At 55.2% G+C, this 922,746-nt stretch carries 836 protein-coding genes, 6 tRNA genes, 6 pseudogenes and 5 riboswitches (2 of these 853 cut by a window edge); of the genes and pseudogenes, 420 read left to right on the top strand and 428 right to left on the bottom strand.

The features are described from left to right. Positions 1-74: the 3' end of an HlyD family secretion protein gene (locus FJ695_RS23125; protein ID WP_141187636.1), read on the top strand. Its footprint begins 1,081 nt before the window's first position; only the last 74 of its 1,155 coding nucleotides appear in the window; its start codon lies off the left edge, out of view; the stop codon is at positions 72-74. 28 nt (positions 75-102) lie between these two features. After that, entirely contained in the window at positions 103-966 is an 864-nt protein-coding gene (locus FJ695_RS23130) for an outer membrane protein (RefSeq protein ID WP_141187637.1), read from the top strand. A 108-nt stretch (positions 967-1,074) separates the two neighbouring features. Here the strand turns inward: FJ695_RS23130 and FJ695_RS23135 are convergent, their stop codons facing one another. From FJ695_RS23135 to FJ695_RS23155, 5 genes are all read right to left on the bottom strand, one after another. Continuing rightward, positions 1,075-1,401, bottom strand: a complete 327-nt coding sequence (locus tag FJ695_RS23135; protein WP_141187638.1) for a nuclear transport factor 2 family protein — start codon at positions 1,399-1,401, stop codon at positions 1,075-1,077. A gap of 134 nt (positions 1,402-1,535) precedes the next feature. Then, positions 1,536-2,039 carry a YqhA family protein gene (locus FJ695_RS23140; protein ID WP_168206467.1) on the bottom strand — a complete coding sequence of 168 codons (504 nt, stop codon included), beginning with the start codon at positions 2,037-2,039 and terminating at the stop codon, positions 1,536-1,538. Between the two features lie 237 nt (positions 2,040-2,276). Beyond that, on the bottom strand, positions 2,277-2,978 hold the full coding sequence (locus FJ695_RS23145; protein WP_141187640.1) for a GAP family protein: 702 nt from the start codon (positions 2,976-2,978) through the stop codon (positions 2,277-2,279). A gap of 340 nt (positions 2,979-3,318) precedes the next feature. Next, positions 3,319-3,687 carry a hypothetical protein gene (locus FJ695_RS23150; protein WP_247653718.1) on the bottom strand — a complete coding sequence of 123 codons (369 nt, stop codon included), beginning with the start codon at positions 3,685-3,687 and terminating at the stop codon, positions 3,319-3,321. Between the two features lie 309 nt (positions 3,688-3,996). Further along, entirely contained in the window at positions 3,997-4,869 is an 873-nt protein-coding gene (locus FJ695_RS23155; RefSeq protein ID WP_168206468.1) for a helix-turn-helix domain-containing protein, read from the bottom strand. Positions 4,870-5,025: 156 nt separating this feature from the next. Here FJ695_RS23155 and FJ695_RS23160 point away from each other — a divergent pair, with 156 nt between their 5' ends. The 9 genes from FJ695_RS23160 to FJ695_RS23200 all read left to right on the top strand — a co-directional run bounded on the left by FJ695_RS23160 (position 5,026) and on the right by FJ695_RS23200 (position 14,517). After that, positions 5,026-6,246, top strand: a complete 1,221-nt coding sequence (locus FJ695_RS23160; protein WP_141187642.1) for an amino acid ABC transporter substrate-binding protein — start codon at positions 5,026-5,028, stop codon at positions 6,244-6,246. Between the two features lie 82 nt (positions 6,247-6,328). Continuing rightward, entirely contained in the window at positions 6,329-7,201 is an 873-nt protein-coding gene (locus tag FJ695_RS23165; RefSeq protein ID WP_141187643.1) for a branched-chain amino acid ABC transporter permease, read from the top strand. 3 nt (positions 7,202-7,204) lie between these two features. After that, a complete protein-coding gene (locus FJ695_RS23170; protein ID WP_141187644.1) occupies positions 7,205-8,134 on the top strand; it encodes a branched-chain amino acid ABC transporter permease in 930 nt (309 codons plus the stop codon). Further along, positions 8,131-8,862 (top strand): ABC transporter ATP-binding protein, encoded by a 732-nt coding sequence (locus FJ695_RS23175; RefSeq protein ID WP_141187645.1) that lies wholly within the window; start codon positions 8,131-8,133, stop codon positions 8,860-8,862. The genes FJ695_RS23170 and FJ695_RS23175 overlap by 4 nt, the downstream gene beginning before the upstream one ends. Beyond that, a complete protein-coding gene (locus FJ695_RS23180; RefSeq protein WP_141188897.1) occupies positions 8,855-9,601 on the top strand; it encodes an ABC transporter ATP-binding protein in 747 nt (248 codons plus the stop codon). The genes FJ695_RS23175 and FJ695_RS23180 overlap by 8 nt, the downstream gene beginning before the upstream one ends. Beyond that, positions 9,598-11,049, top strand: a complete 1,452-nt coding sequence (locus tag FJ695_RS23185) for an aldehyde dehydrogenase (protein ID WP_141187646.1) — start codon at positions 9,598-9,600, stop codon at positions 11,047-11,049. Before FJ695_RS23180 ends, FJ695_RS23185 begins: the two co-directional genes overlap by 4 nt. A gap of 828 nt (positions 11,050-11,877) precedes the next feature. Continuing rightward, positions 11,878-12,306: a DUF3489 domain-containing protein gene (locus tag FJ695_RS23190; RefSeq protein ID WP_141187647.1), complete on the top strand. Its 429-nt coding sequence runs from the start codon at positions 11,878-11,880 to the stop codon at positions 12,304-12,306. A gap of 2 nt (positions 12,307-12,308) precedes the next feature. After that, a complete protein-coding gene (locus tag FJ695_RS23195) occupies positions 12,309-12,803 on the top strand; it encodes a DUF2924 domain-containing protein (protein WP_141187648.1) in 495 nt (164 codons plus the stop codon). A gap of 13 nt (positions 12,804-12,816) precedes the next feature. Beyond that, positions 12,817-14,517: a recombinase family protein gene (locus FJ695_RS23200; RefSeq protein ID WP_141187649.1), complete on the top strand. Its 1,701-nt coding sequence runs from the start codon at positions 12,817-12,819 to the stop codon at positions 14,515-14,517. A 172-nt stretch (positions 14,518-14,689) separates the two neighbouring features. Here FJ695_RS23200 and FJ695_RS23205 read toward each other — a convergent pair. Further along, positions 14,690-14,764 (bottom strand) — tRNA-Gln (locus FJ695_RS23205). Between the two features lie 339 nt (positions 14,765-15,103). Here FJ695_RS23205 and FJ695_RS23210 point away from each other — a divergent pair. Then, positions 15,104-15,180: transfer RNA gene (locus FJ695_RS23210), tRNA-Pro, on the top strand. Positions 15,181-15,208: 28 nt separating this feature from the next. Here the strand turns inward: FJ695_RS23210 and FJ695_RS23215 are convergent. Then, positions 15,209-15,388 carry a hypothetical protein gene (locus FJ695_RS23215; protein WP_141187650.1) on the bottom strand — a complete coding sequence of 60 codons (180 nt, stop codon included), beginning with the start codon at positions 15,386-15,388 and terminating at the stop codon, positions 15,209-15,211. Positions 15,389-15,391: 3 nt separating this feature from the next. Next, the gene (locus FJ695_RS23220; protein ID WP_209010790.1) at positions 15,392-16,162 is read right to left on the bottom strand and encodes an IclR family transcriptional regulator; all 771 of its coding nucleotides are present in this window, start codon (positions 16,160-16,162) and stop codon (positions 15,392-15,394) included. A gap of 506 nt (positions 16,163-16,668) precedes the next feature. Here FJ695_RS23220 and FJ695_RS23225 point away from each other — a divergent pair. The 8 genes from FJ695_RS23225 to FJ695_RS23260 all read left to right on the top strand — a co-directional run bounded on the left by FJ695_RS23225 (position 16,669) and on the right by FJ695_RS23260 (position 23,994). Further along, positions 16,669-17,649 carry a sialic acid TRAP transporter substrate-binding protein SiaP gene (locus FJ695_RS23225; protein WP_141187652.1) on the top strand — a complete coding sequence of 327 codons (981 nt, stop codon included), beginning with the start codon at positions 16,669-16,671 and terminating at the stop codon, positions 17,647-17,649. Positions 17,650-17,712: 63 nt separating this feature from the next. Next, entirely contained in the window at positions 17,713-18,240 is a 528-nt protein-coding gene (locus tag FJ695_RS23230) for a TRAP transporter small permease (RefSeq protein WP_168206469.1), read from the top strand. Between the two features lie 4 nt (positions 18,241-18,244). Then, positions 18,245-19,525: a TRAP transporter large permease gene (locus FJ695_RS23235; protein WP_141187654.1), complete on the top strand. Its 1,281-nt coding sequence runs from the start codon at positions 18,245-18,247 to the stop codon at positions 19,523-19,525. 110 nt (positions 19,526-19,635) lie between these two features. Continuing rightward, positions 19,636-20,751 carry a mandelate racemase/muconate lactonizing enzyme family protein gene (locus tag FJ695_RS23240; protein WP_141187655.1) on the top strand — a complete coding sequence of 372 codons (1,116 nt, stop codon included), beginning with the start codon at positions 19,636-19,638 and terminating at the stop codon, positions 20,749-20,751. A gap of 129 nt (positions 20,752-20,880) precedes the next feature. Next, positions 20,881-21,192, top strand: coding sequence for a UxaA family hydrolase (locus tag FJ695_RS23245; RefSeq protein WP_168206470.1), 312 nt, complete (start codon positions 20,881-20,883; stop codon positions 21,190-21,192). Then, positions 21,185-22,387, top strand: a complete 1,203-nt coding sequence (locus tag FJ695_RS23250; RefSeq protein ID WP_141187657.1) for a UxaA family hydrolase — start codon at positions 21,185-21,187, stop codon at positions 22,385-22,387. Before FJ695_RS23245 ends, FJ695_RS23250 begins: the two co-directional genes overlap by 8 nt. 14 nt (positions 22,388-22,401) lie before the next feature. Beyond that, entirely contained in the window at positions 22,402-23,130 is a 729-nt protein-coding gene (locus FJ695_RS23255) for an SDR family oxidoreductase (protein ID WP_141187658.1), read from the top strand. Positions 23,131-23,154: 24 nt separating this feature from the next. Continuing rightward, entirely contained in the window at positions 23,155-23,994 is an 840-nt protein-coding gene (locus tag FJ695_RS23260; RefSeq protein ID WP_141187659.1) for a fumarylacetoacetate hydrolase family protein, read from the top strand. 504 nt (positions 23,995-24,498) lie between these two features. Further along, positions 24,499-24,710: riboswitch (cobalamin riboswitch) on the bottom strand. A gap of 86 nt (positions 24,711-24,796) precedes the next feature. On the opposite strand, the gene FJ695_RS23265 is transcribed toward FJ695_RS23260, so the two are convergent. The 5 genes from FJ695_RS23265 to FJ695_RS23280 all read right to left on the bottom strand — a co-directional run bounded on the left by FJ695_RS23265 (position 24,797) and on the right by FJ695_RS23280 (position 28,916). Then, positions 24,797-25,693 carry a metal ABC transporter substrate-binding protein gene (locus tag FJ695_RS23265; protein ID WP_141187660.1) on the bottom strand — a complete coding sequence of 299 codons (897 nt, stop codon included), beginning with the start codon at positions 25,691-25,693 and terminating at the stop codon, positions 24,797-24,799. Continuing rightward, entirely contained in the window at positions 25,690-26,592 is a 903-nt protein-coding gene (locus tag FJ695_RS23270; protein ID WP_209010791.1) for a metal ABC transporter permease, read from the bottom strand. The genes FJ695_RS23265 and FJ695_RS23270 overlap by 4 nt, the downstream gene beginning before the upstream one ends. Further along, entirely contained in the window at positions 26,585-27,343 is a 759-nt protein-coding gene (locus FJ695_RS23275; protein WP_141187661.1) for a metal ABC transporter ATP-binding protein, read from the bottom strand. The genes FJ695_RS23270 and FJ695_RS23275 overlap by 8 nt, the downstream gene beginning before the upstream one ends. Beyond that, on the bottom strand, positions 27,343-27,480 hold the full coding sequence (locus FJ695_RS28090; RefSeq protein WP_168206471.1) for a hypothetical protein: 138 nt from the start codon (positions 27,478-27,480) through the stop codon (positions 27,343-27,345). The genes FJ695_RS23275 and FJ695_RS28090 overlap by 1 nt, the downstream gene beginning before the upstream one ends. Before the next feature lie 202 nt (positions 27,481-27,682). Beyond that, positions 27,683-27,914, bottom strand: a riboswitch (cobalamin riboswitch). A 318-nt stretch (positions 27,915-28,232) separates the two neighbouring features. Beyond that, positions 28,233-28,916, bottom strand: a complete 684-nt coding sequence (locus tag FJ695_RS23280) for a TetR/AcrR family transcriptional regulator (protein WP_141187662.1) — start codon at positions 28,914-28,916, stop codon at positions 28,233-28,235. Positions 28,917-28,990: 74 nt separating this feature from the next. Here FJ695_RS23280 and FJ695_RS23285 point away from each other — a divergent pair, with 74 nt between their 5' ends. The 5 genes from FJ695_RS23285 (at position 28,991) to FJ695_RS23305 (ending at position 34,263) form a co-directional block, all read left to right on the top strand. Next, positions 28,991-30,337, top strand: coding sequence for an NAD(P)/FAD-dependent oxidoreductase (locus FJ695_RS23285; protein ID WP_141187663.1), 1,347 nt, complete (start codon positions 28,991-28,993; stop codon positions 30,335-30,337). Continuing rightward, entirely contained in the window at positions 30,334-31,236 is a 903-nt protein-coding gene (locus FJ695_RS23290) for a bile acid:sodium symporter family protein (protein WP_141187664.1), read from the top strand. Before FJ695_RS23285 ends, FJ695_RS23290 begins: the two co-directional genes overlap by 4 nt. Beyond that, complete coding sequence (locus tag FJ695_RS23295; RefSeq protein ID WP_141187665.1) at positions 31,233-32,159, top strand: SDR family oxidoreductase; 927 nt, start codon at positions 31,233-31,235, stop codon at positions 32,157-32,159. Before FJ695_RS23290 ends, FJ695_RS23295 begins: the two co-directional genes overlap by 4 nt. Beyond that, positions 32,156-32,968: an SDR family oxidoreductase gene (locus FJ695_RS23300; protein WP_141187666.1), complete on the top strand. Its 813-nt coding sequence runs from the start codon at positions 32,156-32,158 to the stop codon at positions 32,966-32,968. Before FJ695_RS23295 ends, FJ695_RS23300 begins: the two co-directional genes overlap by 4 nt. Positions 32,969-33,066: 98 nt before the next feature. Then, entirely contained in the window at positions 33,067-34,263 is a 1,197-nt protein-coding gene (locus FJ695_RS23305; protein ID WP_141187667.1) for an OmpP1/FadL family transporter, read from the top strand. 93 nt (positions 34,264-34,356) lie between these two features. Here FJ695_RS23305 and FJ695_RS23310 read toward each other — a convergent pair whose 3' ends face one another. Then, positions 34,357-34,680 (bottom strand): helix-turn-helix transcriptional regulator, encoded by a 324-nt coding sequence (locus tag FJ695_RS23310; protein WP_141187668.1) that lies wholly within the window; start codon positions 34,678-34,680, stop codon positions 34,357-34,359. 122 nt (positions 34,681-34,802) lie between these two features. Between FJ695_RS23310 and FJ695_RS23315 the strand changes: the two genes are divergently transcribed. Beyond that, entirely contained in the window at positions 34,803-36,242 is a 1,440-nt protein-coding gene (locus FJ695_RS23315; RefSeq protein ID WP_141187669.1) for a short-chain fatty acyl-CoA regulator family protein, read from the top strand. A 123-nt stretch (positions 36,243-36,365) separates the two neighbouring features. Here FJ695_RS23315 and FJ695_RS23320 read toward each other — a convergent pair whose 3' ends face one another. From FJ695_RS23320 to hmgA, 7 genes are all read right to left on the bottom strand, one after another. Continuing rightward, positions 36,366-36,572, bottom strand: a complete 207-nt coding sequence (locus FJ695_RS23320; RefSeq protein WP_141187670.1) for a DUF2783 domain-containing protein — start codon at positions 36,570-36,572, stop codon at positions 36,366-36,368. Beyond that, a complete protein-coding gene (locus FJ695_RS23325) occupies positions 36,572-38,188 on the bottom strand; it encodes an FAD-dependent oxidoreductase (RefSeq protein WP_141187671.1) in 1,617 nt (538 codons plus the stop codon). The genes FJ695_RS23320 and FJ695_RS23325 overlap by 1 nt, the downstream gene beginning before the upstream one ends. Positions 38,189-38,363: 175 nt before the next feature. Then, on the bottom strand, positions 38,364-39,323 hold the full coding sequence (locus tag FJ695_RS23330) for an MBL fold metallo-hydrolase (protein WP_141187672.1): 960 nt from the start codon (positions 39,321-39,323) through the stop codon (positions 38,364-38,366). A 19-nt stretch (positions 39,324-39,342) separates the two neighbouring features. After that, complete coding sequence (locus FJ695_RS23335) at positions 39,343-40,215, bottom strand: class D beta-lactamase (RefSeq protein WP_141187673.1); 873 nt, start codon at positions 40,213-40,215, stop codon at positions 39,343-39,345. 158 nt (positions 40,216-40,373) lie between these two features. Beyond that, positions 40,374-41,381: a fumarylacetoacetate hydrolase family protein gene (locus tag FJ695_RS23340; protein ID WP_141187674.1), complete on the bottom strand. Its 1,008-nt coding sequence runs from the start codon at positions 41,379-41,381 to the stop codon at positions 40,374-40,376. A gap of 18 nt (positions 41,382-41,399) precedes the next feature. Then, a complete protein-coding gene (locus tag FJ695_RS23345; RefSeq protein ID WP_141187675.1) occupies positions 41,400-42,269 on the bottom strand; it encodes an MBL fold metallo-hydrolase in 870 nt (289 codons plus the stop codon). A 249-nt stretch (positions 42,270-42,518) separates the two neighbouring features. Beyond that, positions 42,519-43,889: a homogentisate 1,2-dioxygenase gene (gene hmgA / locus FJ695_RS23350; RefSeq protein ID WP_141187676.1), complete on the bottom strand. Its 1,371-nt coding sequence runs from the start codon at positions 43,887-43,889 to the stop codon at positions 42,519-42,521. A gap of 174 nt (positions 43,890-44,063) precedes the next feature. Between hmgA and FJ695_RS23355 the strand changes: the two genes are divergently transcribed. The 4 genes from FJ695_RS23355 (at position 44,064) to FJ695_RS23370 (ending at position 48,342) form a co-directional block, all read left to right on the top strand. Next, positions 44,064-44,405 carry a hypothetical protein gene (locus FJ695_RS23355; protein ID WP_141187677.1) on the top strand — a complete coding sequence of 114 codons (342 nt, stop codon included), beginning with the start codon at positions 44,064-44,066 and terminating at the stop codon, positions 44,403-44,405. A 110-nt stretch (positions 44,406-44,515) separates the two neighbouring features. After that, positions 44,516-46,057, top strand: coding sequence for an acetolactate synthase large subunit (locus tag FJ695_RS23360; RefSeq protein WP_141187678.1), 1,542 nt, complete (start codon positions 44,516-44,518; stop codon positions 46,055-46,057). A 295-nt stretch (positions 46,058-46,352) separates the two neighbouring features. After that, positions 46,353-47,759, top strand: a complete 1,407-nt coding sequence (locus FJ695_RS23365) for a hypothetical protein (protein WP_141187679.1) — start codon at positions 46,353-46,355, stop codon at positions 47,757-47,759. Positions 47,760-47,916: 157 nt separating this feature from the next. Continuing rightward, entirely contained in the window at positions 47,917-48,342 is a 426-nt protein-coding gene (locus tag FJ695_RS23370; protein WP_141187680.1) for a GFA family protein, read from the top strand. Between the two features lie 130 nt (positions 48,343-48,472). On the opposite strand, the gene FJ695_RS23375 is transcribed toward FJ695_RS23370, so the two are convergent. Continuing rightward, a complete protein-coding gene (locus FJ695_RS23375; RefSeq protein WP_141187681.1) occupies positions 48,473-49,375 on the bottom strand; it encodes an N-acyl homoserine lactonase family protein in 903 nt (300 codons plus the stop codon). 235 nt (positions 49,376-49,610) lie between these two features. Continuing rightward, positions 49,611-50,207, bottom strand: a complete 597-nt coding sequence (locus FJ695_RS23380) for a LysE family translocator (RefSeq protein WP_141187682.1) — start codon at positions 50,205-50,207, stop codon at positions 49,611-49,613. Between the two features lie 90 nt (positions 50,208-50,297). Between FJ695_RS23380 and FJ695_RS23385 the strand changes: the two genes are divergently transcribed. Continuing rightward, positions 50,298-51,221: a LysR family transcriptional regulator gene (locus tag FJ695_RS23385; protein ID WP_141187683.1), complete on the top strand. Its 924-nt coding sequence runs from the start codon at positions 50,298-50,300 to the stop codon at positions 51,219-51,221. A gap of 87 nt (positions 51,222-51,308) precedes the next feature. Here FJ695_RS23385 and FJ695_RS23390 read toward each other — a convergent pair whose 3' ends face one another. Then, complete coding sequence (locus FJ695_RS23390; RefSeq protein ID WP_141187684.1) at positions 51,309-51,779, bottom strand: DM13 domain-containing protein; 471 nt, start codon at positions 51,777-51,779, stop codon at positions 51,309-51,311. 267 nt (positions 51,780-52,046) lie between these two features. On the opposite strand from FJ695_RS23390, the gene FJ695_RS23395 reads away from it, so the two are divergent. Continuing rightward, complete coding sequence (locus FJ695_RS23395) at positions 52,047-52,454, top strand: GFA family protein (protein ID WP_141187685.1); 408 nt, start codon at positions 52,047-52,049, stop codon at positions 52,452-52,454. A gap of 34 nt (positions 52,455-52,488) precedes the next feature. Here the strand turns inward: FJ695_RS23395 and FJ695_RS23400 are convergent, their stop codons facing one another. Next, positions 52,489-53,961, bottom strand: coding sequence for an ATP-binding protein (locus FJ695_RS23400; RefSeq protein ID WP_141187686.1), 1,473 nt, complete (start codon positions 53,959-53,961; stop codon positions 52,489-52,491). Positions 53,962-54,255: 294 nt separating this feature from the next. Here FJ695_RS23400 and FJ695_RS23405 point away from each other — a divergent pair, with 294 nt between their 5' ends. Together FJ695_RS23405 and FJ695_RS23410 are read left to right on the top strand one after the other, a co-directional pair. Next, on the top strand, positions 54,256-55,068 hold the full coding sequence (locus FJ695_RS23405) for an ABC transporter substrate-binding protein (RefSeq protein ID WP_141187687.1): 813 nt from the start codon (positions 54,256-54,258) through the stop codon (positions 55,066-55,068). Between the two features lie 114 nt (positions 55,069-55,182). After that, positions 55,183-55,842: a cupin domain-containing protein gene (locus FJ695_RS23410; RefSeq protein ID WP_141187688.1), complete on the top strand. Its 660-nt coding sequence runs from the start codon at positions 55,183-55,185 to the stop codon at positions 55,840-55,842. Here the strand turns inward: FJ695_RS23410 and FJ695_RS23415 are convergent. Further along, the gene (locus FJ695_RS23415; protein WP_141187689.1) at positions 55,839-56,441 is read right to left on the bottom strand and encodes a nitroreductase family protein; all 603 of its coding nucleotides are present in this window, start codon (positions 56,439-56,441) and stop codon (positions 55,839-55,841) included. The two genes, FJ695_RS23410 and FJ695_RS23415, sit on opposite strands and share 4 nt — an antisense overlap. A gap of 217 nt (positions 56,442-56,658) precedes the next feature. Between FJ695_RS23415 and FJ695_RS23420 the strand changes: the two genes are divergently transcribed. Together FJ695_RS23420 and FJ695_RS23425 are read left to right on the top strand one after the other, a co-directional pair. Further along, positions 56,659-58,023, top strand: a complete 1,365-nt coding sequence (locus FJ695_RS23420) for an MFS transporter (protein ID WP_141187690.1) — start codon at positions 56,659-56,661, stop codon at positions 58,021-58,023. Between the two features lie 96 nt (positions 58,024-58,119). Beyond that, positions 58,120-58,788, top strand: coding sequence for a hemolysin III family protein (locus FJ695_RS23425; protein WP_141187691.1), 669 nt, complete (start codon positions 58,120-58,122; stop codon positions 58,786-58,788). A gap of 25 nt (positions 58,789-58,813) precedes the next feature. Here the strand turns inward: FJ695_RS23425 and FJ695_RS23430 are convergent, their stop codons facing one another. Continuing rightward, positions 58,814-59,554, bottom strand: a complete 741-nt coding sequence (locus tag FJ695_RS23430; protein WP_141187692.1) for a L,D-transpeptidase — start codon at positions 59,552-59,554, stop codon at positions 58,814-58,816. Between the two features lie 171 nt (positions 59,555-59,725). Between FJ695_RS23430 and FJ695_RS23435 the strand changes: the two genes are divergently transcribed. Together FJ695_RS23435 and FJ695_RS23440 are read left to right on the top strand one after the other, a co-directional pair. Beyond that, entirely contained in the window at positions 59,726-60,778 is a 1,053-nt protein-coding gene (locus FJ695_RS23435) for a dipeptidase (RefSeq protein WP_141187693.1), read from the top strand. Between the two features lie 359 nt (positions 60,779-61,137). Then, on the top strand, positions 61,138-61,938 hold the full coding sequence (locus FJ695_RS23440; protein ID WP_209010792.1) for a GntR family transcriptional regulator: 801 nt from the start codon (positions 61,138-61,140) through the stop codon (positions 61,936-61,938). Positions 61,939-61,955: 17 nt separating this feature from the next. Here FJ695_RS23440 and FJ695_RS23445 read toward each other — a convergent pair whose 3' ends face one another. From FJ695_RS23445 to FJ695_RS23465, 5 genes are all read right to left on the bottom strand, one after another. Beyond that, on the bottom strand, positions 61,956-63,581 hold the full coding sequence (locus FJ695_RS23445) for an ABC transporter ATP-binding protein (protein ID WP_141187694.1): 1,626 nt from the start codon (positions 63,579-63,581) through the stop codon (positions 61,956-61,958). A 12-nt stretch (positions 63,582-63,593) separates the two neighbouring features. Continuing rightward, on the bottom strand, positions 63,594-64,721 hold the full coding sequence (locus tag FJ695_RS23450) for an ABC transporter permease subunit (RefSeq protein WP_141187695.1): 1,128 nt from the start codon (positions 64,719-64,721) through the stop codon (positions 63,594-63,596). Between the two features lie 14 nt (positions 64,722-64,735). Then, positions 64,736-65,659, bottom strand: a complete 924-nt coding sequence (oppB, locus tag FJ695_RS23455) for an oligopeptide ABC transporter permease OppB (protein WP_141187696.1) — start codon at positions 65,657-65,659, stop codon at positions 64,736-64,738. A gap of 92 nt (positions 65,660-65,751) precedes the next feature. Continuing rightward, positions 65,752-67,338 (bottom strand): peptide ABC transporter substrate-binding protein, encoded by a 1,587-nt coding sequence (locus tag FJ695_RS23460; protein ID WP_141187697.1) that lies wholly within the window; start codon positions 67,336-67,338, stop codon positions 65,752-65,754. A 216-nt stretch (positions 67,339-67,554) separates the two neighbouring features. Continuing rightward, positions 67,555-68,034 (bottom strand): BA14K family protein, encoded by a 480-nt coding sequence (locus FJ695_RS23465; RefSeq protein ID WP_209010793.1) that lies wholly within the window; start codon positions 68,032-68,034, stop codon positions 67,555-67,557. 245 nt (positions 68,035-68,279) lie between these two features. Between FJ695_RS23465 and FJ695_RS23470 the strand changes: the two genes are divergently transcribed. Further along, a complete protein-coding gene (locus FJ695_RS23470) occupies positions 68,280-70,091 on the top strand; it encodes an ATP-binding cassette domain-containing protein (protein WP_141187698.1) in 1,812 nt (603 codons plus the stop codon). A 403-nt stretch (positions 70,092-70,494) separates the two neighbouring features. Here FJ695_RS23470 and FJ695_RS23475 read toward each other — a convergent pair whose 3' ends face one another. From FJ695_RS23475 to FJ695_RS23510, 8 genes are all read right to left on the bottom strand, one after another. Further along, the gene (locus FJ695_RS23475; protein WP_141187699.1) at positions 70,495-70,725 is read right to left on the bottom strand and encodes a hypothetical protein; all 231 of its coding nucleotides are present in this window, start codon (positions 70,723-70,725) and stop codon (positions 70,495-70,497) included. Positions 70,726-70,811: 86 nt separating this feature from the next. Beyond that, positions 70,812-72,920, bottom strand: a complete 2,109-nt coding sequence (locus FJ695_RS23480; protein WP_141187700.1) for a hypothetical protein — start codon at positions 72,918-72,920, stop codon at positions 70,812-70,814. A gap of 290 nt (positions 72,921-73,210) precedes the next feature. Further along, positions 73,211-73,939, bottom strand: a complete 729-nt coding sequence (locus FJ695_RS23485; RefSeq protein ID WP_141187701.1) for a hypothetical protein — start codon at positions 73,937-73,939, stop codon at positions 73,211-73,213. Between the two features lie 80 nt (positions 73,940-74,019). Then, the gene (locus FJ695_RS23490; protein ID WP_141187702.1) at positions 74,020-74,607 is read right to left on the bottom strand and encodes a GNAT family N-acetyltransferase; all 588 of its coding nucleotides are present in this window, start codon (positions 74,605-74,607) and stop codon (positions 74,020-74,022) included. Then, positions 74,604-75,161 (bottom strand): helix-turn-helix domain-containing protein, encoded by a 558-nt coding sequence (locus FJ695_RS23495; protein WP_141187703.1) that lies wholly within the window; start codon positions 75,159-75,161, stop codon positions 74,604-74,606. The genes FJ695_RS23490 and FJ695_RS23495 overlap by 4 nt, the downstream gene beginning before the upstream one ends. A gap of 183 nt (positions 75,162-75,344) precedes the next feature. Next, a complete protein-coding gene (locus FJ695_RS23500; protein WP_141187704.1) occupies positions 75,345-75,917 on the bottom strand; it encodes a rhodanese-like domain-containing protein in 573 nt (190 codons plus the stop codon). 155 nt (positions 75,918-76,072) lie between these two features. After that, positions 76,073-77,335 carry a beta-ketoacyl-ACP synthase II gene (fabF, locus tag FJ695_RS23505; protein ID WP_141187705.1) on the bottom strand — a complete coding sequence of 421 codons (1,263 nt, stop codon included), beginning with the start codon at positions 77,333-77,335 and terminating at the stop codon, positions 76,073-76,075. A 93-nt stretch (positions 77,336-77,428) separates the two neighbouring features. Beyond that, the gene (locus FJ695_RS23510; protein WP_141187706.1) at positions 77,429-77,848 is read right to left on the bottom strand and encodes a MarR family winged helix-turn-helix transcriptional regulator; all 420 of its coding nucleotides are present in this window, start codon (positions 77,846-77,848) and stop codon (positions 77,429-77,431) included. 129 nt (positions 77,849-77,977) lie between these two features. Here FJ695_RS23510 and FJ695_RS23515 point away from each other — a divergent pair, with 129 nt between their 5' ends. Beyond that, positions 77,978-78,541: an HdeD family acid-resistance protein gene (locus FJ695_RS23515; protein WP_141187707.1), complete on the top strand. Its 564-nt coding sequence runs from the start codon at positions 77,978-77,980 to the stop codon at positions 78,539-78,541. Between the two features lie 262 nt (positions 78,542-78,803). Continuing rightward, positions 78,804-79,913, top strand: a complete 1,110-nt coding sequence (locus FJ695_RS23520; RefSeq protein WP_141187708.1) for a TauD/TfdA family dioxygenase — start codon at positions 78,804-78,806, stop codon at positions 79,911-79,913. A 200-nt stretch (positions 79,914-80,113) separates the two neighbouring features. Here the strand turns inward: FJ695_RS23520 and FJ695_RS23525 are convergent, their stop codons facing one another. From FJ695_RS23525 to FJ695_RS23540, 4 genes are read right to left on the bottom strand one after another with little or no spacing between them, the layout of a single operon-like run. Beyond that, on the bottom strand, positions 80,114-80,812 hold the full coding sequence (locus FJ695_RS23525) for a pseudouridine synthase (RefSeq protein ID WP_141187709.1): 699 nt from the start codon (positions 80,810-80,812) through the stop codon (positions 80,114-80,116). Further along, positions 80,812-81,855 (bottom strand): class I SAM-dependent methyltransferase, encoded by a 1,044-nt coding sequence (locus FJ695_RS23530; RefSeq protein WP_141187710.1) that lies wholly within the window; start codon positions 81,853-81,855, stop codon positions 80,812-80,814. The genes FJ695_RS23525 and FJ695_RS23530 overlap by 1 nt, the downstream gene beginning before the upstream one ends. A gap of 57 nt (positions 81,856-81,912) precedes the next feature. Further along, positions 81,913-82,491, bottom strand: a complete 579-nt coding sequence (locus FJ695_RS23535) for a GDYXXLXY domain-containing protein (protein ID WP_141187711.1) — start codon at positions 82,489-82,491, stop codon at positions 81,913-81,915. After that, the gene (locus FJ695_RS23540; protein ID WP_141187712.1) at positions 82,488-83,837 is read right to left on the bottom strand and encodes a DUF2157 domain-containing protein; all 1,350 of its coding nucleotides are present in this window, start codon (positions 83,835-83,837) and stop codon (positions 82,488-82,490) included. Before FJ695_RS23540 ends, FJ695_RS23535 begins: the two co-directional genes overlap by 4 nt. Before the next feature lie 367 nt (positions 83,838-84,204). Here FJ695_RS23540 and FJ695_RS23545 point away from each other — a divergent pair, with 367 nt between their 5' ends. The 3 genes from FJ695_RS23545 (at position 84,205) to FJ695_RS23555 (ending at position 86,840) form a co-directional block, all read left to right on the top strand. Continuing rightward, positions 84,205-85,215 (top strand): ABC transporter substrate-binding protein, encoded by a 1,011-nt coding sequence (locus FJ695_RS23545; protein ID WP_141187713.1) that lies wholly within the window; start codon positions 84,205-84,207, stop codon positions 85,213-85,215. 72 nt (positions 85,216-85,287) lie between these two features. Continuing rightward, positions 85,288-86,079 carry an ABC transporter ATP-binding protein gene (locus FJ695_RS23550; RefSeq protein WP_141187714.1) on the top strand — a complete coding sequence of 264 codons (792 nt, stop codon included), beginning with the start codon at positions 85,288-85,290 and terminating at the stop codon, positions 86,077-86,079. After that, positions 86,076-86,840, top strand: a complete 765-nt coding sequence (locus FJ695_RS23555; protein WP_141187715.1) for an ABC transporter permease — start codon at positions 86,076-86,078, stop codon at positions 86,838-86,840. The genes FJ695_RS23550 and FJ695_RS23555 overlap by 4 nt, the downstream gene beginning before the upstream one ends. Positions 86,841-86,937: 97 nt before the next feature. On the opposite strand, the gene FJ695_RS23560 is transcribed toward FJ695_RS23555, so the two are convergent. The 3 genes from FJ695_RS23560 to katG all read right to left on the bottom strand — a co-directional run bounded on the left by FJ695_RS23560 (position 86,938) and on the right by katG (position 92,796). Then, on the bottom strand, positions 86,938-89,550 hold the full coding sequence (locus tag FJ695_RS23560; RefSeq protein WP_141187716.1) for a DUF3141 domain-containing protein: 2,613 nt from the start codon (positions 89,548-89,550) through the stop codon (positions 86,938-86,940). 12 nt (positions 89,551-89,562) lie between these two features. Then, positions 89,563-90,324, bottom strand: a complete 762-nt coding sequence (gene fabI, locus FJ695_RS23565) for an enoyl-ACP reductase FabI (RefSeq protein WP_141187717.1) — start codon at positions 90,322-90,324, stop codon at positions 89,563-89,565. A gap of 297 nt (positions 90,325-90,621) precedes the next feature. Next, positions 90,622-92,796: a catalase/peroxidase HPI gene (gene katG, locus FJ695_RS23570; protein ID WP_141187718.1), complete on the bottom strand. Its 2,175-nt coding sequence runs from the start codon at positions 92,794-92,796 to the stop codon at positions 90,622-90,624. A 194-nt stretch (positions 92,797-92,990) separates the two neighbouring features. On the opposite strand from katG, the gene FJ695_RS23575 reads away from it, so the two are divergent. Together FJ695_RS23575 and FJ695_RS23580 are read left to right on the top strand one after the other, a co-directional pair. Then, entirely contained in the window at positions 92,991-93,887 is an 897-nt protein-coding gene (locus FJ695_RS23575) for a hydrogen peroxide-inducible genes activator (protein WP_141187719.1), read from the top strand. A 105-nt stretch (positions 93,888-93,992) separates the two neighbouring features. After that, positions 93,993-94,358 (top strand): hypothetical protein, encoded by a 366-nt coding sequence (locus tag FJ695_RS23580; RefSeq protein ID WP_141187720.1) that lies wholly within the window; start codon positions 93,993-93,995, stop codon positions 94,356-94,358. 20 nt (positions 94,359-94,378) lie between these two features. Here the strand turns inward: FJ695_RS23580 and FJ695_RS23585 are convergent, their stop codons facing one another. Both FJ695_RS23585 and FJ695_RS28095 read right to left on the bottom strand, forming a co-directional pair. Further along, a complete protein-coding gene (locus FJ695_RS23585) occupies positions 94,379-95,050 on the bottom strand; it encodes a class I SAM-dependent methyltransferase (protein ID WP_141187721.1) in 672 nt (223 codons plus the stop codon). A gap of 119 nt (positions 95,051-95,169) precedes the next feature. Next, on the bottom strand, positions 95,170-95,316 hold the full coding sequence (locus FJ695_RS28095) for a hypothetical protein (RefSeq protein WP_168206472.1): 147 nt from the start codon (positions 95,314-95,316) through the stop codon (positions 95,170-95,172). An 86-nt stretch (positions 95,317-95,402) separates the two neighbouring features. Between FJ695_RS28095 and FJ695_RS23590 the strand changes: the two genes are divergently transcribed. Together FJ695_RS23590 and FJ695_RS23595 are read left to right on the top strand one after the other, a co-directional pair. Then, entirely contained in the window at positions 95,403-96,293 is an 891-nt protein-coding gene (locus FJ695_RS23590; RefSeq protein WP_141187722.1) for a LysR family transcriptional regulator, read from the top strand. Positions 96,294-96,434: 141 nt separating this feature from the next. Beyond that, positions 96,435-99,188, top strand: coding sequence for an EAL domain-containing protein (locus FJ695_RS23595; protein WP_141187723.1), 2,754 nt, complete (start codon positions 96,435-96,437; stop codon positions 99,186-99,188). A gap of 13 nt (positions 99,189-99,201) precedes the next feature. On the opposite strand, the gene FJ695_RS23600 is transcribed toward FJ695_RS23595, so the two are convergent. Next, positions 99,202-100,107, bottom strand: a complete 906-nt coding sequence (locus tag FJ695_RS23600; RefSeq protein WP_141187724.1) for an alpha/beta hydrolase — start codon at positions 100,105-100,107, stop codon at positions 99,202-99,204. A gap of 385 nt (positions 100,108-100,492) precedes the next feature. Between FJ695_RS23600 and FJ695_RS23605 the strand changes: the two genes are divergently transcribed. From FJ695_RS23605 to FJ695_RS23620, 4 genes are all read left to right on the top strand, one after another. Continuing rightward, positions 100,493-101,197 carry a ParA family protein gene (locus FJ695_RS23605; RefSeq protein ID WP_141187725.1) on the top strand — a complete coding sequence of 235 codons (705 nt, stop codon included), beginning with the start codon at positions 100,493-100,495 and terminating at the stop codon, positions 101,195-101,197. Between the two features lie 146 nt (positions 101,198-101,343). Then, the gene (locus FJ695_RS23610; protein ID WP_141187726.1) at positions 101,344-102,297 is read left to right on the top strand and encodes an HlyD family secretion protein; all 954 of its coding nucleotides are present in this window, start codon (positions 101,344-101,346) and stop codon (positions 102,295-102,297) included. Between the two features lie 2 nt (positions 102,298-102,299). Continuing rightward, positions 102,300-103,226, top strand: a complete 927-nt coding sequence (locus FJ695_RS23615; protein ID WP_141188901.1) for an ABC transporter ATP-binding protein — start codon at positions 102,300-102,302, stop codon at positions 103,224-103,226. After that, the gene (locus tag FJ695_RS23620) at positions 103,223-104,368 is read left to right on the top strand and encodes an ABC transporter permease (protein ID WP_141187727.1); all 1,146 of its coding nucleotides are present in this window, start codon (positions 103,223-103,225) and stop codon (positions 104,366-104,368) included. Before FJ695_RS23615 ends, FJ695_RS23620 begins: the two co-directional genes overlap by 4 nt. A gap of 98 nt (positions 104,369-104,466) precedes the next feature. Here FJ695_RS23620 and FJ695_RS23625 read toward each other — a convergent pair whose 3' ends face one another. Next, positions 104,467-105,054, bottom strand: coding sequence for a TetR/AcrR family transcriptional regulator (locus FJ695_RS23625; RefSeq protein WP_141187728.1), 588 nt, complete (start codon positions 105,052-105,054; stop codon positions 104,467-104,469). Between the two features lie 95 nt (positions 105,055-105,149). Between FJ695_RS23625 and FJ695_RS23630 the strand changes: the two genes are divergently transcribed. From FJ695_RS23630 to FJ695_RS23640, 3 genes are all read left to right on the top strand, one after another. Continuing rightward, complete coding sequence (locus FJ695_RS23630) at positions 105,150-106,298, top strand: aromatic ring-hydroxylating dioxygenase subunit alpha (RefSeq protein ID WP_141187729.1); 1,149 nt, start codon at positions 105,150-105,152, stop codon at positions 106,296-106,298. 349 nt (positions 106,299-106,647) lie between these two features. Continuing rightward, positions 106,648-107,727 (top strand): OmpA family protein, encoded by a 1,080-nt coding sequence (locus FJ695_RS23635; protein ID WP_141187730.1) that lies wholly within the window; start codon positions 106,648-106,650, stop codon positions 107,725-107,727. Beyond that, positions 107,714-109,255, top strand: coding sequence for a caspase family protein (locus tag FJ695_RS23640; protein ID WP_209010795.1), 1,542 nt, complete (start codon positions 107,714-107,716; stop codon positions 109,253-109,255). The genes FJ695_RS23635 and FJ695_RS23640 overlap by 14 nt, the downstream gene beginning before the upstream one ends. 60 nt (positions 109,256-109,315) lie before the next feature. On the opposite strand, the gene FJ695_RS23645 is transcribed toward FJ695_RS23640, so the two are convergent. Then, the gene (locus FJ695_RS23645; protein WP_141187731.1) at positions 109,316-109,777 is read right to left on the bottom strand and encodes an Lrp/AsnC family transcriptional regulator; all 462 of its coding nucleotides are present in this window, start codon (positions 109,775-109,777) and stop codon (positions 109,316-109,318) included. A 432-nt stretch (positions 109,778-110,209) separates the two neighbouring features. Continuing rightward, complete coding sequence (locus FJ695_RS23650; protein WP_141187732.1) at positions 110,210-110,785, bottom strand: TetR/AcrR family transcriptional regulator; 576 nt, start codon at positions 110,783-110,785, stop codon at positions 110,210-110,212. Positions 110,786-110,909: 124 nt separating this feature from the next. Here FJ695_RS23650 and FJ695_RS23655 point away from each other — a divergent pair, with 124 nt between their 5' ends. Continuing rightward, on the top strand, positions 110,910-111,641 hold the full coding sequence (locus FJ695_RS23655; protein WP_141187733.1) for an antibiotic biosynthesis monooxygenase: 732 nt from the start codon (positions 110,910-110,912) through the stop codon (positions 111,639-111,641). A 70-nt stretch (positions 111,642-111,711) separates the two neighbouring features. Here the strand turns inward: FJ695_RS23655 and FJ695_RS23660 are convergent, their stop codons facing one another. Next, positions 111,712-112,266, bottom strand: coding sequence for a DUF2585 domain-containing protein (locus FJ695_RS23660; protein ID WP_141187734.1), 555 nt, complete (start codon positions 112,264-112,266; stop codon positions 111,712-111,714). A gap of 522 nt (positions 112,267-112,788) precedes the next feature. Here FJ695_RS23660 and FJ695_RS23665 point away from each other — a divergent pair. Beyond that, positions 112,789-114,045 (top strand): MFS transporter, encoded by a 1,257-nt coding sequence (locus FJ695_RS23665; protein WP_141187735.1) that lies wholly within the window; start codon positions 112,789-112,791, stop codon positions 114,043-114,045. A 15-nt stretch (positions 114,046-114,060) separates the two neighbouring features. Here FJ695_RS23665 and FJ695_RS23670 read toward each other — a convergent pair whose 3' ends face one another. Both FJ695_RS23670 and FJ695_RS23675 read right to left on the bottom strand, forming a co-directional pair. After that, positions 114,061-115,647 carry a bifunctional diguanylate cyclase/phosphodiesterase gene (locus FJ695_RS23670; RefSeq protein WP_168206473.1) on the bottom strand — a complete coding sequence of 529 codons (1,587 nt, stop codon included), beginning with the start codon at positions 115,645-115,647 and terminating at the stop codon, positions 114,061-114,063. Positions 115,648-115,859: 212 nt separating this feature from the next. Next, positions 115,860-116,435, bottom strand: a complete 576-nt coding sequence (locus tag FJ695_RS23675) for a heme NO-binding domain-containing protein (protein ID WP_168206474.1) — start codon at positions 116,433-116,435, stop codon at positions 115,860-115,862. 396 nt (positions 116,436-116,831) lie between these two features. Between FJ695_RS23675 and FJ695_RS23680 the strand changes: the two genes are divergently transcribed. From FJ695_RS23680 to FJ695_RS23690, 3 genes are all read left to right on the top strand, one after another. Then, positions 116,832-118,430, top strand: a complete 1,599-nt coding sequence (locus FJ695_RS23680) for a peptide chain release factor 3 (protein WP_141187738.1) — start codon at positions 116,832-116,834, stop codon at positions 118,428-118,430. A gap of 23 nt (positions 118,431-118,453) precedes the next feature. Beyond that, entirely contained in the window at positions 118,454-118,915 is a 462-nt protein-coding gene (locus FJ695_RS23685; RefSeq protein ID WP_141187739.1) for a GNAT family N-acetyltransferase, read from the top strand. Positions 118,916-119,181: 266 nt separating this feature from the next. Next, complete coding sequence (locus FJ695_RS23690; protein ID WP_141187740.1) at positions 119,182-120,675, top strand: diguanylate cyclase; 1,494 nt, start codon at positions 119,182-119,184, stop codon at positions 120,673-120,675. Positions 120,676-120,753: 78 nt separating this feature from the next. On the opposite strand, the gene FJ695_RS23695 is transcribed toward FJ695_RS23690, so the two are convergent. Then, the gene (locus tag FJ695_RS23695; RefSeq protein WP_141187741.1) at positions 120,754-121,320 is read right to left on the bottom strand and encodes a hypothetical protein; all 567 of its coding nucleotides are present in this window, start codon (positions 121,318-121,320) and stop codon (positions 120,754-120,756) included. Between the two features lie 342 nt (positions 121,321-121,662). On the opposite strand from FJ695_RS23695, the gene FJ695_RS23700 reads away from it, so the two are divergent. Further along, positions 121,663-123,153: a diguanylate cyclase domain-containing protein gene (locus tag FJ695_RS23700; RefSeq protein ID WP_168206475.1), complete on the top strand. Its 1,491-nt coding sequence runs from the start codon at positions 121,663-121,665 to the stop codon at positions 123,151-123,153. Positions 123,154-123,165: 12 nt separating this feature from the next. Here FJ695_RS23700 and FJ695_RS23705 read toward each other — a convergent pair whose 3' ends face one another. Further along, positions 123,166-124,080 (bottom strand): DMT family transporter, encoded by a 915-nt coding sequence (locus tag FJ695_RS23705; protein ID WP_141187743.1) that lies wholly within the window; start codon positions 124,078-124,080, stop codon positions 123,166-123,168. Between the two features lie 67 nt (positions 124,081-124,147). On the opposite strand from FJ695_RS23705, the gene FJ695_RS23710 reads away from it, so the two are divergent. Continuing rightward, on the top strand, positions 124,148-124,543 hold the full coding sequence (locus FJ695_RS23710) for a winged helix-turn-helix transcriptional regulator (RefSeq protein WP_371708800.1): 396 nt from the start codon (positions 124,148-124,150) through the stop codon (positions 124,541-124,543). Positions 124,544-124,611: 68 nt separating this feature from the next. Further along, the gene (locus FJ695_RS23715; RefSeq protein ID WP_141187744.1) at positions 124,612-124,851 is read left to right on the top strand and encodes a CDGSH iron-sulfur domain-containing protein; all 240 of its coding nucleotides are present in this window, start codon (positions 124,612-124,614) and stop codon (positions 124,849-124,851) included. Between the two features lie 42 nt (positions 124,852-124,893). Here the strand turns inward: FJ695_RS23715 and FJ695_RS23720 are convergent, their stop codons facing one another. From FJ695_RS23720 to minC, 8 genes are all read right to left on the bottom strand, one after another. Continuing rightward, positions 124,894-125,523 (bottom strand): alpha/beta hydrolase, encoded by a 630-nt coding sequence (locus FJ695_RS23720; RefSeq protein ID WP_141187745.1) that lies wholly within the window; start codon positions 125,521-125,523, stop codon positions 124,894-124,896. After that, complete coding sequence (locus FJ695_RS23725) at positions 125,520-126,347, bottom strand: carbohydrate ABC transporter permease (protein ID WP_141187746.1); 828 nt, start codon at positions 126,345-126,347, stop codon at positions 125,520-125,522. Before FJ695_RS23725 ends, FJ695_RS23720 begins: the two co-directional genes overlap by 4 nt. Next, the gene (locus FJ695_RS23730) at positions 126,340-127,200 is read right to left on the bottom strand and encodes a carbohydrate ABC transporter permease (protein WP_141187747.1); all 861 of its coding nucleotides are present in this window, start codon (positions 127,198-127,200) and stop codon (positions 126,340-126,342) included. The genes FJ695_RS23725 and FJ695_RS23730 overlap by 8 nt, the downstream gene beginning before the upstream one ends. 42 nt (positions 127,201-127,242) lie before the next feature. Then, complete coding sequence (locus FJ695_RS23735; protein WP_141187748.1) at positions 127,243-128,280, bottom strand: M56 family metallopeptidase; 1,038 nt, start codon at positions 128,278-128,280, stop codon at positions 127,243-127,245. Beyond that, complete coding sequence (locus FJ695_RS23740; protein WP_141187749.1) at positions 128,277-128,663, bottom strand: BlaI/MecI/CopY family transcriptional regulator; 387 nt, start codon at positions 128,661-128,663, stop codon at positions 128,277-128,279. The genes FJ695_RS23735 and FJ695_RS23740 overlap by 4 nt, the downstream gene beginning before the upstream one ends. Before the next feature lie 188 nt (positions 128,664-128,851). Continuing rightward, a complete protein-coding gene (minE, locus tag FJ695_RS23745; RefSeq protein WP_141187750.1) occupies positions 128,852-129,115 on the bottom strand; it encodes a cell division topological specificity factor MinE in 264 nt (87 codons plus the stop codon). Beyond that, positions 129,112-129,933, bottom strand: a complete 822-nt coding sequence (minD, locus tag FJ695_RS23750) for a septum site-determining protein MinD (RefSeq protein ID WP_141187751.1) — start codon at positions 129,931-129,933, stop codon at positions 129,112-129,114. Before minD ends, minE begins: the two co-directional genes overlap by 4 nt. 54 nt (positions 129,934-129,987) lie before the next feature. Then, positions 129,988-130,806: a septum site-determining protein MinC gene (gene minC / locus FJ695_RS23755; protein ID WP_141187752.1), complete on the bottom strand. Its 819-nt coding sequence runs from the start codon at positions 130,804-130,806 to the stop codon at positions 129,988-129,990. A gap of 345 nt (positions 130,807-131,151) precedes the next feature. Between minC and FJ695_RS23760 the strand changes: the two genes are divergently transcribed. Together FJ695_RS23760 and FJ695_RS23765 are read left to right on the top strand one after the other, a co-directional pair. Continuing rightward, positions 131,152-131,484 carry a hypothetical protein gene (locus FJ695_RS23760; RefSeq protein ID WP_141187753.1) on the top strand — a complete coding sequence of 111 codons (333 nt, stop codon included), beginning with the start codon at positions 131,152-131,154 and terminating at the stop codon, positions 131,482-131,484. Between the two features lie 213 nt (positions 131,485-131,697). Then, entirely contained in the window at positions 131,698-132,660 is a 963-nt protein-coding gene (locus FJ695_RS23765) for a DMT family transporter (protein WP_141187754.1), read from the top strand. A 21-nt stretch (positions 132,661-132,681) separates the two neighbouring features. Here FJ695_RS23765 and FJ695_RS23770 read toward each other — a convergent pair whose 3' ends face one another. The 4 genes from FJ695_RS23770 to FJ695_RS23785 all read right to left on the bottom strand — a co-directional run bounded on the left by FJ695_RS23770 (position 132,682) and on the right by FJ695_RS23785 (position 135,838). Continuing rightward, positions 132,682-133,347 carry a hypothetical protein gene (locus FJ695_RS23770; RefSeq protein ID WP_141187755.1) on the bottom strand — a complete coding sequence of 222 codons (666 nt, stop codon included), beginning with the start codon at positions 133,345-133,347 and terminating at the stop codon, positions 132,682-132,684. Positions 133,348-133,351: 4 nt separating this feature from the next. After that, a complete protein-coding gene (locus tag FJ695_RS23775; protein WP_141187756.1) occupies positions 133,352-134,629 on the bottom strand; it encodes an amidase family protein in 1,278 nt (425 codons plus the stop codon). Positions 134,630-134,993: 364 nt separating this feature from the next. Further along, entirely contained in the window at positions 134,994-135,401 is a 408-nt protein-coding gene (locus tag FJ695_RS23780) for a DUF4332 domain-containing protein (RefSeq protein WP_141187757.1), read from the bottom strand. A 44-nt stretch (positions 135,402-135,445) separates the two neighbouring features. Further along, positions 135,446-135,838: a DUF2780 domain-containing protein gene (locus tag FJ695_RS23785; protein WP_141187758.1), complete on the bottom strand. Its 393-nt coding sequence runs from the start codon at positions 135,836-135,838 to the stop codon at positions 135,446-135,448. A gap of 210 nt (positions 135,839-136,048) precedes the next feature. Between FJ695_RS23785 and FJ695_RS23790 the strand changes: the two genes are divergently transcribed. The 4 genes from FJ695_RS23790 to FJ695_RS23805 all read left to right on the top strand — a co-directional run bounded on the left by FJ695_RS23790 (position 136,049) and on the right by FJ695_RS23805 (position 140,796). Further along, on the top strand, positions 136,049-137,608 hold the full coding sequence (locus FJ695_RS23790; protein WP_141187759.1) for a helicase HerA-like domain-containing protein: 1,560 nt from the start codon (positions 136,049-136,051) through the stop codon (positions 137,606-137,608). Between the two features lie 17 nt (positions 137,609-137,625). Further along, complete coding sequence (locus FJ695_RS23795; protein WP_141187760.1) at positions 137,626-138,576, top strand: cation transporter; 951 nt, start codon at positions 137,626-137,628, stop codon at positions 138,574-138,576. Positions 138,577-138,681: 105 nt separating this feature from the next. Then, the gene (locus FJ695_RS23800; protein WP_141187761.1) at positions 138,682-140,070 is read left to right on the top strand and encodes a dipeptidase; all 1,389 of its coding nucleotides are present in this window, start codon (positions 138,682-138,684) and stop codon (positions 140,068-140,070) included. A gap of 144 nt (positions 140,071-140,214) precedes the next feature. Next, the gene (locus FJ695_RS23805) at positions 140,215-140,796 is read left to right on the top strand and encodes a TIGR00730 family Rossman fold protein (protein WP_141187762.1); all 582 of its coding nucleotides are present in this window, start codon (positions 140,215-140,217) and stop codon (positions 140,794-140,796) included. 42 nt (positions 140,797-140,838) lie between these two features. Here FJ695_RS23805 and FJ695_RS23810 read toward each other — a convergent pair whose 3' ends face one another. After that, positions 140,839-141,564, bottom strand: a complete 726-nt coding sequence (locus FJ695_RS23810; RefSeq protein WP_141187763.1) for a hypothetical protein — start codon at positions 141,562-141,564, stop codon at positions 140,839-140,841. Positions 141,565-141,761: 197 nt separating this feature from the next. Here FJ695_RS23810 and FJ695_RS23815 point away from each other — a divergent pair, with 197 nt between their 5' ends. Further along, on the top strand, positions 141,762-142,349 hold the full coding sequence (locus tag FJ695_RS23815; protein WP_141187764.1) for a DUF1131 family protein: 588 nt from the start codon (positions 141,762-141,764) through the stop codon (positions 142,347-142,349). A 62-nt stretch (positions 142,350-142,411) separates the two neighbouring features. Here the strand turns inward: FJ695_RS23815 and FJ695_RS23820 are convergent, their stop codons facing one another. Then, positions 142,412-142,777, bottom strand: a complete 366-nt coding sequence (locus FJ695_RS23820) for a nuclear transport factor 2 family protein (RefSeq protein WP_141187765.1) — start codon at positions 142,775-142,777, stop codon at positions 142,412-142,414. 130 nt (positions 142,778-142,907) lie between these two features. Between FJ695_RS23820 and FJ695_RS23825 the strand changes: the two genes are divergently transcribed. From FJ695_RS23825 to FJ695_RS23835, 3 genes are all read left to right on the top strand, one after another. Then, a complete protein-coding gene (locus tag FJ695_RS23825) occupies positions 142,908-143,846 on the top strand; it encodes a GlxA family transcriptional regulator (RefSeq protein ID WP_141187766.1) in 939 nt (312 codons plus the stop codon). A 63-nt stretch (positions 143,847-143,909) separates the two neighbouring features. Next, positions 143,910-144,908 (top strand): methylmalonyl Co-A mutase-associated GTPase MeaB, encoded by a 999-nt coding sequence (gene meaB, locus FJ695_RS23830; RefSeq protein WP_141187767.1) that lies wholly within the window; start codon positions 143,910-143,912, stop codon positions 144,906-144,908. An 8-nt stretch (positions 144,909-144,916) separates the two neighbouring features. Then, positions 144,917-145,525 carry a peptidase C15 gene (locus FJ695_RS23835; protein WP_141187768.1) on the top strand — a complete coding sequence of 203 codons (609 nt, stop codon included), beginning with the start codon at positions 144,917-144,919 and terminating at the stop codon, positions 145,523-145,525. Here FJ695_RS23835 and FJ695_RS23840 read toward each other — a convergent pair. After that, positions 145,488-146,120 carry a TetR/AcrR family transcriptional regulator gene (locus tag FJ695_RS23840; protein ID WP_141187769.1) on the bottom strand — a complete coding sequence of 211 codons (633 nt, stop codon included), beginning with the start codon at positions 146,118-146,120 and terminating at the stop codon, positions 145,488-145,490. The genes FJ695_RS23835 and FJ695_RS23840 overlap by 38 nt on opposite strands. A gap of 311 nt (positions 146,121-146,431) precedes the next feature. On the opposite strand from FJ695_RS23840, the gene FJ695_RS23845 reads away from it, so the two are divergent. Further along, entirely contained in the window at positions 146,432-146,905 is a 474-nt protein-coding gene (locus FJ695_RS23845) for a YHS domain-containing (seleno)protein (RefSeq protein ID WP_141187770.1), read from the top strand. A 70-nt stretch (positions 146,906-146,975) separates the two neighbouring features. Here FJ695_RS23845 and FJ695_RS23850 read toward each other — a convergent pair whose 3' ends face one another. From FJ695_RS23850 to FJ695_RS23860, 3 genes are all read right to left on the bottom strand, one after another. Continuing rightward, positions 146,976-147,266, bottom strand: coding sequence for a hypothetical protein (locus FJ695_RS23850; protein ID WP_141187771.1), 291 nt, complete (start codon positions 147,264-147,266; stop codon positions 146,976-146,978). Between the two features lie 336 nt (positions 147,267-147,602). Next, positions 147,603-147,878 (bottom strand): hypothetical protein, encoded by a 276-nt coding sequence (locus tag FJ695_RS23855; RefSeq protein ID WP_141187772.1) that lies wholly within the window; start codon positions 147,876-147,878, stop codon positions 147,603-147,605. A 17-nt stretch (positions 147,879-147,895) separates the two neighbouring features. Then, the gene (locus tag FJ695_RS23860; RefSeq protein ID WP_141187773.1) at positions 147,896-148,912 is read right to left on the bottom strand and encodes a hypothetical protein; all 1,017 of its coding nucleotides are present in this window, start codon (positions 148,910-148,912) and stop codon (positions 147,896-147,898) included. A 237-nt stretch (positions 148,913-149,149) separates the two neighbouring features. On the opposite strand from FJ695_RS23860, the gene FJ695_RS23865 reads away from it, so the two are divergent. Beyond that, entirely contained in the window at positions 149,150-150,538 is a 1,389-nt protein-coding gene (locus tag FJ695_RS23865) for a TIGR03808 family TAT-translocated repetitive protein (RefSeq protein WP_247653721.1), read from the top strand. Positions 150,539-150,582: 44 nt separating this feature from the next. Here FJ695_RS23865 and FJ695_RS23870 read toward each other — a convergent pair whose 3' ends face one another. Next, on the bottom strand, positions 150,583-152,145 hold the full coding sequence (locus FJ695_RS23870) for a diguanylate cyclase (protein ID WP_141187774.1): 1,563 nt from the start codon (positions 152,143-152,145) through the stop codon (positions 150,583-150,585). Between the two features lie 233 nt (positions 152,146-152,378). Beyond that, positions 152,379-153,176, bottom strand: a complete 798-nt coding sequence (locus FJ695_RS23875; protein WP_141187775.1) for a dimethylarginine dimethylaminohydrolase family protein — start codon at positions 153,174-153,176, stop codon at positions 152,379-152,381. Between the two features lie 13 nt (positions 153,177-153,189). Here FJ695_RS23875 and FJ695_RS23880 point away from each other — a divergent pair, with 13 nt between their 5' ends. Beyond that, positions 153,190-153,654, top strand: a complete 465-nt coding sequence (locus FJ695_RS23880; RefSeq protein WP_141187776.1) for a GNAT family N-acetyltransferase — start codon at positions 153,190-153,192, stop codon at positions 153,652-153,654. A gap of 12 nt (positions 153,655-153,666) precedes the next feature. On the opposite strand, the gene FJ695_RS23885 is transcribed toward FJ695_RS23880, so the two are convergent. The 3 genes from FJ695_RS23885 to FJ695_RS23895 all read right to left on the bottom strand — a co-directional run bounded on the left by FJ695_RS23885 (position 153,667) and on the right by FJ695_RS23895 (position 156,674). Further along, positions 153,667-154,701 carry an asparaginase gene (locus tag FJ695_RS23885; RefSeq protein ID WP_141187777.1) on the bottom strand — a complete coding sequence of 345 codons (1,035 nt, stop codon included), beginning with the start codon at positions 154,699-154,701 and terminating at the stop codon, positions 153,667-153,669. A gap of 38 nt (positions 154,702-154,739) precedes the next feature. Further along, positions 154,740-155,918: an aminotransferase gene (locus tag FJ695_RS23890; RefSeq protein ID WP_141187778.1), complete on the bottom strand. Its 1,179-nt coding sequence runs from the start codon at positions 155,916-155,918 to the stop codon at positions 154,740-154,742. 129 nt (positions 155,919-156,047) lie between these two features. After that, complete coding sequence (locus FJ695_RS23895; protein WP_141187779.1) at positions 156,048-156,674, bottom strand: transporter substrate-binding domain-containing protein; 627 nt, start codon at positions 156,672-156,674, stop codon at positions 156,048-156,050. Positions 156,675-157,117: 443 nt separating this feature from the next. On the opposite strand from FJ695_RS23895, the gene FJ695_RS23900 reads away from it, so the two are divergent. Next, on the top strand, positions 157,118-158,899 hold the full coding sequence (locus FJ695_RS23900) for an SPFH domain-containing protein (protein ID WP_141187780.1): 1,782 nt from the start codon (positions 157,118-157,120) through the stop codon (positions 158,897-158,899). A 439-nt stretch (positions 158,900-159,338) separates the two neighbouring features. Next, a complete protein-coding gene (locus tag FJ695_RS23905) occupies positions 159,339-160,358 on the top strand; it encodes a caspase family protein (RefSeq protein WP_141187781.1) in 1,020 nt (339 codons plus the stop codon). An 85-nt stretch (positions 160,359-160,443) separates the two neighbouring features. Here the strand turns inward: FJ695_RS23905 and FJ695_RS23910 are convergent, their stop codons facing one another. Together FJ695_RS23910 and FJ695_RS23915 are read right to left on the bottom strand one after the other, a co-directional pair. After that, on the bottom strand, positions 160,444-161,184 hold the full coding sequence (locus tag FJ695_RS23910; RefSeq protein ID WP_141187782.1) for an ABC transporter substrate-binding protein: 741 nt from the start codon (positions 161,182-161,184) through the stop codon (positions 160,444-160,446). A gap of 31 nt (positions 161,185-161,215) precedes the next feature. After that, positions 161,216-161,956 (bottom strand): ABC transporter substrate-binding protein, encoded by a 741-nt coding sequence (locus FJ695_RS23915; RefSeq protein WP_141187783.1) that lies wholly within the window; start codon positions 161,954-161,956, stop codon positions 161,216-161,218. A gap of 289 nt (positions 161,957-162,245) precedes the next feature. Between FJ695_RS23915 and FJ695_RS23920 the strand changes: the two genes are divergently transcribed. From FJ695_RS23920 to FJ695_RS23935, 4 genes are all read left to right on the top strand, one after another. Next, positions 162,246-163,844, top strand: a complete 1,599-nt coding sequence (locus FJ695_RS23920) for a SulP family inorganic anion transporter (protein WP_141187784.1) — start codon at positions 162,246-162,248, stop codon at positions 163,842-163,844. Between the two features lie 199 nt (positions 163,845-164,043). Continuing rightward, positions 164,044-165,816 carry an adenylate/guanylate cyclase domain-containing protein gene (locus FJ695_RS23925; RefSeq protein WP_209010796.1) on the top strand — a complete coding sequence of 591 codons (1,773 nt, stop codon included), beginning with the start codon at positions 164,044-164,046 and terminating at the stop codon, positions 165,814-165,816. A gap of 175 nt (positions 165,817-165,991) precedes the next feature. Continuing rightward, a complete protein-coding gene (locus FJ695_RS23930) occupies positions 165,992-168,055 on the top strand; it encodes an EAL domain-containing protein (protein ID WP_141187786.1) in 2,064 nt (687 codons plus the stop codon). A 94-nt stretch (positions 168,056-168,149) separates the two neighbouring features. Further along, positions 168,150-168,959 (top strand): Stf0 family sulfotransferase, encoded by an 810-nt coding sequence (locus FJ695_RS23935; protein ID WP_141187787.1) that lies wholly within the window; start codon positions 168,150-168,152, stop codon positions 168,957-168,959. On the opposite strand, the gene FJ695_RS23940 is transcribed toward FJ695_RS23935, so the two are convergent. After that, positions 168,956-170,341 carry a homospermidine synthase gene (locus FJ695_RS23940; RefSeq protein ID WP_141187788.1) on the bottom strand — a complete coding sequence of 462 codons (1,386 nt, stop codon included), beginning with the start codon at positions 170,339-170,341 and terminating at the stop codon, positions 168,956-168,958. The genes FJ695_RS23935 and FJ695_RS23940 overlap by 4 nt on opposite strands. Between FJ695_RS23940 and FJ695_RS23945 the strand changes: the two genes are divergently transcribed. Continuing rightward, entirely contained in the window at positions 170,316-171,197 is an 882-nt protein-coding gene (locus tag FJ695_RS23945) for a hypothetical protein (RefSeq protein WP_141187789.1), read from the top strand. The genes FJ695_RS23940 and FJ695_RS23945 overlap by 26 nt on opposite strands. A gap of 159 nt (positions 171,198-171,356) precedes the next feature. On the opposite strand, the gene FJ695_RS23950 is transcribed toward FJ695_RS23945, so the two are convergent. Then, positions 171,357-172,487, bottom strand: a complete 1,131-nt coding sequence (locus tag FJ695_RS23950) for a type III PLP-dependent enzyme (RefSeq protein ID WP_141187790.1) — start codon at positions 172,485-172,487, stop codon at positions 171,357-171,359. Positions 172,488-173,172: 685 nt separating this feature from the next. Here FJ695_RS23950 and FJ695_RS23955 point away from each other — a divergent pair. Then, complete coding sequence (locus tag FJ695_RS23955; RefSeq protein WP_141187791.1) at positions 173,173-173,775, top strand: YceI family protein; 603 nt, start codon at positions 173,173-173,175, stop codon at positions 173,773-173,775. Between the two features lie 146 nt (positions 173,776-173,921). Here FJ695_RS23955 and FJ695_RS23960 read toward each other — a convergent pair whose 3' ends face one another. Further along, positions 173,922-174,896 carry an EF-hand domain-containing protein gene (locus FJ695_RS23960; RefSeq protein ID WP_141187792.1) on the bottom strand — a complete coding sequence of 325 codons (975 nt, stop codon included), beginning with the start codon at positions 174,894-174,896 and terminating at the stop codon, positions 173,922-173,924. Positions 174,897-175,120: 224 nt separating this feature from the next. Here FJ695_RS23960 and FJ695_RS23965 point away from each other — a divergent pair, with 224 nt between their 5' ends. From FJ695_RS23965 to FJ695_RS23985, 5 genes are all read left to right on the top strand, one after another. Then, the gene (locus FJ695_RS23965) at positions 175,121-175,849 is read left to right on the top strand and encodes a response regulator (RefSeq protein ID WP_141187793.1); all 729 of its coding nucleotides are present in this window, start codon (positions 175,121-175,123) and stop codon (positions 175,847-175,849) included. Next, entirely contained in the window at positions 175,846-177,285 is a 1,440-nt protein-coding gene (locus tag FJ695_RS23970) for an ATP-binding protein (RefSeq protein WP_141187794.1), read from the top strand. The genes FJ695_RS23965 and FJ695_RS23970 overlap by 4 nt, the downstream gene beginning before the upstream one ends. 152 nt (positions 177,286-177,437) lie before the next feature. Then, positions 177,438-178,460, top strand: coding sequence for an ABC transporter substrate-binding protein (locus tag FJ695_RS23975; protein ID WP_141187795.1), 1,023 nt, complete (start codon positions 177,438-177,440; stop codon positions 178,458-178,460). Between the two features lie 49 nt (positions 178,461-178,509). Then, positions 178,510-179,277: an ABC transporter ATP-binding protein gene (locus FJ695_RS23980; RefSeq protein ID WP_141187796.1), complete on the top strand. Its 768-nt coding sequence runs from the start codon at positions 178,510-178,512 to the stop codon at positions 179,275-179,277. Further along, positions 179,270-180,091 carry an ABC transporter permease gene (locus FJ695_RS23985; RefSeq protein WP_141187797.1) on the top strand — a complete coding sequence of 274 codons (822 nt, stop codon included), beginning with the start codon at positions 179,270-179,272 and terminating at the stop codon, positions 180,089-180,091. Before FJ695_RS23980 ends, FJ695_RS23985 begins: the two co-directional genes overlap by 8 nt. A 7-nt stretch (positions 180,092-180,098) precedes the next feature. On the opposite strand, the gene FJ695_RS23990 is transcribed toward FJ695_RS23985, so the two are convergent. Genes FJ695_RS23990 through FJ695_RS24005 form a run of 4 tightly spaced genes read right to left on the bottom strand, consistent with a single transcriptional unit; the run spans position 180,099 to position 182,132 of the window. Continuing rightward, the gene (locus tag FJ695_RS23990; protein WP_141187798.1) at positions 180,099-180,521 is read right to left on the bottom strand and encodes a cupin domain-containing protein; all 423 of its coding nucleotides are present in this window, start codon (positions 180,519-180,521) and stop codon (positions 180,099-180,101) included. Beyond that, complete coding sequence (locus FJ695_RS23995; protein WP_209010797.1) at positions 180,518-181,441, bottom strand: DMT family transporter; 924 nt, start codon at positions 181,439-181,441, stop codon at positions 180,518-180,520. The genes FJ695_RS23990 and FJ695_RS23995 overlap by 4 nt, the downstream gene beginning before the upstream one ends. Further along, on the bottom strand, positions 181,438-181,791 hold the full coding sequence (locus FJ695_RS24000) for an antibiotic biosynthesis monooxygenase (RefSeq protein WP_141187799.1): 354 nt from the start codon (positions 181,789-181,791) through the stop codon (positions 181,438-181,440). The genes FJ695_RS23995 and FJ695_RS24000 overlap by 4 nt, the downstream gene beginning before the upstream one ends. Beyond that, positions 181,788-182,132: an NIPSNAP family protein gene (locus tag FJ695_RS24005; RefSeq protein ID WP_141187800.1), complete on the bottom strand. Its 345-nt coding sequence runs from the start codon at positions 182,130-182,132 to the stop codon at positions 181,788-181,790. Before FJ695_RS24005 ends, FJ695_RS24000 begins: the two co-directional genes overlap by 4 nt. Positions 182,133-182,280: 148 nt before the next feature. Here FJ695_RS24005 and FJ695_RS24010 point away from each other — a divergent pair, with 148 nt between their 5' ends. After that, a complete protein-coding gene (locus FJ695_RS24010) occupies positions 182,281-182,973 on the top strand; it encodes a helix-turn-helix transcriptional regulator (protein WP_141187801.1) in 693 nt (230 codons plus the stop codon). 68 nt (positions 182,974-183,041) lie between these two features. On the opposite strand, the gene FJ695_RS24015 is transcribed toward FJ695_RS24010, so the two are convergent. Further along, on the bottom strand, positions 183,042-183,620 hold the full coding sequence (locus tag FJ695_RS24015; RefSeq protein WP_209010798.1) for a carboxymuconolactone decarboxylase family protein: 579 nt from the start codon (positions 183,618-183,620) through the stop codon (positions 183,042-183,044). Between the two features lie 182 nt (positions 183,621-183,802). Between FJ695_RS24015 and FJ695_RS24020 the strand changes: the two genes are divergently transcribed. Further along, the gene (locus FJ695_RS24020) at positions 183,803-184,123 is read left to right on the top strand and encodes a helix-turn-helix domain-containing protein (RefSeq protein ID WP_256370169.1); all 321 of its coding nucleotides are present in this window, start codon (positions 183,803-183,805) and stop codon (positions 184,121-184,123) included. A gap of 131 nt (positions 184,124-184,254) precedes the next feature. Here FJ695_RS24020 and FJ695_RS28430 read toward each other — a convergent pair whose 3' ends face one another. The 5 genes from FJ695_RS28430 to FJ695_RS24040 form a co-directional block, all read right to left on the bottom strand. Further along, positions 184,255-184,386, bottom strand: coding sequence for a hypothetical protein (locus FJ695_RS28430; RefSeq protein WP_256370134.1), 132 nt, complete (start codon positions 184,384-184,386; stop codon positions 184,255-184,257). Positions 184,387-184,629: 243 nt separating this feature from the next. Beyond that, entirely contained in the window at positions 184,630-188,358 is a 3,729-nt protein-coding gene (gene metH, locus FJ695_RS24025; RefSeq protein WP_141187803.1) for a methionine synthase, read from the bottom strand. Between the two features lie 151 nt (positions 188,359-188,509). Beyond that, the gene (metF, locus tag FJ695_RS24030; RefSeq protein WP_141187804.1) at positions 188,510-189,421 is read right to left on the bottom strand and encodes a methylenetetrahydrofolate reductase [NAD(P)H]; all 912 of its coding nucleotides are present in this window, start codon (positions 189,419-189,421) and stop codon (positions 188,510-188,512) included. A 1-nt stretch (position 189,422) separates the two neighbouring features. Beyond that, positions 189,423-190,433 (bottom strand): metalloregulator ArsR/SmtB family transcription factor, encoded by a 1,011-nt coding sequence (locus FJ695_RS24035; protein ID WP_141187805.1) that lies wholly within the window; start codon positions 190,431-190,433, stop codon positions 189,423-189,425. A 276-nt stretch (positions 190,434-190,709) separates the two neighbouring features. After that, entirely contained in the window at positions 190,710-191,588 is an 879-nt protein-coding gene (locus FJ695_RS24040) for a LysR family transcriptional regulator (RefSeq protein WP_141187806.1), read from the bottom strand. Between the two features lie 255 nt (positions 191,589-191,843). Here FJ695_RS24040 and FJ695_RS24045 point away from each other — a divergent pair, with 255 nt between their 5' ends. Beyond that, entirely contained in the window at positions 191,844-192,128 is a 285-nt protein-coding gene (locus FJ695_RS24045) for a hypothetical protein (RefSeq protein ID WP_141187807.1), read from the top strand. A gap of 281 nt (positions 192,129-192,409) precedes the next feature. Then, complete coding sequence (locus FJ695_RS24050) at positions 192,410-194,521, top strand: PQQ-dependent dehydrogenase, methanol/ethanol family (protein ID WP_141187808.1); 2,112 nt, start codon at positions 192,410-192,412, stop codon at positions 194,519-194,521. Positions 194,522-194,640: 119 nt separating this feature from the next. Here the strand turns inward: FJ695_RS24050 and FJ695_RS24055 are convergent, their stop codons facing one another. The 3 genes from FJ695_RS24055 to FJ695_RS24070 form a co-directional block, all read right to left on the bottom strand. Next, complete coding sequence (locus FJ695_RS24055) at positions 194,641-197,034, bottom strand: mechanosensitive ion channel family protein (protein WP_209010799.1); 2,394 nt, start codon at positions 197,032-197,034, stop codon at positions 194,641-194,643. 157 nt (positions 197,035-197,191) lie between these two features. After that, positions 197,192-198,277, bottom strand: a complete 1,086-nt coding sequence (locus FJ695_RS24060) for a DUF2336 domain-containing protein (RefSeq protein WP_141187809.1) — start codon at positions 198,275-198,277, stop codon at positions 197,192-197,194. 813 nt (positions 198,278-199,090) lie between these two features. Next, entirely contained in the window at positions 199,091-202,612 is a 3,522-nt protein-coding gene (locus FJ695_RS24070; RefSeq protein ID WP_141187811.1) for an indolepyruvate ferredoxin oxidoreductase family protein, read from the bottom strand. A 145-nt stretch (positions 202,613-202,757) separates the two neighbouring features. Here FJ695_RS24070 and FJ695_RS24075 point away from each other — a divergent pair, with 145 nt between their 5' ends. Together FJ695_RS24075 and FJ695_RS24080 are read left to right on the top strand one after the other, a co-directional pair. Continuing rightward, positions 202,758-203,237, top strand: coding sequence for an Lrp/AsnC family transcriptional regulator (locus FJ695_RS24075; RefSeq protein ID WP_141187812.1), 480 nt, complete (start codon positions 202,758-202,760; stop codon positions 203,235-203,237). A gap of 86 nt (positions 203,238-203,323) precedes the next feature. Further along, positions 203,324-204,088, top strand: a complete 765-nt coding sequence (locus FJ695_RS24080) for an ABC transporter substrate-binding protein (RefSeq protein ID WP_141187813.1) — start codon at positions 203,324-203,326, stop codon at positions 204,086-204,088. A gap of 279 nt (positions 204,089-204,367) precedes the next feature. Here the strand turns inward: FJ695_RS24080 and FJ695_RS24085 are convergent, their stop codons facing one another. The 3 genes from FJ695_RS24085 to FJ695_RS24095 all read right to left on the bottom strand — a co-directional run bounded on the left by FJ695_RS24085 (position 204,368) and on the right by FJ695_RS24095 (position 206,852). Continuing rightward, positions 204,368-204,883 (bottom strand): helix-turn-helix transcriptional regulator, encoded by a 516-nt coding sequence (locus FJ695_RS24085; RefSeq protein ID WP_141187814.1) that lies wholly within the window; start codon positions 204,881-204,883, stop codon positions 204,368-204,370. Positions 204,884-205,089: 206 nt separating this feature from the next. Then, the gene (locus FJ695_RS24090) at positions 205,090-205,398 is read right to left on the bottom strand and encodes a PepSY domain-containing protein (RefSeq protein ID WP_141187815.1); all 309 of its coding nucleotides are present in this window, start codon (positions 205,396-205,398) and stop codon (positions 205,090-205,092) included. Between the two features lie 188 nt (positions 205,399-205,586). Next, on the bottom strand, positions 205,587-206,852 hold the full coding sequence (locus FJ695_RS24095) for an FAD-binding oxidoreductase (protein WP_141187816.1): 1,266 nt from the start codon (positions 206,850-206,852) through the stop codon (positions 205,587-205,589). A 111-nt stretch (positions 206,853-206,963) separates the two neighbouring features. Here FJ695_RS24095 and FJ695_RS24100 point away from each other — a divergent pair, with 111 nt between their 5' ends. The 3 genes from FJ695_RS24100 (at position 206,964) to rpe (ending at position 209,511) form a co-directional block, all read left to right on the top strand. Continuing rightward, positions 206,964-207,938, top strand: a complete 975-nt coding sequence (locus FJ695_RS24100; RefSeq protein WP_209010800.1) for a Na+-dependent transporter — start codon at positions 206,964-206,966, stop codon at positions 207,936-207,938. A 51-nt stretch (positions 207,939-207,989) separates the two neighbouring features. Then, positions 207,990-208,727, top strand: a complete 738-nt coding sequence (locus tag FJ695_RS24105) for a DUF2259 domain-containing protein (RefSeq protein ID WP_141187817.1) — start codon at positions 207,990-207,992, stop codon at positions 208,725-208,727. A 112-nt stretch (positions 208,728-208,839) separates the two neighbouring features. After that, on the top strand, positions 208,840-209,511 hold the full coding sequence (gene rpe / locus FJ695_RS24110) for a ribulose-phosphate 3-epimerase (protein WP_141187818.1): 672 nt from the start codon (positions 208,840-208,842) through the stop codon (positions 209,509-209,511). A gap of 63 nt (positions 209,512-209,574) precedes the next feature. On the opposite strand, the gene FJ695_RS24115 is transcribed toward rpe, so the two are convergent. After that, complete coding sequence (locus FJ695_RS24115) at positions 209,575-211,203, bottom strand: hypothetical protein (RefSeq protein WP_141187819.1); 1,629 nt, start codon at positions 211,201-211,203, stop codon at positions 209,575-209,577. Positions 211,204-211,312: 109 nt separating this feature from the next. Then, positions 211,313-211,792, bottom strand: coding sequence for an NUDIX hydrolase (locus FJ695_RS24120; protein WP_141187820.1), 480 nt, complete (start codon positions 211,790-211,792; stop codon positions 211,313-211,315). Positions 211,793-211,945: 153 nt separating this feature from the next. Between FJ695_RS24120 and purB the strand changes: the two genes are divergently transcribed. Continuing rightward, on the top strand, positions 211,946-213,274 hold the full coding sequence (gene purB, locus FJ695_RS24125; protein WP_141187821.1) for an adenylosuccinate lyase: 1,329 nt from the start codon (positions 211,946-211,948) through the stop codon (positions 213,272-213,274). Positions 213,275-213,461: 187 nt separating this feature from the next. Next, positions 213,462-214,211 carry a metallophosphoesterase gene (locus FJ695_RS24130; RefSeq protein ID WP_141187822.1) on the top strand — a complete coding sequence of 250 codons (750 nt, stop codon included), beginning with the start codon at positions 213,462-213,464 and terminating at the stop codon, positions 214,209-214,211. A gap of 4 nt (positions 214,212-214,215) precedes the next feature. Here FJ695_RS24130 and galE read toward each other — a convergent pair whose 3' ends face one another. Next, positions 214,216-215,247: a UDP-glucose 4-epimerase GalE gene (gene galE / locus FJ695_RS24135; protein WP_141187823.1), complete on the bottom strand. Its 1,032-nt coding sequence runs from the start codon at positions 215,245-215,247 to the stop codon at positions 214,216-214,218. Between the two features lie 125 nt (positions 215,248-215,372). Then, positions 215,373-216,221 (bottom strand): 3'(2'),5'-bisphosphate nucleotidase CysQ, encoded by an 849-nt coding sequence (gene cysQ / locus FJ695_RS24140; protein ID WP_141187824.1) that lies wholly within the window; start codon positions 216,219-216,221, stop codon positions 215,373-215,375. Between the two features lie 324 nt (positions 216,222-216,545). Here cysQ and FJ695_RS24145 point away from each other — a divergent pair, with 324 nt between their 5' ends. From FJ695_RS24145 to hypF, 22 genes are all read left to right on the top strand, one after another. After that, complete coding sequence (locus FJ695_RS24145; protein WP_141187825.1) at positions 216,546-217,625, top strand: hydrogenase small subunit; 1,080 nt, start codon at positions 216,546-216,548, stop codon at positions 217,623-217,625. Further along, positions 217,625-219,424: a nickel-dependent hydrogenase large subunit gene (locus FJ695_RS24150; RefSeq protein ID WP_141187826.1), complete on the top strand. Its 1,800-nt coding sequence runs from the start codon at positions 217,625-217,627 to the stop codon at positions 219,422-219,424. The genes FJ695_RS24145 and FJ695_RS24150 overlap by 1 nt, the downstream gene beginning before the upstream one ends. 15 nt (positions 219,425-219,439) lie before the next feature. Continuing rightward, entirely contained in the window at positions 219,440-220,009 is a 570-nt protein-coding gene (locus FJ695_RS24155) for a HupE/UreJ family protein (protein WP_141187827.1), read from the top strand. Positions 220,010-220,018: 9 nt separating this feature from the next. Further along, positions 220,019-220,774 (top strand): Ni/Fe-hydrogenase, b-type cytochrome subunit, encoded by a 756-nt coding sequence (gene cybH / locus FJ695_RS24160; protein ID WP_141187828.1) that lies wholly within the window; start codon positions 220,019-220,021, stop codon positions 220,772-220,774. A 356-nt stretch (positions 220,775-221,130) separates the two neighbouring features. Continuing rightward, positions 221,131-221,823: a HyaD/HybD family hydrogenase maturation endopeptidase gene (locus tag FJ695_RS24165; protein WP_141187829.1), complete on the top strand. Its 693-nt coding sequence runs from the start codon at positions 221,131-221,133 to the stop codon at positions 221,821-221,823. Next, positions 221,823-222,173 carry a HypC/HybG/HupF family hydrogenase formation chaperone gene (locus FJ695_RS24170; RefSeq protein WP_141187830.1) on the top strand — a complete coding sequence of 117 codons (351 nt, stop codon included), beginning with the start codon at positions 221,823-221,825 and terminating at the stop codon, positions 222,171-222,173. The genes FJ695_RS24165 and FJ695_RS24170 overlap by 1 nt, the downstream gene beginning before the upstream one ends. Continuing rightward, on the top strand, positions 222,142-222,576 hold the full coding sequence (locus FJ695_RS24175) for a hydrogenase-1 expression HyaE (protein WP_141187831.1): 435 nt from the start codon (positions 222,142-222,144) through the stop codon (positions 222,574-222,576). The genes FJ695_RS24170 and FJ695_RS24175 overlap by 32 nt, the downstream gene beginning before the upstream one ends. 23 nt (positions 222,577-222,599) lie before the next feature. Further along, positions 222,600-223,469 (top strand): hydrogenase expression/formation protein, encoded by an 870-nt coding sequence (locus tag FJ695_RS24180; protein ID WP_141187832.1) that lies wholly within the window; start codon positions 222,600-222,602, stop codon positions 223,467-223,469. Next, entirely contained in the window at positions 223,466-223,690 is a 225-nt protein-coding gene (locus FJ695_RS24185) for a rubredoxin (protein WP_141187833.1), read from the top strand. The genes FJ695_RS24180 and FJ695_RS24185 overlap by 4 nt, the downstream gene beginning before the upstream one ends. Further along, complete coding sequence (gene hybE / locus FJ695_RS24190) at positions 223,691-224,335, top strand: [NiFe]-hydrogenase assembly chaperone HybE (protein WP_141187834.1); 645 nt, start codon at positions 223,691-223,693, stop codon at positions 224,333-224,335. Further along, the gene (locus tag FJ695_RS24195) at positions 224,325-225,431 is read left to right on the top strand and encodes a nickel-dependent hydrogenase large subunit (RefSeq protein WP_141187835.1); all 1,107 of its coding nucleotides are present in this window, start codon (positions 224,325-224,327) and stop codon (positions 225,429-225,431) included. The genes hybE and FJ695_RS24195 overlap by 11 nt, the downstream gene beginning before the upstream one ends. Further along, positions 225,431-225,772: a hydrogenase maturation nickel metallochaperone HypA gene (gene hypA, locus FJ695_RS24200; RefSeq protein ID WP_141187836.1), complete on the top strand. Its 342-nt coding sequence runs from the start codon at positions 225,431-225,433 to the stop codon at positions 225,770-225,772. Before FJ695_RS24195 ends, hypA begins: the two co-directional genes overlap by 1 nt. Beyond that, entirely contained in the window at positions 225,772-226,638 is an 867-nt protein-coding gene (gene hypB, locus FJ695_RS24205) for a hydrogenase nickel incorporation protein HypB (protein WP_141187837.1), read from the top strand. Before hypA ends, hypB begins: the two co-directional genes overlap by 1 nt. 9 nt (positions 226,639-226,647) lie before the next feature. Beyond that, the gene (locus FJ695_RS24210; protein ID WP_141187838.1) at positions 226,648-226,902 is read left to right on the top strand and encodes a HypC/HybG/HupF family hydrogenase formation chaperone; all 255 of its coding nucleotides are present in this window, start codon (positions 226,648-226,650) and stop codon (positions 226,900-226,902) included. Next, a complete protein-coding gene (hypD, locus tag FJ695_RS24215) occupies positions 226,899-228,053 on the top strand; it encodes a hydrogenase formation protein HypD (protein ID WP_141187839.1) in 1,155 nt (384 codons plus the stop codon). Before FJ695_RS24210 ends, hypD begins: the two co-directional genes overlap by 4 nt. Continuing rightward, positions 228,050-229,087, top strand: coding sequence for a hydrogenase expression/formation protein HypE (hypE, locus tag FJ695_RS24220; RefSeq protein WP_141187840.1), 1,038 nt, complete (start codon positions 228,050-228,052; stop codon positions 229,085-229,087). Before hypD ends, hypE begins: the two co-directional genes overlap by 4 nt. Before the next feature lie 3 nt (positions 229,088-229,090). Next, positions 229,091-230,785: an enoyl-CoA hydratase-related protein gene (locus FJ695_RS24225; RefSeq protein WP_141187841.1), complete on the top strand. Its 1,695-nt coding sequence runs from the start codon at positions 229,091-229,093 to the stop codon at positions 230,783-230,785. Then, a complete protein-coding gene (locus tag FJ695_RS24230) occupies positions 230,782-232,278 on the top strand; it encodes a sigma-54 dependent transcriptional regulator (RefSeq protein WP_141187842.1) in 1,497 nt (498 codons plus the stop codon). The genes FJ695_RS24225 and FJ695_RS24230 overlap by 4 nt, the downstream gene beginning before the upstream one ends. Positions 232,279-232,281: 3 nt before the next feature. Beyond that, positions 232,282-233,649 carry a sensor histidine kinase gene (locus FJ695_RS24235; RefSeq protein WP_141187843.1) on the top strand — a complete coding sequence of 456 codons (1,368 nt, stop codon included), beginning with the start codon at positions 232,282-232,284 and terminating at the stop codon, positions 233,647-233,649. Continuing rightward, positions 233,630-234,658, top strand: a complete 1,029-nt coding sequence (locus FJ695_RS24240; protein WP_141187844.1) for a HupU protein — start codon at positions 233,630-233,632, stop codon at positions 234,656-234,658. The genes FJ695_RS24235 and FJ695_RS24240 overlap by 20 nt, the downstream gene beginning before the upstream one ends. After that, positions 234,655-236,103, top strand: coding sequence for a nickel-dependent hydrogenase large subunit (locus tag FJ695_RS24245; protein ID WP_141187845.1), 1,449 nt, complete (start codon positions 234,655-234,657; stop codon positions 236,101-236,103). Before FJ695_RS24240 ends, FJ695_RS24245 begins: the two co-directional genes overlap by 4 nt. A gap of 1 nt (position 236,104) precedes the next feature. After that, positions 236,105-238,450, top strand: a complete 2,346-nt coding sequence (gene hypF / locus FJ695_RS24250) for a carbamoyltransferase HypF (protein ID WP_141187846.1) — start codon at positions 236,105-236,107, stop codon at positions 238,448-238,450. Between the two features lie 77 nt (positions 238,451-238,527). On the opposite strand, the gene FJ695_RS24255 is transcribed toward hypF, so the two are convergent. The 3 genes from FJ695_RS24255 to yegS form a co-directional block, all read right to left on the bottom strand. Then, positions 238,528-239,304, bottom strand: a complete 777-nt coding sequence (locus tag FJ695_RS24255) for an SDR family oxidoreductase (protein ID WP_168206476.1) — start codon at positions 239,302-239,304, stop codon at positions 238,528-238,530. Further along, on the bottom strand, positions 239,301-240,287 hold the full coding sequence (gene denD, locus FJ695_RS24260) for a D-erythronate dehydrogenase (RefSeq protein WP_141187847.1): 987 nt from the start codon (positions 240,285-240,287) through the stop codon (positions 239,301-239,303). The genes FJ695_RS24255 and denD overlap by 4 nt, the downstream gene beginning before the upstream one ends. A 243-nt stretch (positions 240,288-240,530) precedes the next feature. Beyond that, positions 240,531-241,424, bottom strand: a complete 894-nt coding sequence (gene yegS, locus FJ695_RS24265) for a lipid kinase YegS (RefSeq protein ID WP_141187848.1) — start codon at positions 241,422-241,424, stop codon at positions 240,531-240,533. Between the two features lie 322 nt (positions 241,425-241,746). Between yegS and FJ695_RS24270 the strand changes: the two genes are divergently transcribed. The 11 genes from FJ695_RS24270 to FJ695_RS24320 all read left to right on the top strand — a co-directional run bounded on the left by FJ695_RS24270 (position 241,747) and on the right by FJ695_RS24320 (position 254,318). Further along, complete coding sequence (locus FJ695_RS24270; RefSeq protein WP_141187849.1) at positions 241,747-241,938, top strand: hypothetical protein; 192 nt, start codon at positions 241,747-241,749, stop codon at positions 241,936-241,938. Positions 241,939-242,055: 117 nt separating this feature from the next. Continuing rightward, entirely contained in the window at positions 242,056-243,624 is a 1,569-nt protein-coding gene (locus FJ695_RS24275; RefSeq protein ID WP_247653724.1) for an arylsulfatase, read from the top strand. Between the two features lie 58 nt (positions 243,625-243,682). Continuing rightward, positions 243,683-243,919 (top strand): hypothetical protein, encoded by a 237-nt coding sequence (locus tag FJ695_RS24280; protein WP_141187850.1) that lies wholly within the window; start codon positions 243,683-243,685, stop codon positions 243,917-243,919. 2 nt (positions 243,920-243,921) lie between these two features. Beyond that, positions 243,922-245,613: an alkaline phosphatase family protein gene (locus FJ695_RS24285; RefSeq protein ID WP_141187851.1), complete on the top strand. Its 1,692-nt coding sequence runs from the start codon at positions 243,922-243,924 to the stop codon at positions 245,611-245,613. A 27-nt stretch (positions 245,614-245,640) separates the two neighbouring features. After that, positions 245,641-246,651, top strand: a complete 1,011-nt coding sequence (locus FJ695_RS24290) for a MoxR family ATPase (protein WP_141187852.1) — start codon at positions 245,641-245,643, stop codon at positions 246,649-246,651. A 23-nt stretch (positions 246,652-246,674) separates the two neighbouring features. Further along, entirely contained in the window at positions 246,675-247,679 is a 1,005-nt protein-coding gene (locus FJ695_RS24295) for a DUF58 domain-containing protein (protein WP_141187853.1), read from the top strand. Beyond that, on the top strand, positions 247,676-248,146 hold the full coding sequence (locus tag FJ695_RS24300) for a DUF4381 domain-containing protein (RefSeq protein WP_141187854.1): 471 nt from the start codon (positions 247,676-247,678) through the stop codon (positions 248,144-248,146). The genes FJ695_RS24295 and FJ695_RS24300 overlap by 4 nt, the downstream gene beginning before the upstream one ends. Then, entirely contained in the window at positions 248,143-249,126 is a 984-nt protein-coding gene (locus FJ695_RS24305) for a VWA domain-containing protein (RefSeq protein ID WP_141187855.1), read from the top strand. The genes FJ695_RS24300 and FJ695_RS24305 overlap by 4 nt, the downstream gene beginning before the upstream one ends. Further along, complete coding sequence (locus FJ695_RS24310) at positions 249,123-250,664, top strand: VWA domain-containing protein (protein ID WP_141187856.1); 1,542 nt, start codon at positions 249,123-249,125, stop codon at positions 250,662-250,664. Before FJ695_RS24305 ends, FJ695_RS24310 begins: the two co-directional genes overlap by 4 nt. Then, positions 250,661-251,965, top strand: coding sequence for a BatD family protein (locus tag FJ695_RS24315; protein WP_141187857.1), 1,305 nt, complete (start codon positions 250,661-250,663; stop codon positions 251,963-251,965). The genes FJ695_RS24310 and FJ695_RS24315 overlap by 4 nt, the downstream gene beginning before the upstream one ends. An 832-nt stretch (positions 251,966-252,797) precedes the next feature. Further along, complete coding sequence (locus FJ695_RS24320) at positions 252,798-254,318, top strand: M10 family metallopeptidase C-terminal domain-containing protein (RefSeq protein WP_141187858.1); 1,521 nt, start codon at positions 252,798-252,800, stop codon at positions 254,316-254,318. A gap of 107 nt (positions 254,319-254,425) precedes the next feature. Here FJ695_RS24320 and FJ695_RS24325 read toward each other — a convergent pair whose 3' ends face one another. Further along, on the bottom strand, positions 254,426-255,202 hold the full coding sequence (locus FJ695_RS24325) for a hypothetical protein (RefSeq protein ID WP_141187859.1): 777 nt from the start codon (positions 255,200-255,202) through the stop codon (positions 254,426-254,428). 325 nt (positions 255,203-255,527) lie between these two features. Between FJ695_RS24325 and FJ695_RS28520 the strand changes: the two are divergent. Further along, positions 255,528-255,914, top strand: a pseudogene (locus tag FJ695_RS28520) (tyrosine-type recombinase/integrase); the annotation flags it as partial. A 177-nt stretch (positions 255,915-256,091) separates the two neighbouring features. Here FJ695_RS28520 and FJ695_RS24335 read toward each other — a convergent pair. The 12 genes from FJ695_RS24335 to FJ695_RS24390 all read right to left on the bottom strand — a co-directional run bounded on the left by FJ695_RS24335 (position 256,092) and on the right by FJ695_RS24390 (position 267,779). Beyond that, positions 256,092-256,167, bottom strand: a tRNA-Phe gene (locus FJ695_RS24335). 300 nt (positions 256,168-256,467) lie between these two features. Further along, positions 256,468-259,569: a FecR domain-containing protein gene (locus FJ695_RS24340; protein ID WP_168206477.1), complete on the bottom strand. Its 3,102-nt coding sequence runs from the start codon at positions 259,567-259,569 to the stop codon at positions 256,468-256,470. Positions 259,570-259,585: 16 nt separating this feature from the next. After that, complete coding sequence (locus FJ695_RS24345) at positions 259,586-260,896, bottom strand: tetratricopeptide repeat protein (RefSeq protein WP_141187861.1); 1,311 nt, start codon at positions 260,894-260,896, stop codon at positions 259,586-259,588. A 285-nt stretch (positions 260,897-261,181) separates the two neighbouring features. Beyond that, positions 261,182-262,789 carry a bifunctional UDP-sugar hydrolase/5'-nucleotidase gene (locus tag FJ695_RS24350; protein ID WP_141187862.1) on the bottom strand — a complete coding sequence of 536 codons (1,608 nt, stop codon included), beginning with the start codon at positions 262,787-262,789 and terminating at the stop codon, positions 261,182-261,184. A 307-nt stretch (positions 262,790-263,096) separates the two neighbouring features. Continuing rightward, positions 263,097-263,300, bottom strand: a complete 204-nt coding sequence (gene yacG, locus FJ695_RS24355; RefSeq protein ID WP_371708801.1) for a DNA gyrase inhibitor YacG — start codon at positions 263,298-263,300, stop codon at positions 263,097-263,099. Positions 263,301-263,357: 57 nt separating this feature from the next. Next, positions 263,358-263,978, bottom strand: coding sequence for a Maf-like protein (locus FJ695_RS24360; protein WP_141187863.1), 621 nt, complete (start codon positions 263,976-263,978; stop codon positions 263,358-263,360). Positions 263,979-264,019: 41 nt separating this feature from the next. After that, positions 264,020-264,238 (bottom strand): translation initiation factor IF-1, encoded by a 219-nt coding sequence (infA, locus tag FJ695_RS24365; protein ID WP_006939340.1) that lies wholly within the window; start codon positions 264,236-264,238, stop codon positions 264,020-264,022. Positions 264,239-264,349: 111 nt separating this feature from the next. Further along, positions 264,350-264,955: a GNAT family N-acetyltransferase gene (locus tag FJ695_RS24370; RefSeq protein WP_247653725.1), complete on the bottom strand. Its 606-nt coding sequence runs from the start codon at positions 264,953-264,955 to the stop codon at positions 264,350-264,352. Between the two features lie 50 nt (positions 264,956-265,005). Next, the gene (locus tag FJ695_RS24375; RefSeq protein WP_141187865.1) at positions 265,006-265,458 is read right to left on the bottom strand and encodes a low molecular weight phosphatase family protein; all 453 of its coding nucleotides are present in this window, start codon (positions 265,456-265,458) and stop codon (positions 265,006-265,008) included. A gap of 5 nt (positions 265,459-265,463) precedes the next feature. After that, positions 265,464-265,967 (bottom strand): UPF0262 family protein, encoded by a 504-nt coding sequence (locus tag FJ695_RS24380; protein WP_141187866.1) that lies wholly within the window; start codon positions 265,965-265,967, stop codon positions 265,464-265,466. A gap of 30 nt (positions 265,968-265,997) precedes the next feature. Further along, a complete protein-coding gene (gene hisD / locus FJ695_RS24385) occupies positions 265,998-267,305 on the bottom strand; it encodes a histidinol dehydrogenase (protein WP_209011210.1) in 1,308 nt (435 codons plus the stop codon). Between the two features lie 36 nt (positions 267,306-267,341). Continuing rightward, on the bottom strand, positions 267,342-267,779 hold the full coding sequence (locus FJ695_RS24390; RefSeq protein ID WP_141188912.1) for a DUF2948 family protein: 438 nt from the start codon (positions 267,777-267,779) through the stop codon (positions 267,342-267,344). A gap of 240 nt (positions 267,780-268,019) precedes the next feature. On the opposite strand from FJ695_RS24390, the gene FJ695_RS24395 reads away from it, so the two are divergent. Continuing rightward, entirely contained in the window at positions 268,020-268,502 is a 483-nt protein-coding gene (locus FJ695_RS24395) for a DUF3124 domain-containing protein (RefSeq protein WP_141187868.1), read from the top strand. A gap of 561 nt (positions 268,503-269,063) precedes the next feature. Here FJ695_RS24395 and FJ695_RS24400 read toward each other — a convergent pair. The 3 genes from FJ695_RS24400 to FJ695_RS24410 form a co-directional block, all read right to left on the bottom strand. Next, positions 269,064-269,321 carry a hypothetical protein gene (locus FJ695_RS24400; RefSeq protein WP_141187869.1) on the bottom strand — a complete coding sequence of 86 codons (258 nt, stop codon included), beginning with the start codon at positions 269,319-269,321 and terminating at the stop codon, positions 269,064-269,066. A 34-nt stretch (positions 269,322-269,355) separates the two neighbouring features. Continuing rightward, positions 269,356-270,645: a UDP-N-acetylglucosamine 1-carboxyvinyltransferase gene (gene murA / locus FJ695_RS24405; RefSeq protein ID WP_141187870.1), complete on the bottom strand. Its 1,290-nt coding sequence runs from the start codon at positions 270,643-270,645 to the stop codon at positions 269,356-269,358. A 152-nt stretch (positions 270,646-270,797) separates the two neighbouring features. Next, positions 270,798-270,977, bottom strand: coding sequence for a hypothetical protein (locus FJ695_RS24410; RefSeq protein ID WP_141187871.1), 180 nt, complete (start codon positions 270,975-270,977; stop codon positions 270,798-270,800). A 419-nt stretch (positions 270,978-271,396) separates the two neighbouring features. Here FJ695_RS24410 and FJ695_RS24415 point away from each other — a divergent pair. Then, positions 271,397-271,471: transfer RNA gene (locus FJ695_RS24415), tRNA-Thr, on the top strand. 355 nt (positions 271,472-271,826) lie between these two features. Here FJ695_RS24415 and FJ695_RS24420 read toward each other — a convergent pair. Then, positions 271,827-272,510 carry a DUF4347 domain-containing protein gene (locus FJ695_RS24420; protein WP_141187872.1) on the bottom strand — a complete coding sequence of 228 codons (684 nt, stop codon included), beginning with the start codon at positions 272,508-272,510 and terminating at the stop codon, positions 271,827-271,829. A 412-nt stretch (positions 272,511-272,922) separates the two neighbouring features. Here FJ695_RS24420 and FJ695_RS24425 point away from each other — a divergent pair, with 412 nt between their 5' ends. Both FJ695_RS24425 and FJ695_RS24430 read left to right on the top strand, forming a co-directional pair. Then, positions 272,923-274,032: a hypothetical protein gene (locus tag FJ695_RS24425; RefSeq protein WP_141187873.1), complete on the top strand. Its 1,110-nt coding sequence runs from the start codon at positions 272,923-272,925 to the stop codon at positions 274,030-274,032. 230 nt (positions 274,033-274,262) lie between these two features. After that, positions 274,263-275,252 carry a hypothetical protein gene (locus FJ695_RS24430; RefSeq protein ID WP_141187874.1) on the top strand — a complete coding sequence of 330 codons (990 nt, stop codon included), beginning with the start codon at positions 274,263-274,265 and terminating at the stop codon, positions 275,250-275,252. A 116-nt stretch (positions 275,253-275,368) separates the two neighbouring features. On the opposite strand, the gene FJ695_RS24435 is transcribed toward FJ695_RS24430, so the two are convergent. After that, positions 275,369-275,917 carry a helix-turn-helix domain-containing protein gene (locus FJ695_RS24435; RefSeq protein WP_141187875.1) on the bottom strand — a complete coding sequence of 183 codons (549 nt, stop codon included), beginning with the start codon at positions 275,915-275,917 and terminating at the stop codon, positions 275,369-275,371. A 164-nt stretch (positions 275,918-276,081) separates the two neighbouring features. Between FJ695_RS24435 and FJ695_RS24440 the strand changes: the two genes are divergently transcribed. Genes FJ695_RS24440 through FJ695_RS24450 form a run of 3 tightly spaced genes read left to right on the top strand, consistent with a single transcriptional unit; the run spans position 276,082 to position 277,879 of the window. After that, a complete protein-coding gene (locus FJ695_RS24440) occupies positions 276,082-276,831 on the top strand; it encodes an AzlC family ABC transporter permease (protein WP_141187876.1) in 750 nt (249 codons plus the stop codon). Then, positions 276,824-277,120, top strand: a complete 297-nt coding sequence (locus FJ695_RS24445) for an AzlD family protein (RefSeq protein ID WP_141187877.1) — start codon at positions 276,824-276,826, stop codon at positions 277,118-277,120. The genes FJ695_RS24440 and FJ695_RS24445 overlap by 8 nt, the downstream gene beginning before the upstream one ends. A gap of 12 nt (positions 277,121-277,132) precedes the next feature. Beyond that, complete coding sequence (locus FJ695_RS24450) at positions 277,133-277,879, top strand: alpha/beta fold hydrolase (RefSeq protein ID WP_141187878.1); 747 nt, start codon at positions 277,133-277,135, stop codon at positions 277,877-277,879. 67 nt (positions 277,880-277,946) lie between these two features. On the opposite strand, the gene FJ695_RS24455 is transcribed toward FJ695_RS24450, so the two are convergent. Beyond that, on the bottom strand, positions 277,947-279,104 hold the full coding sequence (locus FJ695_RS24455; RefSeq protein WP_141187879.1) for an acyl-CoA dehydrogenase family protein: 1,158 nt from the start codon (positions 279,102-279,104) through the stop codon (positions 277,947-277,949). 68 nt (positions 279,105-279,172) lie between these two features. Further along, complete coding sequence (locus FJ695_RS24460; RefSeq protein WP_141187880.1) at positions 279,173-280,201, bottom strand: AraC family transcriptional regulator; 1,029 nt, start codon at positions 280,199-280,201, stop codon at positions 279,173-279,175. A 270-nt stretch (positions 280,202-280,471) separates the two neighbouring features. On the opposite strand from FJ695_RS24460, the gene FJ695_RS24465 reads away from it, so the two are divergent. Genes FJ695_RS24465 through FJ695_RS24475 form a run of 3 tightly spaced genes read left to right on the top strand, consistent with a single transcriptional unit; the run spans position 280,472 to position 283,953 of the window. After that, positions 280,472-281,398, top strand: a complete 927-nt coding sequence (locus FJ695_RS24465; RefSeq protein ID WP_247653726.1) for a TAXI family TRAP transporter solute-binding subunit — start codon at positions 280,472-280,474, stop codon at positions 281,396-281,398. A 42-nt stretch (positions 281,399-281,440) separates the two neighbouring features. Next, the gene (locus FJ695_RS24470) at positions 281,441-283,360 is read left to right on the top strand and encodes a TRAP transporter fused permease subunit (protein ID WP_247653727.1); all 1,920 of its coding nucleotides are present in this window, start codon (positions 281,441-281,443) and stop codon (positions 283,358-283,360) included. Positions 283,361-283,377: 17 nt separating this feature from the next. Next, the gene (locus FJ695_RS24475; RefSeq protein ID WP_141187881.1) at positions 283,378-283,953 is read left to right on the top strand and encodes a cupin domain-containing protein; all 576 of its coding nucleotides are present in this window, start codon (positions 283,378-283,380) and stop codon (positions 283,951-283,953) included. 9 nt (positions 283,954-283,962) lie between these two features. Here the strand turns inward: FJ695_RS24475 and FJ695_RS24480 are convergent, their stop codons facing one another. Next, entirely contained in the window at positions 283,963-284,871 is a 909-nt protein-coding gene (locus tag FJ695_RS24480) for a DNA-binding response regulator (RefSeq protein ID WP_141187882.1), read from the bottom strand. Continuing rightward, positions 284,864-288,256, bottom strand: a complete 3,393-nt coding sequence (locus FJ695_RS24485; RefSeq protein WP_141187883.1) for an ATP-binding protein — start codon at positions 288,254-288,256, stop codon at positions 284,864-284,866. Before FJ695_RS24485 ends, FJ695_RS24480 begins: the two co-directional genes overlap by 8 nt. Before the next feature lie 508 nt (positions 288,257-288,764). On the opposite strand from FJ695_RS24485, the gene FJ695_RS24490 reads away from it, so the two are divergent. Further along, positions 288,765-290,261: a 3-keto-5-aminohexanoate cleavage protein gene (locus FJ695_RS24490; RefSeq protein WP_141187884.1), complete on the top strand. Its 1,497-nt coding sequence runs from the start codon at positions 288,765-288,767 to the stop codon at positions 290,259-290,261. A gap of 114 nt (positions 290,262-290,375) precedes the next feature. Here the strand turns inward: FJ695_RS24490 and FJ695_RS24495 are convergent, their stop codons facing one another. Continuing rightward, positions 290,376-291,968, bottom strand: coding sequence for a BCCT family transporter (locus FJ695_RS24495; RefSeq protein ID WP_209010801.1), 1,593 nt, complete (start codon positions 291,966-291,968; stop codon positions 290,376-290,378). A gap of 374 nt (positions 291,969-292,342) precedes the next feature. Here FJ695_RS24495 and urtA point away from each other — a divergent pair, with 374 nt between their 5' ends. The 7 genes from urtA (at position 292,343) to FJ695_RS24530 (ending at position 300,882) form a co-directional block, all read left to right on the top strand. Next, positions 292,343-293,632 (top strand): urea ABC transporter substrate-binding protein, encoded by a 1,290-nt coding sequence (gene urtA / locus FJ695_RS24500; protein ID WP_141187886.1) that lies wholly within the window; start codon positions 292,343-292,345, stop codon positions 293,630-293,632. Between the two features lie 308 nt (positions 293,633-293,940). After that, on the top strand, positions 293,941-295,560 hold the full coding sequence (urtB, locus tag FJ695_RS24505; protein WP_141187887.1) for an urea ABC transporter permease subunit UrtB: 1,620 nt from the start codon (positions 293,941-293,943) through the stop codon (positions 295,558-295,560). Then, positions 295,557-296,789 (top strand): urea ABC transporter permease subunit UrtC, encoded by a 1,233-nt coding sequence (urtC, locus tag FJ695_RS24510; RefSeq protein WP_141187888.1) that lies wholly within the window; start codon positions 295,557-295,559, stop codon positions 296,787-296,789. The genes urtB and urtC overlap by 4 nt, the downstream gene beginning before the upstream one ends. Positions 296,790-296,792: 3 nt before the next feature. Beyond that, complete coding sequence (gene urtD, locus FJ695_RS24515) at positions 296,793-297,539, top strand: urea ABC transporter ATP-binding protein UrtD (protein ID WP_141187889.1); 747 nt, start codon at positions 296,793-296,795, stop codon at positions 297,537-297,539. Between the two features lie 3 nt (positions 297,540-297,542). Further along, complete coding sequence (gene urtE, locus FJ695_RS24520) at positions 297,543-298,238, top strand: urea ABC transporter ATP-binding subunit UrtE (protein ID WP_141187890.1); 696 nt, start codon at positions 297,543-297,545, stop codon at positions 298,236-298,238. Positions 298,239-298,480: 242 nt separating this feature from the next. Continuing rightward, entirely contained in the window at positions 298,481-299,788 is a 1,308-nt protein-coding gene (locus tag FJ695_RS24525) for a UDP-glucose/GDP-mannose dehydrogenase family protein (protein ID WP_141187891.1), read from the top strand. A gap of 503 nt (positions 299,789-300,291) precedes the next feature. Next, positions 300,292-300,882, top strand: a complete 591-nt coding sequence (locus FJ695_RS24530) for a sugar transferase (RefSeq protein WP_247653728.1) — start codon at positions 300,292-300,294, stop codon at positions 300,880-300,882. Between the two features lie 35 nt (positions 300,883-300,917). On the opposite strand, the gene aroQ is transcribed toward FJ695_RS24530, so the two are convergent. Together aroQ and FJ695_RS24540 are read right to left on the bottom strand one after the other, a co-directional pair. Continuing rightward, a complete protein-coding gene (gene aroQ / locus FJ695_RS24535) occupies positions 300,918-301,367 on the bottom strand; it encodes a type II 3-dehydroquinate dehydratase (RefSeq protein ID WP_141187893.1) in 450 nt (149 codons plus the stop codon). A 441-nt stretch (positions 301,368-301,808) separates the two neighbouring features. Continuing rightward, positions 301,809-302,342 carry a response regulator gene (locus FJ695_RS24540; RefSeq protein ID WP_141187894.1) on the bottom strand — a complete coding sequence of 178 codons (534 nt, stop codon included), beginning with the start codon at positions 302,340-302,342 and terminating at the stop codon, positions 301,809-301,811. 257 nt (positions 302,343-302,599) lie between these two features. On the opposite strand from FJ695_RS24540, the gene FJ695_RS24545 reads away from it, so the two are divergent. Further along, positions 302,600-302,779 carry a hypothetical protein gene (locus tag FJ695_RS24545; protein WP_141187895.1) on the top strand — a complete coding sequence of 60 codons (180 nt, stop codon included), beginning with the start codon at positions 302,600-302,602 and terminating at the stop codon, positions 302,777-302,779. A gap of 203 nt (positions 302,780-302,982) precedes the next feature. Here the strand turns inward: FJ695_RS24545 and ccoS are convergent, their stop codons facing one another. From ccoS to FJ695_RS24600, 11 genes are all read right to left on the bottom strand, one after another. Then, positions 302,983-303,135, bottom strand: a complete 153-nt coding sequence (gene ccoS, locus FJ695_RS24550; protein ID WP_141187896.1) for a cbb3-type cytochrome oxidase assembly protein CcoS — start codon at positions 303,133-303,135, stop codon at positions 302,983-302,985. Positions 303,136-303,173: 38 nt separating this feature from the next. Next, positions 303,174-305,387, bottom strand: a complete 2,214-nt coding sequence (locus FJ695_RS24555) for a heavy metal translocating P-type ATPase (protein ID WP_141187897.1) — start codon at positions 305,385-305,387, stop codon at positions 303,174-303,176. Between the two features lie 10 nt (positions 305,388-305,397). Beyond that, a complete protein-coding gene (locus FJ695_RS24560) occupies positions 305,398-305,910 on the bottom strand; it encodes a FixH family protein (RefSeq protein ID WP_141187898.1) in 513 nt (170 codons plus the stop codon). 136 nt (positions 305,911-306,046) lie between these two features. Beyond that, on the bottom strand, positions 306,047-307,510 hold the full coding sequence (gene ccoG, locus FJ695_RS24565) for a cytochrome c oxidase accessory protein CcoG (RefSeq protein WP_209010802.1): 1,464 nt from the start codon (positions 307,508-307,510) through the stop codon (positions 306,047-306,049). A gap of 164 nt (positions 307,511-307,674) precedes the next feature. Continuing rightward, positions 307,675-308,553, bottom strand: coding sequence for a cytochrome-c oxidase, cbb3-type subunit III (gene ccoP, locus FJ695_RS24570; protein ID WP_141187899.1), 879 nt, complete (start codon positions 308,551-308,553; stop codon positions 307,675-307,677). 3 nt (positions 308,554-308,556) lie between these two features. Next, positions 308,557-308,712: a cbb3-type cytochrome c oxidase subunit 3 gene (locus tag FJ695_RS24575; RefSeq protein WP_141187900.1), complete on the bottom strand. Its 156-nt coding sequence runs from the start codon at positions 308,710-308,712 to the stop codon at positions 308,557-308,559. A 5-nt stretch (positions 308,713-308,717) separates the two neighbouring features. Further along, complete coding sequence (gene ccoO / locus FJ695_RS24580) at positions 308,718-309,452, bottom strand: cytochrome-c oxidase, cbb3-type subunit II (protein ID WP_141187901.1); 735 nt, start codon at positions 309,450-309,452, stop codon at positions 308,718-308,720. A 14-nt stretch (positions 309,453-309,466) separates the two neighbouring features. Next, entirely contained in the window at positions 309,467-311,122 is a 1,656-nt protein-coding gene (ccoN, locus tag FJ695_RS24585; protein ID WP_141187902.1) for a cytochrome-c oxidase, cbb3-type subunit I, read from the bottom strand. Positions 311,123-311,312: 190 nt separating this feature from the next. Beyond that, positions 311,313-312,116, bottom strand: coding sequence for an outer membrane protein (locus tag FJ695_RS24590; RefSeq protein WP_141187903.1), 804 nt, complete (start codon positions 312,114-312,116; stop codon positions 311,313-311,315). Between the two features lie 133 nt (positions 312,117-312,249). Next, entirely contained in the window at positions 312,250-313,308 is a 1,059-nt protein-coding gene (locus FJ695_RS24595) for an AbrB family transcriptional regulator (RefSeq protein ID WP_141187904.1), read from the bottom strand. A 189-nt stretch (positions 313,309-313,497) separates the two neighbouring features. Continuing rightward, positions 313,498-315,363 (bottom strand): Ig-like domain-containing protein, encoded by a 1,866-nt coding sequence (locus FJ695_RS24600; RefSeq protein ID WP_141187905.1) that lies wholly within the window; start codon positions 315,361-315,363, stop codon positions 313,498-313,500. A gap of 336 nt (positions 315,364-315,699) precedes the next feature. Here FJ695_RS24600 and hemN point away from each other — a divergent pair, with 336 nt between their 5' ends. Beyond that, positions 315,700-317,076, top strand: coding sequence for an oxygen-independent coproporphyrinogen III oxidase (hemN, locus tag FJ695_RS24605; protein ID WP_141187906.1), 1,377 nt, complete (start codon positions 315,700-315,702; stop codon positions 317,074-317,076). A gap of 80 nt (positions 317,077-317,156) precedes the next feature. Here the strand turns inward: hemN and FJ695_RS24610 are convergent, their stop codons facing one another. From FJ695_RS24610 to FJ695_RS24630, 5 genes are all read right to left on the bottom strand, one after another. Then, the gene (locus FJ695_RS24610; protein ID WP_209010803.1) at positions 317,157-317,870 is read right to left on the bottom strand and encodes a Crp/Fnr family transcriptional regulator; all 714 of its coding nucleotides are present in this window, start codon (positions 317,868-317,870) and stop codon (positions 317,157-317,159) included. 230 nt (positions 317,871-318,100) lie between these two features. Beyond that, complete coding sequence (locus tag FJ695_RS24615; protein WP_141187907.1) at positions 318,101-318,442, bottom strand: response regulator; 342 nt, start codon at positions 318,440-318,442, stop codon at positions 318,101-318,103. Between the two features lie 140 nt (positions 318,443-318,582). Next, a complete protein-coding gene (locus tag FJ695_RS24620; RefSeq protein ID WP_141187908.1) occupies positions 318,583-319,194 on the bottom strand; it encodes a response regulator transcription factor in 612 nt (203 codons plus the stop codon). A 43-nt stretch (positions 319,195-319,237) separates the two neighbouring features. Then, positions 319,238-320,392 carry a nitrogen regulation protein NR(II) gene (locus FJ695_RS24625; protein ID WP_141187909.1) on the bottom strand — a complete coding sequence of 385 codons (1,155 nt, stop codon included), beginning with the start codon at positions 320,390-320,392 and terminating at the stop codon, positions 319,238-319,240. 74 nt (positions 320,393-320,466) lie between these two features. Next, complete coding sequence (locus tag FJ695_RS24630) at positions 320,467-321,639, bottom strand: pyridoxal phosphate-dependent aminotransferase (protein ID WP_141187910.1); 1,173 nt, start codon at positions 321,637-321,639, stop codon at positions 320,467-320,469. 284 nt (positions 321,640-321,923) lie between these two features. On the opposite strand from FJ695_RS24630, the gene FJ695_RS24635 reads away from it, so the two are divergent. Further along, positions 321,924-325,451 (top strand): PAS domain-containing hybrid sensor histidine kinase/response regulator, encoded by a 3,528-nt coding sequence (locus FJ695_RS24635; RefSeq protein WP_141187911.1) that lies wholly within the window; start codon positions 321,924-321,926, stop codon positions 325,449-325,451. Between the two features lie 65 nt (positions 325,452-325,516). Here the strand turns inward: FJ695_RS24635 and FJ695_RS24640 are convergent, their stop codons facing one another. Next, positions 325,517-328,012, bottom strand: a complete 2,496-nt coding sequence (locus FJ695_RS24640; RefSeq protein ID WP_141187912.1) for a bifunctional diguanylate cyclase/phosphodiesterase — start codon at positions 328,010-328,012, stop codon at positions 325,517-325,519. Positions 328,013-328,375: 363 nt separating this feature from the next. After that, complete coding sequence (locus tag FJ695_RS24645; protein ID WP_141187913.1) at positions 328,376-329,056, bottom strand: response regulator transcription factor; 681 nt, start codon at positions 329,054-329,056, stop codon at positions 328,376-328,378. Between the two features lie 468 nt (positions 329,057-329,524). Here FJ695_RS24645 and FJ695_RS24650 point away from each other — a divergent pair, with 468 nt between their 5' ends. After that, positions 329,525-330,394 carry a thioesterase family protein gene (locus FJ695_RS24650; protein WP_141187914.1) on the top strand — a complete coding sequence of 290 codons (870 nt, stop codon included), beginning with the start codon at positions 329,525-329,527 and terminating at the stop codon, positions 330,392-330,394. A gap of 64 nt (positions 330,395-330,458) precedes the next feature. On the opposite strand, the gene FJ695_RS24655 is transcribed toward FJ695_RS24650, so the two are convergent. The 3 genes from FJ695_RS24655 to FJ695_RS24665 form a co-directional block, all read right to left on the bottom strand. Next, positions 330,459-330,998 (bottom strand): hypothetical protein, encoded by a 540-nt coding sequence (locus tag FJ695_RS24655; RefSeq protein ID WP_141187915.1) that lies wholly within the window; start codon positions 330,996-330,998, stop codon positions 330,459-330,461. A 120-nt stretch (positions 330,999-331,118) separates the two neighbouring features. Continuing rightward, positions 331,119-332,783 carry a cisplatin damage response ATP-dependent DNA ligase gene (locus FJ695_RS24660; RefSeq protein ID WP_141187916.1) on the bottom strand — a complete coding sequence of 555 codons (1,665 nt, stop codon included), beginning with the start codon at positions 332,781-332,783 and terminating at the stop codon, positions 331,119-331,121. A gap of 83 nt (positions 332,784-332,866) precedes the next feature. Continuing rightward, a complete protein-coding gene (locus tag FJ695_RS24665; RefSeq protein WP_141187917.1) occupies positions 332,867-335,188 on the bottom strand; it encodes a methyl-accepting chemotaxis protein in 2,322 nt (773 codons plus the stop codon). A 306-nt stretch (positions 335,189-335,494) separates the two neighbouring features. Here FJ695_RS24665 and FJ695_RS24670 point away from each other — a divergent pair, with 306 nt between their 5' ends. Beyond that, entirely contained in the window at positions 335,495-337,621 is a 2,127-nt protein-coding gene (locus tag FJ695_RS24670; protein WP_141187918.1) for a DEAD/DEAH box helicase, read from the top strand. Between the two features lie 54 nt (positions 337,622-337,675). On the opposite strand, the gene FJ695_RS24675 is transcribed toward FJ695_RS24670, so the two are convergent. Beyond that, positions 337,676-338,524, bottom strand: coding sequence for a MipA/OmpV family protein (locus FJ695_RS24675; RefSeq protein WP_247653888.1), 849 nt, complete (start codon positions 338,522-338,524; stop codon positions 337,676-337,678). Positions 338,525-338,805: 281 nt separating this feature from the next. Here FJ695_RS24675 and FJ695_RS24680 point away from each other — a divergent pair, with 281 nt between their 5' ends. Next, a complete protein-coding gene (locus FJ695_RS24680; protein ID WP_141187920.1) occupies positions 338,806-339,441 on the top strand; it encodes a TetR/AcrR family transcriptional regulator in 636 nt (211 codons plus the stop codon). A 4-nt stretch (positions 339,442-339,445) separates the two neighbouring features. On the opposite strand, the gene FJ695_RS24685 is transcribed toward FJ695_RS24680, so the two are convergent. Continuing rightward, entirely contained in the window at positions 339,446-339,889 is a 444-nt protein-coding gene (locus FJ695_RS24685) for a DUF4440 domain-containing protein (protein ID WP_141187921.1), read from the bottom strand. Between the two features lie 39 nt (positions 339,890-339,928). After that, positions 339,929-340,966, bottom strand: a complete 1,038-nt coding sequence (locus FJ695_RS24690; RefSeq protein WP_141187922.1) for a ligase-associated DNA damage response exonuclease — start codon at positions 340,964-340,966, stop codon at positions 339,929-339,931. 63 nt (positions 340,967-341,029) lie between these two features. Between FJ695_RS24690 and FJ695_RS24695 the strand changes: the two genes are divergently transcribed. Both FJ695_RS24695 and pdeM read left to right on the top strand, forming a co-directional pair. Beyond that, entirely contained in the window at positions 341,030-343,543 is a 2,514-nt protein-coding gene (locus tag FJ695_RS24695; protein WP_141187923.1) for a ligase-associated DNA damage response DEXH box helicase, read from the top strand. Continuing rightward, positions 343,540-344,277, top strand: coding sequence for a ligase-associated DNA damage response endonuclease PdeM (gene pdeM / locus FJ695_RS24700; RefSeq protein WP_141187924.1), 738 nt, complete (start codon positions 343,540-343,542; stop codon positions 344,275-344,277). Before FJ695_RS24695 ends, pdeM begins: the two co-directional genes overlap by 4 nt. Here the strand turns inward: pdeM and FJ695_RS24705 are convergent. The 4 genes from FJ695_RS24705 to FJ695_RS24720 all read right to left on the bottom strand — a co-directional run bounded on the left by FJ695_RS24705 (position 344,274) and on the right by FJ695_RS24720 (position 351,651). After that, positions 344,274-345,374: an AI-2E family transporter gene (locus tag FJ695_RS24705; RefSeq protein WP_141187925.1), complete on the bottom strand. Its 1,101-nt coding sequence runs from the start codon at positions 345,372-345,374 to the stop codon at positions 344,274-344,276. The two genes, pdeM and FJ695_RS24705, sit on opposite strands and share 4 nt — an antisense overlap. Positions 345,375-345,624: 250 nt before the next feature. After that, a complete protein-coding gene (locus FJ695_RS24710) occupies positions 345,625-346,404 on the bottom strand; it encodes a TIGR02186 family protein (protein WP_141187926.1) in 780 nt (259 codons plus the stop codon). Continuing rightward, the gene (locus tag FJ695_RS24715) at positions 346,401-347,330 is read right to left on the bottom strand and encodes a sulfite exporter TauE/SafE family protein (protein ID WP_141187927.1); all 930 of its coding nucleotides are present in this window, start codon (positions 347,328-347,330) and stop codon (positions 346,401-346,403) included. The genes FJ695_RS24710 and FJ695_RS24715 overlap by 4 nt, the downstream gene beginning before the upstream one ends. A 256-nt stretch (positions 347,331-347,586) precedes the next feature. Continuing rightward, the gene (locus tag FJ695_RS24720; RefSeq protein WP_141187928.1) at positions 347,587-351,651 is read right to left on the bottom strand and encodes a peptidoglycan-binding protein; all 4,065 of its coding nucleotides are present in this window, start codon (positions 351,649-351,651) and stop codon (positions 347,587-347,589) included. A gap of 424 nt (positions 351,652-352,075) precedes the next feature. Here FJ695_RS24720 and FJ695_RS24725 point away from each other — a divergent pair, with 424 nt between their 5' ends. The 8 genes from FJ695_RS24725 to FJ695_RS24760 all read left to right on the top strand — a co-directional run bounded on the left by FJ695_RS24725 (position 352,076) and on the right by FJ695_RS24760 (position 362,187). Continuing rightward, a complete protein-coding gene (locus tag FJ695_RS24725) occupies positions 352,076-352,540 on the top strand; it encodes a MerR family DNA-binding transcriptional regulator (protein WP_141187929.1) in 465 nt (154 codons plus the stop codon). A 340-nt stretch (positions 352,541-352,880) separates the two neighbouring features. Further along, complete coding sequence (locus tag FJ695_RS24730; protein ID WP_141187930.1) at positions 352,881-354,677, top strand: acyl-CoA dehydrogenase C-terminal domain-containing protein; 1,797 nt, start codon at positions 352,881-352,883, stop codon at positions 354,675-354,677. A gap of 105 nt (positions 354,678-354,782) precedes the next feature. Continuing rightward, positions 354,783-355,421 (top strand): glutathione S-transferase family protein, encoded by a 639-nt coding sequence (locus FJ695_RS24735; RefSeq protein WP_141187931.1) that lies wholly within the window; start codon positions 354,783-354,785, stop codon positions 355,419-355,421. A gap of 27 nt (positions 355,422-355,448) precedes the next feature. After that, the gene (locus tag FJ695_RS24740) at positions 355,449-356,657 is read left to right on the top strand and encodes an acetyl-CoA C-acetyltransferase (protein WP_141187932.1); all 1,209 of its coding nucleotides are present in this window, start codon (positions 355,449-355,451) and stop codon (positions 356,655-356,657) included. 22 nt (positions 356,658-356,679) lie between these two features. Further along, positions 356,680-358,890: a 3-hydroxyacyl-CoA dehydrogenase NAD-binding domain-containing protein gene (locus FJ695_RS24745; RefSeq protein ID WP_141187933.1), complete on the top strand. Its 2,211-nt coding sequence runs from the start codon at positions 356,680-356,682 to the stop codon at positions 358,888-358,890. A 163-nt stretch (positions 358,891-359,053) separates the two neighbouring features. Next, positions 359,054-360,169, top strand: coding sequence for an AraC family transcriptional regulator (locus FJ695_RS24750; protein ID WP_168206479.1), 1,116 nt, complete (start codon positions 359,054-359,056; stop codon positions 360,167-360,169). 604 nt (positions 360,170-360,773) lie between these two features. Then, a complete protein-coding gene (locus FJ695_RS24755; protein WP_141187934.1) occupies positions 360,774-361,049 on the top strand; it encodes a DUF6460 domain-containing protein in 276 nt (91 codons plus the stop codon). Positions 361,050-361,143: 94 nt separating this feature from the next. Beyond that, the gene (locus tag FJ695_RS24760; protein ID WP_141187935.1) at positions 361,144-362,187 is read left to right on the top strand and encodes a hypothetical protein; all 1,044 of its coding nucleotides are present in this window, start codon (positions 361,144-361,146) and stop codon (positions 362,185-362,187) included. On the opposite strand, the gene FJ695_RS24765 is transcribed toward FJ695_RS24760, so the two are convergent. Next, entirely contained in the window at positions 362,184-363,131 is a 948-nt protein-coding gene (locus FJ695_RS24765; RefSeq protein ID WP_141187936.1) for a histone deacetylase, read from the bottom strand. The two genes, FJ695_RS24760 and FJ695_RS24765, sit on opposite strands and share 4 nt — an antisense overlap. A 118-nt stretch (positions 363,132-363,249) precedes the next feature. On the opposite strand from FJ695_RS24765, the gene FJ695_RS24770 reads away from it, so the two are divergent. Beyond that, a complete protein-coding gene (locus FJ695_RS24770; protein WP_141187937.1) occupies positions 363,250-364,599 on the top strand; it encodes an MATE family efflux transporter in 1,350 nt (449 codons plus the stop codon). A 2-nt stretch (positions 364,600-364,601) separates the two neighbouring features. Here FJ695_RS24770 and FJ695_RS24775 read toward each other — a convergent pair whose 3' ends face one another. Together FJ695_RS24775 and FJ695_RS24780 are read right to left on the bottom strand one after the other, a co-directional pair. Next, positions 364,602-365,696 (bottom strand): quinone-dependent dihydroorotate dehydrogenase, encoded by a 1,095-nt coding sequence (locus FJ695_RS24775; RefSeq protein WP_141187938.1) that lies wholly within the window; start codon positions 365,694-365,696, stop codon positions 364,602-364,604. After that, entirely contained in the window at positions 365,693-366,088 is a 396-nt protein-coding gene (locus tag FJ695_RS24780; RefSeq protein ID WP_247653730.1) for a DUF952 domain-containing protein, read from the bottom strand. Before FJ695_RS24780 ends, FJ695_RS24775 begins: the two co-directional genes overlap by 4 nt. A 167-nt stretch (positions 366,089-366,255) precedes the next feature. Between FJ695_RS24780 and FJ695_RS24785 the strand changes: the two genes are divergently transcribed. Both FJ695_RS24785 and FJ695_RS24790 read left to right on the top strand, forming a co-directional pair. After that, positions 366,256-366,894: a helix-turn-helix transcriptional regulator gene (locus FJ695_RS24785; protein ID WP_141187940.1), complete on the top strand. Its 639-nt coding sequence runs from the start codon at positions 366,256-366,258 to the stop codon at positions 366,892-366,894. An 18-nt stretch (positions 366,895-366,912) separates the two neighbouring features. Beyond that, positions 366,913-367,821: a thermonuclease family protein gene (locus FJ695_RS24790; protein ID WP_141187941.1), complete on the top strand. Its 909-nt coding sequence runs from the start codon at positions 366,913-366,915 to the stop codon at positions 367,819-367,821. 86 nt (positions 367,822-367,907) lie between these two features. On the opposite strand, the gene FJ695_RS24795 is transcribed toward FJ695_RS24790, so the two are convergent. Then, positions 367,908-369,566 carry a lysine--tRNA ligase gene (locus FJ695_RS24795; protein ID WP_141187942.1) on the bottom strand — a complete coding sequence of 553 codons (1,659 nt, stop codon included), beginning with the start codon at positions 369,564-369,566 and terminating at the stop codon, positions 367,908-367,910. 258 nt (positions 369,567-369,824) lie between these two features. Here FJ695_RS24795 and FJ695_RS24800 point away from each other — a divergent pair, with 258 nt between their 5' ends. The 3 genes from FJ695_RS24800 to FJ695_RS24810 all read left to right on the top strand — a co-directional run bounded on the left by FJ695_RS24800 (position 369,825) and on the right by FJ695_RS24810 (position 371,850). Next, complete coding sequence (locus tag FJ695_RS24800) at positions 369,825-370,196, top strand: tellurite resistance TerB family protein (protein ID WP_141188918.1); 372 nt, start codon at positions 369,825-369,827, stop codon at positions 370,194-370,196. A 14-nt stretch (positions 370,197-370,210) separates the two neighbouring features. Next, a complete protein-coding gene (locus FJ695_RS24805) occupies positions 370,211-371,290 on the top strand; it encodes a S9 family peptidase (RefSeq protein WP_141187943.1) in 1,080 nt (359 codons plus the stop codon). A 152-nt stretch (positions 371,291-371,442) separates the two neighbouring features. Then, entirely contained in the window at positions 371,443-371,850 is a 408-nt protein-coding gene (locus FJ695_RS24810) for a hypothetical protein (RefSeq protein ID WP_141187944.1), read from the top strand. A 20-nt stretch (positions 371,851-371,870) separates the two neighbouring features. Here FJ695_RS24810 and apaG read toward each other — a convergent pair whose 3' ends face one another. Beyond that, positions 371,871-372,272 carry a Co2+/Mg2+ efflux protein ApaG gene (gene apaG, locus FJ695_RS24815; protein ID WP_168206480.1) on the bottom strand — a complete coding sequence of 134 codons (402 nt, stop codon included), beginning with the start codon at positions 372,270-372,272 and terminating at the stop codon, positions 371,871-371,873. 146 nt (positions 372,273-372,418) lie between these two features. On the opposite strand from apaG, the gene FJ695_RS24820 reads away from it, so the two are divergent. Then, on the top strand, positions 372,419-373,027 hold the full coding sequence (locus FJ695_RS24820; protein WP_141187946.1) for a CDP-alcohol phosphatidyltransferase family protein: 609 nt from the start codon (positions 372,419-372,421) through the stop codon (positions 373,025-373,027). Between the two features lie 2 nt (positions 373,028-373,029). Here the strand turns inward: FJ695_RS24820 and FJ695_RS24825 are convergent, their stop codons facing one another. After that, positions 373,030-373,923, bottom strand: a complete 894-nt coding sequence (locus FJ695_RS24825) for a LysR family transcriptional regulator (RefSeq protein ID WP_141187947.1) — start codon at positions 373,921-373,923, stop codon at positions 373,030-373,032. Between the two features lie 88 nt (positions 373,924-374,011). Between FJ695_RS24825 and FJ695_RS24830 the strand changes: the two genes are divergently transcribed. Continuing rightward, positions 374,012-374,623, top strand: coding sequence for a LysE family translocator (locus FJ695_RS24830; RefSeq protein ID WP_141187948.1), 612 nt, complete (start codon positions 374,012-374,014; stop codon positions 374,621-374,623). 37 nt (positions 374,624-374,660) lie between these two features. Here the strand turns inward: FJ695_RS24830 and FJ695_RS24835 are convergent, their stop codons facing one another. Beyond that, positions 374,661-375,287 carry a DUF3885 domain-containing protein gene (locus tag FJ695_RS24835; RefSeq protein WP_141187949.1) on the bottom strand — a complete coding sequence of 209 codons (627 nt, stop codon included), beginning with the start codon at positions 375,285-375,287 and terminating at the stop codon, positions 374,661-374,663. Between the two features lie 23 nt (positions 375,288-375,310). Continuing rightward, positions 375,311-376,510, bottom strand: coding sequence for an O-succinylhomoserine sulfhydrylase (locus FJ695_RS24840; protein WP_141187950.1), 1,200 nt, complete (start codon positions 376,508-376,510; stop codon positions 375,311-375,313). Between the two features lie 43 nt (positions 376,511-376,553). Then, positions 376,554-376,633, bottom strand: a riboswitch (SAM riboswitch). A gap of 127 nt (positions 376,634-376,760) precedes the next feature. Here FJ695_RS24840 and FJ695_RS24845 point away from each other — a divergent pair. From FJ695_RS24845 to FJ695_RS24870, 6 genes are all read left to right on the top strand, one after another. Continuing rightward, positions 376,761-377,897 (top strand): 2'-deoxycytidine 5'-triphosphate deaminase, encoded by a 1,137-nt coding sequence (locus FJ695_RS24845; protein WP_141187951.1) that lies wholly within the window; start codon positions 376,761-376,763, stop codon positions 377,895-377,897. A gap of 170 nt (positions 377,898-378,067) precedes the next feature. Further along, on the top strand, positions 378,068-378,616 hold the full coding sequence (locus FJ695_RS24850) for a YigZ family protein (protein WP_141187952.1): 549 nt from the start codon (positions 378,068-378,070) through the stop codon (positions 378,614-378,616). Positions 378,617-378,764: 148 nt separating this feature from the next. Further along, on the top strand, positions 378,765-380,042 hold the full coding sequence (locus tag FJ695_RS24855; RefSeq protein ID WP_141187953.1) for a caspase family protein: 1,278 nt from the start codon (positions 378,765-378,767) through the stop codon (positions 380,040-380,042). 638 nt (positions 380,043-380,680) lie between these two features. Then, positions 380,681-381,151: a hypothetical protein gene (locus FJ695_RS24860; RefSeq protein WP_141187954.1), complete on the top strand. Its 471-nt coding sequence runs from the start codon at positions 380,681-380,683 to the stop codon at positions 381,149-381,151. Positions 381,152-381,175: 24 nt separating this feature from the next. Further along, positions 381,176-382,615, top strand: a complete 1,440-nt coding sequence (locus FJ695_RS24865) for a hypothetical protein (RefSeq protein ID WP_141187955.1) — start codon at positions 381,176-381,178, stop codon at positions 382,613-382,615. 114 nt (positions 382,616-382,729) lie between these two features. Further along, positions 382,730-383,902 (top strand): glycoside hydrolase family 3 N-terminal domain-containing protein, encoded by a 1,173-nt coding sequence (locus FJ695_RS24870; protein ID WP_141187956.1) that lies wholly within the window; start codon positions 382,730-382,732, stop codon positions 383,900-383,902. A gap of 92 nt (positions 383,903-383,994) precedes the next feature. On the opposite strand, the gene FJ695_RS24875 is transcribed toward FJ695_RS24870, so the two are convergent. Then, a complete protein-coding gene (locus tag FJ695_RS24875; protein ID WP_141187957.1) occupies positions 383,995-384,789 on the bottom strand; it encodes an ion transporter in 795 nt (264 codons plus the stop codon). 345 nt (positions 384,790-385,134) lie between these two features. Here FJ695_RS24875 and FJ695_RS24880 point away from each other — a divergent pair, with 345 nt between their 5' ends. From FJ695_RS24880 to FJ695_RS24920, 9 genes are all read left to right on the top strand, one after another. Next, a complete protein-coding gene (locus tag FJ695_RS24880; RefSeq protein WP_168206481.1) occupies positions 385,135-385,848 on the top strand; it encodes an ABC transporter substrate-binding protein in 714 nt (237 codons plus the stop codon). A 95-nt stretch (positions 385,849-385,943) separates the two neighbouring features. Beyond that, a tRNA-Gly gene (locus FJ695_RS24885) sits at positions 385,944-386,017 on the top strand. Positions 386,018-386,633: 616 nt separating this feature from the next. Next, entirely contained in the window at positions 386,634-387,404 is a 771-nt protein-coding gene (locus FJ695_RS24890) for an SDR family NAD(P)-dependent oxidoreductase (protein ID WP_141187959.1), read from the top strand. A 38-nt stretch (positions 387,405-387,442) separates the two neighbouring features. Next, positions 387,443-388,627 (top strand): acyl-CoA dehydrogenase family protein, encoded by a 1,185-nt coding sequence (locus FJ695_RS24895; RefSeq protein ID WP_141187960.1) that lies wholly within the window; start codon positions 387,443-387,445, stop codon positions 388,625-388,627. 9 nt (positions 388,628-388,636) lie between these two features. Continuing rightward, positions 388,637-389,809 carry a thiolase domain-containing protein gene (locus tag FJ695_RS24900; RefSeq protein ID WP_141187961.1) on the top strand — a complete coding sequence of 391 codons (1,173 nt, stop codon included), beginning with the start codon at positions 388,637-388,639 and terminating at the stop codon, positions 389,807-389,809. Then, on the top strand, positions 389,806-390,198 hold the full coding sequence (locus tag FJ695_RS24905; protein WP_141187962.1) for a Zn-ribbon domain-containing OB-fold protein: 393 nt from the start codon (positions 389,806-389,808) through the stop codon (positions 390,196-390,198). Before FJ695_RS24900 ends, FJ695_RS24905 begins: the two co-directional genes overlap by 4 nt. A gap of 3 nt (positions 390,199-390,201) precedes the next feature. Next, the gene (locus tag FJ695_RS24910; protein WP_141187963.1) at positions 390,202-391,407 is read left to right on the top strand and encodes a CaiB/BaiF CoA-transferase family protein; all 1,206 of its coding nucleotides are present in this window, start codon (positions 390,202-390,204) and stop codon (positions 391,405-391,407) included. Between the two features lie 11 nt (positions 391,408-391,418). Continuing rightward, a complete protein-coding gene (locus tag FJ695_RS24915; protein ID WP_141187964.1) occupies positions 391,419-392,318 on the top strand; it encodes a CoA ester lyase in 900 nt (299 codons plus the stop codon). Then, positions 392,318-393,514, top strand: a complete 1,197-nt coding sequence (locus tag FJ695_RS24920) for a CaiB/BaiF CoA-transferase family protein (RefSeq protein WP_209010804.1) — start codon at positions 392,318-392,320, stop codon at positions 393,512-393,514. The genes FJ695_RS24915 and FJ695_RS24920 overlap by 1 nt, the downstream gene beginning before the upstream one ends. 117 nt (positions 393,515-393,631) lie before the next feature. Here FJ695_RS24920 and FJ695_RS24925 read toward each other — a convergent pair whose 3' ends face one another. From FJ695_RS24925 to FJ695_RS24940, 4 genes are read right to left on the bottom strand one after another with little or no spacing between them, the layout of a single operon-like run. Further along, the gene (locus FJ695_RS24925) at positions 393,632-394,036 is read right to left on the bottom strand and encodes a lipocalin-like domain-containing protein (protein ID WP_141187965.1); all 405 of its coding nucleotides are present in this window, start codon (positions 394,034-394,036) and stop codon (positions 393,632-393,634) included. Positions 394,037-394,049: 13 nt separating this feature from the next. Then, entirely contained in the window at positions 394,050-395,453 is a 1,404-nt protein-coding gene (locus tag FJ695_RS24930) for a hypothetical protein (RefSeq protein ID WP_141187966.1), read from the bottom strand. After that, the gene (locus FJ695_RS24935; RefSeq protein WP_168206482.1) at positions 395,450-396,718 is read right to left on the bottom strand and encodes an acetyl-CoA hydrolase/transferase family protein; all 1,269 of its coding nucleotides are present in this window, start codon (positions 396,716-396,718) and stop codon (positions 395,450-395,452) included. Before FJ695_RS24935 ends, FJ695_RS24930 begins: the two co-directional genes overlap by 4 nt. After that, complete coding sequence (locus FJ695_RS24940; protein ID WP_141187968.1) at positions 396,699-397,871, bottom strand: CaiB/BaiF CoA-transferase family protein; 1,173 nt, start codon at positions 397,869-397,871, stop codon at positions 396,699-396,701. Before FJ695_RS24940 ends, FJ695_RS24935 begins: the two co-directional genes overlap by 20 nt. Positions 397,872-398,123: 252 nt before the next feature. Between FJ695_RS24940 and FJ695_RS24945 the strand changes: the two genes are divergently transcribed. From FJ695_RS24945 to FJ695_RS25010, 15 genes and pseudogenes are all read left to right on the top strand, one after another. Continuing rightward, positions 398,124-398,585: a MaoC family dehydratase gene (locus tag FJ695_RS24945; protein ID WP_141187969.1), complete on the top strand. Its 462-nt coding sequence runs from the start codon at positions 398,124-398,126 to the stop codon at positions 398,583-398,585. 10 nt (positions 398,586-398,595) lie between these two features. After that, a complete protein-coding gene (locus FJ695_RS24950) occupies positions 398,596-399,789 on the top strand; it encodes an acyl-CoA dehydrogenase family protein (RefSeq protein ID WP_141187970.1) in 1,194 nt (397 codons plus the stop codon). A 5-nt stretch (positions 399,790-399,794) separates the two neighbouring features. Continuing rightward, entirely contained in the window at positions 399,795-400,916 is a 1,122-nt protein-coding gene (locus FJ695_RS24955) for an acyl-CoA dehydrogenase family protein (RefSeq protein ID WP_141187971.1), read from the top strand. 10 nt (positions 400,917-400,926) lie between these two features. Further along, entirely contained in the window at positions 400,927-402,078 is a 1,152-nt protein-coding gene (locus tag FJ695_RS24960) for an acyl-CoA dehydrogenase family protein (RefSeq protein ID WP_141187972.1), read from the top strand. Positions 402,079-402,089: 11 nt separating this feature from the next. Beyond that, a complete protein-coding gene (locus tag FJ695_RS24965) occupies positions 402,090-402,944 on the top strand; it encodes a MaoC/PaaZ C-terminal domain-containing protein (protein WP_141187973.1) in 855 nt (284 codons plus the stop codon). After that, the gene (locus FJ695_RS24970; protein ID WP_141188920.1) at positions 402,944-403,870 is read left to right on the top strand and encodes an SDR family NAD(P)-dependent oxidoreductase; all 927 of its coding nucleotides are present in this window, start codon (positions 402,944-402,946) and stop codon (positions 403,868-403,870) included. The genes FJ695_RS24965 and FJ695_RS24970 overlap by 1 nt, the downstream gene beginning before the upstream one ends. Before the next feature lie 10 nt (positions 403,871-403,880). Next, positions 403,881-404,681: an enoyl-CoA hydratase/isomerase family protein gene (locus FJ695_RS24975; RefSeq protein WP_141187974.1), complete on the top strand. Its 801-nt coding sequence runs from the start codon at positions 403,881-403,883 to the stop codon at positions 404,679-404,681. Next, positions 404,682-405,473 (top strand): SDR family oxidoreductase, encoded by a 792-nt coding sequence (locus tag FJ695_RS24980; RefSeq protein WP_141187975.1) that lies wholly within the window; start codon positions 404,682-404,684, stop codon positions 405,471-405,473. A 106-nt stretch (positions 405,474-405,579) separates the two neighbouring features. Then, positions 405,580-406,368 carry an IclR family transcriptional regulator gene (locus tag FJ695_RS24985; protein ID WP_168206483.1) on the top strand — a complete coding sequence of 263 codons (789 nt, stop codon included), beginning with the start codon at positions 405,580-405,582 and terminating at the stop codon, positions 406,366-406,368. Between the two features lie 151 nt (positions 406,369-406,519). Further along, complete coding sequence (locus FJ695_RS24990; protein ID WP_141187977.1) at positions 406,520-407,578, top strand: C4-dicarboxylate TRAP transporter substrate-binding protein; 1,059 nt, start codon at positions 406,520-406,522, stop codon at positions 407,576-407,578. 50 nt (positions 407,579-407,628) lie between these two features. Further along, entirely contained in the window at positions 407,629-408,114 is a 486-nt protein-coding gene (locus FJ695_RS24995) for a TRAP transporter small permease (RefSeq protein ID WP_168206484.1), read from the top strand. Positions 408,115-408,131: 17 nt separating this feature from the next. After that, positions 408,132-409,475 carry a TRAP transporter large permease gene (locus FJ695_RS25000; protein WP_141187979.1) on the top strand — a complete coding sequence of 448 codons (1,344 nt, stop codon included), beginning with the start codon at positions 408,132-408,134 and terminating at the stop codon, positions 409,473-409,475. A 90-nt stretch (positions 409,476-409,565) separates the two neighbouring features. Further along, positions 409,566-409,739, top strand: a complete 174-nt coding sequence (locus FJ695_RS28100) for a hypothetical protein (RefSeq protein WP_168206485.1) — start codon at positions 409,566-409,568, stop codon at positions 409,737-409,739. Continuing rightward, positions 409,706-410,173, top strand: a pseudogene (locus FJ695_RS25005) (class I adenylate-forming enzyme family protein); the annotation flags it as partial. The gene FJ695_RS28100 and the pseudogene FJ695_RS25005, both read left to right, overlap by 34 nt. A 15-nt stretch (positions 410,174-410,188) precedes the next feature. After that, positions 410,189-411,007: an enoyl-CoA hydratase/isomerase family protein gene (locus tag FJ695_RS25010; RefSeq protein ID WP_141187981.1), complete on the top strand. Its 819-nt coding sequence runs from the start codon at positions 410,189-410,191 to the stop codon at positions 411,005-411,007. Positions 411,008-411,043: 36 nt separating this feature from the next. On the opposite strand, the gene FJ695_RS25015 is transcribed toward FJ695_RS25010, so the two are convergent. Genes FJ695_RS25015 through FJ695_RS25030 form a run of 4 tightly spaced genes read right to left on the bottom strand, consistent with a single transcriptional unit; the run spans position 411,044 to position 414,431 of the window. Beyond that, positions 411,044-411,511, bottom strand: a complete 468-nt coding sequence (locus FJ695_RS25015) for a MaoC/PaaZ C-terminal domain-containing protein (RefSeq protein ID WP_141187982.1) — start codon at positions 411,509-411,511, stop codon at positions 411,044-411,046. Next, positions 411,508-412,320 carry a citrate/2-methylcitrate synthase gene (locus FJ695_RS25020; protein WP_141187983.1) on the bottom strand — a complete coding sequence of 271 codons (813 nt, stop codon included), beginning with the start codon at positions 412,318-412,320 and terminating at the stop codon, positions 411,508-411,510. Before FJ695_RS25020 ends, FJ695_RS25015 begins: the two co-directional genes overlap by 4 nt. 11 nt (positions 412,321-412,331) lie before the next feature. Then, positions 412,332-413,465 (bottom strand): CaiB/BaiF CoA-transferase family protein, encoded by a 1,134-nt coding sequence (locus FJ695_RS25025; RefSeq protein ID WP_141187984.1) that lies wholly within the window; start codon positions 413,463-413,465, stop codon positions 412,332-412,334. Between the two features lie 45 nt (positions 413,466-413,510). Continuing rightward, positions 413,511-414,431: an SDR family NAD(P)-dependent oxidoreductase gene (locus tag FJ695_RS25030; RefSeq protein WP_141187985.1), complete on the bottom strand. Its 921-nt coding sequence runs from the start codon at positions 414,429-414,431 to the stop codon at positions 413,511-413,513. Positions 414,432-414,739: 308 nt separating this feature from the next. Between FJ695_RS25030 and FJ695_RS25035 the strand changes: the two genes are divergently transcribed. Together FJ695_RS25035 and FJ695_RS25040 are read left to right on the top strand one after the other, a co-directional pair. Beyond that, complete coding sequence (locus tag FJ695_RS25035; RefSeq protein ID WP_141187986.1) at positions 414,740-415,891, top strand: acyl-CoA dehydrogenase family protein; 1,152 nt, start codon at positions 414,740-414,742, stop codon at positions 415,889-415,891. Positions 415,892-416,148: 257 nt separating this feature from the next. After that, positions 416,149-417,246: pseudogene (locus FJ695_RS25040) on the top strand (IS3 family transposase). 510 nt (positions 417,247-417,756) lie between these two features. On the opposite strand, the gene FJ695_RS25045 reads toward FJ695_RS25040, so the two are convergent. The 10 genes from FJ695_RS25045 to FJ695_RS25090 all read right to left on the bottom strand — a co-directional run bounded on the left by FJ695_RS25045 (position 417,757) and on the right by FJ695_RS25090 (position 427,033). Beyond that, entirely contained in the window at positions 417,757-418,107 is a 351-nt protein-coding gene (locus FJ695_RS25045) for a RidA family protein (RefSeq protein ID WP_141187987.1), read from the bottom strand. Between the two features lie 26 nt (positions 418,108-418,133). Then, entirely contained in the window at positions 418,134-419,234 is a 1,101-nt protein-coding gene (locus FJ695_RS25050; RefSeq protein ID WP_141187988.1) for an FAD-binding oxidoreductase, read from the bottom strand. Then, positions 419,231-420,253, bottom strand: coding sequence for a histone deacetylase family protein (locus FJ695_RS25055; RefSeq protein WP_141187989.1), 1,023 nt, complete (start codon positions 420,251-420,253; stop codon positions 419,231-419,233). The genes FJ695_RS25050 and FJ695_RS25055 overlap by 4 nt, the downstream gene beginning before the upstream one ends. Continuing rightward, a complete protein-coding gene (locus FJ695_RS25060; RefSeq protein WP_141187990.1) occupies positions 420,250-420,735 on the bottom strand; it encodes a GNAT family N-acetyltransferase in 486 nt (161 codons plus the stop codon). The genes FJ695_RS25055 and FJ695_RS25060 overlap by 4 nt, the downstream gene beginning before the upstream one ends. Positions 420,736-420,737: 2 nt before the next feature. After that, complete coding sequence (locus FJ695_RS25065; protein WP_141187991.1) at positions 420,738-421,667, bottom strand: 3-keto-5-aminohexanoate cleavage protein; 930 nt, start codon at positions 421,665-421,667, stop codon at positions 420,738-420,740. 8 nt (positions 421,668-421,675) lie between these two features. Continuing rightward, positions 421,676-423,031, bottom strand: coding sequence for an aspartate aminotransferase family protein (locus tag FJ695_RS25070; RefSeq protein WP_141187992.1), 1,356 nt, complete (start codon positions 423,029-423,031; stop codon positions 421,676-421,678). Beyond that, positions 423,028-424,113, bottom strand: coding sequence for an ABC transporter ATP-binding protein (locus tag FJ695_RS25075; RefSeq protein ID WP_141187993.1), 1,086 nt, complete (start codon positions 424,111-424,113; stop codon positions 423,028-423,030). The genes FJ695_RS25070 and FJ695_RS25075 overlap by 4 nt, the downstream gene beginning before the upstream one ends. Before the next feature lie 75 nt (positions 424,114-424,188). Next, complete coding sequence (locus tag FJ695_RS25080; RefSeq protein ID WP_141187994.1) at positions 424,189-425,328, bottom strand: extracellular solute-binding protein; 1,140 nt, start codon at positions 425,326-425,328, stop codon at positions 424,189-424,191. A 53-nt stretch (positions 425,329-425,381) separates the two neighbouring features. Continuing rightward, complete coding sequence (locus FJ695_RS25085) at positions 425,382-426,119, bottom strand: ABC transporter permease (RefSeq protein WP_247653732.1); 738 nt, start codon at positions 426,117-426,119, stop codon at positions 425,382-425,384. A 47-nt stretch (positions 426,120-426,166) separates the two neighbouring features. Further along, positions 426,167-427,033, bottom strand: a complete 867-nt coding sequence (locus FJ695_RS25090) for an ABC transporter permease (protein ID WP_141187996.1) — start codon at positions 427,031-427,033, stop codon at positions 426,167-426,169. Positions 427,034-427,159: 126 nt separating this feature from the next. Between FJ695_RS25090 and FJ695_RS25095 the strand changes: the two genes are divergently transcribed. Then, positions 427,160-428,125 (top strand): LysR family transcriptional regulator, encoded by a 966-nt coding sequence (locus FJ695_RS25095; protein ID WP_141187997.1) that lies wholly within the window; start codon positions 427,160-427,162, stop codon positions 428,123-428,125. A 32-nt stretch (positions 428,126-428,157) separates the two neighbouring features. Here FJ695_RS25095 and FJ695_RS25100 read toward each other — a convergent pair whose 3' ends face one another. The 3 genes and pseudogenes from FJ695_RS25100 to FJ695_RS25110 form a co-directional block, all read right to left on the bottom strand. Continuing rightward, positions 428,158-429,120 (bottom strand): osmoprotectant NAGGN system M42 family peptidase, encoded by a 963-nt coding sequence (locus FJ695_RS25100; protein WP_247653734.1) that lies wholly within the window; start codon positions 429,118-429,120, stop codon positions 428,158-428,160. Then, complete coding sequence (locus FJ695_RS25105) at positions 429,083-430,003, bottom strand: GNAT family N-acetyltransferase (RefSeq protein ID WP_141187998.1); 921 nt, start codon at positions 430,001-430,003, stop codon at positions 429,083-429,085. Before FJ695_RS25105 ends, FJ695_RS25100 begins: the two co-directional genes overlap by 38 nt. Before the next feature lie 38 nt (positions 430,004-430,041). Beyond that, a pseudogene (locus FJ695_RS25110) lies at positions 430,042-431,542 on the bottom strand (N-acetylglutaminylglutamine amidotransferase); the annotation flags it as partial. On the opposite strand from FJ695_RS25110, the gene FJ695_RS25115 reads away from it, so the two are divergent. After that, a complete protein-coding gene (locus FJ695_RS25115; protein WP_209010807.1) occupies positions 431,514-431,801 on the top strand; it encodes a MarR family winged helix-turn-helix transcriptional regulator in 288 nt (95 codons plus the stop codon). The pseudogene FJ695_RS25110 and the gene FJ695_RS25115 sit on opposite strands and share 29 nt — an antisense overlap. A gap of 47 nt (positions 431,802-431,848) precedes the next feature. Here FJ695_RS25115 and FJ695_RS25120 read toward each other — a convergent pair whose 3' ends face one another. After that, entirely contained in the window at positions 431,849-433,090 is a 1,242-nt protein-coding gene (locus FJ695_RS25120) for a Zn-dependent hydrolase (RefSeq protein ID WP_141187999.1), read from the bottom strand. A gap of 142 nt (positions 433,091-433,232) precedes the next feature. On the opposite strand from FJ695_RS25120, the gene FJ695_RS25125 reads away from it, so the two are divergent. The 7 genes from FJ695_RS25125 (at position 433,233) to FJ695_RS25155 (ending at position 441,879) form a co-directional block, all read left to right on the top strand. After that, entirely contained in the window at positions 433,233-434,792 is a 1,560-nt protein-coding gene (locus FJ695_RS25125; protein WP_141188000.1) for an ABC transporter substrate-binding protein, read from the top strand. 84 nt (positions 434,793-434,876) lie between these two features. After that, the gene (locus FJ695_RS25130) at positions 434,877-435,821 is read left to right on the top strand and encodes an ABC transporter permease (RefSeq protein WP_141188001.1); all 945 of its coding nucleotides are present in this window, start codon (positions 434,877-434,879) and stop codon (positions 435,819-435,821) included. After that, positions 435,821-437,758 (top strand): dipeptide/oligopeptide/nickel ABC transporter permease/ATP-binding protein, encoded by a 1,938-nt coding sequence (locus tag FJ695_RS25135; RefSeq protein WP_141188002.1) that lies wholly within the window; start codon positions 435,821-435,823, stop codon positions 437,756-437,758. The genes FJ695_RS25130 and FJ695_RS25135 overlap by 1 nt, the downstream gene beginning before the upstream one ends. Continuing rightward, positions 437,755-438,765 (top strand): ABC transporter ATP-binding protein, encoded by a 1,011-nt coding sequence (locus FJ695_RS25140; RefSeq protein ID WP_141188003.1) that lies wholly within the window; start codon positions 437,755-437,757, stop codon positions 438,763-438,765. The genes FJ695_RS25135 and FJ695_RS25140 overlap by 4 nt, the downstream gene beginning before the upstream one ends. Positions 438,766-438,797: 32 nt before the next feature. Beyond that, complete coding sequence (locus FJ695_RS25145; protein ID WP_141188004.1) at positions 438,798-439,589, top strand: FadR/GntR family transcriptional regulator; 792 nt, start codon at positions 438,798-438,800, stop codon at positions 439,587-439,589. Further along, positions 439,586-440,536, top strand: a complete 951-nt coding sequence (locus FJ695_RS25150) for an acetamidase/formamidase family protein (RefSeq protein ID WP_141188005.1) — start codon at positions 439,586-439,588, stop codon at positions 440,534-440,536. The genes FJ695_RS25145 and FJ695_RS25150 overlap by 4 nt, the downstream gene beginning before the upstream one ends. Positions 440,537-440,697: 161 nt before the next feature. Further along, positions 440,698-441,879: an amidohydrolase gene (locus FJ695_RS25155; protein ID WP_141188006.1), complete on the top strand. Its 1,182-nt coding sequence runs from the start codon at positions 440,698-440,700 to the stop codon at positions 441,877-441,879. Positions 441,880-442,207: 328 nt separating this feature from the next. On the opposite strand, the gene FJ695_RS25160 is transcribed toward FJ695_RS25155, so the two are convergent. Further along, a complete protein-coding gene (locus FJ695_RS25160; protein WP_141188007.1) occupies positions 442,208-444,898 on the bottom strand; it encodes an EAL domain-containing protein in 2,691 nt (896 codons plus the stop codon). Between the two features lie 478 nt (positions 444,899-445,376). Between FJ695_RS25160 and FJ695_RS25165 the strand changes: the two genes are divergently transcribed. Next, a complete protein-coding gene (locus tag FJ695_RS25165; protein ID WP_141188008.1) occupies positions 445,377-447,812 on the top strand; it encodes a methyl-accepting chemotaxis protein in 2,436 nt (811 codons plus the stop codon). A gap of 522 nt (positions 447,813-448,334) precedes the next feature. Here the strand turns inward: FJ695_RS25165 and FJ695_RS25170 are convergent. The 12 genes from FJ695_RS25170 to FJ695_RS25225 form a co-directional block, all read right to left on the bottom strand. Next, positions 448,335-448,970, bottom strand: coding sequence for an ATP-binding protein (locus tag FJ695_RS25170; RefSeq protein ID WP_141188009.1), 636 nt, complete (start codon positions 448,968-448,970; stop codon positions 448,335-448,337). Next, a complete protein-coding gene (locus FJ695_RS25175; protein WP_141188010.1) occupies positions 448,949-450,160 on the bottom strand; it encodes a PP2C family protein-serine/threonine phosphatase in 1,212 nt (403 codons plus the stop codon). The genes FJ695_RS25170 and FJ695_RS25175 overlap by 22 nt, the downstream gene beginning before the upstream one ends. Continuing rightward, on the bottom strand, positions 450,161-450,547 hold the full coding sequence (locus tag FJ695_RS25180; RefSeq protein WP_141188011.1) for an STAS domain-containing protein: 387 nt from the start codon (positions 450,545-450,547) through the stop codon (positions 450,161-450,163). 23 nt (positions 450,548-450,570) lie between these two features. Further along, on the bottom strand, positions 450,571-451,734 hold the full coding sequence (locus FJ695_RS25185) for a methyl-accepting chemotaxis protein (protein ID WP_141188012.1): 1,164 nt from the start codon (positions 451,732-451,734) through the stop codon (positions 450,571-450,573). Positions 451,735-451,820: 86 nt separating this feature from the next. Further along, positions 451,821-452,891, bottom strand: coding sequence for a chemotaxis response regulator protein-glutamate methylesterase (locus tag FJ695_RS25190; RefSeq protein WP_141188013.1), 1,071 nt, complete (start codon positions 452,889-452,891; stop codon positions 451,821-451,823). A 14-nt stretch (positions 452,892-452,905) separates the two neighbouring features. Then, positions 452,906-453,547, bottom strand: a complete 642-nt coding sequence (locus FJ695_RS25195; RefSeq protein WP_209010808.1) for a chemoreceptor glutamine deamidase CheD — start codon at positions 453,545-453,547, stop codon at positions 452,906-452,908. After that, positions 453,547-454,401, bottom strand: coding sequence for a protein-glutamate O-methyltransferase CheR (locus FJ695_RS25200; protein WP_141188014.1), 855 nt, complete (start codon positions 454,399-454,401; stop codon positions 453,547-453,549). Before FJ695_RS25200 ends, FJ695_RS25195 begins: the two co-directional genes overlap by 1 nt. Before the next feature lie 75 nt (positions 454,402-454,476). Further along, on the bottom strand, positions 454,477-457,659 hold the full coding sequence (locus FJ695_RS25205) for a methyl-accepting chemotaxis protein (RefSeq protein ID WP_141188015.1): 3,183 nt from the start codon (positions 457,657-457,659) through the stop codon (positions 454,477-454,479). A 30-nt stretch (positions 457,660-457,689) separates the two neighbouring features. Continuing rightward, complete coding sequence (locus tag FJ695_RS25210; RefSeq protein ID WP_247653736.1) at positions 457,690-458,211, bottom strand: chemotaxis protein CheW; 522 nt, start codon at positions 458,209-458,211, stop codon at positions 457,690-457,692. A 20-nt stretch (positions 458,212-458,231) separates the two neighbouring features. Continuing rightward, positions 458,232-460,454 carry a chemotaxis protein CheA gene (locus FJ695_RS25215; RefSeq protein WP_141188016.1) on the bottom strand — a complete coding sequence of 741 codons (2,223 nt, stop codon included), beginning with the start codon at positions 460,452-460,454 and terminating at the stop codon, positions 458,232-458,234. 20 nt (positions 460,455-460,474) lie between these two features. Next, the gene (locus FJ695_RS25220; RefSeq protein ID WP_141188017.1) at positions 460,475-460,843 is read right to left on the bottom strand and encodes a response regulator; all 369 of its coding nucleotides are present in this window, start codon (positions 460,841-460,843) and stop codon (positions 460,475-460,477) included. Then, the gene (locus FJ695_RS25225; protein WP_141188018.1) at positions 460,843-461,136 is read right to left on the bottom strand and encodes an STAS domain-containing protein; all 294 of its coding nucleotides are present in this window, start codon (positions 461,134-461,136) and stop codon (positions 460,843-460,845) included. The genes FJ695_RS25220 and FJ695_RS25225 overlap by 1 nt, the downstream gene beginning before the upstream one ends. A 259-nt stretch (positions 461,137-461,395) precedes the next feature. Here FJ695_RS25225 and FJ695_RS25230 point away from each other — a divergent pair, with 259 nt between their 5' ends. Beyond that, positions 461,396-463,834, top strand: coding sequence for a hybrid sensor histidine kinase/response regulator (locus FJ695_RS25230; RefSeq protein ID WP_141188019.1), 2,439 nt, complete (start codon positions 461,396-461,398; stop codon positions 463,832-463,834). A gap of 204 nt (positions 463,835-464,038) precedes the next feature. Here FJ695_RS25230 and FJ695_RS25235 read toward each other — a convergent pair whose 3' ends face one another. Genes FJ695_RS25235 through FJ695_RS25265 form a run of 7 tightly spaced genes read right to left on the bottom strand, consistent with a single transcriptional unit; the run spans position 464,039 to position 470,165 of the window. Further along, on the bottom strand, positions 464,039-465,292 hold the full coding sequence (locus FJ695_RS25235; protein WP_141188020.1) for an ABC transporter substrate-binding protein: 1,254 nt from the start codon (positions 465,290-465,292) through the stop codon (positions 464,039-464,041). Next, positions 465,289-466,269, bottom strand: a complete 981-nt coding sequence (locus tag FJ695_RS25240) for a branched-chain amino acid ABC transporter permease (RefSeq protein WP_141188021.1) — start codon at positions 466,267-466,269, stop codon at positions 465,289-465,291. The genes FJ695_RS25235 and FJ695_RS25240 overlap by 4 nt, the downstream gene beginning before the upstream one ends. Further along, positions 466,266-467,180, bottom strand: a complete 915-nt coding sequence (locus FJ695_RS25245; RefSeq protein ID WP_141188022.1) for a branched-chain amino acid ABC transporter permease — start codon at positions 467,178-467,180, stop codon at positions 466,266-466,268. Before FJ695_RS25245 ends, FJ695_RS25240 begins: the two co-directional genes overlap by 4 nt. Then, complete coding sequence (locus FJ695_RS25250) at positions 467,177-467,905, bottom strand: ABC transporter ATP-binding protein (protein WP_209010809.1); 729 nt, start codon at positions 467,903-467,905, stop codon at positions 467,177-467,179. Before FJ695_RS25250 ends, FJ695_RS25245 begins: the two co-directional genes overlap by 4 nt. After that, positions 467,898-468,671 (bottom strand): ABC transporter ATP-binding protein, encoded by a 774-nt coding sequence (locus FJ695_RS25255; RefSeq protein WP_141188023.1) that lies wholly within the window; start codon positions 468,669-468,671, stop codon positions 467,898-467,900. The genes FJ695_RS25250 and FJ695_RS25255 overlap by 8 nt, the downstream gene beginning before the upstream one ends. Then, entirely contained in the window at positions 468,664-469,746 is a 1,083-nt protein-coding gene (locus tag FJ695_RS25260; RefSeq protein ID WP_141188024.1) for an aldo/keto reductase, read from the bottom strand. Before FJ695_RS25260 ends, FJ695_RS25255 begins: the two co-directional genes overlap by 8 nt. Then, positions 469,743-470,165, bottom strand: a complete 423-nt coding sequence (locus tag FJ695_RS25265; RefSeq protein WP_371708802.1) for a TIGR04076 family protein — start codon at positions 470,163-470,165, stop codon at positions 469,743-469,745. The genes FJ695_RS25260 and FJ695_RS25265 overlap by 4 nt, the downstream gene beginning before the upstream one ends. 100 nt (positions 470,166-470,265) lie before the next feature. Here FJ695_RS25265 and FJ695_RS25270 point away from each other — a divergent pair, with 100 nt between their 5' ends. Then, entirely contained in the window at positions 470,266-470,916 is a 651-nt protein-coding gene (locus FJ695_RS25270; RefSeq protein ID WP_141188025.1) for a GntR family transcriptional regulator, read from the top strand. 11 nt (positions 470,917-470,927) lie between these two features. After that, on the top strand, positions 470,928-472,409 hold the full coding sequence (locus tag FJ695_RS25275; RefSeq protein ID WP_141188026.1) for an aldo/keto reductase: 1,482 nt from the start codon (positions 470,928-470,930) through the stop codon (positions 472,407-472,409). 100 nt (positions 472,410-472,509) lie between these two features. On the opposite strand, the gene FJ695_RS25280 is transcribed toward FJ695_RS25275, so the two are convergent. The 6 genes from FJ695_RS25280 to FJ695_RS25305 form a co-directional block, all read right to left on the bottom strand. Continuing rightward, on the bottom strand, positions 472,510-473,817 hold the full coding sequence (locus FJ695_RS25280; RefSeq protein ID WP_141188027.1) for a TRAP transporter large permease: 1,308 nt from the start codon (positions 473,815-473,817) through the stop codon (positions 472,510-472,512). Then, complete coding sequence (locus FJ695_RS25285) at positions 473,817-474,323, bottom strand: TRAP transporter small permease (protein WP_141188028.1); 507 nt, start codon at positions 474,321-474,323, stop codon at positions 473,817-473,819. Before FJ695_RS25285 ends, FJ695_RS25280 begins: the two co-directional genes overlap by 1 nt. Before the next feature lie 56 nt (positions 474,324-474,379). Next, entirely contained in the window at positions 474,380-475,393 is a 1,014-nt protein-coding gene (gene dctP / locus FJ695_RS25290; protein ID WP_141188029.1) for a TRAP transporter substrate-binding protein DctP, read from the bottom strand. An 82-nt stretch (positions 475,394-475,475) separates the two neighbouring features. Then, positions 475,476-476,096 carry a 3-isopropylmalate dehydratase small subunit gene (leuD, locus tag FJ695_RS25295; protein WP_141188030.1) on the bottom strand — a complete coding sequence of 207 codons (621 nt, stop codon included), beginning with the start codon at positions 476,094-476,096 and terminating at the stop codon, positions 475,476-475,478. Then, positions 476,093-477,499, bottom strand: coding sequence for a 3-isopropylmalate dehydratase large subunit (gene leuC / locus FJ695_RS25300; protein WP_141188031.1), 1,407 nt, complete (start codon positions 477,497-477,499; stop codon positions 476,093-476,095). Before leuC ends, leuD begins: the two co-directional genes overlap by 4 nt. Further along, positions 477,496-478,299: a GntR family transcriptional regulator gene (locus tag FJ695_RS25305; protein WP_141188032.1), complete on the bottom strand. Its 804-nt coding sequence runs from the start codon at positions 478,297-478,299 to the stop codon at positions 477,496-477,498. The genes leuC and FJ695_RS25305 overlap by 4 nt, the downstream gene beginning before the upstream one ends. A 142-nt stretch (positions 478,300-478,441) precedes the next feature. Here FJ695_RS25305 and FJ695_RS25310 point away from each other — a divergent pair, with 142 nt between their 5' ends. Genes FJ695_RS25310 through FJ695_RS25335 form a run of 6 tightly spaced genes read left to right on the top strand, consistent with a single transcriptional unit; the run spans position 478,442 to position 485,599 of the window. Next, positions 478,442-479,008, top strand: a complete 567-nt coding sequence (locus tag FJ695_RS25310) for a tautomerase family protein (protein WP_141188033.1) — start codon at positions 478,442-478,444, stop codon at positions 479,006-479,008. Continuing rightward, positions 479,005-480,699, top strand: a complete 1,695-nt coding sequence (locus FJ695_RS25315; protein ID WP_141188034.1) for a hydantoinase B/oxoprolinase family protein — start codon at positions 479,005-479,007, stop codon at positions 480,697-480,699. The genes FJ695_RS25310 and FJ695_RS25315 overlap by 4 nt, the downstream gene beginning before the upstream one ends. Continuing rightward, positions 480,696-482,759, top strand: a complete 2,064-nt coding sequence (locus FJ695_RS25320) for a hydantoinase/oxoprolinase family protein (RefSeq protein ID WP_247653737.1) — start codon at positions 480,696-480,698, stop codon at positions 482,757-482,759. The genes FJ695_RS25315 and FJ695_RS25320 overlap by 4 nt, the downstream gene beginning before the upstream one ends. Continuing rightward, complete coding sequence (locus tag FJ695_RS25325; protein WP_141188036.1) at positions 482,756-483,376, top strand: cysteine hydrolase family protein; 621 nt, start codon at positions 482,756-482,758, stop codon at positions 483,374-483,376. The genes FJ695_RS25320 and FJ695_RS25325 overlap by 4 nt, the downstream gene beginning before the upstream one ends. Then, positions 483,373-484,239, top strand: a complete 867-nt coding sequence (locus FJ695_RS25330; RefSeq protein ID WP_141188037.1) for an oxaloacetate decarboxylase — start codon at positions 483,373-483,375, stop codon at positions 484,237-484,239. The genes FJ695_RS25325 and FJ695_RS25330 overlap by 4 nt, the downstream gene beginning before the upstream one ends. Continuing rightward, positions 484,220-485,599 (top strand): FAD-dependent oxidoreductase, encoded by a 1,380-nt coding sequence (locus tag FJ695_RS25335; protein WP_141188038.1) that lies wholly within the window; start codon positions 484,220-484,222, stop codon positions 485,597-485,599. Before FJ695_RS25330 ends, FJ695_RS25335 begins: the two co-directional genes overlap by 20 nt. Positions 485,600-485,627: 28 nt before the next feature. Here FJ695_RS25335 and FJ695_RS25340 read toward each other — a convergent pair whose 3' ends face one another. Genes FJ695_RS25340 through FJ695_RS25365 form a run of 6 tightly spaced genes read right to left on the bottom strand, consistent with a single transcriptional unit; the run spans position 485,628 to position 493,832 of the window. After that, entirely contained in the window at positions 485,628-486,899 is a 1,272-nt protein-coding gene (locus tag FJ695_RS25340; RefSeq protein ID WP_141188039.1) for an aspartate aminotransferase family protein, read from the bottom strand. A 22-nt stretch (positions 486,900-486,921) separates the two neighbouring features. Then, positions 486,922-488,046, bottom strand: coding sequence for a mandelate racemase/muconate lactonizing enzyme family protein (locus FJ695_RS25345; protein WP_141188040.1), 1,125 nt, complete (start codon positions 488,044-488,046; stop codon positions 486,922-486,924). Beyond that, positions 488,043-489,158, bottom strand: a complete 1,116-nt coding sequence (locus FJ695_RS25350; protein WP_141188041.1) for a mandelate racemase/muconate lactonizing enzyme family protein — start codon at positions 489,156-489,158, stop codon at positions 488,043-488,045. The genes FJ695_RS25345 and FJ695_RS25350 overlap by 4 nt, the downstream gene beginning before the upstream one ends. Next, the gene (locus FJ695_RS25355) at positions 489,155-490,267 is read right to left on the bottom strand and encodes a mandelate racemase/muconate lactonizing enzyme family protein (protein ID WP_141188042.1); all 1,113 of its coding nucleotides are present in this window, start codon (positions 490,265-490,267) and stop codon (positions 489,155-489,157) included. Before FJ695_RS25355 ends, FJ695_RS25350 begins: the two co-directional genes overlap by 4 nt. After that, positions 490,264-491,358, bottom strand: a complete 1,095-nt coding sequence (locus FJ695_RS25360; protein WP_168206486.1) for an alcohol dehydrogenase family protein — start codon at positions 491,356-491,358, stop codon at positions 490,264-490,266. The genes FJ695_RS25355 and FJ695_RS25360 overlap by 4 nt, the downstream gene beginning before the upstream one ends. Then, positions 491,355-493,832, bottom strand: coding sequence for an FAD-dependent oxidoreductase (locus tag FJ695_RS25365; protein WP_141188043.1), 2,478 nt, complete (start codon positions 493,830-493,832; stop codon positions 491,355-491,357). The genes FJ695_RS25360 and FJ695_RS25365 overlap by 4 nt, the downstream gene beginning before the upstream one ends. 76 nt (positions 493,833-493,908) lie before the next feature. On the opposite strand from FJ695_RS25365, the gene FJ695_RS25370 reads away from it, so the two are divergent. The 5 genes from FJ695_RS25370 (at position 493,909) to FJ695_RS25390 (ending at position 500,585) form a co-directional block, all read left to right on the top strand. Next, positions 493,909-494,817, top strand: a complete 909-nt coding sequence (locus tag FJ695_RS25370) for a MurR/RpiR family transcriptional regulator (RefSeq protein ID WP_141188044.1) — start codon at positions 493,909-493,911, stop codon at positions 494,815-494,817. After that, the gene (locus tag FJ695_RS25375; protein WP_168206487.1) at positions 494,814-495,896 is read left to right on the top strand and encodes an aromatic ring-hydroxylating dioxygenase subunit alpha; all 1,083 of its coding nucleotides are present in this window, start codon (positions 494,814-494,816) and stop codon (positions 495,894-495,896) included. Before FJ695_RS25370 ends, FJ695_RS25375 begins: the two co-directional genes overlap by 4 nt. Next, a complete protein-coding gene (locus FJ695_RS25380) occupies positions 495,893-497,347 on the top strand; it encodes an aldehyde dehydrogenase family protein (RefSeq protein ID WP_247653738.1) in 1,455 nt (484 codons plus the stop codon). Before FJ695_RS25375 ends, FJ695_RS25380 begins: the two co-directional genes overlap by 4 nt. Continuing rightward, positions 497,347-497,727, top strand: coding sequence for a carboxymuconolactone decarboxylase family protein (locus tag FJ695_RS25385; RefSeq protein WP_141188046.1), 381 nt, complete (start codon positions 497,347-497,349; stop codon positions 497,725-497,727). Before FJ695_RS25380 ends, FJ695_RS25385 begins: the two co-directional genes overlap by 1 nt. Before the next feature lie 764 nt (positions 497,728-498,491). Then, positions 498,492-500,585 carry a peroxidase family protein gene (locus FJ695_RS25390; protein WP_141188047.1) on the top strand — a complete coding sequence of 698 codons (2,094 nt, stop codon included), beginning with the start codon at positions 498,492-498,494 and terminating at the stop codon, positions 500,583-500,585. 113 nt (positions 500,586-500,698) lie between these two features. Here FJ695_RS25390 and FJ695_RS25395 read toward each other — a convergent pair whose 3' ends face one another. Together FJ695_RS25395 and FJ695_RS25400 are read right to left on the bottom strand one after the other, a co-directional pair. Then, on the bottom strand, positions 500,699-502,399 hold the full coding sequence (locus tag FJ695_RS25395; protein ID WP_141188048.1) for an AMP-binding protein: 1,701 nt from the start codon (positions 502,397-502,399) through the stop codon (positions 500,699-500,701). Between the two features lie 290 nt (positions 502,400-502,689). Further along, a complete protein-coding gene (locus tag FJ695_RS25400; RefSeq protein WP_141188049.1) occupies positions 502,690-503,949 on the bottom strand; it encodes a urate hydroxylase PuuD in 1,260 nt (419 codons plus the stop codon). 103 nt (positions 503,950-504,052) lie between these two features. On the opposite strand from FJ695_RS25400, the gene FJ695_RS25405 reads away from it, so the two are divergent. The 3 genes from FJ695_RS25405 to FJ695_RS25415 all read left to right on the top strand — a co-directional run bounded on the left by FJ695_RS25405 (position 504,053) and on the right by FJ695_RS25415 (position 506,969). After that, positions 504,053-504,970, top strand: a complete 918-nt coding sequence (locus FJ695_RS25405; RefSeq protein ID WP_141188050.1) for a LysR family transcriptional regulator — start codon at positions 504,053-504,055, stop codon at positions 504,968-504,970. A gap of 98 nt (positions 504,971-505,068) precedes the next feature. Continuing rightward, the gene (puuE, locus tag FJ695_RS25410) at positions 505,069-506,484 is read left to right on the top strand and encodes an allantoinase PuuE (protein WP_141188051.1); all 1,416 of its coding nucleotides are present in this window, start codon (positions 505,069-505,071) and stop codon (positions 506,482-506,484) included. Continuing rightward, complete coding sequence (locus FJ695_RS25415) at positions 506,481-506,969, top strand: ureidoglycolate lyase (RefSeq protein ID WP_141188052.1); 489 nt, start codon at positions 506,481-506,483, stop codon at positions 506,967-506,969. Before puuE ends, FJ695_RS25415 begins: the two co-directional genes overlap by 4 nt. A gap of 39 nt (positions 506,970-507,008) precedes the next feature. On the opposite strand, the gene FJ695_RS25420 is transcribed toward FJ695_RS25415, so the two are convergent. The 4 genes from FJ695_RS25420 to FJ695_RS25435 all read right to left on the bottom strand — a co-directional run bounded on the left by FJ695_RS25420 (position 507,009) and on the right by FJ695_RS25435 (position 513,230). Then, entirely contained in the window at positions 507,009-507,992 is a 984-nt protein-coding gene (locus tag FJ695_RS25420) for a type I glyceraldehyde-3-phosphate dehydrogenase (protein WP_141188053.1), read from the bottom strand. A 278-nt stretch (positions 507,993-508,270) separates the two neighbouring features. Further along, positions 508,271-510,040, bottom strand: a complete 1,770-nt coding sequence (locus FJ695_RS25425) for a radical SAM protein (RefSeq protein WP_209010811.1) — start codon at positions 510,038-510,040, stop codon at positions 508,271-508,273. 385 nt (positions 510,041-510,425) lie between these two features. Next, positions 510,426-511,241 (bottom strand): bifunctional allantoicase/(S)-ureidoglycine aminohydrolase, encoded by an 816-nt coding sequence (locus FJ695_RS25430; RefSeq protein WP_209010812.1) that lies wholly within the window; start codon positions 511,239-511,241, stop codon positions 510,426-510,428. A 135-nt stretch (positions 511,242-511,376) separates the two neighbouring features. Further along, complete coding sequence (locus tag FJ695_RS25435) at positions 511,377-513,230, bottom strand: glycosyltransferase family 2 protein (protein ID WP_141188056.1); 1,854 nt, start codon at positions 513,228-513,230, stop codon at positions 511,377-511,379. A 143-nt stretch (positions 513,231-513,373) separates the two neighbouring features. Between FJ695_RS25435 and FJ695_RS25440 the strand changes: the two genes are divergently transcribed. Then, on the top strand, positions 513,374-514,171 hold the full coding sequence (locus tag FJ695_RS25440) for a transporter substrate-binding domain-containing protein (protein WP_141188057.1): 798 nt from the start codon (positions 513,374-513,376) through the stop codon (positions 514,169-514,171). Here the strand turns inward: FJ695_RS25440 and FJ695_RS25445 are convergent. After that, positions 514,158-514,928, bottom strand: coding sequence for a sterol desaturase family protein (locus tag FJ695_RS25445; RefSeq protein ID WP_141188927.1), 771 nt, complete (start codon positions 514,926-514,928; stop codon positions 514,158-514,160). The genes FJ695_RS25440 and FJ695_RS25445 overlap by 14 nt on opposite strands. Positions 514,929-515,105: 177 nt before the next feature. Between FJ695_RS25445 and FJ695_RS25450 the strand changes: the two genes are divergently transcribed. Continuing rightward, positions 515,106-515,747 (top strand): alpha/beta family hydrolase, encoded by a 642-nt coding sequence (locus FJ695_RS25450; protein ID WP_141188058.1) that lies wholly within the window; start codon positions 515,106-515,108, stop codon positions 515,745-515,747. Positions 515,748-515,749: 2 nt separating this feature from the next. Here the strand turns inward: FJ695_RS25450 and FJ695_RS25455 are convergent, their stop codons facing one another. From FJ695_RS25455 to FJ695_RS25475, 5 genes are all read right to left on the bottom strand, one after another. Continuing rightward, the gene (locus FJ695_RS25455; protein ID WP_168206488.1) at positions 515,750-519,151 is read right to left on the bottom strand and encodes an efflux RND transporter permease subunit; all 3,402 of its coding nucleotides are present in this window, start codon (positions 519,149-519,151) and stop codon (positions 515,750-515,752) included. Between the two features lie 11 nt (positions 519,152-519,162). Then, complete coding sequence (locus tag FJ695_RS25460; RefSeq protein WP_141188059.1) at positions 519,163-520,575, bottom strand: efflux RND transporter periplasmic adaptor subunit; 1,413 nt, start codon at positions 520,573-520,575, stop codon at positions 519,163-519,165. Between the two features lie 194 nt (positions 520,576-520,769). Then, on the bottom strand, positions 520,770-521,744 hold the full coding sequence (locus FJ695_RS25465; RefSeq protein WP_141188060.1) for an Hsp33 family molecular chaperone: 975 nt from the start codon (positions 521,742-521,744) through the stop codon (positions 520,770-520,772). A gap of 12 nt (positions 521,745-521,756) precedes the next feature. Then, positions 521,757-522,686, bottom strand: a complete 930-nt coding sequence (gene argF / locus FJ695_RS25470) for an ornithine carbamoyltransferase (protein ID WP_141188061.1) — start codon at positions 522,684-522,686, stop codon at positions 521,757-521,759. Further along, positions 522,683-523,882 carry an aspartate aminotransferase family protein gene (locus FJ695_RS25475; protein ID WP_141188062.1) on the bottom strand — a complete coding sequence of 400 codons (1,200 nt, stop codon included), beginning with the start codon at positions 523,880-523,882 and terminating at the stop codon, positions 522,683-522,685. The genes argF and FJ695_RS25475 overlap by 4 nt, the downstream gene beginning before the upstream one ends. Positions 523,883-524,306: 424 nt before the next feature. Here FJ695_RS25475 and FJ695_RS25480 point away from each other — a divergent pair, with 424 nt between their 5' ends. Beyond that, positions 524,307-524,843 carry a GcrA family cell cycle regulator gene (locus FJ695_RS25480; RefSeq protein WP_141188063.1) on the top strand — a complete coding sequence of 179 codons (537 nt, stop codon included), beginning with the start codon at positions 524,307-524,309 and terminating at the stop codon, positions 524,841-524,843. A gap of 410 nt (positions 524,844-525,253) precedes the next feature. Beyond that, entirely contained in the window at positions 525,254-526,903 is a 1,650-nt protein-coding gene (locus FJ695_RS25485; RefSeq protein WP_141188064.1) for a VWA domain-containing protein, read from the top strand. Positions 526,904-526,964: 61 nt separating this feature from the next. On the opposite strand, the gene phoB is transcribed toward FJ695_RS25485, so the two are convergent. The 6 genes from phoB to FJ695_RS25515 form a co-directional block, all read right to left on the bottom strand. Further along, positions 526,965-527,660: a phosphate regulon transcriptional regulator PhoB gene (phoB, locus tag FJ695_RS25490; RefSeq protein WP_141188065.1), complete on the bottom strand. Its 696-nt coding sequence runs from the start codon at positions 527,658-527,660 to the stop codon at positions 526,965-526,967. Between the two features lie 89 nt (positions 527,661-527,749). Beyond that, positions 527,750-528,445: a phosphate signaling complex protein PhoU gene (gene phoU / locus FJ695_RS25495; RefSeq protein ID WP_141188066.1), complete on the bottom strand. Its 696-nt coding sequence runs from the start codon at positions 528,443-528,445 to the stop codon at positions 527,750-527,752. 31 nt (positions 528,446-528,476) lie between these two features. Next, positions 528,477-529,274, bottom strand: coding sequence for a phosphate ABC transporter ATP-binding protein PstB (gene pstB / locus FJ695_RS25500; RefSeq protein ID WP_141188067.1), 798 nt, complete (start codon positions 529,272-529,274; stop codon positions 528,477-528,479). A gap of 13 nt (positions 529,275-529,287) precedes the next feature. After that, positions 529,288-530,637, bottom strand: a complete 1,350-nt coding sequence (pstA, locus tag FJ695_RS25505; RefSeq protein WP_141188068.1) for a phosphate ABC transporter permease PstA — start codon at positions 530,635-530,637, stop codon at positions 529,288-529,290. Further along, positions 530,637-532,109 carry a phosphate ABC transporter permease subunit PstC gene (gene pstC, locus FJ695_RS25510; RefSeq protein ID WP_141188069.1) on the bottom strand — a complete coding sequence of 491 codons (1,473 nt, stop codon included), beginning with the start codon at positions 532,107-532,109 and terminating at the stop codon, positions 530,637-530,639. The genes pstA and pstC overlap by 1 nt, the downstream gene beginning before the upstream one ends. Positions 532,110-532,193: 84 nt before the next feature. After that, complete coding sequence (locus FJ695_RS25515) at positions 532,194-533,249, bottom strand: substrate-binding domain-containing protein (protein ID WP_141188070.1); 1,056 nt, start codon at positions 533,247-533,249, stop codon at positions 532,194-532,196. A gap of 631 nt (positions 533,250-533,880) precedes the next feature. Between FJ695_RS25515 and FJ695_RS25520 the strand changes: the two genes are divergently transcribed. Beyond that, positions 533,881-534,567, top strand: a complete 687-nt coding sequence (locus FJ695_RS25520; RefSeq protein ID WP_141188071.1) for a hypothetical protein — start codon at positions 533,881-533,883, stop codon at positions 534,565-534,567. Positions 534,568-534,609: 42 nt separating this feature from the next. Continuing rightward, positions 534,610-535,248 carry a hypothetical protein gene (locus FJ695_RS25525; protein ID WP_141188072.1) on the top strand — a complete coding sequence of 213 codons (639 nt, stop codon included), beginning with the start codon at positions 534,610-534,612 and terminating at the stop codon, positions 535,246-535,248. A 36-nt stretch (positions 535,249-535,284) separates the two neighbouring features. On the opposite strand, the gene FJ695_RS25530 is transcribed toward FJ695_RS25525, so the two are convergent. Both FJ695_RS25530 and FJ695_RS25535 read right to left on the bottom strand, forming a co-directional pair. Then, positions 535,285-536,601, bottom strand: a complete 1,317-nt coding sequence (locus FJ695_RS25530) for an ATP-binding protein (RefSeq protein WP_141188073.1) — start codon at positions 536,599-536,601, stop codon at positions 535,285-535,287. Between the two features lie 185 nt (positions 536,602-536,786). Beyond that, positions 536,787-537,272, bottom strand: coding sequence for an SRPBCC family protein (locus FJ695_RS25535; protein WP_141188074.1), 486 nt, complete (start codon positions 537,270-537,272; stop codon positions 536,787-536,789). Positions 537,273-537,448: 176 nt separating this feature from the next. Between FJ695_RS25535 and FJ695_RS25540 the strand changes: the two genes are divergently transcribed. After that, complete coding sequence (locus FJ695_RS25540) at positions 537,449-538,351, top strand: MBL fold metallo-hydrolase (RefSeq protein WP_141188075.1); 903 nt, start codon at positions 537,449-537,451, stop codon at positions 538,349-538,351. Between the two features lie 10 nt (positions 538,352-538,361). Here FJ695_RS25540 and FJ695_RS25545 read toward each other — a convergent pair whose 3' ends face one another. Then, positions 538,362-539,348, bottom strand: coding sequence for a DUF1499 domain-containing protein (locus FJ695_RS25545; RefSeq protein WP_141188076.1), 987 nt, complete (start codon positions 539,346-539,348; stop codon positions 538,362-538,364). Positions 539,349-540,126: 778 nt separating this feature from the next. Between FJ695_RS25545 and FJ695_RS25550 the strand changes: the two genes are divergently transcribed. Beyond that, the gene (locus FJ695_RS25550) at positions 540,127-541,101 is read left to right on the top strand and encodes a CorA family divalent cation transporter (protein WP_141188077.1); all 975 of its coding nucleotides are present in this window, start codon (positions 540,127-540,129) and stop codon (positions 541,099-541,101) included. A 118-nt stretch (positions 541,102-541,219) separates the two neighbouring features. Here the strand turns inward: FJ695_RS25550 and pdxH are convergent, their stop codons facing one another. Beyond that, positions 541,220-541,855, bottom strand: coding sequence for a pyridoxamine 5'-phosphate oxidase (gene pdxH, locus FJ695_RS25555; protein WP_141188078.1), 636 nt, complete (start codon positions 541,853-541,855; stop codon positions 541,220-541,222). Between the two features lie 82 nt (positions 541,856-541,937). Here pdxH and FJ695_RS25560 point away from each other — a divergent pair, with 82 nt between their 5' ends. Together FJ695_RS25560 and FJ695_RS25565 are read left to right on the top strand one after the other, a co-directional pair. After that, complete coding sequence (locus tag FJ695_RS25560; protein ID WP_209010813.1) at positions 541,938-542,420, top strand: RT0821/Lpp0805 family surface protein; 483 nt, start codon at positions 541,938-541,940, stop codon at positions 542,418-542,420. Positions 542,421-542,606: 186 nt separating this feature from the next. Further along, the gene (locus FJ695_RS25565) at positions 542,607-543,608 is read left to right on the top strand and encodes a DnaJ C-terminal domain-containing protein (protein WP_141188079.1); all 1,002 of its coding nucleotides are present in this window, start codon (positions 542,607-542,609) and stop codon (positions 543,606-543,608) included. Between the two features lie 15 nt (positions 543,609-543,623). On the opposite strand, the gene FJ695_RS25570 is transcribed toward FJ695_RS25565, so the two are convergent. From FJ695_RS25570 to FJ695_RS25580, 3 genes are all read right to left on the bottom strand, one after another. Next, entirely contained in the window at positions 543,624-544,517 is an 894-nt protein-coding gene (locus FJ695_RS25570) for a DMT family transporter (protein WP_141188080.1), read from the bottom strand. 188 nt (positions 544,518-544,705) lie between these two features. After that, positions 544,706-545,209, bottom strand: coding sequence for an SRPBCC domain-containing protein (locus FJ695_RS25575; RefSeq protein ID WP_141188081.1), 504 nt, complete (start codon positions 545,207-545,209; stop codon positions 544,706-544,708). Next, positions 545,202-545,576, bottom strand: a complete 375-nt coding sequence (locus FJ695_RS25580) for a helix-turn-helix transcriptional regulator (RefSeq protein WP_141188082.1) — start codon at positions 545,574-545,576, stop codon at positions 545,202-545,204. The genes FJ695_RS25575 and FJ695_RS25580 overlap by 8 nt, the downstream gene beginning before the upstream one ends. 237 nt (positions 545,577-545,813) lie before the next feature. Here FJ695_RS25580 and FJ695_RS25585 point away from each other — a divergent pair, with 237 nt between their 5' ends. Both FJ695_RS25585 and FJ695_RS25590 read left to right on the top strand, forming a co-directional pair. Further along, positions 545,814-546,344, top strand: a complete 531-nt coding sequence (locus FJ695_RS25585; protein WP_141188083.1) for a MarR family winged helix-turn-helix transcriptional regulator — start codon at positions 545,814-545,816, stop codon at positions 546,342-546,344. After that, the gene (locus tag FJ695_RS25590; protein WP_141188084.1) at positions 546,341-547,024 is read left to right on the top strand and encodes a GNAT family N-acetyltransferase; all 684 of its coding nucleotides are present in this window, start codon (positions 546,341-546,343) and stop codon (positions 547,022-547,024) included. Before FJ695_RS25585 ends, FJ695_RS25590 begins: the two co-directional genes overlap by 4 nt. Positions 547,025-547,027: 3 nt before the next feature. On the opposite strand, the gene FJ695_RS25595 is transcribed toward FJ695_RS25590, so the two are convergent. From FJ695_RS25595 to FJ695_RS25605, 3 genes are read right to left on the bottom strand one after another with little or no spacing between them, the layout of a single operon-like run. Next, positions 547,028-547,534, bottom strand: a complete 507-nt coding sequence (locus FJ695_RS25595; protein WP_141188085.1) for a ClbS/DfsB family four-helix bundle protein — start codon at positions 547,532-547,534, stop codon at positions 547,028-547,030. A 38-nt stretch (positions 547,535-547,572) separates the two neighbouring features. Then, positions 547,573-548,883, bottom strand: a complete 1,311-nt coding sequence (locus FJ695_RS25600; protein WP_141188930.1) for an FAD-binding oxidoreductase — start codon at positions 548,881-548,883, stop codon at positions 547,573-547,575. 13 nt (positions 548,884-548,896) lie between these two features. After that, the gene (locus FJ695_RS25605) at positions 548,897-550,222 is read right to left on the bottom strand and encodes an FAD-binding oxidoreductase (RefSeq protein WP_141188086.1); all 1,326 of its coding nucleotides are present in this window, start codon (positions 550,220-550,222) and stop codon (positions 548,897-548,899) included. 204 nt (positions 550,223-550,426) lie between these two features. Between FJ695_RS25605 and FJ695_RS25610 the strand changes: the two genes are divergently transcribed. Next, positions 550,427-550,645 (top strand): hypothetical protein, encoded by a 219-nt coding sequence (locus tag FJ695_RS25610; RefSeq protein ID WP_141188087.1) that lies wholly within the window; start codon positions 550,427-550,429, stop codon positions 550,643-550,645. Positions 550,646-550,650: 5 nt separating this feature from the next. Here FJ695_RS25610 and FJ695_RS25615 read toward each other — a convergent pair whose 3' ends face one another. Then, entirely contained in the window at positions 550,651-551,535 is an 885-nt protein-coding gene (locus tag FJ695_RS25615) for a LysR family transcriptional regulator (protein WP_141188088.1), read from the bottom strand. A gap of 170 nt (positions 551,536-551,705) precedes the next feature. On the opposite strand from FJ695_RS25615, the gene FJ695_RS25620 reads away from it, so the two are divergent. Genes FJ695_RS25620 through FJ695_RS25630 form a run of 3 tightly spaced genes read left to right on the top strand, consistent with a single transcriptional unit; the run spans position 551,706 to position 556,029 of the window. After that, on the top strand, positions 551,706-553,322 hold the full coding sequence (locus FJ695_RS25620; protein WP_141188089.1) for a GMC family oxidoreductase: 1,617 nt from the start codon (positions 551,706-551,708) through the stop codon (positions 553,320-553,322). Further along, positions 553,319-554,806 carry an aldehyde dehydrogenase family protein gene (locus FJ695_RS25625; RefSeq protein ID WP_141188090.1) on the top strand — a complete coding sequence of 496 codons (1,488 nt, stop codon included), beginning with the start codon at positions 553,319-553,321 and terminating at the stop codon, positions 554,804-554,806. The genes FJ695_RS25620 and FJ695_RS25625 overlap by 4 nt, the downstream gene beginning before the upstream one ends. A gap of 11 nt (positions 554,807-554,817) precedes the next feature. Continuing rightward, positions 554,818-556,029, top strand: coding sequence for a mandelate racemase/muconate lactonizing enzyme family protein (locus FJ695_RS25630; RefSeq protein ID WP_141188091.1), 1,212 nt, complete (start codon positions 554,818-554,820; stop codon positions 556,027-556,029). Positions 556,030-556,063: 34 nt separating this feature from the next. Here the strand turns inward: FJ695_RS25630 and FJ695_RS25635 are convergent, their stop codons facing one another. The 5 genes from FJ695_RS25635 to FJ695_RS25655 form a co-directional block, all read right to left on the bottom strand. Beyond that, the gene (locus tag FJ695_RS25635) at positions 556,064-558,892 is read right to left on the bottom strand and encodes an EAL domain-containing protein (RefSeq protein WP_141188092.1); all 2,829 of its coding nucleotides are present in this window, start codon (positions 558,890-558,892) and stop codon (positions 556,064-556,066) included. 807 nt (positions 558,893-559,699) lie between these two features. After that, positions 559,700-560,188, bottom strand: a complete 489-nt coding sequence (locus FJ695_RS25640; protein ID WP_141188093.1) for a cytochrome c — start codon at positions 560,186-560,188, stop codon at positions 559,700-559,702. A 242-nt stretch (positions 560,189-560,430) separates the two neighbouring features. Then, complete coding sequence (locus tag FJ695_RS25645) at positions 560,431-560,901, bottom strand: DUF411 domain-containing protein (RefSeq protein WP_141188094.1); 471 nt, start codon at positions 560,899-560,901, stop codon at positions 560,431-560,433. Positions 560,902-561,271: 370 nt separating this feature from the next. Beyond that, on the bottom strand, positions 561,272-561,658 hold the full coding sequence (locus FJ695_RS25650) for a hypothetical protein (RefSeq protein WP_141188095.1): 387 nt from the start codon (positions 561,656-561,658) through the stop codon (positions 561,272-561,274). Between the two features lie 148 nt (positions 561,659-561,806). Then, positions 561,807-563,969 (bottom strand): malate synthase G, encoded by a 2,163-nt coding sequence (locus FJ695_RS25655; RefSeq protein ID WP_141188931.1) that lies wholly within the window; start codon positions 563,967-563,969, stop codon positions 561,807-561,809. Between the two features lie 246 nt (positions 563,970-564,215). Between FJ695_RS25655 and FJ695_RS25660 the strand changes: the two genes are divergently transcribed. Together FJ695_RS25660 and FJ695_RS25665 are read left to right on the top strand one after the other, a co-directional pair. Further along, positions 564,216-565,130, top strand: coding sequence for a DMT family transporter (locus tag FJ695_RS25660; RefSeq protein WP_209010815.1), 915 nt, complete (start codon positions 564,216-564,218; stop codon positions 565,128-565,130). Positions 565,131-565,231: 101 nt separating this feature from the next. Continuing rightward, positions 565,232-567,913, top strand: coding sequence for a cation:proton antiporter (locus FJ695_RS25665; RefSeq protein WP_141188096.1), 2,682 nt, complete (start codon positions 565,232-565,234; stop codon positions 567,911-567,913). Between the two features lie 465 nt (positions 567,914-568,378). Here the strand turns inward: FJ695_RS25665 and FJ695_RS25670 are convergent, their stop codons facing one another. Beyond that, positions 568,379-569,374, bottom strand: coding sequence for an L-threonylcarbamoyladenylate synthase (locus FJ695_RS25670; RefSeq protein WP_141188097.1), 996 nt, complete (start codon positions 569,372-569,374; stop codon positions 568,379-568,381). 216 nt (positions 569,375-569,590) lie between these two features. On the opposite strand from FJ695_RS25670, the gene FJ695_RS25675 reads away from it, so the two are divergent. The 5 genes from FJ695_RS25675 to FJ695_RS25695 all read left to right on the top strand — a co-directional run bounded on the left by FJ695_RS25675 (position 569,591) and on the right by FJ695_RS25695 (position 575,666). Next, a complete protein-coding gene (locus FJ695_RS25675) occupies positions 569,591-571,372 on the top strand; it encodes an acyl-CoA dehydrogenase (protein WP_141188098.1) in 1,782 nt (593 codons plus the stop codon). Between the two features lie 23 nt (positions 571,373-571,395). Continuing rightward, positions 571,396-572,142, top strand: a complete 747-nt coding sequence (locus FJ695_RS25680) for a crotonase/enoyl-CoA hydratase family protein (RefSeq protein WP_141188099.1) — start codon at positions 571,396-571,398, stop codon at positions 572,140-572,142. Positions 572,143-572,174: 32 nt separating this feature from the next. Beyond that, on the top strand, positions 572,175-573,038 hold the full coding sequence (locus FJ695_RS25685) for an NAD(P)-dependent oxidoreductase (protein WP_141188100.1): 864 nt from the start codon (positions 572,175-572,177) through the stop codon (positions 573,036-573,038). A 181-nt stretch (positions 573,039-573,219) separates the two neighbouring features. Beyond that, entirely contained in the window at positions 573,220-574,752 is a 1,533-nt protein-coding gene (locus tag FJ695_RS25690; protein WP_141188101.1) for an ankyrin repeat domain-containing protein, read from the top strand. 119 nt (positions 574,753-574,871) lie between these two features. Next, positions 574,872-575,666, top strand: a complete 795-nt coding sequence (locus tag FJ695_RS25695) for a mechanosensitive ion channel family protein (protein ID WP_141188102.1) — start codon at positions 574,872-574,874, stop codon at positions 575,664-575,666. 93 nt (positions 575,667-575,759) lie between these two features. Here the strand turns inward: FJ695_RS25695 and FJ695_RS25700 are convergent, their stop codons facing one another. Next, positions 575,760-576,530: an ABC transporter substrate-binding protein gene (locus FJ695_RS25700; RefSeq protein WP_141188103.1), complete on the bottom strand. Its 771-nt coding sequence runs from the start codon at positions 576,528-576,530 to the stop codon at positions 575,760-575,762. Between the two features lie 250 nt (positions 576,531-576,780). Here FJ695_RS25700 and FJ695_RS25705 point away from each other — a divergent pair, with 250 nt between their 5' ends. The 11 genes from FJ695_RS25705 (at position 576,781) to FJ695_RS25750 (ending at position 586,847) form a co-directional block, all read left to right on the top strand. After that, complete coding sequence (locus FJ695_RS25705) at positions 576,781-577,710, top strand: histone deacetylase family protein (RefSeq protein WP_141188104.1); 930 nt, start codon at positions 576,781-576,783, stop codon at positions 577,708-577,710. Between the two features lie 121 nt (positions 577,711-577,831). Next, positions 577,832-578,086, top strand: a complete 255-nt coding sequence (locus FJ695_RS25710) for an exodeoxyribonuclease VII small subunit (protein ID WP_141188105.1) — start codon at positions 577,832-577,834, stop codon at positions 578,084-578,086. A 331-nt stretch (positions 578,087-578,417) separates the two neighbouring features. Continuing rightward, entirely contained in the window at positions 578,418-579,605 is a 1,188-nt protein-coding gene (locus tag FJ695_RS25715) for a hypothetical protein (protein WP_141188106.1), read from the top strand. Between the two features lie 332 nt (positions 579,606-579,937). Next, on the top strand, positions 579,938-581,899 hold the full coding sequence (gene dxs, locus FJ695_RS25720) for a 1-deoxy-D-xylulose-5-phosphate synthase (protein ID WP_141188107.1): 1,962 nt from the start codon (positions 579,938-579,940) through the stop codon (positions 581,897-581,899). A gap of 194 nt (positions 581,900-582,093) precedes the next feature. Continuing rightward, on the top strand, positions 582,094-583,539 hold the full coding sequence (locus FJ695_RS25725; protein ID WP_141188108.1) for an MFS transporter: 1,446 nt from the start codon (positions 582,094-582,096) through the stop codon (positions 583,537-583,539). A gap of 108 nt (positions 583,540-583,647) precedes the next feature. Next, the gene (locus FJ695_RS25730) at positions 583,648-584,034 is read left to right on the top strand and encodes a hypothetical protein (RefSeq protein WP_141188109.1); all 387 of its coding nucleotides are present in this window, start codon (positions 583,648-583,650) and stop codon (positions 584,032-584,034) included. 39 nt (positions 584,035-584,073) lie between these two features. Beyond that, positions 584,074-584,592: a copper chaperone PCu(A)C gene (locus FJ695_RS25735; protein WP_141188110.1), complete on the top strand. Its 519-nt coding sequence runs from the start codon at positions 584,074-584,076 to the stop codon at positions 584,590-584,592. A 21-nt stretch (positions 584,593-584,613) separates the two neighbouring features. Then, complete coding sequence (locus FJ695_RS25740) at positions 584,614-585,240, top strand: SCO family protein (RefSeq protein WP_141188111.1); 627 nt, start codon at positions 584,614-584,616, stop codon at positions 585,238-585,240. 25 nt (positions 585,241-585,265) lie between these two features. Then, positions 585,266-585,400, top strand: a complete 135-nt coding sequence (locus FJ695_RS28435; RefSeq protein WP_256370138.1) for a hypothetical protein — start codon at positions 585,266-585,268, stop codon at positions 585,398-585,400. A gap of 3 nt (positions 585,401-585,403) precedes the next feature. Then, the gene (locus FJ695_RS25745) at positions 585,404-586,144 is read left to right on the top strand and encodes a TlyA family RNA methyltransferase (RefSeq protein ID WP_141188112.1); all 741 of its coding nucleotides are present in this window, start codon (positions 585,404-585,406) and stop codon (positions 586,142-586,144) included. Between the two features lie 76 nt (positions 586,145-586,220). Further along, positions 586,221-586,847, top strand: a complete 627-nt coding sequence (locus FJ695_RS25750) for a LysE family translocator (protein WP_209010816.1) — start codon at positions 586,221-586,223, stop codon at positions 586,845-586,847. An 89-nt stretch (positions 586,848-586,936) separates the two neighbouring features. Here FJ695_RS25750 and FJ695_RS25755 read toward each other — a convergent pair whose 3' ends face one another. Further along, entirely contained in the window at positions 586,937-587,839 is a 903-nt protein-coding gene (locus FJ695_RS25755) for an SDR family oxidoreductase (RefSeq protein ID WP_141188114.1), read from the bottom strand. Between the two features lie 57 nt (positions 587,840-587,896). On the opposite strand from FJ695_RS25755, the gene FJ695_RS25760 reads away from it, so the two are divergent. From FJ695_RS25760 to FJ695_RS25795, 8 genes are all read left to right on the top strand, one after another. Further along, positions 587,897-588,346 carry a helix-turn-helix domain-containing protein gene (locus tag FJ695_RS25760; RefSeq protein WP_305778394.1) on the top strand — a complete coding sequence of 150 codons (450 nt, stop codon included), beginning with the start codon at positions 587,897-587,899 and terminating at the stop codon, positions 588,344-588,346. A 54-nt stretch (positions 588,347-588,400) separates the two neighbouring features. Next, positions 588,401-589,633 carry a class I SAM-dependent RNA methyltransferase gene (locus FJ695_RS25765; protein WP_141188115.1) on the top strand — a complete coding sequence of 411 codons (1,233 nt, stop codon included), beginning with the start codon at positions 588,401-588,403 and terminating at the stop codon, positions 589,631-589,633. 3 nt (positions 589,634-589,636) lie between these two features. Then, positions 589,637-590,755 (top strand): class I SAM-dependent methyltransferase, encoded by a 1,119-nt coding sequence (locus FJ695_RS25770; RefSeq protein WP_141188116.1) that lies wholly within the window; start codon positions 589,637-589,639, stop codon positions 590,753-590,755. Between the two features lie 74 nt (positions 590,756-590,829). Then, positions 590,830-592,149: a 3,4-dihydroxy-2-butanone-4-phosphate synthase gene (ribB, locus tag FJ695_RS25775; RefSeq protein WP_141188117.1), complete on the top strand. Its 1,320-nt coding sequence runs from the start codon at positions 590,830-590,832 to the stop codon at positions 592,147-592,149. A 24-nt stretch (positions 592,150-592,173) separates the two neighbouring features. Further along, complete coding sequence (locus FJ695_RS25780) at positions 592,174-592,737, top strand: hypothetical protein (protein WP_141188118.1); 564 nt, start codon at positions 592,174-592,176, stop codon at positions 592,735-592,737. Between the two features lie 141 nt (positions 592,738-592,878). Further along, positions 592,879-594,027: a patatin-like phospholipase family protein gene (locus FJ695_RS25785; protein ID WP_141188119.1), complete on the top strand. Its 1,149-nt coding sequence runs from the start codon at positions 592,879-592,881 to the stop codon at positions 594,025-594,027. Between the two features lie 35 nt (positions 594,028-594,062). Then, positions 594,063-594,950: an alpha/beta fold hydrolase gene (locus FJ695_RS25790; RefSeq protein WP_141188120.1), complete on the top strand. Its 888-nt coding sequence runs from the start codon at positions 594,063-594,065 to the stop codon at positions 594,948-594,950. Positions 594,951-594,969: 19 nt separating this feature from the next. After that, on the top strand, positions 594,970-596,493 hold the full coding sequence (locus tag FJ695_RS25795) for a DHA2 family efflux MFS transporter permease subunit (RefSeq protein WP_141188121.1): 1,524 nt from the start codon (positions 594,970-594,972) through the stop codon (positions 596,491-596,493). Positions 596,494-596,525: 32 nt separating this feature from the next. Here FJ695_RS25795 and FJ695_RS25800 read toward each other — a convergent pair whose 3' ends face one another. Further along, on the bottom strand, positions 596,526-597,389 hold the full coding sequence (locus tag FJ695_RS25800) for a LysR family transcriptional regulator (protein ID WP_168206489.1): 864 nt from the start codon (positions 597,387-597,389) through the stop codon (positions 596,526-596,528). Between the two features lie 93 nt (positions 597,390-597,482). Between FJ695_RS25800 and FJ695_RS25805 the strand changes: the two genes are divergently transcribed. After that, positions 597,483-598,235, top strand: a complete 753-nt coding sequence (locus tag FJ695_RS25805; protein ID WP_168206490.1) for a sulfite exporter TauE/SafE family protein — start codon at positions 597,483-597,485, stop codon at positions 598,233-598,235. 109 nt (positions 598,236-598,344) lie between these two features. Here FJ695_RS25805 and yghX read toward each other — a convergent pair whose 3' ends face one another. Together yghX and aroC are read right to left on the bottom strand one after the other, a co-directional pair. After that, complete coding sequence (gene yghX / locus FJ695_RS25810) at positions 598,345-599,250, bottom strand: YghX family hydrolase (protein WP_141188124.1); 906 nt, start codon at positions 599,248-599,250, stop codon at positions 598,345-598,347. A gap of 118 nt (positions 599,251-599,368) precedes the next feature. Next, complete coding sequence (gene aroC / locus FJ695_RS25815; RefSeq protein WP_141188125.1) at positions 599,369-600,454, bottom strand: chorismate synthase; 1,086 nt, start codon at positions 600,452-600,454, stop codon at positions 599,369-599,371. 437 nt (positions 600,455-600,891) lie between these two features. Here aroC and FJ695_RS25820 point away from each other — a divergent pair, with 437 nt between their 5' ends. Further along, positions 600,892-602,994 (top strand): bifunctional diguanylate cyclase/phosphodiesterase, encoded by a 2,103-nt coding sequence (locus FJ695_RS25820; protein WP_209010817.1) that lies wholly within the window; start codon positions 600,892-600,894, stop codon positions 602,992-602,994. Here FJ695_RS25820 and FJ695_RS25825 read toward each other — a convergent pair. From FJ695_RS25825 to fabI (FJ695_RS25835), 3 genes are all read right to left on the bottom strand, one after another. Then, positions 602,976-604,166 (bottom strand): DUF3095 family protein, encoded by a 1,191-nt coding sequence (locus tag FJ695_RS25825; RefSeq protein ID WP_209010818.1) that lies wholly within the window; start codon positions 604,164-604,166, stop codon positions 602,976-602,978. The genes FJ695_RS25820 and FJ695_RS25825 overlap by 19 nt on opposite strands. Positions 604,167-604,290: 124 nt before the next feature. Then, positions 604,291-604,938: a histidine phosphatase family protein gene (locus FJ695_RS25830; RefSeq protein WP_141188128.1), complete on the bottom strand. Its 648-nt coding sequence runs from the start codon at positions 604,936-604,938 to the stop codon at positions 604,291-604,293. Between the two features lie 92 nt (positions 604,939-605,030). Next, on the bottom strand, positions 605,031-605,849 hold the full coding sequence (gene fabI / locus FJ695_RS25835) for an enoyl-ACP reductase FabI (RefSeq protein WP_141188129.1): 819 nt from the start codon (positions 605,847-605,849) through the stop codon (positions 605,031-605,033). Positions 605,850-606,020: 171 nt separating this feature from the next. On the opposite strand from fabI (FJ695_RS25835), the gene FJ695_RS25840 reads away from it, so the two are divergent. The 3 genes from FJ695_RS25840 (at position 606,021) to FJ695_RS25850 (ending at position 610,739) form a co-directional block, all read left to right on the top strand. Beyond that, positions 606,021-607,433, top strand: coding sequence for an FAD-binding oxidoreductase (locus FJ695_RS25840; protein WP_141188130.1), 1,413 nt, complete (start codon positions 606,021-606,023; stop codon positions 607,431-607,433). A 1,052-nt stretch (positions 607,434-608,485) separates the two neighbouring features. Beyond that, positions 608,486-609,946 carry a chromosomal replication initiator protein DnaA gene (gene dnaA, locus FJ695_RS25845; protein WP_168206491.1) on the top strand — a complete coding sequence of 487 codons (1,461 nt, stop codon included), beginning with the start codon at positions 608,486-608,488 and terminating at the stop codon, positions 609,944-609,946. A 358-nt stretch (positions 609,947-610,304) separates the two neighbouring features. Continuing rightward, a complete protein-coding gene (locus FJ695_RS25850) occupies positions 610,305-610,739 on the top strand; it encodes a glyoxalase superfamily protein (RefSeq protein WP_141188132.1) in 435 nt (144 codons plus the stop codon). Positions 610,740-610,749: 10 nt separating this feature from the next. Here the strand turns inward: FJ695_RS25850 and FJ695_RS25855 are convergent, their stop codons facing one another. Together FJ695_RS25855 and FJ695_RS25860 are read right to left on the bottom strand one after the other, a co-directional pair. Continuing rightward, complete coding sequence (locus FJ695_RS25855; protein ID WP_141188133.1) at positions 610,750-611,619, bottom strand: class I SAM-dependent methyltransferase; 870 nt, start codon at positions 611,617-611,619, stop codon at positions 610,750-610,752. Positions 611,620-611,698: 79 nt separating this feature from the next. Further along, positions 611,699-612,454 carry an SOS response-associated peptidase gene (locus FJ695_RS25860; protein ID WP_141188134.1) on the bottom strand — a complete coding sequence of 252 codons (756 nt, stop codon included), beginning with the start codon at positions 612,452-612,454 and terminating at the stop codon, positions 611,699-611,701. 117 nt (positions 612,455-612,571) lie between these two features. Between FJ695_RS25860 and FJ695_RS25865 the strand changes: the two genes are divergently transcribed. From FJ695_RS25865 to FJ695_RS25885, 5 genes are all read left to right on the top strand, one after another. Then, a complete protein-coding gene (locus tag FJ695_RS25865) occupies positions 612,572-613,084 on the top strand; it encodes a hypothetical protein (RefSeq protein ID WP_141188135.1) in 513 nt (170 codons plus the stop codon). A 42-nt stretch (positions 613,085-613,126) separates the two neighbouring features. Beyond that, a complete protein-coding gene (locus FJ695_RS25870) occupies positions 613,127-613,546 on the top strand; it encodes an NUDIX hydrolase (RefSeq protein WP_141188136.1) in 420 nt (139 codons plus the stop codon). 96 nt (positions 613,547-613,642) lie between these two features. After that, positions 613,643-614,686, top strand: coding sequence for a DUF3179 domain-containing protein (locus tag FJ695_RS25875; protein ID WP_141188137.1), 1,044 nt, complete (start codon positions 613,643-613,645; stop codon positions 614,684-614,686). Between the two features lie 38 nt (positions 614,687-614,724). Then, positions 614,725-615,138: a TIGR02301 family protein gene (locus FJ695_RS25880; RefSeq protein WP_141188138.1), complete on the top strand. Its 414-nt coding sequence runs from the start codon at positions 614,725-614,727 to the stop codon at positions 615,136-615,138. A 191-nt stretch (positions 615,139-615,329) separates the two neighbouring features. Then, positions 615,330-615,602 carry a hypothetical protein gene (locus FJ695_RS25885; RefSeq protein WP_141188139.1) on the top strand — a complete coding sequence of 91 codons (273 nt, stop codon included), beginning with the start codon at positions 615,330-615,332 and terminating at the stop codon, positions 615,600-615,602. Between the two features lie 87 nt (positions 615,603-615,689). Here FJ695_RS25885 and FJ695_RS25890 read toward each other — a convergent pair whose 3' ends face one another. Then, positions 615,690-616,328, bottom strand: a complete 639-nt coding sequence (locus FJ695_RS25890) for a LysE family translocator (RefSeq protein ID WP_141188140.1) — start codon at positions 616,326-616,328, stop codon at positions 615,690-615,692. Between the two features lie 201 nt (positions 616,329-616,529). Here FJ695_RS25890 and FJ695_RS25895 point away from each other — a divergent pair, with 201 nt between their 5' ends. Next, positions 616,530-617,189, top strand: a complete 660-nt coding sequence (locus FJ695_RS25895) for a hypothetical protein (protein WP_209010819.1) — start codon at positions 616,530-616,532, stop codon at positions 617,187-617,189. A gap of 8 nt (positions 617,190-617,197) precedes the next feature. Here the strand turns inward: FJ695_RS25895 and FJ695_RS25900 are convergent, their stop codons facing one another. The 3 genes from FJ695_RS25900 to FJ695_RS25910 all read right to left on the bottom strand — a co-directional run bounded on the left by FJ695_RS25900 (position 617,198) and on the right by FJ695_RS25910 (position 620,764). Next, complete coding sequence (locus tag FJ695_RS25900; RefSeq protein WP_141188141.1) at positions 617,198-617,854, bottom strand: class I SAM-dependent methyltransferase; 657 nt, start codon at positions 617,852-617,854, stop codon at positions 617,198-617,200. A gap of 17 nt (positions 617,855-617,871) precedes the next feature. Continuing rightward, the gene (locus FJ695_RS25905) at positions 617,872-619,134 is read right to left on the bottom strand and encodes a DUF3419 family protein (protein ID WP_141188142.1); all 1,263 of its coding nucleotides are present in this window, start codon (positions 619,132-619,134) and stop codon (positions 617,872-617,874) included. A gap of 388 nt (positions 619,135-619,522) precedes the next feature. Further along, on the bottom strand, positions 619,523-620,764 hold the full coding sequence (locus FJ695_RS25910) for a L,D-transpeptidase family protein (RefSeq protein WP_141188143.1): 1,242 nt from the start codon (positions 620,762-620,764) through the stop codon (positions 619,523-619,525). 535 nt (positions 620,765-621,299) lie between these two features. On the opposite strand from FJ695_RS25910, the gene FJ695_RS25915 reads away from it, so the two are divergent. Continuing rightward, positions 621,300-621,602, top strand: coding sequence for a DUF2061 domain-containing protein (locus tag FJ695_RS25915; protein ID WP_141188144.1), 303 nt, complete (start codon positions 621,300-621,302; stop codon positions 621,600-621,602). On the opposite strand, the gene FJ695_RS25920 is transcribed toward FJ695_RS25915, so the two are convergent. Continuing rightward, a complete protein-coding gene (locus FJ695_RS25920) occupies positions 621,529-622,860 on the bottom strand; it encodes a dihydroorotase (RefSeq protein ID WP_141188145.1) in 1,332 nt (443 codons plus the stop codon). The two genes, FJ695_RS25915 and FJ695_RS25920, sit on opposite strands and share 74 nt — an antisense overlap. A gap of 173 nt (positions 622,861-623,033) precedes the next feature. On the opposite strand from FJ695_RS25920, the gene FJ695_RS25925 reads away from it, so the two are divergent. The 6 genes from FJ695_RS25925 (at position 623,034) to FJ695_RS25950 (ending at position 628,341) form a co-directional block, all read left to right on the top strand. Further along, positions 623,034-623,924, top strand: coding sequence for a folate-binding protein YgfZ (locus FJ695_RS25925; RefSeq protein WP_247653739.1), 891 nt, complete (start codon positions 623,034-623,036; stop codon positions 623,922-623,924). Between the two features lie 26 nt (positions 623,925-623,950). After that, a complete protein-coding gene (locus tag FJ695_RS25930) occupies positions 623,951-624,613 on the top strand; it encodes a YfbR-like 5'-deoxynucleotidase (RefSeq protein ID WP_141188147.1) in 663 nt (220 codons plus the stop codon). 57 nt (positions 624,614-624,670) lie between these two features. Continuing rightward, positions 624,671-625,174 (top strand): tyrosine phosphatase family protein, encoded by a 504-nt coding sequence (locus FJ695_RS25935; protein ID WP_141188148.1) that lies wholly within the window; start codon positions 624,671-624,673, stop codon positions 625,172-625,174. Between the two features lie 17 nt (positions 625,175-625,191). Then, positions 625,192-626,175: an NAD regulator gene (locus tag FJ695_RS25940; protein WP_141188149.1), complete on the top strand. Its 984-nt coding sequence runs from the start codon at positions 625,192-625,194 to the stop codon at positions 626,173-626,175. A gap of 297 nt (positions 626,176-626,472) precedes the next feature. Further along, positions 626,473-627,579: a cell wall hydrolase gene (locus FJ695_RS25945; RefSeq protein WP_247653740.1), complete on the top strand. Its 1,107-nt coding sequence runs from the start codon at positions 626,473-626,475 to the stop codon at positions 627,577-627,579. Between the two features lie 246 nt (positions 627,580-627,825). After that, complete coding sequence (locus FJ695_RS25950) at positions 627,826-628,341, top strand: N-acetyltransferase (protein ID WP_209010820.1); 516 nt, start codon at positions 627,826-627,828, stop codon at positions 628,339-628,341. Between the two features lie 3 nt (positions 628,342-628,344). Here the strand turns inward: FJ695_RS25950 and FJ695_RS25955 are convergent, their stop codons facing one another. Continuing rightward, the gene (locus FJ695_RS25955) at positions 628,345-629,400 is read right to left on the bottom strand and encodes a GlxA family transcriptional regulator (protein ID WP_141188151.1); all 1,056 of its coding nucleotides are present in this window, start codon (positions 629,398-629,400) and stop codon (positions 628,345-628,347) included. Positions 629,401-629,442: 42 nt separating this feature from the next. Further along, the gene (locus tag FJ695_RS25960; protein WP_141188152.1) at positions 629,443-629,949 is read right to left on the bottom strand and encodes a YqhA family protein; all 507 of its coding nucleotides are present in this window, start codon (positions 629,947-629,949) and stop codon (positions 629,443-629,445) included. Between the two features lie 210 nt (positions 629,950-630,159). On the opposite strand from FJ695_RS25960, the gene FJ695_RS25965 reads away from it, so the two are divergent. Beyond that, entirely contained in the window at positions 630,160-630,753 is a 594-nt protein-coding gene (locus FJ695_RS25965) for a HupE/UreJ family protein (RefSeq protein ID WP_141188153.1), read from the top strand. On the opposite strand, the gene nadC is transcribed toward FJ695_RS25965, so the two are convergent. The 3 genes from nadC to nadA form a co-directional block, all read right to left on the bottom strand. Beyond that, the gene (gene nadC / locus FJ695_RS25970) at positions 630,746-631,606 is read right to left on the bottom strand and encodes a carboxylating nicotinate-nucleotide diphosphorylase (protein WP_141188154.1); all 861 of its coding nucleotides are present in this window, start codon (positions 631,604-631,606) and stop codon (positions 630,746-630,748) included. The two genes, FJ695_RS25965 and nadC, sit on opposite strands and share 8 nt — an antisense overlap. A gap of 14 nt (positions 631,607-631,620) precedes the next feature. Next, entirely contained in the window at positions 631,621-633,225 is a 1,605-nt protein-coding gene (locus tag FJ695_RS25975; protein ID WP_141188155.1) for an L-aspartate oxidase, read from the bottom strand. A gap of 99 nt (positions 633,226-633,324) precedes the next feature. Further along, a complete protein-coding gene (nadA, locus tag FJ695_RS25980; RefSeq protein WP_141188156.1) occupies positions 633,325-634,407 on the bottom strand; it encodes a quinolinate synthase NadA in 1,083 nt (360 codons plus the stop codon). A gap of 416 nt (positions 634,408-634,823) precedes the next feature. Here nadA and FJ695_RS25985 point away from each other — a divergent pair, with 416 nt between their 5' ends. The 3 genes from FJ695_RS25985 to chrA all read left to right on the top strand — a co-directional run bounded on the left by FJ695_RS25985 (position 634,824) and on the right by chrA (position 638,284). Then, positions 634,824-636,062, top strand: coding sequence for an MFS transporter (locus tag FJ695_RS25985; RefSeq protein ID WP_141188157.1), 1,239 nt, complete (start codon positions 634,824-634,826; stop codon positions 636,060-636,062). Positions 636,063-636,200: 138 nt separating this feature from the next. Next, positions 636,201-637,019, top strand: a complete 819-nt coding sequence (locus tag FJ695_RS25990; RefSeq protein WP_141188158.1) for a sulfurtransferase/chromate resistance protein — start codon at positions 636,201-636,203, stop codon at positions 637,017-637,019. Further along, the gene (gene chrA, locus FJ695_RS25995; protein WP_141188159.1) at positions 637,016-638,284 is read left to right on the top strand and encodes a chromate efflux transporter; all 1,269 of its coding nucleotides are present in this window, start codon (positions 637,016-637,018) and stop codon (positions 638,282-638,284) included. The genes FJ695_RS25990 and chrA overlap by 4 nt, the downstream gene beginning before the upstream one ends. A 186-nt stretch (positions 638,285-638,470) precedes the next feature. Here chrA and FJ695_RS26000 read toward each other — a convergent pair whose 3' ends face one another. From FJ695_RS26000 to FJ695_RS26035, 8 genes are all read right to left on the bottom strand, one after another. Next, the gene (locus FJ695_RS26000) at positions 638,471-638,911 is read right to left on the bottom strand and encodes a 6,7-dimethyl-8-ribityllumazine synthase (protein WP_141188160.1); all 441 of its coding nucleotides are present in this window, start codon (positions 638,909-638,911) and stop codon (positions 638,471-638,473) included. Positions 638,912-638,971: 60 nt separating this feature from the next. Next, a complete protein-coding gene (gene glyS, locus FJ695_RS26005) occupies positions 638,972-641,059 on the bottom strand; it encodes a glycine--tRNA ligase subunit beta (RefSeq protein ID WP_141188161.1) in 2,088 nt (695 codons plus the stop codon). A gap of 155 nt (positions 641,060-641,214) precedes the next feature. Beyond that, a complete protein-coding gene (gene gltS / locus FJ695_RS26010; RefSeq protein ID WP_141188162.1) occupies positions 641,215-642,435 on the bottom strand; it encodes a sodium/glutamate symporter in 1,221 nt (406 codons plus the stop codon). A gap of 85 nt (positions 642,436-642,520) precedes the next feature. Beyond that, positions 642,521-644,470: a DUF2207 domain-containing protein gene (locus FJ695_RS26015; RefSeq protein ID WP_141188163.1), complete on the bottom strand. Its 1,950-nt coding sequence runs from the start codon at positions 644,468-644,470 to the stop codon at positions 642,521-642,523. Positions 644,471-644,491: 21 nt separating this feature from the next. Further along, positions 644,492-645,049, bottom strand: a complete 558-nt coding sequence (locus FJ695_RS26020; RefSeq protein WP_141188164.1) for a LemA family protein — start codon at positions 645,047-645,049, stop codon at positions 644,492-644,494. A 170-nt stretch (positions 645,050-645,219) separates the two neighbouring features. Beyond that, positions 645,220-646,185 (bottom strand): glycine--tRNA ligase subunit alpha, encoded by a 966-nt coding sequence (locus FJ695_RS26025; protein WP_141188165.1) that lies wholly within the window; start codon positions 646,183-646,185, stop codon positions 645,220-645,222. A gap of 210 nt (positions 646,186-646,395) precedes the next feature. After that, complete coding sequence (locus tag FJ695_RS26030) at positions 646,396-648,243, bottom strand: bifunctional diguanylate cyclase/phosphodiesterase (protein WP_141188166.1); 1,848 nt, start codon at positions 648,241-648,243, stop codon at positions 646,396-646,398. Between the two features lie 18 nt (positions 648,244-648,261). Further along, positions 648,262-649,125 (bottom strand): PstS family phosphate ABC transporter substrate-binding protein, encoded by an 864-nt coding sequence (locus FJ695_RS26035; RefSeq protein WP_141188167.1) that lies wholly within the window; start codon positions 649,123-649,125, stop codon positions 648,262-648,264. A 542-nt stretch (positions 649,126-649,667) separates the two neighbouring features. On the opposite strand from FJ695_RS26035, the gene FJ695_RS26040 reads away from it, so the two are divergent. Further along, the gene (locus FJ695_RS26040) at positions 649,668-650,120 is read left to right on the top strand and encodes a GNAT family N-acetyltransferase (protein WP_209010821.1); all 453 of its coding nucleotides are present in this window, start codon (positions 649,668-649,670) and stop codon (positions 650,118-650,120) included. A 274-nt stretch (positions 650,121-650,394) separates the two neighbouring features. Further along, on the top strand, positions 650,395-650,784 hold the full coding sequence (locus FJ695_RS26045) for a VOC family protein (protein WP_141188168.1): 390 nt from the start codon (positions 650,395-650,397) through the stop codon (positions 650,782-650,784). A gap of 391 nt (positions 650,785-651,175) precedes the next feature. On the opposite strand, the gene FJ695_RS26050 is transcribed toward FJ695_RS26045, so the two are convergent. From FJ695_RS26050 to FJ695_RS26065, 4 genes are all read right to left on the bottom strand, one after another. Next, positions 651,176-651,910, bottom strand: a complete 735-nt coding sequence (locus tag FJ695_RS26050) for an ABC transporter substrate-binding protein (RefSeq protein WP_168206492.1) — start codon at positions 651,908-651,910, stop codon at positions 651,176-651,178. 518 nt (positions 651,911-652,428) lie between these two features. Beyond that, on the bottom strand, positions 652,429-652,662 hold the full coding sequence (locus FJ695_RS26055; protein ID WP_141188170.1) for a hypothetical protein: 234 nt from the start codon (positions 652,660-652,662) through the stop codon (positions 652,429-652,431). Positions 652,663-652,866: 204 nt separating this feature from the next. Next, positions 652,867-654,288 (bottom strand): phosphatidylserine decarboxylase family protein, encoded by a 1,422-nt coding sequence (locus FJ695_RS26060; protein ID WP_141188171.1) that lies wholly within the window; start codon positions 654,286-654,288, stop codon positions 652,867-652,869. Positions 654,289-654,521: 233 nt separating this feature from the next. Beyond that, positions 654,522-655,469 (bottom strand): helix-turn-helix domain-containing protein, encoded by a 948-nt coding sequence (locus FJ695_RS26065; RefSeq protein ID WP_141188172.1) that lies wholly within the window; start codon positions 655,467-655,469, stop codon positions 654,522-654,524. 137 nt (positions 655,470-655,606) lie between these two features. On the opposite strand from FJ695_RS26065, the gene FJ695_RS26070 reads away from it, so the two are divergent. Next, positions 655,607-656,881 carry an arginase family protein gene (locus FJ695_RS26070; protein WP_168206493.1) on the top strand — a complete coding sequence of 425 codons (1,275 nt, stop codon included), beginning with the start codon at positions 655,607-655,609 and terminating at the stop codon, positions 656,879-656,881. Between the two features lie 321 nt (positions 656,882-657,202). Further along, a complete protein-coding gene (locus FJ695_RS26075; RefSeq protein ID WP_141188174.1) occupies positions 657,203-658,606 on the top strand; it encodes an MATE family efflux transporter in 1,404 nt (467 codons plus the stop codon). A 35-nt stretch (positions 658,607-658,641) separates the two neighbouring features. Here the strand turns inward: FJ695_RS26075 and FJ695_RS26080 are convergent, their stop codons facing one another. The 4 genes from FJ695_RS26080 to FJ695_RS26095 form a co-directional block, all read right to left on the bottom strand. Continuing rightward, positions 658,642-658,827, bottom strand: a complete 186-nt coding sequence (locus FJ695_RS26080) for a hypothetical protein (RefSeq protein WP_141188175.1) — start codon at positions 658,825-658,827, stop codon at positions 658,642-658,644. Between the two features lie 48 nt (positions 658,828-658,875). Beyond that, the gene (locus FJ695_RS26085) at positions 658,876-659,733 is read right to left on the bottom strand and encodes a S49 family peptidase (RefSeq protein WP_141188176.1); all 858 of its coding nucleotides are present in this window, start codon (positions 659,731-659,733) and stop codon (positions 658,876-658,878) included. An 87-nt stretch (positions 659,734-659,820) separates the two neighbouring features. Beyond that, the gene (locus FJ695_RS26090; RefSeq protein WP_141188177.1) at positions 659,821-660,465 is read right to left on the bottom strand and encodes a PilZ domain-containing protein; all 645 of its coding nucleotides are present in this window, start codon (positions 660,463-660,465) and stop codon (positions 659,821-659,823) included. Positions 660,466-660,780: 315 nt separating this feature from the next. Beyond that, entirely contained in the window at positions 660,781-661,707 is a 927-nt protein-coding gene (locus tag FJ695_RS26095; protein WP_141188178.1) for a uracil-DNA glycosylase, read from the bottom strand. 411 nt (positions 661,708-662,118) lie between these two features. On the opposite strand from FJ695_RS26095, the gene FJ695_RS26100 reads away from it, so the two are divergent. Continuing rightward, positions 662,119-663,795: an electron transfer flavoprotein-ubiquinone oxidoreductase gene (locus tag FJ695_RS26100; RefSeq protein ID WP_141188179.1), complete on the top strand. Its 1,677-nt coding sequence runs from the start codon at positions 662,119-662,121 to the stop codon at positions 663,793-663,795. Positions 663,796-663,972: 177 nt separating this feature from the next. Continuing rightward, complete coding sequence (locus FJ695_RS26105) at positions 663,973-664,284, top strand: hypothetical protein (RefSeq protein WP_141188180.1); 312 nt, start codon at positions 663,973-663,975, stop codon at positions 664,282-664,284. Positions 664,285-665,194: 910 nt separating this feature from the next. Here the strand turns inward: FJ695_RS26105 and FJ695_RS26110 are convergent. Then, positions 665,195-666,487, bottom strand: coding sequence for a DEAD/DEAH box helicase (locus FJ695_RS26110; protein WP_141188181.1), 1,293 nt, complete (start codon positions 666,485-666,487; stop codon positions 665,195-665,197). A 440-nt stretch (positions 666,488-666,927) separates the two neighbouring features. On the opposite strand from FJ695_RS26110, the gene FJ695_RS26115 reads away from it, so the two are divergent. Next, positions 666,928-668,502, top strand: coding sequence for a bifunctional diguanylate cyclase/phosphodiesterase (locus FJ695_RS26115; RefSeq protein ID WP_168206494.1), 1,575 nt, complete (start codon positions 666,928-666,930; stop codon positions 668,500-668,502). A 12-nt stretch (positions 668,503-668,514) separates the two neighbouring features. Here the strand turns inward: FJ695_RS26115 and FJ695_RS26120 are convergent, their stop codons facing one another. The 5 genes from FJ695_RS26120 to FJ695_RS26140 all read right to left on the bottom strand — a co-directional run bounded on the left by FJ695_RS26120 (position 668,515) and on the right by FJ695_RS26140 (position 674,955). Continuing rightward, entirely contained in the window at positions 668,515-669,618 is a 1,104-nt protein-coding gene (locus FJ695_RS26120; protein WP_141188937.1) for a PQQ-dependent sugar dehydrogenase, read from the bottom strand. A gap of 362 nt (positions 669,619-669,980) precedes the next feature. After that, a complete protein-coding gene (locus FJ695_RS26125; RefSeq protein WP_141188183.1) occupies positions 669,981-670,304 on the bottom strand; it encodes a chorismate mutase in 324 nt (107 codons plus the stop codon). A 336-nt stretch (positions 670,305-670,640) separates the two neighbouring features. Continuing rightward, a complete protein-coding gene (locus tag FJ695_RS26130) occupies positions 670,641-672,935 on the bottom strand; it encodes an NADP-dependent malic enzyme (RefSeq protein WP_141188184.1) in 2,295 nt (764 codons plus the stop codon). Between the two features lie 110 nt (positions 672,936-673,045). Next, complete coding sequence (locus FJ695_RS26135; protein ID WP_141188185.1) at positions 673,046-673,690, bottom strand: ceramidase domain-containing protein; 645 nt, start codon at positions 673,688-673,690, stop codon at positions 673,046-673,048. 38 nt (positions 673,691-673,728) lie between these two features. After that, on the bottom strand, positions 673,729-674,955 hold the full coding sequence (locus FJ695_RS26140; RefSeq protein WP_141188186.1) for a PLP-dependent aminotransferase family protein: 1,227 nt from the start codon (positions 674,953-674,955) through the stop codon (positions 673,729-673,731). Between the two features lie 353 nt (positions 674,956-675,308). Between FJ695_RS26140 and FJ695_RS26145 the strand changes: the two genes are divergently transcribed. The 3 genes from FJ695_RS26145 to FJ695_RS26155 all read left to right on the top strand — a co-directional run bounded on the left by FJ695_RS26145 (position 675,309) and on the right by FJ695_RS26155 (position 676,848). Then, positions 675,309-675,587 carry a GIY-YIG nuclease family protein gene (locus FJ695_RS26145; RefSeq protein WP_141188187.1) on the top strand — a complete coding sequence of 93 codons (279 nt, stop codon included), beginning with the start codon at positions 675,309-675,311 and terminating at the stop codon, positions 675,585-675,587. A gap of 197 nt (positions 675,588-675,784) precedes the next feature. Next, positions 675,785-676,342, top strand: coding sequence for a molybdenum cofactor biosynthesis protein B (moaB, locus tag FJ695_RS26150; RefSeq protein ID WP_141188188.1), 558 nt, complete (start codon positions 675,785-675,787; stop codon positions 676,340-676,342). Positions 676,343-676,347: 5 nt separating this feature from the next. After that, the gene (locus tag FJ695_RS26155) at positions 676,348-676,848 is read left to right on the top strand and encodes a GNAT family N-acetyltransferase (protein ID WP_168206495.1); all 501 of its coding nucleotides are present in this window, start codon (positions 676,348-676,350) and stop codon (positions 676,846-676,848) included. A gap of 181 nt (positions 676,849-677,029) precedes the next feature. Here the strand turns inward: FJ695_RS26155 and FJ695_RS26160 are convergent, their stop codons facing one another. The 3 genes from FJ695_RS26160 to FJ695_RS26170 all read right to left on the bottom strand — a co-directional run bounded on the left by FJ695_RS26160 (position 677,030) and on the right by FJ695_RS26170 (position 679,065). Next, positions 677,030-677,881, bottom strand: coding sequence for a nuclear transport factor 2 family protein (locus FJ695_RS26160; RefSeq protein WP_141188190.1), 852 nt, complete (start codon positions 677,879-677,881; stop codon positions 677,030-677,032). A gap of 116 nt (positions 677,882-677,997) precedes the next feature. Continuing rightward, positions 677,998-678,573, bottom strand: a complete 576-nt coding sequence (locus FJ695_RS26165; RefSeq protein ID WP_141188191.1) for a TetR/AcrR family transcriptional regulator — start codon at positions 678,571-678,573, stop codon at positions 677,998-678,000. A gap of 66 nt (positions 678,574-678,639) precedes the next feature. Continuing rightward, positions 678,640-679,065 carry an Lrp/AsnC family transcriptional regulator gene (locus FJ695_RS26170; protein ID WP_141188192.1) on the bottom strand — a complete coding sequence of 142 codons (426 nt, stop codon included), beginning with the start codon at positions 679,063-679,065 and terminating at the stop codon, positions 678,640-678,642. Between the two features lie 412 nt (positions 679,066-679,477). Between FJ695_RS26170 and FJ695_RS26175 the strand changes: the two genes are divergently transcribed. Then, positions 679,478-680,536 carry a saccharopine dehydrogenase family protein gene (locus FJ695_RS26175; RefSeq protein ID WP_141188193.1) on the top strand — a complete coding sequence of 353 codons (1,059 nt, stop codon included), beginning with the start codon at positions 679,478-679,480 and terminating at the stop codon, positions 680,534-680,536. Positions 680,537-680,605: 69 nt separating this feature from the next. On the opposite strand, the gene FJ695_RS26180 is transcribed toward FJ695_RS26175, so the two are convergent. From FJ695_RS26180 to FJ695_RS26190, 3 genes are all read right to left on the bottom strand, one after another. Then, positions 680,606-681,244 (bottom strand): VOC family protein, encoded by a 639-nt coding sequence (locus FJ695_RS26180; protein ID WP_141188194.1) that lies wholly within the window; start codon positions 681,242-681,244, stop codon positions 680,606-680,608. Positions 681,245-681,406: 162 nt separating this feature from the next. Continuing rightward, positions 681,407-682,153: an SDR family oxidoreductase gene (locus tag FJ695_RS26185; RefSeq protein WP_168206496.1), complete on the bottom strand. Its 747-nt coding sequence runs from the start codon at positions 682,151-682,153 to the stop codon at positions 681,407-681,409. A gap of 67 nt (positions 682,154-682,220) precedes the next feature. Further along, positions 682,221-682,913: a glycosyltransferase gene (locus FJ695_RS26190; RefSeq protein ID WP_141188196.1), complete on the bottom strand. Its 693-nt coding sequence runs from the start codon at positions 682,911-682,913 to the stop codon at positions 682,221-682,223. 106 nt (positions 682,914-683,019) lie between these two features. Between FJ695_RS26190 and FJ695_RS26195 the strand changes: the two genes are divergently transcribed. Beyond that, positions 683,020-684,156 carry a PA0069 family radical SAM protein gene (locus tag FJ695_RS26195; protein WP_141188197.1) on the top strand — a complete coding sequence of 379 codons (1,137 nt, stop codon included), beginning with the start codon at positions 683,020-683,022 and terminating at the stop codon, positions 684,154-684,156. Between the two features lie 23 nt (positions 684,157-684,179). Here the strand turns inward: FJ695_RS26195 and FJ695_RS26200 are convergent, their stop codons facing one another. Continuing rightward, positions 684,180-684,959: an ABC transporter substrate-binding protein gene (locus tag FJ695_RS26200; protein WP_141188198.1), complete on the bottom strand. Its 780-nt coding sequence runs from the start codon at positions 684,957-684,959 to the stop codon at positions 684,180-684,182. A 189-nt stretch (positions 684,960-685,148) separates the two neighbouring features. On the opposite strand from FJ695_RS26200, the gene FJ695_RS26205 reads away from it, so the two are divergent. Together FJ695_RS26205 and FJ695_RS28105 are read left to right on the top strand one after the other, a co-directional pair. After that, a complete protein-coding gene (locus FJ695_RS26205; protein WP_141188199.1) occupies positions 685,149-685,799 on the top strand; it encodes a ribonuclease HII in 651 nt (216 codons plus the stop codon). Positions 685,800-685,806: 7 nt separating this feature from the next. Further along, positions 685,807-686,781: a GNAT family N-acetyltransferase gene (locus FJ695_RS28105; RefSeq protein WP_168206497.1), complete on the top strand. Its 975-nt coding sequence runs from the start codon at positions 685,807-685,809 to the stop codon at positions 686,779-686,781. 240 nt (positions 686,782-687,021) lie between these two features. Here the strand turns inward: FJ695_RS28105 and FJ695_RS26215 are convergent, their stop codons facing one another. From FJ695_RS26215 to FJ695_RS26250, 8 genes are all read right to left on the bottom strand, one after another. After that, the gene (locus FJ695_RS26215; protein WP_209010822.1) at positions 687,022-687,501 is read right to left on the bottom strand and encodes a F0F1 ATP synthase subunit B; all 480 of its coding nucleotides are present in this window, start codon (positions 687,499-687,501) and stop codon (positions 687,022-687,024) included. A 10-nt stretch (positions 687,502-687,511) separates the two neighbouring features. After that, on the bottom strand, positions 687,512-688,057 hold the full coding sequence (locus FJ695_RS26220; RefSeq protein ID WP_141188201.1) for a F0F1 ATP synthase subunit B: 546 nt from the start codon (positions 688,055-688,057) through the stop codon (positions 687,512-687,514). Positions 688,058-688,135: 78 nt separating this feature from the next. Beyond that, the gene (locus tag FJ695_RS26225; protein WP_008191441.1) at positions 688,136-688,363 is read right to left on the bottom strand and encodes a F0F1 ATP synthase subunit C; all 228 of its coding nucleotides are present in this window, start codon (positions 688,361-688,363) and stop codon (positions 688,136-688,138) included. Positions 688,364-688,445: 82 nt separating this feature from the next. After that, the gene (locus tag FJ695_RS26230; RefSeq protein WP_141188202.1) at positions 688,446-689,195 is read right to left on the bottom strand and encodes a F0F1 ATP synthase subunit A; all 750 of its coding nucleotides are present in this window, start codon (positions 689,193-689,195) and stop codon (positions 688,446-688,448) included. 64 nt (positions 689,196-689,259) lie between these two features. Beyond that, complete coding sequence (locus FJ695_RS26235) at positions 689,260-689,649, bottom strand: AtpZ/AtpI family protein (RefSeq protein WP_141188203.1); 390 nt, start codon at positions 689,647-689,649, stop codon at positions 689,260-689,262. Between the two features lie 207 nt (positions 689,650-689,856). Then, positions 689,857-693,315, bottom strand: a complete 3,459-nt coding sequence (gene smc, locus FJ695_RS26240) for a chromosome segregation protein SMC (RefSeq protein ID WP_141188204.1) — start codon at positions 693,313-693,315, stop codon at positions 689,857-689,859. A gap of 87 nt (positions 693,316-693,402) precedes the next feature. Continuing rightward, complete coding sequence (locus tag FJ695_RS26245; RefSeq protein WP_141188205.1) at positions 693,403-694,038, bottom strand: DsbA family protein; 636 nt, start codon at positions 694,036-694,038, stop codon at positions 693,403-693,405. 1,098 nt (positions 694,039-695,136) lie between these two features. Next, complete coding sequence (locus tag FJ695_RS26250) at positions 695,137-695,616, bottom strand: DUF721 domain-containing protein (protein ID WP_209010823.1); 480 nt, start codon at positions 695,614-695,616, stop codon at positions 695,137-695,139. 234 nt (positions 695,617-695,850) lie between these two features. Between FJ695_RS26250 and mutY the strand changes: the two genes are divergently transcribed. The 6 genes from mutY to bcmE all read left to right on the top strand — a co-directional run bounded on the left by mutY (position 695,851) and on the right by bcmE (position 702,671). Then, entirely contained in the window at positions 695,851-696,915 is a 1,065-nt protein-coding gene (gene mutY, locus FJ695_RS26255) for an A/G-specific adenine glycosylase (protein ID WP_141188207.1), read from the top strand. A 383-nt stretch (positions 696,916-697,298) separates the two neighbouring features. Continuing rightward, entirely contained in the window at positions 697,299-697,781 is a 483-nt protein-coding gene (locus tag FJ695_RS26260; protein ID WP_141188208.1) for a fasciclin domain-containing protein, read from the top strand. 237 nt (positions 697,782-698,018) lie between these two features. Then, positions 698,019-698,504, top strand: coding sequence for a bacterioferritin (gene bfr, locus FJ695_RS26265; RefSeq protein WP_141188209.1), 486 nt, complete (start codon positions 698,019-698,021; stop codon positions 698,502-698,504). Positions 698,505-698,792: 288 nt separating this feature from the next. Next, complete coding sequence (locus FJ695_RS26270; RefSeq protein WP_141188210.1) at positions 698,793-699,887, top strand: PKD domain-containing protein; 1,095 nt, start codon at positions 698,793-698,795, stop codon at positions 699,885-699,887. Next, positions 699,878-700,891, top strand: a complete 1,014-nt coding sequence (locus FJ695_RS26275; RefSeq protein WP_141188211.1) for a TRAP transporter substrate-binding protein — start codon at positions 699,878-699,880, stop codon at positions 700,889-700,891. The genes FJ695_RS26270 and FJ695_RS26275 overlap by 10 nt, the downstream gene beginning before the upstream one ends. A gap of 265 nt (positions 700,892-701,156) precedes the next feature. Further along, positions 701,157-702,671, top strand: a complete 1,515-nt coding sequence (bcmE, locus tag FJ695_RS26280; RefSeq protein ID WP_141188212.1) for a thiamine pyridinylase — start codon at positions 701,157-701,159, stop codon at positions 702,669-702,671. 65 nt (positions 702,672-702,736) lie between these two features. Here bcmE and FJ695_RS26285 read toward each other — a convergent pair whose 3' ends face one another. After that, positions 702,737-704,248, bottom strand: a complete 1,512-nt coding sequence (locus FJ695_RS26285; protein ID WP_168206498.1) for an AMP nucleosidase — start codon at positions 704,246-704,248, stop codon at positions 702,737-702,739. Between the two features lie 199 nt (positions 704,249-704,447). Between FJ695_RS26285 and FJ695_RS26290 the strand changes: the two genes are divergently transcribed. From FJ695_RS26290 to FJ695_RS26310, 5 genes are all read left to right on the top strand, one after another. Beyond that, positions 704,448-705,245 (top strand): transporter substrate-binding domain-containing protein, encoded by a 798-nt coding sequence (locus FJ695_RS26290; RefSeq protein ID WP_141188214.1) that lies wholly within the window; start codon positions 704,448-704,450, stop codon positions 705,243-705,245. Between the two features lie 377 nt (positions 705,246-705,622). Further along, positions 705,623-706,429 (top strand): amino acid ABC transporter permease, encoded by an 807-nt coding sequence (locus FJ695_RS26295; protein ID WP_141188215.1) that lies wholly within the window; start codon positions 705,623-705,625, stop codon positions 706,427-706,429. 18 nt (positions 706,430-706,447) lie between these two features. Beyond that, positions 706,448-706,852 carry a hypothetical protein gene (locus tag FJ695_RS26300; RefSeq protein ID WP_141188216.1) on the top strand — a complete coding sequence of 135 codons (405 nt, stop codon included), beginning with the start codon at positions 706,448-706,450 and terminating at the stop codon, positions 706,850-706,852. 75 nt (positions 706,853-706,927) lie between these two features. Further along, on the top strand, positions 706,928-707,614 hold the full coding sequence (locus FJ695_RS26305; RefSeq protein ID WP_141188217.1) for a DNA-3-methyladenine glycosylase I: 687 nt from the start codon (positions 706,928-706,930) through the stop codon (positions 707,612-707,614). Between the two features lie 131 nt (positions 707,615-707,745). After that, entirely contained in the window at positions 707,746-708,885 is a 1,140-nt protein-coding gene (locus FJ695_RS26310; RefSeq protein WP_209010824.1) for a site-specific DNA-methyltransferase, read from the top strand. An 835-nt stretch (positions 708,886-709,720) separates the two neighbouring features. Here FJ695_RS26310 and FJ695_RS26320 read toward each other — a convergent pair. The 5 genes from FJ695_RS26320 to FJ695_RS26340 form a co-directional block, all read right to left on the bottom strand. Further along, positions 709,721-710,437 carry a deiodinase-like protein gene (locus FJ695_RS26320; protein WP_141188218.1) on the bottom strand — a complete coding sequence of 239 codons (717 nt, stop codon included), beginning with the start codon at positions 710,435-710,437 and terminating at the stop codon, positions 709,721-709,723. A 17-nt stretch (positions 710,438-710,454) separates the two neighbouring features. Then, a complete protein-coding gene (locus FJ695_RS26325; protein ID WP_141188219.1) occupies positions 710,455-710,898 on the bottom strand; it encodes a MarR family winged helix-turn-helix transcriptional regulator in 444 nt (147 codons plus the stop codon). 362 nt (positions 710,899-711,260) lie between these two features. Then, positions 711,261-711,914 carry an SdpI family protein gene (locus FJ695_RS26330; protein WP_141188220.1) on the bottom strand — a complete coding sequence of 218 codons (654 nt, stop codon included), beginning with the start codon at positions 711,912-711,914 and terminating at the stop codon, positions 711,261-711,263. Beyond that, on the bottom strand, positions 711,892-712,173 hold the full coding sequence (locus FJ695_RS26335; protein WP_141188221.1) for an autorepressor SdpR family transcription factor: 282 nt from the start codon (positions 712,171-712,173) through the stop codon (positions 711,892-711,894). Before FJ695_RS26335 ends, FJ695_RS26330 begins: the two co-directional genes overlap by 23 nt. A 782-nt stretch (positions 712,174-712,955) precedes the next feature. Beyond that, positions 712,956-713,348, bottom strand: a complete 393-nt coding sequence (locus FJ695_RS26340; RefSeq protein ID WP_247653743.1) for a helix-turn-helix domain-containing protein — start codon at positions 713,346-713,348, stop codon at positions 712,956-712,958. A 153-nt stretch (positions 713,349-713,501) separates the two neighbouring features. On the opposite strand from FJ695_RS26340, the gene FJ695_RS26345 reads away from it, so the two are divergent. The 3 genes from FJ695_RS26345 to FJ695_RS26355 are packed head-to-tail and all read left to right on the top strand — an operon-like array spanning position 713,502 to position 714,712. Next, positions 713,502-714,116, top strand: coding sequence for a glutathione S-transferase C-terminal domain-containing protein (locus FJ695_RS26345; protein WP_141188223.1), 615 nt, complete (start codon positions 713,502-713,504; stop codon positions 714,114-714,116). Then, positions 714,113-714,499: a nuclear transport factor 2 family protein gene (locus FJ695_RS26350; protein WP_141188224.1), complete on the top strand. Its 387-nt coding sequence runs from the start codon at positions 714,113-714,115 to the stop codon at positions 714,497-714,499. Before FJ695_RS26345 ends, FJ695_RS26350 begins: the two co-directional genes overlap by 4 nt. 3 nt (positions 714,500-714,502) lie before the next feature. Continuing rightward, entirely contained in the window at positions 714,503-714,712 is a 210-nt protein-coding gene (locus tag FJ695_RS26355) for a 4-oxalocrotonate tautomerase family protein (protein WP_141188225.1), read from the top strand. Between the two features lie 463 nt (positions 714,713-715,175). Here FJ695_RS26355 and folE read toward each other — a convergent pair whose 3' ends face one another. From folE to FJ695_RS26370, 3 genes are all read right to left on the bottom strand, one after another. Continuing rightward, positions 715,176-715,829: a GTP cyclohydrolase I FolE gene (gene folE, locus FJ695_RS26360; protein WP_141188226.1), complete on the bottom strand. Its 654-nt coding sequence runs from the start codon at positions 715,827-715,829 to the stop codon at positions 715,176-715,178. Positions 715,830-716,071: 242 nt separating this feature from the next. Beyond that, positions 716,072-717,349 carry a tyrosine--tRNA ligase gene (tyrS, locus tag FJ695_RS26365; RefSeq protein WP_141188227.1) on the bottom strand — a complete coding sequence of 426 codons (1,278 nt, stop codon included), beginning with the start codon at positions 717,347-717,349 and terminating at the stop codon, positions 716,072-716,074. Between the two features lie 277 nt (positions 717,350-717,626). After that, positions 717,627-718,076: a MarR family winged helix-turn-helix transcriptional regulator gene (locus FJ695_RS26370; RefSeq protein ID WP_209010825.1), complete on the bottom strand. Its 450-nt coding sequence runs from the start codon at positions 718,074-718,076 to the stop codon at positions 717,627-717,629. A gap of 95 nt (positions 718,077-718,171) precedes the next feature. On the opposite strand from FJ695_RS26370, the gene FJ695_RS26375 reads away from it, so the two are divergent. Then, entirely contained in the window at positions 718,172-718,870 is a 699-nt protein-coding gene (locus FJ695_RS26375) for a glutathione S-transferase family protein (protein WP_141188228.1), read from the top strand. Positions 718,871-718,875: 5 nt separating this feature from the next. Here the strand turns inward: FJ695_RS26375 and FJ695_RS26380 are convergent, their stop codons facing one another. The 4 genes and pseudogenes from FJ695_RS26380 to FJ695_RS26395 form a co-directional block, all read right to left on the bottom strand. Continuing rightward, positions 718,876-719,532 carry a cysteine hydrolase family protein gene (locus FJ695_RS26380; protein WP_141188229.1) on the bottom strand — a complete coding sequence of 219 codons (657 nt, stop codon included), beginning with the start codon at positions 719,530-719,532 and terminating at the stop codon, positions 718,876-718,878. Positions 719,533-719,556: 24 nt separating this feature from the next. Beyond that, complete coding sequence (locus FJ695_RS26385) at positions 719,557-720,039, bottom strand: MarR family winged helix-turn-helix transcriptional regulator (protein WP_141188230.1); 483 nt, start codon at positions 720,037-720,039, stop codon at positions 719,557-719,559. A gap of 100 nt (positions 720,040-720,139) precedes the next feature. Next, positions 720,140-721,087: a glycoside hydrolase family 18 protein gene (locus tag FJ695_RS26390; protein WP_141188231.1), complete on the bottom strand. Its 948-nt coding sequence runs from the start codon at positions 721,085-721,087 to the stop codon at positions 720,140-720,142. 333 nt (positions 721,088-721,420) lie between these two features. After that, positions 721,421-721,658: pseudogene (locus tag FJ695_RS26395) on the bottom strand (aminomethyl-transferring glycine dehydrogenase subunit GcvPB); the annotation flags it as partial. Positions 721,659-721,777: 119 nt separating this feature from the next. Between FJ695_RS26395 and FJ695_RS26400 the strand changes: the two are divergent. Then, positions 721,778-722,521: a hypothetical protein gene (locus FJ695_RS26400; RefSeq protein WP_141188232.1), complete on the top strand. Its 744-nt coding sequence runs from the start codon at positions 721,778-721,780 to the stop codon at positions 722,519-722,521. 6 nt (positions 722,522-722,527) lie between these two features. On the opposite strand, the gene FJ695_RS26405 is transcribed toward FJ695_RS26400, so the two are convergent. The 6 genes and pseudogenes from FJ695_RS26405 to FJ695_RS26430 form a co-directional block, all read right to left on the bottom strand. Then, a complete protein-coding gene (locus tag FJ695_RS26405) occupies positions 722,528-722,785 on the bottom strand; it encodes a hypothetical protein (RefSeq protein WP_141188233.1) in 258 nt (85 codons plus the stop codon). A 109-nt stretch (positions 722,786-722,894) separates the two neighbouring features. Beyond that, positions 722,895-723,248, bottom strand: a pseudogene (locus FJ695_RS26410) (aminomethyl-transferring glycine dehydrogenase subunit GcvPB); the annotation flags it as partial. 42 nt (positions 723,249-723,290) lie between these two features. Next, positions 723,291-723,776, bottom strand: coding sequence for an OsmC family protein (locus FJ695_RS26415; protein WP_141188234.1), 486 nt, complete (start codon positions 723,774-723,776; stop codon positions 723,291-723,293). A 3-nt stretch (positions 723,777-723,779) separates the two neighbouring features. Further along, on the bottom strand, positions 723,780-724,151 hold the full coding sequence (gcvH, locus tag FJ695_RS26420) for a glycine cleavage system protein GcvH (RefSeq protein ID WP_141188235.1): 372 nt from the start codon (positions 724,149-724,151) through the stop codon (positions 723,780-723,782). Between the two features lie 26 nt (positions 724,152-724,177). After that, positions 724,178-725,332 carry a glycine cleavage system aminomethyltransferase GcvT gene (gene gcvT / locus FJ695_RS26425; RefSeq protein ID WP_141188236.1) on the bottom strand — a complete coding sequence of 385 codons (1,155 nt, stop codon included), beginning with the start codon at positions 725,330-725,332 and terminating at the stop codon, positions 724,178-724,180. A 183-nt stretch (positions 725,333-725,515) separates the two neighbouring features. After that, a riboswitch (glycine riboswitch) is annotated at positions 725,516-725,608 on the bottom strand. A 145-nt stretch (positions 725,609-725,753) separates the two neighbouring features. Beyond that, complete coding sequence (locus FJ695_RS26430) at positions 725,754-726,341, bottom strand: hypothetical protein (protein WP_209010826.1); 588 nt, start codon at positions 726,339-726,341, stop codon at positions 725,754-725,756. A 174-nt stretch (positions 726,342-726,515) separates the two neighbouring features. On the opposite strand from FJ695_RS26430, the gene ispH reads away from it, so the two are divergent. Genes ispH through FJ695_RS26450 form a run of 4 tightly spaced genes read left to right on the top strand, consistent with a single transcriptional unit; the run spans position 726,516 to position 729,880 of the window. Next, positions 726,516-727,502 (top strand): 4-hydroxy-3-methylbut-2-enyl diphosphate reductase, encoded by a 987-nt coding sequence (gene ispH, locus FJ695_RS26435; RefSeq protein WP_141188237.1) that lies wholly within the window; start codon positions 726,516-726,518, stop codon positions 727,500-727,502. A gap of 4 nt (positions 727,503-727,506) precedes the next feature. Continuing rightward, a complete protein-coding gene (gene thrB / locus FJ695_RS26440) occupies positions 727,507-728,472 on the top strand; it encodes a homoserine kinase (RefSeq protein ID WP_141188238.1) in 966 nt (321 codons plus the stop codon). Continuing rightward, positions 728,469-728,918 carry a ribonuclease HI gene (rnhA, locus tag FJ695_RS26445; protein ID WP_141188239.1) on the top strand — a complete coding sequence of 150 codons (450 nt, stop codon included), beginning with the start codon at positions 728,469-728,471 and terminating at the stop codon, positions 728,916-728,918. Before thrB ends, rnhA begins: the two co-directional genes overlap by 4 nt. 35 nt (positions 728,919-728,953) lie before the next feature. After that, entirely contained in the window at positions 728,954-729,880 is a 927-nt protein-coding gene (locus FJ695_RS26450) for a diacylglycerol kinase family protein (protein ID WP_209010827.1), read from the top strand. 5 nt (positions 729,881-729,885) lie between these two features. Here the strand turns inward: FJ695_RS26450 and FJ695_RS26455 are convergent, their stop codons facing one another. The 5 genes from FJ695_RS26455 to FJ695_RS26475 form a co-directional block, all read right to left on the bottom strand. Then, positions 729,886-732,798, bottom strand: coding sequence for an EAL domain-containing protein (locus FJ695_RS26455; protein WP_141188240.1), 2,913 nt, complete (start codon positions 732,796-732,798; stop codon positions 729,886-729,888). A gap of 31 nt (positions 732,799-732,829) precedes the next feature. After that, complete coding sequence (locus FJ695_RS26460) at positions 732,830-733,468, bottom strand: GNAT family N-acetyltransferase (protein WP_247653745.1); 639 nt, start codon at positions 733,466-733,468, stop codon at positions 732,830-732,832. 19 nt (positions 733,469-733,487) lie between these two features. Beyond that, complete coding sequence (locus tag FJ695_RS26465; RefSeq protein WP_141188242.1) at positions 733,488-734,777, bottom strand: pitrilysin family protein; 1,290 nt, start codon at positions 734,775-734,777, stop codon at positions 733,488-733,490. 4 nt (positions 734,778-734,781) lie between these two features. Then, on the bottom strand, positions 734,782-736,188 hold the full coding sequence (gene thrC / locus FJ695_RS26470) for a threonine synthase (RefSeq protein WP_141188243.1): 1,407 nt from the start codon (positions 736,186-736,188) through the stop codon (positions 734,782-734,784). A 250-nt stretch (positions 736,189-736,438) separates the two neighbouring features. Beyond that, complete coding sequence (locus FJ695_RS26475; protein WP_141188244.1) at positions 736,439-737,035, bottom strand: YqgE/AlgH family protein; 597 nt, start codon at positions 737,033-737,035, stop codon at positions 736,439-736,441. Positions 737,036-737,223: 188 nt separating this feature from the next. On the opposite strand from FJ695_RS26475, the gene FJ695_RS26480 reads away from it, so the two are divergent. Together FJ695_RS26480 and FJ695_RS26485 are read left to right on the top strand one after the other, a co-directional pair. Beyond that, entirely contained in the window at positions 737,224-738,045 is an 822-nt protein-coding gene (locus FJ695_RS26480) for a protein-disulfide reductase DsbD domain-containing protein (protein WP_209010828.1), read from the top strand. Between the two features lie 121 nt (positions 738,046-738,166). Continuing rightward, positions 738,167-738,649, top strand: a complete 483-nt coding sequence (locus tag FJ695_RS26485) for a peroxiredoxin (RefSeq protein WP_141188245.1) — start codon at positions 738,167-738,169, stop codon at positions 738,647-738,649. On the opposite strand, the gene FJ695_RS26490 is transcribed toward FJ695_RS26485, so the two are convergent. The 8 genes from FJ695_RS26490 to coxB all read right to left on the bottom strand — a co-directional run bounded on the left by FJ695_RS26490 (position 738,646) and on the right by coxB (position 745,271). Then, positions 738,646-739,413: an SURF1 family protein gene (locus FJ695_RS26490; protein ID WP_141188246.1), complete on the bottom strand. Its 768-nt coding sequence runs from the start codon at positions 739,411-739,413 to the stop codon at positions 738,646-738,648. The two genes, FJ695_RS26485 and FJ695_RS26490, sit on opposite strands and share 4 nt — an antisense overlap. A gap of 14 nt (positions 739,414-739,427) precedes the next feature. Beyond that, entirely contained in the window at positions 739,428-739,829 is a 402-nt protein-coding gene (locus tag FJ695_RS26495; protein WP_141188247.1) for a DUF983 domain-containing protein, read from the bottom strand. Positions 739,830-739,921: 92 nt separating this feature from the next. Beyond that, complete coding sequence (locus FJ695_RS26500) at positions 739,922-740,776, bottom strand: cytochrome c oxidase subunit 3 (RefSeq protein ID WP_141188248.1); 855 nt, start codon at positions 740,774-740,776, stop codon at positions 739,922-739,924. Positions 740,777-740,824: 48 nt separating this feature from the next. Then, positions 740,825-741,412, bottom strand: coding sequence for a cytochrome c oxidase assembly protein (locus tag FJ695_RS26505; RefSeq protein WP_141188943.1), 588 nt, complete (start codon positions 741,410-741,412; stop codon positions 740,825-740,827). Between the two features lie 28 nt (positions 741,413-741,440). Then, positions 741,441-741,608: a DUF1129 domain-containing protein gene (locus tag FJ695_RS26510; RefSeq protein ID WP_141188249.1), complete on the bottom strand. Its 168-nt coding sequence runs from the start codon at positions 741,606-741,608 to the stop codon at positions 741,441-741,443. Further along, a complete protein-coding gene (locus FJ695_RS26515; protein WP_141188250.1) occupies positions 741,608-742,543 on the bottom strand; it encodes a heme o synthase in 936 nt (311 codons plus the stop codon). The genes FJ695_RS26510 and FJ695_RS26515 overlap by 1 nt, the downstream gene beginning before the upstream one ends. Positions 742,544-742,693: 150 nt before the next feature. After that, positions 742,694-744,289: a cytochrome c oxidase subunit I gene (gene ctaD / locus FJ695_RS26520; RefSeq protein WP_141188251.1), complete on the bottom strand. Its 1,596-nt coding sequence runs from the start codon at positions 744,287-744,289 to the stop codon at positions 742,694-742,696. 79 nt (positions 744,290-744,368) lie between these two features. Further along, entirely contained in the window at positions 744,369-745,271 is a 903-nt protein-coding gene (coxB, locus tag FJ695_RS26525; protein WP_141188944.1) for a cytochrome c oxidase subunit II, read from the bottom strand. A gap of 600 nt (positions 745,272-745,871) precedes the next feature. Between coxB and FJ695_RS26530 the strand changes: the two genes are divergently transcribed. Next, complete coding sequence (locus FJ695_RS26530) at positions 745,872-746,360, top strand: invasion associated locus B family protein (protein ID WP_247653892.1); 489 nt, start codon at positions 745,872-745,874, stop codon at positions 746,358-746,360. Between the two features lie 43 nt (positions 746,361-746,403). On the opposite strand, the gene FJ695_RS26535 is transcribed toward FJ695_RS26530, so the two are convergent. Next, positions 746,404-748,194, bottom strand: coding sequence for a monovalent cation:proton antiporter-2 (CPA2) family protein (locus FJ695_RS26535; RefSeq protein ID WP_141188252.1), 1,791 nt, complete (start codon positions 748,192-748,194; stop codon positions 746,404-746,406). A gap of 525 nt (positions 748,195-748,719) precedes the next feature. Between FJ695_RS26535 and FJ695_RS26540 the strand changes: the two genes are divergently transcribed. Continuing rightward, complete coding sequence (locus FJ695_RS26540; protein ID WP_141188253.1) at positions 748,720-749,508, top strand: hypothetical protein; 789 nt, start codon at positions 748,720-748,722, stop codon at positions 749,506-749,508. A 153-nt stretch (positions 749,509-749,661) separates the two neighbouring features. Further along, positions 749,662-750,678 carry a hypothetical protein gene (locus FJ695_RS26545; RefSeq protein WP_141188254.1) on the top strand — a complete coding sequence of 339 codons (1,017 nt, stop codon included), beginning with the start codon at positions 749,662-749,664 and terminating at the stop codon, positions 750,676-750,678. A gap of 92 nt (positions 750,679-750,770) precedes the next feature. Here the strand turns inward: FJ695_RS26545 and FJ695_RS26550 are convergent, their stop codons facing one another. Continuing rightward, positions 750,771-751,400 carry a glutathione S-transferase family protein gene (locus FJ695_RS26550; protein WP_141188255.1) on the bottom strand — a complete coding sequence of 210 codons (630 nt, stop codon included), beginning with the start codon at positions 751,398-751,400 and terminating at the stop codon, positions 750,771-750,773. Between the two features lie 91 nt (positions 751,401-751,491). Here FJ695_RS26550 and FJ695_RS26555 point away from each other — a divergent pair, with 91 nt between their 5' ends. Beyond that, a complete protein-coding gene (locus FJ695_RS26555) occupies positions 751,492-752,064 on the top strand; it encodes a hypothetical protein (protein ID WP_141188256.1) in 573 nt (190 codons plus the stop codon). Between the two features lie 161 nt (positions 752,065-752,225). Here the strand turns inward: FJ695_RS26555 and tldD are convergent, their stop codons facing one another. Further along, the gene (gene tldD, locus FJ695_RS26560; protein WP_141188257.1) at positions 752,226-753,650 is read right to left on the bottom strand and encodes a metalloprotease TldD; all 1,425 of its coding nucleotides are present in this window, start codon (positions 753,648-753,650) and stop codon (positions 752,226-752,228) included. A gap of 299 nt (positions 753,651-753,949) precedes the next feature. Between tldD and FJ695_RS26565 the strand changes: the two genes are divergently transcribed. From FJ695_RS26565 to FJ695_RS26575, 3 genes are all read left to right on the top strand, one after another. Next, positions 753,950-754,177, top strand: a complete 228-nt coding sequence (locus tag FJ695_RS26565; protein ID WP_141188258.1) for a hypothetical protein — start codon at positions 753,950-753,952, stop codon at positions 754,175-754,177. Further along, the gene (locus FJ695_RS26570) at positions 754,174-754,401 is read left to right on the top strand and encodes a hypothetical protein (protein WP_141188259.1); all 228 of its coding nucleotides are present in this window, start codon (positions 754,174-754,176) and stop codon (positions 754,399-754,401) included. The genes FJ695_RS26565 and FJ695_RS26570 overlap by 4 nt, the downstream gene beginning before the upstream one ends. Positions 754,402-754,509: 108 nt before the next feature. Beyond that, on the top strand, positions 754,510-754,728 hold the full coding sequence (locus tag FJ695_RS26575) for a DUF2093 domain-containing protein (protein ID WP_141188260.1): 219 nt from the start codon (positions 754,510-754,512) through the stop codon (positions 754,726-754,728). Positions 754,729-754,743: 15 nt separating this feature from the next. Here the strand turns inward: FJ695_RS26575 and lpxK are convergent, their stop codons facing one another. The 6 genes from lpxK to FJ695_RS26605 are packed head-to-tail and all read right to left on the bottom strand — an operon-like array spanning position 754,744 to position 760,197. After that, positions 754,744-755,766, bottom strand: coding sequence for a tetraacyldisaccharide 4'-kinase (gene lpxK, locus FJ695_RS26580; RefSeq protein WP_141188261.1), 1,023 nt, complete (start codon positions 755,764-755,766; stop codon positions 754,744-754,746). Further along, positions 755,750-757,069: a 3-deoxy-D-manno-octulosonic acid transferase gene (locus tag FJ695_RS26585; RefSeq protein ID WP_141188262.1), complete on the bottom strand. Its 1,320-nt coding sequence runs from the start codon at positions 757,067-757,069 to the stop codon at positions 755,750-755,752. Before FJ695_RS26585 ends, lpxK begins: the two co-directional genes overlap by 17 nt. Further along, positions 757,062-757,760, bottom strand: coding sequence for a lysophospholipid acyltransferase family protein (locus FJ695_RS26590; protein ID WP_141188263.1), 699 nt, complete (start codon positions 757,758-757,760; stop codon positions 757,062-757,064). Before FJ695_RS26590 ends, FJ695_RS26585 begins: the two co-directional genes overlap by 8 nt. 32 nt (positions 757,761-757,792) lie before the next feature. After that, a complete protein-coding gene (locus FJ695_RS26595; protein WP_141188264.1) occupies positions 757,793-758,032 on the bottom strand; it encodes a DUF4170 domain-containing protein in 240 nt (79 codons plus the stop codon). Between the two features lie 34 nt (positions 758,033-758,066). Further along, positions 758,067-758,867: a 3'(2'),5'-bisphosphate nucleotidase CysQ gene (locus tag FJ695_RS26600; RefSeq protein WP_141188265.1), complete on the bottom strand. Its 801-nt coding sequence runs from the start codon at positions 758,865-758,867 to the stop codon at positions 758,067-758,069. After that, positions 758,854-760,197, bottom strand: coding sequence for a TldD/PmbA family protein (locus FJ695_RS26605; protein ID WP_141188266.1), 1,344 nt, complete (start codon positions 760,195-760,197; stop codon positions 758,854-758,856). The genes FJ695_RS26600 and FJ695_RS26605 overlap by 14 nt, the downstream gene beginning before the upstream one ends. Positions 760,198-760,487: 290 nt before the next feature. On the opposite strand from FJ695_RS26605, the gene FJ695_RS26610 reads away from it, so the two are divergent. Next, positions 760,488-761,078 (top strand): DUF6101 family protein, encoded by a 591-nt coding sequence (locus FJ695_RS26610; RefSeq protein WP_141188267.1) that lies wholly within the window; start codon positions 760,488-760,490, stop codon positions 761,076-761,078. Positions 761,079-761,155: 77 nt separating this feature from the next. On the opposite strand, the gene ubiA is transcribed toward FJ695_RS26610, so the two are convergent. Then, positions 761,156-762,106 (bottom strand): 4-hydroxybenzoate octaprenyltransferase, encoded by a 951-nt coding sequence (gene ubiA / locus FJ695_RS26615; protein ID WP_141188268.1) that lies wholly within the window; start codon positions 762,104-762,106, stop codon positions 761,156-761,158. A 180-nt stretch (positions 762,107-762,286) separates the two neighbouring features. Beyond that, a complete protein-coding gene (locus tag FJ695_RS26620) occupies positions 762,287-762,760 on the bottom strand; it encodes a GNAT family N-acetyltransferase (RefSeq protein WP_168206499.1) in 474 nt (157 codons plus the stop codon). 435 nt (positions 762,761-763,195) lie between these two features. Here FJ695_RS26620 and purD point away from each other — a divergent pair, with 435 nt between their 5' ends. The 6 genes from purD (at position 763,196) to FJ695_RS26650 (ending at position 771,466) form a co-directional block, all read left to right on the top strand. Then, on the top strand, positions 763,196-764,473 hold the full coding sequence (purD, locus tag FJ695_RS26625; protein ID WP_141188270.1) for a phosphoribosylamine--glycine ligase: 1,278 nt from the start codon (positions 763,196-763,198) through the stop codon (positions 764,471-764,473). An 84-nt stretch (positions 764,474-764,557) separates the two neighbouring features. Next, positions 764,558-765,463 carry an alpha/beta fold hydrolase gene (locus FJ695_RS26630; protein ID WP_141188271.1) on the top strand — a complete coding sequence of 302 codons (906 nt, stop codon included), beginning with the start codon at positions 764,558-764,560 and terminating at the stop codon, positions 765,461-765,463. 275 nt (positions 765,464-765,738) lie between these two features. Then, the gene (locus FJ695_RS26635; protein WP_209010829.1) at positions 765,739-768,945 is read left to right on the top strand and encodes an EAL domain-containing protein; all 3,207 of its coding nucleotides are present in this window, start codon (positions 765,739-765,741) and stop codon (positions 768,943-768,945) included. Between the two features lie 131 nt (positions 768,946-769,076). Continuing rightward, the gene (locus FJ695_RS26640) at positions 769,077-769,928 is read left to right on the top strand and encodes a patatin-like phospholipase family protein (protein WP_141188272.1); all 852 of its coding nucleotides are present in this window, start codon (positions 769,077-769,079) and stop codon (positions 769,926-769,928) included. A 114-nt stretch (positions 769,929-770,042) separates the two neighbouring features. Further along, on the top strand, positions 770,043-770,384 hold the full coding sequence (locus FJ695_RS26645) for a hypothetical protein (protein ID WP_141188273.1): 342 nt from the start codon (positions 770,043-770,045) through the stop codon (positions 770,382-770,384). 221 nt (positions 770,385-770,605) lie between these two features. Further along, positions 770,606-771,466 (top strand): MBL fold metallo-hydrolase, encoded by an 861-nt coding sequence (locus FJ695_RS26650; RefSeq protein ID WP_141188274.1) that lies wholly within the window; start codon positions 770,606-770,608, stop codon positions 771,464-771,466. An 8-nt stretch (positions 771,467-771,474) separates the two neighbouring features. Here the strand turns inward: FJ695_RS26650 and rsmD are convergent, their stop codons facing one another. Further along, positions 771,475-772,038, bottom strand: a complete 564-nt coding sequence (gene rsmD, locus FJ695_RS26655; protein WP_141188275.1) for a 16S rRNA (guanine(966)-N(2))-methyltransferase RsmD — start codon at positions 772,036-772,038, stop codon at positions 771,475-771,477. Then, complete coding sequence (locus FJ695_RS26660) at positions 772,035-773,372, bottom strand: pseudouridine synthase (RefSeq protein ID WP_141188276.1); 1,338 nt, start codon at positions 773,370-773,372, stop codon at positions 772,035-772,037. Before FJ695_RS26660 ends, rsmD begins: the two co-directional genes overlap by 4 nt. Before the next feature lie 162 nt (positions 773,373-773,534). Here FJ695_RS26660 and FJ695_RS26665 point away from each other — a divergent pair, with 162 nt between their 5' ends. Both FJ695_RS26665 and FJ695_RS26670 read left to right on the top strand, forming a co-directional pair. After that, the gene (locus FJ695_RS26665; RefSeq protein ID WP_141188277.1) at positions 773,535-774,002 is read left to right on the top strand and encodes a nucleoside deaminase; all 468 of its coding nucleotides are present in this window, start codon (positions 773,535-773,537) and stop codon (positions 774,000-774,002) included. Positions 774,003-774,147: 145 nt separating this feature from the next. Further along, positions 774,148-775,320 carry a porin gene (locus tag FJ695_RS26670; protein WP_141188278.1) on the top strand — a complete coding sequence of 391 codons (1,173 nt, stop codon included), beginning with the start codon at positions 774,148-774,150 and terminating at the stop codon, positions 775,318-775,320. 269 nt (positions 775,321-775,589) lie between these two features. Here the strand turns inward: FJ695_RS26670 and FJ695_RS26675 are convergent, their stop codons facing one another. Together FJ695_RS26675 and mutL are read right to left on the bottom strand one after the other, a co-directional pair. Next, a complete protein-coding gene (locus FJ695_RS26675; RefSeq protein WP_141188279.1) occupies positions 775,590-776,474 on the bottom strand; it encodes an alpha/beta hydrolase in 885 nt (294 codons plus the stop codon). A 57-nt stretch (positions 776,475-776,531) separates the two neighbouring features. After that, a complete protein-coding gene (gene mutL, locus FJ695_RS26680) occupies positions 776,532-778,427 on the bottom strand; it encodes a DNA mismatch repair endonuclease MutL (protein ID WP_141188280.1) in 1,896 nt (631 codons plus the stop codon). A 112-nt stretch (positions 778,428-778,539) separates the two neighbouring features. On the opposite strand from mutL, the gene FJ695_RS26685 reads away from it, so the two are divergent. Further along, positions 778,540-779,415, top strand: coding sequence for a TIGR01459 family HAD-type hydrolase (locus tag FJ695_RS26685; RefSeq protein WP_141188281.1), 876 nt, complete (start codon positions 778,540-778,542; stop codon positions 779,413-779,415). A gap of 372 nt (positions 779,416-779,787) precedes the next feature. Here the strand turns inward: FJ695_RS26685 and FJ695_RS26690 are convergent, their stop codons facing one another. The 3 genes from FJ695_RS26690 to FJ695_RS26700 all read right to left on the bottom strand — a co-directional run bounded on the left by FJ695_RS26690 (position 779,788) and on the right by FJ695_RS26700 (position 781,831). Further along, entirely contained in the window at positions 779,788-780,117 is a 330-nt protein-coding gene (locus FJ695_RS26690; RefSeq protein ID WP_141188282.1) for a hypothetical protein, read from the bottom strand. 456 nt (positions 780,118-780,573) lie between these two features. Further along, a complete protein-coding gene (locus FJ695_RS26695; protein WP_209010830.1) occupies positions 780,574-781,275 on the bottom strand; it encodes a chemotaxis protein in 702 nt (233 codons plus the stop codon). A gap of 172 nt (positions 781,276-781,447) precedes the next feature. Then, positions 781,448-781,831, bottom strand: coding sequence for a response regulator (locus tag FJ695_RS26700; protein WP_006935666.1), 384 nt, complete (start codon positions 781,829-781,831; stop codon positions 781,448-781,450). 251 nt (positions 781,832-782,082) lie between these two features. Between FJ695_RS26700 and FJ695_RS26705 the strand changes: the two genes are divergently transcribed. The 3 genes from FJ695_RS26705 to FJ695_RS26715 all read left to right on the top strand — a co-directional run bounded on the left by FJ695_RS26705 (position 782,083) and on the right by FJ695_RS26715 (position 784,588). Continuing rightward, on the top strand, positions 782,083-782,529 hold the full coding sequence (locus FJ695_RS26705; RefSeq protein WP_141188283.1) for a MaoC family dehydratase: 447 nt from the start codon (positions 782,083-782,085) through the stop codon (positions 782,527-782,529). 143 nt (positions 782,530-782,672) lie between these two features. Then, the gene (locus FJ695_RS26710) at positions 782,673-783,671 is read left to right on the top strand and encodes a bifunctional riboflavin kinase/FAD synthetase (RefSeq protein ID WP_141188284.1); all 999 of its coding nucleotides are present in this window, start codon (positions 782,673-782,675) and stop codon (positions 783,669-783,671) included. After that, entirely contained in the window at positions 783,668-784,588 is a 921-nt protein-coding gene (locus FJ695_RS26715) for a DMT family transporter (protein ID WP_141188285.1), read from the top strand. Before FJ695_RS26710 ends, FJ695_RS26715 begins: the two co-directional genes overlap by 4 nt. Here the strand turns inward: FJ695_RS26715 and FJ695_RS26720 are convergent. Further along, positions 784,551-785,792: a glycosyltransferase family 87 protein gene (locus FJ695_RS26720; protein ID WP_141188286.1), complete on the bottom strand. Its 1,242-nt coding sequence runs from the start codon at positions 785,790-785,792 to the stop codon at positions 784,551-784,553. The genes FJ695_RS26715 and FJ695_RS26720 overlap by 38 nt on opposite strands. Before the next feature lie 407 nt (positions 785,793-786,199). On the opposite strand from FJ695_RS26720, the gene ileS reads away from it, so the two are divergent. The 5 genes from ileS (at position 786,200) to FJ695_RS26745 (ending at position 793,433) form a co-directional block, all read left to right on the top strand. Continuing rightward, positions 786,200-789,160: an isoleucine--tRNA ligase gene (ileS, locus tag FJ695_RS26725; RefSeq protein WP_141188287.1), complete on the top strand. Its 2,961-nt coding sequence runs from the start codon at positions 786,200-786,202 to the stop codon at positions 789,158-789,160. A 15-nt stretch (positions 789,161-789,175) separates the two neighbouring features. Then, a complete protein-coding gene (gene lspA / locus FJ695_RS26730; protein WP_141188288.1) occupies positions 789,176-789,712 on the top strand; it encodes a signal peptidase II in 537 nt (178 codons plus the stop codon). Positions 789,713-789,786: 74 nt separating this feature from the next. Next, positions 789,787-790,500, top strand: a complete 714-nt coding sequence (locus FJ695_RS26735; RefSeq protein WP_141188289.1) for a hypothetical protein — start codon at positions 789,787-789,789, stop codon at positions 790,498-790,500. Positions 790,501-790,701: 201 nt separating this feature from the next. Next, on the top strand, positions 790,702-792,096 hold the full coding sequence (locus FJ695_RS26740) for a pitrilysin family protein (RefSeq protein ID WP_247653747.1): 1,395 nt from the start codon (positions 790,702-790,704) through the stop codon (positions 792,094-792,096). 2 nt (positions 792,097-792,098) lie between these two features. After that, positions 792,099-793,433 carry a pitrilysin family protein gene (locus tag FJ695_RS26745; protein WP_141188290.1) on the top strand — a complete coding sequence of 445 codons (1,335 nt, stop codon included), beginning with the start codon at positions 792,099-792,101 and terminating at the stop codon, positions 793,431-793,433. 34 nt (positions 793,434-793,467) lie between these two features. Here FJ695_RS26745 and FJ695_RS26750 read toward each other — a convergent pair whose 3' ends face one another. Further along, the gene (locus FJ695_RS26750) at positions 793,468-794,976 is read right to left on the bottom strand and encodes an EAL domain-containing protein (RefSeq protein ID WP_141188291.1); all 1,509 of its coding nucleotides are present in this window, start codon (positions 794,974-794,976) and stop codon (positions 793,468-793,470) included. A gap of 254 nt (positions 794,977-795,230) precedes the next feature. On the opposite strand from FJ695_RS26750, the gene FJ695_RS26755 reads away from it, so the two are divergent. From FJ695_RS26755 to groL, 5 genes are all read left to right on the top strand, one after another. After that, positions 795,231-796,169, top strand: coding sequence for a hypothetical protein (locus FJ695_RS26755; protein ID WP_141188292.1), 939 nt, complete (start codon positions 795,231-795,233; stop codon positions 796,167-796,169). 146 nt (positions 796,170-796,315) lie between these two features. Beyond that, positions 796,316-797,806 carry a sigma-54 dependent transcriptional regulator gene (locus FJ695_RS26760; RefSeq protein ID WP_141188293.1) on the top strand — a complete coding sequence of 497 codons (1,491 nt, stop codon included), beginning with the start codon at positions 796,316-796,318 and terminating at the stop codon, positions 797,804-797,806. A gap of 146 nt (positions 797,807-797,952) precedes the next feature. Next, complete coding sequence (locus FJ695_RS26765; protein WP_141188294.1) at positions 797,953-798,528, top strand: hypothetical protein; 576 nt, start codon at positions 797,953-797,955, stop codon at positions 798,526-798,528. A gap of 302 nt (positions 798,529-798,830) precedes the next feature. Continuing rightward, on the top strand, positions 798,831-799,118 hold the full coding sequence (groES, locus tag FJ695_RS26770; RefSeq protein WP_141188295.1) for a co-chaperone GroES: 288 nt from the start codon (positions 798,831-798,833) through the stop codon (positions 799,116-799,118). A gap of 53 nt (positions 799,119-799,171) precedes the next feature. Then, complete coding sequence (groL, locus tag FJ695_RS26775; RefSeq protein ID WP_141188296.1) at positions 799,172-800,818, top strand: chaperonin GroEL; 1,647 nt, start codon at positions 799,172-799,174, stop codon at positions 800,816-800,818. 206 nt (positions 800,819-801,024) lie between these two features. Here the strand turns inward: groL and FJ695_RS26780 are convergent, their stop codons facing one another. The 3 genes from FJ695_RS26780 to FJ695_RS26790 all read right to left on the bottom strand — a co-directional run bounded on the left by FJ695_RS26780 (position 801,025) and on the right by FJ695_RS26790 (position 804,146). After that, positions 801,025-801,726 (bottom strand): glutathione S-transferase N-terminal domain-containing protein, encoded by a 702-nt coding sequence (locus FJ695_RS26780; protein ID WP_141188297.1) that lies wholly within the window; start codon positions 801,724-801,726, stop codon positions 801,025-801,027. 173 nt (positions 801,727-801,899) lie between these two features. Continuing rightward, positions 801,900-803,600, bottom strand: a complete 1,701-nt coding sequence (locus FJ695_RS26785) for a methyl-accepting chemotaxis protein (RefSeq protein ID WP_141188298.1) — start codon at positions 803,598-803,600, stop codon at positions 801,900-801,902. Positions 803,601-803,687: 87 nt separating this feature from the next. Then, the gene (locus FJ695_RS26790; RefSeq protein ID WP_141188299.1) at positions 803,688-804,146 is read right to left on the bottom strand and encodes a cache domain-containing protein; all 459 of its coding nucleotides are present in this window, start codon (positions 804,144-804,146) and stop codon (positions 803,688-803,690) included. Between the two features lie 663 nt (positions 804,147-804,809). On the opposite strand from FJ695_RS26790, the gene FJ695_RS26795 reads away from it, so the two are divergent. From FJ695_RS26795 to FJ695_RS26825, 7 genes are all read left to right on the top strand, one after another. Next, a complete protein-coding gene (locus FJ695_RS26795) occupies positions 804,810-805,022 on the top strand; it encodes a SlyX family protein (protein ID WP_141188300.1) in 213 nt (70 codons plus the stop codon). A gap of 152 nt (positions 805,023-805,174) precedes the next feature. Next, a complete protein-coding gene (locus FJ695_RS26800) occupies positions 805,175-806,179 on the top strand; it encodes an NADP-dependent oxidoreductase (RefSeq protein WP_209010831.1) in 1,005 nt (334 codons plus the stop codon). 159 nt (positions 806,180-806,338) lie between these two features. Beyond that, positions 806,339-807,673, top strand: a complete 1,335-nt coding sequence (locus FJ695_RS26805) for an FAD-binding oxidoreductase (protein WP_168206501.1) — start codon at positions 806,339-806,341, stop codon at positions 807,671-807,673. Positions 807,674-807,843: 170 nt separating this feature from the next. Then, positions 807,844-808,857, top strand: coding sequence for an efflux RND transporter periplasmic adaptor subunit (locus tag FJ695_RS26810; protein ID WP_141188302.1), 1,014 nt, complete (start codon positions 807,844-807,846; stop codon positions 808,855-808,857). Continuing rightward, positions 808,854-810,092: an ABC transporter permease gene (locus tag FJ695_RS26815; protein ID WP_141188303.1), complete on the top strand. Its 1,239-nt coding sequence runs from the start codon at positions 808,854-808,856 to the stop codon at positions 810,090-810,092. The genes FJ695_RS26810 and FJ695_RS26815 overlap by 4 nt, the downstream gene beginning before the upstream one ends. Position 810,093: 1 nt before the next feature. Continuing rightward, positions 810,094-810,810 (top strand): ABC transporter ATP-binding protein, encoded by a 717-nt coding sequence (locus FJ695_RS26820; protein ID WP_141188304.1) that lies wholly within the window; start codon positions 810,094-810,096, stop codon positions 810,808-810,810. A gap of 85 nt (positions 810,811-810,895) precedes the next feature. Beyond that, positions 810,896-811,021, top strand: a riboswitch (SAM-I-IV-variant riboswitch). A 40-nt stretch (positions 811,022-811,061) separates the two neighbouring features. Beyond that, a complete protein-coding gene (locus tag FJ695_RS26825; protein WP_141188305.1) occupies positions 811,062-811,361 on the top strand; it encodes a hypothetical protein in 300 nt (99 codons plus the stop codon). On the opposite strand, the gene FJ695_RS26830 is transcribed toward FJ695_RS26825, so the two are convergent. From FJ695_RS26830 to FJ695_RS26840, 3 genes are all read right to left on the bottom strand, one after another. Further along, positions 811,362-811,706 carry an acyl-CoA thioesterase gene (locus FJ695_RS26830; protein WP_141188950.1) on the bottom strand — a complete coding sequence of 115 codons (345 nt, stop codon included), beginning with the start codon at positions 811,704-811,706 and terminating at the stop codon, positions 811,362-811,364. A gap of 231 nt (positions 811,707-811,937) precedes the next feature. After that, positions 811,938-812,156, bottom strand: a complete 219-nt coding sequence (locus tag FJ695_RS26835) for a hypothetical protein (protein WP_141188306.1) — start codon at positions 812,154-812,156, stop codon at positions 811,938-811,940. A gap of 12 nt (positions 812,157-812,168) precedes the next feature. Beyond that, positions 812,169-812,636, bottom strand: a complete 468-nt coding sequence (locus FJ695_RS26840) for a group III truncated hemoglobin (RefSeq protein ID WP_141188307.1) — start codon at positions 812,634-812,636, stop codon at positions 812,169-812,171. A gap of 101 nt (positions 812,637-812,737) precedes the next feature. Between FJ695_RS26840 and FJ695_RS26845 the strand changes: the two genes are divergently transcribed. Next, complete coding sequence (locus FJ695_RS26845) at positions 812,738-813,148, top strand: Rrf2 family transcriptional regulator (RefSeq protein ID WP_141188308.1); 411 nt, start codon at positions 812,738-812,740, stop codon at positions 813,146-813,148. Here FJ695_RS26845 and FJ695_RS26850 read toward each other — a convergent pair. The 4 genes from FJ695_RS26850 to FJ695_RS26865 form a co-directional block, all read right to left on the bottom strand. Further along, a complete protein-coding gene (locus FJ695_RS26850) occupies positions 813,145-813,834 on the bottom strand; it encodes a Crp/Fnr family transcriptional regulator (protein WP_141188309.1) in 690 nt (229 codons plus the stop codon). The genes FJ695_RS26845 and FJ695_RS26850 overlap by 4 nt on opposite strands. A gap of 200 nt (positions 813,835-814,034) precedes the next feature. Continuing rightward, on the bottom strand, positions 814,035-814,832 hold the full coding sequence (locus FJ695_RS26855) for a ChbG/HpnK family deacetylase (RefSeq protein WP_141188310.1): 798 nt from the start codon (positions 814,830-814,832) through the stop codon (positions 814,035-814,037). A gap of 103 nt (positions 814,833-814,935) precedes the next feature. Beyond that, on the bottom strand, positions 814,936-816,435 hold the full coding sequence (locus FJ695_RS26860; RefSeq protein ID WP_209010832.1) for a glycosyltransferase family 39 protein: 1,500 nt from the start codon (positions 816,433-816,435) through the stop codon (positions 814,936-814,938). 8 nt (positions 816,436-816,443) lie between these two features. Continuing rightward, positions 816,444-817,574 (bottom strand): glycosyltransferase family 2 protein, encoded by a 1,131-nt coding sequence (locus tag FJ695_RS26865; protein WP_168206563.1) that lies wholly within the window; start codon positions 817,572-817,574, stop codon positions 816,444-816,446. 403 nt (positions 817,575-817,977) lie between these two features. Between FJ695_RS26865 and hisS the strand changes: the two genes are divergently transcribed. The 4 genes from hisS to FJ695_RS26885 all read left to right on the top strand — a co-directional run bounded on the left by hisS (position 817,978) and on the right by FJ695_RS26885 (position 822,209). Then, entirely contained in the window at positions 817,978-819,522 is a 1,545-nt protein-coding gene (gene hisS / locus FJ695_RS26870) for a histidine--tRNA ligase (RefSeq protein WP_141188312.1), read from the top strand. Between the two features lies 1 nt (position 819,523). Beyond that, a complete protein-coding gene (locus FJ695_RS26875) occupies positions 819,524-820,678 on the top strand; it encodes an ATP phosphoribosyltransferase regulatory subunit (protein WP_141188313.1) in 1,155 nt (384 codons plus the stop codon). Positions 820,679-820,681: 3 nt separating this feature from the next. Continuing rightward, positions 820,682-821,650 carry an ATP phosphoribosyltransferase gene (gene hisG / locus FJ695_RS26880; RefSeq protein ID WP_141188314.1) on the top strand — a complete coding sequence of 323 codons (969 nt, stop codon included), beginning with the start codon at positions 820,682-820,684 and terminating at the stop codon, positions 821,648-821,650. Positions 821,651-821,777: 127 nt separating this feature from the next. Further along, a complete protein-coding gene (locus FJ695_RS26885) occupies positions 821,778-822,209 on the top strand; it encodes a VOC family protein (RefSeq protein ID WP_141188315.1) in 432 nt (143 codons plus the stop codon). Positions 822,210-822,215: 6 nt separating this feature from the next. On the opposite strand, the gene FJ695_RS26890 is transcribed toward FJ695_RS26885, so the two are convergent. Both FJ695_RS26890 and FJ695_RS26895 read right to left on the bottom strand, forming a co-directional pair. Next, positions 822,216-822,890 carry a DNA-3-methyladenine glycosylase I gene (locus tag FJ695_RS26890; RefSeq protein WP_141188316.1) on the bottom strand — a complete coding sequence of 225 codons (675 nt, stop codon included), beginning with the start codon at positions 822,888-822,890 and terminating at the stop codon, positions 822,216-822,218. Between the two features lie 150 nt (positions 822,891-823,040). Further along, entirely contained in the window at positions 823,041-823,796 is a 756-nt protein-coding gene (locus FJ695_RS26895; RefSeq protein ID WP_141188317.1) for a protein phosphatase CheZ, read from the bottom strand. A 279-nt stretch (positions 823,797-824,075) separates the two neighbouring features. Between FJ695_RS26895 and FJ695_RS26900 the strand changes: the two genes are divergently transcribed. The 3 genes from FJ695_RS26900 to clcA all read left to right on the top strand — a co-directional run bounded on the left by FJ695_RS26900 (position 824,076) and on the right by clcA (position 827,279). Further along, on the top strand, positions 824,076-824,789 hold the full coding sequence (locus FJ695_RS26900) for a DUF2927 domain-containing protein (RefSeq protein ID WP_141188318.1): 714 nt from the start codon (positions 824,076-824,078) through the stop codon (positions 824,787-824,789). A gap of 248 nt (positions 824,790-825,037) precedes the next feature. Then, positions 825,038-825,784 (top strand): L,D-transpeptidase, encoded by a 747-nt coding sequence (locus tag FJ695_RS26905; RefSeq protein ID WP_141188319.1) that lies wholly within the window; start codon positions 825,038-825,040, stop codon positions 825,782-825,784. A gap of 112 nt (positions 825,785-825,896) precedes the next feature. Further along, entirely contained in the window at positions 825,897-827,279 is a 1,383-nt protein-coding gene (clcA, locus tag FJ695_RS26910) for a H(+)/Cl(-) exchange transporter ClcA (RefSeq protein ID WP_247653749.1), read from the top strand. Between the two features lie 2 nt (positions 827,280-827,281). Here clcA and glcF read toward each other — a convergent pair whose 3' ends face one another. The 3 genes from glcF to FJ695_RS26925 all read right to left on the bottom strand — a co-directional run bounded on the left by glcF (position 827,282) and on the right by FJ695_RS26925 (position 831,472). Then, complete coding sequence (gene glcF / locus FJ695_RS26915) at positions 827,282-828,619, bottom strand: glycolate oxidase subunit GlcF (RefSeq protein ID WP_141188321.1); 1,338 nt, start codon at positions 828,617-828,619, stop codon at positions 827,282-827,284. Between the two features lie 172 nt (positions 828,620-828,791). Next, the gene (gene glcE, locus FJ695_RS26920) at positions 828,792-829,982 is read right to left on the bottom strand and encodes a glycolate oxidase subunit GlcE (RefSeq protein WP_141188322.1); all 1,191 of its coding nucleotides are present in this window, start codon (positions 829,980-829,982) and stop codon (positions 828,792-828,794) included. Between the two features lie 8 nt (positions 829,983-829,990). Further along, the gene (locus tag FJ695_RS26925) at positions 829,991-831,472 is read right to left on the bottom strand and encodes an FAD-linked oxidase C-terminal domain-containing protein (RefSeq protein ID WP_371708997.1); all 1,482 of its coding nucleotides are present in this window, start codon (positions 831,470-831,472) and stop codon (positions 829,991-829,993) included. Positions 831,473-831,644: 172 nt separating this feature from the next. On the opposite strand from FJ695_RS26925, the gene FJ695_RS26930 reads away from it, so the two are divergent. From FJ695_RS26930 to FJ695_RS26940, 3 genes are all read left to right on the top strand, one after another. After that, positions 831,645-832,589: a LysR family transcriptional regulator gene (locus tag FJ695_RS26930; RefSeq protein WP_141188324.1), complete on the top strand. Its 945-nt coding sequence runs from the start codon at positions 831,645-831,647 to the stop codon at positions 832,587-832,589. Between the two features lie 127 nt (positions 832,590-832,716). Then, positions 832,717-833,112 (top strand): cytochrome c family protein, encoded by a 396-nt coding sequence (locus tag FJ695_RS26935; RefSeq protein ID WP_141188325.1) that lies wholly within the window; start codon positions 832,717-832,719, stop codon positions 833,110-833,112. Positions 833,113-833,325: 213 nt separating this feature from the next. Continuing rightward, on the top strand, positions 833,326-833,721 hold the full coding sequence (locus tag FJ695_RS26940) for a cytochrome c family protein (RefSeq protein ID WP_141188326.1): 396 nt from the start codon (positions 833,326-833,328) through the stop codon (positions 833,719-833,721). Between the two features lie 55 nt (positions 833,722-833,776). On the opposite strand, the gene FJ695_RS26945 is transcribed toward FJ695_RS26940, so the two are convergent. After that, positions 833,777-835,063, bottom strand: a complete 1,287-nt coding sequence (locus FJ695_RS26945) for a DUF3422 family protein (RefSeq protein WP_247653751.1) — start codon at positions 835,061-835,063, stop codon at positions 833,777-833,779. A 238-nt stretch (positions 835,064-835,301) separates the two neighbouring features. On the opposite strand from FJ695_RS26945, the gene FJ695_RS26950 reads away from it, so the two are divergent. From FJ695_RS26950 to FJ695_RS26960, 3 genes are all read left to right on the top strand, one after another. Continuing rightward, positions 835,302-836,078 carry a FadR/GntR family transcriptional regulator gene (locus tag FJ695_RS26950; RefSeq protein WP_141188328.1) on the top strand — a complete coding sequence of 259 codons (777 nt, stop codon included), beginning with the start codon at positions 835,302-835,304 and terminating at the stop codon, positions 836,076-836,078. Positions 836,079-836,095: 17 nt separating this feature from the next. Continuing rightward, entirely contained in the window at positions 836,096-837,232 is a 1,137-nt protein-coding gene (locus FJ695_RS26955) for an alpha-hydroxy acid oxidase (RefSeq protein ID WP_141188329.1), read from the top strand. Positions 837,233-837,417: 185 nt separating this feature from the next. Next, entirely contained in the window at positions 837,418-838,329 is a 912-nt protein-coding gene (locus FJ695_RS26960; protein WP_141188330.1) for a DMT family transporter, read from the top strand. 42 nt (positions 838,330-838,371) lie between these two features. Here the strand turns inward: FJ695_RS26960 and FJ695_RS26965 are convergent, their stop codons facing one another. Next, positions 838,372-839,262, bottom strand: a complete 891-nt coding sequence (locus FJ695_RS26965) for a LysR substrate-binding domain-containing protein (protein ID WP_141188331.1) — start codon at positions 839,260-839,262, stop codon at positions 838,372-838,374. Positions 839,263-839,360: 98 nt separating this feature from the next. After that, positions 839,361-840,236: a LysR substrate-binding domain-containing protein gene (locus FJ695_RS26970; RefSeq protein WP_141188332.1), complete on the bottom strand. Its 876-nt coding sequence runs from the start codon at positions 840,234-840,236 to the stop codon at positions 839,361-839,363. Between the two features lie 245 nt (positions 840,237-840,481). Here FJ695_RS26970 and FJ695_RS26975 point away from each other — a divergent pair, with 245 nt between their 5' ends. Continuing rightward, positions 840,482-840,808, top strand: a complete 327-nt coding sequence (locus FJ695_RS26975; protein WP_141188333.1) for a DUF1127 domain-containing protein — start codon at positions 840,482-840,484, stop codon at positions 840,806-840,808. Between the two features lie 84 nt (positions 840,809-840,892). Here the strand turns inward: FJ695_RS26975 and FJ695_RS26980 are convergent, their stop codons facing one another. The 4 genes from FJ695_RS26980 to FJ695_RS26995 all read right to left on the bottom strand — a co-directional run bounded on the left by FJ695_RS26980 (position 840,893) and on the right by FJ695_RS26995 (position 845,839). Then, complete coding sequence (locus FJ695_RS26980) at positions 840,893-841,660, bottom strand: DUF937 domain-containing protein (protein ID WP_141188334.1); 768 nt, start codon at positions 841,658-841,660, stop codon at positions 840,893-840,895. Between the two features lie 129 nt (positions 841,661-841,789). Next, positions 841,790-843,163 (bottom strand): glutamate--cysteine ligase, encoded by a 1,374-nt coding sequence (locus tag FJ695_RS26985; protein ID WP_141188335.1) that lies wholly within the window; start codon positions 843,161-843,163, stop codon positions 841,790-841,792. 157 nt (positions 843,164-843,320) lie between these two features. Next, entirely contained in the window at positions 843,321-845,078 is a 1,758-nt protein-coding gene (locus FJ695_RS26990) for an adenylate/guanylate cyclase domain-containing protein (RefSeq protein WP_209010833.1), read from the bottom strand. A 2-nt stretch (positions 845,079-845,080) separates the two neighbouring features. After that, positions 845,081-845,839: a 16S rRNA (uracil(1498)-N(3))-methyltransferase gene (locus FJ695_RS26995; RefSeq protein ID WP_141188953.1), complete on the bottom strand. Its 759-nt coding sequence runs from the start codon at positions 845,837-845,839 to the stop codon at positions 845,081-845,083. 232 nt (positions 845,840-846,071) lie between these two features. On the opposite strand from FJ695_RS26995, the gene ilvA reads away from it, so the two are divergent. From ilvA to FJ695_RS27015, 4 genes are all read left to right on the top strand, one after another. After that, on the top strand, positions 846,072-847,328 hold the full coding sequence (gene ilvA, locus FJ695_RS27000) for a threonine ammonia-lyase IlvA (RefSeq protein WP_256370171.1): 1,257 nt from the start codon (positions 846,072-846,074) through the stop codon (positions 847,326-847,328). Between the two features lie 66 nt (positions 847,329-847,394). Continuing rightward, positions 847,395-848,969: an exodeoxyribonuclease VII large subunit gene (gene xseA, locus FJ695_RS27005; protein WP_141188337.1), complete on the top strand. Its 1,575-nt coding sequence runs from the start codon at positions 847,395-847,397 to the stop codon at positions 848,967-848,969. 248 nt (positions 848,970-849,217) lie between these two features. Next, positions 849,218-849,748, top strand: coding sequence for a DUF805 domain-containing protein (locus FJ695_RS27010; protein WP_141188338.1), 531 nt, complete (start codon positions 849,218-849,220; stop codon positions 849,746-849,748). Positions 849,749-849,912: 164 nt separating this feature from the next. Then, positions 849,913-850,425 (top strand): DUF805 domain-containing protein, encoded by a 513-nt coding sequence (locus FJ695_RS27015; protein WP_141188339.1) that lies wholly within the window; start codon positions 849,913-849,915, stop codon positions 850,423-850,425. A 55-nt stretch (positions 850,426-850,480) separates the two neighbouring features. On the opposite strand, the gene FJ695_RS27020 is transcribed toward FJ695_RS27015, so the two are convergent. The 5 genes from FJ695_RS27020 to FJ695_RS27040 form a co-directional block, all read right to left on the bottom strand. Beyond that, entirely contained in the window at positions 850,481-851,851 is a 1,371-nt protein-coding gene (locus tag FJ695_RS27020; protein WP_141188340.1) for a TRAP transporter large permease, read from the bottom strand. Further along, positions 851,848-852,492 (bottom strand): TRAP transporter small permease subunit, encoded by a 645-nt coding sequence (locus FJ695_RS27025; RefSeq protein ID WP_141188341.1) that lies wholly within the window; start codon positions 852,490-852,492, stop codon positions 851,848-851,850. The genes FJ695_RS27020 and FJ695_RS27025 overlap by 4 nt, the downstream gene beginning before the upstream one ends. Positions 852,493-852,566: 74 nt before the next feature. Next, positions 852,567-853,583: a C4-dicarboxylate TRAP transporter substrate-binding protein gene (locus FJ695_RS27030; RefSeq protein ID WP_141188342.1), complete on the bottom strand. Its 1,017-nt coding sequence runs from the start codon at positions 853,581-853,583 to the stop codon at positions 852,567-852,569. Between the two features lie 229 nt (positions 853,584-853,812). Then, positions 853,813-855,231 (bottom strand): sigma-54 dependent transcriptional regulator, encoded by a 1,419-nt coding sequence (locus FJ695_RS27035; RefSeq protein WP_141188343.1) that lies wholly within the window; start codon positions 855,229-855,231, stop codon positions 853,813-853,815. Next, entirely contained in the window at positions 855,228-857,015 is a 1,788-nt protein-coding gene (locus tag FJ695_RS27040) for an ATP-binding protein (RefSeq protein WP_168206502.1), read from the bottom strand. Before FJ695_RS27040 ends, FJ695_RS27035 begins: the two co-directional genes overlap by 4 nt. A 145-nt stretch (positions 857,016-857,160) precedes the next feature. Here FJ695_RS27040 and FJ695_RS27045 point away from each other — a divergent pair, with 145 nt between their 5' ends. Continuing rightward, positions 857,161-857,997, top strand: a complete 837-nt coding sequence (locus FJ695_RS27045; RefSeq protein ID WP_209010834.1) for a universal stress protein — start codon at positions 857,161-857,163, stop codon at positions 857,995-857,997. A gap of 115 nt (positions 857,998-858,112) precedes the next feature. Continuing rightward, positions 858,113-860,845, top strand: a complete 2,733-nt coding sequence (locus FJ695_RS27050) for a bifunctional acetate--CoA ligase family protein/GNAT family N-acetyltransferase (RefSeq protein ID WP_141188344.1) — start codon at positions 858,113-858,115, stop codon at positions 860,843-860,845. A gap of 9 nt (positions 860,846-860,854) precedes the next feature. Here FJ695_RS27050 and FJ695_RS27055 read toward each other — a convergent pair whose 3' ends face one another. Then, complete coding sequence (locus tag FJ695_RS27055) at positions 860,855-862,525, bottom strand: thiamine pyrophosphate-binding protein (protein ID WP_141188345.1); 1,671 nt, start codon at positions 862,523-862,525, stop codon at positions 860,855-860,857. 340 nt (positions 862,526-862,865) lie between these two features. Between FJ695_RS27055 and FJ695_RS27060 the strand changes: the two genes are divergently transcribed. Beyond that, positions 862,866-863,297, top strand: coding sequence for a globin family protein (locus tag FJ695_RS27060; protein WP_141188346.1), 432 nt, complete (start codon positions 862,866-862,868; stop codon positions 863,295-863,297). A gap of 20 nt (positions 863,298-863,317) precedes the next feature. Here FJ695_RS27060 and FJ695_RS27065 read toward each other — a convergent pair whose 3' ends face one another. Further along, the gene (locus FJ695_RS27065; RefSeq protein ID WP_141188347.1) at positions 863,318-863,698 is read right to left on the bottom strand and encodes a hypothetical protein; all 381 of its coding nucleotides are present in this window, start codon (positions 863,696-863,698) and stop codon (positions 863,318-863,320) included. 126 nt (positions 863,699-863,824) lie between these two features. Here FJ695_RS27065 and FJ695_RS27070 point away from each other — a divergent pair, with 126 nt between their 5' ends. Further along, positions 863,825-865,366, top strand: coding sequence for a bifunctional aminoglycoside phosphotransferase/ATP-binding protein (locus tag FJ695_RS27070; protein WP_141188348.1), 1,542 nt, complete (start codon positions 863,825-863,827; stop codon positions 865,364-865,366). A 16-nt stretch (positions 865,367-865,382) separates the two neighbouring features. Here the strand turns inward: FJ695_RS27070 and FJ695_RS27075 are convergent, their stop codons facing one another. From FJ695_RS27075 to FJ695_RS27085, 3 genes are all read right to left on the bottom strand, one after another. Further along, entirely contained in the window at positions 865,383-865,703 is a 321-nt protein-coding gene (locus tag FJ695_RS27075) for an AzlD family protein (RefSeq protein ID WP_168206503.1), read from the bottom strand. After that, entirely contained in the window at positions 865,696-866,397 is a 702-nt protein-coding gene (locus FJ695_RS27080; RefSeq protein ID WP_141188349.1) for an AzlC family ABC transporter permease, read from the bottom strand. Before FJ695_RS27080 ends, FJ695_RS27075 begins: the two co-directional genes overlap by 8 nt. Positions 866,398-866,524: 127 nt before the next feature. Next, on the bottom strand, positions 866,525-867,352 hold the full coding sequence (locus FJ695_RS27085; RefSeq protein WP_141188350.1) for a sulfite exporter TauE/SafE family protein: 828 nt from the start codon (positions 867,350-867,352) through the stop codon (positions 866,525-866,527). Between the two features lie 280 nt (positions 867,353-867,632). On the opposite strand from FJ695_RS27085, the gene FJ695_RS27090 reads away from it, so the two are divergent. The 3 genes from FJ695_RS27090 to FJ695_RS27100 all read left to right on the top strand — a co-directional run bounded on the left by FJ695_RS27090 (position 867,633) and on the right by FJ695_RS27100 (position 869,401). Next, the gene (locus FJ695_RS27090; protein ID WP_141188351.1) at positions 867,633-868,190 is read left to right on the top strand and encodes a DUF3291 domain-containing protein; all 558 of its coding nucleotides are present in this window, start codon (positions 867,633-867,635) and stop codon (positions 868,188-868,190) included. Positions 868,191-868,329: 139 nt separating this feature from the next. Continuing rightward, on the top strand, positions 868,330-869,034 hold the full coding sequence (locus FJ695_RS27095; protein WP_141188352.1) for a pirin family protein: 705 nt from the start codon (positions 868,330-868,332) through the stop codon (positions 869,032-869,034). A 61-nt stretch (positions 869,035-869,095) separates the two neighbouring features. Continuing rightward, complete coding sequence (locus FJ695_RS27100; RefSeq protein WP_141188353.1) at positions 869,096-869,401, top strand: GNAT family N-acetyltransferase; 306 nt, start codon at positions 869,096-869,098, stop codon at positions 869,399-869,401. On the opposite strand, the gene FJ695_RS27105 is transcribed toward FJ695_RS27100, so the two are convergent. The 4 genes from FJ695_RS27105 to FJ695_RS27120 all read right to left on the bottom strand — a co-directional run bounded on the left by FJ695_RS27105 (position 869,398) and on the right by FJ695_RS27120 (position 871,584). Next, entirely contained in the window at positions 869,398-869,919 is a 522-nt protein-coding gene (locus tag FJ695_RS27105) for a hypothetical protein (RefSeq protein WP_209010835.1), read from the bottom strand. The two genes, FJ695_RS27100 and FJ695_RS27105, sit on opposite strands and share 4 nt — an antisense overlap. Positions 869,920-870,064: 145 nt before the next feature. Continuing rightward, positions 870,065-870,141: transfer RNA gene (locus FJ695_RS27110), tRNA-His, on the bottom strand. 183 nt (positions 870,142-870,324) lie between these two features. Then, positions 870,325-870,837: a phasin gene (locus tag FJ695_RS27115; RefSeq protein ID WP_141188354.1), complete on the bottom strand. Its 513-nt coding sequence runs from the start codon at positions 870,835-870,837 to the stop codon at positions 870,325-870,327. 357 nt (positions 870,838-871,194) lie between these two features. Next, positions 871,195-871,584 carry a phasin gene (locus FJ695_RS27120; RefSeq protein ID WP_141188355.1) on the bottom strand — a complete coding sequence of 130 codons (390 nt, stop codon included), beginning with the start codon at positions 871,582-871,584 and terminating at the stop codon, positions 871,195-871,197. 260 nt (positions 871,585-871,844) lie between these two features. On the opposite strand from FJ695_RS27120, the gene FJ695_RS27125 reads away from it, so the two are divergent. The 7 genes from FJ695_RS27125 (at position 871,845) to ftsH (ending at position 886,247) form a co-directional block, all read left to right on the top strand. Continuing rightward, entirely contained in the window at positions 871,845-876,227 is a 4,383-nt protein-coding gene (locus FJ695_RS27125; protein WP_141188356.1) for an ATP-binding protein, read from the top strand. Beyond that, a complete protein-coding gene (locus tag FJ695_RS27130) occupies positions 876,227-876,943 on the top strand; it encodes a DUF4336 domain-containing protein (RefSeq protein ID WP_168206504.1) in 717 nt (238 codons plus the stop codon). Before FJ695_RS27125 ends, FJ695_RS27130 begins: the two co-directional genes overlap by 1 nt. Before the next feature lie 255 nt (positions 876,944-877,198). Continuing rightward, positions 877,199-878,242, top strand: a complete 1,044-nt coding sequence (locus tag FJ695_RS27135; protein WP_141188357.1) for a Fe(3+) ABC transporter substrate-binding protein — start codon at positions 877,199-877,201, stop codon at positions 878,240-878,242. A gap of 151 nt (positions 878,243-878,393) precedes the next feature. Beyond that, positions 878,394-880,637, top strand: coding sequence for a DUF255 domain-containing protein (locus FJ695_RS27140; RefSeq protein WP_141188358.1), 2,244 nt, complete (start codon positions 878,394-878,396; stop codon positions 880,635-880,637). Between the two features lie 201 nt (positions 880,638-880,838). Beyond that, complete coding sequence (locus FJ695_RS27145) at positions 880,839-882,461, top strand: thiamine pyrophosphate-binding protein (RefSeq protein WP_247653753.1); 1,623 nt, start codon at positions 880,839-880,841, stop codon at positions 882,459-882,461. 187 nt (positions 882,462-882,648) lie between these two features. Next, a complete protein-coding gene (locus tag FJ695_RS27150; RefSeq protein ID WP_141188359.1) occupies positions 882,649-884,337 on the top strand; it encodes an iron ABC transporter permease in 1,689 nt (562 codons plus the stop codon). Between the two features lie 83 nt (positions 884,338-884,420). Continuing rightward, positions 884,421-886,247 (top strand): ATP-dependent zinc metalloprotease FtsH, encoded by a 1,827-nt coding sequence (gene ftsH, locus FJ695_RS27155; protein WP_141188360.1) that lies wholly within the window; start codon positions 884,421-884,423, stop codon positions 886,245-886,247. Between the two features lie 158 nt (positions 886,248-886,405). Here ftsH and FJ695_RS27160 read toward each other — a convergent pair whose 3' ends face one another. The 3 genes from FJ695_RS27160 to FJ695_RS27170 all read right to left on the bottom strand — a co-directional run bounded on the left by FJ695_RS27160 (position 886,406) and on the right by FJ695_RS27170 (position 888,564). Beyond that, positions 886,406-887,077 (bottom strand): N-acetyltransferase, encoded by a 672-nt coding sequence (locus FJ695_RS27160; protein ID WP_209010836.1) that lies wholly within the window; start codon positions 887,075-887,077, stop codon positions 886,406-886,408. 143 nt (positions 887,078-887,220) lie between these two features. After that, on the bottom strand, positions 887,221-887,847 hold the full coding sequence (locus FJ695_RS27165; protein WP_141188361.1) for a CoA transferase subunit B: 627 nt from the start codon (positions 887,845-887,847) through the stop codon (positions 887,221-887,223). A 21-nt stretch (positions 887,848-887,868) separates the two neighbouring features. Continuing rightward, positions 887,869-888,564 (bottom strand): CoA transferase subunit A, encoded by a 696-nt coding sequence (locus FJ695_RS27170; protein ID WP_141188362.1) that lies wholly within the window; start codon positions 888,562-888,564, stop codon positions 887,869-887,871. Between the two features lie 250 nt (positions 888,565-888,814). Here FJ695_RS27170 and FJ695_RS27175 point away from each other — a divergent pair, with 250 nt between their 5' ends. Next, positions 888,815-889,057, top strand: coding sequence for a DUF6460 domain-containing protein (locus FJ695_RS27175; protein WP_141188363.1), 243 nt, complete (start codon positions 888,815-888,817; stop codon positions 889,055-889,057). Here FJ695_RS27175 and FJ695_RS27180 read toward each other — a convergent pair. The 5 genes from FJ695_RS27180 to FJ695_RS27200 all read right to left on the bottom strand — a co-directional run bounded on the left by FJ695_RS27180 (position 889,054) and on the right by FJ695_RS27200 (position 894,696). Further along, complete coding sequence (locus FJ695_RS27180; RefSeq protein WP_141188364.1) at positions 889,054-889,878, bottom strand: ABC transporter permease; 825 nt, start codon at positions 889,876-889,878, stop codon at positions 889,054-889,056. The genes FJ695_RS27175 and FJ695_RS27180 overlap by 4 nt on opposite strands. Then, positions 889,875-890,801 (bottom strand): ABC transporter permease subunit, encoded by a 927-nt coding sequence (locus FJ695_RS27185; RefSeq protein WP_141188365.1) that lies wholly within the window; start codon positions 890,799-890,801, stop codon positions 889,875-889,877. Before FJ695_RS27185 ends, FJ695_RS27180 begins: the two co-directional genes overlap by 4 nt. A gap of 9 nt (positions 890,802-890,810) precedes the next feature. After that, on the bottom strand, positions 890,811-891,968 hold the full coding sequence (locus FJ695_RS27190; RefSeq protein WP_141188366.1) for an ABC transporter ATP-binding protein: 1,158 nt from the start codon (positions 891,966-891,968) through the stop codon (positions 890,811-890,813). A gap of 78 nt (positions 891,969-892,046) precedes the next feature. Next, positions 892,047-893,141, bottom strand: a complete 1,095-nt coding sequence (locus tag FJ695_RS27195; RefSeq protein ID WP_141188367.1) for a polyamine ABC transporter substrate-binding protein — start codon at positions 893,139-893,141, stop codon at positions 892,047-892,049. A 166-nt stretch (positions 893,142-893,307) separates the two neighbouring features. Further along, complete coding sequence (locus FJ695_RS27200) at positions 893,308-894,696, bottom strand: glutamine synthetase family protein (RefSeq protein WP_141188368.1); 1,389 nt, start codon at positions 894,694-894,696, stop codon at positions 893,308-893,310. A 148-nt stretch (positions 894,697-894,844) separates the two neighbouring features. On the opposite strand from FJ695_RS27200, the gene FJ695_RS27205 reads away from it, so the two are divergent. The 3 genes from FJ695_RS27205 to FJ695_RS27215 all read left to right on the top strand — a co-directional run bounded on the left by FJ695_RS27205 (position 894,845) and on the right by FJ695_RS27215 (position 898,516). After that, a complete protein-coding gene (locus FJ695_RS27205; RefSeq protein WP_209010837.1) occupies positions 894,845-895,540 on the top strand; it encodes a GntR family transcriptional regulator in 696 nt (231 codons plus the stop codon). A 119-nt stretch (positions 895,541-895,659) separates the two neighbouring features. After that, positions 895,660-897,090, top strand: a complete 1,431-nt coding sequence (locus tag FJ695_RS27210) for a glutamine synthetase family protein (RefSeq protein WP_209011231.1) — start codon at positions 895,660-895,662, stop codon at positions 897,088-897,090. A 31-nt stretch (positions 897,091-897,121) separates the two neighbouring features. After that, positions 897,122-898,516 (top strand): aspartate aminotransferase family protein, encoded by a 1,395-nt coding sequence (locus FJ695_RS27215; RefSeq protein ID WP_141188370.1) that lies wholly within the window; start codon positions 897,122-897,124, stop codon positions 898,514-898,516. Positions 898,517-898,582: 66 nt separating this feature from the next. Here the strand turns inward: FJ695_RS27215 and FJ695_RS27220 are convergent, their stop codons facing one another. After that, the gene (locus FJ695_RS27220; RefSeq protein WP_141188371.1) at positions 898,583-898,846 is read right to left on the bottom strand and encodes a hypothetical protein; all 264 of its coding nucleotides are present in this window, start codon (positions 898,844-898,846) and stop codon (positions 898,583-898,585) included. Between the two features lie 58 nt (positions 898,847-898,904). Continuing rightward, positions 898,905-899,777: a LysR family transcriptional regulator gene (locus tag FJ695_RS27225; RefSeq protein ID WP_141188372.1), complete on the bottom strand. Its 873-nt coding sequence runs from the start codon at positions 899,775-899,777 to the stop codon at positions 898,905-898,907. Between the two features lie 185 nt (positions 899,778-899,962). Between FJ695_RS27225 and bla the strand changes: the two genes are divergently transcribed. The 5 genes from bla to FJ695_RS27250 all read left to right on the top strand — a co-directional run bounded on the left by bla (position 899,963) and on the right by FJ695_RS27250 (position 903,648). Then, positions 899,963-900,856: a class A beta-lactamase gene (gene bla / locus FJ695_RS27230; RefSeq protein ID WP_141188373.1), complete on the top strand. Its 894-nt coding sequence runs from the start codon at positions 899,963-899,965 to the stop codon at positions 900,854-900,856. Positions 900,857-901,019: 163 nt separating this feature from the next. After that, positions 901,020-901,448 (top strand): YciI family protein, encoded by a 429-nt coding sequence (locus FJ695_RS27235; protein WP_141188374.1) that lies wholly within the window; start codon positions 901,020-901,022, stop codon positions 901,446-901,448. A gap of 23 nt (positions 901,449-901,471) precedes the next feature. Beyond that, the gene (locus FJ695_RS27240) at positions 901,472-902,710 is read left to right on the top strand and encodes an RNA polymerase sigma factor (protein WP_141188375.1); all 1,239 of its coding nucleotides are present in this window, start codon (positions 901,472-901,474) and stop codon (positions 902,708-902,710) included. An 86-nt stretch (positions 902,711-902,796) separates the two neighbouring features. Continuing rightward, the gene (locus tag FJ695_RS27245; protein WP_141188376.1) at positions 902,797-903,177 is read left to right on the top strand and encodes a VOC family protein; all 381 of its coding nucleotides are present in this window, start codon (positions 902,797-902,799) and stop codon (positions 903,175-903,177) included. A gap of 66 nt (positions 903,178-903,243) precedes the next feature. Next, positions 903,244-903,648 carry an MAPEG family protein gene (locus FJ695_RS27250; RefSeq protein ID WP_141188377.1) on the top strand — a complete coding sequence of 135 codons (405 nt, stop codon included), beginning with the start codon at positions 903,244-903,246 and terminating at the stop codon, positions 903,646-903,648. Between the two features lie 46 nt (positions 903,649-903,694). On the opposite strand, the gene FJ695_RS27255 is transcribed toward FJ695_RS27250, so the two are convergent. From FJ695_RS27255 to FJ695_RS27270, 4 genes are all read right to left on the bottom strand, one after another. Then, complete coding sequence (locus FJ695_RS27255; protein ID WP_141188378.1) at positions 903,695-905,011, bottom strand: TRAP transporter large permease subunit; 1,317 nt, start codon at positions 905,009-905,011, stop codon at positions 903,695-903,697. Continuing rightward, the gene (locus FJ695_RS27260; RefSeq protein WP_141188379.1) at positions 905,011-905,562 is read right to left on the bottom strand and encodes a TRAP transporter small permease subunit; all 552 of its coding nucleotides are present in this window, start codon (positions 905,560-905,562) and stop codon (positions 905,011-905,013) included. The genes FJ695_RS27255 and FJ695_RS27260 overlap by 1 nt, the downstream gene beginning before the upstream one ends. Before the next feature lie 71 nt (positions 905,563-905,633). Then, a complete protein-coding gene (locus tag FJ695_RS27265) occupies positions 905,634-906,656 on the bottom strand; it encodes a TRAP transporter substrate-binding protein (protein ID WP_209010838.1) in 1,023 nt (340 codons plus the stop codon). A 10-nt stretch (positions 906,657-906,666) separates the two neighbouring features. Next, a complete protein-coding gene (locus FJ695_RS27270; RefSeq protein ID WP_209010839.1) occupies positions 906,667-907,227 on the bottom strand; it encodes a gluconokinase in 561 nt (186 codons plus the stop codon). A gap of 100 nt (positions 907,228-907,327) precedes the next feature. Between FJ695_RS27270 and FJ695_RS27275 the strand changes: the two genes are divergently transcribed. Next, positions 907,328-908,365 (top strand): LacI family DNA-binding transcriptional regulator, encoded by a 1,038-nt coding sequence (locus tag FJ695_RS27275; RefSeq protein ID WP_256370139.1) that lies wholly within the window; start codon positions 907,328-907,330, stop codon positions 908,363-908,365. 52 nt (positions 908,366-908,417) lie between these two features. Here the strand turns inward: FJ695_RS27275 and FJ695_RS27280 are convergent, their stop codons facing one another. Genes FJ695_RS27280 through cysG form a run of 5 tightly spaced genes read right to left on the bottom strand, consistent with a single transcriptional unit; the run spans position 908,418 to position 913,225 of the window. Further along, entirely contained in the window at positions 908,418-908,954 is a 537-nt protein-coding gene (locus tag FJ695_RS27280; RefSeq protein WP_141188380.1) for a DUF934 domain-containing protein, read from the bottom strand. A gap of 35 nt (positions 908,955-908,989) precedes the next feature. Further along, positions 908,990-909,751, bottom strand: a complete 762-nt coding sequence (locus tag FJ695_RS27285) for a phosphoadenylyl-sulfate reductase (RefSeq protein WP_141188381.1) — start codon at positions 909,749-909,751, stop codon at positions 908,990-908,992. Continuing rightward, on the bottom strand, positions 909,738-911,396 hold the full coding sequence (locus FJ695_RS27290) for a nitrite/sulfite reductase (protein WP_141188382.1): 1,659 nt from the start codon (positions 911,394-911,396) through the stop codon (positions 909,738-909,740). The genes FJ695_RS27285 and FJ695_RS27290 overlap by 14 nt, the downstream gene beginning before the upstream one ends. 55 nt (positions 911,397-911,451) lie before the next feature. Beyond that, positions 911,452-911,751, bottom strand: coding sequence for a DUF2849 domain-containing protein (locus FJ695_RS27295; RefSeq protein WP_141188383.1), 300 nt, complete (start codon positions 911,749-911,751; stop codon positions 911,452-911,454). Positions 911,752-911,761: 10 nt separating this feature from the next. Continuing rightward, positions 911,762-913,225 (bottom strand): siroheme synthase CysG, encoded by a 1,464-nt coding sequence (cysG, locus tag FJ695_RS27300; RefSeq protein WP_141188384.1) that lies wholly within the window; start codon positions 913,223-913,225, stop codon positions 911,762-911,764. 391 nt (positions 913,226-913,616) lie between these two features. On the opposite strand from cysG, the gene FJ695_RS27305 reads away from it, so the two are divergent. Beyond that, on the top strand, positions 913,617-914,117 hold the full coding sequence (locus tag FJ695_RS27305) for an invasion associated locus B family protein (RefSeq protein ID WP_141188385.1): 501 nt from the start codon (positions 913,617-913,619) through the stop codon (positions 914,115-914,117). Between the two features lie 57 nt (positions 914,118-914,174). Here FJ695_RS27305 and FJ695_RS27310 read toward each other — a convergent pair whose 3' ends face one another. Together FJ695_RS27310 and FJ695_RS27315 are read right to left on the bottom strand one after the other, a co-directional pair. Further along, a complete protein-coding gene (locus FJ695_RS27310) occupies positions 914,175-914,549 on the bottom strand; it encodes a hypothetical protein (protein WP_141188386.1) in 375 nt (124 codons plus the stop codon). 24 nt (positions 914,550-914,573) lie between these two features. Continuing rightward, on the bottom strand, positions 914,574-916,028 hold the full coding sequence (locus FJ695_RS27315; RefSeq protein WP_141188387.1) for a gamma-glutamyltransferase: 1,455 nt from the start codon (positions 916,026-916,028) through the stop codon (positions 914,574-914,576). 176 nt (positions 916,029-916,204) lie between these two features. On the opposite strand from FJ695_RS27315, the gene FJ695_RS27320 reads away from it, so the two are divergent. Beyond that, the gene (locus FJ695_RS27320) at positions 916,205-916,798 is read left to right on the top strand and encodes a TetR/AcrR family transcriptional regulator (protein ID WP_141188388.1); all 594 of its coding nucleotides are present in this window, start codon (positions 916,205-916,207) and stop codon (positions 916,796-916,798) included. A gap of 137 nt (positions 916,799-916,935) precedes the next feature. Next, positions 916,936-917,907 carry a haloalkane dehalogenase gene (locus FJ695_RS27325; RefSeq protein ID WP_209010840.1) on the top strand — a complete coding sequence of 324 codons (972 nt, stop codon included), beginning with the start codon at positions 916,936-916,938 and terminating at the stop codon, positions 917,905-917,907. Between the two features lie 74 nt (positions 917,908-917,981). On the opposite strand, the gene FJ695_RS27330 is transcribed toward FJ695_RS27325, so the two are convergent. Then, on the bottom strand, positions 917,982-919,148 hold the full coding sequence (locus tag FJ695_RS27330) for an acetyl-CoA acetyltransferase (protein WP_141188389.1): 1,167 nt from the start codon (positions 919,146-919,148) through the stop codon (positions 917,982-917,984). Positions 919,149-919,679: 531 nt separating this feature from the next. Here FJ695_RS27330 and FJ695_RS27335 point away from each other — a divergent pair. Together FJ695_RS27335 and FJ695_RS27340 are read left to right on the top strand one after the other, a co-directional pair. Further along, positions 919,680-921,350: an alpha-glucosidase gene (locus FJ695_RS27335; RefSeq protein WP_141188390.1), complete on the top strand. Its 1,671-nt coding sequence runs from the start codon at positions 919,680-919,682 to the stop codon at positions 921,348-921,350. Between the two features lie 84 nt (positions 921,351-921,434). Next, the gene (locus FJ695_RS27340) at positions 921,435-922,223 is read left to right on the top strand and encodes a glycosyltransferase family 2 protein (RefSeq protein WP_141188391.1); all 789 of its coding nucleotides are present in this window, start codon (positions 921,435-921,437) and stop codon (positions 922,221-922,223) included. A 2-nt stretch (positions 922,224-922,225) separates the two neighbouring features. Here FJ695_RS27340 and FJ695_RS27345 read toward each other — a convergent pair whose 3' ends face one another. Next, positions 922,226-922,746, bottom strand: partial view of an HD domain-containing phosphohydrolase gene (locus tag FJ695_RS27345; protein WP_209010841.1) — the end only. It continues 676 nt past the right edge of the window; only the last 521 of its 1,197 coding nucleotides appear in the window; the start codon falls outside the window, past its right edge; it ends in the stop codon at positions 922,226-922,228.

The raw sequence follows: 922,746 nt of genomic DNA on the forward strand, positions 1-922,746 counted from the left end.
TTCAGGCAACGCACTTGATACGGAAAGTAATGATCCGGATGGACGCTTGGCTCAACTATGTTAGACCTAATTGAAAAAGCGCGCAGGCGGGAGAAATTCGAGATGACACGTATAATGCTCAAAACAGCTGCAGTGGGCCTGCTCGCGACAATGCTCGGAAGCACCGCGCTGGCCGCAGATCTTCCGGTTGAACAAACACCCGTTTATGAACCAATCCAAAACGCCTCTCCTTGGACGTTCGAGTTGGGCGGTTATGGCTTTATTCCTCTATCCGTCGAAGGGACATCGACAGTTGATGGCGGTGCGGTTGATCTTGATCTGGGGCCAGATGAGATTTTCGATCTTCTCCAGTTCGCTATTTCAGGCCGTGGGGAAGCGTGGCGTCAACGAGATGTGAATGACGGCAGTGCCTTTGGTTTTGTGCTTGATGCGCAATATGTAAACCTCGGCTTGTCCAACCAAAACATCGGCCCTGCAAGTGGCGGAACGGTAAAGGCAGATATTCGACAAGGCATCATCGACACGATGATCGGGTACCGGTTTGCGTCGCTATCGACGGGGGGCAATCCCAATCAACGTGTTGAATTCGACGTCACAGCTGGAGCAAGATACAATTATCTGAGGCAAAAAATTCAGGTTAGTCCCGGTCTGCCTCCTCCGTTCACAGCCAACCTTGGAGAAGACAAACACTGGGTTTCGCCTGTGGTTGGGGCTCGAGCTAATTTCGTCTTCAATGACCGGTGGAACTTCGTATTGCGCGGTGACATGTCCGGATTCGGAGTTTCCGGCGAAAACCTCTCCTGGTCGCTCAATGGCATTGCCGGTTACCGGTTTACTGACAAGGCCACAATGCGGTTCGGCTACCGGCTTTATGATATCGACTATTCGAGCGGCTCCGGCAGCAATGAGTTTGGCTATGATGTCACGCAGCATGGGCCATACGTCGGTTTGAGTTATCGCTGGTGAACAGGACTTAAGCGACCAGGATTCAGTGCCGATGCTGTTTTTCTGTGTCGGTCTACAGGCCAGTTTTGAGCCAAATACCGGATCGGTGTTGGAGGCTGCCGACCGACTTCAAGTCGGCATAGGGGTAGCGCCAGTCTCCATGCGTGCAAGTTTGCCGTTTTTCAAAAGCATAACCACGATGACGGATTCAGCAGAACCATTGGGAAAATGGATGAACTGGTGGGACACCAGAATGTCATCGTTTTCATAGACGATTCGGTAGTCGCGCCGTTCCGGTCGAGGTCCATCTTTGGTCCAGATTCCAATAATGTCTTCTTTTGATAGGGCGTTGCCGGATAAGTGACGAACAAATTCGAAGTCGTCATCGATTATGTCGTTGAAGGCATTCGCGTCTCTGTTGTCGAATGCCGCTTGCCATTTTTCAGAAAACTTCATTTTGGTTTTTCAATTTGCAGCTGTCCTTGCAATCGAGGAATTGCCTGTTCCCAATTCAGTGAAACTGGATATCAGAATTCTGTATCGGCGATCTCACACGGAAGTAGAAGTCCGCGAGACCACTTAGTTCCCCACTACTTGTTTTGTGTTGCAGCCTTGGACAACCACATGCTGGCAGCAAGGAACAATATGGAACCAGGAATTGCCCAGAGTTTGAAGTCCAGATCTTCGATCTCCAACCAGGCAACGCGTACAAAATACACAGCCAAGACAACGATCACGACTTGCATAAGTGATGTTTTGAGCGCCCCAATGCTCGTGGGAATCAATACTTCCGGCACATGATCTTTCTCGGTTTGAGGCGAAAGAACAACCAAGAACAGGATCCCGTTTCCGAAGGTGAAAAGGGCGAACGCAATCAAGAATGCATCGAGCGATTCCAACGCGCGAACGATGAACAAGTCAGACGGCCCCGCCGCTTCGATAACATTGGCAGGCATCGCACGTGTGAAATAGTCCCATATACCACGGAACATTTTCTCAGCGCCAATGAAGGTGAGCGCAATTGCTCCAACGAACGAAGTCAGAACCATCACTAGGGACACATACCGTGTGCCGCGCGAGACAACTTCAAGCAAGAGGGCCTCCAACCTTCGCATTCACCACGAAATCCAATCGATATGGGAACAGCTCCTGATCACTTTGTCCATTGCGGTTCGGCAAAAGCACAGGCTTGAAACGCCCCGTGCCAGCCTTCAGGACTTTTTCACAGGACGTTATCGACCCAGGACATCTGTTGGCCAGCGTTTCAAATGGAAAGCAATTAGATCGAAGTGTCGCAGATCCCGTCAATCTTACCGCTACAACGAAGCGCCTTAGACGGGGATCAAGGGCATGCCAAAGAACCAGCCGACACCGTCAATTACCAAAATCACGCCAAAGGCAAGCATAAGACCGACAATAACCCGCTGACCCCATCGATCGAAAAAGCCGCGGATTAGATCCAAAAGAGGCCGACTGCGCTCACCAAACAACAGGCTCACGGCTACAATAACGACAAGCGGCGAAATGAATACGATGTTGTAGGCAAACAAGACCATGACAGTTTGCGCAGTCGCCAAATCACTTCTGAGAACAAGGTCGATTGCGGCAAGGTAAGGTACAGCACCCGGTAATCCGACTATCGTCATGCCAGCCCCTGTAAAAAGCGCCTGGCTTGCCGTCATCGAGGCAGGGGCCGTCTTTTCATCTTGCTTTTCAGGCGTTTTGGTCATTCGAAGACCGAACATGACCAATAAGACACCGACCAGGATTTGAAACATGAGCTCCGCGGTGTTCGGCGCTTGCCAGACCTTAATGGCGTAGTCGTTGATCGCCTCAAACACACTTTGCAAGCCGAACATGACCAAAAGTCCGCAGGCCAGATAAGTAAGAAAAACACCCGCTAATAGGGCCGCGCTTCGAAAAAGAGGGCTTGGGCCTCCAAGCAGGACAATCAAGACCACAATGCAAAGGGGAACAATCGAGGTACTGTCTAACAAAGCAATAGGTGTCAGCACCAGAAGCAGTTCAGCCATTGCAGTCTCCTGAATTCAGCGCACCTAAAAGGTCACTATGACCCTGCGACCAGGATCTGTTTCAATGCCTATCTTTACACCTATCGCGTTCCATAGATAACAATCCTTTGAAGGGATTAGAAATGTCTGCTTTGCAGGCCATACAGCCAAGAGCTGCCTTGCCGTTTTCGGCCCCAAAGCTGCAGTGAGGCGATCCCTGGATGAGTGGCCGCTATGCGTCCTCATTTCGGTCGTTCAGGTCTTCAGCGTCAATATCCAAACCCGGACATTCGCTACAGCCAGAGCTCACGAAAAATAGCCCCCACACGGGAGACTAATAATGTCGGCGATATATATAAAACTATCGGCCATAGGCGAAACGAGGTGTCCAGCTTTTCCCCAGCTCTGCGTCCTCGTCCTCTTCATCAAAGGGATCCTCAGGAAGCAACTCGCTGGACAGCACGGTTAATGTGTAACCGTATTTACCAAGGCCGATAATCTCTACATCGAGTTTGATCTTGCGCGGTCCATCAAACCAGATGGCGAGATCGGTCTCGTCAACGCTGCGCCTAGCACCGAGAACATTCGCCGGATCGGCGTTAAAGCGGCGCGTCGCCCCTTCTGGTAGTGGCGAGCCCTTTTTCAGGAACGCCAACTTGCCCAGGCTCTTGAATGCATCAGAGGTGAAGGCATAGGCGACTTCATCGCCGATGCTGACAATGATGGCCATCGCATACCCTGTTCGCAGACCAAGCCATTTCAATTCCCGACAGCTTTGTTGAGTGTGGCTCGATACTGCTGATGCGGGAGCTTCTCGCCAAGAGCGATCTTCTCGGCTGCATCTCCGGCCAGCAAGCCTGACGGGAAGTGGAAAATGGTACGCTGGTCGAGTTGGAGGCCGGGATTGCTTGGCCCGGACGCAATATCGGCGTGACTTAACGCAGCGGGTGGGTGCCGACACAGGCGCAGGGACTGTTGCTCGATTATCTGCGTAAAATTGCTCTCATTTTTACAGCATAATAGCTCCTGCTTATTCGGTTCACGGCCAGGAAGCAAAGCTGTTCGATTCTTGGTTCTTTTGGCGCCGGGCCCGGTTGCGGTACTTGCCCGGATTGATGTCAGCATATCGAGTAAAAAAGCGGTTGAAATACGCAGGGTCGGAAAAACCGAGGCGAAACGCTATCTGAGCGACCTGAAGCGCGGATACCTCCAGTAATTCCCTTGCTTCACGCATGAGTTCCCGGTGCATATAGGCACGTGGCGACAGACCTGTAGCCTTTCGAACCTCTGCGGCCAATTTGTCCCGCGTTACGCCGATTTTGTCTGCATAACTCCCGATCGTCATGTGCTCAGTCCGGTGCCGGCGTTCGAGCGCGATGAACCTATCGACAACGGACCGGGGGATTGGCCGGGCGGTACTATCCCTGTGCAAATGTCGCCAAACATGGACAAAAAGCAGTGAGCAAATGTTGGACAGCATTTGCTCAGAACCGGGTTTCGTTTCGTAGACTTCCTCTTTCATTGTGAGGAGATAGGACACTGCCAGTTTCATCATGTTTGGATCGGAGCTGGTCTGCGAAAATGGATATCGCAGGTAGATCGGCAGATCCTCACCAGGTGCGCCGTCTGGCATGGTTCGTATCAAGACGTCAGGTGGAATGGCAGCAACAATTGCGCGGGTGGAGGCGTCGAAGACGGCGTTCACATTGGCTTCCTCAGGGATCCACGCAATTTGTCCGCCTTCCAATTCGAGGTTCAGTCTTGTGCTTCTGAGACTACAGTTTCCGCGGGCAAGTGCGATTAACCAATGACGACCCTGATGCTGGTTGAACGTTGTGGCTGCAAGCCGACTTTCAATGTCATGGATCTGAATAGAGAGTAGGGACGATGCACTGCCGAGCGTTTTTCTCATACCAGAAACCTCCTCTATTTCTCTTACAAGTGCAATTAACATCCGTACAAGTGTATTTTTTTCGGGTTTTGTTCGCTCATGATTGAGATGCAGCCGAACGATGAGCTCGAAAAAGGAGCTGGATGAAAGGCTGTTTCAGTTCTGGGAGGACATGAAATGCTGAAATTCACCCGAAGACATATGCTTACGGGCCTTTTGGCTGCGACCACCGCTTTCGGTTTCGCAGCGGTGCCGGGGTTCGCAGATGACCGAAATTCCGTCAAGATCGGATATGCCGTTTCCAAATCCGGTGCCAATGCGACCGGAGCTGGGATCACAACCATTCCCAACTATAAGCTCTGGATAAAAGGCGTGAATGCCTCAGGCGGTTTAGAGCTTCCGGACGGAACACGCCTGCTGATTGAAGTTGTTGAATATGATGACCGAAGTCAGACCGAGGAAGTTGTCCGCGCGATCCAGCGTTTGGCAACCAAGGACAAGGTTGATCTCATTCTTCCGCCCTGGGGTACCGGTTTCAACCTGGCAATCGCGCCATTGATGGACAAATTCGATTATCCGCATCTGGCTGTTACAGCTGTGACAGACAAGGCACCCGAATTTGCCAAGCGTTGGGATAAAAGTTTCTGGTTTCTGGGAGGTGGATCCGACTACGCGGAAGCGCTTGCCGATGTTTTGGGGGCTTCCCGGGACGCCGGGAAAATCAACAATAAAGTTGCCATGATTTCGGTAGCTGACGGGTTCGGTATCGATCTCGTGAATGCCGCACGTCCGGCTCTTGAAGAAAAGGGCTTTGAGCTGGCCTATGACGTGTCATATCCGCTCGGGACTTCGGATTTTGCGGCCATTGTAAACGATGCCCAAAGCAGCGGCGCTGACAGCTTTGTCGCCTTTTCCTATCCTCCGGGCACCTTTGGCGTGACCAAACAGGCTCAGGTTGCCGGTTATAACCCGAAAGTTTTTTATACCGGTGTTGGTGGAGCTTTTCCTGTCTTCAAGAAGATTTCAGGCGGACAGCAGGAAGGTGTAATGGGGATTGGTGGCGTCCAGTCAGGCAGCGAAGCCATCCAGGAGTATTTTGCCAATCACACGGATGTAATCGGCAATCCGCCGGACAGTTGGGCCAGCGCGGTCACCTATACCAGTTTGCAAATACTGCAGGAAGCTATCCGCAGGGTTGGGCTTGATCGCGAGGCAATCGCCGAAGAGATCGCATCTGGTGAGTTCGAAACGATCATGGGCAAAGTTTCTCTTGAGAACAACCAGCTGCGCTCACTGTGGTGGGCAGGGCAATGGCAAGGCGCCACTTTTGCCGCAATAGCACCGGCTGATAGCAACGGAGCAGTGGCTCCTGTCATTCCAAAACCGGCCTGGAGATAACTAAGACTACCGGCTTCCTATGTGGAAGCCGGTATTTGCTCACTGATCGCCCTAGCCGCGGTCTGACACTTGGGTGTTCCCAATGCTTGTATCTAACTTGTTGTTCGGCCTTGTTCTGGGCGGAACATATGCCTTGGTGGCTCTCGGGCTCTCAATGCAATACGGAATTTCAAGAATCATGAACCTTGCCCATGGCGAATTCATGATAGCTGCAGCCTTCTGCGCCTATATCCTGTTTGACTATGCAAACCTGTCGCCTCTCGTGACCTTGTTTATTGCACCTGTTATCGGCTTTGGCGTTTCCTGGCTGATCTACACGGTGATGATGCATCCGCTGGTCAAACGGGCAGCCAGTCGAGGCCAGCTCGAAGCCGATAGCATCCTGGCGACCTTCGGTTTGCTGTTCGTCTTGCAGGGCGTCATGCTTGTTGTATTCGGCAGCGACTTCACCAGCTATTCCTATCTCAATACACCCGTCAATATCTTTGGTGTAATCATCGCTGCAAGCCGGGTGATTGCGCTCGTATTGTCGCTCACACTGGGCGGCGGGCTCTATTTCCTCATCACACATACCCGCTGGGGTGCAACGCTGAGGGCAGTTGCCTTTTCGCCGGAATCTGCTCCGCTTGTTGGCATCGAGGTCGATAAGGTGGCTCGCACGGCATTCGCCATTGGCGGTGCCTTGGCAGCCTCGGGCGGTGTTCTTGTCTCGATGTTCGTGACTTTCTCGGCTGCCGGCGGTGTCGTCTTCACCATGAAGGCCCTGATCATCGTGATCATGGGCGGGGTCGGTAATTTGATGGGCGCGCTTGTTGCCGGATTGACTCTAGGGGTGATCGAGACGTTTGTCACCTCCTACGTTGATCCGGGGCTGTCTCTGGCATCGACCTATCTTCTCTTCATCATCGTGTTGCTGTGGCGGCCCCAGGGGTTGTTCGGCTCGGCCCGGAGCTGAGAAATGACACACGCATATCTTTCTGTCGCCGGAATTTCGGCCGGCCTTGCCGTCTTGATTATGGCTCCAAGTTTTCTTGGCGAATACGAGCTGGGCTTCATGGTCAGCTTGATGAGCTACGTGACCCTTGCGACCGCCTGGGCAATGTTCTCCGGACCGACGCGTTACATCTCACTGGCGACCGTCGCGTTCTTCGGAATCGGTGCTTACACGGTTGCCGTCTTGAATGAGGCACTGCCTTACCCAATCGTTCTTGTTGTCGCCGTATGTCTAGGCGCACTGCTTGCGACCTTCGTCGGTTTCGCAACGCTGCGCTTGGCCGGGATCTATTTTGTGATCTTTTCCTTTGGCCTTGCTGAACTGGTTCGCCAGCTCATCACATGGTTCGAAGTGAATATCACCGGTACACTTGGGCGCTACATCTTCCTGCCCTTCGAGACACAGCATATTTACTGGCAACTCCTGGCTTTGGCAGTGGTGACAATCGGGCTTGGTTTTTGGATCCGCCGCACGCGTCTGGGGCTGGCGTTGAAGGTTATTGGCGATGACGAAGTGGTCGCTGCACATAGCGGTATCGCATTGGCAAGAACCAAGGTGATGCTGTTTGTCCTCAGTGCTTCCCTGATGACCCTTGCAGGAGCAATCCAATCGCCGCGCTGGGTCTATATCGAACCGACCATCGTGTTTAATCCGACAATATCCTTTCTAACCGTGATCATGGCTCTCCTTGGAGGGGCTACACGGCTCTGGGGTCCCACATTGGGGGTCATTCCGTTGCTGATCATCTTCGAATGGCTATCGGCTAGTTTCCCGGATCATTTCTCCATCGTTCTTGGTGTCCTGTTCATTGTGATTGTCTTTGCGCTGCCCAAGGGAGTGCTCAGCGCCCTCGAAGAAAGGATTGCCAAGTTGAGAAAGGAGCGTGTGACATGACACCGCTTTTGAAGCTGAGGGATGTAACCAAACGGTTTGACGGGCTGGTTGCGGTCAATCAAATGGGATTTGACATCGAAAAAGGTGAGGTGGTTGGGCTCCTGGGGCCAAACGGTTCCGGCAAGACCACGCTTATCAACCTGATCTCAGGTGCACTTGCGCCTACTCTGGGATCGATCCGTATCAACGGTAGAGATATTGCGGGGAAAAGGCCGGATGTAATCGCAAGAGCTGGAATTGCCCGCACGTTTCAGCTTGTCCGCATCCTGCCAAGCATGAGCGTACTTGAAAATGCGAGGGTACCGGCGGCTTTCGGGGTCAAGTCCCACTGGGGCAGCGACATCGACAGGATCGCGATGGACTGCCTGAATTTGGTCGGTTTGGTGGATATGGCCGATGCCATGCCAGGTGAACTCACTTACATCGATCAGAAACGGTTGGAATTGGCCCGGGCACTTGCCGCCGAACCAGAGGTGTTACTGCTCGATGAGTGGTTGGCGGGGCTCAATCCGACGGAACTTCAGACCGGCATCGCCCTCATAAAAACGCTGCAATCGACGGGCCTGACCATCCTACTTGTTGAACACATCATGGAAGCTGTCCGGGCGCTGTGTCCACGTTGCGTGGTGATGAACGCGGGCGCGCTGATCGCCGATGGTTCAACCGAAGAAGTCCTGGCCAACCCAAGTGTGATCTCAGCATATCTGGGGGAGGGGCATGATGCTTGACATCAAGAGCTTGAGCGTTCGTTACGGTGCGCATTCCGCCTTGAATAAGGCATCCGTTACGGTAGGCATGGGTGAGACCGTCGCAATTCTCGGTGCCAACGGTGCCGGTAAATCGTCTCTTTTAAAAGCCATCGCTGGGTTGCTGGCTCCGGTGCCTGGCAGTTCCATCAAGTTGAACGATGAGGAATTGGTTGGGCTTCCAGCTCATGAAATTGTTGAACGTGGGATCGTAACCGTGCCGGAGGGGCGTGGGGTATTTGGCGCGATGAGCGTTGAAGAGAACCTGTTGCTTGGTGGGCATCCTTTGCGTGCAAGGAACGGTGAACAGGCCAGAAAATCTGAGGTCTATGACTTGTTCCCGCGTTTGGCCGAACGCCGGCACCAGCTTGTACAAACCATGTCAGGCGGGGAACAGCAGATGGTCGCCATTGGCAGGGCGCTCATGTCTCGGCCTGACGTCGTTCTTCTTGATGAACCAAGCCTCGGACTTGCCCCGATCGTCATCGGTCATGTGTTTGAAACACTTCAAGGAGTTAAGGCCTCAGGCCTGACGATTGTTATCGTCGAGCAGAATGTAAAAGCCAGTTTGAGGCTCGCAGACCGCGGTTACCTGATTGAAGCGGGAAGAATTGTTGGAAGCGGAACCGCGAAGGAACTCAGATCCGACGATGCAGTTCAACGCGCGTTCCTGGGCGGAACAGCTGCGACATTGTCATCAAGTACAGAGGATAAACAATGAATACTACACAATTATTGATCAATGGACGAAAGACCGATGCCAGTGACGGGCAGGTGTTTGAGTGCAAGAACCCTGTGACCGGAGATGTGGCAACAATCGCTCCGGCTGCAACCCAGGAAGATGCCGTTCGTGCAGTGGACGCCGCCGCCCAGGCTTTTCCGGGGTGGGCCAAAACCACGCCGCGAGAAAGACGGAATTATCTGTTGGCCGCAGCAAATGCTCTGCAAGCACGAAGCGAAGATCTTGTTGCTGCCATGAAAGATGAAATCGGAGCGACGGAAGCCTGGGCCCGGTTCAATATCGGTCTTGCGGCGGAAATGTTCGTAGAGGCAGCCTCAGTAACAACCCAGATCAAGGGTGAAATCATTCCAACAAACCGTCCCGGTTCGACTTCGATGGCAATTCGCCAGCCCGCCGGTGTCGTCTTGGCTATGGCACCCTGGAACGCACCGGTTATTCTCGGTGTACGTGCGCTCGCCCTGCCGCTGGCCTGTGGTAACACGGTTGTTCTAAAATCGTCCGAGCTGTGTCCGCAAACACATGGGCTGATTGTGGAAGCATTGATTGATGCACATTTTCCAGGCGGTGTCGTCAATGCGATTTCAAACAGGCCTGGAGATGCCCCGAATGTTGTCGAAACACTGATTGCTCAACCAGCTGTCCGGCGTATCAATTTCACAGGATCTACCCGGGTAGGACGTATCATAGCCGAGACCGCAGGACGTTATCTCAAACCTGCTCTTTTGGAATTGGGCGGCAAAGCGCCGTTGATCGTTCTGGAAGATGCCGATCTGGATGCTGCTGCAGCTGCCGCCGGGTTTGGGGCTTTCATGAACCAGGGTCAAATCTGCATGTCTACGGAACGAATTATCGTTCTTGATTGCGTCGCAGAAGCATTTGTTGAGAAATTTGCAGCAAAAGTGGCGTCTTTGACTGCCGGAGACCCCAGAGACGCGCAGTATCCACTGGGATCCATGATCAGTGAAGAGGCGGCAACAAGGGTCGGTTCTCTGGTTGAGGATGCCGTTAAAAAGGGTGCAAAGATCATTGCTGGCGGCGGCGGGCGTGGATCACTCATGAATGCCGTTGCGCTCGACCATGTTGGCCCGTCTATGCGACTTTACAGCGAAGAAAGCTTTGGTCCTGTAGCATCCATCATTCGAGTTGCGAGCGTGGATGAAGCGGTTTCAATAGCGAATGAAAGCGAATTTGGCCTGTCATCTGCCGTCTTTGGCCGTGATCATAATCGTGCCATGGCAGTCGCGCAGAGAATTGAAAGCGGGATTTGCCACATCAATGGACCGACTGTTCATGACGAAGCACAGGTTCCTTTCGGTGGCGTAAAGTCTTCCGGATACGGCCGGTTTGGAAGTGCAGCTGGTATCGACGAATTCACCGAAGTCCGTTGGATAACTGTACAAGACGGCCCGCTACACTATCCAATTTAGGAACTTATCAGGGGCGATAGGGTGTGCCCCAAGTTGGCACATCTTAGATATCTAGTTGTAAGTAGGTCTATGATCGTGTTGAACCGCTCCGCCGCGGCCATGGATCAACCGGCGAAATGTTAATCCGATCTGTTCGACCAATCGGACTTGGTGATGTGCCTATCATTTAATACTCCGGACGTGGGCCAGAATATTTCTGGCTCAAATGATGAGTGTAGGTTGTGTAACGAATAGATTTATCATAACGATTCGATATGAATTAGAGTGAATGCCCGGCTTGTGCTTGCCGAAACAACCCGTGTTCAAAGTCAATCTGAAGAGCAGTTACTTGATCCGATGGGATGATACTAAGCCCAAAACAATTTCCGCCCGAACCAGACATTTGTTTGTTTCGCAGCGAATGACCGCTCCCCGCCCATCCTGTGAAATCACTGCATCTGCGATAAACGTCGGCTTGCGAGATGCGGTCGCAGACCTGCAAATGCCCAAACCGGGGACGCGAAGCGGCCGCAGTGTTGCAAATGATAACCGATCGACTTCAGCTGGTCGTTCTCTGCGTCAGCCTGCTGCATATCTCTGCACCAGATATGACTTGCTGCGCTCGGCCCAAGGAAGCTAATGGTGGTTTCAGCGCCCATGCAACGGATTCCTCTGCTTTTTCTGCGGTGCGAACTGAAGTTGCTTTGTGACTTCATTTCCGGGAGTGTTTCCGGCTCCCGGGGCGCCACTTTTAAATGAAGACCTGCCCGCCTCATTTTGCGGGCTTCGCTCAGTGGAACCACCCGACCGGAGGGTTCCAGGTTTTTTTACACCTGAGCGGAGACCGGAATGAATATTCTTCCTGACTGGATATCGTCACCCAGGCGCCAAAAGGCGGCACCTGTCCCATCAAAGCCAGGGACGGCCTTGCCCTCTCAACCCGGGTCGACCATTGTCGTCGATTCCGCGCATGGTCAAACGAACAGTCCGGTACCGAAGGGCACTGCAGGTCAGCTGCCGCGCCCTGCCAATGCGCCCTTCATACCTTCGGCCAGGCAGCTTGAGATCTTGAACCTCCTTGCCATGCCAAACGGCATCCGGAGTTCAATCCTTGCGGAAAAACTCGGCTGGAAGACCCCAAGCGTCCGGGCAGCCATCAGCCGGCTTCGTGCCGCCGGGTTTATAATCGAGACCCTGAGCTCTGCAACCACCACGGAGACCGTCTATCGGTGGCGCAGATCGCCTGTAACGCCCCCCGCAGTGGCAGCGGACGCATAAGCATGGAGGCCTGTTCAAGACAGCCACTGTCCGCTCACTCTGCGGATGTGGACAATGCCGTCGTTCCGCAGACTGACACCAAACAGAGTGAACGAGAAGCAGCGGTTCGAGACTGGACCGACCGGTTCGGCAGGCGTCCGCCCAAAAACCTCTCAACTGTGTTCATGCGCCGTGCCCTGTCGTTTGAACACCAATGCGCCCAGAGCCCAGCCCTCAAACGGCTTTCAACGCGCCTTCAAAAGGATTTTAAGATCGATTTGAAGGCGGGCACGTCCCGCTCAAACCTGGCCGTGGGGTGTCATCTTGTCCGCCAGTGGAACGGCCGGGCCTACCAGGTCGACGTGACGGCGGACGGCTTTGTCCTGGATGGCAAGTCCTACCGCTCGCTCTCTGCCATTGCCAAAAAGATCACAGGAACAAACTGGTCCGGACCACGGTTTTTTGGCCTGAACGGACGCAGGGCTTTTGTGTCTGACGGTGCAGGGGGCCAGAGATGACAGAGGACCGGTCATGAACAAGATCCGCTGTGCCATCTACACACGAAAATCGTCTGACGAAGGCCTGGATCAGGACTTCAACTCATTGGATGCACAGCGGGAGGCTTGCAGCGCCTATATCGCCAGCCAAAAGCATGAAGGCTGGGTGCTCCTCGATGGACGCTATGATGATGGCGGATTGTCCGGCGGCACGATGAACCGCCCGGCCTTGCAGAGGCTTCTTCAAGATGTTGACGACGGCCTGGTGGACCAGATCGTCGTCTACAAGATCGACCGGTTGACGCGGTCACTCACTGACTTCGCCAAACTGGTTGACCGGCTGGACCGGCGCGATGCTTCCTTTGTCTCGGTGACGCAGAGCTTCAACACCGCCACCAGCATGGGCCGGCTGACCTTGAACGTGCTGCTTTCCTTTGCGCAATTCGAGCGGGAGGTCACCGCAGAACGGATCAGGGACAAGATTGCGGCCTCCAAGAAAAAAGGCATGTGGATGGGAGGTCTGGTGCCACTCGGCTACCGGGCGCGCGGCAGAACGCTGGAGATTGAAGCCGAAGAGGCGAAGACCATAACAAAGCTGTTTGCGCTGTATCTGGAGCTCGGCACCGTTGCTGCGGTTAAGGACCGGGCTGACCAGCTCAAGCTGACCACCCGCAAACGCACCACAAAGTCCGGTAAAGCGTTCGGCGGCAAACCGTTTGATGTCTCCCACCTTCATGCCATTCTCACCAACCCGATTTACTGTGGCAAAATCCGGCACAAGAAACACATCCATGACGGGCTGCATCCGGCCATTGTCGATCCGGCCACTTGGGAGACCGTCCAGCAGCTGATGGCAAGCAAGGCGCCCTACGAACGGAGCAAGGGAACGAGAGCGACAGCCCCCTCCCCGCTGCTGGGCAAGCTATTTGATGAGGCAGGCCGGAAGATGGTGCCGAGCCATGCCAACAAACAGGGAAAGCGGTACCGGTATTATGTGTCTGCAGACCTGATCAAGCCGGCATCCATGGGCAGTGATCCACGCTCAGGCACCGCAAAAAAGAGTGACGGATGGCGATTGCCGGCGGCTGATCTGGAAACCAGGCTGTCAGCAGCCATCCGCCAACACCTGACGGCCACAGGAGCGGTTGGGCTCCTTGGCAACGAGGATGTCGATATCGCCCGTATCCATCAAGTCGATGAGAAGCTCGTGGAGTTGCGGAAAACGCCCGATGTCGCGGTGTTCAAACTCCTCAAGCGCTGCACTTTACGGCCTGGTCAAATAGCACTGGAGGTGGATGGTGATGCGCTGTCCGCGCGCTTCGAGATCCCCAAGGCCGAGTTCGACCCTGAAGCCCTTGAGACCACACTTGCCTTCACCCGGCGCAAGCGCGGTGTGGAGGCCAAGCTGATCATCGGATCCAGCAAGGACAGGTCCAACCCATCAACTGGTTCGACGACAGCAACAGACAAAACGCTCATCAAGAACATCAGGTCAGCCAATCGGTGGTACCGGGCTGTTCAAGACGGGAAAAGCTTTACCGAGATTGCCAACACCGAAGGCACATCCCCCAATACCGTTCAGCGGGTGATACCGCTGGCGTTCCTGGCGCCGGACATCGTCAGAGATATTTTCCAAGGCAAGCAGCCCGTGTCACTTACGTCAGACTGGCTGTTGCGCCAAACGCTGCCAGGCGGCTTCGACGACCAGCGTGACCTTATCCATACGCTCCGCTAATCCTGCCGCTCTCAAACCCCATGCGGTAAAACAGCAAACTGAGACTTTTGCGGTTCAGCGCCGGAAAAACGGGCCCACCTGCCCTCACCAGCAAAACAGAGACAGCACAAGTCGCTGATAAACCGAACGGTTATCACAGGGACAAATGGAACTATCTGAAAATACAGGAGATTGGCTGGGGTGGCTGGATTCGAACCAGCGCATGCCGGTACCAAAAACCGGTGCCTTACCGCTTGGCTACACCCCAACGCCGTGGAAAGGGTGTATACCTATCCCGGTCCTGGAACGCAAGCCTCTGACCCCGGTTTCTTTTGCCCCTGTTTGAGGGTTTTCCCCAGCTCCCTGTCGCGCAACGAGAAATGCGCGGATTTCTTTGGTTTTTACACGCCGTCATTTATCGCCGGCACCGGTAGAACAACGAAAAAATGACCTTAGAAACCTGAAACTATTCACAGTTTTAAAAAAGTCCGGCCACCTTCTGCAAAATCCTTGCGCAGCTTTGGAAGCTTTGCTAAATGACCGTCCACGCAGCGTGGCCTTGCCCCGTTGTTCCCGATGGATTTAAATGAAAATCCAAATCTTTTGTCGGAGTGTAGCGCAGCCTGGTAGCGCACCTCGTTCGGGACGAGGGGGTCGGAGGTTCGAATCCTCTCACTCCGACCATTTTCTTCTCTTTGTAAACTGCTGTCTCTTAAAGGTTCCCTGTGCGTGGCGTTACAGCTTGTGGCGTCAGGTAGAACTGCAGATCGACCATTTGCCACTTGCACTCCGGCAAACAACCAAGAATGCCCTGCGTTGATCCGAATTCAATGCCCGCATGGAAATGCGCCTTTAGACCGGAACAGGCCGAGATGTTTTTTCTTTGTTTCAAGATTCAGGCTCCGGCGATTTGACGGCCGATTTCGGCCGCCGCCTTGCGCATGATCTCCGTTACGTCCTTAAGGTCCGGCGCCGGATAGTTGTCGATCCGTTCAATATAGGGGCAGGTCAGGGCCGCGATTGCACTTCCTGAGGGATCGAGGATGGGAAACGAGATATTTGTTGTGCCGCGCACCGTTCCGGAGGCTTCAACAGCACATCCTTTGGCCCGGAGTTTGGCCAGATCGGCAATGAACGCGGCTTCCTCCAAGGCCACCTCGCCTTTCACCAGCTGATGCCCTCTGATCATCTGCAATTGCTGATCAGACGATTGAAAGGCAGCCAAAACGCGGCCGGATCCGGTGTTGTACAAACCGATGATCGAACCGGTACGCAGGGACTGACGCCAATTGCCGGGGGCAGAATAGGACGAGACAATTACGATATCGCCGTCTTGCCATTGCGCAAGCTGCGCGGATTGCTCTGCTTCGAGGCAAAGAGCGCGCATGAGCGGCTCGGCAATGTCGAGAACACGCCGGCGCGGTGGATGCTGGTTGGCGAGGACCAGAAGCTTCAACGACAACATGTACCGGTCCCCTTCCGGGGTCCGGGTCACGTAGCCACGCCGGACCAAAGTGTCGAGCATCCGATAATTTTCATTCGTTGTTCGATCCAACGCCTTTGCGATTTCCGCCTGGTTTAACCCCCCGGCGGAATTCGCCAAAAGCTCCAATATATCCAGACCCTTATCCAACGCCGGCGCGCGGTACTTGTCGGATTTCTCCACGCCTGATTCCCCAATTGTCCTTCGATTGCCGACACATTGACCGAAATTTCAGATTGACACAACCTCATCATTCACTAATAAATGACTCCATCAAATATGAATTAACGTCAAATTCAGAGGCAAGATCAGCCGTGGGATACCGGGAAAATCGCTGACCTTGGAGGCAACAACAGCGATGGCATCGGACTTCAGAGATTTTGAGGAGGTCCGTTCAGGCGGTGTTGCTTGGCAGGCCACAAAAACGCGCTGCTTTGCACGTTCAGCACCTGGTGGGAGGAAACAACAGGTGCGGGACTGAAGATGCCTTTCGCCTGAAGGAAGCAGCCGGCCGACCAATGGGAGCGCCAGGACATCATCAACGGGATCTTCGACAAAAAGTCATGAGAAAGTGGGAGATGACTTCAGATTGTTTGGTCTTGCCGCAGAACGCGGCAGCTAACCGGGGCTCTTCAGAAACCCGCGAACGGCCAGCAATCCCCAATCAGTTGTTAAGAGGAGGAATACGAATGAAACTGGGTGGCTTATTTAATTTCGCAGCGGGCGCAACATTGACGCTTGCCGCTTCGACTGTAGCCGTGTCTGCACAAGAAGTGCTTCGTTTCGGGCACGTTTATGAAGCGTCCACGCCCTACCATGCGGCGATGGTCAATGCCGCGGATCTTTTGAAGGCGAAGACCGAGGGACGCTACACAATGGAGGTGTTTCCGGCATCCCAACTTGGTAAGGAAACCGCGCTCAACGAAGCTTTGTCGCTTGGAACCGTTGACGCGATTTACACAGGTGTTGCGTTCCTCGGTCAGTCCTACGGCCCAATCTCCATCTCTGATTATCCCTTCACAATGCGATCCTATGACCATTGGAAAGCCTATGTAAATTCAGACCTTTTTGCTGAGATGGCGGGAGCCTACAAAGACATCTCCGGCAACACGATTGCAGCGATGACCTATTACGGGGCCCGGCATGTGACATCCAACAAGCCAATCCTTCAACCGTCCGACATGGACGGCTTGAAAATCCGGACGCCAAACGCCGCCGCTTATCAGATGTTTCCGAAAGCGACCGGGGCAAATCCAACACCAATGGCTTTTGCCGAGGTCTATTTGGCGCTCCAACAAGGGGTCGTGGATGCTCAGGAAAATCCGCTTCCCACAATTCAATTCAAGAAATTCTATGAAGTTCAGTCGAACATCAATTTGACCGGCCATATCACCAATTCACTGGCGGTCGTTGTCTCTCCGGTCACCCTGGCCAAGATGGGCGCTGATGGTCCACTTTTCCTGGAAGCCCTGGTTGAAGCTGCGTCGGCAACATCGGATGAAATCGTTCAATCTGAAGCAGCACTTGTCGATTGGTTCCGCGAACAGGGTGTAACCGTCAACGAAGTTGATCGTAAGCCGTTCATGGACGCCGTGGCTCCGCTACTGTCCGGCAACGATGTTCCGTGGGATGCCGAAGTCTTCGCCCGCCTCCAATCCATCGAAGAATAAGAGCACACCCAGGCCCGGCCAACTGCCGGGCCTGGAAATATTATGATGGGCTTGGGGGGAACCATGACCGACACACACGCGCCACCTGATATCGATTTCGAAACGCTGGCCTCTGAGGACGATGATCACTTCAAATCCTATCGGATCTTTGCCGCCGACTATGTCCTGATAGCTGTCTTCGCAATGCTGTTCGGAGTGGTGTTTCTGCAATTTTTTACGCGCTACATACTGAACGACTCTGTGTCGTGGACAGAAGAAGCCGCCCGATACCTGCTGATACTGCTGAGCTTTGCAGGTGCGATCCGGTGCCAGGTCATGGGATCCAATATCGCACTTGAATTCGTGGACAAATACTACGGCCGCGCGATCACCTTCGTTCATCTTTTCGCGCTTGCGGCAACCATTGTTTTGTTTGCAGTCTTGGCCTGGTCCGCTTTGGATTTGATCCAAAGGACAGCGTTCCAAAACATGGTGTCCCTACCGTTTCCCAAATACTACCTCTACGCCACCGTCATGGGGCTTGTCCTCGTGAACCTTTGTGTCATGGCGGCCCAATTGGCTCGCCGTACTTTGGCGATAAAAGCGAGCTGACAACATGGCCTTGACCCTTTTGTTCGGGACCCTTTTTGCGCTGATGATCCTGCGCGTCCCAATTGCCTTTTCACTTGCCTTATCGTCCTTTGTTTACATCCTGTATGAAGGATTACCGCCCGTCCTGTTGATGCACACGATGGTCAATGGGATGGACAGTTTTCCGTTGTTGTCCATTCCGTTCTTCATCCTGGCCGGCGCGTTGATGAACAGCGCAGGAATTACCGCGCGGATATTTGGTTTTGCGCGCGCGGTCGTCGGTTGGCTGCATGGCGGACTGGGGCATGTGAATGTCGGCGCGAGCATCATCTTTGCGGGCATGTCAGGGGCCGCAGTCGCGGACGCCGGAGGCCTGGGAGCCATCGAGATTAAGGCGATGCGCGAAGCTGGCTATGACGACGACTTCAGCGTCGGCATAACTGCCGCGTCTTCAACAATTGGACCCATTATTCCCCCGTCCCTGCCGTTGGTTATTTTCGGTGTCATGGCATCGGTATCAATCGGAAAACTGTTTGTTGCCGGTATCGTACCAGGCCTTTTGATGGCCTTTTCGCTGTCTGCAATGATTTGGTGGATGGCCCGCACGCGCAATTATCCGCGCGATGTCGCCTTTAGCCCGAAGACGATCGCAACACGGTTCCGCGCAGCGTTTTTGCCGCTGATGACACCAGTAATAATCGTCGGTGGAATCGTATCCGGTGCGTTTACGCCAACAGAAGCCGCCATATGCGCCGCGGCCTACGCATTGCTGTTGGGCATCGTCGTCTACCGAAGCCTGGACGCTCGAAAGCTGGCAGTGATCTCACTTGAAACCATTGAGACCACGGCCGCGATTATGATGATTGTCGGTGCCGCGACCGTTTTTGCCTGGATCTTAACGGCAAACCAAGTTGCCGCTCATTTCGCTGAACTTGTCCTCTCCTTTACCGATAACAAAGCCGTCGTACTGCTGCTCATTATGGGTCTGGTTTTGCTGGTCGGATTGTTCATGGAGACGATCGCTGCGATCTCTATTCTCGTGCCCGTTTTGATGCCGATTGCCGCTCAATTCGGGATTGATCCGGTCCACCTCGGGATCATTGTTATCCTCAATCTGATGCTGGGGCTGCTGACACCGCCAGTTGGAATGGTTCTGTTCGTTCTGGCACGTGTTTCAAAGATCCCCTTCGAAGACTGCGTCCGGGCAACTCTGCCATTCCTTGTGCCGTTGTTGGCCGTGCTCCTGCTGCTGACATTCGTGCCCGGATTGGTGTTGTGGTTACCCAATCTTCTCTACGGCAGCTAGGTCTCCATTGAACAACGTCTTACCGGCCTCTCAGGATGCGCCGAAACAAAACTACCGCCTTAAGCAGGCGCAGTCTTGAAACGAAAGACCCGATTTAAAGGACCAACGTAATGGCTCGCATCGCTTGCGTTGAAATACTGATGGTGGACTTGAAGCCGAAGGTTCTGCGGACGGACGCGACTCAAAGCTTCGTCAGTCAGGAAACCCCTCTCGTTCGGATTACGGACACCGATGGAGCCGTCGGCGTCGGCTACACCTACACGATTGGAACCGGTGGTCCGTCTGTCGTGGCACTTTTACAAAACACACTCGCTCCCCGCCTCATAGGACAGGAAGCAGACGCCATCCAGGCAATCTGGCGGGACATGCTGTTGAGTACACATGCGACGGCGGTCGGAGCCATAACGTCGCTTGCTATGGCAGCCGTTGACACAGCCCTCTGGGACCTTCGCTGCAAGCGCGCGAACCTGCCGCTTTGGATCTTGGCCGGTGGCGCCCGTGAGAGTGTCCCGCTCTACACCACGGAAGGTGGTTGGTTGCATATCGAGCCAAACGCCCTGATCGAAGATGCGCTCGAAGTTCAAGCAAAAGGGTTTCTCGGCTCCAAGATCAAGATCGGCAAACCACACCTGAGTGAAGACCGCGCAAGATTGCAAGCTCTTCGCACGGCGGTGGGTCCAGACTATGAGATCATGGTGGATGCCAATCAGTCCTTCAATCTGTCCGAAGCAATCCGCCGCGCCAGAATGCTCGAGGACTTCAACATTGGCTGGTTTGAAGAACCCCTGCCCGCAGATGACGTTGGTGCACACGCGCAACTGGCAGCGCAGACGACTGTGCCGATCGCAGTCGGCGAGAGCATGTATTCGCTCAGCCAGTTCAAGGATTATCTGAGCGCAGGGGCCGCCTCTGTTGTGCAAGCCGATGTAGCGCGTGTCGGCGGCATAACGCCTTGGCTGAAAATCGCACACTTGGCAGAGGCCTACAATATCGCCATTTGCCCGCACTTCCTGATGGAGCTGCATGTGAGCCTTGTCTGCGCCGTGCAAAACGCCCGTTGGCTGGAATACATCCCGCAGCTTGATTTGATCGCTCCGCAAAGCATGCGCATTGACGCCGGCCGCGCCTATCCCTCCCAGGAACCGGGCCTGGGGATCAACTGGGACTGGGATGCCATCGCGCATGAAACCGTGATGTCTCCGGTCGAAATCATGGAGGCCGCCTGATGGAGCACTCGATCAGGACGGCGCATCCGCACCCCATGCGGTCAAATGCGAGCTGGGATCCCAACGGATCGCGGCAGAAACCGGCTGAGTGGCGGTCGGACGCGCCATGACTTTGAGCGGATAGGAAAAATGAAACAAACCGAAAAACTGATCTGCTTGCATGATGCCGACAATGTGTTGGTGGCACTTGGAGCAGTTGAACCTGGAGTGGTCGATCTGGCCAATGGCGAACAAATCACCCTGACCACCGCGGTTACGCTCGGCCACAAGGTTGCGCTGATGCCGATCCCCTCAGGGGCTTTGGTCGTGAAATACGGAATGCCAATCGGCATTGCCACAAAGGACATCGCGGTTGGTGAGCATGTGCATGTGCACAACATCGCATCCCGATACACCGCAACCCACTACCGCGATGACGACGCAGGACTGAACAATGACTAACACTTGGCAGGGGTATCTCAGGGCAGACGGCCGCAAAGGTATCCGCAATGTAGTTGCCGTTGCTTATCTGGTGGAGTGCGCCCATTTTGTGGCGGATGAAATCTGCCGCGCATTTCCACGGGACGATGTCCATCTGATCGGCTTTCCAGGCTGTTTTCCCAACGACTACGCCCAGAAGATGATGGAAAAGCTATGCACCCACCCCAACGTCGGGGCTGTGGTGTTGGTCTCGCTGGGGTGCGAGAGTTTCAACCGGACAAGACTGGCAGAAATCATAGAAGCGAGCGATCGGCCGGTCGAAACCTTCGTCATTCAAAAATCGGGCGGCTCTGCTTCGACCATTCAAGCCGGACGCGACGCCGTCGCCCGCGCCAAACAGGTGATTGCCGGCGTGCCACGCGTTGCGATGAGTGTGTCCGATCTGGTTGTTGGAACCGTTTGCGGCGGGTCCGATGGCACCAGTGGCATTTCAGGCAATCCGGCGGCGGGACGTGTTTTCGACCGCCTTGTTTCGGAAGGCGCGGCCTGTATTTTCGAGGAAACGGGTGAGCTGATCGGCTGCGAACACATTATGGCCGACCGGGCGGTCACTCTAGAACTGGGGGAAGAGCTCAAAGCAGCCGTGGATAAGGCGGCGCGCTATTACGAAGTTCTTGGCTTTGGCAGTTTTGCCGCCGGTAATGCAACAGGCGGTCTTTCCACGATCGAAGAAAAGTCACTCGGAGCCTACGTAAAATCCGGCAATGCACCAATCAGCGGCATCATCAAGCCTGGTGACGAACCACCTTCAGGCGGACTGTTCCTGATGGATGTGGTGCCGGACGGCGATGTGCGTTTCGGTTTTCCCAACATATCCGACAACGCCGAGATCGTGGAAATGATGGCCAGCGGCGCCCATCTCACGTTGTTCATCACCGGCCGGGGATCCGTCGTCGGATCCGCTCTGGCTCCCGTGATCAAGATCTGCGCCAATCCGGACACCTACCGGGCGCTGGCAGGCGATATGGATGTCAATGCGGGCGCAATCATCGAGGGTGAACGAACACTCAACGAGGTGGCAAGCGAGATCTTCGACAAGATCCTTGCGACTGCGCAGGGTGAGCAAACCGCCTCTGAATCCCTCGGACATCAGGAATTCATTTTGACCTACAAGAGCTTTGAGCCAATTGGCCCGGCTTGCCTGCCGACGAAATAGAGTAAGGACCAAATATGACACGACTTGAGGGAAAGACCGTCCTGGCCACTGCCGCGGCACAAGGAATTGGCCGCGCTACCGTTGAACGCATGGCAGCTGAAGGCGCCCGTGTGATTGCGACCGACATCAATACCGAACCACTTCAGGGTGTCGATTGCCTGGACATCAGGCAATTGGACGTCACCGATCTTGAGGCGGTGACTACATTGGTCGGCGAGCTCGGCGAGATTGATGTGCTTTTTAACTGTGCCGGTGTCGTCCACGCAGGATCCATTTTGGAAGCAACACATGCGGATCTTGAATTTGCTTTCAATTTGAATGTGAAAGCCATGTTCGACACGATCCGGGCCGTTCTGCCGGGCATGATCGAGCGTGGAAACGGGTCGATCATCAACATCGCGTCCGTCGCCTCCTCAGTCATCGGTGTCCCGAACCGCTTCGTTTATGGCACAACCAAAGCCGCTGTCATCGGCTTGACCAAGGCTGTTGCCGCCGATCATGTCACGCAAGGCATTCGTTGCAATGCAATTTGCCCTGGGACCGTGGACAGCCCGTCCCTGCACGACCGTTTGCGCGCCACCGGAGACTATGAGCAGGCGTGGAAAGACTTCAATGCCCGGCAGAAAATGGGCCGTATCGGCAAGCCCGAAGAGATTGCGGCAGTGGCCTGTTATCTGGCCTCGGACGATGCCGCTTTTACGACCGGACAAGCCCTCAACATTGACGGTGGCTGGACTATCTAACTTTCTAAACAAACGGATGAATTAATGAAACTGCTACGTTACGGCCCGGCCGGCGCCGAAAAACCAGGACTGCTGGATAACGATGGCCGCATTCGCGATTTGAGCGGCTTTATAGAAGATCTCTCGGGCAATGCCCTGGCCGACATGTCCTGGCTTGAGGGTTTGGATGTTGATGCGCTGCCTCAGGTCGACGGAAACCCAAGGCTCGGTCCATGTGTTGCCGGGACCGGCAAGTTCATGTGTATCGGTCTCAATTACGCTGATCATGCTGCAGAAAGCGGAATGGATGTACCGTCTGAGCCCGTTCTCTTTATGAAAGCAACGTCTGCGATCTGTGGCCCCAATGATCCCATCATCATCCCCCGCGGATCCGTCAAAACCGACTGGGAGGTTGAGCTCGGCGTTGTGATCGGAAAAGCTGCGAAATATGTCGATGAAACCGATGCCCTGTCTCATGTTGCAGGCTACTGCGTCGTCAACGACGTTTCCGAGCGGGAATTTCAGATCGAACGCCAAGGGCAATGGGCCAAGGGAAAGGGCTGCGACAACTTCGGTCAAACCGGCCCGTGGCTGGTTACCCCGGATGAAATCGCAGACCCGCAGAACCTTTCCATGTGGCTCGACGTCAATGGCGAGCGCATGCAGGACGGGTCTACACAGACCATGGTCTATGGCGTTGCGCATCTCATCAGCTATCTGAGCCGCTTTTTTACGCTGCATCCGGGAGACATTATCTCCACAGGCACGCCTCCAGGCGTTGGTCTGGGGTTCAATCCGCCGCGGTACTTGAAAGCCGGCGACACGGTCGAGTTGGGCATCGAAGGTTTGGGCATCCAGCGCCAAACCTGTGTCGATGACGACTGATCATCTAGGACCTACGCCTTAGAGCCTAGTCTGACCGAATTGATGGGCTGGCTGAGACCGGCCCATCTTAGTTAACTGGCAAGCTGTGAAACGGATAACTTCCGGTGCTTTTCGTCCTTCAGAGTTGAAGGCAATAAAAGCCTGCTGTTATGCGTTGCTGACTTTCAATTCAGCGGAGCCGGTCGCTGAGTTTTGGTCCCCTAAAAAGCCCGACAAGTGGCTCCTCGGCGGAGTTATCTTGTCCATTATAATCGAGGTAAAAGGCGTTTTGGTCAGCATGAGGGTGAGCTTCCCCGCCGTTGGGCTGCATGGCTCTGCGGGCTCGCTCGCTCAAGCTTTTGATGTCATTGTTGAAAAACTCAATTGGATGTTGGGGTTTTATCCGGTCCATTGCGCCCTCCGCGTCGTTGCGAGGCACGCAAGCGAAGAGAGATGGATTTGGGCGATTTGCCCCCAGTCTGGAACTCCATGACGTCCGTCTCCTCCGGGGGCACCCCGCCCGGGTTTGAGTTTAAGAACGATGGCAGGTCTCCTGACTTACGGGTCGCTGCTTCCCTGAGCCTTCCCGGGATGTCCCAGTGGCCAGTTCAAGGTTGCTCGCCGCTCACAGTTGCGGGGGCAGTCACGGAATAAGCTTTTTTCATAGCCGCACCGTGTTCCCTTTTCATCTTGAACCAAAAACCTTTGACCCAAGAACCATCGCCGAAAGTGTCACTTTTCATCTGGACTATGTCAATCCATCCAAAGTGTTGAAAGCGACCCGGAGGCGGCAAAATGCGCCGCCTCCGTTCCTTTGCAAGTGTTAGCTAGCTGTGTCTTTGCCGAGAGCTTCGAGCAGCGTGCCGAGATTGTGCTGGAACATCGCCAGATAGCTGGTTGCCGGGCCGCCGCGCTCAGATAGAGCGTCGGAGAACAGACGGCCGCCGATCTCAATGCCCGTCTCGTCGGAAATCTGCTTCACAAGCGCCGGGCTGGTGATGTTTTCGACAAAGAGGGCCGCTGCGCCTTGTTCCTTCAGCTGGCCGATCAGGACAGCCAGGTCACGTGCTGACGGCTCAGCTTCCGTATCGATGCCAACAGGGGCAAGGAAGGTCAGACCATAGGCATCCGCCAGATACCCAAAGGCATCGTGGGCGGTGACGACGGTGCGGCGGTTTTCCGGCAGCGTTGACAGTTTCTCGCGGGTTTCCTTGTCGAGGGCCTCCAGCTTGGCGATGTAAGCGTCCGCGTTGGCTTTGAAATCAGCCGCATGATCCGGCATTGCCTTGCTCATCACACTGGCAATGTTCTGCACATAGACCATGCCGTTTGTCAGCGAGTTCCAGGCATGCGGGTCGGTTTCGCCGTCAACCTTCACCGGTGTTACACCTTCCGTCGCAATATGGACGGTCGCCTTTGTGCCGGATTCTTTGATCAATGTATCGGACCATGTTTCGAAACCGAGACCATTGACGAAGATGACGTCAGATTGAGCCACAGCCTTCGCATCAGCAACAGACGGTTGATAGACGTGCGCGTCGGCATCAGGGCCTACAATGGTGGTGACGCTGGCGTGATCGCCAACCACTTGTTCCACCATGTCACCCAGGATCGAGAAGCTGGCGACGATCTTGACGTCATCATGCGCGGCGGCCGGCAATGCTGCAAACATCAGGGATGTTGCAGCGAAGCCCGCAGCCAGTGTTTTCAAAAGGCTCATTGGGTACTCTCTTCAGTATAGGATTGTTCAATAGACAGGTTCTTTGCAGCAGACGGTTTGCGGAACCGGCCGCTGAAGCCGAGGGGCCCAAAGAGGGCCGAGATCACGAAGAAACCGCCAGCAACCAAAACAATGGCCGGGCCAGAAGGTGTTTCGGGAAAGAGGTAGGACAAGGTCAGTCCGATCCAGCAGCTTGCCAACGCAAACAGAAAACCAAGAACCAGCTGGCCTGTGATGGTGCTGGCCCAATAGCGGGCCGCCGTTGCCGGTAAGATCATCAGCCCAACGGCCATCAAAGTGCCGAGCGTTTTGAAGGCTGCGAGCAGGTTCAAGACCAGCAACAACATGAACCCCTGATCGACAATCCAGGGCCGCTTTGTCTGAGCTTCGAAGAAAATCGGATCGCAGGTGCTGACAATCAGCGGCCGCAAGAGCACCGCAAAAGCCACCAGAGTCACGGTGGCAACACCGCCGACCAGCATCATCGAGGCATCGTCAATGCCCAGGATCGAGCCAAAGAGGAAGCTTTTTAACGGCACGGCAGATCCGGCGGCCGACAGGATGAAGATCCCCGCCGCAAGTGCAATCAGGTACAGAGACGCCAGGCTGGCATCACTGCGCAGGATCGTTTTTCGCGCCAACAATGCGGTCAAAATGGCGACTCCGACACCAGCTATCAGCCCGCCGACCAGAAGCGACATCACAGACAAACCGGCAGCAACAAAGCCAATCACGATACCGGGCGTGATCGCATGGGCCATGGCTTCCCCCGCCAGCGAAAGCCGGCGCAGGACGAGAAAGGCGCCGATTGGGGCGACGGACGCTGACAGCACCGTGGTCGCCACGAAAGCGCGCCGCATGAAGGCAAAGCTCCACATTTCGGCAAACAGCTCAAACATGGGCGCGCTCCTGTTGCTGTGCCGGTCCCCGAAACATCCAGGAAGCCTGGCTTTGCGACAGATAGCCTTGCTCCACAAGCCGGTCGGAGGTCAAAACATCCTCCACCGGGCCATGGGTTGCCATTCCGCCCCCTAAAAGCAGCGCGTGGCTGCAATGGTCCAGAACAGACGAGAGGTCATGAACAACGAGGACCACCGCACGGCCCTCTTCGCGCCAGCGCTTGATGATGGAAAGAAGATGCGCCTCGGTGCTTTGATCCACCGCAGCAAACGGCTCGTCCAAAAGGATCAATGGCGCATCTTGCAAAATCACACGGGCAAACAGAGCGCGTTGCAATTGGCCGCCCGACAACGTGTGGAGCGAACGGTCGGCGAGATCCAGGATCCCGGCTTCATCGAGCGCTGCCGCCACCCGGTCTTTCCCCTTTCGGCCAAGTCCGGACCAAAGGCCAAAGCCCTTCCAGGCCCCCATGGCCGCCAGATCCCGAACACGGATGGGAAACCGGCGATCAAACTCGGTAAGTTGTGCCAGATAACCAACTTCATGCGGGCGACCCGCTGGCCATGTAACACGCCCGGCTAGCGGCTCCATGAGCCCAAGCAGCATCTTGACGAAAGTGCTTTTGCCGGAGCCATTCGCGCCAAGCACTGCAAGAGTGGTCCCAGCCTCAATGTCCAACGACAGATGCTTGAACAGGGTAAGATCCGGGTAGCCCAAGGCAAGATTGCGGATTTCGAGAACGGTCGTCATCAAAGCACCGCCACGATTGCAATCCAGAGGAGACCAGCAAGGCCAAGTGCTCCCGCGACCAGAGCCGTCAGGCCCATCTCAGTCAGGCACGGCAGCCGGCTTTCCGGCAAATGGGTAGAAGAGGCACGCCGGTTCATCGCAGCGGCACAAGCTGCGGCGTGATTACCCGGTTTAGATCTGGCTTACAGGAAGACCTGCGGCTGCGCGCCGTCAGTCTCTGTTGAATCGCAATTGGCCGCATCGCCACCTCCAAAGAGACGGGGATACGGTGAGACCATATATCTGGACGGCGATGGCCGCTTGGTACATTGGCTTCTCCCTCCGGGACACCCCGCCCGGCAAAGTTTCGGTTGCGATGGCAGGTCTCCTGACTCGCGGGTCTAAGCTATCCCCATCCTTCCCGGGCCTTTCATTCTTGGATGAAGGCTCAGTGGATCTTTAGGGGTCGCTCGCCGCTCACAGTTGCGGGGGCAGTCACGGATTCAGCGCCCTTTCGGCTCTTCCTCACCGTGTTCCCTTTTCATCTTGCAGCGATCTTCATTCTGCAAGAACCATCTCCGCGGACCATATTTCTACAGTCGGAAATGATCAACACCGTTTTTTGCCAAATTCGCAAACGATGCCTCAAGGCTGAGGAAAACAGTCATTTGTTTACGTGGCTTCGCAAAATGCCTCACCGCATTCAGGAATTATCTTTTTGGCGATTTGAGGAAGCAAAAGACCGAATCTCGGCGAAAAGCTCTGTTCTTTTGGTATCTTAAGAATCTTATGCACGCCGCCGTCATCGCAGTAGTCTCTAGAATCGTTCCTGAACCGGTTTTCCAGATTGACGTTTCCACCGCGTACTTATGCAAACCAATCGTTTTGGAACCAATGCCTGCAATCGCACTTAAACTGCTGCCGCCTTTTTGCCGCACAGGCGCAAAAAGCCCGCTTCGCTGTAATCGAGCAGCGCCTCGGCAAGATCGGCCTCTTCTTGCTGGCGGGCAACTGCCCCAATCCGCCAGCTGCTGGACGTGAGCGCCAGCATGCCGGATACGGTAAAAACAAAGGCCGCGCTCAAGTTGGTGCGCGAAACATCCGGCAAAAGGGCCGCAATCTCGTCCAGAAAAACAGCTGCCGTCGGATCAAAACACTCTTCAGCAATCGCCCGCCAGCGCTCATCCGCCGACACCAGCGCAATCAAGCGCCCATAAGACGGCCATTCAGCCTTGTCCGACAAGGTGAGGTCCAGGAACGGTAAAACAAAACAGGACAGGATTTCCCGCAATGTGAGGTTCTCGCGACCCTGTTTTTGAACGTCTGCCTTTTTGTCCGCCAGAACCTTTTGTCGCAACTCGGCCAGCGGTTTGGCCCTTCTGGCCACGACCAAATGAAACAGCTCTTCCTTTGGCCCGCCATGATGGTGCACCAGCGCCACCTGAACGCCCGCCGCCTTTGCAATATCCCGGATTGACGTTCCGTCAAATCCTCTTCTGGAGAACAATTCCTCTGCAACATCCAGAATCTTAGCCTTTGTTTCCAAAGACTTTTTGCTGGGCGCACGACGCCGGACGGCAGTTTTCACTGTCATTTTTTACAGGAACCCTTGCTTATTTTGAACATTCGTTCAATATAACAATACCACTGACGTGGTTGGGAGGAAACATGCCACAAGTAGCAGGTGCGGCGCCATGCGTCCGCGCGCAGGAATCTTTTGCTTTGATTGGCGCTGGCCCCATGGGGCTGGCCATGGCCAAGGTCTTGACCGAACAAGGTATCCCCTTTCAGGGCTTCGAGCTGCATTCAGATGTGGGCGGCGTGTGGGACATCGACGGCCCGCGCTCAACCATGTATGAAACCGCCCACCTGATTTCGTCCAAAACGATGACGGAATTTGCCGATTTCCCAATGCCGCCGGAGACGCCCGACTATCCGTCACACAAGGACATGCGCTCCTATTTCCAGGCCTTTGCCCGCCACTTTGATCTTTATAGAAGCTACAAGTTCAATACCGAGGTTCTGAAAGCCGAGCCACTTGGGCAGTCAGGCGCCGGCTGGCGGGTTGTCTGGCGCGAGCCCGATGGCAGCGACCAAGAAGCGACCTTCAAAGGCATCCTGATAGCCAACGGCACCTTATCGACACCCAACATTCCGGCGTTCAACGGAAACTTTGCCGGCGAACTCATTCACGCCGCCAGCTACAAAACTGCCAGCCAGTTCGATGGCAAAAGGGTTCTGATCGTCGGCGCCGGCAATTCCGGCTGCGACATTGCAGTCGATGCCATCCATCATGCCAAAAGCACCGACCTCTCCATGCGCCGGGGCTATTATTTCGTGCCGAAATACGTCTTCGGCAAACCGGCCGACACTCAAAGCCGGACGGCCGCCCTGCCTATGTGGTTGCGGCGCAAGATCGACGGTGTGGTTTTGAACTGGTTCGCCGGCAATCCGCAGCGCTACGGCTTTCCAAAGCCGGACTACAGGCTTTATGAAAGCCATCCGGTGGTCAATTCGCTGATCCTGTTTCACGCAGGCCATGGCGACCTCAAAATCCGGCCGGACATCGACCGCTTTGACGGCCATACCGTTCACTTCACCGACGGCACCCGGGCCGACTATGACATGATCGTCACCGCCACCGGCTATGTGCTCGATTATCCGTTTATTTCCAAGGACCTGCTCAATTGGACCGGGGCTGCTCCCAGCCTTTACCTCAATTGCATGCACCCCAAGCGTGATGACCTTTTTGTGCTTGGCATGGTCGAGGCAACCGGCCTTGGCTGGCAGGGCCGCCATGAGCAGGCCGAACTGGTCGCCCGCTACATCAAGGGACTGTCGAGCGGCAATCGGGAAGCGGACAGCATTAAAAGCTTCAAAGCCAATGGTTTTCAGCGCGAAACCGGCGGGGTCAACTATCTGAAGCTGGCCCGCATGGCCTATTACGTCGACAAAAAAACCTACAGGAGATCGGTGACACAAAGGATCGCCGCTCTTAAAGAGGCGGCTCGATGACAGATATCGATGCGGCTGTCCTCAATTTTTCGCCGGACAGCATGCTTCTCTTGAACGGCGTACTGGCCATTGTCATGTTCGCCGTCGCCCTCGATATTACGCCCAATGATTTTAGGGCCTTGCTGCGTACGCCCAAACCGTTTTTGACCGGCATTCTGTCTCAGTTCCTGGTGCTACCGACCCTCACCTTCGGCTTGGTGCTGGCCGTTCAACCTCAAGGGTCTGTTGCGCTCGGCCTCATTTTGGTGGCGGCCTGTCCAGGCGGCAACATTTCCAACTACATCACGCACAAGGCCGGCGGCAACGCGGCCTTGGCGGTGTCCCTGACCGCATTCACCACCATTGGAACGGTCCTTTTTACCCCGTTCAACATTGCCTTCTGGGGCAGCCTTTACGGGCCGAGCCGTGCCTTCATGACCTCCATTCATATCGACCCGTTTCAAGTAGCAATGACGGTCTGCCTCATGCTGATCCTGCCGCTAACGCTCGGAATGCTGGTCAACCGCAACCTTCCGGAACTGGCCTGGCATTTACGGCGCCCCCTGCAAAAGCTCTCTATGCTCATCTTCATTAGCTTCATCGTCGTCGCCCTTTATGGAAACTGGGAGTTTCTGGGAGCCTTCGGGCCGGATATCGTCCCGCTGGTCATAGCCCACAACGGCATTGCGCTCTTCGGAGGGTATATGGTTGCCACCGTTGCCGGGCTGTCCCCCTATGACCGGCGGGCGATATCCATCGAAACCGGCATTCAGAATTCCGGACTTGGCCTCATCCTGATCTTTGGCTTCTTCCATGGCCTGGGCGGGATGGCCGTCGTGGCGGCCTTCTGGGGGATTTGGCACGCGGTATCGGGCCTTGCGCTTGCCAAGTGGTTTTCCCGCACGGAGGCCGCCCGATGAGCCGCATTTTGATAACCGGCGCCGGCGGCATGATCGGACAGCGGCTGGTCAAGTTGCTGGCAGATGACCATGAAGTGATTGCGACCGATGTCGCTCCACAGACAGATCTTCCGGATAGCGTTGAAAGCTTGCCGATGGACGTATGCGGGCCTGATGTCGCTGATATCATTGGTTCGAAAATGCCGGACGCCGTTGTTCATCTCGCGTCCATTTTGGAACCCGGAGACCGCCAATTTGCCTATCAGGTTGATGTCGAGGGCACCCGGAACGTCATTACTGCCTGTGTGGCCGCCAGCGTCCGGCGCCTCGTCGTCACCTCGTCTGGGGCCGCCTATGGCTATCATGCCGACAACCCCGCCTGGCTGAAAGAAACCGATCCACTGCGCGGCAACCCGGAGTTTGCCTATTCAGATCATAAACGCCAGGTCGAACAGCTCCTGACGACGGCCCGGCGCGATGCACCGCATCTGGAGCAGGTTGTCTTGCGGGTCTGCACGGTTCTGGGTGAAGGCGTTGAAAACCAGATCACTTCGCTGTTTCACAAGCCACGCTTGTTGGGCGTGACGGGCAGCGAAAGCCCCTTTGTTTTCATCTGGACGGAAGATTTGGCCCGCATTGTCGAGCGCGCCGCAACCTCCGGCCCGCCCGGCATTTATAACGTCGCCGGAGATGGCGCACTGACAATGTCCGACCTCGCCAAGCGGCTCAACAAACAGCTGATCCGGCTGCCGGTTGGCCTGCTTAAGGCAGCGCTTGCAATTGCACATCCCCTAGGCTTGTCTCGGTTCGGCGCCGAACAGGTGCGTTTTTTGCAGTTCCGCCCGGTGCTCGACAATACCGCGCTGAAAACGGAGTTCGGCTATACCCCCAAACGAACGAGCGCGGAAGTCTTCGATTTGTGGCGCCGGGAGGCCGGGCTATGAAACCGACGGCCATCATCTCAGGTGGAACGGGCGGCCTCGGCCAGGCCTTTGGAGCTATCCTGCGCGCCAACGGCTGGTTCACGGTGATCTTATGCCTGCCCGGCCCGCAGCTTGACGCATTAAGATCGACTCCGGATACGCTGGCGATCCCTTGCGACATCACCGATTCAGCCGCCCTACTCGAAGCTGCGCAGGTTATTCGCGAGCATAGGCCGTCAATCGACCTGGTGGTCTACAACGCCGGGATCACCCACATCGGCCCCTTCACCCATCAGACCCTCCCCGACCACCGCAAGGTGTTTGAGGTTAATTACTTTGGCGCCGTCGCCATGGCGAAGGAGTTTGGGCCGGACGTACGCCGCTCAAAAGGCACGCACCTGGCAATCTCTTCGGTCGCAGGCTTCTGCCCTCTGGCTCTCAGAACAGCTTATGCCGGCAGCAAACATGCGCTGGAGGGTTTTTTCAAATCGTTGCGCTCAGAAGAACGGCAGCATGGCGTCTCCTGCCTGATCGCCGCTCCGAGCTTTATCGCAACCAACACAGACGCCGGCACACCGAAAAACTCCGGCATCGCTCGCCCCGGATCGGCGTCCGATCAGGTGGATGCCATGACACCGGCGCAGGCCGCCGAAACGCTCTACCGCGGTCTCAAACGGCGCCGGGACTTCATACCGATCGGCCGGGTGGCCCGGCTCTCCAACTGGATCAACCGGCTATCACCCGGCCTCTATCAACGTCTTATGGAGCGGGCAATTCTGGCGCAAGCATCACAAAAACCGGGAGGGCAAACCACACCGCATGGCTTGTGACCATCAACAGGGGAGAACCACCGCGCATTAGCGGTCAATAGGCCGCGCCTTGGAACAACAGCCACACCGGGCGCAGCACCACTCGTGGAGGGGAAATTATGGGCAAATTTAATCATTTGGCCGCCAATCTCATGATTGGCGGAACGGTCCTGCTGTGCCTATCGCCAGCATATGCTGGCGGTTGGGACACACTTGGGGTGGGCTCAAACGAGCTGTTGTTTGACGACAGCCGGTTTGCATTTGAGGTCACCACCAAAGGGGTTGACCGGAACGTTGACTACGAAGTCACCAACGCCCAAGTCGGCGGTGCTCCGGTCATTGGCGGACCGGCAACAAGCCGCGCGACTCCAAACATCTGGAATTATCAGTTTGCTGCTAAGTTCCGGCTCACCGATCAGCTGGACTGTATGGCGCGCGCCAATGATCCCTATCAGATCGAAGAAGAGCTCGACAATGCCTGGCAAGGCCGGTTTTCGCTGACCAAGACGTCTGCTTCAGGAAAAGGCTTTAACGGAACATGCGCTTACAAATTCCAGGTGCGTGATGGCCATTACATGCGCGCCATTGCCGGGGCCAACCTGCTGTATTTGAAGTACCGGACCGACAATTTCACGTTAGGCGGTATCATTCCGCCCGCAACTTACGTCTCACTTCCGACCCGCCTGGATGTTCGCTCTAATGACCCGAGTTTCGGCTGGCGGATCGGCGCGTCTTACGAAATCCCAGAATATGCGATCCGGGCGAGCCTAATTTACGATTCCGCGATTGACGTTGATCTTGACGGCGGCACCGAGGTGACGGGTGTCACCAGTTTCGACAGCTTTGCCTCCGTGACGATGCCACAATCCCTGGAGCTCAATCTACAAACCGGCATCGCCCCGGATTGGCTGGCAACTTTTGGCGTCAAATGGGTCGATTGGTCGAAACTTCAGTCACTGAAGGTCACCAATCCGGTAGGAAATACAGTCGTCAACCGGTTCCTTGGCTATGACGACGGCTGGACCATCCGCGCCGGGATTGCTCACAAGGTCAATGACTGGCTGAAAGTCGGCTCGACCGTCCGCTGGGACCGGGGCGTCGGTCAGTCCTATTCGGACACCTATTCATTTGGTGTTGGAACAGCGCTCAAACTGGATGAGCATGCAGAACTCACCATCGGCACCGCGGCCACTTACAAAACTTCCGGCTCCGGTGACCTGACAAATCTGGCATCCACGTCCGGCGCGACCACCCAATATAAATACGGCAATTCGTGGAACTATACGCTTCAGACCAAACTGAAGTTCTCGTTCTAAGAAACAACAAAAGCCGCATTCCACAGGATGCGGCTTTTTCTTCAGGTCAAGGGCCAAGCTACATCTTGCCGGTTGCCTAGCAGCCTATCTTGTTCAGGCACATAGACCCATTTCGACAGCTTCGTCAGGACGGTGGAGCGCGGCATTGGCAGCAACCATTGCGACCGCATGCACCCGGTTTTTCGCGCCAAGACGCTTGATGGCAAAACGGATGTGCGCCTTGACCGTCGCTGTGGTGACCCCAAGCTCGTAGGCGATCTGCTTGTTCACCTTGCCCTCACACAGCTTCAACATGATCTCCAGCTGGCGCGGTGTGACGCCTTCCAGAATATTTTCGCTTGGGACAAAAGCTCTCGTCACAGGCTTTGCCCGGAGGAGCAGGTCCTGGGTCGAATGGAGCGCAAAGTGAGCAGTCATGTCGGGGTCCTCTTCCTCTGGTGAATGACGTGAGCGCAGTTTTGTTCAGGACAAGCGAATTGTAAAATGTTAACTTGAGTATTGCTATTAGCTAATTTTTTGCAATTTGACCGGACGAAAGTATGCAGAAGAACCTCTATTCCGGCCACACGCTGCGCCAGATCCGCGCGGACACCGGTCTCTCGCAAGTAGAATTTGCAAAAAAGCTCGGGCTTTCAACGCCCTATATCAACCAGATCGAAAACAACAACCGGCCCATCACGGCCTCGGTTCTGCTCGCCATTCACCGGATTTTCGGCACGGATCTGGCAGCCTTCGAAGACAATGATCTCGATCGCATGACCCAGGATCTGGAGGAGATTTTCACAGATACCCGGTTTCACGGCACAAGAATTAGCAAGCAGGATCTGCACGAGCTTGTCACCCGCGCACCGGAAGCGGCCAAAGCCATCATGGACATGTACGGCACCATGCGCGCTTATCATGAAAAGGACGCCGGCGAAGACGATCTTCTGCAAATGAACGCCTCTGACGATGGCACCGGCAGCATCGCCAAGTCGGCCTATGAGGAAGTTCGAGACTATTTTCATTATCAGGACAATTACGTCGATGCGATCGACCGGGCCGCTGAACAACTGGCCCACAAGATCAACCTGACAGCGGATACACCGAAACTGACTGCTCTCACAGATTGGCTCTTTGAGACGTATGACATCACTGTTGAGCAGCATGGTGCGGAAGACGCGGCGCTGATCCGGCACAGTGAATTTGACCGCCGTATCTCTATTCACCGCGCCGTGCCGGACAGTTCAAAATCATTCCTGCTGGGCACGGTTATTGCCGAACTCCATGCCAAGGATATGCTGACATCAGAAGTTAAAGCCGCCCGCTTCCGGACCCAGTCGGCCGACAGCATTGCCCGGCTCGCTTTGCGCAATTACTTCGCCGGATCGCTGCTGTTGCCTTATGACGCTTTTCTGGACGCAGCGTCTGCCTGCCGCCATGACACCCAGCGCCTGTCGCACCAGATGGACGCCAGCATCGAGCAGATCTGCCACCGGTTGTCGACCTTGCAACGCAGTGGCTCCAAAGGAATTCCGTTTTATTTCGTCAAGATCGACAGGGCCGGAAATGTCGTCAAACGGCACAGCGCGACGCGGTTTCAATTCGCGCGTTTTGGCGGTTCTTGTCCGCGCTGGAACGTGCATCAGGCGTTTGAACAAACGACCGACAAGTTTATTTCGCAGATCGCCCAAATGCCGGACGGTGTCAAATACCTATGCGTGGCAACGAGTGTCACCAAACACACCGCCGATTACAAAACCCAGGCCCGCCGTTATGCCCTTGGATTTGGCTGCGAAGCGCAATATGCCGATGCGATTGTATATGCAGATGGCCTGGCGATGGACGAACGGTCTGTTCCCGAACCCTTGGGGGTCAACTGCCGGATTTGCCCGCGCGACAATTGCGATCAACGCGCCTTCCCGGCAATCAACACTACTCCCTTCATCGACAGCCGCGAGCGCGGCGTTGTGCCCTATCAGGCGAAGGCTGCGCGGTAGGCTTTCTCTCCCAGCGGAAAAGGCCGCCTGTCCTGTGCGGTCCCGGATTTGATCCGGGACCGCTTGAATTCGAGATCGGCCCAGGGCCCGGACCGGATTGCCCAATGCTGATTACACATCCTTTTAGGACGTGGAAGCGCCTTGAAGACCCGCCGCCTCCAGCAACGCTTTCAGATCCTCCGGATCGCCAATGCGATTGGCCATCAGGAGAATAAGACGGGCGTTGAACGCATCGCTTTCCGCTTTGCTGAGGCCTTCGTGAGCCGCCAGAAGATCGGCGTAGAAATCATCTGGGTGGCGGAGCTGCGCCTTGGTTACTGTCTGCGCCATTAGGCCGCCTCCCCTTTGCCGATGGCCCGGTTGAGGGCGATTTCTATTTGGGTCCAATCAAGTTCCGTCCAGCGGGCTGCGACATGCTGATCGGGCCGCATCAGGTAAACGGCAACTTTGGCTTCTCCAAGGTACCGGTCACGTAAATCCGCACCGATTGCTCCCGCCGGAACGCAAATACTATCAACCGGAATACCGGCAATTTCGGAGTGGTCAGGAACATCCACGCCCAGCGCCAGAAGCTTGAAGCCGCCGTTGAGCTTTTTCAAAAGCCAATCTTCGCCAAGCGGCGCATCAGCAGCCGGACTGCCCGGGCGTGTTCGCGCCGGCAAGCCGTCGACATCGTCGCTGTTCAACGGTGACGTTTCATAGACGCACGGCACGGACAGGCGCCCAGAGTTCACCAGTGGGCGGGCAAACTCATAGCCTTCCGAAAGATCCAGAACCGCGTCACGGAAAATCCGGCTCATCTCGGATTTCGGCGTAATGAAATCGGTCGAGCGGGAGCTTTGCAGAATGTTTTCATCCGCCGCCCACTCGCGCTCCAGGCCATAACTGTCCAGCAAGCTGTCGGGCGCCTTGCCATCCAGAACCAGTTTCAGTTTCCAGCCGAGATTGTCCGTGTCCTGGAAGCCGGAGTTGGCCCCACGCGCGCCGAACGGAGACACTTGGTGGGCCGCATCACCTGCAAAGATCACCCGGCCATGGCGGAATTTCTCCATGCGGCGGCACTGGAAGGTGTAGATCGACACCCATTCCAGATCGAAGTCTACGTCATCGCCCAGCATCTGTTTGAGACGCGGGATAACGTTTTCCGGTTTCTTTTCTTCTTCCTTGTCGATGTCCCAGCCGAGCTGCAGATCAATCCGCCAAACCCCGTCCGGCTGCTTGTGAAGAAGGGCGGACTGGTCCTTGTTGAAGGGTGGGTCGAACCAGAACCAGCGTTCGGTCGGAAAATCAGCTTTCATGATCACATCTGCAATCAGGAAATTGTCTTCAAACACCCGGCCAACGAAATCCAGATCCAGCATCCGTCGGGACGGCGACCCAGCGCCGTCACAGGCGATCAGCCATTCGGCTTCCAAACGATAGGCACCATCCTGGGTGTCGATAATCAGGGCCGTGTGACCAGCTTTCTGCTCCAGCGAGGCAACTTTATTGCCGCCGCGGATTTCAACCGGTTTTCCTTCAAGCTGCAGCGCCCGCAGCCGCTCGACCAGATAAAGCTCGCAATAATATTGCTGCAGGTTGATGAATGCCGGACGCTGGTGGCCGTCTTCCGGCAGAAGATCAAAATTGTAGACCTGCCGGTCGCCAAAAAAGACCCGGCCATGGCTCCAGACAACGCCCTTGTTGACCATCTCTTCGCCGCAGCCATACCGGTCGAGGATTTCCAGGGACCGTTTGGAAAAACAGATTGCTCGGGACCCGACGCTAACCTTGTCGTTGTCATCCAGAACAACAACAGGCACATCCTGCTGTGCGAGATCGATGGCCATGGCAAGGCCGATCGGGCCCGCGCCAATCACCACCACCGGATGACGGACAGGGCTTGACGCATCCTGATCCGGCGACCGCTTGTAAGGGTACAGCGGCGCTTCAAACAATTTGGTCACAGGTTCTCCTCCCTGCCGGGAATTTCTAATTTCTTGGCCTTATGGAGCCATGTCTGGCTACGGACCGGTTATAGAAACTCAGTTCTCGAAAAGGCCTCCCCGGCCTTGAGCCGGGGTCTTGATGCGTCTGGTCCCGCCTCAAGGCCGGGACAGCAGAAATGACAGGCTGGGTCAATTATCCCTGCAAGTCCGCCCACATCTTGGCATCGCGTTCTGCGGTCCAGATGCGCGGTGTATCGATGCCGAGCGCCTCGTCGTATGCACGGGCCACGTTGAACGGCAGGCAGTGCTCGTAGATCGCATAGTCCTTGAACTTCGGATCACACTCGGCGCGGCAGGCATCCCAGGCGTCTTTCAGCGATCCGCCGCCCTGGGCCACCCGGGCCACTGGTTTATACGTCGAGGTGACAAAGTCTGCCGTGCTGGTCAGCGCCTTGCCGACCATCTCCTTTCCGACCAGCGCATCGCCGCGCCCCGGTGCAATGGCTTCCACGTCATAGGCACGGATCGCTTCGAGCGTTGTTGGCCAGTCGTTGAAGTGGCCGTCGCCGCAATAACACGCCGAATGGTATTCAACGATGTCACCGGTGAACATGACATTCTCGTCCGGCACATGGATGACGATGTCCCCCGCTGTGTGGGCGCGGCCAAGGAACCTGAGATCCACGCGGCGCTTGCCGAGATAAACGGTCATGCGGTCGTTGAAAGTGGTTGTCGGCCAGGTCAGCGGCGGGATTTTGCTGACGTCATCATAGCCCATGAACAGACGCGGGAAACGCATGAACTCGGACTCGCGGTCTTCCGCGCCGCGTTCCACAACCATGGAACGGGCCTTCTGGCTCATGATGATGTTCGGTGCCTGATAGGCGGCTGCGCCCAGCACGCGGACCGCATGATAATGCGTCAGCACCAAATGGCTGATCGGCTTATCGGTCACCGAGCGGACCTTTTCGATCACCTTATTGGCAAGTGCCGGGGTCGCTTGCGCCTCGACGATCATCACACTGTCGTCGCCGATGATCACACCGGTGTTCGGATCACCTTCCGCAGTAAAAGCCCAAAGATCTTTGCCAACTTCAGTGAAGGAGATCTTTTTTTCTTCCATGTCGCCAACAGAAGCGAATTGCTTGCTCATGAGCGTGTGTTCCTTAAGATTATTTTGAAGGGGTCCAGCCGTCCGGGAGTGCACCGATGTCTTGAAGTGCTTGTTCCGAAAACTCTTGGCGGAAGGATTTGATCGCTCCGTAATTTGGAGCGGTTGTGTAAAACGCAAAGACCGTGTCCTTGGCGCCCGGGCCATCGACCCAGCCGACGAACCAGCCTTCCAACGTGCCTTTTGACGGGCCAGAGGCGATGCGCCCTGCCCCGGTCTTGGCATGCAGTGTGTAGCCGGTTTGCGTGCCTAAGTTGGACGCATTTTCAAGTGCAGCGAGAGAACCGGCATTGATCTCGATTTCGCCCTTACGGAGAGCGAAGAGAAAACCGACCTGTTCACGCAGGCTGATAGTCAGGCTGTCACCGCCCAGCCAAAAGTCATTGCTGGCGGCCGGAACGGTTTGATTGCCATAGGAAAACCGCGCCAGATAATCCTTGTACCGGTCCGTGCCGACATCTGCTGCAACATCCTTGAAATACCAGACAACGGAAAACTTGAACGCGCTGTCGAGCGTGTGATCCCGTTTCCAGATCTTCGGCCAGAAGCTCAAGGGCGGGTGTTTTTTCTTATCCCATTGACGCGTCGCCGCTGCATTTGCGGCAACACCGCTTTCAAGGGCGATCAGGTAATTGGGGATCTTGAACGTCGACCAAGGTGCATGTCGGGTATCGATGTCTTCTTCGCCGTAGCGATAGGTTTTGCCCGTCTCAAGATCGAGCGCATAGAAGCCAACGGAGCGGCCTTCGCTCAACGTCTTCAGTTTGTCTGAGGCGATCAGCTGGGTGCCATCGGCTTTGACCACCTGGTCAAGGCCAAGCATCAGAAGTGCGGCGGTCAAAATTATCGAGAGACTTTTCAGTGTTCCCTCCATGGCCTCACCTTTCCTTCGTCATTGCCGGACTTGATCCGGCAATCCAATCCGTAACCGAGCCACAAGAACAGTTCCTGGATTTGGCAGGTGAAACGGCCTGGATACCCGGGTCAAGCCCGGGCATGACGGCGATGTTGGGAACAAAGAACCTCACCCGTTCACACCTTCACGACCGTCTGTTCGATCGCGCCGAAGATGGAGTGGTTGTCAGAATCCATCATCTCGATGCGCACCACGTCTCCGAACTTCAAGAACGGCGTTTTGGCTTCGCCCTGTTCAATCGTCTCGATCATGCGCAACTCGGCAATGCAGGAATAACCAGCCCCGCCATCGGCGAGCGACTTGCCCGGCCCGCCATCCAGCTTGTTGGAGACCGTTCCAGACCCGATCACCGTCCCGGCCGAAAGCGCCCGCGTGCGCGCGGCATGGGCGATCAGCCGGCCGAAATCGAAGGTCATATCTATGCCGCCTTCGGCCCGGCCGAAGGGCTGATCATTGAGGTCGACATGGAGCGGCAGATGCAGTTTGCCGTCTTTCCAGGCATCGCCCAGCGCATCCGGCGTAACAGCAACCGGCGAAAAGGCCGAGGAAGGTTTGGACTGGAAGAAGCCAAAGCCCTTGGCGAGCTCGCCTGGGATAAGTCCACGCAGAGACACGTCGTTGACCAGGACAATCAGCCGGACATAGGCCAATGCGTCTTCCGCACTAACGCCCATGGGCACATCGCCGGTGATGACGGCAATCTCGCCTTCCATGTCGATGCCAAAGGCCTCGTCCGGCATCTTGATCGGATCGCGCGGAGCGATGAAGGTATCCGATCCGCCCTGATACATCAACGGATCGGTCCAAAAGGTGTCCGGCATGGTCGCACCGCGGGCTTTGCGTACCAGTTCAACATGGTTCACGTAGGCCGAACCGTCCGCCCACTGATAGGCGCGCGGCAAAGGCGACAAGGCATCGTGCTCATGAAAACGGATTGTCGGCACGGCATCATGAGAGAGGCTTTCCGCCAGGAGTTCCAGTTTCGGCGCGACACGCTCCCAATCATCAAGCGCCGCTTGGAGGGTTGGCGCGATATGGCTGGCATCAGTGCAATAGGTCAGTCGCTCGTTGACCACCACCAATTTGCCGTCTCGGCTGCCGTTCTTCAGACTTGCCAGTTTCATGAAAGTTTCTCCCCAAGCCTATTTTGTTATGACCAGCCCATCATGGCCGACAATCGTCTGCCCGGAAAAGCCATTTGCGGCGTCCAGCCACTCTTGTTTTTCGAAACCAGGAAGATCCGCCGGGATAAGGTGATTGAGCAGCAACGTTTTGGCCCCGGCCGCTGCCGCGATCTTCGCGGCATCCGGCGCCATGGTGTGGCTGTCGACCAAATGCTGGCGCAGGCGCTCGCCGTTGCCAGTGATTTCGACGATCTTATCGACGCCGCGTTCCAGCATGGCTTCATGCACCAGCACATCGCAATCCTTGGCGAACTCAGCCAGCGGCGGGAAATAGGCCGTATCTGCAGAAAAGACCACCGACCAATCGTCCGTGTCGAAACGCAAGGCAAAACAATCAACCACCGGCGGATGATCGACCCTCAGCGCGGCCGCCTTCAAGTCACCGTCTTGAAGCGGAACAGGGCCTTCCTGCAAGAGATGGATCTGCACCAAGTCGCGCAAGTCCGGACGGCCTTCATCCTCGATCCTCAGATCAATGTCATAGCGCATGGAGGACAGAAACCCGTCCCAATAGTCAATCAGATCCGTCGGGCCAACCACGCGGACCGTGTGCGCCAGGCCGCTTGTCCAGGCGGTGTGCAACAGGGGGCCAAGCTCCAGGACGTGGTCCGAATGCATGTGCGTAATGAAGATGAGATCGAGCTCTTTCAAGGAAACGCCAGCATCAACCAGTCCGCGGGTCACCCCAAGACCGCAGTCGATCACGCAGCGGCGCCCGCCGATCTCAATCAGCGAACTTGTCGGCGATGGTCCACCTGGACGGATCGCCGGACCGCCTTTGGAACCGAGAATGACAAGACGGTCTTCCAAACGCTGTTCTGATGTCATTTTCTCACTCTGTTCAACAAAGTCTGCCAATCAGCCAATTCCTGCAGATTAGCCCCTCATTCTGGCCGTAGGCCCGGCCTCTCCCGAAAGGAGAGGCACTTTAGGAGCCAATAGACACCGAATTCACCCGAAGTGCTTGAAATATGTCAAACTTGCCTTTGGTTTCTGACTGGCAGGCTGTTTCAAAGCACAATTCGCTCTCTCAAAGGGACAAGATTCGGGCGAGAGATCATAAACTCTAACAGCCGCCTACTTGTCCCAAGTGCCTTCCGGTGTGCCGTCGAATTTCTTTTCAATCGCATCCCAGCAGTCGATGTAGTCGTCCTGCAGCGGGGCTTCCTTGGCCGCATATTCGGTCAGGTGCTGCGGGAAGCGGGTCTCGAACATGAATGACATGGTGTTGTCGAGTTTTTCGGCCTGAAGATCGGCATTGGATGCGCCTTCAAAGGCATTGTTGTCCGGCCCATGCGGCAGCATCATGTTGTGCAGGCTCATGCCGCCCGGCACGAAGCCCTGCGGTTTGGCGTCATATTGGCCGTAAATGTTGCCCATCAGCTCCGACATGATGTTCTTGTGATACCACGGCGGACGGAAGGTGTTTTCCGCCACCATCCAGCGTTCACGGAACAGAACAAAGTCGATGTTGGCCGTACCCGGCACACCCGATGGCGCGGTCAAAACGGTGAAGATCGACGGATCCGGATGATCGAACAAGATCGCCCCAATCGGGCAATACGTTCTGAGGTCATATTTCACCGGCGCGTAATTGCCGTGCCAGGCCACAACGTCGAGCGGCGAATGGCCGATTTTTGTCTCGTGGAACTGACCGCACCATTTCACAGTAACGGTGCTCGGTGTTTCCTTGTCTTCATACCAGGCGACGGGCGTTTTGAAGTCGCGCCGGTTGGCCATGCAGTTCGCACCGATCGGGCCCCGGCCCGGCAGCTCAAATTTCTGGCCATAATTTTCGCAGACAAACCCACGCGCCGGTCCTTCAACCACCTCAACCCGGTAGACGAGACCGCGTGGCAAAATGGCGATTTCCTTCGGCTCCAGTTCAATGATGCCGAGCTCGGTATAGAAACGCAGGATGCCTTCCTGAGGCACCACCAGAAGCTCGCTGTCAGCGGAGAAAAAATACGCGTCTTCCATCGACTTCGTCGCGAGGTAGATATGGGTTGCCATACCGACCTGGGTGTTGACGTCGCCAGCCGTCGTCATGGTGCGCATGCCAGTTAGCCAGGTCAGGCCCTCTTCACCATGCGGCACCGGATCCCAGCGGTACTGACCGAGAGAGACAACGTCGTCACAAACGTTTGGCGCGCTCTTCCAATAGGGAAGGTCGATCTTCTGGAAGCGGCTGGTGTGTTTGACCGATGGGCGGATGCGGTAGCACCATGTCCGTTCGTTCTGATGGCTAGGTGCTGTGAACGCGGTTCCGGAGAGTTGTTCACCATAAAGGCCATAGGCGCATTTTTGCGGGCTGTTCATGCCCTGCGGCAAAGATCCCGGCAGGGTTTCGGTTTCAAAGTCGTTGCCGAAACCCGGCATATACTGGAGTTCGTTTTGCATGGTGTTACCGCCTTGACCTGCAATCGTCTGGTGATCGACCTTGTTCATGTTCGCACCCTCCTGGAACACGTTCCGTCAATTTAGTTGCATATGTAACTATTGAATTCAGCCGGGTCAAGAGCGATCCGGATTCGTTTCAGCACATCCCAATTGCGCGCCGTCCCTTGCAACTTTGAGACATTTGAATTAAATAAGAACAAAATAGGAACATTGGGGATTCTCATGCGGTTTCAGGACACTTTTGGTGAGCCAATGCCAACCAAATCGGCGATGGCTGCACCCAATACCCATTTGCAAGATAAATCCGCTGTTGAGTCAGGTGCAGAACGACCACAGCCGACAAAGGCCAATGCCGCAGACTTGGAGACCATGATGCTGTTTTTGCGGCGCTCACGCGACCGGGCGTTGACGATCCGGGAAAACTCACCGGCCGGCAGCTATCTGGAAAGTGTCCTGAACCGCACCATTACGGGCATCGACCAAGAACTTTCCCAGCTGACATATCTCTTGGCCAAACGCGACCTGCCAAACCGAAGGCCCACCAAAATGCGGCCGGCACTTTAGACGCGGTTCAAACATCTGCTTAACGATTTGGTGCAGCTTACGTTGCGCGATATGGACAAGCCCATTCAACTGAGAAATAGTGCCGCTGGTATTTCTCAGGAGATTTTCAGATGAATGGTGCAGAGGCGCTGGTTGAAACATTGCTGGCTTCCGGCGTTTCGGTTTGTTTTGCCAATCCAGGCACATCTGAAATGCACTTTGTGGCCGCTTTGGACACACACCCGGAAATGCATTGCATTTTGTGCTTGTTCGAAGGCGGTGTGACCGGTGCGGCCGACGGCTATGCTCGTATGAGCGGCAACGTCGCCGGCACTTTGCTGCATTTGGGACCGGGGTTTGGCAACGGTTGGGCCAATCTCCACAACGCTCGGAAGGGCCGCTCCGGTGTCGTCAATATCGTCGGAGATCACGCTGGCTATCATCTCAAACATGATGCCCCGCTGCGCTCAGACCTTGATGGTGTCGCCGGATCGGTTTCGCACTGGATGCAGCGGCCGACCGACAGTTCGATGGTCGCCAGCGCCGGGGCCGAAGCCATCCGACAGGCCCGGAGCGGCCAGATTGCAACGGTTATCCTTCAAGCAGACTGTGCCTGGGGCGACAGCGGCACAGGACCGGACCAGGCACGCAAGCCGGCGCCGAAACACCGGCCCGATTCGGACCGGGTTGCCGCGGCCGCGAAAGCCCTCAGCCAGCCGGGGGCTGCGCTCATGGTCAATGGACCGGCGGTCTTTGGAAAAGGTGCAGAACTTGCCGGGCAAATTGCGGCCCGCACGGGCTGCCGTCTGCTCGCCCCGTATTTTGCTCCGCGCATCGCCCTTGGAGACGGTGCGGTGGCCTTCGACATCCTGCCCTATGGCACCGATGTCAGTGTCGACTTCCTATCTGGCCTGTCCCGCATTGTCCTTGTGGGTGACGACACGCCGGTGAATTTCTTTGCTTATCCCGGCAAGCCATCCACACCGGAACCGGCGGGCTGTGCCCTGGACCGGCTGTGTTATGGGGACTGGGATGTCCTTTGGACGCTTGAAACCCTGGCGGAAGCGGCCGGTGTCGATGGCAGCGAGCAAGTCGCCCGGATCAAACGGAAGGTTCCTGAGACCGGTACTGGCCGCCTGACGGCCGACGGGATTGGCCGCAACTTGGCGAGCGCCCTTCCAGATGGCGCAATTGTCGTCAATGAAGCCATCACCGCTGGAGCGGGCATCTGGCCTCACATGAATTTTGCCGCCAGCCACGACCGGCTCAACAACACAGGTGGCTCTATTGGCCAGTGCCTACCCAATGCCCTTGGCGCGGCGGTCGCTTGCCCGGACCGGCCGGTCTTTGCCGTTTCCGGTGACGGGTCAGCGATGTATCAGCTGCAGAGCCTCTGGACAGCCGCCCGCGAAAAGCTGGATATCACGGTCGTGATCATCGCCAACCGAGGCTATCAGATCCTCCATGGCGAGCTGGAAGCGCAAGGTGCGCCAAAACCCGGCCGTAACGCCAGCGCCATGTTCGACATCGAAGATCCGCTGCTCGACTGGGTTTCCCTCGCCGCCGGACATGGTGTTCTTGCCGTACGTGCCGACAGCGAAGAAGGTTTTGCTGAAGCTCTTGAAAAGGCAGCGAATACTGAGGGTCCGTTCCTGATCGAAGCGGTGATTTAAGGAGTGTGAAGCACTCGCGACGCACTCTGGGCATGGGCAGCAAACAATTCCAACCTGGATCAAGCAGGGTTTGAATAACGTTACTCGCGCCGACTCTTCTTAAGAAGAACCTAGTCTGCAGTATCGGCTGCCTCTTCATGTTCAAAACGCGACGCAAAACAGTAAATTTTGATTCAAGTTTTGCTGAATTGGCTTCCCGCACTGATATATATCAATTCTCGAACATATGAATTTTCGTAATCTCCTAAACAGTCCTCCACATGCCGCATGGTGACAGACTTACGGAGAAGCGAAAATGGTTTCTGCAACAGTTGATGAAATCCTCTTAGGCTCCGATATTGCTCCGGACAGCGCAGCAACAGGCGCAGCGTTTTATAGCAGCATCGTCAACACGCCCGGCGCAATCGTTCCCGGATCGGATGCCACCGGCGGTTACATCCAAATCGGCGCGACTGGAGAAGATGTAAGCCCAGACGCCTACCGGTCCGGTCTACAGCCCGGCCGGGAATACATCATCTCGCTAACGATTAACGGCGTTCCCAACGACTTTGACAACCGGGCGGGTTTTACTCTAGCTGATCCCACTACGGGGCAATCCCTTGCCTACTACAACGGCAACAACTTGTACCGAGGTGAGAGCGGCGGCTCCACAATCTGGACGGAACAGTATTACCGCTGGGAAACAAACTCTTCTGTTTATTCGACAGAACCAATTATCGTCGTTTATCCCAGAGGGGAAACCGCCAGCTACACCCTGTCGATTACCGATACGACCCTTCCTGTCGTGACGGCTGTCACCGGATCGAGCAAAGGCTCTCTGGACGAGACGACCCTTTTGCGGGACGCTCCTGACGGCACCTCCACGGACCCAGCGATAGCCACCATTGTTGTCACTGACACGATCTATGGCAGCACTCAGGGAGCATATGATACAGACGCTTACCTGCTCAATGTCGAAGCGGGAAAAGAATACGTCATTGAGCTTTTGCAGAGCGATGTGGGCAACACCTTTGCCTCCGGCACCAACACATCGCTTTTTCTCAAGGACATGGACGGCAATACGGTCGGCACAACTGCCCAAACAGGGACATCAAGCACACTTGAGAAGGTCACTTTTACGGCCGAAAACACCGAAACACTGATGATCCAGAACTGGTTCAGAACGTTCAACACATCCGACGATGCGGCCACTGAAGTAAATTACTACCGGCTGAACGTCGAAGAAGTCTCCGGGACGACAGACCCTGGGACAGATCCTTCGGTTGCAACGCAGGTATTCCGGTTTTTCAATACTGTCACCGGCACCCACTTCTTCACGTCGAGTGAAACCGAGCGCGACAGTATCCTTTCAACATTACCGCATATGACGTTTGAAGGCGCAGCGTTCGGCTCCAACGCAACCGCCAGTGACGGTGTTGCCGTTTACCGGCTGCTCAACACAGCAACCGGCAGTCACTTCTACACCGCGAATTTCCAGGAATGGTTCGACTTGGTGCACAGCAATCCGGCATTCAATGACGAGGGCATTTCCTACTATGCCTATACCAGTGCCAGTGACAGCAACACACCACTCTACCGGTTCTATAACACCCAAACCGGCACGCATGTGTTCACCGCAAGTGACGCGGAGCGGGACAACATCATCTCAACCCTTCCGCAATTCAACTACGAGGGCGTCGCCTATTACGTCGATCTTGTTTAGACGCATGGCCTTTTTGAGGGCGTTTCAATACCCTCTGATCGGGCGGACTTGACGGTTTCGGGAGTTGACCAGCGGTTTTGAGGTCTTTGGGCGGTCGTTTCTCAGGCGCCTGAGAAATGACCGCTTATCCATACATTGGCGAGAGTGTGAGCCTTCAATGCCATATACGACTTCCTGCCATTGCGGCGCCGTCTCAGTGGAAATGCAGCGGCGGATCAAAAAACTCACCAGATGCAACTGCTCGATTTGCCGCCGCTATGGAGCGCTATGGGCCTACCAGCAAAGGAAAGCCATCACGGTGACGGCGGATAAGGGTGCTTTAACGTCCTACTCTTGGGGAAAGAAAAGCATTGAGTACTATCGCTGCACCAATTGTGGCTGCATTACTCATTACGAACGGACAGACCGGCGTCCCGACGGGTCTGACATGAGCGCGGTCAATATGTGCAATATCATAGGTCCTGAAAGTATCGCAGCCGTCCCAATCCGCCTGTTGGACGGAGCAGGCTCCTGGAAGGTGCTCCGCGAGGCCGCCGAGCCAGATCTATTTGCATCACCTGCAGAAGAAGAGCCTGACGACTAAATAGGACAGACCAGCGGCAGCGGCAAGAACACCAAGTTTTCTGGATTTTTTTTACTTTCAAGAACCTACCAATTGCTCTGCTTCTAATTCGCTCAATTCCAATCAGGAAAAATCGGCTCAGGCTAACGGTTTAGTTCTTGAGACCCGTTGCCTTTGCAACAGCCGCTTCGGCGTTGCTGTCGTGCGATGCAACAACGGCAAGTCCAGGCAGTTTTTCCTTTAATCTCCGGACTTTGGCAAAAGAGGCCAGAAGCGTCTCCTTGTCCCCGGTCCCAGGGACAACATCCTGCTCTAGGAGACGGGTTTCATAGGTAAGATCCCCCACCATCAGAATTGGGTCCCATCCGGCTTGCCGGATCAGCAAGGACATTGAGCCAGGGGTGTGTCCAGGCGTCGGCAGCAACACCATTGAGCCGTCTCCAAAAACATCATGGGCCCCGTCAAAGTCTCCCAGGAGCGGGTCATCGGCCGGTTTGAACGCAATCTGACGCCATTTTGCGGACGGGATTTCTATGTGCTCGCGCAGAATCCATTCCCGTTCCGGGTGAGGTTCGGATAAAATGGCCCACTCCCGCTCATTCACCATCAGATCCGCTTGTGGAATTTGCGCGATCCCGCCGACATGATCAAAATGCAAATGCGAGATGATTGCCAACCGGATATCGCCAGCATCAACGCCTGCCCGCTTGAGCACATGGTCGACACGGTCGTCTTCGCTAATGTTCAGCCGGAAAATCCATGGCAGCAAAAACCGCCCGACGGCCTGTTTGATATAGCTTTTGTCCGACAGGATGGCCGGATCAATTCCGGTGTCGAATAAGATCAAACCCTGGCGGTGTTTAATCAGAAAAAAATAGAGTGGCAACGGCACCCACTCGTTTGAAAAGAAAACCCACCAAAGCCGCGGCATCCGGCTGCCGAACCGATGTTCCTTGTGTTGCTCGCCGTGACCGCCATTCAATACCCGAACTGAAGCAATAGGTTGACCGGGTTGGCCGGTCGGGGCCGGCGAATGGGAGTTTGTATCGGTCATCGGCGATCCCCCTCAATGCTGCCGCATGGATTCTGGGTATCTTCGGTTCTCTGCCAGGTTTTCTGCGGCCGAATTCAACACAGAAATCATGATCTCAAGACGAATGAAACGCCTTGACCTGCCTCAACGCCTCTTCTGAAGACCGTTACCAAACGCATATCTGAGACCGCTGAAAGCCCGCGATTGCTTCGCCTTGAAAAACGGGCAGAAATTCAACATTAGGGGCGTTCAACACCTAGCGGACGAACTGCTGCCACAAAAGAAAAACCGCTAGGAAAATGAGAGTGCCTCCAAGAAACCTATTGAGCAGTCTCCGCCGGTTTGGCGTGCCCATATACCGCTCTACTTGGCTGCCAAACACCGCCCAGCTTCCAATTCCAAAGAAGCAAATAACGCAATAAAGGCATACGAAGAAATAGAGCGTTGTACGGTTTTGATCGAGTTCGAACAGGCCAACAGCGGCAATGCAGGCACCCCATGCCTTTGGGTTGAGCCATTGCAGAGCGGCTCCTTGCCAAAAGCTCGGCTTTGTATGGTCGCCCTCGTTCAAATCACCGCTGGATGTCAGCAATTTGAAACCGAAATAAACGATCAGACCAGCTCCGAGAAACGTCAGCGTATCAATCACAAATCCGTAGCGCTGAGCGATCGCAGAAAGCCCTAGCCCAATCGAAAACAACAACAGCGTAAATCCGGCCGTCGCGCCTGAAACAAACCCAAGAGCATTGCGAACTCCCAGATTCAGGCCCGTTGACAGCGTGATCAAATTCACAGGCCCAGGTGAAATTGACATCGTCAGCGCAAAAAGCGCCATTGCAGCGGTTTGATCCATTTGGCTTTCCCCTTTTCAGCCGAAGGTAGGCAGCCAAAATTCAACAAACAAGTTGAAGTATTTGATCTAATAATTAAGCTGAGATGCATAATGATTGAACATCTAAAATCCATCGCAGTCTTTACCGAGGTCGTGCGCTCAGGCCAGTTTCGTACTGCGGCAGATCGCTTGAAAATGACCCCGTCCGCAATCAGTTATCACATCCGGACATTGGAAGAAGCTGTTGGGTCGCCCCTGCTTTACCGGTCCACCCGGCGGTTCACCCTAACGGCCAGTGGCGAAAAACTATTCAAATCTGCGGAGTTGATGTTGAATGCGGCCCAGGCAGGGTTTTCCAGTGCACAGTCAAATGAAACCGAGTTATCCGGCCGGTTGCGGATCACACTGACATCAGCGCTTTCCCATTCATTTGTATTCGAATGCATTTCCCAGTTTGCCGTGGATCACCGCAAAATCGATCTGCAGCTCCATTTCGACAACCGGGAAACAGATCTTGTCGCCGAGCGGATCGACGTCGCGATCCGGATTGGGAAGCTTCGGGACTCCAGTTTGCTCTGCAAGCTGTTATGGGACATGCCCCGAGTGCTGGTCGCAAGCCCGGATTTTGTTCGCACGCACGGACCTTTTGAGAAACCGAAGGATCTGCAGGGCGTTCCGTGGATCAAGTCCGACGGCATGGAAACCAAACGCGAGATGAAAAGCGCAGATGGCGCGGTTACCCAAATAGAGCAAGCGGGAAACATAACGGTCAACAGCATCGAAGCCATGGTGGACCTAACAAGCAACGGCGCCGGCCTGTCTTCGCCACCGGTGCACTTTGTCGAGAACAAAATCGCAACCGGCGAACTGGTCACCTGTCTGCCCGATTATTGCCTCACCAGCCTACCGGTCTATGCAATCTGGCATCGAACCACCGTGCCAAATCCAATGGCTAGAGCGTTTATTGACAGCCTTTCAGAATCAGCAGCTCGCAGGAACAGGCCATCCAACACCGAGCAACACGTTCACCAATAAGGTGCCGCACTGGCGATTGCGGCTTTGCCCGGTCGTCTAAACCTCTTGGCCCTGCCGCGTGTCACGCAGATGAACGCGGACAGCCCCTCACCGGTATTTCGCCGCCGTGATGAACTCGCCAAAGGCTTCACACCAGACAAGAACGGTCGTGTACTCTTCGAGTTTGATGTTGTCCGGGATATCCAGGATGAAACCATTGAAAGTCTTCACATCGCCGATCCGAACGGAGCTTTTCTTAACGTTCAGGAACTGCGCTTCATCCTCAACAAACTCTTTGACGAGATAGAGCTTATAGTCCGGGCCGGGTGCAAGGCTTCCTTCATGGACAATCTGCCCCGATGAGAGGCTGATTTTGCCCTCGCCCCAATGCAGAAAATCGCTGCCCTTCAAATCCCGTGTTAGCTCTGCCGAATAGACCGCCGATTTGCTAGCTTCGACCAAAGCCGCCTGCCCTGGTCCCTCCGGTTCTGTCAGAATGGGCAGGAGATAGATTCCAAGGGCGAAACCAATGGCCAGCATCGCCCCGTGAGAAATGATGAGAGCAAGACGGCGAAGCATTTTTGTCCTTTCGAAACCATGTGTGACGCTTAAACGTAAGATCTCAAACAAGTGACGCAATCAAGCCTCGATAACAGTTTTGTGCCATATGCATCCGCGCGATCTCATCAGGATAGTCACAACCTAAACAACCGATTTCAGCCAATCCCATCAACTATTTCTTAAACTCGGTCCTCCTGACCATGGTGGTTCCGTCAATTGACGCCCGGCCGCAATCTCATACGGTGTATTCTCATCAACAACCACTTGAGATTGCGATTCGAAATCATGACCAAACTCCATTCGGGATCCTGCCTATGCGGGTCAGTCGAGTTCACTGTCGAGGGCGATTTTGACGGCCTGTTCCTGTGTCACTGCACGAGTTGTCAAAAGGATACCGGGTCCGCTTATGCGGCAATCCTGGCCTCATCGAGTGCCAAGTTGAACTGGCAGACCGGAGCAAAGGATGTAGCAACTTATACGCTTCCGGACAAAAGCCATGCCAGGAGCTTCTGTGCCCAGTGCGGCTCGGCCCTGCCGATTTTGAAACACGAGGGAGCCCTTTTGACGGTGCCCGCCGGAAGCCTCAAAGAGAACCCTGAAGCCCCTCCTGTCGGGCATATCTTTATGGCTGAAAAGGCAGGTTGGGACGAGAAACTGGAAGATGTTCCGAAATACGACGCGTTTCCGGGTTGAATTCTTCTGGAACTATTGCGGATTCAGGCCGCCTCTAAGCGGCGGCCTCGTCGCCGGGCTCTGTCCGCCAGCCGAGGTCCGTCAGTGTAACAATCCGGTTGCCGCGCAGATCCGTGGCGCACACCAGAAAACCACGTTCTTCCATATGGCTGAGCAGCCAGCGGGCACGGCCGGGTGAGCGGGTGCCATAGGCTGTCGCAATTTCAATATTTCCCGGACATGGCGCTTTCCCGAGCGCGGCTTTAGCAAGCAGCAGATAAACTCCGCGCATGTCTTCCGGCAGTTCGGAAGCGATCAATTCAGCCTGGGCCCAAGCGCCGTCATCCACCTCGCCTTTTTCAACTCCGGCACGGGCGACCGACAGCTTTTCACGGAAGGTCTGCAGATCCGGCGTGCCACCTGCCAATTTGGCTATCCGGCAGCGAACCTGGAAATCCTGATAAAGCGTGGCGATCGGCTGAAACGCCGCCTCGTCTTCATCGAGGATTTGACCAATGATCTCGTCGATTTTTTCTTCCCGTGCGCCATGTTCAAACAGGTTATCGGCCTGCGGCGTATCGGCTTCAGCCGCTTCTCCGGCGCTGGTTAACTGATCCAGCACCTCACCGGTCGAGACAACAGGTTCTGCAATACGCGGGCGCACCGGAATTTCATCGGGTGAACGGGTGAAAATCAGATCCTTGGCTTCTTCTTTCGGCTGTTCCGGCAAGGGCATCAGCTTTGGCCCGCCGCCACGGCCAGCTGTTTCCACTGGACCGATCTTAACCGGGATTGGGCGCCGCGAGACAGCCGGTCCAAGTGCGATGAAATGGCCGCGGTCCAGGTTGCGAAAACTTTCCGCCTGACGCCGCTCCATGCCGAGCAGGTCGGCGGCGCGCGCCATGTCGATGTCGAGGAAGGTCCGCCCCATCAGGAAGTTGGAGGCCTCCGCAGCAACGTTCTTGGCAAGTTTTGCCAGGCGCTGGGTGGCAATGATGCCTGCAAGGCCGCGTTTACGGCCGCGGCACATCAGATCGGTCATGGCCCCGAGGGACCGGCGGCGCGCTTCCTCCGTGACTTCCCCAGCTGCAGCAGGTGCAAACAGCTGAGCCTCGTCGACCACCACAAGCATTGGGTACCAGAGATCCCGGTCGGCATCGAACAAGCCATCTAGGAACGTCGCTGCTGCTTTCATTTGCCGGTCGGCGTCGAGGCCTTCCAGATTAAGCACGACTGACACCCGGTGTTGACGCACACGCCCGGCGATCATCTTTAAGTCTTTTTCGGTCCCGACAGCATCAACGACCACGTGGCCATATTTGTCAGCAAGCGTGACGAAATCACCTTCCGGATCGATAATGGCCTGCTGCACCCAATTGGCAGATTGCTCCAACAGCCTGCGCAACAGATGCGACTTTCCAGACCCGGAATTGCCCTGCACCAGCAAACGGGTCGCAAGGAGTTCTTCCAGGTCGAGGCCGGCCCGCTTGCCGCCCGCCATGTCACCAATATCGATCTGAACCGTCATGCACCCCTTTGGCGCTTTAGAAGCGCCCTCGTATCTCATGTTCCGAGAATTCGCCGCAGAATGCCAGTCAGCACGATTCCTTTGCCCTTGCAAAGCAGAGGACCGGAATTCGCAGACTTTTCCCAGATATCCAATGTCGAACTGTGCCGCCTCATCCCACGTTGCACGGGATTTTGCAAGATCTGGCACGCAGAAGCATTAACCTGATTTATACGGAAGATTTTACCGCAGCTTCATAGATTACACATACCGTTGCGTTCGATGACCTAGAAGGCGCCAAGAACCGGTAAACCCATGTCCGTAATCAAGGCTTTTCTTTTTGCTGTTTTGTTGTTGATTGCTTCTCCGGGCAAAGGTGCTGATGCGGACGCATTCTGTGAGACACCGCTAAACATCCGGGTTTCTTCCGACTATTTGCCGTTTAGCTTTAAAGATACATCGGGCGAGTTCCGCGGTATTGATGTTGTCCTTATCCAGGAGCTGTTTTCGGAGATTGACTGCGAGATCAACCTGGTGGCCATGCCGTTCAAAAGAGCAATCATTGAACTGGCCGCGGGACACATCGACATGATGCCCTTTGCTTCCATCACCAAGAAACGCAAATCGTTCGCTCATTTTTCATCGCCCTACCGGTATGAAACCGCAGGTTTGATTGTCCGAACCGAAGACCTTCAAAGGCTCAAGATCAATTCGCTTCAAGACGTGATCGATAACAATCTCGTGCTCGGTCACGAACAATCCGCCTACAGGGGCGGTGACTTTGAAGCCTTTCTCGCAGACCCCGTTTCCAGGCCGCACATCTACAATGTCGTCACGACAACAGAAGGGATCCGGATGCTGGAGACTTACCGGATCGATGCGTTGGTGGAATCTCCTGCAGCCATTCTGGCAGCGGCCGAGGAAATGGGGCTTGGCAGCAGGTTCGCCGAACATCCCTTTACGTTGATCAGTGATCCGGTCCATTTCATGTTTTCGAGTAAATCGGTGTCCCAAGAGCTTGTAGACGCACTTGACCTGGCGCTTGCCCGCAAGATTTCCTCCACTGCCTACCAAACCTCCTATGGCAGTATGGCCCTTCCCCGCGCAGACGGTCCTGCGATGGATTAGGCCGGTTTAAGACTGTCGGTCGCACTGCGACTTGTCTCAGGTTTCCTCTTCACATCTCAGGTTGACGCCCCACCTTGAAAGAGAGGAGAATTTCATGGGGAGGAAATTGTTCATATGAAGATCCATGCTGACTTGTCCAAACGCGCGCATGTCGATAGCGCCACTCTTGATTGGGTTACCTCTCCCATGGCCGGTGTGGAGCGGCGCATGCTGGAGCGGGACGGCGAAGAGGTTGCCCGGGCAACCAGCCTGGTCCGTTATGCGCCGGGCTCATCGTTTTCCGCACATTCACATGATCTTGGCGAAGAATTTCTGGTGCTCGACGGCGTGTTTTCCGATGAAAGCGGTGATTTTCCCAAAGGCATGTATGTCCGCAATCCACCGGGCTCCAGCCACATCCCCTCCAGCGATCCCGGAGCGGTTATCCTAGTGAAACTGCGTCAGATGCAGACCGACGACGAAACATTTGTGCGGGTCAACACCCTGGATCCGGCCGGATGGCAGGAAGGGCGCGACGGCGAACACATCCTGCCGCTCTACGTGCGTCCTGACGAAGAAGTCGTCATGCTGCAATGGCAGGCTGGCGCCGCCTTCAATCAGCAGGATTTTCCCGGCGGGGCCGAGTATTTTGTAATTGATGGCGCATTTGAGGATGAAAACGGTCGGTACGACCAGGGGACCTGGCTGCGGCTTCCTGCCGGCAGCAGCCAGGTCATAAAAACGGAGCATGGCGCCCGGATTTGGCGGAAAACCGGGCATCTTCAAGAAGCTTAAGCCGCTTCGGAAAGACGTGCAGGAAAACGCCCGGAAAAGGCAATGTCGCTGAGCGGTTTGCGTCCGCTCGGTGTTTCCTGGGACCGTAGATCGTCTGCCAGTTGCGCTTTATCCCCCTGCCGGCCAATGGCAAAGGCGATTTCAGCTTTGAGCCGCTCGGGAACGCCAAGCGCTTGATGAATTTCATCGCGCCGCAGACCGGCCATGGCATGACTGTGATAGCCAAGCGAGGTCGCTTGCAAAGCCGCCTGCGCCCATGCCCCGCCCGCATCAAAAGCATGGAACGCGCTTGGCACCGGACCGTCTTCGCGGACACCATCCACTAACGTGTCTGAAAACAGGAACACAAGCGCAGAAGCCGATCCTGCCCAACCCTGATTGAAATCGTCCAGCAAGCCGAACAGCGTATCGAAGGCTGGTTCACCGCGGCGGGCATAGACGAACCGCCAGGGTTGGACATTGAAGGCCGACGGTGCCCAGCGGGCCGCCTCTAGAACGGTTTTCAAGTCAGCATCGGGCATTTCCGAGCCGTCGAATGCGCGCGGTGACCAGCGCTTTAAAAACAAATCATCCACCGGGTGGTCAGCGGTACGGGGCATTTTCAACTCCCATCAAATCAGGATTGGTTCGATGTTCCTCACATAATCAGCATTTATCTTTATTTCAAGATACTTTTTTATAAGATATATCTTTTCGAGCTAAAATCCCTTTCCTGATGCCGGCCGGACAGAGCCGAATGCCAAAGAATGAGCTCTGTACGCCGCCGCCTGAGCGCACTAGGGTGAACAGGCCCATTGCCTGATCAGAACCTTGCATATGCCTTATCTTTCAGAGCAAAAACGTCGGAGCGCCCTGGTTTTTGCTATGGGTGGATTGGGCGGGCTCGTCATGCTGGATGAAACCGTCCTTGGTGTTTCTCTGCCCGCAATCCAATCTGAACTTGAGCTTTCAGCGACAACCGCGCATTGGATTTTGAACGCCTATATGCTGGCTTTCACCTGTTTTGCTGCCGTCGGCGGAAAGGCAATTGACCTTTTCGGCTTGCGGCCGGCTCTAATTGTGAGCTGTACGGTTTTTGCCGCGACCAGCCTGATTGCGGGTTTCGCTGACAGCGCTGCACTTCTGATTGCGATGCGTGTCATCCAAGGGCTGTGTGCTGCCATCATGTTCCCGATAACATTCGCTGCAGCAACCTTGACGTTTGACACTGACGAACGCGGGCGGGCACTCGGGACTCTAGCGGGAACGGCAACAATGTTCCTGGCAGCCGGACCGATGCTCGGCGGTGCCTTGACCGAGTTTTTGTCCTGGCGCTGGGTGTTCTGGCTCAATATTCCAATTGTTGCCGTCGCAGGAACGCTGGCGTGTTTCCTTTGGCGCGCACCGGCCCGCATAACCGTCAAACCCGAGATTGACCGCATCGGCCTAATCTTCCTTCTGGTCGGTTTGACAGCGTTGATATTCGGTCTGATGGAAGGACCTGACTTCGGTTGGGGGCACAAACTGATTTTCCTGAGCCTAGCGGCCGGGATCATCGTCCTTACCGTGTTCTATCTCTGGGAAATCCGGCAATCAGTGCCACTCATTGATGTCCGCCTTTTCCAAGCTCCGGCCTTCGTTGCGGGTGTTCTGGTTTTCATGCTCACACAGATGAGCAAGATCGTTGTTGCGGTTTTGGTTCCGCAATATCTCCAAGGCGAGCTTGGCTACTCGGCATTTTGGGCGGGACTTGGAACCGTCATAGCCGTGTTGCCGATCCCGTTTCTTTCCGCCCCGGCAGGAAAAACAGCAGATACCTCGGGTTCGCGGCGGCCGGTGTTGATCGGATTGTCCGTGCTGGTCGCCTCGAATTTATGTATTGGCGCTGCGATGCTCTTGGATACCTACCTTTACCTTGCGCCGGTGCTGCTGCTTTGGGGAATCGCCCTGCCCTTTGCAATGATCCCGGCAGGCCGGATTACCGCCAATTCGGTGCCTCAGGAAAAACAAGGAGAGGTAAGCGGGCTGATTATTACGTTCCGCCTGATTGGAGGCACCCTTGGCGTAACTCTCGGAAGTGTGCTTCTGGCTGTTGGAGCCGGGTTTTCAGCCATTTTCTGGATCATGGCCACATTGTTTGCACTCACCGCAGTCATTTGCCACATCACGCTCCCCCTAAAGCGGGCAGCAACTCCACGATGAAAGCGATGCTAAAGGAATATTGACATTTGGCCGCGACCATCAGTGGAAAGCGTTCGTGGAGGCAAATCTTTCTGCTTAGCTGCATCGGAGCACAACATGACGCAGAACCGGCCGCAACCCAGGCAACAAACCCTTTCCGAACTCATCGCTGACGGCACCATTCATGTGTTGGGGATCGGCCTTGGCGTGACAGCGACCGTCGTTCTGGCAATCACGCTCTGGAACAGCGGCGATTTCGCTCGCCAAATCAGTGTGCTGGTTTATGCCGCTTGTCTGATGGCGATGCTGATTTGTTCGGCGCTCTACAACATGTTTGCGACCGATCACAAAACTGGTGTGCTCAGGCGGCTCGACCACGCCGCGATTTTTTTGATGATTGCCGGAACCTACACACCGCTTGCCGCCATTATCATCGGCGGCTGGACCGGCGGAATTCTGCTGGCGGTCGTCTGGACCGGGGCGTTAGCAGGCGCGATCGTAAAACTCTTGAACTTGCAAGGTCTGGACCGGCTGACAGTGCCGATCTGCCTTGCTCTTGGCTGGGTCGTTGTCTTTGTCGCCAAGCCCTTGATGGAGAATGCGTCCACCTTTGGTTTCTGGATGATTGTCGCAGGCGGTCTGCTCTACACTTGCGGCACAGTATTCTACGCCTGGAAGAACCTGAAATTCCAGAATGCCATCTGGCATGCCTTCGTACTAGCCGCTGCTGTTTGCCACTTCGCAGCCGTAATGCACGACGTGGCCCTCGCCGCTCCGATGCCTTAAGGAGCACCGGAGCAGAGCACATTTCTTACGTGGAGATATCCTCGTTCTTCGTCAGAACGATCACTTTTGTTCTAAGCGGCACGCGGTTGAACAGGTCAATCACATCCTGCTGCCACATGCGGATACAGCCCGATGACACGCTCCGGCCGATGGAAGACGGTTTGTTGGTGCCGTGAATGCGGTAAAGCGTATCGATGCTGCCTTGCCACAGATCCATGGCACGCGCACCGAGCGGGTTTCTAAGCCCCGCAGGAAAGCCCTTTTCCCAATACCGTTCGAGCGATGGCTTGCGGGCGATCATTTCCCGTGGAGGGCGCCAGATCGGATGCGGCCGCTTGACCCGGATCAACGCTTCGCCGGTCCAGGCAAACCCGGCCCGCCCGACACCAATGCCATAGCGCAAAGCTTTGTCTCCTGGCAGGACCCAATAGAGAAAATTATTGTGCGGGTCGACGACCACAGTGCCGGGGCGCTCGCGCGTTTCATAATCCACAACCTGGCGCCAGTACTTTTGGTCGAACGCCTTGTAGTTGATCGCGGGCCAAGTGAAATCGCCATCGGGCAACGCTGCATAGGCCGATGCATAATCAAATTCTTCATCCGGCAGCGCCGGCTGGTCTGGCAGACCGACCACTTGTTCATAGGTCTGGCATCCCGCCAAAGCGCCTGCGGCAATCAACAGCCCCCCCTTGATCAGGCTTCTGCGGCTTATTCCTTCCGCCAGCGCGGATGTCCGATCAGCAGTCTCAAATGTGTGACGCGTCATAAGGCCTCCCATATTAGGTTTCTTCTTAGGGCCTGCTTCCTGTGCGTTGCAAGTCACTTTCAACAGAGATGCCTTACATTTCAGAATTTTGCCGCTAGAGTGCATCCCTTATTAAACAGATCTTCTGTTCCCACCTGTTGCCAACCTTCTAGAAAATCGGCCTCAACAAACATGACAACGCATATCCTTGCTTTTGACGGACACAATGACACGCTTTTGAAGCTGGAAATCGATGCGATCCAGGGCAAAAATAGGGATTTCTTCGAACGTTCCGACCGGGGTCATATAGATCTGCCGCGCGCCAAAGACGGCGGCTTTGCCGGTGGTTTGTTTGCCATGTTCGTCCCGTCCAATCCGGACCAGGATTTTTCCAAACCCTTTTCACCGGATGACAAGAAAAACTTTCTGCCGCTTGATCAGAAAACCGCTCTGAGTTTCACCAACCGGCTGTTGGAACGCGCTGAGCGTCTGGAAGCAGATTCAGAGGGCAATGTCATCATTTGCCGGTCGCCGGAAGCCATCGGCGAAGCGATGGAAAAAGACCAGCTTGCGGTCAGCCTCCACATTGAAGGCGCGGAAGCAATCGACACAAATTTCTATGAGTTGGAGACGTTCTATAAACGCGGCCTCCGCTCCCTTGGTCTCGTCTGGAGCCGGGAAAATGACTTTGGCTATGGTGTTCCCATGGGATATCCGGCCTCTCCGGATATCGGCCCGGGCCTCTCGGAAGCCGGGCGTGATCTGGTACGCGCATGCAATCAGCTCGGCGTCCTTGTTGATGTCTCCCATCTCAATGAAAAGGGCTTCTGGGATGTTGCCCGGATCACCGACAAGCCGATCGTTGCCAGCCATTCCAATGTCCACGCAATCTGCGCCAGCAGCCGTAATCTGACCGACAAACAGCTCGATGCCATCAAAGAAAGCGGCGGGCTCGTCGGCATCAACTTCTTCGTTGGCTTTTTGCGGCCAGATGGCACCTTCAACCAGGATACGTCACTGGACGTGGTTGCGGACCATGCGGCTTATTTGGTGGATCGGATCGGTGAAGATTGTGTCGCTTTGGGCTCTGATTTTGATGGCTGCGCACCACCAAAAGATCTGAGTGATGTTACTGGCCTGCCAAGGCTCGCGGAAGCTCTTGATGCCCGCGGTTTCACCGAAGAAACGCTGGCCAAGATATTCAATAAGAATTGGATAAAAGCTTTGCAGGCTACGGCGAAATAGTCTGTCTGGACAGTCATTTCTACTTTAAACCAAGCCTATTCGCCGGTCTCGCGAACTTGTGACTAAACATCGCAATTTAGAGATTGCAATACGACCCGCAGAGCGTGAGAATGCATGCATTGTAGTTTTTGCAGATGCTTCTTGAGATATACACTGGGTGGCAGGGCAGCTGTTTCGACAATAACTGGCTTAAAATTGGGAAAAAGTCAGCCAGCTGCAACCACATAAACAAAACAAACAAGAGCATTTGTGTGTGAACATGCACGCCCCATCGGCCGCGCTCTCACCAACAGAGCATGGTTCATCCAGGGAAGACTGTCTGTGGTCGAACAATATGGTTCGATCGCAAGTTCAGCGGTGTGGTGCGTTCGATTGATGCCGGTGTGGGGGCTAACTTGGTACTCGATTACAATGCGGTGGATCCGCAACTGCGTTACTTTCCGCAGGAACGTAGGGGACGAAAATCCTCAGCGGTTTATGAAGACATGAAGCGGCAGATCCTTGTAGGGGATCTGACCACTGACAGCACAATTACCGAACAATCCCTGGCAGACCAATATGGGTGCTCGCAAAGCACAATCCGCGAAGCTTTATTGACCCTGCAAGAAGACGGGCTGGTTATCCGCCGCGGCTATCAGGGCACATTCGTGACCCAAACAACAAATGAAGAAGCGGTAATCCTATTGCGGCTTCGGCTCAACATCGAAATCGGTGCGATCGGGCAAATCGTCGACAATATGACAGCTGCCCGTATGGCCGAGTTGCGAACACTGGCGGCCAAATACGAGACCGCCCGGGAACAACGGTTGATCATTGACCTCTCCGAGGCCGACACCGCGTTCCACATGACCCTGCTGCGCATTTCCGGCATGCCAATCCTGGAACCCGTCCTCTTGCGGACGATTTTGCACCTTCATCGCTTTGTCATCACACGGCACAAGCACAAGATGGTTTGGGTGGATGAAATTGCTCCATCTCATCAGGCTTTGCTGGATGCGATTGAAAGTGGGGACAAGCAGAAGTCCCGGGACATCATGACAGACCACCTGACCACCAATACGTTTGAATTGGCGGAAGATTACCGGAAAGAAGTTGTTTCAAAGGTCCGGCAACGCGTCACGGACCGCAACCAGAATTCCTATGCCCGGCATCCTAGTTAAACTGCATGTCTCAATGTTCAAGCGGTTTCCATCATCTGCTGCTGGGTGAGCATCGCTGCGCCTATGAGTTCTTTGGTGTAGGCCTTTTGCGGTGCTTGGAAAATATCGTCGACACTGCCTGCCTCCACCACTTGCCCACGTTGCATGACCATCACGGTATCGGACAGCGCCCGCACAACAGCCAGATCATGGCTGATGAACAAATAGGTCAGATCGTGGGATTTCTGTAACCCGCGCAGGAGTTCAACCACCTGTTTCTGGATGGTCCGGTCAAGCGCGGAGGTTGGTTCGTCCAAAACAACCAGCTGCGGTTTCAAGACCATCGTGCGGGCAATTGCGATCCGCTGACGCTGTCCGCCAGAGAACTCATGCGGGTAACGGTTGCGCATTACGGGATCCAGCGACACCTCTTCCAGCGCCTGACAGGCCCGCAGATCCCGGTCTTTGGCACTCAAAGATGGTTCATGGACCAGAAGGCCCTCGGAGATCACTTGGCCAACCGTCATGCGCGGGCTCAAAGAACCGAACGGATCCTGGAAGATCAGCTGCATGTCCTTACGCAAAGCCCGCATGGCCGAACGGTCTCTGCCGGAGATTACTTCGCCCTGAAAGACGACACGTCCCCCTGCTGGAAGCAAGTTCAAAATGGCACGACCAAGGGTGGATTTGCCCGATCCGCTCTCCCCCACAATTCCGAGCGTCTGCCCGCGGCGCAGAGAAAAGCTGATGTCATCAACAGCGCGCAAGATGTGTGCCGGACCGAACAGGCCGGCCTCAAGGACAAACTCTACATCCACCTTCTGCGCTTCAAGAAGAACCGGTGCACTATCAGGCACCGGCGGTTTGTGACCGGTCGGCTCGGCATCCAAAAGCATTTTTGTGTAGGGATGTTCCGGTTGAGTGAAGATCTTTGCTGTCTCACCACTCTCCACAACCTCGCCGGTTTTCATCACATAGACCCGATCAGCAATGCGCCGGACAATGCCTAAGTCATGCGTGATGAAGATCACCGCCATTCCAAGCCGTTTTTGGAGATCAGCCAGAAGGTCCAGGATCTGCGCCTGGGTGGTCACATCCAAGGCGGTGGTTGGTTCATCGGCGATCAAGACATCCGGGTCGTTGGCAAGTGCCATGGCAATCATCACCCGCTGGCGCTGACCTCCAGACATCTCATAAGGGTAAGCTTTTATCTTGCGTTCTGGCTCCGGGATGTTGACGAGTTTTAACAGCTCCAACGCCTTGGCTTTGGCCTGTTTCCAGCTGAGCTTCCCATGAACCACCATCGGTTCCGCGAGCTGACGGCCGATGGTGTAAAGCGGATCAAGCGAAGTCATCGGTTCCTGGAAGATCATCGTGATCTTCTTGCCGCGCACCTTATTCAATTGAGATGCTGGTAGTCCAAGGATGTTCGAGTTCTGATACCGGACTTCCCCCTCAGTCCGGCCGTTAGATGCCAGCAGCCCCATGGCCGCCATCAGCGTCTGGCTTTTGCCGGAGCCACTTTCCCCGACGATGGCAACCGTCTCTCCAGCGCTGACATCGATGTCGACCCCGCGAACCGCATTTACGGTTCCTGTCGCGGTCTCAAAATCTACCTTCAGATCCTTGATGGCGAGGACCGGATTTTTTGTGTCTTGTGTCATGGTCATCCTCCCCTAACGATCTTTCGGATCCAAAGCATCACGCAAACCGTCGCCGATAAAATTCAGCGCAAACAGCGTCGATGTCAGGAAAATAGAGGGGAAGATCAGCATCCAAGCTGCACCTTGAAGGTTGCGGGCCCCTTCTGAGATCAGAACGCCCCAGCTGGTCATCGGCTCTTGAATGCCGAGCCCCAGGAACGACAGAAAGCTTTCCAGAAGGATCACTTTCGGTACAAGCAAAGTCATATAGACCACCACTGGGCCCAGTGTGTTGGGAATGATATGCCGGCGGACAATACCGCCATCGCCAACGCCCATGGCTTCGGCGGCCTGAACATATTCCTGGCGCTTGATGGTGAGCGTCTGTCCACGGACAATACGGGCCATATCCAGCCATTCCACAGCCCCGACGGCGATGAACATCAAAATAAAATTCCGGCCGAAAAACACCACCAGCATGATGACGAAGAAGATAAAGGGCAGCGAATAAAGGATATCCACCACACGCATCATCATCTGATCGGTCCGTCCGCCGAGATAACCAGAGGTCGCGCCATAAAGGACACCGATTGAGATCGCAACCACCGTTGCCAACAGTCCGATTGTCAGAGAGACACGACCTGCAATGAAGGTTCGGGTCATCATATCCCGGCCATTGGCGTCAGTGCCGAAATAGAAGTGCAGATAGTTGACATCCGCGCGCACCATTGCAGACGTCTTGTCGTCTGACATGTCCAAGATTTCAGCGTTCTTGAAGAGATCGCTGCGGTCAAAATACCGGGTCGACTTGGGATTGATGGCCCGCCGGGACGTCACTGACGCGATCACGGCATCCCCATCACGCCGGAAACTTTCCACCGTCACACGCGCGCGTTTTGCGGCCGCCAAAAATGCCGGCTCCACCTGTTCTGCGCGCGGATAAGCGGTGAGGCTCGCAGGAACCTTCACGTAGTCTCTGTAAACGGTATCAAAGTCATGCGGTGACAGCATCGGCCCGAAGACGGAAATGATGGCGATTGTCGCCAGCACAATCATCGAAGCAACTGCTGCGCGGTTGGCGAGCAAACGATCACGAGCATCGTCCCAGAGCGAGCGTCCTCTTTCCGGCACATTTGTCATTGGAGTGGCTGCGAGAGTCATGGATCTGTTCCTCCTCAATCGTAGCGAACACGCGGATCAAGCAGCGCATAAAGCAGATCCACGACGAGGTTGAACAAAATAACGAAACAGGCAACGACCACGACGGTGCCCATGACCAGGGTGTAATCGCGGTTTAGCGCCCCTTGCACGAAGTACCGGCCAATGCCCGGGATACCAAAGATCGTCTCGATCACCACAGACCCGGTCAAAAGCGCCGCGGCTGCCGGGCCCAAATAAGACACCACCGGCAGGATCGCTCCGCGCAGCGCATGAACGACGATGATCATGAAGTTGGTCAAACCGTAGGCTCGGGCGGTGCGCACATGGTTGGACCTGAGGGCTTCGATCATAGAACCGCGAGTCAACCGGGCAACCACAGCGATTTGCGGCAAGGCCAAGGTGACCACAGGCAAGATAACATTCACAAAGGCGCCGCCGTTCCACCCCCCCACCGGCAGCCAGCCCAGCCAGACACCCAATATCAATGTCAGGATTGGAGCGACCACGAAGTTCGGTATTGTCACACCGAGGGTCGCCGCCGCCATGATGGAGTAATCCGCCGGTTTGTTTTGGCGCAGGGCCGCCATCACACCCAAAGTTCCGCCAACAACCAGCGCAAGGCATAGTGCGCTGAGACCAAGTTGGATGGAAATCGGCAGGCTCTGGGCAAACAACTCGTTGATGGTGAAATCCCGGAAATAGAAACTCGGGCCAAAGTCCAGCTGAGCAATGCTCTTCAAATAGAGCAGGTACTGGGCCCAGAGCGGTTCATCGAGATGATAAATCTTGTTGAGGTTCTCCATCACCTTGGCTTCCAGCGGCCGCTCCAGATCGAACGGTCCGCCCGGAGCGATCCGGATCAGAAAAAAGGAGATGGTCACAATCAAAAACAAAGTCGGAATTGCGCCGAGCAGCCGACTGAGCACATAGCGGTGCATGAAATCGTCCCTGTCGTTTTCCAACGGTCTTTCGATGCCGTTGGCTTATGCAAAACCGGCAGAAAATTTCTGCCGGTTTCGATCTTACAAGATTACTGGGAAATACTCATCCAGCGGGACGGATGGACATTGAGGAGGTTGTCCTCAAATCCAGAAACCTTGTCGGAGACCAGGTTCATGGAGCCGTAGTACATTAGCGGGACGAACGGCAGATCGCGCATGAACATTTCTTCCGCTTGCCGCAAGATACCAGCTCGCACTTCCAGATCGACGGTCGCAGCCGCCTTGTCCATCAGCGCATCATATTCAGGGTTTTCATAACGCGCGTAGTTGAAACCGGTATTGTCGCTTTCAACCATGAACAGGAAGTTCTGCGGATCGGAGTAGTCACCGATCCAGCCTGCACGCGCGATATCGAAGTCCTGACGGTCCCGCAGCATTGCATAGTGGGTCTTGGTATCCGTGTTGACCATGGAGATCTCAACACCAAGCGGCTTCCACATGTCGGCAATTGCAACGGCCGTGTTCTTATGGTTTTCCGATGTGTTGTAGTTGATGGTCAGCTGCAGCGGCTTGTCCGGACCAAAACCGGCGTTTTCGAGGAGCTCGAGCGCTTTATCCTCGCGGTCGATCTGATCCATGTCCTTGTAATCAGCATAGGCGGATTCGCCATAGTTGCCGATCCCTGGCGGTACAAAGGAATACCCGGCGACCATAACACCACCCCAAATTTCTTCGGCAAGAAATTCACGGTCGATCGACATTGACAGCGCCCGGCGGACATCCGGATTGTTCAGCGCCTCATCCTCATGGTTCAGCGCGTAATAATACGTGCCGAGGTACGGGGCGACGCGGAACTTGTCACCCAATTCTTCACGCATGAAGGCAACCTGCTCGGTCGGCGCATCGTCATTGGTATGCAACTCACCGGCCTGGAACCGGCGCAAAGCCGCACCGCGGTCCTCGGTCGGATAGTAGAAGACCGTGTCGATATTCACATTTCCTGCATCGTGGAAATGCGCGTTTTTAGTTGCCTTCACATGAGCGTTCGGAATGAACTCAACCAGGGTGTAGGCACCGTTGGAAACAAAGTTTTCTGGTTTAACAAAATCTGTCCCATGGGCATCGACCGTTGCAGGATGCACCGGCAGGCCGGTCTGGTGAGCCAGCAAATCGACGAAATAAGGGGTCGGCTCTTCTAGGGTGATCTCTAGCGTGGTGTCGTTGACCGCTTTGACGCCGAGCTCTTCCGGTTTTTTGTCACCTTTGTTGACAGCTTCAGCATTTTTAATCGGATACAGAATATTGGCGTACTTTGCGCCTGTATCCGGTGTCATGATCCGCTGCAGCGAATAAACGAAATCGCCGGCAGTCACCGGATCGCCATTTGACCATTTGGCATTGTCACGAAGGTTGAAGGTATAGACCGTGCCGTCGTTAGACAGAGACCAATCAGTGGCAACCCCTGGAATGATCTTGCCAGCAGAGCTGTATGCCACGAGGCCTTCATAAAGATCGCGCAGGATATGCGCTTCATAGACGGTGGAGGTTTTGTGCTGGTCGAGCGTTTCAGGATCGGCGGTGTTGCCACGGTGGTAGACCACTTCGGCCATAGCGGTCAGTGATGTTGCCGCCATCAGCGCAGCAGCAAGCGCAGTCGTGCGCAAGGACTTAATCATATCGTTCTCCCCTTTGGATTTTTTCGATTTAAGAAACGATAACGATATTCATTCCACGCCCATAACGTGCATTCAAGATCCACCCACTACACATTTCGTGCCATTGGCAAATTAGGCAAGATTTTTGCGCCGAACCCGCACAATAAGGAACAAATTCTCACCACCTACCCGGCAAACTAAATAAAACACACCCAGTCGGAGCGGAATTATTCCAGTTCAACGGCAAAAGCGGTATTTGCCGCTATAGGCCAAATAGGTGCCTGTATGCGGGTCAAACGATTTGTATTTTCGCGAGCAATAGGCGGTATAAGCAGGTGTAAACGGCCTCAACCCGGTTTTGGTGTGCGGCACCCGTTGCGGAGCTCCTCTATAGGCCGGCGCATAGCGTGGGGCGAGCCGCAGAGGCGGGTTGACGTAGACCCGTGACCGGTACGGATAAGCCCGGCCGTCATAGGGATGGTAGTAGTAGGGATAACCATAAGGCCGATACGGCGGGCCGTAAAACCCGCGTCCGCCATAGAAGAAGCTACCGCGGTAACCATGCCCGCCGAAGGAAAACCCGATACCGCCGGTCCCGACATAGAACGAATCCGCCTGCGCTGAACTTGGAAGGGATAATGTTCCAGCACCAGCCACAATCCCTAGAAAACTTAAGGCCGCAGCTGTGTATCTGCCGGCACTGGCTAGTCTGGCCAAGTGTCTGCACACCAGCGCATTAAGGTTTTGAGAAAAATTCCGATAGGCTCGACCAGTCACTTTGACGCCTCCATGGTTTGCCAATTGGTCTGCCCCTGCCTTCAGTTTTTACTATACAAGGTTTTGTCTGAAAAATCGCGGCTCCTACGATCAAAACTGCACTGCCAGCTTTACCTGCGCTTGCCACACTCCGCCGTGCCCCGTAAAACCCGGCGCCAAACCCATCATTACCAGACCGGACGCATATGGCCCCTCCCCCGCTTCTGACCCTTCGCGATGTTCAACTAACCTTCGGCGGCACGCCGCTTTTGACCGGCGCGGAACTTTCTGTTTCCGAGGGCGAACGCCTGTGCCTCGTCGGCCGCAACGGGTCCGGCAAGTCGACGCTTTTGAAGATCGCCGCCGGCATGGTGGAGATGGACAACGGGGAACGTTTCTTTCAGCCGGGCCGGACCATCCGCTACCTGCCGCAAGAGCCGGATCTGTCCGCCTATGGGTCGACGCTGGACTACGTCAACGAGGGCCTGACCGACGGTGATGATCCCTACCGCGGCGCTTATCTTCTGGAAGTCCTTGGCTTGACCGGCAAGGAAGATCCCAAAGCGCTGTCCGGCGGCGAAGCCCGGCGCGCGGCCCTTGCCCGCACGCTTGCCCCCGAACCCGACATTCTCTTGCTCGACGAGCCGACCAACCACCTGGATCTTCCGGCAATCGAGTGGCTGGAAGAGGAGCTGAAGAGCCTCAAATCCGCCATCGTTTTGATTTCCCACGACCGTCGCTTTCTGGAAAACTTGTCCCGAGCCACCGTCTGGATCGACCGGGGCATCTCGCGCCGCCTCGACAAGGGGTTTGCGCATTTTGAAGCCTGGCGCGACGAAGTCTTTGAGCAGGAAGAAATCGACCAGCAGAAGCTGGCGATGAAGATCAAGCGCGAAGAGCACTGGATGACCTATGGGGTCACCGCGCGGCGCAAGCGCAACATGCGCCGGGTGCGCGAGCTGGCGGACTTGAGGAAACAAAAGCGGGAGCACCGCGGACCGCAAGGCACCGCCAAGCTGACCGCCGCGGAGGGCGAAGCCTCCGGCAAACTGGTGATCGAAGCCAAAGGCGTCACCAAGACCTATGGCGACCGGGCCATCGTCAAGGAGTTCTCGACCCGCATCCAGCGCGGTGACCGCATCGGCCTTGTCGGCCCCAATGGTGCGGGCAAGACCACGCTTTTGAAGATGCTCACTGGCGACCTGTCGCCCGACACCGGCTCCATTCGCCTTGGCACCAATCTGGAGATGGTGACGCTCGACCAGAAGCGGGAAAACCTCAATCCAGAGGACAGCCTGTCTTCGGTCCTGACCGGCGGGCGCGGCGACATGGTGGTCATCGGCGAGGAAACCAAACATGTCATGTCCTACATGAAAGACTTTTTGTTTTCCCCCGAACAGGCCCGCACGCCGGTCGGTGTACTGTCCGGCGGCGAACGCGCCCGCGCCCTGCTCGCCCGCGCGCTGGCCTCAAAATCCAACCTGATGGTGCTCGACGAGCCGACCAACGACCTCGATCTGGAAACTCTGGACCTCCTGCAAGAGTTGCTTGCGGACTACAAGGGCACGGCGCTGATCGTCTCCCACGACCGTGACTTTCTCGACCGGGTGGCAACGTCGGTGATCGTCTCGGAAGGCAGCGGCCTGTGGCGTGAATATGCTGGTGGCTACACCGATATGCTCGCCCAGCGCGGCGAAGGCGTGACCGCCCGCAAGGTCGAAAAAGCCGCGCCCGCGAAGAAAGAAAAGACCACCAATTCAAATACTTCTGCCGATAAGCCGAAGAAAAAATCCAAACTCAGCTTCACCCAGCAGCACCTTCTTAAATCACTGCCTGAAGATATCGAGAAGCTTGAAGCACAGCTTGAGAAACTTCAGGCCGATATGAACGACCCGGAGCTTTATGCGAAGAACCCTGACAAATTTGCCAAGTTATCAGCGCAAATCACTGACCTTTCTGAGAAAAAGGATTCTATGGAAGAGCAGTGGCTGGAGCTGGAGATGCTGAACGAGGGGTGAGAACAATCTCGAATTGCCGGCGAAAAGCAATCGATTTTGCTTTTTGATTTTAGTACGTCCGATGCCCTAGCGCAGGGTCGTCCCAACTCACAAAATCATCCCCGCCCCCGAGCGGAGATCTATTGGTTCCCGTATTGTCTATGATGGGCAGAGCGGACGCTGGCCAACAGAGTGGTCAACAACACGCCTCTGGCCGCCGCTGCAAAGTGGATTGGATCCCCGATCAAGTCGGGGACGACCGCTGCAACTGGGGCAAGGCTAACCCGCGAAAGACGTCATCCCGCACTTGATGCGGGATCCATGCCGCTTCCCCGCCATTCTATCGATCGTGCACTTGAGCTCAGTCATGGAGTGAACCCGTTGCTCTAAGAGGGACAATGGAAAAAAGGGATGCAGCACCAGGTTATTTCAGCGCCTTTGCCACCTCAGGATACTTCTGGGAAATAAACTCAATAGCTGGTTTCAACCAGGCCCATTCGGCCGGTAGCACACCGAAAGATGTAGTCAGATAACTCCCGACGCCGATGAGCAAAGCCGTGGCAGCAGCTACGGCTCCTTTCTTCGACACCTGCTCAAACACATCATCTCCAAATCTCTCAATGGCAGAGAGGATCTTGATGGTGACCTTGCTCAACAAATTTGCCAAAGTTCGTAAAGCCCAGAACAGTCCTGTTCGTGTTGCTTTTCCAGGAGTTGCAAAAAGCGTCTGCACTCCCTTGATTAAATGAGGTGTTTCCTCTGCAAATGCTTCAGGATTTTTTCTGTCTGTTCTGCCGCTATTTTCAGCGCTTCATAAATAACTTCCGCCTTGTCCTCCGGTACGCCGTTTTCCAAATCCATGATCATCAAACGGCGCCATTCCTCAAACTGGCGAATGAAAAGGAGATGAAGACTGACAAGAGAATTCAGCCGGGCTTTCGGTTCTGGCAAGAGATATGCGCTATCCGGATCTTCGCTGTCATATTCCTTATGCAACTCTGCGAGATCATTCCCCGCCATCCCCAAAAACACGACTTTCGTGTCCTCAATCTGTGCGCCCAAAGCCTCTGAGTAATCTGAAATAAGCTCAACCAAATGCGGATGGTTGTTACCAACCGTTTCTTTCAAAGCAAGCGCCCGCCTTAGCAAGCCAGAATGGAAATCCTTCAGACTTGAACCGGTTGCCTCGCCATCAGACGGCCCCTTGACGATCGGGCTGATTTTATCGTCAGCTTCTGCAAATTGTGCGGGCGCGTCTTTCTGATCTGGTATCTCCAGAGCGTCTATGCCGACGGCGCCAATGGGATTTTCGCCAGCATAAGGATCGAACCCTTCTAGCAGCTGGCAAATGGCCGGGTTCACAACAGCAGGCCCCTGTTCCCACAGCTGCTCAGGTAACGAAATCCGGGCAAATTCCAAGCTGGAATTTGGCTCCGTTCCTAAGAGCCGTTCGTCATACCAGTCCGTCCAGACCTGCCAGTCTTCATTCCTGGCATCGAGCAATTTCATTGTATCTTTCCAAGATAGGTCGGAAACTCGCGGTATTTGTGATTGATGCCAAAGAGGCCGGCAAGCCAAGTTATTAACTGTCCGCCCTTCAGCGCCGCTAGCTAAGTCCCGCTCAATCTCGTCAGCGGAGTGATCCGAAGTTGTTGCGGCAAGTTGCAACGCTTCCGCAGCCCTTTGAATCATCGTTTCTCTAGACCGGGGAAAGCTACATGAGGCAGCAGTGCAAAGGGCCGCGATGGCATTTCTCGTCGTACCTTCCGCTCTATTCTCAATTAGCCGTTTCGTGGCCTTTTCTAAGTTCTCGACGATTTTGGGAACCGGCAGATCCGCACTGCGCTCAGGTGCGACGGCTAGTGCGAAAGTGAGCGACACGCCGCGCAATACATGCAGCAAATCGCAGCCTAAGCTATCGTCCTCAGAATCGCTTAAAATTGATTGGATATAGGGCAGCATCCGCAATGCAGTTCGGGCGGCAAGCGCGTAGATCACCTTCTCTGAAAATCTAATAATCCGCTTGTCGACATTCATCATAAGAGCAGGTGGTTGGGGCGTGAACTCGTCCGGCCATTTCTCCCGATCTTGCTCCAAAGACCCCGACGAATGATCCTCTATCAGCTCATAAATTACCGGATTGATCGCCTTTGGTCCCAATGCCCACAGCTTCTCCGGCAACAGCACACGGCTAATTTCCAACTCTTCGTTTTCCTGGCGGCCAAAAAGCCGGTCTTCGTACCACTCCGTCCAGACACACCAGTTTGGGCTAAGTGCCAGCAGCGTATCGTTTAGGCGCTTCCGGTGGTCTTCAAAGAACTCTGGAATATCAGCCTCCGGCCAAAGAGTTCGGCGCATCAAATAGGTCGCTCTGTTTCCATCTGAGATAAATCGCCAGTCATGGTGCAAAGCGGCTTGGGCTGCAGCGGCAGCAGCTGAGGCGTTGAAAGCGGAGACGGCGGCTGTCACTCTTGCCGCTGTGAAAGCAGCAGTGGCAGCGGCATCGTCGGTGGCAGTCTTGCTGGTTGTGACTGCGGCGTAGTACGCGGCAAGAGCGGCGGCGTCAGCAATTACGTCCGGGGCACAGGCAGCGATGGCGGCGTCGGTAGGGTTTGGACTTTTGGCTGGATACATGGCCACAGCCCGTGATGCAGCAAGTGCCCGTAACACCGGCAAGAGAATGGTTATTGCCCGTTCTTTTGGCTGTTTCTTTAACGCGCTGGACAAAAGCGGCAGGACGCGCATCGCGGCGCGTACGGCGATTGCTATGGAAACACCACGCGGCTGGGTTTTCAGCCACGTCTCCAATACCTCGTGGTCGAAATCCCCACCTGCCAATCCGCCCGCCACTTCACCATCTCACTTTCAGCGAAACTTACAAAATCCACCTTTAATTGTATTTTCGCAAAACAACAATCAACTGCATTGCTCGCTCGGCCGCCAAACGGAAACATGTTCGACCATGTGACCCTGGAGGAACTTGTGCTTCCGGGGTCTTATGCGCCACACAGGTACTGCCATTCCCAAGATTTCAGATGCCGCGTCGCCCGCATGCCTAACAAGTTTAAGTCAGAACATATTGGTTTTTCGGCCAACTACGGAACGGCAAATTCAACCGGAGGCAGATCCTAGCGGACAATCTAATCCGCACGGCCCTGAGACAGGCGGAACAGCGGATGGCCGGATTGTTTGCGGGCTTTGACGACCGCGGGAAGAAGCTTTTGATTGATGGAGCGGCCGCAGGCATTGCGCGGCAGAACGGCACGGACAGGATAGTTTTCGTATAAGTGCCGTTCAAACGCATCTTCAAGACCAGCGAGAACAATGGCTTCATCCGTGGGTGGCTCTGCATAGATAAATGCGTCGATCCGTCCAAGGCGCACTTTGTTCAACGAGCATTCAATGCAGCTGCTGCCGTCCACAGGAAACGGAAAGAAGTCTATGTGCGCGCTGTCCGTTTCGATTGTTCTCGTCCCATCCGTCAATTGCGCAAGTGTCAAAGCCGACCCGGCCGCCACGTAGAACTGAAAGGGCACGTTGAACAGGACGGCATCGGAATACATCAGCTTTGCATTGACGAATGGCGTATTGCTGTCGTGGAGCAGTGGGATATGCATATCTGCCCGCCCGCTCTCCACATTGATCATGGAACGTGCAAACGGGACGACATCGTTAACAACGTCAACGTCAGCGAACTCGGCAACGTTTTCTATGAACCGGACCAGACCGCCTTTACCGCCAATATCGGCAAGGCCTGGAAGATCCGCAATGCTCACCCGCCACGTATTTTCCAATGGACATACGCCAGCGATCGTTTCGGTGTTGGTTAGCGCCAAAATAGCGACCGCCGCTGCGGCTGCACGTATCACATGCCCCTCCTCGGACCCTTGATGATCTTACACCAAATGCAAGGCCCTACTAGAAGACACACATCTTGTTTATCAAAAGACTATTTTGGAATAATTTCCCGGAGATCTTTGTAAAACACAGTTGTGTCGTCGAACCCTTCGTGACTGCCATAGGCATAGTCCGGAATGACGCCGACTTTTATGTAGCCGCATGTGGGATAAAGCTTTTCGGCCCGATCCCCCGTGACAGTATCAAGAACCAGCAACCAGCGGCCGAGTGATAAAGCCAACCCATCGATGGCCGTCATTAACTTGCGGGCAAGGCCTTTGCGCCGGTGATCCGGGTGTACCATGAGTTTGGCAACGTCCGCCCGATGCCGGCCGTTGTCCTGGGGGGCAAGGCACAGCATGACCACGCCAGCAATTTCGGCGCCATCCTTGGCAACCAACATAAACGCGGTCCCACCGGCAACATCTGCAGCACGTTCCCGCCAGAAAGCTTCGGCCTTTTCCAGCGTCAGTGGCAGGACAAAGCCAATCCCGGCACCGTCCTCAACGCAATCTTTCAAAAGCTTAGCCAAGTCCGGGACAGCGGCGTCGGCCTCTTCAGCCGAGAGCAAATGAACCGGCCGCTCGGGAACAAAGGATGATGCAGCTGGCGTCCTAGAAGAAACGTCAAAAACAGTCATGGGGTGATCACCGTCAAAAGATAACGCGCGGAATCCGGTCCAGGCGCATGGTAAGAATTTGGAGAATTCAGACGAAACCGCAGACAATCTCCGGCTTGAAGATCATGACGCTTTTCGCCGAGGGTTACGCAGAGGTTTCCCTCCAACAGCACCAGGTGATGTTCCAAATCAGGCAACGGTGGCACGGAATAGGAGATGATGGCGCCGGCCGGCAGAGTTCCCTCGATAACACTGCCGCGAAATCCAGAGACGGCAGGTGACACGCTGCGCCTTAAAAATCCTGTTTCCGGATCCTGCCAGACTATCTGATCATGAAGCCCTACTTTGGCATCGTGGGACGCAGGCCCAAACCCGAATAACTCCGCCATGGATAGACCAAAAGCTTTGGCCAAGTGCCCCAGCGCCACAGCGGTCGGGCTGGTATCGCCGCGCTCGATCCGGGACAGGGTCGCCCGGCTAATGTCTGATTTTTCCGCCAGGTCTTCGAGCGACCAATCGCGCGCTTTGCGCAAGTTGCTCAGCCTTCTGGCAAGATTTTCCTGTGTGTCGGCCACAAGCACTCCTCATATTTGAGATTTTTCTCATATATGAGAATCGACGTTTTGCATAGTTGAAAATGAATTGCTGTGGCGCCCAATGAATATCTGTTGGAGGTACCGCCCCGGCCTTGTGCAGAGGCCAAGTCTTTTCCGGTCCCGGCTCAAGGCCGGGACGGGAACAGTTTCTCTTTGCGGATGTTAAAACATATCCTCGGCTGTGGTCAGACCCATAACCATCCAGTCCTGCATGCCGCCCCGGTAGTAGAAGATTTTATCGACCGGATAGCCTTCCCGCGCCATTGCCTTGATCGCGACCGGGCTTTGCGGACAGGCTGGACCGTTGCAAAAGGCAATTACATTCTCAGCCTTTGAACAGTCCCAGCTGCCCTGCCCGCCGCTGCAGCCAAATTCGTCGAGCCGCATGGCCACTTCGGTATAAGGAATATGCATGCTGCCCGGAATGGTCGCCTGCGTGCGCCATTCCAACGTGCGCATATCGACGACCTTGGCACTGCCGGTCTTCAAGGCGTCAATGACTTCCAGTTCACCGACGGGTGTGACACCGGGAACCGGCACCATTGGCTGCAACACGCCGCCAATCAGCGCTGCGTCGGTTTTGGTTCGCGTGATGTCGACCGCGCCATCCTCTGTCTGGATGGTCACCACCGTATTGTCGCCGGAGATTTTAAGTTCCCCTTCCGCGTTCACTGCGGCGCCGGTGAACGGCAGCAATAAAACCGCGGCAGTTAGTCCAAGAAGTTGACTGCGCATTGATATCCTCCCAACTCCATCTCGTGGAGATAAATATACATATTCATATTTTTGAATATTTTTTCTTGGGAGGCAAGCAGTGAAGTTACAAATATCAGAAGAGCATCCCGGCGCCCGCGATGATCCGCCGGGATGCCCTGTTGTTATGTTTGGCCTCAGACCCGCGAGAAAACCGCACTGGCGTTGACACCGCCGAACCCGAAACCATTGGTCAAAACATGATCAACCTGGCGGTCGATCGCTTTGTCCGGCACCAACTCGAACTTGGTCATAGCCTCATCCGGATTGACCAGATTGCGCGACGGCGGCAACTGGCCGGTGGTCAGCGCCTTGACACAGGCAATGGCTTCGACGGCGCCAGCTGCCCCCAGCAAATGACCGAACATGGATTTTGAGGAAGACACGGCGAGGTCCTTGCCACGTCCCTCAAACAATGTGTTCAGTGAAGCGACCTCCGCAGCATCCCCGACAGGGGTCGAGGTGGAATGCGCATTGACATAACCAATGTCGGCCGGTGTCAGATTTGCAGTCGCAAGCGCCTGTTTCATTGCCCGCAATCCGCCTTCACCATCAGCAGGAGACGCGGTGACGTGATGCGCATCGGCCGATGTGCCATACCCCTTAAGCTCCACGAGGATAGTGGCACCGCGCGCAATGGCGTGCTCATAGTCCTCCAGAATGAGAATACCCGCGCCTTCGCCCATGATGAACCCGTCACGGTCCTGGTCGAACGGCCGGGATGCATTGGCTGGATCCTCGTTGCGTTTGGACGACATCGCCTTGGCTGCGCAGAAACCGGCATAAGACACACGATCAATACAGGCTTCCGTGCCGCCGGCGACCATGACGTCGGCTTCACCGCTTCGGATGATGCGGGCCGCATCCCCGAGCGCTTGCAAGCTGGCAGCACAGGCAGTCACTGGCGCGCCGATAGGTCCTTTGAGCCCATGACGGATCGACACTTGGCCGGCGGCCAGATTGGCGAGGAACGACGGCACCAAAAACGGTGACGCCCGGCGCGGACCTTTCTCATCGACAAGGCGGGTTCCAGCGGTCATCGCCGGAAAGCCGCCAACACCGGTTCCGATGATCGTTCCGGTCCGGTTCTTTTCTTCATCGGTTTCAGGCGACCAACCGGCCTGAGTCAAAGCTTCACCGGCTGCAGCCAAGGCAAAGTGAATAAACCGGTCGGTCCGCCGTTGTTCGCGGGCATCGAGCGCGGCATTGACATCAAAACCAAGCGCGTCCTCTTCAATTGTCGGCACTTCGCCGGCAATCTGGCAGGCAAGATCACTGGCATCGAATTTCGTAATGCGCCGGATGCCGTTGGCCCCTTCGACAACCCGGCTCCAAAATGCATCTACGCCGGTTCCAATCGGAGACACCACGCCAATCCCCGTCACGACCACTCGTCTCATAATCTCACCTCGCACCTTTCAGTTGTTGTGTAACTACACATTTCAGTTCGAATGTTTGCCCCGACACGCCCCGCAACCTTGATGTTTCCAGCCTTAGACCTGCGATAAGCGCTTCAGCAGGCGGACAGCTGTCAAAAAATCTTCCTCACCTAACAGCTCTCGCACATGCCCCTGGGCCTCCCGCCACAACGGCAGCGCGCTTTCGACCATGGCATTGCCTTGCCCGGTGATGGTAAACGCCTTGCCTCTTGCATCTTCCGCAGAACGGCTGAGGAGAAGGCCCTTTTTTTCCAAAAGCGCAACATTGCGAACCAGAGTGGTTCGCTCCATAGACAACCGTTCGGCCAGTTCTGCCGTGGTCAATCCATCGTGCTCGCGTACTGTGACCAGCACCGAAAACTGGCCGGACGTGAATCCGGTCTGACGCGCCATCTGATCATAATACCGGCTGACAGAGCGCGCGGCTTTGCGGGCATTGGTTAAAACACAAAGGGAAAAATCATCTTCAGCCATGACCCTGTAATGTGCATTTACACACTTATTGTCAAGAAGCCCGCTCAAGAACCAATGTCATCAATGCGTTGCGTATTTCCTCCAAACCGGTATCGTCAAGAATGACAGTCATGCTTTTAGGAGGGCACGATGGCCGACGCTGTTCAGACTATGGAAGATATGAAAACCAAAATCCAGGAGAACTGGGGCTGGTTTCTGGCCCTCGGCATCGCATTGGTGCTTGGTGGAATCATTCTGATTGCCGCACCGCTGGCGACCTCGATTGCGGTGACGATCCTGATTGCCGCCGTCCTGTTCGTTGGCGGTTTGGTGCAGATCTATCACGCCTTCAAAACTCAAGGCACAGCGGCGTTTTTGTGGGATCTAATCACCGGCGTCATCGCTGTCATTGGCGGGATCGTGATTTATGTAAATCCGCTAGCCGGCACTTTCGCCCTGACCCTGGTGATTGCGGCGATCTTTGCGGCTCAAGGTGTCAGCCAGATCCTGCTGGCCTTCAAGCTGCGCCCGCATGAAGGCTGGGTCTGGGTGCTGATAGCCGGAGTTGTCTCGCTCGCTGCCGGTATCATGATCTGGATGGATCTTCCAGGCTCAGCTGCCTGGGCACTTGGTTTGATCGCCGGCATTTCGGTCCTGGTCAACGGCTGGAGTTACATCGCAATCGCCCTGGCCGCCCGCGCTATTAAGTCCTGAAGCGGTATTTTAGATAGCAATTATCTGACTACACCCGGCAAGATCCCTTTTGCCGGGACATGGTTTCATGTAGTTTGCCGGTTCGTGAAACTCACAGGCGATGCCTGTCAACCGGCTTCAAAGCATGATTGCTGTTCTTGGGCGCATGCCCGGACAACCTCATAACAAAGCCCACTGGTGGTGGCCGCCTCCCGCCAGCCGATGACGTTTGCGCGTCAATGCGCAAGGCAAACTTCAAGAAATACGTCAACGGACGACACTTATGACATCTGTAAATTTGCGCGGCGAAACCCGCGTGCTTCATGTTGCCTGGGCGGACGGCACCAGCGCGGACTTTCCTTACCTTTGGCTGCGGGACAATTGCCCGAGCGGCTTTCATCCCCAAACCCACGAGCGCCAGTTTGATCTGACCAGCATACCGACCAATCTTGGCATCGAGAAAGCTGAAGTAGACGGTGAAGCTATTCTGATCAAATGGGATCAGGAAGACCATCAAAGCCGGTTCGATCCAGATTGGTTGAAGGCGCACCTACCGGGAAGCGGCTTGAGCGACCCAGCCAATGTCCCGCCGACTTTGTGGCGCGGCGATTGTGCGCCCTCGACCCTGCCGCGGATCAGCGCTTCAAAACTCATGAACGATGACGGCGCTCTTTTAGATTTTCTGATTGCCACCAAAAAAACCGGTCTCGCAATTGTTGATGGCATGGCGGATGACCGGGATGCCGGTATGACAGCCGCCAAGCGGATCGGTTTCCTGCGCGAGACGAATTTCGGCGTGACTTTCGAAGTCCGGTCGATGCCGAACCCGAACAACCTTGCCTATACCTCTCATGCGCTGCCGCTGCACACTGATCTGGCAAACCAGGAATTGCCCCCGGGGTTTCAGTTCCTGCATTGCCTGGCAAATGATGCAGAAGGCGGCGGTTCAACTTTTTGCGACGGTTTTGCCATTGCCGAGGATCTGCGCCAGAACGATCCTGAGGCCTTCGACCTTCTGTCCCAGACACCGGTGCCGTTCCGTTTTCACGACGACAACTACGACATCCGCCGCCATCAAACGGTGATTGATCTGGATGCCTTCGGCAATCTGCAGGAACTGCATTTCAATGCGCACCTGGCCGGTGTCTTTGACCTACCAGCGGAGAAAATGGAGGCCTATTACCGGGCTTACCGGAAGATCATGGCGATGACCCGGTCGGACGACTATGTCATCACAACCCGCCTGGAAGGCGGCGAAATGGTGATCTTCGACAATCGCCGTGTTCTGCACGGCCGCGCGGCCTTTGACCCCAACACCGGCTACCGCCACCTTCGCGGCTGCTACGTCGACCGGGGTGAATTCGACAGCAAGATCCGGGTCTTGAGCAGGTAGCACTCAGACTTTGCAACAACCACAACCGTCATTGCCGGACTTGATCCGGCAATCCACGTCGTGACGTTTCGTCGGCGCACATCTGTGCAAACGGAGACGAAGCGGAATGGATCCCATGGTCAAGCCATGGGATGACGGAGGTGGAGAGCCTTAAAACACTCTGCCGTCCTGGCCTTCTAGCCGGGACGGCGCCTTTGGGTTCAGGAAAAAATCAGCGCCTTGTCGTTTTCGGTGAGGATCTTCCAGCCCCCCTCTTCCAGTCCCGCCACGCCCAGCGCGCCGATCCGGCTGCGGGAGAGGTCCGTGACGTGGTTGCCGGTAGCGGCGAACATGCGGCGGACCTGATGATAGCGGCCTTCGTGAAGGGTCAGCCGGGCATGGGTCTCCTCCAAGACCTCAAGTTCCGCCGGCTTCAAAGGTTTCACTTCACTTTCCAGCATCATCTCGCCGGAGGCAAAGAGCGCTGCCTCATCGCCCTTCAGCGGCCGGTCGAGCGTCACCTCATAGACCTTCGGCACGTTGGATTTCGGTGAAATCACCCGGTGCAGGAACGTACCATCATCCGTAAAAAGCAGCGCCCCAGAAGTTTCCTTGTCGAGCCGACCGATGGTTGACAGCACCGGTTTGCGCAATCGGTAACGGTCCGGCAGAAGGTCATAGACCAGCCGTCCGTGATCCTTGATTGAACATGTGTAGCCGAGCGGCTTGTTCATCAGGATGACAACACCTTGGGCCGGGTCGATCGGCTCATCATCAAAGAGAATGTCTTCATGCGGCGTCTTGCTGTCGGCTTTGAGCGTATTTCCGTCCTTATCAGTTGCCCAGCCATTACGGATCGCCTGCTGCATTTCCTTGCGGCTGCCATAGCCCAAATTGGCGAGAAGCTTGACCAATCTCATCAGCGCGCTCCCTTGCCCTTGGTGGCCTTGATCACTTTGTAGCCGCCCTCATCGGCCAGCATTTCCACCCGGTCAAACACGTCCCCGAGCGTCCGCTCATAGGGGAGATGCCGGTTGGCGACCAGATAGAAGACCCCACCGGAGCGCAGCCCCTGCGCCGCCGCCCGGATAAATCCTTGCCCAACATCGGCCCGGTCGGCTTTTCCAGACTGGTGGAACGGCGGATTGGACACCAGAAAATCATACGGCCCCTCTATGCCCTTGGTGACATCCGACCAGATGCCGGTTAGGGCCTTCTTGCCTTTAAAGCCGGACAGGTTTTCTTCAGCCAGATCAAGCGCCCGTTTTTCGGCTTCATAAAGATCCATGGCGGCAACCTTCGGTGCCTTTTCCAGAACCATGCGGCTGAGAAATCCGAAACCAGACCCCAAATCTGCCCCGCGGCCGCTAAGCGTGTCCGGCAGGTGGTTTGCCAGCAGCTTGGACGCCGGATCAATCCGGTCCCAGGCGAAAACGCCTGGACGGCTGACATAGGCGCCATCCAGAACCGGGCGGGGCGAGTCGAGCTCCTGCCAATCTTTCAACAGCGCCGCGTCTAGAGTGTCCGGTTCGACCTGTCCCCAGACCACCCGGCATTTGTTCTTGGAAAGCTTATCCGCGCTGCCCAAAAGAGCCGCAAAATCCTGCTCTAGCGTTTTGGCACCTTCCGTATTTGGCGCACAGGCAATGACAAAACCGCCGGCTTTCACCTTTGACGCGGCACGAGCCAGCAGAGCCCTGGCTTCCTGACGCTGACGGCCAGGCAAAACCAGAACCGCATCGAAGTCTTTTTCTTCCGTTTCCGCCTCGACCTTGTATCCGGCCTTTTGCAGAGCATCCCGGTCCGGCGCAAAACTTTGCTCGCACAAAAGGCTGTGACCGTTGAGCTCATTCAGCGGGCGGCCAGCCCTTGCCCTGAGCATCAACAAGCGGGCTGCCTCCGGCAGTTCCACATCGCCGGAGGATATCGGCAGGATGAGTGTTTCTAGGGCGGGATCGGACATGGACGGCCTTTGGGCAAAAAGGAGATTGCGCGCTCTTACCCCCAGATGGCGCAGCCGTCAAAAGGCGGCGTCGGATTTGAACGGTTTTCCGTCAACCAGGAGGCGCAACGGCAAGGAGCGGCCGTCGTCGGTTACAGCAACGACCAGCTGCACCCGTTCCCGGTCCAGCCGCTCGATCACGAGCCCCTCACCCTCCGGCAAGAAGAACGCATCAATGCCATAGTCCACCCGGATCTCTTCGCCGGTTGCGGATTGGACCTTGCCCGCAATGCGCACCAGATCGGATGTGTCTTCATCTTTGCTAACTGAGGTAGCCGCCATCAAACCGTTTTCACCCGGTTCCAAAGTCACATAAACGGTGTCCCCTTCTTCCAAGCCGTCTGCACCTGGCAGATCCGCAGCCAAGCGGCTAATTGCAAGGTTGATGATCACATAGTCGCCGCGCAACAGATCTCTCGGGTCAACTGGAATGAGTTCCAGCTTGACTTCCTGCCCACTCATCTGGACCTGGAGCCGGTCGATCAGGGGCACTGAAATCAACGCCAGCTGGATGAGAGCCAGCAGTCCCCATTTGACATAGGGCGGCAGGAACGAAAGTGGTGGTGCCGGTTTTTCAAGTGTTTCTGTCGTGCTCATCCTTGCGCCTCTCCTGCCGGAGCGGGCATGGGCTTCCGGCGCAAAAGCCTGCCAAGCCAGAGTGCCATCCCCAAGAGAACAACACCTGCTACCAGGAAGAACACCGATTGCCCAAGAAGCGAGCCGATGGTGACTTCCAGCAGCCACAAGGCGACAGCCGTCAGAGCCAGATATGCGCAGAGCATCCAGAAACGGTTGTTATACCAAGTGCCAAGCGCGCAGAACCCGATCAAGGCAGCAAGACAGAGCGCCGAAACAACCAGGATGTTGGGCAGAATAATCGGAACCAAACAGGCGATCAGTCCCAGTCCAACCGCCGCAAACAACGCCAGGGATTTCTCCGTCTTGAAGGACAACAGCAAACCGGCAACGCAAAGGAGAATTGCGGCGGCCAGCGGCAAGATCGCCGGAAGCGCCAAGGCACCCGATAGATGCATTGTATCGTCAAACTCCGGCGCAGCGATCATGGCGAGAAAAACGAGTGCGCACAGCATCATGAAACCGACGTCCTGCAGCGCACGCAACATCAACCAATGGGCATGGGTTTTGACTGGTTTGTAGCTCGACCATTTGACAAAAAGATCGCCAATCGGTCCGGCCTGGATCATCGTGGCGAACAGGCCGCCAAAGCCGGCCAACACCATCGCTCCAACGGTGTCATCTCCACCCGGCAACCGCTCGGCAATCTCGCCGAACCAGCGGCCATAAGTCACCAAAAGCAAGGCTATGGCGGCAAACCGGCTGATCCGGGCCGGATAAATAAAGGGATGCAGGAAGACAGTTGCCAGGAGCGCAATGCTGATCAAAGTGTCGGTCGTTGAAGATGCTTCGAACCACATGCGGGAGGTTTGCCAGGAAACGGCAGCCAGCGCAGCTACGACCAGTGATGTGATTGATCCGGTCAGCCAGGCCCCAGCCAATGCGCCCAAGCAAACCAGCAGCGCCCCACCGGCCCAGTCGGACGGCAAATGAAAGATTTGGCCGACCAGCGCCATGCCGCCAACAAAAACCAGAGTCGCAAAGCCAGTCGCCAAATCGGAAAGACCGGAGCGCCCGCGCTTGGCCGCCTCTGCTGCCAAAAGATTGGCACCGATCACCAACACAGCAATGCCGACGAGTTTGATCGTTTTGGGAATGAGCCCCCAATTGGCAGCGATAAAAGCAAACAGGGCCAGCGCCACACACACCATGCCGATCCCGGCAAGGGCCATTGGCAATTTCGAGCGGCCGTCTTCCTGCTCCTGATCGCGCAAGATGGCAGCGGCTCCGTCCGGGGTCAGCCAGCCCTTGCCGACCCAATTTTCGAGGTCGTCCCGCAAGCGTTTTTTATAAGCCCAATCGAACATTTCCGCTCCGCTGCACCAGGACCGATCGGCGTCGTTTATGCCAGGTAAACACGCGCCGGCACCTTCTGCTCCGACCTGCCAACCAGCAACTACGCCGTGCAAAACTGACCATTTGGTCCAATTCTAGCGCGGATATTGTGAGCACAAGACGCGCCAGCTTTCCACTCATGATGTGGCAATTCCGCTTCGAGCCCGCCACTGCACGCAATAAAACCCATAAAATTCAACACATTCTACCCGATTAGCATATATGCCGCATTATTAGGCAAATTCTGATCATGAAATAGCCGCGCAAATAATCTGCTTGCTTTTTAATCAGGCGCATTTCACTCTTTGAAGGAACTTCCAAGAAAAGCAGGGGAATAACATGCGTCTTCTATCGGGAGTGGCCCTCGCGCTGGCCCTCACATCCTCGACCGCCTTGGCTGCGACCGACATCAAATTTTCATTGGACTGGAAATTCGAAGGCCCGGCAGCTCCCTTCTTCATCGCTCTCGATAAAGGTTATTTCGCCGACGAAGATCTCAATGTCACCATCGACACGGGCGCTGGCTCCCGGGAATCCATCCCGCGGGTTGCCACCGGCACCTATGACATGGGTTTTGGCGACATCAATGCCTTGATTAAGGTTCTCGACGATCAGCCGGATCTGAAGGTCAAGGCCGTCATGATGGCCTATGAAACGCCTCCGTTCGCCGTGATCGGCCGCAAAAGTCAAGGCGTGACCGAAGATCCGAAGTCACTCGAAGGCAAGACCCTCGGCGCCCCGCCGCCCGATGCCGCTTTTGGCCAGTGGCCAGCTTTTGTGGACGTGACCGGCCTCGACACCTCCGGTATTAATATCGAAAGTGTTGGTTTCCCCGTGCGCGAACCGATGCTCGCCCAAGGCCAGGTGGATGCCATCTTCGGTTTCTCTTTCTCCTCCGTTCTCAACTTGAAGTCCCAGGGCGTGCCGGAAGACGACATCTCGCTCATTCTCATGGGTGAAAACGGCCTCGATCTTTACGGCAATGTTGTCATGACCAACACGGACTTTGCCGAGAAAAACCCGGAGGCGGTCAAGGGCTTCTTGAAAGCGCTCACCAAGGGCTACCTGGATGCCATCGCAGATCCGGCCGCGGCCATTCCGTATGTCATGAAGCGCAATGAAATTCTCGACGAAGCTGTCGAGGTCGACCGGCTGACGATGGCCGTCGAGGGCTCCATTGCAACAGACGCCGTAAAAGCAAACGGTTTCGGCGGTGTCGACATGGATAAACTCACGAAATCCATGAAATATCTGCAGGGTTCGATGGGCTTGAGCGCCACGCCGCCAGCTGCAGAGCGCGTCTTTGACGCAAGTTACCTGCCGCCGAAAGAAGAACGTATGTTGAAATAAGCTGATCTTGGATCAGTTCACCGGCCGCAGCCGCCCGGCTGCGGCCCCTTCCCTTTTCAAACGGACCACCTTGTGACCGGATTTGTAGAACTCAGAGACGTCCGCCTGACGTATGGCGGCGCCGCGGATGGGACGCTTGCTCTCGACGGCCTGACGATGGGCGTGAAAAAGGGCGAATTTGCTGCTGTCGTTGGCCCGTCAGGCTGCGGCAAGTCCACCTTGATGAAATTGGCAACCGGCCTGATCACGCCGCAAGAAGGCACGATTGAAGTGGCCGGGCATGAAGTTGACGGCCCGGTGTCGGTTGCCGGAATGGCCTTCCAGAACCCTTCCATGCTGCCGTGGCGTTCGACATTGGCCAACGTGATGCTGCCTCTGGAGATCGTTCAACCGCACCGCTCCCGTTTCCGCGCAGAAAAACAAGCTTACACCGCCAAAGCGGAAGCCCTGTTGGATCTGGTCGGCCTGAAAGGGTTTGGCGAGAAATACCCCTGGCAACTCTCGGGTGGCATGCAGCAACGCGCCAACTTGTGCCGCGCGCTCATTCATGACCCGGCACTCCTGATGCTGGATGAACCGTTTGGCGCGCTGGATGCCTTCACCCGCGAAGAACTCTGGCAGGTGATGCGCGATCTTCACGCGGACAAAGGTTTTACGACTATTCTTGTGACCCACGATCTGCGCGAAGCGGTTTATCTAGCCGACAAGGTGTTTGTCATGAGCGCACGCCCTGGCACCATCATTCGCGAGCGCGAAGTTTCTTTCGAACGCCCGCGGCCAATTGAACTGACTTATGAAAGCGCCTTCAACGACATTGTTCACGAATTGCGCGATCTGATTGCCGACGCGAGGGCTGCAGCATGACGTCTTCACGTTGGATCACCGCCGCCCCATGGCTTTGGGCCATCGGCCTCTTCGTCTTGTGGGAGCTTTCCGTCAAAGCTCTGCAAATCCCAGTGATTATTCTGCCGGCACCAAGCGACATCTGGGTTGCGATCCTGAAATACTGGTCACCGATCTGGAAGAACTCTGTCCAGACCCTCTACACAACAGTGGTCGGCTTTGTCATGGCCGTGGTTGGCGGTATGGCGCTGGGGCTTGCCATCGGCTGGAGCCGGGCGATTTATGCCGGCCTTTACCCGATCATGATCGGCTTCAATTCCATTCCGAAAGTCGCCGTGGTCCCGATCCTGGTGATCTGGTTCGGCATCGGAACCATTCCTGCGGTCCTGACCGCGTTCCTGATCGCCTTTTTTCCGATTGTGGTGAATGTCGCGACCGGTCTCGCCACGATCGAACCGGAGATGGAAGACGTCCTACGGGCACTTGGCGCCAAAAAACACGACATCATGCTCAAAGTCGGCATTCCGCGCGCGATGCCCTATCTCTTCGGCTCGATGAAGGTCGCCATTACCCTCGCCTTTGTTGGATCAGTAATTTCAGAATCCATCGCCGCCAATTCCGGCCTTGGCTACATGATGCAGGCCGCGCAATCCCAATTTAACGTGCCGCTCATCTGGGCGGGCCTTGTCGCCCTCGCCGTTCTGGGTATTATCATGTACGCACTTATGGCGTGGTTGGAAATGCGCATGACTGGCTGGGCCCACCGCGGCAACCGAACCTAGGCCAAAGTAGTAAAATTCGAGATCAGAGCCAACTCACTATAATTCCAGGGGGGCTCTGAAGGGGCGTCCGAGAGGCCCGGACGCCCCTTTTTATTTTCTATTCAGCCGGTTCCTGATTCTTTCCAGTTTTTGCGGCCGGTTTTCGAGCCGGGGCCTTTCGGCCCGATGATTTACGGGTTGCCGGTTTAGCAGCACTTTTGCGCGCAGCAGGTTTTGCAACAGCTGCCTTCTGCGGTGCCGATGTAGCGGAAACCTGTTCCTCATTAGGTTTTGGAGCATCAAACGCAGGAAGGTCGGAAGCCACATCCTTGCCTTTGACAAGCGGATCTTCCGTGACGTTGTCAGATACAGGCGGCAGACCTAAAACTTCCTGGAACCTTTGCATCATCTCCAAGGTGTGTGGTGTCATTTCTTCAATCGCACCAGGCACATAGCGCACCACTTTGGAAGCAAGTTCGCGATCTTGCCTAGTTTTCAAGAGTTTCGGCAACGTCGAGACAGCCTTATCTCTGGCAAACTCTACGATCAAAGACTGTTCCTGAAGAATGAAGCTGCGCGCATCCGGTGTCAGCGATTTAAAGGGCTCATCCTGGGTGAGCACCCGGGCAGAGCGTTCCAGCCGATCGCGGCGGACATTGCCCCGGCTGTCGGCCAGAAGTATCAGCATCCGGATCACCGCTTCGCAGAAACCACCCTCTTCAATGTGCATCAGGGCCGCCTGAACCGGCGGCAGGCTGCGCAGGTCTTCCTTGCGCTTCAAGGTCCGGCCCGGCTGATGCGTCCGGCCGAACCAGCGCATGTAGGGCGAACCCCAAATGGAGTAAAAGAAGTTTTCATACCAGGTGTCGCGCAGATCCCGGAACAGATCGAGCGACTGTTCGAACATGGCAGCACCAACACGCTCCAGCTCGGAAAACGGGTTGTCCTGTTCGGCCGGAGTGCGGTCTTCTTTGATCTTTTCGGCCATCTCCGGCAATCCGCTCAACATCGGATTGAGGCTCGACATCATCGTGCGCTGAGCTCGGAGCGGATGGGTTTTGCGGCGGAAGTCCGCGCTCTGTTCAGTTACGCCTGCCTGGACAAAGGGGCGCATACAGACATCATAAAATTCGGCCTGCTGCTCGGAGGTGCGGGCAACGGCAGCAAAGGGGATTTCATCATCCCGGCCATCGTCCAGCGCCTTCAGATCCTCCAGCGTGCGCTCGTGGAAACTGACCGTGAATTCCCGGTCCAAGAGCCCGCCCTCATAGTCATCAATGGACATTTCATAGAGACCGGGCGCCAGGGCTTCGATGGTCTTCAAGGTCGATGTGACTTCAGTATGTTCCTTTTTGGCGATCTTGGACGACACAAAGATGCCCAGGTGGCCGACCTGATCATGAACCATATAGATGATGCGCTGCCCGCGAATGGCGATCTCGCGCTCATCCGTGTAGGTGTCGATGATCCAGTTGAGCGCCTGTTGCGGCGGCGTGATGTTGTCGCCAAAGCTGGCAAAGGCGATGATCGGCGCGCGGATCTCCTTGATGTCGATGTTGCGGCCCGGCTCCAGCTGCGCCTCGTTTTTGGCGAGCTTGTTGCCAACAAACAACTGTTCGACGATCCATTTCATTTCCGCTTCGTTCAAGAGGAAATAGCCGCCCCACCAGCGCTCGAACTCCAGGAACCGCTGCGGTTCAGTGTCGACCTTTGCGTAAAGGTCGTAGTACTTGCCAAAATAATTCCGGGCCGGATTGAGCATCTCGAAATTTTGGACGATGTCGGCACCATCGAAGACACCGTGGCCGAGATCGGAGTAGAACATGGCATTCCAGGTTCCGCCCAAGACACCACCGTTGTAGCGCATTGGATTTTCACCAACCCGCCCGGCCCAGGTCGACACCGGGGCACCGTTCAAAATGACAGGCCCGGTCAGATCCGGGCTGGTCGCGGCAAGCAAAAGGGTGGCCCAGCCGCCCTGGCAGTTGCCTGTAACAACCGGTTTGGGTGCTTCGGGGTGTTCTTCCATCACCTTGCGGACAAAGGTGGCCTCCGCATGGGTGACATCGGCCAGTGTCTGGCCTTTTTCCGGCATTCGGCGGAAAGCGACAAAGTAGACCGGGTGGCCATCATGCAAGGCAACACCAACTTGGCTGTCTGGCTTAAATCCGCCGATACCAGCCCCATGGCCAGCGCGCGGATCAATGATGATATAGGGCCGCTTCCAGGGTTTCATCTCCCGGTGCCCGGCATCTTTCGGCGGTTTGATCCGAAGCAGCATGTAATTGCAGGGCCGTGGCAGATCGGCCCCGTCCATGACAACGTCATAATCATAGATAAGCACCGGCGGGCAACCGGCTTCTTCGTGCTCCAGGAAGATATCGCCGCGCTGGCGCAGGACATCCATGGTCAGGACTGAGCGCTGCACGGCATCTTTCCAATAGGACTGCCAAGCATCAAACAAGCTGCCATCCTGTTGCGCTTTGGTAAGGTCCCCCACAGCCTTGCCCATATCGGCAAGCCCCAACTGCCAGCGGCCTTTATGGTCCGCTGAGATCTTTTCGAAGTGTTTTGTCAGCCCCCGGCCCATCAGGTCAGCCAGGTTGGAGAGTTCCGTCCCTTGCGCCTGGAGCGCTGTGAACCGTTCAGACGGTGTCCAGGCGGTGGCATCGTTCAGGGAATTCAAGAACTCATTCTGACCTTTTTCAAGCGCGTCAAAAATGTCCTTCATCAGGACCTCCTGTCAAAGAATGCTGTAGCCGCCGTCGATGGGATGAACACCGCCGGTGACATTGAAAGCTTCGCGGCTCGCCAGAAAAGCGGCATAGGCACCGGTGTCTTCGATGGTTGCAAGCTGGTGCGTGGGGGCCCGCTCGGCGGCATCGTTCAAAAGCTCATCGAACTCTGCGATGCCGGAGGCAGCCCGTGTTTTCAGCGGCCCGGGCGACAGCGCATGGACGGAAATACCGCGCGGTCCGAGTTCCGAAGCCGCATAGCGGACCGCCGCTTCAAGCGCCGCCTTGACCGGACCCATGACCCCGTAATTGTCGACCACTTTCTGTGCGCCCATGAAGGACACTGTCATGCAGGTTCCACCGTGCGGCATGAGGGGTTCGGCCCGCCGGATCAGGCGCAGGAACGAATGAACGGATATATCCATTGCCAGTCCAAAGCCTTCAGCTGAACAATCGATCACCCGGCCGTGCAGATCTTCCTTTTTGGAAAAGGCGATGGAATGCAGCAACGTATCGAGCCGCCCCCACTTGTCTTGAATGGCGCCGAACAGAGCATCGAGCTGGTCTTCATCGCGAACATCCAGCGGCAGAATAATTTCCGCACCGAGCTCTTCTGCCAGCGGGCGGACATAGGGCTCCGCTTTTTCGTTCAAGTATGTGACGGCAAGGTCGGCACCTTGTGCCCGGAAGGCCTTGGCACATCCATAAGCGATGGATTGATCATTGGCGACGCCGACAACCAGCGCCTTTTGACCGGATAAATCGAACACGGGTGCACTGCTCCCATCAAGTGATTGCCAACCGGACCACCAACTGGCCGGGACCGAATGACCACGGGTCTTTTACGTGGCCGCTCCTCACCTTATCGCACTGCAGCATAAACTTTGTGACGAGGCAATGAATTTCAAGGCCTGTCCGGGTTTTTGCGGACGGACATGCCGTACAAAATCTCCGCTTGGAAATATCAAATCAAAAGCTACTCAGGACTAGGCACTTCTATTCAAAAACGAAAAGGGCTCCGGAATAAATCCGGAGCCCAAGTTTGGAGGGAATTTCATTTTTTGATTTTAAGCCGAAAGATCGTAGCGGTCGGCGTTCATGACCTTGACCCATGCAGCCACAAAGTCCTCGACGAACTTCACTTCGTTATCGTCCTGGGCATAGACCTCGGCGATGGCGCGCAACATGGAGTTGGAGCCAAACACCAGATCGACCCGGGATGCCGTCCACTTGGTGGTGTCGGTTTTGCGGTCGCGGATCTGGTACGAACCGTCGCCTGCTGGTGTCCAGCGGTAGGCCATATCCGTCAGGTTGACGAAGAAATCCGGCGTCAAGGTGCCTTCCTGATCGGTAAAGACACCGTGTTTGGTGCCGCCATGATTGGTGCCGAGCACCCGGAGACCCCCGAGAAGGACGGTCATTTCCGGCGCGGTCAGCCCCATCAGCTGGGCCCGGTCCAAAAGCAGCTCTTCTTCGCTGACGACATAGTCCTTCTTCACCCAATTGCGGAAGCCATCATGAATCGGTTCCAGGGACGCAAAGCTGTCGGCATCGGTCGTCGCATCGGTGGCGTCTCCTCGGCCCGCAGCAAACGGCACCGAGATGTCGTAGCCTGCCTCAGCAGCTGCTTTTTCGACACCGACATTGCCTGCCAGCACGATGGTGTCAGCAATCGAAGCCCCAAACTTGGCTGCCAGCGGCTCCAGTACACCGAGAACCTTGGCAAGGCGGGCGGGTTCATTGCCTTCCCAGTCCTTTTGAGGCGCCAAGCGGATGCGGGCCCCATTGGCACCGCCACGCAGGTCAGACCCACGGAAAGTCCGGGCGCTGTCCCAAGCGGTAGAGACCAGTTCGGAAACCGAGAGATCGGTGGCTGCAATTGCGGATTTCAAACCACCGATGTCGTAGTTCACCGGGCCGGCCGGCACATTGTCCTGCCAGATCAGATCTTCTTGCGGTGCATCCGGGCCGATGTAACGGGCACGCGGTCCAAGATCGCGGTGGGTCAGCTTGAACCAAGCCCGGGCAAAGGTGTCTTTGAAGTATTCCGGATCCGCCATGAACTTTTCACAGATGGCGCGGTAGGCCGGATCCATCTTCATGGCCATGTCGGCATCGGTCATCACTGGCATGCGGCGCACCGACGGATCAGTGGAGTCGACCGGCATGTGTTCTTCCTTGATGCCAACCGGCTGCCACTGGTTGGCGCCGGCCGGGCTCTTGGTCAGCTCCCACTCGTAGCCAAACAGAAGCTCAAAGAACCCCATGTCGAACACCGTTGGATTGGTGGTCCAGGCTCCTTCCACACCAGAGGTCACGGCATTGGTCGCCTTGCCCCCCAGGTTCGGGTTGCTCCAGCCAAGCCCCTGCTCTTCAATGCCGGCGGCTTCCGGCTCGGCACCCAGCGCATCGGCATCGCCATTGCCGTGGGCCTTGCCGACCGTGTGGCCGCCAGCGGTCAGCGCTGCGGTTTCTTCGTCGTTCATCGCCATGCGGGCAAAGGTTTCACGGACCTGAGCCGCTGTTTTCAGCGGGTCCGGCTGACCGTTGACACCTTCCGGGTTCACATAGATGAGGCCCATCTGCACTGCCGCCAGTGGGTTCTCCATCGTGTCCGGCTTGCCGACATCGTCATACCGTTCATCGGACGGCGCCAGCCATTCTTTTTCAGCGCCCCAATAAACGTCTTCTTCCGGATGCCAGATGTCTTCCCGGCCATAAGCGAAGCCAAAGGTTTTGAGCCCCATGGATTCATAAGCTACCGTTCCGGCCAGAAGGATCAGATCCGCCCAGGAAATCTTGTTGCCGTATTTCTTTTTGATTGGCCACAAGAGGCGGCGCGGCTTATCGAGGTTGCCGTTGTCCGGCCAGGAGTTCAGCGGCGCAAACCGGATATTGCCCGTGCCACCACCGCCGCGGCCATCGGCCAGCCGGTACGAGCCGGCGGAATGCCAGGCCATGCGGATCATCAGGCCGCCATAGTGGCCGTAATCGGCCGGCCACCAGTCCTGACTGTCGGTCATCAGGGCTTTCAGATCCGCCTTCAGTGCGGCGACATCCAGCTTCTTCACCTCATCGCGATAATTGAAGTCTTCACCCATCGGGTTCGACTTGGTGTCGTGCTGATGAAGGATGTTCAGGTTCAAAGTCTTCGGCCACCAGTCTGTGACCGACTTGCCTGTTTCTGTCAGGCTGCCATGCATTACCGGGCACCCGCCGGTTTTTGCCACTTTCGTGTCCATTGACCTCTCCCTTTCCAATTTTTTCTGCCGCGTCGGCTCAAAAATAATCTCTCAGGTTCCAAGCATCATACCGGTGCTCGCGCCCAGCTTATCCGCCGGAACGTGCAACCGATTTTGAAGAACCAGCTTGAAGCTAACAAAGCCAAATCATCAGAGGAAGTTGAATTTTCTGATCGTTTTGATAAGAATAACTTATGATCAATATCACCCTGAAACAGCTCCGCTATTTCGAGGCTTTGGCCCGCCATGGCCACTTCGGCCGGGCGGCCGACGACTGCGCGATTTCTCAGCCTGCGCTATCCATGCAGATCAAAGAGTTGGAAGAAGTCCTTGGAGCCCCGCTGTTTGAACGCACCGCCCGGCAAGTGTCTCTCACCGGCTTCGGAGAAGAGGCTGTCGAACGCGCCCGAAAAATCCTGAGATCGGCCGATGAACTGGGGGATTTGGCCAGAGCCTCGAAGGGAAAACTCGAGGGACGCCTCAGGATAGGGGTGATCCCGACAATCGCGCCTTATTTGTTGCCACAAGTCGTTGGCCGCCTGACGCAGCTATATCCCGGGCTCGACATCCATATCCGCGAGACCGTGACGCCAAAACTCATTCAAGAACTCACCGATGGGCGCCTTGACACTGCAATTTTGGCTTTGCCTGTCTCAGAACCAGGACTGACCGAAACACCCTTGTTTGAGGAAAACTTTGTCCTTGTCCGCCCGGGAACAGAGGCCAACTCGCCCGTTCCCTGCGCCGACAGTTTGCGCGAGATGCGGCTTCTGCTTTTAGAAGAAGGCCATTGTTTCCGCGATCAAGCGCTCTCCTTCTGCAACATCCAGACAGGCCGGCCCCGGGAGGTTCTCGACGCCAGTTCCCTGTCGACCTTGGTACAGATGGTCAATGCCGGCATGGGCGTCACTTTCATTCCGGAGATGGCAGTGCCGGTCGAGACCCGCTCTGCCGACGTCGCCGTCGCCCGCTTTGAACCACCTGAGCCTGCGCGCACCATCGGCATGATCTGGCGCAAAACCAGTCCTCTGTCGGCTCAGCTTTCAGAGATTGCCGAAGTGGTGCGGGAAGCATCTGAGCTTCAGTCTTAGGCTCTAACTTTGACAAAAGCCTTGTGCTACACCACCCGGCACCCAACCTATTAGCAAGGTTTTCGCAGCCGATCAGACTGCGGCGAGGCCAAAAGGGTGGACCACATGACACTTCTTCGCATGGCATTCCTGCTGCCCGCTTTGACCGACTTTGGGCTCGCTTTTTTGAACCTCTACCGGATGATCGGCGTTACCGACGCAAGTGTCGTGCCTCGAGCGCAGTTTGCCGCTGTGGCTTTCTGCTGGGGCCTGTTTCTCCTCATGGGATTGAGAAGGCCTATTGAGCGCGCTTGGATCCTATTGCCAACCGCTTTGGTCATCGCCCTAATCTCCGGCGGATACATCTATGGCTATTCCACTGAAGTGATTGGACCAATTCGGCTCGCCTTCGTGCTAATCTATTCGGGAACGCTGGTGGCGCTCTGCCTGTTTGGCATCCGGAAGGCACGACAGCTGCAGGCTGCCAAATAACAACCAGAACCTAGGAAAACTCAGACCTTCCGGGCGACCACAAAATGGCTGCGAGGCGCTGGATAGAGCCCGGTTTCGATGATCTCAAAACCAGCGTTGGTGATCAGGCTGTTGACCTTCTCCGCCGACATCATGTCGACGTAAGGCGCTTTTCCAAAGAGTTGCATGGCCTTGATCATCGGCCAGTACATCCAGGCCTTGGACCTCAGGCAAACCGTTTTGCTGATGAACAACCCGCCGGGTTTTGTCAGATCGTAGATGCGGTTTAACAGGGCCTCCGGTCCCTCGACCAGGTGCAGGAAATTGAATGCAAGGATAGCGTCAAACCCATCAGACCCAGCGGCCTCCTTCAAACGGAGATCAAACCCGTCTGCTGCCAAGAATGACAGGCCTTCAGGTGCCTTGCCGTCCGTTTTTAAAGCCGACAGTTTTTCGTCAGCAATCTCGATCATGCCCTTCGAAAAATCAGTCGAGAGGTAACGTTTGACGTTACCGGCCAAAAGCAATGCTGTTGATCCGGTCCCTGCCCCAAGTTCCAAAACTGTGTCTTGCGGACCGAGATGCTCGGTGACGCGCTCAAGGGTCTTTTGATACGCCGCTTCATCGGCGATTTTGCTTTTTGCATATTTGCGGGCGATCTTGTCCCAAAAGGCGGTAGATGGGCTCATCCCGCCCGTCAATGCAGTCGTCATCAGGTGTCTTTCCGTATTTCTCGTATGGATCTACGCGGCCAGAGCTTCACTTCGACATAGGCATCGTCACTGACGAAAGACAGCGGCACCTGGGGGTCTTTGATCTCGGTTGGTAGAGTTTACTTGCGCCTGGAGGGTCCGCGCCTCAGACCCGCAATCTTTAAAAACCCATAACCGATGTCCCGGCCGCCAAAAGGCGATGCCAGCATACCAAGCACAGTCAGAACCACATCGGCCACCAGGCCAGTGAATGAAAAAGAACTCATCTCCGCGCTCCTTTCACTGGTTAATCTACGCTCAAAAAATATGAATATAAATTGCGGAAATTCGCCTAGACGATATACATATTTGTATGAACTGGCAGAGCATTACCTTCGACTGGAACCAGGCCCGAGCCTTCCTCGTCACCGCAGAAGAAGGCTCGCTTTCCGCGGCTGCCCGCGCATTGGGTCTCACCCAGCCGACCTTGAGCCGGCAGGTTGCCGCGCTTGAAGAAAGCCTTGGCGTGACCTTGTTTGAGCGGGTCGCCAAATCTCTCATCCTGACCGAAGCTGGGGTGGAACTTGCCGAGCATGTTCGAGCCATGGGAGAGGCCGCCAGCCGGGTTTCCTTGTCGGCATCCGGCCAGTCTCAACAAATTGAGGGGCTGGTCACGATTTCCACCACGGACGTTCTTGCTGTGTACATTCTGCCTGAAATCCTCAAAGGGTTGCGCACCAAAGCACCGGCAGTCGAAGTCAAAATTCTATGTACAAACTCCTTGAGCGATCTGCGCCGCCGCGAAGCCGATATTGCAATCCGGCACGTGGAACCTGACCATCCAGACCTCTATGCCCGGAAAATCATGGACATGTCAGCCAGAGTTTACGCCGCCACGTCATATCTCGAACGCAACGGAGGCAGACCGGCCAAATCAGACGCCGACAAATTGGATTACATCGGTTTTGACAACAATCAGGAACTGGTTGAGTACTTGCGTGCGTTCGGTTTGAAAATCAAAGAAAGCAATGTCAAACTTGGATCTCCAAGCGGTTTGATAAGCTGGGAATACGCCCGCCAGGGGCTCGGTCTTTGTATCATGGCCGATGCTATTGCGGCTAAGTGCCCAGAAGTAAAACCTGCATTTGACAATATGGAGCCGGTCTACTTTCCCATCTGGCTGGTCACCCACCGCGAACTGCACACCAGCCGCAGGATCCGGCTAGTCTTTGATCATTTGGCGGAACACCTCCGCCACAGTTAAAGTCCAGTTAAGGATCCCGACACTTCTTACAAGGTCATAATCATCAAGGCTTTGGCTCTGATTTATAAATGTTTTCGCAAGTTATCTGTTTTATTTTCACGGACTTGGGGCACCCCTACTACGTCTGAAGAGCGAAGCGGAATGCAAAGCGGTGATCTAGATCCGAAGAAGATTGCTATCAGGTTGTTTTTTTTGTTCGCGATCCTGCTGCCGTCATTGCAGGCCCGGGCGGACGTCAGCAGCCACCTTTCTCCCGATCTGGAAACCTATTACAACGCTCTTCCAAATGTGATCCTCATCATAGATCCGGCGACCGGGAAGATCGCTTTTGCCAATGAGTTTGCGGACACTTTCTATGGCTACGGTTCCGGTGCCCTGGCCACCATGCGGATCCAGGACATCAATCAACTAACAGCTGAACAAGTCGCAGAAGAACGCCGTCTTGCAAAAGAAGAGCGTCGCAACTACTTCATATTCCGCCATAAACTGGCAGATGGAAATGTCAGAACCGTCGAAGTTCGGGCCAATCCGCTCAAATTCGGTGACCAAGTTCTGCTGCATTCCATTATCCGGGACATCACTGGTGAGCGTCAGCAAAATGACAAGCTGTGGCACTATCAATCCCGGCTTGAAGAAGCCGTCGAACTCAAGCGCCAGGAACTTGCCGCCTCATTCGAAACTCAAACGCGCTGGCTTTTCGGTTTTTTGATCGTTGTGGCTGGAGCATTCGGGCTTGTTGTTGTCTATGCCATCCTATTGACCGACTCCCGGCGGAGCCTTCGCCATGCCAACGATGAGCTGCGCCTGGCAGATTTGGTGTTCAGACATGCCAATGAAGGCATTCTAGTGACCGATGCTGATGGTGTTGTTATCAAAGCCAACTCAGCGGTGAGCAAGATCTCTGGCGTTGATGCCGAGACGATTTTGGGAAAAAAACACTTCGATTTCGCTTCCCTGCGCAAAGCACCGGAAACCTTCCGGGAGATGCAGCAACAGCTGGCGGAAACTGGCGAATGGTCCGGAGAACTTTGGAACAGCCGCCCAGATGGTCAGAGGTATGCGCAAAACGCCTCAATCGCTGCAATCAAGGATTCGAGCGGCAGCATTCAAAACTACATTGTGGTGTTTTCCGATATCACCGAACTGAAGGCGCACCAAAATGAGTTGGAAAAGATTGCTCATTACGACCCGCTGACAGAACTGCCCAACCGGGTATTACTACGGGAGCGGTTGAGCGATGCCATCGAACGGGTCAAACGCGACAATTGCTGGGGCGCAGTCTTCTTTTTTGATCTGGACGGCTTTAAAGAAATCAACGATCGCTACGGACACGAACTCGGCGATCAGCTGCTGACCACCGTATCTAAAAGGTTTCTATCGCAGTTTCGATCCACGGACACAGTCGCACGTTTGGGCGGAGATGAGTTCATTGCCGTTGTTTCCGACTATGAAACTCCCGAAGACTACAAGTCTCTAGCCGAACGGGTTCTCACAGAAACCAGTAAACCCATCGATCTTGGCGATAAGTCAGTCGCGATCTCGACCAGTGTCGGCATCGCAGCGTTCTCTGCCACGTCTGACACCAATCCGGACCAACTCCTTCGCCAGAGCGACTCGGCCATGTATCAGTCGAAGCTGGAAGGAAAGAACCGCTATACGCTGTTCAATCCCAAAACCGAGATTGAGATCACCACCTTCAACAACAAGATCAACGAACTGTCTGAAGCGATCGACAATGATCAGCTAGTGTTCCATTTCCAGCCCAAAGTGGATGTGATCAGCAGTCAGGTTCACAGTGCTGAGGCGTTGGTTCGCTGGAACCATCCTGAGGAAGGATTAAAATACCCGGGCAGTTTCCTTGATGCGACCGAGAACATCGGTGTGTCTTTGAAGTTGGACACTTGGGCCTTGGAAGAAACATTCAAGACAGCCGCGTCCTGGCGCAGCTTAGGTCTGGAAGTTCCGATTAGCGTCAATGTTGACCCAAGGAATCTGACGAGCAATTGGCTCTATGACACCTTAAAACGCCTGTTGGCAGAACACGAAACCATTGCTCCCTCTTTGCTCGACATTGAGGTTTTGGAAAATGCAACAGCTGTGGGCAATGCGTCGGTCGCAGTTGCCATCAAACGGTGCCAGGAACTTGGCGTCAGCTTTTCGATCGACGATTTCGGCACCGGGTATTCAACGCTGACCCATTTGCGCCACCTGCCAGCCGATCACGTCAAGATCGACCAAACGTTTGTGCGCGCCGCGATCGACTCCTTGGACGACCTTGCCATTGTTGACGCGGTGTTAGGGCTTGCAGGCGCCTTAAACAGGGAAGTGATCGCGGAAGGCGTGGAGACAAAAGACCACCAAAACCTTCTTATCAGCCTTGGCACATCAATCTTGCAAGGGTATTCCATTGCCCGGCCGTTACCGCTCCAAAAGTTCCTGGATTGGACAGCACATTTCACCCCGGACCCTAACTGGGGCAAGCTGCAGCATCTGTCCAAGCGTCATGCCAAACTGCTTTATTTGCAGGTAGAGCTCAGAAATTGGACCAAGATCCTGACCGGCGAAAAGCAAATACAAAATGATTTGCCTTACATGCTCGGCGCGGATCAATTGTCGTCAAATTACTGGCCATGGCTGAACCGGGAGGGCGCAAAATTGTTCGGTGACAGCGAGCATTTCACGATTTTGTCGACCCAGTGCGAGCACTTGATGAATCAATGCCGCTGGCATGCTGACGCATCAGCCGATGAACACAAGCCGTGCTCCCCGGAAGCGTCCAAAGAAATGGCGGAGCTGGCCAGTGCGTGTCTCAGAACGATTGACAATTTGCTGCTGGACAACAAACTCGACCGGTCGGGCACGATCCCGTTCGTTCTCGGCGAGCGCCGCGCTTAAGATATTTCTACCCTTAGAGCATCCAGTTCAGCACCAGACGCCAGTCGGTCATGCGGATCGGTGTTCCGTGGGTTCCGGTATCAAATAGGGTGAACTTGATCGGATAATTCGGGGCGCGCTGTTTGATTTTCTTGAAGAACTGCGCCTGAGTTTCCCAGTTGTAGACCCGGTCTAGCGTCCCCTGCCCCATATAGATCGGAACGCTTCGAGACAATGCGCCAGAAGAAAAGATGTTTGGATCTTTCGGCGAGCCAAGCAACACAATGCCGTTGATCAGGCGGGAGTAGCCGCCATTCTTGACCAGATTCCAGCAGATAATGCCACCCATCGAGCCGCAAGCCACAACAACTTTTGCCTGGGGTGACAACTGTTTTTGGTATTTTATCAGCGCGGCCACATCGGCCGTGCCGCGTTTGCCGAAATTCTTGATGTCTACAGTGAGGTAAGCTCCGCCGTTGCGAACCATCAAGTTCTGGATCCGGTTGAAATTTCCGCCGAAGGACACGTCATTCATGCCCTGAAAGCGGTTACCACCTTGTCCATGAATGTAGATCACAATCGCTTTGGCACCGCCTTTCCACTTGCCAGTGCCCATGTAGGAAATCGTCCGGCCATTGGCGTTGAGTTCGCCGCCGCCCCGGCTGCGCTTCGGTTTATAAGAAACATAATTGCCGTAGACTTGGCGTTCGGGAATTTGGTCCCGGCCATGCAGGTCCCGTTGCTTGGAATACTCAACGACAATGAAGTCGCCGTTATATAGCGTCTCAGTCACCTTCTTGTAGCGGAACAACCTGTCCTTATACGGCTTTAGCGCCTCTGCCTGCGCACTGCCTAAAACTGCAAGAACGGAAATTGGAACAAGAACTGCTCGCAGTCTGGCCAGCCGGACTGAAGTGACCTTCAAAAGTCTGTGCACCATGCCCTATCCTTCGTGCAAGCGGTCTATACAAGTGAATTTCCAACAACCTACGCAGGCCGTTAAACGCTTTCAATCTTCTCACGGTGAAAAAAGCCAACTGTTGGTAATTCCAGTCCGCCAGGTCACGGTTGGCAAACCAAGCACCGGTGACCGCAAGCGAAAAGCTGCCCTAACCAGAATTACGCGAATGCCGTTCTCAGCACCCTCCGAAATTGTACTTAGGAATTCCTGAAAATTATCCACAAGGCACAGTGGATACTGAATAACTGACTCGCAATTTGCGAATTTAAGAAAATGGTAACCATAAAATCTGAAGACTGGCAGTGCGTTAGGCAGGAATAAGACCGTCATGGAAAGACGTGGCGGCACGTTCAGGAGAACCATCATGCCAGTCATTTCCTTCGCGAATGCAAAGGGCGGCGCCGGGAAAACCACCGCGGCTTTGCTATTGGCAACAGAAGTTGCCGCACGGGGAAAACGCGTCACCATTTTCGACGCTGACCCGCAAAAATGGATTTCGAAATGGCATGAACTGCCGCGGACCTGCAAAAACATTTCCGTCATCAGCGAAATCTCGCCCGCCTCCATCACCGAACAGATCACCCACGCCTCGGAAACATCCGACTATGTGATTGTCGACCTGGAAGGCACGGAAAACCTGATCGTCGCCAATGCCCTTTCGGTTTCGGATCTGGTGGTGATCCCTATCCAAGGTTCGTCGATGGATGCGAGGGGCGGTGCCAAGATCCTTACCTTGATCAAGAAACTGGAAAAAATCGTCCGCCATGACATCAAACACTGTGTTGTCCTGACCCGGTCCAATGCGGCGGTCACGACCCGCGCGATGAAGGCGGTTCAAGACTTCCTGTGTGCCCAGAACATTGATGTACTGATGACCCCAATTGTTGAACGGGCGGCTTTCCGCGACCTGTTTGAATTCGGCGGCGGTCTTGCCAATCTCAATCCCAAGCAGGTGTCGGGCGTCGAAAAGGCCCGTGAAAATGCATCGCTTTACGCAGCAGAAGTTCTGGAACGGGCGATCACTGTTCCGAAAAAACGCTGGTACGACGTCTTTAAACGCGCCAGTTGACTGTTTGACAGCAAACTTGAAGCCGGGCTCTGCGCCCGGCTTTTTTTATGGCCAGACATAGAGGTTTTGGAAAAGGCGCTATAAGCTCGTCTGAAATGACAACTCCAATGACAAGCATCTGCTTGTTCGCACAGGAGGTTTTGACGATGCCAACGTTGAACCGGCTGTTCACGGCCGGTGCGCTCGCTTTAGTGGTTTCCGCCTGCAACGAAGATCCAAAAAATGTCGCGCTCGGAACTCTGGAGCGGGACCGCGTCGCCTTGACGGCAACGGCAGCGGAAGTGCTGATAGAGCTGCCAGTTGCGCAAGGAGCCCCCGTCACAAAGGGCACAATCCTTGCCCGCCTCGATACCACCCAGCAGCAGGCTGTCGTCAATCAAGCCTTGGCCGAAGTTCAAAAATCCAAAGCTTACCTTGAGAAACTGAAAAATGGCGCCCGGGAAGAAGAAATCGCCAAGGCACGAGCCGATGTCGCCGGGGCCAAAGCGGAACTGGTGGAAGCCACCAACAATTTCGATCGCTATAAAGACCTGACAGCGCGCGGCACCACAAGCCAAGCGCAACTTGACAGTGCCCGGGCATCCAAAGATGCCGCTGAAGCCAGTTTGAACAGTGCGGAACAACAACACAAGGAACTGGTGACCGGAACACGGCCAGAAGATCTGGCCATGGCGCGCGCAGAACTCGCTGCAGCAGAGGCCAGCCTTGCCACGCAAAAGAAGATCCTCAACGACCTGACGATTGTTGCATCGCGTGATGGTGTGCTCGATAGCCTCCCTTGGAACCTCGGTGAGCGGGTGACCATCGGCAGCCCGGTTGCGGTTATGCTCGCCGGTGACGCCCCTTACGCCCGGGTCTACGTTCCTGAGCCTCATCGGGTAAAAATCAACGAAGGCGACACACTTGCGGTCCGTGTGGATGGTTTGGAGGCGTCAATCAATGGTCATGTTCGCTGGATCAGCTCCGAACCATCCTTCACTCCCTATTATGCGCTCAACCAATCCGACCGCGCCCGGCTGATGTATGTCGCTGAAATCCAACTGCCTGACAGTGCGTCCAACTTGCCGAATGGGGTTCCGGCCCAAGCGGTCTTGCCGTGACCATGTCCGACATCGTCATACAAGCTGAAGGTTTGGTGAAAAGCTTCAAGGGGTTCAGGGCAGTCGACGGATTGGATCTGACCATTGAGCGCGGAATGATTTACGGCTTTCTCGGCCCAAACGGATGCGGCAAGACGACAGCGATCCGCATGTTGACCGGATTGCTGACCCCAACCGAGGGCTCCGTCAAAGTTCTCGGACTGTCCGTGCCCAAAGATGCCGAAGCGTTGAAATACAAAATCGGCTACATGACCCAGGCCTTTTCGCTTTATGGCGATTTGACGGTCCTGGAAAATCTCAACTTTATGGGCACCGTTTATGGATTGCCGCGCAGCACGCGCAAAAAACGGATTGCCGAGGTCATGCAACGGTATGATCTTACCGAGCTCAGCGGCCGTTTTGCAGGCAAGATGAGCGGCGGCCAGCGCCAGCGCCTGGCCCTTGCGGCGGCAGTTCTGCATGAACCCCAGTTGCTGTTTCTGGACGAACCCACCTCTGCCGTGGACCCGGAGTCGCGGCGCCACTTTTGGGAACAGCTATTTGACCTTGTGAATGAAGGCACCTCCATCGTCGTGACCACGCACTTCATGGATGAGGCGGAACGCTGCCACAAGATCGCGATCTTGGAAGCCGGTCAGAAACGGCTGGATGGCACTCCGGCCGATCTCATGGCGGCAATGGGTGCCAATGTGGTTGAGATCGAAGCTCCGGACTTACGCTCTATTCGACGGCACCTGCTTGGCAGCGACGGGATCGTAACTGCCGCACAGCTCGGTGCACGTCTGCGCGTGCTGGTCGAAAAGCGTATTACAGATCCAGAAGCATTTCTCAGGTCCAATCCAGAGACCGCAAGCGCGACAGTGGTCGAGCGGGTCCGGCCCAATCTAGAAGACGTCTTTGCCACAGCAACTGGAGAAGGCCGCCAATGAGGTCAATTTCCAGAATCCTTGCCGTATTTTTCAAAGAACTCGCCCAGTTACGTCGGGATCGGATGACCTTTGGCATGGTCGTCATGATCCCGCTTATCCAGCTGGTTCTGTTCGGTTATGCGATCAACACAAATGTGCGCGACATCCCGATTGCGGTCGTTGATCAAAGCCAGACTGGGATCAGCCGGATCCTGGTACAGATGGTCGAGGCGACCCGGGTCGTGAAGGTCACAGAACGGCATGCAACGACGGAAGCTGCTCAGGAAGCAATCCGCTCGGCTCGTGTTCGGGCGGCCTTTATCCTGCCCGCCGATCTGACACAACGTCTGGCCCGGTCTCCGGCCCTTGGCCTCGGCACACCCCCATCGACAGACTGGGAGACCAGCCGTCCCGTTGCGCAATGGATTGTCGACGGCTCCGATACGATGATTGCGAGCGCGATTAAAAGCCTGCGCTCCATGCCGCTGTCAGAGATCTACCGGCAAGCGCCCAATCGTTCCACCCCGACCTTTGAAGTCACCCTGTTCTTTAATCCGGAACAACGCACTGCGGTCAATATTGTCCCAGGCCTGGTCGGCACAATTCTCACGATGACGATGATCATGTTCACATCGGCTGCGATTGTGCGGGAACGTGAACGCGGTAATATGGAAATGCTGATCAACACCCCGATCCGCCCGATCGAGCTGATGATTGGCAAGATCATTCCCTACATCTTTATCGGGCTGTTGCAGGCGGTCATCATTCTCAGTCTGGGGCACGTATTGTTCAATGTGCCGTTTGATGGGAACATGATCGATCTGTTTCTTGGAACCCTGCTGTTCATCGGCGCGAGCCTGTCACTCGGCCTCGTGTTTTCCACGATCGCCCAGACACAGCTCCAGGCCATGCAGATGACAATTTTCGTACTCCTGCCCTCGATCCTTTTGTCCGGCTTCATGTTTCCCTACGAAGGCATGCCGGTCATCGCGCAATACATCGCCGAGATTTTTCCAGCGACACACTTCATGCGCATGATCCGCGGATTTGTACTCAGAGACGCCACATTGATTGATGTTCATCGCGACGTGATCTGGATGAGCGGGTTTTTCGTCTTAGGGATGGTTGCAGCAGCGCTGAGATTCAAAAAACGGCTGGATTAGCGGGAAAAACTTGCCTTTCAGCGCACAGTAAGTGGTTTTCGCAAACACCTAGCATGAGAAGAGACTATCTGAGCTTCGAAGAGGGCCTTATGTGACTTTCAACCGCCTTCAACAAACGCCCGCACGGCTGTGCTGACATTCTCAGAAGACTTCAGTTCCACAGCCCGCCGCGCAGCAGGACCATACATGCCGTCCAGCGCAATTGCCGACACCGACAGATACTGAATTGCACCAATCAGCTGAAACAATCCTGCGCGAATGGTTTCTGCAGGGGCCCCGCGCCATTTTGGGGTCTGAGCCGCCAGCTCAGTGAGCTTGTCGAGATAAGGTTTCATGGGCCAAAACCGGGCAGTTTCGCTGGTGTCCAGCAGGGCACGCACGACCAGTTTCGCTTCGATCCTCCCGCCATAAGATGTTTTGGCAAGGGTTTCGAAATACTCGATCAATTGTGCGCCAGGCTCTATCGCATCTGAGCTCTCCACTTCGGCACACAGCTTATCGGACAACCGTTTCAGTACAGCCCCATACAGCCGTTCCTTGCTGCCAAAAAAATGCAATAGCGCCTGCTTACTAACCCCCGCTTCCTTGGCGATGGCGGCCAGGCTGACACCATGAAAGCCAGCCTCTGCGAATTGGCGCTCCGCGATTTCCAGATACCGGCCTGCGGCCGGCGCTTCCATGTTCATGACTGTACTCCTGTCGCCCAGTCATACCGTTTTGTTGACAACTTACCAAGTGGTAAGTACCTTACCATTCGGTAAGTCGCTTAAGGAGGCAGGCAATGGACCGGACCACGGAAATTGGATTGATTAAGGAAATCCTCGGCCTGGCGGAACAAAAGTCGGCCTATCTTGATGAAGCAATCGCCCACTCGCCGATTTCACGGTATGCTAGCCCCGAACGCTTCGAGCGCGAACGAGCGGCGCTTTTCCGCCGTCATCCGATGATCGTGGCCCATTCGTCGGAAATCGAAGGACCAGGCGCTTTTCTTGCCAAAGATTTTTTTGGTCTTCCCGTCCTGCTGGCGCGAGACGAAGACGGATCGGTGCGCGCTTTTCTGAACGTCTGCCGCCACCGAGGCGCCAAATTGGTGCGTGAAACACACGGCTGCAAACGCCTGTTCACCTGTCCCTATCATGCCTGGACCTGGACCAACGGTGGCGCCCTGCACCGGGTTCCGCATGAGGCTCAGGGTTTCCCGGAGCTCTCACGGGCAGATCGCGGCTTGCGCCGTTTGCCGTCAGCTGAAGCGCATGGCTTCATCTGGATAATTGCAAACCCGGATGCTGGAGACATGCCGGACATAGGCACTTGGCTCGGACAACTCGCAGATGACTTCAACTGGCTCAAAATGAGTGAGCACCGGATTGCGGAAGTTGAGACGCTCGATATTCAAGCCAATTGGAAAGTTTTGGTAGAAGGCGGGCTGGAGGCTTATCACTTCCGGGTCGCCCACAAAAACACTATCGGCCCCTATTTTCAGGACAACCTGTCGACCTACCGGATGTTCGGGCCGCATATCCGGTCTGTCCTGCCGCGCACGTCCATGCCGGACGTTCAAACGGCACCAGAGGACACCTGGGAAATCCGGCGCGATGCCAATCTGCTTTATACTTTGGTGACCAACTCGCAGCTTTTGGTCCAGCAAGACCACATCATGTGGTTCCACTTTGAGCCAATGGCAGCGGATCATACGAGGGTTCGAATTGCGACGCTGGCTCCCAGATCTTTCCCGGACACCGAAGAAATGCGGGAAAGATGGGCCAAGAACCAGCTCATCACCAAAACTACTCTTCTGGAAGATTTTGAACTTGGTGAAGAGATCCAGGCCGGCTTTGCTTCAAAAGGCAATCCAAGCCACCTGTTCGGCCGCTATGAAGGCGCGCTCAACCGCTTCAATCTGGTGGTTGAGGAAATTCTGGCCAATTGAGATACGCGCTGCAGGTCGTTCCACGCCATCTTTTGTCCTTTGTCTGACAGAATGCGTCCCCAATTCGTCCACGCGGCCTGGTTTTTGCCGCTAGTTCCGACGCCGAATTCATTGATTAAACTCGGTTAATCACGCCGAAACGGTCGAATTTTCTTGCCAACTCCCCAGGGTTCGGACAACAATTCGTTTCAACACAGTTTTTTTCTACGGCAGGCAGACCCGGCTACAATTTGCATTTCTTGCAAGATCAAGCGGTTGATAAACGGCTTCAGTCTTGCAACACTCTATTTCCGTTACGGAATTTATATGTAACCCATTGATACTGGTGACCGAAAAGGAATTGCTGACAATGGTGAAATGGCCAGTATTCCCCGTTCTCATGCTTGGCATGCTTGTGCCTTTGCTTGTCGCTTCGCCTGCACCAGCGCAAGAGAGTATTTTTGCGCCCGGATGGGTACTGCAACCCGATGCCTCGTCACTCCGGTTTCAATCGGTCAAAAACCTGACGAAGGTCGAGTCCAGCGGGTTTGCTGGATTTTCCGGCGATATTGATGAAGACGGCCTGGCGACTGTCCGGATCTTTCTCGATACGGTTGATACCAAAATCGATCTGCGCAATGTTCGTATGCGCTTCCTGTTTTTCGAAACCTTTCAGTTTCCAGAGGCCGTGGTCACAACCCAAATTGACCCGGCGGCCTTGAGCGACCTGCCACAACGGAAACGCAAGATCATTCCGCTTACCTTTGACATGGATCTCCACGGAGTTTCCAAAACTTTGGAAGCAGAGGTTGCCGTCACCTTGATGAGCGACGATTTGGTCGCTGTTTCAACAACTGCACCGCTGTCCGTTGCCGCTTCTGACTTCAACTTGGATGGCGGTATCAAGAAGCTGGAAGACGCGGCTGGTGTGGTCATTGTGCCGTCGGCAACTGTTTCCTTTGATTTTGTTTTTTCCCGGCGAACAGATACCAGCAGCACACAAACGGCTGCAGCAACTGCAGACCCTGCCCCGGCTGCTCAACCGGTTGCTACCAAGGCATTGGAGCCGGAAGGAAACTTCGACCTTGCAGCCTGTAAGGGGCGGTTTGAAATCCTGTCACGGACGGACAACATCTATTTCCGCAGTGGCAGCTCCCGGCTGGACAATCGCAGCGCTCCACTTCTCGACAGCTTGGTGGACATCATAGCTCGCTGCCCCGGCCTCATCATCGAAGTTGGCGGGCACACCGACAGCGTCGGCAGTGCTTCGGGCAATCAGCGGCTGTCCGAGCGGCGCGCTGCTGCCGTCTCCCAGTATCTGATCGCCCAAAACATTGAACGCAATCGGATTAAAACTGTCGGCTATGGCGAAACACGCCCTGTGGCGTCAAACACAACGGCCGAAGGCAAGCGCCGCAATCGAAGGATTGAGTTTGTTGTTATTGACTGATCCGCTCACCCGCCCCCTGCGTTGGCTTCTTCTGGCCAGCCTGATGCTGATCATGGCGGTCCAGCCCGTTAAGGCGTCTGACGACGATGATGATGAAGATGACGACCGCCTAGCCCTTGTCATCGGCAATGGCGCTTATCAAAACATCACGGCTTTGGATAATCCGGTCAATGATGCTGTGTTGATGGCCAAGCACCTTACTGAAGTCGGTTTCGAGGTGACCCTGGTGACCGACGCCACCCAGGTCGAGCTAGGACGGGCGATATCTGCTTTTGGCCGCAAACTGCGCGATGAAGGCGATGATACGACCGGGCTGTTCTTCTACGCCGGCCACGGGGTGCAATCATTTGGCAGCAATTACCTTTTGCCAATTGATGTAGAAGTGCTGGATGCCGCAGACCTCAGCCTAGTCGGAGTTCCTGCCGACGCCGTGCTGCGGCAAATGTATTCAGCGCGCAACCGCACCAACATTTTCATTCTCGATGCCTGCCGCAACAATCCTTTTGCGGAAATCCCGGACCTCAATGATAACGGCCTTGCAGAAATGAAAGCCCCGAGGGGCACGTTTTTGGCCTATTCGACAGCACCGGGTGAAATTGCGGTCGATGGTACCGGTTCCAACAGCCCGTTCTCAGAAGCCCTGGCAAGCAGGCTGTCAGAGCCAGGCGTACCGATCGAAGCCCTATTTAAGGAAGTCCGCAGAACAGTTCTGCAACAAACCAATGGGCTGCAGATCCCCTGGGACACATCTTCTCTGACCGCCGATTTCCAGTTCTCCCCCGCCGTCGCACCGACACCGGAAGAATTGCAGCTGCGCCAACTCTGGGATTCCGTCAAACTCAGCCAGGACCCGATCCAGGTGCTTTTGTTTTTAAGGGCAAATCCAAACACGATCTTCAACGATGAGGCCCGGGCCCTACTTGCAAAACTACTGCCGCAGTCTCTCAATCAAGAAACCGCGCCAGCTGAGGCCGCCGCGACTCCGAAGCCAGAGCCTGTTGATCCCGAAGTCGCGGAGCGGGACATGATAGAGGAAGCCCGGAAAACAGGGACGGCCGAAGCCTATAAGGCGTATCTTGAGGCTTATCCGACCGGTGCGTTTACAGAACTTGCCCGGCTTGAGCTGACAACGATCGAAACAAATGCACAGAGCCGGGACCCGATCGCAGAACCGGTCGCGCCTGCCATAGAACCTGCCCCGAAGCCTGCCCAAGCACCGCCAGCGGAGAAAGCCTCCACCGAAGTGGCATTCAATGCGCCACTTGGAATCGGGGGACCGGAAATAGCCGCACGGAGCATTGCCGAATTGATCACCGGTTCACCAATGTTCCCACCTGTTGAGGGGCTGCCGGAAAGCTTCTGGAAGGATAAGACCTGTGCGGCCTGCCACAACTGGGCACAATCGAACTTGTGTGATCAGGCCCAAACTTATCTTAAGGAGAGTACCAGGGCCTTGGACAAGCAACACCCCTATGGTGGTGCATTCAAAAAAGCCTTGCAAACCTGGGCCCGTGGCGGCTGCAAGTAGGTTCTTAGAAAGTGCCAACACATGAGCGCGGTGCCAGTTTCCCCAGCTGGCGCCTCGACCTCAGACCGGCAACTTCATATCGGATTTCAGCGTGTTGACGATCAGGTGCATCGATACCTGCCCGACGCAGGAGCGCTCGAACAGGAACTCCGTGTAGAACCGGTTATAGGCTTCCAGGTCCTCACACATCACCAGGAGATGATAGTCTGGTGTTCCCGCAATGGCGAAACATTGCAGGACCTCGGGCCGGTTCCGCACCTCGTCCATGAAGGTCCGCACGTAGTCTTTGCTGGTGCGCGCAAGGCTGACATGGACAATTGCCTGGAAATTCAGCCCAGCTGCAGTTGGATCCGGGATGGCGGCATATTTGGAAATGATGCCAGCCTCCTCCATCGCCCGGACGCGCCGCCAGCACACCGAGGCAGACATGCCAGTCCGCTCCGCCAGCTCCTGATTTGTGATACGGCCGTCTTCCTGGAGGATTCTTAGGAGCGCACGATCCTGCTCAGTAAGCTTCGGCATTCCGGTTACCTCTTTCGCAAAACCGTTTACTTTCGGGTGATCTTGCCAATTTTCAGGTCATTTATAAACAAAGAAACAAGATTGCCCATTTGTTGCGGGATATTTTCTCCAGGTCTTCAACAACACTGGAGAAGCCTTTTGCCGGAACTATTGGAAAAGACACTCGGGTCTGCCGGCGCATTGGCCGCCTTTTGCCTGGTGTTTTTATGGGTGGTCGATTTGGCGCTGATTTATAAAATCGCAGCGACCAGTTTCGCTGGGCTGGCCCTTTCAGGGCTTGGTATACATTTTTTTCTGAAAGGCCGCCGCCTTACCAAAATCCGGCACCAACAATTGCAACGCCACCGGTTAGGCCAAACCACAAAGAGGTAAAACGCGGCAACCTAATCTTGGCGTGCCAAACTCACTGGCTTCGGATCCAACACCGCGCCTTTATCGCGCATCAAACAACCGGAGCAGCTGGTCAACGATATCATCCTTATCCGCCTCCTTAGGCGAAATGATGCCGTAGATCGATATCCCGCTATCGGTGGCGACCAGCATTTTGGCCAGTGCGGCAAGCGGTAGACCGGGCGCGACTTCGCCGTTGTCTTGAGCCGCTGTCAAATTGTCGAGAAAAAGCCCTTCGATCTCAGCCATCATCTTCTTGGCTTCGTCAAAAGCGTCAGGGCTCACGATGTTCTTTTCCGTCAACGTGTTGATCATGAAACAGCCGTGATAGTCACTGCAGAACTCGATCGAATGGAAATAGCCCCGGATGTTATCCAATCCCAAAGGGGCCTTTGCCAATGCACCCTGATAAGCTTCCCGTGTGCCTTTGAGATAGAGCTCAAGCGCCTCCTTGAAGAGCCCTTCTTTACCATCAAACTCAGAATAAAGGCCGAACCGGTTCACACCGGTCACTTCGACCAGTTCCCCTAAGTGTGTGCCTTCAAAACCCTTTGCCCAAAAAAGGCGCATCGCCTTTTCCAGGACCTCTTCACGATCATAACTTTTGCGCCGTCCCATGCGCCGATCATAGCGCAGACACCCACCGGCGCAACAATTTAATCACCTACCGTTCAGATATTTCTTGACGGCAACTTCGATCTCAAATTATTTATCACCTATCGTTCAGAAAAAGGAGTTGACGATGATTAAAAAAGCTCTCGCCGCCTGCGCAGTCGCCCTTTCCATGATGAGTGGGTCCGCTCTTGCTGAAGACACGACGGTGTTTGAAATCGCCTGGTTCAAGCTCAATCCAGGAACTGAAAGCGCAACGATGTTGAAAGCGGCCCAGCATGTGCAGGATCATTTCCTGCCGAAATTCGACGGCCGGATATACCGCGAACTGATGCAGCAAGATGGTGGCGACTACTGGATCGATTCCATTCATTGGCGGGCTCTCGGCGATTTTGAAAAGGCAGCTGCCGAGATCCTCACCGACTCAAATGGAGCTCCGATCATGGAGCTGATCGACTTGTCCTCAATGGCCTGGTTCCATGCTGACCGGGTTCGCAAATGGGACGGGGACGTGCCGCAAGGTGATGGGTTTACGGAGATTCAGTTTTTCCGCCTGGTTGCACCGGGGTCAGAAATCGAGTTCCTGGTGCCAACAACTGACGAGGAATTCCTGGAAGCGGCTGAGGCCATTCAGGAGAAGCTGTCAGCCCAATCCGGGTTCGGCGACCGGGAACTCTTCAGAACCGCCGATGGCTGGTGGATTGATCTCATTCACTGGAATTCTAAGGCCGATGCAGACAACGCCAAGGCCATCATCATGGCGGATATGGCCGAACCGGAATCGGTGGCCATGTCCTTTCTCAGCAAAATCGATCCGAAAAGCCTGAAAACTTTCAACATGAACCAGAAGAAGGTCTGGTAACCGGTCAGGGCAGCGACCAAATGGAAGCTGCCCCGCCCGCTTGATCCAGAAATAAGCAACCTTGCCGTCTTTAACCCGCCTGCCAGACTTTGATGGCGTCAACCGGATAAAGCAGCATCAAGACGTTGAGGGTGAGATTGTCCCGGATCACCCAGAGCGCCAAAAGCTCAAAGAATATGCCGACAGCGATCGTCACCCAGACCGGCATGCGCCAGGCGAAGAAGAACCCAGCGAGCATCCAAATGATGTCGAACACGGAATTGAGTACGCTGTCGCCGGTGTAGCCGACCGCAATCGTCGCTTCGCGGTAACGGTCGATGATCCATGGGCTGTTTTCCGCCACTTCCCAGGCCGCCTCAATGAAGATCGCACCCAAAGCGCGCTCCCCAACAGATCTCTGTTTGAACAACGCCCAGAGCAGCCAGTAAAACAGAAACCCATGGATGATGTGGCTGAAGGTGTACCAGTCCGCAATGTGCTGCGAGGATCCGGCCACATCACTCGCCGGTGTCCAGAAAAGCACATACCCGCACTCACAGATCGGGATCCGGCCCATAAAGAGCAAGATCACGGCTGTGGCTATGATCATGAGAAGGCCGGTGATCAGGCAAGCGCGATTGGTCAAAGGCTTTTTCTTTCTATTTGGACTGGATGATGACCGGGGCAGCCCAGCAGAGAGACGAGTCGCCAATAATTATTCAACTTGTGGATAGCAATTCCAACACCCTCCGTCATCCCATGACTTGATCATGGGATCCATACCGGTTTCCTCCATTTCAGCCATACACTGCCCTTCGTCATGCTCGGCGTAGCGGAGCGCTGACCGAGGTTCAATCTTTCGCAAAACGCGTCGTCAGAAATCTCAGAGCCTGCGGCAAGCGGGATTGAGAGTAGATCCCGGATCAAGTCCGGGATGACCGTGTGGTTTCCTGTTATAAACAAACAAAATTGACACCCCAGTTCGCATCGCCGAACCGACCACTCATATGATTTCCTGATGCACATGGCACCAATAGATCGGTATTTCCGCACTTGAATATCCATACCCATGGTCAGCAATTCCGGGCTCTGGTAAGACTCAGGCACCGCACAACACGCCTTGAACACCTTGGCAATTTGGGCCGGATGACAGGATCAGACTGAAAGCATGCCAAAACAACTGTCTGCGCTTTTCTTGGCCTCCTTTCTGGTCAATCTGGCGAATGCAGCTATCTCCACCATGCTCGGTATCTTGATCGCGAATGAGGGCGGGTCGCAAGGCGATGTGTCCTTCATCGCCGCGGCCTATTCAATCGGATTTGGGGTCGGCTGTTTTGCAGCCCCTAACCTTGCCCGCCGCAGCGGGGTGATCCGAACCTATGCCGCAGCGGCCGCAATCGCGACCATCACGATTATTGGTCTGGAGGCCTTGGACAACACCTTTTCCTGGGCGGCCCTGCGCTTTGTTATGGGTGCCTCGATCGCAACCGTTTTGGCCGTCTCCGACACCTGGATCAACCATGACGCCCCGAAAGACAGGCGCGGGCAGGTGATCGCGCTTTATTCCATCATTCTGGGCCTGGCATCCATCGGCAGCCAAGTGGTCTTTTTATGGATGGGCTCTGATGCGGAAAGCCTGATCCTCTATTTCGCGGCTCTCATGAACATCTCGGTCGCCGTGATAGCCGTCACCAAATCAGAACAACCAGTCCTGCCGCCCTCAACCGGCACCAAGGCGGCTCTGAACATCCCATCCCCGACTGCTGGTGTCGGTGCTTTTGTCTCCGGTTTCTCTGTCACCTCCACCATCTCTGTGCTGCCGTTTTACCTGACCAGCCATGGATTATCTGTCTCACTTGTGGCGATTGTGATCATGCTGCTTTACGGCGGGCGCCTATTTGCGCAGTGGCCGGTCGGCATATTGTCAGATCGAGTTGACCGCCGCTTGGTGATCATCAGTCTCGCTATTCCTGCGATCCTCGTCATGATTGCTACGGCCGTTATAGGAGACGGCGAAGGACGGGCTTTTACCGGCGCTCAAGGTTCGGTTGTGCAGATTTTCGCTTTTCTGTCGCCGGTCCTCTTGGGGGCGGCTATTTTCCCGCTCTACTCCGTCTCCTCGGCCCTGGCGTTTGACCGGGCTGCAGACGGCACGACAACAGAAGTCTCCTCAACTTTGCTGCTGCTTTATTCAATCGGATCGGTTGTAGGGCCAACCACCGTGATGATCACCAGCTCTGTGATCGGCGATTATGCCCTTCAGGGGTGTGTCGCCGCCGTGAACCTGGTGCTTATCGCCGTTGCCCTCTTGAGGTTGTCGCGGATCCAGGCACCGGAGGAACACAGCCCATCTATACCAATCCCGGAAAACAGCCTGAAAATGGTTCAGCAAGCCGGCAAGATCTCGGAAGAAGAAACGAGTTGAGCCGAGACACAACGCCTATGAACCAGCTGAGCTCAGAACCCTGGCGTTCCGGCTTACCATCCACTGTTCCAGATCCTCAGCTTTTCTTGGAGGCGACAAATGGAAGCCCTGGAACAGCCGGCAACCGCAATTTTTTAAAAAAACCAATTCATCTTCGGTTTCGATGCCTTCAGCAACAACAACAAATTCCATCGTTCCCGCCATCTCGATCATGGCGCGCGCGATTTTCTGCATTTTTGGACTGTCGGTCACTCCGGTGATGAAGGAGCGGTCGATTTTCAAAACGCTCACCGGCGGCTCTATCAAAGAAGCGATCGAAGAATGCCCTGTCCCGAAATCATCGAGGGCAAGCGTGATGCCGTAATTCTGCAAGACGTTGCATTGAGCAATCAGGTCTTTGTCCCTGTTGTCGAAAAGGATCGCTTCGACAAGCTCCAGCTGAATGCGTTCCGGAGACAAACCGGCTTGTGACAATTCATCCAGGAACACCGAAACGAACTCGCTGGACCGCAGCGCGGACGCTGTCATGTTCAAGGACAATTTGCCGACATCAAATCCCTTCTCCAGCCAGCTTGCATACTGCGCAAACGCCTTTTTGCGCACCTGCTTGTCTATGGCCGGCATGATGGCCGCCTGGTTGGCGGTTTCCAGAAAATGCGCAGGCAGCAAAGCAAGTGTTTCGGACGTATCCCACCGGGCAAGAACCTCCAACGCTGCGACTTTTCCGGTCTCAATATCGATCAAAGGCTGAAAAAACGGCACGAACTGGTTGCTGTGAATTCCGCTTTCGATTTCCGACACCAACCGCACGGATTCGTCATGACGCGCTACCATTTCCGGTGACAGGAATTGAACCGCCGATTTTGTGTTTTTTGCGTTGTAAAGCGCAATGTCGGAGTTGGAAATCAACCGCTCGACGTCCAGTTTTTCGCATCGATTGAACTGGACCACACCGATGCTTGCCCCGACCCGGCACGCATGGCCAAGATAATAAACTGGCCTTGAAATTTCTTCCAAAAGTTCATGGGCCGTTTCATTCAACGCGCTTTGATCGGTGACGTCTGAAAGCACCAAGGCGAATTCATCACCGCCTATACGGACCGGCAAGTCGTGCGCGCCGGCATAGCGGTTTAGAACCGAAGCCGTATGTACGAGAACCTGATCTCCGGCAGCATGGCCGAAGTTGTCATTTACAGCTTTAAAGTCGTCCAAATCGATATGCAAAAGCGCAAATTGGCTGGGCGTCCCGGGCGCATGAAGAATTTCGCTCAAATGGTTATGAAGAGCTGCGCGATTGCCTATCCCGGTCAAAGGGTCTTCTAAAGCCCGGCGCTCGGCTTCTTCCTTTGCTGCTTTTAACGCTGACGCCAGCTTCTCACTGTCCTCCAGCAATGTCTTTTGCGCCTCAAGGGAATAGATGAGATCAATCGTAAAATCGTTGGGCTTGAAGTCCGATTCAGTCAGCTGAAATCTCTGAACCATCTGCCGGATGTGCATGCCAAAGGACAGATCGAAGAAGATGCCTGCGCAGGTGGCGACGGCTACGCCGCGAAACTGAAGGCCTTCGCCATATTCCGGAAGGGCGGCGATCAAAAGACGCACACCCGTGCGTTTTCTTAATGATTGCATACACCCAACGTTGCGCGGACGCTCGATCTTAAAAACATCAAAAAAGTTACAACCTACCACGCCCGGTCCGAGCACTTTTTGAAGCGTTGGCCCCAATTCAGTTATCCGGCCACACTCGCTCACCATCACCTGCAGGGGAAAAAGCGTATCTGTTGAAGATCGCGAGAGTTTGACAAAGGAATTGCTCAATTCGCGTGTCCGGAAGTCTTATGGCCACTTTGAACATCTACGAGTTTCACTTCGAAAATATCGTGATCTTCCCCGTTGGATTTGAAAGCCGTCTGTTTAACTTCAACATGTTCGCCCGCTTCATTCGCCAATCCGTAGAGCAGTCCGATCACCATTGGCGCCAAACCTTGGCGTTCGGAGTAATAGTGAAGCTGGCATAGACCGTCTTCGCCTTCCTCCAATTCAAATGACGGCGGCTTTAAATGCGGCATGGAAATCAAAATGCGGTCATGCATATTGTCGAGCCCCTTGAGCTGTTCCACCAAAGAGGACCCGGACAAGCGCATTAAATTTCCGAAGTTCGATCGGCCGGCAAATTCAACCCAATACTCACCGAATAGCCGCAACACATCATCACTACTCAACCCGGTATGTTCGCTGATCGCGCCAACAAGCTTGTAGGTGACGGAGTCGTCGTAGCTGGCCATCCGATCAAACTCGAGGTTTTGGACATCTGCATCCGAACAGATTTTCGCCCAGACCTCCTCTCCGTAAGTTTTCAGTATATATTCACGCACCCCCTGGTTCACCATGCCATACATCTTCACACCGCCAATCTATCCAGGATTGCATCGAACCAATATTCACTTAGTAACAATAACCAAAATTACTTTAACTTATCACCCGCTCAACCATCAACAACTTTCACTTGGTTAAGCGCATCTAAACTCTCCAAATAATGCGGGAAATCACGTATTTTCAAATAACACCCCCTCCTAGCCGGCGCCTTTCCAGCTCAATCCCGAACAGGAAATTGCTACCGCATAAACGAAATCCTTCTGGAGTTTTCCAAGAATTCCCTCTAGAACCTTGCGCCAACGAAACATCAATCCGTCTGGCTGATTTGAACGGCTTGCGCTCCCGGGTTCCGGTGTGATGCGCGGCCCCAAAATATGCTTTGGCTGGCGGCTTGCTCAGGAGATTTTTCAATGGCGAACAATGGCGCGGCACCGCACCAGACCCGGCGCACCTTTGCGATCATTTCCCACCCGGACGCCGGTAAGACAACGCTGACGGAAAAGCTGCTTCTGTCGGGTGGCGCGATCCGGGCGGCCGGTCAGGTCCGCGCCCGCGGTGAACGCCGCCGGGCCCGCTCCGACTGGATGAAGATCGAGCAGGAACGCGGTATTTCTGTTTCGTCCTCCGTCATGACGTTCGAGCGCAAGGGCATCATCTACAATCTCTTGGACACGCCGGGCCACGAAGACTTTTCCGAAGACACTTACCGCACGCTGACCGCTGTGGATGCGGCTGTTATGGTGATCGACGCCGCAAAGGGGATCGAGACCCAAACCCGCAAGCTGTTCGAGGTTTGCCGCCTGCGCGATATTCCGATCATCACCTTCGTCAACAAGATCGACCGTGAAGGCCGCCATGCGCTGGAAATTCTGGACGAGGTTCAGGAAGCACTCGCGCTGGATGTCTCTCCGCAGACCTGGCCGGTCGGAATGGGCTCTGACTTCTTCGGTGTATATGACTGGCAGAAAAAACAGTTCCACACATCGGAAGGTGAGCGCGGCGGGCCTTACATGGAAACCAAAACCGTCTCCGGCCTCGACGATGACATCCTCACCGGAACGGTCTTTGACCGGATCATGGACGAGCTCACCGAAAACGTCGAACTCGGCGCGGAAGGTTATGCGGAATTCGACAGGGAAAGCTTTCTGGAAGGCCATTTGACGCCGGTCTTCTTCGGCTCGGCCCTCCGGGACTATGGCATTGAAGAAATCCTAGACTTTATCGCCGACTTTGCCCCGCCGCCGCACTCCCAACCGGCCACCGGCGGACGGACCATCATGCCGGATGAAGACAAGGTCACCGGCTTTGTGTTCAAGGTTCAGGCGAACATGGACCCGAAACACCGGGACCGCATCGCCTTTGTGCGCTTGTGCTCAGGCACCTTCAAACGGGGCATGAAGCTGAAGCATGTGCGCGCGGGCAAGCAGATTGCGGTCTCTGCGCCGATCTTCTTCTTTGCCGAGGAACGCGAGATCGCCGACCTTGCTTATCCGGGCGATGTCATCGGCGTACCGAACCATGGCCAGCTGCGCGTAGGTGACACCTTAACCGAAGGCGAAAACATCCACGTCACCGGCTTGCCAGCCTTTGCCCCTGAAATTCTGCGCCGCGTCCGCCTTGGTGACACCATGCGCGTCAAACAGATGCGCCAGGGCTTGCAGGATCTCGCCGAAGAAGGTCTGGTCCAGATTTTCAAGCCGGATCTTGGCTCCAACTGGATCGTCGGTGTGGTTGGCGCGCTGCAGCTTGATGTGGTGGTTGACCGCATTCGCGCGGAGTATGGCACAGAGATCGGCTTTGAAACCGTACCTTACACGACCGCTCGCTGGATCGAAACTGATCAGCCGACCTTACAGAAAATGCTGGAAGGCCACCGCATGTCGATCGCCAACGACCGCGATGACAAGCCGGTGTTCCTGTTCAAGAACGCCTGGGAAGTCGGCCATGTCACCGAGAAATTCCCGGATGTGACCTTCCGCGAAACCCGCGAGATTGTTTATGAGAGCTAACCGTCTCTAACCGACTGACTGATATGACCGCCACCCTCCGCCCTGTTGCTCCGTCCGATTGTGATCTGGTCTGCCGGCACCGGCATGACATGTTTTTGGCGGCTGGTGACGCGGACGCTGGGGCAGCTGCTATGACACCGGCTTATGCCGCATGGCAGGAACAAGCGCTGCGGTCCGGAGCCTATTTCGGGTTCATTGCGGAAGTCGATGGAACGGCAATTGGCGGGGTTGGTTTGATGGTGGTCGACTGGCCGCCACACCAACTCCATCCGGAAATCACCCAACGCGGGTATGTCCTCAATGTATTCGTGGAACCGGAGCACCGAGGCAAGGGTATTGCAAAACAGATGATGGCAGCGGCGGACGCTGAGTTCAATCGCCGTGGCGTCACACATGCTGTGTTAACGGCAACCGATCAGGCGCGGCCGATCTATGAAAAAGACGGTTGGGTTCTTACAGCGCAGATGGGAAAAGATATGCGTTGAGAGCGCCAGAGCCGCCTTAATCCGTCGCACTGCGTATTGTTATGGCTAGGAACTCCGGATTAAGTATCGTCACTTCCACCAATAACCTGACAATAAAAACAATACTTTCTATAAGTGCTTTCAATTAACATATACATTCATCACTTTTTTCATATCCTTAACTAAATTGCTCACCCTATTTATTATATCTAGATTACAAATAATCTTTTCAATTTTTTTTAATTGCTTCCACTCAATCTGATCTGGTTGGACCGGGAGCAATTTACATGACCGCAGAAAACACACTCGCAGATAACGCCCTGAAACTCCGCGAAGCGTTCCCGGAACCTACCGCAGAAGCGCAACAGCATCTGTTTGCAAATCTGATAGCCGAGCACTGTTCGGATTCGATTGTTTTTACCGATCCGCAAGGAAAGGTGCTTTGGGTAAACGAACCTTTCCGGTCCATGACCGGTTACTCATTGTCAGAGATACTCGGAAAAAAACCAGGTTCGCTCCTGCAGGGACCGGACACTGATCCGAATACTGTTTCTGAAATTTCACAGGCGCTGCGATCCCAAGTCGCGATCGATTGCGAGATCTTGAATTACACAAAGAATGGTGAATCCTATTGGATCGACCTCACTATTACCCCCGTTCGTAATCATGACGGTGTTCTTACTCATTTCATGTCAATCGAACGGGACATCACTGAGAAGAAGAAACTCGCTGAAGAAACAAAAAAATCCCTGCAATCGGAACAGGAACAGCGCCGGGAGCGAAAAATCCTGTCGCAGATGTCAGAATGGCTGTTTGCTGCCCGGTCGCAGCAGGAACTGGAGAAGATCGTTGCCAAATCGATGGACAAAATGTTCCCAGGAACCAACGGGGCTTTTTACATCTATTCCAATTCTAGGGATGTACTGGAACAGGTTGGGCAGTGGGGTAATCTGAGTTCGCCTACCCATATCCACGCCGACGATTGCTGGTCGCTACGCCGGGGTCGATCCTATGCCTATGGAACGAGCGATATCTCTTTTGCGTGTGAGCATGTTCACGAAAGCAAACATGCTTATTTTTGCCTGCCAATCGTCGCTCATGGCGACACCATAGGTATGATGCACATCGCCTTTCCCGAGTACAATATCGGCGCTACCGACAACCGGACCCTACGAGACGCACTTGCCAACAAGTGGGACCTCTCGCTGATCTGCGCCGAACAGATTAGTCTTGCAACGGCTAATGTGAAACTACAGGACGAGTTGCATCAGCGGTCGGTTAAGGATCCGCTCACAGGCCTGTGGAACCGGCGCTGGTTCAACGAGACGGCAAGCAGGGAAATCAAACGTTTCGAAGAAAACGGAACGCCGCTGACGTTGATGATCATCGACATCGACCATTTTAAGAAGTTCAACGACACATTCGGTCACGATGCCGGCGACATTGTTCTGAAGTCTTTTGGCGTCGCGCTTCAAGAGGTATTTGAGAACAACAGGTTCGCCTGCCGTCTTGGCGGAGAGGAATTCTGCATTCTGTGTGTCGGCGATGGGATGGATCAGGCAAATGAACAATTGGCCGTACTCCGTGAAACAATCGCGGGAAAACACATCAGGTATGATGGCCACCAGCTTCCGACGATCACATTCTCGACGGGCATTGCCGAATATCGTCCGGAAGACGGCGACCTCAAATCCTTCGTCTGCCGATCAGACGAAGCCCTTTACGCGGCAAAGAAAGCCGGTCGGAATTGTGACATGATCGCGTCCGAACATGCACTCTAAGATCTGCGTCTCCCGGAGATCATCCCGCTATAAGCAAATCTGCTAGCAGATATCCGGTGGATCTGAATTCCAAACGTCTCAAAACCCGTCCGTCTGGGTGTCCATCAAGATGTAGAGGCCTGCCGCGATCATCACCAGCGGGGCAAGGCGTTCGAAGAATTTTTCGGTTTTGGCGGAGGGTTTCAGCAATCGGTTGAGGCCTATGCCAAGGCCGAGCAGGACGGCAACAGCCATTAGCGCTCCAGATAGAACAAAGCGATCCAGCTCCGGCCTTGTGTCTGCAAAGAAGGCCGCCATTAGCACGAAAGTATCTGTACTTAGCGCTAAAAAGAGCGCCACTGCCCCGATGACCGATCCGGTTGGCAATGACTTTTCTACTGCTTGCTCCGTCCGCCGCCGGTTTCTTAAAACCTCACGGAAACCAAGTGCAACAGGCACGATGCCCAAAAGCCCGAGATCGGCTGGCGCCAGTATGGCCGCCCCGCCGCCAACAACTATGGCGCCGCCAATTACCACGACTTGTGCCAGCAGAAATCCGGCGACGGCCGCAAACCTGCGACCCGTAGACGCCAATGCCAAAAAGGCAAACAGTCCGTCGATGTTGGTTAGAATGTAAGCGGATGCGACAGAAAGCGCGAAGAACATCCAAGCGGTCCGGTATCATGTGTTTTTTGGTTGTTAGATCCCAGTCATAAACAGGCAACACCCGTCTGTCTGCGGCAAATAACACTGAAGGAAGTTTTTAGACGCAGCCCACCGCCCTCTAAGTGCAAATAATTCAAAATCAATCATAACGCGCACCTCTCAACAACAGCGCAAGAAAAATGCGAACTCATGACACAACTTACATGGGAAATTTTATCAAATTCACAAATTGTTTTCCGAAACAACCCATTTTTTGGGGCTGATCATTGAAACCGCCTCGCATTTATTTGGGTTCAATAATACAATTTTCGAACACCAAACCGAATGCGAGAAATCCAGACAGTGTCCACCGCAGAAACTGTGACTGGCCATTCCGGACAGACGACAGATACCGATGTCTATAGCGAAATAGACAAGGGGGCGGGAAAGGCGCGTTTAAGGCGCATTCATCGGCTGTCGCGCCCCTTCTGGGCTTCTTTCGTGATTGGCGCTGCCAGTCTACTCATCTTTGCTGCATTTCTCGTCAATACACTCGACCGCCAATCGATCACATCCAGTGAACGTGTATTTGGTTCCGTACTAGACGAAAAACTCGACCGTCTTTCGGAAATCACATTGGAATACGGATTTTGGGATGAAGCCGTATCGCATCTTGTTGACCGTTTGGACATGGAGTGGGTCGATAGCAATCTGGTTGAATACATTTATGCTGAACTTGGCATAATCGGAGTCCATGTTCTGGACGGCCAAAACAGTGATCATCTGCATGTTTACGAAGACTTAGTGGCCGATGGCAGCTCCATGGCGGCTTATGGCAGAGACACATACAAAATCATCAACCACGCCCGCCGGTCTCCTGACAACGAAACCCCAATCCCGGTAACCGGTTTTCTAGGCACTGCCGAAACTCTCTTCATGGCCAGCGCCGTGCGTATGACGACTTACGACCGCAGCGACACCAACACCAGCACCGACCACGTCATGATGTTTGTCAGGCAGCTGGACGATGATGCGCTCGTTGAGCTCAGTCGGAAATTCCAGATGCCCGGTTTGAAAGTCTCGACAGAAGACCCCGGTTATTTTCAGGCAAGCTGGCCTATCGCAAATGCAGATGGAATCGTTTTTGCCCGCTTCATTTGGAACCCAGAGCTTCCCGGCCGCCGATTGCTGCTTCCTTTGACCCTTGGACTGCTGATTGTCTACTTGGGAATGATGTTCGCCGCCCGGGCGTTTCTGAAACAGGCAACGCAGCTGGTTGTTGCTCTCGAAAACTCCAGAAGGCGGACCGAAGAAGCGAAAGAATTGCTTGCCAGCCAAGCCAAAACGGATTCTCTGACCGGGCTTTGCAACCGACGGCACTTTGAAACCGTTCTCGATGAATTGTCCGCCGTCGCAAATGGGCGCCGGGAATTTGCTCTTATGTGCATTGATCTTGATTGGTTTAAGGCAATCAACGATTCGATGGGCCACGAAATCGGAGACGAAGTTCTCAAATACGTTGCTGATGTATTGCGGTCGCTTATTTATCCGCAGGACAGAGTTTTCCGGCTCGGCGGCGACGAGTTTGTGATTATTTTCGGATCTGCAGACAAGGACCGGATTGCCGCCGTTGGGCAGGATGCCATTACAATCTTGTCGCGGCCGGCGGTTATCAAGGGCAAGACCTGCACATTCGGAGCAAGCGCAGGCGTTGCCTATTCTGTTGAGCCGGTCAAATTGCTCCGCCGTGCGGATGCCGCCCTTTATAAGTCTAAAAAGAACGGCCGCGGTCAGGTGTCGGTCTATGTCCCGGATGAAGAGGACACACCAACAGCAGATACGACTGTTTCCTAAGGCCTTTGCACTTCATTCCGCTAGCTGGCTGGCATCAATGCCATGGCCCGCAATTCGCCGTTCTTTTCGCGTCACCAGATATACACCAGCCAGGATCATCAGCAGGGCCAGCCAGGTGGTCCATACAGGGTGTTCGCCAAGGAAGAAGATACCGAGCAGCGTGCCGACAACGGGTACGACATAATTAACCTGAGACAGCTTGGCAGCGCCGATACGCGGGATCAGATAGAAGTAGATCAAGGCCGCCAGGGCCGTCGGACCGAGCCCCAGGTAAACGACAGCCAAAGACGAAACACCCAACAAGTCAGGAACCGCCTGCGGCTCAAAGAAGATCAGCAGATAGCCCCCCATCCCTAATGCTCCGGTAAGCACGGAGGCCGCCGCCATTTGGATCGGATCTGAATGCGGAAACCGCCGCGAAAACAGCGCTGTGAAGGAATAACAGAGCGCAGCACAAACAAGAGCGACTTGCGGTAGCAAACTGCCGAGATTGCCTGGTGCGATATCGGGAACAACAAGCAACAAAACTCCGCCAAACCCGGCTACCGCCCCCAAAACCTTAGACAGGCCCAAGCTTTCTTCGTGATGCACCAAGGGCGCTGCGGCGAGTGTCACGATCGGGGCGATCCCCATGATAAGGGCTGCGAGCCCAGTGTCGACCTCTTGTTCGGCATAACTGATCAGCAGAAAGGGAAGAACATTTCCCGAAAGGCCAACAACTGCCGCAATCCCCCAGCCTCGCACTCCCAGCGACAAACCACTCCCCCGGATCAAAAGAACAACGGCAAGGATGAGCGCACCAATGGCCATGCGGCCGAAAACTAGGGTCTGCGGACTATAGCTTTCAACCGCCACACCTATGGCCAGGAATGAACTGCCCCAAAGCCCGGCCAACAGCCCCCACAACAGAAAGTCCCTTGCGTGCATCTACCAATCCTTTAAACTGCTATTAAAGAAATAGCATGCTATTACTAACATAGCAACAGGAGTTCCCGTGCCAGATAGTCCCTCCACCAATATCCCTGTTCCTGGAAAAGCGGTTCGCGGATCGCGCAGCGGCAGTCCGATCATGGCCATGTTCGATCTCTTGGGGCGCCGCTGGGCTATGGGGGTTTTGTGGACCTTGAGTGAGCGGGGACCCAGCACATTCCGCGCCTTACAAGAGGCGTGCGAAACAATCTCGCCTGCTGTCTTGAACGCACGCATAAAAGAACTCAGAAGCGCCGGATTTGTTGAGCAAGGCAAAGGCGGTTACCAGGTAACGCCCTTGGGCCAGGACGTCTATGACGCGCTGTTACCGCTTTCGAAAGTCTCCAAGGTCTGGGCAGATGAACTTGCCAAAGGATCTGGTGGCACGGCTTCCAATGATGACGGTCCGATAAACGAATAGCTCAAAAGCCTTGGCGCTGCCCGCCGCCACGCTATGTCCTTCCTGAGAGGTTAAGTGAGGGAGACGTCATGGCAGAGCCTGAGATTGCACAAAAAGCACCGTATCCGGTCGAGGTGGAAGCAGAAAAAAACTATTTCTGGTGCGCCTGCGGGCGAAGCAAAAACCAACCCTTTTGCGACGGCAGCCACAAAGGCACCGGGTTGGCTCCGGTTAAATACACGGCAGATAAGACTGGTAAAGTTTTCTTTTGCGGTTGCAAATCCAGCGCCAAATCTCCGTTGTGCGATGGCAGTCATAACAGGCTTTAGCGGCAGTTGGGCATCCGGTTGATGCTGCCAATCACCTAAAGCTCAATCCAAGATGAAACGCACAATCATCTGGTCCAGAAGCTTGGCATGCGGACCGGAGAGCATGTCTTGCGCATGAAGGCTTCCGGGCAATTCCAGAAGCGTCTTTGGCTCCGCAGCCTTTTCAAACGCTTGAACGGCCCGGCTCCGGTAAAAGTCCTGGCGGGTGTAGATGAACAGTTTTTCCGTTTCCGGATCATCCAATGCCCGTCCAGGCGATGGCGCCAGCAAAATGATCTTTTGAATACGGCCAGCTGGCAAGTTGGCGACGGCTTGCTGGACGCCGCCGCCACCCAAACTGGCTCCAATGAGGGTTATGTCTTCAAACCCTTCGCCTGTCAGAAAATCAACGGCAGCCTCTATGTCCTCGCCAGAGATGCCCGATGTCGCAATTGAGGCGATATTCTGGGATTGCAGCTTTTCAGCGAATGGTGCCCAGCTCTCGGCTGTTGCCCCGGACTGATGCGCTAGAACAACTGCCTTTGTGCCTTCCGCTTCAAACCAAAGCGCATTCCGCTCAATCACTTCCCGGATGGTCAAGACAACGGTTTTCGGCTCTTTGGCGCTTGTTTGCGCTTGAATGGCAGAACTCCAAACGCTCATGCAAACCACCAGAAGTCCCAGAAGTCTCATCCGACCCTCCCCATAGAAAAACCCCGTGCCAAATGTTTGCGCAACAGCCAGACAAGCACCAGCCCGGGCAATAGCAACAAGGTGCTGGCGGCTGAGGAAACCCCGATATGAACGAACCCCAACGGCTCTGCGACCAAGCGCATGACAACGCCGATCGGTTTTGCATTCACCGTCGTCAAGACGTTGGCGATCGCCAATTCCACCCAGGAAAACATGAAACAGAAGAACCCGGCCACGCCCAAACCGGTGCGAATTTGCGGCAGCAGGATTTCAAAGAAAAACCTGACCGGACCGTACCCATCCACCGCAGCAATTTCTTCCATCTCGGACGGAATGGCTGAGATAAATCCTTCCAGTATCCAGATGGCAATCGGCAAGGTGAACAGGCAATGGGCGATCGCAACAGCCAGATGGGTATCGATCATTCCCAAGGTCGAAAACACTTGCACCATCGGGATCAGGATCACAGCTGGCGCGATCATTCGGAAAATAAAGACAAAAAAGAAGGCGTGATCACTGCCGGCAAAGCGGAACCGGGAAAACGCATACGCCGCCGGCAGGGCCAGGGAAAGTGTCATCGCCGCATTCATGACGACGTAGATGATCGCATTCACATACCCATCGACCCAGGCTTTCTTCGAGAAGATGTAGCCGTAGTTTTCCAACGACACGGGTCCGGGCAGCAGGTTGGCGTTTTCTTCACTGACACCATTTGGCTGAAGGCTCAGGACAAACAGCCAATAGACCGGCAGAAGGACAAACACGGTGTATCCGAAAACAACTTTGGACTGCCGTTTGGTGGAATTTGAAAATCGGTTAGCCATTGAGCGGTCTTAAACTCCGGTACAAGATCCAGGCAATCGTCACCATCATCGCGAGATAAACTATGGACAAGGCGCCAGCCTCGCCAAGGTTAAACTCCTGCATGGCTGTCTTGATCAATTCCTGGGACAGAAATGTTGAGGAGACATGCGGGCCGCCGCGGCTGATCATCAGGGGTTCGGTGTAGATCATCAGACTGTCAGCCAACCGCAACAGCAGTGCGATCAAAAGAACTTTTTTGAGTTTCGGCAGCTCAATGTAGCGGAACACAGCCCAGTTGCTGGCGCCATCGACGGCGGCCGCCTGAAAATAGGGCTGCGGGATCGACAGATACCCAGCGTAACACAGGATCACCACCAGCGGCGCCCAATGCCAGGTATCCATGGCAAGGATTGTAAACCACACCCAAAGGACTGAGTTCAGATCCGGCGCAAACCCAACACTGGACCCAAGAGCGCCAATGAGACCGGCCTCCGGGCTCATGGCATGACGCCAGACAAATCCGACAACAATCCATGGGGTTAACAAGGGCAGTGCGATCAGGGCAATGAACAACTCTCCGCGTTTTTGGACATGGAAGAGTTTCCGGGCGACATATATGCCCAGAGTGAACTGAAGGGTCAGAGCAAGCGCTGAAAACAAAACTGTGCGGCCCAGCGCGCCCCAGAACTCCGATGACCGCAGCATTTGCCGATACCAATCGAGCCCCACCCAAAAGAACTGATCGCCGGCGAAGCTGTCCTGAACCGAGTAGTTTACGGCCGCCATGATCGGAGCAAAGCCAACCAGCACAAAAAACAGCGCGGCCGGCAGAACAAGAAGCCAAGCTGAATTGTTGTATTTCCGAGTGACCATGCGACCTCCCTGGCGGCACGATCAATTACTACATATGTAGTTTTAATATGCAAGCATCAATCCGAACGCCGGCAATTGCTTGGCCTCAGCCATCCGGTGAAGGTTCTGGTACATAGAGATTTCCAGCCCCTCGATGGACCATGGACGATAGGAAAAATGGACGGACGCTGCCGCCAGATTGATAACCACAATCAACGCCAATACGGCGCTGAAGAGGCCCCGGCGATTTGATGCTACGGGCTCTTCGAAAAGCAGGCCAAGACGTAATTTGAGGTCTGTTCTCGCTGACAAAGACTGACCCAAAAACGCAACAGCGGCTTGTGGCAGTTGCCGGCGCGTTGAAATCAATGCAGCGACAGCAACCAAGCTCTCTGCGTATGTGACCGGTGAAATCAGACCACGGTTCAGCGTGTGGCGGTCGCAGGCATATTCGCTGAGTTGCCTGTGCCAGCGGCACCAAACCCAAAAGGCAGGGTTCCAACCGCAGACCAAGGAAAAGCCGGCTCGGATCCAATTCCAATGAAGGTCGCCGTTTCGAATGTGCGTCCCTTCATGCAGCAAGACCGCCCGCCGGTCCGCAGCGGACATTCCTTTTGGAACAAATATCTCCACGCCGAAGAGACGCAAAAAAGCGCAAGGCGTTTGATCCACCGCCCTACACCGCACGGTCACCCGACCCCGCCTGGTCATCAAAGGCGCCTTATGGATCATTAGCCGCAGACGCCAAACCTCGACTATCAGCCAAGCGAAGAACAACATGGCCGCGCCCGCAACCACGAAGGTTGTGACCCCAGCGCCTTCGTCTCGTTCAAAAACCCTGGCTCCCAAAACGCCGAACCCACCAGACGGATTGATGGGTATGGTCAGGGAGGAGAATTCGAAACCGGCGGTCAGTTTCGCCATCTGCAACGACAGCGGGATAATCGCCGATAGAGCCAACGCAGCACGCAACAGCATCACTTCAGAACGAGCATCGAGACGGACGTTCAGACAAGTCAACAAACACCGGCCACATCCCAGAATTGCCAGCGTCAACAGCAACGCACCGTTTATGACGATGACAATTGCCACGACGGTCATGATCGTTTCTTCTCGTCAATCAGCCGCCGCAACTCATCTAACTCTTCTGTTGTAAAGGAGTTTTGCTCGATAAACTGAGATGCCAGGGACGAAGGACGGCCGTCAAAAAACTGGCGCACCAGCGCGCTGAGACGCGACTGGCGGAAATCGCTGCGGTCCTCGGTCGGTTCAAAGACAAGGCTTCGCCCTGTCTTTGTGGCGGTGACCGCCCCCTTTTCAAGCATCCGGTTGAGATGGGTCGCGACCGTCGTATAGGCAAAGGCCTTGTCATCCGGCCGGCTACGGGCGAGTTCTCCCTGGACTTCAGAAACCGTTGCGCGGCCCAGCCGCCAAAGTACAGCCATCACATCCAGTTCGGATTTCGACAGGTTTTCCGACTTCATGGTTCACCCCGGCACCACAATTATGAGGCGGATTATTCACTCATACTATATTTGTAGTACATCAAGTCGGAACAATTTCGCAACGGGTATTGAGCTGATTGCGTTCAGCTCAGATTTATCCGGCTTGGCAGATTTTTATAGGCACAAAAAAGCCGGCCCATCGGCCGGCTCATTCAGTCTCGAGATGATCAGGATGCTTTCGCGGTTGGCGGCAACTCGATGTCGATGCCAAGTGTTGTGACATCGCCGTTGCGATCCATTTCCAGGCGCACCGAATCCGGATCAATGTCGATCCGCTTGGCAACAACGGCCAGAATGTCTTCACGAAGACCGGAAATCAGCGCCGCGTCGGCACTGCTGCCGGCCCGTTCATGCGCAAGAAGGATCTGCAGCCGGTTTTTGGCAACTGAAGCACTCTGATCTCTTTTGCCAAAGAGGCTCAGGATGTTCATGCCGCCCTCCCCTTGAAGATCTTGCCCAAAAAGCCCTTCTTTTCTTCAGGAATAGTGACCGGGATGTTTTCGCCCAGCAGGCGCCGGGTGGCTTCCATATAGGCGCGGGCCGCCGGTGAACTCTCATCGGCCAAGGTCACCGGCAATCCGACGTTGGAGGCTTTCAGGACATCCTTGCTTTCCGGAACAACACCGATCAGCGGCACGGAGAGGATGTCGACCACATCGTCAGTTGCCAGCATGTCGCCGGTCTTGGCGCGGGCCGTGTCATAGCGGGTGATCAGAAGGTGCTTTGGCATCCGCCCGCCTTCTTCGGCAACTTCAGTCTTGGCATCAAGCAGGCCAATGATGCGGTCGCAGTCGCGCACAGAAGACACTTCCGGATTGGAGACGATGATCGCCTCGTCCGCATGCCGCATGGCCAAGGTCGCGCCGCGCTCAATGCCCGCCGGGCTGTCGCAGATAATCCAGTCGAAATAATGCCGCAGCTCGCTGATGACGCTGGCAACACCTTCTTCGGTGAGCGCATCCTTGTCACGGGTCTGGGAGGCAGGTAGCAGGAACAGGTTGTTCAGCTTCTTGTCGCGCACAAGCGCCTGTTTGATGGTGGCTTCCCCGCGCACCACATTCACCAAATCAAACACAACGCGGCGTTCCGCGCCCATGATCAGGTCGAGGTTGCGCAGGCCGACATCAAAGTCGATGGCGCAGACCTGATAGCCTTCCTTGGCAAGCGCCGAGGCAAGAGCCGCGGAGGTGGTTGTCTTGCCGACCCCGCCCTTGCCTGACGTGACCACAACGACGGTTGCGTTGCTCATGGTGTTCGTCCCGTTTGTTGCCGGGTGGTGCTCCCCTGAGACACCTGCCCGAAGTTAACTCAGTTGTTCAAAAACAAGGCTTTCGTTTTCAAACCGGATTTGCGCAGGCGTGTTGCGCAGCTCCGTGTCGAAATCGTCGGCAACCTTGTAAAGTCCATTGATGGAGACCAGCTCCGCGTCCAGCTTGGAGCAGAAGATGCGCGCATTGTCCTTACCCGCGACGCCCGCCAGCGCCCGGCCACGCAGGGCGCCGTAGATATGGATCGAGCCGCCCGCGATGATCTCCGCGCCCGAACTCACCGACCCGATAATGGTGACGTCCCCGTCCGGATGGAGAACACTCTGGCCGGAGCGCACATGTTCTGTGATCACAATGGACGATCCATCGGCAGATGGAACCGCGGGTGAGGATTTTGGTTTTGCCTTTGAACCTGCAGATTTGGCTGGGCTATCGGAGTTTTTGTCTTCGCTGCTGGCAGAACGTTTTTTCGCGGTCTTAGCGGGCTTGTCATCCGGAACCGGCTTTGCGGCCGCCTGCTCTTTTGATTTCTTGGCAGCTTCTTCGGTTTCCGGAATATCCACTTCCGCCGTCAAACGGCCACCGCCGAAGCTCGGCGGCATACCCGGCTTCAGCCGCGTTCCGGAAATCCCGTCGATGCCAAAGACCCGGACAGAACGCTCGTTCAAGCCCTCAAGCAGCCTCTCCAGATCCTCAATCGGGATCTTCGTGCCGCGAACGTCCAAGACAATCGGGCGGTCGATGAAAAACCCTGGTGTGCGCGCAATAATCCGGTCGATCTCCTTGAACCAGTCCTCGTAAGGCGGCTCGGGAGACAACACGATCGCGATAAAGGATTTTCCCTTGAATTTCATCAAAGAGGCCCGGCGGCTTTCTCAAATCGGAGTGGTAAGTTTCGTAAACTTATCATTAACCGGACCGGACAATGGGGCAGCGATCCGTTTTCCACGGATATCCAAATTCTTCCGAAATTTCAGATAATTGCCCCCGCAAAAGCCCCTTCTTTCGGCGGCAGACCTGACAATCTTGATAAAACTGCTGATAAATATTGCAGGAATCACCGGGTTTCACCCTCCAAAACAGCTCCATGACCGGGTAGCGGATTAACTGAGATCGCGCATTCCGCTTCACTTTTGCCGTATTGCAGTGCAAAATAAACTCTCAGACGACCATCACCATCAGCAAGTCGCGACCTTAACATGAGTAATTTCAGTGATGTAATGGACTATCTCGGCTTGTCGGAAGACGAGGCCGCGGCCGTTCTATACACGTCCAGAGATGAAATTGTTCGCTGGCGCAACACGAATGAAGCTCCACCACTTCACATCTGGCAGGGCCTTGTGCGCATGCTGGACGACGTGCGCCGCTCGGCAGAAGAAGCCGCCAAATCGGCAGACCTCGATCACCTGGACGCCTCGGATCTCAACCGGGTTAATCTCGATGTTCCGACCCGGTCGTCTTCCGACCTCGCCGGCCCCAAACGGGCCGCCACCGCTCTTGCCGTTGCGACCCTCGCCCGGGTGTTCGTCTGATTCACCTCGGCTTCACACGGCCACCTAAATCGTTTTACACAAGTGACCCGTGACACCAGAAACCGGTCTTTGGCAACGGCCGGTTTTCTGCTAACACGTTTTGAGTTTCCACGGTCTGGCTGGTTTTGCGGCCACCCCAATACCGCCGGTGTCCGCGGCCACATCCGCGAAACAGACCGGCGGCCCCTTGAACAGAAAAAGAAGGCACTGCCCATGTCAGCCACACTTAGAGGCTTTCTGTTTGCCCTTGCGGCGTTTGCCTTCTTTTCAACCCACGATGCCATCGTCAAAACGCTGGGCAGCAGTTATTCGGTCTTCCAGATCATCTTCTTTTCGATGCTCTTTGCCTTTGTGCCGATGTCGATATCAATGCTCGCCGACCGGGCTGTCGACAATTTCCGGCCGCATCATCCCTGGCTGGTTCTGTTGCGCTCGGGCCTGTCGATCATCTCCATGTCGAGCGCATTTTACGCCTTTACCGCTCTTCCGCTCGCTGAAGTGTATTCCCTGCTCTTCGCAACGCCCTTGTTGATCACTGCCCTTTCCGTGCCAATCCTGGGTGAGACGGTGCGCGGTCAGCGGTGGGCGGCGGTCATCATCGGTCTGCTTGGAGTTATGATCGTTCTGAGACCCGGCGTTACGGAATTGTCGCTCGGCCATCTTGCGGCGTTGCTGGCTGCCTGTGCCAGTGCGCTGGCATCAATCTTGATCCGGAAAATCGGCAGTGAAGAACGCTCCGCCGTCCTGATCCTTTATCCGATGCTCCTGTCGCTGATTGCCATGTCGCTGGTGATGCCAGAGGTCTATCAGCCGGTTGGCTTGTCAGACCTTGCCCTGATGGCGGCGATCGGGTTCCTGTCTGTGATTGCCCAGCATTGTGTCATCGGTGCTTATCGGGCGGCCCCGGCTGCTGTCGTTGCCCCCTTGCAATACAGCCAGATCCTCTGGGCAACGTTTTTTGGCGCGCTGTTTTTTGCCGAAACACCGGACCTTTATGTGGCCATTGGCTCCGCCATCATCATCGGGTCCGGCCTGTTTGTTGTCTGGCGCGAAAGCAGAGAGAATGTTTCGGCCCGCCGCCCGGTTACCAAAACCGCCAACATGCGCTTCGACACCGGCCCCTCTCCTGCCCCAAAATTGCACCGGCAGGAAGAGATTTCTGAGAATGGATCTTAGACACGCGGTTTGGGCTGCAGTTTACTCCGGCAGAATGCGTGTCTTAGCAAAACGGAAATCGATCTTCAGCTTGGCAGCTTCGATCGCATCGTGAAGCCGGCCACTCATGAAGATTTTGCCGCTAAATTTTGGATCAACCCAGAGATCAGGTCCGCCGAGAGCCGAGGCTGATACCGCGATATCTTCGTCTTTCGGTTCAATTGCGCGCCAACGCCGAAATCCGGTCTTTGGGTTTATCGGCCCCGCCGATAGGTTACGACTATCTTCAGGTAAAAAGCAGTCTTTCTGAGACCCGAAATTCAGAAAGTAAAACGGGCCGGGCAAGCGGGTCGTCTTGTCCATTTCGTAGATCGGAAACTCGACAAGCTCACCGTCTCCAAGATCAATGTCCTTGAGCAGTTCTGCCAGTTTTCCTTTGACTGCCAGAAATCCATCCACCCAAAACAAGTCTTTGACCCGAGACCATTTCTTCGCGTCAAACACATATGCGGCTTCTACGAATTCTTCACGGCTTAATTTCTCGCCTTGCGAAGCCCGATTCACATTTTTCCTATGTTCTTCGGTCGGCGCTCCCATTTCAAACTGAGGCGGCGCCCAATCCTGCCCAATGTGTTTTTCACGAATACCGAGCTTGTTTCCCAGTAAATAGTTGCTTCGAACGCTACTGACCCAGATTTCCTGTGCCACGGACCTAACCTCCCAGAACGGTCTCCACCGCCTTGGCGCAGGCGAGCAGGTTTTCATCCTCACCGCCCGGCGCGATCAGCATGGCGCTCAAGATATGGCCAGCGTTTTGATACGGCAAAGCAATGCCGCAGGCATCACAGACGTTGGCGAGCGACGGATTGCGCAGGGCCAGAAGATTGAGCCGGTTGAAGGCACCATCATCCGCCAGATCTTCGATTTTCGGCGGCAGAATGGGCGTTGTCGGCAAGAGCAGAATGTCACTGCCGACTTCGTCAGCGAAGGCCTTGATCAAGGTTTGACGCCGGTTCAGCGTCTGCCGGTAGTCGACGGCCGAGATTTCTTCCGCCCGCCCCATGCGCGCATGCACACGCGGGTCGAATTGCTCCGGCGTTTTTTGGAAATGATCTTCGTAATGCGCCCGCGATTCCACAGACGTCATGTGCCACGGCGGAACCTTTGAATAGACATCAATGACGGCCAAATCCTTTTCAACGACCTCGAAGCCCGCCTCCGTCAGTTTTTCGACGACGGCGTCAAACCCGGCCACGACCGGTGCTTCAATCTCATCAAACCCAAAGTTTTTAGGAACAACCAGCCGCGCTTTCTTCGGCTCCACCGCTTGGACGGTGCGGCCGGCCATCACCTGCCAGGCAAGTTCACATTCGGAGACGCTTTTCGCCATTGGGCCAAAACTGTCCAGACTGTCGGAAAGCGGTTTGCCGCCCTCCATCGAAACAGAGTTTTGGGTCGGTTTAAATCCGGTGATGCCATTGAACGCCGCCGGGATGCGCAGGGACCCACCGGTGTCGCTGCCAATTGCGATGTCACAGAGGCCCAGCGCCACGGCAACCGCCCCGCCGCTGGTCGAGCCGCCGGGTGCACAGCCCGGATAACGGGAGTTGTGCGGCGTGCCGTAATGCGGATTGAGACCGAGCCCGGAATAGGCGAACTCGGACATGTTCGTAAGGCCAGTAAAGACGGCTCCGGCGGCCTCGAGCCGGGCAATGGCAACCGCATCTTTTTCTGCCGGCGGATCATTTTTCAGAACGGTCGTGGCCGAAGTTGTCACCTCGCCGGCGACATCAAACAGCGCCTTGACGCTGATGAGCGCGCCAGCAAGCGGGTTTTCCGTGCCTTTTGCGTTGGCGGCTTGCTGACGGGCCCGATCCTCAAGAAGCTTGATGTAGACGTTTTCGGCTGACCGCTCGCCTTTGGCCTTTTCCAGGGCTGCCTCCAGCCGCTCACCCACCGTCGTCACGTCCCAGGGAAACGCCGCTGCCATTCTGCTCAATCCTTGCAAAAAATTCGTATGGTCCGACCCTGATAGCACGAAAGGCCGCACTAAAAAGATCTTTCAATAGCGGAGGTTCCTTAAATTGACAGCAATAATCAGCCGGATGATCACTGAGTGTTTGGCACTGCATTCGCCAAGCAGAAAGCCGTCACCCCAGACATGTTCCGGGGCCCACTCGTTTGCAGAGCGTCACCAGATAAAACTCTTGGCCTGCGGCAAGCGGACCAGCGAGTAGGTCCCGGATCAAGTCCGGGATGACAAGGCATGGCTTTGACAAGAATAGGTCAAAAAAACAAAACGGACGCGCTTCTGGCACGCCCGTTTGCAAGATTTGAAAGAAATATCCGAAGGATCAGTAGGTCATCATCGGGGCCAGTTCTTTGGCCTGGTCGACCCATTTGGTAACCTGGCTTTCGCTCGGCACCTGGCGCACGAGGCTTTTTTCCTCGTTCACTTCCTTCATTTTGGCGGCAAGGTTGGCCGCATTGCGGTGCTTGAGTTCCTTGACGGTGTCGACACCGGCGGCTTCCAGCAATTCGGAGTATTCTTCACCAACACCGCTGATGCGCATCAGATCGGCCATGTTGGCCCATTTCAGGATGCGCTTGCCCTCGATGCCGGTTTCCTCTTCCAGAGCCTTGCGGCCCTTGGGATCCTTAGCCCGCTCAAGATAAGCTTCTGTTGTCTTGATACCGGCTTCTCCGAGTTTGGCCGCATAAGTTGGACCGATACCCTCGATCTCATCGATGGAATAAGACATCCGCAATAAACTCCCGTTGTTCCGAAGCTTGAACCTTGGGGCAGTTAGACGATTTGGCTCAAGCCCGGAATTTTCGCAATAACCTCATCAACCACGTCATCCCCTGCTTTTTCTTTAGCATAAGAGACGAGTTCTTTGACAAGCCCTTGAATCTCGCCCATGCCGAGCCCGGCCTTGTTGAGTTCATTAAGGGCCGCCATTGCACCCATTGTGCCGCCCATCATGCTGCCAAGGCCGCCCAGTAGGCCGCCGCCGGACGCTGCCCCGGCGCGGGCCGCCAGAAGATCACCGGCCCCAGGCAAAGCATCCAGGACCAACTGCATCTTTTCGGCTGGTGCTTCCTTGTTGAGAAAGCCAAGGATGATCCCGAGACCGTCCTTGGCCACAGTCTCGTCCACACCTGCCCGCGCCACGATGCGGCTGATCAGTTCTTCCATTTGTCCTGTCCTGATGATTGCGCCGGCATCACGTCCGGCTGAATGAGAGTTGCCTCCCTATACAGGCATCAGGGCGGAGCCGTCGATGGCAATTGGTCTTAGGCGCGCATTTTTTGGCGGGCTCTGTCGCCGCCCGGCTAACAGAATGCTTCAATCCAGCGATGAACCGCTCTAGGTTACTGCCGTAAGGGACGGATTCGGGGGACGAATGTGAGTAAAGACAGTCAGATTTTCGTCGGTTTCAGCGGCAAGGACGAAACACTTTCCTTAAAACTGGCCAATCGGCACGGCTTGATCGCCGGGGCCACCGGCACCGGCAAAACCGTTTCCCTTCAAATCCTGGCCGAAGGGTTTTCCAAAGCCGGTGTTCCGGTTTTTTGCTCCGATATCAAGGGCGATCTCTCCGGCCTGGCGTCGGCCGGCAAGTCCAAGGATTTTCTGGAAAAACGCGCCAAAGACGTCGGTATCGGCAAAACCTACGCCTATGAAGCGGTCCCCACCGCTTTTTGGGACCTGCTTGGCGAACAGGGCCATCCGATCCGCACCACCGTCTCGGAAATCGGTCCTTTGTTGCTCGCGCGCCTATTGGAACTCAATGATACGCAAGAAGGCGTTCTGAACGTCTTGTTCGAACTTGCCGATGATGAAGGCCTGCTGCTGCTCGATCTGAAAGACCTCCGCGCCATGCTCACGCATGTGGCTGAACGGTCTTCTGAACTTTCCACCATCTACGGCAATGTTTCCAAAGCTTCGATCGGTGCCATTCAGCGCCGCCTACTGGTACTGGAACGCCAGGGCGGCGACAACTTCTTCGGTGAACCGGCGCTCGACATCCGCGATTTCATCCGCACCGCACCGGACGGACGCGGCCTGGTCAACATTCTGGCCGCAGACAAACTGATGACCGCGCCGCGCCTTTATGCGGTTTTCCTGCTGTGGCTCTTGTCAGAACTCTTTGAAGAGCTTCCCGAAGTGGGCGACCCGGACAAACCCAAGCTGGTGTTTTTCTTTGATGAGGCCCACTTGCTGTTTAACGGCGCGCCGAAAGCACTTCTGGAAAAAGTGGAGCAGGTCGTCCGCCTGATCCGCTCCAAAGGTGTTGGCGTCTATTTTGTCACGCAAAACCCGCTCGACATCCCCGAAACCGTGCTGGCCCAGCTCGGCAATCGCATCCAGCATGCCCTCAGAGCTTTCACTCCTAGAGATCAGAAGGCAGTCCGCGCGGCAGCTGAAACCTTCCGGCCCAATCCGGATCTCAACACCGAACGGGTCATCACCGAGCTTGGTGTTGGCGAAGCGCTGGTTTCGACACTGGAAGGCAAAGGCATCCCGTCCATTGTCCAGCGCACCTTGATCCGCCCGCCAACGTCCAAACTTGGCCCCGTGACCAAGGCCGACCGGCGGAGCCTGATCCAGTCCAGTCCGGTTTTTGGGCTCTATGAGCGTCAAAAAGACCGTGTCTCCGCCTATGAAGTCCTGTTGAGCCGGGCTGATGAAACCCAGCGGCTGGAGAAAAAACAGACGCAAAAGGATGACAAATACGCGGACAAACATGGCGAACCGCGGCGCACGCGAACCGGTTTTCAATTGCCGGATTTTGGCCGCGATGACCGGCCGCGCCGGGATAGCCGCGCGCGGCGGACCAAACGGCGCAGCCAGCGCGACACGGCCTTCGAGGCCGGTTTAAAATCGGCCGCCCGCAGCTTCGGCTCGTCCCTTGGACGGGCCCTCGTGCGCGGGCTTATGGGATCCTTGAAACGCGGAAACTAAGGCGCATCTAACCTGCCATGGCCTCACCAGAACTCCTCGTCGAGCAGCGCGCTCTCACCATCGGCAAATGGGCCAATTTGTTCATGGCCTTCGCCGGAATATTTGCGTCCTGGCTCTCCCGCTCTGACGCCATGATGGTGGACGGCCTCTATTCAGCTGTGAATTTTGCCTCCGCAATTGTGGCGGCCAGGATTGGAAGCCGAGTTGGGCTTCCTGCTACGCGGCGCAGGCCCTGGGGAAACGATTTCGATGAAGTTCTTTATGTCACCTTCCGCAGCCTGGTGCTGATTGGGGTCTTGGTCTTTGCCGGATTCGTTTCCGGATCGAAAATCTGGACGTTCTTTACGGGCGGCGATATCCCGCAATTGGTGTTTGGCCCGATCGTCATCTACTCGGTGGTGATCGTTTCGATTTGCATTGGTCTGGCGTTCAACTACCACCGAGCGTACCGGAAAACCGGCAAACGCAGCGCCGTCCTGAAAACCGAAACCCGGGCTGCACTGATCGATGGCGCCTTGAGCGTTGGAACCGGGGCAGCTCTTTTGTCTCTGCCGTTTTTGCAAGACACACCGCTCGACCCTTATGTGCCCATCGGGGATGCGGTGATCGTGGTCATTCTGGTCCTGGTGATCGTTTGGCAACCGCTGTCGGCTTTCCGGGGAACACTTGCAGATCTTGCCGGCGTCAGCGCGCCAGGCACCACATACGCCAAAGTGTCACGAACCGCCCGGGACCTTGCCAAGGAACATGGTTACAAACTCCATCGCGCAGCCGTTATTCAGGCCGGGCGCATGCATTTTGCCGCCATCTATCTGGATCCACTCAAGCCCATCGAAGCTGAAGAAATCGACCAGTTCAAAGAGAAGGTTGCCGCCCGCCTGGTAGACCTGGTTGGCCCAACACGTGTGGAGGTTATCGTGACGGCGCAAAACGGCCTTTCTTTTGCCGCAGGGGAAACCACAAATTGAGTAAAACACATTGCGCTCCAGCACGTCTTGTGGCCTGTTAGCGCCTTCTTGAGGCCGAAATTCTGTTCGGCCTTTGCATCTAATTTCTCAGATTAAGGAAACGTCATGAGTTCCATCGACAAGGTATTGGCTCGTATTGATGCCGATCTGGATAACAGCCTTGATCGCCTGTTCGAACTTCTCAAAATCAAGTCGATTTCGACCGATCCGGAATTCAAGGCACCGTGCCGCGAGGCCGCCGAGTGGCTAGCGAAGGAATTGACGGACATCGGCATCGAAGCCTCCGTCCGCGAAACGGATGGCCACCCGATGGTGGTCGGCCACCGCAAGTCCGGTAAACCTGGCCCGCACGTTCTTTTTTATGGCCACTATGACGTACAGCCTGTCGATCCTCTGAATTTATGGAACCGGGATCCGTTCGACCCGGCTATTGAGACGAAAGAGGACGGCACCAAGATCATCGTTGCCCGCGGCGCGGCAGACGACAAAGGCCAACTGATGACCTTCGTCGAAGCGGCGCGCGCGTTCATTACAGAAACCGGCGACCTGCCTGTCGACGTTTCGATCCTATTCGAAGGCGAAGAGGAATCCGGTTCGCCGTCGCTGCACCCCTTCCTGGAAGCTCACAAGGACGAGCTGTCCTGCGACATGGCGCTGGTTTGCGATACCGGCCAATGGGATGCGGAAACGCCAGCTATCTCCGTAATGCTGCGCGGCATGGTCGGCGATGAAATCATCGTCAAGGCGGCCAGCCGCGACCTGCATTCCGGCTCATATGGCGGGTCAGCTCAGAACCCGAACCATATCGTTGCCAACATTATTGCAGGACTGCACGATGAAAATGGCAGGATCACCCTCCCTGGCTTTTATGACGGCGTGATCGACATGCCGGAAGAGGTCACCGCCATGTGGGACAAGCTCGGCTTCGACGTTGAGGAGTTTCTTGGCGAAGTCGGTTTGAAATATCCGCGTGGCGAGAATGACCGCACGCCGCTGGAACACCTTTGGACCCGCCCGACCTGTGAAGTCAACGGCATGTGGGGCGGCTATCAAGGCGCAGGCTCGAAAACGGTCATCCCGTCAGAGGCGCATGCCAAATTCACCTTCCGTCTTGTTGGCGATCAGGATCCGGACAAGGTCCAGCAGGCCTTCCGTGCCTACGTGCGCTCCAAAATTCCTGCCGATTGCTCGGTCGAGTTTATTGCCAAGGACGGTAGCCCGGCCCTTAGGCTCGACTTCACAATGCCGGTTCTTGAAAAGGGCCAAAAAGCCCTCAAGGACGAATGGGGCAAAGAGGCTGCGCTCACCGGCATGGGCGGCTCCATTCCGATCGTCGGCGACTTCAAGCGCATGCTCGGGATGGATTCCCTTTTGATCGGTTTCGGCCTGGAAGACGATCAGATCCACTCGCCGAACGAGAAGTACAATTTGACCAGCTTCCATAAAGGTATCCGGTCCTGGGCACGGGTTCTGGATGAGCTGGCCAAGGATTGATTGTCAACGACCATCTGACAAACACTGATCAGCCAATAGGGTCTTGGCCGGTTTCGTTCCGGCCAACCACCCGCTTTTCAATCTTCTTGGTCCATGGCCATGTTTTGACCTGTTCAGCTAAACTTGTTTGATTTGGAGCCTGATATGAAATCAATTTGCGTATTCTGCGGGTCCAGTTATGGCGCGCAAGAGGACTACAGCGATGCGGCCAAATCGACCGGGACTGCAATCGCGGAACAAGGCATGCGGCTGGTTTACGGCGGCGCCCGGGTCGGCCTGATGGGTACTGTTGCTGACGCAGCTCTTGCAGCTGGCGGCGAAGTGATCGGCGTATTGCCAAACTCTTTGAAAGAAAAGGAAATCGAACACCAAGGGCTGACCGAATTGCATCTCGTGGGGTCTATGCACGAACGCAAGGCCATGATGGCCGATCTGTCAGACGGCTTTATTGCCCTGCCAGGCGGTGTCGGTACATTGGAAGAAATATTTGAAGTCTGGACCTGGGGTCAGCTCGGCTATCACGAAAAGCCCTGCGGCTTTCTCAATATTGCTGGCTATTACGACCACCTGATCGCGTTTTTGGACCACCAGGTACAGGAAGGCTTCACCAAAAATGTCATGCGTGACATGGCTCAGATTGCCGAAACTCCTGAAGACCTTCTGAGCCTCTTCAAAGCATATGCTCCGCCGTCCACCCCGAAGTGGATCAAAAAAGACGAGACTTAAGTCAGATCTCGGGATCCGGCTTTGATAGCGCGTCGACCTGACTTATCCGTTTAACACTGTATGGATTGCCTCGGAAAGGTCGGCCAGGGTCTTGTCGATCAAACGCGCATCCGCTTCAGTGGGATCGCTGTCCTTTCCGATGATCTTATCGAGTGCATCATAAAAAGCGCCATCAGCCTTGGAGATCAGGGCATCCTCAGCTGCCGTTAATTCGCGGCCAGCAAGCCCCTCTTCCAGGTCTTCAAACAAGGCGTCCAATTCATCCATGGATTCATCGAAGAATTCGCCCTGCTGCTCGCTCAAGTCCGCTCCAAAGACATCGTCAAAAGCATCGAAAAACGCATCTTCGGCCTCTCCAAGACGATCAAGGAATTCTTCTGCGGCTTCACCGTTGAGCGGCCTGCCGGCAAAATCATTAAAAAGAGCCTCAATCTCTTTAGCGAACAACTCGCCGGCAGCTAGGATGGATACTTGTTCCTCGAAATCGAGATCATCTCCCAGCGCAAAATCAACGGCTTCACTGATGTCCTCGACAACGCCTGTCAACTCCCGGCTCAAGCCGGACGCAAGCGTGTCAGACCCGGTGAGGGATCCTGTCGAGGCAGCTGCCAAAAACGCTCTTGCTTCTTCCGATATGGAAATGGAGACAGCATCACCAAAGTTGGAGGCGCTTTTCGTATCAGGAACATTTTGGGCCGGCCTATCTGCGGCTAGTGCCTGGGAAATTGCACTGACGTGAGATGAAGATCCAATACTGTCAATCGCCATGGTTACTCGGCCTTGCCCTAAAAGATTGAGGAGGACTGTCGCCGATCGTGGTTAACAGGGTGTTAAGAATGATTAATGCCGAAGATGTTGAGAGCCTGTTAAAACTGCTAATCAGGTGCTTTTCGTTCAGGCGTGTGAATGCTAAGACCCTTCTGTCGAAATTAACAATCCTTACCGGTTGGCGGAGTTTCTGTTTCATGCGTTTGCCGCTTCTCGCGTGTCTAGCCCTTGCAGCTGCCTTAAGCACAGCCTGTTCCCCAACTGCAGACATAGATGCGCCAGTTAGCGCAGTTCGCACGTCGAACGTCACGCTCCTGCAGATCACTGAAGACCACGTCGGCGGCATCACCAAGGAAACGGCCTACGCCCCGAAGGCGATCGAAGCCTCGCTGCCTGGCTTCACCACCGAAGGCATTCAAACTGCCGTTGAAAACAAGACCGAATGGGCGCTAGCTGCCTTCAACACCGATGGGTTTCAAGTCTTGCAGGTGTTCAAAGGTCAGAATGGCAAAGTCCGCACAGTTCATGGTGTCACCCACCACCTTCAAGGCCCGAACGGCGAGCGCATCGGTATGACCTTTGCCGAAATTGGAAGTGCCCGGGCCGATTGCCGGGTGGGTAAAAATCTCTGGCGCGGTATGGCGATTTGCCGTTCTACCGGACACCCAAACGTGGAACTGGTCTATGCCATTCCCGGCTACACCGGCCCTTATCATGAGCTTCCGCCCGCGCAGGACCTCTTCGATGCGCAGCTGCAGCGCATTTTGTGGACACCGAAGACCTGATCAAGAGTGCCATCATCTGGTTTCAGATGGACTGGCACGAACCGCACCAGTCCGCTCCAAAATTAGGTGGCTACTTCGAACTCATCTTCTGTCAACAGCGCGGCCCCATCCGGCTGCAAAACCCAGAGTTCGTTGGTGATGACACCATGCGCCTTATTCATGCGCCAGCGCGACTTAAGGTGCACGGATTGATCATCGACCACGGTCAACTCCGGATCAAGATATTCAACATCCGAAAATCCGTCAGAGATGATTTTCTCCCAGAATTTCTGAATTTCCTTGCGGCCCCGGAATTCACCAAACGGCGTTACCTTCATGACTGCCTCGGGGCTGTAGAAATCAGCGCAGCCTTTGGCATCCCCGCGGTTGAAGGTTTCCTGCCAAGCCCTGCTGGCCGTCTGAGCGGCGGTGAGTGCGGCGTTCGACATCTAAGTTTCCTTCCATCTTGGACCGACGGCCAAATCGCGACCGCCGGACTGTTCCGATGGCGAAACCCTATTCGTCATACAGGCTGAAGGGAGGTGGCGCTATTGTCATATAATATGCATATACTGACAAATGAGCCAACCGCACCATATTCAACTAATTTCATTGGGTGAAGCACGTGCTTCAGTCCTTCACGGCCTGCTTGAGCTGTTTGAAACGGCCAGCTCTAAAGCCGAGGTGATCGGTCAAACTGGTCTGAGTGTTGATTACGATAGCGGGATGCGAACCGCCAAGGTCCTCTCCTGCAATCCTAAACCTGATGCTATTGTGGTTTTGCCCTCCAACGCGACCGGACAAGAGGATGAACAAGCGATCCTGGACGCTTTGGTTCACGCCCATAAAAGCGGAACGCTGATCGGGTCCATCTGTTTGGGGGCTTTTGATCTGGCGCGTAGCGGTTTGTTGGATGGCCGGCGGGCAACCACCCATTGGAACGAAGCCGACCGCTTCGCCAGCCAGTTTCCAAAGGTCTGCCTCGACAGCAATCAAATCCTAATTGATGATGGTGACTTGGTAACAGCTGGCGGCATGATGGCTTGGACGGATCTGGGCCTCAATCTCGTGAACCGGTTCTTAGGGCCTTCGATTATGCTGGAAACGGCCCGGATGCTGCTGACAGACCCGGGCGGCCGCGAACAGCGATTTTATGCGGTCTTTCATGCCAATCTAAAACACAAAGACCCGGCGATCCTTTCCGTTCAGCACGACATTCACGCTGCTCCGGAAAAACGATGGACTGTGCCGGAGATGGCCAGCCGCGCCCGTTTGGGAGACCGGACCTTCTTACGCCGTTTCAAATCCGCCACCGGCGAGACGCCGGTCCGCTATGTCCTGTTGATCCGGATTGCCCGAGCACGGGAGCGGCTTGAAACCAGCGTAACTCCGGTTTCTGAAATTGCTTGGGATCTTGGATATGCTGACGTGAATGCGTTCCGAAAGGTGTTTTGGGACTTGGTCGGATTAACCCCATCAGATTACCGCAGGCGGTTCTCACCGCGCTCATCCGGTTGATAAGCCCCTCGTCCTAACGTTGTTGGTGACCTTTTCTGATTCTTGGCTTAAAGCGGGAAGATCATGACCCAACGGACCGCTCCCCTCGACCCAAAACATCTCGCTGAACAGCTTAAGGCCGGCAATCGGGCGGCCCTTGCACGCGCCATTACGCTCGTTGAATCGAAAAAACCGGATCACCGCAAAATCGCACGCGAGCTGGTCCAAGAAGTTTTACCCCTGACTGGTAAGGCCTTGCGTATCGGGATCACTGGTGTGCCCGGCGCCGGCAAGTCGACCACCATAGATACTTTCGGGTCCAACTTGACCGCAGCAGGTCATAAGGTTGCAGTGCTTGCGGTTGACCCCTCCTCGACCCGCACTGGCGGTTCAATCCTAGGCGACAAGACGCGAATGGCGCGGTTGGCCGTTGATCGCAACGCCTTTATTCGTCCGTCTCCGTCAGCAGGCACCCTTGGTGGGGTTGCTGCCAAGACCCGCGAAACCATGCTGCTGTGTGAGGCCGCTGGGTTCGATGTCATCCTTGTCGAAACCGTTGGTATTGGCCAGTCGGAAACGACCGTTGCCGACATGGTCGACTTCTTTCTGGTCTTGATGCTGCCGGGAGCTGGCGATGAGCTGCAGGGCATCAAAAAAGGTGTCCTGGAAATCGCAGATATGATCGCCGTCAACAAAGCCGACGGGGAAGGCGCAATCCGCGCCCGGGCCGCAGCCAGCGAATACCGGGCCGCGCTTCATATCCTTGCTCCCAAAACCCCCACATGGACACCGCCGGTTATCACCATCTCCGGACTAGCCAATGAAGGCCTGGACCACATGTGGGACCAGGTCACGGTCTACCGCGAGCGCATGACAGCCAGTGGTGAGTGGCAAAAGAGACGCGCAGATCAGCAGGTCTCCTGGATGTGGGACACCTTGCAACAACGCTTGATGGACTCACTCAAAACCAACGAAAAAACAGCAGAACGTTTAAAAACACTGGAAATTGATGTTCGCAATGGTACAACCGCTGTTTCCGTAGCCGTTGACGAACTATCCGGTCTGATGGGCCTTACTGACTAAAGACTTTTATGAACAATAGCCAAAAAACCATTCTTGTGACTGGCTTCATGCCGTTCCCCGGAGCCCCCGTCAATCCGACACAAATGTTGATCAAACGCCTGCCGAAACGGCTTGGCCAGCATCAGCACGGTGTTGGATATCGTTTTGATGTTCTACCAACCACTTGGGAAGCACGGAAAACTGTCACCGATGCTTTGCGCAGGGAGGTGCAACCCGATGCCATCGTGCATTTTGGTGTGGATGGCACCCGACAGGACATCAACATCGAAAGCCGCGCTGTAAACCAGGCCATTCGTGTCCGGCTCGACAGCACCGGAAAGTCCCCAGACAACCCAGAACTCGATCCGGCTGGAGAACGCGCGCGATCTGCAACTTTGCCTGCCGCTCCGCTAGCTGTGGCAGCCCGGTTGTCTGGCGCCCGGGCAAAGGTGTCTGTGAACGCCGGAACATACCTATGTAATGCGACCCTTTGGGATTCGATAGGATCGGGTATTCCAAGCATATTCGTACACGTTCCGCCCTTGCCGCGTACGAAATGGGATCCACGGCCTTCCTTTGCCGTTTTGGAAAATTCAGCCGTCAGCCTTTTGCAGGATCTTGCCCGGCGTTTGCGGTAACGGCGGTGTCGATCAATTGTTCTGCCTGAGAAACGCAATCCCGAGCCATGCGTGCTGCAAGGCCGGCGCGGCCGAGAACCCGCATGCCAAAATAGAGCGCCAACAGGCCCCGGGCTGTTTCTTCAGTCCAATTGTCTGGAGCCTGGCTGAGGCCTGAACCATAACTGTCCTGCAAGGCGTTACGGAATGCGGTTTCCAATCGCAAGGTCATGGCTTGCAGCCGCTGTTCGATCTCACCGCCCTGCGCAGCCTTGTCGGCCATGGCGTTGCATAAGAAACAGCCGAGGCGGTCGCCATCGTTTTCCGCAACTTGGGCGATCTTATTGAAGAGATTCAGGATCCGCTCGCGGCCACTGCCGTTTTCCGGGTTCCCCAAAAACGCCACAGTCGCACCGACTTCCTGTTTGTCGTAACGCTCAAGCGTGGACAGATAAACGGCATGTTTATCCTTGAAGGCCTTATAGAACGACCCCCGGGTGATTTTCATGGTTTTCAAAAGGCGCGCGAGCGAAGCCTCTTCATACCCAAGATCCCAGAACAGACCCATTGCCCGCTCCAGCGCCCTATCCGTTTCAAATTCCCTTGGTCGTGCCATGGTCTTGGTCAATCACTCCATATGCCTTTGCCAAGATTGGTTTTCTTAAGACAGTTTGCAAGTCTTCAGACCGTTTCGTGTGCGCAGTCCAGCGCTGACACTCCCATCCAGTAGGGTCCAAAAAGGCACGCTCTCAAGGTCTCACAAAACGCTCACCCCTTCGTGTTTTGCAGATGAACAGCCCACTCCCCATTTCCTCATCACCAGGCAGGGTTGGTGAATTTGCGTCTAATTAGGAACTGATCGGTTCCTTACTTGCAGATCTTAACTTCGGCCTTGGCCAACACGAATATCCTTGGAGTTCAAAAACTATGTTTGCAAATCTGATCCGCGGTTCCGTTGCCGCTTTGGTTGTCGTCTCCGGCCTCGTTTCCAGCGCATTTGCTGCCGGCGTTGATGTCAATGCGACCGTGACTGGCCTTGCTCTTCGCGGCGTCGATCCGGTGTCTTACTTCACCAAAGGCGCTCCGGAAGATGGCGATTTCACCATCACTGCGGTCCATAATGGTGCGACCTACCGCTTTGCGTCTGAAGAAAACAAAGACCTGTTCGAGCAGAATCCTGAAAAATATCTCCCGGCGTACGGCGGTTTCTGCGCCTTCGGCACAGCCATGGGTGTGAAGGTTGATGGCGACCCGGATCTTTGGAAGATCGTTGACGGCAAACTCTACCTGAACCTGTCTGAGAGCATCCAGGAACGTTGGAACAAAGACATTGCCGGCAACATTGCAACTGCCGACGACAAGTGGACCGAAATCGAAAACGTCGATCCGTCTGAACTGTAAGATTTACACGACAAAACATTGTCGAAGGGCGGAGATGGGGTCATCTCCGCCTTTTGGCCTTTGGCTCAAGCTATCGGCTCTGAACGGCTTCCACAGAGTTCAACTCGCCTTGATGCTCATGCATAAAATGCCGAAGTGCCATGAACAATTCCTTGGCATGATCCTTATCATCCCGCTCCAAAGCCGACCGAATATCGTCCTCGATCATCTGCACGATACTTTTCGCCCCTTCGGGCTGCTCAAGAAGATAAGCTCCGAGTGCAGTCGCTGCGATTTCTGAGATGTGCTCATGTTCCGCCAAGGCCAGGATTTCCGCTTCGTCCAGGCCAGACATATCGATGCAGTCTTGAATGCTGATCATACCGGATCCTCCACCCGCAAGGGTTTGAGGCTATCAATCCGCACCCAATGCGTCAAAACCGCATATGACAGCTTATAGCTTGTGGATTTGCATGACGAAGCTCGGCAAAAAGGCTCAATTATTTTCTTAAAAATACTAAGTTTCGACAACACGTATATTGAATGTATTTTTTTAGGCCTCAGATACTGATACATTCGAAGCGATGTTTTTGCGCAAGATCGTAGCCGCCATACTTTTTGAGATTAATTACTTGACAGAAACCCCGATTTTCTATGAGTTATCTTGCCGTTACTGCCTATCAAAAAAATTGAACTATTATTGACGCTAACAGGTTTCTCATCCAGGTTGACATGGTTCATCAGACCGCTCAGCACTTCGTGCGGCGGCAAATGCATTGGCATCTGCCGGGACCTGAGAGCGAAGAAAACGCTTCAATTCAGTAATTGTACGGCCTTCTAAAACGGCAAATATTTCTTGTTTTTCAACAAATTCACGCAACTCATCGAGTCGGTTTGTGGCGGCAAATTCCGAGACGACATCAACAATCAGCGTTCCTTTTACGCGTCGTTTGCCTTCACCATTTTCGGTCCCATCATTTGAAAGACTTGCCATAGTACACCGCCTTTATCCTAGAATTGAAATCCATCAGCTAAACGGGAGGGAATACAAGGAACTACGAGATTACTATTGGTATCATTTCTCACTCTTTGACACTCCAACTCTAACCTTGCAAGTTCCCGTGCCCTTGCGTTCTGTGCTGACGCCGATAGCGGATTTCCTCGTAAATCAACTTCTTTCGACAAAACGAAAGTAAGCGCTAACTTGTGTTTGTCGATCCGCAATGAACTTTGTTTTAGTTTAGCTTCTGTGAGCCGAATGTGCTCGGTCAATGGGCTAAGTGTTAACGACCCACCCAATTCCCCAGAGAACGCAGTTGTAAACTCCATTGTGTCATTCCAAACAGAGTCACCCTCTTTTGCCTTTAAGTTGCCAAACTCGTATAAATTAACAAATTGCCCAAAGGAGTTACTTAGATTTAGTGATCCGGATATCGGATAAGCAAAATTGACTCCGCTCGAATTATTAGAGCATATTTCTTTTTTTCTATTGTCTTTATTTAAAAATCTAACCAGGTTTTCATTATTGTCTATGACGACAAAATTCCGAACATTATTTCGTTTTTTGTCCGCCTTACCACCTACAGATGCTGAAAATGCACCGTTTGTGAAAAGTTTCCCAAATGACAACCCTCCATCCAGAATATTCTGCTCGGTCATATCAAAAGTAAATTCATACCCAATATAACCGTGATCATAACGATTTAATATATCTTGCAGATCCTTAGAAAACCCGGAGCGCATTCTTTGGTCAAACCCAGCAAATAACTCAGGATTTTCTTTTAATTCCCGAGCTAATTTTGACTGCCCGAACTTATCCATCGCACCAATGACGTAAGATCTTAGGGTGTCTCTCATTTCGCAGCGGATATGTTGAACAATTTGGTAAGTGGACACACCAGTTACATTCTCCGGCGTAGGTTGAATAGAACATGCAGTAATAATCGACAGATTTACTGCGCCGACAATGCACAAAACAATGTTAAACTTAAATTTTTTGTATGGCCTAGCCCCTATCTGCCAATTCATCTTCCAGCCACCCCGATTGAAAACAAATGAAGAGCAATCTCTGGTAGGTAAGCATGCGTTAACAAAAGCAGTCAAGACATTTACCGATACGCTTTGAAGAACCAACATTATTAGACCGGGCCAAGACAACCGATCATCCCGTCATATCGACAAAAGTTAAATCACTTTGCCCGTCCGGCACGGCACTTGCTCCGTTGCTTTCCAAGACAGTCCGTATTTCCGTTTTGGAGCAATTTCGTGCCAAAAACCGCCAGAAACACACGTTTTCCCGCAGCGATCTCACGGCGGGCGTTCCTAGCCGGGACAGGTCTGTGCCTTTCTGGGACAGCGGCGATGGCGTCCATGAAGGTGGCGGACCTGCGCGGCTCTATAGATTCCGCTGATCTGGGGCTTTTGCCGAATGCAGCCGATGACCAAACCGCGCAGTTTCAAAACGCAGTCAACCGCGCAGTTGAACGCGGCCGTGCCTTGTTCTTACCTGCAGGCACCTATCCGGTCGCCAATCTCCGCCTGCCGTCAGGCACCTTGATCGTTGGTGTTCCCGGACGGACCCGCCTTGTCTATCAGGGCGGCGGCGGCCAGCTCATTCGCGCAGAAGGAGTCAGCAACATTGGCCTGACAGGATTGACTTTTGATGGTGCCAACCGCTCCATTGGCGATTTCACCGACGGTCTGTTGCATTTTGTCGGTGTGCGGAACCTTTCCATCGATCAATGTGAAGTGGCCGGCTCGACCAAATCGGGCCTGCTACTCGATCGCTGTTCCGGCCGGATTGAAAACTCCAGAATATCCGGAGCAACGGAGGCAGGCATTCGCTCCAACGAGGCAACAGGCCTCGCTATTACCGGCAACACGGTTTCAGATTGCGCCAATGGCGGCATCTGGGTTCACCGGTGGCGCGACGGCGAAGATGGTACAATTGTTTCCGGCAACCGGGTCGAGCGGATCGGTGCACGTTTCGGCGGCACTGGCCAGTTCGGTAACGGCATTAATGTGTTCCGCGCAGGCGGTGTCGTGGTGTCTAACAATCGGGTCGCCGATTGTGCCTTTTCTGCGATCCGTTCCAACGCTGGTTCAAACATTCAGATCATTGGCAACTCCTGTCACCGGTCCGGAGAAACTGCGATCTACAGCGAATTCGGTTTCCAAGGCGCAGTGATCGCCAACAATATTGCAGATGGCGGAACCATCGGTATTTCGATCGCCAATTTCTCCGACGGCGGCCGGCTGGCAATTTGCTCCGGCAACCTCATCCGCAACATCAAGGACACCGGCCCCTACCCTCCGGAAGTTGCCGGTTTCGGAATTGGTATCGCTGCCGAAGCAGACACAACCCTCACCGGAAACATCATTGAAGGCGCGCCAAAATTCGGACTGATGCTGGGATGGGGACCCTATATGCGCAATGTCATCGCGTCCCAGAACGTGCTGCGGAACTGCAAAACCGGGATTGCGGTCAGCGTGGCTGATGGTGCCGGTCCGGCAGTGATCACCAACAACATCGTCCAAGGCGCAACACGTGGCTCAATCAACGGGTTCCGCTGGCTGGAACGGGCGACCGGTGAACTGAACGGCTCATCGGAATTTGCCAATCTTACGGTCCACAGCAACCAGATTTCCAGCTGACTGAGAGCTCTTGACGCATCGCAGATGTTTCTGGTGTTTTATCCCTATTGTGAAACACCAGTTTCGATCTGCTTCTGCTTCTTCTGTTCTTCCAAAGTGTTCGGCGCCTGTCCCATCGACGGATCGTAAACGACGCTGCAGTTCCGCCCATTTGTCTTAGCCTGATAGAGCGCAAGGTCGGCCCGGCGCAGTGCAGTCGACAAAGTACGGTCAGTCATCAGGATCGAACTAATCCCAAAGCTGGCGGAATAGTGCAGGTTGTGACGAGATACAGACCGTTCCAGAAAAGCAAGCCGAAGTTTTTCCGCGACTTCGAAAGCGTCAGCCTCGATGGTTTCCGGCAACAATAGCCCAAATTCCTCACCGCCAATCCGGCCAAACAAATCGTAATTTCGAAGGTGTTTCATGGTCACTCGGGCACAATCTCTCAAGACCTGGTCGCCAACCGAGTGGCCATAAGTGTCGTTGACTAATTTGAAGAGATCGAGATCGAACATGATTACGCAGGCATCTTCGCCATTGCGCGTCGCACGATTAAGCTCTTCGTTGCCACGTTGCAGGAAAATACGCCTGTTAGGTGCTCCGGTCAGGGTATCTGTGGATGCCAGCCGTTCTGCTTCCCGTTTGGCACACTCCAGTTCAGCAGTCCGTTCCCGAACTTTGACGTCCAATGTGTCCCGTGCCTCCTCCAGGCGCTGAACATGAAGTCTAACTTGTTCCCGGCTGGCATGCAGCATAAGCAGCAACACACCGATCACACCTATCATGAGCTGCGCGTTGATCAACGCCGTGTTGAGTTCGACTTCTCGAAGCGGCCCGTATCCCAGGGCTGTAGGAACAATAATCCCAGCAGCCAGATAAAAAACTACGATAGAATTGTAGAGGCCACTTAGTCTGAGTGCTGCCCATAATAACAAAGCAATGGTTGCGACCAACTCAAAACTCAAGACCAAGCCAGCTATCCCTCCCCAGAACGCTGCGAACCCAGCTGTGCTAACAAGCGCGAAATTGGCAATCGCCTCGAAAGTGGGAAAACCACCTCCTTTGAATTTTTCCTTGCGCAGGATTGCAATTGCCAGAGGAGCGATTGTCAGCACGCCCAGCGCATCGCCGGTAAACCAGGTCGCAAAAACATACCCATAGCTGGCCACTGGTATGATGCCGGCGAACACCAATCCGGAGGCCCCGAAGAATGCACTCACAGCAGATCCACCAGCAACACCGATAGCCAGAAACGCCGATGCTGCCGAAACGCTCTGAAACAATTTGAAGGGTCGAAAATGCTTGTGCAGGAGAGCCGCTGCGCCGACGGAGGCTAGAGCATCGCCGATGCCATTTGGAATGCCGGCCAACAGGGATTGCATCATGCTAAGTGCGGAGCTGGGGTCGAAATACGCCCAGACATTACCCAAGTAAGCACCTAGAAAAACGCCCGGCCAAATACCCGGTCCTCGAACAAGGGCCCAGGCAAGCATCAGGCCGGAGGGGATCCATACCGGTGTAACATTCCCCGGCGGGATGGCGAGGGTTTGGCCAAGTCTGGCTGTCAGGATATAAGTCACCGCCACCAGGGTGACTTCAACAACTCTTGTCCTGTCGATCGGCAATCATGTATCTCCTTGAGGATCTCACCCCAGGGGTCGAACACCAATTTGTTCCCTTCTCTAAATCAGTATTTGCAATTCATGCCCGCTGCGCATCCGTGGCACTACTTAGAAATACACCTATAGGTTTATTTTCACAAAAAACAAAGTAGCTTACAGTTGCACCTACAAAAGGGTACACATCACTTAAACAATCCGCCTCGTCAATCCTGACAAGGCGGCTGTGATAAAGTTAGCTATTTCGCGAATCTTAAGGACAGGCAGGACAGCCCGCCGTCAACCTTGCGTGCCTCATGGGTTGGCAAGACGACGGTTTTGAAACCGGCTGCTTCGATCGCCGCAAGAGTTTTTGGATAGCCTTCCGGAACAAGAACGACATCGTTCACCCTTATGACATTGGCTGCGTAATCTTCGCCGTCCGGAACGACGACAGTTTTCCGGTCACCGAAGAACCCGCTCTTGGCCATCACCTCGGTTGCCAGAATGACTCCTTCACCCAAGGTGGAACAGGCCGTCTTGAAGTGAAGCACGCCCTCAGGGGTCTCGCAGACTTCGGCGTTGTAGCCCCACTCGCCCAGAAGTTTTGCAAACGCTTCAGCGCCTTCGCGGTTTGTCCGGGCAGACAGACCGATCAGGATGACATCATCCAGCATCAGGATATCGCCGCCGTCGACATAGCCAGTCCCCGGCAGTTCCACGACTTTTTCGAACCGCGCATCGAGCGCTGCTCGGATTTCCTTGCCCTCACCTTCCCGGCTGGCAGTGCCCGGGCGCAATTGGATCGCACCTTCCGGCAAACAAAACGCCGGATCTTCGACAAAACAGCTGTCCGGATAAGTTTCCAGCTGCGGCAGAACGTCAACGGTCAGGCCGGCCTCTTGTAACGCCTTCACGTAAAGCTCATGTTCAGCTCGGAATGCTGCACCACTGGGATCGCCGGTATCGACCGCACGGATACCGTCGGCCACGCTGTCGGCGGGCATGCGGGTGATGGCATGAGTGAAACGATAAGACAGTCCAGCGCGTGCCGGCATTTTTGGAACTCCAATGAAAACCACAAGCGATAAACCAGCCATTCGCCGCGCCAATTTGCAAGATGCAAATGCTATCAAACAGTGCATTGACCGCGCCTATTCACCGGTAAAAGAGCGCTTGAACGATCTTCCAGATGTTTCCGCAGGGGTAGAAAAGGAGATTTCTGAGAAGGTCGTGTTTGTTGCTGAGAACAACACCTCCCTCGCCGGCTGTGTGATACTCGCGCTTCAGGGCAACCATGCACATCTGGTCAATATCGCGGTTGACCCTGAGTATCATGGGCGCGGGATCGCGCGCCTGCTGATCCACACCGCCGAAGAACTTGCCCGCCGAGATGGAGCAAGCGAATTTCGGCTCGCAACCCATGTCGGCATGCCGGAAAATGTTGCCCTTTATACGCATCTGGGCTGGTCGGAAACCGAGCGCAAAGGCAACAAGGTTCTGATGACCAAGAGGCTTAAAGGCACGATCTCATAACTGAGGACAAGCCTAGCTTGTGAGAAGGGTTGTTTTCAGAGAATTCAAAAACTCAGCGCGCGGGCGGATATGGCCTGCCTCTGTGCCCCTGCGGGTGAGGACCGGTGGATTGACCAAAGTATCCAGCAGCTTTGCTTCCTCCTCATCAAAGTCCAGCATCGCTTCCAGCACAGTCGCCATCATGACTTCTGCGGCCCGCGTCGCACCGTCATCGCATTTCAGGGCAACGCCAAACCCGAGCTCAGGCACAGAGGCACAGAAGACACCTTCGGCGCCCGTTTTGACGAAAACCCGGCCGCGGAAGCCCTCCATGACTTTGGTACAAAACCGGTCGGCTCCGGCAACCATGTAAGGCTCGTTAACACAGGCATCGAAAATCCGCTGAGCCGCGTCCTGGCGCAAGGGTTCCAACCCCTCTCCGGTTCCAAAGGCAGCGAATGCGCGGGCAAAGCCGACAAGGGGAGATGCATAAGTTGGAATCGAACAGCCATCTGTTCCGCAAACATCTTCCGACACGATGTCACCGGTCAATTGTTCGATGACCCTCCTGACTTCAAGCTGTACCGGGTGGCTCGGCTCTATGTAACCCTTTGTTTCGACACCCATCACTCTGGCAAGCCCTAGAAAACCAGCGTGTTTGCCTGAACAATTGTTGTGAAGCCCACAGGGCGTTTCGTTGTCCAGAATAAGCTTGGCGGCATCTTCCATCCGCTTCGGCCATTGCGGACCGCATTCCAGGTCATTCTCTGTGAGCCCCGCCTTCATCAGCATCACCCGCGCCGAATTGGCATGCACCTCTTCCCCGTTGTGCGATGAACAGGCAAGCGACAACTCGGCATCGGTCAAATCGAGCGCGTCCGCAGCTCCCGACTCCACCATTGGAATTGCCTGCAATCCCTTGATCGCGGAACGCGGAAATACCCGGGCGTCTACATCGCCGATGCTGCAGACCAATTTGCCGGAAGCATCGACAATTGCGACGGTACCGCGGTGCAGGCTTTCGGTCAGCTGGCCACGGGTCACATCCACCAAAGCAGGATTGGGCATGAAGCTCTCATCTCGTTCATTTGGAACTGAATTGAAACTTAAGCGGATTCGGCCCGGGCCGCAGTTAAAAAGCGGTCCAGACGCTCGAGCGCTTCATCAATCACCGTATCCTGTTTGCAGAAGCAGAAGCGGATGAAACCAGTCGGCGCATCAGACCCATAGAATGCAGAGACGGGAACCGCGGCCACACCGGCGTGCTTGACCAAGGTTTCGCAGGCCTCAACATCACTCACACCAAGCCCAAGCCCGGAAAATCCACAGGTGAGGAAATAGGTCGCCGCGCAAGGAAGAACGTCAAAGCCAAGCGCCTCAAGACCTTTGGCCATCCGGTCCCGTTTGCGGCTCAAATCCCCCGCAAGCCCGTCATAGTAGCTGTCATCCTTGGCAATGCCGTAGGCGACCGCCTTTTGCAGGTTGGGCGGCGTTGTGAACGTGGTCCACTGATGCGCCTTTGCAATCGGGTCCAAAAGCGCGGCCGGGCCGGTGATATATCCAACTTTCCAGCCTGTCAGCGAAAACGTCTTGCCGGCAGACCCGATACGGACCGTCCGTTCGCGCATGCCGTCGAAGGTCATTAGTGGTCGGTGTTTGCGGCCGTCAAAAACCAGATGCTCATAGACCTCGTCACAAATGGCATAGGCGTCATACTGCCGGCAAAGATCCGCGATGCGCCCAAGTTCAGCGTCGGAAAACACCTTTGCCGTCGGATTCATCGGATTGTTGATGAGAACGGCTTTGGTCTTATTCGAAAATGCAGCTGCCAGCGCGTCATCGTCGAGGTGCCAATGCGGCGGGGTTACCCGAACCCGCACGGGAACACCGCCAGCGCGTTCCACCAGAGGCAAATAGCAATCATAAAGGGGCTCGATCAGGACAACTTCGTCGCCCGGAGAGACAAGAGACATGATACAGTCCGACAACGCTTCCGTTGCACCCGAGGTCACCAGAACTTCGGACTGAGGATCGATTTTAAGACCATAAAACCGTTCATTGGCCTCGGCCACCGCTTGACGCAACTCGGGAAGACCGAGCATCGGCGGATACTGGTTGGGTCCGTCAATTAGCGCTTGTGCCGCAATTTCCCGGATGTCCTCCGGGCCATCGACATCCGGAAACCCCTGCCCCAGATTGATGGCGTTATTCGCCATTGCCAAGCGCGACATGGTTTCAAAAACAGTCGTCTGGATGCCGGTGAAAACCGGATTTGTCGGCTTCATGCTATCTCCCATTTTTGTTGGTTTTACTTCGGGATCCAATCACCGTCGAGGTGTTTTTGCGCCGTCGTTGTTGCGGTACGCGATCGTAAGTCAAATCACTTGGTCTATGGCGACTATTGTTCGAAAGGGTTACCTTTCCAAATAGACTTCAGCGTTTGCACCACCATAAATAATTTCGGCCAAGGCTCGTTCCAATCGCGGCACCAAAGCGGTGTGCCGCCGATTCAGGTAGTGGTAGAAATCGATCGAGCGCAAATGGTTATCGCCCTTATAGATAGGTCCGTGAACAGCGGCCTTTAGCAGGCGGTCGCCGGGATTTTCGGCGGCTATTGCAATATCCAAACGTTGCCTTTGCAACATATTAAACAAGACTTCGGGCGTCTCAACGGTCGTCACATTCGGCAGATCCGCAGTCATTTCTTCTGCAAACTTGGCGCCAGCGACATAACCAACCCGGACGTCCTTCATCTCACCCAGTGTCAGGTTGGTCATCTCCTCATCATTGGTGTACGCGTAGATCGGAAGGGAAATGACAGGAACATTCACGCGGATGATTTCAGTAAAATGGTCCCCGATCTGCTTAATGCGCAACAATTCACCATCTGCAGCGCCGTTTTCAACCTCCTGGATCGACCGGTGAGGTGTCAGGTAAACGACTGAAAAACTAATACCGAGCACGCTGTAGGCTCTCTGCAACAATTCAAGAGCCTGTGTGTTGTGGCGCATCCCGTCGACTGCTGTAAATCGCAGTTGCATTTTCGCAGCCGCCGTTCCTCCGAAACAAACCAGATACATAAGAGCTAGGGCAGCAAACTTCAGAACCATCACATCAAACTCTTTTGGGTCATTTCGAATAACAAACCCATGGCTCGATCCGGCTCGCCTCACGCAAAGAGGCCACCAGTTACAATCCAAGGTTAATTAACCTTACGTAAGTACTCGCATTTTTTCCAGAATCCATTTTGCCGCGCTTAAAACATTTCTCACTTTGGCAGTTAGCGGCTAAGAAAAATGGTGATTATCCAGAGCGCACGGAGATAAATTGCACAGCAATGCACTGCGCTCGTTTCAAAACGGCGCAAAGCTCTGGTTTTTCTCAGACTTTAGTTTAACATCCCTGCTTAGAGTGCCTTTGGGCGCGGTTCATTTTTGAATTTTGGTACTGCATTGGTTAAGCGCTTCGGGGGAGTTAAGGGATCATGCTTGGCGTCGTCATAGGCCTTTTGATTATCCTGATTGGTGCCAGCGCCTTGTTGCGCCGTGGCAGCTCCGCATCAGGTGGCTCACGCCTATCCCGGATTTTAGGCAGTAAAGTCATGGGCATTGTGCTGATCTTGATCGGCACCTTCATGCTGGCGTCGTCTTCCTTTGTTTTTGTTGACGCTGACCGTGTTGGCCACCTGAAGCGGATTTACGCGTTCAAGGAACTACCTGAAGGGAGGATTCTTGCACTGGAAGGCGAAAAGGGGCCGCAAGCTCAGATCCTCGGGCCTGGATTTCATTTTATTCCCTTGGTGCGGGTACTCTACGACTTCGAAGAATGGGACGTGGTCACCATTCCGGAAGGCTATTATGGCCAACTGACCGCCCTTGACGGCAACGCCATGCCCTCAGGCATGTTCATGGCACCGGCCATTTCCGATGCCGAAGTTGGCGACATGCTCAAGGCCGAAAGTTTTCTGACCAAAGGCGGTCTGCGCGGTCCTCAGGAAACAGTCCTGAAACCGGGACAATACCGCCTGAACCGGTATTTATTCGATCTTCGGCTTGATGAGAACACAAACGCCACAATCATTCCGGCCGGCCATGTCGGTGTGGTCAAATCTAATGTCAGCCAGCCAGGCATCAATTGTGTTGAGGAAGAAGTCTCTGCATCAACGGCCTCGCGCGAAGCCCTGACCGTTCCTTTGGTGCCGCGCGGCTGTGTTGGCATCTGGAAAGAGCCTTTGTTCCCGGGCGCCTACTATCTCAACCGCCAAGCCTATGAAGTGACACTGGTTGATACCCGGGTGCAGACCTGGGAATACAAAGGCGGCTACACCAAACGGATCATTGATCTGTCCGTTGATCAGCAAGGCAACATCCAGCAGAACGAACGCTCTGTCCAAGAGCAAATCCCGAGCGATGCGGCCGACCGGGCTGTTTATGTCAAAGTTGAAGGCTGGGACATTCCCCTCGAACTCCGTGCGCTGGTCCAGGTGGATCCGTCCAATGCTCCGGTCGTGGTCGGCTCGGTCGGCGGTCTCGGTGAAATTGAAAACCGTATCCTGACCCCGGCAATCCGCTCCATCGTGCGCAATGTCGCTGGCGCGTCAATTCGTGTACCGGACAAAAACGCAGATGGCACCCTGGTGGAACCACCAAGCTACACCGTCCGCCCGACACGCGTCCTGGACCTGATCGAAAACCGGGATGCTTTGGAGCAAACCATCGAGCAGCAGATCAAGATTGAAGGCAACAAGGCCGGTGTAAACATCCGGGAAATCCGTCTTGGCGAACCGGCCATCCCGCCGGAACTTCTGGTGTCCCGGTTGCGGGTCCAACTCGCGGATCAATTGTCGACCGCCTATGAGCGCGAAACGGACGCCCAGCAAAAACGTATTGAGACGGAACAGGCCCGCTCCACGGCCGATGAACAGCCGCGCCTTGTTGAAGCCCAAATCGCGGTCCAAGTGGCCAATCAGCGCGAACAGGAACGGGCCGCTCTTGGCCGTGCCGAACGGCAATACCTGGAAGAACTGGCCCGCGGCCAGCGCGCCCAGGTCGACGTGCTTGGCCAGGACCGGGTTGCGCTGCTACAGGCGCTGGAAAAGCTGCTAACCTCTCTTGAACGCAAACCGGAGCTGGTCGGGCTGGTCGGCAAACTGGTTCCCAACACCGTTGTCAGCAGCGATGGCGCGGGGTTGGCCGGCGCCGCCGCCCTGCTCGGCTCAAGTTTGGCGAACACAACGGCGAAACCGGCCGGACAAACCAGCCGGTAAATTGTTGTTCCAGGTTTTTTAAACAGAATGCGCCAATTCCGCTGATCTGTGCACACTGTGCCAGGTCGGCCGGATAGGTCTCAAACTCGCTCTCTGCCACAACCCGCCTACCTGCCGCCATTCCAAAACTCTACAAAAATGACCTAAACTCAACCAAATACACACGCAAAAATTGCTTATACGCAAACGATCCCATAACAAACTCCATCAAACTCAGATCGTTTTCATGTTATGATTCAACAATGAAACAAAAAACTAAGCTTACTTGGCATTTTTTCAAATAAAAATTATAATATTAATATAATAATTGCAGCCATCTACACAACTTTTAGTAGATAGCTCATCAAAAATAATAATAAAAATGATTGCCTCCCTATCAGGGGCAACAACTCAGTCCTGCATTTTCTGTAGGCAATTTTTTTTACTTTAGGAGGATATTATGGCGAAGAAAACAATCAAACAGAAATCTATTAAAGTCCCGGTCAAGGGGCAAAAGATTGCCATTCCGAAAGGATTAATTCTGGAGGACGGCGATACAGTAATTATCACGATCGAAGATGACGGCGATGATCCGCGTGATACCGGCGAAGGCATGCCATATGGCGAGGAAATAGACACGCTTTTGGAAAAGCGGCTCGTTTCTGTTGGCATCAATGATTACCGGGACAACCAGATTAGTGATTTGACCGGGTGTGTACCGGATGCAACGAACTTTTCACGCAAACTAAACAGTGATTTCGGGTTCAGCTTCGATCGTGATCACTTTCGGTTCTTAACCGATGACGCGGCAACAAAGGCGAACATTATCAGTCAGTTGTCCTGGCTTGTCGCCGAAACCGGCCCTCATGACGTTGGTGTCTTTTATTATTCGGGACACGGCTCTCAAGTTCCAGATCAAAATCCGCCGAACGACGATGAATCCGACCGGCTTGATGAAGTGATTGTCCCGCACGACACAAACACCAGAGCCAGCAATCCAATTTCAACCGTTATTCGCGATGACGAAATCGCCGCTATCCTGGCAAATATCAATCCCGAAGCCCATTTTGTTGTGGTCTTTGACAGCTGCAATTCCGGCACGGGAACCCGCCAAGTTCCGCTGCAACCTGACGATGGTCGAGCCCGGGTGGCGGAAGTAAGCAAACATGCCACAAACTTGAAGGGGCTGTTTGCCAATGCGGCCAATTCAGGGCTTCGCGGCGCACATGCTTTTTCCGGTCCCAATCACTTACTTTTGGCAGCCGCCCATTCTTCGCAGCTTTCCTGGGAGTTTGGCGGGCAAGGTGCGTTCACAAGTTCCCTGATCCAGAACTTGCGTCCGGGCAGAACGTATAAAGAAGTCATGGATGCTGTCGCACCTGCTGTCGACCGGCGTGTCATGCGGGCAAAAAGCGTTCATCAGACACCTCAACTTGAAGGCTCCCCGCAAAACAATCCGCTCTTTGCCATCGTAATCTAAGTCACTCATTGAAGCCTGCTGCAGAGGCTATTCGGTCTTCTGCAGCAGTTCTTCTGCCAAGCAATTAGGGTCTCTCCCGTAGCGCCTAATTCGCGGCCACATCCCGATGATCTGCAACAATGCGGTCCAGAACCCCACTTGCAATCGTTTGGATGTCACCATTGCGCCGCATATCAGCTAAGACAGCTGCGATCTTGGGCACAAGATCGCTATTCTTTTCATGGAGATAATGAAACATTGGCTCCACCTTAAACGGCGAGCCAAGTGGCACGATATTGGCCAGGCCGAGTTTGGACATCGCCAACACGCCATCAATGTCATCGCTGACCACCGCGTCTAGCTTTCCGGATGCCAGCAATTGAAACAATTCCGTTTCGCTTTGCCCTACCCAGAGGTTTTCAAACCCTTCAGTAAATTGAATGGCTTGGACGACACCGTCCTGGTAACCGACATGCAGCCTGGACAAATCGCTTTCAGCGATCCGGTCCCTGTCGTCTTCGCGGACAAACACGATGCCTTTCAGTTCCATATTTGGAACAGGAACCTGTTTCAAAGCCGGATAAAGATTTTTGACAGCGCCGATGCGTACAAGCTCACCATCAACATGCCCAGCTGCGGACAGAGCCAATGCCCGGTTGCCAGACGTGAAATAGATCTCGACCGGGATTCCAATCTTCTCATATGCCGTGGTCATGATCTTGCTGGCAATTTCGGTCAGGGCAGACCCTTCAATTGTCGAGAGTACAAGACGCTCTTCTGCCGCAAGCGCAGTGGTCACCATTGAGAGCCAAGCGATCAGACACGCTGTATAGATACGAGATAGCATTCGCCTACGGCTTTCACTTGGGCCTCTGCCGTTACTTCGCAGCCACGTTCCGGTATTCGGCAATCATACCCGCCATCTCAGCTTCTGTGATAGCGTCAATTTCACCACTGTTGCGCATCTGCATGAGGACTTTTGCGACCTTCGGTACCAAGTGGCTGTTTTTCTCATGGATGTAGTGAAACATAGGTTCAACTTGGAATGGCGCCCCGAGCGGCACAATGTCTGCGAGCCCCAATTTGGCAATGGTTAGCGGGCCATCAAACCGGTCACTGACGACGGCATCAAGTTTGCCTGACGACAGCAACTCGAACAGTTCATCTACGGACTGGGCCTGCCAAACATTCTCAAAACCAATTGTGAAATTTGCGGCCTGCACGACGCCTTCCAAATAGCCGACGCGCAACTTCGCGAGATTGCTGTAGGTTAGCGTGCCTTTGTCTCCTCGGCGAACATAGACAAACCCTTTTGCTTCCAGGTTCGGTACCGGCACTTGTTTTAAAGCCGGAAAACGCTCCTTGACCACACCAATGCGCACGAGCTCGCCGTCCACATGCCCGCCTGAAGAAATGACAAGCGCCCTTTTCCCTGATGTGAAATAGATGTCTATTGGAATTCCTAGCTGCTTGTAAGCCTTGCCCATAACGGCGCCAGCGATTTCAGCTAAGGGCGACCCTTCGATCGTTGAAAAAACAAGCTTTTTCTCTTCAGCCACAACTAAAGAGGCCAGATTAAGCCAGATCATCAGAAAAGCTGTACAGAAACGGATCAACATTTTCCTTTCCAGCGTAATGGCAAGTAAATGTCTTATTAATAATATTCAAAATAATGCAGATGTAAACGCCAGCAGATACCATACTTTTCTAAATATCGCCTCTTCTTCCCACCGTATTCCTTACAAGTAATCATCACCGATCTGGCGATATCCAACACTCTGCATGGCAGACCAGCGGTCAGAGCCTTGCTGCGTCGCAATAAATCCAGTAAAAGACCGCCAGCTTGATTTAGGTCAATTTGCCGGTGCACGAATCGCGTGCCGAGACCTTCTGAACCACACTCTAAATATGTTGGAGCTTGCCTTGACCGCACGCGCCGGGGCCGTTGCGCCTGTTCAATCGACGAAACTGGATGCAGCGCGCATCAAAACCGAACTTTTGGCCGGGCTGACGGTTGCTCTTGCGCTTGTACCGGAAGCCGTTGCTTTTGCTTTTGTGGCCGGGGTCAACCCTCTTGTTGGGCTTTATGCGGCCTTTTTTGTCGGCTTGATCACGGCCTGTATCGGCGGCCGTCCGGGGATGATTTCGGGGGCAACCGGTGCGCTTGCCGTTGTGATGGTGTCCCTGGTCGCGCAGCATGGTGTGGAATATCTCTTCGCTACCGTGGTTCTGATGGGTCTCATCCAGATCGCCGTTGGCCTTTTGAAATGGGGCAAATTCATCCGCATGGTGCCCCATCCGGTGATGCTCGGTTTCGTCAACGGCCTTGCGATTGTTATCTTCCTGGCTCAGCTCGGCCAGTTCAAGGTTCCCGATGGTGCTGGCGGACTAGAATGGATGACCGGCTTGCCGCTGTATCTTATGCTCGGCCTAATCACCCTGACGATGGCAGTCATCTGGATTCTGCCGCGCTTCACCACAGCGTTTCCTGCGCCCTTGGCGGGCATTCTCGTTGTTACCGGTTTGGTCCTTGGGTTCGACCTCGACACCCGCTCGGTCGGCGACCTTGCATCCATCGCCGGGGGATTGCCGCAGTTCCACATTCCGATGGTCGAACTCAATCTGGACACCCTTCAGATCATCCTGCCTTATGCCATCATTCTTGCCGCAATCGGCCTGATTGAATCTCTCCTGACCCTGAACCTTGTGGCCGACATGACGAACACCAAGGGCGGCGCGTCCAAGGAGTGTTTTGCTCAGGGAACGGCCAATGTGGTGACCGGTTTCTTTGGCGGTATGGGCGGCTGCGCCATGATCGGCCAATCGATGATCAACGTGAAATCCGGCGCACGCACGCGGATTTCCGGCATTGCAGCTGCACTGTTCTTATTGTCCTTCATCGTTGTTGCTTCGCCTTTGATCGAACAGATTCCGGTCGCAGCCCTCGTCGGCGTAATGTTCATGGTCGTGATAGGCACCTTTGCCTGGGCCAGCTTGAAGATCATGCACAAGATCCCGCTGACCGATGCGCTCGTCATGATCGTGGTCACCGGCGTGACCGTTTATGCGGACCTCGCGGTTGCCGTTGTTGTTGGTGTGATTATTTCCGCCCTCGCCTATGCCTGGAATGCGGCCAGCCGGATCAACGCAAAAATTGGCAAGAGCAAAGAAGGCTGGAAGGTCTACCGTTTGGAAGGCCCCTTGTTCTTCGGCTCTACCACAGGCTTCGTCGACTTGTTCGACCTGCAGAACGATCCGGACGATGTTGTAGTCGACTTCCTCGACAGCCGCGTGGTGGATCATTCTGGCTTGGAAGCCATCGACGCACTTGCTTCCAAATATGAAGCTGCCGGCAAACGCCTGCACCTGCGCCACCTATCTCCGGACTGTCAGAAACTTCTTCATAAAGCCGGCAATCTTGTCGAAGTGTCCGTCCTCGAGGATCCGGACTACGAGGTTGCTGTCGATTATGGCCATACGTTCGACGCACCCGAGAAAGCGGGTTGAGGCTCTTCAGGGCAACCAGTTCGATAGTGAATCGGCTCAAGCAAAAAGCCCGCAAGGTCATTGACCTTGCGGGCTTTCTTGATTCTAACTCAACGAAAGCGCAGCTGCACTCACACTACTTGAACCAGAAAGTCGTCTCACCCCTGTGTCCAAGCCAACAAAATTCCGGATCACCCCAGCACTGACAACGGTCTTGGGAGTGTTCGTACTTCTTACCGCTGGCGCAGTCTTTCTCGTCCAGGCCGTTGTATCCCGGGATGTGGTTCGAGAGCTGGGTGGGCAACTGATTGACGCGGGTATGGATGGTCTTGAGGCCGCCATTGCAGAACAGCTTTACTCCATTCGCAAAACTGCCTCTTACACTGCCCGCGCGCTGGATACAGAAGCGGTTAGCCTGGACGATCCAGTGAGCCTGGAAAGCTACTTGTTCGGGGCTCTGGCGCCGCTTGATCAAGTCTCGTTCGCGTTGATAGTCGACGCCACCGGCAACGGCATTCGTGTTGATCGCGGCGGCGGCGCCGGCTCTCTGCTTTCAGAAGAAGTCTCACTAGACTTGGATGAACCGCTGGTCTCACCAGTTTTTGATCGGGCTAAAAACACCTTTTCGCCCTTCTGGAGCGATCCGATGTTTATCCCGCGGCGCGACAATACCTATCTGCTTTACGTTAAGCCGCTGCATGAGGCGGGCACCTATCTGGGCACCATCATACTTGGAATGTCGCTGCATCGTATGTCGGAGATCACACGCCACCTGTCTGATGACGACATTACAGTCTTCTTGATGCAGGTCGGCACCACAGAAATCATTGCGCACCCCGAACTAAGCCACCATTTCGCCGATCTGCACCCAGAAAACATCCTGGTCGATGTCGATGACGTTCCTGATCTCTTTCTCGCAGGCTTTACGAAACTCAAAAAAGTGGGAAATCGTGCCTTTGATCTCAATCCCAGGGACGCACTCTATTCAGGATATGATGAAACGGGCGAAAAACGGTTTCTGGTTCTCGAAGACAGAAACCGGAGCTTTCGAGGTCTTCCTGTCCGCGTCGGTGTTCACTTCCGCGCAGAATATCTTGAGCACTCGGTCAATGAGTTGACAGGAGCTGCTGCGACAGGTCTTGGGTTACTCGGGTTATCGTTGTTGGGTGCTGGCCTGTTGGCACGGCGGATTTCCGTTCCTGTCAAACGGGCCTCCATCGCTGCAAATGAGGTAGCCGGGCTAAATCTCGGTGATGTTCGAGACTTGCCTCCAAGTTCAATCCGCGAGCTTGACGATCTTGCCCGCGGTTTCAACGCGATGGTCTCGGGCCTTAAAGCCTTCAACCGGTATGTTCCAACAAGTCTCGTGAAACGCCTCATTCAGGAAGGACGAACCGAAACTCCGCCACAGGAACGCGAAGTTGCTGTGCTTTTTACAGACATTGTCGGTTTCACGTCCTTGTCCGAGGGTTTGACGGCCACCGAAACGGCTAACTTTATCAACCATCACTTGTCGCTGCTTGGGGCCGAAATCACCAAAGAAAACGGCACCATCGACAAATACATCGGCGATGCGGTCATGGCGTTCTGGGGGGCTCCGGAAACCCTCGACAATCCGGCAGCGTCCGCTGCCAGGGCAGCCCTTGGTATCGCGAAGGTTTTGAAAGATGACAACAGCCAACGAATTTCCCGCGGTGAAACTCCCGTTCGCATCCGGATCGGCATCCACCTAGGTCCGCTCGTTGTCGGCGATATCGGTGCACCTGAACGAGTCAATTACACCGTGATCGGCGACACGGTAAATATTGCAGCGCGCCTCGAAAGCCTTGGCCGGGACATCGACCCTGATGCGGATATCATTATTACCGTTTCTAAGGAGGTTGCCGATCGGCTGCCGCAGACCATGCTGGTCGATCAGATCGGCAACCAGAAGGTCAAAGGCCGGGACAACCCGGTCGAAGTCGTGCGTTTGTGGAGCGAAAACCAGGTGTGATGAAGACCGTTCGGTTGTGCATCCAGACGCTTCACACTCACAAACGCAACTTAAAGGACCCGTACTCCGAAAAGCATACCTAGACTTTACATCAATGCCTGTTACTTTTCTCCGTATTGACCTTAGGCAATGGCCATCGCCATAGTTTAAGTCTCTTTCCGGCTGGGAGGGAATCGTGTCAGCGACATCGCAGCAGGTGTTATTCGGAATATACGGTCTTGCATTTTTCACCTTCGGCCTGGTTATGGCTGTTAGGACTGTGGGTCACAAAGGCTCAATGCTGGTCAACCGGATGCGACTGCTTGCATTGTTTGGTTTGTTACACGGGGTATTTGAGTGGCTGGTGATGTACGGCGTTGCCGCGACGTATCCCAAGTCGACCATCACTCTGGCCGTGTTTTCGTTTCTTCCATTGATATTGTTCGCCTTTTGGGAATCTAAAGGCCTCGCAGTCATAGGGAGTATTCTCTGCGCCGTTTTGGCCGCATTTTGGCTGTTTGCGGCAAGCCTGTTTGATAGCCCCGCAATTCTCGAATTCATCGGAAGGTATTGTTTCGGTGTTCCAGCAGCCTTGGCCGCCGGCACCACCTTTCTTGCCGATAAATCTTTCCGCCACCGAAATGGTCCCCCGTCTGGGGCGCTGATACTCGCTGGCAGCTGTTTTCTTGTCTACGGCGCCTCTCAACTCGTCTCTTCTCCCGTCGGTGTCGTCGGATTGCCGCTCATTGAAACGAATACCTTTATGGCCCTCACTGGGATCCCTATTTTCGCGATCCGGACCATCATCGCCGTTCTTCTGTCGTTGGCCGGGGTGATGTTGATGAGCGAATTCGAAACCATCAACCAGCGAAACCTTGAAAGCGAACTGGAAAACGCAAAGACAGTCGCAGAAAACCGGAATGAGGCACTGCTAGAAGCGTTGGCCCGTAATGAACACCTGGCAACTCATGATCACCTCACAGGACTTGCCAACCGGCGCGGTGCCGAGAGATTTCTGGAAACAGCCTACGAAGATGGAATTTTCGAAAATGGCATCGCGGTGCTCCACATAGATCTCGATGACTTCAAGCAAATCAACGATACGTTGGGCCACGCCTCTGGTGACCGTTTTTTGCGCCACATTGCCGATACTTTAAAGGCCAATACCCGGCCCGATGATTTCGTCGGACGGATTGGTGGCGATGAATTCCTTGTCATAGGCCGGCTCGACCGGAAAGACACCGACATTCGGGAACTCGGACAAGAACTCATCAAGGTGCTGCGGGAACCATTGATGATTGAGGGCCGCCCCTGCCGATGCAATGTAAGTATTGGCATCGCGTTTGAGCGCAACGCCGACTTTGACGTCGACCATATGCTGCTGCACGCCGACACAGCCCTCTATCGCTCCAAACGGAACGGCAAAAACCGTATTGAGTTTTTCTCCAAGGAAATCCAGAACCAAATTGTCAAAAAGAAACAACTCGCTGATGAGATTTTCGCTGGGTTGGAAGACTCTACATTCTTTCCTGTCTACCAGCTGCAGTTCTGCGCAAAGACCCTCAATGTCGCCGGTGTGGAAGCCTTGGCCCGCTGGCAACATCCGATCTATGGCATTGTTTCACCAGCTCATTTTTTGAAGCTTGCAGAAGAAATCCATGTCATTGCGCAAATTGATCACCAAATCCTGCTCAAGGCCCACCATGACTTTGCGGCCTGGATCGATGACGGCGTGTCGATCCCCAGGCTGGCTGTCAATATTTCGGCCAACAGATTACGCAACAACTCTTTAATCGACGCCATTTCGGATCTTTGCGGTCACTCGGAGCGCTTGTCGTTCGAACTGCTGGAATCGATCTTTTTGGACGACCCGGACGAGCGGATTTCGAACAACATCCGCAGACTGCGGGAGATGGGAATTGAAATCGAGGTAGATGACTTTGGCACCGGCCACGCCTCTATCATCGCATTGATGAAACTATCGCCGACCCGGCTCAAAATCGACCAGGCACTGGTCGGGCCGATCACCCAATCAAAGTCTCAGAGAAGCCTTGTGAAATCAATTATCGACATTGGCTCTGCGCAGGGAATTTCGGTCACGGCCGAAGGTGTGGAAACCATGGAACACGCAAAAATCCTGACCGATCTCGGCTGTGATGTCTTGCAAGGTTTTGCCCTTGCCCGGCCAATGCCTGCCGATGATCTCTTAGCATTTCTATCCGCCGGCTCCTGGCGTGACAGAGCACAGCAGTCCGCTTAGGCTCGACACCACTCTTGACGCCAAAAGCACTCAATTTTAAATATAGCCCCCACCGCCTCACCACTTCTATTTGAATATTTTGCACAACACCCAAATGCCCACTTACCAGTCTTATGTTCTATGCACGTCGCCGAGGAGCGGCAGCACGCTCTGTTGCCGGCTGCTGAAAGCCTCCGGCATCGCCGGAGATCCGCAATCCTATTTTCACGAACCATCTGTCAGTTCATGGCAGGCAGATCTCGGAGTGGTGCCGGATCCTTCCCATTCAGACCGGGAAGCCCTGAAGGCTGTTTTTACAACCGCCCGCCAAAAGGGCACGGCGAATACCGGACTTTTTGGCCTTCGCCTTCAACGGCACAGTTTTGAGTATTTTTTCAAGAAACTCGGTGACTTTCATCCTCAATTACCAAGTGATCGCACGCGGTTTGAAGCGGAATTCGGAACCACGCTGTTCATCCATCTAACGCGGCAGAACAAGATCCAGCAGGCAGTATCCTATGTAAAAGCTCAACAAACGGGGTTGTGGCATCAAGCTCCTGACGGAACTGAGTTGGAACGGCTCTCTGCCCCACAAGATCCGGTCTATGACCCCGGGGCTCTTCGCAATACCTACGACCAATTCCTGAAATATGATCAGGACTGGAGCGATTGGTTCGCCAAAGAGAAGATCACCCCGTACCGTGTGACTTACGATCAACTGTCTGCAGATCCTCAAGACTCGTTGCGGGATATTTTAGGGGCACTTGGCAAAGACCCGGCCGCCGCAGAAGGTGTTGATCCGGGGATAGCAAAACTGGCTGACGCGACAAACCTTGATTGGGCGAACCGGTTGCGTAAGCAACTGGACCAGAACCATCTTCGGCGAACCAGGACAGGCGCCTTTGAACAACAGGAACTGGGTTAGCGGACCAAAACATTCTTGAACTGCCAGGGGTCATTCTCGTCCAGATCTTCGGGGAAGAAGCCCGGACGGCCCTCCAGTGGTGTCCAATCGGTGTAATAGCCCTTCACCGGACCAAGATAAGGCTTCTGGATTTCCAGGCAGCGCTTGTAGTCCATCTCATCGGTTTCCACGATCCCGGCCTCCGGATTTTCCAGCGCCCAGACCATACCAGCAATCACTGCCGAACTGACTTGAAGACCTGTCGCATTCTGGTTGGGTGCCAATTTGCGGGTTTCCCCGATCGAGAGCTGCGAACCATACCAATAGGCGTTCTTCTTGTGACCGTAGAGCAGCACTCCAAGCTCATCGGTGCCGTCCAGGATCTCTTTTTCTTCCAAGACATGCAGCGTATCTTGAACCTTTCCGGCCGCACCGAACAGCTCGTGCAAGGACAGAACCGCATCATTGGCCGGATGATAAGCGTAGTGGCAGGTTGGCCGGAATTTCAGCTTTTTACCGTCATCCAGTGTGAAATAGTCCGCGATCGAGATCGCTTCATTGTGAGTTACCAGATAGCCGAATTGTGGACCTGATGTCGGGCACCATGTGCGCACGCGGGTGTTGGCCCCGGCTTGCTCCAGATAGATTGACGCACGGCAGCCTTTGTCATGTTCTTTCGCGTTTTTGGGTTTCCAGGTTTCATGTGTCCCCCAGCCAAGTTCTGCTGGCTGAAATCCTTCAGACAGAAACCCTTCAACAGACCAGGTGTTCCAGAATGTGCCCTGCGGTTTTGGCTTCTTCGCCCGCTGAGTGTCCCGCTCGGCAATGTGGATGCCTTTGACACCGGTCTTGCGCATTAGCTTGGCCCAGCCTTTGCGGTTCTTCGGCTCCTTGACCTTCACACCTGTTTCGGTAGCAACGTCAATCAGGGCCTGCTTGACGAACCAGGACACCATGCCGGGATTGGCTCCGCAGCAGGAAACGGCCGTTGTTCCGCCCGGGTTCTTTTTCTTTTCCCGGCGCACGGTTTCGCGAAGCGCGTAATTGGTCCGCTCAGCAGCTTTCGCGGTTTCATCGAAATAGAAGCCGAGCCAGGGTTCAACAACCGTGTCGATGTAAAGAACACCAAGCTTGCGGCAGAGTTTCATGAGATCAAGCGAAGACGTGTCAACCGACAGGTTGACCACAAACCCCTGCCCCTCCCCTTCGGTCAGCAGAGGTGTCAGGATTTCTTTGTAATTGTCGGCAGTCAACGCAATCTTTTGGAACTTGTAGCCTTTGTCCGTCACCATTTTCGCATCGGTGTCCACCGGGTCGATCACGGTGACGCGGCTCTTGTCGAAAGCAAAATGCCGCTCGATAAGCGGCAATGTACCCTTGCCGATGGATCCAAGGCCGATCATCACCAGCGGCCCGGTGATCGTTCCGTGGACCGGCCATTTCTTCGCAGCAGTCGTGCGCCGTGGCGCTGCCTTGCGGGCCGGCGCCTTACGCGCTGGGGTTTTGGCAGCTGTAGCTGGTCTTGCCTCAGCGGGTTTCGCTGCAGGTTTGCGCGCCGCGGGTTTCCTGGCAGCCGGCGTTTTAGCTGCAGCCGCTTTGCTGGCAGATGCTTTTGTGGCTGCTGGTTTTTGTGCCACCGGCTTGGTTGCCGGTGCTTTCGAGGCCGCTGCTTTCGTACTTCGCGCTGAGGCCGAAGCAACTCGCGGCGTGCGCGGTTTTCTGGCGGCTGGTTTAGCGGCGGCTATTTTTGCAGCAGCCGCCATTGCCGCGGGCGCCTTTGAAGCGCTCGCGGTAGCAGACGGACTTGCCGCTGGTTTTGGAGCGGCAGCTCTGCGCCGCGTCGCTGGCTTGGCAGTCGGTGCTTTTTCCGCTGGTTTCGCTTCTACCGGATTTGCAGCTGTCCGGGATGACGGCCTCCGTCCCGGTGCCTTGGCTGTTGGCGCTTTCGCTGCAGCCGGCTTAGCGGCCGCGGCCTTTGCAGGTGAACGCGCTGGCGTTTTGGCGGTTGCAGCCCCGGACCGGGTCGTTCTGGGAGACTTGGCTGTTGCACGCGTTGTGGTTGGTTTAGCAGTTTCCGGTTTTACGGCAGCTGGCTTGGTTGCTGGAGTTTTGGACGCTGCGGCCGATTTTGATGCTGCGGGCTTGCGCCGTGTTGCCGGTTTGCGGGCCGGTTTTGCAGCCTCTTGTTTCGGCGTATCGCCATTGTTCTCGTCGGTCATTTCCAAAACTCCGAATTTATATGATCCGCCCGGCACTTGAACGCGGTCCGGTTGTCAATTCTCCCAAAGTCAAAAGCGCACTCAATGCGCATTTCTAGACATGCCGCGTTTTTTGCCAGAGCGCAAGCATATCCAAAAAAAGAGCGGCGGGACAAACCGCCGCTCTCTCAGAACAGGAAATGTAAACTATTTGGCTTTGTCAGATGACGTAGGATGCCAGCGGTGCAAAGCCGTTGAAGCCGACCGACGAATATGTGGTTGTGTAGGCACCACAGGCCTCGATCAGAACCTTGTCACCTATCGATAAGCTGACCGGCAACTCATACGGTGTCTTTTCATAAAGCACATCGACACTGTCGCACGTTGGTCCGGCCAGAACGCACGGAGCTGTTCTGTCGCCGTCCTTTGGTGTTTTGATCGGGTACCGGATCGCCTCATCCATGGTCTCGGCCAGTCCGTGGAACTTGCCAATGTCGAGATAGACCCAACGCACGTTGTCGTCTTCATGCTTCTTGGAGATGAGGACGACTTCTGCTTCGATCAGCCCCGCATTTCCGACCATGCCGCGGCCCGGCTCGATAATCGTAGATGGCAGCTGGTTGCCGAAATGCTTGGAGAGCGCCTGGAAAATTGCCTCACCATACCGCGGCACGCCCGGAACATCTTTCAGGTAACGGGTCGGGAAACCGCCGCCCATATTGACCATTTTTAGCGCGATGCCGCGGAGCGCCATTTCCTTGAAGACATCTGCCGCCATGGCGAGAGCGAAATCCCAGGCTTCGAGATTGGCTTGCTGGGAGCCGACGTGGAAGGAGACGCCATAGGCTTCAAGCCCGAGCCGGTGGGCGTGTTCAAGGACGTCGGGTGCCATGGCCGGGTCGCAGCCGAATTTTCTGGACAATGGCCATTCGGCGCCGATGCCGTCACACAGGACGCGGCAGAAGACTTTGGATCCAGGGGCAACGCGGGCGATTTTTTCAACTTCTTCGACGGCGTCGACCGCAAAGAGCCGGACGCCAAGCGCAAAGGCACGTGCAATGTCCTTCTCCTTCTTGATCGTATTGCCATAGGAAATGCGCGACGCATCGGCGCCGGTTGCCAAAACCATTTCCACTTCAGTTGGTGAAGCGCAGTCAAAGGACGAGCCAAGGCTCTCAAGCAGATCCAGAATCTCCGGAGCCGGATTGGCTTTCACCGCATAATAGACAGACGTGTCCGGCAAGGCCTTGGCGAAGGTTTCAAAATTCTCCCGCACGATGTCCAAATCGACAACAACACACGGGCCGTCATCGTCACGTCGTCGCAAAAACTCGCGGATCCGCTCGCTCATGGGGATGTCCCCTTTCCAATTTTGAGCTGCAGCTGCGCATCATTTCAGCTTAAAGCGCGCTGCAGTTTCACGTCGCAGGGGCTGCAAAGACAAATACCGGCCGCTCCGGGATGGAACCGGAGAGCGGATTGCGCTTCACAGCGACGGTTGGGCAATGCGCTGCTGACAATCAGGCGCAAAGCTTTCCCGCGTCGGGAATGCCGTTGATTGGATCGGAAAACCGAACCGCACGTCGGGCAAGGATGTAACAAGTGCCTCTTCTGTTACCCCGGAGGTTGGACACCCCGGCAGAGACCAAAAGGGCCCTCTTTACGTCGTTGCTTTCAAACCGTCCGGATCGGCTGCCCCGCCCCTTGGCGGTGTTTATTGGCAGCTACCCCTTAAGAGGCCTCCTTCGAGAAGGGACCCCATGAACGGCCTCGGGCACGTGCGAATTTGGGCAGGCGCTATATGATCGAATTTGCTCTTCTGCGCAAGAGGTTTTTGACCACGCTGCACGAAGTTTTCCAGATGGGTAAACAGCAGCCTTTCCGATGGACATATCAGGTATCTGCCCCGGCAAAGGCGTCGGCCAATCCTGAACCAAATCCGCTGTACTGTTGCCAGCCTTTCGGAGCGCCTTATGTCTTGAATTTGAACACTTCAGCCGACCGCCGGCTCTCCAATTTCACGACGAGGAAACCACATGAAGAACGCTCCGTCTTGCCTTTTGGCATTCTCAGCTTCAGCCGCTTTCTTCTTGGCTTCCTTTGCAGCCCATGCTGAACCACACCGGTATGAGCTCGACCCCGCCCACACCACAATCGCCTTTAAGGTCGATCATTTGGGTTATGCTGACACGCTCGGGTTCTTTTTAACCTTCAATGGTGGCTTTACCTACGACATGGAGACACAGGAGCTGTCAGACCTGAACGTCACGGTGAGCACTGCAAGTGTCGAAAGCTTTGACAAGGCGCGCGACAATCATCTGCGCAGCAAGGATTTTCTGAATTCAGAGGCCCATCCGGACATGGTGTTCACCGCTGACGGAGGTGCTGCACTCACGGAAATCTCCGGTACTGTCGCAGGCACTTTAACGTTGCTTGGACAAAACCGGCCACTGACCCTGGAGGTGACCCTTAACAAGGCCGCCAAATACCCCTTCGGCCATGGCCGTTTCACCCTTGGCATCAGCGCCTCGGGCACCGTCAAACGCAGCGACTACGGTATGATGTACGCGGTTGAAAACGGCTTTGTCGGCGATGACGTGGACCTCATCATCGAAACGGAAGCCATGCGGGTGGAGTAGCCGAAAACGGTTCGAAAACTTCTGGTAAAATAAGAAAAACCAGGGAGCCATAGTCGGCTCCCTGGGTCATTCCGGGCCCCGGAGATTGGTGGGTGAGGCCCGATTAACGTCCGGAGGCGGGCTTCCGGACGCTATTCTCATTAAGCTCAACCGCGATTGTGGCCCTTGCCGTGTTTGCCCTTATGGCCACGCTTGAAGTCGGACTTGGTGATCACACCATCCTTGTTGCGGTCGGCCCGGTCCAGCATTTTGGTCAGGGCTTGTTCGTGCTCTTCAGCGGTAATCGACAGGCTGCCATCGGTATCGGCGCGCTGGAACATGTTGACGATACGCGCGTCATTCACGGCCAGCCACAAAGGCCCGAAGTCATCCAGGGTGAAAGACCCGCTGCCGTTGGTGTCGGCCAGAGCAAACAGGTCTGCCCGTTTGGCATCGAAGTCTTCGCGGGTCACCGAGCCGCTGCCGTCCGTGTCAAAGAGGGTCATGAACATGCGCGCAGGCCCGCCACGGCCGTGATGTTTGCCGTGTCTGCCGCGTTTTTCGTTGCGCGCTTCTTTTTGCTCTCCTTGTTTGCCAGCTTTCTGGCCGCGCATTTGATCCTTTTGACCGCGGACGATTTCCACAACACCGTTGTCATCCCGGTCAAGCCGGTTGAACATCCGGTTCGCAACCCGGTCAACCTCTGCCTGGGTCACCGTGCCATCTCCATCGCGGTCGAGGCGCTGAAATGCCCGGACCATGCCGTCGTTGGAGCGCTCTAAGAATGCAGCCTTGAATTCGTCCAGGCTGACACTTCCATCACCATTAGTATCGGCAGATGCAAAATCCGCAGTCCGGACTTCGGAAATCTCAGCTTGTGTGATGACGCCATCTTTGTCGGTGTCGTAACGCTCAAACATGCGCTTGGCCGCACGTTTACCGCCGCGCATACCATAGCCGCCGTCAAAGCCGCCGCGTTTGCCCATATGCGCAAAATTCTGTTCAGCCATTGCCTGGCCGGTTTGCCCCCCGCCCGCGTTTGCCGCGCCGGACTGGGCGTAAGCAGGCAGGCCAGCGGTCAAAGCAGTGCCGGCAACACTTGCAGCCAAAGCAGCGATTGCAATCGTCTTGAACGGTTTCATTCCAACAACTCCTTGGTTCGTTGATGAGCTGAAGGTAGGTGGCAATTGTCGCAAGAATACCGGCAGATTTAGCCTCAAGTGTCGCAATCTGTCCCGGTTTCAGCGGCTGATACAGTCTGTTACAAACTCTGCTCGCGCTGCGGCGGTCTACCCCCTATTTTGACCGTAGAAACAAAGTGATCCGTACCGCCAGAATACCTTCAGGCGATCAATTGGAGACTGACGTGAGCGATCCGAGCCCACATATTCTTGTTGTCGACGACCACCGCGATATTCGCGAGACGTTGGCGCGGTATCTTGTCAAGAACGGCCTGCGCGCGACCACGGCTGAAAACGCAGCAGCGGCCCGCAAGGCGCTGAAAGCCGCCTCGGTGGATCTGGTCGTTCTCGACATCATGATGCCGGGCGAGGACGGTTTGTCGTTGTGCCGGCATCTGGTGGAGACCGGTTCCCTTCCGGTTATCCTGCTGACCGCCATGGCCGACGACACCGACCGGGTGATCGGATTGGAGATCGGCGCGGATGATTATGTCACCAAGCCTTTTAATCCGCGCGAACTGCTCGCCCGGATCCGCGCGGTCCTTCGCCGAACGTCGCTGGCGCCCAAGGACCGGGATCCGATCGAGCAGGACCGGTTGCACTTCGAAGGCTGGTCGTTAAACGTCACACGCCGCGAATTAACCGACCCGGACGGCATAGCAGTGGCGCTCTCCAGCGGCGAGTTCCAGCTCCTGTGCGCATTTTTGAAGCGGCCCAAAATGGTCCTCAACCGCGACCAGCTCCTGGACCTGACCTCAGGACGGACACCGCAGGTTTTTGACCGCTCCATCGACAACCAGGTTTCCCGCTTACGCCGTAAGATCGAAGCAGATCCGAAAGACCCTAAACTGATCAAGACAGTTTGGGGTGGCGGTTACATGTTCACAGCCGATGTGAAAGATCAGGTGGAATGACAGATCAGCCTGACAAACCACCGCTCTACAGTTATTTGTGGCCGCAGAAACTCGCCTCGCAGCTGATCCTGCTTCTGCTGATCGCGATTGTTGTGGTTCAGGCGGTCTCCATCTTCATGTTTCATGATGAACGGCGGATTGCCCTGGTGGCGCTCGCTCGGGACAGCATTCTGTCCCGCGCTATCTCCACGGCCGGCCTATTGGAAGAAACACCGGCGTCCCTTCACGCACGGATCCTGGAAGCCAACAGCACGCGTTATGTTGCCTTTTGGACAGGAGATGTGCCGCTCGCTCCAGAACCGGGCAAGAGCCGGTTCGAGCAGCGGGTTCAGCATTATGCCGCCAAGCGGCTCGGCGCAAAACAGACCATCCATATCAATCTTCATTCAGATGAAAAACGCGGCCCTTCCTGGCGGGATCGAAGCAAAGCGGAGCGGGAAAGCTGGCGCATGATACCGAAATCCGAACGCCCACGGCACTGGAAACGGGTCATGAACAAACCGGAAGATCTGTCCGTTTCCATTCAACTGGCAGATGGCAGCTGGCTCAATATGGCAACAAGCTACCGCCCGCCACCCGGCGCCTTTGTGCCTTTGGTCGTTCAGATTTCCCTCATGGCTCTTGCCATCATCGGCATTGTTGCCTTTGCGGTGCGGCGGGTGACACGGCCTCTGCTCAACCTGTCAGAGGCCGCAAACCGGCTCGGGCGCGGCGAGGATGTCGATGAATTGCCGGCAACTGGGCCTAAGGAAGTTCGCGCTGTGACACAGGCCTTTAATGACATGCAGGAGCGGCTGACACGGTTTGTGCGCGACCGCACTCGCATGCTGGCAGCCATCAGTCACGACCTGAGAACACCGATCACCTCTCTGCGGCTGCGCGCAGAGTTCATCGAAGATGATGAAAACCGGGAAAAGATGATCGAAACCCTCGATGACATAGCGGCCATGGCCGAGGCCGCGCTTCGTTTCGCTAAGGATGATGCCCGCCAGGAAGCTGCCGAACAGGCCGACCTCGGCGCCATGCTGCAAAGCATCGCGGACGATCAGCAGGATATGGGACATGCCTGTCAGGCAGACATTGACGAACGTATTATCCTAACCTGCCGTCCGCTGTCGCTTAAACGTGCGTTCAGAAACCTGATCGAAAACGGCATTCGCTATGGGGAAACTGTTGCTGTAACTGCTGAGCGGCAAGATGGTGATGTTCTCATCCGCATCCGCGATCAAGGCCCGGGCATTCCCGAGGACAAACTTCAGGACGTGTTCGAGCCGTTTGTGCGCCTGGAAGAAAGCCGCAGCGAAGAAACCGGCGGTATTGGCCTAGGCCTAGCCATCGCCCGCTCAATCATTCATGCACACGGTGGAACGATTAATCTCAAGAATGCGGACGGCGGGGGACTGCTGGTGGAGATCACGCTGCCGCTCGGCAATTGAACCGTGAATTCACTGGATGGCCGAACGCGTGCCTGCGTGATAAGAAACACAGTCAACAGTTGAAATAATTACGAGTTTCCAGCCGAGCTTCCTTACGAATGCAAAGCAAGTGGACGTTCGGCTGGCGTTTTATAGCCACCTGGGAGGACCCAATGATCACCATGAACCGCCGCAAGGCCTTATCCCTTATTGGCGCTGCTGCCGCCACCTCCACCCTGAGCGCCCCAGCCATTGCGAGCAACCGCAAGATCAAAGTTGGTGCGCTACGGTTCACCTCTCATTCCGGCAGTTTTGTTGCCTTTGAGCGCGGGTATTTCGCGGACGCCGGTCTGGACGTGGAGTTCAAGTTCTTCCAGGCGGCCCAACCGATGGCCGTTGCGATCGCTTCCGGAGATATCGACTATGCCGTGACTGCGGTTTCCGGTGGCCTGATTTCACTTGCCGGCAAGGGTGCGATCAAGGTGATTGGTGGTGCGCTGTCCGAGAAGAAAGGCATCGATGGCCAGAAGATCCTGGCATCCGATGCAGCTTTCGCTGCTGGTCTGAAAACACCGGCGGACCTCGGCGGTAAGACATTCGGCATTTCCACTGCGGGTTCTTCGTTCCACTACATGGGCTCCAAGATTGCCTCTGCAGAGGGAGTCGACGTTAAATTCAAGCCGCTGCAGAAGGTTGGTGCGATCATTGGTGCACTGAAGTCAGGCCAAATCGATGCCTGGTCGATCGTTCCGCATATTGCCAAACCGCTGGCCGGCTCCGGCAAGGTCCATATCATTGGCAATGTCGTTGACTACCTGCCAAACTATCAAGTCACCACAGTGTTCACGTCGTCTAAAAACGCGGACAACGAACAAGCCATGACCAAGGATTTCCTGGGAGCTTATTCCAAGGGCGTTGCCGACTATGACGCCGCGATGGTCCAGAAATCCGGCGGTGATGATGGTGTGAACCAGATGGTCGACCTGATTCACAAATATGTCTATGTCGATCGCCCGCGCGAAAAGGCAGCGCCGTCGATCATCAACGGCTCAATGTACCTGAACGAAGGCGCAGCACTGAACATCACGTCGATCGAAAACCAGCTTGCCTGGTTCCAGTCTGAAGACCTGGTGTCCAAGGACATCTCCATCGACACGCTGGTCGATCCGTCCTACGTCGAGATCATCAAGTCTTGATTTGAAATATTGAGGCGGGCGGCTCCGCCCGCCTTTTCCGGAGAAATTCATGGACTTGCGTCTTCAGGGCGTGGGACATTCCTACGATGATGTCACTGTCTTAAAAGACATCACGCTGGATGTGCCGCGCGGCCATATCGTCTGCATTGTCGGCCCGTCCGGCTGCGGCAAATCCACTTTGCTCCGCTTTATTGGTGGATTGGAGCAGCCAACGGAAGGCAAGGTTCTTCAGATTGGGACACCTCCGGCCGACAGCCTCAATCCACTGACCTATGTCTTTCAGGATTTTGCACTGCTGCCCTGGCGCTCCGTAGCGGGCAATATCTCGCTGGTTCTGGAAGATCATGGGATCCGCGGTCAGGCGGCAAAAGAAATCATCGATGATGTTCTTGCCCGGACCAACCTAACCGGCTTTGAAAAAGCACTTCCAAAACAGCTCTCCGGCGGCATGAAACAGCGCGTTGCGATTGCTAGGGCCCTCGCCGTCCGCCCGGCAGTTATGCTGATGGATGAACCGCTGTCCGCACTCGACAGCCAGACCCGCGAACTGTTGATGGACGATTTGGTCGGGCTTTGGACACGCTCTCCGTTCACAGCAGTTTATGTAACTCACAATTTGGCTGAAGCGGTCCGCCTCGGCCATTCCATCGTTGTTTTGTCACGCCGCCCGGGCAAAATCCGGGAGATCGTCACCTTGGACAAACCTTTGCAGGACCGCCAAATGGGCGACGTTGATCTGGAAGAGAAACAGAGACATCTGTGGTCGCTCCTGCGTGAAGAAGCCCGCACGGCGGATACGGAGTTGCTCGATGGCTGATGCAACGCAATCTGAAAACCTAACGGCCGGGCAACGAACCGTCCGCTTCCGGGGTGGCGGCTTTGCGCCCAAACCACGCCGCTGGGCCGGTCTCGTGGTGTTCGCGCTGCTGATCCTGGTTATGGAATGGGGGACACAGGCCGGCTGGATATCCGCGCTAACTCTACCCAAACCATCCGATGTTTTTGCGACCTTGATCGAACTCTACCAATCCGGCCAGTTCACCGCCCATATGGTACCGTCTCTTACCCGCCTTGCCGTCGGTGCCTTTCTCGGTGCGGTCGCGGGCATCGGGACGGGCATCCTGATCGGGCTCTTTAGTTACTTCCGGTCGGGCCTGGTCCCCTTGGTTGCGGCGCTGTTTCCAGTGCCCAAAATCGCCCTCTTGCCGCTGTTTGTCATCTGGTTCGGCATCGATGAGGGATCCAAATACGCGCTGATTGCTTTTGGAACCTTCACCCCGACTGTGGTTGCGACCTATGGCGCTGTCGACAACGTTGACCGAACGCTCATCCGCATGGGCCAAAGTTTCGGCCTCACCTGGTTGTCTATCGTCCGGAAAATCATCCTGCCTGGGGCGATGCCTGGCATCCTATCGGGCCTGCGCATTTCGCTTGCCATTGCAATCATTCTGCTGACAGCGGCAGAAATGCTCGGTGCAGAATACGGTATCGGCGCCTATGTGCTCCAGGCTGGATCGCTCTATGATCTCGACCGTCTGTTTGCAGGCGTGGTGATCCTGTCGCTGCTGGGAGTAATCATCAACGCACTGATCGGCACGATCGAGCGGCGTCTCTTAAGCTGGCGCGTCTAACCGCCGGCTACCGCCTCACTTCCAATTCACCGGCATAGGTCTTGTCATCAACCGGCTCCATCCACTCGGTAACGGAGCCGTTTTCAGCTTCATGGATTGCCAGATGTACCATGGAGACATGCCGGGCAGCGCCATGCCAGTGTTTGACAGCCGGCGGGATCCAGATGACATCGCCGGGCATGATGGACAGTTTTTCCTGCCCCCAAAGCTGGACAAATCCGGCGCCGCTCAGGATCTGCAAGGTTTGACCGAGGGGATGCGTGTGCCAATGGGTGCGCGCACCGGGTTCAAAAGTCACCTGGACCACCTGCACCCTGCCGGGTTTGGGCGATTCAATCACAGGGTCTTGCCAGACGGCGCCAGTAAAATAATCCGGATTGGCCCGCTTGGTCGGCCGGGACCCAGCCTCATAGACCGTCAACACACTCATGAAGCACTCTCCTGCGCGGCTTCTTTCGCCGCAGGCTTGGGGTTGCGCTTCCAGTTGATCAGAAGAACACCGAATATGGCAAGGCAAATCCCGGCAAAGGTTTCCAGGTCGAGCGTTTCATTCAAAAAAACGACCCCCAGTACAACACCGACCCCGGAGCGCAAATAGGCCTGGCTCGCCGTGCCCATCGACCCGATCGTGTTGATCAGCCGGAAGTAGATCAAAAAAGCAAAGGCGGTACAAAAGACGCTCAGAACCCCGGCAGCAGTCAGGCTTTCATTGGAGATTTGCAAGGCCCATGGCTGATCCAGAACAAGACTGAAAGGCAGAAGTGTTACCGTCGCGCAGATCAAGGTGCCGGCGGCCGTGACCATTGGCGGCAAATGCGCAAAGCGGCGCCCGCGGATCGCGGCAATGCCATAAAGGGCTGCACCTGCAAGGACCGCCACCTGCGGAATGAATGCACCACCAAGGCTTTCCAGCGCGCCTGTGCCGACGATCAGTACAATCCCAGCAACACCTGCCAACGCTCCCAGAAGCTGCAGAAGGGCTGGCCGCTCGCTGCCTGACATCAAAACCAGTGATAAGAAAAAGACGAATAGCGGTGACGTTGAATTGAGGACACTGGCAACGGCGCTGTCGACCGACTGTTGTCCCCATGCGAGCAACATCCAAGGGCCTGTGCTGTTGACGATCGATTGGACAAAAAACAGCCGCCAGGTTTTCCTATCCGTCGGCAGTTTAAGGCCGCGCAGCGCCAGAATGCCAAGCAAAACCAGAGACGCCAAGCCGACCCGCAGTGTGATCAGAGTAAACGGCGGAATGGTGTCCAGCGCTACGTTGATCCACATGTAGGAGGAGCCCCAAAGGAGCGCGAGCAATCCCAGAAGGCCAAATTCAAATGCTCTGCCGGACATCATTCCCCCTGATCATGAAGGGCGCGGCTGTCGGCCGGTGCCTGCTCCCGATCCTCCATGCCATAGTCCCGCAGAACGGTGCAGACCCGCAGGCGGTAGTCCTTAAAATAGCTGTTGCGGCCCGCGGCTTGAGCCTTGCGGTGCTGCGTGAGCTGACGCCATTCGTTGAGAGCTGTTTCATCACGGAAAAACGACAAGGACAGAAGCTTTTCCGGGTTGGTCAGGCTCTGAAAGCGCTCGACTGACAAAAATCCATCGATCTCCTCGACCAATGGCCGCATCTCAGCGGCCACATCGAGATAATTCTGTTTCTTGTCCTCATGCGGGCTGACTTCAAATATCACGGCAATCACTGGTTCTCTCCCTCAAACCCTACCAACTTGCTGTGCGGCGCGGAGGCCAGTTTCAAAAACGTCCGGTCTTCTCTCAAGATAAATTTTTCCCGCATCGCAAATTCATAGTTTTCCTTGCCCAGCGGATCGGCAGAAAGCCGGGCACGGTAAGCCTCATAGGCAGCGAGGTTCTCAATGGAATAAACACCATAGGCCAATGTGGTGGAGCCTTCGTGCGGCGCGTAATAGCCGATCAAATCTGCGCCACACCGGGGAATCGCTTGGCCCCAATTGCGGGCATAGGTTTCAAATTGCGTCTTTTTTGTCGGGTCGATTTGGTAGCGGATGAAACAGGTGATCATTCGGAGCCTTCTTTCTAGGGAATTACGAAGGCCCTTTCTCTGCCACGGTTTGTCGTGCCAATGCTTCGACGCAGGCCGAAGTGTTTTTGATGGCGTTCGAAGTGGGTTCGTGGCACCATCGCAAGAATACTTCGATGGAGGACGAGGCATGAAAGATGGACCGGACATTGCCCGTATTGGTGCGCTGATTGGAGATCCCGCCCGCGCCAACATCCTCTCGGCTCTTATGAGCGGTAAGGCACTGACAGCAACGGAACTGGCAGTTGAAGCTGGGATTACCGGACAGACCGCCAGTTCTCATTTAAAGAAACTCATGGAAGGCGGCTTGCTGACCCAGGCCAAACAAGGCCGCCATAAGTATTTCACGCTCTCCGGCCCTGAAGTGGGAACGACACTCGAGGCACTGATGGGATTGGCCGCCAAGAAAGGCCATCTGCGCACGCGGACAGGGCCGCGAGATCCGGCGATGCGCAACGCCCGGGTATGTTACGACCATCTGGCCGGAGATATGGCCGTCAGGATCTTCGATAGCCTTCAACAGCGCGGCTTTCTTCAAACAACAACGGCACCGGGCGGCATCGGCCTGACAGCAGAGGGCGAGAGTTTCGTTACAAGCGTGGGCATCGATCTTAGCGAGTTAAAGGCAAACCGCCGCCCCATCTGCCGGACATGTCTTGATTGGAGTGAGCGGCGCAATCATCTCGCAGGTTCCTTAGGGGCAGCGTTCCTGACGCGGTTCAAGAGTGCCGGCTGGGTTCGGCAGGAAACCAACAGCCGAACAGTTCACATTTCGCCGCCCGGTGAACGGGAGCTCAAAAAGCTTTTTCCGATCAACACCTAAGAATAGCCCTCGCGATCCTGCGGTCTGTCTGCAAGACGCAGACGGTGATGCGAGGGCATTCCAGTTTCCTAACCCCTCAGATGCGGCTTCTGCCATTTCTTGTGGCTAGCTGCTTCGTCCAACGGCGTTTGCGCAATTGCGTTTGTGTAGTTGCTCATCAACTTGATCGATAGGCCCAGGATTACCTCAAGCGCGCTGCGTTGATCGTACCCATCGGCAAAGAACGCTACCAAAGACGCAGGCGCAATGTTCCCATTGGTTCTGACCAGATCGCGTGTAAACAGACGTAAGGCTTCCTGTTTCCTATCCGAAAGACTGGCACCGTTTCTCAGCGCTTCCACATCCGTTTTCGACAGGCCCGCCTTCTCCGAAAGGATCGTATGCCAGGGCATGCAGTAGCCGCAGTTGTTCTCGAAATTGGCGGTTTGATAAACGATCTGCTGTTCAGCTGCGCTCAAACTGGTCTCACCGAATAGATCCCATCCGGTCATATACGTTCCTAATAAGGCCGGTGCCTGCGCCATCACGGCTTCGACATTCGGGATCAAGCCAAAAGTCGCCTTTGCGCTTGCCAGATGTTCTTTGGAAGCGTCCGGCGCCGTTTCAATTGTGTAGAGATTGAAAGGCGCAATTGTCTCTGTTGTCACTAGAAATCTCCTTCTATGGGTTCTGTCGTTTGCTCGACACCCTTGTAGCTAGTGACAAAAGAACTATTTCTACAGTACGCACCTTTTGGTAACTATGGATATTTTTTGAAATGTACCGTCTTCCAAAGGACCCGGACCGGGTCAAGGCCAATGTTTTTCACAATGATTGCCCAGCGAGATTTTTGCTTTCAAAGATTGCGGGAAAGTGGAGCATGTTGGTGATCGATGCTCTTGATGGCACGCCGAAACGTAACGGCCAGCTGATGAGGCAGATTGAGGGCATCTCGCAAAAAATGCTTACACAAACGCTCAAAGAACTTGAAGAGATGCAAATCGTGGTGCGGCATGACATGCAGTCTGTGCCGCCTCATGTCGAGTATTGCCTGACGCCACTTGGCAATGGTCTGCGCAAACGCATTTGCGCTCTGGATCGCTGGGTAGAAAACAACATGTTGGACCTAATCGCTGAACACCGATCAATCCCCTTGGTTGTCACGGATTGAACGAAGAACCACATGCCATAGCAAACCTGGCTAAAGCCGGGTGTTTTATAAAGCCTCATCCATAAATAGCTGCGTTCATTGCATTATGTGTTCTGGCGCAGACGAGGTCTATGGGGCCACAAGTGTAAACTCTACCGCGCTTTGCGACCCTGACGGGCTTCACGGAAACTGCGGTATAGGCGGGCTGGCAGCCAGGGCAACCGGTCCCGGTTGTAGTCTTGGCGGTGGTTGATCAAAATAGTTTTCGCAACTTGCACAATCATTTTATCTCCTTGCCCGGACAAAAGACCCGGTTCCTTATTGCTTGATTTAAAAATAGCGCACCAAGTGCACTTTTTCAAGAGCGCACCTGGTGCACATTGTGCAAAATTTCTTTTTATTTCCTTACGTCACACCCATCCGAACCGGGTGCATATTTTGTTAGCCGGATTAGTACGGACGACAAAAAAACTCCCGCGGCAGTGCCGCGGGAGCAAATGAACTCTGTAACACCTTGTAGTAGAAGGTTATTCGGCCGCTTCCATCCGCGCCGGATCGTAGTTGAGGATCGGAGCAAGCCAGCGCTCGGCATAAGAAAGATCCCAGCCCTTGCGCGCTGCATAATCTTCGATCTGATCCCGTTCGATCTTGCCGACACCGAAATAATGGCTGCCAGGATGGGCAAAATACAGTCCGGAGACCGAAGAACCAGGTAGCATGGCCCGGCTTTCGGTCAATTGAATGCCGGTCAATTTCTCTGCATCGAGCAGGCGGAACAGCGTGTCCTTTTCCGTATGGTCCGGCTGAGCCGGGTAGCCCGGTGCTGGCCGGATGCCCTGGTATTTCTCGGCAATCAGATCCTCGTTGGAGAGCGTTTCGTCCGCCGCATAGCCCCAAATGTCTTTGCGCACGATCTCGTGCAGTTTTTCGGCAAAGGCTTCCGCAAGCCGGTCAGCAAGGGATTGGGCCAGGATCTTGTTGTAGTCATCGGCTGCATTTGCATAGCGCGCAACCAGCTCATCCTCGCCGTGACCCGAAGTGACGGCAAAACCGCCAAGCCAATCGCCGACACCGTCGGACTTCTGGGCAATGAAGTCACTCAAAGCAACGTTCGCCCGCCCGCCTGCTGTCCGCGCCATCTGCTGGCGCAAAGTGTAAAACGTTGCGGCGACGTCACCACGGTTTTCACCGGTATAGACCTCAATATCATCGCCAACGGCATTAGCCGGCCAGAGACCAACAACACCGCGCGCGGTCAACTGCTTCTTCTCGACAATTTCGTCGAGCATCCGCCGCGCGTCGTCATAAAGCGCCTTGGCCGCAACGCCATAGCGATCATCGGTGAGGACTTGCGGATAGCGGCCCTTGATCTCCCATGTTGAGAAAAACGGCGTCCAGTCGATCACCGGGACCAGCTCTTCCAGCGGGAAATTATCAAAAACCGTGGTGCCAAGTGTTTTTGGTTTTACCGGGGTATCTGCCACAAAGTCGGCCTTGAAGGCATTGTCCCGCGCATCCTTTAAAAGCACACGTCGTCCCGCTCCGCGACCAGCAGCATGCTTTTCGGCAATATCGGCATATTCCGTGCGCACCTCACCGTAATAAGGCGCCCGCCCGTCCTCACTCATCAGTTTCGAAGCGACACCAACCGCCCGGCCCGCATCGGTCACATAGATTGCCTGCCCCTTGTCGTAGTTCGGGTGGATCTTGACGGCGGTATGGATCTTCGACGTGGTCGCCCCGCCGATCAGGAGCGGGATATCGAGACCTTCCCGCTCCATTTCAGCTGCTACGTGGCACATCTCATCAAGGGACGGTGTGATCAGCCCGGAAAGGCCGATGATGTCGACTTTTTCTTCCAAAGCCGTTTCCAAGATCTTGGCAGCCGGCACCATTACCCCGAGATCAATGACCTCGAAGTTGTTGCACTGAAGCACGACGCCAACAATGTTCTTGCCAATATCATGGACATCGCCCTTCACGGTCGCCATCAGGATTTTGCCTGCGGAAGAATGGCCCTCAAGCCCTTGTTCTTCCTTTTCCTTCTCCATGAAGGGCATCAAATAGGCGACGGCCTTTTTCATAACACGGGCGGATTTCACCACCTGCGGCAGGAACATCTGGCCGGAACCGAACAAATCACCGACGACGTTCATGCCGTCCATCAAGGGGCCTTCGATGACGTGGAGCGGACGGTCAAAGGACTGGCGCGCCTCTTCCGTATCATCTTCCACATAGTCGGCGATACCATGGACCAGTGCGTGCTCCAGACGCTTGGCAACGTCCCAGGTCCGCCAGGTGAGGTCGGCTTCCTTTTTCTTGCCGCCCTCGCCCTTCCAGCGTTCGGCTGCTTCCAGCATGCGGTCGGTTGCGTCAGACCGGCGGTTTAGAACGACGTCTTCACAAAGCTCACGCAGCTCTGTGTCCAGGTCGTTGTAGACCGCCAACTGTCCAGCGTTGACGATCCCCATATCCATGCCTTTTTGAATGCAGTGGTAGAGGAACACAGAATGCATCGCTTCGCGCACGGCCTCATTGCCGCGGAAAGAGAAGGACAGGTTCGAGACACCTCCGGAGACGTGGGCATGGGGCAAGTTTTCCCGGATCCAGCCCGTCGCCTCGATGAAGTCGACGCCATAATTGTCGTGCTCTTCGATGCCAGTGGCCACTGCAAAGATATTCGGATCGAAGATGATGTCTTCCGGCGCAAAACCGGCTTTTTTGGTCAGAACTTCATAGGAGCGCGCGCAGATTTCAGTCTTACGGGCAAAGGTGTCCGCCTGGCCCTGCTCATCAAATGCCATGACAACAACAGCTGCGCCATAGCGGCGGATCAGCTTGGCCTGTTCCAGAAACGCTTCTTCGCCTTCCTTCATTGAGATGGAGTTGACGACGCCTTTGCCTTGAATGCACTTCAGGCCAGCTTCGATGACGCTCCACTTGGAGCTGTCGATCATGATAGGCACCTTGGCGATATCCGGCTCGGCGGCCACCAGATTGAGGAAGGTGACCATGGCCTCTTCGGAATCCAGCAGTCCCTCATCCATATTGATATCGATGATCTGGGCGCCGTTTTCGACCTGCTGGCGGGCAACTTCGAGGGCTGTCGGGTAATCGCCTTCCTTGATCAGCTTGCGAAAGCGTGCAGACCCAGTGACGTTGGTGCGTTCACCGACGTTGACGAAATTGACTTCCGGGGTCAGCGTGAACGGTTCCAGACCCGACAGACGCATGAACCGGTCGACTTCCGGGATTTCACGCGGTTTTTTGCCTTCAACAGCCTCGGCAATCGCCTTGATGTGCGCGGGCGTTGTGCCGCAACAGCCACCAACAACATTCACGAGACCAGCTTCAGCAAATTCCCCAACGAGACCGGCCATATGTTCCGGGCTCTCGTCGTATTCGCCAAACTCGTTCGGCAAACCGGCATTCGGATAAGCACAGACAAGCGTATCGGCGACCCGGCCAATCTCATCGACATGCGCCCGCATTTCCTTGGCGCCCAGCGCACAATTGAGACCGATGGTCAGCGGATTGGTGTGACGCACGGAGTTCCAGAAGGCTTCCGGGGTCTGGCCGGAGAGGGTTCGGCCGGACAGATCGGTAATCGTCCCTGAAATCATCACCGGCAATTCCTTGCCGGTTTCCTCAAAGACCTCTTCAATGGCAAAGAGCGCAGCTTTGGCGTTGAGCGTATCGAAGATCGTTTCGACAAGGAGGATATCCGCGCCGCCTTTGATCAGCCCGCGTACGGCCTCCGCATAGGCAATGCGCAGATCGTCAAAAGACACAGCCCGGAACCCCGGGTTGTTAACGTCCGGCGAGATCGACGCCGTCCGGTTGGTCGGCCCAAGGGCACCTGCCACAAACCGCGGCCGGGAAGGATCCTTGGCTGTCACTTGATCACAGGCTTCGCGCGCAAGGCGCGCACTTTCATAGTTTAGCTCATAGGCCAGCTCTTCCATGCCGTAATCGGCCTGGGCGATGGTGGTGGAGGAAAAGGTGTTGGTTTCAACAATGTCCGCGCCAGCTTCCAGGTAATCGACATGGATCTGCCGGATGGAGTCTGGAAGGGTCAGGCTGAGAAGATCGTTGTTGCCCTTCACATCGGAGGGCCAATCCATGAACCGGTCCCCGCGATAGGCTGCCTCATCCAGTTTCAACAGCTGAATCTCGGTTCCCATGGCCCCGTCCAGCACCAGAATGCGGGACTTGGCTAAATCTTGAAGGCGCTTGAAAGCGTCTGACTTGATCACGGGATTTCCTAACTCTTTTGGCCTTGGTCCCGGCTCGAGGCCGGGACAGCAGTTGGTTTGCTTGCCTCCCCGGACTTGCTCCGGGGCCACACATCATTTCATCGTTGAAAGTTCCCGGCAGCAAACCGGGGCAGCGTTTAAGGAGTGGACCTCAAGCTGCGACTTGTTGGTGTTCGGGTTTGCCCATGCCGAGCATGTGGCAGATGGCGAAGGTCAGATCCGCCCGGTTCATGGTGTAGAAGTGAAAGTCCGTGATGCCGCGATCGACCAGATCCATGACCTGTTCACAAGCTATCGCCACACCGACCAGCTTGCGGGTATCGGGATCATTGTGAAGACCGGAAAAGCGGCGGGCGACCCATTCCGGGATCGAGGTGCCGCATTTTGCGGAAAACACCATGGTCTGTTCGAAATTGTGGATCGGCAAGATGCCCGGGATCACTGGAATATTGATGCCGGCAGCTGCAATCCGGTCCAGATAATCGTCAAACAGATCGTTGTCGAAGAAGTACTGAGTGATGATCCGGTCCGCACCGGCGTCCACTTTGCGCTTCAGATTGTCGATCTCTTTCTGCCAGCTGCCGCTTTCGGGGTGCTTTTCCGGGTATCCAGAGACGGAAATGTCGAAGTTGGCAATTTTCTTGATGCCCGCGACCAAGTCTGTCGCATAGGCATAGCCTTCCGGATGCGGTTCATAAAGCGCACCGATCCCAGCAAGTGGGTCACCGCGCAAGGCCACCAGGTGGCGGACGCCGAGATCCCAATAGTCTTTGACGATCGCATCAACTTCTGATTTCGGCGACCCGACGCATGTCAGATGAGCAGCCGGAGCCAGATCGGTTTCCTTCAGGATGCGCTCAACGGTTTTATGGGTGCGCTCGCGGGTCGAACCGCCAGCCCCATAGGTTACCGACACAAAAGACGGGTTGAGCGGAGCCAGACGTTGGACCGTGTTCCAAAGTGTTTCCCCCATCTTCTCGGTTTTCGGCGGGAAGAACTCAAAAGACGCGGTAATCGGCGTCTTAGAAACACCTCGGGACAGTCTGGAGGACAATGGGGACATGTCAGGCAACCTCTCGGGAAGGGTCGTGGGCAGGCACGTCGGTGATGATCCGCCGGTCACGCGCAAGCCAAAGGGTAACGGTCAGTTTGCTGTCATCGGCCTCGCCTGGGACGAGGTCGGTTGTTTTTTCAAGATCGAGGTTCAGGGCGTCGAGCCAGCGTTCCATCTGATCGCTGGTAAATCCGAGACGCCTATGGGCGTGTTGATCCCGCAAGAATTCCAATTCATGCGGCGCAAAATCAACGATCAGGAGACGTCCGCCTGGACGCAGTGCACGCGCTGCTTCTGCCAGCGCTCGGGCTGGATCGTCGAGGTAGTGCAGCACCTGGTGAATGGCAACAACGTCGAAGGACTTTGGCGGCACATTCAGCGCATAAACGTCACCATGACGCACCTGGGCATGATTGAGGCCGGCCTTCGACAGGTTGGCCCGGGCCACCGCCAGCATGTCATGAGACGCATCAACGCCAAGCGCAGTGACGTATTGATCGGCAAAGACCTCTAAAAGACGGCCAGTTCCGGTTCCAAGATCCAGGAACGACTGGAACGGTGTATCGCCAAGCGAAGTCCGCATGGCTGCTTCCACATCGGCTTCATGGACATGAAGGGAGCGCTCGCGGTCCCAATTCAGCGCACGAGCTGCAAAGAAAGCCGCTGCTTCTTCGGCCTTGGCTTTACGGATCGCCTGGAAGCGCTCCTGATCGGCGGCCAGAACCGGATCTTCCTTGGAAATTCGAGCAACAATGTCCCGGGCCAGAGCGCCTTCCGGACCATCGGACAAGCGGTAATAAACCCAAGAGCCTTCCGGGAAACGCTGAATGAGATCCGCTTCGGCAAGAAGCTTCAAGTGACGGGAGATGCGCGGCTGGCTCTGACCAAGAATTGCAGTCGCATCCTTCACGGTCAGTTCGCTCTGCGCCAGCAGCGCGATCAGGCGGATGCGCGTTGCCTCGCCCACCGCCCTCAGGGCGGCCAGGGTATCGTCTACGGAAAGAGTGTCTCGGTCAGTCATCTGCAAGCCATCAATATCGATATAAAGATATCTTTATATCAATCACAACAGTGTTGCAAGTCCAATAAAAGGAAACCGTCACGCATTGGCGTCAATGCGACAAAACTTGGCAAATCAATCGTTAACGAGGCCACCGAACACGGGACTAGCAACGGTCATCGCTTTCGCCAGCTCCCGTCAAAGCCGCCCTGAAGCACCGTTCCGAAGGTTCAGTCACTGATGTTTGAACATGGTCAGCTAGAGCAGTCATGACCGCTGCTATCACGCGCAAAACCGTTATGGACCGTCCGCGGCCTCTTCCCGCAACCAATCGAGAAATGCTTTGGTTAACCGCTTGGGCCGCTTTTTCTGAGACACGATGGCCCCAAAACCACCTTCGATCCTTTCAAAACCGAAGGGCGCAACAAGCCGGCCATCGGCCAGCTCGTCAGCAATGATGCGCTTTTCGACAAGAGCAGCGCCAAAGCCGGCCAAAGCGGCTTCGATCACCAGAAACGTGTGCGGATAAGCTGCAGCAGATTCCGCCTCCACCGAAACACCGGTTAGATCCTGATAGCTCCGCCACACATCTCCTGGAAGTTCTTGAACACAGCGTTTTTTGACGCGCAGCTGTTTGCCGTCGATCTCAACACCAAGGCCGGGCGCGTGAACAATGCCAAAGGCGACATCTCCTAAAACTTCAATGTCCGTCCGGCCACCAAATTGCCAGCGCAATCTGTCCCAGGTCAGGATCGCATCCATTTGATCCTCCTCAAGCCAGTGTTTTCCGGTCATGCGAAAATTGACCTGTGCATCCGGGCATTTTTGATAGAAACGCGGCAGACGCGGCATCAACCACCGCATGGCAAACGTCGCGCTGATGCCGATGTCGAGCGAGGGATTGTCCGCGTATCGCGTCAGCTTTTGCCAGGCCGCCTCCATGTCGTGCAATGACCGGCCAATGGATCGAGCAAACTCTTCGCCCTCCGGGGTCAAGGTCACACCCTGCCCGTCCTTTCGAAACAAAGGAACTCCGGCGTGCTCGCCTAAGTGCGCGAGTTGTTTGCTGATAGCGCCGTGCGTGCGTCCAAGCTCTTCTGCCGCTGCGCTCATCGAACCGAGGCGGGCTGTTGCCTCAAATGAAGGTAAGGCATTGAGCGGCGGCAGTTGCTTCATCTGTGGTCCTCGGCATCAAAATCACATGTTCCTTTTTCTCACATATAGATGACAACTTCTCCTTCGACAAAGTGGAAATTCAACGCCATTGTGAAAACCGGAAACGGAGTTCTTACGCAGGTTTCTCGAGCGCTCTCAGCCACAGTTCAAGGAAATCGCACCGCGGCCTTCTACACTTCGCTCGCCGATCTATCACATTTCAATTTTCAATGAGATTATCCAATGCCTCACATAAACAGAGTTTGGGCACGGCTTATGGCCCGACTTTCTGCCTGGCAACTGAAGGCACAGAACACAAGAGAAGAGCGCAGGCTACTTTATGAGGAAGCCGACAGCGTTTTGGAAGATCTCGGCATCACACGCGATCAGCTGCGCGGCCCCTCTCTTCGACGAGCACACCAGCCGCCGAAAGAAAAATCGACATGCAATGCGGACATCCTGATTTTTCCAGGTTTCTCTGGAACTGATCCAAACATTCTACAACAATTGGAAGACCAAGTTGCCGCTGCACAGACGGAAGAAAAACGGCCAAAAATTTAGAACCATAAGCATCGTTTTTGCTGCCCTCACTTCCGCATCCAATCAGCAAAACTGAAAGCATCCCGCAAAAATTGCTCCTCCTACTTTAGCACGAATTGCTTGTGCGCAGTTGCGTGCATCTTAATTCGCATTAGTATTATTCACTAGCAATAGACTTAATGGCTTCCTCTCCAAAAGAGGCACCATAGACCCGTTAGGCAGTTGAAAGAGGTCGCGTTCAAATCGGGCGCGTCGGTAGGAGTTACTGAAAAACAAGTGAATTTCTTAGGGAGGAGACACTGATGAAACGCTTTATTGGGGCAGCAACCGGCTTATTGGCCGGGCTTTGCGTGGCCCAAGCGGATAATGTCAACGAAGACAGTATTCGGGAGGCTGTTGGTCGTATCGATACCGCTGCAATCATCAAGAACGATATGACCGACCGTAACTGGTTAAACTACGGCCTCAATTATGCCGAAACCAGGTACTCACAGCTCGACGGCATCACAGCAGAAAATGTGAGCGAGCTCGGACTAGAGTGGTCCTACAACCTTGAATCACGCCGGGGCGTTCAAGCCACCCCAATAGTTATCGACGGTGTTATGTATGTCACGGCGTCTTGGTCGGTTGTTCATGCGATCGACGCGATGACTGGAAAAAAGCTCTGGGTCTACGACCCTGAAGTCCCTGGGGAATACGCGGCCAAAGGCTGTTGCGACGTCGTCAATCGGGGTGTCGCTGTCTATCAGGGAAAGGTTTTTGTCGCCTCTTATGACGGCTATCTCCACGCTCTGGATGCGGCGACTGGAGAAGTTCTCTGGAAAATCGACACCATCGAGAACCGGGAGATGTCCTACACTGTCACCGGGGCTCCGCGGGTAATCAACGGAAAGGTAATCATCGGAAACGGCGGCGCGGAGTTTGGTGTACGCGGCTACATCACTGCCTATGACGCCAAGACCGGCGATATAGCGTGGCGCTGGTACACGGTACCAGGTGATCCGGAAAAGCCCTATGAAAACCCGGCCATGGAAATGGCAGCAAAAACCTGGGACCCATCGGCCAAATACTGGGAAGCTGGCGGCGGCGGAACTGCCTGGGACGCTATGGCGTATGACCCAGACCTTAATCTGCTTTACATCGGCACCGGCAACGGATCTCCTTGGAATCAGCATTTGCGGTCACCGGCAGGCGGCGACAATCTGTTTCTGGCTTCGATTGTTGCGCTCAATCCGGACACTGGAGATTATGTCTGGCACTATCAGAATACACCTGGTGATACCTGGGACTATACGTCGACCCAGCACATCATTTTGGCGGACCTGGAGATCGACGGCAATATCCGCAAGGTGCTGATGCAAGCGCCGAAAAACGGCTTTTTCTATGTAATCGACAGGACCAACGGAGAATTCATCTCTGCCAAGCCGTTTGTAGAGACTACCTGGGCAAAAGCATACGGCGAAGACGGGCGGCCCATTGAAAACCCGGATGCGCGGTCCAAGGACAAACCATTCGAGACTGTGCCGTCGGCCTACGGCGCTCACAACTGGCACCCGATGAGTTTCAATCCGGATACCGGTCTGGTTTACATACCGGCGCAAGGTGTACCGCTGGTACAGGCGACCGATCCGAATTGGCAGTTAAACTCCCATAAGCCAATGTCGACCATGTCAGGTGTGGGCTGGAATCTCGGTTACCTTTTCAATGTTGTTGCACCCAAGGCAACCCCGTTCGGGCATCTGCTCGCCTGGGATCCGGTCAATCAACGCGAGGCCTGGCGAGCGGAATATGTTTCTCCTTGGAACGGCGGCACGTTGACAACTGCTGGCAATCTCGTCTTTCAGGGGACTGCCGACGGCCGTTTCATCGCCTACAACGCAACAACCGGGGAAACACTCTGGCAAGTTCCCATGACATCTGGCGTGATCGCTGCGCCCATGACTTGGGAACGAGACGGCACGCAATATGTAACCATTGCCGCCGGTTGGGGCGGCGTTTACGGCCTGATGCAGCGGGCAACGGAAAAGGTCGGACCGGGCCGCGTCTTCACATTCCGTATTGGCGGTGAAGAAACTATCCCGGCTGCCGAAATCTCGGACCGTACCGAGCTGGTCTCTGGAGTTCCATACCAACCGGAGCAGGTTACCGCAGGTCTTGCAACATATGTCTCAAATTGCTTGTTCTGCCATGGCGTGCCTGGCGTCAACAATGGTGGGGCTGTTCCAAATCTCGGCTATTCGACGCCAGAGGTTTTGACCAATGCAGAGGCCTGGGTCTTACAAGGGGCCGGACTACACAACGGAATGCCGCGCTTTGATGCTCACCTGAACGACACGGATGTGCAGAACGTCTTGGCCTTCATTCAAGGCACTGCTGATTCTTTGCGAGCGGCAACTGCCACAAAAACAGAATAGGGAAAAAGCAGCTTTAAACCGCAAAATACTACAAGCAATTGAGACTGAAAAAAGGGCTCTGCAGCTTTCGCTGCAGAGCCCTGTTCTTTGTGCTTCGGGAATCGCTGGTGAAGAGGACGTTAGATCTGTTCTCCGCCATTTTGATCCGACTGCGCGTCTTCGGCTTCGATCATGCCTGAGGCTGCCGCACCAGCAGCGGCAGCCTTTGCCAATGCATCGCTGTTCAGCTTGTCATCGTTCTCACCATCCTGATCGGATGCCACATGTACGGTGACCTGGCGGTGCGCGAACTTAATTCCGTTCTCGCGGAAGAGGTCCTGCAGCCCGGCATAGACCACTTTACGCAAAATGAACTGCTTGCCGGGTTTGGTCATGAACTTGACCCGGGCGACCATGGCAGAATCTTCCATCGACAGAATGCCCTGCGACTTCAACGGCTGCAGGAACATCGGACCGTATTCTTCGTCCTCCATAAGCCGTTGACCGTACTTCTTGATGATCTTGCGCATTTTTTCGACATCCGTGTCGTACGTTACCCGGAAGGCGAGCTTCATCATTGCCCAGTCGCGGGAAAAGTTTTCCACGACCTGGATTTCACCGAAGGGAATGGTGGTCAGCGCCCCACGGTGATGGCGCAACTGCATAGAGCGGATCGAAATCTTTTCGACCGTGCCTTTGGCGGATCCAATATCGATGTATTCGCCTTTGCGGAACGCATCGTCGATCAGATAGAACGCCCCGGAGAAAATATCCCGGATCAGTGTCTGGGCACCAAAACCGATGGCCAGGCCAACCACACCAGCACCGGCGAAGAGTGGGGCAATATTCACACCAAGTTCGGCCAAGACCACCATGGCCGCAATGACGACGATGGTGATCAGCAGGAAATTCCGGAAGATCGGTAGAAGTGTTGAGATCCGGCTTTCTCCGGTCCCGCCAATTTCCACCTCTTCGTCATTTTCTGCTGGAGATTCCTTAGCAATCTGCCGGTCGATCAGGATTTTGACTGCCTCGTAGGCCATGTAGCCGAGGAACACCACCAGAAGAACCTCAACAAAGGACCCGATCATGGACCCACTACCTGCCATGCTCAGGCCCCACAAAGACGTCAAAAGATCGAGCGCGCCGAAAATAACCAGGATCGCCGCACCACGATCAAGCAAGGCCCGGAACGGGGAACGTTCCGCTTCCCTGTCGGCGGCCTCGGCATGGGCTTGCGCACGAGCACTGTCCGCATCCTGTTCGACACCCTCGCTTTCTTCCGCCCGCTGAATGTCTTCCGCAATCTCAGCCTCAATCTTCGCCGTATCGAGGCGCGGCAACAGGATCCGGTCGATTAGCAGAATAAGCAGCCCATAGGCCACAGCAGCAACAAGAAGGACTTGAATTGGCGCAGCAACCAGGCCGGTGGCGGCCGGCAAATCCAACAAGATCCGCAACGCCGAAATCGCCCAGGCAATCACAAAATAGATCACCGCAACCAAGTGCCAGACGGAGGCCAGCACCCGCCGCCACATGGTTGGCTGTTCTTCGTTCTGGCCCCGGATCAAGCGGGCGACAACCTTACGGTAAGCAACCGCGATCGCGCTCAAAAGGAGCATAGATACTGCGGATGCTCCGATCAGAGCCATTTTGTGAATGTCCTGCGGGAGCCCGAGCCGTTCCATCCAGAGACAGAATGCAAATGCAATGATCGACACGCCACTGCCGATCAAGAGAAACCGGTAAAGGCCCTTCGCCTCTGTATTGGAGAGCGCCACCAACCTGTGGCTCTCAGCGTCAGGCGCCAACACATTCATCCATATGATCCGAAGAATCATGAAGGCCGAACTCATGCTGAAAACAACCAGCGCCGTCTCATTGGCAGCTTCCAGCCCGGTTCCGATCAGCAGGTAAACGAGGGTGGCCACGATGAAATAAAGGCCAACCCCAACGATCATCAAAATAGCCCGCAAATAGAGGTAAATGATCTTGTCCGAGCGGGTATAGACATCAGGTTTGTACATGCTGGCGAATTGCCGACGTCCCCAACGGGCGAGCAGGGTCGATGCGGCAAGGCCAAAAAGAACAGCGATCACCACATCGATCAGCGCGGCAGCAATCCAGCTCAGCCCCCGATCGCCCCCTTGATCCTCTAGGGTTTCGACCATAGCGTCTTGAATGGTCGGAATTTTTTGAACAATTGACTTCAAGATGTCCCTGGCTCGGATCGCTTCGTCGGCGAACTCATCCATGGTTTCCATCATCTCGCCGCCAGCTTCAGCTTCTTCGCTGGCGAGGGTCTCTGACTGCGCTTCTACAGAGTTTGACCCCGCCGCATCTCCGTCACCGGCACCGGATGTGACTTTGGATAGAAGGCTCGCCGCGCCTTGCGCGTGGGCCTGTTGCATATCCGCAGCCCCGACCACCAAAAGCCCGAGGACCAAGAATGACAACATAGGCAGCCGGCACAAACGCTCGATCACCACCGCACCTTGTTGAGCTCTCAGGAGATGTCTGAGTGGATTGCGCATTCTCATACCGTGCTGCCTTGTTTCAGAATCGGGTTCATTCTGTAAAGCACGGTTCCTCTAGGGAAAAAAGGCACTTACCTGCCGAACAAAGAACTAAACAAAAAAAGCCCGGCACAAAGGCCGGGCTAGCAGGTCACGCACAATGTGCCAGCAGGGATCAGTTTAAGACATTGTAGCTCCAATGAGCGACTTTACGCTTGGCCTCTCCAGCGGTCATGCCTTCGAAAAGCCGCATCGCGTCGCTGCGAGCTTCCGGTGTCAGGCGGTGGCGCCATGGGCCGATTGCCAGCAAGGATCTGACTGTGATCGCCGAGAAACCGGACGCTTTGGCCAGGATTACAAAGGGCTCCGGATCAGGGCGCACCATCCAATGGCTTGCAACTTCAACGCCGCAGCGGACCAGCCAAGCAAACGTCGCAACAGCTTCGGCGAAGCGGTCTTCAGAGGCAAAGCGGCGGAGAGAGGCCTCATTCACCATGCCTTTTTTGGCAAGAAGCAATACGCGGCTGCGGGCAGTTTCGAAATCATAGCGTCCAAGCCAGTACTGGTTGGACATGCGGCGAGCTGCGATATCGGCCGCTTCATTCAATTTCTCAGCTTCGCTGTTGCGGCCAGAGGCCTGCAGTTTTTTCCGGACTTCTTCGCTCGCAATAGAGATCAGGCTAGAAATCTGCGCCTCGGCGAGGTCTCCACGATCACTTAAGCTCAACTGAAGCGTTGCGTCGGAAGCAGAATCGGAAATCAACAATTCAACCGAAGAGGTCGATAGGCTTGCGCCCTCATTACCGGCGATTTTCCGTTTTACCTTCAGATCACCCTGACGCACCAGGATGTCGGTCACGTCTTCTGACAACACTTCCCGTTGCGCGATTGCAAACCGGTGATCATTGCCTTGCTTTTCTGCAATGGCCATCAAATCGGCATCCCGCAAAACGGTTGAGCACACCAGGATCGGCTCAGAAACCTCAATCACGTCATTGGCCAGCCGCCGGATTGTTTCCTCTGGGCCGCGCCGTAACGTGCTCATTTGTTCGGCTACGAACCGGCGAACTTCAGCTTCGACCATATCTACCAATCGCAGCAACACTGAATCGTAGATATCGACTTGCTCGTCTGAGCATCTGTCTGAAGTCAACGCAAAGAGCGTCGCCACATGACGGGCTAATTCTGCCCGCCGGGCGCTACCCGCTTCCCCGGTCAGCTCCGAGAAGTTCACCAGTTCTGTTTTCAACGCTTCACTCATTGTCGTTACCAGTTCAAGATTGGTTGCCGTTCGGCGGCTCTGGTACCGAAGATGAGGGGGAGATTTAAAGAAGACAGAAACAGGTATTTGGAGAATGTAATCGTGTTTTTATAAATTTTGCCTAGAATTCTATGTATATTTGCCACATCCTCTATAGGATTTTGTTTTCATTCAATTTCTTTGGCTTTTTTTCCGTCTCTTCAGCAATAATACCAGCTTGAGAATATGCGAATATTTTTTTGGAGATCTGCCATTTCGACCGCAAATATAGGCTCGAAATTGGCTGCAGGTTAGTAGAACCGTTTACAAAACCGGCCTTTCCAACCTCAAAGCTCACGTTTTCCCTACGTCCAAGTGAGGCAAGACAGGCTGTTTAATGAATGAACCTTGGGGCATCCGCCTTTCGCCAGCCTGAAACCACACCTTCCTATTAAATAATTTTTTCTTTCTTTATTGACATCATAGCCACTGCCTCCAATTTAATAAGATATTTCTTTTTAAATTGGAGGCAGTGATGATCTTGAAGTTCCCCATTTCTCAAACACGCCGGAAAACTCAATGGCCGGGGCAGAATATCCTTCGCCAAATAGGTGGATACTGGCGCGCACGCAGGTCCAGACGCTCCCTCGACAAAATGCCGGATCAGATTCTCAAAGACGTTTTGTCAGATTATGGGTTGCAGATCCGCGAAGAAAGCAGACGGCGGAGGCACTCAAACTTTCCCTTTGATCGATAAATAAGCCCCGCTACATAAAGAAATACCGGCGCAGTTACGCGCCGGTTCTTTTTTGATCGGTCAGCGAATGAAGTCTGTTATTCGGCGGCTTGCAGGTACTCGGCGCTCCGCGCATCACCGTCGTTGCCGCCGTCCTCGCGTTTGTTGAGCTGTTCCAGCAGAACGCGGCGCTTGTCGGAGGCTTTTTCCAGATTGGCTTCTTTAACAGGACCGTAGCCCCGGATCAGGTCCGGCACCCGGGCCAGTTCGACAAGCAGGCCATAGTTGCCCTTGGACAAGCGGTTCAAGATATCCGCGATATCCCTTTCATATTGCGCGATCAAAGCCCGCTCCGCTGTCCGCTCGGCGGTCCGGCCAAACGGGTCGTACCACTTCCCGCGAGCCCCCTTAAACCCGGCCAGCACTTTGAAGGCGGAGAAAATCCACGGACCAAACGCCATTTTCTCTGGACGACCGGTCTTTGGATCCATGCGATGAGCCAGCATGGGAGGTGCCAGGTGTACCTTTAACTTTTTCGGGTTTTCGAACCGCTGTGCAATTTTCTCTTTAAAAGCAGGATCGGAATAAAGCCGGGCAACCTCATACTCATCCTTATAAGCCATTACCTTGTATAGCTGGTCAGCAACTGTCCATGTCAGGCGCATCGGGCCCGGGCCATGGGCCTCGTCTGCAGCTTTGATTTTCGCCACCAGATCCCGATATCGGGAGGCATAGGCGTCATCTTGGTATTTGACCAGCTCCTCCGCGTTAAACGCGATCTTCTCATCCAAGGTGAATTCCCGGGGTTTTTCTGAAGCTGGCAGCGCCTTGAGCAGCAGCTCTGCATTTTCCGCCAACACCCGCCCGGCCCGGAATGCTTTGATATTGCCGGCGACGGCCGCGCCATTGAGTTCCAGAGAGGTTTCAATCGCATCCCCGGAAACAGGCAAAGCGCCAGCCTGATATGCCATACCGACAAGCAGCATGTTGGCGAAGATCGCATCACCCAACAGTTTCTCTGCAATCCCTGCCGCGTCCATCGCGAGATAGGTGGCTGAGGCTTCCTTGAGAGCGGTGTCCATCTTGATTTCATCAAACGACAAGGTTTGTTTCAGGACGAATTCAGCCGTTGGGGCGACTTTTGTATTCGCAACTGTGACCATGTTGCCGCGATGAGCAAGCGCAAGCTGCTCTGCGTTGGTTGCAACCACCATGTCGCTGGCTATCAACAGATCAAGGCTGGCCGCTGGAACCCGAGGCCCCTCAATTGCCTTGCCGCTATCGGCAAACCGGACATGCGACGTAACGGGGCCGCCCTTTTGCGCCAGGCCGGTCATATCCAAAGTCGAGGCCTGTTTGCCGTCGATGTGTGCAGCCATTGCAAGAACCGCACTGATGGTGGTGACACCCATGCCTCCGATGCCAGCAACCAGGGCATTTTGCGTGCGTTCCAGAGACGGCAGAACCGGATCTTGAAGGTTTGCGACCAAGGCATTGATGTCGACGTCGGCTTTTTTCGGCTTTTTCAGAGCTGCGCCATCAATTTCGACAAAGGATGGGCAAAAACCTTTGATACAGGAAAAGTCCTTGTTGCAGCTCGACTGATTGATCACCCGTTTTTCGCCAAACGGTGTCGCCAGAGGCTCAACGGACAGGCAGTTGGATTGAACAGAACAATCGCCACAGCCTTCACAGACGCGATCATTGATAAACAGGCGCTGATCTGGGTCCGGATAAAGGCCCCGTTTGCGGCGGCGGCGTTTTTCTGCGGCACAAGTTTGATCGTAGACGATCACCGAAACGCCGTTGAACTTCTGCAGTTCCTCCTGAACATCCATCAACTCATCGCGGTGATGGATCTTGGTTCCCGTAGCGATCGGCACCCAGGAGCCAAAGGCTTCCGGGTTTTCCGAAACAATAGCGATGCGTTCAACCCCTTCAGCTTCCAGCTGGCGGGTGATTTGTGGAACGCTCAGCTGGCCGTCATGCTTTTGGCCGCCGGTCATGGCGACCGCATCGTTAAACAAGATCTTGTAGGTAATCGACACATTCGCGGCAATCGACTGCCGGATCGCCAGAATGCCGGAGTGGAAATACGTTCCGTCGCCGACATTTGCAAAGACGTGGCTGTCGCCAGAAAACGGCTGTTGACCGATCCAAAGCACACCTTCGCCGCCCATCTGGATTTGACCTTCGGTGGTCCGGCCGGCCATTTCCGTCATGGCGTGGCAGCCGATCCCTGGCATGGAGCGGGACCCTTCCGGCGTTTTCGTAGATGTGGAATGCGGACACCCGGAGCAGAAATATGGAATGCGTGACGCCCGTTCAGCATGACCTTGGGCCCACATAGCCTGTTTGGTCATGCGTGCGGCCACAGACCGCATTTCTTCGGTGATGGCCTCCGCCGGCAACCACTTCATCAAACCTTCGATCAGTTCTGCCACGGAGATTTCTAGAACATCCGTCAGGAACGGTGCACCATCCGGCCGGCGTTTGCCCCAGATCTCCGGCCGGCTCATGTCCGGCCAATGGTAGGAGATTTCCTTGATCTGCGGCTCCATGAAGGCCCGCTTGTGCTCAACGATCAGCAGTTTTTCAGCGCCACGGGCAAATTCCCTCAAGCCAAGCGGTTCCATTGGCCAGGTGAGTGCAACCTTGTAAATGCCTAGGCCCAGCGCTTTTGCTTTTTCTTCTGTAAGGCCCATCAAGTCGAGAGCCTGTAAAAGATCCCGGTAGGCTTTGCCTGTCGAGACAATGCCGAGTTTCGCGTTCCGGCGCGTGCCAAAGGTAACCCGGTCGAGCCCGTTGGTCCTGACATATGCTTGCGCTGCTGGGATCCGCAGTTCACGCACAAGACGCTCAGTTTCGAGCCGATTGCCAAGAAGAAGGTCGCGGTTTTGATGATAATCCTTGCGCGGATCACCATCCAGTGGCCGCACCAGCCGGAGCCGGTCCGGAGAAACATTGATGGTCGCAGACGCATCCATTGTATCGGCAACACAAATCAAAGCGCTCCACAGGCTGGTGAAGCGGGACATCTCTAAACCGTGCAGACCATAATCGAGCACATCCTGGATATCGGCCGGATTGAGAACCGGAATTTCCGCATGCTCGAAGAAGAATTCGCTTTGCGCCGGCAATATCGAGGACTTTGCAAGATGATCATCACCGGCAAGAGCTAGGACGCCACCGTTGCGGTCGGTTCCAGATGCATTTGCCTGGCGTAACGCATCACCTGCCCGGTCGACACCTGGGGCCTTGCCGTACCAAACTCCAAACACACCGTCATAATCTGTCGGACGGCCAACGCCGCCCTCACCGCGCAACTTCTGACTGCCCCAAACGGCCGTCGCGCCGAGTTCCTCGTTAACACCCGGCTTGAAGACGACATCACTCAATTTGAGATGACGGCTCGCCCGGCCCATTTCGGTGTCGTACCCAGCCAGCGGCGATCCACGGTAACCCGAAACAAATCCGCCGGTTTTCAACCCGGCTTGCCGGTCCAAACGTGCCCGGTCCAACAGCAGCCGGACAAGCGCCTGAATGCCGGTTAAGTAGACGCGGCCTTCCGTTGCGGTGTACTTATCTTCAAGGCTGACATTGGACACGTGCACATTCATTCGACATTCTCCTCCTACGCCGAAAGCGGCCCATTGCGCCCGGGCCTACCACTTAAGAGTAATATCGTTCTTTCCAAAGGCAATTTCTGTGCTATCGTCACACTAATTCGTCACTAGGCAGCATAAAATATCCCGTTTATACCCAATGACCGAAAAATATCTTCTCGACCCATCCGACATTCGCGTATTACGAGTTCTGCAACGGGACGCTTCGTTATCCATCGCGGAAGTCGCCAAAGAAGCCGGCATGAGTCAGACCCCTTGCTGGCGGCGCATCAAACGTCTGAAAGAACAAGGCATCATCAAACAAATCACCGCTATCATCGACCGCGAAGCGGTCGGCTTGGGATTTGTTGCTTATTCCTTTGTCAAACTCGCCGTTCCCAGCCGCGAGAACATGGAAACATTTGACAAGCTCGTTCACCATTGGCCGGAAGTCGTCATTTGTGAACGTATCACTGGGGCTGTCGATTACCTAATCAAGGTCGTAACGGACGATATAAAAACCTACGACAACTTCCTGCGCCTGAAACTGCTTGATAATACACTGGTTTCCGACGTCCAGTCACGCATTGTCGTCAACACAGTAAAAGACACCGCCGCTTTGCCCCTCAGAGAGAGCTGATATCAAGGTTTATGGTATCTTTCCGTTTCTGTGAGAGGATCCGCACGGCTTAGGGTAGCTATAGTTTGCGGTCATGGAGACAATTAATGCAGCGCAAAAGCTGGCTGGCAGGCTTGTATTTCCTTGCAGCGGCGGTTTGGGCAACCGCGGCTCAATGCCAGCCGTTGATACTGGCTGCCAATCCCCAAGCACCTTTTAAGTTCGAGCAAGACGGCCAGCTTCAAGGCATTGATATTGAGATAATGCGCACAGTGCTTGACCGCCTCGAAATTGATTACCAAGTCCGGTTGATAAAATCGGACAAGCGGCTGCAGATCGAGGCAAAGGCCGGCCGCATAGACATGCTGCTGCTGTATTCGAAAAACGAGGCCCGGCAGGTTTATCTCGAATACCCCGAAGAATCCTATGTCGATCTCAACTGGAATTTCTTCATCCGCTCGGCGGATCAGGGCAAATTCACCTACACCACCCTGGATGATCTAAAGCACCTCAGAATTGGGGCAACACAGGGCATTTCCTATACAGAGGAATTTTGGAATGCCGGCCTTCAACTTGACCTTGAAGCCGAAAACTCGTTGCAGATGAACAAGCTTCTTGCTGGCCGGATAGACGCCGTCCCGCTGAACACAATTGCAACGCTCTACCGGGCGCAAATTGGCGGCTATCGCGATCAGATTTCCTTCTTGCCAAAACCGATGAAGTCCAAAGCCTATTTCAATGTGTTCTCAAAAACCTCGGCCCACCCGGAGATGGCGCGGCTCAAAGCCAATTACGACCGCATTATCCGGCAACTTATAGAAGACGGGACGATTGACAAGGTGAAACAGCGCTATATCGGATCATCAAGTTAGGGTCAGGATCCATTAATTTGATTGGAATGGCACGGCAAACGGCGATGAGCTGCAAGGAAAAACGTAAAAAGCGGGCTTCTGCCCGGTTGAACGGTTAGACGCCGCAGATCGAAGCCGTTTTCATGTCTTTTCAAGATAGGATGAATTTGCCCGGCAACGTCGTTGCAACCCTTTGGAAACCGGACGGTTTCCTGCAGATTTGCGTCTCGTATCCGAACAAATTCCTTCCTACCATTTCAAACAAATTAATGGGTCCTGACCCTAACCTGCTGCGCCTCTTCAATGAACCGGTGAGGGCTGAACGATCCCGCCCAAGAGCTCATCGATAAACAAGGATAGAAGCTGCGGGCGTCCTGACACACCGGCCTTCCGATAGATCGCATTGCATTGCGCCTTGACGGTTCCCTCAGCGGTTTCGCGATAAGACGCAATTTCGGCAATAGAAAACCCTTTAAGCGCCAACAGGGCCACATCCGCCTCCGACGGCGTGAGTTTCCAGATTTCAAAGTGTTCTTCCAGAAGCTTGGCAAATGCGCCGGATGCCACTTTGACCTGCTGCTCCATCCGTTTCTGACGAGTGATGTTTTTCCGGATTTCAAAACCAGATGCGATCAATCCGACCACCAAAGCGGTGAGGATCAAATACTCCAGAATATTGCTTTCCAGAATGCCAATTGCCTGTTCTCCCAAAAGAGCGCCGGCGACTTCCTCTGTCACGATGAACGAAACACAGATGGCTTGGAGGCTGAAGAGCGCCCAAGGGGCAATGACTTTCCAGTTTGTGATGGGCTGCATAGCTATCCGTTGTTCTGTAATGTTTGTTGATGCGGTGTCGGTTGCACCACCGTAGCGCATGCCAAGACCTATCTAACATAGGCGGAAATCATCGAGAACCGTATCAGATTGGGCGGCCCGTTCTTTACAGCCATTTTATGTTCCCCGGCTGGCGGGAGCCGGGGAGCTCCGCAGGCGGTGCCAGCCGGGGTTAGCCAGACTAGATGTTAATCGTCGTCGTCTTCGTCACTGTCGGCCCCATCTTCCAGTTCCATTTCCAGAACCAGACCCGACGTGGTGTCGATCACGATTTCCATCTCCTGGCCATCCAAAACAACTTCTGCTTCCAGTTCGCCGCCTTCAGTTTCAATTTCGGTGATTGTGTAGCCCTGAGAGGTCAAGGCAGCGCGGACTTCCTCTTCTGTTGTACCCAGGTCGTCACCCAGGGTGACTGCAGCAAGCGCCGCGCCCGCCCCAGCCAAACCGATGGCACTTGCAAATACCGTTACTGCTGTGTGCTTGATAAAAGTCGTCATTGGAGTTGTCCTGTGATTGTTGGAGGTCAGTTGGCCAGCTGTTTTGCGGCTGGCTTGACTTCATTTGGTGGCAGGACCCCACCTCAAACCATCACCCTAAGGCTTATCGACCCGTCCATAAACCAAGGTTTAGACAAGCTTTTGGCCACCTAAAGCAAGGTTTATAGAAGTTTTGCTTGTCCGCGGGTTCACTCTTGAAAACGCACGGGGGACACGCCGGACACATCGGCACAGGGTGTTTTTCCAGTCAGGAGTTCCGCAATCACCCGCCCGGAAACGGGTCCCAAGGTGAACCCGTCGTGACCGTGAGCAAAATTCAACCACAAACCTTTTATCGTCGGCGACGGACCGATTATCGGTAAGGAATCTGGCACACACGGCCGGCTGCCGAGCCAAGGTTCGTCTTGCAAAGCCCGTCCAAGAGGAATGATTTCTTCCGCCCTGCGTTTGACGAGCTTGACGATCTGCGGATTGGGCGGGGCATCCCGGCCAGCCAGTTCGACCCCTGTCGTCAATCTGATGCCGAAGTCGGTGGGTGTCAGCGCGAACCCATTATCAATATCAACAATCGGACGGGATATTGATGCACCCGATAGCGGCCGATAATGCATGTGATAGCCGCGCTTGACCGCAAGAGGATAGCGCTCGCCGAACTTCTTCAAGACATCCATCGACCAGGCGCCCAGACACACAACCGCGTGCCGCGCAAAAATCGGTCCGCGCTCACCTTCAAGAGACCAGCCGCCCCGCTTGCGGATCGTCTTTTTCGCATCCGCCCGAAAATACTGCCCGCCATCGCGGATGTATCCCCGCCAGAAGGCGTCGACGACGGCTGCCGGATTGGAGACCGACCGGCTTTCAGTCCAATGAACAGCCCGTATGCCCGACACAATAAGGCCGGGTTCCAGCGCCTTGACGGCTTCACCATCCATTTCCCGGTAGTCGACGCCATATATACGCGCGTAATAGCGCTCCAGGTCACCGGCATCAAAACTTGTCTGGCCACGAAAGAGATGAATCCAACCACCCTTCCTGTAAAACCTCCCGGCATTGGAGGCTTCCGCCAGTTCCAAGTGGGATTGCACGGCCAGGGTCCGCAGCGGCATGATCGCTTTGCAATAGGCCTCGGCGGCTTCTCCATAACTTGACTGGATGTATTTGCGGATCCAGGGCAGCATGCGGATCAGAGTGAGCGGCCGATAGGAAAAGGGCCCGCCCAAATTGAAGGACGACCTGAGGAACCCCATCGGATCCTTCGGCAACCCAAAGGGCAGAAACCCGTTGTGTTGAATGACACCTGCATTACCGGCGGATGCTTCTTGCCCTGGATGTTTTCGATCGATCAACGCGACATCCAAACCAAGGCGACGCAAATGCGCGGCAGTTGAGACACCCACGATCCCAGCCCCCAACACCATCACATCAAATGTCTGCGTCGATTTCTGTGCAGTCATAGTCCACTGAGCGGCGCCAAACCGCGATCAAGATTGGCAAGTGCGGGCAGTTCGCATAAAAATGATCCGCAAGTGTCTGCCCAGACGCGAATTTTCAGGAGTTAAGTTTAAATGATTCGGATGCTCGCGGTAGCTGTGGCATGGGTCGGCCGCCATGGAACGGCCGCCTTGGCTGTGAGTATCTTCATTGGGATGGCCCTGCCCGCACTGTCGGAGCACTTGCGCCCCTATCTTGGCGTCTCAGTCTTCAGTTTGCTCGTCCTTGCTTTCTTGCGGGTCGATACGGCGGCGATCAAGTTGAGGCTCAAGCGTCCCACACTGCTAATTGCTGCTCTTTTGTGGATGATGCTCGGGGTTCCGCTGATCGCCTTCGCCGGAATTTCGATGATTGGTCCAGACGTCCTCGGCCCGGAAATGGTGCTGGCGCTATACATTGCGACCGCCGCGCCGCCTGTTTTGGCAGCGCCGGCATTCCTGTATCTTCTGGGACTGGACGGAACCTTGAGTTTGGCGCTCTCGGTGGCCGCAATGATCGTCACACCGCTCAGTGCTCCTTTTATTGGCGAGCTGATGCTTGGTGAAGCCTTGCCGCTCAGCATCAGCGGCCTTGCGGTAAAACTCTCGCTGCTCTTGGCAGGCGCGCTTTTCGTGGCGCTGATCATTCGCCGGATTGCAGGCCAGGACCGGATCGCGCACGGCGCCAATTTGATCAGCGGGTTCAACGTTCTTTTGTTGCTGGTCTTCGCCATCGCTGCCATGGATGGTGTTGCGGCAAGCTTCGCCGACAATCCAGTCTTTACCTTAGGTCTAACGGCCCTCACCTTCTGTCTGGCATTTGTTCAGATCGGGGTTACGCTGGCCTTGTTTTCGCCCGCCAACCGCGAAGATGCTTATGCCATTGCCCACACCTGCGGCACCCGAAACATGGGATTGATGGTGGCTGCCTTCGGCGGCACATTGCCAGAACTGACCTGGCTCTGGTTCGCTGTCGGCCAGTTCCCAATATATATGCTGCCGATGATCCTAAAACCCTATGTCCGCTGGTTCTGCCGCCTAAATCTGAAAACTGCGTCACAGCAGACCTGACAGCTCGTGTGTGCAAGGATAGTCTTCTTCTGGTTCATAGGGAGGATGATCATGCGCTGGTTTCAAATTGCCGCAGCTCTTTGGGGTATTTTGGCCCTATCGACCCTACCGGCTTCGGCAGGTGACGAGGCGCGACTGGAAATTCTCGGTTTTTCCGGTGATGGCCGTTATTTTGCCTTTGAACAATTCGGCATTCAGGATGGGTCCGGATTTCCATATTCCGAGATCTTCGTCATCGACGTTCATGCAGACAAATGGGTGAGCCCCTCGCCGTTCCGCCGCCGCGACGACGTTGACGACGCCAACGGCTTCGATCCCGCAACCCTTTTGAGAACCATGCGATCCGCCAATCGGGCAGCTGCGGAGCCGCTGCTGACCTCCAAAGGAATTGCGGGCCACGGTCAGACCGTCGGCAGCAATCCGGTTACGGAACTATCGGCCAACCCTTTCAACATGAAAGTTAATCTCCGCCACATTGTTCCACCAGCAGACGACCCGATGGAAGTGCAGCTGATGGAATATCCGCTGCCTGATGAAACCTGCGCCGGTTTTGGCGCTGCCACCAAAGGATTTCAGCTCAACACAATTTATGGCGGTGAAGCCCGCGTCCGGCATTTGGACAAAACGCTCCCCAAGAGCAGAGGGTGCGCGACGGGCTACCGGATCGGTCGTGTGATCAGCTTTTTCCCGGACCGGCAGCCGCCTGTGATTGCAGTTCTTGTTCACCTGGCCACACATGGCTTTGAAGGACCGGACGGTCGCTTTCTGGCAATTACCGGCAGGCTTTGAACATATAAACCGATTAGGGTCCTGTTTCCTGACTTGCCGGTTTGGCAGACACGTGCTAGCGCGGCGCCAACACCAGATGACCGGCGCTCATCCCGCCTTCAGGAGACCCGACATGCCGCGCGAGATAAAAATTGCCCCGTCCGTTCTTGCTTCCGATTTTTCCAAACTCGGCCAAGAAGTCCGCGACGTCGTGGACGCCGGCGCCGACTGGATCCACCTGGATGTGATGGACGGCCATTTTGTTCCCAACATCACCTTCGGCCCTGATGTAATCGCGAAAATGCGACCGCATACGGACAAGATCTTCGACACCCATTTGATGATCGAACCGTGTGATCCTTATCTGGAGGCTTTCGCCAAAGCCGGGTCGGACATCATCACCGTGCATGCCGAAGCAACCACGCATCTGGACCGCTCGCTTCAGGCGATCCGCGCCCTCGGTAAAAAGGCCGGCGTATCACTCAACCCGGCCACGCCGGAAAGTGTTCTTGAATATGTCATGGACCGGCTCGATCTGATCCTGGTCATGACCGTGAACCCGGGTTTTGGCGGCCAGAAGTTCATTGAAGCAATGGTTGAGAAAACCGCGCGCATCAAACAGATGATTGGTGACCGTCCGATCGATCTGGAAATTGACGGCGGCGTAACACCGGAAACTGCGCCGCTGGTTGCAAAAGCGGGCGCGAATGTTCTTGTCGCCGGATCTGCAGTCTTCAAAGGCGGCACGCAGGACGCCTACAAGGCGAATATTGATGCCATCCGGTCGGCAGCCGAAACGGCCTAATCCAACGGCCTCTGTTCGACGCTATCGCGCGGCATAAAGCGGACACACGAAAAGGCCTTAAGATCAGGGCTTTTTCCGGCCGGTCAGAGCAGCTGTCAGACGGGCATCTTCCAGATAAGGATCGTGTCCAAACCGGATCGCCCCTCGGTGCTGTATCCAGACGGATTGATGGGTGGCCACCGCCATCAGTCCGGAACGCGCTGGAAAAGTGATCGTATCCCCACGGGCCAACCGGTTTTCAAGCCCCCCAGCTGGCAGAACGCGCGGCTCGATAACCTTTTCCAGAAGGTCGAGGCCATCAACAATGCCAAAGGCATTCTTCGGCAAGTAGGGATTGCAGTAGATATCATCCTCCGGTGCGCTATCCAGGTGAAACAGGGCCAGTTTTTGATCCTGCCGCAGCCGGAAAGCATAGTTACCAAGCGGATTTTCTTCTGACGAGGGCAGGTACAGCCTGAATTCTCCGCTGAACTTCTTGATCGATCGTTCCGTTGCTTGACGCCAGGGAAGAGACGCCAAAGGGACATCGGCCCCGCTGCGCCTCAAATAATATCCGGCGCTTTCCACCTGTTTCGGATCGTTCTTCAAACGTGCCAACAGCTCTTTGCCGAGAAACTCCCACGGCACCTGCCACGTGGGATGGAAGGTAACAGCCTCCACCGCGGTCGCCGTATTGGCATAGTTCCGATCCGGGCAATTGGCATAGGCCGCCCCTTCCATCACCACGCGGCCATTTTCTGAGAAAAGGAATTGGTTCTCGCCCTTGTTAATGAAGAGCTGTACCCGGGAGAATTCCGGCGGGACCCAGCGGATGCGTTCCATCGCATTGCTGACCTGTTCGATCCGCCGATCAATCGGAAGGTTGAGCGCCCAAACCAGTTTACCGGTCACTTCGCTTGAGACTGGCAGAACATACCGGTGTTTTGCTTGGGCAACGGCGAAGGCCAACCGCTTGTCGAACAGCTCCGATCCGGTGTCTTCCTGCAAAAGGTTGTCTTCAAAAAGCCTTCGGCGGAGCAGTTGGACACCTTCTCCTTCAGCGCCCGGGATCAATTCCACATCCGTTTCAAGCGTGGTGAAACCGCTCTCGGCTTTGATATCGTAAAGATGCGCGAGATGCGTTTGCAGCAAACGGTAGGTATCGTCAGGCGGTTGCCAACTGGACAAAAACTCCGCCAGGTTTTCTGCAGCTTTCAGCCGCTCAAGCGCGTCTGTCCCGTTGATCGTGTGAAACGGCATATAGGCATCGGGATAAAGCACCCGGGGCGTCACCCGACCGGCTCTCAAATCATTGGCAAAGTCCAGAAAATGTCCTGTGAAGAGGAGTTCAACCCAGGCTGTTTCTGAAGGGCTAAGCCCTGCTCCCAATGACTTGAGCTTGGTTTCAAGAAGCTCATACGGGTAGTCCTCGGAACGCAGGCCATGAAGATGCGCGCTCTTCATCACGTCTATAAGCAAAGCGGCGCGGCCGGTGTCCAGCCACAAGACGTCCCCGTCTTCGGAATTGTAAAAGGCGCTGATTTCCCGCCTGCGCTTTTCTACAATGAGTGGAAGCCGGTCCGGCTGGCTCAGGGTATGCTGGACGTTCTGAAGGACATTATTGGCCACAGAGGGACTAGCGGTGGTCAAGGCAAAAGCCAAAACGCCGATGAAGACGGAAGCCATTCGAAGAACAATTCGCTTAGGTGCCAATGTGCCATTTCTCCTTAGAAAAAATGCTCACCCTACACCTAGCACTCTCAGCGGTTGTTTCCAGTCTCAAAGGCAGTTCTGCGACTTCAAAGTCTGAACTGAAAACACCTCAACTCAAACGAATGCTCGTCGTTTTTTGCGTGGGTTCTACAAGGCGCTCCCGCAAACCTTCCGGATAGAGCTCAATCCCTTTCGCTTCCAACTCGGCAAGAGACATCCAGCGCGCCAGACATTCCGTGTCATCATGCTCCAAAAACGGGATCGCATCCTGGCGGTAGAGATGGTTGTCCGAAAAATGCGCATGGCACAGGAAAACAATCTCATGACCGGTCTGGCCATAATGTTCATAGATGTTTTCAAGCACAAAGTGCTCTCGGCCGAGCGTGATGCGGGTACCAAGCTCCTCCAAAAACTCCCGCTGGAGCGCGTCCTGCCAAGGTTCGCCGAACTCTACGGTGCCGCCCAGAGGGCGCATCCCTTTCACATTCCCGAGGTCATCATAAATCTCGGTCAAAAGCAGCGCATCGTCCTGCCAGATCAGGGCAAGGGCTTTGACGGTGATGAAATTGGCAGGGCGCCAGATGGTCATGTAAGGCTCCGGCTGATCAAAACGGTGGGGTGTGCGATAATCAGTCATATTGTCCGCTTTGCCGCAAGCAAAAACGGCCACTTTGCATTGAAGGGTCCGGCGCGCTCTGCTATCCCGCAGCCAACGCTTCCCAAATTGAGGACTGAACCTGCGATGATCCCGCGCTATTCCCGCCAAGACATGGTCGATATCTGGTCACCTGAATCCAAATTCCGCATCTGGTTTGAGATCGAGGCCCACGCCTGTGACGCTTTGGCAGAGCTCGGTGTCATTCCGCAAGACGCTGCAAAGACCATTTGGGAAAAGGGCGGATCAGCCACCTTCGACATCGACCGGATCGACGAGATCGAACGGGAAACCAAACACGATGTCATTGCGTTCCTGACGCATCTGGCGGAAATCGTCGGCCCGGACGCGCGCTTCGTGCACCAGGGAATGACCTCGTCCGACGTTCTGGACACCTGTTTCAACGTCCAGCTGGTGAAAGCAACCGACCTTCTTCTGGAAGACATGGACAAGCTGCTGGAGGCCATCAAACGCCGGGCTTATGAGCACAAGGACACGGTGACCATCGGCCGGTCTCACGGCATTCATGCTGAACCGGTGACCTTCGGCCTGAAAATGGCCCAGGCCTACGCCGAATTCGACCGCTGTAAGGCCCGCCTTCAGAACGCCCGCGAGGAAATCGCCACCGGTGCGATCTCCGGCGCCGTCGGCACTTTCGCCAACATCGACCCGCGCGTTGAAGAACATGTTGCAAAAGCGCTTGGTCTGCAGGCCGAGCCGGTTTCCACACAGGTGATCCCGCGCGACCGCCACGCCATGTACTTCGCCACCCTCGGCGTCATCGCCTCCTCCATCGAGCGCCTGGCGACCGAAATCCGCCACCTGCAGCGCACGGAAGTTCTGGAAGCAGAAGAATTCTTCTCCAAGGGCCAAAAGGGCTCGTCTGCGATGCCGCACAAGCGCAACCCGGTTTTGACCGAAAACCTGACAGGTCTTGCCCGCCTTGTGCGCATGTCCACTGTTCCAGCCATGGAAAACGTCGCCCTCTGGCATGAGCGTGATATCTCGCACTCCTCAGTTGAGCGCATGATCGGTCCGGACACCACAGTGACCCTCGACTTTGCTTTGGCCCGCCTTACCGGCGTCATCGACAAGCTGGTTGTTTATCCGGAGCGCATGATGGGCAACATGGATCGCCTCGGCGGTCTGGTGCATTCTCAGCGCATCCTGCTGGCACTGACCCAAGCAGGCTCTTCCCGCGAAGATGCCTACCGTCTGGTTCAGCGCAACGCCATGAAAGTCTGGGACAGCTATCAAGTCGCCGGCTCGGCATCGGTCGACTTCCTGACCGAGCTACTGAACGACGAAGACGTTCGCAATTATCTCTCCGAAGAAGAAATCCGCGACCGCTTCGATCTCGGCTATCACACCAAAAACGTTGATGTGATCTTTGAGCGGGTGTTTGGCGAAAGCTGATTTTTCGCGACCCTAAGTTCCCTCTCCCCTTGGGAGAGGGGCTAAATCTGTTCTTGTTTCAACTGGCGCCTGCCCCCTCACCCGGCGCTTTGCGCCGACCTCTCCCCCTGGGAGAGGTAAGCTGGCAGCCGCAAATGTGGCCAATCCAGCACGCCCGAACCAGCTCACCGAAAGTAGTCAGAAGAAGATGAAAATTGCAGTCCTTTCTGACATTCACGGCAATGTCTTGGCGCTTGAGGCCGTGCTTGCTGATCTGAAACAGGAAATGCCGGATGTATTAGTCAATCTCGGCGATTGTGTCTCCGGGCCGCTGTGGCCGGAGGAAACGGCTGCGATCCTGCGCGAGACCAACTGGCCGACCGTGCGTGGCAACCATGACCGGTTTCTGATTGAAGATCCCATTGAAAAACTGGGACCGACCGATGCTTTTACGGCTGAGCGCTTATCATCAAGTAGCCTCGACTGGCTCAAGACCACACAAGCGACCATCCGCTTGACCGAAGAGGTTTTCCTCTGTCACGGCACTCCGGACAATGACGACCGCTATCTGACGGAAAAGATAGAAGGACCAAAAGGTCATCTGCCGGACGAAGACACCCTGCTCGCTGAGATCAAAGGCGAAACCGCCCCGATCATCTGTTGCGGCCACACGCATATTCCGCGTGTCATCCGGTTGCACAAGACCGGACAGACCATCCTCAATCCCGGAAGCGTTGGCCTGCCGTCTTATGAGGACGAACATCCGAACAAACACAAGATGGAAGCCGGCAGCCCGCACGCGCGCTATGCGCTGATGAGCAAGGGGTCAAACGGCTGGAGTTTTCAGGAGAAAATGCTGCCCTACGACTGGGAAGCGGCGGCTAAGCAAGCGGAAAAGAACAAACGGACTGGCTGGGGCCGGTCGCTGCGGCATGGCTTTTTCGGAACTCTGTCGTAGCGCCTCAGCCGTCAGAAGCCTCATAGCCCTTCGGATTTTTGCAGGCCCAGTTCCAAGTGTCGGAACACATGTCTTCTAGGCCGCGCTCAGCCGACCAATTCAGTTTAGCTTCGGCCGCCTTTGTATCTGCATAGACTTCGGCAACATCGCCTGCCCGCCGCGGAGCGATTTCATAGGGAATTTTTTGGTTGGACGCCCGTTCAAAGGCTTTCACCATCTCCAGTACGCTGTAGCCGGTGCCAGTCCCAAGGTTGACTGTGAAGCTGTTGGTTTCGTCTGTTAGAGCGGCCAGAGCTTCATGCGCCCGCAAATGACCTTCGACCAGATCGACCACATGAATGTAATCGCGTACGCCCGTGCCATCGCGCGTGTCATAATCGTTGCCAAAGACCGACAACTGGTCCCGCCGGCCACTGGCCACCTGAGAGACAAACGGCATCAGGTTGTTCGGAATGCCGCGTGGATCTTCTCCAATCAATCCGCTCTTGTGGGCACCAACTGGATTGAAATAGCGCAGAATGCCGAACCGCCAGCGCGGATCGCTTGCTGCCAAATCCCGGAGGATGTCTTCGATCATCAGTTTGGTCCGGCCATAAGGATTGGTCGCGCTCAGCGGATGATCTTCGGTGAGCGGCAAAAACTGCGGTTCGCCATAGACCGTGGCAGAAGACGAAAAAATCAACTGGCGGACATCGCAAGCGTTCATTGCGGCCAGCAGCTCAAGCGTGCCGGTGACGTTGTTGGCGTAATATTCTAGAGGGATTTCGGTGGATTCACCGACAGCCTTTAACCCCGCAAAATGAATAACTCCACTGCACTGATGGGTCTTCAAAATGCGTTCCAGCGCGGTCCTGTCCCGGATATCGGCCTCTTCAAACGCGATCTTGCGGCCAGTGATCGAAGCAACCCTATTAAGGCTTTCCGGGCTGGAATTGGAGAAATTGTCGACGACGACGACATCATGACCAGCTTCCAGGAACGTGACGCAGCAATGAGACCCAATGTAACCAGCCCCACCCGTGATCAGGATCGTCATTTCAGAACTTACCTTTCCGGGTTAATGCCCGCGCCTCTTTAGAGCGGACAAGCCGCCCTCCTTCCATTTGACCTTGGCATCTTTGCCTATAAGCGGTTCAAGTTTCGTTACTCCGCTCAAATGCCTCAAGGCAGCAGCGCAATATCACTAACGGCGATGAAATGCGGATTGCGCAGATCGTCCTTGGTTGCCCCTTGAGGCACCCGATAGACAAAATCCTGCCCGGTTTCGGCATAGACAACCCGGCCGCCCGCCGCACGCACAAGCGCATCGCCCGCCGCGATATCCCACTGCATGGTCGGCGCCATGCGCGGATAAAGATCCGCGCGCCCAGCCGCGACCCAGCACAATTTCAAAGACGAGCCGACAGAAAGTTTTTCCGCGACATTCAATTTGGAAATCAGTGCCTCGGTTTCCTCCGACAGATGCGAGCGGCTGGCCAGTACGCTTAATCCGGCATCCGGGGCGCAGCGAACCGAGATCTTTTGCGCCTCAAGAATTTCTGTCCCTTCAACCCGGGCCTGGTAAGCGCCCGTATCTTTATCTCCGCCGGGAAGTGTACCACCCCAAAAAATCTCATTCAGAGCAGGCGCATAGACCACACCAAAAACCGGAGCACCATGTTCTATCAGAGCAATGTTTACGGTGAACTCACCGTTCTTTTTCAAGAATTCCTTGGTGCCGTCGAGCGGATCGACCAGGAAATACCGATCCCCGCCCTCCGGCAGACGGCCGGCTTCAACGGATTCTTCCGCGACCACCGGTACGCCGGGGAACTGAACTTCGAGGCCCTTTAAAATAACATCTTCGGCGGCCTGATCCGCCACCGTGACCGGCGACCCATCCCCCTTGACCATAGCGCTGAAATCTTCTGCATAGATTTTTAGGATTTCTTCGCCAGCCGCAATTGCCAGGTTCAAGAGGCCTTTCACCCGGTCCCCGCGCGGTCCGGTCAACTCAACAGCATCGCTCATTCATCACGCCAGTTATTAGAAATGAAAATGGTGCCGTCTTCTTGAAGCACCTTGGCCGCCGGATCAAGGGCACAGGACAGGAAACGACCCGTGCTGGATCACAGATATTGAACCTGAAAGCGCATTTATTCTGGCTGGATAGTTTTCTTCCACCTTGGAAGGCTGGAACGGTTGACCGGTTACACCTCATCGGCGTCACGCACCAAAAATTTCTTATAAACTGAACCTTTTCAGATACTTAAAAGTTTGGCCCGCTTTGTGCTTTGCCATGTCCCAAGTGCCGGCTTGGGCCCGCACAGGAAACAATGGGGGAGGAAAGAAGGTATGACCGAAACCTTCTATGATGTGATGCGGCGTCAAGGCATCACCCGGCGCAGCTTTTTAAAATTCTGTTCACTGACGGCTGCAGCCTTGGGGCTGGGCCCGAGTTTTGCTCCGAAGATCGCCGAGGCGATGGAGACCAAGCCGCGCATACCGGTGCTCTGGCTTCACGGTCTGGAATGCACCTGCTGTTCGGAAAGCTTCATCCGCTCGGCCCATCCGCTGGCCAAAGACGTCATCTTGTCGATGATCTCGCTCGACTACGACGACACGATCATGGCCGCCGCCGGCCATCAGGCCGAAGCGATCATCGAAGAGACTATCCAAAAATACGACGGCAACTACATCCTGGCCTGTGAGGGCAATCCGCCGCTCAACCAGGAAGGCATGTCCTGCATCATCGCTGGCCGACCGTATCTGGAGCAGCTGCAACATGCTGCGGCTCACTGCAAAGCCATCATTTCCTGGGGCTCTTGCGCCTCCTGGGGCTGTGTCCAGGCAGCGCGACCAAACCCGACACAAGCCGTGCCGATCCACAAAGCACCTGGTATTCCCATCGACAAGCCGATCATCAAGGTTCCCGGTTGCCCGCCGATTGCGGAAGTCATGACGGCGGTGATCACCTATCTGCTTACCTTCGAGCGGTTCCCGGAACTCGACCGCCAGGGCCGGCCCAAAATGTTCTATTCCCAGCGCATTCACGACAAGTGCTACCGGCGCCCGCATTTTGATGCCGGCCAGTTCGTCGAGAGCTTCGACGATGAAGGCGCCAAGAAGGGCTACTGCCTCTACAAGGTCGGCTGCAAAGGCCCAACCACCTACAACGCCTGTTCCACGGTGCGCTGGAACGGCGGCCTCTCCTTCCCGATCCAATCCGGCCATCCGTGTTTCGGCTGTTCGGAAGACGGCTTCTGGGACAAGGGCAGCTTCTATGACCGGCTGACCGACATCCATGGCTTCGGCATTGAAGCTAATGCCGACAAAATCGGCGGGACCGCCGCTGCTGTCGTCGGAGCCGCTGCCGCCGCTCATGCGGCCGCGAGCGCTGTCAAACGCGCCCGCCAAAAGGGAGGAGACGAATAATGGCCACCATAACAACCCCCAACGGCTTTGATCTGGACACCTCCGGCAAGCGCGTTGTTGTCGATCCGGTCACCCGCATTGAAGGCCACATGCGCTGCGAGGTGAATGTTGATGAAGACAACATGATCCGCAATGCAGTCTCCACCGGCACCATGTGGCGCGGCCTGGAAGTGATCCTGAAAGGCCGCGACCCGCGTGACGCTTGGGCCTTCACCCAGCGGATCTGCGGTGTGTGCACCGGCACCCATGCGCTGACCTCCGTACGCGCTGTGGAAGATGCGCTCAACATCGACATTCCGGAAAACGCCAACTCGATCCGCAACATCATGCAGCTGTCGCTACAGGTGCATGATCACCTGGTGCATTTCTATCACTTGCATGCGCTCGATTGGGTCAACCCGGTGAATGCACTGAAGGCGGACCCGAAAGCGACCTCAGCGCTGCAACAGCAGGTATCGCCGCGCCACGCGAAGTCCTCGCCGGGCTATTTCCGCGATATCCAGAACCGGCTGAAGAAGTTCGTTGAATCCGGCCAGCTTGGCCCGTTCAAGAACGGCTACTGGACCAATCCGGCCTACAAGCTGCCGCCGGAAGCCGATCTGATGGCTGTCACTCACTATCTGGAAGCGCTTGATTTCCAGAAGGAGATCATGACCACCCGCACGATTTTTGGTGGCAAGGACACCCATCCGAACTGGCTAGTGGGCGGCGTTCCCTGTGCGATCAACATGGACGGTGACCAGTCGGCCGGTGCGCCGATCAACATGGACCGGCTGAACTATGTTTCCGGCGTCATCGACCGCACCATCGAGTTCGTCGAAAACGTCTATATTCCGGACCTGATCGCGATTGCCGGCTTCTACAAGGACTGGCTCTATGGCGGCGGCCTGTCGTCCCAAAGCCTCTTGTCCTACGGCGACATCCCGGATCGTGCCAATGACTATTCGGCGGCGAACTTGATGATGCCGCGCGGCGCGATCATCAACGGCAAGCTGTCGGAAGTGCACGAAGTCGATCTGCGGGATCCTGAGCAGGTTCAGGAGTTTGTGCCCCACTCTTGGTACAAATATGCCGATGAAGCCAAGGGCCTGCATCCCTGGGACGGAGTGACGGAACCCAACTACGCGCTCGGCCCGAATCTGGTCGGCACGTCCACCAACATCGTCAACATCGACGAGAACGCCAAGTACTCCTGGATTAAAGCGCCGCGCTGGCGCGGCCATGCCATGGAGGTCGGCCCGCTCGCCCGTTATGTCATCGGCTATATGCAAGGCCATGAAGAGATTAAGGACCAGGTCGACAAGACCCTGTCGGCGCTGAATGTGCCGATTGACGCTCTGTTCTCGACACTCGGACGGACGGCGGCCCGCGGACTTGAAGCCCAATGGGCGGCGCACAAACAGCGCTACTTCATGGACAAGATGATCGCCAACATCAAAGCCGGCGATTCATCGACTGCCAATCAGGAGAAATTCGACCCTTCAACCTGGCCCACAGAGGTTAAGGGCGTCGGTTTTACAGAAGCCCCGCGCGGTGCACTGGCGCATTGGATCAAGATCAAGGACACCAAGATCGACAACTACCAATGTGTCGTGCCAACCACCTGGAACGGCAGTCCGCGGGACAATGACGGCAACATCGGTGCCTTCGAAGCCTCGCTCCTCAACACCAAGGTGGAACGCGCCGAAGAGCCGGTGGAAATCCTCAGAACCCTGCACAGCTTCGATCCGTGCCTTGCCTGTTCCACCCATGTCATGGGTCCGGACGGCGAAGAGCTGGCCGAAATTAAAGTGCGCTAAAGCGGGAGGACGATCATGAAAATTCTTACCAAAACAGCCATCTTGGTGGGCGCCGTCACTCTCGCAGCCGGGCCAGCAATGGCGCACACGGGCAGCCAGCTGACTGTTGCCGGCGGACTGTTGCATCCCGTCCTGGGCCTGGATCACCTGCTGGCCCTGATCGGGGTTGGCATTCTGGCTGCCCAGCAGCGTCCATTGCAAACAAGCTGGACCCTACCGGCCGCATTCTTGGCCGCGGTCGCAGCAGGATCTCTCGCTGGATTCGCAGGTTTGACGACATCGATTGCGGAACCGGGCACATTGGTCTCGCTTGTGGTGTTCGGATTGCTGATTGCAGCAGGACGCGGGATTGGCTTGCCACTCACCCTTGGTGTGACTGCGCTCTTCGGGTTGGCCCATGGCACCGCTCACGGCATGGAAGCCGCCGGAGCGTCAGCAGTCTATTTGACGGCCTTCCTGGCCAGCTGCGCCGCACTTCACGGCCTTGGATATGCCCTGGGGCGGAAGCTGGAAGCCGTCAGCCATGGCCGTCTGGCTGCGGGTCTTGCTGTTGGAGCAGGCGGCCTTGCTTTGGCGCTCACCTAGGAGGCGGATATGAATGTAAATGTCAGCAATCCTTCCGCCGATGCAACGGCTAACTCAACGGGCCCATCGACCGCGCCCCACAAGGAAGAAGCCATCTACATCTACCAGGCGCCGGTCCGGATCTGGCACTGGGTCAACTTCTTCGCCATTCTGGCGCTTGGGATTACCGGATATCTGATTGGCTCGCCACCACCGTCTGTCGGCGGAGAAGCCTATTTCAGTTACCTGTTCGGCTGGATCCGGTATCTGCATTTTGCAGCCGGATACATCTTTACGGTCGCTTTCCTTTTCCGGGTTTACTGGGCGTTTGTCGGCAACAAACATGCCCGGCAGATCTTTCTGCCGCCAGTGTGGCGCGGCAGTTTCTGGACCGAGCTGCTCCACGAAGTGAAGTGGTACGCCATGCTCACCAAGGAACCGATGAAATATGCCGGGCACAATCCGCTGGCGACCCTGACGATGCATGTAATGTTCGTTTGGTGCACCGTGTTTATGATACTGACCGGTTTTGCGCTTTACGGCGAGGGCACCGGTATGGGCAGCTGGCAGTTCGAGTACTTCTCAAGCTGGATCATCCCGATCTTTGGACAAAGCCAGGATGTGCATACCTGGCACCATGTCGGCCTTTGGGTGATCGTGTGTTTTGCAATCACCCACATCTATGCGGCTATTAGAGAAGACATCATGTCCCGCCAATCGATCATGTCATCGATGTTCTCCGGTTGGCGAACCTTTCGCGATGACAAGCCGATCGCGGACGAATGACATGTTTGCCGCGGGTACAAAGCTCGCGGCCCCTCTCACTATCTTCGGCGGGCGCTAGCGCCCGCTTCTTTTTGCCTGCTTTCCAAGACAACATCCGGGCTGACAGTTCGCATGGAAAACTGCCATTTCCTATTCGCGCCCGTCCCTGACGCGTAATCTTTCTTTCCAATAATCAAACATTATGGAAACTTATAATCCACCTTTCTTTGGGCATCAAACTTAAAACACTGATAAATCCGCCACTTCAGCTCATGCGGCGAGTTGGCACAGCGATTGCTCAATAGAAACGAAAGGGACGCATACAGTTGCATACAACGCCAGCAGCCGATCCGGCGGCTTGGCGCGGGAGGAATACCATGGGAGAGGGAACTCCCGCCGTGCTGGTTCTCGGGATCGGGAACCTGCTCTGGGCGGACGAAGGGTTTGGCGTGCGCGCCGTTGAAACCCTGCATCAGCATTACTGTTTCAGTGACAACGTCAAGGTCATGGACGGTGGCACGCAAGGCGTCTATCTGGTTCAGCATATACGCGACGCCGACATCCTGATCGTTTTTGATGCAGTCGATTACGGCCTCCCCCCAGGTACCTTGAAACTCGTTCACGGTGACGAGGTGCCGAAGTTTCTCGGCGCCAAGAAGATTTCCCTGCATCAGACCGGCTTTCAGGAAGTTCTCGCCATGGCAGAAATGCTCGGCGACTACCCCAAACATCTCCTCTTGATCGGTGTGCAGCCTGTGGAACTGGAAGACTACGGCGGCAGCCTGCGCCCGGCTGTCAAAGCACAAATCGCCCCAGCCATTGATGCCGCCCTGACCTTTCTGGAAAAACACGACGTCTTTGCAGAAATGCGCTGCGACCAGCTCGGCGAAGACGACACCATCGCCAGCCTGGAAATGACCCTTGGCCGCTATGAAGGCGGCCGGCCGGACGCCGTCAATGCCTTCCGGCATGGCGACAGCCGGGTTCTTGCCGGTGATGGCTGGTCGGGGCCGGACGACTTTGACGCCGAGGTCGCCGAAATGGTGGCGCGCACTGGGGAGCCGCGCTGATGTGCCTTGGCATCCCCATGCAGGTGATTTCGTCGGATTTCGGCTTTGCCCGCTGCCGGGCAGACGACGGCGAACATGACATCGATGTCCGTCTGGTTGGCCCTGTCGAACCCGGCACCTGGGTGCTGACGTTTCTGGGCGCGGCCCGCGACATTCTCGATGCGGAGACCGCCAAACGCACCGCCGACGCCGTTGAAGCTTTGAGGCTGGTGGCGGACGGCCACACCAATGTCGATCACCTGTTTGAAGATCTGATCGCCCAGCGCGCTTCAGCCTCAGAAGAGGCAAGGGATACAGAAAAAAGGGAAGGAACCGGCAATGTTTTCGCCGCTGCTGACGTCAATCATTGACCGGGAAGGTCTTAAGGTCGTCGACGAAGCCGGCCTGGATGGCCGAGCTGGAAAGACCATCTTGTCGATGGTGTTTTTCCCAGGCGATGCCAACCGGCTGAGCGAGAGCAACGATGTCGCGGTGATCCTGCCGGAACTGGTCAAAGCCTTTGATGGCAATGTGACTGCCTTTGTCGTTGCCCGGGATGCAGAGCGCGATCTGCAGCGCCGCTACCGGTTCAACAGTTTTCCAAGTCTCGTTTTCCTGCGCAAGGGCGACTACCTCGGCACCATTCAGGGCGTGCGCGATTGGGCCGACTATCTGTTGGAGATTTCCGAAATCCTGACGAAAGACCCGACAGACCCGCCGCCCTTCAAATTCCCGGAAGGTTGCGGTGTGGCGCCTCCGGCCCAAGCCCACTGACCTGGCTGTTAGGAGATAAGCACATGAGCAATCCCATCGACCCTTTCAGCCCGTCCCTCCCCGGGCCGCTTGTCGGCCCGGGGAGCCAACCCCAGGATGCCGATGGCGGCACCTTGGAATACATGCAAATGCCGGAAGGCATGATGACCTTCGCTGCGCCCGACCTACCGGAACCGGAAGAAACCACAGGTCTGGAAAACGGATTGGCGGTACTGGACCAGCTGCTTGAAAGCCTTGAAACCTTCACCACAACCGATGCACCGGCACGCCATGACCTCACGCATCTCGACCCAAAGAACCTGGATCTGGTCAATCAGGTTCTTGGCGAGGGAGAAGTCTCGGTGATTGGCGGCAGCCAAATTCAGGCCCAGGAAGCGGTTTTAGCCGGTGTTTGGCGAGTGCGGCGGTCAGCTGACGGTGATCAGGCCGAAGCCGACTATATTGAGGCAGGTGTTTTTCCCTCAGAAATCCTGGAAACGGTTTTCAAGGACGCCCAAGACCACGTGGTGATGCCAGAAAAAGCCGGGCCAAACATCTTCAACGCACCGCCCTTGATCCCTGAAATCAACGAGCATCTCGGTATCCCGCGCAAGACCGGCGTGCCGCATGTGATTAACCTGTCTCTCCTTCCACATACGGAAGAAGATCTCACATTCCTCAACGAGCGGCTGGGCCGGGGCAGCGTGACGATCCTGTCGCGCGGATATGGCAACTGCCGGATCACCTCCACGCAAACGGCCGACACCTGGTGGGTGCAATATTACAATTCCCAGGACAGCCTGATCCTCAACACGATCGAAATCAGCCCGGTGCCCGACGTTGCTTGTGCGGCTTCAGAAGACATAGCCGATTCAGCAGAGCGTCTCGGCGAGATCCTGGAGGTCTACCGGTGAGTGACGGCTTTTTTGGCGGATCTTATGGCGGCGATAACCGCAAGATTGGGACGGCGACACGGTTGGAGTGCAAGATCTGCTGGCACGTCTACGACCCGGCAAAGGGGGACGATTATTGGCAAATCCCGCCCGGAACTCCGTTTGCCAACCTGCCTGATCATTGGAGCTGCCCGGAGTGCGACGCGCATAAGGACGGCTTCATGGTGCTGGAGGACATCTAAATGCGGGATGCGGATGAGCTGACAGCCATTGTTGAGACCACCTTTTCCACCATCCAGCGGACGCGGATGGAAGGCGTACCGGTCTTGAACACGGCTTTGGCTGTCCGCCTTCTTGGGGTGCGCGCCTGGCAGGGTTTTCAGCTCGGAACGCTTTTGACGCCGTGGTTCATGAACCTCATTTTGGTGCCAGAAACGCCGGACGACGCTCTTCTGGCTTCTGGAACCAAACGCACGTTTCGCTTCCCCGCAGGGTCATTTGAATTCATACGCGGCCATGAACCTGCCATCGGCCCCTTTTGGATGTGCTCGCTTTTTTCTCCGGTGTTCGAATTTACCGATCAGGAAACAGCCGAAGCCTGTGCTCTGTCCGCGCTTGGCGAACTCTTTGAAGCCGCCGAAGCCCCAAGTGACTCTGAGGCGGGAATGGCCGCAGTCTGGCGCGGAGAATTGTCCGAGGTTGCTGAGTTGGCTGGAACTGCCGAACCTGCGGACGCTGCTAAACCCGAAGATGCGCCAGCTGATCACTCAAAAGAAGGCCTCTCATCTGAGACCGGTTCAAACGAAGCTGAAACTACCCCTGCCGGATTGAGCCGCCGTGGCTTGCTTACTGGCAATCGATCTGCCGAGGTTCGTCATGAGCCTTGAAGGACATTTGGACATTGTACTGCCACGTGACACCGATGCTCCTATTCGTATTGAGCTGCAGGAACCGGCTAATATCACAAAGCTTTTGATCGGCCGCTCGCCAGAAGCAGCCAGTCTACTCATCCCTACGCTGTTTAGCCTGTGCGGAACAGCCCATGCCGCAGCCGCTATACAAGCGGCAGAAACGGCTAAAGGAATCGAACCCGACCTAGCGACACATCAGATACGAAACTGCTTGGTCTTGATGGAACGGGCACGCGAGCATCTTTTGCGGATTAGCCTCGTCTGGCAAAAAATTGTTGGAGCAGAACCGGATACGGAAACGGCACAGGCCGCGCTGAAATTGCTGCCGGCGTTCCGTCAGGCGATAGACCAAAACGGGTGTGCGTTTTCTGAGCCGGTGAGCAACTGGCGAGCCTCCGATGACGGCAGCGCGCTGATTACCTGCCTCATCAGCCTGATCGAAAACCGTATCCTTGGTGAGACGATCCCCGCCTGGCTTAACAGGCACGACGGCAGCGCGCTGGCTTGCTGGACAGAGCAAATTCCGACAGGCGCTGCACGGTTTTTGGGATCTGTGCTCAAATGCAGCTGCGAAGAGCCGGCGCCGGACCGCCCGCTCTTCCTTTCCGAAAGCGGCCTCACGGAGCCTCTGGAGACGGTGAAAGAAGTTCCAGAGACCTCTTCTTATGAGCGTCGCCGGTCTCATCCCATTCTCACACAACGAGGAATGCCAACCCTCGCCGACCGGTATCTCGCCCGGTTGATCGATTTGGCGGAAACGGCACAGGAGCTCTACCAAGTGTTTCTGGATGTCGATTCGGCGGCCTCAAGGACGAATAATACAGTAAAGCCTGGTGTCGGATTTGCAGAAACAGCGCGGGGCCGTTTGACTCATGTCGTGGACCTTCAAGACGGCAAGGTGGCAAACTACAAAATCATATCGCCGACCCGGTGGAATTTTGCCTCGCGTGGTGTTGCAACACGCTATCTCGATGCAATCCCTAAGGGGCCAGATAGCGCACGTGTCAAACATGCGGATCTGGTTGTCGGTGCCATTGATCCCTGTGTTGCCTATGAGGTGAGGATCCACTGATGCATGAGATGTCGCTGTGTGAAAGCATCCTCGGGATATTAAAGGACCAGGCGGTGAGCCAACAGTTCTCGAAGGTGGACCGCGTCTGCCTGGAGGTCGGGCCGCTGTCCGGCGTGGAAACCGAAGCCCTGCGTTTCGGGTTTGATGTGGTCACGCGCGGCAGCCTGGCGGACGGGGCCAGACTCGACATTATCGAACCGCAGGTGGCCGCCTGGTGCCTGCCCTGCGAGAAAACAGTTTCCATCAATGAACGCTTTGATCCCTGTCCCGAGTGCGGCTCGCATCAATTGCAAGTCACCAGCGGTGAAGAATTGCGAATCAAAGAACTGGAGGTGTCCTGATGTGTACGGTGTGCGGATGCGGGGATGGCGAAACCCGGATTGAAGGCGGAAATGCCAAGGATCATGCTCACAACCACGGCCATCCCCATGACGGGCTTCATCATGGTCATGCGCATGGCCACCATCATCACCACTATGGCGAAGGCGAATCCGGGGCGTCGGTTCCGGGAATGAGCCAGTCGCGGATGATCCAGCTGGAGCAGGACATCCTGTCCAAAAACAACAGCTATGCCGATGCCAACCGGCGGTATTTGTCCGAGCGCGGAATTTTTGCCCTCAACCTTGTGTCTAGCCCGGGCTCCGGCAAGACGACCCTTCTGGTTGAGACCTTGAAGACATTGGCCGGAACCCGGCAGTGTTATGTCATTGAGGGCGACCAGCAAACGGCCAATGACGCCGACCGGATCCGCGAGACAGGTGTCCCGGCCCTTCAGATCAACACCGGCAAGGGCTGTCATCTGGACGGGCATATGGTCGGCCATGCGCTTGAGCACTTGACGCCCGATGACGGCAGCTGCGTTTTCATCGAAAATGTCGGCAATCTGGTTTGCCCGGCAGCCTTTGATCTTGGCGAAGCGCACAAGGTGGCGATCCTGTCGGTGACAGAAGGCGAGGACAAACCGCTGAAATATCCGGACATGTTTGCAGCCGCGGACCTGATGCTTTTGAACAAGGTCGATCTGCTGCCCTATCTCGACTTCGATGTTGAGGCGGCAACGGAAAACGCCCGCAAAATCAACCCGCGCATCAAGGTGCTGACAGTGTCCGCCAAGACCGGCGAAGGCCTCGACGGCTGGATCAGTTGGATAAACGCGGCTCGCGCCATGCAGCTCGCCGGTAATCCGGCCCTCAATGCAGCGGAATAGGAGAGACAAATGTGCCTGGCGATCCCAGCAAAGGTGACTGAACTCTCCGGTGACGACATGGCCGTCGTTGCCCTGGAAGGCGTCAAAAAGAAAATCTCGACCGCGCTCGTCGAAGATTTGGAAGTCGGCGACTACGTGCTGGTTCATGTCGGCTATGCGCTTCACAAGGTCAGCCCAGAGGAAGCGGCCCGCACGTTGAAGATGATGGCCGAAGCCGGTGTGCTGCAGGAAGAGCTGGAAGAGATCACGGGAGGTGCCCAGTGAAATATGTAGCTGAATACCGCGACAAGGACCTTGCAAAATCGGTTGCCTCTGCGATCCAGCGTGAAGCCAAGCCAGGCCGCACCTACAACATTATGGAGTTTTGTGGCGGGCACACGCATGCGATCTTCCGCTATGGCGTGCAAAACCTGATGCCGGAGAATGTCCATTTCGTGCATGGCCCCGGCTGTCCGGTCTGTGTTTTGCCGGTCCGGCGCCTGGACGATGCGGTGGAGATCGCCGAACGGCACAATGTGATCCTGTGCACCTATGGCGACATGATGCGCGTTCCCGGCACCAAACAGCGCAGCCTGATCCGGGCGAAGGCAGACGGCGCCGATATCCGCATGGTCTATTCCACACTGGATGCGCTGAAGATCGCGCGCGACAATCCGGAGCGCGAGGTTGTCTTTTTCGCCATCGGCTTTGAAACGACAACCCCGCCGACTGCGGTTGCGATCAAACAGGCGGAAGAAGAAGGCCTGAAGAATTTCTCCGTCTTCTGCAATCATGTTCTGACGCCCTCCGCCATCGGCCACATCCTGCAATCTCCGGAAGTCCGCGAACTCGGCACCGTGCAGATTGACGGATTTTTAGGCCCCTCCCATGTCAGCTCGGTGATCGGCTTCGAACCTTATGAATACTTCGCCGAGGAATTTCAGAAACCGGTCGTGATCGCCGGGTTTGAACCGCTCGACGTCATGCAATCGACCTTGATGCTGATCCGCCAGATCAACGAGGGCCGCCATGAGGTCGAGAACGAGTACACACGGGTCGTGACCAGGGAGGGCAACCTCAAGGCTCAGGCCTTGGTGTCCGATATTTTTGAACTGCGCACCAGCTTTGAATGGCGCGGCCTCGGCCCCGTGCCCTACAGCGCCCTGCAGATCCGCGAAAACTATGCAGATTTCGACGCAGAACGCCGGTTTGAGGTCTCGCCGAAACAGTCCCGCGAAGTGAAATCCTGCGAGTGCCCAGCCATCTTGCGCGGGGTCAAAAAACCGACCGATTGCAAGCTTTTCGGCACGGTCTGCACCCCAGACAATCCGATGGGTTCCTGCATGGTGTCTTCGGAGGGCGCCTGTGCCGCCTATTGGACCTATGGCCGCTACCGCGACAAAACCGCCCGTCAGCAGAAGGAAGCGGCGGCATGAACGCCATCGACACCACTGTTTCGCGGCGGAAAGGCACGATCGACATGGCCCATGGCGGTGGTGGCCGGGCTATGGCCGAGCTGATCACCGGTCTGTTTCAAAAACACCTCGGCAATCCGATCCTGGCACAGGGAAACGACGCGGCCTTGTTGGACACACCGACCGGGCGGCTGGTGATGTCGACCGACGGCCACGTGATCTCGCCGATCTTCTTTCCCGGCGGCGACATCGGCTCGCTCAGCGTTCATGGCACCTTGAACGATGTCGCTATGGCAGGCGCAAAACCACTCTACCTCACCGCCGGCTTCATTCTGGAAGAAGGCTACCCGTTGGCCGATCTGGAACGGATTGTCGTCTCCATGGCCCACGCTGCGCGGGAAGCAAGCGTTCCGATCGTGACCGGTGACACCAAGGTGGTCGAAAAGGGCAAGGGCGATGGTGTCTTTATCACCACGACCGGCTTGGGCGTGGTGCCGGAGGGCGTTCATGTCTCCATTGAGCGGGCCCAGCCCGGCCAGGCCATTCTTCTGTCCGGAAGCATTGGCGACCATGGCGTTGCGATCCTATCAAAACGCGAGAATCTGGAATTCGAGACCGAAATCCGTTCAGACAGCGCCGCTCTGCACACACTGGTGGCTGATATGGTGGCCACGGCACCCGGCATTGCGGTCTTGAGAGATCCGACCCGAGGCGGTTTGGCTGCAACCTTGAACGAAATCGCACGGGCCGCAAAAGTCGGCATGCATCTGGATGAGGCGGCCATCCCGGTCAAACCGGATGTGGCCGCGGCCTGCGAACTCCTCGGCCTTGATCCGCTTTATGTCGCCAATGAAGGCAAACTCATCTGCCTGTGCGAGCCGGAGGATGCCGAACCACTGCTGGCGGCCATGAAAGCCCATCCGTTCGGCAAGGACGCCGCGCGGATCGGCACCGTCACAGACGATGCGGCACATCTGGTTGAGATGGAAACCGGTATCGGCGGTCTGCGGGTTGTCGACTGGCTCTCCGGCGAACAGCTTCCGAGGATCTGCTGAGCCATGCGCATTCTGCTTCTCTGTCATGGCTTCAACTCCCTCACCCAACGCCTTCATTGCGACCTGCGCGCGGCCGGGCATGAGGTGTCGGTAGAGTTTGACGTCAATGATGCCGTGACAGCGGAAGCCGTCAGCTTGTTTCAGCCCGATCTCATTCTGGCGCCTTTCCTGAAACGGGCAATCCCAGCGGAAGTTTTCGAAAAGACCCTGTGCCTGATCGTTCATCCAGGCCCCATTGGCGACCGTGGCCCCAGCGCGCTCGATTGGGCGGTCCTTGAGGACGAGAACGAATGGGGCGTGACCGTTTTACAGGCGGTCAAAGACCTGGATGCCGGGCCTATCTGGGCACATCGGAGTTTCCCGCTTCGAAAAGCCTCCAAGTCGAGCCTCTACAGGCACGAGGTTACCGATGCGGCCGCTTCAGCCGTGTTTGAAGCCTTGGAGAAGCTGGAAGCTGGCGCCCAGCCGGAACCTCTGGATTCGGCGTGTTCCCGCTGGCGGCCGTCGGTCAAGCAGAGTGAACGGGTCATCAACTGGGAAATAGATACGACGGCAACCATCTTGCAAAAGATCCGCTCAGCCGACGGCATGCCCGGCCTTTTGGACAATCTATTCGATGAACCCGTGCGCCTGTTCGATGCACGGCCGTTTGACGGGCCCATTCCCTGCTCCCTCACACCCGGCACACCCTTCGCCCGCTCCGGTCCGGCGCTCGCGCTGAAGACAACTGACGGTGCGCTCTGGATCGGGCACGGCAAGAAGACCTCGGAAACATCGATCAAACTACCGATGACACAAGTCTTCGAAGACGAATGTGTAGACCTTCCGGACTTGCCGGATGGTTACAAGGACATCCTCTTTGAGATCGAGGACGGTGTCAGCTATCTGCATTTTGATTTTTACAACGGCGCCATGGGCACAGATGCCTGCCGCCGTTTGAAAGACGCTTTTGAAGAAGCAGCTGCAAGCCCGGCCAAGGTTCTGATACTCATGGGTGGGTCCGATCACTGGTCAAACGGCCTCAATCTCAATCTGATCGAAGCGGCCAGAAGTCCGGCGGAAGAAAGCTGGCAGAATATTCAGGCAATTGATGACTTGGCTGAAGCCGTGATCCGGACAACAGACAAGTGGATCATTTCCGGCCTGCGCGGCAATGCGGGTGCAGGCGGGGTGTTTCTTGCACGCGCCGCCGATGAAATCTGGATCCGGCCTCAGACGATCCTCAATCCGCATTACAAGGATATGGGCAATCTTTATGGGTCGGAGTACTGGACCTATCTCCTGCCCAAATATGCCGGACCGGACAACGCTGCCCGCATCAGCGAAGCCCGCCTGCCCATGGGTGCAGAAGAAGCGCTCGCCCTTGGCCTGGCCGATAAGGTCTTAGGAGCTGGACAGAAAAGCTTTGAGGCCGAAGTCCGTGAAAGGGCCAGCGCACTTGCACAGACAGATCTCACAGACCGCCTTCAGCAAAAAGCAGATACGCGGGAACGGGACGAGGCTGTCAAACCGCTGGAAACCTACCGAGCCGCCGAACTTGCCAAAATGCGTAAGAACTTCTTTGGGTTCGATCCAAGCTATCACGTCGCCCGGTATAATTTTGTCCGCAAGGTGGTGAAGTCGCGCACACCCCGCTCCCTCGCTCATCACCGCTCCTCCCCGTCCGGCCAGCCGGTAACATCGAGGGCCCTGCCATGACCGACCTCCCGACAATTCTGGTGATTGATGACGAAATCCGCGCGCTTGAATCCATTTCGCGCATCCTGGATGAAGATTTCGATGTGAAGACCGCCTCAACGGTTGGCGAGGCAACAAAAATCCTGAAAGAGGAATGGGTACAGATCGTTCTGTGTGATCAGCGCATGCCTGAACAGACCGGTGTGGAGTTCTTGAAAACCGTCCGCCATCGCTGGCCCGATGCCATCCGGATGATCATTTCCGGCTATACCGATGCCCATGACATCATCGACGGTGTCAACGAAGCCGGGATCTACCAATACATCACCAAACCCTGGCATCCAGAAAACCTTATCCTAACGCTGAAAAACGCCTGCAAGCTTTACACCCTCCAGCGGGAAAACGAGCTGCTGGCCGTAGAACTGAAGATGTCGCCCTCGGGGGTCTCGAAGAGGGTCACCAAGGACAAGGAACGCCTCCGCCAGGATTATGATTTCGATGACGGCATCATCCGCAGCGCCGGTAGCCCGATGGATGAGGTCTGCAAGACCTTACGCCAGGTCGCGCCCTACGATGTGCCCGTGCTTCTGTCCGGGTCATCGGGCACGGGTAAGGAATTGGCCGCCCGCGCGTTGCACTACGGTTCGCTGCGCTGGAACAAACCCTTTGTTGTCGAGAACTGCGGCGCCTTGCCGGATGAACTTCTGGAAAGCGAATTGTTTGGCCACAAACGCGGCGCCTTTACCGGCGCGGTTGAAGACCATATAGGCTTGTTTGAACGTGCGGATGGCGGCACAGTCTTCCTAGATGAGATCGGCGAGGTCTCTCCAGCCTTCCAGGTCAAATTGCTCAGAACGCTGCAGGAGGGCGAGATCCGACCGGTTGGCAGTGCCAAAACCCGCAAGATCGATGTCCGCGTGATTGCTGCGACCAACAAGAATCTGGAAGACGAAGTCCGGGCCGGACGCTTTCGGGCTGACCTTTATTACCGGCTTGCCGGGATCGTTGTCCGTTTGCCTGACTTGAAGAACCGCCCAGGCGACATACCCGTGCTTGCACACGCCCTCCTTGATCGGGCAATGTCCCAGCTTGGAAAGATCGTTTCGGGACTGTCGCAAGAGGCGATTGATTGCATGCAAGCCTACGGCTGGCCGGGCAACGTCCGAGAAATGCAGAACGAAATCCAGCAGATGCTGGTGATGGGGGATGAGGATAGCGAATTGGGCGCCGACTTGTTGTCACGGCATATCTTGCAAGCCGATCCCGTTGGCCGCGATGAACCGGATATGCTGCCCGGCCTAATTTCCTTGGAAGGTTCCTTGAAAGACCGCATCGGGGAACTGGAAGCCCGAGTGATCAAGGAAACCTTGATCCGCCACCGCTGGAACAAATCCAAGGCGGCCCGCGAACTTGGACTGTCGCGGGTCGGGCTGCGTGGTAAGCTGGAGCGCTACGGGCTGGAAAACGTCAAGCCCCTGCCGGCAAAGCGCAAGAGTACGGCCACCACAGGATAAACCATGGCCGTTGACCGTTCAAAATCCGCAATCCTTCCCACAGCGGCCCCGCCGGGAAATCTGGCTTCCGACGGCGCCAGCGAGGATGTCTGGATCGATGTAATCCAGAAGATGGATGAGGTCTATTCCGATCTGGTCGATTCCCAAACGGAGCTGGAAGAAAAAAACGCCAAGTTGGAGGAAGCCGACACCTTCATCCAATCCGTTCTGGGCGCGATGACCGATGTCCTGATCGTTTGTGATGCCAGAGGACGCATTCAACAGGTCAACCGCCAACTTCTAACGATCACGCACCGCGAAGAAATCACACTCCTAGGTACCCGATTTTCCGATCTCTTCACCAAGGACAGTCAGCCGACCGTCGCGGGTTTTCTGGACAGTCTGATCAGCGGTCAGGAAGTGGCACCCTGTGATGCCGCAATCTCGGTTCCAGATGGGCCTCCGGCCGTGGTCGCCCTCAGCTGCACCCCGCGGCGCGACCCGCGCGGGCGTCTCGCCGGCATGGTCATGGTTGGCCGTCCGATCGGCGAATTGCAACGGGCCTACCGGGCTTTGGATGCCGCACAGGAACAGTTGAGCGAAACCCAGCAACGCCTGTTGGTCTCAGAAAAAATGGCTGCGCTCGGCCGGCTGGTTGCCGGTGTTGCCCATGAATTGAACAATCCGATCAGCTTTGTCTTCGGCAACATGTACGCTCTCAAGCGCTATGGCGCGGCGATCCGGAAGTATCTGACCGCCTGTGATGATGGACTGCCGCGCGCGGACTTGGATGATTTGCGGAAGGAATTGAAGATCGACAAAGTTCTGCGGGACATAGAGCCGCTGGTCGACGGCACCCAGGAAGGCGCCGAGCGTGTCCGCGATATCGTGGAAGATCTGCGCCGGTTTTCCAGCAACCAGGAAGAAGCACCGGAAACCTTCAACATCATCCGCCTGGTGCACACCGCCGTCGATTGGGTGATCAAGGCCCAACGGATCAAACCCGCCATCGAATTCATCGGACCGGACCGCCTGGATGTCACCGGCCATAAGGGGCACATCCATCAGATCGTGGTCAATCTGGTGCAAAATGCTGCCGACGTTCTTTCAGGGTGTTCTGACGGCAAAATCCGGGTGATCTGCGAAAACGATGACGGCATGATCGCGATCAAGGTTGCGGACAACGGATCCGGCATCGAACCGGCGGCGATGGACAAGTTGTTCGAACCCTTTTTCACGACCAAGCCGATCGGCAGCGGCACGGGGCTCGGTCTTTATGTCAGCTACAACATGGCCTTGAAACAAGGCGGTGATCTGCAGGCTGCCAATTGCCCAGATGGCGGGGCGGAGTTTACCTTAAGGATCCCGGTACATGTCTCTTCGCCCCAATGACTCAAAGGCGCCGTTGAGCCTCTTCTGGCTTCAATCGGGCGGCTGCGGCGGCTGCTCACAATCGGCCTTGGGCGCTGAAAACCCGGATTTGATGACCTCCATGGAGGCCGCCAATATCGACGTCCTTTGGCATCCCTCGTTCAGCCAGGCCAGCGGCCGCGAAGTTGTCTCGTTGATGGAAGACCTCGCTGGCGGCGGCAAACCGCTCGATATCTTGTGCCTAGAAGGGTCGGTGATGTCCGGACCGAATGGCACTGGCAGATTTCATATGATGCCCGGCACCGGCAAACCGATGATGGAGTGGATCCGGCAACTGGCTGAAAAGGCCCGCTATGTCGTCGCGGTCGGCTCTTGTGCCGCCTATGGCGGCATTACGGCCGCTGGCGAAAACCCGGGCGATGCGGTCGGGCTTTCTTATGAGGGGCGCAAACCGGGCGGACTGCTGGGCGGTGATTTCCGTTCTGCGGCCGGGCTGCCGGTGATTAACATTTCCGGCTGCCCGATCCATCCGGGCTGGCTGTGCGAAACATTGCACCAGATCGCGGCTAATACTTATTCTGCGACCGATCTGGATGAATGGACTCGGCCACTCTCCTACACCATGCATCTGGTGCATCACGGCTGTGCGCGGAACGAGTTCTATGAGTATAAAGCAAGCGCCGAACGTCTGTGCGACCAAGGCTGCATGATGGAGAACCTCGGCTGCAAGGGTACCCAGGCCCGCGCGGACTGTAACATCCGTGCCTGGAACGGCTCCGGGTCCTGCCTTGACGGCAATTATCCTTGCATCAATTGCACAGCACCGGAGTTTGAGGAACCGGGACACGACTTCCTGGAAACACCTAAAGTTGCTGGCATTCCCATTGGTCTTCCCACTGACATGCCCAAAGCCTGGTTTGTTGCGCTGGCTTCTCTCTCCAAAGCCGCGACACCAGTGCGGCTAAAACACAATGCGACGGCGGACCACCTGTCCGTGCCGCCTTCCGACAAACGGAAACCACGCTCATGAGCCGCCTGGTTGTCGGTCCCTTCAACCGGGTCGAAGGAGACTTGGAAGTCCGCATCGAATGTGGTGATGGCACGGTTACCAGCGCTGAGGTTGTTTCGCCGCTTTACCGGGGTTTTGAGCGCATTCTTTTAAACAAACCGCCGCTCGATGCCTTGGTCTATGCGCCCCGGATCTGCGGGATCTGTTCTGTTTCCCAATCCGTCGCCGCTGCCCATGCGCTCGCAGATGCGATGGATATTACACCGCCGCGCAACGGAAGCCTGGCGGTTAATCTGGTGCATGCGGTGGAAAATATCGCCGATCACCTGACCCATTTCTATCTGTTCTTCATGCCGGATTTTGCCCGGCCGGTGTATCAATCCGAACCCTGGTTTGAAGATATTTCCAGCCGCTTCACCGCGATGAAGGGAACGGCGGTGGAAACGGTGCTGCCGGCCCGGGCCCAGTTTCTGCACATCATGGGGATCCTGGCCGGCAAATGGCCGCACACACTGTCCATCCAGCCCGGCGGATCAACCCGTACTGTGGCGGCCGCAGAAACGGCCCGCCTAAAAGCTGTTCTGGTCGCGTTCCGGCGTTTTTTGGAACGAACCTTGTTCGGCGCTCCGCTTAAACAGATTGTTTCCTTGGAGAGTGGAGAGGCGCTTAAGGCTTGGTTCGCGAACAAAGCCCCGAACACTTCCGACTTCGGCCGTTTCCTTCACGTATCGGAATCTCTCGACCTGTCTGCCTTGGGACGGTCCTCCGGCAACTATCTGAGTTACGGCGCTTATCAAATGGCAGGCACCCCGCTCTTTGCTCAAGGTGTCTGGCGGAATGGTGATCCGACAGATTTTTCGCCCCATTCGGTGGCCGAAGACCTGACCTCCAGCTGGTACAAACCCGATGGCCCTGAAGCTCCGGCAGCGGGTACCACAGACCCGGATGCGGACAAGGAAAGTGCCTATTCCTGGTGCAAGGCGCCCCGCTTGGACGGTGAGATCATGGAGACCGGAGCGCTTGCCCGCCAGCTGATCGACGGCCATCCTTTGATCCGCGATCTCGTTGCCCGTCATGGTGGTTCCGTGCACACACGGGTCGTCGCCCGCCTTCTTGAAATCGCGCGCACTGTCCTGGCTATGGAAGACTGGATTTCCCAGCTGGAGCCCGGCGGGGCGTTTATCGATCACACGGCCATGCCTGATCAAGCAGAGGGCATCGGCCTCACAGAAGCCGCCCGTGGCTCTCTCGGGCATTGGCTCAGCATTAAAAACGGCAAGATCGCCAACTATCAGATTATTGCGCCAACAACCTGGAACTTTTCCCCGCGGGATCGGATCGGCACCCCGGGCCCTTTGGAACAGGCGCTGGTCGGTGCTCCGGTTAGGGAAGGTGAAACCGATCCGGTTGCCGTTCAGCACATTGTCCGCTCGTTTGATCCTTGCATGGTCTGCACAGTGCATTGAGATGACTGGCCGAACCGCCCCTTCTCCCACGACAGCGCTCCAGGTCCGGATCAAGGGACTGGTGCAAGGCGTCGGGTTCCGCCCCTTCGTCTGGCGTTTGGCCAACGAAGAAAACCTCACCGGCCATGTGCTCAATGATGCTGAAGGTGTTTTGGCGGAGGTCTGGGGCGCGCCGTTTCATGTCGACCGGTTTCTCGACCGGCTGAAAAGCGACTGTCCACCGCTTGCCCGGATCGAAAGCGTAGAAACACAAGCCCTTTCAGAAAACACAAGCACGCCACCAGAAGACTTCCAAATTATCGCCAGCGCCGGCGGCTCTGTCGCCACCGGCATTGTCCCGGACGCGGCCACCTGCCCCAATTGCGTTGCAGAAATCTTTGACCCCGCCGACCGCCGTAGCGGCTACGCCTTTACCAATTGCACCCACTGTGGTCCCCGGCTCTCCGTCGTCAGCGGCATTCCCTATGACCGCGCCAGCACATCAATGGCGCCCTTCGTCATGTGCACCGAGTGCCAAAGCGAATACGACACCCCGGCGGACCGGCGCTTTCACGCCCAGCCGAACGCCTGTCCTGCTTGCGGACCCAAGCTTTGGTGTGAGGTGGGCGGCGCGAACATCAAGACGGACGATCCGATTGCTTGGACGGCCGATAGAATTGCAGCTGGTGATATCATTGCCATCAAGGGCATCGGCGGCTTTCATTTGACGACGGACGCAACCAGCACGCAAGCGGTCGACCGCTTGCGAGACCGAAAACACCGGCCGCACAAACCGCTTGCCGTGATGGTCCGGGACGTGGAGCAAGCCCGCACCTATTGCCATGTAAGCGATCAAGAGGCCGAACTCCTGGAAGACAAAGCCGCGCCGATCGTGCTCCTGCGCGTGCGGGCGGAACTTGAGGGACGTCCAGGCCTTTCTGATAGTTTGGCGCCGGGCCTCGATCAGTGCGGCATCATGCTGCCCTATACCCCGTTGCATCACCTCTTGATGGCCGCCGTGTCGGGACCAATCGTCATGACCTCGGGCAATCTTTCTGAAGATCCTCAGGTCATCGGAAATCAGGAAGCGGCTGCCAAACTGGCGCAAATCGCCGACGGTTTCCTGATGCATGACCGGGAGATCGTCAACCGGCTGGATGACAGCGTCATGCGGATGGACCGGTCCGGCCCGGTGATCCTGCGCCGCGCCCGCGGCCTTGCCCCTGCCCCGCTTGCTCTAGCAGATGGTTTCAAAGACTTGCCATCTGTTCTCTCCCTGGGCGGTGAACTCAAATCGACCTTTTGTCTGCTGCGGGACGGAGAAGCTGTTGTCTCGCAGCACATGGGCGACCTGGAAAGCCGCCGGGTGCTGGAAGACTTTGAGAAAAACCTCGGTCTTTACCGGCAGATCTATTATTTTGAACCGGAGCAGATCGCCGTCGACGCGCACCCGGATTATCTGTCGTCGCAAATCGGCCGGAGGTTGGCTGCCGACAAAAACATCCCACTGATCGAAATCCAACACCACTATGCCCACCTGGCTGCATGTTTGGCTGAACACGGTATTTCTCCAGGCGCAGATCCGTCCCTCGCCATTGTCCTCGACGGCTCCGGCCTTGGCAGCGACGGCACGATCTGGGGCGGTGAAATTCTCATCGGCGGCTATGAGGGATTTGAACGTGCCGGCCACTTTCTTCCTGTTCCGCTTCCTGGCGGCGCTGCTGCTGTTCGCGAACCCTGGCGCAACCTGGCCGCCCATCTTCACATGGCCTTTGGCGAGAACTGGCAGGATCAACCAGGAATTACTAGCCTCCGACAGCGGTTCAAAGACAAGAACCTGGCTGTGATCTCCCAGATGATCAGCAAGGGTCTCAATGCCCCGCTGTCATCGTCCGCCGGACGGCTGTTTGACGCAGTCGCTGCCGCTGTTGGCGTCTGCCCGGACCGGCAAAGCTACGAAGGTCAGACCGGAGCGCTTCTCGAATCCCTCGCCCGGCCATATCTCGCCGATAGGATTTATTATCCAGTAGATGTTTCAACCGGTAACCCCGTTGTCCTCTCCTGGACACCGTTTTGGGAGACGCTTTGCGAAGACCTCCAAAACGGCGTTGCCCCAGGACAAGTCTCAGCCCGTTTTCATCTCGGGTTGATACAGGCCTTGAGCAGCACCGCCGCGAAACTCGCGGGCGAGCGCAACATCTCCCGCATCGTTCTCTCAGGCGGTGTCCTGCAAAACGCTATCCTGGCCGATGGGCTTCTGGTTTCTCTCACGGGCCGTGGTTTTGAAGTTCTCTTCCCCAGGCAATTTCCAGCAAACGACGGCGGACTATCGCTCGGCCAAGCAGCTATTGCCGCGGTCGCGCGCTAAAACATTGTATTACAGATGGATAAGTCAACGACCAAATTCTTGGGATGCACCACCAGAATAATGTGGTGAGGACCAAATCACCCCCGGCCAACGAACGGCATATTTGTCGCCATTACAGTCATGGTCAGTACATTGGCATCCAGCGGCAGGCCAGCCATATAGACGACAGCGTCCGCGACATGCTGCGGGTCGATTGTCGGCTCCTTAGCGGTCTCGCCATTGGCTTGAGGAACCCCGTCGTTCATCTTGGCTGTCATGTCACTGGCTGCATTGCCGATGTCGATCTGACCACAGGCAATATCGAACGGGCGTCCATCCAGCGCTGCCGATTTTGTGAGGCCAGTGATCGCGTGTTTCGTCGCGGTATAGGGCGCTGAAAACGGCCGAGGCGTTGTTGCCGAAACGGATCCATTGTTGATAATCCGTCCGCCGCGCGGGTCTTGCGCCTTCATCAATCGAAATGCGTGCTGGGTGCACAGGAACGCACCGGTGAGGTTGGCGCCAACAACGGCACTCCAATCCTCAAAAGAGATGTCTTCAAGCGGCACTGGAGCGTTGGAGATACCCGCATTGTTGACCAAGAGATCCAACCGGCCGCAGGTCTTGCTGATATGTTCAAACAGCGTGGTCACGGACGCAGGGTCGCTGACATCGGCCACAATCGGCAAAACTTCCGCTCCCGTCTCTTCAGAAAGCTGCGCCGCGGTTGCTTCAAGCACGTCTTTGCGCCGGCCCGTGATCGCCACTTGCCAACCATCCGCACTCAGACCGCGGGCAATGGCTTTGCCAACGCCCGTTCCGCCGCCGGTGACAAGGGCTATTTTTTCTGTGCTGAAGGATCCTGTCATCGTCATTCCTGCGCGCTTTCCAAGTCATCTTCTAGATGGATACGAATAATGTCATCGAAGCTTGTTTCAGCTTCAAATCCCAAACTTCTAGCCCGTTCGGCGGTGAAGTCCATTGGCCAGCCTGCGACGATGTTTTGAATGCCGGGATCTGGTTCACGGCGGATAAGACCCACCGCTTTTTCGCCTGCAGCTCGGCGCAAGGCCTCAATCTGATCGCCAACACTTGCAGAAAGCCCCGGCATCGTGAGGTTGCGCCGCGGTCCAATCAGAGCGGTGTCTAGCCGCGCGGCATGAACAAAAAATCCGGCAGCCGCACGAGGGCTTGCAAACCAATGCCGTACGCTTTCGTCCACGGGCAGGACGGCCTCACGGCCTGCCAATGGTTCACGCAGGATGTTTGAAAAGAAACCGGAGGCCGCCTTGTTGGCTTTGCCCGGCCGGATGCAGACCGTCGGCAGCCGCAAACCGATCCCATCGAAAATGCCTTTGCGCGTGTAATCCGCCAAAAGCAGTTCTGTAATTGCTTTTTGCGTGCCGTAGCTGGTCAGCGGTGTTGTGAAAAACGTGTCATTAATTTTCTCAGGAAACGGAGCGCCGAAAACGGCCAGCGAAGATGCAAACAAGAGTCGTGGATAGTAGGGCGCCTCAAGTGCAGCCGTGCGGATGATCTCAAACAGCTGCCTGCTTCCATCCAGATTGACGGCATACCCTTTTTCGAATTCAGCTTCCGCCTCGCCAGAAACAATTGCGGCCAGATGAAAGATCAAGTCCGGTCGGTCTGCAATCAAAGCCTCGGCAGCTTTTGGCTTTGCAAGATCCACAACCATTGTCTTGGCGATGTCACTCAGACTTGTAGGCACTGTTGGAGCGATGGCATCAGCCAGCGTCAAACGGCTGATCTCCATTCCTAAGACAGCCGGGTCGTCCGCCAGTCGAGCCAAAATCTTCTGCCCCACCATGCCGGCCGCGCCGATTACCAGCACATGCATGCCTGACCTCCTCCAGCATCATTTGCTTAGTTCAGAGTATTAGTCGCAGCTTCGAACCCAAAATTGCAAGTTAGGGTCATGCAGTCGGTGGCTTGCCAGCATCAAAAACAGCTTGTTTCGGAGAGGGACAGGTGAGCAAGTCATCATGTTTTAGGCGCGCTCTCACCTGCGGAAACTGGCTAAGGCACCCAACTACGGCTCTGTGAAAACCGCGGCGTCCGTCGGAAAGGTCCGAATAAAGGCTCAAAAGACATTCTGCAGAACCATTCTCAGAATTTTCGGTTTGATACCAAACTCAAATCGTGTCTCTAGCATGGGCTCGCCATCCAAATTTAGTGGCAACGGCTGCTTTGTCTCAATGACAAACTCCGCCAGTTGCCGGTAGTGGAGCGATCGATTGTCTTCGTTGAACGGATCGTTCAACTCCTCAACGAGTTGATCAAACCCTTCATTCTCCGGCTTGGTGACAACGGCAAGATCCAGCAAGCCATCCGTGAGGCTTGCTTTTGGCGCAACTTCGAAACCACCACCAGCATACTTGCTGTTGCCAATGGTAATGACGAGCACCTCTCCATCCTCGGTTTGCCCGTCCGGAAGCGAGATCCGGGCACTATAAGGCTGAAGTTGGGTGGCTTTGATCAGCCCCATTATCGAATAGGCCGCGCCACCCAAAAGGCGTTTGAGTTCAACAGGTGTTGTCGACGTGATTTCCGCGCCAATGCCACCGCTGGCGACATTCACGAAATGACGGTCATTGACCACTCCGACATCAATTAGGTGTTCGCCGCCGGAAACCGCCAAACGCAGGGCGCTGGTTAAATCATTGCTCGGTATACCCACGCCTCTTGCAAAATCATTTGCCGTCCCAAGAGGCAGCAGCGCTAACGCGACTTCGCGCTCTGCGCCACGGTCCAAAATCAGGTTTGTTATTCCGTTTAACGAGCCATCGCCGCCGGCCGTCAGTATCCGGCTGGCACCTTTTTCCATGGCATCATCGAACAGCTTGCCGATGTCATTGATGTCCCAGGGAATGGAGATGTCCAAATCATAACCTTCGGCCCGAACTTGTTTGATGGCCACCGTTAGGTCTTCGCGCATGCAGTGTTTTTTATTCAGCAACAGGACTGACTTGGACAAAATAAGGCTCCCCAATGGTCACGTGCGCAAATTTCAGCTTATCCTCACCAGACGAATTGGAAAACCGAATACGAAAGATGAAACATGTTGCTGACAATTAGCGCTCTAGTTGTGGCAGATAAACAGGGTATGTTGATTGAGAGCGATCCGGTTGATTGCCAGCGTAGCCGCTTGTGGCGCTGCCCAAAGCAATAACAGCTATCCTTGGAATGGTGCCGCGAGCCCTGCGACTGATGCCATTCCAACTGCAATTCAAGAACTGCGCACCGAGCTTGACGCGCTGAAAGAGAAAGACAAGCACTCGAACCAAAGCAGGTACCTCATGAATCTCAGAGACACGATGATCACATTGATTATGCTACTCGCCTTGGCCGGAATGTCAGTGCTCCTGTTCAATATCCCGGTTGGTATTGAGACCAAAAAGTTCGGTGCCATTGTTTTCGGAGCCATTTTGGTCTTTGGCATCATCAACATTGGTTTGGTCTTCTTGGACCGGCTTCAAAATCGGCAATAATAGAGTTTGACCTTATCCATTGACCTAAAGCTGATTTGATCATCTGATCTTCTCATAATCTTCAAAAATATCGCGTTTTTCATTTTCGGACGGACATTACGCAGCCTGGAGGAACCAATGATGACATTTGGAATGCGTTTTCTGGCCAGAGGGTTGACTGCGGGTCTTGTTGGCGCGATTGCGCTCGCAGGCGCCCTGCCAGCCTTGGCACAAACAGACAAACCAAACATTTTGGTGATCTGGGGGGACGATGTCGGGCAATCCAACATCTCCGCCTATACCTTCGGCCTGATGGGATACCGGACCGACAATATCGACCGGATCGCCAAGGAAGGGATGATGTTCACCGACTATTACGGTGAGCAATCGTGCACCGCCGGCCGGTCGTCCTACATCATGGGTCAAAGCGTGTTCCGAACCGGCCTTTCCAAGGTTGGGCTCCCGGGTGCGGACCTCGGCATGCAGGTTGAGGATCCAACGATTGCCGGGCTGTTAAAACCCCACGGGTACATGACCGGCCAGTTCGGCAAGAACCACCTTGGAGACAAGGATGAGATGTTGCCAACGAACCACGGCTTTGATGAATTCTTTGGCAACCTTTATCACCTCAACGCGGAAGAAGAGCCGGAAAACCCGGATTATCCGAAAGACCCGGCGTTCCGGGAGCGCTTCGGCCCGCGTGGTGTGATCAAGTCTTCGGCTGACGGCACGATCGAAGACACCGGCCCGCTGACCAAAAAGCGGATGGAAACCGTTGACGATGAAACCATCACAGCCGCCATCGACTTCATCCGCCGGGCGCATGATCAGGGCAAACCGTTTTACGTCTGGTGGAACGGCACGCGGATGCACTTCCGCACGCACATCAAGGACGAAATCCGGGGCATTTCGGGCCAAGATGAATATGGCGATGCCATGCTGGAGCATGACGGCCATGTCGGCCAATTGCTTGACCTTCTGGATGAGCTCGGCATTACGGACAACACCATCGTCCATTATTCGACCGACAACGGCCCGCATATGAACACCTGGCCGGATGCAGCCTCCTCACCGTTCTTCGGCGAGAAGAACACCAACTGGGAAGGCGGCTGGCGGGTGCCGTCCATGGTTCGCTGGCCTGGAAGGATTGAAGCCGGCTCGATTTCCAACGAAATCATGCATCATATGGATTGGTTGCCGACGTTCCTGGCAGCTGCAGGTGATGCGGATATCAAGGAAAAACTAAAAGCGGGCGGCGTTCAGGCCATTGGCCGCGAATATAATGTTCACCTCGATGGTTATAACTTCCTGCCGCATCTGACCGGCGAGACTGACGAAGGGCCTCGAAAAGAAATCTTCTATTTCGCAGATACGGGTGAACTGACCGCGCTTCGCTACGAAGACTGGAAAGCGATCTTCCTGGAGCAAAAGGAATACGCAACACTTAGGGCCTGGATCGAGCCATGGACCCCCTTGCGCGTTCCGCTCATCACGAATTTGCGCCGGGATCCTTATGAACGGGCTCATGTCACATCCAACACCTATTATGATTGGATGATCGACAGAATTTTCTTCCTGGTTCCCGCTCAAGCCTATGTCGCGAGTTTTCTCTCAACCTTCAAAGAGTTCCCGCCCCGGCAAAAGCCGGCAAGTTTCTCCATCGATCAGGTGATGGACATGATGGTGAACTCAACTGGTTCAAAATAACATCTGAGAAAAAGGGGCAACGTCCGTTGCCCCTTTGCTCGAAAGGGAGGCGCATCTCGTGGCCGATATCAACGCATTGATCAATGAACTGAAACAGACCCGCGATGAGGTCAAACTCAAGATCCATTTGGGCTCCAAGGAGCTTCAGGACGAGTGGAATGAACTTGAAGGTAAGTGGGACGCCTTCGAAGCCAAGGCAAAGCTTGGCGAGTCTGCCGAAAACATCGGCGAAGCAACCTCCCTACTCGGCGACGAGCTGGCGAAAGCCTTCAAGAAGATCAAGTCAGCGCTCTGATCATGACGAACAGACGGGCGGCATTGGGTGCGGTGGCGGCATGTGCGCTTGCGCCTTTACAGGCTGTGGCTGAAGAGCTGCCCAAGCTGGTGTTGCAGATCACCGTCGACCAGCTCCGGGGCGATTTGATCGACCGCAACATTGCCAACTTTGGCGAGAAGGGCTTCAAACGCCTGCTTCAAAACGGCATCTATTATACAAACGCCCATCATCGGCATGCCAACACCGAGACGATTGTGGGCCACACTACGCTTGCAACCGGTACTGATCCCGCAGTCCATGGTATGGTTGCCAATCTCTGGTATGACCGGTCCACCGGCAAACCCTTCTACAATGTCCAAGATCCCGACTATCCGCTACTAGCGAAGTCCGGCGTAGATCAATCGACTGAAATCGATCCGACCCAACGGGCTGCAACGTCCGATGGGCGTTCGCCCGCCTCGATCCTGTCCTCAACCCTGTCCGATGAAATCGCGATCGCCAATGCGGGTGTGTCAAAGGTATTTGGTGTTTCGGTCAAGGACCGCGGTGCCATTTCCATGGCTGGACACGCAGGCACCGCCTACTGGTTTTCAAAAAGCGAAGGCCGTTTCGTGACGTCCAGCTATTACATGGATGCCTACCCGAATTGGGTCGACCATTGGAACGATGCTGGCCATGTTTTGGCCTATGCCTTTACCGATTGGAATCTGTCCGACGCAAAAGATACTTATCGGTTTTTCGAATTTGACGACGCGAACTGGGAAACCAATTTTCCGGGGTTCGGCCGCACATTTCCCCATCCATTCGGAGCTTGGGACAGCAAATATTACACAACATTCCTGACACTCAGCCCGGCGGGCGATGAACTGACGGCATCCTTCGCAAAATCGCTGATCGATAGTGAAGGGATCGGTGCGGATGATGTCACCGATTACCTGTCAGTCAGTTTTTCATCAACGGACTATGTCGGCCATATCTTTGGCCCATCCAGCCTGGAGGCAGAGGACAATCTCCGTCGGCTGGACCAGACAATTGGTCAGCTGCTGGATCACGTGGATGAAAAGATAGGCCTAAAGAATACGCTGGTTGTCCTGTCCGCTGATCATGGCGCTGCCGAGGTCCCAGGCTATCTGGAGTATCTCGGCATTCCGGCTGGCTACTTCAATTTCGATAACATTGACAAGGAACCTGCAGCCCAAGCTCTGATTGCCGAGTTTGGCGTGGCTCAGGAGCTTATTGCCTCCTTTTCACAGCCCTACGTCTATCTCAACGATCAGCTGATTATGGACAAGGGGCTGAAGAAGGCAGACGTTGCCAGAGCCCTTGCCAGGGAGCTGCAAAAGATGCCCGCGATTGCTTACGCCATCTCCAGCGAAGATCTGGCGAGCTCAGCAATTGCCAAGACGGCTGTCAGCGATGCGGTCCTGGCAAATTTTCATGCCTCGCGGTCCGGAGATATCTATGTTGTGTTCGAGCCCCACTGGTTTGTGGGCGATTTCGACGGCCTTCATGTCGCGTCCCATCATGGTTCACCCTGGACCTATGACACACACGTTCCGATCATCTTTTCCCGGCCCGGCGTGGCGGCGAGCCGCGTTTCTGCCCGGGTTGAGACCGTCGATCTGGCGCCAACCGTTGCAGCCTACCTGAGGATCAAGGCGCCCAGCGGTGCCCGCGGTACCGTCCTCGACGAGGTTTTGCAGTCACAATAGTTTTTCAGATCAATCGCGGACCGTTCGATGACAACTCCACTTCAACAAATTCAATCGCTTAGAGAACGGATGCAGCAATCCATCATCGGTCAGCATGAGGTGATCGAGCGGCTGATCATCGGGCTCTTGGCCAACGGAAATCTGCTTGTTGAAGGCCTGCCGGGGCTGGCAAAAACCCGCGCGATCAAGGCAATGGCAAAGAACCTGGAAGCTGATTTCAGCCGCATCCAGTTTACCCCGGATCTCCTGCCGTCTGATGTCACCGGCACCGAGGTCTATCATCAGGCCGGCGGTGAAGGCACGTTCCGCTTCGAACAGGGACCGATCTTCGCCAACATCGTCCTGGCTGATGAGATTAACCGGGCACCTGCCAAGGTCCAGGCTGCGCTTCTGGAAGCCATGGAAGAACGCCAGGTGACGGTTTCCGGCACGACCCACAAGATGGAACCGCTGTTCATGGTCATGGCGACACAAAACCCGGTGGAACAGGAAGGCACCTACCCTCTCCCCGAAGCCCAGATGGACCGGTTCTTGATGCATGTTCTGATCACCTATCCGCCGGTTGAAGACGAAGTCAAGGTGATCGAACTGGTCCGGGCTGAGGAACAAAAAGCCCTCGCCAGCACATCGGAGAAATCCACTGGCGGAAAGACGGACCAACCGGAGGAGCGGAGCGCAATCCCTCAATCGGCAATCTTCGATGCCCGCGCTGAAATCGCAGCGATCCATGTGTCCGAGGCAATCGCCAAATACATGGCCGATCTTGTCTATGCCACGCGGACACCGGCTGCGTACTCCGACGACCTGGGACGATGGATTGAGATTGGTGCCAGTCCGCGTGCATCCATTGCACTGGACAAATGCGGGCGCACCCATGCCTGGCTGAACGGGCGTGATTACGTCGACCCGCTCGACATTCAGGCGATCGCGCCGGAAGTCTTTCGCCACCGTCTTACGTTGACGTTTGAAGCCGAAGGCGACAGCGTCACCCCGGACAAAGTGATTGAGGAGATCATCAAGACCGTCGCTCTGACATAGGGGACAGAGAGAGGAAACGGACGATGCACGACCGCGCGGCCAGATCACGGTCAGGTTTAAATTCCAAACCGCCTGCCAAGGCAGACGGTGCGGACCCGCGCATTCATGTCACCCTCCCTCAACTCCGCGCCCTTGAAAGCCAGGCACGCGGTTTGCGTTTTTTGCCGCGACAGCCCGCTGCTAGCGTCTTCAACGGCCGGCATGCGTCACGCCTGCGTGGACGCGGGCTCAACTTTGAAGAACTCAGGAATTACCTGCCAGGTGATGACCCACGCACCATTGACTGGAAAGTCACAGCGCGCACCGGCAAGCCGCATGTGCGGGTTTACAGCGAAGAGCGGGACCACCCTGCCCTGATCCTTGTCGATCAGCGCATGTCCATGTTCTTTGGAACGAAGCACGCCATGAAGTCGGTCACTGCTGCGGAAGCTGCGGCGCTAGCAGCCTTTCGTATTCTCGACCAAGGCGACAGGATTGGTGGAATAATTTTCGGCGATGAATTCGCTGCAGAAATCAAACCCAAAGCCAACCGCTCCGCGCGCGATCAGTTCTTGACGGCAATAGTACGGGCAAACCAGATGTTGCAGGCGGACGCCCCTGCCATCGACACGCAGATGTCCTTGAACGTACCGCTTCGGACAGCTGCCCGGATCGCCCGGAGAAATCACCTCGTTATCTTGATTTCGGATTTTGACGGCATCAACGAAGAAACCAGTCACCTGGTTGGGCGAATTGCCAGCACCAATGACCTCATATTGTGTCCGGTAACCGATCCGATAGCCGAAGAAATCCCGGCTGGTCTCAAATTGGTCGTTTCCGACGGCGAGCTCCAAATCGAACTCGATACGGCCAGCGGCGAGATCCACAAACGCCTTGCCGAGTTCTCCTCCGGGCGCCTCTCTGAAATCCTAGGCTGGCAAAGAAAATATGGTCTCCCGATTCTGCCGTTGAGCGCGGGTGAAGAAACCGTTCCGCAGGTCCGCCGCCTGACCGGGCTTACGCCGGCACAAAAGCTGGTCAAGCCATGACGGACGAATGCAAAGGCCTCAATCTTGCCGAGCTGATCGATCTGCTGGAGCCAGTGCCTGACCCCGCACCCATTTCCATGATGCCGCAAACGGCCGGATGGCTTTGGCTGGGTGCAATCTTGCTTGTTTTCATTGGTGTCGGCTACTGGAAATTCCTGCTCTGGCGCCGGAAGACGGCCTACCGTCGTGAGGCGCTTGCCGAACTTGCAACCTGCCCAAACGATCCGCAGCGGCTTGCCGAACTTCTGCGCCGGACAGCCCTCTCAGCTTATGTTCGTCAGGACGTGGCCGCACTGCATGGCCCGGATTGGCTCACCTTTCTGGATCATGCGTATGGCGGAACTGGCTTTTCGGACGGACCGGGAAAGGCCGTCGCCGAAGCGCCTTACAAGAAAACCGGTGATGGCGCCGATCTGAAGCCGTTGATCCGGACCTGGATCAAAACGCACAAGAGCGCCGCAGCATGATCGAATTTGCCCACCCCTATGCCTTTTTTCTGCTGCCACTGCCGCTTGCCGTCTATGTCCTTGTGCCGCCCCACCAGGAACGCGTTTCGGCGTTGCGGTTTCCATTCTTCCGCCGGCTTGCGGAGGTTGCCGGTCAGGCACCAAAAGCCGGTTCGGTCATCTTCTGGCGGACCACACTGCAAAACCTTGCCGCCATCGCGATTTGGGGGCTTTTGGTCACGGCGCTTGCCGCGCCAGAACGTGTCGGCGAGCCGATCATTCAGGAAAAGGCGGCCCGCGATGTCATGCTTGCCATCGATATCTCCGGCTCAATGGATCAGGTCGACTTCATCTCGCAAGACGGCGAACGCACGCAGCGCCTGGATGCGGTCAAACGGGTCGTTGGTGACTTCATTTCAGACCGTGATGGCGACCGGATCGCCCTGATCGTCTTTGGCGCCAAGGCCTTCGTCCAGGCGCCCTTTACCGAAGACCTTGCTTCGGTCCGTGCGCTGCTTGAACAAACCGAAGTCGGCATGGCTGGGCCGCACACGGTTCTGGGCGATGCGATCGGCCTGTCGATCAAGACCTTTCTGGCGAGCGAGATTGAAGACCGGCTGCTGATCCTGCTGAGCGACGGCGCCGATACCGGCAGCCGTATGACCCCGGTCAACGCGGCGGCGATTGCAGCCAGGGAAGGCATAGAAATAATTTCCATCGGCGTCGGCGATCCGGAAGGCTCCGGCGACCAGCGGTTGGATGAACGCACTTTGAAAAGCATCTCTGGCGCGGCAGGCGGAACCTACTACTTTGCGGGAGATGAGAACGGCCTTGCTGAGATTTATGCCCGGATCGACGCGCAAAAACCGCGGGAAGTGGAAACCCGCTCGTTCCGCCCGAGAGAACCGCTTGGCCATTTGCTTCTGATATTGGCAGCGTTGATCGGCATCGGTGCGCTTGCCATCCTTCACGCCCAAAAGGCGCGGCGGAGGACCGCATGACCAACGACCATCTGACCGACATCCTAGCCGTTTTTCATTTCATCCGCCCTTTATGGCTTTTGTTGCTTGTCCCTATCGCCGCTCTTTGGTGGCTGGTGCGCCGGGCAGCGGCAAAAGGCATTGACTTACCAGATGCCATCGCTCCGCATCTGGCCGCAGCGCTTACCGTCGGCAGACCGGAAAACCGCCACCTGCGCCCGATCGATGGTGTCGCCATCCTGTTGGCTCTTTTGGTCTTGGCCGCAGCCGGGCCGACCTGGTCGCGAATTGCAAACCCACTTGTCGCGGACACCGCGCCTCTCGTCGTCGTCCTGAAGGTTTCCAAGTCGATGACGGCAACCGACATTCCGCCCAGCCGGCTGGAGCGAGCCAAACACAAGGTGCTGGATCTCCTGGAAGAGCGCGCAGGCGCCAAAACCGCGCTCGTTGCCTATTCCGGAACCGCCCATCAGGTTGTCCCGCCAACCGAAGACCCAGAAGTCACCAAACCGTTCCTGGAAGGTCTCGATCCGCGTGTCATGCCGGACGAAGGTGAAGCAGCGCGCGAAGCCCTTGCCATGGCAACCGCAATCCTTGCCGCCCAGGAGGCGCCCGGGGCGATCCTCTTTTTGCTCGACCGGATCACCGACGCAGATCTGCCCGCCTTCAGATCGCACGCGGCTGAAGGCGGTGCACCGGTCCTGTTTTGGCTTACCAGCCGCGACGATAATGAAGCTAACAAACTGAACCAGATACCTGGAACAACCGTTGTCGAGCTGACGACAGACCGCAGCGATGTCGCAACCATCCAACGCCAAATCAAATCTGCCTATGAGGCCGCACTTGCCCAGGATGAAAGACAGCACTGGCGCGATGAAGGCTGGATATTCACCCTGCCCGCTGCGGTCCTGCTGCTCTTCTGGTTCCGCCGGGGTTGGACCATGCAATGGGCGGTGGTCTTGGTTGCGACCGGTTTTGCATTTTCCGGCGTAGAGGCGCGCGCCGAGGGATGGAAAGACTGGTTCTTCACCCCTGATCAGCAAGGCCGGATGGCCTTCGACAACAAGGATTATCAAAGGGCAGCGGATCTCTTCGAAGATCCCATGTGGAAGGCGACCGCGCTCTACCGGGCCGGAAAATATGAAGATGCAGCAGAGCTCTATGCCTGGCAGGAAAGTGCAGATGCCGCGATGGGCGAAGGTTTGTCGCTGATCAAATCGCGCTCTTACCGGCCAGCCATTGCGGCTTTCGAAAAAGCCGTGGAACGGGATCCGGAGAACAAGTCGGCTCAGCACAATCTTGAGCTTGCCCGTTACATTCTCGACTACATTGAAACCACCCGTGAACAGTCCGATACCGGCGAAGAAAGCGGCATCGGCGCGGACGATGTAGTCTATGACAATGAAGCGGGACGCGGCACGGACAGCCAGCAGCCACCACAAAGCACGTCGGAAACCGTTCCTGAAACCGCCGAACAATGGATGCGCACGGTGGACACCAGCACGGGCGACTTTCTGCGGTCGCGGTTTGCGCTTGAAGCCGCACAGGGGCAGCAATGATCCGCGCCATCTTCGCCCTTTGCCTTTTGCTGTTTTCCGCCGCCGTTCAGGCTCAGGAAACGCCGCAACCGATCGTCCGGACGACGCTTGAACAGGACACTGCAATCCCTGGCCAGCCGCTGATCTTTCGCGTGACCATTCTGGTGCCGACCTGGATGCCGACCCCGCCGGTGTTTCCAAGCTTCGAAGCACAAAACGTTGTTGTCCGGCTGCCATCGCGCGCTTCAAGTCCAACCAGCGAGCGGGTCAATGGCGACACCTGGTCCGGGGTTTCACGCGCCTACCGGCTCTATCCCATGGTGCCGGGCACGTTCCATGTCCCCGGCGGCCCGGTTACAATCACATATGCGGATCCGGATACACGACAGCCAATCAAAGCGGAGGTTGACGTTGCACCTTTTGCGATCACTGGCGAAGCGCCAGATAGCGCCAAGGAGCTGACGCCCTTCCTGGCCGCAAACGCTCTGACACTGACCCGTCAGGTTGGAGGTACGCCAGAGGATCTCGCTGCAGGAGACGCACTCAAAGTCACGACAACAATCAAGGTCACTGGTGTTGCCCCGATGTTTGTCCCTCCCATGGGAGCCGGAGACCCGGTTGAAGGCCTAAGCTATTATCCTACCTCCCCCGGTCTGAAGGAAACGGACAACCGTGGAGAGCTATCCGGCTCCCGCACAGAAACCGTCACAATCATCGCTGAAAACACCGGAACCTATCAGATCCCTGAACAGAAACTCTTCTGGTACAACCTCACCAGCGACAAGGTCGAGACCGCCAGCGTTCCGGCGATCGATCTGACGGTGACCGGGCCGCCGGTGGCGGCAGAACCCCAATCAGAGGCATTGAACTGGCGGTCAATTGCGTATTGGGGCGCTGCCACGCTGCTACTGATGGGCCTCTTGGCGTGGCTTTTGCGCAAATTCGGCCCAAAAGCTGTGACTATGTTCCATGAAGCAAAGGTAAAGTATGAGGCGACCGAATATTTTGCTTACCGGCACTTCAAAAAGGCTATCAACACCCAGGATTATTCCGCGACCATGGCAAAGGCACTCGACTGGAAAAACCGGCTGGATGCCGTCGGGGCTCGACCTGATTGGACGCCACTTGAACATGCCTTTACCACTTTGGGCATGGCCCTTTATGGCAGCAAAAGCCCGGCATCCAACACAGAAATCCGGAATGCCTGGACCCAGATCCAGACCTCTGCCGCCGATGTCCGTCATCAAGCGAAAACGCATATCCGGCGAAGGTCCAAAACACCCCTGCCACCTCTTAATCCGGTTGATGCAACAAAGTCTTAGCGCCCCCCCAAAAAACCTTCACTATCGGGGAGTGCTCAAACGACAAAGCCTATCGTAACCAACTGAAACCATTGGATGCCAAAATCAAATCATGCGCCTAGGCGAGATCACAAAACGCGATCTGGCTGATCTTGTGACCTGCACGAAGCACCTTGAAGAGACAGACGCCAGTACCGTAAGGCACTTTTAGGAAGAACCGGTACATGTGCCCCGCTGAACTGTTCGATACCTATGAACAACTTTGGCACCGCAAACGAACTGTGCATTGCGCGTGCTGGAGCAGCCAATAATAGCCTTTGGATGAGCGACAAACGAAAAAGCCCGCGACAAAGCAAGAACTGCAATCAAACAACATCATCAATTTCATTAAGGAGAGTGGTGGCCAAAGCCGCCAAACTTTCCGCAGCCTCTTGGTTACCACCACAGCTCAGGCACAGCTGTTTATAGGCCCTCTAATCGGTTTCCGGCTGCGCTCCGGCTCACGGTTTCTTCACCGAATTTTCCAGTGATTCCGGGCCGATATCCGCCCATGAGCTTCGCCTGAGAGGTGTTCTGCCTCTGGATCGGCTGCACATAGTAAATGCCGCCTTTACTATTAATTTCCATTTACAATAACGAATACCTAACACGAGTAGTAGTTTTTTAAGTTTATTTTACGTTAATTCACAATTCAAATTATATTAACGACAACTTCCAATACGTATTCTATCTGCTTTTTGTTCACTTTTATTTTCACAACAACTGACATGATGAGCCCATCAAAAATTAATCAGGAATTTACTTAAAGAATTCCGATACAGGGACGGAGAATACTTTCTCCGAACGATGGCTCATGTGTGGATTTTGTCACCATCCAATGTGTGATGGCGTCGATCATTTCCGGGCATCTTCTGGAAATGACAGCGAGACTTCTGCGTCCAATTCCGGAACGCCAATCGACCAGATTATCACTCAGTTGAACCGGGGAGACTATTCCTGGACAACATCCGGCCCGATTACGTATTCCTTTGCGACATCCCTGCCGGCTTACGCGTTTGGCGAAGATCAGTACACCGGCTTCCGGGCATTTTCCGAGCAACAGGAAGGCATGGCCCGTTTGGCTTTGTCGACCTGGAGCGATGTCGCTGACATCACCTTTGAAGAGACCGTTGGCGGCGTTGGGGATATCAGTTTCGCCAACTCGTCCAGTCTCGCTTATTATTCCGCCGCGCACGCTTATCTGCCCGGCACAAGCGCGTGGTCTGGAGACGTTTGGGTCAACAGCACCGTTGGCTTCAACATCAATCCAGAAGTCGGGAACTACGGCTTCAAGGTTCTGGTCCACGAACTCGGTCACTCGATCGGGCAGCTGCATCCAGGTGACTACAACGCCGGAAGCGGCCGGTTGTCCTACGCACGGAACGCCGAATACGCGGAAGACAGCCAGCAATATTCCATCATGTCTTATTGGGATGAAGACAACACGGGTGCAGAGTACGGCACCTCTTATGCTCAAACCCCAATGCTTCATGATATTGCGGCGATCCAAGCCAAGTATGGCGCCAACATGGAAACGCGCACCGGGGATACCGTCTACGGCTTTAACTCAAACACGGATTCTCCGTTGTTCGATTTTGCGCAAAACAGAGAACCAGTCCTCTCGATCTGGGACGCTGCCGGGATCGACACGCTCGATTTCAGCGGCTTTTCGGAAGATACGGTTCTGGATCTCAATCCCGGCGGATTTTCCAGCACGGCTGGCCTTGTTAACAACATCTCGATCGCTTTTGGCGCTGATATCGAAAACGCGGTGACAGGCAGAGGCAACGACGTCATCCTTGGGAACGCGCTAAACAACGTCGTTGATGCCGGTGCAGGACGGGACACCTTTGTTATCCAAGCCGATCAGGACGCTGCCACGGTTTATGTCTTTGATACGCGCCCGATTGTCATTCACAGCGCTCAAGGCACTGATCAACTCACAAGTATCGAGACCATCTCGTTTGCCGATACCGATGTGGACGTTGCCAGCCAGACCAGCATCTCGCTTCTGGAGTATGCGGCCAGTCATGCGGACGTCGCTGAAGCGTTTGGTACCGATGAGGACTTGCTCTACACCCATTTGGTGGAACACGGGCTTAATGAAGGCCGGACAATCGACTTTTCCGCTCTGGATTATATCGCCTCTCACCGCGATCTCATTGAGGTCTATGGCGCAGATATAGAAGCCGGGGTGCTGCACTATCTCGAGTTTGGCTTGGCAGAGGGCCGCGGGATCACCTTTGATGCGGCCGCGTTCCTGGATGCAAACCCGGATCTTGTCGACGTTCAAGGCATGAGCCTCTCCGCCGCACAGCTCTATATTGAGATGTAATTGCACGACTGGCGGATAAAACAACTGGCGGATAAGCCAATCGGCGGAAGCGCACCTTGCTTCCGCCAAACGTCCAGGTCCTGACAAACCCTCGTCGCCAGATCCGCTTAAATCAGCGGCAGTGGCATGAACTCTATGGCGCTGGGGTCGGTCACACCAATGAGCGTGAGGCTGGACCCGTCGTCAAAACTGATCAAGGTATCATCACCGGCCGTCTCAACCACGGCGGCCGCCTGAAGATCGGCATAGCTGCCAATATCCAGGGATTGCATCCTCAAGATGTCTTCAGTGACATTGAAGTCCTGAATGACGTCCTGGCCAAATCCAGGGGCAAACCCGAAAATGTCCTGCCCGTCGCCGCCGATCAAAACATCGCTGCCCCCCGCACCGACAAGAACATCATTGGCCGCCCCGCCAAGCAATTGATCGGCCTGATCCGTCCCCATCAATAGCAGCGGTTCATCAAGGTTGTCAGTTGCCCCGCTTGAGGGCGCTTCTGCGTCAAGCGGCGCGCTCTCCATCGGCAAGCGGCCTTCCTCCTGGCCGAAGACGATAAAATGGTAATAGGGGGTCAAGTCAGACGCAGCCACGTCCGGATTTTGGCTGAGATAATAATCCGCATCAAACAGTGGCGACGGCACCCGCCCTTCAAAGAGCCCATGCTCCAGAAAATGCGTAAACGCATCCATGCCGGAGGCAACGACGTCGGGGTTCTGCGTCAGGTAATAATCGGTATCAAAATAGGGGCTCGGATCCCGGCCGCTCTCAATGCCGAAAGTTACAAAATGAAACCACGGCTCCAACCCGGACTGCTCGACGTCCGAATTGTTTGCAAGATAGTGGTTGGCATCAAAAATACTTTGAACAAACTCAAACGCGTCCATTCCAAACTCCGCCGTTTTGGATCAAGCGCTGGCTGCCGGAAATTGGCCTCGTCCTGCAACCGCAAATTTAATGCAACTTTAACAGTTAATTTAAGAATGTCTTAACTTACCTTAAAACTTGGTTAATCAGCACTCGAAACCGCCGGAAGAACAAAGCTTCAAGCTGAGGGTAAGGCCGGAAGACCAGCTGTTCTCTTGGCCAAGACTGGGATCAAGAGGATGACAGCTGCCTTGGCTCAGCGAGTAGCCGGAGGACCTACGCTTTCTTGGCGCGCAGCAAACAGTCCTCGTACATGCCCCGCCGCAGCTCCTTGGGGCGCTTGCGGTGATGATGTTTACCGGCCTTGGCCCAGGGGATGCGCTGAGTTTGCCCAAAGAAGCTTTGCAAAATGGTGCGGTCAGAACTCGGCGCGCGAAGACCGGCACTTACGTTTATTGGCCTGTGATCAGGCAGCTTCAAGAAATCCTAGACAATGCGCCACCACACGAAGCGTCGACCCTGGTGGCCAGCAAAATCGGGCGCTCTTGGACTGTCGATGGCTTTCGCGCATCCTGGAACAAATTCCGGATTGACCTTGAACGCCGCGAACTCATCGCGCCGGGTTTAACTCTTTATGGCCTCCGCCACACCGTCGCGACGATCTTAAGAGAAACGGGAATGGATGACAGAAGCATTGCAGACGCCCTAGCACAGACCACTGAAACCATGGCGCGGCATTATTCCTGGCGCGCCGATATCACCCAGAAAATGGGTCACATTGCGTCCGTATTTGAAGGAGAAATCGAACGGAGACAGCAAAAAGTGTCAAACCGTTCCGAAAAAAGTGTCAAACCCGAAAGGAGCAAAAAACATGCAACGGAGAAACACCAGCAATTTCAAGAAGAAGAGTGGTGCCCAGAGGCGGAATCGAACCACCGACACGCGGATTTTCAATCCGCTGCTCTACCAACTGAGCTATCTGGGCGCGCTTTGATTTGGGAGGAGGCAGGCCCCGTCCGCCGAAAGCCCGGCCCTTATAGAAGCTCGTTTGCCCCTTGTCCAGCACCCCGGCAAAGTTTTTTCACAACTTGTAAAAATGCCAATGGATAAATCCGCGCCTCACCGGTCTCATTGCAATTAAGATCAGTATTTTAAGAACTTAGGCTGGCTACAAAAATCTATCCCTTCAGCGCCTGTTTGCTGCGTGTCCCCATGATTGACGGGCACACCAGTCCGCGAGAACCGCACAGATCAGGGCTTAAATTTTGAGCGCAGCAATCGCTTCTTACTGCAACTCTCCAGCGACAATCCCGGTCGCCGACCAAACCCCATCGGCCGCATTGAAATTGCCGATGACCCCCTGATGGTTTGAATTGGGGCCACCAACAATCGATGTGTTCACAGTTCCGGTGAGTGTCCCACCTGCCAGCGTCCCCGAAAACTGATTCCCTGAAACCACAGCTTGTTCGGTGAGATCGGCTCCAAATACCCGGCCGTCAAAATTCGCAATGTTCGCCGAACCAGTCCGGCGCGCAAAATCGACGGTCATGTTGAAATCCCCGGCCGCCAGATATTGCGCACCATTGTTGATCACATTGCCCGCAGCGTGACCGGCATAACTTGCGCTTCCGGTCGTTGGCAAATTGGCGGAATTGGTGACATCGCCTGCAACCCAGGTCCCCAGATGCACAGCATCTTGCCGTTGACCGGAGCCCGACAGGGCGCCGCTGGTGTCGTCATAGGACATTTTTGTGCCCCAATAGCCCCATTCCAGAAACGCGCAGGTGCATTCTGTAACTCCGGCCATTATGGCGTCATCACCGGCACCAACCAGAGTATTGGGCACAAAATAAGTGGTTGGCGTTTCATTCGGATTTGCTTGCACTGTTTGGGCACCAGCGCTTGTCAGACCGGAAACGGCCGGGCTTGCGGCATCTCGAACGACATAAAAGCCGCCTCCGCCCGCCGGATCTGAAACATCTGGCGGATCTTGAATGGGAATTGGGTCAGGCGATTGAACCGTATCAACAGTCAGATAGGTCTCTGCCACATTGGTGGCATCGCGTGCAGCATAGGTGTCATCGTCGATAAAGGCTGCGCGGTGTGTCCCCGATTTATCTTCGTTGAAGCCGAAGCGAACCGTGTAACTTCCAATTTCCGGATCGATCTGCCGCGTATCGCGGATCGTCAGCGCTCCGCCCAGCGAATGCTCCGAACTGTCAAAGGAAACCGAAAGGTCGGACGCGCTGCTGCTTGAAAACGCGATGGAGCCGGCGCCTTGACTGAGCAAGTTGACGGTGCTTTCAACGACGCCTGCAGCGTAGCCGCTCAAAGTCCGGTCCGTGCGCGACATGTTTGTTTGATCTGTCCCATTAAAACGGCCGACATGCAGACTTGCAGACACCGTATCACTGTTTTCAAAGACACTTGGGCGGCTAATGTAATTGTCGTTGTAAGGGTCGTCCAATGCCTCCCCGGACATGACATTGCCAAATACAAAGCTCTGAGCGTTGCTGCCGAAAAAATGCCCGCCGTCAGGGCCGGCAATGGTGCCAACCGGCCCGCTGTAAAGCGCTGCGCCCTGGTTTCCATTAATCCGGTGGCCGCCACGGCGGCCGGTGTCCATGACAACAACACCATCGCTTGCTTGATAAACTTCTCCGGCAGCGACAGAGATCAAGGATTTCTGATCGGTCCCTGCGCCGTCAATATGAAATGAACTCACCAGAAAATGCGCCCCGTTCAAAGTCGAGGGACTGTCTTCGATCATTTTCAGGTCGGTGGAACTGACCGCCGACATAAAGCTGTTGCCAAGCTCCGTGGCAGCCAGTGGATTGACGAACAGCGCATTGCTCATGAGCGGTGTAAAGGTTGTGCCACCGCCAGCCGTCCCCAGTGAGAACATCAAGCTCGGGTCTGATGCCAAGTTATAGATGCGAACAGCGGGTTCGCTCGCTCCCTGACCAAAATTGGAAAAATCTGTCCCAACTCCGTGGAGACCAAAAACCATATCCTCAATATTGAACGGTGTCGCACTGCCGGGGGTTACATTGGGTAGGTGCGCAAAAGCCGCAAAGTTTTCATGGAAAAACTGCGCGCCCCACGCATAGGAGCTGACATTTCCTTCGGTATCGGGATCGACCGCCGGAGCCACCGGGATAAAGCCATTTTCACCCAATTGGGCAACATGGTCCTGATCCGTGTAGGTCTGCGCGTAAAAGTACTGCCCATCACCATCAAAGGCGAATTGATAGATCTTGTTGCCTTCAACCTCGGCTTTATAAAGCCCGGTGGCATTGCCGGAGATGACTGTTGCAAACGAAAAAGCGACGGTCTCGTCGACGCCAGAACTTCCCCCAATCAGTCCTTGCTCCCCTGGCGCGCTCACCGTCCGGCTGGCGTCCCATGTGGGCGAAAAACTTGATCCTGCAGTCAGTATCCGGGCATTCGCCGTCGTGGTGACAGTTTCATTATCGGTATTGTCTTGCGGCGGCGTTTCAGTACTGTCGGACGTTTCCTTGTCGATCCGGTCCACGGTGCGTTGCTGCTGAGTCTTTTGAACCTGCACCAATTTGGTTTCCGCATGCTGCAGCTCGGTCGACTGGATCCCCTGCGGTTTGGGGATTGGCGCGGTGCGGACATGGCCAAGGTTTGAATTGACATTTGGAACACCGGACTTCGCTATTTGCCCTCCGGTCGGCGGATTTGGATTTCCGCCCGTTTGTCCCCCGCGCGCAGCAAGTCCCTTTTGAACAGCAGACAGATCGGACGGTGTTGTCCGGCGCACACCGCTGCTCAAACCAGTAGAATCAACTTGTAAGGAATAACCGGCCTGATAGATCCGCTGGCGCGCCCCATTTCGGCTTTCAAACGTCAGATCATCGCCAAACAACAGGGAGAAGACTGGATTGCCGCCCTTCAGATTCAGATTGGCAACGCCGCCACGAATACCGATGGTGCCGACGGGTGTCTTGACCGCGACGCCCCCCTTTTTCTTGCTGACTTTCCCGCCAACAAAGCGCACCACACCTTTGCCAAAGGACGCAACGAGTTTGCCGGTCCCCGCATCCGGATCATAAACGAACTCGTCGATCACCAAATCCGAATTGGCGCCGACTGTGAATGTCGACCCATCGTTCAGCAGAACTTGAACAAGGCCGGAACTGGAGGTTTCGATACGCTCATTGTAGACGACGTTGTCGCCGATCAGCTTGACTTCGCGGACCGCTCCAGGCGGCGTCCCAAAGGCATCTGTGTTGACGGCGGCGGCGGTCCCGACTTTTGTTGCTGCCTGACTATTCGAAGGGAAGCATGTTACAGCTGCGGCGGAGCATAAGAGAGCCGCTACTGTTGTCCGAAATCTGAGAGTAGGCAAAACGCTATCCATATTGTCTCCCCCCTTATCAAAACGCTTTTCGCAGCGAGAACATCGCAGATGCATTCGAATAGCTGCTCAAATCATAGTTCGAATATTGGCGCCGGAATTCGCCGACCAAACCGGCAGACACATTGTATTTCAGCGGAACATTCAGCGCAGCACGTATCCAGCCTTCATGGTCTTTCTGCTTTTCCGAAACATTCACCAGCGGGTCCGGCGCTGCATAGGCCCGGTAAATGTAGCCAGCTTCCAAATCGAAAGACCAGAGGTGCGGCAGTTGTTTGATCGGCGAGGCGAATTGATAAGTCGCACCGATCCCCGCGCCCGCCTCCCAGCTTTGCTGAAACTTCGCGCTTGTTTCTTCAAAATCCGCCAATGCCAGGACCCGCGTCCGCAAAGCCTTGGTCAGTTGTCTGGAGATTTTTGACGCGAATTGGAGGTAGTAACCATTCCGGTCGGAAACCGTCGGATATTCGGATGTGTCATTGAACCAACGCTGCCGCCATTCCACCTTCGCGGTCACTTCCGTTTGGACGTCCGGACGGGCCACAAGCCGGGAGCCGAAACCAAGTGCCCCATTGTAATTGGCATGATTGAGCCGGACTCCGGAGGCAACGGCATACAAACCGAGTTGCGCATTGTCCCAATTAAACCGCGCCATATTGAAAGACGGCCCGATGGTTACTTCCGCCAATCCGGTATCGAGCCGGACCTGATCGGAAAAACGCGCAGCATAAAAGACAAGGTCTGTTTCTATCAGATCTCCTTGGGTGCCAAGATCATAAGATCCATAGGCCCGCCCCGCAGCAAACGCATTGAAATCCGCCTTGCCGGTTGCCGTATCATCGAGAATAAAATCGCGTCCATTAATCGTCACCCGGCGTCCGCCCGGCGCTGCATTGGCGTTGGTTTGATACCGTGCCCCAATGATGAGGTCCGCACGGAATTGGGTCGGCTGCTGTTTCGCCGCGATCGCAGCCAGATAGGTCTCCACCTTCTGCTGAACTTCCGGCGGCACATTCGGGCTTTCCTGGGCAGCCTGGAAGTAATAGCGCGCTGTCTCCAGAGACCCCAACCGGTAATACAGAACACCAAGTTCCAGTTTCACACGCGGTAGGTTTGGCGCGAAAATCAACATGCGTTCAAACGTTGAGATCGCAGCTTCATAGTCACCTACCAAAACGGAGACCGTTGCGTATTCGAAGGCCAGGTCCAGGTCAGCCGGACGTTCCAAAACCTGCACCAGAAGCGCGGTTTGACGGGCCAGCAGGGCTTCAAACGTTTGAGGTGTCTCGCCAGCGTCCTGCGACTGAACAAGGGCAGGAAATAGTATCACCCCCGTAAACACCAGGAGCGCAGCCACATTTTGAAGCCTAAAACACATTACTGATAACCACAGCCCCAGCTTCTACCGCCAAATTTCTAAACATTAAAAATACGTTAACACACCTACCGCAGGCCACTTCCCTTGTCCATGCCTGGTGGAGGTTCCACACGTCTCATAGCGTTCGGTCACACAGTGATTACACGCCAGATCAGACTGCAGGATAGCCAAACAAAAACGCTGATTTTGAGGGGATCTCAAAATCAGCGTTTTTTCGTACCGCTTCTGAAAACGAGGTTATTTCACCGTGATCCGGTCGTCGGTGTATGGAGTATAACCGCCTTTTTCCGCCAGGAATTCGGCGACCACGTCGGCAAGATCCGGTCCGAAATCATATGCCTTCATGCCGTTGGACGCGAAAATCTTGTAACCATCACCGCCGCCGCGCATGTAGTTGTTGGAAACAACGCCGTAGACTGCCTCTGGGTCCAATGCCGTAAAATCATCCCCGTCGGCGACCATTACATCGGAAATCCGCTCTCCGGCCGGCTTGGATGCATCAAAGGTGTATTTCAATCCGGCAACCTGCGGAAAACGCCCTTTGCCGTCTTCCACTTGGCTCACACCATTTTCGAGCGCAGCAACGACATCTGCTCCTTTGAGCTGGAAGGTGGACAGAGTGTTCTGGAACGGCAGGACGGTCAGAACTTCGCCCATCGTGATTTCACCTTCATCAATGGATGCACGCAGGCCGCCGCCATTTTGAATGGCGATCTGGATGCCCTGATCCTTGACCCGATCCAGCATGGCATCGGCAACCAAAACGCCCATTTCACAGACCTGCGCCCGGCAGACCGACCGGTCCGCACCAATCGGCGCGGCCGCGGACCCGATGACTTTCGCCTTCAGTCCCTCGATCGGCGCCGCCAATTCAGCCACACGGTCAGCAAACCCTGCATCCGGGGTTACACTGGCGTCCAGCAGGATCGGTTCTCCTTCCGCGGAAACAACATTCCCGGCATCGTCCCAGGTGACATTGATTTCACCCAGGAATTTGCCATAGGCGTAGGCCTGGACGATCGGGACTTCTTTTCCTTCCGGGTTTTTCACAACGACCGGATAAGGGCCTTTGGCTCGCTCCTGGGTGTTGGACAGCAGGGTGTGCGAGTGACCGCCGACAATGAGGTCAATTCCGGACACAGCTGCTGCGATCTCCATGTCCCGCGGCAACCCCATGTGGGTGACGGCGATGATCTTGTTGACCCCGGCAGACTCCAGCCCCTCGACAGCCCCCTTGAGGTAATCTTCCGCCTGAATGAAGCGGACATTCTTTCCCGGAGAAGATGTTTCGGTTGTGTCCTCGGCCAGTGCTGAAACAATGCCGATTTTTTCACCGCCCACTTCCAGGATCAGAACGCCCGGTACATTCCCCTTCAGAGACGGTTCATTGCTGACATCAATGTTGCCGGAGAGAACCGGGAAATTCGCCTTATCAATAAATTTGGCAAGAACTTCAGGACCATCATCGAATTCGTGGTTTCCGACGGCCATGACATCGATGCCCATGTCGTTGAGGAACCCAACGGCCGCTTCACCTTTGTAAGTCGTATAGAACAGTGACCCCTGGAACTGGTCTCCAGCGTCCACAGTCAGGACATTCTTTCCCTCACCAGCCAAGGCATCACGGCGTTCGTCGAGCTTCGTCTTGATCCGTGCAATTCCGCCGAAACACTTCCCTTCTGCTTCAGATTCAGCATTGCAGGTGGAATCGTATTTGTTAATCGACTCGATCCGGGAATGCAGATCGTTCAAATGCAGAATTGTCAGGGAATAGTCGGCAAATGCGGTTGCTGGAAAAGCTGCTGACAGCGACAGCACCGCGGCACTCAGGAAACGTTTGTTCATCTGACCCTCACCCATTTTGAATGGTGTTTTTGTTGCCTGAACCTGCTGGATCAGACTGCGCGGCCGGCTCTGCCCTTTTTTGCTGCCTCCCGCGGCACGGAATGCAAAGCCAACCCGGCCGGCAGTTGTTGGCCGTCCCGGGTTCCACTCTTCAAATAGTGATCGAGATTTTTAACAGCTGCAAGATGCTGAGAGCTCAAAAGTGAAAAAAATTTTGCCAGGTAAAGAATTTTGCAGAATTTTGGACAGTCACGGACGTGATGGCGCACCTACTCTGTCTAAATCGGGTGATATTCTGCGCAGGCCGTTATGCTTCATCCGGGAAATCATTTTCATCGAGATCATCTGTCTCAACGACCGGAATGGAATATCCTTCGGAGAACCAGCGGTTCAGATCGACCTTTGCGCAACGGTCGGAACAGAAGGGATAGTCAGCCGGTGTGGAAAGCTTGGAGCAGATCGGACATGGCCGCATCCGCCGTTCCGGTTTTTGACTGGTCGGATCGGACACTACAGCCTCCTTTGATGTTCAATCGAAATGCGTGCCGGAACCAATCCCGAAGAACGCTCAGGCGCTCGCCCAGCTCTTGTGAACCGGGTAACCAGCTGATTGTAGCAGGTTTACAGTTTCAGCAAGCGGCAAGCCAACCACTGCCGGATAAGAGCCGACCAGTTTCACCACAAAGCTGCCGGCTAGCCCTTGGATGGCATAGCCCCCGGCTTTTCCGCGCCATTCACCAGATGCAATATAATCATCCATGTCCTGGCGGGACAGGCGCTTGAAACGGACGCGGGTTTCCACCAGCTTAGTACGCAGCTTGCCATTAGGCTCGGCAACCGCAACACCGGTGAATACCCTGTGGCCACGTCCCGACAGCATGGACAGGCACATCAAAGCCTGGTCAGTCACTTCAGCCTTTGGCAGTATGCGCCGTCCAACGCCAACCACCGTGTCGGCCGCCAGCACCACCCCATCGCGCATCTCTTCTGATGCATCGACCGTCTTGCGCACGGCTTCAGCTTTGGCGCGTGCCAAGCGAAGTGCCAACGCCCTGGGCGTTTCATGCTTTTTGGGTGTTTCGTCGACATCTGCAGGCAGGAGATGATCCGGCTCCAGCCCAACTTGCTGCAACAGCGCGAGCCGGCGCGGCGACGCGGATGCCAAAATCAACTGCGGGGCATTCGTCATGGATGCGCGTGCTTTCCTGCCGGCGTAATGCGACCAGCCGCTTATTTAAAGCGGTACGTGATCCGACCTTTGGTCAAATCGTATGGGGTCATTTCAACAAGAACCTTGTCACCCGCCAAAACGCGAATCCGGTTCTTGCGCATACGTCCAGCCGTATGGGCAATGATCTCATGATCGTTTTCAAGTTTTACGCGGAACGTCGCATTCGGCAACAGTTCTGTTACGACGCCCGGGAACTCCAGAGCTTCTTCTTTAGCCATTTGATATCCTGATTGTGGCGAGTCTAGCCCGCAGGTGCCGCGGAACCTAACGGATTAGGCCCGGAATGTGAACCTTTCTTTCTTGCCAAGTCAAAGAAACTATCGTTCCGGCTATTCGCCTCCGGCCAGGGCCGGTTTTGCTTCGATTTGCAGCGCCCTATCGGGAAATGACCGCCACTCACGAGCTAGAATCGCATAGTAGAATTCTTCGTCCCAGCCGCCTTTGAAGAGAGCGTGTTCGCGAAAGTGCGCCTCCCTGCGCATCCCCAACCGCTCCATCAGTTTCCAGGACCCGGTGTTACGGGCATCACAACGCCCGAAAATGCGGTGAAGTTTGCGCTGTTCAAATCCGAATTGCAGATAAGCGCTGGCAGCTTCAAATGCATACCCACAGCCCTGGAATTCCGGGTTCAGTGAAAACCCAATTTCGGCCTGCCCGGCTTCGGCGTCCGTCACGCGCAGAGAAACATCGCCAATCAGCCTGCCGTCTTCTGCCAGACATATCGCGGACGCGCAGGTTCCCTCCCCCTCTAAAGATGTCATCGGAATCCAGTCATCCAGCTTTTTATGGATGTCCTCCAGGCTTCTCGGCTCCCAAAAATGATACCGGGCAATGTCCTCGCGAGACTGGTATTCAAAAAGCGCTTCGGCGTCACTCCGCTCAAAGGGGCGTAGAATAAGGCGCTCGGTTTGCAATGGAGATAAAGAACGGGACACTGTAACTCCTAACAATATTGTAATTCCTAACAATACTGGGAGCCCGCTTATCATCCGCTTGGCGGCGGTGTCCAGTTGAGCCGTTTCTTGATCCGCATCATCAACATGTCCCGGACTGCACGGTATTCGTTGAGGATCTGCTCGCGAGACCCGGTCGCAAGCGTCGGGTCCATCGTCGGCCAGTATTCAACATCGACCGCATCCGTACGGGTCAGATCGAGCGCCCAGTGATGGGCTTCCGGCGCAAGCGTGACGATCAGATCAAAGCCGCTCTCTTCCAAATCCAGATAGCTTTTCGGCCGATGCGCACTCATATCAACCCCGATTTCGGCCATGACCGCATCAACGAACGGATCGAGCTTGCCAGCGCGAACGCCTGCCGATTTGACATATATCTGGCCGGGAAAGAGTTTTTGCGTCAGGGCCTCAGCCATCGGCGAGCGGACGGAATTCATCCCGCACGCAAACAAAACCGCAGTCGGACGCAGGTCCGGCCCGGCCACCTACTCTAGCCTTTCCAGTGCAAGGCGTAGACGAGAGTGAACAACCGCCTGGCGGTCTGCATGTCCACCTCGATTTTTCCTTCAAGGCGCTCCATGAGGATCGTCGAGCCCTCATTGTGCACGCCGCGGCGCCCCATATCGATCGCCTCGATCTGGCTCGGTGTCGCGTGGCGGATGGCCTCGTAATAGCTTTCACAAATCAGATCGTAGTCTTTCACGATCTTACGCAATGGCGTGAGCGACAGGACATGGGTGACGACGTCCTGCTCATCTTCTGTCTGGATCTGAAATACGAGTTTCTTCTCAATGACGGAGAGGTTGAGGACGAATTTGGCGACCGGATGCCCAACCGGTTGAAAGGCATTTTCTTCAATCAAATCGTAGATCGCTACAGCGCGGTCATGCTCCACTTCCGGTGTGGAGCGGGCGATTGAGGCTTCATCCAACACCACATCCACCAGGCGGCCGCCTGACGTTTGTTGAGGGCATTCCGATTGTGCATCGTTCATGCTGTCAAAGCCTCGCCGTTGATTCTCTGCCTACATGTTCAGTCTGATGGAAACAGACCGGGCATGCGCCGACAAGCCCTCTGCTTCACCAAGTGCAATCGCGGCCGGTCCGAGGACGCGCAAATTCTCCGCATTACACTTCAAGATCGACGTCCGTTTGACAAATTCCAAAACGGACAAACCGGAGGAAAACCGTGCGGAACGCGCCGTCGGCAACACATGGTTCGAGCCGCCAACATAATCGCCAATTGCTTCCGGCGTGTGATGGCCCATGAATACAGCGCCGGCATTGCGGACCTTTTCCAGAAGTGCATCTGGATCAGCCACAGCAAGTTCCAAGTGCTCAGGGGCCAACCGGTTGGCCAGCGGCATCGCATTGTCCAGGCTGTCGACCAGAATAATCGCCCCAAAATCCTGCCAACTTGCGCGTGCCACCTCTTCTCGCGGCAAGGTTTTCAATTGGCTTTCGACGGCATCTGCTACCCGATCCGCAAGTTCAGAACTGTCAGTAATCAAAATCGACTGGGCAACCGGATCATGCTCGGCCTGAGCCAGAAGGTCAGCAGCAATCCAATCCGCGTTGCTGTCCTTATCAGCCACCACCAGAACTTCGGACGGTCCGGCGATCATGTCGATGCCGACAGTCCCGAACACCCGGCGCTTGGCGGCGGCGACAAAGGCATTGCCCGGCCCAACGATTTTGGCAACCGGCTGAATGGTTTCTGTGCCAAATGCCAGAGCTGCGACAGCTTGCGCCCCGCCAATGCGGTAGATCTCGCTGACGCCTGAGATCTTGGCAGCCGCCAATACCAGCGGATTCAAAACATCGTCCGGGCTCGGCACCACCATGACGATCCGCTCGACGCCCGCCACCTTGGCCGGAACCACGTTCATCAGAACAGAACTCGGATAGCTTGCCAGTCCGCCCGGAACATAAACGCCGACGGCTTCGACAGCTGTCCACCGCGAGCCAAGTTCAACCCCGATCGGATCGGTGTACCGGTCATCAACAGGCAGCTGACGTTTGTGGTGCGCGTATATGCGATCATGGGCCAGCTGCAGCGCATCCAAGGTATCCTGCGGAACCTCAGCCATAGCCGCATCAATCTGAGCTGCGGACACTTTCAAGTCCGCCATCTCTTTGGCGTTCAGCCGGTCGAATTTGGCGGTATACTCCAGCACCGCCGTATCACCGCGCTTTCGAACATCTTCCAGGATGTCCCGGACGATCTGATCGACATCTTCCGATGCCTCCCGCTTACCGGCAAGAAGAGCGGCAAACTGGGTTTCAAAATCGGCGCTGGTATTCGACAGGCGTAGAACCACGCAATTCTCCATCATGATTGGCGCAGTGCGCCGGCAAACGTAGTTTTGTCAGGTAAGATCGTGCTGCGGCAGGTTGGGCGTCGACCAGGCGGCGCCAAGATCGGACAGTTGCGCCTCAATGCATTCCACATCGAGTTGAATGCTGGCCCCGCCGGCAAAAGCCAACTGGATCTGACCAGCAGGCGTTTCGCCTTCTTCGAAAGTCACCGCCAACAACTCCAGAACAACACCCTTCGCGTCCTGCTGTATGTTCTGCGCTTTCATACCGCTGACGCGAGACACGGCCAAAGCAGACCGGCGCCGCTCGTGTTCTTTTGAGCGTTTGTCCGCTTCTTTGTCCCAGACAAAGCGGTTCATGATGAAAACGGCTTTGTTTTCTTTCGGCAAATAGCGGATGTCCGCAACCGTTATGACCGCATCTTGAAGATGAGCAGAAAGAACCTGAAGGTCTTCCTCATCCAGGGCGGCGAGTTTTAGCTGATCCATAGTGCTCAATTGGTCGTCCAAGTGTTGTTTTGTCACAGCCCGCATGTAGGACTGGCGAGGTCCAACTCCAAGGCTGATGACCTAACCGGGATTGCAGCCTTTGGCAACAAAGGAACGTGTTCCCATACGCTCCAATGCAGCTCAGATCCAAGGCTCCGCCCGTTTCTCCCTATGGAAGCCCTTCTCAACCACTGGCAAACCTGCAAGATTGCAAATCGCTTGAGATGATTGGATCCATAGATGCGCTTTATCGCAAAAATTCTCGTTCTTGCAGTCTTGACTGCCGTAACCCCGTCCCACCCTGTCTTGACCGCAGAGCTGGAGCGGGCTTGGGGCGAACTCATCTACGTCCCGGCGTATTCGCGGATTTTCTCTTTCCCTAACCGCTCGGAATTGCTGGCCGCCACACTAACAGTCCACAACGTTGATCCGGAAAACAGCCTGACGCTGAGCCGGATTGATTACCACGACGAAACAGGAACCTTGCTACGGTCTTTCCTCGAAACCCCACGAGCTCTCAAGCCTCTGGAGTCCGCCAGTTTTCTGGTTCCCAGCAATGACACCACCGGCGGAGTTGGCGCGAACTTTTTGGTTGAGTGGACTGCAAAAACGGCGGTGCTCAGTCCTCTGACCGAAGCCATTATGGTGACCGGACCCGGCACACCTGGCCCCTCGTTTACGTCCCGAGGGCGGGTGATCAGCCGGAAGACCGAAGGTCAGTAATAGACGTAGTCCCCGCTCATTCCGAGGAAGGACACCCACCCACATAATATTTTGCATTTGTCATTACGTCATCTAAAGACCAGCAATCAAAATAGAAACAAGAACCAAGGCACCAAAATTTAAATAGGTTAATCTAGATGTAAATCTATGTATTTCTACCATCTTAATTGGAACTTCCGGATTCCAAGGATTGAAATCAGAGTACCCATTCCAGTTTACTCTATGATGCCTTTGATCTGGATCCACTTTACTAAAAAGATGAGTGCGAATAAATCTAAGCGCAATTCCTGAGGCTATTAGCGCTAGCAGTATAGTCACAAGTATTGATTGATTTGAAAACATCTTAAAACCCGCCCGACTTTGCTAAGATCTACTTCTGCATTTCCATCCACTATTCGCGGTCCGCACGGTGCCATTGTGTCCACGTCTTCACCAAGAACACAGCGCAGCTTGTCTTGCAACTTGGGTGTGAGTTCCTCTGGGCCTGTTATCAGCAGTACCCACGGGATTTCACCGCTGGTCCAGTCTTGCGGGGCAAGACGCAACGGGGCGCCGTTTTTTCTAGGCGTCAAATTTCTGATCGACCCCTTCGGAGACCTTGGCCCAAAGCGCCAGGCAGAGCGGGACGCTGAGGCCGTTTTCCTGGCCGTCTTTGTCCTTCACCTTACCGCGCAGAGTCAGAACCTGATTGGCTGCTAGCGGGGGCAGCACCAGCCACTGCAGATCGCTGAGCGACAGGTGTTTGAATTTGGGATCGCGCGCTAGCTTACCGGTGGTCTCCCCGAGACCGACATTCAGGTTTTTCACCGCGTTAAACACAGTGTCAGTCCGGGTTTTGCCGGACGACTAGCGATTAACCCGAAATCCGCTCAATCTTGGCGCCGCAGCGGGTCAGCTTGTCTTCCAGCCGCTCAAAACCGCGGTCCAAGTGATAGACCCGGCTGACGGTGGTTTCGCCTTCCGCCGCCAGTCCGGCGATCACCAGCGATACGGACGCGCGCAGGTCGGTCGCCATCACAGGTGCACCGCGCAGCGTGGAGACGCCCTCAACGGTAGCTGTCCGGCCATCAATGGAAATCTGCGCGCCAAGGCGGGCCAATTCCTGGACATGCATGAACCGGTTTTCAAAAATGGTTTCCGTGATCTGGCTGGTGCCGCCCGCTTTGGTCATCAAAGCCATGAACTGCGCCTGCAGATCGGTCGGGAATCCCGGAAACGGCTCAGTGGTTACATCAACCGGCTGAATGCCGTTGCCATTGCGGTACACCCTGATGCCGTCTTCGGTGTCCGTGATCTCCGTGCCCGTCTGGCGCAAGGTCTCCAGTGCGGCATCCAGAAGCTCGGTGCGTGCGCCCTGAAGCAGAACTTCACCGCCGGTCATGGCAACCGCCATGGCATAGGTTCCGGTCTCGATCCGGTCCGCGACCACTGCGTGATGGGCGCCATGAAGACGCGGCACACCCTGAATGCGAATGGTCGATGTGCCCTCACCTTCAATCTTCGCGCCCATGGCCTTCAGGCACTTGGCAAGATCAACGACTTCCGGTTCGCGGGCCGCGTTGACGATTTCGGTTTCGCCTTTGGCAAGGGTTGCCGCCATCATGATGGTGTGGGTCGCGCCAACCGACACCCGCGGAAACTCGACGCGGCCGCCTTTCAGGCCGCCTGGGGCTTTTACGACGACGTAGCCGCCATCGATCTCGATATCAGCGCCCAGCGCTTCCAGCCCCTGGATGAAGAAATCCACTGGCCGGGTGCCAATGGCACAGCCGCCTGGCAGCGAGACACGGGCTTCGTGCATCCGCGCAACCAGGGGGCCAACCACCCAGAAACTGGCCCGCATTTTGGAGACAAGCTCATAAGGCGCCGTGGTGTCGACAATCTCCCGGGCAGTCAGGTTCAGCGTCTGTCCGGCCAAATCATCCTGGCCGGACCGCTTGCCGTTGACCGAATAATCGACCCCGTGATTGGACAGGATCTGCATCAGCTGGGCGACATCGCGCAAGCGCGGCACATTCGACAAGGTCAGGGTTTCATCGGTCAGCAGCGCAGCAATCATCAGCGGCAAAGTGGCATTCTTGGCGCCGGAAATCGGGATTACCCCATTCAGCTCAGCACCGCCGGTGACTTTTATACTGTCCATACTTATCCCCGAACCCAAGCCGCAAAAATCGCGGCATTCCCTTAGAAATTCACATCAGCCGATGCGTCTACACCCAACTTATGGCCCTTGCAAGGCACAGATATCGCCGATTTCGGGCAAACTTGACGCAGCACCAAAGCAGAGCTGCCGGATCAATCCGCCTTGCTCTTGCGTGCTGCGGACTTGCGCCGCCGCAAATTCGCCCGCAAGGCTTCTGCAAGCCGGTCTTCCCGGCTTTGCCCGTCATTTTTTTGGCTGCTGCGCGGGCCCGACGCGGCCGTTTTAGCGTCACCCACCGCAAGATCTTGGCTTTTTTTATCTTTTTCGCTCATGACCGTATCTGAACCGTTCAATGTGAGCTGCAACCTATCAACTGAACCCGGGTCCGGCAAAGAGAAACCCACCAGAGTTTGAGCTTTTGAGGTCAGGCCGCAAACATTGCCCGCCATTCCTGCTTGGTTCGGGCCACGAGACAAATAGAGCTGGCCTGATGGCTGCATTTAGGAACTATCCACAACCTTCAGAGTGCGGCAAACGGCGGGATTTCTTGCACCTTCAAGACAAATTCGTGCCCTACTTCAAATACCGGAATTGCGGGAAACAAAAAAAACCAAAACGGCGCTTGCGTCCTGAGACCTGTTATGGCAAAAGCCCCCTCATTCCGGACGGCATCGCCGCTCGGGACAAGCATTGACGTCCCAAAACAAACTGTTTTGCAGACGCGGGTCCGCCGAAAAGGTACCCACCAGATGCTGCCGTAGCTCAGGGGTAGAGCACTCCCTTGGTAAGGGAGAGGTCGGGAGTTCAAATCTCCCCGGCAGCACCATTTCCAGACAGTTGAAATAATTGTCTAAATACCTGATCCAAGCCCAATAGATTTCCCTATGGACACGCTGCTGTCACGCGATATTCACCGTGGGTTTGGTCAACGGACATCAAAGTTCTTCACGTCCATGACCTAAGATGTGAGGCCATAAACTGGTTCTTTGAGATGGGACTAACCGTTCCGGAAGTCGCCTCGATTTCAAAAATATAGTATCTCAACATGCTTATGCGGTATGCCCATGCTGACACAACAAGACCGGCAAAGACGTTTGAAGCTGGAAAGTAGTGGGCTTTCGATATCTTCCTTCAAGAAGAGATCGGAAAGTATAATTGAAAATATATGACTGATAAGGACGTCAGTCCAACTCCCTCAGCATTTCAAATACGCTCCTAACCTGTAAAACTACCTGCTTCCGAGCGAAATTGAATTTCCTTTTGTAATAATCCGTTGGTCTCAATCGTGGTACCGGTTCGTTCATTGGAAAGGCGATACCAGTGTATCTCGCATTGGACGACGGGCTGTCGCAGTCATATTTGTATCGACGCGTTGACCAAGCAGCATCAGCCATCACGTAAGTGTTACTGTTCACACGAAAGGCATTTTGCAACCCCGTACCAGCAAATACACGTGTACCGGTTAGTTTAGAGATTTCCATCAACAATTCTTTTGCTTGTCCGACCTTACATCCAGCGAGATGAATATACCCGTCCTTGTCAAATCGGCCATTCAGACGAAGAAACTCTTGGCGCCAAGCGGATTTCTTACCTGCCCTGTCGAGCAGGTCCATATGACTAACGTCATCTGAGCCAAACTCCTGAGCAACAGAGTCTCCATGATCAAATATGCGAAGAACACCGATTTTTTGGTTTGGTTTTAGGTTTTTCAGAATGTGGTCGATCACTTGTTTCACGCTGGTCATCTCGACTTCGCCGAGCATAGTTGCGGCGACTAATTCACCATAATATTTGTCGGCATCACGATGACTATCCAGCCGTGTATCAACAAAATCGAAATCTACAACGTTTGAATTGTCAGACATTATTTTATGATCCCACCATTACTCAGCAAGAAGAGAATTAAAGTATTCGAATGGTGTCAGCAGTGATCGGGGTCACTTATGGACGGATCGAATACCGGGATACCTTTAGGATCAATGAATTTTGTTTCGCTTAAAGGAACACAGTGAATATCGCTTCAGGAGGTCTACGAGCTCTGGGCACCTCAGCTGAAGACTCCGGCCTCGTTTGCGACAATTATCGAACGAAACTGGCACTGTTTGTTCAGGCATTGCCTTTCGAGTCGCAATTGAAACACTGGCCAACTGCAAGTTCTGGTAAGCACTAAGATCAATCCTTCATTTTTTTATTTCGTGAACTCAATAACCTTGAGAAAAATCAAGGACCTAAATTCACATCCCTGAAAATAAGACACGTATAACAGTGGGGGAAAATATGGTCGAAATTTTTAAGAACGACACGCCTGGAACGGCTACCGATCTTGGAACACTGGCTTTTGCAAGCAATCTGCCGACAGACGTCATTGCAAAAACAAATGTCTGGGAGACCGACGGTGTCTTTGGGGTTACATCCCCGCCGATCAGCGACGACATCTACGATTATTACTCGTTTAATCCTTATCAGCTTGCCTCTGTCCGGGTGACCTTTCATGGCAGAACGGTCGGGGATTATGCAAACTTTGTGTCCGTCTTTCCTGTTCAGGGTGTTTCAAGGATTGAAGGCGATATTAACGGCGTATGGACCGGCGGTGAACATACAGGTTCGTCCTTCGGACAAACCACTGTCCAAGTCAGCGAACTGTTTGCCGAGGGAATTCGGTCCGAATACTCGCAGATTGACACATCCGCAGCGACAACCGCACTTAACGAGTTTCCCGATTCAGAGGCAATCTGGCATTTGACCGGTGAAACTGTGATCCTTCAGGTGACCGGCTACGAGTACGATGGCTCAACAGATCAAATCATCACCAATGGAGGTGTTCCTGGCGAAGTTGATTTCCGCCTGGAAATTTATCCTCATGTCGGGGCCATTCCGGAGGTGCCGGACGAACCGGACACTCCAGACGTGACCCTTCCCGTGGATACACCGGATGCCGACAGCAGCCCCTATCAGGTCTATCGGTTCTACAACACTTTGACGGGGTCGCACTTCTTTACGACCAGTATCGAAGAACGCAACTCACTCATTACCAACTCGCCGACCATGTCCTATGAGGGCAATACGTTTGATTCCAATGCGACGGCGTCAAACGGCGGCACTGCTGTCTACCGGTTCTACAACACCAGCACTGGGACGCATTTTTACACCGCGAGCGCAGATGAAGCGGCCAATATCCGAAGCAATCTTCCTCAGTTCAATGACGAAGGCATTGTTTACTACGCTCATACGTCTGCGGATAGCGGCGGCACAGCGCTCTACCGGTTCTATAACACTCAGAACGGCAGCCATTTCTACACAACGTCCGAGACAGAACGGGACAATACAATCAACACCCTAGGCCATTACAACTACGAGGGCGTGGCCTACTACGTTGATCTGGCATAGCAACACCAACTTCCTGACCGCTCTCACTTAGCCTGACGCAGTTGCAGACCGCCTTGCCTTTCCCGCATCTGCTCCACCGCTTTAGACAAACACTTCTGGCAAAAAAGCCTTTCGGTAGGCTTTGCTCTCCTCCGGCTGTATGATCTGAATGTGGTGCTAGAGTATCCGTTTTGATCAAGCCGGGTACTCTAGGATCACCACTCAGACCAGCAGAGCGGAGCCGGAAGGATATGGAAGAACGTCAGACTGCTACACAGGCGTTGTCAGATCCGGTGCCCGGCACCTCAGACCTATCAGGCCTGTGGGCCTTTGGCCTCATCAGCGCGCGTACGGGTGAACCGCTGATTTTCGAAGGCGGCGAACACCAACTTGATACCAGCCTGATCTCTTATGGGTTTAACCAGGTCACCGACAGCAACGGCACCGTGCAAGCCGCTGCAGCAGCGCCATTTTCCGGCGGCGAACAACTCACCCTGCTGACGACACCGCTGACCGACACCAATACAATTGAATACGCCCGGACCTTGGCGATCATGGCGCCGATCCGGGATGCCATCTTGTATCAGTACGAGCAAACCAGCCGTGTGGAGTGGGAGGTTCTGACCTCGGTTCTGACACTCAACGGTCTCAAGACTGCAGCTGCCACGTCGTCAAGCGCAACATTGCTTTCGGCCCGTGAAGTCTATGACTATGTCGCGACCGGTCCAACCGACGGCAACCCGGTTCTGCAATTTCTTGAAGAAGCTGAGCTGGAGCTAAAATGCCTCGGGTTCACCAATTTCAATTTCACCAATCCCGAAGGTACCAACCATTGTGATGAAACCGGCCTGACGCAGGGTGCCGGCATCCGCACGTCCGCCGTTCTGGACAGCGGCGTTGATGAAGTCTTTTACCTTCGCGAAAATGCGGACCTTGCAGCGGCCGGACTGGACGGCTCCAATCACTATGCGGCGCATGGGTGGCGCGAAGGGCGCGATCCAAATGGCTGGTTTGATACAGACTGGTATTTGCAACAAAATGCAGATGTAGCGGCCGCAAATCTCAACCCGCTTGAGCACTATCTGGCGCACGGCTGGAGTGAAGGCAGAAACCCGTCAGAGCATTTCGATGGCGCCGCTTACCTTCAAAAAAACACTGACGTTGCCCTGGCCGGCCTTGATCCTTTAAGCCACTGGCTCAGTTTCGGTATTGCAGAAGGACGTGACTGGATCTTGGGGTAACTTGCATCTGATTTCTGGATGCAGCGCCAGCTCGTCCCGAACCAGTGATGTTTCATCTCGTCGGCTCCCTGTCCTCGCCTAGCCTCGTGAGGAAAAGGAGGTTCGAAAGCTGAATTCTACATAACACTTTCCATCACCAGCAGAACCGTTGCCTTGTCCGTCAAAGCTTCGTAGCTGTGCGCGACATCGCCTGGAAAACGGTAATAGTCGCCAGCGTCTAGCGTCTCCAGTTCGTTGAGAGGTCCGACCCGCACTTGCCCCTGAGCCACAAAGACATGTTCGACGGTTCCCGCAGGGTGGGCCTCCGCTTTCCGGATGGAGCCTCCGGACAGATTTGTCCGGTAAAGATCCCTCCGGCGTCCGGGCGGACAATTTGACAAGAGCGTTGCGCAAAAACTCGCACTTTCTGAAGAGACAGGCTCGCCTTCTCCGGACCGAATGAGCGTCTTATCCGGCGATGCCGTCTCAAACAGGAAACTGAAAGGAACGTTCAGGGCATTGGCAATCGCCCACAACGTTTCAACGCTCGGATTGCCTTGCCCGGCCTCCAATTGAGAGAGGGTCGATTTGGCCAGTCCTGCCTCTTTGGCAAGAGCGGAGAGGCTCATATGCGCCTTGGCCCGTTCCCGCTGGATGGATCTGGCAATCAGATCGATTGGCGTCATTTTACCCTGCTCACTTCGACAAGCGTTCATTTTATCATTCAGTCGTTCGATTTGACAAACACTCTTAAATCGTTCATTTCTACGAACAACGTTCTATAAAACGAACAATTCAGAGCGTTTTGTCAACAACACCGCAACGCACCACTTCACTTTGAGCTGATACCATGAACGCAGTTAGCGAAGAAAGCACCGGCCTCGTTACCGGCAGTTCGGGAGACACCTTCCGCTCTGACATGACCGACGGCGTGAAGGATTCCATGCCGATCTTATTTGCGCTGGTCCCCTTTTCTGCCGTCTTCGGGGCCATCGCCCTGGAAAACGGTTTAACCGTCCCAGAACTCCTGCTCGCCTCTATGTCCATCTATGCGGTCGCCAGCCAGTATGTGATGGTGGATCTGCTTGTTCAGGGCGTTCCGGCTTGGTCCATTGTCTTGGCCGTATTCGCAATCAATTTTCGGCACGTGCTCTATTCGGCAGCCATCGGTCGCCATATGAACGGCTTCTCAGGCTTTCAGAAGGCGCTTGCGTTTTTCGTCCTGGTCGATCCACAATATGCAGCGTCTGAACGGCGTGCTGGCAACCAGGGACTGCGGCCAGCTTACTACTTTGCCTTCGCCGGTTCGGTCTATATCACTTGGATCGCGTCGAACTGCCTTGGAGCAGCATTTGGATCCTTGATCACCAACCCGGAGGCTCTGGGGCTGGACCACATCCTGCCGCTTTATTTTGCTGGCCTGGTGGCGGGCTTTCACAAGCGGCCCGGGTTCAGTGTCATTTTGCTGACCAGCGCTTTGACCTCAATCCTTGCCTTTTACACTGTCGGCAGCCCGTGGCACATCACGCTTGGCGGTATTGCTGGCCTGGCCGTTGCAGCAGCAACCAGCCGCCCGGAAGGAGAAGCTTCCCATGGATAACACGGTCCTGATTATCTGCCTGTGTGCTGCGGCAACCTATCTCACGCGGACCGGCGGGCACTTGCTGCTTTCCAATTTCGGGAATTTGCACCACCGCGCCGAAGCCGCTCTCAACGCCGTACCCGTGGCAGTTCTGACGGCGCTTATTGCCCCGGCAGCAACGACCAAAGGCCCGGCTGAGGCAATTGCGATCGCGGTCACTGGATTGTTGTCGCTCCGCTTTTCCCTTATCGTCAGTGTTTCTGCGGGGCTCGCAAGCGTTGTTCTCCTGCGGATGTCAGGGATTTAATCAAGAAGCAATATGCAGGCAAAAATTTACGGCAAAGGGTCTCCGGTCATTGTATTGCATGAATGGCTCGGAGATCACCGGAATTGGGAACCCATGCTGGAGTTCTGCAATTCAAAAGGGTTTGAATTTCACTGTTTGGACCTCCCCGGATACGGCAACTCAGGGCCTCATTCACCCGAACCGTCAGCTGCCGCAATTGCGGAGGAAATCCTGAAATATGCATACAGCCGGGACCTAGCGGCGTTCTCTCTTGTCGTTCACTCCATGAGCGGCTTGATCGGTCACCAGCTTGGCGTGACATCGCCGGAGCGTCTGAAAAACCTGATCTTCTTTTGCCCGGTACCGCCGGGCGGTTTCCAAGCGTCCGCAGCCGACCAGGAAAAAATGCAAGGCGTCTCCAATGACCGCTCCGCAATTCGTCAGGCGATCCTGGCTCGTGGCGGGCATCTGGAAAGTGACGAATGGCTGGACCGCAAGGAAGAGATCGCCTGGACGGCATCAAGCCCTGAGACCAAGCGCGCTTACTTGAAAATGTTCCTTGCACCCTTATCGATGCCGCCACAAAAAACGGCTTTGGAAAAGGCGTACATTTTCTGCGGCGAGGCAGATCTTCCGTTTTACCGGAAACCCTCGCTCGAGCCAAAATTCGCCCCCTATTATGCGAACCTTGAAATCGTTTCTCTTGAGAACTGCGGCCACTATCCCATGTTGCAGAAGCCAAAAAACGTGGCCGCCGCCCTTCTAAAGTGCTTGAGCTAAGCTGCATTCGCAGCAGGCTTTGCTTCACTTGCTGCCAGCTCTTCGTGCGTCGAGAGAAACACCTAGCTTAGATATCGATTGAACGGGCAATCAGCTCCTTCATGATCTCGTTGGTCCCGCCGTAAATCATCTGCACCCGGGAATCGGCATAGATCCGGGCAATTGGATATTCCATCATATAGCCATAGCCGCCATGCAGTTGCAGGCATTCGTTGGCAATTTCGTTTTGGACTTGCGTACTCCAGTATTTGGCCATGGACGCGGTTGCCGCATCCAAAGTGCCTTCGTCCATACGCGCGATACAGTCATTGACGAAGCTGCGCAGCACCTCAGCTTTGGTCTTGCATTCAGCCAGTTTGAAACGCGTGTTCTGGAAATCCATGATCCGCTGACCAAAGGCCTTACGATCTTGCACGTATTTGACGGTTTCATCGATGGCAAAGTCGATCACGCCCAGCGCGAGGCAAGCAATAATCAAGCGCTCCCATGGCAGCTGTTTCATCAGCTGATAGAAGCCCTGCCCCTCTTCACCGCCTAAGAGATTTTCCGGCGGGACGCGAACATCTTCAAAGAAGAGTTCCGAGGTGTCATTGGCTTTGCAGCCGAGTTTTTTGAGATTGCGGCCACGGGTGAACCCCTCCGCCCCGTCCGTCTCAAGAACCATCAGCGACACCCCTTTGGCACCTTTAGTCTTGTCGGTCTTGGCTACAACGATAATCAGATCAGCTGTCTGGCCATTGGTGATGAAAATTTTGGAACCATTGAGAACGTAATCATTGCCGACCCGTTCAGCCACGGTTTTGACGTTCTGAAGGTCGGATCCGGTACCCGGCTCCGTCATGGCAATCGCACCGACAAACTCGCCGGACGCCAGCTTGGGCAGCCAGCGTTCTTTCTGGCTCGGGGTACCGTATCCGGCAATATAGTGATTGACGATCGATTGGATCGAAAAGCCCCAACTGCTTTCGCCCTTCCGGCCCTGCAAATAAGCGGTCACCGCATCGAAGCTGACCGGACCGCCGGCACCACCAAATTCTTCAGGAAGGGCCGCCCCCAGAATTCCCGCTTCGCCCGTCTTGGTCCAAAACGAGCGGTCGACGACGCCCTGATCGTTCCAGCTTTCGATATTGGGCACCATTTCATCGTCCAGCATGCGGGACGCTGCATCATAAAACAGGCGATGTTCTTCCTGAGGCCAGGATGCGGTGGCGGAAAAAACGGACAAGACAACCTCCCAAGTCGAAACTGACGTTTGCGGCAACCTAGGGCCAGCTGTTATGTTTTGTCAATTTTCTAATTGAAGGTTCGATGAGCCGAAGCGATGACCTGCGGCAGACCTGCCTGACGATAGGTTCGGGGTGTGACACCGATCCAATCCTTAAATGCACGGACAAAAGCGCTTGTTTCGCTAAACCCCAACTGAGCCGAAATTGACTCAACACTTTGATCCGTTTCGGCCAACAAACGGCAAGCGTGATCCCGTTTGACCTGAAGGCGAATAGCGGGAAGTGCGCAGCCTTCCTTTTTCAGGCGCCGGCGCAACGTATAGACGGGCATTTCCAGATGTTCTGCCAAATCCTCCATGGAGGGCAGCTTTCGGCTTTCTTTGATCGCATTCTCTAGCAAGCTGGAGATTTCCAAAGACGTCCCTAAATAATGCTCGACAGGAAAAAACGCATCCATTGGTGTTCGGCGTGCCCAAGCCTTGGCCGCAATTTCGGCTCTGCAAAGCGGCCGGGACAACTCATCCAATGGGATAGAAAATCCGCTTGTAGAGGCTGCGAATGCTGGCTCCGCATTCGGAAACAGTAGCGAATAACTCCCTGCCCAATCAGGCCTGGTATAATCGAACCAGATAGAATTTACCGGCAACGAAGACGCTGACATCCACTCCAGGAGCCGGTGCATCAAGATCAGAACCGCTTCAACTCCAAATTCCGATCTGGGAAATTTCGGATTAATGCGTTTAAGCTGAAATCTGCACTCGGCTCCGTTTGTAAAGAACGAGACAGTGAATGTGTTGTCCAGCATGTTCATGAAGTCGGACAAACGCTGAAACCCGTCACCTAAAGTTCGTCCATGGGAGACATGCGCAGCTAGAAGTGCAAGTGTTCCAACTCTTTGCGCCCGTTCCATCTGGCCGGCATATTCATCATTCATCAGCAGAGATACTGCGCGGCTCAGGCGGACAAAATCCTGCACTGTTGCTTCCGGCGATATCCTATCAAACTTTGCAGCGCGCAAAGCATCAGCCAAATCAAATCCGGCTTCCTGATAACCGCTCATAAGATTGGACACCATACCGGCGTAAAGTGACGTCATATACGATTGTTAGTTTATGTCTGTTTTTTCGAAGTGAGCTTGTCATGATTTCGTTCACCTGTCGACCCGCCCGCTTCCTCTACTGTTAGATGGAAGACGGATGAACAACGCCCGCCTCCTTTTTGCAACGAGCTGTAATCACACCCCGTCCAAACCAACACGCCCTGCTTAGATTTATACAAAACCCCCTCATTCTTAAAAATATCGATATATTTGTTGATTCAAATTAAATATCGCATATTCTGAAGAAAATTCGCGGGAGGACACACCATGTACAAGACTTTAAAAACAACAACCCTTGCGATGGGCATGCTGGTTATAGCGGCAGCTGCACAGGCGGAAGAGTTGCGGATCGGTACTGCGAGCTTGGGCGGCGCTTTTTATCCGATGGGGCAAAGCATCTCGAACATGGTCAACAAATATGCTGGCGGCGATCTGTCCATGGTTCCTGTGGTCACCGGCGGTTCGGTTCAAAACCCGCGGTTGATCGACAGCGGTGAAGTCGAAATCGCTATTACCAACAACAACCTGGCTGTTTTGGCGACCAAAGGCAAAGGTCCTTACAAAAGCGGCGTTATCGATATGAGCGCTGTCGCAGCGCTGCATCCAAGCGTTCTGCATATGATCGTTTTGGACGGGTCCGACATCAAAACAATCGAAGATTTAAAGGGAAAACGCGTCGCAGTTGGTCCAGCGGGTGGCGGGACCCTTGGTTTCATGAACTTTGTTCTGCCGCTGCACGGCATGTCGATGGACGACATCGTGCCCAGCTTCCTGTCCTATTCGGATGGCTTCAGCCAGCTAAGCGATGGAAATGTTGATGCAGCTTTTGCCCTATCAGGCTATCCAGCCGGTGCGGTCATGCAGGCAGCAGCAGGCAACAAACTGCGCTTCATCAACTTCTCCGACGGCATGCTGGACAAGGCGCTTGAGAAAAACGCAGCCTTCAAGGCTGTCGAAATCCCCGCGGACGTTTATAGCACTGCCCAAGCGGGCAACATGATCGGCGTCAACAACATGCTGATCGCACCCAATAGCCTGTCCGCCGACACTGTTGAGAAGATCGTCGCCGCCGTCTTCGATAATCTTGGCGAGCTTCAAGAAGAGAACGCTAACGCAAAGCAGATCGATCCAGCCAACTCGTTGAATCTGGCCATCCCGCTGCATGAAGGCGCAGCACGCTACTTCAAAAAATAACTCCCAGGTACCACTTGAGCACGTCTCCAATTGGCGGGAGGCGTGCTCCTTTTTTTCAAAGGCAATCACGTGCCGAGTATTTTCTCCAGACTCTCCGCTGTGAATGGGACCAATCTTATCGCAGCTGCGGCTTTCGGCCTTGGAGCCTTCCATCTGGCCACCGTTTCGGGTTTGATTTCTATTTCGACCATGCCCTTGCGGCTCATTCACGTGGCCCTCGCGTTTTCACTTCTGTTTGCGCTGAAACCGGTCAGCGAGCGTTTGAGCGGCACACGCGTAAACCAGGTCTTGTCGGCCGGGTTGATCGCGGCAGTCTTAGCTGCAAGCCTGTGGCTGATTTCCCGCTGGAAAGCGATTGCCTTCAGCGGTGGCCTGACAACAGACGGCGATTTTTATGCTGGAGCTGTCATTCTTCTTCTGGTTTTTGAAGCCGCCCGGCGCGGCATTGGCCTCATCCTGGCACTGATCACTCTGACCTTCTTCTGTTATCCCTTCCTCAGCCCTTACCTCCCAGGTCTCCTTCACGGACGTGGATACAGCTTTGAACGGATGGTCCTGTTCCTGACAACGGACACCCAAGGCGTCTACGGCATTCCGATCGGAGTTGCCGCCACCTACATCATCGTCTTCACGATCTTCGGCGCGATGTTGTCACGTTTTGGCGCCAGCGACTTTTTCTTCGAGATTTCAATTCGTTTGACGCAAGGCTTGCGGGCAGCCAGTGCCAAGTCGGCCGTCCTTTTCTCAACCCTCATCGGCATGGTTTCCGGTTCTGCAGCAGGGAACGTTGCGGTCACCGGCACGGTCACAATTCCGATCATGAAACGCGAAGGTTACGCACCGCATCAGGCAGGCGCCATCGAAGCCGTCGCCTCTACTGGAGGGCAGTTGATGCCGCCGGTCATGGGGGCCGCAGCGTTCATCATGGCCGAGATTGTCGGTGTTCCCTATACCAGCGTGATGGCAGTCGCCATTCTACCGGCGTTGTTATTCTTCGGCTCCGCGTTTTTTGTCGTCCATATGCAGGCAGTCAAATCCGGCATTGAACCGGCCGACACCGACCAAAGCGACGGCCGGCCAATATCAGCTGTGCTTTTGCAAGGCGCCCCCTTCATTGGTGCTTTTGGCATCCTTTTAGCGCTGATGCTTGTCGGGTTTTCTCCCTTCAAGGCGTCCCTTTGGGCGATGGCTGTGTTGATCGCACTGGATATTGTTCGATCCCGAAAGGTTGATCTGGAGCTGATCAAAAAAATTGCTCAAAGCGTTTCGGACGGTGCGCGCAATGTCATCACGATTTCAGCGGCCTGTGCCGCTGCGGGAATCATCTCCGGGACGCTTGGCATCACAGGCCTAGGATCGAAGATCGCGCTGTTGATTGACATCGCGGCCAACGGTCAATTGTTCCTGGCGTTGATCTTCACAATGGTTGCCTCAATCATCTTAGGTATGGGACTGCCGACAACGGCTGCCTATCTCATCCTGGCAACGGTTGTTGCGCCCGCGCTGGTGAAGTTCGGCGTGCCGATGCTAACAGCGCATTTCTTCGTTTTCTACTACGGCTGCATCTCGACGATCACACCTCCCGTCGCCCTTGCCTCCTATGTGGCAGGCGGCATCGCAGGTGCGGATGTCAATAAGGTCGGCTGGACAGCTGCCTCTTACGCAACAACAAGTTTCGTCCTGCCGTTTGCCTTTGTCTTTGGTCCCGGGCTTTTGATGCAAGGTGGATTTACAGACAACATAAGCGCTGTCGTCACTGGCTTTGCCGGTGTCGCCTGTGTAGCCGCAGGTGTCGTTGGTTGTTTGCTTTCGCCACTCAGCCCACTCAACCGGACAATCGCAATCGCCGCCGGACTTTGCTTGCTGATGCAAACGATACCGACCGCCGCAGTCGGCGTCGTTCTGCTTGGTTGGCTGTTGTTTCAGCAGCGGTCAGAAAAACAAATTTCACTTAAATCCTGACGATACACGGAATAAACATGGCGAGAGAATTCAGACGCGTTGTCACCGGGCATGATGAGAACGGAGTGGCGGTTGTTGAAAGCGATAATATCGCGACCCACCGGCTGCAGCGGCCCAACCGGCCCGGCGTGACACTCACCAATTTTTGGCTGTCCGCTAGCACACCTGCGGAATACGACGGCCCCACGGAAACCTGTGACGGACCATTTATCCTGCATCCGCCGAAAGGTGGCAGCGTATTCCGGGTGGTCGAATTCATGCCGGAGGATCCGGAGGTTCTTGCCAAACTGGATGGAAAGGCCGCTTTTGCCGAAATGGGCGCCGGCGCCAACATCGTCGAGGGTGCGCGCCACCCATTTATGCACCGGACCGACAGCGTCGATTACGCGGTCATCATGACTGGCGAAATCTACATGTTGCTCGACGAGGACGAAGTACTATTGAAGGCGGGCGACGTTGTGGTCCAGCGCGGCACCAATCACGCTTGGTCAAACCGGGGAACGGAGCCCTGCTCCATTGCGTTCATTCTCGTGGATGGTGTCACCCAGCGAGATGCACCAGCAGACCAGCAAAAAGGCATTCCAGCCCGCTGAAAGGTTGTCTCAAAATGCAAACATCACTTCGGCGGCTCTGACGGCTGCCGAAGCCCGGTTTTCAACACCGAGTTTCACGAAAATCTGCTCCAGATGCTTGTTCACCGTGCGTGGGCTAAGGCTCAGAATTTCACCAATATCCTTGTTCGACTTGCCCTTCGCAATCCAGATCAGCACTTCGGATTCCCGCTGTGTCAGCGTGAATTCCTGCTGAAGTGCGTTTACCTGCCCATCTTCATCATCCGCTGTTACCCGGAAGAGGTTCTCATCCGAGCCAACCCGGCCGAGCGGGTGGAGCTGGACAGCCAGATCCTCAGACAATCCGAGCATGAAGTTGGTGCGCCGGGATGCCTCCTGGCCGCTGTCCATCCAATCGCCCAATGCCCGGCCCAGCTGAAACAGGCTCGCATCGGCATCTCCGGTGCGCGCTAAGAGTGTCTGAATTTGTGGAGTTGTCCAAAGAATTGCGCCCTCTGAAGAGACCGCAACCAGATGGCGCCCGGAAGCGTCCATGGCAACATGCGCGCTTTGCACTGAGCGCGCGTTTTTCAAATGAACCTTGATACGTGCCTTCAATTCGTCAACGTCGATCGGCTTGGTGAGAAAGTCGACACCGCCGCATTCCAGCGCTTTGACAATATGTTCGGTTTCAGACAGGCCGGTCATAAAGATCACCGGTACGTGCTTGAGGCCTGGATGGTCCTTCAATTTGCGGCAGGTTTCAAATCCGTCCAGTCCGGGCATGACCGCATCCATCAAGATTGTGTCCGGTGTCACCCTTTCGCAAACAGACAAGGCCGCCTCCCCGCTGGTGGCCACCAACACGGCAATTCCGGTTTTCTTCAGGGCTTCGGTCACAAATCCGAGGGAGTCTGGACTGTCATCCACCACAAGCACCGTGTCACGGCGGTTATCCATCCTGCTCCTCCAATGCGCCCAAGACGTCCTTATATCCGTCGAAATCAAATCGGCTGAGATGCTCTTGCAGCGTATCGACCAATGCTGAGTTTTCGGGATCACCGGCAAGTTCAGTCAGTTTGGCCTCAATGCCCTCGACGTACCCGATTTCCGCCAGGCTCAACAGATCAGCGATATGGCGCCCCCCCGGGGACTGAATTGTCTCGTTTGACGGCTTAGCCACTGCCGGCTCACTTTGAACCTTTTCCGACCACTCCACCCCAGTGTGCTGCTGGATGAGATCTAGAAGTTGGTGAATGTCGAAAGGCTTGGCCAAGGTGGCTGTGTGATGATCAGGACCCTCCGGCCGGAGCGCCTGATCGCCGATATTTGCCGACAACATGATCACCGGCGCCGTTTCTTTTTGGGTCCGGAGCTTTGCCACCAGCTCCCAACCGTTCAGCCCGGGCATCAGGATATCAACCAGGTAAAGATCTGGATGGAGAGGCAGGATCGCTTCCAGACACTGCTGCCCGCTTGCAGCTTCCAGGACGGCAAATCCGAGCGGGTCGAGTATGTCGCGCACCAGAGCACGATGATCGGGGTTGTCATCAACCACAGCAATGAGCCGCCGCTGCCCCGCATAACCGCTGATCCGTTTTTCCCGCCGTACCGCGCCCACGGGTTTGTCGACAGCGGCCAGCATCAGGCGCACCTCAAAACGCGCACCTGCGCCTTCGCTGCTCGACAATGCAAGGGCTCCGCCCAGCGTTTCAGTCAGGAGTTTCGTGATAGTTAACCCGAGCCCAAGACCAGGGGTCCGGTCTGTCTTGGCGTCTTCGCTGCGCCCGAAAGGCTCGAAGATTTTTGTCTGCTCGCCCAAGGCAATGCCCGGCCCGGTGTCTTCAACCACAAAGCTGGCCACCTGGGACCGGTAGGACACCTTTAGGGACACACTCCCCTTTTCGGTAAACTTGATCGCATTCGACAAAAGATTGACCAGGATCTGGCGGAGCCGTTTCTCGTCCGTGCGCACAATCGCCGGCAAGCTGTCTGACCGTTCAAAATGAAACTCCAGCCCTTTGGCCCGCGCTTGCATCCGGAACATATCGACGATCTGGTCAAGGAAGTCATGACAGTTGATTTCATTAGAATAGACCTGCAGCCGGCCGGCTTCGATCCGGGAAATGTCCAGAAGGCCGTCAATCAGGCCCGACAAGTGTTCGGCGCTGCGCCGAATGGTCGTGACGGCAGGCTTGCGCGCTGGGGGCAAGCTGTCATCACGCTCCAGCACTTGGGCATACCCTAAAACCGCATTGAGCGGTGTGCGCAATTCATGGCTGAGACCAACCACATAGCGGCTTTTGGCCAGGTTCGCCGCTTCGGCCTCTTCCTTGGCTGTCTGGAGCGCCGCGTCGGTCACCCTATGGGCGTTAATTTCCTTTTGCAGAAGAGCGTTTTGGCGGGCGGATTCTTCCTCCGCTACATGGCGGGTATCATGAGCAAGTACAAGGAACCAAGAGGCTATGCCGGCTGCAATAGCAAAAACGAAGAAGATCAGAGCGACGATTTCGGCAAGGATCCCGGCTGGATCTCCAAGACGGCTGGCAGCTTGGGAATAGATGATCCAAAGCACAGCCCCAATTGCCGCAATCGCGAACATAGCCGTCAGCGCATAACGGCCGAGCCGGGTTCGGAAGACCTCCAACACGGGCACCGGGAACACGGCCGCCGCCACCGTACCAAGCTGGTGGTTCAGGCGGGCTTTGGGCTTGCAGGAATCATGACAACGGGCATCGAGCGAACAGCACAAAGAACAGATCGGCGCCTGATAGGCCGGACAATAGGCCATGTCTTCCGGCTCAAAGGGATTTTCGCAGATCGAACAGGCGATCTGGTCGATGCTTTGCCAGCTCTGACGCGGCTTGCGGGCCAGATAGAACTTGCCCTTTGTAGCCCAAGCAATCACTGGTGCAGCGACAAAGGCAACAATCATTGCCAGGAAGGTCGACAAAGCTGCGGCCGTTTCTCCAAAATGACCATAATGCGCAACAAGCGCGATCCCTGCCGCCAGCAGCATCGCACCAGTGCCGACCGGGTTGATGTCATAAAGATGTGCGCGCTTGAACTCGATCCCGGGTGGCGACAAGCCAAGCGGTTTGTTGATAAAAAGATCCGCTGAAATGGCTGACAACCACGCCATTGCGATGATGGAAAAGACTCCTAGTGTCTCTTCCAAGAGCCGGTAGATCCCAAGCTCCATCAACAAGAGCGCAATGCCGACATTGAACACCAGCCACACCACGCGTCCGGGATGAGAGTGGGTCAGACGGGAGAAAAAATTCGACCACGCCAGCGACCCGGCATAGGCGTTCATGACGTTGATTTTCAGCTGCGCGACCACCACAAAAGCGGCCATTAGCAACAAAACAACAGTCTCGTTGGGGATCATGTACCCGAAGGCAACAGTGTACATCCGGGAAGGATCATCAGCATGCTCAACTGGAACGCCATGAGAGAGCACCAGAACGGCCAAGAAAGATCCAGCCAGCATTTTGGGCGCCCCAAGCACCACCCAACCCGGCCCTGCCAGAAACACGGCAAGTTTGTGCCGACGGCGCGCATATTCCTTGGATGGAAGGAACCGAAGGAAATCGACCTGTTCACCGATTTGCGCCATCAACGCGAGAATGACGGCTGATGCCGCTCCGAAACTGACAAGGCTGACACTATCCCAGCCACTGTCCGGAGCTTTCAAGGTACCTGTTGCCGGATCAATACCTGAAAAACTCAGCCAGGTTCCGATGGCCTGCCAGTCGGTCAACACGATGAATACAAACGGCAGGATGTTCAAGATGATCCAGAACGGCTGGGTGGCCAATTGAAATCGGCTGATCCAGGTGATGCCGTGGGTCACAAGCGGAATGACGGCCACGGCGCTGACGATGTACCCCAGCCAAAGTGGCACGCCGAAAGCGAACTCCAGCGCCCCGGACATGATCGAAGCTTCGATTGCAAACAGGATGAAGGTGAAACTGGCGTAGATCAGCGACGTAACCGTTGACCCGATGTAACCGAACCCCGCGCCGCGGGTGAGCAGATCGATGTCCACGCCATAACGCACCGCATAACGGCTGATCGGCAGTCCAACCACCAGCAGTACAAAACTGCCAACAAAGATGGCGAGAAACGCGTTTGCCGTTCCGTGCGACAACGTAATCGCGCCGCCAATCGCCTCTAGAGCCAGAAATGAAATGGCTCCGATTGCCGTTTGGGAGATGGCTCTGGACGAAAACTTACGGGCACTTTTTGCGGTAAACCTAAGTGCATAGTCCTCAAGGGTCTGATTGTTGACCCACTTATTGTATTGACGGCGGATCGGCACGATGCGTTGCCGCGCCGTCACTGAGCTGCCTCTTTTTTGTTCAGCTGCCGCTTCGCCAGGCAGTCATCAGACGCCATCACACCAACAATAACCTTTTTGTGTTTCGTCGGCTGAAGCAAAGCAATTTCCGCGCCACAGCCGAAATACCAGTGGTGTAGCGGGCCATATTTAAAACTTTAAAGTTCAACCCGAGGAAGAGATAACTATCTCAAGTTGCATTGACAATATTCACAATTAATAACAAAAATTATCTTCTATATTATCCAAATACGCTACCTGTTCATGTTTTAAAAACTGAATCATGAAACATAATATATGAAATAAAGAATCAAATGAAAAGTATATCTACACTTCGTGATAATTATACTTATAGAATTTCACACGATGAAGTTTTATACTAATTGTATCACAAAAATTATTTTACATATCAAACGTTACCCAATGAAGAAACAAAAATACGAAATCTATCAACCTATAGGTGAGGCAAACGCCAAGACACTAAAACAGCAAAGAGAGAGCCGAGGTACACATGCAGAAGTCTATGTTCATCACCGCAGCCCCCGTAGGCGCCGTTCCGAAACGCCTGAACGCCGAAGATCCCAAGTTCCTTTCCAAAGATACCCTTGCGCAATTGACCGTCGATGCAGCGCAGGCGGAAACCTCTTTGCAGGATCTCTTGACACACAATGGCTGGGAGACGGTCGGCTCTGGTGGTTTTCATATCAGCTTCACCGCCATGCATCCGGCAAATAGCCTTCCTGAGACCGTATTTGCAAACCTGCCCCGCGCTTCGGCCTTTAAACTCGCCTCTTTGCTGTTCACGCAAGGGTGGCGCTCCGACCGCCAGGGAAAACTCTTCTGGCCATGGGGCCGCCCAGGCGGCAGTTCCTACATCCCGCCGTCAATGGCCAATGACATTCGCGCAATACCAAATGCCGAATCCGAAATACTAGAGGCCGGTTGGACCGTTTGCGATGTAGGCGTTTGGCAGCCAGGCCGAGGCTGTTCCCCGTACCTGCCGGTCTCACCGGAAGACATTGTCCGGGAATCCTTGGCGTGCTTTCAGGCCGGTGCGGCCATCGTCCATCTGCACACCCGTGATATGCAAGACGAAATCATTCTAAGGTCACCGGACGGTTCTGTGGCTGCGCGGCTGTCTCAGCAAGCCAATTGCATAGATGTTCCGCAGTACGATCAAATCATTCCTGCGGTCTCGAGACATTTCCCGGAAGGAGTTTTGAACATCTCCACAAGTGTGCGTGGCAGCCGGTCTGATTTTGACAGTCCTAAAAGACGTTCGGCGCTTAAGCGCTACGATGTCGCCCAGCGTGTTCCTGATATCGCAACCTTCAGTCCCGGCAGTGTGCGTTTCAAAGCCGGAGGCGGCTACGAAAACAATCCCGGTTTCCTTGCCGATCAAGCAGCACATTTGCGGGAGTTTGGCATCCGACCAGAAGTCGAGGTGTTCAACCAGACAATCCTGGAGCGGGCGACGGGGTCTTGTGCCGGACTTTTGAAAACCTGCGGTGAACCAATTCTTTTCATGCTGGTCGCCGGTGTCGACCAAGTCGGCGAACATGCAGACGGCGGTCTTTACGACGATTCCCTGATCCCAAGTCCGATCAAGGACGAAGCCATCCGGCTTCTGAAAACCTGCGGAGTTTCTGAAGCCGAGCAAGCCGCCCAGTTGCTCATCGATGGGCTGAAGCCGGCCGTCCACAAAATCCGCAGCCGCTTCTCGGACGCCATGATTTCAATCTTGCTGCCTGGCCCGTTGCAGGCTCTCATCGTGGATGTTGCCCTGGCGCTGAACCTCGACGGCATCCGGGTCGGATTGGAAGATTCTCTAACGATACCCGACCCGCTGGTGCCCGGCGGCAGCCGAAAGGCCCTGGGAACTTATGAGCAGGTCGACCTGGTCTATCACCGCCTGTCCTACCGCAATGTGCGGATCATTACTTCTTCGGAGTTGAAAGACATGCTGGGCCTGACGAACGCTCCGGCCCCCTTGCAAGAAATCGCCTAGCCGATTGTTGCCACTGCTTTGAAATGGAACCGGCAGGAGAGCCATGCTCTCCCGCCGGTCATCTGTTAGTCAAACCTCAGCAAAGTTCGATTACTCCGCTTGAGACCCATGCTCTTATGTTTGTGCCAAAGCGCCAACCTTTGCCCGCTCCTGATGCAGCCCTTTCCAAAGGGCAAAACACATGAGCAGCAGCACGACTGCAAAGGGTATCCCTGTCGTGATTGCTGCCGCCTGAAGCGCGGCCAGGCCGCCTGCAAGAAGCAGAACAATCGCCACCAGACCTTCAAAGACTGCCCAGAATATCCGCTGGACCACGGGCGCATCCAGTTTACCACCAGCTGTGATTGTATCGATCACCAACGAGCCGGAATCAGATGAAGTCACGAAGAACACGATCACCAGCACAATCCCGATAAAGGATGAGACGGCTGCCAGCGGCAGAACTTCGAGCATGGCAAACAATTTCAAAGGCAGATCGACTTCAGTCACGGCAGTGTAGCCATCGTTGACGATCTGGCTCAAAGCTGTTCCGCCAAAAGCGGTCATCCACAACACGCATGCGAGCGACGGGACTAGGAGCACACAGGTGACAAACTCACGGACCGTCCGTCCTTTCGACACGCGGGCGATGAACATGCCGACAAATGGCGACCAGGAGATCCACCAGGCCCAGTAAAAGGCCGTCCAGCCGTTGTAGAAGTTGGTGTCGTCCCGGCCGACAAAGTTGCTGAGCGCCGGAAGATATTCGACATAGGCGACCAGGTTGGTAAAGAACCCGGTGAGGATGGCAACCGTCGGACCAACAATGATGACAAACAGAAGCAACAGCGCAGCCAGAACCATGTTGATCTCACTGAGGCGTTTCACCCCGGCATCCAGCCCAGCCATGACCGAAACCAGCGCAATTGCCGTAATCGCAGCGATCAGGACAACTTTGCTCGTTGCAGATACCGGCACACCAAACAGATGATTCAGACCGGCAATCGCTTGCTCTGCTCCAAAACCAAGGGAGGTAGCCAAGCCGAAGAGCGTTGCAAATACAGCCAATGTGTCGATGAGGTGACCGAGCGGTCCCCAAACAGCTTTTCCGAAAATCGGATAGAAAGCCGAACGGACCGTCAACGGCAGGCCGCGGTTATAGCAGAAGAACGCAAGCGCCAGACCAACGACCGCATAGATCGCCCAGGGGTGCAGGCCCCAGTGGAATATGGTCGCGGCCATACCAAGCCGCATCGCCTCGGCTTGATCACCAGCAGCGCCTGCTAACGGTGCCCAGCTTTCCGCAGTTCCCGCGTTGTCGGCTACGCTGGATGAATAGTGGGAAATAGGCTCCGACACGCCGAAGAACATCAAACCGATGCCCATACCAGCGGCAAACAGCATGGCGAACCAGCCGGAGTAGCTGTAGTCCGGCTTTGCATCTGCTCCGCCCAGGCGGATCTTGCCATAAGGAGATACGATCAAAAACAGACAGAACAGAACAAATACGTTGCCTGCTATGATCAGCAGCCAGTTGAAATACTCGGTCACGGTCGGGCGCAACCAGCCGAAGAACTCTGTTGCCCCCTCCTGGGCAAGAGACGTGGCTAGCACAAACAAAACGATGACGGCTGCCGAGATGATGAAAACCGGATTGTGAACATCCAGTCCCAGAAATTTCACATTATGCTGACCGGCTCTGTAGCCGGTGTCATTGTCTACAGACATAACTCCCCCTTGGGTGTGTCGGTTCTCCAAGATATTTGGGCCAGTGCACATCCGCTGACTGAAGCGTCCTCCCGCTTCAACGTTCAGCTTCTTAGCTGTTTTCAAGCACGCTGGGCTTACCGCGTACCACTCAGCCTTTTTCTGCAATTAGGAAATCACACCGCTGCAACGGCCCCACAAACCAATGCGACAATGGGCGGTTGAAATACGACCGTATTGCCGATTGCCTCGTCCCAAGCGAAGCGGGCTTACGTCAATTGACGTATGTCGCAGCGCAGCAATCCGGCGCACGATCCTTTCCCGACAGCGGCACTCCTTCCAGCCGCCACTCACCGGCATGGGGCCCGGTGACGTCATAGACGAGGGGAAATTCGATGACATCTACATTCAAGAAGCTCGCGCTTACAGGCTTGATGGCCTCCACCATGATCGGTGGCGCTGCAGCTGAAGAGACCATCAAGGTCGGTATTCTGCACTCGCTCTCCGGCACGATGGCGATTTCTGAAACCACGCTGAAAGACGCCATGCTGATGCTCATCGAAGAGCAGAACAAAAAGGGCGGCCTTCTCGGCAAGAAACTGGAAGCTGTTGTTGTTGACCCGGCATCCGACTGGCCGCTGTTTGCCGAAAAAGCCCGCGAGCTGATCGAAGTGAACGGTGTTGACGCTGTCTTCGGTTGCTGGACGTCTGTCTCCCGCAAATCCGTTCTGCCGGTCTTTGAAGAGCTGAACTCCCTGCTCTTCTATCCGGTTCAGTACGAAGGCGAAGAGTCTCAGCGCAACGTCTTCTACACAGGCGCGGCTCCAAACACCCAGGCTATCCCGGCTGTTGACTACCTGATGAGCGAAGAAGGCGGCTCTGTTGAGCGCTGGGTTCTAGCCGGTACCGACTATGTTTATCCGCGCACAACCAACAAGATCCTGGAAGCTTACCTGAAGTCCAAGGGTGTTGCTGAAGAAGACATCATGATCAACTACACGCCGTTCGGTCATTCCGATTGGCAGACGATCGTTTCCGATATCAAGACCTTCGGCTCGGCGGGCAAGAAGACCGCTGTGGTTTCCACCATCAACGGCGACGCCAACGTTCCGTTCTATAAAGAACTCGGCAACGCTGGCATCAAGGCTGAAGACATCCCGGTTGTTGCCTTCTCCGTTGGTGAAGAAGAACTCGCAGGCCTCGACACCGAGCCGCTTGTTGGCCACTTGGCTGCCTGGAACTACTTCCAGTCCGCTGACACCGACGCAAACGCCGAGTTCATCGAAACATGGCAGGCATTTGTTGGCGACGAAGACCGCGTTACCAACGACCCGATGGAAGCCCACTACATCGGCTTCAACATGTGGGTCGAGGCCGTCAAGAAGGCCGGTACAACAGACTCTGATGCTGTGATCGACGCGATCGTTGGTGTGTCTGTGCCGAACCTGACCGGCGGTTACTCTGCAATGATGCCGAACCACCACATCACCAAGCCGGTGCTGATTGGCGAGATCCAGGACGACGGACAGTTTGAGACCGTCTGGGAAACCTCCGGTCTGGTCGCTGGTGACGCGTGGTCCGACTATCTGGAAGGCTCCAAGGATCTGATCGCCGATTGGCGAGCTCCGATGTCCTGCGGCAATTTCAACACCGCAACCGGCAAATGCGGCGGCTCCGGCTCTTAAGGGAGGAAACGGAGTTGGGGCGGGCTTTGATGGGGGCCCGCCCCGATTTTCTTCTAACTCACACCCTCATGCCATGGCTTGACCATGCCTGCCCTCGGCCTGATCGGGGATCATCCATTCCGTTTCCTGGCACCGTGCGCGGCTGAATTTGCGGAACCGAAACGGAATGGATCACCGGATCAGATCCGGTGATGACGACTGAGTGTGAGGTAAGGCTCAGACCCGTTTAGCGAGCATCTGAAAGCCAAAACGCTTACACGGCCTCTCAAGCGGAGAGGCAGATATAAAAAACTCATGCCGGTGGGCCGATGTCCTTATTGAAATCCTTTCTCGTTCTTCTGTGCCTGCTGACTGGGTTTTCTGCCTCAGCTTCCGCACAAAGTGCTCCGGAAACGCTTCGCTCCTTGATCAACGAACTGGCCAAGGGAAAATACAAGGAAACCGAACAGCAGATTGGCGCACTCGCCGCGACCGGTGATCCTGCTGTTGCTCCTGCCCTTGAGGCGCTCGGCGCTGGCAGCCTTTATTACCGGAAATCGGACAATCTGGTCTTCATCGCGGAAAAGGACGGCAAGTCCTTCAACCTTACAGACCCTTTGACGCTGGAAACAGCCGGAATCGCTGGCAAGCGCGAGGTCAAGAAGATTAAGGTGAATAACAAGCTGCGCCGGGTCATCCGTGCTGCGCTTGGCTCCTTGACACTGCAAGCGGTTGATCCAGCGGTTCGCATGACCGCCGCCCAATCAATTTTCAAAGCTCAAGATCCTGAAAAAATCGAAGCGCTGGATGCTGCTCTTGATACGGAAACCGACGAAACGGTCCGCACTGTCATGGAGCAGGCCCGGGCGGCTGCCATTCTGAATTCAGATCTTGATGATGCTGACAAACTGGCGGCCGTTGAAACGCTGACAGAAATGGGCAACCGCGACGCCCTGTCCTTGCTGATCAATGTTGAAGCCCGCTCTGATGGGGCGCTGAAAACCGCCGCCGCATCGGGTGTCGCGAAAATCCAGAAATCCATTGCAACGTGGGATGCCGCGCAGAACGTCTGGTATGGCCTGTCGCTCGGCTCTGTTCTTCTTTTGGCCGCTATTGGCTTGGCCATCACCTTCGGTGTGATGGGCGTCATCAACATGGCGCATGGCGAAATGGTGATGATCGGGGCCTATGTCACCTTTGTCGTGCAGGAGCTGATCCGGACTTCCGCGCCGGGCCTTTTTGAGTATTCTCTGTTCATCGCCCTGCCGCTCGCTTTCCTGGCCTCCGGCTGCATCGGGATTGCCATTGAGCGCGGTGTGATCCGCTGGCTCTATGGCCGCCCGTTGGAAACACTGCTCGCCACCTGGGGCATTTCGCTGATCCTGCAACAAGCTGTCCGCTCCATCTTCGGGCCAACCAACCGTGAGGTCGGCAATCCGGACTGGATGTCCGGTGCGTTCGAACTCGGCCAGATGACCATCACCTATAACCGGATGTGGATCATCCTGTTTGCCTTTCTGGTCTTTGCCGGTCTGCTGCTTGTCTTGAAGAAAACGCCGTTTGGCCTCTACACACGGGCTGTCACCCAGAACCGGCGGATGGCCGCTTCCATGGGCATCCGCACGCCCTGGATCGACGCTTTGACCTTCGGCCTGGGCTCCGGCATTGCAGGGATCGCGGGTGTTGCCCTTTCCCAAATCGACAACGTCTCGCCCAACCTAGGCCAAGGCTACATCATCGACAGCTTTATGGTCGTGGTCTTTGGCGGCGTCGGCAATCTCTGGGGCACACTCGTCGGCGCCATGACACTCGGTGTGGTCAACAAGTTCCTTGAGCCTTATGCCGGGGCGGTTCTCGCCAAAATCCTGGTGCTCGTCTTCATCATCCTATTCATTCAAAAGCGTCCACGGGGTCTGTTTGCCCTCAAGGGCCGGGCAGTCGAAGCATGATGACCTCCTTTCTATTCCGCGCCATGGACGCCCGGGCCGGGATTTTCCTGACGATCCTTGCTGCCGTCATTCTCTTGGTCCCGGCCGGAAACCTACTGGTTCCGGAAAGCTCTCCGTTCCATGTGCCAACCTATGCGGTCGCGCTGATGGGCAAATACCTGACCTATGCCCTCCTGGCGTTGTCCGTGGATCTGGTCTGGGGCTTTTGCGGAATTCTGTCACTCGGACACGCGGCCTTCTTCGCGCTCGGTGGATATGCCATGGGCATGTATCTGATGCGCCAGATCGGTACGCGCGGCGTATATGGCGATCCGGTCCTGCCGGACTTCATGGTGTTCCTGAACTGGGATGCCCTGCCCTGGTTCTGGTACGGCTTCGACATGTTCTGGTTTGCCGCACTGATGGTGGTTCTGGTTCCCGGCGCCTTGGCCTTCATCTTCGGCTGGTTCGCCTTCCGCTCCCGCGTTACAGGCGTATATCTCTCGATCATCACCCAGGCGCTGACCTATGCCCTTCTCCTTGCATTCTTCCGCAATGACATGGGCTTTGGCGGCAACAATGGCCTGACGGACTTCAAGGACATTCTGGGGTTTGACGTTCAGGCGGACACGACGCGGGCCGCACTTTTCGCTACCTCCGGGATCACACTGGGACTGTGTTACCTCATCTGCCGCGCAATCACCCGCTCCAAACTCGGCAAAGTTCTGGTTGCCGTGCGCGATGCGGAAAGCCGGACGCGCTTCCTTGGCTACCGGGTCGAACACTACAAGCTATTTGTCTGGACCATTTCAGCTATGATGGCAGGGATTGCCGGGGCGCTCTATGTGCCGCAGGTCGGTATCATCAATCCGGGCGAATTTGCTCCTGCCAACTCCATTGAAGTTGTGATTTGGGTTGCTGTTGGCGGACGCGGCACGCTTGTCGGCGCAGTCCTTGGCGCGGTCCTGGTCAACTTCGCCAAGACCTGGTTCACAGCCGTCCTGCCCGATGTCTGGCTGTTTGCCCTCGGCGGCCTCTTTGTTGTTGTAACCCTCTTCCTGCCGAAAGGCATCGTCGGAACCATCGGTCAAGGTTGGACAGCCCTAAAGCAACGCAGGATTTCCGCGGAGGCGGAAAGCGGCTCTGGTACACCTCCGGTCGCACCACCACAAAGTCCGGCAGCACCTGCCAACGTCGCAGCGGCGCCGAAAGGTACACCTCTTTCAGCCGAACCCCAACCTGCGGAGTAACTCATGGCCAGAGCAACAAGCCAACTCTATCTCGATGGCGTTTCGGTTTCCTTTGATGGTTTCAAAGCGATCAACGATCTGTCGCTGACCATCGATCCGGGTGAAATGCGCGCCATCATCGGTCCGAATGGCGCCGGTAAGACAACCATGATGGACATCATCACCGGCAAGACCCGGCCCGATGAAGGGGACGTCTTTTTTGACGGAACCATCGATCTGACATCTGAGGACGAAGCTTCCATTGCCGAACTTGGCATTGGCCGCAAGTTTCAAAAACCGACCGTATTTGAAAGCCACACGGTCTGGGACAATCTCGAACTCTCCCTGAAAGCCCCACGTGGCCCATTCGCGACCCTGTTTCATGTCATCACTGGCGGGGAGAAAAAGCGGATCGAAGAACTCCTGGACCTGATCCGGCTTGGCGATAAACGTGACGAACTAGCCGCCAATCTGTCTCACGGCCAGAAACAATGGCTGGAGATCGGCATGCTGCTCGCTCAAGACCCGAAGCTGCTTCTCGTCGATGAACCAGCCGCCGGGATGACCGATGCAGAAACAGCCGAAACGGCTGAACTCCTGAAAGACATTGCCAAGGACCACTCTGTCGTGGTGGTGGAACATGATATGGACTTCGTCCGTTCACTCGACGTCAAAGTGACGGTTCTGCACGAAGGTTCAGTCCTTGCCGAGGGGTCTCTGGACCATGTTTCCGCCGACGAGCGGGTTGTTGAAGTTTATCTCGGACGGTGAAGCATGCTGAAAGTCGACAATATTGATTTGTACTATGGGGCTGCCCAAGCGCTGAAAGGCGTTTCGCTCACCGCAGAAACGGGCAAGGTTACCTGCCTTATGGGCCGGAATGGGGTTGGCAAGACCTCGACTTTGCGCGCAGTTGCAGGTCAGCAGGGCATCAGCGCTGGCAACATTATATGGAACGGCGAGGACATCTCATCGCTTGCCCCATATGCCCGGGCGAAAAAAGGCATCGCAGTCGTGCCCCAAGGCCGTGAGGTGTTTCCGCTACTGAGCGTGAAGGAAAACCTGGAAACAGGCTACGCACCAATCCCGCGCAAGGAGCGTTATGTTCCAGAGACGATCTTCGAATTGTTCCCGGTCTTGAAAGACATGCTCCACCGGCGCGGCGGCGACCTCTCTGGCGGTCAGCAGCAACAACTGGCCATCGCGCGGGCATTGGTGACCCGGCCCAAGCTTCTGGTTCTGGACGAACCAACCGAAGGCATCCAGCCGTCGATCATCAAGGACATCGGCCGCGCGATTTCTTGGCTCCGAGATCAGGGTACGATGGCAATTGTCTTGGTCGAACAGTATTTTGAATTCGCCCGTGATCTGGCGGACGACTATGCCGTCATGGATCGCGGCGAGATCGTCCTATCGGGTGCAGGAAAGAATCTGTCTGAAACAGAGGTTCGCCGCTATCTAACAGTGTGATCGCGCTGACGACTGCAACAATCCAAAACAAGAAAGAAAGCCGTCATAATATTGTGCCGGAAAGTGCGGCATAAGGGCCGCAACCAAGCGCAATTGACCGAGATGCTGCCTTCACCGGATTGACACCCGCCAGAAAGCCATTACCAACGCGCTAAGATTTCTTCTTCGGCTAAGCGGATTTCCGCATCTAGCCACTTCTGAGACGGGGCAGCTGTCCTGGTCTTGAATAACTGGGATAAACGATGCGCGTTGCAATGATTGGAACCGGCTATGTCGGTCTGGTGTCAGGAACCTGTTTTGCCGATTTCGGTCACATAGTGACTTGCATCGATAAGGATGCATCCAAGATTGATGCCCTCAACAAGGGCGAGATCCCGATCTACGAACCCGGCCTTCAAGAGCTTGTTGCCAAAAACGTTGCCGAAGAGCGCCTGTTTTTCACAACCGACGCGGCTGAAGCTGTCAAAGGCGCAGATGCCGTTTTTATTGCCGTTGGGACACCAACCCGGCGCGGCGATGGCCATGCAGACCTCTCTTACGTTTATGCAGCTGCCGAAGAGATTGCCGGCCTGATCGACGGGTTTACGGTAGTGATTACCAAATCCACGGTTCCGGTCGGAACCGGCGACGAAGTCGAGGCGATCATCCGCAAAACGCGTCCGGATGCGGACGTTGCCGTCGTCTCCAATCCTGAATTCTTGCGCGAAGGCGCGGCCATTGAAGACTTCAAGCGCCCAGACCGTGTGGTCGTCGGCACCGAAAGCGCCAAGGCCGTCGATGTCATGCGCGAACTGTACCGGCCGCTGTACCTCAATGAAACACCGATCCTGGTGACCAAGCGGCGCACCTCCGAGCTGATCAAATACGCAGCCAATGCGTTCCTGGCAGTGAAGATCACGTTCATCAACGAGATCGCTGACCTTTGCGAAAAGGTGGGTGGCAATGTCCAGGAAGTGTCCCGTGGCATCGGCCTGGACAACCGGATCGGCGCTAAATTCCTGCACGCAGGCCCGGGTTATGGCGGCTCCTGCTTCCCCAAGGACACCCTTGCTTTGTCCAAAATTGCCGCAGAGGCCGACTCCGGACTGAAAATCGTCGACTCTGTGATTGAGGTGAACGCCGAACGGAAAAAGAAGATGGCCGACAAGGTTATTGATTTCATGGGCGGGGATGTTGCCGGCAAAACCATCGCTCTTCTCGGACTGGCCTTCAAACCAAACACGGATGACATGCGCGAAGCACCCAGCATCGATATCGTTGAGAAGCTGCAGGCCGCCGGTGCCAAAATCCGTGCGTATGACCCGGCCAGCATGGAAGAAGCAGCTCAAATCATGCAGGGTGTGATGTTCTGCGATGGGCCGTATCATGCCATCGAAGGCGCCGATGTCATTGTCATCGTAACCGAGTGGGATCAGTTCCGGGCTCTCGACCTCGACCGGGTCAAGTCACTCGCTAAAACGCCAAAGGTTGCCGACCTCAGAAACATCTACAAGCCCGACTATATGGCCGAGCGCGGGTTCGATTATGTGAGTGTTGGCCGCGCCTATTGATCTGAAGTTGCAACATCAAGAATAGCACTATGACACCGCCGTGGCGGCAGGCTTGTGACGCTTAACCACGATGACTAAAAGTTCGGGGAAAAAAGTATCAATCCATGGCTTTCCCCTGGCCGGCTTACAGTAATAACGTCATACAACCAGCAACTTAGTGAAATTCACCACATCGTTAACGCTTTACTAATATTTAATTGGATCACCCTGACCATCTGATCTATGGTCCGATTTGTTGATGGGCAACATCACAAAGCGAGTGTTGGAGTACAATGGCAGACGAGACGCTCTCGGACGATCGACAGGAACTGCAGGAACATTCTCCGGTTAGCCTGACTGTCTCGTCCTCAGCGAAACTCAGACAGAATACTGCGAGTAGAGTACGGAAAGCGCGAAGCGGAGCAGCGAAAAGGATCCGTACGGCCCGTAGGCTGCGGAAAGCGGCTTCTTTTCGCTCTGTGGATTCGCGGCCCCAGTATCAAGAGCGTCCGCTTCAGGTCGCAGTGAAACGGGTCTTTGATGGTTTGGCCTCCTTGGCCGGTCTCATCCTGTTGGCTCCGTTGCTGATTGGTGTGGCTGCGGCAGTTAAACTGACCAGCAAAGGACCGGTGTTTTTCAGGCAAACCCGCTTGGGCTTGAATGGCCAGCCGTTTTCGATCCTGAAGTTCCGGACGATGTATGTGGACCGGTGTGATGCATCCGGCCTCAAACATACGGTTGCTGGCGATCCCCGGATTACCGCAGTCGGACGTTTTTTGCGCCGGAGCAGCTTTGATGAACTTCCCCAGTTGATCAATGTCTTACGCGGACAAATGTCCCTCGTCGGACCCCGGCCCTATGTGCCGGGCATGCAGGCGGGTGGTATTGCCTATGAGTGCTTGGATTACCGCTATTATGATCGGCTTCGGGTTCTCCCTGGGATCACTGGGTTGGCTCAGGTCAATGGCTACCGCGGAGATGCCTCAGATGAGGAAGCTGCTCGCATACGCCTAGAATACGATCTGGCCTACATCGAAAACACCGGCTTGTGGCTTGATATCAAAATCATCGCCCGGACGATCATCCGCGAGTTTTTCAAAGGCAGCGGCGCCTGACCAGAATGCCTGCTATTAAGCAGAGGCGGGCCATACTAGGATTGTCCCAAACCTAGCTTGGATGCAACATGGCGGAGTGCCAACTCATACCCTTGTATGCCGCATCCCGCGATCACTGCATCGGCTCTTAAAGAGACAAACGAGCGGTGCCGGAATTCCTCCCGTTTGTGAATGTTGGAGATGTGTACCTCCACGACAGGGCACTCACACATATTCAGCGCATCCAAAATCGCAACCGATGTATGGGAATAAGCGGCCGGATTGATGACGATAGCTGCGGCCGTTTCCCGCGCTTCCTGAATCCAGTCGATCAGCAGATGTTCTGCATTGCTCTGGCGGAATTCGACAGTAAGGGCGCATTCCTTGGCAGTTCGCATACACAAGTCACGGACATCATCCAGCGTCTGCGAGCCATAAATCTCCGGCTGCCTTTTGCCCAACAGATTGAGGTTTGGTCCGTTGAGGACATAAGCGACAGGCATCATGGCCGTTTCCCTTTTGCGGAGGCAATTTCATCAACTTTGAGTGCATCCGTTTTAGCAAGTTCGCAAGTATCTTGTGAACAACAATCGAATACGTTTTCTGATTGCATAATGATTAGCAACACCCTATTGCTCTTGGAAAGTTTAGGGATTATTAACTACGCTATTGAAGCTGGGTTACGAATCGAGATTGACTTGGAACGTCATGATAAAACTTCGTGAAAGACTAGATACTCTCGAAGCACTCAACGAGGCAATTGAGGGCTACCAGCATCTTTCGATAGACGTCCTCTCGCAGTTCTTATTGGACAATTATACGGTGGATCTGGATTTGCTTGCGCAGTTCACAGACGCTGTGGGAGGAGTTTCTCAAGGGGAAGCCCTGAGTGGGAATGGGACATCGGATTCGGCACAATCTGCTGCCTGACCTAGCGGATCCTCATCTTAACCGACAGCCGTAACATTCTGATCTTCACCATCATTGCCTTGCTCGCCGGGCTGACCGGGTGCGCCTTGCCAAATCTTCTGGCGATTTCGAATTTCCCGCGGTGCTGGACCAAAGTAGGTCGCGGTCTTGATGAAATCCCGGGGCTGCAGAATAACGCTGGATACCCGCTGATACAGTGCTTTGGCTGAAATGGGTTTTGACAACAGTTCATGCACACCGAGGCGGCGGGCTTCAACGATCCGGCTACGTTCTGTGTGCGCCGTCACCATTATAATCGGGATATAGGCAAAAGGATTGTTTGGACTGCGGATCATACGCACCATATCCGCACCATCCAGGATCGGCATCACCCAATCTAGGATCAGAATATCCGGATTGGCGCGGTCCATAGCTTCCAGACCGGATGCACCGTCTTCGGCTTCGACAATACGGCGTGCTCCGAACCCCTGAAGCATAGTCCGCAGGATGGTCCGCATGTAAGCGCTGTCTTCAACCAGCAAAAACGTCAATGAGGCCAGATCCAGGCTCACCAAATCCTCCTTTGTTAATGTATTTTTCTGACATGAAAATCTGAACAATGCGTTAGTTACGATCGACCGCGCCGTTTTGCGCCTCTAAGGATCAATGAATCATTTTCTTTGGGAACTGGTTAATTCCGGAGCTCTTCTTTTACGTCTTGGTAAAGTTGCGCGGAGTTAAGTTTTTTACGGCAGTTGCTTTAACGAGACCTTCAAACTGCATCTTCATGCTTTTCAGCATCAATTTGTAGCAATGAGGGGTCGCACGTTTGACCACCAGATACATGTCCGAAGATGACAACAGCGACCAGAATGATGATCAGTTACCGGAAGAACCACGCATTTTTCTGAACAACAACGGCCGGTACCGTGGCAATCTTCTATTGTTATCTGGTTTGGGCTTGCTGCTGATTGCCACCGGAATGGTTCTGTCCAGCATCTTGTCTTGATGTCTTTCAGGCCGAATTCTAACCACGGCGGATTCTGGGAAATCATTAAAAGCGCACATCTCAGAGAACTTCATGCTGCTGGCGATGCATCCTACCAAGGCGGTTATCGCAGTGTCTGAATTGTCCTTCTCATATGACAAAATCGCCTTTTGAGATTTTGAGCCATTTTAGGTCCTAAATATGATTGCCGGGGTTAAGACCCATTACTTCTCGGGCAAGTCATCATCATCCAGAATGCGCCATTTCGCCCCTTCCAAATCATCATACTGGCCACTTTTCAAAGACCAAAGAAATGCCACCAATCCAAGGCCCCCAAGAAACAGCGCGATCGGTATTAGGTAAATAAGGACGTCCATTTTCTACCCCTGCACCTCCTTTTCCTGATCGTGAATGCCTAGTTGGCCACGGTAGTCTTTTTTCCATCACCAATCCGCAGGCGAAGGGCATTTGCGGTTACCGCGAGGGAGGAAGCCGACATGGCAACCGCTGCCATCAGCGGTGTTACAAAACCGGCAACGGCAATTGGCACGGCGATGATGTTATAAATTGTCGAAATCCAGAGGTTTTGTTCGATGGCCCTCCGGGCTTTGATCGACAGGCGCAACGCATCAGCAACCGGCTGGAGTTTGTGTCCCAAAAAGACGGCATCTGCTGCCGCTTGGCTGAGATGCACCGCAGAGACCGGTGACAGCGAAACATGGGCACCAGCCAGCGCCGGCGCGTCATTAAGACCATCACCAACCATCAAGACCTTGTGACCTGCTGCTTGCAGGGCTTCCAACCGTGCGATTTTGGCAGAGGGTGTCATTACAGCCTGCCAGTTTTGGATCTCGAGAACTTCAGCGCAGGAGCGAACGGAAGGTTCGGTGTCCCCGGACAGGATTTCCAGAGCGTAGCCCTGTTTCGTCAACTCGTTGATGACAGCCTTTGCATCCGGGCGTAAGCTTTGGCGGAACGCCAGCAAGCGCACTGGTTCATCTCCATACCGCACAGCAAGCAGTGACGCTCCAGGGACGTCGGCAAAGCGGGCTTCAACACTAGCAGCATCCGCCCCGCAGAACAGTGGACTGCCAAGACGCAGTGTTGTGCCGTTCACATGTGTTTCAAGGCCAGCTCCGGAAGTTTCTGTAACATCGGGCAGCGGGGTCAATGCACCCGTTGCTTTTACCAGAGCCATCGACAAGGGATGACGGCTTGCAAGAGCAAGCCGGCCAGCCAAGATCAAGACTTCGTCTTCCGGATCAATCGCGCCAACAAGATCCGGTTCGGCAAGTGTCAAGGTTCCAGTTTTGTCAAACAGGATGGTGTCAATCGCGGCCAGGCGTTCGATCGCATCACCGGAATTTAAAAGAATGCCAGATTTGAACAACTGACCGGACACGACCACCTGGACGGCCGGAACGGCCAGCCCAAGCGCGCATGGGCAGGTGATGATGAGCACGGAAATGGCGATCACCAGAGCCGGCTGCCACGCCAGCCCGGCAACCAGCCATCCCAAAAAAGTCAAAGCAGCAGCACCATGAACCAGCGGTGCATATAGCTGGGCAGCTCGATCTGCGATCTGTACGTATTTGGATTTTGCTTGAGAAGCTGCTTCCAGAAGACGATTTACTTCATCCAGCAATGTCGCGCCGGACGCCACCTCAACGCGGACCTGCAAGGCACCAGCTCCGTTGAGCGTACCTGCATAAACCCGTTGTCCGGGATTGACCGGCACCAAAACGCTTTCCCCGGTCACCAAGCTCTGGTCGATTTCCGAGATACCGGTCTCAACAACACCATCAACCGAAACACGCTCTCCGCCGGCCACAAGTACAAGGTCGCCCGCAACGATCTTGGATACCGGGACTTCCCGAACCGTTCCATCCAGATTGATCCGCGCCGCGACTTCCGCTTTCAGTGCAGCAATATTCTCGGCAAAGGACCGGGTCCGCCCCCGCATATTGTGATCGAGATAACGTCCGATCAGCAGGAAAAACAACAGCATTACGGCCGATTCAAAATAAGCATGGTGATGGTGCTGGATTGTTTGGACCAATGACAACGCAACCGCCAGGCCGACTCCGATCACGATTGGCACGTCCATGTTCAACCGGCCGGAACTTAGAGCCCGAAATGCGCTTTTGATAAAAGGCCGCCCGGAGTACGCCACTGTCGGCAAGGCGATCAATGCAGAAATCCAGTGAAAGAAATCCCGCGTTTCAGGCGTTATGTCACTCGCGTTGCCGGACCAAACAGAGACCGACAGCAGCATGATGTTCATCCCGGCAAAACCGGCGACGGCCAAACAGCGAAGCAGTTGCTTTCCAGTCTTGTCCTGACGCTCCTTCTGGCTAGCCGGATCAAACGGGTGTGCGGCGTAACCTAGTCTTTCCAGTTCAGCCACGATTTCGTCAGCGCCTGTCTGATCCTCAACCCAATCGACGGCCAGCCGTTGGGACGTCAAGTTCACGCGCGCCTTGCGGATGCCAGGTAGCCGCTTCAATCCACGTTCGATCTCGCCCATACAAGCTGCACAGGTAATGCCATCTACGGCAAGATCCATATGTACCGCGCCATCCTCGGCGGGTGTCACAAAGGATTGCCAGTCGCGCTGATGAACTGTCACGGCGCCAGCCTCAGTCTTTCACGAACACACGGTTCTCGGACTTGAATTTGCGCGTTCCGTCCTGATCAATTTCGAGAATTAGGTTCCAACTGCCAACGGGGAGTTTTTCCATTTTGGCAATATAGCGACCAACTCCGTCAGCAGTCAGCGACAGCTCAATATCTGCATTGCCTTGAGCCGGGTGTTTCAGAGTTGCCCGCAAGTCAATGCCATAAAGCGGATTATTGTTCGCATCTGCCGCAGTCACAACAAGCTGGCCACCAGTTCCATCTCTTTTGACGACTTCACTGGAAATCTGCCAGTTCAGCTCTTCTTGAGCTCTGGCAGCGGCGATCTCCTGATTGTAGGACTGCCCGGCTTTGTAGGAACTCTCGACGACAACTCCGGGGAAAGAACCAAAAGCCAAGTAAAGAAAAACCGCATTGGCGGCAAAGATCACGCCAAAAAAGCCAAACAGCCAAGCCAAAACGGTTTTGCCTGTAAAGGGTTTCGGTTCTTTTGCGTTCATTTCGGCCATGGCCATACGTGTCTCCTTAGAGCGTTACCCGGTCAAACCGTCCTGTTGACCGCCGAGATCTTTGTCTCTGGTTGGGTGTCCCGCTCTTGCTTAGTATTTCACCACAAGAGCGGGACTTTTTCATCATTGATCGAGCTCGGGCCTAGTCCCGCTCCGGCGCCTTAAAGGTATCTTGGGTCGTAACCACCTCGCCCATAACACTTTCGGTGATCCGGAAAGTCACCGGAGTGGAATGCGGCAACTCGGATCCCGGTGGAGACGTCACAAGCACACGCACTTCACGGGTGGTATCCGGCCCTACGTTAATGATCGGGCGTCCGGCGAACGTTTCTTCAACGCCAACGGCCTCGACTCTTGTCTCAGCCGGCATGCCTTCAACATGCAGCATGAAATGCCGGTCATGCCGACGTTTGTTGGACAAACGAACCGTATAGCCATTGCGGACAGATCCATCGGATTGTTCGACAAAAACCGGATTGCGGTCATGCAGGACGCTGATATCTGCAAATTCCCGGTTCAGCAGTGTTGCCAGCATGATGGCGCCAACCACGGCAATAATACCTGCGTATGCGATCGTACGGCCGCGAACAATTTCGTAAACCGGTTCCTTGCCCTCAATGCGCCGTTCGATGTTTTCATCGGTGTCGTAACCGATCAGGCCAGAGGGTTTTCCGACCTTTGCCATGATGTTGTCGCAGGCGTCGATACACAGGCCGCACTGGATGCAGTCAATCTGCGCGCCTTTGCGGATATCGACACCTGTCGGGCACACCTGGAAACATTGGAAGCAATCAATGCAGTCGCCGGCGGGCATGCCCTGCTTTTCCAGTTTCTTGTTCTGCTTTAGTGATCCCCGCGGCTCACCGCGGTCCCAGCGGTAAGTGACGTTCAGCGCTTTTTCATCGGTCAAGGCCGCCTGGATCCGGGGCCACGGGCACATGTAGATACAAACTTGCTCGCGCATGAACCCGGCCAACAGATAGGTCGTGCTGGTCAAGATCGCGATCCAGATATAGGCGATCATCGGCGCCTGGAAAGTCAGCAATTGCCAAACCAGGGTTGGTGCATCGTTGAAATAAAGCACCCATGCCCCGCCGGTCCACCAGGCAATCATCAGCCAGAAGAAGTGCTTTGTGGCGCGTTTGCCCAGCTTGCCGAAGGTCCAGCTTTCTTTGTCCAGTGCGATCCGCTCGCGGCGGTCGCCTTCAATCTTGCGCTCAACCCACAAAAACAGGTCGGTCCAGACTGTTTGCGGGCATAGATATCCGCACCAAAGACGGCCCGCGACAGCGTTCATCAAAAACAGAGCAACAGCCGCGATGATCAAGAGGCCGGTCAGGTAGTAGACTTCCTGCGGCCATATCTCGATGAAAAAGAAGTAACCTCTGCGCCCTTCCATATCGATGAGCACGGCTTGGTTTGGCGCATTGGGACCGCGGTCATAGCGGATAAAGGGCAGAAAATAGTAGATCCCAAGGGTAATGAAGAGCAGCGTCCACTTGATCCGGCGGAACAAGCCATGCGTCGCCATTGGGTAGATCTTTTTGGCAGATGCGAACCACTCGTCGTCGTGGCCGCCCCCCTGCGTATGGGTGTCGGTAGACATACCGTCCGTCCTCTTTGACCGACCCTGCCCCAATAGGATCGTAAAACCAAATGCCATGGTGGTTTGCACCATGGGCTTAAACTAATCCGGCACAAAGATCTCCTCTTTGCGCCGGATCAAATTGTCACTGTCTAAGGCACATTTGTCGCACCAATCTGAACAGTTTACTGGCCGCCACCAAAGGCATGGACATAAACGGCCAGGGATTTCACGGTCGCCTCGTCGAGACGATCAACCCACGGCGGCATGACGCCATTGCGGGCGGTGTGCACCTGGGCCGTGATGTCCTCTAGAGTTTTGCCATAGAGGTAGCTGGCGGACATCAGGCTCGGCGCGCCGACCTCCTGGATACCTTCAAGGTTATCTCCATGACAGGCCGCGCAGTTGTCCACGTAAAGCGTTTCACCTGCGGCCAGGTCGACACCGTCCTTGGTTTCAAGACCAGCACGGGAGGCCACAAAGTTGGACACTTGAGCAACTTCTTCCTTGTCCAGAAGTTCGTCCTTGCCAAAGGACGGCATGTCGCCGATCCGGGTGTCTTCATGGTCAGATCGGATACCGTAGAGGAGCGTGGTGTGGATGTCGTCCAGCGTACCACCCCAGATCCAGGTATCGTCCTGAAGGTTCGGATAGCCTTCCGCACCTGTACCACCATTGCCGTGGCATGGTGCACAGTTGTCGCCGAAAGCCGCTTTACCATTGGCCATTGCGAACTGCAGCAGCTGCTGATCCTTGGAGATGTCTTCCAAAGAGGTCGCAACGATCTTGTCCGCAAACTCCGACCGGCCCGCGATCCCTTCTTCAAGCGCGGCCAATGCCTCGGCCCGCTGATTGGACCCCAGAACACCGGTGGTGTAGCTGGAGACCAGCGGCCAGGACGGATACAGCACCCAATAGATCACAGCCCAGGCGATGGTGACATAAAAGAGGTACAGCCACCATCTCGGCAATGGGTTGTTGAGTTCCTTCAGGCCATCCCACTCGTGGCCGGTGGTTTCGACCCCGGAAATTTGGTCGACTTCCTTGTCGTGTATATCAGCCATGAATTAGTCCTCGCGGAACGGGATCTGAGCGGCATCGTCGAACTTTTTGCTGTTCTTTGGCCACAGTGCGTAGGCCAAGACGAACCCGAACAGGATCATGAAGTAGAGAAGGCCCCAAGTTTGCGCGAAGCTCGCGAACGCAGAATATGTCTCATTCATAGCGCTTACCTCAGGTTTGCTTTGTCGTCATAGATCGAGAAGTCGACCATAGTTCCGAGCACCTGGAGATAGGCGACCATAGCGTCCATCTCAGTGACTTTGCTCGGATTGCCGTCGAAATCACGGATCAATGCGCCGGGATAACGTTCCTCGAACTCATATGCCGCGTCGGATTCCGGAGACGCTTGGCCGATCAAGTCGGTCGCGGCGTTGTCCACTTGCTCATCGGTATAAGGCACACCGACGATGGCATTTGCGGACAGATGGTTCTTGATATCCCGGGTGCTGAGCTCGTTTTCCGCCAGGAACGGATAACCAGGCATGATGGAGGCCGGCACCAGCGAACGCGGGTTGACCAGGTGTTCCACATGCCAGTCGTCCGAATACTTGCCGCCAACACGGGCCAGGTCAGGACCGGTTCGTTTGGAGCCCCACTGGTGCGGGTGGTCGTACATCGATTCCGCAGCCAGCGAGAAATGGCCATACCGTTCCAGTTCATCGCGCATCGGGCGGATCATCTGTGAGTGACACAGATAACAGCCTTCGCGGATGTAGATGTCCCGGCCAGCCAGTTCCAGCGGCGTATAAGGACGCATGCCTTCTGTCTTCTCAATCGTGCTCTTCAGATAGAAGAGCGGTGCGATTTCAACCAAACCGCCGATTGAGATTGCAACGAGAATTCCGATCACAAGGACAATGGAGTTCTTCTCGAAGATTTCGTGTTTTTTCCATGCAGACATTCTTGTCCCTCCCCTTATTCAGCCGCAGCCAGGGAGCCAGCCGGCGTGGCTTCCGCTTCTTCAGCTTCGCCATGACGGACAGTCATCCAGAGATTGTAGGCCATGATCAGGGCGCCGAGCACGAAGAGTGCGCCGCCGAGAGCACGGATGATGTAGAAGGGATGCATCGCTTCAACGGTTTCCACGAAGGAGTATTCCAAGAAGCCAAGCTGGTCATATGCACGCCACATCAGGCCTTGCATGATCCCGGAAACCCACATCGCGGTGATGTAAAGCACGATACCGAGTGTAGACAGCCAGAAGTGCCAGTTCACCAGCTTCAGCGAATAAAGGCTCTTCTTGTTCCACAGCCACGGAACCAGGCAGTACAAGGCGCCGAAGGAGATGTAGCCAACCCAGCCGAGCGCACCGGAATGCACGTGGCCAATGGTCCAATCGGTGTAGTGCGACAGGGAGTTGACCGAGCGCAAGCTCATCAGCGGGCCTTCGAAGGTGGACATGCCGTAGAAGGCGACGGACACAACCATCATGCGTAGAACCGGATCGGTTCTCAGCTTGTCCCAAGCCCCGGATAGGGTCATCAGACCGTTGATCATGCCACCCCAGGACGGCATCCACAGTATGATCGAGAAGGTCGCGCCGAGCGTCGATGCCCACTGTGGCAGAGCCGTGTAGTGCAGATGGTGCGGACCTGCCCAGATGTACAGGAAGATGATCGCCCAGAAGTGAACGATGGACAGACGGTAGGAATATACCGGCCGATCAGCCTGCTTCGGAATGAAGTAATACATGATAGCCAGGAAACCAGCGGTCAGGAAGAAGCCCACCGCGTTGTGGCCATACCACCACTGCACCATTGCATCCTGAACACCAGACCAGACGATGTAGGACTTCGTCGAATAGATGGAGATCGGGACTGCTAGGTTGTTGGTGATGTGCAGCATGGCGATCGTGACGATGAACGCCAGATAAAACCAGTTTGCCACATAGATATGCGGCTCTTTCCGCTTCCAGAGCGTGCCCATGAACAGAAGCAGGTAAAACACCCAAACGATCGTGAGCCACAGATCGGCATACCATTCTGGCTCGGCGTATTCCTTACTTTGCGTCGCACCTAGCAGATAGCCGGTTCCGGCAATCACGATGAAGGCGTTGTAGCCCAAGATCACGAACCAGGGCAGGATCTTGCCCGGCATACGCGCGCGGCAGGTGCGCTGAACCACATACATGGACGTTGCCAGAAGCACGTTGCCGCCAAAAGCAAAAATCACAGCGGATGTGTGTAAGGGGCGCAGGCGGCCAAAATTGGTCCATGGAAGATCGAAGTTCAGCGCTGGCCAAGCCAGCTGAAGCGCAATGATCAGACCGACGGTGAAACCGGCGATCCCCCAGAACATTGCAGCCACGGTGCCGAACTTGACCGGTCCCATGTTGTAGTTGGGTTTGCCATCGATTTCCTGCGGAATCGCCTGTCCGCCGTCATCGAAGTAGTTCTTGAAGATGAAGAACACACCAGCGGCGGCGAACAATGCGCCAACGCTAGCATGAAATGCCATGACCTGATCAAAGGTCTTGCCCGCCACGATCAGGCAGGCGAATGCAAGCAGCACGAGGAAGAAAGCGAAACCGCCCTCCTCGAGCGAGACCAATTTGGTCTTAGTTTGTGCCATTTTTAGCGCCCCAGTTTTAGAAATCGTTACAAGGTGCCAACGATGGCACGACATTGCGCACGATGTGAAAATGCCCGCGTTGATCCATATCAAGAATCACATGCTTCCTTTGGCGAAGCTGCAGACCGTTTTTCTCTTTTGGTCATTCGCTTGCCGCCGGGATCCGGCTTTCAGCTCCCGGGGTTCCGCCTCAAAACCGAGCCACAACCCCAATCAAAGGTCCGTGTGTGATGGTATCGTAGGCAAAACTTGTGGCGCCGGATTTCCCGTTGTCATAATCGACGCTCAGCGCCTTGTATTGTAGGTGGGCAGACCAGGTGGGGTTGAATTGATATCCGACCCCACCTTGCAAACTCCAACTGAAGTCTGACGCAAGCCCGAAGCCACCGATATCTCCACGCAGATTTCCGGACCACCGGTCATTAAAACGATGCATCGCCCGCGCTCCGATGATCGGGTCCAGCCAATCATCACCCCAATCCTGGACAAAATTTCCAGCGATTGTTCCTGTGGCATTGATATCCAGAGAGACATCCCAGTATCGCCCACCAGCAATCGCTTCCACCCAAGTCGCTTCGTTTTGGAACAACCGATAGGTCAGCATGCCCTCGACGATCAGTTGCCGAGCTCCGAAACGAGCTCGTCCACCGGAAGTGAGAGGTGTGTTTTTCGCAGCGCCAAGTTTCATATAGGCGATGTCGACCATCGCACCGACTTTTTGCTGATAGAGCGCTTCAAGCCGGATCATGCCGCCGAAATGGAGGTTTTCTAAGATGGTCCCGGTGTCGACATCCAGATCTGTAGCTGGCAGACGGCCAATTTGGGATTCGCCGGTGATGTTGGCACCGACAAAATAGGGAGCAACTACAAACTCCCATGCTGATGAAATTCGTTGTGAAGGAGCCAGAACCGTAGATTGGGCAAACCCAGGCCACGCCCCCCCGACCCAGGCGGCTGCTCCAAACAAAACCGACGCAAAGCAACTTGTCTTCACTCGAAGCATACCCCTCAATCAGCCTCAAGAATGACGTTTGGTTATTAGCGCCGAAAATCGCCTTATGATCAAGTGGGTTCGCGGTAAAGTTTAACCGGTATTAAATCCCCCTCGCGGGCTCTCTTAGCCAGACCTAGTTTTGAGACGGAGACGTCCGCCAGAAAAACAAGCTGGTCACCCAGGGCAGCAACAGTACCATTCCTGTGAATCTGACGATTTGATGAGCTGCAACAAACGCTGGATCCAGGTCCAGCATAAAGGCCAATAGCGTCATAACCTCCAATCCACCAGGCGCAAAGGCAAGAAGGGCCTGACCGAAGGGGATCTCCATCATGTGCGACACTGCAGTCGCAAACAGAACCGATGTGGCAAAGGCTGCAGTGAATGCGGCTATAGACGCCATCAAAACACGCAAGAATTCCCGGAAAGTCATTTCATTGAACCGGCATCCGATCAGAGCGCCCATCATCATAAAACAGACCAGCATGAGCGGTCCGGGCAGAGCTAAGGTCACCAAACCAGACGCATTCAACCCGGCGCTCATCAAAAACGCCCCTGTCATCCAACCGCCTGGCACACGAGCAGCGACAGCCAGGACACTTGCCAGGACGCACAACGGTGCCCCGATCAGATAATCCTGTAGGCCAGGTTCCAAAACTGTTTCCGCCAACGAGGTTTGTGTTCCATTCGTCGACATGAGCGCATATGGCAGCAGAGCAACCAGCACAAAAAGCCGAACCGATTGTGTCGACGCAATTCGTGGCAAATCGGCGCCACGTTCGGTCGCCAATGCAATCACATAAGACAGTGTTCCTGGTATCGCGCCAAAGAAGGCGGTTTCCTTGGGCCAATGAGCAATGTAGCGAAGAACTGTGTATCCGGCCGCGGTGATGCATATGACGGCAACGAGCAAAAACGCCATCGACAACGGCCACTCACCAATCCGGTCGACCACCTCAGGGCGTACACCGGCCCCCATGGAAATCCCCAGAAGCACAAACAACCCGTCCCGGACTTTGGCCGGCATCACCGTGGGTACGCCCGCAAGTGTCATGACAGCAACGAGAACCATCCCACCGGATAGCCAGGCCGCAGGAAGACCGGCAAGATGAAACAACCATCCGCCGATTGCCGCGATGGCCACCGTCACCAAAAACCGCCTTACTGTTACAATCCCGGAGGTTGAATTCATTCGCTGTCACCCTTTTGGTCCGGTGACCGACTATAAACCTCCAGACCGTGCCGTTCATGATTGATTGTATCGATCAAGATATCCTCTTGTCGAAAATCGGCTCTGAGCCCCCCCAACCAGAACAAACAAAGCCCGGCCGTTTCGGCCGGGCTGTTCTTCTTTCAATGTCGCCGTAAGATGGTCTGGACCCTAGATGATGGGATCTTCTTGGCCCACAATCGTGACGGTCATGATCGCTGTTGAAGACTGCCAATTGCTGTCGGTAACGGTGAACTCGAACGTTTCCGTTGCAGTCTCTCCATCATTCAAATAGCCAAAAGCATCAAAATCATTGGCATATCTGAATGTGCCGTCAAAGTTATCGTAGACATCGGTCAACCCGGAAGGTGGATGCGTACCACCCGGCATGAACGTCACCGTGTGATAGTCATTGGCATCCGGGTCAAGGAAATCCGGTGTGAAATTGAACGCCAGATCATCTTCTGAAACCGTAATGCCGAAGTTATTGGCGACAGGCGCATCGTCCTCACCTTCATAGGTGACATAAATCTGCTGGTTTGAACCCTCCACACCGTTTTCGATCGGCACGTATTCGTAGATCTCAGTAACCGTTTCTCCCAGCAGGAGGTAGTCGTAATTCATCTGGCTATCGAAGCCGTAGAGCGTCTCTGCACCGCTCGGTGTCTCGGACGGGAAGACTTGGGCGCCGCGCATACCGCCTTCGACCTTATAGAATTCGATCGTGTCGATGCCGCCAGTACCGGCACTCGGTAGCAGCGCACTGGCAGACGTATCGTTTTCGGAGGCCAAGAGATAGATATCGCCTGCAACTGGCGCACTGCCCTCTCCCTGAATGACGATCGTACCAGTCGCCATGCTGCTTTCACCAAAACTATCGGTTACCGAATAGAAAAACGTCTCGATGGCAGTTTGTCCGGCTCCCAGATAATCGTAAAAATCGCCGAAATCATAGGTGACAGTGCCATCCGGATGAGATGTCAAAGTGCCCGGACCAATTGGCCCGTCCGGACCTGCCCAGGGGTCCACCCAATAGGTTAAAAAGTCCCCGGCATCCGGATCAATGCCATTCAGGGCAAAGGTGATCTGACCATCCCCCTCATTGACATTCACCGTCATATCCTGCGCGACCGGCGCATCATTGACACCGTCCCAAGTCACCATTGCAAGCGCTTCGGAGGTCCCGCCAGCTGAATCTGTAACGACGTAGCGATAAGCCTCCGTCACACTCTGCCCCGCCGCCAAGAAGCTGTAGTCCTGCTGCGGGGTGAAGGTATAGAGGGACGGCCCATTTCCTAGCGTTCCGGTCACATATTGATCGGCGGACTGGCCAGTCGCCAGATCGAAGAATGCGACAGTGTGTGTATCAAATTGATCAGCATCGGTGATCAGGAGCGGAACGGACGCTGTCGCGTCAGAGGCAAGGGCTGATCCAAATGCGCTTACGGCAACCGGCGCATCATTTTCACCTGAGTAAACGATGGTCAGTGTATTCGTTGAGCTGGCACCTGAGTTGTCAGTGACGGTGAAATTGAAATTGTCGTACGCGAATTGACCCTCAGTCAGATAATCATAGGAATCATTTGCCTGGAACGTGTACGTACCATCGCCGTTGTCCAATACCAGTGTCGCGGACAGGCTAAAGCCGAGATCGAATGTAATGGTGTGTGTGTCCTCGGGGTCTGAATCCGTGAAAAGAGGTGTAAAAACGACATCTCCTCCATTTTCATTGGCGACAGCCCATGTCGCCTGTGCAACCGGCGCACTGTTGCCCCCCGAAGACATCGCTGCCATGGGCGCCATCATTGCAAACGCGGCTTCTTCTTCAGCCAGCTCCCCTTCAATGGCTGGTGCGCTAGCCACAGGCGAAGCTCCCGCTGCCCGCTCCTCGAGCAGCGCTGCGGCATTGCCGGTCATCGCATCCAGACCAGCAGACAAACTCGCCAAATCCAAGCGGATGTCGATATCGATCAATGCCTCCAAACCCGTCTCGGTCTGTTCGGTTTGGATGCGAAAATCTTCCGAATTTAGTGTCATGTTCAGCCCTTCCAATTGAGAATCAAATCAAAAGACGAGCTGAGCGATATCATTCAATTTTTAATTGCAAATATTGTCGATAAATACATATAGATGTAAAACTTTAAAATTGCCTCCTGCTATTTATTCCAGGCATATATTTGCCGATTATCCGACCTTTTTTCTAAAGAAACCGGGACCTTAATGCCATCGCGCCCTATTTAGACAATGAACACAAAACGAACTCTGAAGATCGTTGCAACCCATTCGTCAGCCAGATTCACTTGAGGAAAACTGCAGCGCGGCCGCTTGAGGGATATCAAGGCGCAGCCTGAGAGATCATTCGATAGTGGCGCCATGACGACAGATACGCTCTCCTACGCCATGCGCAACGTACCGCGCTACACCAGCTATCCAACCGCACCGCATTTTCACGGTGGGGTTTCGGCCGATGTCTATGCCGATTGGCTGCAATCCATCGGACCTCAAGATACGCTTTCCCTTTATTTGCACGTGCCCTACTGCCGGGAGATTTGTCATTATTGCGGCTGCCATACCAAGGCGACCCGCCAGGACGCCCCATTGAAGGCCTATGCAGATACGCTGTGCCGTGAGATTGAGTTGACTGCAACGCATCTAGAGCAGAGCGGCCCAGTCAAACACATCCACTGGGGCGGCGGCACTCCAAGCCTTTTGCCTAGGGAAAGTCTGGTCGAATTGACTGGTTTGATGCGGAAGCTGTTTACGTTCGACCCAGAACTTGAACATGCCATTGAACTGGATCCGCGCCTGGTTACCCAACCACTTGCTGAAACTTTGGTTCAGGTGGGCGTCAATCGGGCCAGCCTTGGCGTTCAGGACTTTGATCTAGACGTACAAAAGGCGATTGGCCGGGTTCAACCCTACGAAGTGGTCGCAAAAACAACCGGCTACTTACGAGATGCTGGTCTGGATGCGCTCAATTTCGACCTGATGTACGGCCTGCCGGGCCAGAGCGAAGAGACCATACTTGATACGGTCGAAAAGACCTTGTCTCTCAAGCCGGGCCGGATTGCGTTGTTCGGCTATGCCCATGTCCCTTGGATGCGCAAACATCAGCGGTTGATCGATGAAGCGACACTGCCGTCTGCCGCTGAGCGGATCGCACTTGCCGACTTGGCACGCGCAAAACTATTGGATGCTGGCTATGTTGCAGTTGGGCTGGATCACTTCGCCCGGCCGGATGACAGCATGGCCATCGCCCTTAACGACGGTTCTCTGAAACGCAACTTCCAGGGATACACAACTGATCAGGGCGAACAACTTATCGGCTTCGGTGTCTCCTCTATTGGCAAGCTAAGCAGCGGCTTTGTACAAAACCTGCCGGATGTCGGCAGCTGGCACCGGGCAATCGAAGCCGGCAATCTGCCGGTTTCCAAAGGTTTGGCGCTCTCCACCGATGACCGTCTGCGCGGCAAAATCATCGAAGAACTGATGACAAGCTATGCCTGTGATCTCGACGAGGTCTGCGCCACCTTCGACACTGGGCTTCAGGATTTGGAATCGTCGCTCACATCCTTGAATGAACTGGCAGCAGACGGGTTGGTGCAAATCGACCGGGAATTCGGCAATGGCACAAAAGTGCGGGTGACTGACCGGGGACGGCCCTATGTCCGGCTCGCAGCCGCCGCATTCGACGCCTATTTGGCGGATAGCCAGGCAAGCGGTACAGCGCGCCATTCAGCGGCAATTTAAATGGTGAGCTGGTAGCAAACACAAAAAGGCCGGTGAAAATCACCGGCCTTTTTGTTTCAATCAAATACTGAAATAGGAACTTAGTGCATTCCAGTCATTTGGCACAGACCGCACACTTTGTTCAGGTGGATCTTGTCAGAGCGGTCGACACGAATAATGCCGCGGCGCTTCATGTCCGACACCACCCGGCTGACGGTTTCAATGGTCAATCCGAGATAATCGGCAATTTCCTGACGTGTCATATGCAGTTGAAGATCGAATCCATCTGCCGAACCATCATTCGGCCCAACACATCCAAGTCCGCCGCGATCAGGAACAAGGTGTATCAGGAAACTGGCGACCCGCTCCACTGCAGATTTCCGCCCAAGCAAAACGGCGTGTTCGTGCAGGAGCCGCATTTGATTGGTGAGGCTTTTGGTCAGGAGGCGCTGCAATTCAGAAGAATTCTCAACCTGTTTCAGCGAAATCTCGTTAACTTGCGCGTCGGTGAGCGTTTCGGCCGTGCAATCGTTTTCCTCTGTCCCGGAGAAACCAAATAGGTCACCTGGACGCAACACTTCGACAACCTGGCGGCGGCCGTCCGGCAAAAGCTTGTAGAGCATCACCGTTCCACTCACCAGCTCATAGAGGCGCTTGGCTGGATCGCCTTCATAGTAGATTACAGCATGTGTCTCGAAATGAGCCCGCTTTGCGCCGAAATCCTCAAATGATGCCTGCTCGGTTGCACACATCGCAGCAGCCGTCCGGCTCGCACCTGCGCCGTGTCCGTAGCTTCCTGCATCAGTATATGCCATCTGTCCCTCCTTCGCGCAGATCCGCGCGCCGTATTCTGGCTATGACAATGGCCGGTGTTGTAATGACCTGCTCGGATAGCGCCAAGCGGACCATAGCCCCAACCATTCTGCAAAACGTCCCGTCCGACGTTCCGCAATTTGCAGGTTGAACTCTATCTATCAGATCTTGAAGGAGAAATTAGGGTGTCTGCGTAAGAGGAACTACATATGAGTAATTCCGACGCAGGCCATTATGACACAGCGTCGGCCAGCGTCTCTATTGACAGCGGCTTGCGGAGCACAGTCATGCCAGGAAGGTTTTGCATATGCCGGTTTAATCGGGCCTGCGGCTTACCAGATATGGCTATTATGCGGGGAGGCTCGGTGCGGGAATTAAGCTGTCGAGCAACCTCAACGCCGCTCATACCAGGCAAACCAAGGTCGAGAATGACCAAGTCATCCGCCGACACTTCTGCCTCGGTTAAGAACGTTTCGCCATCACTGTAGACTGCTGGATGATAATTGAGTTCACCGAGCACTATCGCTAGCGCATCCGCGACTGCTTCATCATCTTCAACAATGTGTACAACCACCAAGCAAATTCCTTCGGGACTAGCCCTATTACCATCCCCTATCTATAAATACGCGAATTCCTCTTCAGCTGATGTACGCAGTAATACGTTGTCGCACGAATACGTACACTTAAGCGGCCAAGTTTCTTTGAAAACTGCTGCTAACCGGCTGTACCATGACCCAAAACTATGCGCACGAGGTCAGCAGCATTGCGGGCACCAAGTTTTTCCATGATTCGTGCCCGGTGAACCTCAACCGTCCGTGGGCTAATGTTCAAAGAACGCCCGGCTTCCTTGTTGGACGCGCCGCCGGTGATTTCCTTCAAAACTTCCTGTTCCCGCCGGGTCAAAAGGTCAGCCCCTTGGAACGATAATGTTTCTTCACCCGACTGCCGCTGCTTCATGGTTGCAATGCTGTCGCGGACTCTTTCCAGAACCGAATCGGCGGAGAACGGCTTCTCAATAAAGTCGAAGGCCCCATTGCGGATCGCTTCGACAGCCATTGGAATGTCGCCTTGCCCGGAGATAATGAAGATGGGAGCTGGATAGTTTTCTGCGTTCAGAGCCTTCAGAATTTCAATTCCGGACCGGCCGGGCATATGAACGTCAAGCATGACACACGCCGGCACCGTTTTGCTGGCCGACTGAATAAATGCATCTCCATCCGTGAAAGTCTCGACTATGTAGCCTTCCATGTTGAAGAGAACTGACAAGGCATCACGCACCGCAGCATCGTCATCAACAATGTAAATGGCATCTGCGTTCGCTTTCATCGAAAAAATTCCTTTTGTTGCCTTTCGCACCGGCTGGCGGCACTTATTCCTGCAAGGTTTCTTCAGACATGACTGGCAGCGTTAAGAGAAAGGATGCCCCCTCGCCAGGGTCTGTCTGCTCAAGCCTCAAGTCTCCACCGTGATTTTGTGCAATGGACCGGGAAATCGCCAATCCCAGGCCAACACCTTTGTGTTTGCCACCGCTAAATGCCCGGAAGAGCACTTCTGCGACCTCTGCAGAGACCCCTGGACCATTATCTTTTACGCGGAATTCCAATCCTTCACCGCCCAATCGGACAGACAAAGTCACTTTCTTATGTTCTTGATCCGCGATCGCTTCCCGCGCATTGCGTATGAGGTTGATTAGGATTTGGCGAATTTGAACCGGATCCGCCATGAGCGGCGGCAAGTTGTCTTCAACCTCTGATGCCAGGACCGAAGAATCTTCTCCGCTGCCCAGTTCCGCCATTTCCAAGCAAGCCGCCACCAGCTCAGCCACATCAATGGCTGTGCGCTCCGGGGCTTTTCGCTCGACCAACTGACGCATCCGCTGGATGATTTCACTCGCCCGCTCCGCTTCCCGGACAGCTTTTGAAATCACATCAAGGATCTGCGGCGAGATACTGTCGTCAGACGCTGCCTTCCGGGAGACAGACTGCAGATAGAGCATAACCGCCGTGAGCGGCTGATTGAGTTCATGAGCGATTGCCGCGCCCATTTCATCCAGAGCGCTGAGCCGGGTCATATGCACCAACTGGGCCTGCGCTTTTTGCAAACGATCCTCAATTTGTTTTCGCGGACGCAAATCTCTGAGAATGCCGATGAACTGCCGGCCTTCAGGTGTCGACGCCTCGCCGACGGACAACTCTACGGGGAATACTGTGCCGTCCTTGTGTTGACCCTGCACTTCCCGGCCGATGCCGATGATCTTCTTCTGACCCGTATCAAGATAGTTTTGGACATAGCGGTCATGCGCGTTAGCGTAGTCGAACGGCATAATCCGGGTCACATTTTCGCCGAGCAACTCTGAAGCGCAAAACCCGAACAGCTTTTCGCACGCTTTGTTAAACGCCAAAATCTGGCATTTGGCGTTGATGACAATGATGCCATCGACAGCGGTATTAAACACGCTGTCCAAGCGTGCTTCTGATATTGCCGCGGCAACATCACCTCTGTCGATCACACTGTCTTCAGCCATCCCAAAACCCCGATGGAATTCATCTCCCATCAAGCTTTACGGATTTTCACTTAGTCCAGCAACCCGTCTTTAATCTAAATCTCTGGCAACCAAACGCTAATTCTCTGAATAGCTTCCTCAAGGTCACCCCGGCTGCGGGCGAAACACAAGCGGATATGGTTTTCGCCCCCAGCGCCAAAAGCTGTACCCGGCGCCAGCCCAACACCGGTCTGGCGTACACAATCCATCGCGAATTGACGCGTATCTGTAATCCCATCAATGGAGAAAAACAGGTAAAACGCGCCTTGTGGCGCAGACAACTTGATGCGATCCAACGCGCCAAGTCCGCCGACAACGCAATCCCGCCCCTCACGCGCGAGTTGTACCTGTTTATCCAAAAACGGCTGTCCATCGCGCAAAGCGGTTAAGGCAGCTCTTTGGGAAAACGCGGGCACTCCGGAAGTTGAATACTGAATAAGATTCTCAATTACCTGCCCGAGCTCCGGTGGCGCAGATATCCAGCCAACCCGCCATCCAGTCATCGCCCAGTTCTTGGACATAGAATTCACGTAGATGATCTGATCATCGTCTTCGGCGATGTCAAAAAAGGACGGCGCTCGAGGGCCTGCGCCATAATAAAAAAGCGCATAGATTTCATCAGCAATGATCCACAAACCATGTTTGCGGGCCAGATTGAGGACTTCCTTCAGCGACTCTTCATCGGCAACCCAACCAGAGGGATTGCAGGGGGTATTCAAGAAAATCGCGACTGTCTTAGGTGTGATGGCCGCTTCCAGGTCAGTAATATCCAGACGCCAGCCACTGTTTTCCAGCCGCATCGGCACTGATACCGGCACGGCGCCCCGTAATCCTACGGCTGCTTCAATATTGGGCCAGGCCGGAGTTGGAACGAGCACTTCATCTCCGGCCGAGGCCAGCGCCTGGACAGCAAGCTGGATGGATTGCATACCAGATCCGGTCACAAAGAAGCGTTCGGCTGAAAACTTGCGGCTATAGAGTGCCTGATGATAGTCGGCCAAAGCTTCGCGGAGCTCCGGGATACCGCGCTGAAATGTATAAAAAGTCTCACCAGCGTCCAGCGATTGTTTGGCTGCGGCGCAAATAAAGTCCGGTGTCGGCAAATCCCCCTCACCTGCCCAGAGCGGAATCAGGTCTTCCCGCCCCCATCCGGCATTGAACACTTCAACAATACCGCTTTCCGGCGCATGCCGGCTCTCAGGGCTCAACTTGTCGAATAGAGCAGTCAAATTGTGGTCCTCTGCAGGCTTGGGATTCATTCCTAACTTAGCCGCAATGCGCGCAAAGAACTCATGAAATGCTTTGAACTAAACTTCACAAAGGCTGATTGTTCCTCGAAAACTAGAACTAAACTTCAACCGCAACGGCTCCTTCGCCGCATGGCGAATAGACATCGCCATCAAGCTGTGGTCCGATCCCGCTGACAGTGGCAAAAAAGCCTTGAATTGACCGTTGGCGGCAATTCCTAGGTTACAATCGCTCAAACGCCACCCGGGAGGAAAACCGCCAGACTATGTTGCACGGATGGCTCGTTATACTGGCTGCAGGAGTTTACATCCTGTTGCTGTTTGCCATAGCAAGTTATGGCGACCGCATGGCAAGAAAGGTTCCGCGCCTGCGCGCTGGTGGGCGGCCTATGATTTATGCGCTTTCTCTGTCCGTCTATTGCACATCCTGGACGTTTTTCGGATCGGTCGGAAATGCCAGCCGAAACGGCATTGAATTTCTAACGATTTATATTGGTCCCATCCTGGTTTTTGCGCTCGGTTACCCCTTGCTGCGCCGAATCATTCATATTTCCAAGGCTGAAAGCATCACATCAATCGCTGACTTCATCGGTGCGCGTTATGGCAAAAGCCAATCCGTAGCTGCGCTTGCCACCCTGATAGCGGTTATCGGCATTATTCCTTACATCGCCTTGCAGCTTAAGGCAGTGTCACTCTCGATCACCACAATGGTCGGGCCCTTGATTTCACCGTCCGATTTTCTAATCCCGGTATTTGATGACATCACCTTGTTGATCGCGCTTGGAATGGCGATCTTCGGCTGGGCTTTTGGCACTCGTCATATTGACGCAACCGAACACCAGGAAGGGTTGATGCTGGCGATTGCCGCGGAAGCGATTGTCAAGCTGATCGCCTTCCTCGCTGTTGGTATTTGGGTGACCTACGGTCTGTTTGGCGGTCCATTCGATCTCGTTCGCGCCATTACTGAAGCACCAGAAGTTGCTGCGATATTCGACCAACCCATCCAAATGAGCAATTGGGTGGTGATGTCGACACTCTCCGCATTTGCGGTTCTGCTGCTGCCCCGGCAGTTTCATGTGACCGTCACGGAGAACAACTCAGACGGTGAACTGCGCCGCGCGATTTGGCTGTTTCCTGTCTATCTGGTTCTGATCAACCTGTTTGTCATACCCATCGCGGCTGCCGGATTGCTGCGCTTTGGCCAAGACGTCAATCCTGACACCTTCGTTTTGGCTTTGCCAATGGATGCGGGCCAGCAATGGCTTGCTCTTTTCGCCTTTATCGGTGGCCTGTCCGCGGCAACAGCTATGGTGATCGTGGCAGCCGTCGCACTCGCAATCATGATCTCCAATGACATTGTCGTGCCCTTGATGTTGCGCGGCCATGGCGAAGAGGAATTGGTGAACGTGCGCGGCCGTGATTTGAGCAAGCGGCTTATGACCATCCGCCGGCTGGCGATTTTCGCGATTCTGCTCCTTGCGTATGCATATTACCGGGCTGCCGGTGACACCGCGGCTCTTGTCTCTATTGGCCTCTTATCCTTTGCTGCTATCGCACAATTTGCACCCGCCTTTGTTGGTGCGCTCTATTGGCGCCGGGCAACGGCCACCGGTGCGCTCGCAGGACTAAGCGGCGGCTTTTTCCTGTGGGGCTACACGCTTTTGCTACCAACATTCGCGCAGTCCGGCCTCATCTCCGACACTATCCTTTTTTCGGGTCCCTTTGGCATCAGCGGATTGAGACCGGAATCCCTGTTCGGAATTAACGCGGATCCGTTTATTCACGGCACCCTCTGGAGCCTTGGCATCAATCTTCTTTTGTTCGTCACAGGTTCATTGCTGCGCAAACCGCTGCCCTCAGAAACATTGCAGGCAAACGTCTTTGTTCCGGCCGAATTGGCTCCCTCTCCAAACCTCAGGTACTGGCGCACAACTGTCACAGCCGGCGATCTTCAGGCCACAGTTGCCCGCTATCTTGGCGAGGAACGCACTGCCCGATCCTTCCGGCGATTTGCAAGAGAGCGCGGTATATCCGTTGAACCCAACACGCTTGCAGATGCCAATCTGTTGCGGTTTTCCGAGCAACTCCTAGCCAGCGCCATCGGCGCAGCCTCCGCTCGGCTGGTTTTGACTTTGATGCTCAAGCGGCACGATCCGTCGACAAAAGGCGCGGTTAAACTGCTTGATGATGCCTCCATGGCGATCCAGCACAACCGGGATCTGCTGCAAACTGCGCTTAATCAGGTCCGTCAGGGCATTGGCGTTTTTGATCGCGATCTGCGGCTGATCTGCTGGAACCGGCAATTCCGCGATCTGTTAGGGCTGCCGGCGGAATATGGCCAGGTTGGCACCGCCCTCGATGAGATCTTACGCTACAACGCCGAGCGTGGAGAACATGGCTCTGGACCGGTTGAAGTGATCGTTGAGGACCGCATTCAGAAACTTGTCATTGTCCAGGAAACCTATCAAGAAAGGCTGCACGCGAGTGGGACAGTTCTGGAAGTCCGGATCAGCCCGATGCCTGATGGCGGGATCGTAACGACCTACACTGACATTACCGAACGGGTGATGGCGGAAGAAGCGCTTGCCAAAGCCAATGAAACCTTGGAACGCCGTGTCCGGGAACGTACGGAAGAACTCACTCATGTGAACGACCGCCTTGTTGAAGCGACACACGCGGCTGAAGAAGCCAATATTGGCAAGACGCGGTTCCTTGCAGCTGCGGGCCATGACATCCTGCAACCACTCAATGCCGCCCGGCTTTACTCCTCGGTCCTTGTCGACAAGCTTTCAGACGGCGACAACGGCACCTTGGTTAAGAACGTGGAATCGGCACTTGAGTCGGTCGAGGATATTCTCGGCGCGGTGATGGATATCTCCCGCCTCGATACAGGTGCCTTAAAACCGGAACCAACCGTCTTCCGCCTTGACGACCTCCTGAAAGGTTTGGAGCTGGAGTTCAAACCGATCGCCGCGGAAAAGGGACTGGACCTTAAGATCGTGCACACCAGCGCCTCGATCCGGACTGACAGGCGCTTGTTGCGTCGCCTACTGCAAAACCTAGTTTCAAATGCTATCAAATATACGGCAGAGGGCCGGGTTCTTGTCGGCTGCCGGCTTAAGGAAAACCAGGTTTTGGTGGAGGTGCATGATACCGGCCTCGGCATTCCAGAAACCAAACAAAAAGCGATTTTTCAGGAATTCCATCGTCTTGACGACGGCATGCGTGTCGCAAAAGGACTGGGTTTGGGCTTGTCCATTGTTGAACGCATCAGCCATGTTCTCAAACATAACGTGGATCTGAAGTCGGAACTGGGAAAAGGCTCCTGCTTCACAGTCGAGTTGCCGCGCACGGCGCCGGTGCCCGAGCATCAACCTGCCCCGCAACCAAGTGCGAGTGTCAGTCAGCTGGACGGTCTTTGCGTAGTTGCTATCGACAACGAACCAGACATCCTTTCAGGCATGCGCCACCTACTCACCAACTGGAATTGTAAAGTGGTGACGGCATGTGATGATGCACAGGCTGCAACGCTGCTCAATCATGCCGGTTTTACGCCGGATGTGATCCTGGCAGATTATCACCTCGACAATGGCACCGGTATTGAGGCAATCGTCAAACTTCGCTGGAAGTTTGGCAGCCACATTCCAGCAATCCTGATTACAGCAGACAGAAGCCGAGCGGTGCGGACAGAGGCTTCAGACAAGGGGATTGCTTTCTTCAACAAGCCGCTGAAGCCGGCGGCCCTGCGCGCCCATTTGGGCCGCTGTCAGGCTGATCAAACAGCCGCTGAGTAGGTTTCTGTTGAGATAGTACGGTCAAAAACACCCGGTCTGGACGCCTGTTCACGCGTTGCTGGGGGCTAGTCCTGGCCAGCTGTCACCCTTTTGCGATTGCCTGGCGCTGTACTAGGTGCCCTGTCTTCCCAGGCTTCTTTTCTGACGGCGGTGATTTTCATCGGGTCGGCATTCGGTCTGCCGAAGTAATAACCCTGTAGATTGTCGCATCCGAGGGTACGCAATGCGTCTACCTGGAATTGGCGTTCCACGCCCTCAGCCGTTACTTCCAGGCCAATATTGTGGGCCAAAGCAATTATCGCGGAGATAATCGCCAACCCTTCACTCTGCTCTCCAATTTCATCAACGAAGGACTTGTCGATCTTTATTTTGTCAAAGTTATATTGGCGCAAATAGAGGAGTGATGAATACCCTGTGCCGAAATCATCCAATGCAATCCGGATACCCATATCCTTCAACTGCTGCAATTTGTCGGATGCCGAACCAACATCTTTCAGAAAAACGGATTCCGTGATCTCAAGCACCAGTCGCTCTCCGGGAAATCCAGTTTCCATCAATACGTCAGAAATCGTCTCCACCAGATTTGGGTCCATGAACTGGACCGCAGACAGGTTGACCGCAACAGTTTCGAGATCCGGGCAGCGCGCCGCTATTCGACACGCTTTGTCCAGAACCCAAGCACCTAAGGGCAGAATTAAGCCTGCATGTTCCGCAATCGGTATGAAAACATCTGGTCCGACATCGCCTCGTTGTGGGTGCTGCCAGCGAACGAGAACTTCACTTGAGATGACTTTGCCCGATCGGGCGTCCACAATCGGCTGGAATTCAACATCGAGCTTGCCGTTTTCAAACGCTTCTCGCAGATCTGTTTCCAGCTCCCGGCGCTCGCGCACTTCCAGTTGCATTTCCTCGGCAAACGCCAAAGCCCGTCCTCGGCCGGTTTCCTTTGCTTTATAAAGCGCAATATCCGCTTCACGCATCAAATCGTCGACGGTACCGTTTGCATTGCAGAGACGGGTAAAGCCAACCGTCGCGCCTACAGCGAATTCCCGGTGGCAAATGGAAAAAGGTTTGCGGGCAACCTGGACAAGTTCATCGGCAAAAGCCTGTGCTTCCTCATCGCTGGCGAAACTACCGAGCGCTGCAAATTCATCGCCACCAAAACGGGCAAGAACCGTCCGTCCTTCGCTAATGGATGTGAACCGTTTGGCCACCTGTTTCAGCAGCTCATCGCCGGCGGGATGTCCGCTTGTATCGTTGACAACTTTGAAGTTATCGAGATCGATAAGAAACAATGTTAGCGATTTATCACCGCTCTTCATTTGTTCGGCGAGCATCTCTTCAGACCGGTTCAAGAACCAGCTGCGATTGGCAATTCCAGTCAGGGAATCTTGTTCGGCCAACTGGGTAATCAAGGCATTTGCCCGGCGAACGTCAGTGATATCGGAGCCGACCCCCCGAAACCCGCAGAAGGTTCCTTGATCGTCATAAAGTGGCGCCCCTGCCAAAGACCACCAACGCTCTTCACCCTTTACGTCAACACCGATTTCCAGCGCCCGGAATGCGGACTTGCTCTCGATTGCAGCCGACAAAGTTTCCGCAGCACAGTGCGCTTCCGGCAAATTTAAGGAACTTGCCAGATCGGTGATTTGCATGGCTCGAAGTTCTTTGAAACTGCGGCCGGCGACTGTTGAGAACCGGATGGAGATGTTGCTAATCCGTCCCAACGCATTGGTTTCCCAAAGCCAATCGCTGTCTTTTTCTTCAATCTCGTTCATCATCAGCGAGATCAGATCGCCGCGCTGACGGAGCTCGCTTTCGGCGAGAAAATTTGATGTGAAAAGCCAGCTCGTCGATGCGACGCTGCCGATGATAATCAATGCAAAACTGGTTAGAAGGGTTATCAGAACCCAAGGCTGCGGTATGTCGGCTGTGACGAGACACGCTACACCGACACTGTAAAGAACCAGAAGCCAACGGAAGGCTGCTTGCGGCACAGTCGCTAACGCAAAACCACCACCACAAATCATTCCAATCGTCACAATGGACGACACCCAGAATTCGAAAACATCTCCAAAGGATAAAGCGGCGACCGGGACGACGGCCCACACTGCACTGAGGATCGTTGCATGCCGGACGGCTCGGGCAATGACTTTCGCTGAAGCTTGTTCAATTGGCCGCCGATTAAACTTGCGCCATTGGAGCGCCATCTGAAACAAAATACCAGCGACGGCCAAGAACCAGGCGAGAACAAGTCCGATTGGAACCGCAGCAAATCCGACGGCAACCAACGCCATTGCGTTGATCAGATTGCCCGCAATCATCAGTGGCGTTAAACGCAAGACGTTGGAGACTTGAGCGGCACGAACCCGCCGCATCACGGCTTCGTCTACGACCGGATATCCGAACGCCATGAGAAACGGCCGAATTGGTGTTTTTCGATAAGGGAGTACCTTGCGCCGCGTACTCCGGCGGCTCAAACGCCAGATTTGTCTTGCCGGGTTCAAAATCGCCAGCAAAATCACCTGGAGAATGGTTTTCCAGTGTGCGGCCAACCGCATGTTTACTCCGCTACTACACCCCAAAATGCCTGCGCTTCCTCAGGCGCATACACAGCCTAAATGGCCGCCTCTGAAATTACGGTAAAGGAAAGCAACCTCAGGAGAATATTTTTGAGTATTCAACAAATAGTTCCGAAAGAGACCTTTGCGGAAACACGGTTGCAGCAACTTAGAAAATAGAAAAACCCACACCCTACCCAAAAGTTGAAAGTATGAGCATTGTATATAAGATGGCCATCCCTGCGGCTCTTGCCGCAGGCCAACGACTGCAGTCACAAGTGGCGAAACGCCTACAGTATGTGCTTATACGGCGAACGAGCCGTCAAATTGCAGGCTTGAATCCGCCAACAATTGATTTCTCGCTTAAAGATCGGCAGCTTCTGAGGTTTCTCCGCCGATTTGCCACTGACCGGCTTCTATTTTGGAGGCAGCAATCACGGCTTGGGTGCGGCTTTCGACACCTAGTTTTTGCAAGATAGCCGACACATGCGCCTTAACTGTCGCTTCAGACACCGACAGCTCATATGCGATTTGCTTGTTCAGCAACCCTTCTGACAACATCATCAGAACACGGACTTGCTGCGGAGTCAGTGTTGCAAGCCTTTGCACCAAGTCGCCTGCGCCATCATCAGCTGTGAGATCGACATCCGGAGGTGTCCAAACGCTTCCTGACATGACTTCTGCAATCGCCTGACGAATGACTTCAATACCATGCGATTTCGGAATAAACCCGGACGCACCGAACTCCATCGACCGCCGGATCGCCTGTGGATCTTCATTGGCGGACACCACCACAACCGGCACACCGGAGTATTGGGCCCGGAGATACATCAGGCCTGAAAATCCGCGCATTCCCGGCATGGTCAGATCCAAAAGGATCAGGTCGACGTCGCCATCTTTTTCCAACAGTGCGGTGACATCTTCAAGCGCGCCTGCCTCAACAATCGAAGCCTGCGGATATTGAGATTCGAGCGTTTGGCGCAGAGCTCCGCGGAACAATGGATGATCATCTGCAATAACAAAGCGATATGTTGGCGCCGACACGTTCTATTCCTCCCAGTGCCGCCTATTCGAAGGCAGTATTGAACAAACCGGAGCTTGCGCATCCTCCTGGCGCAAACAGGTAACGTTCCAATACCGTCTAGTAGGCCGCGTGGTTTGTATTTATTGAAAGTATGTGCCTCATTCAGACCTTGAAAGTCAAACCCTCTATAGGCCTAGAATCTAAGCCACACCGCATGACGCACAATTTACCACACCCAAGGGTTGCTATGCGTTATATAAAATTCAACGCAACTATACTTCCCCTTATACGGGAAACTCCCTGCGGAACGCAACTGGAGCCTACGGTTGGCACAGATTAACCAAGAAGCAAACTGACATAAGCGCTGCGGAATACAACTCATTTTTCCACAGGAGACGAGCCTCTCGAATAAACACTTCAAAAACCATTGAAACTACAATAGCTTCTCAGCACAGAAATTCCTTTTTTAAGATCAAAGCTTCGATACCATGGCGCTGCACCCAACCCTTTATTCCTTCACCAACCGGTGGGAATGCGATGAAAACGATCATCTAAACGTTCAGTTCTACTTCAGCCGGTTCGATGAAGCTGATCAGCAATTCCGGTTGATCACCGGCCTGAGCGATGCTCTGGTAGGTGCCCGCAGGGTTCGGCATGTGCGCTATCATAAGGAGCTGCGCACAGGTGATTTGATCACCGTTCATTCAGGCATCGCGTTCGATGGGCCGCATATGCTGACGGTCGTTCACGAATTGCGAAATGCCGGAACCGGTGACTTGAGCGCAACGGCTATTGACGGCTATGAGCCCAGCGCCAGCACAGTCAAATCTCTGCGTCAGAGGTTCAAGGATCACCAATGTCCCATGAGCGAACTGGCCTCACCTCGCGGTCTGCCTGCAAGTCCGGCGAACAACAAACCGGCTTTGGATAAGCTTTTGCAGAACGGTGGCGGTTTGTGCTTCCGCGGAACAGTGCTTCCACGGCACGTCAATGCGGACGGGAAGGCAGATGATCAATTCGCGCTCGCCTGCTGTACAGATGCAGTCCCTCATGTATGGGAACGCAGCCCACTGACCCACACCTATCTGAGCGAACATAATCTCGGCCGTGTCGCAATGGAGATGAAGCTGATTTGGCACACGCCACTTAAATCGGGCGACGCTATCGTTGTCGCCTCCGGCTTTACCGGCGCTCAGGCAAAGACGTTCGGTATGCGGCACCACATATATGAAAGCCGCACAAGCCGGTTAGCTGCAACATTGGATGTCGTTGCCCTGGCAATGGATCTTGATGCCCGGAAAGCGATTGAACTGCCTGAGGCAGCGCGCAAGGCGATTGCAAAAATACAGCTAGACTGAAATAGGCGATTACATTTGGCTTAAAATGCTGATTTGAGCCAAACGCTCAGAAAGCGGTAACTGATTAGTTGCCGCTGCTGTCCAAATCCTTTTGTAGCTCACGCACCATGCCAAAGAAACGCCGCATGGCTGTTTCAGTAAAACTCAACACCTTATCAAGTTCTTCTTCGTCTTCAGCAGTCAGTTTTGAGGATCCATCCTCTGGAATCTTTTTGTCCACGGGGCGATCGACCGCAGATCCAGGGGGCAATGGAATGCCGCTGTCTTCTTTGCCAGCTTCCAGCGTCTCCAAACGTGCTGTCAAATTTTCCACTTCAGCAGCCAACGCATTGATTTCCGCAAGATAAGCCTCTTCCGCAAGCGGGACCGGATTACACCGCCAGTTGGCATTTTTTTGCCGGCAAATCGAGACAGTTCCATTTTGCCGGTCCACTCGGAGAATATCGCCGTCGGCAGCGACCAATGAAAAACGGTCGCTATCCCCTTCGGTTACCGCCTCAACAGCTTCAGGCGTAACTTCTGTTTCCGCCCGAACAGGTCCTGCTGCGAGAACTCCGGCACCAGCTAAAACCAAAATGGCTGCCGAGAAGTATGCGCGAGCCATAATACGTGTCTCCTAAAAACTGTTTGAAGATACACGCCGCTTGGCGCGATCAAACTACCGTTGCCACATTTCCATGGCCAAAGCACGGCCAGTTTAGACGTTTGTCACCGGGAACATACATCAACCTGCCACATCAGACCGGTGATCGAGCAACTTTTCAAGGGTTTCCAGACGATCAGCTTCGCCAGCAGGCTTATCCCAGCGGATCCGTGAAATTCGCGGAAAACGCATCGCCACGCCGGACTTGTGACGGCTGGATTTGTTCAAACCTTCAAATGCAACTTCCAAAACCAGCCCGAAATCGTGACCAAATCGCACTTCGCGAACTGGGCCGAAACGGTTCGTCGTATTGGCACGCACAAACCGGTCAATTTGCTGCAGCTCTTCATCTGTAAATCCAAAATAGGCTTTGCCCACGGGCACCAGCCCTTCACCTTCCAGACCATCCCGCCAGACGCCAAACGTGTAGTCGGAATAAAACGATGATCGCTTGCCATGCCCTCGCTGCGCATACATCAACACCGCATCGATAAGATGCGGATCTTGTTTCCACTTGAACCAGAGGCCTTTTGGGCGCCCACCGGCATAGGGCGCATCAAGCTTCTTGAGCATTACCCCTTCAACTGCTGCGGCATCATCGGGGCCCAGAAATGCGTCGGGATTGCTGCGCGCCTCTGTAATTTCATCCCATGTATTAACATTTACGAGTGGCGAAATATCGATCTTGGGATGCGATATGTCTTCAACAAAACCTTCCAACCTTGTCCGCCGGTCCGCAAATGAGAACCCGCGCAGGTCTTCACCATTCAGCGTCAGCAGATCGTATGCACGGATTGCCGCGGGAAATTCACGCTGAAGTTTCGGGCCCGCCGTCTTTCTGTTGAGACGTTTTTGAAGGTCGCCAAAAGGCCGAACTTTACCGTCTGCAATGACCAGCAACTCGCCGTCAATGCAGCCGTCAAAAGTCATCGCCTCCAAGACATCTGGGAAAGCTCTCGAAATGTCGTCTCCGGTCCGGCTGAACAACCGGCGAACCTCTGTCCCATCCTCCGCAAGCCCTGCCGCCGCCTGAATGCGGATGCCGTCCCATTTCCATTCAACGGCAAAATCGGTTGCTTCAAGCTGATCTGGGTCTCGATCTGCATCAAGAGGGTGGGCCAGCATGACGGGTCGGAAGGGTGCTGGGTCCAGATTGTCCGGGCGCTCTCCTTTGCCCTCGGCCCAGGCAAATAGGGTTTCATAGGGCGGCTTCAGACCGAACCAAACCTCTTCGATATCTGAAACTTTCAATCTTCCAAGGCCCGCAAGCGCCGTTTTAGCCAACCGCGCTGAGACACCGACCCGCAGCCCACCGGTCACCAACTTGAGGAGCGCCCAGCGCCCGGTTTCATCCAAGTGGTCCAACCAATTGGTCAGCAATCGCGGTACGTCGGTCTTGCCCGCATTTTCCAACGCATCAACCACGTCAGCCAGTTTTACTTCGTCTGTCTGTTTTTCCGTGTCCACACCAGTTGGAGACGGCCACATCAATGCGATGGTTTCTGACAAGTCTCCGACAAAATCATAAGAGAGCGCAAAGAGCTGGGGATCGGAGCGCTCCCCTATGAGCGATTTTAAAACTGCGGGTTTTGCGTGTTTAAACTTTAGATCGCGTGTCAACGCTGCAAGCGCAAATCCCCTGTCGGGATCGGGAACACTTTTGAAATAGCTGACCAATAGCGCTTCTTTTGCAAGGCGCCTTGGTTCCAGTGACAGCCGGTCCAGGAGTTGAGAAAAAGCACGCATGGATTCACATAGCCGGATCGGGGCCTCGGTCAAAACCCCTACCGGCTATATGTTTTTGACAGTCTCCAGATCAAGTGCCGGGATCAGGCCGCATCACTTAAGGCAACTTCGTTTGAAATGCGCTGCAGGCCAGCGGCATCCTCGCGGATCCATTTCACGACCATCGGCACCTGCGCGCCTGAGAAGTCCACATATGTTAGGCGCATGCCTTCTTTGATTCCCGGAAAAACGATAACGCCAACTCCGCCATCCGAGCTGTTCACCAACCGCGTAGAATGTTCCAACCCATCTTCGGAGATTAACGTGATTTTCTGTCCTTGTTCCTGCTTTCGGCTCGCCCGGCGGCGTTCTTCGACATCGTGAGCCATTTGTTCAAGGAACCCCTCGATACCGGTCGACATCTGGTCCGCGACATTTTTCACAGCCACTGCAATTTCATCCACCGTTTGCGCTTCACCTGCAGTCGCCTGAATCGCTTGATCCACGGTTTCTGCGCTTGTCACCGCATTTGCAGTCTCACTGGCAGCCATTGTAATGCTTTGCGTAATCTCGTGCGTGGCAATGCTTTGCTCATCAACAGCGCTTGTGATGGCGCCTGTGACTTCACTAATGAGCTCAATGGATCCAGAGATCTTGCGAATGGAGTCAACAGCCTCGCTTGTCAAACCTTGGACCGAAGAAATCTGATTGGATATCTCTTCTGTCGCTTTTGCCGTCTGTGTCGACAGCTCTTTCACTTCTGCTGCGACAACTGCAAACCCTTTACCAGCATCGCCGGCGCGGGCGGCTTCGATTGTGGCGTTGAGCGCCAACAGGTTGGTTTGTTCTGCAATCGCCCGGATCATCTCAACGACCGTACCGATTTTTTCGACCGCGTCCGCCAGACTGGAAACATTACCATCCGTTTGCTTGGCTATTCCAGTAGCGTCGCTGATAACATCGGTTGCCCGTCCGGCTTGATTGAGAATTTCCTGAATGGCAGCCGACATTTCCTCGGCGGCGGCTGCAACCGTCTGCACATTGTTAGATGACGATTCAGAAGCCCCTTTTGCTTCACCAGCTGCGGAAGACGCATCCTGGGAGATATGACGGACGCGCGAAGCAATATCCGTCATCTGACTGGTCTTATCGTCGACGTCTCCGGTAACGCTCGCCATCAGGTTTCGGAATTTCTCTATCAACTCCTCGACGTGGTTTTGACGCATCCGTTCGCGATCACGTTCCTTGGCCGCCTCCATTTCAAGGGCTGCACGCACTCGGGCGTTTTCCTGAAAGACTTCGCCGGCTCGAGCGAGATCGCCGATAACATCGGCCCGGTTCAAGAACGGCATCTTAAAGTCCAAAGCACCTTCGGCGATATCTACCAACTTGCCGGCCAGTTTCGCCAAAGTGTTGTTTACTTTGCGGATCTGCCAGACACAAAGGCCAAGAGTGAGCAGGACAACAAAAACCGTTTCCCAGACCACCATCATGAAGTGCTGGTTGGCGCTGTCAGCAAGTTCCTGGGCCCGTTTTTCGCCTGCGTAAAGCATCTCAAGAGACGCATTGCGCATCAAATTAAGCCGTTCGGTTGCCTTACCAAACCAGACCGAGCCATCAATACCCTGTCCATCTTTTGTTTCCGGTAAGGTTCGAAGAACCTTGCGCCATTCTACGACTTGAGAAACCGCTGGTCCTGAAACCATCTGGTCGAACAACTCAATATGGTGTGGGAAGGCGATCTCTCTGAAGTCTTTGAGAAAGGCGTTTTCAACTGACAAGCGATCGAAGTATGCCAAAAACCGTTCTTTTGGCACGTCTCCGGTTTTTCCGACAATCGTGAACAGTTGACCACCAATCGCACGTTCAAGGCCGCCCGCCTCAATAGCTTCCGTTAACAGGAGAAACGGTGACATATCTTGCGCGTATTCACTGTCTGCGCTTGCTTGAACGCCCGCCCAAATCAGAGCAACCAATTGGCGGATGTTGCCTGAATAAAATGCAAGGTTCTTGGAGCCATTGATACTCTTGTTATCAATCCCGCTGCGGTGTTGACCGATGGCATTAAGGTGATTTGCCATCTCCCGGGCCTTTTCCAAAACCACCTTGTTGTGAACAGAGAAACCAGCAACAGCGGTCTGAAAGTCCTCAACAGCCTTGTCCGTCGCTTTCCGCTGTTCTGCCAAGAGTTTTTTGGGGTTGTCCGCATATCCGGTCGCGATCATCACCGCCGTCCGGCCACGCTCTTTCTGCAACTCGTGAATGACTGCTTCCGACCGTTCCGCCATCACTGCTTTTGGAAGGATATCAGATGCGATACGGCTTTCATTTTGCGCTTCATAAAGTGCGATGAAACTTTGAAATAAAAAAGCCAGCAGCGGAACAATCGCAAGCAACGCGATCTGAGCACGAATTGATTTGAACATAACAATCCCCAAACAGAAAACCCGCCCCAAATAACGCTAGGTAAAGTTAAGAAAATATATAAACCTGAGGATGAAAAATTGTCGCACCGTATACCATTGATATTATCTACGAGGCACAGCCGAAACACCCCTAAACAACACTGTTAGTTTTTACATCTCTGCAAAAAATTCGTGCAATTCCTGCAGGTAGACGCGGCAGATGAAAGCCTGTATAAGCCGCGCTCCATAAGGGCCGGCATGGTGATGGCCCGATCCGGTAGACTGCTGACTGGTATGCAGATGATCCGGAGCAGTTGAAAGATTCCTATGACTGATTTGATGTCGCTCGCCCCGGCGCTGAAAGCCGCGCTGGCGAAACGTGGCTATGAAAGCCTCACCCCGGTTCAGGAAAGTGTCCTGAGCGAAGCCCCCGCTGAAGCAGATCTTCTTGTCTCCGCGCAAACCGGTTCAGGCAAAACCGTTGCATTTGGCCTGGCATTGGCTTCGACCATCCTCGGCGAAGAGGAAACGCTCGGCAAACCCGGCGCTCCAGTGGCACTCGCGATTGCTCCGACACGTGAACTTGCACTGCAGGTGAAGGAAGAACTCACCTGGCTTTACGGCGAAGCTGGCGCAGTCACAGCGTCTTGCGTCGGCGGCATGGATCCGCGTACCGAACGCCGAGCCTTGGACCGGGGAGTCCATATCGTTGTCGGCACTCCGGGTCGTCTGCGCGACCATATTGAACGCGGAGCCCTCGATCTTTCAGAATTGCGCGCTGTCGTGCTCGACGAAGCCGATGAAATGCTCGACATGGGCTTCCGTGAAGATTTGGAGTTCATTCTGGACGCAGCGCCACAAGAGCGCCGGACCTTGATGTTCTCCGCGACAGTTCCCAGGCCGATTGCCGAGCTTGCCAAGCGTTTTCAGAAAGATGCCGTACGCCTGTCCACGATCAATGCCCGTGAGCAGCATGTTGATATCGACTATGTGGCACACCCCGTGGCACCGAATGAGCGCGAAAACGCCATCATCAACGTTCTACGCCTGCACGAAGCAGAAAAGGCGATCGTATTCTGCCAGACTCGTGAAGGTGTCAGCCGCCTAACCGCCCGGCTTGCAAATCGAGGCTTCTCAATTGTCTCGCTTTCTGGTGAACTCAGCCAGGAGCAGCGGACAGCCGCTCTCACCGCTATGAAGAACGGCACGGCCAGGGTTTGTGTGGCAACCGACGTCGCCGCCCGCGGCATCGACCTGCCAAATTTGGACTTGGTGATTCACGCTGATCTGCCGACCGGAAAAGCGGCCCTCCTTCACCGATCAGGTCGAACTGGCCGCGCGGGCCGCAAAGGCACCTGCGTGCTGATGGTTCCGTTCCCACGCCGCCGTCAGGCTGAACGCACCCTTCATTTTGCAAACATCACGGCCACCTGGAAAGGCGCACCGACGTCGGATGAAATTCGCGCGAAGGACAAGGAAAGGCTGCTGGCCGATCCGGTCTTGTCCGCCGAACTGGAAGAAGAAGAACGGGCAATTGCCGTAGAACTTCTGGCACTTCACAGTGCGGAGCAGCTGGCAGCAGCGTTCGTCAAATTGCGTCAATCCCGCTTGCCTGCACCGGAAGATGTTGGTGAGCTGAATGAATCATCACTCAAAGGACGCGACGCCGGCGCACGTGGCGGCCGCAGCGCCGAAATCACCGGCAAATTTGATGACGGTGTTTGGTTCTCATTGTCTCTCGGACATCGGCAGCGCGCAGAACCACGTTGGATCCTCCCACTGATTTGCCGTGCTGGTCACGTCACTAAACGTGAAGTCGGTGCCATCAAGATCTTCCAGAACCAGCTCTATTTTGAAATAGACGGAAAACACGGCGAACGCTTCAACGAAGTTGTCAAACGCGAAGGTACCGGCGAGGAAAACGTCAACATCACGCTTCTCGATGCGCGTGGCGGCAAAATCCCGCAACCGCCGAAGGAAGACAACTTCCGGGGCGGTGGCAATCGGGATCGAGGCAACCGCTTCCGGGGAGATCGCGGAGACAGAAATGACCGCGGTGATCGCGGCGACCGCGGCGGCTACCAGAACCGCCGGCCGCGCAAAGGCGATGCCCCGGACTATGAAGAGATGGGCCGGGAAGACACACTGAAACCGGACAGGCCGAAACGCGGCCCGAAGCGCGACTTCGATGGTCCGCGTGGCAAAAAGCGCCGCCGGGACGACGGTGATGCCGCTCCACATCATCCGGCCTATGAACCGCTGGATATGAAGGCACTCTCCGGCGACCGGGACGGTGATGCCCCGCGCAAAGCCCGTAAGCCACGCGATACCGACGGTGAAGCCCCACGCAAAGGCAAACCGAAAGCCGGCGGCAAACCGGCCGGGGCCAAAAAGAAGGCGCCGAAGAAAAATAAACCGTCCCGTGCCCAGCGCAAGGCGGACCGCGCGAAGTAAGTCAAAGGCCCACCTAAGCGTGGGCCTTTTCCTTTTTTCGGTCGTCTTCCTCGTCTAGAAGGCAAATGACAACCCCACACCAGCTTTGAACTGATCTGCGGACCCCTCATCCTTGACGATTGGACTGTCCGCCGCATCACCCAACAAACGCGTATAAGATGCCCGGCCAACAAGCCCCCAGCGATCGGTCATCTTATATGTCATGGTTGCCTGGATACCGACGTCTTTCACACCTCCATTGGCTGTGTAGGCTGCCAGGCCTGAGTTTATCGCACCAGCCCCGGTCACGCCGAAATATGTATTCATGTAGCCATCACTGGCGAAGCCAACTTCTGTTTCCAGTCCAACGCCAAGTCTCTCAGTCGCGGAAAACTGATATCCCGCCCGGATTTTGCCGCTTGTCCCTTCATGCACACCGGAAAGATCGGTCATCAGCTCTGCAGAAACCTCGAAAACATCCGATTGCGCGAGAAGGGAGTTGAACTGGTAGGCAACAAAACCACCCGCCTCAAAGGCCCCATCGATGGCGTCAAGTCTGTCGATTACAGTGTTCGATACATTGTCCCGCCCCATTCGGTACTTCACAGCCGGGCCAAATTGGAAGGCCGCATCTGGGCGCAAGTTCAGACTCGCTTCCGGTCCTTTGATTTCCAGACCCAACCCCATTGCCCTCAAGTTGGTGTAGAACTGAGGTATCGGAATGTACTCTTTGGCGCCCTCGTATTCAGGCTCAGCTGCTGCGCCAAACACCGCAACTCCATGGACTCCTTGCGCGGCACGGCTGCCCAGGTCGGCCCAGCCGACCGAATTGCTGCCGCTTAAATCCGCTGCAAGTGCTGGTACATGCGAGCAGCTTCCGACAGCAAATAAGGCCAACGCCCCAAAGGAACATCCTTTGTTCATGAACACAGTCACAACCTCCGTCTAAATCCGGCCGTCTCTTATTCGACCGGCACACGGAAAGTGAACCGCTGCTAAGCAATGCAAAACTCGCGTTTCTGGAACTAGACGCTGCCGCTAAAAAGTGACGCAAACACTGGATAAGTATAGGAAATATAGAAGTTATTTTTTTGCCTCCTGGACAAATCTATCCTTTCGAAATGAACACACTCGCGTTCTGGTCACATTTTTGACCCATCTGCCTCTCTATGTGAGCGCGCAGTGCGGTGGAGGACGTTTTTTATATGGAGTTGAACAATGTACGCCGGCGGCGGCCGAAACAGCAGCGCTCGCGGCAGATGGTCGGCTTCATTCTAGAAGCCGCAACTCAAGTCTTTGATCAAAATGGTTATGAGGCGTCGACCACCAATCTGATTGCCGAGCGGGCGGGCATCAGCATTGGATCCTTGTACCAGTACTTCCCAAACAAGGCTGCTCTGATCCTGGAACTGAAAATCGCGCACCGTGCGCAGATTCTTCACGCTGTGGAGGGAGCCATGGCGTCCTCAGAACATCTGCCACTTCCTGATGCTATCCGGCGCATCGTCGACGCAAATTTCCAGGTGCACTTGGATGCGCCACGGTTGAATGCTGCGTTTGAAGAAGTGCTCCCGGCAAACACAGTGCAGTCCGACCAGGAGATGTTCCATCAGAAGATGGATTCCGCCGCCCGCACTTTCTTAAGCAGTAGACACCGGGAAATCGCAACACAAGATCTTGAGGCAGCAGGGTTTGTTATCCGAAATCTCATCCGCTCCGTGCTTCACGGTGCAATATCGGGCGGACAGATTGTCGATGACCCAGACGCTATCAAAGCCCACTTGGTTCACAGCATCATGGGTTGTTTGAGGCCTCCCGCTACAGCGGTTCCGCCACATTGAGCCGCTACTCGTTGACGATCCCGGCAATCATCCAGTCTTCGCCGTCCTGGATCAGCTGGTAGTGACAAGTGAACTCGAAGACCGCTTCACCATCGGTGCTCTCCTGGCTCCAATCGAGGGTAACCAAAGCGGTCGTGCCACTGACATGGCTGGAGACCACTTGGAACTCCGAATGGCTAACACCTTCTTTTTCTAAGGCTTTCAAGAGCGCTTCAATGTTCTCGATCAGCTCTTCATCGTCGTTGAAGACATGACCTTTCTCATGCTGCCAGATGATTGCAGGCAGCGCGAAGCAGTCGCAGATGCGCTCCATGTCATAATCGTTGAAACCGGCCTGATAGTCATCGAACAGCTGGGCAATGGTTTCTTCCGCTTCACCATTGCCATTCAAGTCCGCACCATTGCCACTGTCATTTCCGGTTTGCTGGAAGTCGCCATTGTCTGCCATGTCTGCCCCCTGCGATCCGGCGTTTCAATTTTGTCCGGTTTAAGAAGCTGCCTGCCCTTTCACATCCAGCAAACTGGCGTCAGCCCCCTCTCCGTCATCATAGCCTATCATATTGAGCGGACGGGCCTTTCGTCCATTTAAATCGCACCAATGCACAAGAGCTTCTTCGGCGCCATGAGTGACCCAAATTCGTTCTGCGCCGGTTTCCAGAATTGTCCGGCAAAGGTCGTCCCAATCAGCATGATCTGAGAGGATCAGCGGCAATTCAGCGCCGCGCTGACGCGCCCTTGCGCGCACCCGCATCCAGCCGGACGCCATGGCGGCAACCGGATCGCCAAAACGCCGCGACCATCGGTCGCTGAGCTGGCCGGGCGGGCACACAACAATTTCCCCTTGAAGTTCCTTGCCGCGGTCACCGACCAATTCCAACGGCCCAAGATCCACACCCTGAGATTGATAGTAAACGCAAAGTTTCTCCAAAGCGCCGTGCAGGTAGATGGTCTTTTCGTAACCAGCGGCCCGGATTTCGGCGATCACCCGCTGCGCCTTGCCCAAAGCATAAGCGCCGACCAGATGGGTCTGTTCAGGAAAAAGATCCAATGAAGAGATCAGCTTGGCGATTTCCTGCTGTGCGGGTGGGTGCCGGAACACCGGCAAACCAAATGTCGCTTCAGTGACGAAGGTGTCGCAAGGCACCAGTTCAAACGGAGCACAGGTGGGATCGGCCTGCCGCTTGTAGTCGCCGGATATGACCGTACGTTCGCCACCGGCCGACAGGAGAACCTGCGCGGATCCAAGGACGTGACCTGCCGGATGGAGCGACACCTCCACGCTGCCCACTGTCAGCGTCTCGCCGTAGCCGACGGCCTGCGCCTGACCGCAAAAATCAGTGCCATAGCGGACCGCCATGATATCGAGGGTCTGCCGGGTTGCCAGCACGGCACCATGCCCGGCCCGGGCATGATCTGCGTGACCATGAGTGATGATGGCCTTCTCGACAGGCCGTACCGGATCGATGTGCGCTTTGGCCAAAGGACAATAAAGCCCTTCAGGGGGCAGGGTCAGAAGCTCAGTCATTGAGCTGACTATAGGCCGCGGAATTTGAATGGCCAGCTCTCGTAAAAGCACGCGGACACACTTATGAATAGGATTATGGATGCCGCGCTTCTTCCCAACCGATTTCAAAGCTGGTTTGCCTCAAGAGGCTGGAACCCGCGCGCGCACCAATTGCAGCTGGTGGATCACCTTAGTGCGGGACAATCGACACTTCTGATCGCCCCGACCGGCGCCGGGAAAACCCTCGCCGGTTTTTTGCCCAGCCTGGTGGAACTGGAAACACAAGGAAAACGTAAACCGGGTCAGGCGGGTGGAATTCACACACTCTACATTTCTCCGCTCAAGGCGCTGGCTGTCGATATTGCGCGCAACCTCGAAGCCCCTGTCTCCGAGATGGGCCTGGACATTCGGCTGGAAACCCGGACCGGCGACACGCCCTCCCACAAGCGCCAGCGCCAAAAGCTCAACCCGCCGGATATACTTTTGACCACGCCGGAGCAAATTGCGCTGCTCCTGTCCGATCCAGCCTCGGCGAAGCTGTTTTCTTCGCTGAAAACGGTGATCCTCGATGAACTCCACGCCCTGGTCACTTCCAAGCGCGGCGATCTACTGGCGCTCGGTCTTGCGCGCTTGCGCCAGCTGGCGCCGGAGATGCGGACAATTGGCCTTTCGGCGACCGTTGCAGAGCCGGATGATTTGCGCGCCTATCTGGTTGGCCAGCCACTGGAAGACAAACGCACGCTTTCCTCGCTGGTAGAAGTCAGCGGTGGAGCGGAACCGGATATTTCCATTTTGGATTCGGAGGAACGGCTCCCCTGGTCCGGGCATTCCTCCCGGTATGCGATTGGCGATATCTATCAGCTGATCAAACAGCACAATGTCTCTCTGCTTTTTGTGAACACCCGCAGCCAGGCCGAGATGGTGTTTCAGGAACTTTGGCGGATCAACGACGACACGCTGCCAATTGCCCTCCACCACGGTTCGCTGGACGTCGGCCAGCGGCGCAAGGTGGAAGCGGCCATGGCGTCCGGACAATTGCGCGCGGTCGTCGCCACAAGCTCTCTCGACATGGGCATCGACTGGGGCGATATCGATCTAGTGGTCAACATCGGCGCGCCCAAAGGCGCCAGTCGTCTGGCCCAGCGGATCGGCCGCGCCAATCACAGGATGGACGAGCCGTCCAAAGCAATCCTGATTCCGGCCAACCGCTTTGAAGTTCTGGAATGTCAGGCGGCTTTGGCCGCATCGAAAAAGGGCGAGCAGGACACCCCGCCTTTGCGCAAAGGCGCGCTGGATGTGCTCGCCCAGCATATCTTGGGCCTTGCGTGTGCCGACCCGCTGGATCCTTCACAAGCCTTTGATGAAATCCGGTCTTCAGAAACCTACCGCTGGCTTGACTGGGAGACCTTCGAAAAGGTGCTCGATTTTGTTGCAACCGGCGGCTACGCGCTCAAGACGTATGAGCAGTATGCCAAACTTCGAAAAGGCAAGGACGGGCTCTGGCGGATCGCCCATCCGAAGATCGCACAACAATACCGCCTAAATGTCGGCACCATTGTCGAAGCGCCGATGCTGAAGGTGCGGTTGGTCAAATCAAAGGCCGCCGGGCGGCGGGCACCCATAGGCCGAGGCGGCCGGTTGCTTGGCGAAATCGAAGAGTATTTCATCGAGCAACTGGCGCCAGGCGATACGTTCATTTTTGGCGGCGAAGTGCTGCGTTTTGAGGGCTTGCGGGAAAACGAAGCCTATGTCTCCCGCGCCCAGACCGACAATCCGATGATCCCGTCCTATATGGGTGGCAAGTTTCCACTCTCCACCTATTTGGCCGAAAGCGTCCGGACCATGCTGGCGACACCCGACAGCTGGAAAGACCTGCCGGGTCAGGTCCGTGAGTGGTTGGAGATCCAGCAAGACAAATCTTTGCTGCCAAGCCGCGACGGCCTTTTGGTGGAAACCTTCCCGCGATCCAACAAACATTACCTGATCTGCTATCCCTTTGAAGGTCGGCTCGCGCACCAGACCCTCGGCATGCTGCTCACCAAACGGCTGGAACGCATGGGCGCCCGTCCGATGGGTTTTGTCGCCAATGATTATGCTCTGGCGATCTGGGGTCTTGGCGATCTGTCGCTGCTGTTTTCGTCCGGAAAAATCCCGCTTAATGAACTGTTTGACCAGGACATTCTGGGGGACGATCTGGATGCTTGGCTGGCAGAATCCAGTCTGATGAAACGAACTTTCCGGAACTGCGCAGTCATTGCCGGCCTGATCGAACGCCGACATCCGGGACAAGAGAAATCTGGCCGGCAGGTCACGGTGTCTACGGATCTGATCTACGATGTTTTACGAAGCCACGAGCCCGATCACATCCTTTTGCAGGCAACCTGGAACGACGCCGCGGAAGGACTTTTGGATATCTCGCGATTGGGCGATCTTCTTTCCAGGATCCGCGGTCGAATCACGCATACTAGCCTGGAGCACGTGTCTCCTCTTGCCGTGCCGGTCCTTCTTGAAATTGGCAAGGAACCTGTTTACGGCGAGGCGATAGAGTCCCTATTGGAGGAGGCCGCGTCGGAACTGCTTCTGGAGGCCATGGAATGACTGCCCTTTCGTCACACTTGCGCAAATATACGGCCGCGCCGGTGTGCCATGACATCCAGATCAACGGTCAGCTGGTCGGCCTGCACGATAGCGGCGTCCTGTGGTGGCCGGATGAATCGACACTTATTGTCGCCGACCTTCACATGGAAAAGGGCTCCAGCTTTGCAAAGCGCGGCATCATGCTGCCGCCGTATGACACCGGGGCTACGCTGGAAAAACTGGCAGCCGTCATGGACGCCTTTGATCCGGCCCGGGTCATTTGCCTGGGCGACAGCTTTCACGATGCCGACGGCTCCGATCGCCTACCCGCCCCCTACCGGGCCATGCTGACCACTTTGCAGCTGAACCGGGAGTGGATCTGGGTCACCGGCAATCATGACCCGATTGCACCGGTCCGCCTGTGCGGCGAAACGGTCGATGAAATCACGATCGGTCCACTGTCCTTCCGCCACGAACCAATCGAGACAATCGGCTCGGATGAAACCCGCGGCGAAATCTGTGGCCACCTGCATCCGGCCGCCCGCGTGCGCCGCTTCGGCCGATCCATCCGCCGTGCCTGTTTTGTCACCGACGGCAGCCGCCTCGTCCTGCCCGCTTTCGGTGCGCTCACCGGCGGGCTGAATGTGACCCACGACGCTTTTGGGCAGATCTTCGAACGCCGGAAGTATTCAGTCTTCATGCTCGGTAATGATCGGCTGTTCCCGTTTACCGCCAGCCGGCTGGTTGGGGATTAAGTTTCCTCCCCGGCCTTCACCCAAGCAATCACCAGCTCATAGAAAACCGCCAGGATGACCGGCCCGAGGAACATGCCGATCAGGCCGTAGGCAAGTGTGCCACCCAGAACGCCGATTAGGATCACAAGCATCGGCACATCCAGACCGCGCGACATCAACAATGGTCTCAGCACATTGTCGACCAGCATCACCGGAACAATCAGCACGGTGAACAGCAGCGCAGGCAGAAGCTCCCAGGAACTCCAGGCCCAGATGATTGTGGGCAAGATGATCAGTGCCGGTCCGATTTGGACGATACACATGATCAAAGCGGCGAAGGTCAGCAGCCCAGCCATCGGAACGGCAAACAGGATCAGCAGCACACCTGTCAAAAGCCCCTGAATTACGGCAACGCCAATTACACCGCGGGAAACGTTGCGGATTGTAGCGCCTGCCAGATCAACAAATTCAGCGCCGCGCGGAGCGATAATCCGATCTGCAAAGCGTTTTGCGCCAGAGGCGAGGGCCGGCCCCGGGACAAACAAACAGCCAGCCAAAATGATCGACACAATGAAGAACAAAACACTGCCGCTCAAAGAAGCCAGAACCGACAAGATCTTGCCACCAGCGGGCGCCACCAGTGGACCAATCTTGGTCAAGAATTGCTCCAGACTGCGGCCGGCCAGCTGCCAAAACTCGGCGATCTTTTCACCGACAACGGGCAAGTCTGCCAGTTTTGGAGGAATGGGGGGAATAGCGACGCCGCCGGATGTAATGCCGTGATAAAGCCCTTGAAGCGTTTCAACGAGACTGACGACGAGAACAGCGACCGGGCCGATGACAATCGCCAGGCCGGTCAAGGTAATCACTGTGGCCGAGATAGCCTTCCGGCCACCAAGTTTTTCCGCAAGCCAGGCATAGACCGGATAAAGCGCGACAGTCAGAATCACCGCCCAGAGAAGAAAGGCAAAAAACGGCGCGACAAGTTGCAGGGAGAAATAGGCAAATACACCCAGAACCCCGAGCCGGATCGCGATATCGATCACCCGCGCATCTACGGAAGACTCCGTTTTGCTGCCCAAGTTAGATGTTGGTTCTGGAGTAGATTGATCGGTCATGTTGCCCCTGTCGCGATCGAGTTGGAGAACGACACCACTCTCGTTGTGGCAGCCTACATGACATTCGGCGGTTTTGAAGCCAGTTCTTACTTCAACCCATTGCGATATCATTGCATCTATTTGGGACACGACACTTCTGCGCCTAAGGCGCACACGACGATCCAGGGACGGTCTTCGAAATCACCAATAGATACCTTGAGGCCCTCAGGCGCCCGAGCCCCTAAGCCAAAACCACCGCTTAAGGCCGTGATCAGTCTTTCCGGAAAATCACGCCCGCCAGCCAGCCGGTGAAGATGGCAAGGGCAACGGCCAGCAGGCCATAAACCAGCGAGTACTCGCGGGCGAGTTCAAAGGTCACTTGCTCAAAGCCGATTTTGCCAACGCGCAGCACTTCTTCGGTTTGTGACACCAGCACGCCATCTTGAAACAGAAAACTTTGGACGCTGTAGTTGCCGACCGGAATGTTGGCAGGCAGGGGGATGTTTGTCCGGAACATCGTATCTGTCAGGAACTCAATTGATGTTTCTTGCTCGGAAAAAAGCCCCATCTCCTGGCGCAAGCGCACAAAGGCCTTCCGGAAGTCATCCCTGTCGGCCAGCGGCACATTGGACTCCCCCGAAACGGCGAGATTTATGTGATTGAGACCGATGCCAAGATCATCGAGAACGTTTCTTTCAGCCATCGCCCCAATGTCCACAGTGCTGGCAACGGCATAAAAAGATGGAACGTTTTGGAAAGTTTCTGATTCCCGGTTTACCCAGACCCCTAAGAAACGCCCTTTCCGGCGGGTGGTGATATCTTGCGGCGGCCCTTCGACGACAATTGCCAATTCATATCCTTCAGGGTCGTTGTCCAACCGTTGGATATGTTGAGCCTGCCCGAAAATCACGATCTCCGTACCGGTAAAATTCGACTGGATTGACACCACGTCCGAAGACAGCGATGTCACCAGATCCCGGCCGCTTCTCGCCGCCGCCGGATGGCTTATCCAGAACAACAAAAGCGCAAACAGGAGGCAAATGCGGATCACAGCCCTGCCCCCTTGCGGATCACGATGGAATAAAGGTCTTCAGGAACAAGCAGCAGATCGACTGCAAACCGCATTCCCACGCCAAGCACGAGCAGCGCAAGAAGCAAACGCAGCTGATCGCCGCGCAAGTTCTGCCCCATCCGGGCGCCAAACTGCGCCCCGATCACACCGCCGATCATCAAGGTCATCGCCAAAACGATATCGACGGTCTTGGTACCCATGGCATGGAATATGGTCGCCGCCGCCATTGTGAACAGGATCTGGAACAGCGAGGTACCAATGACAATGCCGGTCGGGACGCGCAGCAAATAGATCAGCGCCGGAACCATCATGAACCCGCCGCCAATACCTAGAACCGTCCCTAGAAAGCCGATGGCCGCGCCAAGCCCAACCACCGGAATGACGCTGACATAGAGTTTCGATCTGCGGAACCTGACTTTTAGCGGCAAGCCATGGATCCAATTGTGCTGGCCAGGCTTACGGGCGCTGGGAGGCGCGCCGGATTTGCGCCGCCGGATTGCCCGGACCGATTCAAACAGCATCAAGCCGCCAATGGTCCCGAGAAAGGTGACATACGATAGCGAAATGACAACATCGAGCTGGCCGACCGCTTGCAGGATGTCAAAAAGAATTACGCCAACTAAGGACCCGAAAACACCTCCGGCGAGCAGGATACCGGCGAGTTTGAAGTCTATGGCCTTGCGCCGCCAATAACTGACAACCCCTGATGCCGAAGACGCAACAACCTGTGTAGTCACTGTTGCAACAGAGACCGCAGGCGGAATTCCGGAAAAGATCAAGAGCGGCGTTAATAGAAAGCCACCGCCGATGCCAAACAGACCGGACAGAAATCCCACGGCGCCACCCATAGCAAATATCACGAAGATATTGACCGGAATTTCGGCTATTGGAAGGTATAATTGCACAGGGCTACGCCGGAGAGTTGCAGAAGACTGCATAAATTTACATGTATAATGGTTAAAAACCCGTGGCGGCCAATCTGTCAACCAAGCAATGTTGATCGGGTGTATCTGGACTCATAAATGTCCCTAGGTAGATGATGCCAGATTGACCGTTTCAGACAGCAAAAGAGCAGAAAATGCCGAACATTTTCTGCTCTTTCAAATTGTATCATCGGCTCTTTGGAAATCTTTCCGTAGCCGAGACGTCCGCTCGGCCTCGTCAGATCGCCTGGCTCTTCAACTCTTCGATGAGGCGGCCATCAACTTCACCGGTTTCCGGAAGTCCTAAGCTACGCTGGAAAGCCCGGATTGCGCTGCGGGTTCTCGGCCCCATCTGGCCGTCCGGTGTACCCGTATCGAAGCCGAGATAGTTCAACTTATCCTGTGCCTCGCGGACCATGGCTGAATTGTCGACTGCCTTGATGGACGCTTTGCTGGCCGGCAGCGACTTGCCATCTGTCCAATCAGGTTGCAGTGTCACTTTGTTCGCTGCTGCGACCGGTGTCTTCAGCTTGAAGTTTTCAACGGCCAGACGAGCATTGGCCAAGGTTTCCTGATCCATCATGTTGGCGACATCGTCGCGCCGCTTGGCTGCTTCCGGATCCCCCTGGTCAGCTGCAATCGCGAACCATTTGTAGCTGGCGATGAGGTTTTTATCGACGCCGATACCACCGGCATACAGAATGCCCAGATTAAACAGACTATCCTTCACACCGTAGTTGGCCGCTGCTTCAAACCACCTGGCGGCAGCTGCATAATCAGGCTGGTCGCCACCGCCTTCCGCAAACAGGACGGCAAGATTGTGCATGGCTTTTGCGTTACCAGCTTCTGCCGACTTCATATACCAAGCCTTGGCTTTGGGCAGGTCTTTGGTAACACCCCGGCCCTTTTCATATAGGCTTGCGAGCCGGTATTGTGCCGGTGCAAGTCCCTTGTCGGCAGCTTTTTGATACCAAACCGCAGCTTTTGCCAGATCCGCCTGAACTCCATCGCCTTCGGTATATTTAACCCCAATCAGGAATTCAGCAGCCGAATTCCCACTGGCAGCCGCACTGCGCAACGCCATTGAACCGACTTCCTCAGGCGGCAAGCTCGCCAATAATCCAGAGGCAGCTGGTGTTTCAGTTGACGCGGCCGGTTGAGACGGGGCAAAGCCCCGTGATGCTCCGGCAGGCGCTGCACTAAAGCTGTTTTCAACTCCGCTTGGCGGCGCAAAGGCAGGACCGGTTTCAGGCTGTAGCGGCGCAGACGCTGCTGCCGGAACCGGCGCAGCTGCCGGGTCTGCAGCAGCCACCGCTGGCGGGTCGATGTTCGCCGGCGTCGCCACAGGCGCATCTGCTGCGGGTTCAGCCGCAACAGAAGCCACTTGTGCGGGCGGGCTTTCCACCACTATGGGCGCGCTGGAAACTTCTGGATTATCGGCCGGAGCGGTCGCGACCGGTGCTGCGTTCATGTCCACGCCAGGCACAGCTGTACCTTCTGTTGCATTTTCCTGCGGGACCGCTGCGATCTGCGGCGTGGTATCAGACGGCAAGAGGGCACCGCGTGTGACATAAAAGCCAGCCATCAGGAGGACAACCGCAGCGGCTGTGTAAAGGATCGCGCGGCGGCGGCCACCTGAAGCTTGAGCCGGCTCCGGTGCGACCCGGTCGCCGGCCAGAACTGACGAGCGGTCATCGTCCGTTTCGGGGGCAGCTTGATCTGCTCCACTGGTTTCAAATTCGCGGTCCTGCTGCGCTTCGTCATCAGCTGACGGCGACCGCTTCAAAACATTGCGCAACCAGCCAACCCGTGCTTTGCCGCGCTCCTCGTCGGCTTCGTCCGTGGTTTCCGGCTTGTTCTTTTCCAATTGAGCAGCTTCTGCAGAGGCAGCCTGCGCAGCCCGGCGGGCAGCCGCGATAAAGTCTGCTTTGCGGTCACGAGCCGACATTTCAGGAGCTGCGGGCTGCTGCGGGTTGGTGTCGTCTTCCGAACCTCTGGCATCGGCCATGTCCGGTTGCGCCTTAGCAAAAAGTGGCGGACGCTCGGCAACTTTGATCGGCGAGAACATGTTGTTGCCGCTTTCTGCGACTTCTTCAGACTTGTCTGTTGCGGGCCGCTCAACCCGTTCCAGCGTGTCCAAACGTTCGGTGATCGACCCCAGAACGGATTTCACACCATCAAACGTATTGCGGGTCCGCTCATCGCTTCCCTCAGCGGCGTCGAGCAGTCGTTTCAGATCCGATTGCAGCGACGAAATGGCCGTATCGTATTGCGGGTTTTTGCTAGCGGGAGTGTTTGCGACAGCTTCTTCGGCGGCCTTTCGGGCAATTCCGGCAACATCAGAGCGCGTTTGCGCCAAGCCACTTTCAATGCGCTCCAAAACGGACGCGAACTGATCAGAGCTTTGCGCATTGCTGGACGTATTTTCGATCTGCTCGGCAAGCGCGGCAACCTTGGATCCAAGAATCTCCAGGCCTCTATCGTCAGCAGCACCTCCACCTTTGGAGACCAAGTTTGCCAGATCAGAAATCCTCTGCTCGAGCGCATCGGTCGAGGCTGGTTCGGCGACCCGCTCCCGCATTGCGGTAATTTCTGTACGCAGCTTGTCGAGATCAGAGGTGGTTACTGAATCGGACGGCTGATCCAGCCGGTTGGTCAGATCGTTCAGGCGATCCTGAATTTGCGCCATGAACTTGGCATCTGGGCCGTTTCCGGAACGCATGGCAGCCGCATCCAGCACTGGCACCGGACGAGCGGCTCGTTTTTCGATGACATCAATCTTGCCGGAAATGGCCTCCAGCCGTTTTTCCAGAGCCTCAAATGCCCCGCTGTCGTTGGACGGCAACGGCGGCGACTGTTCCATCCGCTCTAAACGATCGACGATTTCATCGAGACGTTGATCGACCTGGATCAAGTGCTGCTGGTCTGAGGGCGCAGCGCGGTCATCGGCCATCATGCCGACGATGTCTTCCAAACGTCCTTGAAGACGATTGATAGTCTCCGGTTCCGGCATCCGTTCTTCCATAGCGGAAAGACGGCTGTCGAGACCACGCTGCTCCTTGGCCAGAGTTTCAAGATCATCCAGACGGCTGGAGACGAACTTCATCCGGTCATCGATGCTTTCGACCAGACCTTTGATGTCGATTTTCTGGACGAAACCACGCACTTCCCGAAGCTCTGTGCGCAGAGGTTCGATTTCCTCATGGTCTTTGCGCTGGAGCAGCTCTTCCATACGCTCCGCGATCGAAACCACCCGATCTTCCAGAACCATCATGTGTTCGGAGCGCGGCAAAGCTGCAAAGGCGTCTTCGATCTCGTTGAGGCGCATTGTCACGCCGCGCAAAACCCGCGGATCGACCGAGGCGCGCGACAATTCATCAAGCCGCTGCAGGATGTGAGCATACCCGTGTTCCAGGGTCTGCAAAGCGCCTTCGACATTCGTCTGGCCAACCAAGGACTTCAGATCCGCAACTTCCTTGCGAATGTCCTTGGCGAGCTGATCGTTCCGCTTATCGTTACGCAAACGCTCGACCATGTCGGTCAAGCGGCGCAGTTCCGCATTCTGGCGGCTGACGGTTTCATTCGTTCCGTTGGCGAGGCCACCCAAAGCATCGCGCAAGGAACCAAGTTCCTCACGGACATGGGCCAAAGCCTTCTCCTGGGGTTTTCTTAGCGCATCGATGCGGCGCCCCAGATCTTTGTAGACGTGCATGGACGCGTCGCGGGCAGACGGCCCGGCCCGGCGCGGTTCACGACGGTAGGCATAGTCTTCTTCGTCTTGGTAACGGTGATCCTCATAACCATGATCATCGTAATAACCGTCGTCATCACCCATATGATCATGATGATCGTCCAAGGAGTCGATTGCATACCGGCCCGCTCTATGACCGCGAGGCGCGCGGTCGTACTCGTCCTCATAGTCTTCATGCTCGGACAGACCTTGAACCTGCCGGTCAAGGCGGTCGAGCGCGCCCATCACATCCTCAAGACCTGCCTCGCGAACTGGCTCTCGCTCGCGGCGTGGCGCACGGCGAGGCCGGCGCTTTTTCGCCGGACGGGCAGCAGGCCGATCTGACCTTTCTGACAACAGACGGTCGAGTTCATCGGCGACAGCATCCAAATCTTCTTCTGAACCGATGTCGGCATCATGACCCCGGTCATACCCGCCGAGCGCTGTGGCGGTGCGTGTCAACCGTTCAATACGCGCGCGCGGAGCTTCGCGATGAGGCAAATCGTTCCGATCTAGACTGTCATACACTACTCGGCCGCGGCGTCCCGCCTCGTGTTTATTTCTAGCCGGCATATCCTGACCCTGGGCTTATGGTCTTCTGACCGCTGATGGGAGCTGGCAAATTTCGGTCTCCGACGAGGGCCGGAAAGCGGGCCAGCATTTCCAAAGACTTTGTCGACTTAGGGTAAACAGGGCGTTAATTGGCGTTGCCAAATGCGATTCTGGGCCTCTAGCGGGCGTCCGCCAGGTCAAAACTGCTTAGGTTTCGCCCGAATCGTCTGTTGCAAATCTCCGTTTGAGACTGAATAGCGCAACGGCACAGACTAGACCTTGACGCAAACGTAAGCTAAACAGTGGGCAAGAAATAGGAAACAACCCATGCCGGAATACCGGCACTGCAGTCCTCAGGAAGAGTTAAACCTGAGCCTGCCCAGGGTCTTCTCAAGGTTTAACGATACTCCGCTTTCAGCGGTACACAAGACGAGAACAAGGCAAGATGAGCGAAGCGCTTTCAATTCTGAACAACAACGATGAACTTGTCGACGTGGTTTCAGCAGCTGATGACGGCAGCAAAAAGACCCAATTTTCCATCGGTGATCTCGCCAAGGAGTTTGGCTGCACCTTACGGACACTGCGGTTTTATGAAGACAAAGGCCTGATCAATCCGAAGCGTGACGGCGTGAACCGGGTCTATAACCGGCGTGACCGTGCCCGCTTGAAATTGGTACTCATGGGCAAACAGGTCGGTTTTTCCCTGTCTGAAATCCGTGACATGCTTGATTTGTATGACCTTCGCGACGGTCAGGTGACTCAGTTACGTGTTGCTTTGTCGCGCTTCAATGAGCAAATCGCTGTTCTTCAAAACCAGCGCCAGGATATCGAAACGGCCATTGAAGAACTGTCCCGGACCGTCGAAATCGTCTCCGGCATGCTGAAGCAGAAGGAAGCCGAAGAGGCCTGATCCTCCGGCAACTCAACATTTTTCATCAGATCAGCCCGGCGCCTCTCATACGGTTGCCGGGCTTTTTTTGCACGCATCACGATTGTTTCCAATTTTTTTTAGCGCAAAAAGCGTAAATCTCATCTAACTTAAAAATGCAAAAAACGTAGCGTCATGCATCAGTTCTGAGGATTGACCTCCTCAAAATTCCGTCATTTGGCCGCTTTCCGGTCCATTTTTGAACTATACTTCCCTTACGACACCACTTGCCGGACTTTGATTTGGTGCGTATATAGATCTCCAAGGTGACGTTTACGGAAACGTCATGCGCAATTCTGACGGCAAATCTGGGAGGATTTCCATGCCGAGTTATTCCGCACCGGTAGATGATACCCTTTTTCTGTTGAAAGACGTGTTTGGATACGAACGCTATTCAAACTTGCCCGGATTTTCCGATGCACCGCTGGATCTTGTGGAAGCGATTCTGCGGGAAGGTGCCAAGTTCACCGAGGAAGTCCTTCAGCCGCTGAACCTGTCGGGCGACCAGGAAGGCTGCACCCGTCACGACGATGGCACGGTTTCTGTTCCGAAGGGATTTCAAGAAGCCTATGACGCCTTTTGTGAAGGCGGCTGGGGCACCTTGTCTGCCGACCCCGAATATGGTGGCCAGGGCCTGCCGCATACTCTGGCAACGATCTTCAACGAGTACGCCTCTTCCGCCAACATGGCCTTTTCTATGTACCCCGGCCTGACGGCAGGTGCGATTGCAGCGCTGACGGTCCATGGCTCGGATGAGATCAAGCAGAAGTATTTGCCAAACATGATTGCTGGCAAATGGACCGGCACCATGAACCTGACCGAACCGCATTGCGGCACCGACTTGGGACTGCTGAGAACAAGAGCTGTTCCGCAGGCAGATGGTTCATACAAAATCTCTGGCACCAAGATTTTCATTTCGGCAGGCGAGCACGGCATGTCGGACAACATCATCCACTTGGTCCTTGCCCGGATCGAAGGGGCTCCGGAAGGCGTAAAAGGCATCTCGCTGTTTGTCGTCCCGCGCAATGAAATTGCTGAAGACGGCACTTCAGGTGAGCGCAATGGCGTGTCCTGCGGTTCGATCGAACACAAGATGGGCATCCACGGCAACTCGACCTGCGTCATGAACTACGACAACGCGACCGGCTGGCTGGTTGGCGAGGAACACAAGGGCCTCAAGGCGATGTTCGTAATGATGAACGAAGCGCGCCTCGGTGTTGCCGTTCAAGGTCTTTCCCAGTCCGAAGTTGCTTACCAGAATGCGGTAACCTATGCCAAAGACCGCATCCAGGGCCGTTCGCTCACAGGAGCAAAGAGCCCGGACAAAGCGGCTGATCCGATCATCGTTCATCCGGATGTCCGGCGCACACTGATGTCTATCCGCGCCTTCAACGAAGCTGCGCGGGCGTTGATCCTCTGGACAGCACTCCATGGCGATGTGTCTCACCGGTCTGAAGAAGAAAAAGACCGCCAGTACTCCGACGATATGATGGGCCTGCTGACGCCGGTATTGAAAGGTGTCTTGACCGATCTTGGATTTGCCAACGCTGTCAACGCACAGCAGATGTATGGCGGCCATGGCTATATCGCAGAATGGGGCATGGAACAGTTTGTCCGCGATGCCCGGATCGCCATGATCTATGAAGGCGCCAATGGCGTTCAGGCACTCGATCTGGTTGGCCGTAAACTTCCGGCAAACGGCGGCCGCGCTGTGATGAGCTTCTTCAACGAAGTCAATACGTTCCTGAAAGAAAACAAGGACAACGAAGAGCTTGCAGCCTTCACCGGCCCAGTCAAAAAAGCGGTCGACGACCTGCAGGCAGCGACCATGTGGTTCATGAACAACGCCATGAAAAATCCGGACAATGCTGGAGCCGGTTCCACCGACTATATGCACCTGTTTGGCCTGACGGCCATGGGCTACATGTGGGCAAAAATCGCCAAAACCGCCCAGGAGAGCATCAAGTCCGGCGCGAATGGCAAGGAACAATGGCTTACCGACAAATTGTCGTTCGGCACGTTCTACATGGAGCGCATGATCCCAGAAACGGCAACGCTGCTGGCGAAAATTTCGGCCGGTTCCGACACCATGATGTCGGTGAACACCGACGCATTCTAAGCCTTGAGGTCCTGCACTCGCAGGACCTTCACTCCACCCGCGCAAATCAGGTCGGGGCGGTGTAGTCTCGCCCCAGCTTTTCTTGCCAGGGAGATTCTTAACGTTATGGCTGAATTCGTTCTTCACTGCATGGCCCAGTCCGGCCACTCCTACAAAGTCGCGCTGATGCTCGAACTGTGCGGTGCCGATTGGGATACCAGATGGGTCGACTTCTTCAATGGAGAGACACGGAGTGAAGAGTTCCGGTCCACGTTGAACGAAATGGGCGAAGTGCCCGTTCTGGAGGAAGGGGATAAGCTCCTAACCCAATCCGCGGTCATCATGGATTATCTCTTCGAACGGTTCGGCAAATTCGGCTGGGACAACGAAGAAGAACGCCGGGAAATCCTGCGCTGGACGATTTTCGACAACCAAAAAGTCTCCGGCATGATCGGGCCGCTCCGGTTCCTGCGCACACTCATCAAGGTTGACGAAAACGACGTCACCAAATTCCTGGAAGGGCGGGCCAAGAGCGCGCTTGCCATTCTGGACAAGCATCTGGCGGACAATGATTTCGCCATCGGCACCAAGCTGACAATGGCCGACTTTTCCCTCTGCAGTTACCTGTACTACGAGGGCGAACTCGGTTTCAGCCTGGAGCAATATCAGAACGTCAATAACTGGCTGGCGCGGATCAAGTCCGTGTCCGGCTGGAAACATCCTTATGACCTCATGCCCGGCCATCCGATGCCGGATGCCGCATGAGGCCTGCCTGATCTCGAGGAGGATCTGATGCCTGAAGCTTATATTTATGATCACGTGCGGACACCGCGCGGCCGGGGCAAGAAGGACGGCTCTCTACACGAAGTGCCAGCTGTCCGCCTTGCCGCTACAGCTTTGGAAGCCATCCGGGACCGCAACGGTCTTGACACCAAAAAGATAGACGATGTGGTTCTTGGCTGTGTTGACCCGGTCGGTGAAGCTGGTGGCGACATTGCCCGCGCAGCCGTGTTCGCAGCCGATTATGACACGTCGGTTCCAGGCATGCAGATCAACCGCTTCTGCGCCTCTGGTCTTGATGCGGTCAATATGGCGTCGGCCCAGGTCATGTCCGGTCAACACAAGCTGGTTGTTGCCGGCGGTGTTGAAAGCATGAGCCGTGTTGGCCTCGGCGCGTCAGGCGGTGCCTGGCCGATCGAGCCACAAGTTGCCATCCCCTCCTACTTCATGCCGCAGGGCGTGTCCGCGGACCTGATAGCGACCAAATACGGCTTTACCCGTGACGACTGCGATGCCTATGCGGTGGAAAGCCAAAAGCGCGCGGGCAAGTCCTGGGACGAAGGTAAGTTCGATAAGTCCGTGGTACCGGTGAAAGACATCAACGGCATCACAATCCTAGCCAAGGATGAGCATCTGCGTCCGGAAACCGACATGCAGTCGCTGGCGTCTCTCAACCCGTCTTTCGAAATGATGGGTAATATGGGCGGTTTTGATGCAGTCGGTATTCAGGCTCATCCGGAAGTGGAAAACGTCAAACACGTTCACCACGCAGGCAACTCTTCGGGCATCGTCGATGGCTCAGCCGCCATTCTGATCGGCTCCAGCACAGCCGGCCGCTCCATCGGCAAGAAGCCGCGCGCGCGCATCAAAGCCTTTGCCAACATCGGCTCTGAGCCTGCCCTGATGCTGACCGGTCCGGTGGATGTCACAGAGAAGCTCTTGAAAAACGCCAAGATGGATCAGAAGGACATCGATCTGTTTGAGATCAACGAAGCCTTCGCCTCGGTCGTCCTGCGTTACCAGCAGGCCTTCGACCTCGACCCGGAAACCGTCAACGTCAACGGCGGCGCGATTGCCCTTGGCCACCCGCTGGGTGCAACCGGCGCGATGATCCTCGGCACGGTTCTTGATGAATTGGAACGCCGCGACCTCAACACGGCGCTCGTGACCTTGTGCATCGGCGCCGGCATGGGCACGGCAACCATCATCGAACGCGTTTAAGGCTTTAGTGGAGGACCTAAAAATGACTTATAAGAACTTCACGATCGAAACCGATGAAGATGGCATTGCCCTGATCACCTGGGACATGCCGGCTAAGTCGATGAACGTCATCGACCTCAGCGTCATGGATGAACTGGACGCCGTTGTTGATCAGGTTGTTGGCGATGACGCCATCAAGGGCGCTGTTATCACGTCCGGCAAAAACGCCTTTTCCGGCGGAGCGGACCTAACCATGTTGGAAGGCCTGCTGAAGGACTTCCACGTGCAGCGCGCCAAAGATCCAGAAGCTGCTGCCAAAGCACTGTTTGAAGGCTCCCGAAAGCTGACGCTGGTCTACCGCAAGCTGGAAACATGCGGCAAACCGTTTGTCGCGGCCGTCAACAGCACCTCCATGGGCGGCGGCACCGAATTGGCTCTGGCCTGTCATGCACGCGTTGCCGATGAAGACCTGAAAATGGGCCTTCCGGAAGTGAAAGTCGGTCTTTTCCCGGGAGCTGGCGGCACTCAGCGGGTCATGCGCATGGCAGACGGCCAACAGGGCATGCAGTTCCTGCTTCAGGGCAAGACCTTGCGCGCGCCGCAAGCCAAACAGCTCAAGCTGATTGATGAGGTCACCCCGCCCAAGAAGCTGGTCGCAGCTGCCAAGAAAATGCTGAAGGCCGGTGTTGATCCGGTCAAACCTTGGGACAAGAAGGGGTTCAAGGCGCCGAACGGCAAGGTCTACTCCCCTGCGGGCTTCCAGTTCTGGCCGGCAGCCAATGCGATCTACCGCCGCGAAACGTTCGACAACTACCCGGGCGCCCGCTATCTGCTGCATGCGGTTGTGGAAGGCCTGCAGCTGCCGATGGATCTCGCCCTTCAGGTGGAAAGCCGCTATTTCGCGAAGGTCCTGCAGACCCCCGAAGCGGCCAACATGATCCGCTCGCTGTTCGTTTCGATGCAGGAGCTGAACAAGGGCGCCCGCCGTCCGGTCGACCAGCGCCCGAACAACATCAAGAAAGTTGGTATTCTCGGCGCGGGCTTTATGGGCGCAGGCATTGCCTATGTCACCGCCCAGGCTGGCATCAACGTGGTCCTGATCGACCAGACACAAGAAGCTGCGGACAAGGGCAAGGCTCATTCTGATGGCATTTTGTCCAAGGCGGTCAAGCGTGGCCGGTCGACGGAAGAGCAGAAAGCCAAGGTCCTTTCCAAAATCGAAGCAACCACGGACTATGACGCTCTTGCCGATTGCGACCTGGTGATTGAAGCAGTCTTCGAAGACCGCGACATCAAAAAAGTGGTGACGGAAAAAGCCGAGGCAGTCATGAAGTCCCGGGCGATCTACGCCTCCAACACCTCAACGTTGCCGATCACGTCTCTTGCCCAGGCGTCCAAACGCCCGAAAAACTTCATCGGCATCCACTTCTTCTCGCCGGTCGATAAGATGATGCTGGTTGAAGTGATCATGGGTAAAAAGACATCTGATCGCGCACTCGCCATGGCACTCGATTACATTAAGGCCATCAAGAAGACCCCGATCGTCGTCAACGACAGCCGCGGCTTCTACACGTCACGTGTGGTCATGACCTACATCCGCGAAGGCCTGATGATGCTGGCAGACGGCATTCCGGCACCGATGATCGAAAATGCAGGCAAGATGGCCGGCATGCCGGTTGGACCGCTGTCGCTCGGTGACGAGGTTGCCCTCGATCTGGCCTGGAAAATCGTCTCAGCCACCCGGAAGGACCTTGGCGTCAAATACGTTGAAGGTCCGCTCGACAACATCCTGGAAGAGATGGTGGTCAAGCGGGAACGCTTTGGCCGCAAGAACGGCAAGGGCTTTTACGATTACAACGGCAAGGACAAGAGCCTGTGGCCGGGCATTCCGGACGTTGTAGGTCAGCCGAAGTCCGCAGACAGTTTCAACATCGAAGAACTCAAGCAGCGCTTGCTCGTCATGCAGGCCTTGGAATCTGCGCGGATCTTTGAGGAGAACTGTCTCACAGACGTTCGAGAAGCGGATGTCGGCTCCATTCTCGGCTTTGGCTTTGCACCATACACTGGTGGCACGCTCAGCTACATCGATATGATGGGAACGGCAGCCTTTGTGGATCTTTGCAAGAAGTTCACCCGCAAGTGGGGCCCGCGTTTCAAGCCGAACAAGCTGCTGCGTGAAATGGCCAAAAACGATGAGACTTTCTACGGCAAATTCCCGCCAAAAGTCGAAGTTGCGGTCAAAGACGCCGCCTAGGTAACAGCTCAGCCATACTGTTTGAACGCCGCCTTTTAATGAGGCGGCGTTTTATTTTACGCATCAAATAAATTTTGGCGATTTACGACACTTCTTGATCCTAAATGCGCTCTCATGCAAAGTATGCTGCAAGAAGATACCGTAAGGTTCACTTGGAGGGGAAATGCCGCTGGAAGGAGAGTGGGCCCGCGCGGATGTTATTCGCGTATTGAAGGACATGTGCCCAAACGCTGGACTGGACTGGTCCCATATCGCCCAAGTCTATGATTTCGATCTGGAAGCACTCGATGACCCGCACGGCATCGTGTCAGTCACGGCGTGGCACGGCGTTTTTGAATATGTAGCTGAAGCTCTGGATGACGATTCAGCTATGTTCGATCTATTCAACAAAATTGATATCGGCAGTTTTTCAGTTTTTGATTACCTGTTCACCTGTGCGCCATCCTTGAGGGATGCCTGCCAAGCTTGGATAAAATTCATTCAGATCCGGACGAATGCCTACCACCTGACATACGAAGAAACGGAAACCGGCGCCTACATCGAGTGGCCGAGTTTGGAAGGCCGCGGCGAGTGGCGGCAAAACATGTTTGCCCGTATCGGCTGGGCGGCACGTCAGCTGGAGCATTCCCTCGATATGGCAGTGCCACCAATCCTTATCGAATTGGCCACAAATCCCCCGGCCAAAACTTCAACATTTCAAAAAAAGTATCAAGGGCGGATAAAGTTTCACGCTCCGGCAAACAGGATTTCGTTTCCCAAAGCATTGCTGAGCCGTCCTCTGCGGCGCAACGATCCACATCTCTACCAGATCATCTTAAAGTCCGCTCTTCAGGAACTGAATGAATTCGGTCAGATGGAGTCCCCAATCTCGCGCCTTGCCAATGAGATAGCGGCCAGCTTGTCGGAAGGTGGTGCAGCACTGCCAAAAATCGCAGCCAAAATGGGCATGTCACAAAGAGCAATTCAGCGGCTCCTGGAAAAAGAAGGCATCACTTACCGCAAACTCAGTGAAGAGATTCGCAAATCGGCGGCTGAACGGTACTTGCGCTCAACAACTCTGCCAATGAAGGAAATCGCATTCCTTCTTGGCTTCTCAGAACTCAGTACTTTTTCCAGAGCCGTAAAATTGTGGTTTGGCGCCCCACCTCGCAAAGTTCGTGAACGGTTGACGGAACCAGCAAAGAACTATTGCTCGATAGATGACCGCCCGGAAACATCAGAGGAATTGCAAGTGCCGCCAGGGCCGGATTTCAAGACCACACCGCGGCTTCAAAACTGATTTTGAGATCAAACTGCTGCACCCAAAATAATGAAAGAAGCCATCCTTCGCCATTCGGAATACCAATACGCAGAAAACCACTCAGTGTTCCGGTTGAATATATAACAGTGCAAAAAAGAATAGAGCGCGGCAGCAGGTCGGGCTCCCGCATGCCGCGCTAACAATCCCTTACCCGGTACCCCATCTGGCGTGCCTGGCACTGGTGCGGATTGACGCCAGCCGAAAAACGACCGGAGTGCATCGCCAACCCCCAACTACACCTTGCTGCATGCGGTTTTTGGCAGCCAAGTCTAGACAGCTCGACTGCGGTTGTTGTCTTTCGCAACAGGGCGTGGAAGCCAAGCGTATGCGGGTGTGGGTGAGTTGCACACGCCTAAGTTACTCTTCCAATAACTAGCAATAGGCCAGTTTCTCTAGCTTGTCTTTAGCCGGATATGATCGGATGTTAGCGTTTTGCGACATCAGCTATCATTCAAGCGGATTTCCCCAACATTTATCCAACATATGGCTGCACCAGCAAACAGCCCAATTGATGCCGCGTTGCAATCTGCTGGGAGGCTTCCTAAGTTCATGGAATATTTGGAGCCCCGTTTCGGAGTAGAAAATGACAGACAGCAGCTTGAACCGTTTTCTGGGAGGATCTCCCGGCCAGGTCCTGCTGCGGCTCGTGTTTCTGTCCTTTGTGGTCGGTATTATTTTAGCCGCGCTCAATATGAACCCAATCGACCTCGTTTATATGGCTTGGGACTTTGTTGAGCATCTTTGGAATTTGGGTTTTGATGCCCTTGGGCGCCTAGGCGGATACCTTGTCGCAGGTGCGATCATCGTACTGCCGGTTTGGGTCGTTTTGCGATTGCTCTCCGTTGGGCGCGGACGATAAGCACCACCAAAGACACACCCTATGCGGGAAATTTAACTAAAAATTTACCAATTTTAATGGAGAGTAAACGTCCTCCCAACGGATGATGCTGTCTATGTCGGTCTTTTCTATTCTCAACAAAGCAAGCCAGCAGCAATTCAATTTGCGCCTGCACAACGGGGCCCAGCCTCAACCCAAGTCTCAGGCGAATGCCGAAGCGTTGGTTACAAATCTGACCGGCACCAGTGCGCCGCTTTCTGAAAAAGAAAACGAGACCGCCCAGTCTCTGCTGAAAGATTTTACCGAAGCCACGCGGATTAACGGCACGCTAGTCAAATCTGTGAAGGACAGCAAAGACGCAATGCGGAAGGAGAAACTGGAGCGCATTGAACAACGGATAAAACAGCTGAAAGAGATGATGCGCTTCGCAACGCCCGAACAAGCCAAGCGCCTACTCAAGGAACTGAAACAAATCTCCAAGGAGTTCAGCTCCGCAGCCAAGGACTTGAACAAAGCAGCAGAAAATCTGGGATCGGCCGGGCCGAATTCAGCAGTCACGGCTGCAGCCGATGCATTCAGTTCCGTTATAGACAGCACTCTCGGCAATCAACCAGCGTCTGCCGCCGTCCCTGCTACAAGCGTTGCCACTGGCACTTCAGAAGCCTCTCCTCAGGCCTCTTCAACCCACACGATAAACTCGAGCACAACAACGGAGACCTCGCCGGAAGCACCCAATAACAACAATAGTATTCCGCCAAATGAGGACGAACTTTCTGGAGAACAACAGAAAGAACACTACAAGGCTGCCATCTATGCCTACGCTGATCAACAACACCTCGCTGATAAAACCCATCATGATCAGCGGGTTGAGGGAATGCGCGCTGAACACGAGGACCTACGTAAGATCGCTCAGGATCTGAAGATGCTGGCCAATTGGCTGGAAGCACTTGCTGATAAAGACGATGAAGACCAGCAGGACGACCTGAAGGAAATAAAGGATGCCTTGAAGGCGGGAAACGAAGATCTCAATGATCCGGCACTTCAAGAGACCTTGGGGGTCGGACTAACTGACTTGGCTAAGACCAGCACCGGGCCAGCCACATCCTCAATCAGCATTGACACTTCGGTATCTATAAAAGTGTCGAATATCGTCGTTTAATAGACGTCATCAGCTCCAGAAACCAATTCTCCTCCCGTTTGGCCAGCAACGCTTAACGCCACTCTATGCAACGAGACATGACGATCTGCCAATTCATCAATATCGGTCGAATACCCACCGCCCAAGACACCGGCCAGTGGAATTCCAACTCTGCGCACTGTCTCGATGACATAGCGGTCTCTGTTACGGAGCCCATCTCTGGTGAGCGCCAGCCGACCTAACCTGTCACCTTCGTAAGGGTCCACTCCGGCGTTGTAAAATACAATGTCCCAGGGCTCTCGTTTCAACAAATCCGGCAAAACGTCCTGGAGTTTTTGGAGGTAGGCGATGTCTTCAAGACCGTCGGGCAAGGCAATATCTAAATGGGAGGGTACTTTCCTAACTGGATAGTTCTTTTCAGAATGCATCGACAACGTAAAAACATCCGGATCACCGCTGAAGATGTCCGCGGTTCCATCTCCCTGATGCACGTCTAAGTCAATCACCAATGCCTTGCGGATAGCACCGTCCGCCTGCAAAACTTTGATCGCAACCGCCACATCGTTGAAGACACAAAAGCCCGCTCCATGAGTCCTACGCGCATGGTGGCTGCCGCCGGCAGTGTTGCAAGCAAGCCCATGTTCCAGCGCAAGATAACCGGTCAATACCGTTCCGCCTGTCGCACAACGAGCTCTCAGGGCGATATCTGTCCGCATCGGGAAGCCGATTTCCCGGGCAATTTTCTCAGGAACTTCAGCACTGAATACCTGATCGACGTAATCAGGATCATGGGCAAGCGCGACCCATTCGAAGGGAGCCGGCCGTGGGCGGAAAAAATCCCCCTCCCCCAACAGGCCTTCCAAACGGATCAACTCAGCGACAGCCCGGAACTTGTCCATTGGAAAGCGATGATTTGCCGGCAGATCGGCGCAATAGGCGGGATGATGAACGAATGGAACGGCCATTGGCCGCAATATAGTCTTTTGCGGTCTTCTGAAAAGATACATATCCCCAATGCGGATTTGCCCCTTGACGCGGCGCCGCCATATGGCGAAGACAGCATAATCTTCTGAAAGCCCTTTCATGCCATCGCCTAACATTCCCGAAAACGCTGCGGACACCAGCTTTACCGTCACGCACAAAGGTGTGCTTGCCATAGCCGTCCCAATGACGCTCGGCTATCTGTCGACGCCGCTGTTGGGTGTCATCGACATGGCGGTTATCGGGCGGTTGGGGGATGCCGCCCTGATTGGCGGAATTGCACTCGGCGGTATCATCTTCGATCTGGTGTTTACCACTTTCAATTTTCTGAGATCCGGGACGACCGGTCTGACGGCTCAGGCCCTTGGCGCCCGCGATGAAACCGAAATCCGGGCGACGCTTCTGCGCGCCTTTGTTATCGCCGCTTTGGGTGGGCTTTTGCTGATCGCGTTTCATTCTCCCATCCGGGACGCAGGCCTCTGGTTTCTTGGCGGCAGTGCTGAGGTACAAGATGCCACAAAGCGCTACTTCGACATCCGCATCTACAGCGCCCCCTTCCTGCTCGCCAATTTCGCTATCCTCGGCTGGTTTATCGGCCTGGGCCGCGCCGGAATTGGATTGCTCCTGCAGGTCTTTTTGAATGGGCTCAACATTGCTTTGAGCATCTGGTTCGTTATGGGGCTCGGCTGGAGCGTTGAAGGTGTCGCCCTAGCAACGCTCTTGAGTGAATTTGCTACGACCGGCCTTGGGGTCATAGTCATCCTGACGCAGTCACAAAGCGGCACTTGGCCAGCGGCCCGCATCGTGTTCGACAAGCGCTTGCTGTTGCGGATGATGGCGCTCAACCGCGACATCATGATCCGGTCTTTCGCTCTTCTCTATGCTTTCGCGTTTTTCATGGCCCGCTCTGCTGATCAAGGAGATGTCGTGCTGGCCAGCAACGCGGTACTCCAGAAATTCATCATGGTTTCCAGCTATTTTTTGGACGGATTGGCAACCGCTGCAGAACAACTGGCTGGCCGGGCGGTTGGAGCGCGTTTGCGTCCCGCCTTCGACCGGGCGCTGAAGCTGACAGCGCTTTGGAGCTTTGCCATGGCCGCGATTCTGGCGATAGTGTTTGCGCTTCTAGGGCAGCACATGATCGACTTTCTGACGACCAACGCAGACGTCCGAGACTACGCCAAGTCATATCTGATCTGGGTCGTTGTGATCCCGCTCATCGGTGTGCTGGCTTATCAGATGGACGGTGTTTACATCGGAGCAACCTGGTCCGGTACGATGCGTAACATGATGCTGGTGTCGTTGGCGGCCTATATAGCAGCCTACTATGCCCTCTTCCCGGTTCTCGGAAATCATGGTTTATGGCTGGCGATTTCGCTGTTTTTGGGATTGCGCGGCCTGACCTTGCTGGCGGCTTGCCCCAAGCGCGCCGCCAGAACTTTCAGTTCATAGTATCAAGGATTTTCGGACGCCCAGGCATCAACATTGGCGTCCCGGGCTTCCCGTAAGGACGCAAGTCCGGTTTCATTGAGCTTGGCAATCAGACCGGTCAGGATTTCGTCAATCAAAGCCGGGCCCTTGAAGACCAGGGATGAATAGAGCTGCAGCAGGTCAGCACCCGCCGCAATCTTCGTCCACGCCGTCTCCGCGCTGTCGATGCCGCCAACGCCGATGATCGGCAAATCCGGGCCTGCGAGTCTGCGTGCCTTTGCCAGCATGATGGTTGATTTGCGGAACAGTGGCCGGCCGGAAAGTCCGCCGGTTTCCTGATAAGGCCCCGTGCCACTCAACCCCTCCCGGGAGATCGTGGTGTTGGAAACAATCAAGCCGTCGACCTTCTTGTCCAGTACCTCTTCGACGATATCTTCAAGATCTTCAGCGACCACATCGGGTGCAATCTTCAGCAAAACCGGCACTTGCCGGCCGGACTTGGCAATGTTTTCGTCTCTCGCGGCCATAACGCCACTCAAAAGATCTGCGAGTGCCGAGCGCGCCTGCAAATCCCGCAATCCGGGAGTGTTGGGAGAGGAAATATTGACCGCGAAATACGACGCGAATTCTGAAAACGCATGTATTCCGGCGACATAGTCCGCAATCCGGTCATCGGCATCTTTGTTCGCGCCGACATTGATACCAAGAACCCCCGGTTTGCCAGCCCGGACAGTGAGCCGGGCGCGCAGTGCATCATGGCCCTCGTTGTTAAAACCATACCGGTTGATCACCCCCTGATCGCCCGGCAAACGGAACACCCGCGGTCTCGGATTGCCGGCTTGCGCCCGCGGGGTCACCGATCCGGCCTCGGCAAAGCCGAAGCCGAGTTTGAGCAACTCATCGGGCACTTCGCCGTTCTTATCGAACCCGGCTGCCATACCAAGCGGATTGGGAAACTTGAGATCCCATAGGTTCACAGCAAGCCGTGGATCTGAAGCGATTTTCCTGCCCGGAACCAGTCCACTCTTTAACCCCAGTACTGTCACGCGGTGAGCGGTTTCCGCGTCCAAAAGCTGAAGACCTTTTTGGGCCGCTTGTTCCAACCAAGTCACACTCATGCATCCAGCTCCGGAAATTGATGGGCCCCATCGCCATCTACCGGCAACTCTTTAACCCACAAAGCCGACGTTGGATCGAGGTCTTCGTAAAGGTGGGGAAACAAGGCTCCGCCCCGGGAAGGTTCCCATTTTAGAGCCTCTCCGAAAGCCGCAGTATCAAAGGCTGCGATCAGAAGATCCGTTTGTCCGGCAAAATGCTTGGCGGCGGTCTCCCGGACTTGTTCAGCGCTGGAGAAATGAATGAAACCGTCGGCCAGATCTACAGGAGCTCCTTTAAAAACTCCCGCCGTTTCGGCGTCCTGCCACATTGTTTTTGGCACGATTTTAAAAATCACCGACATCCGCAGCACTTGCTCCATGTACTTTGAGGACTTGCTCGATCGGGTTTCCATCGAACTCGTTCGTAAACGCGCGCAACCTACTCAGCCCCGAAGGGTCAGACAAGCGGGCTATAGCGCTCTTTGCCGCGGTATTTGCATTTTGACGAAAAAAACATCACCTTCCATACTCCAGAAAAAGGGATTTATTCCTGTTTGATGCATTGTGGGAGATGGCCTGAATGCTGTCGCATGAAAAAGTTTGGGCGGCGATTGACGCTTTGGCGTCTCACAATGGCTTGTCGCCATCAGGCTTAGCGCGGCGAGCTGGCCTCGACCCAACCACATTCAACCGCTCCAAACGAGTTGCAGGAGATGGACGCCCGCGCTGGCCGTCCACAGAGTCCCTTGCAAAAATCCTGGAAGCAACGGGCGAAGGATTAAAAAGCTTCGCGGCACGTGTTGAAACACCGGACAGAGTAACATCGCCGGCACTTCCCAAGGTACCCTTCGCTGGACTTTCGGATGTTACCGAGCAGGCTGCTTTCGATCCCACCGGCCAACCGCAGGGGACGCTATGGGAGACAGTGACGTTTCCGGCAGCGGATAACCAAAGCGTTTTTGCATTGCAAGTCTCCGGCGACAACCTGTTGCCGCTTTATAGGCAAGGCGATGTTATTATCGTTGCGCCATCTTCTGCGGTCAGCCGCGGCGACCGGATTATCATAAAACCTTCCGAGGACCACCTTGCTGTCTACACTCTCCTTCAGCGAACGCCGGAGAGATTGAACGTTCAGACAATCGGGGACAAGCCTGAGAAGATTGCATTTGAACACTCGGCAATCGAATGGACTGCCCGTATCATTTGGGCAAGCCAGTAACAGGGTTGAGACCCGGATATGAAGATCCGCCCGCTATTGATCCCCCTTGCCGTTGTCGGCGCTTTCGGTGGCACAGTCGCCTGGCTGGTCCTTGCCGATCCGCCGCCTCCACCAGACACATCTGGCAGGGTTGATGCGCCACAAGCGGCTGAGACCAAAGTGGAAGCTCCATCCACAAAACAGTCAGAACCCGCGACCGCTCAAGCGGGCACGGCAACGTCAGCAGTCCCACCACCAGATGAAATCCGGGACGTATCTCCAGAAGGTGTTTCTGCGCCAGAAGTCACCGGAAACCTGACCCGGATTGAACCTTCCGAGCGCTTCCTGGAACTCATGAACCCTCCGGTCGAACCGATTCCAGAGGGGCCGTTGAACCTGGTCCATGTCGAGGTTTTGGACGGTGGGCATCTAAAAGCCGGGCAATTGACGGTGAAGCTCGCACATATCGACCCGTTGCCTCTGGACGCGACATGCAAGACCGAGATGGGGGCATCGTGGCCGTGTGGCACACGGGCAAGGACCTTTTTACGCGGGCTTGTCCGGCGGTTCAAAGTGACTTGTTCCAAAGAAGAAGACTTGGCCCCTCAGAAAATCACAGCTGAATGCCAACGGGGAAAAATTGACCTGGGCAAACAACTTGTCCGCTTTGGCTGGGCAAAACCGCTAGACACTGCGCCAGAGGGACTGAAAGAACTGGCCGAAGAAGCAAAGGCGGAAGAAATCGGACAATGGCAGACCGACTGGTATTCCGACCTTCCGGAGAGCAACTGGGCCGATCAAACCGGTCAGGAACCGCTCACGGCTGAAGATCTTGCTCCTGATGTCATCGACTGGAGCCTTCGCACGTTCCAAGGCGATGCAACGACCCTTTTGGATGACCCCGTTCCTGAAGAAGACCTGCTGACTGACGAATTGCCTGAGCAATAGCTACTGGCGCATCATAAAAAGAATGGCGGCCGATCAGAGATCAGCCGCCACTGTTTACCACTTCTCATCTCAAAAAGAGTTGGCCGTTAAGCGGACAGCTCTCCGGCCAGCGCCTTGGCAATCATCTCGCGGGTTTCAGAAATACCGTAAAGTGCAACGAACGACCCAAACCGCGGTCCCTTTTCCTGGCCCAGCAACAGTTGGTACAGCGCAGAGAACCAGGCCACTGACACACCTGGGCCGCCATCCGGGCCTTTCTTTTTCGGATCCTGGTAACGCTCAATCGCACGGGCGACATCCAGAACCGCATCTTGGATCGCCGCACCATCGGCATCTTCTGGAAGATCGGCCAGCTTGGCGTCAAGCTGCTCAAGCGCCTGCCGCTCGACATCGTCCGGTGTTTTGAAGGACTTGTTCGGTTTGACGAAGTCGTCAAAGTAACGGATCGCGTAGCCTACAAGCGCATCCAGTTCCGGATGGGTGTCTGCAGTCACACCAGGTGCATAGCGGGAGATAAAGGCCCAGAGAACATCCTTGCTGTGCGCGTTGGAGGCCGACACCAGATTGAGCAGCATGGCAAACGGCACCGGCAATTCAATCTCGGGAATGTTGCCCGAATGAATGTGCCAAGCCGGGTTCTGCAGTTTCTGCTCCACCGGCATCTGCGCGTATTTCTGGGCAAACGTGTAATACTCGTCGACGGCCTTTGGGATCACGTCGAAGAACAGCCGTTTTGCCGTGCGCGGCTTCTGGAACATGTAGAGCGACAGGCTCTCGGTCGGCGCGTAGGTCAGCCACTCGTCAATCGACAGGCCGTTGCCCTTCGACTTGGAGATCTTCTCACCCTTGTCGTCCAAAAACAGCTCGTAGACGTAATGTTCCGGCGCGGTTCCGCCGAGAACCTTACAGATCTTGTCATAAACAGCCATGTTTGGACCGTGGTCCTTGCCGAACATTTCAAAGTCGACATCAAGCGCTGCCCAGCGCGCACCAAAGTCCGGCTTCCATTGCAGCTTCACATTGCCGCCTGTGACCGGCAGTGTGATGTCCTGACCGTCTTCATCGGTGAAGCTGATCGTGCCGTCCTTGGCGTTCACCTCTTTCATCGGCACATAAAGCACCCGGCCGGAGGTCGGTGAAATTGGCAGGAACGGTGAATAGGTCGCGCGGCGCTCTTCCCCAAGCGTTGGTAGCATCACGTCCATCAGCTTTTGATAGCGTTCTGCCGCCCGTAGCAGGATCTCATCAAACTTGCCGGATTTGTAGTACTCGGTCGCACTGGCGAATTCGTAATCAAAGCCAAACGTATCCAGGAACCGGCGCAGCATGGCGTTGTTGTGGTGGCCAAAGCTCTCATAATCGCCGCCGAACGGGTTCGGCACGACGGTGAGCGGCATTTGCAGGTAAGGCTCCAACGCCGCTTTGTCCGGCACATTTTCCGGAATCTTGCGCATCCCGTCCATGTCATCGGAAAAACAGATCAACCGAGTTGGGATCTTGTCTTCTGTCAAAACGCGGAATGCCGTGCGCACCATCGTTGTGCGGGCCACCTCGCCGAAGGTGCCGATATGCGGCAGACCGGACGGACCATAACCCGTTTCAAACAGGACCGGTTTCTGCGGATCCCGTTTTTCGATCCGTTTGACCAGTTTTCGCGCTTCTTCGAATGGCCAGGCCTTGGATTTGGCGGCCGCCTCGACAAAGTCTTGCGAAAGGTCAAGCGGAGACAGGGATTGGTCGGTCATGTTCTTCAGATCGTTTCAGTTGTTTTTGAAAGAAAAGCGGGAGAAACCGGCAAACTTTAGGCCTTTGTCCCGCATATTGCGGCGCGACACTAGAAAAGAGCAAGCCCGCCGTCAATCAATTGTCGGCCGCAACATGCTTGAAGCGGCGTCTTTGAGCCGCTACATCGGGGCAGCAAACAATGCCCGGTAGCGGCGAAGGAGATTTTTGAAGTGTCAGGACAAGACCCGATCAGCATCGAGGAAGCCCTCATCTACATCATGGTGATTGTATCGGCCTCCGATAACTCCATGACCGACAACGAGCTGGCAACGATCGGCGACATGATCAAAACCCTGCCGGTGTTCAAGGACTACAATCCGAACAATGTCATTCCGGCAGCTCAGCGCTGCGGCGACATCCTGCAGGAAGACAACGGCCTGTTCCTGGTGCTGGAACTTGTCGGCGACATCCTGCCGCCCAAACTCTACGACACGGCCTATGCGCTGGCAGTTGAAGTCGCAGCAGCTGATTTGCACGTTGAAAAAGAAGAACTGCGCCTTCTTCAGCTCCTGCGCGACCGGTTCGGCCTCGACAAACTCACAGTTGCCGCCATCGAGCGTGGCGCAATCGCCCGCCACAGGACAGCCTAAGGGAGCAGAGGGCCGTGCGTTTCGCACGACGGCGTCTTTTTCTTTGGTCCATCGTGTCCCTCGTCGGAGGGGCACTTTTGTTTTTTGGCTTTCTGTTTTTATCCGGACTCGGCGACTTTGATCTGTCCGGGTACGAAACGCAGCCGATCTCGTTTGAATACGATGGCTTCAATGTTTCAGGCACTTTGCACCGGCCGGAAGGAAAAGATCCGCCTGTTGTCTTGATTGTCCACGGTGACGGGCCGCAAGACCGGTATTCCGGAGGCGGATATCTGCCGCTGATCCGGGTGCTACTCGACAACGGAATCGCAGTCTATTCCTGGGACAAGCCGGGGGTCGGCGCTAGCCAAGGCGACTGGCTGGATTTTTCGATGCAAGACCGCGCAGACCTTGCCGAGGCAGCGCTTGAGCGTTTGACGTCTCTTCTGGAGATCCAGAATTCCGCCGTTGGATTCTTGGGCTTTTCGCAAGCAGGTTGGGTTTTGCCGCACCTTGCGCAGGCAAAAGGACGGGCTGATTTTCTGGTGCTTGTTGGCGGCGCCATTGATTGGCAGCGGCAGGGCCAGTATTACACCCGCAAGCGCTTGGAGGCGGAAGGAATTTCGTCAGCAAATATTGATGCCGAAATCCGCAAACAATCGGCCCATAACCAGACCCTCTTGGGAGAGGGTGCAGATTACACAGCGTACCGGCAATCAAAAATCTCGCCGTCACCAATGTCTGAACAGCGCTACCAGTTTGTCCGCAAAAACTGGCGGTCCAACGCTACTGTACCGCTCAAAACAGCGACCAAACCTTTCCTCACTGTTCACGGCAGCGAAGATCTAAACGTCGATCCGAATTTCAACTCGGCCCAATATCGCGCGTTGTTAGAGCACACCCATCCGGCGAACCGTTTCGAAGTCGTTGCCGGAGCCACCCACGGATTGCTGCGCGCCAGCGTTTTCAATTATCAGCGTCCCGATCAGATGCCGGTGTGGGCCGAATTTGCGTTTATCGCTTTAGGGCGGGAAGCCTATACTCCTTGCGCGATGGATACCATTTTCACTTGGATCCATCAGCGCGCTCAGGAAACCAAGCCAGAACGGCAATAGCTTCGCTCAAGCTCCAGTATTCAGTATTGAAATCAGAACAGACGGTGCTTTCGCACCGATTGCTCCAAATTGAATGATTGGTTTTACCCGCCCCTAACCGGCGGCCCGCTATGACGCCTCAGAAGCTGGAAACAGTCAGGGCGGAGACGGGAATGAACAAGCCTTCACCGGGCTATCAAGCAACTGTGCGCTATCCTTTAAGGCGCCATCAGCAGCAGGTTTCCCGAAAGGCAGCAAATTCCGCAGACCGCCCGGTCAGGCTCATAGCAAAACCGCTACCCAAAAAACCAAATTGGGGCGCCCGGATGCTGATCGCTTTCTCTGGATGGTTGATCGGTGTTGCGGCAGTGTCTCTGGTGATGTTCGCCGAGTACCACTATCCGCTTGCGAAGAACCGGGATCCGGACCTCTTCGCGATTGTCATCGGAACAGGGCTCGCTGGCCACGCAATCTATGCGCTGATGGCTGCGCTGGCAGTTGCTTTGCTCACTGCTTTTAACCGGCGCAAGTGGATCTTGTGGGTTTTGATCGGTTTTGCCGGTGGCCTGGTCAGCATTTGACCAGACCTGGCTCTGTAACTTCAGTTTAAGCTACGGATCGTGTCTGGAAGATCCAGGGAAAAGGCAGGTACTTCGACCTGAAAGGTCGATCCATCCGACCGCTCCATTTCATAAGAGCCTGCCATGATGCCGGAATCTGTCGCCAGCGGACAATAAGACGAATACTCGTAGGTCTCGCCAGGCTCAATCACCGGCTGCTCGCCGACAACACCTTCGCCGCGAACTTCTTCCAGCCGACCCAAGCCGTCCGTAATCATCCAATACCGGCTCAAAAGCTGCACCGGCTGATCTCCGCCATTGTGGATCTCGACCAGATAGGCCCAAATGTACTCTTGCTCTTCCGGCTTCGACTCGTCATCCAGGTAATACGGCTCGACGGAGACTTCGATGCTGTGAGTGATGGCGCGATAACTGCCAGACACGTTTGATCCTTTTGACAATCTGGCCCAAGGGCCGTGTTAAGTTGGCTTATAGGGCGATTGACGCAACCGTGAAAGAGTGTGGCTTGTGAAAAGCGGCCGGATTTCGCATTAACGCCCTAACAATCTCTCTCTAAGACGCTTGATACATGTTAGACGCACGAATTCGCCCGCTGATAAATCCACCTTTGACCATGTTCGGGCTGCACCTGGCCCGTGTTGGCGTCAGCGCGAATACAATTACCATCACTGGATTCGGCTTTGGTGTTCTGGCCGCCGTGGCAATCGCCTATGGATATACATTTGCAGGATTTATCCTGATTGCGCTGAACCGGTTCTTCGATGGACTGGACGGGGCCGTTGCGCGCGCAAACAAAAAAACAGATCTCGGCGGTTATCTGGATATCACGCTCGATTTTTTCTTCTATGGCGCCATCCCGATTGCCTTTGCCTTCCTGTCTCCAGAGACCAATGCACTTCCGGCAGCCGCGTTGTTAGCAAGTTTTTACGCCAACGGATCGGCCTTTCTCGCCTTTGCCATCATGGCGGAAAAACGACGGCTTTCGACGTCCCGGCACGGTGTCAAATCGCTTTATTACCTGGGCGGGCTCGCAGAAGGCACAGAAACCATCGCGCTGTTTTTGCTGATGGCTCTTTTTCCTGCTTGGTTTCCGGTTCTCGCCTGGACGTTCGCAGCCATCTGCGCCGTCTCGGCTTGCGCGCGCGTCCTGATCAGCTACCACGCTCTGAAAGACTAAAGTCAGCGCGCAGCCAGCGTTTGGCTCTCGCAAAACTGCCAGAAACTTTGAGCTGCCTTGGATCTGGGGGCCGTTTCCCGCCTTGCCAAAACAATCGACCGCGGCGCGGAGGGTGACAGGGGTAAGACTCGCACGCCGACCGGATGTTCCGGCACTGCCAGCTCAGCGATGATCGAGTTGCCCAACCCCGCTTTGACCAATGCCAAAATGGAATTCACTTGCAGGATCGTATGACTGATCTGAGGTGCTATTCCGGCCACGGCAAACCATTTTTCTACCAGCGGTGCACTGCCGCCTTTGGTGAGAATAAAAGGGTCCACGCCAAAATCTGCGGCCTGAACTGCCACCTTATCAGCCAGCTTGTGATGATCTGGCACCAAAGCAACCAGTTGATCTGCGGCCAGTGGAACAATTTCTAGATCTTCGACATCCGGATCAGCCAAGATCGCGGCATCAACACCGCCTTCGCGTAAAACCGCCTGAAGCTGTTCGTCCGGAAACTCCAGAATTTCGACAGCAATGCCCGGAAATTTCAGCGCGAAGCTTCCCAGAAGTTTTGGCAGGATGTGAAAGGACGCGGACGATCCGAAAGACCCAAGGCGGACGGTACCGGTCCGGTTTTTGCGGACATCGTCCAGATGCCGCAACGCCTTGTCCTGTAACAAGTCGGCCTGCTGGGCATATTGCGCCAGCGCACTCCCCTCATCCGTCAAAGTCAGAGGCCGCGATCCACGAACAAGAAAAGCAACTCCAAATCGTTTTTCCAATTGGGCGATGCTCTTGCTGACGGCCGGTTGAGTCACGCCCAGCGCCCGCGCTGCGTCCGATACGCTCCCAGTCTCCGCAATCAACCGAAGCGCGCGCGCGACAACGAGGGGAATGTCCTGTGAGTTCATCGGCTTGATATAACTTGAGGTTATTTTTCTATTTCAATTCATTTCCATAAGTCATCAAAAAAAGCAATCTCCTTGGACGATCCTCATTATGCCTTTGGAAACTTGGTTGGCCTTTGTCGCTGCCTCCCTCATCCTGACCATGACACCTGGCCCGAGCATCCTGCTCGGTATGGTTCATGCCTTGCGTTTTGGCACTCGCAGAACGCTATTCACCGCGCTTGGTGACATCTCGGCAAACATGATTCAGATGCTTCTGGTCGCCATTGGCCTGGGCGTCATCGTTGCCAACTCAGCATTCGCCTTCCAACTCATCAAATGGGCTGGTGTGGCGGTCTTGATCTATATGGCGGTAAAGATGTGGCGCTCAGCGCCCAGCTTGCCGGAACCGGGTACTCCGGAACCGTCCATCCATCCAGCGCGCCTTTATGCGAGCGGTTTTGCGGTTGCCTTTGGGAATCCCAAGGCACTGGTTTTCTTCACAGCGTTCTTTCCGCAATTCATTGATCCAACGGCACCTTTTGCACCTCAGCTGTCGATTATGTGTCCGACCATGGCCGCACTCGATTTTTCGTTTGTCATGATCTACGCCATTGGCGCCAAACAACTGCTCGGCTTTTTACGGCAGCATCCAAAGTTGCTCAACCGGGCCGGCGGCGGAACGCTGATGGCCGCTGCCGGACTGTTGTCTGCCGCGAAGTGACGCGGAAGCGGCGGTTAATATCGCCGATGCAGATCAGCTAAGGGCCGAAAGCTCGATCCATCGCTTCAATGTCGTAATCGAGCAGCCAAGAGCGTAACTCTTTATAAGGCTTTAGAAGCGCAGAGCGCTGCATTGATACGAGATCGAGTCCTCTGTCGTCATAGGCGTGTAAAATGACGGCATTCGCGAAATCTACAATATAGGTTCGTGTGTTCGATGCCGATGGTTCGACCGGGACCTCCCTGGCCAAATCCAGCCAAAGAAGTTCAGCGATTTCCCATCGACTTCTTATAGGATGAAAGTACCAATACTCATCCACCTCATCAGACGTCCCTTCAGATTTTCGCGCATATGTCTTCTTGCGAAAATCTGGAAAGACGGTCTTTAGCCACTTGAACTTCGAATAGACTTCTCCGTCTGTCCCATAGCCGACAACAAGAGCGTACAGATTGTCGGGTTTGTCGAACACCGTTTCAGCTATCTTCACCGATCTTCGATGCGCCTGCAAAAAACGCCTTATCGGCTGATCCATACTCAATGGATCACCTAGTTCGAACCTGAGGCTGTGCTCAAACTGATAGAACAGACCGCCTGGTAGGCACTCTATTCCGAAAACCTCGAGGAAGCGTTCGTACACTTCTTGCTGCGCAGTTTTCTTCGACAACAGGTCACTCTCCCGGTTACGACTTAAATCGCCGCCAGGGCCTTCTCAACGTCTTCCAAAAGATCCTGCGGATCTTCCAATCCGACGGAGAGGCGCAGGATGCCGTCGGTGATGCCGAGCTCAGCGCGAGCCTCTTCCCCGATCGACTGGTGGGTTGTCGTGGCCGGATGAGTAATCAGGCTTTTGGCGTCCCCCAGATTGTTGGAAATCTTGATGAGGTCCAGTGCGTTGACAAACCTGAAGGCCGCCTCCTTGCCGCCTTCGATTTCCAGCGCCAGCATGGTCGAACCGCCGCGCATTTGGCGCTTGGCTACATCCGCCTGCGGGTGGTCGTCCCGGCCCGGATAAATAAGCTGCTTGACCTTCGCTTTTCCGGCTAAGAAATCAGCAATCTGACCGGCGCTGCTTGTCTGCTGAGCCACGCGGAGCGGCAGGGTCTCGAGACCTTTCAAGAGCACCCAGGCGCTGAACGGGCTCATATGCGGGCCAGTGTGTTTGACAAAGGGCATCACCTCCTCGGTGATCCACTCTTCATCGGACAAAACAACACCGCCGAGGCAACGCCCCTGCCCGTCAATGTGTTTGGTCGCGGAATAGACGACAACATCCGCGCCCAGCTCAAGTGGCGACTGGAACATCGGCGTCGCAAACACATTGTCGACAATCAAACGCGCGCCGACCGACTTGGCAATTTCCGCAACGGCTGCAATATCAATAACTTCCAGCGTCGGATTGGTCGGGCTCTCCAAAAATAGCGCCCGGGTGTTCGGCTTGACTGCTGCTTTCCACTGCTCAATGTCGGTGCCGTCAACAAGCGTGCTTTCAACACCAAAGCGCGGCAACAAAGTCTCACAGATGTAGCGGCAAGACCCGAAGAGCGCCTTGGCGGCGACCACATGATCGCCTGCCTTGACCGATGCCATCAGCGCCAGATTGACAGCCGCCATGCCGCTCGCGGTCGCTCTTGCGGCTTCTGCACCTTCCAGCATCTTGATGCGGTCTTCGAACATGGCCACAGTCGGATTGGCGTAGCGCGAATAGACAAATCCTGGGTCTTCACCGTTGAATCGGGCTTCGGCGGCTTCCGCATCGGTATAGACAAACCCTTGGGTCAGATACATGGCCTCGGACGTTTCGCCGAACGGTGAACGGGTGGTGCCGCCATGAACGAGTGCGGTTGCAGGGCGCCAGTTGGTTCCGGCGGTGTTCTTGGTGTCAGTCATGTCGATATTCGCTCCAAACGAAAAAACCCCAGCCTCAAGACCGGGGTTCGCACCTCCGGCCTATTTAGCGACTTATTTAACGTGGCTGCAAGCCGGCCGGCCCAAATCACCACGAGTTGGCTTTCACTTAAGCGAAAACGGCGGATTGGTCAATCTTGAGCCAAGGATTTCCTCGATCTAAGCAGAAAGTCTGTTGGCCTGACCCGCTGCATCCGCTAAGGACGGTAGACGACGAGTGCAGGATGAATTGATGAACGTTACAGCGGACCCAGCCACCACCGGAAGCGCGCTGCTTGAGGCCAGCGGGATTTTGCCCGAGCGCGTCATTCACGCCATGTTCGCGGCACAGGAGATTTCCTCTGAAATGCCACCGGTCACCGGCCAGGTTCAACCGGCCAGCCTGGATCTGCGGCTCGGGTCTGTTGCTTACCGGGTGCGCGCAAGTTTTCTGCCAGGTCCGGACATTAAAGTGGCCGACCGGCTGGAGCAGCTGAAGTTGCACACAATAGACCTGCAAGAGGGTGCGGTTCTTGAGACGGGGTGCGTCTACATCGTTCCCTTGCAGGAAAGCCTGGCGCTGCGAACCGACATTTCGGCAACCGCAAATCCGAAAAGCTCGACCGGCCGTCTGGACGTCTTTACACGGGTCATCACCGACAACGGTCAGGCCTTCGACACCATACCAGCTGGCTATACCGGCCCGCTATATGCCGAAATCTCGCCGCTCACGTTTCCGATCCTGGTGCGCTCCGGTTCGCGGCTCAGCCAGATCCGCTTCCGGCGTGGACAATCCCTGATCCCGGATGCCGATTTGGAGAACATCCATCAGGCAGAAACCCTGATGAGCGGTGGCAATGAGCGGATTGGCGGCGGGGTGCAGCTGTCTATTGATTTGGAAGGCACCGGCCCTGGCAGCCTGGTCGGTTATCGCGCCAAACATCACTCCGGCTTGATTGATGTTGATAAAGTCGGTGCACAGGACCCGCTCGATTTCTGGGAACCGATCTACCGGCGCCAGAACGCCGAACTGATCCTCGACCCGGATGCGTTCTATATTCTTGTCAGCCAGGAAGCGGTCCACGTACCGCCGGACTATGCGGCTGAAATGGTGCCATTCGATCCGCTGGTGGGCGAGTTCCGCGTTCACTACGCCGGTTTCTTCGACCCGGGCTTCGGCCATGCAGGCGCAGGCGGCATCGGTTCCCGGGCCGTTCTGGAAGTTCGCTCCCACGATGTGCCCTTTATCGTTGAACACGGCCAAACCATTGGGCGTCTGGTTTACGAACATATGGCCGAACGTCCGGCAACACTCTACGGCGAAGGCATCGGCTCTAACTACCAGGGCCAGGCACTGAAGCTGTCGAAGCATTTTCGGGCAGTTGAGTGATCAGCCTTCCATTATGCGTAACCGTCCTAATGTCATCCTGGGCAAGCGAAGCGCGACCCGGGATCGGCAGGCCGCAAATTATCGGCCGAATGGGCGCGGATTATAGACGATCCATTCAGCTCTCCGATCCCGCATCTTCGCTTTCGCTGCGTGCGGGATGACGCGCCAATATGCCCTTCAAAACCATCACCCGCGAATTCGAAGGTTTTCTGGAGGACCGGAAATCCCGATTTCTGGCGTTTCTTGTGCCAGTTGGCCAGTTCGAAGCCCGGCTGGAGGAGTTGCGCAAGGAGCATAAGAAGGCCAACCACATCGTCACCGCCCACCGACGCCTCCTGGACGATGGCCGAATTGAAGAAAGCGGCAAAGATGATGGCGAACCGGCCGGGACTTCCGGCATGCCGACTTTGCGTGTTCTTCAAGGGGCTGAGCTGATCAACTGCGCGGTCTTGATTGTCCGCTATTTCGGTGGCACCAAACTTGGCGGCGGCGGACTGGCCCGCGCGTATTCGGGCGCTGCCCAAGACGCTATCAGCAATGCAGAGCTGATCCCGTTCCAAAAATTTGTGACAAAGACAGTTAGCGCCAATTTTGCGTCCAGCTCTGAGTTAGAGCGGCAAATCGTTATTCTAGGACTGAGTGTCGTTGCCCGCGAATATACAGAAACAGGTGTAAATCTGACGGTGGAGGGGCCCGAAGATGATCTGGCACGCATTTAGACACACCCTGGCCAACTAATCATCACCTTCGCCTGCGATAAACACCTGACCCTACAACCAGTGTGATATACTCTTGTCACAACACGAGGCAGGTATCGGCGGTGTGGTGCCAAAAACTCCTCACCGTCACGTGTGTGGGAGTGGCCAAGTGGGACGTTTCGGCTATCTGGTTTTATGGATCCTCATTTCCCTCTTTTCCGTAGGGGCTGCAGTCTCGGGCGAAAAAGTGGCCCTGGTCATCGGCAACTCGCGCTATGAGCACGTCTCCCAACTGCCCAACGCTGCACAGGATGCGACCGACATCGCACAAACGCTCAATCGCTTAGGTTTCCGGGTCCTCTATGGCACCGACCTCAGCCGGTCTGAAATCCTCAGCCTTGCACAACAAACGCGGAAATCCCTTGCGCCAGATGACATCGCCCTTTTCTATTTTGCAGGCCATGCGGTTCAGATTGGCGCTGAGAATTTCATTATTCCGGTAGATGCGCATGGAGAAGATGCGGACACCATCAAACAGACTTCGGTCAAACTTCAGACCATTTTGGCGGAGATGGAAAGCAAGGCAGACCGCAACATTGTCATTCTGGATGCCTGCCGCAACAATCCCTTTGCCATTTCCGCGGCTTCGCGGTCGATCGGCGGTTTTGCCCGCGGCCTTGCCAAAGTGGACGCTGGAGTTGGCTCGTTCATCGCTTTTTCAACTCAGCCCGGCAACATTGCGCTGGATGGCGATGGCCGCAACAGCCCGTTTACAACAGCCCTCTTGAAATACCTGCCCTCCGCGGACGATGACCTTCATGAGGTGATGCGCAAGGTCCGCCGCAGTGTCGTCGAAGCCACAAACAGCAGCCAGATCCCCTGGGAGAATTCATCGCTGATTGAACGGATTTATCTCGGAGTGCAGCCTTCCCGGCCAAGCACAATTGGCGAGCTTCCAGCACCGTCCCCGCAGCCGCAGCGTATACCGCAGCCCCAGCAATTTGATCAAACAGCATTTCCTTATGAAGTCGCCGGTCTGAACCCCAACGGCGATGGATTTCTGGCCCTGCGCAGCGGCACAACGTCGTCTTCACAAAGGCTCCTCAAAATGCCGGAAGGAACACCTTTGCAAGTTCTGGGACAAGCGGGCGTCTGGTTTAATGTGCGGACAGCTTCCGGGGCGGTCGGCTGGGCTCATTCCAAGTGGATCCGCTTTGTCGGCGTCAGAGGTTCATTGCCGCAAGAGAGCTGTGACAGCCTCTGGTATGAGAGGAACGCCATATTTGCGCGCAACGGCTATTGTTTTCGAAGCGCCCGCGGCCGCCAGACATTTTCCAATGCAGGCTGCCGGGTGGGCGTTTCTGCAGGCAACATCCCCTTGAGCGCGGCTGAAAGGCGGGAAGTGGCCCGGCTGGTTGCCCGCGAAAAAGCCCTGCACTGCAGATAGTTCGACACACCATCACGCGTTGTGCGCGAACCAGGCCATGTAGTCTGCTTGAGCTAGGAAACTCCTGGTCCTCCGGGAATGCTCGCTAGCCCAATTGCCTATCTCCCGTGCCCCTGCTCGCGAGTTGGCCAGGCGCCAAAACTTCTATTTGAAATAATATTATCTGCCGGACCAGCAACATATCCGGTCGCCTCTTCGTCAGACATTATCCAAACACACTCTTCAATTGCATTTCCTTACGGAATGCATTAAAAAGTAGAGATGCGGTAATTTATTAATTGAATAATTTCGACAACTAACCGTGAGAACACAAACGCCTATCACGAACATTTAGCTTATCAATACTGACATTTTTTAGACTTAACCCAGCACTGCCGCCGCCTCTTCTCTAACTGAGAAGAATTCGAAATATATAGCATTGCACATACTCTGCGCTCCTAAATGGAACGCCTGAAACGAACTAAAAACACTTCATTACCATAGCCCCGCGTCCCAGGACCGGCAGCACCCGCTCCACGTCTCCGCCAGGAGATCCACGTGGTTGCCTGACATAAGACCAAATTCCGCTGCGCATTCCGCCTCCCATACAGTGAGGCAACCGGCACCCAAAACCGCAGCGTTCAACAAGGGAGGGAATTATGACACATCCTTTGACACTGACCCTGAAGATCAAGCAAGATCCGCAAACTCTCGCGGCACTCGAAGACCTCAAAAATAGTTTTGCTGAGCACGTTCAGCCTTTGATCGAGGCAGCACTCAGAAAATCCAAGTTGGTGCATTTTGCGCGTGTCGCTGTCATTGGCGACAATGAATATATCCAGGTCATCACCGAGTATGACGGTGGCCACCGCGAATACACTGAATTCTTTCGCCGCGAACTGACACCAGTTTTTGCCAAGATCTTTTCGCTCGCCGATGGCGTGCCCGATGTCACCGATCCGGCCGCCTTCTTCGAATTTTCGAAAAACGCCAATGTCCGCACATTAGGCCTCTCCACGGATGGTGCGAAGGACATGAACGGAGACCAATCCGGCTGGCTGTTTTCGGCCTATGACCATGCCGAAGTGAAAGACGTGCTCGGCGCACTCCACGCGGAAGCTGCCGAATAAACTCAAACCGAGGGGGAGGCGAAAATGCGACCGGAGCCGGAAAATGTGCAAAGCCTGTTCATTACCCGCTACCGGCACGAACACAGGGTTATTCTGTTGTTCCGCATCGGCTCCCCTTCTGCGGCTCAATCCTTCTTGAGCCATTGGGCGTCCACCGTGAATGGCGGGCAGGCACCAAAAGGATCTTATGCCGATACCAGCGGCAGCCCGCTCGCTCCGGTCTATCACTTCGCCTTCAACTGGCAAGGCACATCGCTGCTGTTAAAAGCCCGCAACAGCCAGACCATGGGACTTGACCCCGATGCTATCGGCACGGATCTGGAAACTTTCTTCACCCGGGAAGACAATGCGCCCTATGCGCCATCGACCGTTGACGACCTCAGTTTGAATGGGCTCAACACGCCAGAAAACTGGTGGGCAGCAGACACTGATCAATCCGCTTTCCATATTGCCATGCTGTGTTATTTCGCTGACGAGGCGCAAAAAACGGAACAGCTGGCCGCCATTCGCACAGCCGCCGCGGAGAGCGGCCTTACAGAATGGCAGTTTCCATCATTTCAAGACAAGGCGCTTTCCGGCAAAATCCCGCATAAGGGCATTCTGCACTTTGGCTTTCGTGACGGTATTTCGAAGGTCGACATTGACTGGAAGGACATCGGAGAACCCGGCAAGGTCGACTTCCGGGAAGTTCTGCTGGGCTATAGCAACGAAACCTATCCGACCAACCCAGTGAACCCAGGACCATGGAACGACTTTGTCCGTGATGGCACGTATTTGAATTTGGCTTGGCTTTATCAGGATGTTGCATCCTTCAACCGGTTCCTGAAGGACAATCGCGCCGCCGCCGAAACTCAAAGCGGATCAGCCGATCCGGAGGAATGGCTTGCGGCAAAACTGATGGGGCGCTGGCGCAACGGGTCGGCACTCGCAACACATCCCAATGAGAGCCCTGATCAAGCAGATCTATCGAATGATTTTGGATATGCCAATGATGGTGATGGCGAAACGACGCCGCTGCATTCGCATATCCGGGTGTGCAATCCGAGGGATCAGGCTCTAAGCGCGGCCAATCAGAGCCGGTTCGCCGCCGGCCCTCCCCGCCTTGTCCGGCGCGGCTTTTCGTATGGTCCGCCGCTGGAAGGCACAGAAGACGACGGCCAAGACCGGGGCCTGATCGGGGTGTTTGCCTGTGCCCGCATCAACGAACAGTTCTACACCGTGCTCCGTTGGATCCAGCGGACGGAATTCAGCGATCATTTTGACACGATCCGGCGCGGCAACCGGCGCCAAGACATGATGTTCGGGTTGCGGGACAAACCGAGGGCGGAAACCACCAGCTACATCCCCTCAACAAACGGGGTGGCGCCGTTAAAACTGCCGCTCTCCGACTTCATCCGGTACAAGGGCCTGGCAATCTTTTTTGCACCCAGCCTGAAAACGCTGACCTATCTTGCCGGGCAATGACGGGAAGCCACTTCGTTCCGCATTCAAATCTTTCTTGATTGCCCCCACTCACGGTAAGCTGATGTGTAATCCGGACGTTGCTCCGTATGTATCCGCCCTCCGGGAGACGTCACAATGCAGACCCGCCCAGGCGCACTGATCAGTGCCCTGATTTTGATCTTTACCCTTCTTGGCGGTCTTTGGCTCACATTGGACGAAGGTGAGCCGCCGGCAACTCTCCTTTTGGACAGACCTGCGACCAGCGCTCTTGAACGCAAAATCGGGCACTTGATCATGGTCGGTTTCAACGGGACCAAACCTAAGGACCCCGGCGTCAAGGCCGTCTCCGCGCAACTCGCCGATGGCAAAATCGGCGGTGTGATGCTGCTATCCCGCAATATTCAGACTAGCCGACAGCTTAAAGTCCTTACACAGCATTTGGCACGGCAAAATAAGAGTGTGCCAGTTTTTATTGCGGTCGATCAGGAAGGCGGGCGTGTTCAGCGCTTAAGCCGCCTGGGCGGTAACGCCTCCTGGCTTTCCGCTGAAAAACTCTCCCGCAAAACGGATAACTGTTCTAAAGAGGCCGTCCGCGCCTACTACGACCGCCATGCTCAAGTTCTGCCAGACCATCATATCAATGTGAATTTCGGTCCTGTTGTCGATCTCAACCTCAATCCTGATAATCCCGTCATCGGCAAATCAAAAAGAAGCTTCTCCGCAGATCCGGAAACAGTGATCCGCTGCGCAGCTGGCTTCATCACAGCCCATCAAGCGCTTGGTGTCGCAACAGCGCTCAAACATTTTCCGGGTCATGGCACGACAACCGTGGACAGCCATCACGGGCTACCAGTCATCGATAGCACATGGCGGAAGCAAGAACTCACCCCTTACAAGGCGCTCGCTCAAATGGGGCACGCCGATATGATCATGATGGGTCATCTGGTGCACCAAAGGTTTTCTGATGCAGGTACCCTGCCCGCGTCCCTGTCACAGAAGGGTATTCAAGCGGCGCGCACGGCCGCTGGACCAGAAACCGTCCTCATAACCGATGATCTGGAGATGACGGCTGTCTCTAAAGATTTTCCGATTGAAGCAGCCGCGCTCAAGGCGCTGGCGGCCGGCAACGATATTGTCCTGTTTTCCAGCTTCGAGCGCTTTGATCCGGGATTGGGAGATCGGCTGAATGCGGCCATTGCCGCTGCGGTCAAAGACGGCCGACTTAAGGAGGATCAGATCGACCGGTCAGTCACACGTATAAAAGCGCTGAAGCGAAAACTCACGCCCCAGCCGCAACCGGCCGGTTGACATTTGATCCGTTCAAATGACCCAGCTGACCGCGGTTCATTCCAGATAGCCGCACAGACCTGCCGCTTGGCAAGCGTTCCCCATGCTCCACCTTACGGGGTCATGGCCTGCTGCCGCAGCTCTTTCAGCTCAGCCCTGAGCGCTTTGACTTCCTCCAGGATCTGACCCGTTTCATCGTGGATCGCCTGCCGGTTGGCGTCAGCTTCGGCTTCATGTTCTTCCTGCATGGCCGAAACGATAATCCCGATGAAGAGGTTCAGAACCGTAAAGGCGGTGCACAGAATGAATGGCACGAAGAACAGCCAAGACAGTGGGTAAACCTCCATCACCGGCCGGACGATGCCCATCGACCAGCTTTCCAAAGTCATCACCTGGAACAGGGTATAGAGCGACAGACCGATGTCGCCGAACCATTCCGGAAAGGTTGCGCCATAAAGCTTAGTCGCCATCACCGCAAAGACATAAAACACCAGCGCCATCAGCACCATGATCGAGCCCATGCCGGGTAAGGCAGCAACCAGCCCACCGATGACCCGGCGCAGTGATGGCACCACGGAAATAAGGCGTAAAGCGCGCAAGATCCGCAAGGAGCGCAAGACCGATAGCGAACCGGACGTTGGCATGACGGCAATGACCACGATGGCAAAGTCGAACAAGCTCCATGGATCTTTGAAAAAGCGCAGACCATGGGCATAGAGCCGCAGAGCCAGCTCAACGACAAACACCATCAGGATGATTTTATCGAGTGTCAGGAGAAGCGGACCGGCGACGGCCATGACCGCCGGACTTGTTTCCAGACCCAAGGTCACCGCATTCACGACAATGATGCCGATGATCCAGTATTCCCATTTGCGTGAGGTTACGAGGGCCTTGACCAGATCCCGCATTGTCCGTCCTAAATGTTCTGAAATCGCCTGGTGGCGCTTGCGCCGCGCGGAACATGGCGACTTCTCCGCTGGGATGCAAGAGTGGGCGTCAACATTTGCCAGGTTTCAAGCCGCTCTTTTTGCACTGGGAGCCGTATTTGCCGTGGAAGGAATTTAGTCTTTCAGACTATTAGTTTAAATGCAGACTGCATTCTTTTGACATTTTCTGAATGTTAAAACTCCGCATGAACAATCCCTTTGAACACTCACCAACGCGGAAGAGAAAACACTGTGGTTAGATGGCGCACTCTTTTATGCGCAGTTTATGTTTTCGCGCTAACGACCGCTCCAAAAGCAGATAATCAGGTGAGGATTTGTTTTGAAAACTGGCCGCCATATTACGCGATCAATGAAGCCGGTGCTGCCGAAGGGGTTGTGACGGAGCTCATTCGAAACATTCTCCACAATGCTGGACTACACGCAGAATTCTTCAACAAGCCCCCCATCCGCTGCCAAGCCGAACTGCGCAGTGGAAAAATGGATATGGGGCTGACAGCCGATACCGCCAAAGACGGCATATTGCTCGGCAGCACAGCGCTGACCCATTGGATTATTGCTGCAGTTGTTCCCGCGAATGCTGAAGAAAAGCGGTTTTCTGGCCTGGACGCCTATCAGGGAAAACGGGCTTTGCAGATCGCTGGATATGATTACCCTGCGATCATTCGAGATTTCGAACCCCGCTGGAAAATAGAACAGGTGGATTACACCCCCGTTTTGGAGGAGGAGGCGGCAATCACGCCCTATCGTATGCTGGAATCCGGACGCGCAGATCTGCTGCTAGAAGATCTTTATTGGTCTGAATATGTCATTGAAACATACGATCTGAACCTCAAGGTCTTACGCCCTGCCGTGGCCGTGGTGCGCGGGTACGCCGGATATGCGCAGCAGCGCCGCGACTTGAAAGACTTGGTCGAACAACACCTTGCCGTCCTGGCTGCAAACGGCAAACTATCTGAACTCTATCGCGCAACCACCGGCATTTCTTGGGATGTTCTGGACAATCAAAATCCAGCAAATTGAACAAACCCAAACGTTTGCGAATTTGCTTCTCGAATTTGATATGATAGATGAAATCAAACAGCGCAGTATTCACCAACTGAGGTGATGTGGCTTGCGCGGGTGTAGCTCAATGGTAGAGCAGAAGCTTCCCAAGCTTAAGACGGGGGTTCGATTCCCCTCACCCGCTCCAATAATTTCAATGACTTAATTAGCTAATGATCATGCGCCTGTTTTATGGGGAAGCAATTGGCACCCTTTCACGTTCTGCATTTTTGGTGACGAATCTCTATCTTCTTGGGATTGGCAACGGTATTATTTTTCTGTCGACGTCTCCGACCATTTATTCATAGTATTCGGGATGGTGTTGCTCTCCTCCAAGATAGAAGAGCGCGTCTAGCTCATCGAGCTTCCTCGCGTCATGACACTCCGCTATAGCACCATAAATCTCGCGCCCTGCGGGACGGACCTTCGTGCACCCCCCCAAATGTCGACCGTATCGACCATGCGCATCCAAGGGCAGCCATTGCTTTCGCCTTTCGGATTTGGGCCGCCAATGCTGCGCAACCGTGTCAGATTTTTGTGCTCACTGAAGTTGCTTGATTGTGCAAGTACTTCCTTGCCTCAAGCAGTGGAAGAACGGTGTCCAAAAGCCGGACCACATAGGTTCGATATTTTTCACGATGCTCGACGTTTTTTTTTGAAGTCAAACTTGTCTCTTGAGTCTGAAGTGAAAGTGTGTAATTCGAATAATAGAAAAAGTGTCGCATATATGAAATTCATATCCTTAAGAGGGTTTGGGAGTTGAGATGATTAATCCGATGGATTTGACAGGCCGCAACATTCTGATCACTGGCGCCGCCCAGGGGATCGGAGAGGCTGTCGCCAGGCTAGCTCATGAACTTGGCGCGCATGTCGTTCTAAATGATTTGCAGGGGGACAAACTGAAATCGATTGCTGATGATCTCGGCAGCCGGGTGGATGTCTGCGCCGGCTCGGTTTCAGATTATGAGTTCGTCCAGGGAATGGTGAGCGATGCGGTTGCTCGTAATGGTGCTCTTCATGGCCTTGTCAACAATGCCGGGATTGTACGGGCAGCGATGGCAAAAAACATGACGCCGGAAACCTGGCAGTCGGTCATCGACATTAATCTAACTGGAGTATTCTACTGTTTACAGGCTGTTGGCCAGCATATGCTGGAGCGTATCGAGGCGGGCGACACCTCTCCGGCGTCAATCGTTAACATCAGTTCCGATGCGGGACGCCGCGGGACGATCGGTCAGATCAATTATGGCGCCGCAAAATCTGGTGTCATGGGGCTGACAATGAGTTCAGCCCGCGAATGGTCCCAATTCGGCATTCGCATCAATTCGGTCCTGTTCGGCGTCGTTGAAACGCCGATGACTGAAGTGATCCGCTCCGACAAGTTCCGCGATGGTGTGATGGCACAAGTCCCTATGAAGCGATTCTCCACCGCTGCCGAGGTTAGTCAGCCGGTGTGCTTCCTACTTTCTGAGGGAGCCAGCTACATGACCGGACAACATGTTTCGGTCAATGGCGGCTACACCATCGGCGTTTGAGGACTTTGTTCGAATAACGGAATTTTGGGAGTGGAATTATGACTTTGGGATTCGCTGAGCCAAGCGGTTATACCGAAGATCAAATGTTGATCCGCGAGAGCATCGCCCGGCTGTGTGAGCCGTTCGATGATCAGTATTGGCTGGATCGCGACAACGACGGCCAATTTCCGGATGACTTTTGCGATGCCATCGCCAAAGGCGGCTTTCTGGGTATCGCCATGCCGGAAAAATACGGCGGCTCGGGAATGGGGATCCTGGAGGCCGCGACCATGGTGCAGGCGATTACCGAAAGCGGTGCCGCCAATGCCGGGTTCGCGTCCATTGCCATCAACATTTTCGGATTGAACCCTGTTGTGGTGTTTGGCACCGAAGAGCAAAAAAGCCGCTGGTTGCCGGGCATCATCGACCGAACGGACACAGCGTGTTTCGCTGTGACTGAACCAAATACCGGACTGGACACGACGCGCTTGAAAACCCGTGCTGTCAGAGATGGTAACAAGTGGGTCGTCAATGGCCAAAAGACATGGACGTCGACCGCCCAAAAGGCCAACAAAATGCTCCTGATCGCCCGAACGCGCGACGAAAATGAAGTGGAGCGTCCTATTGATGGGCTATCGCTGTTCTATACGGACCTCAACCGGGACAACGTCGAAATCCGCGAAATCGCCAAGATGGGCCGCAAATGCGTGGATTCCAATCAGGTGTTCATCGACCAGCTGATGATCCCGCCAGAAGACTTGATCGGGGAAGAAGGCAAGGGCTTCCGGTATCTCCTGCATGGGCTGAATGCGGAGCGGATTTTGATTGCCGCATCCCTGGTTGGTATCGGGCGGTGCGCCTTGGATAGAGCCGCCACATACGCCAATGACCGGCATGTCTTTGGCCGGCCGATCGGAATGAACCAGGGCATTCAGCATCCATTGGCCGAAAGTTGGGCGGAACTGGAAGCTGCCAACTTGATGGCATTCCGGGCTGCAGCTGTCTACGACGCCGGCCAGGAATGCGGCAAGGAAGCCAACGCTGCGAAGTATCTTGCTGCGGAAGCCGCTTTCAAGGCAACCACCAATGCGGTGATGACGCATGGCGGCATGGGGTATGCAAAGGAATTCCATGTCGAACGTTACATGCGCGAGGCGATGATCCACCGGATCGCGCCTGTCAGCCCGCAACTCATCCTGTGTTATTTGGCCGAGAAAGCGCTTGGCCTTCCCAAATCCTATTGAGGAGCACCCATGGCTCGATCAGCCAAAGCCTATATTGCAGGCATTTTTGAACACCCTACCCGTAAGGCCGTCGACAAGACCGTGCCCCAGCTTCATGCCGAAGTCGCGCGCGGTGCTCTTGCCGATGCCGGATTGAGCAAAGACGATGTCGATGGATACTTCTGCGACAGCTCGGTTCCCGGCCTCGGCGGCATGGGGCTTGCTGAATACATGGGTCTGAATCTCAAATACACGGATACGACCGAAACCGGCGGGTCGTCCTATGTGCTTCATGTCGGCCATGCCATGGAGGCAATAGCCGCTGGAAAATGCAACGTCGCACTGATTACCCTGGCGGGCCGTCCGAGGGCTGAGGGCTTGCAAAAACTGGGTGCTCGGGCACGCGGGGAAGATGCTCCCGAACGTGGTTTTGAATTGCCATACGGTCCAATGGTGACAAACCTTTATGCTATGGCCGCGATGCGGCACATGTATGAGTTTGGCACGACATCGGAGCAACTGGCCTGGGTCAAAGTGGCGGCCAGCCATCACGCGCAGCACAATGAACATGCGATGCTGCGGGACGTGGTGACGGTCGAAGACGTAGTAACTTCACCGATGATCGCAGACCCACTCCACAGGCTGGATTGCTGTGTGATTTCCGATGGCGGCGGTGCACTTGTCGTCGTCAGGCCGGAAATCGCGGCTTCTCTCGGAGACCGCTGCGTCAAGGTTCTGGGACAGGGAGAAGCGGTCAAACATCTGAATGGCGGCCGTTTCGATTTGACCTACACAGGAGCAGCAGTTTCGGGACCGGTTGCGTTTGGCGAAGCCGGCGTCACCCCGTCAGACATCGACTACGCATCCATATACGACAGTTTCACAATCACGGTTCTGGAGACGATCGAGGACCTCGGCTTTTGTGAAAAGGGCAAAGGCGGGGCGTTCGTTGCGGATGGAAACCTAATTTCCGGCGTTGGCAAGTTGCCGTTCAACACCGATGGCGGAGGACTTTGCAACAACCACCCGGCCAACCGGGGCGGAATGACCAAGGTTATCGAGGCGGTGCGCCAATTGCGTGGAGAAGCCCATCCTAAGGTTCAGGTGCCGGACTGCAGGCTCGCATTGGCGCATGGCACCGGCGGACAGATTTCACAAAGAACAGGCGCAGGCACTGTCATCCTGGGGAGGAACGACGCATGAGTGAACGCAGTTATCCTGATCCAGACATCACCATGGAAAGCGAAACCTACTGGCAGGCTGCCAATGACGGCAAGCTTCTGGTCAAGCGCTGTGACAGCTGCAACGAAGTCCATTTTTATCCGCGCGCCATTTGCCCGGGCTGCATGTCAGACAACACGGTCTGGCAAGAGGCGTCCGGGAAAGGCCGCATCTACTCCTATTCGGTCATGCGGCGGGCCGATCCGCCTTATGCGATTGCCTATGTCACCTTGGAAGAAGGGATTACGATGCTGACAAACATCGTTGATGCCGATTTCAATGCCTTGTCGGTTGATATGCCCGTCGAGGTCACCTTTCGAGACACGGAAGGCGGGCAAGCGCTGCCGCTGTTCCGCCCGGCGAAGGATTGAGTGATGAACCGTCCGCTTGATGGTGTTCGTGTGATTGATCTGACCAACATGCTCATGGCGCCGTACACGACCCAAATTCTTGGAGATCTTGGCGCTGATGTCATCAAGGTCGAGCCGCCGGAAGGCGACCCGATCCGGAAAATCGGACCGCACAGGTCCGAAGGCATGGGGCCGATCTTTCTCAACACCAACCGGTCAAAAAGATCCGTCGTCTTGGATTTGAAAACGGACGACGGACACGCAGCGGTCATGGAGCTGATCCGCAACGCCGATGTGCTGATCTACAACCGCCGGCCGCAGGTGATGGAACGGCTTGGACTGAGTTATGAAACCGTTCGCGCTGCCAATCCCCGGATCATCTATTCGGGCATATTCGGCTACGGACAAAATGGCCGCTATGCTGCAAAACCTGCGTTCGACGACCTAATTCAGGGTGCCGCCGGAGTGCCGTCCCTTGCGCAAATGGCTGGTGCTAGAGTGCCGACCTATTCGCCAGTCGCAGTGGTTGATCGCGGGGTCGGATTATGGGCTGTTGGACAAATCAACGCCGCGCTGTTCCATCAACTGCGCACAGGCAAGGGCCAGCGGATCGACATTCCGATGTTCGAAATGATGGCAAGTTTTGTTCTCGGGGAACATTTTTATGGCCGGACATTTGAACCTTGCCAAAGTGGATCGGGATATCCCCGCCTGCTTTCGTCTGACCGTCGGCCTTATCAGACCAAAGACGATTATATCTGTGTGATGATCTATACAGACCGTCATTGGCAGGCTTGGTTCAACGCTCTGAATACACCTGAGGTTTTGGAGAACGATCCACGGTTCGCCTCCATTGCGACCAGAACGGAGAACATTGACTCCATTTATGCCGAACTTGCGGAGCTGCTGTTGACCCGGACGACAGCAGAATGGCTGGAACTGTTTGAAAAGGCGGACATTCCTGCCATGCCGGTTAACTCTCCGGATACTCTGATTGATGACCCGCATTTGAAGGATGTCGGGTTCTTCATACAAGTGACGCATCCGAGCGAAGGAAAACTCTGGGACATGGCAGTACCGGCAGACTGGTCGGAAACCCAGCCTGCGCCGGACAAATATGCGCCCTTGCTGGGTCAACACTCCAAAGAGATCCTGCGTGAGATCGGATTTGACGATACGCGGATTGAGAAAATGATGCAGGCGGGCGCAACTTCGGCTCCAGCAAATTGAAGAGGACAACAATGACATTGATCCGCAGCTGGTTGTTTGTGCCGGCCGATAGCGACAAGAAGCTGGCCAAAGGTCGGGAAAACCCGGCGGACGCATTGATCCTCGACCTGGAGGATGCAGTTGCTGATGACCGCCAGGAAATTGCCCGTGATATGGCTTGTGCGTTTTTGAAAGCCAATCCGGACCGTAGCCGGCAGAAGCTTTGGGTCCGAATAAATCCGCTCGATCATTCCTTCTCGCTCGCAGACCTGGCGGCCGTAATGCCGGGCGCTCCAGACGGTATTGTGCTGCCCAAGGTCAACACTGCGGAAGACATCAACCGTCTGGCTGAACGTTTATCCGCTTTGGAGGCAACGGCTGGCCTGGAAATCGGTTCTACGCGGATTTTGTCTGTTGCGACGGAAACCGCTGCTGCTCTCCTAACGTTCAACACCTACCTTGACGGGGTGAGTGATCGACTGGCCGCCCTGACATGGGGCGGAGAAGACCTTGCTGCTGCCCTTGGCGCCGCAACCAACCGGCATCCGGTAACAGGGGAATACGATCATCCCTTCCAGTTTGCCCGGACAATGTGTTTGACAACCGCAAGAGCGGTGGATGCGCAGCCGGTCGGCGTTGTGGTTACCAATTTCCGGGATCTGGAGGAGTTGCGCCGCGATTGTGAATATGACCGTCAGTCCGGTTTCATTGGCAAGATAGCTGTTCACCCTGCGCAGAGCGACGTGATCAACGCGGCGTTTACCCCGACCGATGAAGAGGTCGCATGGTCAAGGAAAGTCGTGGACATCTTTGAGCAGAATCCTGGTCTTGGAACCATTGGCCTTGATGGGCAAATGCTGGATATGCCGCATTTGAAGCAGGCACGTAATCTTCTGGCACTGGCTGACCAGATCAATGCGGCCGGAGGTTGATGATGGCCGGAGCACTCGAAGGCATTCGTATTGTTGATCTCACGACGGTGATCCTTGGACCATGGGCAACTCAAATGCTCGGAGACATGGGCGCTGACGTGATCAAGGTGGAAACCCATCATGGGGATACCACCCGCCATACCGGGGATCGGCGCAACCCCGGTATGGCATCTTTCTTCATGTCGACAAATCGTAACAAGCGTTCAGTGATCCTTGACCTTTCGCAAGACGAAGGACGGGAAGCCCTTTTCAAGCTTGTTGGGACCGCAGATGTGTTTGTTCACAACATGCGCCCCGCCATCGCCACCAAACTGGGACTGGATGACGATCGGTTTATGACGGCCTATCCGAACCTGATTTTTGTAAAGACATACGGGTTCAGAGGTGATGGGCCAATGGCGAACAAGCCGGCCTATGACGATGTCATTCAAGCTGCCAGCGGCATCACAGATCTGCAGACCGTTATTTCGGAAGGTGGTGAACCACGCTATGTGCCATCGATCATGGCCGATAAAACCAGCTCCTTTCACGTCGTCTCGGCTGTGTTGGCCGCACTCTTCCATCGGGAGCGGCACGGTGAAGGACAGGTAATCGAAGTGCCGATGTTCGAGAGCCTGGTCGATTATTTGATGGTGGAACACGTGAATGGTGCAGCCTTTGATCCCCCGATTGCGTCGATGGGATATGCGCGCCTCTTGAACAAAATGCGCAAACCCTACCGGACCAAAGACGGATATTTATGCGTGCTGCCTTATACCGACCGGAACTGGCAGGACATGTTCGTGATTGCGGACCGTGAAGATCTGAAAGACGATCCACGGTTTGTTGACCTGGCGACACGCACGAAACACTCTGCCGAGATTTACGGATTGCTCGAAGAGATGGTGGCAAGCAGGACGTCCGCGGAATGGGAAAAGGCACTCAACGCGGCTGCGATCCCTGTTCAAAAAGTTAATACAAAAGAAGACCTTTTGAATGATGAGCAGTTGGCTGCAACCGGGTTTTGGCAATTTGCCGAACATCCGACAGAGGGACGCATCCGTCTGAGCAGCCCGCCAGTTCGTTTTACCAGATCGCCGAGTTCCATACGGAGACTGCAACCAGGATTGGGGGAACACAGCGCGGAAATTCTTGCAGAAGCCGGATTTTCCGAAGCTGAGATCACCGAGCTGATGGACAAACAAGTTACCGCCTAAGGCCGTTACCCCTGCGTGGGCATGTTGTTTGAACAGCCAAAATCTGATCGGTCTTAAGCCGGTCAAGAATCTTGCATGCGTTCACTTGAACGTAGGATGCGATCTTGCTGGAAGGCCTCAATCTGACGCCTTTTGCCAAACGAGAAGATGTTCGTATTTGCTGCCGGATTTTGAATACTCAGGCACGGTACGCAGTGCCAATTCCCCCTCCCTATGGTTCACAATGCGGACCAGGGTGCGGCCGACCCAATGCGGCAGGTTGCAAAAATGGACATCGTGAGAGATCCGGGTGCCGTCGAAAGACCAGCTGCCGGCATAGGAAAGACATGTGTCTGCATCGCCCAATTCGGCTTGGTTTTTGAAATCGGACCGCATCAAAAACGCGCACATATGTCCGTCTGCGGAATAGATGATCTGACCCTGCGCATCCTCACCCATCGGGTATCCGGCAGGCGTATTGTTCTTCAGCGCAGTCCATTTGTTAAGCTGCCAGGTGCCTGTGAAAGACGAGGGATTTGTCATGAAGGTGTCCTTTTTAGTTCAAAAGCAGCTGTAGAGCAGAAGAGATAAGCAGAATTGCCACGCAAAAAGGTCTGTTCCAAACCAGACCTATTTCGCCGGGCGACCGGTTGATTGTGCGCCCAGCAATGCGGATTGTTGCGCCGAGCGGCGAACTGCCTGTTGCAAGCCCCCAGGCAACGGTACCAGACAGGATCAGGAGATAGGGATTGAAGTGAAAACCGGACAATCGGGACAGCACTTCAACACTCACTGCAACAGAAATGATCGGGTTCAATCCTAGGGGTGCCGTGAGTGCGACAAACCACATCAAAGCGACAAGGAGCCAACCCTCTGTCAACCCAAGTCCGGCAATGAATTGTCCAAGTTCCTGCGTGTTGATCTGATAGGGTAAAAGAGCGGCAATAAAACCGGCTGCGGATAGGATCGCCACTTCGGATCTCATGGTCGTGAGATCGGGCAGGATTTTCTGCAATAGCCGCCGGTTTGTAAGGGCAAGCGCAGTTTTGGGACCCGCGCGGCTGTATTGAACCGTGATCCAGCCGATGCCGAACATTGGAACGCAGATAAAAAGCGCAGCAACCAGGCGGATACCGCTAAGCCAGCTAAAAAGCACCGCTGAAGACAGGATAACAACGGTCAGTGAGGACATGGGAACGAAGGTCTTGAGGACCTTTACGAGCGGTTGAGGGGTGGAAGATGTTTGGCGGCGCGGATAAGAAAGACGATCGAACAACCAGCCGAAACTCAGATAGAACACAATCGATGCAAATCCGATCGGCGCGAATTGATACCAGTCGAAGCCAGGGATCGCTGACAAAAGGACAATCATTGTCACTGCCGTTGGCGACCACATGGTGAAGGCTGTGAAACCCCGCACAAGGGCCAAAGTCATTCGTTTCAAGCGAATGTCGAGGATAGAATCCTCTTCCTGGCCCCGGCTGGCTTCAATACTGCGCCTGTTCATGGTGCCCAGCAGCGTGATGGCCCCAAGATTGAGCAGGATGGCAAACAGGTGCCCGCCAATCGTGATCATGGCATAGCGTCGTCCGGGCGGTTGGGTAACAATCATCCGGCCACTATCGAGAACCATTTTGGAAGACATTGCGGCCGTTCGCAAAATGTCCATCGACATGAGAAAAAACGTGAAGAATGCACTTCGGCCTACTGCCAGTTCAAGGATCTCAGCGGTCATCCCGCCGGTCAGGGCAATAGCTGCGCCTAAGGCCAGGCCAGCTCCGAAGGTGACTTTTGCGATCAGGGCCATGCCTCGCCATTCAAGACCGGCCCAAAGCAAAAGAGCCGTTCCCGCGACTGGGGCAAGTCCGGTGTTCAATCCAAACTCGCGGGAAATCGCAAACGCGCAGACGACCCCCAACAGAGAAACGCTGACGGCCTTCCTTCCGCTTAGTCCACTCATGCAGTGGCCACGGCAAATTCAAGGTGTTCTTGATGATGAGGGGCTGCAATGCGAGTTAAGGCGCGCGCCCTCGCCTGCACGTCCAGGCCCCGTAGATCTGCGGCACCGTATTCCGTAACCACCACATCAACGTCAGATCTTGCCGTGGTTACCTGCGAGCCAGACAGCCTGGAAACGATGCGTGACCTCTTGCCGTTTCTCCCGCTTTTTGCAGGCATTGCGATTATCGAAAGTCCGTTTTCCGCGTGCGTAGCTGCATGCATGAAATCGGGCTGTCCGCCAATTGCTCCCAGGTACCTACTTCCGACCTGTTCCGCGTTTACTTGGCCCCGAAGGTCGACCTCCAGAGCAGAATTGATTGCGACCAATGAGTCGAGTTGTGACAGTGGTGCGGCTCCGTGGGTCACAGCAGTCTGGCAGGAGAGGTAAGCGGGATTGTCAGTCATGAATTCTGCGAGTTTCCCGCTTCCGATTGCAACTGCGCCGACCGATACGCCTTGAAAAATGTTTTTTCGCGCATTTGTCAGTGCACCACATGTGGCCAGATCAACGATTTCGTCGGTAACCAGTCCCGAGTGTAGTCCAAGGTCGCGGTGTGATCGCAGAGCATTGAGGATAGCAGATGGGACTGCGCCAACTCCATACTGCAAGGTCGCGCCGTCCGGAATGAGGTTAGCAACGTGTTCCGCAATTGTGTTTTCCAGCGGGCCGGGATCAGGTGCCTTCAATTCCGGCAAAGCTTGGGTGCTGGTGATTGTATGATGGATCAGAGCCTCGTCGAGCGGCTGGTCCATTCGAACCCAGGGAACTGCCGGGTTGATCTCCGCCAGAACGACCCTTGCGTGTTTCATTGCAACAGGCAAAAGATCGTTGCTCCAGCCTAATGAGTGCGTCCCATCCGGTCCTGGCGGGCTTAGTTGTACAAACACCACATCCGGACGAAGCTGGCCGTTGGTTACCAACGAGGGCATAGTCGAATACCGGCACGGCACCAAGGACACGAGGCCCTTGCTATGTAATGGCGCAAGGGTGCCAAGGGCGCCGTAGCTGATCAGGGATATCCGGTCAGTTATGGCTTCATTGAGTGCGTTGCTTATTGACAGGCCTACAAAGGCGCGGGCCGGACCAATCTCATGACGTTGTTCAATGTAGGACTTCACAAGTTCAAGCGGCTCTGCCATCGCTTGACCCCAGGTGACCAGGTCACCCGGGCGAATGTAGTCTGCCAGATTAAGACTGGAGGGATCAGACGGCGACAGGGTCATTGTGGTGTTCCGGTTTTTGAACTGCGCCAATCCGAACAAGGGTTTCAACTTCGGTCTGATTAAAACCGATTTTTGAAAGGATATCGTCCGCACCTGAGGAGATTTCCGGAGCCCTGGAGTGGTTAGGGACACGAAGTCCATTCGCAATGACAGGGAAAGGCAAGATGGGGCCGTATTCTGTATGTCTGTGCAAGGCACGCGCCTGAGCATGTGACGATTGGATGGCTTCAGAATTTGTGACACAAATTGCAGCGGGCACGTCAGCCGGATCAAACAATGCAATCCAGTCCTTCGCCGGGCGGGACGCAAATGCCCTGTCCAGAATATCCATCAGTGACAGATGATTTCGCAAACGGCCAGCCTCGGTTGCGAACTCTTCTCCGCTCAGCGCCGGAGCAATCTCCTTCAACACATGAACCAGATTGTTCCAGAATTTCTCCTCTACAACAGTCAGTGCAATCAAGCGTCCATCGGAACAGGTAAAGAGGTCATTGGCTGGGTAAAGATGGTCAACAGAATCCGCCGTTGTATCGAAACCAAAACGAAGAGCGGATGTATAGAGCACAGCTTCGTACAGACTGAGATCAAGTGTCGTACCCTTTCCTTCGCGCAAGGCGGCCAAAATGGAGACCGCAGCGAAGGCCCCACCTGCAATATCAGCAATCGGTAAGGAAGCTCTGCTTGGCGGCTGCCGCAGTTGTCCGCGGTAAGCAAGAGACCCGCCCATTGCCAAATAAGCCAGATCATGACCGGCCTTTGTTGCAGCTGGACCGGTTTGCCCAAATCCGGAAAGGGAGCAGTAAACCAGCCCCGGATTTACGGCCTGAAGCTGTTGAGGACCAAAACCGAGCCGGCTCGCAACTCCTGGACGAAACCCTTCGATAGCGACGTCACCATATGCGGCCAGTTTTTCGACCACGGATGCAGCCTGCGGAGACTTCATGTCAATAACGATACTTCTTTTGCCACGGTTCGCCCCCTCGAACATGTGGCTCTTCATATGGCGGGCATAGTCTCCACCCGGCGGCTCGACCTTGATGATTTCCGCACCGAGATCACCAAGTATCAAGGTCGTCAATGGACCAGGCAGAAGCATTGAGAAATCGACGATCTTAACGCCTTTGAGGGGTGTCCAGTGGCTCATTTCACTCATTTTCTTTCAGCTCAACTCTGTATTTTTTGTTTTGACTTCGAATGCTCGAAAGCATTTCAATCAACACTAAATTGAATAATATCAATATTTTATAACATCCAATTTAATGCAAACCTTTCAAAACGGAGGGAAATTTTTTCCTTGATTTTCCATTTGTCCGAATAATAGAACTATATTCTGAAATACGCAAACGTGACAATTTGAGCGAAACGCGTGAGCCGCTAGTGAGCTCATTTCGCAGGGAGGAACCGGATGGCTGGGCTGTGGTTTGAAGAGTTTGAAGAGGGGCAAGTGTTCAATCACGCTTTGTCCCGAACCGTCACCGAATACGACAACATGCACTTCTGCAATGCCACCCTGAACACCCAACCCCTCCACATCGATTTTCATTTCGCAGCGGAAACCGAATATGGGCAGCCGCTCGTCAATTCGATTTTCACATTGGGGCTGGTGATCGGGATGACTGTGACGGAGACTACCCTTGGCACCACAATCGGGAACCTGGCGATGACGGATATCAATTTTCCACGGCCGGTTTTTCATGGGGATACGATCCGCACGCGTACAACGATCACGTCCAAGCGGGAAAGCAAGTCACGCCCCAATGACGGAATAGTTGTGTTCTATCATGAGGGCCTCAACCAGCGCGATGAAGTCGTTGCAACCTGTACACGCACGGCCCTGATGCGAAAGCGTCCGGCCGAGGCGGCGTGAGGGCGCCGGCATGGACTTGCAATTCAGCGACAAAGACCTCGCCTTTCAGGAAGAAGTCAGAAGCTTTCTGAAAGAAAACCTGCCGGCAAACCTTCTTGACCGCTCGGACAGGGGATTGCACCCCCTGAAAGATGAAATCGTGGCCTGGCAGAAGGTGCTGCATGAGAAGGGTTGGGTCGCACCCAACTGGCCCGTCGAACACGGCGGACCCGGCTGGTCTCTCACCCAGAAGTATATCTACAATCGTGAGTACTTTCTGTCTGGCGCGCCCCAAACCATCGCCTTTGGCCTGAATATGGTCGGGCCGGTAATCTACACCTTCGGCACAGAAGAACAGAAAGCGGACTACCTCCAGGACATTCTGGAGAGCAATGTCTGGTGGTGCCAGGGCTACTCTGAGCCGGGATCCGGGTCTGACTTGGCCAGTTTGCGCACCCGGGCGGTCCGGGACGGTGATGACTACATCATCAATGGCCAGAAGATCTGGACCAGCTGGGCGCAGCATGCCGACATGATGTTTTGTCTGGTGCGCACCGATACGGAATGCAAACCCCAGGAAGGCATCTCGTTCATTCTCATTGACATGAAGACGCCCGGCATAGAAGTCCGCCCGATCATTGGTTTGGACAAGGAGCATTCTCTCAATGAGGTGTTTTTCACCGATGTAAGAGTTCCAGCCAGGAACTTGATCGGCGAGGAAAACCGCGGCTGGACCTATGCAAAATTTCTGCTTGGAAATGAACGCCATATCATTGCCCGCGTCGCCCGGTCGCAATACCAGCTTGCCCGGTTGAAAGAGATTGCGCGCACGGAACGCCGAGGTGCCGGCTATCTGATCGACGACGCTGATTTCCGGCGCCGGATTGCCAAGGTTGAAGTTGACCTGATCGCACTGGAAGCGATGGAACTGCGGTATCTCAGCCAGGAAATTGCTGGCCGGAAGCTGACGGCGGAACCGTCTGTCCTGAAAATCAACGGTGCGGAAATCGCCCAGTTGATCAAGACCCTGACAATAGAAGCGCTGGGGTCGCACGGAATGGCTTATGAGCCGGATCCGGTCTTTCAAAGGCGGAACGACCGCCCAATCGGGCCGGACTATCTGCATGGGGCGATGGCCGATCACCTGTATCAACGGGCTGCCACGATCTACGGCGGCACCAATGAAATTCAACGCAACATCATTGCCAAATTGATCTTGGGGTAACGGTCATGGATTTTGAACTCTCCCAGGAACAGGCGATGCTCAAAGATAGTGTTGATCGCTTTGTTCAAGAAAAATACGAGTTTTCCGAACGCAAGCGGCTCTCTGAGACCCTGCTTGGCTATTCTGAAGAAAACTGGACAGCATTTGCCGAAATGGGCTGGTTAGGGCTCATCTTCGACGAGGAGTTTGGCGGTTTCGACGGCTCACCTACCGATATGAGCGTGATCGCCGAAGGACTCGGTGCAGGACTTGCTCTGGAACCGCTGATGTCTACGGTCTTGCTTGGTGGGGCATTGATTCAGGCACTGGGAAGCAGCGAGCAAAAGGCCAAAATACTTCCCACTATCATCAGCGGCGAAGTGAAACTTGCTCTTGCCTACAGCGAGCCCGCCGCCGGATTTGATCTGGCTTTTCACGAGACAGCCGCCCGTCAGACAGACTCCAGTTATGTGCTGAACGGTCACAAATCAGTAGTACTGCATGCGGCAAGTGCTGACCGGTTAATCGTTGTTGCGCGTACTTCGGGAAATTCAGCCGATAGAGCCGGACTCTCGGCATTTTTGATCGATGCGGATGCTTCCGGCCTGAGGCAACAGGACTATCCATTGGTGGATGGCGGTCGAGCTTCGGACATTTGGTTTGAGGACGTCAATGCGGAGCTGCTTGGCACTGAAGGCGATGCGATCAACGCGCTGGAAACCGTCATCAACGCTGCAATCTGCGCCGTGTGTGCCGAGGCCGTTGGCGCAATGCGGCAAGCGCTGGAAATATCCAAAGAATACACCGGAACGAGATCCCAGTTCGGCAGGGCCATTGGAAACAACCAGGTTATTCAGCATCGGCTGGTCGACATGTTCACTGCCGTGGAGGAAGCCAAGGCAATCACCGACATCACCTGTATGCGGCTTGCTGGCGGAGCCGAAAATGCCGCTGCATCCGTGTCGGCAATGAAAGCAAAAGTGGGCGAGGCTGGGCGGTTTGTGGGCGGCCAGGGCGTTCAGCTGCACGGCGGCATTGGCATGACCGATGAATACCCAATCGGCCATTACTTCAAACGGTTGATGGCACTCGATGTGATGTTCGGCGATGTGAACCATCACCAGAACCGTTTTGCAGATTCAATATAGGGGCGCCGCGATGAATGAGCATCTCCAATCCATTCGCGACGGCGTCCAGGCTGTTTGCAGCAAATTCAATGATGACTATTGGCTGACGCGTGACGAAGATGGGGTCTTCCCTCATGACTTTCACGCCGGCTTGGCCGAAGCCGGTTGGCTCGGCATCACCATGCCGGAGGAATATGGCGGCGCCGGGCTCGGCGTTGCCGAAGCAGCTGTGATGATGCACACGATTGCCCGGACAGGGGCTATGACCGCTGCCAGCTGCATTCATATCAACATGTTCGGGCCCCACCCGATCGTTGTCTTCGGAACGGATGAGCAGAAGGCACAATGGATACCGCCGCTCGTCAAAGGCGAACACAAGGTCAGCTTCGGTGTGACCGAACCGAATGCCGGGCTGGACACCACTTCCATCACCACCTTTGCGAAGAAAGTAGACGGCGGTTGGATCGTTGATGGCCGAAAGATCTGGAACTCCACTGCTCAAGTGGCCGACCGGATCATGTTGCTCGCCCGTACAGAAAAACTTGAAGACGTTGGACGCAAGACCGACGGCATTTCCCTGTTTTACACCGAATTCGACCGAAGCAGGATCGAGGTCCGGCGTATCCCAAAAATGGGCCGTAAGGCGGTCGATTCCAACATGATCTTCTTCGACAACCTGTTCATTCCCGAAAAGGACCTGATCGGAGAAGAAGGACGGGGGTTTTATCAGATACTTGATGCCATGAATCCCGAACGGGTTTTGATCGGCGCAGAAGCGGTCGGCATCGGTCAGGATGCGCTCCGCCGTGCCGCCGGCTACGCAGCCGAACGTGAAGTCTTTGGCCGGCCCATTGGTCAGAACCAGGGTATTCAACATCCCCTCGCGGAGAACTGGATGGAGCTGGAGGCCGCCTGGCTGATGACAATGAAGGCTGCGGAACTCTACGACAGCGGTCAATCCTGCGGTGCGGAGGCAAATGCCGCGAAATTCCTGGGCGCGCGCGCCGGTTATAACGCAGCGCTTCAGTCGGTCCTTACCCACGGAGGCATGGGCTATGCCAAGGAATACCACGTCGAGCGGCTTCTACGCGAGGTGCTGATCACACGCATCGCACCAGTCTCCGAGCAGCTCATTGCCTCCTTTATCGGCGAGCGTGTGCTGGGCCTTCCCAAGTCTTATTGAAAGTGAATGTGATGCAAGTTGATAAGGTCCTGAATTATCCCTTCAAAGATGCCAACGTTTCCTATTCTGAAAGGGACGTGATGCTCTACGGCCTGGGTGTCAATCTTGGTGTTGATCCAAACGATGAGGATGATCTCCGGTATCTATATGAAGATGACCTAAACGTGCTTCCATCATACGCAATGGTACTTGGCCATCCCGGTTTCTGGCTCAAGGAACCGGAGCTGGATATTGACTGGGTCAAGATTCTGCACGCCGAACAGTTTTTGTCTGTCTCGCGCGCCCTGCCGGAAAAGGGCAAAGTGAAAGCCAGTTTCCGAGTCCGGGGGATCACAGACAAAGGAGCTGATAAAGGCTGCATTCTCTATTATGAAAAACTGCTTAGCGACCCAGACACCGGAAACGAGATCGCGCGTGTCACATCCGGTGTGTTCTGCCGTGGGGACGGTGGGGTTGGCAACCACGGCGAAACACCCGAAGCACTGGAAGCTGCACCTGCCACCAAACCGGATCTTTCACTTTCGAAAACAATCGATGAGCGCTCGGCGCTGATTTACCGCTTAAGTGGGGACTACAACCCAATTCACGCCTCGCCGCCGGTCGCGGCCAAGGCCGGTTATCACCGCCCCATTCTGCATGGACTTTGCACCATGGGGATCGCCGCTCACCAGTTGTTCAAGCACATAGCTGGTGGCGAAGCCGACCGGTTTGGCGGCATCGCGTGCAGGTTCAGCAGGCCGGTGTTCCCAGGGGATACGGTCCGCACAGACATCTGGAAAACCGATGGGGGAGCGAGGTTCCGCGTAACGGCCGAGGACCGGGACGAGGTGGTTCTTGATCGCGGCACGATGAGCCTGAACACGTGATGGAGGACAGGGTGAGACTTCTTGAAGGTAAGACGGTCATCGTAACAGGCGCCGGCCGGGGCGTTGGCAAGTACATCGCGCTGCTGGCAGCCGCAGAAGGCGCGAATGTCGTTGTCAATGACCTGGGAGCAGGCGTCAGTGATCAGGAGGCGAATGCCGGTCCGGCAGAAGAGGTCGCAGCCGAGATCCGCTCAAATGGCGGCAATGCCATTGCGGACACCCATTCGGTCGCGGACTGGGATCAAGCGCATGCGATCGTTGAGAACGCACTCGATACATTCGGGCAGCTTGATGGTGTTGTGAACAATGCCGGTCTTCTCAGAGACGGTATCTTTCACAAGATGACCAAAGACGATTGGGAAGCCGTGGTGCAGGTGCATTTGAACGGCTCGTTTTTTGTCAGCCGGGCAGCTGCAGCGCATTTCAGGGTTCGTGCAACCGGCTCTTATGTTCATATGACATCTACCTCCGGCCTCGTGGGCAATCTTGGTCAAGCCAACTATGCCGCAGCGAAATTGGGAATTGCCGGACTTAGCCGATCGATTTCAATCGATATGGCCTGTTTCGGGACGCGTTCCAATTGTATCGCGCCATGGGCTTTTACCCGGATGACCGGATCGATCCCGAAACACAATCCACTCTATCAAGAACGTATGGCGTTGCTCGACAAATTGAGCCACGGCCAGAAGGTAGCGCCACTGGCAGTCGCATTGCTGTCCGATGGCGCGAAAGACGTTACCGGCCAGATTTTCGGAGCGCGCGCCAACGAACTCTATTGCTTCAGTCAGCCCCGCCCCGTGCACACCAGCCATGAGGCGGAAGGCTGGACTGCGCAAGCCATTGTCGACACGGCGTTTCCTGCGATGTCACGCAGTATGACTGCGCCGGATACATCCCCGACTTATTTCACCTGGCAACCGACCTAAGGAATACCGAGTGACTGATCATCTCCTCATAGACCATCAGGACGGCATCACCACACTGACAATGAACAGGCCGAAAGTTCTGAACGCTCTTTCACTGGACATGCGTCATGCGATGTTCGACGCGATGGATGAAATTGAGCACGATCCGAAGGTTCGCTGTGTCGTCCTGAAGGGAGCCGGCGGAAATTTCATGGCAGGCGGCGATGTCAAAAGCTTTGCCGAAGATATAGCTCCCTGGCCTGCAGAAAAACGCACAGCATATTTCGAGCGGCGTGTGCATTCGCTGCACCCGATGATGATGCAGATGCGACGGATGAACAAACCGATCCTCGCAAGCGTTGAAGGTGCAGCGGCCGGTGCTGGCATGTCGTTCATGATGGCGTGCGACCTAGCCATTTGCGCGACGAATTCGATTTTTCGTTTCGCATATTCTGCAATCGGAGCCAGCCCTGACGGAACCGGGAGTTACAATCTCCCCCGGATCGTTGGAACGCGCCGTGCCATGGAATTGGCACTGCTGGGCGACAAGATCGATGCGGAAACCGCACATCGCTACAATCTCGTGAATTTCCTGGTTGCGCCTGAAGACATCGAGGCTGAAACCAACCGCCTTGCAACCCGGTTGGCATCCGGTCCGACAGTTTCCTACGGCAGCATCAAGGAATTGATCTACGCCAGCCACGCCAACACATTTGAAAGCCAGCTGGCGATGGAAGCCCGCAATTTTGGCAAGTGCGCCGGTACCGAAGATTGGGTGGAAGGCGTGACCGCCTTTGCCGAAAAGCGTCCAGCTGCATTCAAGGGGAAATAGATGATGTTCGATTTCTCCGGCAAGACCGTTCTGGTCTCGGGTGGCACAAGCGGCATAAATTTAGGAATAGCCGAGAGCTTCGCGAAAGCCGGGGCCAATCTTTTCGTATTCTCGCGTGATCCTGAGAAGGTTGAAAACGCTGTGACACGGTTACAGGAGTTGGGCGCTGTTGCCGGTGGGTGCTCCTGTGACGTTCGCAACTACGAGGCTGTCGCAACTGCCGTCGGGCAGTGTGTCGAGTTATACGGCAAGCTGGATGTTGTTGTTTCCGGTGCTGCTGGAAATTTCCCATGCCTGGCCAGGGATCTTTCATCCAATGGGTTCCGAGCCGTGATGGAAATTGATCTGCTTGGCACACATCACGTGATGCACGCCACATATCCGGTTTTGCGAAAGCCAGGGGCTTCGGTCATCAACATCTCGTCTCCTCATGCCCATACGGCGCTGATTGGTCAGTCTCACGTGTGTGCGGCAAAGGCCGGCATTGATCAGATCACCCGGACACTTGCCTTGGAGTGGGGCGCGGAAGGCATACGCATCAACTCGGTTCTTCCGGGCCCGATAGAAGGGTCTGGCGGCATGGAAAAGCTGTTCCCGACTAAACAGTTACTTGATGCGAAGTTGAAATCAGTCCCGCTACGCCGTTTGGGGCGTGCGGAAGAAATCGGGGCTCTTTGCCTGTTCATCAGCTCTGATATGGGGAGCTACATCACCGGAGCGGCCATTCCATGCGATGGTGGTAACGGCCTCAATCTGCAGCCGGCACGATATGAGGAATATCTTGCACACTGACTCTTGTCATATTCGGAAATCCGCTTGCGGATTGACAATGCGGTCTGCTTCTGTAGGCTTGTTCGCATATAGGAAATTAGTTCCCAAATATGAACAGGAGACTAAGTTGTCCAAGACAACGACCCGCATTGAAGGCCCAATGGTACTGCCGCGCGCATTCTCATTATTGCGTCTACTGGCAGACCAACCGCACGGATTAAACCTGTCCGATATCTCGACACATCTCGATGTGCCAAAGAGTTCCTTGTCGTCTACGCTGAAGGCTCTTACTGATCAAGGCTTTTTGGGACGTAAGGGTACTTTGTACTTCCTCGGAGCGGAAGCATACTCGCTTGCATCGACCATTCTGGCCGGGCGGACAATCCGGCAGATCGCCCGTCCCTATCTGGAACAGACAATGGAGCAGACAGGGGAAACTGTCCTTCTGGCCGAGCTGGATATAGACCAACGTTTTTCCTCATACATCGATTCAGTTGAATCCGATAAATCCATTCGCTTTTCCGTTCCAATTGCAGCGCGGAGGCCCTTGTATTGCTCTTCTGCAGGCCGGGTATTTCTGGCGCACATGTCCGAACGGCAACGGGATTCCTACTACAGCAATACCAATCTGGAAAAGCTGACAGAGAACACAGCGACCGACCGTGTCGAACTTGAAAAGATTGTCGCAGAAATCCGCAAAACCGGCATTTCCATCACGATGGGAGCCTATTCCGCAGATGGTTCCGGCTTTGCTGTACCGATTTACAATTCGGACAGTGATGTCGTGGCTGCGATCACTATTGGTGTGCCGTTGTCGCGCGCACAACGTGACAAGCAAAAGTATATCGATGCTGCGCTTAAGGCAGGCGCAGATATCTCGAAGATCCTTGGATATAGCGGAGGAGGTAATCGCTGAACTGGGTTCGGAGTACTTGCGCAGACGAGGGATATCTGCTTGACAGACCAGTCTAGGCCGTCGGGAGAACGGTGAAATAGAGCTTCGGACCTTCACGAAAACAAACTGATCTGAAACGGCGAACCAAGATCATGTTGGGAGGACAAACATCATGAGATTTCCGAAACTCGCAGTTGCTTTTGCAGCAAGTCTGTCGGCGATGACACTTGCTGTGCCGGCCATGGCCGGAATGAAACTCAACTTCACCGATCAGAGCCCAAATCGCGGGGCCCGAGCTGAAACCACGAACTGGTTTGCTGAAGAGCTGGAAAAGCGGACCAATGGGGAAGTGAAAATGGAGGTGCATTGGGGTGGTGCGCTCTTAAAAGCGAAAGCCGCGGCTAAGGGTATTGGCGACGGCGCGGCTGACATGGGCTTCCTTGTGGGAGTTTATAACCCAGGCCTACACCCTGCTTTCCTGTTAGCTGACCTGCCAACCGAATATAGTGATCCTTGGGCGTCGACCCGTGCGTTCTACGAATTAAATACCACCAACAAGGTCCTTCAGGAGGAGTGGTCCGACCTTAATCTGCATTTCATAGCAAACATCACAACAGGTCCGATCCAGCTGGTGTGTAAAGACAAGGCCATTGCATCTCTCGACGATCTGGCTGGAGTGAAAATGCGCGGAATTTCCGTTTACGGGAAGGTCGCCAAGGACCTCGGTTCGATCCCTGTGAAAATGACGGCCTATGACACCTACCAAGGGCTGGATACCGGACTGATCGACTGCACCATGTTCTATAGCTATGCAATTCCGGCATTTAAGCTGAATGAGGTGGCAACTGACGTCACCATGCTGGATTGGGGTGCCTTGATGGCATTGGCAATTGTCATGAACAAGGATGCCTATGAAGCCCTAAGCCCAGAGAACCAAGCTGTTGTTGACGAACTTGGATCTCAGATCGTTGATGTATATGCGCAAAAGATAAATGCCGCGAACGCGGAAGCTATAGACGATCTGAAAACTGCAGGAACCGTCACGTTTAGTGATTTCCCGGCAGACCAGAAAACCCAGCTTCTAGATGCGTCAAAAGGCTATCTGGACGACTGGAAGGCCAAGGCATCGAAGTCTGGAATCGATGCTGATGCGGTCGCAGCGGACTACATGCGCCTTCTCAAGAAGTGGGACGGAGAGCGTGAGGCCAAAGGTTATCCCTGGGCACGCTGATGAAATCCGGTCCCAATAACTCTGCAGCACCCGGCCCAAGGGTGCTGCGAATGCTGGAAAAAGTGTTGCTGGTCCTGGCGGCCATCAGCATTCTGGCGATCTGCGCGATCATCTTCTCGGGTGTCGTAACTCGAGCGGTGTTTAATTGGTCCATGCCGGATGCAGAGATTTTGGTCCGCGACCTGATGATTGCTTCGATCATTTTGCCGTTGGCATATGTAACCGCTGAACGGACACACATTGCGGTCGATGTTTTTGTCAATCTGATGCCCAAGGCCGTTCGACCATGGAGCGACCTGCTGGGCTCGGTGATTGGTTTTCTAGTGTTGTTGCCGATCGCCTATGGCGGTTGGAAAGGCTTCCATTCCGCCTGGATAGACGGAAATTACTACTACGGCGAATTTGATCTCCCAGAGTGGCCCGGAAAACTGGCCTTTGCTCTTGGCTATGCCGTTTTTGTGCTCCGGCTTTTATCGCTTGTCATCATCGACTTCAAAGCAGTGTTTAACAGGGGCATTTCTGACCCCGCGCCTTGAACAAAGAGTGTTTCCAGATGGATCCCACAACGATCGGATTGGTCGGTTTTGCCGTTGCGCTGTTGTTAATAGCGATGCGTGTACCTATCGGCTTTGCACTAGCTGGCCTGGCTATGATTTGTACCTATTTATTCTTTGGCTACAGGTACAGTGACACTTTCCAAGCCGGCGCTGCTATGCGCCCGACAATGTCGCTCATCTCAAACAATGTATTTGAGTTTCTCCATTCCTATCCTTTGAGCATGGTCCCGTTGTTTATCGGATTGGGGCACATTGCCTACCATGCCGAGATCACGACAAAAATCTACTACGCGGGCCGGGTTTGGCTGAGCAAGGTGCCAGGCGGATTGGCGATGGCTTCCGTTATGGGGTGTGGAGGGTTTTCGGCGATCACGGGGTCTTCTGTCGCCTGCGCAGCGGCAATGGGGCGGATCTGTATCCCGGAAATGCGGCGGTATAATTATTCCATCCGCTTGTCTACTTCAACTGTCGCGGTCGGCGGTACACTGGGCTCCCTGATCCCGCCATCTGTACTCTTCATCCTCTATGGGCTTTTTACAGAGCAATCTGTCAACAAGCTGTTTCTTGCTGGAGTTCTACCAGGGTTGTTGTCCCTGGCAGGTATGTTGTTGGTGATTTTTGTCTGGACACGCCGCCATCCAGAACAGGCTCCCGTGCCTGAAGAAGAAATCTCCGATCGGGACCGCTGGAAGGCTCTATTGGATGCGTGGCCGGCGCTGTTGTTGTTCCTGATCATAATCGGTGGCATCTACGGCGGTATTTTCACGGCCACTGAAGCGGCGGCGGTCTGCATGACAATCGCACTGGCCTATGGCGTTGTTGCCAGGAAATTGAGTTGGGAAAACTTTGTTTCCGCCATGAAGGACACTGCTCTTCAAAGCGCATCGATCTTTTTCATTGCGGCTGGCGCGAAGATGTTTGTTGCCTTTGTTTCGTTGACCGGCCTAACTCGCGAAGTCGTCGCCCTGACCGAGTTTTACCAGATGTCTGATTGGTCCATCCTGTTAGTCATCGTGGTCCTGTATCTGATTATGGGAATGTTCCTAGATCCACTCGGCATTATGCTTTTGACCTTGCCATTTGTGGTGCCACTCGTTGAGGGGATGGGGCTCGACCTGATCTGGTTCGGTGTCGTTGTGGTCAAACTTCTGGAGATCGGACTGATAACACCCCCAGTAGGACTGAATGTTTTCATCATCAATTCAGTCGTCGGCGCGGAAGCACCGGTACACAAGATCTTCCGGGGAGTGATAAACTTCTTGGCAGTCGACTTGCTGGTGTTTGCCCTGATCGTTCTTTTTCCGGCTATCTCTCTCCTTCTGCCGTATTCCAAGTGGTGACGGCAGGTAGGCAAGTCATATCGCCGGCGAAAACAGGTTTGAGAAAACCGTTCTTGAACCAACTCGTTTCGGCCAGCAGGAGACGACACAATGAATCCAGCTGAATGGCTGCGCCGTACTGCGGCCCTGATGCCCACCAATCCCGCTCTTTCTCATGGTGAGAGCCTGGTAGCCGATTATGCTGAGTTCGCAAGGCGCGCGGCCGCCATAGCAGGTGCTTTGCACGCAAAGGAGAAATCACCGTTTCCGGAATGGCGGTCATGAAGGGCTATTGGAATAATCCGGAGACAACCTCAAACGCCATCCGTGACGGCTGGCTGTGGACGGGTGATATGGGCGCACTTGATGAAGACGTTTTTTTGACAATGCACGACCGGTCAAAGGATATGATTATTTCAGGCGGCTCCAATATCTATCCGCGGGAGGTCGAGGAGATATTGCTGACGCACCCCGCAGTCGCCGAGGCTGCTGTTGTCGGAAAGGTTTATGACGAATGGGGCGAGGCGATTGTCGCCTGTGTCGTCTGCGAGAATGGCCAGCCCTTTGACCCGGAAGAACTGGACAAGCTTTGCATTGACAACATTGCCCGGTTCAAGCGGCCGAAACATTACGTCCAACTCCCGGAACTGCCAAAAAACAACTATGGAAAGGTTGTGAAGACCGACCTGCGCGAACAGATGGCGTTGCTTGATCTTTGAACCGGGAGTGATCGAATGAAAGTGGAATTCGAAACTCTGACATATGAGATTATTGGTCAGATCGGTTTGATTTCATTCACGGAGCCGGAAACCCGCAACGCATTATCTTTACAAATGCGCGAAGAGCTCGCCGGCCTGGTGCCGGAAATTCGTGACAACAGGGACCTGCGGGCGCTCGTTGTTACCGGCAAAGGTGGTTCCTTTTGTGCCGGCGGTGACCTCAAGGGCCTGAAAGACACAGCCATGCAGGTCGACAGGGCGCGTGACCGGGTGATGCGATTGCACAAGTGGTTCATCGAGTTCTGCAATATGGAGTTGCCAGTCATTGCAGCCGTTGATGGCCCGGCCTATGGGGCCGGTTTCAACCTCACGCTTGGCTGTGATTTTGTTTTGGCCTCTGAAAGAGCAAGATTTTGCGCCGTCTTCGGACGGATTGGGCTGGTGCCGGATCTTGGCGGCCTGTTTCTCTTGCCGAGGGCAGTCGGGCTGCCACGAGCAAAAGAATTGGTGATGACAGCCAGATCATTCGGTGCCGAGGAAGCGAAGGAGCTGGGACTCGTTTTAGAAATTCATCCGCATGAAGCCCTGCTTGAAAGGGCTATGGAGTTCGCAGGCAGGTTTCGACTGTCGTCGCGTCTTGCGGCCGGGCAGGCAAAGATGCTCCTCAATCAGGCCTTTCATCTTGACCAGAAAACCATGGCCGACATGGAGGCGTGGGCTCAGGCCGTGTGCATGGGTTCTGAATATCACCGGAAAGCAATTTCCCGGTTTTTGAATAAGAAGCCTTTAGAGTTCGACTGGGACCGGATGCTGCGAGATACAGGCAGCGAATAACCTGCCTCGCATCCGCGGTTGCTTCCTGCCCGGCTTTCAGGTTGGACTGTCTATGCTGCCTGACATCAGCCGCTGTGGGCTGTATTCAATCACTGTCGCGCCGTTTTGATTGACGATCCGGTTTCGTGTTTTGACCAATCCGCGCGAAGACTTTGATGTCTTGCGGGACTCTTCCACTTCAATTTCAACATGGATCGTATCACCGACGAAAACCGGCATTTTTACAGTCATTTCCATGTTGAGAAATGCAAGACCGGTCCCTTGACCTGTTGCATTGAGAACAAGACCTTCCGCCAGGGACATCGTCAGCATTGCCGGCGCAGCATGCCCGCTCATCGCAGAGTGGGTCTTCCGGTATTCGGCATCAACGAAAAGGCTCTCCAGCATGCCTGCGCAGGAGACGAAGTTCACGATATCCGTTTCAGTAATCGTGCGGCCATAGGTTTTGAACGTGTCTCCCGGGGTCAATTCATCCCAGTGAAATCCGGTGCCCAAAAGTTTCATGTATTCGTCTCCCGGTTCTTGGCGACCGCCCCGCTGTAGTCGATCTGGTCTGCGGGAATGTGGCGCCAGATCGTATCCTGAGACAATTCTTCCAGGTAATGCGCCCCCATGGAAACGCTGCGCGATGTCAGCAGAAACATTTGTGTGGTCCGCCAGTTGAATCCGAGGTCAAGTGCGATACAGGCACAGACGCCGTCAATGTTGAGGGGAACCGGCCGCCCGCTCCGATGGTCTGTGATGGCATCACTTAAATACCCAGCAAACCGGCAATAGGTGCCATACACCCCGTTCTCCTTGGCAATCTCGATGACCCTGTCGGCGCGGGGGTCGCGGGAATGCAGCGGAATACCGAAGCCAGGAACACGTTCGCCGCTTCCCATGATCTCCGCAACCGTTTGCTGTGCGATTGTCAACAAGGTTTCATCGTCCTGGGCTGCGGCCTCTCCCAGTTTGTCGATCATCAGCTTGGCCATCTTTTCGCCAAGTGCGCCCATCTTTTCGCCGAAGGCACTGATACCGCCTGCGATGCCATGTTGAAGCCCGGTGCCATAAGACGCATAGAGTCGCGGAATGAGCGACGGCGGCGCAATGCCGTGTTCGATGCAGGAGACCAGTAGGGCATCCAGAACGACGCCTTGTTTTTTTGTAGGCATTTTTCCGTTGAGCAGCAGGAACATCGTCTCGGCAAATGTCGCGTTGCCAATAAGTTCGTTCAGGCTGTGACCGCGGATCAGCGTATCTTCCGTATCGCCGTCACTGATCACCCGGCTGATTGAAGTCTGCCAGCCTTGCAGGGTGCGGGTTTCCATAAAAATTCCTTTCAAGCGTCTGTCAGATCTTCCGTTCCCTCACCCAAAGCAGGCGCAGACCGGCGGTAACCGGGACGGTTTCCGTCTATCCGCAAAGGCAAACCGACCAGCGGCTGGGCCTCATCCGGCGGGTTCTGCAGGATTCCTGATGCACGGGTGTGCTCATGGTTCAATGTTTCATCAAGCGTCTGAATGGGAGCGGACGGCACCTTCACAGCACGCAGCAACTGCCACCAATGATCGCGAGGCTGTGTGATGAAAATGGTATTCAGCTGGTCAGTAAGGTCGGCATCATTGGCCATACGCGCGTTGTTCGTGGCAAAGCCTGGGTCGCTTAACAGCTGCTCGCAGTCCAGCACTTTACATAGTTTTGCAAACTGGGTGTCTGTACCTGCGGTCACAAGCAGCATGCCATCGGAACAGGTAAAACCTCTGTTGGGAGCCAGCAACGGACCTCGCAGGCCGCTCCTTTTTGGAACTTCCCCCGTCGACAGCATTGATGCCACGGTCATGGTTTGCCAGCCCATAGAGGTGTCGAAGATTGAAGTATCGATGACGCTCCCCTCCCCGGTCTTTTCCCGGTTCAGCAGCGCAGCGATGATGCCAATTGCGGACCACATTGCCGTGCCGAAGTCGTTGACCGATAAGGCAACACGCGATGGGGGGCCGTCCGGATCGCCGGTCATTTCAATGATCCCAGAGAAAGCCTGCAATAAAGCTTCATATCCGGGATCCTTGGCCAATGGACCATCTGGCCCGAATGCGGAAATGTTGCAATAGATTAGTGCGGGGTTCAAATTTCGGCAGGTTTCTGCGTCTAGTCCAGCTTTTTTAGTCACGTCTGGGCGCAGGTTCTGCATCACGACGTCTGCGTGTTTGGCGATCAGCTCTTTAAGCCGGGAAACGGCAGCCGAATCGTTGAAATCGACCGGCAGCGAGTCTTTTTCCTTGTTTACTGCATGAAAGAGCGCACCAGCATCCTTGTGCAAAGGCTGGCCCCAGGACCTTGCGCTTTCACCTGTTTCAGGTGGTTCTATCTTGATCACACGAGCGCCAAGATCCGCGAGGATCCTGGCACCATACGGACCTGCAAGTGCCGACCCCATTTCAAAAACGGTGAAACCTTCAAGCGGTAAACCGGTCATTTCGGCAATCTCTTTGTTTCTTCTAAATGCTTTGTCATTTCGTATTTAGACCGGGTCCCAATTGAAGATCTCCGGACTGCGTTGAAGCGGGTACATTGAGCTTTCCAGGGCCGGAAAGGCATGGTTCAGCACAGTATCCGGTGTCCAGCCTTCAGCTTTATGCATCCCACGTAACGGGCGGGACTGGCCCATCACAAATATCTCGTTTGCGCGGACACAGAAAATTTGAGCGGTAATATGTTGAGCGGCATCAGAGGCAAGTGCGACGACCGGTGGGGCAATTTTGTCCGGGGTCATGGTTTTCATGCGTTCAACCCGGATGCGGTCTGCTTCTGAGTTTATCGGAATTGTGCCGACAAGGCGGCTCCAGGCAAACGGGCCGATACAATTGGACGTGACGTTGTAGCGGGCCATATCCAGAGCGATACATTTTGACAATGCTGTAATGCCCAGTTTAGCGGCTCCATAGCTTGCTTGACCGTAGTTTCCGATCAATCCGCTAGTTGATGTCATATGGATCATCCGCCCTGATTCCTGTTTGCGGAATACGGAAGCTGCATGCCGGGCAACGTTAAACGAACCCTTCATGTGGACATTAACAACCTTGTCCCAATCATCTTCGGTCATTTTGTGAAAAATCTTATCCCGGAGAATTCCGGCATTGTTGACCAGAATGTCGAGCCCGCCCAATTCATCCTGTGCTTGCTCGACCATCACTCCAGCCGCCTTAAACGATGTAACTGAATCAAAGTTAGCCGATGCTTCCCCCCCGGATTTCCGAATTTCCTTAACAACCTCAAGCGCAGGGGACGTGTCACTGTCGCCGCCTTGTGCACTGCCCCCTAAATCATTGACCAGGACTTTCGCTCCGCACTGGGCCATCGCCAGCGCAATTTCGCGGCCTACGCCGCGGCCGGCTCCGGTGATCAGAGCCACCTTCCCAGCAAGCAAATCCTTAGACGCCATTCCATCCTCACACTCAATTTTGTTCTGATATTCGTTTATAGTTCGAATATTCGCTAGACCTTATTGGAATTCTCAGTATTATCAATGGAAATTTTTGCGAAAGGTTGTTGGTTACCGGAGACTTGGCAAAGGCGCGAGTGGCGGTTTCATCTTGCAGGTGAGGCTTGACCGGGCAGAGAACCCCGCTGCTTTGGCCAGATAGCACCTTCACTTCGGAGCAGCGGCAGCAGATCGCAGAAAGTAGCCGATTAAGGCAACGATGGTCATCGAGGCTCGGCAATTACCAGAGTGGACAGGAGATCCGGACAATGAACTATCGCGCAAATTGGATGACGGAAGAACTTGATATTTTGCGTGATCACGTTGCCCGCTTTTACGCCGCTGAGATGGTTCCAAACGAGGCAAGATGGCAGGAGCAAGGGCATGTAGACCGCTCATTTTGGAACACCGCAGGAGAGGCTGGAATCCTGTGTGCCTCCGTCCCTGTAGAATATGGCGGTGCTGGCGCAACTTTTTTTCATGAAGCCGTGCTGATCACGGAACAGTTTCGCGCCACGGGCGTGTCCGGTTTTTCCAACAGCGTACATTCACAAATCAGCGCCCATTACATCCTGAACTATGGCACAGAGGAGCAGAAACGCCGGTGGTTGCCGAAGATGGCTCGGGGAGAACTGGTGGCTGCGATCGCCATGACCGAGCCGGGAGCTGGGTCAGATCTGCAAAGCGTGCGAACAACTGCGAAATTGGACGGAAACAGCTACCGATTGAACGGATCAAAGATGTTCATCACCAATGGACAGTTGGCCGATATTATCCTGGTGGTTTGCAAAACCGATCCCAAACAACGATCAAAAGGGATTTCCATCCTTGTCGTTGAAGCGGATCAGGCAGACGGTTTTCGCCGCGGCCGGAATCTAAAAAAAATCGGTCAAAAGAGCTCCGATACATCCGAACTGTTTTTTGATGATGTGGCAGTCAGCCCTGATAACCTCTTGGGAGGCGAAGAGGGGCAGGGCTTTTATCAGCTGATGCAGCAGTTACCGCAGGAACGCTTAGTGCTCGGGTTAAAAGCTGCTGCAGTGATGGAGCGGGCGGTGGCAGACACCGTGGACTATACAAGCCAAAGGGAGGCTTTTGGCGGGACTTTATTGGATCTCCAAAACACCCGCTTTAAACTCGCTGAAGCCAAGACGATCGCGCACATTGCCCGGGTGTTTGTCGATGAATGTGTTGAGAAGCATGCCGCAGGCGAACTCGATGTCACAACTGCGGCCATGGTGAAATGGTGGTGCAGCCAGATGCAATGTGATGTCGTGGATGAGTGTCTACAGCTTCACGGTGGCAATGGATACATGACGGAATTCGGCATCGCCCAGATGTATGCCGACGCAAGAGTTCAAAAAATCTATGGTGGAGCCAACGAAGTCATGAAGGAATTGATTGCGCGAAATTTGCAATAAAGTATCCTTTTCAAACGCTTTAATCTTATATTTGAAATAATTAAACAGATACTTTTTTAGTTAGCGCGAATGTCTGCACTGCCGAGCCAAGCCGCCGTTCGAACGAACATCCGGGTGGCCAGCCTTCATGTCAAAACTGATATGCAGGAAAAACACTGCACTTTACATGCTGTCATTTGACCTGCAGCCCGAGAGCTGGACTGTTTTGAGCTGGAATTTTCCAATTATGATCCCAGTCACGGGAGGAGTAGAATTCCATGAAGAAATCTTAGTTCACGGATGCCCAGATCGCGTTCGTTTTGCGACAGGCAGAGGACGGCACACCGGTCGCGGAGGTCTGCCGCAAGGCGGGGATTGCCGAGGCGACGTTCTACAATTGGCGTAAGAAGTATGCTGATCTGACGCCCTCGGAAATGAAGCGGCTTAAGCAGCTTGAAGAGGAAAACTCACAGCTGAAACGGCTGGTGGCCGATCTGTCATTGGACAAAGTTATGCTGCAGGATGTCATCAAACGAAAGCTTTGAGGCCTGCTCGTCGCCGTGAACTTGTCGATGATCTGAGATCGATTTGGGGCATCAGTATTCGCCGTGCCTGCGGCGTGCTGTTAGCCCAGCGATCCAGCTACCACTATCGCTCGCATGGCGATGATCTGGCCGATCTGAAGAAGCGCATCAAAGAGATCGCTGAGACGCGTATTCGCTACGGTAATCGGCGCATCCACGTTCTGCTGCGTCGGGAGGGCTGGCAGGTGAACCCCAATCGGATCTACCGGCTTTACAAGGAAATGGGGCTGCAATTGAGGAACAAGACACCCAAACGGCGTGTGAAGGCCAAGCTTCGCTAGGATAGATCTGAAGCGAAGCAAAGCAATGAGACCTGGGCCATGGATTTTGTCCATGACGAACTCGTCACAGGCCGCAAGATTCGTCCTAACAATGATCGATACGTTCTCCCGCTTCTCGCCGGCAACGGATCCCCGCTTCAGTTATCGTGGAGAGGATGTGGTTCGAACACTTGAAAGCGTGTGCCGCCGATATGGCTATCCCAAGACGATCCGGGTTGACCAGGGCTCCGAATTCATCTCCCGTGATCTCGATCTGTGGGTCTACCACAAAGGTGTCATGCTCGACTTCTCGCGGCCAGGAAAGCCAACCGACAACGCCTTCATCGAGAGCTTCAACGGAAAGTTCCGGGCTGAATGCCTGAATACCCACTGGTTCATGAACCTTGACGATGCCCGTTCAAAAATGGAGGATTGGCGCAAGGTCTACAACGAAGTTCGTCCCCACAGTGCGATCGGCAATAAACCGCCAGTATCACTGATAAAGGGCTCAATGGTGTCATCACCGCCTTGAGCTATACCCCCGGAAAACTTCCTGCCGGGTGGTCCAAACGGCGGTAGCAGCTCACGGTCCAGGCCGTCCATATTTGCGGAGAGCGCCCACTCATAGATAGAGACATTGCTGTCCAATCCCCTATACGCTGTCCACCAGTGCAAGGTCTGCAAACCAACAACACGATCTGCAACCAATCACGGCTCCCAACGATGAAGCTTGCCTGAGAGACTGACGATCGTGACGTTGCGCCCAAACTTTGGGGAGCTCTAATGCGAACAATGCCGCAATTTCTTGGGTCTGTAGTCGCATCAAACAAGACCGAGGGTTAGTTCCCATTCGCGGGTACTACACGGCAGTTGCTGTCGGCTCGTAAAACGACCGATAGCGCGAAGGCAGACGGGGCTTCAGCGTGCCGGTTGTTTACCTTCCGCCGCCCAAATTGAACCGCGGCGTGAATTAACGCCTGTCTATCAGCAGGGTTTTCTAGACAGATTGGGTGTTGCGTTTATTTCTTAAACGCAAGACGGATTACGCTGTGGCGGCGACGACGATGATTTCCACCGTGTACTCAGGCGTGGCCAGTTTGGATTCTCCGCAAGCGCGGGCTGGCGGATTGGCCGGGTCTATCCAAGCATCCCAGACCTCGTTCATTTCCGCAAAGTCGTCCATACTGGCAAGCCAAATGGTTGCCTGAAGAATGCGGGATTTGTCACTCCCAGCATCCGCGAGCAGCTTCTCGATTTTCTGCAAGATGACCTTGGTTTGATCGGCAGCGCTCTCACCAGGATTGCCAACCTGGCCGGCGAGCCACACAAGACCGCCATGGATGACTGCTTGGCTCATACGCGGACCAATCTGCAGGCGTTTAATATCGGACATTGTATTTCCTTTTTGTTCTTGGAGGTTCAGATCAGCCGCGACGGATTTAGCGCCGTGACGACTTCATGTGGGAGGACCGGTTCTTTGCCCAGACACAGATCCGCAGTGAGCTGGGACAACGCAGGGGCTGTCTGGACACCGTAGCCACCTTGTCCGGCCAGCCAGAAAAACCCTTCCCGGTCCGGCGCGAAACCGACCACAGGTGTGCGATCCTTCACGAAGCTTCGGAGACCGGCCCAGCTGTGCTCGACCCGGGTCACGTTCATAGTCACGGCCTGTTCAAACCGGTGCAAGCCTTCCGCAAGCACCATGTCATCAGCCCAGGCGTCATGCGGATCCACGGGATCTTCATCTGCGGGGGAAACCATGAACTTGCCGGCATCAGGTTTAACATACCAGCTCTCCGAAGCGCTGGCGACGAGAGGCCAGGATGTGACGTCCAGCCCGTCCGGCGGTGGAATGATAGCAGCAGATCGGCGCAAGGGCTGCAGACCGATTTTTGATACGCCAGCGCGTTCGGCGATCACATCGGCCCAGGCGCCCGCCGCATTGATGAGAACCGGAGCTTCAAACCTTCCAGCCGGTGTTATCACGCGCCAAAGGCCGTCTATCCGTTGGATCGTTTCCGCCGGTGCACGCGTTTCAATCTTGGCGCCGTGCTGCTTGGCTAGACGCAAAAACCCTTGCAGCAACCGGTCGACATCAATGTCCTGAGCAGCGCGTTCGATGGCGGCCGCCGCAATCCCTTCTGGTTTCAGAAGGGGAAACAGAGAAACGGCTTCTTCAGCTGTAAGAAGGTCCATGTCTTCCGCGCCCGCCAAATAGTCATCAAAGGCGCTGAGTTCCTCTTCGGTGGCAATCAGCATTTCGCCGCGTGGGGACAGAAGGCTCTGGTCGGACAGGCCTGCTGGTGCCTCCAGAACCGGTTCGGAGGCGGCATTGAGGGCGCGCAAGGTAGCATTGCCATAATTGCGGATAAAAATCGCTGCGGATCTGCCTGTTGCATGCCAGCCAGGAGCATCTTCCATCTCAAGCAGTGTGACAGAGGCGTGCGGGGCCAGACGCGCCGCGGCACCAGCGCCAGCGATCCCCCCACCTATGATCAGAAAATCGGACTTGTTGGTCATACGCGCTGATAACCGGTGAGTACACTGGTAAGATTTTGGCCCAGTTCATCGGCAAGATATCCGCCTTCCTGGACAAATAAGGTTGGTAGCCCGAGCCCTGCGATAGCCGCCCCTATCCGGGCAAATCCGGGTGTTGTGATCGCCAATCCTTTCAATGGATCATTTTCATAGGCATCCAACCCAAGCGCGACAATCACCACGTCTGTTCCGAAAGCCTGGATGCGTTGGAAAGCTGCATCAAGTGTTTTCAGATAGGCGTCATCGCCAGTACCGCGTTCCAACGGCAAGTTCAAGTTTGCCCCCCGACCGAAGCCCTCGCCACGTTCGTGACCATGCCCCCAATAGAAGGGATAAAACCGGATGGGGTCTGCATGAATGGAGACCGTCAGAACATCTCCGCGTTCATAAAAGATTCCCTGGGTTCCATTGCCGTGATGCACATCGACATCGAGGATGGCCGGCCGCTTCCCAGCCTTGAGCAGGCGTTCAGCCGCAATGCCGGAGTTGTTCAGAAAGCAAAAACCACCGGCCAGATCGGCAAAGGCATGGTGACCGGGCGGACGCGAGAGGACGTAGGCCGCTTTTTCTCCGGTGAGCATGAGGTCCGCCCCTTCTACCGCGCTCTGCGCAGACCAATAGGCAGCTTCCCAGGTCCCCGCTGCAATCGGACAGCTTGTGTCCGCCTGGTGAAATCCGGCTTGCCCGACTGCAGAACGCGGATAACTTGCCGTACGCCGGTCTGGATGCACATTCGGGATGACCTCATCAGACGCATTTTCAATGCGGCTCCAACGCTCATGAATGGTTTGCAGAAAGACAAGATACTCCGCCGTATGCAGCGCGGCGATCGGACCTAAACCGTGGTCAGTCGGCGTTTGGAAGACACATCCGGCCTCTTTGGCTCCATTTTGCAGCACTTCGATCCGGCGTGGTTGTTCCGGGTTTGCGAGGCGTGTGCCATTGGCCATAAAGTGCTTTGGGTCATGGTTCCGCTGGCGGTCATCAAAAACGGCTTTCATGTAGGGTTCCTCAGGCTCTCCAACGCTACGCCCTTTAAGGAGAGCACGGTTTCATCCGGTAAATCATGGAAACCCAACCGTTCATAAAAACGGCGGGCATCGGTGTTGTGGTTGTGAACGGCAAGTTTCAAAAACCGTATCGTCCAATCTGACGGCGCTTCGTCAAGGGCAGCTTTCAGCAACCGGGGGCCCAGTCCCTGACCTCTTACCATGTCCGAAACCCAAAGATCCGAAACATAAAGTCCCGCGCCGCCCAGGCTGGTCGAAAACAACGGGGACGCGATCAGAGCACCCTCGATTACGCCACTTTCGCGTTCTGCAAGCAACGCGAAGAACGCCGGATGGCCGCCAAATCCGTGACGGACAAGATCACCGATCCCGGCCCGATGCGTGTCGCCGAGGTCCATGGACAATTGTTCAAGCGCCTGGTTGAGGCGCCCTGCATCAATCGATGTAGCTTTGCGGATCGAAATCTCGGTCATGGTCAAAACTCCGTCTCCGCTATTCCTTTCAATCCAAGCAAGGTTCGAGCTTCATCCGGTGTGGCCGCCGTCCGGCCAATTTCTTCAACTATGCTGCGGATTTTGGCCACCTGTTCGGCATTAGATTTTGCCAGCTGGCGTTTTGCGATAAAGAGATTGTCTTCCAGACCAACTCGAACATGCCCTCCCATGCTGGCTGCCATCGAGGCAAACGGAATTTGCTGGCGTCCGGCGGCAAGCACGGAAAACAGATACTGGCTGTCGAACAGCTTGTCGGCAATGCGTTTCATATGTTGAAGGTTCTCCGGGTCGGCCCCGATTCCGCCGAGAACACCAAAGACAAATTGAATAAAGAACGGTGGCTTCACCAGTCCGCGGTCGGCAAAGTGGCGCAGCATGTAGAGGTGGCTGACATCGTAACACTCGAACTCGAACCGGGCGCCACGTTTTTCGCCAAGCTGCTCCAGCACAAATGCAATGTCTCTTGGTGTGTTTTTGAAAACCAGATCGTCGGTGTTTTCAAGAAACGGCTTTTCCCAGTCAAACTTCCAATCTTCGTAGCGATCCACCATTGGATACAGAGCGAAATTCATCGTCCCCATGTTGAGCGAACACATCTCAGGTTCTGCCCGCAGCGGGCCCTCCAGCCGCTCTTCCAGCGGCATGATGGCACTGCCACCGGTCGTTAAGTTAAGGACCGCATCGCATTTGGCTTGAATGTCAGGCAGGAATGCTAGGAAGTCTTCTGCCCTGGCGGACGGGCGGCCGTCTTTCGGATTTCTGGCGTGCAGGTGCAAGATCGCAGCCCCTGCGTCTGCGGCACCCAGTGCCTGCTCTGTAATATCAGTTGGAGAAAAGGGCAGATACGGGGACATCGTGGGAGTGTGAATGGACCCGGTGATGGCACAGGTAATGATAATCTTATCTGTCATGCCTGATCTCAGCTCGCTTTCGCCCGTTCAGCCGGAAGTTCGGCATCCAATTGCCGAAGAGAACGGTCCACCCCATCAATGATCTCTGAAACATGATCTTTATTGGCAATCATGGGCGGTGCGACGAGAAAATGATCTCCCAAATATCCTCCCCGTGTCCGACGGGAATAAACAATCAAGCCGTTCTCATAAGCAATATCTACAAGGCGGTTGAATGCGCCCCATTCGGCTGGCAACGGCGCCATCGTTTTGCGGTCTGCGACCAGCTCGAACGCCAACAGCAATCCTTCTCCCCGCACATCGCCGATCAACTCGTGATGATCCATCAGCTTTTCAAGTTCGGCCTTGAGCTGGCGGCCGATCCAGGCAGAATTGGCGCACATGTCGCCCGTTTCAATCTCCTCCAGAACGGCCAATCCGGCCGCACAGGCCAGCGGATTGCCAGCATAGGTGAACCCATGCAAGAAGCCACCATCGTTCAAAACATTCTCAACGATTGACTTGTGCGCGACCATTGCGCCAAGCGGCGCGTAACCGGCGGCAAACCCTTTTGATATGACCAGAATGTCAGGCGCAACATCCCAATGCTCGGCAGCGAAGAAATGTCCTGTGCGACCACCACCGGACATCACTTCGTCATGGATCAGAAGGACACCGTAGCGGCTGCAGATCTCACGGATCTTTTGCATGTATCCGACAGGCGGAACCAAGGCGCCGGTCGACGCGCCGCCAACCGGTTCGACAATGAACGCTAGGACTGTTTCTGGGCCTTCCTCCAGGATCTTAGCTTCCAGCATATCGGCATAGTGATGACCTGTTGCCGGATCGTTGGCATTGAGACCGTCAAGATAGGCGCGGGGTGCCGGGATCTTCGGCATCGGCCGCATCATCGGATCGAACGGCGCTGTCAGCGGTGCATATCCGGTGAGTGCAAGAGCACCAAGTGTACAGCCGTGATAACTCGGTTCCCGCGAAATCACCTTGTAACGCTGTGCTTCTCCTGTTGCGACGGCATTTTGGCGGGCCAGTTTGATGGCACTTTCCACGGCTTCCGATCCGCCGGACACGAAGAACACCTTGTCCAGCCCTTCCGGGGCCAGCGATGCTGTCTTTGCCGCCAGACGCTCAGCAGGCTCGGTTTCAAAATGCAAGCGGTAGCCGAATGTGGATTTTTCCATCTGACGGCGCATCGCGTCCAGAACATTCGGGTTCGAATGGCCAATGTTGCACACCATAGCGCCCGATGAACCGTCCAGATAACGTTTGCCGTCGACATCCCACATATAAACGCCTTTAGCCTGATCCAGGACCGGTCGCCGTTGACGGTTTTGGTAGAAGAGATGGGATTTCATTGTCTCGCTCATGCCGTGTCTCCTGGAAGCGCCGCGCAATCGCGAGGCCGGAAACGGACAGAAACGGCGGCACCTTCTTCAAAAGGATGCTCGTCGATCATATTGATGGCCTGGAGTTGCTGCTCTCCCACGCGCACGAAGTAACGTGCAGCCTGTCCTTGATAGTCCACCGCTTCGACGACACCGTCCAAAGCGATGCGGTCATCGGCCGGAGTATCCTTGGCCATGAGCAAAAGTTTTTCTGCACGGATGACCAACTTGGATGATCCTTTGGCTGAAACGCGCGGGGCCCTATTTTTTGGCACCGCAATTGTCCCGAAATGGGGAACTTCTAGGGCCAAGCCCGCGGCGGCCATGCCTTTGCATGTGGCCTTGAGAATGTTAGAAGTTCCGAGAAAGCGGGATACGAATTCAGAGGCTGGGGTGTTATAGACGTCCTCCGGTGATCCGACCTGCTCTACGCGGCCGTTGGACATGACAACAACCTGGTCTGACATCGCGAGGGCTTCAGACTGGTCGTGGGTCACGAAAACCGTGGTGATGCCGATCTGGTGCTGAATACGTTTCAATTCAACGCGCATGTCCTCCCGCAGATTCGCATCAAGTGCGGAAAGCGGTTCATCCAGCAGCAAAACATCCGGCTCAATGACAATTGCACGGGCGAGCGCGATGCGTTGCTGCTGGCCACCCGACAACTGTTTCGGGTAGCGGTCCGCCACATGCGGCAACTGCACCAGCTCCAGAACATCCCTGACCTTCTTGTCCATTTCTGCCTTGGAGACATCCCGGTACTTGAGACCAAAAGCCACGTTTTCGGCAATCGTCTTATGCGGGAACAGAGCGTAGTTCTGGAACACAAGGCCCAAGTTACGTTTGTAGATCGGCACATCGTTGATGCGCCGGCCCTTGATGGTGATGTCTCCTTCGGTGGGATCAATCAGGCCCGCGATCATACGCAAGGTGGTTGTCTTGCCGCAGCCGGATGGGCCGAGCAATGTCACAAAACTGCCCTCTGGAATTTCCATCGACGTGCGATGAACCGCGGTGAACGCTCCAAAGCGCTTGACAATATTGGTCAGGGAAACAGCGCCCACACTCGAACTCCAAGATCTGAGAGAATTATCCCCGCCCGGCATGGCCGGGCGGAGGACTTAGCTTTTTGGAAATCCTTAGTAGCCTTTTTGGATCCGCCCGAAGGTCTTGGCCCAAGCCTGTTCATTGGAGTTCCAATACTCCGGATTGGCGAAGGTAAGGCCATCCAATGTGCCTGTTGGATCGAAGGCCGGTAGGGTCGGGATCTTAGATCCCAGATCCACTTTGGTCGGGTCCAGGGCCGGCGGATAATTTTGGCCCTCGGCAACCGCGATCGAGGTTTCAGGGGCGAGCATGAAGTTCAGCAGCTCTTCACAGGCTTCCATTGGAGAGCCTTTGATTACAAACAGGCATTCCTGCCAGCCGAAGCCGTTCGGCGGATCGATGTAGCCGATATCATGCCCTTGCTCTTGAAGCGCATAGATGCGGCCGGACCAGCCCTCGGTGACGTAGATCTCTTCTTCGGCGAGAAGGCTCATCAGTTCAGCGCCGGACTGCCAGTATTTCAAAAGCAGGTCACGGTTGGTGCGCACAGCCTCCCAGACGGCATCCATGTCGGTCGCATTGTTCGGATCCTGACCTGTCTGTAGGGATGCATACCAGACACGTGTGCGCCAATCGGACCAACCGCCAATCTTGCCCTTGTAAGCCGCATCGATGAGAAGTTTCGCGCCTTTTTCCTTGGCTTCGGCGTCGGAAATGTGTTTGCGGTTATAAGCAATACCGGTTGTTCCGTAGTCATATGGGACGCACGATAGCTTGCCGTCAGTGACATTGCGGAACACATCGACCAGTTTCGGAATGACGTACTTGAGATTCGGGATGTTGTCTTCATTGAGCGTCGAATTCAGCCCGAGATTGGTATAGCGCGCATAATCGAAGACACCGGACAGGTGGGCAATGTTGTATTCCCCTTCCTGGCTCGCCTTGACCCGGGAGAGGTATTCATCACCGCCGCCAAAAGTCCCGTCGACGACTTTGATGCCTGTCTTATCGGTATAGGGGCCGAAGGCATGTTTGCGGAAGGCCTCTGAGACGACACCGCCCCATCCGTCGAAGCGAACCTCTTTGGTGGCCGCCATGGCGTGCCGGGCAAACGGTGTTTGCACACCGTAGGCAAGACCCGCTGCGCCGATCAGACCCAAAAACTTTCGACGGTCGAGATCGCCGTTTAGATAACGTTCGCGCAAGCGCTCATAACGTTTGGTATTGTCCATTGTTCTATCCACTCTGGTTTGTTTTTGAACGTTTCGTTGTTGGTCACGCGATTCTATCCGCCGCGCTGCATGGCCATCCGCCGGGCAATCGCCAATCCCAAAAGCGGCAATCCAACGGTCAGGAAAATCATTACGGTGCCGAGCGCGTTGATCTCCGGGGAGATCGAGTTGCGCAGCATGGCGAAAATCTGGGTCGGCACGGTTTCCACCCCGCCGGGTTTCCAAAACAATGTGCCGGTGATGTCATCAAAGCTGATGGTGAAGGCGAAGAGCATGCCTGCGAAAACCGCGGGTGCCAGCAATGGCAAAGTAATCTGGAAGAACGCCTGTACCGGGCTCGCGCCGAGGCTGAGAGCAGCTTCCTCGTAGTCCTTGCGGATACCGACGAGACGCGCCTGCACGACCAGGATGACAAACGGTAGCGTGAAGATGACGTGGCCCATCAGGAGCAGGAAGAAGCTCTTGTTGATGGAGAGGAAATTGAGGAAGAGAAGCAGGGCGACCGCCAACACCACTTCCGGCACCAGGATCGGTGCGATCAGGAGGGTGGAGATCAAATTGCGGCCGGGCACGTTGTAACGAACAAGAGCCAGGCTGGCGAGAACACCGAGGGTCGTTGAAATCACCGCGGTCAGCGCGCCGAGCATGATGGAGGTCTGGAAGGCCCTCAAGATCGCATCATTCTGGGCAAGTTCGACAAACCAACGGAAGGAAAAACCGGTCATTGGGAAGCTGCCGAACTGGCTGGCGTTGAAGCTCAACAGCACGACGACAATCACCGGCAGGAACATGAACAGATACACCAGTACGGTGCACCCGCGGATCAAAGACCATCCCATCAGCTCAGGCCCTTCATAAGTTGCCCCATGCCGAGGTAGTGGTTGTAGATCAGGACCAAGGCTCCAAGAACCGCAAGCAGCATCAGCGAGAGCGCGGAGCCGAGCGGCCAGTTGAGCTGGGTGATGATCGCCTCAAACACAAGATTTGCGAACATGGCATCCGTGGGACCGCCGAGTACCAATGGTGTGATGTAGGTCCCGGCACTCAAGACAAAACACAGCAGCCCGCCAGCTGCCAGGCCCGGCAACGACAGCGGCAGGGTCACTTCACGAAACGCCTGCCAGCGTGTCGCCCCCAATGAACAAGCAGCATCTTCCAAGGAAATGTCGATCCCCTCGAGGGCGACATAGACATTCAGCACCATGAACGGCAGGAGGAAATGGACCAGACCAAGAATAACGGTGGTCTCGTTATAGAGCATCTGGATCGGTTCGGTGGTTAGTCCGAGATTGAGCAAGGTCCAGTTGACCGCGCCCGAAACCCCCAGGATGTTGATCCAGGACATGGTGCGGATGATGTAACTGATCCAGAAGGGCAGCATCAAAAGCAGCAGCAACAGGGCTTTGTTGCCTTTCGAGCGGGCAATGAAATAAGCCGCCGGATAGCCCATGACCGCGCAGACAGCCGTTGTGATGGCGGCGATCCGCAGTGTGCTCAGCAGAATATCCCGGTAAAACGGATCGCTTAGCGCTTCGGACCAATTGTCGAGATAAAACCCGGCCAAATCAGCCCCGGTCGCTGTGCGCAGCCAGAACGAATAGACCACGATAAACATGAGTGGCACAAACAGCAGCAGGGTAATCGCTGTCAGGGCTGGCGACAACAAGATCCAGGGCTGACGCCGCTCGCGTGCCTCAACACTCATACCTGAAACCTCATCCGGCCTGCGCCCCGCTCGCACCCTTGTCAAAATTGCTTGACTTTAAGCTGACAAGAGCGCGAACATTGATCAAATAGATAATAAAAATTCTAACTATAGATTGTATTTATAATGGAGCCACTTCGCCCGATAAATGCAGAGCGCCTGGCCCGGGACCTTGATTGGAACCTGCTCAGAACCTTCATCGTGCTTGCACAAGCCGGCAGCGTAACAGCAGCGGCCGAGCAAATGCGGCTCAAGCAGCCGACTGTCTCAAGCGCATTAAAACGCCTTGAGGATCGGATCGGCCGCAAACTTATTCACCGCAAACCCGGTCAATTTGAACTGACCGAAGCCGGCGCCCTGCTGTTCAAGGAGGCGGTCGATATTCAAGGTGCGATCCTCCGCCTAGGCACTTTGATGCGGGATGTTACCGACGAAGTTCGCGGCCATGTGGAAATCGCCATGGCTAGCCACGTGGTGTGTCCCTTGTTTGACCAAACACTCAGCGTCTTTCACCAAACGCATCCGGCTGCCACCTTATCCATCAATATCTCGGCCAGTAAGCAGGCCCTGGAAGCAGTGACGACGCGCCGGGCATCCCTGGCTGTCTGCCTTGTCCGCGAGCGAAGCCCCAAACTCGAATATGCCCGGTTGTTCCGAGAGTATTTTGGATTGTTTTGCGGCCCACCACACCCCTTGTTTGGGCGTGAGAATCTTTCAAAGTCCGATCTGGCAGGTCAATCGGCCGTCAGCTTTGTGACGGACCGTCTTGAAGATGCCCTAAGGCCCGTAACCCTTATGCGCGCTGAGGCTGATTTGGAAGACCGTGTTGTGGGCACGTCTGCCAACTTGGAGGAGGTTCGGCGGATGATTATTGCCGGGCTCGGCATCGGCCCTCTGCCTATCCACGTGGTCAAACGAGATGTTCGCGACGGTTTGCTTTGGCAACTGCCGCCTTATGATGGTTTACCGGAAATCGGCGTTCATGTAGTTTGGAACCCGAAAGCAAAATTGAACCGGGCAGAAGCAGCTTTGTTGGATATGCTTCGCAGCAAGATCAGTGAAGTCCCAATCGAAGACAGGACTTACCGGTAGCTGTTGCTGCGCATCAATGCCAGCACAGATTATCAATGCGTGTCCGGTCCGGGCTCTTCCGTATCGGGCGTGAGTTCTTGGTCGGCGTCTTCGGTCGGCTGTGTCGTAAAGCCTTTTAGATCGGAAAACTCCTTGGCGTCCCGCTGAATTTCGACTGGGCTAAGTGCGTATAAGGTGCAGAGTTCAGCAACGGATCTGAGTGCGTGCATGTGAATGCGTTCATAGCCATGACTTGCGTCGACGCCGAATGTGATCAAGGCGGTCCGCACATCCGCCCCTGCTTCAATCGCGGCAGCTGCATCGGAGCGATAGTAGCGGAAAATGTCCTTCTGGTGCTTGATATCATTGTCCCTGGAAAGCTGTGCCATCTTGCTCGTCAGATGATAGTCGAACGGGCCGGTCTGATCGGCCATTGCGATGGTTACGCCAAATTCATCAGAGTTCTGGCCAGGAGCAGAAGTGCCGTTATCGATTGCCACAAGTGATGCGATTTCCGGTGTCAATATGGACGTGGCACCATGTCCGGTTTCTTCGGCAATGGTGAACAGCCAGAAAATATCGACAGTAGGCTTCTTCCCGGCCATAACCATTGCCTTTAGCGCCGCAAGCATGATGGCAACGCCAGCCTTGTTGTCCAAATGCCGGGAAATGATGAAGCCGTTGTCGAGAAATTCCTGCCCTGGCTCAATCGCAACAATATCGCCGACATCTACGCCCAGTTTGGCCAGGTCATCGGAGCATTTTGAATAGGCATCGACACGCAGTTCGACATAATCCCAGCCGACCGGGAGTGTATCGATCCCTTCATTAAACGTGTACCCTGAGGCTTTGAGCGGCAGGATCGTGCCGGTATAGGCTCCGTTCTCAGAGAAGATGGTCGTCCTGGCACCTTCTGCAAAGCGGGCGGACCAATGGCCGATCAGCACCAGTTCCAACCGGCCATTTTCTTTCAAAGATTTAAAAGGACACCCTGTACCTGATGGACCGTCCACCATAAGACAATCGAAAAAACCCACCCTCTGCGTCGATGATTTCCGCACTGATGCCGCGTCGTCTTGCTTCATTGACGAATAAAGTCGCGTAGAGATTGAGATTTTCCTCCATGGCAGGTCCGGCATACAAGGCTTCGTTGATTGGTTTTTTCGATTTCACCGTAAAGACGGGCACACGTTCGAGGCCAAGCTTCTCATAGAGTGCAATCGCATGGTCATTGTCATGCAGGACCGACAGATCCATGTGTGGATTGCCACGGGCTTGAAAGACCTCCGCGAGCCGCCGGACAAGGGCTTCACCAATACCTGGAAAGCGGGCCTGAGGTGATACCGCCAAGCACCAAAGCGATGAGCCGAGTTCAGCCCCCCCGGTCGCGCGTTGATGGTCGACGCCCATGGCTGTTCCGACGATGTCCCCAGTTTCGTCTTCTTCGGCAACTAGGACGGTAATTTCACGCGGATCCAACTCCGACCAAAAGAAGTCTTCGGAAACCAGCACCATCCCCCGGCTCGCATAAAGAGCATTGATCTGCTCGGCATCGCTGCGCGACGACATTCGCCGAACCGTGAATCCCTTCCGGCTGTCCTTGGCAGCACGATAGGTCGACAGGTTCAAACGAAAAGTGTGAGAGGGATCAAGAAACAACTCTTGGGGAGCAAGGCCGACCACCACGTGCGGATCCCTGACGTATAACGCAATATCCCGGCGATCCGGACCTTCGTCCCGCAAGGCGGTAACAAGATCGTCAGGCTCGGTAAAGGTACTGCCAAACAAAAGGCGTCCCCAACCGCAATTGATAGTCTGATTGACCGGAACGTCTGCCTCGTCGGCGCGGTAATCCGGTTTCATGCCATGGTCACGCATGCATTTGAGCCGATGTTCCATACCCCCTTGACCCGGGCGGGAGTTTTGTCCGACATGGATTAAATCTCCTGCGCTTGCAGCCACAATTCCAGAAGCGCCACCTGCCAGAGTTCTGACCCGCGAAGCTTGGTAATATGGAGTGTCGTGTCTTTGAAAAGCTTGTCCAGATAGTCCGTATTGAAAAGACCCCGGCTGCGCGCTTTCTCATTGGTGAGCGCATCGCGCACCATATCGAGATAAGATCCCTGGATGTATTTCAGAGCCGGTACCGGGAAATACCCCTTTGGCCGATCGATCACGACGGGTGGCACGACGAGCCGCGCGGCTTCCTTCAAGACACCTTTGCCCTCTTGAGTGAGCTTTTGCTCGGCCGGGATCCGGCCGGCAAGCTCGACCAGCTCGTGATCCAGGACTGGTACACGGGCCTCCAGGCCCCAGGCCCCAGGCCATCGAATGGTTATCGACCCGTTTCACCGGATCGTCGACGAGCATAACATTGATGTCGAGCCTCAGGGCCTTGTCCACAGGATCTGATGCGCCAGCTGTCGCGAAGTGCGATTCAACGAAGGCCAGGCTTTCGTTCCGATCGCACCGGTAGTCCGGTGCAATAGCTTCATTCAGTTGAGCTTCTGTCCGGTCAAAAAAGGCATTCGCATAGTCCGCTACCGGTGAATTCGATCCTGCAATTTTCGGATACCAGTGATACCCACCAAAGACTTCATCCGCTCCTTGGCCGAATTGCACGACCTTGATGTGTTTGGATACTTCACGGGACAGCAGATAAAAGCCGATGTTGTCATATGAGACCATCGGTTCCGCCATGGCACCAATCGCGCCGGGAAGGTTGTTCTGCAGTTCGGAAGACGGAATGAAAATCTTGTGGTGGTTCGTGTTGTAGTGCTGCGCAATCAGATCCGAATACTGGAACTCGTCCCCCTTTTCTCCGTTGGCCTCTTCGAAACCGATGGAGAATGTCGCCAGGTCTCTTTGTCCTTCTTCGGCCAAAAGCCCAACGATCAGGCTGGAATCGACACCACCGGACAAGAGCACACCGACAGGAACATCGGCGACCATGCGCCGTCTAACGGCAGTTCTCAGACCGTCCAGAACCAGATCCCGCCATTCCTCAGGGGAGCGGTTCACATCTTCAGGTGTTTTTTCAAAAGTCGGCTGCCAGTAAGTCTTGTCCGTGAAAGACCCATCAGGCTGGTAGGTACGCAACGTTGCCGGGCCGAGTTTCCAGACACCATTGAGGATGGTTCTGGGTGCAGGCACGACCGCATGCCAGCTCATGTAGTGCTGCAGCGCGACTTTATCGATCGAGGTGTCGATCTCGCCTCCCTTCAGGAGGGCAGGCAATGATGAGGCGAACGCAAGACGGCCGTCAGCTTCACTTAGGTAAAGAGGTTTGATCCCGAACCGGTCGCGCGCCAAATGAAGCTTGCCGCTGTCGTGTTCAAAAAGGGCGACGGCAAACATGCCGTGAAACCTAGAAAAGCAGTGTTCACCCCACTCTTTCCAGGCTTTCAGAATGACTTCTGTGTCACTGGTGGAAAAGAAACTTGTAGAGCGCTACAGATCGGCCTCCGACCGGCGCATCGTTCACACCAAGCTGACCGATGAAGGCCGGGAGACTGTTGCGACGCTGCCGGGATTGTTGCACGAGGAATTTGAGGCAAAGTTTGCCACACTGCCGGCCGAAGATCGTTCAAGGCTCGTCCAGGCCATGGCCAAGGTTGCCGAGATGCTGAACGCACATAAACTCGACGCCGCACCGATCCTGACCACAGGGAAAGTCACAAGCGAATTTCCTTCGTGACAAATTCTATGCAGGAGTGCGTGGGACTTGCGCGAATTTGCACCCACTCAGCTGCTGAGCTCGATCAGCAGCTGCAGCATCAGATTGGCGCCCTTTTCAATGTCCGCCCAGTCACTGTGTTCTTTAGGTGAATGGCTGATGCCGTCTTTGCTTGGAATAAAAACCAGCATAGATGGACACAAGGCCTGCATGGTCTGGGCATCATGTCCTGCGCCGGACGGCATGCACTTCACCGAATAGCCCAGATTTTTTGCGCGCTTCAGGCCTCGTTTGACCAGATCCGGGTCTAGTGTCACCGGCGACAGCCAGCTTCGCTCGGCAACCGTATGCGACAGATTGTGCGCCTCGGAAATTCTTTGAATGGCTTGCACCATCTGTGATCGCAGAACCCGCATCACCGTTTCGTCCGCATCACGCAAGATAATCGTAAAGGCCGCTTCGCCCGGGACTGTGTGCGTATGGTTGGGCGAAAGCTCGACTTTGCCGATGGTGATCCGGCTGGAGTCGGTGCCGTAATCTTTGATCAAGCTTGGAATTGCGACGCTGATTTCCGCCAGACCGGCAAATGAATCCGCTCGCATGTTCATCGGTGTCGTACCTGAATGATTTGCGACGCCGGTCAGCACACATTCGAGATTGCAAATGCCGGACACACGGTCGGCGATACCAATATCAGTCCCTTCGCTTTCCAGGACGGGTCCTTGTTCGATATGAAGTTCCAGAAACGCTTTTGTACTGTCGGTTGAGCGCGCAGATGACAGGATCTCGTCGGGATCCAGTCCTTGCGCAGTCATGGCGTCCTTCAAACGGAGGCCGTTGGCATCTGCAGCGCCATCAAGCCATGTTTCACTGACTTGACCGGTTATGGTTTGCGAGCCGAGCATACCGCCAAACCGACCTTCTTCTTCCGATGTTGCCACAACTTCGATCACCGATTGCAATGTGAGGCCGGCATCCTGAATGGCTCGAACGCATTCGAGGGCCACGCAAGCCCCCAGCGCCCCATCGAACGCGCCACCTTCAATCACCGTATCCAGATGCGAGCCGATCATCACAGACGGACCGTTTCCTGTACCGGTTCGGCCGAACAAGTTGGCAGCACCGTCCCGGCTGGTAACCAATCCGCTCCGGCGCATCTGATCTTCAAACCAGTCAATGCTGGCCATGTGCGCGTCCGAAAATCCAGTCCGATTGAAACCTCCGGAGGCCGGATTAGCTCCAAAAGCATTCACCCCGGCAAGCAACTCCTTGAGACGGTCGAGATCGATTTTTGCCGGAGCCTGGCTCATGTCATTTCCTTCAATGTGTCAAACGCTTATCGGGCATTTCAGCGCGTCACCGTGCGCAGAGTTGAAATTAATATGAAATAATTATTGCGAACATGCAATTAATCATGATTAATTATCTTGGAACTCAACGAGGGGAATGGAAATGAAAAAACTGATAGCCGCGGCGCTTGCCTCGGCCTTCCTTGCGTTGGCGCCACAGGCGCAGGCGCAAACTCCACCCAATGTCCTGGTCGTCGGGCAAATCGCGGAACCAAAATCTCTGGACCCGCATGCGGTGACCGCGGTCAATGATTTCCGTATTCTGGTCAATCTTTATGACGGCTTGGTTCGCTACAAGGACGGAAGGCTTGAAGTTGAACCATCGCTTGCCGAAAGCTGGACGATTTCCGATGACGGCAAAACCTACACCTTCAAACTTCGCGAAGGCGTGACGTTCCACGACGGCTCCCCGTTCAATGCAGAGGCGGTCAAGTTCAACTTTGATCGCATGCTTGATGAAGAGCATCCCTACCATGAGACAGGACCGTTCCCGCTGTCGTTCTTCTTTTCCGCTGTCGAAAATGTTTCGGCAGATGACGACACTACGGTCACATTCAATCTGAATGCACCTTATGCGCCTTTCCTGTCCAACCTCGCTTATCCGACAGGGCTGATCGTTTCACCGGAAGCAGTGAAAAAGTACGGCAAGGACTTTGGCCGGAATCCTTCCGGAACCGGCGCCTATTCCTTCGGTGAATGGGAAGCCAATGCCAAGGTGGTAGCGGTCAAGAACCCAAATTACTGGGACGGTGCGCCCGAGCTGGAGGCTGTCATCTATCGCCCGATCACTGGCGCCAACACCCGCATCGCGGAAATGCTGTCAGGTGGTCTCGATGTAATGGTCGAAGTTCCGCCAGACAGCCTGCAGCAGTTCAAGTCTGATGCGAGCTTCTCCGTGCTGGAGCAGGCAGGCCCTCACGTCTGGTTCCTGATCCTGAATGCCAAGGAAGCCCCGTTTGACAACAAGGCAGCCCGTCAGGCCGCAAACTACGCTATCAACAAGACGGCGCTGGTCGACAACATCCTGCAGGGCACTGCAGACGTCGCTGCTGGACCAACACCGCCGGCATTCGCTTGGGCGTACAATGAGGATCTAGAGCCATATCCGTACGACCCTGAAAAGGCTAAGGCGCTCTTGAAAGAAGCCGGCTACAATGGCGAGGAAATCACCTTCTACGTGACCGAAGGCGGCTCTGGCATGCTCGATCCGGTTGCCATGGGCACGGCCATCCAGGCCGACCTTCAGGCCGTTGGCATGAACGTCAAGATCGAAACATATGAGTGGAACACCTTCCTCGGCAAGGTGAATCCGGGTCTTGAAGGCAAGGCTGCAATGGCGGAAATGGCTTGGATGACAAACGATCCGGATACACTGCCCTTCCTGGCGTTGCGCACCGAAGCTTTTCCTGACAAGGGTGGTTTCAACTCCGGTTACTATTCCAATGCCAAGGTGGATGAACTGCTTGAAAAAGCCCGCCAGGTGACGGATCAGGCTGAACGCGCTGCTCTCTACAAGGAGATGCAGGAGATTGTTCAGGAAGATGCACCCTGGGTCTTCGTCGCCAACTGGAAGCAGAACGCAGTGACCAAGGCTTCTGTCGAAGACTTTAAGCTGCAGCCGTCCTTCTTCCTGATGCTTCAGGACGTCAAGAAACCACAATAAGACTGTGATTTCTGTCCCGGCACACCTTCAGGTCTGCCGGGACACGTGTCTTTGCCCAGCTCGGGCTCAAGAGGGGGAAATGCCTTGGGCGCTTACATTGCCAAACGCCTTCTGTCGGCCATTCCAGTCCTATTCGGTCTGACGATCATCGTCTTTCTGATCATGGCCATGATCCCGGGCGACCCGGCGACCGCCATTCTAGGGTCCTATGCAACACCGGAGAACGTTGCCAAACTCAACAAGGATCTCGGATTGGATAAGACCCTTCTGGAGCAATATGTCATCTGGATTGGCAATCTTATCCAAGGCGACCTCGGCCGGTCATATACGCTCAACCGCCCGGTTCTTGACGAAGTTCTGGAGCGATTTTCCGCAACGCTCATTCTGGCAGGAACCGCGCTGGTCCTGTGTTCCGTGTTCGGACTTTTGGCCGGTATCATTTCTGCCATGAGACAGTTCGGCTGGACCGACAAGATCATCACGCTCCTCGTCCTGATCGGCATATCAACACCATCGTTTTGGCTCGGACTTCTCTTGATCCTCATTTTTGCTGTGAACCTCAAACTGTTTCCAGCGTCCGGTATGTACGCCATTTATGGCGGCGGGGACTTGCCGGACCTGCTCCATCATCTCGCCTTGCCTGCCCTGACATTGTCGGTTGTTGCGACCGGGGTCATCGCCAGGCTGACCAGGACGGCCATGCTGGAGGTGCTGCGACAGGATTATGTCCGAACCGCGCGTGCCAAGGGTCTGTCGGAAAACAAGGTGATTTACAAACATGCTTTCAAGGCTGCACTGGTCAGCGTCATACCGGTGATCGGCATTCAGGCCGGGTTCGTCATAGGCGGTGCCGTTTACATCGAAACCGTGTTCCAGTGGCCGGGGATCGGCTCAATGTTGGTCAAGGCCATCTCAACCCGTGACCTGCTGCTTGTGCAGGGGGGGGTGCTCGTCGTCGCGGCGGCCTATGTGTTTTTCAATCTGCTGGCCGATGTCATTCAGACGATTATTGACCCGAGGTTGCGCTGATGGCGGACACTGCAGTGAGCACGGCGGCGAAGTCTTCGGCGAAAGCTGCAAGACCCGGTACTTTCTCGCTTCTGTTGAACAACACACTGGCGACTTGTGGATTGGTAATCCTGATCGCAGTTTTTCTGATTGCGCTGGCAGCTCCTTTGCTGCCTTTGGTCAACCCGGATGTTACGGCTCCGGCGAACCGCTTGCTTCCGATTTTCAGTGACGGGCATTTGCTTGGCACGGATCACCTGGGCCGGGATCTTTTGTCACGTCTGATCTGGGGCACTCGGGTTTCTCTTGCCGTTGGCTTGTCCGCGACGATCATCGCGGCGTTTTTTGGGTCTCTTCTGGGGCTGGTGGCTGGTTACGCTGGAGGCCGGGTCGATGCCATGATCATGCGCGGGATCGATATGGTGATGGCCTTTCCATATATTCTGCTGGCCCTCGCGATTGTCGCGGTTCTTGGACCTGGTCTTCTCAATGCGCTTTACGCCATTGCCCTCGTCAATATCCCTTTCTTTGCCAGGAACATCCGCGGAATCACGCTGGGGTTATCCCGTAGGGAGTTTGTCGACGCGGCACGGCTTTCCGGCAAATCGCCTGCTCAGATCCTGTTCATCGAAATCCTGCCGAATGTTCTGCCGGTGATCGTGATCACCATGTCGACAACGGTGGGCTGGATGATCTTGGAAACGGCAGGCTTGTCCTTCCTTGGCCTGGGAGCACAGCCGCCGCAGGCGGATCTCGGCTCGATGCTGGGCGAAGGCCGCAAGATCCTGTTCACCGCCCCGCATGTTTCCATTGTGCCTGGTGTTATGATTTTCATCCTTGTCATGAGCATCAACCTGTTCGGCGATGGTGTTCGCGATGTTCTGGACCCTCGCCTGCGTTCCGGGTCGTTGACGCGCCCGATGGCACGGACTGCGGTCAGTCGGGATGGAACTCCCATCCCGGCACCGTCTGTTAATGGCGGTGTCCTGGAAGTGCGGGACATGCGCACCGAATTTCAGATTGGAGGATCGGTTTACAAGGCAGTCGGCGGTGTCGACCTTAACCTCAAGGCTGGCGAATGCCTGGGGCTCGTCGGGGAATCTGGGTCCGGAAAATCGGTGACCGCCATGTCCATCATGGGGCTGGTTCCCACGCCGCCCGGACGCATTGCAGGCGGAGCCGCCTTTCTTGAAGGAGAGGATTTGTTTGCCGCGTCCGACTCCCGGATCCGCGCACTGCGGGGCGGGTCGGTGGCTTATGTCTTCCAAGACCCCCTCTCGACCTTGCATCCCCTGTTCACGATCGGAGATCAACTCAAGGAGGCGATCGGAACCCATCAACCCCTTTCCACCGCCCAAATCCGGGACAAGGCGATCGAACTCATGTCGCTGGTACGTATCCCCAACCCGGTGGAACGCTTGTCTGCCTATCCCCACGAACTGTCGGGAGGGATGCGGCAGCGCGTGTGTATCGCCATGGCACTGGCCAATGACGCCAAGCTTCTAATCGCCGACGAGCCCACCACAGCTCTTGATGTGACGGTCCAGTCGCAGATCCTGACGCTGATGAACCAGCTGCGGCGGGAGCGCAACGCGGCGATCCTGTTCATCACCCATGATTTTGGGGTGGTGTCAGCCCTGTGTGACCGGGTCGCGGTCATGTATGCGGGTCGGATTGTTGAAACGGGTAAGGCAGACGATGTTCTATCCAATCCACAGCATCCTTATACTGCAAAGCTGATCGAATGCGTTCCGGTGCTCGGTGAGCCCGGGCGACGGCTTGATGCCATTGACGGCCGGCCGCCGGTCGTCAACAAGCTGCCTGCAGGATGTGCTTTTGCAGACCGGTGCTCGCAGGTCAGATCCGAGTGCAGAACAGGCGATATCGACCTGGCAGCAACGTCTGAGGACCACAGCGTTCGGTGTCTTTATCCTCTCACACCTGGAGCAATGGCATGACACGATCTGCAATGAAGAACTTGCAAGGCAGTGAGCTTTTGTCGATTGCCGATGTTGAGCGAGTTTTTGGCGGCAATCGGAAATTGTTCGGGGGACGGACTCCGGCTGTTCACGCCGTTCAGGGTCTCAGTCTGGATGTACGGCAAGGCGAGACGCTTGGTGTTGTAGGGGAATCCGGTTGCGGCAAGTCCACCCTGGCCCGACTAGTCGTCGGGCTTGATCTGCCGACGGCCGGTCGGATCACTTTTGGTGGTGAGGATTTGGCGGAGCTGGCGAAAACAGATCGTACGGCTCTGGCACGCAAGATACAGTACGTCTTCCAGGACCCGGTCGCCTCATTGAACCCCCGCAAGACGATCAGAACCATTCTGGAGGCGCCGCTCAAACATCTGACGGATCTCGATGCTACGGGTCGCCAGACGCGGCTGGCCGAATTGCTGGAGGCCGTCAATCTGGCGCCTGAATTTCTGGATCGGTATCCGCATGAGTTTTCGGGTGGACAAGCGCAACGTATAGGAATCGCGCGCGCCCTGGCCGCGGGACCGGAGCTTGTTGTGCTGGATGAACCAGTATCTGCGCTCGACGTCTCTGTACAGGCGCAGGTTCTGAACCTGCTGGATGATTTGAAGGATCGCTTTGGTCTGACCTACGTTTTCATCAGTCATGACCTATCGGTGGTCGAGAGTGTCAGCGATCGGGTTGCCGTGATGTATTTCGGGCGGCTTGTCGAACTTGGCGCGGCCACTGATGTCTTTACGGAAACTTTGCATCCCTATACGGACCTTTTGATGCGATCCGCGCCAGCGCCGGGTCGGCATGAATTGATGTCGGAAGATGCGGACGCGGAGTTACCCGATCCTTACAAGCCACCGCCCGGATGCGCCTTTGCAGCCCGGTGTGGGCGAAAGACGGATGTATGCCTAGCGTCCAGACCTGCACGGACCGAAGCGTCGGGGCAGGGAATTGGACATGTTGCAGCTTGCTATCATCCGCTGACACGGGCATAGGCTTAGAGAACAGGCAAAAAGTTCATCCGGCTATGAAAAACCTCGACCTGGTGTCTGAAACCAAACCACGAAAGCGGCAGCGCCGCCCCGACATGGTGGCGCAACAGATCCGCGAACGGATTGTCGAAGCCGGGTTGCAACCGGGCGACAGAATTCCCGCTGACTGGTTGTTGCCAGAGGCCGTGAAAGTGTCCCGTGGAACATTGCGGGAAGCTTTGAAAGTCCTGGAGTTTCAGGGGCTCATTTCAACGAGAAGCGGACCGGGCGGAGGCGTCTTCGTATCGGCTGTCGAACCGGGAGAGGCGATCGGCCTTTTGGACAATTTGTTCCTGTTCAATCCGCCATCCATCTCCGACATCTATACATTGCGCAAGCAGCTGGAGCCGGAATTGGCCGCCTCCGTTGCAGGCAATCTGACAGACGAGGCTTTTCAAGCGCTTCAAGGTTGTATCCGGCTTTATGAAGACGAACCCAAAACAGCCGAAGAAGAATATGCGCAGCGGCTCGCGGAATTGGACTTTCATGAGGAACTGACCCGTCATTGCGGCAATCCGATTCTGGCTTTCACCTGCCGCTTTCTGCTCAGCTTGTTGCGTGACATGACCGTATGCCGGTCAATCTACAAAGAGCCCAATCCGGCCTTGCGCGAAACCGGGCTGCATTACCAGGTGCGTTTGCTTCGAGCGATTAAAGCTGGCGATGGCGAACTCTGCCGCATGATTATGCGCGGACACATGATGGAAGCGGAAAAGTACATGCTTGAGCGCGCAGCCATGCGGTCACCAGGCCGATCCGGGTTGGTCGATGAGGAGCCAGGCGGATGAGTCCGCAGGGCCTTGCGGCTCACACCATTCATCGATGCCACACACATCTCGGCTGGGACCGGTCGATTGAGCCGGTTCAATTTGCCAAATCCGGCGAGCGATTGCTGGTCGAGTGCAAGGATGCTGCCGGAGGACACTTTACCGACAAAAGCACGCTCGACGACATCGCGACACTGCGCCCAGAATGTGCCAATCCGGTTACAGGACCGGTATTTGTAGAGGGGGCAGATCCAGGCGACGCCCTGGTTGTGCATATCGAGGCGTTTGTGCCCAGCGGATTTGGCTGGACCGCGATCCTGCCAGGTTTCGGTCTCTTGGCAGATCAATTCCCGAACCCCGCCCTGAAACTGTGGCAATATGAAACCAGCGCGCTCCAACCGGCTGTTTATTCGGATCTGGCCCAAGTGCCCCTGAAGCCGTTTGTTGGAACAATCGGTGTTGCTCCTCAAGACCCCGGGCCCCATTCGATCATTCCGCCGCGCAGGGTTGGCGGCAATATGGACATTCGCGATCTATCAGCCGGTGCAACGCTTTATCTGCCGGTCGAAGTTCCTGGGGCATTGCTTTCCATAGGCGATACGCACGCTGCGCAAGGGGATGGTGAAGTTTGTGGTACGGCGATTGAAAGTGCGATGGATGTTGTCGTCTCACTGGAGGTTCTCAAGGGCGGTGCTCCGCCATTTCCACGCTTCACCGTGCCCGGTCCTGTCACCAATTATCTGGACAAACACGGCTACGAAGTCACAACCGGCATCGGTCCGGATCTCGGCAGTGCGGCGCGGGACAGCGTTAGCGGCATGATCGAGCACCTGACCCGAATTACGTCGATGTCGGCTGACGACGCTTACATGCTTTGTTCCGTCTGTGGTGACTTGAGGATTTCCGAAATTGTCGACGCTCCCAACTGGGTCGTTTCGTTCTACTTTCCCCGGATCGTGTTGGGCTGAACCGCCTAATGGATTTGCATCAAAGCGTCTATTGCCCAGATTGCCCGCGGCGCTGTTGCCCGTCGCATTCGAACAGCAGTAGTAAATGAACGTCATGAGCATAAAAGAGACGCTGACGACAGACAATGTTTGCCCACCTTTATTCAAAAGGAACCTAACCATTGGCGATAGATCTCAACCAGTTAGTCCAACTACGCCATTGGCTGCATGCCCATCCCGAAGTGTCACGCGAAGAGGTTGAAACGGCAAAGCACTTGCGTGCATTTCTGGCTGAACACGCTGCACCAGATGAATTTGTCGACTTGGATGGGGCCGGTTTTGCAGCCGTCTACAATGGTACAGCTTCCGGAAAAACGGTCATGATACGTGCGGAGCTGGATGCCCTGCCAATCCATGAGGTCAACACCGACATCAGCTATCGTTCTCAGTATGATGGGGTCGGCCACAAATGCGGTCATGATGGACATATGACCATTTTGGCAGGTCTTGCCCAGACGCTTGCCGAGCGGCCTTTTATGGGGCGCGTCGTTCTGTTGTTTCAACCGGACGAAGAAACTGGAACGGGCGCACGAAATTGCTGCCTGCATCAGAATTTCAAACAGATCAAGCCCGACTTTGCATTCGCTTTGCATAACTTGCCGGGATTTTCAAAGGGCTCGGTGATTTGCAAGACAGAAACGTTTGCCTCTGCAGTTAAATATATGGCCTTGACGTTTACCGGCAAGGAAGCGCACAGCGCGCAGCCGGAAACCGGCGCCAGCCCTTCCTTTGCCATGGCTGAATTGACACTGAAGGCGCGGGAGATCCAGACGAAATACGATACGCCGGCGGCCTATGCGCTCATCGTCCCGGTGTACACCGAAATGGGTGTTCAGGCGTCCGGTGTTTGCCCGGGATATGGCGAAGTGCATGTCACCTTGCGAGCCGCACAAAGTGCTGTCGTTGAAAGCATGTGGGATGACCTGTCGGCCTTTGCACGGACTTTGGCTGATGACTATGGCCTGGATTTTAACTTTGAAACCAGGGAGGAATTTGCTGCCAACGCCAACAGCCAGCTGGCATTCGATATGATCAAGGCAGCATCGGTGCAAGCGGGGTCAGAGTTTGTATTGATCGACATGCCGTTTCGCTGGGGGGAAGACTTCGGGGAAATCACCAATCGCTTCGAAGGCGGTATGTTTGGTTTGGGAGCAGGCGAAGCCCTGCCCGACCTGCACAACCCGGACTATGATTTTCCGGATGATCTTTTGATGCCCGGCATAACCATGTTTTCCAACCTGATTCAGCTCGCCTTGTCCGGCGAAGAGCTTAACAGAGTGGAAAGCCCGGAAGATCGCACTTAGCTGTATGCGTGCCAGCTAACCGGAAATTCGATTTTGTCCATGATTTCAACGGCGTTGTAAACATTTGAGCTGACATTGAGAGACACCTTTTATAATGAACCCAAACCCGTCGGCTTCCTCCCCGCCGTGCGGTAGATGGTCAGTCTCGTCCTTATATCGGTCACTCAGTTGATTTCATTTTCATTTGAAAGACTACTTTCAAACAGGGTGCAGCAAATTGCGGGGACTGGCGGCACAGGGGCCTTCACGGCGCTGCTAGCGAATGGTGGTTCGAGTTAAGGCACCCCGGACAAGACCCGCTTCAAATTCGTCACTTCCAACCGGATTGTTAAACCTGCCCCACCGCAATAGCATCTTTCGCAAATAGCGGATAAGCCTCAGAAATGATTTGATTAAACTCACATTCGGGCATCGGCCGGTAAAACTGATATCCTTGCCCATAGTTGCAGCCGGCAACCGTTAATAGGCGACGCTGATCTTCAGTCTCGATTCCTTCAGCCGTACAATCCAGCCCCAGATTCTGACAAAGATTCAAGATGGTATAGACCAAAGCGGCACAGGTATGATCACGCTCCATTGGCATGACAAAGGCCCGGTCAATCTTCAGCTTGTCGAAACTGAAGTGATGCAAATAACTCAGAGATGAATAACCGGTTCCAAAGTCGTCCAAAGCGATCCGGACACCGTGTTTTTTGAATTCCAAGAGTTCCGCGAGCGCTGCAGATTCCTTGTCCATCAGGACATTCTCAGTCACTTCCAACTCCAGGCGCTTCGCATCCAGGCCATGCTCTCTTAGGCACTCCAAAACCTGATTCAGGAACTCACCGGTACCCAGTTGCTTTGGCGACACATTCACCGACACTGTCATGTGATCGGGCCAGCCTGCCGCCGCTCGAATGGAGGCCCATAGCACCTGGCTGCCAATCTCCCGGATCATACCAACATCTTCAGCCAGAGGAACAAACGTCGCTGGTGTAACAAAACTTCCATCATCTTTACGCCAGCGTACAAGGGCTTCCGCTCCACTGACTTCCCCGCTCTCAAGATCTATGACCGGCTGAAAATGGGTTTCCAGTTTTTCTTCTGCAACAACGGTGGCAAGTTCTGCCTGAAGGCGTCTCATACCTCGCAGCTCAGCAGCAATGACATTGTCGAAAACCTTGTAATGATTGAGATTTTCGGACTTAGCCTTGTACATGGCCGCATCTGCGTTCACCAGAACCTCTTCTGCTGAACTGCCGGGATCAATTGGTGCTATGCCAATCGCAGCACCTGTTTGCAAGCTGAGATCACCAACTTGCATCGGGCGTGCGAACTGTTTTGAGAGCCGGCGAGCCAAATACTCCACAGAACCGGGTTGAGGCGACCTAATGATGACAGCGAACTCATCTCCACCCAGCCGCGCGGCGAAATCTTCAGCCCGACAGGTCTGCGTTAAGACATGCGCCGTTTCCTGCAGAACCCTGTCGCCAACATGATGGCCATACGTGTCATTGAGGCTTTTGAAGTTGTTCAAATCTACCAATATCAGTGAATGACCGCGGCTGCCGTAGGATGCACCGCGCACAACCCTATCAAGGATCTTGTTGAACGCCAGCCGATTGCCAAGGCCAGTCAGGGCGTCCGTTTCGGCGGCACTCATAATCCGGGCCTCTGCCGCCGCGTTCTCTGTAATGTCCTCGACTGTTTCTACCCAGCCACCATTTGGTTTTGGGGTCATTGTGTAAACAACGACGCGCCCATTCCGCAGCTTTGCCTTGGTTCGGATCACCTTGCCGGCTTGCATGACCTTCTGCACACGCGCGGCACCGCTTTGAGGATCACCGGCGAAATTTCCGTTCGACTTATGCTGCGCCAATAGGAGTTCAAACGATGTGCCAAAAGCCAAATCGTCATCTGACAGTCCAAGTATTTCGGACACACGGCGGTTGGCATAAAATAGTGTGCCATCCTCGCCGAACACGGACACCCCCTGCTTCATGGACGAGAACGTGATCTCGAGCTCTTGAGACCGTTCCCGCGATTCATGTTCCCGCCGTTTCAAGTCATCATTCAACCGGACCTCTTTGGTGATGTCCCAATTGACGCCTATGACTTCTGTGGGTTGGCCATCGGTTGCCGGAAGAAATTTCCCGTGTGCCTGGACCCACTTATGCGTACCGTCTTTCATGACGATCCGGAATCGATACTCAAAGGGCGAATTGGTTTCCCGAGCGACGTCCAACGCGTGACTCGCAAGATCCAGGTCCGGCTCGAACACCCGGCTGGCCCAGTCCGCATAGGTGCCCTTGAACTCTTCTGGAGTACAATCATAAAGCTCGTACATCGCAGGGTCCCACTGCAGCCGGTCCTTGGCGAAATCATAACGCCAAACCGCGATCCTCGCAGAAGCCCGAGCCAAATCCGAAGTGAACAATGCACGCGCGGTCTCATCATAGCCGGTCAGAGTCTTCCTGATCTGCTCACTGACCAATCCGAGGATAAGAATCCCAGCGATATTACTCACCAAAAAGATGTACCAAGCCTTGCTCAAGACTGAAAACCCAAACGCCAAGCCCTGATCAACAAAGAAGAGCGGCAAGACACAAATCGTCGCAGCAGCTGAGAGTCCAAGGAAGTCCAAAACACCTGGCCGGCGTTTCAGAAGTGTGTCAAAAAAGTAGGCGGCGAACATGCCCACCAAAGCATAGATTAGTGGACTCAAGGATCCGCCAATGACAACCGGCCCCCCGACATGAAAGCGGGCCGCACCGGCAATAGCCGCACAAATAACGCCGCCAATGGGTCCTGCATAAAAGCCGGCTAAAACAGCCGGTGCCGCCCGTGTATCAAAGGTTGCACCTCCCGGCGCCTGAACAGGAAACTCTACGACCACCACACTCAGGATGCCGAAACAAACACCGATGATTATCTTATGCCGTTTGGAGAACTCGGATCTTCCATTGTTCATCGCAATGAAATGTAAAACCAAAGCCCCGAGAGACAACAAACCCAGATTTGTAACAATTCCGACAAGCACCGGCTCGCCTCCACCAAGGATCTAAAACACACGCTATAGTAGGACCGAATGAGAGTTTCATAATCATTTACACATACAACCATTTATATACGTGATAACCCGTATTTTGACGCAAATTGACGCAGGGTAATTTTCTATAAATACATAGGACAATGTAAATTTTAACTACAAAACCTTTCAATTTTTGCAAATCAGCAAATTCCAATATTGATTTATAGGTATTTTTTCATGAAATGCGCTGTAGTTTCCCAAGTTAGGAGTTCGGAAACAATAAATCACTTTCGCCGAATCAGAGCGAAGCCACCCCAGCCAAACACCAATCAAGTATTTCTTCTGTGCAATATTACCAATATCACAAATACCGATCATAAGTTCCAAATTCTACTAATATAATCCAGACAATACAAAATATTTTAAACATTACTTCAAACTCTGACCGTAGAGTAATTAAAGCAACTACTCGACAGAAGGTCAGCAGATGTTTTCAAGTTTCCGTTTGTCAAAAAAGATTCCCGCACTGGTCGTAGGCGCCGCCGCAATCGTGGGCGTCGGCATAGGGGTTTCGAGCTATGTCACATCTGTCTACAGCCTCGAAGAACTGACCAAGGAACGCCTTCTGGCAGCTGCCAACACGGGCGCAGACGAAATTCACGCGTATCTGGAGACAATTGAGCACCAGCTGGTTCTTATCGCCGAGCATCCAGGAACTGTCACTGCCGTTCAGGATTTCACAAAGATCTGGAACGAATGGAAAGAAACCGGCAACGACCCGGTTGCCAGCTTCCAGGCAGCCTACATCACCGACAACCCGCATCCGACGGGTGAAAAAGAAAAACTTTACGACGCCGGCACCGGCACCCCCTACGATGAAGCGCATGCAAAATACCATCCCTGGTTCCACAAATTACAGAAGGATGAGGGATATTATGATGTTTTCCTGTTCGATACAGAAGGCAACCTCGTCTACTCCGTCTTCAAAGAACTGGATTACGCCACGAATTTCAAAGCCGGCGGCGGAAAATGGGCCGCGACAGATCTCGGCACCGTCTACCGGAAAGCCTTGAAGATCACAGAACACAGCGAAGTCGCCTTCACGGATTTCAAGCCCTATGGGCCAAGCCATGATGCCCCGGCCAGCTTCATGGCCCATCCGGTCGTTGAGAATGACGGCACCATAGTCGGTGTGCTTGCTTTCCAAATGCCGGTCAACCGGATCAACGAGTTAATGCGCCATGACCTTGGGCTTGGTGAAAGCGGGGAACTTGCCCTTGTCGGAGAAGACCGGCTCATGCGCAATGACACCAACCACACCCCCGACGTCGATGACATCCTGACGACCACATTGAATGACCCTGTTATCGATAAAGCCTTTGCCGATGGCGAAGCCTTCGGGTATGGCGAGCTTCATCGCGGCGAACTTCTGGACATCGAGGCGATCAAGTTCGATTACCAAGGCTATCATTTTGCCCTGTTGGCAATTCAGTCCTATGAAGAAGCGACAGCCCCGACCATTGCTCTTCGCAACCGGTTGTTGACCATCGGGCTCATTCTGCTCTGCATCGTGGCCGCCGCCGGCTATTTCGCCGCGCGCGCGATCACCCGCCCGATCAAGGACATCGTCCGTTCCATGAACCAGCTGGCAACCGGCGACACCAAAGCCCAGATCCCCGGTGAGGACCGCACCGATGAAATCGGAGACATGGCTCAGGCCGTTACAATCTTCAAGGACAACGCTATCCAACGCGAACTTCTTGAGGTCCGTGCCCAATCTGATCTGGACAAGGAACGTCAACGCCAAGTCTTGCTGGACACATTGATCCAGAAATTCAAGTCCTCCATGTCAGACCGGCTCGGGATGGTCGGAGAACAGATGGAGATGATGCGCGGCGCCGCCACAACCCTGGACGAGCTGGCCAACAACGCGCGCTCGGAATCCGACACCGCTGGATCCGCATCTAAGAGTGCTTCTGAGAACGTCTCAGCCGTTGCGGCTGCGACCGAAGAAATGACCGCGACTGTGCAGGAGATTGCCAATCAGACCGAAGCGACCAGCCATATCGTAACGGAGACAGTCCAGGCGGCCGAGGTCACAAACGGCAACGTCCGGACCTTGTCAGAGGCGGCAGAACATATCGGCAGTGTTGTTAATCTTATTCGCGATATCGCGGAACAGACCAACCTGCTTGCCCTTAATGCGACAATTGAAGCTGCCCGCGCAGGTGAAGCGGGACGTGGATTTGCTGTTGTTGCCTCCGAGGTCAAGGAGCTCGCGGAACAGACTTCCAAAGCAACTGACGAAATATCCGGACAAATTACCGGAATTCAAAGTTCTGTCCGCGATGCGGCTTCTGCGATTGAAGGCATCACGGAGAAAGTCTCCACGATCAAGGATCTGACTACGGCAGTTGCCGGGGCCATCGAAGAGCAGAGAGCTGCTAACCAGGAGATCGCCCGATCCGCCAAATCCGCGGCAGACAGCACTCTGGATGCAGCAAACCGAATGGAATTCGTGTCGAGCGCGGTGGTGGAAACGTCCGGAGAAGCCAGCTCGGTCAACACGGCCTCAATGTTCATTTCCCAAAGCAGCGATGCCCTTAGTCAGGATGTGGCAGACTTCCTGGAAGGGGTTGCCAAAGATGTGGAAGACCGCAGACGCGCAATTCGCAAACCAGTCTCAACAGGTGTGAGTATTAGCCTTGAAGACGGAACTTCCCGAACCGTACAACTGGCGGACATCAGCGTTACCGGCGCCCATATTATGGATACCTCGGACATCAAGATCGGCATAGGAATTGTGCTCAATTTTGAAAATGGTATTCAGCTAAAGGGAACCGTAGTCCGTGAAACCGGTGCCGGTTATGGGGTCGCGTTTAACGAGCCCCTACCGGAAGAGCATGAGCTGATTGCGGCCTAACAACCAGGGCATTTTCGATCAAATTGAAGCCTATTTGATGACTGCATCTGGATCGCTCGGCAAGCCGCCTGTGCGGTTCGTGGGCCAAACTGCACAACACAACCGAACGGCTCGCTGCTCTCTCACAGGCCGGGGTCCATTGTGCGCCGCCATTGCCGGGTTGCGCGAGTCGCAAGCAAACACCCGAGGCACACCGACTGCCTTGGCAGCAAACAAAAGTGTACCGGTCCGCTTGTTCAATTCTATCGGAAAACTCGCCAGGCCTCTCCTGTCTGAAACTCCCTGCGACAGCGTGCCTGGGGCATTGCTCAAACACCCTCTGGATGAATTCACGGCGGGGCTCTGCAACAATTCGCGTGTATCCAGGTGTCCGGACGCGTTGAATGAAGTAAATCATCTGACCCCACCAGCAGCTTGATTATCAAGGTGTTTTGGAACAGAGGCTATTCGTTAACCGAGTTTGGCGGGTTTCCTCCGATCCAGAGAATGCGTCCGACACTTGCATGCCAAACTGGCCTCCGCTCAGCCCTGCTCTTTCGGAAACTGCATTGTGCCTTCTACTACACTGCCATTTCCTTCGTATCTCAACGAATCGAAACACATCTGCAAGGCCATCTGGATCCCACGGCCATTGGGCCGGTCCGGCGAAGGTTCGAACGATAGCATCTTCAGATGATCGAACCCCTCCCCCTGGTCAATAACACGGATCGTGACATCTGCTTCCCGGGCACAAAAATGAACCGTCACATAACGATCTCGATAAGGCTCTTCTGACTGGCGCCGATCTATCTCTTCCATCAAACGTCCATTGAGCATCAATTTGGTTTTTTCATCCATATTGATCTCAAGATTGCCATGCTCCACCGCGTTGGAGAAAAGTTCCCAGAAGCCAAGTGAAGCCCGCGCCGGATCTGGTGTATTAAGCGCCAGCATACTGGACAGTCTTTCCGCCTCGGCATGGGTCTTGAATTCAAAATGCCCCTCCAGCAAACGTCCAAATGACGAGTGATGGGCCGCAACATACTCGCAAATCTCGTCGCCTGAAGGATAGGTATCAGTTGCCTTCGCAAGCGACGGCCCCGCCGAGATGCTTTCTTGTTTGGGTTTTGGTGTCATAAATAGCCTACTGAAAAGTGTTATGGACAGTAGTTCAAACAAACAAGCGTCAGATCATCGTCAGGACTGCTGGGCGAGTTCGACAAAAGGTGGCTGACAACATCCTCAACCAAACGGTCCGGCTCCAAATCCCCAGTCGACGCAGAAACCAGCGCACATAACGTGTCTGGACTGAATATGGATTGCGGAGGTTCAGGCGTCTCTATCAGGGCATCGCTATACATGAGCAGGAATGACCCTGGTTTGAAATCGATGCCAAGAGCCTCGTAATCGCTGTCTTCAACAAGCCCCAACGGAAGGCCCGCAGTCTCCAGTAACCGCAAATTCCGATCCGTACTTTGATCCCCAACCAAAACCGGGGGTGCGCTTGCCGAAGAATAACTGAGGGTTTCTTTTGAGAAATCGATGAGGCCGCAAAACATCGTAGCAAACTGGCCACGCGGCAATTGGGTATACAAAAACGTGTTTGCCATACCCAGCAAGTGGTTTGGACTTGCACTTTTTGGCGCCACGTTGTTCAAAAACGTCTGAAATCGAAAAGTATTCAGAGCTGCACCAACCCCATGTCCGGAAAAGTCTACCAGACAAACCATCAGCCTTTCAGGGCCCAGCTGGTGGATGCTCCACAAATCGCCGCCCAAACCAATTGAGGCCCGGTAAAAACTTCCGAACTTAACAGGATATTTGGCCTGCACCTGCTCCTGTACCGCAACACCTGGAAGAATAGCTTCCTGCATTTTGCGAGCTTGATCCAGCTCCTGCGCCATACGATCATGGTATTCGAAAAGACGTTTTATAAGACGCCGCCGGTCTAAATGAACCCGCAATCGACCGACCAGTTCAAGATGATCAACCGGTTTTGAGATTAAATCGGAAGCGCCCGCGGAAAAAGCCCCATTCCGGTCCTCCGGTTTGGTGAGGCCTGTCATAAACAAAACGGGCACATCTGGCATCTCGGTACCGGCTCGAATCTTCCGGCATAAATCGTAGCCATCCATAACCGGCATTTGAATATCCGTCAGGATTAAATCCGGGTGCCAGGCATGTGCGGCTTGGAGTGCCTCCTCCCCGTTTGCAGCAACTTGTATGTTGTTAAAACCATGAACTTCGAGGTACTTCCGGATCACCGACAACATAACGGCGCTGTCATCAACAAGAAGGATACGTGATGTTGTCAGAGGTTCAATCGCAGCGCCTTCTTCTGCTATCAACGCAGATGCAGGATCCGTCACTTAACTGACCTCCCGGATATCCAGGATCTTGTCAAATTTCCCAAGCTCGAGCAGCGACTTAACATGGCCGGTAGCGCCCTCGATAGCGAGATCCCACCCATTCTGCTTGCCTTGCTCATGCGCAACTACAAACATTCCAAGCCCGGAAGAATCGATCGAAACAAGTTTTTCCAGATTGAACACGCATTTCCTGGTTCCAAGCTGCGTTATCTCGTCCAACATCTTTCGAAAAGCAGTGTGATCTGAAAATGTCAATCGACCGCCCAATACAACATGGGTTGCGGTATCGGAAGGAGTGATATTGGCATCCATCTTTAATGCTCCCTCGGCTTCGGCTCCGGGATTCGGACCGATAAATAAAACGACATTGGCCGCGTCATTGGCCACAGATTGAACATCAACTCGTCGATCTAGAACAATTCGATATCGTCATCACCGTAGTCATCCCCAGCCTCTTCGGTGGCTACGGTGCTTTGGGAAACGGGCAACTTCACCACGTCCGCACTCTCCTTTGTCACAGCTGCTTCGGGATACCACATCTGCTGAAACCGTATACTGAGTTCATTCAGACTAAAGCTTTGAATTATATTTGTTTTCATGAAATCTTCAGGCTGCCGCTCCTGCCAGGGGACCGCCACAGCATCGATCGCCTGTGATCTCAACTTCTCGTTTTCCTGGCTAATGACCTGAAGCGCGCCATTCACGTTTTGCAGGACCTGTTTGCAGCGGTCATGGAACTGCAAACTGATAACCGTGCCTGAGATATCCCGGGTAATTTCCTGCGTGGTTCCTGCAGTCGATTGGAGAACTTCGGAAATTTGCTCGTTTTGCAGCACCAGCTGGTCAATAATTTTCGCAAAACCCGCATTCACTTCAAGTTTTTCCTCGGAAATCTCCATAGTGGCGATTTCTTCAACTAGCCCCTGCGCACCCTGAACACCCTCGGAAATCGATGTAATCTGTGTCTTCAAGCTGGTTGCCAAGGTGTCGACGGATTTTGCAAGTTCACGCACTTCATTTGCCACGACCGCAAAACCCTTCCCGGCTTCACCTGCACGCGCGGCTTCGATTTTTGCGTTGAGAGCCAGTAGATTGGTTTGACTGTTGATCCTCTCGATACTCGCCACACTATCTTCGACTTTTTCCAGCTCGAGAGTAATGTCCTGCAGCCGGTAGACCATCTTCATGCCGCGCGAAGACAACTGCAGGATCTTTTCAATTAGGTCGGAGAGTATGTCTTTTAGACTGCCCGCAAGTTCAGGCAATTTGCGCGGAACTCCGTCAACTTCTACGGATTCCGCCAAATCGGCAAGGTTCTGAATCGTGGTAAACTGTTCTTCGGATTTTTCCGCAATGTTATGAAAACGATCAGTGACGGCCTCGATGTTTTCATCAAGCATAGAATTTGTGCGATCAATTTCCGCCATCAAACCATCCAAGGCCTGTCTCTGAGCCTCGCTCAACCCTAAATAGTCGGCCAGAAGATCTTGGGCGCGGACGGACTCGGTATCAGACGCCACGAGCTCCGCATCGTTAAAATCGACAGTATTTCCGTCTGCGGAATGGCTCTTCATAAAACACCCCCTTGCAACACCTCCAATATTATCAAGTTTAGGTTGAGATTTAGTATACTAAAGACACAACCAAAAACCAATTTTACCTAAACTCGAACAGCCCCACCTTTTTCTTTTACGCAAATATCCAAAATTCTACCCGCAATCTTACCTAGAGGTAATTGAGTTTCCACCCCTCCCGCTTCAAAAGCAACTTTCGGCATTCCGTAGACCACCGATGTTGCCTCGTCCTGACCAAGTGTTTTTGCCCCCGCAGTGCGCATTTGAAGTAGCCCTTGAGCGCCGTCTTTGCCCATGCCGGTCAGTATTATGCCGATTGCGTTTTTTCCGGCTGCATTGGCAACTGAGTGCAATAGGACGTCCACGGAGGGACAATGCCCCGTCACCCTATCTTGTCCGCCGACTGAGCACACGTAGTTGGCACCGCTCCGGGATATCCGAAGATGTTGATCGCCTGGGGCCAAATAAACATGACCTGGGAGAATCCGGGCCTTGTTTGTTGCCTCTACAACGTTTACCGCACATATCCCATTGAGCCGCCGGGCAAAAGTTGATGTGAAGGAGGCCGGCATATGCTGTGTGACAACCACTGCTGGACTCGCTGCCGGCAAAGCAGCAAGCACCTCTGTCAAGGCTTCAACCCCTCCCGTGGAAGCACCAATTGCAACGATCATTTCCGTGGATGAAAAGCCCGCGGCCGGGGTCAGCGTACTGGACGGCCGGACCTTAGGGGCTTGCTTTACCCGTACACGGGCAGCAGCTGCGGCCTTTACTTTCTCCGCAAGCTCCCTGCCCTTTTCTGCAAGGCCATGCTGCAAGTCCTGAGTGGGTTTCGCTACATAATCTACAGCACCCATTTCCAGCGCTTGCAGTGTCGCGTCGGCCCCTTGCTGCGTGAGTGAGGACACCATGACAACCGGCATCGGCCGCAATGCCATCAATCTCCTTAGAAATTCGAGGCCATCCATGCGCGGCATCTCTATATCCAGAGTGATAACGTCCGGATTCAGCTGTTTGATTTTTTCTCGAGCGACATATGGGTCTTGCGCGGTACCAATAACCTCAATTCCGGGATCCGCAGACAACAACTCGGTCAGCATCTGGCGAATGAGTGCCGAGTCATCAACGATGAGTACACGTGCGGGATTTGTAGACATATTCTTGCGCCTCCTCAGCCGAACAATTCAACATCGCCGGATTCGACAGGGGTTTCATTGAGATGCGATTTATAAGTGCATTCAGTTTGCGCCACTTTGCGATCCGCGCTGTCTCTCAGAAGTAATCGTTGCACACTCCCCGTGGAGGGATCGTAGTGGATACGCCTGCCATGCTCGCCGCCGAGGTCTCTCGCAACAATCGGCAACCCCTCACGTTTCAGATAAGACAACGCAAACTCTGCGTTTTTCTGCCCGACCATTGTTATCCCCTGATACAAAGTTGCCCCGCCAAACAGCTTGATCTCCAAATCTGAACGCGAGCATCCCGATGCTAAAACATCATTGATCAATGCCTCCATCGCGTGATTGCCGTATCGCAGGGCTGCAGTCACACCGTTCCAATCATGCCCTTCACTTTCGGGCAGCATAAAATGGTTCATTCCACCAAACCCGGTATGCGGATTGCGAATACAAGCAGCCACACATGATCCCAGCACTGTGATGATGATTTCATTCGATGCTCCTGTCGTATATGAGACACCAGGCAATACGCGTACTGCATATTTTTGCAATTTTACATTGAATGTCCGGACGATTTCGAGGCTTGCTGATTTCGGTGTTCCGGCCGGAGCCGGAGATGAACCAGCAGAAGCCACTATTCAGTTCTCCTGTAAATCGTCCGGCCCATTAGCTGGAACATGTGCTGACTATCAAGCAGTGTTTCGGAGTGGCCGATATAAAGCCAACCTCCAGGTTTGAGCATTTCGCAATACCGGCGGATCAACTTCGATTTGGTCGGCTCATCGAAATAAATCATGACGTTTCGGCAAAAAATGGCATCAAATGGCCCCTTCATTGGCCAAGGCCCCAGAAGGTTTAACTGTTTGAATGTTATCAGTTTTTTGAGCTGATCGGATGCTGTGAGGAATTGCTTGTCTGCACTCAGACTGAAATATCGCTTCCGCAAACTATCCGGGACAGCTTCAAGATCACTGCTGGAATACCTTCCCGACTTACCGCGGCCCACCATCGACGTGTCGAGATCCGTCGCTAAGATACGCGCATCCCACGAACCCAATCTCGGGAAGGCCCCAGAAAGCGACATGGCAATCGAATAAGGTTCTTCTCCAGAAGAGCAGCCTGCCGACCAGATTCGCAGCTTGTTGGTCCCGGTCTTATGTGCTTCTTCCTGAACCTGCTGAAACACGACTTCCTTCAAGTGATCGAAATGGTGGGATTCACGGAAGAAACGGGTCAGATTGGTCGTGATGGCATTGATCAGCGTCCCCAGCTCGTCATCCCCGCCAGGGTCTTGAAGTAGACGGCAATACTCCCTGAACGAAGACAGCTCCAATTCCCGCAAACGTCGCGCGAGACGGGAATAAACCATATTCATTTTGTGGTCTTTCAGCACAATTCCGGTTTGCTCGTGAACGAGCGACGCCAAGTACTTGAAATCCTTAAATGAGAATGGAAACTCTCTTTGTTCGGCGACATCAATTGACGCCATGACTCTCCCACCTGTTTTAACAACTGTGCAGCAGACCAAGCCGCTGCACAGTTTCTAGAGGATCATTCAAGTGACTTAGAATTCTTTCCAATCGTCATCCGCGTCAAAGGCGGTTTCAATATCTGACTGCATGGCCGCAACAGCTCCGCCGCCACCGCCAGACGCCACCCTGGCTGCAGGCATTGCCCTTGCCACCGGCTTAGGCTTTGTCTGCCGCACCGGAGCTGCCGCTGCTGTTGAAGCCGCATCAACCGAGAAGTAGGACATACGCTGGTGCATACCTTCGGCCTGCTCCTGCAACATCCGGCACGCGGCCGCATTTTCTTCAACAAGGGCTGAGTTTTGCTGGGTCATCTCATCCATCTGGCTGATGGCCTTGTTGATTTCCTCAACACCGGTTGCCTGCTCAGTGCTTGCCGCTGCAATTTCCGAGACGATATCGGTTACCCGTTTGACTGAGTCGACAATCTCCGTCAGCGAGGTGCCTGCATTGTTGACCAAATCAACACCATCTTTCACCTGCGACCCGCTTTCGATGATCAGCTGCTTGATATCCTTCGCGGCCTCAGATGATCGCTGCGCCAGAGACCGAACTTCGGATGCGACAACTGCAAATCCTTTGCCTGCGTCTCCTGCTCTGGCCGCTTCCACGGCCGCATTCAGCGCCAGAAGGTTGGTCTGGAAGGCAATTTCGTCAATCACTCCAATGATGTCGGAGATCTTCTGGGAGGAGTCTTCGATTGCAGACATTGCTGTGACAGCTTTACCAACGACTTCTCCGCCGTCCGATGCCACGCCGCGAGCATTGATCGCCAATTGATTGGCTTGCTGTGCATTGTCCGCGTTCTGTTTGATGGTCGATGCAATTTCTTCCATAGAAGCAGCGGTCTCTTCCAAATTGGACGCTTGCTGCTCTGTCCGTTGCGACAGATCGTTTGTACCAGTGGTAATCTCGGCCGAGGCGTTGGTTACCTCATTCGCACCGACAACCACGTCCGTAACAATCTCGCCAAGGCGCGAAGCCGTGTCATTGAGCTTGTTCTTGAGGTCCTCAAAGCTGCCGCTGTAGGTCTTGGTGATGCGGCTGTTCAAATCGCCCTCGGCAAGCGCACCCAGGTTAACACTGACATCATCCAAGGCAGAGCCAGTTGTATCGCAGAGGCGGTTCATAGCTTCCGCCAAGCTGAGCATGAAGCCGGACTTGCCGTCCAGAGGCACCCGTTCTTCGAAGTTGCCACCAACAACCGCATTCACAACGGTGTTGATTTCATTTTCAACCGCACGCTCTTGTGTCACATCCTTCCATTCGACAACCGTACCCAAACGGTTTCCTTCTGCGTCCAGGACTGGATTTGCGATCAGATCGAAGATACGGCCGGCAACGTTGATACTCGTTTCATAGGTGGATGAAAGCCGCTCAAGCATGCCCCTTTGGTGCGCCGGGTTCTTGTGGAAGACGTCAATATTGGAGCCAACCAGTTTGTTGACATCAAACTGAGACAGTTCCTTGCGCAGATCAGCCTCTGCATTGCGCATCATCGATGTTACGCTGTCATTCAGATAGACGATGTTGAAGTCGTTATCCGCCACCATGACATTTGTAGAGCAGTTATCCAGTGCAACACGGATCCGCATATTATCCTGGAAGGCTGTTTTAGACTCACGCTCAAGCGCCACTTCTTTGGTCTTGTCGGTCCATTCAACAACTGTTCCCAGCCGGTTCCCCTGATCATCCATTACCGGTGTCGCAATCAGATCAAAGATACGGTTGCCAATTGTAAGGGATGTCTCATACGGCGATGTCAGGGTTTCCAACATCCCGCGCTGATGGGCTGGGTTTTTGTGGAACTGATCAATGTTGGCTCCCACCAGTTTTTTTGCATCAAACTGCGGCAGCGCTTCACGAAGATCAGCTTCAGCGTCCTGCATCATTTCATTGAGAGATTCGTTCATATAAACAATGTCGTAGTCATTGTCCGCGACCATCACGTTGGTCGTACAATTATCAAGCGCCACGCGAATACGCATGTTCTCACGCGCTCCCTGATCTGCTTTCTGCAGGTCGCTCCGGAGCCGTTCGAGGCTATTGGCCATCGCTCCGATTTCGCCACCGCTTTCAGTGTCAGTAACTGTGACATCCAGCGTCCCATCTGCGATTTGACTGATTTGCTCACTCAAACGAACAAGCGGACCGGAAATGCTGCGGCCGATAACAAACGCCAGACTTACACCGATGATCAGGCCAACGACCAAGAGGCCAACCATGAGAAAAATCATGGTCTCCAAGGCTGAGTAGGCGTGATTTGCCTCATAGATCAGCTTTTCAGCATGAACCTGCTTGAAGCCACCTGCACGCTCGCCATCACTGCCGACTTCGCCGTCAATAAAGTCCAATATCTGGTTTTGAAGAGGAACCAGTGTCTCACTCACCTGGAAAGCGGCCATATTCCAAGAAGGCGCCTCACGGAGTTTGAACAGCTCGGCAGGAACCGATTTGAAATCGTCATAGGCCCCTGCAAACTTTGCAAACTCTCTGGATTGGGAATTACTGAAGATCCCGGAGCTATCTTCAAGGGTCTCAAGCCGGTTCTCCAGAATAGCCCAGCGTTCCTCAAATGCAGCTTTGGCGCTCGGGTCGCCAGAAATCAGATACAGCCGCAAATTCGCGACGGAATTGGCGAGATTACCTCGAACGTCCGCCATGGTCTTCAGCAGCGCTTTACGCTCTGCTGTTGCGCTCAGTTTTTGCTCATCGTCAATCATCGCAGTGATTTGAGAAAACAGCGCATCGGTAAGCGGCGTGGCTTCTTCGCTCAGCATCTTTAATGCCGGGAATGCCGCCGGAGTGCCGATAATCTGTGTAATTTCACCCTGAACTGAAACGAATTCTTTAAAGGTGGTTTCAAGTTCAGCCCACTGCTTTTGCTCTTCAGCCGACAGCAAATCAGCCTTCTTATGGAATTTCTCGATGTGATGCTCAAGGCCGGTCAACGCGACTTCGTGCTGTTGCCGTGTTCCATCATTCGGATTCAGGATAAATCCGCGAAGCGCTGAAACCGCCCCTCGAACATCCTCAGATAGTTGGGCGCTTGACAGCGTGACTGGCGCTCGAACATTCGCAATATCGCCGACATCGTGTTCAATCGACCTGCTTTGCACAATCGAAAACACGACAGCAACTGGCAACAAAAGCCCGACCGCTCCGAAGCCTATTGCAAGCCGCTTGCTGATGTTTAAATCCGAAAACTTGATGGCCATTTTTCAATTCCCCATATTCGTCATCGGCCGTTAGGCAGCGACGTCTGCGCTCGACCCAAAATCCCCACGCTGAAACAGCTTTTCGAGCGACAAAAGAACGACCATGTTTTCCTCAACCGGGATAATGCCGGAAAGAAACTCAGCCGCAGCGATACGATCCATGTCCGGGACAGGACGGATCTGATCTTCGTTCACGGTCAAAATGTCGGAGACTGCATCGACGAGCAGACCCATGGTGCGCTCTTTTACTGTGACGATAATGACGACGTGAAAAGGTGTGGTCTCAGTGCGCCCCAGGCCGAACCGGCACCGCAGATCAAAGGTGGGTACAATCGTACCACGGAGGTTCAGCACCCCGAGATTGTAGTCCGGCTGATTGGGCAATGGCGCCGTTTGCGTCCACCCCTTGATTTCCCGCACAGCCATGATGTCGATGGCGAATTCCTCATCACCGACCCGGAAGCTGATAAACTGATGCAATTCCCCTTGGTGTACCGGTGCGGCATCCCCCGCCGCATCATTCATGGGGACATTGTCTGCCTGTTCGCTCATCCTTTTTTCCCCGTATTTAGTCACACTGTGGCCGGCGATTGAGAGCCGTCCGAGTTGGTCAATGGTACTGCCGGAGAAGACGGCGACGAGCCGAGGTCTTCCGATAGTTTTGTTCGAGCTGCCACCACTTCCCGGTGCGCAGGAACCTGCAGCATCTTCAACTGTTCAATGTCGAGGATCAGTGCGACCCGCCCATTGCCCAGAATTGTGGCCCCAGAAACCCCGGGCACCGGATCGAAATTCTCTTGGATACTTTTGATCACAACCTGCTGCTGACCGATCAGTTCATCAATCAGCAAGGCAACCTTGCCGCCATTTGCGGTTTCGGTGACGACCACCAACCCCTTGCATGGATCACTGATGGCATCGGGTACATTGAACAGCTGGTGGATACGGATCAGGCGAATGTATTCGCCTCGCATGGCAACCACTTCACCACCACCTGCCAACGCACGGAACTGCTCTGTGGTTGGCCTGAAACTTTCCACGATGCTTGTTAGTGGCAAGATGTATGTCTCGGCACCCAATGCAACCAGCATTCCGTCCAGAACGGCAAGCGTCAGAGGAATGGTCAGCGTAAAACGGGTTCCTTTGCCGAAAGAAGACTGCACAGAAATACGACCACCGAGATTGTTGATATTCCGGCGGACAACATCCATCCCGACACCACGTCCAGATACATCGGTGACAGATTGCGCCGTTGAAAAACCCGGGGCAAAAATAAGATCGTCAATTTCTTCATCGGACAGCTTTGCGTCTGATGGGACAATCCCCTTCTCCACGGCCTTCTTGAGCAAAGTATCCCGGTTGATACCCTTTCCGTTATCGGTCACTTGAATGATGATGTTGCCACCAGCGTGACGCGCGGAGAGCTTGATCGTTCCAAGAGGTTTCTTGCCGTTCTCGACCCGAACGTCCGGATCTTCAATCCCATGATCGATCGCATTGCGGATCATGTGCGTTAGCGGATCGGCCAGTTCCTCGATAACCGTCTTATCGACTTCGGTCTGCTCCCCCTCCGTGATCAGACGAATCTGTTTGCCCAGCTTGCCGGAAACTTCCCTGACCAATCGTGGCATGCGGGCGAACACAGATTTAACTGGTTGCATACGGATCGCCATGACGCATTCTTGAAGCTCGCGAATAACACGGGCCATCTCCTCGTGGCCCTGTAGGCTCATCCCAGTTGTGCCCGGTCGTCCGTCACTGGCCTGCTGAGCTTGCATGGATTGCATAATCACCAGCTCTCCAACGACATTCACCAGCCGGTCGACACGTTCCAAGTCCACCCGGATTGACGACATGCCGCCTTGCGCAGCAGCTTGTTTGGACCCAGCTTCCGCTGGAGCCTTTGGAGCCGTACTCGACTGTTGTGAAATTGCAGCGGGTTCGACAGGCTCCGGCGCGTCCGGTTTCTGTTGCACCGCTGCCTCTTGCCCGCTCTGATCCTGAACTGGCGCAGTTTCCACATCCGCGTCAACCGCTTCAGCTTGCGCCACAACCGTGACTTTCAAATCACAGTCGTCTTCGACGAATTCAAAAACCTCACGGATTTCGTCCTCGCCATGATCAGTGGCGAGCAGAATCGACCAAGAGAGGTAAGAATCTTCCGGCTCCAGAGACGTCAGGTGCGGCAGTTGGGAATAGTCACAGGTGACCACTGCATCGCCCAGCCGCTTCAACTCGCGGATCAATAAAAGCGGGTCGTTTCCGTGACGAAAGAGCACCGAGTGCGGACGAAACTCGATAGAGAATGTCTGGCGAGACCCGGAACCTCCCGATTGTTCAGGTGCCGTCTCTTGATGCGCGTTTGTTTCAGTGTCTCCACCACCCTGAATCTCGGACAGGATCTGATCGAGGTCCGCTCTAACGTCCGCACCGTAGCTGGCATCCAGTGCCACTTCGCCTTGCGCCGCCTCGACCATAGCCGCCAGGATATCGCCCGCCCGGATCAGAACATCTGCTACATGTTTGGTCTGTGGAATTGCGCCATCACGCAGATGGTCCAGCAATGCTTCATATCTATGAGCGAATTCGACCAGCTGCATGAAGCCAAAGGCCCCTGCACCTGCCTTTATAGAATGGACCGCACGAAAAATGGCGTTCAAGGCTTCGCTGTCGGCCACCTCTTCCTGCATGAGCGCAAGCCGCTCATCCAGATCTGCAAGCAACTCCGTACATTCTTCAAAGAATGTTCTCTTGAACTGCGCGAGTTCGTCATTGCCGAAAGATTGGCCAGACATGAAACCTTATCCGTAAGTTTTTAGGGGCAGACTTTGTTCACAACCTGGACGAGTTTGTCCGGCGTGAAAGGTTTGACTATCCAGCCGGTGGCGCCAGCAGCTTTGCCATCAGCTTTTTTTGCGTCGCCTCCTTCGGTGGTCAGGACGAGAATGGGGACAGCACGGTGGCTACCGCCCCCACCCCGGACCCGTTTTACGAGCGTTACGCCATCCATATTCGGCATGTTGATGTCTGTAATAATGAGGTCGACCTTGTCCTTCTCGAGGACGGACAGTGCTTGAACACCGTCTTCTGCTTCGACGACATCAAAACCAGCACCTTTCAATGTGAAGCGAACCATGTCTCGCATGGTTTTTGAATCATCTACTGTCAGGACGCGCTTACTCATCAATCTTTGCTCCACTGTTCGATCTGGTCGGAGAGGCCCAAATCCTCGAAGACTTGCTGGAAACTTTCGGTTTGGCTGATAACCTCGAATTGCTGTCCATCACTTCCAGCTTGCAGCGCAGCTGCAACCAGCACTTGAGCGGCGGGCGTACCGATCTGATCAACTTCGCCGGCGTCTATTTGCAAGTTGGAGTTTTCCAACTGCGCAGCCCGCAAATCTTCGGCCAATTGCTGGACGCGAGAGAAATCAACACAACTTGGAAGCTGGAATGGACTGTTCGTGTCGCTTGTCATCAGGATCAACCATATCTAGTAATTTTACCACCGATACAAATATCAGTGTAATTAATCTGAAACTTACTCTACGTTATAATAGAATACTCTCCTGTTACCATATGGTTAACTCAATCTGTATGAATGCAATCACAAGATCACAACCGTATGTAAAATCTCGATTATTTAATATTTTGGAAAATTTGATTTATTAACCTGGCATCGCGCTACTAATGCGTGCGCAAAATCCAAGGGTGACACAATCTGGTAGAATCACTTGATGCCTCACAACGATCTGCAGTTGCCAAAAACATCTGATAACGCCGCTAGACCGGACGCTACGGACCATCCGCCCGCTTTGATCAGCGCGCTTTCCGAACCCGATGCTCTCATTTATTGGTGGGTGGATATCGCATATCGGAAAGTGCAGTATTCACGGAGTTTCTGCCGGCAAATTGGTGTACAGCGCGATACCTTGAAGTCAGATCCGAATGCTTGGCAGCCTTATGTTCATCCGCAAAACCTTGAAGAACTGAACAATACTCTCAAAAGCCTTCGAAAAGACTTCGTGGAGGAAAAAACGCTGCAAATCCGGTTCTGGGGCCCCGGAGGCGAATGGCAATGGTTTAAAACCCGAATAAGGAAAGTACATAATCCTACAAAACACGACAGGCCCTTCGGACTTATCCTTTTTCAGGACATCACTGCCGAGAAACGAGCCGAGATGATGCTGAAGGATCAAAGCTCTCAACTTGCCCATGCTTTGAACAATGCAAGGCAAGCCGTCTGGGACCGGGATTTCAGAACCGGCAAAACCTTTTACTCTCGAGCGTGGTCTGAAATGTTAGGGTACCGGCCCGAGGATATCACCGACGATCCAAACATGTGGCAGACACTGATGCACCCAGATGATCTGCCTGATGTACTTGCCGCGGACCGAGCCCATCTTAACGGCCAGACGGAGAGGTTTCGGCAGGAATTTCGAATGCGCCACAAAGATGGCCATTGGGTTTGGATCTTGGATCGGGGGCAGGTGGTAGAACGGGACGGCCAGGGAAACCCTCTCCGAATGATCGGCACTCATGCGGACATCACTCAGCGGGTTGAAACCCATGCGGCCTTGGAAGCATCTCAAAGAAAGGCCGAACAGGCAGCTCAGGCAAAGTCGGATTTTTTGTCCAATATGAGCCACGAACTCCGCACCCCCCTAACCAGCATTCTCGGTGTTTCGGATTTACTTTTAGAAGAGTTGCGCGGAGTTCTAGCGGATCAATACATTTCCGCCCTCACCATGCAAAAGGAAGCAGGAGCCGGATTGCTGGCCATCGTAAATGACATCCTTGACTTCACTAAAATCGAAGCCGGCGATCTGCCAATCGAAGATACACCCTTTTGTTTACCTGAACAGGTCGCGACCGTCCTGGATTTGGTTGAAAAAATCGCGGAGAACAAAGGCGTCTCGGTTCATCTCAAGATAACGGACAGTAGTCTGGATCATGTCACCGGAGACCCTTTTCGAACCCGGCAAGTCCTTATCAATCTCGTATCAAATGCGATCAAATTTACGCCTTCCGGAGGACTGGTTACTGTCAGTATTCGACAAAAGCCGGAAGGTATAGTCGAGTTTCAGGTCGCGGACACCGGAATCGGGATCGCACCAGACGTCATTCCGAACTTGTTTAAGCGGTTTACACAGGCAGACACGTCCACCACGCGCCAATACGGCGGCTCGGGCCTTGGCCTTGCCATATCGCACCGGCTCGTCGAATTGATGGGCGGCCACATCGATGTCGAAAGTACCCCAAATGAAGGCTCAGTGTTTACGTTTGAAATCCCGCTAGCGAAAGCAGAACCTGTAACAGCGCCATCGCAAGATACTGTTCCCACCATCCATTGTGAGGAAAAGCTTGACGGTATTCGCGTCCTTCTTGCCGAAGACAATGAGGTCAACCAGGCTCTGATAAAATCACGCCTCGAAAAATCAGGGGCTACGGTTCACGCCGTGTCCAACGGGTTGGATGCGGTTGATGCAGCTAAGACCGAAACTTTTGATGTCATCCTAATGGATATCCAGATGCCCATCATGGATGGAATGGAGGCCAGTCAGGCCATCAAGCAGGACTCTGTTCAACCAGATTGCCCAATCCTGGCCCTGACCGCGAATGTCTATGCCCAAAAGAAAGCCACAAAAGATGGCATTCCAATAGACGCCTGGCTCACCAAGCCAGTCGACTGGTCTTTACTGATCTCTTCAATCGCTAAGCTTCGCGGCAACGGGCAGCTTGATGAAACACCTAATGCGGCCGGCGATGACACGATAAATGGCGAAAAACAAACTGACGAAAATGGGTCAGCTTCTTTGACACAGGAAGCCGAAGCCGACAATAACCCGCAATTGAAAGAGATGCTGGATCTGGTTGGAGCTGAAGAAACCTTGCGCCTGGCGCAAGTGTTTGAGGAAGAATTGAAAACCCGACTGGAAGTTGTTCAGGCGGAACGCGAGAACCCTGCAGAACTCTCTCGACAGGTTCATGCACTTGCTTCTGCTGCATACTCGTTCGGCTTCATCGCACTCTCGGATTGTTGCCGTAAGATCATGGCCTTGTGCGAAAACACAGATCCTGATCTAGCCTCAACCCTTGATGAATTCGACGCATTAGCTTCACAAACTTTGCTTTCCATTAGTCGGATATCAAATCAGCTAAGCACTGCAGAGTGATGAGACCGCTGCTGTTAGGCGTATTAAGGCCATCTATTACCAGCCGCGTTTACCAGCATTCGAAACACCTTTCAGCTGATACAGCTGAATACCCAGCAGGCTACCACCACATCAGCCCCACAAGCTGCATCTCCGAAAACCCTTGCCAGTCGTGCGGGATGACCGGAGCAATATGCCCCGGCCGATCCAATTGCAAATCCGTCCCTATTTCAGAGACGCAATAAACGCATCCACCTCGGTCAGCGACAGGTACTCCACTTCTTCCGTACCGCTGTCTGTGAATTTCCAAACAACAGCTGGCGCGGAAACATCGCCATTGGCGTCAAAACGGACATTGCCGGTCGCGCCCTGATACATCACAGTGCCGCCTTCGGACAACGTGGCTTTTGCAGCTGCGAATCCGGCCGCATCGGCAGTGACCGCCTTGCCGTTGGGATCGGTCACTTTGGAAACGGCCGCAGCAATATCGGCACCAGAGGCACCCTTGCCGGCTGCTTCCATGGCGAGCAAGGCGATCATGGCCGCGTCATAGCTGTTTGCCAGACCCGGTCCGTTCGGCTCGGAGCCGAATTTCGCCTTGTATGCCGCCTTGAAAGCGTCCGCGCTCTCAACACGCGGCGAAGCCGTGTCCGTCCCCAAGGCACCGCCAAGATATTGCAGGCCGACATTGTCCCGGAACTCGTCGGATTTCAAAGAGTTTGCCAGGATCATGTTCTGCGTACCGCCAAGCGACAGCCATTCGCGCACAGCCGACGTGCCTTCGGTCGGATAAAGCGCCAGATAAAGCGCTTCCGGCTGGCTGCCGAGCGCCTCGGTGACTTCGGCACGATAGGATGGTTGGGCATCGTTGATCGCAACAGAGGCCGTGACCTTAACCCCGGCCGCGGCAAAGTCCGCTGCAATCAGTTTGGCCATGTCCTGGCCCCAGTCATCGTTCTTGTAGAGGATGGCGACCGATTTGAAGCCGTTGTCTGCAGCGACTTTGGCGCCCATCGCAGACTGAACCCCGGTGGTTGCAAAGGTGCGGAACCAAAGGCCCTTGGTCTTGCCCTCTTCCGCCAGCCTGGTGAAGGCCGTTGACGAGGAACAGCAGGACATCTGCATGACACCACTGGGCACCGTCACAGACGAAAGAATCGGCATGGAGACACCGGAAGACACTGCGCCCAGGAGCACCTTCACCCCTTCCAGATCGACCAGCGCCTTGGCCGCGTCAACGCCAACCTTCGGATCGACCTGAGTGTCCCGCAAGATCATCTCGATGGAACAACCCCCGGCGCCACCCGCTTCATTAACCTGGTCAACAGCGAACTGGGCAACTTCTGCGATCGGCCGGCCCCAGTCCACAGAGGTCGGCAATGCCGCTCCGATCTTGGTCGTACAGTCCTGGGCTTGAACACCGCTGCTCAGAGCCGTCATGCCTGCGGCGACGGCCGCAAAAACAAGTGCTTTTCTCATGTTAGTCCCTCTGCTTGTGTCTTTTCCCGGTGTCCTCCTCCGGGTTGCGAAACGACCAGCTGCTCGGGGAACAGACCTTGAGGTCTCCAGAGCAGCATGCCGACGATCACCATGCCGATCAGAACAAACTGGATCGAACCGGTGTAAAGTTGAGCTTCAACAGGTGCGAAGCGGGACAGGGCCCAGCCGGAAAACGTCCAGGCGCCCCAGATCAGAAAGGCGCCCGCCATAGCGCCCTTGTTGTTGCCAGCACCACCAACAATCAGCATCGCCCAGATCTGGAATGTCAGGATCGGCAGAACATCCTGCGGGCTGACAAAGGCGTAGAAAGTGCCGTAAAGCCCGCCGGCAAGACCGATGATTACTGAACCGGTAACAAAGGCAGTGAGTCGGACCTTGTCGGGAGATTTCCCGAGTGAGCGGGCGGCTGTCTCGTCCTCGCGGATTGCCCGCAACAAGCGGCCGAAGGGCGAGACGGTCAGGCGTCCCAGGAAACCATAGACAAGGATGAGAAAAATCAGAACGGCGACCAAGAACAACAGATTGTAGCCAAAGCCACTGCCGAGAATGTTTTGGAACGGGCGTTCGAACCCTCTGATCCCCTGAGCTCCGCCCGTAACTGCGGTTGCGTTGCGCATGACATTTTCAAAGGCAACGGCAACTCCGAACGTTGCAATCGCCAGATAGTCATGCCTGAGGCGAAGCGTCAGCTTGCCGACCACCCAGGCCAGCGCACCGGCGAAGATCATACCGCCTATGAGCGCCAGCGGATAAAACAGCTCAAAACCACCAAGGTGCCCGTCCTGCGGCGTACCGCCGAGGATCAGTGTTCCGTAGGCGCCAGCCCCGAACGAAGCGACAACGCCTCCATTGAAGAGCCCTGTGTTGCCCCACTGAAGGTTCAGTCCCAAAACGGCAATCGCGAGGATCGCGGCAACGGTCGAAAAGAACACCAGATAGGAGATGACACCAATCATGCCCGTGCCTCCCCAAACAAACCGTTGGGACGCACCAGAAGGACAGCCAAAATCATGAGGAAGGGCACCGATGGGCTATAACCGGAGGGCAGGATCACCAGCGCGAGGTTTGAGGCAATGCCAACAATGAAACCGCCGAGCACTGCCCCATAAACGCTGCCGATGCCGCCAACGATGGTCGCGGCAAAGATCGGTAAAACCAGGTCCCGGCCCATAACTGGGGTGATCTGATAGCTTAGGCCATAAAAGATCCCGGCGACCGCGCCGAGCCCTCCGCCGATGATCCAGACCGCGGCAATCATCCGCTTGAGGTTGACGCCGTGGACTTGCGCAAGGCCTGGATTTTCGGCAACCGCCCGAAGGGAAAATCCAAAAGTGGTTCGCGATAAGACCAGGTGTAGTGCGAGCATCAAAACAAGCGCGGCGATCAAGACAAACACCTGATCCGGTTTTACTAAGAGCAACGGATCCCGCGACAGCACCATCGCAAAGGCGATGTCGCTGGAATAAAGCTCGCCGGACAGGCCAAAGATCAACCCGATCACATTGCGGATGATGAGTGCCATGCCGAAGGATGCAAACACCATGGAGAGTTCTTCGCCCTTCTGGCGAACTCTTTGAAAGACGAACCGGTCGATTAAAACGGCGGAGAGGCCGGTCAAAGCCATGGACAGGACGATTGAAATGGCGAGCGCACCCGTCATCGAGAGCGGGCCGATTTTTTCCGAAAGAACCGGCAACAGGCTCTCGAACACCTTGTCAAAAACCAGTGCACAATAGGCACCTATCGACAAAAGCTCGGCGTGCGAGAAATTCGCAAAGCGCAAGATGTGCATGGCCATGGTGAGACCGATTGCGCCGAGCGACAGGAAGGAACCGACCAGAATACCGTCGACGAGATGCTGGATCATGCCGGCACCCGCCTTTCCCCGCCCAGATAGATCCGGCCGAGCGCCGGATCCTGCAAAAGATCCGTTGCGGGCCCGTCAATCTGGTTTCGGCCCTCGGCAAGCACATAACAATGATCAGCCCGTTTAAGAGCCTGTTTGACGTTCTGCTCGACCAACAGGATGGTCACGCCGTGGTTGGTCAGCTGCTTGGCGTGATCAAGCACTTCTTCTGCAGCCTTTGGCGAGAGGCCGGCCGATGGTTCGTCCATCAGGATCAAAACTGGATCTGCAGCCAAAGCCATCGCAACGGCCAGAAATTGACGTTGCCCACCAGACAAGGAACCTGCCTTGTCGCGCTGCTTGTCTGCGAGTACCGGAAACCGTTCGTAGAGTTCAGACAGTTTGTCCGCAGCGCTTGTGTGTTTTTGCAAAGCCAGATCAATGTTCTGGCGGATTGTCAGCGTCCTGAACACATTGTCCGTTTGCGGAACATAAGCGATGCCAGCGCTCGTCATGCGATCAGGGGACAGGCCCGTGATGTCCTGACCGTTTGCTGTGATGCTTCCTTTGCTGACTGGCAAAAGGCCGACGACTGCCTTGATCAAGGTCGACTTTCCGGCCCCGTTGGGACCGATAATGACCGTCAGTTTTTCACGTTCGGCCTCTAAGGACACATCCCGCAAGATCGGCAAATCTGGAACATAGCCGGCAGTCACGTTGTCAACGGAAAGCACCGCATTAGGCATCGACCGGTGCTCCAAGATATGCATCCAAAAGAACAGGGTTGGACTGAGCTTCTTCAGCTGAGCCTTCAAAGACGACGCGTCCCTCGGCAAGGGCGATCACCGGATCGCAGTGGCGCATCACAAAATCCATATCGTGTTCAATGATGAGAAAGGTTTTTCCGGACCGATTGAGCTCTTCGATCTTGCCGATCAGCACTTCGGTAAGTGCCGGGTTCACACCAGCGGCCGGTTCGTCCAAGAGGATCAGTTTCGGATCGCCCATCAGGACACGCGCCAACTCCAGCAGCTTCATCTGACCGCCCGATATCTTGCCAGCCGGCTGGTCAGCAAGCGGACGGAGGGTCACAAATTCAAGAACCTCGAGCGCACGCTTTCGAATGGCGGCTTCTTCCTGACGGATCCTGGCACGGCCAAAAATCGGAGCAAGCAGCCCCTCCCCGCTCTGATCCAGCGGCGCCAGCATGACGTTTTCCAAAACGCTCATGCGCTTAAAAGGCCGCGGGATCTGAAAGGTGCGGCCAAGGCCAGCTGCGAAACGTTGTTCCGGCGCTAGTTTGGAAATGTCCTGACCATCAAAAACGACCCTCCCACTACTTGGCGCCAAGTCTCCGGCAACGACGTTGAAGAGTGTCGACTTACCGGCGCCATTTGGACCAATGAGGCCGGTAATGGATCCACTTCGGATATCAAGCGACACCCCATCCACGGCGAGAAAATCGCCGAAGGACCGGGAGACGTTGGTCAGCTTGAGGATCGGCTCAGCCATTGGCCGCTCCAAGAACGGCATCGTCCGGGCGGGTGTTGAGATTGTATTTCATGATCCGGCCATGGCGCCCGTTTCGGTCGCGTTCCAGCCCAAACACGTCGCCTTGCGGGCCTGGCGCGGTCTTAAGTAATGCGTCCATGCGTGAAAGATCCTCCGCGTCGAGTTCAAAGCGGAAGACTTCAAGGGTTTTCGGCAAATGGCGGGCATAGCGCGCGCCCACAATAGCCGCTGCGACTTGAGGCTGCTGCAATACCCAGCGGGTCGCAACTGAGCTCAAAGTCACGTTGTGACGGCGCCCAATGTCATTCAGCAAAAGAAGCAGTGTTTGAAACCTGTCCCAAGTCCCAAATTCATCGATGATCAGACGGTATTTGATCAGGGAGCGGTTTTCGAATTGAAAACCAGGGTCCGGTTTTCCAAGCCAGTTCTCGGTCAAGAACCCGCCGGCCAACGTGCCATAACATAGAAGCTGGACATCATGAGCCGCCCCCCAGGGCGCTAGGACCTTGGCAGCGCGGCGGTCCAGAACAGAATACTGCACCTGTGTCGAGACCAGATCGATACCAGCATCCAGATAAGGCGCGGTTTCCTTCACGTCCCAGTTGGTGACCCCCAGATGGGCGATCTTACCCTTTTCCTGACAGCGCTTGAGCGTCTCCATCGCCTTGACCGGCGCACCAATCGACGTATCCCACCAGTAGAACTGCACCAAATGCAAGCGGTCGATTTGCAGGCGCTGGAGCGAGCGGTCGACAATTGCTTCCACTTCGTCTGCCGAGAGGTCTTCAAGCCTTTCCAGATCCGGCACCAGTTTGGTGTGTACCTGCACCCGGTCCGCAATCTCCGCCCCACGCCGCTGGCGAACATCGGCAATGAAGGCACCGATCATCTCCTCAACGCCGGTATAGATGTCAGCGCAGTCGAAAGAGGTAATCCCGGCGTCGAGGAACGCTTCCATATCCGCAATTGCGGCGGCCGGATCTACCGGGCCATGATCTCCTGCAAGCTGCCATCCGCCCTTGATGACGCGGGAGATGGCGTAGCCGGGCCGGAGGTCTGCGGTCTCAGCGGTCATTCCACCTCGTCCTTCTGCCAGTAAGGTGTGCTGCGCTGATCCGGCAATCCGGTTGTCTCAGAATGGCTGAACCAGCGCTTTCTTGTCCGAGTGATCCGGAACCGCCCGCCGCAATGCGGATCTGGACAGGCAACTTCGGCGTCCGTGCTCATCCAGTCATTTGAACTTGTCGGGCGTTGCTTGGCGGGAAGGAGTGGCAAGACGGCAGCAAGGGCGTACATGGACACCCGCTGGTCTTCTTGGAAAACCAGCGTTTCCCCCTCAACGGCGAAACTCTCGCCTTCGACATGCCGGCAAACCGGCGTGCGGCCGTCCAGAACCGTTTCGACTTTCAAGTCATACAGCCAGAAGCCATCGCCGGCTTCGGCCGCTGCATCACGGTCCATCCCGTTTGAATCTTCCGCCACCGCGCTCCCCACTTTTTTGTTTTGGCGCCTTGATTGTGATCTGTGATATTTTATACCATATCTCAAAACCAGATTGTCAAGACAAGAAGCCAACGTGGCCAAAGGCTGAGGGATGAACGAGCCAAAGATTGCCAAGATCGATCAGTCGAAACTGAGGGAAAGCGTCTATGAAGCGCTGCGTGAAGCTTTCACGCGCGGCGCTTTTGCGCCGGGCGAAAGTGTAAGCCTCCGCACACTGGCCGATCAGCTCGGCACCTCAATGACGCCGGTGCGGGAAGCCGTGCGCCGTCTTGTTGCCGAGGGAGCGCTGGTCGACACGCCCAGCCGGACCCTGGAGGTGCCGCCTTTCGATGCGGACCGCATGCGGGAGCTGAAGTCCGCCCGCCTGGCCCTGGAAGCCATTTTGCTGGATGAGGCCATGGACCACATGGATGAAGCCGCGATCAATACTCTTGCCGCGGTTATTGCCCGGCCCCGGCCTGAAGGCGAGTTGCCGGATTTGACGCAAAATTACGAGTTTCACTTCACCCTTTACCGGCATTCCCGATCCAGGGTCATTCTGCCGCTCGTTGAGGCGTTGTGGCTTCAGTACGGCGCATTTTTGAACCTCGTCGTTCAGGAAAAAGCAGCCTCTGAAATCCCCGAACACATTCACCACGAGGAAATCATTGCGGCGTTGCGCGCCAAAGACCGTACAGCCGCGCAAAAGGCTCTTGCTCAAGACATTGAACGCAGTTTCAAGCTGCTCCTGCCGGAAACCTGAAGGATCCATTCATGACCCTCCAACCGCCGCGCCAGACCCTAGCTGACGGTCTGGAAATCAGCCGTGTTTTGACGGGCCTCTGGCAGGTGGCCGACATCGAAAAGGATGGTGCGCAGCTTGATCCAGAAAAGGGGGCGGATCATCTTGAAGCCTATTTGAAGGCCGGATTTTCCACCTTCGATATGGCTGATCATTATGGCAGCGCGGAGATCATCTCCGGGCGGTTGCTCGCTCGGCATGAAGGACATGACCGCCCACAGATTTTCACCAAATGGTGTCCGGAACCGGGCCCGATGACAGCCGACGTCGTGCGCGCAGGTGTTCAGGAACGGTTGGACAGGCTGGGCACAGACTGCATTGATCTTTTACAGTTTCACTGGTGGAGTTTTGAACATCCGGCCTGGCTGGACGCACTTCACGAAATGACGAAACTGAAGGACGAAGGGCTGATCAAGGCTCTTGGCGTTACCAACTTCGACGCTGCACATCTGCGCCTGGCCCTTTCAGACGGTATTCCGCTGGTCAGCAACCAGGTGTCGTTTTCCATGATCGACCGCCGCGCACTCGGACCTTTATCCGATCTGTGCGCGCAAAGAGATGTCCGGTTGCTTGGATACGGCACTTTGTGTGGTGGTTTTCTGTCGGACCGCTGGCTCGGCAAACCGGAGCCTGTCGACATCACCGACTGGTCGAAGATGAAGTACAAACGCTTCATCGACGCTGCGGGTGGCTGGGACGGGTTTCAGGCGATCCTGGAAGCAGCCAACTCCATCGCTCAAAAACACAGCGTTTCGCTCGCCAATGTGGCATCGCGCTGGGTGCTGGAACAGCCGGCAATCGCGGGCGTAATTGTTGGCGCTCGGCTCGGTGAAAGCGAACATATGGCGGACAACGCAAAACTGTTTTCCTTCGCATTGGATGAAGAAGACACCGCGCAGTTGGACGCAGCTTTTTCGCAGACTACACAGGTCCCAGGTGACTGCGGCGATGAATACCGCCGCCCACCTTTCCTGACCGCGTCCGGCGACCTCAGCCATCACTTGTCTGGAATGCCCCGCGCCCATGACGCTGGTCCTGCTCCGCACCGGCCGGACGCAACGCATGTATTAACAGGGTCTGATTGGGAGGAGATCGCCGGATATTGCCGGGCCCACCGGATCGGTAACCGTATCCTTGTTTCCGGCACGACCGCTGTCGCTGGCGCGTCCCGGGCTGTCGCCCCGGACGATGCTGCAGCCCAGACCACCTTTATTCTCGACAAGATCCTGGCCGCGCTTTCAGCGCTTGGAGCCACCGCGAACGACGTTGTGCGCACCCGGATCTTCATCACGGACGAAAAGGATGTGTTCGACATCTCCCGCGCCCATGGCCGCGTTTTCTCAGACATCAAACCCGCCAACACCCTGGTTGTGGTTGCCGGACTGATTGGCGACCACAAAGTGGAGATCGAAACCGAAGCTCTTGTAAAGGATAGCGCGCAAGAACCGGAATAGTATGCGTTCATGCAGTTTGGCGGGCCACTGTTGTGGCTTCCATCGTCTTCTTAAGCAGGGCAAATGTTCCGTTCGGCGTAAGCCAATGCCTCCATTGGAGTTAAAGACCTGGGAGCCACAGTGCGATTTCAGGAAACAGCACCAGCAGGGCAACCAGTAGAAGTGAGCAGCCGATGAATGGGAAGGCCGACGTATAAATCGTACGCATGGTTGTCCCGGTTGGAGAAACCCCCTTCATGACAAAAAGTAGGAGCCCGAAAGGCGGTGTCGTGAAGCTGATTTCCAGCGCCAGCAGCATGATCAGGCCGAACCAGATCGGATCGTAGCCAAGGTTCATGGCGAGCGGAAAGAAGATCGGCACAGTGAGAAGCATCATGGAAATCTGTTCCATGAACATACCGAGCAGCAACAAGACCGCGAACATCACCATCAACATGGCGATCGGGGCAAGCTCGAAGGAAATGGCCCAATTGACCAGCCCCCTAGAGGCGCCGGAAAAGGCCAGGAGCTGACTGAAAGTTGCCGATCCGAAGACGATCAGATAGGCCATCAGCGTAACTTTAAGCGCTCCGGTAACGGATTTGCGCATCGCCTCCCAAGTCAGGCAGCGGAAAATCGCTGCGAGAATCAAGACACCCAAAGCGCCGAAAGCAGCAGCTTCGGATGGCGTGACGAAGCCATTGATCATCAGGATGATAATCACCACCATCACACCGACCATCGGCACGACCTCCCGCAGGAGCAGGGAAATCTTGCTTAAAAAGGAGAGCGGCTCCACGTCATAGGCAGGCGCAGCGCTCGGGTCCAGCTTGGTTTGCAGCCAGATGGTCCCAATGTAAAAGCCGGCCAGGATAAGGCCCGGAACAACCCCAGCAATCAAGAGAGCGCCAACATCGATCTGAGCCAATGTAGCTAGGAGCACCGCCAGTGCTGAAGGCGGAATGATGATTGCAAGACCGCCCGTGCCCAGGATCGGGCCGATGCTCATGTGTGGCTTGTAGCCCCTCTGGTTCATTTCCGGCACCATGAGTGATCCGAGTAGCGCCGTTGACCCCATCGAGGAGCCGGAGAGGGTCGAAAAGGCCGTGCCCCCCAAAACGGTGACATAACTCAACCGGCCGGAAAGCCGGCCGAGCAGCTTGTCGATCGCATTGAACATGCGTCCGCCAAGACCCGTGTGAAAGAAAATCTCACCCATCAAGAGAAACAGCGGGATCGGTACGAGCGCGAATTTGGTGAGCGATCCAAGTCCGTTGTTAAGCAGTTGGCCGATGCCGCGCTCGCCGCCCATAAAGACCCAGGCGCCGACGATATTGGCGGCCAAAAACGCCAGGGCTACCGGCATGCCCATGGCCATAAGGAAAACAATCACGCCCAAGAGCAGGGCGAGAGCTTCATACCATTCCATTACTCGTGTATCCCCGCTTCACCGGTATGCATCAGCTCCGAGCCGACGACAAAGCGCATAAATTCAGCGGCCATAAGGCCGAAGCTCAGCGGAAAGGTGATCGTCAGTAGCCAGCGGGGGTAGTAGTAGGCACGCGTGTCATAGTCGCCGCGTTCGATGTTCTTCAAGAACAGCTCCAGCCCTTTCCAGGCAAGGATGACGCAGACGAGCACACAGGCAAGTGCCACCAATCGGCTGACAATGCGCCTTGGGCCGTCCGGTATGGCGGAAGTCACCAACTCGATGTGAACATGCCCCTTTTCGCGGACCAGCCACGGCGCACCGAGCATGGTCATATACAAAAGCCCGTACTCGGAAGACGTAAACAGCCAGGCAAATGGCTGCAGACCCAGATTGCGCATCACGACCGAAATCACGACGGATACCATCAGCCACACGAGTGTGGCGCCTGCTACGATCGCCATGGCATCAATCAGAAACTTGTAATACTTGGAAACAGCCGTCATGCACACGCCCCGGATCGGCAAATCAGGCCCGTCTGCCGGCGGGCCTGATTGTTTTGTTATTTTGCGGCATTCAGATCGTAGAAGAGTTCGATCAGCTTGTCATAGTTTCCAGTGCCGCCCGGTTGCTCAGCCATCAGGCCTTTCATCCGCTCCCAGGTCTTTTCACGTGCCGCTGCCAGATAGTTTGCCTTGGCTTCGCCTTCAAGCGATATGGCGGTCATGCCGGCAGCATCTAGCGCAGCAAAATCCTCATCCCGCTTCGCGCGTAGTGCGGCCACGCTGTCCTTTTCGTGCTGAATGGCAACGTCTTGCAGGATTTTCTTGGATTCGTCAGACAGAGAATTCCATTTCTCAAGGTTGACGATGACACCCAGGTCCGTCGAGAAAAAGCACGGTTCGATCCGGTAGTTCAGGAATTCGTTCCATTTCAGATCGATTAGACCGATTTGCGTCCAGCCAGTGGCATCAACAACTCCGCGCTGGAGGGCCGAATAGACTTCCCCAGTCGGAAGGTCGATCACTTGAGCACCAAGATAGTTGGTGAAGAAGGCATTGTAGACGTTGTTGCCGCGCAGTTTCAGGCCTTCAACTTCCAGATTGCCGTTCGCATCAAAGGTGGGTTCGTTGCGCGTCCAAAGATTGTAGCAAACACCACTGTCAAACCAGCCGAGATACTTAAGCCCCATCTTTTCCTGATGGATCTGATCGATCAGCTCAGTGCCGCCATTTCCGCGTGTTTCAACCGCCGTCAGGTTGGAGGCGACCATAGCGTCTTTTTCCGGGAGAGCGCCGCCATAAAAAGAGCCCGGCGTATAGACCATGTCGACAATGCCGTCACGCACCGCGTCCGGCTGCTGGAACATGCCGATTGCTTCAGGACCACCGCGCACATCGATCTGCACCACGCCTTTGCCAGCCTCATTCACTTTATCGACGAAGGACAGGAAGCTCTTCGTGTAGATCAAAGTTTCAGGGAAAGCATGAACGGCAGACAGAGTGTCTTCCGCCTGCGCCGATACGTTGAGCAGTGTTGATCCGGCAAGCAGGCCGGCCAGTATTAACCTCTTCATAGTCTCACTCCACTTTTCTGGCGGCCCTTGCCGCTCCCCTCCGGTTTCAGGAATTGTCCTGAGGCTTGCTGCTCCTGTTGGATCAAGAGCTCTTTGTCATTTGCGCGGGCAGCGCCCACGGTGCGCGTTGCATTAGGTTCTGCTTGTGTCGGTCTATGTCGGACTTATGGGCAAGGGTCAGATCGATGTCGTCCCAGCCGTTGATCAATTTGGTGCGCCAGCCTGAATCGAGATCAAAACCGATCAGCTGGTCACCAATCAGCAAGCTGCTCTTTTCAAGGCAAATCTCCGCGGAGAGCGCCTCATAAGCGAGAGCCTGAAACAACAGGTTCAACTCTTCTTCGCGGATCCGGGCAGGCAAAAGGCCATTGTTGATGGCATTGCTGGCAAATATGTCGCCAAAACTCGGCGCAAACACGGCCCTGATACCGGCATCAACCAGAGCATAGACAGCAGCTTCGCGCGACGAGCCGCTGCCGAAGTTTCGGCCCGCCACTAGGATGCTGGCATGATCATGACGGTTCAAAGGAAAGTCGGGACGGATTTCACGGGCTGTATCCCGGCGCAGATCATGCAGCAGAAACCGGCCGTAACCTTCACTTCTTGGCGTCGACATAAACCGCGAGGGGATCAATTGATCCGTATCGACATTGTGGATCGGCAGGGCCACGGCGTGCCCCTTATGCTGGCTCCAGCCGCTCATACCTTGCGTCCTTTCAAGAGCGGACGCACATCCGTGATCGCCCCAGTGACAGCCGCTGCGGCTACCATCGCCGGAGACATCAGGTGAGTGAGCGCGCCGGGACCCTGTCTGCCTCGGAAGTTGCGGTTGGTGGACGAAGCGCAGCGTTTGCCGGGCGAAACCAGATCACCATTCATGCCCACGCACATTGAACAACCGGAAGCGGCCCACTCCAGGCCTGCATCGAGAAAGATCCTGTCGAGCCCCTCTTCTTCAGCCTGCGCCTTGACGAGCGCCGAGCCGGGAGAAACCAGTCCGGAGACCTTTGCTTTGCGGCCGGAAAGGACTGCCGCCGCATGGCGCAAATCTTCAATCCGTCCGTTCGTACATGAGCCGATAAAAACCTGATCGACTGGCGTTCCCTCAATCCTGTGGCCGGCGGAAAGTCCCATGTATTCGAGTGCATCCCGCACCCCTTGCGCCTTGCCGTTTGCCAGCTGATTAGGATCAGGAATATCAGCGGTGACCGGGATCGCCTGTTCGGGGCTGGTGCCCCAAGTTACGGTCGGTGCGATATCCTCGGCACTTAAGAGAATGTCTTCGTCAAACGAAGCCGTTTCGTCGGTTTTCAGCTCCGCCCAGTGCTCCAGAGCAGCTTCCCAGTCGACCCCTTTTGGAGCGTATGGGCGGCCTTTCAAGTAGGCGTAGGTCGTTTCATCCGGCGCAATCAGACCGAAGCGTGCACCGCCCTCAATCGAGAGATTGCACAAGGTCATCCGGCCTTCCATGGAAAGGCTGCGAACTGTGCTGCCTGCATATTCAAGGGCATGTCCCTGGGCACCATCAGCACCAAGGCGCGCAATCCAGTTCAGCGCAATGTCTTTGGCGCTGACACCCGGACCAAGTGCTCCCTTGATCCGTATGCGCATTGCGGCTGGCTTCTTTTGCCAAATGGTCTGGGTCGCCAGAACATGTGCAACTTCAGTTGCACCAATACCGAACGCAAGTGCCCCGAATGCACCGTGGGTCGAAGTGTGGCTGTCACCGCAATTAACAAGGAGACCAGGCAGTGTCAGCCCCTGTTCAGGCCCAACAACATGGACAATGCCTTGGCCGGGATCTTGAAGGTCAAACAGCCGCAAGCCATGCGCTTTGGCATTCTTGCGCAGAGTCTCAACCATGTATTTGATCTGGGGATCGGAAATCCGATCGCGCGCCCGTGTCGGGGCATAATGGTCAACCACAGCAAAGGTCAGGTCAGGTTCGGCGACAGGTGCGCCTCTTGCCGCTATTTTCCCGAAAGCGTGGTGCGAGCCTTCGTGCACGAGATGCCGGTCTACCCACAAAAGGGATGCACCGTCCTCACGTCGCACGATTTCATGTGCGGACCAGAGCTTGTCAAGGAGGGTGCGCGGGGCCGTCATGCCGGCTCACCCGGCGGTTTACCAATGGCCGGCTGCCAGTGGCGTGCGCTGCCGTCGCCGACCCGTGTCAACGGCATTTCAAGACGGAACATATCCGGTCTGTAAAGCGCGGAGAGGTATTCTACGCCGTTGTCATTGACGTCGCGCACGACGCGGCGCAGGGACAACAAGGCTGAACCGACCGCAACGTCAAGAGCTTCTGCAACATCGGGCCCGGCAAGGGTGGCTGAAACGGACTGATGTGCATCCTTGATCTGGACACCGCTTAATTCCAAGAGCTTGAAAAGTGGCGTCGTCGCCAAATCGTTTTCTGAATAGTTCGCGGCAATGCCTGCAGGAACATAGGTGGTCAGATGCGAGAAAGGTGTTGCATCGGCGCTGCGGACCCGGGTTGCGATCTGGACTTGCTCTTTCGGTTCCAGCTGCAGGGCACTGGCAACGAACTCCGGCGCCGCGCCATAAGAAAAGGATAACAGACGCGCTGTGGTGCTCTGCCCCATCTCGACGAGCTGCGGCATCAAGGTGGCTAGATTCATGGCCATCGGTTGCCCGGCTTGGCCGGAGGTGCGGACTGTTGTGCCGCTGCCTGCGCGCCGTACGACAAGATTGGCGGCAGCCAATGCATCCAGTGCCCGTCGGATCGTGACGCGGGAGACACCGAAAATTTCCGCCAGCTTTTGCTCCGGCGGCAGGCTGTCCCCATCTTCCAGGCGGCCATCAGCAATCTGATCGCGCAGAGAAAGATAAACCTGTCTTGCCTTCGCACCTTCCGGAAGCAGCGATTTTTCGGGCTTACTCACGCTGGAAATACCTCCCTATTCCGCACTCAATGTTATCGCCGTCTTCAAAAAGATCAAGTATCTGTACAAAAAATTTGTCTTTTTTGGTATTACCAACATATAAAAAGCTGTATTATAGAAAATACAAATTTGGGAGGGCGGTATGCCAATCGTCGAACTGCATCTGCTGCAGGGATATGGGGCCGAGGACAAACGCCGACTGCATGAAGGCCTGACAAATGCCGTCCGCCTGGTGGTACCTGCTGCGCCTGAGGCCATCACTGTCATGATCCACGAAATGGAGCCGGCGAACTATTCCCGTGGCGGCATTCACCGAACGGGTGCCGCTGCGCATACAGATCCGGCAGAGATCGTGAAAGATTTCTTGGGCACCATGGAAGCGCGGGATCTTGAGAGCGCGCGTGCGTTCTTGAGTGAGGACTTTTTCATGCAGTTTCCCGGCGCGCCGCCGATGTACACACTGGAGGAATTGATTGCCTGGGCAGGCCCTCGCTACCGTTTTGTCAAAAAGGCGTATCAAGGCTTTGACGTCCTGCAAGACACCGGCCCCGCGGCGCTGGTTTATTGCCGTGGCACCCTATCTGGAGAATGGCCCGACGGTACCCCGTTTGATGGCATTCGATTTATCGACCGGTTCGAAATCGAGACTGGCAAGATCACACGCCAAGACGTGTGGAACGATCTTGCGGAGGTGAAGGCAATAGTATGAGCGAGATAGATCCCATTACCCTGTCGGTCCTGTCTGGCCGCATGGAGCAGATTGCCGATGAAATGGACGCTACGCTGTTTCGCGCGGCCTTCAATCCGATCATCGCCGAAGCCCACGACGCCAGCCATGGGCTCTACCATGCCGGCAGCGGTGATACGCTGGTTCAAGGCAAATCCGGATTGCCGATTTTTGTCGGTGTGATGTCTTTTGCCGTCAAGGCGGTGATTGAAAAGGTTGCAGCTGACGGAGATTTGGCCGACGGAGACATCTTCATCTTCAACGATGCGCACATTGGCGGCACCCATCTCTCGGACATGCGTCTCGTCCGGCCCTATTTTCGGGATGGAAAGCTATTTTGTTATCTTGCTTCCGTTGGCCATTGGCATGATGTTGGCGGCGCCGTGCCTGGGAACTACAACCCTGCAGCCACGGAAGTCTTTCAGGAAGCTTTTGTGCTACCGCCGGTCCGGCTGGCCCGCGCAGGCACCATCAACCAGGACATTATCGACATTCTCTTGCGCAACACTCGCCTGCCGCAATCTGCCAGAGGCGATCTGAACGGACAGCTCGGAGCGCTCGATCTCGGTGTTCGGCGCATGGATGAACTGCTGGACGAATATGGCGCACCGACAGTGCGCTCCGCCCTCGATGCGCTGGGACATCGGGCGGAAGCATTAATGCGGGCTGAGCTATCTGATCTACCGGATGGGCGCTGGGAGGCAGAAGATTTTCTCGACAATGATGGCATTACGGATGAACCGCTCGCCATTCGGGTGGCGCTGGAGATCAAGGGCGACCGCATGACCCTCGACTTCGAAGGATCTGCTCCCCAATGCGCCGGACCAGTGAACATTGCACTGCCGACAACGGTCGCAACGGCCTATGTGGCGATCAAACACATCTTTCCTGATTTGCCAGCCAATGCCGGTGTTATGCGTCCAATCACTGTCGAGGTGCCAGAAGGGTCTCTCTTGTCGGCAGAGTTTCCCAGTCCAACGGGCGGCTATACGGAGACAATCCTGCGCATGATCGATGTCATCTTCTCAGCCTTTGCAAAGGCGGCACCGGATCGCGTCGTGGCGAATGCCTACGGCACCATCAACGCGCTGTCGATTGCAGGCAAACGCAGTGACGGCAAACCCTGGGTCATGTTCAGTTTCTACGGTGGCGGGCATGGTGGCTCTCCCGAAAGCGATGGTCTCAACCATGGCAACGCACCGATTTCTACGGCGACCATCCCTCCGATGGAGATTCTAGAAGCCGCCTATCCGGTGATGTTCCGCAAATGGGCACTGCGGCCGGACAGCGCCGGAGCGGGCAAACATCGCGGCGGAATGGGGGCGGTCTACGAGATCGAAGTTCTGGAAGAAAACGGCGCGGAGGCATTTTTGTTCGGCGAACGCGGACGCTTTGCTCCCAAGGGTATTGCGGACGGCCAGGACGGTGCACTCAACCGGTTTTCCTTCGAGCAGGATGACGGCTGGCAGACGCCACCACTCGCTTCAAAAATGCGCGGCATCAAATTGCAGCAGGGTCAGGCGGTTCGTCTGGAAACTCCAGGTGGGGGCGGTTACGGCAAGGCGGAGGACCGCTCAGCAACTGATGTTGCCCGGGACGTGGCCCGAGGGCTTGTTGAAGGGGAAGTCGCCGACCGGATCTATGGACGCACATGGCGGGAGGCCTCCTCATGAGCGGACGCATGGTTGGCGTTGATGTCGGAGGCACATTTACCGACATATTTGTACTCAACGAGGAAGACGGAACTGCATCTGTCGCCAAGGTGCCGACAACGCGCCCTGACCAATCGGGTGGATTTCTGGACGGAATTTCGCAACGGGTTCCAGATCTTTCGGAAATCTCCGTTGTGGTACATGGCACAACCGCCGGCACCAACGCACTCTTGGAGCGAAAAGGTGCAACAACCGGGGTTATCTGCACCGAAGGCCTGCGCGATGTCTTGGAAATGCGCCGCCGGGACCGGCCGCGAACCTGGGGCCTCAGAGGTGATTTCGAACCGGTTGTTGACCGGCGCAACCGGTTGGAAGTGCCTGAACGGACGCTGGCTGATGGCACAATCCGAACACCCGTTGATCTTGAAGCTGTGCGTGCGGCTGCCCGGCGGCTCCAGGCGCAGGGCTGTGACGCGATCGCGATCCTTTTTGCCAACGCTTACGCCAATCCGGAAAACGAAGCGGCAGCCGTCACAGCCGTACGCGAGATCTGGCAAAACCCGCATGTATCGGCATCTTCGGAAATCTTACCGGAAATCCGGGAGTTTGAACGGTTTTCAACCACAGCACTCAACGCTTATCTACAGCCGGAAGTGTCCGGCTATCTGGACCGGCTTGAGCGTGCGCTGACCTCGGGAGGTTTTGACGGCGAATTCATGATCGTGCAGTCCAATGGCGGCGTCATGGCGGTCGACACGGCCTGCCGTCTCCCGGTCCGCACAGCACTGTCAGGCCCGGCTGCAGGCGTGATCGCGGCCGGTTACATTGCGTCTTCGGCAGGCTTTGACAATGTGATCACCGGTGACATGGGCGGGACGAGTTTCGATGTCTCGCTCATTTCGGACGGCCACTCGATGCTGTCGCCGCAAACCGCTATCGATTTCGGCATGGTGGTGCGCACGCCAATGATCGAAATCACCACAATTGGTGCAGGTGGTGGGTCCATCGCCTGGGTCGATAAGGGTGGGCTTTTGAACATTGGCCCTGAAAGCGCCGGATCGAACCCCGGGCCAGTCGCTTATGGATTGGGGAACACCCGCCCGACTGTGACGGATGCCAATGTCGTCCTCGGCCGCATCGATCCGGACAATCCGATCGGCGGAAAACTTGAAAGGCTCGATGTGGAGGCTGCTTCTGAGGCGATCGATCAGCATGTCGGCCAACCTCTCGGCCTGAACACCATCCAGGCGGCTGAGGCCATTCTGCGGGTGGCCAATTCCCGAATGGCCGGAGCGATCCGCCTTGTCAGTATTGAGCGAGGTTTTGATCCAAAACGCTTTGCCTTCATGCCGTTTGGCGGTGGTGGCGCGCTGCATGCAGGTGCCATGCTCAAGGATGTCGGCATCGCCCGCGCCATTGTTCCCCGTTATCCCGGTGTTACCTCCGCGATGGGCTGTGTCATTGCGGACATGCGCCAGGATTTTGTCCAGACCATCAATTCATTGGTAGACCAACTGGATGTTGTCGCGCTCAAAGCTTTCATGCAGATCCATGTCGACCAAGGGCTGGCAATGCTCGATGCGGCCCGGACCCGCTTCGACAGCCGGACACTTAGTTTTGAACTGGACATGGCCTATGTCGGCCAGACGCATACAGTCTCTGTGCCGCTAACAATCCGAACTGAAAAAGACAAAGTTCTCCCGCCAACCACAGCGGAGATTGAAGCGGCCTTCGATACTGCCTACGAAGCGGCTTTCGGACGGTTACTGGAAAAGGGTGTCCGGCGTGTCTTGAACCTGCGCAGCGCGGTGACAGGACTTCGGCCAAAATTCGATCTGCGAGCCCTTGCGCCAACTGGCACGGAAGTCCCGCAGCCCCGAACAAAACGAAACGTCCATTTTGGAGACGAATGGCACGAGACCGCGATTTACGACCGGCTCGCGCTGCCTGTGGGAACCGTCGTTCAGGGACCCGCAATCTTGGAACAACCGGATACGACCGTGCTCGTTGAACCAGACCTGCAAGCGCGTGTCGACGCCTTTGGCAACACCATCATCGAACCTTCGGAGGGCGTGTCATGAGCGAGCCGAATACGTGGGACTTGTCCAGGACGGCGCTCCTGACGATCGATCTTCAAAACGACTTCATTCATCCAGAAGGTGCTTATGGCCGGGCCGGACAGCGTGCAGATAGCATTGCCGCATTGCCGGAGCGTATAGCGCCGTTGGTCGCTGCCATTCGGCAACGCGGCGGACACTATGTTTCAGCCCAATTTACGCTGGTTCCCGACGCCGGCGGCGAGCCGCTGATTGCGCCGCATCTGAAAAAGCTGCGTCCCTTTCTGGGTAAAGGAGATTTCGCACCGGGCAGTTTCGGCAACACTCTGGTCGACGTTCTGTATCCGGCCGATTTTGTGGTCGAGAAAGTGGCCTATTCCGCCTTCTATCAGACGCGTCTTGAATACATCATGCGCGCTGTCGGCATCGACAATCTGATCGTCGGAGGTATCGTGACCAATGGCGGCGTGGCTTCCACATTGCGCGATGCCCATTTACGCAACATTGACACGGTCCTCCTGACAGACGGCACTGCGGCCTTCAATCAAGACGTCCATGACGCCACGTTGTTGTCGCTGGCAACGGTTACCCATGAGATGAATTGTCAGGACGCACTGGCCTGGCTGGAGGCAGCATCATGAGCCTGAAACAACGCCTTCAAAAGAAAGACATTCTGATCGCCCCAGGGGTCTATGACGGTTTGACCGCATCCTTGGCGACCGCGGCAGGCTTCGAAGCCCTGTATCTAAGCGGCGCGGCGGTTGCCTATACACGTCTGGGACGGCCCGATATCGGCCTGACCTCAGTGACCGAAATGACTGACACCATGGCGCTGATCGCTGACCGCTCCGAATTGCCGGTCATCATTGATGCGGACACCGGTTTCGGCAATGCGCTCAACGCGCAGCGCACCATGCGCCTTTATGAGCGGGCCGGAGCCTCAGCGCTCCAGGTCGAGGACCAAACCTACCCTAAGCGTTGCGGACACCTGTCGGACAAATCGCTAATCCCTGCAGAGGAAATGGCGGGCAAGGTTCGGGCGATGGCCGATGCGCGCCGTTCAGACGAAACTCTGATCATTGCTCGAACGGATGCTATTGCCGTTGAAGGATTTCAGGCAGCGATTGACCGCGCCGAGACCTACCTGGAAGCGGGCGCTGACGTCCTTTTCATCGAAGCACCGCAATCGCGAGAGCAGCTTTCGGATATTGCACAGCGTTTTGAGGGGCGCGTTCCCCTCCTTGCCAATATGGTCGAGGGTGGTTCAACACCGATTACCGGCGCGGACGACCTGGAAGAACAGGGCTATTCCATCGTCATTTTCCCAGGCGGCATCGTACGCGCCCTGGCCCGTACCGCTCAAGACTATTATCAGAGCCTGCACCAGCATGGCAGCAACCGGCCCTTTGCCGACAGGATGTTCGACTTCAATGGTTTGAATGGCGTGATCGGGACGGCGGACATGCTTGCCAAGGGCGTTGCCTATGACCGCAATGAAACCTGACGTTGCTCCTGCGCCTGACGCCTTCGATCTAACCTGTGAAACCCTGATCATCGGTGCGGGAGCTGGCGGTTTGGTGGCCGCGCTTGCGGCCCATGAAGCCGGTCAGTCGGTTTTGGTGATTGAGGCAGACCCAGTGCCGCAAGGCTCAACGGCCCTCTCCGCCGGATTGATCCCGGCCGCGGGAACAAAAGCCCAGGCTGTTGCCGGAATTGACGATGATGCGGTGCTGTTCGCAGCTGACATTCAAGCCAAGGCCGACAACGAAAACGAGCAAGCCTTGGTCAACCGTTTAGCCAATGCGTCCGGTCCGGTCATTGATTGGCTGACGGAAACCTTCGGAATGCCGTTTTCGGTGGTGTCCAATTTTGATTATCCAGGCCACAGCCGCAGGCGCATGCACGGCCTGCCGACACGGTCCGGCGCGGAGTTGATCGACCGGTTGCGGGCAACATGCGAAAGCGCTGGGATTGACATCATTTGTGAGCGCCGCGCTCATCGGTTGTTTTTGGACGGTGACCGCGTTTCCGGTGTTGCTGTTACGCGTCCTGATGGCGGCGTTGAAACAATCGGCTGTGACAAGCTCGTTCTGGCTTGCAACGGCTTTGGCGGAAATCGGGACCTGGTGCATCAATTCATGCCGGAGATCGAAAACGGTGTTTGGTTCGGACATGACGGCAACCGGGGCGAAGCACTGCTTTGGGGAAAGGAGATCGGTGCGGATCTTCAACACCTGAACGCCTATCAGGGACACGGCAATGTCGCGCACCCCCACGGCATCCTGATCACCTGGGCGGTCATCATGGAGGGGGGCGTCCAGGTCAACTGTGAAGGCCGGCGTTTCTGGAATGAGACCAAAGGTTATTCGGAAGCCGCACGAGCGGTCCTCTCCCAGCCGAAGGGCGAGGCCTACGCCATTTTTGATGGTCGTATCGCCGAAATTGCCCGGCAGTTCGAGGATTTCAAACAGGCCGAAGCGGCCGGAGCCATCAAGGTATCGGCAACACTCGAAGGTCTGGCAGGAGAGCTCGGTTTGCCGGTTGGCCCGTTCGTGGAGACCATGAACGCTATTCCTGTAGACGGTCCAGATGCGTTCGGCCGCACCTTCAAAAGCCCTGCCCTCAAAGCACCCTACTTTGGTGTCCGCGTAACCGGCGCATTGTTTCACACGCAAGGCGGACTTCGAACGGGCAAAGATGCTCGTGTTTATCGCACCGGCGGTACGTTGTTTCCCAATCTGTTTGCCTGTGGCGGTGCGGCCTGCGGGGTTTCCGGCAGCGGAGACAGCGGCTATCTCTCCGGCAATGGCCTTCTGAGCGCGGTCGTCTTGGGCAAACTCGCCGGAGAAGCGCCGTTGGACTAGCGATACACGCACATCGTATTTCATATCCTCATAATTGACCGGCTGCCTTGGCGATTGCTGCGTCGGTCTGCTGCAGATCTTCTTCTGACAGCGCCAGATGTGCATAGAGCTTGCTGTCGGGTTTCAAGATCCCGCTCTGGCGCAGCGACGTATTGAACGCCTTCGCCTGCGCCGCATTGTTCTTGAGCGTGTCACGATAATCGCGCACTGTGTCTTCAGTGAAGACGACATCGAACAACATGGGTTCCCCGACGATCTGGTGGGGAACGCCGGCGGCCGAAAGATGCGTCGCGTAGCTTTGCATCAACCGCTCACCGTTTTTCTTAATCTCCTCGTAGGCGCCCGGACGCCGCAGAATTTCCAGCGTCTTCAAGCCCGCCACACTGGCAACGGGGTTGCCGCTCAGCGTTCCTACCTGAAACGTGAAACTCGTCTCGCCGACAATGGCCTTGTCGAAATGGGCCATAATCTCGGATCTGCCCGCAATGGCTGCGAGCGGAAAGCCGCCGCCAATGATTTTGCCGAGCGTGCACAGATCCGGCACGACGCCGTAGTACTCCTGCGCCCCGCCATAAGCGAACCGGAAGCCGGTCACCACTTCATCAAAGATCAGAACGATTTCATGCTTGGTTGCCAAATCCCGCAAGGTCTGCAGAAACCCCGGTGCAGGCGGGATCAACCGCTGCAACGGCTCCACAATGACACAGGCGATTTCGCCGGCATATTCCTCAACCAGAGATGTGACGAAATCCGCGTCGTTGAACGGCGCAATCAACATGTTGTCACGCACGCTTTCCGGGATCCCGGCGGAATCTGGAACGGCTTGCGGGAAATTGACGAGCGTCTTAGGTGCAAGGCTCATCAAGGCTTCGCCTGACATGCCATGGTAGCCGCCCTCGAATTTGAGGATTTTGTCTTTCCCCGTAAAGGCGCGGGCAAGCCGCATGGCGTACATGTCCGCTTCTCCGCCCGTCGACACGTAACGGATCTGCTCGGCGCAGGCCATGGCCTCGACCAAGACTTCAGCAAGCTCAATGCCGGCGGCATTGTTGGTGAAGAACGTCATGCCCTTGCCAAGCTGCTCTTGCACCGCGTCCAGGACTCCCGGATGGCCATGGCCCAGGATCATTGGACCGGATCCGATCAGATAGTCGATATACTCGTTGCCATCTTCGTCCCAGACCCGAGAGCCCTTACCCTCGCGCAAGATCAAAGACGGATCGAAATTTCCGAACCCTGCGGCAGGCAGGACCTCGGCTGCGCGGGTCTGCCAATCGGATTGCGAGATCTTCGTTTTCATGGGCGTTCCTCTCAGACTGGCCTTATGCCACTAGGTTGAGAACGGGATTTCCGAGTACGTCCGGATCAGGCGACACACCCAAGCCCGGACCACTTGGAGGAGAAATGAAACCACCGGTCCGCGAGGGCGCTGCGGGATCAATCCTGGGTGCAACATAGCCGGACAAATCGCAGACATTCATGACGCCCTGGCGCGGTGTCGCGGCAGCGACATGAAGCGCTGCAGCTGTCGCGATGTCCGAACCCCAGGTATCCTCAACACACATGCGCGCGCCGGCATAAAGACACAGATCCCGGGCTTTTCGAAGCTCGGTAATGCCGCCGAACTTAGACAATTTTAAAGCTACAGCATCCATGCAGCCAAGTTCATACGCCTTCAGAAGGCTGGTTGTGTCATGGGCGTTTTCATCGAGCTTCATCGGCAAACCGGTGGCAGCCCTGACGGCAGCGCACTCTTCCAGTGTCTGGCACGGCTGTTCCAGCATGATGTCGAGATCGGCAACAGCCCGCCCGACGCGCGTGGCGTCCATGCGCGTTGCACCGCAATTCCAGTCGCCATAGACGATCGGGTCGGGACCAACCGCCTCGCGAACAAGACGCAAGCGAGCAACGTCTGCCTGCCAATCATAGTCCGCGCCAAGTTTGACCTGGATCTGGGTCATCCCGGCTACAATCGCGTCTTTGGCGATCCGGACCATGTCCTCCGGCGCAATGCATGTGATGGAGTGATAGAGCGGGAGTTGATCTGTCTGCAATCCGCCAAGCAGGGTGTAGATCGGCAGCCCGCAAGCCTTTCCGGTCAAATCCCACAGCGCTATGTCAATCGCAGATTTTGCATAGACATGACCGATCAGGTGTTTGTTGCAGGCCGCCATCGCAGCCTCCGCGCCGATCGGGCTCCTGCCGATCAGAACGGGGGCGAGTTCTTCAAGGGCCGGAGCAACCCCATTGGCATAGGCGGGTAGATAATGGGGGATCGGGCAAACTTCACCCCAACCGGAAACGCCCTGTTTGGTCTCGATCCGCACGACCATGCTGTCCACGGTGGCACAGGCCTTGCCTGACGCCATGTAGTAGGTCTCGTGGCTTGTCAATGGAACCCGCCACAGGGACAGACCCGAAATTTCAAGATCGGGCACGTTTTTCATGCGGCCTCTCCATATACCGCGATCGGGTCGCCAAGAATTTCAGGATCAGGTTCGATACCGATGCCAGCGCTCTGATCAAAATGAACCGAGCCTTCGACATTGCGCGCGCCCTGGCCGGGAAATGGATCAACAGCAAGATGCGCATGGCACAGCCAGCTTGCCAGTCTGTTGGCCTCCGGCGTTGCAGCCGCCAGATGCAAGGCGGCTGTGTCCGCGAACGCGGTTCCGCCCGTGTCTTCTATGTGCATCTGCCAACCTACCGAGATGCCGAAATCCCGGATCTGTTTCGCCTTGGTCAGTCCACCGACCCGGTTCGGCTTGACCTTGACGCCCTGGCAGATGCCCGCCTTCCAGGCATCAAGATGATCTGCAAAAGACTGCAGACATTCATCCAGCATGATCGGCTGAGGCACTTTGGCGGCCACAAGCGCACACTCAGCAAGCGTTTCACACGGCTGCTCGATCCAGTCGCGGGCGGCAACCGAGTTCAGCACCTGTAGAGCGACACCTGGTGTCCATGCCCGGTTCACATCGAAGGTGACCTGTTCGTCCGGCGCCAAGGCTGCTGAGATTGCCTCAATGCGTTCGATGTCGGCCTTGAAATTGCTGCCACCGACCTTGGCTGAGTGGGTCTTGTAGCCCTTGGCACTGGCGGCTTGAATATCCGCGATCATTTCGTCTGGCGTACCAGTTGAAATTGACGAATTGATCGCGACCTCTGCTGGATTTTCTGCACCAAAGAGCCGCCAAAGCGGGGTGCTACTTGACTTACCGAGGATGTCCCAGCAGGCAATGTCCAAAGGTGCTTTTGCGTACGGATGTCCGGGCAAGTGCAGATCCATCGCCCGATTGACCGTCTCCACCGCCCGCGGGTCCTTGCCGATCAAGGCAGGTGCCAAGAGCTCCAGAGCCGCGCGCAAACCCGAACCATGGGCTGGCAAGTAAGTATGGCCCCACGGGCACCCTTCCCCCCAGCCGGTGAAACCTTCGTCGGTTTCAATGCGCACGAAGGTGCTGTCGAGCCGCTCGAATTTCAGCCGCCCACCGGAAAGCCAGTAGGGTTTGGAGAGCGGCAGATCGATCTGCCAGACCGAGATCTTTGTGATCTTCATGCGGCCTCTCCATAGGCGGCGACCGGATCTCCAAGGGCCGGAAAATCCGGTGAGACCCCAAGCCCCGGCATGTCAGAGGCGAAGAGCTTTCCATCCTTCGTCTTTGGGGCCGGTGTTCCTGTCGAACGGGTGTTGTAGTTGCAGAGGTCTGTTGTGTTTTGCAGGTAATCCGCTGGAGTGGACGCTGCAAAATGGGTGAGCGTTGCGGTTGCGATTTCGCCGCCCCATGTATCTTCGGCAACAACCGGGATCCGGTTGTCGAGGAAAAAGTCCCGAATCCGCCGAGCCTTCGACAAGCCTCCAAGGTTCGATATTTTCAGGCACACCAGATCCGCACCCTGATCGGCAACAATCCGTTGTGCGGCCCGCATGCCGGTCACGCACTCGTCGAGCTTCATTGGCAGATCGATCCGCCGGCGCACCTGAAGGCACTCCTCATAAGTCCGGCAGGGCTGTTCGAGGATGAAGTCGAGATCCCGTGTTGCCCGGGCCACCCGGAGCGCATTGTCGACGCGCCAGCCCTGATTGGCATCGGCCATCGCTTTTTCGCCGGGTTTCAGAAGCGGAACGGTTGCGCGAATGCGGTCTATGTCGCTGGACCAGTCCGCACCGACCTTGATCTGGAATTGCCGGTATCCTGCAGCCCGGTGCCGGTCCAGCTCAGCGATTGTCTCTTCGGTTCCTCTATGCGGCGCGACACGGTACATGGGCGCGCCATCCGTGAGTTTTCCGCCGAGAAGAAGCCAAACCGGCGCATCGAGAGATTTTCCAAAAATATCCCAGCACGCGGCGTCAAACGGGGCCTTGGCATAGCCGTGGCCCTGAATGGTATGATCAAGGATCTGCTCGATCCGGGCCACCTGCCTCGGATCTTCTCCGATCAGAACCGGTGCGACGAGCCGCGCGAGCGCTTCAACCCCTTCAGAATGGGCGACCATGTAATTCTCGCCGCAAGGCGTGAACTCGCCGCAGCCTTGCACACCCGCATCCGTGTCGATCACGACAACCGAGGCCTTTGCCACTGTAATGGCATTGCCCGCTCCCCAGCCGTATGCGCCATCAACATAGGGAAGATCTGTCTTGTAGACACGGATGCGGGTGATCTTCATGGGGTCACCACAATGTTGCCCGTGTGCTTCTTCTCGATGAACGCGGTTTGCGCCGCGTGAAAATCCTTGAGTGGGTAGGTCGCGGCCAAAGCCGGCCTGATTTCATCGCGTTCAATGTACCCAACAACGTCCGAGAAAATATGGGGAGCAATAACGGTCGAGCCGGTAAATGTCAGGTCGCGCAGGTAGAAGGTTCTCAGATCAAGTTCCACGATCGGGCCCGCGATTGCGCCGGAGCACGTGTACCGACCACCGCGTTTCAGAACATCTATCAAAGTGCCCCAGTAGGATCCTCCGACGATGTCCGCGACGACCGAGACCGTGTCTTTACCCATTGCTGATTTCAAGGCGGCTTTGAGATCTGCCGGTGCACGTTCAAGAACGTGATCCGCGCCGAGCGCCTTAACGTCTGCATGTTTGGCGGGCGACACCAGAGCAATAACAGTCGCGCCCCGGCGTTTGGCGAGCTGGACCAGGGCCGATCCGACACCGCCCGAGGCGCCTGTCACCAGAACCGTATCCTTTGCACCGACATTGGCACGGCTAAGCATCCCTTCTGCGGTTGTGTAGGAACAGGAAAATGTTGCCAGTTCTGCATCTGATAGTGTGCTGTCGATGGGTCCGACATTCCGCGCATCGACAACCGTATATTCGGCAAACCCGCCATTGCACTCGGAGCCGAAATAGCCGGTCTTATCCATGTTGTCCGGATCGGACCAATCGCGCAGCCAGCAATCGACCATGACGCGCCTGTTCAGGAGGTCTTCAGAAACTCCATCTCCCAACGCGACGATCGTGCCGACCGTATCGGCGCCCTGAATCCGCGGGAAGGTAATAGGCCTCCCGCCCCACGTCGGGTCTTCCTCTGCGACTTCCTGATAGGCCCCGCCTGTGGTCGCCTCAGAGACTGTTTTTGAATACCAGCCGGAGCGGGTGTTCACGTCGGTGTTGTTGAGGCCGCAAGCTCCGACTTTGATGAGGACTTGCCCGGCTCCCGGTTCGGGTGTCGGCCAGTGTTCGTGCCAGACGATCTTGTCCAGACCACCATGTCCATCAAGAACCATCGCTTTCATTGTGGCGGGAATGCTCATTCCGCAGCCACCCCGACCGGTGCATCTGTGCGCGGTAAAATGCTGTCCGGATCATACGCCGGGAAATCGAGAACTCTTGCAGCCCTCGCCCCGTTCATCACGACGACTTCCAACTGTGTTCCTGCTTGCGCAGCTTCCGGTTTGACGTAGGCGAAGGCCAGGATTTTGCCGACTGAATGACCGTAGGCAATCGAGCTTGTTGCTCCGACAACCTTCCCGTTCATCAGGACGGCTTCCCCGCCATGACCATCGGCGATGCCATCCGGTTCCACTTCAAGATAGACACAGACCCAAGGGAGTGCGCTTTCCGCGCTCTTTGCGGTTTCTTCACGGCCGAGGAAGTCACCCTTGTCGAGTTTGACGAAGCGCATCACATCCGCTTCCGGCAAGGTGACCTCGTTTGTCAGTTCACCAGCGCCTTTGAAGCCTTTTTCGAGCCGCAGGGCATTCATTGCAAAGGACCCGTAGTCCGCGAGGCCGAGAGGCTCCCCGGTCGCCCAAAGTGCGTCATACACCGCCAGCATGTCTTCCCGGGGAACGTGGAACTCCCAGCCAAGCTCGCCTGCATAGGACATGCGGAAGGCCCACAGCTTGCGGCCTGCCACCTCGATTTCCTGTGCCGTCAACCACCGGAACGACGCATTGTCCAGCGCAGACGGGGTATTGGGAGCCAGAATATCGCGGGCCCTCGGCCCGTTCAGCGCCATCGCCCCCCAGTCTGTCGAGAGGTTTCGGACCGTTAAGGTCTCACCGTCAAGGTGTTGGGCCAAGTGATCAAGGAGACGCTGCTCGAAGAACGCTGCACAGACAAGATAGAACCGGTCCGGGTCAAGCCGCACTACGGTCAGCTCCAGCTCAATCCGGCCACGCCGGTTGAGCATATGGGTCAAGGCGATGCCGCCAACCTTTTTGGGAAGCTTGTTGGCAACCAGACGATCAAGATAGGCTTCCGCATCCGGACCGGACACTTCGATCTTGGTGAAAGCCGAGATATCCATGATGCCGGCAGTGTCCCGCACTGCCTTCATTTCCGTCGCCACGACGCCATGCCACTCAGGCCGGTTGAAGGAATAATAATCGCGCTGCTCCAGGCCGTCTTTTGCGAACCAGCGCGGCCGTTCATGGCCATAGACTTCTTCGTAAACCGCACCCTTGTCTTTCAAACGCTCATAAAGCGGGCTGGGTTTGATCGGCCGGCCTTCCAGGCGGTTGAAGTGCGGGAACGGAATTTCGTGGCGCAGGCAATAGTCTTCCTTGGCCTTGATCACCTGCCAATCCTTGTCGGCATAGTCACCGAACCGGCGCGGATCGAATTCGCGCATGGAAATGTCGGCGGCGCCATGCACCATCCATCTGGCCAGCTCGCGGGTAAGGCCCGGACCCCAACCGATGCCGATTTGGGTGCCGCAGCAGCACCAGTAATTCTTGACGCCGGGAGCTGGGCCAATGAGGGGGTTGCCGTCCGGTGGGTGTGAAATCGCACCGTGAACTTCCCGCTTGATGCCGAGCTCTGCAAAAATCGGCATCCGGTCCATGGCGTTTTCCAGCCAAGGCATGATCCGGTCGTAGTCGGCGTCAAACAGCTCGTTTTCCGCTTCCCAAGGGCAATGGTCTTCCCAAACCGTGTTTGGGTTTTCCTTCTCGTAAATTCCGATCAGGCCGGATTTCTGCTCCATGCGGATATAGCCGGAGACCAACTTGTCGTCGCGAATGACCGGGAGTTCTTTATCCAACTCCAGGAACTCCGGAACCGTGTCCGTGACGATGTAATGATGGGTCATGGAGGTCATCGGCAATTGCAGGCCGCTCCATTCACCCATTTGGCGCGCATAGGTGCCACCCGCATTGACAACATGTTCGCAGGTAATGTCGCCGAGTTCCGTGAACACCTTCCATTCGCCCGTCGGCAGCTGCTTGATGTCTTTTGCGCGACAGCGGCGGATAATTTTGACGCCAAGTTTCCGGGCACCGATAGCCAGCGCCTGCGTCACACCGGACGGATCCGCGTGCCCGTCATCCGGTGTGTGAAGAGCGCCGAGAACGCCGTCGAGATTGTAGTACGGATGCAACTCCCGGATACGATCCGGCCCGACGAGCTCCATCGGAAACTGAAGCGCCCGGCCAACGCTCATGGTGTGGCGCAGCCAATCCATTTCGTCTTCAGTATAGGCGAGGCGGAAGGAACCGCAGCCATGCCAGGTGACGGACTGCCCAGTCTCTTCTTCCAGCTGCCCGGCATAAAGATCGATGTTGTAGCCGACGCACTTTCCAAGGCCGAAGCTGGATGTGGAATGTGTAATCTGGCCTGCCGCATGCCAGGTCGAGCCGGATGTCAACTCCGCCTTTTCCAAAAGCACAACATCGGACCAACCTTCATGCGCCAGATGGTAGGCAAGGCCGCACCCCATGATACCGCCTCCAACGATGACAACACGCGCCGAAGACGGCAATTTCGTAGCTCCAAGTTCCGACACGTCGCATCTCCATGGACCGTGATTTTTCGATGGACAGCGTAATCGTACAAATGTACTCTCGTCAATCATGAATGATATGAATGTACCAAAATCTGATTTGAAGGCACCACAAACGGTGCTTCATGACCTTGCTTCAGAGCTTGAGGAACTGACACCTGAGCTGCGCAAAGCGGCAAGCTATGTGCTTGAAAATCCGAATGATGTCGGCGTCAGCTCGATCCGCGAGATCGCTGATGCCGCGGGCGTGAAACCCAACACTTTCGTGCGTATGGCGCGGTCAGTGGGCTTCGAGGGTTATGAAGACTTCCGGCAGCCGTTCCGCGAAGCGATCCGCAGCAGAGGCACGGATTTTCCGGACAGGGCCCGCTGGTTGCAGTCTCTGTCAAAGGGCGGACAGCTTGGTGAACTCTTTGCCGAAATGGCGGCCTGCGCGATCTCCAACATCGAGAACACATTTGCGGCCACCGATGCAAATGCAATGAAGGCGGCCGCCGATGCGATCGTCAATGCCCGGCACACCTATGTGCTCGGCGTGGGGGTCAACAACTCAAACGCGCGCAACTTCACATACCTCTCGGACATGGCGGTCGACACGATCTGGACGATCCCGCGCATGGGGTCCGTCGCGACGGATGACCTGGCGCGCGCCGATGAACGCGATGTGTTGCTAGCCATGACCTGCAAACCGTATCGCACCGATGTGATAGAGGCAGTCGAGGTTGCCCGCGAACAGGGCATGGCAATCATTGCAATCTCCGACAGCCCGGCATCTCCGATCGTTGTCGGCAGCGATCACGCTTTCATCATCGATGCAGAAACCCCGCAGTTCTTTCCCTCGTCTGTTTCGACGATTGCGTTGCTGGAGGCTCTGCTTGCGTTCGTCATCGCCGACGCGCCACCCGAGGTGGTTGCCAGCATCGACCGTTTTCACACGCGCCGCCATGCAATGGGGCTTTATCAGGAAGAATGGAAGGACCGCTCATGAACGTTCACAGTCAGCTGATCCATTCGCTCGAAGCGCGATATTATACCGATCCTGCCCATTTTGAGCGGGAGAAGGATGGCCTGCTGGCGCGAACGTGGCAATTTGCAGGGCATGCGTCTTTACTCCAAAAACCGGGCGACTACTTCACGGTCGACATCGCCGGCGAGAGCATCGTCTGTCTCAAAGACCGAGAGGGTGTGCTGCGCGCCTACTTCAACGTCTGTCAGCACCGGGCCCATCAGCTGGTTCAAGGCGAAGGCAACACCAAGTTGCTGGTGTGCCCCTACCACAGCTGGACCTATGAGCTCACTGGCGGCCTCCGCTCCGGTCCCAATGTCAAATCCGTCCCGGGGTTTGACCGAAACCAGATTTGCCTGAGCACCGTCCAAATTGAGGACTTCTGCGGCTTCCTGTTCGTCAATCTTGATAGGGACGCGAAGCCAATGGACGAGTGGTTTCCCAATGTCCGCGAAGAGCTGAGATCCTTTGTACCGCATATCGACCGGCTACAACCACTCGAGTGGGTGGACATAGAAGAAAACTGCAATTGGAAAGTATCGGTCGAGAACTATTCCGAGTGTTATCACTGCCCCATCAACCACCCGACTTTCGCAACCGGTGTCATCAAGCCCGAAACCTATGACATCCAGCCTCAAGGGTATTGCCTGCGCCATACAACAGAATGTCAAAATCTGGAGCGCATGACCTATGAGATTGACCTCAATTCCAACGAACATGCAGGAGACTATTCGTCCTGGTTCTTGTGGCCGTTGTTCTCCTTCCAGGTCTATCCAGGCAACATCCTGAACACCTATCATTGGCGGGCGGTCGATGTGGATCACGTCGTCGTCTGGCGCGGCTGGTACACGATCGACGGCGTCGACAGTGAGGTGGTGCGCCGCCTTGCCGTGCAGGATCGCTCCACCACGGTGGAAGAAGACATCTACCTGGTGGAATCCGTTCAACGTGGGCTGAAAAGCCGGGGCTACAAACCCGGTCCGCTGGTTCTGGATCCAGCCTGCGGTGTGCATTCCGAACATTCGGTACAGGCGCTGCAAAGCTGGATGCGCGACGCATGATGGGCGGAATTCAAGCTTATTGGCAAAACTTCATCGATGGCGAATTTGTGGATGGCGGTGCCGGGCGTCTCGATGTTCTAGACCCGGGAACCGGAGAGAAACTTGCCGAGCAGGCGCTGGCGGATGCCGCTGATGTCGACCGCGCGGTTCGGGCGGCCAAAAGGGTCAGCGACAGCCGGGCCTGGATGGATCTTCGCCCTGTAGAGCGGGGCCGGATCGTCCGCAAGATGGGCGAGTATCTTCTGGAACGCATCGATGAAATCGCCCCGATCCTGACCCGAGAGGCTGGAAAGCCACTTTGGGAAGCCAAACTCGAAATCGAGGGCGCAGCCCGGTACTTCGAATATTACGGCAATCAGGCTGAAACCATGGAGGGCCGGTCGATCCCGTTGGGCGGCGGGCACTTCGACTTTACCGTCCACGAACCCTTTGCCGTTTCCGCCCAGATCATTCCGTGGAACTATCCGATGGAGATGACGGCACGGTCCGTTTCCGCGGCGCTCGCTGTTGGATCCGCTGTAGTGGTCAAGACACCGGAACTCGATCCGCTCACGAACCGGTATTTTGCAGATGCGGCCCTTGCCTGCGGTCTGCCGGCAGGCGCGCTGAACATACTTTGCGGTCTCGGCAAGGCGGCCGGGGCGGCTTTGTCCGCCCATCCTGACGTCAATCAGATCGTCTTTACCGGGTCTGTTGCTACAGGCTCGGCAATCGCAACGGCAGCGGCTCGGAACGTCGTACCCTGTGTATTAGAACTTGGCGGAAAATCAGCCGCGATCGTCTACGATGATGCCGATCTCGATGCCTTCCTTTCGGATGTCCGCTGGGGCATCTACTTCAACGCAGGCCAAGTGTGTTCGGCCATGTCCCGCGTCATTGCCCATGAGGCCATCCATGACAAGTTGTTGGACGGCATTGTCGGCATGGCGGAAGGATTGAAGGTCGGCCCGGGTCTTGAGTTTCCGGAGTTTGGCCCGAATATGGGACCAATGATCTCTGAAGGCCAATGTCAGCGCGCAGCCGACATGGTCTCTCAAGCGGAACGCGAAGGAGCCCGGGTTGCGACCGGCGGCCGCCGCATCAACCACCCAGGATATTTTCTTGAGCCGACGGTTTTGACCAGCATCGCTCCTGATATGACGATTGCGAGCGATGAGGTTTTTGGGCCAGTGCTGTCGGTTCTGAAGGCACGGGATGAAAGTGAAGCGCTCGAGATCGCCAACGGCACACCCTACGGCCTGGTGGCTGGGGTCTTCACCGCCAATGTCGACCGAGCCATGCGCGCCTCCCGGCAACTCCGGGCAGGTCAGGTGTTCGTCAATGAATGGTATGCTGGCGGGGTCGAAACGCCGTTCGGCGGCTTTGGAAAATCCGGCTATGGCCGGGAAAAGGGCCGTGAGGCCCTGCTCAACTATGTTCAGACCAAAAACATTGCAATCAGGATAGGCTGATGGATCAGGATCTGTTTGAAAAAGGACTTGCCCAACGCAAGGCAACTCTCGGCGCAGAGTATGTGGAGAAAAACCTTGCGGCCGCTGATGATTTCACCCGGCCGTTTCAGGAAGCAATGACGGCCTGGTGCTGGGGCTTTGGCTGGGGCGATGATGTCATCGACGCCAAGACCCGCTCCATGATGAACCTTGCCATGATCGGGGCGCTCGGCAAGATGACCGAATGGGAAACCCATTGCCGCGGCGCCGTCACGAATGGCGTTTCCAAGGAGGAAATCCGCGCCATCATCCATGTGATCGGCATCTATTGCGGCGTGCCGCAGGCCCTGGAATGCTTCCGGGTGGCCAAGAAGGTTCTTGAGGAAGAAAATCCGAAATAGATTTGATGAATTTGGTCGATGCACTCGGATTGGCTTCCACCTCGGCAGAAGCCTTTCCGCCCGACATCAAAGTTTTTTCCAACTACAGCAAAGGTGCGCTTGACCGCTGCCGGTGTCCTTCCATCTTAGTTTCATAAACCCTGACAGGCTCTGATGTCTGGCACTGGCCTTTATCCTTAGGTTTATATCAGCTCGCGCGCACCAAAATGGCGTGAGTTTTCATCGATCCTATGAAGTTTTTTCCTCTTTTTCTGATCTAGCCGGATGTTTTTCCCGTGCCACGGGTAGTGATCACAGGGCAGCAGAAACATCAGGATCTGGGTGGAGATCCGCTTCGAGGGAAGCTGAAGGATATGCACTTTTGCGCCGGACCGAGTGTCACGTGCCAGATCCGTTTATATGGCAATTGCCTTGCCGCCGCGGACAGTTTTGCGCTTTTAGGGCGCCATTTTTGCACCCCTGCAAATGACCGGGAACCGCTCTTGCCGATGTTCCGGCTAAACCGCGACACCTACAAAGTGAACTGGCTCAGACGATTAAAAACAGCCCTTTCCACCCGTGACTGGTGTCCTCCGAAGTCCGGGAAATACACAAATACCAAGGGCAAACTTCAATCTTCTCCGGGGACTGCTCCGCAGACTTCCCGTCATATCTTCCTCAATCGAAAATCTCAAAAAAAACGAAGCATGTGGCCCCCAGAATTTCTGGCCTCAACACCTTGCTTCACTGTTCCAGCCCCATCCAATGAGAATTAGGAGTCCGTCATGAGACGCTCAGATCAAACGCCTCTGCAAAACCAACCAAATCAAGACCCGGCTCCAGAACAAAATCAAGGTCCCAATGGACCCAGAGGAGCAGACGGGGCTGGCCTGGCGCGAATCCAGGCAAACCTGATCGACAATCTCGCCAACAGGTCCATTGACGGATCAAACAGCCATGAAACCAATATTGATTGGGGTGCGACCGGCCAGCATTTGCTGCGGCTGACAGCCGCCAATTATACCGATGGGATCGGTACCGTTGCCACCGATCTGCCCAACGCGCGTGCGATCAGCAATGCCGTTGCTGAACAGACCGAAGACGAGCCCAACTCGTTTGGCCTTAGCGACATGTTCTGGGTTTGGGGACAGTTCATTGACCACGACATCACCTTGACCGGCGAAGAAGGCTTCGAGTTTTCGCCCATCACTGTCCCGGCCGGGGACAGTGATTTTGATCCGGCCGGGACCGGCGAAGCAATCATTCCATTCACGCGGACCGGCGTTGTCGAAGGAACCGGGACCGATGCGGCCCGGCAATATTCTAACGGCATCACGTCCTTTCTCGATGCATCCATGGTCTACGGCTCGGATGCTGAAACCGCCGCCGCCTTGCGCGGTGACGGCGGCAAACTTCTGTTGACCGAGAACAATCTACTCGTTGAAACTGAAGGCGGAGTTCTGGCAGGTGATGTCAGGGCGGCAGAAAACGTTGCTCTGACCTCGATGCACACCGTGTTTGCCCGCGAGCACAATCTCTGGGTCGAGCGGTTCTCACGCCAGGACCCGGGCATGAGTGATGATGAGCTTTATGACGCCGCCCGCATTGTGGTTGAGGCTGAAATTCAGGCCATCACTTTCAATGAATTTTTGCCACTTCTGCTCGGTGAAGACGCGATCACCGCATATGAGGGATATGATCCGAATGTGAACCCTGGAATATCCGTGGAGTTTGCCACGGCGGCCTTCCGTTTTGGGCACAGCCTGTTGTCGTCCAACATCCAGCGGCTCGACCGTGACGGCAACACCATTGCAGCGGGCGATCTTTCTTTAAGCGAAGCCTTTTTCAATCCCTCGGAAATATCCGAGAATGGCGGCATTGATCCTTTGCTGCGCGGATTGGCCGACAGTACGGCTCAAGAATTGGACACACAGGTGGTCGAAGATGTTCGCTCTTTCCTGTTCGGCGCTCCGGGCTCCGGAGGTCTCGACTTGGCCGCGCTCAACATAGAACGCGGGCGGGATCTCGGTGTTGCCAGCTACAACGATCTTCGCGAAGCCCTCGGTCTTGCACGAGCAACAAGCTTTTCTGACATCACATCCGATGCCACGGTCGCTGCTCAATTGGCGAGCGTTTACAGCACCGTCGATCAGGTGGATGCCTGGATTGGCGGATTGGCAGAAGACCCAGCAGGCAGCGGGATCGTCGGGGAGTTGTTTGCCACCATTTTGCTGGATCAATTCCTGCGCCTGAGAGACGGCGATCCATTCTGGAGCCAAGGTCTTGATCTGCCGCAAGCCCAAATCGATGCGCTCTGGTCAACCACACTTTCAGATGTCATTGAACGGAACTCCGATATCCGCTCCCTCCAGGACGATGTCATGCTGGCGTATGATCGGATCGGCGGAACAAATGGTGATGATGCACTGACAGGTGCGGACGGCCGGGATCTGCTTCTGGGCAATCGCGGCAATGATGTGCTGGACGGCGCCGGCGGCGATGATCAGCTGGAAGGGCAAGATGGCAATGACACCTTGTTCGGCCAGGCTGGCAACGACGTGTTATATGGCGGCGATGGTGCGGATACGTTGGTCGGCGGGGCTGGCAGCGACGAGCTCGATGGCGGCCGCGGCAACGATACCTTTGTCTTTGAAGGCGACTTCGGCTCCGACACCGTCGTTCGTTTTGGCGCAGGTGAGCGCGGCGGCGATGACCTCTTGCAGATCAGCGTCGATGGTTTTGCGACGGCGGAAGCAGTACTTGCACTCGCGGCTGAAACACAAGCCGGCACGGTTCTTCAGTTCTCGCACGACTTGTCGATCACGTTGCTTGGCGTTTCGGCCGCACAACTGGATTTGAATGACATTCAGATTGTCTAAAAACTGGCTCTAAAACAAATCCACCGCCGGCCTCAAAAGACGGCGGTGGATATCTTGAAGTGATTTGCCAGTGTTATGGAATCCGGTCTGCGGATTTTCTATTCCGGCGCGAATTACGCTTCGGCGCGCAGATCCTTCCTCAAAATCTTGCCGACGTTCGATTTCGGCAAGTCTTCCCGGTATTCGATAATTTTGGGCACCTTGTAGCCGGTCAGATGTTTCTTGCAGTGCGCCCGGATTTCTTCCGGTGTCAGGCTTGAATTATCAAGAATAACAAAGGCTTTCACCGCTTCTCCCGTGTCATCATCCGGCACGCCAATGACGGCGGATTCAAAAATCCCGGGATGAGACGCCAAACAATCCTCGACCTCGTTCGGATAGACGTTGAAGCCGGACACCAGGATCATATCCTTCTTGCGGTCGACGACCGAGAAATAGCCGTCAGCATCCATCACGCCGATGTCACCGGTAAGGAACCAGCCGTCGCGCATGACTTTGGCTGTCTCTTCGGGCTTATTCCAGTACCCCGCCATGACTTGCGGCCCTTTCGCCGCGATTTCGCCGCGCTCACCAACCGGGACTGTGTTGCCATCATCATCGACACAGCGCATCAGCGTTGAGGGAATGGGCACTCCGATGGACCCATCCCTTACCTGGCCCAGGGGGTTGAAACTGAGCACAGGAGAGGTTTCTGTGAGGCCATATCCCTGCAGCACTGGTTTTCCGGTGATTTCTTCCCAGCGTTTTGCAACGTCCGCCAGCAGAGCCATTCCACCGGCTGAGGCCATTTTCAGATGTTTGGGCGGATTGTCCCGGAACCACTGCTCGTTATTCAACGCATTGAAAAGGGTATTCACACCGCTCAACCAGGTGATTTTGTAGTTCTCGAACGCCTTTTTCAAATTGCTGATGGGGCGCGGACTGGGGATCAAAATATTGCGCCCGCCCAGCCAGTAGAAGGCGAGCAAATTCAATGTGAACGCAAAGATATGATACATCGGCAAAGCGGTAAGGATGGTTTCTTCGCCGCGTTTGATCGCCGGGATCATCTCCAGCGACTGCTCCATGTTCATAATGAGATTTTCGTGGGTGAGCATCGCGCCCTTGGCAACACCCGTTGTGCCGCCGGTATATTGCAGACAGGCCGTGTCTCCCGGTTCAACGCTCTGGTGGTAGACATCCACTTCAATGTTTTCGCGTGACCGGCGGGTCCGGCCGGCGGCCAGCGCATCCGGAAAACGGGTATGAGGAACTTCAATCGGCTTAACCGTCTTGTCCTTGTATTTCTGCACCAGACCAATGAGGGTCCGCGGCAGCCAGGGCAGGAATTCAGCCACGCGGGTGACAATAATATTGGGGATCGGATGGCCGCGGGTCGCTTCCGGGATCTTGTCGGCGAACATGTCGATGATCACCAGCGCATGCGGCTCGGCATCCTGAAACTGTTTAGCCATTTCATCCGCGGTGTAGAGCGGATTGACGTTCACCAAAACACAGCCTGCCTTGAGGATCCCAAAGGCCGCGACCGGAAAGGCCAGTCCGTTGGGCATCTGCAGTGCCACGCGGTCGCCTTGCGCCAGCCCCGCCACTTCCCGCAAGTAAACGGCAAACGCATCCGACATCTCGTCGACCTGCGCGAATGTCAGCGATCCGTTCATGCCGTTTGGCATGCAGGCGGTAAAAGCTGTCGTATCGCCAAAAGTATCGGAGGCGGACCGGATCAAATCACTGATGGTCCGATAAGATGCCGCCTCGATCTCCGGCCGCATGTCAGGGCTATAGAACGCTGTCCACGGACGTTCACTTGAAGTCATTGTTTCCCCCCGGCTTTTTCGCCACCGCCACATCAACAACCTCTGATTGCTTTCCCAGGCAATAGAAGCTGTAGATCAACCATAGTTGTCTGAGAGCTTTAGCAAAACCCCGTAACGCAAGGGCATATGGGAAGAAATTTTAAGTTGCACCGCAGCAAACTAGATAACTGTTTGCGAGTGCTCGATAATTTGTCTCTCGCTTGGGAAATCGGATTTGTGTTCCTACCTTGTTTCATCTCTCAAAAAAGTTAGCCGCCAACAGGCGGCCGAGCTGTATTGGCAAATTTATTTCATCGCGCACTGAGCCAAAACGGCTGATCTTTCGTAGCATTGCGGTACCACGCAATGATCTGCCGCCGCTCGTCTTCTTCCATGAAGGAGACATTCGCCGGCGGCATTGCGTCGGTCACGCCAGCCTGCAGATAAATCTGCTTGGCTGCGCGCGCCACATCGGCCTCGGTTTCCAGAAGAAGGTTTTTTGGCGCCCAGTGGATGCCCTCGTAAAAGGGCTCCCTGGAGTGGCACATGGCGCAGCGGCCGGGCACAATGGCCATGACGTCGTCAAAACCCTCGGCGCTGGCAAAGACCTGTTCGGTCTGGGTGAGCGGGCGCGCATCAGAGGCGTCAAAGCTGTCTTGTTGAAGCGGTGCCATCGACAACTGAATAATCGCAACAAACAGGATCGCTGTAACAAGCCAGGTCCAGGTTGGATTGCTGGTTCCGGCATGGTTCGAATTGAAGTAGTGCCGAATGGACACGCCCATCAAGAAGACAAGTGCGGCAATCAGCCAATTGTATTCAGATGCAAAGGCCAACGGATAATGGTTGGACAGCATTAAGAAAACGACCGGCAGCGTCAGGTAGTTATTATGGGTGGAGCGCAGCTTGGCGATTTTGCCGTATTTTGCATCTGGCGTCCGGCCCGCTTTCAGGTCAGCGACAACGATCTTCTGATTCGGAATGATAATGAAAAAGACGTTTGCCGACATGATGGTTGCCGTGAAGGCTCCCAGATGCAGCATGGTTGCACGGCCAGTGAAGATCTCATTGTAGCCGTACCCCATCGCGACGAGCAGGGCGAACAACAGAACCATCAAAAGCGTCGGACTGTCTCCCAGCTTGGATTTGCAGAGGTAATCATACACAAGCCAGCCAATGCTGAGCGAACCGGCGGAAATCAGGATCCCCTGCCACAAGGCAAGATCGGCTTTGCTTGGATCAATGAGATAGAGTTCACCGCTTACCCAATAAACGATCATCAGGAGACCAGCCCCCGACAGCCAGGTGGCGTAGCTCTCCCATTTGAACCAGACCAGATGCTCCGGCATGTTTTCCGGCGCCACCAGGTATTTCTGGATGTGGTAAAAACCACCGCCGTGAACCTGCCATTCCTCGCCATGGGCACCCACGGGAAGATGCGGAACCTTCTTCAGGCCAAGATCCAGCGCGACAAAGTAAAACGACGAGCCAATCCAGGCGATGGCTGTGATGACGTGTAACCAGCGGACGGCAAATGCGAGCCAGTCCCAAATGATCGCAATGTCTAACATTGCACTCCCTCCAAATTCTTTCGCATCAACCTAGTCGATCCATGAATTTTCTGGTATCCCGACATAATCCAAGCAGTTTCAAAAAATCCGGAACAATCGCCTCATGGCCTATCTGGAAAACATCCGCACCTTCCTACGTGTCTATGAGTTGGGCAATATGTCGGCAGCCGCACGGGACTTGAGAATCTCCTCAGCCGTTGCCTCCTCCCGCATATCGCAGCTTGAAGAACATTTAAATGTGCGGCTGTTTCAGCGCACGACCCGCGCTCTCAGCCCAACTGAACAGGGCAACATTTTTTATCGCGGCGCCACAAAAATCATGGAGGCTGTGGAAGAAGCGGAAGCTGAAATCACCAATATGACCCGCTCGCCCCGCGGTACATTGTTTGTGGCGGCCCCGATCGGCATGGGCCAGAGCCTGATTGCACCGGCGATCCCGCAATTCAAGGCAGATCATCCGCTTATCGACATTCGCCTGCGCCTCTCGGATCGCAAGGTTGATCTGACCGGTGAAGGCCTCGACGCGGCCTTCTTCCTTGGTGTTCCTGAGGATTCCAACCTTAAAATCCGGAAGATCGCCGACTGTCAGCGGATCTTGTGCGCATCTCCGGACTATATCGCCCGAACAGGGCAACCAGAAACAAGCGCAGACCTATCAAGTGGGAAATTCGACTGCCTGAACATGCGCTATCCAGGTGCGCCTGAATTCCAATGGCCCTTGCAAACTTCGGATGGCGTCAAACGTGTTCCGATCAAAGGCCCATTTGAATCCGATCATGGCGATGTCCTTACTGGCTGGGCCCTAGAAGGTCACGGCATCATTTTGAAACCGGTCTTTGAAATAGCTGATCATTTGAAAAGCGGCCGGTTGGTGCAAGTTCTGCAAAACGAACCGCCGATCCCGGTCCAAATGGCCTGCCTCTACACCCACCGGCGCCGGCAGGACCCGAAAGTGCGGCTCTTTATCGAGTTCATGGTTGCCCATATTCAGGAAGAGCTTGCACGAACGGCGTCTCTCTAAATGCATAAGCGGACGCGTCAGCGGAGCACTTTCAAGAATTATCGAAAACCGCATACGCACACTCTGATCTATAAGACGGAAAATTCTGGAGGTCTGTCTTGAAACGCTATCCCCGCAATCTTCGTGGTTATGGTCCCAATCCGCCGCATGCCAACTGGCCGAACGGCGCCAAGGTCGCTGTGCAATTTGTGCTGAACTACGAGGAAGGCGGCGAAAACTGCGTGCTTCATGGCGATGCCGCTTCCGAAGCTTTCCTGTCCGATATTCCAGGTGCCGCCCAGTGGCCAGATCAACGCCATTGGAACATGGAATCCATGTATGAATACGGCGCACGCGCCGGTTTCTGGCGGCTGCACAGGCTGTTCACCGGTGCGAATATTCCGATCACAATCTACGGCGTAGCAACAGCCCTTGCCCGCAGCCCGGAACAGGTTGCGGCGATGAAAAGCGCGGGTTGGGAGATCGCCAGCCACGGTTTGAAGTGGATTGAGCACAAGGACATGGCCCCGGAGATGGAACGCGCGGCAATTGCCGAGGCGATCCGCCTGCATACCGAAGTAACCGGCGAGCGCCCGCGCGGCTGGTACACGGGCCGTTGTTCGGAAAACACTGTCCGGCTTGTCGCCGAAGACGGCGGCTTTGACTACATCTCCGATACTTATGATGACGACCTGCCCTATTGGCTGAAAATGGACGGCCGGGATCAGCTGATCATTCCCTATACGCTCGAAGCCAACGACATGCGTTTTTCCGTGTCTCCGGGTTGGAGCAGCGGCGAAGACTTCTTTGACTATCTGAAGAATGCTTTTGACGTTCTTTACGCCGAAGGCGAAGCCGGTTCACCGAAAATGATGTCTATCGGCCTGCACTGCCGCCTGATCGGCCGTCCGGGTAAGCTCGCAGCCCTGAAGAAATTCATTGATTACATCCAAGGTCACGCGAACGTCTGGTGTCCGCGCCGGATTGAAATCGCCAAGCATTGGGCCGAAACCCACCCGCCACAGCATTTTGACCGGCCAAGCGAGATGGATCGCGAGACTTTTGTTGCAAATTACGGCAGCATTTTTGAGCACTCCCCGTGGATCGCGGAACGGGCACATGATCTAGAACTTGGCCCGGCCCATGATTGCGCTGCTGGCGTTCACAATGCGCTGTGCCGGATGTTCCGGACCGCAACCGAAGAAGAACGCCTCGGTGTTCTGACAGCGCACCCGGATTTGGCCGGAAAACTGGCCGCCGCCGGCCGCTTGACGGCCGAGAGCACCAGCGAACAGGCCGGGGCTGGTCTCGATCTTTTGACCGACGAAGAACGGGAAACCTTCACAAAACTCAACGCCGACTATGTCGCCAAACACGGCTTTCCCTTCATCATCGCCGTACGCGACCACACCAAGGCGTCCATTATGGCTGCGTTTCATGAGCGGATCGGCAACAACCGGGCAACTGAATTTGCCGAAGCTTGCCGTCAGGTGGAGCGGATCGCCGAATTCCGGCTGATGGATATTCTTCCATGAGTTCTGTTTTGGTCCCTGCCCCACTGGCCGCAGACACTTTTGCAGCGTACGGCGATGTGATTGAAGTTTCTGGGGAACCGGACAAGGTCATCAATCAGGGCATGTGTGGTCGCCATCACGATCTGGCAACGCTCGATTTTGGATCGGGACAGGCTGGCATCAGCCTGTTCAATGCCAAAGCCCGGTCGTTTCCCTACAGCGTCGATATGGTTGAACGGCATCCTAAGGGCAGCCAGGCGTTCGTGCCGCTCGATGGCGTGCCCATGCTGGTGATTGTTGCGGAAGATCAGAACGGCACGCCGGTGAACTTGAAAGCATTCGTCAGCCAGCCAGGCCAGTCAGTCAATCTCCACCGGGGTACTTGGCATGGTGTTCTGGCGCCAATCGAAAAACCCGGCCGCTACATCGTTGTCGACAGGATTGGCGATGAACCGAACCTGGAAGAACACTGGTTCGATACGCCTTTCACCGTTGAGGCGGTTTAGCAGATAAAATGGGGGCGTCGAGACCCATCCCAGCGCTTCTCAGCGCGCTGCCATCAGTTTTGCCATGTCGATCATACGGGCCGAAAAGCCCCATTCGTTGTCGTACCAGCCGAAGATCCGCACTTGGCGTTCACCGACGGACAAGGTTTCCGGCAAAGCGACCACAAGAGATTCCGGCCGGGCGCGCATGTCTGTTGAGACGACCCGGTCTTTTGTGAACCCAATCACCGCACTGTCTGAAAAGATTTTTTGCAGACGTTCGTTGATGTCTTCCCCAGGCCGATTTTTAAGTGTCAGGGTTACATCGACCGCAGACACGCTGATTGCCGGTACCCGAACCGCTGCCCCGCTCACAATGCCATTCAGCTTCGGCAGAACCTGACCGACCAACTTTGTGGCACTCGTTGTTGTCGGCACCATGGAAACGCCGCCGGCTCGGCTGCGCTCCAGGGGCCCGCGTGGCGCATCCACCATCGGCTGGCTGCCGGTGTAACAGTGGATCGTGGTCATATGCCCGGCCTCAATGCCAAGCGCATCGTCAATTCCGCGCAGCAGCGGCGCCAGAGCATTGGTTGTGCACGAACCGTTGGAGACGATGGTCCGGTCTTCAAGTTCTTCTTCGTTTGCCCCCAAGACAAGCGTGACGTCTGCGGCAGCAGAAGGGCCCGAGATCAGAACATTTCTTGCGCCGACCTCAAGACCGCGGCTGGCAACTGCTTTGGTGTCGGCCTTTCCCGTGCATTCCAGAACCACATCAACACCGGATAGATCCAATGCGGAAAGATCAGCTTCACATGAGAACCGGATTTCTTTGCCATCAACAGTCAGCTGATCATCGGTATGCTCAACCGTTCCAGGATATGGACCAAAAACACTGTCATATTTGAAGAGATAGGCGCAGGTTTCCAGCGGTGCGATGTCGTTGATCTGCACCACTTCAATTGCTTCTTCCGGCTGCAACGTCAGAACTTGGCGTAAGACAGTGCGGCCAATACGGCCGAACCCGTTGATAACGATCCGCATTTATCGTTTCCGGTTTTGATAGATGATCAGCTGCGTGAAACCGGGATATGCCAGCGTTCGCCAACACATTTGAAAACCCGATTAACACTAGTCTAGTTTTATCACTGCACTGTAATTTCTGAAGGAAAATATTGTCCCTAGAGACAATTTCCCTAAAAAACACAAGAGGATACTGACTTACCCTAAAGAAAACAAAAAGCAGTTTCTTAAATCATAAAAAAGTACAGGCCCGTTTCTTGAAAACAGGCCCACACTTCGTTCGAAGGGTATGAAACCCGTTAGGCAGACAATTTATCGGAAGCTGCGGTTTCCCGCTTCCTTATTGGTGCTCCATAGGTGTTGGGGATCGCCTCGCCAAAAGTTTTCATGAGATCTAGTTCGTTCTCATTTTCCTCGGTCACCGGCTCGAGAGACAAATCAGAATAGCTGAGACGGTTAGGATCCTTCACAACCCGCCGGTGGATACGGGACAGCTTCAAATAGAGCGCACCAAAAGACGACATGGTGACGATGACCTCCAAAAGTCGTCTTGGATAGAAAATCAGCGGGTTTTCAATCTTCATTCCCGAGCGCCGCTGTTTCCGGGCCTTCCGGCGTAAAAAACCTGCCTCCAGAGGATGAACTTTTTCATAGAAGATCGATCCATAAAAGGCGCCCAATCCCAGCATCAGCTGGTGGGTTTTGAGCCCGCGCGCGGCGCCGCGCCGCAACACGGTTTCCATATGCTCTGGCGTATAGAACTGTCTCCAGCAATCCAAATAGACCTTTTCCCACTCCGCATCGCTCATGACCGGATGGTGTGAAACCCGGTGGTTGAGGTCGTATTTGTTGATGTCCGGATCCATCCAGACACCTTTGGCGGCCATCTTTTGATGATCTTCAGATCCCGGCAGGGGTGTCAGAAAGAAGAACTCGATCAGATCCAGCGGCAGCTCTTTCTTGATGATCTCGATGTTCCGATGGATTTTTTCCGGCGTGTCATCCGGGAAGCCCAGAATGTAGCCCGCGTAGGTGACAACGCCGACCTCTTTCCAGGCCTGCAACATCTTGCGGTATTCCCAGATCTTGTTCTGGCGTTTTTTGGCGGCCATCAAGGCATCCGGGTCGATATTCTCCAAGCCGATGAACACCCGGTTACAGCCGGCTCTAGCTGCCATCTCAATAAATCCGTCGAGCCGGTGGCACAGCGTATCCACCTGAATGATAAACTTGAAACGGAGACCCACCTCTTCCCTGAGGTAGATCAAGCGCTCCAGGATTGCTTTCCAGTTTTTATTCCGGGCGAAGTTATCATCGGTAATGAAAAACCGCTTGATGCCCTGCGTGTGGTTCTGGCGAATGATCGCTTCGATGTCATCGGGCGAGCGGAAGCGGGACTTGCGCCCTTGCACGTTGATGATGGTGCAGAACGAGCACTGATAGGGGCAGCCGCGCCCGGAATCGAAGCTGGTATAGTGTCCGGCCGTATCTTGGAGGTTTTCGCTCGGCAAATACGGCAGGGATGCTCCGTCCATTCCCGGCATGTCATGCATGACATTATAGAGCGGTTTTTGGTCACCGTTCCAAAGGTCTTGCAGCAGTTCGGCCATGCGCCCTTCGGTCTCGCCTGCATAGATCGTTGCACCCAATTCCTGGGCTTCAGCGATTTCCCTTGGTATTTCCGGCAGCATTGCAAGGCATCCAGCGGCATGAAAACCGCCTATGACAACTGGCACTTCAGCAGCCCGGAATTGCTGTGTCAGATCGAGCGCCCTTGGAAACTGATTGGACTGCACGCCAACCAACCCAACGAAGCCTCTATCGGCCGCTTTGACCCGGCGAATGATCTTCTCAACATCCAGGACGGTATTGGTTTCATCATGCGCGACCAAGTCGATTTCGACGTCGGGCCCGAGTGCATTCTTCTCCGCGGCATCGCGGATAAGTCCATAGACGGATGCCAGGGAATTTGATGGGATCGCGTTCTTCCACCACTGAATGACATAGCCGTCATCGTCATAGTGGGACGGCTTGATCAGGACGATTGCAAACTTTTTCTGTGCGGCCATCATTCCCCCCGCGACTGGCCGCATGGCAGGACAATGGTGTGAAGTCACCGGACCGGTGCTTCACAACTTTTTCAAACTGCACTTTTTGCGGCGTCATCGGCAATTCTGCCCAATGCCGCTGCGTCAATCAAGAAAAGCTGCGGTAACAAAATATTCCCTTGTGAAACACTGAAGCCAGCAAAATTCTATTGGAGTGCTTGCCTGTTGAAATCGCGCAGGAAAAAGAAGCGACCACCCTCTTTGATCGGGATCAGCCGCTTCTAAAAAGTTTTCTTTGTTGGCAGAAACCCGAAGAAATTCCTCCAGTCATCTCGCCGCGACCAATCCCTAAATCGCAAGAACCAGATGCGAGCAGCCGTTTTTCGGCCGCCACCTGGGCAGTTGGCTAAAGCGCCATGTGCCGGTTGACGTCCTTATAAAGCAGATACCGGAACGGCCCCGGTCCACCAGCATAACAAGCTTGCGGGCAGAAGGCGCGCAGCCACATGTAATCGCCAGCTTCAACTTCCACCCAGTCTTGATTGAGCCGGTAGACAGCCTTTCCTTCCAGTACATAGAGTCCATGCTCCATGACGTGGGTTTCTGCAAACGGGATCACCGCCCCCGGCTGAAAGGTGACAATGTTGACGTGCATGTCGTGCCGCACATCCTTCGGATCGACAAAGCGTGTTGTCGCCCATTTGCCGTCGGTACCAGGCATTTCCACCGGTTCAACGTCGTCTTCGTGGGTCACGAAAAACTCCGGTGTATCCAGTCCTTCGACTGCTTCATATGCCTTGCGGACCCAATGAAAGCGCACCGGCGCATCGCTCTCGTTTTTGAATGTCCAATCCGTTTCAGGCGGAATGAAAGCATAACTTCCGGATCTCAGGTCATGGCTAGTGCCCTCGACGGTGAGTACTGCCTCACCCTCCACCACAAACAAGACCCCTTCCGCTTCAGGATCGGTTTCCGGCCGGTCCGAGCCGCCGCCCGGAGCAACTTCCATGATGTACTGGGAAAAGGTCTCGGCAAAACCAGACAGAGGGCGCGACAAAACCCACAAACGGGTGTCTTCCCAGAACGGCAGGAAACTGGTCACAATGTCCCGCATGGTCCGGCGCGGAATAACTGCATAAGCATCTGTAAAGACCGCTCGATCGGTCAGAAGTGTTTCCTGGCCCGGATGTCCACCAGTGGGCGCGTAATACGACTTCGGCACTGCCAATGTTCCCCTAAACTGTTTGCAGACGGACTATGGCCTTCAATACGCCAGCATGCCAGTGGCGTTTAAGATCAGCAGCTTTTGGTTTTTCAAGAAAATAAGATCATTAGACCGCTTGCAGCAGACAATGGCTTATTTGAGGGGTGTCTCTTGCTTCATCTCCCAGGAGGGAATTTTTGTTCGATGGCGCGACAAACCGTGTTCGGTCTTGTTCCAATGATAGGGTGCCGATGCCAGCTCCCAAACGGCCCGGTAGAAGGCGACTCCTGCCAGAGACCAATAGACCAGGACTCCTAAGGCATCAAAGAGGTGGACACCTTGATGCCGCCGCCGGGCTCCCATCCATATGGCGAATAAAGTACCAGCATACCCAATTGTAGCTCCAGAAACGAACATGATCGTCAGAGCGACATTTCCAAAAAAGTAGCTCTGGTCGTAATATCCAAGGAGGTAGGTAAGAACGAGCGCAAAGAAAACCGGATGTAAGGCAACCAACAGAAAGGTGCCGAGAAAAAGAGCCGCTAAAACGAGACTCCGAACAGCCCCCAAATCAAGCAGCAATCGTTTCGGATACCGGGCATGGACAAATACTGTCTGCAACCATCCCTTGTGCCATCGGGCGCGTTGTGCAAGCCAAGCCTTTATGGAGACTGGGGCCTCCTCAAGGGTACTGCAGGGCAGCATGCCAAGACGAAACCCGAGGCGTTCAAGGCGCACGCCAAGATCTGCATCTTCGGTCACATTGTATCTGTCCCACCCGCCAGCGGCATGCAGCGCGCTGATCTTAAAATGATTAGATGTTCCGCCAAGCGGAAACGGCCACCGGTGGCGGAACAGCCATGGCAGCAGCTGATCAAACAGACAAATGTATTCAAGCGCAAAATGCCGGGAAATGAAGGTTTCGCCGCCATTGTCGATAACGAGCCTTGCCTGTAGGCAGGCAAATTCTTTCGGCAATTGAGCAAAGAAAAACGCTGCTTTTTTTAGTTGATCCGGATCAGGCCGGTCTTCAGCATCATAAACGGTTACGAATTCACCTGTCGCAGCAGCCAAGCCGTAGTCCAATGCCCTCGGTTTGGTCCTTGGGTGTCCGTCAGGTACGCTTAGAACATCAAAACAAGCTGGCAAGTTTCCAGGTATAGCCGCAGCCGTTTCCACATCATCTTTTTCGATCAGCAATATGACTTGCAGCTTGTGCCGCGGGTAACTCAGGTTTTTTAAAGCACGTAGCAATTCAGGAATAACTCGAGCTTCCCGATAAAGAGGGACAAGCACAGTGTATCGCGGCCAATTGATAAGCCCAGAACTTAATGGTTCTGGCAGCTTATAATTCAGATCATCGTTTTGTGTTGCCAACGCACTGGCGATACGAACACCTCCGGCACCCAAACACGCCAACGAAACAATACCCGTCAGTACAAAAAGAAACACATCGGACAGAGCTTGGCTTAGGCCTATTAGAAGAACAGTCGCGGCTCCTATCATCATAAACACGACCGAAAGCCGTATGTTTCGGGCAGAAAACGCCGGGAACCGGATTTCCAGTTCACCAGCCGGCGAATTTGTTACAGATGATGCATAATGAATAGCATCTGGGGTCGCGATCCGGATCTGTTTGGCCAGGTCCGGATAGAACTGTAGATGCCGGTAAACGGCTTCAAATTGCCCTGGTTCGGGGGCAATCGCATAGAGCGCTTGATTGTGATGAAGCGATAGAAGCACCGGACCGAATTCAAACTCTCCGATATTCAGAGGCCTGTCGTTCAATGTCCTGAAACGAAAGCCATTTTCCGGTAGAAAAGGCACATCGCAGAGCTCGGCAAATGCGCTATAAAGGCACTCTGTGGTGACAAGGGCATGGCGAAGCAGATACTCTTCGGGCTGGATCTTTTGCATTTCGGCCGTGTCATGCGCCGTTTTCAACACCGACCGGGGAACACCACGTGATAACAGGATCTCAAGTACACCTGGCAGACTATCCTGCATGTCAACGCTCCCCTTACACTCAAGGCACACAATTCTGCCGAAGGATTACCTTAAGTAACTCAGGTAGAGACATTTCCCCCAGCGGACGGGTAAGTGCTGAATTCTTGTTATTTATAGTTGCGCTACTATTTACCATATTCTCTATGGTTGCAACTTTTGATCTTGCACACGCAGAGGAGGCAGACATCACAATCCCGAACTTCTGGGATCACAAGGCTGTTTATGACCGGCCCACCGCAATACCGGACAAGATCCAGTTCCTCGCAACAGACAATTATCCGCCTTTTGTTTTCCGCGACCCGCAAGGACGCCTGACTGGGTTCAATATTGATCTGTCGCGGGCGTTATGTCAGGAGCTAAACATCTCCTGCGCCTTGAAAATCAAGGATTTTGAAGTTCTGATACCGGCGTTGGCCGAGGAGGAAGGCGACGCTATCATTTCCGGCCTGTCCCGGTATACGCCTGGCGCACAGGACCTCTTGTTTACGGACGATTATCTCAAGCTACCGGCGCGCTTGATCATTTCAAAGGAAGCGAAGACAGACTTCGACGAACAGTCGCTAAGCGGACAAAAGCTGGCCGTAGAATCTGGAACCCGGTATGAAGCCTTTGCGAGGAAGTTTTGGCCGACCTCAGATATCCAACCGGTCCGGACACCGGCTGAAGCCCGTCAGGCTGTGAAAGATGGAACGGCCGATGCCCACCTTGGAGATGGCTTAAGCCTGTCGTTTTGGTTGCGCAGTCCAGCAGCTGATGGATGTTGCCGATTTACCGGCGGCCCATGGCTGGAGCCAGGCTACTTCGGCGAAGGTATGGCTATTGCGACCCGCAGCAACGACCCCGAGCGTGCGGCGGCGCTCAATTATGCGCTGCGCCAATTGCACCAAAAAGGCATGTATCAAGAGCTTTACTTGCGATACTTCCCGCTCAGCTTTTATTGATTTCAGAGCGTTCTGTCCGGCGTTCGGCGCTGAGAAATGGAATAACAAGACTGAAAGGCAACTGATGCGCCTTGGGTGTGAGCTCTGGCCCCAGGCCTAGCTCCATCCCATCGTGTCCCAGCTTCGGTTGAGCGACATAAGTCCCGAACAAACGGTCCCATACCGACAGGTTAAATCCATAATTCGAATCCGTTTCGCTTCGGCGGATCGAATGATGAACCCGGTGCATGTCAGGTGTCACAATGGCCAGTCTCAGTACCTTGTCGAGCCAAAGTGGAAGCGACGCATTCGCATGATTAAAGAGCGCAGCGCCATTCAGAACGATTTCAAAAACCAGCACCGCTTCGGCCGGTCCGCCCAGCGCGATAATTATTGCGCCCTTCCAGATAAAGGACAGCAAAATCTCAATCGGATGAAAGCGTAAAGCGGTCGAGACATCCACCTCAGAATCCGCATGATGCATGCGGTGAATGCGCCAAAAGACTGGGATTTTGTGGGAAGCCAAATGTTGCAGCCAAACGGCAAAATCAAGAACAACGAACGCAAAAATCCAAGCCACGGCACCGGACCAATCTAGCCATCCGAAAAGCCCCCACCCACGGTCCTGGGCCAATAGCGCCAGTCCAACACCCCCGATCGGGAAAATCAGCCGAACCAGTGCCGCATCGATTACAACAAGCGCCCAATTGGTTGGCCAGCGCTTTACCCGCCCTAACGGTTGCCCCCGTTTGGGCAACGCAAACTCCAAAGCCGCCATGAAAACAAATATGCTGGCGAAACAAAGCATCCGGACCGTGTTGGTCTCCAGTCCAATCCAATTTCCGGCACTCTCCACGCCAACCTCTTGTCTGTGACTTGCTTTCCCGTTGTTGCATATGTAGTGCACGGGAACACTTTCCAGCAATTCACAAACTGACGCGGCCAGATAAACATCATGACAGACTTCCTTTGGACACGGCCGGAAACCGATCCATCCGCTACACTGCTTCTGGCACATGGAGCCGGCGCTCCTATGGATTCGACTTTCATGGACAAATTGGCCACCGCTCTTGCGTCAAACGGAATCGCAAGTGCCCGGTTTGAATTCGCCTATATGGCTGGACGCCGGACTGGAGGTTCCAAAAGGCCGCCGCCAAAAGCCGACAAGCTGATTGGAGAGTTTCAGACCGCATTACAAAGCTTGTTGAGCCAATCTGAAGGCCCAATTCTGCTTGGCGGAAAGTCCATGGGCGGCCGCGTTGCGGCAATGCTTGCTGGCGGCGGGTCTCTCCCTGCCCGCGTCAAAGGTGTGTGTTGCTTTGGTTATCCGTTCCATCCAACTGGAAAACCGGACGCTGACTGGCGTCTTTTACCGCTTGAGGATGCCAAACGGCCGGTTCTGGTCCTGCAGGGTGATCGGGATCCGTTCGGCAATAAGGCTGAGATTGATGAAGTGACACTGCCTGGCTCTGTGTCATTGACGTACCTTGAAGATGGCAATCACGACTTTGGGCCACGTGGCAAATCGCCAGCCACGCTCGACGGCAACATATCAGCCGCCGCAGAAGCCGTCGCAGCATTCACTTCAGGGCTTTGATGTCACTCGGCTGGCGTTAGATCCCGCACGCCGCTGCCCGCTCCGTGCAAGCGCTTTTTGTGGCGCAGCTGAATTAACCCGGCGATATCATCACCAATCTGCAGCAAAGCAGGGACCAAGACCAGAACCAGAGCCGTCGCCGTTGCCAAACCAAAGACAATTGTGATCGCCATTGGCAGCAGGAACTGCGCTTGAAGACTGGTTTCAAACATCAGCGGCAGCAAGCCACCGATAGTCGTCATCGACGTTAAAAGCACAGCCCTCAAGCGGTCGCAGCTTGAGCTGATGGCAGCTATATCAAGATCTTCTCCGCTGGCCCGGCGTTCTTCAAACCGCGCCACCAGAATGATGGAGTTGTTCACCAGAATGCCGGCCAGCCCAAGCAAACCAATCATGCTCAGGATGGTCAGTTTAAAACCCATCAGGTAGTGGCCGACAATCGCGCCAACGATACCAAACGGGATAATCGACATCACGATGATGGGACGCGAATAACTGCCGAAGATCGCAGCCAGGATAATGTAGATCCCGGCAACGGCCATCAGAACTCCGGTCATCAGCTCAGAAAACGCATTCGCTTGTTCTTCCGCGCGCCCGGCGAAAGAGTAATCCAAACCATATTTCTGCACGAGATCTGGCAGAAACTGTTGTTCAAGCTCGGCAATGATTTGGTTGTTCGAGGTCAGCGTGCTGTCGATATCAGCGACCACCGAAACAACTGTCTTGCCTTCCCGGCGCAAAATCACGGAGAAACCTTGGGAATCCGTTAGATTGACAACTTCTGTCATCGGAACGAAGTCGCCAGCGGGAGTGCGAAGAGACAATTGCCGTAGAGCCGCAGTACCCGCCACGTCGATCTGCTGACGCACCCGGACCGTAACTTCTTCGTCACCTTCTGCGAACCGCCGGGCAATGTTGCCTTCAAAAGCATTGCGGATCTGGCGGGCAGCACTTTCTACCGTGAAGCCAAGCGCCCGGCCGCGGGGTGTCAATTCAACAAGCAGCTCCGGTTTTCCGTAAGGCAGATCGTCTTCCACCGCGCTGGTTCCGGGGAAGGCCGAGAGCTCTTGCTGCAATTCCTGCGCTGCGGCCTTTAAGTCCTGCAGGTCAGCGCCAGTCAGCCGGATATCCAGGTCTCGGCCCGGAGGCCCACCCCGGCGCTCAGCAATCGCCACCCGAGCAATACCAGGAATGTCTGGTACCGCGGCACGCCACGCGCGAACAATCGCAGGCGTACGCACTGTCCGCTCTTCCGACCGGCTGAGCTGGACAGCGATGTTGGCAACATTGTCGCCTCTGTTGTTTCCTGCACGTCCAAGCGTTGCGTAGGTCGCAACGACCAGCTGCTCGCCGTTGTCGCCGGAAATTGTAGCCTCTGCCTTTTTCAAGGCGTCCTCAATGCGGTTGATCCCTGCAATCGCTTCTTCCTCCGGAATACCGGCATGGAAAAAGATCGACGCGGTTAAGTTCTCCGCTTCTGGCGACGGAAAGAATGTAAATCCGACCCGGCCGCCCTGGAGGAGCCCCACAGCCAGAACCATTGCTGCGATCGCGACCGACAACGTGACATATCGCCAGTGAACCGCTGCCGTCACGAATGCATGGAACGGATAGTCTCGTATCCAGTTGAAACCCGCATCAAATCCACGCCGGAACCAGCTCGGCTGACCCCGCCGCCCCGCCCGTCGGCGCGACTGCCGTAACATCATCAAGAAGGCTTCAAAACCGAGCGCGACTACGAATGCAACTGCAACGATGATAATTTCGAATGGAACCAGCCCGACCGTGTCCTTCAGAGCGCGCAACGGATCATCAATGACATCAAGGAATGGCGGAACCGAGATGTCCGGCTGGCTGGCAAGAGCACTTAAGAAAAACGCTGGTGCACCAGCAATCAAAACAACCCGCCACCAGTTCCAACCCCGGCGCGTGGCAAGTGCGTGAGACAAATGGCCGGGCAGGACCAGAAAACACTCGATGAGGGACGCGATCACAACGGCGACGACGACTACGGGAAGTGTGCCCATAATCTGGCCGAGAACCCCGCCAATGAGCAATATCGGCACAAAGGCAGCGATTGTGGTCAGGCTGGCCGCGAATATCGGAGCAAGCATGGTCGTTGCGCCATTGATCGCTGCTTCGTCGGGGTCATCGCCCATGGCCTGACGCGTCGCCGTATGTTCGCCGACAACAATCGCATCATCGACAATAACCCCGAGCATCATGATCAGGGCGAACATCGAAATCATGTTGATGCTTTCACCCATCAACCACAGGATCCCGAGCGTCGCCATCATGGCAACGGGGATCCCTGCAGCCACCCAGAGGGCAATCCGCGCATTCAAGAATAAAAACAGGATTCCAACAACGAGCACCAATCCGGTGAGGCCATTTTCCAGGAGAAGCGTAATCCGACCTTTCACAGCATCTGCGCGCACATCATACTTTAGAACTTCAAGGCTTTGCGGCAGTTGCGGCCTAATCTCAGAGAGGTAATCGTCAACGATTTGTGCAGCCTTGAGTGTATCGGTGGTTTCGACCCTCAAGATTTCCAGTTCAATGGCACGAGATCCCTTTGAGAACCCCTGGTTTTCGTTGTCATCGAAATCACGAAGAACCGTTCCGATATCATCGACTTGGGTCTTTTCACCGGAAGCAAACGATTTGACCTCCACCCGGCCGACTGCTTGCGGAGACCGCTCTTCCGATAGCGCTCGGATTTGACGTTCGACCGCACCATCCAAACTGCCGGCCGGAAGGTCGACCGTATTTCCGGCGATTTGCTGGGCGACATCGGAAATAGTGATATCAAGTCTGCGCAATTCTCGTTCTGGAATTTCAACCAGATATTCTGGTGCGCGGTACCCTTTCAGCTCGACCTTATCGATCCCACGCGCCAGAAGATCATCGCGCATCTGGCGCGCAAAAACTTTGAGGGATTCTTCCGGAAATGGACCACGTAAGGCTAATGTTGCGACACCGTCGGTAAAGGTTGCCGCAGAAATGATGGGCGTTTCAGAATCCAACGGTAAAGTCGTTATACCGGAAACGGCCTGCTCTACATCCGACAGCGCTTTTTGCAGATCAGTCCCTTCCACAAATTCCATGCGGATTGATGCACTGCCTTCACGACCATAGGATTCGAACTCTTCCAACCCTTCAAAAAACCGGAGTTCCGGTTCGAGGACCTCTAGAATGTTGGACGTGACATCCTCAGCACTGGCACCTGGCCAGGTAATTGCCACGGCAATGGTATCGATCTTGACTGTTGGAAAAAACTGGGTGTTGAGCTTGGCGAGACCATAAGCGCCAAACAGCACCATAACGGCCATGATCAAGTTGGCGGCATTAGAATGCCGGACCAGCATCTCCAAAAACCCGTGAGGCTTCAGGTGTCGAACCATGACTGCCTCCGTTATTGGGCGGTTTGAGTTGCTGATTGATCAGAGGCCCCGGCCGAGTGGCTTGCCACCGGCTGGACCGCATCAACGTCCTTCACAAGAAGGCCGTCACCGGCTTCCGGAATTCGCGTTACCAGCAGAGTTTCACCGGGCTGAAGATCACCTTCGACAAGAATAAAGCCATCGTCTATCGCAAGGGCTCTGACATCTCTCGCTGTGAGCCGGCTATTTTCGATGACATAAACCGTTCCTTCGCCATAGTAAGCGGCTTCTGGGACCCGGAAACTGTCTGCATAAGTTTGATCTGGAATGGAAATTTCAACAAAAGCGCCCGGACGAAGGGGCACTGAAGCCGCGCTCATATCAATCGTTGCGATGAGGTCGACACCACCGCGGTTGCTGGCAACATCTGCGCCAATCCGGCCAACTGTTGCCGGATAGATCACGGGCTGATCACCGAGATACCAGGTCACGTCGACCGGACGGCCAACGACCGAGCCAGTTTCTGCAATCAATCGGCCGTATTGATTGTCCGACAATATGAACCGCGCCTCGAATTCACCGCTGTCATAAAGCGAAACAATCGCATCGTTGACACTGACCAACCGTCCTGGCTCGGCTGCCGAAGACCTGACAATCGCGTCAAAGGGCGCTGTTAGGACTGTGTTTTCCAATTGGCGCTGAGCGTTCTCCAGACGCCATTCCAAGCGCTCAACTGAAGCGCGCTGCTGAATGACCTTTGCCTCTTCCAAGGCAAGTGTGTTTTCAGATCGCTCAAGGTTCTGCTGACGTTGGGAGACAAGCAACTTGCGGTCATCCACCGTCCGCTCGGTTGCCGCACCCCGCCCAAGCAGCTCTTCGGCCCGCACAAGATCGCGCTCGGCAAAGGCCAGCTGCTCGCCCGCGCGCACAAGATTGGCCTTTTCCAACGCCACCCGGCCCTCGTTCTCCACCAGAGCCGCCTGCCCTTCAGCTAGATTGGCGCGGGCTTCAGTCACGGCGCCTTCATAATCAAACCGGTCAATCGAGATGAGGGTTTCGCCTTTTTCGACCTTGCCGCCGGCTTTCAGGTTTGGGTGAACCTCGACAATCTCCCCGCCAACGAGCGCTCTCAGATCTACTTCCCGGCCTGCCAGCGTCTCACCGTAGACCGAAATCATCGGCGCATGGTCGCCTTGTTCAACCTCAACAGTTTTGACCGCGTAACTCTTCTCTTGAACTGGCCGCTTGGGAACCTCCGGCCGAGTGGCAATCAAGTGATTCATGCCCTGAAATGCGCCGAAGAGGATGGCAAAGGCGATGAGCGCCTGAAGCACGGCTTTCAGGACCAACTTCGTCCGGTCAAACGTGGTCGGTTGCCGTCCTATGGGGGGAAGGACTTCCGCACTCGGTGCCTTGCCGGTTTCCGGGTCGACGGATTGCAACATACTCAGTTATCCCACAACGCATTAAAGATGGCTCACGCGACTATATACGTGAACCCTGCGCATAAGATTACTTTGCATTGCGAAAAATCAAGATTTCTGGCAGCTAAATCACGCTAGCACAGGCAGAAATCGTGTAACCAAATGTATCAATGATTACAAATTGCGGACTGGCATTTGCCAGTCCGCAAGTCATGTCATTTGTCGAATTCATAAGCCGTGCTGCAGAATTCGCAGGTCACAACGATCTTCCCATTGACCGTTACATGCTCGACTTCCTCGGCAGTAAAGTTTGCCAAAACATTGGCAACTTTGTCGCGCGAGCAGCGGCATTTGTCCGCAATCGGCTGAGCATCGAATAGGCGGACACCGCGTTCATGGAACAACCGGTAAAGCAGCGTCTCAACGCTCACTTCCGGATCGGTCAGTTCGACATCCTTGACCGTGTCGACCAGCGCCTTGGCTTCCACCCAGGCGTCGTCTTCATCGACCTCATGGCGTAGCACCCCTTCCGGCGCATCACCGGGATCAATGTCGGCCTGTTTCATCCGCTCAGGAGACTCGGGCAAAAATTGCACCAGGATACCGCCGCCGGTCCAGGACTTGATCGGCGCTTCGCCATCCTGACGGGTGTAGAGCTCACCGACACCCAGACGGACTTCCGTTGGGATCTGTTCAGAGCGCTCAAAATACCGCCGGGCGACCTCTTCAAGCGATACACCATCCAGCTCAACGAGCCCCTGATAGCGCTGCATGTGCTTGCCTTGATCGATCGTCATGGCCAAATGGCCTTGCCCCAGAAGGGTTTCTGGGGACGCTTTACCGGCCTCCATCAGAGCTGCGACACGCTCTGCATCAAACGTCGCGCAAGCTCGGATAGCATCGGGCGTTTCGAAGTCGACAACGAGCATCGACACCGGACCTTCGGTCTGGGTTTGCAGTGTGAAACGGCCATCGAACTTGAGAGACGTTCCAAGCAGGCTCGTCAGAACAATAGCTTCGGCCAGAAGGCGAGAAACCGGCTCCGGGTAATCATGCCGGTCCAGGATCTTCTGCAAGATCGGCCCAAGCGCAACGCTGCGCCCGCGCACATCCAGTTCTTCCACGGCAAAGGGCCGGACAGCGTCCAGCCCTGCGGGCTTGATGCCCAGTTCTTCAAGATTTAGTGCCACTTTGGCTTCGCCTTAAGCTGCGCCGAAACACCAGGCCAGAATGCCCTTTTGAGCATGGAGCCGGTTTTCGGCTTCGTCAAACACGACAGAGTTTGGACCGTCCATGACCTCGTTGGTGACTTCTTCACCCCGGTGCGCCGGCAGGCAATGCATGAAGAGCGCATCTCCATTTGCCTCCGCCATCAGCCGCTCGTTGACCTGGTAGGCGCTGAGCAGGTTGTGACGGCTCTCCGCATCATCATCGCCCATGGACACCCAGCAGTCGGTGATGACACAGTCGGTCCCTTTGACAGCCTCATATGGGTCGTCGGTCACCACAATGGAACCACCCTTTTGACGGGCTGCATCAATCAGCTCCTGAGGCGGGGCCAATTCGCTTGGTGTCGCAATGCGCATTTCAAAGTCCAGGCGCGGGGCCGCATGAACCCAAGACGCCAGAACGTTGTTGCTGTCGCCGGTCCAGGCAATGCTTTTGCCGGAAATGCCCCCACGATGTTCTTCGAACGTCATGATGTCGGCCATGATCTGGCAAGGATGCGAGATCTTGGTCAAACCATTGATCACGGGAACGGTCGCGTTTTCAGCCAGTTCGTTCAAATCATTGTGGTCCAAGATCCGGATCATAATGCCGTCGACGAAGCGGGACAGGACACGCGCGGTATCAGCGATCGTCTCGCCGCGTCCAAGCTGCATTTCAGCGCCGGTCAGCATCAAGGTCTCACCGCCGAGCTCGCGCATACCAACATCGAACGAAATACGGGTCCGGGTCGACGGCTGTTCGAAGATCATTGCCAGGACCTTGCCCGCAAGCGGGCCCTCGCCACGGCGGATGCCGTTGCGCTCGGCTTTGATCTTTTTGCCTGCCTCGAGGATGGTGCGCAGTTCGCTGCCATCAAACTCGGTCAAATCCAGAAAGTTTCTGAATGCTCCACTCGCGGTCATTCGGCCGCTCCTTCAAAAAGCTTCTTCTCCAGGGCAACGGCCGCCTCTTCCAGGCGTTCAACAGCCACCGCAATCTCGTCTTCAGTGATGGTCAAAGGCGGGAGAATGCGCACGACGTTGTCGCCAGCTGGCACGGCCAGAAGACCTGCGTCGCGGGCAGCCCCAACATATTCGCCGACCGGGGCCACGCATTTGATGCCAAGCATCAAGCCGCTGCCGCGAACAGAGTCAAACACCTTGGGATGGCTGTCGACCAATCCGGAGAGTTTCTGCTTGAAGGACAGCCCTTTTTGCTGAACTTCTTCCAGAAAGCCTTCTGACAAGACAACATCCAAAACCGCATTGCCAACGGCCATCGCCAACGGATTGCCGCCGAACGTTGTGCCATGGGTTCCCGGCGCCAGCGCGGATGCAGCTTCCTCGGTTGCCAGACAGGCCCCCATTGGAAAGCCGCTGCCAATTCCCTTGGCAACTGCCATCAAATCCGGTTCTACACCGGTCCATTGATGCGCAAAGAGCTTGCCTGTCCGGCCAACGCCCGTCTGGATCTCGTCAAAGATCAAAAGAGCGCCGGTTTCGTCACACAGCTTGCGCAGCGCGCGCAGGAATTCGAAATCGATCTCGCGGATGCCGCCTTCGCCTTGAATAGGTTCAATCGCAATAGCAGCGGTCTGCGGGCCAACGATTGCTTTTAACGCCTCAAGGTCGCCATTCGGCACCTGATCAAAACCCGGCGCCTTTGGGCCAAACCCTTCCAGGTATTTTTCCTGGCCGCCGGCTGCGATGGTACCCAGCGTCCGGCCGTGGAACGCGCCTTCAAAAGTGATGATTTGATAGCGGTCCGGCTCGTTCCGGTCATAGTGATACCGGCGGGCGCATTTGATCGCCGCTTCCATGGCCTCTGCCCCGGAATTCACAAACAGAACCTTGTCAGCAAAGGTCGCGTCTGCAAGCCGCTGCGCGAGGCGCGCACCATCCGGCATCTGATGCAGATTGGAAATGTGCCAAAGCTTGGATGCTTGGTCCTGCAGTGTCTTGACCAAATGAGGATGGCCATGCCCAAGCGAATTCACCGCAATTCCGGACCCGCAGTCGAGAAATCGTCGGCCGTCACTCGCAATCAGCCAGACACCTTCCCCGTGATCGAAAGACAAGTTCGATCTTGCGTAGTTTCCAAAAAGCGCGGACGCGGACATAACCTCTTACTTCTCCTCTAGCCTGTGCACGGCGCGTTGATTTCCGCTCAATCGCCAATGACAGGTCGCAACCACAATGGGCTAAAAACGCAACATGCCGCCCAAAAGGCGGCACGTTGCCGGAACCTTATACACCGGCAGGCCTATGGCGTGTCAATGGAAATGGCTGAAACCGGGGCCCGGATCAGATTATGTAAAAGTCTCAATGACCTCGCATCTTTTGGGGAAAAGTCCGTTCATCCCCAACTGACTGCAGCCTGAGTGTTGCTTCACAAATTAACGTTATTGTAACCTTTAGCCAATCAGACACGACATCTCGTCTGGCGTATCAACTAGAGGCACAAGATATGCCATAGCGGACATGCGAGCGCGTGTCCACATTCGAGATTTTGGCCAAACACTGGCCTTGGCAAGGGGTGCGGTTATGAGTTGGACGAACGAACGGGTTGAGCTTTTGAAAAAGCTCTGGGGCGAAGGATTGAGCGCCAGCCAGATCGCTGGCGAGCTCGGCGGAGTAACCCGGAACGCAGTTATTGGTAAGGTGCACCGTCTTGGCCTGTCCGGCCGGGCGAAGTCATCCACACCAAGCACAAAGCCGCGCCGCGCACGGACTGCAAGCCCGACAGCGCAGGCAACCCCGAAGAAACCACAGGCCCAGCCGCAGACCCATGGATCTGCCGCTCTGAAGATGGATCCGACCCCTGCACCTGTTGCTGAGATCCGCCCGGAAGCTGAGCCGATTGCCGAGTTGGTGCCGATTTCCAAACGCGCAACCATCCTGACGCTCACCGAGCGGACCTGCAAATGGCCAATCGGTGACCCGGCAACAGACGACTTCTACTTCTGCGGACGCCAGTCCGATGCGGGTGTTCCTTACTGCGCGCATCACTGCAAGATCGCCTATCAGCCGATTGCTGACCGCCGCCGCGGCGCAAACAAGGCTGTTGCTCAAGCATCGTAAAACTCCGCAAGTACAGCACATCGACTTTAAAGCCCGCTTCACCAGCGGGCTTTTTTTTGTTTTTGTTGCAACATGTTCAAAATACTACTTCAAACCGCAAAACAAATAATTCTCCCAGAAAATCGTTTTCATCAAGCCAACTAAATAAATTCGGCACGCCTCATCAAATCATCGACTCTCACATATAATAAAATACACCCCAAAACTAATTCACTTCATTAACTATATAATTCATCTCAATATTTTACTTTGTATTTGTGATGTGAATTACAGCCTTTGCACGATTTCGCGGCTACTCATGAAGGCCTGGCGCCGATCGCCCCCCTGCGCTTGTCCGACGCTTCAAATGTGTTTGTGGACCCGACTTGGGAACGGAGGTCAGCCCAAACTGTTTTGCCTGGAGACATAAGATGAAATCCATTTGGAAATTAGGCCTTGCCGCCACACTTGCCCTCTCCGCTTCATCAGCACTTGCGGAAGACCGAAGTGTTGCCCTTATCCTGGATGCCTCCGGCAGTATGAACGGCCACCTCACCGACGGTACTGTCAAAATCAATGCTGCCAAGAATGCCGTGCGAAACCTCGTCGGTCAGATCCCTGACAGCGTGCGGCTGTCCTTTCGCGCCTATGGACACCAGCACCACCGCAGCAAACACAATTGCACTGACACACAGATGCTGGTTCCTTTCGGCCGCGCGCCAGATGTTCGCGCCGGTGTGGTGAACACATCGGATGGTCTAAAAGCCCAAGGCTATACGCCCATTACCCATGTTCTTGGATTGGCCGCCGACGACCTGAAACCGGAAAACGGCAAGCGGGCCATCGTTCTCGTCTCAGACGGCAAGGAAACCTGCGAAGGCGATCCCTGCCTGCTTGCCAAGAAACTAGCGGAAGCCGATACGGATCTGACCATCCATACAGTTGGCTTTGGTGTCGATCCGCAGGCGCGGCTGCAGTTGCAATGCATCGCGGATGCCGCCCGTGGCACCTACTATGACGCCAACTCTGCCGTGGACCTTGCGAAAACCATGGAAGAGGCGGTAGAGGCTACCGCTGAGCCGGAAATCCAGGATGAAGTGATCACAATCACCCTTCCCGAGGCGCAGGAAGGAACGCTGGAAATCATCGCCCCCTATTTCAACGAAGTGGTTGATGCCGAAACGGGCGAGCAGGTTGCCGTGCTCACAGATAGCACCCCGTCCAAAGTTCTCCCGGCTGGGATCTACAACATCAAATTCGGCAAGACCCAATGGCTGAAAAGCGTTGCTGTTCGAGCCGATGAAACCACAACAATAGAACCGGGCCGGCTCAGGGTCGAAGGCCCCTATTTCAATGATGTCCTGGATCCAGAAACCGGGGAGATTATAGAAAAAGCCACCAAGCATCACGCTGACTTCCCACTTTTGGCAGGCCTATATGATGTGGCCTTCGGCAAAGCCCTTTGGAAGAATGTTGTTGTCAACGAAGGTGAGACGACTGTTCTGAATCCGGGCCGCCTGAAAATCAAAAACCCTTACTTCCATGATGTTCTGGATCCGGCGACCGGTCAGGCTTTGCTGAAGCTGACGAAGTCAAATGACGAACTTCCCCTCCCGCCTGGTACCTATGACGTGCGGTTTGGCAAAAAACTCTGGCGCGGCATCAAATTGACCGAAGGCGAAACCGTGACATTGGATCCGGCCCTGGTTCGTATGGCGGAGCCCTATTTTAACCGGATCCTGGATCAGGATACGGGTGAAGAAGTGGAGAAATTCACCCGGGACCGGACGACGATCCCGTTAGCGCCGGGCACCTACACTGTCATGTTCGGCAAAGCCGCCTGGAAAGACTTCACGGTTGAAGCTGGTGATGATCTGCGGATCAATCCGGGCCGCATCAAAATCGAAGGCAAGAAGTTTTACATCAAGGTTTTCGATGAAGCCGGGACGGAAGTCATAAAGCTGACTGAGGGCACCAACGATATTCCGTTTCCGCCGGGCAAATACAGGCTCGATGTCGGCGGACAAGAAGTACCGGTGACACTGATCGAAGGCAAACGGCTTGTACTGAAACTTCAGTAAGTTTCATTGCCTGCAAAAGACGGAGGCCTGCCGCAAGTTCCGGCAGGCCTCTACAATTATCTTAGGCAGCAGCAAATTGGTCGTTGAAGGAATAACCCGCACCGCGCACGGTGCGGATCGGGTCCTTGGCTTTGCCCTTGTTCAGCGCCTTGCGCAACCGGCCGACATGTACATCGACAGTCCGCTCATCCACATAGACATCGTGGCCCCAAACGCCATCAAGCAGCTGCTCGCGCGAGAACACCCGCCCGGGGGACGTCATCAAAAACTCTAGAAGACGGAATTCGGTCGGCCCGAGGTGAATTTCCTTGGTGCTGCGGCGAACCCGGTGTGTTTCGCGGTCAAGCTCAATATCGCCGGACCGAAGCATCGTAGAAACCACTTCCGGGCTCGCCCGGCGCAAGATCGCCCGGACACGGGCCATCAGCTCGGGAACGGAAAACGGTTTGACGACGTAGTCATCAGCGCCTGTTGAAAGCCCTCGGATGCGCTCGGCTTCTTCCCCACGTGCCGTCAGCATGATGACCGGCAGACGTTCAGTATCTTCACGGGCGCGCAGCCGCCGACACAGCTCGATGCCGGAAAGACCCGGCAGCATCCAATCCAGCAACAGGAGATCGGGCTGGCTTTCGCGCAGGCGGATTTCTGCTTCATCACCGCGGACACAAGTCTCCACGGCATAACCTTCAGCTTCCAGATTGTATCGCAACAGAAGGCTTAGCGGTTCTTCGTCTTCGACGATGAGCACCTTCGGCATGAATTCTCGCTCCAATTCCACCAGCCGGCGCTTTACGCCGGCCTCAACTTCTGCAGTGCAGCCACCTAAAGGCCACCCCGCTTCAACCGTTAAACGGCTCCAGTTTCGTCAATCTTGGTCCGCTCTTCCGGCAAACGCTCACCTGTCACCATGAAGTAGACGTTTTCGGCAATGTTGGTGGCATGATCACCGATGCGCTCAATGTTCTTTGCGCAGAACAGGAGATGGACGCATTCGGTGATGACCCGCGGGTCTTCCATCATGTAGGTGAGCAGTTCGCGAAACAGCGACGTATAGATCGCATCGACTTCGGCATCGGCTTCCTGAACCTGACGCGCCGCCTCAGCGTCGCGCCGGGTGTAGGCATCGAGCACCTTCTTCAGTTGGCTCAGCGCCAATTCCGTCATGTGCTCAACACCGATTGCCAGCTTCTTACTCTGAAGATCGCTATCAATGGCGATTGCACGTTTTGCGACGTTTTTGGCAAGATCGCCAACGCGTTCCAGATCATGGGCAATTCGGCTTGCCGCGGTGATTTCGCGCAAGTCCTGCCCCATCGGCTGACGCCGCACGATCATGGCAATCAGATCTTCTTCAACGTCCTGATGCAGGGAATCCAACCGGGCATCTTCGGAAACCACTTTCCTGGCCAAGTCGGTATCTCCGGAAACCAAAGCTGAGACTGCATCGGCAAACGCTTTTTCTGCAAGCCCGCCCATTTCGGCAATCCGGCCGGCCATGGCGTTCAATTCGTCATCATAGGCCGTGACTATGTGTTCAGACATCCTGTGCCCTTTCGAAACTTGTGCAACCCGGTCAGCCGAAGCGGCCGGTGATGTAATCTTGAGTGCGTTTGTCCGACGGATTGGTGAAGATGTCCTGTGTTGGACCTTCCTCAACCAGAACGCCGAGATGGAAAAACGCAGTGCGCTGGGATACGCGGGCGGCCTGCTGCATGGAGTGGGTCACGATAACAATCGTATAGTTTTCCCGCAGCTCATCGATCAGCTCCTCAACCTTCGCCGTCGCGATCGGATCAAGTGCCGAGCAGGGCTCATCCATCAGGATGACTTCCGGGCTCACCGCAATCGCGCGCGCAATGCACAGCCGCTGCTGCTGACCGCCGGACATGCCGGTGCCCGGCTCGTTTAAACGGTCCTTGACCTCATTCCAAAGCCCGGCCTTTTGCAGGCTAGAGCTGACGATCTCATCGAGCTCATCCCGGTTTCGGGCCAGTCCATGGATCCGCGGACCATAGGCGATGTTGTCGTAGATCGATTTCGGGAACGGGTTCGGCTTCTGAAACACCATTCCAACCTTGGCGCGCAGCTGCACCGGATCGACCTTTGGATCGTAGATGTCTTCGCCATCAATCTTGATGGAGCCTTCAACGCGGCAGATGTCGATCGTGTCGTTCATCCGGTTGATGGTGCGCAAGAAAGTCGACTTGCCACAACCTGACGGGCCAATAAAGGCGGTCACTGATCGAGGCTGGATTTCCAGGTCCACATCTTTGATGGCATGGGTATCGCCATAATAGACCTGGACCTTTTTCGCTGAAATCTTGCTGTCGGTCATGTCGGCTGCCTGTTCGATTTGCGGCATATCATTCATAGGTCTCGCCTCCTTACCAGCGGCGCTCAAACCTGCGGCGCAGGATAATGGCAATAAAGTTCATTGTCAGAAGGAACAGCAGCAAGACGATAATGCCGCCCCAGGCTTTTTCGTAGAACGCATAGTCAGCACGGGCTGCCCACGTATAGATCTGTGCCGGCATTGCAGAGTTTGGCTCGACAAAACCGCCGACGAAGCTGTCGGGATACCCACGGGCCACAAAGCCGACCATACCGATCAGAAGCAGCGGTGCGGTTTCACCAAGCGCTTGAGCCAGACCAATGATTGTTCCAGTCAGGATGCCCGGCATGGCCAAGGGCAGCACGTGATGGAAAATCGCCTGCATTTTGGACGCACCAACTCCGAGCGCTGCGTCGCGAATGCTCGGCGGCACCGCCTTCAAAGATGCCCGGGTCGAGATGATGATTGTGGGCAGGGTCATGAGGGTCAGCACCAGCCCGCCAACCAGCGGCGCCGACTGCGGTAGGTGCATGAACTGAATGAACACGGCCAGACCCAAGATCCCGAACACGATGGACGGAACGGCGGCCAGATTGGAGATGTTGACTTCAATCAGGTCCGTGATCCGGTTTTGCGGGGCAAACTCTTCCAAATAGATCGACGCGGCGACGCCAATCGGCAGGGAGAGGAACAGCACCACCAGCATCATGAAGAACGAACCAACGACTGAGGCGCCGATGCCCGCACCACCAGGATTGTCCACGCCGGAGTCGGCGCCGGTGATGAAGTTCCAGTTGAAGACAGATTCAATAATGTCCGCCTCGACCAGACCGTCGACGATGTCGAGGTCTGTCTTTTGCAGGAACCGGCTGTCCGTCATGTTGTCGCGTGTGACGCGGCCATTGATGTAACCGTCAACACGGGAGGCTGCGGCCAATTCAAAACGAACCGGCTCGCCGAGCTGATCCTGATTGGCACGAAAATACTCCCGGATAGTGCCGCCGGTCTTGCCAACGATCCGCCCAATGGCAGCACCGTCGAACGGAACTTCCAGGCCGCGGTCATTGAGTTGTTGTTCAAGAGCTCCAATGAAGAACTTTTCATAGGCTTTTGTCTTGAAAAGTTCTTTTTCAGCCGCGTTGAACTGTTCCTGGGTGATGGTGAATTCCACTTTCACCACTGTCCGGGTGAAGGCTGGAATGCCCTCAGATACGATCGAAAACGCGAGGACCACCAGGAAAAACAAGCCGATCCCGACGGCTCCCATCCCATAGGCCTTGAAGCGCTTTTCAGCCGCATTGCGTTTCCGGGTCAGATCGTCCGTTGCATAGAGGGAGCGCGGTTTTGCAGCTGCTTTTTCCGGCATCTTTGGACTATCGGGAGAAAAAGTTGCGTCGGTCATCAGTCATACTGCTCCCGGTATTTGCGCACGATGTAGAGCGCAATGATGTTGAGTCCCAGGGTCACGACGAAAAGTGTCATCCCTAGAGCAAACGCGACCAGCGCCACTGGGGACGCGAAGTCCGCATCTCCTGTTAGCTGACTGACAATTTTCGCGGTCACAGTCGTCATGGCTTCGAACGGGTTGAGGCTGAGCCGTGCGGCCGCCCCTGCCCCGAGCACGACGATCATGGTTTCACCGATGGCCCGCGAGGCTGCGAGCAGGATGGCACCGACGATCCCCGGCAGCGCGGCTGGTAAGATCACTTGTTTGACGGTTTCCGATTTCGTTGCACCCAAACCGTAAGAGCCATCGCGCATGGCCTGCGGCACGGCATTGATGATGTCGTCCGACAAGGAGCTGACAAATGGGATCAGCATGATGCCCATGACCAGACCCGCGGTCATGACGGCGGTTCCGGCCTTCATGATGCCAAGACCGTTGTCACCGAAGACCGAAACCAGCATCGGACCGACAGTCAGCAGCGCGAACAGGCCATAAACGATGGTCGGGATACCGGCCAGAACTTCCAGCATTGGCTTGGCAACTGCGCGGACTTTCGGCCCGGCATATTCGGAGAGATAAACCGCTGCAAAGAGGCCAATTGGTACCGCCACAGCCAGGGCGACGAAGGAAATATAAAAGGTGCCCCAGAGCAGTGGGATAATGCCGAGTTCGGAATCCCCGCCCCGGCCGGAGAAACTTGGCGCCCAAGTGAGACCGAAAAAGAAGTCGAAGGCGGGATAGAGTTTAAAAAACTCGATCGTGTTGAACACCAGCGACAGCACAATCCCGATTGTGGTGAGAACGGCGATGGAGGCGGCCGCAATCAGCAGGCTGCGAACGCCCCGTTCAACGGTGTTGCGGGCACGGAAGTCGGCATGGGACTCTTTGAGCCCCCATAGAGCCCCGGCAATCGCCGCCAGAATGACAACGATCGACATGTAGAACCGGCCAGAAGAACTCAGAACCCGGTAATGCTGGGCCGCGCGCATGATAGGCTGGGTGATATCGGACGTTACAATCTGGCCGGCTTCTTTGAGGCGCGCCGTGATATCTGTGACATCGGCGCGGGCGCTGCGGGCAAACTCTTCCGTCATCAGCTTCTGAGCAATGGCATTATCCATGCCCGTGGCTGCTCTGCGGACTTCAGCAAGAACCAGGCTCCGGGAAGAGCCTTCTGCAATCTCGCTCTCCGGGATCATGCCCGACACCGAGCCGTTGACATAAAACGGCTGCGCCAAAAGCCAGATCACAAGGATCAAGAACGCTGGGACCGCCGCCTTCATGGCAACGTTGGACCCATAATAAGATGGCAGGGAGTGCAGCTGGCTGGGCACCCCTCCGGCGCTTGCCAAAGCTCTTGACCGGCCCACAACGTACCCAACGGACGCAATGGCAAGCACGATCAAGACAAGCCAAAACAAAGGCATCTGCTTCCCCGAGATGTTTAACAGTCACAAAATAAAACGAGGGGCGGCGGTGCAGCCGCCCCTCTTAATTCGGCAAATGCCGAATTACTTCATTGTTTCTTCAGCAGCAATAGATGCCTGAGTGGCAGCCAGCTCCGGATCGGCAACCAGGCCGTACTGGGCCAGAGGGCCGTCGCCGCCTGCGATTTCGTCAGCGATGAAGAACTGAGCGTATTCTTTCAGGCCCGGGATCACGCCGATGTGTGCCTTCTTGACGTAGAAGTACAGCGGACGGGAAACCGGGTAGGTGCCGGAAGCAATGGTTTCAGTGGACGGAGCCACATCACCCATGGTCGCAACTTTCAGCTTGTCGGTGTTGTTTTCATAAAAGGCAAGACCGAAGATGCCGATGCCGTTTGCATTGGAGTCGATGCGGGCAAGTGTCTCGGTGTAGTCACCGTCGATGTCGACAGACTTGCCGTCGGCGCGAACATCGATACACGCTTTTTCAGCAGCTTTTTTCTTCGCTTTGTCGCTGTCACCTTCAGCGGCTTCGAGGAACTTTTCGAAAGCGCCGGTTGCTTCACACCCAGCCAGAAGAACCTTGTCTTCGAACACTTCACGGGTGCCGTGCTTGGTGCCCGGGATGAAAGCAGCGATTTCAACGTTCGGCAGGTCAGCGTTGAAGTCAGACCAGTTGTTGTACGGGTTGGCGACCAGTTCGCCGTCCTTCAGGACTTTGGAGCCCAGAGCGTTGAAGATGTCAGCCGGCTGGAACGCGGTGAAAGCAGGACCAGACTTTTGGGAAGCGAATACGATTCCGTCGTAACCGATGCGGACTTCGATGATGTCTTTGACACCAGCTTCGGCACAGGCCTTGATTTCTTTCGCGCGGATTTTGCGGGAAGCGTTGGCAACGTCGATGGTGTTTTCGCCAACACCTTCACAGAAACGCTTCAGGCCAGCAGAAGATCCGCCGGACTCAACAACCGGTGTCGGAAAGTCGGTGTTTTCGCCAAAAGCTTCAGCGACGATGGAAGCGTAAGGCAGAACGGTGGAAGAACCAGCGATCTGAACCTGGTCGCGAGCCTGAGCGGCGCCAACGAATGCGGTGGATGCAACTGCAACAGCTGTTGCGCTAACGAGGGTCGTAAATTTCACTTGACCACTCCCTTTGAATGTCAAGGTTTGTCTATCCACGCCGGACGCGGTTTCGTCCAAGCGCTGCCGGGAAACTAGGCTCGATGGATGAGAGTTCTATGACAGTTTTTATTCAGTTTTATGACAGTATAAACTTTTGATTTTTATAGATATTTTCACATATCTTCATTTCATTGTGTCAAAATACGATATTCCATGACACAGATTCCCAAGCGTCTCGAACAGACAGGCTCCCCCGTGAACCAACATCAATATCTTTCAGGAACAGCTCCATCCTGACAAAAGGGCGCATCGTCCGTGCCGTAGGTGTTCAACCTTACGAGCCACACACCTAAATGGCTCCGCTGATGTTCTTGATTTGCAAGACACTACATCCAACCAACCGATAATCGAGCTTACACTTAGTAGCGCGATTAGATTGCAGTCCATCCACCTTCGCTTTATGCTCCTTGCCAAACAAATAGAGCAATTTAACACCGCTTGACGTAGCGCTACTCAAGCAATTGACACGAGACGCTGCGTATCAAAGATTGGTATTGCTGTGCAGAGCGACTCGAAAAAACGGGATACTTTTCATCTTCTTATCTTTTGCGCCACCATCTGCGCACTCGTTTTTATTGCATTTTTGACAATGACTTCTGTCGGCAAAGCGGAAGATCGGAAAAAGGTCTTGAGCGTGGCTCTGTTTGATGGCTGTCCTTTTATTTGCCTGGATGAAAGCGGACCGTTTGTCGACGGATTAAAAGCGGCATTTGCAGGGGCTGGATATGAACTGCAGTTTAAACAAATACCGTTCGCGCGGGCTGTCAAAGATCTTCAGACCGGACATCTCGACATATTGCCGGGCGTTTTGAAAGACGGGATAGACGGCGCCGTTTTTCCTAGTAGCTGGCTGTACTTCACCCGCATGTGTTTTTTCTCAGACTCCGGTGACGCTTGGGAATGGCGCGGTGTGACATCGTTGAAAGAAAGATTGATCGCAATTGAAAAGGGCATCGTTCATACCCCGGAGTTCTTTAATTACGTGCAGAACAGGCAAAATGTTACGCATCTATCCGGCAACGATATTCTGTTTCGGCAACTACGCATGCTGAAGCTTGGCCGCATCCAATCCTTCACCGCAGAACAAACCGTTTTGGCGCACTATTTGGATCAGAAGGGCATTGCGGCCGACAGTGTCAAAAATGCAGGTTGTTTCGAGCCCGAGTTTGAATATGCCGCCATATCCGCAACCCACCCCGAAGCCGCAGATATTCAGAAGATTTTGACCGTGGGACTGGCTGACTACAATCGATCGATCGTACCAGGCCTATTCTGAACGTCTCATAAATACAGTCAAAGAATGAGAGAACTAAATTCCATGAAAAAATTGCTTTTGGCTCTTCTCATTATTGCATCACCCCAAACGGCTTCTGCTGAAATCTGCCATGAGACAATCGCCGGAATGTTCGAGGGCGGTCCATTGGATCCGTTTGTCCGCCCGCCGCACCGGCTGACAAACACTGTGAGCGACGCAGAGGGCAATTTTGTCCGCAGATACTTGACCCGATGGCAAACGCCTTTCCACAGCGTCTCAGGTGTTGAGGGCGGTGGGCTGTTTACTCTTGTGATCGATGCTGACAGTTGGACCGGACCTTCCCTGGATGGTCCTTGGTCCAAATCGCCGAACAGCCTGCCGGCAGACCACAACGACGTTCGAAAGGCGCAGCATAACCAGGAAAAAGCGAACCTAACGGATGTAAAATGCCCGGGCACTGTGGACCTGGATGGTTCTGATTATGATGTGGTGTCTTATGTCACCAAAACGGATCCGAACCCGAAAATGAACGATATGTGGTTCGGCGCACGCCACACGGTCTACATTGATCCTGAAACAGCCCGGGTCATGCGCTGGGAGTCCACGGATCTTGTCAGTTCCTTTGCGCCAAACATGTCAAAAGAGGTTCAAGTTCAGATCTTTGAATATGACCCGGACCTCGTGATTCCGCGTCCGGAATAGACAAGCCCAACATAAGATATTTGGGCGTAGTCCAGTCTATTCGGAAATTGTCACTTTGAAAGTTGCGCCCTTGCCGGGCTCGCTGTCCACATCGAGACGGGCCCTGTGGCGCGTCAAAATGTGTTTGACGATGGCAAGCCCCAATCCGGTGCCTTTCATCGCCCGGCTCGAATCCACATCGACCCGATAAAACCGTTCCGTTAGCCGCGGCAAATGCTCTGGCGCAATTCCTTCGCCGTAGTCACGGACCGCCAATAGCCACTCCGCACCGTCCTCACAGGCTTCACCTGGTTTCAAAGTGACATCAACGACTTTGCCTGTGCTGCCGTATTTGAGCGCGTTCTCGACAAGGTTCTCCGTCACTTGGATGAGCTCATCCCGTTCGCCTGCAATCATCACCGGTGTCTCCGGCAAATCTAGCCGGATTTCTACGTTCATGTCCTGGGCCAAGGGGCTTAGCGCATCATTGGTGTGCCGGACGATCTCGCAGAAGTCGACCATCGTTTGCGGCCGGACGTGCGCCCTTAACTCAATTCGTGACAAAGATAGGATATCGTCGATCAAACGGCGCATCCGGCTGGCTTGATCCAACATGATGGCCAAAAATCGGTCTCGTGCTTCAGCGTCATCGCGGGCCGGACCTTGCAGAGTTTCAACAAACCCCGTTAAGGAAGCAAGAGGCGTGCGCAATTCGTGGCTTGCATTGGCAACAAAATCTGTCCGCATCCGCTCGAGGCGCCTGTTTTCCGTTAGATCCTGAACCACCACGAGCACAAAGTCTGGCAATTCCTGTGGCCGGGCCGTCTCTGCAGTGCCGGGCATATACATTGGTGCGATATGCGCTTCCAGCCAGGTTTCTGTCGGGACTTTTTCGATCCAACTGATCCGCTCAGCCTCCCCCGATGAGCACACCCGGTCAAAAGCTTCTAGGAGTGACGGCGCCCGCAGGGAAAATGACAACGGGTCACCTGGCTTCGCGCCGGGGTAGACCGTCATCGCCTCGGAATTGACATAGCGGGTAATACCGCGGGCATCCGCAACAAAACAGGGCGACGGCAAGGCATCCACGGTTACCTTCATGCCTGTGCCTGGCCACATGCGCCGCATTTCCCGCTGCGCCTTGACCTTGACCCGACGGCTGGCGGCATTGCGTGGCACCATGATCGTGGCAATTATCATGGCGGCAAATCCGAGAAGCCCCACCCAAGGCGGTATTCCGTAAACCGTAATAAGCCCCAAGAGGACCACCCCGCCAGCCAAAAGCGTCCAGCGCGCATCCCTGAGCCGGCGCTTGGGAGTCTCAGTGCTTTGCAAATTTGCGCTTCCTTCGAAGGGGGGCTGGGACACGGTCATATTGCTTCTGGAGTTTGGACGGACAGGGGCAAAACAGCCGCTGAGTATTTCGACGCCTCACCTTACAAGCAGAAGTATGAAGACATGGACCTACAACAGCGGACACATCGCCTAGCATAGAATTCATGTCAGCAAAACGACAGCTGGTGGCGTTTCGAACCGTGCGACCAAAGGATACTCTGAAGCTAACGCATTGCTTTTGCAGCGTCAGACATATTCTTCAAAATACGTGGCCAGCCGTCCGGTTGCATCATTTCCCGCATATAATCACCGCCACTTTCCCCGTGGCGCAGAAACTTGCTGTGAACGACTTCCAGGCGCGTAACCTCGCCTGCCTCCCGGAAATTGATCATCACCCGGCTCGCCGCTGCAGGATCAGCAATCTGTTCACCCGCTTGCGACACCTGCCAGGCGATCCTGAGATAAAGCGGTTCCTCAATCGACAGGACCGTGCCCCACACCTGTTGCTGGCCGTTGCCATCAAGCTGATAACAGGCACCACCGATAAATGGATCGATGCTGACGTCAAGGCGTTCACCGCGCGTCTTTTTAAACGGTGATGTCCACCAAAGTTCCGGATGATCAACAACCAGCTTAAACGCTTTTGGCCGCGGCAATGCGATCACGCTTTCAAACCGGCACTCATATTCAGTTGCGGTTTGTTCGGTCATTGCAACGTTGCTTTCGGTTTCCGGTTCATCTTGTTTGACAAGATCCCATGTTTTGGGCTCGATTGGCGAATTATTTGGCCGTTATCTGATTCAAACGTCAATCACATGACGCCTTGCACCAGGTGCTGGTGACACATAAATCGGATAGAGCTTTTGCCAGGATTGAACCGCATATCATGAAACATGACCGGACTTTTGATCCCCGCTATGGGGAACGCGTTGAAATTTTGCCTGGCCTTTGCCGTTTGACGGCAAACAACCCAGGCCCGTTCACATTTCACGGGACCAACACTTATATCCTGGGCCAAAAGAACCTCGTGGTGGTCGACCCCGGACCGGCAGATCCCGCACATGTGGACACGATCCTCTCGGTCATTGAAGGCGCGCGCGTCGAAGCCATTTTGATCACACACACTCATGTGGATCATTCCCCCGCTGCCCGGCTTCTTCAGGAAAGGACAGGGGCTCCCATCATCGGTTGCGCACCGCACCGTGCCGCCCGCGCTCTTATGGAAGGTGAAGTCAATCCACTGGATGCCAGCGGCGACAAAGACTATACGCCCGATCAAGAAACGGTAGACGGTGAAACGTTCGAAGTGGCTGGTATCACCTTTCATGCAATCGCAACGCCTGGTCACACGGCGAACCATCTGTGTTTTGCCCTGGAGGGGGAAGACATTTTGATCAGTGGCGACCATGTGATGGCTTGGTCAACGTCTATCGTCGCCGCACCCGACGGGTCGATGCGCGATTATATGGCGTCGATAGACAAAATGCTTGCCCGGTTCGAAACAACATACCTGCCAGGGCATGGCGGCATCGTTCGGGATGCACCGGCTTATGTAGAACAGCTGAAACAGCACCGGCTCAACCGGGAGCGTTCAATCTTGAGCGAACTTGGAGACAAATCCCGCAGCATTCCAGAGATTGTCGCAAAACTCTACGCAGATGTGGACCCCAAGCTTCATGGCGCGGCCGGTCTCTCGGTTTTTGCCCATTTGGAGGACCTCACAGAGCGCGGCCGTACGGCAGCCGATCCCGGCTTGGCCCTTGATGCAAGTTTTCGGCTATTGGATTGAATGACTGCTATCAGCCTTCGAGGTCATCGAGCTCGAAGGCATCTGCAGACAGACCTTCTTCAGTTTCGAAGAACGGCTTGAAACCAGGAAGCGGCACTGTTTTCCGCTCCGGCTCATAGGTTTCCAGAGGAATTTCATCTTCCAAATCCGCTTCTTCGACCGCCAGACGCTCCAAATTGCCGTAAGTCTCAAGCAGAACCTTGTCGACTTCAGATAACACGCTACGAATAACATCTGCATTGCTGGAAAGTTCCCGCAAAGGGGATTGTGAGCGGGCACGAACATCTAGAAGTGCTCCGACAGGGTCCGGCCGAACCCGCAATGCAACGTCGTGTTTCAAACCAAGTAATTGGGTGGTTTCTTCGGCCCACAAAGCCGTCGGCGCATCCAACAGATCCGGCGGAAGTTCATCAATTATCCGCCATCGCAGGGTTTCAACTGCCTTTTTTGAGGCCGCATGGAGTTCTCCCGGAGAGATCCGGTACCGCCGCGGAACGATATCCGGATAAAGTCCAAACTGCATTTCCGCCAGGGACCTGGTTTGTTCGACCGGCATCTTGATCGACACCCATCCAGTTTCCTGAACAATAGCCATCGCCCAAACAAGGACTGCTTGCTCAGTTTTTGGAGCAAACTCAATTAAAAACGGAGGATCATCCGGATCTGTTGAAACATCTGTCAACTCCGGCTTTACAATCAACATCCCCAGAACGGCTACCGGTGCTGTAAGGGCCAGCAAACCCAGAAATCCTCCGAGAATAGAAGAGCCAATACCGCTTCCACCGAGGCTCCAAATTCGCAAAAAAGCTGTCAGAGCACAGATGATGGCCAGCAACGCAAGGACGGCCGCCGCCGCCAACGACAAAACGAAGATATCCGGCGTTACCAAGCCGAACCGCATGCCCAGGACTGTGATCAAGGCAAGCGCAAACGCGACCGCACCAAAGGACCGGCTTGCCGGTGCCGCTCTCGACTTGTGATCTGGATACCGCTTCATCTGACTTTAGAGTTTGATTTCCTCGCCTCCTGTCTAGCATCAGACTACGAGTCGGCATAGCGACATCAGCGGCTTTGCCACGGGCTTCTGGAAATCGGTGGACTTCATAAATAGGCTGGCAGACTCTCAGAGACCCAAAAACGCGGCCTTCGTTAACAAAGCCTTACCGGGTTCGTTCACATTTGAGCTGAAACAGTAACAACTTGACATTGTTTTTGAGTAGCCGAGCAGAAAACGCAGGGGCATTCTAGACTTATCTGAATAAAGAATGCCGGACGGACCTTATTTGCCACTCCAGCGCCTTATTTGGAGACCACATGAAGAGCGCGCGTTGAGAACTTGGAATATTAGGAACGCGCAAGACCTAGAAACAGTAAAACAAGACGGACCGGAAAAATGTCTGAACAAACTGCCCGCCCTGCACCTTCTGCACCGGCTGGAGCAAAACTTGAAAGTCTCTATAAGCCTGTTGGCATCGCTGCATTGAATGCAGCTGCATTGTGCTTGCGTCCGTTCGCAAAAAAGACAGCCGGAAAATAATCTGGCTGGCTGTTGATCGGCCACACCCTTCTCAAGACATATTTCGACCCCGGTCGTCTAAGGTTTGCTGCTTAAACAGCTGCAGCATAGCTATGATAAAGCTCGCCCGAGTTTATTAGGGCGGCAGCTAAAGCTATGTGTTCGGCATATCTGTTAAAGCAGTTGCAAGACCGTTTTGAATTTGGGCAAGCTGCCACCTGATGATTGCTTCTGCAATCCGAGGTTGGAGCCTGCCCAAATGATTATTGCCTATTGCCCTTCTGTCGACGGACTTGAGCGCATCGAACTGACCGATGGCGCGCCCCTGCCGGCCACATCGATCTGGATCGACCTTCTAAGCCCGACACCAGAAGAACGTGCCGAAGCAGAAAAGTTGATGGGCGCGGTTATTCCAACACAGGAAGACATCACATCCATTGAAACGTCAGAACGGCTTTACTTGGAACCTGGCGCCGTTGTCATGACCGCCCAAATGCCTGGGGCAGTCCAAACCTTGGATCCGGTGGAAACTTCAGTAACCTTTGTGCTGAACGCTAAACGGCTCATCACGGTCCGTTATGGCGAACCGGGCTCCCTGACTTTCCTGGCGCGCAAAGTTCAATCCGACACGAGCATCGCTCATTTGGGTCCAGCGATAATGTTTGCATTCCTCGACATCATCGTCGACCGCTGCGCCGATGAAATGGAAACCGCGTCAGCAAGCTATGATGGCTTGGCAATGAAAGTCTTCGGGGACGGGCTCAACACCCGAAAGACATCCAGCTATAAGATCGCGATCAAGCAGCTTGGCAGAATTGGCTTGAGGGTCGCAAAAATGCATGACGTATGTGCCAGCTTGTCCCGCTTGCTCCTTTACATGGCCACCCACGCCAAGCGCCTGAACCTAAGCGAGAAGCAGATCGAGGACTGCAAGATGTTTGGCCGCGATATTCACTCGATCAAAGAGCACGGTGATGCGCTGGACAACAAACTCACGTTTTTGCTCGATGCCACAGTTGGCCTGGTCTCCCTGGAACAGAACCAGATTTCCAAGATCTTCACCGTTCTTGGGCTGATCTTCCTGCCGCCGACCCTGATTGCCTCTGTCTACGGCATGAATTTCGTCAATATGCCGGAACTGCACTGGGAACAGGGGTTCCTGTTCTCCATTGGTCTCATGCTTACCTCTGTCGCGGTAACGTTCTTCGCCTTCCGCTGGATGCGGCTTCTTTGAACGCTAGAGCATCCAGCGTTCTGGCGAACGCAGCCAAGATGCTCCACAATCTTAAAATCGCTCAGCTTTTGGCTGTTCAAGCGTTTCCACCTGAACAGCCACTGATCTGATCAGCCCTTTACGGGTAGAGCCGTTGCTTGCTCCAAGGTTCAGATGGCGCGCTGCGCGTAAATTGGACCCGGTCATGCAGGCGGAACGGCCGGTCGGCCCAGAACTCGATTTCGCTGGGGACCAAGCGCAGGCCTGACCAGTGATCCGGGCGTGGAATATCACTAACGCCAAACTTGGCAGTGAATTTGGCCACTTCCTTTTCCAGCGCAAACCGGCTCTCCAGCGGCCGGGACTGCTTGGACGCCCAGGCGCCAATGCGGCTGCCACGTGGCCGGGACTGGTAGTATTCATCGGCCTCTTGATCAGAGACCTGAACAATCTCCCCGCGGATGCGAACCTGCCGTCTCAGACTTTTCCAATGAAAACACATGGCGGCTTTTTGTGCCGACAGCAGTTCATGCCCCTTGGCACTTTCCAGGTTTGTGTAAAAGACAAAACCTGTTTCATCGAAACCCTTTAAAAGAACCATGCGGACGTTTGGCAGGCCGTCCGGGTCGACCGTCGACAGCGCCAGCGCATTCGGATCGTTCATCTCTGAACCCTTTGCGTCTTCAAGCCATTCATCAAACAGGTCAAACGGTTTCTCTGCGTCAACAAAGTTACCCTTTGTTAACTCTTCGTGCGGATTCTTAAGGTCTGTCATTGCTACCCTATCGAAGGATTCGATGGCCGGAGGATCGGCAAGAAAATGCCGCACCAAGAAAGGCTATCTGGTGATGCGCCATATGCGTTCATATACTGCCAGACATAACAAGATCTACCCCTTGAAAAACCGTTCTGTGATGGTTTGCGCTGTTCTGTTGGGGGGAGCACTTGCCGGCTGCGGCCAGATGGGCATGCAGGTCGGCACCGATGACCTCAAAACACCAACGGTTCTGACCGGGTCCATCCCGTCTGCCGCAGATGTTGCTTACTCAGACCTTAGCCCGGAAGACCGGCTGGCCATTGCCGCCAACCTCGACGCACTGAACGCGGACCTTGAACGCGGTTCCAATCTCGATGGGCTGAGCCTGCCGTGGCTCAATGCAGTCAGCGGCAATTCTGGAACGGTTTCTGAAGTCAGCTCCTCGGCCTTCCCGCAGACCGGATGCCTGACGTTTAAGACCACCGCCAACACTATTGCCGGGATCAAACTTTATTCCGGCACAGCGTGCCGCGACATCACACAGAACTTCGCAGTGACCGCCTTGGCCGTTGCCGACGCTTGATCCACCCGAAATTCACTGTAAAAGAACCTTGGTCCGGCTCCAGCCTACTGGAATTTTTTCCTATCCGTAACGATATTCAGGATAACGAAGGCTGGACAGAGGTGTGCAGGCCAAGCCCTATAAGGCTTTGGGACCCGCGCAGGAAGCGGTCCAGACCGGCATAACTAGTGAACACTGGTAAGATGAATGCGTGATCCCTATAGCGTCCTCGGAGTGGCGAAATCCGCCAACGAGGGCGACATCAAAAAGGCCTTTCGAAAGCTGGCCAAAAAGTACCACCCGGATCAGAACAAGGATGATCCCGGCGCACAGCAACGCTTTGCTGAAGTCAATCAAGCCTATGAAATCATTGGCGACAAAGACAAGCGCAGCCAGTTCGATCGGGGTGAAATCGATGCGGAAGGCAAACCGAAGTTCCAGTCGCGGGGCTTTGAAGGCTTTTCCGGTTTCGAGGACTTTGGCGCAGCTGGAGGAAGCCGTGGCTTCCGGTCATCCGGCGGTGCAGGAGCCGGAGCTGGAGCAGGCGGTTTTGACGATATCCTGAACGATATTCTGGGTGGTTTCGGTGGCCGGGGCAAACGCGGAGGCCCAGGACAGGGCGCTAGCGGATTTGCTGGTGCTGGCGGAGCCCATGCGCGCAGGCCGTCTGCTGTCAAAGGGAAAAACGCCGACCTGATCGCGGCTGTCTCTCTTGAAGACATCATCAATTCGGGAAAAGCCCAAGTTACACTACCCAGCGGCAAGACAGTGAATGTCACGCTTCCAAAAGGCGTTGTGGAAGGCGAAAAGATCCGGCTGAAGGGCCAGGGACATCCGGGCGAACAGGGCGGTGCGGCAGGCGATGCCATGATTGAAGTCCGGTTCCGGACGCACAAACTGTTCGAGGTGAAAGGATCCGATCTACACCTTGACCTGCCGGTAGCCCTTTATGAAGCTATTCTGGGTGCCAAGATCCGCACGCCAACACTTTCCGGCGCCGTCAATCTGACAATCCCAGCGAACTCTTCCAGCGGTAAAACCATGCGGCTGAAGGGCAAAGGCCTGCCGACCAAAAACGGTGGGCATGGCGACCTTCTGGTCAAGCTACAGATTATGCTGCCGCCACATGGCGACGATGAACTGGACACCTTGATGAAAGCCTGGAAGGAAATCACGCCTTACCGGGTCCGTGGTCCGGAATTCGACTAAGCGTCCCGCCGGCCTTCAAGTCAAAACAATGATGGCGGTGCCGACCACCGCCAAAACAGCGCCCGAGACCGCTTTTGGTGTCGGGCGCTGTTTTGTTGTTCGCCACAGGATCGGCAATACAAATATCGGCGACAAAGACCCAAGGACAGCAGCAAGGCCGGCTTCCATGTAAGCAAAGGCATAGAGCAGCAGAGACGACGATACGCCGTACCCGATGATACCGGGCAAAACCGTCCGGAAAAGAAGATAGGGGCTGCCTTCCGCTTGCGAACGCATGATCCCTGCCGGCCACAAACCGATCAGCGAAATCAAAACCGCAGCACCGGTCAGCCGGATGGCGGCAACAGCAATTGGTTCGGCGCCTTGCTCCAGCATTGGTTTGACCGCAAGAAACCCGCCGCCCTGACACGCTGCGGCGGCCGTTCCAAGGAGAACGACCTTCCACAAGGTCTTTGCGGACCGGTGTTGTTGGCTTTCTTCAGGCGTGGTCGCTTGGATTGCCATGATAATACCGCCGATGACGACAGCCCCGCCAACCATATCAGACAGAGACAAGGTTTCGCCGAGCCAGAGATAAGCCATCATCGCCACCAAAGGGGCCTTCAGGCACAGCAGCAGTTCGGTCAGCCTGGGACCACCATGGCGCAAACAGGCGATCATGGCGAGGTTTCCGAGCAAAACGCCTGCAATCACACTGACGGTGTAAGCAGGCACGTCAATCGAATGAAGGCCCGGCCAAAGCCCCAGCGCACTGGCGAGCCCTGACATCAACGCCGCACAGGCGATGAGCTGAATGCGGGTAAACTCAAAGGCGCCCAGTTCCCGCGCCGGCCGTTGCGCCAGAACGATGCCAGATGCCCAGCCGAAAGATGCGGAAACGGCGGCCAGTGCCGGAATGACCGTGAACATCACTCAAACCTCATGCTATGTTATTGGTAGCATCTAGTTTGCTACACAATAAATAGCAAGAGGTTGGTTCGGGAAAAAGAGCTCCCTACCCGTGAGATGACCAGTGAGCTGTTTTCAATGCTGGAACCCGTAGGTTCGCGGTTCCAGCACTGGGTGGGGGCAGGTTCGAGACATAAGTCCCTTTCGTTTTAAGCCGGTTCCTTTTGCAGTTTCGCAAGCAATTCTGTGAGCATTTCCATGCCTTTGCCCCAGCCTTGATCTAGACTTGAAATGGCCTTGGCGAAGCAGGCGATTTCGGCGTCGGTCGCCTCATGGGGTACCCAGGTGAGCCGAAGTTCGGTGTTTTCGCCATCGTCACTGAAGGTTACCGTCGTCATCAAGGTGCGTGGCCAATCCGGCATCATTGGGTTCGCCGCGATATTCCAATCCGCGTCTGAAACACAATGCAGCCACACGAGCCTATCCGGTTCACTGACCTCCAGATATTCGACCCGCTGATAATGCGATCCACCGCCCATGCGCATTTCGTTAAGCCACAGACCACCGGGTTTCACGTCAAGCTGGTGAATGACTGTTTCAACACCCGGCCCGTACCAGCGGGCTAGCAAGTCCGGATCGGTCCATGTCTTCCAAACAAGATCGCGAGGTGCATTAAATTTCCGGGTCAGGACATATTCAGGCAATTCAGTCATTCACTTCTCCCTTTTGGCCTTGAGCGGCCTTCAAATCTTCCAACAAATCATCCAGTTGATCGAAACTTCCTGTCCAAAACCGCTTGAACTCTTCTAACCAGGCAACGGCAGCTTTCATCGGCTCGGCCTTGAGCTGCGCCGGTCGCTTTTGCTTGTCCATTCCCCGTTCAATCAGCCCGGCCCGCTCCAAAACTTTCAAGTGTTTTGAAACCGCCGGCTGGCTGATTTCGAAAGGCTCAGCGAGCTCTGTGACAGACGCTTCGCCTTGCGCCAACTTTGTCAGGATCGCCCGGCGCGTCGGATCAGCGAGCGCGGCAAACACCGCATCCAGGTTAGGCGTCGCAGGTATATAACCAAATTGTTCCATAACTTAATGGTTATATAATTTTCTCACTTCGTCAAGGTTGTTGTTTCGACATGATGATAATCCGTTCAAGCAGACGAACTTCGGCTTGCCTCCAAGACAAGGGAGCTGAGTAACTTACTGTTTTGATAACGATTTTTCATTCCTCACGCCTCCCAAATGAAAACCTTCGGGCTCAAATTTGCCTTTTCTAGTTAAAATATATATTGTTATATAACTTGTTATATTATTGGATTCGATATGCCAAAAGACATCGTCAGAACGCTTGGCTACGCCACCTTGGGATCTCGGCTCAAGCGCCTCGGCGAATTGCTGCAGGCCCAGACGGCGGAGCTGGCACTGGGCGTTTCTCAAGTCCAATTGCCAGTACCGCAGAACCCTGTTCTGGCGGCGCTGGACACAAACGGTCCCATGAGCATCGGCGAATTGGCCAAGGCCTTGGGGCAAAGCCAGCCAGGTATCACCCGCATGATCAATCAAATGAAAAAGGACGGTCTCGTCCACGCTGCGGCCGGCACTCACGACCAGCGCGTCCGGAAAATCGCCTTGACCGACCGGGGAAATCAGCTGGTACAGGAACTGAAAACAAGTCTCTGGCCGGCAACCGCACAGGCAGTTTCGGATGCGTGCCAAGACCTTTCAGGACCCTTGCTTGATCAGTTAACCCAACTGGAGAGCGCGCTCTCAGTCAGGCCGCTAAAGGCACGAACCAACGCTGACACCCTCCCTGATTGGGATGCCATACAGACGAACGGAGATCAAAACACATGACCCCGCTCTTTCAAAAAACCGTCTGGTCCGCCCTATCCTCCCGTCAATCCCATCTGTCTATCGGGAATGGATTGGCCCGGCGTTTCGATCCGGAGATTTCCCCCTTTGCTGCCAGCAAAGACAATTCTCCAGAAGCGCTGTCTGCGTTGGCGGATCTGATCGCACCGGGTGATGACCGGGTGTATCTGATGCAAGCGGCCGAGATTGCGCTTCCGGGCGCGCTCGAAGCGGAAATGACCACTTTTGGTGTCTTGATGACCCAAAACCACCCGATTTCGCCATCATCAGAGCTCGAGATCACACCTCTCGGCACCTCCGATGTTGCCGAAATGGTAGCTCTGGCAGATCTCACCAAACCAGGCCCCTTTACCAAGCGCACACCTGAACTCGGGCCCTTCTGGGGCATCCGGGTCGATGGCAGATTGGCTGCTATGGCTGGAACCCGGCTCGATTTCGATGGTTTTACAGAAGTCAGTGGTGTCTGTACGCACCCGGACTTCCGCGGGCGCGGTTTGGCTTCCGAGCTGTCGCTCTTTGTAGCAGATCAAATCTGCCAACGGGGGGACACGCCGATCCTGCACGCGTTTGCAAACAACACAGCGGCCATCACACTTTATGAAAAACTCGGCTTCGAACTGTGGCGGCAGATCAACGTTGCGGTCGTCAAGCGGACCGATTGAGGATCACGGCCGCTCTGCTTTGGCAGCGCGCATCCGTTTTTTCAAATACTTCGCTGCTGAACGATAGTGGCTTGGCCCGGCAGCTTCGGCGAAGCGCCCCGCCGTCCACTTGCTGCGGCTGCCTTTCATAGGACTACCATAGAGGTCTTTGTCAGAGAGATTCTCGATGAGTGCCAAGAGTTCGCTGTGATTGGCTTCGAGCATCGCAGTAACGGAAACCCAGGAAAACCCGGCCTGCCTGTCTCTTAAATCCGCATTGTACCGCGCCGTCTCAGACCATTTGTACCCCTCCGCTGGAATATGGACCGGGTTTCCCGCTTGCCCGTCGCGATACCAGCCAAGGAAGAGTTCGATCCAATGGGCGCGATGGCCAACAATATCCTTGGCGGAAATTCCATCGGTGTCCTTTTCAAGGCGCAGCATGGCAGGTAATTCGGCGAGCACTTCCGACAATTTCACCCATTCTTTCTGAGTGACCTCAAGCAGTTCTTGCTTGGATGTTGCCGGCATCCGCCTCCCCTTCCCTATCGTGTCGGCATTTTAAACCATCACATATCCTGATAGCCGTACCACCAATAGGCACCTTGCAGATAGAGTTTGCGAAGAGATGGAAAGGGAAACCGCTTGAACGGTTGCTGCAGTGGTTCGGGCAAATCTTCCTGCCGAACTGATCCCATAATCAAACCAGCAACTTTTTCACCGGACAGAGACGCCATTGCCACCCCGCTACCGTGCCAGCCCATCGCAGCATACAGACCGTCCATACCGGGAACTTGGCCAACGAACGGCGTCAGATTGCGCGACAGGCACACTTTGCCATACCACTGATACTCGCTTTCAACGCCTTTCCAGGCCGGAAACATTGTATTGAAATCGTGGCGGGCCCGTTTGTGCATGGCTTTGAGCGCCGGCTCGTTTTCAAAAATGCCGCCGCGTGTGCCGAACAGAAACCGTTTATCGGGCATCAGCCGGAAATAGTGCAACAGGATCCGGGAGTCGGACGCCATTGTGTCCGACGTCCAGCCCTGGGCGGCCAGTTCCTCATCAGTCATAGGCCGAGTCACGTGTATGGAAGACATAACCGGCAAGGTCCGGCCATGGATCCATTTCGGTACGGTTTCTTTAGAATAACCGTTCCCAGCCAGGATGACCCGTTTGGTGCGGACAAAACCGTGCTCCGTGTCCAGCCGCCAGCGGTCCCCGTCGCGGGCAACACCGGTTACGGCGGATTTGCCAAATATCCGGCCACCTTTCTTGCGGACCTGGTCCGCCAATCCATAAAGATAGGCCATCGGATTAAGTGCAAAGCCATAGGGCATGTGCAGACCGACATAGAAGCCGGATCCGCCGTATCCTTCTGCAGTCAACGCACTCTTGTCCAAGATCCGCGACTTGACGCCGAATTTGTCCTTCAGGAATGCCGCTTCAGCTTTAAACGCGTCAAAATCACGGGGCCGGTGCGCCAGGGTAATTTCCCCTTGTGAGTGGCAATCGGCATCAACTCCCCAGGCCTTTAGACGCTGTGCAACCTGATTGATCCCGGCCACCTGATAGGCGAGGAAATTGCGGGCGCCGTCCAGGCCGTAGCGCTGGATAAGTTGGTGAACACTCAGTTTGGTTCCGCCAAGGCAACAAAATCCGCCGTTCCGACCCGAAGCGCCATAGCCGACATGTTCTGCTTCAAGCACGCAGACAGACACACCGGCTTCGGCGAGTTTCATTGCCGCGCTTAAACCGGCAAATCCGGCGCCAATCACGGCAACATCAAACTGCGCATTGCCGATCAGCTGCCGGTCTGGCCGGGGCGGCGGCCTGCTGGCCTCCCAATAACTTCCGGCCAATCGGCGTTGATCTTGCATCTTGTGCACTGTGCTAAATCCCGAGCCGGTCCCTGAGGGAAAACCAGGTCATGGCCAGCACCAGAAGCGGAAAGCGCAACTTGTCCCCACCCGGGAAAGCCGGGATATTGAGCCGTTCGAAGACGTCGAACCGGCCGGCGGTGCCCGTAATTGCTTCGGCCATCAACTGTCCGCCCAGCGTTGCCATGGCGACCCCATGTCCGGAATATCCGGTTGCCGTCAGGATATTGGGTTTCAGACGGGCAAAATACGGCATGCGTTTGGGGGTAATTGCCAAGGTCCCGCCCCAGCCATAGTCGATTTTCGCGTCTTTAAGCTGCGGGAAGATTTCCAGCATTGGCCGGCGGACAAATGATTTTATGTCGTCCGGAAAGCGGTAGCCGTAATTTTCACCGCCACCAAACAACAGCCGCCGGTCGGCGGACAGGCGGAAATAATTGATGACAAACTTGCTGTCCGCCACAGCAACATTGTCCCGGATCAAAGCCTTGGCGTCCTCTTCGGAGAACGGCTCTGTCGCAACGATGAAATTGTTGATCGGCATGACATGTGCGGCCGTTTCCGCTTCCAGCTTGCCGAGATAACCATTGCACGCGAGGGCAAGGTGCCGAGCCCGGACATTGCCGCGGTCCGTTGAAACAGTCACGGTCCCGTCGCCGTTTTCGGCAATTTCGGTGACCTTAGTTTCCTCAAAGATCTTGGCTCCCGCCTTTTCGGCCGCGCGCGCAAGGCCGAGGGCATAATTGAGCGGATGTAGGTGCCCCGATCCCATATCCAGGGATCCGCCGAAGTACTTCGGACTACCAACCAGATCGCCAATCTCATCACCGTCGACAAATCGGATCTGATCATAGCCATATGTGAGACGGAGATGCTCGACGTAGTCGCGGCTATCTTCGACATAGGCCTCGCGATGGTCTGCATGAAGAATGCCGGGGGTGTAGTCGCAGGCAATCTGATGTTTTTCGATCAGATGTTTGACCAGCGCCTTTGAGTCTTCAGCCAGTTCCCAGAGCAGCTTGGCATGCGATTTTCCGTGGCGCTCTTCTAGAACGTCCTGTTCGACGCGTTGGCCCGACCCGACTTGCCCGCCATTACGCCCGGAAGCGCCCCAGCCAACCCGGTTGGCTTCCAGCAGGACAACATTCAATCCGCTTTCGGCCAGATGCAGAGCCGCTGACAGTCCAGTGTACCCTCCACCAACGACAACAACGTCTGCCTGGGAAGATCCATCAAGCGGCGGATAAGCTGTCTGCCAGCGTGCGGTCGCCGCATAATAGGATGGCGGATGTTGGCCAGGCGTGTCGTTGGCTGTCAGAAGGTCGAGCGGTGTCAGCATATCCTCACGCCGGTATTCATGACGATGGCAGCCTTTTCAGCATCAGGCAGCGCGGCTACCTTGTTATTTTAAGAACAATGATGCAAGACGAAAACCTAGGAAAACAGGCGCGATTTCCTATGTTTCGCAATATCTTGCCACCTTCCCCTAGGAAAGCCTGCCATTGCAGCTGATGGGAACGGCATCTAGTAGAAAGGTAAAGTTGTGTTTGGCGGGTTTGAACATCCCTGGCTCGATCCGCTTTGGCGGCGCGTCCTTATTGTCCTGTTCTGCGCTGGGTGGACCGGTCTGGAGTTTTTCAATCAAGACCAGACATGGGGCTTTATCATCGGGGCAATCACTGCCTATGCCGCTTGGGGCTATCTGGTCGCGTACAAAGTTACGAACACCGACGATACGAAAGACCCTGATGAACATGAATAACAATGTCAGGCCCTCATTTCCCGAATGAGCCACTCACAAAACGTTTGCGCTTCCGGGCTTAACGCCTGCCGCGGACCTGAGGTCACCAGATAATAGCTGTGGCGGCTGACAATTTTCTTGTTTGTGGAGCGGACCAATCGGCCCGTATCCAGGTAAGGCCGTGCCAGGGTTTCCAGCACCAGGGCGTGGCCGTGCCCAAGGGCTGCCAATTCGAGCGCCGAAAGCGTCTGATCGACCTGTAGACCGGTGCGGTCCGGAACAGTTTCACCATAAAGGCGGAAGAAACTCTCCCAGGTGTCGGCCACACCCATGATATCCAGCCGCTTGGCTTTGCTGAGCTGGACGACATCGCTGTCTTTGCCTGTCAGGGCAAGATCCGGATGGCAGACAGTGATAACCGGATCATTGACCAAGAGCTCGACGGCACCATCTCGCCAGGTCCCGTCGCCAAACCGCACATCGATTTCAAAAAGATCCGGATTGAGGCTTTCAGCCCAAGCGGCCGAAATCATCTGCAAAGCAATCCCAGGAAATTCCGTTTCAAAGGCGCGAATCCTCGGGATCATCCAGAGATGGCCAAAACTGTTCAGACACCGGAAGCGCACAGGTTTGCGCTCCCGGCCACCAAAAACCGACACCGTTGCAATCGAGAGATCTGAAAAGGCTTTCTCGACCGACGGCAGATACGTCTGTCCGAGACGTGTCAATTTCAGCTCCCGGTGCACCCGGTCGAACAACGGGTAGCCCAAATGCTGTTCAAGCTGGCGAACCTGGTAACTCACCGCAGCAGGCGTAATCAAAAGCTCTTCGGCTGCGCGGGTGAAATTCCTTAACCGCGCCGATGCTTCGAAAGCACGAAGCCAAGGCAGAGGCGGCAAATTGTAAGCCATTGATGTTCCGGTTTGGCGGTAGTTCGGGGGGCAACACTTTCCAAAACCCTATTCAGTTCAGCGCTCTCTTTCAAATTTTTTCGAGGTTCTGCCAAATAATTTTTCGTTATAGGCTTTTGGCAATTTCGCGCACAGTTGGAAGACTTTTCGATTTGCGGAGTTCGTAAGACGTGCAAAAGGCCGATTACATCATCATAGGCGCCGGATCGGCTGGCTGTATCCTCGCCGAACGGCTGAGCGCCGATCCAGACATAACTGTGCTGCTCTTGGAAGCCGGCGGCTCGGACCGGTCCCCCTGGGTGTCGCTGCCTCTTGGTTACGGCAGACTCTATACCGATCCATCCAAAACCTGGCGGTATATGACGGAGGCGGATGACGGCCTGAACGGACGCTCCATCTTTTGGCCGCGCGGCAAACTGCTCGGCGGCTCTGGATCGATCAATGCCATGGTCTATTGCCGGGGATTGCCCCAGGACTATCAGGACTGGGAAAATGCCGGAGCTGCCGGCTGGGGCTGGGACACGGTCCGGAAAGTCTTTGAGCGGCTGGAAACCAAGACCGGGACGAATGGGTCTGTCCAGGGCGACGGGCCGATCAACGTTCAAGACACGTCCAGCCAGATCCACGCGCTGAACCGTCATTTTTTTGCGGCCATCAAGGAAAGCGGATTGCCGCTGACAGATGATTTCAACGGCAGTCAGCCGGAAGGCGCCGGGACCTATCACATCAACACCCGTCACGGCCGGCGCTGTTCCTCAGCCTATGCCTTCCTGCGCCCGGCTCTCAAACGGCCCAATTTGTCCGTACGCACCAACACCCAAGTCAAGCGGATCCTGTTTCAAGGCCCCTGTGCTGTAGGCGTTGAACTTCTTTCGGGCGAAAAACTCTTTGCTGCCAAAGAGGTTATCCTGTCAGCCGGTGCGATCGCCTCGCCGCAACTGCTCCAAGTGTCGGGCATCGGTCCTGGAAATCTGCTGCAATCGCATGGCATTCCGGTTGTTCAAGACAACGGCAATGTCGGTGCCCACCTGCAGGATCATCTGGCAGCGACCTATACGTTCCGGGCCAAGGATCCAACTCTCAATGCGGTCTTGCGGCCGCTTCTCGGCCAAGCCCGGGCAGCACTGCAATATGCGCTTTCCCGAAAGGGGCCACTGTCGCTGTCGGTCAATCAATGCGGTGGGTTCTTACGCTCCCGCTCCTGGTTGCTTCAGCCGGATCAGCAGATCTATTTCAACCCGATCAGTTATCAAATGAAACCAAGTGGTGGCTCGTCCCGGTTTACGCTTGATCCCTTCAATGGGTTCATTATCTGTGCCCAGCCGGCCCGCCCGACCAGCCGGGGCAGGGTTGAAATCAAAAGCGCTTACAGCAGCACCGCTCCGGCCATCCAGCCCAATTCATTGGCCACGGAAGAGGACCAGCAGTCTGTGATCGCCGGCGGTAAACTCTGCCAGAAAATCATGATGGCCAAAGCGCTTCAGGCCATTGTTGAACGGCCTCAAGGCCCCGATCTTCTGACGATGAATGAAGACGCCCTGCTTGCCGACTTCCGCGAGCGGGCCGGAACCGTCTATCACCCGGTTTCCACCTGCCGGATGGGCAAAGAACAAACCAATTCAGTGGTGGATCCCCGGCTGAAAGTTCACGGCATTGACCGTTTGCGTGTTGTCGATGCGTCCGCCTTTCCCAATATCACCTCTGGCAATACAAATGCCCCGACCATGATGCTCGCGCTAAGGGGCGCCGACCTCATTCTGGAAGACCAAAAAAGAGCCACTGCATGACCGTTCAAGACCTCGCAAATTCCTATCTCGACACAGGCTCCCTGCCAGGCCTTCCTGACGGCCATTTCATCGGCGGCAAGTTCACCGGCGCTTCAGCACGGAAAATGGAAAGTTTCGATCCGGCGCGCGCAGAAGCTTTTGCCGAGTTTTCCCTTGGCACTGAAAGCGACATGGAGCGCGCGATTGAGACGGCGGAGCTTGCCGCCAAACACTGGCGCCAGGTCACCCCCGGCGAACGCTGCCGCATCCTCAACAACGCCGCCCGGATCTTCCGGGAAAATGCCGACAGGCTTGCCGTTCTGGAAGTGATCGACAGCGGCAAAACCTTGGCTGAAGCACAGGGCGATGTTCAGGGCTCAGCCCGGCTGTTTGAGTATTATGCAGGCGCAGCCGACAAACTCGATGGCCGCTCTGTGAACCTCGGCCCGGCCTACACCGCCTTCACCGTGCGCGAACCGGTCGGCGTGACAGGGCACATCATTCCCTGGAACTATCCCACCTCGACGTTTGCACGCGGTGTTGCCCCGGCGCTCGCGGCAGGCTGCTCTGTTGTGGCCAAGCCCGCCGAAACGACACCTTTCACAGCCCTTGTGATGGCAGAACTCCTGTCCGAAGCCGGTGTGCCGGACGGGCTGGTGAATGTGGTGACCGGGCTTGGGTCTGATGTTGGCGCCAAACTGGCTCAAGATCCGCGGATCAAGCAACTGACCTTCACCGGCTCCGTCACCACAGGCATCAATGTGGCGCAAATGGCTGCGCCCAATGTCACCCGTCTGACCCTGGAACTTGGCGGCAAATCGCCGCTGATTGCCTTTGAAGACGCCGATCCTGAAAAGGTCGCGGACGGCGCCTATTGGGCGATCTTTTCCAATTCCGGCCAGATTTGTTCTGCCGGTTCCCGCCTTGTCCTGCACACATCCCTGCGCGACGATGTTCTGGCCATCTTGAGTGAAAAGGCAAAAGCCCTGAAAGTCGGCCATGGTCTGAAAAATCCAGGTATGGGAGCGGTCAATTCCGATCTGCATCTTGGCCGGATTAAGGCCCACGTCGATGCCGCCAAGGCGCGCGGCGCCAACATCCTGACCGGCGGCGATGTCACCACCGATCCGGAAACCGGCAAGGGCTGGTTCTTTGAGCCCACGATTATTGCCGATCTGCGCGCTAATGACCCGGCGGTTCAGGACGAGATTTTTGGGCCCGTCCTGTCAGTTCAGAACTTTGAAACCGAAGACGAAGCGATCGAGCTCGCCAATGGCACCGAGTTCGGCCTCATGGCCAGCGTCTATACCCGCGACACAGGCCGGGCCATGCGGGTTGCCCATGCTTTGGACAGCGGCCAGGTTTCGGTCAACGACTATTGGGCAGGCGGTCTGGAACTGCCGTTCGGGGGCAATAAAAAATCCGGTTATGGCCGCGAAAAGGGCTGGGAAGGATTGGACGCCTATACCAAGGTGAAAGCCATCACCATCAGCAATCAGAGCTAGGACGCAGGACAGTGAAACTCAGTACCATTGAAACCTTCGTCGTCGGTAATCCGCCGCCCCGCCACGGCGGCCGCTATTTCATCTTCGTCAAGCTGGTGACGGCCTGCGGCATCACCGGTTATGGCGAGATTTATAACGCCACCTTCGGTCCTCATCTGGTGGCGCAGATGGCCGAGGATGTGTTTGCACGCCAGTTTGAAGGCGAAAATCCGCACCACATCGAAAAGCTGTGGCACAAGACCTATGGGGCCGGTTACACCTTGCGCCCCGACGTCACCGTCATGGGCGTTCTGTCAGGTCTTGAAATGGCCTGTTGGGACATCATCGGCAAGGCGGCGGATAAACCTGCCTATGAGCTTTTGGGCGGCAAGGTGCATGAGCGGCTGCGCTCCTACACTTACCTTTATCCGGCTAGCGGCGATGTTTATCCCGATCCGGACAAGCCTAACGTCTACAATGATCCGGATATGGCGGCAGAGGCCGCAGTAAAAGCGGTCGAACAGGGATTTACAGCCGTCAAATTCGATCCGGCCGGCGCCTACACCATCTATGACGGCCATCAGCCGAGCCTGGAGGATCTGGAGCGTTCCGAGGCCTTTTGCCGCAAGATCCGCGAGGCGGTCGGCACAAGGGCCGATCTCCTGTTCGGCACTCACGGGCAATTCACCGTTTCGGGCGCCAAGCGCATGGCCCGGTGCTTGGAAGCCTATGATCCGCTTTGGTTTGAAGAGCCAATCCCGCCGGAAAAGCCGGAAGATATGGCGGAAGTTGCCCGCTACACATCCATTCCGGTGGCGACCGGCGAACGCCTTTGCACAAAGTATGAGTTCTCACGCGTTCTGGAGACGGGTGCGGCGAGCATCTTGCAGATGAACCTTGGCCGCGTCGGGGGCCTGCTGGAGGCAAAGAAGATCGCGGCCATGGCCGAATGCCATTCCGCACAGATCGCCCCGCATCTATATTGCGGGCCCTTGGTGGCGCTTGCCAACATTCAGCTGGCCACCTGCAGCCCGAATTTCCTGGTGCTGGAATCGATCCGCACATTCGGTGGGTTTTATGCCGACCTTTTGAAAACTCCGATCCGCTGGGAAGACGGCTACATCATTCCCTCACCTGAACCGGGGCTTGGCCACGACCTCAACGAAGACGTCGCCCGCGCTCATCCCTACACCGGCACCGAGCTCCACCTCGGCTTGCAAGAAACTCCGGCGGCACCGCTTTGAGCCCACCGACGTAGACTGGGCATAGCTTTCTCGATCAACTGGACGAAGCTTGTTTGTAAGGTGTTTTCCAGGGGTTGTCGGACATCCAGGCCGCACGCCACCGCATAAACTCTGCTTCCGGAAGCGGTTTGCTGATCGCATACCCCTGCGCCAAATAGCAGCCGTGCTCCAAGAGCCAATACCCGTGCGCGTCCGTTTCCATGCCCTCGGCCACAACGTCCAATCCAAACGACTTACCGAGAGAAATGGTGCCATGCAGGATCTTTTGGTCTGACTGATTTTTCAAGATCCGTTGAATGAACCCTTGGTCTATCTTAATTTTGGAGACCGGCAACTCCCGCAAATACGTGAGCGATGAATAGCCTGTTCCGAAATCATCGAGCGAAAAAGTCACACCGAGATCAATCAATCTCTGCATTTGCTGGATAACCACTTCAGGAGCATTGATCGCCGTTGTTTCGAGTATCTCAATCTCGAGTTTTTCGATCAGTTCTACCGGCTGGTTCGCAACAAGCTTTTCGAATTGTCTTGCAAAGTCCGGGCTTTGCAGTTGCCGGGCAGCAATATTAACGCTGACGCCATAGGGAACTTCCTGCTTGTCCCAGGACGCAAGCTGCTTAAATGCCAACTCGATGACGCGTTCCCCGATCTTGATAATGACGTCGTCATCTTCAACCAACGGCAGGAAATCCCCTGGCATGATGATTTTCCCATCCGGTTTCTGCCAGCGAATGAGCGCCTCTACATCGATTATTTCACCTGTCCGCAAGTCTATTTTTGGCTGGTAATTGAGTATGAATTCACCATTTATAAGGGCGTTTCCAACTTCCCGGATCATCGCTGAGTTTCGCTGAATTTCCGTGTCCTCTTGCGGATCGAAGTGGAAACAGCAGTTCCGGCCGAACAACTTCGCCCGGTACATCGCCATGTCCGCCCGCCTTAATAGTAGACCGGAGTCTATTTCATTTCTGCGGTCAAAATTAGCGATCCCGATACTTGCCGTTGTCGAAACCACCGCATCAATCAATTTAAAGGGTTCCTGAAATTTATTCAGCAGGCGATCAAAAACGATATCGACCTCGTCCTCATCATCTACTTCTCCCAGAACAACGACAAATTCATCGCCACCTATACGTGCCAGAACATCATTGTCGCGAAGGTCGCCCGCCAACCGTTCGGCAACGGCAACCAGCAACTGGTCACCTGTTTCGTGACCGTGAATTTCATTGATGCCTTTGAAATCATCCAAATCAATAAAACCGACAGCAACTCTCGCGCCGGTGCGCTTTGCCCACCGCAGTTTTTCCCGGATACGCTCAGTGAGAAGAACCCGATTGGGCAAGCCCGTCAGCGCATCAAAATGAGCCAGTTGCTGTAATTTGGTTTCATGTTGCTTTAACCGGGAGATATCAGAGAACATTCCGATGTAATGCGACGGTTCTCCGCGTTCATCCCGGACAGCACTGATGGTCAACAGCTCCGGATAAACCTCACCATTCTTCCGCTTGTTCCACATTTCGCCGCGCCAGAAGCCCTGCTCCGCGATACAGCTCCACATCTCTTTATAGAAGTTTTTATCCTGTAGGCCGGACTGTAAGACCCTCGGGTTTTTACCGATAATCTCGTCAGGGGAATAGCCGGTGATCACTGAGAACGCGTTGTTCACATTGATGATGGTGCCCGACCTGTCCGTAATCACGATCCCTTCCATGGCAGACGTGAATACACTGGCACTGAGGCGCAGATTTTCCTCAACCTCTTCACGATCGGTGATATCAAGTGCAGCGAAGTAGACGGTGTTTGCGTCAGCGCTCAGGTTTAGCGCACAGGACAGAAGCCGGAACAGTCCATTGCTTGCACGGAACCGGATGTCTACTCGCAGACCTCCTGGCTTTTTGCCAATCTCTATAAGGGCGTCTCGAAGCTTTTCCGTGTCATTTCGGTGGACATAATCATATATATCGAGTCCGCTACTTCCCGCCTCTTCATCAAACAACAGTTGCTGCAAGGCTTTGTTTACACGGACAACCTGTCCATCAGACTTAATTATCATGTGAAAGCTGATGTCTTGGTCGAAAAAGGCACTCACCTTCTCTTCCAAAGACATACGGAGCAGAATTTCTTTCTCAAGTTCTGTTCTTGAAGCGTGCGTTCGTTCCAGATCAGAAGCCATGCGATTGACTTCTAAACAGAACCGACCCAACTCACCGTTGCCCTTGTTTGGCAAACGGCGCGACAAGTCCACACCCAGCTGCTTTATGTCTCCGCCTATTTCTTTCAGCGGCCGCAGGATTAGTTCTTTCGCAAGCAAACCTCCTGCAATAGTCCAAATACAGAAGGATCCGATCAAGATATTGAAAAGGGCATGGACATGGTCCTCGAGCCCTTCAATTTCCCTTTGAATGTCGAGATACCCTTTTCTTAAGACTTCCCTTACTCGCACAAGGGACATCCTTACATCTCTAGCAAATGTTTCTATGTTAATTTCGTTATCAACTTCGTTGAAAACATTTTTTATTCTTTGCTCTATCCCGTTTAGTTCCATTGATATTTCAACAAAACCAGAACCGCCAATTATTCCATAAAGTTTTTCATGATTTTTATTTAGATGATAAAAGGTAATCAGCCATATACTTGAAATGTCTTTGGAGGCGTTTTCCACCTCCGCACCAACCAAGACGTCTTGGCTCGGAAAATTGAAGTATAACTCACCAATGACTTTTTCATCTTGCCGAAGTTCAGAAATATCATGAAGTAACATGGAAAACGTGAGATAGAAGAAAACAAGTGCAACAAACCCGAACGCCCAGGCAAGATGAATAATGAGGCCTATCCGCGCACGTGTATGAAAGCTCCGCACCATCACCGCCACCTATTCCATAAATCTACCTTGCACATGAATTGCACTCACAATTTATTACTTAAAAACTCCCAATTACCTCAAACGGCGGCTGCCTTGCTTACTTACACCTGACTAGTCAGACCGACATTTGCTCGGCCAGCAATGCCTCAGGTCCGTAATTCGGGCGTCCAATATTTTACCTATCGACGCAACAAACCTCACTTCACGATTGTGTATTTTTCACATTTTTTGTTTAAATTGCGCTTGATATTTATCAAAATTCCGTAGAGAGAATTAATTTTCTATTTATATTTATTTTCATTAGTACTAAACATTAGACATTTTTACTTATTCATGTTGCTCTTTTGACTATACGTATTTCTTTCACTTCCAATTCCATTTGAGGCAATTTTTTTACGCAACTGACAGCGCGACTGAAATTTGGGTTCACAAGCAACCCAACAACCAGACCGCCTGAATTGAATTCAGTTGAATCAAGCCTTCCTCACCTTGCGACTATCCGGACGCGTCCAGATGGCGCATTGAGTTTAAACGCGAAGGTTCAAATCAACTTGATCTGGCTGATCAAAAAAGACCGATAATGAGAACTAAAAGGGAAGGAAACACGGGACACATAGCCTTCTTCTGCAACACCCGCCTAGGGCTCGCTAAATCAAACACGAAAACCGGTCATTGGCATCGCCGTGCAGCGTTAAGACCCTTAACCAGATTCCGGCCCTGCCTCGAACGTTCTCCGCTCGATCTTACGCTAAAACACCAGCCAAAATCGTGTCAGTTTTGAGCCCGCACCCGCAAATGCTCCAGCATCTACCCTCCCCGCGCCAAAGCCGCGTCAAGCTCATCATGACGAGCCCGGATTTCCTTCGGCCAGGTGGATTTGATGAAGGATAAAACAGAGACGATCTCTTCATCGGTCAACACGTCCTTGAAGGCGGGCATATTCGTTGAATAACCATCGCCGCCAGCGACTTCGTCAAGCCCGTGTTTGGTCAGATCAAAAAGCAACTGCGATCCATGGTGCCAGGTATGCCCGGTTTCATTGTGCGGCGGAGCCGGCATCGTACCATCCGGATTGCTCACACTCCAATTGCCTTCACCTTCAAGGTTCTGGCCATGACAAGTTGCGCAGTTGTCAAGATAGATTTGCTTACCGGCCGAAACGATTTCCGGATTTTCAGGCTTTAACATGGCGCGGTCAGACGACCCCATCCACCCAAGGCCGTATCCGCTGACCGCGGCAAAGGCGAGCCCGCCACCAATCGCTAGGGTTATGATTGATACATGCGTCCAGGTCATATCAAATCACATCGATTTATGATCCCACTGGTACTCGATCAAACAAGCTTATCACGTCCGGGTTAATCAATCGGACTCAGGTGCCGTAAACTGTCGCTCCGCTCGTCTCGAATTCTGCAGTCGCGTGTTTGCGTAACCAGAGGTGCATGTTGAGGCACTTTGGACCGCAACCCAGCAGTCAGAAACGGCGGCCCCACTCGGGCCCGCCGCTCCCATTAAGACAAGGTCTTCGTACAGGCAGACTATTCAGCCTCCCCCATGCGCATATAAACAGTCGGTGCTTCGCCGCGTTTTTGCGGCAAGGCATGCACCAGATACTCGGCGTTTGGATCGTAATCCATGCCGAGCGATCCCATCGGCATTCCAGCTACCGCGAGGCCGTGAATATCCGGACGCTCACTCATCAGCTTGTCCATCGCTTGAAGCGGCACATGACCCTCCAGCACATATTTGCGCGTCTTGCCGACAACGGCCGTGTGGCACGCCTGCATGTCCTCGGGAACACCAGCTTGTTTTTTGATGCTGGTCAGATCTTCCATGTCATGCACCTTGACCGAATAGCCAGCTTTAGCAACCTCTTCAGCCCATACATGACAACAGCCGCACCACGGCGTTTTGTAGACAGTGACGGATTTTTCCTCATCCGCAAGAACGGGCGTGAATGTCAGAGCGGCCACCACCGCACCGGCATACAAAGTTTTCAGATTAAACATCGGATCTTTCTCCGTTCTTGTTGCTTTTACCGCGAGCGTTAAGGGCACATCCGCCCATCATTTTGTGCATGAGCAAATGCAGCGCGGCACAGCCAATCAATGGCAACACGAGCAAAAACCGGTCCGCAAAGGAACTTCCTGCCGGTGCACTGGCAACCACAATCAACGTGCCACCAATCATTGCCAGACAACAAACCAGCATAAATGCGGCCTGCCAGGAGCGCCTTGACTTTTCATAACCTGAAGAACGATCCCATCCGGAGTGGGATCGCGCGAAAAAACTGGGCATTGGATACCCCTTCAACAGTCAGAGAGAAATTCTGCCGGACGTTAGAACCCGGCCTTTTGCGGGACAGTTGTCCCGCTCGTTTCAGACTGTTTGAGGAGGGTGATCGGCAACGGGTGGCGCAGCAGATTTCACAGTCGAAATTGCATTTGCGTGCTCCCGCAGAACCCTTGGCAGCGTCACTTCTGGAGCTGCGGGCAACAGCGTCGTGCAATCGCTCGCGCACTTAGAGCTGGCATGCGTATTTGCGTCCGCGATGTCGGAACCGCAGCAGTTCATGATCTGCGCCAGGTCATGCGCGCTTTTGGTTTTAGCGGCAAGTTGCTCAGCCTCATGCGCAGTCATGTCCAGTATTAGGACATCCATCTTGACCGGTGCAGCCTGCTCTGCCTGCGCGGTTTCAGCCGCAGCAGGAAGGCTATGCACGGCTGTAAAGACAATCATCAAAAGGACGGTCAGGAATGAACGCATGCTTCCGCCGTACCTCAAACTGCGGGAAATTGCCAGCCCTAGTATCGCCCGCTAAATGCGACATGCCATCACGGACAAAGTGGCGATCAACTGAAAAACCCCGCAAGGAAACCTTGCGGGGTCTTGTTCTGCAAATTCAACAATAGCCTTATGCCGCAGATTTTGCCTTAAACTCGATCCGGCGGCGGTGCAGCACCGGCTCAGTATAACCGTTTGGCTGTTTGGTGCCTTCCAAAACCAATTCACAAGCAGCTTGGAACGCAACAGACCCATCAAAGTCATCAGCCATTGGCCGATACAGCGGATCGCCCGCATTTTGACCATCAACGACCTTCGCCATCTTCTTCATAGTCTCAACGACTTGCTCTTCGGAGCAAACGCCGTGACGCAGCCAGTTGGCAATATGCTGGGAAGAGATGCGCAAGGTTGCGCGGTCTTCCATCAAGCCGACGTTGTTGATGTCCGGAACCTTGGAACAACCGACGCCCTGCTCAACCCAGCGGACCACATAGCCCAGGATGCCTTGAGCGTTGTTGTCGAGTTCTGCCTGGATATCGTCCGGAGCCCAGTTCGGCCGTTCGGCCACCGGGATCGACAGAATGTCATCCAGTTTGGCTGCTTCCCGGGTTTTCAGTTCAGCCTGGCGGCCAGAAACAGAAATCTTATGGTAGTGCAGCGCATGCAGCGTTGCAGCTGTCGGCGACGGAACCCAGGCCGTATTGGCACCGGACATCGGATGGCCGGACTTCTGATCCAGCATCGCGTTCATCAGGTCCGGCATGGCCCACATGCCCTTGCCAATTTGCGCGTGCCCCGGAAGGCCGCACGCAAGGCCGACATCGACATTGTTGTTTTCGTAAGCTCCGATCCAGGTCGCGGCTTTCATGTCGCCCTTGCGGATCATCGGGCCGGCTTCCATGGAGGTGTGCATTTCATCGCCAGTCCGGTCCAGGAAGCCGGTGTTAATGAAGAACACCCGGTCTTTGGCTTGGCGAATGCACTCTTTCAGGTTCACCGTGGTGCGGCGTTCCTCGTCCATGATGCCCATTTTCAGGGTGTTGCGGTCCATGCCCAGCGCGTCTTCGACCCGGTCAAAAATCTCGCAGGCAAAAGCCACTTCTTCCGGACCGTGCATCTTCGGCTTAACGATATAGACCGACCCGGCGCGGCTGTTGGTGTTGCGGCCATTGGCACCGATGTCATGGAGACCAATCAGCGCTGTAATCATGCCGTCCAGAAGACCTTCAGGCACTTCATTGCCATCCTTGTCCAACACCGCATCGATGGTCATTAGGTGACCGACGTTGCGCACCAGCAAAAGCGAACGGCCGTGCAGGCTGAGCGCAGATCCATCCGGCGCGGTGAAGTGACGGTCGCCATGCATCTGACGGGTGACGGTTTCCCCGCCCTTTTCAAAGGTTTCCTGAAGGTCGCCTCTCATCAGGCCGAGCCAGTTGGTGTAGACGACGACTTTGTCTTCCGCATCAACTGCTGCGACGGAATCTTCGCAATCCATGATCGTGGACATCGCCGATTCCAGAACAACATCGGAGATATGCGCCTTGTCGGTTTGACCGATCGGATGCTTGCCATCGATGTTGATTTCCAGATGGAGGCCATTTTTGGAAAGCAAGATCTTGTAAGGCGCAGCAATGTCGCCGGAATATCCTGCAAACTGAGACGCATCAGCCAGCGCAGTGCTGCCGGTTTCCGTTGCAACTGTCAGGGCTTCGTTTTCGATCGCAAATCCGGTGACATCGGCCCAGCTGCCGCTGGCAAGCGGTGCGGCATCATCGAGCACCTTGCGGGCGTATGCGATCACCTCCGCACCGCGAGCTTCGTCATAGCCACCGGCCTGCGGTTTGGAACCCATGGCATCGGTGCCGTAAAGCGCATCATAAAGAGAGCCCCAGCGGGCATTGGCGGCGTTCAGTGCGTAACGGGCATTCATCACAGGCACGACGAGCTGCGGTCCGGCAACAGAGCCGATCTCCGGATCAATGTTGGCGGTGCCGACGTCGAAGTCAGCTCCTTCCGGCACCAAATAGCCGATGTCGCTCAAGAATGTTTTGTAACCGGCCATGTCCGGTGTGCCCGGATTGGCCTTGTGCCAAGCGTTGATTTGATCTTGGAGAGCGTGGCGTTTTGCCAAAAGGGCTCGGTTTTTCGGAGCCAGGTCATGAACCAGTGCGGACAGGCTTTTCCAGAAATGGTTCTGATCAACTCCGGTCTCCGGCAATGCCTTGCCATTCACAAACTCATAGAGTTCTTTCGCCACTTGCAAACCGTGGGCGTCGACCCGTTCCGTCATCATATTCTCCAAAACGCTCTTAGGGCATTCTCTAATAAACTTGATGGGTGTTTTAGCCGTCAAACGCTGTGGGTCAATCGTCAGCAAGCCTTCATGACTTTTTCCTTTTCCGAAAAAATCGGAAAAACTACGGTTCGCCACCGAACAATTACCCGGTCAAGGGGGCTTTCCGAAACGCGTCCAATCGGCTACCGGTTTTGATCCGCCCCACCTGCACCTGCCGCATGGCAGAATAGAAGGCCACCTATGAGTTCAATTGCCGCCCGTTTGGGATCCCGTGCCTATGGCAATGCTATCCTGCTTTTGATGGCGACCACCCTTTTGTGGGGCGGCAACACCGTTGCCGGGCGCCTTGCAGCAGGCGAAGTGTCGCCAATGGTCGTGGTTTTTCTGCGCTGGATCATTGTTGCCGGAATTCTTGTGCCCCTCCTCTGGTCGAGGATTCAGGGCGAGTGGCCAGTCATGCGGGGTGCTTTCCTACGCATGGTCCTCATGGCAGCTTTCGGTTTTGTCGGTTTCAACACATTGTTTTACATCGCGGCGACTCAAACAACAGCGGTGAACCTCGGTATCATTCAAGGATCAATGCCGATCGTGGTTTTGATCGGGTCGGTCGTCGCGTTTGGAACAAAAGTCCGGCTTTTGCAGGTGGTTGGCATTCTGGCAACCCTAGTCGGCGTTACGCTAATTGCGGCGCAAGGCAGCCTGGAGGTGTTGCTCAGCCTCGCTGTTAATCCGGGCGATAGCGTCATGCTGGCCGCTTGTATCTTGTATTCAGGTTATACGCTGGCGCTGCGCAACCGGCCACAAGTGTCCGGCCTGGTGTTCTTTGCGGTCTTGTCCGGCATTTCCGTGTTCGCCTCTCTGCCGGGCCTTGCCTACGAGATGGCCACCAACACGGCACAGTGGCCTGAAATGAAAGGTTGGCTGGTTGTGCTTTATATTGCGCTCGGCCCGTCTTGCCTCAGCCAGATCTTTTTTATGCGCGGCGTGGAATTGATCGGACCGGCCCGCGCCGGCGTATTTATCAATCTGGTACCGGTCTTCGCTGCCATTCTGGCGGTGAGCATTCTTGGCGAAGCCTTCGAATGGCATCACGGCCTGGCGCTGGCCTTGGTGCTCGGCGGCATCTGGTTATCGGAACGAAAAGCCACCAGCTAAGCGGTCACTGAACCCCTCTTTTGAGACATGGAGGCCAAATTCGGCCTCCAGTATTTGAATTTGCCATATTCACGGGGCAGATTGGCGTCATGGAAACACCAATGATTACCGCCGCCTTCGCGCTTTTGATGCTGACGATTTCACTTCTTCAGCCTCTCGCCCGGCGCCTAGGACTGGCCCCCAGCGTTCTTTTGGCCATGGTCGGCACGCTGATCGGTATCGGCGCGACATACGTGCTCTACACAGCCGAGACGGACTACTTCAATTCGATCGCCAATATCTTTGTCTATCCGCCTCTGGATTCAGAGAGGATCCTTTACATTTTCCTGCCACTGCTCTTGTTCCAGACCTCTCTCACTCTGGATGTCCGCAGATTGTTCGAGGATTGGGCTCCGGTCCTGATGATGGCGGTCGTCGCCGTCTTCGTTGCCACCGGCTTTATCGGCCTTGCACTTTATCCGCTTGCAGGTGTGCCGCTCATTGCCTGTCTGCTCCTGGGCGCTATCGTGGCCACGACCGACCCGGTTGCTGTTGTCGCTATTTTCCGGGATATCGGCGCTCCGGCCCGGCTTGGACGGATTGTTGAAGGCGAGAGCCTCTTGAACGATGCAGCGGCCATCGTTCTGTTCGTCATTCTGGTTGGAATTCTGACAGGCCAGCAATCCCTGTCCTACAGCCACGCCGCTTTCGCTTTTGTCCAATCATTTGTTGGCGGCGTCATCCTTGGCGGCCTGTTGGCCCGCGTTGCCGTCAGCCTCTTGCCATTGATGCGAGATCTGCCACTCGCACAGGTCACCTTGAGTGTAGCCCTCCCGTATGGAATTTATGTCCTCAGTGATCAATTTGCAGGTGTCTCGGCGGTTGTCGCGGTCGTTGCGGCAGGCATCGTCTTCAACCTGTATGGTCCGGCACGAGTTCAGCCGGCACATTGGCGATTTTTGCATGCGGTTTGGGAACAGGTATCCTTTTGGGCGGCGTCGCTGATCTTCATGCTGGCCGCCATCCTCATCCCGCGGCTGGTCGCTGGTTTTAACCCGCTCGACATCCTGCTTTTGATCATCGTGATCATAGCCGCGCTCGCTGCCCGCGCCGTTGTGATCTACGGTTTGCTTCCGGTCTTGAGCATTTTGCGCGCCGGACAAGCGGTCAACAACAAGTACAAGATCGTGATGCTATGGGGCGGCATGCGCGGTGCTGTGACATTGACGCTGGCGCTCAGCGTCCTGGAAAATCCTGCATTGTCCGACGAGATTTCGGCCTTCGTTACCAAACTGGCCACCGGTTTCGTGCTGTTCACGCTTTTGGTTTATGGCACCAGCTTGAAGCAATTGATCAAGCTGCTCGGCCTTGACCGGCTGAGTGCCCGGGATGAAGCGTTGCGGACACAATATCTCGCCTTGTCCTTGTCCGATATCCGCCAGGAAATCGAAACCACTGCGAAGGCCTACCATATCGCCCCGCGTGTCGCCGAAGGCGTTATGAACGAGTATGAAGACCGTGCCGCAGCCGCGACAGCTGAGACCAACATGCTGGAGGAGCTGAAGGACAAAGACCGGGTGAACATGGGCCTGATTGCGCTGGCAGACCGCGAACAGCAACTGGTTCTTGATCTCTTTCACAGCAAGACTCTGTCCGGACGGGCCGTATCCCAGTTTTTGACGATCACCGGCCAGATTGGCGATTTGACGCGAAGCGATGGGCGGAGCGGATATAAGAAGGCAACCCGGCAGCCGCTGAAATTCAGCGTTGGCTTCCGCTTTGCCCAATTTCTTCAGCGCCGGCTCCGGATCAACAAACCGCTGGCGCTGCGACTTGCCGACAGGTTCGAGTTCCTGATGGTTTACCGGATTCTGGGCGATGCCCTAGAAACGTTCAATGAACAGGAGATCCGACCGCTTCTTGGAGACCGGGTGGCTGACATCTTGAAAGAAACCCTTGCAACCCGCCAATCGGAAACACTGACAGCAATCGAAGCCCTGCGCCTTCAATATCCGGATTATGCCGACGCTTTGGAGAATAAGTTCCTTCGAATGGCCGGTGTCCGCCTGGAAGAAACCGCCTATGAAGAGGCCCGGGACCAGATGCTGATCGGTCCTGAACTGCACTCAGATTTGTTGCGGGATGTGGAACGTGTCCGCCGGGCGTGCGGCATCCGGCCAAAACTGGATTTGGGCATGAAGACCAAGGAGCTTGTGCGCGGGCATCCGCTTTTCGAAGGTCTGCCCAAAGAACAGCAGAAGGCGATCATGAAAATGATGCGGCCGCAATTTGCCACACCGGGTGAAACCTTGATCCGCGCCGGGGAACGTGGCGATGCTGCCTACTTCATTGCATCCGGTGCCGTTGAGGTGCGTACGGCCAGCGATACGGTCCGGCTTGGCCGCGGCGATGTTTTTGGTGAAATCGCTCTTATGACAGGTGGCCGGCGCAGCGCCGACGTGGTTGCCCTAGGTTATTGCCACTTACTCAGCCTGAATGCCCAGGACTTTAAACTCCTGCTCGACAAGTACCCCGACCTGAAAGCACACGTTGCCATGCTTTCGGCAGAGCGGTTGAAAATGAACTCCGAGACCATGACATCTGAGACCGAGGATCCGGTGGTCCCACAGTTCAAGGCGACGCTGGAAGAGGACGGTAAGTCCGCTGACGACATTGTGGTGCCGAAATCCTCACCTTCTGACGAAGAAACTCAAGTCAGAAATGATGGCCAGATGCACGCAGAAGCGAAACCCAGCCGCCAAATCGGATCCGGTACTTCCGATTCACCAACATCGTCCGGGTAGTTGTTGCGAGGCTATTGTTGGGCACCCAGCGTATTTACCGAAAAAAATGGACCGGCGTTTGGGCCGGTCCGGTCTGAGGTGCGAGCATGGTATGCTCGAGGGGAGGTTCATCGCATCCAAAATCCAATTACATATTACCTGACGTAAACCGGTCTTTTCCAGCTATTTGTTGGAATAGCCATCTCTATGGTGTTGATAAGTTTTAGATGTAGGTCCGTTTTTCTGAAATTGTTGTATGAGTTTCTTAACTGAACGCATGAAATGATTTGCATTATTACGTATGAATATTCACGAAGAACATCGCCATACAACGATTAACTTTAGGTGATTGTTTCTTGAATCAAAATCTTAGAAGTGATTTCGAACTTCCTGATTTACCAGAAATTTATTTTTTGCATCAGCACCTTAGCAAACACTGGTAGGCGTACCAGAAGCCGCCTGTCTCGGTAGGTAGCACTACTGAGCTTAGCCGCGCGGAGCTGCTGCCCGGCGCAAGCGGTCGTTAATCGCCTCACCAAGCCCAAATCTGGGGATAGTTTGCACGCGAATCAATTTTGCACCCGTGGAATCTAGGCTTCTCATGGCCTGAAATAGGTTCGAAGCGGCCTCAACGAGGTCTCCCGAAGGACTCAAATTGACCTCTGAAAGGGCTTTTTCCTTGCCCGGCAAGGACTCAGGACCAAAAGAAAGCAAGGCTTCCCCTGGCAAAACTTCCAATGCCTCCAGCGTCATTTGCGCCTCCGGCGCATAATGTGAGGTCAGCATGCCGGGTGCAGCCGGCGCTTCTGGCTGCTTCTCCGCAACCCGGCTGGTGACAGGAATTTGCAGAACCTGCTCGATTGCTTCGCGGGAGACACCGCCCGGGCGGAGCAATTGAACATCCTCCCCGGTCAGCCCTACAATCGTAGATTCAATTCCAACTTCACACGGTCCGGCATCAATCACAAAATCCAGCGCATCGCCAAGATCCGCAATCACATCTTGGGCGCGCGTCGGACTGATTTTTCCGGACCGATTGGCGCTCGGTGCGGCCAGCGGACGGCCGGTGTTTTCTGCCAGATACCGCATAACCGGACCGGATGGCACTCTCAAGGCGACAGTCGAAAGACCCGCAGTCGCCAGGTCCGATATTTCCGATGCTGATGTTTTGGGCACGACAAGCGTCAGTGGTCCCGGCCAAAAAGCTTCAGCGAGTTTCAAAGCGCGTTCATCAAACACACCGTGATGTAACGCGGCGTCCAGGCTTGGCAGGTGGGAGATCAAAGGGTTGAAACTCGGACGGCCCTTGGCGGCAAAGATCTTGGCACAGGCGGTCCCGCTGGTCGCATCGGCCGCCAGTCCATAAACTGTCTCGGTCGGCACGGCGACCAAACCACCGCCCAAGACGGTCTGGCAAATCTCCTTTGCTTTTGGATCCTGCCGCCAGGCCTCTGTGCTCAGATCAACTGTCCAGCGCTGCATTCGCCTCTTCCGTTGTTCGGCAACCTCCGGGATTGACCAAAAAGATAAGTACCTGCCGCTGCGATACGGGTTGACGTTTACGTCAACTTGACTACTTTCCTATCAATCCGCTGTCTCAAGCGCCTTTTGCGGGCAAGCCAACGTCCCGTCAAGTTCTTGACAGCCCGAAACAAGATATTTGGCCGCAAGTGGCCACCAGTTCGTGGGAGGAACTGAATGTACCGTGCCCCGGTTGACGAGATTGCTTTTACCTTAAAACACGTTTGTGGCCTGTCAGATCTGCAAAAAACCGAGCGCCATAGCGAGCTCGGCGACGATCTGGTGGATGCGATCATCAATGAGGCCGGCCGGTTCGCCGCTGAGGAAATCGCGCCGCTCAATAGCGTCGCAGACCAGCATGGAACGCCTCTTGAAAACCGTGAAGTCACCACACCGCCGGGCTGGCGCGACCTGTACCATGGCTGGATCGAAGGCGGCTGGAACGGTCTTTCAGCAAGCGAAGAAGCCGGCGGCCAGGGTCTGCCGCAAATGATGTCGGCCGCAGCCTTGGAAATGTGGAACTCCGGCTCCATGGCCTTTGCCATCGGTCCGACCCTGACCATGGGCGCCGTCGAAGCGCTAGAAAAACACGCGACCGACGATCTCAAAACGACCTATCTGGAAAAATTGGTGTCCGGTGAATGGATGGGCACCATGAACCTGACGGAACCGCAGGCCGGCTCCGACCTCAACGCGCTGAAAGCCCGCGCGGAACGCAACGACGATGGCACCTACCGTGTTTTCGGTCAGAAGATCTTCATCACCTATGGTGAGCATGATCTCACCGACAACATCATTCACCTGGTGCTGGCACGCCTGCCGGATGCCCCGGCGGGCACCCGTGGTATCTCGTTGTTCCTGGTTCCAAAATTCTTCGTCAATGAAGATGGCTCCCTTGGCGACCGCAATGACGTTCATTGCGCCGGTGTTGAACACAAACTCGGCATTCATGGGTCTCCCACCTGTACCATGGTATTTGGTGATGAAGGCGGCGCGAAAGGCTGGCTGATCGGCGAGGAAAACCGTGGCCTTGCCTGCATGTTCACGATGATGAACAACGCCCGTCTTGCTGTCGGCATTCAGGGCCTTGGGGTTGCGGAACGCGCCTTCCAACATGCTTTGAGCTACGCCATCGACCGGAAGCAGGGCAAGGCGCCGGGTGACAAAGAATACGGCATGAGCCCGATTGCCCGCCACCCGGACATCAAGCGCACACTTCTGGCCATGAAGGCCCGGACACAGGTTGCCCGCGCTATCTGTTATTCCTGTGCACACGCCATTGACATGGCGCATGTCGCCGAAGACGCTGAAGCTCAGAAACACTGGAGTGAGCGCGCCAGCTTGCTGACGCCAATCGCCAAGGCCCTTTCCACCGATTTTGGGGTCGAAGTTGCTTCGCTCGGGATCCAGATCCACGGCGGTATGGGTTTCATTGAAGAAACAGGCGCGGCCCAGCACCTACGCGATGCCCGCATTGCGCCAATCTATGAAGGCACCAATGGCATTCAGTCGATCGACTTGGTGATGCGCAAGTTGCCGCTTTCCGGTGGCGAGCACATCAAAGGCTTTATTGCCGAATTGCAGGCGATTGCCGATGAGGCGGCTGCCACCAACCAGCCGGACTTTGGCGCGTTGGCCGACCGTTTAACCGCCAGCATTGCTGACCTGCAAGAGGCCACGGACTACATGCTGACAGCGCAAGCTGACGGCCGTGTTGCAGATGCTTTGTCCGGGGCCACACCGTACTTGCGGATCGCAGGCTTGGCGCTCGGTGGCGCATTGCTCACCAAGGGGGCCTTACGGTCCGCAGAAGAACCGGCCGCCAAGCAAAGTGAACGCACGCTGCTGGCCCGCAATTTCTGCGAAACCACACTTGGCGAAACAGCCGGCCTCAAATCCGACGTGCTGTTATCCGCCGAAGCCATTCAAGCCTTCGATGCAGAGGCGCTGGCGTCCTGAGGGCGCTCTGAGAGGAGACATCCATGATCCGCATTAGCCTGGAAAACGGCGTCCAGACCCTGTGTCTGGACCGGCCGGAGAAGAAGAATGCCCTGACAGGGCAAATGTACACCGATCTTTCGGAAGCGCTGGAACAGGGCAATACGGACGACAAGGTTCGTTGCCAGTTCATTTGCGGCCAGCCGGAAGCCTTCACCTCCGGCAATGATATCGGCGACTTCCTGCAGTTTGCCGGGAAAATGCAGATGTCGGAAACTCCGGTTTACCGCTTCTTGCGGGCCCTGGTTGGCAATCAGAAGCCAATGGTCGCGTCCATCGACGGCATTGCAGTTGGTGTCGGCGCGACGCTTCTGATGCATTGTGACATGGTGTTCGCCAGCCCACGCGCTGTCATCCATACGCCATTCATCGATCTGGGCCTCGTGCCGGAGGCCGGTTCCAGCCTCTTGGGACCCAAAATCATGGGCCACGCCCGCGCATTTGAATTGTTGTGCCTTGGCCGGCCGTTTAGCGCCCAAAAGGCGTATCAAGCTGGGCTGGTCAACGAAATCGTCGAAGATGGCGTCGACGCTGTCGCCAAGGCCTGCGCAGAAGAAATTGCTGCCAAACCGCCGGAAGCCATGGCTTTGTCCCGGAAGTTCTTGTGGGAGGAATCCGCAAACCTGAGCGAGCGGGTCGATGCGGAAGCAAAAGTCTTCGCCAATCGTCTGACATCGCCGGAAGCGATCTCAGCCTTCCAAGCCTTTATGACCAAAAAATCCAAGGCCTGACCGGTCAGCACCCATTGTTGGAGGAGAAGAGCATGTCCTTGAATGGCAAAACCCTGTTCATCACCGGCGCCTCTCGCGGGATCGGCAAAGCCATCGCATTGCGCGCAGCCAAAGACGGCGCCAATGTCGCCGTTGCAGCCAAAACGGCAGAGCCGCATCCCAAGCTGGAAGGCACCATTTTTTCGGCAGCCGAAGAGATTGAAGCAGCTGGCGGTAAGGCACTGCCGATCGTACTCGATGTCCGCGACGATGAAGCCGTGAAAGCGGCCATTGACAAAACTGCAGAGCACTTTGGCGGCTTGGATATACTGGTCAACAACGCCAGTGCCATTCAGCTGACGCCGCTGCAGCAGACAGACATGAAGAAGTTTGATCTGATGCATCAGATCAACACACGCGGCACGCTTGCCTGTTCCAAACATGCGATCCCGCATCTCACAAAATCAGAAAACCCGCACATCTTGATGCTGTCGCCGCCGCTCGACATGCAGGAGAAGTGGTTCGCTCCTTTTGTACCCTACGCCATTGCCAAATACGGCATGAGCCAGGTCGTTCTAGGGCTGTCGGGTGAACTGCGTTCAAAGGGCATTGCGGTCAACGCTCTATGGCCGCGCACGACTATCGCCACCGCAGCGATCAAAAACATCATCGGCGGCGATAAGATGATGCAGACCAGCCGGACCCCGGACATTCTGGCCAATGCTGCCTATGAAATATTCACTACACCCTCAAAAGAACTGAGTGGTCAGTTCCTTATTGACGACACCTTTCTTGCGAGCCGCGGCGTGACCGATTTCGATCAGTACCGTGTTGATCCAACACAATCGCTGACCCCGGACTTCTTCGTGCCCGATGACAGCAAGGCACCGGCCAGCATGAAGCCGGTTTCCAGCTAACCAAAGTTGTTTGGGCGCGGGCTTGCAATTTACGGCCCGCCCCTGCATCTTTCCGGTGCCGATGAGGGCGGCAACCGGATCCGCGGACAGCGAAAGCACCCTGACAGCATAAACGAATGCCGGTTTTTCACCTGCGCCCGACACAAGCGGATCGTCCGGGCATGCAACCAGGAGAAAAGCCTTGTCGACACAGACGACCGCTTCCCTTGATGATCTGCGCAAAGCAGCTAAACGGCTGAAAAAGGCGTATGCCAACGGCGAGACCGATGCCTTGGCACGTGTCAGCGCACAGATCTCTGCCGACAAACCACTCAAACACGCTGATTTTCTGCACGTGATTGCAAAGGAGGCCGGGCAGAAGAGCTGGCCCCAGCTAAAGTTCGCGCTCGAAAGCGCAGCCATGTCCTTTGAGCAACGCGCAGATCGGCTCAAGGTTGCTCTTTACGAAGGGCAACATTGGATGACGGACAGGCTTTTGAAAGATGACCCAAGCCTGGCGCACGCCAACTTCGGCCTCCAGGTCGCCCTTTATGATCTGGAGGCTGTCCGACAGACCCTGAAATCAAACCCGGATGCTGCAATCCGGATGGTTGGGGTCCGCTCACCGATCCTGCATCTTGCCTTTTCGAAGGAAATCCACCGCATCCCGCCCAAACACAATGACATGCTCGAGATCGCCAGATTGCTGGTGGCGCATGACGCCAGTGTCGATGACGGCTATCCGGCAACTCCGGGAGAGGATCACAAGCTGTCGGCGCTCTATGGTGCCCTGTGCCATGCCGACAATTTCGAATTAGGAAGCTGGCTTCTGGAAAATGGGGCAAATCCCAACGACAACGAAAGCCTTTACCACAGCACCGAGCTTGGCCACACAAGGGCTCTTAAAAGCCTTTTGAAACATGGTGCCAAACCGGACGGCACCAACGCCCTGCCCCGCGCGCTCGATTTCAATGACCTGGAAAAGGTGCGGCTGTTACTGGAGGCCGGGGCCGACCCAAACAACACTGTTCCGGACCACCCCAGCGGCCAGCCGATGAACACAATTCCCGCGCTGCATCAGGCGGCACGCCGCGGCCGTTCTGCGGACTTTATCGAGCTGCTTTTGGAGTTCGGCGCAAATCCCGAGGCGGTTTGGCAGGGACATACGGCTTATGCTTTGGCCCGTATGTTCGGCAATCGGGAGGCAGCTACAGCACTGGAAAAAAGGGGCCATGCTGCAAAGCTAACGTCCAACAAACAAATCCTGGCCGATTGTGCAGACGGCTTCCCCAATTCGGCTCGCCTAGAGATCCAGACGCTGGGCCAGGAAGACCGGCGATTGCTGACGCGGCTTGCCGCCGAACCGGGACAGCTTCCACACATCAAGGCACTGATTGCAGCCGGGCTTGATCCGAATGACATGGACGAAATGGATCTGTCGCCTATGCAAATTGCAGGATGGAACGGCCTGGTTGATGAATTCAGATTCTTTCTCTCGTTAAAACCTGACCTGACCCATAAAAACAAGTTTGGCGGCGATGCTTTGGACACAGTCCTTCACGGGTCCAGCTTCGCGCCAAAACGGACGGAAGCAGACCATATCGAATGTGCTCGCCTACTGCTCGAAGCAGGCAGCCTGATTTATCCGCAATTTATCAGTCATTGCGGCAATGAGGACATGGTCGCATTTCTGGAAGACTGGATCGCAGCGCATCCTGAGAGCTTGCCTGCTTGATCCCCGATCAACCCAAGATAGGAATCGCCGCGGGCGCTTGCCCGTGGCAACACATTCCGCTACGACATTTTTGACATTGGAAGAAAAACTTTGCGGGGAGGCTGCCGTTCGGCGGCACTATGGATCACATGAGCATCTTCATACCTTTAGCGGTCAATGCGGCCAAAGCACTAATCGTTCTGATCATCGGTTGGTACGTGGCCGGAGCCCTTTCGGCTCTTATTAAAAAACGCATCCTCGCCAATGAGCGGATCGACGACACCATTGGCGGCTTTGCTGCTTCCATCGTTCGCTGGCTGGTGCTGCTTGTCACGTTGATCGCTGTCTTGCAGCTGTTTGGCATTGAAGCCACCAGTCTTGTCGCTGTTCTCGGCGCAGGTACGCTGGCGATTGGCTTGGCGCTTCAAGGCACACTGAGTGATATTGCCGCGGGCGTCATGTTGATCATCTTCCGCCCGTACAAGGTCGGTCAGTTTGTTTCCATTGGCGGGACGTCCGGCACGGTCAAGGATCTCAACATCTTCGTGACAGAGCTGGTGACCGGCGACAACGTCCAGATCATCATGCCCAATGGCCAGGCCTGGGGCGCTGTGATTACCAATTTCTCCGCGCATCCAAAACGCCGTCTCGATCTGACGTTTGGCATCGACTACGGCGACGATGCTGACAAAGCGATCCAGATTATCCTCGACACGGCCAATGCAGACGAGCGAGTCCACAAGGATCCAGAGCCATGGGTTCGCCTGACAAACTTAGGCGACAGTTCGGTGGATCTCGGCGTACGGCTTTGGTGCGACGCGGGCGATTACTGGGAACTCAAATTCCACATGCTCAAGTCGGTCAAGGAAGCATTCGATGCCGGGGGCATTTCCATCCCCTATCCGCATCAGGTGGAAATTCAGAAGTCCGAATGAGTTTTATCGGCAAAGTTCGGCGTATCCATCGAGATCAGCAAACAAAAAGGCCGGAGAATTATCCGGCCCTTTCGTTGTCAATCGTTTGTCTAGTCAGTATCCGAGATAGGAACTGCCGAGGCTGTCACGGTATTTGTCGACCCAGGCCTTATTGATGGCAGCAACCGTGCCGTCAGCTTCAATTTCCTTGTAGCACCGGTCAAAGTCCGCAGCGTGATCCGCACTCCTGAACGCCATGGAGTATGGTGTTGAATCAAAGACCGCTTTGAAGGTGACCGGCTGGTTTGGATCAAATTTCAGACCGCTTTGTGAGCGGAGCTGCCGATTGTATTCGGCAAACAGCATGCCATCGCCGATAATGGCATCAACTCGTTTTCCGAACAGCGTCCGGCTCTGGGTGATCTGATCGGTCACTTCACGGTAGTCTGCAAAGGAACCCGTGTGGTCTGAAAGCCCAGGGATAATGCTCGCGGCCCCTTTGAAACCAATGACTTTTTTCCCTTTCAGCGCTTCAATCTTGTCGAAGCCGTCGCCACCTGAAAGGAAAGAAACGCCATTTTGATACCGGATGTATTCACCTGTGGCCGTTCCGTCGATCGGCATGCCCATAGGCACTGTGGCGACTGCATCGCCTTTGCCGGCTTTGTAGCTCTCCCAGTGCCGGGTAAATGGCTGGACCTTAAATTTTACAGTGTGACCGCACTTTTCGAGGGCAGCCGTGATAACTTCTGCTTCACGACCCTTGCCACCTTTAAGAAACATTGGCGCAAGATCGCCAGCCATCACAGTAATTTCATCCGCCACCGCAGAAAAAGGAAAAACAGCAACAAATACCCCTGTGAATATTACCTTAGACAGTTTCATTGATTAGCTCCCACCAAAAATTTAAATTCAGGCAGGATTGAATTGCACATACTTTAACAAACAATTACATTATAAATATTATAGTTGTCATTGTTATTATTTACAAATGAAGGAATTATACTTAAATTCATCAATGAAACATGCAAAACACTCACTCATGACGATCCTTTTGTACGATTGACACAAACAACCGCAACGCATCAGATAGCGGCCATAAATTTGATAATCACACCGTTTGGAAACGCGCCAAGTGTCAACGCTTCTGCTGCATCACACGTCTTACCTCGACCATTTAACTCCCGTCGGACACCCCGAACGTCCTGACCGGATCCGGGCAATTGACAGGATCCTCGAGCACGAGAAATTTCAGTCCGTGGAACGGGATTTGGCCCCGATTGGAGCGTTGGAAGACATCGCCCGAGCACATCCGATGGCCTATGTCGACCAGCTGCATAGATTGGCGCCAGACGAGGGCGTTGCCCGTGTAGATGCTGATACCACAATGTCACCGGGCACCTGGGAGGCAGCTCTGCGCGGCGTCGGCGGCGCCTGCCGCGCCGTTGACGAAGTGGTCACAAAGAAGGTCAACAACGCCTTTTCAGCGTCCCGCCCGCCAGGCCATCACGCTGAAAAAGGCCGGGCCATGGGGTTTTGTTTTTTCAACAATGTGGCGGTCGCAGCCCGGTACGCACAAAGCAAATACGGTCTAGACCGGGTCGCGATCATCGACTTCGATGTCCATCATGGCAATGGCACGCAGGATATCTTCTGGGACGACCCCAGTGTCATGTATTGCTCCACCCACCAGATGCCGCTCTATCCAGGCTCCGGCGATGCCTCTGAAACAGGAGAGGCCAACACCATCGTCAATGTACCTCTGCCACCAGGAGAAAACGGAGCCGGTTTCAAGGAAGCCTTCGAAGTTGTCCTGCTGCCCCGCCTAGACACTTTCGCTCCTGAGCTCGTCATCATCTCGGCCGGATTTGACGCTCATGCCCGCGATCCTCTGGGCGGCCTGAATTTGGTTGAAGCAGATTTTGCCTGGGCGACCCGAGTCTTGATGGATATTGCCGACAAACATAGCGATGGCCGCGTCGTGTCCGTCCTTGAAGGCGGCTACGATCTGGAAGGCCTCGCCCGCTCGGTCGCCGCCCATATGATGACCCTGATGACCGGTTGATCGGCGGCAATGCTGAAGTTCATCGTGGATCGTTTGTATCAACAGGCATTGAGCTCTTGACCTTTAGCCATAGGCTCGCGAGGGTGCCGGACGGTATTGACTGAAATTCAGGACGCTCGACATGACCGAAGCTGCAAACAACATCGCAAGCCTGTCTTTTGAAGACGCGCTCAAGCAGCTTGAGACCATTGTACGCGAACTTGAGCAGGGCAATGTCCCCTTGGAGCGCAGCATTGAGATGTACGAGCGCGGTGATGCACTGCGGCAGCACTGCGACACACTGCTGAAGGCCGCCGAGGCCAAAGTGGAAAAAATCCAACTAGGCCAAGGCGGCGAGCCCACCGGGACGACCGAGTTGGAGCCGCAAAACGGCTAATTACGTCCCAAGAATCCACCAATGACATGCTACGTCTGAGCCAATTGGTCTGTCAGATTGTACACCTGCGCCCAAATTTGGAGATGAAAATCAAGAGCAGTTGACCAACAGACCGTCGGTGGATAAAATTAATTTATGCATCTCAAGGTAGAAATTTCACCCTCCCCCAAATCAAAACAAGAAACTTAAATATTCACCACCGGATAATGACCTTTATTCCTAATACGAATTAACATTCAAATATATCTATTTTTTAAGTTTCTTGATCATCACCAAATGCTATCCTTTTATAAACAAGTACAGCTAGGAAAATTGCATCGAGCTTCCTGCAATGCCAACACTAAGCAAAGACGCAGAGATCGACCTTCTTAAAGACGCCTTCATGCGTTTTTCCGATCCGTCTGGCTGGCAACCCTTCCTGAGTAAGATTGATGGGTATTTGACTTGCAGGTCCTATGCAGCTGAGTTTTGCAAAAATGGCCTCTCAACCGGGCACTTCTTTGACCATGAAAAAGCCCGCGAACTGTTTGAAGTTCTTCAGGCGACCAAAACCGATCATGGAATGCCCGCATTCGACTATATGCTTCACCATGCCCATCCCGGCCATTGTTACCAAATATCTGACGGGCATCTGACCGATCTGGGGCACGATCCGCCACCAGTTACGGTCTCGCCTTCCCCGCCACCAATATCAACTGCAACTCATCCACCAGCCGGAGTGATCAGCGTATTACGGCCCAATTCGCATGCGGCTGTTTTCTTCGGACTTCTCGTACCCGACTTGGATCGGCGTGCTGCACTAACTCCCGAAATCATAACAAGTTTCCGAAAGGTAATTCGGATTGCCGAGCTAAGGCTAGACGCTCTTGAAGAACTGCGTCTGGCCTCTGATACAGCCAACGCGCATAAAGCAATGGCTGAGGTATGCGGCTCACCATCGGTCCTGATCAACGGCCAGCGGGACATTCTGGCGGAATTCCCACCAGGGCTAGATGCTTTGGGTTCGCTGGAAGCCGCTTTTGCTAAAAACGGAATACTCCAGCTTAAGAACCGGACGCTGGAAACCCGATTTCAGGAATTATTAGCCAGCGTAAAACTTGAACGCGACCTCGGCGTTTCAGCAGAGAAACCAAATCGAATTAAATCAGAACCGGCTGCGCAAGATCAGCGGGACCTGTATCTGCGGGATTCGGCAGGAAGTCTCACACGGATTACATTGGAGCGTCTTGATCACAGATCTGCCGGCAACCCGCCTTGGATCCTCATCCGCGTTCTTCTTCCGGCATCGGTTCCAGACACAGTAGAAACAATTCTCTTGGAGGAGTTTGGGCTGTCGCTTTCAGAAGCGCATTTGGCCCGGCTGCTTGCCGTAACCGGATCGGTTCCAAACACGACCGATCTTCTGAATATTACCCGAAACACGATGAAAACCCATCTGCGCCGGATCTTTGATAAAACCGGCACACGCACCCAGCTAGAGCTTACCCAACTTGTTTATCAGCTAACGGGTCTTGTATAAAATGGATCACATAAGCTGGTTATTCCGATCCACTCAGAACGTCGCAGTATGCAACCAGACGTACAGCAAAAAGTTGGGGTCGTCGTTCCACGACCCCAAGTTGATCACTGTGCACGTGGCCCCATCGACCACATCTAGTGGTTTAAACCAAATATTTAATGCATGCATCACCCATTTGGGTGATTGGCACAGAAAATCGAGACATTTCGCGTATAAATTGCACCGCCTGTACCCGTCTTTCAATTTTTGCTGCGGACTGAGCAACATTTTGCACCTGGTTCTGAACCTTACCTCTAACCGGACAGTGTTTGCGCCATACATAAGGTTGGTGTATGGCTGCCCGCCATGTTTTCATTTGTGGAGCGTTCCTGAGCGTGACTGCCAACTCTAAAACCCCATTGCTTGACCAGGTGACATCGCCTGCTGATCTGCGCCAGTTGGACGAAACCGATTTGATCCAATTGGCCGATGAGCTGCGGACGGAAACCGTTGATGCGGTGTCCATTACTGGTGGTCATCTTGGCGCAGGTCTTGGGGTGGTGGAGCTGACTGTTGCCCTCCATTATGTGTTCAATACCCCTGATGACCGGATCATCTGGGATGTTGGCCATCAGAGTTATCCGCATAAGATTTTGACCGAACGGCGCGATCGGATCCGGACCTTGCGTCAAGGTGGCGGTTTGTCCGGCTTCACCAAACGCTCTGAAAGTGTCTATGACCCATTTGGCACTGCGCATTCTTCTACCTCCATTTCCGCAGGCCTCGGCATGGCTGCGGCGCGGGATCTTGATGGCGGCGACAACAATGTAATTGCTGTCATTGGCGATGGCGCCATGTCGGCCGGCATGGCCTATGAGGCCATGAACAACGCAGGTCACCTTGGCTCCCGGCTGATCGTCATCTTGAACGACAATGACATGTCCATCGCGCCTCCTGTCGGGGCTATGTCTGCTTACCTTGCAAAACTGGTCTCCGGCCCGACCTACCAATCGCTGCGCGATGCGGCAAAGAACATCGTCAAAAACTTTCCCAAACCGCTGGCAGAAAAAGCAGCACGCGCGGAAGAGTATGCACGTGGCTTCTGGACCGGGGGCACCCTCTTTGAGGAGCTCGGGTTCTATTACGTTGGGCCAGTCGATGGCCACAATTTGGAACACCTATTGCCGATCCTGAAGAACGTCCGCGATACGCATCACGGTCCGGTCTTGATCCATGCAGTGACTCAAAAAGGCAAAGGCTATGGGCCGGCAGAAGGTGCAAAAGACAAATATCATGGTGTTGCGAAATTCGACGTTGTCACCGGCAAACAGTCAAAACCGAAGGCCAACGCGCCCAGCTACACCAATGTCTTTGCAACATCCCTGATCAAAGAAGCCGAAGTCGACGACAAAGTCGTCGCGATCACTGCAGCCATGCCGGATGGCACCGGCCTCAATCTCTTTGGCGAAGCCTTTCCGGAACGCACCTATGATGTCGGCATTGCCGAACAGCATGCGGTCACCTTTGCTGCGGGAATGGCGACAGAGGGCTACAAACCCTTTGCGGCCATCTATTCCACCTTCCTTCAGCGCGCCTATGATCAGGTGATCCACGATGTAGCGCTTCAGGGTCTTCCAGTTCGGTTCCCGATTGACCGGGCCGGTCTGGTCGGCGCGGATGGCGCGACACACGCTGGCGCTTATGACACGGCTTTTCTGTCCTGCTTGCCCGGGTTCACCGTGATGGCGGCGGCCGACGAAGTGGAGCTGCGCCATATGGTGGCGACGGCTGTGGCTTATGATGAGGGGCCTATCTCCTTCCGCTATCCGCGCGGCGAAGGCGTCGGTCTGGACATGCCAGAGCGCGGCAGTGTTCTTGAGATCGGTAAGGGCGTTATCCGCCGGGAAGGCACCAAGGTGGCTCTGCTTTCCTTTGGTGGACGAATGGCCGAATGCTTGAACGCTGCTGACGAACTTGATGCGGCCGGCCTGTCGACGACTGTTGCCGATGCCCGTTTTGCCAAGCCCCTTGATATGGACCTGATCCGGCGCCTTGCCCGCGAACACGAAGTGCTGGTGACTGTCGAAGAAGGGTCTGTTGGCGGCTTCGGCAGCCATGTCCTCACACAGTTAGCGCAAGAGGGGCTGCTCGACAGCGGCCTGAAAGTCCGCACGTTGACGCTGCCGGATGTCTATCAGGATCACGACAAACCGGCAGCAATGTACGCCAATGCCGGGCTTGATCAGGACGGCATCATGAAGACCGTGTTTGGCGCACTCGGCACCGAGTTTTTGACTGGCACACAGCGCGCCTAAGCGCCCCGCCAAACCAGGATCATCGGATGCCGGTTTTGAGCCATCAAACGCCGCAGTCATTAGATTGACAGACTCGCCATAAGCTGATTAACGCTGAATGGTAATTGCAGTTGCGCCGGCCATCCGCCGGCGCTTTTGTTTTCCGCCCTTTTTAGAGCCGTTCACTGCTAATTTGAAACGCTCTGGAGGCAACCATGGCACAGACGCTTCTTTCGGTATCCGCACTCTTGTTGTCGGTCGCTCTGCTCATTTTTGGGCATGGCCTGCAGACGACATTGCTGCCTTTGGCGGCCGACCGGTTTTATTTCTCCGATTTTGAAATCGGTGCGATGTCCTCCGCCTATTTTGTCGGGATGGTCATCGGTTGCCTGGGAGCCCCGCTTCTGATCATGCGCGCCGGACACATCCGGGCCTTTGCCGCGCTCGTTTCCATGATGTCGGCAGCCGCGATCCTTCATCCTGTGATCATTGACCCGATCGCCTGGGTTTTGATCCGCGTGATCTCCGGTTTTGCACTCGCCGGGTTTTACATGATCGTGGAAAGCTGGTTGAACGAAAGCGCGACCAACCAAAACCGCGGCACCATTATGTCGATTTACATCGTAATCCTGTTCGGAGCCCTGATGCTCGGACAGGTGTCGATTGCGACCATGAGCATTTCGTCCTTCATTCCGTTCGTGATTGCGTCAATCAGCGTCAGTCTTGCCGTGATGCCGGTTTCTCTGACCACCTCTGCGCAGCCGGCCCCGATTACCCTTGTGCGGTTCCGACCGGTCCAGCTTTACAAGAACTCACCGGCGGCTTTCGTCAGTATCTTCTTTATCGGCATTTCGCAGGGTGCGCTCCTGACACTGACACCGCTTTACGGATCTCAAATCGGGCTCTCGACCAATCAGTCCGCGTTTTATGCCGCAGCCATCATCGGCGGCGGCCTGCTTGCCCAATGGCCGGTTGGCCGCCTGTCGGACAGCATTGACCGGCGTATTGTCTTGATTGTGCTGGGCCTGGCCACCGCGGCCGCGTCCACCGCAATCGTCGTGTTTTCGCCCAATGTGTTTCTGATCGCCACCGGAACGGCCGTCTTGGTCGGTATGTTCTCGCAGCCGCTCTATGCGATTGCCGTCGCGCATGCCTTCGATCACGCAGCCCAGGAGGATTTTGTTGAAACCTCGTCCGGCATGCTTTTGTCCTTCGGCATCGGCTCAATTGTCGGCCCTTTGATTGCCTCCATGTTGATGGGGCACATGGGACCATCTGGGCTCTATGTCATGGTCATCGCCTTCAACGTTGCCATGGCCGGCTTCATCTTCACCCGCGTCCTCACCCGCCAGGCGCTGACGTCAGAAGAAAAGACCGACTTCGAATACGCTGCAACGGCTCAGGTCGGTACAGTCATCTCCACAGAAGAACTGGATGCGGAAGCGGAAGAATATGTCATTCCGCCGGAAGAATTCCCGGCTTATGAGGATGACATCTACAACTTCGACACAACGAGCGGAGACACAGAAACCGAGGATGAGGCGGAGGCCGATTCTGTCGCGACCGAGGATACGGCAACATCAGACCCGGCGGAGCCAGGTGAACCTGCCGAAAACGCTGGGGCGAAAGAACCTCCGGCCAAAGACACCAGCTCGTCTTAGGCACTCTCAATGCGCTGTAAGTAAAGCAACTTACGCGGGGCCTCCTGCGCCATTTCGTCTCTCGACAGAGGCTCCCAATCAGCTTATAGCCGCAGTATGAAGCGGCGTATGAGCATAGTTGAGGCATTGCGGCGGGAGCGCTCACCCCTGGTGGCGCTGACCGTACTCGCCTTTGTGCTGCGCCTTGGCCTGATGACGCTGGGCACCGCTTTGGCGCCCTCCGGGGCCGTCGCGGCGGAAGGCCTGACAAGCCTCTGCCAATCGGCCGAGACCAATGTGCCATCTGAAGCGATGCACGATCTCTCGGCCTGTCATTGCGGCACAACATGCCCGCACGGCTGTGCTTTCGGGCCATGTCTTTCGGCAGCCAATGACACACCCAGACTGTCGCTGCTCGTCTCAGCCCCCGACCAATTCCGGTCCTTGGAAAATACCGTCTTTCCACTTGCTGCCAATGCGCTTTCCATCCGGGCCCCGCCCTTTCCTCAAGCCTGAACCACCCAAACCACATTCAGAACTTGAGGAATTATTGACATGAAACTCCTGACCTCCCTTGCAGCTGCCGCTGCCCTTTCGCTTGTCTCCCTGACCGCCATCGCTGCTGACTACAAGGCCGGCGATCTCATGCTTTCCAAAGCCTGGACCCGGGCCACGCCGCCGAAGGCAAAAGCGGGTGGCGGCTTCGTTGAAATCATGAACATGGGCTCAGAAGCCGACCGTTTGGTGGCTGCAAAGTCCGACGTTGCCAAGAAAACCGAGCTGCATGAAATGGCCGTCACGGATGGCGTCATGAAAATGCGGGAAATGGAAGGCGGCATCGAAGTGCCTGCCGGTGAAACCGTGACCTTGAAGCCGGGAGGCCTGCACATCATGTTCATGGGACTAAACCAGTCCTTTGAAGAGGGCAGCAAAGTGCCAGTTGTCCTGACCTTTGAAAAGGCTGGAGACGTAACCGTCGAACTGGATGTTGCCAAGATGGGCGCCAAGGCCATGAAACACGGCGATCATGGTGATCATGGTGATCACGATCACGGCAAGAAGAAACACAACTAAGCAACACGGGGAGAGACAGCCATGTCCGGCTTGAAGCTCTTCCGGTACGTGGCGTGGGCGGCAGTCGCCGTCCTCGCCTGCGTGGCCGGTGCACTTGTCTACTTTCAAACCACGGCGAATGATAATTCCAGTGCTTTGATCAAGCCGCTCGCAGCGATCGGCGGCCCGTTTGAACTGGTCAGCGGCACCGGCGAAACGGTGACGGATAAAACCTTCGCCGGAAAACCGACGGTGATGTTTTTTGGCTTCACCTATTGCCCGGATGTCTGCCCGACGACCTTGTCGGAACTGCAGGGCTGGATGGCAGAGCTTGGACCAGATGCGGAAAAGCTGAACTACGCTTTTGTCAGTGTAGACCCAGAACGTGACACGCCGGACGTCATGCGTGATTACGTATGGGCCTTCGACAAGCGCATCACGCCGCTCACGGGTTCCAAGGAACAGGTTGATGCCATGCTGAAAGCCTACCGGGTCTACGCCAAGCGGGTTCCTCTTGACGACGGCGATTATACAATGGACCATTCCGCGGCCGTTTATCTGATGAACGAGAACAACGAGTTTGTCGGTACCATCGCTTATGGCGAAGCGGAAGAAACAGCGCTGGCAAAACTCAAGCGCCTGATTGAAAACACAGCGGCCTCCTCTTAAGGCCATCTGAAAGGACCAAAGCGGAATGCGGATGCCGCTCTATCTCGGACTGGCTTTTGGCGCGACAAGCCTCGTCGCGCTGTCCGCTATGCTGTGGCTCTATGCAGGTGAACGGGTCTATGTGGACCGGCTGATTTCCGCCATTGCAGGCTGCTTCTAAGCCGTGTCCAAACAGCGCCTGGATCAGCACCTGGTTGATACCGGACATTTTCCGAGCCGAGCGCGGGCACGCGATGCGATCTTGCGCGGCACGGTCACCGTCGACGGCCAGCCGGCCGGCAAACCATCGCAGAAGGTGGCTGCCACAGTCGTAATAAAGGTGGATGATCCGGCCTCCGGATATGTCTCGCGCGCCGCACTGAAGCTAATTGAAGGACTATCCGTCTTTGGTGTCGCCCCATCTGAGAAAATCTGTCTCGACATCGGCGCCTCGACGGGTGGATTCACCCAGGTGCTTCTGGAGAACGGCGCAGCAAAGGTTCATGCCATCGATGTCGGCCATGACCAGCTTCATAACAGCCTGCGCTCTCATCCAAAGGTGCTTGCCCAAGATGGCCTCAATGCCCGCGATCTAGGGTCAGAAAATCTGGGCGGTGATCAGCCGCAAATCCTCGTCTCCGACGTCAGTTTCATCTCTCTCAAACTTGCCCTTCCTCCGGCTCTCGAACTGGCAGCCCCCGATGCGGAAGGAATCTTTCTGGTCAAGCCGCAGTTTGAAGCCGGCAAGGACAAGATCGGCAAGGGCGGTCTTGTTGACCCGGACGTCGCTGAAGAAACAGCAAAAGCCTTGCAAACATGGTTAGGCAATCACCCCGGTTGGACAGCTGGTGACCTGATCCCCTCCCCGGTCAAAGGCGGTGACGGCAACGCCGAGTGGCTGCTTTATGGGAAGAAACACTTCTAGCTAGACATACGACGGAATACAACTTAGCCTTTACCGGAACAAAGCAGCAACATAGGATTCGACAATGGAAAATTTCATGGACTATTTGCCCGGTATTCTGATGTCTTATTCGGCGTTCCTGCTGGCCATTGCCACGCCAGGACCGAATGTTCTGGCCATCATGGGCATGTCCATGAGCAACGGGCGCAAGCCGGGAATGGCGCTCGGCCTTGGTGTCGCTGCAGGGTCTTTTAGCTGGGCCATCCTGACGATTTTTGGCCTCACCGCTTTAATTGCGGCCTATGCGCCCTTGCTGACAGCTATCAAGATCATGGGCGGACTTTATCTCCTCTGGCTGGGATATAAATCCTTGCGGTCAGCTGCTTCAAAAACCGATCTGACCATTCCGAAGGATGCGAAGAAGCCACACTCTTTGTTTCATTGTGCCCGCTCCGGCTATCTGATCATGATGACAAATCCCAAAGCCATCATGGCTTGGATCGCCGTCGTCTCGCTCGGCATGCAGGATGGAGCGCCCTGGTGGGTTGGCGCGATTATTGGCGCAGGCATCACGGTGCTCTCCATCCTCATTCACCTGATCTATGCCATCGTCTTTTCAACCCCGATCATGCAACGCGGCTACGCGAAATGCCGGCGGGCGCTGCAAACGGCGATGGGCACTTTCTTTTCTCTGGCCGGTATCCGGCTGCTTTCAGCGCCGTAACTGCCAAACAAGCCCCCCTACCTACTTGTCCTGGGTAAGGGGGCTTTTGATCACCAATAAGTGCAGCAACTCTATACTGTTAACAACGATCAGACTGATAGTGCTGTCTCGGTCTTCCAGTTTTCGATATGTGTTGCAAGTGGCGTGAGCTCGACGCCAAATGTCCGTTGCAGGAGGGCCGTATCAACCACCATACCGTCCGGATTCATCTGCGCCAGAGCACTGTAGATATCGCCCAAAGCAAACGCCACGCCCGGATTGTTCAAAGCTTCCCCGACGCGGCCTGCAAACTCTTTTGGGTCTGCGGGTTTAAAATCAACCCGTCGATCAAGCCAACGCTCAAGAAGTTTAGCCAGATCACTGCTCGTTGCCGGCGTAGGCGAAGCGATTTCAAAAAACTGCCCTGCGAGGCCCGGGCGCACCATGGCTGCGACCGCGATGGCGGCTTGATCTTTATGAGAGATCCAGGCAACCGTGTGATCTGCTGGAAGCGGCGGATAATCAAGTTGACCGCTCGAACGCAACGCCGGCACGAACAGATCGACCAAGAGGTTTTCCAGATAAATCGCTGGCTGCAGCACGATGGACGGTATTCCACTGGATAGGACAGCATCTCTTGCTGCTGTCGCACCATCGATCGCGAACGATGACGGGTATCGCTCACCGGCTGGACCGCTTGTGGTGAAGACAAGCAATGGCAGATTTGCCCGATGGGCTGCATTAAAAAATGAGCTCATCCATGCGGCTGGTTCGTCCTGCGAAGTCGGCATCGGCAGATGCAAAAAAGCTGCATCTACCCCATCCAAAGCCGTGTAGATTGCGTCTTCGTCGGTAAGGGCAGCTGCGATGGGCATGGCCTCAGGATGCATCCGGGCGATCCTATCTTCAGTCCGGGCGATAGCTCTCACGCTCAAACCCTTCGCAAGCGCTTCGCGCACGACTGGGGCTCCCTGCGCCCCAGTGGCTCCGAAAACAGCAACTGTCTGGTTCATACTGGTTCTCCAATGTAAGCTGGTTACTGATAGGAAGCACTACATAGGACTAGACAAGTGGCTAAAAAAGAAGGCACGAATTCCAGCGATAGGCACCTGAAAGTAACCTCCATCGATCTGGAAAGGCACAATCAAGATGTTGACACTTGGGTTACCAACGACTTCAGCGGCCCCTGCTCGGTGCGTGATATTCTCGACCGCGTCGGCGATAAATGGAGTGTGTTAGTCATTTTGCGGCTCGGCCGCAAAACTGAACGTTTCCGGCAATTGATGCGGTCGATCGACGGCATCTCCCAGCGGATGTTAACAGTGACATTGCGGGGGTTGGAGCGTGATGGTCTTGTCAATCGTAAAGTACTTGCGACCAGCCCGCCAGCCGTCGAATACAGTCTGACACCGCTTGGACTTTTGCTGCTGGACCAAGTCACTGGCCTTGTAAACTGGGCCCTCGAACATGAAGCCGCCGTGACCGCCTGCCGCCAGTCCTATGACGCCCGTCAGACATGACGGCTTTTCAGGTTTCCCTTGCCGCAGGTACCAATCGGCGCTATCGCTCGCCACATGACAGAGACGCGACTAGAAATCACCGAGCTGGGCCATCGGGGAGATGGCATTGCTTTAACCGAACATGGCCCCGTTTATGTAGCCGGAGGCCTGCCGGGGGAGGTTGTTGCTGCCCGCATCCAGAACGGCCGGGCGATCAAACCCGAGTTTACCCAAAAATCCCCGGACCGGATTGACCCGGTGTGCAAGCACTATGCGGCCTGCGGCGGCTGCTCGGTCCAGCATTTGGCCGAAGAACATTATCTTGCCTGGAAACGGACACTTGTCGAAAAAGCTCTGAAAGACCGGGGTATTGAAACGCACGTTTCTGAGACAATTGCCGCGACAGATGGCGGGCGGCGCCGCGCGGTTTTTACGGCCACCCGGGCCGGGCGATCCGTGCTGCTGGGTTATCATGAAAAATCCAGCCACAAACTGGTCGATGTATCCGAATGCCCGGTGCTGGACCCGGCGATTACAGGCGCCCTCAAAGGTTTGAAATCGCTAGCCGCCGACCTCGTTCCGAAAAAAGGTGAGCTCCGGATCACGGTTCTTTCCACCACATCCGGTCTCGACGTTGCGTTCGACAAGGCGGACAAGGCCTATGAGCGCAAGATCCCATCCTTGTCCCAAAAGACCGTTGAGCTGGGTCTGGCCCGGCTGACCATCAATGGCGAGGTTCTTTTGGAAGTGCGCCCGCCGCTCCTGGATATGGGAGGTGCCGGGCTGCTTCCCCCGCCGGGCGGTTTTACCCAGGCGACCCTGACCGCAGAAGACACCCTTTCCAAGCTTGTGCTGGACGGCGTTGGCAAGACAAGAACCGTCGCTGACCTTTTCTCAGGTGTCGGCACCTTTGCCCTGCGCCTTGCCCGGCAGTCCAATGTTCATGCTGTTGAAGGCGATGCGGCGGCTATCGCTTCCCTTGACCGTGCCTTACGCAAACCGCAAGGACTGAAGAAAGTTACTTTCGAAAAACGCGACCTCTTCCGCCGTCCTCTGGTTCGAGATGAGCTGGAACCGTTCGGCGCCGTGGTTTTCGATCCGCCCCGTGCCGGAGCTCAGGCACAGGCCGAGATGCTCGCCAAATCTAAGGTCAAAACGATTGTCGCCGTCTCCTGCAATCCGGCAACCCTTGCCCGGGACCTGCGCATCCTGATCGATGGCGGTTATGCGCTGCACTCCGTCACACCTGTGGACCAATTCCGCTTCTCGCCCCATATTGAAGCCGTGGCAGTCTTGAAACGGGAGTGAGCCATGGACGCGGCGAGACAACGTAATGCGGTCAAAGATCAACGATCTTTTCCCTCCGCCCCGCCGCTTGCCAAAATTGTCCGCCGGGTCCGCTACGCGGCCCATCAAGGCAGCCGGGTCGCCCTTTATTCGCTGCATTCCGAAGCCATGCGGCGGATGAATCTTCAGCTGAAGAAGACACTTCCCGAAACACCGGCAATAAAACCGGATGGCCCGGTGCCAAGCCAACGGCGCATGCTGGCTGATATCATCAAGCTGTTTGCCGATGATTTGAAGGCTGTGGAAGACGGCCTTTATCCGATGCCATCTGACGGCACCATGAGCCCGTTGGAACTGCTGCGCACCAGTCAGGCTTTCTTCAAGGACGTGCCCAAGGTCGCCCGCCGCCGGGCTGAACAAACCCATCAGGAAGTCAATGACGGCGGCCCGAGTTTCGCCGAAGCTTTGCCGCGCTATTACCGGCAGAACTTTCATTTCCAAACCGATGGCTGGCTGTCAGAAGACAGCGCCCGGATTTACGATTTTCAGGTCGATGTTCTGTTTTCCGGCGCAACGGCAGCCATGCGCCGCCGGGCGCTGGTGCCTTTTGCACGGATTTTGAAGCGCAAAGATCAGCGCAAGCTGGCCTATCTGGATCTCGCGTGTGGCACCGGCGGTCTCTTGCGCCCGGCGCTCACCGCCTTTCCCCGCCTTTCCGGTATTGGGCTCGATCTCTCAGAACCCTATCTCGCCGTTGCGCGGGACCGGTTCAAAAACCGGCGCGCAAGTTTTGTCACCGCGATGGCTGAGGAGCTGCCGTTCGCGGACAAGTCTCTGGACGTTGTTTCCTGTGTTTTCCTCTTTCACGAATTGCCGCCCAAGATCCGGCGCCAGGTCTTGAGCGAGGTTGCCCGCGTCCTGAAACCGGGCGGATCGTTCCTCTTTGTCGACAGCCTGCAAACCGGGGATGTGCCGGAATACGACGGTCTCCTGTCGATTTTTCCTCAGCTGTTCCACGAGCCCTATTATACGTCTTATCTCAAAGAGGATTTTACTAGCCTCGCCGCAGAGACTGGCCTTGAGCAGCGCTGGATGACCCCGGCCTTTGTCTCCCGTGCCGTGGAATTTGTGAAGGGCATCTAGCACCTTTCAGTATCCCTGAAATTTTTGTGTTTTCTATCTTGTGACTGAAATCGGAAGAGCGTATATCCGAATTCATGAGATTGGATCATTGGCTCTTGCAGACTGGGGAAAGCCGCAGCGCGTTTGCGCGCCGGGCAAATCTCTCGCCTGCCTCCGTCACCGCCCTATGCAACGACCCGAATGTCTGGGTCTCGCGGGACATGGCACGCAAAATAGCCATCGCCACCAACGGCGAAGTGACTCCAAACGACTTTCTCGGACTGTCTACAACCAAGGAGCATCCCGTGTCCCAGGCCCGTGTCGCAGAAGCAATCCGCGCATTTGAACGTGGTGAAATGGTGGTCGTGACCGATGATGACGACCGCGAAAACGAAGGCGATCTGATTGTCGCCGCGTCGAAAGTTACTCCTGAACAGATGGCCTTCATGGTGCGCCATACGTCCGGCATCATTTGTGCGCCGATGACCGTGGCCCACGCCCGGCGGCTGCGCCTGGATCCGATGGTGGCCGAAAATGATGCACCGCTCGCAACAGCCTTCACCATCTCGGTGGACTACCGCCAGGGCTTGACCACCGGTATCTCGGCCGAAGAACGCTGCTCAACCGTCCGGGCGCTCGCCAACCCGAACGTCGGTGCCGATGACTTCGTCCGGCCGGGCCACATCTTCCCGCTGGTTGCCAAGGAAGGCGGCGTCATGATCCGCTCCGGCCATACGGAAGCCGCCGTCGATCTTTGCCGCCTCGCTGGTCTGGAACAGGTCGGCGTCATCAGTGAGTTGGTCAATGACGATGGAACCGTCAAACGCGGCCCGCAAGTTTCTGAATTTGCAGCCGAACATGACCTCAAAATGGTCTCTGTTTCCGACCTAATCGCCTGGCGTCAGCGCACCGAGCGGCTGGTGGAGCGGGTCAACGAACAACCGGTGGAGACCATTGCCGGCCCGGCGTATGCGATGACCTATTCCACGCCTTACGATCCAATGCACCATGTCGCCATCGTCTATGGCGACATTCTCGATGGACGCAGCGTGCCGGTCCGACTGCAACTGGAATCGGTCCTTGACGATGTCTTCGGCACGGCCCAACCCCTTGATGAAATCATGAAACACTTCGCCGACCGCGGGCGCGGTGTTGTGGTCTATCTGCGCGAGGGGTCTGTTGGCGTTGCGCGCCAGTCGACACGGCCAAGGACTGAGTTCGAAGCGGCCGAAACCGAGGACCACAGCTCCGCGCAAGCTAGACAGGAACAATGGCGGGAGGTTGGACTGGGTGCGCAGATCCTCAAGGATCTGGGTGTCAGCTCCATTCGCCTGCTAGCGTCCAGAGAGCGGCACTATGTCGGGTTGGAAGGATTTGACATCAAAATCGACGACACCGAGATCCTAGACCTGTGAGACAAACAGATAGGATAGTGCCGCATGACAGCGCTGGCGGAGAACAAAGGAACTGCTGAAACTGAGGGAGAAGAAAAACAACCTCCCTCTCCCTTCACCATCGGATATGAGCGCCGCAACAGCGAAATCATCGTATATGGCTGCGTCTTTGTGGTTTTGATGTTTGCGGTGATCGGATTTGTCACCGGAACTTATTTACTGCTCTTTGCTGCGCTCGGCCCAGCGGCAATCGCCTATTGGCACTTTCCGATGCTGGAACGGCACCGGCCACAACTTGGCGCCAACGAGGAAGGCCTGTTCGTCGACCGGATCGGCTTCCTTGACTGGGCGGCGATCCGGATGATCGATCTGAGCAAGACGACCGTTCGTGGCAACAGTCTGATCAGACTGAATATATTGCTGAACCGCCCTTTGGAAAATGCGGTCACGTCCGGTCAACACACACCCCTTTGGAAAAAATTCACGATGCGCAACTGGAAGCGTAGCAAACGCGAGCACGGCCGGGAACTCATCGCTATCAACCTGCACACACTCGTCGGTGACCCGGACGAGGTCCTCAGCCGCATCCGGTCGTTTAAGTTCGTCTGACTTTGGTCATCAAAATTTACCCATTAACACGTGTTTTTTCTGCCCCATTAAGACACCGTCCATAAAACTTGATAAAACTGGCAAAAATGATGCGCTGCAGCACTCCCGTCGCGTAAGCCAATTTAGCCAGGTGGATATGTCATGTCACAGACAACCAAGAACGTCGGCCTCGTTCTGCAGGGCGGCGGCGCCTTGGGGGCCTATGAAACCGGGGCCATTCAACGGATCTACGAAAAGGGCTATCGTCCCGAAATCCTGACGGGAACCTCAATCGGCGCCTTGAACGCTGCCGTTCTTGCGGCGCCGAAATACGGTGAAGCCAATGAAACCCTGCAGGACCTTTGGGACTACCTTGGCCACGAACACCCCTTCCCCTTGTTCCAGCAGTACAACACAGCCTACACTAGCTTGGGACACCCCAGGTTTTTCAAACTGCACGGCAGCATGTTTGGCGCCCAACGTCCGAGCATCTACGATGTGTCGCCGGCGCTCGACACCATGCGCCGCTTCATTAATTTTGACTTCCTGAACTCCCCAGAAGCTCCGACGGTGGTTGTGACTGCCACGAACATCGTTTCCGGCGAAATCGAACGCTTTTCCAATCGCAAAGACACGCTGACGCCAGAGCACATCATGGCCAGCGGTGCGTTGCCGCCTAGCTTCCCGCCCATCGAAATTGATGGCCAGTTCTATTGGGATGGCGGGATTTACGACAACACGCCGATCCAATCCCTGGTGCGCATTTTGAACGAACATGAAGTCGAGCACTTGCCGATCTTCGTCATCGAGCTCTTCGGCGCGCTTGGGGATGTACCAAAAGACCTCAATCAGTCGATCGACCGCATGACGGAACTCATTTATGAGGACAAATTCTGGAAGACCTATGAAGGTCATGAAAAGGCCTATGAGTTTGCCGAAATGCTTTGGGAACTGGATGGCGTGGTTCCAGAAGATTCCCCGGTCCGGGAGCTGGAGGCCTTTACCAAGCTGATGCGGCGGCGGGCAATCTCGCACATCTTCACCATTCCGGCCGAACGTGCAGCGCTGCGCAATGTCATCGACTTCAGCCCGTCAACGATCCAGAAGCGGATTGATGCTGGCTACAAGGCCGCCAATCACGCGCTCGACAAGGATGAATTCCGGATCAACTACATCCTCCACAGCCGGCTGAAAAGCGAACGAAATCCGTCGTCTGACGAACCGGCGAAAAAGCGTGCAGCGTCGACCAAACCCAAAACGGCCAGCCGCCCGCGAACCAAGGCGGCCAAGTCCAGCTCTAAGACATCTTGACGTCTTGAAACTCAATTTATGAGGAAAGGTCTGATATGACCCGTTCAATTGAAGACAAATACGATTCTGGCAATTACACCGCGCAAAGTTTTAAGACATCTGACGGTTTGTCACTGGCCTATCGCGTCTACGGTGACAAGGGCACCGGAAAACCGGCAATTCTGGCCCTCCCCGGTCTTACACGGAACATCCGAGATCTGGATCCGGCAGCGAGCCAGCTTGCCGAAAACTACCGGATCTACACGCTGAACCTGCGCGGCCGCGATACCTCCGACAACGATCCGGATTTCAGCAACTACAACACGGTTGTTTACATCCGCGACATCTATGAGTTCTGGCAGCACCTTGAAGAAGAGCCGGTGGTTCTGGCAGGGTCATCCCTTGGGGCGCTCTTGGCGATGCTAATGGTCGAAGATCATCCGGATATGCTGGCCGGGATCATTCTCAACGACCTGGGCGCGACAATCGAGACCGCGGGCATGGCGCGAATTTTCGGCTACGCCGGCAAATTGCCGGATGAATCGGATCTTTCCAAAGTGGTCGCGACATTGAAGGACCACGTCGGCGAGCAATTTGAAGGCCTGAGCGATGACGATTGGGAGCGGATGGCCGTTTCCATGTATGGTCTGAAAGATGGCAAGTGGCACCACCGCTATGACGACAATCTTGGCCGGGCGCTGGCCGAAAACAGAGAAACGCCGCGCGATCTGTGGGCGGCCCAAAAGAAGGCAGCAGATTTGGATCTGCCGATCCTCTCCATCCGCGGTGTCTTATCCGATGTGACAGCCAAGAAAACCATCGAACAGATGCAGGCAATGGCACCAAAGATGCAGGCTGCGGAGATTTCTGGCCGCGGGCATTGCCCGATCCTGGACGAACCAGCCTCTCAGCAGGCCATTGTCCAATTCATGAGTGATCTTTAACGGAACAAGGCCACGAGCGATGACACGATCCGGGCTGACTCTAATCAATATGAGCGGCGCCATCGGCATGATCATGATCGATCAGACCGTGATTGGGATTGCGATCCCTGCCCTTCAGCGCAGCTTTGATTTTGGTCCGCTCGCCCTGCAATGGGTGGTGAACGGCTACACGCTCGCCCTTGCCGCCTCCTTGATCTGCGCCGGCTGGGCCGGAGACCGCTTCGGCCACTACCGCTCTTTTGCTGCCGGCGTAGCACTCTTCACCGGCTCCTCGCTCCTCTGTGCCCTGGCACCCGTTGGCGAGATTTTCATTCTCGCGCGGATTGGGCAGGGGGTTGGAGCGTCCTTGATGCAGCCGGCTGCCACGGCCATCGTCTTTGGCACCTTTCCGCCGAAGGAACGGGGAAAGGCCATGTCGATCTATGTCGGCAGCGGATTGCTGTTTTTAGCAGCCGGTCCGCTGCTTGGGGGAATCCTGGTTGAACGCTTCTCCTGGCACATGGTGTTTCTGGTCAACTTACCTATTGGCTGCGCCACCCTGCTGGCAGCCCTGCGCCTCGGCCGGGAAGCCCCCAAAGGGACTGAAAAGCCCTTCGACTTTATGGGTGCAACTCTTCTGGTATCCGGCATCTTCTTTTTGACAACGGCCATTCAGAGCCTCGGAGATGGCGGTGCAGTCTCCCTTTTATCGCTTGCGCTTGCCGCCATCGGTCTTGGCTGCCTGATTGCCCTGCCATTCCGAAAACCCGGCCACGGCGCGCCAATCATTGATTTCGGCAACTTTCGCAACAAGATCTATCTCGGTTGCGGCATCGTCCTGTTCTGCATCCAGTTTGCGATGCTTGGCCAGGTGGTCTTTGGGGCTGTCTTTATCCAGAATGTCCTCGCCTTCAGCCCGTTTCAGACCGGCTTGGCGATGATGCCCGTGGTGCTTGCCATCATCTTGATGGCCCAGGTCTCCGGTTATCTGTTCGACAAGGTCTCTTTCCGTTTGCTTGCGGTCTCTGGAACCCTTGCCATTTCGCTGGGTTTCTTCTCCCAAGCCCTGGTTTTGGAACTTGGCCACATCCTCTGGATGATCCCCGGCATGCTGCTCATTGGACTGGGTCTTGGACTGCTGGCCAGCACGGTGACCACAGAAGGGCTGTCCCAGGTTCCCATGACACAACGGGCAACCGCCTCTGCAATCCTGCAAACCTTGCGGCAAACCGGCGGTGTTTTCGGCATTGCCTGCATCGGTTCAGTCATCAATCTGATCGAAAAAACCCGCATTGAGGACATTGCGCAGCAGCTCGAGCCGGTTGCAGACAAACGCAGGGAGCTGCAACTGTTGCTGTTCCAATCCGAACAATCTCAAGCCAAGGCAACCGCACAGCTAAAGGAACATTGGCCAGAGGCGCTGGCTGACCTCAAACAAATCACAGCAGAAGCGATTGCGGCTGGCTATTACCTGGGCGCTGCCGTCGTGTTCCTGGCCGCGGTCATTTCACTCTGGGCGTTTGCGAAGACCAAGAAGGATGCAGCAGAAGAGTCCGCTTCTTAAAATGCAGCTGGAACTAGGCCGTGTGGTAGATTCTAGGAAGACCCGAACAGTTCTGCGAGCCAATCACAAACCGTTTGAATACGCATCAACCGGTGATCTTCCGCCCGGTAAACCAGCCAAACTTCGCGTTTGAGATCAAAAACAGGGTCTGGCAATCGCTGTAAACGCTGGTCCTGATCCGCAATCAATCTGGGTAGAACCGATTTTCCCAGACCAGCCGCAACGGCCTCTGTAGCACCGGCAAAGTCACAGACGGCAACGGGCGAAAAGACACCTCCATCGTGAGTGACCTTGTTCTGCAGCCAAGCAGCCTGTGGCAGGTGGTGCATGGTTTCCTGATATCCAATCCAGTTCATGCCGTCCGACGCTGCCAGATCGATGTCCGACGACATGTAAAGACTGTGCACCAAGCTGCAGATGCGCTGCGTTTTCAAGCTGTGGCCGCCCTCTACCGGACGGGCCAAGCGAAGCGCAATATCGGTCTCCCGGTTGATCAGGCTGACGGTCCGGTTTTCAGAATCCAGATTGAGGCGCAGGTCGGGATGGCTCTGAAGAAAGGCGTGCGCTCGCGGGATCAACAGATGATTGATCACCATTGGAACTGATGAAAGCCGAACCAAGCCGGCAATCGAATCTTTCGCATTGCTCAGCTCGTCTTCCAGATCACCCGTAATTTGCTCAATCGCCTCGGCTTGCCCGGCCACCTTCAAACCCGTTTCCGTCAAACCGAGCCGCCCCTCGCCGCCGCGCTCGACCAGACGTTGCCCAAAGTGGCTTTCAAGCGAACGGATGCGGCGTGCAATGGTTGTGGCATTGATGCCCAACTTTTTGGCCGCCGCGTCCAGTGAACCGGCGCGCCGGAAGGCAATCACACATTTCAGATCGTCCCAGTCCATATCTGCAATATTGCAGCTTTGATCTGCAATATCATCTGTTTCGCTGCATATTCGCATTCAGTAGTGTTTGCGTCGGCAAGGAGATATATGCTGATGGACATCATCGCGCTCACAGGTTTGACCGGCACACAATTCTGGATTTGCACAGCTGTTGTGTTCACCGCAGGCCTTGTGCGCGGATTTTCCGGGTTTGGCCTCTCGGCTGTTGTCATGGCCGGTATTGTGACGATCATTCCTCCGGTTGATCTCATTCCCGTCTGTTATGTTCTGGAAGCGGCCGCCAGCCTCGCGCTCCTGCGCGGCAATATCCGATCGGCCGACTGGACCCTGGTTTTGCAGCTGGCGCTTGGCTCGGCAATAGGCGTCCCGATCGGCCTGGCGGCCACAACCTATGTCGCCCCTGAAACTTCGAAGATGATCGCGCTTTTGCTGGTCTTGACCTTGACCGGCGCTCAATTGCTCAAGCTGGTGCCACCCGGGTTTGGCGGCCGGTACGGCACACCGGCCGCGGGACTTCTGGCCGGTATTGTTACCGGCCTCGCGTCCGTCGGCGGGCTCGTTGTGGCTCTTTATGTCCTGTCGCGGAAGACAGAGCCGCAAGTGATGCGTAGTTCCTTGATCATCTTCCTGCTGGCCGGGATGGTCACCACACTGATGTCGCTGCTCTATTATGAGCTGATGACTGCGCAGGCCCTGCAGCGCGGAACGGTGTTTGTTCCAGTTGTTTTATTAGGGGTGTTTTTCGGGTCCATTCTGTTTTCACCCAAATTCGCCCCCTACTACAAGCGCGCCTGCCTCACCTTGCTGCTTTGCCTGTCCGCTGTCGGCGTATCCCGGCTGCTGTGAAGCCAGCACCTGTCGTCACGAGGCCGGACCAGGTCACCTCAGAGCATCTTTGGCTGCTCAAGCGATTCTGCTTAACCAGCCGCTGATCTAGCCGGCTTTGAAACGGCATCTACTTCAAATGATCCTTGAAGAAAGCGATGGTCCGGTCTTCGGCAAGTTTCGCTGCAGCCGCGTCGTATCTGGGTGTTGTATCGTTGTGAAAGCCGTGGTTCACGCCCTCGTACATGTGCGCGATATAGGTTTTGCCTTTGTCCTTGAGCGCGCGTTCATAGGACGGCCAGCCGGTGTTAATACGCCGGTCCAGTTCTGCATATTGCAGCATCAATGGCGCCTCGATTTTTGCCACATCGCCGACAGGTGGCTGGCGGCCATAAAACGGCACTCCAGCTGCGAGTTCCGGGTAGGCAACGGCAATGGCATTGACCACGCCGCCGCCGTAACAGAACCCTACTGCGCCGACTTTTCCAGTGCTGCCTTCATGCCCAAGCAAAAACTCAAATCCGGCAAAGAAGTCGTTCAGCAGCTTTTCCCGATCGACGGATGATTGAAGTGTCCGGCCTTCATCGTCATTGCCCGGATATCCGCCCACCGATGTCAAACCATCGGGCGCAAGCGCTAAAAATCCAGCTTTGCCGAGTCTTCGGGCAACATCCTCAATATAGGGATTGAGACCCCGGTTTTCGTGAATGACCAGAACTGCGGGCAACTTTCCGGTAATCCCAGCAGGTTTCACCAGATAGGCGTTGACCTCGCCATGGCCGTTTGGCGAGGGATAGGTGATCCGCTGCGTTTCAATATCCTGATCATTTGGATCCACCTGCTGGGCCAAGGCATAGTCCGGAGACAGCTGATTGAGCAGCATTGCGGCGGTGAGACCGGTGACCGCGAACTTTGCGGCGCCGTTCAAAAACTCACGCTTCGTGATTTTCCCGTGGGCATAGAAATCATAAAGGTCCAGAAGCTCTTGCGGAAAATCCTTGGCCGTCATCCGACGGACCGGCGTCATCTCATTCATTTCAAAGCCTCCCTGTTGGCACGCCTGTCGGCGCCCTCATAACAACTAGGGGCTTTAACGGATGGATCTATACCCGCACATTAGAGACTTGAGGAGAATTACCGGAAACCGCTAAAAATCAGCCAACCTGGCCACGATGACGGATAAGATGATCGGCCAACACGCAAGCCATCATGGCCTCGCCCACCGGAACAGCGCGGATGCCGACACACGGATCATGACGGCCTTTGGTCATGACGTTCACTTCCTCGCCTTGGCGGGTGATCGACTTGCGTTCGGTCAGGATCGAAGAGGTCGGTTTGACCGCGAACCGCACCACCAACGGGTCTCCGTTGGAAATACCGCCCAATACACCACCGGCATTGTTGGTCAAGAACACCGGCTGGCCGACATCATCAATGCGGATTTCATCGGCGTTTTCTTCACCGGTCAAAGTAGCCGCCTCAAAACCGTTGCCAACTTCAACACCTTTGACCGCGTTGATCGACATCATCGCGGCAGTGAGATCTGTGTCCAACTTGCCGTAGATGGGCGCGCCCCAACCGACCGGCACGCCTTCGGCAACGACCTCGATCACAGCCCCGACGGAAGACCCGGCCTTGCGGACGTCGTCCAGGTAGTCCGCCCAATGCGCAGCTGCTGCAGCATCAGGTGAGAAAAACGGATTGTTGTCGACTTCACTCCAGTCCCAGTTGCTGCGGTCAATCTTGTGCGGACCGACCTGCACCAAAGCCCCGCGGATCGTCACGCCCTGCAAAACCTTACGGGCAACAGCACCCGCGGCCACACGCATGGCGGTTTCCCGTGCCGATGAGCGTCCGCCGCCGCGGTAGTCTCGAATGCCGTATTTGGCGTCATAAGTGAAATCAGCATGTCCAGGGCGGAACCGGTCCTTGATCTCGGAGTAATCCTTGGACCGCTGATCGGTGTTTTGAACCATCAGCGAGATCGGTGTTCCGGTGGTCTTCTGGACACCATCCTCATCGACCATCACTCCGGACAAAATCTGAACTTCGTCCGGCTCGCGCCGCTGGGTGGTGTATTTCGACTGCCCCGGTTTGCGCTTTTCCATAAAGCCCTGAATGTCGGCTTCGGTGAGCGGCACCAGCGGCGGGCAACCATCAACAACACAGCCGATCGCCGGTCCGTGGCTTTCTCCCCAAGTGGTGACCCGGAACATATGACCAAAGCTGTTGTGCGACATTCGAAGCTTTCCAAAAAACGGCGTAAATTGTAGGTGGCCGAGCGATAAGCTATCCGCCTGCGAAGCTCAAGCCCAGGAACTCACGGGAACGGTCATCTTTCAAGTAAATAGAACCGATCTTTCGTTTCGAACCGGCAATCCACGTAAGTTGCGGGATGACGTACCAATCACACCTGCGTGTGGTCGGGCTGTTTCCAATCGTTTCAACGCTCCGGTTTGCCAATCCTTAAGGTGAAGTCAGTACCGTCACAAACCAGTGTTATTAATATCGGGTTCTTGCTGTGCACATCCGGGGCTGGCTCACAGGTCTGTTTGTTTTTTTGCTGGCTCCTTGCCTGCTCTTTGCAACACTGTGGTTCTACGAGAAATCTGAAAGCGTCCGTCAGATTGAACGGAGCCAGGAAGGTCTGCGGCTGATAAGAGCGCTTGGGCCGTTGATGGGGCAGAAATCTATTGGTGCAAATACCGGCGATGTTCCAGCGGATCTGGAAGCAGATCTTGCCGCATTTGGCGGACCCGAAATTGGACACCTCTTCGCAGAAAGATTTAGTGAATTTATCAATGAAGACAGCACGCCAAAATCTCTGCGCAAAGCGCGGGAATTGACGCTCGCGATCGGTGAGTTCGGTAGTCTGTCGTCCTCTGCACCTTTAGAAGCTATTCTGCTTCCATATCTTTTGACCGATGTATTGCCTCTGGTGATCATTGAATCTTCAAAGATGCGCGACAACGCGATGCTTCTGTCCGAACGGGAAACCATCAATGTTTGGGATAAGATGATGGTTCCGGTCCAAGGTGGGCAGTTTAAAGTCGCTGCGGACGGCGCCTCCCGCGAAACAGTGGACCATCTTGACGCATTGACCGGGCCAACCGCCGAAACACTGCGGCAAGAAGCCCAGAACTACCGGAAAGCAAACGTTACTTTTCAATCCCAGGGCGCCAAGTTTCTCACTTCGACGATCAACGCGAACACGGGCGCGGACATAGTGTCCGCGCCAGTCATCGCCGCCCAGCCCAAACTGGTCGCGGCAACGATCTCGCTTTGGCGCGAGGTTTTGATCTACTTGGATGAAACCCTCGAAAGTCAGCGCACCTCCACCCTGAGGGCTGTGGCCTTAGCCGGCATGACTGGCGGCGCCATCATCCTGATTGCTTTTGGCATTGGCATCGCGCTTGTACGGGCCCTTGCAGATAGAACGCAAAGAGAATTCGAAGAACTCGGTTTTCACGACCCATTGACCGGTCTGCCAAATCGCAGGGGACTGCTAAAAGCCCTTAGAAACATGTCGCAGGCGGGCACCAAGCAAGCTGCTGCCCTGATTGTTTTCGACATCCGCCAGTTCCGGAAGATCAACCATCGTCACGGCGATCAGTCAGGGGACGCTATTTTGCGTGCGTTTGCCGGCGATCTAACGATGCTCGCCGAACCAGACGATTTCATCAGCCGGACAGGCGGGAGCGAATTTGTGCTTGTGCGCCCAGCCGTCAAAAACACGCAGCAGTTTGAGAGCTACGTAAAAAAAGCTCTGAAAATGCTCAGTAAAGAGCGGCGTATTGACGATCAAGACACGATTATCGACGTCCATGCGGGCCTTTGCCTGAACAAATCCGGTCGGTCATTAACTGAAGAAACCCTGACCGATGCAACACTGGCACTCAGAGCCGCAAAACAAAAAGGCCCGAAAGAGCTGGCAACATTTACGTCAGCAATGAGGGCTTTGTTTGAAAGCAATGCCGACACAGCAAAAGAACTGCTTCCGGCATTACAGAACGGTGAAATCTTGCCCTGGTTTCAGCCTCAGGTCGACATTCACACCGGTGCAATTGTGGGCGCTGAAGCTTTGGCCCGCTGGGTAGAGAAGGATCAGGTTCGTTTTCCGGGCGCCTTTCTCCCGGCAGCGGAAGATGCGGGGTATATGGATCTTGTTGAGACCGCAATCCGTGAGAAGGTGCTGGCACTCGCCACGACGCTCAATGAAGTGAGCGCCGCAAACATACACTTGGGTCTGAACCTGTCCGCAAGCATTCTCGGCCAGGAAAATGTTGCAGACGAGATTTACAACAAGATCGTCAGCCTCGGCTTGAAACCGGCAAATTTCAGTCTTGAGATCTTAGAAGCTGTCATGCTTGACGAAGCTGGCGCTTTGCCGGTGAAGAAAAATATCGCCCGGTTATCGGAGCTCGGCTTTTACATAGAGCTGGATGATTTTGGCACGGGCCATTCCAGCATCTCCAGCCTGCGGGATCTGAAAGTCGACCGGGTGAAAATCGACCGCAGTTTTGTCTCCGGAGTAGACACGAATCCAGCACTCCAAAAATTCACCAGCGCTCTCATCAACTTGGCCAAGAGCCTCGATATCAGCGTGTTGGCAGAGGGTGTTGAAACGGAAGGGGAGCGCCTCTGGCTTAAGGCCAATGGCTGTGATGTCATTCAAGGTTTCCTGATATCGAAAGCAGTTCCCGAAGACCAAATCATTGAGATGATTCTGCGCCAATCGCAGTTGCGATCAGGTACTACCGCTCAAGCTGTCGGCGCATAAGCAGGTTTTTTGCCACTTAGCGCAGCAATCCTGGCCTTAAAATCCGTTGCCGCCATCGCCAAGCCGCCATCTGCCCCATCGACAAAATGGATATGCTGGTTGCTTGCCATATCCTGCAGGAAACAGGTCATCAAGGCCGAGTCGGATACGTGCAGGCCATACGCGGCCTGTCCATTATCTGAGAGTTCCTGCAGTTGCGCCTTCAGACCGCCGAGTTGCTGAGGCGAGAGGTCCAAAACAAGTTGCAAGCTATCGCCGAGTTTCCGGTGGTCCGTGTTCAGGCTCAGCTCTTTCATATATTTTGCCGGTTCGAGAGGGCCGACGCGCCATCCGGTATAGTAGCTATAGAGAAACAAAACGCTTTCTATAAGCCCGATGAGATAGCCTTTGAGCCAGCGCCGCCCAGCTCCGAAACGAGCCTCCAGTTTCAGGCCGCTTGGCGGAAACCGCAACCGCAGCCGCTTCCCTTCGGCAAGGCGCACCGTCTCGTCATCGGTCAATGGATTAAATCCAAGCTGCGCTGTCACTCGCTCCAAAATGCCTGGTAAGGCCTCATCGTGTACTGGTTTGATTATCACCGAAACGATGTGGCCATTTTGCGCGGGCAACGGCTCCCATCGGCAGGACAGACCGTCCAAGACAGGTTCACCAGACGTTTTTTCTAACGTGTAGGGCTTAACGGCGTCGGGATCCTTCAAAATCCGGTCTGCAATCAACAACCCATCACCGATGATCATCGCCAAATGATTGCCAGGGCTTAGGCGATACTTCCGCACCCGGATATCGCCACCGTGCTGGCGGATGTCGGTGACCGGAATAGCCGCGGCCCGGAGCTCCAGGCCGACAACGTTCCTTGATAGAGCGACCACACCTGCAACAGCCTCAGCAGCGGCTGCAACCTGGCATTTCGGCACCACCAGCACGGCACCGTCGCCACCAAACACAAATGGAATATGGTCCCGGTCAAGTACATTCAGGACAGCTGCAATAACGGCAGCGCCGACCATGTTGACCTGCTTGTAACGCCCGTCCTCGATGGCATCGCGGGAGCGCACTATATCCGCGGCTATCACGACCCAATCTTCTGGTACAGGCCGGAAATCTCCATCGAGATTATCTGTATTGAAGTTCTGACAGCTTGGTAGATCGGAATAAAAGTCTTCAGCAGACATGGGCGCAGTCCCTGACAAATTTCCCTTCATACGGTTCTAAATGTGTATCCGATGACCCGTTTTGGAGGGTGCACGATCACGTATTTGTCAGTCAGAGCTAATCAGCCCGAGACAAATTGTTTCATCAGTCAGCAAGGACCGTCATCTTACTGTCCCGCCAGACAAACACCTTATCCTGCGGCACATCATATTTCGGTACTTTAGCTGTGTGCCCGCCTTCCAGAAGACCACGCAATACGCGAAAGACACCCCCATGCGACACAACAACCGATGGCCGGTCTACTGTCAGCAACCAGCGGCCGATGCGTTCAGCGAGCATTTCATAACTTTCTCCGTCCGGCGGGACAAAACCCCATTTATCCGCACGCCGTTGAGCAACGCGATCTGGATCCACTTCTGCAAGCTCCTCCAGCGTTGCGCCTTCCCAACCGCCAAACGTGATTTCCATGAGCTGGGCATCGAGCCGGTAAGTGTCCGGTGCCAGACCCATCTGTTTGCGCGCCCGCTCCATGGTTGCCCTCGTCCGGCCAAGTGGAGAGGCGACAAAGTCCAGAGACGACGGTTCAATCCCCTCGCCGTCCAGATAGCGCTTTAAGAGCGCACCATTTTGCGTTGCCTGACCTTCACCGGTCGCATTCAGCGGAATATCCTTTTGCCCCTGCATCCGGCCTTCTGCATTCCAGTCCGTCTGCCCGTGACGGATAAAAACGAGAAACTCCGGATCATGGAGCTTCGGCAGCGTTTCGGCATTTTGAGGAAACAAAGCAGTCATTTGTACGTCCAAACAGGAAAACGCTCCGGCATTCGCGGGCCAGAGCGCCTTAACAAAAAAATGGCCGGTTCGAAACCGGCCACTGGAACTCTTTAGTCTTTAACAACCGAAATATCCGGTGCATCGACTGCCTTCATGCCGACGATGTTGTAACCGCAGTCGACGTGCTGGATTTCCCCGGTCACACCGCGGCCAAGATCAGACAACAAGAACAGCGCACTGTCGCCAACTTCCTCGATGGTTACCGAACGGCGCAGCGGCGAATTGTATTCGTTCCACTTCAGGATATAGCGGAAATCACCGATCCCGGAAGCTGCGAGAGTCTTGATTGGGCCTGCAGAAATCGCGTTAACCCGGATGTTCTGCGGACCAAGGTCCATCGCCAGATATTTGACGCTGGTTTCCAAAGCCGCCTTGGCTACACCCATGACATTATAATGCGGCATGACCTTCTCGGCGCCGTAATAAGTCATGGTCAGGATCGATCCGCCATCCGTCATCAGCTTTTCAGCGCGCTGAGTGACGGCCGTCAGGGAGTAACAGGAGATGTCCATGGTCCGGGCGAAATTGTCGGCTGTGGTGTCCACGAAACGGCCAGTCAACTCGTTCTTGTCGGAAAAGGCCACGGCGTGGACCACAAAATCGATCTTGCCCCACTTGTCTTCAATCGCCTTGAAGACATCATCGATGGACTGGGTGTCGGTGACATCACAATGACCGGCGACAAACGCGCCAAGTTCCTCACCAAGAGGCTCGACTCGTTTTTTCAGCGCTTCCCCCTGATAGGTCAGCGCCAGCTCGGCACCGGCATCGGCAAGCGATTTGGCGATCCCCCAGGCAATCGACTTTTTGTTCGCCAAGCCCATGATCAAACCACGTTTGCCGTTCATCAGTCCGCGCGTTTCCGCCATCGTCTTCTCCGATTAGGATTCCAGTCACCACCCGTGCGGGCTGGCCTCCTATGGCACATGGGATTTTTTCCTTCAAGTGAGGCCAGCGACGAATGAAGCGTCGACGAGGGCGGTTTCAGCCACTATGTTGGCGCCGAAATTTGATCACTAAACATTACGAGGATCCCGCTCATGGAGCCCTCCCCCCTTGCCGAGCGCTTCGCCGAGATGATCGGCGAAACGAATGTTCTGACCTCCACTGACGACAAAGCCCCCTACCTGACCGAATGGCGTGACCTCTATCAAGGCGTCACTCCTATGGTGCTGCGACCAGGATCCACAGACGAAGTCAGCGCGGTGATGCGTTATGCGTATGAGCACGACTTGAAAGTGGTGCCGCAGGGCGGCAACACCGGTCTGGTCGGCGGCCAAATTCCGCAGGAAACCGGGGACGAGATCGTCTTATCCCTGTCCCGGATGAACAAGGTGCGCGCCGTTGATCCAGATGGTTTCACCATCACGGTGGAGTCCGGTGTGGTGCTGGAAGCACTCCAAAATGAGGCCGAAAAAGTCGATCGACTGTTCCCCTTGTCTCTCGGAGCGCAAGGCTCCTGCCAGATTGGTGGAAACATTTCGACCAACGCCGGTGGCACCGCTGTCTTGGCCTATGGCAACACCCGGGATCTGGTTTTGGGCCTCGAAGTCGTGATGCCAAATGGCGACATTTGGAACGGTCTCAGAACCCTTCGCAAGGACAATACCGGTTATGATTTGAAACAATTGTTTATCGGTGGCGAAGGCACCCTGGGGATTATTACGGCCGCTTCTTTGAAGCTGTTTCCTAAGCCGAAGAAGCTGGAAGCAGCCTTTATCGGACTGGCCAGCCCACATGATGCACTTAAGCTGTTTGCAATGGCAAAAGCACAGGCAGGACCGTTGCTCACAGGCTTCGAGATCATGCCGCGCGTGGGCGTACAGTTTTGCCTTGATCATCTAGAAGGCGCTCGCGATCCGCTCGAAGGCGAACACGCCTGGTACATCCTGATGGAACTGTCCAGTGGTTCGGAGGTCTTTCCTGTTCGCGATCTGATGGAGGGAATCTTAGGTGAAGCCTTTGAGGCGGAACTGGTTGAGGACGCCGCCTTTGCACAGAACCTGACACAGGTGCAGGATTTTTGGCATATCCGTCACGGCATGTCCGAAGTCCAAAAGGCAGAAGGCGGCTCGATCAAACACGATATTTCGGTTCCAGTCGCCTCAATCCCGGATTTCCTCGATCAGGCAATCGCAGCAGTCGAAGCATTTGTTCCCGGCTGCCGGCCGGTGCCATTCGGCCACCTGGGAGACGGCAACATCCACTTCAATGTCAGTCAGCCTAAAGGGGCTGATAAGGAAGCCTATCTTGCCAAGTGGGATGAAATGAATGCCATCGTTCACGGGATTGTCGAGGCGTTTAACGGCAGCATTTCGGCGGAACATGGCATTGGCCGCTTGAAGATGCCGCTGTTGAAAGACGTGAAATCAGAAACCGAACTGGACCTGATGCACCGGATCAAGTCCGCGCTCGACCCCAAGGGCCTGATGAACCCGGGCCGCATCCTCTAGGTCAAGACCATATATATTTGTGTGAGAGCGCGGGGCATTGCGATCCAATGGCCCGCGCTTTTATATGCTCTTCCTCGCTAGCAGGTCATAGGATCGTGGACGAGCGCTTCTGGCATCCGCTTATATGTCGGCCGCACCGATCCAGCAAAGAGCCGACCTGCCCGTAGGAATGACTGCGCAAGACCTCTTAAGAAGTCGATGGAAATTACTTGATGGCCCGTTGGCAGTACTGAAATGGACTGCTCCGGCAACCGGTCAAGAATCAGGTCGACCGCTAAGGTTAATTTGGACACTGAAGGCAATAGCAAAAACTAACAGGTTGCCAACTTTTTCCGCTACACCCGGTTTTGAACACCCGTTCTGAACCGCAGAGATCTTGACTTTTCATATTCACGATGCGGACTAAAAACCTGTTTCCCTTGCGTTTTAGAATTGTGCAAATCTTCCTGCGATCTAGGACCGGGTATACGGCAGATTTTGATCCACCGATTCTTTTGCCCAAAATCCACTGCAAATGCGAAGGCAATGGGTGTTTTCTAAAAAAATCGCCCTTTTTCTTCAAAAACTCAACATGGCTCGCCTCGGGAAAATTCCCATTGATTCTCAGACAGATCGCAGATTTCGCCTGAGAACAATTTCCAGTTTTTTAGACCACCTTTTGAAAACTCGTCCAAAACGGTCGAATTGGTTAAAAATTTCCTAAACTCTACCCTCACATCGACGGAATGCGGAAGCAGACCAAGAGAGAATACTGAGGCGGAACTACCCCTATTTTCCAGCCGGAGTAATAGGGAAAGATCGCTGTCTTAATGACAGGAAACGAAAACTCGACATCTACAAAACTTACAATACGAAACGTCTATGAACTCATAAAAATAAGCTATTTGAAAATATGGTAAGTAAATGGTTAACTTTGTTCATAGGCAGAGATAAGCCGACGGTCAAAACAGACCAAAACAATAGCCTAAAAGCTGCACCAATAAGAATTCGCAGCCAGGCAAGACAGTGCACGTGAAGAAGCGTATGCCCCGCTTCTTTGGATGGAGGCCACAATGCAGGTTCAGACTTTACAAAAAACAGATCAATGGGATCGTGTTAAAAAAGAACTGAGAAATGAACTAGGGGAAGACATCTTTTCCAACTGGTTCGGCCGAGTAAAACACGAAGAAATCAATGGGGACGCGGTTCGCCTATCCGTTCCGACCCCCTTCTTAAAGAATTGGATCCTGAGCAATTACGAAAAGCAACTTGTTGCTCTTTGGAAACGTGAACAGGACGACATCAATCGTGTGGAACTTACTGTGCGCGGGGCCCTTCGCCCACGTCCTGCAGGGGCGCAGCCTCCAAAAGCCATTAAAGCACGACGCATTAGCGGTCGCGCTGCCCCATTCGCCACAACCCCGCAGTTTGGTGCTGTCAGCACCGCCGCTGCTATTCCTTGCCTGGCGGATACCGGTGAAGAAGCCGCAGCCGATTTCTTGAATGGTGCTGCGCTCAATCCGAAACTGACGTTTGAATCCTTCGCTGAAGGCACGTCGAACAGCCTTGCTTGCGCCGCTGTCCGCCAAATGGCGGCCGGTCACGACGGAACCCTGGGGCTGCTATATATCCATTCGACCACAGGCATCGGCAAAACGCATTTGCTGCAGGCAGCTGCAAGCGAAGCCCGCCGGGCAGGCCGCCGGGTCGCCTATCTTTCGGCTGAGTTCTTTATGTACCACTTGGTACCGGCGCTGCGGACCCCCGCGTTCCCGGTTCTGCGTCAGGCCATGAAGTCCATTGATCTGTTACTGGTTGACGATCTGCAGTTTCTGCACGGCAAGCAGGGTCAGGAAGAATTCGCCAAGACCCTTGAAATGCTGATGGAATCTCCGACGAAGATCATCATGGCAGCGGACCGCGCACCGGACGAAATGAGCACTCTGGGCACAAATCTGCGCCAACGCATCCAAACCGGTGAAGTGGTTACCATTCAGGCCACCGATTATGCCCTGCGCCACGACGTCCTGAAGAAACGCATTTTTGCGGCACGCCGGACACATCCGAGCTTCACCGTGCCGGATGAAGTCGTCGACTACATCGCCCGTTACGTGATTTCTTCTGCCCGGGATCTGGAAGGTGCTCTGAACCGCCTGTTCGCCCACAACCAGCTGACCAAACAGCCGGTCACTATGGAACTTGCTGAAAAAACTTTGCATGACCTGGTCCGCATCGGCGAACCGCGCTCCATCAAAGTGGAAGACATCCAGAATGTGGTCTGCAAGCATTTCAGTGTCACCAAGGCGGATCTTTTGTCCTCCTGCCGGGCCCGGACTTTGGTGCGCCCCCGTCAGATCGCCATGTACATTGCCAAGGTGATGACTGGGCGCTCTCTGCCGGAAATCGGCCGCCGCTTCGGCAACCGCGACCACACCACTGTTCTGCACGCTGTGCGTAAGATCGAAGGTATGGTCAAAGGCGACGCTGCGCTGGCACAAGAAGTTGAACTTTTGAAGCGTCTTGTCCACGCCTAACAGGTTGCTGGCCTGCGGCACACCAGCTTCAGGCCAGCTTCATCAAGTATCTTCGATGCATAGTGGCAGGCGTATCTGTCCAGCCACCTCAATGTGTAGCGTTGTGTACCTGAGTTTCATCTCTCCTCCCTCCCTTGAAGCCGCAATTCGCGGCTTTCTTTTTGCCCTATTGATTTCTCCGCACAGGCCACCTACATGTGTCGCTGGTTTGAAGGGACCTGCCGTCCGCGGGCGTAAGCCTTGGTGAACTCCTTTGTCGACCTAAACAGGCTGACTTTATCGTTCCTGACTGAGATATGCAGGCCGATGGTAATGCGGACCCCATGAGACATGCCTGCCTTTCTTGGAAAGGTACACGATGACTTTACCGACACTTACTGACCTTAAAGCCCAGGCCAAACGGTTGCGGCTTGCAATTACCAAATCCAGTGACACAGCTGTCAGCCACAGCAAGTCATTGGAGCTGATCGCCAAGCAATACGGCTACCGCGACTGGAACACTCTGCATGCGGCTGCGCAAAACAATGGCTTCCGGCCCTTTACCGTGGGCGACCGGGTGAACGGCCAATACCTTGGTCAAGCTTTTGAAGGCGAAATCCTTGGGTTTTCGAAAACAGGAAAATCTGGAACTTACCAGGTGACCATCCAATTCGATGCCCCGGTGGACGTGGTTACATTCGACAGTTTCTCGTCCTACCGCAGACGGGTCACCTGTACGATCCGTGAAAATGGTGTGGCGATCAATCGGACATCCGACGGACGCCCGCACTTGATCATGGATTACGCAGCTTAAACGCCAAGAATTACCGTTTCCGGGTCATCACCAGATGGCCCGGGACCGGATCACCCTCTTCCAACCGCACCGTAATTGGGTCCATCGCCAAGATGTCAAACCCAAAAAGGTCAAGTGCGGACCGGATGTAAGCCGCTCCTTGCGCAAACCGGCTTTTCGGTCCGACCATGTAATTCCGACCGTTCAAGACAGCCTCTGGCAGTGTCTCAGTTGAAAATGCCAGATGACCACCGGACGTCAGTCGTTCTGCCACGCCTTTTAGAAATGGCTCTACGGCACCGAGATAGGGAAAGACGTCCGTCGCAGCAATGAAATCCCAGGTTGGCCGGCTGCCGTCCTCTTCTTCAAAGTCTTCCAAGAACTCGACCGCCTCGCCGACATAGAGATCATCGTAGACCCCGCGGTCATACGCGAGCTCGACAATCCGTTCAGACAGATCAACGCCGGTCAGATGATCCGCCTGATCGAAAAAAGCCATCCCGGTTAGTCCGGTTCCACACCCCAAATCCAGCAATCGGGCAAACGGCCCGACTTTCAGTTTGGCGGCAAGTTCCTGAAGCAAAAGCGGAACGCAATAGCCGAGTTCATCGACCAGAATTTCGTCAAAGACATCGGCATGCTGATCAAACAGGGTCGCGACATAGGCGTCGGGCATTTTGTCCGGCGCTTCGCCAGCTCCCATTGCGGCAAGACGGACGCTGACACCGCCTGGATCGCTCGGCTCCAATGCCAACGCCTCGCGGTACGCTGCGGCCGCCGCCTTGAGGTCTCCGGCTTTTTCCAGCGCCAGGCCCCTGTTATAGGCCTCGGCCAAAGCATCATCTTCGATGACAGACGCCGTTGTGTCCGGGGCGGAGGTGTTGTGTTCTTCGTCGGTCATTGAGATCCAGCTGCCAATTGATGGCCTCTCCTATCGCGCCAAAGCCGAATTTGCACGGTAATTCCAACCGAGGCCGCCCTCAAAACAGGTCCAACTGACCGCCACCACCAGCGGCCGCCTTTTCATGCGCTTCTTTCTTCTTCGTCACAGTCGGCGCTTCTCCGGCATCCATGGGAACCGGGATTTGCAATTCTGCATCGTCATTGGACACTTTGTTGACGCGCGAAGACACTGGCACTGCGGTTAGATAGTCGTCTTCGATCGGTAACATCAGCTGTTTCACATCACGGACCGGCACATTGCCCGTATCCAACCACATCTCAAAAGCCTCGGGTTTCAAAATCACTGGCATTCGATGGTGGATTTCGGACATCATCCGGTTTGACTGCGTGGTCAGCATCGCACCGGAATCCATATCGCCGCCATCCGGATCTGACCAGGTTTCCCAGAGCCCCGCAAACGCCATCACTCCGCCATCGGCCGGTTTGATGTAAAATGGCTGTTTTCCCTCCGGTGTCCGGCGCCACTCGTAAAATCCGGAAGCCGGGATCAGGCAGCGATGGTGTTTCATTGCCGTGCGGAAGGAGGGTTTCGCGGCTGCGGTTTCCGACCGGGCGTTGATGAGCAACGTAAAACTTGCCGGATCTTTCGCCCAGGAGGGGATCAAACCCCAGCGGATCAGTTGGAACCGCCGTTTACCATGGCTTTGAAGCACCGTGGCGATTGGCTGCGTTGGGGCAATGTTGTACCGGGCCGGAAAATTCGGATGGTCGATATATCCAAAGAGTGCCCGCACATCCTCTGGAGTGGCAGTTAAGCTGTAGCGCCCACACATGGCAAACCCTCCTTTCCACGGTCGGATTGTGAATTGTCATGAAATGACGTGGAGTTAGGCAATTTGAAACGATAAAGAACTATCATCTGAGGAAAGTATCATAATTGGGGGTCGGGTATGGAGTGTTTGGATCCAGTTTTGGGCGCCGGTGATCTGGCCGCCGAACGGCTGGAGCAGGCCAATATCAATCCCCAAACCGGATTGGCAACCGACTATCTCAACCACTTCAATGAAGTCATGATGCTGCTTGAGATGTTACCAGCCATGCCGGATTGCGCCGAAGATGTCCTGGCATGGGAGCCGCTCGACTATGAGGGACACTTCGAGAATTCGACGTTCAAGGACAAGAAACTCGCTATTCTTGCCTATCACGCTGCCCCGGCATTTTTGCGCGAAACTCTCGAAGCACGGGTTGCGGACATAAACGAACTAGTCGCACAGATCCAATCCCAGCTGCGCGAAGCACCGGAACCCGCGCTGGTTGCCATGGAAGTTGCCGATTTTGCGACTCACCAGATCAAGCCGCTGATTTCGACGGCCAGTGGTGTTATTCATGGCCATGTTGAACCGGAAGCCGAACAACCCGAAGGCGATGCCGCTCAGGCCGAAATCGACGCCCTGTTTGCCTGATCTTCTTGTTCCAGGAAAGCAGCTTGGAGCCTGTCGCATCTGATGTCCCGCCAATACCCGTCTGCCCCGATCATCAGCGTGAGCGTTTTGTGCCATGCGGATGAAAAAGCGCTCCTGATCAAACGTGGCAAACCGCCCTACAAGGACCATTGGAGCCTGCCGGGCGGCAAAGTCGAGCTGGGAGAAACCCTGACTGAGGCGGCGGCCCGGGAGCTCAGGGAAGAAACCGGACTAACCGGCAACCTAAACGGGCCGGTTGATATTTTCGATTCCATACAACGGGATGAGGCCGGCCGGGTCGAAACTCACTTCGTGCTTGCCGTATTTATGGCGGAACGGCCGGAGGGGGTCTTATCCGCCGGCGATGATGCAACAGCTGCCGAATGGGTCCGGCTGGATCAGCTCGACAAGAGGCCATCCACACCGGGAACAGCAGCTCGGATCCGCCGTCTTCTTGATTAGGCGACTTGCCTCACGCATGTGTGCGCTGATGTGACTTTCGAATTGAAGGGCTTGCGCGGACAATCAGCGAAAGCAAATTCTATTTGGTTGGTACCAATGACTGCCGTACATGGTCATGGCGGGTTGTCTAACTCCCGGAACTTCCTCACCGCACTTGTTTTCGGCATTCTGATGGCGGTGGTTTCGACACTGCCAGTCAGTGCATCTCCGGATCAATGGAAACGGGCGGGTTTTACCACCGACTTTTCCAAACACACCGTTCCCTTTTCCGACATCCTGTCGGGCGGCCCTCCAAAAGACGGTATTCCATCAATCGACAAACCATATTTTCAAAAGGCCGAAGATATCGATTGGCTGGAGGATGACGAACCGGTGATCCATCTCGAGCTGGACGGGGTTGCCCGCGCTTATCCGCTGCAGATCCTGATTTGGCATGAGATCGTCAATGATGTGATTGGGGCGCGTCCGGTCTCGGTTACCTACTGCCCTTTGTGCAATTCATCGATTGTGTTTGACCGCCGGCATGATGGCGCCGTTCTGGATTTTGGCACCACAGGCCTTTTACGGAATTCAGATTTGGTGATGTATGACCGCCAGAGCGAAACCTGGTGGCAGCAGTTCACCGGTGAAGGCATTGTCGGCACCCACGCCGGCAAATCATTGAAGATGCTGCCGTCGCGGGTCGTGCCGTTCTCTAACTTCAAAAAACGGCATCCGGACGCCAATGTCCTGGCGCGCCCAAATCCTGCTACCCGCCCTTATGGGCGCAATCCCTATGAAGGGTATGATAGCCGGTCGGCGCCTTATCCCCTTTTTCAAGGAGAGCTGCCCGAACACATCAATCCGATGGAACGAGTGGTTGTCATCAACGCGCCGGATGGCCGGTATGCTGCAACCTTGTCCCACATCCGGGAGGTGGGAAGCCTCAAACTCTCCGAGACGGCTCTTATCCGATGGAGCGGAGAACAAGCCTCTATTTTGGATGCACGCTCAACCAAGGACGGCCGGGGTATTGGCGCTGTCGAGGCTGTTACGCTCTCAGGCGGCACAGAGCAGCCACTGGTTCATGACGTGACCTTTGCCTTTGTTGTTCATGCGTTTTATCCGGACTTGCCAATTCTTGGGGTCAATCAACCATAGCGCTTGCAGGGCACAGCGGCCCGGCGCATGATCGCCGCATGATTACAAAAACACCACAATTCGGCATCTTGTCCGCCGCCGTTCTGGCGGCGTGTGTTGTTCTGTCATCTACAAATGCAGCCCCTGCGCAAGAGGCGACCGGCGTGGAAGCGCCACCCTATGAACCGCAGTTGATGCGCCTTTCCGAGATATTCGGAGCCTTGCATTACTTGCGCCCGCTGTGCGGGGAAAGTGATACACCGACCTGGCGCGACAGAATGGAAGACTTTCTGGACGCAGAAACGCGGGATGAAAACAGACGCCGCAGGTTCATTGAGCGCTTCAATCAAGGTTACCGCGGATTTTCCGTTGCGTATCAAGACTGTACTGAGGCCGCGCGTCTCGCCATGGCACAGTATTTGGACCAAGGTGAGGTCATCATCACCGACGTTACCAGCCGGTACGGCCGTTAGGTCCGGCACTTTTTTCCTATTCGTTATCTATTCGTAAACTTTTTGCATCAAATTTGTGGGTGGCCGTTAAGTTTGTGTTCACGGTTGCTTATCAGCCCGGTTCGCCGTGCTAGGATCAGTTCAAGAGATTCGGGAAAGGAGCATGTAGGGGCCTCCCTCTTGCATGCTGGGAAAAACCGGTAAGGGAACGAATGATCAACGACGATTATGCCGAAGCGGCAATGGAAGCCGAATTTGCCGAAGATGAGGATATCCGGCGCGCTGCGCTCGGGTTTATTTCGGAAGCTTGGTCTGAGGCAATTGCCAATGGTGTTGATGCCGACGCCGTTGCACATGCTGCCATGTTTACAGCGCTTGCAGACCTGGTTGCAGCCTATGGCGAAGATGCTGTTGCCAAACTGGCGGAAGGCCTGCCGGACCGCATTCAGCGCGGCGACTACACTGTGAACCGCATCCTTCAATAGGACCGGCGCCAAGTTGAAGTCAGAAGAAGGCCGGATCATCCGGCCTTTTTGAGTCTTTGGTTTTCACCTCGGCTGATCAGGTGATTTTCAAGCCAGCAGATCAAACGCCAATTTCAGGTAAATCAGGCTGCCGAACAGCATCAATATTGCTCCGGCAATGTGATTGGCGCGATCTAACCAGGCGTCATCAATGCGCGACTTGTATCGGGTTACCAAAGCCGAGATTGTCACCCACCAGGTACAGGCTCCGGCAGCGACACCTGCAACCATCAACAATGCTCCGATGTAATCGCCATGTGCGGGCCTGAAATGCCCCAAACCACCAAAGATCGCTATGAATGCCAGGATCGTTCCCGGGTTTGTAATGGCCATCAAAAACGCGGCCGTGGCATCTCCCAAAAATCCGTGTTCTTTGCCGTCATCACCGCCATTTAGATGCGGATGGGTATTCCAGATCTTCAAACCGAAAATGAACAACAGAGCCCCACCGACGACCTCGATCAGGTCAATTTGGCCTTCAATGAAGCGAGTGACTGTCGAAACCCCGAAAATCGCTGCGATAGCGTAAAGCGTGTCAGCCACAACCGCACCGAGGCCGACATACACTCCATGCCGAAACCCGCTCTTAATGGCGTGCTGGATCGCCATCACGTTGACCGGCCCGACCGGGGCGGTGGTGATGATGCCAATAAAAAAACCGATCAGCAGATATTCCAGAAACGCCACAGGCTATCCTTGATCTATTTATCGTCGCCCGGATTGGGAAAGTTGAAGTTCGATACCGCTGTGGCCGGAACACCACAAGCGTATGTTTCTCGTACCTTACTGTTTTCACCCTGTCATGAATTGATTATGGAAAGACGGAATATGCGATAGCGCGGATGCAGAGGAGGTCATGCAATGAAATGGTCAGCCGTTGGAACTTGCATGATACTCCTATTGGCTGCTGGCAACGCTGCGGCCAAGACGGTGAATGTCGAAACCATCGAAATCTCACCGGCGCAGGACAACACCGCAGCGACGCCTGATATTTTGCCGCTGCCGGAACTGCCTGGCAGCATCGATGCCCCGCTCGAAACCGAGGCAGAAGCTTCCGATGAGCCACCGGCAGACCTTGTTGAGAAACCGCAAGTTCTCTACGACACATCCTACCTGCCAAAACCTGTTGCCCGCATGCACTCCCAGATGATGGAAACCGCCCTTTCCGGCGACATCAACCGAATGCGTATCATTTTGGAGAGCAACGAGGTCATGCCGACCTTGTCGTTTGGCGAAATCGAGGATCCGATTGATTTCTTAAAAGAAAGCTCCGGTGACGGCGAAGGTTATGAAATCCTTGCAATTTTGGCCGATACTTTGGACGCTGGTTTTGTGCATGTGGACGCTGGCACACCGCAGGAAATGTATGTCTGGCCGTATTTTGCCCGCTACCCGCTGCATCAGCTGACACCGGATGAAAAGGTCGAATTGTTCCGCATTGTGACTTCCGCCGATTTTGACGAAATGGAGCAATACGGGGCCTGGACGTTTTATCGGGTGGGCATCGGGCCGGACGGCACCTTGCATTATTTCGTTGCTGGTGACTGACGGGAACCTCATCCGTCTATTCGAATTTCCGCCGCCACTGCATAGCCACGGTACAAGGGCGCATACCGGCAAGAGGCTCCTGAATTCTCCGCCAGGCTTTCCAGTTCGCTTTTAAGGTCTGCGCGAGGCGTCACGTGGAATGACGCCAGCCACTTCAACAAAAGACTTTTGAACCAGCCTGGCAAGCGTTCCTGCAGACCAAAGTCGACGATGTGAATTCGCCCGCCTGGTGCCAGATAGGTTAATCCGGCGGCCAAGGCCTCCCGCCAGATCGGCATCATCGACAAGGTGTAAGAGAAAAACACCCGGTCAAACACAGAAATGCCCAAGGGGTTGATGGCATCCGGATCGGACGCATCGCCCTGGATCAAGGTAATGCGATCTTCCAGTCCCGCCTTTTCAATGTTTGTCCGGGCTGTCTGCAGCATGTGATTCGAGATATCGAGACCATAGAATTGGACTGTCGGATAACGTTTGGCAGCGGCAATCAGATTGCGCCCGGTGCCACAGCCCAACTCCAGCACCACACCGTTATCCGGTGGTGCCAGATCTCGGATCAGAAGATCGCGACCTAGCAGGTAGTACTTGCGCGTCAGATCATAAAAATGGCGCTGATGGCGGTAAACCGCATCCATCAGGTTCGCGGTTTCAGCTGTATCGCTCATGGCTCGCCCGAACCGCTCTATCCGTTGTAAACGTAGAGGTGGAAACCGCCATAGATGGACGAACGATCCTGCCGGCCTAGCTCCAGGCTCTCTTCGGCCTGATAGGTCCAGCGATCCAGGATCGCATCCGCAACACGGCCCGGCAGCAAGCTCGGCTCGGCGGCTGTGCGGAAAACAACCCGGGCACCGGGACGCGCCGTCCTGGTGATTTCGCTCCACAGAGCGTTGAGCTGGTGATCGGTCATCCAATCCTGCGCATCAAGCAGCACATAAGCATCGAGTGTATCTTCCTCGACGCTCTGGAGATGCTCGGTGAAATTCCGGTTCAACACACGCACCCGGCCAGCGCGCTCGCGGATGTCGTCGAAATGATCCCGTTTTAGATAGGGCGGCAGCGGTCCGGATTTGCCACTGCTCTCACCGCTCTGCGGGGCATAGCCGCGGCCGAAGGCCTGCCAGGCGAAGTAGTTGTCCGACATGGAGAAATCGCAGGCGAGTTTCTCAAGACGCTCCTTCAAGACCGCAGACATGTTGCCGTCAGCATTTCCAGACACCAGTGCATCATATTGCGCAGGCGGAATACCGAGGCCGTAGAGTGACATTTTTTTGGAGGTTGCCCAGCGCACCAAACGTTTGTCGAACAAAGGCGCAAGAGCTGTGTCAAAGAAACTGCGCTGCTCTTCCAACGACTTCGCCCGGACCATATGTTTCGGATCAATGCCGTACAAGCGGGCGACAAGATGCCCGGCGCCGATGCAGTAACCTAGCAGACCGTGATGATAGAGGTCGCGGGAGAACAGGGTGATGCGCTTGCGGCCCCAATTGGCAAGATCCCGGCCTTCCCAATAGTGCACCGTTTCCGGATCGAGATTGGCTTTCAAAAATCGCTCGTAGGCGGCGATATTTGCCTTTTCGTCGGCCTCGCCGAAAAAGCGATAGAACGTTTCGTAGTTTGGAAAATGCTTGGCCGCCGCCAGTTTCAACCGGCCGAGCGCCACATGGGCGCGGTTGAGATCAACAGCCGTGATCTCTGCCGGATTGGCCGTCAAATAGGACATGACATTGCAACCGCCAGAGGCGATTGCCACCATCCGGCTGTCCGGGGTCAAACGCAAAGCCTTCATGTCGACATCCGGATCTTCCCAGATCTGCGGATAGACCAGGCCTTTGAAGGCAAAAGTGAAGAGGCGCTCCAAGATGCCGTCCCGAGAGGACGCTTCGGAGCGGTGAACCGCATTTTTCAGCCGCTTCTTGGATGCAGTCAACGCGCTTTGAGCCATCTTGCTCTCCCGGATCGCAGTTGGAAAGTTCCCTTGCGATACGGGAGAGTGACGACAGTTTGGTGACGTTCTCGGCGGATTTGTCGGGTTATCCGGATAATCGTTTTGCGGCCGAATGCGTGGAATTAGGGCACGCGTCTTTTTGCGCCGGACTATCGACTAGAAGAAGATTAAGAGCATAGGCAGCTTTAACAGACCGGAATGTCGCCTACGAAATGGCAGCCGATCGGTCATCCCCGCCTCCGAGCGGGGATCCACTCTCATTTCTGCTTGTTGAAGGTCTCGCGCTTTTTAACCGCTGCTCTGCGAACGATTGGATCCCCGCACAAGGCGGGGATGACCGGTACGAGCGTGTTTTCGCGACAATCTTTTGCGGTTGCTGCATTTCTCAGCGCGTGATGACAACGAAGTCTGTGCCCAGACCGGTGTTCCGCTTGAAACTGCGGTCGGTCACCATCAGGGACGTGCCCGGCGTCAGCAACTTGGAAATGTCAGCGGCCACTTTTTGCGGAATATCCAAACGGTCCAGGATATCGCGGGACGCGCCACCGCGTTCGCCTTCTGCGGAGACTGCCATCCATGCCACCTTAGGATCACCTTGCTCGAAATCGAGCGCGGTGAACACATGAGTGCCGATATCTTTCAAAGAACCGCTCACAGACACCGGAGCCTTGTAGATGTCACGGAATTTCCGGCGTACGCGCAGCATGGCATTGCGCGGTTTTTCGTATCCGGCATCGCGGTAAATCTTTACCTCCAGACTGTCAGTGATCTCACCAGTCAGCGGTAGTTCCAAGTCTTCTTGATAAATGCTGATAGCCGTCCGTGTCTTGCGGCCAATGATCCCGTCCACCGGACCTGCGTTATAGCCCATTTCATTCAAGAGGCGTTGCAGAGTCTTGATTTTGTTCGGGGCCTTTTGCGGCGTGATGATCATCCGCAGCGGCTGGTCGAAATGCGGGTTTTCCGGCAGGGCATTCGGCAGCGGCGTCTCCAGAATAGCCGGCTGGATCGCGCCGCGCAGAGCTGGGTCCATGGCGATATTCTGTGCCGACAGGCTGGCAACTTCCGTCGTCGGCAGGAGCGGCTGCGGCAGCACATCGTGGTTGACGAGTACAGGCGTCGCCAGTGCACGGGTGACAACCACATGATTGCCGCGGGCGGTCATCCCAAAGATCGATTTGGCAAAACTGCGCGGCAGACGAATGCAGCCGTGGGACGCCGGATAACCGGGCAGCTTACCCTGGTGCAAGGCGATGCCCGACCAGGTCAGCCGCTGCATGAACGGCATCGGCGCATTGTCATAGAGGTTGGAAAAGTGCTTGCGCCGCTTTTCCAAAATGGAGAACACGCCGGTCGGTGTGCTGTTGCCACGTTTGCCAGAGGAAATCGGAGACGTTTCGATAAGATCAGCACCGCGATACACATCGATCCGCTGCTCGTCGAGCGACACCAGAAAATGCAACGGATTTTCGGGTTCGATCTCAGCAGGCGCGGCTTTTTCAGTCTCAGTTGCAAAAGAAACCGAGCAAGCCGTTGCAGTTAAAAGTGCAGCGCCAGCCAGCCGCGAAATACCGGTCGCTGCCTGACGTGCAGACACAGTTTTACTATGAAAATAGGACAAAAACATTCTTGAGCTCCCCAACGCAATACCATCCAGCCCTTCGGAAACCTTACAGTTGAGCCGTGTATTTTGGGTTAGGACATAGGGTTACCAATTGGTTGCCTAACCTCATTGTTCTGAATTCTGACATTTTAGGCAGTTTCAAACTGTTATTCACATCACAAATTGTACACGTTCTTCGCACCTTCCCGATTTCGTGTCAGCTGGCCACTTCATATAGAGTTGGCCAGTTTGCAGTCACTTAACCTGATAGGCCGCGGCAAGCGGAGTGGCGAGTAGCTCCCGGCTCGCTGGCCGGGACGACAGCAGCGCAAAGCCTGAACTACAGTAGGTGCCGCAGATCAAGTCCCTTGCAAAACTTTCATGATATGTGTGCCGGATCACTCCCAAAGACTGCCTTCGCCTTGGTGAATTTAATGAACAAACTTTATAAGATTCTGCAAACTTTAAAATTTGCAGCGAAGATACGGAATTCTCAAACACTCAGAGTAAGCGTAAGACGGGATAAATTCCTTCATAAAGTTCAGACGGTTCCCTTCATATGGAGACACAAAAGCGTACGCTTCTCAAAGCCATTACCTGGCAGTCGCTGGGTGTTTTGACGATGACACTGCTGGCCTTGCCGCACACCGGATCATTGGCCGCGGCGATGACCGTTGCGACCAGTTCCTGTGCATTGGGCTTTATAACATTCTTTGTGCATGAGCGGCTTTGGAGCCGGGTGAGCTGGGGCACTGCGCATTCGGCACAGCGCCCAACAACCGAGGCCTTTAGCGTTTCAAACCGTCCTGAAAGACAACAGCTTCCCCTTGAGATGGGGTCGCAAGATCACCGTCCCACATGACCTGTTTACCGCGCACAATCGTGCCTACCGGCCAACCGGTGACCTCTTTGCCATCATAGGGCGTCCAACCGCATTTCGACGCGATCCACTCATTACGGATCGTTTCCTTGCGCTTCAAGTCAACTACGGTGAAGTCTGCATCATAGCCAACTGCGATCCGGCCCTTACGTGCAGTTTGGAACAGGCGTGCCGGTCCTGCGCTGGTCATGTCGACGAACCGGGCCAGGCTCAAACGGCCGGCATTAATGTGATCAAGCATAATCGGCACCAATGTCTGAACCCCGGTCATGCCGGACGGCGACTTCGGATAGGGCTGTTGCTTTTCTTCCAAAAGATGCGGCGCATGGTCGGACCCGAAGATATCCAGTATCCCCTGCTCCAGCCCCCACCACAGGCGCTCAGAGTGGCGCGGTTCACGTACCGGCGGGTTCATCTGCACCAGAGTTCCGAGACGGTGATAGGCCTCATCGGTCAGGGTCAAGTGGTGTGGGGTGACCTCAATTGAGGCGACATCTTTGTGCGGGATCAGAAAATCGACTTCTTCCGCTGTCGACAGATGCAGAATGTGGACCTTGGCGCTGACTTCTCGGGCAATACGGACAAGCCGCTCGGTACACTGAAGCGCGGCGATTTCATCACGCCAGATCGGGTGCGAGCTCGGATCGTTTTCAACACGCTCGCCCTGGCGGTCGCGCAGACGGAACTCGTCCTCTGAGTGGAAGGCTGCCCGGCGGCGGGTGGCTGACAGAATGTCCCGCACGCCCTGATCGTCTTCAACCAGCAGATCACCAGTGGACGAACCCATGAACACCTTGATGCCAGCGGCCGCCGGCAGGCGCTCAAGGTCCGGAATGTCCTTGACGTTTTCGCGTGTACCACCAACCCAGAAGGCGAAGTCGCAGTGCATCCGGTGATGGCCGCGTTTCACCTTATCGGCCAGCGCAGCTTCGGACGTTGTCAGCGGATTGGTGTTCGGCATTTCGAACACCGAAGTGACACCGCCCATGACCGCTGCACGGGAGCCGCTTTCCAGATCTTCTTTGTGGTCAAGTCCCGGCTCGCGGAAGTGGACTTGGGTGTCCATCACACCCGGCAGAACATGAAGACCGGTACAATCGATCACTTCGCCTGCCCGGCTGGCGTCCAGCGACCCGATCTCAACGATCCGGCCATCGCGGATCCCGACATCGCGAAGACCCTCCCCGTCCTGATTGACTACTGTTCCGCCTTTCAGGATCAGATCGAACGCCGCGCTCATCGGGCACCTCCAGATTTGGGATAGAAATTATAGGATCTGCGGCGCTTATACGTTGCAATTTCCTAAAGGGCCAGAGCTGCTTTTTATTGGCGCACCTTGCCCCCATGCGTGAAAACGCCTATCTGCCGCTGAAAGACATTTTGCTATTCAAAAATCCTAGGAGCGCTTCGCCCGTGACAGCCCCTTTTATTGCCCGTCTCGACGATCGCAGCCTGATCCGGGTTTCCGGTCCGGAGGCCCAGCATTTCCTGCAGAACCTGGTCACCGCGGACATTGATGAGCTGGAGGCGCCCGGAGCGACCCTTTCCGCGCTTCTAACCCCTCAGGGCAAGATCCTGTTTGATTTCCTGATTTACAAAACAGAAGACGGCTATTTGATCGATGCGCCCAACGAGACGTCTGCCGACCTCCTGAAGCGCCTGACCTTCTACCGGCTGCGCGCCAAGGTGGATCTTGTAGCTGTTGACCCGCAGAAAAGTGTCTTTGCCATATGGGGCGGTGAAGTCACAGCACCGGAAGGCGCAGATTTCCTTGTCACCGACCCCCGCGTTGCCGCGCTTGGCCAACGGCTGATCGGCGGCGCAAACCTTATTGAGACCAGCGGTGCCACCAAAGCAGATCTCAGTGCCTATGATGCACACCGGATTTCCCTTGGCGTGCCGGAGGGCTTAAAGGACTTCGACTATTCCGACATCTTCCCGCATGACGCGGATCTGGACCAGCTCGGCGGCGTGTCTTTCAAAAAAGGCTGTTATGTCGGTCAGGAGGTGGTCTCGCGGGTCCAGCACCGCGGCACGGCCCGCAAACGGTTCATCCAGGCAAAAAGCGCAAGCGCACTGCCTGAAAAAGGTACAGCTGTGATGGCAGGTGGCAAAAGTGTTGGCGAAATCGGTTCGTCCACAACGATCGCCGGCGAAGGCCGGGCACTTGCCATCGTGCGCCTTGACAAGGTCCATCAGGCAATCGAAAACGGCCTCCCGTTGACCTGCGATGACGTGGCTGTGTCCGTGAGCTTGCCCGATTGGGCGGATTTCGGTTGGCCAGAGCCCAGTGCGGCGGATTAATTATTACGCCATCAAACAGAGGTTCAATGTCCCCCTCCCGTTCCGATGAGCCGCCCCGCGCCTGGCAACGTATGCTGTCCGGACGCCGCCTCAATCTGCTGGATCCCTCGCCGCTCGATGTCGAGATCTCTGACATCGCTCACGGCCTTGCCCGCGTGGCGCGGTGGAACGGACAGACATACGGCGATCATGCGTTTTCGGTCGCCGAACACTCGCTGATCGTTGAAGACATCGCTCTTAGCATAAAGCCGGATCTGTCGCCCGACTGGCGGCTCGCGATCCTTTTGCACGATGCACCAGAGTATGTCATCGGTGACATGATTTCGCCGTTCAAAACGGTCATCGGCGAAGCTTATAAAGGCGTCGAGAACCGCCTACAGGGCGCCATACATCTGCGCTTTGGGCTGCCTGCGGAAATGCCGCAAACCATCAAGAAACTCTGCAAACGGGCCGACATCATCTGCGCGTTTTTTGAGGCGGTGGAATTGGCCGGATTTGACGACAAGGAAGCTGCGAAGATCTTCGGCCGCCCGCGGGGATATCCCCTCAATGAAGATGGCCTGATGCGCTATGGTTTGACACCCTTGCCGGTGGCCAAGGCCGAGACGCTGTTTATGGAGCGTTTTGATGCGATCGAAACCCTACGCGAAGCCGGGAAAAACACAAAAACCCGCCGGTCCGGCAGGTGACCTTGCCTGCGAATACGCCTACCCTATTTGGCACTGAATTATCCGCCAGGTACTTGAATGCTGTATGTGTGTTCCCTCTCAAGATTGAGCGACACGGTTGAAAAAACCGGAGCAAAGTCTCTCGTCACCCTGATCAACGCCGAAATGGAGGTGCCCACCCCTCCCGGTATTTCGCCAGGCCGGCATTTGAACCTGTCGTTCAATGATATTCCCGCTCCCGTGCAAGGGCTTATCCCGCCGGGGGAAGCGCATGTCCGGCAGTTGCTGGAGTTCGTCAGGGCTTGGGACCAGGCATCGCCAATGGTGATCCATTGCTGGGCTGGCATCAGCCGCTCCACCGCTGGGGCCTATGTCACCGCTTGCGCGCTTAATCCGGAAGCAGATGAATATGAAACCGCCAGCACTTTGCGCCGGCAATCGCCGTCAGCAACGCCCAATCCCAGAATTGTTGCCATGGCGGACAAAATCCTGGATCGTGACGGCCGGATGATTGACGCTATTCGCGGAATCGGGCGCGGTGCAAATGCCTTTGAAGGCGCCCCCTTTATCATGCCGATTTGACCGACCCAGGAGCCTTTATGCCGCACCGGCACGCCAGCATCGAAATCGGACTGAATGCCGTCATCGTTTCGGTGGCCGGAGGCATGCCGCAGATTGTACATGTGGAAGCGCCTGAAAAAAGCACGGCCGACAGCTTGCCTTTTGGCCCGTTTGATCCGCTGCATCACCGGACATTTGAAATCGGCCTCAGAGCCTGGGTAGAAAACCAGACGGCTCTTCGTTTGGGATACATAGAACAGCTCTACACCTTCGGTGACCGCGGCCGGCACCGGGTGACCGGGGACGAAGGCCCGCATGTGGTGTCTGTCGGGTATTTGGCACTCACCCGGCAAACACCAGGATCTGAAGACACGCTTGCGAAACATCACTCCGCCTGGCGTTCCTGGTACGACTATTTCCCGTGGGAAGATTGGCGCGCCGGCCGGCCTGAGCTGCTGGATACGGACATGCTCCCGGCACTTGAAGCCTGGGCCGATGAGCCTCCGGAAGACGGCGAACCGCCACGGCCTTTAGACCGGAATGAACGCATCATGCTGGCATTTGGCACGGGCGGTGCGGATTGGGATGAAGAACGCGCCCTGGAGCGATTTGAACTTCTTTATGAAGCAGGGCTCGTCGCCGAAGCCAAGCGCGATGGACGTCCAACAGCCTTGAAACGGGCTGAAATACCGGCCTTTGGCGCGGTCATGGGTTTCGATCACCGCAGAGTTCTTGCCACAGCCATCTCGAGACTGCGTGGCAAACTGAAATACCGTCCGGTGATCTTCGAACTAATGCCGGCCACTTTCACCTTAACGGATCTGCAGAACTCAGTGGAAGCCATCTCGGGACGGCACTTGCACAAGCAGAACTTCCGCCGCCTGGTGGAAAACGCGGATCTTGTGGAACCGACCGGCGCGACATCTACGGCAACTGGCGGACGGCCCGCGGCCTTGTTCCGGTTCAAACATCAACTCTTGAGCGAACGTCCCGCCCCCGGACTGCGCGTCGGCGGGCGCTGATTAACTATATTTCCCGGATTACTAAGCCTTGAACAAAGAAATTCTGCCAATTTCAAGCTTATTAACGGTCTTTCAAGGTTAAGCAGACATCTTCTCTTTCAGAGCTGGCGTTTACACAGCGTTAGCAAAATCCGATCCGGCGTATTCGGACGGCGTGTATTGAGTTGGAGTTGGCTGCGTATGTCTGGCCTTAAGTCCCGCGAAGTAAAGCGGTTTTCTTCTCGTCAAATGCGAAGATCTCAAAGCACGCGTAAGCGTGCCCGTGTGTTATCCCGAGCATTGCTTGCAAGCCCGTTTGTGTTTTTCGGTCTCCAAGGATCGGTCGGTGAACAGGACATTTTTGCCCTGATCAACGCCAAACACAATGAAACGCCGCGCTGGATGATGGCTCTGGAACCTGCGCGCTATACATCGCGGATCGCAGCGAAAATGGATCTGGCCACACCGCCTGTGCCCGACCACACAACGGCTCCCTTGTTGACGTTGACGTCCGCCGACAAGGACTTCGATGCCAAACCCATTCTTGGGTTGGAAGATATTGCCCGCAGCGTCCGCCCCGACACTGTTCCAGAAGGCATCAAAACGAACACCTCTGCAAAAGGCGATCGCAAAATCACAATGGCGCCTGACCGGCATATGGTCGACCGGGCAGCTGGCAATCTCTACACCATGTCCAATCTGGTCTTGACCGAAAAGAAACACGAAGACCTGCCGCGCGTTGCCTTCGTGAAGCCTGAGCCGGTGAACGACAAGTCTGGTGCTGACGGCACCTCGCCTGGCGCCCCGATCGACCTGCAAGCCTTGATGGCAAGAAACGCGGCCGCCGCGAGCTTTTCACTGGTGTCCGCCTATGCCCCAGACTCTGTGAAAGAAACCAAAGACCCATTTGATGCGCTGTTCGGCGCAGCAAAGTACGAACAAGACCCGCCGCCGGCAGAGGATCCGGACAATCCGCATTGGTGGGCGCAAAAACCGCTGCCGCTGTCTGTTGGTACCCGCAAGGAGCAGAAATGCCTTGCAGAAGCCATCTACTTCGAGGCTCGTGGTGAAGAGGAAGAAGGCCAGGTCGCAGTCGCCCAGGTTGTTCTGAACCGGGTAAAAAACCCGTCCTATCCGAACTCTATCTGCGGTGTGGTTTATCAGAACAAACACAAGCGCAACCGCTGCCAGTTCTCCTTTGCCTGCGATGGCATTCGCGACCGGATCGCCAGCCCGGGCGCCTGGAAAACCGCTCAGCGCCTGTCCAAAGAAGTGCTCGACGGCAAGCGCTATTTGAAGATGGTTGACGCTTCGACCCACTACCATGCGGACTACGTCAACCCGCGGTGGGCAAAGTCCATGGCCAAACGCGGCAAGATCGGCCTGCACATTTTCTATAAGACCTATGCCGGCGGCTGGAACTGATCCAGCCGTACTGAGCATCTATCCCTGCCTGTTGCTTTTCCGCTGGCGGCTGCCTCAGCCAAATTCAAGCTAATGGAAATGCACAAAACCTGTGGACGGCAGAGCTGAAGATAATTTCCGGCTAAGTAGAGAAACTGCTGCGAATCTGTGTTCGCACATGAAGGTTGGAACATCTTTCGAAAACACCTTCATTAAATATGCGATGACTGATAAAATTGACAGTACTGTTCCTTTCGGAGATCAATCGTGTACCCACTCAGCCCGGTCCGAGCCGCCTCAGACGATCCCCTTATTCCAGGTATTCTGGAACTGGTGCAGCGCTCCTTTGCCTATATGGAACCGCGGATAAACCCACCCTCATCCATGTTCCGGCTGACCGCCGCCTCAATTCAGGAACAATGTTTATCGGGTGAAGTCTGGACCATCGGAAAACAACCAGATGCCTGTATTTTTCTAAGCGATAAGGAAGACTGCCTTTACATCGGCAAGCTGGCGGTTAGCGAAAACATGCGCGGACAGGGATATGCGAAAAAACTGATCGAGCTTGCTGCTGACCGCGCCCGTTGCAAAGGGCTGCCGGCCTTGGAACTCAACACACGGATTGAGCTGGTTGAAAACCATCAAGCGTTTCAAAGGTTAGGTTTTGCCAAGGTTGCCGAGGGCCGGCACGATGGGTTTTCTGAGCCGACTTACATAGTGATGCGGAAGTATCTTGAGAATTTGCGGTCCAATCAAAACCCGCCAGCCGTCCAGCAAAGCTAAGGATCATCCTTTCCGGCTGCGGATCCGGCCCGTGGCCTGCCGGTCTTCAATCGGGCTCTTGCCATGCAGGGCCCGGTAGCGCTTTGCGAAATGGGATGCATTTGCGAAACCGCATGCGACCGCAATCTCAACCATCGGCATCGTTGTCCGGCACACCAGCCGCTGGGCGATATCCAGGCGGAGTTTGCTGTAGTAGCTTAAGGGCGCACATCCGAGATACTGCTGGAAATCCCTTTGAAGCTGACGCGGGCTGACATTCAATTTGTCCGCCAGTTGTTGTTGAGACAGGGTTTCTCCGACATTTTCCGTCATCAACTCGATGCAGCGGCGCAGGCGGCGCGGGATCAAGTTCAGTTCGTCCCGCATGAGCGTATTTTGCCGCTCGCTGCCGGATCTCATGTCCTGGTGGAGTGCAATACTGGCAACGTCACTGGCAATCGCCCCGCCGTGCAGTTCCGCGATGTAACCGATCATCAGATCCAAAGCCGTAGTGCCACCAGCGCAGGTCAAGAACCGGCCATCCGCCTGGATCAAGCTGTCCACCAGTCCGGCATCCGGAAACCGCTCCTTGAAGAGATCGGCATATTCCCAATGGATCGTGCATTGCCGCCCATTAAGGAGCCCAAGGCCGGCCAGCACATAGGCACCGGTGCAGATACCAGCGATCCGGGTTTGCCGATGCGCGAATTGGCGGATCATATTTTTGTGGGACGGCTCCAGGATATTTTGTTCAACATCGTCACTGCTGCAGACCGCCAGCAAATCGACATCCGTAACATCTCTCAAGGCACAATCCGCCCGAACCACGCCGCCGGAGCTGGCTAGTGCATCACGGCCATCGATGGTGCAGCAGATGTAGTTGAACGCTTTGCGTTTCATGATCTTGTTGGCAATCCGCAAAGGCTCAATTGCGGAGGAGAAAGACAACAGCGAAAAATTGTCGAGCAACAAAAAGCAGATTTCAGTGGCGGCCGACTGCGCGCCTTCTTTTATGGCGCTATGGCCAGGAACTGGTGACTGGGCCAAATCGTCAGGACCATCAATGGGATATTGAGGCATTTGGCCCCCGAATGCTTTTAAAACTGACGAATTGACCTCAAACTATCTTTCGTTCGTTTCGAGCACATTCGTAACGATATAAGTCGCCAGCAAGACCAGGTGGAAGCCAAACAGAGCGGCAACCTGAAGCGGGCTCGTCTTTGAGAACTCCAATAGCTCACCCAGAACATGGATCGACGAAATGATGATGATCGTCGACACGATCCGGTGCTTCATGCGGCGGTAGGCCTTCTGTCCCCGTTGCACATAGTCTTCACCGTGGGCCGACGCCTTGATCCGGAAGGTATTGTAGGTGTTTGTCGCCACCATGATCACGAGGTTCGCGATAAACACCATATCCAGCATGTTGAGGATCAAAAGAATGGTCTTCTTCCGATCCATGAATTCATACGTCGCAATCGCTTCATATATGTCGACAAAGAAGGTGATCAGAAACAGCACCATTCCAATCGCCAAACCGACCAACAGGGGGATCTGTGCCGCTCGTGTGAGACGGGTGACCACATCCATGGTTTTATCGGTGTCAGTGCTGTTCTGGGTCTCACTCATGACCTGATTTCCAATTCCTAACTGCCAGAACCCTAATCATGACGGGCGCTCCGTTCAATCTGAAAAGTAGCGCGCTTTTGCCCTGGCAACCCGATTTCATTTGAATTTCCAAAGACCTTGGAATCAGTCATAACCCCATGGGCTCTCAATGCCCGCGTGTAAGGTGCGACCCACTCCGGGGCACCTGAAAGACCAAACAAAGGATCACACATGACCAAACGGTTTACCCTTGCCGCGGCGTTCACCGCGCTCACTGCCTCGCCCGCTTTTGCGCATCTTGACCCTGCGGCCCATGGCTCCTTTGCAGCCGGTTTCACCCATCCGATTTTTGGCTTGGACCATGTTCTTGCAATGATTGCTGTCGGCCTGTGGGCTGCCCTGATTGGCGGACGCAGTGTCTGGCTTTTGCCCAGCACATTTGTCGGTGCAATGTTGATTGGCTTTGCCGTGTCCATGGCTGGCCTGCCCTTGCCCTATGTCGAACCGACCATTCTTGCCTCTGTCGTGGTTCTTGGCCTTGTCGTGGCGCTGGCGTTGCGCTTGCCTACCTGGCTCAGTGTCGTCCTGATCACCTTGTTCGGAACCTGCCATGGTCACGCCCATGGCGGTGAAATGGGCAGTGCGGGGCTGTTTGGCTATGCGGCCGGTTTTGTCCTTGCCACAGCTATTTTGCACGCAGCCGGCGTTCTGATTGGTTACGGCGCGCATGTTGCGGCCGGCCGCCAAACTTCGGCATCCCGCACAATTATTCGTGCCTTGGGCGCGGTAACAGCTGCGGGCGGCGTTCTACTCGCCGTTAGCTGATTTCGATATCAAGACCAAGATCGAGAACCGGGGCCGAATGGGTGATCCAGCCTGATGAAATCAGGTCCACCCCGGCCTCGGCCACGGCTTTCACCGTATCCAGCTCGATCCCGCCAGAGGCCTCCAACAGTGCCTTGCCACCGGCAATCGCAACGGCGTCGCTCAACATGTCCGGCGCCATATTGTCCAGCATCACAACATCCGGAGTAGCGCCCAAAGCCTGTTTGAGCTGATCGAGCGTATCGACCTCGACCTCGATCTTGACCAGGTGCCCCGCATAGGTCTTTGCGGCTTCCACAGCTTCAACAACACCGCCGGCAACAGCGATATGGTTGTCCTTGATCAGGATCGCGTCATCCAGGCCAAAACGGTGATTGGAGCCGCCGCCGCATTTGACGGCGTATTTTTCAAACGCCCGCAGGCCTGGTGTCGTCTTGCGGGTACAAACAATAGACGCTTTTGTGTGGGCGATCTGATCGGCAAACTGGGCTGTTGCACTGGCAATTCCGGACAAATGCCCCAGGAAATTCAGCGCGACACGTTCTGCCGACAAAAGAGCCCTGGCGGGACCTTCGATCCGGGCAACAACGTCGCCGGGTTCTAAACGGTCACCGTCCTGTTTGACGACCTCAACCGAGAGGTCTCCATCCGTTTGGCGGAATGCGCTTTCAGCAAGAGCTATGCCTGCCAGAACACCGGGTCTGCGTGCGGCTATGACCGCCTTCGCGGTTCCTGTTGCCGGAATGGTTGCCTGGCTGGTGATGTCCCCTGCCCGGCCCCAATCTTCCAAGAGCGCAGCTTTGACAGCGTCATCCACCATCAGACGCGGCAGGACAGGCAAATTGTTTGGCATTCAAACGCTCCTGTTCAAGCGGCCGTTTCGAGGGTGTCGGCCACAAGTGCGTTGACTTCTTTCAAAGTCGTGTAGGACCGTTTGGCCATCGCCGTATTTTCGTCCGGATAATCTGTGCGGAAATGACCGCCCCGGCTTTCTTCGCGTTTCAAGGCCGCGGCGGCGATGAGCTTACCGGTCACCATCATGTTCTGGATGGATTGGCGGATGCAAACCTGCTCAGCCTTCTGGATGTCGGCCAGCGCTTTGGCGAGACCCTCCCGGTTGCGCAGGACACCAACGTTTTCAGACAAAGTCTTGCGCAGAACCGTGATCGCCTCACGTTCTTCGATGTTGCGCTGGCTCGGAAGGCCAGGTGCTGCGTCCATCTCATCCCAGAAGGCGCTGCGCGGCGTCGGCATCAGGCCCTGAATGTCTTCTGCAATACGGGCTGCAAAGACAACGGCTTCAAGAAGGGAATTGGAAGCGAGCCGGTTGGCACCATGGGCGCCAGTGCTGGCGACTTCGCCGGCCGCCCAAAGATTGTCGAGCGATGTCCGCCCGTTGGCATCCGTCAAAACACCGCCCATGTGATAATGCTCGGCAGGCGCAACCGGCAGCAGATCCTTGACCGGGTTCAGGCCGGCGCTTTGAGCCGCGGCAAACACGGTCGGGAAATCATCCTTAAAGCGCGCGCCGATCGTCTCCCGGCAATCCAGGTACGCTCCCCGGCCTTCGGCAAGTTCGTTGTGAATGGCCCGGGCAACAACATCGCGCGGCGCCAGTTCCAGATCGGCATGCTGCCCGTCCATGAACCGTTCTCCGGCCTTGTTGACCAGGATCGCGCCTTCACCGCGCAGGGCTTCTGTGGCCAGCGGCGCTGGATCCGAGCCGACATCAAGCGCTGTCGGGTGGAACTGGACAAACTCGGCATCCGCGATCACAGCACCGGCCCTTGCAGCCATCGCCAATCCATGGCCATTTGCTTCGGGCGGATTGGTGGTCATGCCGTAGAGATGACCGATGCCACCGGAGGCCAGAACAACAGCCTTTGCCGGAAACGCCATCCGCTCCAGACCGCCGCGGCGGCGTGCCAGAACACCCGTCACATAACGGCCTTCACCGATAAAGCTCTCGCCGATATAGCCTTCCAGAACCCGGATCGACGGCGTGTTGCGCACAGCCGTAATCAAGGCGTCCATGATCGCCTTGCCGGCCATATCGCCGCGCACACGCACCACCCGGCTATGAGAGTGGGCCGCTTCCCGCGACAGCTGCAACCGGCCTTCCAGATCCTGGTCGAAGGGAACCCCATAGGACAACAGATCCCGGACCCGATCACTGCCTTCGCGTGTCATCTGGTCGACGATATTTTCCTCGCAGATTCCGCAACCGGCGGCCAGCGTATCGTCCCTGTGCTTTTCCTCTGAGTCATTTTCCGAAATCGCAGCCGCGATTCCGCCTTGCGCCCAAGCAGAGGATGCCCCCTGCCCAATCGGTGCATTGGAGATGATCGTGACCGGTCTCGGGCTTAGTTTCAGCGCGCAGAATAGGCCCGCCAAGCCACCACCCAGAATAACGACGTCATCGACATCCTTACCGGGATAGGCAGGTACAAAATCATCGATTGAGATGGCCATGGAAACATCCTGGATGTGTCTGGGTCAGGCCCAGAAAAAGCTTCCGGGCCGAAGCCCGGAAGATGTCGTTTCATTTGTGGCTGACCTATACCCGGACGGTCAGATTTTCAAGTTGATCATGCGCTCGACAGCAACGCGCGCTTTGTCGGCGATGACCGGATCGACCACAACCTCTTCCTTCATCTCCAGAAGGCTGTCGAGGATCTTGTCGAGCGTGATGCGCTTCATGTGCGGGCACAGGTTGCACGGCCGAATGAAATTCACCTCCGGTGTTTCGCTGGCGACATTATCCGCCATGGAACACTCGGTGATCATCATCACTTTTTCCGGCTGCTTGGTTTTCACCCAATCGATCATATGCGCCGTGGACCCGGCAAAGTCGGCTTCCGCCACAACTTCCGGCGGGCATTCCGGGTGGGCGATGATTTTTACGTCTGGCTCGATCTTGCGGTAGTCGCGCAGCTCTTGAGCGGTGAAGCGCTCGTGGACTTCACAGGCACCATCCCAGATCAAGACTTCCACATCGGTCTTGTTGCCAACGTTGGCCGCCAGATATTTGTCCGGGATCAGGAACACCTTGTCGGTGCCGAAGCTCTCCACCACCTGCAGCGCATTGGAGGAGGTGCAGCAGATGTCGCACTCCGCCTTTACATCGGCCGAGGTGTTCACATAGGTGATGATCGGAATACCCGGGTTGCGTTCGCGCAAGCCACGCACGTCCGCACCGGTGATGGATTCTGCCAGCGAACAGCCAGCTTTCATGTCCGGGATCAACACGGTCTTTTCCGGGCTGAGGATCTTGGAGGTTTCCGCCATGAAGTGCACACCGCACTGAACGATCACCTCGGCGTCTGTCCGGGTCGCCTCAATCGCCAACTGCAAACTGTCGCCGACAATGTCGGAAACGCCGTGATAGATATCCGGCGTCATATAATTGTGCGCCAGAATGACCGCGTTGCGCTCTTTCTTCAGCTGGTTGATCGCATGGATCGTCGGCGCTAGGGCAGGCCACTCGATCGCCGGGATGATGTGCTTGACCTTCTCGTAGATCGGCGCGGTCGCCTTAGCGACTTCAGGCGTGTAGCTGAGATCTGGCCGGGGCAACTTGCCATACCGCTCAAGGGCCGACAGGCCAGTCTGGATCGGTGCGCCAACCGGGGCAGATGTTTGGGCGATGGTCATGGCGACCTCCCTCTAAATCTTTGCAAACACCGGGTTTTCTTACCGGCACTCACTTATACTCAACTTGAGCATATTAAGGTCAAAAGAAAACGGGCTTGCGCCCATCTCTTTTGCTCGTTCGGAGTTTATATAGGGAGTTTTGCCGTCGAAATCCATCACTTTCTGCCAAAATGCGACACTTCACCCCACAAGCGCCTGTGTTCTCACGCCGAATTCAGCAGAAAAACAAGCTGGCTAAAGACTGGTCGAAACGTCTCACAGCAATTGTTCAAGCTCACGTTTTCAGGTGAGGACTAAGCTCGGAATTCGCCGCCTTCATGATCCATTCCTAAGATTGATGTATTGATCAAAATAACACGTTTGGCTGATCGAATTTGGCGGACTACTCTATCGTAAATTCACGATACGAGGTTTTGATGTCGACAGCATCTTCTCAGGCCCGCACCGGCCCCAACATTCCTTTGGTAATTGCCTGCGGCTGCCTGATTGCGCTGATTTCCTTCGGGCCGCGCTCTGCGATGGGCCTGTTCTTCCAGCCGATGACGGAAGCCCGCGACTGGAGCCGGGAGATTTTCGCTCTCGCCATTGCGATCCAGAACCTCGTCTGGGGCATTGGCCAGCCGATCGCCGGCATGATGGCCGACCGCTTCGGAACCTGGAAGACGATGGCATTGGGCACAGCCCTTTATGTGGCCGGGCTGCTGATGATGGTCGACGCAGAGAGCGCTGTTGCGCTTCACGTTTCGGCTGGTCTTCTGATCGGATTGGGCATCGCCTTTTCATCATTTTCGCTGGTGTTGGCCTCATTCGGCCGTACGGTTTCTCCGGAACAGCGCTCACTCGCCTTCGGCATCGGCACGGCGTCCGGATCCCTCGGCCAGTTCCTGTTTGCCCCGCTCGGCGGCGCATTGATCGCCGGGATCGGCTGGCAGCAAACCCTGATCGTCTTTGCCGGTCTGGCCGCGGTGATTCCGTTGTTGGCGATCGCCTTGAAGGGCAAAGCTGACCAGACCGCTTCTACCGCACAGCCTACCGCTGATCAGAGTTTGACGGCTGCCATGGCGGAAGCCTTTGGCACCCGCGGTTTCATTTTGCTCACCATCGGCTTTTTTGTCTGCGGCTTCCATGTGGCCTTCATCACGGTGCATCTGCCGCCTTACATCGCCGATCTTGGACTTGATCCGGCCTGGGGCGCGACAGCCATCGCCTTGATCGGCCTGTGCAACATCGTCGGCTCGCTGGCGTCGGGATATATCGGCGGGCGCTACTCCAAACCGATCTTTCTGTCGCTGATTTATCTGGCGCGTGCGGTCGTTATTTTCGGTTTTATCATGCTGCCGGTGACCCCACTGACGGTGCTGATTTTCTCCGGGCTGATGGGCCTCTTGTGGCTGTCGACCGTCCCGCCGACCTCCGGCCTGGTTGCAGTCATGTTCGGCCCGCGTTACATGGCGACCCTCTTCGGTTTCGTTTTCTTGTCCCACCAGGTCGGCTCGTTCCTCGGCGTCTGGCTCGGTGGCAAGCTCTACGATGAAACCGGCTCTTATGACGCCATCTGGTGGATGGGCATCGCACTCGGCATCGCCGCCGCCATCATCCACTGGCCGATCCAGGAAAAGCCGGTTCCAAGGCTGGCCCAACAAGCTGCCGAGTGATGTAAAATCCCTGGCGCCGTGGATTGACATAGGTTCTCGTTCTTTTGCATAGTCCGCCGCAAGGGGTAGCTGCGATGTCCCCGTGAGGCGTCAGCTCAAAGTTCGCGTTCATTCAATCCATGACTCTATGGAGAACGCATGCCTGCGCCAAATCAAATCACGCCACTTCAACTCAGCCGCCTCATTGGGACACCTGAATGTCCTGTGCTTGTCGATGTCCGGATCGACGAAGATTATCAGGAAGACCCGTATCTTATTCCCGGCTCATTCCGGCATTCCTACCTGGATATCGACGGTCTTGCCGCAAAAATTGGCGGGCAAAAATGCGTTGTTATCTGCCAGAAGGGCAAAAAGCTCAGTGAAGGCGTCTCAGCCTGGCTTCGCCACGAAGGGCTCGACGCGGAAGTCTTGCAGGGCGGTGTTTTCGGCTGGCGGGATGCCAATTTGCCCCGGCTTGATTGCAAACACCTGCCCAACCCGGATGCCCAGGGACGAACGGTCTGGGTAACAAGGCTGCGTCCAAAAGTCGACCGGATTGCCTGCCCCTGGCTCATCCGTCGCTTTATTGATCCATACGCCGTCTTTTTGTTCACCGCCAAACAGGAAGTTCCGGCCGTCGTTGAACGTTTTGATGCAACCCCGTTTGACCTCGAAGATGTCTTTTGGTCCCACAGGGGTGAAAAATGCACATTTGATACAATGGTCGAAGAGTTTGGCCTTACCTTTGAACCGCTCCTCCATCTGGCCCGGGTTGTTCGTGGAGCTGATACGGAACGGCTTGATCTGGAACCTCAGTGTTCCGGCCTTCTTGCAGCCTCCCTCGGCCTGTCGCGCATGTACCGCGATGATCTAGCGCTTCTGGACGCGGCGATGCCACTCTACGATGCCTTTTACCGGTGGAGCCGGGACGCGCGCGAGGAAACCCACGACTGGCCAGCAGATCGTGGCACAAAATGACACTTGAAAAGCCTACAATTTCCGAGGCCGCAAAAGGCTGGCTGAAAATCGGTTTTCTTTCGTTCGGCGGCCCTGCTGCGCAGATCGCCCTGATGCACAAGGTTCTTGTCGATGACAAGAAGTGGCTGACTGAGAAGACTTATCTCAACGCATTGAGTTTCTGCATGCTGTTGCCGGGACCAGAAGCTATGCAGCTGGCGGCCTGGTCGGGATGGCGGTTGCACGGCATTTGGGGTGGACTGATTGCCGGAATGAGTTTCATATTGCCCGGAGCAATTGTCGTTCTGGCGCTCGCCGCTCTTTATGCAACTTTCGGCACCGCACCACTGGTGACAGCCCTGTTCATGGGGATCAAGGCGGCGGTAATTGTGATCGTTTTGGAAGCGCTGCTGAAAGTCTCAAAACGCGCGCTCAAAAGGCGGGATCACTGGGTTCTCGCCGGTCTTGCCTTTACCGCAATCTTTTTTGTCGGGCTTCCCTTTCCGGCAATCATTATTGCCGCAGCGGTCTACGGCTATCTCACAAGCCGTGGGACCACCGCATACCCAGAAGATGCCGCACCGGCTCCCTTGACAAGAACCATGCAGACAGCCGCTTTCTGGCTCACCTTGTGGCTAGCGCCGCTCGGTTTCCTGTGGCTCTCCCTCGGGTCGAACCACCTACTGGTTGAGATCGGTTTTCTGTTTTCCAAACTGGCTGTTGTGACGTTCGGCGGCGCTTACGCTGTCCTGACTTATCTCAGCCAGGAAGTGGTCATCAACCGAGCCTGGCTAACACCGAATGAAATGATAGATGCGCTCGGCCTTGCGGAAACCACTCCAGGCCCACTCATATTGGTCACAGAATTTGTCGCATATCTTGCCGGGGCCAAGGCCGGCGGGTTCACGGCAGGGCTGGCAGCTGCAGCGGTCGGGCTATGGGCAACATTTGTTCCGTGCTTTTTGTGGGTTTTCACCGGCGCTCCCTTTATTGACCGTCTTGACCGCTCTCCCAAATTAAGCGGCGCCCTAATGGCCATCACCGCGACTGTGGTTGGTGTTATCCTCAATCTGGGTCTCTGGTTCGCCCTTCACAGCCTGTTCGGATCGGTCAGCCAGAAAACCGTTGGACCGTTTGTCCTTTGGGTCCCGGAACTTATCAGTTTTGATTGGCGGGCGATGGCCCTCACCCTGCTGGCAGGCATTCTTTTGCTCCGCTTTCACATCGGCTTGTTTTGGCTGCTTGCCATCATGAGCGTAAGCGGTTGGGCAATTAGCCAGATTTGATTGCCTCTGGAATGTTTCGGGAAACACTTGAAACACACTCTATCTTCTAGCGCGTTGACTTTTTTGAACCGGCCAACTTTGGGTAATTCAAATACTCCGGCAACGCGTTAAGCGGAAAAAGGCCGGACAGGCGCCTCTGTCCGGCCTTTCTCATTTCATGGCATAGAGCTTCGCCGCTCCAGCCGATCAGCCCCTCAGGCTCGCCCGGGTTTTGCCGATCATCAGCGCCGCTTCGGCTGCTTCCCGGCCTTTTTCAACGAAGTGGTCCTTGTAGATCCCGATGTGGTGCTCGGTCGGCTGGAAATGGTGTGGTGTCAGAGAGACCGACAGCACCGGAACATTGCTATCCAGACCCGCTTGCATCAGACCGCTGACGACAGCCTGCGCCACAAAGTCATGCCGGTAGATGCCGCCATCGACCACCAATGCGGCCGCTACGACGGCGGCATATTTTCCGCTGTTGGCCAAATCCCGGGCCAGAAGCGGCATTTCGAAGGCGCCCGGCACTGTAAATACATCGACTTGGTCAGACGGGATGGTTTCACAAAACCCGTCCAGCGCGCGGTCGACAATTTCGGAATGCCAGTTGGCCTTGATGAAGGCGTAGCGGGTCGGTGTTGCAGTCACGTCAGTTTCCTTTGGGCAACGAATTTGTATGGGCCATCTATTGTGGCCCGATGAGAAGGCTTAACCGGCCACTTTTGAGAAATCGGCGACCACATGGGTCGCGTCGCGGATTTCGGCCAGCAGCTGCAGGCGGTTCATGCGCAGCGCCGGGTCGTCGGCGTTGACCAGAATGTCCTCAAAGAACGTGTCGACCGGTGCGCGCAGCTTCGACAAGGCTTCCATCGCGCCTTCAAAGTTTTCTTCCCTAACCGCATCGGCGGCGTCCGCCCGGGCAGTATCGATGGCGGAAGCCAGATCGATCTCGGCTTGCTCCTGCAGATGATCCGCGTGCGGCTTGCCGGTAACCGGTTTGCCGTCCTTTTTCTCTTCCGCCTTCAGGATGTTGACAGCGCGTTTGTAGCCCGCAAGCAGGTTGGTGCCGTCGTCTGAGGAAACAAAGGTGCCAAGAGCTTCCACCCGCTTGACCACCATCAGAAGATCGTCCTGGTCGTCCAATGCAAAGACCGCGTCGATCAGATCGTGGCGCGCGCCTTCGTCCTTCAGATGAACCTTCAGTCGGTCCGCAAGGAACGACAAGAGATCGGCAACAAGAGCCTCAGCATTGTCTGTCTTTGCTGACTGAGCGTTCAGTGCCGACAGGATCAACTCACCCAATTTCAGGCGCAGATTGTTTTCCAAAACAATGCGGATGACACCAAGCGCAGCACGGCGGAGCGCATAAGGATCCTTGGAGCCGGTCGGCTTTTCGTCAATCGCCCAGAAGCCTGCAAGCAGATCGAGCTTTTCAGCCAGGGCGGCAGAAACCGCGACCGGATCGGCCGGCACGCTGTCTGATGGGCCCTGCGGCTTGTAGTGCTCTTCGACCGCTGTTGCGACGGACACATCTTCACCCTGTGCCGTTGCATAATACCGGCCCATCAGGCCCTGCAGTTCCGGGAACTCAAAGACCATCGCAGAAACAAGATCGGCCTTGGCAAGTTCTGCCCCGCGCTTGGCTTTTTCTTCGTCCGCTCCAACCAGCGGTGCGAGTTCGGCAGAGAGCGCGATCAGACGCTGAACCCGTTCGCCGACGCTGCCGAGTTTTTCGTGGAACTTCACGTCCGACAGCTTCGGCAAATTGTCGGTAAGTTTGGTCTTCAGATCGCTCTGCCAGAAGAACTGCGCGTCCGAAAGGCGCGCGCGGATCACCTTCTCATTGCCTGCGATGATCAGCTTGCCATCGTCCGGAGCCACGATGTTGGAGATCAGGACGAACTTGTTGGCGAGTTTTCCGGTTTTCGGGTCCTTCAACACGAAGCATTTCTGGTTGACCTTGATGGTCAGCTGAATGCACTCGTCCGGAATTTCCAGGAAGGATTCGTCAAAGGAGCCGGTCAGAACCACCGGCCATTCAACCAGGCCAGCGACTTCTTCCAGAAGGCCCGGATCTTCCACCAGTTCCAGCCCGAGCGCCAGCGCCCGGTCCTTGGCATCGGCCAGAATGATCTCCTTCCGGCGGTCGGCGTCGAGCACGACTTTATGCTTTTCAAGGCCGGTCGCGTAATCATCAAAGCGGCGGACTTCAAAGGCGGTGTCGGCCAGGAAGCGGTGGCCGCGTGTGGTCTTGCCGGATTGAATGCCGTCAAACTCGAACGGTACGATCTCCGGCTCTTCGGTTTCCGGGCCGAAGGTTGCGATGATCGAATGCAGCGGGCGCACCCAGCGGGTCGACGTTGTGCCCCATTTCATCGACTTCGGCCACGGGAAATTGCGCAGGATACCCGGCATGAATTCGCCGATGATATCGATGGCAGACCTGCCCGGCTTTTCGATCACGGCCACATAAAAGTCGCCCTTTTTCGGGTCGGTCTGGATCGTGGCATCATCGATGGAGGCAAGCCCTGCGCCGCGCAAAAACCCTTCAACCGCCTTTTCCGGCGCGCCAACGCGCGGGCCTTTCCGCTCTTCACGGGTAGCGGCAGAGCCAGCGGGCACACCGGCGACATGCAAAGCCAGGCGGCGCGGCGTTGCAAAGGCTTTGGCGCCTTCATACGGCAAACCGGCATCCACCAGGGCATTGGTCACAAGCGTTTTCAGGTCCTCGGCCGCTTTGCGCTGCATGCGGGCCGGAATTTCTTCGCTGAACAGCTCAAGCAGAAGATCGGGCATAGGGTCAAAAGCCTTCGGTCAAGGCGGCGAAGAGCCACCAGAAATCAGTTGTGCGTCGGTTAGCAAGTCAGCCGCGACTTGTCACCCCCTGATACCGCTATGCGGCATGGGAACAAGCCTCTGCATTGCAAAGAAACAACAGCCGCGACGGCCCACTACCCGCCCAAGAAGAAAGTGATGATCACCGCGTTGGCCAGATCGACGAAGAAGGCCGAGACCAGCGGCAGGATCAGGAAGGCCTGCATGGCCGGGCCGTATTGCTTGGTCACTGCCGTCATATTGGCAATGGCCGTTGGCGTGGCGCCCAGCGAAAAGCCTGCAAAACCAGCGCCCAGAACGGCGGCATTATAGTCGCGCCCCATCACGGGGAAGAGCACAAAGATAATGAACAGACCAGCGCCGACAATCTGAGCCGCCAGGATCAGCATCATCGGCCCGGCAAGACCGGCAATGGTCCAGAGCTGCAGGCTCATCAAGGACATGGTCAGGAAGATACCAAGCGCCAGATCAGACAAAACCGCCAAGGACCGGGAGCGGGCGGGCCAGGTCATCTTCTTGAAAATCACCGGAACAGTGTTGGACAAAATAATGCCGCAGAACAGGCAACACACAAAGACCGGCAGGTCCAATTCAAAGCCGTAAACAAGAGCTTCTTGCAGAGCCACTCCCAAGGCGATGGCGATATTCAAGACGAGAAGCGAGCGCATCAATCCTGTGTGTGTCACGTTGGTGTCGTCTTCTTCTGCCGTTTCGATCCCGATCACCGGACCTTCATCCGGCCGGTCCGGATCCGGCTTGGCCCCTTTCACCTGGATCAGATAGTTGCCGATCGGACCGCCCAGCAAACTGGCGGCGATCAGACCAAGGGTTGCGGTGGCCGCGCCGATCTCAACAGCGCCGATAACATTGTATTGTTCAACCAGCCGCGGGCCCCAGGCGATCGCCGTGCCGTGTCCGCCGACCAGGGAAATCGTGCCGCCCAGAAGCCCAAATCCAACGGGCAACCCCATGGCGACGGCAATGCCGGTGCCAATGAGGTTCTGAAAGATCATGTAACCAACGGTGAGCACCAGCAGGATCGCCAAGGGCTTGCCGCCTTTGGCCAGATCAGAAAAGCGCGCATTGAGGCCGATGGCCGTGAAGAAACAGTAGAGAAGATAATCCCGGGCGCCGAGAGAGAAGCTGATTTCCTTGTCGAAAACGCCGTAGGCGATGAGTGCCAGCGTGGCGACCATCAGGCCGCCGGACACCGGCTCCGGGATGTTGTAATGGCGCAGGAACGCGATTTTCTTGTTGAGGCGAACGCCCAGAAAATAAACGAGAATTGCCACATTGAAGCTGACAAATTCATCCAGCGTTAGCACGTCGCCATTCATGTTTGAAGAGTCCCCTGTTTGCCCAGGAGAGACCCTAGCGAAGAATACTTAGGATTGCCAGTTAGCACCTTTCGCAGCTGGTGTGCTACCAGCCACCGCCACCACCACCGCCGCCGCCGCCGCCAGAGGAACCTCCACCGGAGGAACCGGAGCTGGAGCTGTCGGAAACGGGGAGCGAAGACTGGAACGAGCCGGCCATCGCGCTGGCGGTCGAGCGGACGCTGCGGCTGATGTCGCGGCTGTCGAAATCCCGGCCGCGATACCAGTGCGGATGATACTCCCTCTCCGCGCGGGTGGCGGTCGTAAGCCAACTCTCAAAGCTTTCCGCCCAGGGCTTCTCAACACCCAGGGAGACCGCATAGGGAAGCAGTTTTTCAAAATGAACGACGCTCATTTCCGGCACGCCGGACATGTTCAAACGCTCTTTTTCCGCGACAGACAGATAAAGCTTCAAGCCTTCGATTTCATCCATGACTTCCCGGCCATGGACCGTTGGGATGTCGATGTACATCGCATAGAAAATGAACATGACCAGAAGCGCGCCCAGGAACAACGGCAGCATCGGAATGAAGACTGGCGTATCTTCAATCAGGGCCATGAGCCAGGCGGAGCCATAAAGACCTGCGCCGCCAATCAGCGCAAACGCGACCCAAAAGACAACCTTACCCAACAAACCATCATGGTCGTCTTTGACCATTACATAAACTACATACGCCAATCCGTAAGAAATTGCGGTTGCGAAGATGGCAAAAAAGCCAAACAGAAATGACAGCAGATATTGCTGATCGCTCAACTCACCGAAATAGAACAAAGCTATGCCGGCCAATACGCTCAAGACAAAGCCGATCAGGATGTAGAAACCATTCGCCCGGAAATAGACGCCTTTGTATTCGTCATTGATGGCCGCGCGGAAATTCTCACCCAGCATCCGGATCGTTTCTCCGTTGCTCTTGCTGAGCTTCAAGGAGCTGCCGCGACCGCGCAAGAACTGATCAAGCACGGCTTCACCCTTTGGCAGCGTGTCCTCTGCGCCGGATACGTCATTTGCCGACAGCACAAGCTTTTTTCCGTCCTTATCGAGTGTCAACCGCCCCTTATTGGCCAGGCTGAGACAAGCAGCCGAAAGGGCAATCCAACCCATGCCGGAAAGGCCGCGGAAAAGGATGTAGTTGGCAAGCGCAGGCGAAATCCCATCGGGGGCTTTGAAACGCGGAAAAATGACGCCTTTCTTCGGATCTCGGCCAACGAGAAACCATGTGATCAAATAATAGAGTGCAAGGATCAGAACGGCAGCGCTTCCAACAACAAAGATCCGCTGGTCTTGAAACCACTGCTGCCACTTTTCCGCAGAACTGGGTTCGGCCACACCCCCCTTGGTAAATCCGGTCGCGACGGTCAGACCTTCTCCGGCGAACAGCGGCCTCGTTGTCGTGACAGTGACCTCTCGCCCGTCCTCGCTGGTTTGAATGTTATGGTCGCTGCCACTATCACCAAACAGACCGGTATAGGCTGCGCTTTGGGTTGCTCTGGCGCCAATCGGCAATGTGACCCGGGCGACCGCCTTATCAATCGGAAAAATCCACTCGTTGCCGGTGACATTCCAATAAACCTCGTCATACCCATCGAAGAACCGGACCTGCCGGCCCATACGATAGGTGATCGTGTAGGTGTATATGCCAGAGGGTAAGAAAACATCCTCGCGGCCTATATAGATGCGCACACCGCGCCCATTCTGGCGGGTAAACTTGTTCTCCCGCTGACCGTCCCTCAAGACGTCAAGCAGTTCAAAGGGAACGTCATGCTCCCAGCCGCCTGCGCTTTTTGCGCGCAGCGGGATGTCGCGAAAAATGCCGCGTTTGATCTCCTGGCCCTCGGCCCGCACCGTGATGGTTTCGGTCACGATCAGCGACCCGTCTTGCTGGACGTCGATGTCGGAAACGAACTTCAAGATACGCTCGTCAGACACCGCGCCGCTGACAGTGACCACCCACAGGATAGCGGCCAGAGCCGCGATCAGGATCTGGTTCAACCTCATGATCTGTTCTCCGGCCTAAACTTAAAACTTAACCTCAGGAACGGCGCGCTCGGCCGCATCCTCGATTTCAAAGTACTCCGCCTTGGTGAAACCGAATTGACCCGCAATCAGATTGGACGGGAAGCTTTCAACCGCGACATTCAACCCGCGCACCGCACCGTTGTAATAGCGCCGGGCCATCTGAATGGCATTTTCGATTTCATCGAGGGAATTGTGCAGGTCGGAGAAGTTCTGGCTGGCTTTCAGGTCTGGATAGCTTTCAGCAACCGCAAACAGCCGGCCCAGCGCCTGGCTCAGTTCGCCTTCCACCCGCGCCCGGCCAACAATGTCGCTTCCAGAAACGGAGGCTGCATCCGTGCGCAGCCGGGTGACGGTTTCCAGCGCATCCTTCTCATGAGACGCATAGGCTTTCACGGTTTCAACAAGGTTCGGAATGAGGTTGGAGCGGCGCTTGAGCTGCACATCAATGCCGCTCCAGCCTTCCTCGACCATCTGCCGCTTTTTCACCAGCGCGTTGTAAAGCAGGATCGCGAAAACCGAGAGCGCGATCAGAACGGCAAAAATAATCCACGTGGCCATGAAACCCTCCGAAACCAATGAAACGGAGGCTATCCGGACTTCTGCCAATTGTCATCGGCAAGAGCCCGCAAACGGCGGCAAAACCGGCAAACTGTGTTCCAGACCACATTTTGGGCGTTCGAAAACACGTTTGCCGGGGTTAAGTCTTTGAATCTGCGTTAGGCGCGACCTTATTCAGCCGCCTGATTGTGATAGCCGACACCGCCGGCTTCCGTTTCCAGGAAGGCCGCACCGCAGGCTTTGGCAAGTTCGCGCACGCGCAAGATGTAGCTCTGACGCTCAGTTACAGAAATCACACCGCGCGCATCCAGCAAGTTGAAGGCATGGCTGGCCTTGATGCACTGGTCATAGGCCGGCAGCACTACCTGGTGGACAGCATAGCCGTTGTCATCACGCGCCTTGGCGCCGGCGTCCAGAATGGCGCGGCATTCTTCTTCCGCATCCTTGAAATGCTGGAACAGGGTTTCGGTGTTGGCGTGCTCGAAGTTGTAGCGGGAGTATTCCTGTTCGGCCTGCAGGAAAACATCGCCATAGGTGATTTTCTCAGCACCTTCCTGGCCGTTGTAGTTCAGGTCATAGACGTTATCGACACCCTGAATGTACATCGCGAGGCGCTCCAGGCCATAGGTCAGCTCACCGGAGACCGGCGAACATTCAAAACCGGCCACCTGCTGAAAATAGGTGAACTGGGATACTTCCATGCCGTCGCACCAGCATTCCCAGCCAAGACCCCAAGCGCCGAGGGTCGGGCTTTCCCAGTCGTCTTCGACAAAACGGATGTCGTGGACTTTCGGGTCGAGGCCGATCGCATAAAGCGAGTTCAGATACAGTTCCTGAAGGTTCGCCGGCGACGGCTTCAAGAGCACCTGGAACTGGTAATAGTGTTGCAGACGGTTCGGGTTTTCGCCATAGCGGCCATCGGTCGGACGACGGGACGGCTGAACGTAAGCGGCTTTCCATGGGCGCGGCCCAAGGGAACGCAGGGTCGTCGCCGGGTGGAAGGTGCCAGCGCCGACTTCCATGTCGTAGGGCTGCAGAACCACACAGCCCTGGTCGGCCCAATAGCGCTGCAGCGTCAGGATCAGACCTTGGAAAGAGTTTTCAGGGCGCATATGCGCCGGAACGTCGCTCGACATGGATTTTGTTCCTGGGAACCGGGATCGTTTCAAATGCAGTGAGGCCCCGCCTCACCCGTTGGCGCGACAGGTGCCATGAGGGCGGCAGAAGGTCAAGGCCCGGATATCGGTTGCGGCGGCTGCGCCTTGCCGGGATGACAGCACCGCCTGCAAGCAATTTCGGACCGCTATTCCCTTTGGCTCATTTTTCAACACACAGGCGCTACGAAACTAGGACCCAGCGCTAACCGCCCATTTTTCGATCTCGTCTGATGTTTGGTCGTTTGCCATCACCTGAAGGATTTGCCCGAACAACATCGGCCGGCCAAAATAATAACCTTGAACATCAACATTGCCTTCCTTCTGAATGAGCATCAATTGCTGTTCCGTTTCCACACCTTCAGCGACAATTTTCATACCCAGCGCATCGCTCATTGCAATGATCGCCTTCACGATTGCATCGGCTTCCCGCGAAGCGCCGATATCCTTGATAAAGGCCCGGTCTATCTTGATCTTGTCAAAAGGGAATTGCCGCAAGTACCCCAGGCTGGAATAGCCGGTACCAAAATCATCCATGGCAATGCCGACGCCCAGTCTTTGCAAGTCACACAAGGTCTGGACGGCCGTGTCGACATCGTCGATCAGGACCTTTTCCGTAATCTCAAACTCCAGACGGCTGCCGTCCAATTTGTAGGCGGTCAGTCTTTCCTGCACAAAGTCTGTGAGACCCTGCCAGCGGAACAGATTTGGGGACACATTCACCGCGATCTGCAATTGGTCTAGCAACGTGGCATGCCGGCAGGCGGTCTCCAGCACCCATTTGCTAACTGGAATGATCAGATCCGTACTTTCGGCAATCGAAATACACTGCTGCGTGCCGATGTTCGTGAGGAAGGTGTCATCAAAGCGCAGCAACGCTTCAGCACCGACCAGCCGTCTTGATTTGGCATCAAACTGCGGCTGGTAATAGAGCTGGAACCTGTCGTCGGTCAGTGCGCTGCGCAAAGCGCGTTCCACCAACCGGGTTTGTTTTTGTTGAAATTCCATTTCCTCGCGGAACATCCGGCAGATGCCGCGGCCTTCGTTCTTGGCCCGGTAAAGGGCCAAATCGGCCCCGCGCATAATCCGTATCGGATCGAACTCCTCCGGCTCTCGCGCGACAGATATGCCGATGCTCGCGCCGATGGTCGCAACCTGACCGGACACGACATAGGGTTTGGAAACTTCCTCAATAAGATGTTTGGCCCGCTCGATGAGGGAGTTTTCATCCACCGGCCTTTGCACAAGAACCACAAACTCATCTCCGCCAATGCGCGCCGGAAGATCCGATTTTGGAATGTTTGCCTTCAACCGGCCAGCAACTTCGATGAGCAATTGATCTCCAGCTGCATGGCCCAGGCTGTCGTTCACATCTTTGAACCGGTCAAGGTCGAGCGTGAACACCGCAACAGGCGACTTCCTTGCTCGGCTTTTCTCCAATGTTGATGTCAGCCGGTCATCGAATTGGGTCCGATTGGCAAGCCCTGTGAGGCTGTCATGGGTTGCCAGATACGCGATCTCGTTCAGCGATTCTTTCATCAGTCGGAGCGGGAGGACTTTCAAGAACCAGAACAGTATGAGTGCCAATACCGACGACAACGCAGCTGTCAGGATCGCCTTCAAATAGACGAATTTCAAAGAGTGCGTAATCGACAGCTTGCCAACTTCATGTGCATAGTCGTCGAGGGATTTCTCCACCATCAGCACAGGCCAGACAAACACCGGTTCGGTTTCGGGATATTGCGCCACCACGCTGCCCGACGTTTCTGTCACTCTTAAGAAATGGAGTTGATCTCGCTTTTTGGTTCTGGAGAGGATTTCAGAGATTCGGATGTCGTTAAACGTCCAGTATTCCGGATCCAGATTAATGATTTCCCGGACGAAACTGCCTTTGAGCTCCAATTCGCCGAGCAACTCGGCTTCCAGACGTGTATACCCTGCATAAAACACACCCGCAGGCGGGAGGACCGCCACAATGAGTGTGAAGGCGATCGAAACCCACCTCGCTAGAGATATGAAAACCGACCATTCCTTTTGCATGCAGGAAGCACTCCGCTCCTATTGGTTGGCCTCAGAAAGAACAGCAAGAAAACCATTTTTCTCCAACACTTCGGCTCCCTTGGCAGAGCGTACGAAGTCGCAAAAAGCAGTTACTGCCGGATCAGCCTGCCCCATCAAGACGAGACGCAGTGTTTTAACGTAAGGATAGTCGCCTGCTTTCAGATCGGCCAAAACGTCGTTCCGGCCCTGAAATGTTAGGTGTTTCAATTTGCGTTTTTCAGACAGGATCTGACCGTACGAAGCAAATCCAAGTGACCCGGACACATTTTCAAGGGCTTCGGCGTTCTGCTGGTCGTTTGTTGCCACAAACGCCTTATCCTGGCTGACCATATCAACGATCCCCTGATCGATTTCAGCGGACAGGCCCCTTAAGAATTTGGTGTCGGATTCCTTGAGTGGCCGCATCACGACACGAACCGGCATTCCATCAGGCCACGTTGCCGATTGACCGGAATACACCTTTGTCAAAAGCTCAAGATTTACCGCGTCAACCGGATTTTCTGCCTGTGTCAGAAACACCATCGGAGTTTTGGCAATCTCATATGAGATTGCACCGGCGGCGATCTCTTTGTCCTTTAGAGCCCGTGCGCTGACTGAAAAACTGAGTTTGCCTTTGAGGACCGCCTTAATTCCACCACCGGACCCCAGGCTGGGCACAACCTTTATCTTTTCACTAGGAGCCTGTTGGCTATAGGCCTCGGCCAGCAGCCGGATGATCTCCAGACCAGACCCGGTTCCTCCGGCAATCAGTGTTTCAGACGGTTCCGCATTCCCGGTATTCGGCGAAGAAAACAACAAGGCAGACCATAGCCCGGCTGCGGCGAGCCAACGAAATCTGGAAAACTGGAAAGTCCGTCGCATTTGCCCCCCTCAGACTTCGCCCGCCCTAAAACTCGGAATTGGCGGTCGAGACACTTAATGTCGATTTTGGCGCAAATGTAATTCAACCTCGCTAATCAATAATATAAAAGTTTAAATATGGAAATTCTCACAATACATTGTCATTCATGCGCGAAATACTATTGTTAATTCTCACTATTTAACCAAAGGGAAGATCGCACACACTCCGATCAAAGTGTCTTTTTTGAAGAGCTGTGGCACCAAACCATAGGCACAGCATTTGCCAAACTCCTCCTAGCGTCATTTAAGACGAGAAGAGTGGGATCGGGTCATCGGCGCCAAGTGGTCTCCAGCTGTTTTGACATCAACAAACGACATCGCCGGATCCACGCGCCTGTAGAGAAAACAAAAATCCCCAACTGACAAGCGAAGGCGCCCAAAAACGGTCACAGGTTTCGAAACACCATCCGCAATCCCCTGTCAGTGTGGACGTATGAAAGAAAAACTGTCTAACTGATGACAAATCCGATTTACTCTGGCCCCTCCCGGTATCTCACTTCCCAATGCCACTAGCCCCAATCAGTATCACCCTTGCCCCGGCTGTACTGTCTGATGGCGATCAGCTTGCAGACCTTCGTGTCAGAGCGATGAGGCCAAGCTTGGAAGCAATCGGCAGGTTTGATCCTATCCGGGCCAGAACGCGTTTCCTGTCAAACTATTCGCCATCCGACACTCAGAAAATCCTGCTTAACAGCGAACTTGCGGGATTTCTTGTTGTCCGCGAGAACCCGGATCACCTTTACCTGGATCATTTTTACATTCGTCAGGAGGTCCAGGGACGGGGAAGCGGCCGGCACGTCCTGAGTGAAGTCAAAGCCAGAGCCCAAAAGTCCGGCTGTCCTATCCGCCTGATTGCGTTGGCCGGCAGTCCGGCAAACGCCTTTTATCTCTCGAACGGATTTGAAGCTGTCGGCAGAGATGATGTCGACGTTCAATACCAATGGATTTCTGACTGACCTCGATCGGGTGGACTGCAGCACGCCCTGTCCTCACCTCCGTCATGACTTGACTTGATCATGGCATCCCTTTCGTCGCCATACCCATCGCACGGCCCTTGAAATTGCGCGTAAGCCCTAAGGATCTTCGGGTCATGCCCGCTTCATCCAAAGATGAGCTGATAAGGCGCAGGCCTAGAAACAGACCGGGAATATCAAGGGTTGCGCTGTGGCTAACAACATGCAATGTTCTTTTTATGTTTCTTATATGTTCCCCATTTAGACGAGGCGTGCAATGTCCTTAAATTATGTAATGATCGGTTCTAATGATGTAACGAAGGCACGGGCTTATTTTGATGCCGTCTTACCACTCATTGGTGGAACGGTGGTGATGGAATTCATGCCGAATGGGGTTTGCTATGGTCTGCGTGGCGGCGGGCGGATTTGGGTAACACCGCCGTTTAACAAGGAAGCGGCAACGCCAGGCAATGGTAATATGGTCGGGTTGCTCTGCGAAAATGAGACCGAAGTGCAGGCAGCTCATGCAGCGGCGCTTTCTGCCGGTGGCACCGATGAAGGGGAGCCGGGTCCGCGCCCGCAATATGGGCCTGATTTTTACGGAGCCTATGTCCGTGATCTTGATGGCAACAAGATGAGCTTCGTCTATTTTGGCGGTGCGGATTGATCGTTGGCGATGGCATTCGGCGCGGCCCAAGATTAGATTGCCTCGCCGTTTCGCTGCGCGCAGGGGATATGGCCGTTTGGGGCGAAGGGTAGCTTCACTGCTTAAACTGCAACGGCAATCAGTGGAGCGACCGCTGCAGAGTCACAAGTCGTCGGCTCAGCGGCTATTTGCGCCAAAGGGTGAGGCCTCGCCTCACCTGTTGGCACGACAGGTACCAAGAAGGCGGGCCAAGAACAAAACCCTGGGAAATGAACGACTGGTTCTGATCTTCTTTAGGCCCTAAATCAACATCCGTGCCGATTGCCGCAAATGTCCGGATCGAGCCCATCAGAGACTTTCATGCTGATGCGCTGAACTCGAAATTCAAGTGGATTCGGGATAGTCGCAGCGGTCACGATTTGGGAGGTTGCTCGGGCCCGGAGGGTTTGTTGTAAAACTCGTCTTTGATACGTTCAATATCGCCAGACGCCAACATGTCTCGAAACTCCGATTTCACTATCGGAATCAAGTTGCTATGCTTTCTATGCAGGTAGTGATAAAATGGAACAGTGCGTAAAGGCGCTCCGACACGCTGAATACAACCCTGTTCATTTTGATCGGAGTAAAGGTGCAGAGCTATCCGTGGGGCGATCACTGCATCTAAACGGCCCAGCTTGAGCATTCCGAACAATTCGGGTTGAGTTTCCCCTAGCCAAACATTTTCGTAGTCATCGGTGAATGTCGCCAGCAGTCTTGCGCCATTCAGCCTACCCCACCGCAACTCTGACGGCTTTTTGCTCTCCAGGATGTGCGGGTCACAAGAATACACCAACACATCGATCGTCATGATTGGAACGTCGATCCGATGGAGTTCCGGAAATACCTTTTCGAATACGCGCGGCGCGGCAATCTCTCCATCCGCCTGCCCCGCCGAAGCCATGGCAATAGACCGGGCCCTGGGCATTTTTTGAATGACTATGGGTATACCGAGCCTGTTATATGCTGCTGTGACGATTTCGACGGCAAGCTGAAGCGGCGCCGCATTTTGGCCCATCAACAGCAAAAGCGGGTCTTTAGCAACAACTCGAGAGGGAAACAGCCCCAGCACCAATATGCTAACCAGTAGAGTATTCAAAAGCGTACGCATTCGCACCTCTGCCTTGGTCCGCTCTGTTATTGGCACCTTAGGGATGAACAGATAGTCGACGTCCCGATACATAATAGTATACTGCGAGGAATGTCGTTCGGATTAGACTTTTTGGGGCTCAAATTGATTACTCTGGAACAAACTTTAGTGTACGATCACCACACACAGCGATCCGCATCCGCACACTGAAAACCCGCTTTGGGCCGTCTTTGCCAATTGTTCAAAAGGTTAGAAAGTCCGGCCAACGGCCATCCGTTCCAACTGCACCGAATGACCGGTCTCCGCCCTCATCTGGGAGTACCGTTTGAGGCATTGGGTTAATCTGGGCATGATGCATTTTGACCGACAGACTGACCTTGCGATGTAAAGCGTGCCAAAAGCACAGCTGATCGGAAGGATATTAAACGGCATGGATCCCCGGATCGGTGTCCGGGGCAGGCTCCCGGATCGGCGTCCGGGGCAAGCATCTGGATCAAGTCCGGTGATGGCGGCGGAGGTTTGCCCGTGGCTGCCACCCCTCAATGCATGCTGAGGAGCACTTCAATGTCGTGTTGCGAGAGCGGAGCCAGAAGAGCCTTTTCTTCAACATGCAAATTGGGATCGCTTTCAAGATGCGCCATGATTTGCACCGCAACTTCACTGGTCGGCTGATAATAAAGATCCGGATTTTCCTTGCTCAAATCGTCCAGAAGCCGTGTGATCAGCTTCCTGCGTTTTTCAGCATCCAGTTCACTGCGTTTATCCTGTAACACTGTTTTTTCTTCCAATTCAGATTCAGAACGACGCTCTTAACGAGTATAGCACGTAATTTCACAGCACTGAAAGTATCCCCAGCCAAAGAGAAAACCCTTTCATCAAATCCAGAGGCAGCCGGGGCTACGACGAGACTGTGGCCCCTCCCCGGTTCACCGGGGAAAGGCCATACGTTTCTTTATCTAATGCTCTGACTGGTCCGCTTACTGGCCATCGGGCGGAGATTGCGGCGGCAACACCGGCTCGACGCTGCAATCATTGCCTCCACCAAAGCAGCCATACCGTTCCCCCTGAAGCGATGGCACATAATTGACGCCTGCCCCCGGCGCCGGTTCACGCATATGCGGAACGGTCAGCTGAAAATCCGCCTCTTCCTGGAAAATCACCACAAAATCCGAGCCGCCGAAGGCGAAGTTGGCAAACTCCCAGCCCTTTTCGGCCATAGCCCCTTCCTGAACCCAATCGCGCGGCTGGATGGCACTCACCTGGGCCATGCCCATCGGCGAAATCACCACCACACCATGATCTTCGGTTTCAATGCCGATCACCATGCGGGTCTGACCGAATTGCCAGTCAGCGGTGTCCTGCGGGTCATAATAGGCAATCCCACCCGGTTCCACGGCTTCCTTCCAGCCGGATTTCAGCCGCACCGCGGACTGCAGATGCTTCATATAGATCAGCTTGCCGGCCACCGGCACATGCAGGCGGTGATAATTGTTCACATTGAGGAACTGATGGGTCCAGGTGCCGCCATCAAAGATACTGGGATCAATGGAGCCGAACTCGGCAATCACCTTTTCGTCCGGCTCGCCGGTGATGAAGGTGTGCACATCGCTGTAAAGCTTGCCTTTGATCAGCTGGCCGGCCTGGCTGACCGTGTCATAATCGGTGATCAGCTTGCCGTTGTTGCTGATTGCCCACCAACCGGCAGAGTTGGAATCGCCGATGGAGACCACTGTATTGGGGTCTTTGTAACCCTGCACGGGCCGAGACCCGGTTGGAAACTGCGTGGCGCAGAGCTCGCGCACAAAGAAATCCTGGAAGGTGGTGTAGCCGCCTGCCGGAGGGCAATACCAATCGCCAAAGTTGGGGTCGGACGTGAAGTCCGGCACATGCGCCGCCGATGCTGGCGTTTCCAGATAGTCACCCCAGGATTGGGCGATAGTGCGCATCCAGTTGGAAAAGGTCTCATTTTCAAACTGCAGCTGACCACGCGGGTCTGTTGTTAATTGCCGGTCGACCAGGAAATAGCTGTAAGACAGCATGTCCAGGATGTTCCAGTTACAGTAGTTTTTGCCGTCCATGCTGACGCGGATAGCACCGTTATGGACATTCGTATCGATGTTCTGCGGATTATAGGTCACCAGCGCATCAACAAAGTCATAATAGTCATTGAGGCTCGCCACTGGATTGGTGTTCGGGTCATCATTGACCCGTTGGCCAAGCTCAATTGACTGCACCAGTGACTTGCGCAGGTTCATGTCTTCCTCAACCAGATTGATCAAGGCCTGGGTCGCCGGCTGGCGATCGACCGGTGGGCAGTCTTTCGCCAGGGCCACGCCACTGCCGAGAAGGGCCAGGCTCACGCCGGCAACAGCAGCACATGTGAGGGAATTCTGTTTCATCAATTCCTCCAACGTCGTTCACAACTTACTTAAGTGATTATTTTTATTATTAAATATTACGATATCACAATTTAAAGTTGCTGTTAAGCGAATTTGCCACTGAAATATTTTTTGGCCGAAATTGTCGGGTGGAATATCGTGCGGATACGCCAACGCTAGGCGAGTCTTGCCAAGCGCATCTGCGTCCAGGTCATGGAAAAAGCAGCGAATGAATTTGGAGATAGCGTTCGGTGTCAGACAGACCGTCTCAAAGTTTCACTTGGCGTTTCGCCGAAATGGGTCTTGTAAAGACCCGCCACACGGCCCAGCTGAGTGAACCCATGGGCGTGGGCCAGCTCGGTCACGGTACAGTCGTCCTTGTGCAATCGTTTCAGCTCGCGCCGCAGCGCATGAAGACGGCGCAGCTCGAAATACCGGCGTGGCCCAATCCCCAAAGTTGACTGAAAGGCATAATAAAGCTTGCGCTTCGACATCCCAAGCTGTCCGGCCAGGGTATCGATATCGTCCTGTCCGTCGTCTTCGCCCAGTTCAAATACGGTTTCGGCAGACCGGACGATTTTGTGCTGTCGGGAGGCTGGAATTGCGGACACGCTCACAGACTGAGCTTCCATCCAAGGCATCAAGACTTCTGATAGAACCTCCAGGACATGGTCCCGCCACATGCGTTTTTGATTGCGGAATTCGGGACTGTCTGAGATCCCCTGCAAACGCAACCACCGGCTTGCTCTCTGGCAGACTTTCGTGAGCCGGTTCAAACGTTCACCTGGAACGCGCCTTAACGGCGCCCCGCGTGGGGTCCATCCAAGCACGTCAACGAGATCTTCTGACACGGAAATCTCAAGGCTTAGAAGCGGGCCATGCAACAGGTAGTCGGTCTCTTGTCCCGGGTGCCAGACAAGCGCGTCTTTCGGCCCAACTTCGAGGCCGGAACTTAGAACGGCTCCCTCGCTCTCGATCATGTAACCAATATGAAGGCCATCTCCTTCCAGAACATCGCGCCAAAGCTGGCGCCCCTCGCTGCGGACCCAGTTCAAGGTGACACCTTCAAAATCCTCCGCACGTAGTTCGAAGTTAAGAGGTCCGGCTGTGAGCTGTGTCAGGGAAGGGCTAATGCCCATGGTTTCAAACCAGAACATTTCGATTTCATCAAAGGTTTCGAAACGCACGCAGTCTGAATTCATTGCCCCGTCCGCAATAAGAAAATTGATAAATCTTGCACGATCTGAACAGCCCCTCGTTTTGAATAATGGCAGTGTTTCATCTCCGGTCAAGGACCTGTGCCCTTGCGTCAGAGCTCGTTGTTTTTGGGAGGCTTGAAATGAATTTCAGGAAATTGGGACTGTCCGCATTGCTGGCGTGCGGCTTGATGGCAACATTGGCGACGGTCGGTCATGCTCAAATGCTCAAGGACATCGCCAAAGCTGGGCCTAACGAGAACATCGGGCCAATGCCGCACGAAGTCCCGGGCGATCCGACCAAAATGAACATCAAGCAGGACAAGTCGACCAACATCTGGCGAGAAGAACGCGAACCGTCAGGGCGGCCGGCCGGCCCGATGGACGTCCAGCGTTATCAATTGCAAATGGAGCCGGTTGGTATCCAGACGTTTTTCAAACTGCCTGTGGCCCTCACCCCGGAGGATCTCAAGGCCGGAGAGATTGACATTGCAATCTTCGGGGCACCGACCGGGGCGTTGCCCCATTCGGCCGGCAACATGTGGGCGCCTGCCGAAGTTCGCACGACTCGCGATTATGGCGGTTATGGTGACCCGAAATTCCCGCTGAGCTGGGTGGAATATGAAACCTTGCTGGCACCGTTTACGATCCTCAATGCGGTCGATTACGGCGATGCCGGGCTGAACGCCTACAATCAGGCTGAAACGCTTAAGGAAATCCGCCGAATGACACGCGATATCGCTTCGGTCGGGGCTATTCCATTCATTGTCGGTGGTGACCACTCCGTTCCCAACGGCACGTTCCGCGGCATTGTCGATGTTTACGGCAAAAACAACGTCGCTTTTGTTCACTTTGACGTCCACCTCGACCGCGATTCCGGCATGGGCAAATTCGGCGCCTATTATCATTCCGGCAGCTTCATGAACCGGGCTGTCTCTGAAGGCATGGTCGAGGGTAAGCATGTCATCCAATACGGGATGGCGACACCGGTTTTTGGTCCAGAAGAGTGGGATCAAGTCGCTGCAGAAGGCGGTAAAGTCTATCACATTCACGAAATCCGCCGGGATGGAGTCGAAGAGACTTTCGACAAGATCTACAATGACTTGAAAGACATCGATCTTGTCTATGTGTCCTTCGATATCGATACCTTTGATATGAGTTATGCTCCAGGGACCGGATCATCTTCACCCATCGGATCGCATCCGGAAGATCTGTTCCCAATGCTGCGCCAATTTGCAGCGACCAAAACGATCGTCGGCGTCGACTTTGTGGAGTTCAATCCGTTTTATGACAACAAAGGCCAGCAGACAGCCAGGTTGGTCCGCCGGACGATGTTCCAATTCCTCACCGGCATCGCAATGAAAAAGGCAGGCATGGAACCGGATTACATTCATCCGCGCGTTTCTGGAGAGCCTTGAGCAACCAGAACCCTTCTGCCTGACATGATAAGCCCCGGAGACGTATGATGTCTCCGGGGTTTTCTTCTTGTTCAGAACTCCCGGCCCTGTCGGCTCGGCGCAATGCTTTGCTGCTTTGACAAGGACTGCGAACGGCGATACCTCTTCCCGCGGGCCCAGCCCCCGCCTCCCGCAGACACTTGTCCTGGTGAAGATCTGGAATTTTTCGATCATCTGTTCCGCCACACATTTCGTGACGGAAGCAATGCGGGTCCTTCCTGAGAGCCAGTCACTCTTCGTTTGAACTGCTCTTAATTCGAAATGATTGATATGGAGAGCAGAATGTCGACCGACACTGTTCAAGACAATTTTTTTGTCAAAAGTCCCCTTGGGCCGCTTCTGGCCAAAACCGCCTTGCCGATCATCTTTGTCATGAGCATGAACGGCCTCCTGACGGTCGTGGATGCGATCTTTCTTGGGATTTACGTCGGGCCTGATGCGCTGAGCGCAGTGACCTTGATGTTTCCCGCCAGCATGCTGATCATCGCTTTAGCGACCCTTGTCTCAAACGGCATGTCGAGTGTGCTGGCCCGTCATCTGGGCGCTAGCCGGTTCACAGATGCGCAGGCGATCTACGCTGGCGCGCACGGTCTCGCCCTGGCGATCAGCTTGCTGCTCATCATCCTCTTCTTCAGTTTCGGCCAGCCTTTGGCGTTGATCGCGGCAAATGGCAGCCTACCGATCGCCGAGATGGGCCACACCTACATGCAGATCAGCATTGTGTGGGCCCCGGTTTTCTTTGTGCTTGCCGTCAATTCCGATGCACTTCGCAACGAGGGCATGGTCGGCTTCATGGCCGCCTCGAGCCTGCTGGTATCCTTGTCGAATATCGGGTTCAATTATGTCCTGATTGTCCTGTTGGGGCTCGGTGTCGCGGGTTCGGCCTATGGAACCGTGTGCGCCCAGGTGCTCTCGCTGACCATCATGATGGTCTATAGGGTTATGAAACAAACACATCTCCCACCAAGTGTATTGTTTCACAATCGCCTGATCTACGGGTGGCGGGAGATGCTGGCGCTTGGGGCGCCGCAAAGCCTGAATTTTCTAGGGTTTTCTCTTGGTACCGCCGCCACCATTGCGGCCCTGCAATGGATCCAGGCAGTTAACTACGAGGCGACCATTGCGGCCTACGGTATTTTGACCCGGATCATGACCTTCATCATCTTGCCGCACATCGGCTTGTCGAAGGCGCTGCAATCGATCATTGGCAACAATTACGGTGCTCGGCTATGGGCCCGATCAAATGGCAGTCTGCAACTCGGTATAGCCGTATCTCTGGCCTACTGCCTGGGAATGCAGACTTTTGTGAATGTTTTTGCACTCTGGATCGCCGGCTTGTTCACCGCTGACGCCCTTGTTCAAAGTGAAATCACTCGGATTCTGCCAGTCATGACGGCTTTGTTTTTTGCGGCCGGCCCCTTGATGATCATCGCAACATATTTTCAGGCGATCGGAGACGCCAGCCGAGCGGCGATCCTCAGCTTGATCAAGCCGTATCTGTTCCTGATCCCTTTGATCTTTGGAATGGCTGCGGTTGCGGGAGAACCGGGCATCTGGCTGGCGGGACCAGCCTCAGAGCTGATGCTCCTCGTGCTGACAGTCGTCGTACTTGCGATCACCGCACGAAAAAACGACTTGAAATATGGGCTCTTTATGTCCCGGCAATATCAGCCGGCTCAAAGCTGAGCAGAAAACACACGACTAATACAAAAAAGCCGGCCTCAGGATTGGGGCCGGTATTTACCGCTCGTAGGATCAAAAACAAGCTTCTCGCCGCGGCCCGCAGGATCGGCCTTGGCGGCCGCCTTTGAAATGTGATTTTCCACTTCAGCCATTTTCCGCTTGATCCGCTGCACGATCCAATACCCGCCAACGGCAAGGGCGGCGGCACCTATCAACTCTGTCATTTGACGTCCCCTGTTCCTGTTTTCACACAAACCCCGCAATACGTCTTTTTAAAGACCGAAGCGCTGCCACATCAGCCGTTCTTCGGCCGCGGAAATAAGTTCATTGCCAAGCCCAGTGGTCAATGCCGACGGCTCAATGCCAACACCCACAGCTGCCTTGCGTCCAAACATGCCCCGCGGCGCAGAAATCAGTTTCGCTTCCGCCTTCTCGCCGTAGCGCTTTTTCAAGACACCGCGCAGATCTCCGATGGAATCCACAAGACCAAGGTTCATCGCACTGGTGCCGGTCCAGAACTTTCCGGTAAACAGATCCGGATCATCCGACAGAACATCGGCACGCCGGGATTTAACCATGTCTATAAACGTGTCATGGATCTCTTGCTGTAGAGTTTTCAAATACTCAATGTCTTCAGTCACTTCCGGCTGGAAGGGATCCAGCGTGACCTTTTTCTCGCCCGCCGTATAGACCCGGCGTTCGACGCCGATCTTCTTGATCATTTCGGTAAACCCGAAGCCGGCAGCAACAACGCCAATGGACCCCACCACAGAAGACGGATCGACAATAATCTCATCGCCGGCAAGCGCAATCATGTAACCACCGCTGGCGGCCACATCTTCCACGAAAACAAGGACGTCTTTTTCGTTTTCCTTGGCAAGATCCCGGATCCGCTGAAAGATCAGCCGCGACTGGACCGGAGAGCCGCCCGGCGAATTCACAATCAGTGCCACGGCCGGCGCCTTTTTCATGGAAAAGGCCTTTTCCAGCGGCAACGCGGCCGTTGCCAACGTCAGGCCAGGCCGCAGCGGGCTGGACATGCCAATCGCCCCCTGAAGGCGGACAACCGGGATGATCGGAGCATCATTTTTTAAAAAACCGGGCAGAAGGCGGCGCAAGAAAGACAGCACGTAGAATTTTCCCAAGAATTCGGAATGGTCTCCGAGATATAGGGGGTACCTCGGGATATGCCAATGCCGCTCATGCGCCTCTGTGGCTCAGTGCCCTCTTTTCAGACCAAAAGGAGAGCTCTTTTGGGCCTTCATGACCCGTTGACCGTTCTCAAGCCGACCTTTTTTATGAGGTACTGGCGGTTTGATTTTCTCTGCTGCCATGAATTCAGTTTTCCCACTGAACTGCCACATCATCTTGACCCCAGCATAATTGCCGGACCGCCACATAATGCATCCGCGAACGGGTAAATCCATGCCCGGTATTTTCAAAATGATTGAATCTGACAGGAATTCCAGATGCTCACAATGAAGCCGGCACCCTGAGAGGCTGGCATCGACAATCTTGCACTTCAGAAATTTCGTCTTCTCGCTCGCCGACACATTTGCCGCAATTGAAACCGGCCGGCGCCGCTCTTTCCGCTTTTCACAGGCAACGTCATCTTGAAATTCAAAGGCAACTCGAACTTCCTCTGGTCGAACTTCGCGGATCCGGCCCTTGATCATCTTATCGACCCCGGCCAAACGGAGACCGATCAGTTTGTCCAATTCGGAATGCTTCGTGGATAAGACCCGGCAACCGGAACTATTAATGCTGGTTGCAACAGCTTCCTCGCAGTCCAGTGTCTCAAAATCGAGGACCAGAACCAAGATATTAGAGTCCCCGGAGTATTTCTCCACGATTTCCTTCAAATCAGATCTCCAACTGTCTAGCCGCAAATTCCTCCGTACCTATCGTCAGATATTCTAGGGTTATAATTACAAATACAGATTTAACACTGAAAATAAATTGCCACTTATCTGTAAAACTCATTACAATTCGAGTAATTAATTCTTGGAATGAAAACGCATTTTCGCTTAAAAAATCAGCTAGTTGCTTCTCCCTTCCAATACTCATGGAAGTTCTTTCAAAAATTTACATTATGCAGTTGAAAGTCGCTTCTCATTTTCCTTATTCAGCTGCAGCCTTGTGCTGAACGGAAGGAATAAGAAATTTAAAGGCGCAAACTATTGTTGCACAATTTTTGAGTGTATACTCAAAAAATCCCGCCAGGAGAGGCGTTTTTCTAAAGGACTGCGCAAAAGGTAGGCCGGATGATATGTCGCCACAGCCGCAATTTCCCGCCCGTTTATCGAGTACGCCATCCAGCGCCCGCGCATCTTGCGGATTCCATCTTGAACACCGAGCAACGTCTTGGCTGAAGCTGCGCCCAAAAACACAAGCACGTCCGGATTGACCAATTCGATCTGTCGTTGAATGAATGGACGGCAGATTTCGGTTTCCTGTGGCGTGGGCGTCCGGTTTCCCGGCGGACGCCAAGGCACCGTATTGGCGATGTAAACGGACGAACGGTCAAGATGGATTGCCTGAAGCATCCGGTCAAGAAGCTGGCCCGACCGGCCGACAAACGGCTTGCCCTGAAGATCCTCGTCTCGGCCTGGCGCTTCGCCAATCAACATGATACGCGCATCTGGGCTGCCATCTGCGAAGACAAGCTTTTTGGCCGTCCGCTTCAAATTGCAGCCTTCGAAACTATCCAGACAAGCACGCAAGTCTTCGAGGTTTGCTGCCCCAGCGGCCAAATCCCGTGCCGCCGCAATGGCCGCCTGGTCGGGAATGGCCCCGTGGTCAGTTAAGCTGGCACTGCCCCTTTGGCCTGTTTGCCCGGCTGCAGTGGCCCCGGCAAGAGTTGACGGCGCCGCAGCGGCTGGCAGGTTCGCCGCTGTAGAGGTCGCCTGGTCCAAGTTGCCCGCCCCTGACCCAGCCTGCCCAGCGGGCGGCATAGGCGTCTTCTGTTGCCGCTGTTCGGCATGGATTCGGGTCAACCGAACCCAATCAACCGGATCATCGCCCAAAGCTGCATCCACGCCCGATGCCAGATAAAAATCCAGCAGAGCTTCCAGATGCCGTGATTGCGGTGGGCTTTGTTGCAAACAGTTTCTCCTGCGTGGCCGGCAGCGGCCCTCGCGATCGGTTTCAAGCACAATCGGCGGCGCTGACGTCCTAGCACCCCCCTTTGAGCAATTGAGTGGCCGTCAAACTATGTCATTCCCGAAAGCGTGCCAAGATGGTGAGCTGCGCTGGCGGCCACTGCCCACAAGTGCTCCACAACTCGACCCACCGCCTCAACGTAACGTAACATTACTCGACCTGCGACAATTTACGTTTACGTAAACGTCAATTTTGGGCTTGACGCCCGGCTCTTGCTTTGGTCTATCTGGCCCCAAATACGATCATTCGGCTACAGGTTTCGCATTTTCATATGGAAAATGTCGGGATTTGCCCATCACTTGACGGCAAACCAAGCGAAACCTGCACAGCGACATTGGGCGGAGGGAGACAAGATGAGCGAACAGGACGCGCTGGGCGAACGCGAAAGCATGGATGTGGATGTGGTCATTGTCGGGGCTGGCCCCGCTGGCCTTGCTGCCGCGATCCGTTTGAAGCAGATATCTGCTGAAAAAGGCGAAGACATCAGCATTGTCGTTTTGGAGAAAGGGTCTGAAGTCGGCGCGCATATTCTCTCGGGCGCTGTCATCGATCCGATTGCTCTGGACCAATTGCTGCCTGAATGGCGCGAAGAAGACAGCCCGCTCAAAACCGCGGTAACGGACGACCAGTTCATTCTGCTGGGACCGGCAGGTTCCATGCGGCTACCAAACCTGTTCATGCCTAAGCTGATGAACAACCATGGCAATTACATCGTCTCCTTGGGCAATGTCTGCCGCTGGCTTGCTGAAAAGGCCGAAGCGCTTGGTGTTGAAATCTATCCGGGGTTTGCCGCAGCTGAAGTGCTTTATGACGATGACGGCAAGGTGGTTGGTGTGGCCACCGGCGACATGGGCATCGGCCGGGACGGCAAGCCCAACGCCATGTTCACGCGTGGCATGGAATTGCGCGGTAAATACACATTGATTGGTGAAGGGGCCCGTGGTTCGCTCGCCAAGGAACTGATCGAGAAATATGATCTCGACCAGGACAGCGACGTTCCCAAGTTCGGGATCGGCATCAAAGAGCTGTGGCAAATTGACCCGGCCAAACACAAACAGGGTCTCGTCCAACACTCCTTCGGCTGGCCCTTGGACCGCAAGACCGGTGGCGGCTCGTTCCTCTATCACTTGGAAGACAACCAGGTTGCTGTCGGTTTCGTGGTTCACCTCAACTACGAAAACCCTTGGCTGTCACCTTTCGACGAATTCCAGCGCTTCAAAACCCACCCGGCCGTCCGGGAGACTTTTGAAGGCGGCAAACGCATTGCCTATGGCGCCAGAGCCATCACCGAAGGCGGTTATCAGTCTGTCCCGAAACTCTCGTTCCCGGGCGGTCTCTTGATGGGCTGTTCGGCGGGTCTCTTGAACGTCCCGCGCATTAAAGGCTCTCACAACGCCATGCTGTCCGGCATGCTGGCCGCCGAAGAAGTCATGGCAGCACTTGGCCGCGGGGAAGCGAACAGCGAGCTGACCAATTACGACACCGCTTGGCGCGAAAGCTCGATCGGTAAGGATCTTTGGAGGGTTCGCAACGTGAAACCGCTCTGGTCCAAGTTCGGCTTGGCGCTGGGCGTTGCCATGGGCGGCCTGGACATGTGGACCAACGAGCTGTTCGGCTTCTCCTTCTTTGGCACAATGAAACACGGCAAAAAGGATTCAGAGACACTGAAACCGGCCAAGGACTGCAAGAAGATCGATTATCCGAAGCCGGATGGCGTGATTTCCTTCGACAAATTGTCGTCGGTCTTCCTGTCCAACACCAACCATGAGGAAGATCAGCCGATCCATCTGAAGGTGGCCGATGAGACCCTGCAGAAGATGTCAGAACACGACGTTTTTGCTGGCCCGTCGAACCGCTATTGCCCGGCTGGTGTGTATGAGTGGGTGGAAGAAGACGGCAGCGCGCCGAAGTTCCAGATCAACTCTCAGAACTGCGTCCATTGCAAGACCTGTGACATCAAGGACCCGAACGGCAATATCACTTGGACGGTGCCGGAAGGCGCTGGCGGCCCGAACTATCCGAACATGTAACGGCCCGCGTAACAGTTAACAGATCTTGGAAAAGCAGCCGCATGTTTAGATATGTGGCTGCTTTTTCTCTACTATTTCCCTTTGCCGCCGCATTTCATTCAAATATCCGTCACCCTTTGGGATCAAGAGGGCTTCCTCCCGCGGCCTTGCCGCAGATTGTTTATTAAGAGGAAGCAATTGACCCATTCTGTGTTGATGACCTGTACCCTTGCCGCCGCGATGACCCTGGGCTCTGCAGTTCTTCCATCATCCTCCATTTCAGGACCACTCTCGGTCAGCCAGGCACAGGCTGACACTGGCGCTGCCCGGCGAACCGCACGGCGCACGGCCCGCCGCGTTTCAACCCGGCATGCGCGCTATTACCCAAGCCTTCCGGCAAACTGCACCCGCATCATTGTCAACGGTATTGCCTATCATCGCTGTGGCACGGTCTATTACCAGCCGGTCGTCCACCAAGGCGCGAATGTATTTGTCATTGTGACCCCTTAAGCGCTGGCATAAACTTGAAATGACGTTGGCGGAGGTGATGACAATCGCCTGCGCAACAACAGCTGGGGAGCGGGCAATCTGGCCGCTCCTCTGCCCCCCAGGCAAGGAATAAAAGTATCCGGCAAACCTTAGTCGGAGGATTTGCATCAACCCCCTGCCGCATAAGCATATTTTATGGCTCAATAGTTTTGCAGCATAATCAGTCAATCGTCATTACTGACAGTGATTCGTCTTGATTTCCGTATTTACTGCAATATTCTGCATTTCAAAATTATACGGTTGCTGAATAACTTACCGCTCTGCGGCGGAATTCTGCGTATGCATCGTGAAAATTACGCAAAGTTGTGTAAGGGTTATTCACCCTATAAGCATTATCTATACATCAATAGATAAAGAAAATACAAAATACAATTCATTGAATTTAAAGCGCTTCTTGCGCTCCGACAACTTTCACCACAATTAGTAATTGCCCCTATACAACCAAACAAAAACACCATGCAATCTATTTATAATGTTGTTTTTATACAGTTATTCTGAAATTTGAACACTGCAATTAGTACGATTGGTTGTATTTGCACATTGCAATTGATTAATTTAGCTTACCTCTAGCGGGGCACTCCAAAACAAAAACAACGCAATGCGAATGGAAGCTTTCGTCCCTGCCGATGGCTCAAAGCGCTTCGGTTAAACGGAGCCAAACGGCTTTGATGCCTTGTGGAACTGGAATTTCCAGCAACGAAAATAAGACGCGGCGGTCTTGTTTTCAGAACCCGGTAGTTCCTTTTGAAACATCAGCGCGGGACTAATCTGCACTGACCCCATCGACCGCAAGGCATAGCACCGGGAAGGCCACTTCCCGGTGCATTTCATATCAGCACTCTTTAAGATAATTCTGCCGCCGGTTGGCGCGTTACGCGGCAGTTTTCCGCGACTGAGGACGGCGGCGGCGATTTTTGCTAAACCGGCGGCCATTGTCGTTGTCCCCTGCTCCAGCGGCCTTGTTGAACCTGGGCCTTCCAGAACCGCCGGACTTGCCGTTTTTACCCCGTTTTGCGCTTTTGGCAGCCGACATAGGCGGCACCTCGCCGCTCGCAACGGCGATATCAATTCCGATCAGTTTTTCGATCTGGCGGAACAGGCCAATCTCTTCCGGTGCGCACAGGGCAATGGCATCGCCATCGGCCCCTGCCCGGGCTGTGCGGCCAATCCGGTGCACATAAGCTTCCGCCACTTCCGGGAGTTCGAAATTGTAGACATGGCTGACGCCTGGGATGTCGATCCCGCGGGCTGCAACATCGGTTGCCACCAGAACGTTGATGTCACCGGCCCGCAACTCTTTGATGGCTCGATCCCGCTGGTTCTGGCTTTTGTTGCCGTGAATGGAGCCGGCGGCAATCCCCGCCTGGCTGAGCTTGCGCATCAGCCGCTCGGCACCGTGTTTGGTGCGGCAGAACACCAGAGACATGTCGTCTGGCTGGCCCGCCAGAACATCGACCAAAAACCCGGTCTTGGCCTTGGCATCCATAAAATGCACCGCCTGGCGGATCTTGTCAGCTGTACGGCCGGCCGGAGACACTTCAACACGCGCCGGATCCGTCAGATAAGACTGCGCCAATTCGTTGATCTGCTTGGGCATGGTTGCGGAGAACAGAAGCGTCTGACGTTCCTTGGCAACCAGGCTGGCAATGCGCCGCAGGGCATGAATAAAACCAAGATCCAGCATCTGATCGGCTTCGTCGAGGACGAGATAAGACGCAGACCCAAGATCCACCGCCTTGCGGTCGACCAGGTCGAGCAAGCGGCCCGGTGTTGCCACCAGAATATCAGTGCCTCTGGACAGACGCTTGATTTGGCCATTGATCGAAACACCGCCGACAACGGATGTGACCCGCAGCGGTGTGGTCTTCAAGAACGAGATCAGGTTCTTGGCGATCTGATTGACCAGCTCGCGGGTCGGCGCCAGAATCAGCGCGCGCGTCCCTTTGGCCGTCGGCTTTTGCGGCTCCGCGAGAAGACGCTCGATCAGCGGCAAGCCAAAAGCCGCAGTTTTTCCTGTGCCTGTCTGGGCAAGTCCCATCAGGTCCCGGCCATCGAGCACAAGCGGTATGGCTTTTTGCTGGATCGGCGTCGGCGCATCGTAGCCGTTCTCCGCAACAGCCTTCAGAAGGTGTTCGGACAGCCCGAGCTCATCAAATTTTGTCAATTCTTATCCTTTGTGGCCAAGGGCCACGCCCGCAATGGAGGTGCAACCGGCCTGGAGTACATTCCGGCTCAGAAACATGGTTGCTCCGTGTGATTGCGCTGGCATCATATGTGAGAAGATTTCCGCACCGCTTTCTCGAAAAGCGAGCATTTCCACTCAGTTTCCTCCTGGACCTGTGTCCAGGATGAGGCGAGCGCCCGATTTTGGCCGAAAGCCCGACTCGAGCCTTTCGAAACCGCGCTCCGTATATCTGTCCGCATCCGGAAAAGTCAAGCGATAGAAGACCCATCGCTGAAATGTGTGGTATCGGTTTAACACATTGTATGCAAAATTGCTTTTTTACTGGATATTGTTTGGCAATCAGCCAGCTAAGGGCCTGTATTTTGAGTGAATTACTGTCAAAAGTAACTAAATTATATGGCAGATTATCTCAAGCTCAATTGGAAGCGATTGTAATTTTCACCACAGCCTTCGCCTTATGGTTGATTGCTGCCGAGCATGATCTTTTTGAGATTATCCTCGAGTTCATGGAAGACCATGAAGATTGGGAACTCGATGAACTCATTATGGCTTTGAGTTTTGCAGGGTTCGGAGGTTTTGTATTTGGCGCAAGACGATTGCTGGAACTTGGCCGCGAACTGAAACTCCGGAAAAAAGCGGAACAGCGATCAACTTGGCTCGCGCACCACGATCCACTGACGCATCTCCCGAACCGGCGCTATCTCTCAGAGTTTTCGAAAAATCTTCACGTTTCGAACCATTCGGCTGGAACAATCTACGTTTTGGCGGTCGATCTCGACGGCTTCAAGAAGGTCAATGACCTGCTTGGCCATGACGCAGGTGACAAACTGCTGGAAGTTACTGCGGACAGGTTGCGGCAATCCTATCCAAAGAGCACCGTCTTTCGCCTTGGTGGCGATGAGTTTCTAATCGTTGCGTTAAAATCTGAAACGCCAAACACAGACCAGCGGGACGCGGCCGAGGCGCTGGTCCGGCTGTTGAACAAACCGGTCGACCTGTTTGGCGTCAGTGCAGAAGTCGGTGCCAGCATTGGAATTGCGACCAACGCTAGCGAAACGGCCAAACTGGAAGATCTTCTGTTTTCAGCAGATGCAGCGCTTTATTACGCAAAACGGGCTGGCCGGAACAACGTCGCATGCTTTGAACCTTTCATGCGCGAAGATGTGTCCAAACGGGCTGCAAGGCAGGCGAGTGTCAGAACAGCCTTGGAAGAAAACAAACTCGTTCCCTATTTTCAGCCAATCCTTGATCTCGAAACCGGAATGGTGGTGGGGGTGGAAGTCCTGACCCGCTGGCCAGAAAACACTGGCTCCCCGTTTTCAACCCAAGAAATTATCGGCTTTGCTGAAGAACTCGGCCTCATACTGCCCTTTTCCGAACACCTCCTGCGCATCTCGATCGCCAATTCAAAAGAATGGCCGCAGGAGCTCGGGCTGTCTTTTAATCTTGGCCCGGCCATGCTGTCCGACAAACGGCTTGCAGAGCGCATCGAGAGCATCCTTCGCGAGACTGGATTTGCCCCATCGCGGCTGATCATCGAAGTCTCTGAAGCAGCTCTGCATCTGCACTACAACACCGCCAGCATTACTCTGCCGAAACTTTCCGCCCTTGGGATCAGGATTGCCCTCGACGGCTATGGTGCCGGTCACAGCAACCTCAGGGAACTGGCACGGATGCCATTTGATATCATCAAGCTGGACCGGCTTTTGCTCGCCGAAACGGTTCAAGAAGATATCGGAACGTCGGTCTTTGAAAGCTATGTCAAAGTGATCAAGGGACTAGAAAAACCGATCGTCGCGATTGGCATAGAAACAGATGCACAAAAGCAGCTCGCACAGAAACTGGGATGCCAGTTCGGACAAGGTCACCTGTTCTCGCCAGCGGTTTCGGAAGCGGACATCTCAGCGGTTTTGAAGACCCGCCTTCAAACAGAGAGTTCCGGGCACCAAGACACCAGTCTCAATGGTGAGGCCTCTCCGATACAGCTCGACTGACCCATCAGAACATCATTTGGGCTGGAGCCTAATCAGCTTGCCATCATCGCTGTCGGTGAGCACATAGAGAAAACCGTCCGGCCCCTGGCGGACATCCCGGATGCGCTCGCCAAGATCCTGAAGCAACTGCTCTTCGTTCACCACACGGGCGCCATCAAGCGTCAGTTTCGCCAGATGCTGGCCGCGGAGTGCGCCAACCAGAAGAGCTCCGTTCCAATCCGGGTATTTGTCGCTGGTGACAAAAGCCATTCCCGACGGCGCAATCGACGGATCCCAATAGTGGATCGGCTGTTCCAACCCGGCCTTTTCCGTGCCTTCGCCGATCTTGCCGCCGGAATAATGCCGTCCATAAGAAATGATCGGCCAGCCGTAGTTCTTGCCAGCTTGCGGAATGTTGATCTCGTCACCGCCGCGCGCGCCATGCTCGACGGTCCACAAGACGCCCGTCTCAGGGTGGATCGCCGCGCTTTGCGGATTGCGATGCCCGATCGACCAGATCTCCGGCTGGTAGTCGGAATTTCCGGCAAATGGGTTTCCAGGTGCCGGTGCACCGTCTGACGTCAAACGCAACACGGAGCCGGAATGATCGGAGGAATCCTGCGCCCGCGGCGCCTCGCCCCGGTCGCCCAAGGTCATAAACAGATTACCATCTGCATCAAAGGCAAGGCGGGAACCGAAATGGCGGCCGCCATATCCACGATTGTTTCCTCTAAAGATCGTTTCGCCTTCAACCAGCTCATACTCCGGACCAGCTTGTCCTAGAATAGCTTTATAGAGCGATGTCCCGGCGCCTTCCGGCGACCCTTGGGAAAAACTCATGAAGATCGTTTGATCGGCGTCGAAGGTGGGGCTAACGGCAACATCCAGCAGACCGCCCTGCCCTTGCGCAAAGACTTCTGGTGTACCCCGGACAATGTGCTGGCCACCGTCTTCCTTGACGACTTTCAAAACACCATCCCGCTCGGTGACAAGATAGCCGCCGCCAGGGAGAAATGCGACGCTCCAGGGATAAGACAGTCCTGAGGCAACAGTCTCCAGCGTCACAGCAGATTGCGCCTGCGCGTTCTGTCCGGGCGCTGCCACAAATCCCAACAGAGCAACAATTGCCAGAACCAGTGTCCAGATATGGCTGATAAAACCGTGCCGGGCTTCCTGCCGCCAATATGCGTGTTGCACATCATCCTCCCCAAAACTGTTCGCACGGCGTAAAGCCCATTGGCTCCGCGGCCGCAGTCCAGCTTTAGAGATAGGAAGTGTTTTTGGAAGGAACAGGGGGATTTGCTTGCCGAGTTTGAATTGTCGTCCCAGCACCCGCCTTCGCGGGCATAAACTCAGGCTGGGACCTAGTAATCCATGTGGTGAGTGATGGGAGAAATCTCTTCACCAAGAGGTTACTGGACTCCAGCCGGAGCCAGTGCCCGCGAAGGCAGGTGTTGGGGCCACAAAAACGGAGAAAGACATCTGCACCACTGCCAATATCAGACGTCTTCCGCCTCCTCCAGCCGCGCTGCAATCGTCCGCTTTTCGTAGGCCACATTCCAATCGATCAGCGTGCGCCAGACTTGTTCCACCTGATCGCCTTCCAGGCCAAGATCTTCCGCCCGCTGTTTGATCGCCGCGACCATGGTTTCGATGCGGTCGTGGTCAAAAGCCTCGTCCGGGTGCTGTTTCAGCTGCGCCATCCGCCGGACATAACCCTGTCTTTGCGCAAAGATTTTTAAAAGCTCTTGGTCAAGCGCATCAATTGACGTGCGGATGTCTACCTTTGTCTGGCAGTCGGCGGGGGCTTTTAGGTCTGTCATGCGCCATCGCTTGCAGTTGGCTTTGAAAAACATCAGCGAAGAGGAAGGGTCCGCCGACTGTATGTTCAAGATAAGGCTCTGGTTATTCCCGGATCATCGGGCTGACAAGGTGCAAATTGCCGCTCTGTTCTGGCCGGGCGAACTCGGCAGGTGTCAAATCTAGGCTCAAGACCTTGTCATCCTTGCGCAGGCAAGGATCCAGTAACCTCAAGAAGACGATATTGTTTTCAATCCCAACGACACGGAATACTGGATCCCGGTCTTGCCGCTATAGCGGCAAACCGGGATGACAAACAATAGAAGCCTGCCGTGCCGCCGAAACGGCGGCGCTCCGCCTTATTCCGGAGCCTTTGTCTGCGCTTCGACGCTGGCCAGCGCCGACATGTTGACCACGCCGCGCGAGGTGACCGACGGAGTTAGGATATGCGCCGGTTTTGCTGCGCCCAAGAGGATCGGCCCGACGTGAAGCGCCTGGGTCGCCACCTTCAAAAGGTTGTGCGCGATGTTGGCCGCATCGAGGTTCGGGAACAACAACAGGTTGGCCTCGCCAGTCAATTTGCTGTTCGGCATGACCCGCTCGCGCAGAGCGACACTCAATGCTGAATCGCCGTGCATTTCGCCATCAGCTTCCAGCTCCGGGTTGCGTTCCCAGATCATGTCCAAGGCTTCGCGCATTTTCCGCGACGAGGCTGTGTCCCGGGAGCCGAAGTTCGACATGGACAGCAGTGCCACCTTGGGCTCAATGCCGAAGCGGCGGATTTCCTGAGCCGCCAGCTCGGCCATTTCCGAAATCTCTTCCGCGGTCGGGTCTTCGGTCACAAAAGTATCGGACAGGAACATAGCGCCCCGGCTGTTGATCAACAGCGACATGGCGGAAAGATCCCGTGCTGTGTCGCACACGCCGATCACCTGGCGGATGTCACGCAGATGTTTGGTGAACCGGCCTTCCAGACCGCAGATCAGAGCATCGGCGTCACCGCGGCGCACCGCAATCGCCGAAATGACCGTCTGGTTGGTCCGGACAACCGTTCTCGCCGCATCCGGCGGCATGCCCTTGCGGCCAACACACTCCAGATATTCATCGGCATAATCACGGTAGCGCGGATCGTCCTGCGGGTTGACGAATTCAAAGTCGACATCCGGACGGATCTTCAAGCCGAAGCGTTCGCAGCGTGCGGTCAAGACGTCCGGCCGGCCCACCAGGATCGGCTGCGCAATGCCATCTTCCAAAAGCACCTGGGCCGCGCGCAGCACCCGCTCGTCTTCGCCTTCCGCATAGATGATCTTCTGCGGATCACGGGCTGCGTTCTGGATGATCGGTTTCATGATCAGGCCGGACCGGAAGACAAACCGGTTCAGCCGGTCATGATAGGCGTCGAAGTCTTCAATCGGCCGGGTGGCTACACCGGTATCCATTGCAGCTTTGGCCACTGCCGGCGCGATGCGCAGGATGAGACGCTGATCAAAGGGTGACGGAATCAGGTAATTCGGGCCGAAGGTTTCGGTCTTGCCGCCGTAAGCGCGGGCGGCGACGTCTGAAGGTTCTTCTTGAGCAAGACCGGCAATTGCTTCAACGGCCGCGCGCTTCATTTCCTCGTTGATGGTCGTCGCCCCGACATCGAGCGCGCCGCGGAAGATGTATGGGAAACACAGGACGTTGTTGACCTGGTTCGGATAGTCGGAGCGCCCGGTACACATAACCACGTCGTCGCGCACAGCTTTGGCGTCTTCCGGCATGATTTCCGGGTTGGGATTGGCAAGCGCCAGGATCAGAGGACCCTTGCCCATCTTCTTGACCATGTCCGGCTTTAGAACGCCGGCGGCAGACAGTCCCAAGAACACATCCGCGCCGTCGATAACGTCGTTCAAGGTCCGCTTGTCGGTGTCCTGGGCAAAGACTTCTTTCCACTGGTCCATCAGGACCTCGCGGCCCTTGTAGACGACACCTTCGATGTCGGTGACCCAGATGTTTTCCCGTTTTGCGCCAAGGGTGACCAGCATATTCAGACACGCAAGCGCCGCAGCACCTGCACCGGAGGCCACAATCTTAGCTTCCTCGATCTTCTTTCCGGCCAGTTGAAGGCCGTTGCGAACCGCAGCACCCGCAATAATAGCTGTGCCATGCTGGTCGTCATGGAACACAGGAATGTTCATTTTTTCGCGCAAGGCGTCTTCAATCATGAAGCACTCGGGCGCCTTGATGTCTTCCAGATTGATGCCGCCAAACGTCGGCTCCAGCACGGACACTGCGTTCACGAATTTGTCGACGTCAGTTTCGTCAACCTCAATGTCGAAGACATCAATGCCGGCAAATTTCTTGAACAGGACCGCCTTGCCTTCCATCACCGGCTTGGAGGCGAGCGGGCCGATATTGCCGAGCCCCAGAACGGCGGTACCGTTGGAAATTACTGCAACCAGATTGCCTCGGGCGGTGTAATTGGCCGCCTTCGTCTCGTCTTCAGCAATTTCCAGGCATGGGGCGGCAACGCCAGGCGAATAGGCCAGCGCCAAGTCGCGCTGGTTGCCGAGCGGTTTGGTTGCCTGAATTTCCAGTTTTCCGGGTTTGGGGTGTTCATGAAAGAAAAGGGCTGCTTCGGTCAAATCGCTTTCTGTTTTTATATTATCGCTCATGCCTTTTCCCTGTCTTCCTGACATTCCCTTAGGTCACTCGTCAGATACCGGTATCTGAACCGGATGCCCCCGGCCATGACCTGTTAGACTTTATGATTAATATCTGACCTTTACCCGGCGCGATGCCAAATGAGAACCCGTAATAAACCAAACAGCACAACGCCATTTAGGATATGCCACAGGAAATGCGTCCCGAGCGCCCATTGACTGCATAGCGGTTCGTCAAGCGTTCGGAAAGTTAGCGAAACGATAAACAGTATCCCAATTATGAATAACTGAGCCCCCAGTCTCCTATCCGACTGAAAAACAAAACCGCCGATCACGAAAATCGCCAGTGCGGCGGGGATATAGGCCGCTGAGCCGCCAAAGTAAGGCGCCCAGACTTGCCCAGCGACCGGTGCCAGCATGAAAAACCCAATGACCACTGCGAAACAGATGACCCAATGTAATTGTAGGAGCCGGCGCAGGGCCAACAGCATATATACATGGATGAAAACCGTTATCGGAATGGTGTCCGTGTACACTGCCCATCGGGTCGCGACGGTGTGAAACAGGAATGACCCAGTTCCGATTGCCATGACGACACCGATCAGAAAGAGAACGGGCCAATCCCTTGGGGTGTTGCGCTGCCAAAGCAAAAACGCTGCACCCGCCGCAAGGAAAAAAGCTGCGTTGGTGACTGCATTAATAGGCTCAGACCAGAATTCAGGACCGATCCGTTCACAATAAATGTCCATCGGGTCCGTCAGAGCCATAACTGCCTCCTAATTGGTGTCGGCCGGTATTCAGCCGATTACACCCCGCACTTGTCAGTTTTCGCAAGCATTTCACCGAGACGAGAGATACCTTCGGTTATTTTTTCAGGAGGTGTTGCCGAAAAGCTTAGGCGCAAGGTGTTGGTGCCGCTGCCGTCTGCAAAAAACGCCTTTCCGGGCACAAAGGCCACTTTCGCCTCTTCCACCGCCGTTTTCAAAAGGGCGGCTGCGTCAATCCCATCGGGCAGCTCCACCCAGACAAACATACCGCCTTCCGGACGGGTCCAACGGGTGCCGGAGGGCATATGGTTTTCCAAGGCCGTCAGCATGGCATCCCGCCGCTCGCGGTAGGTTTTCCGGATCTTGCCGACCTGCGCCTCAAAGACCGTTTCAGCAACATGGGCCATGGCTTCCTGATTGAGGCTGGACGAGTGCAAATCCCCGGCCTGTTTCAAAAGAACCAAGCGGGAAATCACGTCCTTTGCGCCGCAAACCCAGCCGAGCCGCAAACCTGGTGACAGGGTCTTGGAGAAACTGCCGCAATACAGCGTACGCGTGTTTTCAATGCCGCCGGACCGTTTGCAATCGAGCGCTAAAACCGGCGGCACCGGCTCCCCGTCATATCGAAGGCTTTGATAAGCGCCGTCTTCAATCACAGCACACTCCAGCTCGTCCGCCAGGCTGAGCAGGCGCGTTCTGCCAGCTTCATCCAGGGTTTCTCCTGTCGGATTGGCGAAGTCCGGAGACAGATAAGCAAACTTGACCGATCCGCCTGCTGCTATAGCCGCCGTCCTGTAATCGCCGGCAGACCGGTTGGTCATCGGATCCAGCCGGTCGTAATTCGGCTCATAGGCGTTAAAGGCTTGGAGTGCCCCAAGATAGGTCGGCCAGCCGACAAGCGCCGTATCTCCGGCCGATAAAAACAGTTTGCCGATGAAATCGAGCGCCTGCTGGGATCCGGAGGTGATCAGGATGTTGTCTGGAGTACAGTCAATGCCGAGCTTGGCCATTTCACCCGCCAGCCAGGTGCGCAGCCGAACATTGCCCTCGCTGACCGAATACTGCAGGCCGCTTGATGCCCCCTCGCCGCTGAGCACCGTGCCATAAGCTTCTTTGAAAGCCTCTGAAGGAAACAATGCGGGATCTGGAATGCCGCCAGCAAAGGAAATGATGTCTGGCTGATCAAGCAGTTTCAAAAGTTCTCGGATTTCCGATGCGCTCATCCGCTTTGCGCGTGTTGCCAGTACGGCATCCCAGGTCATCATGTTTGGCTCGATTGTGTTTTGTGACGCTCTATATTTAAGTCAATAATACTGACCTAATTTGAATGCAAGTGTCTCAATCTTGTTATTTTTTGTAATTTAATTTCAAGTTCTTCTGAAACCGATCGCCCTATAAGTCCGAGAAAGGCATCAATCCGAGTGCCGCGGCAGCCCCTAGCTGTCTCCCCGGCCGAAGCGGAGCGCAGAGCCGGGGCCCACTCGTTCGCAGAGAGTGTCTGGGAAACATCTTGAACCGGCGGCAAGTGGATCAGCGAGTGGGCCCCGGGTCGCCACTGCGTTCGCCCGGGGTGACCGCGAATGTTGCAGTTACCCCTTCATTCTACTTTAAATAGTGCATGTATTATGTCTACATCCTGGCCAGCCGGTTGAATGGGACGCTTTATGTCGGCGTTACAAACGATCTCGCCAGACGCGTTTTTGAACACAAAGAGGGAACCGGTGCCAGCTTCACCAGAAAACACTCCGTAACAAGGCTGGTCTATGCTGCGCAGTTCGAAAACATCGACGAGGCAATCGCCCAGGAGAAGCGCCTAAAGAAATGGCGGCGGGCTTGGAAGATCCAGCTGATTGAAAAAGAAAACCCCGGCTGGGAAGATCTCATGAGCGGCCAATAGGTGTCACCCCGGGCAAACGCAGTGCAGACCCGGGGCCTACTCACAGATCAACTTGCATCCGGCTGTTATAAAACCCGTGGCGGCATGACGCATCCTGCCCCTTTCTCTGGCACCAGCTTCCTCAATCGCCTATGTCTAGATTGTGCCTCACCCGTGAGATCAGGGTGTGGCGACCAAATGCAAAAAAAGAGCCGCCCATGTCCCGTATCGATGAAAGCCGTCCGTTCGTATCGCTCAACATTGCCGTTCTGACGGTCTCCGACACCCGGAAACTGGAAGAAGACCGGTCGGGCAATACACTGGTGGACCGTTTGGAAAAGGCTGGCCACAAACTGGCAGACCGCAAGATCGTCACGGACGACGTGCCGGCCATTCAGACCGTGGTGAAGGACTGGATTTCCAACAGCGGTGTTGATGTGATCATCTCCACCGGCGGCACTGGCTTTACCGGCCGGGATGTGACGCCAGAAGCCATGGAACCGCTGTTTGAAAAGAAGATGGACGGGTTTTCGGAAGTCTTTCACCGGATCTCCTACGACAAGATCGGCACATCAACCATTCAATCCCGGGCAACCGGCGGTGTGGCCGGAGCCACCTACATTTTCGCTCTTCCTGGCTCGCCAGGCGCCTGCAAGGACGCCTGGGACGGCATCTTGAAATGGCAGCTCGACTACCGCCACATGCCCTGTAACTTCGTGGAAATCATGCCCCGTCTGGATGAACATCTGAAGCGCGGCAAACTGCAAAGCGCTTAACGCTGGTGACATTCCAGACCCGCATTGCGGCCCCTTCGGACGCAGCTTCTGTCTCTAGCCTGCTTGGCCGCAGCTACAGCGCGCTCTTGCCTCAGGCCTATAGTGCCGAACTGCTCAACGCCGCATTACCTCTGATAACAAAGGCGCAACCGAAGCTGCTCACATCTGGCACCTATTATGTTGCCGAAACAGACAGCGGGAAACTCATTGGTGCCGGCGGATGGACCAAACACTCGCCCACGGCAAGAGACGAAACACCGGCGAATGGCAACATCCGGCACTTTGGAACGGACCCGGAGTACACGGGAAAAGGCGTGGCGCGAGCGCTGATGACAAGATGCTTTGAAGCGGCACGCAGTGCTGGACTCTTGGAATTGAACTGTTACTCGACCCTCAACGCCGAAGCGTTTTATAAATCGTGCGGTTTCATGACGAAAGAGCCCTGCATGATCGAACTGCCCGGTGGGGTGCAGTTTCCGTCAGTGCGTATGGAAATCACTCTTTAGGCGATGTCAACCGACCAACGGGTTCCTGGCCGAGGCCAAACGGATAGGGCCTTCCGTTTCAGCCACCTCCCGCTTCCCGGACCGCTGCGTAGCGCAGAACCGGGGCCCTCTTTATTTTCGGCATTACTATTGGCTACCGCCTGGGCGGTTTCGTTCTTCAATGAAATGAAGTCCCAGAACCTCACTTTTCCTTGGGTCGGAAGGGCTCCAGGATTTCGACGTCCATCGTTTTGATGCGGGCAAAGCGTTCGGTGACATCGTTGGTAACGGTCCATGTGTGCCGAGTTTTGGCAACCAGTTCGCCATCATTTGGCAAGAGACCAGCCCAATCGAAATCGACAGCAACTGTGTAGAGGCCGTCCTTGACGTTCACAGAGAAATTCTCAAGGACATGGGTGCTGGCTTCAACCTGGGATGCCGGGCCCGCCAGCCAGGCCTTAAACTCCTCAAAGGACCGAATCGGGCCACTGGAAAAGTTCAACTGAAAATCATCGGTCAGGATTTCACGTACCGGCTCCGGATCGCGGTCCGGATCTTCGATGAAACTCAACCAGGCGTGAACCAGGCTGCGCATCCGGTTTTCCGGATAGGCATCCTTATAGTCATCGCCCGGCACTTCTTTGACAGGCTTGATCTCAACATTTGTGATGAGAGGCAATCCGCTGTCCTGCGGCGCAAATGAAACAGAATAGGCGAGCTCCGCCTGGCGGACAGCGTCCTCATCCAGCATGCCCAGGTTTTGATAGATGATTGTAGCGTCCAGGTTCATCGAACCGTCGGCCATATGCGTGATCTTGGAAGACGTCACCCGGTGCGAATTGCGCCAGGTTCTAGGCAACTGGTCGACGCGAGCTTCATATTCCTCATGTCCGTTTGCGGTTCCAAGGGAAGAAGACACCTGGACATCTTTGCTCAGGATATCCAACGCATTCCCTATGCCACCTTCAGGGCGTTCGTATATCTGGAACCAGCGGTAAAACTGCACCTTGGCGGCATGCTCCATGTAACCGTTGCGAATGTCGTTTTCGGTCATTTGGGCATGTCCCTGCGCTGAGGTGCATAACAGAACCACACCCGCGAGAAATTTTGAGAGATATGTCATGGGTCACGGCCAGCCTTAAATTAATGAGCGATTGCTCATTATATAGATCAAGCCGCAACACCCCGCCAGCACAAATCAAAAATTTCTTCTGCGAAATCTGGGTCTGGCGCCACCCCGCTCATGGCAGTCTGCCGGCCTAGCCGTAAAGCAGGCGCGGAAAGAACGGCATTAATCGCCCGGACATTTGCTGGCCGCAAAGTGCCGTCGGTGATCGCAGCCTCGATGATCTGCCCGATATCCTGAGCCATTTCCTGGATTATCGCGTCTTCTTCCGGCAGCAGGACGGATGTATTGAGGATCACCTCGGCAAAAGCAAAATCTTGAGGATGATTGTGGGCAAAGTCCAACAGGGCAAACCACATCGCACGGAGCTTATCCTGGGATGTGCTCTGCGCCTCTGCTGCGGACATCAACAGGTGATGGACGTCGCGCTTGATCTCCAAAAACACCGACCTGAGGACCGCGTCCTTGCTGTCGTGGTAACGGTAAACTGTCCCAACTGACAGTCCGGCCCGTTTTGCGATTGTGTTGATCGAGGCTGCCGAGGATCCAACCTCAACAACAACGTCGACTGCTGCTCTGCGGATATCTGCGGGCTTGTCGCCCGTTTTTAAGCGCGCCATTCTTGGTCCTCACCGACACTCGTGGTGTTCATAGTGCCGAACCTAAACTTTGACAAATATCTAGGTTCACGGTTTTGAGGCAGAGGCCAAACGGATATGGCTCTCCGTTTCAGCCACCTCCGGAAGGGCCCGGATTTGGTCCAGGGTCTTGTCGAGAAGCTTCAGCGACCGGACACGCAGTTCAGCGACCAGATCAAAATTGCCGCTGAGCGTGTGAATGTCGGTAATCGCCTCGATCCGGCGCAGCGCGGCCTGGGTTGCCCGGCCGTCATCGGCTTTCAGCCGGACCAGGGTAAAGGCGCTGATCTGATGATCTTCTTCCGTTTGCCCCAACTCAACCGTGAACCGGTGGATCACCTTCTGGTGCAAGAGCTTGTCGATGCGGTTCTGCACCGTTCCTCTGGAGACACCGAGCGTTTCGGCGAGATCGGTCACCGACGCCCGCGCATCGCGTGTCAGAAGATGTAATAGCCGATGATCCAGATCGTCCATTGAGTTTTCTACTTTCGCCAGAGCTTAGTTATCAGCTTTTCCCGACTCAACTTGTCGCCCCAGCGAAGGCTGGGGCCCAGTACACTGTGGGGTTGGTTTTCGATTAGAAGTCTAAGTTTGCGAGTACTAGATCCCAGCCTCCGCTGGGATGACAAATCCAACAAACCCAATTTCAAAACTATTGTCCTATGCACTTTCGACGCCGAGTTAGGAATTTTACTTCTAATTCAACCTCATCAAATTGTCAGAAAATTCCCGATTTGCAAGAATTATTGCCATTTTGATTGACGCGGACTCAGGGCCTAATGAGACGTGATGGGCGCCCGGCCAGAGGGGAGCCAAGTTTTTTGATACGCGGCGGATCGGAACGCGGGTTTCTCTGACGGGAGATGCGGTCCGCCAAGGAGGACATATGAAAAAGATCGCCGTTTTGGGCCTCGGCAAGGTCGGAGCGCTCGCCGCCCGTCTTTTGCACGACAGCGGGTTTGAAGTTCACGCTTATGACCAGCATAAACCGCGCGAAGACTTGCCGTTTGCGGTTCATTCGGCGGATCTGAAGGCTTACGATGGGCTTCTAAAAATGTTTCAAGGCGTGGACGCTGTGCTGTCCTGCCTGCCCTACCAGCTCAATGTTGGGGTTGCGACGGCCGCCCATGCGACCGGGATCCATTATTTTGATCTGACCGAAGATGTTCCGACCACCAAGGCGATCATCGAGATGAGCGAAACCGCCAAGGGTCTCATGGCCCCGCAATGCGGTCTGGCACCTGGGTTTGTCGGAATCGTGGGTGCCAAACAGATTGGCGACTTCGACGACTGCCGGTCCTGCCGGATGCGTGTTGGCGCCCTGCCGCAGAACCCGACCGGCCTGATGGGCTATGCCTTCAACTGGTCGCCGGACGGCGTCGTCAACGAGTATCTCAACGACTGTGAGGTGATCGAAGACGGCGTGCGCAAATGGGTCTCGCCGATGGAGTGGCTGGAAACGATCTACATCGACGGCATGAAGCTGGAAGCCTTCACCACCTCCGGCGGGCTCGGCACCATGTGTGAGACCTATTTGGGCAAGGTCGCCAACATCGACTACAAGACAATGCGGTATCCCGGCCATGCCGAGTTGATGAACTTCTTCTTCCACGAGCTCCTCATGCGCGAACGCCGTCAGGAAGCCGGCGAAATTCTCGTTCATGCCAAGCCGCCAACCGACAATGATGTGGTCTATGTGCATGTGGCGTCCGAAGGCACCATCGACGGCCGCCCGCGCCGGGAGGAATTTGTCCGTGCCTATAAGCCGATCGAGATCGGCGGCAAGATGCGCACCGCAATCGCCTGGACCACATCCGCCTCCGTCGTTGCGGTGATAGAAATGGTCCGTGACGGCGCCTTACCGAAAAACGGGTTCCTGAAACAGGAAGATATCCCGCTCGACGCGTTCTTAAAGACGCGGACTGGATCACTCTACGCAGCGTGATTTTTGGTTTTATTGGCCGGCGCAACACGCACCGGCCAAAGGATTTTTGCTACCGAGATTCTGTGCGGATTAAGTTAGTTCTTTCAATCCGCTTGGTGTCTCGATTTCCGCCCTATAGCGGACCTCTGTTCCGGTGACGACCCGCGGCGGGTGGTCTATCTCCAGTTCCTCGTACAGCCTTTCAATTGCCTCAGGCTCGGGATGTTCCAGAGTCATCGACCGGAAAACCGCACCCCTATCGGGTATTTTTTCACTTGAGACGGGTACGCCACGGCGATCGATGAGAGAGGGCGCTGCCCCATCGAGAGGCAGGGATCCATCCTTCGGGATCGCAAAAGCGAACACGGGGTTTTCCGGTGGAAGAGGTACTTCGGTTCCGAAAATCTCGCCATGTTTTGCTAGGACAGACCGCAGGTCATTTGTACTCGCAACCCAACCCCTGAGCCGCCGTCCTGCATCCCAATTAGATCTCACGGTTTTCTGATCGTCGAGGCCAAACCAACGCGCATGTCTGGGTGAGATCCCATCTGGGTCAAACGCGACGATTTCCAAGTAAATCCCGTCACCGAGCTGGAGACGGTGATTGTGGGTGCCCATATATTCGTGACGCGTTCCGAATGGCACCTCTATATCGAGGCAGTCTTGAACATGCCGCACGCCTTCAGCCAGCGTTGGCGGGACAACAGTGATGTGGTCGAGTTTGAGCATCTGTTAGAATCCTGCGTTTAATTGAAGACCCAAAATCCTAAGTGTCTCAATCTCCGGGTTTCCCCAGCCTATATGGGTATTCGGCGGCCAATTTGCGCTCTTCCTTCAAAACGCTGCGTGTGAAAACTCAGTGTCGCGCCATGATCGTCCCGCGAGATTTTTCTAAAGCTTCACCGTCTCCCGGACATGGGAAGGTGGCAACGTCGTACCCGCATGCCGCCGGTCTGGATCGTTGTAGAAAACATCCGTCCCTTCGGGCTGAATAATCACTTCCCGGTCTTCTATTCCGTTGGGGGCCGTCGCGACCCGATAATACTCGTCAGCGATGATATCCGGATCGAAGGGCCCGCGCTGTTCCACAATCCCACAGACTGCCAGGACCGAGACGTGCACCCCTTTTGGAGATAACTCCTTATAAAGAGACAAGGATAGGCTTCGCAAAGCCGCCTTACCAAGAGCAAGAGAGGTCCATTCCGGATAGGGTTCGAGCGCCAGTCCGCCTCCTGTAAAGAGAATTGCTCCTAAACCGCGCCTGATCATTGAAGGAGCGACCTGCTGAGCTGCTTGAAAAGCACCGAGAAGATTGACTGAAAACTCGTGGCTTAGCTGTTCTGTGGACAGTTCAAGTGGAGAAGCGGGCCGCATCACGGATGCATTGTAGATCAGAACATCAATGGGCCCGAGTTGTTCTGTCAATCGCTCAATCGCGTATTGCAGCCTGGGAGGGTCACCTGCATCTGCCGTCTCGAAACACGCCCCCATGCCGGCCGCTGCCAGCTCATTGCATTGCAGTTCAAGAGCAGCGGCCGACCGGGCCACCAAACCGATTTTGTACCCTTCCCGCCCGAAACGCCTGGCAACCCCGCCAGAAATTCCAGCACCTGCACCAATGATCAAAACAGTCTGCACAGTTGCCTCCAAGTGGTATTTCCTATCATTACCACTTTGTAGGAGAACACGCGTGCGAATTAATCCACTAGCCGTGCAGTTTGACCGCCACACTGGCCGGTAGACGCAAGGCCCCGATGGCAAACCGGGCCAGAGCAGGACGCAGACCGGACGAAACCCCTTCGTGTCCCGGCTCCCCTGAGGAAACGGCTGCCGCTCTTAAAAACACCATCCGCCCGCGGCCGATCCGCTTGGCAATGTCGAGATCTTCCATCTCCGGCAAGGGCCGGTGGCCGCCGAGCTTTTCGTAGAATTGGCGGGAGATCAAAAGCCCCTGATTGCCATAGGGCATGCCGAGCAGCTGACTGCGGACAGAGGCCGCTTTTTCAGACAATCTGGCGCCCATGCCGAAGGCTTCATACCGCAAGCGGAACGCCGCCGCTGTCTTGGGGCCTTTTGGGGTGCGCGATGCGCGTTCGATAAACGCCTGAACCTCATGATGCCAGCCGCTTTCCAGCAGGGTTTCAGGCTGAAGGAACAACAGCCAGTCACCGCGTTTGGCGACTTTGGCGCCATGGGCAAGACGTGCGCTGCGCGGGCCCTTATGGGTCACGAAGGTGCAGCCAGCGGCATCGGCGACCTTGTCGGTATTGTCGGTTGAGCCGCCATCCACAATGATGACTTCACGGACCACGCCTTCAGCAGCAGCTGGAACCAGCGCGGCTAAGGCGTGAACAAGATCCACTTCGGAATTCTCGGTCGGAATTATGACACTAATCATGACCCTTTTTATGCCACGAAACTTTTGAAAGTGCGAGCAAGGGGCTTGTTCCGGCGCTGAAACCGACTAATGTTCTCTCTATGTTCTCATAAAGAGTCGGCAGTTTATGACCCTCGCACAGCCTAGCGACCCACTTTCCACCTCAAGCGGTGGTGACGTGACCGATACCAGCCACCTTGCTGCAGACCGGCGCCGGGGACGGGCTGCGGCAACCAACCGGTCTGGCCGGTTTGAGAAGCTCTCCCGCGAGGCTTTTGATGATGGCTGGGACAGTCTTGATGAGCTCCCCCCTCTCAAAACAGAAGTGCAAGAAGAACGCGCCCGAACGATCATCACCCGCAATGAATCGCCGGATATTTCCTTCGACCGATCCATCAACCCATACCGGGGGTGCGAACATGGCTGCATCTATTGTTTCGCAAGGCCCAGCCACGCCTTTATGGGCCTGTCGCCGGGGCTCGATTTTGAAACCCGGCTGTTCGCCAAACCAAACGCAGCCCAACTTTTGGAGCGGGAGCTTTCCAAGCCGGGGTATCAGCCAAAGGTGATTGCGATTGGCACCAACACCGATCCTTATCAACCGATGGAACGCAGTTACAAGCTGATGCCCGAGATCCTGGAAGTCCTGGAGGCTTGCGGGCATCCGGTGGCGATTGTCACCAAGTCGGCGTTGGTCACACGGGACATTGAGGTGCTGGCGCGGCTGGCAGAACGCAATCTGGTCAAGGTCGCACTGTCGGTGACCACACTGGACAAAAAACTCTGCCGGACGATAGAGCCGCGGGCATCTGCACCCCACAAACGGCTCGCCGCAGTCAAAGCCCTGAGCGAAGCCGGTATACCTACGTCAGTGATGATGGCCCCAATCATCCCGGCGCTGACCGACAGCGAAATTGAAGGCCTTCTGGAAGCGGCGGCAGACCACGGTGCAAGTGAAGCTGCCTTTATCCTGCTGCGCCTTCCGCTGGAAGTGTCCGAACTCTTTCGCGACTGGCTGCTCCGCAACCGTCCGGACCGCTACCGCCATGTCATGAACCTGATCCGTTCCATGCGCGGCGGCAAGGATTATGATGCCAAATGGGGGGAGCGCATGCGCGGGCGGGGCCCTTATGCCGATCAGATTTCAAAACGCTTTTCTCTGGCAGCCAAACGGTTTGGCCTGAACTTGCGCAAGAAGAAACTCTCAACAGACCATTTCATCCAGCCGCAAAAGGGCGGGGTTCAATTGAGCCTGTTTGAGTGACGTCTAGTCCGGTGCTCTAGGCTTTACTGGAGCTGGGTGCGTTCGCTGATTTTGAAAGAGAAAAAGTCACGGATGACATCCTGAATTTCTCCGCCAGCTTTTAGCCTTTGGGTTGCTTCCTTCAAACGCAGCACGTATCCGTCCCCTGGCAAATCCTTGTTACACATAAGCATTTTTGGATACTTCTGGGTAACAAGCGGCTCCCCAAAGATCGGCCGCAAAATACCCGCCTTCTTATAGGCGCTGAAGCGAATGCTTTCAGTGGCCCCCATGATCGCGTCGATCCGGCCGTACGCCAGCATCAAGGAACTTTTTTCATAGTCAGGTGTGACAACCTTGTTAAGCGTAGCATCACTGTCAAACGGATCGCCGATGCTCATTCCGCTCGGAACGCCAATTCTCAAGCCCTTCAAATCTTCATAGGAGCTCAAGACGATCCCTTTGCGCGGCATTATTCCAACACTCAGCATGTGGCCAATCGGCTCCACTTGGGTGAAGGTTTTGCGTGCAAAAGGCGAACTTGCGGCGATTGTGCAATCCGCCGCACCGCTTGCAACATCGCTAATCATGCGTTTGATCGGAGCTATTCGGGCATTTTCAGGATAACCGGCTTCTTTCAGGATCATATTTGCAATCGTGAAGAGATAACCGGCAGTGTCGCCTTTGTTATCAATGTATGCATATGGGTCTTGCTGCATGATCACAAAAACGGGACGCACGTCCTCGGCGTAGGCTTTCACCGCCAGCGTGAAAACCAGAATCACCGGCAAAAAGAGGCGTATGCGTCCGCGATACATCTTCATACCATATGTCTCTTTGACGAAGATAAGTCTAATGGGATAGGCGGCTGCAGCAAATTGTAATTTCTGTCCAGACGTAACGGATGGACGAAGGATCTTGCCATCTGTTTTCTGCCGATGGTTTACTGCTGACGCATTCCGCGCTTAGTCATCCAAATACTCCAGAACCGGCTTTCAGTTCCATCTCCGCCAATGACCGAAAATCTTTCCCTCTTCGACCTCGTCTTTCCGGACAGCCCGGATCTCAAACTTGAAAAGAAACATGCCAGATCCTTTGACGGTCTAATTTGCGGCGTGGACGAGGCTGGACGCGGGCCCTGGGCAGGACCAGTCGTCACTGCGGCCGTCGTGCTCGATTATAAGAATGTTCCGGTGGGTCTGAACGATTCCAAAAAACTAACCGAGGCCAAGCGGGAAGCACTGTTTGAAGAGATTCTGGCCTCGGCCTTGGTCTGTGCGGCCAGCGCATCACCTGCCACGATCGACCGGCAGAACATTCGCACAGCGACCCTGTCGGCTATGGTACGGGCAGTCAACGGCCTGCCGGAGGTCCCGAAATATGTGCTGGTCGATGGCCGTGACGTCCCCCCCGGTTTGAAGCAGCCTGGACAGGCGCTGATCAAGGGAGACGGGCGTTGCCTATGCGTCGCTGCTGCCTCCATTGTTGCAAAGGTTTTACGGGACAGAATGATGGTCGCGCTTGATGAAGAGTTTCCGGATTACGGCTTTGCCCAGCACAAGGGCTATGGCGTTCCAGCCCATCAGGCAGCGCTGGATAAACTTGGCCCGACAGAACATCACCGGATGAGTTTCAAACCCGTACGGCTGGCGGCAGAACAGTGAAGAGCCGATGAGTTATCCCTTAGAAATACGTCACGCCACTCCAGACGACAGTTCGGAACTGTTAAAACGTCAAAAAGACGCTTACCTCAGCGAAGCTGAACGTTATCAAGATTGGTCCTTACCCGTTCTTTATGAAACGGAAGAGGCGTTTTTAGCAGCACTCGAAACCCACACCATTTTGGTTGCCCTTCTCAACGGGCATCTGGTTGGCTCGGTGCGGGCAAAGCTGGATGCCGGTGTCTGCCGGATCGGACGGTTGTTTACAGCACCAGGCTATCAGGGACAGGGTATCGGGTCTGCCCTGCTTCGTGCGGCGGAAGACGCATTCCAAACAGTTGACAAATTCGCCTTGTTCACCGGCAGCGCCAGCCACGGCAACATCAGCCTCTACCGCCGGCATGGGTATGAAATCACGGGCCGTGATCAGATGACGGCAAAAATCGAGATGGTGATCATGGAAAAACCGGCGTGGAAGACCAAACCTGCAAGTCAGAACAATCGAACACAACCAGGAAAGAAGATGAACATCACCATCGAAACAGCACATAAGAGCGATGCCGACGCGATCCTTACCTTGCAGAAAATCGCCTTTCACCAAGAAGCGAAGCTGAATGGCGATTTGCTGATTACACCGATGGTGGAAACGCTGGACCAGCTGACGGAAGCCTTTTCGACCCACCTGTTTCTGGTCGCGAAGGACGGGCCAGAAATCATTGGCTCGGTTCGGCTCCGCTCAGATGGCAACACGTGCCATATCGGCCGTCTGTTCGTTGCGCCTGGGCATCAAGGCCGCGGCATTGGCCGCCGCCTGATGCAGGCCGCAGAAGAACAATTCACAGAAAGCGGTAAGTTCAAACTGATCACCGGCGGCAAAAGCGCTGGCAACATCCGGCTTTATGAGAGCCTCGGCTACCAGGTGACCGGCGAGGCGATGGATAACGGTAAAACACCGCTGGTGGTCATGGAGAAACGGCAAGGATAATTCCAGTTAGTTCCGGGCGCCTGCGCCTTCACCAAAAGCCCCTCTCCCATTGAAAGCGGTTGGGTCGAAGGCCAAACATTTCCTCACGCCCAACATCTCTCTTTTGCACATCGGGCACCTTCTTCCTCAGAAAGCGGAAATCGGGCAGCGGTTACCGATTAGTGCGGAGTAAGCTTACAGAAACAAAAAAAGCGGCCCGCAAAGGCCGCTTTTCAGATCTTTTAGCCGGAAAGCTGAAACTTAGTTCAGCTGTTCCTTCACCTGAGCGATGCTCTTGGTGAGAATGCCGTCGGCTACCTTGTCCTTGACCTTGGAAGTCAGGATCGTTTCAGCAGCAGCGACAGCAACGTCGGCAGCCTTGGCGCGGACTTCGGCGATCGCCTGGGTCTCGGCCTGAGCGATCTTGTCTTCCGCAGCTTTGGTGCGGCGCGCGATCATCTCGTCAAGTGCCTGGTTGGTTTCCAGGGTCAGGCGCTCAGCTTCGGAATTGGCTTCCGCGATGATGGCTTCCGCCTCACCTTCGGCCTCATGACGCTTGCGCTGATATTCCGACAGAAGTTCCTGGGCTTCTTCACGCATCTTGCGCGCTTCGTCCAATTCCTTCTGAATATCGTCAGCGCGTTTGTCCAGCGCCGAGCCCATTTTGCCCGGGACCTTCAAATAAGCGATCAGTGCAAGGAACAGAACGAGACCGACCAAGGCCCAAAAAGTAGCATCCATGATGGTCTCCTCAGTTCATTGCCGACTTCAGCGCCTTGGTCAGATCGGTCTTAGTCGGAGCTTTGCCCATCAGCTGCTCAACGAGCGCTGTGGTTGTTTCTCCGGCAATGTCCCCGATCTGGGACAGGGCTTCGGTCTTGATCCCGGCAATGTGCGCTTCAGCCGCGCTCAGTTTGTCGGCGAGTTCGGTTTCCGCCTTCTCACGGCGGGCTTCCTGATCGGCCTTCAGCTTGGCGCGCGTGTCATGGGCAATGCCATGCGCCTTGCTGCGGGCTTCGCTCAGAGCCTGCTCGTAAGCCGCAATCGCCGCGTCGGTTTCTTCTTTGAGGCGGTTGGCCTCGCCGAGATCACCTGCAATGCGGTCCCTGCGGTCTTCCAGGATACCTGCAATCCGAGGCACAGCCACGTTCTTCATCATCCAGTAGAAAAAGCCAAAGGTGATGGCCAGCCACAGGATCTGCGAAGAATAGGTCGTTGCATCGAACGGCGGGAAGCCAGCACCGTGCTCTTCAGCCGGAATGTGAACTTCCGTATTAGTTTCGGCGTTGCCTGCCATATCCTATCTCCAAAATCCGATCGGGCGGCGCAGACGCCGCCCCCGGAAACGCGTCAAATCTCTCTTAGGATTAGAGAATTAGACAGCGAAGAGCAGGAGAAGAGCGATCAGCAGGGAGAAGATGCCGAGAGCTTCGGTAACGGCGAAGCCGAATACCAGGCGACCGAACTGGCCGTCAGCTGCTGTCGGGTTGCGCAGAGCGCCGTTCAGGTAGTTACCGAAAATGGTGCCGAGTGCGATAGCTGCACCGCCCATGCCGAGGCATGCGATACCAGCGCCGATGTATTTTGCTGCTTCTGCTTCCATGACACGTGCTCCTACGTAGTGTTTTGCAGATTTCAGATTTCACCAAGCAGCGGCCTTCATGCCGCCGCAAGACAAGCTATGCTTAGTGTGACGGATGAAGGGCGTCGTTGAGATACATGCAGGTCAGGACCGTGAAGACATAGGCCTGCAAGAAAGCAACGAGGAACTCCAGTGCGGTCAAGGCGACCGTCATACCGAGCGGAAGGATTGCACCGGCTGCAGACAGGCCACCAGCGGCGCCCATCGAAACAATAAAGCCGGCGAAAACTTTGAGGGTGATGTGACCGGCCAGCATGTTCGCGAACAAACGAACGGACAAGCTGATCGGGCGGGACAGGAAGGAAACCACTTCGATCGGCGCAACGATCAACAAGAGAACCGGCGGAACTCCTGAGGGTGCGAACAAGTGGAAGAACTTCATGCCGTGCTTCATCAAGCCGTAGATCGTGACCGTTCCGATCACAAGCATGGCGAGACAGAACGTCACGATGATGTGGCTGGTCACCGTAAAGAAGTACGGGAACATGCCGAGAAGGTTAGCGACCAGAACGAACATGAACAGCGAGAATACCATCGGGAAAAACTTCATCCCTTCGGTTCCCGCCGAACTTCGTAACATTCCGGCGACAAACTCATAAGCCATTTCGGAGATCGACTGCATCCGGCTCGGCACCAAGCCGCGGCCGCTGGTCGTGAAGATCAGGAAGGCAGATGCTGCTGCTACGGTCAAAACCATAAACAGCGAAGAGTTGGTGAATGAGAAATCCATACCGCCGACTTCAATCGGGAACAGGGTCTGGATTTGGAACTGATGGATCGGATCGTTCGCCACCGGTCAGCCTTCTTCGCTCAAAACATTTCAAGGGCGCGCTTTAAGGAACTAAAGCGCAAATCTCTCAGTTTGATCCGCCGTCGCCAGCATCATCGCGTTTGACCCGTTGTTCCGGCTCGGCAATACGCCCAGCAGCCCTCATAACGTTCAATACGCCCGCCGCGAAACCAATGAGCAGGAAAACAATCAACCCGAAGGGTGTCGTCCCCAGCCACTGATCAACGAACCAGCCCAAACCGCCACCAACCACAATCCCGGAAATGAACTCAGAAGAGAGTTTCATTGCCTGACCATAGCCGGAGGAATCGCTTTTTTTGACCCTTTGCTCCGCTTCATCAGCTTTGCGCTGGCCATCCAGCATCCGGTTCAGACGGTCCCGCCGTTCCGACAGATCCGCCTCGGAGGCTGCCTTATCCAGGTCATCAGAATTGCCGTTTTGCGAAGAGCCACTCATGTTGTTCCCCGCCCCCGTCAAGCCGTGAGACCCAGCCTCAGGACGCCCCCTTAAGCCGCGCGCACCATAGTCGGGGGCCCTTGACCTGTCAAGAACACTGACATTTCATTTAAATTATTGATTTTTATAAATAAATTAGCCTTTTGAGCATTTTCCATGACCTAAGTCTTACGGGAAACTTACGAAGGAGCAGAAATCGACCACAGTTTAGGCACTTTCACGGAATCGTTCCGCGGTCTCCAAATCCACCGAAACGAGCTGAGAAACACCGCGTTCGGCCATGGTCACGCCAAACAGCCGGTTCATGCGCGCCATGGTGATTGGATTGTGTGTGATCACCACAAAACGGGTGTCGGTATTCCGGCACATTTCATCCAGAAGATCGCAGTAGCGCTCCACATTGGCGTCATCCAATGGCGCATCAACCTCATCTAGCACGCAGATCGGCGCCGGATTGGTCAAAAAGACCGCAAATATCAACGACATAGCCGTCAGCGCCTGTTCACCGCCAGAGAGCAGCGTCATTGTCTGCGGCTTTTTGCCGGGCGGGCGAGCGATGATTTCCAAGCCTGCGTCCAGCGGATCATCCGAATCGACCAGCTGCAATTCTGCCGTTCCGCCGCCGAACAGATGCGTGAACAGACGCTGGAAGTGACCGTTGACCACTTCGAAGGAAGCGAGCAGGCGTTCACGTGCTTCCCGGTTCAGGTTCGAGATGCCGGTGCGCAAGCGGCGAATTGCCTCTATCAGATCGTCACGTTCCGATGTCAGCGTGGTTTTCTGCTCGTCTACCTCGCGCAGTTCTTCTTCTGCGCGCAAGTTCACACCGCCAAGGCGTTCGCGTTCGGCCTTGAGACGATCGAGCTTTTTCTCCATGGCATCTGGATCCGGCAGCGGCGCCCCTTCTTTCAGTCCGGCGATTTCCGGCAGGGCCGCGACGGAGACTTCAAGATCTTCGTCAATCCGCCGCTCCAGCGTCTGTTTGCGTTCACGCGCAGCCTCTAGCCGTTCTTCGGCGCGGATTTTTTGCTCGCGTGCGCCCGCCAGGCCTTCCATAGCCAATTTGGCTGCCCGGTCGACGTCGGACAGATCCCGCTCGGCCTGGCTTAGCTGATCGTCCTTTTCCTTCTTGGCTTCTTCAGCCTTGGCGATGGCGGAAAAAAGCTCCCGGCGCTTGATCTCAATGTCTTCCGGTGCCTCGATCAGCTCGGCCCGCTCTTCTTCCGCTTCTTCCCGGCGTTCGCTCAGGACCGCGATCTGCTGGGCAGCATTGGCCGCGCGGGTTTTCCAGCTGTCATATTCACGGGCAATGGATTCGAGGCGCCGGTCGCGCATCTGCTGCTCGCGGGAAAGCCCTTCCGACACAGCCCGGGCTTCGGCGAGCGCGGCACGGGCCGTCGCGACCTCGCCCTGCAGTTCAGCAATCTGGCCCTGATAGCTGGTGGCATCGGGCGCAGCCTCCAGCTGCTCCTGCGCCTCTTCCATATATTCGCGGGCTTCTGCCGCTTCTTCCGATAAGCGCTGCGCTTTGTCTTCGGCGGCCGCTTTTTGCGAAGCGAGCTGAGCAACAGCGCGTTCTGCAGAGGCTAACGCTTCGCGCGTGGCAGTTACCTGACGCTGGCCGTCACGAACTTTGCCCCGGGCAGACTGCTCCAGCTCCACCGATTGCTGAACGCGGGCAGCAGCTTCTTCTAAAGCCAGTTGCTGCACTTCTACCGATTGCCGCGCAGTTTCGATTTCATCGTCGAGTTCCGCCAGGCGGTTTTTCTGGGCCAGTCTTTGGGCTGCCGGCGTTGGCGCATTGGCCGCCACCACAAAACCATCCCAGCGCCATAGGTCCCCTTCCCGGCTCACCAGTCGTTGGCCGGGCTTCAAGTTTGAACGGAGGCGTGGACCATCGCCCTGAGACACCAAACCAATCTGTGACAAGCGCCGATGCAGTTCTTCTGGCGCACTCACCACCTCAAGAAGAGGTCTTGCACCGATAGGAAGAGCGGAATCGGTATCCCCGGACAAGGCACTGCCCCATTTGACCGCGGCCGCATCATCGAGCGATGCATCCAGGTCTTCGCCCAGCGCCGCGCCCAATGCGGTTTCATATCCCGTTTCAACAGAGATCTGCTCAACGACCGGCGTGTGATCCGCTTCGCTATGAACATTGAGCACCTGCTCCAAAGTTCTGGCTTCGGTTTGCAGGCCCTGAAGCAGCGCGCGAGCGTCACTTAAAGGTGCTCGGGCCGCCTGTTCCTTGTCACGGGCCGCAGCAGTCGCAGCTTCGGCTTCTTCCACCGCGGCTTCCGCCTCGGCCAAGGCCTCGCTCGCGACCTCCAGCTCCTCACGGTGTTCCGCAACGCCGTCCTGTGCATTCATACGCGCTGTCAGATCGGCCAGCGCTTGCTGAGCCTCTTGCGCCTGGGAAACGAGCCGGTCTGCGCGCTGACGGCTTTCGGCAACCGCCCGCTCCAACTGACGGCGTTCAGCGGAGGCCCGCGCTTCGGCTGCCGTCAACTCCGACAACATGCCTTCCTTGCCCCGCACCACGTCTTCGGCCTCAGTGACCTTTTCCCGAGCCGTTTCGGTGCGGTCCTGCACCATCTCGTTTTCTTCCAGAAGCTCCGCGCGCTCTTCTGAAAGCCGCTCCAAAACCTCGTCGTTTTCCGAGACCATGGATTGCTCGCGGCGGATATCTTCGGCGAGCTGCACCAAACGGCGCTCCAGGTCCTGGAGGCGCTCCTTGATGCGCCGTTCCTCGGCATCAAGATCGTTTCGTGCGATCACCAGCCGCTGCAAGGCTGCGCCAGCCTTGGCCGCATCCTCGCGGAGCTCTGGCAATTTATGCGCGGCAATTGCCTGAATGCGGGCGCTTTCCGCTTGCAGACCTGTCGCCTCGTTCACTTGCTTTTGGGCATCGGAAAACTGGCTATCCGCAGCCGCCAGGGCATCGCGCGCTTCCGTCCAGCGGATATAAAGGATGGAGGCTTCCGCACCGCGGATTTCGGACGAAAGGTTCCGGTAGCGCGAAGCTTGCCGGGATTGGCGTTTCAAATTGTCGAGCTGGCTGTCGATCTGCACCAGGACATCTTCCAACCGCTCAAGGTTCTGTTCAGCGGCCCGCAAACGGATTTCCGCTTCATGACGGCGCGAGTGCAGACCTGAAATACCGGCGGCTTCTTCCAGGATTTTCCGGCGTGACGTCGGCTTGGCCGCAATCAGCTCACCAATTTGACCTTGGCGCACCATGGCCGGTGAGCGAGCGCCCGTGGAGGCATCGGCGAACAACAGCTGGACATCGCGAGCGCGCACATCCTTGGCATTGATCTTGTAATTCGACCCCTGCTCGCGCTCGATCCGGCGACTGACTTCAAGAAGATCGGCATCATTGAAGGCAGATGGCGCAGTCCGGTCGTTGTTCTCCAGAAACAGCGTCACTTCCGCCGTGTTGCGGGCCGGGCGGTTCAGACTGCCGGAGAAAATCACGTCATCCATGCCGGAGGCACGCATGTTCTTATAAGAGTTCTCGCCCATGACCCAGCGCAAGGCTTCGACGAGATTGGATTTGCCACAGCCGTTGGGACCCACAACCCCGGTCAGGCCGTTGCCGATGATGAACTCCATCGGCTCGACAAAGGATTTGAACCCGGCAATGCGGAGCTTTGAAAACTTCATCGGCGCCCGCACCTCTCCGGTCCGGACGCCGATAGATAAGTCATTTGTTCAAGGCGCAGGCAGGCTGCCTGCAGCTGAGCTGCAGGATCAGAGGTTTTCCTCGATGATCTTGCCCATTTCGTCAATCGACAGCGCCCCCGAATGCTTTTCGCCGTTGATGAAGAAGGTCGGCGTTGAGTTCACCCCAAACTCATTTGCCCCGCGCTCTCTCACCGCGTTAACTGCGTCAAGCAATCCCTGGTTTGTCAAGCACTCCTCAAAGGACTCCTGTGTAAATCCGATCTGCTTGGAAAAGTCGAGCAGGGATTGGTAAGGATTGTCGGTGAACGCCCAGGCACGCTGCTGTTCGAACATGATGTCCACAATGTCGAAGTATTTTTCCTGAGGCGCGCAGCGTGCCAGCATGAAGGCAGCTGACGCGACCGGATCCAGCGGAAACTCGCGGAAAATAAAGCGAACCTTGCCGGTCTCGATGTAATCCTTCTTAAGATCCGGATAGGTGCGGCTGTGGAAATTGGCACAATGTCCACAGGTCATAGACGCATATTCGACGATTGTTACCGGAGCATTCTCATCACCAAGGATTTTGTCGCCAAGCGGACCCGGTTTCAGGAGTTCGTCTTCGTCGACTGACTGGGCCCATGCGGGCGCTGCAGAGGCCAGTCCAAGTGCGGCCGTTGCCAATGCGGTGGTTTTGAGAAACTGTCTGCGGGTCTGGGTCACGAAGATCGTCCTGTCACAAATGAATTAGCCGCACTCTAGGGTGCCTGTTGTTCCTTCATGTGCCCTTTCGGGCACGGCAGGTCAACACAGCTTGGTAATTGTGGCAGGAGCGAGGACGCAAAAACTCAAAAAGTCCCGAGGTTGGTTACATACTTTCTATTTGTCATCCCGGGCGAAGCTCAAGCGGAGACCCGGGATCGGTGAGCCCGGGCTCATTTCAACACAACGTTTTGTATTTGTTGATTTTTTGTCTCTCCGATCCCGGCTCGCGCTGCGCTTGGCCGGGATGACAGCGGGAAGTTTCGAAGTTATATCTGCAGACTGAAGTCACAGTGTTGTTATTGCAGCGTGAGGCCAGCATTTAGGAAAGTGCTCAGTGTTCCAATTGGCTGTCAGACACCTATTCAGCCACAGACGGCTGCCGCCGCTGGCAGAGGTCTGACACGTGGCTCCCTCAATGCAACTACTACATTAGGGATGCTGCCTCAGAGCACAATGCATCGACTTTTCCCTTTTGGGATGAATCGTTACTCTTAATAAGGGAATTACAACTTAAGGCATTGCAGCGTCGCTATTGCCAATCGGGGTTTTTCAGGCTGATTCTATTCACCGCGCCGTGGAAATTGAAATCCAAGCCGCAGAATTTGCTGGGCGGTAAAACCAAAACGGCTACAGGTGATGAAATCAGCCTTGCCAAGAAATTTGTTGAGCATGTTTTTCGGGATTGAATGCTGTGTTTATGAGCCTTTTAGATAGATCAATACTAGTTTTATTGTTGGTGATCCTAATATCACTGGCAATACTAGTTAATCTTTATCGCACGCACCTATTTGATAAAATTGATCCGGATCTCAAGTATCATAGGTCAAATATAAGAGGTTACTCCCATTTTGACAGATTGAATGAGAATGTTCCTGAAAAAATGATCAAGGTGAATAGCTATACCACCAAGATTTTCTATTGTTCCTGTGCGGCAATTTTTATTGTTTGCATTCTAATCATTAATGCTTAGGTGGTGTTATGCAAGGTGCCGAATACTATATTGGCGGGCGTCTTTTTTTCTGGTCAGGAAGGGTTTGAGTTTAGAGATCCGAAGCTCTAAACGGCCGTACCGCGGGCAATCACTTGGGCACCCAGCTTTTTCAAGGCGGCGCGCAGCCGGTCATTTTCAACGGCTTCCAGGCTCGCATCGAGCTTTTGTTCTTCTGACCGTGTCAGAGGTCGAAGAGCCTTGCGCGGCAGGGTTCGTTTCACAGCAACCGGCTTTTGCTGGATCTTGATGCGGCCGATCGCCGCCCAGCCATAGAAGGTGTTGATGCGTTCAATCACTTGCGGGCTGTCATGGGAGAGCATCAAGGCAGTGGGCCCATCCGTGTGCACTACAAGCGTTGCCGGCTGCGGCGGGCGCTCCGGATCACTCAACTCCGGCTGGCGTGGCCAGACGAGCCGGTCCGGCTGCACTCTGGTTCCATACCGTTCGCCGACAATGTCAGCCCAGGAGGCAATGATATCGACGGAGGCAAAACCACGTTTCTTGCAGGCAGGGGTCATCGCTTTGCCGACCAAATCGGCAAGCACTTTCGCGCCCTTTGGATTTGCCTTCTTCGCGGTTATGACCTACCTCCTTTTGTCTGCCAGTCTTGCCTTGAGCCAGATGCAGACACCGGTCCCTTAGCCTATGTGTTTCAATAGAATAAGACAAAATGAAGACGAATACTTTAACTCCCGTCTTGCGCCAGGCTTATCACCGCAATTGTCCCCAGACTATCCAAAGCAGCCGCAGGCTTGGGTGGACCATAAGTCAGTAAGACGATGAGCAACACTCCACTTTCTTCAAGTTTGCTTGATTGGTATGACCGCCACGCCCGCTCCCTACCCTGGCGCGTGAGCCCGGAAAACCGCCGTCTTGGCGAAATTCCCGACCCCTACCGCATTTGGCTGTCGGAAGTCATGCTGCAGCAAACAACTGTCGCAGCTGTCAAATCCTATTTTGAAACCTTCACCCGGACTTGGCCGACGGTAAACGCCTTGGCCGTTGCAGATGAAGAAGACGTGATGAAGGCCTGGGCCGGGCTTGGCTATTATTCCCGGGCCCGGAACCTGAAGAAATGCGCAGATCTCGTTGCGAAAGACTATGGCGGCAAATTCCCGGACACGGAAGAAGCTCTCCTAAAACTGCCTGGCATCGGCCCTTACACCGCCGCCGCTATCGCCACGATCGCCTTTGACCAGCATGCCGCCGTGGTCGACGGCAATGTGGAGCGGGTTCTCTCGCGCCTGAACGTGATCGAAACACCGCTGCCCGGTGCCAAGCCCGAGATAAAAGCCGTGATGGCGGAACTGACACCGGAAGACCGGCCTGGCGATTTTGCGCAAGCCGTGATGGATCTCGGCGCCACCATCTGCACGCCGAAGAAACCAGCTTGTGCGCTCTGTCCTTGGTGGGAGGACTGTCAGGGCCATGCCTCTGGTCTGGCGGAGACCCTGCCCCGCAAAGCGCCCAAAACCAAAAAACCGACACGCTACGGCGCGGCCTTTGTCGCCGTCGATCAGACAAGCGGCGCTGTCCTTTTACGCCGGCGTCCGCCGGAAGGTCTGCTCGGCGGCATGAGCGAAGTTCCAGGCACCCACTGGGCAGAGGATTTTGATCTGGACAACTGCCTGTCGTCTGCGCCGTTTCCTGCGGATTGGGCCAAATGTTTCGGTGAGGTGAAACATACGTTTACCCACTTTCACCTGAAACTGACGGTCTACCGGGCTGAAGTTGCTGCGGCCACAGCCGGTCTAGAGGACTGTTGGTGGTCGCTACCGGAGGCTGTTCAGGGTGAAGCCCTGCCAACCGTCATGCGCAAGGTGCTCGGTGCGGCTTTGGATTGAATCCATCCGAAGCAACTTGTCACCCCGGGCGAACACAGTGAAGACCCGGGGCCCACTCGCAAATCATCTTGCCGTAGCATGCCTTTGCGTTTTCTGGACGCTCTGCAAATGAGTAGGCCCCGGCGCTTCGGCCGGGGCGACAGAATGGGTTGCTTGGAACTGAACCGGCATTCACGGCCGCATAACCCGCCCACGCAGACCGATAGCCGCCAGATCACTTCATCTCGCGAATAAATGGAGAAATACTTTTTCCTCATCCAATTCGGAAAGCCATCCGTAGATCTCCCCGTTGCAAGCAAAGAACTCTGCAAGATTTGTTTCTGGATAATCAATTTCCGGAGCGGAGTTTCTTTGGCTGAATTCTAAGCAAGGGAGTCCTCTTCATGAAGCTGATCCAGAAACTCGCAGTCGCACTGCTCCTCGTTTTGCCGTTCTCTTCTGCTCAGGCAGGGAACAAAGACATCGTTGACACCGCCGTTGGTGCGGGAACGTTCAACACATTGGTGGCTGCTGTTCAGGCCGCCGAACTGGTTGACACGCTGAAAGGCGATGGTCCGTTCACTGTCTTCGCGCCGACCGATGAAGCCTTCGCAAAACTGCCAGCCGGTACGGTTGAAGACCTGTTGAAGCCGGAAAACAAAGACAAGCTGATCGCTGTCCTGACCTATCATGTGGTGCCGGGCAAGGTCATGTCTTCTGACATCGCAGGCAAAAAAGCCGACGTCGCCTCTGTTCAAGGCGACACCATTGCCGTTGACGCAACCAATGGTGTGAAGGTCGATGGTGCGAGCGTGGTCACCGCCGACATCGAAACCTCCAACGGTGTCATTCACGTCATCGACAGCGTGATCCTTCCGTCCTCCTAAGACAGTAACCTCCTGCTATCTCCTCAGGCAAAGTGCAGGCGCAGTTCACTCTGAACTGCGTCTGCTACTTTTTTGCAGATTACATCCGGCTTAATGTGATAATTTTCGAAAACCTGAAGAAAATAAACGGCGCTCTGATTCAACAAATTTCTGAAAAAAAACAACAAATCGCCCCTAGACTTCTAATGTAGAACCATTCTAAAGTACGGAAAATTTCGGCTAGAAGGAGAGATGGCCATGAAAGGGAATGAGAAAGTTATTGCCTGTTTGAACGAGGCACTTTTCCTCGAGCTCGGCGCTATCAATCAATACTGGCTGCACTACCGGATGCTGGCGGATTGGGGCTATGCGAAGCTGGCGAAAAAAGAACGCGAAGAGTCCATCGAAGAGATGGAACATGCAGATAAGCTGGTCGACCGCATCATCTTCCTCGAAGGTCTGCCGAACATGCAGAAGGTCGGCCCTTTGCGCATCGGCCAGGACATCAAGGAAGTTCTGGAAGCCGATCTGGCAGGCGAATATGACGCCCGCACGTCCTACAAGAAGTCCCGCGATGTCTGTAAGGAAGAAGGCGACTATGTCTCCATGGCGCTGTTTGAAGAGCTGCTGAAAGACGAAGAAGGCCACATTGACTTCCTCGAAACCCAGCTTGACCTTCTGGAAAAGATCGGCGTCGAGCGGTACGGCATGCTCAATGCGGCCTCAGCGGACGAAGCCGAATAAGCAGCTTCTACGGCATTGTGCTTCAACAAAAGCGCGGCTCACAGGGCCGCGCTTTTTTGTTTCTCCGAAATGGCAAACCTGAACCCAATTGGAATTACTTAAAAGTCGTTTTTGAGACCGTCTAAAACCAGCGGTCGCCGGATGGTTTTCACTGTCCGGCGCTCGGCAAGGCTAAAGTGACCCGGTTATTTTGCCGGAACACCACAACCAACACCATTGGATGCTTATCCCTTTTTTGCTATAATAAGTTGCGGCAAATAACAACAATTTCGAACCAGGTTATTTCTCGTGGCTGAAGACACCCCTGAAATGTCTTCTGGATCACAGTCCAGCAGACAGAGCTTTGTTCTAGGGCTTGCCGGTCTGGTGCTTGGCTTCTTGGGCGGCTCCGGCGGAATGGCGCTCGGCTTTTATGACCGGATATTTCCGGAAAACAAATCGCCAACCGCAAGTCTGGAAGTTTATCCCGGCAGCGGTGAGGCGCCGCATCGCGCCCTCTTGATCGCATCCGGATCATCCGATCCCGAGGGGGGCGATTTGCGCTTTGCCTGGAAAATCAATTCCGACAGCATGAACGCATCGGACCCGGTCATAGAACACACGTTCAACGAACCGGGCAGATACGCAGTCAATGTGAATGTCCAGGATACGGCCAACCTAACCGCCACGACAGCAAGGGTGATTGAAGTCAAAGAAGCGTTTGACCGGAACTCATTTCTCCAAACTGTCGACGGCATCGAAGACCGGATTGAGCTTGGTGATTTTGTTGGCGCGATCGATATCGCCAACCCCGTTCGTTATGCCTGCGGCACACGCGTTCCCCCACAGGAATGCGCCAAAATTCACCGGCTGGCCGCAGAAGCCCATCGCAATCGCGGCGAATTTGACCATGGCGTTTCGGCGATGAAAATCGCAGTAAGCCTGCACCCCGATGATGTGTTCTACAAGGTCGAAATGGCGACACATTATCTCTTGGTTGGCAGAGGGGACAAAGCGACTGAGCAGTTGGAACCGCTTCTTGCAGATCAAACTGGCGGCACACCGGTTGTCTATTTTGCGGCCCTCGCCCGCGCAATGCAGTCAGATTACGACAAAGCAATCGAGCTCTTGAGCCCGGTGCGTGGCCGGCTGGGGCCATATCATCAGGCGGTCAATTTTACACATCAGGTCGTTGACGTCCTGTCCAGCGATGCCACGGAATTCCAGGAAGCTGGCAAGGTGCGGACGATTTTGTGCGAAGAACCCAAGTTCAAACAGGTCATTGCCTCCGGAAAGCTTTTTAGGAACGCGCATCTCCAAAGCCTGCATGTGATGGTTAGCCAGTTGACCATGCAGGATCATGCGCGGTTGACATCAGCATTGGAGAATGCGGCATGCGAGTAGTCAGATGGGCAATTGTCCTTTGCCTCACGCTTTCTTCCAGTATGTTTATGTCCGCAGCGCTGGCCGGTTTTGGCGGCGCAAATCTGCGGATCGTTCACACCTTTTCGGCGGATCATCCGGTTCATCTGCGGCTCAAGGAGATGCTGCCCGAACTGCAGGAAGCGTCCGATTATACGGTGCGATTTGAGCTCTATTCGGCCGATGAAGTTGGCGGATGGCGCCAAATAGTCCGCGGATTGGATGGGGGGCGTTACGACTTTGTCCTGAGCCGCGCCGACCTTCTTGCAGCCAATGGCATCGATATCGGCCCGTTAGGACGAAGCGATCTCTTCATAGATTTCTCCACGTGGAAAAATCTGCCCGAAAGCTCAGGCGAAGACGCCGTCAAAGAGCTTTTTGCGGAAAGCGGCCTCGACTTTTTGGGCGCGGCCTGGCTCTCATCGGATTATCTGGTTGCCCAAACCGATGTCGAAGACTTGTCGGACCTTCAAGGCCTCATTGTGCGGACACCCTCCGATACAATGTCTTCAGACCTTTATAAAATGCTCGGTATGGAACCAGTCACCATCGGGTTGCACGAAACTTTTTTGGCCATGGAACGGGGTATGGTCGATGCCGCCGTTCTGACGGCTTCCGGTTCGTACTGGACAACCTATTGGGATACCAGTGCCAAGCTAACGGGCCACGGCAACACCTTGATCAGCGACCCGGTCGGCGGCCAGGTCGCGTGGCTGGTAGCCCGCAACAATTGGCAGGAAAAGCTGGACGACTTTACAGCCTCTCAGGTCAAGAAAGTGCTTGGAGAGGCGATGCTGCGTTTGGGCACAGACCTGCACGCCTCCCAGCAAAACCTTCTAAAATCCGTGTCTCAAAAAGGGGCGACATTAACCCATTTGAGCGACCAGGACCGGGATCAAATGATAAATGCGGTCCAAGAAGCCTGGCGGACAAGCTTTTCGCCCCGAGACCGCAGTATTGCCGAGCGGATGGTCGGAAGCAGGTAGCCTAATTAGTGACTGTACCGCCATGTCCGCGAAACTTTTGAACCTTTGAGGCTGCAGGGGCATCCGTAGCTGGACCTCAAGTAAAGCCAGCTCTTTGAGCCGTTCTTATTTTGCTGTGATTACTTTTGGCCCCGCTGCGGGCAGGCCACCCGGCATCATCAAAACCCCTATAAATTGCAACTAATATTTCTTATATTTATGATTGCATTACCTTACGTCAGCATGCCACACTCCCCGCGGTCCCCAAACACCGAAGAGGCGAGCCATGCCAGAGCATTTCCGGAACATCGCGATCATGAATAGCGCCGTAGTCCTCGGCGTTTTGATGTCGACAGACGTCTCAGCCCAGAACTGCGATGCGATCTGCACCAACGGCGAAAGCTGTATCTCGGCAGCCGTTTACCCCTATGTGCCAGATATGGGCGCCTTTACCTCCGCTATCTGCTCGGCATGGCAGTCGGCAGGCCAAACCGAAAAGCTCTATCTGATCGCAGATGAGACTGTCTGGGACGGCGGGTACGATTCCAATCCAGTCTATACAAACGGCAGCGGCAGCCAGGTTCCGATCGATGTCTTTGTCTATGACGCGATGTATCTGGAGTACTGGAAAACGCAAACTGCGCAAATTCCGGCAGCGCAGATCACCAATCAGTCGGATTTCGTGCCTTATGCAGAAACCGCACTCAAATTGCCCAACAATGATATGTATGCGCTGCCCATGTTGGGCTGCACCAACATCATGTTCTACCGCAACGGCGATACTGGCATGGGCGGCGTGACGACGCTGTCGGAGTTCGAGCAGGTCAATCCTGATGGCATTTACATCAGCCCAGTGCCTTTCGGTATGACAGGCGCGATGATGAATATGGCCGGCAAAACGACCATCGGTGTCAACTATATGGTCAAAGGCTATCTGGACACCGGCACTTGGCCATCAATGAGCCAGCTCGATCAATCGATCATCCAATCTCTTGCGGATATTTCTGAAACAGCAAGCTATTACAATGCATTGACCGGAGCCATCCCGCCTTTACAAGGTGTGGAAGACCAATATGTCCGGGCGGGATATTTCAGTGCTGGCTATGGCCGCACATCCATCGGATTTTCTGAGAGTATGTCTCAGATGTCGGCCTCCACACGCCAGAATTTGCGGCTCCGCGCCTTCCCGTGGACGGACAACACCGCGTCACCGAATATGTTTTATGCCGATGTTGCGGGTGTGAACCGCAATTCGCCGTTCCTTGCGAACAACGGAACGCTACCGTTTGTGCTGGCGAACATTATGACCGAGCAGGCAACTGTGCAAAACGCCATCGCACCGTCGGGTGGTGACCTCTCCTATCTCTTTCCGGCCCGGACCAGTGTCCTGAATGCACTGAGCTCGGTTGATCCGCTCTATGGACAGATGTCGGACATCTTGAACGCAAAAACCACACAGCTCGTCAGCATGCCGACGACCGACCGGACCGCGTTTCACAGTTTCGGCGGCAATGTTCAATCGGCAGTTCTAGGAACCTTTAGCGGGCACTGCGATCTGGAAAGCACAACGTTCCCAGGGGACAATTCTCAAGCCCCTTCAATCTGTTCGCCGCTTTGCCAGTCGGCAGGCGGCTGGGTTGGCTCTTGGACCAACCAATCGCCCCCAGCCTGGCCGGGATACTCGGCATGTGGCTGTTCAAAGTGCATCCAGGCGTCTCCTCTGCCGCAATCCGTTCAAGAGGAAGAAGCAACCACAATGGTGCAATCCGGCCCAGCTCTGAAACGCTATATGCGTAACTAGACTTCGCCGGTCTGAAATCGAAACGCGGCCCCGCAAAGGCCGCGTTTTCTTGTTTGCTTGGGCCGTTACTGAAACGCGGTTTCGGCAAAGCTTCTGAGTTTGCGGGAATGCAGGCGGTCGGCGGGCATGTCGCGCATCTTTTCGAGCGATCTAATGCCGATCTCAAGATGTTGGGCAACCTGGCGCTTGTAAAAATCCGTCGCCATGCCCGGCAGCTTCAATTCGCCGTGCAGCGGCTTGTCGGAGATGCAGAGCAGCGTTCCATATGGCACGCGGAAGCGGAAACCGTTGGCGGCAATGGTCGCCGATTCCATATCGAGCGCAATCGCGCGGGACTGGGAGAACCGTTTGACCAGTTCCGGCTGATCCCAGAGTTCCCAATTCCGGTTGTCCAGCGAGACGACGGTCCCGGTGCGCATTACACGCTTTAGATCATAGCCGTCATAGCCGGTGACTTCCGCAACCGCATCTTCCAACGCGACCTGGACTTCGGCCAGCGGCGGAATTGGCACCCATGTCGGCAGATCTTGATCCAAAACGTTGTCATCGCGCACATACCCATGGGCAAGCACATAATCGCCCAGCGTCTGACTGTTTCGAAGGCCCGCGCAGTGTCCCAGCATCAGCCAGACATGAGGGCGCAGAACGGCAACATGGTCGGTGATCGTCTTGGCGTTGGAGGGGCCAACCCCAATGTTGACCATAGTAATGCCGCCGCCGTCGGCGCGCTTTAAGTGATAGGCGGGCATTTGCGGCAGTTTGGCCGGCTCCACACCACTGCAGGGAGCCGTTTCTCCAGCCTTGGTCAGCACATTTCCGGGCGAGACAAAGGCCTCATAACCGCTGTCCGGATCTGCCAGGAACTCCTGGGACATGCGGCAGAACTCGTCGATGTAAAACTGATAGTTCGTGAAAAGCACATAGTTCTGAAAGTGCTCTGCGGCGGTCGCCGTATAGTGTTGCAACCGGTGCAAGGAATAGTCGACGCGCGGCGCGGTGAATGAGGCCAGCGGCATCACGCCATCGGCCGGATCATAGGTGCCATTGGCAATGGAATCGTCCATCACCGTCAGATCCGGCAGATCGAACATATCGGCCAGCGGCCGGTCGAGGTGCGCTGCCGCCGCACCACCTTCCACATGAGTGCCGTCATAAAAGGCAAAATGCAGCGGGATTGGCATGTCACTGTCGCCGATCAGGACCGGAACCTCATGGTTCTTCATCAACAGTGACAACTGGTCTTCCAGATAGTGCCGGTAAAGGTCCGGCCGCGTGATGGTCGACGCGTGACTTCCGGGACCGGAGACAAAGCCATAGGACAAGCGGCTGTCATGGCGGATATGGCTGTCGGTGACGATTTGAACCTGCGGATAAAACGCCCGCACCCGATGATCGAGCTTCTTCCCGTCGAGAAGCCCCTGAAAGTGTTTTCTCAAAAAGGCTGTATTGTCTTCAAAAATCTCAATGAGCCGTTCAACGGCTGCCTTGGCATCGCTGAAGACTTCAAGAGGGTGCGCCGGCGCCAAACGTGTTGGCCGCGCTTTTTGCTGAAAAGCCCTATGGATCGGGTTGGTCATTAAAATCATCCTTATTGTTGTTATCCTTCAACCCTCTCGCCAGATGCCTCTGCGGTCAATAGCGGAACAACATTTTTTGAATATTTTTTCAGGCGAAGAAAATATTTTCGCAGCTAGCATTGTAAAACATCGCGAGGTGGACTTTCGCGGTTTCGGGCGAGCCGATAAGCTCAGGGCGGTCCACCACTTGAGGTTTAATATGTTCCGCTCGATGCAGTCTCTCCTTCTTGGCATAGTCGCTCTTCTGGCAGTTGGCAGCGCCCAGGCTGAAAACCTTCCGGACCTGAAAGGCCGGGAGATCGTTGTCGCCTCTGAAAACACCTACCCGCCGATGCAATTCATCGATCCGGCAACGGGCCAGCCGGCAGGCTGGGAATATGATGCTGTTGCAGAAATCGCCAAGCGGCTGAACGCGACGATTGCGTACGAAAACCTCAGCTGGGACGCCATGATCCCGGCCATTTCAGCCGGTGAATACGACATGGCCATGAACGGTATCACCATCCGCGCCGACCGGGCGGAAAAGGTCGACTTCTCTGCGCCTTACATCCGGTCTGAAATGTTCATGCTGGTGCGCGCCGATGAAGACCGGTTTTCCAGACCGGAAGAGTTCGCCGCCAACGCCGATTTTCTGGCAGGCGCACAGCCAGGCACAACGCCCTTTTATGTCACCGTCTATGAAGTCCTGGACGGCGATGAAACCAATCCGCGCATCAAACTGTTCGAAACCTTCGGCGCGGCGGTTCAGGCACTCAAAACCGGCGATGTTGATCTGGTCCTGACCGACAGCACCGGCGGACAAGGGTATGTGACCGCCAATCCGGACACGTTTAAACTTGTGGGCGACCCGATGGGCTCTGAAGACTTCGGTTTTATCTTTCCAAAAGGCTCGGACTTGATCGCGCCCATCAATGCGGCCATCGCCAGCCTGCGTGCCGACGGCACTTTGGAAGCGCTGAACAAAAAGTGGTTCTTTGACTATAAGGCAGCGCAATAAGTCCGGTCGTAGGAACACTCACCCAGGCGGTAAAGGATACGCTGTCGCCATAGGCACGGAAGTCATCCCCGGCGCAGCAAAGCGGAGACCGGGGATCTACTCGTTTGCAGAGATTTCCGGCCAAAGTCCAATGCCTGCAGCAAGCGGCAATGAGAGTAGATCCCCGGACATATCCGGTTTCGGGGGCGGGGATGACATACGGCAAAAATCTTGTTTCCTAATCCCGCAAAACAGAACGTTAAAGCAGGACAATTTGAATATGCAATTGCCCTGTCCGCAAGCGGAGTTTCCGATAGCCGCAACCTAAAACTCAGCTATTCTTTCTCACTTTAGTGCACTCAATCCCCTCTCCGGAACGCCAATCACAGGCACACCTCATGCTTTCAAAAAAGTCCAAAGCGAATGCTCAGCAACAAGACTTTCCCTATTGGCTGCTGGCGGCCTGTCTGATTGCGGTTTTTTTCCTGATTCAGATCGCCACCGACGACATCTATTCAAAGGTCATGGCGACCGTGTCCCGGGGGATCGGCATTACCATCTTTGTTACGCTGACGGCCTTTTTGTTCGCCTCAATGCTGGGCCTGCTATTGGCGGTTGCTTCCTTGTCCGGATCAACTCTCCTGCGCCAAACCGCCCGCTTTTACATCGAGATTGTGCGCGGCCTGCCCATCATCGTGCTGCTTCTTTACATAGCCTTTGTCGGCACGCCATTGATCGTGATGGGGCTTAACGCGGTTCTGGAGCCACTCGGAATAGATACCCTCCGCACCCGCGACTTTCCGTTGTTGTGGCGGGCCATCACAGCGCTGACGATTGGCTATTCAGCTTTCATCGCCGAAGTTTTCCGGGCCGGCATTCAAGCGGTGGACACCGGTCAGATCGAGGCGGCCAAGGCTCTCGGCCTCGGCCGCTGGCTGCGGTTCCGGCTGATCATCTTCCCGCAAGCGCTCAAAACCATCCTGCCGCCCCTCGGCAATGACTTTGTCGCTATGGTCAAAGACAGTTCCTTGGTGTCCGTTCTGGGTGTCACTGACATCACCCAGCTCGGTAAGGTCTATGCCGCAGGGTCCTTCCGTTATCTGGAAACCTATAATGTGGTGGCGCTCATTTATCTGATGATGACCATCTCGCTGTCCCTCGCCTTGCGAAAGTTTGAGCGGACAAAGGATACCAAGGCGGGGTAGCTTTTTATGGATAAAGACATGAAAGGCCCCCTAGTTAAACAAGCCGGGCGCGAGCTCCTGCGCGAGGGGGATCTGCCAAAGATCCGAGGCGCTTTTGCTCAAGCCATGATCCGGTTCAACAACCATATGGAACGGGTGCCATTGTCACCGGAAGAGATGAGGCAGTTTCTTTCATTCCGGCTCGATACGGTATGGAAGGCTAAAAAACGATCCGACAGGTGGTTAGGCCGCCTGTTCAATCTTTTGACAGTTGGAGATCCCGACTACTTGCAAATGTCGGGTGCCCGGACCGGGGAAGTCTTGGCATTGGCGGGCTATGATGTCCCCGATGTGCTTGACGCTTTGACAGAATACCATGTCAGGCGCGATGTCGTGGAAAAAGCCTATTCCAACCTCAACAGACGACAAGGCCCAAACGACTGATTGTTCAAAGCCTATTGCATTATGATGCTAACCTTGATGATCTCATGACCGTGAAACTGTTCGTGGATTTTCCGAATGAAGACATTTGAAGAAATCGAAGCACTGGCCATCGAGAAAAAGGGCGGCGCAGATCAGCTCACGGCGCTGCTCGCGCAAAACGACTATATGAAGTCCCCGGAAGAGCTGGAGAAAGTCGGCGATGACCGCTGGCTGGCGATGTTCACCAAGACGATATTTCAGGCCGGGTTTTCCTGGAAGGTGATTGAGAAGAAGTGGCCGGGTTTTGAAGAAGCCTTTGAAGGGTTTGATACCGCCCGTCTTGCCTTTTTACCCGATGAAGCCTTTGAAGAGCTGCTTCACAACAAGGACATTGTCCGCAATGCCATGAAGATTAAATCCGTGCAAGCGAACGCGGTCTTCCTGCGGGATCTGGCGCAGGAACACGGCAGCGCGTCAAAGTTCTTTGCTGAGTATCCGGTCGAGGATCAAATCGGCCTGATGGAGCTTTTGAAAAAGCGCGGCAGCCGGCTTGGCGGCAACTCCGGCCAGTATGCGCTTCGCTTCATGGGAAAGGAGAGTTTCATCCTCTCACGCGACGTGGTTAACGCTCTTATCCGTGAAAATGTCATTGGCAATGAGTCCATGTCGAAAAAAAATCTGAACGCGATTCAGGCCGCTTTTAACCATTGGCGGTCAACTTCCGGCCGCTCGATGAATGAAATCAGCAGAATTCTGGCGTTTTCGGTCGGACCCTCTCATTAACTTCTCATTTAACTTTTACCATTGTAAACAAAGCATTGATTCAAAGAGAATTTTTGTTTTGACCGCTTAACGCCTGATTTACCAAAAGCGGTAACCATGACACTCGAAATTGCGTGAGGTATTGCGTCGCAATGAGAGTACTGCGTACCGGGGTGTCCCCTGTGGCACCCCACCCAACATCTTCAACGGAAGCCAACGCTTCCTGGTTGAACACAATCTTGAAGGGCGACTGCGTAGCCGCCCTTGAGAAGCTGCCGTCCCGGTCTGTCGACCTGGTTTTTGCGGATCCGCCCTACAATCTTCAGCTGGGCGGCGATCTGCACCGGCCGGATCAGTCCAAGGTGGATGCCTGCGACGATCACTGGGACCAGTTTGAGAGCTTTGAGGCCTACGACGCCTTCACTCGCGCTTGGCTGCTCGCCACCCGCCGGGTGATGAAGCCGGACGGCTCGCTGTATGTCATCGGCTCTTATCATAATATCTTCCGGGTCGGCGCGATCCTTCAGGATCTCGGCTTCTGGATCATGAACGACATCGTCTGGCTGAAGTCGAACCCAATGCCGAACTTCCGCGGCAAACGGTTCACCAATGCTCATGAGACGATGATCTGGGCGACCAAGTCGAAGGACGCCAAGCCGACCTTTAACTACGATGCTCTGAAGACCTTCAATGAAGATCTCCAGATGCGCTCCGACTGGCACCTGCCGCTGTGCACGGGCTCAGAACGGCTGAAGGGAAATGATGGCCAGAAGGTGCATCCGACCCAAAAGCCGGAAGCGCTGCTCTACCGTGTGCTGACCGCCTCGTCCAAACCGGGCGACGTGGTGCTCGACCCGTTCTTCGGCACCGGCACCACTGGGGCTGTCGCGAAGAAGCTCGGCCGGAACTATGTCGGTGTGGAGCGCGAACAAGACTATATCGATGCGGCAACGGCGCGGATCGCGGATATCCAACCGGGCGATGAAAAAGCGCTGGAGATGCAGCAGGGCAAACGAGCCCAAAAGCGGATTCCGTTTGGTACGCTTTTGGAAAACGGCCTCTTGGAAGCAGGCACTGAGCTGACGTGTTCTAAAGGCAAACATCTGGCGATTGTCCGGGCGGACGGATCGCTGAAGTCAGGCGATCACACCGGGTCGATCCACAAGGTGGGTGCTTTGGTTCAAGGCCAGGAAGCCTGCAACGGCTGGACTTTCTGGCACACGAATGAAGGATCGAAAAAGTCGCCGATCGACGAACTGCGCAAGGAAATCAGATCCCGCCTGCAGGCATAAGCAGGAAACCAAGCAAAAGCGACCTTCGCGTTCCCCGCGAATACCTTGAAACCCCGTCTTCCAGAATGGAAGTCGGGGTTTTTGTTTGTCGCACGGAAACGCAGCATCCACGGCGGTCACCCCGGCCGCAGCGGAGCGGAGAGCCGGGGCCTACTCGTTTGCAGAGATTTTGTTTTTAGGCTCAAAGTTGCGGCAAGCGGGCCTGAGAGTAGGGCCCGGGTCGTCACTTGCGTTCACCCGGGGTGACAGCTTGCGGGTTGGCATTGCCTGCCGTCCGGGACTTGATCCGGGACCCTTTCATATCCAGCCGGTCCTGGCTCAAAGGCCGGGACAGCGGAGAGGAAAGCGGCCGCCATCCCTCGACTTTAGACCCTGTACCGTAGGCCAGCTAACAATTTGACTGCTTCGCTGGCACCTTCATTTTTGGCTGCTGAATGAAGATAGACAACTTTCTACATTTCATAGGAGGAGCGCTATTTCCGGTGCACAGGAACACGTTGAAACGGTTCTGAGGACCGTTCAATCAGGGTCGGCCCCTGCCTTGTCGCGTATCGCAGCCTCCTGGCGGCGGTCGCTGTATAAGCATGGCCTGAACCCAGCTGCTAGCCGCCCTTATTCTTAAAAACTGGCACGGGAATTCGAGCACGTCGCCTATAATTGGTTTCATTTGACCGGAGCACATTTGATTTCTGGCCAGGTGGTATGTGTGCGGTGGTGTGATCACCACAAACGCACATCAACGACGCCAGAGATCAAATCTGCCCAGCCCCTTCCGATCAATATGCTCCTAATGGATCCAATTAATTGCGGCGTGCTCTAGATGAGCCGTTTTCGATCAGCAGGTCGTTCGCCCTGAAATGCTGGAGCTTCGGTTCAACAGGAGTTGCAGGTTTCTTTTGATGACATTCGTCCAGATAAGAAACGGCAATCCCTTGAAAAAATCGGAAGCAGCCCCCCGGCCAGCTTTGCGCAATGTGCGCAGCACCGTTTTAGGAACTGCGGGCCGGAAGTAACTCTTTACCCGGACCTCCCGCCCGGCGGTCAACGCCTTTAGGGCCTTGCGTGTTGCCGACGGATTATTCCATTCAGAGCGGAAAACAACGCAGCCGTTCTTGTTGATGATGAACACTGCATTCGGCATACTGCCATACGCGACGTGAGCTTTTCCGTCGAAATCATCGACAAAGATAATTCTGCTTTCGCGGTCTTCCTCTTTCAGTCGCAGGGCACATGCAGTTTTATCCCACTGGCTTTCATGCCCTTTGATAAGCTGACCCGGATGCGCTTCACGCACATAAAGAACTGCATTTGAAACAGACGGGAATTCGCTCTCTAGCGCTTCCATTATGGTGCGCCGGCTCTGAAATAGCGGGCAAGTGATGCTCCCCATCTCAAGCACCAGATACTCCCCTTCAAAGGCAAGCAGACGCTGTTTGCCACCGTCTGTCGTTTGCAATTCGAAATCCGGCGCCTTTTGTCCGGCGATTGGCCCTTCAACTGTGTCAAAGTCATAATCATCCGGTGAAAACGTACCGTAGTTGTACCCTGCCATTTTACGCACTCCCTATCTTAGCCCTCCGGCCCATCGCGCAAGTTCGCGCTCATTTTCCGGAATGTTTTCAAAGTTATTTCAATATCCGTGTCCGGAATTCCGGCGAGAACTCGGGCAACCAATTTTTGGGCCAGCGGAACCAGGTGCCGCTCCAGGACCGCACCTTTTTCGCTGACATCTACCAGAAGCTTACGCCGATCCTCTGGATCCTCCCGACGCACTACAAGGCCCTTGCGAACCATGGCGTCTGCCAGTCTGGTGACAGTGGTGCGGTCCTTGATTGTCAGTTCCGAGATAGCGCCGGGAGATAGCGGCCCCTTGCTCCAAAGGACCAACAGAATGGCCCACTCCTCCGGGCTCACATCGTAGCCTGACGCCCGAAACAAACGGGACAATTCCTTCCGGGCCTGAAATCCCAGCCGGTTGATCCAATACAGCGGAATGTTTTCGTAATCCATCATATGTGCATTCTACAATATGTGTATATTACACGCAATGCAATAAAGTGAAATCAATGGAGTGTTTATCATTGGTCACCGCTCACACCACCCGGAATGGCAGGCGCGCCGGACTTGCCGGGCGGAATTGAAACTTCCTGGTCGGCGCCAACAACAAACATACCTATCCTGCGCCTGGCCTCAGGCGGCTGTAAGCGCGATGAGGCCGGGAGATGTTGCCTCCGGGCCATCAGCAGACCAAGACATGCTGATGCGCCTGCAAACCGGACAAGTTGGGCGCCCTTTAAGAAGAGAGGTTCTCATCGGCCCAAAAGCGGCGAAGGCCGCCCGTTTGGCCGGCCTTTGCCGCTTTTCTTTTGCATTTGCTAATGACCAGGACTTCGCCAGCGAAGACTGATCAGTGTCCCGGCCAGCAAGGGAAACAAAGCCGCAATCAAAATGGCCGTGACCAGAAGCTCTGGAGTTTCAATACTGAGCGCCCCAAATATCAAAAGAACACCCGACAGCATCATGAACCGGCCTGTCCAAATGTGTGTCCTTTGCCAGCATTGTTCGTCCTGCATGATCCAGGGTAGTCTCAAGCCGCCAATCTGGTTGGGACGGGACTTCGGCAGACTGTTTCCGACGACCGCAAAGAGGACACCCGTCCCGGTGGCGACGACACTCATGATATCGACCGGCTCACCAAGACCGATCAACAAGAATGTAACCTGAATCCCAAGCAGCAATGCCAGCACACTGCTTCTAGCGGACCGCACAATGTAAAAACCACCGTCCACCTTGGACTTGTCGCCAAACGTCTGCAAAGCGGTGATAAACAGTGTCACGAACGTCCCTGTCAATGGCATGAACAAGACGGCTAACCATGCAGGCGCCCACAGATCCGGGTCTCCATGAATGTTCCAATGAACAGGCAGTTCTGCATCATGCGGAATCAGTATCAGCCCAAGTAAGGCTGAAAACCACAGCGCAGCCAACAACACCAAGACAAGACTGCTATGAACTCTTTTTACCTTCATTGAGGTGATCCTTCAGATCCAATACTCCACTCAACGCCTGTTCCAACACGCTCATGTTGAGCGAATAAATGATGTTGGTCCCATCACGTTGTGTGGTCACCAATTCTGCGTCTTTCAATTTATTGAAATGGACTGACATGGTGGGTTTGCTCAGATCGAAGTGATCCGCCAATTCGCCTGCGCCCATAGAGCCACCCTTCAGCAAAGCTAAGATTTTCCGCCGAGCCGGGTGTGCCAGTGCTTCAAAAACCTTGTTCACCGCATCTTCCTTCCTCTTTTTAATTAGAAAATTCTCTAATTAGAGTCAATGCTAATAATTCATTGAATCGCGAACCCGGCTCACCTGAGCAACTGTTGAATTTAGCGAGGGACCGGGCACGGCTCAAAACGACGAAATTGAGCCTGGGGGGCATATCAAATTGCGCGCAGCACAAATCTCGCCGCGGGCGGATCACCCCGGCGTTCTAAGTATAGAAATCCGTCCGAAATGAACGGGGTGGCAGGCGCGCCGGACTTGCCGGGCGATCGGTGGGTAGTGGGATAAATGGCAAGGCGCCGCGCCTGCCCGAAGGCTTTTCCCGGCCAGCTGTCTTGTCTTTTCTCTGCTTTTCCGCACCAGAAAGCGGTCCGGGCAATCAGAGAAAATCTTCCGGCCTAAGCCGTCTCCGTCTGGAACCCGGATACGGACCAAATAACCGGCTGACTGCTGGTGGCGCTCCGTCTGATCCGTTACCTCAGAACTGCGCCAAGCCTCCGGCTCCTGCCACCGCGAACGGACGGTCCACTCTCGGCCCCGTGGGACAGGAACAGAACACAGCATACGGGCGGATTTCCGAGCGTGGATAAGTTTTCTTTTTGTCAGGCGGAACAGTGAGGACTGTCATCCCCGGGTCGTCCGGGGATCTACTCTCCGTGCAACTTGCCGCAGCCCAGGTTTTCCTAACTCAAGGCTCTGCAAACGCGTGGATCCCCGGTCTCCGCTTTGCTGTGCCGGGATTGACTGAAGCGCTATATGCACCCTGCCTAAAGTTCCTGCACCTCTCACGCAGGTTCAAGCGCCTGCGCCAGATAATCCTCTGCAGCCTCCTCGCTTTTATAATAGCCGCTGCGTTGCTTGAGTTTGTGGCCGACACGGACAATTCCTTCGAGCGCCGGAATGAGTTCTTCGCCGATTTCCGTCAGTTCATATTCAACCGAGGGCGGTGAGGTTGGGCGGACATGGCGTTGGATAACCTGCCTGTCTTCCAGTTCCTTCAGGCGGGCCGACAGAACCTTGGCAGAGACCGGCGGAATATCGGCTCTGAGTTCACTGAAGCGGCGCGGGCCGGCTCGTAGGCACCAGATGACATTCGGTGCCCAGGCGCCTGCGATGACTTGCATGCATTCCGTCAACAGGCAGGGCGCTGGCGGCTTCGGGCTTTGATTCTTACGCATTTTCAACGCCATAGGTCTCGCTCCGGCAGTACGTCAAACAAGCAGAGGTTTCTCCGCGGTAACTCGATATTCTTAGTTACCATTGGTTACCTACTTGTCAATAGAAACTTTAGTCCGCATCTTCCCGTCATCACAAACCGACGGAGCCAATCCATGAAACTCTTTTACAAATCAGGCGCCTGTTCCATGGCCGCACACATCCTCTTGAATGAGGTCAATGCCACTTATGCTCTTGAGAAAGTGGATACGGACAAAGGCGAAATAGCAAGCGGCGGGGCGTACGCGCAGATCAATCCGCGCGGCTATGTACCCGCCCTGAAATTCGACAACGGGTCTATCCTCACCGAAAATGTCGCTATCCTGTCCTGGCTGTCTGATACCTATCCGGAATTGTCCGCCGCCAATGCCAACGATCCGCTGCAAAAGTTCCGGATGCTGGAAGCGCTCAGCTTCCTGACCTCGGAATTGCACAAGGCCTTTGGGCCGTATTTCTCCGGCAAGACCTTCTCAGACGAGCAGACTGCCCAGAACCTCAAAGCGTTGAAGGCGAAAATCTCTCAATTCGAAGCGATGCTGCCAAAAGACGGCGAATATCTTCTGGGCGGTTCGTTTTCGGTGGCAGATGCCTACGCCTTTGTAATCTTAAACTGGGCGAATTTTCTCAACATTCCCTTGACCGAATGGCCGCGGACCGAGCGGTACGTCGCGCGCATCAAGGACCGCCCGGCGACCCAGCGTGCGCTTCAAGAAGAAGGGCTGGCCGCATGAGCAGCGCATTCGTTGAGCTTCAGCCGGTGATTTCCGACTATTTCGACGCGCTTTATCATTGCGACACGGAACTGCTGCAAAAAGTGTTTCATCCCAAGGCGGTCTATGCGACTGCCGATGACCCCCCCCTGCTCCACCGGACCATGGACGAGTATGTGCCGGTTGTCGCGGCGCGTCAGTCGCCCGCCTCACGCGGCGAGGTTCGCACTGATACCATCGAGGAAATCCAGCTCGCCGGTGACAACACCGCGTTTGCCCGCGTGCGCTGCTCCATCGGTCAAAGTGACTTTGTCGACTTTCTGACCTTTGTGCGCACAGACGGCCGCTGGCAGATCATGTCGAAGATTTTTCAGATCATCCCACGTCAAACAGGGAGCGCTTGACCCATGCCCTATGTCCATATTCAAGTGACCGACGAAGGGGTCAGCAAAGAACAAAAAGCTGACCTTATCAAAGGCGCGACGGATCTTCTGGTCGATGTTTTGGACAAGGACCCAGCCACCACCTTTGTCGTGATCGAAGAAGTCAAATTGGAAGACTGGGGCGTCGGCGGCCTACCGGTTCAAGAGTACCGGGCACAATTGACGCGCTCCTGAAACCCTTCAAAATCAAAACGCGGGGCTCCAGTGAAAATTGGAGCCCCGCGCTTGATGACCTACCACCCGCCGGTCATCTCGGGCGGAGCGAAAGCAGAGACCTGGGATCGGTGAGCCCGGACCTATTTAAAAATGATAAGTTTTTGTCTCTCCGAGCCCGGCTCGCGCTATGTTTGGTCGGGATGACCGCGAGAAGGTTAGGCTAGTCGGCGCAACACTTTCCGTCATCCCGCACGTGATGCGGGATCCATACCGTTGCATCTCCAAACAGCACGGCGCTGTTTGCGGCTCCGCCACGGTATGGATTACCCGGTCAAGCCGGGTAATGACGGCGGTGCGTGCGGCAGAGGCCTACTATCCCCTTAGCCGTCATCAAAGCGGTGAGTTGATGACAGCGGTAAGAGTTATGGGTTTGTCAGCAATCTGGGGGCTCCGGGACAAACCCGAGCCCTCAACCTGTTGTTCAGCCGAATGTTTCCTGTGATCCAGCAATCGAGCTCAGAAAATCCCGCCGCAGGTCTTTGTCCGTCGAAAACGCGCCGAGCATGCGGCGGGTCATCATGGAAACGCCCGGCTTTTTGATGCCGCGGGTGGTCATGCACATGTGGGCAGCCTCCATGACGACGGCAACGCCGCGTGGTTTCAGAGCCGTGTCGATGGCATCTGCGATCTGAGCCGTCAGCGTTTCCTGGATCTGCAGGCGTTTGGCAAAGACCTCCACGACACGTGCCAATTTGCTGATGCCGACGACCCGTCCGGCCGGAAGATAAGCGATGTGCACCTTGCCGATGATCGGCACAATGTGGTGTTCACAGTGGGATTCAAACCGCATGTTTTTCAGAACAATCAGGTCATCATAACCGTCTGTTTCTTCAAAGGTCCGCTGCAGCATTTCGACTGGGTCAGTCTGATATCCTTCGAAAAACTCTTCATAGGCCCGCACAACCCGGGCTGGCGTATCAACAAGACCTTCCCGGTCCGGATTATCCCCTGCCCACTCGATCATCACCCGGACCGCCGCTTCGGCATCCTCCCGCTTCGGCCGGCGGTGCGCGCTGTTGCTTTTGTGGTGTGTGTTTGCCGACGATGCACCTTCAATGGCTTCAACCAATGACATTCTTTACTCCAGATCGAAAACCTCACATTTGTAATGTTATAACTTTACTCATTATAATTGAAAGACATCTGAGTGATCCGCACGTTCGTTATGTGCCTAAGATTTTCAGAAAATCGCAGCCGCTCGCCGTTTCCTTCAGAAAATCAACGCGTTCAAAATGCTGTGCCGACAAGTTGACGGGGACAAATTGCAATCTGGGGTGATGGCGGGTCACCCATCCTGCTGCGACCCACCAACGTAAGTTATTCAAACCCGATCAGTGCTTTGCGGCGTTTGCCGACAGAGAGTGACAGCCGGTCGTTGGCGCCAAGGTCGCCGGAGGAAATGCGGCGGCGGGCATCGTCGACCACCCGGTTGTTGAGCCGGACACCGCCACCTTCCACCAGGCGCCGGGCTTCGCCGTTGGAGGCAGCAAAGCCGGCTGCCACCACCAGTTCCAGAAGGCCTAGGCCTTCAGCCAATGTTGGCAGAGCCATGGTGTGCGTCGGCTCGATCAGCTCCGCATCTCCGGAAAACAGTGCATCGCCCTGCTCAAGTGCCGCCCTTGCTTCTTCCGGGCCATGCACAATGGCCGTCACCTGCGTTGCCAGGATTTTCTTGGCTTCGTTCAGCTCTGCGCCCTGCAGTTCTGACAGGCGCTCAACTTCGCGCATCGGCAGTTCGGTGAACAGGCGCAGGAATTTGGCAACATCAGCATCAGCCGTGTTGCGCCAGAACTGCCAGAAGCCGAAGGGCGACAGGTGTTCGGGATGCAGCCAGACGGCACCAGCAGCGGTTTTACCCATCTTGGATCCGCTGGCCGTGGTCAGAAGAGGTACAGTCAGGCCATGCAACTTGCGCCCGTCGCGGCGGCCAAGCTCGACCCCATTGACGATGTTGCCCCACTGGTCCGAGCCACCGACCTGCAGAACGCAGTCGTGGCGTTTGGCGAGTTCCAGAAAATCAACCGCCTGCAGCATCATGTAGCAGAATTCCAAAACCGTCAGCGGCATCTGCGCTTCCAGCCGGGATTTCACACTGTCGAAGGTCATCATGCGGTTGACGGTGAACTGAGACCCGTAGTCGCGCAGGAATTCAAGGAAGCGGAACTCGTTGAGCCACTCTGCATTGTCGACAAGCAGCGCGCCGTCCGGGCCGTCCATGTCGACGAGCCGTTCCACCGACCGGCGGATGGTGGCGATGTTCGCTGCGATCTGGCGCTCTTCCAGAAGCGGGCGGGCCTCATTTCTAAAACTCGGATCGCCGACCTGGCTGGTGCCACCGCCCAAAACAACAATCGGCCGGTGCCCGAGTTTTTGCAGCCAGCGCAGGGTCATCAGCGGCATCAAATGGCCGACGTGCAGGCTGGCGGCCGTGGCATCGAACCCTGCGTAGGCGGTGATCGATCCGTCGGTGAGGCGCTTGTCGAGGGCTTCCAGATCTGTTGCCTGGTGCACGAGCCCGCGCTCCAGCAGCACCGATAGGGCTTCGGATTTGAGTTTGGTCGCCGGCTTACCGGCTTCGATCATGTGTTTGGTCATTTTCGGCTTCCTGGGTCTTTCGGGAGTTCCCGCCAGGGGCCGGCATCTAAAAACCAAAAAGCCGCCTGACGCGGCGGCTTTTTAGGTTTGATTTGTCAGAGCAAGATCCTACGCAGCCGCCGGTATGTCGGTGACGTAATAAAAATACACGAAGGATGCGGTCATCTTGGTCATGCCAGTTTAGATGCGCGAAGGAGCGCTCAGAGTCAAGCCACCCTGCCAAAACAAATTTTTCGGGACATTCAAAACCAGACCGAGTTTCAGATGTTTCCACCTCTTACTTCGGCAGGACCTTGCCCAGAATTCTCAAGAGATCCGCTGCGTCTTCCTGCGATAGGTAATCGGAAAACTCACGCCGGACAGCGGCCTCATAGGCGGGCCACATCTTGTCGAGCAAATCCGTGCCCTTGGAGGTCAAGCAGATGACCTTTCCCCGGCCATCGTCTGGGGCTGCCTGTTTTTCGACCAGGCCAGCGGCAGCCAGCCGGTCGATCAGGCGAGACACGTTGTATTGAGCCAACAACACCCGTTTTTCGATCTCGATTGGTCTCAGAACTTTTTCAGGTCCCCGGCGCAGCTCCAGGAGGACGTCGTACCAGCTCAAAGGCGGAAACCCGTCCGCTTTCAGCTGTGTTTCGACACGATCCAGAACCGCCGTACTTGCCCGTTGTAGGCGGGCCCAAGCGTCCATGAAATCCGGTGTTTCGTGGGCTGTCTTTTCATCCATGCACCCTGATAGGCGTTTAATGCAGATGCATCAATCTTGATTTTCATGCAGCCGCATTTATATATCCATGCATCTGCATGAAACTGGAGTCTCTTATGGCCACATCCCTCACCCTCGTCAGTCACACGCTGTGCCCCTACGTTCAGCGTGCCGCGATCCTGCTGGACGAAAAGAACCAGCTTTTTGAGCGCATCTACATTGATTTGGCGAACAAACCCGCGTGGTTCAAACGCGTCTCGCCGCTTGGCAAGGTTCCGCTGCTCAAGATTGCGGACAACAACTACCTTTTTGAATCCGCGCCCATTCTGGAATATCTGGATGAAACCATCGGAGTGCCGTTTCATCCGCAAGATCCGGCGGAACGCGCCCGGCACCGGGCCTATATTGAATTTGCGTCGCAGATCCTGAATGCAATTGGAACGCTCTACAACGCGAAAGATCAAGAGGCTTTCCGGTCAGCGGAAGCAAATCTCAGATCGAAATTCGAACACCTTGAAACGGCACTTTCGCCAGATGCCCCCTTCTTCTCGGGCAAGGATTTTTCACTGGTCGATTGTGCCTTTGCACCCGTGTTCAGGTATTTCGATGTTTTTGAAAGCTTCACACATCTGACCGTTTTGGATGACCTGAAGAACACCAAAAACTGGCGTGTTGAGCTGGCAAGCCGTCCCTCCGTTCAACGTGCTGTGAAGGACACCTATGCTGAGGACCTGAAGCATTTCCTACACAAACGTGACAGCTGGATGTCGGAACTGTTGAGAGCTCACGAAACGGCGACAGCGGCAGCCGAATAGACCTGTTATGCTGTCTGGATAACAGCCCCAAGGTCCGTGAGTGCCGTTCTGATAGACGGCCATTTTTCCGGTGTTACCGTTAGAAGTGCCGGTTCAACAATGTCGACCGAATACCCCCGGTTCATCGCCCCTCTGGCGGTGAACTGGACACATTGACAGGCGTCCAACCCAGTCAGGCGGAGGTGACCGATAGTCCGCTGTGCCAAGTAAGCCACAAGCTCGGGATTATAAAACGCATCGCCAATCGGCTTTTCAAAAACCGGCGCGTCGCCGACGTTGAGATCCCGATCAAAGGCCAGCCCTTTGCGCCCGGGTGTGCCGATGCCGCCCATCAAAAGCTTCATTGCCAAAATGGCGGGCCAATGGCGGAAAACCTGCTTGATAAAGATAACATCCTCGCCGGCTTGCCGTGCCGCTTCAATGTCACGGTTGATCCGGTCAATCGCTTGGGCCCGTTTCTCATCGGGATAGGGTTTTGGGCCGTTGCGGGTAAAGTCCTCCTGCACATCGATGACAAGGAGCGCGGTCTTTGGCCGGGCTGCCCTGTCGATCAGTGCGCCCTTTGTCGGGGCGCTGGAGATTTTAACGACCCAGAAAAAATAACCAACCGCCGCCAAAACCGGCGCTGAAAGGGCAATTAAAACAAGCGTTAAAAGCGACATTGTCCGCTCCTGATTTCAAGAGATTCATTCCAGGCCGCGTGGGCGGTCCGGATCGTCTTCAAATTCGGCAAAATGATCGAGCATGGCACATAAGACACGCTGGGAAGCCTGCAGCTCATCCTTGGAAAAGAGTTCGCTGACCGCGTCCATGGCATCGTTTTCCCTGGCGCGGATGCCGCCAAAAACGGTGTGCCCCTTCTCAGAGAGACCAAAAAGTGGTGAGCGTTTGTGGGCCGGGTTTTGGCGGCGATCCACAAGATGCAAACTTTCCAGCTGGTTCACCAACAGCTGGATCTGCTGGCGCGCCAAAAACAGCACCCGGCCAATATCCGGCACAGACATCGGGCCGAGTTCCTCCAGCACTTCCATGACGGCGCGCATGCCAACAGAGATGCCAGACCCGTCCAGATTCGCCTCCACCGCCCGCGCAAGACGGCGGTGCACGGGCCGGATCAGCCGCACCAGTTCATAGAGCTCAGCGGATTTTGGTTTGCTTGATTTTATCATGACAATATATATGTCATAATGACAAATATATTGTCAATATATTATAGAGCTGTGGCTGAATGGATCGATGGGGCTGGCTAAATCCCTTAGCAGCCGGAAATCATGCGTCGGCCAAAGCTTGTTCGAGCGCCCCCTGTATCGTCTTGCCCCAACTGTTGGCGGTTTCGGTCGAGCTCACATGCAATGAATACTGCCACGCCATCACACCGCCGAATTTGGCGCCAAAGTGGCTCATCAGAGGCTGAACCAGATACGTAACCGTGTCGGCGGCACTCAAGTATCCGGCCATGGTTTTGTTAAGGCCGGCATTATCCAGGCTGGTGACACGCCCCAAAACCAATTTTTCCACCGGTGTTGCTGCTTGCTCCGACAAAGCCAGGATCGACCAGCCCGGCGGCGTGCTGCCGGAAAGACCTGTGATCTTTTCCTTTTGCGCCGGACCGTCATTGGTGTTGCCGTTGTACCAGGTGCCGTTGTTGTAATATTGGATGTTGAACCAGTCGATAGCATCGCCTGCCGCCGAAGCGATCTGCGAATACGGCGCTTCTTTCCAGGCCGGATCAAAATAAGGCGCCTGCGGCGCGTGGGTCACGATCAGGCTCTTGCCTGGGGGTACCGCCGCCTTGAGCTCCTTGGACAGTGCAATCAGGAACTTTTTGGCGTCATAAGATGCCGCCGCCGGATTTTGAAGTGACGCTGTATCTTCAAAGTCAATATCAATGCCGTCGAAGTCATGTTTCACTGCATAATCAACCAAAGATTTTGCGAATGAGCTGACATTTAATGAAGCGCTCTTCCAAGCTCCGGCCGGAATGTAATCTTCATCACCGCCCAAAGCGAACAGAACCTTCCGTTTGCCGTTTTCCTTCAGTTTCGGCACGACCCCGGGCTCAGACAGGAATTTGTCAATGACAGCCGTATCGATGCCGCCGCTCACCGTCGGCACGACGACTGCCAGAATGACATGTGTAAACGCACTTCCAACGATCCCGTCGAGGGGCACATTGTTGCGGTTGTAGTAGATGATGTTGCGGGGTGTACCAGCCATGGCTCTGCCTCCCTGCCGGTGTCACAGCGCGGCCTCTAGCGCCACAAGGAACCCAGGCGGCGCCGGCCAGCGCAACACCAAGATAACACAACTATTAAGTGCATAAAATGGAAACTACGCCTCTCACCCGAACCTTCGGTCCGGCCCCTCCCTATGGGAGAGGTGACTTCAGCAGCAAGTGGAAACGCGCCCATTTCCGCAAACCCGGCATGCCCCCTCTCCCATTGGGAGAGGGCCGGGGTGAGGGGCTCGCGCGCCGGCCCATCTTCAAAGGTGTTCACGAAAAAGGGCAGACAAATTGCCCGCCCTTGGTTTCGGAAATTTGCAGAAAGCTTATTCCGCTGCTTCCGGCGTCACTTGGGCCGGTTCCGGCTCGGTCCATTTCAGGATCGCTTGCGGGCAGCCCCGTTTCATCGAGACGGCGGCGCGGGGCGAGATACGGCGCGCCGGAGAAGCGTTTTGTCTCGCCGCGTTTGGCACTCATCACCAGATCGCGCATGGTCGCCACGAACAGATCGAGCGCGGCCCTGCTCTCTAATTCCGTCGGCTCAATCAGCATCGAGAAGTGGACACCCCAACGGAACTACACTTATAATTGCAGCTCAGCTTTAATCAGCCTTTGCGTCTTCAGGGTATTTTCTCCATGCCATGTAAACTGCATACAACTAACAAAAATTAGAGGTACTTAGCATGCGATGGTTTCTGTATGTGTTTGCATTCATTACGATTATCCCACACACCGCTTATTCAAGTGAAGATGAAGTATTTGATACAATCCGTAGAATCGTTTCACAATATGAACATATACTTGTAGATTGGTCACCAACCGACAAAGAACTTAAATTCGTTCCTGGTGCATTTGTACATAGATTAGATTACAGTCCCACAGACACAATATTTAATTTTTCAAAATTCGGGTACCTTTGCACTCCAGAGCACTCAACGTTCAAACCAACTTTAGATATTAAATTAAAAGATAGGAATATAAACAGCAACTTCTTCTCATCAACAAGAAGAAAATTCAACCTCGATAAAAATAGAATTGAAAATTTTGGTCTCCCCACACTTGCTAGCTTAATTAGAGATGGATCAGTATTTATCTCAGAACAGAAAGAATTCTTCTTAGAAGATAAAGGAGAATATAATCGTATATTGGCCAATCTCGGACCGATTTGCAAAGATTCGATAAATAACAATGTCACCGCCAAAAACGCATTTCAGATTGAAAAAACCATAGCAATACGCCTTGAGTACAAATTCTATTACCCCGACAATTTAGGGCCGATTGATCGAGAAAGAATCAGAACAGAATTAAAGAGTTCTTTTGGTGAAAACCATGACATAGTCATAAAAAACGCAAGCTCTAAAGTAGAAAGCGACATGACGGTTTATGGAATTGATTTACTTCCTCGCCTGGAAAAACCTATCAACTAGATAACATTATTTCCCTGCTTTCATATAATCCTTGATAAGGCTTACGAATGTTCCAAAATAAAATCCTACTATTATTCCACCCCAGTTTTCCAGCACCGAAGGAATTTCAAGCCGATTTCCGTCAGTATCTGTCGGACCAAAAAGCGACAAGTAAATCACGCCACCAATAACAACAACAGCAATCAACCCGCTAATAACAAATCCAAGGTAAACTAACCTGAATACTAATCTATCACGCGATTTTTCTTGTTCCTCATCAGGCATAAAAATATCCCCCAATTATAATTAATAATTGAGGGATATTAGAACGCATCTCTAAGTTACTTCGCAACCCATTTGTATGTTTGGGCGCGAATTATTGAAGACTGACAAGCTATTCCACTGCTTCCGGCGTCACCTGGGCCGGTTCCGGCTCGGTCCATTTCAGGATCGGCTTGCGGGCAGCCCCCGTTTCATCGAGACGGCGGCGCGGGGCGAGATACGGCGCGCCGGAGAAGCGCATAGTCTCGCCGCGCTTGGCACTCATCACCAGATCGCGCATGGTCGCCACGAACAGATCGAGCGCGGCCCGGCTCTCCGATTCTATCGGCTCGGTCAGCATTGCGCCATGCACAACCAGAGCGAAGTACGTGCTTATCGGGTGATAGCCCTCGTCGATCATCGCCTTGGCGAAATCGAGTGCGGTCACGCCTGCGTCCTTCAAGAAGCTGTTGTCGAAGAGTAGCTGCGCGTCAGATGCACTCGGCAGCGAAGAACTGCCGAGCTAGAATCATGGCGCCGTCAGGCGGACCGGTTGCTCCTCCACCACAATCTCGCACTTCACTGAATTCGCGATGAAGCAGACATCGTGTGCCTTTTCATGCAGATCTGTAATCCAGGTCGGGTCAGGTTCGCTGTCTGCAACAAGAGTGATTTCGGGTTTTAAGACCACTTTGGTGATCGCCATTTTGCCCCGGGCAATCCGGCTCATTTCGCCCGTGGCGTTGTCCCGGTAGCTGGCGATATTGTAGCCAGCCCTCCGGGCAAGATCCAAAAACGACATCATGTGACAGGAAGAAATCGCGGCAACCAGTGCTTCTTCCGGGTCAACCGCTGCTTCAATCGAATGGGGCAAAGGCACCACCGTCGGCGATGCGCTTGCTGGGATTTTCAACCCACCGTCAAACTGCCAGATGTGACCTCGAGAATAGGCGTTGGCGGCATAGTCGCCATCACACGCCCACTCGATCACCGCTGTATAAAAATGCCCCGCCATAGTTCAAAGTGTCTCGACGTAGGCTTTGTAGGCCGCTTCGTCCATCAGCTCAGACAGCTGGCTTTCATTGCTAACTTTCATTTTGATAAACCAAGCAGCACCTTCCGGGTCTTCGTTGACCTTCGCCGGTTCGTCGGCAAGCACTTCATTGGCTTCAGTCACTTCACCATCGATTGGCGCGTAGAGTTCGCTTGCCGCCTTGACGGATTCAACCACAGCCGCTTCATCACCCTGGGATAGCTCCTTGCCGGTTTCCGGCAGCTCAACAAAAACAACGTCACCCAGCTGTTCTTGAGCATATCCGGTGATCCCGATGGTGGCTGTGTCACCTTCTACTGCAATCCATTCATGGTCTTTTGAAAAATATGTCGTCATTGTTTTGTCCGTTCTCTGGAGTGTTTTTAAGATTTCGGTTTTCGGTGGTAGCGGTTTGGCACAAACGGCATATCCGCAACTGTTGCCGGCAGGCGGCGGCCCCGCACAATCAGGTCCAGTTTGGTACCGGTGGCCGCATGCTCGGCTGAAACGTATCCCATGGCGATTGGCGCACCGACGGTCGGCGCAAATCCGCCGGAGGTCAGAGTACCGATCACCGGGCCATCCTCTGGCAGAGCAATCTCAGCGCCTTCACGTGCCGGGGCCTTGCCGTCGAGGCGCAGGCCAACGCGCACGCGCGCCGTGCCGTCCGCAAGTTCGTTTTGAATTCGCGTATCACCGGGAAACCCTCCGGTTTCGCGGCGGCGCTTTTGCATACAGAAAGTAATGTTGCCTTCGACCGGTGACGTGCTGTCATCAATGTCATGACCATAAAGACAAAGTCCGGCTTCAAGGCGCAGGCTGTCACGAGCGCCAAGACCGATGGCCTCAATCCGGTCATCGGCCAAAAGCGCGCGGGCGATTGCCTCGGCAGCCCCTGCCGGGACCGACATTTCCACACCGTCTTCACCGGTGTAACCGGCGCGCGCGATGTGGCAGGCAATGCCATCAAATTCCATTGGGGCAGCGGACATGAAGCCTAGGTCCGCAGCAGCAGGTGCATGCGCAGCAACAGCTGCAACCGCTTCGGGACCTTGGACTGCGATCAGGGCCCGGTCCTCAACGATCTCCAGTTTCACATTGTCCGGCAATTTGGCGCGGAAATGCGCATAGTCGGCATCCTTGCGTGCCGCATTGACCACCAGGAACAAACGCCCATCGTCGTCCTCGGAAACCGAGCGTGTAACCATTAGGTCATCAAGGATCCCGCCCTCGTTGTTCAAAAGAACAGTGTAGCGTTGCCGGCCAAGCCCAAGTTCAACGAAGTTGGACGGGGTCAGGGCCTCAAGGGCACGGGCCGTTGTCTCATGATCTGGACCGACCAGAAATGCCTGCCCCATGTGTGAAACATCAAACAATCCCGCTTTTTCACGGGTATGCAGATGCTCGCCCATGATGCCGAGCTTGTATTGAACGGGCATGGAATAGCCGGCGAACGGCACCATTTTGCCGGCAAGCTCGATATGAAGGTCGTGAAGGGGCGTTTGTTTCAGATCGGTATCTGCAACGGTGTCCGCCATGAACAGCCCTCGCGTTAGGGATTGCGCACTCGCGAACCATACCGCGAACGGATCCGGTTCGTTTGCCCCCCTCTGTCCGAGTACCTGAGAGATTTCCCGTCAGCTCCCAAAAAACCTGGCGGTTACTCCTTCGGTGAGCAGTCTACGCAATTGTCGGCGCAGATCACTGCTTTCCAGAGCGTTTGAGCCCATGCGGTCCTTTTGCCTGAGAGTTTCCGGGGCGGTTGCTCCTTCGGCGCCAGGAACTTTTCACCTGGCCTCTCCCGCAGTGGCGTTGCCGTGCGCATTACACGATTACCGGGGAACGACCCCGGCAGTTGCAGCAATTGTGGTTGGCCGACTCAACCTTGTCAATATGACTCAGCAACCCTCCATTGACCCTTGGCTTAGCCTTTTGGCTAAAGAGTAATCGGGTTAGGCGTCAGCGTTTTGTTTTGTCGGTAAAGCCGAATTCGATTTTCCTGCCCTGGTCCATGGGAATAACGAATCTCTCATCCACCATGGTCCAGCGCTGACCGCGCCCGCCTGTCTCAATTGAAACCGGAATTTGCAGGACTTCAGACACAAGCGGCTTTTCTTTAGGGTCTGTGGAGACCGGGATATTCACACGCATGGGCAAGACGATATCGCCGCCAGACCAAGCCGGTCCGGGCGTAACATCGCCGGAGAATCCGAGTTTCACGCGCCGCTGACCATCATCGGCCCGCGAACAGCTTGCTGCCCAATCTTCAACAAGCGCCTGATAGATCAACGCATCCCGTTCGCCTTCTTTGCCTCGTTGGAACTTGCGGATCAAATAGGCACCATTCTTCAGCTGTAGCGGCGGGCACGGAACGGGCGGCGCGAACGTTTGCGAGGAGACCTGAACCGGTTCCGCACCACCGGAAATTACATTCTCCGCAAGATCACCAGCGGACCCACAGCCTGCAAGAAATGCAGCACAAAGCCCTGCAGAAAGACCCGCTTTATAGTTGACGTTAGACAGCGAAAGGAAAGCCTTGATCATCATCGACCCGTTGGAAACTAAGTACTAGGCGCAGCTTCATAGCAGGTGGCCAGCGGCTTGGCGAGACTGGCACGGGCATTTGTTACTCAGTGACATATATGGAAAGGGTGGGAAGCGGCTTGACAGAACACCCTGCCAAGCCCTTATTGCGCCAAACAAGGCTTATAAACGGGCATCATGACCAACAAACCTTCTTTAACGATCAAGCTGTGCGCGCCTCGGGGCTTTTGCGCCGGCGTTGACCGCGCAATCCAAATCGTTGAACTGGCGCTTCAGAAATACGGCCGCCCGGTCTATGTGCGTCACGAGATCGTGCACAACAAGTTTGTCGTGGATGGGCTGAAAGCCAAAGGCGCCGTTTTTGTCGAGGAACTGGAAGAGATCCCAGCAGAAGATGCCGACCGGCCTGTGATCTTTTCCGCTCATGGCGTACCGAAATCCGTGCCGGCCGATGCCCAGGCGCGCAAAATGTTCTATCTGGATGCGACCTGTCCGCTGGTCTCCAAAGTGCATAAAGAAGCCGAGATTCATTTCCGGCGCGAACGGGAAATTCTTCTGATCGGCCATGCAGGTCATCCGGAAGTGATCGGCACAATGGGCCAATTGCCGGAAGGCACCGTCACTTTGATCGAAACCGAGGACGATGCGCGAAGTTTTGTTCCGAAAACGGACAAGGAACTGGCGTTCATCACTCAAACGACACTGTCGGTTGATGACACCGCAGGCATCGTTGCCGCCCTCAAAGACCGGTTTCCAAGCATTGTCGCACCTCACAAGGAAGACATCTGCTACGCCACGACAAACCGCCAGGAAGCGGTCAAACATGTGGCGCCCGATGTTGAAGCGATGATTGTGGTCGGTGCGCCAAATTCCTCAAATTCGCAACGCCTAAGAGAGGTCGCTGAACGTGAGGGATGCCGGATCGCTGTCCTGCTGCAGCGGGCCAGCGAGATTAAGTGGTCCGATTTCGACGGCGTCAGCAGCCTTGGCCTGACCGCCGGAGCCTCTGCTCCGGAAACCCTGGTGGAAGAGATCATCAGCGCTTTTGAAACGCGCTTTAATGTCACCGTGGAAATTCATCGAACCGCGGAAGAAACCATCGCCTTTAACCTGCCACGCGAATTGCGTGATATTCCTGCGCAGCCGCAAAAAGCCACCGGATAACAACATGGCCGTTTACACGGAAGTCAGCGATGAAGAGCTCAATGCCTTCATCGGGAAATATGATGTCGGACAACTTCTATCCTATAAAGGAATTGCAGAAGGCGTCGAGAACAGCAATTACCTCGTTCAGACTGACAAGGCCTATTTCATCCTCACGCTCTACGAAAAACGGGTGAACCCGGACGACCTGCCGTTTTTCCTGAAACTGAAGGAGCATCTGGCCGGCAAGGGCTTGTCCTGCCCGACACCGGTGGCTTCCAAGGATGGCGAATTGCTGGGAACGCTAGCTGGGCGGCCGGCAGCCCTTGTAACCTTCTTGCAGGGCATGTCGGTCAAACGGCCACGTCCGGAGCATTGCGCAGAGCTTGGCAAAGCCATGGCAGCATTTCATCTTGCCGGGGCCGATTACGAGCTAACCCGCAAGAATGCTCTGGATCTATCCGGCTGGCGGCCGCTTTTTAATCAGAGCGCTGACCGCTGCGACACGGTTCATCCGGGCTTGGGCACCGAAATCACCAAAGAGCTTGATCAGCTTGAAGCTATCTGGCCGCAAGATCTGCCGTCCGGTGTTATTCACGCCGATCTTTTTCCGGACAATGTCTTTTTCCTAAACAATGAATTGTCCGGGCTGATCGACTTTTATTTCGCCTGTAACGATGCACTCGCTTACGACATCGCTATCTGTCTCAATGCCTGGTGTTTTGAAGCCGACTTGGCGTTCAACGTCACCAAGGCGCGCGCACTGTTGAAAGGCTACACCTCCGTGCGCCCGCTGACGGTTGCGGAATTCGATGCCTTGCCGATCCTGTGCCGTGGTGCCGCTCTTCGGTTCTTGCTGACCCGTCTATACGACTGGTTGAGTGTGCCGGAAGGGGCCCTTGTGACACCGAAAGATCCGATGGAATACGTCAAGAAACTGCGCTTTCACCAAACCGTCGACAGCGCCAAAGCTTACGGACTTGAAGGATGAGCCAGGAAAACCGGGTCACGATCTATACCGACGGCGCCTGCTCGGGAAATCCGGGACCGGGCGGCTGGGGGGTCATCATGCGCTTTGGTGAGCACGAACGGGAATTGAACGGCGGCGAAGCAGAAACCACCAACAACCGGATGGAACTCACCGCAGCCATCGAAGCACTCAACGCCTTGAAACGCCCTTGCGCGGTCGATCTTTACACCGACAGCACCTATGTGCGCAGCGGCATCAGTGAGTGGATGTACGGCTGGAAACGGAAGAACTGGCGTACAGCTGCCAACAAGCCGGTCAAAAACGCAGACCTTTGGCAGGCGCTGGATGCGGCCAGGGAGCGCCATGATGTCACCTGGCACTGGGTGAAGGGTCATGCAGGGCATCCGGACAATGAACGCGCGGACGAACTCGCCCGCGGCGGTATGGAACCCTACAAATACAGCTAAAGCTGCAGCACTAATTCACGAGGCGAGGATCACTGGTGAACGATTTGCTGCAAACAGCACCCGATACAACACGGACAGGGCCACCAAGTGCTGCCGGAACCGTGCTCATTATGGCCAACCCTACATCCGGTGGCTACAACGGGCCTAAACTCCAGGATCTTAAAAAGCAGCTTGAAGCCGCAGGGCGCCACGTGGAGCTGCGGCTCACAACCCACGCCGGGGAAATCGGTGAAGTCTGCGCCAGTGCAGATTTAACGGCTGGTACACTGATCATTGCCGGCGGCGATGGGTCCGTGAATGAAGCCCTTACCGGGCTTCATGGCAAGGACTTCGTACCGAACCTCGCGGTCGCCCCCTCTGGAACGGCCAATGTCCTGGCCTTGGAACTTGGCTTGCCCCACAAGGCGAATGATATCGCAGCGACCATTCTGAACCAAAAAACCAGACCCTTGCACTATGGCCTCGCCAATGGCCGCCCCTTTGTCCTGATGGCGTCTGCTGGCTTTGATGCCGAAGTCGTTCATGCCGTGCCACTCGCGCTAAAACGAAAGCTGAAAAAACTCGCTTACGTTATCACGGCGTTCAAAATCGGATTGAAGCGGAAAGGGACGCCGGTGACGGTCTCCCTTGATGGCGCAGATCCGATCGATGGAAAGTTCGCGGTTGCCAGCAACGCCCGCCATTATGGTGGACCATTTGTGATCTGCCCGGGCGGGGTGACCGATCAGAGGCTGCACATGCTCGTTCTGGAGCGTGATGATCCGTGGTCGTCTATCCGTTACAGCATCGCATTGATGCTCGGCCGCATCCACAAGGCGAAGGGTGCAACTGTCCACCCTTTCAATAAAGCGGTTATCTCAAGCCAGACTCCGGTGGCCGCCCAAGTCGATGGAGACCCGTTTGGGGTCACGCCGCTGGAAATCCGGTTAGCCGATAAGACGGTGCCAATTCTGGCACCATAAACCGGTTAAGCGGATACTGCTTCTGCGGCGGGCATCTTACGCAGGATTTTGGTGGCTTCGGCTGCGGACACGGCTTCACCGAAGAAGAAGCCTTGCGCGAATTCACAGCCGAGCTGATAGAGTTCCAACGCGTCATTTTCGCTTTCCGCGCCTTCAGCGACAACCGACATGCCCAAGTCATGCCCCATGGCCACCATCGTGCGCAAAAGCACTGGCCGTGCAGCAGATCCGTCCGGTTTGACGAAAGTCTGGTCAATCTTGATCGTGTCGAACGGGAACCGCTGCAAATAAGACAAGGAGGAATGTCCAGTTCCAAAGTCGTCCAGCGACAGGCCAGCTCCCAGGCTGCGCAAACGCTCCAGGACTTTGGCCGAATACTCCGGATTGGACATGACCAGAGATTCAGTCAATTCCAGTTTCAAGGTGCCGACTTCCAGCGAGTTCCGCGACAAAATCGCTTTCACATCGTTGATCAAATCCTGCTTCAGAAGCTGGCGGGACGACAGATTGACCGATGCAAACAACGGATGCGGCAATGGGAACTCCCGCTGCCAATGAGCCAGCTGATTGGCTCCCTTGTCGAGCATATACATGCCAAGATCGTTGATCAGGCCAGACTGTTCTGCAATCGGAATAAATTCGGCCGGAGAAATCTTGCCGCGCTTGGGGTGGTTCCAGCGGGCCAGTACTTCAAAACCAGCAACCGACTGATCCTCCAAACGGATAATCGGCTGGAAGAACACACCGAGTGTTTCCTTCTTGATGGCGTCCCGCAGATCCGTTTCCAGATCGACGACATTCTTTCCGAGCGGCCTAAGGATAGGCCGATAGACCTCCTGACGATCGCCGCCGAGGCGCTTGGCATGATTGAGGGCAATTTCAGCATTGGTCAACATGTCTTCGACAGCCTGCTTGCCGCCCTCAAAGAAAGAGATACCGACCGAACAGGTCAGGAAAATCTCCCGATCGCTGAAGGTAATGGGAGCACGCACCGCCTTACGCAGAGCATCGGCCAGCGCAACGATCCGGTCCGGTTCCTGCTCGGACAAAAGCATCAGGCCATATTGGTCGCTCGACAAACGGCCCAGAGTGTCCTGTTGGCCGATCAAGCGGCCAAGACGGCGCGCAACAGTCAAGAGAATGCTATCGCCAGCGGACAAGCCAATGCTGTCGTTGACCTGTTTAAAGCGGTCCAGGTTGATGACAAGCACAGTTGGCTTGGCCGTTTCTTCAGCTTGCGAGCGGACGACGCTGGTTTTCAAACGGTCGACAAACAGCTCCCGGTTCGGCAAACCGGTGAGATTGTCATGGACGGCATCATGAAGAAGCCGCTCTTCAGCCGTCCGCTCTTCGGTCACATCGAGCAGTGTGCCGACACAACGGATCACTTCACCGTCGGCGCCGACGATCGGCCGCGCACGCAGGCGGAACCAGCGGAAATGGCCATCTTCGGAGCGCAGGCGGAACGTTTGCTGGATCTTGCCGCGCCGTTGGTCGATGACCGCATCGAGCGTTGCCCGGAACCGATCGCGATCCTGTGGATGAAGAATTTCCAGCCAATCCCGCGCCGGACCTTCGAGCATTCCACGTTTCAGATTTAATAGATTCTCGACCTCATTGCCGGTGAAGATCCGGTCACGGTCGATGTCCCAGTCCCAGATGATATCTCCGGATCCAGTCAAAGCGAGCGCTTTGCGCTCAACATCGGAGATAAGGCCCTGCGCAATGGCACCGCCAGCAAAGGCATGCTGCATCACCGTAAAGCCGATCAAGAGCACGATTAGCACCAGACCACCACCGAGAGCCGGCTGGACAATGTCATTGGACAGACGGCCAGTTACGGTCATTGCCGCCCCGACCAACCAAGCGATCAAGAGGCACCAGGTCGGAATCAGCAAGATTGCCCGGTCGTAGGCCTGAAAGGCGAGCACTGCGATGGTAACAAAGCCGAGAAGACCAATGATTGCCAGCGACAGCCGGGCAATGCCAGCTGCAATCGATGGATCCCAGACAGCAACCCCCAACAGCCCCAAAAGCAGAATCAGGGTTGTCAGAGCCAAGTGGGAATAATGGATGTTCCAGCGATTGAGGTTCAAATAGGCATAAAGGAAGATGATCAAGCTGGCCGCGAGCATCACCTCCGCCGAGGCACGGGCCAGCTGGCTGCCGCCGCCTTCGAGGTTGAACACCATGCCCCAGAAACCGAAGTCGATGCACAAGTAGGCCAGCACAGACCAGGCCAGTGCTGCCGTTGCCGGAAACATGACGGTTCCCTTGACCACAAACAGAATGGTCAGGAACAGAGCCAGAAGCCCCGAGATGCCAAGAATGATACCCCGGTAGAGCGAATAGGCGTTGACTGTTTCTTTGTAGACATCCGGTTCCCAAAGGCGGACTTCCGGCAAATTTGGCGTGGTCAGTTCGGCGACAAACGTCACCACAGAGCCCGGATCGAGCGTGACCAGGAAGACATCGGCCTCAAGGCTCTTCTGACGAGTCGGCGCAATGCCCTGGCTTGGCGTGATACTAGCGATCCGCGAAGAACCAAGGTCCGGCCAGAACAATTCCGACTTCACCAGCTTGTAGTTGGGTGCAACGATCAGCCGGTCGATCTGTTCGTCGCTGGTGTTGGCGAGTGCAAAGACCGCCCAATTGGTGTTCTCACCACTGCGCGAAGGCACCTCGATCCGCCGGACAATGCCATCGGCACCTGGCGCGGTCGACACCTGGAGGCGCGTCCCAGCGTCCCGATGAATGTCGATGGCCTTGGTGATATCAAGCGCCTCAACATCGAGCGGTACCGGGATCGGCTCGAGCGCAACCGCTGCGCCAGGCACGAGGACCGCTGCCAGAACAGCGGCAAAGAGGGCGGCGCTTCGAAGGAGATTAAGAAGATGGACCGGTAATGATATCGACATGGTGCGAAGAACTACCGGTTTGAAGCACATGTCACAAGAAATCTTTCAAAATTCCCTCAACTACCGGCGTCAGCGTTCTGGGGCGCGCTGCAAAATCTTCAGACAAACAGGCCAAAAGCAAGTGATCCTGCCAAGAACCGTTGATTAACAGATAGTTGCGGGCATACCCTTCGCGGTTGAACCCGACGTTTTCGAGCAGCCGGATGGACGGTGTGTTGGTTGGAATGCACGCCGCCTCGATCCGGTGAAGGTTTAAAACGTCGAAACAAAACGGCAAGATCATGGCAACAGCGGCCGACATATGCCCTTTGCCCGCATGGCGCTCGCCCATCCAGTAGCCAAGAGTGGCCGACTGACTGACCCCGCGCCGGATGTTGCTCAGCGTCAGACCGCCGAGCAATTCGTCATTTCGGGCATTGAACAACAGGAACGACAGGCTGCGCCCTTCTTTGCGGTCTCGGGCATAACGCCGCAGCCGGCGCCGGAATCCGGATTTGGTCAGATCATCGGACGGCCAGAGGGGTTCCCAAGGCGTCAAGAAGGCTCGGCTGTCGCTGCGAAGTACCGACCAGGCTTTGTAGTCCCCCATGATGGGTGGACGAAGGTAAAGGCCACCTGCTTCGATTAGAAGCTCGGCGTCGGGGGGTGGACCTGGGCGGAGCAATGACAAGCCAGTCCCCCTCCCCGCCTTACATAGATGCTGCCTGCTGAACCGGCGCTTGCTGCAGGCGCGCTGCCAGTTCATCAGCGGTCATAATGCCGTCCACGGGACCAATCGCTGTGAGCGTTGGCGTGGTGCCGACAAAGGTGTCATAGGCAACGCGCCGGACATCAGCAGCCGACACAGCTTCAATCTTCGCCGAAATCTCATCCGGAGCCAGCACCCGGCCATGAACCAGGATCTGCCGGGCGATCTGGCCGGCACGAGCAGCTGGGCTTTCCAAGGCCATCATCAAACCGGCACGGATCTGTGCCCGTGAGCGGGCGATCTCGTCATCGGTGATCGTGTGAGCCGCGGACACAAGCTCGTCGGCGATCATCGGCATCAATGCCCCAAGGTCCTCATGGCTGGTCGCCGCGTGGATGCCAAACAGACCGGTGTCGGAAAACGCCCAATGGAAGCTGTAGATCGCGTAACACAGGCCGTGTTTTTCTCGGATTTCCTGGAACAGGCGGGAAGACATACCGCCGCCTAATACAGAGGCCAGGATCTGGATGGCATAGTAGTCCTTGGCCTTGTAGGGGCGGCCTTCAAAACCAATCAGAACCTGCGCTTCCATCAGGTCTTTGTTGAGCAGCTTCTCACCGCCAGAGTAGCGGGCTGCCGGATCTGGAGCCGCTGGTTCGCTGTTGATGCCGGCAAATTTCTCATTTGCAAGCGCGACCAACTCAGCGTGGTCTACGGCACCGGCGGCAGCTAGAACCATGTCCGGTGCCCGGTAGCGATCAGCAAGGTAATTGTTCAGGTTGTCACGACCGAAACCGCTTACAATCTGGGGCGTCCCCAGGATCGGACGGCCAATCGCCTGATCGGGCCAGGCCGTTGCCTGGAAGAGATCAAAGGCCTGATCTTCCGGGGCATCATTGGCTGCGCCGATTTCCTGCAAGATGACGTGCTGTTCCCGCACCAGTTCTTCGGCTTCAAAGGTGGAGTTCTGCAGAATGTCGGCCAGAATATCAACAGCAAGCGGCATGTCTTCGGCCAGAATGCGCGCATAATAATTGGTGTGTTCGATGCTGGTAGAGGCATTCAACTCCCCGCCCACGGCTTCGATTTCTTCAGCGATCCCGCGGGCGGACCGAGTATTAGTGCCCTTGAACGCCATGTGCTCTAGAAGGTGCGTTATGCCGTTCTGATCGGCCGCCTCCGCACGTGAACCCGTTCGAATCCAAACACCCAATGCCGCGGTTTTCAAATGCGGCATCTGATCGGTGACGATCGTCAATCCATTGTCGAGAACTGTTGTTTCTACCTTCATTCAGTTACACCCCCGCCCCGACGGCACGGGCATGTTTTTCAATATGCTGTTCCACCGCGCCCTGCTCCGCGGCCAGAACCTGCTGGCGCTCTTCGGCGAACATCATGTCTTTCAAATTCTCCGGCAAGTCTGGCCGGACACCGCTGGCTTTTTCAACCGCATCCGGGAATTTGGCCGGATGGGCCGTACCCAGGACCACCATTGGCGTTTGACCATCTTCATGAGACTTGGCCACATGCACACCAATGGCCGTATGCGGATCGAGCAGATACCCTGCTTCTTTCCAGAGCTCAGCAATCGTTGCTGAGGTTTCAGCCTCATCGCACCGCCCAGCCGCAAACACCTGACGCATTTCGGCAAGCGGTCCATCTTCAATGGTGAAGCTGCCGGACTGATTGAGCTGGTTCATCATCCGGCGGACGGTCTCGCCGTCGCGCCCGCAGACTTCCGACAGAAGCCGCTCGAAATTCGAGGACACCTGGATGTCCATGGACGGCGAGATCGTCGGCTGGACACCGCGCTTCTCATACCGGCCTGTTTCCAGGGTACGCGCCAGAATATCGTTCACATTGGTGGCTACCACCAGCTTCTCAACCGGCAGGCCCATCTTCATGGCGGCATAGCCGGCGAAGATGTCACCGAAGTTTCCGGTTGGAACAGTGAAGGAGATTTTCCGGTGCGGTGCGCCAAGGGCAGCCCCCGCTACGAAATAATAGACGATTTGGGCCAGGATCCGAGCCCAATTGATCGAATTGACGCCGGACAGCGCGACCCGATCCCGGAACGGGAAATTGTTGAACATACCTTTGACGATGGCCTGGCAGTCGTCAAAATTGCCGGTCAGGGCAAGTGCATGAACATTGTCTTCCGTCGGCGTCGTCATCTGACGGCGCTGAACGTTGGACACCCGGCCATCTGGGAAGAGAATAAAGATGTCCGTGCGCTCGCGCCCGCGGAAGGCTTCAATCGCCGCCCCGCCCGTGTCACCGGAGGTCGCTCCAACGATTGTCGCTCTCAGACCGCGCTCTGTCAGGACATAGTCCATCATGCGTCCGAGCAACTGCATGGCGACATCCTTGAACGCCAAGGTCGGGCCATGGAACAGCTCAAGTACGTAGGTGTTGGACCCAGTCTGCACCAGCGGTGTAACGGCAGGATGCCGGAAGCTGGCATAGGAGTCTGCGATCATCGCTTTCAGGTCGGCATCGGGAATAGCACCGGCCACAAACGGGCTGATCACCTGAAACGCGACGTCTTCGTAAGGTTTTCCAGCAAACGACGCGATGGTGTCTGCATCGAACTGCGGCCAGATTTCCGGAAGATAGAGACCGCCATCACGAGCCAGTCCCTGAAGCAAAACGTCCGAGAATTCCAATACCGGTGCATCACCGCGCGTACTGCTGTATTTCACCGCGTCACTTCCCTTTGTATTTCCTGCCAGGCGCCAGACTTTTCAGGTCCTCTTGCGGATTGCAAAGCCTCACCCTACCCGAATTTCGTCCGGTTTTAAACAAACCAAGCCAACCAAGCGACTTACGCGTCATCCGGATTGGACGCAAGCCGCAGACAGGTAAAAAATGTCCGGATTCCGGCAAGGCTGTCGGTTACCAGACGCTGCGTGCCGCTGGATATCAGGCTTCGGGTGTCCCAATCACTTTGGGTTAAGCGTGGCCGGCTTCCGACATTAGAAGCGCGGGATCGATGCCGAGACTGCCAAGTGCTTTGTGCCATTTGTGCTCCGAATCCGGGTCAAACAAGATGTCCGGATCTGCCGGGGCCGTCAGCCAGCCATTGGCCTGGATTTCATCTTCCAGCTGCCCCGGTGCCCATCCCGCATATCCAAGTGCCAGCATAGCTTGACGGGGACCAGTTCCTTCCGCAAGCGCGCGCAAGATCTCAAGGGTCGCAGTCAGACAAATACCATTATCGATCGCAAGCGTTGACTGATTCAGCTGGAAATCATCGCTGTGAAGGACAAACCCGCGCTCCACTTCGACTGGGCCACCCTTATAAACATTCATGCCACGCACTTGAGCCGGCAAACGGATGGCGTTGTCGTCGTCGACAATGTCGAGTTGAATGAGCAGCTCTTCCAAGGACAGATGTTTGGCAACCTGATTGACGATCAGGCCCATAGCGCCCTGCTCGGAGTGGGAGCAGACATAAATGACCGAATGCTCGAAGCGGCTATCGCCCATGCTTGGCATGGCAATCAAAAATTGGCCTTCCAGGGTGTCTGTCGCTTCGGTTTCGGACATACGCACCTCTTTGCATGATTGACGCCCACCGCCTTGTGCATTGTCAGCATAGCCTCATTAAGTCCTGATGTTAACGACTGTTTGGGAGAACACCACAATTGAGGGTCACAATGGCGTCACGAGGAAATGACCGCTAAGCATCGCTAGATCTCATGACGGGCGGACAGACTTGGTGTAGCTGTTGTTTCATGATGAAAATCTTTTATCTGCTGCTGGTGATGGCGCTCGGCGTCGTGCCCGCGCAAGCCGCCACGACCAATTGGACGTCCGTTCAAGGGGGAGCGGTTCGTCTGATTTCAGCTGGGCCTATTGAAGACGGCCACTATCTGGCCGGGCTGGAATTCAGCCTTGAACCGGGATGGCATACCTATTGGCGTTATCCAGGCGAAGCCGGTATCCCCCCGCAGATCACGCTGACGGAAAAAGACAATTTGAGCTCCTATCAGGTGCTTTATCCAGTTCCGGAACGCTACAATGACGGGTTTTCCAATTCCATTGTCTATCACGATGGGATCGTGCTCCCGATCCGCATTTTCCCCGAAGATCCGGCGAAACCTGTTCGTGTTTCCATCGAGTTGTTCTTCGGGATCTGCAAAGAAATTTGCGTCCCGGGGGATGCTGAACTCACCCTGGACCTTTCTCCCGGTACGGAGCCGGACACGCTCGCTTCCAAACTGATCAATCGGGACCTTGCTGCGGTTCCAGGGATCGCACCGGCCGGCCAGCTGGAAATCCGGAATGTCACCTTCGCGGACCCGGACAAAGGTTTTTTGAAAATAGAAGCTGCTGTGGGCAGCAGTGACGCCCCTGAGCTTTTTGCCGCAGGACCTTTGGGCTCCTATATCGGGCTTCCTGTCTTGAAAGCAGCCGGCAACGGCACCGCTCAGTGGCATCTTTCAACCAAGGGACTGACAACAACTGACAGTGACAACAACTTGCGTCTTGTTCTCACCGCAAATGGCAATGCTCTTGAGTACCTTGCCCCGATCCAGCCGGATTGGATTCAATAGCGCTAGAGCATTTTCAATTGAAAATAGTTTTGCCATTCCCCTCGACCTGTGCCGATATTCGCCCTATCTCAGCAGCGGGCTGACAACAGTCCGGTAGCAGTTTTCAGGAGGGAAGAATTTCATGACACTCAAGGCTGGCGATCACCTACCCGATGCAACATTCAAAGTCATGACCCCAGATGGTCCTGGCGAAATGACGTCCAAAGACCTTTTCGGTGGCAAGACAGTCGTCCTGTTTGGGGTTCCAGGTGCGTTTACCCCAACCTGTCACATGAACCATCTGCCCGGTTTTGTGGAACATGCTGACACGCTGAAAAGCAAAGGTGTCGATACAATTGCTGTGGTTTCAGTGAATGATGTTTTTGTCATGGATGCTTGGCAGAAGTCCTCCAATGCCGGTGCCATTACGTTCCTTGCAGATACAGCTGCCGAGTTTGTGGAAGCTGCGGGCCTCGGACTTGGTCCTGCGCCGATCTTTGGCCATCTGCGCTCGCAGCGGTTCGCGCTTGTTGCCAAAGACGGCGAAATCACCTTCCTGGCGATCGAAGACAGCCCGGGCGATGCCACCAAAACTGGTGCGGCAGCCATTCTGGAAGCGCTTTAATCCACTTTCGCTGAATGCTCTTTCTTACGCGGCCACAGAAGTGTTGCCGCGTAAGCGAGGAAAACTCCGATCAAGGTCGCGGCCAGGCCAAACCAAGTCAGGGCATAGCCCAGATGATCGTTTTTAAATCGCACCAGCGTTTCCCCGGCTTGCGGCAAACCGCCCGGCGGCGTGAACTGGCGTTCCGCATCGATGCTGAAAGGCGCTAGGCCTTTCAAATCCACACCCATGCTTTTGGCCATCGCGTCAGTATCACGCGCAAACCACATACGGGCGTTTAGATCCGGTTCCGGGGTCGTCCACACCGGCACTTCGCTCAACCGTAACAGCCCGGTCAGAGTATGATCACCTGCAGGCGGTGTCAGCGCGATTTTCTTCTGATCTTCCGGCAACCCATATGGCAAGAACCCGCGATTGACGAGCACGGTCCAACCGGCATCGGTTTCAAAGGGGCTATAAACCATCTCGCCGGGACCACCGAAAGTGCCCACGGGGTCGGACAGTGAGATGTAATAAAGGACGTGGTCGTCCTTAAACTGCCCGGTGACGGTTACCCGCCGATAGTCATCCAAATCCGACAATCTGCCCCAATCGGCCGGTGCCGGAGCAGCCACAGGGGTCGCTTGCAGCCCAGCTTCGACTTGCTCGATCAGGACTTCTTTTTCCGCCAGACGGCGGACTTGCCAGAAACCGAGATTAAGAAGGATCGTCAGGCCGACTATCGCGGCTAAGGACGGGATTACGAGCTTTCCGAAGCGGCCCATTGGGCGTGTCTCACTTAATCTTGGTTTTCGCCATTATCTGTATCTGCCAACCGGCCTTCTTCGGCGCTGTGGCGGAACTGCAGCGCAATCATCACACCCTTTAAAGGTCGCAGCGTGCCAAGGGCAAGAGCCGCAGTCAAAGGCAGCCACAGCACCAAGTGCAGCCAAATCGGTGGCTGATATGAAAGTTCGACGATCAACACCAAGGCAACGATGATGAAACCGACGATCATGATGACGAAGACTGCCGGGCCATCCCCACTATCTGCAAAGGAATAATTGAGACCGCAAGCCGCGCAGTTTTTCTTCAAACCCAAGAAACCGGAGAACAATTTACCCTGCCCGCACCGTGGGCAATTGCCCGCAAGGCCTGCGGAGACCGGATTGACCGGCGGAAAATGCGCTTTGTCTTCCATTCCTTCAACTCCTGCCCGGCGGACAAAGAAAACGCCCGGTCGGATAACCGCCGGGCGCTTATTTATTACGTTCCTAGAGAACGTCTACCGGCTTATTCGCCCCAGATGTAGATGGCGACAAACAGGAACAGCCAAACAACGTCAACGAAGTGCCAGTACCAGGCTGCTGCCTCAAAGCCGAAATGCTGTTCTTTGGTGAAGTGGCCGGCAAGGGCACGGAACAGACAGACAGCGAGGAAGATGGTTCCGACGATCACGTGGAACCCGTGGAAGCCGGTCGCCATGAAGAACGTCGCGCCGTAGATGTTGCCGTCGAACGTGAAGGCTGCATGGCCATACTCGTAAGCTTGGCAGATGGTGAAGATCACGCCGAGGAAAACGGTCAGGGTCAGACCCCACTTCAGGCCTTCGCGATCGTCATGCAGCAGAGCATGGTGCGCCCAGGTGACGGTGGTTCCGGAACACAGAAGGATCAGCGTGTTCAACAGCGGCAGGTGCCACGGATCGAACGTCGCAATGCCATCCGGCGGCCAGTGACCACCGGTTGCCTCGACACGGGCAAATTGGATCGCTTCACCAGCAAACAGGGCTGCATCAAAGTATGCCCAGAACCAAGCCACGAAGAACATCACTTCGGAGGCGATGAACAGCAGCATGCCATACCGCAAATGCAAGGACACAACGCGGGTATGATGGCCTTCATGCGCTTCCTTGATGGTGTCGCGCCACCAGGCGAACATCACATAAAGAATTATGAGAAGGCCGACTGCAAAGACACCCCAACCGGTCAGGTTGATGCCGAACAGGATGAATTCATCACCCTGGCCGTAACGCATGAAGCCGACAGCTCCCAGCATCATGATGAAAGCGCCGATAGACGCAATAAACGGCCACGGGCTGGGATCAACCAGGTGGTAATCGTGGTTCTTGGTATGTGCCTCAGCCATCGGCAAGCTCCCCAAACACATTCAGTTCCGGCGCAGCGCGCCGATCGCTTATAAGTTCGTTTCAGTCACAGACGTCACCGTCCGCGCTGCAACAGGTTGTTCCGGTTGTTCTACCGGGAAGAAGGTGTAGGACAAAGTGATTTCCTTCACATGTTTCAGCTCAGGATCTTTGTCCATTTCCGGATCGACAAAAAAGACGACCGGCATTTCGACTGTTTCACCCGGTTCGAGCGGCTGCTCGGTAAAGCAAAAACAGTCCAATTTGTTGAAGTACGCGCCAGCGGAAACAGGCGTCACATTGAATGTCGACGTCCCGACCGTGCGGTTGGCGCCGTTGTTAACCGCGATGTACGGCAATTGAGCAGTTTCACCCATCTTCAGGGTTACAGACCGCTCGGCCGGCTTGAAATCCCAGGACAGCTTGCCGCTGACATTGCCGTCAAAACGAACTGTGATCATACGGTTGATCACAACTTCGCTTTCTTGCTCGGCAACCTGGGTTGTCCCGCCAAAGCCAGTGACACGGCAAAACAGGTCATAGAGCGGAACAGCCGCATAGGCCGCGCCAACCATGAAGGCGAACGTTCCCGCACAAGCAATCGCGACTTTGCGATTGCGCCGGGATAGACCATCCATGTGTGTCGGTTCGCTCACGAAACCTCCTCTATAGCGGCCGGTTCATCACACCGGGGCCCATCTTGACGATGGTAACGATGTAGAAAAGGACCACGAGTGCGGCCAGTACAATCGCGATAGCGATCGAGCGTGACCGGCGCTTCTTTTTCTGTTCTTCGGAGAGCATGACGCCCTTATCCTGTTCCGGATCTTGCATCAGATCCCCGCGACCAGGCTTTCACCCAGCAAAAGGGCGAACAGCGAGAACAGGTAAAGAATAGAGAACTTAAACAGGTTCATGCAGGCTTTGCGGGCGGCATCGCCCTCACGCTTGCGCCACAGATCAGCAGCAAAGCCGATGAAGGCAGCGCCAAACACTGCCGCAACGCCCCCATAAATTGGGCTTGCAAAGCCAAGGAAGTACGGTGCCATTCCAACCGGTGCGAGCAGGATCGAATACAACAGGATCTGATGCCGCGTCGACGTTTCCCCGGCAACCACCGGCATCATCGGAACCTTGGCCGCCGTGTAGTCCGCGTTCTTGACCAAGGCGAGTGCCCAGAAGTGTGGCGGCGTCCACATGAAGATAATCAGGAAGAGCGCAAAGCTTTCCAAGCTGACACCACCTGTCACCGCAGCCCAGCCCACCATTGGCGGGAAGGCACCAGCTGCCCCACCAATGACGATGTTTTGCGGCGTCGAGCGTTTCAGCCACATCGTATAGACGACGACGTAGAAGAAAATGGTGAAGGCCAGAAACGCACCGGCGAACCAATTAACCAGGAGGCCAAGGGTCAGCACAGAGCCGACTGATAACATCATGCCGAAGGCAAAGGCTTCGTTCGGCGTGATTTTGCCGGCAGGAATAGGCCGTTTTTTGGTGCGCGACATGACTTCGTCAATGTCGGCGTCGTACCACATATTCAAAGCACCGGACGCACCAGCACCAATAGCAATGCAGAGGATGGCGACCGCGCCAAGCACCGGATGGATGGACCCCGGAGCCATCATCATGCCGACAAATGCCGTGAAGATCACAAGTGACATAACGCGTGGTTTCAGGAGCGCCACATAGTCGCTCACTGCCCCTTCGCCGCCGCTCCATACGGCGCTGTCCTGATCCAACATATCCTGGCGCTCTACGAGCGACATGGGCGCATCCTTAAATCTCGTTTCTGCCTTACCCGGCGAGACGCACTTGGCGGAATTCGGCCTGGCAGAGTGTTTCCAAGGCGGCACCGCGCCAGATCCCGGCGCGGTGCAGTGTTTGATATTAGAAGGACGGCCCCTTCCAGCCGCGAATTATTTGATGCGCGGCAGAGTTTCGAACTGGTGGAACGGCGGAGGAGACGTCAAGGTCCACTCCAGGGTCGTTGCCCCTTCACCCCACGGGTTGTTGCCAACCGCGCGCTTCTTCGCAAAGGCTTCCACGATGCCGTAGATGAACACCACGACCGCAAAGGCAGAGATGTAAGAGCCGTAGGAAGAAATGGCGTTCCAGCCAGCCAGCGCATCCGGGTAGTCGACATAGCGGCGCGGCATGCCGTTCAGACCGAGGAAGTGCTGCGGGAAGAAGACCAGGTTCACACCAACGAAGGTAATCCAGAAATGCAGCTTTCCAATGAACTCACTGTACATGTAGCCGAACATTTTCGGGAACCAGTAGTACCAGGCCGCGAAGATCGCGAACACAGCGCCGAGTGACAGAACGTAGTGGAAGTGAGCCACAACGTAGTAGGTGTCGTGGAAGGCGCGGTCGAGACCAGCGTTCGCCAGCTGCACACCTGTCACACCGCCAACGGTGAACAGGAAGATGAAGCCGATTGCCCAGACCATAGGTGTTTTGAACTCGATGGAACCGCCCCACATGGTCGCGATCCACGAGAAGATCTTAACCCCGGTCGGCACCGCGATGACCATGGTGGCCGCCACGAAGTATGCCTGGGTCTCGGTGGACATGCCGACGGTGTACATGTGGTGTGCCCACACGATGAAGCCGACAACGCCGATAGCAACCATGGCGTAGGCCATGCCAAGGTAACCGAAGATCGGCTTACGGGCGAAGGTAGAGATGATGTGGCTGATGATGCCAAAGCCCGGCAAAATCAGAATGTATACTTCCGGGTGACCGAAGAACCAGAACAAGTGCTGGAAGAGAAGCGGGTCACCGCCGCCAGATGGCGTGAAGAAAGTGGTGCCGAAGTTGCGGTCCGTCAGTAGCATGGTGATGGCGCCAGCCAGAACCGGCAGCGACAGCAGCAGCAGGAATGCGGTGATCAGCACGGACCAGGCAAACAGCGGCATCTTATGCAGGGTCATACCCGGCGCACGCATGTTGAAGATGGTCGTGATGAAGTTGATCGCACCCAGGATCGAGGACGCACCTGCAACGTGCAGGGCCAGGATCGCAAGATCCATCGCCGGGCCAGGCTGACCCGAGGTGGACAGCGGCGGGTAGATGGTCCAGCCACCGCCAACACCGTTTGCACCTGGAGGGCCTTCAACGAAGAGCGACAGAAGCAACAGCAGGAAGGCTGGCGGAAGCAGCCAGAAAGAGATGTTGTTCATCCGCGGGAACGCCATATCCGGCGCACCGATCATGATCGGCACGAAGTAGTTGGCGTAACCACCGATCATGGCCGGCATGACCATGAAGAAGATCATGATCAGACCGTGTGCGGTGGTGAACACGTTGAACAGATGGGCGTTTGCAAAGATCTGCATGCCCGGCTCCTGCAATTCCATGCGCATGCCAACGGACAGAAGTCCGCCGACGATGCCGGCAAAGATCGCAAAGAACAGGTACAACAGGCCGATGTCTTTGTGGTTGGTCGAATAGACCCAGCGGCGCCATCCATAAGGATGGTCGTGTGCCGCATGTGCTTCGGTCGCAGCCATTTTGGGCTCCCTCTTTCGTCGTTTTCAGCGGCGCTGCGTGTCAAATCGCGCGCAATCGCCAAATAGGCTTATCGCCGCGTTATTTCGCGGCGACAGAGATCTCATTCAGCTCACCCTTGGCGGCGAGCTTTTTGGCGTCGGCGATGGAAGCCATCAGCTGTTCATTGGCCGTGTCCAGATCGTCCTGTGCAGCAGTTGCCCAGGTCTGGAATTGGTCTTTGGAAACCACACGGACCGCGATCGGCATGAAGGCGTGATCCTTACCGCACAGCTCCGAACACTGGCCGTAATAGACACCTTCCTCGCGGGCATTGAACCAGGTCTCATTCAAACGGCCCGGGATCGCATCGATCTTCACACCCCATGTCGGCATAGCGAAAGCGTGGATCACATCTTCCGAGGTGACCTGGAGGCGAACCGTGGTGTCGACCGGGATAACCAGATCGTAGTCAACGGCCAGCAGGCGCGGAACTTCGGCCAGCGAGACACCGCGCGCGTCGGCTACTTCCTGGCGCTCGTCGTCCTGAACCATGATGGAATCGAAATAAAGCTCGCCCATGTTCTCGTCGGTGTACTCATAACCCCAGTACCACTGATAACCGGTGGCCTTGATGGTCATTTCGTATTCCGGAATTTCCAGCTGTTTAAAGAGCAGGCGGAACGATGGGATTGCGATCACTACGAGGATCAGGATCGGAACAACGGTCCAGACGATCTCGATCATAGTGTTGTGCGAGGTGCGGGACGGCACCGGGTTGTTCTTGGCACTGAACTTGACCATGCAGACAATCAGCAATCCCAGAACGAACAGCGTGATGACTGTGATGATCAGCAAAGTGAAATTGTTGAACCAAGTGATGTCGTCCATCACATCTGATGTCGACGCCTGAAACCCGAGCTGCCAGTCGCTAAATCCTGGTTCAGCTGCCAGCGCCGCTGTGGACACACTGGCAAAAGCGGCCACAGTTGTGACCATATTCATGAGACGCTTGAAGACTGCCTTCACGTCCGCGCTCCCTTCCCTCAACCGTCCAGATGACGGCACATGCTTACTTTCCGGACCCTGCCCGGTCGAAATCTTTTGCCGCAGTAATGGGCTTGCCGGAACTCCGCAAGCCAAAAACTGCCCGTTCCGGTCCCGGGCTCCCTGATCAGGATTGCCGGAATATAACCATACTCACGTTTAAAGGGCGATGGTTCCAAAAGGCTAGCGCGGCGATCTGCCGCACATCTCCACCTGCACCTTTGTGCCGCACAAAAACCACAAGACGCCTCAGGCTGCAACGGAATTTCCGCATTTTCACAGCCTGGGGCGGAAAAACCCAGCTTGAGAAAGATCAAGGACAACTGATTTTTGACAAAAAAGCGGCCTATCCAACAGCTTTACATTCACTCTGACTGGAATCGGCCGCAGTCATGCGGCAATGTCTGGCCGGAATACAAGCATGATTCGCTCAAAATACGGCATACCAAAAACCGGCATGCCAGCGGATCAGACCAAATTTGACTGGAGGAATACTTGTCGACCCAGTTGCCGCAACCGCGCCGTAGCCGCTCGTTCCTGTCGACCTTGCCGAAACTCGTGGCCGTAGCCGCGATCGGCTTGTCTGCTTTTGCCCAAACCCTGCAACCGGCCGCTGCGCAAGGCGAAGTCCGCGCAAACCACGGGGACTGGCAGATGCGCTGCGACACCCCTCCGGGAGCACCGAGCGAACAATGCGCTCTTGTTCAACATGTCACAGCTGCCGACAGAGAAAATGTCGGCCTATCGATCTATGTGATGTGGACCGCCGAAAAGCAGGACCGGATCTTGCGCGTTCAAGCGCCATTGGGTGTCCTGCTGCCGTTCGGCCTGGGCCTTAGGGTGGGGGATGAGGATTTCGGCCGAGCCGCTTTCGTGCGCTGCCTGCCAATCGGCTGTTTTGCAGAAGTGATTTTGGAAGACGAGCAGCTCAAAAAGCTGAGAGCCGGATCGCAGGCAACCTTCATCATTTTCCAAACTCCAGAAGAAGGCATCGGTATCCCGATTTCCCTGAACGGGTTTTCCTCTGGTTTTGATGCTCTGCCGTAGTTCTCACCAACTGCTTCAAAAAGGCGCCACTCCGGCGCCTTTTTTATTGAGCTGGCGCGTCTTGATTGTCCGGTTTGGCGGCGCTGCGCGGTGTAACCTTGTGCAGCTTGTCGGCACCGGCATACATTCCGCCAGAGAGCTGTTCGGCCAGGCGCTCCTCATCGCGGGAGCGAACGTCTTCTTCGATCTGATCGATCCGGTCGAGCGGTGTCCCCAGCGCTTCCAGGGCCGCCCGGCCAAACACCACGCTGGATTCGAAAGTCTCGCGGATCTGGAAATCGACGCCTAACTTGGTCAGATCCATGGCGTGCGCCCGATCCGTTGCCCGGCAGAAAATCAGGCTACTCGGAAAATCTCCCCGGATCATGTTGATTGCTTTGGCCATAACCTTGTCATTTTCAATGCACATGGCAATCAGCGCAGCCTTCTTGGCTCCGGCCGCCTCCATGACATCGGCACGGGTCGCATCTCCATAATAGACCTTATAACCTTGCTTGCGGGCATAGGCGATCCGGTCTGGCCGGTTGTCGATTGCCGTGATCTCCAGGCCTTCCGATGTCAAAATCTGAGCGACGACCATCCCAAAACGCCCGAAGCCAACAACCAGAACCGTAGGCGTCGCTTCCTCAAAGGTTTCGATGGACGGATTTTCCACACCCCGCGCTTTGGCGCGGGTCGCCAGCATGTCCAGACCAAGACAGGCAACCGGCGTCAGCAACATCGTGAGAATGACGATGGCGTTAAGGAGATTGGTCGTTTCATATGTGAAGATGTTGGTGCCAACAGCCGCTGTGAACAGGACAAATGCGAATTCACCGCCTTGCGGCAATGTGACGGCAATCCTCATGGCGTCTGAATTGCCGGATCCCGTTACCCGCGACAGTCCCCACAGGAACAGGCCTTTGATCAACATGACCAGCAGGACACCTGCGGCGATATAAAGCCAGTTGGACATAACCAGGTTAAAGTCAAGCGACATGCCGACGGCGACAAAAAACAGCCCCATCAAAAGTGAGCGGAACGGCTCAATATCGGCTTCCAATGTGTGACGGAAACTCGACTCCGCCAGGAGCACACCAGCCAGGAACGCGCCCAGGGCCATGGACAGGCCAGCCGTGTGCATGATCCCGGCGCTACCTAACGCGACCAGAAGAGCAGCCGACAGCATGACTTCGCGCGCCCGTGTGGCAGCGAGCATCAAAAACACCGGCGATATCAGATAACGCCCAGCCAGGATCACCGCTGCAACCGCAGACAGAACCATCATGACTTCACGGAAGATCTCGGCCGTGGTCGATGGCCCTTCCCCCGGCGCCAGGATCGCGACCATCGCCAGCAGAGGAACGATGGCGATATCTTGCAAAAGCAGAATACCGAAGGCTCGTTGACCGTAATCAGACGACAGCTGACCGCGCTCTTGCAGGATCTGCAGGGCAAAGGCGGTCGACGAAAGCGCCAATCCGAAGCCTGCGACCAAAGCCGCTGATTGGCCCATGCCGGAGAGTGTCGCAACGGCAAACAAACAGAACCCGGTCAACACGACCTGGGCCGTTCCAAGACCAAAGATGTCCCGTTTCATTCGCCACAATTTTTGCGGATCGAGCTCCAGCCCGATCACAAACAGAAGCAGCACCACGCCGAGCTCAGCGACGTGCAGAACATCCTCACCGGACCCAAGAAGCTGCAGTCCGTGCGGGCCAATTGCGGCGCCTGCGGCGAGATAGCCAACGACGGACCCTAAGCCAAGCCGTTTGGCTATCGGCACCGCGACAACAGTCGCCGACAGAAAGATAATTGCTTCAGCAAATAGTGGAGGCGCGCTTTCCGCTGCCATACCGTCTCCAGATCCCAGCCCCGATCATACCCTATCCGATCAAACAACGGAAATCTCAAAGGATTTATGAATAACGTCACAAGTGCGGACGATAAGTTTGCCGATAGGGGCAAATTGTTTCAAATGACAGGGGAAGTATTGCAGAGAAACGGCTGTCCACTCTAGCTTTCAGCGCCAATCAATGGATTGTGGACGGAACTGCTTGACCTGAGTGTCTCGAGCCGGCGTTTTCTTGCACTCGACCACTCGAGTTATTCGCCGCTAAATCCCACCAAATTAATACAATTCTCTCTGCATCCACAGGATTTACGCCCCCACTTCACCACAATTCATCAAATAATTTGAATTTTTTACTTATAATATCAAGAAGATATAAATAACTTCAACTTCATTTTTGTGAAGTTATACAAAATTTCTAATTTTATTTCTTCCGTTAGGTTATTTTTACATTGATATTCACCTTATTATAGATTATCCATCGCTATACACTTTTATAGTGCAATTAGGGTCTTTGGGGAGGGGAATATGGGAATTCTTGGAAGTATTTTGAGTGTCGCCTTGCCGGTAGCAAAGGTCGCAGCAAAGGTTTTGCCGGCGGTTCTGGAGAGCGTTGCCTCGGATGCGGATGCAAATGCAGGGGCGGTACAAACCGGTCTGGTCGATTGGGTGCCAGACAAAAACACCGGAAAAGTCTACTGCGTTAACGCGACGAACAATGCGCTTGCCTGCAGCTTTCAGCGGGAAGTCGAGCTCGACGGATCTTATGGTGTTGAGAGCGAGGGCTTCCTGATCCCACCACGCAACGCAGTCGATGCCACAAAGGATATAGAACGTAACATTGAGAACGGCAGCTTTGGTGCCACCTATGAGGAAGCATCTTCGCCGACCGCCGATGCCGCGGGACCCTTCAGCCGCCAAATTTTCAAGTATTTGCCGCTTCTCGCCGCAACGACATTTGCTGCTTTCGGCGGCTCAATTACGTTTTCACGAGGCAGGACAGAAACCGGCGATTTCTGGAAAATACTAAGTGATACCCGTCTGCGTTCGATTGCTTTCGATTACCGTGGTCAAAGCGGCTCCAAAACCAGCTTCAAGGTAGACTTGAAGGATCCGGACGCCGCAGATGCAGAAACATTCGACTATCAGATCGACTTGGATGCAGACGCCACATCAACCGGATTGCTCTCAGATTTCTCCGTAACGCTGCAGTCAGAAGAAGCGGACTTTGTGGCCAAACTCTCGAACCGGGAAACTATCCCGTTTGAGGATCTTCCGGACAACGTTCAGGCTCAGCTAACCGTTAGGACCTCTTAAGCGCGGCGGTTAGCACCCTGTCGGCTTTGGACTGGACCTTGAAGCCGGCAATTACACAACGGCGCGACCTCGCAGCGTTTTGACAGAAAGCGGATTGAGCGTTCGCTCAATCCGCTCTTTTTTGATCCACCTCTTTACCGGTTGGAGGAATTTGTGCCCCAGTATGACGATCTATTCTTGCGCACCGAACTGTCTGATACCGGACAATACCCAAGCACGGCTGCCACAGCCTACTATTCGCCGGACATCATCGTCTGGGGCACCGAACCGCTGGAAGATCCAGATGTTTTCCTGTCAGAAAACTATGGAAAGACCTGGTACAAAAACGTTCTTTTTGAGCAAGCAAATTACATTTATTGCCGCGCCAAGAACCTGTCCTCCGCATCGCAGACTGGCAAATTGTATCTCTACTACGCCAACGGCGGTTTGCTCTCTGACGTTGCGAAATGGCGGCAAAACGTAATTGGGACGGCAATTCCAGATCAGAACTATGTTGATTTGTCTGCCCGCCGGGAAGGTCAGTCAGGTGACATTACCGCTGGCAACAGCGCCTTTGTCTGGACCCCGCCTGTCAAAGGTCATTACTGTTTCATTGCCCAGATCACGACGGAAGACCACCCCAATCCGTTGCCTCAAAGTTTCAAGGATCAGCAGGCTTATGTGAAATGGATCCTCGACAATCCGGCCGTTGCCTGGCGGAATCTGAGCATTGTCGATTCCACCGACAAGCCCGAATTTCAGGAGGAATACAATTTTCAAAACCTGGATCCGGACCGGCGTGAATACCTCTTTCTCATGCAAACAACGTCTCTTCCGGTTGAGACATCCCTGACCATGATCAGTGGTGCGGTCGGTCCAGAACCGCCGATCAATACCGGGACTGTCGTCCGTAGAGGCAACACCTCTCTCAGTCAGACATCAACATTGCCGGCTCATTTCGATGGATCGTTACTGGCTACTGTGAAATTGCCAACCGGCCAGCAGTGGGGTCCCTCCATGAAGGTCACGATCGATATTTTTGCAATCACCAAAATGGGCGACCAAACCTGGTTCAAGGAGCTCGGCACCCCCTTGAAGGTTCTTGATGCCACCAATCCGGATTTGGCGGACCGCGAAGATGTTGCCGTGCGCCTCGGACGCTTTACGGTCCAAACGGATACAGAGTCCTAGCGTTTACGGGGTGTCTTTCCCGCGCCTTTTCCGCTTTGCTTGTTCAGCTTAGCGGCACAATAGGCGGCGGGCATTTGTGGGGCGTTTGGCCTTTATGTCAGCAGACTCATGACGCCTTCCTGATAAGCTGGGCGTTCCGTCAGTCGCTGATACCAGGCGGCGAGATGTGGCAGATCCGGGCGCGGGATCTCCATGTTGAACCAGGCATAGGCCAGACAACCGAGCGGGATATCCCCCACACCGCAGGCCTCGCCTGAGAGGAACGGCTGATCTTTCAGCACGGCATCGGCGACAGCAAATTGCTGCGAACAATGCTCAATCCCGAGTGTGATCGCAGCTTGATCCCGGTCTTCCGGCGCAGTGCGGACCATGTTCCAAAACAGATTGCGAAACGGCATGCCAAAGGAAAACGTTGTCCAGTCCATCCATTGATCGGCGAGTGACCACTCTTCAAGACTTTCGGCTACAAACGGCACTGTGCCATATTTTTTGGCCAGATACCGGCAGATCGCGTTTGATTCATAGATTGTGAACTCCCCGTCCTGCAGACAGGGAATGCGGCCATTCGGGTTGAGCGCCAGAAACTCCGGCGTATCGACCACACCAAAGGCACCGCCCGCGTCAATTTGCTGGTAGCTCAGTTTGAGCTCTTCCGCGCACCACAAAACCTTGCGCACATTGGACGAGTTGATCCGTCCCCAGATCTTAATTTGGCCACTCATGTCTGCCCCCAATGCCAAGCTGCCAGTTCCATTGGAGTGGATATAACTCAATTTCAATCAGTCTTATAGATTCAAAACCTTAGCGGCTCAGATGCAGTTTATACCTTTCAGAAAACCAAAAATTTTTATGATGGTTTGTTTCCTGCTATTCGGCACTCTCATATGCCTAATCATTTTGTGGCAGGAGCAGAAAGAAAAAGCAGCTCGGGCGAATATCGAGATGTCCGATCGGTTTATTGCAGGACTACCATCCGCAATTGAAACCGACGGGCTTTTGATGCGGAATGTCAAAACCGGGTTTATACATAGCCTTATCCTGGACAGTTGCGGGGTCAACGCTATCCGGATCACGGATGCAACGGCTGCGAGAATTAAAGTTGAGGGTTTGGCATTTTTTCACAATGTCACTAGAAGCAGATCAAATCCTGATCCACGTCATCGGACAGTCTTTTACAGGAACTGGCGAGAAATGCGCCCCATGAAATCGCTTGCTGAGGCGCTTATAATGGCGGTTTTGGACTGCGGTGGGCGTTCCAATATTCCTGTAGAATCCATCCTGAACGGAATAAAAGAGGGAAATGGATACGCTGCGGGCATTTCAGGGTACAATCAATACTATGTCCTGCCGGATCAAAAACTGTTTGTTCAGGCTTTCATCGATTAATCTCTGACCAACGTTTCAATCACTATCCGAGACCGGCTGGTGCTGCTCTTCAAAATCGTCAACTTATTGACGCGAATTGATCCCGTATGAACAGAAACAATTGTCCCGCCTCTCACATTGGAGAGAGGCGACTATAGAACCAACGCGAAATCCAAATGAACCTAGACCGCCGTACCGCCGACGGTCATTTCGTTGATGCGCATGGAGGGCTGGCCGACGCCGACCGGAACACCCTGACCCTGTTTGCCGCAGGTGCCCATGCCCGGGTCGAGTTTCATGTCGTTGCCGATCATTTCAACCCGCGTCAGTGCATCCGGACCGTTCCCGATCAGCATCGCACCCTTGACCGGCGCGCCGACCTTGCCGTTTTCAACCTTATAGGCTTCGGTGCAGGAGAAGACGAATTTCCCAGAGGTGATGTCCACTTGGCCGCCACCGAAGGAAACAGCGTAAATGCCGTCCTTGACGGATTCCAGGATTTCTTCTGGGTCCTTGTCGCCGTTCATCATGACTGTATTGGTCATACGTGGCATCGGGATATGCGCATAGGACTGACGGCGGCCGTTGCCGGTCGGCTCCATGCCCATCAGCCGGGCGTTCTGGCGGTCCTGCATGTAGCCCGCCAAAATACCGTCTTCGATCAGGACCGTTTTGGCCGCCGGTGTGCCTTCATCATCAACCGACAGGGACCCCCGCCGGTCGGGAATGGTGCCGTCATCCACGATTGTGACACCGGGAGAGGCCACGCGCTCGCCCATCAAACCGGCAAAGGCAGAGGTTTTCTTGCGGTTGAAATCGCCTTCCAGGCCATGACCAACGGCTTCGTGCAGCAGGATGCCCGGCCAACCGGAGCCAAGCACCACATCCATGGTTCCTGCAGGTGCTGGAATAGCGTCTAGATTGACCAGCGCCTGGCGAAGCGCCTCGTCAACACCGCCTTGCCAGTTTTCTTCCGTGATGAACTGCTCAAACCCTTCCCGGCCACCACAGCCGAAAGAGCCACTTTCCTGGCGCTCATCATTTCCGGCGACAACCGAGATGCTCAAGCGGACCATCGGGCGGACATCACGTACCAGATGACCGTCGGCCCGCAGTATTTCCACGACTTGCCACGACCCGGCGAGAGAGGCAGAGACTTGACGGACCCGGGGATCCTTGTCGCGCGCATAGGCATCGATTTCCTGAAGCAGCTTCACCTTGTCTTCAAAACTTGGGCCGCCGAGCGGATTGGCATCGGTATAAAGCGACAGGTTTGTGCGCGCCGGTGCAGCGGCATAAGTGCCCGAATAGCCTCTTGAGACCGCGCTGACCGCATCGGCCGCCCGTTTCAGAGCCGCTTCGGAAATATCTCCGGCATGAGCATAGCCAGCCGCTTCGCCTGCAACGGCACGCAGGCCGAAGCCTTGAGCCGTATCGTAGTTGGCACCTTTCAAGCGGCCATTGTCGAAAACCAGGCCCTCGGTCTGGCGGTATTCTACATAGAGCTCGCCATCATCCGCTCCGGACAAAGCGTTTTGAGTGATGCGCTTGGCGGTTTCCAATCCAAGGCCGGATGTTTCGATCAGATCAGAACTGGAGAGGGACATCAGAGGTTCCTTGTTGATCCGCACCTGCCGACCCTCTGGCGCCAATCGCCGGATGCCGGTGGACGAAAAAAAATTCTTTAAATCCAACATAGGGGTTTGCTGCGACAAATCACCCCAAAAGGTAAGAAATCCACTTGCCAGATTTTTAAGTTGAATATATCACTCAACTTTAATTGCCGGAGGACATACTCCGGTTGATCCAGCAGGGCCGCCTAGTTCGGGCCCACGCCAGACCTCCATTCCCCCCAAATTTCACCGAGCTGCGGGTTCCACTCCGCAGAACAGGAGACGTGTGTCCAATGTCCAAACCATCACAGCCCTCTCTCCCCTCCACTTTGATTTCCTTTCATGAAGCGGCCGCTGCCCGCGGTGATGGCCTGCACCCAAAACTCGCAGCGGCCTTGGCAAAAACCGGGACTGTCTCCGGTCCACCAGCACGGCCGTCCGCGCTGCCAAACAATGTCATCAAGGTCACTTTTTCCGACACCAAAAAGGCGGCCTATAAAAGGGGGCTCAGAAGCGCATGACTGCAGTTCTGGTTGCTCTCCATCTGGTCGCTTGCCAGCCGGACCTCTTGATCTGTCAGGATCTCGCTGCCTCAAAGGAGCAATGGCAGGACATGAGAGACTGCGAGGCTGCGCGCGAAACAGAGATGCAACTTGCAAAAGACACTCTTCCCGAAGAAGCCGTCGTGATGTCCCGTTGCCGCTACATGATTGGCCGGGATCAGCGCTCGCTTCAGATTTTCTGAGCATCCCGTGCCTCAGGAATTCTGCTCGGGCTTGCCGAACAGCCCGATTGTGCCATAAAAGACCGCAGGTGGACGCAAGACGTCCGAACGCGAACCCATCAGGTCATCATGAACCGTTACGAAAATCCGCGCATTCCAAGCGAAGCCCGCATCCGCTATCTCGATGGAGATTATCAGGTGGAGTCTCCGGGTACTTTTGTGCGCTGTGCCGTAACCGGAACGGCAATCCCGCTGGATGAACTGAAATACTGGTCCGTCGATCTGCAAGAGCCTTATGTGGATGCCCATGCGTCGATGAAACGCTATCTGGAAACCCAGAAAAAGTAAGCCGTCTGCTTCAAACTAGGTTTTGAACGTCCGATTGCGTAGGCAATCCTTGATGAGACCGATCAGCCGGTCTTCGTCCGGAATATCCATGCGCACATTCAGGACTTCACTTCTGGCGGCGAGCCAGTGAAATATCTCGCCCTTCTGTGTTTCAAGCCGCGCCATATCTTTTGCCGTGGTCACCAGTTGAAGCCCGTCGCGTTCTGCCTGTGTAATCAAGGCGCGGGCATCAGCCTCACTGAACTCATGGTGATCTGCAAAACTTCGGGTCGCGGTCACCTTATGGCCCTGGTCCTTGAGCGACTTGTAAAACTTCTGCGGCCGGCCGATTCCGGCATAAGCCAGCAGTTTGATCCCCTCGAGCGCCGGGTTTTCTTCGACTGCGATCTGCGCATGCAGGATTGGCAGCGCCCGTCTGCCGGCCAAATGGGCCGCCGCTTCCGCTCGGTCCCCCTCCCCGATCAGCACCAGGCAATCCGTTTTCAGGATTTGTTTTTGAGCTGGTGCGCGTAAGGGACCGGCCGGAAGGCACAGTCCGTTGCCAAAGCCGACGGCACAATCGATCAGCACCAGGCTCAGGTCTTTATGAAGGGATGGGTTTTGAAAACCATCGTCCATCAGGATGAGATCGACCGGCAGTTTTTCCAGGAAAGCCGCGCCCGCCGGACGGTCAGCGGCAATCACGGTCGGTGCGGACTTGGCAAGCAAGAGCGCTTCATCGCCAACATCCGCTGCGGTGTGTTTCGACGGATCGACCGCGACAGGCCCTTTCAGGCGCCCGCCGTACCCCCGCAGTAAGAATGCAGGCTTGCGGTCCTCTGTTTTAAGACGGTCGGCGAGCTGCAATGCAAAGGGGGTTTTGCCGGTACCGCCGACCACGAAGTTACCGATGCAAATCACTGGCAAGGTACTTTTGGCTTTGGGACGTTGTAGCATCCGGCGGCCGGCAATCAGACCATACACCCAGGAGACCGGCGCCAAGGCCAGCGCTTGAACACTCACATGCGGTTTCCACCAGAAGTCAGGCGCCTTGCCCATTGTTGTTCTCCGGGGCGGATGACAATTTCTGTCCGGCCAGCAGCGGTTTCAGCAAATCGGCACTGCGCTGCAATGCCCCTCTTCCTTTGATGATCAACTGCATTGCCCGGTCCGCCTGCTCCGCCCGGACCTCGGAATTCTGCAAGAGATCAATCACCGCTTCGGTGAGTTTCTCGGGTTGCATGACCTGAACACCGGCTTTTTCGTCCCACAGATCTTTGTACACAGCACGCGCATTGGCAACCTTGGGACCTGTAATCAGCGCAGACCCCAGCAAAACAGCTTCCACCGGGTTGTGGCCGCCGGCGTCATTGAAGGACCCGCCAAGAAACGTCACCGGTGCCAGCCGGTAGAAAAGCCCCATCTCACCGAGGGTATCACCCAGATAGACGTCCGTATGCAGTGTCAACACCTCGGCCTTACTTCGCCGGGCAAGCGTGTGGCCTCGCGCTCCGATCAATTCGGCGACCTCGTCAGCCCGAGCCGGGTGGCGGGGGACCAGCACCAACAACAAATCCGGGAACGTCTGCCGAAGCCTTGCATGAGCTGCCAATGCAATCTCGTCTTCGCCCGGATGGGTTAAAGCAGCCAACCAGATAGGACGGTCCGCAATCTGTGTTTTCAGTGTTTTGAGAGCAGCGCCATCTGCAGCAGGTTCTGCGGCATCAAACTTCAAGTTCCCCGGTGTTTCGACCTGGCGGCAGCCGAGTTTGTTAAACCGGTCTTGGTCTGCGGAACTTTGGGCCAGCACCAAGTCCAGGCAGCCGAAAATGTACTTGGAAATCCGCGGCGCCCGCATCCAGTTCCGGCAAGACCCTTCCGACATCCGGGCATTCAGAAGTGCAAAAGGGATACCTCTCTGATGGATCTCATCGAACAGGCAGGGCCAGATTTCAGATTCCACGACCATGGCCAGATCCGGACGCCAGTGATCCAGGAACCCGGACACGCAAGTCGGCGTGTCATATGGTGTAAATTGATGAAAGCAGCCGTCCGGCAACCGTTTGTCTGCAAGTTCCGCCGCCGTGACGGTCACACTTGTTAAAAGAACGGAATGACCGTCTCCCGCCAGCTTTTGAATAAGCGGCAGGATCGACATTGTTTCGCCGACACTGGCGGCGTGGATCCAAACCAGCAAGCCTTGTGGGCGCGGCTTCTGGGAAACTCCGAAGCGTTCCCCCTTCCGGTGGGCAATTTCCTTGCCGCCTTTGCTGCGGCGGCTGAACAATAGATGCAGGAGTGGTGTCAGCGCCCATCCAAAGGCCCGGTAGATGGAAAGCAGGACAGGGCGCCGCTCAGCCATTCGGCCTGCCAACCAGTTCATAAGCCCGGCGGGTCGCAGCATTGAGGCCGTCTTCGACTTGCTGCCGGTACGTCTCCAGATCATCGTCTTCCAGATCCGACGGCACCCAAATCAAGTCACTGCTGGCGATGCTGCCCTTGCCGAAGGGGAGATTGACGCTGGCTTTGTCCCAGCTGTTCAACTCGATGCTGCGGCTGGTCGCGACCGCCACCGGCAAGATCGGACGCCCGGAGTGTTTGGCCAGCTGCACAATCCCTGTTCCGGATTGCCGGGCAGGCCCTTTGGGGACGTCGGCGGTCATGGCAATGCTGTCGCCGTCCTTCAAAGCTCTCACAGCCTCGATGAACCCGCGCATACCGCCACGCTTCTTGATCTGATGTGCCGTCCGGCCACCCGAGGCGCGGATCAGCCCCAAACCAAGTTTGCGGGCAGCAATGGCATTGATTTCGCCATCGGCAGACTTGGAAATCATCACTTTCGCCGGCCAATGTTTTGGCTTGGCAAACGGCACCATGAAATGCTGGCCATGCCACATGGCCACAATCACGGGGAGGTCTTTCTCCGTGTCGTCGTGCATATCCGCCGGTTCCAGCACGAACCGGTTGGTGTGATAGACAAGCTTCAGATAACCAGCGAGAAACGATCCGATCGCCGACAGGACCAACGGATGGCGGCCAAGGCTTTTTAGCATTTTTCTTTTCGCCTAAGAGTAAAGTGCCAACGTTAGCCGGCAGTATCCGGGTCAAGCAGACGGTGCATGTGCACGATAAAATAGCGCATGTGTGCATTGTCGACGGTCGCCTGAGCCTTGGCTTTCCAGGCCGTGTAAGCTTCGGCGTAGTTCGGATAGATGCCGACGATATCCAGTTCATCCAGATCCCGGAACGTCAGACCGTCCGGATTTTCCAATTCGCCGCCAAATACCAAATGCAAGAGTTGTTTTGATGCTTCTGCTTCGCTCATGAGCTTTCCTCGCAAGTCGGAACGCTGCCGGCCTTTAGCCAACCAGCCTTCCTAGTACCGTACAGACCGGTCCGACAAGCTGCTCAGGCGCTGCGACAAGCGCAGGGTGGCGCGTCTTCGGCTGATTGTATTTCAGACTGCGGCCGGACAAGTCGGTCAATTTCCCGCCTGCTTCCTGCACCAAAAGATCGGCTGCTGCAAGGTCCCAGTCACTCGGACCGCCGCGCGCAGCCCCAACATCAGCCCGGCCGCAAGCCACCATGGCCAAGCGGTAGGCCAGGGAGCGCAACACATCCTGGGCCTCGAAACCAGCAGCCTGAACACCTTTGTTCGCCACGATTGAGTAGGGGCCGGTAAGACGCGCACCTGCAGTCTCGCCTTTGGACGAAACCGAAATCTCTGTCTGGTTCAGCCGCGTCCCGCCACCTTTCCGCGCCAGGAACATTTCCTTTCGCCGGGGACAATAAACCGCACCTGCGGTCGGCCGTCCGTTTTCAACAACGGCAATAGACACGGTCCATTCGTCGCCGCCCGCGAGAAACGCACGCGTCCCGTCGATCGGATCGACGATAAACACCCGTTCGTGTTTCAGCCGCACCGGATCATCGGCAGTTTCTTCCGAGAGCCAGCCATAGTCTGGCCGGGCAGAGCGCAGTTTGTCAGCCAGGAAGTGGTCGACAGCAATATCCGCTTCCGAAACAGGAGACTTGTTGCCCTTGAACCACGTCTCTGGGTCGCGGCCAAAATAGGTCAGCGCAAGGTCACCAGCTTCCAGAGCGGCCTCTTCCAGGATCTTCAGATCCGCATCCAGCGCCGTTCCATCAATTTCCGGCAAGAGCCAATCCTTCAATCATGATCGACGGTGCAGCGGCAGCATAACGGTTGTCCAGATCACTGCCTGGTACCAGCCGTTTGAACATATCTTTGAGGTTTCCGGCGATGGTGATTTCGCTGACCGGTTTGACGATCTTACCGTTTTCGAACCAGAACCCGGCTGCACCACGCGAATAATCGCCAGTAAGGCCATTCACACCATGACCTATTAGATCGGTGACCAGCAGCCCTTCTCCGGCGTCTGCCATCAATTCTTCCAATGACCTCTCACCCGGCATCAATGTGACATTCGTCGATCCAGGGGAGGTTCCACTGCCGGCACGCCGGGCCCGGCCGTTTGGCGTCAGACCAAGTTCACGGGCTGACGCGCCATCCAGGTACCAATGATTAAGGACACCGTCTTCGACCATGTTGAGCACGCTGGCAGCTGTCCCCTCACCATCAAATGGACGGGTGGCTGCGCCCCGGCGTTTGAAAGGATCGTCAACAACCATCAGCCCCGGCGCCAGGACAGCTTCGCCCATTTGATCCATCAAGAAGCTTGTCTTCCGGGCAATCGAGGCTCCGTTAATGGCGCTGACCAAATGGCCAAGGATGCTTTTTGCGGCTCGGGCTTCATAAATAACATTGGCTGTGCGCGTCGAAATCTTGTCCGGATTCAACCGGCGGACAGCCCGCTCTCCAGCCCGGCGGCCAACGTCGGCAGGAGCGTCGAGGTCTTCGAAAAATGTGCGGCTGTCGAAATCATAGTCCCGTTCCATGGCGGTGCCATCTCCGGCCACGGCTGTCATGGACATGCCGAAACGGGACGAAAGATAGGCCCCTTGAAAGCCGTGACTGGTCGCCAGGACCACGCCAGACAGGCGCCAGGAAGCAGATGCGCCACCAGATTTGCTGACGCCCTCCACATCGAGGCCAGCGGCTTCTGCCTCGAGTGCAATGTCTGTCAGCTCACCTGCCGACATCTGCGTCGGATCAAGGAGTTCCAGTTCTGGTATGTCCTTGACGAGCAATTCCGGATCGGCAAGCCCCGCGAAGGGGTCTTCCGGCGCCACCTTGGCCATGGCCACTGCGCGCTCTGCAAGGTTATCTGGATCATCCAGCTGGTTGGCAGAGACCGCCGCAGTTCGTTTTCCAACAAACACCCTTAAGGTAACGTCGTCGCCTTCCGCGCGTTCGGTTTCCTCAACCTTGCCGTCGCGCACCTCAACACCGAGGGACACGCCGGTCACCGCAATGGCATCGCAGGCATCGGCTCCGGCCTTACGGGCTGCAGCGACCAAACGCTCCGCACGGGATTGAAGTTCTGTTTGATCAATCAATTCAGACATGGATACCGCCTAGGTGTTCGGCTGTTGTTTACGCCCCGGGGCGAATGGGCTGCAACTGTGGGAATCGTCTTGTCCACCTGCCATAGGTCGAAAACCGGTTAAGTGCAAATTGGGTCGGCCGGTTCGGTTTGCCAACCCCGTATCGTCAACAGAACGTTAGCGGTCTGCTTACACTCCGGTAACCCTCTTTAAAATCGGAGTTTTTTAACCTTATCTCTTAAGCAGATGACGACTCACTGAATGGTAGGTTGATCCTATCAAGAGGCCAAAAGGCCCGGTGGAGAGTCATAGTGAGACGTCAAACAGAAAACCAGATGACAATTGCACCCGGGACAGGCGCTGAACCAGCGCTTCATCCCGGGTGCCTCCCGGTTCAATTCCAGCAAAGATTGGAAACGCGCCCGGGAACCCAATCCCTGCCGGCCGATATCTTTCTTGATCGTGATAAGGCAATCATCAAACGCCGTGTCGGTGGTGTTCCAGTCACTATTGTTGTGGCTGCAAATGCCTTTGATGGTGTCATGGTGCGGATCGTTCCCGGAGATGTGCCAGGTGAAATCACTGCAAGCCTGATCCTGAAACATCCGGACAGCGCCCTCTCAATTACACTGGCGGAAACCCAGTCTTCGGATGATCTGGCGACCCTCTGGAGCCGCTGGGCCCAAGTTCTCAAGCTGCCAATGCTGGTCTGTGATCTTGGCGGTGCTGTCAAGCCGATCGAAGCTTTTCAGGCAATGCCCGCATCCGCTCCAGCCCCACGCCGCAAACTGCGCCTTCTTACCGGCCGCCGTCCGCGGTTTTTGAACCGGCGCCAAGTCGGTGGCTACAAATCATCCCCGGCCAATTTTTCGCAAGAGCGGGAAATCATCGCCCGGGATTGATCCTAAGCATAGTTGAGATGTTTGAAGAGCTCGCAAGTGCGGGCTCTAACTCTTTGTGCCAGCTAAAGCGCTTCCAATCAGGCAAACATCCAGGAAATCAGGGCATCAACGGTGAAACCGGCAAACAAGATCCAGCCATAGATCTTGTTCGAACGGAACAGTTCTAGGCACTGTTCGCCATCATCGATATCAATCACAACGATCTGCCAACCAAGATGAAGAGCACCGAGAAGAATGCCAGCGAAGGCAGCAGGCCCGGCATCGGCGAGTGCCGCTGCCAATGCAAACAGGATAGATGCTAGGGCATAGAGCGCGATGAGCGCCGGGCGTGTCTTGTCACCAAAGAGCCGCGCCGTCGACTTCACACCGACCAGCGCGTCGTCTTCCTTATCCTGGTGGGCATAGATCGTGTCATAACCGATCGTCCAGAAAATACCGCCAATGTAGAGCAGAACGGGCGCCAAAGAGAGCTCCCCGAATACGGCCGCCCAACCCATCAAGGCACCCCATGAAAAGGCAAAGCCCAAAAACAACTGTGGCCAATTGGTGATCCGCTTCATAAACGGATAAACGGCAACCGGCACTAGCGAGACAACGCCTAGTGCGATCGAGAAAGTGTTGAACTGCAGTAGAACGATCAGGCCAACGAGAGCCTGGAGGACAAGGAAGATCTTGGCTTGGGTCTTTGTGACCTGACCTGCCGGGATCGGCCGGGACCGGGTCCGTTCCACCTGTTCGTCGATGTCGACATCGACAATATCGTTGTAGGTGCAGCCCGCCCCGCGCATGGCAACGGCGCCAACAAAAAACAACAGCATATGCCACGGATTTGGCCAGCCATTTCCTGCTGCGATCGCGGCCAATGCGGCGGACCACCAACATGGCCACAAGAGGAGCCACCAGCCGATGGGACGCTCCCAACGGGCCAACCGCGCATAGGGGCGAAGCCCGGCTGGCAGCCGTGTATCGACCCAATGCTTCTTAACCGCATCGGCAACCGGTCCGGTATCCTTGGTGGAGAAAAACATTCGTGTGGTTCCTGTTTGAAATCCAACGAGCTCTGACTGATACGTGGTTTTCGAATCTCATGTGCAGCTTTACCGGCTCTCTCGTCGAAAATCATCCCCGAGCCGAGTTCGGCAAAAAAGAAATGGAAAATGCCTTCGGCTCGCAGTGGGCGAGGCAGGCCGGCTTTACTCAAAATGTCTTCAAAACACCGGGCCGTCGTTTTCGGAAAACTCCTGGTCGGTGAACCGCACAAGCGGAACTGCGGAAAAACCCTCAAGTTCAAATATTTGAGACAGAGGATCGCCCTCCCTCAAGTAGGCTGTGACAATAGCAGGACCAAAATTTTCCAGGTCTCCAATGATGGCCCGCAAGATCCGCTGAGCGAGACCCTGGCCTTTGTACCCGTTCAGAGGATAGATTTTCTCCAGGATTGCCAATCGTCCCGCCCAAATGACTGATTGCTGGAAAGCCACACAGGCAAAACCAGCCGGTACGCCGCGCACTTCGACCAGATAAATCCGCCCGGCGGAAGCATCAACCAGCATTCGGCTAATGGCCGCTTCATGTGCCTTCTCGAACGGTTCGCCGCAGTCTTCGCGGCATTTTCGGAAGATTTTGAGAATGTCGCGCCGGTTGGCAGGTGATCCGAGCACGATCTGCCAGGACCGGCTCACAGCACTAGGCCGTGTGGACGAATTGGAGATGTCTTTCGCTGGGATTTGCTGCGTTCAAGATCAAGAAAATCTGGCGCAGGTGATGCAGGTGCATCAGCAAGGCGGATTTGCGCAGAAAGTTGAACGCTGCAGGCCCTACCCTTCGGGTGAGGCAAAGGGCAGCAATCTGACGCGGACAGCCCCTTGACCGTATCACCGATACGTTCTGCAGGTCTTTCCACGCCATCTTTCGCCCTTTGTCTCACGAAAGGCGTCTCCAATTCGTCCACACGGCCTAGACCCCGGCCGCGCCTGAAACTCGGACTGCACATGCAGAACATCGGCCAATTGCAGCCCTGCCGTTGCCGTGATAGACCGCGCTCCAACGGCGGTGGCCGGTCAGTTTGACCGTGCGACAGCTTTCCTTCCTGTTGATGCACGAGAGATTGGCATTTCATGAAAGTTCTCCTGATCGGATCCGGTGGCCGCGAACATTCTCTTGCCTGGGCCCTGGCCAAATCGCCGAAGTTGACCAAGCTTTATGCGGCTCCTGGGAATGCCGGTATTACAGCTCATGCAGAGCTTTCTGATCTAGACGTTTCCAACCATGCTGGTGTGATTGCCTTTTGCCAGGACAAGCAGATCGAGTTTGTGGTTGTTGGCCCGGAAGCGCCGCTGGTCGCAGGTCTTGTTGATGACTTGAACGCTGCCGGGATCAAGGCTTTCGGTCCCGCGAAGGTCCCTGCTCAGCTGGAAGGATCCAAGGCTTTCACAAAAGCCGTGTGTGACGAAGCAGATATTCCGACTGCTGGGTATGGCCGCTTCGACAATGAGGCCGGTGCACTCGCTTACGTCCGCGAAAAAGGCGCCCCAATCGTCATCAAGGCCGATGGTCTGGCGGCGGGCAAAGGTGTTGTTGTTGCAATGACACTGGCCGAAGCCGAGGCTGCCGTCACGGCTTGTTTCGAAGGTTCTTTCGGGGCGGCGGGCTCCGAGGTCGTCATCGAAGAGTTCCTGGAAGGTGAGGAAGCCAGCTTCTTCGTTTTGTCGGATGGCACCAACGCCTTACCTCTGGCAACGGCCCAGGATCACAAACGCGCCTATGATGGCGATGAAGGCCCCAATACTGGCGGCATGGGAGCCTATTCCCCTGCACCAGTTCTGACCGATGATCTGATTGCTGATGTGATGAAACGGATCATCGAACCGACGATTGTAACGCTGGCCAAACGCGGCACGCCTTTCAAGGGTGTTTTGTATGCCGGCCTGATGATCACCGCCGACGGTCCCAAGCTGATCGAATACAACACCCGCTTCGGTGATCCGGAGTGCCAGGTACTGATGATGCGTCTTCAGAGTGATCTTCTGGAGCTGATGCTGGCCAGCGCCGAAGGCACGCTCGATCAATGTTCGGCAGACTGGAGCGACGATGTTGCTCTGACGGTCGTCATGGCCGCAAAAGGCTATCCGGGCTCTTATGACAAGGGCACCGAGATCAAAGGCATCAACAATGCGGCCTCGGCCGGAGTGGAAGTCTTCCACGCCGGCACAAAAGCAGACGGTGATAAAGTGCTGGCCAACGGTGGCCGGGTTCTCAATGTCACCGCCTTGGGGACATCGGTGAAAGCTGCTCAACAGGCCGCTTATGAGGCGGTTCAGAAAATTGACTGGCCAGACGGATTTTGCCGGACGGACATCGGCTGGCGTGCCGTGACGCGCGAAAACGGCAACTGATCCTCATCCTTCAATCGAATCATGGCCATAAGCGCCCTTGGCGCTTACCCTCCTCCCCAATTCCACCTATTTGGGGAGGACGCCATGGACCGCGCGTTACCAGATCTATTTCCCGGTTTTGAAAGCCGTTTGGCAGAAACCGAACAAGGATCAATATTCTACCGCACCGGAGGCTCCGGTCCGGCGCTGCTTCTCCTGCACGGGTATCCCCAGTCGCATGTCATTTGGCATAAGATCGCGCCGGAACTGGCTGAACATTTTACTCTCGTCATGCCGGATTTGCCCGGTTATGGCCAATCCGCGGTCCCACCGCTAAGCGCGGACCACGCGGCTTATTCAAAACGCGTAATGGCCCGAACGATGGCTAGCCTGATGGAAAGCCTGGGTCACACACAATTCCGGACAGTCGGGCATGACCGCGGCGGGCGGGTTGTCTACCGCATGGCATTGGACTTGCCGGAGCGGATCCTTGGCGCAGCCGTCCTCGATATTCTCCCGACTTATGACTACTGGAACAAATTGGACCGGGAGTTTGCGTTGAAGATCTATCACTGGGCGTTTCTGGCGCAACCAGCTCCGCTCCCGGATAACATGATCGCGGCGGATCCGATTACGTTCCTTGAACACAAATTGGCAAGCTGGAGTGCGGCCAAGGACCTTAGTGCCTATTCAGACGGCGCTCTTGAGCACACCCGGGCTTGGTTTCAAGATCCCAAACGGATCGCGGCGACCTGCGAAGATTACAGGGCCGGCGCGCACATTGATTATCTGCATGACGCCGAAGACCGGCAGTCCGGTAAAACTATTCAACCGCCCCTCTTGGCTCTATGGGGTACTCAAGGGATCGCAGGAAGTGTTGAAGACCCTCTGGCCGTATGGCGGGACTGGTGCCCGCACGTGAAAGGCAAGCCAATCACCAGCGGACATTTTCTACCTGAGGAGGCTCCTGAAGAGACCTGCATTGAAATAAAGAACTTCTTTGCCCTGTAAAATCTGCGAATTGGCCGATTTGACGATTTCGCTCAAGTAAAGCCAAATCATGGGAACACAGCCGCTTAGAAAAGCATATTATTTGCAGGATCTTGCACTTACCTTTCTTAATTTTCTTAACATTTTTATTCAAAGCAATTTAACGAATAGCCGTTATCGATAATTCTGGCAGTGAGTATTCCTAGCCGCAGGAACCACTCTTGGCGCGTGCGGAAGAGATGGAATGCTCCTGAAAAGTTGCGGCAGAAGCCGCGCGTAGGGGTTGGGTACAGAACGTGCGTGAACGAATAACACTGGACAAGGAGACGACACGGTCCGGGTATCATCTTCTTGCTTCAGAGAAGTTCCACCTAGACCATATTGTTTCCCAGTGGAGTGAAGACGGCTCCCGCAACGGACGGCCGCTCAAGGTTGTGTTCGCCGGCTTTCTGGCACTCGTTATTGCTGCGCTCGCGTTCCAGAACATCACCACCGAACTCACCATCTTGCAAGCTCCCTACGACCGCATAAAAACCGCGTCTCATGAGCTCATCCAAAGTCATCGGGCACAGGTGTCCGGCGCGTTAACCGAAATTGCAGATGACCTGGCCTCCGATCCTGCCTTCGAAGCCGCAATAAGCCGCAACGATACGGACGCGGTCTCGCGAATAGCCGATCACATCTTCTCTCATTTCAACGGAGATACGGGTGTTTTTGACTTAACGATCTACTCGGCCAACCGTTCAATCCTATATAACGGCGGAAGTTCTCTGGCGGATTTCACGCCTTCGTCGCCCTTTTTCGAGACTGACCTCGAAGGTTCTCTTTTCCGCACGACGAACAGTTTGGAGTTCGATACAAAGGGCGGTATCGGTGTAAGTGCTCTCCAACCGTTGGTCGCCGAAGGGCGGCTGTTGGCCTATTTGAAACTCACCGCTGACGTCGAAAAATCAATGGCGTTGCTGAGCGCTGCAGTGAATGGGGAAATTCTGAAGGCTGGCAGTCCTCTGGGGCCTTTGCGTACTTTAACGCCTGCCGGACAAGAAAAATCACCGTCTGCGCTTTCCTACAGGTTGTTAGGCACTCAGACCACTTCGTCCGCCACGGTTCAGAAAATTCTACAAACGCGCAGCGCGCCATCATGGTTCCATCCCGTTCTTATTGATGGCGACCGGGTATTGATTGCGCAGGATTTGCCTATTGATATCGTCAACGGAGAGGCTGGATCCAAACTGATCCTAATCCGTGACGTTACCGACAATGCGATGGCATTTTTGAAATCCATGGGTATCTCGGTGCTCATCAGTTTGTTGTTCGCCGTCGTTGCATGGCGGATTTTGACCCGTCTCCTCAACAAGTTCCAGCAAACGATCATAAGAACGCGGTCAAATCTGGAAGCCGAAGTCTTATCTAACACTCGGGAGCTGGAGCGCAGCCAGGCACAGCTTTTAGAGGCCCAATCCATCGCCTCCATCGGCAGTTGGGATGGCAACCTGATCACAAAGGAAATCTCAGGCTCTCAGGAATTCTTCCGGATTCTGGACATTCCATCAGATACCCCGCCTGCTGATATTAAAAAATGTTTCTTTGAACAGATCTCTGAACCGGAGCTCTACCACGTCAAATTAGCCGTCAAAACCGCCATCGAACAGTGCGGTACGTTCGACTTTGAGCACACCATCGTACGCTCCGATGGAACCAAAGCCCGCATCCATACTCAGGGCCATATTATTGCCGATGAGAATGGCCGGGCAATCAGCGGCATTGGAACCGTTCACGATATTACCGAGAGGTCAAATACCGAGCGCCAAAACAAGCTGATGGCAAAGATAATGGAGACCTCGCTCAACGAGATCTACCTGCTGAATGCCGAGACGTTCGAAATCGAATACGCCAACGCAGTCGCATTACAGAACCTCGGCTATGCCAATGAAGACATTGAGCAACTCAAACTCTGGGACATCAGCCAGGAATTCAAAAAGGACACCATTGCGCAAAAACTGGCACCGTTGACCACACAAACACAAGCCAACTACACCGCCGAAACTTATCAACGCCGCCAAGATGGCAGCGAGTACCCTGTCGATTTCCAGATCCAGCTTGTTCACGATCAGGGCAGGCACCGGTTTGTGGCCATGGCAAACGATATTTCTGAACGTGTCCAGCGCGAGAATGAAACCCGGGATGCCAAGGAACGTGCCGAACGGCTGGCGTATTTTGATCCGCTAACCAAACTTTCCAATCGCGCGGGCTGCCAACGCGATGCCCGCAAACTGTTCGCTGAAGAGGACAAACCGGCCTTCCTGATCCATGTGGATATGGACAACTTCAAACGAGTCAATGACACGCTCGGCCACCTCGCCGGCGATTATTGTCTGGCAGAGACCGGGCGGCGCCTTAGAGAAGTCAGCCGCGGACTGGGGACACCCTACCGCTGGGGTGGTGATGAGTTCGTCATTCTCGCCAATTCCGCATCCGCCGATCCGAACGAGCTGTGTGAACGCGCCCGCCGTCTGATGCGCTCACCGATGGAGTTTAACGGCACGACATTCTGGCCGACTGTGAGCATGGGCATTGCTCTTTGTCCCGATCATGGCATGGAATTCGACTCGCTTCTGGTCAATGCCGATCTGGCGCTTTACCGCTCCAAACACAACGGAAAAGACCGGTTCACGTTCTTCTCGTTGGATATGCAGACACTGAGCGATACCGAAGCCCAGCTGGAGCGCGAGCTGCATATGGCCGCCCAGCGCGACGAGTTCTTCTTGGTATTCCAACCACAAGTGAACATGCGCAGCCACAAGGTCATCGGCATGGAAGCCTTGGTGCGCTGGCGGCATCCAAAACGTGGAATAGTCTCGCCAGGGGAATTTCTTCCAGTTGTTGAAAAAACCGGCTTTTCCTCCGTCCTGGGTGAAATTGTGCTCGATAAAGCGTTTGCCGCAGCCCGCTCCTGGCAGGATGCAGGCCTGGATTACGGCCGGATTTCGGTCAACATTTCTCCTGCGCATTTGTCTTCGGGCGTGCTGCTCGATCAATTTAAGGACGCTATGGCCCGCCATGATCTGGCACCAGATCGGATCACTGCCGAGGTCTTGGAGTCAGTCTTCCTGGATGACGACAGCTCCTGCCACATGACCACATTGAGAGACCTTTACGAGATGGGCGTTCACGTCGAACTCGATGATTTCGGCACAGGCTACGCGTCTCTGACGCATGTCGTTGATCTGCCGATCAATGGTCTCAAAATTGATCGTTCCTTCACCCAGCAGTTACTGGAAGACCATCGCAAGGAAATCGTCATCAACCAGCTGATCCATTTGGCCCGGTCGCTGGACATCGCGGTCATTTGTGAAGGGGTCGAAACGGAAGAACAATATGACCGCCTGCGCATGATGGGCGACTTTGCCGTCCAAGGGTTCCTAATCGCCAAGCCGTTGCCGTTTGAAGAGGCCACCAACTGGATGGCAGACACGGCAGAAGACCTCTATTTCGTTTTCTAACGGATTGATCTACCAATTGACCCGGATCTTGATGGAGGGCTTTTGAGTCGACCTGGATCAAACTGCGTCCTTGCGCAGGAATTGCCCACCCCCTACCTGTTCTGAAAAGAGTTTATAGACACAGGTGAAACATGACCGGACAAGCCGCTTTTCCAAAAATCGGCCTGGCACTTGGCGGCGGCGGCGCCCGCGGGCTTGCCCACATTCCGGTGCTCGAAGCGTTCGACGATCTTGGGATCAAGCCATACAAAATTGCTGGCACATCCATCGGTTCCATCATTGGTGCAGGTTATGCAAGCGGCCGGTCCGGAGAGGATTTACGAAGAATTGTCCTGGATCTGTTTGCCGACAATAACAAAGTCCTGAACCGGTTGTGGCAACTCAGACCCAAACGGTTCAAGGATGTCTTCCGCGCTGGTCCAGTTCAATTTGATCCTCTGAAAGTCCTAAACGTTTTCGTCTCAGAGTATCTGCCCGACACATTTGACGACCTGCAAATCCCCTTGCGCGTTCTGGCAACCGACTTTTACGGCTGCGAAGAAGTTGACTTTGAAACCGGCCCTTTGCTGCCAGCAATTGCAGCCTCGATCTCGATCCCAGCCGTCTTCCGCCCGGTCCGCCACCAAGGCCGTTTCCTCATTGATGGCGGTGTCGTCAATCCGCTGCCGTTTGATGGTTTGCGCTCTCAGTGCGACATCGTCGTCGCGGTTGATGTCGTCGGCGCTCCGGTCGCCCGCACAAACCCGGCCGATATCAGCACGCTGGACTCACTATTTGGCTCATCGCAAATCCTGATGCAGACAATCACCAGTCAGAAAATCAAGATGGATCAACCCGATATCCTGATTCGACCGCAGAACGGCAATATCCGGATCCTCGATTTTTTAAAAGCAGAGTCTATCTTGGATAGCTCAGAGTCATTGAGAGCTTTGACACGTACAAAACTGACAAAACTGTTAAATACTTCAATGGAAATTACTTAAACGACACTCACCTTCACTAGAGGTTGCCACTGACTTAATTTGGCGAATGTGGATATTTAACAATCCATTAATCTAATTCCGAGATCCTTCTTGGTGAACGAAGGAGAAAAAGCCATGCAGCTGGCCAAGGGATCAGCCGATTTGGAGACCTGCCCGGTCCGGGATGAGATTTTAAAGAAACTCTTGGACTCGGCACTGAATGCGACGTCTGAAATCGCCGGCCAACTGCCGGATGAGCAGCGCGCAGCCATGGCGATCTATTGTTACCGCCGCTCTCATCTCCGCCGTATCGGACTGCAACTGGCTGCGCAATGCGAACGGGCCGATTTGGTCAGGGAAGCTGGAACGGCCGGCGAGTTGATCTTCATGCAATCCCGCAACGCGGGCGCTGCAACAGAGGATATGAAAACCAGGTCACGCGGCACCAGACCACCGGTCAGCCTTCATAGCGTTTAACATTTGTTCCCGGGGCAGGTTCTTCCTCCCACCCGCCCCCACCTGGCAACCGTCCGTATGGCCGGTTGCCATTCTTTTTGTGCCAATAGATGTCCGGTTGGATGCCTTTCCCAACAGCTTCCCGCCGTCAGACGACATTTGCTTTTGAATTTCAGCCTTGCCGGACCTGACCAAATGCCTACTCTATTGTTGTGACAACGGACGGTCCGGGATCAATTGCCATGTCGCATCAGGTCTATTGTGCTCGCTCATTTTTCTCGACGAGGTTCCATCATGGTTCCGCGGCGGTCGCCTTGCTCACCGTCTTGTTGTGGATCTGTGCCGCAGCACCGGCCTTTGCGATTTGCCAACTCGTCGCCAACGCGCCCTATAAAACACCCAACCCTGGCGAAATCCGCATCTGGAAAGCAGCATTGCAACCGGATGAGATCCAGATCCGCTACATCGGACACTCCACATTTGAACTGGAGACTCCGAGAGGTGTCCGCATTGCCACCGACTACAACGACAGTGTCCGGCCATTTTTGCCGCCGACAGTCGCAACGATGAACGGTGCCCATAGCACGCATTATTCAATCAATCCTGATCCCAATATCGAACACCTGCTTTACGGCTGGAACCGGAACGGCGGACCGATGGACCATGATCTGACTGTCGATGACGTCCGCATCCGCAACATTCAAACAAACATCCGGGGCTGGGATGGAGAAACCCGGCGGCTCGGGAATTCGATCTTCATTTTTGAGGTTGCCGATCTTTGTGTTGCCCATCTTGGGCACCTGCATCACCGGCTGACGCAGGAAGACCTGAAACGCCTTGGCCAGATTGACGTCATTTTCGCGGCAATCGACAATACATCGACACTGCGCCTGGATAGCCTGATGGATGTTTTGGCCAGCATCGGGCCGTCGATGGTGATCCCAATGCATTTTCATTTTGCAGGCGCCTTGCCCGCTTTTATTGGCAGAGCAACGGAACAAGGCTATCAGATCGTCCGGGCAGAGACACCGAGCCTCACGGTCAGCCGGAAAACGCTGCCCGCTCAAAAGACCGTCTACATCATGATGCCGGGCGGCGCTTGAATTGATGCCTACTCGGCAAAGCCAAACTGCAAAAACAACACCTGGCTGTCACCAGCTTGGCGCCGATCGAGCTCGGTGAACCCTTCCGGTGTCTCTACGTCCGCCGACGCGCGTTCTTCCAAAACACACAGCGCACCGAATTTTAGCCAGCCTCCGGCCGCCGCTGATGCAAGGGCCTTCTCACCCAGCGCCTTGTCGTAAGGCGGATCGGCAAAAACCAAGTCAAACGGCTCGATCGTGCCGGTTTCACCTAACCGCGTGGCATCCCGCCGGAAGATCTTGGCCGCCCCATTGAGACCAAAACTTTCCATGTTGCGGCGGATCACGCCTCGCGCGTCACTTGCTTCTTCAATAAAGGTGCAATGGCGCGCGCCCCGGCTGATGGCTTCAAACCCGAGCGCGCCTGTTCCGGCGAAGAGGTCGAGCACTCGGCAGCCGTCTAAGTCAAAATCCAGTCCGTGTGCTAGAATATTGAACACGGTTTCCCGCAGACGGTCGCTTGTTGGTCGTGTTGCGGAAGACTTGGGTGTGGCCAGAGCCGCGCCTTTGAACCGTCCGGCAACAATCCTCACGTACGCCCCCCGCGCCGCGGCGGACGGCCGTCGCGGGATGGACCGCGCCGGTTACCCTTATCTTCATTCGAGCGGCGTTCCTGCTGCTTGTCATCAACAAGACCGTCGTCCCCCCAAATCCGCCGTTTTGGTGGTTCCCGGCGTTCTTCCGTTTGATCCCGGCGCAGTTTGGGTTCGGAGGTCATGCGGAACCGGGAGCGCGGCGAAACCTTTTCCCGCCGGGGGCCTTCGTTTTTGCGCTTGCCCTGTTTATGGTCTGGCTTGTCACTTTTGGAAGCTTTCTTCCGGTCCGTGGCAGTCTTGCCTTCTTTTGCCGTCAGCCATTTGCCCTGGTTCTGCCCCCGAGCTGCCCCGCCATCACGGCCACCGGATTTGGAGCCGGTGCGTTTTTTCTCCGGCTCCTGTTTTGGCATATGGAAAATTGGCGCATCAAAGTCCGCACCTGCTTCTTCTGCCAGTGTTTCGCCCAGCTGATCGCGCAACACACGGCCGCGGATTTCCCGGACATCTCCTTCGGCCAGATCCATCAGCTGGAACGGACCATAAGACAGGCGGATCAAGCGGTTCACGGACATGCCAAGATGTTCAAGGACCCGTTTGACTTCCCGGTTTTTACCTTCGCGCAACCCGACCGTCATCCAGACGTTGCCGCCCTGTTCCTTGTCGAGTGTGGCTTCGATTGCCCCGTAAAGCACACCGTCGATGGCAACACCATCTTGCAGGGTATCAAGGTCCGCTTGAGTAACCTTTCCAAACGCCCGCACGCGGTAGCGGCGCAGCCATCCGGTAGACGGCAATTCCAGAACCCGCGCCAAACCGCCGTCGTTGGTCAGGAGCAACAGGCCTTCAGTGTTGATGTCGAGACGGCCAACAGTCAAAACCCGCGGCAGATCGTCCGGCAGGCGGTCAAACACGGTCGGCCGGCCTTCCGGATCCTTATTGGTGGTCACCAGGCCGCGCGGCTTGTGATAGAGCCACAACCTCGTGCGTTCGCGCAAAGGCAGCGGTTCGCCGTCGACAAGGACCTTGTCATTGCCGGTCACCGTGACCGCCGGTGTGGTCAGCACCTTGCCGTTGAGCTCTACCCGGCCATTTTCAATCCAGGTTTCCGCCTCCCGGCGCGAACACAGCCCGGCGCGCGCCATAACCTTGGCGATGCGTTCACCACGGTCACCGTCCGGCAAGCTGGCGCGGTCAGCCTCCGCCTTGACTACAGGCTTACGGCCGGCTGGTTTCGCAGGTTTGCCAGATCCGCGTTTTTCCGCTGCACGTTTGGGACGGTTCCGGCCGTCTTGAGGGCCAGTCCGTTTCGGAGAGAATTTTTTTGTCGTCATGGGGGCGTCATAGCAGAGCCGGACGCATTCGGGAATCGCTTGTTTTCACCATTATTGCTTCCAATGCGGTTCTTTCGCTGGTTTTGATACCGGCCAACCCGCATTTGCGGCTGACGGATTGGCGAATTCCTTCTAAATATCAGCGCAAGCTGAGAGATTGATATGACCACCGACCCCGCCCAGACACTCGAAAAAACCTATATGGACCTTGCTTTGGAAGAAGCGGAAAAAGCCGCGGTCCGGGGCGAAGTGCCTGTGGGAGCCGTTCTGGTCCAAAACGGCAAAATTCTGGCCCGCGATGGCAATCGGACCCTGGAACTGAACGATCCAACAGCACACGCCGAAGTACTGGTCATCCGCAGCGCCTGCGAACACCTGCAATCCCAGCGGCTGCCGGAGTGTGATCTCTATGTAACGTTGGAACCCTGTGCCATGTGCGCCGCCGCCATTTCCTTTGCCCGAATCCGTCGCCTCTACTACGGCGCAGCCGATGAAAAGGGTGGTGCCGTTGACCATGGCCCCCGGTTCTTTTGCCAGCCGACATGTCATCACGGGCCTGAAACTTACGCGGGGATAGGTGAACGCCAGTCAGCCGCGCTTTTAAAGTCTTTTTTTCAAGGACGGCGCTGATCAAATTGCGGTTGCACAATTGCCACAGGTTCCTTCTATTCCTTCATCTAGCCCTCAGATTTTGTTGCTCATGCAACCGGCTGTTGGTTAACTGATCTGCAGACATCCATAGAAGCGCCGCTTGCGTTCTCCTGGAGAAAATCAGATGAAAAAACTTGCTCTTTTTGGCGCCGCAGTTGCACTGTCTGGGCTAACGACAGGTGTCCAGGCCGCCGATTTGCCGCTGGCGCCGGAACCCGTTGATTACGTTAGGATTTGCGACGCTTACGGAACCCGGTTCTTCTATCTGCCAGGAACAGACACGTGCCTACGTGTTGGCGGCCGTATTCGTGTTGAATACCGGTTCAACAATTACGGCGATGGACCGAACAACTGGTCAGATAAAGCGCAAACATCCACGGTCTTCCGGTCCCGTGGATACATCTATTTGGATTCGCGCACGGCAACTGAATATGGGCTGCTGCGCACATTCACCTCGATTTTCCACACCAGTGACAGCAGCGCATTTGGCGCAGTCACACCGGAGCTTGAATTCAGCTTCGTCCAGTTCGGTGGTTTCACCTTTGGCCGCACGCAATCATTCTGGGATTATTGGACCGGCTATTCCTGGGGCGCTCAAGTCACGTCCTATTCGGATACCAAGTCCAACGTGATTGCCTATACCGGCACATTCGGGAACGGTATCTCAGCAAGTGTATCACTGGAAAATGCCGCTTCCAGGCAGGTTCAGCTGATATCTGCTGGTGGCAATGGATACGGCGGCGACAAACTCCCGGATGCCATCGCCAACATCCGCATCGAACAAGGATGGGGATCTGCTCAGCTGATGGGTGTCCTGCATCATGTCCGGTTTGCCGACGTTGCAGCAGAAGGCAAACTCGGCTGGGCTATTGGCGCCGGCGCGCAAATCAATGTTCCCTTTCTTGGAAGCAAAGATAAAATTGCGATCCAAGTTGCGTATTCCGATGGCGCCAGCCGGTTCCCACTCGACAGCTGGGACAGCCAGATCACCGATGCCATCAATATAGCCGGCAGCACCAAGACAACCAAGACCTGGAACATCGCAGGCGGTTGGCATCACGCCTTCTCCGATGCCTGGCAGGCCAATCTGGAAGGGGGCTATCACGTTGCTGATGCGGCAACGGATGCCTATGACTTCAGCCAGTGGACCGCCACGGGCAACGTTGCTTGGACCCCGGTGTCCGGCCTGGTCATTGGCGCTGAGATGCAATACCGCAATGTGGATTACAAGGCTGCGTCCGGACTGGCTGACAAGGGAGAGATCTACACCACTTTCCGTGTGCAGAGAACGTTCTGACAAGGTCGCACCATCGACCTAGAAAAAGAAAACAGCGCTTGGTGACACCGAGCGCTGAGGCCGTTGAAATTTGCTGGCCTGCCAATCTAATTCTGTGCCGCACCGGCCTTGAGCCGGTGTCAAACCCATCCAAAATGTTATTTTCCAATGAGTTGGCATTAGTGGAGATCCCGGATCACAGCTTCGCTGCGTCCGGGAAAGCCTGTGGAGAGGTTTATCAGCAGTCTGACGGCGCTTTATTTTTTGATTGAGCCCAACAACTTGGCGTGTCAGCAGGCTTTTCTGACAGTCTCCAAAGCGCAGTAGGTGCGTTGCACCGTTTCCCACAGGCCGTTCTTCCACAAATCGCTGTGGCTTACGCCGTCGACAATTTCCAAGTTCTTGGGTTCCGGGGCCAGCTCATAGAGGCGTTTGCCATGCTCAACCGGGATGATCCGGTCCTTGGTGCCGTGCAGGATCAGGATTGGGCTTTGAACCTTCTTGATCCGCTCCCGCGTCGGCATGGGGTCTTTCATCAAGGCGGCAACCGGTAGCCAGGGGTAGCGCTGCGCAGCAATGTCGACCAGCGCTGTGTAGGGCGCTTCCAGAACCAGCAGTTTGGCATCGGGCCGTTGTTCGGCAACCGCCGTTGCCACACCTGTGCCAAGGCTTTCGCCGTGCAGGATTACCGGAGTGCCAGTCGCGGTCAGCCGATCATAGTGTTCCAAAGCATCTGAGATAAACGCGGCCTCGGACGGTGAACCTTCACTGCCCGAATACCCGCGATAAGTTGGCGCGTATAGACCGTAGCCGCTGTCCAAAACATGTTTGAACCGTTTGTGGCGTGCCGACAAATTGCTGGAGTTGCCGTGAAAATACATGACCGTCGGCGCTCCAGGCCGCGGCTCTGCGGTCCACACCGTGACATTCGTGCCATCGGCCATTGTCACCGTCTCGACAGCAACGCCTTCCAGTCCCTTGGCTTCCGGGGTTTCAAGTTCACCAGTTGGAACAAAGACGAAGTTGCGCTGATTGAAATACATGTAACCAGCTGCAATGCCGTAGGCGATCACACCGGCCACCAGAACCTTGCGCAAAACCCGTCCGCCCTTGCGCCAAGCACTCACGCTATCCGTTGCCGACGATATAGAAGAATTGCCGTCTTCTGCGCTCATTCAGATCTCCATAAGCCATCTTCCAGCGCCGCATCGCTCTGAAAGACCAGAACGGGACTATTTGCGGCCAAACAACTTTTCTATATCGCTCAATTTCAGCTCAACCCAAGTCGGCCGGCCGTGATTGCACTGACCAGACAGGGGCGTTGCTTCCATATCGCGCAAAAGCGCATCCATCTCTTCCGGCCGCATCCGCCGTCCGGCCCGGACCGACCCATGGCACGCCATCGTGGCCGCAACATGGTCCAGTTTTTCCCGCAAGCTCTCGGCCGTCTCCCATTCGGCCAATTCATCAGCCAGCGTGCGGACCATGCCTTGAATGTCCATATCCCCCAAAATGGCCGGGGTTTCGCGCACCGCGATCGCGCCGGGACCAAAGGCCTCCAAGGAAAGTCCAACTTTCTCCAAATCTTCAGCACGCTCCGCCAGCCGGGCCGCATCTTCTTCCGGCAAGTCTACGATCTCCGGGATCAACAGGATCTGCCGGGCCACGTCTTTTTTTGCCAAGGCTTCTTTCAAGCGCTCATAGACAAGCCGCTCGTGCGCTGCGTGCTGATCGACGATGACAACGCCGTCTTGGGTCTGCGAGATGATGTAAGTTTCATGCACCTGAGCCCGGGCGGCGCCAAGCGGAAGGTCGGTTTTTTCCGCTTCAACCGGAACATCATGCGCTCTTGCATCGGCAGAGGGCGTCACCAAACCGGAAAGTCCAGTCTGGATCTCTGCAGCCGGAGCCTCGGCAAACCCATGGGCCGGTGGCAGAGCCTGCTCCAGCGGCCGGAACACATCGGGCGCCCAACGCTCCGCTGTCGCAACAGAAGAATATCCGCCTGCGGGCTGAGGTGCGGCTCCACCAGATCCGTAAGACGGCCCGGCTGCTGCGAAAGGACGTTCCCCGCCCGCCGCCTGCGCCCGGATGGCATCGAGCGCGACAGCGGCATTCGAGGTCGAAGATCGATGTCCGGCCTGGACCAGCGCATGTTTGATCGCCCCAACCAAGAGCCCCCGCACCAGCTGGGAATCGCGGAACCGGACATCGGATTTGGCCGGATGCACATTCACATCCACCAAGGCCGGATCGAGATCAATAAACAGAACCACCACCGGATGACGGTCCCGCGCCAGCACATCCGCATAGGCGCCGCGCAGGCCGGACAAGAGCAATTTGTCTTTCACCGGCCGCCCGTTGACGAAGAAAAACTGATGCTGGGCGTTGCCCCTGTGGTGGGTGGGCAGCCCGGCAAACCCGGTGAGGCGCACGCCTTCGCGGCCCGCATCAATCTCCATGGCATTGTCGGTGAACTCCTGCCCCAAAATCTGCGCGATCCGGGCCAGATGCGGCTCGTCGCCCCGCGCTGCCGGCCAGTTTTGCGGTTGCCGATCAGCCCCTGACAGAGAGAAGCCGATTTCCGGATACGCCAGCGCAATCCGTTTGACAATTTCTGTGATCGCCGCCGCTTCCGCCCGGTCTGATTTCAAAAACTTCAACCGGGCCGGTGTTGCGAAAAAGAGATCCCGGACTTCAACCTGCGTGCCCTTGGAGCGGGCAGCCGGGGCAATTGGCTGCTCCTTGCCGCCTTCAACCGCGATGGCCCAGGCGTGATCTTCTTCACTGTGGCGGGTCTGGATCACCAGCCGGGCGACCGAGCCGATCGACGGCAACGCCTCGCCGCGAAAGCCAAGCGTGCGGATATCGAACAGGTCGTCATCGGAAATCTTGGAGGTGCAGTGGCGGCGGATCGCCAGTTTCAGATCCGCCTGGCGCATGCCCGCGCCATCATCCGCCACCCGCATCAGGGTCTTGCCGCCAGCGGCCGTGACAATATCGATCTGCGTTGCCCCGGCGTCCACAGCGTTTTCAACCAGTTCCTTGATCACACTGGCAGGCCGTTCAATCACCTCACCGGCGGCAATCTGGTTGATCACCTGTTCGCCAAGTTGCCTGACTTGCATGAAATACCCTTTGATTGGTTCCGTTTGCTACGCTCTTCGGATATGGTCCGCGCCGGATTTACATCGATTCCGCGCAATCCTATCAGACTATATACCATCCGAGTGACCCACCATGACCGTTTCTGCACCGCTTCTTGTTGACGGGCTTCATGCCCTTGCCCCGCAATACAAGGGCATTTTGTGCGATGTCTGGGGGGTTCTGCACAACGGCATTGCAGCCTTTGAGGAGGCCCACAAAGCGCTACAGCGCTACCGCGAGGAGACCGGCGGACATGTGGTTCTGATCACCAACGCGCCGCGGCCGGCCGACAAGGTCGCCGAGATGCTTGAAAGTTTGGGCGTTCCCAATGAGGCCTACGACAGTATTGTTACCTCCGGTGATGTCACCCGGGACGTTCTGGTGGCCCAAGGCTCCAAAACCCTGCTTCACATCGGTCCGGACCGGGACCAGCCGCTTTATCACAATTTGGAAGCCACCTTCACCAGCGTGGATGAGGATGCGGAAGCCATCAGCTGCACCGGGTTCCGGGACGATGAAACCGAAACGCCGGACGACTACCGTGAGCGGCTGGAAAAACTCGCTGCGCGCAAGCTTCTGATGATCTGCGCCAACCCGGATATCGTTGTGGAACGGGGCGATAAGTTGGTCTGGTGCGCCGGCGCGCTGGCGCGGCTTTACGAAGATCTCGGCGGAGAAGTTGCCATCCTAGGCAAGCCGCATGCGCCGATTTATGAGGCCGGTTTGAAACGCCTCGCCGAGCTTGCCGGACAGCCGATCGACAAGCAGGACGTTCTGGCGATCGGCGACGGCCTGCCAACGGATATCCGCGGGGCCGTCTCCCAGGACATCGATGTCCTGTTCATCACCGCCGGCATTCACGTCTCCGATTTCGGCCCGAGCGAAGCCCCGGAAGAACACCTCATCCGCAAACGCCTCGTCGAAGAAGGCCTTCGCGCCCGGGCAGCCATTCCCCGGCTGTGGTGGTGATTTCTAGGGTTCCTAGAAAGTGGTATTGCGCCGTGGGATAACTAGCTGGAATAGGCTCGACCAGACCTTTAAGGTACAGAATCCAAACGGCGGCTCAGGATCGGCAATAGGCAATAGGCAATAGGCAATAGACTGTTTGCAGAGGCGCCTAAAAACAGCGATAGCAGATACTCGCTTGGATCGTGTGGTCGACTACCGGCCCAGACGTGCCGGTTGCGCGGTTCCAAGTCAATGTCCGCTTCGCCGACAAAAGCAAGCAGCATGATTTAGAAGCCGGCCCTTGGACTTGAACTGAATTATCCAGCACCTCAGCGAGCAAAATACGGCTTTGAATAATTGGAAACATGAGCGTAGGGCTCCCAGAAACTGCCGCTAGGTGTTACGCTCATTCACGTAGTTTGCCGCGTCCAAAGCTAGCGACATCCAGTGTTTCTGTTGGGAAATGGGAACTAACACCCAACTCCTAGATGGATTCTTCCTTCCTTTTGGGTTCCAAGTCTCTACTCCCGCGATCGAATATGCCTGACCTAATTCGCCTTCTCCAAGTTTAAACGACATGTCGAACTTCGAGAAGGTTGCAAACATTTTCCGATTTAGCATGAGTTGACGGCGCCCCCAGCGTGATGAGATCGAAAAGTCCGAATAATCTCCCTCAATACGCTGGATGATCAATTCAAGGGTTGTTTCTGCGCTGTCGGTCATGGGGCCGCCGTGCCTTGGTCGCCTAACTCAGTCTGAACTTCATGGGACTACGAATGATGAGTTACAAAACTGCCGCAGACTGTGCCCGCCCGCAACAAAAGATCAGAAACGTTAGGACGTCTCGTTGGTTGCTTTGTGCCGTTTTGTAAGAACTGCAGTAGCCCGTCTAGCCAACTTAACGGCACCATTGCTGCAGTTGGTTCAATCTGCAACACATGTTCGCCTCCCGCCCATTTCGGGAATGCGCCACACCTAGAACTAATGTCTCAAAGTCGCCTAAGGCCCATAGTCGCGTCGTGCCAGTTATCAGCAACAATGCCCGCCCAGCCAAGGCACCGTCACATGCACTCTTGGTCTTCATGCGACTGGCGCCCCACTTGCCCCAGCAATCTTCTATCGAAAACGCAAAAAAGGCCGCCCAATGGAGCGGCCTTTTCAAATTCTGTTTTAAAACAATCAGTCGAACAGCTTGTCGATATCGGCCTGGGAATCGCCCAGAAGGGCATCGATATCGTTCTGCGACACGCCTTCGCCGCTGTGCTGCGGGCCGTGCAGGATCAATTCGCGCTTGCGGCGGTCTTCTTCGCTTTCGTTCATCTCGGCTTCAAAATCGGCCGGAATGCGCAAGTGTTCGATGAAAGACGACACCCGCTCATCGATGTAACGCAGCGTGCTGACGACTTTCGAAATCCGCTGACCAGTGATGTCCTGGAAGGTGCAGGCCTCAAAAATGCCGATCATCTTGTTGCTGACAAGATCCTGATAGGCGTCTGTGTCGCTCGGATCGGCCGCCATGATTTCTTCGGCTGCTTCCATAATGGTGTTGGTCGCGTTTTCGGTTGCCTCCACGATGGCATCGAGTTCGCGTCCTGCATCGGGGATTTTATTGCCGGTCATATCATTGGCACGAAGCGCGGAAATCTCCTGCTTCATGCGGGTGATTTCTTTGGCGATCATGGTCAGCTCTTCCGTGACCGCTGGCTGAACCGTCGACAGGAAGTCATGCATCGACCCGGACATCACCTCTGCCAGATGCATCACATCTGTTAGAGAGACCTCCCCTTCCCGAGTCTTGTTTTGTTCCAGGAAATCAATGATCCGCGCGACATTTTCTTGTTTTATTTTGGCCATGAGATCGAGCCTTTCAGTGGTGTCCATTCCTACCGCCGCCTCCAAGCAGCAAGTGCTGTCCCGCTCTTAAGACCGGCGGTAAAACACTCTTGGCACGATTGCCGGCCGCAGCCTGCCTGCCCAGCAGAACTGCTCCGCGTAAATCGGATACCGGCACGGGCGGAGAAAGAGACACATGTCTGCCTCCGCCTTGCCATTCTTAGTCGGAGAAGACAGCCTCGATCTTGCCTTTCAACGTCTGCGCATTGAAGGGCTTCACGATGTAATTGTTCACGCCAGCTTTTTTCGCAGCGATCACGTTTTCCGTTTTGGATTCAGCCGTCACCATGATGAACGGTGTTTTGCTCAAAGAACCATCCGCACGAACCTGCTTGAGCAGTTCGTAACCGGTCATCGGTTCCATGTTCCAGTCCGAAATCACAAGACCGTACCGGCGCTGCTTCATTTTTTCCAGGGCTTCGGTGCCGTCCGCAGCATCGTCAATGTCTTCGAAACCGAGCTGTTTCAGAAGGTTGCGAATGATGCGAATCATCGTCTTGTAGTCATCGACCACGAGGACCGGCATCTGAAGATCAAGGGCCATTGTCTACTCCATACTGTCAGTTTGCGCGGCCCCTGGCCGTGGGCCGATGGACGCGTTATGACTTTGAAGGAGAGCAACACATTTCTCTGTGTCCTCACCTCCCCACACTCAAGGCAATTTAAGGGGAGCAACTGAAAAGACCGTTAATAACAGAGACTTTTTTTCTTCACCGAAAGCCTAATTGTCAGAAAACCCCGCCCCGCTTAGCGTCCGGCTTGCCAAAAAACCGGAAACATAAGGCGCGAAAAACCATGTTGGAACTGCAAAAACTCTGTTTCGAAGACTTGACGGTCGGTATGACGGAAGAACTCGTAAAACATGTCAGTTCTTCAGATGTTGTCGGCTTTGCCGAAGTCTCCGGTGACCGGAACCCGATCCATCTGTCGGAACACTTTGCCGCGCGCACCCCATTCAAGACCCGGATCGCGCACGGGCTTTATACCGCAAGCCTGATTTCCGCGGTTTTGGGAACGCGCCTGCCAGGACCTGGCGCCATTTATCTGTCTCAAACCTTGAATTTCAAAGCCCCCGTTAAGATCGGCGACGATGTCACAGTCACCGTCAAGGTGGAAGAACTGATGGACCGCGGCAACCGGGCCCGGCTCTCTTGCGTCTGCAGTGTTGAAGACACAGTCGTCCTGGAAGGCGAAGCCCTGGTGAAGGTGCCAAGCCGGTCAGAGGACCGTTCCAGGCTCTAAAAGAAATCCTCATTAGATCTGCTTGACCTTTTTGAGCGTTGGCGGCACGTTCCACGCGGCCCGGAAACCTTCTCCGGGTTTCATTCTGTCCGTTCCGGAACGCCAGCTTTTAAGAAATGCCACCTTGCGCGAAGGTCAGCCGTATGAGCCGCACATCATCTCCTGAGTTCAAAATCGCCGAGTCGCTCGAGGCTTTTCCGAGCGCTCTAAAAGGCGGGATTGTTGCGATCGGCAATTTTGATGGCGTGCACCGGGGCCACCGGGCGGTTCTGGACGCCGCCCTCGGTTTGGGCCACGGCACCCATCACCCGGTGTTTGCGATGAGCTTCGAACCGCATCCGCGGACCGTCTTTAATCCGAGCAAACCGGTGTTCCGCCTGACACCGGCGGTTCAAAAAACGGACATGCTGCGGGTCTGCGGCCTGGACGGTGCGTTGATCCTGCCGTTCACCAAAGAGTTCGCCGCTATGGAGGCCAATGCCTTCGTCCAGGATATTCTTATCGATACGCTCGAAATCTCCCATGCCGTGACCGGCTACGACTTTCATTTCGGCCGGGCGCGCCAAGGCACGCCTGATTACTTGCGCACAGCCGGGGCCACGCATGGTTTCGGCGTGACCATCGTGCACCGCGAGGAAGATGAAAGCGCTGAAGTGATTTCGTCCTCCCGCATCCGTGAAAATCTCGGCACCGGCGACATTGCCGAAGCCAACGCCCTCTTGGGCTACCGCTGGTTTTTCGACGCCGAGGTACAACACGGCGATAAACGCGGCCGGGATCTTGGATATCCGACCGCCAATTTACGCATGCCGGAAGACTGTCCGCTGCTTCAAGGTATCTATGCGGTCAAAGTGAAACTGGGTGACACCTGGCATGACGGTGTTGCCAGCTACGGCCGCCGCCCAACCTTTGACAATGGCGCGGCCTTGTTTGAAGTCTTCCTGTTTGATTTTGAGGGCGATCTTTACGGTAAGACCCTGCGCGTTCATGTAGTTTCTTATCTGCGCGGCGAAGAGAAATTCGACAGCGCGGAGGCTCTGGTAGCGCAGATGGATCGGGATAGCGAAGAAGCCCGGGCAGCCCTTGCCTCCCTTCAGCCGCTGTCTGAAATTGACCTGAAGCTCCTGGACCTTGCTCCATGACCGCTGAGGCCGGCAGCGGCCACATCGAACAGAACCCGCTGCAGGCCCTGCTGCTGATGAGCTGCGCCATGCTGATCGTGCCGGTGATGGACATCATCGCCAAGTATCTGTCGGCCAGCCTGCATCCGCTGGAAGTTACGCTCGGCCGGTTTTTCTTTCAGTTTCTGGTCTGTCTGTTTTTGGCGCTGGTTTTGGCGCGGCTGCCGAAGGTCGGCGGGAGCCAACCTGCCATCAATTATCTGCGCGGTATCCTGCTCGCGTGCGCGTCCTTGTGCTTTTTCATTGCGATCAAATACATGTCGGTCGCAACCGCGATCTCGATCTTTTTTGTCGAACCGATGATCCTGACGGTGCTGGCCGCTCTCATCTTGAAAGAAAAAGTCGGACCGCGCCGGATCGCTGCTGTTGCCGTTGGACTAGCCGGTGCACTGATCATCCTGCGGCCCAATGTTGCTGAATTCGGCCTGGTGAGCCTGTTGCCGGTCGGAACGGCCGTCCTGTTTGCATTTTATCTACTGCTCAACCGGCTTTATCCGGTCAAAGACGATCTTCTAACTATACAGCTCACAGCTGGGCTGGCCGGGACGCTTTTTCTGTCCACAGCAATGGTGATCAGCACATCCTTCGACATCGGGGATGTCACATTTGTCTGGCCAAACACCTGGCAACTCGGTTTGCTAGCCGTGATTGGCCTGATTTCCTTTGCGACCCACGGGCTTGTGGTCGCAGCGTTTCAACGCGGCAACGCAAGCCTACTCGCGCCGTTGCAATATCTAGAAATCGTCAGCGCCACGTTGTTTGGTTATCTGGTGTTTTCGGATTTCCCGGATGGACTGACTTGGGCGGGCATTAGTCTGATTGTCGGCAGCGGGCTCTATATCACCCACCGGGAGCGGGTGACGCGGCAGAAGGCGTGACAGCCAACCGCTCTTCAGCATTATCTTGGCGCCACTGCCGCCAATACCGATGGGTTTGAGCGAGCAATATCAATGCTGGCAAAGCGCCAACTGGAATGCCGGTATGATCGGCAATGGCCCGCGCTGACAAGATGAACGCCATCGCCAGCATATACAGTAGGGTGTCATAGGCGAGCAGCTCTTTGTCGGCTGCAAAGCGCCACAAAAACAGCATCGGTACGGCCAGCAAGACATACTCGTAGGTAAGCATATAGGGGGATGTCAGCACACTTGCAGATACCAGAGCGGCGGCTTTGAGATCAAACGGCGCATCACTCCACCAAATCCGGACGGTCCAAACCAGACAAGCGCAGCCCACCAAAACCTGTGCGGCCATAGCAATCCCATGCGGCACACCCAGCATTCGAAAAGCAGCAAAGGGGGACAGGTACTTCCAGTATTCAACCAACTCGTCATTCATAAGAGTTGCAGCGAATTTGCTCTGCTCCAGGAACGCGGACCAGATTTCCGGCCCGAACGCAGCAGCAGGAAGGGCGGCAAGCACCAGGGTCGTGATCACCGCGGTTCCGAAAGTTGCCCAGTAGCGCCCTGCCAGTAAAACAAAGGGAATGAGAAAGCCGATTTGCGGTTTGAAGGTCAGGCAGCCGATCAAGAGGCCAGCCAACACAGGTTTTTCCGCTCTCAAGGCCACCAACGCCCCACCCAACAAGGCCGTGGTTAGAAAGCTGTTCTGCCCATGGATCAAAACTCCGATAACAGCTGGAAACGCGCAGACAATCAGCGCGCCCGTCCATGAACCCCAAATCAGGCGCCCCACATAGGCGAGCAGGGCAAGGGACAGGACAAAAAACAGAATGTGAGACACCCAGGCTGAAAACAGTCCAAAAGGGAGAACCGCCAACAAGTATGTCGGCGGATACATAAACGGCAGAAACCCCTCCGCCTCAAAAAATGCGGGCGCAAAGCTGAAGAAGACGTCGTTGTTGTAGACATCAAGCGGTGAGCCGGACAGCGCGACGGCCGATGCCAACCAATAGCAGAAGTAATCGGCGAGCAGGACCAAGCCGTGATCCGGATCCTGAATGAGACCACGGTCGACATAGAAAAAGAGCACGCCAATCAGATAGATCGGCGGGGCAAGATGCAAAAAGACCTGAATGCGATCGGCAGTCAGGATTTTTTCCAGATGTCGCAACGTATCCATCGCCAGAGATCACTCAAGTTTCCGGTCGAAACCAGGGCAGGTATTCCGGTCCTGCGCCTCACCGAAAAAATGCAATGGAAACCCTGCACAATTGCTTAAGCTTCCGAATGTTTTGGAATTTGCGTCGGTTCAGTGACCATAATAAAGCGCGGAGGCATTTCTTGTTGTCCCTCTTTATTCCTTGCCGAACTGCTGCTATGTCCCATGCCATGCAAAAACTGGTTGTCTTAAGCCCCTGGTTAAAGGTGGCGGAAATTAAGCGAATTACCGGCCCGGCCCTCGGCTGACGCACACGCGGCGCCAGGGACCGGGAGAAGCCTCCTTATTCTGCGGCCAGGCAAAAGGCCGCTGTGTTCTCATGTTCTATGATTATGGGCATTGGCCCGACTGACCGGATCCACCAAGCGATGACCGAAGCACCAAAACGCGACTATTCAGAAACTCTCAATCTGCCGAAAACCGAGTTCCCCATGCGGGCAGGTCTTCCGAAAAAAGAGCCGGAAATCCTAGCCCGCTGGCAAAAGCTGGATATCTACAAGACCCTGCGCAATCAGTCCGAAGGCCGCGACAAGTTCATCCTGCATGACGGTCCTCCCTACGCGAACGGCAACATCCACATTGGTCACGCGCTCAATAAGACCCTCAAGGACATCGTTGCCCGGTCAATGCAGATGACCGGCTATGACAGCAACTACGTTCCGGGTTGGGATTGTCACGGTCTACCGATCGAATGGAAGATCGAAGAACAATACCGCTCCAAGGGCAAAAACAAGGACGAAGTGCCGATCAACGAATTCCGCAAGGAATGCCGTGAGTTTGCCGATCACTGGATCGACGTGCAGCGCAAGGAATTCAAGCGCCTCGGCATCGAAGGTGACTGGGATAATCCGTATCTAACCATGCGTTTTGAGAGCGAAGCGGTCATTGCCCAGGAGCTGATGAAGTTCGCCATGTCCGGCCAGCTCTACCGGGGCTCCAAACCAGTGATGTGGTCAGTCGTTGAAAAAACGGCGCTGGCTGAAGCGGAAATCGAATATCACGACTACCAGTCCGACCAGATCTGGGTGAAGTTCCCGATCGTGGAAGCCGGTGGCACCGATGAAGCCGCAGCCGAGCAACTGCTCGATGCCTCTGTTGTCATCTGGACAACCACTCCCTGGACCATTCCGGGTAACCGGGCCGTTTGTTACTCCACGCGGATCAACTACGGTCTTTATGAGGTTACCCAGGACGGTCTGCCCGACGACAACTGGGTGCAAAAGGGTGACTTGCTGATCTTGGCCGATGCTCTGGCTGCGGATGTGTTCAAAAACGCTCGCATTGAAGATTTCTCGCTGGTTCGTGCCGTGTCGCCGGAAGAACTCGGATCTCTCACGCTAGCGCACCCATACCGCGACATGGATCTCGGCGGCTATCAGTTTGATGTTCCGCTTCTGGACGGGGACCACGTCACTGACGATGCTGGTACCGGCTTTGTGCACACAGCCCCAGGCCATGGTGCCGATGACTTTGAGATCTGGATGGCCAACGCCCGTGACCTGGATGAGCGCGGCATCGATACTTCGATCCCGTTCACTGTCGCAGACGACGGCTTTTACACCAAGGATGCGCCGGGCCTTGAAGGCAACCAGGTGATCACCCACAAGGGTGAAAAAGGTAAGGCCAACAAAGCCAACATCGAGTTCCTGAAGGATGCCGGCGCTCTGATTGGCCTTGGCCGGATGAAGCACCAGTACCCACATTCCTGGCGGTCCAAGAAGCCAATCATCTTCCGCAATACGCCGCAATGGTTCGTCTATATGGACAAGAAATTGTCTGGTGAGGGCGACACACTGCGCACCCGGGCTCTCAACGCGATTGACGAGACTCGCTTTGTACCGGGCTCCGGTCAGAACCGTTTGCGTTCGATGATCGAAAACCGCCCGGACTGGGTTCTCTCCCGCCAGCGCGCCTGGGGTGTCCCGATCACAGTTTTCATCAACAAGGACACATCCGAAGTTCTTAAAGACGAGACGGTCAATCAGCGGATCTACGACGCGTTTGTCGCCGAAGGTGCCGATGCGTGGTTCGCAGAGGGCGCCAAGGAAAGGTTCCTTGGCAATGATTTCGCTGCGGACGAGTGGGACATGGTTATGGACATCCTGGATGTCTGGTTCGACTCAGGATCCACTCATGCCTTCTGCATGGAAAAACGCGCCGACCTCAACCCGAAGCGTAAACCGCAGGGCGGCAAGGATTATGTCCTTTATCTGGAAGGATCGGATCAGCATCGCGGCTGGTTCCATTCGTCCCTTCTGGAAAGTTGCGGCACCCGCGGCCATGCGCCATACGACGCGGTTCTGACCCACGGCTTCACCATGGCCGAAGACGGCCGCAAGATGTCCAAGTCTCTGGGTAACCAGGTGTTCCCACAGGACATCATCAAGCAGTATGGTGCCGACATCCTACGCCTTTGGGCGGCCTCTTGTGATTATTCCGAAGATCAGCGGATTGGCCCGGAAATCATCAAGACCAGTGTCGACAGCTACCGGAAACTGCGCAACACACTGCGCTGGATGCTCGGCTCGCTGGCCCATGCAACCGGCGAAGAAGTCTCTGTTGCGGACATGCCAGAGCTGGAACGCCTGATGCTGCACCGGCTTGCAGAACTCGATGAAATGGTGCGCGAAGCGTATTGGGAGTACGACTATAAAAAGATCTTCCATCAGCTGTTCACCTTCATGACGGTGGAGCTGTCGGCGTTCTACTTCGACATCCGTAAGGATGCGCTGTACTGCGATGCAGCGTCTTCTGTGCGCCGCAAAGCTTCTCTTTATGTCATCGACAAGCTGTTTAATTGCCTGGTGACCTGGATGGCTCCCATGCTGCCGTTCACGATGGACGAGACCTGGGTCTCCCGCTACGGCGAAGATACGTCCGTCCATCTGGAGCAGTTCCCGGCGGTCCCGTCCGAGTGGAAAGACGAAGCGTTGGCGGCCAAATGGGCGAAGATCAAGACGGTCCGCCGTGTGATCACCGGCGCATTGGAGATCGAACGCCGCGAAAAGCGGATCGGGTCTTCTTTGGAAGCACATCCGGTCGTTCATGTGACCGATGCGGATCTGATGACAGCACTGGAAGGCCAAGATATGGCCGACATCGCGATCACCAGCCAGTTGACCCTGTCGGCTGAGGCAGCGCCCGAGACTGCTTTTACTTTGGACGACACCAAAGGTGTTGCCGTGGTGCCGGCCATGGCTGAAGGTCAAAAATGCGCCCGCTCCTGGAAGATCCTTCCGGAAGTCGGTTCTGACGCCGACTATCCGGACGTGACTGTTCGGGACGCAAACGCTTTGCGCGAGTGGGATGCAGCCCACGCGGCCGCATAATTGCCGGAGCAGCCAGTGACGCCCGACGGCAACCAGCCCAGTGAACCACTAAAACGCCCCTATATCTGGGGGCGTTTCAGCGGGTTTGTGTTTGTCATTGCCGCCGTTTGTCTCATCCTTGACCAAGTAACAAAAGTCTGGATTGTCCACAGTGCCGACGTGGCAACGAATGGACCAATCAAACTTCTGCCGATTCTGGACCTGATCCTGATCTGGAACCGGGGAATTTCCTACGGACTGTTTCAACAGGACAGTGATCTTGGCCGTTGGCTGCTTGCTCTTTTTACGGTCGCAGCAACAATTGCCTTGTGGGTCTGGTCCACCAGAGTTCCGTCGAAACTCCCTGCCCTTGCGCTCGCTCTGATTATCGGCGGCGCCATCGGAAACGGTATCGACCGTGTCGTCTATGGCGCGGTTGTCGATTTCGTCTATTTCCACGTTGGCAGCTTTTCCTGGTACGTCTTTAACCTCGCCGATGTGTGGATCGTTGCAGGCGTAGCAGGTCTCCTGTATGACAGTTTCACAAATGGTCCTAATTCAGCCGCAAATTAGCGCTTTAAAGACCAAATACGATCGTGATGAGCATGACCCCGGTCGATAATCCCGGGTCATTATGAGGATATACTGTGGTGTGGACGCTGGGCGATTTCATCTCCAAGAGTTTTGTGTTGGCTGCGGTGACAGCTCTTGCAGCCTGCCAAGCAGCGGATGGGACGACCGTTGCCCCAGATACCGCCCTTGTGAACAACCTCATGGCTGGGCTTGGGGCAGTCGATCCTAATAAGAAAGAGATCGACTACAAGCCACGCGCTCCTCTTGCGATGCCAGCTGAAGGTAGCAACTTACCGGAGCCAGAAACACAAGTTGCTGGGACCAACGCTGCGAATTGGCCACAAGAGCGAAACAACGAAGAGCTGAATGCGTTACGCGAGCGCTATAAAGAGTCGTATGACTATAATGGCGACCTTAAGCGGTTGACACCTGAGCAGATGGCAGGCTTCGAGATTGTTGGATCAGAGAAGAAAGAATTTAAGCCCGGCAAAGTGGATGTTCAGCGCCCAGATGGTTCGACCAACCGCATCTCAATAGAAGAAATGAAAACAGGTTCAAAACGCTTCGATGAGCTGAAGCAGCAGAAAGACGGATCAAAAAGCGCAGAATTCGCTCTGAAAAGAAATTATCTCATTGAGCCACCTGCAGCTTACAGCACGCCGTCGGCGGATGCCCCGATGCCATCTGCGAATATCGAGGTCAAAAAAACCTTCGCACCGCTCCAACGTGACCATGAATCCAACCGGTTGGATCCGCGTTGCCTGGAAGGAAACGCGAAGTACTGTTGATGACATTGGCCTGACTGGCATTCAGGCGAAAATAACAAATATTTAATGCAGCCTCCGGACTTCTTAGCCCTATATGGGTCTGAAGGCCGGAGGCTTTTTTGTATGGGCAGGAAATAGGAGCCCCTAGTGACTGGATTGCATCGATTATTTCAATCGACATGCCGCTGCTGGACTGCACCCCGGGTGCTTTGCGCGGGTTTGTTGACAACAACCATTCTCGCCGTGTCGGCTACTGTTCCAATAACCGAGCATGCATTCGCGGCTGAAACGGCGCAAGAGGACATCGTCATTGCGCCCAATTTGGAACGTTTCGTTTTGGAGAACGGACTGGAGGTGGTGGTCATCCCGGATCGCCGTGCCCCAGTCGTCACCCATATGCTCTGGTACAAAGTCGGTTCCGCCGATGAACCGGACGGTCAGTCTGGAGTCGCGCATTTCCTTGAACACCTGATGTTCAAGGGTACGACAAACAATCCGGATGGTGCCTTCTCCAAGATGGTCGCAGACCGTGGCGGACAAGAAAACGCCTTCACGAGCCTGGATTACACCGCCTACTTCCAGCGGGTTGCCAAAGAACACTTGCCGCTCATGATGGAGCTTGAGGCAGACCGAATGGAAAATCTTGTTCTCAGCGATGAGGTCGTTGCGCCGGAACGGGATGTTGTGCTGGAAGAGAGGCGGGACCGGGTCGACAGTCAGCCCAGATCCCGGCTCCGGGAAGCAATGAACGCGATCACCTTTGTTAATCACCCCTATGGCTCTCCGGTGATCGGCTGGGAAAGCGAGATTGAGGCATTAAATGCGGAGGCTGCGATCGCCTTTTATGATCGCTTCTACACCCCCAACAATGCAGTTCTGATCGTTGCCGGCGACGTTGACCCAGACAATGTAAAAGAGTTGGCGAAGGCCACTTATGGGAAAGTCGCCCGGCGGGCCGAGCCTGGTAACCGTGTGCGTCCTGCAGAACCGCCGCTGTCAGGTGAACGCCGAATTGCTGTTACTGATCCGCGGGTCCGGCAGGAATCTGTTTCGCATACCTGGATCGTCCCCAGCCAAACAACCGGTGAAGGCCGGACGCCCGAAGCCCTGGATATCCTCGCCTATATCCTCGGAGAAGGACCGACGAGCCGCTTGCATAAAAAACTGGTTCTTGAGACGGAAACCGCCATTAGCTCGGGCGCCTATTATCAGGGTGGTGCGCTAAACCAAGGCCGATTTTATGTCTATGTCTCACCGCGGCCTGGCCATACCTTGGAAGAAGTTGAAGCGTTGGCAGCAGAAGAACTGCAAAAGCTCTTGGACACGGGTGTCACCGACGAAGAAGTGGAGCGCGCCAAATACAGCATGATCGCAAGCTCAATTTATGCGCAAGACAGCCAGTCCGGCCTTGCCCGTTTGTTTGGCTCGGCACTCACCACCGGACTGGCGGTTGACGATGTGCAAACCTGGCCCAGTCAAGTCCAAGCCGTAACAAAAGACGATGTTTTGGAAGCTGCCCGAACCTACTTATCGGGTGTTCCTGTGACCGGGGAATTGAGAATCCCGCAGCCTGACACCGAAGCAAGCGGCCCGGATAAATCCGGCAAGGAGTCTTGATCATGAACCTTCTGCGTATTCGTTCCAAGACACTGGTCGCATCTGCGCTCCTTGCCGTTATCATGCTGCTCGGTAGCCGCACAGCTTGGGCCGTCGAAATCCAGAAAGTGATTAGTTCTGAAGGCATCGAAGCTTGGCTGGTGGAAGATCACACCGTTCCGCTGGTGGCTCTGAATTTCTCCTTTGATGGTGGTTCCTCGCAGGACCCTGTGGGCAAAGCCGGGCTTACACGCCTTCTGGCAGCCACCCTTGATGAAGGCTCCGGTGACTTAAGTTCCGAAGACTATCAGGCACGTCTCGAAGAACTTGCGATCAGCGTAGGTTTCAGCACCGGAAAAGATCGGTTTTATGGCAACTTAAGAACCCTGACCCGAACCTTGCCCGAAGCGGCAGAAATGCTTGCGACAGCTTTGAATGCCCCCCGTTTTGATGCTGCCCCAGTCGAACGCATGAAAACCAGCCTCATCACGCAGGCCCGGCGCAATGAAACCAGTCCAGATGCAATCGCGGGACGCACACTCGCTGAAGCGGTTTTTGGAGACCATCCTTATGCCCGCCCCACTTTGGGAACTGAAGAAACGCTTGAAACGCTGAGCTCTGAAGATCTAGAAGCTCAGAAGTCAAAACTGATTGCGAAAAGCGGACTGAAAATTGGCGTGGTTGGGGCCATTGATGCCGAAACCTTAAAGCCGTTGCTGGATCAGGTGTTTGGGGGACTGCCGGACAACGCTGACCTACAGCCGATCTCGGATCTGACACCGGAAACAGGCGAAGATGTTCACGCGTTTCTCGAGGTGCCACAAACCACGGTGCTGGTCTCTTTACCTGGCCTCAAGCGGGACGATCCAGATTATCAGGCCGCTTACGTGATGAACCATATTCTTGGTGGCGGATCTTTCACTTCTTGGATGTATCAAGAAGTCCGGGAAAAGCGCGGTCTGTCTTATGGCGCCGGCACCTCGCTTTCACCTTACAAACATACAGGTCTTCTGATCGGCTCAGCCGCAACAAAAGCGGAACGGTCTGACGAAACAGTCGAAGTTATCCGCGCACAGCTCAAACGGATGGCCGAACAGGGTCCGACACAAGCCGAACTTGAGAGCGCCAAACGCTACATAACTGGGTCCTATCCCCTGCGGTTCGACAGTTCAGGTAAGATTGCCAGCCAGTTGGTGGCCCTGCAAAATGCAGACCTCGGCATGGATTACTTCGACCGGCGCAACAGCGAGATCGAGGCCGTCACACTAGAAGACGTCAACCGAGTGGCCCAACGTCTATTTGCTGGGGTTGAACCCACCATCATTCAGGTTGGTCCCAACGGTCAGGCGACAGACTGAACGATCATCAAGTGGACAAAAAAAAGCGGCGGGCCTAGCCCGCCGCTTTTTTACGAGGAGCTGGTGTCCCCTGAAGCACTTCGGCCCGAACCGGCCTTGGTGGTGAGAACAAGTTGCCCTGCGCCAGCTTGATGTCGAAATCAAGCAGCTCCAGGACCTGAGATTCCGTTTCTACGTGATCTGTGATCAGCTCCATCCCATATCGATGCAACAGATCGCCAAAGTCCGCTGGATGGATATGTCCGTGATTGGTTTCCCGGCGGCCAATCAGATAATCAGCATTCAATTTGCCATACCTAAAGCCATGGCCCGCGAGGCTGTTGAAGTCCATTTTCATGTCATCGATCTGATCGACAGAAAAGCGGAAACCAGCATCGTATAGAGCCGACATCCGATCAAAATCGGCAGTGCTCATGCCCGCAATGTCGGCCTGTGAAAACTCAAAAACCAGAGCCCCGGAAAACTCTTTATGGGTCCGCACAAACTCAAGGAAGCCCGGAAAGAAGGTTTCATCTGATAGAGACTGGGATGAAATGTTGCAAAACAGGATCGCGTTCTTGTTCCGTGACATTAACCGGCGGATCACCTGCACCGACCGGAACAGCAGCAAGTTGTCGATCCGGGCAATCTGGCCTGAACGAACGGCTTCAGGCAGGAATGCCCGCGCTTCGATTGAATCGCCATTGGCGTTGCGCAGCCGGGTAAAGGCTTCGTAGTGTTTCACTTGGCGTTGCGGCAGGCTGACGATCGGCTGAAGATAGAGTTCCACACGGTTTGCGTTCAGAGCCGACATAATCAGCTCGTTCATCGCGGCGTCCGGACCTGGCTGTTCCAAACGGGAGACCTGCGGATCAGCCGGCAGCTCTGCAAACTCCTCACCACCAGCTGAAATGTCTGCCGCCGGCATTGGCGGTTGCCCGTCCCGGGGCACGTGAACACCATAGCGGCGGTCTAACTCCGACATATCTCTATGTGTCGGGACAGCCCCCTCATTATATGGCCCAGGCTGCGGCGGGGGTGCAAAAGGATGTTGTGGCGGCGCTGCAGGAGCAGGAGCACGCGAATAAGGATCCTGATAGTTCTGGTTCTGGCCGTGTGCCGGAGCAAAACCCGGCGATGGTTGTGGCGTTTGCGGATACTGAGGCAAGCTTTGAACTGGTGGCGGCGGCGCGATCGCCTGCTGGTCTTCAACCTTGGTTTCAAGGTCAGACATGGCTTCGGCCATCTGCTTGACCAATGTTCCAAGGACTTCAACTTCGGCAAACAGCGGATCGATTTCTGCACGTGTCCGGCGTGGCATGCTGTGCTCCATGCCTGTCAGGCGCCCTTCGAGGTTGCCGACATCCTCATCCAGATCGGTCATACGCTCTTCTAGGCGTTCAACCGCGTCGCTGACCGCACTTCTGTCCCTGGATCGTCCAATAAGGAGATGAACCAAGATCATGGTGCACATTAGGGCAAGCGACAGCGACACGGCTTCGCCGAATGGGCGACCGAATTGGAACACCATCACCGCCGCCGAGGACAGCGCGATGATCGCCATGCATATTGCTACAAATATCGTCGCGGTCCGGCCCATTTGGTGCTGAATCTACCCGATGCGAATCAAAAAACACTGGTTAATCATGCCTTAAGAAGGCTTTGGCTCCGAATCCGCAAGCCCCCCTCTAGCGAGTTTTTGGCGACTTGTCCCCGACTATGCGCGCTTTCCAACTTCAAAACGACCTGTTTTGGCTATCAGTTGCGACATAATTAAGTGAATGAGCTGTTTGAAAAGCAAAGTCCCAGATCAGGATTTTGACCTATTGGGGATTGAAATTCAACAAACCCTGCGCAATATTACGCTACGTAATTTTTTCATTATTTGAATGCACCTGTTCTAGCAACGAGGCTAAAGCTATGCCCGCGTCCGGGCAATCATCGAGGTGGGAAGACAGGAAAAGCGGCTCCGGCACAACACAACCTGCTCCCAAATTCTCGTCGCCTTCAAAAAGCGATCAAGGCCGCGCTTTGGATGACCGGGAGACCCCGACCGAGAACGCAAAGCAAACCAATCCGCATCAAGCACGGCTTATCGAAGATTGCCTTGATAAGGTGCTGAATAGCTCTGAATTTAAAACAACACCGCAACTTCGGGCATTTTTACAATTTATCGTTGATGCAGCGCTGAAGGGCCGGAAACAGGACCTAAAAGGCCATATAATTGCGGTTGAGGCACTCGGTCGCGGGCCCGGCTTTGATCCAAATTCAGATCCCATTGTCAGAGTGGAAGCCGCCCGGCTGCGGTCCCGCCTTAGCGACTATTACTCGGGTTCTGGATCTGATGATCCTGTTCAGATCACTGTACCAAAGGGAGGCTATGCGCCGGTCTTTCTTGAAGTAGCTGATCCTGCGGCTACTGATGACCCGGTTGACATAACTGGGACCGAGCCGGACCGGAATGAACCAGTTCAACACCAAATGACATCGCACACTTTGCCAGGCGGCGGCAGTCTCTCTGTGCCCCAATCGCAGCTTTCAAGCTCGTCTGGTTTTCAAGATCGGCCAACCGCTGGTGATTTTCTTCAACAAGAAATGCCCGCAGCGCAGGAAGGCCCCATTCTCCGGGAAGACAGCACCACTTCGTATTTAGGCGAACTTCGCAAGATATTGACCCAGCCGCGTTTCACGCTGCTTTGGATTCTGATTGCCGGCATGGTGTGTTTTCTGGCCGGATATTTGGCTGGCCGGGGATAACTCAACGGTATTTGCGCCCTTTTCGGGTAAAAAATGCAATTTGCTTCATCTGACAACGCTTTGTTTACCCTGTTTGGCGAATTATCCCTTTAGCCGGACTTTCGGCACCCGATTGACCCAGATCGAGCGATGGGAGTTGCCCTGCGATGGGGAGTAATGAGGGCAAAGTTTTGCCTGTGATTGTACGAGTTTTGGATGCCTCTGCATCTGAAGCAGCCCGCACATCGGCTGTCTGCGCGAAACTGCCCGCCGCCTGTTCAGAGCCGATCCTCTACACAGAGTCCGCGGCTTGCCTCCAAGACCTGGCAGACAAAACAACCGACATTCTCATTGTTGACCTGGAAACGATAGGGGGCGACGAAGCACTGGAAGCTTACGCTGTTCGCTGTCCAAAGGCCGTCATCCTCGCCGTATCCGCAAAAGGCTCCGTATCGCGGGCGGTCAGCGCCATGCGCGCCGGTGCTCATGACTTCCTGACAAAACCATTTTCTCTGGACGCCCTGGCTTCAAAAATCAGCTTTCAGCTTCAGCAGCGCCGGCCGTCAGTGAAACAGGCTGCGGCTCCCACTGCAGAGATGCCGCTTGCCGATAATCTGCATGCAGCGGCTCCTTTCACGCCACGTGTTGCGCCAGAGCCTGAACAGCCGGCCGGTCTCGGCCGCCTCATCGGAATGTCTGCATCCATGCGCGACATCCATGACCAAATCCGCCGTATGGCGCCATCACAAGCGCCGGTATTCATCACCGGTGAATCTGGCACAGGCAAGGAATTGTGCGCAGCTGCAGTCCACGATTTGTCCCACCGCCGGTCCGCCCGTTTTGTAACCTTGAACTGCGCAGCAATCCCGCGGGATCTCATCGAAAGCGAGATTTTTGGTTATGTACGTGGAGCCTTTACGGGCGCCACCGACAACCGCATTGGCGCTGCGGAGCAGGCAGATGGCGGCACATTGTTTCTCGACGAAATTGGGGAAATGGACCTGCTGCTGCAAAGCAAACTGCTGAGGTTCTTACAAACAGGTATGTTCCAGCGGCTTGGCGACACCGAAACACGCAAAGTCGATGCTCGGATCATCTGTGCCACAAACCGGGATCCGCTTGCAGAAATTACCGCGGGCCGCTTCCGAGAGGATCTTTATTACCGTTTGCATGTGCTGCCAGTCCATTTGCCACCGCTACGCGACCGCCGGGACGACATTCTGCCGCTCGCAGAAGCCTTCCTGACCCGGTATTCGGCCGAAGAACGGCGGAAGTTCCGGGGCTTTGATGCCGATGCGGAAACGCGCATCCTATCTTATTCTTGGCCAGGCAATGTTCGGCAGCTCGAAAACACCATCCGCCAAATTGTTGTGATGAACGATGGTGCTGCTGTTACACACGATATGCTGCCGATGATAATCCGAGACGCCTCGGCACGGCCGAATGGTGTGATCGATTTGTCGCGCGAGCGCTCCCGAGCTCAGCCGGAAAACCGCCCGTTTGGTGCGATAGAGCCGCTATGGGCTCAAGAACGGCGGATTATTGAAGACGCACTTGATGCCTTTAACGGCAATATTGCGATGGCAGCAGCTGCATTGGAAATCAGTCCCTCGACCATCTATCGGAAAAAGCAGTCCTGGGAAGCCCGTTGCGTTTAGCCGGGTCACTTATCGCGCCTCTCCTATCCGACAAAAGTTCAAGCGTTTACCGCATCGCACACATTTCCTTGTCTCAAAGGGAAAGTCGGTCTATATCGGCCAAATCGCTAAGAAAAGACAAGATGTAAGGGCGGGCGGGGATTTATATGACGAAGCAAGTTGGCCGAATTAAACTTGGGTGGATAGCACCTTCTCTTGCTTTGGCGCTTGGGACCTTTGCAATCCCCGGCACCGCAGCGGCACAATCGCCCGAAATCCAGACGCCAGCTGCAGCCTTTATAGACGCCTTGAACGGTTATGACGCGGCCTGGTCTGCCAATGGCCTTGCCTTTTCTACGGTCACCTTTACCAATGGCACCAGCACCGGCTATGGCCAATACACTGCCAAAAGCGAAGCTTCGTTTGCCGCAGGCGAACCAATCGCGCTCTATGCTGAACCGGTTGGCTATGCCTTTGACCAATCAAGTGAAGGCTACAGCTACAAGCTTAGTGCCAGTTACAAGCTTCTGAACCAATCTGGTCAGGTTTTGAGCGAGCAAGACGATTTTGCGGCTTTTACCGGCACCGGCCGCTCCAAACAAAGGCAATTGTCCGCCGCCCTTACCTTCCAGTTCGACGGATTGCCCGCCGGGGACTATCAGCTTCTGGCAACTTTCTCGGATGCAATTGGTGGAAAATCCGCCAGTTTCACACTGCCTTTTGCTGTTATCGGTACAAATTGAGTTTAGATATTATCTAGATGAAGTATGCCGCCTACCGTCTCGGCTAACGGCATAAAGGTTTTCCTTGCTGCAAGGCTGGTTAACCTCAATCAAAACCGACGCTTGGTGGTTGCAGAAAATCTGCAGCCCGGCATTGACAACAGCCCCCCCGATACATAAATCCTGTTGCGCTGTTAGCACTCGCCTTGAGGGAGTGCTAGTGGCGGGCGGGAGGCAGATGTTCTTCCGTTTCATGTAACCCAATAATCATGTCTCGCGCGCTGCCTATTGCGTGGGGCGCGCTCATGAGAGGAAACAGTTTTATGGCATTTCGTCCACTGCACGACCGTGTCGTAGTTCGCCGCGTCGACTCCGAAGAGAAGACCGCTGGTGGCATCATCATCCCAGATACCGCTAAGGAAAAGCCGCAAGAAGGCGAAATCGTTGCTGTTGGCAACGGCGCCCGTGACGACTCCGGCAACATTGTTGCCCTGGACGTCAAAGCTGGCGACCGCGTTCTGTTCGGCAAGTGGTCCGGCACCGAAGTCAAGATCGACGGTGAAGACCTCCTGATCATGAAGGAATCCGACATCATGGGCGTGATCGCTTAATCAGCGAACCGCTTTTGTCCGACTTCAATTCCAATTTTAGGTGAGACGACCCTATGTCTGCTAAAGAAGTAAAGTTCTCCTCCGACGCACGTGAGCGCATGCTCAAAGGCGTTGACACCCTCGCAAACGCTGTGAAGGTGACCCTTGGCCCGAAAGGCCGTAACGTTGTTCTCGACAAGGCTTTTGGTGCTCCGCGCATCACCAAGGACGGCGTTTCCGTTGCCAAGGAAATCGAACTGGAAGACAAGTTCGAAAACATGGGCGCACAGATGGTGCGTGAAGTTGCTTCCAAAACCAACGACATCGCTGGTGACGGCACAACAACTGCAACCGTTCTGGCTCAGGCTATCGTCAAAGAAGGCGCTAAGGCTGTTGCTGCCGGCATGAACCCGATGGACCTGAAGCGCGGCGTAGACCTTGCTGCTGCTGAAGCTGTGAAGTCCCTGGAAGCTGCTTCCAAGACCATCACCACTTCTGAAGAAGTTGCTCAGGTTGGCACCATCTCTGCAAACGGCGACGAGCAGGTCGGCACCGACATTGCTGAAGCTATGCAGAAAGTTGGCAACGAAGGTGTGATCACCGTCGAAGAAGCCAAGTCTCTGGAAACCGAGCTGGAAGTCGTTGAAGGCATGCAGTTCGACCGTGGCTACCTGTCTCCTTACTTCGTCACCAATGCTGACAAGATGCTGGCTGACCTTGAGAAGCCGTACATCCTGCTGCACGAGAAAAAGCTCTCCAACCTGCAGGCGATGCTGCCGATCCTGGAAAGCGTTGTTCAGTCTTCCCGTCCGCTGCTCATCATTGCAGAAGACGTTGAAGGTGAAGCTCTGGCAACTCTCGTTGTCAACAAGCTCCGCGGCGGCCTGAAAATTGCTGCTGTTAAGGCACCTGGCTTCGGCGACCGCCGTAAGGCCATGCTGGAAGACATCGCTATCCTGACTGGTGGTACCGTGATCTCCGAAGATCTGGGCATCAAGCTGGAAAACGTCACTCTCGACATGCTCGGCACTGCTGAGAAAGTTGCGATCACCAAAGAAACCACCACCATCGTTGACGGTGCTGGTTCCAAGGACGACATCAACGGCCGCGTTGGTCAGATCAAAGCTCAGATCGAAGAAACCACTTCCGATTACGACCGTGAGAAGCTCCAGGAGCGCCTGGCTAAACTCGCTGGCGGTGTTGCAGTTATCCGCGTTGGCGGTGCAACTGAAATCGAAGTGAAAGAGAAAAAAGACCGCGTTGACGATGCACTGAACGCAACCCGCGCTGCCGTTGAAGAAGGCATCGTACCGGGTGGCGGTACCGCTCTTCTGCGTGCCAAGAAAGCTGTAGAAGCTCTGTCTTCCGACAACGCTGACATTGCTGCTGGCATCAAGATCGTTCTGCGCTCTTTGGAAGCTCCGATCCGTCAGATCGCTGAAAACGCTGGTGTTGAAGGTTCCATCGTTGTTGGCAAGATCCAGGAAAACGGCGACGACACCTTCGGTTTCAACGCTCAGACCGAAGAATTCGTCAACATGATCGACGCTGGTATCATCGACCCGACCAAAGTTGTCCGTACTGCTCTGCAGGACGCAGCTTCTGTTGCTGGTCTTTTGATCACCACCGAAGCCATGGTTGCTGAGCTGCCGAAGAAAGACGCTGGCGCACCGGCAATGCCGGGCGGCGACATGGGCGGCATGGGCGGCATGGGCTTCTAAGAAGCCTCAGCTCACGAAGCTTTACGGAAAGGGCGGCTCTCAGGCCGCCCTTTTTGTTTCTAAAGCCGCCCATCATTTTTGTATGTGCCGCTATGCGGCACGGGAGGCGGTATGGGCTTCTAAGAAGTCTGAAGCTCAAAAAGCTTTGCGGAAAGGGCGGCTCTCGGGCCGCCCTTTTTGCATCTAATGTATCTCTTTTGGAGCCATCACCCGCTTGGCGGGATGTTGATCGCCGCTTGGCTTGCCGGCCGGGCCATGCAGGTTTCAGCCCAGCGCATAACATTCTTGCGGCTTTCCAGCTCGACGTGCTCTCCAGCTTCATAGAAGCCGTTCAGGTTCCGGATCCACGGCCAAGAGGTGATGTCGGCAATGGTGTACTCGCCCATGATAAAGTCCCGCCCCTCAAGGCGCTGATCCAGAACTCCCAAAAGCCGTTTGACCTCATCGCGGTAGCGCTCAAATGGGCGGCGGTCTTCATAGTCTTTGCCGGCAAATTTGTTGAAGAATCCAACTTGGCCGGACATCGGACCAAGGCCACCCATCTGCCACATCACCCACTGGATTGTTTCGAATTTTCTTGCTGCATCTGCTGGAATGAGCTTTCCAGTCTTCTCCGCCAGATAAATTAGGATTGCTCCCGATTCCCACAATGGAAGTGGCTGCCCGTCTGGTCCATCCGGGTCGATGATTGCCGGGATCTTGTTGTTCGGATTGAGAGACAAAAACTCAGGTGTCAGCTGATCACTGGCGCCAAAATCAACCTTATGGGCCTCATAAGAGAGGCCCGTTTCTTCGAGCATTGCAGAGACTTTGATCCCATTCGGTGTCGGCAGGGAATAAAGCTGAATGCGGTCAGGAAACTGAGCTGGCCACTTTTTCGTGATCGGAAAATCTGTAAGGCTGGTCATGAAATGCCATAGCTTATGAGGACGGAAGAACTACAGCACACCAGAGTTCCGGCAGCTGAGCACCCCACTATAAAGCGCTAATCCCCAGCTCCAACACGTCAGAGATAACAATTGCTTCATAACAAAACAGGCGCCGAATGCGCCTGTTCGTTATGATCATTGAAGCCTCGGGGTTATGCAGCCCGCACTTCTCCAAGGAAGGTTTCAACCTGTGTCCGCAAGGTCTTGGCATGTTCGGACAGATCAACAGCAACCTCCAGCACCTCCTTGGCGGCATTGCCGGTATCGGAGGCGGCGGTTGCCACATCGTTGATGGTATGGCCGACTTCCGCCGTCCCGGAAGCAGCCTGTTGGGTGCTGTCCGCGATTTCTCGGGTGGCAATGCCCTGTTCGCTCATCGCACCGGAAATTGTGTCGGAAATATCCTTGATCTGACCAATGGTCTGACTGATGGACTGGATCGCCTCCACGGCTTCCCCAGTGGCCGACTGCATTCCGGAGATCTGTGAGCCAATTTCCTCGGTTGCCCGGGCGGTCTGGGTCGCCAGATTTTTCACTTCCGATGCCACGACGGCAAAGCCTTTGCCGGCTTCACCAGCACGGGCTGCTTCAATGGTCGCGTTCAGCGCCAACAGGTTTGTTTGCTCGGCAATACCGCTGATCAATTCAATCACTTCACCGATCTTGCTGGCCGCATCCGCCAGTCCACGGACGGAGTCATTGGAGCGTTCCGCTTCTGCATTGGCCTGGTTGGAGATTTCGGCCGACTCGCTGACCTGACGGTTGATCTCGCTGATGGATGCCGACATTTCCTCTGCAGCGGACGCAGCTGTCTGAACGTTTTGAGATGCACTTTCTGCTGACGTTGCCACAGTCGAGGCTTGCTGCTGGGTTTGTTCCGCAACCGACGACATGGACTGAGCAGTCGACTGCATCCGGTTTGAAGAGTCCGTGACCGTGTCAACGATACCCATGAGCGCTGTTTCGAACTGATCGGCGAGCGCATTCATGCTGGCCCGCTTTTCTTCCGCGGCCAGGCGCTCACGCTCGTGTTTTTCCTGCTCCATGCGCTCAACTTCCAGCGCGTTCTCTTTGAACACCTCAAGCGCTTTTTCCATCTGGCCGATTTCATCGCGGCGTCCGGACACCTGCAGCTCCACTTCCGAATTACCGTCTGCGAGCGCGGTCATCGACCCGATGATTTTGGTAATCGGCCGCGAAATCATCCGGGAGATAAACCAGTTCAGCACCAATCCAACAAACGCAACTGCGGCAACAGTAAACAGGAACAGTTGCAGTGCTTCCCGCGCGCCGCTCAGTGTCGCTTCGGTTGCACGCATACGTAAGCTATCAACGACCTCATTCAGCTTATTTACATCCGACACTAACGTGGCATGCAGCGAGGTCGCTTCGTTCATGAAAATGCTGGCTGTTGCGACATCAAGGGTCGCCATATCTGCCGTTCCAAGCGCTGCTTCCTGATACTCGCGGGCATGTTTGACCGCAACTTCCTGAAGTGGCGCCAAATCAGCGTTGTTCAGCTTGGAAAGGTCGAGCGTTTCAAAGTCAGTGACAATAGCATTCAGCTTTGCGGTCGATTCCTCAAGCTTCGCATTGACCTTGTCCATGTCCGATTCATTTTGTGCCGTGGTCATCAGGTCATAGAGTGACAGCTGAGCTCCTGAGAGAGCTTCTTTTACCTGGCTCATGTCGGCAAATGCCTTGATCTGGACATGGCTCAGGTTTTCGATCGCAGAGCGCTGCTGGTCGATCGCAAAAAACGAGATGATAGAAACAATCCCCAGCCCGACCAATAGAATAACCGGGGTCACGAACATCTTCGTGGCGAGGGCAAGATTGGCAAACCAGTTCATTTTTCCATCCAGTGTATGTTGTCTAGGCCGGTGGCCAGAACGGCCACCGGGGTATCTTGGAAGGGTCCCACAGAGGGAAGCTGCGTCTTATTTGTAGATACCGACGCCGCAGATATGGTCACCAGCAGGTTTCACCACCGAAGACTTTTGCTCGATCTTTTTGGAAACCGGGTTCGGCCAGCGGTAGTCGACCCAACCGCCACCACTCTTGCCGGCTGACACAAGGTCCATAACAAACGCTTTGCCGTCAGCGTCTTTCAGCTTGGACAGGTTTTTGCCAATCAGCTTTCCGTTTGCACCATGGGCAACCGTTGTACCTGCTTCATCAAAACAGAAGACATAAAGGTCCCGGTCTTGCCAGCCTTTGTCTGAGGCGGTGAAATCTTTAAGTGCCTGGTCAGCACCAGCCGATGCATAATGGGCGACAGCCTTATCGAGCATAGCGGTCGCTTCATCGGCAGTTCCGCGATCGCTGGCGAATGCAACACTTCCACCGACCACGGACATTCCAGCCACCAAAACCGCTGCGACAGTTGACTTGATCATTCCCTATTCTCCTTTCGAGAATTTGTTCAATGATCTAAAGCTCGGTCGGAATTGCTAATATTCAGATAATGGAACATTCAGTAAGAAATTAAGAAAAATAACGACTTACATCTTATCGGTTTAACAACTCGGTCACACAATCAATCGCATCACGTGCATCGTGACGCCCAAGTTACACAACTGTTTTGCAGTGATTTTTTACGCCCTCCAAGTGAAACAATTCTGGCGTGCATTTTTTGTATCGATACAAAAATAAGAAATTTGGCAGATGTTCAGTGCATCAGTCTAAGAACGGTCCTGAAACAAAATGACAAATCTCCGCCCCTGCCTTTTTAGATGTTTCCAAAACGCTGATTTGTTTTTTCAACTCAAACTTCGAATGGCACCTGGCCAATTTTGGCACACAACCAGAACGTCACCGGGTAGCTCTCCCTAAGCCCCCCTCATCAACTTAGAATGCAGCCCCCCAGTTCAACAGTTTGTTTTTCGGAATCCTAGCTAGCCAGCTCCCTTTTCACGACGAAGGTATGAGAAAAAACGCAAAAATATTTCTATAGACGTCCGAATCGAGACAACGAACTGGGCACCGATTCTGTTTTCCGGCATAAGACGAGGTAACGGCGAAGCTGTATCCCAACCACCAAACGAAGATTGCGGCCCACAATGAGCAAAGAGCTTGAGAGCAGGATCGAGCAACTTGAGATCGACCTGGCTCACGCAAATCATACGATCGACGAGATGAACACAGTTGTTGTCGAGCAAGGCAAGCAGATCGACCGGTTGACGCGAAAACTCATTAACATGACGGATCAGGTGGAAGAGTTGATCGACAATGTTCTTCCAGGCCACCATGTCGAGAAGCCGCCGCATTATTGAATGGCACAGGCAATCGCGCCTAGGCAGGGCTTTCTGGCCCCTAAAAAGATTTGAGAAAATTCTCCCAGAACCTTGAACCGCGGCTTCAATCGCATTAGTTCGCATACGTATAATGATGTGCATATACACAATGCGTTTCTGCCAGAGGACATATGATGCAAAACCTGCGCTTAACATTGAAATCCCGTCCTGTTGGTCGCCTTGGCCCGGAACATTTCGACCGGGTTGAAGAAGACTTAGGACCTTTGGAAGATGGCAAAGCCCGGGTGCGGGTTGTCTATGTTTCTCTTGACCCGGCCATGCGCGGCTGGGTGTCGGATGACACCAAAAGCTACATCCCGCCGGTGCAGATTGGCGATACCATGCGGTCTCTTGGTGTGGGCATCGTGGAAGAAAGCAAGACAGACGCCTATAAGGTTGGCGATTGGGTGTCCGGCACACCTGGCTGGACCAAATACATCGATGTCGCCCCTGGCGATATCAGCGTCGTGCCGCAACTTGACCGGATAGAACATTATATGGGTGTTCTCGGGTTGCCGGGTGTTACCGCCTATCACGGCCTCGTCACCGAAGGTCAGCCGAAGGACGGTGAAACGCTGTGCGTCACTGGCGCTGCAGGCTCCGTTGGCTCGCTGGTCGGACAGATCGGCAAGGCTCATGGGATGCGGGTCATTGGCATCGCCGGAACCCAGGAGAAATGCGATTGGCTGGTCAATGAGCTCGGTTTTGATGCCGCACTCAATTACAAGACCGACGACCTCAGCAAGGGACTTGCTGAGTTTGCCCCTGATGGCATTGATGTTCATTTCGAAAATGTCGGCGGCGCGCCCTTCAAAGCGGCCTTCCGCAACATGGCAGCGCATGGACGGATGATCTTTTGCGGTTTCATATCTGCGTACAACGGCGAAAAGGATCCTGATCCTGTTGATATGACCACCATTATTCGGCGCCGCCTGAGCCTAAAGGGCTTCACGATGCCCGATCACTATGCAGCCTATCCCATGATGTTTCAGGAACTTGGCAAGCTGTTGATGACAGGCAAACTGAAGTACCGCCTAGATATAGAAGAGGGTCTTGAAAACGCGCCGGTTGTCTTCAACAAGCTCTTTGACGGCAGCAACACTGGCAAACTTGTGATCAAGGTTTCTGAGCTTTAAAAGCACGCCCTTTGCATGATTTTCGTCCAGAAGACGCAAAATTCTGTGTCTTTTGGACGCAACCTGAACTCTGTCTTGGAGTGTTTCAGGCAACACAGTTAAGTTCCCGGTTTCAAACGTCTGGCGAGCCAGACACAGAGATCCATGGAACATAATTGGATGAACATGATATCCGCCCATACGCCAGCGACATATGAGGGTGCCCTTCCCGCAGCGGTCGATTTTGCAATCATTGGCGGTGGCATTATCGGTCTGTCCGCCGCGCTCTCACTCAAGGAGTGCGGCTTCAGTGTGGCCGTCCTTGAAAAAGGCCGGGTTGGCGGAGAACAATCCAGCCGCAATTGGGGTTGGATCAGAAAACTCGGCCGTGACGCGGCTGAGATTCCACTCATGATCCGGGCCGGTCAGCTCTGGCAGGATATGGAAACACGTGTCGGCGCCTCGATTGGTTACCGGGAAGAAGGCATTATCTACCTGAGCCGTAACGACAAAGAACAAGCTGCGCGCTACCGGCATTTCGAAACGGCACAGCAGTTTGAGATTCCGGTTGAACGCCTGTCCGCTGCGCATGTAGAGCAACAGATCCAAGGACTACCTGGCTACTGGAGAGAAGGCATCAAGAGCCCAACGGACGCGCGCGTCGAACCGCTCTTGGCGATGCCGGCCATAGCGCGGCATGCCAAATCCGCCGGCATCATTATTCGGGAAAACTGCGCGGTCCGGGGTCTGGAAAAATCGGCCGGCAAAATTAGCGGTGTCATTTGCGAAGCCGGAACGGTGCGCGCGGGCGCAGTCTTGCTCGCTGGCGGATCTTGGACGGGATTATTCCTGGAGCGCTATGGGATCCGGTTTCCGCAGCTGAGTGTGCGGGCAAGCGTGGCAAGAACACGTCCGTTGCCCAGTGTCTATGCTGGCTGTGCAAGCGATCCAGCCCTTGCCTTCCGCCGCGAGGAAAACGGCGGTTATGTGGTTGCCCTAACCGATCACTCAGATTTCTTTTTGGGTCCAAGCGCTTTCAAAAATACACGTCTTTTTGCCAAATCCGCCTGGGGCTCGCGCGGCAGTCTATATCTCAAACCAGCGGCGCCCTCCGGATTTCCCGACGCGTGGACGACACGCAGAACCTGGCGGGACGATCAGACTTCACCGTTTGAAAAAAACCGTGTTCTATCGCCCGCCCCCTGGTCAGGGCTCGTGCCCCAACTTCAGAAAAGGATCGCTGAACGGTTTCCGGCTTTGAAGGATGTTGAAATCGCTGAAGCTTGGGCCGGGATGATCGACACAATGCCTGACACTGTGCCAACGATTGATAGTGTCCCCGGCATGGAGGGTCTTTGGGTGGCCTCGGGGTTCAGCGGTCATGGATTTGGAATTGGCCCGGCAGTCGGCGAAGTCCTGGCAAATCTCATGCAGAACCGGGAGACTGGCTATGATTTGACCAGGTTCCGGTTTAACCGTTTTACCGATGGATCGGTCATTGAGCCGGGACCTTAATCAGGCGCTTGCAGAACAGGCTTCCTGTTTGATGACAAGCGCGTCTTCGATCGGAATACCCGGCTCCGCTAGCCTTCCCTTCCGATAAATGACAATGTTTCACTTGATCCAAAGCATGGCGTTGGCAAAATCACGACGTAGGTTAGATCGGACACAAGATAAGGTCCGCCATGAGATATTTCCGCTATCTGTTTTTCATCGCATTGCTTGCAGCCCTTTTCGTCGGGTGGAGCTGGTGGTCCGCACGTCCTCCGAAGATCACAGTCACGGAAGCATATCTGGGATCCGCGGCTGACGTTGTATACGCAACAGCCGTGGTTGAACCAGTTAACTGGGCGAAGGTAACCAGCATCCTGCGCGAACGGATCGTCTCTCTGTGCGGCTGTGAAGGCATGGTCGTCAAGAAGGGCGATGAGCTCGCCAAACTTGACAGCGGCGATGCCCGGGCAACCCTTGCCGAACTGGAAGCCCGCCAGTCCCTGGCGCAATCGGAAAGCGAACGGGCTCTGCAGCTCTTGGAGCGCCGGGTGATCAGCCAGCACCTTTATGACCGCGCCCAAAGCGAACTCATTCGGGTCAATGCCATGATGGCCGCGCAGACGGAACGGCTGCGCGATTACACAATCATTGCGCCCATGGACGGCGTTGTTCTGCGGCAGGACGGCGCTGTGGGGGAAGTGGCCCAGCCGGGGGAAATCCTGTTTTGGATCGGGCAGCCGGAACCCTTGCAGCTGGTGGCGGAAGTCAATGAAGAAGACATTCCGAAAGTGCAAGTCGGTCAGACGGCTCTGGTGCGGGCTGACGCTTTTCCGAAGAAAGATCTCTCCGCCACGGTTGCCAGAATAACGCCCAAAGGCGATCCGGTCCTGAAAAACTATCGTGTCTACCTCGCCCTTCCCGCCGACACACCGCTGCACATTGGCATGACGGCGGAGATCAACATTGTAACGCGGGAAAAACAGGAAACACTGCTGGTGCCGGTTGCCACTCTTGATGATCGCACGGTTCAAATACTTTCTGAAGACAACACTGTTGAAACGACGGAAGTTGAGACCGGGATTACCGGGACGCGCACAGTCGAAATCCTGAGTGGACTGTCTCATGGCGACAAAGTCATCCTGCCCTACCGGGATGACCTCACAGTCGGCCAGAAAATCACCCCGGTCCCTGAGGCTGGACAATGATCCTCCAGCTCCGCATCGCAGCCACACATGTGCGCAACCGGTTGCGGCAGACAGTTGTCTCCACGCTCGGCGTTGCGCTTGGCGTCGGCTTTTCCATTGCCATGGCATCCTTGATGCAGGGATCCCAGCGCGATTTCATGGAAACCTTGATCAACGCGATTCCGCATGTGGAGATCAAAGACGAAAAGCGGACGCCAACAAAACAGCCGGCCAGCAAAGTCTATGACGCTGTTGCATTTCACGGATTGCGGCCGTTGGAAGATTTACGCGGCATACGCAATCCAACGGAAGCGCTCGCCTCCTTACGCGATTGGGTCGATGGTAATATCGCACAGCGGCTCACAGGTCAGGCAGTCCTGCGCTACAGCGGCCAGGACATTGGCTTGTCACTGATTGGTGTCCGTCCGGAAAAGGAACTGATGGTTTCCAATATCGGTGAAGATATCCGGCAAGGCTCCTTTCAGGATCTCGGCACAACGTCCAATGGCCTAGTTCTTGGCGATAAGGCCGCAAACCGTCTGGGCGCAGATCTCGGGGACACGGTTACACTGACCTCGGCAAATGGGGTCGCGAAACGTTTCAAGATCGTCGGCCTGTTTCACACGGGCATCACGACCAGCGATGAAGGGCTCGCCTATGCCCCACTGAAAGCGGTTCAGATCCTTTTGGAAAAACCCGACATCATCAACAGCATCACCATCCGGTTGGACAACATCAAACAATCTGTCGATGTCGCGGCCCGGGCGGAACGCCAGCTCGGCTTCAAGGCAATCTCTTGGGAGGAAGCCAATGAGGGCCTGATGGAGGCGTTCTTCATCCGCAACATCATCATGTACACCGCGGTCGGCGGCATTCTGCTGGTAGCCGGATTCGGGATTTACAACATCATCTCCACCATCGTTCATGAGAAGGCCAAAGACATTGCCATCTTGAAATCCCTCGGATTTCCGGAAACTGACATTCAGCAGATTTTCGTGCTTGAAGGGCTGGTGATCGGCATACTTGGCGCGCTTGCAGGTTCGGCGCTCGGCTTTGGTCTGTCGAGTTACCTGGCAACGGTGAAATTCGAAGTCACCACCGACATTGAGATGACCCGTCTGCCGATCCATTTTTCTTATCTGCATTATCTGATCGCCAGCGCCTTGGCGCTGGTGTCTGCCGGGGTAGCTGGATTTGTGCCTGCGCGGAAAGCAGCGGCGCTCAATCCGGTCGACATCATCAGGGGTGCGACCTGAGATGAGCGGCGGCAAGATACTGGAAACTGCGCCTCCCCCGCTTCTGGAAACGAGGAACCTGACGCGCATCCTGCCGGCAGTTGTTCCCGTGACGCTGGTCGAAGATATTTCGATGTCTGTTGGCGCTGCCGAGTTTGTCGCGATCACCGGGCCGTCGGGTTCCGGAAAATCGTCGCTGCTCTATCTGCTTGGCCTTCTGGACCGGCCGACATCCGGCGAAGTGCTGATTGGCGGCCGCAAAACTCACGATCTTTCAAAATCCGACCACGCCCAATTGCGGCTGGAGAAGATCGGTTTTGTCTTCCAGTTTCATTTTCTCCTGCCGGAATTCACGGCCCTGGAAAATGTCCTGATCCCGATGCAGAAGCTTGGCGCCCTCTCCGCATCCAACCAGAAGGATCGGGCTGCTGGACTTTTGGAAGCGCTGGGACTGGCGGATTTCCTGCACAGGCGGCCCGCGCAGTTATCGGGCGGGCAGCGCCAGAGGGTGGCTGTTGCCAGGGCGCTCGCCAATGCTCCGGATCTGATCCTTGCGGATGAGCCAACTGGCAGTCTGGATTCCGCTGCCACCGAACAGGTGTTTGCCTCTCTGCAATCAATTGTCGAAGAACAGCAAACCACCGTCGTTGCCGTCACCCACGACATGGATATCGCAGGACGGATGCAACGCCGGATCCATCTCGTCGACGGCAAGATCGATTATGACCGCGACCAATAGACCCGCTCGCATAGGATTACATGCCTAAAGGGAAGGCGGACGTCTCCCGCCCGGTTGCCAAAGGACAAAACTCATGGCATAAGCGCGCCATCATCAAGAGAAGGGCTGGCGCCCTCGCCAACCTGCCAGACCGGGCAAGGTGGTTTCCGCAACAGGGATGCGGCTGGAGAGACACTCAAAAAGGGGCTCCTCAGCAACGAAGCGGTTGTTTTCTTGCGCCAGTCCTCCTCGGGCAACCGATGGAGGATTAATTGTTTCAAGATGCTTTGGCCGGACAAGTGGCTGAATTGATCGAATCTGACACTGTTGGCGACGCCGAATGTTCAGCGTCGCGTATCTGGCAACAAACGGCAGAAGACTGTGTTCTAGCACGCTTAAAAACCATTCGGATTTATGGCGGCCTGCCGTGTCACAAACAACCGCTCTCCCAGCCCGAACGCGTCAACCGCTTGCAAGCGCTGCTGCGGCTCTGGGCGAACGGCTGCATATGTGCGGTTGACGAGGAGCTGTTTGCGGACCTCTTATACCGCCGGGATGATCAAGCGGTCTAATCAACCCTCTTTGGGAACGGGACGTGGTTTGCCGTTTTCGTCGACGGCAACCATGGTGAAGATGGCTTCCGTTACCTTCTCGCGTCCGCCGAAGCGATGCCGGAGCGCCCAAGCCTCCAGCTTGATTTCCATGGAGCTGGTGCCGACCCGGCCAACGCTGGTGTAGATGCACAAGACATCTCCGACATGCACGGGCCGGATGAATTTCATCTTATCGACCGCGATGGTCACCACACGACTTGACGCCCGTTGTCCGGCCGCAATCCCGCCCGCCAAGTCCATTTGCGACAGAACCCAGCCGCCAAAAATATCGCCATTGGCGTTGGTATCTGCTGGCATAGCCATGGTGCGCAGGGTTAGTTCGCCGTACGGCTGTTCTTCACTCAATGCGGTCACTCCTCGTCATTTCCGTCCGAAAGACTAGACCAACCACTTCGAAAGACAATGTTTCCGTTTAGATAATCAGCATCAGGATCGCCATAATCCAGAGCGGCATAGGCGCGGCAACCCAGATCAGCAACACTGGCAGTCCCCGATGGATCCAATTCGAACGGTTCATCGTTTTACTCCTTTCGCTCAGGAAACCGGCAATTCGAAAATCGTAAGACCGGCAAGTGCGAGCATACCCACCGCAAACGCCAGTTTGGCGCTGCCCAGTAGCGTGCGCCCGGCAATGTCCAGTCTCGGCAAGGGCAAAGATCTGGAATCGAGATACATGGACACCATCATCGTGATGAAGACAGTGAACCAGACAACAACCATGGCTTCAGCAGCCAAAACGATTGCCGGTAACATGAGCCCCTCCTATCAGGCTTTGTTGGAAAAAAGGTCCGCAGGCGGTTCGCTGCCGGCCATGCCGAAAGTGGCAAGCCAAAGGCTCTGCGCGATCCGCTCCGCGATGATGATGATCTCGTCTGCAAGCTCCGGAATGAAGACTGACCGGGTCACCGGCCTGAAAACACTCAACCATTGCGCATAGTCTGAGCTAACAACTTCTTTCAGCTTCAAATGCGCCGGTACCGGTTTGCCCTTGTAAGTCCCGTTCTTCAAAAGCACCGACTGCCAAAAGGTCTCCATCTTGGCCAGATGTTCCGGCCAACGTCCGTCGAGCCGAGTTTCGAAAATCTTGCCGAGCCGGGCGTGAGACCGGATTGTTCCATAAAATGAATGCACGAGGATGTGGATCGTCTCGGGATCCACTTCAGTGTATTGACGGCTTGGCGCATCGTCTGCGCGAAAGACATCGCCATCCCAATCACCGCTCATATTGTCCATCTGCATCGCGCCCTAATAACATTCATTTCAAATGCATCTTTTAAATGACAGATCTTCACGCTAAAATCAACATCTAAAATGAATGTTTTAAAGAGACCCATATGCGCTTGAGCCAAGCCAGCGATTTTGCCTTGAGAATTCTGATGGCAATCTGCCAATCCGACGCCCCGCAAACCGTCGATAAATTGACCCTTCAACTCGGCCTGGCCAAATCACATGTCATGAAGATCGTCGCCCAGCTCGCGAAAGCCGGTTACCTGGAAACGACTCGCGGCCGTGGCGGCGGGATCCGAATTGCCAAAAGCCCCGAAGAAATCCGGATCGGAGAGGTCGTCCGGTTGATCGAACCAGATTTGGGGGTGGTCGCCTGTTTGAAAGACGAGCCAACCTCTTGCCCGTTTTTACCGCGCTGCGCCCTCAAAGGCGCTATGGCGAACGCTGCCGAAGCTTTTCTCGACAGCTTGAACGCACAGACCCTTGATACAATTCTGGCCGGAACCAAAAGAATTTAGAGCGTGGATGCCTGTTCCAGGAATTCGACCTGTTCCAGACAGTAGTAGCCGGAAATCCGGCTGATCGTGCCCGCTCTTTTCCAGTCGTTCAACACACGGCTGACATTCTCCCGCGCGGCACCCGCCATATTGGCAATGTCGGCCTGGCTGAGTTTGTAGTGAATCAGAACGCGGCCATTGTCGAGCGGTTTGCCAAAGGTTTCAGATAGCTGCAGCAGGGTCTGCGCCACCCGGCCCGGCAAAGGAAGGAACGACCTTGCCGCAAGTACATCATTAGCCTGGCGGAGCCGCTTGCCGACGATGGACAGCATGTGGCGGTAAACAGCGGGATTTTCGTCGGCGAACCGCTCAAACCCAGCCTTTTCGATAAACGCCAGCTGCGCGTCTTTCAGTGCACTGACCGTTGCGGACCGTGGCCGGCCATCGAGAAGCGCCAGTTCACCTACAAGATCACCCGGTCCCAGAACGGCCAGCAATTGTTCATCGCCGTCAATGGACAGAATTGAAACCTTGAGAGAGCCCTCCAGAACAGCGTAACAGCCGTTTCCTGGCGCGCCATTTTCAAACAATATCGCACCGGCTGCCAATTTCATCGGCCGGGCAAGGCGCGATAGATCACGCGCAAGATCAGGAGCAAGCCCTTGAAGGGAAAAGCTATTTTTAAGAAAATCCTTGATTTCCGCCACATTTACCCCCTGCCAGTCCCACTGGCGACACAATCTTCGCCGCGCATTTACGCATTCCTGTGATCTTCATCACGTGCCCAAACGCAAACTACCCCTATATTCATAAACATGGAAGCGGGGCCGCCCCTCCCCCCTTTCAGACCTCCACGAAAAACGGCTCTGTCCCCCCCAGAGCCGTTTTTTCGTTTCTAAAGCCAAAGTCAGTTCAAAAAGACATCTTTCTTTTCAAGCGTATGGAAGAACCGGTCGCTGGCCAGAACATCATATTGGCACTCGCGGACAGCAATCTTTGCCTTTGGTTCATCACGCCGCAGGCGGTCATCGGCACGTCCCGGAATGGCGGCGACAAAACTCATATCGGTCATGCCGTCGAAATGATTGTGCAGCAAAGTCTGCAATTCCTCCCGGTCGCTCACAGGAGGCAGCGGGGCCGCTTTGGGCAAGAGCTTCAGGTTATACCGCTTTGCCATACGTTGCAGGCGCAAGGTTTTCAGCCCCGAGCCGACCGGTGAGATGATATAGGGCGGCCGGTCGAACCCGGCTTGACTGATCGCCTTGAAAACAAGGCGCGCGATTGCGCTGCGTTCCAGCATGCCTTCTCTGACGGCCACAAAATCCGGCTGGCGCTTCATTAGAACCGAATATCGGGCCAATTGCGCTTGTGCTTCTTCCAGAAGCAGCTCATCCGGCAGCATCCGCAGCAACGCCCGCCGGTTCAACTTTGAACGGGAGAACATCCGGTCGCCATAGGTCTGATGCATGCGGCTGCTTACCGGTGCGACCCGGTCACCGGAAAAGGCAAGCGTGATCCCGAACAGCGTGCGAGCACTGGAGTTTTGGACCGTATCCATGAGTGGCCGGAACTCGCGCGGCCAAAGGTCGGTCGCCACCATCGCGCCAAGCGCACTGATCCGTCCTTGCTCGGCAAGATCCCGCAGGGCGCGGTCGACCCCGAAAGCCAGGCCGTAATCAAGTGCTCCAAGTGTAATTCTTTTCATGCAACGATGCGAAATGCGCGGGAAAAACAATTCGTTCTTCCCTGCGGGATTTCGTAGGGTTTTGCAAGCCTATTTAGAGATTACACCCGAAAGCCGGGCGATATTATTTTGTTGCAACCAGCTCCAGAACTGCGCCCTGGCGGCCTGAAAGCTCATAAACCAGCAACTCTTCAAGCAAGACGCCTTTGACCAGACGCCGGAGAACAGCCACTTTTTGAACAGAGGAAAAAGCGGCGTTTAACTTGTCCGACTGGTCCCGGCGCGCTTCTGTGATGTAGAGGCCCGTGCCATTGAATACCGCGTCTTGTGGCGATGGTGCCATAATGTAACGGATCCGTTGGGTGAACTGATGCACCGGAAGATCCTCTTTTAAAAGAAAATCGATCTGACCATTGAGGCCATAGCCGGAGGTCAAAACGAAGTCTGCATTTGTCTCCGCCGCGATCTTGCGCAAGTCCGAACCGATTGCGGGCCACCCACGCAATTGGAAAGTCGGGTCTTTGCGGGCCAGCTGCCCGGTAACCGGTGCGACGGCGTGCACCTGGACAACAAGGGCGACCACCGCGCCTAGCACCGCGCCTACCTTGGCTATTTTGATCCAGTTCTTTGAACGCCCTTGCAGATCAGCCACAAACACGGCCGCCATAAGCGCAAAGACTGGGAAGAGGGGGGCTGGCCAATTGGCCTGAACCCGGGAATGCAGCGAGTGATAAATCAGATAAATCAGGAACGGCAGCACGGTCAGAATGATCAGCGAACCAACGGCATCTTTGGCCAGGAACCGCTTGAACAGATCTGCCGCTCCCATAGCAGCCAACACCGCTATCAGCGGATTGAGCAGGCCGACAAGAGCGCCGAGAAATTCAAAGATGTATTTGGCGGTAAAGTCCTTACTGCCCGCCCGGCCGAATTGCTTGTAGAAGCTGACCCAGTCGTGCAGATGGTTCCAGTAAAGCACCGGCGCAAACAGCAGCACCGCAATCAGGCCACCAGCCCACAATTGCCAGGACAAAAGCCAACGGCGCGCCTCCGGCACCCAGAGCAGCCACAAGACAATACCGGCCCCGAGAAACAGAACCGAGTATTTGGACAACAGGCCACAGCCGGCCATCAAACCGATCACCAGCCACCAGTTGGCGTTTTTGGACGTCACCAATTCCGCAAGCGCCCAGAAACTCAAACCCCAAAAGAGGACCGATGGTGCATCCGGTGTCGCCAGAATGCCGCCGATCCCAACCAAAAGACTGGTGTTTAGAAACAGAACAGCCCATCCAGCCGTGCGGGCATCGAACAGGATGAAGGCCGTCCGCCAAAGCGCCAACGATCCAATCAGTCCTGAAAAAATCACCACCGCACGAACGGCAAAAACCGTATCGCCAAAGAGGGCCTGCCCTGCGGCAATCCACCAGCCGATCATCGGGGGATGATCGTAATAGCTCATCGCAGGGAAAAGACCCCAGATCCGGTAATAGGCCTCGTCCTCGACGAAATGCGCATTGCTGGCGGCAAAGATTTTCAGAGCCGTGAACGCAGCAACGATCAGGACCAAGCCTGTTGGTCGTAGGTAAAACGGCAAATCGTCCGTCTGAGGATCCGTGGTCACAAAGGGCCTCAGTTCTTCCGCCAAGTGAGCGCAGAGCTGGCTGCATAGTTCCAGACCGCACCCATGACCGCGCCTGCAGCACCGGCAAACAGCCAGAAGGAAGGATCCGCATAGATCAGGTTGGCCACACCGACATTCGCCAGAACGCCAACGGAACAGACCGCATAGAAGGTCAGAAGGCCGATCAGGGCTCCAAAGCCGCGCAAGCGCCGGTCGCGGTAAGTCAGCTGGTTGTTGAGGAAGAAGTTCGACGTCATCGCCACAAAAGAGGCAGCCGTCTGCGACAGGTTAAAACTCATGTCGCTGAGCAGGAACACACGCAGTGCCACCAGATGCACCAAAAGGCCGCTGGCGCCAACCAAGCCGAACATCAGGAAGCGGACAGAGACGATGTCGCCGAAATACTTCGCCAGCAGCAGGCCGAAATAATCCAGGGTCACCAGCGTATCGAGTTTGCTTTCGCCGTGCTGGCGCTCGCGGAAGGTGAACGGCAGTTCTTTGATCTTCAGCGTGCCATTGGCAGAAGACACCAGATCCAGCAGAATCTTGAAACCCTGCGGCGACAGCCTTGGCGCCAGTTCTTCGGCCTTTTCACGCCGGACCATGAAAAAGCCGCTCATCGGATCTGTCAGCGTGACGTTCAAAAGTTTCTGCGCCAGGCCATTGGCAATGTTTGACCCCCAGGCGCGGATTTTCGATAGTCCCTCGCCCACGGTGCCGCCTTCAACCTTCCGGCTGGCGACGACCAGGTCTGTGTCATCCGCCTTGATGGCGGCGAGCATTTTTGGAAGCAGCGTTTCGTCGTGCTGCAAATCGGCATCCATCACGGCAACAAAGGGTGCAGAAGAGGCCAGCATGCCTTCAATACAGGCCCCGGACAGACCGCGGCGTCCAATCCGCCGGATCACCCGGACGCGCGGATCGCCGTGTGCGATTTTGCGGGCGACTTCCGTGGTGCCGTCCGGGGAATTGTCGTCGACAACGATGGCTTCCCAGGCGATCCCGGCCAGCGCCTTATCAAGAAGCCCGACCAGGATCGGAATGTTATCCGCTTCGTTAAAACTGGGCAGGATGACGCTCAACTCGGCAGGCAGCAGACTGCTTTCCAGCGGCTGTACTGCGGCCGCTGCTCCGGCCATGTCCCCACCCAAATCCACGACACCATCCATGGTTCTTCACTTCTCTGCCCGGCCGCCCAATTCAAAGCCGGGTTTGCCGCTTGCCAATTCGCCCGGACCATAGCCCGGCGAAGATAATTTACAAGAAAAGACGTCTGCCGGTTCTGCCAAAGCTGAAGCACTGGCCCGGTACGTCTGTAGTTGCTGTCCTTTTAGCTGGGACTGCGCCCTAAACAAGGCATCAGCCGAGCTTTTTTCATCACAGTTAAAACGAATGTGTTTCATGAGACACACCAAGCCCCTCCCAAGCTTGCCCTTAGAACCGCTTTCGTCTAGGACAACCGGCAACATCATCAGAGTTTTTCTGTGCGGCAGGGCTTCAATAGACCGCCGCCTGCGACACCCGCCAGGACACAAAGATCTCATGGCCAAAAAACCAAACAAACTGAAGGCCCGCCTTCCGCGCGGCTTTGTCGACCGGTCTGCCAGCGACATCCGCGCAACCGATGAAATGCTGCAAAAAATCCGGTCTGTTTATGAAAGCTACGGTTTCGACCCGGTTGAAACCCCGGCATTCGAATACACCGATTGCCTCGGCAAATTCCTGCCAGACACGGACCGGCCCAATGCCGGTGTCTTTTCCGTGCAGGATGACGATGAACAGTGGATGAGCTTGCGCTATGACCTGACCGCGCCGCTGGCCCGTCATGTCTCGGAAAACATCAACGAGATCCAGCTGCCGTACCGCACCTACCGGAACGGCTGGGTGTTTAGAAACGAAAAACCGGGCCCCGGCCGCTTCCGCCAATTCATGCAGTTTGACGCCGACACCGTCGGTGCACCGGGCGTTCAGGCGGATGCTGAAATGTGCATGATGATGGCCGATACGATGGAAGCGCTCGGCATTCCGCGCGGCCAATATGTCATCCGCGTCAACAACCGTAAGGTTCTGGATGGTGTTCTGGAAGCTGTTGGTCTTGGTGGTGATGACGATGCCGGGCGCCGCCTTACTGTCCTTCGGGCGATGGACAAGTTCGACAAGTTCGGCACCGAAGGTGTGCGCCTGCTTCTCGGAGACGGCCGCAAAGATGAGAGCGGCGACTACACCGATGGCGCCAAACTGTCAGAGGCAGCCATAGATGCCATCGTCGAGATCCTGGAAGCCTCGGCCATTGATGATCTGATCGACTACACCAACAATCTGACCTTCAAGACGGCAGCCCTGTCGCGGTTTGCGATCAACGAGAACTTCGAAGCTGGGTTCCGCGAGCTGAAACTGATTTCAGATCTCGTGACCTCTGCTGGATATCAGTCCGACCGCATTTCGGTGGACCCATCCGTTGTTCGCGGCCTCGAGTATTATACCGGTCCCGTCTACGAAGCTGAACTGCTGTTTGACGTCACCAATGAAAAGGGCGAAGTAGTCCAATTCGGTTCTGTTGGCGGCGGCGGTCGTTATGACGGTTTGGTCAAGCGCTTCACCGGCCGTGATGTTCCGGCAACCGGTTTCTCCATTGGCGTCTCCCGCCTGATGACCGCCTTGAAAAACCTCGGCAAGCTGCAAACATCTGATGTCGTGGCACCGGTTCTGGTCACCGTCATGGACGGCGACACTGAGGCCCTCGGCCGCTATCAGAAAATGGTTCAGGACCTGCGCCAGACAGGCATCCGGGCCGAAATGTACCAAGGCAACTGGAAGAAGTTCGGCAACCAGCTGAAATATGCAGATCGGCGCGGGTGTCCGATTGCGATCATCCAAGGGTCGGACGAACGCGAAGCCGGTGAAGTCCAGATCAAGGACCTGATTGAAGGTGCGCGGCTTGCCAGTGAAGCAACCGACGTCGACAACGTCACCTGGCGCGAAAGCCGTCCGGCGCAGATCACGGCCAAGGAAGCCGATCTGATTGAAACCGTACGCGGTATCTTGGATGCCCAGGCCGAAGACCGCAGACAGGCAAACGGAAACTGATATGGCAACGGCGGCTGAAACTCCGGCTCTCGATCCGGCGAAAATCGATGCGGTTCTAGCGTTGTTCCAGGCAGCCGGGCATGCGCCGGTTTCTCCGCCAATCCTGCAGCCGGCCAATGTGCTGCTGGATCTGATCGGCGAAGACATCCGCCGCCGCCTCTTTCTGACCAACGGTACGGATGGGGCGGACCTGTGCCTCAGACCGGATTTCACAATTCCGGTGTGCCGCCATCATGTTGCCCATGGCGACAGCACTTTGCCGACTGGCTACTGCTACCACGGACCAGTGTTCCGTCAGCGGGCGGACGGGCTCGGCGAAATCCCTCAAATGGGGGCGGAAAGCCTGGGCCGCACCGACATTGCCGAAGCCGATGCTGATCTCTTGGCACTGTCCATAAAAGCGCTCGAAACCTTCGGTCTGCAGGATATCTCGATCCGCATTGGTGATGAGACCCTCTTTGCAGCTGTTCTGACCGGGCTGGGACTGCCCACAGTCTGGCAGCGGCGGCTGCGAGATCTCTTCGGTGAGACAGACAAGCTTGCAGCCGCGGTCAAGCGTATGGCCGGGGGCAACACCGCCGATGACGACAGCCGGGATGTCCGGCTCGGGTTCCTGGCAGCCCTTGAGGGCGCCGACCCGGAAGCTGCTCACGCTGTTGTTGAAGACCTTTTGTCAATCGCTGGCATTTCAGCGATTGGCGGCCGCTCTCCGGCGGAAATCGCAGACCGTTTTTTGGAACAGGCTGCCCTCACCCGGGGCGCTGGTGGTCACGGCAAGGCGGCAGAGGCCTTGAAAGCCTACCTTCAAATCAAGTCAGATGGCGCAAACGCCGTTTCGGCCCTCAAAGATTTTGCAGGCAAATATGGTCTCGACCTAAATGCCCCTTTGGCCGCGTTTGAACAGAGACTTGCGGCACTGGCTGCAAAGGGTATCGATCCGGCGCGGCTGTCCTTTGCCGCAGAGTTTGGTCGGCGTCTCGATTATTATTCTGGTTTTGTGTTTGAAGTTCATGCGGACACCCAGTCCGAAGATGGGCCGTTGGTCGGCGGCGGGCGCTACGACAAGCTGGTCACGCTTTTGGGCGCCGACAGCCAAGTTCCGGCCATTGGCTTTTCCATGTGGCTCGACCGGATTGCAGCGCGGATTGGAGGCTGACCCATGAGCAAACTCGTTATTGCAATCCCCTCCAAGGGCCGCCTTCAGGAAAACACCCACGCGTTCTTTGGCCGGGCCGGTTTGAAAGTGACACGGCCAGGCGGCGCCCGGAACTATCGCGGCGCCATCAAGGGCTTGGATTCCGTTGAAATCGCCTTTCTGTCCGCGTCAGAAATTGCCCGCGCGCTGTCGGATGGCGCGGTTCATTTCGGCATCACCGGCCTTGATCTGGTCGATGAAAACATTGCCGATCCGGCCAGCACAGTGCACATCGTGACGCCGCTTGGCTTTGGTCATGCCGATGTGGTGATTGCCGTACCAAAAGCCTGGATTGATGTGGAAAGCATGGCGGACCTTAGCGATGTCGCTTCCGACTTCCGCAATCGCCACGGCCGCCGAATGCGGGTTGCGACCAAATACGTCAACCTGACCCGGGCTTATTTTGCCAAACACGGCATCGCCGATTACCGGATTGTCGAAAGCGCGGGAGCGACCGAAGGGGCGCCAGCCGCAGGGTCTGCAGAACTGATCGTTGACATCACCAGCACCGGCTCGACCCTTGAGGCCAACAACCTCAAGGTCCTCACCGACGGCGTCATGTTGAGAAGCCAGGCCAATCTGGTGGCATCCCTCAACGCCGACTGGTCGGAGACTGCCCTTAACGGCGCGCGTGAAATCCTGGACCGGGTCGCTGCAGAAGAAGCTGCGCGGGACATCAAGCTGGTCAAAGCCGTGGTTGACGACCGCACCCAAGCGCTGCGGTCAGTTGCCAATGTAGGTGCTGTGCAGCGGTTTCCGGAAGCGGCCGAGACCTCGCGGGTCAATGTGCTGTGTCCGAAAGACGCCGTTGCGGAGTGCGCCAAGCTGCTGATTGCCGAAGGTGCGGACACCGTTACCGTTGAAACGCTGGACTATGTCTTCTCCAAGGAAAATCCGCTGTTTGCCCCGCTGAAGGACAAGGTCGGCGGGTAGCCTTGGATTAGTTTCCCCTCAAGGGGGAAGCACCTTGGAATACAGATAGTGCCTGACATTCTGTCTTACTGTTGCCGGGGTGTGGCAGGCCGGGGACATATCGCAGTTCAGTTGCTGGAGGGGTGGTATGCAGTTCAAGCACATCAGTTTGGTCGCCAGAAACGCAGCTCACCTTGCTGAGTTCTACAAATCCATTTTCGGCTGTACGGAAATCCGGTCCCCAAAAACGCTCACGGGCGAGGCTGTATCCAGAGGCAACGGATTGCCGGGTTCGGAAATCTTATCGATCTGGCTATCCTTGCCGGGCGTAGACGGCCCGTTCCTCGAAATCCATGAGTATCGGGCCGCCGTTGAACGCCCTGTTCCCCAAGTCAACGAACCGGGCTATGGCCATATGTCATTTAGCGTCGGCGACATTCGCGCCACATCCGCTGCAATTCTTCAGTCAGGCGGCAAGGCTCTCGGTGAAATCACGAACTTCGGGACTGAAGAGTCTCCAGTTTTGCTGGTTTACATCCGAGATCCTGAAGGCAACATTCTGGAGCTGGAGCAGTCCTAACCACATTTACGATCGAACAGGTCGAACGAAATTAGTTCGCGCCTCTTCCACGGGCCCGCGGCAGCAGCAGCCTTCTAGATGATCGTTGACCATGCCCATGGACTGCATGAAGGCATAAACGGTGGTTGGTCCGACAAAACTCCAGCCGCGTTTTTTCAAGTCCTTGGAGAGCGCCGTACTTTCCGCCGTTTTGCCGAGTGTTTTGGCCACCGCAAACGTCAGCTTTTCCGGCCGGTCTTCCGGTTTCGGCTCCCAGGACCAAAAATAGGCCGCCAAGGATCCAAACTCTCCCCGTAACTCCAATGCCCGCTCGGCGTTGTTGATAGTGGATTCGATTTTCTTGCGATGACGGACGATCCCCGCATCGTTCAGGCAGCGCTCGACATCGGCTTCGGTGAATTTGGCGACTTTTTCAAATTCAAAATTGGCAAAGGCTGCGCGAAAAGCCTCCCGCTTGCGCAAGATGGTGAGCCAGGACAGGCCCGACTGAAACCCTTCAAGACAGATCTTTTCAAAGAGGCGGCGATCCTCGTCGACCGGCCAGCCCCATTCCGTATCATGATAGCGCTGATAATCGCTCAAACCGCCATGCCACCAGCACCGGAGCTTTCCGTCGCTGCCTTCCAAGAGTCCGGTTTCCGGATCGCGTTCAGGCCGGTTAGATGATCCGGTTTCTGCCATGGTCACAAGCCTCAAAATTCACGTTTTGTTCTCACCCCCCACTTAGCTACACCAGAACAGGCTTGCGCACAATGCATGTATTCTTGCCGGTGATGCGGTCAATAAAAAACCCGGCTCGAAGACCGGGTCTTTTTGTGATTGTTATTTGAGTTAGGCAAACAGCGCGTCGATATCGTCTTGCGTGGCCACATCAACATCCGTGGCATTCGCAGGACCATTAAGCAGTGCTGCATCGCCCTCGGGCAACTCTTCCTGTTCAAGCTCAATATCTTTGAAGCTTTCAATACCGCCCCAGATGTCCATCATCTGCATGATACGGTCTTCAACAAACCGTAGGGTTCCGACAACTTTGGTGATACGCTGGCCGGTCAAATCCTGGAAGTTACAGGCTTCAAAAATCTGAACCACTTTGTCTTGAATGTCTCCAGCAAGCTCTGCTTCCTGCCCCTTCAAGGCTGCTGACAGGGTGTTCGCCGTTTCATCGATGAACTCGGCAGCCGACAAAATGCTTTCGGTTGCCCCTTCCGTTCCGACAACAACCGCGTCGAGCTCGTTGGTTACACGGGCCATGTCCTCGCCATCAGAATCGGTTTTCTGATGCAGGCTGGCGATTTCCTTTTTGGTCTGGGCAATAGCCTCATAGATGGCGTCGAGCTCCACCTTCAGCTTGGCTGCTTCAGACATTTCTTTCCGGAACTCTGCAATGAATTTTTCACTCATCGCTTCTGGATCGATTGCAGCCTGCTGCTGTTGGCCTGCGCCACTCTGAATCATCGCTTTCAGAGTAGAGATTTCCGCCAAGACCTCCTCATGGCGGCGCTCTTCAGCAAAAGCAGGATCCAGGTTCGCACCAGATTCCATGCGTATTAAGGTTTCCGCTCGGAAGGATCGTTTCACCGCGGTCATACCTACTCCCGTCCCCCGCCCCTGAAGGCTTCTTCTAATCACGCTCCGTAACGTTATAGCTGCGGAAGCTTAAGGAATTGTTTTTGCGATACTAACAACATCGGCTAGCCTCCTACCCGCAACAGTCGAATCAGCACCAAGAAACAACCTCAAAATGGCCTTGTCCCAGGGCGTCAGCGCCTCATATTGGTTTGCAAAAAGTAATTGGCTGGACAATCTTGCTCCCGCATGATCTGACTTTCAAAGACGGGCAAAATAACGAACCTCAGACCGGATATTATGCGCAGGATCCTGATTTTCTTCATGGTAATGGCGATTTCGGCAAGTTTTCCAGCGCGTGGATCCAGCGATTCCTTCACAACGGACGAAATTCTGTTTGGCTTCGAGAAGACAGTGTTTGGACTGGAATACCGGAATTGGGGGTGGCGTCCTTACTTGGTTAAGAAGTTCACAAGTCCAGTCCGCTTCTATATTCATAATCTCTCCCGGCGGGACCGGACCCGCACTGTTCGCCGGTTCATTGGTGAAATCAACCGGCGGGTGACCGGTTTGACAGCCTCGATCGTGAACAGGCCTGCGGATGCGAATTTCGAGATTTTTGTCGTCGACCGCAAACAATATAAGCCTGTCGTTCGTACAGACGTTTATAAGAACCCCAAGGCAAGGGTTCCCGGCCGGTGTCTTGTCCGTGTTGTTTCAGGGCACAATGGCATCAAGCATTCGTCAGCGGTCATTGTATCTGATGAGGGCGAGTTTTTATTCCGGCGTTGTCTGGTGGAAGAAGTCCTTCAGGGCCTCGGACCTATGAATGACAATGAAAAACTGCCCCACTCGGTTTTTAACGATTCATCCCGCCACAGCCGGTTTACAGTCTTTGACCAGATCATTTTGAACATGCTTTATGATCCGCGAATCAAACCGGGGATGTCGATCAAGCAGACCAAGGACTTTTTGCCGTTGATCGCCCGGGATGCCCGCCGCCGGGTGCGTTAACTAAAAAATCGCCGAAATAACAACGTGTTCAATGCCCCTTTGCCGCGGGTTTGCACGCGAAAGATTTCCTTAAGATTTTATTTAGCCAGTTCCTCAACCAAGGGCTAACCATAGATTCGAAATGACTGTGAGAACGGCCCGCAATTCACTTTTGGCACAGCTCCACGTCCTATCATCGTTGCCAATCCGTTAACCGGTGGTGCGAAAGTGCCGCTGAACGTGGTTTTTCATTAGTAACGAGTTGTACCATGTTCTCTTTCTTAAAATATGCGACGGCCGCATGCGTCGCCGCGGGTAGTATCGCCATCATCGGAAGCTTATCAGCTGGTCCGGCAACAGCTGGCCAAGTCGCGCCGCCGCCGCTGGTTTTAAGCCCAAATCTCACCGAACCCTGGATGCTGCAGCTTCAGCCGCGCGTCAGAGGCCGAGCAACCGCGCCGGTCCGCCGCCAGGTGCAACAGCCTAGCGTCCGCCGTGCCAATTGGTGGTCCCCGCGCCAACAACCGGTTCGCCGGCAAACTCAGCCGCAGAAAACCAAAACGCGGCAAGTGCAGCCACAATTCCTGCCAACGATTGTGCAGTACGATGGCAAACATAAGCCGGGTACGATCGTCATCGATACCAACGCCCGTTATCTCTACCTCGTTCAAAATGATGGTACGGCCCGCCGGTATGGTGTTGGGGTCGGCAAACCTGGTTTCGAATGGGCCGGAACACACAAAATCACCCGCAAAGCCGAATGGCCGGATTGGCGCCCGCCGGCAGCCATGCGCAAACGCCGTCCGGACCTGCCAGTATTCATGGCCGGTGGCCCGGACAATCCGCTCGGCGCACGCGCGCTTTATCTCGGCTCGACCCTCTACCGCATCCACGGCTCCAATCAGCCCTGGACCATCGGTCACGCGGTTTCCTCAGGCTGTATCCGCATGCGCAACGAAGACGTTATGGATCTTTATAATCGTGTCGGCGTCGGCACCAGGGTCCACGTTATCTGATTTCAAACATCAGACTCCCATGTCAAACGCGCGGCTCCCAGCCGCGCGTTTTCTTTTGCACCGATACAACAGACACTCACTTGCCGGTTCGGCTTGTAGAATGCGAAACTGATTGCTTCGCAGACCTTTCATTCGTGTCTTCTCAACGGCATTCACTTTGTTTGAAAAATCAGATGCACACTATTTCCTGAAAGCCGCCCTCGTCGGTGTGGTGGTGGCCGGTCTTGCGACCGGATTTCACTCCGGAGTCGAAATTCTGATTTCCCACTACGCAAGCCTGCGCGCCAGCCTGGGAACGGGGTTGCTGTCCTATGCAGTTGCCGCAAGCCTGTCGGCGGCCTGTGTAACTGGTGCCTATTTTCTGGTGGCAAGGTTCGCGCCGGAAGCCGCCGGCAGCGGCATCCAGGAAATTGAAGGAGCAATGGAAGACAAACGTCCGCTCAATTGGATGCGGGTTCTTGTTGTAAAGTTCTTTGGTGGTCTTCTCGCGTTAGGTTCCGGGCTTGTGCTGGGCCGGGAAGGACCGACGATCCACATGGGCGCGATGACCGCCGAGGCGCTCTCAACGTCACAAGGACTGACACCTTCAGATCACAAAGGACTGCTTGCTGCAGGAGCGGCAGCCGGTTTGGCTGCAGCCTTCAATGCTCCTTTGGCAGCCATATTGTTCATTGTTGAGGAAACCAGGCGGCAATTTCCCTTCGGCTACCGGACATATATGGCGGTTATCATTGCCTCGATCTTAAGCGCGGCAATCACCGAGCAACTGACGCGCACCGGACCGCCGCTGCAGTTCGATGTCGCTTATTTGCCCGTCTGGACATTTCCTTTGCTGGCCATCTTGGGTGTGTTGCTTGGTGTGCTGGGTGTCTTTTTCAATTGGGCTTTGCTGACTGTCATGGACTTTTTCCAAGCAATCCCCAGACAAGCCAAATGGATCCCAGCGATGGTTGTCGGCGCGGCAACCGGCCTCCTGCTCGCCGCCTTTCCCGAAGCGACTGGCGGCGGAGAGGATCTCATTCGAGACCTTATCCACACCGACTTCGGCATATCTGCTTTGTTGCTGCTGACCGTGTTCCGTTTTGCCGGCGTTTTGTTTTCCTATGCATCTGGCGTGCCTGGCGGAATATTCGCCCCTATGCTGTCAATTGCGACCTGTGCCGGTCTAGCTTTCGGAGCAATATCTTCAGAGCTGCTGGTCAACGTGGACAGCGACTTCCGGGCTGCGTGTGCCATCGCAGCGATGGGCGGATTTTTTGCCGCCTCAATCCGCGCGCCGCTCGTCGGTGTGGTCCTTGTCATGGAGCTGACCGGTGCCTATTCCTTGATCATGCCCGTACTCATCACCTGCACCGCTGCGGCGTTGACAGCACACCAACTTGGCGGACGGCCTATCTATGAGCAGTTGCTTGCCCGCACATTAAGATTAGCTGGTCAAGCTCCTGACGCAGATACGGACAAAACACCGGTGCAACTCGGCACACGCAAGTCTTGACATTACTCTGCTACCTCGAGCTTTTTCGTAAGCGACGCAAGCGGCTCCGGTTGTGGCCCGCCATAGGCCCAATCCAGCAGTTCTGCCGTATGAACGATCGGAATATCTGTTCCGAGGCCAATTTGGGTCATGCAGCCTATGTTACCGGTCGCAATCAGGTCCGGCTGGGTCTTCTCGATATTCGCAACTTTCCGGTCGCGCAGTTTTTCGGCGATCTCCGGCTGAAGGATGTTGTAGGTGCCTGCCGACCCACAGCATAAATGGCCTTCCGGAACATCTTTGACTGTGAACCCAGCGGCTTTCAAAAGCTGTTTTGGCTGCTGTGTTATTTTCTGGCCGTGCTGCATCGAGCAGGCGGAATGATAGGCAACATTCAAACCGGGTTGTAGGGACGGCGTGCCCAGATCCGCCTCGGCGAGAAATTCGGTGATGTCTTTGGCGAGCGTAGAAACCTTCGCGGCCTTATCCGCATAAGCCGGATCCTCGCGCAGCATGAAACCGTAATCCTTGATGGTCGTGCCGCATCCGGACGCCGTGATCAGCACTGCGTCCAAGCCTTTGGTCTCCAATTCCCTTGTCCAGGCATCGACATTCTGGCGGGCATTGTCCAAAGACGCATCTTCCTTGCCCATATGATGGACCAATGCGCCACAGCAGATTTCCCCCTCTGGCAGAACGACTTCATATCCTTTGCGCTTTAAAAGCCGGATCGTGGCGTCATTAATGCCCGGGTTCAAGACAGGCTGGGCACAGCCGGAGAGTAGCGCTACTCGGCCCTTTCTAGCTGGTGTTTCGGCGTCAAATGTTCCTGGGCCTTCAAATGCCCCGCGCATTGGTGCACGTGGAGGTGCCAGCTCCAGCATGGCACCCATCTTGGCAATCGGGCCACCCATTTTCTTCAGAAAACCAGCGAAGGGCCGGCCAAAGAAGGCGCCGATCAAAGCAAAGCGGAACCGCTTCGGATACGGCAAGACAAACGCCAGGATTGCGCGCAGGAGGCGGTCGCTAAAGGGGCGCTTATATGTCTTTTCGATGTGAGCCCGGGCATGATCGACCAAGTGCATGTAATGCACACCGGACGGACACGTCGTCATGCAGGCCAGGCAAGAGAGGCAGCGATCAATGTGCTTGACGATCTTTTCATCCGCCGGACGGTCATTTTCCAGCATGTCCTTGATCAGATAAATCCGCCCACGTGGACTGTCCAGTTCATCACCGAGCAAGGTGAAGGTCGGACAGGTCGCCGTACAGAAGCCGCAATGCACACATTTGCGCAGGATCTTTTCTGCTTCCGCTACGTGGCTGTCTTTCAACTGCTCGGCGGTAAAGTTGGTCTGCATGATGCGGTTGTTTCCCTCATAAGCTCTGGTGTGATCAAGACCAAAGCCATCTCCCTCAATAGTGCCAAACCGTAAGGACCGCGGCTCGGGTGCACAAGACGCCCTACTGGCACAACAGTTTTCATGTCACGAACAGCTCGCTGCTGTCCGCGTCCGCAGTCGGTCCGTGCGGTTAACCTCCAGCCAGCATCCGTCCGGGGTTCAATATTCCCTTAGGATCAAATTGTTCTTTGAGCCGACGCGATAGAGTTTCCAGTGGTTTTGGCTGCGGCTGGAAAACGTCAACGCTACTGCGCACCGACGGTTCACCGCGCACCAAAGTGGCATGGCCTCCACCCGATTGGCTCACAGCTGTTCTGATGACTTCAGAATGGTCGGCCCCATCGTCACAGGAAATCCAGACTAAGCCGCCACTCCAGTCATAAAAAGCCCTGATGTTCAGCTGCTCTTTTAAGAGCCTCACAAGCTCGGGCCCGCTTGTCGGCGCGACGGAGACTTTCCAAACCGGTGCCGTGCCATCGGTAAAGGGGGAGATATCCCGAATCGAACGCCACAGCTCCACCGATTGAGCTTCAACCAGCCGTGACACCGAGCCATAAGCGCCCAAAAGCTTTTCAAGCGTCTTGAACCGGTAGTCGACGGACGTTGAGAACCCTTCCAGACGAAGAACAGTCCGGCTGGCAGCACCAGTCAAGTCGGATGGCAAATGGGCAGCACCAGAGACTTCCGCTGAAGAGCCGAGCGCGGCACAAAGCGCCTTTATGGCTGTTGCATCGTCCAATCCCTCCAGCTGAAACGTCGCTGAGGTCTCCGGTTTGGGATTGACCTTGAGCGTAACGGTTGTTGCAACAGCCAGCGTCCCAAAAGACCCGCAAAGCGCACGTGGCAGGTCATAACCGGTGACGTTCTTCACCACCTTACCGCCAGAGTTGAAAACCTCACCGCGTCCGGACACAGCTTCCATACCAAGGAGGTGATCTCTTGCTGCGCCTGCTTTGACACGGCGGGGCCCCGACAGATTTGCCGCCAGAACACCGCCGATTGTCCCCTGCCCTGCCGGCTGGCCGAACAACGGGCCGTAATCCAGCGGTTCAAAAGAGAGTTCCTGGCCGTTTTCGTCGACGAGTTTTTCCACGTCAGCAATCGGTGTTCCTGCGAGAACAGTCAAAACCAATTCCGCAGGTTCGTAGCTGACAATACCGCTCAGATCAGAGAGATCGAGGATATGCGCCGTTTGCACAGGCCGACCCAGAGCCCGTTTTGATCCCTGTCCAATGATTTCCAGCGGCTGCTCTTCCGCCGCAGCCCATTTGATGGCGTCTTCCGCCTCCCGCGTGTTGCGCGGTTTTAGTGCCGAACTCATGACCTACCTCAGAACCGCGGAATATCAGGGAAGGGAAGCTGGCCCTTATGAACATGCATTTTGCCGAGTTCCGCGCAGCGGTGCAGCACGGGAAACACCTTGCCTGGATTGAGCAGATGCTTGTCATCAAAGGCACATTTGACCCGTTGCTGCTGCTTCAAGTCCTCTTCTGAGAACATATCCGTCATCAAATCCCGCTTTTCGATGCCGACACCGTGCTCACCTGTGAGCACGCCGCCAACTTCCACACAGAGCCTCAGAATATCCGCACCAAATTCCTCAGCGGCGTCCAGTTCACCGGGTTTATTGGCATCATAAAGAATGAGCGGATGAAGGTTGCCATCGCCGGCATGGAAGACGTTGGCCACGCCAAGGCCATGCTTTTCCGAAAGTTCCCGCATCCGGGCAAGCACCTTTGGCAGTTCCCGGCGCGGGATGGTGCCGTCCATGCAAAGGTAATCCGGCGAAATCCGTCCGACCGCCGGGAAAGCCGCTTTCCGGCCCGCCCAGAACGTCATGCGCTCTTCTTCACTTTCCGAAATCCGCACATGGCTCGCTGCATTGGCCTTGGCAATCTCCTCGACCTGGCCGATGAGATAATCAACTTCGGCTTCCGGGCCGTCCAGTTCCACGATTAAAAGCGCTTCAACATCCAGCGGATAACCAGCGTGAACAAAGTCCTCGGCTGCGTGAATGGCCGGTTTGTCCATCATTTCCATACCACCGGGAATGATGCCCGCCCCAATGATATCGGCAACACAGCGGCCACCATCTTCACTGGTCGGAAAGCCGATTAGGAGCGCGCGGGCCGTTTCCGGTTTCTGCAGGATTCGGACGGTTACTTCGGTGACAACTCCCAAAAGGCCTTCTGATCCCGTCATTAATGCCAGCAGGTCATAACCTTCGCTGTCCAGGTGTTTGCCTCCGAGGCGGATCACTTCCCCGGTGATCAGCACCATTTGCAGGCCTAACACATTGTTGGTTGTCAGCCCGTATTTGAGACAGTGCACACCGCCGGAGTTTTCCGCGATGTTGCCGCCGATAGAACAGGCGATCTGCGAGGATGGGTCCGGAGCATAATAAAAACCCTCATGCTCCACGGCCCGGGTAATTCCGAGATTGGTCACACCAGGCTGGACCACCACCGCACGGTTTTCAAAATCGATATCGAGGACCTGGTTGAACTTCATCATTGATAGAAGAACACCATCCGCCAAGGGCAATGCGCCACCCGAAAGGGAGGTTCCTGCCCCGCGCGGTACAACTTTCACATCGTTGTCGTGACAATATTTGAGAACGCGGGACACCTGTTCCACAGTTTCCGGCAGCACGACGATCAAGGGCAATTGGCGGTAGGCCGTCAGGGCGTCTGTTTCATAGGCCCGCATTTCACTTTCGTCGTGAATTACCCCTTCTCCGGGAACAATTGCCTGCAAAGCCTTGACAATTTCCTGCCGCCGCCTGAGGACATCGCCGTCAGGAGCGGGCATTGCGATCGCGGTCACGGACTGGATCCTCCCCGTTTGCAGACCATTGATGATCCACTTAAGTAGCTCTTGCGTATTTCAACGTGAGCATCAAAAAGTTTTCTGAAGTCTGGCAGAAATCAGACGCCAGAAAAATGGCCGAAGACAAACTAAATGTCTTTCTGAGAGTTTGAAAATGAGCAATCTGACGGACATGGAGATTTTTGCCCGAGTCGTGAGCGCGGGTAGCATGTCGGCCGCCGGCCGGGAAATGAACCTGTCGCCAGCCGTGGTTTCCAAGCGAATCCGCAGGCTGGAAGAAAAACTTGGCAGCCGGCTGCTCCAACGCACGACCCGCCAAATTGCCATGACGGAAGCCGGACAGGGGTTCTATGAGCGCGTGATTGCGATCCTGGCATCGGTGGAAGAGGCCGAATCTTTTGTGTCCCGGGGCTCGGCGAAAGCCCGGGGCAATTTGAAGGTTGCAGTGCCCACCTCCTTTGGCCGCCTGCACATTGCACCTCACATCGGCGATTTTCTCACCCAGAACCCTGATCTTTCAATCAATCTCGACCTGTCGGATGATTTCGTCGACATCGTCGGCGAAGGCTATGATTTGGCAATCCGGATTGCTGAACTCTCCGATTCCAGTCTTGTTGCCCGGAGACTTGCACCGGTGCACCGGATATTGTGCGCAAGCCCGGACTACATTGAGAAATATGGCACACCGCAGACCATCGAAGACCTTTTGGCAAACCATGTGACGCTTGCGGCAGCGAATCAGGACCCTTGGCGCCTTGCAGGCCCAAATGGCATTGAAACAGTGCGCACGCAGTCACCGGTCAAAACGAATTCCAGCGAAGTGGTGCGGGAATGCCTGTTGTCCGGCATCGGCATTGCCCTCAGATCGACCTGGGATATTGGACCGGAGCTTCGAGAGGGCAAACTGCATGTCCTCCTGCCAGAGTACCGGGCATCCAAAGACGTCGGACTTTATGCCGTTTATCCAAGCCGGCAATTTCTCCCGGCCAAAGTTCGCGTATTTATTGATTTCCTAGCTGCACTCTATGGCTCCGCGCCCTATTGGGACACCGGATTGGATGAATGGCTCAACCAGCAACGCCCTGCGCGGGCAAGCTAGGCCTTATTGGAGGAGTTTCCCTGACAAACGGTATAATACGTATGCGACGGCACGTCGCTTGCAAGTTGGCTTGACTTCCTATTGATTTGGCGCGGGTTTTAAACCGCTCATATCGAGGGAGATACACATGAAGCGACTGCTGATGATTGCCGGAACTGCGCTCCTGGCACTTACAGCCCAGGCCAGCGCCGAAGGCGATCCGGCCAAAGGTGAAAAGGTCTTTAGGAAGTGCAAGGCGTGCCATGCCGTTGGTGAAAAAGCCAAGAACAAGGTTGGCCCGCAGCTGAACGGTGTGGTCGACCGGGCTTGGGGTTCCATCGAAGGCTATAAGTATTCCAAAGGTCTGCTTGAAATGGCTGATGGCAAAGTGTGGGATACAGCAACACTTGATGCGTATCTGGCCAAGCCGAAAGATGTCATACCAAAAACAAAAATGGCGTTTGCCGGTTTGAAGAAAGAAGCAGACCGCGCGAACGTGATTGCCTACATGGCTCAATTCAACGAAGATGGCTCTAAAAAGTAAGCCACTTTTGTTTTAGATAAGGGCCGGGTTCTCCCGGCCCTTTTTAATTGGCCGGCGTTTCCACACCGACTGACAGCTGGCCCACTTTTCTTAAGCTGGTTGTCGCAACTCGCTAAATCTCAAAACTACAGATACCTCACCCCGCTTGCATCCTGCCGTAACTTCCTGTTGATTTGACCCTGGGTCACCACACCCAGATTGAGGGAGATACACATGAAGCGACTGCTGATGATTGCCGGAACCGCGCTTCTGGCTCTTACTGCCCAGGCCAGCGCCGAAGGCGATCCGGCCAAAGGTGAAAAGGTCTTTAGGAAGTGCAAGGCGTGCCATGCCGTTGGTGAAAAGGCCAAGAACAAGGTTGGCCCGCAGCTGAACGGTGTTGTCGACCGGGCTTGGGGTTCCGTCGAAGGCTATAAATACTCAAAAGCCCTGCTTGAAATGGCAGACGGCAAGGTTTGGGACGCAGCAAACCTTGATGCATATCTTACCAAACCGAAGGACCTGATCCCGAAAGGTAAGATGGCGTTTGCCGGCCTCAAAAAAGAAGCAGACCGCGCTAACGTGATTGCCTATATGGCTCAGTTCAACGAAGACGGCTCTACCAAATAAGCCGCTCCAATTTCTAATAAGGGCCTGGGTTTCCCGGCCCTTAGTATTTTGCTAGTCAAACATCATCCATATCCTCTTTGGAATGATGCGCCCGGATCCTGTTCACGATCCACCAAATGATCAATATAACAGCTGGAACTGCCACAGCGGTTGTCACCGTGGCACTTGGAACCGGCAAGCCCGCATCCTTGCTGCCCTTGGCGAGATAAGACAACAATCCCACGACATAGTAGCTGATCGCCGCAACCGAGAGGCCTTCAACGGTCTGCTGCAACCGCAACTGCAGCCGCGCCCGCCGGTTCATGGATTGAAGCAGCGACCGGTTTTGCTGCTCCAGGTCCACATCCACCCGGGTTCTGAGCAGCGTCGTGGCACGGGCCAATTTGCGCGACAGCATGGCCTGCCGGTCTTCAATCGCTTGGCAGGTGCGCATGGCTGGTGACAACCGCCTGGCCAGAAAAGACGACATCGATAAGTCGCCCGGATTGGCTTCTTCTTGCAAGGCCGTCAGCCGAACATTGACGATCTCATAATACGCCCTGCTGGCGCCAAACCGGAACGCGCTCGCGGTGGCTCCAGCTTCCAAAGCCGCAGCAAGGCCGGTGAACTTGTCGAGCAGCTCCCGATTGGAATCCAAACCAGAGGCTACTTTCATCTGCTCAGTCAAACTGGCGAGTTCGATTTCAAACCGCCGAATATCCGGCTGAAGATCGTTCGCTTCAAACAGCCCCAGCATGGCGAGTGTTCGATAGGTTTCCAACTCGAGAAGTCTTTGGACGACCGTCCCGGACTGCACATCACTCATGGTGTGGTTAAAAACCAAAAAACGCGACAGACCATCACCGTCTTGCCGGAAATCTGTCGCTACGGTTGCTTGGCCATTTTCCAGAGAAGACACGGCCATGCTGCCGATGTCAAAGGCCTGGCGCCAACCGTCGTCTTTCGGTTCGTCGTGCAATTCAAGGCGCACGGCAACCAGTAAGTCGCCCGGAGCCCGGAAGGCGGCTCCAAATGGATGACCCGTTGGAATGGAGTTAAAAATGCGGCCCGAAGTCGCCGCTCCATCCCAGGTGTAGGTGGTGAATTCGGCATGTTGCTCCCAATTCAGTGTGCCTTCACCGAATTCTACCCGGTGGTATCGGGTTCCTTGTGCGGGACCGGGCGCGCCGCGGGACCTACAAAACTCTCCGAGCCAAGCCTTGTCCTCGGCTGCTTCTTGGGAGTTCGTCAAAAACGCGTAGTGAAGGACAACCCGCGGTGTCGACAACGGCCGGAAAGGACGCGCATGAACTTCGCCTAAAACCCGCTCCCGCAAAGGCGAGGTCCGAAACGATGGCAGCACACCGCCTATATCCTGATGACTTCCCAAACTGTTGCCCCTCCTTGCCTTCCGCAGCCAAAACAACATGGCGGCTGCGCTAGCAAAAGACCACCGGGTTTTTCGCGTTCGGGAAAGATGACATATGCGCGCGTTTGCAATCAGCTTGATTGCGGCACAAGCGCGCTTCAAATTGGATAAATAATTTGACCAATTTCGAATTCCGCGCTATTTTCCTGAGAATTCTAGTGATCGAGGCCGCATGTTTCAGCCAATAAATCATCACAAAACCGCGGATGCCGCGGTAGATCAGATTGAAGAACTCATCCTCAAAGGGGTTCTCAAATCTGGCGACCGCCTGCCGGCCGAACGGGTTTTGTCGGAACAAATGCAGGTGTCCCGCCCGGTGTTGCGTGATGCGCTCAAGACCTTGGAAGAGCGGAACCTGATTGAAGCCCGGCAAGGTGGCGGAACCTTCGTCTGCGATCTCATCGGATCGATCTTTTCCGAAGCGATAGTGCAGTTGATTTCCCGCCACCCGTCCGCTGTCAGCGATTATTTCGATTTCCGGCGCGGCATTGAGGGCCAGGCTTCGGCGATGGCCGCCGTCCGCGCTGCACCCTCCGATCTCAGCAGGCTCAAAGACATCATCGAACAGATGGATGCTGCGCATGAAAACCAGGACGTAACGCTCGAAAGCCAACTGGACGTCGCCTTCCACAATGCGGTCGGGGAAGCGGCGCACAACGTCGTCATGCTGCACACCTTGCGCTCGTGTTACCGCCTCTTGGAAAACGGCGTTTTCTATAATCGCGGACGTCTCTACCATCACCCGTCTGCACGCACGGAAGTGCTCAATCACCACAAGACAATCTACCAGGCGATATCGGCAGGTGATCCGAACCTGGCCCGGCAGGCTGCCGAAGAACATATCGATTATGTCCGCGCCACACTCGCCGCAACCGAACAGCTGGACCAGCGCGAACAACTTGCTGGCCTCAGACGATCTGAAACAACTGCTCGTACAGCCAAGAAATAGTTCGAGGGAGAGACCCGATGCCCATCGTAACCGACGTCGCTGATATGCAGGCTCTCGCCAAACGGCGGGTGCCCAAAATGTTTTATGACTACGCCGACACCGGCTCCTGGACCCAGAGCACCTATTGGGACAATGAAGCCGCTTTTCAACGGCAAAAACTGCGCCAGCGGGTTGCCCGCAACATCGATAACCGATCTGTGAAAACCACAATGATCGGCGAAGAGGTCTCTATGCCGGTTGCCCTTGCTCCGGTCGGATTGACCGGGATGCAGCACGCGGATGGGGAAATCCTGGCGGCACAGGCAGCGGAAGAATTCGGCGTTCCCTTCACCCTCTCTACGATGAGTGTCTGTTCTATCGAGGACGTCGCTGAGAACACCAAAAGTCCGTTCTGGTTCCAGCTTTATGTCATGCGGGACCGAGGGTTTTCCGAAAGCCTGATGCAGCGCGCCCTGGCGGCGAATTGTTCCGCGCTTGTCCTCACTCTCGACCTGCAGGTTCTGGGGCAGCGCCACCGCGATATTAAAAACGGCCTCAGCACTCCGCCGAAGCCCAAACCGCATGTCCTGATCGATCTGGCAACAAAACTGCGCTGGTGCTGGAAAATGGCACAAACCAAGCGCCATGAGTTCGGCAATATTGTCGGCCATGTGTCTGGTGTCGAAGACATGACATCCCTTGCAGAATGGACCGCAAGCCAGTTTGATCCGACCCTCGATTGGTCGTCTGTGGAGTGGGTCAAAAAACATTGGGACCGCAAGCTGATCCTGAAAGGGATCAATGATGTTGACGATGCCAAGATCGCTGCCGACCTCGGCGCTGATGCGATCGTTGTCTCCAACCACGGCGGCCGCCAACTGGATGGCGCGCTGGCGTCCTATGACATTCTCGGTGACATCGTCGACGCGGTCGGCGACAAGATCGAAGTGCATGTCGACGGTGGCATCCGCTCCGGCCAGGATGTCTTCAAAGCGGTCGCGATGGGTGCCCACAGCACCTATATCGGCCGGGCCTTCATCTATGGTCTCGGCGCCCGTGGAAAAACCGGCGTCCGTGAAGTGTTAGAAATCATGCACAAGGAACTTGATGTCACCATGGGCCTCTGCGGCGAAACCGACATCAAGAACGTCGGACGGCACAATCTGGTCCTTTAACAGCCTAGAGTTATAGGCTGTCCAAAATAGTGGTTCTGGCCGGTCAGCGATCGAAAGTGCGCTGGCCGGATCTTCCAAAGCGGCAATTCATCGACACCGCTGATCCTTTCATCAAAAACAATCATTTGTGTTGAACTATCAAGACGACCAGATTGGTGGTCTTCCTGCCAAGATGAGTTGATGTGATGAGCCTTGCCCAGCCAGCCCTAAACCGATCCGATCTGAACACAACCGATCTCGGTCTGTACGCGGCCACCGTGTTTGCATGGGGTTTCAGCTGGATCGCAATGAAAGGGCAGATCTCTAGCGTTTCCCCCGAAGTCTCCGTGTTTTGGCGGTTTGTCGTCGCGGCCGCCATGATGATGGTCTGGGTCCGTGCAAAAGGCTATCCCTTGAACTTTCCAGCAAAAGATCACATTCGCTTTGCCGGCCTTGGTGCCCTACTGTTTTCGACGAACTTCACCCTGTTTTATTATGGTGCGGCCTACCTACCGTCGGGCCTGCTGGCCGTTGTCTTCTCCACGGCATCGGTCTTCAACATCTTCCTGGGGCTAGTCTTGTTCCGCCAACGCCCAAGCCTCCTTGCGCTTGCTGCCGGCCTTCTCGGATTTTCCGGAATTGCTTTGATGTTTTGGCCGAACATGGCCGGAGCGCAGATCAACACCGGTGTTGCCATTGGTCTTGGCTTTTGTATCTGCGGAACTCTGTCGTTTTGCCTCGGCAACATGCTATCGGCTGATACCCAACGCCGCGGGATCGGCGTGATGCCCGCCACAGCCTGGGGCATGGTCTACGGCATGATATTTCTGGGCCTCTTCGCAGCCTTCCGTGGCCGAAGCTTTGCCGTTGAATGGACCTTTCCTTATCTCGGCAGCCTTTTCTATCTGGCTTTGGTCGCCTCGGTGATAGCCTTTGCCTCCTATCTCACACTACTTGGGCGGATAGGATCAGCGCGCGCCGGTTATGCGACCGTGTTGTTTCCGATCGTGGCCCTCGCGGTCTCAACCATATTTGAAGGATATCAGTGGACGCCGCTGGCAATCACCGGCCTTGGCTGTGTTCTGGCTGGCAACATCATGATGTTGCGTGCCCGCTAACGCAGCGCGTCTTCCATAAACTGCATCAATTGAAGTGAGCCGCTATTCTGCGGCTTCTTGATTGGTCATCGTGCCGACGTTGCCAATTGCAGCAATCAGATGGTTGCACAGACGGTCGTGCATGGGTTGACGGGCGTTGTCAGACCGCAACAGCGCAATGTCGCAATGGGTCAGAGCTGGAAAACCGTCCTTCTCGTCCAGAATGCGCATGCCATCTCGTATTGCGCTTTCCGGAAACACGGTCACTGCCAATCCGGCATGCACAGCGCCAACCAAAGCCGACGCACTAGCACTGGTATAAGACACACGATACCGCTTTCCGACCCGGTCGAGCGCATCCATGGACAGACGCCGCCAGCTGCAGCTGGTCGGGCCGAGCGCCAGACGGATGACGTCTTGGGTGTGCGCGCAGTGTTGTTCCGATGTCACCCAAAACAGGGGCTCCCGCCGGATGATCTCTCCGTGCAACTCGCTGGTATCTCCGGACGTGGTAATCGCCACATCCAATTCACCGTTCCGAATAGCATCCGTTAAACGCGCGCTGCTGGTGCATTCAACCTGCACCTCGATAGACGGATTGAGCCGGTTGAAGGCGGCAAGAACTTGTGGCAACAGCCGGTCAGCGTAATCGTCCGGTACACCGAGTTTGACGAAACCGATTTCTTTTTTGCCATTAAAAGCCGAAAGGGTCTCATCGTTCAGCTGGATCATCCGCCGGGCATATTCAACCAGCCGCAGCCCCTGCTCGGTCAATCGGGATTGGCGCCCATCCTTTATAAAAATCGGCTGACCAACCCGCTCTTCCAAGCGGCGCATTTGCATGGAAACGGCCGATTGTGTTTTGTGAACCGCTTCACCCGCCTTTGTGAAACTGCCAAGTTCGGCGATCGCCAGAAACGTCCGCAGCTGGTCAATATCAAGGGCATGACTCATGGAACTCTCCAAGCACGGCGCAAAAACTCAGAACAACATCATTAAATTCGATCAGTAATACCTTATTACATCAAAATTACTGACGACTCAAACATTGATCATTCAGCTGCATGAGGAACGGACAGGTTATCAAGTGAGGACATGATGTGCTCTACCAAAGCATCTGTGACCCGCGAACTGTTGTGCCAGGATTTCATGATCCCGATCTCGCATTCCGGCAACCGCGGGAAGCCTTCGGCTTCGGTTAAGACACGCATGCCGGAGCGCAAAGCGGACTCCGGCAGAACCGAAATCGCCAGCCCAGCCAAGACAGCAGCGCCGACCGCCGTTGAGTTCCAGCTGGAATAAAGCAGCCGGTATTCTCGCAATTGATCTTCCAAGGCACTTAGGGCGGCCTTGCGCCAGTCGCATGTTGCTCGGCCCAACGCCAGCGGCAAGACTGTTTCGTTTTCGGTGGCGTGCCGGGCAGATGCGACCCATAACAAAGGTTCGCGCCTTAGAATTTCGACATTCTTCCGGCCCTTTTTCTGGACGTGCGTGATGATGGCAACATCCAACTCACCTTCCACGATCATGTCCGCAAGATTAGGGGTTGGCGCGCAAACAACACTGACCTCAGCCTTCGGGTTTGACCTTGAAAAGCGCGCTAGAATCTCTGGTAGGAACCGGTCTGCGTAATCGTCGGGTGTCCCGAGGCGGACCAAGCCCGCGAGCTCCGTATCATCAAAGGCGGCCAGGGTTTCATCGTTTAGCTGTACAAGGCGGCGTGCGTAGTGCAGCAGCCGTTCCCCGTGCTCTGTCAGCTTGGACTGGCGCCCGACGCGGACAAACAGCGGTTTGTCTATACGTTCCTCCAAGCGCCGCATCTGCATCGATACCGCCGATTGCGTCTTGTGAACGCTGTCCGCCGCCTTGGTGAAACTGCCGGTTTCGGCAATCGCCACGAAGGTTCGCAGCTGATCCAGATCAAGCATTCTGCCTCGCAAAAAGTTTGTAGCTCGGGCCCTGCTGAGAAAGAACCGCTCAAAATGGCGGGTTTCCCAGGCAAACACGCCCTAAGAAGTTCATATCACAATATCTGATTGTTCTCATCAAAAACATTCGTTGGAATTATGTATCGAACTATAGCATCTAAGCATTGTTCCAAACACAGGACCGCCTTCAAGGCGCGGAACAAGCTGCCGGAAATTCCTTCGGCCGCTCACAGGAGAAGTACGCCATGACACACATCGCACACCACCCGATATTCGCTCTTTCCGGGCAGCTGGTTGCCCGTGCCCTGCGCGTTTTCACAAATCGTCGTCAGGTCACCCAACTTTCGACGTTGAGCGATGAGGCATTGAAGGACATTGGTTTGACCCGGAGCGATGTTCGACGGGCCATTGCACTTCCGTTTTACTCAGACCCAGCACCGTTTCTGAGGCAGATGGCCGATGGCCACAACCCGCTCGCGCTGCAAATCCTCCCAATTGCAGCCAACACAGCGCCGCACACCCAGAAGCCATCAGTATCTTTGGTTCATCCCCGGCCAGAGATCGCTGCCTGATTTATTGACCTTCATAGCAGCCCCTGTCGGCAAGCCTTGCTGACGTAAACTGACCCGCCGTTTATGGCGGGTCTTTTTTTGTTCTTATTTGCCGAGGTTCCGGGTCGCAGTGGCAAAGAAATTGTCAAATGCCTTCAGCTGGCTGGACTGCAGGTCGCGGCCGGCAGACATCCACCCGGACACCATTTCCTCAAATTCCGAACTTTCTTCCTCGGAACCGGCCTCATCCAACACCTCATCTGCAACCGGTTCATCTTCAGCTTCTGGTTCCGGAGCCTCCTCGGATGTTGCCTCGCCGGAAGGTCTCAGGAAGGAGCCCCAAAATGCATTCATGGCATCGGTATAGCTGTGCAGATAATCGATCGGCGCCGGAGCGCGTTTCGGCCGGCCGCGCGCAAATCCCCGCATATAGGCATCGAGAAGCACCTGAGCTTCGCCTTGAAGGAACGGCCGCGCGATCTGGCCAAAGGCTAAGGTTGCTGCAACGGGCATCATCTCTTGGACGGCATCGCTCTGCAAACCGGTGACACCGGAGATTTGTGCTGCCAGAGCCTGCTGGACTGCTTCCGGCCCAAAGAATGGAATCAAAGATTGCTGCGTCGGCGTTTGGAAGAAATTTGCGTAGGCAGACATCGGATTTGCGGCGCTACTGGCCATTTGTGTGGCCTGATTGAACCAATCCGGAAGGCCGGACATCGGACCGCCAAAATGCTGGAAACCGGTCAAGGCAGCCGGCATCAGTTGTTCCATCACACGATTAAGATCGTCAGTGGACCAGCCAAAGCGTTCCTGCACGTCTTCAGAGAGGGAGAATATATTGAATGGCGGCGGCGCCGAGTCGTTCTCTGTCATCACGCGGTCCCGGATGTCTTGCGCAAAGCCCTGAGAAACAAGGCTGTCTTCACAAGAGTGACCTGAACCGCGCGGAAGGTCAATTCATGACCTTCCAGTTTTGCAGTGAAGTGCACCCACTATTGCAGATCAGTAGGCGTAGTCCCGGAAGATCTGGGTAAGATCCCCATCCCAGGATCCATTGTAACGCTGAAGAAGTACATCTGCCGGACACATCCCAGCGGCCAGGGCTTCTTCAACAGGTGCCAGATGTACCCGTTCATCCAGATCGCCGTCGCTCATGCGCGCCCGGCGTTTCAGGCCTTCCTGTGACAGCGCCACAACCTGTTTGGCAACATCCAGAACTGTGCCGTCCCGGAACGGTGTCTGCAACGCGGACTTAGGCACATCCCGGCGTAGAGCTGCGCGCTCTTCCGCCGTCCAGTCTTTCACAAGATCATAGGCTTGATCCAGAACACCGATGTCATAAAGAAGGCCAACCCACAATGCCGGAAGCGCACAAATCCGCCGCCACGGTCCACCGTCAGCGCCCCGCATCTCGATGTATTTTTTGAGCCGGACATCCGGGAACAAGGTCGACAGGTGATTGTTCCAGTCCCCCATGCTTGGACGCGCGTCCGGGATCTTTCCTTCGAGCGCCCCATTCATGAACGCGCGGAATGTTGTCCCGGTCACATCATGATAGGTGTCGCCGCGTTTGACGAAATACATCGGTACATCGAGGGCCCACTCGACATAACCTTCAAAGCCGAAACCATCGTCAAAGGCAAAAGGCATGTCGCCGGTCCGGTCGGCATCGGTATCCGTCCAAATCTGCGCCCTGAATGATTTGAAGCCATTCGGCTTTCCATCGGTGAACGGAGAATTGGCAAAAATCGCCGTTGCGATTGGTTGCAGAGCCAGCCCGACCCGCATTTTTTTGATCATGTCCGTTTCACTCGCAAAATCCAGATTTACCTGGATTGTTGAGGTGCGGTACATCATGTCGAGGCCCAGAGAACCGACCTTCGGCATGTAGGCGGTCATGATGTCGTAACGCGATTTGGGCATGCGGGGCATGTCTGACCGCTCCCAGGTCGGTGCCATTCCGATCCCAAGAAAACCGATTTCCAAAGGGCCTGCCACGTCGCGCACGTGCGCCAGGTGCTGATTGGCCTCCCGGCAGGTCTGATGGAGATTGTCGAGCGGTGCGCCAGAAAGTTCAAACTGCCCGCCCGGCTCGATAGAAATCGCTCCACCGCAGTGATCATCGGCAAGCCCAATGATCTTTCCGGCATCTTCAATCCGCTCCCACCCTAAAAGGCGCTGCATGCCTTCCAGAACAGCTTCGACGCCGTTTGCTCCCTCATACGGGATCGGTGAAAGATCTTTCAGATTGAAACCGAATTTCTCGTGCTCGGTACCGATCCGGAATTCACTAGCCGGTTTACAGCCAGCTTCCAGCGTTGCCGCCAGATCTGCGACCGTTTCAATCGGGGTGGCATCGACCGTATCGCGGGCCATACAACCGTCCTCAGTAGTTTGCGGAGCAAATCATAAGGAGCCCAGCCCCCTTAAAAAAGCCGCGATGATCGGATGCCTCTTCGGGCGCTTGTGAGTGTCGGTGATTTAGGAGTCCTGAAACTAGATTGCAAGCGCAGAAGCGACATCAGCGCGCGTCTCACGCAATCCTGAACACGGACAGCGCTTCATCACGGCCACGAAGTTTGACCGGACCAAGGCTGGTGGCACTGATCCCTTCTGGAAGCTGAGCCATGGTTTCGCTGCTGGCAAGAGCAATAACTTTGGCTCCAGGGTCAACCTCTTTACCATACTCTTGCAAGCGTGCCGCCACATTCACTGCATCACCGATCACGGTGTAGTTCATCCGTGACTCCGACCCGATATCTCCAACGACAACCTTTCCGGTATGAATGCCGATTCTGAGCCGCATATTTAGAGCCGGATCGTTTTCGACCTGGTCTGCAAGTGCTTTGACAGCGGCAATTGCTTGTGCGGCATGATCTGGTTGATCGGAAGGTGCACCCCAAAATGCCATCACGCCGTCGCCTAAGAACTTGTCGATTGTTCCATCCCGCTCGGCGATCACATTGGTTACCGTTTCAAAATAGCCATTGAGATAAGCAGCCGTTTCTTCGGCGCTCAAGTGAGATGCCAAATTGGTAAAACCGGCCAGGTCGGTAAAGACGATTGTCATCTCCCGCAGCTCGATGTTGCGGCTTTCGGTCATGCCCTCATCAATCAGCCGTGACACCAGCTGGCGGGGCACATATTTGGCGAACGCATTGAGTGCTCCAATCGATCCGTTGAACGCCTGATTGACATCATTGAGTTCTGTCAGGCGTGACGACGGCAGTCTATGTGCGGCATTGAACTCCAACTTCCGGAGATCAGCCGCGGTAGTGGCCAAACGGCTAAGCGGCCGGCCAAGGCTCCGGCCGATAAAAAAAGACAAGGCCGCCCCGGCGATCAAGGCGGCAAGAGCTGCATATAAAACAAAACGGGTTTGATCGAGTGTTGCCCCAAATTGATGGGCTTCATACAAAGCTCCAACGATCCATCCGTTCGCAGGCCCGGTCTCCACATCAAAGAAGATCGCTGTATACATGCGACCGGAATCCCGAAACAGACGACCGCTGATTTCACCGCCCATGACATGGGCCAACTGTTCATCGTCCCACATGTTGTGCAAGTGCGTTTCAGTCAAAACTGAAAGGTTCGGAAGCGGAGCTTCAGGAGTTCCTGCGAAAGCCGCAGCTGGAAGGCCGTTCACCACAATCGCCTTGTCGCGGCCAGATAGCAAAAAGACCTGCTGCCTGTCGTCCCAAGTCATCTCTTGCCCGATTTTCGCAAAAACAGAGCGCGGATAGTGGGCGAACAATCGCTGGCCGTTGCCCAGATCGAGTTCCGCTGTTTTGACGGCAGACCTGTAATCATCGCGCCACTCAAACGCGGACCAGGCCACGTCCGGCACGTCTCCTTCCGGCGCATCGTCCATAACGGTACGCCCAAGCACAAACGCAGCGCCTTCGGGGAGCAGTTTCCTGTAGGCCGCAATATCTGCTTCGGTCAGCTTTTCCTGGCTGGCTTTTGCATGAACCGCAATTGTGCGCAGTAAGGTGTCTTGTTTTTGGAAAAACTTGTCCAGAACCGCTTGATTGGCATTCAAGATGGCAGCCGCTTGCTGATCAAGCAATTGGACCGCTATCCGCCGGTCCGAGGCTGCCATGAAGGCGATGATCAAGCCGCAGATCACCACCAGGGATACGGAAAAAACCAGCCCAAGCGCCACCCCGACTGGAATACGGAATTTTTTCCGGCCAGTTGTTTCAGATAGTTGTTTGGAGTCTTTGTTTTGAACCGGAGAAACTTTGCCAGATTGCTGAACACGCGGCGATGGAAAGTTCTCCTGGTTCATGACTATTTCCAGTCCCCGGCGGTTGCCTGCACAATCGCCAGTGCGGCAACAGCGGCAGTGTCTGCCCTTAGGATACGCGGCCCCAGAGGGATCGCAGTAACAAAATCCAGGCCCTTTAGAAGGGTGCGCTCATCTTCAGAAAAACCGCCTTCGGGACCAATCAGGATCGCCAACGGTGGTGGACCGCTTTCCTTGAGCTGAACTAGCGTCAGCAACGGATTGTCCGTTTCTTCTCCTTCATCGCAAAACAGCAGTTTGCGATTTGGATGCGCTTCCGGCCAAACGGTCAGGGCATCTTTGAGAGCCTGCGGCGGCAAGACCTTGGGCACCGACAGCACACCGCATTGCTCAGCCGCTTCGATCACATTGGCTTCCATGCGCTCGACATTCACACGGCTGGCTTGCGTGTGCTGGGTCATCACGGGCATTAAGCTGCCAGCCCCCATCTCAACAGCCTTTTGCACCATGTAATCGAGGCGGGCGTGTTTGAGCGGCGCAAACATATAGATCAGGTTGTTCGGCTCCGTTTGCTCCCGCGTCCGTTCCATCAATTGCAGCGCACATTCCCGCCGCCCACCACTGTGGATCTTGGCGAGCCATTCGCCATCGCTGCCATTGAACACCAGCACATAGTCGCCGTCTTTCAATCGCAGAACGTTCAAGAGGTAATTCGCCTGGCCCCGATCCGTTTCAATCCGGGCCCCATCGGCCAATATGTGACGTAGAAAAAGACGCTGCATGTTGAACTCGTATTTCGCCATTCGAAATAGGTAGGCGCTGGAATGTGCTCGATTCAAGGCGGAATTCACAAAACAGTGGCTCCTGCACAGCATTCGCCACTCTCGCTGGCAATGACCTCTATCCACATGTAGGCGGTCCACTCCCCCTCTTATTCAATCCGAATGGGTCTCAATTCTCCTTCATCAGCCTTGTTTTTCCTCTTCAATGGGACGAGAAGTGGCTGAGACGACAGAATTCAAAAGAGTAAATCCTGTGGGCCAGTTTGCAGACGACGTCTCCCGAATCCATGACCTCTTGTCCAAAGTGCTGAAGCCGACACCGCTTCAACACAGCCAATATCTTTCGGACCTTCATCAGGCCGAAATTTGGCTGAAACGTGAGGACTTAACACCGGTCCGCAGCTATAAAGTGCGGGGCGCTTACGCCTTCATTCATGAGGCGCTTGCAGCTGATCCTGATTGCCCTTTGTTCGTCTGTTCGTCGGCAGGCAACCACGCTCAGGGCTTTGCCTATGCGTGCCGGCATTTTGGCAAGCCGGGTGTCGTCTTCATGCCTCTGACCACACCCCAGCAGAAGATCTTAAAAACCAAATCGTTCGGCGCTCCGCTCGTAGACATCAAATTGATCGGCGATGGGTTCGACGACGCCAACAAGGCGGCCATGGAGTATTGCGCGGCCAACAACGGCATGATGGTGCCACCGTTCGATCATCCAACGATCATCTTGGGCCAGGCGACCGTGGGCAAGGAGATCCTCGAACAGACACCAGCTGGTCTCGAATGGGACAGGCTGATCCTCCCGGTGGGCGGCGGCGGTCTGTCGGCAGGCATCACAAAGTATTTTGCCGAGGAAGGCCTCAAGACAGAGTTCAGTCTGGTTGAGCCGGAAAATGCCCCCAGCCTCTACAAAAGCCTTGAAGCCAGAAACCGTCTGCGGCTCGACCGGGTCGACAACTTTGTCGATGGGGCTGCTGTTGCCCAGATCGGAGCGGAGAACTTCAAGCAACTTTCCAAATTCACGCCGGAAGATGTGATCCTCGCCCCCACCGATGGCGTCTGCTCCACCATGATCGACATGCTCAACATCGAGGGGATTGTTCTGGAACCCGCCGGAGCCCTGGCCATCGACGCCCTAAACCGGCTGCCTATGGACCAGGTGAAAGGCAAAAAAATCGTCTGTGTTGTCTCAGGAGGCAACTTCGATTTCGAACGGTTGCCAGAGGTCAAAGAGCGGGCTCTAAAATTCTCAGGTTTGAAAAAATACTATGTCATCCAGCTGCCGCAGCGGCCCGGTGCTCTGAAGGATTTTCTTTCATTGCTCGGCCCGGAAGACGATATCGCCCGTTTTGAATACTTGAAGAAATCAGCCCGCAATTTCGGTTCGGTGCTTCTTGGCATTGAAACAAAACGACCGGAGAATTTTCAAACGCTTCACGACAGTTTCGACCGCTCAGACATCCGCTGGGAGGACATCACTGACAATGAAGCAATCGCGAATTTTGTGATCTGAGCATTCAGTTTCTGCCTCTTGACCGCCTCAACAGGACCGGCCACTTTCGGACCATAAAAAGGAATCATGACTTTGGCCGATACCCAATCGAATGTTGCAGAGTTTTCCGTCTCGGAACTCTCGTTTTCCATCAAACGCACGATGGAAGATTCCTTTGGGTACGTGCGGGTCCGCGGGGAACTCGGCCGAATTTCCAGGCCTGGGTCCGGGCATATCTATCTGGACTTGAAAGATGATCGCGCGGTCCTGTCCGGAGTGATCTGGCGCGGTGTTGCCTCCAAGCTGAAAATCCAGCCCGAGCAAGGTTTGGAAGTGATTGCCACGGGCAAGATCACTACTTTTCCCGGTCAGTCAAAATACCAGATGGTCATCGATGCGCTGGAACCCGCAGGCGCCGGGGCTTTGATGGCGCTTTTGGAAGAGCGCAAGAAGAAACTCGCCGCCGAAGGCTTGTTTGCCGATGAGCGCAAGCGCTCCTTGCCGTCTCTACCGAAAGTCGTCGGCGTGGTGACCTCACCAACCGGGGCTGTGATCCGGGATATCCTGCATCGGATATCAGATCGCTTTCCGCTGCATGTCCTGGTCTGGCCGGTCCGGGTGCAGGGCGAAACCAGTGGTGCGGAGGTCGCCAACGGCATTCGCGGTTTTAATGCGCTTGAGCCTGGCGGCCCAATTCCCCGCCCAGATCTACTCATTGTCGCGCGCGGCGGTGGCAGTATTGAAGACCTTTGGGGGTTCAACGAAGAAGCCGTCGTAAGAGCTGCGGCAGACAGTGACATTCCGCTGATATCGGCTGTTGGTCACGAGACTGACTGGACTTTGATTGATCTCGCAGCAGACCTACGCGCCCCAACACCCACCGGGGCTGCCGAAATCGCAGTACCGGTCAAAGCCGAACTGATGGCGTTGGTCGATGACCGGGCACGCCGCTTGTCGACGGGCTTGCAGCGGTTTGTTAGCTCCCGGCGGACTGAACTTCGCGCGGCCAGTGCCGCCCTGCCCGCGCTGCGTGATTTGCTGGCTCTGCCGCGCCAGCGCTTTGACACGGCGGCCAACAGCCTGGAACGCGGTCTGATCGTCAACACCAGACATCATCGCTCAGCCTATCAAAACACCTCTGCCCGCCTGTCACCTATCGTGCTGACGCGCCTGAGCACAAAAGCACGCCAGGATCTGTCGGTCATTGCAGACCGCCAACAAAGGGCATTGCAAGTCGGCGTCGCCCAGAAACGTCAGGCCTTTGCAGCTCTTGAAGCCCGCCTTACTCCGGCCCGGCTTAATCAGCAAACAGAGCTCTCAAAAGAACGGATTACAGGCCTTGGTGAGCGGTTGGACAGGGCGTATCTGGCACGGATCAAAGACAGTTCCATACGGCTGGACAGTTTACAAAAACTCCTGAAGTCCCTGTCATATAAAGATGTCCTGGCCCGTGGGTATGCGGTGGTGCGTGATGCCGACGGCCAACCAGTCCGCTCGGCTGCATCTGTGACCTCCGGCGAAGCGCTATCGGTGGAATTGGCGGACGGCACAATCGATGCTGTTGCTATGAGCGGCGATGCCAGTCCCAAAAAAACCAAGCCTGCACCGAAAAAGAAATCTGGTGTCAAAGAAGCCCCAGCGAACCAAGGCAGCTTGTTTTAATGCTTTTCAAAAATGTTTGGTTCTTCTCGTGCCGGCGTTGGTGGTTGGGGCGAAGCCGGGAGATCGCTAGAGAATTTTCCGGTCAATTTGGATCATTCATTTCTGGAAGATCCAAGGAGCGCTCCCAGCCAAGCACCCCACATCCCTGTTAAGAAAGTTTTTACGCAATCTCTTACCAGAGGCTTAACGCATCAGTACTACGTTCATTGTAGATATTCTGTTGGGTGCCGAGCTGAGGTATAGAGTCTATGCGCGCTACGCCTGAATACTCCCGAAACAGCGGTATGGACTATAACTCCGCCGGAACCTTCTCTGTGCCGCCGGTTTCATCGACTACCTTTACCCAGCGGGCCTACAACGCCTCAACGGACCGGGACAGATCAGTGCACCGCACGGGCCCATGGTCAATGATCTGCTTTATCTGCGGCACGCTGTTCGGTTTCCGGGGCCGCGTGAGCCGCCTCGATTACTGGATAATCGGCACGGCCTACACATTCACATCCATCGTCGGATATTTTGCCTTTGCACAGGCTGTCGGCTCTCTCAACTGGAGTACCATAACCGCCGCCACGCAGGACCCAGGCTTCGTGCTCCGCTTCTTGACCTTCTGTTTTGTCATGATGATGCTGCGCTTTTCACTTGAAGCGCGCCGGTTTCAGGACCGCGGATTGTCCGGCTATTGGTACTTCGGATATCTCGTTCCGGGGTTGAACGTCTTTCTGTTGGTGGCCAACAGCATATTCCCTGGCACGCAAGGAGCCAATCGATACGATATCTGATTAACCGCCGCACATTCTTATAACCATTTGACGACCCGCGCTTTTTTCAATGCGCGCCAATGAAGACCATAAAGATTTCTTCCAATTCCACCTATTATTTTAACACTCTCTTTGCGAGCTCCACCCTATTATTCCCGCAAAAATTGTTGTGAGGCAAATTTAATATGAATAGTCGAAAGTCATTTGGCAGGCGCGGTCTTGATGAAACCAAAACCAAACGAAACCCAGTTTTCATTACGCAGAGTACGCCCGCTCTTGCCGGCCCCGCCCGCTTAGAAGATGACAACGACATATCCATCGGAACGGTGCTTTGGAACTGTCTTGCCTTCGTGTTTTCCTTTAAAGGACGCCTCGGCAGGGCAATGTATTGGTACTGTACTATTTTGCATGTAGCACTTCTGGCACTATTCGTGAGCGCGACGTTCCTTAGAACGGCCAGCCTTGAACTCACAATCCACTCTCTCTTGATGGAGTATTTTTGGGCTTCGCCCATAATTCTTGCGCTTAGCGTTTTTAGTTGGTCCGTGACCGTTCGCCGGATGCATGACCGCAACGTTTCAGGATATTGGGTATTTAGTTGGTTTATTCCATTCGCCGGTGTCCCAATTTGCCTGGTGCAAACATTCAAGAACATGTTTTTTGCGGGCACGCCGGGCCGTAACAAATTTGGAATCTAATAAAAAAGCCGCCGGAAATACCGGCGGCTCTTTGAGTTAGTGTGCTTGAGCGAGCCTATCCCATCAAGGACGGCAGAAGCGTGATGATCGACGGGAAGGCCAGCAGCCCACCAATCGTCAGCACATCCGCGATGAAGAACGGGATACACCCGCGGAAGACTTCTTGTACCGGAATGTCCGGCCGCACACCCGACACAACAAAGCAGTTCAGTCCTATCGGCGGTGTGATCAGACAGAGCTCCGCCATTTTGACCACCAGGATGCCGAACCAAATCGCGCAGGCTTCACCGGACATGCCAAAGGCACTGTCAGCAGCCGACACCCCTTCACCGCCGTTCAGCGCTATAACAGCCGGATAGACAACCGGGAGCGTCAGGATCAACATCCCGATCGCATCCATGAACATGCCAAGCACCGCATAAGCGAGCAGGATGCAGATCATCACGATCCATGGTGAGTATTCCAGCCCAACGATGAAGTCCCGAAATGCATCTGGGAGCCCCGCAAAACCCAAGAACCGGACGTAAACCAGAACCCCCCAGATAAGGGTGAAGATCATCACGGTCAGCTTGGCAGTTTCATGCAGCGCTTGCCCCAATTGCCGGGTTTTCATGCCCTTGGCAAAGGCGACCATCAAGACAACAAAAGCCCCGAGAGACCCCGCTTCAGTCGGCGTTGCCAGGCCGAAGAAGAACGAGCAGAAAATGATCGCGACAACAGCAATGATCGGCAGCGTACCCGGAACGCTTTCAAAGCGCTGTTTCCAGGTAAACCCTTTGATGGCTGGGGCATCCCCACGCCAGGCAGACACACCAACGATGATACCGACATAGATCAGCGCCGAGAACACCCCCGGCAGGAAACCGGCAATCAGCAATTTGCCGACGGACTGCTCCACCAGGATCGCGTAGATCACCAGGATGGCCGATGGCGGGATCAGTGAAGCCAACGTACCACCGGCAGCCACAACTGCTGAGGACAACCGTTTGGAATAGCCTTCGGCCAGCATTTCCGGAATTGCCACGCGGGCAAAGACGGCAGCGGTGGCAACGGATGCTCCGGACACAGCCGCAAAGCCAGCCGTTGAAAACACCGTACCAACCGCCATGCCGCCGGGCAGCCAGCCCAGCCAGCGCTTGGCCGCTTCAAACAGTTGCTTGGTGAAGCCGGCATAAAAAGCCAGAAAGCCGATCAGAATGAATGTCGGCAGAACCGAAAGCGCATATGTGACGGATTTCGAATGCGGGATCGTGCCAGCCATTTTCAGCGCAACGAAAAACCCGCGCTCAAAACCCATTTTCATCGAAAAGTGGATGATCAGTCCGACAAGTCCGACAAAGGCTGCAGCAAAGGCAACCCGAACCCCAAGGATGACGAGGACCAGCAAGACGCCGGTCATCAAGAGACCTACTTCAAACGGTGTCATTTGGCGTCTCCTGCAACAGCTTCGTCGCCGAAGGCTTCTTCAATTTCATGCTGGGCGACCTTTTCGACATCTTCGATCACCGGAACAGCGATCGGGGCCTGGTTCGGATCGCGGACCAACCGGGCATATCCGTAAATCTGCATCATAAGGCGCAGGAAAAGGAGGCTGAGCGCCACCGGAATGACGAGTTTCGATGGCCATGTCGGCAAACGAATGTCCATCGTGCTGTCGCCAATCGACCAGGACCGGTCGAAATGAAACAGGGAGCCCCAGATCAGCAGTGCCACGGTAAAGGCGATGATAATGACCCCGATCATCTCACACACGTACAGCGCCCGGCCACTGAGTTTTCCAAGCACGATTTCCATGCGGATATGACCGCCAACACGCTGGCAATAGGCAACGCCAGCGAAAGCGAAGATCGCCATGGCCTGTTCAGTGATGTCAATAAAGCCCGGGATTGGCGCGTTAAAGAACAACCGGCCTAGGACTTGGGCAACCGCTAGAAGCATCAAAGCCAGAATGGAAAAAGCTGCAATCAGGTTGAAGCCGTTTTCAACATGGCCGAGCCAGCCGTCAAAACGGATATAGGTAGCCGGGCGCTCCTGACCGGAGCCGCCGGAGGGGTGAGGTATGTTCATAAAATCAGCCCTATGGAAGGTCTCTCCGGCACAGGGCGCCGGAGAGACATTGTCGTTGTTAAGTGAGGCTGACGTTATTCAGCGATGGTCTTTTTGACCATGTCGAGCAGTTCCTGTGCCGGCAGACCATTAGCGGTTTGCTCTTCGATCCAAGCAGCCTGGATTGGGCCGGCTTTTTCCGCAAAGGCAGCCAGTTCTGCATCAGAATACTCGATCTGCTGGATGCCGCGGCTTTCCAGTTCCGGCCACCACTTGTCATAAACCTTGGCGTAGGTTGCCAGGTAGTGGTCCAGTGCCGGATCGACAGATGCGTCGAGGGCTGCCTTGAACTCGTCGGAGAGCGCTGCATAGGCGTCGGTGTTCACAACAACCGGGCAATGAACTGTTCCCGGATTGAGGTTTTTGGTCCACCAGTCAGCAACTTCGATCACCTTGAACGCCAAGTGGGCGTGCGGAGCAAAACCAGCGGCCTGAACCGTACCGGAATCGATCGCCTGATAGGTTTCAGAAGCGGTCACGGATGTCGGAACGGCACCGGCTGCTTCCATCAGCTTGCCGAGGCCACCGAGTGCCCGAACGCGCATGCCTTCAAAGTTTGAAACCGACGACGGCACATCACCTTTACCAGCAAAATTATACTGCGGCATTGGCGACGGCATCAGCAGCTTGGCGTTCCAGCGGCCCAGATCCTTTTGAACGGCCGGATGCTCGTAAAGCGCCTTGGACACCTTCACTTCGGTTTCCAGGTCGGCAACGCCCAGGAACGGCAGCTCCAGAACGGTCAGGGTCGGGTTTTTGTCGGCATGATAAGAGGCACAGAACTGAGCCATCTCAAACGCGCCAAAGGAGATCCCATCGAGGTTTTCACGCGACTTGGACAGTGCCCCGCCGTAGTGCAGTTTGATTTCAAACTTGCCGTCGGTCTTTGCGGCAACTTCTTCGGCCAGTTTTTCAACGTGCTCGGTGAACGCCCGGCGTTTGCCCCAAAGGGATACATTCCAAGTGACGTCGGCGGCGAAGGTTTCAGTTGCGAAAATAAGTCCAAGCGCAGCTGCGGAAACCGCAGTCGCGGATTTGAGTGACGTGAGCATGCAATCCTCCCAGATTTATGGCTCAATCTCTTGACCACTCGGCCAGCACAGGATGAGCGGACCAAGTCGAGATCTCATAAAGCATGACCCGTGCCAGCTTGGAATGACAACAGTAATTTGAGGGATTCGGGGGCTTTTTTTGGGTGCTTTTTCAACTTGCTGCAATGCACCTAGGCAAGATCTTGCCGAACCTCTTTTTGTGTCGGCGGTTTTCCGCCGATTAGGGGCTTTAAGAGTTCTCTGGCACGTCCGAGCCGCCTGTCTTCTCCCGGCTTAGGCCAAGACGCGCCATCTTTTCGTTGAGGGTCCGGCGCGGCACATTCAGCTCGCGCATGACATCTGCGATCTTGCTGTCATGCCGGCGCAATGCGCCCTCGATCAAGGACCGTTCGTAGGCATCCATCAGCTCTTTGAGGCCGCCGGCAGCAATTGGCGAAACCGCATCCCGCCGCCCGGTGACCAGAATTTCCAACGGCTGCGGATTAACCTGAGCATTCAGGACAAACCGTTCAGCTGCGTTGCGCAGTTCGCGGACATTTCCTGGCCACTCGTATGTCTGTAGAAAGGCTTCGTCCTGGGCGCTCGGCGCCGGAGCTTCCATGCCATATTGGACGGCGAACCGGTTCAAGAAGGTGTCGAACAGCAACATGCTGTCGCGTCCGCGTTCGCGCAATGGCGGAATGGTCAACTCAATTGCGTTCAGGCGGAACAATAAGTCCTCCCGCAATCGGCCTGACGCTACAGCTTCTCTGGGGTCCACATTGGCCGCACTGACCAAGCGGATATCGACGTTGATCGGTTTGTGCCCGCCAATCCGATCAACTTTTCTCTCCTGCAAAACCCTGAGCAACTTGGCTTGCAGCGCCATCGGCATCGAGACAATCTCGTCGAGAAACAAAACACCGCCATTTGCCGCTTCGATGCGGCCAATGCGCTGACGGTCTGCACCGGTAAAAGCACCGGCTTCATGGCCGAACAATTCTGCTTCCACCATGGTTTCGGGAAGCGCTGCCGCATTGATCGCCATAAATGGCCCGCTTTTCCGCGCGCTGAAATCATGCAGCGCCTGCGCAATCACTTCTTTGCCGGTTCCCGTTTCACCGGTGATCAAAACAGCTGCATCCGTTTGCGCAAAATGTAGAATCTGGTGCCGAAGAGCCTGCATTGCGGGACTGTTGCCGATGAGGCGGCTTTCCAAGCTCGAGCTGTCGGCAATCTGGGTTTTCAGGGCCCTGTTTTCCAGAACCAAGGCCCGCCTGTTACAGGCACGCCGGACAACTTCGGCTATCAAATCCGGATCGAAGGGTTTTTCGACAAAATCATAAGCGCCGGCGCGCATTGCTTCCACGGCCATCGGTACATCGCCGTGACCGGTAATCAGGATGACCGGAAGATCACTATCCAGCTCACTCACCCTGCGCAACAGGGTCATGCCATCTTCACCATCCAGCATAACATCGGACACAACGCAGCCTTTAAAATCCGGCCCGAGATTGGCCATGGCCTGGTCCGTTGTTTCCACCTCGATGGTTTCGAAGTCCGCCAAACGGATCCATTGCCGCAGGGCGGCCCGCATTGATGGGTCATCATCAACAATCAAAACAGGTGTATTCGTCGATGCTTGGCTTTGCGGCGGGATCGAAGTCATTCGGCGATCGCAGGCTCCAGATATTCGGACGGGTCATCCGCGGTATCGCCGGACTTTAACGCCGGCACTTTAAGCTCGAAAACAGCCCCCTTGGGCCTGTTTCCTGAGACAGACAGTTCCCCGCCCAGGTCTTCTGCAATTCGCATGGAAATGGCAAGCCCCAAACCCATCCCTTCCGAATTGGTTTTGGTTGAGAAAAACGGATCAAAGATACGCTCTCTCAAACCGATGGGAATCCCCGGACCATTGTCGAGCACCCTAATCAGAACGCTGGTGCCTGTTTCTTCGACCCGGAGCTGAACGACACCATCATCTTTATCTGCCGCTGCATCTGCCGCATTCCGCAAGAGATTTACGAGGATCTGCTCTATGCGCAATGGCGCAGTTTCCACGATCAACGGCGTAACTGGCATGTCAATTTTTAAGAGAACCCCGGTTTCTTCAAACCGTGGGCGCGCGATTTTCTCAGCCGCTTGGATGCTTTCACGAAGATCGACGTTTTCGATCCGGCTTTCGCCCGGGCGCGCAAATCGCTTTAGCTCTTGGGTGAGACTGGTCATGCGCGTCTGCAAAGAGTCTATTTCCTGCAAGTTTTCCGCCGCCGTCTGAGTGTCCCCTTTTTCTAAGAACTTCCGGGTTCCGGCAACGAACATGCGGAGCGCGGACAGGGGCTGGCTGAGTTCATGGACGACAGCTGCCGACATTTCCCCGACCGCAGCCAAACGGTTTGAACGGGCAAGTCCGCGCTGCGCTTCCAGCAAGGCATGTTCGACCCGGCGGCGTTCTTTGATTTCACCCACAAGCCGCTGGTTGAGATCTTTAAGGTCGGCCGATTCCTGACGCAGCAAAGCAGATGCCTTGCGAAGACGCCGGCCACGCAGACCGAGAACGATCACCGCATAAAACAAACACAACGTCAGCGTCACAGCCCAAATGGGCAAGGCACTGTTATGTGTTTCTTCAACCGGCACCAGAAAATGCAGTTTCCATCCGAGCAGACCGACATCCGTTGAATTGTGCCGGAATGTTTGGCGGTCGATGGTAAGTTGTTTTTGACCGGTCACGGGCTGGCCGCTCACCGGTTTCAACGTCTCCTTGGCATATTTTTGACTGCTTGCAATAGCCGCGCGAGTTTCTGGCGGCAGGTCCGCAAGTGTCCGATACCGCCAATCCGGCCGGCTGGAGAGAAAAATCACACCATCCGCATCTGTGGCAAAAACAAGTTCGCCGCCTTCCGCCCAGGCTGTTTCCAGATCCCTTGTATCGACCTTTACGACAGCAACACCAACAGGCTCACCTTCAACAGGTGTTGGCCGGGCAAGGAACAATCCTGGCCGCCCGGTGGTCAACCCGATCGCAAAAAACTGCCCTTCTTCGCCCCGCATGGCTGCTTTGAAATAGGGTCTGAAGCCATAATTCCGGCCGACAAGCGACAAGGGCTTTTGCCAATTGCTGGCGGCAACCGTCGTGCCTTCCGCATTCATGACATACAGCAGATCCGCACCGGAATTTGCCGCCATCTCTTCCAAAAAGCGATTAGCGCTTTCGGCCGGCTGGCCCAATCCAATAGACGCGGTGGCCCTCGGGTCGCGGGCAATCATATAAGGCAGATACCGGTATTTCTGGTATTCGCCGACGATCGTTTGCCGGTAGAGTGTTAAACGTTCGGCGGCCTTCCGGTCGACACCGTCCTCATCCAGCTCCTGAAAGACGTACGCCAGCGCTACGGCCGTTATGATCAGGAGAAGCGGCGGCAGAGCCAATATGAGCCAACGGGTCGACATGGCCTCTTATTGCCGATTTTTTTATCTGCCGCCACTGCAGGAGCGATAAGGCATCATCTTTTGATAAGGGTCAAAGACGTCAAATTCCAGAACCCTATAGATTTTTGACAGGGCTGGATTAGTCTGAAACCGGCCATAGGAGGGTATGATGCCGATCAAAGATATTCTGACGATTCTGGATTTGGCGGGCGAGCAGCCAGCCGCAAAATACGCTTTGGAATTCGGACGTGTACACGACGCCCATGTCACCGGACTGGCTGTCTCGTTTGAGCCTGTTGTCCCGGCATTCGCAGCCGCACCGATGCCGGTTGACTATCTTCAGGCGGCCCACGACCAAGCTGTTGCTGCGGCCAAGGACGCCCAAAGTCAATTCGACGAATTCGCCCGACTGGCCGGCGTAAACAACGAAAGCCGTTTGGCGGAGATTTTGACCGGAGGCCCGCTGGACAATGTTCTCGTGCATTGCCGGGCAACAGATCTCGTCGTGATCGGGCAAAGCAATCCAGATACGCCGGAGCCCATGCGTGAATTGCTAATCGAAACGGTTCTGTTTGAGAGCGGCGTGCCAGTTCTTCTGGTTCCCTATATCGGCAGCAAGGCTTTTGAACCCAACAATGTGCTTATCGGCTGGGATGGCAGCACAACGGCCACCCGCGCCATCCATTCGGCGCTGCCGGTTCTGGAAAAGGCCGACAAGGTTACAATCCTCGTCATTGAAAAGAGTGCCAATTCAGACAATGGCCAACCTGGCGCGGAAGTTGCCAATTACCTTGCCCGGCACAATATGAATGTCACGATTGAGGTGGTGAACAATCCGCAGACAGGCGTTGCAGACACCGTGCTGAACCACGTTTCAGACAACGGCAACGATCTGGTCGTCATGGGCGGCTACGGCCACAGCCGGATGCGCGAGTTCCTGTTTGGCGGGGCAACCCGCGAGATTTTAGAATCCATGACTGTTCCGGTTCTGATGGCCCACTAAGGCCTGATAAATTGCCGCACGCCCGCGCCCAACTTTTTTGAGCGCGGGTATTTTTTTGTCTTAAAAAGTCGCTAGTCTCCGATCAGCCTGCAATAGTCCGGGAAAGGATCCCGTTGTGACCATCCGCAATCTCGATGGTTTTTTTGCACCAAGCTCCATTGCCGTCCTCGGTCCTTGCCGCCATCCAGGCGTTTTGACGGACAAGTTGATTGCATGCCTTCACGCGATTGAAGAAAGCCACAAGGTGACACTGGTCGGGATAGATTATTCCGTCCCCTTCAGCGGGCAGAGCGTACGAACACTGTCCGATCTCAAACAGACACCAGATCTGGTAATTTACCTGGCAAAGGCAGAGGCTCTTCCTGAGATCATCGAAGATCTCGGCGCCCGCGGCACAAGGGCAGTGCTGATCCCCTCGCCCGGTTATGAATCCTGGCCGGAGCCGGTCATGCAGGCTTGCCGTGAAGCGGCCCGAAAAACCAATCTGCGCTTGATCGGCCCCGGCAGTCTGGGAGTTTCAGTCCCGGCCAAAGGGCTCAATGCGCTGCTGAGTGCAGAACAGCCTACAAAAGGTGACATCGCCTTCTTCTCCCGCTCTGGCGCTGTCTTGAACGCGACCCTTTCCTGGGCCAAGACCCACAACACAGGTTTTTCATCCGTAGTGTCCCTTGGCGCGCGGATCGATGTCGATGTCAGCGACCTGATTGACTATTTCGCGCAGGATTACCGCACGCGCGCCATCGTTCTGCATCTGGAAGGCATAGCCGTTCCGCGGAAATTCATGTCGGCGGCCCGGGCGGCGGCGCGCAGTAAACCTGTTATTGTCCTCAGATCCGGCCGGAGCCGGGACACCGGAGGCACCGGGCGCACCCATGCCGGACGGCTGGCTAAATCCGACCTTGTCTACGAAACCGCGTTCCGTCGCGCTGGTCTCTTACGGGTCTACGATCTCGACGAAATGTTCGAAGCGCTGGAAACCCTTTCTCATGTCCGGGTGCCGCAGTGCCGCAACCTTGCCGTTATCGCGAACGGTCACAGCCTCGCAAGCCTGGCCTATGACCGGCTGGCCGCGCTCGGCGCCAATTTTGCGTCCTTGAGCGAAGAGACCCAATCCGAACTGCAACACTTCATTGGCAAGTCGCGCGATCTCGATGACACATCTGCGGGGCAAGCCTCGATTATTCTTCCAGAAGATACCTCTGCCGAGGAATTGACCTCAACGATCACCTCGGTTCTTAAAGATAAAAACGTGGATGGTGCTGTCGTATTGCAAGCCGCCAGCGCCTTTCAACCTTTGCCGGCCTTGGCCTCTGCCATCGCGGATGCTGCCAACCAGGATCGTAAGCGGCCGGGACGCCGAAAAGCCCTGGTTGCCGGACTGATCGGCGGCGACAGTGCAACACGTAAAGTCCTGACGGACGCAAAGGTGCCCAATTACGCCAGTCCGGCGGAAGCGGCACGCAGCCTGATGCATCTGGCACATGATGCCCAGGCACGTGAATTCCTGATGGCAGCGCCACCCAGCCTGCCGGCCAGTTTCACACCCGACACCAAAACCGCACGCTCCATAGTCGAAACGGCTTTGGCCGAAGACCGGATCTGGCTGACACCAAAAGAGGTCTGCGACATTCTCCGAGCATATGATTTGCCGATCATGGCAACGGACATGGCAACAACGCCTCAGGCCGCCGGCAAACTGTCTGAACCCTTTTTTAAGACGGTCAAGCATTGTGTCGCTAAGCTGATCTCGCCTGATCTGCCATTTAAATCCAAAATCGACGGTGTCCGGCTTGGCTTGGAAAATCCGGCTGCGGTCGAACAGGCCGCCAAGGAGCTCATCGATAACACCCGCCGGGACTATCCCGATGCTCGGATATCCGGAATTTCGGTTCACCCCATGCTGGAAGACCGGCACGGCCTGGAACTTTATCTTGGCCTTGCGGAAACACCGGAATTCGGACCTGTTCTGGTGTTCGGCCAGGGCGGAACGGCGATCGAGGAGAGCGAAGATATCGCCCTTGAACTGCCGCCACTTGATCTGAATTTGGCAGAAGCGCAAATTAACCGAACCCGGATCGCACGCCTGCTTGATGGCGGGCACTCCCGGCCAGCCCTAGATAAGGCAGCACTTGCGGAAGCCTTGGTCAAACTCTCGCAGATCACCATCGATGTCCCCGAGATCCAGGAGCTGGACATCAATCCGATGGTGTCATTGCCCTCCGGCCTGGTCGCACTGGATGCGCGGATGACACTCTGCCATCCGCAAAAACGCCCCGGGCGAACCGGTGGCAGCCGTTTGGCAATTGCGCCCTATCCGAAGGAATGGGAGCAAACCCTAACAGTGAAGGGCGGGCGGCAAGTCTTTGTCCGGCCGGTGCGCCCGGAAGACGAAGACATGTTCAAGGCCTTCTTTGAACAGATCTCTCCGGAAGACTTGCGCCTTCGGTTTTTTGCACCTGTCAGGGAATTCAGCCACCGGTTTCTCGCCCGATTGACACAGCTCGATTATGCAAGAGCTATGGCTTTTACCGCGCTCGACCCGGAAGATGGATCTTTGCTTGGCGTTGTCCGCCTGCATGCTGACCCCGACCACCACACAGGCGAATATGCCGTCATGGTGCGCTCGGATCTGAAAGGCTATGGCCTTGGCTGGGCGCTGATGAAACTGATCATCCGTTATGCGAAAGCGGACGGGATCGAGACCATCAAGGGTGAAGTTCTGAAAGAAAACACCTCAATGATCTCGATGTGTCAGGCGCTCGGATTTAAGATCACAACATCCCCCGACGATGCGGGAATTTCAGATGTGATCTTGCCCGTTACGGATTTGCCTGAGGACAGCGCCTGATCTGTTGGCTCAACCCTTTTCGGCCGCTGCTCGGATCTGGCTGAGGCTGGCGCCAGGGGTGATGGCTTCCGGATCCAGCTTCAAATGCAAGATAGCCGGTTTGCCAGAAGCACGCGCCCGCTCATAAGCCGGACCGAACTCTTCGGTCGTCTCAACCGTTTCACCAAAGGCGCCATAACATTTCGCCAATTCGGCAAAATCCGGATTGACCAACTTGGTCGCCGATGGACGGCCCGGGTAGGTACGTTCTTGGTGCATACGGATGGTGCCATACATGCCGTTGTCGATGACCAGCACGATAATGTTGGCGGCTTCCTGACAGGCTGTACCGAACTCTTGCATGGTCATTTGCAGGCAGCCGTCCCCGGCAAAACACACGACCTCGCGGTCTGGGAAAGTAAGCTTTCCAGCGACCGCGGCTGGAAGACCGTAGCCCATCGACCCAGAGGTTGGGGCGGCTTGTGTGGCAAACCGGCGGAACCGGTGAAACCGGTGCAGCCATGTGGCGTAGTTGCCTGCGCCATTGGTGCAGACCACATCTTCCGGCAGGTTGTTCTCCAGCCACTCCATGACGCCGGACATCTGTAAACTGCCTGGGATTTCCGGTCGCGCTCCAGACCAACCCAGATAATCTTGATGGGCCTTTTCCGCTTCACCGGCGCCCTTTAGTTCTGCTGGTGGTTGCAGGCCTTCAACCGCCTTACAGAAAGCTGTCGGGCTGGCGTTGATCGACAAATCCGCCCGGTACACTCGGCCGAGCTCTTCAGCATCGGCATGAACATGCACCAGCTGCTGGCTCGGGGCCGGGATATCCAGCAAGGAATAAGACTGGCTCGGCATTTCCGACAGGCGGCCACCAACCAGCAGAATCAAGTCGGATGCTTTGACGCGGGCGAGCAGTTTCGGATTGATACCGATGCCAACATCGCCGGCATAGTTCGGATGCAGATTGTCGAACAGCATTTGACGGCGGAAGGAACAGGCAACCGGCAGATCAAACCGTTCCGCAAAGCGGGTGAAGGCGGCAACAGCTTCTTCGGACCATCGGCTGCCGCCGAGAATGGCGATCGGCCGTTCCGCCGCCCAAAGCCGCTTTTGCAAATCTGCCATTTGCGGCAGGCCTGGATAGGTCTCAACTTGCTGCCAGGCTGGCGGTTGAGCAACATCGGCGAGTTCCACAAGTGTGTCTTCCGGCAGAGCCAGAACCACAGGCCCTGGGCGTCCAGAAGTCGCGACATGATAGGCGCGGGAGATGAACTCCGGAACCCGGTCTGCGTGATCGATCTCCGCCACCCATTTGGCAATGCCGCCGAACATCTGGCGATAGTCGACTTCCTGGAAGGCTTCGCGCTCGCGCATACCCCGCTCTATCTGACCAATAAACAGGATCATCGGCGTGGAATCCTGGGCAGCCACATGGACCCCTGCGGACGCATTGGTTGCTCCGGGTCCCCGGGTCACCATGCAGATCCCCGGTTTGCCGGTCAGCTTGCCATGGGCGTCGGCCATCATCGCCGCGCCGCCTTCCTGGCGGCAGACGGTCACCGGGATGGATGCATCATGCAGAGCATCGAGGACTGCCAGATAGCTTTCACCTGGAACACAATAAACGCGCTCCGCTCCATGGCGCTCAAGCGCATCTACCAACAACTGGCCACCGGATTTCGCTCCGCTATTCATTCCCATCCCTCATGACATTAGGTTTGATCTATGGCAGGTGTTATAAACATAGTCCAATATTTGAGGCTCTGGCAGAGTGGCCCGTCACATTAATTTGCAATAACATCATTCCTTTTTGGATTGAATAGGCGATCAAGCACCTAACAACACAACGCTACCGACCTTGACAAAACGCAGCAAGATTACGCCACGATCAAAGATAGGAATTTCGCGATTCAATCACAGTAAATTCAATTTACACTATTGAAATTTTTAAGTGCGTTACTTTGATATCGGCTGTTATGTGTGATTACTGAAAGTTATCACAATGTCGAAATTAAGTATTCTTAAGGAGATCATTGTGAATAAACACGAGATCAAGTTGGTTCAAGACAGCTTCGCGAAGGCAGCCCCCTTAGGAGAGAAGGTTGCAGAGATTTTTTATCAAGAATTATTTGAAATAGACCCTGCGCTGAAATCTATGTTCAAGAACGATATGAAAGACCAGGGCAAGAAGCTACTGTCCGCCTTGACCATGATTGTCCGAAATCTGGAAAACACTGATGTGATCGTGCCTGCCGCCGAAAAGCTTGCAGTCAAACATCTCGATTACGGTGTGACTGCCCGGCACTACACGTTTGTTGGTAATGCACTTCTTCGAACCCTGAAAAAGGGGCTTGGAAACGAATTTACGCCCGAAGTGAGAGAAGCCTGGATTACAGCTTATCAATTGCTCGCGGACGTGATGCGCGCTGCTGCCTATCCGCAACAGCGCTCAGCAGCCCGTGGCTAGGGCCAGGACCCAAGTGTTTTTTAAACAGACTGAACGGTCACCACCTGGAAGGTGTGTAGGTCACCGTCTTCATCTTTGATCGAGACATATTCACCCGGTGTGAACGCGTGCGCTCCAAACCGGTAGCCCGCTTCATCGTCATCATCACCGTCAATGTCATAGTGGAACGCCCATGAACCGCCTGGACGGTGAATCAAATGACCAATCTCCTCGACCTCGTCGCCCCAGAATCGGCGCACGCGGCAATGATCGCGTTCTTTTTTCCAAAGACCGGCGTCAATATGGCCGGTCTCATCCAGTGGTGCTGTAAATTCATACCCATGACGCGCCGAGCCTTGCGGAAACTCTTTGGTCCGGGCCAGGTTCAGCCTGATCTTTTTCAAAGCTGGAAAGTCGTTCATGGAGCCCTCCTAGTGCTGACAAGTACTCTTATATGTGCCACATCGCTGTGACCTTACATTGAGAAGAATCAAACCTGTTAGCGCACCTGTGGGGCAAACTGCCCGTTAACAGACGAAGGACGGATCATGGATCGCACAGACACACAGAACGAGGCACTCTCCTATTTCGAAGGCCTCCCGTCCGACGACCCGTCCCGACCGGATGTGGTCCGCATCGACACCCACGCGAACGTAGTGTTTCTGGTTGGGTCAAAAGCTTACAAGATCAAACGCGCCGTCCAATTCCCCTTTCTCGATTATTCTACATTGGCGCTGCGTGAAGACGCCTGTAAAGCTGAAATCACCTTCAACCAGGCAAATGCACCCGAGATCTACCTCCGGGCGCTGCCAGTTACCCGTCAAGAAGATGGCTCCCTTGCCCTGGACGGAGGTGGCACTCCAATAGAATGGGCGGTTGAGATGAATCGCTTCGACCGCAGCAATGAACTGGACTCTGTCGCTGCCAACAGCGTTTTTTCTTATCGATTGTCCGAACAGCTCGCACAAATGATGGTGTCCGCGCACGCGCATGCTCCGCTGAGAAAGGGGCCGGATTTTTATTCCGAACTCGCTACCTATGTGGATCAAAATGATGCGGCCTTTCACGAGCATCCAGAGTTGTTTGCTTCCGATGAGGTCCATCATTTAACACGCGCTTCAAGAGCAGCCCTTGCGTCCATTCACGATCTGATCCTCAAGCGCGGTGAATTGGGCTTGATCCGGCGGTGCCATGGCGATGCGCACCTGCGCAACATCGTCCTGATAGATGGCAAACTGGTACTTTTCGATGCCGTGGAGTTTTCTGACGCCATTGCCACCAATGACATTCTATATGATCTCGCCTTTTTGCTGATGGACCTTTGGGAACGAGGTCAGCCGAAGGCCGCCAACAGGGTCTTCAATCGTTATCTGGACCTCAGCCCACTAACGGAAAATCCGGAAGGCCTCGCGGCCTTGCCGTTTTACTTGATGATGCGCGCGGCAATCCGCTCCAAAATCGCAGCTGCTTCAGCGCTCAACCAATCTGACCCGGCCTTGAAAGCGGCCCAACAAGCGCAGGCGAAAACCTATTTCAAGTATGCCTTGGGCTTTTTAGAGCCGTCACAGCCGGAGCTTTTGGCAATCGGCGGGCTTTCCGGCACCGGCAAGACGACACTGGCCTATGGACTGGCCCCGGAGATTGGCCGGGCACCGGGCGCGCGGGTGTTACGAACTGATGTCAAACGCAAAAAACTGCTTGGCCTATCAGAAACTGAAAAAGCCCCAAAAAGCGCCTATACCAAAGAAGCTTCCGACAAAATTTATCATGCTGTAGATGCCGAAATGCAGGCTGTGTTAGCTGCAGGTCATTCGGCGATTTATGATGCTGTTTTTGCGGCAGAAGCTGAGCGCACGGCCATTGAGACAGTGAGCGCACGGGTTGAGGCCGGGTTTCACGGTCTTTGGCTTAGCGCCGATGCTGACACACTGAAGCAGCGGATCAAAGCACGTGACGGCGATGCTTCTGACGCAACAGCCGAGATTGTTGATCAGCAACTCACCTACGATCTCGGCCGGATGACCTGGCCGCAGGTGGATGCCGGTGCCGACGCCGACACTGTTCTGCGTCAAGCAAAGGCAGCTTTATAATCTTTTGCCCAGAGCTCTAGAGGCCAGCTGCCCGCATCGCTGCGGCAGCTGCGGCAGCGCAGAAAACGGCCACATATTCCTTGCGCAATTTGATTTGCGCGGCCGCGGCAACGATCAGACATAATCCAACGGCCAGGCCGCCCTTCAAGATGATCGGCAAGATGGTCGAGACGATGATCGCCCCCGGGAGTGCTTCCAGCCCCCGTCGCACGCGGGGTGTCAACGGCATACGCCCCATGACCCAATAGCCGCCGGCACGTAAGGCATAGGTTGCCGCTGTCATCCCCAAAACGGCAAGTACAAACATCATGTCTGCGGAAAAAGCACCATCAGTCATCGAGATACGCCCCCGCAAATGCACCGGCTATCGCGCCGGTAAAGATGCTCCAGTAACCGCCCACCAAGGCCCAGGTGGCTGTTGCTACGACGCCGGCAACCAGCCAGCTCACAGTCTGACGTTTGCCCTTCCACAATGGAACCAGCAGGGCCGCAAAGAAGGCCGGTAGAATAACATCGAGACCAAAAGCCTTCGGATCAGAGATAAGGCTGCCAGCAAAGTATCCTGGGATCACAGACAAGGACCAGACGGTCCAAGTGATCAAACCGCTGCCCAGGTAAATCCCCCAATCCCGCGTGCCTTTGTCATATTCGGACAGGGATATCAGCCAATTGAGATCTGTCAGGAAGTAAAGAGCCGGATAGGTCTTATAGCCCGGCACCTGACCTAACCAAGGCCGCAGGCTGGCTCCGATCAGCAGCATGCGCATATTGACCGCTGCCGTCACACCAACCATTGCCACAAGCGTTCCCCATGTCAGGGGATCGCTGTAGACTTCCATGGCCACAAACTGGCTCGCCCCGGCAAACACCAGGGAATTCATCAATATGGTCTCCAGAAAGGTCAGGCCTTTTTGCGCTGCGACCGTGCCGAAGACCGCGCCCAGCGCGATAATTCCCGGAAACACGGGAACACACAAAAGAGCCCCCTGAACACAGCCTTTGAAGCTGAGGGTGACATTACGTTCCAACATATTTGTCCTGTAGCCGGCTTAGCCGGTCATCGATGGAATTCCAACCATCATTGTTCCTGATCCGCGCCAATAGGACCAATGAAACCTTTTCATCCGGTCTATCAATAATCGTGGTGGAACACGGCTCTTACATCATCACGTCATAGATCATGCGAAGGCCTGTAAACCCGAGGAACAGCGCAAATATCAGCTTCAGTTTTGACGGGTCAATCGCATGGGCGATCTTCGCTCCCAAGGGCGCTGCATAGGTAGACGCAGGAATGATCAAAAAGAAGCCGATCAGATTGACATAACCGAGTGAGAAGGGCGGCCGGCCTTCCGCGTTCCAACCGAAAAAGACCGACAACAGTGTTCCGGGTACCGCAATAATCAGTCCGATCGCGGCAGCCGTACCAACCGCCTTGCGGATCGGATAGTTGAACAAAGTCAATGTGGGTACGCCCAGTGTTCCACCGCCGATGCCCATCATCACTGAGATACCTCCGATCAGAAATCCGAGTACTTCCTTAAGGGGGGAACCTGGAAGAGTGTCAGCCAGCGCCGAGCCGTTTTTCCGGAACATCATGTTGGCAGAGACCGCAAGCGCGACCACGCCAAAGACCAATGTCAACGCGCCGCCGGAGATATTGCCGGCCAAGGTCGCACCAGCGACAACACCGATCGCAATCGCCCACCACCAGCGTTTTAGAAGATCCATATCCACGCTGCCGCGCTGATGATGCGCCCTCGCCGAGGACGTACCAGTTGCCAAAATAGTTGCAAGAGACGTTCCGACCGCAACATGCATCAGAACAGAAGGATCGATCTTCAAGGCAGTGAACATATAGTAGAGAACCGGCACGATCACGATGCCGCCGCCGACCCCCAAAAGACCGGCGATGATCCCTGCCACCAGGCCGGTTGCCAAAAGAGCCGCAGCCAATAGACCAAGCGAAACGAGACTGAGATCTTCCACCAGACGTCCTCATCATTTTATCAGGCGCATTTATCACAAGCTGCCCGTTCCTTAACGAAAAGACAGGAGCGCCAACTGCATACCGGCGTACACAATAGTGACGCCAGGCAAAAACGCCAGCCCACAACATTCATTCCCCGTTTGCACAAATGCAGCTGGTCTCCAGAGCAAGCCTCGATGCAGTTCCGCCACACCTCACTCAAAAACCGGACTACAACACACTTTATACTTGCATGTCAGGCAATCAATCCATGTGATGCGCGCCATCACAGGAGAGCCTATGCCAGCACATCGTCTTGCCGTTTATACATTCAACCAGTTTGTTGCCCCCTTCCAATCGGATGCAATCAAGGGGTTCCGGGATGCCGAACCTGGCGCTTTCGCCGCCATCGAAAATGCAAACGGTTTTTTCGCCCGGTCTGGTTATGACGGTGAAGAAGGACCGGAGAGTTGGGGCCTTCAGGTCTTCCCAAAGTGCTGGCAAAACTTGAATGGTGACGGCTGGGCGCCGTCCACCCTGTCCCTTTGGGACTCCATGGAAGCCTTGATGGCCGCGACCTATCACGGCGACCACGGTGATGCTTACCGGCAAGGCCACAAGTGGCACATAAAGGCTAATCACATTCCTGAATATGTGCTGTGGTGGGTCTCGGACGGCCACCGCCCGGACTGGTCCGAAGCGGTCGCCCGGTTCGAAAACCTCATTGCGGCCGGTCCAAATGCGCAGGCTTTTTCCTTCAAACAAGCCTTTGCACCCAATGGTCAGCGGATCAAACCGGACACCGCACGGATAAAGGCGCTCGCTGCGCTCAACCGAACTTTAAGCACCTCTGCTTGATCGGATCTGACGACTCTGATTGTTCAAGAATAGACGACTAATCGTCAAATGATGGCGCAATTGTAAATCACGACCGACACGACAATCTTAAGACCAACAATGCGGACCGTTCCGCCAAGCTCTTGAAAGGATTGTTGTTATGTCTCAGATCTACCGGGCATCCGAAGCACGCGGCGATGCTGATTTCGGCTGGCTGAAAAGCAAACATACGTTTTCTTTCGGCTCTTATTTTGATCCGAACCACATTGGTTTCGGCGCGCTTAGGGTCATCAACGAAGACCGTGTCGCGCCGACAGCCGGCTTCCCGACTCATCCGCATGAGAACATGGAGATCATCTCCTATGTGGTCTCCGGTGGGCTGGAGCACAAAGACAGCCTTGGCACAGGGTCTGTCATACGTCCTGGTGAGTTGCAGCGCATGAGTGCTGGCACTGGCGTCCGGCACAGCGAATACAATGCCTCGAGCACAGATCCGGTGCACTTCCTGCAGATCTGGATCGTGCCGGAAGAAGACGGACTTGCTCCGAGTTACGAGCAGAAGGCGTTTCCAACCGAGGAGCGTAAGGACGCTCTGCGGCTGATTGGTTCCCGCGACGGCCGCAACGGGTCGGTTACGATCAATCAGGATGTCGACCTTTACGGCTCGCTCCTGACTGCGGACCGCAGCCTTGCGTTTGACGTTCGTTCCAGCCGCAAGGTTTGGGTCCAGATCGTCAGGGGCAAATTGAATGTCAATGGCCAGCAGTTGACCGCTGGCGATGGCCTCGGGGTCCTAGAGCAAGGTGCACTTTCATTGAGCGCCCAGGAAGACTCAGAATTTCTGTTGTTCGACCTGGCCGCCTAACTGCACCAAATCCTGGAAGCGCGCAGTGCATTCCCTGCGCGTCCTATGTAGAGGAAACATCATGACCGAAACCGTCCTTCCGACAATCAGCCTGGAAGTCGAGGGAGCCAAAGGCCGCTACGTTGCCATCGTCGACGGCATCCCGGATCCAGCCGAATTAACTTACTCGATCGTCAACGACCGCCTGATTATTGCCGATCACACTGGCGTGCCGGACACGATGCGCGGGCTTGGTGTCGGCAAAGCACTGGTGGAACGACTGGTCTCTGATGCACGGGAAAAACAGTTCAAGATCATGCCGCTATGCCCCTATGTAAATGCCCAGCGACAAAAACACCCAGAATGGGCGGACGTTTTCCAGAACTAACGCTGTTGGATCAGTTGCGCCGAAGAGACGGTTATGCCCTCCTGAATGACAACGCTGGTCGGAACACCGCAGCCACGCAGCGTGTGAAGCGCGTCGGTCAGGAGGTCTCCGGCCTGCTCAAAGGCGGCGGAAGTTATGTCGGGCCCTGCAGAGCGAATACCGTCGGCTGCCTCGCGCAAACCAACCAGATTGGCATTCAGCTCCGTCAATTGACGTTTCAGCTCCGGATCTGCTTTCAGGCTTGGGCTTTGCAACCACTCTGATATCTCTTGAACCCGATCATCCAGGTTTTCCAAATTGTCTTTGAATTCCGCCGGCGTGACTTGCAGGCGTGCAAGCGTTGCTCCCGTCACCGCGCCGGCGACACGGGTACCGGCTTCTTCAACCTGGTGAAGCACCAACAACGCCAAAACACTTGCAGCGATCACCAGTAAAGCCGTTGCATTGATCAGGGCCAGCAGCAACTGTCCTGGCAGCCGGATCAATCTGCCCCAAAGTCCCTGCCGCTCTTTCGCCATTGCCGTATCTCCCTCGTACCTGCCGCCGGAAAACAGTCGGCGCTGTCAGATTGAAGTCTGTTCAAGAAACACGGCAAGCTAACACGGTTCCGTTAAGGGAGTTCCCAACGTACCTGATGCGCGAAATTTATTATTTGTGGGGGAATGGTACAGACGAGTGGATTCGAACCACCGACCTTCGGAGCCACAATCCGACGCTCTAACCAACTGAGCTACGTCTGCATAAGGCCTGAACTAGCGCGGGCTATATTTGCCCGGTCCGCCGATTTCAAGGGCGACTTCTAACGCCGTTTTTTCCGTCCGGCAAGCGCCAATTTTTAGAAAAATACAGCTTGTTGAAAAGCAAATGCCCGAAGCGAGAGGCTCCGGGCATAAAAACTCGTCACGGCATAGATGCCTGCAGTCTTAGTTGACCTTCAAATCCTTGAAGGACTTTTCGACCGCTTCCTTGACCGGAGCAGAAACGTCGGTGCTAAGCTTGGTGGCCAGTTCCTGCATTTCTTTGGTCTGGGCGCTTAGCGTGTCAAATTGCTGACGTGCAAACGTGGACTGCAGCTCGATGGCTTCGGCAACAGTCTTTACAGACATGATGTCTTTCATGAAGCTGAAAGTCGCATCAACGTTAGCTTTGGCCGCATCAACAGCCTTGTGATTGAACTCAACCACGCCCTGGCGGGAAGTTTCAAAAGTATCTTCCATCAGATCGGTTGCATCTTCAGCAGCGGTTTTCACCTTGGCGTAGGCTTCACGTGCGTTTTCGATGCCTTGTTCGGTTGCTTCACGGAAAGCAGCCGGAACTTCCATTTTCGGCATTGCGAAAGCTTCAAAGTCCGGGAATGCAGCGGCAGCGGCCGGAGCAGCTTTGGCTTTGGAAGCACGGGCTTTGGTAGCCGGTTTTGCAGCAGTTGTCTCAGTCATGATCTCATCTCCTAGAGTCCGGATGCGATCATTGGTGAAAATCATCTCCGCCGGTCGTCTCCCGGCGGACCCTGTCGTCATCCGCATCCCCTACATAGGACACCTCTTGTTGCATTGCAATATTTTTTTGCATTGCACAATCAACTTTCCGTCGCGTTCATGCGGTTTTCCCGGGATGCAAATGCCCGGCACACGACCAAGAATTGATTTTCCGGATGTTCTCGCAGGCGCCAGCAGGTGGATGGGAATGCCACTGAAGCAAAGGCCTGACGCTTGCCGCTGGGCGGTAAGTTCCTTGCTCATAATGGTTTGGCGCAGGGATCTGCGCCAAACTCCTTGATACTCTTCTGATTGGGGTCAGTCCTTTTGAGACGCCGCTTTGGTCGCTTCGGAAACAGTCTTTGTGGCCGAATTGGAGAACTCCCGTGCCTGTTCTCCAAGGGCTTCCATCTGGGACCGCAGATAGTCCTGCTGCAGCTTCATCATATCTTCGACACTGCCCGCCCGTGCGAGATCCTGAGCGAACTTAAATGCAGAATTGACGTGTTCTTCGGCATAGCTCAGGGCTTTTTTGTTGGCGTCTGCCGCCCCCGCCTGCACGGCATGAGCGCTTTCTTCCACATTGCTGACGGCCTTGTGGGTTGCACCCATTAAATCGTCAAAAGCCTTACGTGCTTGATCTACGCTCTTTTCAGCAAAATCACGCATTTGATCAGGCACTTCAAAACCGGTCTTATCAGCTGTCATTCTGGCATTCCTCGGTTTGGGAGAAGAATTGAAATTCGTACTTGCAAGAACTTTCCATGCCAAAAATTCGTAACATGCATATGGCAGCGCGGCAAATACATGCCCTCCGATTAACCACGCCTTCATGTAAGTCCTTTAGCAACCGTGCTTATCGTGGACGATACGGCTGTTTCCCGGTATTAACAGAGTGTTAACATTGCTGATGAAAGCCCGGCGGGCGCGTTACACCTCCCTTGCCGGATGACCATTTGGAGCAGAGCATGGACCATCAGACCCAAACCTTTCTGGACCTGACTGGCACGACCGATTTGGTCGAGCTTGTGCCAGATCGGCGGGCGGCATGGTTGTGGTCCTCGGATGGTGGACGCGTGCTTTGGGCAAACGCGGCTGGCGCTGCTTTCTTTTCTGCACAATCCATCAATGATTTAGCAAATTTGGCTGCGTTGGAGCGCTCGCCTGCCCGTCCACATATTGCACGTATAGCCGCTTCTGGGTTTACCGACCGCTTCAGTATCGACCGCCTGCGGTTCTACCGCGGTCTCAGAGTTATGTTGCTGACCTGCCAGTGCAAAAAGGTAGACCTCGCAGATGGCGAAACCGCAGCTCTGATAGTCTGTGCCGACAAAGGATTTACGACGACCAAAGATCCGGTCACGACGTTTGCACATTTGGTGGCTGGGGCTGAGACATCTGTGTTTGTCACCGACAACGGTGCTGTAAAAGAAACCACTGGAGCATTGACTGGCACTCCGGAAAACCTGGAATTGCCCAGGGGCCAAATGGCGCTTTATGGACCTCTTGACTTGGCTGGCGCCTTGCACAACGGCGCGGTTTTTAAATTGCCAGACGCGCAAAAACTCGTCGTGCTGGACAACCAAGAGATTGAAGCCGGTCTGCAAGATACGCCTCTGCCCGCTGCCGATACGGCTGAAGAACTCCCCGATCACCCGACCGAAGGAACTGGCGAAGAACCCTCTGCTTGGGCCCGGGCCGATGCTCTAGACACGGAACAGCAGCCCAGCGCGCTGCACGACACGGTACCGGAAACAGGCGACAAACTAGAAACCTCAGCATCAGACACGGTCGACGATGTACTGGTGAACACGGCTCCAGAAAACAGCGCGACAGGTGAAGAACTTCCAGTCGCTGAATTGGATACCGAAGAACCTTCCGAAGCAGGCGATGCTGCTGGAGACGGTGAGGTCATGGAGGCTGCCGCGTCCTTAGATGATACGCCGGAAGCAACCGAAGACACCGATGCGGTAGAGGAAACTGCTGTCCCTGAAACAACAGCTGAACTTGTTCCGGACGATGCTGAAGACATCAAGACCGAGGAGTTTGTTTTTCAGCCAGGGCGGCGGCCGGTCCGCTTTGCCTGGAAAATGGATATCAACCAGCGCTTCACGTTCCTGTCCGATGAGTTTTCTGAGGTGGTGGGACCGGCAAGCGCCGACATCGTTGGCTTGACCTGGGCCGAAGTTGCCGACCGGTTCGACCTCGATCCACGCGGCAGCATTGCCAGGGCACTCGACCGCCGCGACACCTGGAGCGGCAAAACCGTCGATTGGCCAGTCACAGATGCCGCGCTCCGCGTCCCTGTCGATATGGCGGCGCTGCCAGCGTTTGACCGCAACCGGAAATTTGAAGGTTACCGCGGCTTTGGTGTTTGCCGGGCAGCTGATGCCAAACCTGGTAGCCGGATCGCAGTCCTCAGCCCGGCCATGGCGGCCTTTGATGAGGGTCTCGGGGTAGATGACGCTGATACTCCAGCAGAACCCGACAAACCTGTAGCTGAAACTGCATCAGAAATTGCGGAAGTGGAGGTAGAAACCCAAGTTTCTGCCATTGAGACAGCAACACCAGAAACGGTTGAGGCTGTCTCCCCCCCTGCCCCGGCTGCAGAAGAGCTTAAGCCAAAACAACCGGATGCGTTGGCCGGCAAAACATTTATCGGCGCCAGCGCCGCGGCCTTGGTGGGATCCCTTGCCCGCTTTACTGGAACGACACCACCACCCAAAACAGAACATACCGCTCCGGCGGCACCGTCACTCAATCCCTCTCAAGATGATGCGGACACAGCCAATCCAGATCCGGATGACGTTTCCGAGGAAACCGCAGCAAACGATGCTGACACCGCGATTGAGGAACCGCTGACGGCTGCCGTTGCTATGGACGAAGTTCTGGAGCAGGCGGCTGCGCCTTCAACTACAGAAGAAACACCCGCGTCTGAACCAGTTGAGCCTGCCGAAAATGTCGAAAATGAATTGGCTGACGAGGGCGCGTCAGAAGCGTTTGAAGAGACACCGCCTACTGATGACAGCGGATTGATCACCGAAAACGCCGACGATGAAACCGGCGATGTAGAACCATCTGCTGCGGATCTACCGGCCGATGCTGAGATCGAAACGCCAGCAGACAGCTCAGCCTCTGCGGAGACCGAAACATCATTGGCAGATCTCGAAAGCTCCGAAGATGAACCCGCGGGAATCTCTGGAACAGCTTCTCTTGATGCCGCTGAAATTGAATCGGCGGTCAAGTCTTTGCAGAAGTCCTACAAGAAAAGCACCGAGCCAGAACCGGATCTGTTTGAAGGCAATGATGCGGAAAGCTCAGAAGCACCAGTTGACCGAGCTGCTGTCTCAGCCAGTGAGAGCGAAGAGACACTAGCCGAGACAGATGATACGGCAGCTGATGAGGCCGAAATCGAGGTTTCAGAAACAAACTCCGAGGAAGATGACAGTCAACACGAGGCCCTGTCAGTTGACACTACCGACGAAGAGCCTGAGCACAGCGACAACGCTGCAGACGAAGAACGGGAGTTCTTTGAAGAAACGGCTGCCTTTGAAGCCGAAGAACTTGCGAAAGAGTTTGAAGAAGATCTCGCGGCCTCCGACAATGTTGAGACCTTGCCTCCTGCCCACGGCGACAACGTCATTCCGCTTGCAACCGTCAAACCTCGAGTTGTTCCGGTAGACACCTCCGGTTTGTCGCGTCCGGAACGGCAAGCTTTCCGGAAAATTGCAGAAGCATTGGGCGCCCGTCTGGAAGGTGACCTGGACGGCTGGGATGAGCCGGATACGGAAGAACCGGATCTTCCCGAACTTCCGCCGGAAGTTCCAGAAGCCGGGCCTATCGATCCGACTCTTTTGGACCGGTTGCCGATCGGCATCGCCATCGCCTATGACCGGGATGTGCTTTACGCCAATAAGGCGCTCTTGAGCCTCCTGGGCTATCGGTCGATCGCCGCATTGAGCGAAGCAGGTGGCCTTGAAGCCCTCTTCATCGATGAAACCGAAGACCTTCCGGATGCCGAAGGTATGGTCGGCGAGCTTGATGAAACCATGAAGGTCCGCCTCGCAGATGGCGGCGTCCGGTCCGTTGATGCACACATGCATTCGGTCCCCTGGAATGGCAGCCGCGGTTTGATGATTTCGATCACAGAACGTACGGCCAAACCCGCTGCCGCGGGGGTCGCTCCTGCATCACCGAACTTTTTTGCTGAGGTCCGCGGTGAACTCGACCGGGCTCGAGATCAAATCTCGGAAATGGACACCATCCTGGAAACGGCGACCGATGGTGTCTTGGTTCTGGATGAAAACGGCACCATCCTTAAGGTCAACGGATCGGCAGAAGCCTTATTCAGCGCCAGCAGAGGTGAAATGATCGGAAAACCGTTCATTGATTTCCTTGCGCCTGAAAGCCACAGTTTGGCTAAAGATTACCTCGACGGGCTTTCCCGCAACGGGGTTGCCAGTATCCTGAACGACGGCCGGGAAGTTTTGGGCAAAGTTCCATCCGGCGGTTTGATCCCGTTGTTCATGACCATGGGCCGGATCAGCGGTGCGGACGATACAAAGTTCTGCGTGGTCCTGCGGGATATCACCCAATGGAAAACCGCCGAAGAAGAACTCACCCAAGCCAAACGCCAGGCCGAAAATGCAAGTTCGCAAAAATCCGATTTTCTGGCCAAGATCAGCCACGAGATCCGCACTCCATTGAACGCGATCATCGGGTTCTCCGAAGTCATGATGGAAGAACGTTTCGGTTCGATCGGCAATGAGCGCTATAAGGATTATCTGAAGGACATTCGCACCTCCGGCTCGCACATCATGAGCCTGGTCAATGACCTTCTGGATCTGTCCAAGATCGAAGCCGGCAAACAAGAACTGCAGTTCTCATCCGTCTCGGCCAACGAGATCATCAACGAATGCGTAGCGCTGATGCAACCGCAGGCGAACCGCGAGCGGGTGATCATCCGCGCGAGCGTGCCCGATACCGTGCCGAATATCGTGGCGGATCAGCGGTCGCTGCGCCAAATCGTTCTCAATCTCCTGTCCAACGGCATCAAGTATAATAAGTCCGGTGGTCAGGTGATTCTGTCGACGACTTTGGAAGCAAATGGTGAAGTTGCTCTTCGTGTGCGCGACACCGGTTCTGGCATGACGCCGAAGCAACTGGCTGCAGCCCTTGAACCTTTCCGCCAGGTGCATACGGCGCGGCGCGGCGGAGGAACCGGTTTGGGCTTACCGTTGACCAAGGCGCTGGCAGAAGCCAACCGGGCACAATTCCACATCGATTCCACGCCGGATCAAGGCACGTTAGTGGAAATCACCTTCCCGACTGAACGCGTCCTGTCAGAATAATGTCGGACGGCCAACCATCAGAGCTGGTTGAAGTTGCTGAAAATATTTGGATTGCGGAAGGGGGCATTGTGCCGTTTTTCGGCTGTGCCTACCCGACGCGTGCCGTCATCGTCCGCCTGCCTTCCGGTGCCTTGTGGGTGTGGTCGCCGATTGAGTTGACGCCAGCGCTGAAAGACCAGGTCGAAACCCTTGGAGCTCCGGCGCATCTGGTGAGCCCAAACAAGATCCATCACTTGTTTCTGAAGGACTGGAAAGACGCTTGGCCCGAGGCCCGTTTATGGGGACCTCAAAGCACAATTGAGAAGCGGCGCGACCTTTCCTTTGAGGCCCCGCTCGATCAATCCGCACCGGACACTTGGGAAGGAGCAATAGACCTTGTCCGCTTTGCCGGCTCACCCGTGATGGACGAAGTCGTCTTTTTTCACCGGCAATCCAGCACAGCCATCCTTGCTGATTTAAGCGAAAATTTTTCAGAAGAATTTCTCAACAAGCACTGGAAGCTCTGGCAACGCTGGATCGCGCGGACCTGGGGCATAGTTGTTGGCAAAGGTTATGCGCCGCTGGAATGGCGGCTGACGTTTTTCAACCGGGCAAAGGCCCGCGCATCCCGGGACATCTTGTTGAACTGGGATCCCACCGCCGTGATTATGGCGCATGGTGAGTGGCAAAAGGCCGATGGCCGCAAATTCCTCGAAAAATCGCTCGAGTGGGTGTGATCAGTAATCGCACTTAGCTTCACTGCCTACTTCTGCAAGGGCTCTTTGGGCGCACATGGCTTCCTGCAAATGATTGGCAACAATGACTTTTCCGGACTTTTTGTTGAGTTTTTCACTCCAGTTAGTTTGGAATCATTCTAAATTGTTGAAATTAAATAGCTTATTGACATTCGAATGACTAAGGGACATAAACCTGAGTATAGACTTCAGCTTAAATTTCTGAAGCACCAACAACCAGACTTCTGGGAGAATTCGATGCGTTCTACGCTCCGCGCCCTCACCGGTGCCGCTGCTCTCGCGGCAACCACTTTCGCTGCTGCACCGGCCTTCGCCGACGGTGAAGTCAACATCTATTCCTACCGTCAGCCGTTCCTGATCCAGCCGCTTCTGGATGCTTTCACAGCAGAGACCGGTGTCAAAGCCAACGTGATCTATGCCAAAAAAGGTCTCGGTGAGCGGATTTCCGCGGAAGGTGCGAACTCGCCGGCTGACATTCTCCTGACCGTCGACATCGGCCGTCTGGATGGCGCCAAGCAGCTTGGCATTACACAACCGGTCGTCTCCGACGTTGTAAACGGCAACATTCCGGCTGAATTCCGGGATCCGGAAGGTCACTGGATCGGCCTGACCAACCGTGCCCGCATCATTTATGCGTCCAAGGACCGTGTTTCTCAGGACAGCATCACATATGAAGAGCTGGCGGATCCGAAGTGGAAGGGTAAAATCTGCACCCGCTCCGGCCAGCACGTTTATTCCATCGGCCTGATCGCTTCCATGGTTGCACACCATGGCGCAGAAAAAACCGAAGAGTGGCTCGCAGGTGTCCGTGACAACCTGGCCCGCAAGCCAGCCGGCAACGACCGCGCGCAGGTCAAATCCATCTTCGCTGGCGAGTGCGACATCTCCATCGGCAACACCTATTACATGGGCAAGATGGAAACCAACGAGAAAGAGCCGGAGCAAAAAGAGTGGGCCGCGTCCGTCCGCATCCTGTTCCCGAACGTTGAAGACCGCGGCAGCCACGTGAACCTTGCTGGTGTTGTTTTAGCCAAACACGCGCCTAACAAAGACAACGCTGTCAAACTGATCGAATTCCTGACCTCTGCAGACGCTCAGAAGATCTATGCGGAAACCAACTTCGAATATCCGGTTACCCCGGGTGTTGAGGTCTCCGACCGCGTCAAAGCTTGGGGTGATCTGAAGAAAGACGCCCTGTCTCTCGACGACATCGCCAAGAACCGGAAGACCGCCAGTGAGCTGGTCGACAAAGTCGGCTTCGACAACGGTCCGTCTTCCTAAAGATCGTACCAGTCATCTCCAGAGAAAAGCGCCGTCCCCGACGGCGCTTTTTTCGTTTCAGCCAAGCCCCCAGGATGCCAACCGGAGGATTGACGCCAATGTGACCAGCCATGCGCCGAACCTATGGTAACCCACCATAGGGAGGTCCTTCATGAACCGCATCATTTCGAGCTTATCTGCACTCCTGGTTCTGCTGTCTGTGCCAACTTTGGCTGAAGCGCAGAAAGCAAACCATTTGGCCGGCAGCGCCTCTCCCTATCTGCTGCAACATTTGGACAATCCGGTTGACTGGTATCCCTGGGCGCCGGAAGCACTCGAGAAGGCCAAAGCCGAAAACAAGGTCATCCTGATCTCCGTCGGTTACGCCTCTTGTCATTGGTGTCATGTGATGGAGGAAGAAAGTTTCATGAACGAGGAGATTGCGGCGCTTTTGAACCGTGATTTCATCTCTATCAAGATCGACCGGGAAAGCCGGCCAGACTTGGATGAGCAGTTCATGACGGTAACGCAGCTGATTACTGGCGGCGGCGGCTGGCCCAATACTGTCTTTCTGACACCCGATGGCGAAGCTTTTTACGCCACGACCTATCTGCCTCCAGACCAATTGACGGAAATGCTTTCCTTAGTCACCAGGACATGGTCGGAAGAACCGCATGTGGTGGCACAAGAAGCGAAAAAAGTGACCACAGCGGTTAGTGGCTATCTCACCAAGAAGGCAGAAGCTCAAGACCTTACGAAGGATGTCATCGCTTCGATTGCCGCGAGTTTTTATGAGGGCCTCGATCCGTTCAATGGCGGTTATGGCGAAGCGCCGAAATTTCCGCGCGAGACCATGTTCCTGTTTTTGCTGGATCATGCAGAACGCACAGGGGACACACAGGCACTCACCGCCGTAACAGATATGCTGGACGGCATGATCCGAGGCGGCATCCATGATCATGTTGGCGGCGGCTTCCACCGCTATGCCATAGATCCGGAGTGGCACATCCCGCATTTCGAAAAAATGCTCTATACCCAGGCGATGACTGGGCAACTGTTGGTCCGGACCTACGCTGTTACCGGAAAACAGGCCTATCGACACGCTGCAGAGCGGCTCTTTGATTATGTTTTGCGGGATTTGCGCGATACGAGTGGCGGCTTTTATTCCGCTCAAGACGCAGACAGCCAAGACGCCACCGGCGACAAGACCGAAGGCTCCTATTACACATGGACACCGGAGCAACTCGCGCCTCTTGGCAATGAAGCGACCTTCGCCAAGGACATCTTCCAGATCACGGAAGATGGTGAGCTGGACGGCAGCAATGTCCTTCATCTTGCTGGACCTGTAAGTGAATTGGCTGCGGACCGTGGTGTAGACGAAGGGGAACTTCAGACCCGCTTAGATAACCTCCTAGCCAAGCTGCAAGAGATGCGCCGCGAGCGGCCAACCCCTGCTTTGGATCGGAAAATCGTCGTCTCCTGGAACGGTATGATGGTCCAGGCCCTGGCGGAAGCCGGATACCGTTTGGGCCGGCCGGAGTATTCCCACGCAGCCGAAGATGCAGCCGAGTTCATCAAATCGAACCTCACCGGTTCCGACGGACTTAACCGGATCAGCTTTGACGGTAAGGCCGATATTGCAGGTCAATTGGAAGATTATGCCGCTCTCGGATTGGCATTCGTTGCCCTGCACGATTTTTCTAAGAACACAAACGATAAGACCCGATGGCTTAAAGACGCAGCCGCGTTGGCAGCTGAAATCCAGACCAAGTTTGGCGCTGCCGAAGACGGCTTCTTCATGGCGCAGTCTGTTGATGGTTTAACCCGCATCCTGCCAGTCAACGATTCTGATGTGCCATCAGGCAATGCCCTGGCCTTGTCGCTGTTTTCCAAACTGGCGAACCGCTCGGCGGCTCCGGAGCTAGAACAACAAGCCTATCTCCTGGCAAGTGCGGTTTCAGGCCATGCCATCTCATTTCCCACGCAACGCGGATTTCTGATCAAAGCCCTCCAAGACCTGGACCAAGGAGAAACTGGAACCTTAAGGCATGTCGGCGGCGGTAAGGTGCGTGTGGAACTGAAATCCGCGCCCTCATCCAGCGATATCTTGCTGTCTATTTCGGTCGCCGACGGCTGGCACATCAACGCACACAAGCCATTGGAAGACTACTTCATCGCAACTGAACTGACGGCTGATGGCATTGCTCCTTCGGACGTCCAATATCCAGAACCCATCATCAAAGCTTTGTCCTTCAACGCCCAAAAACTTGCGTTGCTTGAAGGTGACTTTGACATCACGGCTGAGCTCAACACGCAAAAGGCACCAATGACACCGCAGCAAATCTCTCTGAACTTGCAAGCTTGCAGCGATGAAATTTGCCTTGCGCCGGAAACATTGAGTTTCTGGATTTGGTAGGCTGATCCAAGCCTATGTTACATTTTGCGAAATCAGATAGCTCCCGTTTCCCCAGAACATCAAGATCACACACAAAGCATGCACCAATTGCGTGTTTACTACCTTTTTCTTGCGTGAATGGACAAAAACTCACCAGAATTGCACGGCATGCGCGGCGATTTTCAGCTATCAGTGAGGGAATTGCGACAGGAGTGAGCACCGTTGAGCAGCAAAATGCATGTCTATCAATCCATTGCCCGGGCCGTGAGCGATCATGGCATCAACACCATGTTCGGCCTAATGGGCGATGCCAACCTGTTCATGGTGGACAGTTTTGTGCGCGAGTGCGACGGACGTTTTGTCCCAGCGGCTCACGAAGGCAGCTCGGTGCTCATGGCGTTGGCTTATACGCATGTTTCGGGAAAAGTCGGCGTTGCCACGGTTACACACGGTCCAGCATTGACCAATTGTATGACCGCACTCACGGAAGGCGCGCGTGGCCATATCCCAATCGTTCTCCTAGCCGGAGACACGCCTGTCGCCAATCCGCGCCACCTGCAGGGAATTGACCAACGCGAACTGGCCAAGGCGACCGGAGCCGGGTTTGAGCAGCTGCGGACACCCGATACAGTCGGAATGGATGTCGCGCGCGCGTTTTACCGGGCTCAAGTCGAACGCCGACCGATTGTCCTGAACATGCCTGCCGAATTCATGTGGCAGGAAGCTCCTTATGAGCCTCAGATGCTGGATGTTTTCACTGCACCAGGTGGCGTGGCTGAGGGCGGTATTTTGGATGAAGCCATCGGGATGATCGCATCCGCGCGCCGGCCAATGATCCTGGCCGGCGGTGGCGCAACACACGCGCGGGATCAGCTGATCAAACTCGCCGACCGGCTGGAAGCTCCCCTGGCAACGACTTTGAAAGCCAAGGGCCTCTTCCGCGATCATCCCTACAACATCGACATTTTTGGCACCCTGTCGACACCCGCTGCTTATGACCTGATCGCTCAGACCGATTGTATTGTCTGCTTCGGCACCGGTTTGCACGACTTCACCACCGATCGCGGCAAACTGATGCAAAACAAGCGGATCGTACAGGTCGATGTTGAACCGACCGCCATTGGCGGCGGTCTGCACCCAGATGCCGCCCTCATCGCCGATGCGGGCCTGACGGCTGAAACGATCCTCTATTGGCTGGATGAAGCCGAGATCCCGGCCAGTGGTTTTACCCGGGAGCTGGACACCGAAACGCTGACGGCACATCCGGTAGACGCCAAGAAGACCGCCGATGGGTATGTCAACTATGTCGCCGCACTGCAGCGGTTCGAGGAAGCTCTTCCCAAAGATCGTGTTCTGGTAACCGATGGCGGTCGCTTCATGACCGAAGTTTGGTGCCGGATCTCCGCCCCCGATCCGAAAAGTTTCGTGAATACAGCGAATTTCGGTTCCATCGGCCTTGGACTTCAGGAAGCCATCGGTGCCGGTGTGGCGGCTCCGGACCGGCCCGTTGTGCTTTTCAGCGGCGACGGCGGCTTCATGATGGGCGGCATCAACGAGTTCAACACCGCTGTGCGCCTCGGCCTCGACCTCATCGTGATCGTCGCCAATGACTCAGCGTATGGCGCAGAACACATTCAGTTTCTCGACCGGCAAATGGACCCGAGCTTGACGGTCTTCCATTGGCCGTCCTTCGCGGAGGTGGCCACCTCGCTGGGCGGACTAGGGATCGAGGTGCGGTCTGATGAAGAGCTGGAAACCGCGCTTGAAGCGGTCAAAAACCGCAAGGGACCAGTGTTGATTGATCTGCGCCTTGATCCGCACGACGTGCCACGTATGCGGATCTGATATCAGCAGACATCAGCTAGATTAGAAACTCTCGTCAACAAACATGGAGCGCCGCGATGAGCGGCGCTTTTGCTTTTTGTATTGAAATTCGATGCGGACAGCCCTTTGAGACTTCGCTCGTCCTTTGCTTTTTGCGGCAAGAGCCGCTAGAGCTTTTGCGAAGCATTACCAACGACAAAGACAGCTCGTGCTCCGCACCCCTTCACACTCGTTTACAGACCGGTTTTGGCAGTTTTCAGCGCTCATTATAGCGCTTCTTGTGCTGTTGCCGCTGGCCGCGATCGTCTGGATCGCTTTTACGCCAACCGGTGAAGTCTGGGGGCACCTCCTAAGGACAGTACTGCCCGGTTCGCTGATGACCACTCTGTTGTTGATGCTTGGTGTCGGTTTGTCGACAGGCATCACGGGGGTTGTTGCAGCCTGGCTGGTCACCATGTGCGAGTTCCCTGGGCGCAAAATTATGGATTGGGCCCTGCTCATTCCGCTTGCGGTTCCGACCTATATCGTTGCGTTTTCTTATGTCGAAGTGCTTGATTATACGGGCATTGTCCAAAGTACAATCCGGTCACTGTTCGGCTTCAAAACGTCCCGGGACTATTGGTTCCCTGAGATCCGCTCCCTGGGTGGCGCGGTCTTCGTTATGGGGCTGGTGCTCTATCCCTATGTCTATCTGACCACCCGAGCGAGTTTTCTGATCCAATCGGCGTCCACGCTGGATGTCTCCCGAACCCTCGGCGCGTCGCCTTACGGGCTGTTCTTCCGCATTGCCTTGCCGCTGGCCCGTCCGGCCATCGTGATCGGCGTATCGCTCGCCCTGATGGAATGCCTCAACGACATTGGTGCGGTGACCTTCTTCGGTGTCAAAACACTGACCTTTTCCGTTTATGACACCTGGCTCAACCGCTCCAGCTTGGGCGGCGCCGCACAGCTGGCTCTCGCGATGCTCGCCATGGTGTTTCTGTTGTTGTGGCTGGAACGGTTTGGCCGCCGCAAGCAGCGGTTCGACAGCGGTGGAGGTTCCAAACACCGCCCACCAACCCGTTTCGATCTGACTGGAGCAAAAGCTGCTGCGGCGTTCGGCCTGTGTTCTTTGCCCATCTTGCTCGGCTTCATTGTGCCAGGGCTTCTGCTCGCCGATCGGGCCAGCCGGCGTCTAGACGATCTTCTGTCGCCAAACTTTTTAACCACGAGCTGGAACAGTTTCAGCCTGGCTGCCGTTGCCGCATTGATCACCGTCGTGGTGTCAGTTGCGCTCGCCTATGCGCTGCGGCTCAATCCCAAGGGGCCGTTGAAGCTTGGCGTCCGGCTTGCGTCCATTGGTTATGCTATTCCGGGAACAGTGCTTGCCATTGGCATTTTGATCCCGCTCGCCAATTTCGACAATTTCGTTGATGCCCGGATGGAAAACTGGTTCGGCATCAACACCGGCTTGCTGCTGCTCGGCAGTGGAACTGGGCTGATTTATGCCTATTGTGTGCGCTTCCTCGCGGTGTCCTACGGCCAAGTCGAGGGCGGGTTTGGCAAGATCTCACCGCACCTTGATATGGCCGCCCGCACTTTGGGCCGGAACACCGGACAGACCCTCGGTCAGATCCATTTACCGATCTTAAAACCCGTTCTTCTGTCGGCCGCCCTGCTCAGCTTCGTCGATTGCATGAAAGAACTGCCAGCAACGATCCTCTTGCGCCCCTTCAATTTCGAAACGCTGGCAACAACGGTCTTTGAAGCAGCATCACGCGAAGCCTTCGAAGAAGCTGCGTTGCCATCCCTGGCGATCGTCCTTGTCGGACTTATTCCTGTCATTCTGCTCGCCCGCTCCAGCGCAGATTCCTTCCGGACCAAAATGTCCAAACGTCAAGCTGGCCCAGCTGTTTGAACACCGGCTACGTGTCTTGACAGATCGCAGCGAACACGCGCCAATGACGGCAGAAAAACGCGTTGATATGGGACAGGGACTCCATGGAGAAAAAACACCAAATCAATCTTTGGTACGCCTTCATTGCCATGATGATGGTGCTGTTGTTCCAAAGCTGGTGGACGACCTACAAAAACGTCGAACAGATACCCTACAGCGAATTTGAGATCTATCTGAAAGACAAGAAGATCGAAGAAATCGCCATCAAGGAAAACACTATCGAGGGCAAGTTCAAAGAGCCTTTGAAGGATGGCAAGCAGTATTTCATCACAACCCGGGTGGATCAGCCCCTTGCAGAAGAGTTCAGCAAATACGATGTGAAGTTCACCGGCGTCGTCCAGAATACCATCATCCGGGACATTCTCTCGTGGGTTCTGCCGGTTCTTCTTCTCTTCGGCCTCTGGATGTTCTTCATCCGCAAATTCGCTGAAAAACAGGGCCTTGGCGGCATGATGACCGTCGGCAAATCCAAGGCCAAGGTCTATGTCGAAACCGATGTTGAGGTCAGCTTTGAAAATGTCGCCGGGGTCGATGAAGCCAAACGCGAACTGAAGGAAGTCGTCGACTTCTTGAAAGACCCGAAATCCTATGGCCGGCTGGGCGCGCATGTGCCCAAAGGGATCTTGTTGGTCGGCCCTCCGGGAACCGGCAAGACGCTTTTGGCCCGTGCTGTCGCCGGTGAAGCTGGCGTGCCTTTCTTCTCAATTTCAGGGTCCGAGTTCGTCGAGATGTTCGTCGGTGTCGGCGCAGCCCGTGTGCGCGATCTATTCGACCAGGCGCGCAAGGAAGCACCCGCAATCATTTTCATTGATGAGCTGGATGCTCTTGGCCGTGCGCGCTCCAGCGGACCAATGGGCACCAATGACGAAAAGGAACAGACCCTCAACCAGCTCTTGACCGAGCTGGATGGGTTCGACCCCTCCAGCGGCATCATTCTACTGGCAGCAACCAACCGTCCGGAAATTCTTGATCAAGCTCTCTTGCGCGCAGGACGATTCGACCGTCAGGTTCTGGTAGATCGTCCTGACAAGATCGGCCGCCGGGCGATCCTGGATGTGCACGTCAAGAAGATCACACTCGCAGAAGATACGAACCTAGATCAGGTTGCCCAGCTGACAGCCGGGTTCTCCGGAGCCGATCTTGCAACCTTGATCAACGAAGCCGCCTTGCTCGCGACCCGCCGAAATGCAGATGCCGTCACCCTCAAAGACTTCAACGAAGCCATTGAACGGGTGATTGCCGGCCTTGAGAAGCGAAGCCGCGTGCTGTCCGACAAGGAACGCAAAACCGTCGCCTTTCACGAAATGGGCCATGCGCTTGTTGCCGCCAATCTGGAAGGCTGCGATCCGGTGCACAAGATTTCCATCATTCCGCGGGGTATCGGCGCCCTTGGCTATACCATGCAGCGACCCACCGAAGACCGGTTTCTCCTGTCCACACAAGACCTTGAAAACCGGATGGCTGTTTTGATGGGCGGCCGCGCAGCCGAAGAAATCATCTTCGATGAGATTTCGACCGGGGCGTCAGACGACCTTCAGAAGGTCACCGAAGTCGCCCGCGATATGGTGATGCGTTACGGCATGGAAGATGCTTTGGGCAACCGCGTCTACGCAAGCCCGCAGCAGAATTTTCTCGGCCAACCGGGTCCGGACAGGGCAGACGTGTCAGAGGAAACCCAGCGGGAAATAGATCTTGCGATCCGGGCCCGCGTAGAGGCCGCCTTTGCGCGCGCCAAGACGATCCTGAACGATCACCGCAGCGAATTGGATCAAGGCGCCGAATTGCTGCTGACCAGAGAAACCCTGACCGATCAGGATTTCCCGGCCATCCGGCCGCTTGCCGAACGCAAGGAGGCAGCGGCTGCGGAGTAAACATGCACTTGCCTCTAGCGAGATTACCAAGACTAATTGCAAGTGTAATTCATTGATTTTACAGAGCAGATCAAAGTGTTTTTTTCCATCTACCCAGCGCACTCTTTAGGACAACTAGTACCGATTACCTCTTCCAACCTAACCTTATCCCATGATGTTTACTCCGAAATCGGCCGCTCCAATATACAATGAATGTCTGTTCGCCCGATTTCTTCAAAACCATGGCGGCGATAGAGTGATCCCACCGGATTCCAATGCAAGTACTCTAGCCTCACCGGTAATTTCAACTGATCTGAGATAGACAGGCAATGGCTTAATACGCATGAACCAATTCCTTGCCGTTGGAAATTCGGAAACAAATAGAATTCACCGAACCTGACATGGTCCGCAATAACCTGAAATGACAGCGTTCCAAGGCGAGAACTCCCTTTACGAATTTCAAAGAAGGGTTTTTCGGAGAAGCGCCGAACATGTAAATCCCGCTGAAAACTCTCGTCCCAGCCCCAACGCGGCACAATGTGCGGCCACATCGCCGCACGTTTTGCTTCGAAGGCAAAATCAATGTCGCTCGGAAGTGTTTCCAGCTTTGGAAATGCTATGTCTGGTTTCAGGTCAGGAATGTGCATATAAGCAGAATAGACTTGGGGTAAAGACGGTGCCACATATCGCGTTACATGCAGACAGCTAAGTGCGCGCGCTTTTATTCGACAAAGAAGAAAAAGCTCATCATTTTCAATTAGGTAACACCAGATAATTTTTGGACTCGCCGATCCCGGGGTCTCTGCTTGAGCTTCGCTTGGTATGACCAAATGGGGGATTATTACACTCAAACGCCCGCGAAATTCGCGGGCGTTTTCTATTGCTTAGCGGTCCACGTTTGCCGCCCTGGACTTGATCAGGGGCCTCGTGATTGTTCCTGAGGTCCCGGCTCGGAGGCCGGGACGGCAGATTGGAAACCAACAGTTTCCGATACTCAGACGACGTTCGCTTCGGTCTTGGCTTTGACTTCGTCCAGGGAAACATCCGGAGCGAGTTCAACAACCGTCAGGCCGTGCGGCGTGATGTCGAAGACGCCGAGACCGGTGATCACGCGGTCGACACAGCGCACGCCGGTCAGCGGCAGGGAACACTGTTTCAACAGCTTCGGGTCGCCTGCCTTTGAGGTGTGGTCCATGATGACGACGACGCGCTTGACACCAGCGACGAGATCCATTGCACCGCCCATGCCCTTGACCATCTTGCCCGGGATCATCCAGTTGGCGAGGTCGCCGTTCTGGCTGACTTCCATCGCGCCGAGGATCGACAGGTCGATGTGACCACCGCGGATCATGCCGAAGCTGTCGGCAGATGAGAAATAGCTGGTCTGCGGCAGTTCAGTGATGGTCTGTTTGCCGGCGTTGATCAGATCGGCATCGACCTCATCGTCGGTCGGGAACGGGCCCATGCCGAGCATGCCGTTTTCCGACTGCAGCGTCACATGCATGCCGTCCGGAATGTAGTTGGAAACCAGTGTCGGGATGCCGATACCGAGATTGACGTAAAAGCCGTCGTGAAGTTCTTTTGCCGCGCGCGCGGCCATATCGTCACGTGTCCAGGCCATGTTTTTATCTCCTCAACTCGATCAGGCTTCGCGGATGGTGCGCTTTTCGATGCGCTTTTCATGGCTGCCGACAATGATGCGGTCGACAAAGATACCGGCGGTGTGGATGTTGTCCGGGTCAAGTTCACCGACCTCAACCAGCTCTTCCACTTCCACGACTGTCGTTTTACCAGCAGTTGCCATCATCGGATTGAAGTTCCGGGCGGTCTTGCGGTAGATCAGGTTGCCTTCCTTGTCGGCTTTCCAGGCTTTGACCAGGGACACATCGGCAACAAGGCCCGTTTCCATGATGTAGGTGGCGCCGTCAAAGTCCTTGTGCTCTTTGCCTTCCGCAATCAACGTTCCGACGCCCGTCTTGGTGTAGAAGCCCGGAATGCCGGCACCGCCCGCACGGATCCGCTCTGCAAGCGTGCCTTGCGGGTTGAACTCCAGTTCCAGTTCGCCGTTCAGGTATTGCTTTTCGAAGGTTGCATTCTCGCCCACATAGGACGACACCATCTTTTTGATCTGGCGAGTCTGCAACAGCAGGCCAAGACCAAAATCATCCACACCAGCGTTGTTGGAAATCGCAGTTACATTTTGAGCGCCAGAATCGCGCAGAGCCACGATCAGGTTTTCCGGAATGCCGCACAGGCCGAAACCACCGGCCATCACCGTCATACCGTCAAAGGTCAGTCCTTCCAGGGCAGCCTTTGCGTCCGGGTAGACTTTGTTCATTTTTCACTCCCGTTTGGTGTCGTAACGCACATGCGCGGCACATTCGCCGCTTGTTTTCCTTCGGTCAAGGGAAATGATGCGTTGCAGCGAAAAACATGAACGGATAGTCAGCTCCCACGGTTTACCCTGTTTGCCGATTGTCGTATGCGAACAGCATCTTGGCTCATGGACATGGTTTTGTGCAGCCCTGGATATGGTATGTAAAACCTTAACGGTCAAAACAACATATCGACGAAAGACGCGGGGCACCTTGTACCAATTCCTGTCGACCCTTTTTAAGATTGCAGTGATTTCCCTGCTGGTCGGCGCGGGCCTGTCGTTCGTCAACATTTCCGCCGAAGACATTCTGGGTTCAGTCGGCCTCAGCCCGATGGAGCTCTGGATTTACCTGCACCTGTTCATCGACTGGGCGATCCCGAACATGATCCTCGGTGCCTTCATCGTGGTGCCGGTCTGGCTGGTGATTTATCTGTTCAGGCCACCACGGGCTTAACCCTCAGCCCCAAACGCTGCGCGCTCGTCCCGCTCCCTCTGGAGGTGCTGGCGCTTGGTGACAATGGACGCTGCGATCACGCCAACGGTCACAAGAGCCACCAGGATCGTACAGACCGCATTGATTTCCGGTGTCACGCCGAGGCGTACCTGCGAATAGATCTTCATCGGCAGCGTAGTGGCCCCCGGCCCGGTCGTGAAGCTGGCGATCACCAGATCATCCAGCGACAGGGTGAAGGCCAGCATCCAGCCCGCGATGACACCGGGCAAGATGATCGGCAGAGTGATCAAAAAGAAGGTTTTGAAGGGCGGGCAGCCGAGATCTTCTGCCGCTTCTTCAATCGACTTGTCGAAGCCAACCAGCCGGGATTGCACAACAACTGCGACATAACACATTGCAAAGGTCGTATGCGCCAAAATCACCGTCCAGAACCCGCGGGCTTGATCCATGGCTACGAACAAGAGCAATAGGGACAACCCGAGGATCACTTCCGGCATCACGAGCGGCGCAAAGATCATCCCGGAAAACAGCGACCGGCCCATGAAGCGGCCGGACCGGACGAGAACTAGCGCGGCCATGGTGCCGAACACCGTGGCAATCGTAGCCGAGACAAAGGCGACCCGAAGCGTGACCCAGGCGGCATCCAATAGCTGTTTGTTGTCCAACAGTGAAACATACCACTTCACCGAAAAGCCGCCCCAGACGGTCACCAACCGGCTCTCGTTGAAGGAATAGATCACCAAAAGCACGATGGGCAGGTAGAGGAACGCAAAACCCAGAACGAGCGACGTGATGTTGAACCAAGTGGGGCCGCGCGTCATCCGTCCTTCTCCGCCATTTTCTGTTGCTGATTCTGGAAAAGAACGATCGGGATCACCAGGATCATCAGCAAGATCACAGCGACCGCCGAGGACACCGGCCAATCCCGGTTGGAGAAGAACTCGACCCAGAGCGTCTTGCCAATCATCAGCGTGTCTGACCCACCGAGAAGATCCGGAATCACGAACTCACCGACAGCTGGAATGAACACCAGGAAACAGCCTGCAATAATCCCCGGAAGCGACAAAGGCACCGTGATTTTCCAGAACGCCTGCCAGGGTGGACAGCCCAGATCTTCAGCGGCTTCCAACAGGCTGCCATCCAGTCTTTCAAGGCTCGCATACAGCGGTAGAACAAGGAACGGCAGATAGGAGTAAACGATACCGATATAAACCGCGATGTTGGTGTTGAGGATCACCAGCGGTTCATCGATCAAACCAAGCATCATCAGGAACTGGTTGAGCAGCCCCTCATTCTTTAAGATGCCAATCCAGGCATAGACCCGGATCAGAAAACTGGTCCAGAACGGCAGGATCACCAGCATGAGCAGCGTCGGCCGCCAGGATTGTGGACTGCGCGCCATACCATAGGCAATCGGGTAACCGATCAACAGCGTCAGAACGGTAGACACAGCCGCGATCACCACTGACGACACATAGGACTTCCAATACAAAGCGTCCTCGGTCAGCCAAACATAATTTTCAAAGGAAAACTCGGCGGCGTTTTCCCAAATCCCCTGAAGGCCTTCAGCCAGATCAAATGTTGGGAAATAGGGTGGGATGGCAATCGCCACCTGCGACAACGAGATTTTGAAAACGATCAGAAACGGCGCCAAAAAGAAAATCAGCAACCAAAGATAAGGAACTGCAATCAGAACCCGGCTGCCGAGCGAGCGTTTGCGTGGGGGAGGAACCGGTCCGCTCATCGTCTCCCCCTATCTTTCCAAAATCACGCCGGCGTCCCGGTCGAATGACAATATGACGTCGTCATCCCAAGTAATCGGATTTTCGACCAGGCGTGAGACGTTGGCGACAGTGGAGCGCAGGATGTCGTGGTCTCCAGCTCCGATTTTCGCGTGAAAAATCGAAACGTCGCCGAGATAGGCGATGTCCCAAACAGGACCGGTGATTGCATTGACGCTTCCAGGTTCGGTTTTGCCTTTTGCGACCCGGACTTTTTCCGGGCGGATTGCATACCAAACTGTGTCTCCGGCGCTTGCTTTGCTGGATTGATCGGTTTCGATCAAAAAATCCCCGATGACTGCTTTCAGCCGCGAACCATTTTCGTTGGCCTCAACGACCTTCGCCTCGATCAGATTTACGTCACCAATGAAATCAGCGACAAATTTCGAATTCGGCGCCTCATAGATTTCTGCGGGTGTCGCAACCTGAACCAGTTCGCCGTGATCCATCACCGCGATCCGGTCGGCAACTGTCATGGCTTCTTCCTGATCGTGCGTCACGATCAGGAAGGTCATCGCCAGTTCTTCCTGCAAGGCCATCAATTCGAACTGGGTTTCTTCCCGCAGCTTCCGGTCGAGCGCCCCCAAAGGTTCATCGAGCAAAAGCACCTTTGGACGTTTGGCGAGCGATCGGGCCAAAGCGACCCGCTGCCGCTGACCGCCAGAGAGCTGGTGCGGCTTACGCTTTGCAAAAGGTTCAAGTTTGGTCAGGCGGAGCATTTCCGCGACCCGTCCCTCAATCTCGTCCTTGGGCAAATTGTCCTGTTTCAATCCAAACGCGATATTCTTTTCCACCGACATATGCGGGAAGAGCGCATAAGACTGAAACATCATGTTGGAGGGGCGGCGGTGCGGCGGAATACCAGCAAGGTCCTGCCCGTCGAGAAATATCTGCCCCGACGTTGGCGTTTCAAAGCCGGCAAGCATCCGCATCAATGTTGTTTTTCCGCACCCGGATCCGCCGAGCAGCGCAAAAAACTCTTTCTCATAGATTTTCAGAGACAGATCATTGACCGCGGTAAAAGAACCAAACCGTTTCGTCACATTGCGGAATTCGATGAACGGCGCATGGTCGGGGTTTTCCCAGGGAACAAAATCCCGCCGCACCGGCCCGATCGTTTTTTTAGCCAAGACTGCCCCCACCCCAAGAGAAACATAGACACGTGTTTTCTGCCGAGCCGGAACTCCGGCCCGGCAGGTCACTCTGCCTTATTGGCCGCTCTTCACGGCGGTCCAGGTGCGGGTCAAGATGCGCTGCGCTTTCGGCGGATAGGCCGTCACAGTGTACAAGTTCGCAACAGCTTCTTCGGACGGATAGATGGCCGGATCGCCAATCACATCGTCGTTCAGAAGCTCTTGCGAGGCTTTGTTGCCGTTGGCGTAGTAGACATAGTTCGATGCCTTCGCCATGACGTCCGGCCGCATGATGTAGTTGAGGAACTCATGCGCCTCATCCATGTTCGGCGCGTCCGCCGGGATCGCCATCTGGTCGAACCACATCTGTGCGCCTTCTTTTGGAATGGAGTATTCCACGGTCACACCATTGTCGGCTTCCGCAGCCCGGTCACGGGCCTGCAAGACATCGCCGGACCAGCCGACAGCCAGGCAGATGTCACCATTGGCCAGCGCGTTGATGTATTCTGATGAATGATATTTCTGAATATAGGGGCGGATCGACTTCAAAAGCTCGCCCGCTTTTTCAATATCACCGCGGTCCTTGCTGTCCGGATCAATGCCGAGATACTTCAGCGCCGCCGGCACCATTTCAGCCGGCGCGTCCAGCATGAAGACACCGCAGTCTTTCAGTTTTTCCAGGTTTTCCGTTTTGAAAAGAAGATCCCAGCTGTCGACTGGCGCGTTATCACCGAGTGCGGCTTTCACTTTTTCAACATTGTAGCCAATGCCGGTGGTGCCCCACATGTAGTTGATCGAATAGGCATTGCCAGGATCGTATTTCTCGACCCGTGCTTCAATGTCCTTCCACATGTTGGAAAGGTTCGAAAGCTTGGAGCGGTCCAATTTGGAGAACACACCAGCCTGGATCTGACGGGATAAGAAAGACCCCGTCGGAACAACCACGTCATAACCGGTGCCGCCAGCCAAGAGTTTGGTTTCCAGAACCTCGTTAGAGTCAAAGACGTCGTAGACGACTTTGATCCCGGTTTCCTTGGTGAAATCCTCCAGAATGGATTCATCGATATAATCAGACCAGTTGAAGACATTCACTGTCCGGTCTTGAGCCATGGCCCCGCCGCTCAGAATGCTGAGCGAGGTCACGGCAATGAGCATGTTTTTCAGTTTCATGTTGGCACTCCCCTGCAACGGATGGGCTTTTTCTCTGCCCCTTTTCCAAACGGATACAACCGCTTGCTGATCTCACTTCCTCTGTTTTGAACTTTGGCCCCGCACCAGCATTTTTGTCCAGAACGGATTTTATGCAATCTCGGCACACAAATGTGCATCGGCGGCGTCACAGATAGGTTTGCCGCTCCAAGGACGAGATTTCCCGCCCGAATTCGTTCAACTCTTCCCGCTTTATCTCTGTCAGAACTTTATGCATTTCTGCGCCGACGGCCCGCTTCATTAGTTTTGACGCTTCAAATGCATCGATGGCCTCATCCATCCAGGGAGTCAGCCGCTTTTTCCGTTTTTCATATGCATTTCCGGTCACAGGCGCCGGCGGATCTTTCTTTAATCGTAGCCCCTCCATCATCCCGGACAGGATCCCGGTGAGAACCAGATACGGATTGGCGTCTGCACCAGCGATCCGGTGTTCCACTCGTGCAGCTTCTGGAGAAGATGCCGGTACCCGCAGTGCGACCGAACGGTTGTCATAACCCCAGCAAATCGATGCCGGGGCATAAGACCCCGGCTGCATGCGGCGGAAACCGTTGAAGGTCGAAATGAAGAGAAGGAGTGCTTCCGGCATCGTCTTCAGCAAACCATTTATGGCGTAGCCAAGGCGGGCTGGGCCTTCATCCGGGTCGGCAAACAGATTGCCGTTGTCATCTTCCATAGAGACATGAACATGCATGCCATTGCCTGGCCATTCCACAAACGGTTTGGCCATAAAAGAGGCTTTCAGTTCATGCTTTCGGGCAACCCCAGCAACAAGCCGGCGCAGAAGCACCACATCATCGGCAGCAAGTAGCGGATCACGGCGATGGTGCAGGTTCAGCTCGAACTGGCCGGGAGCTGCTTCTGATACAGCGGCATCAGCTGGTATCCCTTGCGCTTCACAGGCCTTACGCAAATCGTCGACCACTGGCAGCAACGCTTCCAGGTCCGACAACGCGTACATGTTTTGCCGCGCCGGGCCCAGATGGGTTGAGAACAACGGTTTGGGCTGCTCCGTCCAGTCGCCGTCGCTTTCCTCAAACAGATAGAATTCCAACTCAAAGGCACATGTGGCTGAAACGCCAAATTCCTGCTTCATTTGCAAGACGGTGTTTTCAAGTACATGACGCGGATCAGCCGGAAACGGTTCGCCATCCCGATCATACATGGAAAGCAGCACCTGAGCCGTTTTACGCTCAGTCCAGGGAACCAGTTTTAAAGTTTCCGGGATTGGCCAGCACACACCGTCCTTGTCACCGGTTTCCAGGTGCATGCCGGTGGCTTCCACCTCCCGGCCCCAGACATCCAGGCCGAAGAGCGAATAGGGAAAGGCAACGCCGCCTTCAAACACCTTTGCCAGCGCTTTGCCAGGCAACCATTTGCCACGCAGAACTCCGTTTGTGTCCGGCAGGACAACTTCCAGGGTGTCCAGGTCGGAATGCTCTTCCAGAAAGGCTTCGAAGGCCGACTTCCAACCGGGATCTGCCGGATGTTCCAGTATCTGGTGCGGAAGTTCGTTCATAGGGCCTCAGCTTTTCCGGTTCACGGCTGTGTCGATGGGGCAGACTGCGACAGCCATTGCGTTCCTGAAAAAAATGTGATCACTTTCCGGCAAGCCTGTCAAGTTACTCTGGCGCTCAACCTGATCTGCCTAGGCAAGGAGGACTGCATTGTCCGCAGACTTGGCAAAAGACACTCCCACACCCCCGACGTCCCCACGCGGCGCGGCACGCGGTCTTGTAGAGGCTGCCGTTCGCACCGGTCTTTTGACCGGCCGCTTCATCCCGGGCAAGGCTGTGACATTGCGGGGTCTTGCTGCTGATCTTGGTGTCAGCCCGATGCCGGTTCGCGAGGTTTTGCAACGGCTGGCAGCCGAAAACGCCCTTGAAGTCAAAGCCAACGGACGGGTGCAAGTACCGGATATGACACCGGCCCGATTTGATGAAGTTCTGAAAGCCCGCCTGCTCCTAGAACCCGAACTGGCCGAACGCGCACTCCCCTTCTTGAAAAGCAAAAACATCAGAGACCTTCAGAAAATCGATGATGATATCGATGCGTGCCTGATTTCAGGGGATGCGGAATCTTACATGCGGCTCAACCACGCTTTTCATTTCCAGATCTACCAAGCGTCCGCGTCACAGGTGTTGCTTCCTTTGGTAGACAGTCTATGGCTGCAATTCGCGCCCTTTATGCGCACCGTCTACGGCCGGGTTGGGACGGCGAGCCTGGAAGACCGGCACAAAGAAGCAATTGAAGCAATGAAGACGCAGGACGCCGCGGCTCTTAAAGCGGCAATCTCGGCCGATATCGAGGACGGTATGGGTTTAATGGGAAAAGCGATACTGGATGCTGCAGGCCCCGCTTGAACACATTTCCAGACTGTGTCATTTTGTGATCACAAAAATCTCTTGATTGAGAAAATCCGGGACCTTTGGTTTTTGGCAAGGCAGCGTTGGTATGGAACCAGCTTCCACCTACAGACCACATCCCCAACCGCCGGAGCCAACCCGTGACGGATGAAAAATCAGAATCTGAAACTCTCGATCCTTTGTCGAACCTGCGCGGCGTAAAAGACGTCGATACCGCTCGAGACTGGCTGAAGGTCAGAAACATTGAGGATATCGAGTGCATCGTTCCGGACCTGGCGGGCGTGGCGCGCGGCAAAATGATGCCGACCGAGAAATTCTTCTCCGGCCCTGTCATGACCATGCCAGCCTCGATCTTCGCGCAGACGATTTCCGGTGACTATCCGGAAGACGACGACCGCTTCCAGCACAATCCTATCGACGGCGACCTCTTCTTCCGCGCTGACTACAGCACGCTGACATCCGTTCCTTGGGAAAGTGATCCGACAGCGCAGCTTATTCACGATGCCTACACACGCGAAGGTGCCCCAGTTGAAACCGCACCGCGGAACGTCCTTAAGCGCATCTTGAAACTCTATGACGACAAGGGCTGGAAGCCGGTCGTCGCGCCGGAAATTGAGTTTTATCTGGTCCGCCCGAACACCGACCCGGATGATCCGTTAGAGCCGCCGACAGGACGGTCCGGGCGGCCGGAAGTTGGCCGGCAGTCTTATTCCATTTCGGCTCTCAATGAATTCGACGATCTTATCGACGACATCTATGACCTGTCGGAAAAGCAGGGTCTGGAAATCGACACCTTGATCCACGAAGAAGGTGCCGCGCAGATGGAAATCAATCTGCGCCACGGCGAACCGCTTGCGCTGGCCGATCAGGTTTTCTTGTTCAAACGCACGATCCGCGAAGCTGCCTTGCGCCACGGCATGTATGCCACGTTCATGTCCAAACCGATGTCGAACCAGCCCGGTTCTGCCATGCACATCCACCAGTCTGTGCTCGACAAAAACACCGGTCAGAACATTTTTGCGGGCGACAACGGAATGGAGACGGAAGCCTTCCTGTCCTTCATTGCCGGCCACCAGACCTATCTGCCGCTGGTCACGCCGATCATGGCGCCCTTTGTGAACTCTTACCGGCGGTTTTCGAAAACCTCGACCTCTCCGGTGAATGTCTATTGGGGGTATGATAACCGGACCGTCGGTTTGCGTGTCCCGCACTCCAGCCCGGATGCCCGGCGCCTGGAAAACCGGATCCCCGGCTCCGACGCCAATCCATATCTGGCCATCGCGGCGTCCCTGGCGTGTGGTTATCTCGGCATCGTAAAAGGCATTAAGCCTGATGCGCCGCGCATGGACGATTGCACGGAATTGGCAAAATCGCTGCCACGTGGCCTGCCGGAAGCACTCACCAAATTCGAAAACTCCGATGACATGGTCGAAGTATTTGGCGAAAAGTTCGTCGCCACTTACCGGGCCATCAAATACGAAGAGTTCGAAACCTTCATGTCGGTAATCAGCCCTTGGGAGCGGGAATACCTCCTGCTCAACGTCTGATCACAGCTTATTTTCCCTTGGAGTCTTTGCCATGACGGCCCATTCCAACATCTACCCGACCAAGGCCCTTCAGGAACTGGACGCGGCCCATCACTGGCACCCGTTTTCCGACATGAAGTCTTTGAACGCGGAAGGCAGCCGGATCATCACCAGCGCGAATGGCGTCTGGCTGCAAGATTCGGACGGCAAACAAATCCTGGATGGCATGGCGGGTCTTTGGTGTGTCCAGGTGGGCCATGGCCGCTCGGAAATCACCGAAGCGGTTACCAAGCAGATGAACGAGTTGGCCTATTACAACACGTTCTTCAAGACGACCCACCCGCCGGCCATCGCGCTTTCTGAAAAGCTGGCAAAGCTTGCACCAGATCACATCAACACGGTGTTTTATTGCTCGTCCGGCTCGGAAGCCAACGACACGGTCTTCCGGATGGTCCGTACCTATTGGGACAAGATGGGCAAGGCGGACAAAAAGGTGATCATCGGCCGCTGGAACGGCTATCACGGCTCCACCCTGGCCGGTACCAGCCTTGGCGGCATGAAGGCCATGCATGCGCAAGGCGATTTGCCGGTATCCGGTGTTCATCACATCGATCAGCCCTACTGGTTCGGTGAAGGTCAGGATATGAACCCGGATGAGTTCGGTATTCACATCGCCCGCAAGCTGGAACAGGCCATTGATGAAATCGGCGAAGACAAGGTTGCCGCCTTTATTGCCGAACCGATCCAAGGCGCCGGTGGTGTTATCATCCCGCCCGACACCTACTGGCCGGAAATCAAACGCATTTTGGATGAACGCGATATCCTGTTTGTCTCTGACGAAGTCATTTGCGGTTTTGGCCGTTTGGGTGAATGGTTCGGTTCCACCTTCTACGGCATGAAACCGGACCTGATGCCGATCGCCAAAGGCCTGACCTCAGGCTATCTGCCGATGGGCGGTGTCATGGTGTCTGACAGGGTCGCCGAAGGTTTGATGAACGCCGGGGACGATTTCAACCATGGCTACACCTATTCCGGTCACCCGGTTTGTGCGGCTGCCGCCCTTGCCAATCTTGAGATCATCGAACGCGAAGGCCTTGTCGACCGGGTCAAGAATGACATTGGCCCCTACCTCAAAGAGCGCTGGTTGAAGCTGGTCGAGCACGAACTCGTCGGCGAAGCCCGCATGACCGGGCTGGTTGGCGCGTTGGAACTGGTTCCCGACAAGAACAACCTCACCAAGAAATTCTCCGACGTTGGTGTGCCCGGAAATCTCTGCCGCGACATTTCCTTCGAACACGGCATGGTCATGCGCGCGGTCCGCGACAGCATGATCATCTCCCCGCCGCTGGTCCTGTCACACGAGGAAGCCGATCACCTGGTAGCAACAGCTGAGAAAACGCTGAACGATACCTATCGGATTCTGAAACGGGACGGTTGGCTGAGCTAAGCCCAGAGTGGCGGCTTTTGAAAAAGCCGCCACCTAACCTCGAACTTGCATAGGAATGCGTTGGTCTCAGAAGTGCTTGTGATTGCCGCTTGTTAGGTGGTGTTCAGCATTTTCGTCTTCGACACTTGCATGTGAATTTCCTTGAGCTTGGAAATCACGGTAGGGAGACCCGTTTTGCAATGGCTGAGCTGGTTTGGAGACCTTGAAGTCGCCGTGTGCTTTTCCCGGATTTGTGGCCCTCACAAAGACTGCAAATCCGACTAGGAATATGGTCAGGCCAATCCAAACCGGAACAGGAATAGCCAATAGTTTTTCGATCGTTTCAATCATTGTTGTCAGCCCATCCTGTTGAAAGACCTTAGGTATATCAGGTTGATACTTAATAATTTCAATCTATAGATGTACTGACTGCGATCCAGTCTCTGAACTGCCGCATCGCTCCTGTCTCTTTCCGGGACTTGAGCCAGGTCAGCCAATAACGCCCCAGAGATACCGACTGCGGAAACGGCTGCACCAATTGACCTGAACTCAGTTCTTCCTGAAACATTGCCACTGGTACCAAAGCAACACCGACCCCTTGGGCGGCAGCCCCTGCCATTGCGATTGAAGAATCAAACACCCATCCTCTCGGGGCGGGCGGCTCAACACCTGCTGCCTGAAACCATCGGCTCCACTCGTCATGACGGTAAGACCGCAGCAGTGGTAAGGACTTCAGGTCCGAAGGCTCCTTCAGATCCCGCGCCAGGTCAGATGCACAAATTGGAGACAAGGGCGCTTCGATGAGCGGTATGGCATTGGTGCTGTGCCAAGCGCCATCACCGAAACGGATGAAATAATCGAGACCGTCTTCCAAAAAATCTGCACGGTTGTTGTTTGTTTTCAAGCGGACATCCACGTCCGGATAGATTTGCGAGAACTCTTTCAGCCGGGCGATCAGCCAGCCATTGGCAAAGGTCGAAACAACGCCGATTGTCAAAACCTCTTGGAAATTACCGTGTTCGAACCGGCTCAGCGCTGCGCTCATCCGATTGAACGCATCGTTTAAAACTGGCAGCAATGTCTGTCCTTCATCGGTCAGCACCACTCCGCGCGGCAAACGGTCGAACAATGAAATCCCAAGGACGGCTTCCAGCGATTTGACCTGATGGCTAACAGCGGTCTGAGACACCCTGAGTTCCAGACCCGCCTTGGTAAAGCTGCCAAGCCGGGCAGACGCCTCAAAAGCGCGCAGAGCATTGAGCGGCAGTTGCGATACGTTCATCTGAATTCACCGGGCCTTGTCACTTAAATTTCCGGCGGGCTTTTAGCCCAAGATTTTCTCATGCCTAATCCGAGAAACCATCATTTGTCGATCCCTCAAGTTCTTCGCATAGTCCGCCCACCGATCGGATTTGCTTCAGAACCGCGGCTGAAGCCTCCCAAACTTGAGATGATTGGACACTTCTTATGATGTTTCGAAAACCGCTCTCACTTGGCGCAGCAGCGCTTCTGCTTGCCCTGATTGGAGTGCCGCCAGCCCTTGCTACCGAGTTCAACCCCGCCCCCCTCCAAAAGGCTGCAAACGAAATTGAAAACAGGTTGAAAACCCGCATCGGGATCGCAGTCTATGATCCGGAAAATGCGATTGAGTGGGACTATAATGGCGACCAGCGCTTTCCCATGAACAGCACCATGAAGGCGTTTGCCTGCGCTACTCTCCTTCACCAGGTCGACACCGGCAAAAGCGATCTTGGTCAGCCGGTTGCGATTGAAGAAGACATGATCGTCAAACATTCGCCGGTGACGAAGGACCACATTGGCTCTTCAAATCTAACCTATGCGGACCTGTGTGAAGCCACCGTCACGACCAGCGACAACACGGCTGCGAATCTTGTTCTTCAAGAACTCGGCGGACCTGCCGGATTGACGGCCTTTATGCGATCGGTCGGCGATCAAATAACCCGGCTTGATCGCTACGAACCAACACTTAATGAAGGAACACCGGGCGATCCACGGGATACGACCACACCACGTGCGGCGGCAGAAACACTGTATAAACTGGTCTTTTCAAATGCCTTGTCAGATGCGTCCCGCAACAAACTCGCCGGTTGGCTTGAAGGCAATTTGGTCGGCGATTCCACACTCCGTGCCGGCCTACCGGAAGGGTGGAGGATTGGCGACAAGACCGGCGCCGGTGCCTATGGATCGCGCGGCAACATAGCGATCATCTGGCCGCCAAACCGCAAACCTCTCGCACTCGTGGTGTATCTGACGGAAAACAAGGCTGCCTTTAAGGTCCGCAACAAGGCAATTGCCGAAGTTGGTGCCGCTTTTGCTAGGTCACTGGAGGCTACACACTAAAACGCAGAGGACATGATAACCTTGCTCCGACTTGCCCAATCTGGAGCAAGGTTTCGAGAATCCAATCAGCTAAATTTCCAATTGTTTTCAGTTTTTCTCATCCCCGCTGTCGGATAAGGTTCAAGCCATTCGTTCCTTGGTCACCTAAACGGAGGATGACCCAATGCTTTTTTCGATCCTGATTTACAATGATGAGAGCTTCGCAGATGCTCTCAGCAAGGCCGAAATGGATGAGCTGATGAGCAAACACGGCGATTTTCACCGTCACACCAAAACCGACAAAAGTTTTGGCGCAGCGGTCAAACTGATGTCGACCGGAACTGCCGTGACGATGCATCGAGAGAACGACGATGTGCTGGTGACTGACGGCCCATTTGCGGAGACCAAGGAACAGTTTCTTGGTTTTTATCTGGTCGATTATCCGACCCTCAATGAGGCTATGGAAGCGGTGAAGTTGTTGCCGATTGAATATGGCAGAGTTGAAGTCAGGCCGGTCGAGTTTTTTGAAGGCGCTGACTACAAAAATGGCGAGCGAATGGTCGTGAACGAGGCCTTTCTGGAAGATGTCGATTCCATGCCCGAGCAGGTTTAAGGGGTCGCGGGCAGTTGCCGCACATGCACGGAGCCTGGCTCTCCACACATGTCAAAGCAGCCCGGCCACGGGTGTTGGCCGCGCTCAACCGCTATTTTCAAGACATTGATCTCGCTGAAGATGCCTTTCAGGAAGCCTCTATCCGCGCGGTCAAGACTTGGAGCGATGAAACGCTCCCCAAGGACCCCGTTGCATGGCTGATTGTCGCTGGACGCAATTACGGCATTGACCAGATCCGAAAGCGAAAGCGCGAGGCCCTGACATCTCCTGAAACGTTCGAACCAATTCCCGATGAGACATATCTCTCGGACGACATGCCAGGCGCACTCGATCAAGCCCATTTCCGGGACGATGTTGTCCGGCTCCTCTTTACGTGTTGCCACCCGATTTTGCGCAAGGACCAGCAAATTGCTTTGGCGCTCAAGATTGTCGCCGGTCTGTCAGTCGATGAAATTGCGCGGGCGTTCCTGGTCCAACCCAAAACGATGGAACAACGAATTACCCGGGCGAAGAAGAAAATACAGGCCGCAAAACTAAGCTATGAGGAGCCCGATGCGACCCAACGCACCGAAAGGCTGCAATCGGTGGCAAATGCCATCTATCTGGTGTTCAACGAAGGTTATTCGGCGTCTCAGGGTGAAGCTATCATCCGGGAAACGCTGTGCGATGAAGCTATCCGCCTAGCGCGGTTGCTGGTGCGCCTGTTTCCGGAAGAACCGGAACTCAAGGGGCTGCTGTCCCTCTGCCTTGTCCAGCATTCCCGAAGCACTGCCCGTGTGAGCGAAGACGGCATGCCAATCACATTGGACGAGCAGGACCGCAACCTTTGGGACAAAAACCGGATTGCTGAGGGGACCGTTCTTCTCGAAACAGCGCTTTTGAAACACGCTCCCGGCCCGCTTCAAATCGAGGCGGCCATTGCGGCAACCCATGCCCGGGCAAAAACCTATAAGGAAACCGACTGGGCGGAAATCGAGCGTCTTTACCGGGCGCTTGACCACATTCGCCCCTCCCCGGTCGTCAAACTGAACAGGGCAGTCGTTCTCGCCAAAATCAACGGACAGGAGGCCGCTTTACGCCAGCTGGAACCGCTGGCCAGTTCCCTGTCGCGCTATGCCAGCTTTCACGCGGCCAAAGCGACCCTGCTCGCAGAAACCGGAAACAGTGATGCCGCCAAATCAGCCTTCGAAGAGGCAATCAAATTGGCGGGCACAGAAACCGAACGCGCGCACCTTCTGAAGCAACTAAAAAATCTCAAATAATTTTCTCGACCCTGTCGGATTTGCTAAATCGCCGCCGTCCTCTGACCACCTGGATCAACCAGGACACAAAGTTAAGAGGACGAGACATGAGCAATCCAATGCAGACACATGGCACTTTCAGCTGGATGGAACTTCACAGTGGTGATGGCGCAAAGGCCAGGGCTTTTTACACCGATCTTCTTGATTGGGGCACCGAGGATATGGAAATGCCGGACGCCACTTATACCGTCATCAAAAATGGAGAAGACAAGGTCGGCGGGTTTCCGCCCATGGCCGCAGACAAAGCACATTGGCTCCCTTATGTGACTGTCGATGATGTCGATGCGCGGGTCGCCAAGGCGAAGGCTTTGGGGGCGACTGTTCTTGCAGAACCCTTTTCGGTTCCAACAGTCGGCCGGATGGCAACGATTTCCGACCCGGTTGGCGGTGTGATCGCGCTGATCACATATGAATCCCAAGCCTCTTGATCAATTTGCGATCCAGGAAGCCGGCAATGAACACTTGCCGCTTCCATGCCCTTAAGGATGACCGCTATGGACCTTCTAAATTCGCTTTCCGTCACACTTCTGTTTGCTGCCGTGTTTGCCCTTATTCAAATTCCCATGACCATCGCTGTTGGTCTCCGCCGGGTGCAAACCAACATATCTTTTTGGGACGATGGCGACGAAACACTGCAAAAACGGATGCGCGCTCACTGCAACTTCACAGAAACCGTCCCGATCGTCTTGATCGCCATGGCGGCGGCTGAAATTGCAGGTGCGCCCGCCTGGCTGATTTGGGCTGGCGGCACTTCGCTTCTGCTGGGCCGGCTGATCCACTACACTACGATCGTGACTGTCGGGTGGGGGAATGGCCGGGCTGTCGGCATGCTTTTTACAATGGCGCCAATGGCTGTATTTCCGCTTTTTGTGGTTTTGCGGCTCACCAATGCCGTCTGACAGCCAGACGTAAAATAGACCGGGGACGTGCCCCGGTCTTTTCTTGTCATCTGCCCGTAATGCCCGGAAAGGCAATCAGAAGAGCAACCGCTAGAACCTGCAGCGCAATGAAAGGCAGGAGTGATCTGAAGATCGTTGCCAACGATATGTCCGGTGGCGCAACACTCTTTAGGTAAAACGCCGCTGGCCCAAACGGTGGAGACAAGAACGACACCTGCATGTTCATGCAGAACAGAACCCCAAACCAGACCGGGTCATACCCAAGGGTTTTGATGATCGGCACAAAAATCGGCATGGTTAGCAAGGCGATGCCAACCCAATCCAGAAACATGCCAAGCACGAACAAGATCAACATCATGAAGAGCAAGATGATGGTGGGATTATCCGAGACACCGGAGATCAAGGCAGACACGAACTTGATGCCACCCATCAGATTAAAGACACCGACGAGCGCGGATGCGCCAATGCCGATCCAGACGATCATGCCGACCGTTTGAAGGGTTTGCAGCGCTGCGCCCTTCAACAATCCAAGCGTGAATTCACCGCGCACGACCGTCGACAGGAGCACGCCGGCAACGCCGACAGCGGATGCCTCCGTCACACTGGCAATCCCGCCATATATGGACCCCAGAACGCCCGCAACGACGGCAAGTGGTAAGATCAGGCCTTTCAACAGCCGCAGCTTTTCCGAAAGCGGCGTGTCTTCGCCTTCCGGGATCGGCGCGATGGACGGATTGAGATAGGCCCGAATGAGAACATAAGCGACATAAAATCCGGCCAGCATCAAACCCGGAATAAAGGCAGCAGTGAAGAGATCCCCAACCGATACATTTGCGGTCAGGCCGTAGATGATCAACACGATTGATGGCGGCACCATGGTGCCAAGCGCACCACCTGCGCAAACCACCCCGATGGCGAGATGTTTGTCGTAGCCAAGGCGCAGCATTTGCGGCAGGGCAACCAGCCCAAGCAAAACAACCTCACCGCCAATGATGCCGCTCATCGCGGCCAGGATCACTGCCACGACAATCGTCTGAATGGCGACACCGCCGCGCAACCGTCCGCCCAACAGCTTCATGGCATCAAACAGATCCCGTGCGATCCCGGAGCGGTCCAAAATGGCCGCCATCAGGACGAACATCGGCACGGAGACAAAGACGAAGGATGAGACAAAGGAATAAACGCGGCTGGTGATCAGCGGCACAACCATCGGCCCGAACCAGCCCAGCGCAAACACCAGCGCCACAAGCAAAGTCACAAATGCCAGCGGAATGCCGGACACGAGCAGCGCCAGCAGCATCACGAACATGAGCAAGGTGCCGCTCTCAATTCCAAGCGGCTGCAAAGATCCGAAGAATTCCATTACCGTTTGCCCCGCGCGTAATTGACGGCAAGCACCAGAAACTGGAGCGCCATTGCCACGAGGACACCAAGAAGAAAGACCTTGATCGCCCCTGGAAAAACAGGATCCCAGGCGCTACCCGACCGTTCGAGCCGGAAGCTACCGTCCGGCCGGAATGCGGCGCGCAGAACCATCAAATAGGCTGCCCAGGCGAAAAAGGCGCTGGAAACCGCACAGATCAGGGAAATGATTACGTTGAATATGCGGCGCACGTTATCGGGCAATGCATCGTAGATCAGAACAACCCGAATATGCCGGTCCCGAACCGTGCAATAAAGCCCGCCATAGATGAACGCGGCACCACATAGAAAAATCGTGGTTTCATGTGCCCAAATCGTTGGTGCGTTGAACACGTAGCGGAGGAACACCTCGTTCAATAGAACCAGCATCGACACAACAATGCCGCCTGCAAACAGGATCCCACCCTTGTCAATCCAGCGTCCAAGTAGCCCGGCTTCGGCAATTGCACCGGGATCCTCATCTTCTTTTGTTTGATCTTCTCTGCCGGTCACATTTGCCCCCTAAACTGCCCGATAGAAAACGGGCGCAAACTGCGCCCGCTCTTGAGTTCCCAAAATGGGTGTTATTGCATCAACCCATTTTCCTTGAGGTAGCCAGTCAGCACATCATAGACACGTTTTGCATTGTCTGAGCGTTCAGCAACCTTGGCCCACTCGCCTTTTGCAATCGTGCGGAACTTGGCGCGTTCTTCAGCCGGCCAGTCTGTGACGGTGACTTTGCCGCTGGCCTTTGCTTCTTCAACGGCTTCAAGATCGCGTGCCGCCAAAGCCGCAACCTGGCTCGATGCAAACTCGGTCACGCTTTCTTCCAGCGCAGCCTGAAGATCTGTCGGCAGCGCATCCCACTTTGCCTTGCTCAGGGAGATTTCAACGAGCGGCATGGAATGGAAACCTGGGTAGACCGGGAACGCTGCAACGCCGTGCATGCCTTGCGCGTGATTGGTTGAAAACACAGTGTAGTCAGCGGCATCAATCACACCTTTGTCGAGGGCTGTGAAGACTTCAGAACCTGGCAAGTTTACCGGAGCTGCACCCGCTGCGGCAAACACCTGCTGCACCAGACCTTCCGGTGCCCGCATTTTTAGGCCTTTCAGGTCATCGACCCCGTTCAGCTGCTTTTTGGAAATGAACGCTTCCAGACCCGGTGTTGTCGCACCGATGAAACGCAGACCGTAGGGCTCTAAGAGCTCGTTCATCAGCTCCTTGCCTCCGCCGTTGGCCATGAAGGCAAACATCTCATCCGGAGACGACCAGGCGCCGACCGGATTGGCGATCAAGCCGAATGCCGGATCTTTGCCCGAGAAATACGACGTGTCTGTTACGTGGCCATCAAGGATGCCAGCAGCGACGGCATCCTGAGTCTCATTGTGGGCAACGATGGATTCCACTGGCAGTAGTTCGATTTCAACACGGCCGCCGGTCTTTTCCTTGACACTTTCCGCCCAACCCTGCTGCAGCTCAAAATTCGGGTTGCCTGCCGGATCCGACGACTGGAACCGGAACGAGAAATCTGCAGCGATCGCAGATGACATGAGCGTGCCAGCCGCGAGGGCGGCAATGGCGGTATGAGACAATAATTTCAACATGACTTCCTCCCTAGAGTGTTTTCACCGCCGGGTTACGGCGATGGTCCTGAGCAGCTTTTGAAAGCTGCAATTCTTGCAAGGCGCGGTCAGCGACCCGCGCAATCGGATAAGAGACGTCGACTGTCACCCCATCTTCATCTGTTTCCAACGGTTCCAAGGTCGCAATTTGGCTGTCGAGAAGGGCTTCACCAACGAAGTGCCCGGTCCTTCCAGCCAACCTTTCGGCGATCTGGTCCCGCTCACCGGTCAGGTGAATGAAGGTGCAGCCGCCAAGCTCTGTTCTCAAGATATCCCGATAGGATCTCTTCAAACTGGAGCATGCAATGATAGCGCTATCTCCACGATCAGATATCTGTTTGGCGGCCTTTGCGACATTAACCAGCCAAGGCTTCCGCTCTTCGTCGGTCAATGGGATGCCCGCAGCCATTTTCTCGCGGCTTCCGGCATCGTGATAATCATCTGCTTCTACCATTTCTGCGCCCAAGGCCAAGGACAGATGGTCCGCCAACGCACTTTTTCCGACGCCACAAACGCCCATAACGATCAACAGACGGTTCTCGAAAGACTGCAACAAATTTCCCCAACATCAATCTCATCGGTAGCTGCATCATTATGTTAGCGATAACATTTGTCAACGCAATTTTTTTGAACTAGTCTCGCACCACCATCAATTGAGCACTAAAGACCTGGTATTGCGGGACAAATCAAAACCATCGATCACCGATGTGGCACAAGAGGCTGGCGTCAGCGCCATGACAGTGTCCCGTGCCCTAAGGTCACCTGAGAAGGTGTCTGAGAAAACGCGGCAGCGGATCACTGCCGTTGTTAACCGGATGGGATATATTCCGGACCCCAACGCCAGCGCTCTTGCAGCCGGCAAAACCAACGTCATTGGTGTCATTGTACCATCGGTCACCAACAATGTTTTCGCTGATGTTCTGCGCGGAGTGTATGAGGTTACCGAAGGCAGCAAGTGGCAGCTCCAGCTCGGCAATTCCAGGTATTCACCGCTGGAAGAAGAACGGCTGGTCCAGACCTTCTTGAGCCAGCGTCCAGCCGGGTTGATCATCTCCGGTCAAGACCAATCAGAAGCAACGGATTCGCTTCTCAAAAACGCTGACTGCCCGATTGTCCAGGTCATGGAGGTCGGCCCTTCTCCATACGACATGATGATCGGCTTCTCGCATATCGAAGCCTCCAAGGTAGCCACACAGCATCTCATCGACATGGGCTACCAGCGCCCCGGCTATATTGCCGCCCGGCTGGATCCGCGCAGCCAACGCCGCTTGCAAGGGTTTCGTGAGGAAGCCGAGAAAGCGGGGCTCTACAATCCGAACCGGGTGGTTACAACACCCAAACCATCCAATGTCTCGCTCGGATGTGAACTGGTCGCTGATCTCTTGTCCAAGGCTCCAGACACTGACGCGATCCTTTGCAACAACGATGACCTTGCCTTGGGCGCCTTGTTTGAATGCCAACGCCGCAATATCGCCGTTCCGGAACAGATCGGCATTTGTGGCTTCAATGATCTGGAGATGATGGCAGCAGCCACGCCGGCGATTACCAGCGTTCGCACCCACCGGCTGGACATGGGTCAGCGCGCCATGGAGATGATGATCGGGACGCTGCAAGGGAATGCGCCAGAAGAAAAGAGTATTGATCTCGGCTTCGAACTGATACCGCGTGAAAGCACTGCCCGGCGCGCCTAAGGCCTCAAAAAAAGGGACACTCGGCCCCTCTTTTAAGAACTTGTGTCAGACATTATTCGGCAGCAACTGCAAGATCGCGGAAGGAGCGGCGTGCCCAGGGGCGGGTGCCTTCCGGGATTTCTTCAATGGCACCAAAAGCCGGCTGCAGATACTTGGTGACTTCCGGCCATTCGCCCGCTTTCAAGGCTTTCAAGACCTCCGGCTTGGAAATCTCAAAACTGGAAACACCACAGCGGCGGGCGAGCGGCACCTGGTCGAGAATATAGTTGCCTACCGCGCGGATATCGCCCTGATAATTCAGGTGCTCGCGCAAATCGCGCGCCGTTGAAAAACCGCGACCATCGGCAAAACTCGGGAAGGACACCGCCACATATGCCAGCTGGTCCAGATAGGTGGCTGCCTTTTCGACTTCATCGCCGGGCTCGACCAGCAACGCAGTCTTGCCGGTGCGGGAAGTGAAGGCGTCCGCGTCTTCCAGAAACAGAGCCAACGGAACCAGCAGATCCGTATCAGCGGATACTTCTGTTTCAGCGTCTGCCCGGACCCAGGTTTCCTCGACGAACTCGCCGTTTTGATAAATCGTTGCCATACTTCGCGTCCTCAAAAACTCGTCTGGGTAGCGGCTCAAATGCCGCTGCCGTCAATTTCTTTGCCATGGGTCGGCCAGTGAATGCCGCATTCCGTTTTGTCCTGCCCGCGCCAGCGGCCGGACCGTGGATCTTCGCCCGGCGCAACCTTGCTCGTGCACGGCAAGCAGCCGATCGAAGGATAGCCTTCCGCGACCAGCGGATGCGGCGGCAGATCGTGGCTTTTGGCGTAATCCAGAACCTCCGCCGCACTCCAATCGGCGAGCGGATTGACCTTCACGCGCCCGGCGTCGATCTCGAAATGCTCCAGGCTCGTCCGCGTGGAACTTTGGTGGCGTTTGCGGCCGGAGATCCAGGCTTCAAACCCGTTCAGGGCACGCTCGAGCGGCACAACCTTGCGCACATGGCAGCAGGCATCGGTGTCGCTCATCCAGAGCATGCCGGCCGGATCCGTTTTCTCCAGATCGTCCTTGGACGGCTTGAAGGTGCGCACATCGGTAAGGCCGAGCTTTTCGATCAGCGTGTCCCGGTAAAGAATTGTTGCTGGAAACAACTTCACTGTGTCTATGAACAGGACCGGCGTCGACGGATCGACCTGCGCAACCATGTGCAACAGAACAGACGAATCTGCGCCGAAGCTGGAGACCATGGCGATGCCACCGGCAAATTGATGCCGGATTGCGGCCCGCAAGATGTCATCGGCCGTCGCATCCTCGAACTGGGCGTTCAGCGCGGCGACTTCTGCCTGCAGGCCCAGCTCCGGATCAACACCGAGACTGAAGGTTTCACGCAGCGCCATAAAGGGCCTCCTTGAACGGTGCCTCCCCAACCCGGCGGTAGGCCTCCAGGAAGGTTTCGCCCTTGCCCGACCGCAGACCGAGATAGGTATCGACGAGGTTTTCGATGGCATCGACGACTTCTTCGGACGAAAAGCCACGGCCGATGATTTCACCGATAGACGCATTTTCATTAGCCGAACCGCCAAGCGTCACTTGATAGAATTCCTCGCCCTTTTTCTCCAGACCGAGAATGCCGATGTGGCCGACATGGTGGTGGCCACAGGCGTTGATGCAGCCGGAAATCTTGATCTTGAGTTCACCAATTTCCGCCTGACGCTCCGTTGTGCCGAAACGTTCAGAAATCCGCTGAGCAACCGGAATGGAGCGGGCTGTCGCCAGAGCGCAATAGTCCATACCAGGGCAGGCAATGATGTCGGTGATCAGGCCAGCGTTGCCTTCGGCAATCCCGGCCGCGACCAGCTTGTCAAACAGCGCCGGAAGATCATCGAGTTTGACATGCGGCAGGATCACGTTCTGCTCATGCGAAATGCGCAGTTCGTCATGGCCGTATTCTTCAGCCAGATCCGCGATGACATCCATCTGCGCATCAGACGCGTCGCCCGGAATGCCGCCGACCGGCTTCATGGAAAGGGTCACAGAGGTATAGCCCGGCACCCGGTGCGGGTTCAGGTTATGCGCCAAGAACTGCGCAAATGCTGCATCCGCTTCACGGCGTACTTCAACAACTGCTGAGATATCAGACCCTACCTCGAGCGGCGGCGGGGTGAAATAAGCTTCAATGCGGCGGACCTCTTCATCCGGCAAGCGCAGAACACCAAAGCGGATTTTTTCGAATTCGCCTTCGATGTCTGCCTTCAGATCTTCAAGGCCGGTTTCGTGCACAAGAATTTTGATCCGGGCTTTATATTTGTTGTCGCGCCGACCGTAACGGTTATAGACGCGCAGAATTGCCTCGGAGTACGCAAGCAGGTCTTCTTCCGGCAGGAAGTCGCGGACCTTGCGGCCAATCATCGGTGTCCGGCCAAGGCCGCCACCCACGAAGACTTCAAAGCCGATTTCACCCTCATCATTGCGGGTCAGCTGCAGGCCGATGTCATGAACCTGAACCGCTGCGCGGTCGTTCGGCGCGCCGGTAATGGCGATCTTGAATTTCCGCGGCAGGAACGAGAATTCCGGATGAAGTGATGACCACTGGCGCAGGATTTCAGCGTATGGGCGCGGGTCTGCGATTTCATCAGCCGCAGCACCGGCAAAATGGTCGGCCGTCACGTTCCGGATGCAGTTTCCAGACGTCTGGATGGCGTGCATTTCGACTTCCGCCAATTCTTCCAGAATTTTCGGCGTGTCTTCCAGTTTCGGCCAGTTGAACTGAATGTTCTGACGTGTCGTGAAGTGGCCATAGCCCTTGTCGTAGGTCCGGGCGATGTGCGCCAGTTTGCGCATCTGGCGGCCATTCAGGGTCCCGTAAGGAATGGCAACACGCAGCATGTAGGCATGAAGCTGAAGGTACAGGCCGTTCATCAGGCGCAGCGGCTTGAACTCGTCTTCAGACAGCTCACCCGCCAGGCGGCGGCGGACCTGATCCTTGAACTGTTCAGTGCGCTGATTGACGAAACTCGCGTCAAATTCGTCGTAACGGTACATGTCTTTGCTCCTTGAAGGGCGCGGCTGTCTCAAGCGCTGCCCTTGAACCTGTTTGTTAGGCCGATACGGCCTGTGCTTGTTTGCCGTACTGCGGATGTGTGGTTGGGCCCTCGGCCCGGATTTTTTCGCGGAAACGGACCGGGACGATCACGCCCTCTTCCACGGTGACATCCATCTCATAGACACCAACGACTTCCTGGTTCTTCTCAGCTGCAGCACCAGTTGCCAGGCCTTCAGCAACAGCCTCGTTGCCCTCAAGCGTTTTTGACAAGGTGATGCGCTCGACCCAGGTGTTGTTCTCGCCGAGCCAGACAACATCGCCGTTGAGCAGGCGGTTGGCGGTGATCACTTTCATTTCTCTCTCCTCAAGCCGCGGCGACACGGGCAGAAACACCCTGTGCCAGCGGTTCGGCAGTTTCTAATGCGGCATGGCCAACGGCCTCGCCGATTACAATCAGGACCGGACCATCGATCTCTGAACGGTTTTCAAGAACCGCAAGATCGGACAAGGATCCGGAGAATTGGCGTTCGTCCGGATGCGCGGCGTTTTCAATCACCGCGACCGGGGTGGTGGCAGACAGGCCTGCCCCAATCATTTTCTCAGCCACAGCTGCAGCGACCGAGCGGCCCATATAGACCGCGACTGTTGCGCCTTTCAGCGCCAGCCCGGCCCAATCCGGCAGAGTTTCGGATTTGGCGTTGTGGCCGGTTGCAAAAACAAGGTTGGAGGCGACACCACGCAGGGTGAGCGGGATCTGCGCCGAAGCGGCCGCGGCAAAGGCTGCTGTAACGCCGGGCACGACTTCAAAACCGATACCCCCGGCGCGGAGCGCCTCCATTTCTTCTGCGGCCCGGCCGAAAATCATCGGGTCACCCGCCTTAAGGCGAACCACTTTCAAGCCTTTACCGCCGAGGTCGACAAGCAGCTCACAAATCTCAGACTGCGGTACAGAATGGGCGCCCTTGCGCTTGCCTACAGAAATCCGCTCCGCATCCCGACGGCCCATGGCCACAACATCGGCCGGGACAAGCGCATCATGGACAATCACATCGGCTTCCTGCAGGAGGCGCTGAGCCCGGAGCGTGAGGAGGTCCTCAGCCCCAGGCCCGGCACCCACCAACCAAACAAATCCCGACTCGTCTGCTAAGCCATTCAGTAGGCGCTGCGCTTCTGAGCGGGCAGTATCGCCGTTGCCGGCGTAAACATTGGCTGCAACAGACCCAGAGAAAAACCGCGCCCAAAAACTCCGACGCAGGTTTCCATCAGAGATGATCTTGGCCGCCGCGTCCCGAAAACCTTCGGCCAACCGGGCCAAAGCACCGGTAGAACGCGGCAACATGGCTTCAACCCGGGCGCGGATGTGGCGTGCCAGAACAGGGCCGACACCGGTTGACGTGATCGCAACAGCGATCGGCGCGCGGTTCACAAGAGCCCCGGTGTAAAAGTCACAGAGCTCTGGTTTGTCGACAGCGTTCGCTGGAACACCCAGGATCCGCGCAGCGTCTATGACCGCCTTATCGAGTGCCAAGTCTTCACGGGCGGAAAAGACCAAGGCAGCGCCGGTCAGATGTTTCGGTTTGAAGTCTTCGGCAATGTGCGTCGCAGAGAACTGATCAACAGCCTTTTGCAGCTCAGCATCGATTTCGGCGCCGATAACAACAATTTCCGCATTGGTTTCCCCAAGCAGACGCACCTTGGCAGCGGCTTCGCCGCTACGACCAACCACAACAACACGCTTTCCCGCCACCTTCATGAAGGCGGGAAACACATCCAGCCGGTCTTCCGGCTTTTTTTGTGCTATTTCCGTGTGTGTTTGGCGGCTTGCCATCAGCAAGGGTCTCCAATCCCAATTTGATGGCTTAAATGTAAGCGGTGCTGCCGGTCATCGCCGGGTACTGGATTTCAAAGCCGATTGAGTTAGCGAAAAAGATTTTCCTGAATCGGCAAGATGACGACTGCTGCATTCATCCGGCGGCACTTTTCTAACCAACAGAGAAAACGTGCCAAGTTTGGTGGAGCCCGCTCTACCGGCACGTCTGGTAGGTTTAACCAGGCGGTTGCATTCAGAACCGAACCTGCGATATCACGCGGGCTGCAGCCGGGTCCAATTGCTTAAACATAGAACCCGCGCCCAAAAGCCAAGTTGCCAGCTTCAGCCCGCCTTGCTTTTGATTTAGGTTTCTAAAGACACCCTCTCCAAACCACATGCGAGCTCAAACATGCGTCTTCCGCTTTACCTTTCTGCCGCTATTGCGCTGCTCTTCTCAGCCCTTCCATTTGTGCCAGCCCAAGCCCAGCAGGCCGAAAAAACCGTGTTATGGCAAACGCGCTGCGCTGGGGAGTCCAGGTCGGCCGAAGCATTGATCTGCGAAGCAACCCAAAGCCTGCGGGTTAAGGAAAACGGCCAGCTTCTCTTCAAGGTCGACATCATTTACCCGGGCAACAGCGGCCAACCGGTCTTTCAATTGCAAGCGCCACTCGGCTTTTACCTGCCCGGCAAGGTCAAACTCTCCGTCGACGGAACAGGCATCGGCGAGTTGGAAATCGCGACCTGCGACCAGCGCGGTTGCTACATCAGCGCACCAGCGACGGATACAATGATCAACGCCATGAAGGCCGGCGCCAAAATGGAAATCGACTTTGCCGCCTCTGCCAGCCAGCGCCAGAAAATTGAGGTTCCACTGACCGGGTTCAGCCGTGCAATGGCGGCCATTCAATAACTTTGTATTTTGGCGTTCTAGGGCTGCGTCTGATTGGGTTTATGGAAAACTCCTCCCCTAGAACGCCTCGAAAAATACTTCTTTGGCCTCAACGTAGAGGTGCTCCCTATCCTCTGAGCAAAAAATTATGCGATCAGCTCTCCTCTCAAAAGTAATACCTTGCAGTTCAGATCCTGACTTCCATAGGCTTTCACATGAATACCGGTCTATGAATACAAAAAAGAGTCTTAAATGCTTATTTTTAAACCGTGAATACGGATCCAAAAAAGTAATTTCCAGATTATGTGAAATCTGAAGCCAGTTACCTGCCTCCAGATCTTCCTGCGAAGGTAAAACTTTTGCTTCCAAGATTACCCAATCATGCAAGTTGTCGTATTTATCTAAGATAGCCTCGACGTTTTGACGAGTATTGAAATCAATAACTTCCGCCACCAACTCCACACCTTTCAAAAGCTTCTAGTTGACGACGATTGCCGCCCCTTCGCGCCGGGCATCCCCAACCCCGTCAAAACCGCTGACCGGATCAAACTGGACGGCATGCACACCCCCAAAAAACATGTTCTTTTGCGGCCAAAACCGATGGTCTGCGAAGGTGCCGGCAAGCAGAGTCAGGTCACTCTCGTCAAGCAGCGCTTCGGCATCAAGATGCCCCTCTTCAACATGAAGGCGCGGCGCCTCAACAGCTGTATGAATGTCGGCCCCATTCAGGCCTAAGTGGGCGACTGCTTGAAAAACCGCAGAGCGGATCCGGCTGGACCCGCCAGATCCAAGTGCGATCAACCGGCCATCCGGCATATCGAGAAGGGTCGGGCACATCATGGAAGCCGGGCGGGTATTCACTGGCCAACCCAGGGCGCCATCTGGATTGACGTCGTCTTCGCCCAGGATGTTGTTGAGCATGAAACCGCATCCGCCGGCCATTTCACCGCTGCCTGTGCCGTTGGATACGGTAACGGAACAAGCATTACCGTCCGCATCAACGGCCGAGATGTGCGTTGTGCCTTTCTGACGCAAAGGATGATCTAATAACACACTGAGATCACCACGTGCCGACAGCCTGGCCTGGTCGGCCGTGTCCAGAGCCTTGGCAAGTGACAGTGGGGCACACGTCTCCAAGTACCTCAGCGCATATTGGATCAATGTCCCGCTGGCGGCCGGGAGCGGGTTTAGAAACAACTTGGCATTGCCGGCTGATAGCGACAGCGGTGACCGCTCTTCAACGCCGTACTGCCGAAGGTCTGCTTCTGTAATGTGTCCGCCTTCACCCTGTTCCTTCAGAAGGGCTTCGGGGATCTCCGTCTGCCGCCAGCTTGTCTGGCCTAAATTCTTGAAGGTTTCCGCCAAGGCTGGATTGAAGAAAACCTCACCGGCTCGTTGAAGGGCGCCACTGGGTGCAAACACGCTCCGGGAAGGTTCCGTCGCCATCAAAATCGGTTCTACGACGGTCGACAGATACGCCTGATAACTGGTGATTTCGACGCCACCCGTTGCGGCTGAAATCGCGGGCGCGAAATGGTCCTGATGCGAAAGGCGCGTGCCGTGCTTCGCCAAAGCCTCCAGCCCATCCAGAAAGCCAGGTGTTGCAACCGTTGCCGGACCAATATGGAAGATCTGTGTGGTGGTACCGAAGTCAGCTTCGATGGTTCGATACCCGTCCCCGATATCGTCCCGCTTTTGCCGGGGAGTTTGCGGAAAAAAGTCCAGCAGAGTTGTCTTGCCGCTCGCGCCGTCCCGGATCATGGCAAAACCGCCACCGCCGGGGGACGCCAAGACCGGTTCACAAACGCACGCCATAGCCAGAGCTGCTATCGCAGCGTCAACCGCGCTGCCCCCATCCCGCAGCATGGCCGCACCTGCTTCGGCAGTCAGCTTGTGACCGGCGGCAACAGCGCCTTTTTGTGTTCGTTTCATATGCCGGTCAAACCATAGGGGTGCAAAAAACACAAGGTAATCATGGCGCTGACCGATTTTTCACTAGACCAACAGTAAATCAAACAAAACATCATTGATCACAAACCCGCGACCCGTCTTGAAACAACGACGAGCCTGAGGCATATCTGAGAGCAGTTGAGACGACTGGTCATATTATGCCGAAAGCGACTGCAAATAGAGACATCTTGTTGGAAAGAGGCTTTCACCTGCTTTACACGCAAGGTGTGGCCGCAACGGGTGTCAAAGAAATCACCAACGCTGCCGGTGTCCCCAAAGGCTCCTTCTATAACTATTTCGACAGCAAGGACGCCTTTGTGATTGAAGCATTGAAGCTGTATGAGAAAAACCTCCTGGAACATCTCGACGCTCAGCTCGCCAATTCTGAAGTGCCACCTTTGCAACGGCTTCGGACGCTTTTTGAAGATTGGGCCAACCTCTTCGATCAAGATGAGGGAAAATCGGGATGTTTTGCCGGTAACCTCTCTCAGGAACTGGCACTCGAAAACACGCCCATTCGCCAAGCTTTATTTCATGTTTTCACATCCCTGCAGCGGCGATACATCGACTGTTTGGAAGCTGCACGGGCTGATGGGTCTTTGCCTCCATCGCAGGATCCAAGCGTTCTTGGGCAATTCATTTACAACGGCTGGCAAGGCGCGATCCTGCGCGCCAAATCGTCAGACAGCTCAGAACCTATGAGAGTGTTCATAAACATAGTTTTTGACCAGATGCTGAAGCCGTCCAACTGACTTTCCTACACACGGCAAACGAAAGGAGATCCCCATTCAAGTAAACTGATTTTCTTCAATTCCAAGACGACCGGTCATCTTTAATATATGTAGATTTAGGTGGTGACCTGCGCGTTCAAAACCAGAAAGGCTTACCGATGAATTCCTTGACGAAAACACTGATACCAATCGTGCTGGCCGCAGCTTTAGAAGGTGCACCCGGCGCGCACGCGGGCCCCGCCTCACTGGGCACCTCAGACGTCATGCCCTACGACTACAAATTCATTGACGTTCATGGGTCCAAAATCGCCTATGTCGACGAAGGGCAAGGCGACCCGATCCTATTCATTCACGGTAATCCAACTTCCTCTTATCTTTGGCGGAATATCATGCCCCATGTGGAAGATCAGGGCCGGGTCATCGCGCTCGATCTCATAGGATTGGGCAAGTCCGATAAGCCGGACATCGGATACACCTACCAGGATCACTACAAGTATGTATCTGGGTTCATTGACGCTCTGGAACTTCAGAACATCACGCTCGTCATTCATGACTGGGGCTCAGCACTCGGTATGCACTATGCCCGCGAGAATGAAACCAATTTCCGCGGTTTGGCATTCATGGAAGCCATCGTCGCTCCCGCAGTTCCAATTCCAGATTATGAATCGCTGGGTGCGGGCGGTGAGTTTTTCAAAGGTGTCCGCACCGAAGGTGTCGGCGAACAAATGATCTTGAAAGACAACATGTTTGTTGAGGTCATTCTATCCGAAATGGGTGTTGCCAAACCGCTATCAGAAAACGTCCGGGCGGTTTACCGGGAGCCTTTCGAAACAGAACAAAGCCGCCTGCCAACCCTGACCTTTCCAAGGATGTTGCCGATTGGCGGCGAACCCGCAGATGTCACTGCCATCACAACTGCGAACGGCGAATGGCTGGCAAAAACTGAGTTGCCAAAACTCTATTTCTACGCAGAACCAGGTGCGCTCAATCCGGCGCCTGTCGTCGACTATTTTAAAAAGACACTTCCAAATCTGGAAACGCGTTTCATCGGTGCTGGCGTTCACTATCTCCAAGAGGATCAGCCGCATATGATCGGCAAAGGCCTCTCGGATTGGCTACGCCGAAACTGAGTATGCAACTTTGGATCTTCAAATAGAAAAGCCGGCTACAAAGCCGGCTTTTTGCTCATAAGGTAATATGCGATCTACTTCATTGCCTGAAGGATCGAAACATAGTTTGCGACGGCCGCACCACCCATGTTGAAGATCCCGCCGAGCTCGGCGTTTTTCACCTGAATATCGCCTGCCGTGCCGGTCAGCTGCATGGCAGTCAGCACGTGCATAGAAACGCCGGTCGCACCGATCGGATGGCCTTTGGCTTTCAAGCCACCAGATGGATTGACTGGCAGCTTGCCGTCCATTTCTGTCCAGCCTTCCAGCACCGCTTTTGCGCCCTCACCTTCTTTGGTCAGGCCCATCGCTTCGTATTCGATCAGTTCGGCGATGGTGAAACAGTCGTGGGTTTCTACGAATGACAGGTCTTCAATCGCAAGGCTGGCATCTCCGAGCGCAGCGCCCCAGGCTTTGGAACAGCCTTCGAATTTCAGGATGTCGCGCTTGGACATCGGCAGGAAGTCCTGGACATGAGCCATACCACGGAAAGCAACGGCCTTTTTCATACCAAGTGCCGTTGCCGGGTCGGTTAGAATCATGGCTGCTGCGCCATCGGAGACCAAGGAACAATCAGTCCGCTTCAAGGGACCAGCAACAAACGGGTTTTTTTCGCTCTCATCACGGCAGAAATCGTAGCCGAGATCCTTGCGCATCTGAGCATAGGGATTGCCCACGCCGTTCTTGTGGTTTTTGGCTGCAATCTTCGCCAAAGCATCAGACTGATCGCCATATTTTTGGAAGTATGAATCGGCGATCTTGCCAAAAACCCCAGCAAAACCGGCCGGCGTATCCCCGTCTTCTTTCAGATATGACGCTTTCAGCAGGTTCTTTCCGATTTCCGGGCCTGGTGTGGTTGTCATCTGCTCCACACCGACAACAAGCACAAACCGCGCTGCACCGGAAGATACCGCCCGAACGCCTTGATGAACGGCGGCAGAACCGGTGGCACATGCGTTCTCAACACGGGTTGCCGGTGTAAACCTTAGCGCTGGATTGGCCTGCAGGACCAGTGCGGCCGTGAAGTCTTGCTGGGAGAAACCGGCGTTAAAATGGCCCAGAACAATTTCATCAACATCTTCTGGGGAGATACCAGCGTCCTTGATCGCTTCGCTGGCCGCATTGACGATCATACTCTCGACCGTCTCGTCCGTATGCTTTCCGAAGGGCAGATGCGCCCAGCCAACCATCGCTGCTGTCATGATGTTTCCTCCAAATGCGGCACCGTGCACGGCTTCATCTAGGCGCTCATGGAAACATCCGAGCGCAAAATTCATGTCGTGCCATCCGAAATTCGCCTAACAGTCCCAGCTTCCATGCTGCTTTGCAAGAAGAAATTGACCTAAACGTCATTCAATTTTTCTAATTCTATTATTTTCAATATCTTATTTGAAATTGATTCAGCGTTTTGAGTACTTCTGGAAAACAAAATAGCCGCTGGAGACCTTCGACAAGAAAAATTCGTCCCACTGTCATGATCGCCTGCTATCAGGGACCTGTTCCGGACAAATGACTTTTTCGACACTTTTCAGAAATTCAACCGGTCCTGCTCTGCAGGGCCGGTTTTTATTTTGCCAAACCTCACCCCGCTCACACGACTATGTGGCCAGCCTTACAATGTTCTCAGTTGATCACAATTCCCTTTTTCCAGGACTTGACCATCAGAACCGCACAATATAGCCATTCAAAGCGCTTTGAATTTCGCTTCAATCGTGGTTTTGTGGAGACGTTTCATGTTTGAAAATGCCGAATTAGGCCGGGAGGTTACTTTGCCAGAAAATCGGACAGCCGACCCTGATTGGTGGAAAGGCGCAGTGATTTACCAAGTTTATCCGCGGTCTTTTTATGACACCAATAGAGACGGCATCGGCGACCTAAACGGTGTCACCGAGCGGATGGATTACATCGCCTCGCTCGGTGTCGACGCGATTTGGCTGTCCCCCTTCTTCACTTCCCCTATGAAGGACTTTGGGTACGACATCTCGAATTTCGAAGATGTCGATCCGATGTTCGGCACACTCGTCGATTTCGACCGGATGGCAGCCGCCGCGCATGAACGTGGATTGAAGATCATCATCGATCTGGTGATCTCCCATACGTCGGACCAGCACCCTTGGTTTAAAGAAAGCCGGTCTTCAAGAGACAATGCTAAAGCGGACTGGTTTGTGTGGGCCGATGCAAAACCCGACGGCACTCCGCCAACAAACTGGTTATCGATCTTTGGTGGCTCCGCTTGGGAATGGGACAGCCGCCGGCGCCAGTACTACATGCACAACTTTCTAACCAGCCAGCCAGATCTAGATTTTCACAATGACGAGGTCCATGATGCCGTGTTGACGGCTGCCAAGTTTTGGCTCGATCGTGGTGTGGATGGTTTTCGCCTTGATACCGTGAATTTTTACTTTCACGACAAAGACTTGCGGGACAACCCGCCGCTCAGCGCTGAAGAAGCCCCATCAACAGTCGAGGCGACCAATCCTTATGGTTTCCAGAAGCATATCTACGACAAGAGCCGGCCGGAAAATCTGCTATTTCTAGAAAAGCTCCGAGCTTTGCTCGACAAATACCCCGGGACGACTTCGGTTGGTGAAATCGGCGCCGATGGCCAGGCCGTAGAACTGACGGCCTCCTATACGGAAGCGGATAAACGTATCCACATGGCTTACAGTTTTGACCTGCTGACACCGGATCATTCAGCTAGTTACATCCGCCAGATTGTGGAAGCCATGAATGCGGGTGTCAGCACCGGTTGGGCCAGCTGGGCTCTCTCCAATCACGATGTCAAACGGGTTGCAACCCGCTGGGGCGCCGGCCTGGATATAGAAAAATACGCGCCGCTCACAGCAGCGCTCTGCGCCAGCCTTCGGGGCACTCCCTGCCTTTATCAGGGCGAAGAACTGGGTCTCACGCAAGCAGATGTGCCGTTTGAAAAGCTGCAAGACCCCTATGGCATTCGGTTTTGGCCGGACTATCAAGGCCGCGATGGCTGCCGGACCCCGATGCCCTGGTCCAAAGCGGCACCCAACGCCGGGTTCTCAGATGTCGAACCGTGGCTTCCTGTTGCAGCTGAGCATCTTGAGCGCGCAGTTCTTGAACAAGACCAGGATGAGGGCTCCGTGTTAAACCGGCTCCGATCGTTCTACGTCTGGCGGAAAAACAAAGCACCTTTGCTGAAAGGCGACATGAGTTTCATCGACAGCCCAGGAGAGACGCTGGTCTTCACCCGCAGCTATCAAGGTCAGACGATCCTGTGTGCATTCAATCTGGGAGACGCGCCGGAAACAATTTCGCTCCCTGAGCTTCGCCTTCAGGACTTAAAGGCGCCAGGTTTCGAAGGATCTCTTGTTGACGCGGAACTTACTTTGAACGGCCTTGACGCCTTCTTTGGCGTTGTGAATTCCTGATTGCCTCTTCAAAATAGGGTCCGGCGCAGCTAAAACAGCGCGCCGGGCCGTTCCGGCGAGCAGACGCACTGACCCGGAACTCCAATGACACAACGCCTTCCTCTGTCGGTATTTATTATTGCCAAGAATGAAGCCGACCGGATCCCGTCGGCAATCAAGAGCGTCATTGATTGGGTCGACGAAGTCATTGTCATCGACAGTGGTTCAACGGATGAAACCGTCGCTGTTTCTGAGACATTGGGTGCCAAGGTCATCCACAACGATTGGCCAGGTTATGGTCCGCAAAAGCGGTTTGGCGAAGACCAATGCCGCAATGATTGGCTGCTCAACCTGGATGCGGACGAGGAGATCACTCCGGAACTTGCCGAAGAGATCAAAGCCAAGTTCGCAGACAACAGTTACCAGAGCGCGGATGCCTGGCGGATCATGATCCGCGATGTGTTTGCCCATGAAGCCTCCCCGGCACCTTGGGCCTATGGCTATCATCAAATTCGCCTTTATGACCGGCGCAAAGGCCGGTTTTCTGCGTCCACTGTGCATGACACAGTGCGCCCGGAGGAAGGCGCAAGACTTTCCAACCTGAATGGCGTCATGGCACACCGGTCCGACCGATCTCTTGAGTTTCAGGTCGGCAAATACAATCGCTATTCCGATATGCAAGTGGCGGATATGCGCGCGCGTGGCCGCAAACTATCCCGCCTGCGGCTATTGACCGAATTTCCGGTCAGCTTCTTCAAGGGATACTTTGCCCGCCGGTACTGGAAATATGGCTGGTGGGGTGTGATCCTTGCGATCAACTATGCACATGGCCGCTTCTTACGCATAGCCAAAGCCTATGAAGCTGAACTCTTGGACACACGCGCCAAACACTAAATTCAAGCAGATTTTTCTAACGGGCTGCCTGCAGTTTTGCTTCGCCGTACCCGAAGCGGCTGACGAACACCTGCCGTCTTGTTGAAGTTTTCGAGCCTTCGGATTGTTGTGGGTGTGAGTAGATGCCCGCCGGACAAGACCAATTCGAACGATGTCTCGGTTCGCACATCATCAACCAGAACATCTCCCGGTTTCAGAGATCGTATGTGGCATTGAATAAACTTCGATTTTGGTTCATGAGGCAGCTCTTTCAGCAAAACCGCTTTGGTTATATCCAGCAAACGGGGATCATATTGGCGCCAGTTGATCAACAGTGCCTCAAAAGCAGCTGCATCTGGCCCGTTTTCTGGACTGGCATACCAGAGATCCGTCAGCAGCTTGATGATCCGGGATATCAGCGGAATGTCTTGCCCAATGGGGCCATTTTCGGGAAAACCAGAGCCATCATAGCCACGGCCCGATAGGAACAGATATTCCGAAACACGATTCAATTGCGGGATGTTTTGTAACAGATCCCGTGTCT

Source organism: Labrenzia sp. PHM005 (assembly GCF_006517275.1).
Classification (GTDB): Bacteria; Pseudomonadota; Alphaproteobacteria; order Rhizobiales; family Stappiaceae; genus Roseibium.

Excerpts from the sequence above, each read along its gene's own strand:
- ccoG (WP_209010802.1), bottom strand. The coding sequence starts at position 307,510 with ATGTCTACCGACACCCATACGCAGGGGGGCGGCCACGACGACGAGTGG.
- FJ695_RS27185 (WP_141188365.1), bottom strand. The coding sequence starts at position 890,801 with ATGAGCGGACCGGTTCCTCCCCCACGCAAACGCTCGCTCGGCAGCCGG.
- hypB (WP_141187837.1), top strand. The coding sequence starts at position 225,772 with ATGTGTACGGTGTGCGGATGCGGGGATGGCGAAACCCGGATTGAAGGC.
- FJ695_RS26375 (WP_141188228.1), top strand. The coding sequence starts at position 718,172 with ATGGCCACATCCCTCACCCTCGTCAGTCACACGCTGTGCCCCTACGTT.
- FJ695_RS25200 (WP_141188014.1), bottom strand. The coding sequence starts at position 454,401 with ATGGCGTCAATTGATGTCGCCGAACAAAGAGAGTTTCCATTCTCATTT.
- urtA (WP_141187886.1), top strand. The coding sequence starts at position 292,343 with ATGACATCTACATTCAAGAAGCTCGCGCTTACAGGCTTGATGGCCTCC.
- FJ695_RS23935 (WP_141187787.1), top strand. The coding sequence starts at position 168,150 with ATGCCCACTTACCAGTCTTATGTTCTATGCACGTCGCCGAGGAGCGGC.
- FJ695_RS24600 (WP_141187905.1), bottom strand. The coding sequence starts at position 315,363 with ATGACACTAAATTCGGAAGATTTTCGCATCCAAACCGAACAGACCGAG.
- FJ695_RS25840 (WP_141188130.1), top strand. The coding sequence starts at position 606,021 with ATGGAGCCCTCCCCCCTTGCCGAGCGCTTCGCCGAGATGATCGGCGAA.
- FJ695_RS23915 (WP_141187783.1), bottom strand. The coding sequence starts at position 161,956 with ATGTTGATCCGTTTCTGTACAGCTTTTCTGATGATCTGGCTTAATCTG.
- FJ695_RS25735 (WP_141188110.1), top strand. The coding sequence starts at position 584,074 with ATGAAACTCCTGACCTCCCTTGCAGCTGCCGCTGCCCTTTCGCTTGTC.
- FJ695_RS27070 (WP_141188348.1), top strand. The coding sequence starts at position 863,825 with ATGGATCGCACAGACACACAGAACGAGGCACTCTCCTATTTCGAAGGC.
- FJ695_RS25780 (WP_141188118.1), top strand. The coding sequence starts at position 592,174 with ATGACAGCGCTGGCGGAGAACAAAGGAACTGCTGAAACTGAGGGAGAA.
- FJ695_RS26510 (WP_141188249.1), bottom strand. The coding sequence starts at position 741,608 with ATGCAAGATCCGGAACAGGATAAGGGCGTCATGCTCTCCGAAGAACAG.
- oppB (WP_141187696.1), bottom strand. The coding sequence starts at position 65,659 with ATGCACCGCTATGTGCTCAGTCGGCTGCTCGGCGCAATTCCGACTTTG.
- FJ695_RS25280 (WP_141188027.1), bottom strand. The coding sequence starts at position 473,817 with ATGGAATGGTATGAAGCTCTCGCCCTGCTCTTGGGCGTGATTGTTTTC.
- FJ695_RS24425 (WP_141187873.1), top strand. The coding sequence starts at position 272,923 with ATGGTCGAAATTTTTAAGAACGACACGCCTGGAACGGCTACCGATCTT.
- FJ695_RS25635 (WP_141188092.1), bottom strand. The coding sequence starts at position 558,892 with ATGGTGCGGAGCTTTCATACACGTGCGCGGATAGGCCTCATTATTCAT.
- FJ695_RS25905 (WP_141188142.1), bottom strand. The coding sequence starts at position 619,134 with ATGGCTCAAAGCGCGTTGACTGCATCCAAGAAGCGGCTGAAAAATGCG.
- FJ695_RS25015 (WP_141187982.1), bottom strand. The coding sequence starts at position 411,511 with ATGAAACTTTTGGGCACCGGATTTCACTGGGATGAATTGACCCCGGGA.
- urtD (WP_141187889.1), top strand. The coding sequence starts at position 296,793 with ATGGCCAGAGCAACAAGCCAACTCTATCTCGATGGCGTTTCGGTTTCC.
- FJ695_RS26980 (WP_141188334.1), bottom strand. The coding sequence starts at position 841,660 with ATGACAGAGAACGACTCGGCGCCGCCGCCATTCAATATATTCTCCCTC.
- FJ695_RS24770 (WP_141187937.1), top strand. The coding sequence starts at position 363,250 with ATGCCATCGCCTAACATTCCCGAAAACGCTGCGGACACCAGCTTTACC.
- FJ695_RS26215 (WP_209010822.1), bottom strand. The coding sequence starts at position 687,501 with ATGGATGCTACTTTTTGGGCCTTGGTCGGTCTCGTTCTGTTCCTTGCA.
- ribB (WP_141188117.1), top strand. The coding sequence starts at position 590,830 with ATGAGATTGGATCATTGGCTCTTGCAGACTGGGGAAAGCCGCAGCGCG.
- FJ695_RS25070 (WP_141187992.1), bottom strand. The coding sequence starts at position 423,031 with ATGAGCGAGACAATGAAATCCCATCTCTTCTACCAAAACCGTCAACGG.
- FJ695_RS23990 (WP_141187798.1), bottom strand. The coding sequence starts at position 180,521 with ATGAGTGTGTTGACGGTCTATGAGGCTGGGTCCCGGCCGACCAAGCGG.
- FJ695_RS26080 (WP_141188175.1), bottom strand. The coding sequence starts at position 658,827 with ATGACAGAGTTGATAGGTGCCGCCGCCCTTGCCGTTGGCGGGTATTGG.
- FJ695_RS23940 (WP_141187788.1), bottom strand. The coding sequence starts at position 170,341 with ATGATCGGCCTTGGATCCATCGGCAAGGGTACATTGCCGCTTATCGAG.
- FJ695_RS26175 (WP_141188193.1), top strand. The coding sequence starts at position 679,478 with ATGAAAAAGATCGCCGTTTTGGGCCTCGGCAAGGTCGGAGCGCTCGCC.
- FJ695_RS25640 (WP_141188093.1), bottom strand. The coding sequence starts at position 560,188 with ATGACCTGGACGCATGTATCAATCATAACCCTAGCGATTGGTGGCGGG.
- pstB (WP_141188067.1), bottom strand. The coding sequence starts at position 529,274 with ATGAATGATATGCCGCAAATCGAACAGGCAGCCGACATGACCGACAGC.
- FJ695_RS25145 (WP_141188004.1), top strand. The coding sequence starts at position 438,798 with ATGAAAAACCTCGACCTGGTGTCTGAAACCAAACCACGAAAGCGGCAG.
- FJ695_RS27080 (WP_141188349.1), bottom strand. The coding sequence starts at position 866,397 with ATGTTGGAACGTAATGTCACCCTCAGCTTCAAAGGCTGTGTTCAGGGG.
- FJ695_RS24150 (WP_141187826.1), top strand. The coding sequence starts at position 217,625 with ATGGCCACCATAACAACCCCCAACGGCTTTGATCTGGACACCTCCGGC.
- FJ695_RS24045 (WP_141187807.1), top strand. The coding sequence starts at position 191,844 with ATGGCCCGACTTTCTGCCTGGCAACTGAAGGCACAGAACACAAGAGAA.
- FJ695_RS26760 (WP_141188293.1), top strand. The coding sequence starts at position 796,316 with ATGGGGAGTAATGAGGGCAAAGTTTTGCCTGTGATTGTACGAGTTTTG.
- FJ695_RS24525 (WP_141187891.1), top strand. The coding sequence starts at position 298,481 with ATGCGCGTTGCAATGATTGGAACCGGCTATGTCGGTCTGGTGTCAGGA.
- FJ695_RS24640 (WP_141187912.1), bottom strand. The coding sequence starts at position 328,012 with ATGCGGTTGGCCGCACACTGGAAAACCATTCTCCAGGTGATTTTGCTG.
- dxs (WP_141188107.1), top strand. The coding sequence starts at position 579,938 with ATGGCTGCCCGCCATGTTTTCATTTGTGGAGCGTTCCTGAGCGTGACT.
- FJ695_RS23360 (WP_141187678.1), top strand. The coding sequence starts at position 44,516 with ATGAATGGTGCAGAGGCGCTGGTTGAAACATTGCTGGCTTCCGGCGTT.
- FJ695_RS23900 (WP_141187780.1), top strand. The coding sequence starts at position 157,118 with ATGCTTGGCGTCGTCATAGGCCTTTTGATTATCCTGATTGGTGCCAGC.
- FJ695_RS25955 (WP_141188151.1), bottom strand. The coding sequence starts at position 629,400 with ATGCCTCAATATCCCATTGATGGTCCTGACGATTTGGCCCAGTCACCA.
- FJ695_RS26845 (WP_141188308.1), top strand. The coding sequence starts at position 812,738 with ATGCGCTTGAGCCAAGCCAGCGATTTTGCCTTGAGAATTCTGATGGCA.
- FJ695_RS23760 (WP_141187753.1), top strand. The coding sequence starts at position 131,152 with ATGAGTAATTTCAGTGATGTAATGGACTATCTCGGCTTGTCGGAAGAC.
- FJ695_RS24090 (WP_141187815.1), bottom strand. The coding sequence starts at position 205,398 with ATGACGACTTTTATCAAGCACACAGCAGTAACGGTATTTGCAAGTGCC.
- FJ695_RS23420 (WP_141187690.1), top strand. The coding sequence starts at position 56,659 with ATGCCTTATCTTTCAGAGCAAAAACGTCGGAGCGCCCTGGTTTTTGCT.
- glyS (WP_141188161.1), bottom strand. The coding sequence starts at position 641,059 with ATGCCCGATCTTCTGCTTGAGCTGTTCAGCGAAGAAATTCCGGCCCGC.
- FJ695_RS26790 (WP_141188299.1), bottom strand. The coding sequence starts at position 804,146 with ATGATCAAGTCAACTGTCGCAGCGGTTTTGGTGGCTGGAATGTCCGTG.
- FJ695_RS25910 (WP_141188143.1), bottom strand. The coding sequence starts at position 620,764 with ATGTTTTTGTCCTATTTTCATAGTAAAACTGTGTCTGCACGTCAGGCA.
- yghX (WP_141188124.1), bottom strand. The coding sequence starts at position 599,250 with ATGAATGAGATGACGCCGGTCCGTCGGATGACGGCCAAGGATTTTCCG.
- FJ695_RS23890 (WP_141187778.1), bottom strand. The coding sequence starts at position 155,918 with ATGAAGCCGACAAATCCGGTTTTCACCGGCATCCAGACGACTGTTTTT.
- FJ695_RS24210 (WP_141187838.1), top strand. The coding sequence starts at position 226,648 with ATGTGCCTGGCGATCCCAGCAAAGGTGACTGAACTCTCCGGTGACGAC.
- FJ695_RS24665 (WP_141187917.1), bottom strand. The coding sequence starts at position 335,188 with ATGTTCAAATCAATTCGTGCTCAGATCGCGTTGCTTGCGATTGTTCCG.
- FJ695_RS25125 (WP_141188000.1), top strand. The coding sequence starts at position 433,233 with ATGAAAAAACTGATAGCCGCGGCGCTTGCCTCGGCCTTCCTTGCGTTG.
- aroQ (WP_141187893.1), bottom strand. The coding sequence starts at position 301,367 with ATGATGCCTGTCGCTTATGTCCTCAACGGACCAAACCTCAATCTGTTG.
- FJ695_RS27225 (WP_141188372.1), bottom strand. The coding sequence starts at position 899,777 with ATGAACGTATCGCAACTGCCGCTCAATGCTCTGCGCGCTTTTGAGGCG.
- FJ695_RS26035 (WP_141188167.1), bottom strand. The coding sequence starts at position 649,125 with ATGCGACGGACTTTCCAGTTTTCCAGATTTCGTTGGCTCGCCGCAGCC.
- FJ695_RS25725 (WP_141188108.1), top strand. The coding sequence starts at position 582,094 with ATGGCACAGACGCTTCTTTCGGTATCCGCACTCTTGTTGTCGGTCGCT.
- argF (WP_141188061.1), bottom strand. The coding sequence starts at position 522,686 with ATGACCGCGAGTGGAGCATTCAGAAACTTTCTGGATTTGACCGAGTTT.
- ccoP (WP_141187899.1), bottom strand. The coding sequence starts at position 308,553 with ATGGCTGATATACACGACAAGGAAGTCGACCAAATTTCCGGGGTCGAA.
- FJ695_RS23905 (WP_141187781.1), top strand. The coding sequence starts at position 159,339 with ATGGCGAAGAAAACAATCAAACAGAAATCTATTAAAGTCCCGGTCAAG.
- FJ695_RS24395 (WP_141187868.1), top strand. The coding sequence starts at position 268,020 with ATGCGCTTTATCGCAAAAATTCTCGTTCTTGCAGTCTTGACTGCCGTA.
- FJ695_RS24745 (WP_141187933.1), top strand. The coding sequence starts at position 356,680 with ATGACTTATAAGAACTTCACGATCGAAACCGATGAAGATGGCATTGCC.
- FJ695_RS26985 (WP_141188335.1), bottom strand. The coding sequence starts at position 843,163 with ATGGCCCGCGATACGGTCGATGCCACCCCGATTGAAACGGTCGCAGAT.
- FJ695_RS27040 (WP_168206502.1), bottom strand. The coding sequence starts at position 857,015 with ATGTCGACCCGTTGGCTCATATTGGCTCTGCCGCCGCTTCTCCTGATC.
- FJ695_RS23160 (WP_141187642.1), top strand. The coding sequence starts at position 5,026 with ATGCTGAAATTCACCCGAAGACATATGCTTACGGGCCTTTTGGCTGCG.
- FJ695_RS24760 (WP_141187935.1), top strand. The coding sequence starts at position 361,144 with ATGTCGGTCTTTTCTATTCTCAACAAAGCAAGCCAGCAGCAATTCAAT.
- FJ695_RS23275 (WP_141187661.1), bottom strand. The coding sequence starts at position 27,343 with ATGACGACCGTTCTCGAAATCCGCAATCTTGCCTTGGGCTACCCGGAT.
- FJ695_RS24925 (WP_141187965.1), bottom strand. The coding sequence starts at position 394,036 with ATGACAAATCCCTCGTCTTTCACAGGCACCTGGCAGCTTAACAAATGG.
- FJ695_RS24420 (WP_141187872.1), bottom strand. The coding sequence starts at position 272,510 with ATGTCTGACAATTCAAACGTTGTAGATTTCGATTTTGTTGATACACGG.
- FJ695_RS25730 (WP_141188109.1), top strand. The coding sequence starts at position 583,648 with ATGAGCATAGTTGAGGCATTGCGGCGGGAGCGCTCACCCCTGGTGGCG.
- FJ695_RS24305 (WP_141187855.1), top strand. The coding sequence starts at position 248,143 with ATGATCGAATTTGCCCACCCCTATGCCTTTTTTCTGCTGCCACTGCCG.
- FJ695_RS25615 (WP_141188088.1), bottom strand. The coding sequence starts at position 551,535 with ATGGCTTACAATTTGCCGCCTCTGCCTTGGCTTCGTGCTTTCGAAGCA.
- FJ695_RS27335 (WP_141188390.1), top strand. The coding sequence starts at position 919,680 with ATGTTTGAAAATGCCGAATTAGGCCGGGAGGTTACTTTGCCAGAAAAT.
- FJ695_RS25115 (WP_209010807.1), top strand. The coding sequence starts at position 431,514 with ATGACTTCTGTGTCACTGGTGGAAAAGAAACTTGTAGAGCGCTACAGA.
- FJ695_RS24675 (WP_247653888.1), bottom strand. The coding sequence starts at position 338,524 with ATGAACAAAGGATGTTCCTTTGGGGCGTTGGCCTTATTTGCTGTCGGA.
- FJ695_RS26310 (WP_209010824.1), top strand. The coding sequence starts at position 707,746 with ATGAGAGTACTGCGTACCGGGGTGTCCCCTGTGGCACCCCACCCAACA.
- FJ695_RS23580 (WP_141187720.1), top strand. The coding sequence starts at position 93,993 with ATGACACTTCTTCGCATGGCATTCCTGCTGCCCGCTTTGACCGACTTT.
- FJ695_RS26765 (WP_141188294.1), top strand. The coding sequence starts at position 797,953 with ATGACGAAGCAAGTTGGCCGAATTAAACTTGGGTGGATAGCACCTTCT.
- FJ695_RS24360 (WP_141187863.1), bottom strand. The coding sequence starts at position 263,978 with ATGACGAATGCCCCGCAGTTGATTTTGGCATCCGCGTCGCCGCGCCGG.
- FJ695_RS24720 (WP_141187928.1), bottom strand. The coding sequence starts at position 351,651 with ATGCCGGCTAGAAATAAACACGAGGCGGGACGCCGCGGCCGAGTAGTG.
- FJ695_RS24195 (WP_141187835.1), top strand. The coding sequence starts at position 224,325 with ATGAGCCTTGAAGGACATTTGGACATTGTACTGCCACGTGACACCGAT.
- urtE (WP_141187890.1), top strand. The coding sequence starts at position 297,543 with ATGCTGAAAGTCGACAATATTGATTTGTACTATGGGGCTGCCCAAGCG.
- FJ695_RS28105 (WP_168206497.1), top strand. The coding sequence starts at position 685,807 with ATGAGTTATCCCTTAGAAATACGTCACGCCACTCCAGACGACAGTTCG.
- FJ695_RS25270 (WP_141188025.1), top strand. The coding sequence starts at position 470,266 with ATGAACGAGCCAAAGATTGCCAAGATCGATCAGTCGAAACTGAGGGAA.
- FJ695_RS23545 (WP_141187713.1), top strand. The coding sequence starts at position 84,205 with ATGCGTCTTCTATCGGGAGTGGCCCTCGCGCTGGCCCTCACATCCTCG.
- FJ695_RS26380 (WP_141188229.1), bottom strand. The coding sequence starts at position 719,532 with ATGTCGCTTTTAACGCTTGTTTTAATTGCCCTTTCAGCGCCGGTTTTG.
- FJ695_RS23960 (WP_141187792.1), bottom strand. The coding sequence starts at position 174,896 with ATGAAACCGTTCAAGACGATTGCAATCGCTGCTTTGGCTGCAAGTGTT.
- FJ695_RS24845 (WP_141187951.1), top strand. The coding sequence starts at position 376,761 with ATGAACGTTACAGCGGACCCAGCCACCACCGGAAGCGCGCTGCTTGAG.
- FJ695_RS25080 (WP_141187994.1), bottom strand. The coding sequence starts at position 425,328 with ATGGACAATACCAAACGTTATGAGCGCTTGCGCGAACGTTATCTAAAC.
- FJ695_RS23270 (WP_209010791.1), bottom strand. The coding sequence starts at position 26,592 with ATGTTTGAGCTGTTTGCCGAAATGTGGAGCTTTGCCTTCATGCGGCGC.
- FJ695_RS24840 (WP_141187950.1), bottom strand. The coding sequence starts at position 376,510 with ATGACTGACACCAAGAACACCGCCGGAACCAACTGGCGCCCTGCAACC.
- FJ695_RS26930 (WP_141188324.1), top strand. The coding sequence starts at position 831,645 with ATGAGCAATCTGACGGACATGGAGATTTTTGCCCGAGTCGTGAGCGCG.
- FJ695_RS26485 (WP_141188245.1), top strand. The coding sequence starts at position 738,167 with ATGACACTCAAGGCTGGCGATCACCTACCCGATGCAACATTCAAAGTC.
- FJ695_RS24790 (WP_141187941.1), top strand. The coding sequence starts at position 366,913 with ATGAAGATCCGCCCGCTATTGATCCCCCTTGCCGTTGTCGGCGCTTTC.
- pdeM (WP_141187924.1), top strand. The coding sequence starts at position 343,540 with ATGACTGCCCTTTCGTCACACTTGCGCAAATATACGGCCGCGCCGGTG.
- FJ695_RS25420 (WP_141188053.1), bottom strand. The coding sequence starts at position 507,992 with ATGCGGATCGTTATCAACGGGTTCGGCCGTATTGGCCGCACTGTCTTA.
- FJ695_RS27035 (WP_141188343.1), bottom strand. The coding sequence starts at position 855,231 with ATGACTTCGATCCCGCCGCAAAGCCAAGCATCGACGAATACACCTGTT.
- FJ695_RS25035 (WP_141187986.1), top strand. The coding sequence starts at position 414,740 with ATGAACTATCGCGCAAATTGGATGACGGAAGAACTTGATATTTTGCGT.
- FJ695_RS26050 (WP_168206492.1), bottom strand. The coding sequence starts at position 651,910 with ATGCGTACGCTTTTGAATACTCTACTGGTTAGCATATTGGTGCTGGGG.
- FJ695_RS24895 (WP_141187960.1), top strand. The coding sequence starts at position 387,443 with ATGACTTTGGGATTCGCTGAGCCAAGCGGTTATACCGAAGATCAAATG.
- minC (WP_141187752.1), bottom strand. The coding sequence starts at position 130,806 with ATGAAATTCAAGGGAAAATCCTTTATCGCGATCGTGTTGTCTCCCGAG.
- FJ695_RS25625 (WP_141188090.1), top strand. The coding sequence starts at position 553,319 with ATGACCGTTCAAGACCTCGCAAATTCCTATCTCGACACAGGCTCCCTG.
- FJ695_RS25285 (WP_141188028.1), bottom strand. The coding sequence starts at position 474,323 with ATGACGGCTGTTTCCAAGTATTACAAGTTTCTGATTGATGCCATGGCG.
- FJ695_RS25345 (WP_141188040.1), bottom strand. The coding sequence starts at position 488,046 with ATGAAAAACGTGCCCGATCTTGAAATTTCGGGTCTGTCCCTGTGGCGG.
- FJ695_RS24825 (WP_141187947.1), bottom strand. The coding sequence starts at position 373,923 with ATGAACTCACAGGACATTCCCCTCGTTGTCGCGCGCGCGCTTCGGTTG.
- FJ695_RS25230 (WP_141188019.1), top strand. The coding sequence starts at position 461,396 with ATGCCTCACAACGATCTGCAGTTGCCAAAAACATCTGATAACGCCGCT.
- lpxK (WP_141188261.1), bottom strand. The coding sequence starts at position 755,766 with ATGGGCAAGGCGCCTGACTTCTGGTGGAAACCGCATGTGAGTGTTCAA.
- FJ695_RS26950 (WP_141188328.1), top strand. The coding sequence starts at position 835,302 with ATGTTTCAGCCAATAAATCATCACAAAACCGCGGATGCCGCGGTAGAT.
- FJ695_RS23625 (WP_141187728.1), bottom strand. The coding sequence starts at position 105,054 with ATGAACATGGAAGCGCCGGCCGCAGGCCGGTATCTGGAAATCGCGGAG.
- fabF (WP_141187705.1), bottom strand. The coding sequence starts at position 77,335 with ATGAGACGAGTGGTCGTGACGGGGATTGGCGTGGTGTCTCCGATTGGA.
- FJ695_RS25310 (WP_141188033.1), top strand. The coding sequence starts at position 478,442 with ATGCCAATCGTCGAACTGCATCTGCTGCAGGGATATGGGGCCGAGGAC.
- FJ695_RS26290 (WP_141188214.1), top strand. The coding sequence starts at position 704,448 with ATGTTCCGCTCGATGCAGTCTCTCCTTCTTGGCATAGTCGCTCTTCTG.
- FJ695_RS23310 (WP_141187668.1), bottom strand. The coding sequence starts at position 34,680 with ATGACTGCTCACTTTGCGCTCCATTCGACCCAGGACCTGCTCCTCCGG.
- FJ695_RS25185 (WP_141188012.1), bottom strand. The coding sequence starts at position 451,734 with ATGAAGAGCCATTCCGCAGACGGAAATACTGTCGATTTTAACGATGCG.
- FJ695_RS25600 (WP_141188930.1), bottom strand. The coding sequence starts at position 548,883 with ATGCAAGATCAACGCCGATTGGCCGGAAGTTATTGGGAGGCCAGCAGG.
- FJ695_RS25535 (WP_141188074.1), bottom strand. The coding sequence starts at position 537,272 with ATGACCGAACAAACCGCAACTGAATATGAGTGCCGGTTTGAAAGCGTG.
- xseA (WP_141188337.1), top strand. The coding sequence starts at position 847,395 with ATGACTTTGGCCGATACCCAATCGAATGTTGCAGAGTTTTCCGTCTCG.
- FJ695_RS23785 (WP_141187758.1), bottom strand. The coding sequence starts at position 135,838 with ATGGAAGAACTGATCAGCCGCATCGTGGCGCGGGCAGGTGTGGACGAG.
- tldD (WP_141188257.1), bottom strand. The coding sequence starts at position 753,650 with ATGTCCCTCTCCAGTTCTGATCTGATCGAAACATCCGGCCTTGGATTG.
- FJ695_RS26715 (WP_141188285.1), top strand. The coding sequence starts at position 783,668 with ATGACCGCTGAGGCCGGCAGCGGCCACATCGAACAGAACCCGCTGCAG.
- FJ695_RS25525 (WP_141188072.1), top strand. The coding sequence starts at position 534,610 with ATGAAAAAATTGCTTTTGGCTCTTCTCATTATTGCATCACCCCAAACG.
- FJ695_RS27115 (WP_141188354.1), bottom strand. The coding sequence starts at position 870,837 with ATGACTGAGACAACTGCTGCAAAACCGGCTACCAAAGCCCGTGCTTCC.
- FJ695_RS26905 (WP_141188319.1), top strand. The coding sequence starts at position 825,038 with ATGTTCTCTTTCTTAAAATATGCGACGGCCGCATGCGTCGCCGCGGGT.
- FJ695_RS24430 (WP_141187874.1), top strand. The coding sequence starts at position 274,263 with ATGGAAGAACGTCAGACTGCTACACAGGCGTTGTCAGATCCGGTGCCC.
- FJ695_RS27295 (WP_141188383.1), bottom strand. The coding sequence starts at position 911,751 with ATGAAAGTGATCACCGCCAACCGCCTGCTCAACGGCGATGTTGTCTGG.
- FJ695_RS28090 (WP_168206471.1), bottom strand. The coding sequence starts at position 27,480 with ATGAACCGGCGTGCCTCTTCTACCCATTTGCCGGAAAGCCGGCTGCCG.
- FJ695_RS26195 (WP_141188197.1), top strand. The coding sequence starts at position 683,020 with ATGACCCTCGCACAGCCTAGCGACCCACTTTCCACCTCAAGCGGTGGT.
- FJ695_RS25560 (WP_209010813.1), top strand. The coding sequence starts at position 541,938 with ATGCGTTCATATACTGCCAGACATAACAAGATCTACCCCTTGAAAAAC.
- FJ695_RS26885 (WP_141188315.1), top strand. The coding sequence starts at position 821,778 with ATGCAGTTCAAGCACATCAGTTTGGTCGCCAGAAACGCAGCTCACCTT.
- FJ695_RS26935 (WP_141188325.1), top strand. The coding sequence starts at position 832,717 with ATGAAGCGACTGCTGATGATTGCCGGAACTGCGCTCCTGGCACTTACA.
- FJ695_RS24240 (WP_141187844.1), top strand. The coding sequence starts at position 233,630 with ATGTCTCTTCGCCCCAATGACTCAAAGGCGCCGTTGAGCCTCTTCTGG.
- FJ695_RS25330 (WP_141188037.1), top strand. The coding sequence starts at position 483,373 with ATGAGCCTGAAACAACGCCTTCAAAAGAAAGACATTCTGATCGCCCCA.
- katG (WP_141187718.1), bottom strand. The coding sequence starts at position 92,796 with ATGGACACGAAAGTGGCAAAAACCGGCGGGTGCCCGGTAATGCATGGC.
- FJ695_RS25260 (WP_141188024.1), bottom strand. The coding sequence starts at position 469,746 with ATGACCGCTGAGACCGCAGACCTCCGGCCCGGCTACGCCATCTCCCGC.
- FJ695_RS23280 (WP_141187662.1), bottom strand. The coding sequence starts at position 28,916 with ATGACAGTGAAAACTGCCGTCCGGCGTCGTGCGCCCAGCAAAAAGTCT.
- FJ695_RS27125 (WP_141188356.1), top strand. The coding sequence starts at position 871,845 with ATGGACCATCAGACCCAAACCTTTCTGGACCTGACTGGCACGACCGAT.
- FJ695_RS23630 (WP_141187729.1), top strand. The coding sequence starts at position 105,150 with ATGGACCGGACCACGGAAATTGGATTGATTAAGGAAATCCTCGGCCTG.
- FJ695_RS24660 (WP_141187916.1), bottom strand. The coding sequence starts at position 332,783 with ATGCGTGCTTTTTCTCAACTCCTGGACCGGCTGTCACTGGAACCAAGG.
- FJ695_RS25140 (WP_141188003.1), top strand. The coding sequence starts at position 437,755 with ATGACACGATCTGCAATGAAGAACTTGCAAGGCAGTGAGCTTTTGTCG.
- FJ695_RS23845 (WP_141187770.1), top strand. The coding sequence starts at position 146,432 with ATGTTTGCAAATCTGATCCGCGGTTCCGTTGCCGCTTTGGTTGTCGTC.
- FJ695_RS24735 (WP_141187931.1), top strand. The coding sequence starts at position 354,783 with ATGGCTGAATTCGTTCTTCACTGCATGGCCCAGTCCGGCCACTCCTAC.
- leuC (WP_141188031.1), bottom strand. The coding sequence starts at position 477,499 with ATGACGGCCCCGCGCACCCTCCTTGACAAGCTCTGGTCCGCACATGAA.
- FJ695_RS25710 (WP_141188105.1), top strand. The coding sequence starts at position 577,832 with ATGACCGAAGCTGCAAACAACATCGCAAGCCTGTCTTTTGAAGACGCG.
- ccoN (WP_141187902.1), bottom strand. The coding sequence starts at position 311,122 with ATGGCACAAACTAAGACCAAATTGGTCTCGCTCGAGGAGGGCGGTTTC.
- FJ695_RS27015 (WP_141188339.1), top strand. The coding sequence starts at position 849,913 with ATGAATAGTCGAAAGTCATTTGGCAGGCGCGGTCTTGATGAAACCAAA.
- ccoO (WP_141187901.1), bottom strand. The coding sequence starts at position 309,452 with ATGTCTGCATGGAAAAAACACGAAATCTTCGAGAAGAACTCCATTGTC.
- FJ695_RS26490 (WP_141188246.1), bottom strand. The coding sequence starts at position 739,413 with ATGGGCCGCTTCGGAAAGCTCGTAATCCCGTCCTTAGCCGCGATAGTC.
- FJ695_RS26480 (WP_209010828.1), top strand. The coding sequence starts at position 737,224 with ATGATGAAAATCTTTTATCTGCTGCTGGTGATGGCGCTCGGCGTCGTG.
- FJ695_RS24435 (WP_141187875.1), bottom strand. The coding sequence starts at position 275,917 with ATGACGCCAATCGATCTGATTGCCAGATCCATCCAGCGGGAACGGGCC.
- FJ695_RS23460 (WP_141187697.1), bottom strand. The coding sequence starts at position 67,338 with ATGATTAAGTCCTTGCGCACGACTGCGCTTGCTGCTGCGCTGATGGCG.
- FJ695_RS24175 (WP_141187831.1), top strand. The coding sequence starts at position 222,142 with ATGTTTTCGCCGCTGCTGACGTCAATCATTGACCGGGAAGGTCTTAAG.
- FJ695_RS26750 (WP_141188291.1), bottom strand. The coding sequence starts at position 794,976 with ATGGCGATCATCGCGCTGTCCTCGGCGGCGGTGATGGTGTTCCAATTC.
- FJ695_RS23910 (WP_141187782.1), bottom strand. The coding sequence starts at position 161,184 with ATGCTATCTCGTATCTATACAGCGTGTCTGATCGCTTGGCTCTCAATG.
- pstA (WP_141188068.1), bottom strand. The coding sequence starts at position 530,637 with ATGACCGACGCAACTTTTTCTCCCGATAGTCCAAAGATGCCGGAAAAA.
- FJ695_RS27045 (WP_209010834.1), top strand. The coding sequence starts at position 857,161 with ATGATGCCGATCAAAGATATTCTGACGATTCTGGATTTGGCGGGCGAG.
- moaB (WP_141188188.1), top strand. The coding sequence starts at position 675,785 with ATGTCCCGTATCGATGAAAGCCGTCCGTTCGTATCGCTCAACATTGCC.
- groES (WP_141188295.1), top strand. The coding sequence starts at position 798,831 with ATGGCATTTCGTCCACTGCACGACCGTGTCGTAGTTCGCCGCGTCGAC.
- FJ695_RS24685 (WP_141187921.1), bottom strand. The coding sequence starts at position 339,889 with ATGGCAGACAATGGCGACTTCCAGCAAACCGGAAATGACAGTGGCAAT.
- galE (WP_141187823.1), bottom strand. The coding sequence starts at position 215,247 with ATGACGATCCTGATCACGGGTGGGGCTGGTTACATTGGGTCTCATTGC.
- FJ695_RS23230 (WP_168206469.1), top strand. The coding sequence starts at position 17,713 with ATGACCGACACACACGCGCCACCTGATATCGATTTCGAAACGCTGGCC.
- FJ695_RS23445 (WP_141187694.1), bottom strand. The coding sequence starts at position 63,581 with ATGACACAAGACACAAAAAATCCGGTCCTCGCCATCAAGGATCTGAAG.
- murA (WP_141187870.1), bottom strand. The coding sequence starts at position 270,645 with ATGGACAGTATAAAAGTCACCGGCGGTGCTGAGCTGAATGGGGTAATC.
- hybE (WP_141187834.1), top strand. The coding sequence starts at position 223,691 with ATGCGGGATGCGGATGAGCTGACAGCCATTGTTGAGACCACCTTTTCC.
- FJ695_RS26975 (WP_141188333.1), top strand. The coding sequence starts at position 840,482 with ATGACACACATCGCACACCACCCGATATTCGCTCTTTCCGGGCAGCTG.
- FJ695_RS23155 (WP_168206468.1), bottom strand. The coding sequence starts at position 4,869 with ATGAGAAAAACGCTCGGCAGTGCATCGTCCCTACTCTCTATTCAGATC.
- pstC (WP_141188069.1), bottom strand. The coding sequence starts at position 532,109 with ATGCCTTTGTTTTGGCTTGTCTTGATCGTGCTTGCCATTGCGTCCGTT.
- FJ695_RS25935 (WP_141188148.1), top strand. The coding sequence starts at position 624,671 with ATGCTGTATGTGTGTTCCCTCTCAAGATTGAGCGACACGGTTGAAAAA.
- FJ695_RS24180 (WP_141187832.1), top strand. The coding sequence starts at position 222,600 with ATGAGCAATCCCATCGACCCTTTCAGCCCGTCCCTCCCCGGGCCGCTT.
- FJ695_RS25020 (WP_141187983.1), bottom strand. The coding sequence starts at position 412,320 with ATGGAAACCCGCACCCTGCAAGGCTGGCAGACTTCAATCAGCCGGGTG.
- FJ695_RS25770 (WP_141188116.1), top strand. The coding sequence starts at position 589,637 with ATGGACGCGGCGAGACAACGTAATGCGGTCAAAGATCAACGATCTTTT.
- FJ695_RS27245 (WP_141188376.1), top strand. The coding sequence starts at position 902,797 with ATGAGCAATCCAATGCAGACACATGGCACTTTCAGCTGGATGGAACTT.
- FJ695_RS24075 (WP_141187812.1), top strand. The coding sequence starts at position 202,758 with ATGACCGAAAAATATCTTCTCGACCCATCCGACATTCGCGTATTACGA.
- FJ695_RS26640 (WP_141188272.1), top strand. The coding sequence starts at position 769,077 with ATGACCGGACAAGCCGCTTTTCCAAAAATCGGCCTGGCACTTGGCGGC.
- FJ695_RS25215 (WP_141188016.1), bottom strand. The coding sequence starts at position 460,454 with ATGTCTGGCCAATCTTTCGGCAATGACGAACTCGCGCAGTTCAAGAGA.
- FJ695_RS24635 (WP_141187911.1), top strand. The coding sequence starts at position 321,924 with ATGTTGCACGGATGGCTCGTTATACTGGCTGCAGGAGTTTACATCCTG.
- FJ695_RS26815 (WP_141188303.1), top strand. The coding sequence starts at position 808,854 with ATGATCCTCCAGCTCCGCATCGCAGCCACACATGTGCGCAACCGGTTG.
- FJ695_RS26965 (WP_141188331.1), bottom strand. The coding sequence starts at position 839,262 with ATGAGTCATGCCCTTGATATTGACCAGCTGCGGACGTTTCTGGCGATC.
- FJ695_RS23680 (WP_141187738.1), top strand. The coding sequence starts at position 116,832 with ATGGCGAACAATGGCGCGGCACCGCACCAGACCCGGCGCACCTTTGCG.
- FJ695_RS24095 (WP_141187816.1), bottom strand. The coding sequence starts at position 206,852 with ATGACTGCACAGAAATCGACGCAGACATTTGATGTGATGGTGTTGGGG.
- FJ695_RS24795 (WP_141187942.1), bottom strand. The coding sequence starts at position 369,566 with ATGACCGACCAATCCCTGTCTCCGCTTGACCTTTCGCAAGACTTTGTC.
- FJ695_RS27120 (WP_141188355.1), bottom strand. The coding sequence starts at position 871,584 with ATGACAGCTGATAAGACCGGTTTTGAAGTGCCTGATCAAATGCGTGAT.
- FJ695_RS26205 (WP_141188199.1), top strand. The coding sequence starts at position 685,149 with ATGACCGAAAATCTTTCCCTCTTCGACCTCGTCTTTCCGGACAGCCCG.
- FJ695_RS23145 (WP_141187640.1), bottom strand. The coding sequence starts at position 2,978 with ATGGCTGAACTGCTTCTGGTGCTGACACCTATTGCTTTGTTAGACAGT.
- FJ695_RS26795 (WP_141188300.1), top strand. The coding sequence starts at position 804,810 with ATGAGCAAAGAGCTTGAGAGCAGGATCGAGCAACTTGAGATCGACCTG.
- FJ695_RS23590 (WP_141187722.1), top strand. The coding sequence starts at position 95,403 with ATGAACTGGCAGAGCATTACCTTCGACTGGAACCAGGCCCGAGCCTTC.
- FJ695_RS25105 (WP_141187998.1), bottom strand. The coding sequence starts at position 430,003 with ATGGAACATCGGCTCAAATGCATGCGTGACCATGGCATGAAACCGGAT.
- FJ695_RS24325 (WP_141187859.1), bottom strand. The coding sequence starts at position 255,202 with ATGGACGCGTTTGAGTTTGTTCAAAGTATTTTTGATGCCAACCACTAT.
- FJ695_RS24875 (WP_141187957.1), bottom strand. The coding sequence starts at position 384,789 with ATGCGGGATCTGGTCAAGGCCCTCGTAACCTCACGCAAATGGGAATAC.
- FJ695_RS23895 (WP_141187779.1), bottom strand. The coding sequence starts at position 156,674 with ATGCAACTGCGATTTACAGCAGTCGACGGGATGCGCCACAACACACAG.
- FJ695_RS24980 (WP_141187975.1), top strand. The coding sequence starts at position 404,682 with ATGATGTTCGATTTCTCCGGCAAGACCGTTCTGGTCTCGGGTGGCACA.
- cysG (WP_141188384.1), bottom strand. The coding sequence starts at position 913,225 with ATGGCAAGCCGCCAAACACACACGGAAATAGCACAAAAAAAGCCGGAA.
- FJ695_RS24340 (WP_168206477.1), bottom strand. The coding sequence starts at position 259,569 with ATGGATAGCGTTTTGCCTACTCTCAGATTTCGGACAACAGTAGCGGCT.
- FJ695_RS23430 (WP_141187692.1), bottom strand. The coding sequence starts at position 59,554 with ATGACGCGTCACACATTTGAGACTGCTGATCGGACATCCGCGCTGGCG.
- FJ695_RS26705 (WP_141188283.1), top strand. The coding sequence starts at position 782,083 with ATGTTGGAACTGCAAAAACTCTGTTTCGAAGACTTGACGGTCGGTATG.
- FJ695_RS27215 (WP_141188370.1), top strand. The coding sequence starts at position 897,122 with ATGACGGCCCATTCCAACATCTACCCGACCAAGGCCCTTCAGGAACTG.
- FJ695_RS24085 (WP_141187814.1), bottom strand. The coding sequence starts at position 204,883 with ATGCAGCCCATCACAAACTGGAAAGTCATTGCCCCTTGGGCGCTCTTC.
- FJ695_RS25545 (WP_141188076.1), bottom strand. The coding sequence starts at position 539,348 with ATGAAGCGGTATCCAGATCACAAGTCGAGAGCGGCACCGGCAAGCCGG.
- FJ695_RS24950 (WP_141187970.1), top strand. The coding sequence starts at position 398,596 with ATGGACTTGCAATTCAGCGACAAAGACCTCGCCTTTCAGGAAGAAGTC.
- FJ695_RS25650 (WP_141188095.1), bottom strand. The coding sequence starts at position 561,658 with ATGCGTTCATTCCTGACCGTCCTTTTGATGATTGTCTTTACAGCCGTG.
- FJ695_RS25440 (WP_141188057.1), top strand. The coding sequence starts at position 513,374 with ATGGTTGCAACTTTTGATCTTGCACACGCAGAGGAGGCAGACATCACA.
- FJ695_RS27165 (WP_141188361.1), bottom strand. The coding sequence starts at position 887,847 with ATGGCCTGGACACGTGACGATATGGCCGCGCGCGCGGCAAAAGAACTT.
- FJ695_RS25820 (WP_209010817.1), top strand. The coding sequence starts at position 600,892 with ATGGGGCAGAAATCTATTGGTGCAAATACCGGCGATGTTCCAGCGGAT.
- FJ695_RS24310 (WP_141187856.1), top strand. The coding sequence starts at position 249,123 with ATGACCAACGACCATCTGACCGACATCCTAGCCGTTTTTCATTTCATC.
- FJ695_RS23450 (WP_141187695.1), bottom strand. The coding sequence starts at position 64,721 with ATGACTCTCGCAGCCACTCCAATGACAAATGTGCCGGAAAGAGGACGC.
- FJ695_RS23290 (WP_141187664.1), top strand. The coding sequence starts at position 30,334 with ATGACAGATATCGATGCGGCTGTCCTCAATTTTTCGCCGGACAGCATG.
- hisS (WP_141188312.1), top strand. The coding sequence starts at position 817,978 with ATGGCCAAAAAACCAAACAAACTGAAGGCCCGCCTTCCGCGCGGCTTT.
- FJ695_RS26830 (WP_141188950.1), bottom strand. The coding sequence starts at position 811,706 with ATGGCTATGCCAGCAGATACCAACGCCAATGGCGATATTTTTGGCGGC.
- FJ695_RS25740 (WP_141188111.1), top strand. The coding sequence starts at position 584,614 with ATGTCCGGCTTGAAGCTCTTCCGGTACGTGGCGTGGGCGGCAGTCGCC.
- FJ695_RS25915 (WP_141188144.1), top strand. The coding sequence starts at position 621,300 with ATGGAGACACAAAAGCGTACGCTTCTCAAAGCCATTACCTGGCAGTCG.
- FJ695_RS25055 (WP_141187989.1), bottom strand. The coding sequence starts at position 420,253 with ATGAAAGCCGTTTTTGATGACCGCCAGCGGAACCATGACCCAAAGCAC.
- FJ695_RS26430 (WP_209010826.1), bottom strand. The coding sequence starts at position 726,341 with ATGATGATCAAGGCTTTCCTTTCGCTGTCTAACGTCAACTATAAAGCG.
- FJ695_RS27315 (WP_141188387.1), bottom strand. The coding sequence starts at position 916,028 with ATGAAACGAACACAAAAAGGCGCTGTTGCCGCCGGTCACAAGCTGACT.
- FJ695_RS25370 (WP_141188044.1), top strand. The coding sequence starts at position 493,909 with ATGAATGTACCAAAATCTGATTTGAAGGCACCACAAACGGTGCTTCAT.
- FJ695_RS24445 (WP_141187877.1), top strand. The coding sequence starts at position 276,824 with ATGGATAACACGGTCCTGATTATCTGCCTGTGTGCTGCGGCAACCTAT.
- FJ695_RS24655 (WP_141187915.1), bottom strand. The coding sequence starts at position 330,998 with ATGGCTCGCGCATACTTCTCGGCAGCCATTTTGGTTTTAGCTGGTGCC.
- FJ695_RS26020 (WP_141188164.1), bottom strand. The coding sequence starts at position 645,049 with ATGGCCACGTGGATTATTTTTGCCGTTCTGATCGCGCTCTCGGTTTTC.
- FJ695_RS28095 (WP_168206472.1), bottom strand. The coding sequence starts at position 95,316 with ATGAGTTCTTTTTCATTCACTGGCCTGGTGGCCGATGTGGTTCTGACT.
- FJ695_RS25795 (WP_141188121.1), top strand. The coding sequence starts at position 594,970 with ATGACACGATCCGGGCTGACTCTAATCAATATGAGCGGCGCCATCGGC.
- FJ695_RS26325 (WP_141188219.1), bottom strand. The coding sequence starts at position 710,898 with ATGATGGATTACGAAAACATTCCGCTGTATTGGATCAACCGGCTGGGA.
- FJ695_RS25320 (WP_247653737.1), top strand. The coding sequence starts at position 480,696 with ATGAGCGGACGCATGGTTGGCGTTGATGTCGGAGGCACATTTACCGAC.
- FJ695_RS25885 (WP_141188139.1), top strand. The coding sequence starts at position 615,330 with ATGATCAACGACGATTATGCCGAAGCGGCAATGGAAGCCGAATTTGCC.
- FJ695_RS26465 (WP_141188242.1), bottom strand. The coding sequence starts at position 734,777 with ATGAAGGTAGAAACAACAGTTCTCGACAATGGATTGACGATCGTCACC.
- FJ695_RS26330 (WP_141188220.1), bottom strand. The coding sequence starts at position 711,914 with ATGAAGGTAAAAAGAGTTCATAGCAGTCTTGTCTTGGTGTTGTTGGCT.
- FJ695_RS24670 (WP_141187918.1), top strand. The coding sequence starts at position 335,495 with ATGACTGATTTGATGTCGCTCGCCCCGGCGCTGAAAGCCGCGCTGGCG.
- FJ695_RS24450 (WP_141187878.1), top strand. The coding sequence starts at position 277,133 with ATGCAGGCAAAAATTTACGGCAAAGGGTCTCCGGTCATTGTATTGCAT.
- FJ695_RS26190 (WP_141188196.1), bottom strand. The coding sequence starts at position 682,913 with ATGATTAGTGTCATAATTCCGACCGAGAATTCCGAAGTGGATCTTGTT.
- folE (WP_141188226.1), bottom strand. The coding sequence starts at position 715,829 with ATGTCATTGGTTGAAGCCATTGAAGGTGCATCGTCGGCAAACACACAC.
- FJ695_RS24225 (WP_141187841.1), top strand. The coding sequence starts at position 229,091 with ATGCGCATTCTGCTTCTCTGTCATGGCTTCAACTCCCTCACCCAACGC.
- FJ695_RS25695 (WP_141188102.1), top strand. The coding sequence starts at position 574,872 with ATGGATCACATGAGCATCTTCATACCTTTAGCGGTCAATGCGGCCAAA.
- FJ695_RS26645 (WP_141188273.1), top strand. The coding sequence starts at position 770,043 with ATGCAGCTGGCCAAGGGATCAGCCGATTTGGAGACCTGCCCGGTCCGG.
- FJ695_RS26500 (WP_141188248.1), bottom strand. The coding sequence starts at position 740,776 with ATGGCTGAGGCACATACCAAGAACCACGATTACCACCTGGTTGATCCC.
- FJ695_RS24595 (WP_141187904.1), bottom strand. The coding sequence starts at position 313,308 with ATGAATTCAACCTCCGGGATTGTAACAGTAAGGCGGTTTTTGGTGACG.
- FJ695_RS23255 (WP_141187658.1), top strand. The coding sequence starts at position 22,402 with ATGACACGACTTGAGGGAAAGACCGTCCTGGCCACTGCCGCGGCACAA.
- FJ695_RS23405 (WP_141187687.1), top strand. The coding sequence starts at position 54,256 with ATGTCCGTAATCAAGGCTTTTCTTTTTGCTGTTTTGTTGTTGATTGCT.
- FJ695_RS26415 (WP_141188234.1), bottom strand. The coding sequence starts at position 723,776 with ATGGCGGGGCATTTTTATACAGCGGTGATCGAGTGGGCGTGTGATGGC.
- FJ695_RS23825 (WP_141187766.1), top strand. The coding sequence starts at position 142,908 with ATGAGCCAACCGCACCATATTCAACTAATTTCATTGGGTGAAGCACGT.
- FJ695_RS25445 (WP_141188927.1), bottom strand. The coding sequence starts at position 514,928 with ATGGCGGCTTTGGAGTTTGCGTTGCCCAAACGGGGGCAACCGTTAGGG.
- FJ695_RS23665 (WP_141187735.1), top strand. The coding sequence starts at position 112,789 with ATGCCAAAACAACTGTCTGCGCTTTTCTTGGCCTCCTTTCTGGTCAAT.
- hypA (WP_141187836.1), top strand. The coding sequence starts at position 225,431 with ATGCATGAGATGTCGCTGTGTGAAAGCATCCTCGGGATATTAAAGGAC.
- FJ695_RS23490 (WP_141187702.1), bottom strand. The coding sequence starts at position 74,607 with ATGACTGTTTTTGACGTTTCTTCTAGGACGCCAGCTGCATCATCCTTT.
- FJ695_RS23705 (WP_141187743.1), bottom strand. The coding sequence starts at position 124,080 with ATGCACGCAAGGGACTTTCTGTTGTGGGGGCTGTTGGCCGGGCTTTGG.
- FJ695_RS23345 (WP_141187675.1), bottom strand. The coding sequence starts at position 42,269 with ATGACATCAGAACAGCGTTTGGAAGACCGTCTTGTCATTCTCGGTTCC.
- FJ695_RS25235 (WP_141188020.1), bottom strand. The coding sequence starts at position 465,292 with ATGAGAAAAGCACTTGTTTTTGCGGCCGTCGCCGCAGGCATGACGGCT.
- FJ695_RS27220 (WP_141188371.1), bottom strand. The coding sequence starts at position 898,846 with ATGATTGAAACGATCGAAAAACTATTGGCTATTCCTGTTCCGGTTTGG.
- FJ695_RS23885 (WP_141187777.1), bottom strand. The coding sequence starts at position 154,701 with ATGCCCAATCCTGCTTTGGTGGATGTGACCCGTGGCCAGCTGACCGAA.
- FJ695_RS25220 (WP_141188017.1), bottom strand. The coding sequence starts at position 460,843 with ATGAGTAAGCGCGTCCTGACAGTAGATGATTCAAAAACCATGCGAGAC.
- FJ695_RS27140 (WP_141188358.1), top strand. The coding sequence starts at position 878,394 with ATGAACCGCATCATTTCGAGCTTATCTGCACTCCTGGTTCTGCTGTCT.
- FJ695_RS24120 (WP_141187820.1), bottom strand. The coding sequence starts at position 211,792 with ATGACCATCTGGCGCCCTGCCAATTTCATCACCGTCAAAGCCCTTGCC.
- FJ695_RS25520 (WP_141188071.1), top strand. The coding sequence starts at position 533,881 with ATGACTTCTGTCGGCAAAGCGGAAGATCGGAAAAAGGTCTTGAGCGTG.
- FJ695_RS25960 (WP_141188152.1), bottom strand. The coding sequence starts at position 629,949 with ATGAGTGAGACCCAGAACAGCACTGACACCGATAAAACCATGGATGTG.
- FJ695_RS25660 (WP_209010815.1), top strand. The coding sequence starts at position 564,216 with ATGAGTTCAATTGCCGCCCGTTTGGGATCCCGTGCCTATGGCAATGCT.
- FJ695_RS23685 (WP_141187739.1), top strand. The coding sequence starts at position 118,454 with ATGACCGCCACCCTCCGCCCTGTTGCTCCGTCCGATTGTGATCTGGTC.
- ileS (WP_141188287.1), top strand. The coding sequence starts at position 786,200 with ATGACCGAAGCACCAAAACGCGACTATTCAGAAACTCTCAATCTGCCG.
- FJ695_RS24870 (WP_141187956.1), top strand. The coding sequence starts at position 382,730 with ATGCAGACCCGCCCAGGCGCACTGATCAGTGCCCTGATTTTGATCTTT.
- FJ695_RS23815 (WP_141187764.1), top strand. The coding sequence starts at position 141,762 with ATGCGTTTGCCGCTTCTCGCGTGTCTAGCCCTTGCAGCTGCCTTAAGC.
- groL (WP_141188296.1), top strand. The coding sequence starts at position 799,172 with ATGTCTGCTAAAGAAGTAAAGTTCTCCTCCGACGCACGTGAGCGCATG.
- FJ695_RS23795 (WP_141187760.1), top strand. The coding sequence starts at position 137,626 with ATGGCCTCACCAGAACTCCTCGTCGAGCAGCGCGCTCTCACCATCGGC.
- FJ695_RS24465 (WP_247653726.1), top strand. The coding sequence starts at position 280,472 with ATGTACAAGACTTTAAAAACAACAACCCTTGCGATGGGCATGCTGGTT.
- FJ695_RS26690 (WP_141188282.1), bottom strand. The coding sequence starts at position 780,117 with ATGACCGACAGCGCAGAAACAACCCTTGAATTGATCATCCAGCGTATT.
- FJ695_RS25870 (WP_141188136.1), top strand. The coding sequence starts at position 613,127 with ATGTCCCGCCAATACCCGTCTGCCCCGATCATCAGCGTGAGCGTTTTG.
- FJ695_RS23535 (WP_141187711.1), bottom strand. The coding sequence starts at position 82,491 with ATGAGCACGACAGAAACACTTGAAAAACCGGCACCACCACTTTCGTTC.
- FJ695_RS26370 (WP_209010825.1), bottom strand. The coding sequence starts at position 718,076 with ATGGATGAAAAGACAGCCCACGAAACACCGGATTTCATGGACGCTTGG.
- FJ695_RS25965 (WP_141188153.1), top strand. The coding sequence starts at position 630,160 with ATGACCAAACGGTTTACCCTTGCCGCGGCGTTCACCGCGCTCACTGCC.
- FJ695_RS25100 (WP_247653734.1), bottom strand. The coding sequence starts at position 429,120 with ATGGTGGACGGTCCATCAGGTACAGGGTGTCCTTTTAAATCTTTGAAA.
- FJ695_RS26660 (WP_141188276.1), bottom strand. The coding sequence starts at position 773,372 with ATGACGACAAAAAAATTCTCTCCGAAACGGACTGGCCCTCAAGACGGC.
- FJ695_RS24890 (WP_141187959.1), top strand. The coding sequence starts at position 386,634 with ATGATTAATCCGATGGATTTGACAGGCCGCAACATTCTGATCACTGGC.
- FJ695_RS24145 (WP_141187825.1), top strand. The coding sequence starts at position 216,546 with ATGACCGAAACCTTCTATGATGTGATGCGGCGTCAAGGCATCACCCGG.
- FJ695_RS25460 (WP_141188059.1), bottom strand. The coding sequence starts at position 520,575 with ATGTTGCAATCCGTCGACCCGGAAACCGGCAAGGCACCGAGTGCGGAA.
- FJ695_RS24680 (WP_141187920.1), top strand. The coding sequence starts at position 338,806 with ATGGAGTTGAACAATGTACGCCGGCGGCGGCCGAAACAGCAGCGCTCG.
- FJ695_RS25765 (WP_141188115.1), top strand. The coding sequence starts at position 588,401 with ATGACAGAGACGCGACTAGAAATCACCGAGCTGGGCCATCGGGGAGAT.
- FJ695_RS23435 (WP_141187693.1), top strand. The coding sequence starts at position 59,726 with ATGACAACGCATATCCTTGCTTTTGACGGACACAATGACACGCTTTTG.
- FJ695_RS26955 (WP_141188329.1), top strand. The coding sequence starts at position 836,096 with ATGCCCATCGTAACCGACGTCGCTGATATGCAGGCTCTCGCCAAACGG.
- FJ695_RS23650 (WP_141187732.1), bottom strand. The coding sequence starts at position 110,785 with ATGGGACGGCGCAAAAGTTATGATCGTGAAGAGGTCCTGGAAAAGGCG.
- FJ695_RS26925 (WP_371708997.1), bottom strand. The coding sequence starts at position 831,472 with ATGCCCGCTCCTGACGGCGATGTCCTCAGGCGGCGGCAGGAAATTGTC.
- FJ695_RS27305 (WP_141188385.1), top strand. The coding sequence starts at position 913,617 with ATGCGTCTTCCGCTTTACCTTTCTGCCGCTATTGCGCTGCTCTTCTCA.
- FJ695_RS24155 (WP_141187827.1), top strand. The coding sequence starts at position 219,440 with ATGAAAATTCTTACCAAAACAGCCATCTTGGTGGGCGCCGTCACTCTC.
- FJ695_RS23595 (WP_141187723.1), top strand. The coding sequence starts at position 96,435 with ATGCAAAGCGGTGATCTAGATCCGAAGAAGATTGCTATCAGGTTGTTT.
- FJ695_RS23315 (WP_141187669.1), top strand. The coding sequence starts at position 34,803 with ATGCAGAAGAACCTCTATTCCGGCCACACGCTGCGCCAGATCCGCGCG.
- FJ695_RS25880 (WP_141188138.1), top strand. The coding sequence starts at position 614,725 with ATGATTACAAAAACACCACAATTCGGCATCTTGTCCGCCGCCGTTCTG.
- FJ695_RS26595 (WP_141188264.1), bottom strand. The coding sequence starts at position 758,032 with ATGAGCGAAGCAGAAGCATCAAAACAACTCTTGCATTTGGTATTTGGC.
- FJ695_RS23225 (WP_141187652.1), top strand. The coding sequence starts at position 16,669 with ATGAAACTGGGTGGCTTATTTAATTTCGCAGCGGGCGCAACATTGACG.
- FJ695_RS25930 (WP_141188147.1), top strand. The coding sequence starts at position 623,951 with ATGTCCCCCTCCCGTTCCGATGAGCCGCCCCGCGCCTGGCAACGTATG.
- FJ695_RS23955 (WP_141187791.1), top strand. The coding sequence starts at position 173,173 with ATGAAGAACGCTCCGTCTTGCCTTTTGGCATTCTCAGCTTCAGCCGCT.
- ccoS (WP_141187896.1), bottom strand. The coding sequence starts at position 303,135 with ATGGACGTCCTTATTTACCTAATACCGATCGCGCTGTTTCTTGGGGGC.
- FJ695_RS25565 (WP_141188079.1), top strand. The coding sequence starts at position 542,607 with ATGCGTGATCCCTATAGCGTCCTCGGAGTGGCGAAATCCGCCAACGAG.
- FJ695_RS26355 (WP_141188225.1), top strand. The coding sequence starts at position 714,503 with ATGCCCTATGTCCATATTCAAGTGACCGACGAAGGGGTCAGCAAAGAA.
- FJ695_RS27130 (WP_168206504.1), top strand. The coding sequence starts at position 876,227 with ATGTCGGACGGCCAACCATCAGAGCTGGTTGAAGTTGCTGAAAATATT.
- FJ695_RS24475 (WP_141187881.1), top strand. The coding sequence starts at position 283,378 with ATGGCGAGAGAATTCAGACGCGTTGTCACCGGGCATGATGAGAACGGA.
- ispH (WP_141188237.1), top strand. The coding sequence starts at position 726,516 with ATGACCAACAAACCTTCTTTAACGATCAAGCTGTGCGCGCCTCGGGGC.
- FJ695_RS23655 (WP_141187733.1), top strand. The coding sequence starts at position 110,910 with ATGATTAAAAAAGCTCTCGCCGCCTGCGCAGTCGCCCTTTCCATGATG.
- FJ695_RS26140 (WP_141188186.1), bottom strand. The coding sequence starts at position 674,955 with ATGATGACCTGGGATGCCGTACTGGCAACACGCGCAAAGCGGATGAGC.
- FJ695_RS24295 (WP_141187853.1), top strand. The coding sequence starts at position 246,675 with ATGCACGACCGCGCGGCCAGATCACGGTCAGGTTTAAATTCCAAACCG.
- bla (WP_141188373.1), top strand. The coding sequence starts at position 899,963 with ATGATGTTTCGAAAACCGCTCTCACTTGGCGCAGCAGCGCTTCTGCTT.
- FJ695_RS25680 (WP_141188099.1), top strand. The coding sequence starts at position 571,396 with ATGATCCGCATTAGCCTGGAAAACGGCGTCCAGACCCTGTGTCTGGAC.
- FJ695_RS23735 (WP_141187748.1), bottom strand. The coding sequence starts at position 128,280 with ATGACCGTCGTGGCAATTGTCATCGTCATAAACGGTGCGTTGCTGTTG.
- FJ695_RS23775 (WP_141187756.1), bottom strand. The coding sequence starts at position 134,629 with ATGGCAGCGGCGTTTCCCTGGGACGTGACGACGGTGGGTGAGCGGCTG.
- FJ695_RS24750 (WP_168206479.1), top strand. The coding sequence starts at position 359,054 with ATGCCGCTGGAAGGAGAGTGGGCCCGCGCGGATGTTATTCGCGTATTG.
- FJ695_RS25590 (WP_141188084.1), top strand. The coding sequence starts at position 546,341 with ATGACCCCGCTCTTTCAAAAAACCGTCTGGTCCGCCCTATCCTCCCGT.
- FJ695_RS25830 (WP_141188128.1), bottom strand. The coding sequence starts at position 604,938 with ATGACTGCTTTGTTTCCTCAAAATGCCGAAACGCTGCCGAAGCTCCAT.
- FJ695_RS24130 (WP_141187822.1), top strand. The coding sequence starts at position 213,462 with ATGAAAATTGCAGTCCTTTCTGACATTCACGGCAATGTCTTGGCGCTT.
- FJ695_RS24050 (WP_141187808.1), top strand. The coding sequence starts at position 192,410 with ATGAAACGCTTTATTGGGGCAGCAACCGGCTTATTGGCCGGGCTTTGC.
- pdxH (WP_141188078.1), bottom strand. The coding sequence starts at position 541,855 with ATGACAGACCTTAAGAATCCGCACGAAGAGTTAACAAAGGGTAACTTT.
- FJ695_RS27250 (WP_141188377.1), top strand. The coding sequence starts at position 903,244 with ATGGACCTTCTAAATTCGCTTTCCGTCACACTTCTGTTTGCTGCCGTG.
- FJ695_RS23615 (WP_141188901.1), top strand. The coding sequence starts at position 102,300 with ATGTCCGACATCGTCATACAAGCTGAAGGTTTGGTGAAAAGCTTCAAG.
- FJ695_RS25550 (WP_141188077.1), top strand. The coding sequence starts at position 540,127 with ATGATTATTGCCTATTGCCCTTCTGTCGACGGACTTGAGCGCATCGAA.
- FJ695_RS24960 (WP_141187972.1), top strand. The coding sequence starts at position 400,927 with ATGAATGAGCATCTCCAATCCATTCGCGACGGCGTCCAGGCTGTTTGC.
- FJ695_RS23515 (WP_141187707.1), top strand. The coding sequence starts at position 77,978 with ATGGCCGACGCTGTTCAGACTATGGAAGATATGAAAACCAAAATCCAG.
- minD (WP_141187751.1), bottom strand. The coding sequence starts at position 129,933 with ATGAGCAACGCAACCGTCGTTGTGGTCACGTCAGGCAAGGGCGGGGTC.
- FJ695_RS26540 (WP_141188253.1), top strand. The coding sequence starts at position 748,720 with ATGGGAATTCTTGGAAGTATTTTGAGTGTCGCCTTGCCGGTAGCAAAG.
- FJ695_RS24905 (WP_141187962.1), top strand. The coding sequence starts at position 389,806 with ATGAGTGAACGCAGTTATCCTGATCCAGACATCACCATGGAAAGCGAA.
- FJ695_RS25315 (WP_141188034.1), top strand. The coding sequence starts at position 479,005 with ATGAGCGAGATAGATCCCATTACCCTGTCGGTCCTGTCTGGCCGCATG.
- FJ695_RS26300 (WP_141188216.1), top strand. The coding sequence starts at position 706,448 with ATGAAAGGCCCCCTAGTTAAACAAGCCGGGCGCGAGCTCCTGCGCGAG.
- FJ695_RS24730 (WP_141187930.1), top strand. The coding sequence starts at position 352,881 with ATGCCGAGTTATTCCGCACCGGTAGATGATACCCTTTTTCTGTTGAAA.
- FJ695_RS25250 (WP_209010809.1), bottom strand. The coding sequence starts at position 467,905 with ATGCCTAATGCGGTGCTTTCCGTTGACAACGTGACTGCCGGCTATGTT.
- mutL (WP_141188280.1), bottom strand. The coding sequence starts at position 778,427 with ATGCAAGTCAGGCAACTTGGCGAACAGGTGATCAACCAGATTGCCGCC.
- FJ695_RS24820 (WP_141187946.1), top strand. The coding sequence starts at position 372,419 with ATGTTAGACGCACGAATTCGCCCGCTGATAAATCCACCTTTGACCATG.
- FJ695_RS24495 (WP_209010801.1), bottom strand. The coding sequence starts at position 291,968 with ATGTCTGTAGACAATGACACCGGCTACAGAGCCGGTCAGCATAATGTG.
- FJ695_RS24765 (WP_141187936.1), bottom strand. The coding sequence starts at position 363,131 with ATGGCCGTTCCATTCGTTCATCATCCCGCCTATTGCGCCGATCTGCCG.
- FJ695_RS23330 (WP_141187672.1), bottom strand. The coding sequence starts at position 39,323 with ATGAGCAAGCAATTCGCTTCTGTTGGCGACATGGAAGAAAAAAAGATC.
- FJ695_RS25030 (WP_141187985.1), bottom strand. The coding sequence starts at position 414,431 with ATGGCGTCTAAGGATTTGCTTGCTGGGAAGGTGGCTCTGATCACCGGA.
- FJ695_RS27105 (WP_209010835.1), bottom strand. The coding sequence starts at position 869,919 with ATGGCGAAAGAGCGGCAGGGACTTTGGGGCAGATTGATCCGGCTGCCA.
- FJ695_RS25065 (WP_141187991.1), bottom strand. The coding sequence starts at position 421,667 with ATGACAGATAAGATTATCATTACCTGTGCCATCACCGGGTCCATTCAC.
- FJ695_RS23235 (WP_141187654.1), top strand. The coding sequence starts at position 18,245 with ATGGCCTTGACCCTTTTGTTCGGGACCCTTTTTGCGCTGATGATCCTG.
- FJ695_RS23585 (WP_141187721.1), bottom strand. The coding sequence starts at position 95,050 with ATGACGACTGCATTGACGGGCGGGATGAGCCCATCTACCGCCTTTTGG.
- FJ695_RS25700 (WP_141188103.1), bottom strand. The coding sequence starts at position 576,530 with ATGAAACTGTCTAAGGTAATATTCACAGGGGTATTTGTTGCTGTTTTT.
- FJ695_RS27010 (WP_141188338.1), top strand. The coding sequence starts at position 849,218 with ATGCGCGCTACGCCTGAATACTCCCGAAACAGCGGTATGGACTATAAC.
- FJ695_RS23470 (WP_141187698.1), top strand. The coding sequence starts at position 68,280 with ATGGCCCCTCCCCCGCTTCTGACCCTTCGCGATGTTCAACTAACCTTC.
- FJ695_RS27065 (WP_141188347.1), bottom strand. The coding sequence starts at position 863,698 with ATGAACGACTTTCCAGCTTTGAAAAAGATCAGGCTGAACCTGGCCCGG.
- FJ695_RS23260 (WP_141187659.1), top strand. The coding sequence starts at position 23,155 with ATGAAACTGCTACGTTACGGCCCGGCCGGCGCCGAAAAACCAGGACTG.
- FJ695_RS26405 (WP_141188233.1), bottom strand. The coding sequence starts at position 722,785 with ATGCCTGATGAGGAACAAGAAAAATCGCGTGATAGATTAGTATTCAGG.
- FJ695_RS25090 (WP_141187996.1), bottom strand. The coding sequence starts at position 427,033 with ATGAGTGTTGAGGCACGCGAGCGGCGTCAGCCCTGGATCTTGTTGTCG.
- FJ695_RS26045 (WP_141188168.1), top strand. The coding sequence starts at position 650,395 with ATGTCCTTAAATTATGTAATGATCGGTTCTAATGATGTAACGAAGGCA.
- FJ695_RS26025 (WP_141188165.1), bottom strand. The coding sequence starts at position 646,185 with ATGTCGAGCGACGTTCCGGCGCATATGCGCCCTGAAAACTCTTTCCAA.
- dctP (WP_141188029.1), bottom strand. The coding sequence starts at position 475,393 with ATGAAGAGGTTAATACTGGCCGGCCTGCTTGCCGGATCAACACTGCTC.
- FJ695_RS26065 (WP_141188172.1), bottom strand. The coding sequence starts at position 655,469 with ATGAATTCAGACTGCGTGCGTTTCGAAACCTTTGATGAAATCGAAATG.
- FJ695_RS25785 (WP_141188119.1), top strand. The coding sequence starts at position 592,879 with ATGTCACAGACAACCAAGAACGTCGGCCTCGTTCTGCAGGGCGGCGGC.
- FJ695_RS24775 (WP_141187938.1), bottom strand. The coding sequence starts at position 365,696 with ATGAGTGTGACTTGGTTGGAACAAGCGGCCCAAAAAGGTCTTCAGCTT.
- cysQ (WP_141187824.1), bottom strand. The coding sequence starts at position 216,221 with ATGAGCGATGCTGTTGAGTTGACCGGACCGCGCGGGGACCGGGTGAAA.
- FJ695_RS26515 (WP_141188250.1), bottom strand. The coding sequence starts at position 742,543 with ATGTCGCTCGTAGAGCGCCAGGATATGTTGGATCAGGACAGCGCCGTA.
- FJ695_RS26100 (WP_141188179.1), top strand. The coding sequence starts at position 662,119 with ATGAGCGAACAGGACGCGCTGGGCGAACGCGAAAGCATGGATGTGGAT.
- FJ695_RS23365 (WP_141187679.1), top strand. The coding sequence starts at position 46,353 with ATGGTTTCTGCAACAGTTGATGAAATCCTCTTAGGCTCCGATATTGCT.
- FJ695_RS24410 (WP_141187871.1), bottom strand. The coding sequence starts at position 270,977 with ATGAGCGAAAAAGATAAAAAAAGCCAAGATCTTGCGGTGGGTGACGCT.
- FJ695_RS26890 (WP_141188316.1), bottom strand. The coding sequence starts at position 822,890 with ATGGCAGAAACCGGATCATCTAACCGGCCTGAACGCGATCCGGAAACC.
- FJ695_RS24290 (WP_141187852.1), top strand. The coding sequence starts at position 245,641 with ATGACAACTCCACTTCAACAAATTCAATCGCTTAGAGAACGGATGCAG.
- smc (WP_141188204.1), bottom strand. The coding sequence starts at position 693,315 with ATGAAGTTTTCAAAGCTCCGCATTGCCGGGTTCAAATCCTTTGTCGAG.
- FJ695_RS27200 (WP_141188368.1), bottom strand. The coding sequence starts at position 894,696 with ATGAACGAACTTCCGCACCAGATACTGGAACATCCGGCAGATCCCGGT.
- FJ695_RS24900 (WP_141187961.1), top strand. The coding sequence starts at position 388,637 with ATGGCTCGATCAGCCAAAGCCTATATTGCAGGCATTTTTGAACACCCT.
- FJ695_RS23390 (WP_141187684.1), bottom strand. The coding sequence starts at position 51,779 with ATGCTTCGCCGTCTTGCTCTCATCATTTCTCACGGGGCGATGCTGGCC.
- FJ695_RS23880 (WP_141187776.1), top strand. The coding sequence starts at position 153,190 with ATGAAAACCACAAGCGATAAACCAGCCATTCGCCGCGCCAATTTGCAA.
- FJ695_RS23740 (WP_141187749.1), bottom strand. The coding sequence starts at position 128,663 with ATGAAGTCGGAAAACCTGTCGAAATCCGAACTGGATGTGATGGCTGTA.
- FJ695_RS25855 (WP_141188133.1), bottom strand. The coding sequence starts at position 611,619 with ATGACCGACGAAGAACACAACACCTCCGCCCCGGACACAACGGCGTCT.
- FJ695_RS24920 (WP_209010804.1), top strand. The coding sequence starts at position 392,318 with ATGATGGCCGGAGCACTCGAAGGCATTCGTATTGTTGATCTCACGACG.
- FJ695_RS26180 (WP_141188194.1), bottom strand. The coding sequence starts at position 681,244 with ATGCTCAAACTCGACCACATCACTGTTGTCCCGCCAACGCTGGCTGAA.
- FJ695_RS23500 (WP_141187704.1), bottom strand. The coding sequence starts at position 75,917 with ATGCGCAGTCAACTTCTTGGACTAACTGCCGCGGTTTTATTGCTGCCG.
- FJ695_RS24380 (WP_141187866.1), bottom strand. The coding sequence starts at position 265,967 with ATGAACGATGCACAATCGGAATGCCCTCAACAAACGTCAGGCGGCCGC.
- FJ695_RS24970 (WP_141188920.1), top strand. The coding sequence starts at position 402,944 with ATGGAGGACAGGGTGAGACTTCTTGAAGGTAAGACGGTCATCGTAACA.
- FJ695_RS26060 (WP_141188171.1), bottom strand. The coding sequence starts at position 654,288 with ATGAAACAGAATTCCCTCACATGTGCTGCTGTTGCCGGCGTGAGCCTG.
- FJ695_RS26800 (WP_209010831.1), top strand. The coding sequence starts at position 805,175 with ATGATGCAAAACCTGCGCTTAACATTGAAATCCCGTCCTGTTGGTCGC.
- FJ695_RS24040 (WP_141187806.1), bottom strand. The coding sequence starts at position 191,588 with ATGAAGCAACTGCCGCCGCTCAATGCCTTACCTTCATTTGAGGCAACA.
- FJ695_RS24990 (WP_141187977.1), top strand. The coding sequence starts at position 406,520 with ATGAGATTTCCGAAACTCGCAGTTGCTTTTGCAGCAAGTCTGTCGGCG.
- FJ695_RS25605 (WP_141188086.1), bottom strand. The coding sequence starts at position 550,222 with ATGCTGACACCGCTCGACCTTCTGACAGCCAACGACACGCCTGGCCAA.
- FJ695_RS25025 (WP_141187984.1), bottom strand. The coding sequence starts at position 413,465 with ATGACCGGTTTACCGCTTGAAGGTTTCACCGTTTTTGAAATGGGGTCG.
- FJ695_RS25540 (WP_141188075.1), top strand. The coding sequence starts at position 537,449 with ATGAAACATGACCGGACTTTTGATCCCCGCTATGGGGAACGCGTTGAA.
- FJ695_RS23600 (WP_141187724.1), bottom strand. The coding sequence starts at position 100,107 with ATGGTGCACAGACTTTTGAAGGTCACTTCAGTCCGGCTGGCCAGACTG.
- FJ695_RS23855 (WP_141187772.1), bottom strand. The coding sequence starts at position 147,878 with ATGGCAAGTCTTTCAAATGATGGGACCGAAAATGGTGAAGGCAAACGA.
- hypE (WP_141187840.1), top strand. The coding sequence starts at position 228,050 with ATGAACGCCATCGACACCACTGTTTCGCGGCGGAAAGGCACGATCGAC.
- FJ695_RS23635 (WP_141187730.1), top strand. The coding sequence starts at position 106,648 with ATGGTGAAATGGCCAGTATTCCCCGTTCTCATGCTTGGCATGCTTGTG.
- FJ695_RS23610 (WP_141187726.1), top strand. The coding sequence starts at position 101,344 with ATGCCAACGTTGAACCGGCTGTTCACGGCCGGTGCGCTCGCTTTAGTG.
- FJ695_RS24625 (WP_141187909.1), bottom strand. The coding sequence starts at position 320,392 with ATGGCTGAAGACAGTGTGATCGACAGAGGTGATGTTGCCGCGGCAATA.
- FJ695_RS24060 (WP_141187809.1), bottom strand. The coding sequence starts at position 198,277 with ATGAGTGAAGCGTTGAAAACAGAACTGGTGAACTTCTCGGAGCTGACC.
- FJ695_RS27290 (WP_141188382.1), bottom strand. The coding sequence starts at position 911,396 with ATGTACCGTTACGACGAATTTGACGCGAGTTTCGTCAATCAGCGCACT.
- FJ695_RS23765 (WP_141187754.1), top strand. The coding sequence starts at position 131,698 with ATGTCAGCCACACTTAGAGGCTTTCTGTTTGCCCTTGCGGCGTTTGCC.
- FJ695_RS24810 (WP_141187944.1), top strand. The coding sequence starts at position 371,443 with ATGAACAAGCCTTCACCGGGCTATCAAGCAACTGTGCGCTATCCTTTA.
- FJ695_RS24650 (WP_141187914.1), top strand. The coding sequence starts at position 329,525 with ATGGCGCTGCACCCAACCCTTTATTCCTTCACCAACCGGTGGGAATGC.
- FJ695_RS26710 (WP_141188284.1), top strand. The coding sequence starts at position 782,673 with ATGAGCCGCACATCATCTCCTGAGTTCAAAATCGCCGAGTCGCTCGAG.
- FJ695_RS25665 (WP_141188096.1), top strand. The coding sequence starts at position 565,232 with ATGATTACCGCCGCCTTCGCGCTTTTGATGCTGACGATTTCACTTCTT.
- FJ695_RS25860 (WP_141188134.1), bottom strand. The coding sequence starts at position 612,454 with ATGTGTGGGCGCTACAGCTTAACTGCCACTCCAGAGGATGTGCGGGCA.
- FJ695_RS25480 (WP_141188063.1), top strand. The coding sequence starts at position 524,307 with ATGAGTTGGACGAACGAACGGGTTGAGCTTTTGAAAAAGCTCTGGGGC.
- FJ695_RS25715 (WP_141188106.1), top strand. The coding sequence starts at position 578,418 with ATGCCAACACTAAGCAAAGACGCAGAGATCGACCTTCTTAAAGACGCC.
- FJ695_RS25805 (WP_168206490.1), top strand. The coding sequence starts at position 597,483 with ATGGACATCATCGCGCTCACAGGTTTGACCGGCACACAATTCTGGATT.
- FJ695_RS26805 (WP_168206501.1), top strand. The coding sequence starts at position 806,339 with ATGAACATGATATCCGCCCATACGCCAGCGACATATGAGGGTGCCCTT.
- FJ695_RS23605 (WP_141187725.1), top strand. The coding sequence starts at position 100,493 with ATGCCAGTCATTTCCTTCGCGAATGCAAAGGGCGGCGCCGGGAAAACC.
- thrB (WP_141188238.1), top strand. The coding sequence starts at position 727,507 with ATGGCCGTTTACACGGAAGTCAGCGATGAAGAGCTCAATGCCTTCATC.
- FJ695_RS23375 (WP_141187681.1), bottom strand. The coding sequence starts at position 49,375 with ATGACCGATACAAACTCCCATTCGCCGGCCCCGACCGGCCAACCCGGT.
- FJ695_RS26835 (WP_141188306.1), bottom strand. The coding sequence starts at position 812,156 with ATGTTACCGGCAATCGTTTTGGCTGCTGAAGCCATGGTTGTTGTCTGG.
- FJ695_RS23850 (WP_141187771.1), bottom strand. The coding sequence starts at position 147,266 with ATGATCAGCATTCAAGACTGCATCGATATGTCTGGCCTGGACGAAGCG.
- FJ695_RS25165 (WP_141188008.1), top strand. The coding sequence starts at position 445,377 with ATGTTTTCAAGTTTCCGTTTGTCAAAAAAGATTCCCGCACTGGTCGTA.
- FJ695_RS23540 (WP_141187712.1), bottom strand. The coding sequence starts at position 83,837 with ATGTTCGATTGGGCTTATAAAAAACGCTTGCGGGACGACCTCGAAAAT.
- FJ695_RS27025 (WP_141188341.1), bottom strand. The coding sequence starts at position 852,492 with ATGAACATACCTCACCCCTCCGGCGGCTCCGGTCAGGAGCGCCCGGCT.
- FJ695_RS26260 (WP_141188208.1), top strand. The coding sequence starts at position 697,299 with ATGAAGCTGATCCAGAAACTCGCAGTCGCACTGCTCCTCGTTTTGCCG.
- FJ695_RS25900 (WP_141188141.1), bottom strand. The coding sequence starts at position 617,854 with ATGAGCGATACAGCTGAAACCGCGAACCTGATGGATGCGGTTTACCGC.
- FJ695_RS23180 (WP_141188897.1), top strand. The coding sequence starts at position 8,855 with ATGCTTGACATCAAGAGCTTGAGCGTTCGTTACGGTGCGCATTCCGCC.
- FJ695_RS25425 (WP_209010811.1), bottom strand. The coding sequence starts at position 510,040 with ATGGCCGCACAGAAAAAGTTTGCAATCGTCCTGATCAAGCCGTCCCAC.
- FJ695_RS25975 (WP_141188155.1), bottom strand. The coding sequence starts at position 633,225 with ATGGCCATCTCAATCGATGATTTTGTACCTGCCTATCCCGGTAAGGAT.
- FJ695_RS27280 (WP_141188380.1), bottom strand. The coding sequence starts at position 908,954 with ATGGCAACGATTTATCAAAACGGCGAGTTCGTCGAGGAAACCTGGGTC.
- FJ695_RS24275 (WP_247653724.1), top strand. The coding sequence starts at position 242,056 with ATGATGACATTTGGAATGCGTTTTCTGGCCAGAGGGTTGACTGCGGGT.
- FJ695_RS24440 (WP_141187876.1), top strand. The coding sequence starts at position 276,082 with ATGAACGCAGTTAGCGAAGAAAGCACCGGCCTCGTTACCGGCAGTTCG.
- FJ695_RS27180 (WP_141188364.1), bottom strand. The coding sequence starts at position 889,878 with ATGACGCGCGGCCCCACTTGGTTCAACATCACGTCGCTCGTTCTGGGT.
- FJ695_RS26400 (WP_141188232.1), top strand. The coding sequence starts at position 721,778 with ATGCGATGGTTTCTGTATGTGTTTGCATTCATTACGATTATCCCACAC.
- gcvT (WP_141188236.1), bottom strand. The coding sequence starts at position 725,332 with ATGGCGGACACCGTTGCAGATACCGATCTGAAACAAACGCCCCTTCAC.
- FJ695_RS26555 (WP_141188256.1), top strand. The coding sequence starts at position 751,492 with ATGCAGTTTATACCTTTCAGAAAACCAAAAATTTTTATGATGGTTTGT.
- FJ695_RS25120 (WP_141187999.1), bottom strand. The coding sequence starts at position 433,090 with ATGAGCCAGGCTCCGGCAAAAATCGATCTCGACCGTCTCAAGGAGTTG.
- FJ695_RS23385 (WP_141187683.1), top strand. The coding sequence starts at position 50,298 with ATGATTGAACATCTAAAATCCATCGCAGTCTTTACCGAGGTCGTGCGC.
- FJ695_RS26495 (WP_141188247.1), bottom strand. The coding sequence starts at position 739,829 with ATGGAAGACAAAGCGCATTTTCCGCCGGTCAATCCGGTCTCCGCAGGC.
- FJ695_RS25400 (WP_141188049.1), bottom strand. The coding sequence starts at position 503,949 with ATGTTAGACATTGCGATCATTTGGGACTGGCTCGCATTTGCCGTCCGC.
- FJ695_RS24850 (WP_141187952.1), top strand. The coding sequence starts at position 378,068 with ATGCCCTTCAAAACCATCACCCGCGAATTCGAAGGTTTTCTGGAGGAC.
- FJ695_RS26900 (WP_141188318.1), top strand. The coding sequence starts at position 824,076 with ATGCGCAGGATCCTGATTTTCTTCATGGTAATGGCGATTTCGGCAAGT.
- FJ695_RS25225 (WP_141188018.1), bottom strand. The coding sequence starts at position 461,136 with ATGACAAGCGACACGAACAGTCCATTCCAGCTTCCAAGTTGTGTTGAT.
- dnaA (WP_168206491.1), top strand. The coding sequence starts at position 608,486 with ATGCAGGTTCAGACTTTACAAAAAACAGATCAATGGGATCGTGTTAAA.
- FJ695_RS25575 (WP_141188081.1), bottom strand. The coding sequence starts at position 545,209 with ATGACTGAATTGCCTGAATATGTCCTGACCCGGAAATTTAATGCACCT.
- FJ695_RS25580 (WP_141188082.1), bottom strand. The coding sequence starts at position 545,576 with ATGGAACAATTTGGTTATATACCTGCGACGCCTAACCTGGATGCGGTG.
- FJ695_RS23860 (WP_141187773.1), bottom strand. The coding sequence starts at position 148,912 with ATGAATTGGCAGATAGGGGCTAGGCCATACAAAAAATTTAAGTTTAAC.
- FJ695_RS24860 (WP_141187954.1), top strand. The coding sequence starts at position 380,681 with ATGACACATCCTTTGACACTGACCCTGAAGATCAAGCAAGATCCGCAA.
- FJ695_RS26665 (WP_141188277.1), top strand. The coding sequence starts at position 773,535 with ATGACCACCGACCCCGCCCAGACACTCGAAAAAACCTATATGGACCTT.
- FJ695_RS27340 (WP_141188391.1), top strand. The coding sequence starts at position 921,435 with ATGACACAACGCCTTCCTCTGTCGGTATTTATTATTGCCAAGAATGAA.
- FJ695_RS23995 (WP_209010797.1), bottom strand. The coding sequence starts at position 181,441 with ATGATGTCCGGCAGAGCATTTGAATTTGGCCTTCTGGGATTGCTCGCG.
- FJ695_RS26455 (WP_141188240.1), bottom strand. The coding sequence starts at position 732,798 with ATGTCGATATCATTACCGGTCCATCTTCTTAATCTCCTTCGAAGCGCC.
- FJ695_RS26670 (WP_141188278.1), top strand. The coding sequence starts at position 774,148 with ATGAAAAAACTTGCTCTTTTTGGCGCCGCAGTTGCACTGTCTGGGCTA.
- FJ695_RS26385 (WP_141188230.1), bottom strand. The coding sequence starts at position 720,039 with ATGATAAAATCAAGCAAACCAAAATCCGCTGAGCTCTATGAACTGGTG.
- FJ695_RS25380 (WP_247653738.1), top strand. The coding sequence starts at position 495,893 with ATGATGGGCGGAATTCAAGCTTATTGGCAAAACTTCATCGATGGCGAA.
- purD (WP_141188270.1), top strand. The coding sequence starts at position 763,196 with ATGAAAGTTCTCCTGATCGGATCCGGTGGCCGCGAACATTCTCTTGCC.
- FJ695_RS23410 (WP_141187688.1), top strand. The coding sequence starts at position 55,183 with ATGAAGATCCATGCTGACTTGTCCAAACGCGCGCATGTCGATAGCGCC.
- FJ695_RS23285 (WP_141187663.1), top strand. The coding sequence starts at position 28,991 with ATGCCACAAGTAGCAGGTGCGGCGCCATGCGTCCGCGCGCAGGAATCT.
- FJ695_RS24575 (WP_141187900.1), bottom strand. The coding sequence starts at position 308,712 with ATGAATGAGACATATTCTGCGTTCGCGAGCTTCGCGCAAACTTGGGGC.
- FJ695_RS25010 (WP_141187981.1), top strand. The coding sequence starts at position 410,189 with ATGAAAGTGGAATTCGAAACTCTGACATATGAGATTATTGGTCAGATC.
- FJ695_RS25385 (WP_141188046.1), top strand. The coding sequence starts at position 497,347 with ATGGATCAGGATCTGTTTGAAAAAGGACTTGCCCAACGCAAGGCAACT.
- FJ695_RS25920 (WP_141188145.1), bottom strand. The coding sequence starts at position 622,860 with ATGAGCGCGGCGTTCGATCTGATCCTGAAAGGCGGAACAGTAGTCAAT.
- FJ695_RS23695 (WP_141187741.1), bottom strand. The coding sequence starts at position 121,320 with ATGTTCTTCGCGCTTTCTGTCGCATCCGCTTACATTCTAACCAACATC.
- FJ695_RS24940 (WP_141187968.1), bottom strand. The coding sequence starts at position 397,871 with ATGAGTGAAATGAGCCACTGGACACCCCTCAAAGGCGTTAAGATCGTC.
- FJ695_RS24390 (WP_141188912.1), bottom strand. The coding sequence starts at position 267,779 with ATGGATCAGCTAAAACTCGCCGCCCTGGATGAGGAAGACCTTCAGGTT.
- FJ695_RS23370 (WP_141187680.1), top strand. The coding sequence starts at position 47,917 with ATGCCATATACGACTTCCTGCCATTGCGGCGCCGTCTCAGTGGAAATG.
- FJ695_RS23135 (WP_141187638.1), bottom strand. The coding sequence starts at position 1,401 with ATGAAGTTTTCTGAAAAATGGCAAGCGGCATTCGACAACAGAGACGCG.
- FJ695_RS24610 (WP_209010803.1), bottom strand. The coding sequence starts at position 317,870 with ATGGCATATACTGATGCAGGAAGCTACGGACACGGCGCAGGTGCGAGC.
- FJ695_RS24170 (WP_141187830.1), top strand. The coding sequence starts at position 221,823 with ATGTGCCTTGGCATCCCCATGCAGGTGATTTCGTCGGATTTCGGCTTT.
- FJ695_RS23530 (WP_141187710.1), bottom strand. The coding sequence starts at position 81,855 with ATGTCCGATCCCGCCCTAGAAACACTCATCCTGCCGATATCCTCCGGC.
- FJ695_RS25850 (WP_141188132.1), top strand. The coding sequence starts at position 610,305 with ATGACTTTACCGACACTTACTGACCTTAAAGCCCAGGCCAAACGGTTG.
- FJ695_RS24620 (WP_141187908.1), bottom strand. The coding sequence starts at position 319,194 with ATGAAAGCGAACGCAGATGCCATTTACATTGTTGATGACGATGCTGCG.
- FJ695_RS24780 (WP_247653730.1), bottom strand. The coding sequence starts at position 366,088 with ATGGAAACCCGATCGAGCAAGTCCTCAAAGTACATGGAGCAAGTGCTG.
- FJ695_RS23675 (WP_168206474.1), bottom strand. The coding sequence starts at position 116,435 with ATGGTGAACCAGGGGGTGCGTGAATATATACTGAAAACTTACGGAGAG.
- FJ695_RS27100 (WP_141188353.1), top strand. The coding sequence starts at position 869,096 with ATGACCGAAACCGTCCTTCCGACAATCAGCCTGGAAGTCGAGGGAGCC.
- FJ695_RS25240 (WP_141188021.1), bottom strand. The coding sequence starts at position 466,269 with ATGATTGGTGTCATCTCCTATCTGGTGTTCTTTTCGACCGTTGCCGCG.
- FJ695_RS25395 (WP_141188048.1), bottom strand. The coding sequence starts at position 502,399 with ATGACTTCAAGTGAACGTCCGTGGACAGCGTTCTATAGCCCTGACATG.
- phoU (WP_141188066.1), bottom strand. The coding sequence starts at position 528,445 with ATGTCTGAACACATAGTCACGGCCTATGATGACGAATTGAACGCCATG.
- FJ695_RS25405 (WP_141188050.1), top strand. The coding sequence starts at position 504,053 with ATGGCCTATCTGGAAAACATCCGCACCTTCCTACGTGTCTATGAGTTG.
- FJ695_RS24165 (WP_141187829.1), top strand. The coding sequence starts at position 221,131 with ATGGGAGAGGGAACTCCCGCCGTGCTGGTTCTCGGGATCGGGAACCTG.
- FJ695_RS26275 (WP_141188211.1), top strand. The coding sequence starts at position 699,878 with ATGCGAGTAGTCAGATGGGCAATTGTCCTTTGCCTCACGCTTTCTTCC.
- FJ695_RS26350 (WP_141188224.1), top strand. The coding sequence starts at position 714,113 with ATGAGCAGCGCATTCGTTGAGCTTCAGCCGGTGATTTCCGACTATTTC.
- FJ695_RS23295 (WP_141187665.1), top strand. The coding sequence starts at position 31,233 with ATGAGCCGCATTTTGATAACCGGCGCCGGCGGCATGATCGGACAGCGG.
- FJ695_RS26940 (WP_141188326.1), top strand. The coding sequence starts at position 833,326 with ATGAAGCGACTGCTGATGATTGCCGGAACCGCGCTTCTGGCTCTTACT.
- FJ695_RS27320 (WP_141188388.1), top strand. The coding sequence starts at position 916,205 with ATGCCGAAAGCGACTGCAAATAGAGACATCTTGTTGGAAAGAGGCTTT.
- FJ695_RS25060 (WP_141187990.1), bottom strand. The coding sequence starts at position 420,735 with ATGACCGAGATTTCGATCCGCAAAGCTACATCGATTGATGCAGGGCGC.
- FJ695_RS24460 (WP_141187880.1), bottom strand. The coding sequence starts at position 280,201 with ATGACGTCACTTTACGCCGGTATGGTGTCCAATCTTATGAGCGGTTAT.
- hisD (WP_209011210.1), bottom strand. The coding sequence starts at position 267,305 with ATGGAGAATTGCGTGGTTCTACGCCTGTCGAATACCAGCGCCGATTTT.
- FJ695_RS25360 (WP_168206486.1), bottom strand. The coding sequence starts at position 491,358 with ATGAGCATTCCCGCCACAATGAAAGCGATGGTTCTTGATGGACATGGT.
- FJ695_RS23780 (WP_141187757.1), bottom strand. The coding sequence starts at position 135,401 with ATGTCTTATTCCATCGATGAGATCGAGGGTATCGGTCCAACTTATGCG.
- FJ695_RS25335 (WP_141188038.1), top strand. The coding sequence starts at position 484,220 with ATGACCGCAATGAAACCTGACGTTGCTCCTGCGCCTGACGCCTTCGAT.
- FJ695_RS26685 (WP_141188281.1), top strand. The coding sequence starts at position 778,540 with ATGACCGTTTCTGCACCGCTTCTTGTTGACGGGCTTCATGCCCTTGCC.
- FJ695_RS23985 (WP_141187797.1), top strand. The coding sequence starts at position 179,270 with ATGGCTGATGCAACGCAATCTGAAAACCTAACGGCCGGGCAACGAACC.
- FJ695_RS23200 (WP_141187649.1), top strand. The coding sequence starts at position 12,817 with ATGAACAAGATCCGCTGTGCCATCTACACACGAAAATCGTCTGACGAA.
- FJ695_RS23555 (WP_141187715.1), top strand. The coding sequence starts at position 86,076 with ATGACGTCTTCACGTTGGATCACCGCCGCCCCATGGCTTTGGGCCATC.
- FJ695_RS23355 (WP_141187677.1), top strand. The coding sequence starts at position 44,064 with ATGCGGTTTCAGGACACTTTTGGTGAGCCAATGCCAACCAAATCGGCG.
- FJ695_RS25050 (WP_141187988.1), bottom strand. The coding sequence starts at position 419,234 with ATGACCAACAAGTCCGATTTTCTGATCATAGGTGGGGGGATCGCTGGC.
- FJ695_RS27325 (WP_209010840.1), top strand. The coding sequence starts at position 916,936 with ATGAATTCCTTGACGAAAACACTGATACCAATCGTGCTGGCCGCAGCT.
- FJ695_RS23620 (WP_141187727.1), top strand. The coding sequence starts at position 103,223 with ATGAGGTCAATTTCCAGAATCCTTGCCGTATTTTTCAAAGAACTCGCC.
- FJ695_RS23575 (WP_141187719.1), top strand. The coding sequence starts at position 92,991 with ATGATCAATATCACCCTGAAACAGCTCCGCTATTTCGAGGCTTTGGCC.
- FJ695_RS27075 (WP_168206503.1), bottom strand. The coding sequence starts at position 865,703 with ATGACTGATGGTGCTTTTTCCGCAGACATGATGTTTGTACTTGCCGTT.
- FJ695_RS23730 (WP_141187747.1), bottom strand. The coding sequence starts at position 127,200 with ATGGTCACTCGGAAATACAACAATTCAGCTTGGCTTCTTGTTCTGCCG.
- hemN (WP_141187906.1), top strand. The coding sequence starts at position 315,700 with ATGACGACAGATACGCTCTCCTACGCCATGCGCAACGTACCGCGCTAC.
- FJ695_RS25275 (WP_141188026.1), top strand. The coding sequence starts at position 470,928 with ATGACCCTCCAACCGCCGCGCCAGACCCTAGCTGACGGTCTGGAAATC.
- FJ695_RS25750 (WP_209010816.1), top strand. The coding sequence starts at position 586,221 with ATGGACTATTTGCCCGGTATTCTGATGTCTTATTCGGCGTTCCTGCTG.
- FJ695_RS23840 (WP_141187769.1), bottom strand. The coding sequence starts at position 146,120 with ATGGCACGACCAAGGGAATTTGAAACGGATAGGGCGCTGGAGCGGGCA.
- FJ695_RS27285 (WP_141188381.1), bottom strand. The coding sequence starts at position 909,751 with ATGGCGCTGCGTGAAACCTTCAGTCTCGGTGTTGATCCGGAGCTGGGC.
- FJ695_RS26340 (WP_247653743.1), bottom strand. The coding sequence starts at position 713,348 with ATGCGTAAGAATCAAAGCCCGAAGCCGCCAGCGCCCTGCCTGTTGACG.
- FJ695_RS25340 (WP_141188039.1), bottom strand. The coding sequence starts at position 486,899 with ATGAAAACGAAGATCTCGCAATCCGATTGGCAGACCCGCGCAGCCGAG.
- infA (WP_006939340.1), bottom strand. The coding sequence starts at position 264,238 with ATGGCTAAAGAAGAAGCTCTGGAGTTCCCGGGCGTCGTAACAGAACTG.
- FJ695_RS23320 (WP_141187670.1), bottom strand. The coding sequence starts at position 36,572 with ATGGCGCAGACAGTAACCAAGGCGCAGCTCCGCCACCCAGATGATTTC.
- FJ695_RS26070 (WP_168206493.1), top strand. The coding sequence starts at position 655,607 with ATGAATTTCAGGAAATTGGGACTGTCCGCATTGCTGGCGTGCGGCTTG.
- FJ695_RS26285 (WP_168206498.1), bottom strand. The coding sequence starts at position 704,248 with ATGACCAACCCGATCCATAGGGCTTTTCAGCAAAAAGCGCGGCCAACA.
- FJ695_RS24105 (WP_141187817.1), top strand. The coding sequence starts at position 207,990 with ATGCGCTGGTTTCAAATTGCCGCAGCTCTTTGGGGTATTTTGGCCCTA.
- metF (WP_141187804.1), bottom strand. The coding sequence starts at position 189,421 with ATGTCCCCATTGTCCTCCAGACTGTCCCGAGGTGTTTCTAAGACGCCG.
- FJ695_RS26135 (WP_141188185.1), bottom strand. The coding sequence starts at position 673,690 with ATGGCTCTGACGGACCCGATGGACATTTATTGTGAACGGATCGGTCCT.
- FJ695_RS26590 (WP_141188263.1), bottom strand. The coding sequence starts at position 757,760 with ATGCTAAAAAGCCTTGGCCGCCATCCGTTGGTCCTGTCGGCGATCGGA.
- FJ695_RS23920 (WP_141187784.1), top strand. The coding sequence starts at position 162,246 with ATGTTGGAGCTTGCCTTGACCGCACGCGCCGGGGCCGTTGCGCCTGTT.
- FJ695_RS24945 (WP_141187969.1), top strand. The coding sequence starts at position 398,124 with ATGGCTGGGCTGTGGTTTGAAGAGTTTGAAGAGGGGCAAGTGTTCAAT.
- FJ695_RS26575 (WP_141188260.1), top strand. The coding sequence starts at position 754,510 with ATGAACCGTTACGAAAATCCGCGCATTCCAAGCGAAGCCCGCATCCGC.
- FJ695_RS23380 (WP_141187682.1), bottom strand. The coding sequence starts at position 50,207 with ATGGATCAAACCGCTGCAATGGCGCTTTTTGCGCTGACGATGTCAATT.
- FJ695_RS25095 (WP_141187997.1), top strand. The coding sequence starts at position 427,160 with ATGGAGCCACTTCGCCCGATAAATGCAGAGCGCCTGGCCCGGGACCTT.
- FJ695_RS24740 (WP_141187932.1), top strand. The coding sequence starts at position 355,449 with ATGCCTGAAGCTTATATTTATGATCACGTGCGGACACCGCGCGGCCGG.
- FJ695_RS25245 (WP_141188022.1), bottom strand. The coding sequence starts at position 467,180 with ATGATCCAGCATCTCGTCGACGGTATTCTGGTCGGTTCCTTCCTGTCG.
- coxB (WP_141188944.1), bottom strand. The coding sequence starts at position 745,271 with ATGAATATGGTCACAACTGTGGCCGCTTTTGCCAGTGTGTCCACAGCG.
- FJ695_RS27095 (WP_141188352.1), top strand. The coding sequence starts at position 868,330 with ATGTCTCAGATCTACCGGGCATCCGAAGCACGCGGCGATGCTGATTTC.
- FJ695_RS24055 (WP_209010799.1), bottom strand. The coding sequence starts at position 197,034 with ATGCGCAATCCACTCAGACATCTCCTGAGAGCTCAACAAGGTGCGGTG.
- FJ695_RS24070 (WP_141187811.1), bottom strand. The coding sequence starts at position 202,612 with ATGAATGTGCACGTGTCCAATGTCAGCCTTGAAGATAAGTACACCGCA.
- FJ695_RS25450 (WP_141188058.1), top strand. The coding sequence starts at position 515,106 with ATGACAGACTTCCTTTGGACACGGCCGGAAACCGATCCATCCGCTACA.
- FJ695_RS23560 (WP_141187716.1), bottom strand. The coding sequence starts at position 89,550 with ATGAAGGACATTTTTGACGCGCTTGAAAAAGGTCAGAATGAGTTCTTG.
- FJ695_RS26535 (WP_141188252.1), bottom strand. The coding sequence starts at position 748,194 with ATGGCAGCGGAAAGCGCGCCTCCACTATTTGCTGAAGCAATTATCTTT.
- FJ695_RS26780 (WP_141188297.1), bottom strand. The coding sequence starts at position 801,726 with ATGACCAGCCTTACAGATTTTCCGATCACGAAAAAGTGGCCAGCTCAG.
- FJ695_RS26990 (WP_209010833.1), bottom strand. The coding sequence starts at position 845,078 with ATGAACCAGGAGAACTTTCCATCGCCGCGTGTTCAGCAATCTGGCAAA.
- FJ695_RS24755 (WP_141187934.1), top strand. The coding sequence starts at position 360,774 with ATGACAGACAGCAGCTTGAACCGTTTTCTGGGAGGATCTCCCGGCCAG.
- FJ695_RS26820 (WP_141188304.1), top strand. The coding sequence starts at position 810,094 with ATGAGCGGCGGCAAGATACTGGAAACTGCGCCTCCCCCGCTTCTGGAA.
- FJ695_RS23875 (WP_141187775.1), bottom strand. The coding sequence starts at position 153,176 with ATGCCGGCACGCGCTGGACTGTCTTATCGTTTCACTCATGCCATCACC.
- FJ695_RS25645 (WP_141188094.1), bottom strand. The coding sequence starts at position 560,901 with ATGTTTAATCTGAAAACTTTGTATGCCGGTGCGGTGGTGGCCGCTCTG.
- FJ695_RS26585 (WP_141188262.1), bottom strand. The coding sequence starts at position 757,069 with ATGGCTGAGCGGCGCCCTGTCCTGCTTTCCATCTACCGGGCCTTTGGA.
- FJ695_RS24915 (WP_141187964.1), top strand. The coding sequence starts at position 391,419 with ATGACATTGATCCGCAGCTGGTTGTTTGTGCCGGCCGATAGCGACAAG.
- FJ695_RS23510 (WP_141187706.1), bottom strand. The coding sequence starts at position 77,848 with ATGGCTGAAGATGATTTTTCCCTTTGTGTTTTAACCAATGCCCGCAAA.
- FJ695_RS26865 (WP_168206563.1), bottom strand. The coding sequence starts at position 817,574 with ATGGCCGGAGCAGCGGCCGCAGTACAGCCGCTGGAAAGCAGTCTGCTG.
- FJ695_RS26785 (WP_141188298.1), bottom strand. The coding sequence starts at position 803,600 with ATGAACTGGTTTGCCAATCTTGCCCTCGCCACGAAGATGTTCGTGACC.
- phoB (WP_141188065.1), bottom strand. The coding sequence starts at position 527,660 with ATGCCGAAGGTGCTCATCGTCGAAGACGAAGAACCGCTAAGCCTTCTG.
- FJ695_RS23415 (WP_141187689.1), bottom strand. The coding sequence starts at position 56,441 with ATGCCCCGTACCGCTGACCACCCGGTGGATGATTTGTTTTTAAAGCGC.
- FJ695_RS23520 (WP_141187708.1), top strand. The coding sequence starts at position 78,804 with ATGACATCTGTAAATTTGCGCGGCGAAACCCGCGTGCTTCATGTTGCC.
- FJ695_RS23835 (WP_141187768.1), top strand. The coding sequence starts at position 144,917 with ATGAACAATAGCCAAAAAACCATTCTTGTGACTGGCTTCATGCCGTTC.
- FJ695_RS26125 (WP_141188183.1), bottom strand. The coding sequence starts at position 670,304 with ATGACAGACCTAAAAGCCCCCGCCGACTGCCAGACAAAGGTAGACATC.
- FJ695_RS26745 (WP_141188290.1), top strand. The coding sequence starts at position 792,099 with ATGAACCTTCTGCGTATTCGTTCCAAGACACTGGTCGCATCTGCGCTC.
- FJ695_RS25570 (WP_141188080.1), bottom strand. The coding sequence starts at position 544,517 with ATGTTCACGGTCATTCCGGCACTGGCCGCCGTTTCCGCATCTTTCGGC.
- FJ695_RS23190 (WP_141187647.1), top strand. The coding sequence starts at position 11,878 with ATGAATATTCTTCCTGACTGGATATCGTCACCCAGGCGCCAAAAGGCG.
- rpe (WP_141187818.1), top strand. The coding sequence starts at position 208,840 with ATGCCGCGCGAGATAAAAATTGCCCCGTCCGTTCTTGCTTCCGATTTT.
- FJ695_RS25210 (WP_247653736.1), bottom strand. The coding sequence starts at position 458,211 with ATGAGCGAACAGGCAGACAATGTCCCCATGAATGATGCGGCGGGGGAT.
- FJ695_RS23820 (WP_141187765.1), bottom strand. The coding sequence starts at position 142,777 with ATGTCGAACGCCGCACTCACCGCCGCTCAGACGGCCAGCAGGGCTTGG.
- FJ695_RS25530 (WP_141188073.1), bottom strand. The coding sequence starts at position 536,601 with ATGACCGTGTCCCAGCCCCCCTTCGAAGGAAGCGCAAATTTGCAAAGC.
- FJ695_RS25875 (WP_141188137.1), top strand. The coding sequence starts at position 613,643 with ATGACTGCCGTACATGGTCATGGCGGGTTGTCTAACTCCCGGAACTTC.
- hisG (WP_141188314.1), top strand. The coding sequence starts at position 820,682 with ATGAGCAAACTCGTTATTGCAATCCCCTCCAAGGGCCGCCTTCAGGAA.
- FJ695_RS24935 (WP_168206482.1), bottom strand. The coding sequence starts at position 396,718 with ATGACCCTGTCGCCGTCTGATCCCTCCAGTCTTAATCTGGCAGACTAC.
- ubiA (WP_141188268.1), bottom strand. The coding sequence starts at position 762,106 with ATGTTTTTCTCCACCAAGGATACCGGACCGGTTGCCGATGCGGTTAAG.
- minE (WP_141187750.1), bottom strand. The coding sequence starts at position 129,115 with ATGAACATCCTGAGCCTCTTTGGCAAAAGAGATCAGAGTGCTTCAGTT.
- FJ695_RS25000 (WP_141187979.1), top strand. The coding sequence starts at position 408,132 with ATGGATCCCACAACGATCGGATTGGTCGGTTTTGCCGTTGCGCTGTTG.
- FJ695_RS26960 (WP_141188330.1), top strand. The coding sequence starts at position 837,418 with ATGAGCCTTGCCCAGCCAGCCCTAAACCGATCCGATCTGAACACAACC.
- FJ695_RS26305 (WP_141188217.1), top strand. The coding sequence starts at position 706,928 with ATGAAGACATTTGAAGAAATCGAAGCACTGGCCATCGAGAAAAAGGGC.
- FJ695_RS26015 (WP_141188163.1), bottom strand. The coding sequence starts at position 644,470 with ATGAGGTTGAACCAGATCCTGATCGCGGCTCTGGCCGCTATCCTGTGG.
- nadC (WP_141188154.1), bottom strand. The coding sequence starts at position 631,606 with ATGCCAAACAATTTGCCTGTCCTGCCGCGTCTGATGGTGGATGACGCT.
- FJ695_RS27330 (WP_141188389.1), bottom strand. The coding sequence starts at position 919,148 with ATGACAGCAGCGATGGTTGGCTGGGCGCATCTGCCCTTCGGAAAGCAT.
- nadA (WP_141188156.1), bottom strand. The coding sequence starts at position 634,407 with ATGACCATCGCCCAAACATCTGCCCCGGTTGGCGCACCGATCCAGACT.
- FJ695_RS26235 (WP_141188203.1), bottom strand. The coding sequence starts at position 689,649 with ATGAGTGGCTCTTCGCAAAACGGCAATTCTGATGACCTGGATAAGGCA.
- FJ695_RS25755 (WP_141188114.1), bottom strand. The coding sequence starts at position 587,839 with ATGAACCAGACAGTTGCTGTTTTCGGAGCCACTGGGGCGCAGGGAGCC.
- FJ695_RS23335 (WP_141187673.1), bottom strand. The coding sequence starts at position 40,215 with ATGGAGGGAACACTGAAAAGTCTCTCGATAATTTTGACCGCCGCACTT.
- FJ695_RS26840 (WP_141188307.1), bottom strand. The coding sequence starts at position 812,636 with ATGGACAATATGAGCGGTGATTGGGATGGCGATGTCTTTCGCGCAGAC.
- glcE (WP_141188322.1), bottom strand. The coding sequence starts at position 829,982 with ATGAGTTCGGCACTAAAACCGCGCAACACGCGGGAGGCGGAAGACGCC.
- urtC (WP_141187888.1), top strand. The coding sequence starts at position 295,557 with ATGATGACCTCCTTTCTATTCCGCGCCATGGACGCCCGGGCCGGGATT.
- FJ695_RS27030 (WP_141188342.1), bottom strand. The coding sequence starts at position 853,583 with ATGCTCACGTCACTCAAATCCGCGACTGCGGTTTCCGCAGCTGCGCTT.
- FJ695_RS23130 (WP_141187637.1), top strand. The coding sequence starts at position 103 with ATGACACGTATAATGCTCAAAACAGCTGCAGTGGGCCTGCTCGCGACA.
- FJ695_RS26700 (WP_006935666.1), bottom strand. The coding sequence starts at position 781,831 with ATGGCCCTTGATCTTCAGATGCCGGTCCTCGTGGTCGATGACTACAAG.
- FJ695_RS25990 (WP_141188158.1), top strand. The coding sequence starts at position 636,201 with ATGCCTGCGCCAAATCAAATCACGCCACTTCAACTCAGCCGCCTCATT.
- FJ695_RS25045 (WP_141187987.1), bottom strand. The coding sequence starts at position 418,107 with ATGTCCGATATTAAACGCCTGCAGATTGGTCCGCGTATGAGCCAAGCA.
- FJ695_RS25485 (WP_141188064.1), top strand. The coding sequence starts at position 525,254 with ATGAAATCCATTTGGAAATTAGGCCTTGCCGCCACACTTGCCCTCTCC.
- FJ695_RS27055 (WP_141188345.1), bottom strand. The coding sequence starts at position 862,525 with ATGAATAGCGGAGCGAAATCCGGTGGCCAGTTGTTGGTAGATGCGCTT.
- FJ695_RS24725 (WP_141187929.1), top strand. The coding sequence starts at position 352,076 with ATGAGCGAAGCGCTTTCAATTCTGAACAACAACGATGAACTTGTCGAC.
- tyrS (WP_141188227.1), bottom strand. The coding sequence starts at position 717,349 with ATGACCAAACACATGATCGAAGCCGGTAAGCCGGCGACCAAACTCAAA.
- FJ695_RS26565 (WP_141188258.1), top strand. The coding sequence starts at position 753,950 with ATGTCCAAACCATCACAGCCCTCTCTCCCCTCCACTTTGATTTCCTTT.
- FJ695_RS26320 (WP_141188218.1), bottom strand. The coding sequence starts at position 710,437 with ATGGCAGGGTACAACTACGGTACGTTTTCACCGGATGATTATGACTTT.
- FJ695_RS25190 (WP_141188013.1), bottom strand. The coding sequence starts at position 452,891 with ATGTCTACAAATCCCGCACGTGTACTCATCGTTGATGACTCGGCACTC.
- FJ695_RS26695 (WP_209010830.1), bottom strand. The coding sequence starts at position 781,275 with ATGGACACCACTGAAAGGCTCGATCTCATGGCCAAAATAAAACAAGAA.
- FJ695_RS25670 (WP_141188097.1), bottom strand. The coding sequence starts at position 569,374 with ATGCAGCGCTGGACAGTTGATCTGAGCACAGAGGCCTGGCGGCAGGAT.
- FJ695_RS26605 (WP_141188266.1), bottom strand. The coding sequence starts at position 760,197 with ATGTCTGAATTGATTGATCAAACAGAACTTCAATCCCGTGCGGAGCGT.
- FJ695_RS26160 (WP_141188190.1), bottom strand. The coding sequence starts at position 677,881 with ATGACCGAAAACGACATTCGCAACGGTTACATGGAGCATGCCGCCAAG.
- hmgA (WP_141187676.1), bottom strand. The coding sequence starts at position 43,889 with ATGAACAAGGTCGATCACCAGACGATTGCAGGTCAAGGCGGTAACACC.
- FJ695_RS23400 (WP_141187686.1), bottom strand. The coding sequence starts at position 53,961 with ATGACGGTTCAGATCGATATTGGTGACATGGCGGGCGGCAAGCGGGCC.
- FJ695_RS27170 (WP_141188362.1), bottom strand. The coding sequence starts at position 888,564 with ATGAACAAAGTCTACCCGGACGCAAAGGCTGCCCTGGAAGGACTGACC.
- FJ695_RS24955 (WP_141187971.1), top strand. The coding sequence starts at position 399,795 with ATGGATTTTGAACTCTCCCAGGAACAGGCGATGCTCAAAGATAGTGTT.
- FJ695_RS26970 (WP_141188332.1), bottom strand. The coding sequence starts at position 840,236 with ATGCTTGATCTGGATCAGCTGCGAACCTTCGTGGCGATTGCCGAAACC.
- FJ695_RS26505 (WP_141188943.1), bottom strand. The coding sequence starts at position 741,412 with ATGGATGGTCTATCCCGGCGCAATCGCAAAGTCGCGATTGCTTGTGCG.
- FJ695_RS24965 (WP_141187973.1), top strand. The coding sequence starts at position 402,090 with ATGCAAGTTGATAAGGTCCTGAATTATCCCTTCAAAGATGCCAACGTT.
- FJ695_RS26040 (WP_209010821.1), top strand. The coding sequence starts at position 649,668 with ATGCCACTAGCCCCAATCAGTATCACCCTTGCCCCGGCTGTACTGTCT.
- FJ695_RS26345 (WP_141188223.1), top strand. The coding sequence starts at position 713,502 with ATGAAACTCTTTTACAAATCAGGCGCCTGTTCCATGGCCGCACACATC.
- FJ695_RS24315 (WP_141187857.1), top strand. The coding sequence starts at position 250,661 with ATGATCCGCGCCATCTTCGCCCTTTGCCTTTTGCTGTTTTCCGCCGCC.
- FJ695_RS26170 (WP_141188192.1), bottom strand. The coding sequence starts at position 679,065 with ATGGACGATCTGGATCATCGGCTATTACATCTTCTGACACGCGATGCG.
- FJ695_RS25940 (WP_141188149.1), top strand. The coding sequence starts at position 625,192 with ATGCCGCACCGGCACGCCAGCATCGAAATCGGACTGAATGCCGTCATC.
- FJ695_RS23970 (WP_141187794.1), top strand. The coding sequence starts at position 175,846 with ATGACAGATCAGCCTGACAAACCACCGCTCTACAGTTATTTGTGGCCG.
- FJ695_RS24785 (WP_141187940.1), top strand. The coding sequence starts at position 366,256 with ATGCTGTCGCATGAAAAAGTTTGGGCGGCGATTGACGCTTTGGCGTCT.
- FJ695_RS24255 (WP_168206476.1), bottom strand. The coding sequence starts at position 239,304 with ATGACGATGACAGGATCCTTCAGCACAGAAAAAATAGCCCTTGTCACC.
- FJ695_RS26030 (WP_141188166.1), bottom strand. The coding sequence starts at position 648,243 with ATGCAAAAGGAATGGTCGGTTTTCATATCTCTAGCGAGGTGGGTTTCG.
- FJ695_RS23175 (WP_141187645.1), top strand. The coding sequence starts at position 8,131 with ATGACACCGCTTTTGAAGCTGAGGGATGTAACCAAACGGTTTGACGGG.
- FJ695_RS25475 (WP_141188062.1), bottom strand. The coding sequence starts at position 523,882 with ATGTCCGCGTCCGCGCTTTTTGGAAACTACGCAAGATCGAACTTGTCT.
- FJ695_RS24705 (WP_141187925.1), bottom strand. The coding sequence starts at position 345,374 with ATGACCGATCAATCTACTCCAGAACCAACATCTAACTTGGGCAGCAAA.
- FJ695_RS25085 (WP_247653732.1), bottom strand. The coding sequence starts at position 426,119 with ATGTTCCTGCCGGTGATTGTCGTCGTGCTGTTGAGCTTCAACGCCAGC.
- leuD (WP_141188030.1), bottom strand. The coding sequence starts at position 476,096 with ATGAGCGGCTGGAGCCAGCATAAGGGGCACGCCGTGGCCCTGCCGATC.
- FJ695_RS26570 (WP_141188259.1), top strand. The coding sequence starts at position 754,174 with ATGACTGCAGTTCTGGTTGCTCTCCATCTGGTCGCTTGCCAGCCGGAC.
- FJ695_RS27020 (WP_141188340.1), bottom strand. The coding sequence starts at position 851,851 with ATGACACCGTTTGAAGTAGGTCTCTTGATGACCGGCGTCTTGCTGGTC.
- gcvH (WP_141188235.1), bottom strand. The coding sequence starts at position 724,151 with ATGACGACATATTTTTCAAAAGACCATGAATGGATTGCAGTAGAAGGT.
- FJ695_RS25585 (WP_141188083.1), top strand. The coding sequence starts at position 545,814 with ATGCCAAAAGACATCGTCAGAACGCTTGGCTACGCCACCTTGGGATCT.
- FJ695_RS26295 (WP_141188215.1), top strand. The coding sequence starts at position 705,623 with ATGCTTTCAAAAAAGTCCAAAGCGAATGCTCAGCAACAAGACTTTCCC.
- fabI (WP_141188129.1), bottom strand. The coding sequence starts at position 605,849 with ATGGCGGAAACGCGCGGACTGATGAACGGCAAACGTGGTTTGATCATG.
- FJ695_RS25685 (WP_141188100.1), top strand. The coding sequence starts at position 572,175 with ATGTCCTTGAATGGCAAAACCCTGTTCATCACCGGCGCCTCTCGCGGG.
- FJ695_RS25825 (WP_209010818.1), bottom strand. The coding sequence starts at position 604,166 with ATGTCTGCTGAAGACTTTTATTCCGATCTACCAAGCTGTCAGAACTTC.
- FJ695_RS28100 (WP_168206485.1), top strand. The coding sequence starts at position 409,566 with ATGAATCCAGCTGAATGGCTGCGCCGTACTGCGGCCCTGATGCCCACC.
- FJ695_RS25865 (WP_141188135.1), top strand. The coding sequence starts at position 612,572 with ATGGAGTGTTTGGATCCAGTTTTGGGCGCCGGTGATCTGGCCGCCGAA.
- FJ695_RS23810 (WP_141187763.1), bottom strand. The coding sequence starts at position 141,564 with ATGGCGATTGACAGTATTGGATCTTCATCTCACGTCAGTGCAATTTCC.
- FJ695_RS23645 (WP_141187731.1), bottom strand. The coding sequence starts at position 109,777 with ATGCCGAAGCTTACTGAGCAGGATCGTGCGCTCCTAAGAATCCTCCAG.
- FJ695_RS23195 (WP_141187648.1), top strand. The coding sequence starts at position 12,309 with ATGGAGGCCTGTTCAAGACAGCCACTGTCCGCTCACTCTGCGGATGTG.
- FJ695_RS27265 (WP_209010838.1), bottom strand. The coding sequence starts at position 906,656 with ATGTTGAAATTATTGTCTCATACCGCCATTGCCGCCCTCGCGGCTGGC.
- FJ695_RS27240 (WP_141188375.1), top strand. The coding sequence starts at position 901,472 with ATGCACGGAGCCTGGCTCTCCACACATGTCAAAGCAGCCCGGCCACGG.
- FJ695_RS23185 (WP_141187646.1), top strand. The coding sequence starts at position 9,598 with ATGAATACTACACAATTATTGATCAATGGACGAAAGACCGATGCCAGT.
- FJ695_RS25895 (WP_209010819.1), top strand. The coding sequence starts at position 616,530 with ATGATACTCCTATTGGCTGCTGGCAACGCTGCGGCCAAGACGGTGAAT.
- FJ695_RS26200 (WP_141188198.1), bottom strand. The coding sequence starts at position 684,959 with ATGAAGATGTATCGCGGACGCATACGCCTCTTTTTGCCGGTGATTCTG.
- FJ695_RS23425 (WP_141187691.1), top strand. The coding sequence starts at position 58,120 with ATGACGCAGAACCGGCCGCAACCCAGGCAACAAACCCTTTCCGAACTC.
- FJ695_RS26995 (WP_141188953.1), bottom strand. The coding sequence starts at position 845,839 with ATGGCGAAATACGAGTTCAACATGCAGCGTCTTTTTCTACGTCACATA.
- FJ695_RS24245 (WP_141187845.1), top strand. The coding sequence starts at position 234,655 with ATGAGCCGCCTGGTTGTCGGTCCCTTCAACCGGGTCGAAGGAGACTTG.
- FJ695_RS26895 (WP_141188317.1), bottom strand. The coding sequence starts at position 823,796 with ATGACCGCGGTGAAACGATCCTTCCGAGCGGAAACCTTAATACGCATG.
- FJ695_RS23725 (WP_141187746.1), bottom strand. The coding sequence starts at position 126,347 with ATGGCTAACCGATTTTCAAATTCCACCAAACGGCAGTCCAAAGTTGTT.
- FJ695_RS27235 (WP_141188374.1), top strand. The coding sequence starts at position 901,020 with ATGCTTTTTTCGATCCTGATTTACAATGATGAGAGCTTCGCAGATGCT.
- FJ695_RS27255 (WP_141188378.1), bottom strand. The coding sequence starts at position 905,011 with ATGGAATTCTTCGGATCTTTGCAGCCGCTTGGAATTGAGAGCGGCACC.
- FJ695_RS23305 (WP_141187667.1), top strand. The coding sequence starts at position 33,067 with ATGGGCAAATTTAATCATTTGGCCGCCAATCTCATGATTGGCGGAACG.
- FJ695_RS26810 (WP_141188302.1), top strand. The coding sequence starts at position 807,844 with ATGAGATATTTCCGCTATCTGTTTTTCATCGCATTGCTTGCAGCCCTT.
- FJ695_RS24490 (WP_141187884.1), top strand. The coding sequence starts at position 288,765 with ATGCAGAAGTCTATGTTCATCACCGCAGCCCCCGTAGGCGCCGTTCCG.
- FJ695_RS24230 (WP_141187842.1), top strand. The coding sequence starts at position 230,782 with ATGACCGACCTCCCGACAATTCTGGTGATTGATGACGAAATCCGCGCG.
- FJ695_RS24480 (WP_141187882.1), bottom strand. The coding sequence starts at position 284,871 with ATGGATAACCGCCGTGACACGGTGCTTGTGGTGGATGACAGTCCAGAC.
- ctaD (WP_141188251.1), bottom strand. The coding sequence starts at position 744,289 with ATGGCTGCGACCGAAGCACATGCGGCACACGACCATCCTTATGGATGG.
- FJ695_RS26550 (WP_141188255.1), bottom strand. The coding sequence starts at position 751,400 with ATGAGTGGCCAAATTAAGATCTGGGGACGGATCAACTCGTCCAATGTG.
- FJ695_RS25435 (WP_141188056.1), bottom strand. The coding sequence starts at position 513,230 with ATGCAGGATAGTCTGCCAGGTGTACTTGAGATCCTGTTATCACGTGGT.
- FJ695_RS25415 (WP_141188052.1), top strand. The coding sequence starts at position 506,481 with ATGAGTTCTGTTTTGGTCCCTGCCCCACTGGCCGCAGACACTTTTGCA.
- FJ695_RS23805 (WP_141187762.1), top strand. The coding sequence starts at position 140,215 with ATGAAATCAATTTGCGTATTCTGCGGGTCCAGTTATGGCGCGCAAGAG.
- FJ695_RS23250 (WP_141187657.1), top strand. The coding sequence starts at position 21,185 with ATGACTAACACTTGGCAGGGGTATCTCAGGGCAGACGGCCGCAAAGGT.
- FJ695_RS24910 (WP_141187963.1), top strand. The coding sequence starts at position 390,202 with ATGAACCGTCCGCTTGATGGTGTTCGTGTGATTGATCTGACCAACATG.
- chrA (WP_141188159.1), top strand. The coding sequence starts at position 637,016 with ATGACACTTGAAAAGCCTACAATTTCCGAGGCCGCAAAAGGCTGGCTG.
- FJ695_RS25595 (WP_141188085.1), bottom strand. The coding sequence starts at position 547,534 with ATGCCGGCAACATCCAAGCAAGAACTGCTTGAGGTCACTCAGAAAGAA.
- FJ695_RS25325 (WP_141188036.1), top strand. The coding sequence starts at position 482,756 with ATGAGCGAGCCGAATACGTGGGACTTGTCCAGGACGGCGCTCCTGACG.
- FJ695_RS25150 (WP_141188005.1), top strand. The coding sequence starts at position 439,586 with ATGAGTCCGCAGGGCCTTGCGGCTCACACCATTCATCGATGCCACACA.
- aroC (WP_141188125.1), bottom strand. The coding sequence starts at position 600,454 with ATGTCGCACAACAGCTTTGGTCATATGTTCCGGGTCACCACTTGGGGA.
- bcmE (WP_141188212.1), top strand. The coding sequence starts at position 701,157 with ATGCCAGAGCATTTCCGGAACATCGCGATCATGAATAGCGCCGTAGTC.
- FJ695_RS24010 (WP_141187801.1), top strand. The coding sequence starts at position 182,281 with ATGAAAGATGGACCGGACATTGCCCGTATTGGTGCGCTGATTGGAGAT.
- FJ695_RS23715 (WP_141187744.1), top strand. The coding sequence starts at position 124,612 with ATGGCAGAGCCTGAGATTGCACAAAAAGCACCGTATCCGGTCGAGGTG.
- FJ695_RS25375 (WP_168206487.1), top strand. The coding sequence starts at position 494,814 with ATGAACGTTCACAGTCAGCTGATCCATTCGCTCGAAGCGCGATATTAT.
- urtB (WP_141187887.1), top strand. The coding sequence starts at position 293,941 with ATGTCCTTATTGAAATCCTTTCTCGTTCTTCTGTGCCTGCTGACTGGG.
- FJ695_RS24995 (WP_168206484.1), top strand. The coding sequence starts at position 407,629 with ATGCTGGAAAAAGTGTTGCTGGTCCTGGCGGCCATCAGCATTCTGGCG.
- FJ695_RS24690 (WP_141187922.1), bottom strand. The coding sequence starts at position 340,966 with ATGACTGAGCTTCTGACCCTGCCCCCTGAAGGGCTTTATTGTCCTTTG.
- FJ695_RS24080 (WP_141187813.1), top strand. The coding sequence starts at position 203,324 with ATGCAGCGCAAAAGCTGGCTGGCAGGCTTGTATTTCCTTGCAGCGGCG.
- FJ695_RS26720 (WP_141188286.1), bottom strand. The coding sequence starts at position 785,792 with ATGGATACGTTGCGACATCTGGAAAAAATCCTGACTGCCGATCGCATT.
- FJ695_RS23300 (WP_141187666.1), top strand. The coding sequence starts at position 32,156 with ATGAAACCGACGGCCATCATCTCAGGTGGAACGGGCGGCCTCGGCCAG.
- FJ695_RS26165 (WP_141188191.1), bottom strand. The coding sequence starts at position 678,573 with ATGGCGCGCTTAAAAACGGGCGACAAGCCCGCAGATATCCGCAGAGCA.
- FJ695_RS23950 (WP_141187790.1), bottom strand. The coding sequence starts at position 172,487 with ATGAGCGAGCGGATCCGCGAGTTTTTGCGACGACGTGACGATGACGGC.
- FJ695_RS24005 (WP_141187800.1), bottom strand. The coding sequence starts at position 182,132 with ATGATCACCTGTTTCATCCGCTACCAAATCGACCCGACAAAAAAGACG.
- FJ695_RS28430 (WP_256370134.1), bottom strand. The coding sequence starts at position 184,386 with ATGATTGTGCAAGTTGCGAAAACTATTTTGATCAACCACCGCCAAGAC.
- FJ695_RS23720 (WP_141187745.1), bottom strand. The coding sequence starts at position 125,523 with ATGAGACTTCTGGGACTTCTGGTGGTTTGCATGAGCGTTTGGAGTTCT.
- mutY (WP_141188207.1), top strand. The coding sequence starts at position 695,851 with ATGAGCAACACTCCACTTTCTTCAAGTTTGCTTGATTGGTATGACCGC.
- FJ695_RS23395 (WP_141187685.1), top strand. The coding sequence starts at position 52,047 with ATGACCAAACTCCATTCGGGATCCTGCCTATGCGGGTCAGTCGAGTTC.
- FJ695_RS24695 (WP_141187923.1), top strand. The coding sequence starts at position 341,030 with ATGAATAGGATTATGGATGCCGCGCTTCTTCCCAACCGATTTCAAAGC.
- gltS (WP_141188162.1), bottom strand. The coding sequence starts at position 642,435 with ATGAATGGCGACGTGCTAACGCTGGATGAATTTGTCAGCTTCAATGTG.
- FJ695_RS26475 (WP_141188244.1), bottom strand. The coding sequence starts at position 737,035 with ATGTCCGAAACCGAAGCGACAGACACCCTGGAAGGCCAATTTTTGATT.
- FJ695_RS24830 (WP_141187948.1), top strand. The coding sequence starts at position 374,012 with ATGCCTTTGGAAACTTGGTTGGCCTTTGTCGCTGCCTCCCTCATCCTG.
- FJ695_RS26225 (WP_008191441.1), bottom strand. The coding sequence starts at position 688,363 with ATGGAAGCAGAAGCAGCAAAATACATCGGCGCTGGTATCGCATGCCTC.
- FJ695_RS25675 (WP_141188098.1), top strand. The coding sequence starts at position 569,591 with ATGTACCGTGCCCCGGTTGACGAGATTGCTTTTACCTTAAAACACGTT.
- FJ695_RS23265 (WP_141187660.1), bottom strand. The coding sequence starts at position 25,693 with ATGAGCCTTTTGAAAACACTGGCTGCGGGCTTCGCTGCAACATCCCTG.
- FJ695_RS25205 (WP_141188015.1), bottom strand. The coding sequence starts at position 457,659 with ATGGCCATCAAGTTTTCGGATTTAAACATCAGCAAGCGGCTTGCAATA.
- FJ695_RS25255 (WP_141188023.1), bottom strand. The coding sequence starts at position 468,671 with ATGGCTGAGCCGATCCTCAAGCTGACCAACGTCTCCCGGTCCTTCGGC.
- FJ695_RS23690 (WP_141187740.1), top strand. The coding sequence starts at position 119,182 with ATGACCGCAGAAAACACACTCGCAGATAACGCCCTGAAACTCCGCGAA.
- FJ695_RS26675 (WP_141188279.1), bottom strand. The coding sequence starts at position 776,474 with ATGAGCGCAGAAGACGGCAATTCTTCTATATCGTCGGCAACGGATAGC.
- FJ695_RS25790 (WP_141188120.1), top strand. The coding sequence starts at position 594,063 with ATGACCCGTTCAATTGAAGACAAATACGATTCTGGCAATTACACCGCG.
- FJ695_RS26145 (WP_141188187.1), top strand. The coding sequence starts at position 675,309 with ATGTATTATGTCTACATCCTGGCCAGCCGGTTGAATGGGACGCTTTAT.
- FJ695_RS27195 (WP_141188367.1), bottom strand. The coding sequence starts at position 893,141 with ATGAAACTGAAAAACATGCTCATTGCCGTGACCTCGCTCAGCATTCTG.
- hypF (WP_141187846.1), top strand. The coding sequence starts at position 236,105 with ATGACTGGCCGAACCGCCCCTTCTCCCACGACAGCGCTCCAGGTCCGG.
- cybH (WP_141187828.1), top strand. The coding sequence starts at position 220,019 with ATGAATGTAAATGTCAGCAATCCTTCCGCCGATGCAACGGCTAACTCA.
- FJ695_RS25390 (WP_141188047.1), top strand. The coding sequence starts at position 498,492 with ATGAGACGCTCAGATCAAACGCCTCTGCAAAACCAACCAAATCAAGAC.
- FJ695_RS26390 (WP_141188231.1), bottom strand. The coding sequence starts at position 721,087 with ATGGCTGGTACACCCCGCAACATCATCTACTACAACCGCAACAATGTG.
- FJ695_RS24800 (WP_141188918.1), top strand. The coding sequence starts at position 369,825 with ATGGTGATTGTATCGGCCTCCGATAACTCCATGACCGACAACGAGCTG.
- purB (WP_141187821.1), top strand. The coding sequence starts at position 211,946 with ATGATCCCGCGCTATTCCCGCCAAGACATGGTCGATATCTGGTCACCT.
- FJ695_RS23975 (WP_141187795.1), top strand. The coding sequence starts at position 177,438 with ATGATCACCATGAACCGCCGCAAGGCCTTATCCCTTATTGGCGCTGCT.
- FJ695_RS24300 (WP_141187854.1), top strand. The coding sequence starts at position 247,676 with ATGACGGACGAATGCAAAGGCCTCAATCTTGCCGAGCTGATCGATCTG.
- FJ695_RS26630 (WP_141188271.1), top strand. The coding sequence starts at position 764,558 with ATGGACCGCGCGTTACCAGATCTATTTCCCGGTTTTGAAAGCCGTTTG.
- FJ695_RS24350 (WP_141187862.1), bottom strand. The coding sequence starts at position 262,789 with ATGAACAAACGTTTCCTGAGTGCCGCGGTGCTGTCGCTGTCAGCAGCT.
- FJ695_RS23240 (WP_141187655.1), top strand. The coding sequence starts at position 19,636 with ATGGCTCGCATCGCTTGCGTTGAAATACTGATGGTGGACTTGAAGCCG.
- FJ695_RS23165 (WP_141187643.1), top strand. The coding sequence starts at position 6,329 with ATGCTTGTATCTAACTTGTTGTTCGGCCTTGTTCTGGGCGGAACATAT.
- FJ695_RS24235 (WP_141187843.1), top strand. The coding sequence starts at position 232,282 with ATGGCCGTTGACCGTTCAAAATCCGCAATCCTTCCCACAGCGGCCCCG.
- FJ695_RS24035 (WP_141187805.1), bottom strand. The coding sequence starts at position 190,433 with ATGACTGACCGAGACACTCTTTCCGTAGACGATACCCTGGCCGCCCTG.
- FJ695_RS24320 (WP_141187858.1), top strand. The coding sequence starts at position 252,798 with ATGTGTGGATTTTGTCACCATCCAATGTGTGATGGCGTCGATCATTTC.
- FJ695_RS28435 (WP_256370138.1), top strand. The coding sequence starts at position 585,266 with ATGCGGATGCCGCTCTATCTCGGACTGGCTTTTGGCGCGACAAGCCTC.
- FJ695_RS26130 (WP_141188184.1), bottom strand. The coding sequence starts at position 672,935 with ATGAGCGATAATATAAAAACAGAAAGCGATTTGACCGAAGCAGCCCTT.
- FJ695_RS24930 (WP_141187966.1), bottom strand. The coding sequence starts at position 395,453 with ATGAGTGGACTAAGCGGAAGGAAGGCCGTCAGCGTTTCTCTGTTGGGG.
- FJ695_RS27090 (WP_141188351.1), top strand. The coding sequence starts at position 867,633 with ATGCCAGCACATCGTCTTGCCGTTTATACATTCAACCAGTTTGTTGCC.
- FJ695_RS25350 (WP_141188041.1), bottom strand. The coding sequence starts at position 489,158 with ATGAAGATCACAAAGATCTCGGTCTGGCAGATCGATCTGCCGCTCTCC.
- FJ695_RS23525 (WP_141187709.1), bottom strand. The coding sequence starts at position 80,812 with ATGAGATTGGTCAAGCTTCTCGCCAATTTGGGCTATGGCAGCCGCAAG.
- FJ695_RS23340 (WP_141187674.1), bottom strand. The coding sequence starts at position 41,381 with ATGAAACTGGCAAGTCTGAAGAACGGCAGCCGAGACGGCAAATTGGTG.
- bfr (WP_141188209.1), top strand. The coding sequence starts at position 698,019 with ATGAAAGGGAATGAGAAAGTTATTGCCTGTTTGAACGAGGCACTTTTC.
- FJ695_RS25455 (WP_168206488.1), bottom strand. The coding sequence starts at position 519,151 with ATGGTTCGACACCTGAAGCCTCACGGGTTTTTGGAGATGCTGGTCCGG.
- FJ695_RS23150 (WP_247653718.1), bottom strand. The coding sequence starts at position 3,687 with ATGGCCATCATTGTCAGCATCGGCGATGAAGTCGCCTATGCCTTCACC.
- FJ695_RS26875 (WP_141188313.1), top strand. The coding sequence starts at position 819,524 with ATGGCAACGGCGGCTGAAACTCCGGCTCTCGATCCGGCGAAAATCGAT.
- FJ695_RS25985 (WP_141188157.1), top strand. The coding sequence starts at position 634,824 with ATGTCGACAGCATCTTCTCAGGCCCGCACCGGCCCCAACATTCCTTTG.
- FJ695_RS23800 (WP_141187761.1), top strand. The coding sequence starts at position 138,682 with ATGAGTTCCATCGACAAGGTATTGGCTCGTATTGATGCCGATCTGGAT.
- FJ695_RS26075 (WP_141188174.1), top strand. The coding sequence starts at position 657,203 with ATGTCGACCGACACTGTTCAAGACAATTTTTTTGTCAAAAGTCCCCTT.
- FJ695_RS25800 (WP_168206489.1), bottom strand. The coding sequence starts at position 597,389 with ATGGACTGGGACGATCTGAAATGTGTGATTGCCTTCCGGCGCGCCGGT.
- FJ695_RS25355 (WP_141188042.1), bottom strand. The coding sequence starts at position 490,267 with ATGAAGATCACCCGCATCCGTGTCTACAAGACAGATCTTCCCTATGTT.
- FJ695_RS24865 (WP_141187955.1), top strand. The coding sequence starts at position 381,176 with ATGCGACCGGAGCCGGAAAATGTGCAAAGCCTGTTCATTACCCGCTAC.
- ftsH (WP_141188360.1), top strand. The coding sequence starts at position 884,421 with ATGGAGAAAAAACACCAAATCAATCTTTGGTACGCCTTCATTGCCATG.
- FJ695_RS23980 (WP_141187796.1), top strand. The coding sequence starts at position 178,510 with ATGGACTTGCGTCTTCAGGGCGTGGGACATTCCTACGATGATGTCACT.
- FJ695_RS26855 (WP_141188310.1), bottom strand. The coding sequence starts at position 814,832 with ATGAAAAGAATTACACTTGGAGCACTTGATTACGGCCTGGCTTTCGGG.
- FJ695_RS24270 (WP_141187849.1), top strand. The coding sequence starts at position 241,747 with ATGAATCTCAGAGACACGATGATCACATTGATTATGCTACTCGCCTTG.
- FJ695_RS24560 (WP_141187898.1), bottom strand. The coding sequence starts at position 305,910 with ATGGCCATGGCCGAAATGAACGCAAAAGAACCGAAACCCTTTACAGGC.
- denD (WP_141187847.1), bottom strand. The coding sequence starts at position 240,287 with ATGCATGTGCTGGTAATCGGCGCGGCCGGCATGGTGGGGCAGAAGATT.
- FJ695_RS25655 (WP_141188931.1), bottom strand. The coding sequence starts at position 563,969 with ATGACGGAACGGGTCGACGCCCACGGTTTGCAAGTGGCGAAAGAACTC.
- FJ695_RS23245 (WP_168206470.1), top strand. The coding sequence starts at position 20,881 with ATGAAACAAACCGAAAAACTGATCTGCTTGCATGATGCCGACAATGTG.
- FJ695_RS24100 (WP_209010800.1), top strand. The coding sequence starts at position 206,964 with ATGATTCGGATGCTCGCGGTAGCTGTGGCATGGGTCGGCCGCCATGGA.
- rnhA (WP_141188239.1), top strand. The coding sequence starts at position 728,469 with ATGAGCCAGGAAAACCGGGTCACGATCTATACCGACGGCGCCTGCTCG.
- FJ695_RS26650 (WP_141188274.1), top strand. The coding sequence starts at position 770,606 with ATGTCGCATCAGGTCTATTGTGCTCGCTCATTTTTCTCGACGAGGTTC.
- glcF (WP_141188321.1), bottom strand. The coding sequence starts at position 828,619 with ATGCAGACCAACTTTACCGCCGAGCAGTTGAAAGACAGCCACGTAGCG.
- meaB (WP_141187767.1), top strand. The coding sequence starts at position 143,910 with ATGACCCAACGGACCGCTCCCCTCGACCCAAAACATCTCGCTGAACAG.
- FJ695_RS25135 (WP_141188002.1), top strand. The coding sequence starts at position 435,821 with ATGGCGGACACTGCAGTGAGCACGGCGGCGAAGTCTTCGGCGAAAGCT.
- FJ695_RS24285 (WP_141187851.1), top strand. The coding sequence starts at position 243,922 with ATGACGAACAGACGGGCGGCATTGGGTGCGGTGGCGGCATGTGCGCTT.
- FJ695_RS27135 (WP_141188357.1), top strand. The coding sequence starts at position 877,199 with ATGCGTTCTACGCTCCGCGCCCTCACCGGTGCCGCTGCTCTCGCGGCA.
- FJ695_RS26220 (WP_141188201.1), bottom strand. The coding sequence starts at position 688,057 with ATGGCAGGCAACGCCGAAACTAATACGGAAGTTCACATTCCGGCTGAA.
- FJ695_RS23170 (WP_141187644.1), top strand. The coding sequence starts at position 7,205 with ATGACACACGCATATCTTTCTGTCGCCGGAATTTCGGCCGGCCTTGCC.